Source organism: Deinococcus sp. HSC-46F16, assembly GCF_024171495.1.
Classification (GTDB): Bacteria; Deinococcota; Deinococci; order Deinococcales; family Deinococcaceae; genus Deinococcus.
In genome coordinates, this window is record NZ_JALJZW010000001.1 from 106,353 (window position 1) to 995,480 (window position 889,128).

The window sequence follows — 889,128 nt, forward strand, 5'->3', positions numbered from 1 at the left end:
CTTGCCCTGGAAGACGAAGCCCACGAAGCGGGAGTTGGTCTTGCGCTCGCCCGCCTGGATCTTTTGGGCCATCGTCGCGAGTTCGTTCCAGGTCTTGGGGGGCTTGGTGTAGCCGTACTTCTTCAGCAGATCGGTGCGGTAGTACAGCACGCCCGCGTCGGTGAAAAAGGGCATGCCCACCAGCTTGCCGCCGATGGTGTTGTTCTGCACGATGGCCGGGAAGTGCCGGTTGATCTCCGCCGCCGGGATGTACTTCTTCATGTCGAGCAGGTGCTGGCCGATCAGGCCCGGCCACACCACGTCGATCATGTACACGTCCACGTCCGCCGAGCGGGCGCCGAGCTGCTGCTGGTACAGGGCGAGGCGCTGGTCGGTTTCCTTAGGCACCTGAATCAGCCGGACGGTGTTGCCCGTCTGCTTGGCCCAGGCGTCGGCGCCCTTCTTGCACTCGTCAAAGCCCTGGCCCACCGAGTCGCACGCAAAGGTCAGGGTCACGGCCCCTGCCTGGCTCACGGCGGCGCAGGCGAGGGTCAGGCTCAAGCTGGCAAGCACTCGTTTCATGGTTCTCCCTCCGCTGCCTGGAACTTGCCGGAGCCACCCCCTCGGCAGCGCACGGGCTTCCGGTGCGGAAGCGGTTCCAGAACAGACGTTGTCGGTACCCCGAAGGCTACTGCCCCCGGCTGGGGGTGTCAATCGTCCTTCGTCGGGGGCAGGAGTCCTGTTGATTCCAGGAACGGCGGGAGCCAAGGAAGGGACGTGCCGGGCCAGGGGCCGGGAACTGTTCTGGACCGGGGCGCGTACCTGTGATTCCCCTGCGGGGCTGCCGCCCGACCGTGAGGCGGCTTCCGGGGAGCTGGGGGGTCTTTGCTAGACTGACCCGTTTCAGGCCCCCGGCGCTCTCTGGGGTTTCAGCCACACTGGCCACAGGCGCCGAGTTTTCCTCTATCGTTTCTCTCCCGCCGCCAGTTTTCCGGCCGTGGCCACCTTTCGGCCTCTCCCCGCACCGGCCCCGGCGCCCTAGGAGTCCGCATGGCAGAACCCACCCGAGCACGCGCCCGCACCAAGGCTTCCGCGCCCGCCGCTCCGGCCCCCGAAGTGGCCGGGGCCGTCACCCCCGCCGCCCCCAAGACCCGCAAGGCGCCCCGGCCCAAGGCCGCCGCCACCCCGGCCCCCACCGCCGAGGCCGAAGCGGCCCCCACTCCCGCACCGAAGAAGGCCCCGGCCCGCAAAAAGGCCGCGCCCGCTCCCGAGGCGGCGGCTCCTGCCGAGACGGCCGAGAAGGCGGCCCCCGCGCCCCGCAAGGCGGGCAAGGCCCCGGCGGCGAGCAAGGCCGCGCCCGCCGCCAAGGGAACCGCCGTTGCCGTTCCCGCCGACAAGCCCTACTACGCGCACCCCTCCATTCAGGAACTGCTGAAGGTGGGCAAGGCGGCGGGCGTCCTCACAAGCGAGGAGATCGCGGCGGCGCTGTCGGTGGCCCTCGAAGCCTCCGGCCTCGACCCCGAGAGCGCGGAAGCCTTCGAGGACATGCAGCTCTTCCTCGCCGCGCAGCAGATTGAGGTGCAGGACGAGGGCGAGGACGAGGACGACGACCTCGACGAGGAGACTGAAGGCCCGGCCGCCACCGCCGCCGCCGACACCGACGACGAGGAGAAGTACTTCGACGACATGCCCCGCGCCGTGTCCAACGACCCGGTGCGGCAGTACCTCCACGAGATTGGCCGGGTGCCCCTGCTGACCCTCGAGGAGGAGATCGCGCTCGCCCGCCGCATTGAGGAGGGCGAAGAAGCCCGCAAGCGGCTGGAGGAGGAAGGTGACACCTTCGACGACCGCGGGCGTCGCCGCCTGATGCGCCAGATGGAAGACGGCGCCGCCGCCCGCCAGGGGCTGATCGAGGCCAACCTGCGCCTCGTGGTGTCCATCGCCAAGAAGTACACCGGGCGCGGGCTGGGCTTCCTCGACCTGATTCAGGAGGGGAACCAGGGCCTGATTCGCGCGGTCGAGAAGTTCGAGTACCGCCGCCGCTACAAGTTCTCGACCTATGCGACGTGGTGGATTCGCCAGGCGATCAATCGCGCGATCGCCGACCAGGCCCGGACCATCCGCATTCCGGTCCACATGGTCGAGACGATCAACAAGCTCACCCGCACCGCCCGCCAGCTTCAGCAGGAACTCTCGCGCGAGGCCACTTACGAGGAGATCGCCGAGGCGATGGGTCCCGGCTGGGACGCCAACAAGGTCGAGGAGGTGCAGAAGGTCAGCCAGGAGCCCGTCTCCCTCGAAACCCCCATCGGTGACGAGAAGGACTCGTTCTACGGCGACTTCATCCCCGACGAGAACCTCGACTCCCCGGTGGACAACGCGGCCAAGACCCTGCTCTCCGAGGAACTGGAAAAGGCCCTCTCCAAGCTCACCGAGCGCGAGGCGATGGTTTTGAAGTTCCGTAAGGGACTGGTGGACGGCCGCGAGCATACGCTGGAGGAAGTCGGCCAGCGCTTCAACGTGACCCGCGAGCGCATCCGCCAGATCGAGAACAAGGCGCTGCGTAAGCTCAAGTACCACGAGAGCCGCACCCGCAAGCTGCGCGACTTCCTGGACTGAACCCCCGCCCGTTCCAACTCCTGCCCCTTCGGCCCCCGTCCCCGTGGCGGGGGCTTTGGCGTGGGGCACGCAAACTCGGCCACACGCTGGGGCGGGTGCTGTTACCCTGGGGACAGATCTCCATACTTTCCTCGTCCGGGGATGCGGAACGCCTGCGCGGCGGTCCGCGTACTGAAATGACCGAGCACCGCCGACCAGGGGGCTGACGCGGCCAAAGCGCTCGTCCCCTTCGCCCCACCCACCCGGAGGCCACCCATGACGATGACCGCCGATCCCTCCCGTTCACCCCCCCGCCCCCGCTCCTTTGACCGCTCGTGGTTGCTGCTCGCAGCTCCTCTGCTGGGATTGGCAGGCTGGCCGCTGTGGCTGGTGGGGGGCAGCTTCGCCGTGCTCGTGCTGACCCGTCCGGGGCGTCCGGCGGCAGGAGCGCGGCTGCTGCTCCTGCTGCTGTTGGCGGGGCTGAGCAGCGTGCCGGGCCTGCTGGCCGCATCCGACTTCACTGGGCTGGTGGCGGCGGCGCGAACGGCGTTTCCCATGCTGCTGGGCGTGGCGCTCCTGCATGCTGGACTGCGGTCACTGGAGGGGGGGCGGCGGTTCCTGGGTGCCGGAGTGCTGGGCATGCTGCTGCTGGGGGCGGCCCTGTTCGGAGGGGGTCTGGGGCTCTCGCTGGGGCTGGGAGTAGGCCTGTTCGCATTGCTGCTGGCCGTGCTGGGCGCACCGGGGCCGGAAGACCGGGCGCTGCGGCCTCTGAGCGGGCAGGGGGCGGCGCTGCGGTGGCTCCTGGTCGCCGGGGCAGGCTCGGCCGCGCTGCTCACGGTGCTGAGCCTGCCGCTGCCCACCCCACCCGCCTGGGAAGCTGACCGCAGGGGGCTGTCGCGGGTGCAGGCACGAATTGGCGGGGACTTCGAGTTTGAACGTCAACTCGGGATGAACGGCGAGAACCGCTACGCCCAGGGGTTAGGGTCCAATCAGACGAGGCGCTATGCCCCGGTCGAGGGCAGGAATCTCGATAACGACAAGGTGATCCTGGGTGGCCTGCTGGTCATGCTGGCCGTCGTATGGATTATGTGGCGCTCGCGGGGGCCGCGCAGTCGGGGGCGCCGCCCCAGGTGGTGGGAGCTTGCGGCACTGTCGGGACTGCTGCTCACGGGCAGCCTGCTGGTGCTGGGCTCGCTGACCGGGGAACCGGGAGCCCTCTCGCCCCCTGGGGGCTACAACAAGCTGGGCGAGGTCGGCCCCGCTGGCCTCCTGAGTTCGCAGGGTGGCGGCAGCATCCGCCCCTACCAGAAACAGGAGTGGCTGAACACCATGAACAACGTGGCGTTCGCCGTGCTGTTGCTCGCCGCTGCGGCGCTGGTCTGGGTGGGCTGGCACCTGACCCGCCCGTCCCGGCCGGAAGAAGACGGCCCGGAGCCTCTGCCCACCCCCACCCCGGAGGACACCACCGCCCTGCACCGGGTTCGGCGGGCCTACCGCTCGGCCCTGGCCTCGCTGACGCGGGTGGGCCTAGGCCGCGCTCCGAACGAGACGCCCGCCGAACACGCCGCACGGGTCGCGGACGACAGGCCCGACCTGGCCGACCCGCTGCGGCAGCTTCTGGCCGCGTATACCCCAGTCCGCTACGGCCTGTCGCCCTCCGAGGAAGGCGCGGAGCAGGCTGAGGCGGCGGCCCGCACGGTGGCCCGGCTGGCCCGCCCCATGTCTGCTCCCGGCGCGGGCGGTCCCGCGCTAGGCTAAGGCTCCCCGCATGACGACTCTCCCTGCCCCCCCCGCCCGGCGGCCCCTGCGCCTCGACCGTTCGTGGCTGCTGCTCGCCGCGCCCTTCGTGGCGACCTCATGGCTGCCGTGGTGGGGGGTGCTGGCCTTTTTCGCCGTGCTGCTCTTGATCCGCTTCGACCAAGCTGCCGAGATCGTGCGGGTGCCGCTGCTGCTTGCGGCTGCGTGTCTCACCGCGCTGCCGCTGCTGGCCGGGGTGGGGGATGGGGGCGGAAACGCGATCGGGGCGATTCTGGCTTATGCCGCCCTTTTCTTGCCGGTGGTGCTGACGGCGGCGGTGCTGCACATCGGCCTGAACCTTCTGGAAGTGGGCCGTCCCGCCGGGGCCGTGTGGCTCGCCCTGCTGCTCTTGCCGGGCGTGCTGGGGCTGGCTCCCAGCCCGGTCTTCGGCCTCCCGGCAGGGCTGGGGCTGGGCCTGCTGGCGCTGCTGCTGTGTGCCCTGGGCTCCACCGGACGGGAGGAGCGCCCGGCCCGCCGCCTGACGGGTTCGGGCCGCGCCGTGTGGAACGCCGCCCTTGTGGGTGGTGTGCTGGCCGGAGCACTCGCGCTGGGGACACTGGCACTAGGACCACAGCCGCAGTCCACGTTCTCGCTGGAGGGGGGAATGGGGGCGGGACAACGGGGGGAAGCTCCTGTGGGCAGTTCGGAGTCCATGTCGGAAGGCACGGTCGTGCGCCAACGCGCACCCAGCGGACCCCTCCCGGCAGGGGCCGTGCAGACGGGCGTACAGCTTCCCGGCGCCGACCTCGTGCTGTTGGGCGGGATGCTGCTCCTCATGTCGGTGATCTTCCTGCTATGGCGACTGCCCAAGCGCGTGGTGGACGGGCCGCGCCGCCTCCACTGGTGGGAGGTCGCGGCGGTGGCCGGAATGCTGCTGCTCGGGGCCATGCTGCTGTTCTACGGCATGACGGCTGGCAGCTCGGGTGGGCCGGGGGCGGCGCCGTCTGCACCCGCAGGAGAGGGTGGAATGGGAACGGGAGAGACGACGGGCGAGTCCGCGCCGGGCTGGGGCTTGGCGTTTGCTTCCTGGTTCAACCGCATTGCCTTCGCGTCCGCCGTCCTCCTCTCCATCGCCATCCTGTTTCTGGCCTGGAAGCTGCGCCGCTCTCCCGAGGAGGAAGGGGACGACGGCGAGAAGGGCGAGGACGGTTCCCCCTCCACCCCTCACCCCGAAGCCCTGCACCGGGTCCGGCTGGCTTACCGCTCGGCGCAGGCGGCGCTGGGCACGGCGGGACTGGGGCGCGGTCCGTCCGAGACGCCCGCCGAGCATGCGGCCCGCGCCAGCCTGAACCTCCCCGACCTCGCCGCCCCGCTGGGCACGCTGGTCACTGCCTACGCCCCGGTGCGCTACGGCGGCCGCGTGACCGACGAGGACGCCGACCGGGCCGAAGCCGCCGCCCGTGACATCGCCGCCCTCAGCGCCGAGTACCGCCCGCTGAACTTGCCTGACGCCCCCGACTCATCCTCCCAGGAGACCCCATGACCCACGCTGACCTGCCGACCCCGCCCGCCGACCTCGCCGCCGTGGGAAGATTCGCCCGCGCTGTGGGAGACAACGTGGCCCGCGTCCTCGTGGGCAAGGAGGGGGTCACCCGCCTGACCCTCGCCGGGATTCTGACCGGGGGGCACATCCTGCTCGAGGACGCGCCCGGCACCGGCAAGACGATGCTGGCCCGGGCGCTCGCCGCCAGCCTAGGCCTGACCTTCCGCCGGGTGCAGTTCACGCCCGACCTGCTGCCCAGCGACGTGACCGGGGTCAGCGTGTATCGCCCCGCGACCGGGACTTTCGAGTTCGTGCCCGGCCCGATCTTCACCGGCCTGCTGCTCGCCGACGAGATCAACCGCGCCACCCCCAAGACCCAGTCGGCGCTGCTGGAGGCGATGGGCGAGGGGCAGGTCACCGAGTCCGGCGTGACCCACCGCCTGCCGCAGCCCTTCGTGGTGATCGCCACCCAGAACCCGGTCGAGCACGAGGGCACCTACCGATTGCCGGAAGCGCAGCTCGACCGCTTCCTGCTCAAGCTGTCGGTGGGCTACCCCTCCCTGGAGGAGGAGGTGCAGATGCTGGGCCGCCTTCAGGGGGCGCATCCCATCGACACGCTGGGGCCGGTGAGCACGCCGGAAGACCTCCTCGCGGCGCGGGCGGCAGTCAAGGCGGTGCGCGTGTCGGACGAGCTGCGGCGCTACGCGGCGGCCCTGACCGCCCGCACCCGTTCGCACCCGCAGGTCGCGCTGGGCGGCGGTCCCCGCGCCAGCCTCGCCCTGCAAGGGGTGGCGCAGGCACTTGCGGCGCTCGACGGCCGGGCCTTTGTGGTTCCCGACGACCTCAAGGCGGCGGCCCCGGCAGTCCTGAGCCACCGTCTGAGTCTGCGAATTGAGGCGCGGCTGGCCGGAACGCCCCCCGAGAGCGTGGTTGCAGAGGTGCTGCGGGCCGAGCCTGTCCCGGCTGATCCGGCCCAATTGGCAGGGGCTCAGGCGGCGGGGGCGGTCTGAACCTCGCGGCGCTGGGACTGGTTCTGGCCGCGCTGCTGCTGGGCGTGGCGCTGGCGTGGTTCCTGGGACGCAAGCCGCCCACCGTCCGGCTGACCCGCGAGGTTCCCGGCCAGGGCTTCGAAGGCACCCGCGTCCCGTACCGGGTCCGCATCGAGATCGACACCCGGCGGCCCCTGCGCGTGATTGTGGAGGACCCCACGCCCCTCTCGGTGGTCTCCAGCGAGGTGCTCACGGCGGGCGGGCTGACGCTGGGGCAGACGGTGACCGAACTCGACGGCTCGCTGCTGCTCAACCGCCGGGGCGAGTACGCGTGGCCGGGCGGCACCCTGCGCTGGGCTGACCCGCTGGGGCTGTTCTGGCGCTCCGTGCCGATGAACGTGCCCGCCGTGATTGAGGTCTACCCCGGCACGCACGGGCTGGTGCTGCCCGACCTGCTGCGTCCGCTTCTGAGCGAGGGCCAGCTCTCGCGCACGCTGGGCCTTGAAGACCCCATCAGCCTGCGGGGGGCGCGGCCCTACGTATCCGGGGACCCGCCGGGGCGGGTGCACTGGCGGCTCTCGGCCCGCAGCGGCGACCTCACCGTGCGCGAACTCGACCGCACCGCCGCGAGCAGCCTGACCGTCTTCGTGGACACCTCTGGCACCGACGTGTTCGTGAACAGCGCCGTGCGGCTGGCGAGCAGTCTGATTCAGGAAGCGCTGGCCCTCGACCTGCCCGTCAGCGTGGCGACGCCCGCCGGGGCGACCCCCAGCGGGCGTACTCCGGAGGCGCTGCGGGCGGCCCTGCGGCTGCTGGCGCGGCTGGAGCCGCAGGACCCCCGCGTGGTGGGCACGCCCCTCGTCATCCCGCCCATCCGCGCGGGGGGCAACCTGATCGTGCTGACCCAGAAAGCGCCGCCCGAACTCGTCGAGGGGGCGATGAAGGCGCGGGCGAGCGCCAGCCGGGTCGCTATCGTCGCCATCCCCGAGGGCTTCTACCTCGAACCCGGCGAGAACCCGCGTCGCCAGTGGGTCGGTGCCCCCGACACGGTGCGCGATCTGGAACGCCGCGCCGGGATTCTGGCGGAGGTGGGCGTGCTGGTGTTCGTGCTGCGCGGCAACCAGAGCGTGCTGCGGCTGGGGGCCTGAATCGCTAAAGGGAGCCTCAGCCCGCGCCCGTAAGTGCCCTGCTAGCGTAATTCCATGACCGGACCTGATGACCACACCAACGACGTGCCCAAGACGGAAGAAGAAATCAGCAACGTGGACCTCCAGTTCATGGGCCGCACCGACGAGCGCCGCGACGCCCTCAAGGACGCCCGAGCCGAGGCCCGCAACGCCGACGAGTTCGAGGAACGCGGGCTGGACAAGCAGGACGTGGCCTCGCAGGGCAGCATGATCGCCAGCGACCCCGCCAGCACGATTCCCGGCGACGAGACCTCCGAGGACACCGAGCAGGGCTGAACGTCCAGCCCCCAGCACCCGGCCTGAGTGCCGGGTGTTTTTTGCTGGGGGCTACTTCCCCACGCAGAAGTTCCGGAACACCGCGTCCACCACGTCTTCCGACACGTCGCGGCCCGTGAGTTCGGCCAGAGCTCGCAGGGCTTCTTCCAGCTCGTACCCGGCGAGGTCGTCGGGGAGGGTGCGGGCGGCCTGGACGTGCGCCAGCGCCCGCCGGGCGGCGTCGGCCTGGCGCTCGGTGGTGAGCCACGCCTCGCCCCGCGCCGCGTCCCCGAGGAGGGCAGCGTGGATGGCATCCCGCAATTCGGGCAGGCCCGCGCCCGTCACGGCGCTCACCGCCAGTGCCCCGGCGTCCTCCCAGGCGGCGGGCAGGTCGGCCTTCGTTCGCACGCGGATCACCCGTGCCCCCGGCGGCAGGTCCACCGGCAGTGCCTCGCGGGGCAGACTGCCGTCCTCCAGCGCCAGCACGAGGTCGGCCCCCTGCGCGAGGCTGACCGCCTGACGCACGCCCGCCGCCTCCACCTCGTCGGCCGTCTCGCGCAGGCCCGCCGTGTCCACCAGGGTCACGGGCACTCCGGCGAGCGAGAGCTGCGCTTCCAGATAGTCGCGGGTGGTGCCTGGGATGGGCGTCACGATGGAGCGCTCGTAGCCCAGCAGCGCGTTCAGCAGGCTGCTCTTGCCCGCGTTGGGGCGCCCGATCAGCGCCAGCCGTGCCCCCCGCGTGGCGACCTGCCCGGCGCGGGCCGTGGCGACGAGTGCAGCGAGGTCAGCTTCTGCCTGCGCGAGCGGCGCGGCTCGTTCCTCCTCGGGCACACCTTCTTCGGGGTAGTCCAGCATCGCCTGAATCGCGGCCAGGGTACGGGTCAGGGCCGCCGCGATGCGGTCCACGCGGTTCCCCAGCGCCCCCGACAGCCCCAGCGCCGCCTGCCGCCGCGCGGTGTCGGTGCCCGCGTTGACGAGGTCCAGCACCGCTTCGGCCTGCGCGAGGTCGAGCCGCCCGGCGAGGTAGGCCCGCAGGGTGAATTCACCGGGCCGGGCGGGCCGTGCCCCGAGGTCCAGCGCCCGCGCGAGCAGCCGCGAGAGCACCGCCGGGCTGCCGTGCGTCTGGAACTCGGCCACGTCCTCGCCCGTGTACGAGTGCGGCCCCCGGAAGACGAGGCACAGGCCGTCGTCCAGCCGTTCGCCGCCTTCCGCCACGAATTCCCCGTACAGGAAGCGCCCGCCCCCCGTCCGGCTGGGCTGCCCGCGCCCCCGGAACAGGCCGTCGGCCACCCGCAGGGCGCTTGGCCCACTCACCCGCACGATGCCCACCCCCGCGTGGCCGGGGGCGGTGGCGATGGCGGCGATGGTGTCCGATAAGCCGAGGCGGGTCACGGGGGAGAGGGTAGCAGGGGCGAAGGGGCGGGTTTGGGGCCGCGCCCGGCCTCCGGCCCAGGCTGTGACAGGGCTGTGATGGCCCCCGCCGCACACTCCTCCCACAGTTCAGCTCAACCCCTTGGAGGTTTGCATGCGCCCACGTCCTGTCCTGATCGCCGCGGCCCTGTTGGCCGCCCTGCCCTCCGCCGCCCAGGCCCGGTCCCTGGCCGCGGTCAAAACGAGCGGCGTCCTGAAGTTGGCGACGAGCGCCGACTTCGAGCCGTTCAACTTTTTGCAGGGCGGCAAGCCCACCGGGTTCGAGGTGGAACTCGGGGAAGCGGTCGCCCGCAAGTTGGGCCTCCGGGCCGAGTGGGTTATCCGGCCGTTCGACGGTCTGCTGCGCGACCTCGCGGCCCGCCCCGGCGAGATTGACGTGGTCATCGCCTCGCACGCGATCACCAGCACGCGGCTCCAGACGGTGGATTTCAGCACCCCCCACTACTGCACGGGCGGCGTCATCCTGACCCGCCGGGGCGGGCCGCTGACCAGCAAGGCGCTCGCGGGCAAGACCCTGGGGGCCGAGGCGGGCAGCACCTACTTCGGCTTTTTGCGCAAGCTCCCCTTCGAAAAGAGCGTGCAGGTGTACCCCAGCTCCCAGGCGGCCATTCAGGCGGCCGCCACCGCCAAGGTCGACGCCGTCGTGACCGACCGTTTCGCGGCGCTGGGGGCGCTCAAGACCTACTCCAAGGCCAACCTCGTCATGGGGGACACCCTCTGGAAAGAGCAGGTCGGCCTCGCCCTCGCCAAGGGGAACGGCGACCTGCGCCTGGCCGTGAACGGGGCGCTCAAGGCACTGATGCAGGACGGCACGTACGCCCAGCTCAGCCAGAAGTACTTCGGTCAGGACGTGCGCTGCTGACTCCAAGGGAGGGGGGCGAGCGGCTGGGAGTGTTCCCGACCCCGCTCGCCCCCGCGTGGGGTGGCCTTAAGCCCCCTTCTTCCACTTCCCCTTGCTGCGGTTGCCCGGCTTGTTCCCCGGCGTGGCGGTGCGTGTCCTGATTTTTTCGTCGTCGTAGCGCAGCATCACGGCGAGGCGGGCGCGGGAGATGATGTGGTGGGGCTGCTTGGGAACGAACGCCGTCACCACGTCGAGGTAGCCGTCGTGGGCGTGCTCCACCACCACGTGCAGCGGCAGCGCCACCCCGCAGGCCTCGAAATAGCCGCACACCAGCCAGCGGCGGTCCTCGGGGTACACGGCCCGCACCCGCCCGGCCACAAGCACCTGAATGATGTCGTGCTCCAGAAAGCCCTCCGCGCGGGCGTGCCCGATGGCGTGGGGGCAGAGGTGATACTTGCCCTCGTATACGGCGTCGCGCAGCCGGGCATGCGCCCGCGAGAGGCTGTGCTCGCTGGTGTCCACCCCGGCCAGTTCGACCTCGCGCTGGGGCTTGACGGGTTTGAGGCGCAGGTTCTCGGGCCGGGCGGGGGGCGGCGTCGGGGCGCGGCGGGCGGCCTTCTCCGCGCGGGCAAGCTGCGCCCGCAAGGAGAGCAGGTCGGTGCCGCCCGTCTGGGGGCGCGGTTTGGGGTCGGGGGATTTGGTCATGGGGGCAACCTCCCGTCGGCCTTCTGGGGCGGGGGGGCCAGGGTCACGCCGCCCCCTTAAACGAAAACGTCCCCGTCCACACGTCTGGCGTGTTGGTGGGGAAGGAAGGCGTCGTACCCTGCTTCAGGGCATAGCCGGAGCATAGCACGCGCGGGCCGGGGCGCGGGGTGAGGGACCGGGCAGACGTGAGCGGCGCCACTTTCTAGGCTGAGCGTCATCTCCACCGCCCGCCCCGGCTCCCCGCCCCCCCGCCCCTCCGGAGGTCTGTCCATGATTCGCCCCATGCAAGCGACCGATGCCCCCGACGTGCTGGCCCTGCTGGCCTGGATGGACGACGCCCCCGAGCGTGAGGTCTTCGCCCCCGACGCCCGCGACGAGCACGAGCTGCGCGGCGAGTGCGAGGACCGGGTGTGCCTGGTGGCCGAGGGCCTCGACGGGGCGGTGGAGGCCTACTGCGGCCTGGCGCCCTTCCGGGACGGCCTGGTGCTCGAAGGCCCGCTGGGGGAAGGCGACCTGCCCGGCTTGCTCGCGCGGGCGGTGGAGCGGGCCGATGGGCTGCCGGTGTACGCCTTTGCCGCCCGCGACAACCTCGCCGCGCGGGAGGCGCTCGAAGCGTGCGGCTTCACGCCCATGCACACCACCGACTTCTACACGGCGCGTGTGCCCGACCTCGCCCGGCAGGCCCGCGTGCCGGAGGGCTACGCGGCGACCGATCACCTCACGCCCGCCGCCTACCGCGCCCTGTACCGCGCCGCCGAGGACGCCTGGTCCGAGCGCCTCGACTGGACCGACGCCGAGTTGCAGACCCATTTCGCCCGCGACGACGTGCGGCTGGTGGCCTTGACGCGCGGCGGGCAGCCCGTGGGCTTCGCTGAGCTGGAGCTGAACCCCGAAGCGTCGCGGGCCGACCTGACCTACCTCGCCGTTCATCCCGCCGAGCGCGGCCAGCGGCTGGGGCGGGTGCTGCTGGCGCTCGCCGCCGCCGAGGCCGCCGCCTTTCCCGAACTGCGCACCCTCCGCGCCCGCGCCCACGACCACGCCCGCCCCGCCCGCGCCCTGTACGCCCACGCGGGCCTGACCCACTGCCGCTCGGTGGTGACGTACCTGCGGGACGACACGGAGGGCGAGGCGTAGGGGGCGTTCGGCCGTCCGCGCTCCCCCACATTCCCCCCGTCCCACCTCCTCTAGCCTGACCCCCTATGGGCAAACGCGACCGCCAAGGCCCCCGGCCCGCCTACGTGACGCTGCGCGACCTGCCCGGCACCCGGCTGATGTTCTGGGTGGTGGACGAGTGCCCCTACTGCGCGGGACGGCACCTGCACCCGGCGGGCAACCTCCGCACTGCCGACCCCGGTGAGCGGCTGGGCGAGCAGCCTACCCCCTGCGACCCCACGCGAACCTACGAGTTGCAACTCCCTCCCCGCCCCAAGAAGAAGTCGGGCAAGCAGGCCCGCCGCAAGGAACGCCGGGAGGGGCGGGGGTTGGGGCTGGACTGGGACGACGAGTAAGACGGGGGGAGACGGACGCGGAAGTCACTTCTCCGCGTCCGTCTCGTTGGCCCTTAGTGGTGCTCGTGTGCCCCGCCCTGCGCCGCGTCCGGTGGGGGCGGCAGGTCCTCCCCGCGCTGGCGCAGCAGGTCTTCCATCAGGCGAATCTCGCCGCCCTGGGTGGCCTGAATCTGCCGGGCGAGGGTGCGGACCTCCGGGCGAATCCCGTTGCCGAGGGCGGGTTCGACCATGCTCAGGGCGCCCTGGTGGTGGCGGATCATCAGCCGCAGGAAGTGGGCCTCGGCGCCTTGCACGGGCAGGGTGTCGATCTGGTTCAGCTCCTCGGGGGTCGCCATGCCCATCCTGCGGGCGTGCTCGGCGCTCATGCCCTCGCCGCCCCAGGGCAGGCCCCAGAGGGTCAGCCAGCCGCGCATCTGCCCGATCTGCTCCTGCTGCGAGAGCACGATGTCGAGGGTCAGCGAGCGCAGGGTGCGGTCGTCGGTGCGCTCGCGCAACCGGGTCGCCATATCCACGGCCTGCGCGTGGTGCTGGGTCATCTCGCGCACGAAGCGCACCTCCGTGCTGCTCTCGGCTGGGGTGCCGGAGCGCGAAGTCAGCGCCAGCGCGACGGCCAGCAGCGCGGCGGCCAGGGCGAGTGCGGCGATGAGGGCGGGTCGGCGGGTCATGGCCGGGAGTATAGGGAGGGGCGTCGGGGGCGGTGGTCCCCGGCCGTTTTCCCTGGCCCGGTAGACTCGCCCCATGACGGGCGACGTGAACACCTCGCAGCTTCTGGGGCTGGACGCGCTGTGGGCGGCGCTGCTGGACACCTGGCGCGAGGTGGAGCGGGCGCTGGCCGCCTACGGCGCGAATGCCCTGATCGCGCTGGGACTGATCTTCGTCTACGCCCTGGTCTTCCGGCTGGCGTCGCGGGCGGGGCAGGCCTTGGTGCGGCGGCTGGTCCGGGCAGACGCGCAGGCCACGGTCGGGCGGCTCCTGCGCACGGTGCTGCGGCTGACCTTCGGGCTGCTGGTGGTGCTGTCAGTGGGGGCGCTGTTTCCGGGGCTGTCAGACTGGAGCCGCCCGGTGTTCCGGGCCTACCTGCTGCTGCTGCTGCTGTTCGTGGGCTGGAGTCTGGTGTCGCACCTGCTGCGGGCAGAGGCCGACCGCCTCGACCTCGACGCCAGCCTGCGGCTGCTGGCCCGCAATCTCACGCGGGCGGTGTGGGTGCTGCTGGGCGTGTACCTCGTCTCGGCGCAGTTCGGTATCGACCTGCTGCCCATTCTGGGGGGCCTCGGCGTGGTGGGGCTGGCGGTGGGCTTCGCCGCGCAGGACATCCTCGCCAACCTGATCAGCGGGGTCACGCTGCTGCTCGACCGCCCCTTTCGCATCGGGGACTGGATTCGCACCGAGAACCACGAGGGCCAGGTCGCCAGCCTCACCCTGCGGACCACCCGGCTGCGCACCCGCGACGGTGAGTACGTCAGCATCCCCAACAAGGACGTGGCGGGCGCAGTCGTCGAGAACCTGACGGTGGGCGGGCGGCTGCGGCTCAACATCCCGCTGGGGGTCGCCTATGAGGGCGGCGTGGAGCGGGCACGGGCCGCGTTGCTGCCGCTCCTCCAGACCTTCCCCGGTGTGCTGGCCGACCCCCCGCCCGCCGTGCTCGTGCAGGAGCTGGAGGAAAGCCGGGTGCGCCTGCTGCTGCGTTTCTGGATTGACGCAGAGGAGGTGGAGAGCTACCCGGTGACCCGGATGCGGGTGCTGGAGGCCGCCCGCGCCGCCCTGGACGCAGCGGGCCTGGAGGTGGCGTACCCCCGAATGCGGGTGCAGCTTGACCCGGCGCCGGAGGCCCATGCCGACTGAGCGCGGGCGGGGGGTGCTGGAGGGGGCAGCGATTGGCGCGGCCCTGGCCGTCCTGGCCGCCTACTTGGGCGAGATTCGGGGGACGGTCCCGCTGCTGCTCGCGCTGGTGCTGGGGGGTGGGGTGGCGGGAGCTTTCGCCCCGTCGCGGCGGGGGCTGCGGGTGGGGTCGGGCGTCGTGGCCGCCGTCTTTGCCGCGTGCCTGCTGACCCCGGTGCTCCGCGCTCCCCTTGCCGGGCTGGTGCTCTCGCAGCCCCCCGTCCGCGCCGACGCCATCGTGGTCCTGGGAGCGGGGGTGCAGTGCGGGACGGGCACGCTGGACCCCCACAGCCTCGCGCGGCTGGTGCGCGGGCTGGAGCTGTGGCGGGCCGGGTACGCGCCCCGACTGACGGTTTCCGAGCAGTCCGACCTTCTCGGCCCGGCGAGCTGCGCGCGCCAGAGCGATCTCCAACGTGCCCACATCCGCGCCCTGTACCCCCAGGGCGGCCCGGAGGTCGTCACCCTGCGCCGCGTGACGACCACCCGTGACGAGGCCGCCCGTGTCCGCGACCTCGCCCGGGCGCGGGGGTGGGGTCGCGTGCTGGTCGTGACTTCTCCCAGCCACTCACGCCGCGCGGCCCGGCTGGTGGACTCGGGTGGGGTGGAGGCCGTCAGCGTGCCCGCCGGGGAGACTCGCTTCGACATGACGCTGCCCTCCCCCTATGACCGCCTGGTGGCCGTGCGGACCCTGCTCTACGAGGGACTCTCGCGGGTCAAGGCGGGGGTGGGGGGCACGCCGGAGCGGTGAGGTAGGGTTCACCCCTCAGTCCGCTTCGCGGCCAGTTCTGCAAGCAGCTCATACGAGTCCCCTCAAGGGGAGCCAGGAAGCGCACGCAACTGTAGGGATGCTGCCCGCAAAAGCCTCCCTTCGAGGGGAGCTGCCCCGTAGGGGCGGACTCACGGAGCTGCGAAGCAGAGGGGCAAATCAGGGCCGTGCAGACCTTCCCATTCACCACTGCCCACTTTCCCCTTCCCCGCCGTCCCCTACACTGCCCCCCGATGACCGCTTCTTCCCCCACCATCACCGTCGTCGGCGCCGGGCTCGCCGGTTCGGAGGCCGCGCTCGCGGCTGCCCGCCTGGGCGTGCGGGTGCGCCTCCATGAGATGCGCCCGGTCAAGATGACCCCCGCGCACCGCACCGGGAACTTCGCCGAACTCGTCTGCTCCACCTCGCTGGGCGGCGAGGGCGAGATGCAGGCCAAGGGGCTGCTGCAAGCCGAACTGCGCTCGGTGGGCGGGGCCATCGTGGGGGCCGCCGACCAGAGCCGCGTTCCGGCAGGCAACGCCCTGGCCGTGGACCGCGACGAGTTCAGCGCCCGAGTGACCGGGGCCGTGCGCGAGCACCCCCTCATCGAGGTCGTGCCCGGCGAGGTCGAGGCCGTCCCGGACGGCATCGCCGTGATCGCCACCGGGCCGCTGACCTCGGACGCGCTCGCCGCCGACCTGATGCGCCTGACCGGCAGCGAGCGCCTGAGTTTCTATGACGCCGCCGCGCCCGTGATCGCCTTTGAAAGCATCAACCTGGACGTGGCGTGGCGGGCTGGGCGCTACGAGCAGAGCGCGGACTACATCAACTGCCCCTTGACCAAGGAAGAGTACCTCCGCTTTTTTGGGGCGCTGGAGCAGGCCCGCGCCCACACCCCACACGACTGGGAAAAGCTGGAATTCTTCGAGGGCTGCATGCCCATCGAGGAGATCGCCCGCCGGGGGGTGGACACGCCGCGCTTCGGTCCCATGTCGCCCAAGGGCCTCGACGACCCCCGCACCGGGCGCTGGCCCTACGCGGTCGCCCAACTGCGGCAGGAAGACCGCGAGGGCCGAATGTGGTCCCTTGTCGGCTTCCAGACCGGCTTGAAGTGGGGGGACCAGAAGGCGGTGGTGCAACTCATCCCCGGCCTGGAGAATGCCGAGATCGTCCGCTACGGGGTGATGCACCGCAACACCTACCTCAATGCCCCGGAGGTGCTGGACTCGACCCTCCAGCTTCGGGCCGACGGGCAGAAGTTCGTCGCGGGCGTGCTCGCGGGCACCGAGGGCTACCTCGAATCCGCCGCGACCGGCTGGCTGGCGGGCACGAACGCCGCGCGGCTCGCGCTGGGCCTCGCGCCGCTGACCCCACCCGCCGAGTCCATGTTGGGCGGCCTGACGCGCTACCTCGCCTCCGCCAACCCCAAGGGGTTCCAGCCCATGAACGTGAACTGGGCGCTGGTGCCCGAGCTGCCTGCCCCCGAGCCAGGGCCGAGTGGCAAGGTCCGCAAATTGGGCAAGCGCGAGAAGCGGCCGCCCATGTTCCGCCGGGGCCTCGCGGCCTTCATGGCCTGGGCGGGGGAGGAGGCGGGCCTGAGCGTGACGCCGCCCGCCGTGCCCCAGCCGGAGGAAGACGCCCTGCCTGTGCTGCGCTGAGCGGGCGCATTCACCCCTCCGTATCACCGGCTGTCCTATGGTAGGAGCGTGACGGAGCGCGGGGGACATGACGGTGGGGGCGGCGACGAACGGATCCTGATCTACGGGCTGGGCCGCAGCGGGCGCGGCGTGGCCCGCTTTCTGGGCCGCGAGGGGCGGCAGGCCGAGTGGCACGACGCCCGGCCGGGGGCCGAGGACGAGGCCCTGATGGGTGACTTGGGCTTCAGGCGGGGGGACGTGGCGGGCACCTATGACACGGTGGTCGCCGCGCCGGGCGTGCCCATCGACCACCCGGACCTCCTGGCGCTGCGGGGACGGGGGGCGGAGGTGATCGGGGAGGTTGTGCTGGCGGCCCGTGCCCGCCCCGCGCTGCCGATGGTGGGCGTGACGGGCACGGCGGGGAAGGGCGGCACGACGGTGCTGATCGCCCACCTTCTGCGCGGCCAGGGCGTCGGTGCACGCGAGGGGGGCAACATCGATCCCCCCCTCCTCGACGTGGTGGACGACGCCGAGGTCGCGGTGGTCGAGCTGTCGAGCTTCCAGCTTGAGCGGGTGCCCGGCCTGCACCTGCCCGTCGCGGTGATCACCAACCTGGGGGTGGACCACCTCGACCGCCACCGCACGGTGGAGGCCTACCACGCGGCCAAGCAGAACATCACGGCGGGGCAGACGGGGGAGGACGTGCTCGTCGTCCCGGCGGGGCTGGACGTGCCGACGCGGGCGCAGGTGCGGCCCTTCACCCCTGGGCGCCTGAGCCTCGCGGACGGGCGGGAGGTGCTGGCCGCCTCCGAGCTGCCCGAGGGCCTGCACCCCGCCAACGCCGCCGCCGCCCTCCTCGCTGCCGAAGCGCTGCTCTCGCGGCTGGGCCGCCCGGTGGACGTGCCCGCGCTGGCCGACTCGCTGCGGGCCGCCCAGCCCGTCTCTGGACGCTTCGAGACGGTCGCCCGCATCGGCAACGTCCGCTTCGTGGACGACTCCATCGCCACCCGGACGCTCGCGGTGCAGGCCGCGCTGGAGCGCTCGGCCCCGCCCGTCGCGTGGCTGGTGGGTGGGCGCGACAAGGGGGCCGACCTCGCTCCCCTGCGGGAGGCCGCGCGGGGGAGAGTCACCCGCGTGATCGCCTTCGGGGAGGACGGCGAGGCGCTGGCCCGTGGGCTGGACCTCCCCTTTGAAACCGTGCGGGGCGAGACGGGCGAGGCCACCCTGCGGGCGGCGGCGGCGGCGGGCCTCGCGGCGCTGGGCGGTCCCGGCGGGTCTGGCACCGTGCTGCTCGCGCCCGTGGGCACCAGCTTCGACAGCTTCCGCGACTACCGCGAGCGCGGTCTGACCTTCGCGCGGGTGGCCCGTGAGCTGGCGGGGGCGGCCCAGCCGGAGGGACAGGCATGAGTCTGCAACTCGTGATGGCGCAGGTCATCCTGCTGACGCTGGGGCTGATCGGGGTGGCGACGGCCTCCCCGGAAAAGATTCTGGACCACGGGGTCAAGGCGCTGATCGCGCTCGCGGCGACCTTTCTGGTGGCGCGGCTGCGGCCCCGCTTCTTCCTGAAGCTGGCCCCCTATTTCTGGGGCTTCACGCTGGTGCTGCTGGTGCTGACCCTCTTTATCGGGCAGGGGGCGGCGGGCAGCGAGGGGGTCAAGCGCTGGCTGGAGTTCGGACCGATTCGCTTTCAGCCGTCCGAACTCGCCAAGCTGGGGCTGGTGCTGCAACTGGCGTCTTTTTTCTCGCGGCGGGGCGTGCAGAACAAGCTGATCAGCGCCACAGGGATGATCGTCTTCACGACGCTGCTGATCATTCTGGAACCCGACCTGGGCACCTCGGTGCTGACCTTTGGCCTCGGCATCATCCTGATGTACGCCGCCGGGGTCCGCATCACCAACATCAGCGGCTTCGTGCTGGCGCTGGGGCTGCTGAGCCTGCCCTTCCTCAACAAGTATCTGGAGACGCACCCCTATATCCTCGAACGCTTTTTCGGCCACGTGAACCGTGAGGAGACGGCGGAGGTGGGCCTGGATCAGATCGGCAAGGCCCACCGCGACCTCAACTTCGGCGGGCTGTGGGGGCAGGGTCCGGATGGGCCGCGCTACTCGTACTTTGCCGACGACACCGACCTGATCGTGGCGACGGTGGGCTACTCCACCGGGCTGCTGGGCGTGGCGATGCTCTTTTTCGCCTACTGGCTCATCGTGGCCACCGCCCTGCAAGTCTCGCAGCTTGCCACCCGCGTGCGACCCATGACCCCCGAGATCCACGGCGCGACCATCCTCGCCACGGGCGCGATGTTCATGATCGTGGGGCAGGCCTTCGTGAATCTGGCGGTCGCGGCGGGCCTCTTCCCGGTGACCGGGGTGCCGCTGCCCCTCGTGAGCTACGGTTTTTCCTCCATGCTCACCATGAGCCTCGCCCTGGGCGTGATCCACAGTGCCATGCGCGAGGTGCGCCGCCAATTGCCCGCCGGAGAGGACTCGCCCGACGTGGTGGCGGTTCCGGCCGACTGACCGCAGCAACGCAGGAAGGCCCCAGCAGAACGCGGGGGCCTTTTCTGTGGCGGCTTATCTCCGGGGGTACAGCCAGCCGCGCAGCAGCCGCGAGAGGAGCGGCAACACCGGCCAGTTCAGGAAGACGGTCGCCAGAAAGGCCGACGGCAGAATCGCCGCCCACCACGGCCACCCCTGCACCAGCGGGCGCGAGAGCCACGTGAACAGCAGAATCAACGGGTACACCCCCACGAAGCCCACGATCACGTTCTTCCAGAGGGGCGGCGCCCCGGTCGTGCGGGCCGGGCGGTCGAACCACGCCTCCAGGCCCACCGACTCGCGGTAGTCCACCTCGCCCGCCGTAAACTCAGGCAGCCGGGCCAGCGCCGCGCGGTACTCCGGGGACTCCCGCCACGCCGCGAGCGCTTCCGGCGAGGCGAAGCGCAGCAGCGTCACGTATTCCGGTGTGCCGCTGCTCTCGCCGCGCAGCACGTGCACGCCCAGGAAACCGGGGTGCCGCCCCAGCCGCCCGTGCAGCTCCCGCGCCCACGCCTCGTACTCCGCGACCCGCGTGGGCCGCACGAGTTCGGTGACGACGAGGGTCACGCCTTGGGGGGCGGCGGGGGCAGCGGGCGGAGGAGTGGGGGAGAGGTCAGCCATGCGGGGGGCACTCTAGCAGGGAAGCGGCGGCGCTCAGGGTGCCCGCAGGCAGCTCCGCCCCGCGGCCCCGTCCGCCGCCTGCCGCGCCCGCACGTTCTGCTGGGGTACGGGCGCGATGCGGGCGACCACGCAGGGCCGAGCCCCGAGCCGGGCGACCACGAGGTAGGAGGTGACCTTGCTCGCCTCCACGGGGTCCGAGAGGTTGTAGCGCAGGATCAGGGCGACGGGCACCCCGGCCTTCAGGCGCCACTCGGCCCGGGGACCCAGGCTGGAAAACGCCGAGCCGACGACCGACCACAACTCGAGCGAGGTCTGCACCCCGCCGCGCCGAACGGTGACGTTCTGCCGCAGGTCGCCCTCCTCCACCAGAAGCTGGTACCCGCCGACGCCGCTGCACAGGTCCCGGACGTACCCGGCTCCCGAGGGGTCGGTCACCAGATTCCGGCAGGCCCCCGGTTCGAGCGAGGTGTAGAGGCTGGTGTTCGCCGCGAGTCCCGCGCTGGCGAGGGCCAGCAGGGCCGTCCAGATGGGTCGCATGGGATATTCCTCCTGCCATCAGTGTACGGAGGCGGGGGACAGGCCCGAAAGCGCAACACCCCCGGCCGGACAGCGGGGGGTGCGGCGGGAGGAAGTCCCTTACATGTTGTGCAGCACGTTCATGATGTCGCCGTCTTGCATCACGTAGTCCTTGCCCTCGGTGCGGACCCAGCCCTTGCTCTTGGCGCTGGCCCAGCCGCCCGCCTCGACCATCTTCTGCCACTCGATGACTTCCGCGCGGATAAAGCCGCGTTCGAGGTCGGAATGAATCTCGCCCGCCGCCTCGGGGGCCTTTTCGCCCCGGCGGATGGTCCAGGCCCGCACTTCCTTCTCGCCCGACGTGATGAAGGTGATCAGGCCCAGCGTCTCGTAGCCGACCTTGACAAGCTGGTCGAGACCGCTTTCCTGCACGCCGAGGTCCATGAGGAACTCGCGGGCCTCGTCCTCGGGCATCTCGGCGAGTTCGCCCTCGATCTGGGCACTGATCTTGACGACCGAGGCCCCCTCGCGCTCGGCATACTCGCGCACCTGCTGCACGTACGCGTTGTCCTCGCCCAGGTCGTCCTCGCCCACGTTCGCCACGTAGATCACGGGTTTGGTGGTGATCAGGCCGAAGTCCTTGGGAATCCTGGCCTCGTAGCTGCCCGCGCGGGCGGGTTTGCCCTCGCCCAGCACGCTCAAGATCTGCTCGGCGAGCTCGGCCTGCTCGCGGGCCTCCTTGTCGCCGCCCTTGGCCTTTTTCTGGAGGTTCGCCAGCCGCTTTTCCAGCCCGGCGAGGTCGGCGAGAATCAGCTCGGTGTTGATCGTCTCGATGTCGTCGATGGGGTCGACCTTCCCGGCCACGTGGACCACGTTGCCGTCCTCAAAGCAGCGCACGACGTGGGCGATGGCGTCCACCTCGCGGATATTCGCCAGGAACTGGTTGCCCAGGCCCTCGCCCTGGCTGGCCCCCTTGACCAGCCCGGCGATGTCCACGAACTCGACAAAGGTGGGGATGATGGGGGGCACCCGGTCGCCCTTGGTAAAGACCTTGGCGAGCGCGGCGAGGCGCTCGTCGGGCACGGTCACCCGCCCCACGTTGGGTTCGATGGTGGCGAAGGGGTAATTGGCGGCGAGCGCTCCGGCCCGCGTGATGGCGTTAAACAGGGTGCTTTTGCCGACGTTCGGCAGCCCGACGATTCCAACAGCGAGTCCAGTTCCCATACTCAATGTTCCTCCAGTAATTTTGCGTGTACAGACGCTTTTGCCCGCGTCCACAGGGCAACCGAGCGAGTATACCCAAGGTGTCCGGACCTCGGCAGCGTGCCGCCCCCGCCCGCTTCCGGGCGAGTCCCCAGGGACTCCTCCCCCGACACCCTCCCTCCCGGCGCTCAGGACCGCCCAGGGCCTGGCAGCAAGCCGTTTCAGGCAGGGGAGAGGGGGCTGACCTGGTCCAGCCTGAGGCCCTGAGCCTCTATGCTCCCTCCATGCCCCGCACGCCCCTCAACCTCACCACCCTCGCCGCCCGCGCGGGGGAAGAAGCCCGGCCCTCCGGCTCGGTTCCGCTCGCCGAGCCGATCTACCAGTCCACCGTCTACGCCTTCCCGGATTTGGAGGCCCTGGAACGGGCCATGAGCGGCGAAGAGCCGAACCCTTTCTACTACCGCAACGGCACCCCGAACGCGGGCACGCTGGAGCGGGCGCTCGCGGCGCTGGAGGGGACGGGGGCGGCCCTCGTCGCGGCGAGCGGCATGGCGGCGATCAGCGCGGCGCTGCTGGGGGTGCTGGAGGCCGGGGACCACGTGGTGGCCGACGCCCGCGTGTACGGGGTGAGTTACGCGCTGCTCGCCGAGGAGCTGCCCCGGCTGGGCATCCACACCACCTTCGTGGACGCCTGCGACCCGGAGGCGGTGGAGGCCGCCTTCCGCCCCGAGACGCGGGTGCTGCACGTCGAGAGCCTCACCAATCCCCTCATGACCGTGCCTGACGTGCCCCGGCTGGCCGAACTCGCGCACGGGCGGGGAGCGGTCCTCAGCGTGGACAACACTTTCGCCAGCCCCGCCGTCTTTCGGCCCGCCGAGCACGGGGCCGACCTCGTAACCCACTCTGTCAGCAAGTACCTCAGCGGGCACTCCAACGCCTTCGGGGGGGTGGTGTGTGGGCGCGAGGACCTCGTGGCGGCGGCGCGGACACGGCTGACCCGGCTGGGGGGCACCATGAGCGCCTTTGACGCCTGGATGACCCTTCAGGGCCTCAAGACGCTGGGCCTGCGGATGCGGGCGCACTCCGGCAACGCGCAGGCGGTGGCCGACGTGCTGGCGAACCACCCGCGGGTGCGGGCCGTGTACCACCCCGGCCTGTCGGACCACCCGCAGTTTCACCGGGCCATGGAACTCTTCCCCCACGGCTTCGGCGGGATGCTGAGCGCGGAGATCGAGGACGCCCCCGCCTTCGTCCGGGCACTCGCGGGCCGGATTCCCCTGGCCCCCAGCCTCGCGGACGTGGTGACCACCCTGTCGTGGCCGTGGGGGACATCGCACCGGGCGCTGCCCGAAGCCGAGCGCCGCCGCCTGGGGATCACGCCGGGGCTGCTGCGTCTGAGCATCGGCATCGAGGACATCGGCGACCTGCTGGGCGAACTGGAGGAGGCGCTGGAAGGCTGAGGACGGGTCGGGTGTTCTCCCACGCCATCGGTTTCGACGACGCCCCCTTCGCCCGAGAGCACCGGGGCGACGTGGCCGTGTTCGGCACCGTCTACGCGCGGCACACCCTGCACGGGGTCGTGAGCGGGCGGGTGCGGCGCGACGGGCAGAACAGCACCGCCGAACTCGCCCGGCTGGTGGGGGAGAGCGGATCGGGGAAGCACCTGCACCTGATCCTGCTGCAAGGGGTCGCGCTCGCGGGGTTCAACGTGGTGGATGTCCCCACGCTGGGCCGATGGACCGGACTCCCCGTCCTCGTCGTGGCGCGGCGGCCCCCGAACCTGGAGCGCATCCGGACGGCGCTGCTCACGCGGGTGCCCGGCGGGGCGCGGAAATGGGGGCTGATCGAGGCGCTGGGGCCGATGGAATCCTGCGGGGGCGTGTGGGTGCAGCGAGCAGGGTTGAGCCTGCCTGAAGCTGAAGTGGCCCTCGGTGCCCTGACCGTCACGGGCCGCATTCCCGAACCTCTGCGGGCCGCCCACTTGATTGCCGGGGGCGTGACGCGGGGAAGCAGCCGGGGTGGGCGGGTTTAGCGCCCTTCCGCCTCAATCTCCCGCAGGTGCTCGATCCGCCCCGCCGTGCCCGGATGCGTCTCCAGCAGGTCGCCCAGGCCACCTTCCCCCGCCTCCACGTCCGACTCGTCAGCACTGCGGCGGCCCGTCTCCAGCCGGGCGAGGAGGTCGCGCAGGGGCTTGGTGGTGCCGTAGGTCTCCATCAGGTAGGCCCCCGCGACCCGGTCCGCCTCGGTCTCGGCGGCGCGGGAGTAGCCGCCGCGCAGCAGGGCGGCGGGGACAGCGGCGGCGAAGGTGCCCGCGCTGACCACGTCGCCCGTGACGGCCACGGTCAGGAGCGTCAGCCCCAGCCCCTGGTACACCGCCGCCAGCCCGTGCCGCCCGGTGACGTGCCCCGCCTCATGCGCGAGGACGCCCACGAGTTCGCGGTCACTTTTGGAGAGGGCCACGAGTTGATCGGTCATCACGACCGTGCCGTTCGGCAGGGCGAAAGCGTTGGCTCCCAGCGCGAGGGGGCTGTCCCCCGGGAGTCCGTCGCGCAGCAGCAGGCGGTAGCCGTACCCGCCCCCCGCCGCCCGCGTGACCCGCCGGAAGGCCGCCTGGAGTTCGGCCTGCCGCGCCCGGCTCAGCCGCGTGGGGCCGAGGTAGTCGCCGTCGAGAAACTCGATGGTCTCCCGGTCGAAGGTCGCCAGCACCGGGCGGGGGGTGGCCGCTGCCGCCGCACGGGCCAGTGCAGGAATGCCGAAGACCACGAAGGCCGCGACGAGCGCGAGCGTTACCGCGAGCGCGCCCAGCGCCGTCCCCCAGCGCGACTCCAACCGCCGCACCCCGCCCAGGCCCCGGTTGCGGCCCAGCCGGATTTCCAGCGCGGTGACGGACGCGTCGTCGCGCGTCTCGAAGCGCGAGCCGTCCGGGAACTTCAGCACGCGCGGCAGCCCCGGCACGGGCGGCTCGATCTGCACCTGCGCGGGCGCCCACGGCAGTTCCGGGGCACCTTCCAGCCGCAGGGTCACGTCGCCGCCCCGCACCTCCAGCGTCGCGGGGTGGGGGCGGCTGCGGCGCCCGTCGAAGACTCGGCCTTCCAGCATCAGGTCGGGAGGCGTCATCAGAACCCCAGGTCGATGTCGAGGAGTTCGGTGGCGGCCTCGCCCAGCGCGTCCTCGCCGGGCGTCACGTCCGCCGTGAAGGAGTCCAGCGGCACCAGCGCCCGCACCTGCGTCCCCGAAAGGACGTACCGCGCCCGCCGCACCGCCGCCCAGGGGGTCGCCAACCCCAGGGTCAGGACCTGCGCGGCCACGTTCGACACCCCGATCCACACCAGTCGCCACGGGCTGAAGGTGGCCCCGGTGCGGACCACGCCGCCCACCTCCACCCGGTTCAGCACCAGCCGCAGGGTGGCCGCCCGGACGTACTGCCAGGCAATCCCGTACAAGGCCAGCACCAGCAAGTAGCCCGCCCCCAGCGCGGCCAGGAAGACGGGCGTCGGCCAGTCATCCGCGTTGCTCGGCAGTTCCAGCAGCCCTGTTCCGAACAGCACAGCCATCAGGGGCACGGCCAGCAGCAGCCCGCCTCCCAGCGTGAGGGCCACTCCGGTCAAGCCGATCAGGTAGAACTCGCCCGCGTCACCCCGGAACCTCGCCCGCGCGGTGCCGTAGGCGGCCCCGTCCACCTGGTAGCGCCGTTGCAGGAACCACGCGAAGGGCAGCGCCAGTCCCCCCGACAGCAGCGCGGCCACGTTGCCCAGCCCGTAGCTCGCGTAGGCCCCGCCCGCCCGCCCGTGGTGCCGGAACTTCAGCCCCCGGTGCGCAGTGCTGACCGCCAGAAAGCGCAGCGACTTCATCACCAGCCAGGGGTACAGCGCGAGAAACAGCACGGCGATGGTCCCCACCACGTACTCCCACCCGCTGAACTGAAACTGGCTCGCCAGCGTGTAGGTCAGGAAAAAGGCGCCCACCACCAGGTATCCCCGCAGCAGGGCGAGGGGCCGCGCCGTGTACTCGAAGTTCGCCCCGTCCAGCCAGGTGTGCCCGTAGAAATACTGCCGCTGCCGCACCCGTGCCCAGGGGAGGTACAGCCCCAGGGTCAGCACCGTCAGCGCCGTATTCACGATCCAGAGCCGGAAATATTCGCCCGCCTGCCCGGTGAAGGCAAAGGCGTGGGTGGTCACGGGGCTGACCGGCACGTCCGCCGTCTCCGCCGGGGGGAGGTGGCCGGGCAGGGCAGCGTGGCGGCCCAGCAGCACGGAAGGCGGCACGTCAGTCATGCCCGCATGGTACGGGGCGGCGCGGCGGGGGAGGGCGGCAAGTCGTGCGCGGCTTCCCGCACCCCATTCCCGCACCCAAAGAGAGGAGCGGACGCACGCGGCGCCCGCCCCCCGGAGCAGAACCTTCCGGACTTACCAGCGGCTTCCGCCACGGCTGCCGCCGTAGCCGCCCTGATCCCCCATGGGGGCGGGGGCGGCGTTGGTGACCACGACGTTCTTGGCCTGCGGCCCCTTGTTGCCCTGTCCGGCCTCGACCTCGAACTCGACCTCGTCGCCCTCGTTGAGCTTGCGGAAGCCGCCGCTCTGGATGGCGCTGTAGTGCACGAACACGTCGGGGTTGCCCGGATGCTCGATAAAGCCGTAGCCCTTTTCCACGTTAAACCACTTCACACGACCTTGAGCCATAACACTCCTTGCATCTCCACCGGCGTCACCCGGGCGAGCGGCCCTCTGGGCGGCTGCCGGTGGTGCAGGGTAAGCGGGGAAGACGGGCCGATTATCGCACGCCCCGGCCCCGGTGGAGGCCGGAGGTGCGCCGCCCCCCACACGCCCCGGCCCCTATACTCGGTCCAGACGTTGTCCGCCTGCTTCCCGCGCTCCCGCTCCCCGTCCCGGAGGCCCCATGCCGCTTTACGCCCTCGCCGACCTCGTGCCCGACCTTCATCCCCGCGCGTTTGTGGCGCCCAGCGCTGACCTGACGGGCGCCGTGTCGGTGGGCGAGGAGGCCAGCGTGTGGTTCGGCGTGGTGGCGCGGGGCGACCTCGAACCCATCGTGATCGGGCCGCGCTGCAACGTGCAGGACGGCGCCGTGCTGCACACCGACGAGGGCCACCCCTGCACCCTGGAAGAAGACGTGACGGTCGGACACCGGGCGGTCGTCCACGGGGCCGTGTGCGGGGCCGGAAGTCTGGTCGGCATGGGCGCGGTGATGCTCAGCGGCTCGCGGCTGGGGCGCGGGGCGGTGCTGGCAGCGGGGGCCTTGCTGCGTGAGGGGCAGAGCGTGCCGGACGGAATGCTGGCCGTGGGCGTGCCCGCCCGCGTGGTCCGTGCGGTGGACCCGCCCGACAACGCCGCCCGCTACGTGGAACAGGCCGCCCGCTACCGCCGGGAGGCTCGCCGTCTCCCCGATCCCGCCGCACCCGAGGGAGGCCAGCCGTGACTGCCCCCGGCGAGGTGCCCCAGGGAGGCCCCGAGGAGGTCGTGCCCGAACTCGCGCCGATGTTTCCGGGGGCCGCGCCCTTCTTGGCCCGGTTTCTGCCGCACTCGCCGCCCACCCACACCGGGCTGGGCGTCCCCTTTTGCGACCTGCACGCGCTGCTGCGTCACTTCCATGACCAGAGCTGGTACGGGTACCTGCACGCGCATCTGGGCGATCAGCACGCCGCCGTGCTGCTGTACGAGGGCCGGGCGGTCACGGCGGCCTCGGTGAGCGCGGTGGGCGAGCAGGCGCTGGGCGACCTGCTGGACCTGTACGGGCAGGGGGCGGTTCTCAGTGCCCATCCGCTGCCGCCCCCCCTGGCCCACGCCCTGAGCGGGGTGGGCAGCCGGGCGTGGAAGGTGGACGTCACGGGCGAGTTCACCGGGCTGCACGTCTGCGCGTCGGGCGCGACCTTTTACGCACGGGGAGCGGCCATCGCCACCCTGCCCGTAACCCTGCCCTACGAGGGGGCCTTTCCGGCGCCGCTGCGCCCCCAGACCCTGATGCTGCCGCGCAGCCTGGCGGGCTGGGCGCACCACCCCTACACGCTGACCCTGCGGGGCCGCGACGCCCTGCACCCCATCACCGACGTGCACCGCACCTTTCGGCTGGGGCACGGGCCACTGGGCCTGGGCTTTCTGCGGGCGCTGCGCGAGGGCCTGACCCCCGCCGAACACGCACTGCGCGGCGACCTCACCCTGCACGACCTCGAACCGCTGCTGCGCGAGTTCGTGGCCGAGGGGCTGGTGCAGGGCGAGTGACGCCCGGCCCGGTGCCGCCCAACCCGGTGGCCCAGTGACGTTCGGCCCCGTCGCCGCGCCCCGACTGTGCTGGAATGCGGGGCGTGACGCTGCCCTCCCGGCCCCCCTCCTCCCCCTCTGACCCGGCCCTCGCCGCTGGCCGCACGGCGACGCTGGCGGTGCTGGCGGGCCTGTTCATGCTGGCGACCACGCCCTTCCTGGGGCGGCTCCTCCAGGGACAGGCCGATCACCTCTTGCGCAACGTGCTCTACGCGCTTGCCACCGCTGTCCTGCTCTGGCAGGTCTGGCGCGGCAGCGTGTGGGCGTGGCGGCTCACCGTGGGCTTCAGCGTCTTTTCGGGGCTGCTGGTCTTTATCGTGGGGATGCTGGCGGGCGTGAGCAACTGGCAGGGCTGGGTCATCAGCGCGGCAGGGCTGGGGTTCATGGTGCTGGGGCTGTGCCTGGTGTCGGTGCCGGGCATCCGCGCCTATCTGGACTCGCGCTGGTCGGCGCGGGGCAGGCGCTCAGGGGGGCAGGCATGAGCCGCCGCTTCACCGTGCAGGGCACGAACAACGCTTTCACCTGCGCCCACTGCGGAGCAGCGGTGCAGCCTCTCCAGAACGGTTCGGTCCGCAACCACTGCCCCGAGTGCCTGCACTCGCTGCATGTGGACATTCTGCCCGGCGACCGCGCCAGCGACTGCCACGGCGTGATGGAACCCGTGGGCGTCGACCAGAGCGGCAAGAAGGGCTGGGTGATCCTACACCGCTGCCGCAAGTGCGGGTACCAGGGCCGCAACAAGGCCGCCCTCAACGATCCGGGCCAGCCGGACTCCTGGGACGCCCTCGTGGCGCTGAGCCGCCGGGCGCAGGAGTAGGGGCCAGAAAGGGGAGGGGGCCGGAGGCGATGTGCCCCGGCCCCCTTCCCGACACCGCCCTCAGCTCTTGCAGCGCACGTCCTTGCCGAAGTGCTTGGACGACAAGAAGGCGTAGCTGTTGGTGGCGAAATAGTTCTGAATGGCCGCGTTCAGCGCGAGGCGGGTCGAGTCGTTGTCCTCGCGGACCATGTAGCCGATGGGCACGCTCCACAGTTCCGGCCCGAAGTAGACCTTGACCTTGGGATAGTTGCGCTTGATGGCGGGTTCCATCACGGTATAGGCGAAGGTCGCGTCGACCGCTTTGGTCAGGACCGCGAACAGCACGTCGCCGGTGGACTTGTAGACCTGAACGTGCTTCTCGAAGGGCAGCTTCTGCACGTAGGAGTGCATGATCGACCCGGCGCCCACGCCGATGCTCTTGCCCGCGAGGTCGGTGTGCTTTTGCAGGGCGGGGTTCAGCGACGCCACCGACACGCCCGCACAGGCGGTGGGGACCGTGAAGTCCACCTTGTTCTCGCGGGTGCTCGTCACGCCCAGGGCACCCACGGCCACGTCGGCGCGGTCGTCTTGCAGGGCCTTGATGAGCTGGTCGGCCGCGACCTTCTGCACCTCGACCTTCAGGCCCATCGTGCCCGCCACCGCCTGCAGCAGCTCGATCTCGTAGCCGGTAAAGCGGGTGCCGTCGGCCACCGTGAAGGGCGGCAGGTCACCGGGCGTGGCGACGCGCAGCACGCCGCTCTGTTTGATCTGCGCGAGGGTGCGGGCCTCGGCCGCGTTCAGGCTGCTCAGGCCCGCCACGAGGGCGAGGGTGGAGAGAAGGAACCGTCGGGTGGGAAACATAGGCACGTCCTTTCAGAAGGACCGCCGGGGGAGAGGCGGCCCGTGGGAGGGCTGGAGTGGAAGGGGGCGACACGTGCCCGGCAGCCGGACCCCGTGGCCCCTGGGGGTCGCGTGAAGGCAAGGTAAAGGGGCGATCCTGTCAAAATCCTGACGGCATGGGGGGAGGCCGGGGGGCCGGGCCGTCCGTATTACACTCGCCGCATGGCTCTGTGGCTGGTGGTGGCTTTTATCGTGCTCAGCGCGTCCCTGATCCTGGCACTCTCCTACGGTCCCCTGCGCACGGCGGCAAACGTGCGGACGGTGCGGAGCTTCGCCGCCGTGCAGTACCTCGCGGCGGCGCTGCTGGCGGGCGCCCGCCTGACGGGGCAGGCATGAGCGCCCCCACGGCGGGGCTCGCCACCCCCGATGCCTGGGTCATCGACCTGCACTTTCAGGATCAACCCGGCGTGATCGCCTCCTACGTCCTCGACACCGGAGATGGCCTGGCGCTGGTGGACGTGGGGCCGGGCAGCACCCTGGGCGCCTTGGAAGCGGGACTCTCGGAGCGCGGCGCTTCCCTTTCCGACGTGCGCCACGTCCTGCTCACCCACATTCACCTGGACCACGCGGGCGCGGCGGGCACCGTGCTGGAGCGTGTCCCGCGTGCCCGCGCTTATGTGCACGAGCGCGGCGCCGCCCACCTCTCGCGCCCCTCGCGCCTGCTGGCGAGCGCGGCCCAGATCTACGGCGACCAGATGGAGCGGCTGTGGGGCGAGATGCGGCCCATCGACCAGGGCCGCCTGACCGTCCTCTCCGGCGGGGAGGGCCTGCGCCTGGGCCACCTGGAGGGCGAGGCCCTGTATACCCCCGGCCACGCGGTCCACCACCTCGCCTACCACCTCGGAGACGACCTGTTCGTGGGGGATGTGGGGGGCATTCGCTTGGACGCCCGCCAGACGCCCCGCGCCCCCACGCCGCCGCCCGACATCGACCTCCCGGCGTGGCGGCGCAGTGTGGAAGTGCTCCGCGCCCGCGACGCCCGCACCCTGGCGCTGGCGCACTTCGGCACCTTCCGGCAGGAGGCGGCCCACTGGGACGGCCTGCTCAGCACCCTGGACCAGGACGCCGCCGTGGTGCGAGAGGGGCTGGAAGCCGGGCAAGCGCCCGAGGAGATCACCGAACGCTTCACCGAGCACCTCTTTGCGGACTTGGAGGCGGAAGCGCCCGGCCTCCCGGGGCGCTTCGGCTTCGCGTGTCCTCCCTGGATGAGCGTGCAGGGCCTCGCCCGGTACTGGGGCCGGGCCGCCGTGCGTGGTGGGGCCGAGCGCCGCCAGGACGGGACAGACTGATGCGCGTCCTCGTCGTGGGTGGGGGAGGGCGCGAGCACGCCCTCGTGGACGCCTGTGCCCGGTATGGCCACGAGGTGCTGTGTACGCCCGGCAACCCTGGCATCGCCGCCCAGGCGCGGGTGATCGCCAGCCCGCAGGACCCGGAGGCTCTGGCCGACCTCGCCGTTCGGGAGGCGGTGGACGTGGTGATCGTAGGGCCGGAGGCTTACCTCAGTGCCGGGCTGGTGGACGCCTGCCAGGCGCGGGGTGTCCCTGCATTCGGCCCCACCCAGGCCGCCGCCCGTCTGGAAAGCGACAAGGCCTGGAGCAAGACCTTTATGGAGCGTCATGGCATCCCGACCGCCGCCTATCAGGCCTTCTCGGAACTGGAGGCGGCCCTGAGCTTTCTGAAGACGCAACCAGTCCCTCTCGTCGTCAAGGACGCGGGATTGCGGGCAGGCAAAGGGGTCACGGTCGCCCGCACCCATGAGGAGGCGGAGGCAGCCCTGCGGGGCATCTTCTCCCAGCCCAGCGCACAGGCGGTGATCGAGGAGTTCATGACGGGGCAGGAGGTCAGCATCCTGGCCCTCACCGACGGCGAACACTACGCCCTGACGCCCCCCAGCCAGGACCACAAGACCATTCACGAGGGCGACCTCGGCCCGATGACCGGCGGCATGGGCGTGATCTGTCCCTTCCCGCTGGGGGAAGCAGACCTCGACTTCATCCGGCGAGAGATCGTGGAGCGGACGCTCGCGGGCTTGCGGGCCGAGGACCTGCCCTTCTGCGGCGTGCTGTACGCCGGGCTGATGCTGACGCCGGGGGGGCCGCGCGTGGTCGAGTTCAACGCCCGCTTCGGCGACCCCGAGGCCGAGGCGGTGCTGCCCCTCCTGGCCTCCGACTTCGCCCGGCACGCCCTGGACGCGGCGCGGGGACAATTGGACCCTACGCAGGTGCACTTCCGGGACGGGGCCAGCGCGGTCGTGATTCTGGCGGCCCCCGGTTACCCGGCCGAACCGCAGCTGGGCATTCCCCTGCGCCTGCCCGACCCCGGCCCCGGCCAGGTGATCTACCACGCGGGCACGGCCCTGCGGGACGGCGGGCTGGTCAGCGCGGGCGGCCGCGTGCTGGCGGTCACCGCGACGGCCCCCACCCTGGAGGCCGCGCTGGGCCACGCCTACGCCCTGGCGGACCGGGTGGAGTTTGCGGGGGCGCAGCTCCGGCGGGACCTGGGCTTCCGGCTGGGATTGCGCCCCGGCGCCGCCACGCGCTAGCATCCCGGCTGGCCCACGTTCCGGGCCGCAGGCCGATGTGGCGGAATTGGTAGACGCACTCGACTCAAAATCGAGCGGGCAACCGTAGGGGTTCGAGTCCCCTCATCGGCACCATCTGGCTGTTTTCCGCGATGCCCCGGCAGCCGTTTCTCTCCGAGGTCCACCCATGATCCTGACCCTCTTCATCATCCTGTTTGCCCTGGTCTGTGTGGGGCTGGTCTTTTTCGTTCTCCTTCAGGTCCCCAAGCAGGCGGGTCTTTCGGCCAGCATGGCGTCGGGCGGCTCACTGCTGGGTGGGCGCGGCGTCGAGGGGGGCCTCATCCGGGTGACAAGTGTCCTGGGCGGCCTCTTCATGCTGCTCGCCCTCCTCATCAACGTCGTCTCTCGCTGACCCGCATTTCCCCTGAAGATGAGCCGCCTGAGTGCATAGGCGGCTCTTTCTATTCAGCTTGTGGGCAAGGTGCGAACAGCGCCGAGAGGTGGTCCTCCCCGTTGCGGCGCCGAATTGGGCCTCCCAGACGAAAAGTTCACTCTGCGACAATCGCTGACCCTGCTGTGAATAGCCTGTGATTGGACATTCATCGTTGTACGCCTGGGGCTTGACCTTGAGCAAACCTTGTCGCTAGAGTGACCGCGCTGGAATCCCTCAAATGGCTTAGGTCGAACGGCTCATCTGGTGCATCGCCAGATGGGGTTCACGTACCAGATTTCCAGAAGTAGCTCCCTTCAGGAGGCACCGCATGAAGAAAGCCCTGTTTGTCGCGCTCGCCATGACCGTCGGTTCTGCCGCCTTCGCTGCTCCCTTCGTCTGGCCCGCCGCCTGGACGGCCGAGCAGAACACCGCCAACAAGCGCGGTGGCGAGTACCGTTACTACTCCCTGTCGGATTACAAGACCTTCAACCCCTTCACCAGCGCGGAAGCGGACTCCATTCCTACGCTGATCGCGGCGGGGACCGGTCTGTTCGCTCAGGACCCCCGCAACGACGAGTTCATTCCCTATATGGCGGACGGCAAGCCCACCGTCAGCAACAACGGCAAGCGTTTCGTCGTGAAGATCCGTGAAGGGATGAAGTTCAGCGACGGCCAGCCCATCACGGCCGACGACTTCGTGACCACGATGCGCATCCACATGGACGACAAGGTCGGCAGCAACAGCTACGACTCTTTCCGTCTGGCAGGCAAGCCCATCACCATCAAGAAGATCGACAACTACACCGTGCAGTTCGACTTCCCGCAGGTCAGCTCCGGTGCCTACGAGCGCATGAGCTTTACCCCCTGGCCTGATCACGTGTTCGGCAAGGCCTACCGTGAAGGCGGCGCCGAGGCGATCAAGAAGATGTGGACGCTGGGCACCAACCCCAACCAGATCGTGTCCCCTGGTATGTGGACCCTGGGCAGCTACCGCGCCGGTGAGCGTGCGGTGCTGGAGCGCAACGAGCGCTGGGGCGAGTGGAACAAGGACAGCCGTGGCAACGCGCTGCCCTATCTGGCCAGCGCCTCCTACCGCATTGTCGGTGACGCCAACGCGGCGCTCGCCGCCTATCTCGCCGGTCAGATTGACAGCGTCGCGGTTCGCAACGCCGACGACCTCGCGCAGATCAAGCGCGCGATGGACGCTGGCCGCCTGAAGGCCACGCTGATCCCCAACGTCAGCCCCCAGGCGACGAGCCAGTGGATCACCTTCAACTGGAACAAGGCGGGCGATCCCTTCAAGCAGAAGCTCTTCCGTGACGTGCGCTTCCGCCGCGCCATGAGCCACATCGCCAACCGCAAGGCGATGGTCGACCTCGCGCTGGGTGGTCTGGGCACCGAGACGTACTACAGCGTCTACCCCATCTTCCGCCAGCAGATCGCGGCGGGCGCGAGCGCTCCCAAGTACCCTTATAACCTCCAGGCGGCCAGCAACCTGCTGCGCCAGATGGGCTTCACCAAGAAGAACGCCCAGGGCTACCTGGTCGACAACAGCGGCAAGGTGCTGGAGTTCAACCTCTCCACCAACGCGGGTAACACGGTGCGCGAGCAGCTCGGCCGCATCTTTGCCGACGAGGCCAAGAAGGTCGGCGTGAAGGTCAACTTCACCCCCATCGACTTCAACAACCTCGTCAACCAGCTCACCTCCAAGGGCGAGAATCGGCCCTTCGACGCGATCCTGCTGGGCCTGTCGGGCGGCAGCAACGTGTGGTCCTTCGGGTCCAACGTAACGCCCTGCGGCGGTAACCTCCACAGCTACAACAACAACTCCAAGGGGACCTGCCTGACCTCGCAGGAAACCCTGATGACCAAGCTGTACTACCAGGGCGACGCGACGCTCGACGACGCCAGGCGCCGCGCCATCGGTGGGCAGATCATGAAGGCCGAAGGCGAGCTGCAGCCCGTGATCTACTTGGTCGGCGGCAACTACCACGTGACCTTTAACGAGCGTCTCGGTGGTGAGTACCCCCGCACCATGATGGACGCCTACTACGGCAGCCGCGACCTCGCGCTGACCTTCATCAAGTAACCTCCCGCCCGCACGTACACGGGGGGTAGCTCGCACACGCGGGCTGCCCCCCACTCGCGTGAACTCTCAGGAGCGCTCCATGATTCCATTTCTCCTGCGGCGGCTGGTTCAGTCCATCCCGACGCTCCTTCTCGCCAGCGTGCTGATCTTTTTCGTGATTCAGCTTGCTCCCGGCGACTTCCTGACCCCGGCCCGCCTCAACCCCAACATCAGTCCCGAGCAGCTTGAGATTCTCTCGCGCAACTTCGGCCTTGACCGTCCTGTGTGGGAGCAGTACTTCCGCTGGATGGGCAACATGTTCCAGGGCGACTTTGGGCTGTCGTTCCAGTATCAGCAGCCGGTATTGGATGTGGTCTGGCCGCGCATCAAGAACTCGCTGTGGCTGGTACTGCTCAGCACCTTGCTCTTCTACGCGATTGCCATCCCCATCGGGGTGTATGGTGCGGTGCGCCAGAACTCGCTCGGCGACAAGTCCATCAACGTGGTGCTGTATTTCTTGCTGGGTTTCCCGAGCTTTTTCCTCGCCCTGATCGTCATCTACTTCATCTTGCTGGCGCGGGACGCAACTGGGCTAGATATTCCTATCGGTGGGATGACGAGCAACAGCTATGAGCAACTCTCCACGCTTGGCCGGGTCTGGGATGTCGCCAAGCACCTGATTATTCCGGCGGTGGTGCTGGCCGTGTCGGATGCGGCGGGGCTGACGCGTGTGATTCGGGGGCAGATGCTGGAAGTCATGCGCTCGGACTACGTGCGGACGGCGCGGGCCAAGGGCGTGGGCGAGCGCAGCGTGATCTGGAAACATACTTTCCGTAACGGCATCCTGCCCATCGTGGCGAACATCGGTGGATTGCTCCCAGCAGCGATTAGCGGAGCCGGATTCATGGAGGTGGTGTTCGCCTATCCCGGCGTCACGCCCATGCTACTGACCGCCATCAACACCCAGGACCTGTACCTGATTGCCGGATTCACGGTTATTACGACCATCCTGCTGGTGATCGGGAACGCGATCAGCGACCTGCTCCTCGCCGTGGTTGATCCGCGCGTGAAGGTAGCCTGAGGAGTCTTCTGACATGACCACGACTTCTCCTACCACCAAGGCTCCCCGCACCAAGGGCCAATCCCAGCTCTCGGTCGCCTGGGCACAGTTCCGCAAAAACCGCCTCGCCCAGGTCGGCGGGACGTTCCTGATCCTGCTGTACCTGATGGCGATCTTCGCACCCTTCCTTGCACCAGATGGGCTGTCGAGCTACTCGACCACCAACATCACCCGTTTCCACCCGCCCACGCCGGTCCACTTCCGCGATCCGGAAACGGGAGCCTTTACCCGGCCCTTCGTATACCAGTACGCGCAGCAGCTCAACCTCGAAACCTTCGTTAACGAGTACCAGCCCACCGACACGCGTTGCCCGATCTACTTCGGCGTACGCGGCGACGAGTACCGTCTGCTGGGGCTGATTCCGGGCAACATCCACCTGTTCGGCACCGGGCAGGAGAATCCGGACTGCAACGTGTACCTGATGGGTGGCGAGGGGTTGGGCCGTGATCTCTTTACCCGCATTATGTATGCCTCGCAGATCTCGCTGACCATCGGTGTGGGGGCGGTCCTGATCTCCACGATCATCGGCCTGCTGATGGGCGCGATGGCCGCTTTCTTCGGGGGTGTGGTTGATACCATCATCATGCGTCTGGTCGAGGTGCTGGCCAGCATCCCGACCCTTTTCCTGCTGATTTTGCTGCGTTCGGTGTTTCCCCAGGACATCAACCCGATCTTCGCGCTGTACATGATTCTGGGCCTGGTGGCATTTATCGGCTGGGGCGGCCTGGCCCGTGTGACCCGTGGACAACTGCTCAGCGTGCGGGAACTGGACTTCGTGTCGGCGGCGCAGGCGCTCGGCGCGGGCAACGGCCGCATCATGTGGCGGCACATGCTGCCCACCATGACTACTTATGTGATCGTGAGTCTGAGTCTGGGGATTCCGGGCGCGATCCTGACTGAATCGGGCCTGAGCTTCCTGGGCATCGGGGCGGTCGAGCCGTACGTGTCGTGGGGCAGTCTGCTGACCCAGGCGCAGGAAGGCGGCTTTTCCAGCTTCACCCAGCGGCCTTGGACGCTGATTCCCGGCTTCTTCATCGTGTTCACGGTGATGGCCTTCCAGCTTCTGGGCGACGGCCTGCGCGACGCCTTCGACCCGCGCAAGCGGTCATGAGCGGTCCGGCTTCGTAAGCTTTCTGACAGCGCCGCCCCACGCACGCGGGGCGGCGCAACTCATCCCCCCGTGATGCCTGTATGATGACGGGCGTGTTCCGCAACGTGGCGCAGGAGATGGAGGAAAGATGACCCATCAGGGTGAGGTTCTGCTGGCCGTCAATGGCCTCAAGACGTACTTCAACACCGATGACGGTGTGGTGAAGAGTGTGGATGGGGTGACTTTCCACATCAAAAAGGGCGAGACGCTCGCGGTGGTGGGGGAGTCCGGCTCGGGCAAGAGCGTGACCAGCCTCTCGATCATGCGCCTGATTCCGATGCCGCCCGGCCAGATCGTGGACGGCGAGATTCTGTTCACCGGCAAAGACGGCGTGCAAAAGGACATCGTGCACCTGCCGGAAGCCGAGATGCGCCGGATTCGCGGCAACGACATCTCGATGATCTTTCAGGAGCCGATGACCAGCCTCAACCCGGTGTACACCATCGGGGATCAGATCGGCGAGGCGGTCATGCTGCACCAGGGCAAGACCAAGCGCGAGGCCTTGGCGGTGGCAACCGAGATGCTCCGGCTGGTGGGCATCCCCGCCCCCGAGAAGCGCGTGAACGAGTACCCCCACCAGATGTCGGGCGGGATGCGTCAGCGCGTGATGATCGCGATGGCGCTGTCGTGCAACCCGGCCCTGCTGATCGCGGACGAGCCCACCACCGCGCTCGACGTGACCATTCAGGCGCAGATTCTGGACCTGATGCGCAAGCTCCAGCAGGAAATCGGCATGAGCATCCTGTTTATCACCCACAACCTCGGGGTGGTCGCCGAGATGGCCGACCGCGTCGTGGTGATGTACGGCGGGCGCGTGGTGGAAGAGGGCGACGTGGTCGAAATTTTCAAGGCGCCGCGTCACCCCTACACCATGGGGCTGCTGAACTCGATTCCGCGTGCCGGGGACGCCGCGCATGTGCCCGGCCAGCCCAAGCAGCGCCTGGAGGCGATTCCGGGCAACGTGCCCAATCCCCTCAACCTGCCCCCCGGCTGCCCCTTCGAGCCGCGCTGCAAGTTCGCAGTGGAGGCGTGCAGCGAGGCGGTGCCCCCGCTGTTCGATACGGGCGGCGGCCACGTGGCCCGCTGCATCCGCTGGCAGGAGTTCGAGCAGGCCCAGCATGAGGTGAACGCATGACCCGCACGGTGATTACCGCCGACCCCGGCGACGTGTCTGTGGCCGCCCAGACGCCCGGCATGGTCGCGGCGCCCCAGACCGCCGAGACGCTGCTGGAGGTCAACAACCTCCAGAAGTACTTCCCCATTCGCGGCGGCCTGCTCTCGCGCGTGGTGGGCAACGTCAAGGCCGTCAACGACGTGTCCTTCAAGCTGGGGCGCGGCGAGGTGGTCGGGCTGGTGGGCGAGTCGGGGTCGGGCAAGACGACCGCCGGACGCGCCATTCTGCGCCTGATTGAGCCAACGGGTGGGCAGGTCATCTTCAACGGGACCGACATCACCAAGCTCTCCAAGGGCCAGATGCGCGACTACCGCCGGGAAATGCAGATCATCTTCCAGGACCCCTTCGCATCGCTCAACCCACGCATGACGGTGGCCGACATCATCGGCGAGGCGATGCAGATTCACAACCTGCACCCCGGCCGCGACCGCATCGACCGCATCGCGGACCTGCTCGCCAAGGTGGGGCTGCGCCCCGAGCACATGCGCCGCTACCCCCACGAGTTCTCGGGCGGGCAGCGCCAGCGCATCGGCATTGCCCGTGCCCTCGCGGTGAACCCAAGTTTCATCGTGGCGGACGAGCCGGTGTCGGCGCTCGACGTATCCATTCAGGCGCAGGTCGTGAACCTCCTGCAAGACCTTCAGGAAGAACTGGGCCTGACGGTGCTGTTCATCGCGCACGACCTCGCGGTGGTGGAGTACATCTGCGACCGCATCATCGTGATGTACCTGGGCCGCGTGATGGAAATCGCGCCCAGCCGCGAGCTGAACAACAATCCCAAGCACCCCTACACCGAAGCGCTGCTCTCGGCCGCGCCCGTGCCTGACCCCACCGTCAAGCGCCAACGCATCATTCTGGAAGGCGACATCCCCAGCCCGATCAATCCGCCCAGTGGCTGCGTGTTCCGGACGAGGTGCCGCTACGCGATCGACGACTGCGCCAAGATCGTGCCCGAACTGCGCGAGGTGGGGCCGGGGCACTTCAAGGCGTGCATCCGGGACGACATCCTCTAGCGGTCAGCCGTTAAAGCCCTAGCCTGTGCTGGGGCTTTTTTTGCTGGCCGCTGGCGACTGGCGAGTGGCAGCTTTCTCACACTTCATCAGCCCCCACCCGCCAAGCTGCTCTCATGAAACAGCTTCTGACAGCGGCACTTGCGGCAGCACTCGGCACGGCCTCGGCGGCGGACCTCCGCATCTACCCCAGCTTTGCGGAGGTGCGCGAGCCGGTGCGGGCGACGGGCACTACGCTCACGGTCACGCTGCCGGAGGCGGCCTGGGCCGGGCTGATTCCGGGCACGCTGGACCTCGACGGGCTGCCCTTCACCTCGGCGGTGCAGCGGCAGGAGCCGAACTGGCTGGCCTCACTGGAGGGAAAGACGGTGTTCCTCAAGCGTGAGGGCGAGTCGACCCAGCCCGTCACCCTGATCCGGGCGCGGGACCTGCTGGTGCGCGACGCGCAGGGGCGTTACCTGACCGCCCGCTACGAGGACCTCAGCTTCGATGTGGCGCCGCCCGTCAATCCGCTGTCGCCCACCCAGACGTTGACCTTTACGCTGCCGCAGGCGGGCGCGGGGACATTGGCGTACCTGACGCGGGGGGTGACCTGGGCGCCGCGCTACACCCTGCGGGCCAGCAACCAGGGCGCCCAGCTCTCGGCGCTGGCGGACATCCGCAACGGCACCGACCTCGCCTATGACGTGAAGGCGACCGAGCTGTACGCCGGGGACGTGGAGGTGCGCGGGCAGCCGGTGCCCTTTCCCCAGGCCGCGTTCCGCAACGAGGCGGCCGATACGGCGGGAGCGGTGGCAGCGGCCCCCACCATCAACTCCCAGGGCGAACTGCGCGGCCTGTACCGCTACGCCCTCTCCGCGCCCTTTACCCTGCCTGCCAACAGCGTGGTGACGCTGCCCTTCCTGACGCCCAAGCTGACGGGATTCGAGCGCTACGCGGGCCTGAACACCTACTTCACCCCGCAGAACACGTCGGGCACGCTGAGCCGCTTCTACCGCCTCAAGGCCGACGAGCGCCTGCCCGGCGGATTGATCACCGTGCGCGAGGAAGGCCGCCTGGTGGGCCAGACCAGCATCCCCGAGACGGCGCAGGGTGCCCAGATCGAGTTCAGCCTGGGCAACGACCCCGACGTGCGCTATACGCGGGCGGTGCAGACGGTGAGCAGCGAACGCAACGCGCAGGGCAACCCGGTCAAGACGACCTACCGGGTCACCTACACCTTCGAGAGCAGCAAGGACCGGGCCGTGCGGGCCGAGGTCACCGAGATCGTGGGCGGCCGCCGCATCGTGATCGACTCCGCGCCCGCCCGCCAGAACCAGGCCCGCGCCGAGCTGCGGGTGGACGTGCCCGCCGGGGGCAAGGCGACGCGGAGCTTCACGGTGGTGGTGGACAACAGCTAGTCGCCAGCTTCCGGCAGTCGGCACAAGGGCCTCCGCTCAAGCAGAGGCCCTTTCTTGCTGGTCACTGGAAGCTGGCCGCTCTACACGATCCCTTCCAGATACGCCCGCGCGTCCGCCTTGACCGGCATGAAATAGGCGTGCTGGCCCCGCTCCCGTGCGAAGGCGAGCAGGTCGGCGGCAAAGGCGCGGTTCCACTCCAGCGTCGGCTCGAAGGTGCGGGGAAAGACGGCGTGGTTGCGTGCCCGCCAGTAGCCGAGCGAGGACGTGGTCAACACGCTGGTCGCGCCCCACCAGACCTCGGCGTCCCCAGGGATCAGGTCGGCGTAGGCCGCCATCAGGCGCAGGTCGAAAAAGGGCTGGGTGAAAAAGCCACAGGCGCCCGCCTCCAGCTTGCGCTCCAGGTAGTCGCGCTCGCGGGCGAGGCTCTGGCGGTAGGGGTCCAGGCCCGCGTAGACCCGCACGTGCGGCAGTTCGCGCCGAAAGCGCCGAATCGCCCGCACCGCGTCCATGTCATACACGCGGGCACTCATGTCGGCGGGAGCGTCCCCGGTGACGATCAGCACCTCGTCGATGCCTTGTTCGGCGAGAGTGTCCGCCATCGCCAGCGGGCCGTCCGGGTCGAGGTCCACGGCGCGGATATGCGGAATGGCCCGGTAACGGGGCCGGGCCAGGGCGCATCCCTGCCAGGAACGGGTCGAGTAGCGGGCCAGGTCCACCACGTTGACGGTGTCCACGCCCCGGAGATGCTGCGCGACCGCCTCCAGCTCGGCCCGCAGGCCGCTGCGCGAGCGCGGCACGAGTTCGATGGAGATGCGGGTGGGGGAGGGGGTCATTGCACGCCTCCGGCAGAGGGTCGAGGGGTCAAGGCGTCGAGCGGTCGAGAGGGGGTCTCGCTCGACTTCTCGACCTCTCGACTTCTCGACTTCCCCGCGTCATACGCCAGAATCGGTCCCAACCACCGCTCCGCCTCCTCGACCGTCCAGCCCTTGCGCCCCGCGTAGTCCCCCACCTGGTCGCGCCCGATGCGGCCCACGGCGAAGTACCGCGCCTCGGGGTGGGCGAAGTACAGGCCGGAGACGGCGGCGGCGGGGGACATGGCGCAGGACTCGGTGAGCGAGAGGCCGATTTCCTCAGCGTTCAGGAGGCCGAAGATGGTCCGCTTCTCGGTGTGGTCGGGCTGGGCGGGGTAGCCCGGCGCGGGGCGGATGCCGACGTAGCGCTCCCGGATGAGGTCGTCGTTGCTCAGCGTCTCCTCGGGCGCGTAGCCCCAGTAATGGGTCCGCACGTCGCGGTGCAGCTTCTCGGCGAACGCCTCGGCCAGCCGGTCCGCGACCGCCTTGGTCAGGATGCTCATGTAATCGTCGTGTTGCCTCTCGTAGTCGCGGGCGAGTTCTTCGGCTCCGTGGATGGCGACCGCGAAGGCGCCGATGTGGTCGCCTCTGAGCGCCACGAAGTCGGCCAGCGCCGTGTTCGGCGTCGCCTGGTCGCGCTGCTGGCGCAGGGTGTGGAGGGTGGTGGTCGAGAGGTCCAGGGGTCGAGAGGTCGAGCCCTGGCGGCGCCCCCCTGTTGGACGTCCCGGCGTCTCCACCACGATGTCGTCCCCCTGACGGTGGGCGGGCCAGAGGCCAATGACGCCGCGGGCCGTCATCAACCCTTCCTCCATGACCCGCTTCAAAAGCGCCTGCGCATCGTCAAAGAGCCCCCGTGCCTCCACGCCGCGCAGGGGGTCGGTGAGGATGTTCGGGTAGATGCCCTTCATCTCCCAGGCGATGAAAAAAGGCGTCCAGTCGATGTAGTCGAGGAGTTCCGCGATGGGCTGTTCGATGACCGTCCGCCCCAGGACGTGCGGCGTGGGGACGGCGGCGGGGGAGAGGCGGGGGGCACGCTCGTGCGCCTCGTTCAGAGGGATCAGCCGCACCTGCCGCTCCCCGTGCCGTTCGCGCAAGGCCTCGTACTCGGCGCGGGTGCGCTCTTGCACGGCGCTCGGGTCGCTCAGCAGGTCGCCCACCACGCCGACCGCGCGGCTGGCGTCGAGGACGTGGACGACCGTGCCGTCGTAGGCCGGGTCGATCTTGACCGCCGTGTGGGCGCGGCTGGTCGTCGCCCCGCCGATCAGGAGCGGCGTCTTCAGCCCCCGCCGCGTCATCTCCCGCGCCACATTCACCATCTCGTCGAGGCTGGGGGTGATCAGGCCGCTCAGCCCGATCACGTCCGCCCCCAGCTCCCGCGCCGTGTCCAGAATCTTCTCGGTGGGCACCATCACGCCGAGGTCGGTCACCTGATACCCGTTGCAGGCGAGCACCACCCCCACGATGTTCTTGCCGATGTCGTGAACGTCGCCCTTCACGGTGGCGAGGAGGACCTTGCCCTTGCCGCTGCTCCCGGTCTGCTCGGCCTCCAGATACGGGGTGAGGTGGGCGACGGCGCGTTTCATCACGCGGGCGGACTTGACCACCTGCGGCAGGAACATCTTCCCGGCCCCGAAGAGGTCGCCCACCACGTTCATGCCGTCCATCAGCGGCCCCTCGATCACGGCGAGGGGGGAGCCGAGCAGACGGTAAGCCTCCTCGGCGTCCTCCGTCACGTGGTCGGTCATGCCCTGGACGAGGGCGTGTTTCAGCCGCTCAGCGACCGGGAGTTCGCGCCAGGCGCTCTGGGCTGTGGCCTCGCGCTTCACGTCCTTGTAGCTCTCGGCAAGCTGAATCAGCCGCTCGGTCGCGTCCGGCCTCCGCGCCAGAATCACGTCCTCCACCGCCTCACGCAATTCCGGCTCGATGTCGTCGTACACGGCGAGCATCCCGGCGTTCACGATGCCCATGTCGAGGCCCGCCCGGACCCCGTGGTACAGGAAGACGGCGTGCATCGCCTCCCGGACGTGGTTGTTGCCCCGGAAGGAAAAGGACACGTTGGAGATGCCGCCCGACACGAGCGCCCCCGGCAGGTTCGCCTTGATCCAGCGCGTCGCCTCGATGAAGTCCAGCGCGTAACGGTCGTGCTCCTCCAGCCCCGTCGCCACCGTCAGCACGTTGGGGTCGAAGATGATGTCCTGCGGGGGGAAGCCCGCCTCCTCGGTCAGCAGCCTGTAGGCGCGGGAGGTGATCTCGACACGCCGCTCCAGGTTGTCCGCCTGCCCCTCCTCGTCGAAGGCCATGACGACGGCGGCGGCCCCGTACCGGCGCAGCAGCCGGGCGCGTTCCAGAAACTTCTCCGGCCCGTCCTTGAGGCTGATCGAGTTCACGACCGCCTTGCCCTGCACGCGCTTGAGGCCCGCCTCCAACACCTCCCAGCGCGAGGAATCGAGCATCAGCGGCACGCGGGAAATGTCCGGCTCGCCCGCGAGGAGGTTGACGAACTTCACCATCGCCGCCTCGCCGTCGAGCATCCCCTCGTCGAAATTTACATCCACGAGCTGCGCTCCGTTCTGGACCTGCTGCCGCGCGATCTTGAGGCCCGCGTCGTAGTCGCCCGCGAGAATCGCCTTGGCGAACTTGGGGCTCCCCGTCACGTTCGTCCGCTCGCCCACGTTCACGAAATTGGTCTCGGGGGTGACGGTGAACGCTTCCAGCCCGCTCAGGCGAAGGTAAGGCGGGAGCTTTGGGGCGGTGCGGGGAGGCAGACCGGAGACAGCCTCCACCATCGCGCGAATGTGCCCCGGTGTCGTCCCGCAGCACCCGCCCACGATGTTGACCAGCCCCTCTTCCGCGAAGGAACGCAGCACGGAGGCCGTGTGCTCGGGCGTCTCGTCGTACTCCCCGAAGGCGTTGGGCAATCCCGCGTTGGGGTGGACGGAGACGAGTGCTTCCGTGTTCGCCGCGATGGCCCGCAGGTGGGGCCGCAGGAGGTCCGCGCCCAGCGCACAGTTCAGCCCCAGGCTGAAGAGGTTCGCGTGCTCGGTGCTGACCGCGAACGCTTCCGGCGTCTGCCCGCTGAGCGTGCGCCCGGAAGCGTCCGTGATCGTCCCCGACAGCATGATGGGGAAGGTCTTTCCAGCCCTGGCGAACACCTCCTCGCACGCGAAGAGGGCCGCCTTCGCGTTCAGGGTGTCGAAGACGGTCTCGATCAGGATGAGGTCCGCGCCGCCCGCCAACAGCCCCTCCACCTGTTCCGTGTACGCGGCGACCAGATCGTCGAAGGTGATGTTGCGGAACTCGGGCCGCTCCACGTCGGGGGAGAGGGTGGCCGTGCGGTTGGTGGGGCCGACCGACCCGGCGACCCAACGGGGGCGACCGTCGTGGGCCGTGAACTCGTCGGCGACCTCGCGGGCGAGCCGGGCGCCCACCTCGTTCATGGCACGTACCAGATGTTCGGTGCCGTAGTCGGCCTGTGAAATCGACGTGGAGTTGAAGGTGTTCGTGGAGGCGATGTCCGCGCCCGCCTCGAAGTACGCGCGGTGAACATCCCGAATCACGTCGGGCCGGGTGAGTTGCAGCAGGTCGAAGTTGCCCCGGTACATCCGCAGGGGGTCCGCTTCCGGCCAGCGAAAGTCGCCCTCCGTCAGCTCCGCCCGCTGGAGCATGGTGCCCCAGGCGCCGTCCAGCACCAGAATTCGTTCCCGCGCGTGCGCGTGAATGCCCTGTGTATCTGCCATCCCCTCACCTCGGTGACACAGGCGGCGCCTCTGGCAGCAGCCTGTTCTCTCTCGAATACGTCAAAACAGCGCCAACTCTGGGGCCACCCTGCTCCCGCTGCGCCATCGTCGGCGGCCGGGCGGAAGCTTTCCCGTGGAGCACCGTGGCCGTGATGGGGGCCAGTTGCCGCGCCGTCACCGGGTGGGAAAAGCCCTCGGGCGCTCTGGATGGCCGTGCTCAAAGGGGCACGACGGGGAAGAGGATAGCGCGGGGACTCCAGGGTGAACTGGAGTGGAATGGACAGGTCCGGCTCAGCCCGACTTGGCGGGCTCTTGCAATCGCCACCGCTGCACCTTGCCGCTGGGAGTGCGCGGCAGTTCGGGCAGGCGGGTGAAGGTCAGCGGGCGCAGGCGGCGGGGCAGGGACTCGCGCAGGGCGGCGTGCCACTCGGGGTCGGCGGGCGCGTCCGGCCCCGGTACCACGAAGGCGTGGAGGGCCTGGCCGTATTCGGCGCTGGGCACCGGACATACGGCACACTCGCGCACGCCGGGCAGCGCGGCGATCTGGGCTTCCACCTCCGCCGGGAAGACGTTCTCGCCGCCGATCAGCATGAGGTCGTCGGCCCGTCCGGTCACGAAGAGGCAGCCCGCCTGATCCCATCTTCCCAGGTCCCCGGTGGCCCGGTCACGCCCCACCACGACCTCGCCCCGGTCCCCCTCCAGCCGCACCCGCACGCCGGGGAGGGGGCGGCCCACCGTGCCCGGCGCCGCGCTCAAATCGGCGGGGGTGGCGAGCGAGATCAGGCCCGCCTCGGTGGAGCCGTAGAGGTTGAACAGCACGTCGCCCAGCCGCTCCCGCGTCCGCACCGCCAGCGCCGGGTCCAGCGGCGCCGAGCCACACACGATGGTGCGGAGGACCGGTGCTGTCCCGCCCATCTCCGCCAGAAGGCGGTGCAGGACAGTAGGCACGAGCACCAGCACCTCGATGCGCTCGCGCTCCAGCATGGCCCACAGCTCGCGGGCACCCCGCCCCGCCGCGAGGTGAACGGGGGCACCCATCCCCAGCCCCACCGCCAGAGCCGCCAGCCCGTGCCCGTGGAAGAGGGGCAGTGGCAGCAGGGTGGGCGCTCCTGCCCGCAGGTCCAGCGCCTCCAGCAGCGCCCCCGCGCTCGCCAGCGCCGCCTCCGGCGACCACGAGCGCCGCACGACTTGCGCCTCGCCCGTCGTGCCGGAGGTCAGCAGGACCGGGCGACCCATGTGGGGTGGGGGCCTTGTGCGGGCTGGGGGTGCGTCTTGCAGATCGTCCAGGCCCCACACGGGCACCTCGCTGGACCCGCCCTTTGCAAGCGGGGCGTCCACCAGCAGCGCCCGCATGTTCTGTGCCCGCACCAGTGCCCCGAGCGCGACCTCCGACTGCGCCGGATTCAGGAGAACCACCCGCAGCCCCAGCCGCAGCGCTCCCAGCAGCGCCGCCACGGCGTCCGCACTCTGCCCGGCCCGCAGCCCGACCGTCTGACCGGGGCGGAGGTGGGGAACCAGGGCTGCCGTCACCCGGTCGGCCCGCTCGCGCAGTTCCCCGAAAGTCACGGGGCCGCCCCTGTCCACCAGCGCCACGCGCTCCGGCTCCCGGCCCGCCCACCACGCGGCGAGTGCGTACAGGCCCGGTCCCTCGCGGCTCAGGGTTGTCAACAACCTCGCCAGAGCGGATGCAGGCGCCGGGGAGAGGACCCCGCTGCGCCGCACCGCTCGCCAGCCTGCCCTCACCGCCGACCCCAGCGCCGCTCGGTGTCCTCCAACCGGGCCAGCCCCCTCGCCAGCAGCCCCGGCGCGAGGAGGCCCGCGACCTCCACCGGGCGCAGCCACCACGGGGCCACCCGGACGACCGGGCGCACCAGCGGCAGCAACGCGGCGTGGGCGGCCTCGTCCGCGCTCAGGGCAGGCAGGACGCGGTAGGCGCGGGTGGGGGCGATCATGGGCGTCCGCACGAGGGGCAGGTACACGCTGGCGATCCGCACGCCCTGGCCCCGGACCTCAGCTCCCAGGGCGTGCAGCCACAGGTCGAAGCCCGCCTTGCTGCCCTGATACGCCCCCCAGCGCGGCGCCCCCACATGCCGCGCCGAGACGCTGGAGACGTTCACGATCACGCCGCCCCACCGCACCATCCCCGGCAGCAGCGCGAGCAGCAGGGCCGCCGGGCCGCTGAAATTGACCGCCAGCAGCCGCCCCAGATCGTCCCGCACCGCTCCCTCCAGCGCCGAACGCCGCACCGATTTCCCCGCGTTGCTGACCACCGCCCAGAGGTCCGGGTGGTCGGCCCCGATTTGCGCGGCGACCGCCTTCACCGCCTCGGGGTCGGCCAGGTCGGCGGGGTAGATGTGCGCCCGGCCCCTTTCTGCGCGGATGCCCGCCGCGACCTCTCCCAGTCGCCCCGCCCGCCGCGCGAGCAGCAGCACCTCGGCCCCCGCCGCCCCCAGTTGCCGCGCCGCCGCCGCCCCGATGCCCGACGACGCCCCCGTCACGAGGACCGGGCGACCCGCGACCGCCGCCCGCAGCGCCTCCGGGTCACGGCAGGCGGGTGGGGACAGAAGTAGGCGGGCCAGGGACATGGGCCGATGCTGGCACAGCTCCGCCAGACATGCGGCCGGAACGGCGGGTATGGCCTGTGGCCCGTTCAGCTCCTATGAACCACTCCGGCGCAACCCGCAGCCAGGGGCGCTGGCGGGGCTCCGCCTCAGCCCACCGTCTCCGCCGCCCTCGGATAGCTCCCGATGATCTTCGCGTAGCTCGCTTTCCTCAGCACTCCGGCCAACCCCTGCGCCACCTGCGGGTCGTGGGCCGAGCCCTCGATATCCACGTAGATCAGGTAGCTCCAGGCCCGGTCGCGGCGGGGCCTGGACTCGATGCGCGAGAGGTTCAGACCTCGCAACTCGTTCAGCGTCTCGACCAGAAAGCCGGGGGTGTGGCGCACCGCGAAGACGAGGCTGGTCTTGTGCGGCGCGTCCGAGGGCTCGGGTTCATGGCGCGAGAGCAGCAGGAAGCGGGTGAAGTTGAAAGGCTCGTCCTCGATCTCGCGGGCCAGGATGTGCAGGCCATACAGTTCGGCGGCGCGGGCGGAGGCGATGGCAGCCTCGTCCCTCGCGCCCCGCGCGGCGAGGTCCTGGGCACTTCCAGCGGTGTCGTGCGCGGCGACGGGCTGCCACCCGTGCTGGCGAATCAGCCCGGTGCACTGGTCGAGTGCGGGCTGCTGCGACACGACCCGGCGGATGTCTTCCAACCGCACACCCGGCAACGCCATCAGGCAGTGACTGACGCGCACGACGACCTCGCCCGCAACGTGCAGGTCGGTTTCCGCGAGCAGGTCGGTGGTCTGGTGAATCGCCCCCATCAGGCTGTTCTCGACCGGGAGGACCCCGTAGTCGGCCCCGCCGCCCTCCACCGCCGCCGCGACCTCGTGGAAGGTGGGAAAGCCGCGCGTGCCCACGCCCGTGTGGGAAATCCCGGCGCTCCCCAGCGCGTGCAGGGCAGCGATTTCCCCGTAAGCCCCCGGATTCCCCTGAAAGGCCACCACGGGAGAGGGCCGCGTGCCCGCCGGAGCTGTTCCTGACCCGTTCATGGAAGGCAGGCTAGCGTGCCCGGCCCGCCCCGGTGGGCCGTTCGGTGGGGCTACACTGCCGGGGTGCTTCCCCTGATGCCTGATCCGGTGCTCGACCTCGACGCCGCCGCCCTCAGCGCCGCCACGCGCCGGGGCGACCTCACCGCGCTGGAAGTGACCCGCACCTACCTCGCCCGGCTACGGGCGCACAACCCCCGCCTGCGGGCCGTCATCACGGTCAACGAGGCGGCCGAGGCCGACGCCGAGCGCCTCGACGCCCTGCCCCCCGAGCGGCGCGGCCCGCTGCACGGCCTCCCCCTTCTGATCAAGGACAACATCGACGTGGCGGGGTTGCCCACGACCGCCGGAAGCCTGCTGATGACCCGGCACGTGCCCCGGCAGGACGCGCCGCTGGTGGCCCGGCTGCGGGCGGCGGGCGCGGTGATCCTGGGCAAGGCCAACCTGACCGAGTGGGCCAATTTCATGACGCTGGGGATGACGAACGGCTACTCCGGGGCGGGCGGCCAGACGGTGAATCCCTGGGGCGAGGGCATTGACACGGGCGGGTCGTCGAGCGGGAGCGGCGTGGCGGTCGCGGCGCGGCTGTGCGTGGCGGCGATCGGCACCGAGACGAGCGGCTCGATTCTCAGCCCGGCGCAGCAGAGCGGCGTGATCGGGCTCAAGCCCACCGTGGGCCTGATTCCGCGCACGGGCGTGGTGCCCATCTCCCACAGCCAGGACACCGCCGGGCCGATCACCCGCTCGGTGCGCGACGCGGCCCTGCTCGCCGGGGTGATGGCCGGTCCCCACGAGGCGGACGAGGCCAGCCGCCGCTTCCCGGTGCCGGGGTTGGCCCTGCCCGAGGGGGCGCTCGCGGGTGCCCAGATCGGCGTGATGCGCGAGCCCCCTGGCGGCCCCCTCTCCCCGGCAGAGACGGCGGCCCTTGTCCGCGCCGAGGCCGTGCTGCAAGGGACCGGGGCCACCCTGCGCGACGTGACGCTTCCCAGCGCCGCCGACCTGAGCGGCTGGCGGCTGGAGGTGCTCGTCTACGAGTTCAAGCACGACCTCAATGCCTACCTCGCCGGGGTGCAGGACGGCCCCCGCAGCCTCGCGGAAGTCATCGCCGGAAACGACGAGGACCCCGAACGCTTCCAGCGCTACGGGCAGACGCTGCTGCACGCCGCCGAGGGCACGCGCGGCGACCTCTCGGAGCGGGCCTACCGGGAGGCGCGGGCACGCGACCTCGAACTCTCGCGGACGCGGGGCCTCGATCCCCTGTTCGCGGACGGCTTCGACGCCCTGCTGTGGCCGGGGCTGCGCGGTTACTCGGTGGGCGCCAAGGCAGGCTATCCCAGCGTGACGGTGCCGACCGGGCTGCACGAGGGCGCCCCGACCGGCGTGCTGCTGACCGGCCCGGCGGCGAGCGACGGGCGCGTGCTGGCGCTCGCCGCCGACCTCAACCTGCGCCTGGGCGGGGTGCAGTTTCCGCCCGACCCGAGCTGACCGCCGGCGCGGCCTGTAGGAGGGGCGGCTTGACCCCCTGCCCCGGTCCGCCCTAGCATGCGGCAGCTTGGGGGGGCGGTTAGCTCAGTGGTAGAGCTTTCGCTTTACACGCGACGGGTCGGGGGTTCAAATCCCTCACCGCCCACCAACGACGCAGGATCAGACGGCGGACTGCCCCACGGGGTGGTCCGCTTTCTGCTGGGTGCTTCCAGTTGGAGCGTGGCCGTGCCGCCCCGCCCATTGACGGTCCGTTGACGCCCCGTGCGTCACCCTTTCGCCACAGGGTTCAGGAAGGGGGCAGGCGGCCACGGTCACCCTCCGGACCCCGGAAAGGAGTGTCCGCTGCTGCTGGCCCGCCGTGTCTGCCGCGCCTCTTCAGCCCCCTCGCTTCAGAAAGGCCGACCCATGACCCTGTCGCTGCGCCCGCTGTTCGCCCACCGCAAGCCCCTCAGCCTGCTGCTGGCCCTGGCCGCCACGGCCGCCCTGGCCCGCGACCACACCTATCTGGAAACGCTGCGGGGCAACCTGCGCGACGGCTACTACCGCACCCATACGGTGACGCTCTACGCCGGGTACACCTATTACTTCCTGGGAACGTGCGACAGCGACTGCTACGACCTCGACCTGAAGTTGAAGACCACGGCGGGCACGACCCTGTCCTCGGACACGGCCGACGACGACGAGCCCGTGGTGGGTTTGCATGTCACGCGCACCGGCCGCTACAACTTGGAAGTTCACATGCCGGACTGCACCGTCAACCCCTGCGAGTACGAGGTGGAAATTCACGCCGAGTAGGGGGCTGTGAGGGGCCGGGGAGATTGGCGTCAATCTCCCCGGCCCCCGCCGTCACGCTTCCTCGGGCGAGTGGGAAGTGGTCAGGATCACGTCCGGTGGCGGCACGATCAGCACCCGGTCGAGGCGGGGACCGTCGAGGTCCACGACCTCCAGGGTCCAGCCGCCCACCTCGACCTGTGCCCCCACCTGCGGGAACTCGCCCAATGCTTCCAGCACGTAGCCCGCCAGGGTGCTGAACTCCTCCGGGTCCTGGCGGGGGAGCGGCAGGGTGGCCCGCAGGTCGTGCATGGGCACGCCGCCGTCCACCAGAAAGGAGCCGTCCCCCCGCCGCACGATCATCTCCTCCGCGCCGGGGGCGTCCACCCCCGCCAACTCGGTGAGGAGGTCGGTGGCGGTCAGCAGCCCGGAAAAGAGGCCGTACTCGTCCACTACAACGGCGAGCCGCTGGTGCCCGCCTTCGGTCAGGCGCGAGAGCGCGTCCTCGGCCCAGGCGGTTTCGGGCACGAACAGCACGGGCTGCATCAGGTCCACAAGCGACTCGCCCGTGCGCGACGCCCGCAGCACGTCCACCACCCGCACCTGCCCGATCACCTCGCCCGCCGCGTCGGTGAGGGGGTAACGGTCGTGCGGCGCCCCGAGGACCTGCTCGACGATCTCGGCCAGGGGCGCACCGGCGGCGAGCAGCACCACGTCGGCGCGGTGGGTCATCAGGTCGCGGACCCGGCGGTCATTGAAGCGCAGGACGTGGTCGATGCGCTCCGTTTCGCCCGCCTCCAGGCTGCCACTTTCGGCGGCTTGCAGGGCGAGCGCCTTGACATCCTCCTCGGTGATCTTTTCCTGCGGCTCGCCGCGCAGCCCCAGCAGCCACAGCAGGCCGCGCGTGGTGCCCTCCAGCAGCCACACGACCGGCCGCATCACCCGCGAGAGCACTGTGAACAAGGGAGCCACCCGCGCCGCCAGCCCCTCGGGGTCGCGCAGGGCGATGTTCTTGGGGGCGAGTTCGCCCAGCACCAGCGAGAGGAAGGTCACCAGCAGCACGACCGCCGCCGACGCCGCCGTGCCCGCCGACTCCCCGAAGAGCGGCCGCAAGGCGGGTTCGAGGTAGCGGGTCAGGCTCCCTCCCGCGAAGACGGCGCTGATGGTGCCGATGAGCGTAATCCCGATCTGCACGGTCGCCAGAAAGGCGCCGGGCCGCTCGGCGAGGGCCAGTGCCCGCGCCGCCCCCCGGTGCCCGGCGCTCGCCCGGGCCTGGAGGCGCGACTTGCGCGAGGAAACCACGCCCAGTTCGGACCCCGAGAAAAAGCCGTTCACGATCAGCAGCAGCACCAGGATGCCGAATTCCAGCAAGGGATTGCCCACAGCAGGCAGTCTAGGCGAGGGGGCGGCCCCCGCGTGCCTGCCCCCGCCCCCGATATGCGAGGATGCGCCCCGTGTCTGCCGTCTCCGCCGTCCCCGCGCCCGCCCCGCCCCGCACCCTGGGGGCCGGACTGCTGCTGACCGTGCTCGTCGTGGCCTTCGAGTCGATGGCGGTGGGCACCGTGCTGCCGCGCGTGGCGGACGAGTTGCGGGGCCTGAGCCTGTACGGCTGGGCGTCGAGCGCCTTTCTGCTCTCCAGCCTGTTCGGGGCCGTGCTGGGCGGCGTGCTGGGCGACCGCCGGGGGCTGATGTGGGGGGCCGGATTCTCGCTCGCGGTGTTCGCGGGGGGGCTGCTGGTGGGCGGGCTGGCCCCCACCATGTCCGTGTTCGTGCTGGGGCGGCTGATTCAGGGCCTGGGGGCCGGGGGGCTGGGGGCGCTGCCCTTCGCGGTGATCACGACCCGCTACCCGGAAGCGCAGCGGGCCAGGATGCTCGCCGCCGTGTCCTCGGCGTGGCTCCTGCCCGCGCTGGTCGGGCCACTGATCGCCAGCCTGATCGCGGACCTGTGGTCGTGGCGCACGGTGTTCTGGGGGCTGGTGCCGGTGCTCGCGCTCGTCGCGCCGCTGTGCCTGTGGCCGCTGCGGGGTCCGGCCCCCCGTGCGGCGGGGAGCGGGGCGCAGACGGCCCTGCTGTGGCCTGCCCTGGGGCTGGCGCTCTCGGCGGGAGCGCTGGTGGAGGGGCTGCGGTCGCCGGGGCTGCTGGGCGCGGGACTGGTGGCGCTCGGCGTGGCCGGGGTGGTGTTGACCGCCCGCCGCCTCTTTCCGGCGGGGCTGCTGCGGTTCGCGGGGGGTCTGCCTACGGCACTCGCGGTGCGGGGGCTGGCGGCCTTCGCGCTGCTGGGGGCCAACTCCTTCCTGCCGTTGGCGCTGCACGAGCTGCGCGGCCTCTCGCTGACGGCGGCGGGCTGGGTCCTGAGCCTGGGGGGAGCCACCTGGACGCTGGGGTCGTGGGTCCAGGCGCAGGTCGAGCGCCGTCTGGGGGCCGAGTCCCGACCCCTGCGGGTGCGGGTGGGCCTGGGGCTGATGGCGACCGGGCTGCTCGCCAGCGCCCTGGCGGTGCTGGGGGGGCTGCCGCTGTGGGCCGTTTACCCGGCGTGGGTGCTCGCCTGCCTGGGGATGGGGGTGGGCTACAACAGCAACAGCCTGTACGCGCTGGCCGCCGCCGATCCCGGCGAGTCGGGGCGGCTTTCCGGGCAACTCGCCAACATCGAGGTGTTGATGGTGGCCGTCGCTGCCGGGGTGGGTGGGGCCTTGATCGCCCGGCTGCCGCTGGAGCGGGCCTTTACGCTCGCCTTTGGGGTCACGCTGCTGGCGGCGCTCCTGGGGTGGCTGGCGGCGGGGCGGCTGCGGCGAGGGTAGGGGCCACCCTCCCTCAGAGCTTGCTCAGCATCCACAATATGGACAGGAAGCGCGGTGCTCCCTCAGGTCCGCCGATGGACGTGGACGACGAGCCCCCCGGCTTCGAGCGTCCAGAATCAGTCAGGAGAACCCCCATGAACCTTCTGCTCACTTCCGGCGGCATCACCAACAGGAGCATCCGAGACGCGCTGGTAAACCTGCTGGGCAAGCCGATCGCCGAGTCCAGCGCCCTGTGTATCCCGACGGCGCAGTGGGGGCACCCGATGTGCGGCCCCGTCTCGGCACGGCGCTTCATGACCGACCAGACTCCGTCGGCCCTGGGCGGTCTGGGTTGGAAATCGGTGGGCCTCCTCGAGCTCACCGCGCTTCCGAGCATCGGCCGGGACCGGTGGGTGCCGTGGGTCCGGGAGGCCGACGTGCTGCTGGTGGATGGTGGAGACGCCACCTACCTGAGCCACTGGATGCGGGAATCCGGGCTGGCCGAGCTTCTGCCCTCGCTGCCCGACATGGTCTGGGTCGGCCTCAGTGCCGGAAGCATGGTGATGACGCCCCGGATCGGACCGTATTTCGTCGAATGGCCTTCTGCGCCAGACGACCGCACCCTCGGGGTCGTGGACTTCTCGATCTTCCCGCATCTGAACCACGAGCTGCTGCCTGGCAACACCCTGGCCGCCGCAGAGCGTTGGGCAGCGGATATGACGGTGCCGTGCTACGCGATTGACGACCAGACCGCCATCAAAGTGGTGGGCGACTCTGTCGAGGTGGTCTCCGAGGGAGACTGGAAGCGCCTGACGCCCTAGAGGACGGCAATCACTGCCCTTGCTGCAGGGCCTCAGCGTCAACGTCCTGACCTGGTGCCGTGGGCGGCTCCTACCCCTCCCGCGTCGCCACCTCGATCGTCGGGTGCCGCTTCTCGAAGCGCACGCTCAGGACGCCCGCCGCGAGCTGCGCCTCGCCGGAATTGGGCACGACCGCTTCCGGAAAGGTCAGGGTGCGGCTGAAGGTGCCGCCGGGGCGCTCGCCGTGCAGCAGCCGGGCGGGGGCCTCGCGGCGGCCCGCGACGGTCACGGCCCCGCCCTCCTCGTGCATCTCCAGGCTCTCCGGGTCCACGCCGGGCACGTCGAGCAGCAGCCGCAGGTGGGTGTCCTCGTCCACCCAGTCGGCGGGCGGGGTCCAGGGACCGCCCAGGGTGCCCAGCGTCTCGACCTCCTCCCGCAGGGTCATCAGCTGTTGCAACCGGGCGAGGACGGGTTCGTTCATGCCCCCCACGGTAGCACCGGGCCGTAAACTCGCGCGTGTGACGTCCGCCCCGTCCCGCCCCGTTCCCATCCTGACCGCGCCCACCGCAGCGGGCAAAAGTGCCCTGGCTCTCGCCCTCGCGGCGACCCGTCCGGTCGAGATCGTGGCGGCCGACGCCTTCACCGTGTACCGGGGGCTGGACATCGGCACCGCCAAGCCGGGGGCGGCGGACCGGGCTGCGGTGCCCCACCACCTCCTCGACGTGGCCGACGTACCGGAGAGCTACGACGTGGCCCGCTACGTGCGGGAGGCGGAGGCGGCGATCTCCGATATCCGGGCGCGGGGCCGGGTGCCGCTCGTCGTGGGCGGCACGGGCTTCTACCTGTCCGCCCTGATACGCGGCCTGCCGCTGACCCCGCCCGCCGACCGCGCGGTGCAGGCGGAGGTGGAGGGTGAGTTGGCTGCGCGGGGGGTAGACGCGCTGCTGGCCGAGATCGCCCGCGTCAACCCCCAGGAGGCTGGGCGGATGCAGGGCAACCCCCGGCGGGTGGTGCGGGCGCTGGAGGTCTACCGCCGCACCGGGCGCTTTCCAGGCGAGTTCGGGTACAGCCCGCCGCGCTTCGCCTACCAGGTGTTCGCCTTCACCCGGCCCTGGCCGGAGCTGGAAGCCCGCATCGCGGCGCGGGTGGGGGAGATGCTCGCGGGCGGCTGGCCGGGGGAGGCGGCGTGGCTGGCCGCCCAGGTCCCCCCGGATACCGGGCCGCGCCCCACCGTCTGGCAGGCGCTGGGCTACCCGGAAGCGCTCGCGGCCGCACGGGGCGAGTTGACCCCCCAGGAGGCCGCCGCCCGCATCACCCTCGCCACCCGGCGCTATGCCCGGCGCCAGCTCACCTGGATGCGCACCCAGCTCGGCGCGGACGTCGGCGGGCCGGGGGAGACGGCGGCGAGCCTCGCCCGGCACCTGGACGTGGAGGTCCTCTAAAGTCGGCCCCAGCGGGCGCGGCAGCTAGACTAGACGGGTCACTTCTCTCCTCATCCCCTCTGGACCCGCAGGAGGCCCGCCATGAAACCACGCGTTCTGGGAATGATTCTGGCTGGGGGGCAGGGCTCGCGCCTTGCGCCCCTGACCCTCAAACGGTCCAAGCCCGCCGTGCCCTTTGGCGGCAAGTACCGCATCATCGACTTCGCGATCAACAACTTCATCAACTCGGGCGTCTTTTCGATCTACGTGCTGACCCAGTACAAGGCGCAGAGCCTCACCGAGCATATCCAGCGCGGCTGGCGCTTCGGCACCTTCCTGCAGGACTACTTCATCACGCTGGTCCCCGCGCAGATGTACCGCTATGAGGAACTCGGCGCGGTGTGGTACCGGGGCACCGCCGACGCCGTGTACCAGAACCTGCACCTCGTGGACAACTTCGAGGCCGACTACGTGGCGATCTTTTCGGGCGACCACATCTACAAGATGAACGTGGAGCACATGCTCCAGTCGCATATCGACGCCCGCGCGGACGTCACCATCGCGGCCTACCCGATGCCGCGCTCGGAAGCGCACCGCTTCGGCGTGATGCATGTGGGCGACCGGGGCCGGGTCACCGAGTTTCTGGAAAAGCCCGCCGACCCGCCCGGCATGCCCGGCGACCCCGACACCACCCTGACCAGCATGGGCAACTACATCTTCTCGCGCCGGGCGCTCGAAGAACTGCTGCACACCTCCATCAGCGGGCAGGAGGATGGCTTCGACTTCGGGCAGGACGTGATTCCCAGGGCGCTGGCGGACGGCTACTCCGTGCAGGCCTACGACTTTCACAAGAATCCCATCCCCGGCCAGCAGGGGCCGAACCTCTACTGGCGTGACGTGGGGACGCTCGACGCCTATTTCGACGCCAGCCTCGACCTTGTGAGCGTGAACCCCGAGTTCGACATCTACAACCCGCAGTGGCCGCTGCGGACCAGCAGCGAGTTCTCGCCGCCCGCCAAGTTCGTCCACGAGTCCGAGGGCCGCAAGGGGCAGGCCTTCAACTCCAGCCTCGCCGGGGGCGTGATCGTCAGCGGCGGAACCGTGCGCGACTCCATCCTCAGCCGCAACGTGCATATCCACTCGTACTCGCTCGTGGAAAGCTGCGTGCTGTTCGACGACGTGGTCGTGGGGCGGCACTCGCACCTGCGCCGGGTGATCGTGGACAAGGACGTGACCATTCCGCCCGGCACCAAGATCGGCGTGGACCATGAGGAGGACCGGGCACGCGGCTTTACGGTCACCGAGAATGGCGTGGTGGTGGTGCCCAAGAGTTACACCTTCTGAGCGTGTTGCGCGTGACCCTCGAAGCACCTCTCTGCTTCACAGTTTTGCAAGTGCCTTGGGGAGCGGGCCGCGAAGCGGACTGAGGGGTTAAGGAGTTGACCCCCCGCCCTCCGCTATGCTTCCCCCTGATGGAAGTCGGCGCGGAGGTGGGGGGGCGCTACCGCTTGCACGCCCTGCTGGGCGAGGGCGGCAGCGCCCGCGTCTACCGTGCCGAGGACACCCACCTGGGCCGCGAGGTGGCGGTCAAGGTGCTGCACCCCCACCTGCCCGACGGCGACCGCGCCCGCTTTCTGCGGGAAGTGCGCACGCTCGCCCGCCTCTCGCATCCCGGCGTGGTGCCCGTCCTCGACCTGGGGGAGATGCCGGGGGAGGGGGGAGGCCCCGCCCGCGCCTTTTTCACCATGCCGCTGCTGGCCGGGCCGATCACGGCGCTGGGGCCGCTGGAGGACTCGCCCGCGTCGCTGACCCCTTTTCTCACGGCGGCGGGCTTCGCGTCGCGGGCGCTGGGCTTTATCCACGCGCAGGGGATCATCCACCGCGACCTCACGCCCGGCAACGTGCTGCTGGACGAGGCCCGGATGCCCCGGCTGATGGATTTCGGGCTGGTGGCCCTCTCCGAACACAGCCGTCACCTCACCCGCAGCGGGGTCACGCTGGGCACGCCCGCCTACATGGCCCCCGAGCAGGCGCGGGGGTCGGGGGTGGGGCCACGCAGCGACCTCTACGCGCTGGGCGCCGTGCTGTACCGGGTGGCCTGCGGGTCGCCGCCCTTTGTCGGGGACAGCGACCAGAGCGTCCTCTTTCAGCATGTCTACGAGCCGCCGCCCGACCCCCGTGACCTCAATCCCGCCGTGCCCGACGCGGTGGCGCGGGTGCTGCTCGCGCTCCTCGCCAAGAACCCGGAAGAACGGCCCGAGAGCGGCGAGGCCGCCGCGCACCTGTGGGCGTTGGCCCGGCGCGAGGTCTGGACCGCCCACGCGCGGGGCCAGTACCGGGGTGGGCGCACCCGCACGGGCGAGCACCCCGACGGCCCGGCCCGCGTGGGCAACCTGACCGAAGCCTGGAGCGTCCCCCTCCCCGGCGAGGTGACCTGGCCCGCCGCCGTGGTGGGCGAGGGCGACCTGCTCGCGGTGGGCACGCGGGGCGGGCAGCTCGTGCTGATGCACACCTCCGGGCGGCCCTACGCAACCCACGCCGCCCGCGACGAGGTGACGGCCCCGGCGACCTTCGTGGGCGGGGACATCCTGTACGGCGCCTGGGACGGCACCTTGCGGCGGGTGCGGCTGCGCGGCGGCGAGCAGGTCTGGGAGCATCAGGCCCGCGCCGAGTTCACGGGCGCCCCGACCCTGTGGGGGGGGCGGGTCCTGGCCGCCAGCCGCGACGGGCACCTGCACGCGCTCAGCGCCCGCACCGGGGACCTCGCCTGGGCGTACCGGGCGGGGGGGCCGGTCGCCGCCTCGCCGGTCGTGTGGGCGGGCGCCGCGCTGCTGTGTGACGAGAACGGCTGGCTGCACGCCCTCGACGCCCGAACAGGCACCCCGTTGTGGAAGGTCGAGGTCGGCACCGTCCACGCCACCCCCGCCCTGCGCCCCACCGCGCCGGGCCGCGCCACCCTGCTCGTCCCCACCTGGCCCGGCGAGGTTCACGCCCTCTCCCTGCGGGCGGACGGGGGCCGCGCCGTGCTGGACAGCCCGGAGCCGACCCTCTGGACCTACGACCTGGAGGACGAGATCTGGGCCGCCCCCGCGCTCACCGCCGACCTCGCGCTGGTCGCGGGCTGGGGCGGCACCGTGCGGGCGCTGCGGCTCACGGACGGCGAGGATGTGTGGGCACACACGCTGGAGGGCCGCGTGACCGCCAGCCCGGTCGTGAGCGCGGGCCTGGTCTTCCTGGCGTCTGAGGGGGGCGAACTCGCCGCCCTCGACATTCAGACCGGAGCTGTGCGCTGGCGCCGCCGCGAGCGCGAGGGCGTGCAGGCGACGCCGCTGGCCGCCGCCGGGACGCTGTACGTCGCCTTCATGAACGGGACGCTGCGGGCCTACCGGGAGGGGGAGGAGGGCGCGTAGCTGCGTCCTCCGGTCAACCCGGCCCCTATGACGTTTGCCTTCACCGGCCCGGCGTACACTGCCCGCTGGAGGTCTTCCATGCCCAACATCGGACCCGCTGAACTCCTCGTCATTCTGGTGATCGCCCTGCTGGTCTTCGGGCCGCGCAAGTTGCCCGAACTCGGCAAGAGCCTCGGCGCGGGCATCCGCGAGTTCCGCCGGGGCACCCAGGGCCTCAAGGAAGAACTCGAAGGCAGCCTGCGCGAGACCCCGCCCGCCGCTGGCCCCGGCCCCGCCCCGGTCCAGACCGTGGTCGCCCAGGCGGTGGTGCCGCCCGTCGTGGCCCCCTCCGCCGAAGCCGAGGCCTCGGCCCCCCGCCCCGCCGCCGACGTGCTGCCGCCCCGCTCCTAGTTCACGCTTGGTCCACGGGACGGGCAATCGACCCAGCAGGGGTGGCTAGGGTTGTCGTCTACTCCGTTGCTCCACCGGCGCTTTGCCGGCCACCGCCGTGGTCCTGCTCGCTCCGCTTCGCCGCCTGACAGGGACGCTCTGGTTGAACAGTGACACAGACTGTTCAACCGGAATCCATATGGGAGAGGCGTCTGGAGCAGGAAGCGCGGGGTCTAGTTCAGCTCCCGGGCTCCCAGCGGCACGCTCGCCCGCAGCCGGTCGAGCCGGTGGAGCAGGGTGGGTGCCCGCAGCGCCTCCTCGCGCTCCCCCGCCTCCAGCGGCAGCAGGGCGGCGGCGTAGCTCGCCAGCAACAGGGGGGCCTCCGGGGCGCCCGCGCGAAGTTGCTCCGCCTCCGCCGGGTGCAGCCGCAGCAGGTCGCTCAGGAGGAGCCGGGCGGTGGCCTCCTCGGCGGGTGTCCCCCGTGGGTCAGGGTCCAGCGGCCAGAGGTCCACCTCGGCGCTGAGGTAGGCGTGGGTGGGGTCGAACTCGCGCACCCGGAAACGCTCGCCCCCCACGACGAGAATGGAACTCGTGCCGTCCTCGTGCGTCTCGGCCTCCAGCAGGTGCGCCAGGGTGCCCACCCGGCCGATGCGGTCCAGCAGGGTCGTGCCGCCCTCCAGCCGGGGCTGCAACCGCACCACGCCGAACGGCTCGCCGCTCGCCTGCACCCGCGCCAGCAGTTCGCGGTAGCGCGGTTCGAAGACGTAGAGCGGCAACACCTGTCCCGGAAAGAGGACGGTGTTGGGGAGGGGGAAGAGCGGCAAGGACATCTCTGGGGCCATGCTGCGCCTTTCGGGGCAGCCGAACGTCAGCCGAGCCTACAGACCAGGCTCACCTTTCGGCCTGCGGGAGCGCTTCCGACGGGGCGCGGGCGGGGGCGGGGCGCCCCACGCGGCGAGGGCTTCCGGGGTCGCCCCCAGCGCCAGCAGCGCCGCGCTGTCCTGGGGCGTGAGGCCCGCCCCCGGCAGCAGGTCGGGCCGCCGCGCCAGGGTGCGGGCCAGCGCCTGCTCGCGCCGCCAGCGCCCGATCGCGCCGTGGTTGCCCCCCTTCAGCACGTCCGGGACCGCGTGGCCGCGCCACTCGGGGGGACGGGTGTACTCGGGGTAGTCCAGCAGCCCGCTGGAAAAGGAATCGTCTCGGTGCGAGGCCTCGTCGCCCAACACGCCGGGACGCAGCCGCGCGACCGCCTCCAGCACGCACGCCGCCGCCGCCTCGCCGCCCATCATCACGAAGTCCCCGACGCTGAGTTCGCGCGTCACCAGCGTCTCGACCCGAGCGTCAAAGCCCTCGTAGCGCCCGCACAGGAAGGCGAGGTGGCTTTTCTGGCTCAGCTGCTCCGCCGTGCGCTGGGTGAAGCGCTCCCCGGCGGGCGTGAAGAGGATCACCTCGTCGGCGGGCGGCAGGCTGGCGAGCGCCCGCTCGGCCACGTCCACCCGGATGACCATGCCCGCGCCGCCGCCGTAGGGGGTGTCGTCCACCTTGAGGTGCTTGTTCTCCGCGAAGTCGCGCATGTTGACGAGGTTCACGCCGATCAGCCCCCGTGCCGCCGCCTTGCCCAGAATCGCCTCGGAGGCGAAGGGCGCGAGCAGCTCGGGAAAGAGGGTCAGGAAGGAAAAGGTCAGCACGCGGGCCTCACGCCTCGTCCGCCCCCTCGCCCAGCAGCCCGGTGGGGGCCTCGTCGGTCAGGGCGACGGCCTCGGGGCGGCCCTGGGCATTCAGCCGGACCTCCACGTAGGGCGCTTGCAGCGGCAGGAAGTCCTCTCCCGCCGCGTGCACCACCACCAGCAGGTCCTGGTGCCCGCCGTCCTGCACGTCCACGACCTCGCCCAGCCGCTCGCCCGCCGCGCTGTATACGGGCAGGCCGCGCAGCTCGTGGTAGTAGTACTCGCCTTCCTCCAGCGGGGGGAGGTCGGCGTCGGCGGCGTAGACGTTCGCGCCGCGCAGCGCCTCGGCGCCCTCACGCGTGGTCACCCCGGCGAGATGCAGGGCCACCCCCGGCGCGAGGGGGTCGGCGCGGCGCACCCGCAACCAGCCCCGGCCCTCGACCCACACGCGCGGCAGCTCCAGCAGTTGCGCGGCGTCGCCCAGCACATAGACCTTGACGCCGCCCGAGACGCCGTGCGGCCCCAGGAAGTGCCCCAGCCGGGTGGTGTCGTCCGGCGGATTCATGCGCCCACCCCTCAACCCTTGCGCGGCGCGTCGAGGTCCACGTTGATGCGGTCGGCGGGATCGGTCGCGGCCCGGACCAGGGTGCGAATCGCCTGGATGACCCGGCCCTGGCGCCCGATCAGGCGGCCTTCCTCGCCGGGGCCGACCCGCACGATCACGGTCGGCCCGCGCCGCGAGGCCCGCACCAGCGAGGGCTGGTCCACCACGCTCTGCGCCAGAAAGAGGGTCAGGTCCACGGGATCGGTCTTCATGGGGGGCATTGTAGGGGAGGTGTCAGCCGTCAGCCCTCAGCCGTCAGCGACCGGGCCAGCCCAAGCATCCGCCCATCTTCGCCGCGCGGTCCCACGAGTTGCACGCCCACCCATGGCGTCTCCGTCGGCAGGGCCACGCTGGGCAGCCCCAGCAGGCTGAAGGGCACGGTCAGGCGCAGCACGGCGCGGCGCAGGGGGACGCGGCCCCCTGGCAGGTCTATTTCGTCCGTGCCCAGAGGAGGTGGGGGCGTGGGAACGGCGGGCGCGAGCAGCACGTCGCACGTCTCGAACAGGGCGTCGACCTCGGCCCGGTACACCTCCCGGCGGGCGTGGGCAGCGGCCACTTCCTCCGCGCTCAGCGCCCCTCCCTGCCGCAGCGAGGCCAGGGTGAAGGGCAGGAAGCCCGGCTCGGGAAGCCGCAGCGCCTCGCGGTGTACCTCCGCCGCCTCGCTCAGCACGATGGGCGTGTAGGCGTCGAGCATTTCGGGCAGCGTCACCGCCGAGAGGGTGGCTCCCCGCGCCTCCAGCCCCGCCGCGAAGCCTTCCACCGCCGCCCGCACCTCGTTCGTGACCCAGCCCTCCGGCAGCCACAGGCCCACGCGCACCCCGGCCCAGTCCTGCCCCGGAACGGCCTCCCCCGTCAGCGCCTCGTGGACGCGCACCACCGTCCCCACGTCGCGGGCGAGCGGCCCCGCGTGGTCGCAGGTGGGCGAGAGGGGCAGCATGCCCCCCGTGCTCCAGGCCGGATGCCCCTTGGTCGGCTTGTACCCCACCACCCCGCACCACGCCGCCGGAACCCGGATGGAGCCGCCCGTATCGGTCCCCAGCGCACAGTCCACCTGCGAGAGGGCCACGGTGACCGCCGCCCCGCTGCTGCTCCCGCCGGGGGCACGGCCGGGCAGGAAGGGGTGCTCGGTGCCCCCATCCCCATTCATCCCCGTGATGCCCAGCGCGACCTCGTGCAGATGCGTCTTGCCCACCGCCGTCGCCCCCAGGTCCAGCAGCCGCCGCACCAGCACGCTCTCCCCGACCTCCGGCACGGGCGCCCGCGTGCTCGCCCGCAGCGGCCAGCCGGGGACGCCGAACAGGTCCTTCACGCTGAAGGTCAGCCCCGCGAGCGGCCCATCCGGAGCACCGCGCAGGGGAGAGGCCGGGCGATAGGCCCAGGCCCGCTGGGAGTCGGGGCTGGGGGAGGGGTCGGGGGGCACGGTCACGGGGGCAAGGTAGCAGCCGTCAACGTCAGGAAGCGTGCGCTGAGGGCCTTCTCAAAAGGGCAGGATCGCTGGCTGTTGCCACACGCCCTGCGCCAGCGTAAACGGCCCGAAGGTGGGCTGGCCCAGCCGCCCGAGGTCGGCGGTAAAGCGGCCATCGACACGGAAGGCCACCTCCTGCCCCCGCGCCACCCGCAGGAAGGCCCCGGCGGTCGTCAGGGTGACAGGCAGCCGGACCTCGGCGACCAGCGGCCCCTCGCCCCGCGCAGGCAGGTTCACGCCGGGCAGGGTGACGGCCCCCACGTCTTCCCCGTCGATCACGAACCGGGCGTCCACCCGTGCGAGGCGCACGGGCAGCGGGTTGGGATTGCCCACCCGCAGACCCAGGGTGACCGAGGCCATGGCCGGATTCCCGCCCCCCGGCAGGCTCAGCCCGGTCAGGCGCACGCTCTGAAGCTCGAAGGTGGGCACCTGCACCACCGATGGCAGCGAGGCCAGCGGCGCACAGCCCGACATGGACAGCGCCAGCAGGGGCGCGGCCAGGAGGGAGAGGGGGGAGAGTCGCTTCACTCCTCCACGCTACCCCGCGCGCCTGCCGCCTGCCTGACCGGAGTACCCTGCCCCCATGACAGGCCAGGGCTGGGGGACGGTGACGGTGCGGCGGGCGCTGATGGTCGGTGCCCTGCTGGGTGGCGCGGCGGGCGCGGCGGAACTGGAGTTCGGCGTGTCGTACGCGGCGCCGGGCGGGTTGCTGCCCCGCGTGGGCATCACGGACGTGAACCTGGGGCGGGTGCGGCTGGACGCGGCGGCGAGCACGCGGGCGCTGGAGGCGCGGCTCTCGGGCGGCCTGAGCCTGCCCCCCGCCGGGGCCGTCTCGCTGACGGGCGGGGCCGCCGTGACCTCCCGGGGCGGCGTGCGGCTGGACACCCGCGCGAGCGGCACGCTGGGGCCGGTCGCCCTGAACGTGGGCGGGAGCTTCTTTACCGCCGCCGCGACCGACGTGGACCCCCTCGCGGCCTGGGCTCTGACGCCCACCGACCTGCGGGCGCGGGGCTGGGCGGCCGACGTGACGGCCCGCTACCGGGTCAGCCGCACCCTCGTTGCGGTCGCCGGGGGCGAGTTCGGGGTGCAGCCCCACGCCCTGCTGGGCGCCGAGTGGCGGCGTGACCTCACCCGCACCCTCCCGCCGGAGGAGGGCGACGATCCAGACGCCGAACCCCTCACCGAGCGCACGGGCAGCGTCACCCTGCGGCTTGGGGCACGGGCGGGCGCGGACGTGCTGGGCGTCACGGGTGGGGTCACCTACGCCGCCGAGTCGGGCTTCACCGCCTCGCTGGACGCCCTCGCCGGGCCGGGGAGCTGGGGCGCGGTGGGGAGCCTGGGCGTCCCCGGCCTGCTGGGAGAGGAAAGCACCACGCGCCTCTACGTTGCCTACGAGCCGTGGCGCCGCGCCGCTGCCGGGCTGCGGGCCGGGGCGGAGGTCGCCCTTCCCCTCGGCCCTGGCACCCTGAGCGCCGACGTACGGGGAGGCACCGGGGGCTTCGGCGTCCGGACGACCTACCGCTTTCCGCTGGGAGGCGCCCAGAACACCGGCGAGTAGCCCTTCCCACCGTCTCTGGGCGGCGTGAATGCCCGATCAGCCTCGGCCCTCCCTTCTCATGGGTGGGGGTGGAAGACTGCCGGACGTGAAGCACTTTCTCCCCCTCCTGACCCTCGCGGCGCTGGTGTCCACGGCGGGCGCCCAGACTGCGCAAGACATCCTCAAGCGGGTGGAAACCGCCCAGAAGTCGGCCAAGGACGTGTCGTTCCGCCTCAGCGGCAACGCGACCCTGGAATCGCAGGCCCAGAAGATCGACCTGACCGTGCGCTCCATTCCCGCGCAGGGCGTGGCCCGCATCCAGTTCAATGCGCCTGACGCGCTGGCCGACAACATCGTGGTGGCCGACCGCAACGAGGTCCGGCAGTACCTCTTCCTCACCAACCAAATCACGGTCACGCCCATCAAAAAGGCCACCGCCCAGGCGGGTCTCGGCGGGCTGGACTTCACGCAGCTCAGCAACATCTCCGACCTGCTGGGTGACTACACGGTGCGCCTGCTGGGCACTTCGACCTCCGGCGGCAGCAAGGTCTACCAGCTCGAAGCCACCCCCAAGAACAGCGGCGACAAGGCCCGCGTGTGGATCACGGAAGTAGGCTGGCGGCCCACCCGCATCCAGTTCCTGGGCTCCGGCAACCGCGTGCTGGCCGACCTGAACGTTTCCAACTACCGCGTGAACAGCGGCCTGACGGTGGCGGGCCTCAAGACGCTGCCCAAGGACGCGCAGGTCATTCGCCAGTAAGCGACCCCAACGGCCCTTCTCTTCAAGCTCCAGCCCCGGCTGGGGCTTTTTTTGTGGATTGCCGCTCGCCCCCAAAACGCAGCGCCCCCACCACGCGGGCGGGGGCACTCGGTCAATGAAAGGGGTCCGGGAGGCTTAGCTCAGAACGCGGCGGGCACCGATGTAACGCTGCGCCCAGTAGGGGTTGCCGAACAGCGGCTCGATGACGGTGCGGCCCTGGTAGCTGTTGGCGTTGGCCATCAGGCCGTCGCCGACGTAGATGCCGACGTGGCTGGCGACCTTGCCGGTGGTGTTGAAGAACACCAGGTCGCCGGGCATCAGGTTGCGGCTGCTCACCGCGTAACCCGTGCGCCACTGCGCGGCCGCCGTGCGCGGCAGGTTGATGCCGAGCTGCTTGAACACCAGCGAGGTGTAGCCCGAGCAGTCCACCCCCCGGCCACCCGTGCCGCCCAGCGCGTAGCGAATGCCCAGGAAGCGCGAGGCGGTGGCCCGCACGTAGGCGCCGCCACGGGGCGCGGCCGGGGCCACCGTGCGGGCGGTGGTGGCGGGTGCCGCCACATTGCCCAGGTTCAGCTGCTGCCCGATCTCGATGGTGGTGGACCGCAGGCCGTTCAGGCGCATGATCTGCGCGGGTTCCATCCGGTACACGCTGGCGATCTTGGAGAGCGTGTCTCCAGCCTTGACGGTGTAGGTGACGGCGAGGGCGGGCGCACTGCCCAAGGCGGCGGCAATCAGGAGGGTTCGGAGCGCTTTCATCGACAGGGCAGAGTTTACCGGGCCTTTATTCTTTTTTCCTTAATCCTCAGCCGAAACCGAGTTTTTTATGCGCCTATGCGGCCTTTATACGGCCACATTCCCGATGAAATGAGGAAAAAGGCCCGATCAGATTCAAGTTTCTCAGATTCTGACTCATTTCTTTAAATCGAGGGCTTTTGACGGTAAATACGGTGTTTCCAGGCAGTACCTGCTGGGTGGCATATCTCATTTTTCTCATCAAATGGGCTGGGCCTCCAGTTCTCCCTCTCTTTCCCTGCAGGGTTCCGCCGATCCCCGTTGGGGCGCCTATACTTCCCTGCACAGCAGGCCGGAGGCCGCTCCGGCTGGAGGACCGATGAAGGAACCCATGACGACCGAACAGCTCTTGCAAGGTCTCAAGCACTACCGCCGCATCGCCCGGCAGGACATGCTGCGGGCGCCGGAAACGCCGCATCCGGACGCCTTTTTGCAGCACGCCGAGAGCCGCCGGGCGCTGTATGTCGACCTCGGGCAGTACGCCGAGACGCACGCCAGCGACGAGGTGATCGAGTACGCGCTCTCGCTGTACCGCGCCCTGCCCTTCGTGACGGGCACGCCCGAGCACGAGCACGCCGAGATCAAGGGCCGCGAGAATGCGCTGGAGAACTTCTTCCTGCTCGTCGGGCTGGACCCCAAGACCCGGCGCGAGGCCCGCAGCCACCGCCCCAAGCTGGGCGCGGCCCCGGCGGGCGCTCCGGCGCAGGGCTAACCCCTCCTGCCGGGCAGCCCTCTTTGTAGACTTCCCCTCATGCCCAACCCCGAATTCGTCGGACTCGTGAGCACCCTTCAGGCCACCGCCGAGGCCGCGCTCGGCGACCTGAACGCCGCGACCGCCAGCGCCGCCCGCGACGGCCTCTTGACCGAAGACCGTGCCCGCCAGACTGCCGAGCGCTCCCTCCGGCTGCTCACCATGCTGGCCGAGAAGACGCGCGGCAACCTCGACTTCACGGAGGCCGAGCTGCTCACGGACGCGATCGGCAGCCTGCGGGCACGGCTGGGCAACTAGCGTGCGGGCCATCTTGCAGCGCGTGACCCGCGCGACCTGCACGGTCGACGGCCGGGTCACGGGTCAGACCGGTCCCGGCCTCCTCGTGCTGTTGGGCGTCGCGCCGGAGGACACCCCGGAAACCGCACAGGCCCTCGCCGCCAAGATCGCCAAAATGCGCCTGTTCGCGGACGAGGCGGGAAAGATGAACCGCAGCGTCCTGGACATCGGCGGCGGGGTCCTGAGCGTCAGCCAGTTCACCCTCTTCGCGGACACGCGGCGGGGCAACCGGCCGGGGTTCTCCAGTGCCGCGCCGCCCGAGCAGGCCCGTGCGCTGTATGCCGACTTCAATGCGGCGCTGCGGGCCTGCGGCCTGCCGGTGGGGGAGGGGGTCTTCGGGGCGCATATGAGTCTCGACCTGACCAACGACGGCCCGGTCACGCTGGTGCTGGACACGGCGCAGCCCTGAGGGTTCATCCGGTTCCCCGTCCCCGGCGGCTATCCTGCCGGGCATGACCCGCCGCCGCGTTCCAGTTCGTCCGGCCTGGCCGCTCCTCTGTGCCGCCGCGCTCCTCTTGGGAACGGCGGGGGCGGCGCACACCGTCGTGAAGGGCGACACGCTGTATTCCATCGCCCGCAAGTACGGCACGACCGTTGCGGAATTGCAGCGCCTGAACGGGTTGGCAGACACCACCATCGAGATCGGGCAAGCCCTGCGCCTGCCGGGTGAGCCGCCGCTGCCGCCCCAAGTCCCCGCGACTCCCCCGGCTGCGACGCCTCCCCCCGCCACGCCCCCGGTTCCGGCCACACCGCCCCTGACCCGCGTGACCCGGCTGGAGGGCGTCTCCGTCTCGGCCCCGGCCACTGTGCGGATGGGCGACGCCTTCGTGCTGCGGCTCAGCGGGGCGCGGGCAGGCGAGGTCACGGTGCGCTTTCTCAGCGAGGTGGGCGAGAACGTCCGGCTGCCCGCCGAGCGCCTGACGCCGGTCGGCGCGGCGGGCGAGTACGTGGTGCCGGGGCGGGTGGTGCTGGGCAAGACCACCCCGGTGACCTATGAGGTCGCGCTGGGGGGCCAGGCCCTGCGCGGCAGCATCCCGGTGACAGGTCTGAACCAGACCGTGCAGTACCTCAACCTGCCCCGCGCCATCAGCCGCAAGCTCGAGGACCCCGGCCGCAAGGCGGAGGACGCCGCCGTCGAGCAGGCCTACGCCCGCCGCACGCCCCAGGTGTGGACGCGGCCCTTCGCTCCCGCCGTGAACGTGAAGGCCCAGAGCAGCGCCTTCGGGCAGCCGCGCACCTACGTGGCGGGCGGCCCGGTGCAGTACCACTACGGCACCGACTACCCCGCCCCCGTGGGCACGCCCGTGCTGGCGGTCAACGACGGCACCGTCGTGATCGCCGGGACGTACCCGGTGCGCGGCGGCCTCGTCGTGATCGACCACGGGGCGGGCCTGACCAGCCTGTATTTCCACCAGAGCAAAGTCACGGCCAAGGTCGGGCAGAAGGTCACGCGCGGGCAGAAGATCGGGGAGGTCGGCTCCACCGGCCTGAGCGCCGGGCCGCACCTGCATCTGGAGATGCGGGTGCGCGGCGAGGGCACGAATCCGGCGGGCTGGATGAACCGGCTGTGGCCCCGGTAGCGCCGGGCTGCTACCTTCCCTCCATGCTTCCCACCCTCGACGACCTCAACGCCTTCGGAGAAGGCCGCCTGCCCGGCCTGATGGGCATCCGCTTCACGCACGCCGAGCGCGGGCTGCTGCGCTCCGAGCTGAGGGTGCGGCCCGAGCTGCTGGCGCCCAACGGCTTTCTGCACGCGGCGTCGGTGATCGCGTTGGCGGACACGACCTGCGGCTACGGGACCCGGATGCTGCTCCCGGAGGGCGCGAGCAACTTCACCACCATCGAACTCAAGAGCAACCACCTCTCGACTGCCCGCGAGGGCGTGGTGACCTGCGAGGCCCGCGCCGTCCACGCTGGGCGCACCACCCAGGTCTGGGACGCCGAGGTGCGGGGGCCGGAGGGCCGGGTCATGGCCCTCTTCCGCTGCACGCAGGCGGTGCTGTACCCGAAGTGAGTCCGTGGCCCTGAGTGGCCCGAGCCTCCTCCAGACACGCCCATGCCCGACGCCTCCCACTTCCTCCAGCACCCGGACCCCCTGACCCGCGAGGTCGCGCGGGGGTACGCGTCGGGCGCCTTCTTGATGGACAACGGCGACGGGGTCCAGTGGTACGCGGTGGAAACACGGGCGCTGGTGCCGCTGACGGGGGCGGAGGGGCTACATGTGGCACGGCGGCTGCGGCGGGAGCTGGGGCGCTTCGAGGTGCGGGTGGACACGGCCTTCGCGCAGGTCGTGGAGGGCTGCCGGGGCCGCCTGCCGGGGTCCCCCGAGCGCGACGGCGAGTGGATCAGCCTGCCCCTGGCCGAGCTGTACGCGCACCTGCACCGGACTGGACTGGCCCACTCCTTTGAGGTCTGGCGGGAGGGCGAACTCGCGGGCGGGGTGCTGGGGCTCGCGCTGGGCGGGGCCTTTATCGCGGAGAGCAAATTCCACCGCGTCCGGGACGCGAGCAAGGTCGCCCTGGTGCGGCTGGCCGGGCACCTGCACGCGCGGGGCTTCACCCTGCTGGACGCGCAGATTCAGAACCCCCACATCGCCCGGCTGGGGGTCTACGAGGTGGGCGGCGACGAGTACGCCCGGCGGCTGCACTCGGCACTGGCGCTGGACGTGGACCTGCACGGCCCGCCGATCACGCCCTAGCCAGCCCCCGCCTTCCGGCGGAAGAGGACACTTACGCTGGGGCATGACGCTGCCGCTCCCTGTCCGTCCCGGCCCGTCCCCCGCTGCGCCTCTGCGGGTGCTGATCTGCGACGAGATGAATCCTGGCCCTCTGGAGCATGCGGGCTTCGAGATCGACTATGCGGGCAACCTCCCGCGCGAGGAGACGCTGCGCCGCTTGCCGGACTACGACGCCCTGATCACGCGCAGCCGCACGCGCGTGGACCGCGAGCTGCTGGAGGCGGCGGGGCCGAGGCTGCGGGTGATCGGGCGCGGGGGCGTGGGGGTGGACAACATCGACCTTGACGCCTGCTCGCGCCGGGGCATTCTGGTGCTGAACGCGCCCGAGAGCAACACCGTCTCGGCCGCCGAACTCGCCCTCGCGCACCTGCTCGCCGCCGCGCGGGGCCTGACGCGCTCGGACCGCCGGACGCGGGCGGGGCAGTGGGACCGGACGTTTCTGGGCACCGAGTTGAAGGACAAGACGCTGGGCATCGTGGGCCTGGGCCGCATCGGCTCCATCGTGGCGGACCGGGCGCAAGGGCTGCGGCTGAATGTGATCGCCCACGATCCCTACGTCCCGGAGAACAAGTTCGGGCGCCTCGGCGTGGAGCGGGCCGCCACGCTGGACGAGCTGCTGGACCGGGTGGACTTCCTGACCGTTCACACCCCGCTGACCGAGGAGACGCGGGGCCTGATCGGGGAGCGCGAACTTGCCCGCTTGAAACCCGGCGCGGTCGTCGTGAACGCGGCGCGGGGCGGCATCGTGGATGAGGTGGCGCTGGCGGCGGCCCTGCACCGGGGGCACCTGCTGGGGGCGGGGGTGGACGTGTTCGTGGAGGAACCGCCCGCGCCGGGGCACGCCCTGCTGGACGCCCCCAACCTCAGCGTAACCGCGCACCTGGGCGCGAATACCGTGGAAGCCCAGGAGCGCGTCGGGGCCGAGATCGTGGGCCGGGTCCTCGCCGCCCTGCACGGGGACGTGAGCCGGGGGGCCGTGAACGCGCCTGCGCTGGACCCGCGCACCCTGGAGGCGCTGGGCGGCTATCTCGACCTCGGCGAGAAGCTGGGGCGCATCCTCACCCAACTGCTGCCGGGAGCGCACGAACTGGAGGTGACCTTCCGGGGCGACTTTCCCGCCGACCCCGCGCCGGTCGTCACGGCGGCGCTCGTGGGCTACCTCTCGGGCAGCACCGACGAGGTGCCCAACCTGATCAACGCCCGCGCCCTCGCCCGCGAACGCGGCCTGACCCTGACCGTGCGCGAGGACGCTGAGAGCCCCGACTACCAGACCGAGGTGGTCCTGCGCGTCACCGCCCATGGCGAGGGGGGCCGCCCCCGCACCCGCACGGTGGGCGGCACCGTCTTCGGGCGCAGTCCCCGGTTGACCCGCTTGCGCGACTTCCGGGTCGAACTGGCCCCCGAGGGCTTCATCCTGATCGCCTCCAACCAGGACCGGCCCGGCGCGGTGGCCGCGCTCTCGGCCCTGCTGGGGGAGTGGGGCGTCAACATTGCAGGCATGGCGCTGGGCCGCGCCGAGCGGGGCGGACAGGCCCTCTTCACCCTGACGCTGGACGACGGCCTGAGCGCCGAGCAGCTCGGGGCCATCCGGGCACTCGACATGATCGACTCGGCGTATCTGGTGCAGGTGTAGGGGAGCGCGGGGGCGTGGACGCCGAATCCCGCACACCTCCCGGCCCCGCCCCCGCGCTAGCCTGACCGCGTGAAGCCTGACCCATCCGCCCGGCCCGGCGGCGCTCCCCCCACGGCGCGGCGGGCGCGGCCCCTGCTGGCCCTTCTCGCGCTGGCGCCCGCCCAGGCCCAGACGGCGGCGAGCGAGCGCCGGGTGCCGCCCGATCCCCTCGTGGTGGTGGGGGTCGCCCCCGCCGCGCTGCCCGTGACACCGGGAGCGACCTCTGGCCTCGTCGCGGTGCGGGGCCGCTACAGCGCCCATGTCCGGCTGCTGGACGCCGCGACCGGCGAGGGCCGCCGCTCGGTCATGCTGCCGCCCGAGGCCCTGCTGGACGTGCCCCCGGCCCTCAGCCACGACGGGCGCTGGATCGCCGTGGCGCTGACCCCCGATCCCCTCACCCGCGCCGGGCGCGTCGGGGTGCTCAGCACCTACCAGACCTCCGCGTCCGCCCCCACCTTTCAAAAGCTGCTCGTCGCGGGCGGCCTGACGGGGACGACCAGCCTCGCTTTCAGCCCGGACGGCACCCGGCTGGCAGCGGGCAACCGCAACGGGTACGCGCAACTGTGGGACTGGACGGCGGCCCGGCGCGTGACCACCGTGACGAGCCAGAGCGGGGGCGAGCCGACCGCGCTGCCCTTCAGTCCCGACAGCCGCCTCTTCGCGCCCCTGTTCCGCGGGCAGACGAAGACGCGCCTCTTCGAGAGCGGCACGGGGACGCTGCGGACCACCCTGAACGGGGTGGGCTACGGCACCTTCACCCCCGACAGCACGGGGATGCTGGCCTCGCGCGGGCGACTCATTCGGCTCTCGGACGGCCGGGAACTGTCCCCGCCCGCCTATCTCGCGGGCACCAGCGGCGTGGTCGGCTTCAGCGCGGACGGCAGCCGGGTCCTCGTGCGCCGCGCCGGGGTGGACGTGCAGGGCCGCGAGTGGCTGGAGTTGCGTGAGGTCGCCACGGGCCGCACCCTGGGCGCCATTACCCGCGTCTGGGACGGCTGGCCCGAGGCGCTGAGTCCCGACGGCACCACCCTGATCGGCGGCGACGGGGAAGGCGGGGTGCGGCTGCTGCCGCTGGCGCCGCCGAGGTAGCGGATGGGATTCGGGCTGCCCTTTTCAGTGGCCCTGACCGTCGTGCTGGTCTGCGGGGTGGTCTTTCTGGACTGGGGGCTGCTGTGGTCCCCTTGAGGGCAGAGTCATGGAGGAGCCCCGGCTGCCGGGTCGCCGCTTGAGCTAAGGAGGCCGCGCACCGAAGCTGTCTTCCGAACTAGCATGCCCCCATGCCCGACGTCCCCTCCCGGCCCCCCCACCTGCCCCTCAACCGCCAGCGCCTGATCGCCCCCGGCCCGGTGGAGGTCGAGCCGCGCGTGCTGCTGGAACTCGCCCGCCCGCAGCCGCACCACCGCTCGCCGGAGGGGATCGCGGCCTTGGCAGAAGCGCGGGCCAAGCTCACGGCCCTGCTGGGCGACCCCTACGACGCGGTGATCACCACCAGCAGCGGCACCGGGGCCTTCGAGGGCGCTCTGGTCAGCCTGACCCCGGAGGGCGCGAGGGTCGTCAACGCGCAGGCGGGCAAGTTCAGCGAACGCTGGGGCGAGATGGCGCAGAGGCTGGGCTACGACACCACGTTGGTCTCGAAGCCCTGGGGCGACCTGCTGGACCCGGAGGAGGTGGCCGAGGCCAGTGCGGACGCCCACACCCTCCTCGTCACCCACAGTGAAACGAGCACCGGGGCGCTGCACGACCTCGCGGCGATCACGCGGGCGGCCAAGGCGAAGAATCCCGACCTGATTGTGATTGCCGACTGCATCACCTCCTACGGGGTGGCCGAGCTTAGGCCCGCCGAGTGGGGGGTGGACGCCATCGTCAGCGGCAGCCAGAAGGGGACCGCGACCCCGCCCGGCCTGGGCTTCGTGCTGTTCAGCCCCGAGGTGCAGGAGCGGATGGTGGGGGCCACCGGGCGCGGCTTTTACCTCGACTTGACCCGCGAGCTGCGCGGGCAGAAGGAGGGCAACACTCCCCAGACGCCTGCCATCAACCTGATCTTTGCGCTGTCGCTCGCGCTCGACCGCTTGCTGGCCGTTCCGCGTGAGGTGCTGTGGGCCGAGAAACGGCGCCAGGCCGACGCGCTGAACGCCGCCGGGGAGGCGCTGGGTGCCCCGGCCTGGGCCGCCCGCACCTCGCCCGCCGTCGCGGTGCTGCGGCCGCCCGCGCCCCTGACCGGCCGTCAGGTCGCCGCCCGCCTCGCGGAGATGGGCCAGCGGGCGCTTCCCGGTCAGGCTCCGCACGAGGACACGGTCTTCCGCGTCTCCACCCTGGGCTACGCCGACCGCTACGACGCCCTGGGCATCGCGGGCATTCTGGAAGACTGCTTTGCCAGCCTCGGGGTGCCCTTTGAGCGCGGCGCGGCGGTGTCGGCGGCGTGGCGGGCGCTGGCCGAGGGGTAGGGAAGCCGTCAAAAACCCCTCTCCCTGGGGGAGAGGGGCAGGGGGTGAGGGGTTCCTCAGTCCATCACGTCAATCCCGGCCGACCGCACCCGCGTGGTCACGTCCCGCGCTCCGTCGCCCGTCACGCGCATCACGAAGCGGCGGTGGGCCTGGCCTCCTTCCGCGCTGTGGCCGTAGGTCGCCACGCTGATGATGTTGCTGGGCTGCGCGGCCTGCGCGGCGCGGGCAAGGCTGCCGGGGGTGTCGGGCATGTCGAGGGTCAGGCGGGTGCCGCCTTCTTTCAGCCCCATGATGTCCACAAAAGCCCGCAGCACGTCGGTGATCGTGATGATGCCCGTGACCCGGCCCCCCGCGTCCACGACGGGCAGGCCGCCGACCCCGTGCTCCTGCATCCGCAGGGCGGCGTCTTCCATGTATTCGTCTTCCTGCGCAGTGATGACGGGTCGGGCCATCATCTCCGCGACGGTCAGCTTGCTCAGCAGGTAGTTCAGTTCCCAGACGCTCAGGGTGGTCGCCTTGCTGGGCATCGCGTCCTTGAGGTCCTTGCGGGTGGTGATGCCGACCAGGCGGCCCCCCTCCATCACCGGGAGGCGGCGGAACCCCCGCTCCTTGAGAATGCGCAGGGCGTCCATCACGGGCGTATCGGGCGTGACCGTGATGGGGTCACGCGTCATCCAGTCGCGGACAAGCATGACTCAGCTTACCTTTCCTGACGCTGGATGGAAGCCCCCGTCAGGCTGACGCGCCGCTGACGGGCCATGTGAGCAAGATGGGCAGAACTTCATGCCGCTCAGAAAAGACCGTGCTAGCGTGCGCCCCATGAAGATCAACGCCAAGGCGCTCGCTCCCGTGGCCCTCGTGGCCGCGTTCGGCCTGGGGACCCTCGCCCCGCACGCGCAGACCACCCCCCAGAAGGTCGGCTTCGTGGACGTTCAGAGCATCATGAACGCCCAGCCGGTTGGCAAGGAGCTCACCGAGCTGCGTCAGAAGGCGGAAACCGAACTCAGCGGGCTGGAAAAGCAGATTCGGGACATTGACGCCAAGGGCGCTCAGGCTTCGGCCACCGAGAAGGACAAGCGCACCCAGCTCGTGGGCACCCTTCAGGCCCGCGCCAAGGCTTACGACACCCAGATTCAGGGCATGCAGGCCCGCGTGACGGCCGCCGAAAAGGCCGCCGACACCGCGATCAGCACCGTCGCCAAGCAAAACGGCTACTCCATCGTGATGGACCGCCGCGTGGCGGCCACCAGCGGCCTCGTGGTCTTTGCCGAGAACGGCACCGACCTCACCGACGCCGCCGTCAAGGCCCTGAAGTAAGCGCGGCCCCGCCCCCGCGCAGGCTGACGGCCCCCGCACCGGCGGGGGTCTCGCCTTGAAGCCGCTGTTCCGGAAGCGCCACTCCCGAAGCGTCCCCGAAAGTCCACCTCCCGAAAGGAAGTGCCCATGCGTTATGCCCTGCTCCTCCTCCCGCTGGCCCTGCTCAGCACCGTGCCCCAGGCCCAGAAGTCCCGCTCGCGCGTCGGCTTCGTGAACGTGCAGCAGGCGGTCGCCGCGATGCCGAACTCGGCGGGCTACCTCAGCCTGCAAAAACGGGTGGACGCCGACCTCAAGGCCAAGCAGTCCAGCCTCCAGAAGCTGGCCACCCAGGCCCAGAAGACCCGCAAGGCCGCCGACGTGCAGGCCTACCAAAAAGCGCAGCAGGGCCTCGCCAGCGCCCAGAAGAACTACAACACCCGGCTCGCCAAGGAGTTCAAGCCCCTCCAGACCCGCCTGAACTCGGTCGTGGCCTCGGTGGCGCGGGGCAGCGGCTTCACGGTCGTCCTCGACCGCCGCGTCGCCGCGCAGTCGGGCGTGGTGGTCTATGCCAACACGTCGGCCACCGACCTCACCCCGGCCGTCGTCAAGGCGCTCAAGAAGTAAACGCGGCTCAGCGGGGCGGCTTTCTTCCTTCGGGGAGGGGCCGCCCCGCTCGCTGTTAGCCTGCCTGCCATGCCTGACTCCGACGACCAGACCCGCGCCCGCGCCCAGATTTTCGGGGCACAGGAGGAGCGCATCCTCGCGCGGCTCGCCCGCCTCAACCCCGACCTGATGGCGTATATCCGCGACTTCGCTTATGACACGGTCTACGAGCGCCCCGGCCTCGACCTGAAGACCAAGGAGCTGATCGCCTGTGCCCTGCTGGCCTCGCTGGGCAGCCCCCCGGAACTGAAGACGCACCTGCGGGGAGCGCTGCGGGCGGGCGCGACCGAGGCCGAGGTGCGCGAGGCGCTGCTCTTTTGCGTGCCGTACCTGGGATTTCCGCGCGTGGTGGCGGCCTTTACGCAACTCGAAGGGCTGCTGGAATCGGCCGCGAAAAGCCCCCCGTCCGTCAGGGACGAGGGGCCGCAGGGAGGCGGGGGTTAGAAGCCGGTCTTGAGGCCGATGCGGGCCTTGAACACGGTGCCGGGCTGGCGGTAGATGCCCTCGGCGGCCCCGGCGTCGTTGCTCGCGCCGCTCACGGTGACCGCGCCGCCGAAGAACTGGTCGATGCCGAGGTCGCCCACGATGCTGAGGTTCGACCCGATCGCGTAGCTCGCCATCAGGCCCGCGCCGATGCCGAAGTTGCTGCTGGCGTAGTTGGTGCTCTCGTTCACGTCGGGAGACGTGATCGTGCCGCGGAACAGGCCGTAGCGCCCGCCCGCGTACACCAGGCTGTTCACGCCGGGGGCGACCTGCCCGAGGGCGTAGGTGCCGTCGAGGCTGAACACGGTCGCGCTGCCCGTCTCGGTCAGGCCGAAGTCGCGCTTGAGGTCGCCGAGGGTGCCGAGGCCCCCGAACGAGTAGTTGTCGTCGAGGCGGTCCGACTGCGCGAAGGCCACCCCGGCCTTCACGCCGAAAGGCCCGGCCACATTGGGCACGTGCAGGAACACCTCGCCGCTCAGGCCGCCCGCGTAGCCGCCGGTCAGGCCGAGTTCCACGCCGCTCAGGCCCGTGCTGATGGGCGTGGCGGGAATCGCGTTCACAGGGGTCGTGGTGGTCTGGGCACCCGCCGTGGCGAGGGCGGCAGCAGCAGTCAGGGCAAGAAGCTTTTTCATGTCTTTTGTAGCCTCGGCCACCAGAATGAGTTCTGAGCCTCATGAGTTTGACGGGGGCTTTATGAATAGGAGATGGGTCGTCGGGCCTGGGCCGGATGCCGCGTCCCTGTGAGGGCCTGCTAAACTTGCACCGAGTTCAAGGAGCGGGGAAGGTCCCCTGGGTCCGTCTGCCCTGGACAGCGAACGGCAAACTGTAGCGACGAGGGGGAGGGCGTAGCCCCACCCCGCTTTATTCTGGAGGCCATATGAAGATCCTGACCCTGGTAAGACAAGTGCCTGACGCGGAGGCCCGCGTGAAGATCAGCGGGGGCCACGTCGATCTGGAGGGGGCGACCCTGGTGATCGACGGCATGGACGAGTACGGCGTGGAAGAAGCCCTGCGCCTGCGCGAAGGCGGCGCCGCCGTCGAGGAGATCGTCGCGCTGGCCGTCGGTCCCAAGCGGGTCGAGGACGCCCTGCGGACCGCCCTGGCGATGGGCGTCGACCGGGCCATCCACGTCGAGACCGACGAGAAGCTCGACCCCATCGCCCTGAGCCGCCTCGTCGCGCAGGTGGCGCAGGCGGAAGGCGCGGGCCTGATTCTGGTCGGCGGGCAGGAGGCCGACTGGGACAGCCAGGCGCTGGGGGCGGCGACCGCCGAACGCCTGGGCTGGCCGCAGCTCACTTGGACCAACGAACTGGCCCTCGACGGCGAGACCCTGACGGGCCGTCACGACGTGGACGACGGCAACGAGAGCTTCCGCGCCTCCCTGCCCGCCGTGGTGACCACCCAGCAGGGCCTCAACGAGCCGCGTTACCCGACGCTGCCCAACATCATGAAGGCCAAGAAGAAGGAGCTGCGCAAGGACACGCTGGACACCTACGGTACGGCGCCGACTGTGCGCGTGGTGGGCAGCGAGATCCAGACCCGCGCCCGATTGAACAAGATGATCGACGGCAAGGACCCGCAGGCCGCCGCCGCCGAACTGCTGAACCTCCTGCGCAACGAAGCGAAGGTGCTCGCATGATCCTGATCGTCGCTGAACACGCGGGCGGCCAGCTCGCCAAGGCCACCCTCGAAATGGTCACTGCCGCTCGGGAATCCGGGCGTGAAGGTCCTGTCACTCTCCTCGTCCTGGGCCAGGGCATCGCCGACGTGGCGAACGCCGCCGCCGCCGTCGCCGATCAGGTGCTCGTGGCCGACCTGCCTGCGCTGGCGCAGTACAACGCCGAGCTGTGGGCCGCCGCGACCGCCCAGATCGCCCAGGAGGGCGAGGCGCATACGGTCATCATCGGCGGCAGCCGCTCGGGCCGCGAGTTCGCGCCGCGCGTGGCCGTGCGGCTGGATGCTCCCTACCTCGAAGACGCGATCAGCCTGAAGGCGAACGGCGCGGCCCTGCAAGCGCAGCGCTACACCTACCTCGCCCGCGTGACCGAGACGGTAGAGGCCGAGGCCCCGGTGATCGTGGTGACGGTCAAGCCCGGCTCGTTCGCCCCCGCGCAGGCCGCTGGGGCGGCAGGCGAGCAGTACGACGTGGAACTGGACCTCCCGGCTCCCCGCGTGGAGGTCACGGGCAAGAGCGTGGAGAAGTCCAGCCGCGTGGCCCTGACCGAAGCCGACGTGATCGTGACGGGCGGGCGCGGGGTGGGCAGCCCCGAGAACTTCTCGGCCTACGTGGAAGGCCTCGCCGACCGCATCGGGGCGGGCGTGGGCGCGACCCGCGCGGTCGTGGACGCGGGCTGGCGGCCCTACGCCGAGCAGGTCGGCCAGACGGGCAAGACCGTGCAGCCCAAGGCCTACGTCGCGCTGGGCGTGAGTGGCGCGGTGCAGCACCTCTCGGGCATGGGCAAGAGCAAGTACATCGTGGCGATCAACAAGGACGCCGAGGCCCCCATCTTCAAGGTGGCCGACTACGGCATCGTGGGCGACGTGAACCAGATCGTGCCCGCCCTGATCGAGGCGGCCCGCAAGTAAACGCTGTGCGCCGCGCCGGACTGGTGCTAGTGGCCGGAGTGCTGGGGTCGTGTGCCCCGGCACTCTTTCCGTCCGTGCCGAGCCAGGAGGACGGTCCCGTGGCGGTCGTCAAGCGGCTGGGGTGGGGCACGCCGGAAGCGTTTGCGGCGGCGCGGCCCCGGTTGGAGCCGCTGTGGCCCGCCCTGGACTGGGAGAACAACGGGTGCAGCACCCCGCAGGGCCTCGGCCTGGGTTACCGCGACGACTTCGCCCCGGCATGCGTGGTGCACGACTTCGCGTACCACAACCTGCGGGTGCTGGAGCCCACCGCCGCCAACCGCCGGGCCAGCGACGAGGCCTTCCGCGTCAACCTGCGGGCGATCTGTGCCCGCAAGGCCCTGGCGGCCCGGCCCGCCTGCCTCTCGGCGGCGGAGGCGTACTACCGGGCGGTCCGGGTGCGGGGGCACACGCGGTTCGCGCCGGGAACGTAAGTCGCCAGTCGCCAGGAATCCGTCGCCCGTGCTTTCAGGCTTCAGCTTCTGCTGGAGCTTTTTTGCTGGCGACTGTTGGCTGGAAGCTGGCGACTTCCCCTACCCGATCTCCAGCACCACCTCGTGCGCCAGCCCGGCCCGCCGCGCGGCCTGCCACGCGCCACGGGCGTCCCCCCGGACGACCCGTTCCATGAAATCCCCCCGCCGGGCCAGGGTGGTCAGCGTCCAGAAGTCGCCCCAGACCTCCAGGCCCCACTCCTGGCGCATGGCGCGAGCGGCGGCGGCCCAGATCGGCTCGGAGAGGTGTTCCAGGGGCGCCACGTAATGCAGTTCGCCGTCGGTGCCGGGGGTGCGGGCGACCTCGCGGGCGTAGTCGGCCTTCTCGCGGCGGGTCAGGGTCTCCCAGGTTCCGGCAGCGCAGTAGCGGGCGGGCAGCGCACTGAAAGTGTCGCGGCAGCGGGTGGGGCGGGCGGCGTACTGGCTGCACCCCCCCGTCTGGCGGTCGAGCAGCGGGCAAAACCCCACCTCGCGGCGGTGGCGCTCCACATAGGTTTCCTCGTCGGGGGCGGTGCGGGCGTTGTGCAAAACCTGACGGGCATGCGCCTCCACACGGGCCGCTGCCGCCTCGTCCAGCGCCGCCGCCGTCACCAGCGCTTCGGCGAGGCTCACCCGGATGGGCATGTCGCAGCACGCGAAGCATCCGGCGCCGCAGTACACGCGCCCCCCGCGCTCCCGGTAGCGGGCGAGCCACCCCTCGGCCTGCCGCGCGTAGCGAGCGTAACCGCGTTCGACCGCCGCCGTGACGGGGCGGAACCGGGCAGCGGGGGGCGGGGCAGGGGCCAGGGGGGTGGGGCGTGGGCGCGTCACCGGGGCAGGGTAGCGCGGGTATACTCGCCGCAACGTGTTCAGGCGCCCCCGTCCGCCGCAGCCTCCCTCCGGGTCCGAGGCTGCTCCTGTCACGCCCTCTCCGGCCCCCGGCAGCGTTCCTGCCGACGCGGCCGCCCTGCTCGCGGGCCTGCTCGCACGGCCGAGTGCGGCGAGTGTGCTGGAAGGGGCGCTCGCCCACGCCGCCACGCTGCTGGGCGTTGAGGTAAGGGGCTACGCGGTGCTGGGCCGTGGCGCCGCCCCCGTCGCGGCCACCTACGGCTACCCCCGCACCCTGGTGGGCGCCACGCTGGAAGGGCCGTGGGTGACGGCAGGCGGTCGCCCCCAGCTTCTCCAGGACCGCGACCTCTACGCGGCCAATCCCCCGGAGGCGCTCGCCCGGCTGGAGGCGGCGGGAGCGCGGCAGGCGCCGCTGACCTTCGTGGTGCCGCTGACCGACCACGGGCGCACGCTGGGGGCGCTGGTGCTGGACTGCCCGGCGGGCACGTCCCTCAGTCCGGCCGTGCAGTCGGCGGTCACCTCCTGGGCAGGGGCGGTCGCCCCCCTCGTCGCCGTCCTGGAAAGCCGCCGCGAGTGGCGGCAGACGGCCCGCCAGATTGCCTCTGCCGTGGTCGAGGCCGTGGAAAGCCTGGAGTTCGACGCGCTGGGCCACGGGCAGACCGTCGCGGAGACGGCCGTGCGGCTGGGAGAGGCGGCGGGCCTCTCGCCGCGCGAGCGCGAGGAGCTGTGGTACGCCGCCCTGCTGCACGACTTCGGCAAGATTCACGGCGAGCCGGGACACGCGCAGGTGGGGGCCAACTTCCTGCACAGTGTTCCGCACCTCGCCGAAGCGCAGCGGGCCATCCGGCACCACCACGAGCGCTGGGACGGGTCGGGCGAGCCTGATGGACTCTCCGGCGAGGATATTCCGCTGTATGCCCGCCTCCTCGCGGTGGCGAACGCCTCGGCCCACGCGGACGGAAACCTCGCGGCGGTGCAGGCGCAGGCGGGCACGGCCCTGGACCCCCAACTCGTGGAACTGCTCGCCGGATTGCCCCCCGCCCCGGCGGGCGCGGAGGCCTGAACGTCCCCGGTCACGCGGGGCCACGGTCCCGCCCGGCCCGGCCCGGCCCCGCTATGATGCCCGCGTGACCCTGGGCGGCCTGCCATCCCACCGTTTCCCCGTGCTGGAAGCCCGCTTCGGTCCCCTGACCCCGATGGACGCGGGGATGCAGAGCCGGGTGTACGCGGCGGCGGGCGGCGACGTGGTCGTCAAGGTGTACCGCACCCAGCGCGGCGAGCACCGCCTGGAGGCCGGGAACATGCGCCGCGCCGACCTGGGCGCCTGGGTCGTGGACGCGGTGGAGGCCGACGGGGTCGAGGCCCTGATTCTGCGCCGCTTTCCGGGGCGGCCCCTCACCGCCGCCGACGTTCCCGCCGCGCTGCCGAGGTTGCGCGAGATTCTGCGGGCGCTGCACCAGGAGCGGGCGGGGCAGGTGGACCTGCGCCGGGTGCGCGAGCGGCTGCGGCGCTTCCGCTCGGCGCTGGCGGCCTATCCCCTCGACGACCTCTTCGGCGCGGTCGAGGAGCCGCTGGAGCGCGGCCTGCTGGACCAGCCCGCCGCGTTCTGCCACCTCGACCTGTGGCACGACAACATCCTGATCACGCCGCCCATTCCGGCCGACGGGGCCAGCCGCGAGGTCCTCGTCATCGACTGGACGAAGGCGGGCTGGGACGACCCCCTGCGCGACCTCGCCCTCCTGAAGACGGGCACCCTCGACCTGTTGCCGCCGGGAGAGAGCCTGAACGCGGCGCTGACCTTTCTGCCCGACCACGCCCCCGTCACCCTGACCCGGCTGCGGGCCTACCTCGCGCACACCTACCTGCACGACCTGTACTGGTTCCTGATGAACGAACCCTACGAGTTCGACCGCCAGCGGCCGGTCAAGGAGCGGCTGGCGCGGCACGTGCTGGCGCGGCTGCCGGGGTAGGTCTGGGGCAGCTACCGCCGGGCGGGTATCGTGGGGCCATGCTCACGGCCGTCACCCATCCCCTCATTCAGCACAAACTCTCCCTGATGCGCGACGTGCACACCGGCGTCAAGGAGTTCCGCGAACTCGCCGCCGAGGTGTCCATGCTGCTCGCCTACGAGGCGATGCGCGACCTGGAGATGACGCCTACGCGCCTCCAGACCCCCATCGAGGAGGGCGAGTTCCCGATGCTCAGCGGGAAGAAGCTCGCGCTCGTCGCCATCCTGCGGGCCGGGCTGGTCATGACGGACGCGATCGTGAACCTCGTGCCCGCCGCCAAGGTGGGGCATATCGGGATGTACCGCGACCCCGGAACGCTGCAACCCGTCGCCTACTACAACAAGCTCCCCGCCGACATCGCCGAGCGCCGCGTCTTCCTGACCGACCCCATGCTCGCCACGGGCGGCAGCGCGAGCGCGGCGATCACGGCCTTGAAGGAGGCGGGTGCCCAGAGCATCAAGTTGATGTGCATCCTCGCGGCCCCCGAGGGCGTGGCCGTCATCGAGCGCGACCACCCCGACGTGGAGATCGTGGTCGCTGCCGTGGACGAGCGCCTCAACGACCACGGCTACATCGTGCCGGGGCTGGGCGACGCGGGCGACCGCATTTACGGGACGAAGTAGGGGAGACGCGGGGGGAGGGCGGCCTGCACCTTTCGTCGGTCGTCTTCCTCATGCCTGACCCTTACAATCCCGTCAGCTTATGGATTCCTTGATGGACCTCGCCGCCGCCCTGGGGATCGCCAACCCCACCGGGCGCGGCTTTCTGAGCGTGCTGCTCACCTTTCTGACCGCGTGGCTGTTCACTTGGCGGTTCATTCCGCGCGTGCGCGAGTTCGCCATCAAGGTGGGGTGGGCGGACCAACCCAACGAGCGGCGGCTGAACAAGGAGCCGCTGCCCAACGCGGGCGGGCTGGCGATCTTCGCGGGCTTTCTGGTCAGCGTGGTCGTGGCGTGGGCGCTGCGGCCCATCGTGATCGAACAGGTCAACATCCAGGTGCTGGCGATCCTGCTGGGGGCGTCGGTGCTGGTGCTGACGGGCTTTATCGACGACCAGTTCGGCCTCTCGCCCCTGTTCCGGCTGGTCGTGCAGGCGCTCTCGGCGGTGCTGCTGGTCGTCAACGGGCTGACGCTCGACTTCAACGCGCTTCCCTTCCTGCCGGTGCTGCCGGACGCGGTGAACGGGCCGCTGAGCGTGGCCCTCACGATCCTGTGGGTGGTGGGCCTGACGAACGCCGTCAACCTGATGGATGGCGTGGACGGCGTGGTGGGCGGCGTGGGCTTCGTGACGAGCATGGTGCTGCTGGTCACCGCCGCGCAGTTTCCCGACCGGGCGGCGGCGGTCGTGCTGCTCGCGGGGCTGGCGGGGGCGGCGCTGGGCTACTTGCGGCACAACTTCAACCCCAGCCGCATCATCATGGGAGACGCGGGGGCGTACCTGTTCGGCTACACGCTGGCCGCCGTGAGCCTGCTGGGCACCCTGAAGTTCAGCGCGGGGGCCAGCCTGCTGGTGCCGCTGCTGGTGATGGCCCTGCCCATTCTGGATACCACGCAGGTCGTGATCGGGCGGTTGGCGCGGGGCATCCGCAATCCGCTGGGGCACCCCGACAAGACGCACATCCACCACCGGGTGCTGGCCCGCACCTCCAGTGCCCGGCGCACCGCCGTGATCCTGTGGATCGTCGCCCTGTGGTGCGGCGTGATCGGGATGCTGGCGCAGGGGGTGCCCCTCGCTGCCATCGCGGGCACCGTGGCCGCCTGTGCCTTCTGCCTGTGGTTCGTCGCGCACCGCCGGGTGCGGGCACACGGCCGTGAAGCGGTCCGTCCGGTGCCTCCCGCCCCCTCGGGCGACCACCGCTAAGTTCCACCCTTCGCCCTGCCCCGCCCCGACGGGGCCATCTTCTGACGCCTGGAGCCCCCATGATCCACCCCGCCGCCAAACGCATCGTCCTCGCCTTCGGCACGCGCCCGGAAGCCACCAAGATGGCCCCGGTGTACTCGGCCATCGCCGCGCAGTCCGGCCTGACGCCCCTGATCCTCTCGACTGGGCAGCAGCGGCAGATGCTGGACGAGGCGCTCGCCGTTTTCGGCCTGACCCCCGACGAGGACTTGCAGGTCATGACCGACCGGCAGACGCTGGCCGACCTCACCGGGCGCATCGTGCCGCAGGCGGGGCGCAAATTGCGCGAGATGGGGGCAGACATGGTGCTGGTGCACGGGGACACGACCACGTCCTTTTGCGTGGCCCTCAGCGCCTTTTACGAGGGGATTCCGGTGGGGCACGTGGAGGCGGGGCTGCGCAGCGGGAGCATGCGCGAACCCTTTCCGGAGGAGGCCAACCGCCGCCTGACCGGGGTGCTCAGCGACCTCGACTTCGCGCCCACCCCCGGCAGCGCGGCGAACCTGCGCCGGGAGGGCAAGGGCGAGCTGGGCCTCTTCGTGACCGGGCAGACCGCCGTGGACGCGGTGCGCGAGGTCGCCGGGCGGGTGCCGCTGCGCCCCGAGTGGCGGGCAAAACTGGACGGCGGGCAGCGGCTGGTGACCGTCACCATGCACCGCCGCGAGAACCTGCCCATGATGCGCGAGATGGCCGAGGCCCTCGCGGACGTGGCCCGCGCCCATCCGGGCACCCATTTCGTCTACCCGGTCCACCTCAACCCGGCGGTGCAGGAGGCGGTGCGCCCGGCGCTGTCGGGCCTGCCCAACTTTGAACTCACCGACCCGCTCGACTACGCGCAGATGGCTCCCTTGATGGCGGCCTCGGCGCTGCTGGCGACCGACTCCGGGGGCTTGCAGGAGGAGGGGGCGGCGCTGGGGGTGCCCGTCGCGGTCCTCCGCAACGTCACCGAGCGCCCCGAGGGGCTGGAGGCGGGCGTGCTGACCCTGGCGGGGAACGACCCGCAGAACCTCCGCGCGGTGCTAAATCGCCTGCTCTCCGACGAAAGCGAACTCGCCCGGATGCGCTCGGCCCGCAACCCCTACGGGGACGGGCACGCGGCGCGGCGCATCGCGGCGGCGGTGGCGTGGCACTTCGGGCTGGCGCAGCGGCCGGAAGACTGGGCGTAGGAGGCGGTCAGTTGTCTTCTGCCTTGTCAAGTCGGGCGCTGACCTGCTCGCTCCACGCTCGGCCCTCGTCGCCGCCCCACAGCAGCCAGGCGATGTAGCCGCGCGAGGGTTTGCCGCCGTCTTCCCCGGTCTGATCGAGGCTGTCGTGCGCGTGGCGGGGGAAATACTGGGCGACGTGCCGCACCTCCTCCGGCGAGAGGTCGCCCCCGGCAGCCAGTTTCTCGGCCATGTGCTCACCGACCTCGGTGCCGCCGTAGCCGTGTTCGTCGCGCAGGCGCAGGCCCAGCGCGGCATTGTCCTGCACCTGTCGGGGAATGCGGAGGTCGGGCTTCTTCTGGCTCATGCCCCAGCATCGGCGGCGCTCGCGCCCGGCGGGTGAGCCCCCGTTGCCCCTTTGTTGGAACGGTGTCACCGCGCCCTATGCTGGAGGCAGCGTGACTCAGGCACTTTCCCCGTCTTCCCCTTCCGGGCGGTCCTACGCCGTCGTCCTCAACCCCACCGCCGGGCGGGGCCTGGCCGGGCGCACCTGGCCCCGGCTGGAAGCCGAGTTGCGGGTGCGCGGGCTGGAGTACGAGGTGATTCAGGAGGCGAATGGTCCGGCGGCGCTGGCGCGGGTGCAGGCGCTGCCCCCCGGCGTGGCAGTGCTCGCGGTGGGCGGCGACGGCACGGTGGGGGCACTGCTGCCCGCGCTGGTGGGGACCGGGCGGCCCCTGGGAGTCATTCCGTTGGGCACCGGCAACGACTTCGCGGGGATGCTGGGCCTCAAGCCGGGGGACTTCCGGGCGGCCCTCTCGCGGCTCGCGGGGTCGCCCCGGCCGGTGGATGCCCTGCGCGTGACCGTGCAGGGGGAGGGCGGCGTGGGCGAGACGCGGCTGCTGCTCAACGGCCTGGGCATGGGCTTCGACGCGCAGCTCACCGCCCGGCTCCCGGAGGCTCCCGCGTGGCTGCCGGGGCTGGGGCGCTACGCCTGGGCCGCGCTGACCACCCTGCGGCACCTGACCCTCACGCCCGTCACGGCCGAGGTGGAGGGCGAACGCCTCTACGCTGGCCCCAGCATCCTGGCCGCCGCCATGAACGGCACCCGTTACGGGGGCGGCTTTCACATCAGCCCGGCTTCCGACCCGCGCGACGGGCAGCTCAACGTGGTCGTCAGCGGCCCGCTGGGGCGGCGGCAGGTGCTGCGGCTAATGGCGCTGGTGCTGCCAGGGCGTCACCTGGGCGACCCCGGCGTCCACCACCGGGCGGGCCGGGTGGCCGAGCTGACCTGGGCGCGGCCGACGTGGTTGCACCTCGACGGCGACGTGGTGGGCCGGGCGACGGGGGTGCGCGTGGAGGTGCTGCCGGGGGCGGTGGCACTGCTGGGATAGCGGTCAGCTCCCGGCCGCCAGCAAAAAATGCTCCAGCGTGGGCCGGAGCATCTTGAAGTTTGGAGCGGGTGTCTGGAAGCTGGCGACCCTTACAGCCCTGCCAGGGTCTTCCGCGCCTGCTCCAGGTCGCGCTTTTCCCAGAAGGTGTCGGCGGGCAGAGCCACGGCCTTTTCAAGCTGGGCGCGGGCGCCCGCCTTGTTGCCCTGAAGGAGCAGCGCGTTGGCGTACTCGATGCGGTGGACGGCCTTGTCCGGCTCCAGCGCGATCGCCTTTTCGAAGTTGGGGTTGATCTGGTTGCGCTTCGCGCCCGTCGCCAGGGTCGCCACCGTGCCCTTGGCAACGAGGTTGGCGTGCCACAGCCCCAGCGCCACGTAGGCCGAGGCCATGTTGGGCCGCAGCTTGATGGCGGTGTCGAGGTTCTTCTTCATGTCGCCCGCCAGCCCCAGGCTGTTCAGGATGCCGCTGTACTGCGCCAGACGGCCCTGGGCGCGGGCGAGTTCGAAGTAGGCGTCGGGGTTGTTCTTGTCGGCGCCGATCGCCTGACGGGCGTAGTCCTGCGCCTTCTGAAACAGGCCCTTCTTGGCACTCTCGGCGCTCAGGCCCGCGCCCGCGGTGGTGGCCTCGGCGGCCAGGGCGTAGCCCGCGCTGGTCTTCAGGGCAGCGGCAGCGGTCGCGGCCTCCTGCCACTTGCCCTGGTCGTACAGGGACTGGGCGGCGGCGAGCGACTGCGCGGAGGCGCTTCCGGCCACGGCGAGGGCGAGGGTCACGAGGACAGGCACGGCAAACTTCTGGGACATGGGGGTTCCTCCTGGGGTCTGAACTGTGGGAAAACTGGACCGAGTATACACACGCCCCGGCGCCGCCTGCCTGACGCGCCCGTCAGGTGCCGGGGGGGGTGCTAGGCTCGCCCCACCGTGGACTGGAAGGCGACCCTGGCCGAGTTGCGCGTGCACCTGCCCCCCTGCCATGAGCCGGGCCGGGGCGTGCGCGGCAGCCTGCGCTGGCTGGAGACCGAGCTGCGCGAGCGGGGTGGCAACCCGGCCGCGCTGCGCAACATCGTCTACCGCGGCGTGGGCACCGCCCGCGACAAGGCGCTGCTGCGCGGCATCCTGGCCGACCTCGCGCGGGAGGCGGGCCGCCCGCTGGAGGTTTCTTCCCCCGACCCGGCCCCGCCCGCCCCGCTGCCTCCCGAACTTGAGCTGCTGGGCCGCGCCAAGAAACGCGCCTACAAGCAGTTCCTGGCTGGCGTGCGGGCCGGGCGCTCGCCCCGGCTGGTCGTGACCGGGCGGCCCGGCGCTGGGAAGACGGTGCTGCTCGACCATCTGGAGCGGGCGCTGGAGGAGGTGCCGGGCTTGAATCTGCGGCGGCTGGGTCTGGACGGGGAGGTAGCCGAGGTGCTGGGCCTGATCCCGGCGGGCACCTCCTGGGCGGGGCAGGCGGCGGCGCAAGCTGAGGCGGCCCGCCGCGCCCTGCCCCCGGCGCCGGGGGTGCTGCTCGCGCGGGTCACGTCGGACGTGCGCTTCGGGGGCGAGCCGCCCCGCTCGCCCGACGGCCCCTTGACCCCGGCGGCGTGGGCGGCCGAGCACCTGCTGCGCCTCGCGCCGCCCGGCGTGGCGGTGCTGCTCGCGCTGGAGGACGCGGCCGGACTGCCCCCCGGCGTGGCCGAGATCATCGACCTGCGACCCCCCACCCCCGCCGAGGCGCGAGCCTACCTGATGGCGCGGCTGGGGGTGTCCCGCGAGCGGGCGGACGCGCTCGTGCGCGAGACGGGGCGGCACCTCGACCGCCTCGCGTTGCTGGCGGCGGGGGGCGAGCCGGACCCGGCGGCCCCCCCCGCCCGCCTCCTCGCCGACCCCGACGTGCGGCGGCTGGCGGCGGCGGTGTCGGCGCTGGAGGGCGGGGTTTTGTGCCCCGAACCCCTCGCGTCGGCGCTGGGGGAGGAGGTGTCGGCCCTGCCCCCCCACGCCCGCGCCCTGCTGCACCCGCACCCGCAGGGGTGGACCCCGGCCCCGGCCCTCGCCGCCGCCCTCGCCGGGGTACCTGCCACCGAGCGCGACGCGGCCCGACGCCGCCTGACCGCCGCGCCGCCCCACCCGGCCCTCGCCGGGGCGCGTCTGGCGGCGTTCGCGGGGCTGGGGGAGTGGGAGGCCCTCGCCCGCTGGCTCGCGGCCCATCCCGACGAGGCGCGGCACCTCCCTTCCCTGTGGCCGCGCGTGCGCCGGGGCGCGGCGGGCGAGGTGCGCGAAGCGCTGGCCCGCGCGGTCGCCGCCCACCACGCCGGACGCGGCGAGTACGACGACCCCGGCGCACGGGACGCCCTCTTCACCCTGCTCGAATCCGGGCGGGCGGCGGTGCGGGCGTGGGCGCGGGTCAAACTGGCAGAAAGCAGCGTGGACGCGGGCAACTTCGAGGCGGCCGAGGCGGGCTTGAACCACCCCGACCTGACTTCGGCCCTCGCCGGTCCCCCCGACCCCTGGCAGGCGGCGGCGCAGGCGGACGCCCTGCTCGTGGAGGCGGCTCTGGCCCGCTGGCGCGGCGACCTGACGGCGGCCACCCGCGCCGTCACCGACCCGCGCACGGCGGCGGGAGGAGCGCGGGCCGAGCTGTGGCGCGGCCTCGTCGCCAAGGACCGGGGCGACTGGGAGGCGGCGCTGCGCGGCCTGCGCGGGGTGCCGGGGTCCAGCCCGCTGCTCTCGGCCCGCGCCCGCTACCAGGAGGGCGACCTGCGCCTGCGCCTGGGCCAGCCCCACGGGGCGCTGGAGGCCCTGACCGAAGCGGCCGGGCGGCTGGAGGCGGCGGGCGGCAGTGCCGAGGAGCAGGCCCGCGCCCTGGCCCGCGCCGCGACCGCCCTGCGAAGGTTGGGCCGCCCCGCCGAGGGCCTGGAGCGCTGGCGCTCGGCCCTGGCGATGCTCCCCGACGGCTCCTGGGACGGCGACGCGGTCCCCCGCGCCCGGCTGCTCAGCGAGGGGGTGCCGCTGCTGCTCGCGCTGGCCCGCCCGGACGAGGCGCTGTCGCTTGCCGCCTCCGCCCGCCGCCTGCTCGCCCGCCCCGGCCCGCGCCGCCCGGAGGCCGCCTACCGCACCCGCCGCACCGACTACCGGGTCGCGCTGGCCTACCTGACGCGCGGGGTGGGGCTGCCCTATCTCCAGCCCTTCGCCGGACCAGCCACCGACCACCCCGACCTCGCGCACGCCCGCGCCCTGCTCGACCACCTGCTCGCGGCCCCCGCCGCCCCTGGCGACCGGGAGGAGGTGCTGCGCTTCGACCAGTGGCTCAGCCGCGCCCTGGCTGACCCCGACCCCCGGCGGGCGCTGGAATTCACCGGGCGGGCCTTGGACCTGACCGACCATCCCTACGCGGGGGCGCAGGCCCACGCCCTGCACGCCGAGGCGCTGCTGCGGGGGGGGCGGGAGGAGGAGGCGCTGGGGCACATCAACCGCGCCCAAGCGCTGCTGCGCCGCGTGCAGACCGGGCTGCCCGGCCCCCCCGACGCCGACCCCGGCCTGACGGCGGGGCTGCTGGCGCTGGAGGCCCGCGCGACCATCCGGGACGGCCTGCCCACCCTGCGGTGGCTGCGCGGGGCGCTCGCCGCCGACCCCGCGCTGGCTCCCTTTCGGCCCGGCGTGTGGCGCGAGGCGGGGCGGGCACTGGAGGGGCGGCACCCCCAGCCGGAAGGCGTGCTGCGGGCGCTGCATCCCGGCTGGGAGGCGGGGCCGTGGCGGGTGGGCGACGCGCTGGTGCTGCTGGAGACCGCTTCTTCCGGGACGGGCGAGGGGGCCAGCGGGTATGCTGCCCCCTGATGACCTCTCCCGAAGAGTCCAGCGTTCCGGCCGGGGGCCGCGCTGCCGTGCGACTCCTGCAAGGCTACCTGTGGCACCCCGAGAGCCTGGACGTGGACCTCGAACAGTACCTGCCCCACGACCTCGACGACGCGCACGTGCTGTGGGACGCGGTGCAGCCGCCCTTCGCCTTTTTCGAGAACGGCGAGCCGACCGCCTCCCAGACCTTCTACCAGTTCACCGTGCTGCGCCTGTACGAGGAAAAACCCGGCGCAGACGCTCTGCACGCCCATGCCGAGGCCGCCAGCCACGCCCTGAACCCGCTGCTGGACGCCACCCCGCCCGGCGTAGGCTGGCAACTGTGGGAGGACCTGCGCGAGCTATGACCGACCCCGAGCAGCACGGCCCCGACTGGCTCGACCTGCGCGTGGAGGGCGACCCCCACCCCCGCCGCTTCGACGCGCCGGAAACCCTGCGCGGTTACCTCGTGAAGGTCGAGCGCCTGTCCGCCGAGGCCGCCGACCTGTTGCTGAAACAGGGCGAGGTCGGCCCCCCCCACGCCCGCCGGGGCTACCGGGTGGAGCGGCTGCGGCCATGACCGAGGTGCCTGCTGGGGAGGGGACCGCTCCCGAAGGTCCCGTCGTCGCCATTCCCGTCTACGCCGGGGTCAGTGAGCTGGAACTCGGCATCATGGTGGCCGTCTGCCGCCTGTGCGGGGGCGAGGGCGCGACCCGCACGGTCAGCCGCTCGCGGGTGAGCATCGTGACCGCCGGGGGGCTGGTGAGCACGCCCCACGTCCTGTACGCCGCGCTGCCCGAACCCGCCGCCCTGCTGATTCCCGGTGGTCCCGGCGCGGCGAGGGCGGCCCGCGATCCCCTGCTGCGCGAGTTTCTCGCCAGGCACGCGGCGCTGCCCACGGGCGCGAGTGGCGGTGGCCTGCTGCTTCCCGGCGCGGCGGGCACCCTGGCGGGCCGGGTAGTGGGTGGCCCCGCCGACCTCGCGGACACGCTCTGGGGCTATACCCCGGCCGACGTGCGCCCCGGCGAGGTGGTCACCGACGGCCTCCTCACGACAACCCCCTCCGGCCTGCCCGCCCTGCACGCGGCCCTTGCCGTGGCCGCCCACGTCTGGGGTGAACAAGCCGCGCGGGAGGCCGCCGACCGCCTTGGGCACGCCTGACAGTGGATGGGAGAGAGGTCCGCGAATACGTCACCCTGCCGCAGCCGCCCGACGAGACCACCCTCGCCGCGCTGCTGGACGTGCCGGGTGAAGCCCGTCTGAGCCTGGAGCGCGGTCAGGACGCGGCGGGCCGCTCCCGCGTGGTCATCGCGGTTGCCCACCCCGACCCGGAGGTCGTCGCCCGGACCCGGCAGAACCTGCTGCGGGCGTGTCTGGCGCGGGGGGTGCGGGCCTTTGTCGTCTGATGGGCTGCCCCGCGTTCCATTCCGGGCATTCCCGCTGCGCTAGCCTGCCTCCCATGCTGGAGCGTCCCCGTCGCCTGCGCCGCAGCGCTGGCCTGCGTGCCCTGACCCGCGAGGTAAGCCTCTCGGCCCGCCACTTCATCCACCCCATCTTCGTCCACGAGGAAGACACCGAGACCCCCATCGCCACCATGCCGGGCGTGAGCCGCCACTCGGTCGCGGGGGCGGTCGCCCAGGCGCGGGAGGCGCTGAGCTTGGGCATCCTCAGCGTGATCCTCTTCGGTATCCCCTCCCAGAAAGACCCCCAGGGCAGTGGCGCCTACGCCGAGGGGGGCGTGATTCAGCGGGCGGCGGCGGCGATCAAGGCCGAGGTGCCGGGCGTGACCGTCATTGCCGACACCTGCCTGTGCGAGTACACCGACCACGGCCACTGCGGCCCGCTGTGCCAGACGGGGGAGGGCGACTGGACGGTGGACAACGACGCCGCGCTGGAGCTGCTCGCCCGCACCGCCGTCTCGCAGGCCCGCGCCGGGGCGGACGTGGTGGCTCCCAGCGCGATGATGGACGGACAGGTCGGCGCGATCCGGGCGGCGCTGGACGCGGCGGGCTTTGAGCACGTGCCCGTTATGGCCTACGCCGTCAAGTACGCCAGCGCCTACTACGGCCCCTTCCGCGACGCGGCGGGCAGCGCCCCCAGCGTGGGCAACCGCGCCTCCTACCAGATGGACCCGGCGGGCGGCGAGCGCGAGGCCCTGCGCGAAGCCCGGCTGGACGCCGAGCAGGGCGCCGACTTCCTGATGGTCAAGCCCGCGCTGGCCTATCTCGACATGTTGCGGGCGCTGCGCGAGCACTTTGACCTGCCCCTGGTCGCCTACAACGTCAGCGGCGAGTATTCGCTGATCAAGGCCGCCGCCCAGGCCGGGTACATGGACGAGCGCCGCACCGTGCTCGAAACCCTGACCGGGATGCGCCGCGCCGGGGCCGACGCGATCATCACCTATCACGCCCTGGATGCGGCACGATGGCTCCGGGAAGAGGTGGGCGCATGACCAGCGCCACGTCCCCGCTGCGGGTGGACTGGGTAGATACGGGCCTATGGCCGGGTCGCCTGGGCCTGACCATCGCTCCCGGCAAGAAGGGCGAGAGTCTGTATCAGCCTGGTGTGACCCACGAGCGCAACCTGGACGCCGACCTCAGCCGACTCGCGCAGGAGGGTACTACCGTCATCGCGCCCCTGCTCGAAGACCACGAATTCGAGTTGCTGGGCATCCCCGACTACCACGAACGGGTCGCGGGGCGCGGGCTGACGCTGGTGGGCTGCCCGATCCGCGACGTGGACGTGCCGCGCGACCTCGACACCTTCAATTCGTTTCTCGACGAGCTGATGGAGCACCTGCTGGACGGCCGCGCCGTCGTTCTGCACTGCCGGGGCGGACTGGGCCGCGCGGGGCTGGTCGCCGCCTGCTTGCTCGTCCGCGCGGGGATGCCGCCCGAGCAGGCCACCCTCCGCGTGCGCGAGGCCCGCAAGGGGGCCATCGAGACGGAGGCGCAGGCCCGTTTCGTTCACGACTTCGCTGAGCTGTAACCCCGGTGTGGCGGGTATCACCAAGCTCCCGCCGCGCCGGACTACGCTGAGGCCATGAAACAGTTTGCTGCCGTGGCCCTCGCCGCGCTGCTGGCCTCCTGTGCGCCCGCCTTCACGGCGACGCCGCCGGGCCGCGTCGTCAATGCCGCGACCGGGCAGGAGGGCACCGTCACCTTCGCGGCGGGCAGCCTGCGCCCCGGCTTGGCCGTGACGGGGGCCAACAATGTGACCCTCAGCATCGGCGGGCAGACCTACACGGGCCGCGCGACCGTACTGGACGGGACCCTCGCCACCGCGCCCGCGCCCCTGGCCCTCAGTGTGGCGGTGGGCGGTACGGCGGGCACGGGCGGCACCACCTTCGGCTGGGGCGCCCGCCTCGGCCCGGCCCCACAGCCCCAGGGGACCCTCCGCGCAGGCAGCCTGATCGCCCGCACCGCTGGCCCCTCGCCCCGAACCCTGACCTGCACCCTGACCGTGGACGAGCGGGAGCGCGGCTTCGGGGAGTGCCGGGGCGAGGACGGGGTGCGGTACGTGCTGCAGTTTTGAGGAAGTGGTCAGCACAAGAAAGAGGAGCAGAAGCTTTGGCCTCTGCTCCTTCTTCCTGACCGATTCCCTTACGACTGCTGGTACATCACCGCCCGCTTGACTTCCTCGATGATGGTGGTGATCGGGATGTCGCGGGGGCAGGCTTCGGTGCAGTTGTAGGCGGTGCGGCAGCGCCAGACGCCGGTGTTCTGGTTCATGATGTTCAGGCGCTGGTTGGTGGCCTCGTCGCGGCTGTCGAAGATGAAGCGGTGCGCCTGCACGATGGCGGCCGGGCCGAGGTACGAGCCGTTCACCCAGAAGATCGGGCAGGAGGTGGTGCAGCACGCGCACAGGATGCAGTTGCTGGAGTGCTGCATCCGGTCGGCCTGCGCGGGCGACTGGAGGCGCTCCCCGGCGGGCGGCGGCGACTCGTTGATGAAGTAGGGCATGATCGCCCGGTACGAGTCGAAAAAGGGGTCCATGTCCACGAGCAGGTCTTTTTCGACCTTCAGCCCGCGAATGGGCTCGACCGTCAGGGTGCCCCCGTCCTTGACCACGTCGCGCAGCAGCACCTTGCAGGCCAGGCGGTTGCGGCCCGCGATCATCATCGCGTCGCTGCCGCAGATGCCGTGCCCGCACGAGCGCCGGAAGGTCAGCGTGGGCTCGACGTACCACTTGACATAGTTCAGCACGTCCAGCACGCGGTCGCTGGCCTGCGCCTCCACCGGGTAGGTTTCCCAGTGGGGCTTTTTGTCGGTTTCCGGGTTGAAGCGCAGAATCTTGACATTCACGCGCATGGGGGGCGTGGTGTGGGTATCGAGGGGAATGTGCTGTTCTGCCATGTCTGTTCCTCTGGGGTGGGGGAGGGCAAGACCGGGAGGCCCCCTCCCCGCCCCACTTAGTACACGCGGGCTTTGGGCTCGAAGGCGTGGGTGTACCCCTTGAGGGCCACGTCCTTGTAGCCGATCAGCACCTCGCCGGGCTTGTTCAGGTCCTTGTAGGCCATGGTGTGCTTGAGCCAGTTCACGTCGTCGCGCTCGTGGTAGTCCTCGCGGTCATGGGCGCCGCGCGACTCAGTGCGGTTCAGCGCACTGGCGGTCATGGCCTCCGCACAGTCGAGCATAAAGCCGAGTTCCATCGCCTCGATCAGCTCACTGTTGTACCGGCGGCCGGGGTCCGACACGCTGACGTGGCGGTAGCGGTCCTTGAGATCCTTGATGATCTCGACCTGCCGAGCCATGTCCGGCCCGTTGCGGAAGATGCCGACGTTGTTCATCATCGACTCTTGCAGCTCGCGCCGGATCACGGCGGCATTCTCCTTGCCGCTCGCCGCCCGCAGGGCTTCGAGCGTCGCCACGCTCTCGCGCTCGGGATCGGCGGGCATGTCCGCGTACTCGACCTGCCGGGCGTACTGCGCGGCGGCGGTCCCGGCGCGGCGCCCGAACACGATCAGGTCCCCGAGGCTGTTGGTGCCCAGGCGGTTGGCCCCGTGCAAGCTGACGCAGGCCTGCTCGCCCGCCGCGTACAGCCCCTCGATGCTGCCGCCCGCGCCGTCGCTGAGGCACAGCCCGTTGATGTCGGTCGGGATGCCGCCCATCGCGTAGTGCGCCGTGGGCTGAATCGCCACGAGGTCCTTGACCGGGTCCTGCCCCAGGTAGGTGCGGGCGAGGTCGGTGATCTCCGCGAGCTTGCCCTCGATCACCTCGCGCGGGAGGTGCGTCAGGTCGATGTGCACGGCGTCCTTATCGGCGCCGACGCCCCGGCCCTCGCGGATCTCGGTGATGATCGAGCGCGAGACGATGTCACGCGGCGCGAGGTCCTTGATGGTGGGCGCGTAGCGTTCCATGAAGCGCTCGCCGTCCGCGTTGCGCAGGATGCCGCCCTCACCGCGAATGCCCTCGGTGACCAGAATGCCCAGTTTGGCGAGGCCGGTGGGGTGGAACTGGTAGAACTCCATGTCCTCCAGCGGCAGGCCCTTGCGGTAGTAGATGCTCATCAGGTCGCCCGTCAGGGTCAGCGCGTTGGACGTGATCTTGAAGATGCGTCCGTAGCCGCCCGCCGCGAGCACGACCGCCTTGGCGTGGAAGGTGTGGATCTCCCCGGTCGCGTAGTGGTAGGCCACGACGCCCCGGCATCGCCCCTCCTCGATGATCAGGTCGGTGACGTGGAACTCGTTGTAGAAGGTGGTGCCCTCCTTGACGTTCTGCTGAAACAGCGTCTGGAGGATCATGTGCCCGGTGCGGTCCTGCGCGTAGCAGCTGCGCTCGACCGCCGCCTTGCCGAAGTCGCGGGTGTGGCCGCCGAACTTGCGTTGGGCGATCTTACCTTCGGGCGTGCGCGAGAACGGCAGACCCATATGCTCGAGTTCGTATACCGCGTCGATGATGTCCTTGGCGAACACCTCGGCGGCGTCCTGGTCGGTCAGGTAGTCGCCACCCTTGATGGTGTCGAACATGTGCCATTCCCAGTGGTCTTCCTGCACGTTGCCCAGCGCCGCGCCGATGCCCCCCTGCGCGGCCCCGGTGTGCGAGCGGGTCGGGTACAGCTTGGTGATGCAGGCGACCGAGGCGCCTCCCTTGGCGGCGTAGAGGGCGGCCATCAGTCCTGCGCCGCCCGCCCCCACCACCAGTACGTCGAAACGATGGTGCATAGTCCGTCCTTTAAGCCTTGAGCCTGTGAGCCTTTAGATCGAGAACAGTCCGACGGTGCCCAGGGTAAAGATCACCGCGCAGATCGTGTAGAAGATGGTCTTGACCCACGCCCGGTTGGGCCGCGAGCGCACGTAGTCCTCGATGGAATACCGCGCCCCGTTGACCCCGTGCAGCATGGTCAGCGCCAGGATGGTCCAGTCGTAGAACTTCCAGGCCGGGTTTTGCAGCTTGGCGACAACCGCGACGTAGGTCGCGTCGGCCTCGCTGACCTGAATAAAGGTCATGTAGATGTGCCCCAGCACCAGGAAGATCAGCACCAGCCCGCTGATGCGCATGAAGATCCACCAGTTCAGCTCGGCGTTGGAGTGCGACTGCTGCCGGGCGTCGGTAAAGGTGCGGGCGCGAATCACGCTTCACCCCCCAGCAGGCGGCCGATCACCACGAAGGCAGTGTAGGCCGTCACCAGCAGGGTCAGCCCCAGCACGCCGTACCACATCTGGCGCTGGTAGGCCACGCCGCGCCCGGTGAAATCCATCACCATGATGCGCAGCCCGTTAAACGCGTGATACACGACTCCAGCCGTCACGGCGATCAGGCCCAGGCTGAAAATCGGCAATTCGTAGGTGTGGTGGACGGCCATGTACGCTTCCTCGCCGAACATAATCAGGCTGATGCTGATCACATGCAGCAGGAAGTAAGCCAGAATCGCCAGCCCCGACAGGCGGTGAAGCAGCCACGCCCACTGCCCTTCTCTTCCTCGGTACATTCCCTCAGTCCTCCTCTTCCTCGGTGCCTGCCCTGCGGTCGTCATGGCAGGGCGGGGGCCGCGGCGTGCCCGGCAGTCCGTGGGCTGCATGCTCCCCACGGGGAGAAGCCGCGCCTCGCCGTTGCAGACAGGCCACACGATACCACCGCCAGAGAAGCTGCCTCGCGGCCGCGCCCATGTCGCCTGCGGATGCCCGCTCACTCTAGATCAGCCCGGCCCCCCCGGCTGACGCCGACCCCACAGTCTGCTCCGCCCAGGGCAGCCCCTCGTCACGCCCTGCCCGGACGCGCTAGGGTGCCTCCATGACGCGGCCCGACGCGCAAGCCCCCCCCCAGCCCGCCCCCTCCGCCACCGAGGTGGAATACGTCCGCAAGCTCTCGCTGGCGATCCTGAGCACCCTGCAAGCCAAGGGCCTGCTGAGTGCCGACGAGGTCGACGCGATCCTGATCGCCGCCCGCCGCGCGGCCCAGGGGGTGCTTGCCGTCCCTGCTTCCGTGCCCGCTGCCCCGGCCACCCTCCCTTCCGGGGTGGCCCCGGCCATGCAGGTGACGGTCCAGCCCGCGCCCTCCCTGACCTTCCACGCCCACGCCCGTGCTCCCCAGGCCGAGCCGGAGACGCGGGGGGGCGCTGCCCAGGTCACCGCCGATGACGCGGCCCCGGCCGTCACCCCCGAAGCCGAGGCCGACCGCCTGACCGACGGCCCTGGGAGCCACGTCGAGGCGCAGGCGGCCGAACCCCTGACGGTCGAGGCCCCCTCCCAGCCCATCGCACTCGGGCCGGACGTGGTGGAGGACCCGGCGGTGCCCTCCGCTCCGCTGGGCGCGGAGGCTCAGGACGTGCCGCCAGCCTCCGAGGATGAATCGGTTACCAAGGACGCTCCCACAGCGGAGCTGGACATCGAACCGCCTGCCCAGACCATCGTCATCGGGCCGGACGAGGTGGAGGAGGAGACGGCCCCAGAGCCGGTCACCGCCGCCGCTGACGACCTCGTGCTCGACGGCGCGGCCCCGGCGAAGCCTGCCGAGGAGCCCAAACCCGCCGTGCCAGCCTTCGACCTCAAGCTGGATTGAGGGGCGACCAAGAAAAGAGGCGGGGACCTCCCTCGCCTCTCTTTTTGGGCTTGAATCCCGGACTCAGAATTCGACGGTCTCGTTGGTGCCCAGGTCGGTCGCGGGCTTGCCGGTCACGGCGGCGCGGGCCATCTGGAGCATGTTCTTGATCTTGCCGTCGCTGCCCCAGTATTCGCCGCCCTGCGCCTCAATCTTGATGAGCTGCACGCTGGGGTCGTCAATGCCGCCGGGAAAGTACGCCTTATAGAAGTCGCTCCACAGTTCCTCGAGCTTGGCGCGGTTCTCCACGAGCTGCGCCACGCCGCTGATGCTGACGTAATTGCCGCCGCCGTGGTCCGAGTAGCTGACGTTCACGTTGGGCCGGACCATCATGCTCTGCACCTGCTGGGTGTCCTTGCCGCCGATGAACCACACGTCGCCGTCGAACTCGGTCTGCTGGGTGGTCATGGGGTGGGCCTGGAGGTGGCCGTCTTCGGTCTCGACCGTCAGCATGGCGAACTTGACGCCCTTCATGACGGCGGCCATCGCCTTGATGGTTTCCTCGCGGGTGGGGTGGTCGCTTTGCTGGCTCATGCGGGCACCTTGCCACACCGCCCAGCCCGCTTTGTAGGGGAAGCGGCACCGTCTCAAGGTTGTCTTCAGGCCGCCTTCTCATGCACCCGGTCGGGTACGTTCCGCACCAGCACCACGCCCGCCACGAAGAACAGGGCCGCGAGGCCAAAGACCAGCGTGTAGCCCAGGTTGCCGCCCTGCGCGTTGCCCCAGTCCAGCAGGGCACCCTGCGGGGCGCTGGAGAGCTGCGGCGCGACAAAGGCCACGTGCCAGATGCCCATGTCGCGGGCGTAACTGCCCGCACTCGGCATCGCGTCGCTGCCCAGCGCCCAGTCCACGCTGGTAAAGGCCCCGAAGCCCAGGCCGAAGACCACCGCGAGGGCCAGCGCCGCCGGAAAGCCAGGTGCGACCAGCAGCAGCAGCGCCGCTCCCGCCATCAGCCCGCCCGCCACGTAGATCACGGGCTTGCGCCCCACCCGGTCACTCAGCCGCCCGCCGATGAGCGCCGAGGCGATGCTCCCCACGATGATGCACGCCAGCATGATGGAGGTACTCGTGCCCGCGTCAGGCTGGCGCAGCACGTCGGCGTTGTAGTACTGGAGAAAGGGCTGCACGCTGTACTGCCCCAGCGCGAACAGCACCCGCGTCACGAACACCCAGAAAAAAGGCGCGTAAGCAAACACCTGCGCCCAGTTCAGGTTCGGGGCCTGCTCTGCCCCCTCCACCCGGTCCAACTCGGCGGGCACGCCCCGCAGGGTGACGAGCGCCGGGCCGAGGAGGAAGACGGCGATTAACGCGAACGACGCCCATGACGGCAGCCCCAGCGCCCCCAGCCCGAAGGCGGCGACCGCCCCCAGCAGTTGCCCGAAGGCCTGAAGCATCGCCATCACGCCGCTGTAGCGTCCGCGCTGCGCCGGGGCCACGAGTTGCGGAATCAGGGCGCTGTAGGGCGCGGTCGCGTAGTTGTTGCCGAACTGCACCAGCACGAAGCCCAGCACATACACCCAGAAGCCGCCCACACCCGCCAGCGCCGTCGCCGCGAAGCCCATCACGGCCAGCCCCGCCAGATTGACCGCCAGCCCCAGCCGGATATATGGCAGCCGCCGCCCCGTGCGGTCACTCCGCGCCCCGATGATGGGCGGCAGGACCAGCCCGATCACGGCGCCCACCGCCACCAGTGCGCCGAGGTAGCTGCCTTTTTGCTCCTCGCCCACGAAGCGCACCACGTCGGCGGGCATCAGGATCAGCAGCAGCAGCAGCCAGTGAAAGGCGGTCCCGAACCAGAAGGCCGACAGCGCCCACGGACTCACGGGGGTGACGGCGGGCGGACGCACGGGCGGCGCGGGAGGCTGGGTTGTGGTCATGTGGAGCCGAGTATAGGGCGGGTCTTCACCTGCCATTTACCCGCCTTTCGGGGTGTGTTGCGAACAGCAGTCGGCCCCTACAGCAGCGCGGCAGACTGCCCGCATGACTGCCCCCGTGAACCTTGAAGAAGCCCTCGCCGCCTTTCGCACCGCCTTCACCTACGAGCACCCCGAGGGCATCCAGATCACCCCGCAGGTCGCGGGGGACGAGCTGCGCGTCGAGGTGCGTCACCAGGACGTGAATGCCCTGCGCGGCTTCGACGTGATCGCCCAGCCGCTGGAAACTGAGGAACGGGACGCCCAGCAACTCGGCGAGGACATCGCCCGCGTCGTCGAGCAGGAGCTGATGTACGGCCAGCTCCCCGTGGTGGGCGAGGACGGGGCTTTCCGCCGCATCGTCGTCTGACCATCTCCACGAAGAGGGGCCGCCCACATCGCTGCGGGCGGCCCGTTTGCTGGTGGCTGGAAGCTGGCGACTGGCGGCTCATACGGTTTCCGTCCAATCCGTTCTCGAATCGGGAGAGGACCGCCAGGGGCACGCCTTTCCCGGCCACCGCTGCGTTCCTTCTCGCTGCGCTCGGGTTGAACAGTTTTCGTCACCGCTGGGCCGGAATCCGTATCAGATCGGCTTTCGCAGCGTGGCGAACACCAGCCCGAAAATCCAGCACAGCAGAATCAGGCCGATGAGGGAAGCGTCGAGGTTGAAGTCGGGCCGCAGCGCGTCGCCCGTCACCTTGAACACGCCGTAGGGGGCCAGCCAGCCCAGCGCGTAGATCGACGCCCGGCGCAGGAAGGGCCGGGTGCTTGCCGCCACCGGGAAGAGGCGGGCCGGGAGCAGCATGGCGGGCAGCAGCAGCAGTTGCGAGAGCCAGAACCACAGCGGCAGGTTGCCAAAACCGTGTTCAAATCCAGCGAACAGCACGTTGAGGGCCGCGATCAGCAGGCCCGTCACGATCATGGAGCGCAGGAGCAGGGGATTCACCCGCGCATGTTGGCACAGGGGCCGGGGCACGGGGTCCCGTCCCGCCCTCCGCCCTTGCCGGGTTCCCGCCCTGCCCGCCATCATGGCCGGATGAGTCACCCCGCGCCCGATCCCCTCCACGGGGTCACCCTCCAGCAGGTCGTCGAGCGCCTCGCCGGGCACTACGGCTGGGCGGAACTGGCCCGCCGGGTGCCCGTCCGCTGCTTTCAGAACGACCCGTCGGTGACCTCCAGCCTGAAGTTTTTGCGCCGCACGCCGTGGGCACGGGCGAAGGTGGAAGCGCTGTACGTGGCCCTCGTGCGCGACGAGCGGGAAACCTGAGCCTCAGCGCCCGCTCAGTGTGACCCGCGTCTGTGGCCCCGGCAGGCGCTCGGCCACGTACTGAATCTGTTCGGTGCCCCGGCCCAGCAGCGCCGCAAACTCATCGTCGTCCCGGTAGAGCCCCTCCGGCCCGCCCTGGGGAACATAGCCGCCCACCTCCAGCGCCGGAATCAGCACGCGGGGGCGCCAACCGGGGAGCACGTACTGCTCGACCCGCGCATAGCCCGAGCGCACCTCCTCCCGGTAGGAGCGGCTCTCTGGGCAGGCGGGGGTGGCCCCGGCGGGCAGGGGAGAGACGCCCCAGACCCGCCCCGATTCCTCGATGCAGTACAGCGGCCCGCGCCAGCGGCTCTCGCGCGATTGCCAGACGCCCACCCCGGCCAGCAGCGCGAGGACGACCAGCAGCACAGGCCATCCCCAGCGCACGGCTCAGGCCTGGCTGGTGATAAAGGGGAGGTTGCGGTCGAACTGCGAGCGGTCGAGGCCATAGCCGTACACGAAGGCGTCGGGGATGGTAAAGCCCAGGTACTCGACGGGCACCTCCACCCGGCGGCGGCTGGGTTTGCTCAGCAGCGCGGCGACCTTGAGGCTGGCCGGGCCGCGCCCCTGAAGGTAGTGCAGCAGGTAATTCATGGTGATGCCGGTGTCCACGATGTCCTCGACCAGCACGACGTGCCGCCCGCTGATGGGGAATTGCAGGTCCTTGACGAGCTTGACCTCGCCGCTGGACTGCTTGGCGTCCCCGTAGGAGCTGGCCTGGAGAAAGTCGATGGTGCAGGGCATGCCCACCGCCCGCACGAGGTCGGCGTGGAACATGAATGCGCCATTCAGCACGCAGATCAGGTGCGGGTCCTTGCCCGCGTAGTCCTGCCGGATCTTGGCGCCGAGTTCCTGAATGCGGGCCTGAAGTTGCTCCTGCGTGATCTGCACGGGGCCGTTGCCGGGGGCGAGGCTCATATGGGGTTCAGGCTAACACGGGTTTTCCGGGACGGGGCGCCCGGCGGGAAGGCGCCCCCACCGCCCTATACTCCCGCCCATATGACCGCCCAGCCGCTGCCCGAGTCCACTTCCATTCCCGGCGTCCTGGGGCGCATCGTGCGCGAGCGGATGGCCGACTACGCGGAGGCCGACCCCCAGCTCGGGCCAGAGCGGACACGGTCACGGGCCTTCCACGCCACCCTGTCGCGCCCCGGCCTCGCCCTGATCGCGGAGGTCAAGCGGGCCAGCCCCAGCCAGGGGGCCATCGCGCCCCTGGACCCAGCGACCGCCGCCCGCGCCTACGTCTCGGGCGGGGCCTCGGCCATCAGCGTGCTGACCGAGCCGAGGCACTTCGGCGGCAGCCCGGACGCCCTGCGGGGGGTCGTGGGGGTGGTCACTGCTCCGGCCCTCCGCAAGGACTTCGTGGTTCACCCCGCCATGCTGCGCGAGGCCGCCGAGTGGGGCGCCTCGGCTGCGCTGCTGATGGTCAGCGTGCTGGGGGAGGCGACGGGCGAGTATCTGCGGGCTGCCCACCACGTCGGCCTTGACGCCCTCGTAGAAGTTCACGGCGAGGCCGAACTGGAAGTTGCGCTCGCCTCGGGGGCCGAGATCATCGGCGTGAACAACCGCGATCTGCGGTCGCTGGAGATCGACCTTGCGGTGAGCCCCCGCCTGATTCGCCGGGCACGGGAGGCGGGCTTCACGGGCCTCCTCGTCGCGGAGAGCGGCTACCGGAGCGCGGCCGACCTCGCGGGTGTGCGCGGGCTGGCCGACGCGGCGCTGGTGGGCAGCAGCCTCGCCGGAAGCGGTGACCTGGAGGGAGCGACGCGGGCGCTGCTGGCGGGAGGTGCCTGAACATGCTGCCCGCCCTCTACCTGCTGCTCGCCATCGCCCTCGCCGGGGCGCTGGTCGTGCTGCTGCTCCGGCCGGGGGCGACGCGGGCGGGCGTGGTCTGGGGGCTGGCGGCGGGGTTGCCGCTGCTCGCGGCGATAGCAGGTGCCTTCGCCGGACAGACGCGGGCCGCGCGGGTGCTGGAGGGCTACTCGCCTGCCCCCGTCTCCGTCGCCCTCGTCAACGGGGTGCGCCGCACCACCCTGACCCTCGCCCCGGCGGACGCGGCCTGCGTGGAGCGGGCACTGCGTCTGGGAGTGAGAAGCGAGCTGCGGACCACCGGCCAGTCCATCCCCCTCACCGCCCAGACGCGGGTCGAGGGCACCCTTCCCCCGCGCGAGGTCGTGGAGGCCCTGACCCTGCGCGGGCTGGCGTGCCCCAACGTGCGGGCGGTGCCGGAAGAGGAGTGATGTGCTGGCCGCTGGCGGCCTCAGTCCCCCAGATAGCGCCGCAACTCGTCCAGCGAGTGCCCGGTCCCGATCACGACCAGCTTGTCGTGGGGCCGCAACTCGTCCTCGGCGCGGGGGGTCACCTCGATGCGTCCGCCCCGACTCACCGCGATCACCTGCACGCCGAAGCGCCCGGTCAGGTTGAGGTCGCGCAGCCGCCCGCGCAGCCGCTCGTTGGCCTCGATCTCCACGATGGCGTAGTCGCCCCCGAGGTCCAGCGTGTCCACGATGTTGGGGGTGGCGATCTGCCGCGCCAGCCGCACGCCCATGTCGTGCTCGGGCCGAATCACGAGGTCGGCCCCGATGCGCTCCAGTACCCGGCGGGCCATCTCGTCCACGGCCTTGGTGACCACGTAGGGTGCCCCCAGGCTCTTGGCGTTCATGGTCGCCAGGATATTGGCCTGCACGTCGGTCCCGATGGCGACGACCACCACGTCGAAGTCCCCCACGCCGATGGCCCGCAGTGCCCGCTCGTCGGAGGCGTCCACCACGGCCGCGTGCGTGACGAGGTTCATCACCCGTTCCACGTTTTCCTCACCACGGTCGATAGCGACCACCTCGTGGCCCATCTCGTAGAGGGTGGTCGCCACGGCGGTGCCGAAGCGGCCCAGCCCGATCACCAGGCATTGTTTGGTCTTCATGCGTGCGGCCTCATGCTGGGAGACAGGGTAGCGGGTGAGAGATGGCGGGTGAGCGGTCAGCCCACCAGAATGTCCCGCTCGGGCGGGTACTTGATCGCCCGGCTCTGTTGGTTGCGCAGGCTGAAGGCCACCGCGAAGGTCACTGGCCCGATGCGTCCCAGGTACATCAGCACGGTCAGGATGAGCAGGCCGGGGTCGTTGATGAGGTGGGTGGTGTTCATGGACAGGCCCACGGTCGCCGCTGCGCTCACCGTCTCGAACATCAGGTGCGTGAAGCCCAGGTTCGGGTTGGTCGCCAGCAGCGCAAAAAAGGCGGTGGCGACCATCAGGGTGTACAGGGTGGTCACGGTGCCCGCCCGCACGAGGTTCTCGGGCAGGATGCGCCGCCCGAACACGATCAGGTCGCCCCGCCCCCGCACCATGTTCCACGCGCTGCCGACCAGGATGGCGAAGGTGCTCGTCTTGATGCCGCCCCCGGTCGAGCCGCTGTTCGCCCCGATAAACATCAGCCCGATCAAGAGAAAGAGGCTGGCACTCGTCAGGGACGAGATGTCCACCGTGGCGAACCCGCCCGAGCGCGGCGTCACACTCTGGAAAAAGGCCGCGATCAGCTTGCCGCCCGTGTCCAGCGGGCCGAGGGTCCGGGCGTTGCCCCACTCCAACGCAAGCAGCAGCAGCGCCCCCAGCCCCAGCAGCAGCCCGGTCGTGACCAGCGTGATCTTGGAGTAGGTCAGCAGCCGGGTGCGCCGGGGCTGGCGCAGGTGCCCCAACACGTTGAGCTGCACCAGAAAGCCCAGCCCGCCCAGCACGATCAGGCTGCTGATCGTCAGGCTGACCAGGGGATCGGCAGCGTACTGCCCCATGCCGCCGGGCACCACCACGAAGCCCGCGTTGTTGTACGCACTCACCGAGTGAAAGACCGCCTGATACAGCCCTTCCCCCAGCCCGAACTGCGGCACGAAACGCAGGGCGAGCAGCGCGGCCCCCGCCGCCTCCGCCACGAAGGTGTACAGGAAGATGGTGCGGATGAGGGGCAGCACCCCGCCCACGTCGAGCGCATTGATCTGCTGCACGAGGTGCTGCCGCTCGGAGAAGTTCACCCGCCGCCCGGTCAGGAACGCGAACAGCGTCCCGAAGGTCAGGATGCCCAGCCCGCCGACCTGCGAGAGCAGCAGGATCAGCAGTTGGCCGGGCCGGGTAAAGGCCTCGCCCGTGTCGGCCACCACCAGCCCGGTGATGCAGATCGCACTCGTGGCGGTGAACAGGCGGTCCACGAAGTTCAGCTCGGCCCCCGGTGCCACCACCCCCGGCAGGTGCAGCAGCGCCGTGCCCAGCGCGATGCCGACGAGGTACACCAGCGCGATGAGTTGCGGCGGTGTGAAGCGGGCCACGAGCGCCCGGCGGGGCCGCCCGGAGGCACGCGGCCACGAGGTGGAGGGGGGATGCGGGGGGCGGGTCATGTGTGAACGTGCGATTCTACTCCTCGACCGGCAGGCTGGACAGCTTTCCTGCAAATTCGTGATAGGCAATGGGGAAGAATGCTGTCTCAGGCGTGATTTCTTAGCTCCTCCCCCTTATGGGAGACCGGTACAGCTCGCACTGCGAGAGGCTGGGACTTGTAAAGCTCTGCGGAGCAGCTCTACGAGGTCGCAGGAGAGGAGGTGGAGGGCGAAGCTCGCCCTCCTAGAAGAGATGCTGCGTGCGTCCATCTCCAACCCTGCGCGGGGCCACCCGACCCATCCCCATGCCCGCCCCGTATACTGCCCTGCTATGCCCCGCCCCGCCCGCGCCAATCCCTCCCGCCAGAAAAATCCCACCTTCACCCGCCCACAAAAGCCCAAGGGCGACCACCGCGCCCGCCAGCCTGCCCACGAGTACGCGCTGGAGGCCCTGCCCGGCCTGGAGGAAGTCGCCGCCGAGGAACTGCGCGGGGTGCCCCTCGCCCGCGACCTCCGGGGTTTGCGCTTCTGGTACCCCGGCGACCCCGAGCGCCTGACCCGGCTGCGCGGGGCAGTCGCGGCCTACCGGGTGCGGGCCTGGGACGTGCCCCGGCCGCGCGGCCTGCTGGGGCACCAGCAACTTGGGGAGCTGACGGCCTTTCTGGCCGAGGTGGTGCGCTGGGGCGGGCACCGCTCCTTCCGGCTGGCGGCGGCGGGCCGCGAGTCGGCGGTGATGACCCGGCTGGCCGAGGAACTGTCGCGCGGGCTGGACCTCCCCTTCGACCCGGAAGAAGGCGAACTCTTGATCCGCCTGCGCCCCCAGGAGGACGGCCCCGGCTGGGAGGTGCTGGCCCGCCTGACCCCCCGGCCCCTCTCCGCGCGGGCGTGGCGGGTGTGCAACCGGGGCGGTGGCCTGAACGCGACGATTGCCTTCGCCCTGCACCGCCTCGCCGGGGTGCGCGAGGAGGACCGCATCTTCAACCCGATGGCGGGCAGTGGCACCCTCCTCGTGGAACGTGCCCTGCTGGGACCGTCGGCGGCAATGGTGGGCGTGGACATCGACCCGGAAGCCGTCGCCTGCGCCCGCGCCAACCTGGGGGCCGCCGGGCGGGAGGTGGAAGTCGCGGCGGTGGACGCCCTGGCGACGGGCCTGCCGCCCCGTTCCTTCGACCTGATCGTCTGCGACTTGCCCTGGGGGGACGCGATCGGCTCGCACCGGGCGAACGCCGCCCTTTACCCCGCCTTCCTGACCGAGATGCACCGCCTGCTGTCGCGCCACGGCCGCCTCGCGGTGGTCACCCACGAGATCCGGCTTTTTGAAGGGCTGCTGCGCGATCAGGACCGCTGGCACGTCCGCGAACTGTTTCAGGTGTACAGCGGCGGGCACCATCCCAAGGGGTATCTGCTCAGCAAGCGGTAACCCGGCTGGGCCTTACGCCTCCGGTGCCGCCGCCCCCCCACGCGGCCACACCACCAGCACCACCCCCGCCAAAATCACGGCGAGCGCCAGCCACCCCAGCCCGGTCAAGCTCTCTCCGCCCAGGCCGACGCCCAGCAACACGGCCACGACCGGATTGACGTAGGCGTAGCTCGTCGCCAGCGCGGGGCGGGTGTGCGCCACGAGGTACATGTAGGCGCTGTAGGCGACGAGGCTCCCGAAGACCGCCAGGTACGCCAACGCCCACAGGCTGGCCGGGGTGGGCGTGCCCCAGCGCTCGCCCATCACGAGGCTCATCCCTCCCAGCAGCACCGCGCCCGTCAGCATCTCGGCGGCGCTGCCCATCAGCCCGGCGGGGAGGGGCAGGCGGCGCGACCACTGGCTGCCGAAGGTCCAGCACAGCGGGGCCAGGATCAGCAGCCCGGCAGCCAGCGGCGTGGCCCGCAGCTCGCCCACGTTCAGCAGCACGATGCCCACCAGCCCGATCCCGATGCCCACCCACTCGCGCCCGCTGGTGCGCTCGCCCCACAGCCGCGCGAACAGGGAAGCGAAGAGGGGAGACACCGCGATCACCATCGCCGCCACGCTGCTGCTCGCGTCACGCTCGGCCAGGGTGACCAACCCGGTGCCGCCGCCCAGCAGCAAGAGGCCCACCAGCGCCGAGGCCCGCCACTCCTGCGCGGTCGGCCTCGGTGCCCCGCGCCAGCGCAGGAAGGCGTACAGCAGCGCCCCGGCCGCCAGAAAGCGCACGGCGAGCATCCCCATCGGCGGCAGGCTCTCGATCGCCACCTTGATGCCGAAATAGGTGCTCCCCCACAGCACATACACCAGGGCGAGGCACAGCAGGACGGTGGGCGTGAGTCGGGCGGCGCGGGAGGCGGGGACGGAGGTCACGCGCAGAGCATAGGCTGGCCGGGGCGTGGGGGCGGCGGGGGCGTCCCGCATCGCGGGAGGGGACACCCCCAGGGAGGCCCCCCTTCGGGTTCCGTATATGCGCCTATCCCGCTGCGAACCGCACCCTACACTCCCGGCGTGCTTCCCACCGAACGGCACTGGACGGCCCTGCTCGCGGGCGGCCTGCTGGCCGTGGGGGCGCTGACGCTGGGACCCGCGCTGCGCCCGGCGGCCCAAGCCCCCACGGTGACGCGGGTGGCCCTGCCGCCGCCGCATCCCTCGACCTTGCAGGCCCAGGCCCCGGAGTACCCCACCACGGCCAGCGTCACGCCGCTGATCTCCGGCAAACTCAACCTGAACACGGCCACCCTGGAGCAGCTCGAAGCCCTGCCACGCATCGGTCCCGCCCTCGCCGCCCGCATCGTGGCGGGGCGGCCCTACCGTTCGCTCGCCGACCTCGACCGGGTGAAGGGGATAGGACCTTCCACCCTTGAAGACCTCGCGCCGCTCGTCAAGTTCTGATGCTGGGGCGGCATGCGAGTTCACCTGTTGCCCCGGTCCCGGCAACGTTCAGCGGCATGCGGGCCACCTCCGGGCGCCTCGCCTGGCCCATTCCCCTCGCGCTGGGCGTGATGGGCGGCATTTTGCTGGGACTGGGCCTGATCTGGGGCGGGCTGGTGATGTTGGCAGGCGTGGTGCTCGCGGCATCGGACCGCCGCCCCCTCCTCGGCCTCCTCGCAGTCGTGGGCCTGGGGCTGGGCTTCGGCTCCGAGCGCCTGAACGCGGCGCGGCCCGACCCCATGACCCCCTGGGTGGGCGCTCTCGTCACCCTGCGCGGCGAGTGGGACGGACAATTCCTGCGGCTGGACGACCCCCCAGCGCGGGTGGCCCTCTCGCCCAGGCCGACCCAGCCTCCGGGGAGGCTGACCGTGAGTGGCCGTCTGGTGCGTCCCGACGGGCGGCGCATTCCCGGCGGCTTCGATCAGGCGGCGTGGCTGCGCGGGCAGGGGGGCTTGCTGGTGCCCACGCCAAAGGCGGTGCTCGTCGCCGCCGAGGTCCGCGCCCACATCCCGGAAAGCGGCTGGCGCGGCTGGTTTCGCCGGGGCCTGACCGCCGGATTGGGGGAACGGCAGGCCGCGCTGATGCAGGCCATCGAACTGGGGGACCGGGGCGACATCGGCCGCGAGGAATTTGCCGAAGGGTATTCGGTGCGCGACGCTTTCGCCCGTTCGGGCCTCTCGCACCTGATGGCCCTCAGCGGGCAGAACGTGGCCCTGCTGACGGGGGTGGTCGTGTGGCTGCTCGTCCGGTTACGGGTACGGGTGGCGTGGCGCTACGCGGTGGCCGCCGCGCTGCTCGTTCCCTACCTGATGCTGGTGGGCGTCTCGCCCAGCATCCTGCGGGCCGTCCTGATGGGCTTCGCGGTGCTGCTCGCCTTCGCGCTTGGACGCGGCAAGCCGGACCCTTACGGCACGGTCGCGCTCGCGGCGGTCGCCTGCCTGCTGCCCTTTCCGCTGTGGCTGCTGGATGTGGGCTTTCAGCTCTCTTTCCTCGCGGTGCTGGGGCTGAGTCTGTCGGGCAAGCTCGCCGCCCGGTTGCCGGACCGCTGGCCGATGGCCCTGCGGCTCGCCCCCGTCGCCACCGTGCTGGCCGAACTCGCCACCCTGCCCGTCATCGCGGGCACCTTCGGGCAAGTGCCGCTGGTGGGCCTGCCCGCCAACCTCGTGGCGGGGGTGATCATGGCCGCGCTGGTCCCCCTGGGATTTCTGGCGGGGTTGCTGGGACCGCTCGGCGTGGTGCTCAGCCCGCTGACGGGTCTGCTCGCCTCGGCCCTGCTGCTCGTGGTGGAGGTGTTTGGCAAAGCTCCAGTGCTGACCTGGGGCAACGTGGGGGTTGGGGGCTTCGTCGCGTATGGGGTGGCCGCGCTCGCCGGGGTGTTGTGGCTGCTGGGACGGGTACGGGCGCCCGTCGCGCTGGGTACCGCGCTGAGCTGCGCCCTCCTGACGGCGCTGCCGGGTTGGATTCGCCCCGCCCAGGAACTCGTCTTTCTGGACGTGGGCCAGGGCGACAGCACCCTGATCCGGTCGCGGGGGCTGGAGGTCCTGGTGGACGGCGGCGGCTCGGTCGGCTCCGACTACGACGTGGGGACACGCACGGTCGTCCCCGCGCTGCGGGCGCTGGGGGTGCGGGGGCTGGACCTCGTGGTGGCGACCCATGCGGACACGGACCATATTGAGGGACTGTCCGGCGTCCTACGCTCGCTGCCGGTGGGTGAACTGTGGATCGGGCAGCACAAAACCGACGATCCGGTGCTGACCGAACTTCTCGCCACCGCCCGCGAGGAAGGCGTCCCCGTCCGCGAGGTCCGCCGGGGCGACCGGGTGGAGGCCGGGGGCGTTCGCCTGACTGTCCTCTGGCCCGGGGGCCGCTTCTGGAGTACCGAGGACAACGACAACAGCGTCGCCCTGACGGTCGAGTCGGGCGACTTCCGCGCGGCCTTGCTGGGTGACCTGGATGCCTGGAGCGAGGCGCGGGTGGGCGTCGGTGACCTCGACCTCCTCAAAGCCGCCCACCACGGCAGCCGCCACAGCACGGGAGAGGTCCTGCTCCGGGAGAGCACTCCCGCCGACGTGCTGATCAGCGTGGGCCGCAACACTTACGGGCATCCGCACCCGGACGTGCTGGAACGGCTGACCGCCACGGGCGCGAAGGTGTGGCGAACCGATGAACTCGGCACGGTGCGTTGGCCGCTGCCCTGAGGACCGTCAGCCCACCGTGACCGTCCGCCTCTCCCGCGCCGCCGCAAACAGGGCGTCGAGGACCCGCGCCTGCCGCACCGCGTCCTGCGGGGGAAAGAGAGCCTGTTCCTCACCCCGTGCCGCCCGCTGAACATGCGCCACCATCGCCGCATACCCGTTGTGCGGTGCGAACGTTTCGGCACGCTCGCCCGACTCTGTCCGGACCCGCAGGGTCAGGGGTGAGGCGTTGTGGCTCTCGAAGGCGCCGTTCATCTCCAGACTGCCCCGCGTCCCCACCACCGTGAGCCGCTGCGTAGGAGCCGGACCCCAGTCGAAGGCGCAGTCGATGCTCGCCAGCGCCCCCCCGAAGTCCAGCGTCCCGCTCAGCCCCAGGTCCACGCCCCCCGGCGTCCACCGCGCCTGCGCCGTCACCCTTTGCGGCTCGCCCAGCAGCAACCGCGCGAGGCTCACCGGATAACAGCCCACGTCGTACAGCGCCCCCCCGCCCTTGTCGGCCTCCCAGCGAAAGTCGTCCGGGTTGGTCAGCGGAAAGCCGAAGGCCCCCCGAAAGGCCCGCACCTCCCCCAGTTCCCCCGAGGCCACGATCTCCCGCAGCCGGGCCACGTGGGGCTGAAAGCGGTAGGCGAACGCTTCGAGCAGCACCCGGCCCGTCTCGTCAGCGGTGTCTGCCAGGGCCTGCGCTTCGCCCGCGTTCAGCACCAGCGGCTTTTCCGTCAGGGCGTGCTTGCCCGCCCGCAGCGCGGCCTGGGTCCAGGGGAGGTGGGCATCGTTGGGCAACGGATTGTAGACCGCTTCCACATCCGAGGCGATCACGTCGGTGTAAGTGCCCACCCGCCCGATGCCCCATTCCCGCGCGAAAGCCTGCACCCGCGCCGAGTCCGGTTCGCGGGCGCCCAGCACCGTCACCTCGCCCCCGGCGGCGCGGATGGCGGGGATGAGGGCACGGGCGATCCGCGCTGCGCCGAGGAGGCCCCAGGTCAGGGAAGCGGTCATGGGATCAGCGTACCCTGCACAAAAGGGGAGAGGCCCGCCGGGATCACTCCCGTGGGCCTCTCGCCGTTCCGCTAGGGGATTACTCGCCCTGCTTCTCGGTGCCTTCCGTGGTGTCGGCGGGGGCGCTGCCCTCGTCCTTCTTGTCGCCGCCGAGGCCGAACTGCGCGAAGAGGTCGGCGTACACGTCGCCCAGCTTCGTGCTGATCTTGCCGCCCTGCTGGGCGTCCTTGGCGTTGTAATTGTAGTCGGCGCCGCCGCCGCGTCCGCCGCGGCCACCGCCACGGTTGCCGCCGCCCTGGCCGCCACCGCCGCTGTAGCGGTCGCTGCGGCTGCCGCCGCCCTGGCTGACGTAGTCGCGCACGGGGCCGCCGCCGCCCAGCGCCCGGCGGCGCGAGAGGCTGGCCCGCTGCTCGACGGGGTCGATGTTCAGGATCACGGCCTCGATCTCGTCGCCCTTCTTGAAGAGGTCGGCGGGGTTGTTCACGCGCTGCGTGTCGAGTTCGCTGATGTGAATCAGGCCCTCGATGCCCTCCTCGATCTCCATGAAGACGCCGAAGTCGGTCATGCCGGTGATCTTGCCCTTGACGGGCGTGCCGGGCGGGTAACGGTCCGGCAGAGCGCTCCAGGGATCGTCGGTGGTCTGACGAATCCCGAGGGAGATGCGGCGCTCCTTGGGGTCGATGCGCAGGATGACGGCCTCGACCTCGTCGCCTTCCTTCATGACCTCGTTGGGGTGACGCACGCGCTTGGTCCAGCTCATCTCGCTGACGTGCACCAGACCCTCGAGGCCGCTCTCCAGCTCCACGAAGGCGCCGAAGTTGGTCAGGTTGGTGACCTTGCCCTTGACGCGCTGACCGATGGAGTAGCGGTCCACCGCACCCTCCCAGGGGTCCTGGGTCAGGGCCTTCATGGAGAGGTTGATGCGCTCGCGGCCCTCGTCCACGTCAATCACTTGGACCTGGACCTTGTCGCCCACCTTGACCACGTCGCGGGGGTGGTTGAAGCGGCCGTAGGTGAGTTCAGAGCGGTGCACCAGCCCGTCGATGCCGCCAAGGTTCACGAAGACGCCGAAATCGGTGATCTCCACGACCTCGCCCTCGAACTGAGCGCCGGGAACCAGCTTGCCCACGGTCTGCTCGCGGGCCTGGGCCTTCTGGGCTTCCATGATGGCGCGGTGGCTGATGATCACGCGGTTGCGCTTGCGGTTCAGCTCGATCAGCTTGACCATCAGCGGCTTGCCCACGTAGGGGTCGAGGTCGTTCACCCGGCGGGTGTCGACCTGCGAGGCGGGCAGGAAAGCCCGGATGCCCTCGACCTGCGCGACGAGACCGCCACGCACCTTCTCGAGCACCTCGACCTCAAAGGCCTCGTCGTTCTCCTGCATCTTTTCCAGCACGCGCCAACCCTTGTCCTGGTCGGCCCGCTTCTTGGAGAGAACGATCTGGTTGTTGGCGAGGTCCACCCGCACGACGTACGCCTCGATCTTGTCACCGGGCTTGTACATCTGCTGGGCCTGCTCCAGCGTGACAGGCTCGTCGCCAATCTGGTTGAGGGGAATGGTGCCCTCCACCTTGGCGCCGACGTCGACCGCGAGGCCTTCCTGGCCGATAAACACCACGGTTCCGTCCACGATGTCTCCGCGGGACACCATCTGGTGCTCGGTCGACTCGCTGGCAAGCACGTCCTCCATGGTCATGGCGGGGTACTCGCGCTCTTCGGTGCTGGCCGGGGTGCTGCTCGCCTGGGCCTGCGGGGCAGCGGTCTGCTCGCTGCCGGTCTGCCCGGTGCTGGTCTGCTCGGTGCCCGGCGTGGGCTGAGTGGTCCCGCCTTCAGTGGCGGGGGTCTGGGTCTGGTCTTCCATGAACTCCTGCTCCTCCTGCGGGTCCGCCCCCAGGGGAAGCGGACCCACATATACCTGTACCTGCGCTTGGGCGCGGCAACACCTCAGTGTAACATCACCCCATAGGGGGGGCAAGCGCAGGTGCGACCCCGGCCAGGGCGCACTCCGGCCGCTGTGGCTTGTCCCTCCCCGCCTGCCCCGCAGTTGACGGCCCTGGAACGGGCGGCTATACTCCCTCACGCTCAGCCTCACGGGGCCGGGCACCCGCCAGAGCAGTTTCCGTTGGGGCATCGTCTAATGGCAGGACGTCGGTTTCTGGCACCGTTAATCAAGGTTCGAGTCCTTGTGCCCCAGCCAACATCCCCCCGCCGCGTGCGGGGGCTTCTTTTGTTCACGATGCTTTAAAAAATAAAGTGTGCCTGTCTGACCATGCCCGAATGTGCGTGGTGGTACGCTCGGAGGCATGACGAGTACCCCCGCGCCTCAGGACTACGACGTGGTGATTATCGGCGGCGGTCCCGCCGGGCTGACGGCGGCCATCTACACGGGCCGGGGCAGCCTCAGCACCCTGGTGCTGGAAAAGGGCCTTCCCGGCGGCCAGATCGCCCAGACCGAGGAGGTCGAGAATTACCCCGGCTTTCCCGAGCCGATTCCCGGCATGGAGCTGGCCCAGCGCATGGTGCAGCAGGCCGAGAAGTTCGGTGCCCGCATCGAGATGGAGGAGGTGGAGGCCATTGAGCGCGACGAGTACGCGCACGAGTACCCCTTCACGGTGAGGGGCTACGGCGGCACCTACCGCGCCAGGAGCGTGATCCTGGCAACCGGGGCCAACCCCCGCCGCCTGAACATCCCCGGTGAGGAACACTTCTGGGGCAAGGGCGTCTCGACCTGCGCGACCTGCGACGGCTTCTTCTACCGGGGCAAGAAGGTCGTGGTGATCGGTGGGGGCGACGCGGCGGTCGAGGAGGGCCTCTTCCTGACCAAGTTCGCGGACGAGGTCACCCTGATTCACCGCCGCGACACCCTGCGGGCCAACAAGGTCGCGCAGGCCCGCGCCTTTGCCAACCCCAAGATGCGGTACATCTGGAACACGGTCGTGGAGGAGGTGCAGGGGGCGGACCACGTGACGGGCGTGCGCCTGAAGAACCTGGAGACGGGCGAGGTCACCGAGATGCCCACCGACGGGGTGTTCATCTTTATTGGGCACGTGCCCAACACCGACTTCGTGAAGGACGTGGTGGCCCTGCGCTCCGACGGCTACGTGGAGGTCACCGACGAGATCTACACCAGCGTGCCGATGCTCTTCGCCGCCGGGGACGTGTCTGACCACGTCTACCGCCAGCTCGCCACCAGCGTGGGCGCGGGCACCCGCGCGGCCATGAGCGCGGAGCGGGCACTGGCGGCGCTGGAGGTCAGCGCGGGAGACGCCGCTGCGGACTGACCAGAGTCCTGGTCTCGCCCGGGTTCCCCGCCTCTCGTTCCCCGCACGGGTTCGCCGCAAGGCCTGGGGCTATGTCGGCAAGGCCCGGCGGCTGGCCCGCAGCCTCAGTCCTCGCCTCGCCTACCCGCAGGACGCCTGGGCCACCGCCCACCTCACCCCGGCCGAGACCCGCGTCTTTCTGGGCATGGACCCCCGCGACCGCGAGCATGCCTGCCGGGTCACCCGCCACCTCCTGCGCGATCATCCCGCCGCGCCCCCCGAGGTCGTGGCCGCCGCGCTGCTACACGACTGCGGCAAGAGTATTCGCCCCTACCGGGTGGCCGAGCGGGTGCTGGTGGGCCTGGTGCCCAACCGGGTGGCCCGGCTGCTGCCGTTCGGGGCCTTGTCGGTACGGGCGTATCACCCCGAGTTGGGGGCCGAACTCCTCGCGCGGGCGGGAGCACGGCCCCGCGTGGCCCGCTTGGTGGCCCGGCACCACCACGCGGGCGCTGACCCCGAGGCCGCGCTGCTGCACCACTACGACGATCTGGAGTAGTCCGTGGCTTGACTTCTCCGCCCCCGTCCCCCTACACTTTCTCTTCGCGCCTGACCCCGCCCCAGGGCGGTTTCCCCGCACACCAGACGGCCCCATCGTCTAGCGGTCAGGACAGCGCCCTCTCAAGGCGCAGACACGGGTTCAAGTCCCGTTGGGGTCACCACCACGCCGCGCCGCCTTTCCACCCGGAGGCGGCGCGGTTCTATGCATTTTTGTCTAGGCTGCCCGGTATGGTTCCCCATCTGCCTCCCGCCCTGGCCGATCTCCTCGCCTACTTCGGGCCGCTCGCTTCGGGTCAGGAGGAGGTCGCGGGTGGGGTTGCGCTTCACACGCCGGGGACGAACGTGCTCGCCTTGAACGCGGTCTTCCTCCCGGACGCGGAGTCCCACCGGTTGTGCGGGGCGGCCGAGTGGCAGAAGGCACGGGGTCGGCCCCCCCTGGTTGCGGTGGAGGAAAGCACGGGGGGAGAGGAGGTCGCCTCCTTCCACGTCGGCACCTATCAGGCTGGCCCCTCCGCTTCCCCCTTCACCGTCGAGCAGGTCTCGCGCCTGCACCTGCCGCAGTGGGCCGCCGTGCTGGCCGAGGCCCACGGAACGCCGGACTGGGCGGGGGCGCTGAGCCGCCATCTGGCAGGCCGTCTCGAGGAGAGGCGGGACTACGCCCTGCTGCTCGCCTACGCGGGGGAAGAAGCAGTGGGGGCCTTGCTGTGGCAGGCGGCGGGAGTTGGGGGGCGGGCGCACCTGTGGGGCACGCTCGACCCGGCAGTGGACCGAGCCCTGTTGGATGGGGCGGCGGCCTTGGGCGCACCGCTGTTCGTCAGCCTGCCGTCCGGTTCCCCGGCCCAGCTTGCGGACACACCCGAGGTCGCCTTCTTCCTCATGAAGGGTGACGGAAATTCGTAGTTCGGCCCCCCGAAGTGGCGAAAGGCTCACATGCTCTATGAGAAGTTCAGGCATCTCTTAATGGAGGAAATGATGTATCCGGTCGTTCTTGTCGTGCTCAGCGCCGTTCCTGCGGCGTGAGAGATGAGAGCCTGCACCTCATGCCCCACCTACTTGGGTCTGGTGAGATGGGGCCTATGTCTGCTCTGAAGCAAGTCCTGCTGGTTGGCGGCCTCCTGACGCTCGCGGCGTGCGGTTCGGTCCCCTCCGCTCCCTCTGCCCCGGCCGCGCAGGTGCCCGCCGTCACCCCAGCTGCTGGGACGCTGGAGGCCCAGGCCAGCGCGGGAACCCTGGTGGTGGGGCAGACCCGGCAGCTCAACGTGACGGTCGGGGGCCGCGCCCCCTCCCCCGGCGAGCTGACTTGGACCACCAGCAACGCCGCCGTCGCCACCGTGACCCAGACCGGACTGGTGACGGCCACGGGCGCCGGGAACGCCGTGATTCGCGCGGCGCTCACCAACTACCGCAGCTCCTACATCGACTTCACCCTGACCGTGACGGCGGCGACCGCCCCGGCCCCGACGCCTGCCCCCACCACGCCGAGCGGGTACGCCGGGCGCGTGCTGGAGCTGACAAACGCCGCCCGTGCCCAGGCCCGCACCTGCGGCGCGACCAGCTTCGCGGCAGCGCCCGCGCTGACCTACAACGCGCAGCTCGAGCAGGCCGCGCAGGGCCACGCGACCGACATGGCGACCCGCAACTACTTCAGCCACACCAGCCTCGACGGGCGCACGATGGCGCAGCGCATCTCAGCGACCGGGTACGCGTGGCGCACCATTGGCGAGAACATCGCCGCCGGGCAGACCACCCCGGAGCAGGTCGTCGCGGGCTGGCTCGCCAGCGAGGGCCACTGCCGCAACATCATGAACCCCAGCTTCCGCGAACTCGGCGTGGGCTACGCGCAGGGCGGCAGCTACGGGCACTACTGGGTGCAGAACTTCGGCGCCCGCTGAGGCGTTGAGATTGAGAGGGGCGCGGTGGGGTGGACTTCCCCGCCGCGCCCTCCTGTTGGCCTCCGCTCAGAGCGGGATATTTCCGTGCTTCTTGTAGGGCCGCGCTTCTTCCTTGCCGCGCAGCATCTCGAAGGTCTGAATCAGGCGGCGGCGGGTGTCCTCCATCGGGATCACGTCGTCGATATAGCCCTTGGCGGCGGCCACGTAGGGGTTGTCGAAGGTTTCTTTGTACTCGGCGATCTTGGCGGCGCGGGTGGCCTCCGGGTTCTCGGACCGCCCGATCTCGCGGCGGTAGACGATGTTGGCAGCACCCTCCGCGCCCATCACGGCGACGGCGGCGGTGGGCCAGGCATACACCACGTCCGCGCCCATGTCGCGGCTGTTCATGGCGAGGTAGGCCCCGCCGTAGCTCTTGCGGGTGATCAGGGTGATCTTGGGGACGGTCGCCTCGGCGTAGGCGTAAAGCATCTTGGCACCGTGGCGGATGATCCCGGCATGTTCCTGCGCGACGCCCGGCAGGAAGCCCGTCACGTCCACCAACGTCAGGATGGGGATGTTGTAGCAGTCGCAGGTGCGGATAAAGCGGGCGGCCTTGTCGGAAGCGTCGATATTCAGCGTGCCCGCCATCACCCTGGGGTTGTTCGCCACGATGCCCACGCTGCGGCCGTCCAGCCGCGCGAAGCCGCAGACCATGTTTTTCGCCCAGTTCGGCTGAATTTCGAGGAACCTGCCCTCGTCCACCAGTTCGTGAATGACGTCGTGCATGGCGTAGGGCTTGCGCTGGTCGGGCGTCACGATCTCCAGCAGCCGGGGCGTGGGGCGGTCGGCGGGGTCGGCGCAGGGCTGCACGGGCACTTCCTCGCGGGCGCTCTGCGGCAGGTAGGTCAGCAGGTTGCGGATGCCCGCGAGCACGGCCTCGTCGCCCTCGTACGAGAGGTGGGCCACGCCCGACTTGCGGGTATGCACGTCCGCGCCGCCCAGGCCGTCAAAGGTGACCTCCTCGCGCGTCACCGACTTGATGACCTCCGGCCCGGTGATGAACATGTAGGAGCTGCCCTGGCTCATCACGACGAAATCGGTCAGGGCGGGCGAGTACACCGCGCCCCCCGCGCACGGCCCCAGAATCGCGCTGATCTGCGGCACGCTCCCCGAGTAGATCGCGTTGCGGTAGAAGATCTCGCCGTAGCCCGACAGGGAATCCACGCCCTCCTGAATGCGGGCGCCCGCGCTGTCGTTCAGGCCGATCACCGGGCAGCCCGTCTTGGCGGCGAGGTCCATCACCTTGGTGACCTTGGCGGCGTTCATCTTGCCCAGCGAGCCGCCCAGCACCGTGAAATCCTGACTGAACACGAACACCTGCCGCCCGTGGATGGTTCCCCGCCCCGTGACCACACCCTCGCCGGGAGCCTCCACCCCGTCCATCAGGCGGTTGCGGCCGTGCTCGACGAAGGTGGACAGTTCGAGGAAGGAACCGGGGTCCAGCAGCGTCTCGATGCGCTCGCGGGCGGTCAGCTTGCCGCCCTCGCGCTGCTTGGCCTGACGCTCGGGGCCGCCCCCCGCTTCCACCTTGGCGCGGCGCTGCTCCATCGCGGCGATGAGTTCCTGAAGCTCGGTGTTGAGCTGGGTCATGGGGCCATGCTACCCGCAGCCCGCCCGTTCCTGCGCCGGGAACAGGGAGAATCACCACAAAGGAAGTGCGCGACCCTGGGGCCTCGTGGGAACTGGGGAACCTAGCGGGCAGGCATAGCTGACAGCAGGCTGCGGGCCTGTTCGGCGACCTCGGGATCGGCCAGCAGGACGTAGTGGTCGGCCTTCATGCCCCCCACCGACGTGAAATCGCGCCGCCCGCCGCTGAGCGCGTACCCGATCAGGCCCCAGATCAGCCCGGTGATGCCGCCCAGCACCACGCCGTAGGCGATGGAGAACAGGAAGTTGCCTGCCGTGAGCCCCAGCAGCCCGAACAGCAGGCCCACGAACAGGCCGATCATCAGGCCCTGCGCGAACCCCAGGCCCGCCGCCCGGCCCCAGCTCAGGCGCCCGGTGACCTGCTCGACCATCTTCAGGCCCTCTCCCACGATGGCGGTGCGCTCGACGGGAAACTTCTGGTCGCTGAGGTAATCCACGGCCCGCTGCGCTTCCAGGTAGGTGGGATAGGTCGCCACATTGGTCCGGGTGCGCTGGTCGGGCGTCAGGTCAAACCGGGGATCTCGCTGGGTCATGGGGCACGTCCTTTGCCCCAGCCTAGGCAGTGGGCACCGCCTTCGCCTGAGCGCCGGGTTGAGAGGCCCTCACGCTCGGAGCGTGGGGAAAAGCGTGGGCACCCCTTCACCCGGCGAAGACCCCGCGCCGGGTGCCAGACCGGGCCTCAGCGTGGGGCCGGGGTGGGAACGGCGCCGGAAACGGCCGGGCCGCGCCCCTGCGCCCGCGGCCCCAGTTCGGTGACCTCGGGCCGGAAGCCCACCTCGCGGATATAGCGCAGGTACTCTCCTTCGCTCAGGGCCTCCCGCTTGCCGCTCAGCGCCACGAAAAAGGCTTCCAGCACGTTGGTGGCGAAGTTGCGCTTGCCGATGCGCGGGGTGGTCGTGATCAGGCGGGCCACGCCGCGCTCCTCCATCCAGGCGCGGTCGGCTTCCGTGATGGTCTGGGTCAGGACGGTCTTGCCCCGCAGGTCGCGCGGGGCGTAGCGCTTGGCGTAGTGGGTGTCTCCGGCGATCACGTCGGCCCAGGCGTAGTAGCGGGTGCCCTGGCCCTGCACGCTGGAATTCTGCTTGTCACCCGTGGGATAAAACCAGTCCTGCGGCAGCCGGGTCAGGGCCGGAAGCGCCAGCCGCGCCAGCCGCCGCAGCGCCCCGATGGACCGCAGCGGCACGTTGACATTGAGTCCAAAGACGAGGTCGCCGTATACCACGTCCGCCCCGGCCCCCGCCAGCGCCTCCGCCATCCCGAAGCGGTCCACCGCGCTGACCATCAGCACCCGCTGCCCGCGCCACCCCACCACCGGGTCAAGCTGCGCGATGGCGTCGCGCTCCAGGGTGTTTTTCAGGCCGCTGCCGTCCAGCACGGGCGTGAGCCGCGCGTGCGACACCAGCTTGCGGACATTGCTGAAGGTGTAGCGCCGCCCGTCGGCAAACAGGTACAGGTCCGCGCCCCCCAGCCCGAAGGCGTCCACCCGCCCGTCGAGCGAGGCGAACAGGGCGGCGGCCTTCTTCACGTCCCCGTCCGTCCCGAGCCGCTCCAGCACGAAGGGCTGCCCCAGCACCGTGAGTTCCTCGCGGGCATTGCGCGACGAGTTGCCCAGCGACACGCTCACGACATGCTTGAAGCCGGGAGGCGCGGGCTGCCAGCCGCTGAGGGGATCGGTCATGGGGCGCATTGTAGCCGCCAACCACCAACGTCCAGCCAAAAAAGCCCCAGCACGCGGCTGGGGCTCTCGGACTTGTTGGCGGCTGGAAGCTGGCCGCCCTTACGGGTACAGCCCCCGCAGCGCCCGCGCCTCCAGCACCCGCGTGCAGGCCACGATGTAGACGGCCGTGCGCAGGGTCACCCCGTGGCGTTCCTTCACGTCCCAGAGGCTCAGGAAGGCTTCCGCCATGATGCGGTCGAGGCGGCCGTTGATCTCCTCTTCGGTCCAGAAGAAGCTTGAAAAGTCCTGCACCCACTCGAAGTAGGACACCGTCACGCCGCCCGCGTTGGCGAGCACGTCGGGGACCACCGTGACCCCGCGCTCGGCAAGCAGGTCGTCGGCGGCGGGGATGGTGGGGCCGTTGGCGCCCTCCACGATCAGGCGGGCCTTGATGCGGTCGGCGTTCTCCAGCGTGATCTGCTTTTCCAGCGCGGCAGGCACGAGCACGTCGCAGTCCACGCCCCAGAACTCGTCGCGGCTGAGTTCCTCGGTGCCGGGCAGGTCGGTGATCTTGCCCGTCTGCCGCAGGTGCGCCAGGGCCACCGCCGGGTCGATTCCGGCCTCGCTGTAGATCGTCCCGGTCACGTCCTGAATGGCGACGATCTTCGCGCCGTGCGCGTGGAAGATGCGGGCGGCGGCCTCGCCCACGTTGCCGAAGCCCTGCACGGCGACCCTGGCACCCTCCATCGGCATCCCGAGCTTCTTCATCGCCTCGGCGCCGGTCACGAACACGCCCCGGCCGGTCGCGTCGGCGCGGCCCAGCGACCCGCCCAGGGTCACGGGCTTGCCCGTCACCACGCCGGTCGCGGTGCGGCCCACGTTCATGGAGTAGGTGTCCATCATCCAGGCCATCGTCTGCGGCCCGGTGTTCACGTCGGGGGCGGGGATGTCCTTGTCCGGGCCGATAATCAGGCCGATCTCGGTGGTGTAGCGCCGGGTCAGGCGCTCGAGTTCCCCGGTCGAGTACTTGCGGGGGTCGATGCGGATGCCGCCCTTGCCCCCGCCGTAGGGCAGGTTCACGGCGGCGTTCTTGACCGTCATCCAGGCGGAAAGGGCCATGACTTCACTGAGGGTCACGTCCTGGTGGTAGCGGATGCCGCCCTTGGCCGGGCCGCGCGAGGTGTTGTGCTGCACCCGGTAGCCCTCGAAGTGCGCGACTGTGCCGTCGTCGAGGTGAATGGGAATGTCCACGACCAGGATGCGCTTGGGCCGCTTGAGGGTCTCGACCCAGTAGGCGAGCTTGCCGAGATACGGCGTGACGCGCTCGACCTGCTCCAGAAAGATCTCGTAGGGGCCGATGTTGTTGGGATCGAGGTAGCTGGGGATGGTGTGCTGGCCGAGGCGCTGCGTATTCTGCGGCGGTTGGGCCTGCGGGTCCTGTGTGGTGGTCATGGGAAAGCCTCCGGGGAGGGAAGGGGGCAGGGGACGTTTTCCGACTTTGCCGCGCGGGGCGGCCCGCGCGTTGCCGCTCGCTGGATGGACGCGCCTGGGCGCCTGGACCCTGGGTTACGGGTACACGCCGCGCATCACCGCCGCCTCGTGCAGGCGATTCAGGGCCAGCGCGTAGGCCGCCGTGCGCATGTCGAGGTCACGGGTCCGCATGTAGGCGGTCACGTCCCGCAGGGCCGCGTTCACCCGCAGGTCGATGGCGCGTTCGACCTCGGTGGGCGTCCAGAAGAAGTTGCTGGCGTCCTGCACCCACTCGAGGTAGTTCACGATCACGCCGCCGATGCTGGCGACGAGGTCGGGGAGCACGCACACGCCCTGCGCCCGCAAGACGCGCTCGGCTTCGGGCAGCACGGCCCGGTTGGTGGCCTCCACGACGTAGCGGGCGCGGACCGCGTGGGCGTTGCCCGCGTTCACCGAGCCGTAGTCGTAGGCCAGCATCAGGATGTCCACGTCGAGTTCGACGACCTCGTCGGGGGCGATCTCGGTCGCGAAGCCGCGCACGCTGCCGTGCTGCTCGCGGTACGCCGAGAGCGCCGCGAGGTCGAGGCCGCCGCTGGCAAAGGAGGCCCCGTGCTGGTCGGACACCGCGATCACGAGGGCGCCGCGCTCCCCCAGCACCTGCGCGGCCTTGCGGCCCACGTCCCCGAAGCCGTAGACGGCCACCCGCGCTCCGCGCAGGCTCTCGCCCCGGTGTTCGAGCACCTGCGCGGCCACCATCGCCGCCGAGCGGCCCCTCGCGTCCTTGCTGCCGTAGGAGCCGCCCAACGGAATGGGCTTGCCCACCACCATGCCGCCCTGGGTCGAGCCAGTGTTCTCGCCGTAGGCGTCGAGCATCCACGCCATGGTCTGCGCGTCGGAGCCCACGTCGGGGGCGAGAATGTCCTCGGTCGGTCCGATCAGCTCGACGAGTTCCGAGGTGTAACGGCGGGTCAGGCCCTCGAGCTCATGCGGGCTGAGGGTCTGCGGGTCCACGTCCACGCCGCCCTTGGCGCCGCCGAGGGGCAGGTCCGCGACCGCCGCCTTGAGGGTCATGATCGCGGCGAGCACCTCGCACTCGTGGGCGCTCAGGCCCGCGCGGAAGCGCACGCCGCCCATGCTTGGCCCCCGCGCGGTGGAATGCACCGTGCGGTAGCCCCGGAAAACCTGAATGCGCCCGTCGTCCATCCGCACGGGCAGGTTCACGGCGACGGTGCGCCGGGGATACTTGAAATACGCGAGCGACTGGTCGGTCACCTCGCAGTGGGGCAAAGCCTCCTGGAGTTGCTCCATGAGGCCCTGCCAGTTGAGTCCTGATGCCCTCATCACGCTCCTTTGGGGATAGTCCCGGTGTCCGCCCGAGGATACACGCGCCGCAGCGCCGAGCGTCCCGGCTCCGGCCCCGCCCCACTTGCCGGGGGCACCCCCGTTGTATCGGGGCAACCTGAGAGCGTCAACCTCGGAAAACCGCCTGCCTGGGCGGAGAAAAATCGGAAGCGATTCCAGAGGGACAAGCGGTGGGGAAAATCCTCCCTCGGCCTGTCAACTGGCAGGCCGAGAGGGGACAGACTTGGACCCGGTACAGAGAGCGTCCACGGGGTTGGGACGGCGCCGCTCCCCCTCTGCCCAGCAGCGGCCCCCAGACCGCCCGAGGTGCGGGAACGTCCGGAGGCTCTTGCACGGGTCCCGCAGAGCGTGTTTAAACAGGGTCTCACCGAAGGAGTGAAGGGGCGCTGTCGCCGCCCTGGAACGGCGTGGCCGTCCACCCCGTCTGCTTTGCAGTTCTACGAGCCCCGGCCTCTCGGGGTGTGAGCTGTGCCAGTCCCGCGAGAGGGGGGACCCGCAGAGCTATTTGCCGAGGAGCAGCAAGCTCGTGTCCACCGCGTCAGTGAGGGAGCGACTCCGACTTTTCAAACGGGCGCTCAGGCCCGGCGGCGGCTCTCGTGCCGGGCGAGGTCGGCCAGGGCTTCGCGGGCGGCGGAGGGAGGCAGGGCCTCCAGCGCGGCGGCGGCGAGGTCGGCGCGGCGGCGAATCTCGGCATGGGTGCGCTCTGCGGCCCCCGTACCTTCCACGAGGTCACGCACCCGCCCCACGTCGCCGGAGCGGGCGGCGCGGCGCTCCAAAACCTCGCGGACCTCCCCGGCGTGGGGACCCGAGAGCAGGTCCAGCACCGGCAGGGTGGCCTTGCCCTCGCGCAGGTCGCCGCCGACGGGCTTGCCCAGGGCCGCCTCGTCGCCCGTCAGGTCCAGCAGGTCGTCGCGCATCTGGAAGGCCAGCCCATACTCCCAGCCGAAGGTCGCCAGGGCCTCGCGCTGCGCGGCCGGGGCGCCCAGCAGCCACGCGGGACCGCAGGCCGCCAGCGCGAGCAGGGCCGCCGTCTTGCCGCCGATGACTTCCAAGTAGGCGTCCAGGCTGTATTCGCCGTAGGCCGCGACCTGAAATTGCAGCACCTCGCCCTCGCAGATGCGCGAGGCCGCGTCCCCGAAGGCGCGGGTCAGATCGGCGCCCCCGGGCAGGCCCGCGAGCAGCGTGAGCAGCCGCGAGAGCATGAAGTCGCCGCTCATCACGCTGACCACGTTGCCGAAGCGCCGGAAGGCGGCGGGCTGACCCCGGCGCGTCTCGGCGTCGTCGATCAGGTCGTCGTGCAGCAGCGAGGCCGAGTGAAGGAGCTCCACGCACACGGCGAGGTCGGTGACGTGCGCCCACTCGGGCGTGCCAGGCCGGGCGCCGAGGGCTTGGGCGGCGAGCAGCGTCACGGCGGGACGGGCACGCTTGCCCCCGGCGGCCACGAGGTCGTCCCCGATCAGCTCGATAAAGGCCACGCGCGAACGCAGCACCTCGCGCAGCCGCGCCTCGAAAGCGGCACCGGGGAGGGTCAGGGCGGCCACGCCAGTCATGCGGGCAGTATAGGAAAGGACCCCTGGGCGGAACGTACCGCAGGGCGCAGGGTCATGGGGGTGCCCGGGAGGGGGGAAGGGGACCCGGCGGGCGTCTGGGCCAGTCTGTCCCTCGCCGCAGGGCGCGGGGCCGTGGTAAAACCGGAGGAATGGAAAGCGTCGTTGCCCTCTTTCGTGATCCCCGGCAGGCCCAGGGTGTCCTGACCGCCCTTCAGGCCCGGGGCTTCGACCGTGACCACCTCGCCTTTGCCCTGACGGACGTGGTGGCCGAAAATGACCTCGCGCAGGCCACCGGCGTCAGCCCCGAAGAGGGTGCCCCCGGCGGGTCGGCCAGCGTGATTCGCGGCATTCTCCGGGGGGTGCTGGCGGCCCTGGCCCTCACCGTGCCCATCTGGCTGCTGCTGCTGTGGATTCCCGAAACCCGTGTCTATCAGGAAGGCGGCCTGCTGACCATCCTGTTCGGCGTGATCGGCGGGGCCGGGCTGGGCGGCATCTTCGGGGCGCTGACGGGCAGCGACCACGGTGACTACGTCAAGTTGCTGCGCCGCATGGGCGTGCCGCCCGCCGAGGCCGAGCGCTTCCAGAAGGCGATGGGCGACGGCCACGTCCTCGTGATCGCCCGTGACCCCGACGCCCGCCGGGCTGACGAGGCCCTCAGCCTGATGCGCCGTCACGGCGCCGTGCGCCTTGAGGACGCCGTGGGCGGCGGCCGTCTCCAGAGCGAGCGCGAGGGGCAGGACGGGCGCTAGGCGAGGGGGGCACGGCAGGAGCGGCGGGGGAGACCTCGCCGCTTTTCTTGTTCAGGGCCGCGTCGCCTGCTCCGGCCACACCAGCACCCGGTCGGTCACCGTGGGCCACTCGGCGGGAAGGTTGATGTCCCATCCCTCGCCCACGATGCGCCGCACCGGCACCACCCCCACCCCACTGCCGCACACCCAGGCGCGGGTGACGCGGGGCAGGTCGGTCACCCCGACGGGCCGGGTCTCGAAGGACTGGCCCGACACAAACGCCGCCCGCGTGACCCCTGGCAATCCGCCCGACGGCACGACCAGCCGCCCGTCCAGCTCCAGCAGCGGCGAGGTCCGGCTTCCGTCCACGAGGTTGCCGGCCCCGTCGGTGAGCCAGCCCTCGAAGGCTCCGGCTGCTGCCCGGCCCGCGAGGAGGTAGGGCAAATAATTCCCGGTCTTGTGCCCGGCGAGTTGCGGGTGGACCTGCACGCCCGTGAGCCGCACGGCGACGCCTCCCTCGGGCCTCGGCCCTGCTACCAGCGGTCGCCGGGACCAGAAGGTGCCGTCCGGGGTCACGGTGACGCGCAGCAGGCCCCAGCCTGCCTCTTCCAGCCGGGGGGGCTCGTCTTCCGGGGCGGGGAGGCCCAACCACTCGCACGTTCCGCGTAATCGGGCGAGGTGCTGGGGCCACAGCAGCGGCACCCCGTCCCAGGTCCGCACTGTGGTAAAGGCCGACTCGCCCAGCAGCCAGGCGGGAGCCTGCACGTCGGGCGGGAGGCGCCTCACCCCCGCGCCTCCCGGCTCAGCCGCAGCCAGTTGCCCAGCAGCACCCGGCCCGCCGGACTCAGGACGCTCTCCGGGTGAAACTGCACCCCCCACGCGGGGCGGCCCGGCACCTCCAGCGCCATGACCTCGCCGTCCTCGCTGCGGGCGGTGACGAATTCACCCGGCAGACCGCGCACCACCAGCGAGTGATAGCGGCCGAAGGGGGCACCGTCCGCGACCCCCGCGAAAAGGCCCACCCCCTCATGCCGCACCGCCGCCGGGCGGCCGTGGACCGGGGCGGCCCGTTCCACCCGGCCCCCCAGCACCTCGCCCAGCGCCTGATGCCCCAGGCAGACGCCCAGCAGCGGCACCCCCCCCTCCAGGCAGCGGCGGGTCAGCTCCAGCGTGGGGCCGCTCGTGGCGGGGGTACCCGGCCCCGGCCCCACGAGGACGGCGTCCGGGTGGGAGGCGAGGAGAGAATCGGCGCTCTCGTCCTGAGTCCGCAGGTCCACCTCCGCCCCCAGCGCGAGCAGGTCGTGGACGAGGTTGAGGGTGAACGAATCGCGGTTGTCGAGGACCAGCACCCGCAGGCCCGTGCGCGTCTCCGCAGGCGGGGGTGCCCAGGGACGCCCCGGCGCGGGCGGTGCGGGCGGCTGCGGCGGGCGCCCCGGCTGGCCCGCCAGCACGGCAAGGAGGGCCTGCGCCTTGTGCACCGTCTCCTGCGCCTCCCGCCGGGGGTCGGCGTCGATGACAGTGCCGCCGCCCGCGCGGACGGTGACGGTCCAGCCCTCATCTGTGCGCGTGAATCCCGCCGTCCGGATCAGGATATTCACGTCCACCCGCGCCCCGCTGACGATCCCCACCCCACCCGTGTACCACCCGCGCGGACCGGGTTCGAGGTCGCGGATGGCGGTCATGACGCGGGGCTTGGGAGCGCCCGTGATCGTGCCGCCGGGAAAGGTGGCGGCGAGCAACTCGCGCACCGAGAGCCCCGCCCGCGCCCGCGCCCGCACCTCCGAGACGAGGTGCATCACGTGGCTGTAGCGCTCCACCAGCCCGAAGTCGGGCACCGTCACCGTGCCGGGCGCGGCCACCCGCCCCAGGTCGTGCCGCACGAGGTCCACCAGCATGGTGTGCTCTGCGGTCTCCTTGAGGTCCTCCCGCAACTCCCTTTCCAGCGCCGCGTCTTCCCGGGGCGTGTCCCCCCGGCGCCGGGTGCCCGCGATGGGCCGGGCCGAAACTTCCCCCTCCGCCCACAGCACCAGGCGCTCGGGAGAACACGACACGACCACCTCGTCCCCCAGGTCCACGAAGGCCATGAAGGGGCTGGGATTGACCTCCCGCAGCCGCAGGTAGGCGGCGAGGGGATCGCCCTCGGCGGTTGCCCGCACCCCCCGCGAGAGGTTGACCTGATAGACCTCCCCGGCCCGGATCAGCTCCTGCACGGTGCGGACGCCCGCCGGATAGTCCACGTCGTCCGCCCCGAAGGTGCCCACCTGGAGGGTCGGCTGGGACGCCGGTTCCCCCGCGAGCACCGCCGCCCAGTCCACATGCCCGGCTTCGCCTACAGCCTCCAATGTCCCCGCCGCGCGGTCCCACACCAGCCCGCTGGGGTACAGACCCCACCACCCGGCCCGCCCGTCCGGGGCGTGGGTGTCCAGGCCAAAGGCGCCCGCCGCCTCGTACTTCAGGCCCCCCAGCCACGCGGGGAAGAGGGCGTCTCCACCGGGGTGCTCGGGCAATTCCTCCTGCACGTGCATGGGCCAGGCACTCAGGAAGGAGTACCGCCCGTACTCCACCACCGGCCCCAGCGATTCCAGCAGCGCGACCCCCGGTGCCCCCGCCGCCCGCAGCCGCAGCAACGCGTCGGCGGGCAAGAGGGCAGCGAGGGAGGCGGGCAGGGGAGGCAGGGCCGTCGTCACGGGCCGGATTGTAGGGGAGACGCTCGCCCCCCGACTCCTTCTCAATGTCGCTAAATCCCTACACGGCGTCCGGGTTTACGGGTACACTTGTCCCATGTGGGTCTCGACCAAAGCCCAGTACGGCCTGCGTGCCCTGATCGAGATCGGGCGACGGGAAGGCGGCGTGGCCGTGCCGCTCAAGGACGTGGCCGAACGCCAGGGCATCAGCCAGCATTACCTCGAGCAGATCGCCAGCAACCTGCGCCGCGCGGGCTTTATCAAGAGCGTGCGCGGCGCCCACGGCGGCTACCGCCTCGCCCGCCCCGCCCCCGAGATCAGCGCCTACGAGGTCGTCACGGCGATGGAGGGCAGCATCGCGCCCGTCTCCTGCGTCGAGGAGGACCACGTCTGCGACAAGGGCCACGTCTGCGGCACGGTGGACCTGTGGCAGCGGGTGGACACCGCCCTGCGAGACGTGCTGGGCGCCACCACCCTGGCCGACCTGATCGCGGACAGCGAGCGGCAGGAACACGCCCGGCTGGTGCAGCTCGAACCGGCCTATCCGGGGGTCCGGAACTAACCTTCCCCTTCCAGACACGCGGCGCCTTCCCCCCGGAGGCGCCCTTTTCATGGCCCGCCCCGTATCCTGAGGCCCGATGTACCGCCGCCTGCTCCAGCCTGCCCTCTTCCGCCTCGACGCCGAGGACGCCCACCACCTTACCCTTCGGCTGCTGGGCGGGGCCTCGCGGGTGCCGGGGTGGACCGCCCCCGTCCGGGCGCTCACGGCTCCAGCCGACTCCCGGCTGACGCAAACGCTGTGGGGCCACGCCTACCCCTCCCCGCTGGGGCTGGCGGCGGGCCTCGACAAGAACGGGGAGGCGGTCCCAGCCTTCTCCGCCCTCGGCTTCGGCTTCGTGGAGGTCGGCACGGTGACGCCGCTCGCGCAGCCCGGCAACGAGCGGCCCCGCCTCTTCCGCTTGCCGCCCGACCGGGCGCTGATCAACCGCATGGGCTTCAACAACGCAGGGGCAGACGCGCTGCACGCCCGTCTCGCCGCATTGGGGGATCGCCCGGTCCCCGTGTGGGTGAATATCGGCAAGAACAAGGCGACGCCCAACGAGGACGCGACCCAGGATTACCTCCGCCTCGTGCGGGCGCTGGGGGATGTGGCCGACGCCTTCGTGGTCAACGTGAGCAGTCCCAACACGCCGGGCTTGCGGGCATTGCAGGCGGCGAATGACCTCGCAGCCCTCGTGCGGGCGGTGGTGGCGGAGGTCGAAGAGGGGCGCGTCCGCACCCTGAACCGTCCCCCCGTCCTCGTGAAGCTGGCCCCCGACCTGCACCCCGCCGACTTCGAGGCGAGCGTGGGCGCGGTGGTGGAGGCGGGCGCCCACGGTCTGATCGTCAGCAACACGACCCTTTCGCGTGAGGGCCTGACCCACTCCAGCCGCGAGCAGGCGGGGGGCCTCAGTGGGCAGCCCCTGACTGAGCGGAGCACGGCGCTGGTGCGAGAGGCGTACCGCCTGACCGGGGGCCGGGTGCCCATCGTGGGAGTCGGCGGCGTCTTCACCGCCGAGGACGCCTACGCCAAGATTCGCGCGGGGGCCAGTCTGGTGGAGGTCTACACCGCCCTGATCTACGAGGGGCCGGGACTGCCCGCCCGTCTGAACCGGGGCCTCTCGCGCCTTCTGGAGCGCGACGGCTTCACGTCGGTGGCCGAGGCGGTGGGCGCGGACGCCCGTTGAGGCCGCCTTAGTCAAAGGGTCACAGTGTAAGAAGCCCGCCCCCCAGCGCCGGGGACCACGTGGCAGCATGCCGGGCAAGGAGAGACGACATGACTGATCCCGGAGACCTCGCCAACACCGACGCCAACGCCCGCGAAGAGTTCCCCGAGACCAAGCGGGTCAACCCCGGCGTGGGGGAAGACCGCCTCGAAGAAGCCCTCCAGCGCAACGACAAGGACGAGGGTTCGATGGCGTCCGAGAACCCCGACCCCCTCGACCTGTAAGCCGAACAGAAGAGCGCCGGGCACATGGAGGCCCGGCGTTCTCTTGTGCCCCGTTACCGCCCGAACGCGACCCGGCCCCCCACCACCGTGAGCGTGGGCCAGCCGCGCAGCGATTCGCCCGCCCACGGCGAGAACTTCGCTTTGCTTAGGAAGGTAGTGGGGTCCACCGCCCGCTCCGTCTCCAAGTCCAGCACCACGAGGTCGGCGGGGGCGCCCGGCTCCAGCGTGGGCGCGGGCCAGCCCAGCACGCGGGCGGGAGCGGCGGTCATCAGGTCGAGCAGCCGCGTAAGGCCCAGCTGCTCCCCGAAACGGGTCCACATCAGCGGGAAGGCGAGTTCGATATAGGCGATGCCGAAGGGAGCTTCGAGCAGGTCGCGTTCCTTCTCTGCCCGCGTGTGGGGGGCGTGGTCGGTGGCGAGGCAATCCACCGTGCCGTCGAGCAGGCCCCCCAGCAGCGCGTCGGCGTCGGCCTGGGTCCGCAGCGGGGGGGCGACCTTGTAGATCGCGTCGAAGGACCGCAGCGCCTCGTCGGTGAGGGTGAGGTGGTGGGGGCAGACCTCGCAGGTGACGGGCAGGCCCCGCGCCTTGGCCTCCCGCACGAGGTCCAGCGCCCGCGCCGTGGAAAGGTGCTGGACGTGCAACCTCGCGCCTGTCTGCGCGACGATCTCCAGGTCACGGGCCACCCGCGCCGCTTCCGCCGCCGCCGGGTTGCCGGGCAGCCCCAGGGCTTCGGACATCGGCCCCTCGTTCATCACGCCGCCCGCCCGCAGCGAGGCGTCCTCAGCATGCACGCTGACGACCATCCCAAGGCTCTGGGCGTACTCCAGCCCCAGCCGCAGCACGCGGGCGTCCTCGTTCGTGCGGCCGTCGTCGGTGAACATGACGGCGCCCGCTTCCTTCAGGTAGGCGAGTTCGGCGAGGTGTTCGCCGTTCTGCCCACGGGTCAGCGCAGCGGCGGGCCGGAGCCGGGCGAAACCGAGGCCGTCCGCCTTCTCGATCAGCGCCCGCACGGTGGCTGGGTCGTCCACCACGGGCGACGTGTTCGGCATGGAGACGACCGTGCCGTACCCGCCCGCCGCCGCCGCCGCGAGGCCCGAGGCGAGGTCTTCCTTCTGCGTCTGCCCCGGTTCGCGCAGGTGGGCGTGCGGTTCGATAAAGGCGGGAGCGACGGTGCCACCTTTGCCGTCAATGATCTCGCCTTGGTGCGGAAGGTTCCAGCCCTGGATCACGCCACCGTCGAGGGTGACGGACTCGAGCCTCTCGGAGCCGGGGCGTTTGATGTTGGTGATGGTCAATGTCATGGTCACTCCCGCCCCACCAGCAGGTGATAGAGCACACTCATCCGCACGGCCTGCCCGTGCTCGACCTGCCGCAGAATCCGGCTCTGCTCGCCGTCGGCCACGTCCGAGCTGATCTCCAGGTCGCGGTTCATGGGGCCGGGGTGCAGCACGATGGCACCCGACTCGGCCTCCCGCAGCAGCCCAGCGTTGACCTGATAGTGGTCGGCGTACTCGGCGAGGCTGGCGAGGTAGCCGCCCGACATGCGCTCCTGCTGGAGGCGCAGGGCCATCACCGCGTGGGCGCCCCGCACGGCCTCGCGGGGATCGGTGGTGAGCGTCACGCCGGGCAGCGCGGCGAGGTCGGCCGGGAGCAGCGTCGCCGGGCCGCACAGCCGCACGCGGGCGCCCAGCTTGGGCAAGAGTTCGGCGTTCGAGCGGGCCACCCGCGAGTGCCGGATGTCGCCCAGAATGGCGACCGTCTTGCCGGAGAGCGAGCCGAACTCCTGCCGGATGGTGTAGGCATCGAGCAGAGCCTGGGTGGGGTGCGCCCGGCGGCCGTCGCCCGCGTTGATGACGGGCTTGCCGGAGTAGCGGGCCACCAGATGCGCCGCTCCGCTCGCCGGGTGCCGCACGACGAACGCGTCCACCTTGTAGGCGGTCAGCACCTCCACCGTGTCGCGCAGCGATTCACCCTTACTGACGCTGCTCGCGCCCGCCGCAAAAGACACCACGTCGGCACTCATGCGCCGGGCGGCGAGTTCGAAGCTCACGCGGGTGCGGGTGCTGTTCTCGAAAAAGGCGGTGCAGACGGTCAGTCCTTGCAGCGCCGGAACCTTGCGCACCGGGCGGTCGAGCACCTGACTCATGGTGTCGGCGTTGTCGAGGAGGCTTCCGAGGCGCTCGGGCGTCCAGTCCACGAAGTCGAGGAGGTGCCGGGGGCGCGTGCCCGCCGCCGTGGGGGCGGTCATAGGCGCTCCTCGGGCATGTCGTGGAGTTCGACCACGTCCACGCCGTCCGTCTCGGCCAGCTTGACCTTGACCATCTCACTGCGGGCGGTGGGCAGGTTCTTGCCCACGTAGTCGGCACGGATGGGCAGCTCGCGGTGCCCCCGGTCCACCAGCACGGCGAGCTGAATGCCCTCGGGCCGTCCGAGGTCGATCAGCGCGTCGAGCGCGGCCCGTACCGTGCGCCCGGTGTACAGCACGTCGTCCACCAGCACCACCCGCCGCCGGGCGAGGTCGAAGGGCACCTGCGTCTCACGGATGATGGGCTGGTGCGCGACTTCAGAGAGGTCGTCGCGGTAGAGGGTGATGTCGAGCATCCCCGTGGGGATGGACACGCCCTCCAGGTCCTCCAGCTTGCGGGCCAGCCGTTCGGCCAGCGGAATGCCGCGCGTGTGGATGCCGATCAGCGCGAGGTTCTCGGCCCCCTTGTTGCGCTCCACGATCTCGTGCGCGATGCGGGTCAGCGCCCGGCGCACCTCGTCGGCGGTGAGGATGGTCGCCTTGGGGATCACAGGCAGCTCCGGTCAGGCACAAAAAAAACGCCGTCCAGCACAGGCGGTCGGCTCGTCAGGGTGGGGTGCATAGGACTCCTTCTCCTGCCTCACGGGGCGGGTGCGGCCTCACGGGACCGCCGAAGAGGGGTGGGGACAGCGCGAACCAGGGTGGCCCTGCGCCTGCGGGAGTGTACACCGCGCCGCCGCCCGCGCGGAAGGCGACCTCGACTGCACAGTTTAAAGCGCACTAAACTTGACATGACCGTGCTCAGGTTTTACACTTTGCACAGTTGAGCGCGAGGTGCAGGCCATGACCCCGCGCTTCCCCCATCAGGAGGTTTCAAGATGATGCGATTTGATCCCTTCCGCGAAATCGAAGAACTGACCCAGCGTATGGACCGCGCGTTCGGCGGCGCCGTGAACGGCCAGTCCGCCCGCCTCGCCCCGCCCATCGACATCCACGAGGACGAGCAGGGCCTCGAACTGACCCTCGACCTGCCCGGCGTGCAGCCTGGCGACATTCAGATCGAGGCGGAGAACAACACGCTGACCGTGCAGGGCCAGCGCAAGTACGCCCGGAACGAGGGCCGCACCGCCCACCGCGTCGAGCGAGCCTACGGCACCTTCGTGCGGACCTTCAGCGTGCCCGCCAAGTACGACCTGACCAAGGTCGAGGCCAGCTTCGATCACGGCACCCTGACCGTGCGCGTGCCCCGCTCCGAAGCCGCCCAGAAGCGTTCCATCCAGATTCGCACGGGTGGACAGCAACTGAGCGCCCCGAAGACGGTGGACGCTGAGCAGGGCAGCCAGCCCGAACAGACCCAGGAATAATTCACGCCCTTACCGATGCCCCGGCTCCGCGCCGGGGTGTTTTTTGGTTTGGCGGCTCGGGTTTTTGACCCTCTCCCCTCGTGGGACTCGTAGAGCTGCTTGTAGAGAGGGCCTTACACAGCAAGGGGTGAGGGGGTCGCAACTGCGCTAAGCCTGCCCCGCCGCGTCGTACTGGCGCTGGCGCTCGCGGAAGGCGGCCTTCTGCGCCAGGGTCGTGGCCCCAAAGCAGTGGCCGCAGCTCACGCCGGGTTCGAAGTGGGGATGTGCGGTGTCCTCCGGCGTCAGGGGCCAGCCGCAGGAGTGGCACATCTGCGCGGTGCCGGGGGTCAGGCCATGCCCCACCGTCACGCGGCCATCGAACACGAAGCACTCGCCCTCCCAGCGGCTCTCCGGCTCGGGGACCTCCTCCAGGTAGCGCAGGATGCCGCCTTGAAGGTGGAATACATCCTCAAATCCCAGCCCCCGCAGCAGGCTGGTGGACTTCTCGCAGCGGATGCCCCCGGTGCAGAACATGGCGACGCGGCGGCCTGCGAGGTCGTCGCGGTGGGCCTCCACCCACGCCGGGAATTCGCGGAAGGAGTCCAGCTCCGGACTCACGGCCCCCCGGAAGGTCCCAGCCTCCACCTCGTAGCGGTTGCGGGTGTCGATCACCAGCACGTCGGGGTCGTCCAGCAGCGCGTTCCACTCGACCGGGGTGACGTAGTGCCCGACCTGCGTGAGCGGCTGCACCGGCACGCCCATCGTCACGATCTCGCGCTTGAGCCGCACTTTCAGCCGCCGAAAGGGTTGCTCCGCGCTCCCGGACTCCTTGTATTCCATCCGGTCGAACCCGGCCTCCCGCAAGAAAGCGTGCAGTCCGTCGATGCCTTCGCGCGATCCGGCCACCGTGCCGTTGATCCCTTCCGGCGCGACGATCAGGGTGCCGCACAGTCCCAGGCGGGAGGCGAGCTGCCGGAGGTCGTCTCGCAGCCGGGCGGGGTCCTCCAGCGGGCGGAACTGGTAGAGGGCGGCGACGACCCAGGCGGGGGAGGGAGCGGGGGCGGACACCGGGGGATGATAGCGGGGCGGCCTATGCTGCGGTCATGTCCCGTGTGGTCAATCCCTTCGGCACGCCCCAGGGCGCGGCGCGGTACGCGGCCGGGCGCCCTGCCTTCCACCCGCTCGTGCTGGCGCGGCTCGTGCCGCATCTGGCGGGCCGCCGGGCGCTGGGAGCAGACGTGGCCTGTGGGACCGGGTTGTCGAGCGTGGCGCTCGCCGAGCTGGTGGACCGGGTGTTGGCCTTCGACGTGTCCGGGGCGATGCTGGCCCAGGCCCGTCCCCACCCCCGCGTGACCTACGCGCAGGCCCCCGCCGAGGCGCTGCCGCTGGAAGGGGGCGTGCTGGACGTGTTGACGGTGGCGCAGGGCTTCCACTGGTTCGACCGGAACGCCTTTCTGACGGAGGCTCGCCGTACTCTGCAGCCGGGCGGCGTGCTGGCCCTCTACGACGACTTCTTTCTGGGAGAGATGCCGGGCCGCGAGGACTTCCGCGAGTTCGTGACGACGTACTGGGAGCGCTACCCGGCTCCACCCCGCCACCGCTACGACTTCGGGGAGGCCGAGGCGCGGGCAGCGGGCTTCTGCTGGCATGAGGAGCGCTTCCGGCATGGACTCGCCCTCTCCCGGCGGGAGCTCGTCGCCTACCTGATGACCCACTCCAACACCATCGCCGCCACCGAGCGCGGGGACGAGACGGCGGAGGAGGTTGGGGCGTGGCTGGAAGAACAGCTCCGACCTTTCTACGACGGCGATGAGGCGCGGGAGCTGACCTTCGGGGCCGTCCTGACCGTTCTGAAACCCCAGTGACAGGTGGGCCGGGAAAGCTCTGCTAGCCTCCCTCCCGTGCCGCCCCTCCTGACCGCCGATTCGCTCACCGTCACCTTCGGGGAACGGGCGGTCTTGCGCGAGGTGTCGCTCTCGGTGGCAGGCGGCGACCGCCTCGCCCTGCTGGGGCGCAACGGGGTGGGGAAGACCACGCTGCTGCGGGTGCTGACGGGCGAGGTCGTGCCCGAGGAAGGCACCCTCTGGCGGCGCGAGGGGCTGCGGCTGGCGGTGCTGGCGCAGCACCATGTCCACCCGCCCGGCCCGACCGTCCGCGACCTCGTGGACGCGGCCCACCCCTACCGGGCGCTGGAAACCGAGCTGCTCGCGCTGGAGGCGAACCTGGGGGACCCCAGCACCCTCGCCGCGTGGTCGGCCCTGCACGCCCGCTTGGAGGACGCCGACGCCTACCGCTGGCCCGCCCGCGCCGCGCGGGTGCTGGGGATGCTGAACCTCACCCGCTTCCTGAACCGGGAGGCGGCCACACTCTCGGGCGGGGAGCGCACCCGGTTGGCGCTGGCCCTTGCGCTCGCCCAGGAACCCGACCTGCTGCTGCTCGACGAGCCCACCAACCACCTCGACATCCGGATGCGCGAGTGGCTGGAAGGCTGGCTGCGCGACTTCCGGGGCGGTGTGCTGCTCACCAGCCACGACCGCGATTTTCTGGACGCCGTGGCGACCCGCAGCCTGTGGTTGGAGGGCGGCGAGGCCCGCGAGTATTCCGGCGGCTACTCCCGCGCCCGCGAGCAGCGCGAGCTGGAACGCCGCACGCAGACCCGGGCCGCCCGACTCGGCCAGCAGGAGGCTGCCCGGCTGAGCGGAAGCGCCGAGCGGCTCGACGAGTGGGGCCGCCGCTCCCGTGCCCTGAGGACGCGGGCGGGGCGTGTCCCCGTCACCGAGGCCCCCCTCCCCGAGCGCCAGATTCGGATGCGCCTGCTGGCAGGCACGGCGCGGGCGCCGCTGGTGGCCTGGGGCGAGCACCTTTCCAAACACTACGGTGAGCGCGAGGTGCTGCGGGACGTGGCCTTCAAGCTGCGGCAGGGCGACCGGGTGGCGCTGATGGGCGCCAACGGGACAGGCAAGACCACGCTGATGCGTCTGCTGGCGGGAGAACTGCATCCCGACCCCGGTTCCCCCGAGCCGGTCTTGCGCGTCGGCAACGGCGTCACGGTCGCGTCCCTCGACCAGACCTGGCACGGCCTGACCCCCGGCGAGGGACTGCGGGCGCAGTTCGAGCGCCGCTTCGGGGCACGGGCCAACGCGCTGCTGGGCCGAGCCGGATTCACCGCCGACGACTGGCCCAAGACCCCCGAGGTGCTGTCGGGCGGCGAGCGGGCACGGGCGGGCCTCGCGCTCGTGAGTGCGCTGCGCTCCGACCTGCTGCTGCTGGACGAACCCACCAACCACCTCGACGTGGAGGCGTTGCAGGCGCTGGAGGGGGCCGTTCACGCCTACGGCGGCGCGGTGGTCATCGTGACCCACGACCGCCGCTTTGCCCGCGAGGTCGCCAACCGCCTGTGGGTGATCGAGGACGGCACCCTGCGAGAGCCGCAGGGCTGGGGCTCGCGCGAGTACGCCGACCCCGCCCGCACGCTGGAGGGCGACCCGCCGCCCCCTCCGCCGCCGCCCACCGTCCGGCAACGGTTGGTGCCCGTGGAGAATCAACTGGCCGACGTGCGCCGCCAACTTGACGCGCCCCCCGGCACCCTGACCGGCCGCGAGGAGGCCCGCCTGCGGGCACAGGCCCACCGCCTCCAGGGGCACCTCTATGAGCTGTACGCCGAGGTCTACGCCGCCCCCCAGTACGACGCGGAGGTGCGCGAGGGGCCGTTACGGGTCCGTGCCCAACGTCTCGGTGAACGGGGCGGGATGGTGTGGGCCGCCCACGACGAGACGTGCCCCCACCTTGCCTGGGACGGCGAGACGCTGCGCTTCTCGGCCCCACCGCCCGCGTGGTACGGGGCGGCGCTGCTGGGCGGGGCGCTGCGGATTCTCTTCGAGTGCTGGAATGTGGGCCGGGCGCGGCTGGGCGAGGGTGGGCCGGTGCTGCGGCGGCGGGACTATTTCGAGCGGGTGGGGCTGATAACGCGTGTCGGCAACGGCGACCCCGGCCCACCACAGACCCCAGGCGACCAGCCGCCCGCTCCCTCCCGCTATACTCCCCAGCATGAGTGAAGACCTCATCAAGGGCCGCCTCGGCGGTGCGGACGGCTTCAGTGTCCGCTGCGCCATCGACGGTGACCGCATCTCGGGCCGCGCGGGCGGCCAGTTGTACGGCAAGGACATCGACCTCGAAATCACCGAGCGCGGCGTACAGGGCACCGTCGGCGGCGAAAGCGTGCGCATCGAGCTGGAAGAAGGCGAGCTGCGCGGCAACGTCGGCGGCCAGAAGCTGGTGCTGCGCGGCGTGGACCGGGTGACCGGCTTTCTGGGCGAGCCCATCGTGGGCTGGAACATCGTCGCGCAGCAGCAGGGTGAGAAGCTCAGCGGGCAGCTCGGCAGCACGGTGCTGGGCCGCACCTTCGAACTCGACCTCGGCTCGGCCCCCGGCTGGGTGGGCACCCTCGTCGCGGTGGTGGCGCTGTACGCGCTGGAACCTCGGGTGAGCGGGGCGGTGAGCCGCTAAGCCCCCTTCAAAAAGAAGACGCCCCGGCCTGTGCTGGGGCGTTTCTTTTGGGGCCGCTACCTCCCGAAGAACCGGTACGTCACCCCGAAGCGGAAGGTCGTGCTGTCCTCGTCGTTCGCCACGCCCACGCTCACGCTGCTGCGCGGGCCGAAGTTGTAGGCCGCGCTGATGGAAGGCCGCACCGCCTGGAGTCCCAGCCCCAGCGGCGTGCTGACCTGGAAGGAGAGGCGGCCGTCGGGCGTGGTGTAGGTGGCGTCCAGCAGGCCCTCGCCCGTCAGGTCCACCTGATATTGCAGGTAGAGGTTGCGGGTGAGGTACGACCCCAGCGTGATCGTCGCCCCGAACTCGCCGCCGTCCGCCGCGAGGTTGGGCGTCAGGCGGAACACGTCCAGCCCCAGGGCGCGGGCCACGTTCCGCTCCAGTTCGCCCAGCACAAAGATGTTCAGCGCGGTCTGGAGGGCACTCGCCCCCAGCGAGGCGAGGTTCTCCGGCAGCGCGTCGAGGTTGGGCACCCCCGTCGCCACCAATGCGTAGAGCTGCGCTTCCGTGTAGGGGGCGCGGGTGACCGGGTCGGCACAGTTCCCGTTCGCGCCCGGCGCACAGCTCAGGGTGGTCTGGAGGTTCAGGACATTCTGGCCGTTGGCCTGCGGCTCGAACTGCCCGCGCACGTCGAGCACCACGGGCACCCGCTGCCGGGTGGTCACGGCGGCGACGGTTCCGGCGGCGTTCAGCGCGAAGGAGGGATAGAGGCCGTCCCCGGCGAAAGTCACCCGGCCCTCGCGCAGGGTGAACTCATTCTCGCGCAGGAAGAGGCTGCCGCGCTCGGCCACGATCTCGCCGGTCAGTCGGGGCCGCGCCCCCGTGCCCGACAGCACCAGCCCGCCGCCGAACTCGGCCCGCGCGAGCGCCTCGTCCACCCGGATGCCGCCGGGAGCGCGGATGGGGATGTCCTCGAAGACCAGCCGCTCCAGGAAGGGCCGGGCCGGGGCGGGCACGTTCCCCCCTTCCTCCCCGGCCGGGTCGGGGAAGGTCGTGTACTCGGGCGGCAGCGGCGAGGGGAAGTTGTCGGTGGGGCGGCCGTCGGTGCCCGCCGTGCTCTGACCGGGCGGGGGAATGGTCGCCACCGCGCCTACGCGCCCCAGCACCAGCCGCGCGAAGGAGGCCGCGCCGCTGACCCGCACCGCCGCGCCGTCGTCGAGGAGCCGCAGGTCGGCGTCCAGGCTGCTGTCCCGCGCCGAGATCACCGAGATGGGCAGCGCGTAGCTCTGCGCCGTGAGGGTGAGGTCGAGGCGGGGGGTCAGTGCCCCGGTCAGCCGCAGCGTTCCGGCAGGACCCGCAGCGGTGGCGGGCGTGCGGCTGCTGGCCTCTACGGTCCAGCGGTCCTGGGCGGCCTGGGTGACGGTCACCACGCTGTTGGGCAACGCTCCCAGCGCCTGCGGCGCGAGCAGGCCCCGGAAGGTGGCGGTCGTCCCGGACAGGCGTCCCAGGCTGAGCTGCCCGCGCACCTCCAGGGTGCCGTCGCTGCCCAGCACCCCGCCGGTCAGGACGCGCCCACTGGCGGTAAAGGCCCCGGAGTCGGGCAGGTCGCCCTCCAGCGCGGGCACCTGCACGCTCAGGCCCGCGAGGCTCCCGGCGAGGTTCTGGGCGCGGAGCAGCCCGCGCGGGCGGTCGTAGGTGCCCGCCGCCGACAGGGTGAGGGTCCCCTTGAGGCTGGGGTCCAACCCAGCCAGCCCCGGAATCAGCCGCAGCACCGGGGTAAAGGTCGTGCCGTCGAAGCGGGCTTGCAGGTCCACCCGCTCGCGGGTATAGCCCCCGCGCACGTCCCAGGTCCCGGCCCCGGCGAGCTGGATGTTGACGTTGCGCAGTTCCCGGTCGGCGTAGTCCAGCGTGCCCGTGCCGGTCAGCGTCTCGGTGACGGCCTGTGGCCCGGTGCCCGTCACGGCGGTCACCCGGATGCGCTCGGCCACGACGGTGGCGCTCCCGGCCAGGGGGTCGGCCAGCGGGAGGCGGAAGCGGGCCACGCCCGTCACCACACCCTCGCCGACCGGGGTGCCCGTCACGGCGGTGGTCAGCGCTCCCAGCGGCAGCGCCTGGAGGGTGGCCTGCCCACTCAGCACGCCGCCCGTCAGCGAGGCCAGGAAGTCGCTCTCGCCCAGGAACCCGCGCAGGCGCCAGTCGCCGCCGATCAGGGTGCCCTCCACGCGGGCGCCGAGCTGCTTGGGTCCGAGGGTCAGGGCCGGGCTGGTCAGGATGACCGTGCCGCCGCCGTCGTTCAGGGTCGCCTCCCCGCTGACCCGTCCCGCGAGGCCGGGCGCCAGCGCGAGGTCGGCGAGTTCCACCTCGTCCAGCCGTGCCCGCAGGCGGTAGCCCTCCCCGGTGGGGCGCAGGGTCCCCAGGGCCTCCAGCGCGGGCAGCACGTCGGCCAGCCCGCCCGTGCCGGTCACGCGGGCGGCGCCCACCGTATTGACCGCACTGAGGTTCGCCGCGAAGGTCTGCCCCTGGAGGGTCACCGTGCCGTCCAGCCGCACCCCCTGCGCGGTCGTGCTCAGCTCCGGCAGGTCGAGGGGGTACCGGGCCGCTGCCAGCGTTCCCGTCAGGCCGCCCGCCCCGGCCGTCACGTCCGCCGTGAGGGTGCCGTCCTCCCGCCGCACGCTCCCGGTGAGGCGGCCCGTCCAGCCGCGCTCTCCCTGCGCAGCGGTCAGGTGCAGCGTTCCGGCGGGCAGCGCGGCGGTGGCGGTGAGGCTGGGGCGCCCGCCTGCCAGCGTCACCTCCCCGGTGAGGTCGCCCCCCAGGGTCAGGCCCAGGTAGGGGACCTCGTAGGTGGTGGTCACGTCCGTCACCCGCAGGGCCACCCGGCCCTCGCCGCTCGTGGTATTCGCCGTGCCGCTGGCGGTGAGGCGACCCGTCACCCCCTTCAGGTTCAGCCGCCCCAGGTCCAGGCCCGGCAATTCGGCCCGCAGCACGTCCCCGCCCCAGGTGACCTGCCCGGTGCGCTCACCGTCGGTCACGTCGAGATCGGCCGCCTGCAAGCTGGCCTCGCCCGCCGCCCGCCACTCGCCCCGGCGCAGGCTGAGGGTCAGCCGGGGGTCGGCCAGCGGTCCCTGCGGGGTCACGCTGAGGGCCAGCTCGGGGCGGGTCAGCGCGGCGGTGCCCAGCCAGCGCCAGGTTCCGGCCTCGTCGGGCCGCACTTCCAGCACCCCGTTCGCCTCGGCACCGGGGCCGTCCACCAACCGCACCTGCACGCCGCCTGGGGTTGCCAAGATTCGCGCCCCCGCCCCCAGCAGCCCGGCCTCGCCCCTCACGAGGGGCTGCCCCAGCGGACCGTCCAGCCGCAGGGCGGCGGGCTGGGTCAGCACCCCCTCGGGACCGCCCGTAACCCGCACCGTGCCGTGCCAGCCAGTGAAGGGGTCGGCGTTCACATCGAGCGCCGCCCGCAGCCCCGCCGCCCCCAGGGTGCCGTCCAGTTCCAGCGCTCGGGCGCGGTACACCGCCCGCACGTTGCCCTCCAGCCCATCCCCTGCCGCCAGGGTGAGGTCGGCCGCCGGGGAGGCGTCCAGCGTGGCCGTGCCGCTCGCCCGCACGGTGCCGCCCGCCGCGCCCAGCGTCAGGCCGGAGAGGGTCAGGCGCCGCCCCTCCAGCGTGGCGACCGGGTCCGCGCCCTGCGTCAGCGTGCCGCGCAGGTCTGTCAGGGTGCCTCCGAAGCTGCCGCGCGTGTCGGCCAGCGTGACGCCGAAGGCTTCTGCCCCGCGCGTCTCCAGCGTCCCCGTCAGGCGCGGGGCGGTCAGCGGGCCGGAAAGGGTGACCTCCGCCGCCGCCTCGCCCGCCGAGCCCTCCACCAGCGCGAGGGGCCGCAGGCGCACCCTTCCGCCGAGACTGGGCACGAAGCCCTCCCCGTCCGTGAGGGTCAGGGTGCCCTCGCCCAGCGCCCCCGCCGCCAGCGCGTACTCGCCGCGCCCGTCGCCGCGCAGGGTCACGGGGGCGGGCAGGCCGCCGACCCGCGCGGTCGCGGTGCCCGCCAGCCGGGGCCAGGTGCCCTCCAGGTCGAGCGTGAGGTCGTTCCTGCCTTGCCGCGCCGTGCCGTACACCCGTCCCCGCAGCGTTCCTGCCCCCAGGTCGAGGTCGCGGGCGTCGGCGTAGAGGATGCCGCTGCGCCCCTCACCCTTCAGGGTCACGCGGGCGTGGGCGCGGGCCTCCCGCACCGGGCCGGAGAGGGTGGCGAGGGCATCAAAGTCGTCGGTGCGGGCCGTCGCTTCCCCGGAGACGCGCAGGTCCCGCAGCGGTCCAGTCAGCGTGAGGTCGCCTCCGACCTGGCCGACCCCGAACGCACGGGCGTCCACATCGCGCACAGTCACGCGCACGCCGTCGGGGAGTGCTCCCCGCGCCTTCAAAACCCCGCCGCGCAGGCTGCCGTCGAGTTCGGCCTCCAGGCGGTCAGGAGCGCCGGGTGCCCGCGAGAGGCTGGCCCGCCCGTACAGGCTGAAGGGTCCGGCCTCGCCTTGTTCGCCGCGCAGGGCGAGCTTGCGGGCCTCCACCCGCAGCGGACCGCCCGTCAGGGTGCCGCTGGCCTCCACCTGCCCGCCGAAGGTCAGCGCGTCCACGTCCCACGCCGGGGGCAGCAGCCGCGCGAGGCGCACGGGGTCGGCCCGCACGCTGAGGCGGTAGCGCCCGCCCTCCAGCGTGCCCCCGCCCGAGAGCCGCGCTCCGGCGAGGCGCAGCGAGACGTTCCCGGCCCGGTAGGTCGCGCCCACGTCGCCGCTGAGGTCGCCCGCCACGTCGTCGAGTCGCCCGGCGAAAGTGGCCCCAGCCTGGGCCCAGGTCGTGCCCTCCAGGGTGGCCCGCCCGGTGGCCCGCAGCTGCCCCGGCCGCTCCCACAGGGCGCCCACGTCCAGCGCCGCGAGGTCCAGCGTGCCGCCGGGTCGCAGCGGGAGATCGGCCGGGAAGCTCCCCGTCACCCGCGCCGGACCGACGCTCGCGGCCAGGGCCAGCGGTCCGGCGCCGGTCAGTCGGGCGTCGAGCGTCCCGCCCGGCACCGTGCCCGTGGCCCGCAGGTTGCCCAGCCAGCCCGTGCGGGCGTTCCAACCCGTCACCCCGTCCAGCCGCACGCGGGTGTCCCCGGCGATATACGGCGCATGGACGTTCAGCCGCGCCGCGAGCAGTCCGCCGAGCGCCCCCGATCCCAGCCGCCCACGCACGGTCCCAGCCAGGGCCTCTCCGCCCAGGTCGGCCTTCCAGTCGCGCCCGAACAGCCGCGCGGTGACGCGGGTGTCCGCTGCCTGAAGGCCGCCCACCCCGCCGCTGAGAACACCCTGCACGCGCACGTCGGGCTTGCTCAGCGTGCCCAGCACCTGCCCGGTGTACTCGCCGGGGAGGGCGTCGCGCAGGCTGGCCTTCGCGCTGAGGCGCAACTCGGGGAAGACGGGACCACTCGCCCGGAAGGTGCCCAGCCCGTTCGGCAGCGTGGCCGTGCCGCCCCGCACCCGCAGCACGCCGCCCGCGTAGGTCGCCGGAGCGCGGAAGGTCACGCCCGCGACCTCGCCTTCGGTGTCCAGCCGCAGCGAGCGCAGGGTGCCGCTCACCGTGCCGCTGACCCGCCCATCGGCGCCTGCCAGCGGCCCCAGGTCGGGCACGTCCACCCGGCCCGTGACCGCCCAGTCGTTCGGCGTCCGGTTCAGGTTCAGTGCCAGGGTGCCGCCCGCCACCGTGCCGCGCAGGGTCGCGCTCGCTTCCGGCCCGGTGAGCGCCCGGCCCACGGCGGTGAGGTCCACGGCCCGGCCCTCGTACTGCCCGGCTGCCCGCAGGGTCAGGGTTTCGGCCGCGTTGCCGCTCAGGGTGCCGCGCACCTCTCCCAGGGTCAGGTCGGCATTTGCGCGGGGATAGAGCGGCCCGCGCACCCGCAGCGCCAGCCCGCCGAGGTCGCTTTGCAGGTCGCCCGCGAGCTGTCCGCGCGTCAGCGTGACCCGCCCGGCCGCGCTCTGCCCGGAGGCGGCGAGCTTCACGTCGGCCCGGCCCGTCGCCCGGTCGAAGTCCAGCCCCGGCACCGTGAGGTCGGCCGTGACCTGCCCAGTCGCGGCCACGAGGGGGCGCAGCACCAGGGCGTCCAGCACCGCCCCCCGGATGGCGAGGTCGCGCCCATCGTAGGTCAGCGGGATGCGCGTGCCGGGGTGGGTCAGCTCGGCGGTGGCCCGCACGCCGTTTCGCCACGAGACAGCCCCGCGCAGGCCGAGCGGCTGGCCCAGGTAGCGCGTGCCCGAATTGGTCAGGGTTGCGCCGTCCGCCGTCACAGCCGCGACAAGTCGCCCGGCGACGAGTTCGGCCCTCAGATCGGCGGGCAACTCGGCCAGGAAGGGGGAGAGGCTGGTCTGAAGCTGCCCGCCCAGTCGCGGCAGGAGGTTGACCCGTCCAGCGAGGGGACCCGACGGCAGCGCCGCCAGCGTTTGACTGCCGCCTCGCAGGGCCACCGTTCCCGCTCTCCCGCCGAGGATGTAGCGCAGGCCCGTTCCGCCATTCCAGCGCCCACCCGCATAGGTCAGGCCACCCACGTTGACTCGGCCCGCTGTGGGCAAGGCCGTCAGCGGCAGCGTCTGGGCCGGGAGGACAAGCCGCGCGGCGTCGGCCCCGAAGCTCTGCCCCCGCACCCGCAAGTCTCCGCGCATGGCCGTCAGGTCGCCCGCTGCGTTCGCCTCCAGGTACGGCCCGGCGAGGCTCGCCCGCACGTCCGACACCTCGCTCAGCCCCCGCAGCCGGGCGGTCGCGGTCAGGGTGTGGTCGGCCAGCTCGCCCGTCAGCGCCAGCCCCCCGTCCCGCGCAGTCAGGCGCAGCGGCCCGGCCCGCAGGTCACCCGCAGGCTGGCCGTTCGCCAGCGTGATGCGGCCCGTGATCCGCTCGCCCAGCGCCCGCACATTCACGCCGACTTGCCCGCTCGCCCGCTCGGGGGCCAGCCCCGGCAGCGTCAGGTCGGCGGTGACTCGCCCGGTCGCCTCCACGAAGGGCCGCAGCACGCGGGCATCCAGCCTCGCGCCGCGCACCCGCAGGTCGCGCCCGTCGTAGGCGAAGGGCACCCGGCTTCCCGGATGGCTTAGCGTCCCCGACGCCCGCACCCCGCGCCGCCAGTCCACCCGCGCCCGCAGGCCCAGCGGCTGGCCCAGGTAGCGCGTGCCGGAGTTGGTCAGGGTTGCGCCCTGCGCCGTCACGTCCGCGACGAGTTGCCCGGCGACGAGTTCTGTCCGCAGATCGGCAGGAAGGGCGGCGAGGAAGGGGGCGAGGCTGGTCTGAACCCGCCCGCCGAGTTCAGGCAGGAGGTTCACCCGCCCGGTCAGGGGGCCGGAGGGCAGTGCCGCGAGGGTCCGGCCTCCGCCGCGCACGGCGACGGTCCCGGCACGTCCGCCCAGCGCGTACCGCACGCCCAGCCCGCCATTCCAACGCCCCGCCGCGTAGGTCAGTCCCCCCACGGTCACGCGCGGTCCGGTCAGGTCAGCGGTCAGCGGGAACGTCTGCGCCGGGAGGGTGGCCTGCGCCGCTCCTGTCCCGAAGCGCTGGGGCCGCAGACGCACGGTGCCGCGCAGGTTCTCCACGTCCCCGGTCGCCGCCGCCGTCAGCAGCGGCCCGGTCACGTTCACCCGCAGGTCCCGCAGGGTCGCGGGAAGGGTCAGGCGGCCCTGAGCGGTCAGGCGGTGCCCGGCGAGTTCCCCGGAAGCGTCCACCCGCCCGTCCCGCGCGGTGAGGCGCAGCGGCCCGGCGCTCAATGTGCCGGAGAGGCGCCCCCCCCGCGCCGTCAGGTCGCCCACCAGCGGCTGCCCCGCCAGCGTGAGCTGCCGCGCCCGCACGTCGAAGTCGGACAGGCTGCGCAGGTTGACCCGCGCCGTGCCACCCGAGCCGTCGAATACGTCGAGGGTGCCGCGTGGAGTGGCCCCGGTGCCGCGCACCCGCCCATCCACGTAGAAGCCCTCCAGTGGCCCGCGCACCCGCAGGTCGTAACTGGCTGCCGGGAGCGCCGCCGTCCCGCTTGCCCGCAAGCCGCCCGGTCCCTGCGCGGTCACGTCCAGCGCCCGCCACGGTCCGGCCAGCGCCACCGCGTAGCCACCTTCCAGCGTGCCCCGCGCCCGCACCTCACCCACGAAGTCCGGCCCCCAGGTCGCGCGGCCCTGCACCTGCCCGGAGCGTCCTAAAGCCGTCAGCGCTTGGGCGCCCTCCACGGCCACCAGCCCCGTCCGAGCGTTGTACTGCACCCGCAGGTCGCCCCAGGTCCCGCTCGCCGTCAGGCGGGGGGTCAGCGTCGCCGTGAGGTCCACCGCCTGCCCCGGCAGCGTCACGCCCGCCTGGGTCAGCGGCGTGGTGCGCCCGGTCAGCCGCGCCCGCAGGTCACCGTAAGGCCCCGCCACGGTCGCCGAGAGCGTTTGCCCCTGCCACGTCACCGGGCCGGAGGCGGCCACGTCGGGGTAGACCCGGCCGCTCAGGCGGGCCACCGCGTCCGCGTAGGCGCCGCGCAGGTCGGCGGTGACCTCGCCGCCGCGCCGGGTCAGCGTGCCCGCGACGCTCGCCCCGGCCACCCGCGCGTCCACCCCCGCCGTACCGCCCGTGCCCACCAGCGCGAGGTCCAGCGTCCCGGCGAGGTCAGGCTGCCCGACCAGGGGCCGCAGCGCCGCGAGGTTGACCCGCCCGGCCGCGTCCCAGCTTTCCCCGCTGAGCACCCCCCGCGCCGTCTCGCGCCCGCCGCTCGGTCCTGCCGTCGTCAGCGCGAAGCGGACGCCGCCATCCTCCAGGGCGAACTCGCCCGCGATGTCCGCTCCTTCCACCTGTGCCGTCGTGCGGAAGTCGTCCGCCAGCACGGTCCGCGCCGAGACGGTCACGCCGCCCGCCGTGCCGCGCAGGTCGGCGTAGTCGCCGCGCCCGGTCGCCGTCAGGTCGTAGCCGTTGCCCCGCGCCGTCAGCGTGCCCGTGACCTGGCGGTCCGTTGTCACCGTCGCTGTCCCGCTCACCCGCGCTCCACCCGCCACCGGCAGCTCCCGCGCCGTGAGGGTGAAGGCGTCCCCGTTCCACACCAGCCGCTGCCCGTCCGGGCTGAAGGTGCCCCGCTGCCCAGGCAGGTTCAGCGCAATCGGGCCGCGCAATGTTTCCGTCACGCCGGGCACGTCCGCCGCCAGCGTCCCGCTCAGCACCCCTTCGCTCAGGTCGAGGTCGCCCCCGCCGCTGAGCGTGACTCCCGCCCCGCTGAGGCCCTGCACGGTCCAGCCGCCCCGGAACTCCCGGTTCAGGTCCAGCCGCGCCGCGCCGAGGTCGACCCGCAGCCCCTCCCCGTCCAGCCGCCCGGTCCCCGCCAGCCGGAAGGGTCCCGCGACCCCGTTTGTCACCCGTGCCCGCAGGTCACGCGGGGTGCCCTCCAGCGCCACCCGCGCCGACGCCGCCCCGAAGGTGGGGTTGAGGGTGGCGGTCAGCGCCTGGGTGGGCAGCGAGTAGAGCCCGGCGAGCGGCCCGCCCAGCCCCTCGCCCGTCAGGGTCACGAGGTTTTGCGCGTCCACCCCCGCCCGAAGCTCCAGCGGCTTCCCGGCGAAGTCGCCCGCCCAGGTCGCCCGCCCCGAGCGTCCGAAGGCCCACTCGCCTGTCAGGGTCTGCTCCCCGTTCAGGCGCGTGCCCGCCCGGAAGGTCAGGGTGTTCGCCTCTGGCAAGTCGCCCTTTTGCGCCGGGCTGGTGAAGACGTACCCCGCCCGCAGGTCCCCGAAGGGCACCCCGGCAAAGCGTCCCGCCCCGGTCGCCTCCGCCCGCACCTCGGCGTGGGTCCAGCCCCCGGCGGTCGCCCGCAGGCGCAGGGTCCCGTCGCCCGTGGTGCCCAGCGCCCGCGCCAGCCCCGCGACGCGGGGGGTGGCCTCGGCGGTCACGTCCCAGCGCTTTTGCCGGGTATTCGCCGTGGCCCGCGCCGTCACTGGGCCGTCCCAGCCGCGCCCGGCCAGCCGCAGGGCGAGGTTGTCACCCCGGTGGGTGAAGGTCCCGTTCACGTCCCCCACGGTGACCCAGCGGGCCTCCGGCACCCGCAGGCTGGCGCCGCGCACCCGCAGGTCCCCGCGAATCGGCGCTCCCCCGCCCACCGCGTACTGCCCGGTGATCCGCCCACCCGTCACCCCCGGCCAGTAGTGGTTGATGATCCGGGCGTCGGCGTCCACGTCCAGCAGGAAGCGGTTGCCCAGTTCTCCCTCCTGCACGGTCACGTTCGCGTTCAGGTCGCCCTGCCGGGTCTGCCCGCGCACGGCCAGCCGCCCGTCTTCCAGCGGCGAGACCCGGAAACGGCCGTCAGGCACGTTCAGTCCGGCCCCGTCCACATTCACCCGCGTGCCCTGCACGTCCAGCCCGCCCAGCACCACCCGCCAGCCGCCCCCCTGGCCGCCCTCCTCGGAGGCGGGGCCGCGCCGCAGCAGGTCGCCCAGGCGCAGGTTCACGGAGCCGTTCTTCACGGCCACGTCCAGCCGCAGGGTCCGGGTGCGGGGGTCCACCCCGGTCACGCGGACGCTGGCCTCGTCCGCCGTGGCCTCCACGCCGGGAATCCTGACCCGTGCTCCGCGCAGGCCCGGCGACCACAGCCGCCCGCCCACGCCCTCGGCGGTCACCACGTCCCCGCCGAACTGCCGCAGTGCCCACTGCCCCAGCAGGGCGGGCGCGAACCACGCCGCCAGCCCCAGCAGCGCGGCGAGGGCCAGCAGGACCCACCCGGCCCGCCGGAAGCGGGAACGGGTCGGGCGGGAAGGCGCGGGGGGGGTCGGCGTCACGCCGGGCCTGTGGGGAGGACGGTTCGGGCGGGCATCCGGCCCATTCTAAAGGCCCTGGGGTGAGCGTCCGCCGCCGCTTTTCACCCCAGCGTCAGCTTCGGCACCCTCCCCCCCCAGGTGGGCGGGCTACCATCCCGCCATGCGTCTGACCGCTCTCGTTTCCGGCACCGTGCAGGGGGTGGGCTACCGCCGCTACGTCCAGCGGCACGCCCGTGACCTCGGGGTGTCGGGCAGTGCCGAAAACCTCCTCGACGGCCGGGTGGAGGTCGTCGCGGAGGGCTCGCCCGAGGCCCTCGACCGCCTGCTGCACTGGCTGCGGCGCGGCCCCCCCCACGCCCGCGTGTCGGGAGTAGAAACCCAGTACAGCGAGGCGACCGGCCTGCGCGAGTTTCACGTGTACTAGCCCAGCAGCCCTCAGCCCCACTGCCGCAACTCCTCCTTCTGCTCCTCCAGCGCGTCGCCCTGGCCCCGGCCCTCCCCGCGCTGGCGGTAGTAGCGTTGCAGCGCCTTGCCCAGCCCCCCCAGCCCCGGAAAGAGGGTGCGCTCGGTGATGTTGGCCTGGTCGAGCTTGTCGCGGATTTCCCACTTGAACTCGGCCGGAAGGATGACCTTGCGGGCGCTGCCGGGGTGCCCGGCCAGCCACTCGTCGAGGGCGAGGTCGGGGGTGGAGAGCAGCGAAAAAAGCGCCGCCTGCTGCACGATCCTCTCGTCCAGGGAAGGCGGCTCCAGAAACAGCAGGAAGGGCTGCTCGCCCTCGCGCTCCAGGTCCTCGAGCCAGTTCAGCTCGAAGGCGGGCGAGGCGGGGGCCACCACCAGCGGCTCCCGCGCCCGCGAAAAGGCGGCGAGCATGTCCACCGTGAACACGCCCGCCCCCTCCTGCTCCAGCAGGGCGGCCAGCGGCGGGGGCAGGGTCGCGTTCGTCCGCTCGAAGTTGGTCATCCAGACCACGCCGTCCTCGCCGTAGAGGTCTTCCTCGGCGGTGGCGAAGTGCAGCGCCACCAGGGGCGAGGAGGTCCAGTCCAGCAGCCGGGTGGGCAGGCCGTGGTGCTGCCCCACCGCCAGCCAGTACCACGCGAGGTCCCGGTCGATGCCGCTGCGGTGGGCGTACTTGCGGAAATTGCGCAGCAGGTGCCCCTCGATGGCCCGCGTGTCGCCCCCCTGCCGCTGCAAGGAGGTCGTCAGCGGGGCCGACCCCCGCCCCTGCCCCCGGAACACGTAGGGCGAGCGGTGCCTTCGCAGCGCCGGATTCCACGAGTCGGCATACAGGACCTCGTGCAGCTCCGGCCACGTGGAGACCGTGATTTCTTCCATGCCCCACGATAGGCCCAGCCTGGCGGGGACCGCGCCGACCCTCAACGGGCGCTCATGGCCGCGTTCGCCTTCCCGTAAAGGCTCCCGCAAGGCAGCGTCCGCCCCGCCCGGCTTAAGGTGCCCCCATGAGCCTCAAGGACAGCTTCACCCCCGACGAGTGGTATCAGGTCATGACCGCCCCCGGCCGCGTGGGCGCCGCTGTGGTCGCCGCCAGCCCCAGCGGCGTGACGGGCCTCGTCGCGGAGGCGCAGGCCATCGGCGCCGCCATCCGCGAGAGCGTGAGTGCCGAGAACCGCACGCCACTCCTCGAAGCGATGGCCGCCGACCTGATGGGCACCCCGCCCACCCCCCAGGAGGTGCCCGCGCAGGACCGCCCCCGCACCCTGGACGAGGCCCGCGCCCGCAGCCTGGAGGAAGTGCGCCGCGCCGCGTGGCTCGTGGGCGCCAAGGCTGGCCCCGAGGATCTCGCCGCCTTTCGCCACCTGCTCCTGAGCGTGGCCGAGCGCACGGCGGCGGCCGCCAAGGAGGGCGGCTTCCTGGGCTTCGGTGGCGAGCAGGTGAGCGACCGCGAGCGGCAGGTCGTCGCGGAGTTGCGGGCCATCCTGGGAGATGAAGGGACGCCCGCCGCCGCCCCCACCCTCGTCCACGAGACGCCGCCCGACGGCAACCCCGACGGGTCGGGCAACAGCAACTGATGGCGGGACCGCCGGACCATCTCCGCTTCGTGCAGGTGCCCGCCCTGGGACCGGCTCCGGGGTACTCCCATCTCGCCGAGGTGCGCGGCGGGCGCACGGTCTACCTGTCCGGCCAGATCGCGGTCAATGCCCAGGGGGAGGTCGTGGGGGCAGGTGACTTCACCGCCCAGGCCCGGCAGGTCTTCGAGAACTTCCAGCTCGCACTGGCCGAGGTCGGGCTGACGTTCGGGCACGTGGTCAAGCTCACTCTTTTCCTGACGGACATGGCCCACCTGCCGCAGCTCCGGGCCGTGAGGGACGAGTTGATCGACCTCGCCCAGCCCCCGGCGAGCAGCGCCGTGCAGGTCGCCGCGTTGGTGCGCCCCGAACTGCTCGTTGAGGTGGAGGCTATCGCCGCCGCGCCCTGACTCTGTATCCTGACCCCCGACCGGCGGCGACTGGCGCTGAACGTGGGGCACACCACGGGGAAGCCGCCCGGACTTTCAAGAGATCGCGCGCCTGGGTCGGACGCCTGTTGCCCTTATAGGCAGTGGCGTCCGCATTCAGGAGGGCAGCATGACCAGACGAGCACTGATCTCGGTGAGCGACAAGGCGGGCGTGGTGGAGTTCGGTCGCGAGCTGGCCGCGCGGGGTTGGGAGCTGCTCAGCACGGGCGGGACCCTGGCGGCGCTGCGGGCGGCGGGCGTGCCTGCCACGGCGGTGAGCGACGTGACGGGCTTTCCCGAGATTCTGGACGGGCGGGTCAAGACCCTGCACCCCGCCATCCACGGCGGCCTGCTCGCCCGCCGGGAGCCGGGGCACCTCGCGGAGCTGGAGACGCATGGGATTGGTCCCATCGACCTCGTGTGCGTGAACCTCTACCCCTTCCGCGAGACGGTGGCGCGGGGAGCAGCATTTGAGGAAGCGGTCGAGCAGATCGACATCGGCGGCCCCGCGATGCTGCGGGCGGCGGCCAAGAACCACGCGGCGGTGCTGGTGCTGGTGGACCCGGCCGACTACCCGCTGGCCCTCGCGGGGGAGGTTTCCCCGCAGGACCGCCGCCGCCTCGCCGCCAAGGCCTTTCGCCACACCGCCGACTACGACGCGGCGATCGCCGGATACCTGACGGGGGAGGAGGGGGGCCAGTTCCCGGACCGCCTCACCCTGTCCCTGTCGCGCGTGGCCGAGGTCCGCTACGGCGAGAACCCCCACCAGCCCGGCGCGATCTACCGACGGGAGGGGGAGCGCGGGCCAGTGCTGGACGCCCGCCTGCTGTCGGGCAAGCCCATGAGCTTCAACAACTCTGCCGATGCCGATGCCGCCTGGGCGCTCGCCGCCGAGCTGAGCGGGCAGGAGGAGGGCACCGTGTGTGTGGCCGTCAAGCACGGCAACCCCTGCGGGGTGGCGGTGGCGGCTACGGTGGCGGAGGCTTGGGAACGCGCCCGCGACGCCGACACCCTCAGCGTGTTCGGCGGCGTGGTGGCGGTGAGCCGCCCGGTGGACCTGGCAGGAGCACAGGCGATGCGCGGCACCTTCCTCGAAGTGCTGATCGCCCCCGACGTGACCCCCGAGGCGGCAGCGTGGCTCGCGGCGAAAAAGCCCGACTTGCGGGTGCTCGTCGCGGCATCGGACGCGGCCCCCGGCCCGCTGGACCTCCGTCCGATCGCGGGGGGTTTCGCCGTGCAACAGCGCGACAGCCGCCCCTGGGACGATCTCTGCCCGGAGGTGGTGACCACCCGGCAGCCGTCCGAACAGGAGTGGCAGGACCTGCGCTTCGCCTGGGCGGTGGTCAAGCACGCCCGCTCCAACGCGGTCGCCCTGGCACGGGGCGGCGTGACGGTGGGCCTGGGCGCGGGGGCGGTCAGCCGCATCTGGGCCGCCGAACGCGCCGTCGCCAACGCGGGCGAGCGGGCACGCGGGTCTGTGCTGGCGTCCGAGGCGTTCTTCCCCTTCGACGACGTGGTGCGGCTCGCGGCGGGGGCGGGCGTCACGGCCATTCTCCAGCCCGGCGGGGCCAAGCGCGACCCGGAAGTGATCGCGGCGGCGAACGAGCTGGGCCTGAGCATGGTGTTCACCGGCTCGCGGCATTTCCGGCACTAGGGCAGGGGAGATGACGACCCCTTCCCAGTCGCTGCTCGGGAAACCCCTGGCGAGGCAGGTCACCCGCGAGGTGCGGGCGGCGCTCGCCAGGTGGAACTTCCGGCCCCACCTCGTCTCCGTGCTCGCCTCCCACGACGAGGCTTCGGCGGTCTATGTCCACAGCAAGGAGCGGCAGGCAGACAAACTCGGCGTGCGTTTCGGTGTGCGTGACCTCGGCGCGGGGGCGACGCAGGCCGAGCTGGAAGCCGAGTTGCGTGACCTCTCCGCCGACCCGGAGGTGCACGGCATCGTCCTCGAACTGCCGCTCGCGCCGGGGCTGGACGCCGACGCCGCCCTCCTCCACATCGCCCCCCGCAAGGACGTGGAGGGCCTGACCCCCGCCAACCTCGCCCTGATCGCGGCGGGCCGCGAGGCCGAGGCCCTGCTGCCCCCCACCCCACGCAGCGTGCGCTTCCTGCTGCGGTCGGTGCTGGGCGACGACCTGCGCGGGCGGCGGGTCGCCGTGATCGGGCCGGGGCGCACGGTGGGACGGCCCCTGACCTTCATGCTGAACAACCGGGGGGTGACCGTGACCCTCTGCAACGAGCATACCCGTGACCTCGCCGGGGTCTTGCGGGAGCAGGACGCAGTGGTCGTCGCCGTCGGGCATGCGGGATTGCTGCGCCCGGAGCACGTGCAGCCCTGGCACGTCGTCGTGGACGCGGGCATCAACGTGCCAGGGGACGGGGAAGGGGTGGTCGGAGACGCCCGGCCGGACCTCCCCGTCCGCGCCCAGACCCCGGTGCCGGGCGGCGTCGGGCCGCTGACAAGTGCGCTGATGTTCCAGAACCTCGTGCGGGCGGTGAAGTTGCAGCGCGGGGAAGCGGTGGAGTAGGGGACGGGTCCCGTAGCCCCGCGCCCCCACTTGCACTAGCCTGCGCGAATGCGTTCGTCGGCTCCCTCCACCGCCTCCCCGACCTCCCCCCGCACCCACATCGCCTTCATGACCGACGCGCCCCGTGTAGCGGGCAGCGAGGTCTGGCTGCTCGACCTGCTGCCCATGCTTCAGGCGAGGGGCCTGCGGACGACCATGTTCCTGAGCCGCGAGCCCCGGCTGGACGAACTCGTGCGCCGCTTCGGGGAAGCGGGGGTGGCCGTGCACCGCTACGGAGCACTGGAGGAACTGCCCGAACTGACCCAGGGCTTCGACCTGCGCGTCCTCCAGATGTGGTACCGCCACCACTACAGCGAGCTGCTGCCCCGCCTGAGGGGGCCGCGCTGGGTGGTCAGCCATGACCAGATGGAGTTCCACTACCCCCAGCCCCTGCGCTTCACCCACCGCGAGGCCTATCCCTGGACCAAGGCCGGACCCTTCCGGCAGGCCGACCGGATTCTGACCGTCTCCGAGTGGGCCGGGGACTTCGTGCGGCGGCAGATGCGCCTGCCCGACGTGCGCGTGCTGCAAAACGGCGTGGACGCCGAGCGGTATCGCCCCGCCCACGACGAGGCCGAGCGGGAGGCGCTGCGGGAGGCGCACGGCTTCCGGCGCTTCACGGTCCTGGTGCCGGGACGCTTCGCCCCCGAGAAGAACCAGATGACGGCCCTGCTCGCTGCGCGGGCGGCTCCACACCTGGATTTCGTCTTTACCGGGGACATGGACTCGCCGCTGGGGAACCTCGTGCAGGGGGTGGCGCGGCGGGGGCAGATCACCAATGCGCGGTTCCTGGGCCGCCGCTGGGACATGCCCGACCTCTACCGCGCCGCCGACGCCCTGCTGCAACCCACCCTGGCGGAAAACCAGTCGCTCGTGACGCTGGAGGCTATGGCCTCGGCCCTCCCGGTCGTGACCACGCCCATTCCCGCGCAGGCCGAACTCGTGCAGGACGGGGTGTCGGGGCTGCTCGTCAAGCCCCGGCCGGGCCTGCTCGCCACGGCGCTGGGTGCCCTGGCCGCCCACCCCTACCGCGCCCGCGAGTTCGGGGCGGCGGCGCGGGCGCATGTCCTCTCCCGCCACACTCTGACCCACACGGCCGACCGCCTGGCCGAGCTGCTGCGCGAGGCGTGAGCCGGGAGGGGGCCAGCCCTCACGCCTCCGCGTGCCGCGCCGTCTTGACCCAACCGTGCTCGCCGCGCAGAAAGTTCCGGAACGCCAGGGGCACGCTCATCATCATGATGAAGGTATAGACGGGAAGCCCGGCGGCGGCAAAGGCGGCCTGCCGCAGCCCCAGCCGGTTCTCGCGGCTGTACAGGAAGACCCAGGCCAGCGGCAGGATCAGGCCGGGCAGGGTCAGCGCCGCCGTGAGCGCCCAGTTCACCTCGCCCGTCAGCAGGCGGCCCAGGGCGCGGGCCGGGTAGTAGACCAGCAGTCCCAGCGTCAGCAGGTTGAGCCACGGCTGCGCCAGGAAATAGGTCAGGTCCAGCCGTGCCCCCAGCGGCATCGGCGTGCGCCAGATGCGGGGCAGGTTCGGAAAGCATTGCAGGTTGCCGTGCGTCCACCGCGCCCGCTGCCGCACGAAGCGGCGCACGTCGGTCAGGCCCTGCTGGGTCACCCCCGATTCCAGAAAGACGAGGCGGTGCCGCGGGCTGGCGAGCCGCACCTCCAGCCCGCTGGCGAAGTCCTCCAGCAGCACCGGGGGCCAGGGGTCCTGTCCAGCCGCGAGCCGATCTGCCAGGTACGACACCCGCATGAATTGCCCGTTGCCGCCCAGGCCCACCGTCTCCACCCGCTGGCGCAGCAGTTGGATGTGCCGCACGATGTAGAACTCCAGGTCCTGCTGCAGCAGGAGGAGCCGCCCCAACAGCCCGCGCCACCCCCGCGCCCCCACCGCACTCTGGCGCACCCGGATGCGGGCCTGCGCTGCCATCACGTCGGGGTCCGCGAAGACCCGCGCGGCCTCGTCCAGCAAGCCTTGGTCCAGCCGTCCGTCCGCGTCGAAGACGACGAGCACCTGCTCGCCCAGCGGGCCATCCGGCAGCAGACCCCGGCGCAGGAGCTGGGCGACCCCCCAGTTCAGGGCCTCGCCCTTGCCTGTCCGCGCTTGCGGCAGAGCGCGGCGCAGCAGCAGCACGCCGGGATCAGCCTGCCCCACAGCTTCGACCTCCGCCGCCGTGCCGTCGTCACTCCCGTCGTCGATCACGACCAGTCGCGCGTCGGGAGCTGCCGCCCGCAGGTTTCGCAGGGTCGCCCCGATCACCGCCGCCTCGTTGAGCGCCGGAATCACGAACGTGAAGCGCAGGGCGGCCCGGCGGGGCGGGGGCTGCCGGGGCTGCGCGACCAGCGCACACAGCGAGTAGGCCAGGTACATCGACAGCAGCACCAGCCCGATCGCCTCGATCACTTGGAAGGCCGTGGTCATGGCTTCCCGACGCTAACGGGCGGCGCAATGAGCTGCCACCCTCTCCCCGGCTTCTGAGAGAACGCTTGAGTAACGCTGAAGCCAATGGGGGAGGCTGTGGGGGGTCAGGCCAGTGTCCCCAAGAACGCGCCGACCCATTCTGGCAACTCTCCGGGGTCCATCAGGAAAGCGTCGTGGCCGTGCGGACTCTCCAGTTCGCGGTATTGCCCGCGCGGCAGCGTCTCGGCGTGAGTCCGCACCTCGGTGGGCGGATACAGGAGGTCGCTGGAAATTCCGACCACCAGCACCGGCACCCGGATGGACCGCACCTCCGTGTCCGACGGCTGGAACCGGTCCATCGCCCCCGTCAGCGCGAGGTAGGAGCGTTCGTCGAAGCGGGCGGCCAGTTTCTCGCCCTGATGCTCCAGATAGGTGGTGATGTCGGCGGTACCGGGGTGGCGGGTGCCCCAGCCGGGCTGGGTGCGGGCGAAACTCGCGGGGCTGCGGTAGCTCAGGGTGGCGACCATTCGCGCCACCCTCAGCCCTTCGCCGCCGGGAGCCGCGCGAATGGCCGCCCGCGCCGCCGTGTTCAGGCCCACCGCCCACGGCGAGTGGCGGGCGGGCGCCCCGATGATGACGGCCCGCTCCACCAGATCGGGGCACTCCATCAGCCACGCGTAGGCCAGCATCCCGCCCATGCTCGCGCCCACCAGCGAGACCCGCCTCACGCCGAGGTGCTCCAGCAGCGCCCGCCCGACCCGCGCCAGGTCCCGCAGGGTGAGGGGCGGGTCCTCGCCCCCCACGCGCGGCAGCTCGGCCGGGCCGGTCGTTCCCGCGCAGCCTCCCAGCACGTTCGCGCACACGATGAAGTCCCGCGTGGGGTCCAGCGGGCGCCCCGGTCCCAGAAAGTCCGGCCACCACTCATGCACCGCGCTCGTGCCCGTCAGCGCGTGCAGCACGAGGACGGCGTGCTCGGAGGGCGTGCCGTAGGTGTGGTACGCGACCCGAACGTCGTGGGCGGCCTGCCCGCAGTCCAGCAGGAGTGGCGCGTTCCGAAAGAGGAGGGCAGTTTGAGCTTGTACCTCCTCCCGTGTAAGAGGCGGCGGGCCATGCTGGGGGGCCGCGCCACCGCCGTCACACATCCACCAGCGCGGCGGCCAGTGCCTGCGCAAAGTCCTCCTGAATGTCCCCGAGATGCTCGGTCCCCACCGACACCCGCACCAGCCCCGGCGTCACGCCCGCCGCCGTCTGGGTGATCTCGTCGAGCTGCGAGTGCGTCGTGCTGGCCGGGTGAATCACCAGCGTGCGCGTGTCGCCCACGTTCGCCACATGCTGCGCCAGCCGCACCGAGCGGATGAAGGCCTCGCCCGCCTCCCGGCCTCCCCGCAGCTCGAAGGTCAGCACCGCCCCCGCCCCACGCGGCAGGTACGCCTGCGCCCGGTCGTAATGTGGGTGGTTGGACAGGCCGGGGTAGGTCACCCGCGCCACGTCCGGGTGGGCACTCAGCCACGAGGCCAGCGCGAGCGCGTTGTGCGCGTGCCGCTCGGCGCGGAGCGACAGCGTCTCCACCCCTTGCAGGAACTGCCACGCCTGCTGCGGGGCCAGGGTCGGCCCCAGGTCACGCAGCCCCTCGGTGCGGGCGCGGGTGATAAAGGCGACGTTGGGTAGCCCCAGCGCGTTGCCCGTGCCGAACGTCTCCCAGAAGTTCAGCCCGTGGTAGCTGGGGCTGGGCTCGGTCAAGAGGGGGTAGCGCCCGTTGCCCCAGTCGAAGCTCCCCCCATCCACGATAATTCCGCCGATGCCGTTGCCGTGCCCGCCGATCCACTTGCTTGCCGAGTGCAGCACCACGTCCGCCCCGTGCCGGAGGGGCTGGCAGTAGTACCCACCCGCCCCGAAAGTGTTGTCCACGAAGACCGCGACGCCCTTCGCGTGCGCTGCCGCCGCGATCCCCTCGAAGTCGGGCACGTTCAGCGCCGGGTTGCCGATGGTCTCCAGATACACGGCCCGCGTGCGGTCGTCGATCAGAGCGGCGAACTCCTCCGGGCGCTCCTCCTTGCTGGTGAAGCGCACCTCGATGCCCAGCCGCCGCAGGGTCACCCGGAACTGGTTGACGGTGCCGCCGTACAGGTTGGGCGTGGAGACGATGTTGTCTCCGGCCTGCGCGACGTTGGTGATCGCCAGAAACTGCGCGGCGTGTCCGCTCGCCACCGCCAGGGCGCCCACGCCGCCCTCCAGCGCCGCCACACGCTCCTCCAGCACGGCGGTCGTGGGGTTCTGAATCCGGCTGTAGATGTTGCCGAACGAGCGCAGCCCGAACAGATCGGCGGCGTGCCCCGGCGACTCGAACACGTAGGAGTTGGTCGCGTAGATGGGCACGGCCTGTGCCCCGGTCGCGGGGTCGGGACGCTGCCCGGCGTGGACTTGCAGGGTGTCGAAGTGGAGCGGCTTGGGAGTAGACGCCATGACGGCCTCCTCACAGAGAAGAGAAGCGGGAAACTGTGGGGAGCCGCGCCAAAGGCAAGGCCCCCTCTCGGGCAATCGAGAAGGGGCGGGGATTTCATCCGCGTGACCTTCCCTGATCGGTCCCACGCGGGCGGTCATCGTCGACCGCTGGAGGTGGGCTGGCCTTGGCACCGTGACGTGATGGGGTCCGGTTGCCGCGCCGTCGACGAGCCAGGTCTCTCGGGCGCTCTGGATAGGGGTCGCTCCACGCGGGAGCTGTTCAGGACGGTAACAGGCAAAGGCGGGTGGGGTCAACGCGGTTGTCCAGACCAGGCACCCTCCCCAACTGGGTGCATGGCCTCTCCAAAAGCCGCTAGACTTCTCATGGCAACACCCGAGTTCACTCATGGTCCAGCCAGGACCCCAGGAGGCCTATGACCCTTCGCGCCACTGCCCTCTTCCTGCTCAGCGCCTCGCTGCTCGCCTCCTGCACCACCCGGACCCAACCGGCGCCGGGCACCGATACCGAGTTCGGCCGCCTGAGCACCCTCAAGCCCGGCGAACAGGACAGCATCCGCACCCGCCTGAAGGTCAACGTGGTCTTCGTGGGCTACCGGGAAGCCCTGCCCGGTCAGGTCCAGACGGCCCAGAACGTGAACACGCGCGATTTCCGCGACACCCTGCCGAAGTCTTACGAGACGATCGCCCGCATCCCCAGCGCCTATGGCAACACTGAGTACACCGGCAACGTCTTCGACTACGACTACAACTACGTCTTTGCCGACCAGAAGTTTGAGGACGACTTCTTCGGGTACCTGTCGCAGAACGCCACCGAGAAGCCGCTCACGGTCTATCAGAAGTACTTCAACTGTCAGTTCGTGACCGAAACGGACGAGGAGACGGGCGAGGAATATCAGGTGCCCACCGACAAGTGCGAGGCTCCCTCGCCCCTGATCAACCGTCCGGTGGAGAAGAACTTCGAGATCGACGCTCTGGCGACCGAGAACTGGCTGGCCGACAACGTCTCGCGCGTCGGCGTGAAGCCCGGCGAATACACGATCTATCTGGTGAACTGGTACAGCCGCCCGGACTTCAAGTTCCACTCCTACACCCGCGCGGACGCTGCGGACACCGACACCGGGACCCGCTTCGGCGCCCGCGCCAGCCGACGCCTGATCGCCTGGGGCGGCAGCGTGCGCCAGGGCGCGGCCCCGCAGCGCGTGTGGTTCTACGACCTGTCGGCCAACCCCGACCCCTGGACCGACGCCTGGGACGTGACGAACTTCGACTCGACCGGGGACGGCGAGCCCGACTACCGCATGCCGCCCATCTGGGAGTACGGCACCCGCAAGGCGAGCGTCGCCTACGGCCGGAAGGTCAGTGTGGACCTTGCGCGGGTGGTCCGCTACACCGCGCTGAACCTGCTCTTTACCCCCAGCCCGATCTACCGGGTGGCCCTGACGCCGCCCCGGATGCCCGAGGAGATCGAACTCGACGTGCGGGTCGAACAGGGCGAGGGTGCCCGCGACCCCGGCACGCTGCTCAACCGCGCCCTGCTTCAGAGCCGCGTGTCGGTCCTGCAGCCCTTTGCCAAGTTCAGCACCAATGTCCGGCAGACGGCGCTCGACGGCGACCTCGCCGACGTGTACAACTGCTTTTTCCCGGTCGAAGCGGAAGACATCTGCTCGCCCGACTTCGCGGACTTCTCCGGTGAGGAACTGTTCCAGTTCGGGGTGCGCGAGCTGCGCGAGAGCTACAGGGCGGCCGGGGACAAGTACCTGCTGCCGATCTATGCCTTCAACGACGCCAGCGACAGCCAGGGCGGGCTGCTGGGCATTGCCTACGACGACGGTCAGACCGGCACCCAGAGCTTCGTGTATTCCTTCCTGACGCCCAGCCTGATCAACCCCGGCGGGTACGGCTTTACCGACACCACCGTGCACGAGGTCGGGCACCACCTCAGCCTGTCGCACCCGCACGACGGCTACGACAGCGAGGAGGACCTCTCCTACGGCTCCAGCGGATTTTTCCGCTTCGTGGATTCGGGCGACCAGAGTGCGACGATCATGTCCTACAACGACCTGTCGCGCACCTTCGGGCAGTTCAACCTCGACGCGCAGTACCGCTACCTGACGGCCGCGTACCTCAACAACACCAACGCGATTCTGGAAATCGCCCGCCGCGCCGGGAAGGTCCAGGGCGTGCAGGGCGCGGCCCGCAGCGCCGACGCCCTGTTCGCGCAGGCCGAGCGCGAGTACACCGCGATGAACTATTTCAGGGCCGCCGAGTTGGGCCACCAGGGCTACCGCGCGGTGCTGGACGCCGCCACCACGGCGGGCGTGCAGGTGCAGGCCTACAAGTGGTACGAGAACCTGACCGGCCTGTCGACCCAGACCGTGAAGGCGCAGCCCCGCATCAGCAAGGATCATCTGCCCAAGAAGGGCGCGTGGATCATGCCCGAGGAAACCCCCGAGCAGCGTGCCCGCCGCCTGGCGGAGTAAAGGCACACGCCAGAGGGTGGAGAGGAGGCCGGGACGCGGGAAGTCCTGGCCCCCTCTCTTTTCGCCTCCAGCCTGACATCAGCCCCCCATTACCCGCCGGGGCTAGGCTGAATCCATGACCCGGCTCGTCCTGATCGGTTTGACCCTGGCTGCCCTCGGCGGGGGGTTCGGGTCGGCGACCTCCCCGTCTGCGGGCAGGGCGGCGCCACCCCGCAGCGAGGTTCCCATGAGTGTTCAGACCCCCCAGCGGGTGCAGGCGGCCCTGCCCACCCTCCGGCTGCTGCGCACGGTGCGGGTGCTGGCCGACCTCGTGGCCCACGGCACGCTGACCCTGGACGACCCGGCCCGCGCCGCGCTGCGGACCGAAGCCCAGGCGTTGGCCACCGCCCCCTCCCTGGGAGCCTCGGCAGCGGGCCAGGGTCGGGAGGGCCTCCTCGCCGCGCTCACGGAAGGCCAGCGCACCCAGCTCGCGCGGGCTGAGGCCGACCTCGCCCGCCGGGCCGAACTGCTGGCGGCCCGTGCCCGCTTCGCCGCGCCGGATGGCCCGGTCAACCGCACCGCGATGCTCTACAGCTTTCAGGTGCCTGGGGGCCTCGCAACGGTTCAGGCCCTCTTGGCTCAGCCCGTCCTCAATCCCTACCGCACGCCGGGACCCAACGCGGCGGTGCTCGAGCGCCTGCGCATGTCCGTGACTCCTTGACCTTTCCCGAACCAGCGGCCCGGCGCGTTCTTCTCGGTCCGGGCCGCTCGCATGCCCGGCCTCATTCGGCCTGGGCGCACGCCGGGCACCGTCCGTAGAGCGTCACCTCGTGCGCCTCCACGATGAAGCCGCCGGGGTAGACCGTGCCGCTGGGCAGGGCGACCGGGCAGGTGTGCAGGGTAAAGACCCGGCCACAGTGGGTGCAGGCAAAGTGGTGGTGGTGGCCGCGCCCGGCCCGCTCGTAGCGCGTCTCGCCGTCGAGCGTGACCGGGTGGATGCGGCCCTGCTCGGTGAGCAGCTTGAGGGTGCGGTAGACGGTGGCGACGCCCAGCCCCGGCAGGTCCGTCTGTGCCCGCTCCAGCACGTCCCCCACCGCAAGGGGGCCTTCCGCGTCGTCCATCACGCGGGCGATCACGTCGCGCTGGCGGGTGCTGCGGGTCGCCGTCATGGGGGGCAGGCTAGCAGACGCGGCCGGGCCGCATGACGGAGCAGCCCACCTTCGCGGGTGGGCTGCTGGATGACAACAGGCGACTCAGCGCAGGTTGGGATTGACCTTCTCGTCGGGGGCGATGGGCGTGCCCTGGGCCTTGGCCTCCACCGTGCTTCTGGGCGTGGGCAGCACGCCGACGTGCGAGGGCGCGGTGGCGGCCGACACGCTGGGCGAGCCGGTCGCCACCGCCTGATCAAGGCTTTGCTCGCCGTAAGTGGGCTTGCCCGACGTGCTTGCCGTCCCCGCAGGCTCGGGGCGCTTGAGGAAGCTGGCCGCCCCGCCGGAAGAGGCCGCGGGGGCCACCACGCTGGGGCGGGCGTTGGCCTTCGCGGCCTGCCCACCGCTCCCCTTGCCCGGCTCCTGTCCGGCCTTCTCCATCAGGCCGCCCGCAATTTCCTCGAGCTTGGGCGTCAGCACGCGTTCGTTCAGCGCCTTGAAGGCCAGGGTCGTCAGGGTGGCGACGAGGGCGCCGCCGACACCTTTGCCGCCCTGCTGCTTGTGCTGGGCCTTGATCAAGGCCTTCTGGTGCTTGGCGGGACTGGTGGCGTCCACGTAGATCTTCTTGCTGCGCCGGAACTGCCGCCCCACCGCGATCCCCACGAGTGCCCCGACCGCCGAGGCGCCGCCCAGCATCTTGAGGGGGTCTTTCTGCATCTGCACCTGGAGGCTGGCCTGCTCGGTCAGGGCGTCCACGCTGGCCCTCAGGCGGGCGCGGGCCTCATCACGTTCGCTGCGGGAGTAGGCGTCCATTACTGGTCCTCCTTGCGCATGTCGTCCCGGAAGGTAGGCTCGGTGCTGACCGGGATCCCCGGCGCGTCCTTGAGCACCACGGGGTGCTGGATGTTGGGATCGTGCTTGGTGTGCCCACCGTGGCCGCCCGCTCCGGCGTCGTGGGTCTCGCTGCCGTCGAGCTTCTTGTTCAGGCCGCTGCCGTAAACCTGAGGCTCGCCCGTCTCGGTGGCCTCGTACACGGGGAGGCGCACTTCCCCGGCGTCGGTGCCGCGCAGCGCCACGCCGTCCGAGACGCCTTCTTGCCGGGTGAGGGTGGTCTTGATGCCCGAGCCCTGGTCACTGGCGTTCACGCCGACGCCCCCCGCCGTGAAGCCGGAAGTGCTGACGCCGGGACGCACGGTGCCGCGCTCCACGTCCGCGCCCATCGCCACCGACGCGGCGCTCGCTCGGGTCCCGGTGTGGGCCGGGCCGAGGCTGTCAATGTTCGCGGCGGTGTCGGGCGAGGTGCGGGTGTGCGGCGCCGAGTTGCCCGTGGGCGCCCCGGTGACCTGACCCATCAGGTGCGACCCCCGGCTGGCGCTGACGCTGCCCTCGCCCGTCCGGGTTCCGGCCACGACCGGGGTGGCGATGACGGTACCAGTGTCCACGGTGCGGGTGCCCGTTCCGGCGACGTGGGCCGCCGTCTGCGCCCCTGTGGGTGCGGGGTACTGGACCTCGCGCAGCTTGCCGCTCTGCTCGGCCTGATACTCGGCCTCCAGCCGCTCGTCCTCGGTCATGGGGCGGCCAGGGTCGGAGCGGTCGCCGCCCTCGCGCGGCACCTCGGCGCTGAGCTTGCGCAGGCCCATCACCACGAGCACGCCCATCACGACGAAGCTCAGCAGCGCGATGATCAGTGCGGCAGCCCAGGCCCCCAGGCCCAGACGCATCAGGCCGTAGAAGAGGGCCAGAATCAGGAACACCAGGCCCAGAATCAGCGGCCCGGTGGCGCCCAGCAGCAGCACGACCCCCAGACCCTTGGCCTTGGCGACCTGCCCGACCTGATGGGCGATTCCCCGCACTTCGGTCTTGGCGAGGGCCACCGCGGCGTCGAACACGTCGACCAGGGCACTCCCCATGCTCTTGCGTTGCTCTTGCATACATCCTCCAGGAACTCAACCTGCCGCGGCAGGCCAATGTGACCAGCATAATGAACCTCGTGCCCGCGCCGCGCCACACCAAAGAAACCCTGAACCCGGCCGCAGGCGCCGAGCGCCCCCTGACCCTGGCCCAGCGCAGCAACCTCCTGGCCCCCACCGCCTGGGGCTACCCCGCGTGGCGGGCGCGGTCCCTGACATGGTTGACCGGCCAGCCCTTTCCCTTGGAGCGCGAGGCCGCCCTGTTCCGGACGCTGTGCCGCCCCCGTTCCGGCGAGTGCTGGCTCGACGCGGGCACCAGCACGGGGTTCTATGCGGAGGTGCTCGCGCAGTCTGGGTGCGAGGTCGTGGCCGCCGACCTCAGCGCCCCGATGCTCGCGGCGGCGCGGCGGTGGGTGCGGGAACACGGAGTGGACTGGCTGCTGACCAACCTGGAGGCAAGCGGACTGCCGGACGCCAGCTTCGACGGAATCACCGTGGGCGCCACCCTGAACGAGACCCGCGACCCCGCCCGCTTCCTGGCCGAGCTGGAGCGTGTGCTGCGGCCCGGCGGCACCTTGTGGCTGATGTACCTCGGCCGCACCGGGGGGCCGCTGCAAGGGTGGCTGTCGGCCCCGGCGCTCGGCGGCCTGACCTTTCCCGACCCGGCCTGGGTCGCGCGGCAGCTTCCGGGCTGCACGCGGGTGGACGGGCTGCGGCTGGGGGCCGCCGTCTTCGAGCGCTACCGGCGCGGGCAATGAGGGCGTGACCGTGAAAGCTTCGTGGTGCTTAGGCGCGGGGAAATCTGTAAGAAACCGTCACGTTCCGGCCCCCGGCGGCCCCTACACTCGCCTGGAGAGGAGCCGATTGTGACCCAACGCCCCCCAGCCCCGCCCCCGGCGGCCGTGGCCCATTGCCGGGACGTGACGCGGCACCACAGCAAGACCTTCTATCTGGGGTCGCGCTTTTTCGGACCCGAGGAGCGGGCGGCGGTGTGGGCGGTGTACGCCGCCTGCCGCACCGGGGACGACGTGGTGGACGAGCGCCGGGGCGAGGCCGCCGAGCGGGGTCTGGCTGACTGGTGGGCACGGGTACAGGCGGCCTTCGCGGGCGAGCAGGGCGAGGACCCCGGCGACGTGGCCCTGGCCTGGGCCGCCGCCCGCTGGCCGATTCCCCTCTCGGCTTTCGAGGAGTTGCACCAGGGCCTCCAGATGGATCTGCGCGGTTTCGAATATCACACGCTGGACGATCTGCTGCTGTACTGCCGCCGGGTCGCGGGTGTGGTGGGCTTCATGATCGCGCCCATCAGCGGGTATCGGGGCGGCGAGCGCACCCTGCACGCCGCGCTGCGGCTGGGGCAGGCGATGCAGCTCACCAACATCCTGCGCGACGTGGGCGAGGACCTCGAGCGGGGGCGCGTGTACCTGCCCGCCGCCCTGATGCGCGAGTTCGGCGTCTCCCGCGCCACGCTGGAAGCCGGGCAGGTGACCCCCGAGTACCGCGCCCTGATGCGCTGGCTCTCCGGCCTCGCCCGCGAGATGTACGCCGAGGGCCGCGCCGGGATTCCCTGCCTGAACGGCTCGGCCCGGCTCGCGGTGCAGGTGGCCGCCCATTCCTACGAGGGCATCCTCGACGACCTCGCCCGCGCCGAGTACGACAACTTCCGCCGCCGGGCGTATGTCAGCGGCCCCCGCAAGCTGCTGCTGCTGCCCCGCGCGTGGTGGGAACTGCGGGGGAGCGCGGAGCTGGGCTTCGGGCCGTAGGGCGCCCGCCCCCAATCCACTCTCCCGATCATTGCCCCACGGCCTCTGACCCCCGCGCCAGGGCCGGACAAGGACCCCCATGCCTGATCCCCACACCCCCCTAAACCCCGCCAAGACCCGCAAAACCGCCCTCATCATCGGCTCCGGCTTCGGGGGCCTGAGCCTGGGCATCCGGCTGCAAAGCCTGGGCTTCGATACCACCATTCTGGAGCGCATGGACGGTCCGGGTGGCCGCGCCTATCAGAAGCGCACCGAAGGCGGTTACGTCTTCGATATGGGGCCGACCGTGATCACGGTGCCGCACTTTCTGGAGGAACTGTTCGCGCTGGAGCGGGACGGCGGGCAACTCGGGCGGCCCGACTACCCCGAGCACGTCCTGACCGGCGAGCGCGTGCGGGAGGGCGAGAGCGGCGGCCCCCGTACGCGCGAGTACGTGCGGCTGGTCCCGATTCTGCCCTTCTACCGCATCATCTTCGACGACGGCACCCACTTCGACTACGACGGCGACCCCGACTCGACCCGCCGCCAGATCGCGGCACTCGCCCCCGAGGACCTGGAAGGCTACGAACGCTTTCACGCCGACGCGCAGGCCATCTTCCAGCGCGGCTTTCTGGAACTGGGCTACACCCACTTCGGGGACGTGCCCACCATGCTGCGGGTGGTGCCCGACCTGATGCGGCTGGACGCGGTGCGCAGCCTCTTTTCCTTTACCTCCAAGTACTTCCAGAACCCCAAGCTGCGGCAGGTCTTCTCCTTCGAGACTCTCTTGATCGGCGGCAATCCCCTCTCGGTGCCCGCGATCTACGCGATGATCCATTTCGTCGAGAAGACCTGGGGCATCCACTACGCGATGGGGGGGACGGGGGCGCTGGTGCGGGCCTTCGTGCGGAAGTTTGAGGAACTCGGCGGCCGCATCGAGTACGGGCGCGGGGTGGAGGAAATTCTGGTCAGTGATGACCGGGGCCGCCCGGTGCGGGCGCCGCTGGGGGCGCGGGTGGCGCGGGGCGTGCGGCTGGAGGGTGGCGAGGAACGGCACGCGGACATCGTGGTGAGCAACGGCGACTGGGCGAACACCTACCTCAAGCGGCTCCCGCGCCGCGCCCGCCTGGTCAACAGCGATCCCCGCGTGAAGGCCGCCCGCCAGAGCATGAGCCTCGTGGTGATCTACTTCGGCTTCCGCGACGACGGCCGCCCCCTCGACCTGCGCCACCACAACATCATCCTGGGGCCGCGCTACGAGGAATTGCTGGCCGAGATTTTCGGCGGCAAGCCCCTCCCGGACGACTTCAGCCAGTATCTCCACATCCCCACCCTGACCGATCCCAGCCTGGCTCCCGAGGGCCACCACGCCGCCTACACGCTGATTCCGGTGCCCCACCAGGGCGCGGGCCTGGACTGGGCGGCCGAGGGGCCGAAGCTGGTGGACCGGGTGCTCGCCTTCCTGGAGGAGCGCGGCCACATCCCGGACTTGCGCTCGCGCCTGACCCACTGCGAGTTCGTGACGCCGGACTATTTCGCAGGCACGCTGGACTCGTACCTGGGCAACGCCTTCGGGCCGGAGCCGCAGCTCGTGCAGAGTGCCTATTTCCGCCCGCACAACCGCTCGGAGGACATCCGCAACCTGTACCTCGTCGGGGCCGGGGTGCAGCCCGGCGCGGGGACCCCCAGCGTGATGATGTCGGCCAAGATGACCGCCCGATTGATCGCCAAGGACTTCGGCATTCACCCCGACATCCGGGACGGCGGCGGTCAGCGCGAGCCGGAGCCCGTGGGGGAGAGGGCAGAGCGCCCGCTGGCCGAAGTCATGCCCTGAGGCCCAGCCAATAAAAAGAGCCTGACCTCACCGGGCCAGGCTCTCTAATTTCGTTCGCTCAGCGTGGGTACAGCGCGTTGATGGTGCCCACGTCGGTGGAGCTGTAGCCGTTGCGCTGGCCCATCCGGTTCAGGTCCACGCTGCTGCTCAGGGGCTTGATCGCCAGCTTGCCGTCGAAGTAGGCGGGGTAGTGCATGATCGAGTCGAAGTCGTAGGCGCCGTAGCCCCGGCTGCCCGAGCGAATCTCGTACTGGCTCTGCCAGTCGGCGGGGATGTTCTGCCACTGGATCGCGACGTACTGGTCACGGTCGGGGCGGGTCTGCTCGTGGAAGAGGCCCATCGCGTGCCCGAACTCGTGCATGATCGTGCCCACGGTGCAGCGGTCGGCCAGCGTGAGCGTTTGTGCCCCGCCCACCATGCCGAGGCTGCTCGCGCAGCTCGTGCCGGTGTTGTACGTGATCTGCACGTAGTTGGTCTGGGTGGTGCGTGGGGTGACCACCACGTTCGTCGTCGCGCGAATGTTGGCGGCGGCCTGCGTCACCCGGTCGCGGACGGCCTGCGGCACGTTGCTCGCAAAGGCGTAGGGAATGGTGCGGCCGCTCCAGCGGTAGCGCGTGTCCACCACGTAGGTCCCCTGGGGCGACAGCTTGCTCACGTCGTCCGCGAGCAGGATGTCGTCTTCGAGCAGCAGCATCCCGCCCCGCACGAAGCCCGTCACCGTCTGGCGGCTGCCGTCCTCCATGATCAGCGTGGCCTGCCGCGTCTGGGGCCGCTCACCCGCGAGGCTCCCGCCCGGCGTGGTCAGGACTTGCGGGGTCCCCTGCGGCGCTCCTGAGCAGGCGGCGAGAACGGCGGACAGCAGGGCCAGCGGCAGCAGGGTTTTGGGCATGGAGGGAGGCTACGCGGCCAGGTGTGATGAGGCCATGTGAGCGGCGCGTGAAGCAAGCTCAGGCTGTCCGTTCCCGCAGCCACCCCAGAATCCACGCCAGCGCCTCGTCGCGGCCCTCGTCGTTGAGAAGTTCGTGATGCCCACCCTCGACGAGGTGCAGGGTTTTGTCCTCGGCGGGGATCGCCTCCACGAAGCGCTGGGTCCCGCGCACGTCGGTGATGCGGTCAGCGGCGCCGTGCAGGACCAGCGTGGGCAGGCGCCAGCGGTCGTAGTGCGCCCACAGCTCTCCGCTGAGGCGCAGCATGGAGGCGGCTGTGAGCGCGGGCACCTTGCCCTGGTAGACCTGCGGGTCGGCGCGGTAGGCCTCGACCTCCTCCGCCACGCGAGAGAGGCCCGCGCTGTCGAGCACCGTCGTGGCGGCATGGGGCGCGATGCGGGCGAGCAGCGGCGCGGCGGCCTTGAGCCAGCGCGGTTCGTCCTCCCCGATCAGCAGGGCCGGGCTGGAGAGAATCACGCCACTCAGCCCCCGTGGGTCGCGGGCCACGCTCGCCGCCGTGATCAGGCCGCCCAGCGAGTGCCCGAAGGCGTAGACCGGGAGCGGCTGGCCCCGCAGCGTCTCCCGCGCGAGCAGGTGGTCTTCCACCAGCGTCCGGGCGTCCACGACCGCCCGCCGCCCTGGTGAGGCGCCGTGCCCGCGCAGGTCATAGGCGTAGACCGAAAAGCCCGCCTCCCCCAAGCGCGGAATCAGGCGGTTGTAGCGCTCCACGTAGCGCCCGGCGTACTCGCCCAGCCCGTGGGTGAGCAGGACGGCGGCGCGGGGCGCAGCGGCGGGCCAGTGGTAACCCGCGACGGGAGCGCCCGTCTCCCAGGACTGCAGCGTGGTCAGGGTGGTCATGCCGCAGTCTAAAGGCTGCCTCAAGTGCGCCCCCGCCCGGCCGGGCGCACACTGCCGGGTATGGCAGATATCGCACGCAAGGCCAGCGCCCACTGGACGGGCGACCTCCGGGGCGGCAGCGGCACCGTGAGCACTGAGTCCGGCACCCTGCAGGGCGCCCAATATTCCTTTAAAACCCGCTTCGAGCAGGGCGTGGGCACCAATCCCGAAGAACTCCTGGCCGCCGCGCACGCGGGCTGCTTCACCATGCAGCTCTCGGCCCTGCTCTCGGGCCATGGGCACACGGTTGAAGATTTGCGGACCGACGCCACCTGCGAGATGGTCAAGGACGGCCCCGGCTTCAAGATCAGCACCATGCGCCTCGTCGTGCGCGGCAAGGTCACGGGAAGCGACCCGGCCGACTTCGAGCAGCATGTGCAGCAGGCCGCCCAGATGTGCCCCCTGAGCCGCATCATGACCGGCAACGTGGAGATCGTGCACGAGGCGGTGCTGGAGTAGCGCTCGGCCGCCCCTGACGCCCCTGCCCCAGCGGTGGGGGCGTCGCCGTTTGGCGCATGTGGGCAGTGGGCCAGGCCGCTAGGCTGGCGGGCATGGCCTTTCTGTATCTCCTCGTCGGGCCGCCGGGCAGCGGGAAACGCACGGTGGGCACGCACCTCTCGCGGCTGACCGGGGCGCCGCTGCTGGACAACCACCTCACCAACGACCCCGTCTTTCACGCTTTCGGGCTGGACGGCGTGCGGCCCGTGCCCCCGGAGGCGTGGCCCTTCGCCTCGCGGGTGCGGGCGGTGGTGCGCGAGGCGGTAGCGGCCTCCCCGCGTGAGCTCTCGCACATCTTCACGATCTATCTGGCCGACCAGCCCGGCGAGGCCGAGTCGCTGGAGCGGTTCCGGGCGCTGGCGGCGGGGCGGGGGGCGACCTTCGTGCCGGTGTGGCTGACCTGCCCGGTGGACGAACTCGCCCGCCGCGCGGCCCTGCCCGAGCGCAGCGTGGGCCGTCTCAAGCTGCGCGACCCGGAGGGGGTGCGCCAGGTGGTGACGGACAAGGGACTGCTCCCGCCCCCCGCCGACGCCCTGGTACTGGATACGTCCACCCTCAGCGCCGAGGACGCCGCGCGGCGCATCATGGCTTTCGCGGGGGCGGGTGCGTGACGCCCTTCGTCTTCCACCTCGCGGGACCGCCGGGGAGCGGCAAGAAGACGGTGGGCGAGCACCTGGCGCGGCTGACGGGCGCCGTGCTGCTGGACAATCACCTCTTCCGCGACGTGGTGTATCGGCCTTACGGCGCGGACGGGGTGCGGCCGATCCCGACCAAGCTTCAGGAGTTAGGGTCGCAGGTCTGGAACCTCGGTTTGCAGGCCGCCCGCCTCGCTCCCCGCGAGGTGAGCCAGATTTTCACGGCGTACCATCCCGACCGCGAGAGCAGCCGGGCCTCGGCCGAGCGCATCCGCGCCGTGGCCGTGGACCGGGATGCCGTCTACGTGCCGGTGTGGCTGGAGTGCGACGTGGATGAACTCGCCCGCCGGATGGCCCTGCCGGAGCGGCGTGAGCGGGCGAAGCTGCGCGACCCCGTGGCCCTCCGCGAGAACCTGGCCGCCTTGGGCAGCCTGCCTCCTCCACCCGGTGCCATCGTCCTCGACACGGCACAACTGACCCCGGCAGATGCAGCTCTGCTGATCGCCGCCCATGCCGGGGCACTTTTTTGAAGGTCAGTCCAGCTTGAACCGGACGGGGTCGGTGTCCTCCCGCACGGTCTGCTCGTCCGGCTCCACTTCAGGTCGGCCGAACATGCCCCCGGCGGCGAGCGATTCGCCGAATGCGTCCCCGTAGCGGCGGTCGCGCTGCACGGGCCGGATAAAGCAGGACAGGACGATCAGGCCGACCGGCAGCACGACGAAGATCAGAAAGGCGGTCACGCGGGGGCAGCCACGTCGGCGGCGCCGAGGTGCTGCCGCGCCCAGCCGTCGATGGCGTCGATGACGCTTTGCAGCTCGCGTCCGGCGGGGGTCAGGGTGTAGACGCTGCGGGCGAGTTTGCCCGGCGAGTCCTCGGTGCGCTTGGCGATGAGCTGGAGGTTTTCCAGATGCTCCAGCCGCTGCGTGAGGGTGGCGCTGTTGCAGCCGCCCACCGCCCGCGCGAGTTCATTGAACCCCTTCTCGCCGCCCAGCAGCGCCCGGACGATGTGCAGCACCCACTTTTCCTGCAACACGCCGATGGCCCGGTAGACCGGGCAGAAGCCTGGGTGTGCGGTGCTCATGCCCCAACTGTACACGTTCCCGCCACCCGAATCAGGGCGAATCTCACACCGCTTGACTTTTCAAAGCGGTTGACAATATGATTTCGGCATGACCGCGACCCTGACCCGTCCCCAAACCGTGACCGAGGCCATCGAGAGCCGCCGCAGCATCCGCAAGTTCGTGCCCGAGCCCATGGACCAGAACGACCTGCGCGAGATCCTGCGCCTCGCCAGCCTCGCGCCCAGCGCCTGGAATGCCCAGACGTGGCGCTTTGCCGTCGTGCAGGACCCGCAGCTCAAGGAGCAGCTCCGCGAGGCCGCCTACGGCCAGGCCCAGGTGACGAACGCGCCCGCCGTGATCGTGGTCTACAGCGACATGGAAGACACCCTGGCGACGGTCGAGGACACCGCGCACCCCGGCATGGGCGAAGCGGGCCGCACCGGGCAGCGCCAGACGTTCGACGGCGTGTTCGGCGCCCAGGACGTGGCCCAGCGCGGTCAGTGGGGCCTGTCGCAGGCGAACATCGCCTTCGGCTTCCTGATGCTGGCCGCCCGTGGCCTGGGCTACGACACCGTGCCCATGCTGGGCTTCCAGCCCGACAAGGTCAAGGAACTCCTGGGCCTGCCCGAGCACGTGCAGTTCGCCGGGATGCTGCCCATCGGCAAGCGGGCCGAGGAAGGCTTTCCCCACCACCGCCACCCGGTCGAGCGCATCACCAAGTTCTACTGAGCCGAGTGCTTCAGGCCGCTCCCTCCGGGGAGCGGTTTTTTTGGTTGGAGGTGGTCTCCCGACCTGGTAGCGTGGCCCCCGTGCCCGCCCGCGTGATGAGTCATACGGAGATGTGCCTGCGAGAGGGAATCTCCCTCCAACGCGGCATGAACTTTCGTGTGCGCGGTGGGCACAGCGTTTTGCTGATGTCCGTGCAGCCGGGGGCGCCTTACCGCGACCAGCTCAGCGAAGACGGCACCGTGCTGCGCTACGAGGGCCACGACGCGCCGGTCAACCGGACGGGTGGCCTCGACCCCAAGACGGTGGACCAGCCCCTGCGGACGCCGGGCGGCAAACTGACTCAGAATGGCCTCTTCTTCGAGGCGGCTCTGGCGGCCGAGCGTGGGGAGGCAGTGCCCGAACGGGTCCGCGTCTACGAGAAGCTGCGCCCCGGCATCTGGACCTACAACGGCGTCTTCCACCTCACCGGCGCCGCGCAGGAGCACGACGGCACCCGGTACGTCTTCGTCTTTCGCCTGGAGGCGGTGCAGGGCGAGGAGGACGATGCTGGGCCCGTTCCCGCCCACCCCGAGCGCCGCCGATTGATTCCCGGCTGGGTCAAGCTGGCCGTCTGGCAGCGGGACGGCGGCCGGTGCGTCGAGTGCGGGGCGACCGACGATCTGCAGTTCGACCATGTTCTGCCCTGGTCGCGCGGCGGCACCAGCCTGACGCCCGAGAACGTGCAACTGCTGTGTGCCCGCCACAACCGCGAGAAAAGTGACCGCATCGGCTAGACCGTCACGAGCGGCTCCTCGCGCACCCCGCCCCCTCCCACCTCCCACACCCGCGTCGCCACCCGGCCCACCAGCGCCCGGTCGTGGCTGGCGAGCAGCACTGTGCCCGGAAAGGCGAGCAGCAGGGCCTCCAGCGCCTCGATCGCCCGCACGTCGAGGTGGTTGGTGGGTTCGTCCAGCACCAGCACCTGCGCCCGCGTCACGTTCAGCCGGGCGAGGCTGAGCCGGGTGCGCTGCCCGCCGGACAGCCCCGCGACCGGAAAGGACGGGCCACCGGGCAGGCCCACTTGTGCCGCGACCGCGTGAAGCTGGTGGGCAGTCAGGGCCGAGTTTGCCGCGAGGAGCGCGTCCCCGACGGTCTCCAGGCCCGAAAGTTCCTCCCCATGTTGCCCCGCCGCGTAGAGGCTCAGCCCCTGGCCCCACCGCACCTCGCCCGCGTGGGGAAGCTGCCCCAGCAGCGCGGCGAGCAGGGTGCTCTTCCCGCCCCCGTTCGGCCCGGTCAGCGCGATGCGGTCGCCCCGGCGCACGTCCAGCCGCACGCCCGAGAGGACTGGCTGCCCGTCTCGGCAGACGGACAGATCACGGACGGTGAGCACCTCGGCGGGGCCGGGGGGCGCGTCGGGGAGGTCGAGGCGCAGGGTGCGGCGGTCCTCGAAAGGCTTCGGGGCGGCGGCCTCGTCCAGCCGGTCGATCTGGCGCTGCATGGCCTGCGCCCGCGCCGAGAAAAGTTTTTGCGCCCGGCCCGCCTTGTGGCTGCTCAGGAACTTGTCGTTGTCCCGCGCCCGGCGGCGGTTTTCCTCCACCGCGCCCTTGCTGGCCTGCCGTCGCCGCTCTTCGTCGAGGGCGGCCCGCTTGCGGCGGTAGGCCTCGTGGTCGCGCTGCTGGGCTTCGCGCAGGGCCGCTTTCAGGGCCATCGCTTCTGTGTACGGGGCGGGGTAGACCGTCAGCCGCCCCCGCTCCAGCTCCGCCGTGCGGTGGGTGACTGCGTCCAGAAAGGCCCGGTCATGGCTGGCGAGCACGAACGCCGCGGGGGAGGCCCGAATCCAGCCTTCCAGCCATGCGGCTCCCTGGGCATCGAGGTGGTTGGTCGGTTCGTCGAGGAGGTAGAGGTCGGCGGGCGAGAGCAGCAGCCGCGCGAGCAGCACGCGCCGGGTCTGGCCGCCGGACAGCTCCGCCGCGTTCGCCCCGGCGTCCAGCCCCAACCCGCCCAGCACGGCCGCCCCCTGCGCCTCGAATCCGTAGCCCCCGGCCACCCGGAACGCCTCTTCGGCTTCCGCAAAGGCGTGGAAGGCGGCGTCGGTGCCCTCGCCCAGCCCGGCCGAGGCGGCCTCGAAGGTGCGCCGGGCCGCCCGCAAGTTCTCCGGTGTCACGGCGTCCAGCACGGTTTCCGTCCCCATCTCCGCGTGCTGGGACAGCAGGACGGCGCGGCCCGTCCGCGTCGCTGTGCCCTCGTCCGGGCGGTCGAGGCCCGCCAACACCCGCAGCAGCGTGCTCTTGCCGCTGCCATTCTCTCCGACCAGGGCCAGCCGCTCTCCGGGCTGCACCTCCAGGTTCACGTCCTGCACCACCACGCGGTCGCCAAAGCTGCGGGCGACCCCTTTCAATTGTCCCAGCACTGTGTTCCCCCTGCGGGCGAGCTGTCCCGGCCACGGCGGGCGGGGACGAGGCTTCAGGTCGCGGTTACAGGGGGAAGTGACGCAAGGTGGGAGGCTCCGTGGAATGGGGGAGGGCCGAACGCCGGGGAACCCGGACCGTTGCCCCGACCCTACCGCACGGTGGCAGCGACTAAGCCACTATACGGAGGGGGCCATCATGCGGAGAAGTTACTCCCCCCGCCGGAACAGCAGGGCCATCACAAAGACCGCCGTATTCACCAGCACGATGGTCGCCCCCGCCGCCGTGTCGAGGGAATAGCTGAGGTACAGCCCGGTGACCCCGCCCAGGATGCCCAGCCCGGCGGCAAGCAGCATCATCTTTTTCAGGCTGCGGGCCAGCAGCCGGGCGGCGGCGCTGGAGGTCACCAGCAGGCTCACGCTGAGGGTGGTGCCCACCAGTTGCACCGTCAGTACGACCACCAGCCCGATCACGACCAGCAGCAGGTGGGTCAGCCCCCCCACCGGCAGCCCGATGGCGCGGGCCTCGGTGGGGTCGAAGGAGGCCAGCAGCAACTCCTTGTGGAAAGCTCCCAGGATCAGTGCCACCAACGCGGTCACGCCCAGCGCACTCCACAGGTCGGCCGGAGTCACCCCGAGCGGATTGCCGATCAAAAAGGTGCTGAGGTCGGTGGCGAAGGTCGGTGCCTTTGACAGCATCACCACGCCCAGCGCGAACATCCCCACGAACACGATGCCGATGGCGCTGTCCTGCTTGAGACCCGACCGCTGACCCACCGCCCCGATCCCCAGCGCCGTGAGCACGGCGGCGACGAGGGCGCCGACCAGCAGGTTGCCCCCGGCCAGCAGCGCCCCCACCAGCCCCGGCAGGACCGCGTGGCTCATCGCGTCGCCGATGTAGCTCAGGCCCCGCAGCACCACCCACGCGCCCACCAGCGCACACAGCACGCTGACGAGGACGACCGCCGCGAGCGCCCGCACGAAAAAGTCGAATTGCAGGGGATCGGTGAGCCACTCCATCAGGCTGCCCCTGTCCGGGAGGGTCGGCGCGGCGCAGTTCCCATCATGCCTCCGCGTGCGTGTGCCCGAGGTGGCTCACGCTGAAGGTCGCTTCGATGTTCTGCGGGGTATACACCTCGTCCGGGGTGCCGTCCGCGATGACCCGGCGGTTGACGAGCACGAGGTGGTCGCACCAGCGCCGCGCCTGATCGAGGTCGTGGGTGACCATCACGACCGCGCGGCCCCGGTCGGCCTGGTGGCGCAGCAGGGCCATCAACCCCTCCTGGGTGGCGGGGTCCACCCCGGTGAGCGGTTCGTCGAGTAGCAGCAGGTGGCCTTCCCGCGCCAGCATCCGCGCGAGCAGCACCCGCTGGCGCTGCCCGCCCGACAAAGCCCCGATGTGGCGGTGCCGCAGGTCGTAGACGCCCGTTTCCTCCAGCGCCGCCGCCACCTTCTGGCGGTCCTTGCCCCCCGGCCAGCGCAGCCAGCCCAGCCGTCCGGTGCGGCCCATCATCGCCACGTCCCAGACCGTGACGGGGAAGGCCCAGTCCAGCGTCTGCTGCTGCGGCACGTAGGACACGCAATTGCGCGGCGTGTGGCCGGGGTCGAAGCGCACGCTGCCCTGGGGGTCGGGAAGCAGCCCCGCCAGTACCTTCAGCAGCGTGCTTTTGCCCGCCCCGTTCGGCCCGATCACGGCGCTGAATTGCCCCGCCTCGAAGCGTACGGAGGCCCCCTCCAGCGCCGTGTGGGTGCCGTAGCGCACGGTCAGGTTCTCCACGCCAAGCATCCGCCGAGCATAGCGCCTGGAACATTGCTATTGCGAGGGCGGAATCAAGAGACCCAGAGGTCGAGGGGTCGAAACGGGTCGAGCCCCACCCCTCGACCCCCCGACTCCTCGACCCCTAGACTCCCTTCAGCGCCCGCACCATCACATCCACGTTGTGCCGGAAGGCCTTCAGAAACGTGTCGCCCGCGCTGCCCTTCCGCCCCAGCGTGTCGGTGTAGAGGGGCGGGGCCACCTTCGCCCCCGTCTCGCGGGCCAGGGTCGCGGCCAGGCGGGTGTTCAGCGCGGCCTCGGTGAAGATCACGCGGGCGCCGCTCTTCTTCACCGACGACACCAGCGCGGCGAGTTCGCGGGCGCTCGGTTCGCGCTCGGTGCCGCCGCCGGGCAGGACCGTGCCCACCACGGTCAGCCCATAGCGCCGGGCGAGGTAGCCCAGGCTGTCGTGGTTGGTCACGGCGCGGCAGCGGGCGGCGGGGACGGTGGCGAACTGCCTTTTCGCGTAGGCGTCGAGGGTTTGCAGTTGCTTCAGGTAGGCCGCCGCATTCTTCGTGTAGGTCGCCTTGCCCGCCGGGTCCAGCCGGGTCAGCGACGCTTGCACGTTCCGCACGTACCCGGCGGCGAGGCCCGCGTCCCACCAGGCATGGGGGTCCAGGGGGCCGTGGTCGTCGTGCCCGTGGTCCTCCCCCGCCGCATGCCCCATCTCACGCAGCTTCAGCCCGCGCGTCAATTCGGTCACGGGCACCTTCGGGGCCGCCGCCTTCAGCTTAGGGAGCCAAGGTTCCAGTCCCGCCCCGTTGATGAACAGGGTACGGCTGCCCGCCAGCCGCCGGATCGCCGCCGTGTTCGGCTGAAAACTGTGCGTGTCGCTCCCGGCTGGAACGATCACGTTCACGCTGACCCGCGAGCCCCCTACCGCCTTCACGAAGTCGCCCACGATGCTGGTCGTCGCGCTGACGGAGAGGGAGGCGGCTTGGGCAGAGGTGGCGACCGAAAGGAGGAGGGTGGACAGTAGCAGGCAGGGGGCGAAACGCATAATGATTTATCTTTATCAAAAAGATGGATGGGCCGGATGAGGAGGGTCACCTCTCGCACCGCTTCCACCCGGCCCCGTACACTGCCGGGCATGACGCAGGCACAGCCTTCCCCCCAACCCGAGTGGTACAAGAGCGCCGTCTTCTACGAACTCTCGGTCCGCACCTTCGCGGACGGCAACGGCGACGGCAAGGGCGATTTTCCCGGCCTGACCGGGCGGCTGGATTACCTGCGGTCGCTGGGGGTGGACTGCCTATGGCTGCTGCCCTGGTACCCCAGCCCCCTGCGCGACGACGGCTACGACGTGGCCGACTACACCGATATCCACCCCGACCTCGGCACGCTCGACGACTTCAAGGTCTTCCTGCGCGAGGCGCACGCGCGGGGCCTGCGGGTGATCGGGGACCTGGTAACGAACCACACGTCCTCCGACCATCCCTGGTTTCAGGCGGCGCGGCGCGGCCCCACCCTGCCCGACGGCAGCCCCAACGAGTACCACGACTACTACGTCTGGAGCGACACGGGCACCGAGTACGCGGACGCCCGCATCATCTTCACCGACACCGAGACGAGCAACTGGACGCTGGACGAGGGGTGCGGCCGCTACTACTGGCACCGTTTCTTCTCCAGCCAGCCCGACCTCAACTTCGACAACCCGCGCGTGGTGGAGGAACTGATCGGCGCCCTGCGGTTCTGGCTGGACCTCGGGCTGGACGGCTTCCGGGTGGATGCGGTGCCCTACCTGATCGAGCGCGAGGGGACCAACTGCGAGAACCTGCCCGAGACGCACGCGATCCTGCGCCAGCTTCGCCGGGTGGTGGACGAGGAGTACCCCGGCCGCCTGCTGCTCGCGGAGGCCAACCAGTGGCCGGAAGACGTGGTGGAGTACTTCGGCACCGAGGCGTACCCCGAGTTCCACATGTGCTTCAACTTTCCGGTGATGCCCCGGCTGTACATGAGCCTCAAGCGGGAGGACACGACCTCCATCCGCGAGATCATGGGCCGCCTGCCGGAGATTCCGTCCTTCGGGCAGTGGGCGACCTTCCTGCGCAACCACGACGAGCTGACGCTGGAGATGGTCACCGACGACGAGCGGGCTTTCATGTACGCGGCCTACGCGCCCGACCACCGCATGAAGATCAACGTGGGCATCCGCCGCCGCCTCGCCCCGTTGCTGGACAACGACCGCCGCCGCATCGAGCTGCTGCACACGGTCCTGCTGGCGCTGCCCGGCAGCCCGATCCTTTACTACGGCGACGAGATCGGCATGGGCGACAACCTGACCCTCTCTGACCGCAACGGCGTCCGCACCCCGATGCAGTGGAACGCCGGGATCAGCGGCGGCTTCTCGACTGCCCTACCCGACCAGTGCTTCTACCCACCCATTCAGGACCCGGTGTACGGCTACGGGCGTGTGAACGTGGCCGCGCAGGAGCAGGACCCCGGCAGCCTGCTGAAATGGCTCTCGCGCCAGCTCGAGCTGCGCCGCGCCCACCCGACCTTCGCGCAGGGGGACCTCACCTTTATCGAGACGGGCAACCCGGCCATTCTCGCCTTTACCCGCCAGCACGACGGGGAGACCCTGCTGATCATTTCCAACTTCGCCGGAAGTGCCCAGGCCGCGCTCCTGGACCTCTCGGCGCACGTGGGCCGCGTGCCCGTCACCCTGGCGGGCGGCAGCCACTTCCCGGTGGTGGGGGAGGGGCCGTACCCGGTGCTGATGGGCAAGCACGAGTACTACTGGCTGAAGCTGACGGGGGTGAGGTAAGCCGCAAACCCCCATCAAAGAAAGAGGCCCCAGCATCTGCCGGGGCCTTTTCTGTGCCGGAAGCTCAGTCGTCGCTGCCACCCGCGAACCCGAACAGGCGCAGGAGGAACAGGAACATATTGACGAAATCCAGGTACAGGGCCAGCGCCCCGTTGATCGCCGCCCGCTCGGCCATCTCACCCGTCACGCCGCTCAGCGCGAGGTTGCGCAGCATCTGGGTGTCGTAGACGGTCAGGCCCGCGAACAGCAGCACGCCGATCACGCTCAGACCCAGGGTCAGGGCGCTGCTCGCTACGAACATGTTGACGATCATGGCGATGAACAGGCCAATCACCGCGAACATGAAAAAGCGCCCCATCCCGCTGAGGTCCTTCTTGATCACGAAGCCCGCCACGCTCATCGCCCCAAAGGTGCCCGCCGTGGTCAGGAAGGCCGCCGTCACCGCCGAGGGGTCGTAGGCGATCAGCAGCGAGCTGAAGGTCAGGCCCGTCAATGCGGCGTAGGCGATGAAGAGCATCCCCGCGACCGCGCTGTTCATGCGGTGCGCCAGCCCGCTCAGCGCGAACACGATCACGAGTTGCGCGATGATCAGGCCCCAGCGCCAGCCGAAGACCTGCGCGGCGAGCACCTCGTTCTGGGCCGTCAGGTAGGCAACGCCCGCCGTGAGGGCCAGGCCCGCCGCCATCCACGAGTACGTCCGCGCCATGAAGGTGCGAACCAGATTTTCCGTCCGGGTTGCGGTCAGTTGCATACAAGGCAGGATACGGGGCGCGGGGTGAAAAGGTTCCGGCACATCTGGAGCCTGTCGCTTCTCGTCGGGGGGTACGCTGAAGGCCCCGCCCTCAGCCTTCCTGCCCCCGGAGGTCCCCATGAGACACCTGTCTGCCGCGTTCCTCTGCCTCAGTCTGATCGGCCCGGCGGCGCTGGCCGGGGCCGCGAACGGCCCAGCCGTGAGGTGGGGCAGCTACAGTTCGCTGCTCTCGGTCGAAAAGAACCGGGGCGGCACCCACTCCTTCACCGCCTCGTGGGTCAGTGGGACACTGACCGTCCGGCGGACGGTGGGCTACAGCCTCCGTTTTCGGGGAGGAAGCGTGCGGGTCGGGTCGCGTGCCCTGAAACCGGGGTGCGTCAGCGGGAAGCTCACGCAGGGGACGGTGGTCACCTTCCGGGGCGCGACCCGCGTGGATTTGCAGGTGCCCTCGCACGGATGTCCACCGTCTCCCTAAGCGACTACTCCCGCACCAGCAGCGCCAGCGGGAACGTCTCCAGCACCTTCGCCACGGGGACCTTCTCGCCGCGCACGCGCAGGCGTTCGCCCGTCAGCACGTTGCGGTAGGTGCCGGGGCGCGGCAGGGTGAGCTGGCGGTTGCCCCAGACCTCGCCCAGCGCCCAGGGGGTCTTCTCACGGGTCAGGGTGTAGGTCAGGCGCGGGGCGACGATGACGGCCACCTCGTCCCTATGCTCGCGGGCGCTGTGTTCTCTGGCGAAAGCGAGGAGGTACTTCCCGGCCTCGATGGGACGGTAACTGCCCTGGGCAAACAGCTCCGGGTGGGCGCGGCGGGCTTGCAGGGCCGCCCAGGTCACCAGCAGCTTGACCCCACCGTCCTCGTAGCGGGCGAGGAGGTCGGTGGCGAGGCGGGCGGGGTCCTCCGCGTGACGTTTCTCGATGCGGGCCAGCGTCCGGGTACGCCACCCGTAGTCCACCGGGCGGCGGTTGTCGGGGTCCACCAGGCTCTGGTTCCAGCCCTCGGCGCCCTGGTAGGTGTCGGGGACGCCGGGGGCAGTCAGGCGCACGAGCGCCGCCGAGAGGCCGTTCTGCGCCCCATACGGGCTGATACGGCGGTGCAGCTCGGCGAGGTCGCGCGAGAAGCGCTCGTCGGCCAGCAGGCCGCGCACCACCCTCGTCAGTGCTTCCTCGTACTCGGCGTCGCCAGCGGCCCAACTCGTTCGCAGCTTGGCTTCGCGGGCGGCCTTGAGGGCGTAGTCGGCCAGGCGGTCGGGGAAGTCCTCCAGTCGCCCGTCCAGTGGGTAGGCCCCCAGCGCGTTTTGCAGAAAGGTGTAGGTGTCCAGCGCGGAGGGGGCGCGGCCCGTCGCCGTCTCCACCTCGAAGCCGCGCAGCAGGCCCGACCAGCCGCTGAGGTACGCCGCCCACGTCTGCGGCAACTCAGAGAGCACCGAGATGCGGGCGCGGGTGTCCTCGCCGCGTTTGGTGTCGTGGGTGGACGTGGCGAGCATGGCGTGGGGCCACCGCTCGGCGCGGGCCTGCGCGTCCCGGTGAAAGGCCCTGGGCGGCGTGCCGAACAGCCCCGGATCGCCGCCCACCTCGTTCAGCGAGAGCAGCCGCGCGTAGCGGTAGAAGGCGGTGTCCTCGGCCCCCTTCGCCGTGACCGGCCCGGTGAGCTGCTGGAACTTCAGCGCGAAACCCGCGTAACGCTCGCGGGTGGCTTCGTCGGGGGCGTCCAACTTCAGCACCGCCTCCAGAAAGTCGAAGAGGCTGGGGTCGAGGTCGCGCCCCGCTGCCGCCCGGTGCGCCTTCGCGTCGCGGATCGCGTGTTCGATCTTGGCGTCGTCGCCGGGTTCGCGCTCGCCGCCCTCGCGGACATAGGTGCGGTAGACGGGGAAGGCGGCGATGGTCTCGCGGATCACCTCGCGCAGCCCGCTCAGCGTGAAGTCGCGGAATCTCAGGTCCGCCTCGGCCAGCCGTTCCAGATGCTCGGCGAGCACGTTGACCTCGCCGGGCAGCGAGACGCGCTGAATCAGGTGCTTGCCCCGGTAGAGGTGGTCGCCGTAGCCCTCCCGGTCCCCGGTGAAGCGGCGGTAGATCGCGGTGACCTCCTCCTCGCTGGCCCCGTCCACGAGGGTGCCGTTCAGTTGCGCGAGGAAGTCATACCCGGTGGTGCCGTGAATCGCCCAGTCTTCGGGCAACTTCTCCCCGGGTTCCAGAATCTTCTCGGCGACCACGTAGACGGGGAGCGCCTGGCCCGGCTCCCACTCGCGCCCCAGCGCCCGCGCCGCCCCCCGTTGCAAGGCCACGAAGTACCCGGCGGGGTCGTACAGGCCGTCGGTGTGGTCCAGCCGCACGCCCTGAAGCACCCCATCCCCGATCAACTCGAACAGCTTGGCGTGCGCCCACTCGAAGACGCGCGGGTCCTCCATCCGCAGCGCCGCGAGGTCGTTGATGTCGAAGAAGCGGCGGTAGTTGATCTGCTCAGCCGCGACCCGCCACGAGGCGAGGCGGTAATTCTGGTCCTGAATCAGCGCGTCGAGCCGGGCGGGGTCGGCGTTCGTCTCCGCCACCATCCGGTCGAGCGCCGTCCGCACTGAGCGCGACGTCTCCGCCAGCGCCCCCAGCCGCCGGGTGATGACCTCCGACTCCTGCGCCCGCGCGAGGCGGTCGGCGTCGGTGAGGTCAGCACTCGTCGAGACGGGCAGGTTCGCCGCCGCCCGCGCGACCGAGGCGAGTTCGGCGTGGTCGGCGGCCGGGAGCGTCCCCGTCAGCTCGGTCGCCAGCGCCGTCAGCGGCCGGGCCAGCGTGCGCGGCGAGATCGGCAATCGGCGCTCCCAGTAGGTCAGGAAGAAGACGCCGCCTTCGCGGCCCAGCACGAGTTCACCGCGTTCCAGAATCCGCCCGTACTGCTCGCCCAGCACCGGCAGCAGCACCTTGTTCTCCAGCGCCCGCTTGAGCGGCTGCCACGAGATGTCGAAGAAGTGCGCGTAGCGGCTGGCCTGCCCGTGGGTCAGCACGTCCTCCCAGTAGGGGTTGTGGCCGCCCTGAATGCCCATGTGGTTGGGCACGAAGTCCACGATCAGGCCCAGCCCGAGTTCCCGCGCCCGCGCCGCGAGCCGCCGCAGCCCCGCCTCGCCGCCCAGGGCCGGGTTGACTGAAGCGTGGTCGGTCACGTCGTAGCCGTGGCCACTCCCCGGCGCACTCGTCCAGATCGGCGAGAGGTACACGTCCGTCACGCCCAGCCGCGCGAGATACGGCAGCAGGCGGCGGGCGGCCGCGAAGTCGAAGCCCGCGTGGAGCTGGAGGCGGTAGGTGGAGGACGGAACGTGGGGGGTGGCGCCGTCGGTCATCCTTCCGACCCTAGCAGGACCGCCTCGCCGCGCTCCAAACGGAGGTCGGGGCGGCCTTCCGAGTGGAGGACAATACGGGGCGGGAGGGGAAAGGGGAGGGTCAGGCTGGCAGCGCCCACCGCCTCCCGGCCCACGTTCCACAGCAGCAGGCGTTCGCCCGCCTCCGTGACCCGCCGCACCCACACCACGTCCCCGGCGTGTCCGGCGGTCAGGGTGCGGCGCTCGCGGCCCCGCAGCACCGGGTCCTCGCGGCGCAGGCGCAGCAGGGTGCGGTACAGCGCCAACGTCCGGGCGTGTTCGCCTGTCTCACGCTCGTCCCAGTCGAGTTTCGCCTGCCGGAACGTCTCCTCCGCCTGCGGGTCGAGCACGTCCTCCCCGGAGAACCCCTCGAAGTGGCCGAATTCCTTCTTGCGGCCCTCCGACACCAGCCGCCCCAGCTCGCCGTGGTGGTCGCTGAAAAAGGGGAAGGGGCTGGACGCCGCCCACTCTTGGCCCATGAACAGCAGCGGGGTCATCGGCAGCGTGAGCAGCAGGGTGGACGCGCCCCGGTACATGGCGGGGGTGACGCGCTCCAGGTGGTGAACCCGGTCGCCCACCGCCCGGTTGCCGATCTGGTCGTGGTTCTGGATGAAGTAGACGAAGGAGGGGGCCTCCAGACCGTCGGCGGGCTGACCACGCGGCCCGTTCCATTCGGCCCAGTGCTGGCCCTCGTAGACCCAGCCCCGGTTCAGCACGTGCGTCAGCGCCGCCGCTCCGCCCTCGTAATGCTGGTAGTAGCCGTCGCGGTCCCCAGTGAGGGTCACGCGCATGACGTGGTGGAAATCGTCCACCCACATGCCGTCGAGGTGCATTTCGGTGACCAGCTCCGGCAGGTTGCGGTAATCCTCGGCGAGCAGCACCTTCGTGCCCCCCAGCTCGTGAACCCGGTCGGCCAGCTCGCGCAGGATGTGGACCGGCGAGTCGTCCTGCATCTCCTGGGTGGCGTCCAGCCGCAGCCCGTCAAGGCGGTACTCGTGCAGCCACATCCGGGCGTTGTCCGTGATCAGGCGGCGCATGTGCGGCTCCGCGTAGTCCAGCCCCGCGCCCCAGGGGGTGTGAAAGCGCTCGGTGAAGTACCCCGGACTGTAGACGCCGAGGTAATTGCCGTCCGGCCCGAAGTGGTTGTACACGGCGTCGAGGAACACGGCCAGCCCGTGCCCGTGCGCCGCGTCCACGAACGCCTTCAGGTCCTCGGGGCGGCCGTACGGGGCATAGGGGGCATAGAGGGCCACGCCGTCGTACCCCCACCCACGCGAGCCGGGAAACGAGGCCAGCGGCATCACCTGAAGCGCGGTCACGCCCAGTTCTGCCAACTCGGACAGCCGCTCCATCGCCGCCCGGTAGGTGCCCTCCGGGGTAAAGGTGCCGATGTGCAGCTCGTAAAAGACGCACTCGGAGAGGGGCAGGCCGCGCCAGCCGGTGTGCTGCCACCCGTAGGCGGTGGGGTCCACCACTTCCGCCTCGCCGTGAACCCCGTCCGGCAGGAAGCGGGCATAGGGGTCGGGCCACGCCTGCCCGTTCAGCACGAACTGGTAGCGGGTGCCCGCGCCCACGGGCAGGGTGACTTCATGGATGTTGTCCCCCAGTGCGGTCATGGGATGGTCGGTGCCGCCCACGCGCACGGCGACCTCCTGCGCGGTGGTCGTCCAGACGCGGAAGCGGGTGCCCGCGCCGCCGGGCAGCAGTTCGGCCCCCAGTCGGGGCGCAGGTGGGGAAGACAGCGCCCCCGCAGGGGCACTGGGAAGGGTTGAGCGCATGGGACTCCTTTCGGGCCACCTTCGCGGGGGGAAGGCGGCGAACGCGTCAGGCTAGGAGGCGGGACCCGCCCGGCGATGAGAGCAAGGTAAAGCTCCGGTGACGCACCCTGACAGGTCCATGCCTACAGAGTGAAGCGGCCCTTAAGGAGGCCGGAGGTCCAGGTGGTCCCTGAACCTCCGGCCAGTCTTGCTGCTTTTAGTCCCGCACGCAGCGGTAAAGCTTCACGCTCCGCGCCTTGAGCGTCGTCTCCTCCCCGGCGGCAAGGCGCTCGCGGGCACCGTCGTCGGTGGTGTCGAGCAGCAACTCCCACTGCGGGCACCCGTCAAGGTCGGGCAGCCGGAAGGGCAGGTCGATATGCGAGGCCGACAGCAGCAGCAGCAGATCGTCGTCCTTCAGCGGGCGGCCTTCCGCGTCCACGTCGTCGAGGCCGTCGCCGTCGAGGAACATCCCCAGGCTCTGGGTCTGGGGGTTGTTCCAGTCCTCGTCGCTCATCTCGGCGCCGTCGAAGCGCAGCCAGACGATGTCGCGCACGTCCTCGCCGCGGATGGTGCGGCCCGAGAAGAACTTGCGGCGGTGCAGGGCGGGGTGCGCCTTACGCAGCCGGATCAACCGCCGGGTGAAGGCCAGCAGGTCGGCGTCGATGTTCTGCCAGTCATACCAACTGATCTCGTTGTCCTGGCAGTAGGCGTTGTTGTTGCCCTTCTGAGTGCGCCCGATCTCGTCGCCGCCCAGGAGCATTGGGGTGCCCTGGCCCAGCAGCAGGGTCGCCAGGAAGTTGCGCTGCTGCTGAGAGCGCAGGCGGTTCACCTCGGGATCGTCCGTCTCGCCCTCCACCCCGCAGTTCCAGGTGAGGTTGTGGCTGTGGCCGTCGGCGTTGCCCTCACCGTTGGCCTCGTTGTGCTTCTGCTCGTAGGTCACCGAGTCGCGCAGGGTAAAGCCGTCGTGGGCGGTGACGAAGTTGATGGAGGCGTACGGCTTGCGCCCGTCGCGCTGGTAGAGGTCGCTGCTGCCCGTCAGGCGGTAGCCGATCTCGGAGGCCAGCCCGCCCTCACCCTTCCAGAAGGCCCGCATGTCGTCGCGGTAGATGCCGTTCCACTCGGCCCAGTTCACCGGGAAATTGCCGACCTGATACCCGCCTTCCCCCACGTCCCACGGCTCGGCGATCAGCTTGACCTGCGAGATCACCGGGTCCTGGTGGATGATGGTGAAAAAGCCCGAGAGCTGGTCCACCTCATGCAGCCCCCGCGCCAGCGTGGAGGCCAGGTCAAAGCGGAAGCCGTCCACATGCATCTCGGTGACCCAGTAGCGCAGCGAGTCCATGATAAGTTGCAGCGTCTGGGGATGCCGCACGTTCAGGGAGTTGCCGGTGCCCGTGTAGTCGAAATAGAAGCGCGGGTTGTCGGCCACCAGGCGGTAGTAGGTGGGGTTGTCGATGCCCTTGAAGCTCATCGTCGGCCCCATGTGGTTCCCCTCGGCCGTGTGATTGTACACCACGTCAAGGATGACCTCGATTCCGGCGTCGTGCAGGGCGCGGACCATGTTCTTGAACTCGGGCACCGCGCCCGCCGGGTCCCCGCGCCGCGCCGCCGCCGAGTAGCGGACTTCCGGCGCGAAGAAATTCAGGGTCGAGTAGCCCCAGTAGTTGCTCAGGCCCTTGCCCAGCAGAAAGCCGTCGTCCACATGCTGGTGCACGGGCAGGAACTCGATCGCCGTGATGCCGAGGTCGCGCAGGTAGCGCAGCACCGGCTCGGTCGCCACGCCCGCGTAGGTGCCCCTCAAAGCCTCGGGCACGTCGGGGTGGGTCATGGTCAGGCCGCGCACGTGCGCCTCGTAGATCACCGACTGGTGAAAGGGCACGCCCGGCTTGACATCGCCCACCCAGTTGAACAGCGGATCGATGACGATGCCGAGGGGAGCGCCGCGCTGCTCTGCGGTCTGCATGGTGAGGTCGTCCTCGCCCTGGTAGCCCAGGATGCCCCGGTCATGCTGCTCCACGCCGTCGAGCGCCTTGGCATAGGGGTCGAGCAGCACGATGTTGGGATTGAAGCGCAGGCCCCGCTCGGGCGCGTACTCGCCGTGGACCCGGTAGCCGTAGCGTTGGCCCGGTCCCACGCCCGGCAGGTAGCCGTGCCACACGAAGGCGGTCTGCTCGGTCAGCGGCACGCGCGTCTCGGTGCCCGCCTCGTCGAAGAGGCACAGTTCCACCCCGGTCGCGTTCTCGGAATACAGGGCAAAGTTGGTGCCTTTGCCGTCCCAGGTGGCCCCCAGCGGATAGGGGCTGCCGGGCCGCAGCAGGGCGGGTTGGGTGGCCGGAAGATCGGTGATGGTCATGGGTACTGGGGTCCTCCACGGGCCGGAACAGGCCCGGTGCAGTGCGGGAAAGTCGGGGGCGGCGGCCCCGCGCTGGCCCGGTCAGGCCCGCTGCCGCGAAGTCGCCGCCTACAGTTGGAAACGTTACCAGATCGCTCTCACGGCGCTCTGACGCCTGAAGACATTTCGCCAGGGGGCGGTTCAGATCAGAATCCGAGCTGCGCCCGTGGCCGTCCCAGTTGCGCCAGCCGCTCCGGCGTCCACAGCTCGTAGCGGTACATGGGGTATTGCCGCTTGAAGCGCCCCACCCGGTCCCAGACCTCGCGCGACTCGAAGGGCACGACCAGAATCAGTCGGATGACCGAGTCTTCCGCGTCGTAGATGTAGAAGTCGAAGTAAAAGGACTGCTCGCTGCCCCGGTCGGTGAACAGGGGAAAGGGAAAAGCCCGGTAGCGCCACGCCTTGTTCTTCTCGGTCAGGATGTGGGCGGCGACCCGTTTGAGGGCGCTGTCGGGGAAGGTCAGGCGCTCGCCGTCGCGGTCGCGGAAGGTCGCGCCAGGGTCCGGCGCGTCGAGCTGCACCCGCTTCAGGTCGGGCAGGGGCTTCTTGCTGCCGCCCGCGCCCTCCCCCCGCGTGACCTTGGGCGGCGCCCCCCGGCCCGGCCCCGACGGGAAGGGCCGCTCGCCGCCACGTCCCTCCCCCCGCTCCCCCGGCTTGCGGCGGGCGGGATTGGTGTTCGGCAGGGCGCCCCGGCCCTGGGACTGACCCTGGCTGCGGGGACGCTCCCCGGTGGTCTGTGTCTCCTGCTCCCGGCCCCCCGGCTCGCGGGCAGGACGGCTGGTGTCGCGGGTGATGCCGCCGCGTCCCTGCGCGGCTGTGCGTTTGGGCGGTCGGCCCCTGGAGCCTTTTCTGGGTCCGGTCATGGGGGTAGTGTAGCGGCCTGCTCCCCGCTGCCAGCGATCAGCACAACAAAAGCCCCGGCGTCATGCCGGGGCTCTTGCTGGTTGCTGGAAGATGGTGGCTCCTACTTCGCCAGGCCGCGAATCACGCTGAGGTTCACGAACTTGTTCAGGTCGGGCACGTCCCGCGCGAAGCCCGCTTCCTTGTTGAGCTGCGCGTACTCGGCCAGCGTCTTCAGGTTGATGTCCCAGGTCACCTTGGTCCGCGCCAGCGCCTTGAACAGCTCGGCGGTGTTGGGCCGCTTGCCGGTAAAGGCCTGAATCTGGTCCGCGATGGCTTTCTGCGCCCCGGCGTTGCTCTTCCCGATGAAATTGATCGCGGCAAGGTGCCCGCGCAGCAGGTCCTTGACGACTTCGGGGTTCTGCGAGGCGAACTTGGTGTTCACGACGAGGACGGTGGTGGTGTAGTTGCCACCCTCCCAGATCGCCTTCTCGTTGGCGATGAGTTTGGCCCCCTGCGACTCCATGATCGCGCCCCACGGCTCTTGCACCAGCGCGGCGTCCACCTGCTTGGTCGCGAAGGCGGCGGGCATGTTCGCCGGGTCGATGGGCACGATGGTGACGTTGCCGCCCTCGTCGGTGGCCTTGAGGCCGTTCTCGTGCAGCAGGTGCCGCAGGCTGATGTCCTGCGTCGAGCCGCGCGTGGGCACGGCGACCTTCTTGCCCTTCAGCGCCTTGACGTTGCGGATGCCGCTGTCCTTGCGCCCCACCAGCACCGCGCCCGCGTTCGCCGCCCCCGCGTACACCTGGATAGGCACCCCGCGCATAAAGGCGTTCATGGCCGGGCCAGGGCCGACATAGGCGGCGTCGATAGCACCCGCCGCGAACGCCTCGTTGATCTGCGAGCCGTTGGCGAACTCCTTGACGACCAGCTTGACGTTGCCGAGTTCCTTCTGAAAGAGGCCGCGCTGCACACCGACCAGCCCGGCCGCGTGGGTCACGTTGGGAAATACCCCGAGCCGCAGTTCCTTGGCCTGCTGTGCGCCCGCGCTGCCCAGCAGCACCAGGGCGGTCAGAGAAAGAATCATCCGCTTCACAAAACAAAGCATAGCAGAGAAGTTGACCAGATTTGTAATCTGTATGGGCAGAGGCCCCCGGCCTGTAGGCTGGAGCGATGAGGCTGGTCGCGGCTGCCCTGCTGGTCCTCGCTATAGCCCCGGTTGCCGAAGCGGGGGGCGGCCCTTCCACGCCCGGCTCCTCCCGAACCTTCCACTACACCTGTGGCGGTGGGCAGAAGATCAGCGCCACCTACGCCACCTTCGGTCCGGGTGGCCCCACCTCCGTGGTGCTGAACTGGCGCGGGCGTGAATACGGCTTGGCCGAGGCTCTCAGTGCCAGCGGTGCCCGCTACGCCAGCCGGGCCGGGCCGGAGGGGGCACGCAGCGGCCTGGAGTGGTGGGAGCATCAGGGCGAGGCGACCCTGAGCACTTTTGTCGGGACGAACACGGGGCGTACGCGGGCGCTGCTGACGGGGTGCCGCACCGGACGGTAAATCGGCGGGCGCAGGCTGGGCCGCCGGGATACGCTGCGGCCATGCCCACAGCCCAGCTCGACGCCCTTGTGGACGAGGCCCGCGCCACGAACACCAGCGCCCTCATCGTGATGCGGGACGGTGAAGTGATCGTAGACGAGGTGATAGACGGGCGCGGCGACCGTCCCATCGAGACGATGAGCGTGACCAAGGCCGTACTGAGCTTGGTCGTGGGCCGTGCGGTGACCCTGGGGCATCTGCCGGGGGCGGACGTGCCCGTGTGCGAGTTCTTCCCCGAATGGCGGCAGGGGCGCAAGCGGGACGTGACGCTGCGGCACCTGATGACGCACACGAGCGGGCTTCAAAACGTGCCGATGGCCCCCGCCGAGATTTATCCCAGCCCCGACTTCGTGCAACTCGCGCTGTGTGCTGAGCTGGAGCACGCTCCCGGCAGCGTCTTCGCGTACAACAACAAGGCCGTGAACCTGATCTGCGGCCTGCTGGAGCGGGCCACTGGGCAGAAGGCCGACGATTTCGCCCGCGCGGAGCTGTTCGGGCCGCTGGGGATTGAGGATCTATTCTGGGTCCGTGACCGGGCCGGAAATCCGCACGGCATGAGTGGCCTGAGTCTGCGTGCCCGCGACCTCGCCCGGTTGGGACAGCTTGCGCTGGAGGGGGGAGAGGCAGGTGGGCGCCCCCTGATTCATCGGGACTGGATGGAGGAGAGCACCGGTCCTGCGACCTCTGCTTTTCCCCACATGGGTCTGTTGTGGTGGCTGCGACCACAATGGACCCGAATCTTGGTGACCTCCGGTCATGTGGAGGCGGTGGCTGCCAGTGGATTCACGCCGAGTGTCGCCGCCCTGAAAGCCTGCATGGGCGAGTGGACGTCCTGGGGGCAACTGTGGCCCCGGCTGGTGGCCCAGGGCTTTGACCGCGAACAGGTGCCCAGGGGCGTGCGCTGGGCGGACGAGCAGTTCGGCCCGGTAGCCGGTTTCGGGCACGACGGGTGGCTGGGCCAGCATCTTCACGTCCTGCCGGGGCCGGGGCTGGTTGCCGTGCGCCTGATGGACGAGGGGCAGCCCTGCGCCCACGAGGAAGCCAGCGCCTTTGCCTCCTTCCCCGACCGCCTCCTCGCCCTCGCCCCGGCCTGACCGTTCCCTCGGTCCCCCTGTGTCCCCAGGCCCCCGCGTACAATCTGCGGGTGACGGTCGCCGCCCCCAACCTCTCCAGACTGATGCCGACCGCCCCGGTCGGAAACGTGCTGCTGCTGCCGCAGGTGGCCCGCGCCGCCCTCTTTGCCGCCCACCCCGGCCCCGCCGTGCTGCTCACCACCCCCGACCGCCTGGCAAGTTACGCCTCCGCCGGGGCACTGGGGGCGCCCGTGTCGGTCAATCCGGGGCTGAGCGACTGGGCGGGCAAGGCTGAGCATGTCGTGCTGGACGTGAACACAGCCCTCGACCTCTTTCCGGCGCACCCCGAGGACCATGCCCTCGCCCTGCGGGTGGGCGCGAGTTACCCGCGCGAGGACCTGCTCGCCCGGCTGGAACGCCTGGGCTACGAGCGGTTGCAGGACCCCGAGGACGACGAGACGGGCTACCTCCTGCGCGGCGACACGCTGGAGTTGCGGCTGGGGCTGGGGGCAGGCGTGCCAGCGGGCGAGGACGCGCTGACCCTCCGCGCCGAGTTTTTCGGGGACGAACTGGACACCCTGCGCCGCCTGGGGGCGGGCGAGCTGACAGGCGAGAAGATCCGGGACTTCACCCTGGAACCCACCGCCGACTACCTCACCGACGTGAAGTGGGACGCCACCCGCCTGGACCTGCTGCCGGGCCGCGTGTTCCTGGACGCGCCGGAGTTCTACGCCTCGGCGCTGGGGCCGCTCACCGACACGCTGTGGCCCCGGCTGCGGGAGCGCGAGGTCACGTCCTTTGGCCGCGCTCCGCTGGAGCTGACCGACTTCGACCTCGGCCTGACGCCGCTGCCCTTCTACCGTGCCCGCCTCTCGGACCTGGAGCGCGATATTGCTGAGTGGCGCGGGGCGGGGTACCGGGTGCTGATTCTGGTGCGCCACGACCGCACCGCCGCGTATCTGGCGGACCGCCTGCTGAACACCCACGAGATTCCTTGGCTGAGCGTGCCCCGCGTGGAGGAGGGCGGCCTGGGCTTCCTCCGCGCGAACGGCGAGGGCGGCTTCGCCATTCCCGAGCACCGCGCGGTCGTGCTCACAGAAGACCTGATCTACGGCTTCCAGGGCGGCTCGGCGCTGCGGGGGCGCAAGCTGGCGGGCAAGCCCGTCACGGACGCGCTGGGGTTGCACGTCGGGGACTACCTCATCCACCCGGAGCACGGTATCGGCCAGTTTCAGGGTCTGGAGACGCGCACGGTGCTGGGCGTCACGCGCGACTACCTCAACCTCGAATACCGGGGCGGCGCCCGCCTCGCTGTGCCCATCGAGCAACTGCCCGTGCTGCGGCGGCACCCCGGCACCACCGACGACCCCCCGGTGCTGTCGAGTTTCGACAAGAAGGACTGGGCCAAAGCCAAGGACAAGGCCCGCAAGAACGCCGAGGAGGTCGCGGGCAAGCTGCTCGTGCAGTACGCGGCCCGGCAGGTCACGCCCGGCAACGCCTTCCCGCCCCAACCCGAGTGGGACGCGCAAGTCGAGCAGAACTTCAAGTTCGACCTCACCGCCGACCAGAAGACGGCCCTGAAGGAAACGATGGGCGACCTTGAGCGTCCCATTCCTGCCGACCGCCTGATCTCCGGCGACGTGGGCTTTGGCAAGACCGAGGTCGCGCTGCGGGCTGCCCACCGCGTCGTGGGGCACGGCAAACAGGTCGCCATGCTGGTGCCCACCACCCTGCTCGCCGAGCAGCACACGTCCACCTTCGTGGAGCGCTTCAAGGACCTGCCGGTGCGGGTGGAGGGCCTGTCGCGCTTCACCGGGGACAAGCAGGCCAAGAGCATCCTGGGTGACCTCGCGCAGGGCAAGGTGGACATCATCATCGGGACGCACCGCCTGCTCTCGGGCGATATCGGGTTCAAGGACCTCGGCCTGATCATCGTGGACGAGGAACACCGCTTCGGGGTAGGGCAGAAGGAAAAGCTGCGGGCCATGCGCGGGCTGCCCGACGTGCCCAAGGACGGCAAGATCGAGATTCCGGAGGGCGTGAAGGCGGTGGACACGCTGGCCCTGTCCGCCACGCCCATTCCGCGCACCCTCTACATGAGCATGGTGGGCCTGCGCGACATGAGCTCCATCCAGACGCCGCCCAAGGGCCGCAAGCCCATCCAGACCGTGCTCGCGCCCTTCGACCCGGTGACCGTGCGCGACGCGGTGCTTTCCGAGATTGAGCGCGGCGGCAAGGTCTTCTATATCCACGACCGCATCGCGTCTATCGGGGCGCGGAGCCTCTACCTCCGCAACCTGATTCCGGAAGCCCGCATCGGCGTGGCGCATGGCCGCATGAACGAGGAGGAACTCGAGGAGATTATGCTGGGCTTCGCGGAGGGGGCCTTCGACGTGCTGATTTCCACGACCATCGTGGAAACGGGGCTGGACATCCCCGAGGCAAACACCATCCTGATCGAGCGCTCGGACCGCCTGGGCCTCGCGCAGCTCTACCAGCTTCGCGGGCGCGTGGGGCGGCGGCAGCAGACGGCCTATGCCTACCTCTTCTACCCGCCGCGCATGACCGAGAACGCGCAGCGGCGGCTGTGGGCGATCGCCGACCTGCAGGACCTCGGAAGCGGGCACCTGCTCGCCGAAAAGGACATGGAGATTCGTGGGGTGGGCAACATCCTCGGCGAGGAGCAGCACGGGCACGTGCAGGCCGTCTCCATCGACGTGTATACGGAAATGCTCGCGCAGGCGGTTGCCAAGCTCAAGGGCGAGAAGCTGGAAACGCCCGCCTCCGTCTCCATCGACCTGCCCATCAACGCCCGCCTCACGCCCGACTACTTCAGCGGCAACGAGGAGGAGCGCATCGCCACCTACGGGCGGCTCTCCGAGGCGCGGACCCTCCAGGCGGTCAGCCGGGTGGAGCGCGACCTCCGCAAGAAGTACGGGCCGCCCACCCCGGAGGTTCAGAACTTCATCGACCTCGCCAAGCTGCGGCTGACGGCGGTCGCCAAGCGCGTGCTGAGCATCGGGGAGACGATGACGCACCTTCAGGTGACTTTCGCGTACAAGTCGCTCGACTACGACGCGTCCGGCCTCAAGCGTTTCCCCCACCGGACGGAGGTGACGACCTTCCCGCCGTCGGTGAAGTTGGAAAAGCGGGGCATCAAGCCGGACGACTACGCGCCCATGCTGATCGAGCTGCTGGGATATTTCGGGTAGTCGGGAGGAAGGGTAGCCGGACGCGCTAGAACTACCCTATCCATGAGCGACGAACAGGAGAAGCAGGCGACCGAGCCGGGCACCGAAGTGAAGGTCAAGGTCAAGACCGGCGAGCGGGACCGCCCCGAGGACGAGAAGCCGCGCGATGAGGTCAGCGTCACCCGCCACCGCGTCACCGTGGGGGGCCGCGAATTGGCCTACACCGTCACGGCGGGGACGATGGTGCTGGCCGAAGAGAAGCACGCCAAAGACGGCGAATCGGAGGGCGTCAAGCCCCGCGCCCGCGTCTTTTTCGTGGCCTACGCGCTCGACGCCGAGCAGGACCCACGCACGCGGCCCGTCACTTTCAGCTTCAACGGCGGTCCTGGCAGTTCCTCGGTGTGGCTGCACCTCGGCCTGCTGGGGCCACGCCGGGTGGTCATGGGCGATGCGGGGGAGCTCACCGGGCCGCCCTACGACCTCACCGACAACGAGTTCACGCTGCTGACGCACTCGGACCTCGTGTTCATCGACCCGGTCAGCACGGGATACTCGCGCGTCACGGAAGGCGAGAAGCCCGGCGACTTCCACGGCTTTCAGAAGGACATCGAGTCGGTGGGCGACTTTATCCGGCTGTGGACCAGCCGCGCCGGGCGCTGGCTCAGCCCCAAGTTCCTGATCGGCGAGAGCTACGGCACCACGCGGGCGGCGGGCCTCAGCGGGTACTTGCAGGAGCGGCACGGCCTGTTCCTGAACGGGATCATGCTGATCAGCTCGATTCTCGACTTCTCGACAGTGGACTTCACGCCGGGGCACGACCTGCCGTACATCGTCCACCTGCCCACCGCCGCCGCGACCGCGTGGTATCACGGCAAGCTCGGCGGTGAGCGTTCGCTGAACGACGTGTTGCGCGAGGCCGAGGCTTTCGCGGACGGCGACTATGCCCGCGCCCTGCATCTCGGCCCGCGCCTGAGCGAGGAAGAACAGCGGGTGGTGGCCGAGCGGTATGCGGCGCTCACCGGGCTGGACGTGGGCTTCGTCCGGCGCAACAACCTGCGCGTCACCCTGGCCCGCTTCTGCAAGGAACTGCTGCGCGACGAAGGCCGCACGGTGGGCCGCCTCGACAGCCGCTTTACCGGCCTTGACCGCGACTCCGGCGGCGAGGCGAACGAGTACGACCCCAGCCTCAGCGCCATCCTGGGGCCGTACACGGCGGCGATGAACCACTACGTCCGCGCCGAGCTGGGTTTCGAGTCCGACCTGCCCTACGAGATCCTGACCATGCGGGTGCGGCCCTGGAGCTACAAGGAGTTTGAGAACAAGCACGTGCGCGTCTCGGACACGCTCCGCAAGGCCATGCACCAGAACGAGCACCTCAAGGTGTTGGTGGCGTCGGGTTACTTCGACTTCGCCACGCCGTACCACGCGACCCGGCACACGCTCGATCACCTGGGCCTCGACCCCAGCCTGCGCGGGAATGTCCGCGAGGTCTTCTACGAGGCTGGGCACATGATGTATGTCCACCGCCCCAGCCTGGAGCGGCAGTACGCGGACCTGGTGGAGTTTGTGGAGTGGGGGGCAGGGCGGGGCTGAGCCGGGCGGTTACATCCGCCCGCAGGTCCAGCGGCGTTCGCCGCTCGCCGTAGGAATCGTCACGCGCAGGCGGCCCACCTCGCCCTCGATGGGGGTGGCGGTGCCGCCGCCAAGCGCTCCACCGGAAAAGGTGGCCGCCGTGCGCCCGGTATTCAGCGTGTAACGGCCCGTCACGCCAAAAGGGTCCACGTAGCGCCCGTCGGGTTGAAGCTGGATGGCGCCGCGGGCCTGGAACTCGAACTGCCAGGAGCCGTTCACCAGTCGGGGCTGCGTCTCGGTGCAGCCGTACTTGCCCGGTTGAAGGGCGCTGGCCTGCGCGGTGGGTGCAGGTGCCGCGGCTGGGCGGGGAGCCGGAGCCAACGCGCTGGCGCGGGGCGCAGCGGCCGTGTTCAGGGTGCACCATCCCAGCACCACCCCGTCGCCGTCGTCAACCCACAGACCAGCCAGCGGCGTCTTGCCCGTTCCGGCGAGGCGAAAGGCCGCCACATACCCGTCCTCGTCGTCGGCCTCGTCCAGCAGGGTGAGGCTGTAGCCCAGGGCCTTCAGGCCCTCCTGAAATTGCTCGGCGAGGTCGTCTCTGGATTCCGGCCAGACCACGTATTCGCTCTTCTGGCAGGTGCCCCCCGCCTGGGCGGCCGCCTCCCGCAGCGCCCCTGCGAATTCATTGACGGCGCTGCGGTCGGTCACGATGACCGCGTCTGGTGTGAAAGGAGCGCCTACCAGGCTGCTTTTCGGTCCGGTTTGGGCGTACCCCGAGGCAGCGAGCAAAAAGGTCGAGAGGAGCGTGGGCATCAGCAGACGGGTCATGGGCACTCCTGGGGTGGGCAGGGGGTCAAGCAGGGCAGATGCTCCATTGTCCGCACTCCGACCAGCGGGTCAAGCCCCCAAAGGAAGAAGCCCGCCCCGTGCAAGTGGGGCGGGCTTCTCTGGTTTCCCTTCGCTTACACGCTGATCTCGGCGAAGCGGGCGTTGTCTTGAATGAACTTCTTGCGGGGGGCGACTTCCGAGCCCATCAGGTCCTCGAAGACCTCGTTGGTCTCCATCAGGTCCTCGACCTTGACCTGCTTGAGCGCCCGCGTCTCGGGGTTCATGGTGGTGTCCCAGAGCTGGTCGGCATTCATCTCGCCCAGGCCCTTGAAGCGCTGAATCTCGTACTTCTTGCCTTCCTTGTTGGCACGGGCGACGTGCGCCTTGAGTTCTTCCTCGGTGTAGAGGTAGGTGCCCTTCTTCTCGCGGCCCACCATGATGCGGTACAGCGGCGGCTGCGCGATGTAGAGGTAGCCCTGCTCGACGACCGGACGCATGTAGCGGTAGAAGAACGTCAGCAGCAGGGTGGCGATGTGCCCGCCGTCCATGTCCGCGTCGGTCATGATGATGATCTTGTGGTAACGCAGGTTGGAGAGGTCAAAGTGCATCCGGTCCCCGGTGCCCTCCACGCCCGCGCCGATGGCGCCGATCAGTGCCCGAATCTCGGCGTTCTTGAGAATCTTGTTCAGCTCGGACTTCTCGACGTTCAGGATCTTGCCGCGCAGGGGCAGGATCGCCTGGAAGCGGCGCTCGCGCCCGCCCTTGGCCGAGCCACCCGCCGAGATGCCCTCCACGATGAACAGCTCGGACTCGGCGGGGTCCTGCGAAGAGCAGTCGGCCAGCTTGCCGGGCAGATCGTCGTTCTCAAGGGGGTTGGAGCGCCGGACAATGTCGCGGGCCTTGCGGGCGGCCTCGCGGGCGCGGGCGGCCTCGGCGGCCTTTTCCACGATGGTCTTGCCGATCTTGGGGTTCTCTTCGAGGAACTCCGCGAACTTCTCGCCCACGATGGCGTTCACGGCGGTCTGCGCCTCGCTGTTCAGCAGCTTGACCTTGGCCTGCGACTCGAACTGCGGCTCGCCCAGCTTGACGCTGACCACGCAGTAGATGCCTTCGAGCAGGTCGTCGCCGCTGGGTACCGGGTTGCCGGACTTGATCAGGTTCTTGTCCTTGGCGTACTTGTTCAGGATGCGCGTGTAAGCGGTCTTGAAGCCGGTCAGCGGCGTGCCGCCGTCGCGGGTGCGAATCATGTTCGCGTACGTCAGGATGTTGTCGCTGGAGTAGGTGTTCGCGTGAATAAACGCGACCTCGACTTCTACGTCCATGTGCGAGCCGCGCATCACGATGGGCTGGTCGTACAGCAGCTTGGTGTCGTCGGTGACGAGGGCGCGGGCGAAGTTGGCGATGCCGCCTTCCTCGTGGAACACTTCTTCCCGAATCTCCCCGGCGTGCAGCTCGGTGCGCTCGTCGCGCACGACGATCTTCAGGCCGGTCAGGTAGGCCAGCTCGCGCAGGCGGCCCCGGATGCGGTCGTAATTGAAGAGGTTCTCGAACTCCGAGAAGACCTGCGGGTCGGGGTGGAAGGTGACCTTGGTCGACCACGTCACGTCGGCGGGCGTCTGGCCCAGCACTTCCAGCGGCGTGGTCACCGCGCCCTTCTCGAAGCGAATGTGGTGCAGTTGGCCGCCCTTGTTCACGGTCACGTCGAGGTAGGTCGACAGCGCGTTCACCACGCTGCTCCCGACCCCGTGCAGGCCGCCGGACACCTTGTAGGCGCCGCCGCCGAACTTGCCGCCCGCGTGCAGCTCGGTAAAGATCACCTCGATGGCGGGGCGGTTTTCGGACTTCATCAGGTCAACCGGGATGCCGCGCCCGTTGTCGGTGACAGTGGCCGAGCCGTCGGCGTGCATGATGACGTGAACCTCGTCGGCAAAGCCGCCCAGGCCCTCGTCGATGGCGTTGTCGATGATCTCGGTCAGCAGTTGGTGGTAACCGTCGATGCCGGTGCCGCCCTGCACGTACATGCCGGGGCGCTTGCGAACGGCCTCCAGCCCCTTGAGAATCGAGATGGAGCTGGCGTCATAGGCGGGAGTCTGGGTCATGATCCTCCTGGCGTTGCCCCCGTAGGGACACGTCCTGAGCTTGGGCAGGTCGATTCGGAAAAAACGGGCGCTGGGTGCGCCCCCGAAGGTCTTGACAGTATACTCCCAGACTTGAAACGGGTCAAATGGATTACGCATGGGGCGTAATCGGGGGTGGGGAGTTGGGCGGGTGTGGCGCCTGCGCCTCCGGCAGCATTGGACGCCCCCGGTATCAGCGGTCACAATGATGGGCGCATGCGCCCGCGTTCTGCCGTCCTCCTCGCCCTCTCTCCGTGGTTGCTGGCTCCCGAACTCGCGCCGTGGCCGGGCGGCCGGGCCGGGGCGGCGGCCTCTGTGGCGGCTTCCACCGTGACCCGTGCCGCCCCGCGCGTGACCCTGCGCCGCCTCCCCGCCGCGCTGCCGCCGGAGCAGTGCCGCCTGCCCGGACCACCCATGCCGACCGACGCGGCCACCTTCGCGGCGTCGCTGCCCAGCCGCACCCGCGTGGTCTTCGTGCTGGACACCAGCGGCTCCATGCGCGGCATCGGGGACGGGCAGGCGGACATCTTCGGGCGGGTCAAGGCGGCGGTGAACGGCTACGTGCGCTCCGAGCGGCCCGACCGGGTGGACCTCCTGACCTTCGACCAGGGGCTGCGCTCACGCCGGGGGTACGCTTTCCCGGCCGACCGGACGCGCTGGAACACCGACCTCGCCGCGCTGCGGGCCGACGGGCGCAACACCTACCTCTACCGCAGTCTGGGGGAGGGACTGGCGCCGTTGCAGGCCGGGGGGTACGTCACCACCGTGATCGTCCTGACCGACGGCACCGACAACGATCCCGCCGGGGACTGGACGGCGGCGCGGGCGCTGGCGGCCTTCCGGGGGCGGGGGGGGCTGGACACCCTGCATTACGTGGCGCTGGGGACGCCCCTGCCCGGCGACGCGCGGGCGGCGCTGCGGGCGAGCGGCTACGCGCGGGGCGTCAGTCTGCCGGTGGGCGAGGTGCCCGTGCTGGCGCGGGTGGCGCCGGGGACGGCCCTGCGCACGGTGAGCGACCCCGCGCGGGTGTCGGTACCCTGGCCCGACGGCACGCCGCTCACGCTGAGCGCCCCGGCAGGAGTCACGCTGGCCCGCCCGGTGGTGGAGGGTGGGCAGGCGGCCCTGCGCGTCGGGCGGGAGGTCGCCCCCGACACCCCGGCCCTGCTGTGCGCCCCCCCCGCCGCCGAGGGTGGCCTGCCCCGGCGGGCATTGCTGCGGCTGGCGGTGGGAGAGACGGCGGCGCCGAGCGCGGGGGCGGGGGCCTCGGCTCCGGCGCGGCCCCGGCAGACCGGGCTGCTGTGGCTCAATCCCGGCGCCGATCGCGCCCTGGGTCCCGGCGAGAGCGTCACCCTGCGCTACCGCCTGCCCGCTGAGCTGGCCTCCGAAGCCCTCTCGCTACGGCTTCCTCCCGGTCTGGGTGGAGAGGTCTGGACGCTGCCCGGCGGGCGCGAGGTGGCCGTGCAGCTCACGCGGGTGGGGGAAGGGGCGGGTGCGGGGGTCCCCCGGCTGATCGGGGGAGGGCGGACCTTCGACCTGACCCCGGTCGGGGGGCCGGGTGGGGGAGGGGACCGGGCTGGTGGGGGACTGGGAGCTGGGTGGACTGTCCTCGCCGGGCTGGGCCTCGCCGCGTTGGTGGGAGCGGGCCTGCTGCTGGGTCGCCGCCGTCGCCGCCCACGGCCCACCCCGCCGCCCGCGCCCGTTCACCCCGCGCCCGAGGCCGTGGAGGGGCTGGAGTACACCCCCGCCCTCGCGCTCTCGCTGGTGGGCCGGGGCGGGCGGCGGCAACCGCTGGCGGCGCCGCTGGACGCCCCCTTCGACCTGGGGCAACTCGCGCGGGTGCCGCACCTCAGCGGGCTGCGGCTGGCACACGAGGCGGGGGGCTTGCGGGTGCTGCGCGTTCCCGCCGACCTGGAGGTCAGCCAGGGCACCCGCCTGCTGCGGGAGGGCGAGGTCGTGCGCCCCGGCACCCTGCTGGGGCTGGCGGTGGCCCGGCCCTCGCGCTCGCCGCACCCGCCGCTGGGGAGCTTGGTGGGGCTGGGGCTGCCGCTCTCGCTGCACGCCGACGGGGTGGGCCTGCGCCTGAGCGGTCCCTACGGCGAACACGCCCTCACGCTGGCGCCGGGGCTGGTGGACCTCGGGCTGCTGCTGGGCGCTCCCGCGCTGGAGGGTCTGCGCGTGACCGTCAGCGGCCCGCGCGTGCTGCTGGCGACCGTGCCGAGCGGCTTGAGGCTGCGCCGCACGGCCGACGGTGCCGAATTGCGGCCGGGGACTTACCTGCCACCGGAGACGGGGTTGGAGTGGGTGTAGGGCGGAGTGCCCGTCTGCTTGGGGGTGAGCTGTACCAGTCCTCCGCAAGGGGGGAAGAGAGATGTCGTTCCGGGCAGTAGGTTCCTCGTTGTAGCAGGCCTGAAAAGGAAGCCGTCGCCTGCCCCCTCCCCATTTGTCCTCCATTTGACGAGTTAAGGCGTCCCCCAGAGTCAGTCCACCCGCCTCTCCCGCGTTAGGCTGCTCCTCATGGAGTTGCTGCGGCTCATTCACGGGTACCAGTTCAACAATGCGCTGGCTTTTCTCTTTCCCACGCCCTACGCGCTCGCCACGCTGGTGCTCTTTGTGTGGAGCCTCGGCCCGGCGCTGAAGGGGGAGCTGCGCGGCGGCTTCCTCGCATGGCTGCGCGTGACCTGGGTGCTGACATTGATTCCGGTCGTGACGGGCGTGATTCTCTCGCTGGGGGGCGCGAAGGTGCCCAGTGCCACCGCCGTGCAGGATGGCCTGACCAAGTACCGTTACCCCGCCGACCCCAGCCGCGACTGGGAACACTGGATGTACTCGGCCTTCTGCCTGCTGAGCCTCTACGTGCTGGAGGTGCTGGTCCGGGGCAAGCTCGTCGAGCACCGCCGGGGCCTGCGCTTCCTGCCCGTCGTGACCCTCTTTCTGTACGGCTGCGCGTACATGGTGGGGCGCGTAGCGGTGTTTCCGGGGAGTACGCCGGGAACGTAAGCGGCGAGCGGCCAGCTTCCCTGGGCGCTGGCGGCTGGTAGCCTCTTTTCCATGCACGACATCTCCAGACCCCTCACCCCCGGTCATCCCACCTGGCCGGGGGACGCGCCGTATCGCCTGGAACAGGGGGCGCGGATCGCGCGGGGCGACAGCGTGAACACGGGCGAACTGCGGACCAGCACGCACACCGGCACCCACGTGGATGCCCCCTGGCACTACGCCGACGACGCGCCCCGGCTGGACGAGGTTGGGCTGGAGGCGTACCTGGGCCGCTGCCGGGTGCTGACGGTGCAGGCGCAGGCGGGATTGGTGGAGCCGGAGGTGCTGGACGGCCTGCCCCAGGCCTTCCCGCCCCGGCTCCTCCTCCACACCGGCCAGCCTGCCCACTGGGCCGAGTTTCCGGAGGATTTTGCGGCCCTCTCGCCCGACTTCGTGCGCGAGGTCGCCCGGCGCGGGGTGCGGCTGATCGGCACCGACAGCCCCAGCGTGGACCCCCTCACGAGCAAGACGCTAGACGCCCACCACGCCTGCCGCGAGGCCGGAGTTCTGATTCTGGAGGGCCTCAACCTCAGTGCGGTGCCGGAGGGCGAATATGACCTCGTGTGCCTGCCGCTGCCCCTCGTCGGGGCGGACGGTGCCCCCGCCCGCGCGGTGCTGCTGCCCGCCGGAACCCTCCCGGAGACCCTATGACCGACGGCGCCCTGAGACGTGACCTGTTCGCCATGCCCCCCGGCATCTACCTCGACGGCAACAGCCTCGGCGTGATGCCGCACGCGGCGCGGGAGGCAGTGCTGCGGCGACTGGACGAGTGGCAGCGCGACGCGGTGGGCGGCTGGGACGCCTGGTTCGGCCTCGCGGAGTCGCTCTCGCCCCAGATCGGGCGGCTGGTGGGGGCGCACCCGCACGAGGTCATCGCCACCGGCAGCATCACCGCCAACCTCCACTCCCTGCTCGCCACCCTGTACCGGCCCCACGGCAAACGGCAGCACCTCGTCGCCACCTCGCTCGATTTCCCGTCGGATGTGTACGCCCTCCAGAGCTGGGCCGCGCGGCACGGGGCGGAGGTTCGGCTGATTCCTTCCCGCGACGGCCACACCCTGCACGAGGACGACATCGCGGCGACGCTAGGGGACGATGTGGCGCTGGCCCTGCTGCCCACCGTGCTTTACCGCTCCGGACAACTGCTGGACGTGCCGGGGGTGACGCGCCTGGCCCATGAACGCGGCATCCTGATCGGCTGGGACGCGGCGCACAGCATCGGGAGCGTGCCGCACGCCTTGCATGAGGCGGGGGCCGACTTCGCGGTGTGGTGCCATTACAAGTACGTCAACGCGGGGCCGGGGGCACCGGGCGGCCTGTTCCTGCACGAGCGGCACCACGGCCTCGGCCCCGGCCTGCGCGGGTGGTGGGGCCATGACAAGGCGACCCAGTTCGAGATGGCGCACGGGTTTCGCCCGGCGGCGGGGGCCGGGGCGTATCAGCTCGGCACCCCGCCCATCCTGGCGCTGGCCGCGTTGGAGGGCGCCTTGACCGTCTTCGATGCCGTGGGCATGGCCGAGGTCCGCGTCCGCAGCCTGGAGCTGACCTCGTCCCTGATGGCGCGGGTGGGCGAGCACCTGCCCGAGCTGCGCGTCGTCACCCCCCGCGAGCCGGGGCAGCGCGGCGGACACGTCGCCCTCGCGCACCCGGAGGCCCACGCCCTGAGCCTCGCCCTGCGCTCGCGCGGCATCGTCCCCGACTTCCGCCAGCCCGACATCCTGCGCCTCGCCCCCGTTGCGCTGTACAACACCGAAGCCGAGCTGGAGGAGACGGTGCGCGTCCTGCGCGAGTTGCTGGACACCGGGACGCACCGGGCGGCCCAGGCGGCGGGACTGGTGACGTAGGGCGTGTGGAGAAGAGAAGTCGGTGGGCGGCGTCCCGCAACGTCTCCCGCCTTTCTTTCCAGGCCCTGTTACCCTGAACCATGGATTCCGCCCTCCTCGCCTTCGCGGGCCTCTCGCTGCTGCTGACGGTCACGCCGGGGGCAGACACGGCGCTGGTCACGCGAGCGGCGCTGGCGGGGGGGCGTCCGGCGGGGTTCGGGGCGGTGCTGGGGGTCACGAGCGGGCTGCTCGTGCACGCGGCCCTGAGCGCCCTGGGCCTGAGCGTGCTGCTGGCCCGCAGCGCGGCGCTGTACGAGGCCGTGCGGCTGGCAGGAGCCGCTTACCTGCTTTACCTCGGCGTGCGGGCATGGCGCGAAGCCCGGCACACGGCGCAGGCTGCCGGGGCGCCCAGCCCCCGCCTGGGCTTCGGCCCAGCCCTCGCGCAGGGCCTGACCACCAACGTGCTCAACCCCAAGGTGGCCCTGTTCTACCTCACCGTGCTGCCCGGCTTCGTCCACCCCGGTGAGGGTGTCCTGGTGCGGTCGCTGACCCTCGCGCTGATCCACTTCGGGTGGGGCGTGATCTGGCTGGGCCTGCTCGTGCTCCTGATCGGGACCCTCGCCCCCCGTCTGCGCTCGCCGGGCGTCCGCGCCACGCTGGAACGAATCACGGGCGCGGCGATGGTGGCGCTGGGGCTGCGGGTGGCGCTGAGCCGTTGACCCGGCGCGGCGGAAACAGCGGACAGGCGGGCGACGTTCCGGGACGCGGCCCAGCCTCTGTGCAGGACCCCCACTAGAACCCGAAAGCCTCCAGCACCTCGCGCGGCGCCCGCTTGGGCCGCCCGCTCACCGGGTCCACCCAGACCCACTCGGTCTGGCACTCGGCCAGCCGCTCGCCGTCGCTGCCGTCCTCGGTCGCCCGGTCGAGGGTGTAAGCGCGGACGCTGCGGACCCCGGCATGTTGGGTCAGGGCCGTGCGGACACGCACCCGGTCCCCCAGCAGCGCGGGCTTGTGGTACGTGATGACATGCTGCCGCGCGACGGGGACGGCTCCCAGCGCGACCAGCGCGTCGGTGCCCATGCCCTCGCGCAGCGCGTGGGCACGGGCCACCCGCTCGCACCACGCGAGGTAGACGGTGTTGTTGACGTGGTTGAGGTCGTCGAGGTCGTCCGGCTCCACGGTGAGGGTCAGCTCGTGCCTGCGCCGGGCGGGCAACTCGGCCCACAGCACGTCGGCGTCGGGAATGGTGAGCTTCAAGCCTGCGCCTCCTCCCACAGCCGGTTCACGGCCCGCGCCCCCTCGATGTCCGCCATCGTGACGCCGCCCGCGTCGTGGGTGAAATAGCGCACCCGCAGCCGCGCGTAATGGAGGTGGAGGTCGGGGTGGTGCCCGGCTTCCTCGGCCATCTGGGCGATCCGCAGGGTGAAGTCCACGCCGTCCATATAGCTCCCGAACTTGAAGTCCCGGTAAAGCTGGCCGTCGTTGCCCCACCAGCCTTCGGGTTTGAGGTCCTGCACGTCGCCGTCACTGAGTTTGCGGCTGGCGTCGTGCGCCATGCGGGGGTCGTAGGGGTGGTAGCTCATGCGGCCCATGCTAGGGCGCCCACGTTCACCGCGCGGCCGGGCGGGACGCGGTGCACTCCCCCGCCGGGGGAGGTGTGACATTTTGCGCATCTTGAAGTAGCCTTTAGCCCTCATCAGGTTGCGGTCAGAAAGGGAGGAAGCTATGCGCATGCTGCTACTCAAGCTGCTGGGGCGTCGTCGCCCGTCTCTGCGGAGTCGGCCGCTGGCGGCTCCGGTCATCACGGAATTCGACCTCTTGCGGGCGCTGGGATGTGACGAGTAGAGGGCCGTCAGATCGGCTTGCGGGCCGGGCTGGGTGGGGGTACGGTGAGGGCGTTATGAAAAAACTTTCCATGCTGGCCCTGGCCTCCGCTGGTCTCCTGCTCGCCGCCTGTGACCGCACCCCGCCGCCCAGCAACCTGAACTCTCTGTCCGGCACCGTGGTAGAGGGGAATTTCGTGGAGACGACGACCTCCCTTCGCCTCGCGACGGGTGCCTGGACGGGCGGGGCGGGCAGCGTGCGGGGGTACCTTGTCGGTGAGGACGGCGTGGCCGGACAGCCTGCGGCGACGGGCACGCTCGGGGCGGACGGCAAGTTCGCCCTGACGCTGCCCACGCCCACGGCGGCGCAACTCACGGCGCTGGACACGGACCTTTTCGGTGCCCTGCCGGAGGACTACGACTTCGCGCAAGACTGCGTACCGCAGGTCACGGCCAGCGACCAGTCGGTCCGCAGCACCACGATGGTGGTGGAAGTTGACGCGAACAAGGACGGCCCCGTCTTGCCCATCGCCCTGTCCTTGGACGCGACGCCCGGTCAGGGCAAAGCCAACCTCAGCCTCGGCGGGCTGATGTACGTCGACCGCAGCGTCACGCTCAAGGGCACCCGCACCTGCACCGCGCAGGGCGAGCGCCTCACCGTTCAGGTCGACCTGAGGCTGGGCAAGGGTTGGAACAAGGTGCAGTTCGCCGTCACGGGCGACGAGGCGACCGGAGCTTACGCTGTTAGTGCTGTCTCGGGCGGCTTCTCGTCGGACAACTGGGTTTACCTGAACGAGGATCTGTCCGGGCTGAGCGTGGGGTCCAAGCTTCCCAAGCCCGCCTTCCTGGGCCGCTAACCCCCCCACCTCCGGGAGTCGCCCCCACACGGGGCGGCTTTCCTTTTTCCCACTCCCAAACGCGACTTCCATTCCGCTGAGAACAGAATGGGCTGCGCTATGCTCGGCGCGTGCCGGGAGCTGCTGCCCAACATGTGCTCAAAGGAACCGGGTCGGGAGTGCTGCCGCCGATGCTGGAGCAGTACGTCGCCCTGCGGGACCTTCACCCCGAGTTCCTGCTGCTGTTTCAGTGCGGGGACTTCTACGAGACCTTCGGCGAAGACGCCGAGCGCCTCTCGCGGCTCTTGGGCATCGCCCTGACCCACAAGAGCAGCAAGGACTTCTCCACTCCGATGGCGGGCGTGCCCATCCGGACGCTGGACAGCAACGTCGAACGCCTGCTCGCGGCGGGCGTGCGGGTGGCCGTCGCCGACCAGATCGAGGAACCCGGCTCGGGACTGGTGGACCGCAAGGTCACCCAACTGCTCACGCCGGGCACCGTCACCGAGGAGCGGCACCTCACCGCCGACGAGAACTACCTCGGCGCGGTGGCGACCGGGGACGGGTACGCGCTCGCGCTGCTGGACCTCTCCACCGGGGAGTTCCGCTGCGCCGCCTTCCACACCCGCACCGCCCTCTACGACGAACTCGCCCGCCACCGCGCCCGCGAGGTGCTGCTGGCCCCGGAGCTGTCGGGCAACGCGGCGCTGCTGGCCGATTTCCAGACCCGCTTCCCGGTGATGCTCTCCCCTGCGAACTTTGCAGAGGACGCCGCCCGCGACGAGCTGAGGGCCGTGCTGGGCGAGGTGCCGGGGTCGCTGGGGAGCGCGGCGCTGGTGCGGGCCTGCGGGGCGGTGCTGGGCTATGCCCGCGAGGTGCTGCAAGGGCGGCTGGAGATGGTGCGCCGGGTGGTGCGCTACGAGCCGGGCGCCCATATGCGCCTCACCGACGCGGCGGCGCGGGCGCTGGAGATCTTCCACGCGCAGTCCCCGCAGGGGGTCACCCTGACCGACGTGCTGGCCGAGACGCGCACGGCGGGCGGGCGGCGGCGGCTGCGGGCGTGGCTGCGGGCGCCCCTGCTGGACGAACTCAGCATCCGCTCGCGGCTGGACGCGGTGGAATCGCTGACCCGTGCCCCCGACCTGCGCGGCGGCGTGCGGGCGCTGCTGTACCGGGCGCACGACCTCGAGCGTCTCTCCGCCCGCGTCGCCACCCGCCGGGCCACCCCCCGCGAGGTGGCCTCGCTGGCCCGCACGCTGGAGCTGCTGCCCGAGGCCACCCGGCTCCTGAACGAGCAGGACGGCCTGCTGGGCAGCTTGCAAGCGCGGCTGGGCGGTCTGCCCGACGTGGTGACCCTCATCCGCGCCGCGCTGGTGGACGACCCCCCCATCCGCGCGGGCGAGGGCGGCTTGATCCGCGACGGCTTCCACGCCGAACTCGACGGCCTGCGCTCGGAGGCGCTGGGGCACCGGGCGTGGCTGGCCGAGCTGGAGACCACCGAGCGCGTCCGCACCGGCATCGGCAGCCTGAAGGTGGGCTTCAACAACGTCTTCGGGTACTACCTGGAGGTCAGCGGCGCGAACCTGAGCAAGGTGCCCGCCGACTACCGCCAGATCGCCACCCTGAAAGACCGCGCCCGCTTCACGAGGCCCGACCTACGCGAGCGCGAGCGCGAGATCGCCCGGCTGGAGGCGGCGGCCGGGCGGCTGGAGCTGGAGGTCTTCACCGGGCTGCGCGACGGCCTCGCCACGCACGCCGAGGCGCTGGCGGAGGCGGCGGGGGCGCTGGCCGAACTCGACGTGCTCGCGGCCCTGGCCGAGATCGCGGTGGAATGCGGCTGGGTGCGGCCCCAGACTTCCGGGGGGGCGGCGCGGCTCTCTCAGGCACGGCACCCGGTCGTGGAGCGGGCGACGGGTGGGCGCTTCGTGCCCAACGACGCAGAACTGGGAGGAACGCGCCACACCCTGCTCCTCACCGGGCCGAACATGGCGGGCAAGAGCACCTACCTCCGCACAGTGGCCCTCTGTGCGCTCCTGCATCAGGTCGGCTCCTTCGTGCCCGCCGACCACGCCGAGTTGCCCGTCTACGACGCGATTCATACCCGCATCGGGGCCTCGGACGACCTCGCGGGAGGCCGCAGCACCTTCATGGTGGAGATGAGCGAACTCGCCACCATCCTGCATGGGGCCACCCACCGCAGCCTCGTCATTCTGGACGAGGTGGGGCGCGGGACCTCCACGCTGGACGGTCTCGCCATCGCGCAGGCGGCGCTGGAGCACCTGCACGCGACCGGGGCGCACACCCTCTTTGCCACCCACTACTTCGAGCTGACCCGGTTGGAGGCCGACCTGCCGGGCCTGGTCAACCTCCACGTTGCCGCCGAGGAGGACGAGGGCAATGGCCTGACCTTCTACCATCAGGTCATTCCCGGTGCGGCTCGCCAGAGTTACGGGGTGGAGGTCGCCCGTCTCGCCGGGCTGCCCGCGCCCGTCACCACCCGTGCCGCCCGGCTGCTGACCGCCCTGAACAGCGGTGGGGACGACCGCAAGCTGACCCGCGAACTCGCCGCCCTGGACCTGGGCCGCCTGACGCCGATGGCGGCGCTGGAGCTGCTGCACCGCTGGCAGGGTGAGCTGCGCGGCAGTGGAGAGGACTAGGCCATGACCATTCACCTGCTCCCCCCCCACGTCGCCCGGCTGATCGCCGCCGGGGAGGTCGTGTCGCGGCCCCTTGACGTGGTGCGCGAACTCGTGGACAACGCCCTGGACGCGGGCGCGAGCCGCATCGAGATCGAGGTGGAGGGGGGTGGCCTCGGCCTGATCCGGGTGCGCGACAACGGGGGCGGCATCCCCGCCGATTCGGTGGCACTGGCCCCCGCCCGGCACGCGACGAGCAAGCTGGCGCCCGAAGCGGGCGCGGTGGAGCGGGTGACCACCCTGGGCTTCCGGGGCGAGGCGCTGTGGGCGGCGGCGCAGGCGGGCGACCTGCATCTGGTGACCCGCCCGGCGGCGCAGGTGGGCGCGGCGGAGGTCACGGCCTCGGGCGACGACGTGACGGTGCGCCGCACCTCCGCCCCGGCGGGGACGACGGTGACGGTGCGGAGCCTCTTTGCCCGCCTGCCCGCCCGCCTCCGCACCCAGGCCCCCGCCGCCGCCGAGGTGCGCGACATCACCGCGCTGGTGGGGCGCTACGTGCTGCACCATCCGGGCCTGCACTGGCGGCTGACTGTGGACGGCGAGGCCCGGCTGACCCATGCCCCCGCCGACCACCGGGGCGCGGTGGCGAGCGTGTACGGACCGCTGAGCGCCAACCGCGTGCTGATGGTCGAAACGGACGGCGTGCGCGGCGTCGTCTCCCGCCCCGAACTCACCCGCGCCCGGCGCGACCGGATGCACTTCAGCGTGAACGGGCGGCCCGTGCTCGCGCCGCCGGAGCTGGAGCGGGCCGTGATCGACGGCTTCGCGGAGTTGCTGCCCTCCGGGGTGGCCCCGCTGTGCGTGCTGGACCTGACCGTCCCCCCCGAGGACCACAACCCCAACGTGCACCCGGCCAAGCAGGTCGTCGCGCTGGCCGACCTCCCCGGCGTGGCGGCGCGGGTGCGGGCGGCGGTGACGGGGGCGCTGGCGGCGCATCCGCTGGTGCGGGCGGCCCCGGCGCCCCTCGCTCCCCCCGAGCCGTCCGCCACGCCCGCCGCGAGCGGCAACTTTCCCCGCCTCACCCTCCTGGGCGTCTATCAGGAGCTGTACCTTCTCGCGCAGGGGGAGGGCGACCTGTGGGTCGTGGACGCGCACGCGGCGCACGAGCGGTCGCTCTACGAGCACTTCACGCGGGCGCTGGGGGCGCAGCCGCCCGTCGAACTCCCCGAACCCGAGCTGCTGCACCTTACCCCCGAACAGGTCGCCCGCCTGCACGAGCGCGGCGCCGAGCTGCGCGGCTGGGGCCTCACGCTGGAGGACTTCGGCGCGGGGCTGGCGCGGCTGCGGACGCTGCCTGCCGTCCTCGCCGCGCTCCCGGTGCCCCGGCTGCACGAGCAGATCGTGGAGGCGGCCCTGGGGGACGGTCCCGATCCCCGCCGCGAGGTGCTCGCCCGCCTCGCCTGCGCCCCCGCGCTGAAGGCCGGGATGCTGGACGCGGGGAGGGGAGAGGCGGTGCTCTCGGCCCTGTCCGGCTGCGAGCAGCCCTGGTCGTGCCCCCACGGGCGGCCCACGGTGCTGCGCCTGCCCGAGCGCGACCTCGCCCACGCCTTCGGGCGCCGGGGAGTGCGCGACGTGGCGCGGGGGCGGGACGAGGTGCCGGGAGCGTCCCCGAGGCTGCCCGGCCGCTGACCCCGGAAGCCCGCGCCGGGTCATGATGGGAGAGGGTGACCGGACATGATCGAGGCCGCTTTGCTGGGTCCGCCGGAACTGCGGTGCGGAGGACGGGCCGTCCCGCTGCCGACGCGCAAGGCCCTCGCGCTGGTGGCCTACCTCGCCCTGGAGGGCCGCACGTCCCGCGCCGTGCTCGCCGAGCTGCTGTGGCCCGACGCGGGAGGCGGGCAGGCGCGTGGGCACCTGCGCCGCGAACTGCACCGCCTGCGCCAGACCCCGCTGGGCACCCTGCTCGCGGCGGTCGCGGGGGACGTGGCGCTGGGGCCGGGCCTGACCTGTGACGTGTCCACCTTCCGGGCACAGGCGGAGGCCGGACGCCTGGACGAGGCGCTGGCCCTGTGGCGGGGCGAGCCCCTGGCCGGATTCGGGCTGCCGGGAGCGCCCGCCTTCGAGGAGTGGCTGGGTGGGCAGCGCGAGCGGCTGGCCGGGCTCCGCCAGGACCTCCTGCGCCGCCGGGCCGAGGCACTGGAGGCGGCGGGTGAGCTGCGTCCGGCGCTCGCCCAGCGCCTGGAGCTGCTGCGGGCCGACGAACTCACCGAGGCCCACCACCGCGAGGTCATGCGGCTGCACGCGCTGCTGGGCGAGCGGGCGGCCGCGCTGCGGCAGTTTGAGCGCCTCAGGCAGGTGCTCGCCGACGAACTCGGCCTCGCCCCCCTGCCCGAGACCCTGCGGCTGGCGCGTGAGATCGGGCGGCGCACGGTCCCGCGCCCGGTGCCGCCCGGTCCTCCTCCCCTCCACCCACCCGCGCTGGTGGGCCGGGAGCGCGAGTGGGCACAGATGGAGGCGGCCTGGGCCGCCGGGCAGCCGATCTACATCACGGGCGAGCCGGGGGTCGGCAAGACCCGGCTGATGCTCGATTTCGCGGCGTCGAAGGGGGCCTGCGAGCCCAACGACGGGCGGCCGGGCGACGCGGGCCTGCCCTACGCCTCGCTGGCGCGGGGGCTGCGCGGCCTGCTGGAGCGGCAGCCCGAGTTGCGCGGACAGTTGCCCGCCTGGGTGCGGCAGGAACTCTCCCGGCTGCTGCCCGAACTCGGGGACGCCCGCCCCCCGCCCCTGCGGGTTCCGGAGGACCGGCGGCGGCTGCTGGACGCCGGGCTGGTGCTGCTGGGTCTGGGCACCCGCGACCGCCTCGCGCTCACCACCGACGACCTGCATCTCTTCGACCCCCTGAGTTTCGAGGCGGGCGCGTACTTCACGGGCAGCCCAGCCCTGCCGCTGCGGGTGCTCGTGACCTTTCGCCGTGACGAACTGCCGCCCGTCGCGTGGCAGGCGGTCCGGGAGCAGGTGGACGCTGGGCGGGCACTGCTGCTGGAACTGGAGCCGCTGTCTGTGGAAGCACTTGCCGAACTGCTGGAGGAACTGGACCTCCCCACGCCCCCGGCCGGGGACCTGGCGGGGGCGCTGCACCGCTACACCGGCGGCAACCCGCTGTTCGTGCTCGAAACGGTGCGCCACCTGCTCGGCACGGGGGAACTCGCGCGGGGGCTTCCGGAACATCTGCCCCCACCGGGCCGGGTGCGGCCGATCATTGCCCGCCGCCTGGAACATCTGCCGCAGGGGGCTGCGCGGCTCGCGCAGGTCGCGGCGGTCGCGGGCGAGGATTTCAGCCTGGACCTCGCGGGCCGGGTGTTGGGCACCGATCCACTGGACCTCGCGCCGGTCCTGGGGCGGCTGGAGCAAGATGGCCTGCTGCGCGGCGAGCGCTTCGCGCACGACCTGCTGCGCGACGGCGTGCTCGCCTCCCTGCCCGGACCCGTCCGTCACCTGCTGCACGCCCGCGTGCTCGCCGCGCTGGGAGAAGGAGCGCGGGTTGCCGTGCGTGCCCGGCACGCGGTCGCGGCGGGCGTGCCGCAGGCCCACCCCCTCAGCCTCGCGGCGGCGGCCGAGGCCACGCACCTCCTCGCCCCCCAGGAGGCGCTGGGGCACCTGGGTCAGGCGCTGAGCTTTGCCCCCACCGACCGCGACGCCTTCGACATTTACTGGGCTCGCCTCCCCCTGTGGCTCGCGGTGGGGGACCGGGTGGGCTGGACGCAGGACCTGGCCGCCCTGGACGCCCTGGCGGTCCGGCTGGACGACCCTGAGCTGGCCCGGCGGGTGGCCCTGGCCGGAGCGGGAACGCAGCCTGCGGACCTGCCCTGAGCCGCCCGCCCTTGCCACGCTGTTGCCACGCCCCCCCGCCTAAGGTGGCTCCACGCCTCCCCAGCGGAGACAAAGGAGCGTGAACCTGTGGCAACCTGGCACACCGGACAAAGGCTCGGGCTGGTCCTGGCCCTGACAGGTGCGGCCCTGGCGCAGACGGCCTCGACGCCCCTGCTCCTGACGATCGGTGGCCGCCCCGCCACGAGCCGGGCCATCGTGGTGGGCGGCAAAACCTACGTGCCGCTCGACGCCCTCCAGGCGGCGGGCGTCAGCGCGACCCGCGCGGGGAACACGCTCGCGCTGACGCTGCCGGGGACCGCGCGTGCTCCGGCCGCCGGTCAGGCCCCCGGCGGGGCGAACCAGGTGGCGGCAGTCGAGGGCTGCTTGGGAGAGCTCCTCTTCAACGGGGTGCTGCGCCTGCGGGTGCAGCGGGTCGAGGACCTGGGGACCCACTGGGGCGTGACCCTGGAGGTCCGCAACGGCACGGACAAACTCGTCAGCACGACCGAGATGACGGGCCTCGACATCTACGGCGAGGAACTCAGCCTGACGACGGCGGACGGCCAGACCCTGACCCACTCCAGCGCTGGAGACGCCTGGTCGCTGGCGATTCGCCAGAAGCTGCCCCCCGGCGCGGCCTTCGTGGCCCGCAAGGAGTTCGCCAAGCGGGGACAGGGCAGGCCCCTGCGGTTGGTGCTGTTCCTCGATCCCCAGGCGCGGAGCCGGGACTCCTCCCTGCGCTACACCGTCTCTGACCCCAGCTTCCGGGTACGGCTGGATTGCCAGAGGTGAAGGTAGAGCGTCCGTCCAGGCACCGCAGCCGTTTCAACCGTTTGGCCTGCCCCTCACCCAGGAGGTGTCCACCATGCTTCACCACAGGCCTTCGGCCCGAGTCCTGCTGCTCGGCGCCGCCCTGCTCACCCCCGCCGGGGCGCAGCCGCAGGTCGCGCCGCGTCTGCCGCCCCTTCCGGTGAGTCCCGTCCCGGTGCCCTCCCTGAATCTGCGCCAGATCGAGCAACTGAGCGGCCCGGAGTTGCTGAGGGTGCTGACCCAGAACAACATCGAGTTCCGGGTCATTCCCAGGCCCCTCCAGATTCCCATCGTCCGGCCGCCCGTAACCAAGCTGGGAGGCCCGACCACCAGCACCCAGGACACCCCCGACGGCCAGCTCCTCTGCTCCGTCCAGCGCTACCGCCTAAGTTCGGCGCCCCCCGAGTACGCGGTGAAGACGCTCGATCAGGACACGCTGTGGGTGGGCGCCTTTGTCCGCACGGCGGGGCTGGAACTGGGCAGCATGCAGGCCGTCAGCGTCCCCGAAGTGCGCCGCCATCCTTACCGCATCACCTCGGCGCTGCCGTCCACGGCAGGGTCGGCGACCATCCAGCCCAACCAGACGGCGTACAACCTGGCGGTGGCGGCCGTGCGGCAGGGGGTGGTGGGCAGCCCCTTCGGCTCCACCATCCGCTACGAGATCACCGAGCAGAGCAGTGCGGAGACCTCGGCCCTGAAGCTGGGCCTGCGGGCGGGCGGCATCGGCTACAGCGTGAAGGCGGCGGGGAGCTACAGCACGGACAACCGGCAAAACCGCGTCTCCGCCGTGTTCGTGCAAAACGCCTTCACCCTGAACGCCGATCTGGGCGGCAGCACGCCGCAGGGCGCTTTCCTGAAGGCCCCCACCCCCGAGGACCTGGCGGCCCTGACGGACCCGGCCAACGCGGCCGCGTACATCGATTCCATCACCTACGGGCGGCTGCTGTTCGTCGAGATGACGGGCAGCTACTCGTCGCAGCAGATGAAGGCCGCGCTCGACGCCTCGTACTCGGGCGTCAGCGCCAGCGTGCAGGCCGAGACCCAAAAGGTGCTGAGCAGCAGCCGCTTCAACGTGTACGCCGCCGGGGGCAACGAGGCGGCCGTGGTCGACCTGATCCGCACCCAGCGCCTCGCCGACTATTTCCGGGGCAGCAGCGACCCGCGCACCCTGGTGCCCATCAGCTTCACCGCCCGCACGTTCGTGGGGGGCGCCTACGCCGCCTCGGCCACCACGGGCGAGTATGCCGAGTCGGTCTGCAATCCCAACAGCCTGAAGGTCGGGGTGCGCGTCTCCTACCGCTCCATCGAGCCGGAAGACGACCGCTACGACGACGTGTTCGGGGAACTCAGCCTGAACGGCGCGGAGGTGTGGTCGCGGGGGTCGAGCCAGCGGGTGGACCTCTACCGGGGGCAGACCCTGAACCTGTACAGCGCCCCGGCCCCCCTCACCCTGAACTACGGCGAGCCGCGCACCCTGACCCTGGCCGCCCGGCTGATGGACTGGGACCAGTTCAGCCCGAACGACGTGATCGGCACCTGGAGCGAGGCGATCGACCTGCGTGCCGTGGCAGACGAGTTCCGGGCCAGCGGCGGCGACCTGGTGCGCCGCGAGTTCCGCAAGCGGGGCGCGGCCGACGCGGACGGCGTGCTGATCGTGGAATTCATCCGGAGCAGTTGACCCGGCGGGGTGAAAAGGGCTTGGCTCAGCCCCCGAACTCCTCCGGCGGATAGGCCACCCGCTCCCGCGTCGTCGTCACGTAGGCGCTGCGGCCCAGGTACACGGCGGCCTCTCCCGCGAACAGCCCGGAGTCGTCGTACATTGCCGGGTCATACCGCACTCCCGTCACCCGCCCCACGAAGAGGTCGTGGTCCCCGGTCGGCACCACCTCCGTCACCTCGCAGGTGTAGTGCAGGTAGGCCCCGGCGAGGGCCAGCCCGGCGTCTGGCCGCGTCTCCAGGCCCAGCCGCGCGAACTTGTCCTCCCCGTCATGCCGGGTCAGCACCCCTGCCCCCTGCACCGCCCGCGCCGCCGCGAAGGGCAAAAAGTTCACGCCGAAGCGCCCGCTTCCCAGGATGAGGGGATGAGTGGCCCGCTCCCGCCCCACCGCCACCCCGTACAGTGGTGGCTCGGCGCTCAGGGCCGTGTGCCAGCCCACGCTGAGCACGTTGCGGGTGCCCGCGTGCTCGGCGGTCACGAGGGCGACGGTGCCGGGGTAGGAGCCGAAAAAACGGGTGGTCTGGGCCGAGAGCATGGCCCTGAGGATAGGGGCCGGGCCTTACTTCCGCGCCACTTCCAGCTCGCCGCTGTTCTGGGGGTCGGGGCGAAACTGCCGGGCGAGGGAATCGCAGATCCAGCGCTGGAGGTGGCCGCGCCCGCCCTCGCCGCTGACCTCACTGGCGCGGACAAAGGTCACGGTAACCTGATAGGTTTCCTGGAACCCGCCCTCGCAGGCGCTGCCCTGCCCGAACTGCCCCACCAGATTGACGGTGACGGGACTGGCCCGGAAGATGCTGCGGGTGCCGCTGGCCTGAAAGCTCTGCTTCAGGGCGCGGCTGAACACGCTGGCGGTCACGTCGTACCCGCTCACCTTGACGCTGATGTCCAGCAGCCCCGTCTGGTTGTTCTGACCGCGCAGGCGGCCGACATACTCGCCGCTGAGGTCGAGGTCGGGCTGGTTGGGAATGGGCTGGACGAAAAGGTACGGGCTCGGCACAGGCGTCGCCGGGGCGAACTGCGCGGAGGCGCCCCCGGTCAGCAGGGCGAGGCAGGTCAGGACGGCGCGGCGGGTCATGCGGGGGAGCGTATCAGCGGGCGAGGATGGCCGAGGGCGAATCTGCGGCGGGGCCGTGTCGGGGCCGTCCTCGCTCCGCCTCCCGCCCCGCTCTCGTAACATGGCCCCCATATGCCTGTCGTCACCCGCATCGCCCCCAGCCCCACCGGAGACCCGCACGTCGGGACGGCCTATATCGGCCTCTTTAACCACACCCTCGCCGCGCAGGCCCGGCACAGAGGCGAGGAAGGCCGCTTCATCCTCCGCATCGAGGACACCGACCGGGGCCGCTACGTCGCCGATTCGGAACCCCGCATCTTCCAGATGATGCAGTGGCTGGGCCTGACCCCCGACGAGTCCCCCCTGCAAGGCGGCCCCAACGGGCCTTACCGCCAGAGCGAGCGCTCCGACCTGTATGGCGACTACGCCCGGCAGCTCGTCGCCTCCGGGCACGCCTACTACGCCTTCGAGACGCCCGAGGAACTGACCGCTCTGCGCGAGCAGGCGCAAGGTGAAGGCCGCGTGATCGCGGTCCCCAGCCGTGACCTCGATCCCCAGGAGGCGCAGCGGCGGGTGGATGCGGGCGAGGCCGCCGTCATCCGCCTGAAGGTCCCGCGCGAGGGCCAGACCGTCGTGAACGACAGCCTCCGCGACCCCATCACCTTCCAGAACCGCGAGATCGACGACAAGGTGCTGCTCAAGGCGGACGGCTTCCCGACCTACCACCTCGCCAACGTGGTGGACGACCGCCGGATGGAGGTCACCCACGTCGTCCGCGCCGAGGAGTGGATCACCTCCACCCCCATCCACGTGCTGCTCTACCAGGCGTTCGGCTGGCCCGAACCCGTCTGGGCGCACATGCCGCTGCTGCGCAACGCCGATCGCAGCAAGATCAGCAAGCGCAAGAACCCCACCTCGGTCGAGTGGTACATGGACCAGGGTTTTCTCCCCGAGGCGATGCTCAACTTCCTCGCCACAATGGGCTGGACGCACCCCGACGGCCAGGAAATCTTCGACCTCGCCGAGTTCCAGCGCGTCTTTCGGCTGGAGGACGTGACCCTGGGCGGCCCCGTCTTCAGCCTCGACAAGTTGAAGTGGATGAACGGCAAGTACCTGCGCGAAGTGTTGGGCGAGGAAGAGGTCGCCAAGCGGCTGCACGCCTACCTCGCCTCGCAGAAGCACGACCTGCCGCTGGACGACTATTTCCGCGCCGTCGTCCGGATGATGATTCCGCGCATGGACGTGTTCTCCGAGTTTCTGGAGAAGACCCCCTACTTCTGGTCCGAGGACTACCCCGTCACCGAGAAGGCGCAGAAACTGCTCGACGAGGGCCGATCCTTCCTGCCCGACCTCGCCGCCCGGCTGAAGAACCTGCCCGCCTTCGACCAGGCCACGACCGAGGCGGCGCTGCGGGCCTTTGCCGAGGAGCGCGGCCTCAAGCCCGGCAAGGTGATGCAGCCCCTGCGGGCGGCGGTCGCCGGAACGGGCGAGAGCCCCGGCATGTTCGAGATGCTCGAAGCGCTGGGGCGGGACCGCGTGGTGGCGCGGGTGGAGCGGGCGGCGCGGGACGGGTAGGCCCCCGGCTCAGTTGCCCGGCAGCGCGTAGACGTTCAACCGGCCGTCACCGGAGGCCACGGCGAGGCGGTTTCCTTCCCGGCTGACGGCGAGGGAGGGCCACAGTCTGGCCTTGTCGGGGAAGGGGCGCAGCGGCTCGAGCACCTGCGCGGGCTGCTGCAGGTTCGCCCGCAGGATGCGGCCGTCGTCCAGAGCCGCGAACAGCAGGTTGTTCGGCGTGACCTCCACGTCTGTGACCTGCACGCTGGGGCCGGGGGTCTTCAGGTGCGCGACCCGCCGACCGCTCCCCACGTTCCAGACGGCCACCCCGAATTGACGTTCGTTGGCCAGCACGAACTGACCGTCCGGGCTGAACATGGGGGTGTCGGGATACTCGCGCCTGTCCATGCGGGGGTAGCTCCTCAGCCCCCCGGCGGCGACGTTCCAGACCCGCACTTCGCGGTCGCAGGAGAAGGCGAGCTTCGTGCGGTCGGCACTCCAGTTCACGCCCGCCCCCATCGTGCGGAAGCAGTCGGCGGGCTGCCGAGGGGTGACCTTCAGGCGGCGGCCCAGGTCGGACGCCCAGAGTTCCACCCTCCGGCCTGCGCCCAGAGCGGCCAGCGTGCGGCCATCCGGACTGAGGTGGAGACTTTCAAACTTTCCCGGCTGCGTCCGGAGCAGCTTCCCCGTGCGGGCGTCCCAGCGGCGCAGGCCCGAGTCGTCCCGCGTGAGGAGGAACCGACCATCCGGCGTGAAGTGCGTGTCGAAGTTGAACTCGCCTCCCTCGGGTCGGTCGCAGCCGAAGATGTGGGTGAAGTCACCCTGCACCGCCGCGACCTGGCGCCCCGCCGTCACGTCCCAGACGACAACCTGGCATTCGTCGAAGGCGAGCTGCACGGCCAGGGTGCGGCCCTCCGGCGTCACGGTGGGCGAGCGCAACTTGCCGTTGCCAGGGAAGGTCACCGCGCGGGCTGGACCCTGCCGGGGCACCAGCACGGCCGTCGCGCCGTCGTCATCCACGGCCAGGGTTCGCTGGCCATCGACGTGGACAGCCGACCGTGCCCCCGGATGGTTCAGCGTCTGCATGGGGGCTGGAAAGGGCGCGGCGGCCTGGGCCGCACTCGTCAGAGCCAGACTCAGGGGCAGGAGGAAACGCATCCTCCCAGTCTGAGGCGTCCGGGTGACCCGTGCCTGAAGATTCCGCACGCGGGGGGCGGCTACAATGCGCCCCAAGAGCAGTTTCGAGGAGGAAACAGACTATGGAAGATCGCCGCATCAGGGTCTTGATCGCCAAGCCCGGCATGGACGGCCACGACCGGGGGGCCAAGGTGGTGGCCCGCGCCCTGCGTGACGCCGGAATGGAAGTCGTGTACACCGGTCTGCGCCAAACCGCCGAGATGATCGTGAACGCCGCCATTCAGGAGGACGTGGACGCCATCGGCCTCAGTGTCCTGTCGGGCGCCCACATGCACTACTTCCGCGAGGTGTCCGCCCTGCTGCGTGAACGCGGCGCTTCGGACATCATCCTCTTCGGCGGGGGCATCATTCCCGATCAGGACCTCCCCAAGCTGGAGGAGCTGGGCGTGGGCCGCGTATTCACGCCGGGCGCCAGCACCGAGGACGCCGCCACCTACCTCAAGACCGCCGTTGCCGAACGCTGGGCCGCCCAGGGTGGCTGAGCCGCCCGCCCCTGCCGTTCCGGCCGCCGCCCCTGCCCTCCCGCTGGGGCGGCTTTTTCCGCTGTACGCGGCGCAGGCGCTGGCGACTGGGGCCACCACCGTCAGCACCATCCTCGCGGCGCTGGTGGTGGGCAACCTGGGCTTCGGGTCGCTGATCGGCCTGCCCGCCACCCTGATCAGCGCGTCGGCGGCGCTCTCGGCGGGCCTGTTCGGGGCGCTGATGCTGTCGCGGGGGCGGCGGGTGGGGCTGGCCTCGGCCTTCGCGTTGGGCGCCGTGGGCGCGGGGCTGGGCTTCGTGGGGGCGCGGGCGGGCCTGCTTCCCGTCTTCCTGCTGGGGGCCTCGCTGATGGGCGCGGCGCAGGGCGGGTATCAACAGGCCCGCTACGCCGCCGCCGAGAGCGTGCCCGACTCGCGCCGGGGCACTGCCCTGGGTCTGCTGATGCTGATGAGCGTGGTGGGCTCGCTGCTGATGACCGGCTTCTCCGGTGGGGTAGAGCGTCTGGGCGAACGGCTGGGCACCACCCCGGAGGTCGCCGGGTGGTTGGTCGGCGGGGGCCTGCTGGGGGTGGCGGCCCTCCTGATGCTGGCATGGCGTCCGGTCTCGGGTCCGGCGGGGCAGGTCAGGGGGGCGCGGCCCAGCTTTGCGGCCACCTTCCGAATACCCGGCGTGCGCTCCACCGCCCTCGCCCTCGCCACCGCGCAGGGCCTGATGGTTACCCTGATGAGCCTAACCCCCCACCGCGCCCACGAGATGGGGGTGGACCACGCGGGGGTCGCCGCGCTGATCTCGGGGCACATCGTCGGCATGTTCGGCTTCGGCTGGCTGACCGGGCCGCTGATCGACCGCCTGGGGGTGCGGGTGGGGTATGTGGGCGGCTCGGTGCTGTTGGCGGCGGCGGCCCTCAGCGCGACGCTGCCGGGGGCCGCGTGGCTGGGCGTCAGCATGTTCGTGCTGGGGCTGGGGTGGAATCTGGCCTTCGTGGCGGGCAGCAAGGCGCTCTCGCGCCACCCGGCCGCGCAGGGTCTGACCGATGGGCTGGGGTATGTGGCTGCCGGGGCGGGGACGTTGCTGGGCGGCCTCGTGATCGCGCGGCTCGGGTTTCCGGCGCTGGCCTCCGCGTGCGCGGGGCTGGCGCTGCTGCCGCTGTGGAGCGCGTGGCGGGTGGGGCGGGGGTAGGCGTCAGCGCGGGAGGGCCACCGGGTTCCATCCGCCCCACAGCACGATCAGCAGCAGGAAATTCAAAGGCCACAGCCGCAGCCCCACCGTGAGCCGCCCGCCGCGTCCCCGGCGCGTCAGCCGCACGGTGGGCAGATACAGAACCGCTCCGAGCGCCAGGAAAAACAGCGGCCACCGGCTGTTCACGCCTGCCCCGTTGCCTCCCAGAAGCGCGTCGAAGGGTGCCCACGCGAGTGGCCCGCAAGCCGCCGCCATCGCCAGATACGTCGCTGCCCGCCAGCCAGCGGAGGCCACCCCAGTGCGTGAGCGCTCGCCCAGGGCGACGAGGCCCATCACGCTGTAAGCGAGGAACAGCGCGGCGGGCAGCCACAGCGGCAGGGTCAGCAGCGCGTCGGTCATGGCTCCATGCTCCAGCGTAACGGCCGGGGCTGCTGCAAATGTGCGGCGACAGAAAACGAAAAAGGCCGCAACCAGCGGCTGCGGCACTCTTTTTCTGGCTGGCGGAACGGGAGAGATTCGAACTCTCGGTACGGTTGCCCGTACACACGCTTTCCAGTTGTTCCCGGAGGTACAACGCGTCCTACACGGCGCTTTCCGTCTGCCAGCCTGAAGAATGAGACACGCTTCCGCTGGGGTGGATTCTACAATGTTCCGAGTTGCAATGACCGGCCAGCAGGCTGCAGTCGGCTAATGCATCGGGTAGAAAACCCGCACCCCAGAGGCGTACCAGTGGGTGTAGCGGCGCTTGAAGCACCGCACTCCAACATCCTCCGTCGCCAGCATGACCTCTTCATTGCCATACGCATCTTCCGGCTGCTTGTCAATCTGGGCGAAGCACTTGTCGAAGAGCGACATCGGGTACTTCCCTTTCGTTTCCCTCTCGATGGCTTTGAGGAGGAACGTCTTGTCAGCGTTCGTCAGAGGAAACCGCGTGGCGACGTACTCTGACGAGATGATGACTTCCCCGCCCGTGTCCCCCTTGTACGTCGTCAGGATGACTTTGAGGTTTCGGTTGACGATCTGGTAGCTGTAGTCCGTGAAGGGTGAGGGCGCACGGCTCGTCTTGGAGATGAACTTGCACTTCTCCGCTGAGCCGCAGGGTTTGAGAGCCTTACTGTTGATCGGGTAGCCGAGCTGTGCATGGGTGGTGGTCGAGCACATCAGCGTGCCCAGCGCGATGAGAGCAAGTCGTGTTGAGTGTTTGAGCATGGAAGCCTCCAAAAGGACTGAGTGCCGTTGAGTACCCGGTGGGTTCAACAGCACTCTTCCAAAGTGCCTCTTACTGGGTCGGCACCAATTCCTCTGCGACCTGGCGGAACTCGTCGAGCGCCGCTTCCAGGCTCTCCACGATCTCCGCCGCCAGGACCCCCGGCGCGGGCAGGTCGCTGCCTTCTTCCAAGCTGTCGTCCTTGAGCCAGAACACGTCGAGGTTCACCTTGTCACGGGCGAGCAGGTCGGCCAGGTCGTATTTCCGGAAGCGCTCCGACTCCTGACGCTGGCTGCGATCCTCGGCCTGGTACGCCTCCACGAAGTCGCGCAGGTCCTCCGGGCGCATGGGCCGCGTCTTCAGGGTGAAGTGCATGTTCGTCCGCAGGTCGTAGAACCACACCGCCTTCGTCCGGTCCGTCTCACCGCTGGCATGGCGGTCAAAGAAGAGCACATTTGCCTTCACGCCCTGCGCGTAGAAGATCCCCGTCGGCAGCCGCAGGATCGTGTGCAGGTCGCAGTCCCGCAGCAGCCGTCGCCGTAGGGCCTCACCTGCTCCGGCCTCGAACAGCACGTTGTCGGGGACGACCACCGCAGCCCGGCCTCCAACCTTCAGCATGGAGAGGATGTGCTGAAGGAAGTTCAATTGCTTGTTGCTGGTCGACACAGTGAAGTCGTCCCGGCTGTAGCTCTGCTGCTGGCGGGTCACCTTGCCGTCCTCGTCCAGCTCTACCAGGGCGCCTTTCACGCCGAAGGGCGGGTTGGCGAGCACGATGTCAAACCGCTGGCCGGGTGCTTTGGCGAGGCTGTCTTCCCGGTGAACCGGCGTCGTCTGACCGCCGATCCCGTGCAGGAACATGTTCATCGCGGCCAGCCGCACCACGCTGTCCACGATGTCGGCCCCGTAGAAGGTCCGCTCCCGCAGGTCTTCGCGCTCGTCGGGGTCGAGGGCATGGTTCTTCGTCAGGTAGTCGCGGGCGGCCAGCAGGAAGCCTCCGGTGCCGCACGCCGGGTCGGCAATCGTCTCGCCGGGCTTGGGCCGGGTGACCTCCACCATCGCGTCGATCAGGGGCCGGGGCGTGAAGTATTGTCCCGCACCCCCCTTCACGTCCTCGGCGTTGCGCTGCAACAGGCCCTCGTAGATCTCGCCCTTCACGTCGAAGGGCAGCCCCGACCACTGCTGCTGGTCGATCAGGCTAACCACCCGCTTGAGGCTGGCCGGGTCGTTGATCTTGTTCTGCGCCTTGCGGAAGATGACGCCGAGCAGGCCCTGCTCCTTCGCCAGTTCCTCCAGCGTCTTGCGGTACTGCGTCTCCAGCTCTGCCCCGCTCAGGCCCTGCAGCCGGTCCCAGGAGTACGCCTCTGGCACCTGTGGGGCGTCGGGGTCACCCTCCATCTCGGAGGCCATCTTCAGGAACAGCAGGAAGGTGATCTGCTCCAGGTAGTCGCCGTAGCCCACGCCGTCATTGCGAAGCACGTGGGCGAGGTTCCAGACGCGGGCGACGAGCTGAGCGGGGTTGACGGTGGTCACGGACCCAGGATAGGGGAGGGCCGCCGCTCAGCGGCCCGCAGATGGCGTCAGGGGGCCACATGCCTGGGTCAGCTCCGGGCGGTACTCGAAATGCATGGTGTCGTGGTGGTACCAGCGTCCGCCCCAGATCCATCCCCGGCGCTCGAAGAGGTGGACGAGTTCGGCGGGCATTCGGTTGCGGTACCGGATCCCGGCCTGCCCCTCGGCGTAGCCTTCCCACTGCCAGTAGTTCGACTGCGCCGTGTTCAGGTCAATGGCCGCCCCGAACGCGTGGACGCTGAGCCGCGGCGTGCGGGCCACCTTGCGCCACAGGAACGTCCCCGCACTGGGCCGTGCGTAGGGCAACAGGTGGGGCCTTCTGGCGAGGTCCCCCGCCACCTGCCGCAGCGAGGCGGCGGCTCCGTTGACCTGGGTAACCAGCAGGCGCTGGCCGAACCAGTTCACAGCCACCAGGTGCCGCTGCACCTCCTGGGGCGTGCCCCCGTACATCTTGCGGAACAGCGGCTCGTAGCGTACCCGGCCGGGGTCTTCATTCCGGGCCGGAGTTCGCAGGGGCGCACACGCGGGGTAGCGCGTGTCCAATTGGTTGAGCAGCCCTGGGGCGTTGAGCAGGCTGACGTAGGTCGGGGCGTTGGCCCGTCTGAGGGGCATTCGCGTCCCATCCTTCCAGATCAGCTCATCGCCCTCGACGCCCCCAAGGTGCGCCGGATACGCCTGCACCAGCCTCAGGGCCGCCGCTCGGTCCTGGGCACTCAGGGCCTGCGTGGCACCCGCCCCCAGCGCCCAGCACAGCAGCACCCACCTCACGGGGTGCAGTAGTTGATCCAGGGAGCCACCCCAGGCGTCCCGGTGCGGCGCATTTCCACGTAGGTGTAGTAGCGGCCGTCGTCGCTGATGTCGCGGGTGAAGCGCAGGTTCATGGGGCCGAAGTTCTGCGCGACATCGCGAATGCTCGACGCGTTCTGGCGGTTCAGCCAGGTGGTGATGGCGGCCTTGCGCTCCGAGCGCAGGTTGAAGCACTTCAGGGCCGTGTCCAGCACCATCTTGGTGAAGATGGACCGTTCGCCCGGCGTGAGGTACTCCCGCATGGCAAGGACGCGCACGGCACTTACGCGGCCAGCACGGGCCAACTGGGCCTGACCGACGGCCAGCGTCAGGTTGCGGCCCTCTCCGGTCTTGCGCTCGACGTAGAACACGTCCTCGTCCACCCGGAGGGAGCCGACCACGTTCGAGCCACTGGCAAGCAGGCTGCGGAGTGGAACGGTGGCGGCTTCGGCGGTGGACAGGCTCAGCAGGGCGAGACAGAACAGACTACGCATGTGAGGTCAGCATAAAAGGGTGGGCGTGACGGCGAGGCCGCATTTGCGACTGCGGATCACAGAAGCTTGGGCGAGGAGTCGGTCTTGCGGGGACGGCCCCGTTTCCCCGTGCCTGCCCGCATGGCCTTGGCTCCGGCCTTGACCTTCTCGGCCTGAATGCGCTCCAGCAACACGCTGGCCGGCTCGTCTGCCGGATCCTGGGGCACCAGTTCACCCGTGAAGGCCCGGTGCAGAATGCTTTGCCGCGTGGCCTCGGCCCGCTTCAGCTCGGCGGCTACGGTGGCCTCCATGTTGTCGAGGATGGACAGGCGGCGTTCGACTTCTGAGACGATGTAGGTCTGTTCAGGGATGGGTGGCAGACTGATCGGAAGAGCTCGAATTTCGCTTAAGTAGAGATGTGGTTGAGCAGTGGACCCGGAAGCCCCGCGCATAAGCTCCTGGGTTACTGGAGCATTGAGGGCAATCTGTAGGAAGTCAACATTCATGTCGTAAGGCCCTACGCGTATAGCAGCGAGGTTTCTATCTGGACTGAACTCAATGCCTCTTGGAACGATGGCAGTGCGACCAATGGTCCCAACGCATGTAATTAGAAGGTCTGATGGTTGCGGAGAGTAGCGCAATTTTACGCGTTCAAAATCACTCTCGGCAATATACGTACAGCCGTCAAAGTTTACATGCCAGTTTCTGATGTTCTTGGCAGTCAGGTGGGGAATGCCGGACGCCACCCTTTTCGGTGGGTTGTGGTCCCCATCCGTGACCAAGAGAGCGATTTGTTCAACACTTGCCCATGTCCAACCGTGCGGTAACTCCGGGAGCCCCGCCGCCTCCGGTCCCTGCGGTTCCTTGTACTTGCCCTTCTTGCCGCTCTGTGCCCACTGTGCTCGGCGCTCTTTCAAAATGCGGTGCAGCAGTTCCGTGCCAGTCTCAGGCGCCGGGTTCGCCTCCCGCCATTCCCGCGACAGTTCCCCAGTGACGGCAGCGTGCAGCAGGCTCTGACGGTAGCGTTTCAGGAGAGCCTGGGTGCGTTTCAGCTCTGAGACGCCCGCGTCCAGCTTGCTAAACAGCTCTTCAATCCGGGTGACGATCCGTTGCTGCTCGGCGAGGGGTGGGAGGGGCACAGGTAGGGCAGCCAGTATGGTGATGTTGATGGAGGCAAGATTAGTGGTCTGCTTGCCCATCTTATCGAAGTAAGTGCGCCCAAGTGTATTTCCATACCACGAAAAGAACTTCGGCTCCAATTCTTGTAGCCGAGGCCGTGCTCGAAACACGTGGTTTTGGAAGGTGCAAGGGTCTACTTCTGACTTCCATACCCAGCCTCGCCCCAGCTTGTCCCTGTCACCACCCTCATTAAAGAGAATATCTCCAGATTGAAGCAGAAGGTCATGAAGTTTATCACTCGGAACGCAAATCGTTTTCACTTCTGAAAGATTGAAGAAGCCGCGTTGTACATTCGCAACTCGGAGATATGGCACCTCTACGGCTTTTTCATACTGCTTCTTTGTGTCTTTGGTAATGCCCCCCTTGATAGCTGAGATTTCGCCGAGCGTTGTCCAAACCCAGCCAGGCGGCAGGGGAGGCTGCTCGGACGGGGTGATGGCAGGTTCAGCGAGGGTGGTCATCGCGGCATTCTCTCAAACGGGATCGGGAAGGTGGGGGTTGCGGGGCGGCGCAGGCAGCAGTTCAACCCGGCCTGCCAGATCCCTCAGCTCGACATGTCGCGTGAAGTCTGGAGCGAGGTTGTGGATCATGGCGTCCTCGTCATAGGTCACCGGGAGTTTGCCTGCCTGCACGTGGGGCCGCAGGGTTCGGAACCACTGGCGGTAGTCGTGGTCGGCAGCGTAGGCCGGTCGCATGATCTCCGGAAAGTCGAGGATGAACTGCCCGGCGAGGTGCCGGGGCTTCAGGTCACCCCGCAACAGCTCCTCCCACTTCAGGGCCAGGTGGCGGTCGTCGCGTCGCATGAGGATGACCGAGGCGTCGGACAGAAGGAAGGCCGTAGAGGAGGGCGTGACCAGCCAGTCGAGTTCCCGAACGTGGCAGGCGGCGTAGACCTGAAGACGGACATGCTGCGTGGCTCGACTGCGGGCAAAACGCACCTGCTCGAAGCCCACCCGGTGCAACTCGTCCACCAGTGCGAGGAGGCGACGGTGCATAAGGGCGGGGAGGTTTGTCTCCCTGTTCATGCCGCCAGTACCTCGGTCAGTTCCTCCAGCAGCTTCCGCAGTTCCTGCTCACCGAAGACCTGCTTGGCGCGGTACAGGCCCCCGAACTCGTTGAAGGGCGTGTCCTTCAGGTCGCGCTCCTGCACCTCCAGCGACTTGCCGACCTGTGCCCGGATCAGGTCCAGCCACTGCCGCTGCTCGGCCGTGAAGGTCCGGCCCTGGGCCTCCTGACCCTGCAGCCACGTCTGAAAGCGGCTGTCCACCGTCGAGGCGAAGGGTTCCAGCACCTCGGTTTTCTCGGTGGCGAACCGCACCAGTGCCACCAGATCGGTCAGGGTTCGACCCGGCCCGGCATTGCGCACCCGCCCAGCCTCCAGCCGCTGGTAGGCGGCGTACAGGTTCTCCGGGGTCAGGTGGGGGTCCTGCCCCTGGAGGGCCTTCGACAGCTCCTTGATCTGACGGAAGGTCACGTGCCGCTGCGCGTAGGGCTGGGCGTACAGAATGCTCAGCGCGTCGATCTCGTCCTTGCGCTCCTCGATGAACTGCCGGAAGGTCCTGACCCGCCCTTCGGCCACGCGCAGGGCCAGGGCATCCTCGTCCTCCCGCTCCACATGCTCGCCGGAAATCACCCGGTCCTGGCTCACCGTGTCGATGGCGACCTCGTTCAGCCGCTGCACCCTTACCAGTTGGTCCCTGAACTTGGGGTTGCCGAATGGCCGCACGGCCTCGTCCCGGAGGGCTTCTGCGGCGTCCTCCACGTCCTGCGGAGTCACGGCCCGATCTTCCGCAGCCGCCACCTCGGCGGCCCGCTGCTGGGCCTGCTCTGGCCGCGTGGCCCTCAGGAGGGTGCCGATCAGGGTCCCCAGCGGCTGCCCCGCCTCGGCTTCGAGGTCACTGCGCTGCTCACCCGTCAGGGTCTGGTTCAGCCGGGCCAAGCGTCCGGCCAGCGAGGTCAGGGCATCGTCGCTCTGGTCGCCCATCCCGACCGCATGCAGCAGCTTCTCGAAACTCACGCCTCGCTTCTTCTCCAGGGGCTTGGCCTCGCTCTTGTCGCTTTCGGTCACGCCCACCGCGTCCACCAGCAGGAAGAAGGTCTTCTCCTCGGCGTCCTCGCTCACGGCTTTCAACTCGTCGCGGCTGACCACGCGGGTGCCCCGGCCCTTCATCTGGTCGAAGTACGAGCGCGACTTCACGTCCCGCATGAAGATCAAGACCTCCAGCGGCTTCACGTCCGTCCCGGTGGCGATCATGTCCACCGTCACGACCACGCGGGGGTTGTGCTCCACCCGGAACTTCTTGATGAGGTCGTCGGTGCGCTCGCCCGTGACCCCGTAGGTGATCTTCTTGGCGAAGTCGTTGCCCTTGCCGAACTCCTCCCGGACGATCTTCAGGATGTCGTCGGCGTGGGCGTCGCTCTTGGCGAAGATCAGCGTCTTGGGCACGTACTGGCGCGTCGGGAAGACCTGTGGCAGCACCGCGTCCCGGTAGTGCCGGATGACGGTGCGGATCTGGTCCACCGCGACCACGCTGCGGTCGAGTTGGTTGGCCGCGTACTCGAAGTCATCCGCCAGCTCCTCCCAGCGCACCTTTCCCGTCTCCTTGTCACGGTAGTCGAGGAAGTGCCCAGCACTGACCTTGCCGCCCTGCTCGGTAATCTCGGTGCGAATGCGGTACACGTCGAAGTTGACGTTCACGCGGTCGACCACCGCCCGCTCATGGCCGTACTCCATGACGAGGTTCTTGTTGAAGAAGCCGATGGTCTGGGCGCTCGGCGTGGCGGTCAGGCCGGTCAGGAAGGCGTCGAAGTACTCCAGCACCTGCCGCCAGGTGCCGTAGATGGAGCGGTGGCACTCGTCGGTGATGATGAAGTCGAACGTCTCGATGGGAACCCGTGGGTTGTAGGTGACGGTGCGGGCCGCCTCCTGGGCCGCCTCGCTCCCCAGCTCGAACTCGCTGCGCTCCTCGTTCTCCTCGTCGAACTCGGTTTCGCCGCGCAGGATGGAGTACAGCCGCTGGATGGTGGTGATGACGACCTGGGCGTCCGGGTCGATCCGGTTGATCGTCAGGTGCTGGACAACGTGCAGCTCGGTGAATTTGCGCCCGTCGTCCGGGGTGTCGAAGTTGCTGAACTCGCCAAGCGCCTGCTTGCCGAGGTTGCCCCGGTCCACCAGAAAGAGAACCCGTCTGGCTCCGGCGTGCTTGAGCAGGCGGTAGGTGCTCGCCACCGCTGTGAAGCTCTTGCCGCTGCCCATTGTCATCTGGATCAGGGCGCGGGGGTGCCCCAGCGCGAAGGAGCGTTCCAGGTGGGTAATCGCCTCGAACTGGGCGTCCCGCAGGCCGGTCCGGGCCAGCGGCGGCAGATGGCGAAGGCGTTCCCGCAGGGTCTGGGCCTCTTTGAGCCAGGCGCCCAGCGTCTCCGGCTTGTGGAAGTGGAACACGGGCCGGGAGCGGCTGTCCGGGTCCCGGAAGTCCCGGAACTGGACCTGCACGCTGTTCGCCTCGTAGCCGAAGGGCAAGGGCGTTCCCGCCACCTTGATGAACGCAGGCAGGCCGACGGTGTACTTCTCGGTCTGCTCGCTCACGCCGACGAGGGAGGTGCCCTTGGGCTTGGCCTCGATGATCCCAACCGCCTGGCGCTTCCAGAACAGCATGTAGTCGCAGGGACCGGCCGCCGTGGGCACCTCCCGCACCGCCACGCCGTCTGCCGCGAACAGGTTGGCGCTCTTGTAGTCCTGCACGACCCAGCCTGCGGCCTGAAGCTGGGCGTCGATCACCTGACGGGCTTGCTGCTCCGGTAGCATCGTCCTCCTCGGTCGCCGGGACGAGCCCGGTGGTGCGCGTGGGCGCAGTCTACCCAGGAAGCGTGTCGACTCTTGCCGCATTTGCATTCAGGCGGCCTCGGCGACAGGCGGAGCCAGACGATGCCAGGCATTCTGGTAGCTGCTGTAGGTGCCCAGGTTGTTCAGATCGATCCGGACGTATTCTCCAGCTTCTGCGGGAGTCATGACGAAAACCTGGGGTGGTTTGCCACCCTTGGATTTGCACACCAGCACCAGAAAATCGCAGTCACGGGCGTAGTCCTTGACCTGACGCGGGTCGGCGTACTTCCCCTTGCGGGTGGGGGAGAGGGAAAACCGGAAGACATCCGGGAGCCGGGAGTCATGGACGACCTTCACCTCCACCCGCCACCCGCCGACCAGCACGTCATACGGATGGTCCCGGTGCTGGGCCGCCATGTGAATGGTCGGGAGGCCCATCTGACGGCCCTGTTCGACGACCAGGTGTTCGCCGTACAGCGCGGTCCGCAGGTTGGGCGCGTTGGTGGGGAGGCTGTGGGCACGGCGGTAGTTGGCGACGGTGCGGGCGCTGAGGCGGAGCCGGGAAGCAATCGCGCTGTCCGTGAGCCCTTTGCCGTGGGCGTCAAGGATGGCCTGCTCCTGCTGCGGCGTGATCTTGTTGTGGGGCATCAGGCCGCCTCGACGGCTGGGCTCTGGGTCAGGGACGCCAGTTGTGCGTCGAGTTCCTCAAGTTGCGCTTTGATGTCGGCCGCCCAGTGGGGCGTTCTTGCGCCGGGCGCCGCAAAGTGGTGGCCGAGCCACCTGCGAACGAGGCGGTCACGCTGGCGGCAGAGCTGGCGGCGGCGTTGAAGCAAGGCACTGATCGTGGATGTGGACATGCAAACCTCCAAGAGAAAGCCCCGGCGCGGGGCCGGGGCGAGAGGGCGGTGGGTCAGGGTGCGGGGTTCTGCTCGGCGCTTCCAGAGAGCCGGGCAATCTGGCGCTCCACGTCGAGCAGTTCCTCGGATACGGCCATAAACGAAGCCAGCCGTTTGGCAGGCAGGACGGGGGCGCGGCTGCGGATCAGGAGCTGGTAGAGCCGATCCTGACGGTCCTGAAGACGTGCTCGGCGGCGCTCCAGGCGCTGACGTTGGGTGGGGTTCGGGGTGTTCATGGCATGAAAAAACGCCCGGATGGGCGCGGAGGGGAAGTGCGGCGGAAGAAGTCGTAGGCCAGGTTTGCCGCTTGTTCTGGGTGGTTCACACGCACTCCCGTTGATTTCCAACAGAGTTGTTCCGGCTCGCCGCACTTGGCTGACCACCGGGGGTGGAAGTACCGGCCAGCAGGAGGCGGAGCACAGGCAGCACATCAGCCTCCGTCGTACCTGCGGGCGCAAAGACGATGCCCCCATCCGATCCGATGTCACGCGTGAAAGTCCTGGACCGCTCAACACGTTGAAGGCCCATGCCTTGGAGAATCTGGTACAGCGGGGCTCGGTCGTTTCCGCCGTAGCAGCGCACTCCAATGAAGCTGGAGTCGTTGTATTCGGCGATCCGATACTTCTTGAGCTGACCTGTCCGCCGCCAGTGGTGCAGTTCAGGCGTCTTAGCTCGCTGGAGCCCTTTTCGCAGATTGGCCGACTGTCTTGCCTGCCTCTCCAGGTCGTCATGACGGAAGGGAAGCAGTCCCAACGTTTCCAGAGCAGCAACAGGGACACAGCCAAAGACTTGCAGCAACTCCTTCGAGATCACCCTCACCGCGTCCTTCCACCCGTCAAGCTGCTTGCCTGCTTCAAACGTCACCGACGACTGAGTAGGTACACGGTGCCAGTATTCACTGGGAAGGTCCGGATCGAAGAACGTGATCACCCTGGGGCGGTGCTCCCCATCAAAGTGAGGTTGTCGCCCGCGATGAAGCATTTGCAGGAGCTCACTTTGAGTGATGTGCTTCATGGCGCTTTGACGGGCATCCGCGCTGTAAGGCCAAAGGGCTGCAAGGTCATGATCTCGGAATGTCCGGGGCAGATATGGCGGGAAGACCGCGACCACATGCCAACCGGTCCAGGCGTTCTTCCCACGGCCGGCCCACCAATGAAATCCCTCAGCCCGTCTGGCAACCTCGTAAAGCTCCAGCATCATGGTGAGCATGACCGTCCAGGGATGACTTTGTTTGTTGAACTCTTGTGGGGCAAGGACCAGCACGTGTTGATGGCTCTGATCCAAGAGTTCGGCAACCGTTCGAGTGACCTGTGCCCTGGTGGTTTTGACTCGTTCCGGCTCTGAGAAGTCCCGGTAGGTGAATGGCTTTTCGTTGATCACCTCAATCTCCAAGGGCAGCCGCCTGTCGAACTCAGTGATCAGCCTGACTGGGAAGGGTGTGAAGAGGGCGTCGTAGGTCTTCTGGGTGGCGTAAGCGTCCAGAACGAGAACTGGGCAGGGGAGGGCAATGGGCACGCGAAGATCGAAGCGGAAGGTGGCTTTCGCCGGGTCGTCCTTCCAGAACAGGCCGAACCGGTGACTGTACTGGCCGTGCTGCGAGGCACTGAGATCTTCCTCCAACGCCTGAGCCACCAACGACACTGGAAGCCGCTCCTCTCGTCCCTGACGGCTCAAGTCCGAGTTGATGGCAGCCAATGTCCCCTCAAACGACCTCCTGTCGAACGCTGCATACTCCGGCATACGTTCGGCGATGTGCTCCCAGAACGCCTCACCCGTCAGGCTGTGGCGGTCAGGTCGCGCCTTGCTGTCTCCCCAGCTATTCCACCCGTCCACACCGGATACCGGCAGATGAGCCTTGATGTCGGTCCAGAGGGCCACCAATGCGTGCGTGAAAGGATCGGGCGCGGCCAGGCGGAACAGGGCGTCACAGCGCAGCGCGGACACATCCTTGAAGTCCTCGGAGGAGCGAACCAGCAAAGAGAAGAGGGGATCCTCGTCAACGACCAGCAACTCGGCATGGCGCAGGAAGTCACCAGCCTTGGATGGCCGGGTACTGAACACCGCTTCCAGATGGGCGTGGGCGATGATCTTGATCCCTTTGTTCCAGGGTTGCTTGAACTGCTTCTCGTACTCCTCCTCCGTGTCGAAGTGCTTGCGCCCCCGAACAATCTCTGGCTTGCTACTCAGCACTTGACCAAAGCGGCGCTGCACCTCCCGCCCCACAGCGTTCTCGCCCAGGGTCGCGTGGGTGGCGTAAAGGATGCGTCTCAGCCCCTTGACAGAGCGGAGTGAGGCCAGAGCCTGGATCACTGCATCGGTCTTCCCATCACCAGGAGGGGCTCTCAGGACGTAAACCCCAGGAACCCCCTTGATCTGGTGGAGCAGGTTTTTTACAGCGTCAGTTGAGATGCGAACAGGCATGTTGACAAAAGGGCGTCTGGGACGACGTTGAGGAGAAGGGGCTTGTCCTGAACTTCTTTACTCAAGGGAAGTGAACCGAACTGCGGGATTGCTGCCCAACAGCCGGGAGGGTACAGGGTCGGGAACAGGGGGGACCTCCAGAGAGACGAGGAGTGGGGTGAGGATTCCCTTCGCTGGCCGGAAACGGACCGGCGCAGGCAAAAGGACCACAATGACGACAGACCAACGTCTGCGGCCACAGGCCGCAGAAACCCAGCCCTACGGCTGGGTTGAATGGGAGATGAGGGATTTCAGGTCAACAGGCGCCGGGCAACAACCGGCCAGCGAGAGCAGCAGGGCACTTCACAGGAGCGGAGGTGTACTTCAGTGTACGGGTGCATCTGCTCCGCTCTGCAATTCCGGGGAGTTCTGCCAAGCCTCGACGGCCTGCCAACCGCAGGGGGAGTTGGCTGGGGCGAAGCCCACGGAAGTCAATCCTGCCTGGAGAACTGGGACAGCGCAGCGGCAGGCTCCCCCACAACTCTGCGGCCGGTAGGCCGCACTCCCCACATGGAAGTCGCACAGCGAGTCCGCTCGGAAGGGAGTGGGGTGCGGGCATGGTTGAGGTCACCCTCCCTGTCGCGCCGACTCTCCAGCGAGTCTCAGAATCCCGAATGGAGGCCACTCCCTCAGCCTCTGGGCCCGGTAGGGCCAAGGGTGGTCCACTGCCGCGTGTGGGTGCGGACGCGGACAGCCTGGGGCTCGCCGCACATGGGGTGGGGGGGTACTTTTTGCCTGAGCGAGTGGAGGAGGGGGGTTGGGAGCCTCCGACGCAGGAGAAGAGATTTCCCCGGTAACTCGCTGGTGGCTCGCCGCTTACCCCGCCAGCGTGGCTCCACCTTCAACGTGTCGCCGGATGGCCTCGACGAGGGCGCGGATGTACCTCATGTCCCTGTCTCCTGGCTCTTCCCCGAAGTGGCGCCAACGGCGCTGCTCGAAGAACAGACAGGAGCGCAAGACGTTCAGGTCATCGGACACCTCGCCCGTGGTGTTGAACCGCTCCAGTGTGGCGTTGGCAAGGTCGCCGCACCGTTCAAAGCCGCCCGACTGCTCGTAACCATCGAAGGTCAGGGCGAAGGTGCTCAGCGTGAACCAGTCAGCATCGGAGGCAGGCACATGGTCTGGACGCAGCTCATCGTTGGCAATGTCCTCAGTCACGGTACTTGAGGCTACTTCACTTCCCCAGTAGACCGTGGCGCATCTGGTAGGCCTCCAGCAGTTCCCCGATACGGGTGTGGAGGCTCTGGAGGTTCAGTGGGGTCATCACGACTTTGTGGACGAGGACCGCTTCGGGGTGCTTCGTGTCCCCCTCGGCGAAGCAGAAGTTCAGCACCACCTCGTCCTTCTTGGTGTCCAAAACTGCGAAGTTCGCGTAGGTGGGGAGGATGTGGTTGGAAGCACGGATCTTCAGGGGTTTGGTCATGGTTTTCTCCTTGGAGCATGAAGGTCCACTAACAGGCGAGTGGATCACCTGTTAGATGGTCGAGGGGCAAAACGGATGTGGTGGGAACTTCAGGTCTTCTTGCCGTCCCAGATCAGGCCGAAGGGCGTGATGCGGGGAAGGGCCTCACGGCGGGCGTAGAGATTCGGAACGCGCAGGTACCGCACCCGGAAGGGCTGTTGAAGCCAAGTCTCCAGGAGGTCCCGACTGAAGATGGATGCGGCGGCGGCGATCAGCAGCAGGTGCGCGTACTGCAAGTGGCCGAAGCCGACGGCCGGTCGTCCAATGGCCTGTCCAGCTCCCCGCAGGGCGTCCGAAGCGGCTTTCAGCGTCAGGGGGTGCCCCAGGTCGTCGTGCAGGAAGGTCGTTGCCTGGGGTTGCCTCGCCTGGCTCCACTGCTGCACCAGCGCCGCCGCGTTGCCGCGCAGCCCCACGAAGGACCGGGTCCGCGGATTGGGGCCGATCAGCACAAACCCATCCGGCCGAACCTGCTCCGGACGCAGCTCAATCAGCCGCTGAGCCCGGAGCCCCGTGAGGTAGACGAGGGCGGCCAGGGTCCGGGGGCCCTCGTCTGGGATCGCCTGTACCAGTTCCTGCACTTCTGGCTCGGTCATCGCCGGGCGTCCGACCACCCGCTGCACGGTGGGCCTGGGCGGGAGAGGAAAGGGAGGGATGATCTCCAGGTCCTGCAACCAGGTCAGCACCGACAACAGCGCACTGAGCTGCCTTCTGGCGGTGGGCTGATCCTGCGTATTCATGTGAAGGCGAAAGGAGCGGACCGTCTCCTGAGTTGGCCGAGCGGACCCCGGCATCTGCCGGAAGGCTCTCCAGGCGTCCCGGAAGTAGGACTCTCCCGCGTCACTGAGGCCAGAGGCACGGCGCTCCTCAAGAAACGCTTCGAACGAGGCGTCAATGCGGGCCATGCTCACTCCTTCCGGCTACGCAGGGGAGACGAGCGGCGGTGAGCGAGCTTTACATCATCGTCGAGAAGCTGGGCGTAGCGGTTGGTCATCTCCAGGGAGGTGTGGCCGAAGATGCGCTGCAGGGTGAACACGTCCCCACCATTGCGGAGGTACTGCACGGCGAAGCCTCTGCGGAAGGTGTGGGCGCTCAGGCGTGGCAGGCCCGCGAACTCGCAGAGGCGTTCAAGCATCTTGTCCAGCGTTCCCCGACTCATGGCACGGTCCCCAGCCAGGAAGAGGGCATCCGAGACGGGCTCTTCATGCCGTTCCTGATGCACGTAGGCGCGGATGGCCTTCAGGGTGGGCCGCTCGATGGGCACCGAGCGCGACTTGCCCCCCTTGCCCTGGCGGACCAGGATGAACCCTTCCGGGCGGATGTCGTCCAGTTGCAGGGCCAGCGCCTCCGAGGCCCGGAGGCCCGTGTCGTACAGCACCGTCAGGAGCGCCACATCACGCAGCGGACAGCGGGACTTGACCTTGGCCGCCCCCAGCAGTTTCTGGAAGTCCGAGAAGCGCACCGCGGGCAGCGGCTCCCGCAACAGTTTGGGCATGGGCAGCCGACGCGTGAGGTCCTGGGAGATCAGTTCCTCCTGCTGTGCCCATTTGAGCAGGGTCTTGATGGGACGCAGCCGGGCATGGGCCCCGCCTGGGGACAGGGTGGCCGAGCAGTGCACGGCGTACTCCCGCAGCAGCGAGGGGGTGAGCTGTCCAATGCGTTCTACCTTCCGCTCGGCCAGCCATTCGGTGAAGAACCGGAAGGCGTTCCGGTAGGCCCGTGTCGTGTAGGCGCTGTGCCCACGCGCTTCACCGTCAAGAAGGAACTCGTTGATGACCTGCTGGAGTTGATCGAACATACGCGCCTCCAGCGGCCTGTTTTGCTCACGCTTTGCTCTGAATTGTCTGCACGCTTCGACGAAAAAGAGGGGGAATTCTTTTCTGTCGTCACGCTGGGAACAGACGAAATCAGAGAGCGGCGAGACAACAAAAAAGGCCGCAACCAGCGGCTGCGGCTCACTTTTTCTGACTGGCGGAACGGGAGAGATTCGAACTCTCGGTGCGGTTGCCCGCACACACGCTTTCCAGGCGTGCCCCTTCAACCACTCGGGCACCGTTCCAGCGCACAGAAGACTAGCGGGTCGCCTCCCGAAATGCAAACCCGGCCGGGGTTCAGGTGTAGGGGTCGCGCAGATAGTCGGTCATCACCCGCAGGGGCGGGTACGTTCCCGCCCGCAGTTCCGCCTCTACCGTCCGCGCCCGCGCCCACGCCGCCTCCGCCAGCGCGGCCGTGACCAGCCCAGCCCGTACCGCGTCCTCCAACTCGTCGCCGTCGATGACATGCACCTCGGTCACGCGGCCGTCCGGGGTCCAGTCCGCGATCACGTCCAGGTAAAGGTCGTCGCACCAGGGCAGACCGTCCTCGCCGACCCCCTCGCCCCCATGGATGTCCACGTAGAGCTGCCGAGCTGCGCCTGAGGCGTCCAGCATGGCGGTCAGGGCGTCGCCCAGCGTGTCCTCGCCCGTGCCCGTCGGGTGAACGCGCACCCAGCGGAAGCCGTGGTCCAGAATCCGGACCGTCCGCTCCCCGAACGGCACGTCCAGCACACGCCCGACCTCGTGGGCGGTGAAATCCACGATGACGAAGCCGGGAATGTGCAGGACCGTCTGGGTGTGGCGCCGGGCACGGGACCAGCCCCGCAGGTCGAAGACCTTGCGCTTCATCCCAGCCCCCGCGATCCCAACTCACGCAGCGCCGACAGCAGCAGCTCGCCCTCGACCGCCTGCACGCGGGCCTTGAGGCTCTCCAGCGTGTCGCCGGGCAGCACGGGCACCCGCGTCTGCGCCAGCACCGGCCCCTCGTCGATGCCCGCCGTGACGAGGTGGACGGTCGCGCCCGACTCCGTATCCCCCGACGCCAGCACCGCCGCGTGAACCCGGTCGCCGTACATCCCGCGCCCGCCGTGCCGGGGCAGCAGGCTGGGGTGGATGTTCAGCACCCGGCCCGCATAAGCCGTGAGAACCTGCGGCCCCAACGCCTTCATGTAGCCGCTGAGGACCAGCGTGTCCACCTCCGCCCCCCGCAGGAAAGTCAGGATCGCCGCGTCGAGCGCCTCCGGCTCCGGGTACCGCGCCGCGCTGAGGTGCGCGGCTTGGAGGCCCGCCTCCCGCGCCCACGCCAGCGCGGGGCTGCCGCTGTTGTTGCTGGCGAGGGCGACGGGACTCGCGTCCAGTCGCCCATCCCGGCAAGCCTCGGTGAGGAACTGGGCCGCGCTGCCGCCGTGGGAGGCGAGGAAGCCTAGGCGCATGGGTGGCCCGCGCCCGGAACGTGGAGGGCTGTGCCCACGCTCCACGCTCCACACTCCACCCTCACTCCGCCAGCTCCTGCAACAGGTACGCGCTCGTCAGAATCCCGTTGTGGTAATCCTCCACCGCGAAGCTCTCGTTGGGCGAGTGCGGCGCGTCCTCGTTCAGGCCGAAGTCGACGAGCAGCACGGGAGCGCCCAGCAGCGACCGGAAGGCCGCCACGATCGGAATGCTCCCCCCCGTGCGCCCGAAGGCGGCGGGCTTGCCGTACACGCGGGTGAGCGCCCGGTCGGCGGCCTTCACGTAAGGCGAGTCGAGGTCCACCTTGACGGGCTGCCCCCCGTGGTGCGCCCGCACCTCCGCCGTGACTCCGGCGGGCGCGATGGTGGGGACGTACTCCGTGATCAGCCGCGTGATCCGGTCGGGGTCCTGGCCGGGCACCAGCCGCATGGACACCTTCGCGCCCGCCTTGGCCGGAATCACCGTCTTGCTGCCCTCGCCCTGGTAGCCGCCCCAGATGCCGTTCACGTCCAGCGTGGGCCGCGCCCACAGCCGCTCCAGGGTGGAATAGCCCGCCTCGCCAGGCAGGGCCGGGACGCCGATGGAATCGGCGAATTCCTCGTCGGAGTGCGGGAGCTTCGCCCACATCTCGCGCTCTCCCTCGGTCAGCTCCTCCACCCCGTCGTAAAAGCCGGGGATGGTGATGCGGCCCTGGTCGTCTTTCAACTTGGCGATCATCTCGGCCAGCGCGTTGATCGGATTGGGCGCGGCCCCGCCGTAGGCCCCCGAGTGCAGGTCGCGGTTCGGCCCCTGCACGTGGATTTCCACGTAGCTCAGTCCGCGCAGGCCGTAGGTGACGGTGGGCACGTCGGGCGCGAAGCGGCTGCCATCGGAGATCACGATCACATCGGCCTTCAGCTCCTCGGCGTGTTCGCGCAGGTAGGGTTCGAGGTTGGGGCTGCCGACCTCCTCCTCGCCCTCCAGCAGGAACTTGACGTTGACGGGCAGTTCGCCCTGTGAGAGCAGCAGCTCGACGCCGCGCACGTGGGCATAGGCCTGCCCCTTGTCGTCGGTGGAGCCACGGGCGTAGATGCGCCCGTCCCGCACGGTCGGCTCGAAGGGGGGCGTGGTCCATTCCTCCAGCGGCGCCTCGGGCTGCACGTCGTAGTGCCCGTAGATCAGCACGGTGGGCTGGCCGGGAGCTGAGAGGCGCTCGGCGTACACGAGGGGGTGACCGGCCGTCGGGTCCACCCGCGCCGTGAAGCCCAGCGACGCCAGCTTCTGCCGCAGGAACTCGGCGGCCCGCGTCATGTCACCTCTGTGGGTGGGGTCGGCGCTGACGGAAGGAATCCGCAGGAGGTCGAACAGTTCGCGCTCAGCCTCCTCGCGGTTGAGCAGGGCGGCGAGGTCAGTCTGGGCCGAACCGGTGGGGGACGGGGTCATGCGGGGATGATAGCGGGGGGGCGGCGTGGCCCCGCAAGGCCCGGCTCCGCGCTCCGGTGCCCTTTCCCACCTTTGGCCACCTTCAAGAACCTTGCCTCCGGTATACTCAACCCACGTATGCCCGCCGACGCCAAGCACCGCCCCGTCTATGTGATCTCGGTTGCCGCCGAGCTGGTGGACATGCATCCCCAGACCCTGCGGCTGTACGAGCGCAAGGGCCTGATTCGGCCGGGCCGGAGCAGCGGCAAGACCCGGCTGTACTCCGAGCGCGACATCGAGCATCTGCGCGAGATTCGCCGCCTGACCCAGGAACTCGGCGTCAACCTCGCCGGGGTCGAGGAAGTCATGCGCCTCCAGCACGAACTCGACGACCTTCAGGGCGAGTTCGAGGCCGAGATCGAGCGGCTGGAAGACGAGCTGCGCGAGCGGGCCACCGCCCCCGAGCGGGTGGCCGAGGACGGCAAGCTCGACCCCAGGGACCGTCCCGTGTACGTGATCTCCATCGCCGCCGAGCTGGTGGACATGCACCCCCAGACCCTGCGGCTGTACGAGCGCAAGCAGCTCATCCGTCCGGGGCGCAGCAGCGGTAAGACGCGGCTGTACTCCGAGCGCGATATTGAGCACCTGCGTGAGATTCGCCGCCTGACCCAGGAACTCGGCGTCAATCTCGCCGGGGTCGAGGAGATCATGCGGCTGCGCCACCAGCTCGAAGGCGCCCGCTCGCAGATGGAGGGCAACGTGCGGCGCCTCCAGCAGGACATCACCGACCGGATGACGAGCTGGCGCACCCTTCCCGCTCCCCAAGGCGAGGAGAGTGACCGTCTGGACGAGGAGGCCGGGACCGCGCCGGAACCGGAGGCCGGAGAGCTGACCCGATGACCCCGGCGTCTTCCCCGCCCCCCCTCTGGGTGGTGGGCGACGTGCACGGAGTGGTGGGCAAGCTGCGCTCCCTCCTGCGCGGCGCGGGCCTGATCGGGGAGGACGGCGGCTGGACCGGCGGCGCGGCCCACCTCGTTTTTCTGGGCGATCTCCTCGACCGGGGGCCGGACGGGGCCGGGGTGGTGCGGCTGGTGCGGGCGCTGGAGGCGCAGGCCCCGCTCGCGGGCGGGCGGGTGACCGCGCTGCTGGGCAACCATGAGGTCATGCTGCTGGGGGCTCAGCGCTTCGCTTCCGGGCGGCGCGACCCCTCCGGCCTGCGCGAGTACTGGCTGGAAAACGGCGGTCAGCCCGCCGACCTGCGGGCGCTCACGGAGGACGACCTCGCGTGGCTCGCGGCGCGTCCGGCCCTGGCCCGCGCGGGGCGCTGGCTGCTGCTGCACGCCGACAGCCCGCTGTATCTGGAACTGGGGTCAAGCGTGGAGGCCGTCAATGCCGCCGTGCGCCGCCGCCTGGGGGGGAACGACCCCTACGCCTGGGCGCGGTTCGCCAGCGACTTCGCGGCCCGCTACGCCTTCGCGGAACCGGGCGGCGAAGCGGCCGTGGAGGCGCTGCTGAGCACCTTTGGGGGGCAGCGGCTGGCGCACGGGCACACCCCGGTGCCGCTGCTGCTGGGGGGTGGGGGAGGGTGGCTCCCCGGCCCCGGCGAGCCGCTGACCTACCGGGGCGGGCGCTGCGTGGCCCTCGACAGCGCGATGGCCTACCGCCCGGAGGCGGGCTTTCTGGCCCGGCTGGGGCCGCGCGGGGTCGAGGAAGTCGTTTCGCTGGGGCAGGCCGGACGCCGGGCGCTACACTCGGGCGCGTGAGAACGTACAAGGTCGAGGTCGGGAACGTGACCCGCGAGCTGCCCGTGGTGGAGGTCAGCCCCGGCGTCAGCGTGGCCCTCTTCAACATGCTGGGCGATACCGAGGTGACCGAAGCCGCCGGACGTGCCCTGGCCACGCGCCTCCCGGACGACATCGACGTGCTGGTGACCCCCGAGGTCAAGGCGCTCTCGCTCGCGCACGTCATCAGCCGCGAGACGGGCAAGCCCTACATCGTGATTCGCAAGACCGAGAAGCCCTACATGGTCGAGCCGGTCTCCCGCGAGGTCGTGAGCATCACCACCGGCAAGCCGCAACTGCTCGTTCTCGACGGCTTCGACGTGCCCAAGGTCAAGGGCAAGAAGGTCGCCATCGTGGACGATGTGGTGTCCAGCGGCGGCACCCTGCACTCGCTGCGGCAGATTATCGAGGAGGTCGGCGGCGAGGTCGCAGCGGTCGTGGCAGTCTTCACCGAGGGCCAGGAGCGCCCCGACGTGACGGCGCTGGGGCACCTGCCGCTCTTTTCCTGATCCCTCTGCGCTGTGGCCCGGCGAGGGGATCGGATAGGGTAGGGGCATGACCCTCACCCAACAGCCTGGCACCGAACACCATGGCCTGCGCGTCAGTGTCGGGGGCGTGACCCGCGACCTTCCCACCGTGCGGGTGGGCAGCGTGGGGCGGGTGCCGCTCGTCGAGTTTCTGGGCGACAGCGAGTTCACCAACGCCGTGGCCGAGGCCCTCGTGCCCCTGATTCCGGAAGGCACCGAGGTGCTGCTCACGGTGGTCACCAACGCGCTGCCCCTCGCCCACGAGATCAGCGACCGCGCGGGGCTGCCCTATGTGGTGGCCCGCAAGAAGCGCCGCACCTACATGCAGTCCCCGCTGATTCAGGACGTGCCCAGCATGACGATGGGCGTGGCCGAAACGCTGTGGCTCGACGGCCCGCACGCCGAGCGGCTGCGCGGCAAGCGGGTGCTCGTCGTGCAGGACGTGATCGCCTCGGGCGGCACCGCGCAGGCCCTGGGCCGCTTCGTGGAGCGCTCGGGCGGCACGCTGGTCGGCTACCTCGCCGCCTTCAAGCAGGGCGACAGCACGCTGCCGCTGACGTATTTGCAGGAGCTGCCCAAGAGCGTTTGAGCAATGGTCGGGTAAGTCCTTGGACCTTGCGAGGCCCCTCCACCACGGGAAGACTGGTACAGCCGTTCGCGGAGGGGCCTCGTGCCGCGATGGGGTGAGGGGTCTTTCCCCTACCGCCCCAGAATTCCCGGCAGCGCGTCCGGCAGCCGCCGCATCGGGAGGCCAAAGGCGTCCCGCGCCCGCTCGGGCGGAGCGGTGTTTCCGGCCTTGAGCATCGCGTACTGGTCGCGGGTGATGGGCGGCTTGGGCAGCACCCCCATCGCGGGGACCATCAGGTCCATCAGCGGGAGGGGCACCGGCACGATGGGCTTGCGCTTGCCCAGCGCCCCCAGCTCCAGCTCCAGCAATTCGCGGAAGGTGTACTCCTGGGGCCCGGTCAGTTCGTAGGTTTGGTGGGCAGTCTCCGGGCGTTCCAGCGCCTGGGCGAAGGCCAGCGCCACGTCCTCCACGCTGACGGGCCGGAAGGGAAACTGGCCGTCGCCGATCTGGGGCACCACCGGGGCCGTGCTCACGAGGTCGCGCAGCACCCGCCCGAAGAAGTCGTCGCCGGGGCCGAAAATCAGGCTGGGCCGGAAGATGGTCCAGTCCAGCCCACTTTCCCGGACCAGTGCTTCGGCCTGAGCTTTGGAGCGGCTGTAGCCGCTCCCGCTCGCCTCGTCCGCCCCCAGGGCGCTCATGTGCAGGTAGCGCACCGGGCGGGGGGCCGCCGCGAGGACGTGCCGGGTGCCCTCCACATGAACCCGCGCGAAGGTCTGCTCGCCTTCCTCCGCGATGATGCCCACGAGGTGCACCAGCGCTTCCGGCTGCGCCCCGGCTACCGCCCGCAGCACGCTGGCAGGGTCGGTCACGTCCAGCCGCACGCCGGGAGCGCCCGGTAGATCGGTGCCCCGGCGGGACCCCGCCGCGACCGTATGCCCGCGCCGCACGAGTTCCGCGACGACGGCTTTTCCCACGAACCCGCTTGCTCCGGTGACCAGAATCTTCATGACTCCTCCTGTGGGTCCTGTGCGCCGGGGCGCAGCGCCGCGACGATGGTGTCGGCGGCCTTATGCGCGTCGGCCCCCGCGAAGTGCCCGCCAAACTCGGCGGCGAGGGCGGGCCGGGCGTTGAGCAGGCCGCCGCCGTAGAAGACGGGAATCCGCAGGCCCCGCAGGGCGCCGAGCTGGGCGCGGGTGGGCTCCAGCGCCCACTCGCCGTTCAGGCCCAGCAGCACGGCGTCGGCGGGGCGGTGCCGGGCGTAGGCGGCGAGGTCGGCGAGCGGCAGATCGGCCCCCAGGTACTCGGCCTGCACGCCCCGGCGCCGCAGCAGCAGCACCAGAATCAGTAGCCCGATCTCGTGCCGCTCGCCGGGAGCGCAGGCGGCCAGCACACGCGGCCCGAACTCGGCGCGGCCCGCGAGTTCCAGCAGGCCCATCAGCCGCCCGCGCAGGTACGCGCTGGCCTGATGCTCATGCGCGATGGTGATCTCGCCCCGCGCCCACAGGGTGCCGACCTCCGCCAGCGCGGGCGCCATCACCGCCAGCACGACCTCCTCGACCGGGAACTGCGCGTGTGCCCGGCCCAGCACCACCGCCGCCTGCTCCAGATCGGGCTGAAGCAGCGCGGCGAGCAGGTCGTCGGACAGCCGCTTTTGCGGGGTGGTGCTGGGCCGCGGGATGGGGGCGGGGGACGGCGGGGGCGCGTGCTCTTGCCGGGCAAGTTCCGCCGCGCGGCTGGCCGGGACCCCGCCCTGCAAGAGGGCCTGCATCCGGCCGATCTGCGCGAGGTCGAGGGGCGAGTACATGCGGTAGCCGCTGGCACTGCGGGCCGGAGCCGGGATGCCGTAGCGCCGCTCCCACTGCCGCAGCGTGGCGGCGGGCACCCCGGTGCGCATCTCGGCCTCGGCGGCCGTGAAGAGGGGGGTGGTGTCGGGCAGGGTGTCTCCGGGCATGGGGCTCCTGGGGCAATCGGCAAGAAGGTGAGGCGGGAGAGGCCGAGGGGAATGGGCAGACCGGCAGGAAGGCGCGGCAGGCTCTATTGGGCCACGCCGAGCCCGTCGGGACCGTAAGGTTTCTCGTGCTCGGGCCGGTGCAGGCGCCCGGTGGCGGGGGCGGCAACCTGTCCCGCCCCGCCCCACCTACAATGCGCGGGCGGCGGCCTGCCCTCCATTCTCCCACTCCGGGCCGTTGTTCTCCCTTTCCCGGCTCTCCCCGACCCCCGATGCGCTCCCTGACCCTTTCCGCCCACCTGCCCCTCGTCCGGCTGCTCGCCGTGTCGCGCCCCGCCCTGTGGGTGAACACGGTGGGGCCACTCGTCGTCGGCCTGTGGCTCACCGGGCGGCTGTGGACCCCCGAGCCGGGGCTGCTCGCGCTGCTCGCGTACCTCACCCTACCCTTTAACCTGCTGATCTACGGCCTGAATGACCTCGCCGACCGCGAGGAAGACGCGGCCTCCGGGCGCAAGGGGGGCTGGCAGGGCGCGCGGCTGGGGCCGGGGGAGGGGGGGCCGCTCTTGCGGGCGGTGTGGCTGCTGAACCTGCCGTTCCTGGCCGGGCTGGCACTGCTGCTGGCGCCTCCGGCCCTGCTCGTGCTGCTGCTCTCGGCGGCCCTCTTCGCGGCGTACAGCGTGCCCCCCGTGCGCCTCAAGGCCCGGCCCTTTCTCGACGGCCTGAGCAATGTGGCCTACGCGCTGCCCCTCGCCCTCCCCGCGCTGGCGCTGAATGAACCCGTGCCCGCCCTGCCCCTCGCCGCGCTGATGGCCTACGCGGTGGGCAAGCACGCCTTTGACGCCGCGCAGGACGTGCCCGCCGACCGCGTCGCCGGGGTCCGCACGGTGGCGACCACGCTGGGGGTGCGCGGGACCGCCCTCTACGCCCTGGCGTGGTTCGGCCTGTCGGGGGCGCTGCTGTGGCCCGTCTCGCGGCTCACCGCCCTCGCCCTGTGGGGGGTGTGCGGCGGCCTCGCCCTCGCGCTCTGGCGCCAGCCCACCCCCGAGCGGGCCGCGCGGCTCTATCCCCTCAGCATCCTGTCCCCCTGGGTCGTGGGCACGGTCGCGGGGGTGCCGCTGGTGTACCTGCTGGCGCGGGGGCTGTGGCCGTGAGGAGGCGCTCAGCTTTCAGCCATCGGCCGTCAGCCCCCCGGTCGGTCGGCATTCTCGGGGGCGGCCTCGCGGGACTCGCGCTCGCGGCGCTGCTGGGAGCGCGGGGCCACGCGGTCACCGTCTACGAGCGGGACCGGGCGGGGGGCAAGTTGCAGCGGGTAACGGTCGGGGGGCTGGCCTTCGATACGGGGCCGAGCCTGTTCACCTTTCCGGACGTGTGGCGGACCTTCCTGACGCGGCTGGGGGAAGAAGGTGACCCCCTCGACCTGCGCCCACTGCCCGGTGGCCTGGGCCTGCACCACACGCCCTTCGGGGCGGTGCCGCTGCCCGTACCGCCTGAGCACCCTCTCCATCCTGCCTGGGAGGCCTACCGTGCCCCGGCCCAGCCCCTCGCGCGGCACCTGACCACCCTGCTGACCACGCCGCCTCACCTGACCGACCCCGCCTTCCGGCGGGCGAGCGCGGCCTTCTTCCGGGCGACCGGGGGGCACCTCACCGCTTCAGCCTGGGTGCGCTCCCGGCGGCTGCCCCCGGCGCTGGCGCACGCGGTGGGGACCCATGCGCTCAACGTGGGCCTCGCGCCGCAGGACGCGCCCGCCCTCTACGCCCTGATTCCGGCCCTCGCGGCGGGGGACGTGGCACGGCCCGCCTCCGGCATGGGCGCCTTGCTGGACACCCTCCTGACCCTGGGCCGGGCGCGGGGCGTGCGGGTGGAGGAGGGGGCCGAGGTGGTGCGGGTAGACGCCGGGCGCGGCGCCCTGACCCTGCGTGGGGGAGGGGAGCGGCGGCACGACCTCCTCGTGAGTGCCCTCGACCCCGCGCGGCTGGCCGGGGTGCTGGGCCGCCCCGCTCGCTCCCCCGTCGCCCGGCGCACGGTGAGTGGGGTGGCCCTCTACGCCGCGCTGCCGGGCGAGTCGGGGTTGCCCGCGACCTCGGTCCTGCCGCCCGCCAACTTCGGGACCTTCCGGGCGGCCATGCGGGCCGGAGCGCTCCCCCCGGACACCCTGGCCCTCGTCCACGCCGACGGCCTCCGCCTCGCCGTGCTGCTCACGGCCCCGGCCACCGGGCGTGACCTCGGCCCCGAGCATCCTTGGGTGCGCGGTCAGGTGGAGCGAGTCGAACGCACCCTCGGCGTGCCCGGCCTGCTCGCCTCGGCGCGGGACGTGGTGGCCCTGCCCCCGGCCCACTACGCGGCGGGCGGACACCCCGGCGGGGCAATCTACGGGGCGGCCCTGGCCCCCTGGCGCGGCGGCCCCCTGCACCCGCAGCCCTACCGCCGGTCGCCGGGGCTGTGGCAGGTGGGCACCGGGGTCCATCCCGGCGGCGGGATTCCGGCGATTCTGGGGGGCGCCTTGATCGTGGACCGGCTGATCGCGGAGACCTGATCCCAGAGCGCAGCCCAACCCGAAGGACCGCCCTCCATTTCGGGAGAGCGGCCCCTTGAAAGGTCTGGCTTACTGCCCGGTGATCGCCTTGAGCGGGTTCACCAGCCCGTAGCCGAAGTTGTTGTCCTTGCCCGCCGTGCCGAGGTCCTTGGCGGTGGAGGTCAGCAGGTTCAGGAGCTGCGTGTTGGTCAGCGTGGGCTTGGCGGCCCACACCACGGCGGCGGCGGCGCTGACATGCGGGGTCGCCATAGAGGTGCCGTTGAAGTACTCGTAGTCCGCGCCCTTCACGCTGACCGTGCCGGAGGTGGGCAGCTTGGCAAGCAGGCCCTGGCCGTCGGTCTGGGTGATCCCCACGACGGGCACGCTGTAGGCGTTGGTCAGGCTCATGCCCAGCGGTCCGGCGGCGTTGTTGTAGATCATGACGGCCTTCGCGCCGCTGCCGACCGCGTTGGCGACCTTCTCCTCGAAGGAGCAGGTGCCGCGCGAGATCAGGGCAATCATCCCGCTGAGGGCCGCGTTGCGCGTGCCGACGCCACAGAACTCGTTGTTCGTGCCGCCTGCTGCCACGACCGTACCCGTGAAGGTGGCCTTGGCGCTGAGGTCAGCGGCCTGCACGTCCGTGAAGGTCACGCCGCCGCCCGAGGCGCTCGCCTTGGTCCCGTGGCCCAGCGGTACCGAGCTGAGCACGCTCACGCCGGGGCCGACCAGATCGACCTGGGTGCCGAAGTTGGAGAAGTCGGCCTTGGCTTCCGCGTCGTCGATGGCCCCCACGCCGACCACGTTGGTGTACGCGGCGGGGTAGGAGACGGCGGCGCCGTCGTTGCCCGTCGCGGCGACGATCAGTGCGCCCTTGTTATAGACGCTAGTGTAGGCCCGCTGCTCGGTCTGGCTGGCGCGGCCCCCGCCCAGGGACAGGCTGATCACGACCTTGGCCTCGGTGCCGCCCTGAGATTTGAGCTGCGCGGCGCACCAGTTCACCCCGTTGATGATGCCGCTGGAGCTGCCCGAGCCGTCGTCGCCCAGCACGCGGGCCATGTAGAGGTTTACACCCGTCGCCACGCCGACCACGCCATTGGGGTCCATGCCGTTTTGCTGCCCGCCCGCGCCGGTGCCTGCCCCGTACTGCGCGAACACCGTTCCGGCAACGTGCGTGCCGTGCCCGTTCACGTCGTTCAGGAGGTAGGCGTTGCCCCGGCCCGCTTCACCCGTGAAGTTCTTGAAGCCCTTGAGCAGGCGGCTGAACTCGGGGTGGTTGCCGTCAATCCCAGTGTCCCCGATGCACACGGCCACGCCCGCCCCGGTGTAGTTACTGGCCCGCATCTGCGAGACGCGCAGCGCGTTGTCGCCCCAGGTGTACTCGCCGCTGGGGGTGTAGAGGGGCGTGGCCTGCGCCGAGAGGCCCTGAGCGCTCAGGCCGCCGCCCCCCTGCGCGTCGGTCGTTCCGCTGCGGCGACCCAGCGCGACCCGCTTGAGGTCGGGTTCCACGTACTCCACCAGGGGGTTGCCCTCCAGCTTGCGCAGCGCCTCAGGGCTGAGGCGTACCGCCGCCGCGCTGATCTCGGCCCACTGGCTGGTCAGCACACCGCCCGCCGCCGTGATCGCCTGCGCCTGAAGCTGCGCCTGCGCCGCCAGCTCCTGGGCACCCAGGCTCTGCGCCCCCAGCGCACTGTCCTTGAACCCCACGAGGTACGCGCCGGGGGTGGCCTCGTCGGCGGTGGGAGCGGGCGTCGCGGCAACGGGCGCCGGGGCCTGGGTCTGCTGGCCGCAGGCGGCGAGCGTCAGGGCGAGGGTGGCGGCGAGCAGGGTGCGGGTGTGCGTCATGGAAACCTCTGGAAAAGCGAGAAGGCGATAGACGAAGGCGGCCGCACCGGTCCCCGGTGTGGAAGGAACTGGGAGGAATGTCCCGTTCAGATGAATGGAATGTGGGGCGAATACTAGAGTGCAGTGAGAGGTACACTCTCACTCTGTCTAGACAGAACTGTACCCAGTCAAGAATCAGTCAGATTCGTGGTGTGGGCCTGTGGAAATGGCGCAGTCGCAGGGCATAGTTGGCCCAAAGCGTGGTGCATTCGCCTATGCTCCTGTGTCCATCCGGCCGCACATCACAGAAAAGAGGACGGGCCACCCATCACGGCGCCCGCCCTTCAATTGCTGAGTTCTTCGGCTAACTCACCAGCGCTCGGTCACGCTCTTGAGTTGCAGGAAGTTGGCGAGGTAGTCCGGCCCGCCCGCCTTGGAGTCGGTGCCGCTCATGTAGTACCCGCCGAAGGGCTGCACGCCCACGATGGCCCCGGTGATCTTGCGGTTGAAATACAGGTTCCCGGCCTCGAACTCGTGCCGCGCCTGCTCCAGCCGCTCGCGCTTGTTGCTGATCACGCCGCCCGTCAGCCCGTACTCGGTCGAGTTGGCGATCTCCAGCGCGTGGTTCCAGTCCCGCGCCCGCATCACGCTGACCACCGGCCCGAAGATCTCCTCCTGCGCGATCCGGGCGTGCGCGTCCACGTCGCCCACGATGGTGGGCTGGAGGTAGTAGCCCTGCTTGCCGTTCACCTCACCCAGAGGCTGGCCGCCCAGCAGCACCCGGCCCTCCTGCGGGGCCAGTTCCAGATAGCCGCTGATCTTGTCGTAGCTCATCTGGTTGACCACGGCGGTCACGTTGGCGTTCTCCTCACCCGTGCCGATCTTGAGCGACTTCGCGCGTTCCACGAAGGCGTTCACCACCCGGTCATACACCTCGTCCACCACAATCAGGCGGCTCATGGCGCTGCACTTCTGGCCGTTGAATCCGAAAGCGCCCTGCGCGGCGGCGGTCACGGCGACTTCCAGGTCGGCCGTCTCGTCCACGATCAGCGCGTCCTTGCCGCCGAGTTCCAGGATCACCTTCTTGATCCACTTCTGGCCGGGCATGGTCTTCGCGGCGACCTCGTTGATGTGCAGGCCCACCGCCCGCGACCCGGTGAAGGTGATGAAGCGCGTCCGCGCGTGGGTGGTGAGGTACTCGCCGACCTCCTTGCCGACGCCCGGCAGGAATTGCAGCACCCCGGCGGGCAGCCCGGCCTCCAGCATGATGTCCACCATGAATCCGGCGATCAATCCGGAATCCTCGGCGGGCTTGGCGATCACGCAGTTGCCGGCCACGATCGGCGCGGCGGCCATCCCGATGAAGATCGCGCAGGGGAAGTTCCATGGACTGATGCTCACGCCCACGCCGAGGGGCAGGTACAGCAGGCCGTTTTCCTCGCCCTCGAACCAGGTCGTCTCGGCGGCGCCGAAGCCCGCGTACTTCATCGCGGAGCGGGCGTAATACTCCAGAAAGTCGATGGCCTCGGCGACTTCCACGTCGGCCTCGGCGTAGTTCTTGCCGACCTCGATGCTCATCAGCGCACACGCTTCGAGGCGGCGGCGCTTGAGGATCGCGGCGGCCTTGAGCAGGATGCGGGCGCGGGCGTCCATGTCCCACTTCTTCCAGCTCTCGAAGGCTTCCCACGCGCCGTCCAGGGCACGCTGCGCGTCCTCGATGGTGGCCTTGGCGGTCGTCCCGACCAGTTCGGAAGTGTCGCAGGGATTGCGGCTTTCAATCCTCTCGGCGGTGTCTACCCGCTCGCCGTTGATGATCAGCGGATAGTGCTTGCCGACGAGTTCGGCGCGGACCTTCTTCAGGGCGTCTTGATACGCCTGGCGGTTTTCTTCCAGGGTGAAGTCGGTGAAGGGTTGGGGGCGGTAGTCCTGAACTTTGATCATGGGGCACTCCGGAGGCCGCGCTCGGGCGGCGGCACGAGGTCGAAGAGCGAATCGCCGGGGCGGTCGAGCCGCCGGGCGTGGGGGCCGGGGTCGGGCAGCCCGCCCGGAAAGAGGCGGCGGGCCAGGCCCGCGAGAAAGGCGCGGGGGTGCCGGGGCGGTTCGGGCAGGCGGCCCAGCAGAAACCAGCCCAGGTCCCGGTCGTCGAATTCATTCAGCGCGTAAGCCCAGGTGCGGGCCAGTGCTGCCTCCTGCGCTTCCCCCAATGCGTCGAGGTGCGGTAGCAGCAGGGCCGCGAGCGTGTCCAGCCCCACCTCGGTGTCGGGGTCGAGGTAGGTCAGCGGGTGCGCCGCCTGCCCGGAGCGCCAGCCCAGCATCCCCAGGAACTGCCCCAGGTAGAAGCCGTTCACGTGGCCGCAATCGGGATACAGCACGCCCGCTGCCGCCTTCAGCCCTTGAGCATCCCGCGCAGCACGAAGACGGCGTTGCGCGGCGTCTCCGCGATGCGGCGGGAGAAGTAGGGGTACCAGTCGCGCCCGTAGGGGATATACGCCCGCACCCGGTAGCCCTGCCGCGCGAGATCCTGTTGCAGGTCGCGGCGGATGCCGTACAGCATCTGGAACTCGAAGGCGTCTTTGGCAATGCCGTGCGCGAGGGAGAAGAGCTTCACGTCCTCGATGATGGACTCGTCGTGGGTGGCGACGTTGACATAGTTCCCGGCCTTCATGTGTGCGTACACCAATCGGCGGTAACTCGCGTCCACGTCGGCCTTGTCGGGCATGGCGACCGACTCGGGTTCGAGGTAGGCGCCCTTCACGATGCGGAGGTTGGGCCGCAGGTCGTCGAGGCTGTCCCGGTCGGCCTCCGAGCGGTAGAGGTAGCTCTGGAGGACCGTGCCGACATGCGCGTGCCCGAACTCGTTCACGAGGAGGCGGAACTGCGCGAGGGTCTGGTCCACGCGGGGGTGGTCCTCCATGTCGAGGCACACGAACCCGCCGTACTCCCTGGCCCGTCCCACGATGCGCCGGGCGTTGGTGAGGCCGAGGTCCTCGCCCTCCACGGTCTGGCCCTGGCCCACGCTGGAGAGCTTCACGCTGACGTAGGGGGTCAGCCCGGCCGCGTGCGCCTGGTCGAGCAGGTCGAGCACCTTGGCTGCGAACTCATTGGCCCGCTCGGGCGAGGCGACGAATTCCCCAAGGAGGTCGAGGTTCCCGAGAATCCCGTCCCGGCTCAGGTCCTGCACGGCGCGGATGGCGGAGGAGGCGTCCTCGCCCGCCACGAAGCGTTGGGCCATGCCCCAGCCACGCGAGCGCACGAGGTCTTCGACGACTTTCTGTCCCGAGACGGTCAGGACGGCCTTGCGGTAAATCTGGTCAAGCATGTGGGTTGACTCCGAGGTTCTCCAGCACGAGGGGGGCGAAGGTGCGGACATGGCGCCGGGCGGCTTCTCGGGCCGCCTCCGCGTCGCGCGAGAGCACCGCCGCGAGAATCGCCGCGTGCCCCGCCGCCGTGTCCGGGTGGGCATTGTAGGTGCGGGTCTGGTGTTTGATCAGGGCCACGCGCTGCTCCAGGCCCCGCGCCAGTTCCGCCAAGGGAAGGTTGTGCGCCGCCGCCGTCACCGCCGCGTGAAAGGCGAGGTCCAGCCGGGTCTGCACCCGGTAGTCTTCCGTCCGCGCCGCGCCGAGCCGGGCGAGTGCCTCCTCCAGGTGCCGGGCGTCCTCGGCAGTGTGGTTGGCCGCCGCGAGCGCCGCTGCCAGCCCGTCGAGTTCCTCGCGCACCACGTAGGTGGCGCGGGCCTCCTCGGCGCTGACCTGCCGCACCCGCACGCCCTTGTTCGCTTCCGCGACGAGCAGCCCTTCTTGCGTCAGGCGCATCACCGCCTCGCGCACCGGGGTCCGGCTCACGCCCAGGCGCTGGCCCAGTTCGGCCTCGCCCAGCCGCTCGCCGGGCAGAAAGTCGCCGTCCAGCACCGCCCGGCGCAGGTGGTCGTAGACCCCGTCGCGGACCAGGGTGGGACGCTCGAAGGAAGGAGGCACCTGGATATTGTATCCAATCTGAGGTGGGCGGGAAGGTCCCGCCTCCTTCAAGTGCCCTGCTCATCCTCCGACTTGTGCCGGTCGGCCAGCCGTCCCAGGACGCCCAGGGTAAAGAGGATCAGCAAGGTGGCCCCGGTCGCCAGGACATACAGGTGCAGGCCGCAGGCCACCCCCACCCCGGCGGTGGCGAGCATTCCGGCGGCGGTGGTCAGCCCCTTGGCCTGCCCGCTGCTGCGGTCGGAGAAGATCGCCCCGGCGCCCAGAAAGCTCACCCCGCTGACGACCGCGCCCAGCACCCCGACGAGGTCAAAGCGCACCTGTGTGGAGTCATCCGAAAACCGGAAGATCAGGGTATCGGCCAGCACCACGAACAGGGCTGCGCTGACCCCGATCAGGATGTAGGTGCGCAGCCCCGCGCCCCGGCCGAGTTGCTCGCGCTCCCAGCCGATCAGCCCACTGAGGACGAAGGCGGCGAGCGGTCCGCGCATCAACGCCAGTTCGGCCCAGACGGTGTCCATGGGTGTAGGGTACGGCATGGGAGGTCGTCCGTCGCCAGGGACCGGTCGTCAGCAGGGTCAGGCCCCACGCGCCGCGCTCAGTCCGCGTAACTCGGCTCAATAGGAAAGATGCGGTCGGCAAGGGTCGCCAGCCCGCGCGTTCCGGCCCGGCGCTGGCAGGCCGCCGTGTCCAGGCAGAGGGTGACGTAGCGGGTGCGCCGCGCGGCCACGACCACCCGGTAAAAGGCCGCCTCCTGCCGCGAGCGGGTGAAGTGACACAGGTCGCAGTGCAGGGCATTTTTGCCCTTGGGGTCCAGCGGGGTGAATTCGGCCAGTTGATCGCCGTGGACAAGGGCGAGCCGTCCGTCTGCCACCGGGTAGAGGCCCAGGGTCAGGGGCGAGTCCTGGCCCTGCGCCTCCCCGAACAGTTCGCGGTACGACTCCGGAAACAGTTCCCGCAGCACGTCGCGGGCGCTGTGGTTCTTGGGGGGCGTGTCGCTCATGGGGCCGAGTGTACGGGAGGCCATCCGCCCCGAACGTGGGGGGAGTTTCAGCCGTTCGTCACGCAGGGGGCGGGCTGCCCCCAACCGTGCCCCCTCGCCCCCTCGCCGGGCGCCCACCGGCCTAGACTGGTTCCCGTGAGATCGCGCAGCGCCAACCGCAGCGGCATCGTGATCCGGCGGCGGGTCACGCCTGCCGGGGACATCATCGTGACGCTGCTGACCCCCCAGGGCAAGGTCAAGGCCATCGCGCGGGGGGGCGTGCGCGGCGCCCTGAGCAGCCGCCTGAACCTCTTTCACCATGTCGGCGTGCAGCTTTACCAGACCCCGCAAGCCGACCTCGCCACCGTGCAGCAGGCGGTGCTGGAGGGGGCGCTGCCCCGGCTGGCCGAGCCGGAGCGCTACGCCTTCGCGCACCTGATGGCTGAACTCGCCGACGCCCTGTTTCAGGAGGGCGAGTTCTCCGAGCAGGCCTTCGACCTGTTCGCCGGGGCGCTGCGCGGCGTCTCGCATCAGCCGGACCCGGAGTGGGTGGCCCTGGTCATGAGTTACAAGCTGCTGGGGCTGGCGGGCTTCGTCCTCCAGACTTCGCGCTGTGCCCGCTGCGGCGCTCCCGACCCGGCGCACCCCGACCCGCTGGGGGGGCAACTGCTGTGCGGAGACTGCTCCAGCCTGCCCACCTACCCCCCGGCCAGCCTGGACTTCCTGCGGAACGTCGTGCGCCGCTCGGTGCGGGTCAGCATGGAGCACCCCGTCCCGGAAGACGAGCGGCCCGCGCTGTGGCGGGCGCTGGAGCGCTTCGTGACGGTGCAGGTGGGGGGTGTGCAGAGCTGGCGGCAACTCGTACCGCAGGCGGCTCCCGCTCAGCCCGGGTCGGTCCCTCTAGGTGGGTGAGGCGCACAGGGGCCGACTGCGCTCCACCCTAAGCCCGAGGGGATACGGAGAAGGCCCACGCCGGTAGGGAAGACGTGAGCCCGAGTGCAGAGTGCAGGCAGGTTTTACCGCACGCGGTTCTTCTCAATGAAGTCAATGACCTGTTGCCGCGTGCCGCCCAGGAAGGTCAGCGGCCGGGCCAGCGCTCCCACAATCGTGATGTGGTTGACACGGGGAATGACCGTGCGCGTGACCGGTACCCCGGCCCGCTTCAGCGCGGCTTCCATATTCAGGGCGTTTTGCGGGTGGACGGTGGTGTCGTTCTCGGCCACCAGCAGCAGGTGGGGCGGCGCATCGGGGCGCACGTGGCGGTCGGGCATGATCTCGTCGGGGGTGCCGCCCTCCGGGAAGGCGACCCGGCTCTGGAAATCCCGAAAGTCGTAGGAGTACGGCCCCGCGATCCCGATCACGCCGCGCACGGCCCGGATCGGCACGCCCGCCTCGCGCAGCCAACGCTCGTTGACCACGGCCTCCACCGCGTTGAAGGCCCCCGCCGAGTGTCCCGTCACGAAGAGGCTGTCGGGGTTACCGCCCAACTTCGCCGCGTGGTCCCGCATCCACCGCAGTGCGGCGGCGGTGTCCTGGATGTACGCCGGGTAACGGTTTTGCGGCGCGAGGCGGTAGTTCATCACGCCCGTCACGTACCCGGCCCGCGCGAGGCTCTCGCCGACGAACTTGTGCCCCTCCTTGTCGCCGTTCTGCCACGAGCCGCCGTGGACGAACAGCACCACCGGGGCATTCCGGGCGTCCTGCGGCGCGTACACGTCGAGCACGTTGCGGGCGTCGGGGCCGTAGCGCTGGTCGCGGGTGACTTCCAGACCACGGGTGCTGACGGCCGCGTTGAGGAGGTTCTGGGCACCCGCCCCGGCCGTCTGGCCCGAGCAGGCGGTGAGGGTGAGGCCGAGGGCGAGGAGACTCAGGCCGGGCAGCAGACGGCGGGCAGCACGGGAAGACATGCGCGGAGGCTAGCGGGCGGGCCGTCTCCCGGCTGGCACGGGGGGCACACTCGGGCTTGAGGCGGCCTTGAGCCGGAGCGCACCCGGCGTCAGCCCGGCCGCACGAACCCCCACACTCCCGCGTCCGCTTCCCGCGCTAGCCTGCCGGGGATGACAGCGGGAGGGACGGACGTGCTCGTGGTGGGGGGCGGACCGGCGGGCGCCGCGCTGGCGGCCGAGTGCGCCGCGCGGGGCCTCAGCGTGCGCCTGGTGGCCCCGCACGCGCCCCGCCCCTTCCCGGCGACCTACGGCGCGTGGCTCGACGAGGTGCCTGCGCCCGCACGGGACGCGCTCGCGCAGGTCTGGAGCGACGTGCGCGTCTACGCCGGGGCCGAGGCCACGCCCCTGCTGCGGCCCTATGCCCTGCTGGACAATGCCCGGCTGCTGGAGGGCTTGCTGGCGCGTGCGGGGAGTGGCCTGTGCTGGACTCGAGGCCGCGTCGTCCAGGCGGCGCGGGTGGGGGAGGGCTGGGAAGTCCACGGCAAGGACGGCGAGACGTGGCGGGCAGCGGTCATCGTGGATGCGGGAGGCCACGGCGGGAGTCTGGGTGTCCCGGTGCGGCCGGGCGGCGCGGCCCTCCAGACGGCTTACGGCGTGGTCGCGCAGTTTGACCGCCCCCCCGGTCCCCCCGGCGGCATGGTGTGGATGGACTACCGCGCGGGGCATCTGCCGCCCGCCGAGGTCCGCGCCCAGCCGACCTTCCTCTACACCATGCACCTCGGCGGGGGCCGTTACCTCGTGGAGGAGACCAGCCTGATCGCCCGGCCCGGGGTCACGCGCCCGCTGCTGCGGGAGCGCCTGCACGCCCGCCTCGCCGCGCAGGGGACGCCCCCGCGCGAGGTCGAACACGTCGAATGGGTCGCCTTTCCCATGAACACGGCGGCCCCCCGGCCCGGTCCCTGGCTGGCCTTCGGGTCGGCGGCGGGGCTGGTGCATCCGGTGAGCGGCTTTCAGGTGGCCGGAGCGCTGGCCGACGCGCCCGTGGTGGCGGGGGCGGTCGCGGACACGCTCGCCACGTGCGGTCCCGCCGCCGCCACCCGCGCCGGATGGGAAGCCCTGTGGCCCCCGGAGCGCCGCGCCGCCCGCGAGGTCGCCCTGCTGGGAGTGGACGCGCTGCTGGCCCTGCCGGGGGACGCGCTGCCTGCCTTCTTCTCTGCCTTTTTCCACCTGCCCGCCGAGCAGTGGCGCGGCTTTCTCGCGCCGCGCACGGACGCGGGGGCGCTGGCCCGCACCATGCTGCGGCTGTTCGCGCACGCGCCGAACCGGGTCCGCCTTCCCCTCGTCCGCGCCGCGCTGGGACAGGCGGGAACGAGTGGCCGGGCGCTGCTCTCGGCGCTGGATTAAGATTCGCCGCCGCGCCCTCCACATCCGCCCCCGCCCCCGCCCGGCCCACCCTGGGGCATGACCGACAACCGCGACCGCAGCGGCCACGCCGCCGCCGAGGACCAGGGCCACACCTACGCCACCAACCAGACCGAGATCGTGGAAGAGGGCATGCAGGGCGCGACCGGCAGCATGGACGCCAACGGCCTCTCGGAGGGGGCCGGGCAGGACAAGCTGGAAGAGCTGCGTGAGAACCTCTCGGAGATGACGGACGGGAGCGAAGAACAGTAGAGCCGACCGGGAGAGCCGCCGCTTCAGTTTTCAGTTGAGGCGGTGGCCCTTTGCCGTTCTCCGCGTCCCCCCGCCCCGGACGCCCCTCATGGGGGTTGCCTATACTTCCCCCATGTCCCTTCTCGACATGATCGGCCCCGTGATGATCGGGCCGAGCAGCAGCCACACGGCGGGGGCCTGCCGCCTGGGGCTGGTGGCCCACCACCTGCTGGGTGAGACCCCGCGCCGGGCCACTATCGGCCTGCACGCGAGCTTTGCCAAGACGGGCCGGGGCCACGGCACCCACCTCGCGCTGGTGGCGGGGCTGCTGGGCTATGCCCCCGACGACCCCCGCCTGCCCCGCGCCTTCGAGGAAGCCGAGGCCGCCGGGCTGACCGTGGAGTTCCGCGACGTGGACCTCGGGGACGTGCACCCCAACACCGCGCACCTTGAGGTGCAGGGCGACACCGTGCGCGTGACCGTGCAGGGCAGCTCGACGGGCGGCGGCGTCATTCTGGTGACCCACGTGCAGGGCCTGGGCGTGAACTTCAGCGGGGCGGCCCCCACCCTGCTGCTGCGCTACACCGACGCGGTGGGCATGATCGCCCGCATCGCCGCCACGGTCGCCGCCGACGGGGTCAACATCGCCACCCTGACCTGCACCCGCGCGGCGCGGGGCGGACAGGCCCTCGTCGCCATCGAACTCGACGCGCCCCTCAGCCCCGAGGCCCTGGCCTTTTTCGGCCGCTGGCCCGATGCCGACTGGGTGCGCCTGCTGCCCAAATTGATGGACGGCTAGGCGGCCCACGCCGCCACACAGAGGCCGAGATGCCCAGAAGTCTGCCCTCCTCGACCTCTCGACGCCCAGACCCCTCGACCCCTATCCCTCCGGAGGAGCGCCCATGACCACCCTGCACGACCTGATGAACGCCCCCGCTCCCGCCTCCGCGTGGGTGCTCGCGCAGGACTGCGCCGAGACGGGCCTCGACCCCGACGACATTCGCGCCGAGATGCGCCGCCGCATCGGGGAGATGCGGGCCTCGGTGGAGCGCGGGCTGGCCTCGGACGCGAGGAGCATCACCGGGATGGTGGGCTGGAACGCCAAGGGCCTGTGGGACGCGCCTGACGCGCTGAACGCGCCGCTGCTGAAGCGGGTGCAGGCCTACGCGATGGCCGTCAACGAGGAAAACGCCCGCATGGGCCGCATCGTCGCCGCGCCGACGGCGGGCAGCGCGGGGACCATTCCGGGGGCGCTGCTCGGCGTGGCCGACCACCTCGGCCTTCCCGACGAGCGGCTGGTGGACCCCATGATCCTCGCCGCCGGGGTGGGCAAGGCGATCAGCAAGCGCATGTTCATCTCGGGCGCGGCGGGCGGGTGCCAGGCCGAGATCGGGTCGAGCGCCGCGATGGCCGCCGCCGCCGTCGTGGAACTGCTGGGGGGCACCCCCCGCGCCGCCGTTCACGCCGCCAGCCTCGCCCTGATGAACACCATCGGTTTGGTGTGCGACCCGGTGGGCGGCTACGTGGAGGTGCCCTGCGTGAGCCGCAACGCTTTCTTTGCCGTCCACGCGGTGAGCGCGGCGCAACTCGCCCTCGCGCAGCTCGAATCCTTCATCCCCCCCGACGAGGTGGTGGGCGCGATGGCCTCGGTGGGCCGCCTGATGCCCGCCGAACTGCGCGAGACGGCTGAAGGCGGCCTCGCCCAGACGCCGACCGGCCTCGCCGTGACCGCCCGCATGGAGGGCCGTGGGGAAGAGGGCGGCATGATCGAGTTGCCGATGGCGTAGAGGCGGTAGGCCGTCCTCCCCTCGCTCTACGCCACCACCGTCAGCCCCAGCGCGGCCCGCAACTCCCCGTGGTCGTTCAGCACGCGCACCGCTCCGGCCTCCCGCAGCGCCGCCGCACTGTCGGGGTGAACGTGCCCGCCCGCGAGGAGGCCCCACACGGTCGCCCCGGCGCTCACCCCCGCCAGCACGCCCGTCACGTTGTCCTCCACGACGAGGCAGCGGGCGGGGGAGACCCCCAACCGATTGGCGGCGTGGGCGTATAAGTCCGGCAGCGGCTTGCCCCGGCCGCCCACATGGGCTGGGTCGTAGGCGTGTTCGCCCACCAGCAGGGCCAGCCCCGCTGCCTCCAGCTTGAGGTGCAGCCGGGCGCGGAGACTGTTGCTCGCCACCGCGAAGGGGAGTCCCGACTGCCTGAGCACCCGCAGCGTGTCGGCCGCGCCCTCGATGGCGGGCGTCGCGTGAAAGGCCCGCGCCAGCCGAGCGTCGAGGTCGGGGAGGAAGCCCTCCGGCCGCTCCCAGCCGTACTCTGCCCGCAGCCAGTCGAAGAGGGCCGCGTGGGTGCTGCCCACGGCCCGGCTCATGAACCGGGCGCGGTCGAGCGTCAGCCCGTGTTCGGCCAGCAGTTCGACCCACACCCCGTTCGCCAGTTCCTCGCTGTCCACCAGCACGCCGTCGAGATCGAAGAGAATGGCCTGAAAGGGTTGCAGAATCACAGCACGTCGCTCCCCGGTGCCCCGTCCCATCCGGCCAGGATGTGGACGTGGGTGTGGAAGACCATCTGCCCGGCCCCGGCCCCGCAGTTCACGACCAGCCGGAAATCGGCCGCGTGCTGCCGCGCGACCCGCACGGCGGTCAGCCACAGCTCACCCATCTCGGCGGGATCGGTGATCTCGTCCACGCGGGCCGTGACCTTTTTCGGAATCACCAGCAGGTGAATGGGCGCCTTGGGCGCGATGTCGCGGATGGCGATGAAGCCTTCGTCCTCATACACGATGTCGGCGGGCAGCTCGCGGCCGATGATGCGCTCGAAGAGAGAGGGGGCAGGCGGGTTATTCATGCCTTCACTCTAGGGAGTTCGCGGGCGGGGGAGGGGCACACTCGGGGGTATGAGAGTGCCCAAGCGTCTGCTGCTGGCTGCCGGGGTGGGGCTGCTGAGCGCCCGCCGCCTGCTGAAGTCGCCCTTCGACCTGCAGGGCCGCAGCGTTCTGATCAGCGGGGGCTCGCGCGGCCTGGGGCTGGCCCTGGCCCGCGAGTTCGCCGCGCGGGGCGCCCGCCTGACCCTGCTTGCCCGCACCGCCGCCGACCTCGACCGCGCCGCCGCCGACCTGCGGGGCCGGGGGGCCACCGTCCATACCGTGACGGGCGACGTGACCGTGGACGCCGACGTGCGCCGCGCGGTCGAGGAGGCCAACCGTCAGCACGGCCGCCTCGACGTGGTGGTGAACAACGCCGGAATCATCACGGTGGGGCCGCTGGAGAACATGACCGAGGAGCATTTCCGCGAGTCGCTGGAGGTCAACACCCTGGCCCCGCTGCGGCTGACGCGGGCCGCGCTGCCCTTCCTGCGGGCGCGGGGGGGGCGGGTCCTGATCGTGGCGTCGGTGGGGGCCAAGGTCGGCGTGCCGCACCTCGCGCCGTACTCGGTGAGCAAGTTCGCGGTGGCGGGGCTGGGCCAGGCCATGCGGGCGGAACTCGCGCGGGAGGGGGTGGGTGTCACCACCGTCTGCCCCGGCCTGATGCGGACCGGCAGCCCCCGCCACGCCGGGGTGAGTGGGCAGGCCGAGAAGGAATACGCCCTCTTCGCCACGGTGGACAACGCCCCCGTCATCTCGCTGGACGCCGCCGAGGCTGCCCGCCGCATCGTGGACGCCCTGGTGCGCGGCGACGCCGAGACGATGGTGGGCGGTCCCGCCCTGATCCTGCGCTACGCCCAGGCCCTCGCCCCACAGCTCACCGCCGATCTGCTCGCGCTGGGGGGGCGCCTGCTCCCCGCCCCGGTGCCGGGTGCCCGCACGGTGCCCGGCTCGGAAGCGGAGACCAGGGTCACCGAGCGCAATCCCATCAAGCAGCGGGCCGAGGCCGATCTGAATGAGGGTGGTCCGACGGTCAAGCCTGAAACCACGTAGGAACTGGGAACAGAAGAAGACCTCTCGTCGCTCGGATGAGGGGGCTTCCCGTCCTGTCAATTACAGCCCGAACACCCCGCGCTGCCCCGGCTGCACGAGGTCCACGTACTCGCGGTGCTCGCGGATATACGACGCCACGAAAGGGCACATGGGCACGACCTCCCGGCCCTGGGCGCGGGCGTCGTCCAGGGCACCGCGCACCAGCCGCGAGCCCAGGCCCTTGCCCTCGTGGGCGGGGTCGATCTCGGTGTGGCTGAACATCAGGGCCTGACCCGCCGGGCGGTACTCGGCAAACCCCAGCACCTCGTCGCCCTCCCGCAGCTCGTAACGGTTCTCGGCCTCGTTGTTGACCACCTGCGGTTCGCTCGTCATGCCCCAGGGTACAGCCCGGAAGCCCCTCGCAGGGGCGTCGCGGCCAGGATCACGGCCTGCCGCCACACGTCCGCGCGGGTCAGCAGGCCGCCCGTCAGCACGCCCACGCTGCCCACGCCCCGCTTGATGCCCGATGTGCCCAGCAGCGCGTCCATCACCGGACCGAGTTCCTCGCCGCCCCGCACCCGCCGCGCGACCTCGGGGGGCAAGCGCAGGTCGGCGGTGCGGGACCACTCCATTTGGACCCCGCCCGAGTGCCGCCGGGCGACCGCCACCACCCCGAAAAGCCGGGCCTCGTCTGCCGTCAGCTCCACGGCCCCCCTCCAGCCCCACGCCCCAGCCGTCCGCGCCGGGGGAGAGGTGGGCCAGCGCCGCCCGCGCCCGGTTGACGGCGCCCTCACGGGTCTGCGCCTCGCCCAGCGGTTGTTCGGGCACGCCGCTGGGCACCGCGACCCCCTCTACCCCTGCGCCGGGCCACCACGCCGCGAAGACTTCCGCGACTGGGCGCAGCTTGGCGGGGTTGAGGGTGCCCACCCGGACCAGGGGTGCGGTCACTCGCCCTCCGGCCACACGCCCAGCACGCGCCGCAGCAGCGCGACCTGGCCCCAGTGGTAGGCGCTGTGTGCGGCGAGGTCGGTCAGGATGTCCCGCGCCCGGTCGGAGGGCGAGTCGGCCAGGGCGCGGGCCTCGGTCAGCCCCAGCCGCAGCTCGACGAGCAGGGTGCGAAAGGCGGCCTCGTCCGCGACCCCCGGCCAGGCGTCGAGGTCGTCGGGCCAGTTCTCGGCTCGCCCCGCCGCGAGGTCGAGGCTGGCGCGGGCGGTCACCGCGAGATGCGCGAGGAGGCCAGCCAGGGTGTAGGGCACGCCGATCACCGAGCGGGAGGCGTCCTCCCAGCTCAGGTTCGCGAGCAGCCGTTCGGGGTCGGGGAAACTGGTGCCGCCCAGGGCACCTTGCAGCAGGTTCATGGGGGTCAGGGTACGGCAGGGCCAGGGCTGGCCCCAGCGGGCGCGACCGTCAAGGCCAGGTCAAGGCTGGGTTTTGCCCGTGTGAAGCGCTCCTCAGCGCCCGGGACAGGTCCGGCCCGCAGACTGGGGGCAGAGAAGAGACAGGAGCCCCCCGTGATGAGCATGGCAGACCCCCTCCACCCCTTGGCGAGCGCCACCCCCATCGAGATTCTGCTCGTCGAGGACAGCGAGCCGGACATCATCCTGACCCAGGAGGCGTTCGCGGCGGCGGGGGTCGCCAACCGCCTGCACGTGGCCCGCGACGGCGTCGAGGCCCTCGACTTCCTGCGCCGCGCCCCCGGCTACGAGGACAGCCCGCGCCCCGACGTGATCCTGCTCGACATCAACATGCCGCGCAAGAACGGGCTGGAGGTGCTCGAAGACCTCAAGCTTGACCCCCTGCTCATGACCATCCCGGTGATCGTCCTGACCACCAGCCAGGCCGACGAGGACATCCTGCGCTCCTACCAGGCGCACGCAGCGAGTTACGTGGTCAAGCCCATTGACTTCGAGCACTTCTACCTGGCGATTCAGGCCCTGGGGCGGTACATGCTCAGCATCGTGCGGGTGCCGCCCCATCCGGCGTGAGAGTCAGGGGAGGAGTCCGGTAAACCCCAGCCCGGTCCCCTCCGGCCATCCCAGCGTGAGATTGAGGCTCTGGAGCGCCTGCCCCGCGCCCCCGCGTCCCCTGGGGTCCAGTGCCGCTGCCAGCAGCACGCGGCCCGAGTCGAGGTCGAGGCTGGTGCCCAGCTCGATGAAGGGCGTACCGCGCAGCCGGGCGGGGTCGGGGGTATCGCCCGGCAGCAGCCGCACGAAGGTTTCGCCCGCATACGCCTCGCGGTAGGCGCTCCACACGTCGCGGTCGCTGTAGCCGTCGGGAACCCAGGCTTCCGCGAGGAGCAGCAGTCCCGCCATTCCTGGCAGCCCCGCCGCCGTGAACTCCAGCGGGAAGCGGCCCGGCAGGGCGCGGGCGATCTCTTCCGCCTGGTCGTGGCCCACGGCGAAGGCGGACACAGACGCTCCCCGCAGCTCGGTCAGGCGCAGGCCACGCGGCAGCAGCACGCCCCGCTCCAGCAGCGGCGCGAGCGTCAGCACGGCGGCGGTGGCGAGGTCGCCGGGGGCGGCCACCCGCGCGGTCCCACGCAACGCCGACCGCATCCGCTCCGGCAGGCCATACACCCAGCCCGAGCCGGGGGTCAGGGCCTCGGCCACCCGGTGGCCCGTGAGATCGAGCGTCAGGCGGGTGCCCTCAGTCGGGCCATCTTCCACCGCGTCGGCCAGCACGAGCACGTCGGCTTCTCCCAGATCACTGGCGGCGCGGAAGCCCAGCCGGGTCACCCCGCGCAGGGTGGGGTAGACCTCCGCGACGGGATGCCCGATGTGGGCGCGGGCGCTCACCCCGGTGACCTCCAAGTACGGGTGCGCCAGCGCCATCCGCAGGAACTCGGCCCCCTGGGGGGTGTCGCCGCCGACGAGGGCGACGGAGACTCGCTCACTCATTCTGGCCTCCCCCTCACAGCCCGAAGCGGGCGTAGATCGCGTCCACGTGCCGCAGGTACCAGCCCAGATCGAAGGCGGCGTCCAGTTCGTCCTCGCCCAGCGGGTTATCTGCGTCCGCACCGAGCAGCTCGCGCAGGCCCTCGCCCGTCTCCCAGCTCCTCAGAGCGTTGCGCTGCACGAGGTCATAGGCGGCCTCGCGGCTCATGCCCTTCTCGTCGATCAGGGCGTGCAGCACCCGCTGGGAAAAGACCAGCCCGCCGAGGTCGTTCAGGTTCCGCAGCATCCGCTCGGGAAAGACCACCAGGTCACGCAGCACCCCGGTCAGGCGGCGGGTGGCGTAGCTCGCGGCGCTCGTCGCGTCGGGCAGAATCACCCGCTCGGCGCTGGAATGGGAAATATCGCGCTCGTGCCACAGCGCCACGTTTTCCAGCCCGGTCGTCAGGTAGCCGCGCAGCAGCCGCGCGAAGCCCGTCACGTTCTCGGTCAGGATCGGGTTTTTCTTGTGCGGCATGGAGGAGCTGCCCGTCTGCCCCTTGCCGAAAGGTTCCATCGCCTCGCGCACTTCCGAGCGCTGGAGGTGACGAATCTCCACCGCGATCTTCTCCAGCGTGGTCCCCAGGATGGCGAGGGCCGCCAGGACCTCCGCGTGGCGGTCGCGGGCGAGGGTCTGGTTGGTGACGGGCGCGGCCTGCCAGCCCCAGGCGGCGGCGACCTCCTCCTCGATCTGCGGTGAGACGTGCGCGTAGGTGCCCACCGACCCGGACAGCATGACCACCCGCACCTGCTCCCGCGCCGCCTGGAGCCGCTGGAGGTCACGGTCCAGCGTCGCCATCCAGTTCAGGAACTTCAGCCCGAAGGTCATCGGCTCGGCGTGGATGCCGTGGGTGCGGCCCACCGTGGGCGTGTGCTTGTGGGTGACGGCCTGCACCCGGCAGACCTCACGTAGGGCTTGCACATCGGCCAGAATCAGCCCGAAGGCCTCGTCCAGCAGCAGGTTCTGGGCCGTGTCCACTACATCGGTGCTGGTCAGGCCGTGGTGGATGAAGCGGGCTTCCTCGCCGTAGCGCTCGGTCAGGGCGCGGGTAAAGGCCACGATGTCGTGCCGGGTGACCGCCTCGATCTCGGCCACCCGCGCGGCGAAGGCGTCGTCCAGGGGGTCCTCGGCGGCGCGGGCGGTCAGGGCGGCGAAGGCCGTGGGCGGCACCTCGCCGTGCCGGGCCTGGGCCTCCATCGCGGCGAGTTCCACGCACAGCCACGCGCGGTACTTGCTCGCCTCGCTCCACAGCGTCTTCATCTCGGGGGTCAGGTAGCGGTCGATCACGACGGGCAGCGTAACGCAGCCGGGAACCCTCTGACCTCGCGGCTTCCCTTCCGGCCTATCCTGAGCCATGTTGCCAGAGGTCTGGGCCGCCATCGACCGCGAGGACTGGGAAGAAGCGCGGAAGCGCCTGGAGGCCGACCCCGACCTCCTCGCCTCCCGCGCGGGCCAGATGGCGCTGGGGTATGTCCTGGCGCATACGGGTGACCACGCCGGGGCGCGTGAGGTCTACGGGCGGCTGCGGCAGGCCCACGCGGGCGACCCCTGGGAGCACATCGCCGTGCACCAGCTCGGCATGGTGGAGCGGCTGGCGGGCGAGCACCGGGCGGCGCTGCGGCTGTTCGCCCAGGAACGGGCGCTCATCGGGGCGTTGCCGGGGGCGGAACGGCCCTTCAAGCGGGCGGTGAACGGGTACGAACTCGTGGTGAACCACCTCGCGCTGGGCGAAGCGGAGCAAGCCCGCGCCGCGCTGGAGGAAGCGCTGGCCGACGCCCACGCCGCCGACGACCCGATGACGCTGGGGTGCCTCCACCGGGCGCGGGGCGAACTGGCCGCGCATGGGGATGACCGGGCCGGAGCGCGGGCGGCTTACCAGGAGGCCGCTGCCTTCTTCCGCGAAGCCGAGGACGACCGGGCCGCTGCCGACGCCGAGGCCCGCGCCGCCTCGCTGGACGGCTGATGCTGCCGGGGCTGCTGCTCGCCCTGCTGGCCCTGCTCAATGTGGGCGGGCTGATCGGGCTGGTCTTGCAACTGGGGCGCGGGCAGTGGGCAGCGGCGCTGGGCACGTTGGCCTTCGTGGTGCTGTTCGACCTGCTGGGGGTCTGGCTGCTGCGCGAGGCCCGCGAGGGAGGGGATTAGGCCGCCCGGCTCAGCGCCGGGGCCGCAACACGTCCGGCCGCGTCTCGCCCCGGACCCATGCCCCCGCCACCCCCGCGAAGAGGTCGGGTTGCTCCAGATGCCAGACATGACCCACGCCCGGTACCTGCCACGCGGGAGAGGCCTGGAGCTGCCGGGCCAGCCGCGCGGCTCCGCTGCGGGCCGGTCGCGTCTCCAGACTCCCGACGAGCACCGACGTCCGGGCGGGGGAGGGCTCGGGTGGGGCGAGGCTCACCATCAGCCGGACGAGGTCGGCCTGCCAGGCGGGGGCTAGGGTGGAGGCGAGGGCCTCCCGGACCCACTCCCGGTCGCTCGACGGAATCCGGAACTGCCGCAGCGCCAGCCCCAGCGCCGGGCCGGAGGGCAGCGGGAGCCGGGCTGCCCACCCCATCAGCCGCGCCTGACCGGGACTGAGCGGCCCCACCGTTCCCGACACCAGCAGGGACTGAACCTGTGCCGGGTGCCGCCGCGCGAGTTCCAGTGCCGGCGCCCCGCCCATCGAGTGCCCGACGACGTGGGCGGGTTGGCCGTCCAGCGCCCCCTCCAGCGTGAGCCGCTCGCCCCGGCGGGTGCCGTGGCCGGGGAGATCGGGGATCAGCAGCTCGAACTCGGGCAAGCGCTCGCGCAATCCCCGCCACTGCCGGGCGTCCAGCCCGCCCCCATGCAGGCACAGGACGCGGCTCAGGCCCGCCACCAGTCCTCGAAGGGGGTCACGGGGGTGGTGCGCTTGTGCCGGGTGGTCAGGTACAGCCGCTCCAGCCGCGCGGCCACGTCCCCCGGCACGTCGCGGCCCTCCAGGTAGGCGTCGATCTGCCCGTAGGTCACCCCCAGCGCGGCCTCGTCGGGCAGGCCGGGGCGGTCGTCTTCGAGGTCGGCGGTGGGCACCTTGCGCCAGGTGGCCTCGGGAGCGCCGAGGTGCGCCAGAAGCTGCGCCCCCTGCCGCTTGGTCAGGCCGGTCAGGGGCGTGAGGTCCACGCCGCCGTCGCCGTACTTGGTGAAAAAGCCCGTCAGCGCCTCCGCCGCGTGGTCGGTGCCCACCACCAGCAGGCCCTCCTGCCCGGCGAGGGCGTACTGGGCGACCATCCGCTCGCGGGCCTTGACATTGCCGCGCACGAAGTCGCGCAGGGGCTGGCCCAGCGCCTCGGCGGCGGCCTGCGCGGAGGCGTCCACCGCTCCCTTGATGTTCACCGTCACCGTGCGGTCGGGCTGGATGAAGGCGAGGGCCGCCTGCGCGTCCGCCTCGTCCGCTTGAGCCCCATAGGGCAGCCGCACGGCGAGGAAGGTGGCTTCGCTCCCCTCCGCCCGGACCTGCTCGGCGGCAAGTTGGCACAGGCGCCCGGCGAGGGTGCTGTCCTGGCCCCCGCTGATGCCGAGGACATAGCCGCGTGTGCCTGTGGCCCGCAGGTACTCCGCGAGGAAGGTGACGCGGCGCCCCACCTCGGCAGCGGGGTCAATGTCGGGGAGGACGTGGAGGTCGCGGCGGATGTGGTCGCGCAGGGTGGGCATGGAGACAGGGTAAGGGGCAGGGCGTCTTGATTCGGTTACCCCTCCCCCCCAACCCCCCTCCCCGGAGGGAAGGGGGGAGCAGCGCTGCGCTAGGCAAAGGTCGTCCCCCCATCTTCCAGCCCTGCTTGTCCCGCCCCGGTTTCCCCCTCCACGCCATCCTGCCGCCCAAGTGAAAGGCCTCGGCGCAGACGCGCCGAACGGCTCGTCTGCCTGGAACGTGGACTCGCAAGGTAGGAACGCTGAGGACGGCTGACACAGGAAAAAGAGGGCTTGAGCGAGAGCAGCAGTTGACCCCTCGCCCCTTGCAGGTGACTCGTAGAGCCGCGAAGCGGAGGGGCGTTGCGAAGCAACGGGGTGAGGGGGCGTGTGACCACCCCCACTCAAATCAGCTCCCCTCCCAACTTCACCCCCATTTGTGCTTCCCGTCACGTACACTCCTCAGGCGATGACTTCCTCCGCCCGGCCGATTTCCCTCGACGACGCCGTGGACCGCCTGGGTCTCGGTCCCTTTCAATGGCGGCTGCTCGCCATCTGCGGGCTGACCTGGGCGGCCGACGCGATGGAGGTGCTCTTGATGGGCTTCGCTCTGCCGGGCATCAGCGCCGCCTTCGGGCTGGAGCGCGGCTCGGCGGACGCGACCCTGCTGCTGACCGCCACCTTCGCGGGGATGTTCGTGGGGGCGCTGTTCTGGGGCTGGCTGGCGGACCGCATCGGGCGGCGGGCGGTGTTCCTGACGACGGTGGCGCTGGGGGTGGTCTTCGGGCTGGCCGGGGCCTTCGCGCCCTCGGTGGCGTGGCTGGTGCTGGCCCGCGTCCTGACCGGCTTTGCCATCGGCGGCACGCTCCCGGTGGATTACGCGATGATGGCCGAGTTCGTGCCCACCGCGTGGCGGGGGCGCTTTTTGGTGTATCTGGAGAGTTTCTGGGCGGTGGGCACGGTCATGGTGGCGGGACTGGCGTGGTCCCTCAGCACCGTCTTCGAGCCTGCCGAGGCGTGGCGCTGGCTGCTGGCCCTCGCCGCGCTGCCGGGGCTCATTGGGCTGGTCGCGCGGCTGGGAATTCCCGATTCGCCGCGCTCGCTGCTCGTGCGGGAGCAGGAGGGAGCGGCACGGGCGGCGCTGACGCGGGTGGCCCGCGCGAACGGCACCGCGCTGCCCGACGCCCCGCTGCAAGCCCCACCGCCTGCCCCCCGCGTAACCCCGGCGGCCCTCTTCGCGGGGGCGTTGCGGCGGCGCACGGTGCTTCTCGCGCTGGTGTGGTTCGGCCTCAGCCTGGGGTATTACGGCATCTTCACCTGGTTGCCGTCGTACCTGCGGGCGGGGGGGCTCGACCTCGGCGCCGTGTACCGGACCACGCTGCTGCTCGCACTGGCGCAGGTGCCGGGCTACCTGCTCTCGGCGTATCTGGTCGAGCGGGTGGGGCGGCGGGGCACGCTGGCGGGCTTCCTGGGGGTGTCGGCGGTGGCGGCCTTCCTCTTCCTGCTGGCGGGCACGCCGGGCACGGTGCTGGGGACCTCGGCGCTGCTCTCGGCCGCGCTGCTGGGGGCGTGGGGGGCGCTGTACGCCTACACGCCGGAACTGTTTCCCACGCCGCTGCGGACCACTGGGATGGGCTTCGTGAGCGGCATGGCGCGGCTGGCCTCGCTGCTCTCGCCGTCGCTGGGGGCGCTGCTGCTGACCGGACAACTTGCTTGGGCGCTGGGCCTCTTCGCGTCGTGCTTCGCCCTGGCCGCCGTCTGCGCCTGGCTGATCGGCGTAGAGACGCGTGGGCGGCAGCTTTCCGAAGCCGCCATGCCGGAGAATGCGGCGTGACTTCCCCCGCCCCGCTTTCTCCCCTTCTGACCGACCTCTACCAGCTCACCATGATGCAGGGCTACTGGCACCACGGCCTGCACGCGCGGTCGGCGGTCTTTGACCTCTACTTCCGCAAATTGCCCTTTCAGGGGGGCTTCGCAGTGTGGGCGGGGCTGGAACCCGTGTTGGAGAGGTTGGAGGAGGTGCGCTTCTCCGAGGACGACCTCGCCTATCTGGAGAGCCTGGGGCAGTTCCGCCCCGACTTCCTTACGGCCCTGCGCGGCTGGCGGTTCTCCGGACGGGTCACGGCTTTCCGGGAGGGCCGCGTGGTCTTTCCGCACGAGCCGCTGCTGACGGTGCACGCGCCGCTGTGGGAGGCGCAGCTCGTGGAGACGGCGCTGCTGAACACGCTGAACTTTCAGACCCTGGTGGCGACCAAGGCCGCCCGCTGCGTCCTCGCGGCGGCGGCCAGCCCACACGGGGGCCAGGTCGTGGAGTTCGGCGCTCGGCGGGCGCAGGGGCCGGACGGCTCGCTCAGCGCGGCGCGGGCCGCCTTCGTGGGCGGGGCGGTGGGCACCTCCAACGTGGAGGCGGGGCGGCTCTACGGTCTGCCCGTCAGCGGCACGCACGCGCACGCCTGGGTCGAAAGTTTTCCCGACGAGTTAACGGCCTTCCGCGCCTACGCCGAGCTGTACCCCGACAGCACGGTGCTGCTGCTGGACACGGTGGACACCCTCCAGAGCGGCCTGCCCAATGCCCTGACCGTCGCCCGCGAGTTGCGAGAGCGCGGCCACGAGCTGCGTGGCGTGCGGCTCGACAGCGGCGACCTCGCCTACCTCTCGTGCCGGGTCCGCGCGGCCTTCGACGAGGCGGGCTTCCCCACCGTGAAGATCGTCGCCAGCAACGACCTCTCCGAGTCGGTGATCGCCTCCATCATCGCGGAGGGCGGGCGCATCGACACCTACGGGGTCGGCACCCAACTCGTCACGGCGGGCGGCGAGGGGGGCGGGGCGCTGGGCGGCGTGTTCAAGCTGGCGGAGCTGGACGGCGTGCCCAAGATGAAGCTGACCGGCGAGCCGCGCAAGTCCAGCCTGCCAGGGGAAAAGGCCGTGTGGCGAGCGGTGGAGGCGGACGGGAGCTACGCGCTGGACGCGCTGACACTGGGCGAGGCCCCCCGCCCCGGCGACCGGGTGAGCGACCCCACCAACCCACTGCGCTTCTCGCGGCTGCCGCAGGGACTGGAATGGCACCCCGCCCGCGAGGTGGTGATGGAGGGGGGCCAGCGCACCCACGCCCCCGAGAGCCTGCCTGACATTCAGGCCCGCGCCCGCGCCGACCTCGCGCGGCTTCCGGCGGGGACCCGGCGCATGCTCAACCCGCACCTCTACCGGGTGGGCCTGGCGGACGACGTGGCCGCCCTGCGCGACCGGGTGGCCGAGGAACTGCGGGGCCATCTCCAGCCATGACCGCCGGGGCCGTGTACGTCGGCCGCTTTCAGCCGCCCCACGCGGCACACCTGGCGAGCGTCCGGCACGCGCTGGCCCACGCCGATCACCTCCTCGTGCTGCTGGGAAGTGCAAATCTCGCCCGCTCGGTTAAGAACCCATTTAGCGCCCCCGAGCGGGCGGGGATGCTGCGGGGGGCCTTGCGGGCAGCGGGGGCGGATGTTCGCCGGGTGACGTTCCGCCCCCTCCCCGACCGCTTCGACGCCGAACTCTGGGCGGCGGACGTGCGGCGGGAGGCGGCGGGGGTTTTCGGGGAAGGTGTCTCAGTGTCCCTCGTCGGCTTCGAAAAGGATGCCAGCACCGCCTACCTGCGCTGGTTTCCCGGCTGGGACCGCCTGCCCGTGCCGGAGGTGCCGGGTCTGAATGCGACCGACCTGCGGGCGGCCTACTTCACCGGGCGCCCGCTGCCGGACGGGGTGCCTGAGGTGGTGCGGGCTTTCCTTGCCCGGTTCTCGGAGACACCCGCCTCCCCCCGCCTGCGGGCCGAGTGGGCAGCAGTGGAGGCCGCTCGCGCCGCCCTACCCCCCGGTGCCCACCTGCACGAGGAACGTTGGCTGCATGTGGAGGGCGAGAAGGTGTGGCTGCATACCCGCCGTGACTCCATCGGCCAGGGCTTATGGGAGCTGCCAGGACGCGTGCTGCCGCCGGGCGAGAAGGCAACGGGCGGCCACGAGTTCGCCCAGCCCGCCCGCGCCCTCGTCGCGCCGACGACCGCGCATGTGTACCGGGAAGCTGTGCCCGCCGCGTTTCCCGCCCGTCCGGTGCCCGTCGCGCTGGCCCTGCGGACTCCGCGCCGTTTTCACGAGGACCATCATGTGATCTTCATGCGGCTGCTGGCAGGGTCTGCCTCCTCATCCAGTCCGGGCTGAGGCGCTTATTCCCCGTTGACCGGACCGGGAGACACCCGGCCCTTCACCGGAGGAAATCCCATGACCCACGACGATACTGCTGCCACCCCCGCCCCCCTGAACCGCCGCGCCGCCCTGGGCACCCTCGGCAAATTCGGCCTGGGCGCCGCCGCCTTCGGCCTCGCGGGAGGCTCAGTGCTGGCCGCGCCCTCGAAGAACATCGACGTGGACGTGCTGAACTTCGCGCTGAACCTGGAGTACCTGGAAGCCGCCTTCTACCTCGCCGCCGTGGGCCGCATCAACGAGCTGCGGACCATCGGGGGCGGGGCGGAGATCCGGCTGCCCGCGAACCTGGACCGCACGCGCGGCATGCAGTTTAAGGACAGCAACGTGCAGGCCCTGGCCCGCGCCATCGCGGAAGACGAGTTCCAGCACGTCAAGTTCCTGGCCGGGGCGCTGGGCAAGGCCGCCGCGCCGCGCCCCGTGCTGGACCTCGCCGGGGCCTTCGACGCGGCGGGGCAGGCCGCCAGTGGTGGAGCGATCAAGGGCTTCAACCCCTACGCCAACGACCTCTTCTTCCTGCACGGGGCCTTTATCTTCGAGGATGTGGGCGTGACCGCGTACACGGGCGCGGCCCCGCTGATTACCAACCCCGCCTACCTCCAGGCGGCGGCGGGCATTCTGGCGGTCGAGGCGTATCACGGCGGCGCGGTGCGCTCCATGCTCTACGACCAGCGGCAGGTCAGTGCGGCGGCGGGACTGTATGTCGGTCAGGTCGTGCAGGCGATCAGCAACCTGCGTGGCAAGGTCGGCGGCGGCAAGGACGCAGGCCTCAGCGACGCGCGGGGCAACGCCGTCTTCGCCCCCGCCAACGCGAACGCCGTGGGCTACGGCCGCAGCACCCGCGAGGTGCTGAACATCGTGTACCTCGCCCCCGGAGCGCGGCGTGGCGGGTTCTACCCGAACGGACTGAACGGGAGTATCAAGTAGCGTTCAGCAGTCAGCAGAAGAGGGGCCGCTCTCCATCGGAGGCGGCCCCGCTCACGTCGGAATGGGGCAGAGAAGAGCCTGTACCCCCTGCACGGGCGTTCGCCTTCCGGCCAGCACCTCCCCCCGCAGCTCGTGCAGCCGCGCCGGGTCCACCCCGGCCTGAAATGCCCGCCACGCCGCCTCGCGCAGCAGGTCGTCAAACCATGCCCCGGTCTGGGCACGGCGGCGAGCGGCGATGTCCACCGCTTCCCGGTAGGCCCCCACTGCCGCCCACAGCTCGGGAATGCCCGCGCCCGTCGCCGCCGACGCTTGCAGGGCACGGGGCCGCCAGGGGGCTCCGCGTGGGGTGAGCAGCTTGAGGGCCGCCGTCAGCTCGGTCTGGGCGCGGGTGGCGGCCTTCGGATCGGTGTCCGCCTTGTTCACCACGCACAGGTCGGCGAGTTCCATGATCCCGCGTTTGATGCCCTGAAGCTCGTCGCCCGCGTTGGGCAGGGTCAGCAGCACGAAAAGGTCGGTCATCGCGGCCACCTGCGTCTCGCTTTGGCCCACGCCCACCGTCTCGACCAGGACCACGTCGTACCCGGCGGCCTCGCACAGCAGAATCGCCTCGCGGGTGCGCCGGGCCACGCCCCCCAGGGTGCCCCGGCTGGGGCTGGGGCGGATATAGGCGTGCGGGTGAACCGTCAGCCGGGGCATCCGGGTCTTGTCGCCCATGATGGAGCCGCCCGTGCGGGCGCTTGACGGGTCCACCGCCAGCACCGCGACCCGGTGCCCCGCGTCCGCGAGGTGCAGCCCGAGCGCCTCGATCAGCGTGCTTTTGCCCACCCCCGGCACCCCGGTCAGGCCCACCCGGATGGAGCGCCCGGTGTGCGGCAGCAACTCCGAGAGCAGCGCCTGCGCCTCCACCTCGTGATCCGGCCGGGTGGACTCGGTCAGGGTGATCGCGCGGGCCAGGGCGCGGCGGTCGCCCGCGAGCAGGGGAGAGGCGAGGGGATGCTCAGGCATGGGGCACCGTCAGCACCTCGCGTCCCTCGGCAGGGGGCGGATGAAGCTGCGTAGCGGCGTCGTCACCCCGGCGCGGCGGTACCCCGTCTCGCGGATCAGGCGGCCCCGCGCGTCGAACACCCCCCGCACGTCCAGCAGCCGCCCGGCGAAACCGCTGAAGTCCACCCGCACCCCGGTCAGGCGCCCGGCGCGGTCGTAGCTCTGGCGCACCACCAGCGTGTTGTCGGGGTAGCGGTGCCCGTGGGTCAGGAAACGCACCCGCCCGGCGCGGTCCACGGTGAGCCGCACGTCCCCCACGGTGCAGGTCCGCAGGTCGCCCACCGTCACCGTGCGGGCGGCGGGCAGGTTCGGCACCGGGGGCAGGCGGGCAGGCTGCGCGGCGGCGAGGGGGGCGAGGCAGAGCAGGGAGAGGAACAGACGCTTCATGGGGTCAGGTACGCGTGGCTCCCGCGACGGGTTGCTCCTGCCGCTCCCGCAGCAGCCCCAGCACCTCCCGCGCCGAGTGCAGGATCGGCGTCCCCGGTCCGAAGATGCCCGCGACTCCCGCCGCCCGCAGTTCCGCGTAATCCTGCTGCGGAATCACGCCGCCCGCGACGACGAGGATGTCCCCGGCGCCCTGATCGCGCAGCGCCGCGATGAGTTGCGGAATCAGGGTCTTGTGCCCGGCCGCCTGGCTGCTCACGCCGATGACATGCACGTCGTTCTCGACGGCCTGCCGCGCGGCTTCCTCCGGCGTCTGGAAGAGGGGGCCGACATCCACGTCAAAGCCGAGGTCGGCAAAGCCCGTGGCGATGACCTTCGCCCCCCGGTCGTGCCCGTCCTGGCCCATCTTGACGACCAGGATGCGCGGGCGGCGGCCTTCCGCCTCCGCGAAGGTCTCGATCTCGCTTTGCAGGGCCGCGAAGCCCTCGTCGCCCTCGTAGCCCTGTGCGTAGACGCCGGAGAGGGTGCGGACCTCCGCCTGGTGACGGCCCCAGACCCGCTCCAGCGCGTCCGACACCTCGCCCACGGTGGCGCGGGCACGCATCGCCTCCACGCTCAGGGCCAGGAGGTTGCCCTCGCCCGTGCGGGCGGCGTCCTCCAGCGCGGCGAGGGCGGCCCGTACCGCCTCCCCATCACGCCCGGCCTTCACCTGCTCCAACCGGGCAAGCTGCGACCCGCGCACGGCAGCGTTGTCGATGTCCAGCACGTCCACGTGCGTCTCGACGGTCGGGCGGTACTTGTTCACGCCCACGATCACGTCCTCGCCCCGGTCGATGCGGGCCTGTTTGCGGGCGGCCGACTCCTCGATCCGCAGCTTGGGCACGCCCGACTCGATGGCCTTCGCCATCCCGCCGAGTTCCTCCACCTCGCGCATCAGCTCGCGGGCCTTGTCGGCGAGGTCGTGGGTCAGGCGCTCCATCAGGTACGAGCCGCCCCAGGGGTCCACGACGTGCGGAATGCCCGTTTCCTCCTGAATGATGAGCTGCGTGTTCCGCGCGATGCGGGCCGAGAAGTCGGTGGGGAGGCCGATCGCCTCGTCAAAGGCGTTCGTGTGCAGACTCTGGGTGCCACCGAAGACCGCCGCCATCGCTTCCACCGCCGTGCGCACCACGTTGTTGTAAGGGTCCTGCTCGGTCAGCGACCAGCCGGAAGTCTGGCAGTGGGTCCGCAGGGCGCGGCTCATGGGGTTCTTGGGCTCGAACTGCCCCATGATCTCCGACCACAGCAAGCGGGCGGCCCGCAGCTTGGCGACCTCGGTGTAGAAGTTCATCCCGATGGCGAAGAAAAAGGACAGCCGGGGGGCGAATTCGTCCACGTCCAGCCCCGATTTCAGCGCCGCCCGCACGTACTCCAGCCCGTCCGCCAGCGTGTAGGCGAGTTCCAGCGCGGCGTTGGCCCCGGCCTCCTGAAGGTGATAGCCGGAGATGGAGATGGAGTTGAACTTGGGCATCTCCCGCGCCGTGTACGCGATGATGTCGGCCACGACCCGCATGGACGGCGTGGGCGGGTAGATATAGGTGTTGCGCACCATGAACTCTTTGAGGATGTCGTTTTGGATGGTGCCGGAAAGCTGGGCGCGGGGCACCCCCTGTTCCTCGCCCGCGACGATAAAGGCGGCCAGCACCGGCAGCACCGCCCCGTTCATCGTCATGGACACCGACATCTCGTTCAGCGGGATGCCGTCGAAGAGGATTTTCATGTCCTCGACCGAGTCGATCGCCACGCCCGCCTTGCCCACGTCGCCCACCACGCGCGGGTGGTCGGAGTCGTAGCCCCGGTGGGTGGCGAGGTCGAAGGCGACGCTGAGGCCCTTCTGCCCTGCCGCGAGGTTGCGGCGGTAAAAGGCGTTGGATTCCTCGGCGGTCGAGAAGCCCGCGTACTGCCGGATGGTCCAGGGCCGCGCCGCGTACATGGTGGCGCGGGGGCCGCGAATGAAGGGGGGCAGGCCGGGCAGCGTGTCGGTGGGCAGGCCCTCCGTGTCGGCGGCGGTGTAAAGGGGCCTCAGAATCAGGCCTTCCGGCGTGGCGCGGTTGAGCGTCTCCGGCTCGGCGCCGCGCAGGTCCTTTTGCGCGAGGGCTTTCCAGGCGGAGAGGTCGGTCGGTGCGGTCATGGGCGGGCCTCCAGGGGCGAGAGGAAAGGGGACATCGTTGCCCGCATGATGCCACCGGCACGCGCCGGAGGGCAGGCGGCCGGGCGCGGCCTGTCCCACCATGAGAACCGTTAGCATGGCCGGGTGACCGTTCCCGCCCGCTCCGTCAAGCTCGCCCCCAGTCTCCTGTCCTGCGACTTCACCCGCATGGGCGAGGAGTTGCAGGCCATCGCAGGCGCCGACTGGGCGCATGTGGACGTGATGGACGGCCACTTCGTGCCCAACATTTCCTTCGGCTTTCCGATCCTCGCGGCGGCGCGGCGGGCGTCCCCCCTCTTTATGGACGTGCACCTGATGATCGAGGAACCCGAGCGCTACCTGCGCGACTTCGCCCACGCCGGGGCGGACGGCATCACGGTGCATGTGGAGGCCACCCGGCATCTGCACCGCGCCGTGGGGGCGATCCGCGAGTTGGGCAAGCGGGCGGGCGTGACCCTCAACCCCGGCACCCCGCTGGAGGCCGTGCGCCCCGTGCTGGCCGACGTGGACCTCGTGCTCGTGATGAGCGTGAACCCCGGCTTCGGCGGGCAGAAGTTCATCCCCGAGAGCGTGGAGCGCGTCCGCACCCTGCGCGGCTGGCTGGACGAACTGGGCAGCGCCGCCGAGCTTCAGGTGGACGGCGGCGTCACGCCCGCCAACGCCCGCCTGCTGGCCGAGGCCGGGGCGACCTGCCTCGTCGCGGGGAGCAGCGTCTTCGGGCCGGACGGGGCGGCGGCGGGCCTCGCCCGGCTGCGGGAGGCGCTCGCTTGAGGCTGCGGGTCGATCTGCTCCCCCACGGCGCGTATTCCGACGTGGTGCTCGTCGTGGACGTGCTGCGGGCGACCACGACCGCCGTGGCGTATCTGGAACGCGGAGCGGAGGCGTTGCTGCTCACCTTCACCCCCGAGGTCGCCCTGGCGCAGCGCGGGGAGGGGGTCGTGCTGGCGGGCGAGCGCGGGGGGCGACCGATTCCCGGCTTCGACCTGGGGAACAGCCCGGCAGAGGCCACCACCCAGACCTTCGCGGGCCAAGCGGTCGTGATGAACACCACCAACGGCACTGCCGCCGCCCATCTCGCCGCCGCCAGCGGCAAGCACGTCCTGCTCGCGGCGCTCACCAACGCCCACGCCGCCGCCCGCCGCGCCCGCGCCCTGGCGACCGAGGAAATCGCCATCGTCTGCGCGGGCACCGACGGCCGGGTGGGTCTGGAGGACGTGTACGCCGCCGGGGTGCTGGCCGAGTACCTCCTGGCGATGGGCGACTTCACCCCCGATGACGGCGCCCGCATCGCCCTGACGGTGCGCCGCAGCTCCGGCAACCCCGCCGAGGTGCTGGCGGGAAGCGGGCACGGCACCTATCTGGGCGGCATCGGGCTGGAGGAGGACGTGCGCTACGCCGCGCAGGTCAGCGTCAGCACCGTGGTCCCGCTCCTCGACCCGGCGGGCGGGGCGGGGGACGTGCTGCGGTTCGTGGCGGGCTAGGGTTCAGCCTTTCTGAACCACGCAAAAGCGGTTGCCGTCCGGGTCGGCCAGGACCAGGTAGTCCGCGTCCGGTTCATACGCCCAGTCCACCCGCACGGCCCCCAGCCCCAGCAGGCGCTGCACCTCCGCCGCCGCGTCGGTCGCGTAGAGGTCGAGGTGGTGCCTCCTGGCCTGAGGTGAGGTGACCCGTTTCAGCGCCAGTTGCACCCCTGAACCTTCGCGGGGCACCAGCACCACCCAGTCGGCGTCTGGCTCGTCACGCGGACGGTAGTCCAGCGCCTGGGTCCAGAACGTCACGGCGCGTTCCACGTCCTGCACGCCCCAGACCACAGAGCCGATACGCAGCATGGGGTGCAGTATGGCCTTTTTTCCGTCTTCGGCCCGTTACCCTGTCTCCCATGACCGTGACCGACCTCCACCTCCCCGCCGTGACGCCCACGGACACCATCGACTGGGCGGCGATTCCCAGCCCCGCCTTTGTCCTCGACGAGACGCGGCTGCGGCGCAACCTCTCGCTGATCTCGCACGTGCAGCGCGAGAGCGGCGCCCAGATCATCGTCGCCTTCAAGGGCTTTGCCATGTGGAGCACCTTTGGGATTCTGCGCGAGTACGGCATTACCGGGGCGACCGCCAGCAGCCTGAACGAGGCGATCCTGGCGAGCGAGGAGATGCGGGGCGAGGTCCACGTCTACGCCCCCGCCTACTCCGACGAGGACTTTCCCCGCATTCTGGAGCTGGCTGACCACCTCGTCTTCAACTCCTTTTCCCAGTGGGAGCGCTTTCGACCGCAGGTCGAGGCGGCGCGGGCGGCTGGGAAGCAACTCCACGTCGGCCTCCGGGTCAACCCCGAATACGCCGAGGTCGAGACGGACCTCTACAACCCCGCCGGACCGTTCTCGCGCCTGGGCGTGACCCGTCGCGAGTTCCGCGAGGACCTGCTCGAAGGCATTGACGGCCTGCACTTTCATACGCTGTGTGAGAAAGACTCCGACACGCTGGAGCGCACCCTGGAGGTCGTCGAGCGCAACTTCGGCGAATTCTTGCCCCGGATGAAGTGGGTCAACTTCGGCGGCGGCCACCTGATGACCCGCGAGGGCTACGACCTCGGGCGCCTGATTCGGGTGGTGCGGGCCTTCCGGGAAAAATGGGGCGTGCACGTCATCCTCGAACCCGGCTCGGCTTTCGGCTGGCAGACGGGCTGGCTGGTGAGCAGCGTGCTCGACGTGGTCCACAACGTCAAGGACATCGCCCTGCTGGACGTCTCGGTTTCGGCCCACATGCCCGACGTGTTGGAGATGCCCTACCGCCCCCGCATCCTGGGCGCGGGCGACCCCCCGCAGGACGAGCACCGCGAGGCCACCGAGACGGGCGGCGGCCACCCCTACCTGATCGGCGGCACGACCTGCCTCGCCGGGGACGTGGTGGGCGAGTACGTCTTTGACCGCGAGCTGAAGGTCGGCGACCGGGTGGTCTTCGACGACATGATCCATTACACGATGGTCAAGACGACCTTCTTCAATGGGGTCAAGCACCCCGACATCGGCATCCTGCACGCGGACGGGCGCTACGAGCGCGTCAAGACCTTCGGCTACGAGGAGTTCAAGGCCAAGCTGAGCTGAGCAAAGGCGGCCGTGGGCTCTGGGGCAAGCTCTGGCCGGAGCAAAAGCTTCCGGCTTCTGGCTCACAGCCCAGAGCTCAGAGCCCCACAGGCGAGCGCCCCCACCACTTCCGGTTGGGGGCGCGTTCGCCTGCTGGATTCCCTCTGATACGGTCCTTCTGAATAGGGGGGCTTCGGAGTGTGCGCGGGAGGGGGAGCGGGGCTCATCGCCCCCCGGCCGCGCGGCCTATTCGGACCCGGCCCGCCGCACTGGTCTGGCGGGGGACGCGGGAGGCACACAGCCGGGGATGGGACGGGTGAGGCCAGTCACCCCCGGCGCGGGGCAATCTACTTGCGGTACACCTTGACCACGCCGTTTACGGTGCGCAGGGTGCCGCCCTCGAAGTCGGCGGCCCACGCCCCGTTCAGCAGGTACTGGTCACGGGTGGGGAAGCCCAGGAACGAGCCCGAGCCGCCCAGCCCCTGATAGGTCTTCAGGATGGCCCCTTGCAGCCAGAAGGTGCCGTATTTTTCGCTGGAGTACAGCGCCCCGTTCTGGAAGTAGCCGTACAGCCCGGTCGTGCCGTAGGGGTTGCGCGGAATGACCTTCTCGTCGGCCGCCGCCCAGCCCAATCGACTGGGCGGACGGGTGCCGCCGTTCTCGGCCTGTGCGAGCGCGAGGTAGCGCTCCAGAATGCGCCCGTGCACCGCGTAGGCGCGGCTGGAGCCGTTCGCGTGGAGCAGCACGGCGTCGCCGTAGGCCGCCACGCCCCGGAACTTCTGCCACAGGCCGTCGCCCCAGGGCACGGCGTAGGTGGTCGCCTGCCCCAGCGACTCCGGCCCCTTGAGGCGGGCGTACGCCTCCACCATCGCCGTGTCGAAGGAGCCGTCGCGCTTCTCGCCGGGTTGAATCTGCGTCACAGGCTGGGAGGGCGTGGGCTGGACGGGGGCCGGTTGCACGGGAACGGGCTGAACCGGAGCCGGAGCGGGCTGGGTGGGCGTCTCGGTCACGGTGCCCGTCGCGCTGCCGCCGTTGCCCTGCGCCGCGTTCCCCACCCGGAAGGTCACCACGTCGGTCACCCAACTGTTGGCCGGGAGGGGCCGCACCACGATGCTCAGCGCCCGCGCGAGGTTGTCCTGCCCGCGCACCTGCACCTGCGCGAAGCTCTCGCCCTCCACGAACCGGGCCACATCGTTCAGGTTCAGGGGCCGGGTACTCGCCAGCGCCAGCAGGCGGTCCTGGCCGTTCGGCCCGCCCACCGTCAGGCTGTAGCTCGCGTTCCGGCCAGGGAAGGTGCGGTTGGTGTTCGCCCGAACGAAGTTGTTCTCCTCGTAGGCGTTGGGGAAGAAGAGGTCGATCTGCCCGTTCGCGTTCACGTTGAACAGGTAGACGTAGGCGTCGCGATTTGCCTTCAGCCCGATCGTGATGCGCTCGCCCCGGCGGTAGACCGGGTTGCGGGTGCCGCTGGCATCCTTGTTGACCCAGACCTGCACGTCGAGGCTGGGCTGCGAGGGGTTCACGATGATGCTCTGGGCGCTGATGCGGGGCTCGGCGGCGCCTGCCGTGCCCAGCAGGGCCGAGAGGGTCAGGGCAGCAGTCAGAGAATGGCGCATGGATGGAAACCTCCTGGGGGTGGTGTGCAACTCAGATGCGGCGCAGCGTAGGGGCCGAAGCTGACGAGCCACTGATACAGGTTGCTGCCTGGGCTGTTTCTGAAGGTCGGGTCAAGCCGCCCGCCCTCCCTGCGCCTCCCATGAGGCAGGGCTGACGGGAGGCTGATGTGGTAGCCTTAGTTCGGTTATTAGGCAATTACCGAATTAGCCTCTCTGGAGGTTCCCATGCGACTCGCCCGACTGCTGCCCCTGACCGCTGCCCTGCTCTCCGCACCCGCCCTCGCCGCCAGCCGCGAGGTCACGCTGGAGGTGCCGGGCGCCCGGCTCGCCGCCACCCTTCAGACGCCGGACGGCCCGCAGCACGCCCGGCCGCCCGCCGCGCTGATCCTGGCCGGGAGTGGCCCCACCGACCGCGACGGGAACAATCCGCTCTCGGGGCCGGGGGGTACCTACCGCAAGCTGGCCGCGAACCTCGCCGCGCGGGGCATCGCCACCCTGCGGCCCGACAAGCGCGGCATCGGCGCGAGCACCCTGGCCGACCCGCGTGAGGAGGCGCAGACCTTTGAGGACTTCGTGAACGACGCGCGGGCGTGGCTGACGTGGTTGAGTGGGCAGCCGGACCTCGGCCCGGTCGCGGTGATCGGGCACAGCGAGGGGGGGACGGTCGCGCTGGCCGCCGTGCAGGGCCAGACCCCGGCGCGGGCGGTGGTCCTGCTCGCCGCCCCCGGCGAGGACATCGGTAGCACCATCCGCCGCCAGATCGGGCAGAACCCGGCCAACCCGCCCGCGCTGGTGGAGGAGTCGGGCCGGATTCTGGATGCCCTGGGCCGGGGCGAGCGCGTGTCGGAGGTGTCGCCCGTCCTTGCCCCTCTCTTCCGCCCCAGCGTGCAGCCGTACCTGATCAGCAGCCTGCGCTACGACCCGCAGCGGCTGATCGCCTCCCAGAACCTTCCCACCCTGATCGTGCAGGGGGACCGCGACCTTCAGGTGCGTCCGGAAGATGCCCGGCTGCTCTCGGCCGCGCAGCCCGCCGCCCGCACGCACCTCGCCCGTGGGGTCAACCACGTCCTCGTGCCCGCGCCGCTGGACCCCGCCGCCAACTTCGCCCGGTACGCCGACGCCGAACTGCCGCTGGAGCGCGGCGTGGTGACGGCGGTGGTGGAGTTCCTGCGCGGGGCGCTGCGGTAGTGGGCCGGGGGAGGGCAGCGTGCCCCTGAGCCGCGTGGACGAGGTCTTCCGCGCCCTGGCCGACCCCACCCGCCGCGCCATCCTGCGCGAGCTTCGCGGCGGAGAGCGAACGGCGGGGGAACTGGCCCGGCTCTTCCCGGTGACCAAGAGCACCCTCAGCGGGCACTTCGCCGTGCTCAAGGCCGCCGATCTGGTGTGGACCGAGAAGCGCGGCACGCAGGTCATCTACCGGCTGAACACGACGGTCTTTCAGGAGGTGGTGGCGGACCTGCTGGACCTCTTTGGCCCGGCAGGAGAGGAGGGTGAGCGTGGAAAGACGACGGGTTGATCCCCTGCTGGCGTCAGGAACGGTGGTCGCGCTGGGGTTGCTGGCCCTGGCCTGGACGCGGCTGCCGGAGGGCGAGCGGCTGATCCTCTTGCCGCTGAGCGTGTCGTCGCTGGTGCTGGGTGGGCTGGTGGCGCTTCTCGGCGGGCTGGAGCGCGAGCACCGCCCGGTCGCGGATGCCACCGCGCAGGCATTGGTGCTGCAAGCGGCCGTCGCCGCCGCCGCGCTCGCCTTCGGGTGGGACCTGCTGCGGGCGCTGACAGTGGCCATCGGGTTGAGCTTGGTGGTGATCGGGAACGCGACCGCCCGTGCCCGGCCGGGGCTGTGGTTCGGCTTCCGCACCCGCTGGGCGCTGCTCTCCGAGCGGGCGTGGTACGCCACCCAGCGGGAAGCGGCGCGGGCGCTCGTCACGGTGGGACTGGTCTATACGGTGTTCGCGGCCCTGATGCCCCTTGAGCTGCTGATGCCGTGGGCGATTCCGGTCGGATTGATGGTGCTGCTCCTCCCCGTCGTGGTGAGCCTGCACCGCCTGTCCTACCGGGAATACCTCGCGGACCCCGAGCGGCGTCCGGCGGTGGCGGGGGCGCGTCGGCACCTCCCGCCCTACTCCGCTTCCGAGCGGGCGCTGCTGGGGGTGGCAGTGGGGGTGCCGCTGCTCTCGCTCGTCGCGCTACTGGTGCTGTTGCCCTCTCTGCCGGAACAGGTGCCCCTGCACTTCAACGCGGCGGGCGAGGCCGATCGTTACGGCTCGCCGCTGGAACTGCTGACCCTCCCGCTGATGGGGCTGGGACTGACGGCGGTGCTGTGGGGCTCATCGCGCTTTGGCAGCGCGACCCCGGCCCAGCGGCACGTCACGCTGGTGATGGCGGCGCTGGGAGGCGCGTTCGTGGCTCCGCTCGCCTTGGGGATTACGGGCAGCATGCACGTCACGTTGGGCGCGGCCCACGCCCTGATGCTCGGCGTTCTGGCCCTCGCCTTCGCCCTGCCTGGCCCGGATGGAAGGCGCCGGGTGCGGGCGGCGTGGGCGTGCGGTGGGCTCGCGCTGGCCCTGGTGCCCCTGCTCCTGCTGCTTCCTCCACGCGGGGCCGAGGCGGTGGGCGGCCTGCTCCTCGTCTTTGGCGGGATGTTGTTCCTGGCGCCGATGTTCGTCTTCGGCGTGCCGATGAATGCGGGCTGGCCGAAAAGGACGCCGGAGTCCTAGCGGGGCTGGCGCAACGAGAAACCTGTGGGAGAGGGGCGCTGCGAAGCAGCGGGGTGAGGGGTCTTTCCCTACAGCAGCCCCGTTCCCCACAGCAGGATCGGCCCCAGCACCAGCGCGGGCAGCAGGCTCCCGACGCGCACCCGGCGGTCTTCCCAGCCCAGGCCCGCCAGCATCAGGTTCCACGAGATGCCTACGATCATCAGCCCACCCATCCCGGTGATCAGCAGCACGTACGGGTTGGTCTTGAGCACCTCCGGGTCCGCGCCCCCCAGCAGCCCGGCGGCGAAGGCCCCCGCCGCGAGGCTGATTCCCCCCTGCAACACCAGGACGGTGAGGGCACTGAAGCCCACGCCGATCCCGTACGCCCCCGCCAGCGCCAGCGCCGCGATGCCGTCCAGCGTGCTTTTGAGGACGTAGGTGGCGTTGTCGCCCGTCAGCCCGTTTTGCAGTCCGCCCACGACCGTCATCGGCCCGATACAGAACAGCAGGCTGGCGGCGACGAAGCCCTCGGTGAAGCGGCCTCCACCCCGGAAACGCCGCTTCAGCGTCTCGCCCAGCCGGGTCAGGCCCTCCTCGATGCCCAGCGCCTCCCCGATCACGGCCCCCCCCGCGAGGCTGATCAGCGCGAGGATGACGCCCGGAATCGGCCCGCCCGACACCCGGTTCAGCTCGCCCGCCATGCCCAGCGCGATAAAGAGGGTCACCAGCGACAGCGTTTGCAGCAGGGTGCGCTGGGTGCGCTCGGGCAGGCGGCCCCCCAGCAGCAGGCCGACCAGGGTCCCGGCGAGGACGGCGCCGACGTTGATCAGGGTGCCGGAGAGTTGGGTCAGCAGGCTCATCGGCGTGCAGGGTAGCGCGGTGAGGGCGGGGGCTGAGGTCGTCTTCACATTTGACCGTGCGCTGACGGAGGGCGTGGTACGCTCCGGGCACCTTGAACAGCCTGCGCGTCTCGCCCGTGCCCGTGCCCCGCCTCCCCGGTGGAGGAGCGCCCGGCGCAGTGCTCGCCGCGCCTACATATGAACGTCTTGGGGCTGCCTGTGGGCGGCCCCGCGTGTTTTAGGGAGGTTTGCCTTGACGCTAGCCGAACAGTTCCAGACGATGCCCAAGCTGCTGAAGGTCCGCGAGGTCGCCGACTACACCGGCACCCACGAACGCACCGTTCGCCGCTGGATTCGCGATGGTCGCCTCGCCGCCGTCGAACACCCCGAGGGCCTGCGCGTGCCCCGGCGCTCCCTGTGGCGCTTCCTGGGCCTGGATATGGCGCTGAGCGCCTGAGCCGTTCGCCCTACCTCCCAGCGGGCCGTATCCTGGCCCGGTATGGACGCCGCTCGCCTTGCCGAAGTGCTGAACCGGGATGAGGCTGACGCCCGGCGCGTCCTCGACTCCTTTCCTGGGCCACCCAGCGAGGAAGCGGCGGCCCTGGCGCTCCATCATGGACGGCCCCGGCTGGCGCTGGCCTGGGGCCGTGAACCGTTGACCCGCGCGGCGGCCCGCCTGCGTCTGGGCGAGATAGAGGAAGCCAGGCGTGAACTCGCCCCCCTCCCCGACACCGCCCGCCCCGCCCTGCTGCGTGCCCGCGCCGCGTCGCTGGCCGGGGAATTGGAGATGGAAGCCCTCGCCGTCCATGCCCGCCTGCTGGCCCGGCAGGAGGGAGACGCCGGGGCGCTCGTCGCCGCCGCGACGCTGCTGGGAGAGCTGTACCTCCCTACCGACTCCCGCCTCAGCCTGCGGACCCTGGCGGAGGGGTTGAAGGTGGCCGAGCTGACCGGGCAGGAAGCCGACGCGCATCTCCTCGCGGTCCTCGCCCACGCGCAGCGGGCTTTGGGGGCCGGGCCGAAAGCGGCCCGCACCGCTGAGAAGGCCCTGGCCCGCGCCGCCCCCCGCAGTCCCGCCCGCGTGCTCGCCCTCCTCGCGCTGGGCCGGTCAGGGGAAGCCGAGGCCGAGGCGCAGGCCGGAGACCTGGCGCCCGGCTGGTGGCAGCCGTTCAGGCGCTAGGCAATTCCTCGCCGCACCGCTTGCAAAAGCGGGCGTCGGCGTCGTGCCCCTCCAGGCCGCAGCGGGGGCACACCCGGGGCGCCGGGCGGCGGTCCTGTCCTCCTTGTTCCCTCTGGTCCTGCGCGGCCCCCTGGGCGCGGGCGAGGCTGACCGTCACGATGCCGGTGGGCACCGCCAAAATCCCGTAGCCCAGAATCATGGCGAGCGAGGCCAGCCCCTTGCCCAGCGGCGTCTTGGGCGCGATGTCGCCGTAGCCCACGGTGGTCAGGGTGACGATGGCCCAGTAGATGCTGGTGGGAATGCTGGTGTAGCCGTTGTCCGGCCCCTCGATCAGGTACATCAGCGCCCCGATGATGGTGACCAGGGTCAGCACCGTCACCAGAAACACCGTGATCTTGGCGGCGCTCGCCCGGATCGCCTCGGTGAGCACGCTGGCCTCCGAGAGAAAGCGGGCCAACTTGAGAATCCGGAAAATGCGCAGCAGCCGCAGCACCCGCACGATCAAGAGCGTCTCGGCGCCGGGCACGAACAGCGCGAGGTACCCCGGCAGGATGGACAGGAGATCAACCACCCCGAAAAAGCTGCGGGCATAGTTCCAGGGATGCCGCGCCGTGATCAGGCGCAGCCCGTACTCCAGCGAGAACAGCAGCGTCAGCACCAGCTCGGCCTGCTTGAGCGCAGGACCGTAGGCGGTTCGGAGGGGCCGCACGCTGTCGAGCATCACGACCCCGATGCTGGCGAGGATCAGCACGATCAGCACCAGATCGAAGGCCCGCCCCGCCGGGGTGTCGTTGTTGAAGACCACGTTGCCGAGCGTCACCCGCCAACGGGCGCGACGGTCGCTGGGTGGCCGGGTCATCCCGCCACCACGTCCAGCCGCGCCAGCCCCCGGATCACGAAGCCGCCCACATAGTCGGGTTCGGCGTCCGGGTCCACCAGCCGCAGCCCCGGATAGGCCCGCGCGAGCGCCCGCAGGCTCAGGGCCAGTTCCAGCCGCGCCAGCGGTGCCCCCAGGCAGTAGTGCAGCCCCAGCCCGAAGGTGAGGTGCGGGTTGGGGTCGCGCGTGAGGTCCAGCTCGTCCGGCCGCTCGAAGCGCCGCCCGTCGCGGTTGCCGCTCGCGTACAGCAGCCCCACCTTCTCGCCGGGGCGCAGCTCGGCGCCGCAGACCTCCAGCTCCTCCAGTGCGTACCGCTCAAAGAGGGGCAGCGGCGTGTCGAAGCGCAGCAGTTCCTCCACCGCCGTGCGGAAGAGGGGGAGGCTGCCTTCCCGATCGGCGGCGGCCACCAGCGTCTCCCAGTGCTCCCGCTGCCGCATCAAGGCGAGCACGCCCGCCGACAGCCCGTTCACGCTGGCCTCGTGCCCGGCGTTCAGCAGCAGGATGCAAGTGTCGATCAGTTCCTGCTCGGTCAGGCGGTCGCCCTCCTGTTCGGCTTGCACGAGTGCGGTGATCAGGTCGTCCTGCGGCTCTCCCCGCCGTGCCCGCGCGAGGTCCCGCAGCAGCGCCCCGAAGTCGCGCACCGCCCGCTCGGCTTCCTCCTGATCGGCCCGCGTGTAGGTCGGCTCGTACAGCCGCACGATGGCCGCCGACCAGGGCCGGAGCTGATGCCGCTCGGACTCCGGCACCCCCAGCAACTCCGCGATCACCGTGACGGGCAGCGGTTCGGCATAGCCCGACACGAGGTCGAAACCGCCCGCCCCGCCCAGGGCCGCGAGTTGCCGGGAAAGCAGCGCCTCAATGCGCGGCCCCAGCGCCTCCACCCGTCTCGGCGTGAAGGCCAGGCCTACCAGCGAGCGCAGCCGGGTGTGCTTGGGCGGCTCGGAGTCCAGCAGGTGGTTGGTGTTGAAGGCGTCGAACGCGGCCTGCGCGGGGTCGGGAGGCGGCCAGCCCAGCTCGTCGCGCGAGTAGCGGTGCAGCACCGAGCGCCCGAAGCGGCGGTCGCGCAGGGTGGCGGCGATCTCGGCGTGTCGCGTCAGGAAGACCCGTCCCAGTGCCGGGTCATAGAAGGCCGGGGTCGCCGCCCGCACCTCTGCCAGCCAGGGGTAGGGGTCGCGGACGAAGTCGGAATCGGTCATCGGCAGCGTGACTTCGGGCAGGGCTTCGGCGGGAGGCGGGGACATGCGCTCAGGCTACGCCGAAGCCCTGCCCTCACGCGCCCACACTCACGCGAAGTTCTGCTCCACCAGCGGCGGGCGGTTCCCCTCGCTGGGCCGGGAGTCCTCCGCGTCCACGGTGGCCGTCTCGTGGATGACGGTCACAGGAGTGGTCGCGGGCAGGCTGTCGTCGGCGGCGGGGAGGTGCCGGGCGCTGAGTTCGGAGAAAGACTGCATCAGGGCGCGGTACTGGCTCACGAACTGCGCGTACTCGGTCCGCACGGCGCTCAGGCGGGCGCTGAGGTCGGCGTGGCGCTCGCTGTAGGCGCGGTCCAGATAGGTGGTGCGCTCGGCGTGGGCGCGGTCGCGCTCCAGGGTGAGGTCGTGGTGCTGGCGTTCCAGCTCGGCCATACGGTCGCGGTAGGCGACTTCCAGTTCGGCCACCCGCGCCCCGTGCGCGGCCTCCAGCTCGGCGGCGCGGGTTTCGGCGGCCTGCCGCAGGGCGTCGCACTCGGTCTGCGCCTGCGAGAGCATCAGCTCGCACTGCCGCGCGGCGTTCTCGCGCAGGTCGTGCCCGATGCGCTCGGCGGCGACGACCGCCCGGCGAATCTCGTCTTCAGACTGGCGGCGCTCCTCCAGCTCGCGCTCCAGGCTGCCCAGGCGCTCGCGCAGGGCCTGCCGCTCGTGCAGCAGCGCCTCGACGCGGCCTGCGACCCGCTCCAGAAAGGTCCGCACCGCGCCCCGGTCATACCCGAAGGTCCGGCGCCCGAAGGTCTGGTGGGTGATGTCGAGGGGGCTGATGGTCTCGGCGGCCTGCGGCAGCAGCGCGTCGCTGAGACGGGGAGCCTCCGTGGGGGCCGAATCGGTCAGGGGGGGAATCGTCATAGAAAAAGGCTCCTTCCGACGCGCACCAGGGTCGCGCCCGCGTGAATGGCGAGGTCGTAGTCGCCGCTCATGCCCATGCTGAGTTCGGGCAATCCGAGGTCGTGCGCCCGCCGCGCCGTGTCAGCGAAGACGCGCCGGGCGGCTTCGGGATCACCGTCCGGCGCCATCACCATCAGGCCGCGTACCGTGAGGCCAGTGGCGACGACCCCGGCGTGGACCCGGCGCAGGTCGTCCGGGACGACGCCGTGCTTCTGCGCCTCCCCGTTGTGGACCTGCAGCAGCACGGCGGGCGCCCGGCCCCACTTGCCCGCGGCGTCGGCGAGGGCCTCGGCCTGCCGCACCTCCTCCAGCGCGTGAATCAGGGTGACCGGGCGCATGTACTTGACCTTGTTGAGTTGCAGCGGCCCGACGAAATGCCACTCCAGGTCGGGCCTCGCCGCTGCCTTGTCGCGCAGTTCCTGGGCACGGCCCTCACCCAGCGGAAGGCCGCCGGGTTGCAGGCCCGCGTGGGGCAGCACCAGGCGCTCGATGGTCTCCAGCGGCTGCCCCTTGGTGACCGCCACCAGCCGCACCGTGTCCGGCCCGCGCCCGGCGTCGGCTTCGGCCGCGCGGATGGCGGCCAGCACCGCCGGGACGGTCATAGGCACACTCCAGGGGGCCTTGAGCGGCGCCTCATGCTCGGCCCCGCCTCTGCGCCTTTGTGGGTCGGGTCACGCCCGGCATTGTGGCCGTTTGTGCCCGCCCGCTCAAGTCCCCGTCCCATGCGGCCGCCCATGCCGCCGGAAGTGGAGGCACCGTCAAGTGCCCTTCATCCTTCTCAGCGCCGCAGCGGAAAGGGTAGGGCAGCCGCCCGCCCCCACGGTCCCTGTTCAGGGTGAACAGTGCCGTGAGGCTGTGCCACACTAGGAGATACATGCGACATTCCCACACGCTCGCCCTGACCCTCGTGCTCGCCGCGCCCGCCGCCGCGCAGCAGGCTGCCACCGTGCAGGACGTGGTGGTCAACGGCACGACCGAACTGCTCGCCAACTACGTCAAGGCCACGCTGAGCATCCAGCCCGGCGCGACCCTGTCCAGCGTGAACCTGCGCCAGGTCGAGCAGGACGTGCTGGGCACCGGGTACTTCCGCACCGCCGTGGCCGAACTGCGCACCGTGGGGGGCCGCGACACCCTGGTCGTCAACGTCGTGCCCAACGCCACTATCGGCAAGATCGAGGCGACCGGGCTGACCTTCCTGCCCGCCGAGGGCTTCAAGCAGAGCATCGCCGAACTGCTGAACGTGGCGCCCGGCGCGACCCTCAACAACGCCCGCATTGAGCAGGCGAGAGAGGCCCTGGCGCAAAACTACCGCTCCGAAGGCTTCCCCTTTACCCCCAGCATCAGCGCCCAGACCAAGGTGAACACCGACGGCACGGTGGACGTGACCTTTGTGGTCGACGAGACGACCCCGATCAGCCGGGTGGAGGTCGAGGGCGTAACCCTGCTGCCCGCCGACCGGGTGACCGCGATCTTCAAGCCGCTGTACGACACCAAGCGCTTCACGCCCCAGGCGTTCTACGGGGCGGTGGAGGCCCTGGGGCGGGCCTACGACGAGGCCGGGTATGTCCAGAGCGGCGTGAATGTCCTGGGCACCACGCTGGAGAATGGCGTGCTGCGGGTGCGGGTCATCGAGGGCCGCGCCTCGGCGGTCAACTTCGACGGCGTGCAGCCCCCGGCGGGGACGACCCTCCAGACGCGGGTGGGGCAGCCCCTCTCGCTGGAGCGGCTGCGGGCCGACGTGCGCACCCTGTCGAACGCGACCGGGCGCCCGGTGGGCTTCGCGCTCCAGGCGGACCCCCAGAATCCCGCGCAGGTCGCCGTGTACTTCGGCGCGGCCGACGTGGCGAGCGGGCCGGTGCGCTCCATCGCCTTTACCGGCAACACCCAGGTGCCCACCGCGACCCTGGCCGCCGCGATCAAGACCAAGGTCGGCGACGTGTACTCGCCCCAGCTCGCCCAGCAGGACTTCCTCGCGCTGCGCGACGCCTACCGCCGCGCCGGGTATGAGATCAGCACCCGCGACGCGGTGACCTTCAACGAGGGCGTGCTGACCTTCAACATCCGGGAAGTGCGCCTCGCCGGGTACGAACTCCAGTGGCAGGGCCAGAAGCGCACCCAGGACCGGGTGATCCTGCGCGAGCTGCCCGAGACGGGCGGGCTCTTTAACCTGAACGAGCTGCGGGCGGGGCTGGCGCGGGTCAGCCGCCTGGGCTACGTGCAGATTGTGGGCACCGATGTCCGCAGCGATCCGCAGAACCCCGAGAACATCACCTACGTCCTGACGGTGGCCGAGAGCGGCCAGGGCATCCCGGTGGGGCTGGGGCTCCAGTACGACACGCTGACGGGCTTTGCGGGTGACGTGACCTACGAGAACCCCAACCTCTTCGGGCTGGGCCAGAACCTGTCCGTCCGGGCGGGGGCGCAGCAGAACGACGCGCGGCAGAACCTCTTCGGCAGCGTGACCTACACCATCCCCTGGCTGGACCTCGACTTCCTCGACTTCCGCGAGAACCGCACCAGCCTCAGCACCTCGGTCTACAGCAACGTGTCGGGCAACCTGCCGCTGACCGACCGCAGCGGCGACACCCCCGTGGACACCGGGCGCCAGTACACCACCCGCAACACGGGCTTCGGCGTCTCGCTGGGGCGCAGCATCACCCAGAACCTGCGGGCCTCGCTGGGGGCCGGGTACAGCTACCGGACCTACTTCCTCGAACCCCTCAAGGACGGCGACGAGACGGCCGTCGAGACGCCCCTGACCGACGCGCAGGCGCGGGCCGTGCTGCCCGAAACCAGCCGCACCACCTCGCTGAGCGCCAGCACCGTCTATGACACCCGTGACAACCCCGAGTTCCCGTCGAGCGGCGTGCGGGCGACCGGGGAGCTGTCCTACGCCTTCGGGGCCGAGGGCGAGCGCCCGGTGGGGTACACCACCGCCGAGGCTGGGGCCAGCACCTACCTGGGCCTGGGCCGCACCCTGGACAAGGGCCTGGGCATCCAGACCCGGCAGCAGGCGGTGGCGGTGCGCGTCAACGGCGGCACGCTCCAGGGCAACGCGCCCAGCGGGGCGGGCTTCAGCGTGGGCGGCAGCAGCCCCAACGCGTCCCGCGAGCTGCGCGGCCTGGAGAACAATGCCCTGTTCGGCACCAACTACCTGACCGCCAGCGCCGAGTACCGGTACGACTTCAACCTCACCAACTCCTTTACCCAGGGCGTGTACGGGGTGCTGTTCGCCGACGCGGGCGACGCCTGGAACGACGGCGAGAGCTTCGAGGCCAACTACGGCATCGGCGCGGGCGTGCAGCTCAACCTGGGGCTGGGTGGGGCGCGGCTGCCCTCCCTGCGCTTCGACTACGGCTACAGCCCCCAGAACGGCAGCGGCAAGTTCTACTTCCGCCTGGGCAACTTCTTCTGAGCCACACGTCCACATTGGAAGGGGGGCGAGTCTCTGCGGAGACCCGCCCCTTTCCCGTGGTTCTGTGCGGACGCGACACCACCGCTCTGTCCCCCGTGGAACGGGGTGCATGACAGCCGGGAGGGGAGAGACGCAACACGGGAATGAAAAAGCCCCCGGAGTTGTGTTCCGGGTGCAGAAAGGAGGTGCGTTCTCAGGACTCGACACCGTAGGAATAAAGCCGAGTGCCCGCGAAAGCCGGGCGGCAGGTGGGGTCGCCGTGATCCTTACGGCCCTCGGGACCCTGCTGACCGGCCCCGCGGCGTTCCTGAATGCCCTGAAATAAGCCTCTTGCCCCCGGCTGCACCCTTCAATCGGCTCCAGTCTCCCGCCCACGGCGGGCGATTTTTCGTGTCGGCCCCCGTTCACCGCCGACCCGCTAGCATGCCGCGATGACCCGCACCCCGCACTCCCCCCACGAGGCCCGCGCATGGAAGGACTGATGCTGGCGCGGGTGCTGCGTGAGCTCTTACCGCACCTGCCCGCCCGCACGCTGGGCTGGGCCTTTCCCGACGAGACGACGGCCGCGCTGCTGCTCGACGGCGTGGGAAATCTGGTCCTGAGCTACCGCCCGCCGCAGCCGGTGGTGTTTCTGTCGCGCGAACGCCTGCGCGGCGAGCCGCACAACGGCTTCCAGCGCTACCTCGCGGCGCGGGTGCGGGGCGACCTCACGGCGGCCGAGCAGCTCAAGCTCGACCGCGTGTTCACGCTGCACTTCGCGGGGGAAGACGGCTTCGTGCCCCAGCCCCCCACCCGGCTGCTGTTCGAGGTGACCGGCCGCAACGCCAACGTGCTGGTGCTGGAGCCGGGCGAGGGCTTTTCCGGCCGCATCCTGATGGCCGCCCGCGAGATCACCGGGAGCCGCAACCGCTTCCGCACGGTGCGCTCGGGGGGTGAGTACACGCCGCCGCCCCCCTACGACAAGCTCGACCCCCGCACCCTGACCCCGGAGGAAGCCCGCTCGCTGGCCGATCTGCCCGTCGGGCGCTGGCGTGAGCGCCTCGACGGGCTGGGGCCGCTGCTGGGGGCCGAACTCGGGCGCCGCGTGGGGCTGGCTCCCGTCGAGGCGCCCGGCGACCGCTGGCCGCAGGTGTTGACGGCGGTGCGGTCCCTCGTCGCCGACCCCAGCGTTTCCGAGGGCGTGATGCAGGAAGGCGCCCGCGAGGCCGCCCGCGCCGAGAAGGCCGCCGCCCTGCGCAAGGCCCTGCGCGAGCCGCTGGACAAGCGGGTGACCCTGCTGGACAACCAGCTTGCGGACGTGTCCCGCGCCGAGGCCGGGCTGGACGCCGCCGCGCAGGACCGCGGCGAGGCCGACCTGCTGATGGCCTATGCCCACACGGTCGAGCCGGGTGCGGCCTCGGTCCTCCTGCCCGCCTTCGACGGCAGCGGGGAGGTCCCGGTGGCCCTCGACCCCAGCCTGGGCGCGGTGCAGAACGCCGAAAAACGCTATACCCGCGCCCGTCGCCGCGAGGAGGTCTACGAGCGGCTGGCCGAGCGCGAACCGGGTCTGCGGGCCGAATTGGAGGAAGCCCGCGCCCGCCTGATGCACCTCGACACGGCCAGCCTGGAGGACCTGGAGGCGCTCTCGGCCACCCTCCAGCAGGAGCGCCCCGAGAAGAGTCCCTACGGCATGCGCTTTACCACGCCGGGCGGGTTCGAGACACTGGTCGGCCGCAACAACAAGGAAAATGCGACCCTCACGCACCGGCTGGGCCGCAGCCTGGACCACTGGTTCCACGCGCAGGGCTATCCCGGCAGCCACGTCCTCGTGCGCTCGGGCGGACGCGACCTCGACCTCCCCGACATCCTGTACGCCGCGAGGCTGGCGGCGGCGCATTCCAAGGCGCGGGGCAGCTCCAACGTGCCGGTGGACTACACCCGCATCAAGCACGTGTGGCGGCCCAAGGGGGCTCCGGCCGGGCAGGTGCATTACACCGACCAGAAGACGGTGTTCGTGGACGGCACGCTGCCGGAGTAGGCCGCACATCAAGACTCCCATCACCCCCTGCCCCGTTCCCACCCCGTACAATGCCCGGCTGTGGAACGCATCATGTTCAGGGCCAAGATTCACCGCGCGACCGTCACGCAGGCGGACCTCGACTACGTCGGCAGCGTGACCATCGATCAGGACCTGCTTGATGCGGCCGACATCCTGGTCAATGAGCGCGTGGACATCTACAACGTCACCAACGGCCACCGCCTGAGCACCTACGCCCTGAGCGGCCCGCGCGGCAGCGGCGTCATCGGCATCAACGGAGCCGCCGCGCATCTCGTGCAGCCCGGTGACCTCGTGATCATCGCGGCCTACGGCAACTTCACCGAGGAGGAAGCCCGCACCCTCGAACCCCGTGTCGTGATCGTGGACGCGCACAACCGTCCGGTGGACCTGCAACCGGCCTGAACGCGAGAGGCGGTCTGGGGAAGGGGAGACAATCGTTTTCCCCTTCCCTCACCTGTTGAGCGGAGGTCTCGGAGATCTGGCCACGTACACGGGGACGCGTCGTGGGGCAGGGGCATGCGCCCTCCCAACGCTCCGCCTCCAACGTATCGGTCCGTGCTTCCGGCCAGTGGTCAGGAGAAGCCCTGCGCAGGGCACCTCTCCACCTGCCATTTTCTGACCAGAATCTAACAACTCAAATCGAGTCCAAACAAAACTTCAGCGAACCTTTACACTCCACCCGTGAAGCCGCGAGGGTGGACCGTGAGCGCGTTGCTCGTTGTGGGCGTTACCGGGCTGTTCTGGGCGGCGTTCATGGGGCAGGCTACACTGCTGGCCGGGTTGGCGGTCGCGCTCGCCGCGCTGGCCTGGCCGCTGGGCGGCGCGGCGCGTTGGGTGCCGCTGGTGGGGTACGTGGTGGCCTTTTTGTTGTCGGCGTCGTGGGGGGGTGCCCTGGGGATGGCCGAACTGACGGGGGCGCTGCTGCTGGCGGGCGGGCTGGGGGCGCTGGGGCTGCGTGACAGCCGCCTGGCGGCCGAGGCTGCGGGGCTGCGGCGGGTCACGGCGGCCTTTCAGAAGGGCAGTGGACGGCTGGCGGAGGCCGACCGGGCCGAGGACATCATCCGGGCGGGGGTAGCGATGGTGGCGGACCTGGGCCTCGCGCCGCACCTCGCGTATGTAGGCTACGTGCGCGGTACCCCGCAGGTTCTGGGGGCGCGGGGAGCCTTTGCCGAACACCTGCACCGCCCGATCTACCCGGCGGGCGACAGCCACAGCGTGCAGGCCGACCACGCCCTTGCCGACGAAGTGCTGGCCCTGCTGCCCCCGCAGGCGCGGGGCGAGTGGCTGGCGGTGCCCGTGACGGGCGGGGGGCACGACCTCGGCCTGCTGGTGTTCAGCCGCCCCGGCACGCCCTTCAGCGCCGCCGAGCGGGGCACGCTGGACTCCTGCGCCTGCCTGATCGGGTCGCAACTGGGGCAGTGGGAGGCGATCTGCGAACTCCGCGCCGCCAACGACCTGACCCTGCGCTCGCTGGGCGCGGCCCTGGAGCGCCGCGACGACGAGACGGGCGGCCACACCACCCGCGTGGTGGGCGCGAGCGTGCGCCTCGCCCGCCTGCTGGGCTGGGATGAGGAGCGGGTCGCGGCCCTGCGGCGCGGGGCGTACCTGCATGACCTCGGCAAGCTGGCGATTCCCGACCGGGTGCTGCACAAACGCGGTCCCCTCGACACCGAGGAGCGCCGCATCATCGAGTCGCACAGCGTCATCGGGTACAACCTGCTGCAAGACCTGCACTTCCTGCCCGCCGAAACCCTCGACCTCGTGCGCCACCACCACGAGCGTTGGGACGGCAGTGGGTACCCCGCCCGGCTGCGCGGCCACGACATTCCGGAAGCCGCCCGCCTCTTTGCCGTCGTGGACGTGTACGACGCCCTGACGAGTGCGCGGCCCTACAAGGCGGCGTGGCCCCGGGCGCGGGCGGTGCAGGAACTGCGGACCCAAGCCGGACGGCAACTCGACCCGCAGTACGTCGAAGCCTTTATCAGGATGATTGAAGCCGAGGACCACGACGACGTGCGGCTGGTGTCCTGACCCCGGCCCCTCAGCCGGGCAGCGCCGCGAGGTCTTCCCGCGTGGGGGCGTAGGCGCCGGGCCGCGCACACGCCGCCGCCGCCGCCCGCAGGCCGAGGCGCAGGTGCTCGGTCCACAGCGCCTCCGGGCGCCCGGCCGCGCTCGCAAGCAGGCCCGCGCACAGGGCGTCCCCGGCGCCGACCGTGTCCGCGACCCGCACCGGCACGGCGGGGAGGTCCACCCGTCCGGCCGCGTGGTAGAGGGTGGCCCCGGCCGCGCCCCGCGTGACCACCAGCGGGGCGCGGGGATTCAGACCCCGCAGGCGGCGCAGCGCGTCCGCCTCGCTCTGCCCCGGAAAGAAGAAGGCGAGGTCCTCGTCGCTGAACTTCAGCAGGTCCGAGAGGCGCACCACCCGCTCGAAGGTCGCCGGGTAGTCGGGGTGGCGGTGCGCGGTGCGGGCGTTGGGGTCGAAGCTGACCTGGACCCCCGCCGCCTTCGCCCCCGCGACGAGGTCTAGCAGGGTCCGCGAGAGGGGAGGCCGCGCGAGGCTGATGCCGCCCACATGCAGCCAGCGGGCCGCCCTCATCCAGCCTTCCGGCAGCCGTGCGGGGTCAAAGTGCAGGTCGGCGCTGTTCTCGCCCAGGAAGCGGTAGGCGGGCGGGTCGAGCCGGTAGACCACCGCCATCAGGGTGGGCTGCGGGGCGCGTTGCAGGAAGCGGGCATCCAACCCCGCCTCGGCCCCGGCCCCCGCGAGGTCGTCCCCGAAGTTGTCCTCGCCTACCGCCCCGGCAAAGGCCGAGGGTACCCCCAGCCGGGCACACGCGCGGGCCACGTTCCACCCCGCCCCACCGGGGTGCGCCCGCCACAGGCCCTCCCCGGCGGTCACGAGGTCGGTCAGGGCCTCTCCGGCACTCACGATGGCAGGCAGGGGGGCAGCGGCGCTCATGGACCACAGGGTAAGGGAGTACCCGGCCACGGAGGCGTTGTTCAAGCCTTGTCGAAGGTGCGCCCGGCTGCGGCATCCCCGCCCCACCACCCGCCACACTGGTCCGGTGACCGCCCCCGCCCCCGCCTTCGCCCATCCCTTCCGGGCTTATACCCCGGCCGCGTACACTTTTCCCCTCCCCGAAGGCCACCGCTTCCCGGCCTACAAGTACGCGGGAGTCCGGGACCGCCTGACCGGACTGCTGCCTGTGCTGGACACGCCCGCCCTGCGCTGGGCCGAGGCCGCCCGCGTCCACGACCCCGTCTGGCTGCGCCGCTGGCGCCGGGGGGAGGTGACGGCCGCCGAGGAACGGGCCTTCGGGCTGCCCTGGAGTCCGGGGGTGGTCGAGCGTGCCCGCCGCGCCGCCGGGGGCAGTCTCGCCGCGCTGCACGACGCGCTCGCCTGCGGGTGGGGCGCCAACCTCGCGGGCGGCACCCACCACGCCTTCCGCGACCGCGCCGAGGGATTCTGTCTGATCAACGACGCCGCCCTGCTGACCCGCATCGCGCTCGACGAGGGGCTGGCCCAGCGGGTGGCGGTTCTCGACCTCGACGTGCATCAGGGGAACGGGACCGCCGCGCTGCTGGCCGCCGAGGCCCGCGCCCTGACCATCAGCGTGCACGGCGAGCGCAACTACCCCTTTCGCAAGGAGCGCAGCAGCCTCGACCTCGGGCTGCCCGACGGGGTGACGGACGGCGAGTATCTGGAGGTGCTGCGGGGGCAAGTGCTTCCGGCGCTGGAAGCCTTCCGCCCCGACCTCCTGCTGTACCTCGCCGGGGCGGACGTGCTCGCGGGGGACCGTTTCGGCCGCTTTGCTCTGACGTTGGACGGGGTCGCGGAACGCAACCGCACGGTGCTGACCTGGGCGCGGAAGGCCGGGGTGGCCGTCGTGACCATGATGGCAGGGGGTTACAACCGCGACCACGCCCTGACGGTCGAAGCCCACGCCCGCGTCGTGCTGGACGGCCTGGACGTGTTTGCCTCCAGAATTGTCTAGACGCCCGACCTGCCTGAGTGGCCGCGTGAGGAAAGCTGGGATCTCCTCGGGGCTGTGACATTCCATACACAGCCCACCTTCACAAGGTGGGCCAGGCGGCATTTAACCTTAGACAGACCTTGTACATTCTCGTCAGGTTCAAGTCCCGGTCGCCCGCCCTCGTGTCCACAGGAGTCGCCCCATGACGCTTAACAGCACCCCGAGTACGCCCTCCCTGCACCTCACCGATCTGCACCGCCGCCCCCTGCGCCGGGGCGAGACGCTGTACTACGCGGGCGACGCGGCTCCCAGCCTCTACCGGCTGGAAAGCGGGTTGCTGCGGGCCGTGCGCCTGACGCCCCAGGGCCGCACCCTGACCGTGCGCCACATCTGGCCCGGCGACGTGTTCGGTGAGGAAACGCTGCATGCGATCTCCCGCGCCCATCAGGTCACGGCGCTCACCGACGCGGTGGTCGTGCCCCTGCACCCGCAGCACCTCGGAGCGGCCGAGCTGTGGGAGGTCACCCGCAGCCTCAGCGCCCAGCTTCAGCGGGTTATGAACGACGGCGTTCATATCCAGAATGGCGAACTGCGCGAGCGCATCGCCCGCTACCTGCTTAACCTCGCGGAATCCAGCCTCGGTGGGCGACACGGCGACGGCACCCGCTTTGTGCGGGCCACCCACGAGCTGATCGCGGAGGGCACCGGAGCCACCCGCGAGAGCGTGTCCAAGCTGATCGGCGAGATGCGCGACGACGGCCTGCTGACCCCCGCCTATCGCTGCCTGACCCTGACCGACGAGGCCAGTCTGCGGGCGCTGAGCGGCTACCACGGCGACTGAAGCGTTCGGGGACCGGAAACAGAGCGGAGGCTGCGGCTTCCGCTCCTTGCTTATGGGCTGGGCTTATCCGCCCGTCCCCCTTCGCCCCTAGAATCCCCCCATGCGGATTCGCCTCGACCCCTGGCCCGTGGATATGGAAGGCGGGCAACTCGGCCTGAAGCGGTTCGAGGGAGACCTGATCGACATCGAGACGCCGCGCTGGGCGGCCGTCGCGCCCAAGCCTGTTCCGGCGCGGCTGGGCACCGTGTACGTCGTGGACGGCAAGCGGCGCATGGAGTCGCGCGTCTTTATCGAGGACGGGGACGGCGCGGCGGGCATGGGCGGCTTCGGGGCCTACGTGGTGGGGGCGGTGGAACTGTGCCCCCACGGCACCCGTCCGGCCACCCTGCGCGAGGTGCGGGCGCAGCGGCTGCTCGCCCACGCGCCGGGACTGCGGGTGGACCCCTGCCTTCTCTCGCCCCGTGACCCGCACACCGGGCAGCTTCAGTACGCGCCCGTGCAGGCCGACAGCGCTGAGCCGCTTGCGCCGCTGCACAAGCTGCAACAGGTCATGCTGGCCGCCGAACAGGAGCTGTCGCACGGGCTGGCCTCGCGGGTCCCCTTCGACGAGGGGGACGACCGCGAGGCGCTGACCGCGCTCACCATTCAGGACGGCACCCTCCGCAGCCAGAATCTGGGGGGCGCGGTGGTGGGCTGCGTCAAGACGATGCAGACCCAGTACCTGCCCCCCGACCGGGCCGGGCTGCTGACCGACCTGAAGCCCGGTGATCGCACGCCGATCCTGCACATGCGCTACGAGAACAACCGCATCACCCGTTTTATCTGGTACGTGCGGCTGTGCGAGGCCGCCTTCTACCAGCACCCCATGTCGGGCGTGATGCGGCTGGAGATGTACGCGCCGGAAGAACCTGACTTCCTGCCGCCCATCGTGCGGACGGTGGCGAACGTGAGCGGTCCGTTGCTGTGCCGCCTCGCCAGCCAGCCGCACAAGGACCCCCGTGCCCCGCAGAACCTGATCCCGACCGCTGCGTTGGAGCACGCGATGACCCGCGCGATGGGGAGCGCCGATCTGGTGACGCGGCGCCTGCGGGCGCACATTGCCCGTGAACTGGGGGTCGCCTCGTGAGCCTTTCAGGACAGGAGCAGGGCGAGCGCATCGGCATGGTCCTCGGCACCGAGGACGCCACCCCGGTTTCCTTCTGGTTCGCGGTGACGCCCGGTGCGAGTGTGGGCATGGACGACCTCGTGGTGGTGGCAACGCGGAAGCCCGACGGCTCGCCCGTGCACTTCTATGGCCTCGTGGATCACGTCCGCACCCGGCACGAGGGCGTCACCTTCGACAGCGACGTGCAGGATGTGGTCGCGGGGCTCCTCCCGGCTTCGGTGAGCTACGCGGCCCGCGTGCTCGTGACCCGCGTCAGCCCCGAGAACTTCATTCCGCCCCAGCCCGGCGACGAGGTGCGGCACGCGCGGGGCGAGGACCTGCGGCTGGCGCTGAGTGCGGACAAGATGAAGCGCTCCTTTCCCGGCGGCCTCCTCGCGGACGGACAGGTCTTGCCCCTGAACTACCAGTTCGTCAACGGTGAGCAGGGCGGCCACATCAACATCAGCGGGATTTCCGGCGTGGCGACGAAGACGAGTTACGCCCTGTTCCTGCTGCACGCCATCTTCCGCAGCGGCGTGCTGGACACCCACGGCGAGGGCCACCGCACCCGCGCCCTGATCTTCAACGTGAAGGGCGAGGATTTGCTGTTCCTCGACCAGCCCAACCGCGAGGTGGATGGGGTCGAGCGCGGCGTGCAGGCCGCCAAAGGCCTTCCTGCCGGGCGCTATGACCTGCTGGGCCTCCCCGCCAGTCCCTTCCGCGACGTGCAGTTCCTCGCGCCCCCGAAGGCCGGGGCGGGCGACGTGATCGTGCCCGACGTGGAGCAGCGGTCCGGCGGTGTAACTCCCTTTGTGTTCAGCCTGCGCGAGTTCTGTCAGCGGCGGATGCTGCCCTACGTCTTCCCGGATGGCAACGCCAGCCTCAACCTGGGCTTCGTGATCGGCAACATCGAGGAAAAGCTGGCCCGCCTCGCCGCCGGGGACGACGCGCCGTACCTCACCGTGGAGGACTGGCAGCCCGACACCGAAACGCTGCTCTCGGAGGACGTGCGTTTCGACGACATGGGCAAGACGCGCATCCAGACCTTCGCGCAGCTCATCTCCTACCTCGAATACAAGCTGCTGGAGCACAACGACGGCGAGGGCGACCCCAAGTGGGTGCTCAAGCAGAACCAGGGCACCCTCCGCGCCTTCGTCCGGCGCCTGCGCGGGGTGCAGAAGCATCTCGCGCCGCTGGTGCGCGGTGACCTCACCTCAGCGCGGGCGGCGCAGTACCGCCCGAACCTTCTCAAGGCGGGGGTACAGACCAGCGTGGTGGACATCCACAAGCTCGGAGCCCACGCGCAGAGCTTCGTGGTAGGGGTGCTGCTGCGCGAGCTGTTCGAGCACAAGGAGCGCTACGGGCGGCAGGACACCGTGTTTGTGGTCCTCGACGAGCTGAACAAGTACGCCCCGCGCGAGGGGGACAGCCCCATCAAGGACGTGCTGCTTGACATCGCGGAGCGTGGCCGCAGCCTCGGCATCATCCTGATCGGCGCCCAGCAGACCGCCTCGGAGGTCGAGCGGCGCATCGTGTCCAACGCGGCGATTCGGGTGGTGGGCCGCCTCGATCTGGCGGAAGCCGAGCGGCCTGAATACCGCTTCCTACCGCAGAGCTTCCGCGCCCGTGCGGGCATCCTGCAACCCGGCACCATGCTGGTGTCGCAGCCCGACGTGCCCAACCCCGTCCTCGTGAACTATCCCTTTCCGGCCTGGGCCACCCGCCGCGACGAGGTGGCCGAGGAGGTCGGGCAGGGCACGGAGGACGCGGGCAACGATTGGCTGGGACTCTAAGGAGAGGGCAGATGAGCGACGACAAGAAGAAGTCCGGCGACGAGAAGACCATGACCCGCCACGGCGAGTGGACCCCCGAGACCTCCGAGGCGGCGGCCCGCGAGGTCGAGCGGCTGGCAAGCGAGAATCCCTTCGACACGGAGGCGGCCACCGAGAGCACGGACAAGACGCACCTCAACCCGCCGCCGGAACGGTTGGGCGGGGACCACTAGTCCAAGGAAGAGGGCCGGAGGCAGAAGCGTCCGGCCCTTCTGCGTAGAAGCTCAGTCCGGTATCACCACATGCGGCGCGAAGGTCGCCCGGTTGTCCGTCACGCGGCCCCGGCCCTCGCGGATGCCCATTCCGCACACCTCGTCCCCGGCGACCCAGACGCCCAGGACCGGGTAGCGGGGGCCGTCGCCCGCCGGGAAGGTGGGCAATTCCACGTAAGCCTGTTCCACCAGCGGCAGGTCGCCGTAGGCCCCCGCCGTGGCCGCCTCGCCGGGCAGTTGCACATTCTGCCCCTCGCGCGAGTAGAGGGGCTTGCGAACCACATTTGCCCCCAGTCGCCCCGGCGTCAGCGAGGCAGGGAGGACCAGCCCGGAGTCCGGGTAACGCTCGTGCAACAGCGCGAGCAAGCCCTTGCTGGACGTGACCGCCTTCCACAGCGGCTCGATAAAGCGGGTCTGGGTGGTCGCCAGGAAGGAACTGTCGCGCGACTCCCAGGCGTACTCGAAGGGCCACAGCCACATCAGGTTCCGGATGGGCAGCGTCCAGGTGTCCAGCAAGAACGGCTCCTGGGGGCTGGTCCCCACCTCGTCCGCCGCCAGGAAGGAGCCGGTAACGCCCGCCGCCCCCGCGAGGTCGCGCAGGTAGGTCACGGTGGCGATGTCCTCGACATCCCGCGCCGAGCTGAAGTGCGCCTGGGTCACGCCCCGCTCGCGCACGAGGTAGGCCCACTGCTCGCCCAGTCCCTCGTGGATCGTGTTCCACTGGCCCGTCCCGGCGGGCAGCTCGCCGCGCTCCAGCCGGTCTTCCAGCCACTGCCACTGGCACACCGCCGCCTCGACCAGGCTGGTCGGCGTCTGCGCGTTGACCTCCAGCAGCCGCGCTCGCCCGCGCCCGTCATACGCGAGGTCGAGCCGCATGTAGAGCGTCGGGTCGTCCCGGTCCCATGACTCACGCACCGCCGGGTGCAGAAAGGCAGGAATGCCGAGTTCGCCCAGCCGCCCGCCCTCAATGGCCACGCCCGTCGTCTCCAGCACCATGTTCGTGAGGTCCTGCGCGTCCCGTTTCAGCTCCTCAATCTGGCCGGGCGTGAAAGCGTAGTAGCCTTCCTCGCCCCAGTAGGGGACCGGGTGTTCGGGGGTGGGGGCGTACCACGTCATGCCGACCTCTTGCAGGCGGGTTTCCCAGTTCGGGCGGGGGAGGAGGGTGCGGCGTTGCATCAGGACCCCTGCGGGGCCGAGTGACGGCCCCTGACCGAAGACAGGCCAGAGATAAAGGCGCAGCGTTCTTCGCCTAGGACACGCTGAAATCGCAGACTCATCCCGTTAGCCGCCGTAGCTCGCGCTGCCGGAACTGCTCGCGCGGCCCGTGCTGGTGAATCCGCCCCGGCTGACCCCCGGCGCCTTGAAGGAGGTCGTCTTGCCCGAGCGGGTGTCGTAGGTCAGGCCGGTGGGGGCCACCCGCCCCGAGGAGGTGTAGCCCACGTAGCGGGTCAGGCCCGAGGCCAGCCAGATATAGGGACCGTAAAAGCCGCCGCTGGTCTTCTGACAGGGGTTTTGCAGGCCGCGCTGAATCGCGTCCTGATTTGCAAGGCGGCACTGCTCGTAGGAGGTGTACTTGGTCCGCTTGTAGCGGTCCAGGTCAAGGTCGTCGTCGCCGCAGGCCGCGAGGACGGCGGGCAGCGCCGCGAGGAGGGGGAGGTGAAAGGCTTTGCGCATATCTCTCTTGTACGGGAGAAGTGGGGTCCGGGTTGCGGCGGGGCTTCCACGGACCGCCATGCAACAGGTCGGAATGCAACAGGTCTGAACTGTCATCACTTCGAAAAGGCGCTGGGCTGACCCGCCCCTCTGGACACTCCCGCCGGATTGCTCACCCGCAGCCCCTACACTGACGGGGAGACAAGGAGGATTCATGACCACAAGCACCCAGAACAGGAGCAAATGGCTCGACATCGAACTGCGGCTCGACTCGGGCGTCTACAACAAGCATGAGGTCGTGATGGTGCGCGGGCAGGGCGCGACCGTCTGGGACGACGCGGGCCGGGCCTACATCGACTGCGTGGCCGGGTACGGCGTGGCGAACATCGGCCACAGCCACCCCGACGTGGTGCGGGCCGTGCAGGAGCAGGCGGGCAAGCTGATGGTGATGCCCCAGACGCTGCCCAACGACAAGCGGGCCGAGTTCCTGGGTGAACTCGTGGGCGTGCTGCCGCAGGGTCTGGAGCGCATTTTCCTGTGCAACTCGGGCACCGAGGCGATGGAGGCGGCCAAGAAGTTCGCCATCACCGCGACCGGCCGCCAGCGCTTCGTGTCCATGCGCCGGGGTTTTTCGGGCCGCTCGCTGGGCGCCCTCGCCCTGACCTGGGAGCCGAAGTACCGGGAACCCTTCGGGGACGCGGTGGACAACAAGAACGTGGACTTCGTGACCTACGGGAACGTGGAGGAATTGCGGGCGGCCGTCACTGACCAGACTGCCGCCGTCATCCTGGAACCCGTGCAGGGCGAGGGCGGCGTGCACCCCGCGACCCCTGAGTTCATCCGCGCCGCCCGCGAGCTCACCCGCGAGAAGGGGGCGCTCCTGATTCTCGACGAGATTCAGACGGGCTTTTGCCGCACGGGGAAGATGTTCGCCTCCGAGCACTACGGCGTGACCCCCGACGGCATGACCCTCGCCAAGGCGATGGCGGGCGGTGTTCCCATCGGCGCCTTCGCCATGACCGCCGAGGTCGCCGACCGGATGCCCAAGGGAGGGCACGGGACCACCTTTGGCGGCAATCCGCTGAGCATGGCCGCTGGGGTGGCCGCGATCCGCGCGATGAAGAACGAGGGCATGGCCGAGCAGGCCCGCGAGAAGGGGACGTACCTCATGGAGCGGCTGCGGGCCATCCGCTCGCCCCGCATCAAGGAGGTGCGCGGGCTGGGGCTGATGATCGGCGTGGAGCTGCATGAACCCAGCGCCCCCTACATCACCGCCCTGGAACACGAGGAAGGAGTGCTGACCCTGGCCGCCACGCCGATGGTCGTGCGCTTCCTGCCCCCGGTCACGATCACCCGCGAACAGATCGACACCGTAGTCGCCGCCTTCGAGCGTGTGCTGGCCGCTGGTCCTGACCGTGAGCCGCAGGCGATGGTGCGTGAGGACAAGCAGACGGAGTAACATTCTCCAAAGAAAGAAGCCGGGGCGCGAGGCTCCGGCTTCTTTTGGTGTGCTCCCTTATTCCAGCGTCTCGCGCAGCCGGGCCACGTTGAGCTCCCGCGCCGGGGCATCCAGCGCCACCTCGCCGCCGCGCAGGGCGACGACGCGCTGCCCCAGTGCCAGCGCCTCGTCGAGGTTGTGGGTCACGAAGACCACTGTGACCTTGCGCGACCACCAGATCGCGAGCAGTTCGTCGGCCAGCACTGTCCGGGTGCGGTCGTCCAGGGCGCTGAAGGGCTCGTCCAGCAGCAGCAGCCGGGGTTGCAGCGCCAGGGCGCGGGCCAGACTGACCCGCTGGCGCTGCCCGCCCGACAGCTCGTGGACCCGCCGCCCGCCGTAGCCTTCCAGCCCGACGAGGCGCAGGGCGTCCCCCACGCGGGCATCCCGCTCGGCGCGGGCCACCCGGCGCTGTTCCAGCCCGAAGGAGACGTTTCCGGCCACCGTACGCCAGGGAAAGAGGGCCGCCTCCTGCTGCACCAGCGTCAGGCGGGGGTCCGGTCCGGTGACGGGCGTGTCGCCCAGCAGAATCGTCCCCATCTGCGGGCGCAGAAAGCCCGCCAGCAGCGACAGCAGCGTGCTCTTGCCGCTGCCCGACGGCCCCACCACGCACAGGAACTCGCCCGCCCGGACCTCCAGGCTCAGCGGCCCCAGGCCCGCTGGGGCGGTCGCCGCGCGGGTGCGCCCGTAGCGGTAGGTCACCGCGTCCAGCAGCAGGGGCAGGCCCTGGGGGGCGGTAGGGGCAGCAACCGGGGCACTCATGCTGACGGTCATTGTGTCACCTCCAGCCCGTAGTCACGCCGCACCCGGCCCTCCAACGCCCGCAGCAGCGCGTCGAACACGCCGCCGATGATCCCGATGATGATGATGGTCGCCAGCACCAGCGCGACGTTCGCGGTCGCCCGCCCGACCTCCAACTGCTCCCCGATGGAGGCCACCCCACTGATGAGCAGCTCGCCGCCCACCAGCGCCCGCCACGCGAAGCTCCAAGCCGTTCGCAAGCCGGTCAGCACGTTGGGCAGCGCGGCGGGCAGCAGCACCCCGGTCGTCATGGAGAGGCCCCGCGCTCCCAGCGTCCGCCCGGCGATGCGCAAGGCGGGGGGCACGTTCAGCAGCGCTCCCGACACGGCCAGCGCCACCGGGATAAAGCCCTCCAGCACCACCACGAACAGCACCGCCCGCTCGTTCAGGCCGAAAAAGAGGATGGCGAAGGGCACGAAGGCGATGCTGGGCACGCTCTGGATGCCCGTCAGGTACGCGCCCAGCGTGGACCGCAGCGGCAACCACGCGCCCATGAGGAGGCCGACGAGGGCGCCGAGCGCCACCGCGATCCCGTACCCGGTGAGCACCCGCCGCAGGCTTCCCGCGATGGCCGAGAGCAATTTGCCGTCCTGCGGCCCGGTGCCCCACAGGCCGTAGCTGATCTCGGTCCAGACCTGGGACGGACTGGGAAAGACGTAGGGCGGGTAGAGCTTCAGCCCGTCGGTGACCAGCCACCAGACGCCCAGAATCAGGGCCAGCCCGATCAGTTGCCACGACAGCACCCGCCAGCGCGAGAGCCGGGTGCGGACGGGGGCCGGGTCGGTTCTCGGCGCCGGAACACTCATCGCTTGAATCCCAGGTTGACGAAGCTCCGCAGGTCCGGCACGCTGCGGGCGTATCCGGCCTCCACATTCAGGGCGGCGTACTCGGTGAGCGCGTCGAGGTCCAGCGCGGTCGTGAAGCGGGTGCGGGCCATCGCGCGTTGCAGCGCCCGCACGTCCACCTTCTGCCCGGTCAGCTTGTCCAGTTGCGCGTTGATCAGCGTGCGGGCCGCCGCCGGGCTGCGGTTCAGGTACGCCACCGCGTCCGCATGCGCCTTCAGGAAGTTCGCCACCAGCGTGGGGTTGGCCTGCGCGAAGCGGGTGTTCACGATGAGCAGGGTCGTGGGATAGCGCCCGCCGCGCCACACAGTCTTTTCACTGCCGATCATCCGGTGCCCCTGCGCTTGCAGCAGCGCTCCCCACGGCTCGGGCACCAGCGTGGCGTCCACCCGCTTGCCCGCGAAGGCGGCGGCGATGTCGGCGGGGGCCACGGGCGTCACGACCACGTTGCCGCCGTCGGTCTGGAGCTTCAGGCCCTCTTCCTTGAGGATGTGGCGCAGGCTGATGTCCTGGGTGTTGCCCAGGCTGGGCACCGCCACGCGCTTCCCGGCGAGGTCGGCGTAGCTGCGGATGGCGCTGTCCTTGCGGGCGATCAGCACCGCGCCCGCCTCGCTCGCCCCGGCGATGATCTGGAGGGGCATCCCGCGCGTCGCCGCGTTGATCGCCGGGCCGGGGCCGATATAGGCGATGTCGATCTGACCCGCCGCGAACGCCTCGGTCAGCGTGGTGCCCGAGACGAAGGACCGGGCGTCGAGCTTGACCTTGTTTCCCAGCGCCTTTTGAAAGGTGCCGCGCTCCAGCCCGATCAGCGCGGGCGCGTGGGTGAGGTTGGGAAAGTAGCCCAGCCGCACGGTTGTCGCGCCCTGAGCGGAAGCGACCCCCAGCAGCAGGGCCAGGGCCAGCGTGGAAAGACTTCGGATGTGGATTCGGGTCATTCGTCCCTCCTGGTAGGCCCAGTGAACAGGGCAGGCGTGAGAGAGAGTGTCACGTGGCGCACGGTCGTCTTCAGAACGCCTGCGGCGGGCGCAGGCGTGGGATGGGGGTGCTCGGTGACCGCTCTAGTCCTGCGCCGCGTAGGCCGCCCGCAGCACCTCGGCCACCTCGGGGCGGGTGAACTCGGCGGGCAGACTTTCACCCGCGCGGAGGCGCTCGCGGACCTTCGTGCCGCTCAGGACGAGGTGATGGTCGGCCCCGTGCGGGCAGGTGCGCGGGCTGACGAGCTGGCCGCAGCTCTTGCAGTAGTAGGTGTGTTCGAACTTCAGAATCTGGAGGCCCAGTTCCTCCGGGCGGTAGGCCGAGAAGATCTCCTGCGCGTCGTAGGTGCCGTAGTAGTTGCCCACCCCCGCGTGGTCGCGCCCCACGATGAAGTGGGTGGCCCCGTAGTTGCGGCGCGACAGGGCGTGGAGGATCGCCTCACGCGGCCCCGCGTAGCGCATGGCAGCGGGGTACACGCTCAGCAGGGTCCTGGCCTGCGGGTAGTAGCCCTCCAGCAGCACCTCGTAGGCCTTCACCCGCGTCTCGGCGGGCACGTCGTCGCCCTTGGTGGTGCCCACCAGCGGGTGCAGCAGCAGGCCGTCCACCAGTTCCAGCGTGACCTTGTGCAGGTACTCGTGCGCCCGGTGGATGGGGTTGCGGGTCTGGAAGGCGACCGTCGTGCGCCAGCCCCGCGCCTCGATCACCTCGCGCACCTCGGCGGGGGTGCGGTGGTGGCGGGGAAAGGCCCCGCGCGGCACTTCAAACAGGGTCACGGGTCCGGCCAGATACACGTCCCCCCCCGCATACAGCGCCGCCACGCCGGGATGGGCGGGATCCTCGGTGCGGTAGACCTCGCGGGCTTCCAGACTCTTGCGGGCCTCGTAGCGTTCCTGTACGTCCAGCGTGCCTACCGCCTCGCCGCCGCGCGTCAGCACGACCCGGCCCGTGTACCGCCCGGCGTCCTCCCGCCCCACCGCCAGCGTGATGGGGAGGCTCCAGGGGGTGCCGTCCGCGAGCCGCATCTGCTCGATCACGCTGAGGTAATCCGCCTCGCCCAGAAAGCCGGTCAGCGGCGAATACGCGCCCGTCGCCAGCATCTCCAGGTCGGCATACGCGCGGTCAGGCAGCTCAAGTTGCGGCAGCTCCGCCAGCTCGGCGGGGTCGAAGTCGTGGCCGGGGCGCTGCACGCGGTTGACCAGCGTGCCTCCCAGCGGCGTGGGCAGGAGGATGGGGGAAGGGTCGGATAGGGTGGTCATGGACAGCCTTTCGGAATCAGTGGATGAAAAGGGTCAACTATTGGTCGAAAAAAAGAGGTCAGAGGCGGTTCTCGCCCGCCCACAGGCCGCACTCGGTCTTGCCCTTCCCGGCCCAGCGGCCCGCGCGGGCGTCCTCGCCGGGGCGGACGGCGCGGGTGCAGGTCCAGCAGCCGATAGACAGGAAGCCGTCGAAGTACAGCGGATTCACGGGCAGATCGTGCTCACGGGCGTAGGCTTCCAACCGCTCGCGGGTCCAGTGGGCCAGCGGATTGATCTTGACGCGGGCGCCCCCCGTCTCCACGAAGGGAATGTCCGCGCGGGTCGTCGCCTGGTCGCGGCTGCGGGCATTGAGCAGCGCGGAGGGAGCCTTCTCCCGCAGGTAAGCCTGAAGGGGCGCCACCTTCCGCACCGCGCAGCAGGCGTCGGGGTCGGCGGCGTAGAGGTCGGGCGGCGTCTGGCCGTCCTCGGGGTGGGCACCCGTGTTCAGGGTCACGAAAGTCATCTGCGGGTACCGCGCGGCGAGGCGGTCCCGCGTCGCCAGCGTCTCCGGGAAGTGGTAGCCGGTGTCCACGAACACCACCTCGCCCCGGTAGCCCGCCCGAGCCGCGAGGTCCAGCAGCACGACCCCGTTGAGGTTGAAGGCACTCGGCATCAGCACGTCGGGGTGGCCGGCCAGCGCCCAGGCGATGACCTCCAGCGGGTCGGTGTCCGGCGCGAAGGCGGGCGCGGTAGGGTCGACGTGCCCGGCCGCCTCACGGGGAGCACGCGGCTCGGTGGTCAGCGGCACGCCGCCTTCCGCCGGTGTCCGCACGTCGGCGGCCGTCATGCCGGGTACCCCAGGTGCGCGAGGAGCTGCCGCACCCCCTCTTCCACGCTGATCTGGTCGGTCCGCAGGTGAAGGTCGGGGGTCTCGGGAGCCTCATAGGGGTCGGAGACGCCCGTGAAGTGCGGAATCTCGCCCGCGATGGCCTTGAGGTACAGCCCCTTCACGTCCCGCTCGGTCACGACCGCGAGCGGCGCGTCCACGAAGACCTCGGTGGGGGAGGGCAGCGCGGCGAGGACCTCCCGCCGAGTGTCGGCGTAGGGGCTGATCGCGCTGACGAGGACCGTGACTCCATGCTTTGCCAGCAGCCCGGCGACGAACGCGATGCGCCGGACGTTGGTGTCCCGGTCGGCCTTCGTGAAGCCCAGCCCCTTGGAGAGGTTCTCGCGCACCGCGTCGCCGTCCAGGAGTTCCACCGCCACCCCCCGCGCGGCGAGTTCCTCGCGCAGGGCCGAGGCCAGCGTGCTCTTGCCCGCCCCCGACAGCCCAGTAAACCACACGACGCGCCCGGTGCCGACCTCCGATCGGTTCAGGGTCGCCGTCATGCGGGCACGACCTCCGGGGTCGGCTCGCGGCCCGCGTTCAGCACCGCGTCGGGCGTGAAGCGGTCCGCGCCCATCCGGTCGGCGTACTCGACGAAGCTCTCGCCGGGCAGCTTGTTGGCCTGGAAGTCGGCCAGCACCGCGCCCGCGTACTCGTTGAGCCGGACGGCGGGCACCACACCCTTGAGCTTGGTCCCAGTGCGCTGCGCCTGCCCGATGCTTCCGGCAAGGTGCACGTTGTAGACCTCTTCCTCGCCGCGCAGGGCGCCCATGAAACCCAGGTCGGCCACCTGATAGCGGGTGCAGGCGTTCGAGCAGCCCGTCAGGTTGATGGTGAAGGGCACGTCGAGGTCCGCGAACCGGGGTTCCAGTTCGTCCACCAGGTTCGCGGTGCGGGCCTTTGTCTCGGTCAGGGCGAGGCGGCAGAACTGGGTGCCCGTGCAGGCGATGGTGGTGCCGCGCAGGGTGGTCTTGGGCGCGAGGTCCAGCGCTTCGAGTTCGGCGGTCAGGGCCGCCACATCCTCCGAGCGGACATGCGGAATCATCATGTTCTGGAAGGCGGTGGTCCGCAGCACGCCCCGGCCGTAGCGGTCGGCGAGGTCGGCCAGCCCACGGGCCTTGCGGGGGTCGATGCGGCCCACGGTGGTCGCCACGACGACGTAGTTCAGCCCGTCCTTCTGCGGCTGCACGCCCAGCACGTCGTTGCCGCCGAAGCGGGCGACCGGGGCGGGCGGGCCGTCGCGCAGGGGGCGGCCCAGGTACTCGGTTTCCACGATCTCGCGGAACCGCTCCACGCCGATGTCCTTGATCAGGAACTTCAACCGGCTCTTCTTGCGGTTGACGCGGTAGCCGTGGTCCCGGTAGGCCCCGGCGATGGCGCGGCCCACCTCGACCACTTCCTCGGGCCGGATAAATACGCCCAGCCGCTTGGCGAGGTGCGCCACCGCGCCCAGGCCGCCGCCCACCCACACGTCGAAGCCGACCTCCCCATTCACCGTGTGCGCCAGGAAGCCCACGTCGTTGATCAGGTGGATGCCCTCGAGTTCGGGGGTGGCCGTCAGGCTCATCTTGAACTTGCGCGGCAGGTCCTGAAAGTCGTCGCTGCCCGTCAGGGTGCCTTCCATGGCGTGGGCGATGGGCCGCACGTCGATGGTCTCGCGGGCGTCGAGGCCCGCCAGCGGCGAGGCGATCACCGCACGCACCGTGTCGCCGCACGCCCCCCGGGGGTGCAGGCCCAGCGGCTCGAGCCGATCGAAGATCTCGGGAATCTTGTCGATGGTCAGCCAGTGGAACTGGAAGGCCTGACGGTCGGTCACGTCCAGAAACCCGCGTCCGTACTCCTCGGCGATATTGGCGACCTCACGCAGGGTGGAGGTGGCGAACTCGGCGCTCGGCACCCGCACCCGCATCATCAGGTAGCCGTCTTCCTGGGGGCGCTGCGGGTACACGCCCGCCCACTTCAGCAGGTCGATCCGCTCGGGGTCGATAAATCCCTGCGCCGCGTACTGCGGAATCAGGTCAAAAATCTGAAAGGGCGGCAGTTCTTTTTTCAGGGCTTCGATATCGCTCATGGGATCACTCCGGGCGTGTAGGGGGTGGGGAGGACTGCCAGGGCAGCCCAGGGTGGGAGATACAGTAGATGACAAAACAGGTCAACAATGTGGGTTGTCTGGGGGACAGGCGTTCGGTCTGCGCCCGCGCTCACGCGTTCGGCTTGAGCAGGTGCCCCAGGCAGTGCCCGTAACTCACACCCTGCCGGGCGTCGGTCACGAGGTCTTCCACGCTGAACTCCTGCAAGACGGCCAGCATCGCGTCGCGCATCCGGGTGTAGATGCTGGCGCGGGCGTGGCAGCGGTCTTCCTCTACGCAGGGTTCGTGCCAGTTCAGGCTGATGCACGAGAGGGGCGCGACCGGGCCGTCGACCGCCCGCACCACCTCGCACAGCGAGATCAGCCGCGGCTTGCGCGAGAGCGCGTAGCCGCCGCCGATGCCCTTCTTACTCTTGACCACGCCCTTGGCGGTCAGGGCCGCCAGAATCCGCACCAGGTAGGGACGGTGGACCCCGGTGGCGTCGCTGATCTCCTCGCTGGACACCCAGCGCCCCAGCTCCTGGGTGCCCAGATACCCCAGCGCCTGAAAGGCGTAGACATCGGTGGCAGAAAGGCGCATGGGGCGAGGGTATCAGCTTCCGGGGGTTATTCCCCGGCCGGAGCTTCCCGTTCCTGCGGACTCAGGGGCGCGGGCCGCACCTCGTCCCCGTAGCGCTCGGCCAGATACGCCAGCGCCACCGGGTCAAACTGGCCGCCCGGCACCCAGCGCTCCTCCAGATTCTCGGTGCCGTACAGCGCCCACGCCGCCGCCTCCGTCTCGGGGTCCCAGGGGCCAGCCGGAAGCGAGGTCGCGTGGTCCTGCACGATCAGGAGGGCGCGGAGCCATTCTAGCTCCTCCCCGGTCAGCTCGCGGGTGGACCCGGGCCGTCCGAAGAGGAGGTCGTGGATGCCCAGCAGCCGCTCCAGTTCCTCGCCCGGGTCGGCGTGGTCGTCGGCGCGGAGGTTGACCCAGTCGTCGGTCAGGCCGCCGTAGCCGCGCCTCGGCCCCACGCACAGCAGGGCCGCCGACTGCCGCCCCCGTTTGTCCCCGCCCGCCGCGTCCCCGGCCCGCAACGCGGCGAGCAGGCGACGGGGGAGGGGCTGGCCCTCGGCGGCTTCCCACTCCACGCGCATCGCTTCCACGACCTCCGGCCCGGTCAGGATGTTGCCCTGAATCGCCACGTCCGGCCCGGTGAAGCCCCCCGCCCAGGCGTGGCAGCCCTCGCCGCTGAAGGTCACGCTGCGCCCGTCCGCCCCCACGATGCCGAACTGCCGCTGCGCGATGTCGGGGTCGGTGCGCCGGAACTCGGCGGCAACCTCCTCCGGCGAGAGGCCCTGCGAGAGCAGCCGCAACCCGTCGGGGCCGTAGTTGGGGTTCACGTAGCTCTGGGTGGCGACCGCGCCCACACCCGCCCGCGCGAAGGGCACCAGGGCGCCGACCGCCAGAAACTTGCTCGCCACGGCGACGCCGAGGTCGCCCGTCACCGGGTCGCGGCCCACGATGGAAAAGGTCATGGGGGGAGCATAGCGGCGCCGAGGGTCAGGACTGGGGGCTAGGCTGCGGCCATGCTCCTCAAAGCCTGTCTGAACGGGGACCGCCCGGCGGGAAGTCATCCGGCGCTGCCCGTTACCCCGCTGGAACTCGCCCAGGCTGCGCGGGACGCGGTGGAAGCGGGTGCCGGGGCACTCCACCTGCATCCCCGCGACGGGGAAGGCCGCGAATCGCTGGAGGATGGGGTGGTGGCCGCCGCGCTGGGGGCGGTGCGGGCCGCCTGCCCCGGCATTCCCGTCGGCATCTCCAGCGGCTTCTGGATCCTGCCCGACGTGGAGGCCCAACTCGCCGTCGCCCGCGCCTGGACGGTGCGCCCCGATTTCGTCTCGGTGAACTGGCACGAAGCGCACGCGGTCGCCCTGGCCGAGACCCTCCTCGGTCTGGATGTGGGTGTGGAAGCCGGGGTGTGGACCGTGGACGCGGCGCGGGCGTCGCTGGCGTGGCCGGGGCGTGACCGGGCCTTGCGCGTGCTCGTCGAGGTGATGGACCGGGAACCCTCCGGGGCGCGGATGGAGGCGGCGGCCATTCTTAACCTGTTGGACGGGGCGGACAGAACGCCTCCCCGGCTGCTCCACGGCGCGGGGCCGAGTGCCTGGTCGCTGCTGGAGGAAGCGGGGCGGCTGGGGCTGGACACCCGCGTCGGTCTGGAAGACACCCTGACCCTCCCGGACGGCACGCCTGCACTGGACAACGCCGACCTCGTCCGGGTCGCGCGGGCCGTGTTAGCCTCCGCCGGATGACCCCGCCACCCACCTTCGCCGCCCTCGTCACCGACCGCACCCGCCGCCTGGGGACCCGGCTGTGCGTGGGACTGGACCCCCGCCTGAGCCTTTACCGCGACCCCGCGCATCTGCGGGGGCACACGCTGGACGTGCTGGAGGCGACCGCGCCCTATGCGGCCTGCGTCAAGCCGCAACTCGCCTTTTTCGAGGCGCTGGGACTTCCCGGCTTCACGCTGCTGGAAGAGGTCTGCGCGGCGGCCCGCACCCTGGGGCTGCCCGTCCTGCTCGACGGCAAGCGCGGCGATATCGGCTCCACGGCGGAGGCCTACGCGCAGGGGTGGCTGGCGGGAGGGCACGCGGGCGACGCCCTCACCGTGAATCCCTTCCTGGGCTTCGGCACGCTGACCCCCTTCGTGGAGGCGGCGCGGGCCAATGGCGGCGCGGTCTTCGTCCTCGTCAAGACGAGCAACCCCGACCAGGCCGACCTCCAGGGCGGCGGCCTCAGCGAGCGGGTGGCGGCGGAGGTGGCGCGGCTGGGGGCGGAGGAGGAGGGCGAGTATGCCAGCGTCGGCGCGGTCGTGGGCGCCACCCACCCCGGCGACCTCGCCGCGTTCCGGACTGCCATGCCCCGCGCCCTGCTGCTGCTGCCCGGCCTGGGGGCGCAGGGGGCCGCCGCCGCCGACCTCACCCCGGCCTTTCACCCCGGCGGGACAGGGGCGCTGGCGAGCGCGAGCCGGGCCGTGCAGTACGCGCAGGGCCTGAGCGTGGTAGCGAGCCGTGACGCGGCCCAGCGCCTTCGCAACGAACTCAACGCCGCGCTGACCTAGCCTCCCTTCACCCGAACCGAGACAAACCTGCCCGCCTCGCCGCGCACACTCGGCCCTATGAAGCCCAAACCGCTGAAGGAACAGGTCATCGTGATCACGGGCGCGTCGAGCGGCATCGGCCTGAGCACGGCGCGGCTGGCGGCGCACGAGGGGGCGCGGCTGGTCCTGGCCGCCCGCAGCGAGGAAGCCCTGCGGCAACTCGCGGACGAGCTCACGGCGGCGGGCAGGCAGGCCGTCCCCGTCGTGGCCGACGTGAGCCGGGAGGAGGACGTGGCCCGCATCGCGGAGGTCGCCCAGAGCAGCTTCGGCGGCTTTGACACCTGGGTGAACAACGCGGGCGTGGGGATGTATGGGCGGCTGCTGGAGTCGGACGTGGAGGACATGCGCCGCCTCTTCGACATCAACTTCTGGGGGGTGGTGTACGGCTCGCGGGTGGCTGTTTCGCACCTACGCGAGCGCGGTGGCACGCTGATCAATGTGGGGAGCGTGGTGTCCGAGCAGGCGATTCCCCTTCAAGGCGCATACGGGGCCTCCAAGCATGCGGTCAAGGCCTTTACCGACACGCTGCGAATGGAGCTGGAGCACGACGGGGTGCCCGTGACCGTCACCCTGATCAAGCCTGGCCCCATCGACACGCCGTTCCCCCTGCACGCCCGTTCGTACCTCCCCACCGAGCCCAAGCACGTGCCGCCCGTCTACGCCCCGGAGGTCGTCGCCCGCGCCATCCTGCACGCGGCGGCCAAACCCACCCGTGAACTGTTCGTGGGGGGCGGCGGCAAGGGCATGGCAGCGTCGGGCATGCTCGCGCCCGCCGCCACCGAGAAGTTGATGGCCGAGGTCGCCCTGCCCGGCATGCAAAGTGACCGCCCCCCGCTGCCGGAGGAGGCCCACATCCTCTATCACCCTTCGGGCAAGTTGGAGGAACGCGGCGATTACGACGGCACCGTGCGCGGGACGAGCGCGTACACGGCCGCCGCTCGGAACCGGGGCCTGATTCTGGGCCTCGCGGGTGTGGCGCTCGCGGCGGTGGCTCTGGGGCGGGCGCGGCGCTGACCTCACGGTGCCAACTTGAAGAAGTGCTCCAGACGGCGCTCATCCTGTCCGCTTCAGCGGGGCGCAGGGTGGGCGGCGTCCCTTGCGTTCTTCCCCATTCATTCCCACGAGGTTTCCCATGACCACCTACCGCAAACTCGGCCGCAGCGGCCTGCACCTCTTTCCCCTCGGTCTCGGCTCCATGCAGTTCGGCTGGAGCGCCGACGAGGCCGCGTCCTTTGAACTGATGGATGCCTACGCCGAGGCGGGCGGCAATTTCATCGACACCGCCGACATCTACACCACCTGGACGCCCGGCAATCCCGGTGGCGTTTCCGAGGAGATCATCGGGCGCTGGCTGAAATCGCGCGGGCGCCGCGACGACATGGTGATCGCCACCAAGGTGCGCGGGCCGATGGGCGAAGGGGGCCGTGAGGGGCGGGACAGCATCCACCAGCGCGAGGGGCTGTCGCGCCGCTGGATTCTCAAGGCCTGCGAGGACAGCCTGCAAAGGCTCGGGGTGGATCACATCGACCTGTATCAGGCCCACTGGGTCGATAACCAGACCCCCATCGAGGAGACGATGGAGGCCTTTACCGAACTCGTGAAGCGCGGGTACGTGCGCTACCTCGGCGCGTCGAACTACTCGGCGTGGCGGCTGATGCAGGCGCTGTGGACGAGTGACAAGAAGGGCCTAGAGAGCTTCGTCAGCCTCCAACCCGAGTACAGCCTGCTCTCGCCCACGCGGGCCAACTTCGAGCGCGAGCTGGGGCGGGTGTGCGTGGAATACGGCTTGGGCGTGATTCCCTGGAGCCCGCTGGGTGGCGGCATGCTGACCGGGAAGTACAAGCGCGGCGCCCCCCTCCCCGACAGCGTGCGGGCCGAGGGCAATGCCCGCAGCCGCTTCAGCGACCGCAACTTCGACATTGTGGAGACGCTGGAGGCCGTGGCGGGTCGTCACGGCGCGAAGCCCGCGCAGGTGGCCCTCGCGTGGATGCTCGCCCAGCCCGGCGTGACCGCGCCCATCATCGGGGCGAACAGCGTGGCGCAACTGACCGACCTGCTGGGCACGCTCGACCTCACCCTGACCCCCGACGACCTCGCCGAGATCAGCCGCGTGAGCGACTGGGAACGGGCGCGGACGGAGTTGGAGCGGTAAAGGGAGGGTCTTAGCCCCCGTCGAGCGTGAGGTCGCCGGAGTTGCCCTCGAGAAGTGGTGGAACCTCAAACAACACTTTAAACGGTTGTCCGACATTCCCCAGCAGGTTGGAGCCTTTCTCAAAGGTGCAATCCCTGACGACTACCGGCCCCGGAAACCAGTTGTCGAAGAAATTGACGAAGCCCCCGAACCGGCACCGCTCCAGGCGGAATTCCGTCGGGGGTTCGTTGTGCCCCCCGCATTGGAAGTCCACGCCCTGCGCGAAGGAGCAGTGGGCAAAGGTGGCTCCCGCCAGAAAGTAGGTGGCGTAGAAGTCAGCCCACTCAAAGGTGCAGTCCTCCATGACAACGGGCGCGTGGAAGGCCGCGCAGGTTCCGAGCAGAGACTCGACGTGACAGCGGCGCAGGATGACGGGGGCGCCCACCTGTTGGTCAGGCAGGTCATAGAACCGCAGCTCCCCTGTGATGGTCGCGTCCTCCACGGGCTGCTCCTGCAAAAGCAGTGCGAGAGCTTCTTCGGCGGGGAGGCGGCGGCTCATTCCTCTCCTGCCTCCCCATGCGCCTCCCGCAGCTTGCGCCAGCGCTCCGCGACCCGCGCCTCCCAGCCCTCACCGGTCGGTTCGTAGAGGTCGAGCTGGACGCCGTCTGGGAGGTAGTTCTGCTCGAAGCTACCCTCCGGGTCATCGAAGTAGTAGGCGTAGCCCTTCCCGTACCCCTGCCCCCGCATCAGCGCGGTGGGTGCATTGCGGAGGTGCAGGGGAATGGGCAGATTGTCGCCCTCCCTCACGGCATTCAGCGCGTTTTTCCACGCCACGTAGACCGAGTTGCTCTTGGGGGCCAGCGCGAGGTACACGACCGCCTGCGCGAGCGCGAGGTCGCCTTCCGGACTGCCCAGAAACTCCGCCGTGTCGCGGGCCGCGACCGCCAGCCGCAGCGCCTGCGGGTCAGCGAGACCGATGTCCTCGGCGGCCATCCGCACGATCCGGCGGGCGACATACATCGTGTCCGCCCCGCCCTCGATCATGCGAGCGAGCCAGTAGAGAGAAGCGTCCACATGCGACCCCCGCACCGACTTGTGCAGCGCGGAGATCAGGTTGTAGAAGTCCTCGCCGCTCTTGTCCATCGCGGGAAGGTGGCGGCCAAAGGCTTCCGTGACGGCCTCGGGAGTCACCGGCTCGGCCAGGGTCGCGGCCACCTCCAGCGTGGACAGTGCCCGCCGCGCGTCCCCATCCGCCAGCCGGGCCAGCAGGTCGAGGGCCTCGGGCTGGGCCGTCACCCCCGGCAGCCCACGTGGGTCGCTCAAGGCACGCTCCAGCAGCCCGCGCACGTCCTCGTGCGACAGCGGTTCGAGCACCAGCGTCCGCGCCCGCGACCGGAGGGCCGGGTTCACCTCGAAGCTGGGATTCTCGGTCGTGGCGCCCACCAGGGTCAGCAACCCCGACTCGACGTGGGGCAGGAGGGCGTCCTGCTGCGCCTTGTTGAAGCGGTGAATCTCGTCCAGAAAGAGGATGGTGCGTTGGCCCCGGCCCCGGAGCCGCTCGGCCTCCGCGACGGCCTCGCGCACGTCCTTGACGCCCGCCGACACCGCCGAGAGCGGGATGAAGTGGGCGCCGACCTCGCCCGCGATCAGCCGCGCCAGGGTCGTTTTGCCCACGCCGGGTGGTCCCCACAGGATCAGCGAGCCCAGCCGCCTGGACGCCAGCAGCCGGGTCAGCGGCTTGCCCGGCCCCAGCAGGTGCGTCTGCCCCACGACCTCCGAGACGGTGCGCGGGCGCAGGCGTTCGGCGAGGGGGGCGGGTGGGTCGAAGAGGGTCACGGGGGAGAGCATAGGACGCGGCCCACCCGTAACGGGGCTCAGCAAGCTTGCGGAACCTTTCGGAGCCGGGCCGGGGGTAGCGGCCCTACACTCGGCCCATGCAGACCGTCCCCGAGGCCCTCGCCGGGCACCGTTCCATCCGCAAGTACCGGCCCGACCCCATCCCGCAGGCCATCATCGACGAGGTGCTGCACGAGGCCATCACGGGCACATCTTCGTCGGGCAATCTCAACAGCTATTCGCTGGTCCTGACCCGCGATCCGGGGCGCAAGCGGCGGCTGTACGAGCTGCACGGGGAGCAGGAGTTCGTGTTGCAAGCGCCGCTGGTGGTCACCTTCTGCGCGGACTGGCACCGGACGAGGACGTGGCTGCGGCGGCGCGGGGCACGGGACAACTTCGGCAACCTGCTGGGCTACCACGTGGGGGCCTTCGACGCCGTGCTGCTGTCGCAGAGCGTGAGCCTGGGCTTCGAGGCCCGTGGGTACGGCATCTGCTACATGGGCACCACCCTGAACGCGATGCGCGAAATTGCCGAGTTTCTGAGCCTCCCCGAAAGCTGCGTGCCCGTGACCAGCCTCGTCGTGGGCGTGCCCGACGAGGCTCCTGGCAAGCGCGACCGCCTGCCGCTGCGGGCCTTCGTCCACGACGAGACGTACCGGGTGCCGGACGCGGCCGAGCTGGACGACCTCTACCTCGAGCGCGAGGTGCGCGGCTGGGAGCGCTACATGGCCGACCCCCGGCTGCGGGCGAAGGCCGAGGAGGGCGGCATCACGTCGCTGGCGCAGTTCTACACCAGCCCCTACAAGTACGACCCCGACCGCCACGCCGCCGACTCGGCGCGAATTGCGGCGTTTCTGGCCGAGCACGGCTTTCTGCCGGAGGGCACCCGGTAGAGGAGAGGCCGTATCCTCACGCCTATGGACCCCGCCGAACGCTATATCCGCCTCGCCCACGCCATCGACGCGCACTCGGAAGGCTATATCGACGGCTACGGCGGCCCCGCCGAGTGGGCCGACCGTACGCGGCGCGACCCCGCCGAGCTGCACACGGAGGCGCTGGCCCTTTTGGACGAGGTGGCGGGCATAGACGCCACCGCTCGGCGTGACTTCCTGACCGTGCAGGTGCGGGCGATGGTCACCATGACCCGGCTGCTCAAGGGCGAGACGCTGCCTTACGCCGAGGAGGTGCGCGGCCTCTACGACATTGACCCCGTGCGGGCGGACGAGGCGGAGCTGGACGCGGCCCTGCGGACCCTCGATGCGGCGTTGCCCGGCACCGGGACGCTGGAGGAACGCGAGGAAGCCCTGCGCTCGCGGGTGGCGGTGCCCGTGAACGACATCCTGCGGGTGGCCGATCCCATCCTCGCGGCCCTGCGGGAGCGCACCCGCGAGCGCTTCGGGCTGCCGGGCGGCGAGGACTTCTCCATCGGGCTGGTGCAGGATAAGCCCTGGAGCGGCTACAACTGGCCGCTGGGCAACCTGAAAAGCCGCATCGACATCAACACCGACCTGCCCGTGCTGCTGCCCGCCCTGCCCGACCTCCTCGCCCACGAGGGCTACCCCGGCCACCACACCGAGCACGCCACCAAGGAGGCTCGGCTGGTACGGGAGCGCGGCTGGTGGGAGCACTCCATCCAACTGATCAACGCGCCCGAGTGCGTGGTCTCCGAGGGCATCGCCACGAACGCGCTGCGGGCGCTGATGGACCGGGAGGAGGTCGAGGCGTGGCTGACGGGCGAACTGGCCGGAGTGGCGGGCCTCGACGCCGACGACATTCGCGCCTTTCTGGCAGCGGGCCGCGCCCGCGAGGGCCTGAAGGGTGTCAGCGGCACAGCCGCGCTGATGCTGCACGCCGACGGCCGCCCCGAGGCCGAGGTCTTGGATTTCATTCGCCACTACGCCCCCGCGAGCGAGGCCCGCGCCCGCCAGAGCCTGCGCTTTATCTCGCAGCCGACCTTCCGGGCGTACATCTTCACCTACAGCGTGGGCGGCGACCTCGTGCGGGGATGGATGGAGCGTGAGGGAACGGAAGGCTTTGCCCGGTTGCTGCGCGAACCGCTAACGCCGGGGCACCTGGGCGCGGCAGCGGGGGCCTGAGATGGACCTTCCCGAACTCGTCGCCCGCGAGGGTTTTCCGCCCGGAACACAAATCACGACCTTTACGGAACCGGGCGGGCGCGTCTTTCGCGCGGTGCAGCCCGGTCGCGGCTTCGAGTTGTTGCTGACCGACGAGGCCATGCAGATGTACGGCGAGGGACCGACCCTGGCACTGGTGCTGGGAAGGTTGCGGGAGGCTGCCGAGGCCGGATTGCCCCCGCTGGAACCGGGGCAGACCTGCGTGCGGCAGACCTTCGTGGGGGACTGAAGGGAGAGTGGGAGCAGCGGAGCTAACGCATAGGCAGAGGCGTTTCCTGCCACTCCCCACTCTCCACTGCCCGGTCCCCGAACACGTCCCCCAGCGCCGCCCGGGCCGCCCAGTACCCGCTCATCCCGTGGATGCCGCCACCGGGCGGGGTCGCGCTGGAGCAGAGGTAGACACCCCGCACAGGCGTGCGGTAGGGCGTGGGGGTGGGCACCGGGCGGGCCAGCAGCCCCCACAGGTCGCCCCGGCCCCCGTTCACGTCCCCGCCCCGGAAGACCGGGCTGAGGGCTTCGAGCGCCCGCGCGTTCGTCACCCGCCGCCCCAGCACCAGGTCGCGGAAGCCAGGGGCCGCCCGCTCGATCTGCACCTCGATGGTCTTGGCGTAGGTGTCCAGCGTGCCCGGCGGGACGTGCGCGTAGGCCCAGAAGGTATGTCCCCCGGCTGGAGCACGGCTGGGGTCGAACAGGGTGTGTTGTGCGGCCAGCACGTAGGGCCGCTCCGGGGACACGCCCCGCGCAACCTCGGCCTCCGCCCGCGTGATCGCCTCCAGTCCGCCGCCCAGATGGACGGTGCCCGCCCGCCCCACCGCCGGGTCGCGCCAGGGGACCGGCCCGCTCAGGGCATAGTCGAGCTTGAGGAGGCCGGGGCTGTAGCGGTAGCGCGTCAGCCACGCCCGGTAGCTCGGCGGGGCCCGGTTTCCCAGCAGTCCCAGCAGCACGGCGGGACTGGAATCCACCAGCACGGCGCGGGCGGGTGGGAGGTCGCGCGGCGAACGCACGTCCACCCCGGTTTCGACCTCGCCGCCCAGGAAGCGCAGGTAGGCCACCAGCGCGTCTGTGAGGGCCTGTGCCCCCCCACGCGGGAAGGGCCAGCCCACCCCGTGTGCCAATGTGCCCAGCACCAGGGCCGCCGCGCCCGTTCCCGGTGTGGTGAGCGGCAAATTGGCGTGCGCGGCCAGCCCCGCCCACGCGGCCCGCGCCTCCAGCGTCCGCAGCAGGCCCGCCGTCCACGAGGCCGGGGGGACCCCCCGCAGCCCGAACCGGGCCAGCAGCAGTGGGTGGCGGGGCACACGGGGCAGAGGTCGCAGCACATCGTCCAGCAGGGCGTCCATCCCCTTCACCAGCGGCCCGAAGAGCGCCCGCCACGCCGTCCCGTCCCGCCCGAAGCCCCTGGCTGCCGCGTCCAAGTCGCGCTCAATGACCACGCCCGTCCCGTCCTCCAGCACCTGCGCGTAGGGAGCGTCCGGCTGCACCCAGCTCAGCCCGAAGGCGTGCAGCGGCCATTCCCGGAAGGCGGGCGAGGCGTATCCCAGCGGGTGAATCGCGCTGCCCACGTCGTGCAGGTAGCCGGGCCGGGTCAGTTCGGCGCTGCTCAGGCCCCCGCCGGGCACGGGGTGGCGCTCCAGCACCCGCACCCGCAGCCCTGCGCGGGCCAGGGTGACGGCGGCAGCCAGCCCGTTGGGGCCAGCGCCGACGACGAGGGCGTCGAGGGGGGGCACCCGGTTACTGTGACACGGCCGGGGGCCAGGGTTGCCCTGCTACCCTGCCCCCGTGACCCGCCTGCCGCCCGCTCCGCCCGCTGTGCCGGATAGGGTGGCCGTGCTGGTCCGTGCCCTGACGACCGACCCCCCCGAGATCGCGGCTCCCGACGTGCCTGCCCTGCTCGCGGCGGGGCTGGCGGGCGAGGTGCGCTCGCGGCTTTCGCCGGGGCATCCGCTGCGCGAGGCCCTGCGGGGCGGGCACCTCGCGCTCGGAGCGCGGCACGCGGCCATCCGCGCCGAGCTGCGGCCCCTGCTGGCTGCCTGGGCGCGGGACGGGACGGCGCCGCTGCTGTTCAAGGGCTTCGCGCTCGCGGAATTCGTCTACGCCACGCCCGGCGAGCGCTTCTACGGCGACGTGGACGTGCTGCTTCCGGAGGACCCGGGGGTGCTCACCCGCGCGGTTCACGTGGCCCTCGCGCACGGTTGGCGCAGCGACGGATTGCATGCGCTGCCGGAGCGCTGGACGCACGAGGCGGCGCACCTGTACAGCCCCAGCGGGCGGGTCCGGCTCGAACTGCACCGGGCGGTGGTGCCTGGCGACCCCGCCCTGGCCCGGCGCCTGACCCAGGCGGTCTGGACGGCGAGCCGGGAGCAAAACTGGGAGGGGGTGCCGGTGCGCCTCCCGGCCCCGGCCGACGCCCTGATCGTGGGGCTGGCCCTCAGCCGCGTGTGGGGCGATGGGGGACACCTCAAACCTGCTGACTACGCCGACACGCGGCGTCTGCTCGCGGAGTCGGGCCTGAATCAGGCCGAACTGGAAGTCCGTGCCCGCGAGTTGGGGGTCACGCACACCTGGGCGGCCTTCCGGGAGGCGTGCTGGCCCCCGGAAGGCCACCTCCGGCTGGGGGCAGACCCGGCCCCGCGCCGGGAGGTGACCCGGCGTGACGGGCAGCGGCCACGGGCAGCCCTCTGGGGGGCTCGCGCCACGCTGCTGCGCCGCCGTGCCCGCTGGATGCTCCGGCTGCTCCCCGACGCGCTCGCGGCTTTCCTCGCCGTGCGGGCGGGGGGCGACCCGCGCCGTCCATTGGCCCGCTGGACTCCCGCTGTGCCTCCTACGCCACTCCCGCTCGACACCCTGAGCGACGTGGTGGGCGCCGCCGCCTGGCTGACCCGGCTGCTCTACCCCCGGCAGTCGCGGGTGGGCACCTGCGTGCCCCGCGCGTACACGACCTACCGGGCGCTGCGGCGGCTGGGACACCCGGCGGTCTTTGTGAGCGGGGTGGCCCGCGTGGGCGGCGGGGTGCAGGGCCACGCCTGGGTCGAGGACCACCGGGGCGGCCTCGACGCCTACGGGGAGCCGCTCAACCGCGTGCGGTTCCGCGAAAGTTTCAGCTTTCCGGCAGGCTGAGAGGCTGCAGAGCCTGCCGCGTGGCCTCCAGCACGTTCTCCCGGGTCACCCCCCGGATGGGCAGCCGCTCCAGCAGCGCCGCCACCCCCGCCGCGCCCCGGCGCCTCCCCAGGGCGGAGAGGGGGACCCCGGTCGCCTCCCACAGCGCCCGGACGCGTTCGGGGGCGCTGGGCTGGGGCGGCAGGCCGAACACCAGCAGCGCCGCGAGCGGGACCTCGGCTCCCGGCGAGGTCAGCGGCAGCCGCAGCTTGCCGTAGGCGTCGAGGCCCTCGGCGCGGGCCAGCCACTCCGGGGCGAAGCGCCGCACCCCTTCTTCCGACGAGCGCAGCCAGCGGTCCAGACCGACGGCCCGGCCGGTTTCCGGCCACACCCAGCTCTGGTCCTCGGCGGCCAGGCGGCCCCCCGCGTGTGCCCAGCGCAGGGCCGCCGTGCTTTTGCCTGCCCCACTCGGTCCGCTCAGGGCGACCCCGCGCTCCTCCTGCCCAGGTGCGGGGGTCAGCACCGCCGCGTGCAGCGCCAGCCACCCGCCCGCCCGGTGCGCCTCGGCCAGGGCCAGTGTCCAGGCGGCCTCGGGCACGTCCCGGCCGTCACTTGCCACCGTGATCTCGGTGCCCCCGTCCCAGACCCGCAGGTGCAGTGCTGGCCCGATCCAGACCTCGTCGCCCTGCGCCCGCACCCGCAGGTCATTCGGCAGACCGGGGGTGTCCTGTCCCTGGAGTGGGCTGGGGGGCACTGTCCCCCTTCGCAGGACAATGGAGCGGCGGACCTTCCCAGAGGCGGGGTGACCCCAGCGGCCACGCAGCGCCCCGGCCACGGCGGGTGCCAGTTCCCCGGTTACCACCCACGCGTCCAGACTGGCCCAGGCGCTCACCGTGGCCGGACGAGCCCGCGCCCGGCCAGCTCCGAGAGCAGGCTCCGCAAGTCGGCCTCGGCACGGTCCGTCTCCACGTCGTAAAGGGCGGTGACAGCGTTCGTGAGGTGGGCCACGCTGCCCGGCAGGGCCAGCCACGCCGCGCGGCCCGGCCCGTTCACGCTGAACATCTCGCCCCGTGCGGGATGCAGCAACACCAGCTCGTCGCCCAGGTCGGTCGCCAGCACGTCGGGCTGCGCTTCCCAGCAGTCGGTCCCCGTCATGCCCGGCAGGGTAGCGCAGGGCGCGGAAGCACCCAGGCGGGGGGAAGCCTGTTTAAAATCTGACATCCAACCTCTATAGTCCTCTCATCCAGCGAGACCCAGCCTTCCACCCCCGGCCACGTCCGGAGCCCTGCGGTGGCAGGCTTTCAAGGAGAACGGTGAACACGACCCCCCACACCCCCGCCCCGGCCGAGCGGGCCACCCCCACTGCGGCGGCGCGTGCCCCCTACACCCCGCCCCGCGTGCAGGACCTCGGTCCCTGGCAGGCCGTGACCCTGGCCTACTCGGTGCCGGGCGGCCCCGGCGGGCTGCTGAATCCCGGCGGCTCTGCGGATTCCGGCCCCTTCTGACCCCCACCCCTTCCCAGGAGACTCCATGACCCGACCCTCCCCCCGAACCCTGTCCAAACGCCTGCTGCTCGCGGGCCTGCTCTCCCTGGCCGCCTGCGGTCAGGCCCCCCAGGGCAGCCTGCCCCCGAACGCTCCCGCCGCGCCGAGCGCCCCCGCGCGCCCGGCCCTGAAAAGCCTCGGCGTCTTCGAGCTGAGCGTGACCGGGGCGACGACCGCCGCCCCCACTGCCACCGTGCGGCCTGCCGCCGGGCTGAGCGCCCAGGCGACCGAGGTCGGGGGCCTGTCCTTTGAGCCGGTGTCCTTTGGCACCTTTACGGACGAGGCCGCCCGCGTGCGTTACCTTCGCGCCACCTTTCGGGTGAAGAACGGGTCGGGTGGGCCACTGACTCTTCCCACCTACGTTCCCATCGATACCGACGGCGCCAACGCGACCGTGGGAGCCACACCTTTCCGGGAGGTGCGCTACTTCGACGGCTCGGACGCCTCCGACCGCGCGGACGACCTGCGGGTGGACACGGCCCGGCGCGTGAACTCGGGGACCGGGCAGATCGAGGCCGATCCCGAGGCGACTCCGCTGGTCAGCAACCTGGATACCGGTGACGTGCAGGGGGTAGGCCTCAACGCAGGCGAGCAACTGGCTGGGATCGCCCACGAGGGCTGGCAGGCTGGCCCGGTGGCGGCTGACGGCACCCAGATCGTCACCTTTTCCACCCGCGTCCCGCTGGCACCCACCCCGGCGCGTGATCCTTTTGCCTTCAAGATTGTCTTCACCGTGCTGGACAACCCCGGCACCCGCACCCTGACGAATATCGCCGCCGTTCAGGGCGTGACCGCTGCGGGTGACGCCGCCAGCCCGCTGAACGGTCAGACCGTGACGGTCGAGGGCGTGGTGACCCAGGTGACCCCCGGCCTGAGCGGCTTCTTTCTTCAGGAGGAGGGACTGGACGCCGACCGCAACGCAGCGACGAGCGACGGTGTCTTCGTGTACTGCAATACGGACTGCCCGGCCCTGAGCGTGGGCGAGCGTGTGCGCGTCGTGGGCAACGTGAGCGAGGCGTTTGGCACCACCCAGATCAGCGCGGGGACGGCGGCGATCACCCGCCTGAACGTGACGCTGGCCCTCCCTGCCGCCCAGCCCCTCACGCTGCCGCTGGACTTCACGGCCCGCGAGCGCTACGAGGGCATGCGCGTGAGCAGCAGCGGCGTGGTCACCAACAACTTCACCCTGGGCCGGGGCAGCAGCTTCGACATCGCCGACGCCCGCGTCTACAACTACGCGCAGCTCAACGCGCCCAGCGTGCAGGGCTACGCGGCGTACCAGGCGGAATTCAAAAACCGCTACATCCGCATCGACGACGGCAGCCGGATCAACAACCCCGAGACGGTGTTCGCCCGTGGCGGGCAGCCCCTCAGCGCGGGCAATACCCTGCGCGGCGGCGACACGGCCACCGTGACCGGCGTCCTGACCTACAGCAACGACGGCTGGACTGGCAGCGGCAGCCTCGACACGTACCGCATTCAGGCGTCGTCGGTAAATGTGCAGCCTGCCAACCCCCGCCTGGAAACCCCGGAGGCGGTGGGCGGTACCCTGCGCGTGGGCTCGATGAATGTGCTGAACTACTTCACCACTCTGGTGAACAGCAATGCGGGCTGTACGCCGAATGGGGTGGGGGGCAGCGCCGCACGCGGAGCCAACAACTGCACCGAGTTCGAGCGCCAGCGCGACAAGATCGTCGCGGCCATCACCAAGATGGACCCGGCGGTGCTGGGTCTGCTGGAGATTCAGAACGACTTCGACAAGGGGGCCAGCAGCTCGGTCGCCAACCTCGTGACGGCGTTGAACGCGGTAGCGGGACCGAACACCTATGCCTACGTCAACCCCGGCAACAAGGTGGGCACGGACGCCATCTCGGTCGCCATGATCTACCAGCCCGCCCGCGTGACCCCGGTGGGCCGTCTGGCGATCCTTGACCGCACGGTGGACCCCCGCTTCATCGACACCTGCAACCGGCCGACCTGGGCACAGACCTTCCAGGGCAACGACAATGGCGGGCGCTTCACGGCCGTCATGGCGCACCTCAAGAGCAAGGGCAGCGCCTGCGACGCCCTGGGCGACACTGACCGGGGCGACGGTCAGGGCAACGCTTACCGTGCCCGCGAGCAGGCAGCAAGCGCGATCGTGGACTGGCTGAAGACCAATCCCACCGGCCTGACCGAGACCGATCACCTGATCATGGGCGACCTGAACGCCTACGCGATGGAGACGGCCGTTCAGAACCTCGTGGCGGGCGGGTACACCAACCTCTTCCCGAACACGGCCTACTCGTACCAGTTCGATGGGCAGTGGGGCAGCCTCGACCACGCCCTCGCCAGCGGTAGCCTGTTCGGACAGGTCACCGGGCAGACCAAATGGCACATCAACGCCGACGAGCCGACTGTGCTGGACTACAACACGGAGTTCAAGAGCGCGGCCCAATTGAGCAACTTCTATGCGCCGACCCCCTTCCGTTCCAGCGACCACGACCCCGTGCTGGTGGGCCTGAGCCTCACCGCGCAGACCCCGGTGGCACCCCCCGCCCCGGTTGCCAGCGTCGCTCTGACGCCCGACACCGCCAACCTGACGGCCAGCGTGGGCGGCGCCAGCGTCACGCAGAGCTTCACCGCCACGGGCACGAACACCACCGGCCCCCTGACGGTCACGGTGACCCCGCAGGGCACTGCCCCGACCATCGTCAGCGCCCCCGCCACCGTGACCAGCGGCGCAGCCTTTGACGTGACCGTCAATGCCCCGGCAGGCACCGCGCCCGGCACCTACACCTACGCGGTGAAGGCCGAGGGCAGCGGCGCGAGCGACACGAGCACGCTGACGGTGACGGTGCAGGGAGCGGCCTCTGGTCCGGCGTTCGGCAGCCTGGTGATCAGCCAGGTGTACGGCGGCGGTGGCAACAACAGCGCACCCTACCGCAGTGACTTCGTGGAACTGTTCAACCGAGGCACGCAGTCGGTCAGCCTCTCCGGACTGAGCCTCCAGTACACGTCGGCGACGGGCAGCTTTACAGGTACGCCCTTCGCTCTGCCCGCGGCCACCCTTCAGCCCGGTCAGTACTACCTCGTCAAGATGGCCGACGGCGCCAACACGGCAGCGCCTGCCCTGAGTCCTGACGCCAGCGGCACCTTTGCGATGAGCGGGACTGCGGGCAAAATCGCCCTGGTGAACAACGCGGACGCCATCACGGGTGCGGCCGATGCGGACGTGATCGACTTCGTGGGCTTCGGTGGGGCCAACGAGAGGGAAGGTGCGGCGGCCACCCCCGCCCCGTCTAACACGGCCTCTATCTTCCGCAAGCTCAATGGTTGCCAGGACACCAACCAGAACGGGAACGATTTCGTGACGGGTGCGCCCGCTCCGCGCAACAGTGCCAGCCCGCTGAACGTTTGCAATTGACCCCTACGCCTCCTCATCCCACCCCGCCCCCTCTCGGCGGGGTGGTTTTCTCTCCTCCCCCCATGACCCCCGACCTCACCCCCTTCCTCGGCCGGGCCGTGCGTGTCGTCGTGGACTGCCCGCTGGGCAGCGTCCATCCCCGGCACGCCGACCTCATCTACCCCGTGAACTATGGCGAGTTGCCCGGCACCGTCAGCGGCGACGGCCACCCGGTCGACGCCTACCTGCTGGGTTGGGACGTGCCACTGCGGGAAGCCGAGGGCGTGGTCACGGCCATCATCGTCCGTGAGGATGACCGCGAAGACAAGCTGGTCGTGGTTCCTCATGAAAGCGACTGGCCCGACAAGGAGATCATGAAGGCCGTGTGGTTCCAGGAGCGATATTTCAGGGTGCGCCTCTTGCGCTAGCGTGCCGGGCATGACGACTTTTCAGCGGCCCGTCACCCTGATCACCGGGGCCACGGGCGGCATCGGCACGGCGCTGGCACGGGCACTCGCCGGAACCCACGACCTGATCCTGCAAGGGCGGGGGGGCGAGCGGCTGGACGCCCTCTGCATGGAGGTAGGCGGCACACCGCTGGGCTTGGACCTCACCCAGCCCGAGACCTTCGCCCCGGTGCTCTCTGCCCTGGACCGGGTGACCAACGTGGTGCACAACGCGGGGGTGGTGGAACTGGGTGCCGTCGCCCAGCAGGAACACCCTGCCTGGACGCACACCCTCGCCGTGAATGTGGTCGCTCCCGCCGAGCTGACCCGGCGGTTGCTGCCGCGCGTGCGGGCGGAGCGCGGCACGGTGGTGTTCGTAAACAGCGGGGCGGGCCTGCGGGCCAACCCCGGCTGGGCCAGCTACGCCGCGAGCAAGTTCGCCCTGCGGGCGCTGGCCGATGCCCTGCGCGAGGAGGAGGCCGGACACGGCGTGCGCGTCTGCACCGTCTATCCGGGCCGCACCGCCACGCCCATGCAGCAGTCGGTGCGGGCGCAGGAGGGCGGCGCGTACCAGCCGGACGCCTACATCGCCCCGGAGACGGTGGCGGCGACCCTCCAGTTCATGCTGGAGGCCCCACGCGACGCTGTGCTTACCGACGTGACCGTCCGGCCAGGGGTCCGCTAGTGGAGCGCTACGACGCCGTGATCGTGGGCGCCGGCGCAGCGGGCCTGAATGCCGCGCTGGTGCTGGGCGGCTCCCGGCGCGAGGTGCTGCTGCTCGACGGCGGCCCCACCCGCAACGCGGCTTCCCAGGCGGCCCACGGGGTCTTCACGCGGGACGGGGCCGCGCCCACGCAGCTTCAGGCCCTCGGGCTGGCCGACCTCGCGCCCTACCCGGTGACGGTGCGCCCCGGCGTGGCCCGTGAGGTCAAGCCGTGGGAAGGCGGCTTCGCGCTGCGCCACGACGGCGGCTGGGTCCACGCCCGGCGGCTGCTCTTCGCCAGCGGGGTGCGCGACGTGCTGCCCAACGTGCCCGGCCTGCGTGCTCGCTGGGGGCGCACGGTTCACCACTGCCCCTACTGCGACGGCTGGCCCAACCGCGAGTCGGCCCTGGGCGTGCTCGGCTCCCATCAGGAGGGTCACCACCTCGCCCTGAGCGTGCGGGCCTGGTCCGACCGGGTGGTGCTCCTGACCGACGGCCCCGACGAACTTACGGGCGAGCAACGGGAGGACCTGCGGCGGGTGGGCGTCCCCGTGATCCCCACGCCGATCCTGCGGCTGGAGGGCCGGGACACCGTGCGGGTGCGCTTCCGGGACGGCGAGCGCCTGACGCTGGACGCCCTCTTCCTGAACCCCACCCAGGTGCAGCGCAGCAGCCTGCCCGCTTCCCTCGGCTGCGAGATGAATGCCAAGAGCCGCGTCGTGGTCAACGAGAACGGCATGACCAGCGTGCGCGGGGTGTGGGCCGCCGGGGACATGACGGGAGCGCCGCAGTACGTGATGAGCGCCGCCGCGAGCGGGATGCTCGCCGCCGTGTCGCTGAACACCACCCTGATTCACGAGAACGTGAGGCGGCTGGGCGCGGCTTTCCACAAGTCGCCCGGCGAGCCGGGGGGAACGCCGCCCAGCGGGGGCGAGGCGTCCTGAGCGTCCGGGCGGTCCTGTTTGATCTGGACGGGACGCTGCACGACCGCGCGGCGACCATTCGGGGTTGGCTGGTGGGCCACCTGGAGCGGCACGTGCTGCCCACCGGGTATGCCGAACGCTTCACCGAGCTGGACGACTTCGGCTACCGGCCCAAGCGGGAGGTGCTGCCGCATCTCGTGCGCGAGTTCGGCCTCGCCCATGACCCGGAGGTGCTGCTGGCGGATTTCTCTGAGCATTCGCTGGCCGCCCCCGTCGTCATGCCCCACGCCCACCAGGTACTGCGGGAGCTGCGGGCACGGGGCCTGCGCCTCGGCATCGTCACCAACGGTTGGGAGGAGGCGCAGACCCGTTGCCTGGAGGGATGCGGCCTGAGTGGACTGGTGGACGACGTGGTGATCAGCAAAGTCGTGGGGCTGAGCAAACCCGCCCCCGCCATCTACCGGCTGGCCCTCGACCGGCTGGGCGTGACGGCGGCCCAGACGTGGTTCGTGGGCGACTCGCCCCGCAACGACGTGTGGGGACCGATGCAGGTGGGGCTGCGGACGGCCTATCTCCCGACCGGGCAGGGACTGGCGGGAGAGACGCCGGACGTGGTGCTGCGCGACCTGCGGGACGTGCTGACCCTGCCGGGGTTGCCGCTGCTACCATCCTCCCCGTGAGCCTGACCGACCTCCCCGTTTTCGAGGTGCTGCCGGACCTCCGCGCGGCGCTCGCGGCGCACCCGCTGGTCGTGCTGCAAGCCCCGCCCGGCGCGGGCAAGAGCACCGGCCTGCCGCTCGCGCTGCTGGACGAGGGGTGGCTGGGGGGCGGGTCCATCGTGATGCTTCAGCCCCGGCGGGTGGCGGCCCGCGCCGTCGCCGCCCGGCTCGCGGAGACGCTGGGCGAGGAGGTCGGCGGCACGGTCGGCTCCCGCGTGCGCTTCGAGTCGCGCGTGTCCGCCCGCACCCGCATCGAGGTCGTCACGGAAGGCGTTCTGACCCGCCGCCTCCAACGCGACCCCGAGCTGACCGGGGTGGGGTTGGTCATCCTCGACGAGTTTCACGAGCGGTCGCTCAACGCCGACCTCGCCCTCGCCCTGCTGCGCGAGGTGGGGGGAGCGCTGCGGGACGACCTGCGCGTGCTCGTCATGTCGGCCACCCTGGACCCCGCCCTGCCGGAACGCCTGGGGGCGCCGCTGGTCCAGAGCGCCGGGCGGGCCTACCCGGTAGAGGTGCGTTACCTGCCCACCGACCCGGCAGGCCGGGTGGAGGACGCGGTGGCCCGCGCGGTACGGGAAGCCCTGACCGCCCACGCAGAGGGCGACGTGCTCGCCTTCCTCCCCGGTGTGCGTGAGATTCGGGGGGCGATGGCGGCGCTGTCCGGCGCGGACGCCCTCGTTCTGCCCCTCTACGGCGACCTCCCGCTGGCCGAGCAGCGGTGGGCGATTCTGCCCGACCCGGCGGGGCGTCGGCGGGTCATCCTGGCGACCTCCATCGCGGAAACGTCACTCACCCTGGAGGGGGTGCGGATCGTGGTGGACGGGGGCCTGAGCCGCACCCAGGCCTTCGACCCCGGCACGGGCCTGACCCGCATGGTCACCACCCGCGTCACCCGCGACGCCGCCGAGCAGCGGGCCGGACGCGCGGGCCGCACCGCCCCCGGTGTGGCCTACCGCCTTTGGAGCGAGCGCACCCACGCGGCGCTGGCCGCCGCCCGGCTTCCCGAAGTCGTGGAGGCCGACCTCGCCCCCCTGACGCTGGAACTCGCCGGGTGGGGCGCCCCCGATCCCGCCGCCCTCGCCTGGCTCGACGCCCCGCCCGCCCCCCGCGTGGAGGCCGCCCGGACCCTGCTGCGCGACCTGGACGCGCTGGACGGGGAGGCCCGCATCACCGCACGGGGCCGGGCGCTGCTGGAGCTGCCCACCCACCCCCGCCTCGCGCACCTGCTGCATGACGGACAGGCGCTGGGCTTGGGGTCACTCGCCGCCGACGTGGCCGCGCTGCTGGAGGAACGCGACCCGCTCGGCAACGGGGTGGGGGCCGACCTGACCGACCGAGTGGCGGCGCTGCGGGCGTGGCGTCGGGGCGAGCGCGGGAAGGGAGACGGGGCCGTGCTGGAGCGCGTGGAACGGCTGGCCCGGCAGTGGCGCCGCGAGCTGGGCGTGCGCCCGGACGACTCGCCGCCCGACAGCTTCACGGTGGGCCAGCTCGTCGCCCTCGCCTATCCGGAGCGGGTGGCACTGGCACGGGCGGGCGGTGGGGGCCGCTTCCTGCTCGCGGGGGGGCAAGGGGCACGGTTGCCGGAGGGAGACGCGCTGGCGGGAGCGCCCGCCCTCGCGGTCGCGCACCTCGACGCCGGGAGCGGGGAGGGCCGCATCTACCTCGCCGCGCCCCTCGACCCCGCCGTGCTGGAGGCCCGCGCCGGGTGGCAGGACACCGTGCGCTGGGACGCCCGCACTGGATCGTTGGTCGCCGCCCGCGAACGCCGGGTGGGGGCGTTGGTCCTGGACTCGCGGCCCCTGCGCGACCTGCCCCACACGGAGCGGGTGGCCGCCCTCGCCGGGGCCATCCGCTCCGAAGGGCTGCATCTCCTGACCTTCTCCGCGGAGGCCGAGCAACTCCGCGCCCGCGTGGAGTCCCTGCGGCAGTGGCGCCCGGACGAGGACTGGCCCGACCTCTCCGACACCGGCCTGCTGGAGACGCTGGAAGGCTGGCTCGGCCCCTCCCTCACGGGGGTGCGCACCCGCGACGAGTTGGGGCGCGTGAACCTGCTGCCCGCCTTGCAAGCCCTGCTCCCTTGGCCGCTGCCCGCCCGCCTGGACGACCTGGCCCCCACGCACCTCCCCGTCCCCAGCGGCTCGCGCGTGCGCCTCGCGTATCGCCCGGACGGATCGCCGCCCATTCTCGCCGTCAAGTTGCAGGAACTCTTCGGCCTGGCGGAAACGCCCGCCGTGAACGGGGGCCGCACGCCCGTGCTGCTGCACCTGCTGTCCCCCGCCGGGCGCCCGGTGCAGGTGACCCAGGACCTGCGTTCCTTCTGGAATAGCAGCTACTTCGAGGTTCGCAAGGACCTGCGCGGCCGCTATCCCAAGCACCCCTGGCCGGACGACCCCTGGAGCCACGTGCCGACGAGGGCGACGAAACGCCGCTTGTAGGGCAAAAAGGGAGGCGGGAGACGCGCATCACGTCTCCCGCCTTCCTCTCCAGGCTTACAGCAGTTGAGCGAGGGTGCCGCCGACCAGCATCAGCCCCATCACGCCCAGCATGACGGCGGCGACGTGGCGGGGGGAGGCGGGGGCCAGCTCCTGGGCGGGCACCGGGCGGGGAGCAGTCCATCCGCGCCGGGGGCGGGTGGTGCCCCGCGCCCGCGCCGTGCCGATCATGCGGCCCGCCCGTGTCCACCAGCGTGCAGGCTGCCCAGGGCGGCCTTGAGGTGCTTGTACACCTCGCGCTGGAGGTCGAGGTCCTCGGGCAGCTCGTACTTGAGCTGCTCCATCGCCTGCACGAGGTGCGCTCCGCCGGGGCTGCGCTCGTGGTCGGGCCGTGCCCACTCGGGCAGCTCGGGGGTGGTCACCGGCTCGCGCCGCTGGTCGTTCCAGTCTGCCCACTGCTTGGGCAGGTCGTAGAGGTAGCGCCCGATGCCGAACTGCACCGCGCAGCGCTTCAGCGCGTCCGACGACGCGGCCTTGAGGGTGCCGTACTCGCCCTCGCCCGCTTCGCCAATGTCCTCGCGGGTCACGCCCAGCACCGTCAGGCGGCCCTTGACCGTGGGGTGCTGCGTTCCCGGAATCACCTCGATCTCGAAGCTCCAGCCGTCCGGGCAGATCGCGTCCAGCCGGTCCTGCACCGCGCGGGCGTCCACGTAGGCGAGCAGCAGGGCGCGGCTGCGCTCCCCATTAAAGGCTTGCGGCTTCCACCCCACCAGATGAGCGGGAAACGGAGCCTGGAGTCGTTTCTGAACATCGCTCAACTTCATGGGTTTAGTTTATAACGTAACGGCGTTACGGTCAAGGCGTAATTGGGCGGCAGAGCGATGTCTGGATAGGACTGGTATCCCCCGCCAGGACGACAAAACTCCCCTGGCACGGGCCAGGGGAAGCTGAACGGCGGGACGGTTACTGGGCGGCGATCCCAGTCTGCTGCGCGATCCAGTTGATGTAGCCATTCACGCGGGTGTAGACCCCGTAGCCCCGGCACTCGGCCGGGCCGTAACTCACGATGCCCAGCACGTAATATTTGCCGCCATAGGGAGCGGCGAGGGGGCCGCCGCTGTCGCCGTTGCAACTGTCGCGTCCGGCGCTGTACTTGCCGCAGATGGTGTTGTTCGGGCGCGAGCCGCAGTCGCTGCCCGTCGGGGTGATGGGGATGGTGACCTCGCGCAGGGCGGTGTTGCTGTAGGCCCCCGTCTCGGTCTTGCCCCAGCCGCTGACGGTGGCGCTGTTGCCGTTCACATCGAGCACCGACTCGGCGGCGTTGCCTGGCAGGGCGGCCGTCTGCACGGTGCTGCCCAGGGTAAAGGCCGTACTTACCTTGATCAGCGCGATGTCGTAGCCGCTGCTCGCGCCCCCGTAGTACGGGTGGACGATGATCTGGCTGGGGGTGCGCAGTTGGCCGCTGGAGGTGGTCAGGTTGTTGATTCCGGCCCGCACCCGCATCTGCGAGGCGCTGTAACCCTCCACGCAGTGGGCCGCCGTCAGCACCCAGGTGGGGCTGATCAGCGTGCCGCCGCACCAGCCGCCGCTCATCTGGTTGCTGGGGGTCACGCTGACCTGGTAGGGCCGGGTGCTGACACTGGTGACCGTGCCGTACACGATCTGCCCGCTGAGGGTGGCCAGGGCGGGTTCCGTTCCGGTCGTCGTGAGGGACTCCTCGGGCAACGCCTGGGAGGTGGGCGGGGTGACCGTTCCGCAGGCGGTAAACAGCAGGGAACCGAACAGGGCGAGCGGCGCGAGAAACTGTTTCATGGGCAACCTCCGGGAGTGAAAGGGACAGGGCGCGGGCCAAAAGACCCCGGCCTCCCCTTGGCGGAAGGGACCGGGGCCGTGAACCTTACTTCGTCTCGGTCAGGCTGTAGGAGCCGCTGCCGGAGTAGGCGTAGACCTCCCAGCGGTAGGTGCCGCTTGCCGCCGCGTAGGTGAGGCCCTCGCTGCTGCTCGCGCCCTCGCTGGCAGCCACGTCGGCCCAAGCGGACCCGTTCCACTTCTGGAGGTAGAGGTCGAAGTCGGTGCCCGAGGGGCCGCTGAGCGTGCCCTTCAGGGTGCCCCCCGCGTAAGAGAAGCCGCTGCTGCCGGGCTTGTAGCTCGCCGTGCCCTGGCTCACGCTGCCCGTATAGGTCGTGGTGGTGCCCGTCGAGGGGGGCGGCGTGGTCGCGCTGCCGGTGCCGGTGTACAGCAGGCGGTTGGGGCTGCCGGTCTGCGCGTCCGTGACCTTGCCGGTGGTCGCGTTGTTCAGCAGGGCGCTCGTGACCGCGCTGTTGGTGCTGTTGCCGCCCGCGATCAGCAGGGCGATGGCCCCGGCGACGTGCGGGGTCGCCATGGAGGTGCCGCTGATGGTGTTGGTGGCCGTGGTGGAACCGATCCAGGTCGAGGTGATGTTGCTGCCCGGCGCGAAGAGGTCGAGGCACGAGCCGTAGTTCGAGAAGGAGGAACGGGCGTCGGTGTTCGTCGTGCTGCCCACGGTGATCGCGCTCGCCGCGCTGGCGGGCGACACGTTGCAGGCGTTCTGGTTCTCGTTGCCCGCCGCGACCGCCATGATCAGGTTCTTGCTCGCCGCGCTGTTCACTGCGTCGTTCACGGCCTGGCTGAAGCCGCCGCCGAGGCTCATGTTCGCCACGGCCGCCGCGCTGCCCTTGTTGCTCACGGCCCAGTTCACGCCCGCGATCACGCCCGAGTTGGTGCCCGAGCCGTCGCAGCCCAGCACCTTGACGGCCACGAGCTGCACGCCCTTGGCGACGCCCCATGTGTTGCTGCCGACCGTGCCCGCCACGTGGGTGCCGTGGCCCTGGCAGTCGGAGTTGTTGCCGTCTCCGGTGGTGTTGGTGCCCCACACCGCGCGGCCCCCGAAGTTGGTGTGCGCGGTGTTGATCCCAGTGTCGATGATGTACGCCTTCACGCCGCTGGCGGTCGAGTTGTAGACATAGTTGCCGTCCAGCGGCAGGTTGCGCTGATCAATGCGGTCCAGGCCCCAGGTGGCGCCGCTCTGGGTGGCGCTCATGCGCATCACGCCGTCTTGCTCGATGTACTTCACGCGCGAGTCGGCCCGCAGCGCCTGGAGGTTCTGGGGACTGAGCCGGGCCGCGAAGCCCTCGATGGTTTGCGAGTACAGGTGCTGAATGGTGATGCCCTGGGGGTCAAGGTTCAGCGCCCGGATCAATCCGCCCGCGTCCTGCGCCCCCAGGTTGCTCGGCGCCGCGCCCTCGCTAAAGACCACGATGTACTGTCCCGCAACCGCGTCCGGGTTCCCCGTGCCCAGCAGGGGCGCCAGCGTCCGGGCGGGGCGGGTCGTGGCCGAGCTGTCCGGCACCTGTGCGGCGGGAGTCTGGGAGGTCGGGGTCTGACCACCGCAGGAAGCGAGCAGCAGGGCGAGACCGAGCGAGCTGAGGGCAAGGCGTGCAGTCATGAACTTCCTCCAGGCAAAAGGGGAGAGATGCCTCGGGTGAGACCGGAGTACGAGGCGTGTTGTGCCGACGCCACTGATGTATCACGAGGCTTAGAATCACCTTCATGCAAACATCTAGACAAGTGGTTGAAATAGCGACATGGTTTATAAATGCAAAGAAAATAGAGCGAGAAAGATAAAAGTGTAAGATTTAAAGGGGATATCCCCGTTTCTCTGAATGAGTTCTGCTCGGTAGGCTCTCACCTGTGACCCATCTGTGAACCAAGGTGGATGCAAGTGTGATGAATACGCTAGTTGCCGTGTGCAATGGAAAAAGCCTCCCCGGATGAGGAGGCTGCGGTGATGGGCGCGTTCAGCGGGTGGACGCCGGAACCGGAGCGGGAAGGGCCGCCGGGGTGGTGCTGATGGTCACGCGGGCGAGTTGCGAGTCGAGGTACTTCTGGGCGGCGTCACGGGCAAGCTGCTCGCGGATGACGGGCGCGACCTCGGCCAGTGGGGCGACGCCCGCCTGGGTGCGGCGGGTCACGACGAGCACATGCCAGCCGTACTCGGACTGCACAAGCTGGGGCTGGTTCAGGGGCGCCGCGAAGGACGTGCGGTCGAACGGCTCGACCGTCTCGCTGGGTTCGATGCAGCCCAGCTCGCCGCCCTCGGCCGCGCTGCCGGGGTCCTGGCTCTTCTCGCGGGCGATGGCCGCGAAGTCGCCGCCCGCCGCGAGGTCCCGCAGGATGGTCTGCCCCTCGGCCTGCGTGGCGACGAGGATGTGCCGCACGCACGCCTGCGCCGGACGGGTGAAGGCCGAGCGGTTGAGGTTGTAGAAGCTGGCGACCAGGGCGTCCCCGAACTTCAGGCGCGACTTGATGCCCTCCAGGTAGGCGTCCACGATCAGTTCGCGCTCGATATCGGCCCGCAGCTCGGCCTCGTTCGCAAAGCCGTTGGCGGCCAGCGCCTCGGCGAAGTCGGCGTCGGTGCCGAAGCCCTGGCGGGTCTCGGCGAGTTGGGCGTCCACCTGCGCCGCCGTCACCGCCGTGCCCCGGCGGGCGAGCTGGTACACGGCCCGGTCGCGGGCGTACTGGGTCAGGAACTCGGTCCGCGCTTCGGCGAATTGCGCCAGCGCGTCGTCCGAGAAGGGAATTCCCTGCGAATTCAGCACCCGCGCCACCGCCAGCCGGAAGGCCCGCTCGTACTCGCCCAGCGTGATCGTTTCGCTGCCCACCCGCGCCACCACCGTCTGGGGGTCGGCGGGCGTCTGGGCCGGGGCCGTGGTGGCGGGGGCCGCCGGGGTCTGCGCGGGCGCGGCCGGGGTTGGTTGCGTCTGGGTCGCCGGAGCGGCGGGCGTGGTCGGCGTTCCGGTGGTCTGGGCCAGGGCCGCGCCGCCGAGCAGCAGCGCGAGCGTCAGGAGACTCTTTTGCATCTGCCCACTGTAGCGCGGCCGGGGGTCGGCCTTCCGCCGGGACCCGCTGCTACAATCCCCCCCGATGCGCCTGACCCTCGTGCCCACCCAGGACCCCCGCGTGTACGACGACGCCGTTCGCTCGCTTCCCATCACCAGCCCGCTGCAAGGCTGGGGCTACGGCGAGGCGCGGCGCACGCTGGGGCAGGAGCCGCTGCGCTTCCTGATTCAGGGCCAGGGCGGGCAGACGGTGGGGGCGCTGCAACTGCTGCGCAAGCGGCTGGTGCCCGGCTTCTCGACCCTGTACGCCCCGCGCGGCCCGGCGCTGGAGTCGCTCGACCTGCTCCCCGCTGTCGCCGAGGCGGTGCGCAGGGTCGCCCGCCCCGGCGACGCCCTGCTCAAGATCGAGCCGCCCCAGCCCGTTCCCGCCGACGGCCGCGCGGTCGTGCCCTCCGACTACGGTCCCTTTCGCCGCGCCGAGACCGAGCAGCCCGAGCACACCATCGTGGCGGACCTGACCCGGCCCGAGGAGGACCTCTTGGCAGGGCTGCACTCCATGGCCCGGCGCAATGTCCGCGCCGCCGCCAAGCTCGGCGTGGTGGCGGGCCGCGACGACGACTTCGAGGCCTTCTGGGAGATCTTCACGGCCACCAACGAGCGGGCCAAGCTCGGCGCCTTTCCCCGCGCGTATTACGAGACGATGTTGCGCGAGGGCAATGCCTACGGCGGCGAGGCTTACCTCGTGCTGTCGCGCTACGAGGGCAAGGCGCTCGCGGGCGGCTTTTTCCTGGCGATGGGGACCACCACGGCCTACCTCTTCGGCGGCAGCGTGCGCGACGACCGCGTGCAGCCGGACGGCACGCCTTTCAAGGACGCCAAGGCCCCCGACGCCTTTTACTGGAACGCCATGCTGGACGCCAAGCGCCGGGGCTACGAGCTGTTCGACTTCTGGGGCATCCCGCGCGTGCTGGACGAGAGCAAGCATTCCTACGGCGTGTTCAAGATGAAGCTGAAATTCTCGGAAGTGCGGGTGTGGTACCCCGCCTACGACCTGACGCTCAACCCCGCCGCGCCCGCCATCGTGAAGGCCCTGCGCTGGCGCAAAACGCGCAACAACCTGAAGAAGCGCGGCAGCGCGGACGACGTGCTGTAGGGCGTGTAAAGCGTCCGGGGTTGCCCCGACTTGTGCCTGCACAGGTCACAAGCGACAGGCCCGGCGCGTGTTACCTTGGACTGAGTTCAATTCCCCCTTTTCGAGGAGCCTCCATGATTGATTTCTCCCTCAGCGACGAACAGAAACAGCTTCAGCAACTCGCCCGCGATTTCACCCGCAAGGAGATCATTCCGGTCGCCAGCGAGTATGACCAGAAGGAAGAACTGCCCTGGCCCGTGGTCGAAAAGGCCTTTGAGGTCGGCCTGCTCAACGTCGCCATTCCCGAGCACGCGGGTGGGCTGGGGCTGGGCATGGTGGACGAGTGCCTGATCGGGGAGGAACTCGCCTACGGCTGCATGGGCATCTACACGGTGCTGATGGCCTCCGAGCTGGGCATCACGCCCATCCTGGTGGGCGGCACCGAGGAGCAGCAAAAGCGCTTCCTGGCCCCCATGACCGAAAAGCCCAGCCTCGCGGCCTTTGCGCTCAGCGAGCCCAACAACGGCTCGGACGCGGCCGGGATGCACACCACCGCCGTGCTCGACGGCGACGAGTGGGTCATCAACGGCACCAAGATGTGGATCTCCAACGGCGGCGTGGCCGACATCACGGTGGTCTTCGCCACCACCGACCGCCAGGGCGGGCACAAGGCGACGGTCGCGCTCGTCGTGCCCAAGGACACGCCTGGCATGTCCTACAACAAGATCAAGCACAAGCTGGGGCAGCGGGCTTCCCTGACCTCCGAACTGGTGTTCGAGAACGTGCGCGTGCCCAAGGAAAACCAGCTTGGCGGCCTGGGCGACGGTTTCAAGATCGCCATGAAGACACTGGACAAGACCCGCATTCCGGTCGCGGCGGGGTCGGTGGGCATCGCGCGGCGGGCGCTCGACGAGAGCGTGAAGTATTCCAAGGAGCGCGAGGCCTTCGGCAAGCCCATCGCCCAGTTCCAGGCCATCCAGTTCAAGGTCGCGGAAATGGCGATGGGCGTGGAGACGGGCCGCCTGATGTACCTCAAGGCCGCGTGGCTGGTCGACCAGAATCTGCCGCACGGCACCGAGAGCGCGATCGCCAAGGCGTACTGCTCGGAGATGGCGTTTGACGCCGCGAACGAGGCGATTCAGGTGCACGGCGGCTACGGCTACGTGGCTGAGTACCCGGTCGAGAAGCTGCTGCGCGACGTGAAGCTCAACCAGATCTACGAGGGCACCAACGAGATTCAGCGCGTGGTGATCAGCCGCAACCTGCTGAAGTAAGGGGCAGGAGTGAGGAGGCCCCCGGCGTACGTGTCGGGGGCCTCGACTTGGGCTGGGGGACCCCTCGCCCGCAAGGGGCGAGGGGTGAGGGGTTTTCAGCGGCCCCGTTTCCTCGTCAAGTGCGGAACTCTCATACGGATTCGGGTTGAACAGTTTGTGTAACTGTTCAACCCGAGCGGAGCGAGCAGGAACAAAACGGTTGCCGGGAAAGGAGTTATCCTCTCGGCGCTTTCCCGAGGAGATAACGGATTGGACGGAATCCGTATCAGTACCCCTTGCTCGTCTCCACTCGCCCCTCCGGCTCCCGCCCCGCCGCCAGTTCCTCCAAAAAGGCCCGCGTGTACCCGGCCCCCCGCGCCGTCAGGTCGGCCGTCGTGCTGGCGATATGCGGCGTGATGAGGACATTCTCTCGCGCCCACAGCGGGTGCCCCGGTGGGAGCGGTTCGGGGTCGGTCACGTCCAGCACCGCGCCCCCGAGGTGGCCGGAGTCGAGGGCGGCCAGCAGCGCGTCGGTGTCCACCAGCGAGCCGCGTCCCTGGTTGCTCAGCCACGCGCCGGGCTTCAGGCGGGCCAGCGCGTCCGCGTTCACGATGCCGCGCGTCTGCGGCGTGTCGGGGAGCAGCAGGACCACCCAGTCGGCCCCCGCCAGCGCCGCGTCGCGCTCGGCGGGTGGGGTGGCCGAGCGCAGCCCAGTGACGTGGGCGCCGTGGGGGGTCAGCAAATCCTCCAGCATTCGCCCGATGTGCCCGTGGCCCCAGACCACCACGCTCGCCCCGTCCAGCGTGCTCAGGTCGCGGCGGGGCTGCCACTGTCCCTGGCGCTGCGCGTCCCGGAAGCGGTGCAGGCCCCGCGCGGCGGCGAGCATCCCTGCGAGGGTATGGACGGCGACCGCGCGGGCGTGCAGGGGGCTGGCGTTGTAGAGGGCGACGCCGGGCGGCAATTGGCCCTGCACGTGGTCAATCCCCGCTGTGAGCGTCAGCACCCAGCGCAGGCCCGGCCGGGCGAAGAGGTGGGAGCGTGTTTCGGCATTCGCGCCCCACAGCACCACGCCCTCGGCCTCGCCGTCCGGCACTTCTCCATTGCGGTAGGGGAGAGGGGTCACGCCCTCCACGGTCAGCGCCCGGAACTCGGGCAGGTCAGGCATCAGCACGCGCATCCAGCCACTCTCCTCTCGTGATTTCCATATGAACGTCGGTGTGGTCCCCCGCCTGGGAGCGGCCCACCTCGCGGAAGCCGCAGGCGGCAAAGGCCCGCTGCGCCCGGCGGTTGTGCCCGAAGGTGGTCAGGCGGACCCGCGTGAGCGGTACCTCCCGCCCCTCAAAGGCCCAGGTCAGCAGCGCCATGACCGCCTCGCGGCCGTAGCCCTGGCCCCAGAGCGTTCGCAGGCCGATCATCACGCCCAGGGTGCCGATGCGGGCGGGCAGGGGCGGTGGGGGGTGGAGGTCATACAGTTCGGCGCTCCCGATCAATTCGCCGGTTTCACTCAGCACCCCGAAGCCCGCCCGCTCGCCCGTCCCCTCCTCCTCCAGCATGATCCGCCGGAACAGCCACTCCGGCAGCCGGATGGGTTTGGCCCCGTTCCAGTCGGCGAGTTCGCGGTCGCGGAAGAAGCGGTAGAGGGCCGCCCACTCCTCCGCCCCCAGGTCGGGCAGCGGTCTCAGGGTGACCCGTCCCCAGCGCGGGGCGGGGGCGGCGGCGTCCCCGGTCAGCGCGGGCCTCCCTCCGGGACGGGCACGGCGGCGGCCTTCAGCGTCCCCAGCGCCCGCGTCACGTCGCGCGAGAGCCGGTCGAGGTGGAAGGCGTCGCCCTCCGCCCGCTCCACCACGCCGCCCGGCCCCACCACGATCAGGGCCAGCGTCCGCCCGCCCCCGTGCCGCACGCAGACACCGGGATGCCCCCGCAGCGCGGCCTGATCCCCCGGCGCGAGGGTCGCCCACGCCGGGTCGTCTGGGGTCAGGCCGAGGTGGGCGGTGGGGAGGCCCCGCTCCGCGAGTTCGCCCTCCAGCCACGCCAGCGCGTCCGGTCGCCCGCCGATGATCCCCTGCTCCAGATGGGGCCGGGCCGAGTTGTACCGAATGGGCCGCCCGTCACGCCGCCGCAGGTCGCCGCCCAAGACCCGCAACAGCGCGTGCCCCCCCGCCACGTCCCACTCCGAGCGCGGGCTCATGGAAAAGGTCACGTCGGCCTCGCCGTTCGCAATCCGCGCCAGCTTCAGGGCGATGGAGCCGCTGGGGGCCATGCCGGGGAGGTCGCACGCGTGCAGTTCCCGCTGGAATTCGGTGTCCGACACGCTGACCACGTACCCCGCGCGGCCCGCGAACCCGGTCGGCTCGCCGTTCCTCGTGACCCCCAGGCCCACCGCCCCGGCGAACAGCTCGTCGGTGGCGGGAGCATAGACCACCCCCAGCACCGGCTCGCCCGCCACCGCCAGCCCGATGCTTACCGCATAGTCGGGGCTGCCCGAGGTGAATTCCTTGGTGCCGTCGATAGGATCGATGATCCAGACCCGCTCATGGCCCAGCCGGGCAGCATCGTCGGCCGCTTCCTCGCTCAGCAGGCCGTCCTCCGGAAAGGCCGAGCGCAGGCCCGCCAGAATCAGATCGGACGCCTCACGGTCGGCGGCGGTCACCGGATCGTCGGCCGAGGTCTTGTGTTCGACGGTCAGCCCGCGCGCGAGGTGCAGGCTGAGTAACCTGCCCGCCTCCCTTGCCAGCCGGGTGGCGACCGTCCGTTCGTGGTCCAGCGTCATGCCTCCGAGGATACGCGCGCGTCCGCGGGCGGCGTAACCGGCGCCTTGTCCAGGCGCAGCAGCGCGGGCGAGAAAAACCCCGCCAGACTCGCCAGCGCCGAGAGGACCCCCGCCAGCATGAACAGGCCCCGCACGCCGAGCCACTCGCCCAGCGGCCCCGCGAGCGCCAAGCCGACCGGACCGGCCAGTCCCATCACGGTGGAGAGCAGCGACAGCGCCCGCCCCTGAAGCTGGTTCGGAATCACCGTCTGGAGCACGGCCGTCATGGGGGCGTTGCCGAAGCTGAAGGTCACGCCGCTCACCACCCACCACACGACCGCCAGCCAGAAGGCGTCCCCCGGCGCGAGAGCGGTCAGCGCCACCGCCAGGCACGACAGCGCGAAGGCGACGAGGACCGTGACCACCCGGCGCCGCGGGGCGAACGCGACGACGGCCAGACCGCCCAGGATCATGCCGACCCCCGACAGCCCCTCCATCAGGGCGACCTGTCCGGGCCCGCCGCCGAAATGGGTCTTCACGAGCAGCGGCGTGAGGGTGAAGGTCGGCATGACCGTCAGCACGACGACCGCCAGCACCGCGTAGAGGTGGCGCAGGCCCGGGTGTCCCCACACCAGCCGCACACCCTCGCGGAACTCGGCCCAGACCCCCGCCCGCTGGTCCCGGGGCACCCGCACCTGGGGGATGCGGAAGAGCAGCAGCGGCAGGATGCCGAGGAGCGCGGTCGCCACGTCGATGCCCAGCGCCGCCCCCAGCGGCATCACGCTGATGGCGAGCGCCCCCAGCGGGGCGGCGGCCACCGTCATGATGCCCTGAAGGGACTGGTTGAGCCCCGCCGCCCGGGGGAGGAACTGGGCCGGGACCAGCATCGCCGTGCTGGCCGCCGCTGCGGGCGCCTGGAACGCCTGCATGGAGGAACGGATGAACATCATCGTGTAGACGTGCCACAGCTCCACCCGTTCGGTGGCGAACAGGAAGATCAGGACCAGCATGCACAGGGCACTCACCGTGTCCGCCCCGATCATCAGCAGGCGGCGGCTGTACCGGTCGGCAAAGGTGCCCCCCAGCGGCCCGAGCAGGGCCTGCGGGAGCAGTGCGGCCATGCCCGCCGTCGCCAGCGCCCCCGCGCTCCCCGTCGTGTCGGTGATCCACCACAGCAGCACGAACTGGGTCATGGCCGAGCCCGTCAGGCTGAGCGCCTGCCCCATGAAGATCGCCCAGAAGCGCCGCTGCCAGCCCGGGCCGGGGTCGAGGTGTCCGGCCGGGGCGGGAGGGGGGTCCGCCGTCATGCCCGCGTCCAGGCCAGGAGTTCTTCCCGCAGGGCCTCCCGGGCCTCCGGGGACAGGTCCGGGAGGCCCGTCAGCGGCCCCAGGCTCAGCGCGTCGCACGCGAGGCGAACGGCGTGGGCGCGGCCCCTGGGCAGCCCGTCGTCCTCGGCTCCGCTCAGCACGAACGCCTGGGCCTCCTGCAAGCGGGCGATCAGCTCGGGATGCCCGGCCAGCGGCGCGAGGGCGGCGATCAGGGCTTCCTCCCCGGCCCCGGGCGTGAAGCTCACCTCGAGATAGGCCCGCAGCCAGGCACCGGGTCTCTGTCCATGCGCCGCCACCTCATGCGCCCGCGCCGCTTCCACGCTGGCCCGGAACCGCTCAACCAGCTCCAGCGCCAGGGCCCAGAGCAGGGCCTCCCGGCTGGGGTAGTGGTGCAGCAGCCCGCCCTTGCTCACCCCGGCCTCACGGGCGACCGCCTCAAGAGATAGGCCCGCCCCCTGCGTCTGAAGCACCCGTTTTGCCGCCTCCAGCAGGGCCGCGCGGGTCAGTTCAGGATTCCGGGTGCGGGTCACGCCCTGAGCATACCGTCTGGACGGTCGGAAAGGGTGAGGTGATGATCTCGCCCTGCCCAGCCGCCCGGATTGACCTGCCGAGTGTGCCCCCGCTACACTCGCGGGCATGACGGCGGCGCAAGCAAACCCCGTGAATAACGATCCCCGGTAGGGGACGTCTCGCCGCATACCGCCGCGCCCCCGACCCCTCAGCGTAGGAGTCGGGGGCTTGCCCTTTCCCAGACCCAGGAGACCCCACCATGACCACGCCACTGCCCCGCACCCTGACCTCGGCCCTTCCCGCCCACGAGGGCCAGACTGTTCGACTGCAAGGCTTCCTGCACGCCCGCCGCGACCTGGGGGGCGTGCAATTTCTGGTGCTGCGCGACCGCGCGGGGCTGGTGCAGGGCGTGGGGAGTGGCCTCGACCTGCCGCTGCCCGAGAGCAGCATCGAGGTCGTGGGGCGCGTCACCGCCCACCCCAAGGCCCCCGGCGGCTTCGAGGTGCAGGTCGAGGCCTTGCGGGTCCTGACCCCCGCCGCCGAGCCGCCCCCCGTCGAGATTCCCAAGATGGAGTGGCACGTTCACCCCGAGACGATGCTGGACTACCGGGTGGTGACCGTGCGCGGGCTGCGCGAGCGAGCGATCCTGAAGGTGCAGGCCGAACTCGTCGCGGCCTTCCGCGACCACCTGCGGGGGGAGGGCTTCACCGAGATCAGCACGCCCAAGATCGTCTCGGCAGGGGCGGAGGGCGGGGCGAACCTCTTTCCCATCGACTACTTCGGGCACCCGGCGTACCTCGCGCAGAGTCCGCAGCTCTACAAACAGATCCTGGTGGGCGTCTTCGAGCGCGTCTTCGAGGTCGCGCCCGTCTACCGCGCCGAGGAACACGCGACCTCCCGCCACCTCAACGAGTACCTCTCGCTGGACGTGGAACTCGGCTTCATCGAGTCCGAGGAGGACGTGATGGACGTGGAAACCCGCGTCCTGGCCGCCATCATGGAACGGCTGCGCGAGCACGCGACCCCCGAACTCGCCCTGCTGGGGGCCACACTGCCCGAGGTGCCTGCCCACATCCCGCGCATCCCGCTGCTCGACGCCCGGCGGCTGGTGGAGGAGAAGTACGGCCACCCGGTCGGCGGCAAGGACCTCGACCCGGAGGCCGAGCGCCTGCTCTCGCAGCACTACGCCGAGACCCAGGGCACCGACTTCGTCTTCGTGACGAAGTACCCCCGCGCCGCCCGGCCCTTCTACGCCTACCCCGAGGAAGGGGGCCTGACGCGCGGCTTCGACCTGCTGTTCCGGGGCATCGAGATCACGTCGGGCGGGCAGCGCATCCACGAGTACCCGATGCTTCAGGAGTCCATCGCCGCCTACCGCCTGAATCCGGAGGCGCTCGCGGGCTACGCCGAGGTCTTCAAGTACGGGATGCCCCCCCACGGCGGTTTCGCCATCGGCGCCGAGCGCCTGACCGCGCGGCTGCTGGGGATTGGCAATGTGCGGTTCGCGCGGGCGTTTCCGAGGGACCGGCACCGGCTGACGCCCTGAGAGCTGTGCGAGTCGAGAAGTCGAGGCGTCGAGAAAAACCGTGCCCCCTCGACTTCTCGACCCCTTGCCCCCTCGACTTCCACCCTCCGGCGTATCCTCCCCCCATGACCCAACCCGACCTGCCCGAGCTGGAGGTGCCTGAACTGGCCTCCGAGCCTGCCACCGCCTCCCCCTACGGCTCCCTCGACCCCGCCACGCTGCGCCACCCCGACAGCATGAAGTGGACCTTCTACCCGGAGGACGTGCTGCCCCTGTGGGTGGCCGACATGGACTTCCCGGTCGCGCCCGCCATCGTCGAGGCGTTGCAGGAGCGGCTGACGCGCGGGCTGGGCTACGGGCAGATGCTGGGGGACGCCCGCCTGATTGCCGCCCTACAGGACAAGCTCGCGGGCTACGGCCTGACCGACCTGCCGCGCGAGGGTTTTTCCTTCATTCCGGGCGTGGTACCGGGCATCTACGCGGCGGTCGCGGCCCTGAGTACCCCCGGCGAGCCGGTCCTGACCATGACGCCGATCTACTACCCCTTCCACCAGGCGATCACGACCCAGGGCCGCCGGGTGGCCGCCGCGCCCCTGCGTGAGCCGCAGGAATCAGGCGGACGCTGGCAGATCGATTGGGACGCGCTGGAAGCCGCCGCCCCCGGCTGCCGCCTGCTGCTGCTGTGCCACCCCCACAACCCCAGCGGGCGCGTCTGGGACAAAGAAGAACTGGAGCGGCTGCGCGATTTCGTGCTTCGCCACGACCTCCAGGTCATGTCCGACGAACTGCACGCCGACCTGCGGCTCTCGGACGTGCCCTTCGAGTCCTTTGCCGCCGACCCCCGCGTGCGCTCCCGCACGGTGACGCTGACCGGCCCCGCCAAGGCCTACAACACGGCGGGTCTGGGCATCGGCGTGATGGTGGGGCACGACCCCGAACTCGTCAAGCGGGTGCGCGGAGCGGCAGGCGGGCTGATGGGCCACCCCTCCACCCTGAGCGTGACCGCGTGGCGGGCGGCCCTGGAGGGGGCGGGGCCGTGGCTGCGCGAGACGGTCGCCTACCTGCGCGGCAACCGCGACGTGATGGCGGCCTTCGTGGAGGCGCGGCTGCCCTGGGCACGCTTCTCGCCGCCCGAGGCCACCTATCTGGGCTGGCTGGACCTGCGGGGTCACTCCCGCGCCGCTGAGATGCAGCAATTCCTCCTTGACGAGGCGCGGGTCGCGGTGCAGGGCGGTCCCCTCTTCGCACCGGGCGAGGAAGGTACGCGCTACCAGGGCTGCGTGCGCGTCAACTTCGCCACCAGCCGCCCGATCCTGATCGAGGCGCTGGAGCGGATGACGGCGGCGCTGGAGCGTGAGGCCCCGGCCCCCGTCTAACCCCCCGCCACCAGTTCCCGCAACCGTTCGATCAAGGGGCGCAGCCGCTCGCGCCGCAGCTTGAGAGCGGTGCGGTTGACCACCAGCCGGGCGGAGGAGTGGAACAGCACGTCCCGTTCCTCCAGCCCGTTGGCCCGCAGGGTGCTCCCGGTCTGCACGAGGTCCACCACCGCGTCCGCGAGGCCGGTCAGCGCCGCGAGTTCGATGTTGCCCGAGAGCTTGACGATCTCGGCGGGGATGCCCTGCGCGGCGAGGTAGGCGCGGGCCGAGCGGGGGTACTTGGTGGCGACCCGCGTCATTGGCCCCCGTGCCCCCACCTCGCGGATCAGCGAGAGGCGGCAGGCCGCGAACCGCAGGTCCACCGGCTCGAACACTGCCCGCCCCGACTCCACCAGCACGTCCTTCCCGACGATGCCGAAGTCGGCCACGCCGAGATCCACGTAGACGGGCACGTCCTGATTGCGCAGCTCCAGCACCGTCAGCCCTGGAAACTCGTGCCGCAGCGCCCGCGAGGGGCCAGGGAATTCCAGTGGCAGCCCGGCCTGGGTGAGCAGGGCGGCGGCTTCGGTCAGGATGCGGCCCTTCGGCAGCGCGAGGGTGAGGTGTTCGGGGCCGCGTACGGGAGCCGGGCTCATGCGGGCACCTCGGTCAGGGTCTGCCCCTGCGCCCAGCGGCGAATGCCCCGCGCCCCGCAGTAGGCGAGCAGTTCGGCCCGGTCGTCGGTCCAGGCGAGTTCGGCGGTCAGCCCGGCGGCGCGGGCGTATTCAGCCCCGGCCGCGTCCAGCGCCAGCACCACCTCCGGCTCGGGGGGCAGGCCCCGCGCGGCCACCTCGGTCAGCCGCTCCAGCCCGATGGCGAAGCCCGCCCCCGGCAACCCGCCGAGGTCGTAGCGCCCGCCCCCCAGCAGCGGCTGGTTCAGCCCCGGCGCGTAGGCCCGGAAGGTCAGCCCGGTGTAGTACCCGTAGCGGCGGCTGGCCCCGAGGTCGAACAGCAAGGCCCCCTCCGCCCGCCCCGCGACCGCCTCCAGGTGCGCCACCGCCGCCCGCGCCCGCTCGCCCCGCGCGAGTTCGCCCGCCTGTGCCAGCACCTCCGGGCCGCCGTAGAGGTCGGTCAGGGTGTGCAGGGTGCGGGTGACCCCGGCCTCCAGCCCATGCCGCGCGGCGAGCAGGTCCACGTCCGCGCCGCTCTTGCGGTCGATGGCCCCGTGCAGCGCCTCCCGAGCGGCGGGGGAAAGGCCCGCGTCCTCCAGCACCGCGTCCACGAAGCCGGGGTACCCCACCTCCATCACGGGCGCCACGCCCACCACCTCCAGCGCCCGGCGTCCCAGCGCGAGCAGTTCCGCGTCGGCCTGCGGGGTAGACACGCCGATCAGCTCCACGCCGACCTGGGCGAACTCACGCAGGCGCCCCAGCTCGCTCGTCAGCGCCCGCAGCCACAGCCGCCCGCCGTACTGGAGCCGCAGCGGAAACGGCCCCCCGGCAAAGCGCGAGCGCACCAGCCGCCCCACCGCCGTGGTGAACTCGCCGCGCAGGGCCAGCACCTCGCCGCCCACGTCAATCAGCTTGAAGGCGCGGGCGTCCTGCGGGTGGCCGGGGTCGGCGAATTCCAGGGCGGGCACGTCCACGCCCCGGTAGCCCCACGCCGCGAACTCGGCCGCCAGCCGCGTCCGCAGATGCTCGCGCTGTTGCCACTCGGGGGGCAGCACGTCGCGGGTGCCCTCGGGGACGGCGGGACCGGGGAGGCGGGCGGAGAAAGTCACGGGCGGTATTAAAGCACCCCGCTTCGGGAAAGGAGCGGCGGCCCCGCTATACTTGCCTCCATGCGCCGCGCTGCCGCTGCCCCCCTTGCCCTGCTGCTGCTCGCGCCCCTGCTGGGGGGCTGCGCCCGCAAAGCCGATTCCTTCAAGCCGCGCATCGTGGTCACCAGCCCGGACGGCGGCGGGGTGGGACAGGCGCGGGCCTTTACCATCCGGGGCTACGCCCTCGACGACCGGGGGGTCGAGCGCATCACGGTGGACGGCAAAGCGATTCCCACCGAGAAGGGCAGCCGCAAGATCGCCAACTTCGCCTACCAGACGCGGGTGCAGGGCAACAAAGCGACCTACCTGATCGGTGCCCTCGACGCGGCGGGCAACAAGAGCGTGCTGGAGGTGCCCATCACGGTGGACGGCAAGCCCCCGGTCCTCAAGGTGACCCGCTTCGAGCGCAGCGGCACCCTGATCCGGGTGACGGGCGTGGCGACCGACGACAACCGGGTCACCGAGGTTCTCGTGGACGGCAAGCGCCTGAACATCACCTCCGGCACGCGGGTGGACTTCTATGCCGAGACCACCGGGGTCTACGCCGACGTGGAGGCTGTGGACAGCGCCGGGAACCGCACCCGCCTCCGCGCCCAGCAGTAAGCCCCGCCCCTCCGTGCCCCGCCCCACCCCTGCCCAGGAGGCCCCGCCGCCCCCGCATCTGCCCGAGGTGCTGCGCAGGCTGCGGGAGGCCTACCTGCCCACCCTCCCCACGCCGCGCGTCAGCCCCGAGCCGCTCGACGACCTTGTAGAGACCATCCTCGCGCAGCAGAACACGGCGACGGTCACCCGGCGGCAGTTCGCGGCGCTGAAAGCCGCCTACCCGGTCTGGGAGGCGGCCCTCGCGGACGGTCCCGACGGGGTGGAGGCCACCCTGCGCGGCGCGGGCGGCGGGCTGGCGCGGATGAAAGCCGACTACATCTGGAATGTCCTGCACCGGCTGGAGGAGACGCGCGGGCACCTCAGCCTGCGCGACCTGCGCTCGCTGCCGGACGCGGAGGTGCGGGCGCTGCTCGAATCGCTGCCCGGCGTGGGGATGAAGACGGCCAGCCTGTTGATGCTGTTCGATCTGGCCCGCCCCGCCATCCCGGTCGAGAACCACATCGGGCGGGTGGCGGCGCGGCTCGACCTCGTGCCCGCCCGCTGGAGCCTCCTGAAGACCGAGCGCTGGTTCGACGAGGTGCTGCCCCGTGAGTGGAGCGCCCGCTACGCCGCCCACGTCGCCACCATCCGCCACGGCCGCCAGACCTGCCTCGCCCGGCGCCCCCGCTGCGAGGTCTGCGTGCTGCGCGACCTCTGCCCCTCGGCGGGGCTGTTCCTGAGCGGTGAGCGTGAGGCTTGAACCCCTTTGCGCCGCCCTGCGCGAGCTGTTCGGCCCGCGCCTGGGGTTCGGGCCGCGCGTGGCTGGGAGGCCCGCCGGACGCTCCCTACACCCTCGCGCAGCGACTCCTCGACGCCGCCCACGACGCCGCACTGGAGGGTCTGGGCAGACGGGGCGAGCATCCCGGCGAGTGGGCCACCGCCTCGGCAGACGCGGCGGTCGGGGCCACGGGCCTACGGTTGGTGCTGCGGCAGGGCGAGCGCGAGGTGGCGCCGGATCTCGTGCCTACACAGGAAGAAGGCGGAAGCCCGTGAGCCTCCGCCTCCGCTGAGTTGGGTCTGCCCTACGCCTTGTCGGGGTGGCGCTGCGTGTCGTGCAGCTCGACCGGCTTGCCCTTCCGCGCCCGCAGGTTGAGCAGTTCGACCATGATGGCGAAGCCCATCGCGAAGTAGGTGTAACCCTTGGGAATCTTGAAGCCGAAGCCGTCCGCGATCAGGTTCACGCCGATCAGCAGCAGGAAGGCCAGGGCCAGCATCTTGACGGTGGGGTGGGCCTGCACGAATTCCCCGATGGGCCGCGCGGCGACGAGCATGATCAGCACCGTCAGCACGACCGCGCTCACCATCACGCCGATGTCGTCGGCCATGCCGACCGCCGTGATCACCGAGTCGAGGCTGAACACAATGTCGAGCAGCATGATCTGCCCGATGATCGCCGCGAAGCCCGCCGTGGCGACCCTCACCCCTGTGCCCGCCCCGTGGGTGCCGGGGCCTTCGAGCTGCTCGTGCATCTCCTTGACGGCCTTGTACAGCAGGAACAGTCCCCCGAAGATCAGGATCAGGTCGCGCCCCGAAAAGCCCCGCCCAAAGACGGAAAAGAGGTCATTTTGCAGGCTGTAGATCCACGAGATCGAAAACAGCAGCGCCAGGCGCATCACCAGCGCGGCCATCAGGCCCACCGTGCGGGCGCGTTGCCGCTGCTCGGGCGGCAGCTTGCCCGCCAGGATGCTGATGAAAATGACGTTGTCGATGCCGAGGACAATCTCCAGCAGCAGCAGGGTGCCAAAGGCCAGCCAGGCCTCGGGCTGACTGATCCAGCCGAACAGGGTTTCTAACACAGGGGGACTCCAGAGGGAGGGCAGCCGTCACCCGGGCGGGCGAGCGTCCGCCGAAGAGGGCCACCGGGGCGGCGAGCGGAGAGGAGACAACGGAAACGCGCGGCCCGGTTTCGCCGCGCGTTACAGGTCATGCTCCGGGAGAAGTTGTGCACGAATCCTAAATGCCAGATGAAGAACCTTCATGTTCCAGTAGGTTCCCGTCCCAGTGGCGAGCCCGCCGCCCCGTCGAGATAGATGCTCAGCAGGCCCCGTGCCGTTCCCACCGGGTCGCTGGGCGGGGCGCCGGTGACCAGCGGGTACAGCAGCGCGAGCAGCGCACGGGTCAGGACGCCGGGGGGCAGGTCGTCCCGCAATTCTCCCCGCGCGGCGGCCCCCTCGATCAGCCCGTTCAGGCCGCCCATCCACACCCGGCGGTAGTCGTTCTCGAAGGCGGCGCGGCGCTCAGGGGAAACGTGGCGCAATTCGCCCGCGAGTTGCAGGCCGACGCGCTGCTCGGGGGCACTCGCCAGCAGGTCCCCCACCAACGTTTCGAGCTGTGCCCGCACCCCCACCTGCGTGCCCGCGTGGGCCACCAGCCGCGCCAGGCCGGTCAGGGTGCCGTCCAGCATCGCCAGGAAGAGCGCTTCCTTGTCCGCGTAGTGGTGGTAGAGCGCGGGCTTGGTCACGCCGACGGCCGCCGCCACCTCGCGCATGGAGACCCCGTGGTACCCGCTCGCCACGAACAGCCGCGCCGCCTCGGTCAGGATGCGGGCGCGGGTGGTGTCGGGCGCGGGCGGGGTGGGCCGGGTGGACGAGACGGTCACGCCCGCATGATAGCCGAGGGCAGGGCGAACGTCCCGGCGGGGGGCGGCCCCCACGTCAGTCCAGGCCCGTCTCCATCGCCCACACGTCCTGCGCCGTCTCGCGGCGGCGGATGAGCCTCCACTCACCGCCCTCCCACAGCGCCTCGGCGGGGCGCGGGCGGGTGAGGTAGGAACTGCTCATGCTCGCGCCGTAGGCCCCGGCCTCGCCAATCGCCAGCAGGCCGCCGGGCACGGGCGCGGGGAGCGGCACGTCCCGCGCAAGCAGGTCGCCGCTCTCGCAGGCCGGACCCGCCACGTCCCACGTCCCGGCAGGCTCGCCCTCCCACAGCGCCGTAACGGGGTGCTCGGCCCCGTACAGCATGGGCCGCAGCAACTCGGTCATGCCCGCATCCGTGAGCAGGAAGGGGCGCCCAGTGCACTTTTGCCCCACCACCCGCGTGAGCAGGGTGCCCGCCCGCGCGACCAGATACCGCCCCGGCTCGACCCACAGCTCGGCCCCGAAGACCGAGGCCGCCGCCCGCGCCTCCCGCGCGATGCCCGGCAGATCGGCGTCCACGCCCCAGCCGCCGCCCACGTCGAGGACGTCCAGCTTCCCCACCGCCGGGTGCAACTCGGCCAGCCGCGCGAAGGCCGCGCTGAAGTCCGCAGCGTCCCGGATCGCGCTGCCGATATGGACGTGCAGGCCCAGCGCCGTGTGCCCCGCCTCCCGCAGCGCCCGCAGCACGCCGGGCGCCTGATCGGGCGTCACCCCAAACTTGCTGCCCGCCGCACCCGTGGCGAGGTGGTCGTGGGTGCTGACGGCCAGCGCCGGATTCACCCGCACGAGCGCCCGCGAGCCGGGGGGCAGCAGCCCCACCTCCTCCTCGCGGTCCACCACGAAGGTGGCTCCCAGCCGCGCTCCCGCCGCGTACTCGCCGGGCAGTTTGGCCGGGCCGTTGACGAGCACCCGGTCCCCGGAGGCCCCGACCTGCTCCGCCCGCGCGATCTCGCCGCCGCTGACGCACTCGAAGCCCACGCCCGCCGCGTGCAGCCGCCGCAGGAGGGTCAGGTTGGGATTGGCCTTCATGGCGTAGTACACCCGCGCCCCCCCGAAAGCCGAGCGCACCCGCCCCAGCGCGGCATCCAGCGCGGCGGCGTCGTAGACGTAGAGGGGCGTGCCGAAACGGTCGGCGGCGGTCTGGAGGGCCGGACGGGGAATCACGCGGTCCCCCGGTGCAAAGACGGGCAGTTCACCCCCCAGTGATACCCGAAGTGGTCTGAAAAAGCGCCCCCTGGGGGCCGGGGAGCCGCCCAGCCGGAAGGAGGAAGGGCCACGGCCTGACCCGGCCCCTGCTGCCGGGGGCGCCCGTTGGCCCGCTTGCTCACCCCGTGATGTCGCCCCACGGACCCAGAGCGCGGCCCGTCCGCCTTGAGCGCCCCTTGAGCGACGCGTCCCGGCTTGCGGGCAGTGGGGAGCGCCCCTCACACTGCCCCTATGACCCGTGCTCGCCGCACTGCCCCACCGGCCGCCGCCCCCGCCCCTCCGCCCGGCGTGGTGGTCGTGACCGGTGCCGCGCGGGGCATCGGCCGGGCCATCGCCGAGCTGTATGCCGAGCGGGGACACCGGGTGCTGGGGGTAGACCTGACGCTGCCGCCCGCCCTGCGGGGGCACCCCCGCGTCCGCGCCGACGTGAGCACCGCCGCCGGGCGCGAGCGCATCGTGCGTTCGGCACGCGAGGAAGGCGGGGTCGCCGTCTTGGTCAACAACGCGGCCTTTCAGGGGGCCTCCGGCAGCGTGCTGGAGGTCAGCGAGCGGGGCTGGAGCCGCACCCTGAGCGTGAACCTGACGGCCCCGCTGCTGCTGACGCGGGCGCTGATCGACCTGATGGCGCCGGGCAGCGCGGTGGTCAACGTGGCGAGCGTGCAGGGCCTCTTTGCCGAGCAGAACAACGCCGCCTACAACGCCAGCAAGGGTGGCCTCGTGAACCTCACCCGCGCCATGGGCCTCGACCTCGCCCCGCGTGGCGTGCGGGTCAACGCCGTAGCCCCCGGCGCCATCGCCACCGAGAGCGTCCTGGCCGCCATCGCGGAGTCCGGTGACCCCGAGCAGACCCGCCGCGACTACGAGGATCTGCACGCCCTGCGCCGCCTGGGCGAGCCGCGCGAGGTGGCCCAGGCCGTCTACTTTCTGGGGAGCCCCGAGGCCAGCTTTCTAACCGGGGTGATCCTGCCCGTCGACGGCGGGATGACGGCGAGTTTCATGATGGCGGGGCGGCCCGTCTAACCGTCCGCCTACGCGAGCCGGGCCACCCTGGGGCAGCCCGGCAGACACACGAAGCCTACAACGACTTCTCGCGCCGCCAGCCGAGCAGCCCGATGATCAAGGTAAAGGCGATCATCGCCAGCACCGGAATGGTCAGGACCGGGTTCAGGCCTGCCAGCGGCCCGCCCCACACCGGCCAGTGCACGTCGCAGGGCACGGCGTTGTTCGCGCTGCACACCCGCAGCACCGGAATCACGCCCCAGTCCTCCAGGTTCTGAATCAGCGCGGTGATCCAGCCAATGCCCGCCAGTGGCAGCGCATAGCTCCGGATGCCCAGGTCCCCGCGCAGGGCCGCGATGCCCAGCAGCAGCGCCAGCGGGTACATGGCGATGCGCTGGTACCAGCACAGCACACACGGCGCGAAGCCCCGCACCTCGCTGAAGTACAGGCTGCCCAGGGTCGCGGCCAGCGCGGCGACCCAGGCGAGATAAAGGCGGTTGTCGCGGGTCACCGGGCCTCAGTTGGCGGTCGCGGCGTCGATGGCGCGGCCCACCGTCTGCGCGTCGTAGCTCTCCACGGCCTTGCCGTTGACGTAGATGGCCGGGGTCCCGCCCGCCTCCGCGTTCCGGGCCTGCGCCTCGTCGGCCTCGACGGCGGCAGCGGTCTCATCGTTGTCCAGGCAGGTCGCGAAGCGGGCCTGATCCAGCCCCTCGACATTCTGCGCGAGTTCCTTCAGGCGGGTCTTGGTGGCCCACAGTTCGCTTTCCGGCCCCTGTGCCCGGAAGATGATCTGCTTGAGGTTCTCGTGGGCCTCGCTGCCGCCCTGAACAAACGCGCATTCCACCGCCTGCGCGGCGTACTTGCTGTCATCCTCGGGCAAGCGGGCGGACTCGGCCAGGAAGGGGAAATTCATGGACACCAGCTTGGCCTTGCCGGTGTCGAGGTACTGCGAGCGGATGTCCGGCAGAAACTCCTCCTCGAAGCGCTTGCAGTTGGGGCACTTGAAGTCCTCGAAGACGACCACCGTGACGGGCGCGTCCGCCTGCCCCAGCACCGGCTGGCCCTCGAGGTCGAAGTTGACGGTATCGCCCCCCGCGCTCCCCCCGGAGCCGCCGCGCACCGCGTAGACGGCCAGCGCGATCAGAAGGGCGGCGATCAGCGTGCCGATCACCAGCACCGTGCGGTTCTGGTTGTTGCCTTGCAGTCGGGTCACCCCTGAAGTGTAGTTCAAGTTGCCGTGCCCTGGCAGGCAAAACGCCCCGCCGGGGATGGCGGGGCGGTCGGGGGAGGGTGGGTCAGCCGGGACGCGGGGCGTCGGTGCCCTCGGGTGCCGGGGCCTCGGGAAACTCGAAGGTCACGGCCGCGAGGGGCACGCCCGCCGGAGCCGCTGCCCGCCGCGCCCGGCGCCGCAGCACAGCCTCCGTCACCTGGCGAATCAGACTGACGCCCAGCGCCACGGCCATCGCCAGCAGGGCGTTTTGCAAAAAGGCGGGTTCGCTCGGCAGGGTCAGGCTGGGGTCCAGTTTGGTGCCGAAGCGGGCCACCGCCAGCAGCGGCAGCGTGAAGATCGCCGCCGCAAAGGGCAGCACGAACGGCCCCCCGGAATGTTTGACGAGCAGGGTCGCCAGCAGCGCCCCCCCCACCAGCGGCACGATCACCGACCACCCGGCCGGTTCAGGCGTCGGCGCGACGAAGGCCAGCCCCCCCAGCAACACGCCGAGGTACCCGAACCAGCCGCCGAACTCGTCGGCCAGCAGCGTGAGCAGCACCCAGGCGAGCAGCAGCGCGGGCCACGCGCCCGGAGTCCACATCAGCCACGCGAGCAGGCCCAGCAGCGTCCAGCCGCCCAAGAGCCGCAGCGCCGTGCGCAGGCCGGAGCGGTCCCGCGCCGGGCGGGCGGCCGGGGCCGAGGTCGCCCCGGTCACGCGGCGCCCGCCTTCTTGCCCCGGCCCTTGCGGGCAGGCGCGGCGGCCACCAGTTCGGCGGGCGCTTCATTTCCGGCGGGCACGATCCCCGGCACCCGGCGCAGGTACTCCCCGGTGTGGCTCGTGGGGTGCGCGGCCACCTGTTCGGGCGTGCCGGTCGCCACGATGGTCCCGCCCCGCACGCCGCCTTCCGGCCCCAGGTCGATGATGTGGTCGGCGCACTTCATCACGTCGAGATTATGCTCGATCACGACCAGGGTGTTGCCGCCCTCGGCCAGCCGGTCGAGCACGCCCATCAGCTTGCGCACGTCCTCGAAGTGCAGGCCGGTGGTCGGCTCGTCGAGAATGTAGATCGTCTTGCCCGTCGCCCGCTTGGACAGCTCCGAGGCCAGCTTGATGCGCTGCGCTTCCCCACCCGAGAGGGTGGTCGACGGCTGCCCGATCTTCATATACCCCAGCCCCACGTCGCACAGCAGGGACATCTTGCGCTCGATGGCGGGAATCGCCTCGAAGAACTCGCGGGCCGCCTCCACCGTCAGGTCGAGCACCTCGGAGATGTTCTTGCCGTTGTACTTGACCTCCAGCGTCTCGCGGTTGTACCGCGCCCCCTTGCAGACCTCGCAGGGCACGTAGATGTCGGGGAGGAAGTTCATCTCGATCTTCATCACCCCGTCCCCCTTGCAGTGCTCGCAGCGTCCGCCCTTCACGTTGAAGGAGAAGCGGCCCGACGCGTACCCGCGCCGCCGCGCCTCCGGCGTCCGGGTGAAGAGGTCGCGGATCTCGGTGAAGACGCCCGTGTACGTCGCCGGGTTGCTTCTGGGCGTGCGCCCGATGGGACTCTGGTCGATCTCGATCACCTTGTCGAGGTGCTCCATGCCCTCGATGCGCTCAAAGCGGCCCGGATTGGTCTTGGCGCGGTTGAGTTCGCGGGCGAGCGTGGCGTGCAGGATGTCGTGGATCAGGGTGGACTTGCCCGACCCGCTCGGCCCGGTTACGACCGTCATGGTGCCCAGCGGAATCTCAGCGGTCACGTTCTGGAGGTTGTGTTCGCGGGCGCCGACCACCCGCAGCTTGCGCCCGTTGCCCCGGCGCCGGGTTTCGGGCACCTCGATCTTCAGCTCGCCACGCAGGTACTGGCCGGTCAGGCTGGCGGGGTTGTCCCGCACCTCGCCCGGCGTGCCCACCGCCACGATCTCACCGCCGTGCACGCCCGCGCCCGGTCCCATGTCCACGAGGTAGTCGGCCTCCAGCATGGTGTCCTCGTCGTGCTCGACGACGATCAGGGTGTTGCCCAGGTCACGCAGGTTCTTCAGGGTGCCGATGAGGCGTCCGTTGTCCTTGGGGTGCAGGCCGATGGAGGGCTCGTCGAGCACGTACAGCACCCCGGTCAGGCCCGACCCCACCTGGGTCGCCAGCCGGATGCGCTGCGCCTCGCCGCCCGACAGGGTGTTGGCGGTGCGGTCGAGGCTGAGGTAGTCCAGCCCCACGTCCACCAGAAAGCGCAGCCGGGTGCGAATCGCCCGCAGGATGGGGGCCGCCACCGCCTCCCCGAACTCGCTCAGCCCGTACTCGTAGCGCCGGGGGGCGTGTGCCCGCGCCGTGCCGCCCAGATGCCCGCTCAGGTGCGGGGCGATGGCGTCGTGGTCCAGCTCGCCGTCTTGCAGGCGCTCGAAGTACGCGTCCGCCTCCAGCACGCTCATCCCGCTCGACTGCGAGATGTTCAGGCCGCCCACCCGCACCGCCAGAATCTCGGGCTTGTAGCGGGTGCCGCCGCAGGTGGGGCAGGGGCGCAGCTCCATCAGCTCCTCGAGCTTCTCGCGCATGTACTCCGACTCGGTGTCGGCATAGCGCCGCTCGAGGTTGGGCATGACCCCTTCGAACTCGGTCATGAAGCGCATCGTCTCCTTGCCGCCCCGGCGGTACACCACCTCGAACGGCTCGCCGGGACCGTACAGGATGGCCTGCTTCGCCGCGTCCGGCAGGTCGCGCCAGGGCGTCTTGAGGTCGAACTCCAGATGCTCGGAGAGCGCCTTGAGCTTGTCCCAGTAGTAGACGCCGCCGCCCGTGCCCTTCTTGCTCCAGGGGAGGATCGCGCCCCCTGCGATGGACAGGTTCTCGTCCACCACGAGGTCGGGTGAGAACTCGTTCTTGTGCCCCAGTCCCGCGCAGTCCCCGCACGCGCCGTAGGGGTTGTTGAAGGAAAAGGAGCGCGGTTCGAGTTCTTCGAGCACGCTGCCATGTTCCGGGCAGGCGAACTGCTCGGAGTACAGCTCCTCGTGCGGGGTGCCGCCCTCGCCCGCCTCCGGCATCAGCACCCGCAGCAAGCCCTCGCCCCGGCGCAGACCCAGCTCCACGCTCTCGGCCACCCGGCTGCGGTCACTCTCGCGCAGGGTCAGGCGGTCGACGACCACGTCCACGTCGTGTTTCTCGAACTTTTCCAGCTTGAGCTTCTCGGCTTCCTCCAGCTCGTAGAGGGTGCCGTCCACCCGCACCCGCGAGAAGCCCTCGCGCCGCAGGTCGGCGAGCAGCTTGCGGTACTCGCCCTTGCGGCCGCGCACCACCGGGGCAAGCAGGATCGCGCGGGCGTCCGGGAACTGCGTGAGCAGCCGGGTCGTGATCTCGCTGGGCGACTGTTTCTCGATCTTGCGCCCGCAGACCGGGCAGTAGGGCGTGCCCACCCGCGCGTACAGCAGGCGCAGGTAGTCGTGAATCTCGGTGACCGTGCCCACCGTACTTCTGGGGTTGTGGCTGGTCGTCTTCTGGTCGATGGAGATGGCCGGGGACAGGCCCTCGATGCCGTCCACGTCGGGCTTTTCCATCAGGCCCAGGAATTGCCGGGCGTAGGCCGAGAGGCTTTCGACGTAGCGGCGCTGGCCCTCGGCGTAGATGGTGTCGAAAGCCAGCGTGCTCTTGCCGCTGCCCGAGACCCCCGTGATGACCACGAACTTGTCGCGCGGCAGCTCCACCGTGACGTTCTTGAGGTTGTGTTCGCGTGCGCCGCGCACCACCAGATTCTGGTTCTGCAAGCCGGAAACTCCTTTGGGGCGGCGGCGCACTCGGCACAGGCCCGCGCCGCCGGGGAATTCTGCCTGATGCGTAAGGACAGGTCCGCCCTTCGCTCTGAAACGGGCCATTCTAGCACCCCGGAAGGGGAGGGCGGGGCTTGGAACCGGGGGGTAAAGGCCAGCATCAGGCTCGTCCGGCGGCGCTGGGGACCGCTCCCCTGAGCAGGGCTGCCCTGATGTCGGCGGGGGGCCACGCGGCGGAGGGGCTGGGCCGGTTCTGGACGGCTCCAACAGAGAAGGCGGCCCCGGAAGGCCGCCTCCTGCTGAACTGGGCTGAACTTTACTTGCTGGGCACCTTGATCTTGCCGCTGATGATCTGGGCCTTGATGGCCTCGACGCGGGCGACCTGGGTGCTGGGGATCAGGGCGCGGTTGTACTGGTCCATCGCGTACCCGACGCCGTTCTCCTTGAGGCCGAAGCGGCGCTCGCCACCCTTGAAGCGGTCGTTCTTGACGTCGTTGATCAGCGCGTACACGGCGTTGTCGACGCGCTTCATCATCGAGGTCAGGCCGTGGTTCATCGTGGCGGGGTTGCCGTCGAAGTCGCCGAGGCGGTTCTGGTTGGAGTCCACGCCGATGAAGAACATCGGGCGGGTGTTGCCCGCGCAGGTTTTGGTGTAGCTGGCGCTCTTGCGGACCTTGGCGAAGTTGTTGGTGCCAAACTTCACGCCACTGGGCAGGTTGGCTGCCTTGAGGCACTGGGTCTGCTTGATGTAGTCGATGACGCCGTTGCCGCTGCCACCCGCCGCCGCGAACAGGATGTCGGCGCCCTTGGCCCGCATGGAGGCCGCGATTTCCTTGGCCCGGCCGGGGTTGTTCCAGGCGTCGGGGGTGGTGCCCACGTACTGCGCGATGACGCGGGCCTTGGGGTTGGCGGCCTTCACGCCCGCCGTGTATCCGGCCTCGAACTTGTGGATCAGGGGGATGTCCATGCCGCCCACGAAGCCCACCACGCCCGTGGAGGAGTTCAGTCCGGCGAGGTAGCCCACGAGGTAGCTGCCTTCCTGCTCGGCAAAGACCATCGAGGCGACGTTCTTGGCGGGGGACACGTCGTCGACCAGCCCGAAGTACAGGTCAGGGTTTTCCTTGGCGACCTGGGTGATGCTGGCGTTGTTGGCAAAGCCCACGCCCACGGTCAGGTCGAAGCCCTGGTTGGCGAAGTTGCGGATGCCCTGGATGGTCTGGCTGGGGTCGCTGGGCTCGAAGTCGCTCAGGCGAATCCCGAGGTTCTTCTGGGCACGCACGCCGCCCTCGTAGGCGGACTGGTTGAAGCTCTTGTCGAACTTGCCGCCTGCGTCGTAGGCCATGCCGACGCGCAGAGCGCCCTGGGCCGTGGCGAGGGAGGCCGTGGCAGCGGCAGCCGCCAGGACGATGGTCACAACTTTTTTCATGCTTCCTCCGGTGGAGTGGAACAGATGCAGTTCTCGGGACCCGGCCCCCACAAGCACAGGTTCGGACCCAGCACAGAGTATACGGAATACGCCAGGTGTCTAGACCTGGGCAGAGGTCACGTTTCCCCCGAATGGGTGAACTGGCCTTGAGCGGAACTTCGGCCCGCCTTGAACGTTCCTTGAGCGCGGAGCGGCCCCCGGTGGGGAAGGCGCGGTGCGGGCAGCCGGATGGGGACGGCTCCAGCCCCAGGTCACGCCCCGAGGGAGGCCAAAAGCCCGCCTGGGGCAAATGCTTTAGGCTGCCTCCCATGACCGACGCCGCCCCCGCCGCCACCCGCGAAGGGTACGAGGCCCTTCGCTCGGAAGTCGAGCGCCACGCCCGCGCCTACTACGAACTCGACAACCCCGAGATTCCCGACGACGTGTACGACCGGATGGTGCGCGAGTTGCGCGAGCTGGAAGAGGCGCACCCCGAGTGGGTGGGGGAGGGCACGCCCACCCAGGCAGTGGGGGGAGCGCCCAGCACCGCCTTTCAGCCTGTGAACCACCCCACCCCGATGACCAGCCTCGACAACGTCTTCGACGACGACGAGCTGCGCGAGTGGCAGGAAAAGCTGGCGCGGGCGCTGGGGCTGCCCCCCGAGTACGACGGCTTCACCTACACGGGCGAACTCAAGATCGACGGCCTAAGCGTGAACCTGTACTACGTGGACGGGGTGCTCCAGTGGGCCGCCACGCGCGGCAACGGGACCACGGGCGAACTCGTCACCGAGCAGGTCCTTACCGTGCCGGGCATTCCGCGCGAGCTGCCGGGCCTAACCGGGGAGTTAGAGGTGCGCGGCGAGGTCTACCTCTCGCGGGCCGACTTCGCCGCCTACAACGCCCGCGCCGAGGAACTCGGCCTGCCGCTGCTGAAAAATCCCCGCAACGGGGCGGCTGGGGCACTCCGGCAGAAGGACCCGGAGGTGACGCGCTCCCGCAACCTCAAAGCGATCTTCTACAGCCTGGGCAAGCACGGCGGCGTGCCAGTGCGGACCCAGGCCGAGCTGCTCGCCTGGTTGGCCGCGCAGGGCTTCCCGACCAGTCGCTACTCGGAGACGGTCACGGGAATCGGGGCCGCTGCCGACTACCACCGCCGCATGACCGAGGGGCGCTCGGGCTTCGAGTTCGACGCCGACGGCACCGTGCTCAAGCTCGACCCCCTCGCCATGCAGGAGGAGGCGGGCTTCACCAGCCGCGCTCCCCGTTGGGCCATCGCCTACAAGTTCCCGGTGGAGGAGGTCGAGACGGTGCTGGAAGCCATCGTCATCAACGTGGGCCGCACCGGGAAACTCGCGCCCCTGGCGCACCTCTCGCCCCGGCTGATCGAGGGCAGCACGGTGAGCCGTGCGACCCTCCACAACGAGGATTACATCGCGGACATGGACCTGCGAATCGGCGACACCGTGGTCGTTCGCAAGTCGGGCGGGGTGATTCCCCAGATTCTGCGGGTGGTCGTGGACAAGCGGCCGGAAGGTGCCCAGCCCTACGTCTTCCCGACCCACTGCCCCGAGTGTGGGCACGAGGCGGTGCGGGCCGAGGGGGACGCCAACACCTATTGCCCCAACCCCGCCTGCCCCGCGCAGCAGTACGAGCGGCTCCGCCACTTCGTGAGCCGGGGGGCGATGGACGTGCGCGGGCTGGGGGAGAAACTGATTGAGCAACTCCTCGCCGTGGGCCTCGTGCGGGACGCCGCCGACTTCTACGGGCTGACCGCCGAACAGCTTGCGGCCCTGGAGCGTAGTGGCGAGAAGAAGGCGGCGAACGTCCTCGCGCAACTGGAGGCCAGCAAGACCCGCCCGCTGTGGCGCCTGATTCACGCCCTCGGCATTCCGCACGTGGGCGAGCGGGGAGCGCAGGCGCTGGCCCGCGCTTTCGGCACGCTGGACGCGCTCCTCTCGGCCACCCCGGAGCAGATTGAGGCGGTACCCGGCATGGGCGGCGTTCTGGCGGGGAGCGTGACCGCTGCCCTCGCCGACGAGACGATGCGCGACCTGCTGCGCCGATTGCGCGAAGCCGGGGTCGCTCCGGTCGAGGAGGCCGCCCCGCGCGGCGACGCCCTCGCCGGACTCACCTTCGTCCTCACCGGGAGCCTCTCGCGCCCCCGCGAGGCGATCAAAGCGGAGCTGGAGGCGGCGGGCGCCCGCGTCTCCGGCAGCGTGACGGGGAAGACCTCCTACCTCGTCGCGGGCGAGGAGGCGGGCAGCAAGCTCGCGCGGGCGCAGGAGCTGGGCGTGACGGTGCTGGACGAGGCGGGGCTGGCGGCGCTGCTGGCGGAGCGGGGAGTAGGAAGTGGGAAGTAGGGAGTGGAAACAGGCGCTGGTGCGCGTGCTTTGGTCCTGACCCTTCCGCTGCCCACTGCCGACTTCCCACTCACCCCTCTACACTGTCCCCTGATATGGACGTAGACATCAGCAAAAGTGTCCTGACGGACATCGCCGCCACGACGCTGGACGGCATCGAGGGCGTGGAGATCGCCGCCGCGCCCCTCAAGGTGGGCGAGGTGCTGCGGCAGCAGGGCGGGCCGCGCCGCCCCCGTGCCCTGCGGGTCACCCGCGAGGGCGGACAGGTGACCGTGGACGTGGGCCTGAACGTGGAGTACGGCCGCAGCCTCGTCGGGCTGGCGCGGCAGGCGCAGGGGGCCGTGTGCGAGAACATCGAGCTGATGACCGGGCTGAAGGTCAAGGCCGTCAACGTCAGCGTGCTGGGCGTGACCCTGCCGCGCGAGGGGGCCGCTTGATCCGGCCGACGCTCCGGGCCGGGGTGGTCCTGTGACCCGCCGCCGGGACCGTGCCCAGCAGCCTGTCGGCACCCGCCGGGCCGCCCGCGAGTTCGCCTTCCGCGTGCTGTTCGAGGCCGAGCGGGGGGGCGGAGCGAACCTGGGGATGCCCCTGTCCGCCGTCTTCACCCGCGCCGAGGGCGCCATGCGCGAGGGCGACGACACCTTCACCCCGCTGAACGAGGAAGCCCTGGCCTTTGCCCGGCAACTCGTGGAGGGCCTGGACGCACACCGCGCCGAGATCGACGACCACCTGCGCCGCACCATTCGCGGCTGGGATTTCGAGCAGATGGCGCAGACCGACCTCAACGTGCTGCGGCTGGCGACCTTTGAGCTGCTGCACACGGGCGAGCCACATCCCCCGGTGATCGAGAGTGCCGTGCGCATCGCCCGCAAGTTCGGCGGTGAGGATTCGGGCCGCTTCGTGAACGGGGTGCTGGGGGGTCTCAGCCGCAGCCTGCCGGAGCGCCCGGGCGCGTGACTGCGCGGGTCCTCGCCGGAGCGCCCGCCGCCGCCGCGCTGCTCTCGGGGGCGGCGGCGCGTGCCCGTGCCCTGCCCAGACCCCCCGGCCTCGCCATCGTGCGCCTGGGCGACGACCCCGCCTCGGTGAGCTACGTGCGCGGCAAGGACCGCAGGGCGCGGGAGGTGGGCCTCCAGAGCACGGTGCATGCCCTGCCCGAAGGCACCTCTCAGGCCGACCTCCTGGCCCTGATCGCGGAGCTGAACATGGCTCCCGACGTGGACGGGATTCTGGTGCAGCTTCCCCTCCCGCCCCACATCGGCGAGGCGGCGGTGCTGCGGGCCGTGGACCCCGCCAAGGACGTGGACGGCTTTCACCCCGTCAACGTGGGTGAGCTGTGGTCGGGGCGGCCGGGTCTGTTGCCCTGCACGCCCGCCGGGGTGATGGTGCTGCTGGAGCACTACGGCATCCCGGTCGCCGGACGCCGCGCCGCCGTGGTGGGCCGCAGCGCCATCGTGGGCCGCCCGATGGCCGCGCTGCTGCTCGCCGCCGACGCGACGGTCACGCTGGCGCACAGCCGCACGCCCGACCTCGGGGCCGTCACGCGGGAGGCGGAGGTGCTTGTCGTCGCGGCGGGCCGCCCGCACCTCATCACGCCGGAGATGGTGCGGCCCGGCGCGGCCGTGGTGGACGTGGGGATCAACCGGGTGGTGGACGGGTCAGGCGCATCCCACCTGACGGGCGACGTGCATCCGGACGTGGCAGAGGTCGCCGGGGCCTTGACACCCGTGCCGGGGGGCGTCGGCCCGATGACCATCGCCGCCCTGCTCGCCAACACCGTCACGGCGGCCGAGCGTCGGCTGGGGCGGCCCCAGCCGCGCTAGACTCCCTGCCCTGTGACGACTTCCCCTCTCGACGACCTGCTCGGGAACCGCTGGTTGTGGACGGCGGTGCTGGCCTCTACCGGGGCGCAGGTGATCAAGGTGCTGCTGATCCTGCTGCTGGAGCGGCGCTGGCGTCCGGCCGCCTTTATGGAAACGGGCGGCATGCCGTCCAGCCACTCCGCGATGGTGGCCGCCCTGACGACCGGGGTGGCGATCACCCAGGGCATGGGCAGCCCCCTCTTTGCCGCCAGCGCCGTCTTCGCCCTGATCGTGATGTACGACGCAACCGGGGTGCGCCACTCCAGCGGGATGCAGGCGCGGCTGCTGAATGAACTCGTGGAGGAACTGCGGACCGTCGTGCGCGAGGGCTTCGCACCTCTGCCCCTGCGGGTGCTGCTGGGGCACACCTACCTGGAAGTGCTGGTGGGCACCCTGATCGGAGTCGGCATGGCCTTCGTGGCCTTCCGGGTGCTGTGACCCCGACCTCCGGTTCCCTGCGAGTCCTCATCGGGGCGGGGGACCAGCGCTGGGACGGCTGGATTCCCACCGGGCGTGAGGAACTGGACCTGCTGGACCCCGGCACCTGGGCCGCGTGGTTCGGGGAGCGGCGGGCCGACGCCCTGCTGTGCGAGCACGTCTGGGAACACCTGACCGAGGAGGAAGGCCGCGCCGCCGCCCGCCTGCGCTTCGGATACCTGAAGCCCGGCGGGTTTCTGCGCGTGGCCGTGCCCGACGCCAACTTCCCCGACCCCGAGTACCAGAACGTGGTGCAGGTGGGCGGTCCCGGTCCGGCCGACCATCCGGCCGCCGACCACAAGGTCGTGTACGACCACCGCCGCCTGAGCGCCGTCTTTCTGGACGCGGGGTTCGAGGTCCGGCTGCTCGAATACTGTGACGACTCGGGCCGGTTTCACGCCCAGGACTGGGACGTGGAGACCGGCCCGATCTACCGCTCCTGGCGGCTGGACCACCGCAACCGGGAGGGGCGCCTGGGGTTCGTCCCGCTGATTCTCGATGCGGTCAGACCGCTGCCAGCCCCTTGACCGCCCCCTCGACGAGTTGCGCGAGGCGCTCCCGCGTGAAGGGCCGCTTGCCCTCCAGCAGCCCGGCCCCGCCCGCGTGGAGGTGCCAGTGCTTGGAGCCGCCCATCAGCCGCAGCGAGACGCCCTTCAGGTCCACGTGCCGGGGGCTGACCGCCGCGACCATCAGGGGCTGCCCGTTCGCCGTGAGCGCTGCGCTCATGACTGTGGTGGGCAGGTCGTAGGGCCGCTCCATGCGGTAGATGTAGTCGGGAAAATCCGCGACCTTCTGGAACCCCAGGCCCCGCGCCGCCGCTTCCGCCTCCAGCCACGAAAGAAGCTCGACCCACTGCGCGTACAGCCGCCCGTCATCTGCGTGTGCCATGTGTGGGGGCAGCATAGCAAGCGGCCAGCCGCCAGCTTCCAGCGACTGGCCCCCGGCCGGATGGCGGATGCCTCTCGCTCCAGCTCCGTGATTTCCTGCCGGGCATGCAGCGCGTCATCGTGATCGGCACCACCGGCAGTGGCAAGACCACCCTCGCCCGTGCGCTCGCCGCGCGGCTGGGCGTGCCCCACGGCGAGCAGGACGCCTGGAACCATCTTCCGGGCTGGCAAGAGGCCCCCCGCGAGGGGTTCCGCGCCCAGGTCGCCGCTTTCACCGCCGGGGACACCTGGGTGATGGACGGCAATTACAGCAAGGCCCGCGACCTCGGCTGGGTGCGGGCCGACACGCTGGTGTGGCTGGACTACCCCGGTCCGGTCGTGTTCTGGCGGCTGCTGACGCGCACCGTGCGCCGCATCGCCCGGCGGCAGGAGCTGTGGAACGGCAACCGCGAGCACCTCCGCAATGCGCTGAAGGCCGACTCGCCGCTGCCGTGGTTTTTCAAGACCCACTGGCGACGGCGCCGGGAAACGCCCGCCCTCCTCGCCGACTATCCCCACCTGCGGGTCGTGCGGCTGCGAACGCCGGGGGAAGCGGCGCGGTGGCTGGCGGCCCTCAGCCCTGAAGCAGTATCCGGCCCCCCGCCGCGTCCAGCGTGACCTCGCCGCCCGTCAGTGTCTCGCCGCGCAGGGTGTCCCGCCACTCCCCCGCCGGGAGGGTCAGCGTCACCGGATGCGCTTCCGGGCGGCGGCTGGCGACCACCACGGCCCGCTCGACCCCGCCTCCCGCGCCCGTGTACTCGCGCAGGAAGGCCAGCGCGTCCGCCTCCGCGTGCAGGAAGCGCAGGGTGCCCTCCTGCAAGACCCGCGTGCTCCGCCGCAGCCGGATCAGGGCCTGCACCCGCTCCCGCAGCCCCGTGTCCCAGGCGGCCTCGTCCCAGGGCATGCTCTCGCGGCACCACGGCATCATCCCCGGCTGGCGCTGGCTGAGGCCGACCTCCGTGCCGTAGTAGGTGCAGGGCACGCCGGGATAGCCCATCAGCAGGGTGAAGGCCGCCAGAAATCGCGTCCGGTCCTCGCCCAGCCGGTAGAGCGCCCGCCCGATGTCGTGCGATTCGAGGAGGTTGAACATGCTCAGCGCGACCGGTGGCGCGAGGACGTGCCAGGCATCAAACAGCAGCTCGGCCAGCTCCTCCCCGTCCACTCGGCTGGGGCGCCCGTAGTGGTCCTGCCCACCCAGCCACTGCATGACCGGCAACCCGAAGCCGTGGTAGTTCATCGCGCCGTCCTCGCCCTGCCCGTCCAGCGCGTGCTCGGGGTCGAAGAAGCGTTCGCCGAAGACGTAGGCGTCGGGCCGTTCCTCGCGGGCGGCCTGCTTCAGCGCCCGGTGCAGCTCCAGATTGTCCTCGTCGCTGCCCCCCGTACCGATCATGTGGGCCACGTCCAGCCGCCAGCCCGCCGCGCCCCGCCGCAACCACTCGCGGACCACGCTGCGCTCGCCGTTCAGAAACTCCGACACAGCCTCCGGTGCCCGGTAGTCGATCTTGGGCAGGCTGGGCAGGTCGAAAAAGGCGTGATAGGGCGGCTTGCCCGGCTCGTCGCGCCAGGTGAAGAGGGACCGTTCCGGCGCCGCCTCGTCCCCCAGCGCCGCCTGAAAGAGGGCGTGCTCGTTCCCCACATGGTTGAACACCCCGTCGAGCACCAGCCGGAAGCCTCGCGCGTCCGCCGCCGCCTGCAACTCGGCCCACGCGGCGTCCCCGCCGAGGTGCGGGTCCACATGGCGGTAGTCGCTGATGTCGTAGCGGTGGTTGGAGGGCGAAACGAAGATCGGCGTGAGCCACAGCGCGTTCACCCCGAGGTCCTCCAGGTACGGCAGCGCCTGGGTTACCCCCTGGAGGTCGCCGCCGTAGTGGGCGTGGATGTCGCCTGCCTTGGTGATGGGCGATCCCCACTCGGCCTTCTCCACCGGGCGGCCTTGGTAGACGTATTCACCGTCCCGCACGTCGTTCGCGGGGTCCCCGTTGCGAAAGCGGTCGGGAAAGACCTGATAGAAGACGCTGCGCCACGCCCACTCGGGCGCCCGGTGTCCGGCGAGGTACCCAAACCAGCTCCGGAAGCCCCGCCGCACCCGGTGCAGCCCCAGCGCGGTGAGGTGCAGGCTGTCGCGCGGCAGTTCCAGCGTCCAGGCGTAGCGCACGCGGGCGGCGTCCAGCGGCAGCTCGGCCTCGAACCAGCGGCCCTCTCCGGCCCCGCCCACCTCGGTCGCCCGCACGCTCTCGATCTCGCCCACCCGCACGAAGTCGAGCCGCACGCCCGTCACGTCCCCGGCCCCCTCACCCGTCACGCGCAGGCGCAGCCGCACGCCCTCGCCTATGCCCGCCCCCAGCCGCCCCGTGTAGCCGGGGGTATGGTCGTGCGCAGCGCTGATGCCTGTTCTGTAGTCCCTCATCTCGTCCTCCATGCCGCGTTCGCCGGGCACGGCCCTCCTCCTGTCACTGCGGAAGAGAGGTCGTGCCCGGCGGGGAGCAAGCGTTGCCTTCGGGTTTGGGGGCAGTCTGCGCGGACCGACCGGGAAAGGTCAAGCGGGCCGGACCACCCCCACCCCCCCAGCGGCGTCAGGCCTCTGTAAGAGGGGGGCGGGGAAGATGGTGTATGCGTCCACAATCCGCGTTGCTGGCTTCCCTGTCCGCCCTGCTGCTCGGTTCCGCCCACGCCATCGGCTTCACGGTGGGGATCGGGTTCGACCTGGGGGGCCGTCAGGACGGGGGCTTCAACCAGACGGTGTACCAGGGAGTGCAGCGGGTAATCGCCGAGACGGGCGGGCAGGTCCGCACCTTCGAGCCGGGACAGTACGACGAGGTGGGGCGCGGCATCCCCGGCCTGGTGCGCTCCGGCGCGAAGGTCGTGATCGGGGTGGGCTACGCGAACAACGCGGCGCTCACGGCGGCGGCGGCGGCGGCACCCGACACCCGGTTCATCCTGGTGGACGACCTGCCCAAAGGGGCCAACACCGTGGGCCTGCGCTTCCGCGAGCAGGAGGGCAGCTTCCTGGCCGGGTACCTCGCAGGCAAGCAGAGCGCGACCGGACGGGTGGGCTTTATCGGCGGCACCGATATTCCGGTGATTCGGCGCTTCAAGGCGGGGTTCGAGGCAGGGGTGGCCTTCGCCTGCCCCGGCTGTCAGGTCACCAGCGTGTATGTCAGCGACTCCAGCGCGGGCTTCAACCTGCCGGGCACCGCCAAGCTGCTCGCCGGGCAGCTCACCCGCAACGGCAACGACATCATCTACGCGGCGGCGGGCGCGAGTGGCCGGGGCGTGATCGACCACATCAAGGCCCAGCCCTGCCTCAAGGTGGGGACGCTGCCCCCCGACCTGAAGTTCCGCGCCGACCCATATGCCGCCGTGCCCAGGAGCGCCGCCTACCGCAAGGCCTGCGCGGGCGACAGCCGCCCGGTCTTCTTCATCGGGGTGGACACCAACCAGAACGCGCTGGGCGACTTCGACAAGAACCCGGCCACCCTCAACCACGGCCTGACCTCCATGCTCAAGCGGGTGGACAACGCCGTCTATACCGTGGTCAAGGACGTGGCGATGGGGCGGCCCTGGAAAAGCGGCGACCGCTCCTTCGGCCTGAGCAACGGCGGCATCGGGCTGGCCTTCGACCGCTACAACGAGGCCCTGATTCCGTCCCAGATGAAGGTCAATCTGGAGAAGTTGCAGGCCCTGATCGTCAAGGGCACGGTCAAGGTGCCCGCCCAGTAGGACCCGCCCAGTAGCCCCCGCCCCCAACGTCCCGCACGGGCGCAGGTAGACTGCCCGCATATGAGGACGCCGCGCCGTCAGACCGTGACCACCTGGGTGGGCCGCGTGCCCGTGGGAAGCCAGCACCCCATCGTCGTGCAGTCCATGACGAACACCGACACCGCCGACGCCGAGGCCACGGCCATGCAGGTCGCCCAGCTCGCCCGCGCCGGGTCCGAGATCGTGCGCGTGACCGTCAACACCCGTGAAGCCGCCGCCGCCATTCCCGAGATCGTGGAGCGGCTGCGTCTGATCGGGCTCGACGTGCCCCTCGTCGGGGACTTCCATTACAACGGGCATATCCTGCTGGCCGAGTTTCCCGAAACGGCCCGGCTGCTCGCCAAGTACCGCATCAACCCCGGCAACGTGGGCGCCGGGCAGCACCACGACGCCAACTTCGCCACGATGATCGAGGTGGCCAAACAGTACGGCAAGCCCGTCCGCATCGGCGTGAACTGGGGCAGCCTCGACCAGCAGGTGCTCGCCCGCCTGATGGACGAGAACGCAGCGGCGGGCAACCCCAAATCCACCACCGACGTGACCATTGACGCGATGGTGACCTCCGCGCTGGAGTCGGCCCGCTACGCCGAGCGGCTGGGGCTGCCCCACGACAAAATCATCATCTCGGTCAAGGTCAGCTCCGCCCCCGAGCTGTGGCAGGTTTACCGCCAGCTCGCGCCGCTGTGCGATTACCCGCTGCACCTCGGCCTGACCGAAGCGGGCATCGGCATGAAGGGCATGGTGGCGTCCAGTGTGGCCCTCGCGCCACTGCTGACCGAGGGCATCGGGGACACCATCCGCGTGTCGCTGACACCCGAGCCGGGTGCCCCGCGCAAGCTGGAGGTCGAGGTCGCCCAGCAGATTCTCCAGAGCCTAGGCCTGCGCCAGTTTCTCCCGCAGGTCACCTCCTGCCCCGGCTGCGGGCGCACGACTTCCACCTTTTTCCAGCACCTCGCCGGACAGATTCAGGACTACATCCGCGACTCCATGCCCGAGTGGAAGGTGAAATACCCCGGCGTGGAGGAGATGCAGGTCGCCGTGATGGGCTGCGTGGTCAACGGCCCCGGCGAGAGCAAGCACGCCCACATCGGCATCTCGCTGCCCGGCACCGGCGAAGACCCCCGCGCCCCCGTCTACCAGGACGGCAAGCTGCTGACCACCTTGAGGGGGCCGCGCATCGTGGAGGACTTTCAGGCGCTGCTCGACAAGTATGTGGAGGAGCGGTACGGGCGCCGTGAGGTGGGGGCGTGAACCTCTGGGGACCCGGTGCATTCGACAATGAAGTCGGCGCGGCGTTCGCGCAGGAAGTGGCACAAGACGGCGCCTTCGCCCTGGCCGAGGCCTTCGACGTGGCCCTCGACCCCGACACCGACTTCCTCGCCGCCGAGGAAGGCTGGCGCACCCTGGCCGCCGCCGAGGTGCTGGCCGCTGCGCTGACGGGCGACACCTCCCGCCTCACCGACGCGGGGCTGCGGGCCTGGGTCGCCGGAGCCGACACCGCCGAACTGGAGGGCCTGCGCGAGGTAGCCCACGCCGCCGTCTCGCGCGTCCTCGTCGGGGACAGCGAACTTCCCGACCTGTGGGCCGACGCCGGGGACGAGGCGGCGTGGCGGACCGAGGTAGAGCGGGTGCGGGGGGCGCTGGGCTGACGCTCAGGCGTTTAGCTTGACCTCCGCCACCCGTGCCAGCATCCGGAACATGCCGAAGAGGTGCAGCGCGTCCCCGCTCTCCCAGGCCACCGTCTCGGCGTCCACCCGCGTCACGCCGGGCACCCGCTCGCACTGATCGGCGCGGGCCTGATGGTCGAAGCGCAGTTCGGCATGGGCAGGCCAGCGGGTCGTGTACGGCGTGGCCCCCGCCGCCCCACGCACCGCCCGCTCGGCGGCTTCCCGGATGCGCTCGCGGGCCTCCTGCGGGTGGAGGTGGACGGCGGCAAAGGTGCTCAGCCCCTCCTTAACGGGCATGATGACCACCCCTTCGCCCAGTTCCGCCGTGATCTCGGCCAGTGCCACGTCATCCCCGGCAGCGAACACCACGGGCACCCCGTAATGTCCGGCGACGAGCGCGTTCAGGCCGTACTCGCCCGTGGAGCGGCCGTTGATCCGCACGTCCCGAAGAAAGCCGTTCCAGGTGTGCGCCAGCGGCCCGCGCACGCTGCCCGCCCGCGCGTGGTAGCCCACGAACAGGAGCGCCCCCACGCCCTCCTCCTGCACGCCCTGAACCATGCTCAGCGGCTTGTCGTTCCCGGTCGTGAAGCGCACGCCGCGCGGCAGCAACTCGGGCAGGAGGTTGCGCATCGTGTCGTGCGAGTCGTTGACCAGCACGCCCGTCGCGCCTGCGGCCAGTGCACCCTCGGCTGCCGCTGCCGCCTCCAGCGTCATCTGGGTACGGGCAGCCTGGTACTCGGCCCCGTTCACCAGGCCCCCAAACTCGGGCGGGCTGACCTGGACCCAGCTCGCCACCCCGCACACGCCCTCCATGTCCACGCTGATCACGACCTTCATGCCCGGCAGCGTAGCGTGCCCGGCGTCTCCAGCCCCGCTGCGGCGGTGTGCTAGTCTCATCCGTTATGAGCCGCGTCGCCCTGAAATCCGCCCGCGAGATCGAAGCCATGCGCCGCGCGGGGGCGCTCGTCGCCGAGACCTTCCGGGTGCTGGAGCCGCATGTGAAGCCCGGCGCGACCCTGGCCGACCTCGACCGCCTCGCGGAGGAGCACATCCGCAAGAACGGGGCCGCGCCCGCCTACCTGGGCTATGGCCCCAAGTCCAACCCCTTTCCCGGCACCATCTGCGCGTCCGTCAACGAGGTGATCTGTCACGGCATCCCCGGCCCGCGCGAGTTGCAGGAGGGGGACATCATCGGGGTGGACATCGGCGTGTACATGGACGGCGTGTATGGAGACGCCTGCTACACCTACACGGTGGGGCCGGTGCGCCCCGAGGTGCAGGCGCTGGTGGACACGACCCGCGAGTGCCTCGCCGCCGGGCTGGAGCAGGTGCGGCCGGGGGGACGCACGGGCGACATCGGCCACGCGATCCAGACCCTCGCCGAGTCGCGCGGGTTCGGGGTGGTCCGCGAGTACACCGGCCACGGCATCGGCAAGCGCCTGCATGAGGAACCCACCATCTATCACCACGGGGCGCGGTACACCGGCCTCAAGTTGCAGCCCGGCATGGTCTTCACGGTGGAGCCGATGATCAACCTCGGGCGCCCCGAGACGCGCCTGCTCTCCGACGGCTGGACGGTCATCACGGCCGACAAGTCACCCAGCGCCCAGTTCGAGCACACGGTGGTCGTGACGGCGAAGGGGCATGAGATTCTGACGCAGTGAGGGCAGGAGAAAGGGGGAGCCGCTGGCAATACCGCCGGGCTCCCCCTCTCTTGTGGATCTCAGCCCGCCGTCCCCAGCGCCCCGTCCAGCGCCGCGAGCATCTCGTCGACCTCGCCGTCCGTGATGCTCAGCGGCGGCCCCAGCAGCAGGTGGTCGCCGCGCGTGCCGTCCACAGCCCCCGTGCCCGGGTAGGTGATCAGCCCGCGCTCCCACGCCGCCGCCGCCACCCGTCCGGCGAGGCCCGGTGCCGTGCAAGCCTCGCCCGTCCGGGGATCACCCAGCACCACGCCCAGCAACAGGCCGTGCCCGCGCACCTCCAGCACGCTGGGATGACGGCCCTGGAGGTCGCGCAGGCCCGCCAGCAGCCGCTTCCCCTGCTCCCGCGCCCGCTCCGGCAGTGCCTCGCGCTCCACGATGTCCAGCACGCTGAGCCCCGCCGCCACGCTGACCGGGTGCCCGGCGTAGGTGAAGCCGTGCTGGAAGGCGCCCGACCCCTCCATCACCGTGCGGTAAGTCTCCGGCGAGGCGGCCAGTCCCGCCAGCGGCGCATATCCGGCCGCCAGTCCCTTGCCCAGCACCACGAGGTCCGGGGTCACGTCTCCCCCCAGCCGTACCGCCAGCGGTGAGCCGCAGCGGCCCATGCCGCTCATGACCTCATCGGCGATGAAGAGGACGCCGTGCTCCCGGCAAATCTCCGCGATGCGGGCGTGATAGCCCGGATTCGGGGCCAGCGCGGCATCCGATGCGCCCACGACGGGCTCGCAGATAAAGGCGGCGACACTCGAAGGCCCCGCCTCCTCCAGCACCGCCCGCAGCCGCTCGGCGTCGTCCTCGCCGGAGAGGGTAGGGTCAGGCTTGGGCATCTTGGGCCACGCGGCCTCGTTCATCAGGGGGGCGTACATCGCCCGACGTGCCCCCATCCCCGACGCCGCGAGCGCTCCCAGCGAGGCGCCGTGGTAGCTCGGCACCCGCGTGATGACCTTGTACCGCTCCGGCTCGCCGCGCTCGACGTGGTACTGCCGCGCCAGCTTGATCGCGCTCTCGTTCGCCTCCGAGCCGCCCGAGACGGCCCAGAAGCGGAAGCCCGGCAGCCCCAGGAAGGCCGTCAGCCGCGCCGCGTACTCCTCCAGCACGTCCGAGGTGAACTGCGAGCCGTGGACGAAGGGCAGCGTGCGGGCCTGCCGCGCCATCGCCTCGGCGACCTCCGGGCGCCCGTGCCCGATATTCGCCACCAGCGCTCCCGACGAGCCGTCGAGCCAGCGCCGCCCGCCCGCGTCGTAGAGGTACACCCCCTCTCCCCGCACGGCGGTCGGATAGGGCTTGCGCGAACGGTAGAAGACGCTGGAGTCGGTCACGGGGAGGGGCACCTTTCGGGGTTCAGGAGTCGAAGTGGGAAGGGAGGGCCAGCCACGCGGGGAGGGGCGGTGACCCCTCCACCTCCAGCGCCCGCAGAATCAGGCGGCACGCCGCGCGGTGCGGGCCGAGGTCGGGAAAGGGCAACGTCTGGGCATAGGCGGTCCGGAAAGCCCGCGCGCCCGCCGCGTCCAGCAACACCTCCCACAGGCAGAGGTCGAGTTCAGGCGGCGCGAAGGCCGATGCCTCCACGTCCACCAGGGCGAAGGGCTGCCCCTCCCGCCACACGAACTGCGAGCCGTTCCAGTCGAGCAGCATCGGGACGGCGCGGGTGGGGGAGGGAGCGTCTCGGAACGCGGCCTCCACGTCCGGCCAGTGGCCTGCCCACGCCTCCGGCCCGAAGTGCGCCGCCAGCTCATGCACCACCTCCAGCGCCCGTGGGTAGAAGTCGGCCAGGGAATGCGGCGGCTGACCCGTCACCGGGCCGAAGCCGTCCGCTGCCCGGGCATGGATCCGCGCCACCCGCCGTCCCAGTTCCGCCGCGTCCGCTTCCCGCAAGTCACGCGGCGGCTCACCCGGAACGAAGGCCACCCGCAGCGCCGCAGCGCCCCGGAAGTCCGTGAGGCCCAGAACCTCGGGCACCGTCCAGGCCCCCAGCCCCTGCCAGAAGCGGTAGGTGTCGGCGGTGGCGTGCAGGTTGCGCGGGTCCACCCCGAACAATCGCCAGAGGCCCAGCATGAACGCGCTCACGTCCGGCGAGGTCCACCACGAGCGCCGCAGGATGACCGGCCCATCCGCCGAGTCCACCCGCCACACGTGCGAGGCGCGGCTGGAGTCGCCCGCATTCAGCTCGGTGGCGGCGAGATCGGCGTCTACCACGTGTCCCCCCCCCCCGGAGGCGGCCACGCCCCCAACGCCTGCCGCACGGTGACCACCTGCCCGAAGTGGTGGGCCGTGTGCAGAGCGAAGTCGGCCAGCAGCTCCCCGATGGTTTCGTCGTGGTTGACCGGGTTGGCGAGGTCCGGGCGGGCGGTGTGGGTGTCCACCCGCGCGAGCAGCTCGTAGAACTCGGCTTTCACGCGCGGCCAGTCCTGCGGGGTCACGGTGGGCCAGGTGTCGGCGGCGTGGGCGGGGTAGGGGAGGCTCTCTCCCATCTCGATGATGTCGAGCATCCAGCGGTTCCACCAGTTCACGTGGGCCACCAGCTCGGCCACCGAATGCGGCAGCCCGTCCGGGCGGCGGGCAGCGGCGTCGGCGTCCAGGCCGCTCAGCGCCGCCTCCACGCCCACAAAGGCCTGCCCGCCCCGGAACAGCTTGGGCAGCAGCCGGGCGAAGGCGAGCTGGGCACGCTCGTTGCGGTCGGGTTGGGGGTCGGTCATGGCGTCAGTCTCGCAGAAGGGGAGGCGGGGTAGCCTGCTCCGGATGAAGGACGAACCTCGGGTCAAGACGGCGGGGGAACTGGGCGTGAGTGTCCAGAGCCTGCCCGACGTCTTCCACCTGATCGGCGCTGCCTGGGGCCTGGACGGGCTGATCCTCACCGCAGCGGACCTCGGCCCGGAGTTCTTCCAGCTTCGCAGCGGGCTGGCGGGCGAACTCTTCCAGAAGCTCACCAACTATGGCCTCCGCACGGCGCTGATCCTGCCGGACTTCGCCGCCCACGGCGAACGCTTCGCCGAACTCGCCCACGAACACGCCGCCCACCCCCTGATTCGTTTCGTTCGCACCGAGGCCGAAGCGCGGGCATGGCTCGGGGCCAGCGCCGCGCCCTAGCCTCAGTACTTCTGCGCCACCGTCTTCGTCTGCACGAACCAGAACAGGTAGTCCGGCCCGCCCACCTTCGCGTTCGTGCCGCTCATGCCGTAGCCGCCGAAGGCGTGGGTGCCGCTCAAGGCCCCCGTGCACTTGCGGTTCACGTAGAGGTTCCCGACGTGGATGCGCCGCCGCGCTTCCTCGATCTTGCGCGGGTCGCGGCTGTAGAAGGCGGCGGTCAGGCCGTACTCGGAGTCGTTCGCCAGCGCGATGGCGTGCTCCCAGTCGCGGGCCTTGGTGAAGCTCAGGACCGGGCCGAAGATCTCCTCCTGAAAGAGGGGGTCTTTCGGGTCCACGTCCGCAAAGATGGTGGGCTGGACATAACCGCCCTCGGCCTCGCCCGCGTCCGCCCGCTCGCCGCCCAGCACCAGCCGGGCGCTCTGCTTGCCCCGTGCAACGTACTCCATGATCCGCTCGGCGCTCCCCGCGTGGATGACTGGGCCAATCGCCCCGTTCTCTTCCGGCGAGCCGACCTTCAGCTCCCCCGCGAGCCGCACGACCTTTTCCAGCAGCTCGTCGTATACGCTCTCTTCCGCGATCACGCGCGAGCAGGCTGAGCACTTCTGCCCGGCGTATCCGAAGGCCGACTGCACGATGCCCAGTGCCGCCGCGTCGATGTCGCCGTCGGCGCACACCACCGTGGGGTCCTTGCCGCCCATCTCCGCGATCACGCGCTTGAGCCAGCGCTGCCCTGGCCCCACGCGGGCGGCCCGCTCGTAGATGCGGCAGCCGATCTCCTTGGAACCGGTAAAGGCGATCATGCGGACATCCTTGTGGTCCACCAGGGGGTCACCCAGCACCTCGTCCGTGCCGGTCAGGAACTGGATCACGTTCCGGGGCAATCCCGCCTCGTACAGCAGCTCGACCAGCAGCAGGCTCGACAGCGGCGTCTCGGAGGCGGGCTTCCAGATCACGGTGTTGCCCGCCGCGATGGCGCCCAGGCTCATGCCCAGCGGAATCGCCGCCGGAAAGTTCCAGGGGCTGATGGTCACGACCACGCCCAGCGGTTCATACACGGTCGTGACGTGCTCGTCGGGCATCGGGTAGACGGGCTTGCCCTGCGCCCACTTCAGCGTTTCGCGGGCGAAGACCTCAAAGTGGTCCACGCACTCGGCCACCTCACCGTCGGCCTCGGCCCAGTTCTTGCCGTTTTCCAGGCCCATCACCGCGTTGAATTCCATCCGCCGCGCCCGCAGCAGCTCCGCCGCCCGCTTGAAGATGGTGGCCCGCTGGAGGGGATCGGAAAAGCGCCAGTCCTCAAACGCCTCTACAGCGCAGCGAATCGCCTCCTCGCGCTGCTCGGGGGTCGCCTTCGGAAAGCGCCACACCACCTCGCGGGTGTCGGCGGGGTTGCGGACCTCGAAGGTGCCGTCGGCCTCCACCGCCCGCCCGCCGATGTAGAGCGGGAAGCCCTGACCGACGTACTTCTCCCGCACCGCGCGGTACGCTGCCCGCTGCCGCTCCGCCACCTCCGGCTGACCGAAGGCGAAATACGGCTCGTGTTCAAAGGGGAGGAAGCCCTCCAGTAGCGTGTTCGTCATGGTCCTGCCTCCTTGGGTATGAAGGCGAGCCTAACACGCTCTCTGAAAGGGCACAAACCCGCTGTCAGTCGGCAAAAAAGGACTTAGAAGTCACTCCTGGCGGCGACTTCTGAGACCCGCTGACCTGGCAAGTGAAAGGTGGTGACCCTCACCAAAAGGGCAGGACCCCAGGCTGCCCCGGAGTCCTGCGTGGTCAGTTGGGAAAGGTCAGGCGGGCTGCTGCCGGGCCGCCTTCGCCTCGTCCGCGAGCTGGCGGCGCAGCACCTTGCCCACCGCCGTCTTGGGCAGTTCGGCGCGGAACTCCACGCTGCGGGGCGCCTTGTACGCGCTGAGTTCGCGGCGGCAGTGGGCGATGATGTCGGCCTCGGTCGCCTCCTGCCCCGGCTTGAGCACCACGACCGCATGCACGCTCTCGCCCCGGTATTCATCGGGCACGCCCACGGCGGCGGCTTCCAGCACGGCGGGGTGGGCGGTCAGCACTTCCTCGACCTCGCGCGGGTAGATGTTAAACCCCCCGGCGATAATCAGGTCCTTCTTGCGGTCCACGATGCGGAAGTACCCGTCGTCGTCCATCACCGCCATGTCGCCCGTCAGCAGCCAGGTCTGGCCCTGCCACTCGCGCAGCACCTTCTCGGTCTCGTCGGGGCGGCCATAGTACCCCTTCATGACCATCGGGCCGGACACCCACAGCTCGCCCACCTCGCCGGTCGGCACGGCCTGGCCATCCTCGCCCATGACCACGGCGTCCACGCCGGGGAAGGGCAGGCCGATGCTGCCCTCGCGCTGGTCGCCGAAAATCGGGTTGGTGTGCGTGATGGGGCTGGCCTCGGTCAGGCCGTAGCCCTCCACCAGATTGGCGCCCCCGGTGATCTGCCGGAACTGCCGCGCGGTTTCCAGCAGCAGCGGGGCCGACCCGCTGATGCACGCGCGGATGCTGGTCAGGTCGTGCTTGGGGGTGTCGGGGTGGTGGTTGATCGCGTTGTACAGGGTCGGCACGCCGGGAAAGAGGGTCGCCCCGCTCGCGCCGATCTGAGAGAGCACCATCTTGATGTCCCGCGCATTGGGCACCAGCACGATGGTCGCCCCGATCAAGAGGCTGAGGTTCATCGCCACCGTCATCCCGTAGACGTGGAAGAAGGGAATGGCCGCCAGCGTGACCTCATGCCCGTCTTTCAGGTCGGTCATCCATGCGCGGGCCTGTTCGGCGTTCGCCACGAGGTTGTGGTGGGTCAGCATCGCGCCCTTGGGCACGCCGGTCGTGCCGCCCGTGTACTGGAGGAGGGCCACGTCGTCGGGGCGCAGGGTGACGGCCTCCGGGGTGCCCTCCTGCCGCACGAGCTGGGGCAGCGAGTACACCGACCCCCCGGCCTTCACGTTCACCCACGTCCCCTCGCGGCGGGCCTTGAGCGGGTAGAGCACGTTTTTCGGAAAGGGCAGCGCGTCCTGAATCCCGGTCACGATCACCCGCTGCACCGGGACCGTCCCGGCAATCTGTTCGTAGCGCGGGTAAAAGGCGTCCAGCAGGATCAGCGTTTCACTGCCGCTGTCCTGAAGCTGGTGCTGCAGCTCGTGCGGGGTGTAGAGCGGGCTGGTGTTGACCACCGTGGCCCCGGCGAGCAGCGCCCCGTAAAAGCCCACCACGAACTGCGGGCAGTTGGGCAGCATCAGGCTGACGCGCTCGCCGGGCTGAATCCCGATTCTCTGGAGCGCCGCCGCAAAGGCCGTGACCTGTCCCCACAGCGCCCGGTAGGTCGTCTTCGCCCCCAGGAAGGTCAGGGCGGTGCGCTCCGGGTAGGCCTGCGCCGCGCGGCGCAACAGGTCAGGCAGGGTGTCGTTGGTCGGCGTGAACTCGTGCGGCACACCTTCTTCGTAATGGGACAGCCAGGGTCTGTGCATGGGGGTCATTCACGCTCCTCGCGCTCCCGCTGGGCCGCACCCGCCGCCTCAGCGTGGCGGCGGGCGGGGTGGGGGCGACTTGACATTGAACTGAGTATAAGCACACCCCGCTCCCCCCGCGCCTCCCCCGGGGGCCGTGCCACACTGGCCCGCATGACGGCCTCCCACCGCAGCTACCTTCAGGAAGCCCTGGCCCTGGCGCGTGAGGCGCAGGCTGCGGGCAGCTCGCCCGTCGGCGCCGTGCTGGTCAATGCCGAGGGCGACATCATCGGCCGGGGCCGCAACCGCGTCGGCGAGGCCCAGACGCCCGAGCATGTGGGGGCCGCCAGCGTGGCGCACGCCGAGATGGACCTCTTTTTCGCGGCGGGAAAGCTGAGGGACCCCGAGACGCTGACCCTCTACACCAGCCTGGAACCCTGCCTGATGTGCGGCGGCGCCTCCGCCCTGCTGGGGGTCGGCCGGGTCGTGTGGGCCACCGACGACCCCTGGGGCGGCTCGGGCCGGTTGATCAAGTGGAGCGACCACCCCGCCATGCAGGAGACCCAGGTGCTGCCCTGCCCCGACCCCGAACTGGAGGCCGAGGGCGCCCGCCTCTTCGCGCCCGAGGCCAAACGCGCCTTTCCGGACGAGGGCTGGGCGCTGTGGCGCGAGCGTTACCCCGCTGAAACGGCGGGGGTGGAATGACCCTGCTCGTGGTCGGCAGCGTGAATGCCGACCTGACCGTGCAGGCGCCCCACATCCCTGCCCCCGGCGAGACGGTCCTGGGCGGCGACGTGCGCGTCTCGCCCGGCGGCAAGGGTGCAAATCAGGCGGTCGCGGCGGCGCTGGCCGGAGCGCGGGTGACCCTGTGCGGAGCGGTCGGCGCCGACTCCTTCCGCGAGGCGGCCCTGCGCGGCCTGACGCGGGCGGGCGTGGACCTCGGCGGGCTGCACACGCTGGACGCGCCCACGGGCCTCGCCCTGATCACGGTGGCCCAGGGCGGCGAGAACGCGATCACGGTGGCGAGCGGCGCCAATGCGCGGATGACGCCTGGGCATCTGCCCGCCGACCTCCCCCCCTTCACCCACCTGCTTCTGCAAGGCGAGCTGCCCGCCGGGGTGACCCGCGAGGCGGCGCGGCGGGCGCACGCGGCGGGATTGACCGTGCTCCTCAACGCGGCTCCCGTGCAGGCGCCCGATCCTGAACTGCTTGCCCACGTCACGCACCTGCTGGTCAACGAAACCGAACTCGCCGCCCTCGCCCCCAGTGGGGGAGAGGTGGAGGCCCAGGCCCGCGCCCTGCTGGCGACCGGACCGCAGGCCATCACCGTGACCCTGGGAGCGCGGGGCAGCCTGACGGTGACCGGAACGGAGGCGTATGCCCTTCCCGCTCTCCCCGTCACCCCCGTGGACACCACCGGGGCAGGGGACACCTTTGCGGGCGTGCTGGCCGCCGGGCTGGTCGCGGGGCTGCCCCTCCCGGAAGCGCTGCGGGCGGCGGGCGCAGCCGCTTCCCTGGCCTGCACCCGCCCCGGAGCGCAGGACGCGATGCCCACCCGCGAGGAGATTCAGGCGAACTTGCGGTGAGTCGGGGACGGGGGGCGAGCGAAGCGAGGAGCAAAAGACCGGCTGGCGGCGGTGGAAGAACCTCCGGTGCTTTCCCGGAGGTTCTGAAATCAGAGCCACTCGGTCTTCGGCGGCCCTCCAGCGCTAGGCTGAGCGCACGATGCTCCGCTACCGCACCTTTACCGAGGCCGATTTCGAGGCCCTCGCCCAGCTCGACCTCACCGCCCAGCACATGGCCGATCCCGCTTTCGACACTCTGCCGGAGCGCGAGCGCACGGGCCGCCTGAGCACCAGCCTCGCCGCCCTGAAGTTCTACGAGCGCAGCGAACATTCCTTCGTCGCGCAGGGGGAGGGGACAGGCCTCGCGGGGGCCGTCCTCGCCCAGCATGTCTGGCAGGGGGACCGGCCCATCGTCCTGGTGCGGTCGCTGCTGCTGGCGCCCGACGCGCCGGGGGAAGCGGCGGCGGGCCTGCTCCACGCCGTCGTCAAGAGTGCGTACGACAGCGCGGTGTACGAGGTCCACTTCCCGGTGACGCCCGCGCTGGAGGGAGCCGCCCAGCAGGAGGAAGCGCACCTCGTCGGGGGCTACGGCGTCTGTCACCTCGGCACCCGCGCGGTCACCGCGCCGGGCACCCGATTGGCCAGGGCGGATGGGGGCGCGGCATAATGGCTGCCATGACAGGCAAGCCCACCCGTGTGCTGCTCGGCGTGCGCGGCATGACCCGCGACGCGGGCGAGCGCGTCGCCCAGCACCTCCGTTCCCTTCCCGGTGTCGCCCAGGCCACCCCCGACGAGGGCCAGATCGAAGTCCACTACGACCCCTCCCAGCACACCGTGATGGACCTCGTGCGGGCCGTGCGCTCGCAGGGGTTCCTGGCCGGGATGCTCTGAAGGCCCGTGGCCCTCGGCTACGTCGGCGTCCTCACCGTCCGGGTGGAGATGCCCTGGGTCGGCAACCTCAAGGAAAAACGAGCCCTGGTGCGCCCGGTCGTCGAGCGCCTCAAGGCCCGCTACCCCCTGACGGTGGCCCGCCTCGACGGTCTCGACGCCCACGACTGGGAGGTGATCGGGGTCGCCACCCTCAGCAACGATTACGGCTGGGTCGAAGAAACCCTGCGAATGGCCGCTGACTTCATCGCCCGCGAGGGCGAGTACCGGGTCGCCTGGGAAGAGACCGAGATCACCGTGCTGGGCGGTGAGAACGGGGAAGAGGAGTAAGGCGGAGGCTGGAAGAGGCTCCTCACCCCGCTGCTTCGCCGCACCCTTCTCCCCAGGGAGAGGGGTCTTTTCTCCCACCCAACAACCAGAACGCCGGGCTTCCCCCTCTGGGTGCCCGGCGTTTCCGCCACGTCGCCTCAGCGCTTCGCCTGATCCCCCAGCGCCGACTTCAGCGCGTCGAAGGCCTCGGGGCGCTCCAGCACGCGCCAGTTCAGCACGCTCTCGCCGCTGAAGTCGGCGACCTGCCCCGCCGCGCAGTCGTAGCGGGCGTTCTGCTTGCGAATGACCGGCCACACGACCGCCGCCGCCCGCCCGGCGATGTCGCGCAGGGGCACTGGCCCGAACAGGCGCGAGTCCTCGCTGCCGCCCGCCGTGCGGTTGTCGCCCATCACGAAATAGTGGCCGTCAGGCACCGTGATCTCTGCCTGGTCGGGCACGATGCCGCCGATGCTGGAGGTCGCGCCATTCGCCAGCGGGCTCCCGGTGTCCCAGCAGCCCTGCTCGCGCCAGTAGTCGGTGGTCCAGCTCTGGTCGAGCCGCGTGCCGTTGACGAAGACCTCGCCATCTTCGATGCGGATTCGGTCACCGGGCAGGCCGATCAGCCGCTTGATCAGGAAGGGCCGGTAGGTCCACAGCCCGAAGGGGCCGGGGCGGGTGAGGTTGGGGGCACGCTCGGCGGCCTCGCGCGGGGGCTTGAAGATCAGGATGTCGCCCCGGCTGAAGTTGCCCACGCCCGCCTTGTGCAGCCACGTCTCGTACTTCGGCACGAAGACCCGCTCGCGGTCGCGCAGGTTGGGCATCATGCTCACGCCGTCCACGCCCACCAGCGTCGCCAGAAACTGGGTGATCACCACCGCGAAGACGATGGGTTCCAGCACTTCCTTCCACAGTTTGCCCAGCAGACCGCTCCCGGCCCCTTTCAGTCTTGTCATGCGGCTCCTTTAATCCGCCGCGCAGGATAGCAGGGTGCGGTCAGCTTCCCGCCCCCGTCACCCGTCCCCCACCAGCGCCCGCACCCGCGAGAGTTCGGCCCGCGCCGCCGCCTCGCCCGCTTCTATGGCCTCGGCCCCCCGGCGAAAGGACGGCAGGTCGATGTCCCCGAGGTCCGGCCGCAGCAGCACGTCGGGGCGGTAGAGGCTCAGGCGGGCGTCGGTGAGCTGCGCCTGCATGATGTCCACCGCCCGCCGCAGCGAGCGCACCGTCCCCAGATGGGCCTCCGAGCGCCAGCGCCGCCGACGCCCAGGCAGTTCCAGCGGCTCGGGTACCGTCACGTCCACGGCCACGACCCGCTGCACGCCCAGAAAAAACGCCGCGTCCACCGGCACCTGGTTCAGAATCCCACCGTCGGCCAGCAGCATGTCGCCGTACGGCACGGGGTCGATGGCTCCCGGATAGGCCGTGGTCGCCCGCAGCGCCGCGTACAGGTCGCCGCCCCGCAGGTACACCATGCGCCCAGTCAGCACGTCCGTCGCGGTGACGGCCAGCGGGCGCTCCAGCGCCTCGAAGGTGGGCGGGAGGTATTCGGCCAGCCACGCCTCGAACGCGGAGGCCCGCAGCAGCCCCCTCCCCAGCCGCCAGTCGAGCAGCCGCCGCCACGACACCGTTTCCGAGATGCGCTGCAACTCGTCCGCACTTGTCCCCGCCGCGATAAAGGCCGCGACCAGCCCTCCCATCGAGGTCCCCGCCAGCACCTGCGGCGGCAGCCTGGCTTCCTCCAGCACGCGCCACACGCCGACATGCGCCAGCCCACGTGCGCCCCCGCCCCCCAAGACCAGTCCATACCCCGGCATGGGGGGAGTGTAGGGGGCAGCCCTCCCGGCCGTGGGTGCGGGTGCGGTACCGTGGGGCCAGGATGCCGCTGGCGGGACAGGTCGTGGGAGAGGGGGTGCGCCTCGTGCGGCCCCTGGGGCGCGGTTCGCACAGCGTGGTGTATTTCGCCGTGGATGCCGAGGGTCAACCCCGCGCGGTCAAGATTTTCGAGCCGCACTTCGCTTCTCACGCGGAGCGCGAGCTGGCGTGCGGAGCAGGCCTCGACCACCCCCGGCTGGTGCGGGTGCTGGCCCCCGTGACTGTCGAGGGCCGCCCCGGCCTGCTCCTGACCTATGCCCGTGGGCAGGTGCTGTTTACCCGCTACGCCCACCGCCCCGCGCTCACCTGTGATCGCCGCGCCTACCTGCTCACGCTGGCCCACCTGCTGGGCGCCCTGGGGCATCTGCACGGGCGCGGCGTGGTCCACCGCGACGTGAAGCCGGAGAACATCATCGCGGAGCCGGGCGGCAGCGCGACCCTGGTGGATTTCGACCTCTCGGGTCCGGCGGGGGAGACCTTCGCCGCTCCCACCCGCATGGGCACCGCCGCCTTTCAGAGTCCGGAGTCGCGCCGGGGCGAACCTCTGGGGCCGGAAAGCGACCTCTACGGGGTGGGCATCCTGCTGGGCTGGGGGCTGCACGGGGCCTTGGGTCCCCAGGGCGTGCCCCCGCCCCCCGCCGCCGACCCCCTCGACCCCCTGCTCGCCGCCCTCACCGACCCCGACCGCTCCCGCCGCTTGGGCGACGCGGCCGAGGCGCGGGAGTGGCTGCTGCGGCTGGCGGGGCTGCCGTACTAGCCCTTACCTCTCCCAGACCCACCCGCCCGGCGCCGCCGCCACCCCCAGCGCCCGCGGCCCGGTATGCACATTCAGCACCGGGTTGACTCCCGCAAAGCCCGACCACACGACCGGGTGCCGCTGCGAGATGGCCGCCAGCAGCGCGTCGGCGTCCTCGCGCACCGAGCCGTACAGCAGGCCGAGCCGCAGCGGGGTGCCCTCGCCGTGACGGGCGGTGACCTGCGCGGCGACAGCCTCAATAGCCCCCTTGTACGACCGCGCCCGGCCCACGTTGGTGTAGATTGCGGCCTCCTTGTCCACCGTGATGACGGGCTTGAGGTTCAGCAGCCCTCCCAGCGTGGCCTGCACGCGACCGATGCGCCCGCCCCGGCGCAGGTACTCCAGCGTCTCGATGGTGAAGTACAGCTCGGTTTCCTCGTGCGTGTGCCGCACCCAGTCCAGGGCCGTCTCCAGCGACTCGCCCCGCTCGGCGGCCGTCGCGGCGGCGTGCACCTGAAAGGCCTGCGCCGCGCTGAGGGTCCGGGTGTCGTGAATGGTGACGGGCACGTCCGGCACCAGTGCGAGCGCCTGCTCGGCGGCGTTGCGGCTGCCCGACAGCCCCGCGCTGATGGTGAGGGCCAGCACCGGGAGACCGCCCGCCCCCGCCGCCCGGTAGCCTGAGGCCCAGTCCTGCGGCGTGGGCTGGCTGGAGGTCGGGTGCGTGGGGTTGGTCTGAAGCTCCCGGAACAGCCACTCCCGCGTGATCTCGCCCATGCGGTAGCTCTGGTCCCCGAAATTCAGGCTAAAGGGGGCGACAGGGACGGCATTCCTCAGGTCCGCGAAGGCGTCGAGGCCGCCATCGGTCACCACGGCAAACTTGGGAGTCTGGGTCATCGGATCTCCTGGTCGTTCATCTGCTCGATCAGTCTCAGAGCGGCGGTGTGGTCCTCCCCGGCGCCCACCACCGTCGCGGCGGCGCGGAACAGGGCTTCGGTCTGCATCAGCACGGGCGCACTCGCCCCCGCCGCCCGCACCACGTCGGCGGCGATGCCCGCGTCCTTGGCGAGCAGCCCCAGCCCGAAAGTCACCGGAAACTCGCGCGTCAGCACCCGCTGACCGATCAGGTTCTCGGAGGCGTTGGAGCGGCCACTGCTCGCGTTGATGACCTCCAGCGCTCCTTCCACGTCCACCCCGGCCCGCGCCAGCGCCGCCAGTCCCTCGCCCGCCGCCCACAGGTTGACCGCCAGCAGCGCGTTGTTCACGGCTTTCACCGCGAAGCCCGCCCCGGTGCCGCCCACATGGACCACCTTGCCCGCGAAGGCGAGGTCGGGCCGGACCCGGTCCAGCACGTCCGCCTCCCCGCCCACCATCACAGTGAGGGTGCCCGCCTGTGCCCCGGCAGTGCCGCCGCTGACGGGCGCGTCGAGGAAAGCGACGGCCCGCTCGGCCAGCCACGCCGATTGCCGCCGCGCCGCCTCCGGGTGCCCGCTCGTGCAGTCCACCCAGACGGTGCCAGGGCGCAGGTCGGCTTCCAGCTCGGCCAGCACCTCGTCCACCTCACGGCTGGTGGGCAGGCACGAAAAGATCACGTCGGCCCGCGCCGCACCGGAGAGGTGCGCCGCCTCGCTGCCGTGCTCGCGGGCGTGCGCGTCGGCTTTCGCGCCCGTGCGGTTCCACACCAGGGCGCGTCCCCCGGTGTCGCGGGCCTGCCGCGCGAGGTGGGCGGCCATCGGCGCTCCCATCGCGCCCAGACCCAGAAATGCGGTTGTTCGGCTCATCGTTTCAGGCTACGGGGTCGGCACCGGGAGGCCAGGATTCCTGAACCGGGTCCAGAAAGTGGGTGCAGCTCAGGTTGCCTGGACACGCCCGCCTTCATGAAGCCGTTCTTGAGTGCCCCCTCATGGCGTTTGACCGCCCAAACCGGGTACGGTGGTCCATGCAAGCCGCCGAGCCGGTCAAAATCGAGCGCCACGACCTGCGGACCCGCGAGCACCACACCAACACCGGGGTGCGGCCAGTCGGCGTCTACCGTGAGCACGCCCACGGCCTCTTTGTGGCGCGGGAGTTTGTCGCCCACCCGCGCATCCGGCACTGGCAGGCGCACCTTCTCCCCGACCTGGGGCTGGTCGTGTGCCGCTACGACTTCCACGGTCTCCGCGAGCACGACTACTACCTCGACATCGCCACCGTGACCCGCGAGGGCGAGGTCTGGAGTGTGCACGACCACTACCTCGACCTGCTCGTCCATGACGGGATCGCCGCCGAGATCGTGGACACCGACGAGCTGCTGGCCGCCCACCGCGCCGGGTACATCAGCGCCGAAACGTGCCTGAGCGCCGTGACCGCCGCGCACGGGGTGCTGTCCGGTCTCGCCCGCGCCCGCTACGACCTGCACGCCTGGCTGGGCACGCGGGGGGTGGCGCTGGAGTGGCTGCCCGACTCCGTTCCCGCGTAGGGGCAGTGGGGCGGTAGCCTGCCCCATGCCTGCCGACCCCGCTGCCCAGGCCCGTCTGGAAGCCGCCCTGCCCGCCGCCCTCGCCCGCATCGCGGCCACGCCCGGCGTCTACGCCGCCCTATGGTGCGGGAGCGCCGCGCGGGGAGAGGCCGACGAGCACAGCGACCTCGACGTCCACGCGCTGGTGGAAGGCGACCACCGCTGGCGGGGCAGCTTTGTGGTGGACGGCGTGCCCGTGGAGGTCTTCCACAACCCGGTCCGTAAGGTCCGCGCGATGTTCGCCGCGCCCGACCACGCGACCGTCGCCATGTTCGCGCAGGGCCGCGCCGCCTTGCCCCACCCCGACCTCACCGCGCTGGTGGAGGAAGCGCGGGCCATCCATGCGGCAGGCCCGACCCCCCGACCGCCCACACCTGCCGAGCGGCACATGTGGGTGGACGAGGTGGTGGAGGCCCGCAGCCTGATGGGAGACGACCTGCACGCCCTGATCGCCCTGAATGCGGCTGGACGGCTGATGGGTGCCCTCTACGCGGCGCGGGGCTGGTGGGAGGTCAAGCCTCGTGCCTGGCTGCGCGACCTTGAACGGCACGCGGCGCCCGAGGCCGCCCTCCTGCGCCGCGTCCTGACGGCCTCCACATCCACCGAGCGGCAGGCTGCCTTGGAGGCCCTGGCCCTGGCCGTGCTGCCGGGTGGGCTGGCCTATGCCGAGAGCGCCACCGACCCCCAGCGCGTGCCCTGACCTTCAGGAAATGGGCAGTTCGGTCCGCGTGCCCGGCTCCAACGCGAGCAGCCGCCGCAACGGTTCTTCCCCATGCTTGAGCAGGTAGGTCAGGAAGTTCATCTCACGTTCCTGGGGCACGCCGCCCGGCAGCAGATGGCGCCTGAGCCGGGTGAGCTGCCGTGTCCGGTCGTCCTCCTGCCGGGCGAGGGCGCTCACGGCGAGACGCTGGAGGTGCCCCATCCGCGCGGTCGTGCGCGTGCGGGTCCGCTCGGCCGCGCCGACCAGCGTGGGGTCGAGGGCGCCCAGTTCATCCGCCAGTGCTCGCAACTCGGCGTCCAGCTTCGCGAGCCGCTCTGCCGAGGCCGCTGCTGCCCCCCGCTCCCGCGCCAGCGCCCGCCCCAGCACGCCCTCCGGGTCGGCCTGCACCTCGGCGGCCGTCGCGCCCAGCCGCGTGAGCAGCCGCGCCACATTCGGCTCCAGCCATGTCACGCTCAGCCGGGGCCACAGCAGGGGCTGCTTCAGGCCGTGCAGCTCGTACACCCCGCCGAGTTGCGCTCCATACGCGATCTCGCCCGGCCCCACCACGAAGGCGAGGGTGGGCAGCAGCGCGTCTTGCACGACCGGGCGCAGCCCCGCCGCCGGGGTCAGCCGCGAGGGGTCGGCGGCGAGGAGGTCGAGCAGGGCCTCCCGGCTGTATTCCTGCGTCTCCGTGCTGAAGCGTCGTCCGTCAAACCTCAGCAGACGCCGCCCGCCGTCTTCCTCCTCCAGAAAGAGGTTGGTCGCCCCCGCCGGACGGCGAAGCTGCGGCTCGAAGCCCGCCGCGATCAACTGCTCGGCGGCGGCCTCGATGCGGGCGGGTCCGTCAAGGGGCCGCTCCAGTTCGTGGGCCAGGGTCGGGGCCATCCGCCGCGCCAGCGCCGGATGCAGCGGGTCGAGCACCAGCACGCCCGCCGGGGCGAGGAGGCTGTGAATCAGCCGGGCAAACACATCCGCCCACGAGCCGCCGCCCGTCACCGCCCGCGCGACCCGTGCCCGCACCGCCTCGCGGTATTCCGGAGCGGTGTCAAAGCGGTCAAGGAGCCCCTCCACCTCTGCCGTCCACTCTTCCCGCCAGCGCACCCGCCCCACGGGCACGCCCTCCGGCATGTCGAGGGTCAGCCGGTGCAACTCCTCCGCGTGGTCGAGCAGCGTCGTGGAGGCAACCTCCGCCGCGTCGTGGTCCTGGCTGGCGACCCAGTACACGGCGACCACCGGGGCGTCCTCACGGTGCAGGCGCCGGGCCAGCAGCGCGGCGTCGGCGCCCTTGTGGACGCTGTAGGCCGGACCCGTCAGCAGCCCCGCCTGCTGCCCGGTCACGACCACGCGTGAGGCGGGGTGCGCCAGCCGTTCCAACCACTCCTCGGCCTGGGCATCCAGTGTCCCCAGATCGCGGTGATACTCGCGCAGCGCCGCCGCCAGCGCCGCCCGGTCCACCTCCGGCCGGAGTTCCGAGGCCGCCCGGTCCAGATCGCCCAGCCCCAGGCGGAAGAAAGCGGGCAACTCGCCCGCCCGGTACGCCGCTGCGATGGTCTTGGTCACGTTCACTGCTTTGGATTCTACAGTGGCGCTCAGGAAGGGCGCTCGCGCAGCGGCTCGCGGGCCGCCGCCTGCAAGCCCGCGCGGTCGGTCAGGATGATCCGGCGGTAGCCCAGGTCCAGCAGCCCCCGCGCCCGGAAGTCCCCCAGCAGCTTGGTGATCGTCTCGCGGGTGCTGCCCACCACATGGGCGAGGTCCTGATGCGAGACGCGCTCGCGCAGGGCCAGCGGGCCGCCCTCCGGCCAGGGGCCTTCGCGCTCGGCCAGGGTCAGCAGGGCCTGCGCGAGGCGCTGCGAAACCTCCATGAAGACCAGCCCGGCGAGCCGTTCCTGCACGCTGCGGGTCTGCCGGGTCACCTGCTCGGTGAGGGCCACCCCCACCGCCGGGTGCGCGGCCGTCAGGCGGTTCAGCGTCTCGCGGCCCAGCAGCAGGGCCTCGGTGTCGTCCATCGCCTCGGCGTACATGCCGTAGCTGGCGCCGTCCAGCAGTGCCCCGGTCCCCAGCAGGTCGCCCGGCCCATGCACGTCCAGCGTGACCTCCCGCGCTCCGGCCCCCAGGCGGTAGAGCCGCACGCTGCCCCGCGTGAGCACGAACAGCGTCTCGGCCGCGTCCTCGGGATGAAAAAGGAGGCCCCCCCGTGCCCAGCGGCCGGGTCTGGCCGCCGCCACCACCTGTGCCTGCGTCTCCTGCGGCAGCGCTCCGAACGGCCCCGACATCATGCCCGACAGTGTGCCACATCCGCCCTGGGGCGCGGCCCTCACCTCCGGCGTCCGCCTCCTCCCGTGTTACACTCCCTCCCACGCATGACCGCCTCCCTGCCTCCCTCGCCCCTTCCCGGCGGGACCCGCCTCACGCTGTTCGACCTGCCGCTCGACGTGGTGACGCTGGAGCAGGCCCTCGACCTGCTGGGCGAGTGGATGTTCCGCGCCCCCCGCGCCCCGCACACCGTGGTCACCCTGAACCCCGAGTTCATCGTGCAGTCGCGCACCCAGCCCGAGTTCGTGGCGGCGATGCAGGCCGCCGACCTCGTGACCGCCGACGGGGTCGGCATCGTGTGGGCCGCCCGGCAAGTGCGTGGGCAGGAGGTGCCCCGCGCCCCCGGCTACGACCTCGTGCGCGGGCTGATGGAGCGGCACGGCCCCGAGTTGCGCGTCTTTTTCCTGGGGGCCAAGCCCGGCGTGGCCGAGCAGGCGGCCCAGAACGCGGCCCGTGATTTTGGCGTACAGGTCGCGGGCGTCCACCACGGCTACTTCGACTCCTCCGAGGACGGGCGGGTGGCCGATCTGGTGGGGGCGTCGGGAGCGCACCTTGTCCTCACGGCGATGGGCGCGGGCCGTCAGGAAATCTTCAACCAGTACTGGCGGCAGGTGCTGGGTGCCCCGGTCTTGATCGGCTGCGGCGGCGTCATCGACGTGCTGGCCGGAACCGCCGACCTCGCCCCCGCGTGGACGCGCAAACTGGGGGTCGAGTTCATCTGGCGGGTGGGCCTGGACCGCCGCCGCTGGCACCGGGTGCCCCGGCTGGCACAGTTCGTGCGGCTCGTGCTCGCCGAGCGGCGTCAGCGCTAGGGGACGCTCAGCCCGACCCCTTGAGACCCAGGTTCCCCGTGAAGGTTCCCTCCCAGGCGTTCAACACCCGGCCCCCGCGCACCAGCAGCACGGTGGGGTAGGCGCCCACCCGCAGCCGACGCGCAAACGCCGTCGCCTCCGCCCCGCGCCACACGTTGACTCCGGCCGGGGCGGGGGCGGCAATCTCCTCCGCGTTCACCGCCCGCACCGGCAGCCCGGCGGCCAGCACCGCCCCCCACAGCGCCCCGAGGTCGCCGCAGTCGTGCGAGTAGATCACCACGATCTCGCGTTCGGCGGCCGTCCAGGGGTGGGCGGGCAGCGGCTCGCCCAGCCGCACCCGCGCGTCGGCGGGGGTGCCCAGGGCCAGCAGCAGGGTCAGCAAGGGCGCTCGCTTCATCCCCGGCATGATGCCCGCCCGCCGCCCCGCCGCGCATGACAGCCGCGTGAGGCCCCCAGTCCGCAGGGGAAACCGGGGGCCACGGGCCGAAAGGTCAGTTCGTGTTGGAAGCAGGCTTGCTCTCGCCCGACCCCGGCACCACCGGCGCCGTGTCGGGCGTGCGGATCGCCTTGACCGCCTGTGGGTCGGGCTTCTCGTCACTCAGCGGAGCGGGGGAGGGGTCCGGCGCGTAGCCGGGCAGGTCGGTGATGGCGACCCGGCGCGGCACCACCCGCTCGGGCGGGGTGAACTCGGTTGCCATGCGGCCCGTCGTGCGGTCCACGTTGATGACCGTGGTGCGCGGGTCGGGGGTGCTCGGCGTCCAGCCGATCTCGCGGTAGACGACCGGGGGCGGCGCGTCCTCCTCGATGGCGGTGGTGGCCGCGTTCTTGAAACTCGGATCGAGGACGGCCAGCTTCACATTCGGCAGGTAGCCGGGGTCGGGGGCGTCCACGTACTGAATGCCCGGCGGCTGCACGAAGGCGGTCGGCGTGCGGCCCGCGTGCGAGATCTCCATCATCCGCTTCCAGATCGGAATGCCCACCACGCCCGAGTAGTAGTAGTCGGGGTTGGCCCCGCCCTGCTGTTTGCCGACCCACACGGCCCCGGTGTACAGGGGCGTGGTCCCCACGAACCACAGGTCCTTCACGAAGTTACTCGTGCCCGTCTTGCCCGCGACTGGCCACTCGCCGAACTTGGCTCCCTGCGCCAGCCCGCCCTGCGCGGGGGTCAGGTCGTTGACCACCCCCCGGATCATGTCCAGCCCCAGGAAGGCGACCTGCGGGGTCCAGACCCGCTTGGGCTTGGTGACCTCGTTCGCCACGTCGTACAGCACCTCGCCCCGCGCCGTCGTCACCCGCGTGACATACCGGGGCGGGCGGTACAGGCCGCCGTTGACGAAGGGCGCGTAGGCCGCCGCCATCTTGACCGGCGTAGTCTCGATGGCCCCCAGCGCCGCCGCCAGCCCGGTGCCGTCGTTGGTTTGCAACCCCAGCTCATTGAGCTTGCCGAAGAAGGTCTGCAGGCCGATGCGGTCGGCCAGCCGCACGGTCACGAGGTTCAGCGAGCGGTCGAGCGCCTCGCGGATCGTCATGTTGCGGTAGCTCACGGCCCCGGCGAAGTTCTGCGGTTCGTACACGCCCCCCTTGCAGGTGTCGCAGGGGAAGGAGACGGGCTTGTCCTCCTCGCGGTGGTCCTGCCGCAGTCCGGTCGAGAGGGCCGTCGTGTACAGCAGCGGCTTGATGGTCGAGCCGATCTGCCGCTGTCCCTGCGCGGCGTTGTTCCAGTCCTCGGGCGGCGCATTGCCGCGCAGCTTCTGGCCCACCATGCCCAGCACCTCGCCGCTGTACGGCTCGACGACCACCGCGCCCAGCGTGGCCCCCGGCGGCAGCCCGGTCGCCTCGCGGCTGGCCGTCTCCACGGCGTTTTGCACCTTGGGGTCCAGGGTGGTGTAGACCCGCAGCCCGCCGGACCCGTACACCTTCTCGCGCCCGAAGCGGGCCAGCAGGTCCTGCTCGACCTGCTGCACGAAGTGCGGCGCCCGCGTGCTCGTCACCGCCTTGAGTTCCTTGGCGGTGCGGTCGACGAGCTGGGCACTCTTCACGTCCCCGTTCGCGTCGTAGCGAATCTGCCACCCGCGCGGCTGAAGGTCTTCCTTCCACGCCGCGTCCGCCTGCGCCCGGGTCACCCAGCCGTCCTCCACCATGCGGTCAAGCAGCACCCGCATCAGCGGGCGCACCGTGTCGTAGCTGAAGTAGCGGTTGGGGCTGGGCACCAGGATGGTGAGGTACGCGCTCTGGGCGAGGCTGAGCTCCTTGGGCGTCTTGCCGAAATAGGCCTGCGCCGCCGAGTAGATGCCGTACAGCTCGACCGGGCCGCCGTCGCCCCAGTAGATCGCGTTGAGGTAATTGCGCAGAATCTCCTCTTTGGTAAAGGCCCGCTCGACCTGCACGCTCAGCAGCCACTCCTTGATCTTGCGGTCGGGCGTACGGGCAGCCTTGTACTCGTCGTACAGCAGCGTGTTCTTGATGAGCTGGTTGGTCAGGGTCGAGCCGCCCTGCAGGTCCTCGCCCTGCGCCAGCCGCTGAAACTGCCGCGCGATGCCGAAGGGGTCGAGGCCGTAGTGCTCGAAGAATCGGCGGTCCTCGTTGGAGATCAGTGCGGCCGTCATGAAGGGGCTGACCTCGTCGAGCCGGACCAGCGTGCGGCTGATCGCCTGCTCCCCGATTTTGGGAATCAGGGTGCCCAGCGGGGCGCCGTCGCGTGCAAAGACGCGCGTCTCGGCCCCCAGGCTGAGGTTGTCGAGTTCGCGGTAGTCGGGCAGTTCGGTCGTCCACTTGGTGACGTAGGTGGCGGCCACCCCGGCGGCGGCCACCCCGCCCGCCAGCAGCAGCGACGAGGTGAGTTTCAGGAACCTCAGGAACAAGGGCAGTCCTCCTTGGGGAGCGGGCAGGGGCGGCTCACGCCCGCCGCGCCTCGATCAGTTGCTTCACGCGGCTGCGCAGATTCTTGCCGCTCAGGGGCTTGTACACCAGGTCGTCGGCCCCCACCAGCCGCGCCTGGTCGCGGGTCCGGTCGTCGTCCAGTGCCGTCAGCAGCAGCACGGGGGCACCCTTCAATCTCCGCACCTGCTTGACCCGCGAGCAGACCTCGAAGCCGTCCATCTGGGGCATGGTCACGTCCAGCAGCAGCGCGTCGGGCGTGTGGTCGCGCAGGTAGTCCAGCGCCGCCCGGCCGTCCGGCACCGCCACGATCTCGTGCCCGTCCGCCGACAGAATGACCTCCAGCATGGTCCGGATCGCCGGTTCGTCGTCCGCGACGAGGATGGTGTACGCCATGCCCGCCATGATAGGGGCTGGCCCTGCCCTCCGCGCAGGCTGGGCGCCACACTTGAGCTTAGGTGCTCACCCGGACCGCCCGTCCCTCCCCATCCAGCCGCCACACGTCCGGATTGCGCAGCCCCGCCCACCCCGCGTGGTCCAGCCCCAGCGCGAGGGCCAGCAGGTTGCCGTGCGTGAAGACCGCCGTGACGCCGCCGGGATCGCGGGCATCCTCCAGCGCCGCGAGGATGCGGGCGTGGGCCACCCGCCCCGACTCCCCACCCGGCAGCGCGAGGTCCGGGTCCGCGAAGCTCGCCTCCAGGTGGGTCATCCAGCCGGGCAGGTCCGCGCCGCTCAGCACCCGCTCGGTGAGCCGCCCGTCGGTCTCGACCGCCAGCCCCAGCCGAGCCGCCAGCGGCCGCGCCGTGTCCACCGCCCGCCGCCACGGACTGCTGACAATGCAGGTGATTCCGGCGTTCGCGAGGGTGACCGCCAGCCGCCGCGCCCCGGCCTCCCCGGCCGGGGTGAGGGCCGCGTCGGGAGCCTGTCCGGTCGCCTTCGCGTGCCGGATCAGCAGGAGTTCGCCCGTCAAGCCGACGCGTCCGGCTGCGGCGCGGGCGCGACGAGTTTGCGAATCAGGCGAATCTGGCCCCGGTGGTTGACCTCGTCCTCCATGACGTGAAACCACGCCCAGTGCTGGTTGGGAAAGTCGAAGCCCGGCACCGTGAGCCGCGAGGCCAGCCACGCGTCGTCCCGCTCGGCGAGGGCCGCCAGCGTGACCGCTCGGCTCTCCCGCAACTCGCCCAGCAGCGTCTCCAGGCTCTGCCCGGTGGGCGGAGGCGTGCCCTCGCGGCCCATGCTCAGGCCGCCCAGCAGCGCCGCGTCCCTCTCCGGGTCGAGGTCGCGCCCCTCCAGCGAAAAGAGGTGGTAGGTCCGCTCCACTGCCGCCATATGCGTCAGCAGCGCCCCGATGGAGTTGCCGAAGCCGGGCGGCGTGGCCCAGAGCTGCTCGGTGTTCAGGCCCCGCACGTCGGCCAGGGTGGTCATCCGGGCGTAGTTCAGCATCTCGACCAGCACCCCGATCTGCGGGGCATACCGCTCCTGGGGTTCGATACGGTACCAGCGTTGCCAGTCGGGAGCAGCGGTCATGTCTGAAGTGTAATCTGAGGATTGATCCCGACCACAAAGAACCTCGGCCCCCCAAGGTGGGGAGCCGAGGCTGGTGGGGGAACTCAGCGGCCGTCGCCGTCGGTGGCCTCGCGCTTGCCCTCGGCGTACTCGGCGTGCGCTTCAGCGTTGTGGCCTTCGGCCTTGGCGCGGTCCTTGGCGGCCTGCGCCTTGTCCTCCAGGTTGTCGGCGGTGCCCCCGAAGTGGCTGGCGACCTCGTGCCCGGCGGCGCGGGCGCGGTCGGCCCCCTCGTTGATCTTGGCCTTGGCCGCGTCGGCCAGGTTCCCCAGCGTGCTCTTGTCGTCACTCATGCGTGAAACCTCCTGTGGATGGATTCCCGGTTGGGTAGGGCCAGCATCCCGCCCCGGCTCCCGCGCCGGGTGAAGCTCGAGTTTGCCGCTCGCTCATGGAACGGCGAGGTTGTCTCCCGATGGGGGACTCTCGCGGCCCCGTGCAGCAGGCGGAATGACCGCCCCAGGCCCTCCCAGCGCGGGAAACTTAGAGGCGTCAGAAAGCCGCCGACGCTCCCGCGCACTCCGCCACTGCCTGTTCCTCGGGGCAGGGGAGCGCTACAGTTGGGCCGTCATGACGATTCAAGACCCCCATATCCAGGTGCCCACCCAGGGCGAGAAGATTCGCATGGAGGGCGGCAAGCTCGTGGTGCCCGACCGGCCCATCATCCCCTTCGTGGAGGGCGACGGCACCGGCCCCGACATCTGGCGGGCCAGCGTGCGCGTGCTCGACGCCGCCGTGGAGCAGGCCTACGGCGGTCAGCGCCAGATCGAGTGGATGGAGGTCTACGCGGGCGAGAAGAGCACCCAGGTTTACGGCGAGGGCGAGTGGCTTCCGCAGGCGACCGTGGACGCCTTCAACGAGTACCTCTTCGGCATCAAGGGGCCGCTGACCACGCCCGTGGGCGGCGGCATCCGCTCGATCAACGTGGCGCTGCGCCAGGAACTTGACCTGTACGCCTGCGTGCGCCCCGTCCAGTACTTCGAGGGTGTCCCCAGCCCCGTCAAGCGGCCAGGTGACGTGGACATGGTGATCTTCCGCGAGAACACCGAAGACATCTACGCCGGAATCGAGTACAAGGCCGGGACCCCCGAGGCCGAGCGCGTGCGCGAGTTCCTGATGGGCGAGATGGGCGTGAACAAGATCCGCTTCCCCGAGACTTCCGCGTTTGGCGTGAAGCCCGTCTCCAAGGAAGGCACCGAGCGCCTCGTCCGCGCCGCCATCCAGTACGCGGTCGACAACGGCCGCAAGAGCGTGTCGCTGGTCCACAAGGGAAACATCATGAAGTTCACGGAGGGGGCTTTCCGCGACTGGGGCTATGAGCTCGCCAAGCGCGAGTTCGGCGGCGTGGAACTCGACGGCGGTCCCTGGCTGCAGCTCCCGAACGGCATCGTGATCAAGGACGTGATCGCCGACAACTTCCTGCAGCAGATCCTGCTGCGCCCCACCGAGTACGACGTGATCGCCACCCTGAACCTCAACGGCGATTACCTCTCCGACGCGCTCGCCGCGCAGGTGGGTGGCATCGGCATCGCGCCCGGCGCCAACATCAACTACGTGACCGGCCACGCGATCTTCGAGGCCACCCACGGCACCGCGCCCAAATACGCGGGCAAGGACGTCATCAACCCCAGCTCGGTCATCCTCTCCGGCGAGATGATGCTGCGCTACATGGGCTGGACCGAGGCCGCCGACCTGATCCTGAAGGGCCTGGACGCCACCATCCGCCAGAAGACCGTGACCTACGACTTCGCCCGTGGCATGGAGGGCGCGACCGAGGTCAAGACCAGCCAGTTCGCCGATCACATCATCGAGCACATCCGGGGCTAAGCCGGACAGCGGGCAGCGGGGCCGGGCGCGGGAGGGCGGCCCGGCCCCCGCCCTCTTTGCTACCCTCGCTCCATGACCCGCGTTTTCCTCGCCGCCGCCGGGGTGCTGCTGCTGGCCCTGCTCGCGCTCGCGCTGGTGTGGCTGGCCGGGCAACTGCTCGTCGGGCTGGGCTCGGTCGTCGTGGGCACCGCCCAGGTGCTGTGGCGGCTGCTGGGCTTCGTGGCGGCGGCCGGGTTCTTCGGCGGCCTGGCCTACTTCGTGGCGAGCGCGTGGCGGCCAGTGCGCTGACCCGTATGGAGTTGCGGCCCGCTACCCCCGCCGATAGGGCCGTCCTGTACCGCATCTGTCTGCAAACTGCTGACAGCGGGGAAGACGGCACCCACCTCTACCGTGACCCGCTGCTCGTCGGCCACGTCTACGCCGGACCCTACCTGGCGTTCGTGCCCGAACACGCCCTCGTGCTGGAGGATGGGGAGGGCGTATGCGGGTACGTCCTCGGCGTGCTCGGTACCGCCGCCTTTGGCGCGCGGCTGGAGCGCGAGTGGTGGCCTGCGCTCCGGGCACGGTACCTCGACCCGGCGAACGTGCCGCCGGAGGAGTGCACCCCCGACCAGCGCCTCGCGTACCTGATCCACCATCCGGCCACGCCTGCTGCGGACCTGCTCGCCCGGTACCCCTCCCACCTGCATATCGATCTGCTGCCGCGTGCGCAGGGTGAGGGGCCGGGGGCGACGCCTGCTCGACCACCTCTTCTCGTCGCTGCGGGAGGCGGGGTCGCCGGGCGTTCACCTGGGGGTGGGCGGGCGCAACCTCCGCGCCCAGGCCTTTGACCGGCGCGTCGGCTTCCACGAGTTGAGGCGGTCGCCGGGGGGGTGCCCTGCTGATGGGCCTGAGGCTGTAGTCGGTCCGCCGCGTGACGGGCGCTTCAGTTGAGAAAACAAAACCCGCTAGAATACCGGGCCGTGACGTGCGCCGCCCCCCGAGTCTGACCGCTCCCCGGCGCCCGGACACCCCGGAGGCTTCTTGAGTTACTGGCGCACCCAGATCAAACCGCTGCTGGACGCGGAAACCGGCACCCTGCACAAGCAGGCCCCCATCCGCGTCACGCTGGCGTTTCCCAATCGCTACTCGGTGGGGATGGCCTCGCTCGGGTACCAGGTCATCTACCGCATGTTCAACCAGGAAGAAGGGGTCGCCTGCGAGCGGGCTTTCCTTCCCGACGACGTGGAGGCCTTCGAGCGCACCGGGCAGGCCCTCCCCACCGTCGAGTCGGGCCGCGACGCGGGCGACTGCGAACTGTTCGCCCTGAGCGTGTCGTTCGAGCTGGACCTCACCAACATCATCCGCACGCTGGACGTGGCCGGGATGCACCCGCTGCGGGCCGAGCGCAGCGACACCGACCCCATCGTGATGATTGGCGGCCCCTTCACGTCCTCGAACCCCTATCCCCTCACGCCCTTTGCCGACGTGATCGTGATCGGCGACGGCGAGCAGATCGTGCCGGTGGTCTCCGAGGCCCTACGCGAGTCGCAGACCCGCGAGGAGTTCTACGACCTGATCGACGGGATGCCCGGCATCTTCCTCCCGGCGCGGCACGTCCACGAGCCGACCTGGGCCACCGCGCCCAAGGAACTGCTGCCCGCCTACTCGCAGATCGTGACGCCCCACTCGGAACTGTCCAACATGTTCCTGGTGGAAGCGCAGCGCGGCTGCCCCCGGCCCTGCACCTTCTGCCTCGCGCGGACGATGTACGGCCCCAACCGCAACAACCAGGCGCAGGAACTGCTGGATACGATTCCCGACTGGGTGGAGAAGGTTGGGCTGGTGGGCGCGGCCCTCTCGGACTTCCCGCACACCAAGTACGTGGGCCGGGTGCTCACCGACCGGGGCATCAAGCTGGGCGTGTCCTCCATCCGCGCCGACACCGTGGACGAGGAACTCGCCGCCATCCTCAAGGCGGGCGGATTGCGAACCTTCACGGTGGCGAGCGACGCCCCCTCCGAACGCCTGCGCCGCTGGCTGAAAAAGGGCATCACGACGGAAGACCTGCTCAAGACCGCCCACATCAGCCGCGACCTGGGCTTTTCGGGCATCAAGGTCTACATGATGATCGGCCTCGGCCCCGAGAACGACGACGACATCACCGAGCTGATCGAGTTCACCAAAGAACTGGCCAAGGTCAACCGGGTCGCGCTGGGCATCAGCCCCTTCGTGCCCAAGCGCCACACGCCGCACTTCGCGGACCCCTTCGCCGGGGTGCAGACCATCGAGAAGCGCCTCAAGCGCATTCAGAAGGAACTGCGCACCACCGCCGAACTGCGCAACGTGTCTGCAAAGTGGGCCTGGGTCGAGTCCGTGATCGCGCGGGGCGGCCCCGAGGTCGGCATGGCCGCCTACCAGATCTACCGCAACGAGAGCATCGGCGCCTGGAAAAAGGCCCTCGACGAGGTGGGCTGGCGCGACGGGTTCGAAGTCAACACGCCCGCCATTCACCTCCCGCCCGGCCAGTACGAGGCCCGCGAGGTCAGTGCCCACGCCGAGGGGCTGGCCGTCTAAGGCGGTCAATGGAAGGCGGCCCCTGAGGAGTGTCCCTGGGGGCCGCCTCTTCATTCAGGGTCAGTCGGGTCGCGGCTCCCGCGTCTCGACCAGTGGAGGCCGGGCGGCTTCTGCCGGGGTCACTGCTGCCGGGACCCCCGCCAGCCGCATCCTTCGGTCGAACAGCGGCGCGATCTGCGCGTCGAAACGGGCCAGGACAGGTCCCACGAAGGCCGTCATCAGCACGTACACTGCCGCAAGCGGCCCCAGTTTGGGCGCCAGCGCCAGCCCCAGTCCCGCGATCAGGATGCTGAACTCGCCGCGCGGAATCAGGGTGGCCCCGGCCCGCACCCGCCCGCGCGTCTGCACGCCCACGCGGGCCGCGCCGTACCAGCCCGTGTAGAACTTGGTGAGGCTGGTGATCACCGCGAGCACCGCCGCTGGAAGCAGCACCTCCGGCACGCTGCCCAGATCCAGCTTCAGCCCGAAGAACACGAAGAAGACCGCCGCAAACAGGTCCCGCAGCGGCTCCACGAGGTGCCGGGTGCGGTCGGCCACCTCGCCGGAGAGGGCGATGCCGACCAGGAAGGCCCCGATCGCGGCCGACACCTTCAGCATGTCGGCCAGCCCCGCGACCACCAGCACCAGCCCGAATACGCTGAGCAGCAGCGCCTCGTTGCTCTGCACGTTCACCACCCGGCTCAGGACGTGCCCGTACCGCAGCGCCAGGAAAAAGGCCAGCGCAAAGGCCGCCAGCGCCACCGCCAGGTTGACCCCCACCGCCGCGAGCGTGCCCCCGATCAGCAGAGCGGCCATCACCGGGAGGTAGACGGCCATCGCCACGTCCTCCAGCACGCACACGGCCAGAATCACGGGCGTTTCGCGGTTGCCCAGCCGCCCGAGGTCCGAGAGCACCTTGGAGGCGATCCCGCTGGAACTCAGGTAGGTCACGCCCCCCAGCAGGGCGGCGGCGAGGGGCGAGAACCCCAGCACCAGCCCGGCGAGCAGCCCCGGCGTGAAGTTCAGCGCGAGGTCGAGCAGCCCTACCCGGCGGTTGGCCGCGAGGTTGTCGCGCAGTTCCGCGCTGGTGTACTCCAGCCCCAGCGTGAACAGCAGCAGCACCGCCCCGATCTCCGCCCCGATGTGGATGAACTCCTCCGGCGCGTCGCCCAGGTGCACGAAGGCCCCCAGCCCGATGCCCGCGATCAGGTACAGCGGAATCGGCGTGATGCCCAGCCGCCCGGCCGCCCGGCCCACGAAAGCCAGCGCGAGGATGACCGCGCCGAGTTCCAGAAACAGTTCAGCGAGCGACATGGGGCCACCTCGCGGGCGGGAGCGGGGGGGCCGGGGCGGTCACTCGCCTCCGCCCAGCAGCCGCGCGGCCCGCACCACCCCGTTCGGCGTCCCCACGACGACCACGGTGTCGCCCGCCCGCAGCGGCAGCTCGGGACCGGGGGCCGGAATCGCCTGCCCGTCGCGCATCACCGCCACGATGCTCGCGCCCGTGCGGGTGCGCATCATGGTGTCGCCCAGCGCGTGCCCGGCGTAGGGGCTGAGGCCCGAAACCGGCACCCAGTCCATCGCCAGCCCCTCGATGTCCTGCGTGAGCCGGGAGACGTGCCGGGTGATCGTCGAGCCGCCCAGCAGGTCGGCGACCGCCTCGGCCTCCTCCTCGCTCAGCACGATGCTCTGGGCGCAGGCGTCGGGGTCGTCGCGGCGGGAGACGAAAATCTCGCGCCGTCCGTCGCGGTGGGTGATCACGCCCACGCGCTTGCCGTAGCGCCCGTCAAAATCGTGCCGCACGCCCACGCCGGGAAGGGGCGTTTCATCGAGTCGAATCATGCGTTCAGGATAGGGCGCCCGCCCCCGGCCCGACTGCGACGCCCGTACACTGGGGGGATGGCGACCCTGGAAATCGACTGCCCGGTGTGCGCGGAGGTGCTGGAACTCACCGACGAGGACCGCGCCGAGCTGCACCCCGGCGACGTGATCGTGTGCGACTCCTGCCACGCCGAGATGGAGGTCACCCGCAACGGCGGCGGCGAGGACTTCGAACTCGAACTGCTGGGCATCCTGACCGTCTGCCCCGCCTGCGGCGAGGAATTCGACGTGACCGAGGAACTGCTCGCCGCCTCGCCCACCCTGGAAGGCCCCGGCGGCGAACCCGGCGCCAGCGTGGTGACCTGCCCCCACTGCCGCGCCCGCATTGAGCTGGAATTCGAGGAGGAGGGGGGGGAGAGCCCGCCCGAGCCGCGGTCCTAACCTGCGCTTCAAAAACCTGTTCCTGAAGGGTTGCATGGGCCGGTGGGGTCGTGCTGCTGGCGCTGCGGGACAGCGTCGCCGACCTCCTCTGCCGCAACAGAACCAAGTTCACCGCCAGGAGCGGGAGAAGCTCCTCCCGCCCGGGCAGAGACTCCCGGCCCACTGCTCAACCCCAGTCCGGGGGCGCCTCTTCAGTGGGGGCGCCGCCCTTTGGGCGTGAAGTGCAAGTCTTCGTACCATCTTAAGTCCTCAACCTTTCCAAGCTTGGAAGCATGATGGACCCGACCCACGCCAACGCCCCCCCCGCCCCCGATGACATCGCCCGGCTGACGCGGGCCATGCGAGAGCTGCACCGGCTGATCGGCACCCAGGTGCTGCGCGGCATGCAGGGCGGCCTTCAGGACCACGACCTCACCTTCGCCCAGATGACGGCCCTGCACGGGCTGCGGGCCGGAGCGCCCCTGACCGTGAGTGCGCTGGCGGCCCACGCCCGGCTGAGCCTGCCCGCGACCAGCCACCTCGTTGAGCGGCTGGTGCGCCGGGGGCTGGCCGAGCGGCGCGAGAACCCGGACAACCGCCGCGAGAAGCTCGTCGCGCCCACGGCGGCGGGCCTCGCGGTGGTCTCGCGGATGGACGCGCAGTTCGTGGGGGCTTACGCCGCCGCCTTTCAGCCCGTGCGTCCGCCCGTGCTCCGCGCCGCCGCCGACGCGGTGCAGGCCCTGATCGACGACATCACTCCCTCCCACGCCCAGGAGACCCCATGACCACCCCCACCCCGCCCGCGCCCATCAACTACGCGCAGACCCTCGACCTGCGCACCAAGCGCGTGATTCTTTTCGGCGTGCTGCTGGGCCTCTTCCTGAGTGCCCTCGACCAGACCATCGTCGCCACGGCCCTGCCGCGCATCGTGACGGACCTCAACGGCCTGAACCTCTACACCTGGGTGACCACTGCCTACTTGCTCACCAACACGGCGCTGGTGCCCATCTACGGCAAACTGTCTGACCTGTACGGCCGCAAGCCCATCCTGATGTTCGGGATCGTGGTCTTTCTGATCGGCTCGGCGCTGTGCGGCCTGTCGGGAGAGCCTTTCCTCGGGTCGCTCTTCGGCGGCGGGATGGAGCAGCTCGTGGTCTTCCGCGCCCTGCAGGGCATCGGGGCGGCGGCGCTGGGCTCGGTCGCCTTTGCCATCGTCGCGGACCTGTTCGAGCCCATCGACCGCCCGCGCTACCAGGGCCTCTTCGGGGCCGTGTTCGGCCTGAGCAGTGTGATCGGGCCGCTGTTGGGCGGCTTCCTGACCGACCAGATCTCCTGGCGCTGGGTCTTTTACGTGAACCTGCCCATCGGACTCGTCGCCGTCGCCTTTATCGCCTCGCGGATGCCCCGGCTCGCGAGCGGCCTGACGGGGCGGGTGGACTGGCTGGGCGCTTTCCTCATCCTGCTCTTTTCCGTGCCGCTGCTGCTCGCGCTGACCTGGGGCGCCGACGGCATCTATGCCTGGGGCAGCCCGCAGGTGCTGGGCCTCTTTGCCCTGAGCGCCGTCTCGCTGATCGCCTTTCTCTTCTCGCAGGCGCGGCACCCCAACCCGATTCTGCCGCTGCATCTCTTCGGGAACCCCACCTTTGCGTGGGGTGCGGTGGCCCGCTTCCTGATCGGGGCGGCCTTCCTGGGGGCGATCCTCTTCCTGAGTCTGTATCTTGTGCAGGTGCAGGGGGTCAGCGCGACCGCCGCCGGAACCGCGACCATTCCCCTGACCGTGGGGTTGATTATCGGCGCGATCGGCTCGGGACAGGTGGCCAGCCGCATCGGGCGCTACAAGCCGCTGATGCTGGGCGGGCTGGCGGTGGCGGCGCTGGGTTTTTACGCGCTCAGCACCCTGACCGCCGACACGCCGTACTCGGGCGTGGTGCTGCGAATGGTGCTGCTGGGCTTGGGGCTGGGGCCGACGCTGCCGCTGTACACCACCGCCCTGCAACTCTCGGTCAAGCCCTGGGAAATCGGCGTGGCGACGAGTTCGGGGCAGTTTTTCCAGCAGATGGGCAGCACCATCGGCACGGCCGTGTTCGGGGCGCTGCTCACGGCGGGCCTGGGCACCAACCTCGCCGCGCAGTTCTCCGCGCAGGCCGCCGCCGCGCAGGGCACCGTGGCAACCACCCTGCGCCAGATCGCGGGGCAGGTGCGGGACGGCGGCGGGCAGACGGGCCAGGACCGCTCGGCGACCCCCCGCACGCCCGAACAGATCCGCGAGGACTTCGCCGCCCTGCGCCAGAACGTGACCCGCGCCATCGAAACCGGGGACCGGACGGCCATCGCCGCGATTCAGGCCGCCCCTGGCCTGCCCACCGAGGCCAAGGCCCGCCTCACGGACGTGCCCGCCGGGGGCGTCGCGGCCGGGGTGCGGGCCACCTTCGCGCAAACGGAAGCCGCGCTGAGTGCCGCCGTGGAGGGCGGTGACCCCGCCCGCGTCGCTGCCCTCGCCGCCGACGGACGCCTGCCCGCCGCGTTGCGCGAGCGCCTGGCCGAGATTCCCGCGGTCGCCCTCGCGACGCCGCAGGGCCGCGCCGGGATTCTGGCCGGACTGCGCCAGGGCCTGCGGGCGGCCCTCCCCACCGCCGCCAGCGGGGCCGAACGTCAGGCCCTGGCTGCCGCCCTGCGCGGCGTGAACGACGGCGAGGCGGTTGCCCTTGCCAGCGCCCGTGCCAGCCGGGTCGCCTTCGCCGAGACCATCGCGGGCATCTACCGCGTTTCCGTCGGGCTCGTGCTGCTGGCCTTCCTCGCCACCCTGATGATGCCCAACCTCACCATGCCCACCCGCCGCTCGGGAGAACGGCTGGCCCCGGTGCCTGCCGAGCTGTAGGTGTGGCGACAGGGGAGGGGCGGACGTGCCGGTGTCGCGTCCGCCCCTCTCCCATTGACCCTTATCGCTTGCCAGTTGAGTTGAGCACTCCTGCCTGAACAACACGCAGGTTTCGGGTAGTGCTCAGATTGCATACCGAGCTTTTGCGCCATATAGACCGAGCACTTCTTGGCCTCTTCATGAGGCCGGTCTGCTGCCCCGACACAGCTTCTACGCTGCGGGCATGGTCCATGCCATCTTGGGCCGGGGCGGGAACTCGCCGAAGAGATGTCAGTCGTGTGAAAGGAGGTTCCCTCCCCGCATGCGGGGAGGGAACCTCCTGATTGGGAGCAGGCGAGTGCCTAAGATCCGGCGTCACGCTTTTGAGGCGCTGATGGTGGCAGCGTCCTATTCGTAGTACTCGTAGCTGAACTGCCGTATGCCGTTGGGAACCAGTTTGAGCTTGCCGAACTCCGTGACCTCGTCATAAATCTGGATTCGCGTCGGGTTGCCATATGAATCAGTGGCTTCGTAGACGTCGAGGGTAGACTTGAGTTTTCCTAGGCTCACCATAGTGCGGCGTTCAGCGTAGGCCGTGCGCGTGTGGGAAAGTGGATAACTTCCAAGATAGACCGTCTCGGTCATGCGGTCGCCATGGTAGGTATATGCGGCGTGATCCAACTTGCCGTTGGTGGCAACCGTCTTGCCGATCTGGCGGCCCTGGGTGTCGAGCAGATACCAAGTGATGTCCAGCGGCGGCCCACTTTTGGGGTAGGTCGTGGCGATCAGGCCGTTTGGTGTGGGTTCGAAGCGGGTCACCTGGGTAATCTGCCCGCTGCTTTTGCGGGTGATGGCGGCGATGTTGCCGCGGGTGTCGTAGTCATATGTGTCGGTGTTTAGGGGCGAGGTCTGTCCCCAGCGCTCGGTGCTCTCGATGACACGGTTACCGACGTAGGTGTAGGTGTACAGACTGCTGAGCCTGCCGTCCGGCTCGCGCGAGACACTGCTGGTGAGCCGCCCCTGCGTGTCGAAGTCAGTGATGCCCTGCACCTCATAGTGCGGTGTCTTCAAGGTTTCCGTGACCCGCTTGACCGGGCCGTTCAGGGCGTGAAAGTAGCTGCGTTCTGGGCCCTTGAGGACCGCTGGCCCGCTGAAGGTCGGGGCGGCACCGGCCTGCACCGTGCCGGAGAGACTCGGGGGGGTGGGGGCTGCGGGGTTGAACGGTGCCGTCCACCAGCGAACGCTGACCAGGCCGGTCTTCGGGGTGTAGGTCACCTCGTACCTGCTGTGGCCGCGGGTGTGGTACAGGGCGACTTCGGTGCCGCCGACACTCCACCACGGGAGCAGGGCGGTGCCCGCGTCCATCCCGGCGGCGTTGTCCCAGGCCCATTTCAGGGTGGACGTGCCGCCGGTGTAGGTGCCGCAGGCCACGGCGGTCATTCCCCGGGTGTCGGTTGTGGGGGGACAGGGCGCGGCGCTGACGTTGGTGGCTTTGAAGGCTGCGGCGACGAAAGCGTTCTGTTCAGCCGGGGTCAAGGCCAGGGCGTGGGTGCCCAGGGCCAGAAGTAGGGTGGACAGGGTCCGTTTCACAAGAGGTTCCTCAGGGGTGGGGACGGATGCGAAAGAGGCGCGGGGCTGGCTTCCCGTTAGAGGCGCTCAGCGCTGCGCGGTGATGATGAAGCACAGCGACACGCCGCGCACCGAGATGTCCGGCTCGAACGTGGGCATGTCCTGGTAGTCGAGGGTGTAGAGGTAGGGCTTACCGATCAGAGTACCCTCGTAGAGACGGCGCTGGCCTTTCCAGGGTTCGAGCGGGGTCAGCGAGTAGCTGAAAGGCTTGGTGTACGCATCGAGCAGGGCCGGGTACTCGGTGATGTCGTCATGCCCCACGTACTCCACTGCCGCGATGAACTTTAACCGCGCGGCCCGGTTAATCGGGTAGGTCTGGGCGCGCAGCTCCTGCTCGACCTGGCGGCAGTGCGGGCCGATGGGGTCGCGCCGGAAGCTCTTCAGGTGGATCATCAGGTTCTCGATGGCGAGCCGGGGGGCGAGGCCCGCCTCGGCGATGGGCACGGTGGCGAGGGCAAGCAGGAGCAGGGTGTGGCGTCGGAACACAGTCACAGGATAGGGCGCTTCAGGAGCGCAGCCGCCGCATCTGGAGCATCGGGCAGATGCGCTTGTAACCGGGCAGGTCGAAGGTGAAGGGCGTGCCGTCTGTCGGCTGCCATTTGAGTTGTCCACTCGCCCCGGATGAACACGGCTCCAAAGAGAAGTGGACAAACTGCATACCCGGCTTTTCTGCCAGATACATTGTCCACTTCTCAGCGCCTTCATGAGGCGGCTTCACCAGGGCAGCAGCGGCATGTTGCTCTCCTCTTCCTCCTCCTCGTCCTCGTCGGACAGGTCGTAGTCCGGCACGTACGCCTTGAGCAGCGAGGCGAAGTGCAGCGGCCCCGGGGCGTTGATCCAACTCCCGAAGTGGGCGTACTCGCTGCGCAGGGCCTCCACGAACTTCGCCAGCGCCTCCGGCTCCAGCGTCCCGGGCCGCACGACGGTGATGTCCACCGCGTTAGGGGTCTGCCACGCGTCGAGGTAGGGGTCACGCATCACGCCGTCCTCGTTAGCAATAGGCCTGTAGCAGCTCACCCCGTTCGGACGCTTGGCGATGCGGGAGCCGAAAGACAGGTAGGTTTCCATGCCCGGCTCGGTGTCCGTGACCCGGTACAGGTCGGCGTCGCTCCGGCGGGCCGAGCGCCGCACCTCCCCGTCCACGATTACCCGTACCTGCGGCGTGTCCATGATGACCTTGGGCGAGATGTCGGGGCGGATGCGGATGACGCTCGCCTCCGGGTAGTCCTGCTCCGCGTGGGTCTGGTCGTTCAGGGTGACGTTGCCGGGCGTGATCTTGCTGTCGGCCAGCCAGGGCCACATGCCGCTCAGGGTCGAGGCGTCCGCGAGCACGATCAACTCCGGGTTCAGCCGGGTGCGCTCCACCAGCACCTGCTGGAGGAACCGCTGCGTGTACAGGCCCCGGGCCTTGTTCGTCTCCCGGGTGAGCTTCCGGCGCGCGAGGTAGCTCGGGCCGTAGTCGGTCAGCACCCGGATCAGGTCCGGCAGGGGCATGAAGGGGGTGGGGCTCGGCTCGCCCTCCCCCTGCCCCAGCATCACGGCGCCCACGCACGTCCCGGTCACCGGGTCGAGTTCGATGGCGTAGGGGATGAAGCTCGCGTCGTTCCCCACCCCGGACTTGCGGTTCACCCGGATGATGCCCACCCCCAGCACCGGGCGGCCCTCGGTGCCCAGGATCTCGCGCGCCTTGCGCTCGATGCCGTCCATCTTCCCGAGACTCTTCCACGCCAGGTCGCGCCAGGCGTTGATGACCCGGATGCGGAAGTTGTTGTCCGCGTTGCGCGCCAGGTCGCCCGTCTTCTTCCGGCGGATGGGGAGCAGGTACTGCACCGTCAGACCGAGACTCTTGCTCAGCGCGATGCGCCCCACCCGCTTGTTAATCACGTCGTCCCGCCCGGTCGGGTAGTGCTTGTCCGCCAGCACCAGCACCCCGCGCACCGGGTTGTCCGGGTGTTCCGCGCCGTACGCCTTGAGTTCCTCGATGAAGGGGGTCCAGGCCTTGACCCGCTCGGCCGCCCGCTCCGAGGGCTTGGGCAAATCAGCACCACGGAGGGTGCTCCGCGCCCCGTGCACCCCCCTCGGCAGCATCTTCAACTCGATGGTGGCCCCCTCGCCGAGCACCGTCTCGAGGATGTCCTGAGCCTTTTCCGCGTCCTTCGTCAGACCCTCCGCGAAGGCGATCACGAGGTGGTGGGTGCCCCCGTAGTGCTCCTCGATGTTGCCCTTCACCCGCGCGGCCCAGGCCTGGAACGCCCGCTCCGCCTCCGCCCGTTTCCTGGGGGTGACCGCCTCCTCGTCCTCGCCCTCACCCTCGAAGAGAATCTTCCACCCCATGTCCGCGTCCGTCTGGGACTTCGAGGGCGAGGGCACCTCCTCCAGCCCGGTCCAGCGGGTGAAGCCCGCCGGGGCGAGCAGCGCCTCCAGCCGCTCGAAGGAGAGCCGCCGGTCGAGGTCCGGCACCCCGTACAGCACCGCGTCCGTCTCCGCCCGGCCGTTCTTGTGGCTGATCACCACGGCGTGCTCCCCGTAGCTTCCCCGGGTGCCGTGCGCCGCGAGGTGGGGGGTCTTCACGTCCAGCGGCAGGCTGTACTCGGTGGCGAGCACCGCGTAGTCCTCCTCGAGCGCGAGGTCCTTCTGCACCTCGAAGCGCAGTGCGCGCGCCTCCCCCTCGGGCAGGACGAACCCCGAGAGCTTCTGTTTGCCCGACTTCGGTTCGCGGGCCCACACGAACTTCTTGTGGTGGACCTTGACGACCGGCAGGCGGCGGCCTGGGTACGTCTCCACGCTCACCGTGAGGCCCAGGCTGAAGCGCACCTCCCCGTCCCCGGACGGCAGGGTGACCACATCGGTCATCAGGTTGACCTCGTTCTCGGTCACGTCCTTACGGACCACCCGGCGCAGCGGCGAGGCGTCCGGGTACACCACCTGTCCGGCCAGCAGCCCGGCCACGTAGTCCGCGAGCGTGGCGAACAGGCGCCTGCCCTGGGGCTCCTTCGCCGTGCCCGTGTGCCGGTTCACGTCCCACCCGAAGACGGGTTCCTCCCGCACGCTCGCGCGCACGGCCGCCCCGTCCAGGGCCAGCCGACGCAGGGCCTGCGCCGACGCCCCGTCCGCCTGCGCGAGCTTCCGCACCGCCTGATCCACCCACTCCGCGACCGCGTGGTTGGTGTGCTCCTCGGCAGCCTCGGGGTCACTGGTGGTGAAGGTCAGCGTCTGGCTGCCGAATCCTGTCCCGAGATCCTTCTCCGTGCCGATCACGCCCCGGTCGCGCACCTGCACCCGCAGGCGCAGGTCGCGGATGGGCAGCCGCTTCCTGTGGGGTTTGAGGCTGCCCTCCAGCGCGGCGACCAGGGCCTGCGCGTCCGGCGTCCAGCGCACCTCCGTGAAGGTGTACACCGGCTCGGGCAGGTGCTCGAACTGAAAGGCCATGGCGGTGAGGTTCTCGGCGCGGGGTTTGGGGGCCCTGCTCTGGCGGGTCACGGTCATTCGTCGTCCTCCTCGTCGCCCTCGTCCTCGAGGGGGGCGGTGGTGTAGGTGTCGTCCTCGTCCTCTTCGGGGGTGAACACCCCGCCCGGGCCGAGGTTCTCGATGTCGCCGAACGCCTCCGCGAAGGGGGCGTACAGGGCCTGGAAGATCGCCTGCTCCCCGGGGTCGGAGCGGGTCACGTACCCGTGCAGCAGCTTCTGCATGCCCACGAGCACGCTGGTGCGTTCGCTGTCCTGCTTCCCCTTCGCGCTTTCCGGGGCCCATGCCGCGTCCACGAAGTACACCTCCGCCGGGCGGCTGCGGCGGATGGCCCGCCCGATGGTCTGGAGGATGGGGATCAGCAGGTTCGCGCTGAAGGGGCGCAGGTACTCGTCGGGCAGCATGCTGGCGCTCATGGGCCGCGCGAGCAGCCGCATGGTGCCGGTGTAGAGCTTCTTCCTCGTCTCGGCCTGCGCCTCCTGCACCTCGTGGAGGTCGCCCTGCGGGAAGGTTTGCCGGTCGAACTCCTCCGTCGCCCGCGCCACCCCGGCGAGCATCAGCGTGAGGTCCCCGACCACCGGGTGGGGCCGGATCAGGAAGTACAGGCTCCCGATGGCCGCGCTCCCGTTGTCCTCGTCGTCCGTGTGGAAGACGATGTTCACCCCGCGCCCCAGGGCCGTCATCGGGAAGACGATGACCGTCACGTCCTCCTCGTGCCCCAGCGCCTCTACCTGCCCGCGCAGCACGTACCGCTCGCTGGGGCCGGGGGCCTCGGGGCGCTCCTTCACCACCCCGCGGGTCTGGAGGGCCAGCTTCGGGTTGATCTGCGCGATCTCCCGCACCACCTCCACCACCTGGGCGTAGGAGTTCACCACCAGCGCGCACTGCCGCGTCCGCCCCCGAGGCGTCGCCATGGAGCGGGCGCTGCGTTCGAGCTCGCTCAGGCCGCCCCCGACGCCGGGCCGGGCGAGCTGCCGCACGATCTGCCGCAGGTTGCTCAGGCGGTGGCGGCCCGCCCCGCTCACCCGCAGGGGCTCGTGGCGCTGCGGGTGCATCACCGGGCGGAACTGCAAGGTCAGGCGGGTCTCCTCCTGCCGCTTCGGGCGCAGCACGTAGTCCGGCTTCACCCCCACGTGGTACGCGGTGGAGTCCGGCATCCACGAGGTGGCGCTCGTCAACAGGACATTCGCGCCCTCCTCGTGCAGGCGGTGCAGCAGCAGCCGGGGCACCGTGTCGAGCACGAGGTAGTCGATGTCGAAGCCCGGCCCGCTGTCCTTGCGGCGGTAGCGCACGCTGCTGAAGGTACCCAGCAGGTTGCGGGCCACGAACAGTTCCAGCGCCCGGCTGGCCTGCGAGCGCACCGCCTGCGGGAGGATGTCGTGGTTCGCGAGGGGCCGGGTCGCCCGCACGAGTTCCTGGTAGGCCGCGATGGCAAAGCCGACCGTGACCGTCAGGCGGGCGACGGGGGCCAGGCCCTTGTGGTGCTCGGGGGACACCAGCCGCGCGAAGTGCCCGGCGAGCACCTCCATCTCCTCGTCGAAGTCCTCGGCGCGGGGCACCTGGTGCCAGTAGCGTTTCAGGCTCTCCACCAGGGCGTTCCAGCGCTCCTCGAGTTCCCCGCGCGTCCAGCCGAGCCCCTCCTCCACGTGGGGGGCGGGCGGGGGCCGGTCCGGGTTGTAGGCCGCGTACATAGCGCTGTCCCAGAAGGCGTACATGGCACTGCGCCTCCGGCTGTCCACCTCGACGTCGAAGTGCCGCAGCGCCTGCCGGATCAGGAAGTTGGTGGTGAGCAGGCGGTTTTCCAGCGCGAGGCCGAGGTCGCCCTGCTCCTGCTCGAAGCGGCTGATCTCCTCGTGCAGGCGGATGAGCTGGCGCTCGAAGTTGTTCGCCGCGTAGTTGTGCGCGTACATGCGGTGGTCGGTGACCGGCAGCCCGCCCCCCAGCGCGAGGCGGGTGACCTTCTGCGCCTCGGCGTGGATGCTGTCCGGCGTGCCGCCGAGGTCGAGGGCCCGGGCGCCCAGCGCGTCGAGGGTTCGCTGCGTCTCGTCCACCTCGTCGAAGACCACAAGGTCGAAGGTCTGCGCGATCAGTTCGAAGTACTGGAGCCGCTCGGGGCTGGTGTGCGCGGGGACCGGCGTGTCCGCGCTGCGAACGTGCCCCAGCCAGACGTTCGCGTGCACGAGGTCACGCTGGTTCTTTACCCGCCCGCAACGGCTCCACAGCGGGCAGAGCGAGGGCCGCCTGGCCTCCTCCTCCCACACCTGCTCGCAGGGGGCGTCGGTGGCCTCCCAGCGCGCCCACGCCTCCTTGGCGTTCACCGCGTAGGCGGGGAGCGGGCAGGTCTGGGCGAAGAGGTCGGCCCCGGGGACGGTGTGCCCGAAGCCGCCGTTGCCCTGCGCGGCGATGAGTTCCGCGAGCCGCTCCCCGTGCTTGCGGTGGGTGCTTTCCGAGCGGCCCACCAGCATGGCGGTGGACGTGCCGTAGCGCCGCAGGCGGTCGAGGTACTCGCGGGCCGTCTCGATGCTCGTGAAGAACACGGCCACCCGCTTCTCCCGTTCCGCGAGGTGGGCGCACAGCAGCGAGATCAGCGTCGTCTTGCCCGCCCCGGGCAGGCCGATCAGGTGCTTGAGGCCCCGTAGGTCCAGGGTGTCCGTGTCCTCCAGCCCCCCGGCGGTGGTGCGTTGCAGGCGGATGACGTTCTCGAGCCGGTCGCGCCAGTGCTCGGCGGGCCAGGACGCGCCCTCGTCCAGCGCGTCCAGCCGGTCGGCGGTCGCCCGCAGGCCCGCCAGGGTCACGGTGAGGTCCGCGTCCGGCACGCGGGTGAGGTCGTGCTGCTCCGGGGCCGGAAGATCGAGCCCCGTGAGCCGCACCGGCACCTCCACCGGGTCGCTGTAGGCCCGCAGGCGGGCCACGAGGTCCCCGGTGGGGGCCAGGGTCAGGCCGTGCGCCCGGCGCTCGTGGGGCGTGTTCAGCAGTGCTTTCGCCTCGCGAATGCGGGCGCCGTGGCCGGGAGCGGCGGTGAATTTCAGGGTGTCCGGATGGATGCGGTAGGTGGCGTCCAGCTCCCCGGCCTTGACGCGGCTGTTCAGGGCCTTGACCGCCACTTGCACCGCCCGGCGGGTGAGGAGCTTGCCGGTGAGACGGCGGGTGTTGCGGAGGGCCGTGAGGTGCTCCCGGGCCTGCGGGCTGCTCTCCACGGCCCGGCTGCCGGACAACACCAGGGGCAGCAACTCGAGGTCACTCTCCCCGAGCTGTTCCATCAGGGCACAGGCCCACTGGATGCTCGCCTGCCCTTTCCACCCGGTGAAGGCGTCATCCATGGGAGGTCTCCTTGCTGAGAAGTTCGATGGCCTCGTCCACGCCCATGACCTCCAGGGAGCGGCGCAGCTGCGGGGTCAGGTGTTCCCGCAGCCGGGCGAGGTACTGGTCGGTGCGGGCGCGGCGAGCGGCGACGGCGAGGATCTTGCGGCGGTACAGGCGCAGGCCTCCGATGCCGCCGTTGAGCTTGTGGGCGAGCCGGACGGGGTTGGCGTAGTCCTTCACGTCCACCCCGATGTCCGGGCCGAGGGACACGTCGCAGCGGTCCTCGTCCGGGTAGAGGTGGACGGCGTCGCCATGAACCTCCCGCAGGGCGTGGTACAGCCGCAGTTCCTCCTGTGCCGGGTCGCACCAGAAGCGCAGGATCTCCGGGCGGGCCACCCTCACCTTGTCGGCAGGGAGGCGGGCCCCCACCCGGGCGTGCGGGTGCAGGGCGCGGCAGGTGGCGAGGCGGCACGTCCCGTCGGGGGTCAGGGGGCCGTGGCAGTGCCCGCAGCGGGCCACGAGGCCCCCCTGCGTCTCACTGGGGTGCACCGGCTGGTACACCCGGTCGAAGAAGGCGGCGACAGTGGGGTTCAGCCGGGGGTTCCTGCGGGCCTTCGCGAGTTCCTCGTCGGTGGCGAGGGGGTGCTCGGCGATGAAGCGCCGCACCAGGGTGTAGGCGTCCGCGCGTTCCTCTTCGGCCACCCGAGCGAGAGCCTGGGTCAGCCCCTCGTGCAGGCGTTTCTCCACGAGGTCGTCGAGCCGCCCGCCCTGCTCGGCGAACTGGTTGCACTCCTCGGTGGGCACGAGGTGCTCGGGGTCGATCAGGATGGCCGTGGCGTAGGCCGGGTGCCGTGCGATGGGCCCGGGTGCCCACTCGGCCATGGGGCGGCGGCAGGCGGTCAGCAGGTCGTGCACGGAGGCGAAGCGGTCGTCCTCCCCGTGCTCGAAGGCGAGCCGGGCGAGGAGCGCCTGCGCCTGCCGCACCTCGGTGGGGATGTCGCGGTAGATGCCGACGAGGTGCCCCTCGCGGGTGGCCTCGAACTGCCTGAGGAGGGCGCCCGCGAGGAGCGAGACGGTCTCCCCGAGCAGGGCGTCCTGCTCGTCCTCCTCCGGGGCCGGGAAGAGCAGGCCTTCCCTGAGCGCCTCGTACAGCGCGGCGTCGTCCCGGTGCAGAAGGTCGTCGCGGATGGCATGCACCGGGAAGTCCTGGTCGCGCAACTGTTTGATCCGCAGAATCTCAAGCTGGTTGCGCCCGGTGAAGCTGCGGCCTTCCCGGGTGAGGAGGCCCTCGTTGCGCCAGTCGCGCACGGCCCGTTCGGTGGGCAGGGCCAGGCCGAGGTGAAGCCGCTCGGCCAGGGCACCAGCCTGTTCGAGCGTCTCCTTCAATGTGCCTCGCCATAAAGGCAGGTCAGGAGGAAGCGACATGCCCTACGGTAAGCGATTGTCACCACAGGTGTCAAACAGAGTCAAAGAGTTTTACGTTTTCAATGTCCAAGTTGTTGCCGAATGAGTTGGGACAGGCGTCCAACCTCGTCCTTGCCGACCAGGGCGAACAGCGCCTGCCCCCCGCTGCGTGCGGCCCACATCTCACCGATGCGGCGCTTTTCCTTGCTGTCGTCGTTGGTGATGCGGTCGCCACCCTTGTACTCGACCACGAGGATGCGCTCGGGCACCCCCCGCTTCTCATCCGCATGCAGCAACGCGACGAAGTCGGGGTAGAAGCGGTCGGTGCTGGTGGGCAGCCAGAAGGACGTGCGCGGCTGGCGCTCCAGGTTCCGAACCCAGTACTTCACCTCGGGCAGCGTGTCGATGAAGGTGGCGCACCCGTACTCCTCGCCTTCGCTCTTCAGCTCACCCACCACCGGGTAGTAGTGCTTCTGGAAGCGGTAGGTGCCCTCGTAGGCCCAGGTGAAGGGGTAGTCCGGCCCGAAGCGGAATGCGAAGTCGGGGGTGTCATCCACCACCAGTTCCGCCCCCAGCAGCGCCTCGAACCCCCGGTGTTTGGCCGCTTGCCGGTGGCCCTCGATGCGCCTGGCGAGGGCCTCGCGCAGCCGATACTTCTCGCGCGCCAGTGTGTTGACGTCCACCCGCCGGTCAGCAAGCAGTTCTTCCACCGCCCGCAGCAGGAACACGGAGGCCTCGCGCGGGGTCACATCGGGGTGGGGGATGTTCTTGTCGAGCCAGACGGCCAGCTTCGCGGGGGTCCAGTCCTGCCGGTCGACCAGCCGCAGCAGTTGCTGTTCGACCCGCGAGACGAACTGCGCCTCCAGCTTGCCCGCCTCGGTCACGTCCAGCTGCGTGGCAATTCCGGCCGCCGCGTTCAGGGAGAAGTCGGCCTCGGAGAGCCTCGCGTCGTAGGTGCTCAGGGGCCAGGGCCCGTCGAGGTAGAGCGACCGTTCGAACGGCAGGCGCTCGGCCCCGCGGCGCACGGTGAGCCTGGGCACGGCGAAGGGGGCCCCCCGCTCGCTGGGAGCGGCGCGGAAGCTCTCGAAGACCCGGTCGGCAGTGGCCTGCTGTTCCGGTGGGAGCATCGTTCGTAGGGCGTCCCGGTCTTCCTCGGTCATCTGTGCCCCCGTGAAGCGCACCTCCTGCCGCTGTTCGTCGTACTCGAAGCGGTGCCGCAGCGGCTCAGGCAGCGCCGCCAGGTTCGGGGGAGTGGTGACCACCACGGTCGGCGTGCGGTAGAGCGGCGTGGGCTGGGAGGGGCGGTTCGTGCTGTCCGGAAAGAGGCTGCTGTCGAGGATGAGCCCCCGGGTGTCCGCCTCGAAGCCGTTGGCCTTGAGGCCCTTTTGTAGGGTCTCCATCACCGGCGCAAAGGCAGGGCTGGTGACGTAGGCGTAGGAGTGATTGAGGTCGGCGAGGTTCTTGAACTTCGCGCGAGGCAGGCGCAGCACCCGGCCCACCAGCTGTTCCACTGCCGTCTCGCTCGCGGCGTTCCCCACACTGCACAGGACATAGGCGAAGGGGCAGTCCCAGCCTTCGCGCAGGGCCTGCACCGTGATGATGTGCCGGATGGGGCAGTCGGGTGCGTTGAGGTCCACGCCCTGCAACTCGTTGAGGTCGCCGGTGGCGATGGCGATCTCCCGCTCGGGCACCTGGAAGTCGTTCATCAGCGTGGTCTTGAGGCGCTGGGGGGTGAGACGCAGCGGATCGTCCGCGAGGTCGGATTGCGCCTGGTACAGCACGATGGGCCGGATGGCCTCCCCGGTGATGCTCTGCTCCTTGCGGGCGGTCGCCTCGAGGGCGTCCCGCCGGGCGATGGCCTGCCCGATGACCTCGAGGCGGTCGGCGTGGGTGGTCAGCAGCAGGGGGAGCTTGATCATGCCCTCGGCCTTGAGCTGGTAGGCGCTGACGCTGTACAGCACGTTGCTCGCGAACAGGTTCTGCGCGGGCTTGTGCTCGAGGTTGGGGGTGGCCGTCAACTCGAGCACCATGCTGGGGTCGAAGCGCGTCAGCGTCTCGAAGGAGAGCGGCGTGCGGGCGTTGTGCGCCTCGTCCATGATCACGATGGGCCGGTGGAGCTTGATCACGTTGGCAAGCGAGTACAGCAGGGTGCCGCTCGGGGTGTGCTCGAGTCGCGCCCGGTCCGCCGGGTCGAGGCCCGTGAAGTGGTGCTGAAGGGTGCCGTTGCTCTCGTAGACCTTGCGGCCCTTGGTGTCGCCCACGCGCAGCGCCTGGAGGGTGCTGACGATCACGACACTGCCGGAGGTGACCATGCCCCGGGACAGGGAGAGCGCCTCACCCACGTCCAGCACCTCCACCGGGCGGCCCCCCAGCTTCTCCTCGAGGGACAGGCGCAGGGGGTGGTGCCGGTCGCGCAGGGCGGTGAGGGTCTGGTCCACGATCTGGGAGGTGGGGGCGAGCCACAGCGTCAGGCTGGTGTCCGAGCGCAGCAGGGTGTCCGTGATCAAGCCGATGGCGTGGGCCGCGAGCAGCGTCTTGCCGCCCCCGGTCGGAATACGCAGGCAGACGTAGGGCAGGCCGGGAAAGCCAGGCACCTCGATGTAGTGCTCTACCTTGCGGCCCCAGGCTTCCAAGACCTCCCCGTAGGCTGTCGCTGCTCCCACTTCCCCCGTGCGCTGCAAGAAGGCGTGCAGGGCTTCAAGGGCCTGCTCCTGGTACGACTTGGGGACAAGGGTCATAGGCGAACCTCGTACGGCACCTGTTTGAAGGTGACGTGGCGCTCGGCGAGCGCGGAGGCGCTCAGGGTGGTGGCGTCGGCGAAGACGGTGCGGGGCCGCTCGGGGTCACCGAGGGAGGTGAGGTGCTCGGCCCGCAGGGTGTCGTTCAGCAGCAGGAAGTAATCCCGCCCGTCGTGCGTGCCGATGAATGGAGGGGCCTGAGCCGCATCCGCGGGGAGGGGCCTCCCGGTCTGGGTCAGGAAGATGTAGCGGGCCATCTGCGCGAACGAGATGCCGTCGGCGACCTGACCGAGTTCGTTGAACAGCTGGGGGCCGAGGTCACAGAAGCGGAACCCCCCGCCCTGCTCCCAGCTGAAGGTCTCCGAGACGCCGCCTGGGTCTTCGCCCTGCACCACCTTGCGCAGGCGCGGCACGATGTACTCCCGGGCCGACGGGGTGAGTTCCACGAGGATGTACCGCCGGTTCATCTTGTGGGCGACCGCCCCGGTGGTGCCTGACCCGGCGAAGGAGTCAAGCACCAGGTCACCCTCCTGGGTGGTCATCTCGATCAGCCTCGCGAGCAGTTCCTCGGGCTTGGGCGTGTCGAAGGGCTTGAGCCCCAGCGGCAAAAACAGGTCGCGCTGATGGGCCTTGGCCTGCCGCATGGTGGTGAGGTCATCCCAGATGGTCGGGTGAGGCCGCTCGGGGTTGTCCGGGGCGTACTCGCGCGTGTAGGGCACCCACTGCTCGCGCCCAAGCAGCACACGGCGTTTCCAGACCAGCAGGTTGGCAGTCCGCAGCTCCTCGACCTTCTTGGGCCCTGCCGCCCACCGGGCTTCGCGGCCATCGTCATGGACCGGGAAGACCTCTTCGCCGTCAGGCCCGGGAATGCCGAAGTACATCGTGGGCCGGTCGGAACGCAGGCTGTTGCTGCCGTTCTTTTTCAGCAGGCGGTCGCGGTAGCGCCGCCCCTGGTCATCAAGGTTGCCGTACGCCTTGGCGATCTGCGGGTCGGGCTTGGCGTGCAGCTGCACCTTTGCCTTGCGGCCCGCGTAGGCGTAGAGGTACTCATGGTTGGGTGCGACGGACACGCCGTTCGTGTTGGGGCTGTCGACCTTGCGCCAGATGAAGGTGGCGAGGTGGTTCTGGGCGAGAAAGACCTCGTCCAGCAGCATCCGGGCGAAGCTCGCCGTGTTGTCGTCCAGTGAGATGACGATGACGCCGTCGTCACGGAGCAACTGCTTGAGCAGGTGCAGCCGCGGGTACATCATGCACAGCCACTTGTCCTGACGCGACAGGTCTTCGAAGTCTTTGCCCACCACCTTGCCGAGCCAGGCCTCCAACTCGGGGCTGTTGACGTTGTCGTTGTAGACCCACTCTTCGTTGCCCGTGTTGTACGGGGGGTCGATATAGATGAGCTTGACTTGCCCGGCGTAGGACGGCATCAGGGCCTTGAGGGCCTCGAGGTTGTCACCGTGGACGATGAGGTTGCCGCTGTCGGGGTCCCCGAAGCTCTGGGCCTGGTCGCAGACGAGCGTCCGGTACGGGATGTCGTTGTGGTGGGTCAGGACGGCCTGCTTGCCGATCCAGTCGAGGGTGGGCATTGCGGCTCAGGATAGCCGAGGGGGTGCGAGCTTGCCGGCGTAGGTGCGGTTCTGGCCGGGCAGGTGACAAGGGCGGTCATGCGTGCTGGGATGCACGCTACAGGCCGTTGCGTCTGGGGTCGGCGCGGTCGGCTTCCTCCACCTCGTCGTGGCATTCGGTCCAGTACCGGGTCCCCGTATAAGAGAGCATGATGAACGGCGCGAAGCTCAAGCTTGAGTCGCCCCCCACAAGATGAATACTGATGGTCCGGTAGGCAGTGTTTATCGGCCTGTCCCCTGATTTCAGAGCCCCCCAGATAAACATCTTGGTGGGAGACTCACTGTCTACGTCACTGAACACGCCGTACTGGTTTTCAAGCTGTCGCACAAGCAGGTTGTAATCGGCTTCTGCCTTCTCGAGGGACTTGTACTCGCCACTGTAGGCAGTGAGGTCACACAAGCCGTTCTTCGGCGTCACGAGCATTGTGTACTTCACAAAAATGGGATTACGAATAGGAAGGGCCGTAGCCGCGTACTCGAACTTTGAGTAGTCAGGATCGTCCTGTCCAAGCTCGCGCAGCTTTACCCCTGCCTTTTGAATCTCGGCGAGATTCATGCCCATTCGCAGGCCGAACGGCCCTTGGCCGCTTTGGGCGTGCCCTGTTCCTGCTCCAGCCGAGGCCAGCAGAAGACCGAAGACGAGGAGTCGCATGCCCCCACTGTATCTAGGCGAACCCACTTTTTGAGCTGCTGGCGGCCGTTTTCTAGCTTCTTACTATCCAACGACCTCCGCCCGCGCCAACGCCCACAGGGGGTCTTCAACAAGATCCAACCTTCCCCAGGTCAGACAGGCGAGCAGGGTGTGCAGATGCCCCTCCCTGGGGCAGCGGTGCGCGGCGTAGGCCCACGGGCGGCGCAGCAGGGCCACCGGCAGGTCTGGGAAGAGGTGGTGGCGCAGGTAGACGCCGATGTCGTGCAGGCGGTGCAGCATCAGGCCTTCGGGCACCGGGTAGGCCCGCAGGATGTTGTCCAACTCCCCCTCCCTCAAGGCGAACATCCGCACGACGTGGTACCGCTCGGGTTGTTCCCGCAGCGCCGCCCCAGGCGTGCAGTGCCGCAGAACCGGCAGGAGGGGCCTGTACCGCTCGCGGGGAGGCACCAAACCGAGATGGGTAAGCCAGGGGGTGTCCCGGTGGGAGGCCACCGCCTCGAGGGACACCGTGGCCCCGCCCGGCCAGTGCAGAGCGAGGCCACCCTCTAGCACCCTGACCTTGTTGAACACCCGGGGCAGATGCAGGGGTAGGAGATGTTGGCCCCCTCGCAACGGGTGCAGTTGAACGTGCAGCGTTTGGCTCCCCACGGTCACCCACAAGCGCCCGTGGCTGTCCGGCAGGGCTTCGGTGATCACGGCGACACCAGCGAGTCGAAGACGCTGACCAGGCGCTGATGCACGTCCGCCCTGGAGAGCTGCCAGGGCCCGCTGAGGCTATAGGTCGTCGCGGTGGCCCAGGGGTCATCCGCGGGCCGCAGGACCACCACGCAGGGGCCGCAGCGGGCCTGAATCAGCAAGCGCAGCCGCCGCTGGGTGCCTCTCGTCACCGGTGCTGCGGTGTAGAACGTCAGGGTGGGGCGGGGGCCGAGCATGGTGTCACCTCCCAGGGTCAGGGCTCAGCGGGTGTGCCGCGCCCGGCCCGTGCCGATGTGGCCGACCAGGCACCCCTGCACCTGCACGTTCTGCGCGGGGAAACTCAGCGGCTCGTAGCTGGGGTTCTCGCTGATGAGGGTCACGGTGCCGTTGTCGCGGTGCCAGCGCTTCAGGGTGGCGGTGTCCTCGCCGGGTACGGCCACCAGGGCGATCTCCCCGCTGTGGGGCTCCTCTTCCATCGGGCGGATGACCACCAGGTCGCCGGGGTAGATGCCGACCCCGAGCATGGACTCCCCGCGCACGCGCAACAGGAAGTCGCCCTCGTGAATCTCCAGCACGTCCTGCAACCTCGTGGCGTAACCTTCGATGCGCTCCTCGGCGTAGCCCGGCTGTCCGGCGGCGACCTCTCCCACGATGGGCAGCGAGAGGGTGGACGGGGGCTTGCCGAGCAGGGCCCGGCCCTTGTCGGTGATGTGGATGATGGCGGTGTGCCGCTCGGCGGCCTGGTAGCGGGCGTAGCCCTGATCGCGCAGCACCATCATGTACGTCCGCACGTTCTGCCGGGGCATGGAGAGCGTGGCCGACAAGCGCGCCGTGGTCACGGTTTCACCCTCCCCCTCAAGCCGGGCGATCTCCGCGAGGACGTCCCGTTGCCGGGGGGTCAGGTTGGGCTTGGGTTGGTTCATATGTCACCTGGGATAAGTGTTGGGGTTCGGGGCGGAAAAAGCAAGACCCCCGGGCAGAGCCGGGGGCCGAGGGGTGGGGGAGGTTAAGGGTTGGCTTTGGCGTAGTCGGCGGCGAATTGATCGATCAATTCACCGATGGTGGTATTCATTCGTGTGGCAAGTGTTTGACCTGTTGAATGTGTGTACCCCATGATTGTGCTTCTATAAATAGAAGTCACGCCAGGGGTCAGAAACAAGTCGTAAACTTCAAAATCAACCGTGTAGAATAACGCCCCATTAACACCATCGAGTGTGTTGACGGAAATTATGATGTTGCCACTGCCTTTATTCAGGCATAGTCCGTCTCTGTACAAGATGCGGTACGCACTGAGTTTGGTAGCAACAACCCGAGCGAAGGCTTGCCTGGCTTCGGTGTCTATTTGTTTTGCGTTCTTGTCAATCGCAATGTCATCGTTGCGGAGGCAAAGTTGCAGCCCCTTCAAATTCGTGGGCCCTGCGTTCTGGGCCAGCCCCATCGTCCCCGCCATCAGTGCTGCCGTCAAAAGAAGCCTTCGCATCCCCCGAACTGTACCCTGGACATTCCCAGTTTGCAGCTGCCAGACGGCGTTTTTACGGGTTCTCACAGGCCACCCGCAGAACGTTGGGGTCGATGGCCCCCGGCATGCCCCGGTTGGCGGTGACCCGGCTGGCCCCGGAGGCCCGCAGGCTGCTCACGATCTGCGGGGTGGGGCGGTAGGACACCGAGGTGAACAGCCTCAGCAACTCGGGGCTGCTGCTCAGGACGTAGGGGGCACTGGACGTTGAGGGGTTGAACGCGCTGTAACTCGCGTATTTGCTGCCGTAGGTGCCGTACTCGTTGAAGATGCTCGTGGAGCTGTACTTGCTGCCGTAGCGCCCGTACGGGTTGGCGATGCTGTGGGTGGCGTACTTGCCGTCGCAGGTCCCCAGGAAGGTGCCGTCGGCGGCGACGATCAGGGCGCCGCGCAGGGGGCCGGCACTCGCGGCCGTGGCGAGCAGGGCGAAGAGGGTCAGGGTGAGGTGGGTTCGCATGGTGACCTCCGGGATGCCCCCACTGTAGTCCGGGGGAACCCGGCGTGGGGGCGCAAATGTGGTGTTCTCAGGCGTCTTCCTGGGCTCCCAGTTCGGCCTCGGCGGCGAGCAGGTCGCCGCTCTCGAAGGTGTGGGCCAGCATCCGCAGGACGGGCCAGACCTGCTGGAGGTGCTCGTCGTTGAAGCGGTAGAAGACGTTGAGCTGGCTTTTGTGCTCCGTCGGATGCACCTCCCGGAACACCGGGGCGCGGCGGGGGTGCCCCGCTGTCAGCAACGCCCAGGCGTGCGCAGCAGCCCACCTGTTCTTGCCCCCCGGCTTCCCGGGGTTCAGGTCGTGGGCCCGCATTTCCAGTCGCCAGTCGTCAAAGGGGAACTCCACGAGATCGTCGTAGCGGCGGCGGCGCCGTCCGAAGTCGAAGGGGCGCTCCACGGTCTCCAGACGGGCCGCCGTGGCGTGCAGGCGGGTGAGGTAGGTCTCGTAGCGCCCCAGGCTGTTCAGCACCCCGATGGCCTTGTTGGCGCTGCCGGTGGCCTGGCCGGGCAGGAAGCCGAGTTCATGGGCGGCCTCCACCCATCCGTACTCGCCGCAGAGCCGCACGAGGTCCATGGTGATGTAGGAACGGAGGTGCCGCTCGCCCATGTCACTGCCCTCGAACAGGGGCGCGAAGTCCGCCTGGTACGTTCCCTCCCACAGCAGCTGCGGTACGTGGTCGGGCTGGTAGGCGTAGGGGCGGTCGGGGTGGTGGCTGTACGGGCTGGTGTAGCCCGTGCGGCGGCGGGGCGAGGCCTTGGGGAGCAGGGCAGCGTCGAAGGCCCGCAGGACCGGCCCCTGGAAGTGGAAGTACTTCTCGCCCCCGAGCGCCCGGAAGTGCAGGGGCTTGAACCGTTGGGCCTGGGCGACGAACGGAGCGAGGCTCTCGGTCAGGGCCGCCTCGTCCGGCAGCGCGAGCAATTCCACGGCGGTGGGCAGGAAGGCGCACATCCACTCCGGCGTGCGGTAGGTCGTGTTCGCCCGGTGGCGGCGCAGGACCTCGTCTCCGATGCGGTCTTCGCGCAGGCGCGTGTGCTGGTTGGCCGTCTCCAGGGCGAGCGGGGGCAGGCCGGGGCCGAGGTCTTCCGGGTCGGCCCCGTAGTCCAGCAGGGACACCAGGCTGCGGAGGTGGCCGAAGTACGCCACGCTGCTCACCCGCTCTCCGCAGACGGTTCCCTCGCCGGTCTCCAGCACCTCCTCGATGGTCGCCTGCGTCTCCAGTACCCGGGGGTAGCCGGACACGTCGTACGCGGCGACCTCCGCGAGGGGCTGGCCGCAGGGCTGGGCCGCCCGCCCGAAGTCGGCCTCGCCGGGGGCCGGGGGGTTGCGGCAGGCGGCCGGGTCGGGCACGTCGGCGGCGTAGGTGGGCATGCCGCCCCGGTTCTGGCTGAAGTTGCCGAAGGGCCGGGCGCAGCGCGGGCAGGTGTGGCTCAGCAGCACCTGGTGCTTGGCGCACAGGAACAGCCACGGCAGGCGGTGCGCGGTGCGGAAATACGCTTCCTCGGCCATGCAGCAGGGGCACAGCCGGGGCGTGGTGAAGAGCTTGGAGTTCTTCCGCACCGCGCTGGTGTAGGTCTTGGGGTTGGTGACGTCCATGGGGATGAGGTCGAAGGCGACCCCGTCGTAGTGGGTCAGCAGCATCTCGCGGATGCGGTCCTCGGGCAGGCGCAGGGTGTAGGCGAGGTTCTGCACCTGCTCGTCCGTGAGGGTGAGGCCGTACGCGAGTGGGAGCGCGCGGTAGTGGTCCTCCGCGATCACGCCGGTTTCGTACAGCAGGGCGAGGATGTCCAGCGGCGGCATGTGCCCGGCGGCGAGCGTTTCGATGTACGAGGCGAAGCTCTGGCCGGGCTTCGGGCGCGGGGCATGGCTGAATGGCCGGAGGAAGGGCTTCACGCCTTCGCCTTGCTTGCCGGGACGTAGAGGCTGCCGTGCCGCTTGAAGTTTTCCTCGGCGTTGCGGTCGCTCTTGATCTTTTGGAGCAGGGCGTAGTCGATGCGTTCCGGGCTCTTCTTGTCCAGCATCGCCCGCGTCGCCGCGAGCTTCAGCAGGTTCTTCAGGCTGCCGATGCTGCCGTTCGTGCGGTGGTGCAGGTAGTCCGCGAGTTTCACGAGGGTGCCGGGAATGTGGTGGTCGAGGAGGAGGTTGTTCTCGAAGGACCTCACGACGAATTCCCACTCCTCGCTGCCGTGGCGGAAGCCGGTCAGCTCGTGCCGGGCCATGCGCCCCCCGATCTGCGAGAAGACCGTATCGAACTCGGCACCCTCGTCGAACAGGCCAGTCCCGTCGACGTCGATGCCCCCGAAGACGAAGGTCACGCCGAAGTCCTCGGCGAGCATCTTGAAGTGGTTGTTGATGCTGATCAGGGCCTCCATTTCCTTGTCCGTGAATTGCCGCTTGCCGTTCTTGGCCCGCCGAGCCTTCCGGTTCAGGAAGTGGATGTCGTCAACGATGATCAGCTGCGTCCGGTGTACGACGACGCGGTCGCGAATCACCGCCTGGTAGTCGTTGCTGGTGGATTCGCGGCGGCGCAGGGCCGCTCCGTAGAACTCCGCGATGGCGACGTTGATGCTCTTGGTCGTGGCTTTTGCCGGGAGGCCGACCTTGACCACGGGGATAACGAGAGTCGTGGCGTTGGGGTCTTCCGGTGGAAATTCCTTCCGGAACCAGGTCTCGTACTGCCGCCCGACCTCCTCGAGCGCGGTGGTCTTGCCGTAGGTGGCTGGCCCGGTGATCACAGCTCCGCAGACGGTTCCGCGGGAGTGCACGTTGGCCTGGAGCTGCAAGCGGATGTCGCGCAGGATCTGCTTCATTTCCGGCGTGATGATGACGGGCAGGTTGCTGTGGTGCCGGATGCGGGCCAGGTCGTACTCGTCCTGGCGTTCCTCCGGCCAGGTGGCGCGCTCCTCGGGCGTGGCATGCTCCGGGGCGTAGGAGCGGGGCTCGGCCAGGATGTCACGCCAGCCTTCGACCGTACGCGGGTTGAGGCGCTCGGGCAACCCGCGCAGCTTGGGGGGGGCATTCTAGTCATCGAACAACTCCGAGAGGTCCATGTCGTCGGCGGCCTGCGTGAAGTCAACGCGGGAGAAGCTGGCCGGGACGGGGGGAGCTTGGGGCTCCGGGGGCGGCGGGGCCGGGGGATCAACCGGCAAGGGGGCGCGGGTGCGCTCGCGGTCTTCCTGCGCCCGGTCGAGGCGGGCGGCGGCGGTCACCTCGGGGCGGCTGCGCTTGCGCTGGCGGGTCACGTCCTCGAAGTCGCGGATGATGGCGTCGAGCCGTTCGTTGGCCTCCGTGGGGCTGATCCGCAGGCCCGCGCCGGGCTCCGCGCGGGCGGCGCGCAGCATGCCCTCGGTGAAGGGTAGGTGGGGGAAGCGGGCGGGCTTGCGGTGCAGGCGCAGCCACTGGCCCTCTTCGGTGCGGTGGAACAGGTAGCGCAGGTCGCGGGGGTCGTACGAGAAGCTGTGTCGCTGGCTGTCCCCGCGGAAGGGGTCGAGGCCGGGGTGGTCGTACATCAGGCCGTTCATCTCCACGCCGTCCGGCCTGATCTTGCGGGGGGCCGAGGGCAGGAGCTGGTAGTAGATGTCCGCGTCCAGCGGCACCCGAATGAGGCCGCCGGTTCTCAGGCCCAGGTCGAACATCTCGGCGGGGCTGAACTTCCGCCTGGGGTGGTCGGGGTGGAACAGTTCTTTATGGGGCCGCCGCATGTAAGCGGTGCAGTAGTAGCGCAGGAAGGCGTCGCGGAACTCGTCCACCCACATCAACTGTTCGACCTGTGGCTCCTTGCCCCGGTGGGCCGCGCTGTGCCCGACGTACCCGGGGAACTGGGCGGCGAACTCGCGCTCGACGGTGCCGAAGAAGCGCTCCACCGCCCCCTTGTCGGTCGGGGTGTAGGGGCGGCTGAGGATGACGGTGATGCCCAGGCGGCGGCAGGCATCCTGAAACAGACGGGACGTGAAGATCGCCCCGTTGTCGATGGTGACGCTGCTGGGAGCGACGAAGCCCTGCGCCGTGAGCTGCACATCGGGAGCGAGCAGGTACTGCTCCAGCACGACGTGCTCGGGCACCCCGGTGTAGGGGTAGCGCATGTCCTGGGGCCAGCCGGGCATCAGGTGCTTGGGGTTGAGGATGTCGTGCAGCAGGTACACGGCGTCCACGGCCTGGGGTTCCCCGGCGTGCAGGCTGAAGCCCACCACGCCCCGGTGATACAGGTCGAAGGCGACCAGCATCCGGTAGCGCCGGGCCTCGTCGGGGTGGTGGATGCCACGCAGGAGGATGTCCCAGGGGGAGGCGTCGATCAGGACGTACTCCCCGAGGCGGCTGGCGACGATCTGGAAGTGCATCTCTTTGGGGCTGTTGGCCTTGCTCTGCCGGGTCTTGGCCTCGTGGGCGAGGCCGTGCTTGCGCGCGGGGCCGTCCATGAGCCGGTAGAGGGTGCGCTCGCTGGGGAGCGCCGCGCCGGGGTGCTGGTCTTTATAGGACCGAACAATCCGCTGGATGTGCACCTTGCGGGTGACGGTGCTGCCGTCCTGGGCCTTCTGGCTCACGGTGGCGATGACATCCTGGAGGGGGTGGGCCTTCCACGGGCTCTTGCGGTTGCCCTCGGCGCGGCGGTCGTGGAGTCCGGCCAGGCCGTGCTGGCGGTAGCGCTGGCACAGGCGGCGGACGGTGCTCTGCCCGCAGTCCAGCTCCCTGGCCGCAGCGGCGTAGCGGTCGGTCAGCCTGGTGTCGATGGGGTCGTACGCCGGGCGGGGCTCGTTCTGGGCGGGCGTGTCGGAGCGGCCGGAGCGGTACCCGGTGAGCACCTCGAGAACGACCGCCTCCTTCTCGAGGATGGCCGCGCGGTCCTGGGGGGTGAGCCCGGTCAGGAACAGCCGGTCGGCGGGCGTGTACTCGTCAGGACGCAGGTGGGGGGAGTAGCTGGGGTCCCCGATGACGTCGAGCAGGTCGAACTCCCGGATGGCCCCGAGGTGAGAGCGCAGGGTCACGGTGCGGCCGGTGCCGCGGACCACGGTCCAGCGCATGCCCTGGAACTGGAGGTCGCGGCCCGGCTCGAAGGGGGCGAGACGAATCACGCGGCCTCGAGTCGCAGCAGGCTGTCGTCGGTCAGGCGGCGGTGGAGGTCGGTGTGGATCGCCCGCGCCCAGAGCAGGTGGAACAAGACGGGGCGGGTGAGGCTGGGGAGGCCCAGCTCGGCCACGACCTCGGTGAGGGGCAGAGGGCCGGACGCCAGGCGGGTGAGCAGGGCCTCGGTCACCGGGGTGAGGCCGGGCGGGGGTCGGTGGTATCCGAAAAGGAAGGAGAGGTTGCTGGCGTAGACCGGGTCGGGCTCGGTCCAGATGGCGTAGTCCCAGCCGATCTCGGCGCAGGCGTCGCGCAGGGCACCGAAGGGGCGGGCGTTCTTCCCGACGAAGGCCCCCGGCTTTACGTCGATCACGAGGGGGCGCTGGCCCTGGCGCTCCAGCAGGATGTCGGGGATGTGGCCGCGCCGTTTGCCCCCGTCGTCGTAGAGCAGGGCGAAGGGCTGGGTGGCGATGGCCTGGGGGCGCAGCTCGAAGTCGATGCGGATCAGGGCACCCTGCTCGAGCCTGGACTCGAAGGGGTGGTGCCGTCCGGTGACCGGCGAGTGGTGCAGGCCCGTGATGTGGCGCTGGCCCTTGTAGTTGTTCGGGGGCCGGATGGGCTCGAGCGTGTCGATGGGGGTGCCTGCGAGCAGCAGGGGGTGGTGGTCATCGTGGATCTCGCCACTGCTGACCCGGTAGGTGACGCGGTAGTCTGGGGGCACGTTTCTTCTCCTGAATGGGGGGAGCCAGACACCGGGGAGCAGGGCTGCGAATCCTTCCCCAGTGTCTTTTTTTGTTGTCCCGGGTTTTCCGGTGGCAACCGCTCTCTGTCATATAAATCACGAAATCTGACATATGTCAAGTGGAATAGCCGAGGCGAGCATATCGCTGTGTGCATGCTCGACCACCTTCTATGCAGAGTGCTCAGATGGGTGTCAAAAGTGCTCAATTCGGAGAAAACGCCGTTCCAGCCGCTGCCAACGCCCTCTTATTGACAGATAGAATGAGCACTTCTCAAGACCTTGAGAAAAGAGATTCCCGCCGTCCCAGACGGCGGGAATCTCGCTTCAAGGCTGTGTTTCTGGAGGCGAGGTGCTCAGTTCAATGGCAAGAGTGCTCAGATCAACTGGCACCCGACAACCCTTATTGACTCAGTTGGCCGATGATCGAGAACATCGGGAGAAACATGCCCGCCACGATGGTGCCCACAATCGCCCCCAGGAAGACGATCATCAGGGGCTCAATGGCGGCGGTCAGGCTCTCGACGGCCTCGTCCACCTCGCGGTCGTAGAAGTCGCCCACCTTCCCCAGCATGGAATCCAGCGCCCCCGTCTCCTCGCCGATGGACACCATGCTGACCACCATGGGCGGAAAGACCTTGCTCGTCGCGAGGCTCGCGCTCATCGGCTCGCCCACCATCACCACGTTCTTGGCGTTCTCGATGGTTTCTTCCACGATGGCGTTGTTCGCGGTGCCCTTGGTGATTTCCAGGCTCTCGATGATGTTCACGCCGCTGCTGATCAAGAGGCCGAAGGTCCGGGCGAAAGACGCGATGGCGCTCTTTTGCAGCAGGTTCCCGAACACGGGCAGCCGCAGCTTGATGTCGTCGATGGTGTGGCGGCCCTTGGGCGTCTTGTAGATGTAGCGGTACGCGACCACAATGACCGCGATAAAGCCGAAAATCAGCAGCCCCGAGCTTTTCAGGAAGTCCGACACCGCCATCAGCATCCGGGTGATGAAGGGGAGCGGCGCGTTGAGCTGCGCGAGAATCCCCGCGAACTGCGGCACGATGGTCGTGAGCAGGAAGTACGTGATTCCCAGCGCGAAGACCAGCACCATCACCGGATAGGTCATCGCGCTCTTGATCTTGCCGCGCAGCGCGAGTTCCTTTTCCTGAAAGGCGGCGATCCGGTCCAGAATGGAGTCCAGCGTGCCGCTCGTCTCGCCCGCCCGCACGAGGTTGACGTACAGGCGGTTAAAGACCTTGGGATGTTTGACGATGGCCTCGCTGAGCGGCGTGCCGCCCTCCACGTCGGTGCGGATGCTCGCCACGATGCCCTGAAAGGTCTTGTTCTCGATCTGCTTTTGCAAGATGGCGAGCGACTGCACGAGCGGCACGCCCGCGTTGATCAGCGTGGCGAGCTGCTTGGAAAAGACCGCCACCTGCTTGAGACCGGGGGGGCGGTCGGTCAGGCCCGGAATCTTGACGTCGGCATTCAGGCCCGTCTTGGGGGGCTTGATCTCGACGATCATCATGTTCTTGGCCCGCAGCGCGTCGCGGACTTGGCGCTCGGTCTCGGCCTCCATCTGGGACTTCAGGACCTTCCCGGAACGGTCCCGGACGCGGTATTCGTAGACCGGCATGGCGGTGACTATAGTGGCGGGGGTCTTGCGTTCCCCTTACAACGGGCGCGGGCGCCCCGCCCTGAATCTCCCATGAACACACCCTTACCCAGTGGGGCTTCCCCCCAGATCACCCAGGCCGCGGCCCGGCTCGCCGGGGGCGACGTGGTCGGCTACCCCTCCGAGACGGTCTGGGGCCTCGCCGCGCACCCGGCGTCCCCCCAGGGGCTGGCCGCCCTCTTCACCCTCAAGGGCCGTGACCCCGCCAAGCCCGTGCAGGTGTCGTGCCTGGACGTGGCCCACGCCCGCCCCCTGACCCGGACGCCGGAGGTCGTCGACGCTCTCGCCGGGCTGTGGCCGGGGCCGCTGACGTTGGTGGTGCCCGCCTCGGACGCCTGTCCGCCCCCCCTCGCTCCCGGCGGCTGGGTGGGGCTGCGCCTGCCCGACCACCCGGTCGCCTCCGCGCTGCTCGCGGCCTGCGGGGGCCTGCTCGCCACGACCAGCCTCAATCCGGCGGGACTCCCCGCCGCCCGCACCCACGCCGAGGCGGAAGGCTACGGCCTGGGCGTCTTCCTGCTGCCTGACGGCGGGGTGCCCGCGCGGGGCGAGGCGAGCACGGTGGTGCGGGTGGGGCTGGAAGGCAGGCTGGAGGTGCTGCGCGATGGGGCCTTGCCCGTGGCCGAGGTGCGGGCGCGGCTGGAAGGCCGCCGCCCGTGACCCCCACCCCCGAGCAACTCGTCGGCGCGGCCCTGCTCGCCGCCGGACGCCCGGTGACCCGGCGCGAGGTGGCCGAGCTGCTGGGGCTGCCGGAGGAAGCCGCTGCCCGAACGCTGGACGCCTTCGCCGCCCGGTTGCGGGAGGCGGGGGTGGGCTTCGAGGTGGAGGCCGTCGCGGGGGGCTACCGCCTGGTGGTGCCCCCGGCCCTGTCCGCCCACCTCGCGCCGCTGCTGGCCCCGCCGCCGCTGCCTGCGCTGAGCGCCGCCGCGCTGGAGGTGCTGGCGATCATCGCCTACCGCCAGCCCGTCACCCGCGCGGAGATCGAGGCGATGCGCGGCGGCAGCGCGGGCACCGTGGTGACGCTCCAGGAGCGCGAACTCGTCAAGGTGGTGGGCCGCTCGGACGCGGTGGGTCAGCCCCTGCTGTACGGCACCACCGAGCGCTTCCTGCTGGAGTTCGGCCTGACCGGGCTCGACGAGTTGCCGCCTCTGGAGGGCGCCGAGTTCGCGGGGCTGCTGCGGGGATAGGGGAGGCGGTCGGTGGTCAGCCGTCAGCTTTCGGCAGGGGCCAGCGCGAGAGCCTGCGTCCGCCGAGAGCTGACGGCTGAAGGCTGATACCTTCTGTCCCATGTCCGCCCACCTCCCCTCGGCCACCGACCTCGCCCGCGCCGTCCAGTCCGGGGGCGTGACCCCGCAGATCCTGCTGGACGAGGCCCGCGCCCGGACCCAGACGGCCCGCAACCTCAACGCGGTCGTCAGCCTGAATGCGGGGGCGGACGAGGTGGCGGTGCGGGTGGCCGAGCGGGTAGCGGCAGGGGAGACGTTGCCGCTCGCGGGGGTACCGGTCGTCCTCAAGGACAACATCAACGCTCGGGGCACGCCGACGACCTGCGGCAGCCGCATCCTGGCAAACTATATCTCGCCTTACGACGCGACCGTCGTGGAGCGGCTGACGGCGGCGGGGGCCGTGATCGTGGGCAAGGCGAATATGGACGAGTTCGCCATGGGGTCCAGCACCGAGACGAGCGCCTGCGGCCCCACCCTCAACCCCTGGGACCGCTCGCGGGTGCCCGGCGGCAGCAGCGGCGGGAGCGCGGCGGCGGTGGCGGCGGGGCTGGTTCCGGTCAGCCTGGGCAGCGATACGGGCGGCTCGGTGCGGCAGCCCGCCGCGCTGACGGGCGTGTACGGCCTCAAGCCCACGTATGGGCGGGTCAGCCGCTACGGGCTGGTGGCCTACGCGAGCAGCCTCGACCAGATCGGCCCCTTCGCGCGGTCGGCGGCCGATCTCGCGCTCGTCATGAACGTGGTCGCCGGGCACGACCCCCGCGACGCGACCAGCCTGGACGCGCCCCCGGCCTTCCGCGTGGGCACCCCAGACGAGCTGCGCGGGCTTCGGGTCGGCGTGATTCGCGAGAGCCTGGAGGGGAACACGGTGGGGGTGGAGGCCGCGCTGGAAGCCATGCTGGGCGCCCTGCGCGGAGCCGGGGCCGAGGTTCGGGAGGTCAGCCTGCCCCACCTGCGGCACGCCATCGCCACCTACTACCTGATCGCCATGCCGGAAGCGAGCAGCAACCTCGCCCGCTACGACGGCATGGTCTACGGCGAGCGCGTTCCGGCCGGGGACGTGGTGGGCAGCATGACCCAGACCCGCGAGCGCGGCTTCGGGGACGAGGTCAAGCGGCGCATCCTGATCGGCACCTACGCCCTGTCCAGCGGCTACTACGACGCCTATTACAGCAAGGCGATGCGGGTGCGCCGATTGATCGCGGACGACTTCGCGCGGGCCTTTGGCGACTTCGACCTGCTCGTCTCGCCCACCAGCCCCTTTCCCGCCTTCCGCCGGGGCGAGAAGACGGGCGATCCCCTCGCCATGTACGCCGCCGACGTGGACACGGTAGCCGTGAACCTCGCTGGGCTGCCCGCGCTGAGCGTGCCCGCCGGGTTCGAGACGGTGGACAGGGTGCGCCTCCCGGTCGGCGTTCAGTTCATCGCGCCCGCGCTGGCTGACGAGCGATTGACGGCGTTGGCGGGCGCGTTGGAGGAGATGGGGGCGGTTCGGGTGGAGGTGGCGCCGGGCATCTGAGCTACGCCCAGGCCCGCACCACCCGCAGCCGCTCGCCGTCGCCGTCCACCACGGCCACCAGTACCTCCTCCAGCGTGACGACGTGCCGCCCCACCGCCGGGTGCGCCGGACGCTTGCCCTGCCGCAACTCGCGGGCGAGGCGCTCGTCGGCCTCAATCCGGGGGAAGTCCAGCACGGCGAGGTCGGGCAGGCCTTCCGCGTCCGCTAGTCCGTCCACGGCCACCGCGTCCGCGAGGTCGTAGCGGCCCACCCGCGTCCGCACCAGCCCGGCGAGGTGCGCGGGCACCCCCAGCGCCGCCCCCACGTCCCGCGCCAGCGAGCGCAGGTAGGTGCCGCTGCCCACACGGGCGCGGACGAGCAGGGTGGGGAAGTCACCCAATGCGGGCGGAAGGATGAAGGTCTGTCCCGCCGGGTCCGGGGTCCACCCCTCCACATCCCGAGAGAAGGTGCGGGGAGCGTCGTCCACGGAGGAAAAGAGGCCGAGCAACTCCAGCGCCTGAATCTCCACCGGACGCGCCTTCAGCTCCAACTCGCCCCCCGCCCGTGCCACCGCGTAGGCCCGCTGGCCGCCCACCTGAATGGCGGAATACTGCGGCGGCACCTGAAGTTGTGGCCCCAGGAATCCGGCGAGGACCTCGCGCACGTGGGCCTCGCCGGGTGGGGGCACCTCGGCCTGCTCGGTGACGGGTCCCTCGGCGTCCAGCGTCGGCGTGCCTGCGCCCAGGCTGATCCAGGCGAGGTAGTCCTTCGAGTCGTGCTCCATGAACTGCACCAGCTTGGTGGAATCGTCCACGCACAGCACCAGCACGCCGGTCGCCAGGGGGTCCAGCGTCCCGGTGTGGCCCACCCGCCGGGTGCCCCGGGCGCGGCGGGCACGGTTCACCACGTCGTGGGAGGTCAGGCCGAGCGGTTTGTCCACGGCGATCACGGGCATAGGAGAGGCAGCGTAGCAGGGCCGGGCATCCGCCGACGGGAGGAGTGGCATACTCCGCCGGATGCCGCCCGCCTCCCTCTTCACCGTGCTGCGAACCCGGCCCCTTTTCCGGCGGCTCTGGCTCGGCGCGATGGTCTCGGGCCTGGGCGACACCCTGAGCTGGCTCGCGCTGACGTGGTACGTGCTGGAACGCACGGGCGGCGGCACGGCGGTGGGCGGCTTGCTGCTGTGTTTCGCGCTGCCCGCCGTCGTCACCGCTCCCCTCTGGGGCCGGGCGATGGACCGCTTTCAGCCCCGCCCGCTGATGCTGGCCGACAACGTGGCCCGCGCCGCCCTGATCGCCCTGATTCCGCTGCTGGACGCGCTGGGAGGGCTGGAGCTGTGGCTGGTCTTCCTGATCGCCGCGCTGATGGGGGCGCTGGCCCCCGCCACCCAGATCGGGGTGCGCCTCTACGTGCCCACCCTCCTTCCCGACCCCGAGCTGGAGGGGGGCAACGCCGCCTACGGCCTGACCACCCAGCTTCCCACCGTGTTTGGCCCAGCGCTCGCGGGGCTGCTCGTCGGGGCGTGGGGAGCGCCGCGTGCGCTGGGGCTGGACGCGCTGACCTTCCTGGCGATGGCGTGGGCGCTGTTCGCGCTGCCCCGCCTGCCGCGCCGGGAGCGGGCCGCCGGGGAGGAGCGGGCACCCACGGGCGGGCGGTGGCCCCCCGCCGTCCTCGCGGTGCTGGGGCTGACCACCCTCTTCTACTTCGGCTACGGCCCGCTGGAGGCCGCGCTGCCCGTCTTCGCCCGCGAGACGCTGGGCACGGGGGCGCAGGGCTACGGGGTGCTGTGGTCGGCGCTGGGGGTGGGGACCCTGGGGGGCACGCTGCTGGTGGGCGTGCTGGCGCGGAGCCTGCCCACCCGACTCGTCCTGGTCGGCATTATGGCGCTGTGGGGGTTGTGCGTGGCCGCGCTGCCGCTGGTGCCGGGCTTCGGGGCGGCGCTGGGGGTCATGTTCGTGGGTGGGGTGCTGTGGGGCCCCTACACCGCGCTGGAAACCACCCTGCTGCACCGCAGCGTGCCCGCCGAGCGGCAGGGGCGGCTCTTTGGGTTGCGGACCATGCTGCTGGGTCCCGCCGCGCCCCTGGGCACCGCGCTGGGTGGCCTGCTGCTGCTGGGCGTGAATGCGGGTGGGGTGATCGCCCTTTCCGGGCTGGCCTGCCTGCTGGGGGCCTTCGTCGCCCTGCCGTGGCTGCGGCGCGGCACCCCGCCATAGGAGTCGGCCGCCCCCCTCGCCCCGCCTTAAGACAGGCCGGGCCAGTGGCCCCGGAAGTGGCGGCTACACTGCGGGACGTGTTGCGTGCTGCCCTGTGGCTGACCTCGCTGGTGTTCGTGCCGGTCGGCCTGTTTCTGTATTTCCTGCCGCCCGAGGTCGCCACGCTGCTGACCGTCTCGCCGCTGTGGCTGGCCCGCGTGAGTGGCGGGCTGGTGCTGGCCTGGGGTCTCCTGCTTCTGGCGGCGAGCGGCCGTCCAGACGCGCTGGGGGCCGGGGCGCTCGCGGGCGGCAACCTCCTGCTGGTCGCGGCCCTGGTGCCCGCCGTGCTGCGGCTGGGCGACACGCTGCCCCCCGCCGTGCGCGGCGCGATGCTGGGCTTCGCCGGGCTGCTCACCGTGCTGGCGGTGCTGGGGCTGCTGGGCTGGCCCTCCGCCAGTTCCCGGAGGGACGCGTGACGGGCGGTGGCGGCGGTGCCCCCGAGCGTCTGCACAAGCGCCTCGCGCGGGCCGGAATCGCCTCTCGCCGAGCGGCCGAGGCCCTGATCGCGGCGGGACGTGTCACGGTGAACGGGGAAGCGGCCACGCTCGGCCGCACGGTGACCCCCACCGACGAAATCCGGGTGGACGGGCGGCTGATCGACGTGACGGCGGCGCCTGCGGTCACGTATGTCCTGCACAAGCCTGCCGGGTACGTCACCTCCGCCCGCGACGAGTACGGACGCCGCACCGTGCTGGACGCGATGCCCCCGGTTCCCGGCCTGCATCCGGTCGGCCGCCTGGACCGCGACTCCGAAGGGCTGCTGCTGCTCACCACCGACGGCGACCTCACCCTGCGCCTCACCCACCCCCGCTACGGCCACGAAAAGGTCTACCGGGCTTGGACGGATGGAGACGGCGACCCCAGCCCCGCCGATCTCGCCCGGCTGGAGCGCGGCGTCCCGCTGGACGATGGTCTGGCACAGGCGCTCAGCGCCCGCCCCGCGCCCGGCGGTGCACTCGTGACCCTGGGGGAAGGCCGCAACCGTCAGGTTCGCCGGATGCTGGAGGCGATCGGCCACCCGGTCGTCCGGCTCCTGCGCCTGCGGATGGGAGGCCTGTGGCTGGGCGACCTCGGCCCCGGCGAGTACCGCGAACTCGACAGCCGTGACCTGCACCATCTCCTGCACCCCGCCGAGGTGCCGCGCCGGGTCTGGGAGCGGCAGGAGGCAGAGACGCTGGAGCGGTGGGCATAGGCGTAGCTTCTGTGGTCCAGCTCTTGGAGAGTGGCGCGGGCAGACTCCGGCCTGTCCCCTCCACGTTCCTCCAGTCCCCACCCGCCCTGCTACACTCCGGAGCGCGGGGAGGCTCACGGCCGCGCCTCTGCTCACGCAGGGGTGAGGAAAGTCCGGGCACCGCAGGGCAGGATGCCAGCTAACGGCTGGTCGGCGAGTCAAGCGCCTACCCGAGCGCCAGGTCGGGGGGGAGGCGGCGAAGCCGAAGGACAGTGCCACAGAAACCAGACCGCCATCTCCAGACAGCCCCGGCGCGGGTGGAGCTGGTCAGGGTGAAACGGTGCGGTAAGAGCGCACCAGGCCTCCGGGAGACCGGAGGCGCTGGTAAACCCCATCCGGTGCAAGACCCGACAGCGCGGGAGGAACGGCCCGTTCCGATGATCGCCAGGATGGTCGCTTGAGGCACGCGGCGACGCGTATCCCAGAGAGATGGCCGTGCCCCACCCCCCGGTGGGAGACAGAACCCGGCTTACCGCCTCCCCGCTCCACTCCAGGCCCGCCGTCTCCCATCCGGGGCGGCGGGCCTGCTTATGCCCGGCCGCCCTCCTTGCTCCGCGCCTCCCAGGCGGCCACCAGCAGCCCGGCGATCATCAGCACGCCGCCGATCGGCGTCACCGCCCCCAGCCAGCGCGGCCCGGTCAGCACCAGCAGGTACAGGCTGCCGCTGAAGATCACGGCTCCCGCCAGCAGCAGGGGCACCCACGCCCCCCGCCGTTCCCCCGCCCCCAGCGCGAGCAGCGCCAGCGCCACATACATCTGGTAGCGCACGCCCGTCTCGAACGTGGCGAGGTCGCCCGCGTCCAGCACGCCGCGCAAGCCGTGCGCCCCGAAAGCGCCCAGCCCCACTCCCAGGGCGGCCAGCAGCGCCCCGGTCACCGTCGGATTCAGTCTCATCCCCGGAGGGTAGGGCGCGGCGACAGGGGAGGGGCAGAGGCAGTCGCCCCGGTAGGGCAAGTGGGAAAAGGGAGGGCCACGGCTCCCCGAATCGGGGAAATTGTGGGAATCGGTGGTAAAGCGTGGGGGGGGCTGTTACACTCCCGGTAGCAGCCCACAGTCGCGTCTGGTACGCCGCTGCGCGGCTGCGCGTCGTGCGCCCCCGGCCGGAGCCTCCGGTGGGAGGCGTGTGGGAAGAGAGAAACGTTGCCGTTCGGAGAGTACCCCTACACCATTGATGACAAGGGCCGCCTGGTCATGCCTCCGGCCTTTCGGGACTTCGTGGAAGATGGGATGATCCTCACGCGCGGCATGGAAGGCTGCCTCTACGTCTTTCCGCTGGCAAGCTGGCGGCGGGTCGAGGAGCAACTCGAAGGCCTGCCCCTCACGGACGCGGCTTCCCGCGCCTTCGTGCGGTTTTTCTATTCCGGCGCCAGCAAGGCGCGGCTGGACAACCAGAGCCGCGTCTCGGTGCCGCTGGCCCTGCGGACGTTTGCGGGGTTAGGCAGCGACGTGATCGTGGCGGGTGCCCCCGGACGGCTGGAACTGTGGACCCCGGCCCGCTGGGAAGCGGCCATCGCGGCTGTGCAGCAGGACCCGCCCAACCCTGACCTTCTCGCCCATTTCGTGGCGTAACTGACATGACAACCCTGCCCCCCGACGACCCCTTTCCCCCCACCCTCTCCCACATCCCGGTCCTGGCGACCGAGGTGATCGAAGCCCTGGCGCCCGCTCCCGGCCGGGTCATCGTGGACGGCACCCTGGGCGGCGCCGGACACACCCGGCTGCTGCTGGAGGCGGGCGCCGCCGTGATCGGCATCGACCAGGACCCCTACGCCCTGAACCGCGCCCGCGAGGCGGCCCTGCCCGGCCTGACCGTCGTGGCGGGCAATTACCGCGACCTGCCCGAGCTGCTGTCCGGCCTCGGCGTCTCGCAGGTCGACGGCGTACTGCTCGACATCGGCGTGAGCAGCTTTCAGCTCGACGACAGCGGGCGCGGCTTTTCCTACCACACCGACGCTCCGCTCGACATGCGGATGAGCCAATCGGGCCTCTCCGCCGCCGACGTGGTGAACACGCTGCCCGAGGAAGAACTCGCCGCGATCATCTACGAGTACGGCGAGGACCGCCATTCCCGCCGGATCGCCCGCGCCATCGTGCACGCCCGCGAGAAAGCCCCCATCGAGACGACGGTGGCCCTCGCGGACCTCGTCAAGCGGGCCTATCCCGGCTTCTCGCGGGGCATTCACCCGGCCCGGCGCACCTTTCAGGCGCTGCGGGTGCACGTCAACGACGAACTCGGCGCCCTGCGCGACGGGCTCGCCGCCGCCGAGGCGGTGCTCGCGCCGGGGGGCCGCCTCGCGGTGATCTCCTTTCACTCGCTCGAAGACCGCATCGTCAAGCGCTTCCTGCGGGGGTCGGCCACGCTCGAACCTCTCACCAAGCGCCCGGTCGAGGCGTCCGGGGAGGAACAGGCCCGCAACCCCCGCGCCCGCAGCGCCAAGCTCCGCGCGGCCCGCAAGCTCGGCCCGGATGAGGCAGCGGGCCGGGAGGTGGCCCGGTGACCGTCTGGAGGCGTCTTCCCGACCTCTCGCGGCTGGACGTGAGCATCGCCACCTGGCGGGCGCGGGCGGTGCGGTACCTCGCCATCTACCTCGCGCTCGCGCTGCTGCTTGTGGGAGCGCGGGCCTTGACCCAGGACGTGCGCCCGACCTTGCGGGCCGCGCAGGACCGGGAAGCGGCGCTCACCACCGAGCGCGACGAGCTGGAACTGCGGGTGCAGACCCTGACCGGCTCGGCGCGGGTGCGCGACTGGGCCTTTGCCAATGGCATGCGCCGCTTTGCCGGGTCGCGCACGACGGCCGGGCGCTTCGGGGCCGTGCCCCTGCCCGACCCCCTGACTCCCCGGACCACGCTGGAGGTGCAGACCGAATGGAAGTGAAGATCCAGAGTCGCTCGCGCTGGATGCAACTCATCGCGCTGGCGCTGTTCATGACCCTGGTGTGGGCCTACGCGCAGCTTGAATGGGGCGTGCCGCAGGGGGTCAAGCGTTCGGTCGTGCAGTCGCGCGGCCCCATCGTCGCCCGCGACGGCACCGTGCTGGCCCGCAGCGTGGACGGCGAGCGGGTCTACCCCCAGGGCACCCTCGCCGGGCAGGTGATCGGCATGATGGGCGCGACCGAGGGGCTTGAGGGCCTGGAAGCCGCCTACAACCGCAGCCTGGAAGCGGGCCAGCCGCTGCGCCTGACCCTCGACCCCGCCACCCAGTCGGCCGCCGAGGCCGCGCTCGCCCGCTACGTCCCCGAGCACGAGGCGCAGTACGGCTCGGTCGTGGCCCTGGAGACCCGCACCGGCCGCATCCTGGCGGCGGCGAGTTACCCGCCCTTCGACCCCAACAAGTGGCGCGTGTACTCGGCCGAGACCCGGCGCAACCGCCCCCTGCTCGACGTGTACGAGCCGGGCTCCACCATCAAGGCGCTGATCGTGGCGGCCGCCATCAACGAGGGCCTGACCACCCCCAACACGGTGTACGACACGCCCATGCGCCGCTACGTGGGTGAGCGCTGGGGCAGCACCATCGGGGACAGCGTGGACCACCCGGCCCGGCTGACCACCCGCCAGATCTTGCGTTACAGCAGCAACGTGGGCATGAGCCATATCGTCGAGGAGTTCGAACCGGAGCGGATGCGCAATTACCTCCGCGCCTACGGCTTCGGGGACTACGCCGAGCTGCCCACCGTGGCGAGCAGCACCGGGACCCTGCAACCCCTGCGCAACTGGAACGACCTGGTGCGGGCGACCAACGCCTTTGGCCAGGGCATGAGCGGCACCACCCTGCAACTCGCCGCCGCCTACAACGTGCTTGCCAACGACGGCCGCTACGTCTCCCCCCGCCTGGTGGAGGGCGAGCCCGCCGGGGAGCGCCGCGACGTGCTGAGCCCGGCAACCGCCCGCACCGTGCGCACCATCCTCAAGGAAGTCGTCAAGGAGGCCATTCCCACCCAGGCGGGCCTCGAAGGGTACGACCTGATGGGCAAGACGGGCACCTCGCAAGTGTCTCTGGGCGCTCAGGGCTACTCCAGCAGCCTGTATGACGCGACCTTCGCCGGGATCGTCTCCTATCCCGCCGACACCCCCCGCGTCACCATCGCGGTGATGGCCCACGGTGCCAAGCGCGGGCATCACGGCTCACAGCTCGCCGCACCCATCTACCGCGACGTTGCCTCCGACATCCTCTCGCGCTGGGGGGCCGCACCAACTCCCCCGCCTCCCGAGAAGGATGAAGACCCCAAACCCTGAGCCTTTTGTGAGGGCTTTCAACTTTCCCTTCCCCCGCAAGCCAGCCCACCGTGAGCTGGCTTTCTTTGCGTCGCAGACGAAGTGGAAGGGTGTCCACCATTGCCCCGAGGGTCTGTGCTCAAGGGTGCCCCGTCAGGGTCGAATCTGGGCAGAACAGACCAGACTTCATGAGAAGTACGGTGAGAGCATTAGAAGTTGACTCATCTGTGATCTGTCGTCCTGGTGCGCCGATGCCGCGTGAGGTGTGCTGACTGGGCGGTCCAGTTCGCTGCCAAGATGAGAGCCTCGAGCTGGAGTTCACAGAAGTCTCCCACGCGGCCTCTTTAGGCTCAGGCCTGAAGAAAGCCCCCTGGGGGCTCGCCCTCTTTCAGACCCCATCCGGCCACGTTGCCCCGCGTGCGTGGCCGCAGGAGAATGCATGCTGAACCCCGCTCCTTTGCTGATCCCGGCCGTGCTGGCCACCCTCGCCACCGCCGCCGCGACCCCCGTGCTGCCTGCCCCGGCGGTCGCCGCCCAGGCGGTGCGGGAAGCCCTCGCGCCGGAGGTGGCCCCGGCCCCGGTGACGGTCCCCGCGCCGGTCGCCCGGCCCCAGGCGACTCCGGTCCAGGCGGCCGCTGCCCAGCCCACCCCGGCCCAGGCCCGCGCCCAGGCCATCGAACAGGCGCAGACGGTCCTGGCCCAGAGCGCCCGCCAGGGCCGCAGCGTGGTCGCGCGGGCGACGGCCTACAACAGCCTCGCGGCGCAGACCGACTCCACGCCCTTTATCACGGCGACCGGCACGCGCACGCGGCCCGGCGTAGTGGCCCTCAGCCGTGACCTGCTGCGCCTCTTTCCTTACGGCAGCCGCGTGACCATCGAGGACCTCAGCGGGAAATACAACCACCTGCTCCGGGGCCGGGTCTTTTACGTCGAGGACACGATGGCCGCCCGCAAGACGAACAGCATCGACATCTGGATGAGCACCCGCAGCCAGGCCCTGCAATTTGGGGCGCGGCAGGTGCGCATCACCGCCGTGCGCTGAGTCCAGGCCGGGTCCCGCTTTCCAGGGCGTGGGGTCTCTCCGGAGGCCCCCCGCCCTTCGCCGTTGGGGGCAGGGCGAAGCTGCTATCGTCCCCAGACGTGACCCGGCCCCCCGCCCGCTCCTCCTGCCCGCTGCGTTCCGCATGAGCCGTTCCCCGGACCTCGCCTGGACGGTCGCGAGGGCGCACCTCGCGCGGCGGCGCACCCAGAACGTGCTCACGGTGCTGGGGATCGCGGTGGGCGTGATGGTGTTGATCGCGGCCCTGAGCCTCACCAACGGCTTTACTCGCGCCCTGGTGGACGCGACCCTGCGGGCCAGCCCCCATCTGAGCCTGACCTCCTACGCGCCCGCGGGCCGCGATGCGGGACTGGAGGCCGAGGTGCGCTCGGACCCCCGCGTCACCGCGTTCGTGCCCTTTGTGGGCGACAAGGGCCTGCTGACCCGCCCCGCCGGGGAGGGCCGCGCGGCGGGGGTGGATTTTGCCACCCTCTTCGGCGTGACCCCAGCCGCGGCGGGGGTGCTGGGGCTGCGGCCGGAGGAAGCGCGGCTGCTGCGCGGGCTGGGCCAGAACGAGATCCTGCTGGGCGAGGCCTTGGCCCGCAGCGTGGGGGCCTTTCCGGGAGACGAGGTGCGGCTGCTCAGCAGCACCCAGCGCCGGGCGACCCTGCGGGTGGTGGGGGTGTTCAGCACAGGCAACTTCCTGATCGACTCGGGCTACGCCTTTACCCGCCTGGGGACCCTCCAGGCCCTTCAGGGCACGCGGAACATCACCGGCTACCAGCTTCGCCTGCGCGACCCGGACCTCGCCCGCGAGGTGGGGCAGGAGCTGACGCGGCTGCGGCCCTACGCTTCCCTGCCCTGGCAGGACCTGTACGGCACGCTGCTCGACCAGCTCGCCCTGCAAAAGCGCGTGATCGCCTTCGTGGTGTTCCTGATCGTGATCGTGGCAGCGTTCGGCATTGCCAACGTGCTGACCCTGGCCGTCTTCGAGAAGACCCAGGAGATCGCCATCCTGCGGGCCATCGGCGCCACGCGGGGGCTGATCACGCGCGTCTTCCTGATCGAGGGAGCGGTGCTGGGGCTGGGGGGGCTGCTGCTGGGCAACCTGCTGGGGTTGGGCATCAGCCTGTATTTCACCGTGCGGCCTTTTCAGTTGCCGGGCGATCTCTACTTCATCACCGCGCTGCCCGTGGAGGTGCGCTGGACAGACCTGCTGTGGGTCAACGCGGTGGGCCTGGGCACCACGCTGCTCGCGGCCCTGATTCCGGCCCGGCGGGCGGCAGGCGTGGAACCTGCCCGGATCATTCGCTAAGGAGGCCACAGGGGCGCCGCCTCCCACCTGCCTCCACGCCGTCCAAAAACTTCGTCCCTGTCGCTGCCACAACCTGACCGTCGGCTGAACCACCATTAAGTTTCGGGGCGCCCCCGCTCATGGCCCGTCATGGACCCCCCCTTAGGCTGCGTCTCGGAGGTACACCCATGAAGAAGCTTCTGATGATTCCCGCCGCAATGCTCCTCGGCACGGCGGCTGCGGCTCCCCGAATCAGCGCCCAGAGCATTATCGTCAACCCCACGCAGCCCAACCTGTCGGTCAGCGTGCGTGTGAACAAGGACACCAGCGGCAACGCCAACCCCACCTACCGCGTGGGCGAGAACATCTCGATCTCGACGAGCGTCAACCGCGACGCCTACGTCTACCTGTTCAACGTGGACGCCAACGGCGAAGTCACCCAGATCCTGCCCAACCGTCTTGGCGGCGACAACTTCGTCAAGGCGAACACCACCGTGACTTTTCCCCGTGCGGGCGCCAACTTCACCTTCACGGTCGGCGAAGACCTCGGCCTGAACAAGGTGCTGGCCCTCGCCAGCCTGACGCCGCTGAACCTCGACCAGCTCAGCTCCTTCAAGAGCCAGCAGGACCAGTTCGCCACCGTGAACGCCCGTGGCCAGCAGCAGCTCGCGCAGGCCCTGAGCATCGTGGTGAACCCCATTCCGCAAAACAGCTGGGTGACCGACACGGCCTTCTTCACGGTCGTCGGCCAGACCCCCGTGCAGACGGGCAGCCTGTTCGTGGGCACCAACGTCGCCAACGCCACCGTGACCCTCAACGGCCAGCGCCTCGGCAGCGCCAACACCACCTTCAGCAACCTCCGCCCGGGCACCTACCCGGTGCGCGTGCAGGCCCCTGGCTTCCGGGACTTCACCACGACCATCACCGTCCGGGCGGGCGTGACCACCAACCTGAACGTGGACTTCGCGCAGGCCGTGACCCCGGCCCCCGTGGTGAGCAACCAGTACACGCTGTCGATCCGCAGCAACGTGGCCGGTGCGCGCGTGTTCGTGGACGGGCGCGAGGTCGGCACCATCCAGGGCGGCACCCTGAGCGTGTCCGTGCCGCGTGGCAGCGTCGAGGTCGTGCTGATCGCCCCCGGCTACCGCACCTTCGTGAACACCTACAACGTCACCCGCAACAGCCAGATCACCATCACCCCCGCCCGCTAAAGCCGCGAGGGACCAGCCCAGACCCCCACCCGCCGCGGTGGGGGTTTTGGTTTGCCCTTACGGCCCCTCGCCCAGCAGGTCGTGCAGCACCCGCGCCGTCATGCCCCAGATGTCGTGCCCGCGCCAGGGATAGCGGTAGAGGGGCACCCGTTCTCCGCCCGGCAGGGTGCGCGTCTCGCGGACCAGGGGAGCGGCCCGCAACTCGCTCAGCGTGGGGAGCAGCAACTCGGCCACCTCCGCGCTGAGGGTGAGCCGGAGTTCTGCGGGGATGCGGGCCAGGATGGGCGTGACATGGAAGCCGACCGGGGTGAACACGTCGTCGAGTTCGCCCAGCACGGTCACGTCGGCGGGGGAGAGGCCCACCTCCTCCTCGGCCTCACGTAGGGCCGCCTGCACCGGGGTTTCGCCAGGGTCGAGGCTGCCCCCCGGAAAGCTGATCTGGCCCCGGTGGGTGGGCAGGTCCGCCGAGCGCACCGTGAGCAGCACGCGCGGGTCGGGCTCGCGGGTGAGGCCCACCAGAACGGCGGCGCGGCGAAAGTCGGGGAGGTGCAGCCGGGAGCGGGGACGCTGCCCGACCCACACCGCCCAGGGGTCCTCCAGCACGGCGCCGAGGGGATCGGGGGTGTCCGTCATTCTTCCTCCGGGTCGGGCAGGGCCAGCAGCCGCGCCTGGGTGTGCTCCCGCAGGGCGACCTCCGCGTCCACCCCCAGCGAGCGTGCCCAGGCGACGGCGGCGGCCAGCACCCCGGCCACGCCCTCGGCGGAATCGGGCGCGTTCTCCAGCGCTGCCCGGACCCCCCCGCGCCCCCCCTTGGCGGTTCCTGCCAGCTTCTGCGCCGCCGTCTCACGGGCCAGCGCCCCCAGCGCGGTGGGCACCCGGTCGGCGGCGCGGCGGGGTTGCCCTCCACGCTCGGCGGCCTTGATCGCCTGCCAGTTGACGACGACCTCGCCCGCATCCGCGACCTGCACGTCCCCGAAGACGTGGGGGTGCCGCCGCACCAGCTTCTCCACGATGCCGCGCTCCACGTCCGCGTAGCCGAAGGTGCCAGCCTCCTCCGCAATCACCGAATGGAAGGCGACTTGCAGCAGCACGTCCCCCAGCTCGGCGGCGAGCGCCTCGGGGCCTTCGGTGACGGCGTCCACGGCCTCGGCCGCTTCCTCCAGCAGGTAGGGGCGCAGGGACTCGTGGGTCTGCTCGCGGTCCCAGGGGCAACCGTCCGGGGCACGCAACCGGCGCAGGGTGGTCAGCAGCTCTTGCATGGGGGCCATGCTAGGGCGAATTGCCCGCCGGGTTCTGTCGCCTGGGCCGGGCCAGTTCGCACCTTCCGGTGAACGTGACGGCGGCACCCTCACCCCCGTTTCACCGTCCGTCAGGTGCGGCGTGCTGCACTGGGCCGCATGAAGAAAGTGCTTCTGCCGCTGGCCCTCGGTTCCCTGATGCTGTCTGCTGCCCCGGCGAACGCCCAGGCCGCGACCGCCTGGAACGCCCAGACCCTCTCGACCGCCCGCTACGCGATCCTGGCCCCCCAGATTCAGGGCAACCCCAACCTGCTCAGCGCCGAGCAGCGGGCGGGCATCCTGGCCGCGATGGGCCGTGACTCGGCCGGAGCGATCAAACGCCGCTATCCGGGGGCGACCATCGTCGCGGACCCGAATGCGCCCGGCGTCATCAAGGTCAGCCCCATCCTGATCGCGCCCGGAGCGCTGGTACCCTGGGCCAAGCTCACCGCCCGGCTGGACTTCGACCTCCCGGCAGGGCGGCGCGTCACCGTGCAGGACCAGTTCGGGCTGCTGACCCTGTGGCAACACCAGCACGACGCGGCGAACTTCCTGTACGACCAGCTTGTGCAGCGCCTGCCCTGAGCCCTTCAGGGAGAGGTGACGAGACGGTCCACGGCGCCCGTCCGGCTGACCTCGAAGAACGAATCCAAGCAGGCGGGCTCCCAGCATCTGAACTGGGAGCCCGCTTGCTTGGGCAAGCGTTACACGAACGCGCTGAAGCCCGTGATCGCCCTACCCACCACCAGCGTGTTGATCTCGTTGGTGCCCTCGTAGGAGTAGATCGCTTCCGTATCCGCGAAGTGCTTGGCGACCCCGTTTTGCAGCAGGATGCCGTTGCCGCCGAAAGTCTCGCGGGCCAGCGCGACTGTCTCGCGGCAGCGGGCCGCCGTGACCACCTTGGCGAGCGAGGCGTGCTCATCCTTCATCTCGCCCGCGTCGGCCATGTCCGAGAGCCGCAGCACCAGGGCCAGCATGCTCGTCACGTTGCCCAGCATATGCACGAGGTGGTTCTGGATCAGTTGAAACTCCCCGATGCGCTTGCCGAACTGCTCGCGGGTCTGCGCGTAGCCCAGCGCCAGCTCGTAGGCGCCCAGCGCACAGCCCACTCCCTGCCACGCCACGCCCGCCCGCGTGAGCCGCAGCACCTCGGCGGTCGTGCGCCAGCCGCGCACGGCTTGCAGGCGGTCGGACTCGGGCACCCGGCAGTCCTCCAGAAAGACGTGCCCGTTTTCCACGATCCGCAGGGCCGTCTTGCCCTCGATCTTCTCGACCCGGTACCCCGCCGTGCCCGCCCGCACGATGAAGCCGCGCACCTCGCTGCTCTCCTCGTCCCGCGCCCAGACCACGGTGAAGTCGCTGAAGGGCGAGTTGCCGATCCAGTACTTCTCGCCGTTCAGGACCCAACTGTCCCCGTCGCGGCGGCAGGTCGTGCGCATGCCCTGGCTGACCTGCGAGCCGCCCTCCGGCTCGGTGAGGCCGAAGGCACCGATGGCCTCCAGGTCGAGCATCTTGGGCAGCCATTCGGCTTTCTGTTCTTCACTGCCGCCCAGCGCGATGGAGGCGAAGGCCAGCCCCGCGTGCACGCCGAAGAAGACGGCGGTGGACACGTCCACCCGGCAGGCTTCCAGGGTGATCAGGCCCTCGACGAGGGTGGCGTCGGGCTTGCGGGTGCCGTCCTCGTTCCAGACCCGGCGCACGAGGTCGAGTTTGCGGAGTTCGGCAATCATCTGTTGGGGGAACTCGTCTCGGTTCCAGTACACGTTCATGATGGGGCGCACCTGATCGGTCATGAAGGTCCGCACCTGTTGCCGGACCTCCCGCTGCTCCGGGGTCAGGCGGTCAAGCTGACCGTAGAAGTCCCCGTCGGGCGCGGGCAGGTCGGCGGTGCGGCCCCCGCCGCCGCCCAGGGTGCGGGCGAGCTGCTTGAGCTGGCCGTCGTTGAGCTGCGACACGCTGGAGAGCAGGCCCGGCAGGTCCACCTTCTGCCCCAGCCGCTCAAGGGCGCCGAGGTCAAGGTGCGCGAGCATCGCCTGGAGGGTGGCTGGATTGGTCATGCCTTCTCTTGTACCCGGTGCAAGTTGTCCAGACTGGGGCCTTCCACCCCAGCTCCCATTCACCCGGCCTTGAGACTCGGCCCCCTGGCGGCGGCGGACGCGACAGCATGCGGGCGTGACCGCCCCCCTCCGGCCCACCCGCCCGCTGCCCACCCGGCCCGCCGGATACGTGGAACTCGCCCGCTACAGCAGCCTGGGCCGCTTCTGGACGTATCTGGCGAGTGCCGTGCGGGTGGGCCGCGAGGTGAAGGAGGTGCGCGGCGACCTCCCCGAAACGTGCCGCCGCCGCATCAGCGGGTACGCCCTGCCGGGCGCGGCCCTGCTCCTCGACGTACCGCGCGTGACCGAGGCGCTCGACGAGGGCTTTGTCGCCCATCCCGCCCTGATCGCCCTCCTCGCCGGGGACCCCGACCCCCTCCGCGCCGAGCTGAATGCCCACTACGAGCTGCGGCTGGACGCCGTGCTCGCCTTTACCGCTGCCCGCGACCTGATCGCCCGCCCGGAATTCCGCTTCGTGCCGCTGGTGCCCGGCCTCTCCGAGCTGCCCACCGACCTGCCTCTCCGCGCCCGCCGGATGGGCCGCGACGAGGTGCACGTGCTGGTGCAGCGGGCGTGTGGGTTGGCCTAGTGGAATGTGGTCAAGCCCCTCTCCACGCTCTCGCCAGCACGTTCCGCCCCTTTACCCATCGCTGTCCGTGCGCTTCTTGGGCTTGCTGGCCGCGAACTTCGCCAGCCGCGCTGTGACGGCCGGGGGCGTGTTGGTCAGCAGGTAGCGCGAGGCGGGGTTACGGCCCGCAAAGACGCCCACCCGGTTCAGCATCGTCCCGAAGAGGTCCTCGGGCATGTCGAGCGCTGGAGTCAGCCGCACCGTGCGCTTGGAGCTGAGGCTGAGGTTCGCCATCACGCCCGCCGCGTGCAGCTCGCGCAGGGCGAGGATGGCGGTCGCCTCGAAGACGATCTCCTTGAGGGGGCCGGGGAGCGGCACGCCCACCATCGGTCGGAACTGCATCGCCAGCAGCAGGCCCTGACCGCGCACACTCTCGAAGAGCCGGGGATACTCCTCTTGCAGGGCGTTCAGCCGCGCCAGTCCCAATTGGCCGAGGCGGGCGCTGCGGGCGGGCAGGTCCTGCTCGACGAGGTACTCCAGCGATTTGAGGCCCACCGCCATCGCCAGCGCGTTCCCGCCGAAGGTGTTGGAGTGCCGCTTGGAACTCAGGCCGCCCAGCATCTTCTTGTAGATCTCGTGCCGCACGATGGTCGCGCCCACCGCCGTCATGCCGCCGCCCAACGGCTTGGCAAGGGTCACGATGTCGGGGTCGAGGCCCTGCGCCGCCGACTCGAACCAGTGCCCGGTGCGCCCCAGCCCGGTCTGAATCTCGTCCGCGATGCAGACGATGCCGGAGCGGCGGCACAGCTCGCCCACCCCGCGCAGGAAGCCCGGCGGGGGGATATTCACGCCGCCCTCGCCCTGAATCGGCTCGACCACCACCGCAACCACCTTGTCCGGCCCCAGCCGCGTCACGAGCTGCTTCAGCGCGTCGAGGTCGCCGTAGGGACTCGTGACCGCCCCCGGCACCAGCGGCCGGAAGATGTCCTGATACTCCGGGTTGGGCGTGAGGCTGAGGCTCCCCAGCGTCTTGCCGTGGTAGCCGCTGGAAAAGGAGACGTAGTACTTCGCCTTCGGCCGCCACGCCTTGGCGAACTTCAGTGCTCCCTCGATGGCCTCGGTGCCGCTGGAGCAGAAGAAGACCTGCGAGTCGGCGTGCGAGGGCAGCTCGCGCGAAAGCAGCCGCACGAGGTTGGTCTGGAGGGCCGCCCGCCACGATGAGCTGGACTGCTGCGGCAGACTCAGCGCCCGGTTCCGGTCCAGAAACTCGTGCAGGAAGCTGGTGATGACGGGCGGCATGTCCCCGAACGGCACCGCCGCGTACCCCGACGCGTTGATGCGCCGCACGCCGTGCTCGTCCTCCATCTCCCAGGGCGACACTCTGTAAAAAGGTCCGGCGAGGTCCAGCAGGCCCAGGCCGTACAGCAGTTCCTCGTTGCCGTACCGCATGTCCAGCGTCCGCACCTGCGCGGCACTGAGGCGTTCATCAAGCACGTCCCCGGCGCGGATGAAGCCCGCTGGGAGTGGGGCGGGGGTATGGGAAGTCACGCGCGGCAGTCTAGCGCCGCTGCGGGGCGGCTCCGAGGCGGTCAGTCAGGTCCCGCGCCAGCTGTGGATTTGCTCCCCGCAGTCCCGGCACCCGTTCGCTGAGGTCCTGCATCCAGTTCCACGCCTCGGCATACAGCATCTCCAGCTCGTCCAGCCGCCCGGTCAGGAGAGCGTATCTTTCCAGCGTCTCCTGGCTCAGCTCCCACTCCGCCCGGCGCGAGGCCGTGAGCCAGTGCTCGGTGTTCCCCTCCGCCAGCCGTGCCAGCCGCAGCAACCCGCCGCGCACCCACCACATCAGCTCCAGCGCCCGCACCCGCTCGCCGCGCTCCAGCACGTTCACGCCGAAGACCAGCCCGTTCAGCAGGCGGTCGTGGATGAGTTGTGCCGCCGTTTCCGGTTGCGGCCGATCCTTTGCCACCAGCGCCGCGAGGTGGGCGGCGAGGCGGCCGCCTTGGTCCTTGAGCAGCATGGCGGCGGGGTCCATGTGCTCGTTGGGCCAAGCTTCCACCTGCGAGAGCGCGGTCTCCGGCTCGGCGTGCAGTTCGACCCGGATCAGATCGTCCATCACGGCATTCGGCGTCCCGAAGTCGTTCGCCACGAAGTGCCGCACCGGGGCGACTGCGTTCAGCCAGGCCCGCACGTCGAAGTTGGGCAGGTCGGCGGGCGCCAGGAACACGTAATACTCCAGGTCGCTGAAGGCGTCGGCGGTGCCCTGGGTGAAACTGCCGTAGGCGAGGGCGTGCCCGATGCGTCCGTCTCGCAGGATCGCGGCGCGGATGGCCCGGTCGAGGTCGCGCTGCGCGGGGGTGACGGGACGGTGGGGAGGCATAGCGCGAGTGTAGCCGCCCCTCAATCCACGTCCACGCCCAGCCCCGGCTCCTGCCACAGCGCCACCATCCGCCGCACCTGTTCCGGCAGATTGCGCCCCAGCGACAGGGGTGGGAGGTCACCCGGCGCGAACCAGCCGCTGTCCAGCGTCTCGGTGTTGTCGGGGTGGGCGGCCACGTCCTCCAGCAACTCGCAGGCGATAAAGACCTTGTACACGGCCCACAGGTCGGGCGGGTGCGGGTGCTTGTCCTTGTCGAGTAGCGCCAGCAGCCTCACGGCCCGGACCCCGCGCCCGGTTTCTTCCCGCACCTCGCGCACCGCGACTTCGCGGGGGCTGTCGCCGGGGTCGGCCCAGCCACCGGGGAGGCTCCACAGCCCGTCGGCCCGCTCGCGCGTGAGCAGCACCTCGCCCGCCGCGTTCAGCACGATGGCCCGCACGTCCACCTTGGGCGTCAGATACCCGCGCTCGATGGTCAGCAGGCTGTGAACCTCCTCCGGCGTCTGCCCGGTGCCTTCAGCCAGCAGCTCTGCGGTGAGCGCGAGCAGACGCTCGAAGCGTTCGCGGTCGTAGGGGTCGCGCGTGTAGGTCAGCCCGGCCTGGGCGATTGCTTGGAGTTCGCGGAGCTGGACGAGGGAAGGCATGGCCGAGCGTATATCCTCGCCCCATGCGTCTGGTCCGAATCGCACACGGCGGCACCCCTTCCTGGGGCGAACTCGAAGGGGCCACCGTGCACCTCACGCGCGGCATGGCGGGCGAGCGGACGGGGGAGACGGTGGCCCTCTCCGCCGCGACCCTGCTCGCCCCCGCCGAACCCAGCAAGATCGTCTGCGTGGGCCGCAACTACGTCAACCACATCAAGGAACTCGGCAACGACACGGGCGAACTGCCGAAGGAACCCGGCATCTTCCTGAAGGGGCCGAACGCGCTGGCCGCCGAGGGCGAGACGGTGGCCTACCCGGAGTGGACCGAGAACTTCCACTTCGAGGGCGAACTGGCGCTGGTGATCGGGCGGCAGGCGCGGGACCTCACCCCGGAGAACGCGCTGGACTCCGTGGCTGGATACACCTGCGGCCTCGACCTCACCGCCCGCGACCGCCAGAAGACCGACCTGCAATGGTTCCGCGCCAAGGCCGCCGACCGCTTCTGCCCGCTGGGGCCGTGGCTGGAGACAGACTTTGACCCCGCCGACGTGCGTGTGATGACGCGAATCAATGGCAAAACGCGGCAGGACGGTCGAACGAGCCACATGATTTTCGACGTGCCCACCATCCTGACCTACCTCACCCGCTACGTGACCCTGGAACCCGGCGACGTGGTGCTCACCGGGACGCCGGAGGGCGTCGGCCCCCTCTCGCGCGGGGACACGGTGGAGGTCGAGGTGGAGGGCATCGGCGTGCTGACCACCCGCATCGGGTAGCCCGGCACGATTCCCCCGCCCGCCCCCGCGCTAGCCTGGGGCGTGTCCCACAACCCGCTCCCCTCCCGCGTGCTGACGCTCGCGCTCTCGCTGTCCCTGGGGCTGGCGGGCGCGAGTCCGGCGACCGACCTGTACGGGTCGGCGACCCAGGCCCTGGAAACGCGCTACTTCGGCTGGGCGACCGCCGACCGCGCCGACCTCACCCGGCGCTACGCCGACGTGCTGGCCGAGCGCTGCGCCCCCCAGGGCGACGCCTGCGACTACGCCACCGCCCGCGCGGTGCTGGGCGACCTCCTGACCGAACTCGGCGACCCCCACACCAACGTCCGCGACCCGGAGGGGGCCGAGCGGCTGCGCGAGGTCAGCGAGAACCGCGCCGTGCCCCGAACGGGCCTGCGGACGGCGCGGGTGGTGGGCGGCCTCCTCGTCGTCTCGGTGACCCCCGGCAGTCCCGCCGACCTCGCGGGCGTGCGCCGCTTCGACCTCCTGACCCGCGTGAACGGCGAGGTGCCCGGCAAGGACGCGGCGGGCAAGAACCTCCCGCTCGGCCCGAACGAGTTCGTCACGCTGGAGCGCCGCGCCGCCCCCATTCCCGTGACCCTACGCCGCGCCGGGGTGCCCGACCGCGACCTCACCCTGGAGACGGCCCCGCTGCAAGCCCGCGACGAGCCGACGCTGAGCTGGGTGGACGCGGAGGGCGCGGGCCGGGTCGCCGTCATCGACTTTCCCAGCTTTCTGCCGCAGGACAGCTCCGAGTTGTTCCTGAAGCGGCTGACTGAGGCGAGGGTAGGCGGGGCCTCGGCGCTGGTCGTGGACCTGCGCTACAACGGCGGCGGCTCACTGGGCGAGTGCGTGGCGGCGGCGAGCGTCTTCGCGCCCGTGGTCTACCAGTCGCGCTGGGAGGGGGGAACCTCCAGCTATGGGGGCGTGCGTGGGGAAGAGGTGCGGGCGGCGGTGGCGCGGACGGCGGCCCCAACCCTGAACGTGTGGCGCGGCCCGACGGCGGTGCTGGTGGGACCGGGCACGGCCTCCTGCGCCGAGGTCTTCTCCCACTTCGCGCGGGGGGCGGGGGCGGTCGTGGTCGGAGAGGCCACGCGCGGCGTAGGCAACAGCGGGGTGCAGTTCCTGCCGCTGCCGGGCGGGCACCTGCTGTCGCTCACCGTGCTGCGGGCCTTTGACGCGGCGGGCCAGCCCCTGCCCGCGTCCCTTACGCCCGACGTGGCGGCCCCCACCGACCTCGTGGCACTCACCACGCGGGGCGAGGACACCACGCTCTCGGCGGCCTTGCAGCAGCTCGCGGCAGTGGGTGGCGGGCCGTGAGGTTTGGGGCAACCCAGATGGTGACCCTTCGCCGCGTTTCCTGGCTTCGGCGGCCCATAGACTAGACTTCAGGCAGGTCTCCCCGTTTCCTTTCCGCGCCGCCCTGCCCGGCACCCCTTCTTGAACCCCGCACGACTTCGCCCATCCCACTTTCGGAGACCGACACAGGGGGGAGCCTCCATGAACCGATACGACGACCGCGCCCGCCTCGTGTTCCACTACGCCCGCGAAGAGGGCAACCGCCTCGGGCACGCGATGGTGGGTCCCGAACACCTGCTGCTCGGCCTGATGCGCGAAGGCGGCACCGCCGCGACCATCCTGACCGAGTTCGGCGCCAGCCTCGACGGCCTGCGCCGCCGGGTCGAGGAGATCATCGGCCGGGGCGAGGGCAACCGCCTCAACGACGCCCCTTCCATCACCCCCCGCGCCCGCCGGGTGATGGAACTCGCCTCCTCGGAGGCCCGCAACCTCGGTGCCCAGGTGACCTCCACTGAGCACATCCTCCTCGGCATCATCCGCGAGGGAGATGGGGTGGCCTTCCGCATCCTGCAGGAGCTCACCAAGGACGTGGACACCATCCGCTGGCGGGTGCTCGCGCAGGGCGAGGGCGGCACCGGGGGCAAAGCGGCCAAGCCCGTCGCCACCCCCTTCCTCGACGAGTACGGCCGCGACCTCACCCAGCAGGCCCGCGAGGGCAAGCTCGACCCGGTGATCGGCCGCTCGGAGGAGATCCGGCGCGTCACCCAGATCCTGACCCGGCGCACCAAGAATAATCCCGTCTTGATCGGTGACCCCGGTGTGGGCAAGACCGCCATCGTGGAGGGCCTCGCGCTCGCCATCCACGAGAAGCGCACGCCGCCCAACCTGCATGGGGTGCGGCTGGTCAGCCTCGACCTCTCGGGCGTCGTGGCCGGGACCAAGTACCGCGGCGAGTTCGAGGAGCGGTTGCGCCAGATCATTGAGGAGCTGCGCAACGCCAAGGTGATGGCCTTTATCGACGAGTTGCACACCCTGGTGGGCGCGGGCGGCGCGGAGGGCACCCTCGACGCGGCGAATATCCTCAAGCCCGCCCTCTCGCGCGGTGAGATTCAGGTCATCGGCGCGACGACCACGGGCGAGTACCACCGCTACATCGAAAAGGACGCCGCGCTGGAGCGCCGCTTCCAGCCGGTGATCGTGCTGGAACCTAGTCCCGCCGAGACGCTGCAGATTCTGCGCGGCCTGCGCCCCCGTTATGAGGAGCACCACGGGGTGCAGATTCCCGAGCAGGCGCTGGAACTCGCCGTCCGTATCGGCGAACGCTCGCTGCCGGGCCGCAATTTTCCCGACAAGGCCATTGACCTGATCGACGAGGCCGCCAGCCGCGTCCGCCTCAACATGAGCGTGGGCCTGCCGGTCGCGGAGACGGAAGACGGCGAACCCTACGTCACCCGCGAGGACATCGAGAGCGTCATCAACTCGATGGGCGGCGTGTACTCCGAGGAGTCGGCCGCGCAGCTCACCGACCTCGAAACCCAGCTCACCGATCAGGTCTACGGCCAGCCCGACGCGATCAAGGCGCTCTCCAGTGCGCTCCGCCGCGCCCGTGTGGGCCTGGGTGGACGCACCCGTGTGGCGGCCAGCTTCCTGTTCGTCGGTCCCAGCGGGGTGGGCAAGACCCACCTCGCCAAGGCACTCGCGCGGACGCTGTTCGGGTCCGAGCGCAGCCTGATCCGGGTGGACATGAGCGAGTTTCAGGAGTCGCACTCCATCTCCAAGCTGATCGGCTCGCCTCCCGGCTACGTGGGCTTCGAGCAGGGCGGGCGCCTGACCGAGGCTGTGCGCCGCCAGCCCTTCAGCGTGATCCTGCTTGACGAGATCGAGAAGGCGCACCCGGACGTGTACAACACCTTCCTGCAGGTGCTGGACGACGGCCGCCTCACCGACGGCCTGGGCCGCACGGTGGACTTCCGCCGCACGATCATCATCATGACCAGCAACACGGGCTTCAACGTCAACCCGACGGTGGGCTTCAGCCCAGTCACGCCCGACAACAACGCGCCGCTGCGGCACATCTTTACCCCGGAGTTCCTCGACCGCCTCGACGACGTGATTCGCTTCAAGCCGCTGGGCGAGGAGGAACTCGTGCGGGTCGCGCAGCAGCTCCTGGGCGAGATGCGCGAGGAACTTGCCAGCCGCGAGCTGAACGTGACCTTCGACCCGGCCATCGCCGCGTGGCTGGTGGGCAAGCTCAAGGCCCGCAGCCCCAAGCACGCGGTGGGCAGCAGCCGCCAACTGCGCACCCTGGTCCGCGAGGAACTCGAAGACCCGCTGGCCCTGGAACTGCTCGGGCACGCGGGCGAGGAACTGCGCGTCGTGCTGGGCGAGGACGGCATCCAGTTCGAGCGCGGAATGACCGCGCCGCCGCAGATTCTGGCCTGAGGGTCATTCTCACGGGGCGGAGGCTTTTGGTCTCCGCCTCCTGCGTGTGGCCCTACTCCGGGCACGGTGCTGTCCGGGCTGAGCCGCTAGCATGCCTTTCTATGACCAAGAGCATCGCCGCCTTTCAGGACGAACACGGCCGCATCACCGGCTGGCCCTCCGACCGCCGCCGGGCGCACCAACTCGCCATCCTCGATCACCTCACGGGCCTCTTCGAGCCGGGTCGCCGCTACTCGGAGGACGAGGTCTCGGCGTTGCTGCACGACCACAGCACGCTGGAAGACCCCTCCGTGCTGCTGACCGAACTGGTGGACAGGGATTATCTCGCCACCGGGGACGGGGGCTACTGGCGGGCGGACGCCAGGCCCAACGGGTAGGCCGCGTGGCGAGAGTCACGACCAAGTACGTCTGCACCTCCTGCGGCTACCAGTCGGCCAAGCCGCTGGGCCGCTGCCCGAACTGTCAGGCCTGGAACTCCTTCGAGGAGGAGGTGCCCACGGTCGCCACCGGCAAGGCCCGGCCGGGCGGCGCGGGGGGCTACGGCGGCGTCACAGGCGGCAAGCTCACCCCACTGTCGGGCGTGGGGCGGCGCGAGGAACCCCGCACGCCCACGGGCATCCCCGAGCTCGACCGGGTGCTGGGGGGCGGACTGGTCGCGGGCGGCGTCACCCTGATTGGCGGCGAACCCGGCATCGGCAAGAGCACCCTGCTGCTGCAAGTGGCCGACCGCCTCGCCCGGCAGGGGCAAACGGTGCTCTACGTCGCGGGCGAGGAATCGCTGGAGCAGATTCGCCTGCGGGCCGACCGCCTCGGCGTGACGGCCGAGATTCAGCTCACCCGCGACACCCGCGCCGAGCACGTCGCCGCGCTGATGGCCGAGCATAGGCCCGCCCTGTGCATCGTGGACTCCATCCAGACGGTCACCGTGGAGGGCGACGGCACTCCCGGCGGCGTGGCGCAGGTGCGCGAGGGGACGGCCCTGCTCACCCGCGCCGCCAAGGAGACGGGCACCGCGACCGTCCTCGTCGGCCACGTCACCAAGGAGGGCACTGTCGCCGGACCGAAGGTGATGGAACATATCGTGGACACCACCGTCTTTCTGGAGACGGTGGGGGCCTTCCGCCTGCTGCGGTCGGTGAAAAACCGTTTCGGCCAAGCCGGGGAACTCGGCGTCTTCGAGATGCGGGGGGAGGGGCTGGTTGCGGTGGAGAACCCCTCGGCCGCCTTTCTCGCTGAGCGGCCCATCGGCGTGCCCGGCAGCGTCGTCGCGGCGACCATCGACGGCCAGCGGCCCATGCTGCTGGAGGTGCAGGCCCTCGCCAGCAAGACGCCCTACCCGAATGCCCGCCGGGTGGTCGTGGGCCTGGACCCGCGCCGGGTGGATGTGGTCCTCGCGGTGCTGGAGCGGCGGCTGGAGCTGACCCTGGGCGGGCTGGACGTGTACGTGAACCTCGCGGGCGGCCTGAAGGTGCCTGACCCCGGCCTTGACCTCGCGGTCGCGCTCGCCGTGTACTCGGCGGTCGTGGGCCGGGCGCTGCCGGACAACGTGGCGGTCTTCGGGGAGGTCGGGCTGGCGGGTGAGGTCCGCTCGACCCAGGGCGCCCTGCGCCGCGCCGAGGAGGCGACCCGCGCGGGCTACCGCCAGCTCATCGTGCCGCCCGGCCTGGACGGGCGCGAGGGGGTTCGCAGCGTGGAGGAAGCGGTGGGGCTGGTGTGGAAATCGGGCGCCTGAATGGCCCCGCCCCGCGCACATACAGGTTTGCTCAAGGCACCGTCATCTCTCCCGTCTGGAGGATGCGTCACACTGCTCCTCATGAAGAAGAACGTGCTCAAGACCCTGACCCTGGCGGCCGTGCTGGCCCTTCCCGTGACGGCATACGCCCAGACCGACGGCAGCGAAGGCGAAACCACCGGCACCAACGCCCCCGCCGAGGCCACCGACTCTGCCACCGACTGGGGCTGGCTGGGCCTCGCCGGAATCCTGGGCCTCGCCGGGCTGGGGGGCAAGCGCTACACCCAGACGGTCGTGAACACCAGCAACACGACCCGCCGCTAAGCCGAACAAATGAAGCCGCCGCCCCACGTAGGGGCGGCGGCTTTGTCCTGCCTCAGTTCAGCACACCCGTTTCGAACCGGAACCCCTGCCCGTCGTAGTCCACCGTCAGGCTGCTGCCGTCGGTGACGTGGCCGGAGAGAATCTCGCGCGCGAGTGGCGTCTCGATCTCGCGGGCGATGGCCCGCTTGAGGGGCCGGGCACCGAAGGCGGGGTCATACCCGATCTGCGCGAGGCGGTCCTTGGCCGTGTCGGTGAGGTGCAGGGCGACCCGGCGCTCGGCCAGACGCCGCCGCAGGCCCTGGGTCTGGATGTCCACGATGCGGTGCAGGTCGGCCGGGGTCAGCGCGTCGAACACGATGATGTCGTCCACGCGGTTGAGGAACTCCGGCCGGAACTCGCCGCGCAGTTCCTCCATCACGGCCTCGCGGATCGCGTCGGCGCTCTCGCCCCGGTGCTGCATTTCCAAAATCAGTGGCGAGCCGATGTTGCTCGTCAGGATGATCAGCGTGTTGCGGAAGTCCACGGTGCGGCCCTGGCCGTCCGTCAGGCGTCCGTCGTCCAGCACCTGAAGCAGCACATTGAACACGTCGGGGTGCGCCTTTTCGATCTCGTCGAGCAGGATCACCGCATAGGGGCGGCGCCGCACGGCTTCCGTAAGCTGGCCGCCTTCCTCGTAGCCGACGTAGCCGGGAGGCGCCCCGATCAAGCGGGCCACCGTATGCTTCTCCATGTACTCGGACATGTCGAGGCGGACCATCGCGTCCGCAGAGTCAAAGAGGAACTCGGCGAGCGCCTTCGCCAGCTCGGTCTTGCCCACGCCCGTCGGCCCCAGGAACATGAAGCTGCCCAGCGGCCGGTTGGGGTCGTTCAGGCCCGCGCGGGCGCGGCGGATCGCGTCGGCCACACTCACGATGGCGCGGTCCTGGCCCACCACCCGGCTGTGAAGCTGTTCTTCGAGGTGCAGCAGCTTCTCGCGCTCGCCCTCCATCAGCTTGCTCACCGGGATGCCCGTCCAGCGGCTCACGACGGCGGCGATGTCCTCTTCCGTCACTTCCATGTGGGCGAACTCGGCGCTCTTCAGGTGGCGCTCCAGCTCCTGCACTTCCCGCTCCAGTTGCGGCAGGGTGCCGTACTCCAGCTCGGCGGCTCGCGCGAGGTCGTACTCGCGCCGCGCCTTTTCGATCTCGGTGCGGACCCCGTCGAGCGCCTCGCGCTTCTCGCGCAGGGCCTGGACTTCGCCGCGCTCGGCCTCCCAGCGGCTGCGGACCTCACTCAGCTCGTCGGTGACGGCCTTGAGAGATTCCTCGATGTCCAGCAGCCGGTTCTGCGAGTCCTGGTCCTTCTCGCGCTTCAGGGCCTCGCGTTCGATCTCCAGTTGCAGCTTGCGGCGCTGAAGCTGGTCGATGCGCTCGGGGCTGGACTCCAGCGCCATCCGCAGCCGGGCCGCCGACTCGTCGATCAGGTCGATAGCCTTGTCAGGCAGTTGGCGGTCGGAGATATAGCGGTGCGAGAGCTGCGCCGCGGCCACCAGCGCGGGGTCGGTGATCTCCACGTTGTGGTGAACCTGATACCGCTCCTTGATGCCGCGCAGGATGGAGATGGTGTCCTCCACGCTGGGTTCGTCCACGAAGACGGGCTGGAAGCGCCGCTCCAGGGCCGGGTCCTTTTCGATCTCGCGGTACTCGTCGAGGGTGGTCGCGCCGATCAGGTGCAGTTCGCCACGGGCCAGCGCGGGCTTGAGCATGTTACCCGCGTCGGGGCTGCCCTCCGTCTTGCCTGCCCCCACGATGGTGTGAATCTCGTCGACAAAGAGGATGACCTCGCCCGCCGACTGCACCACCTCGTCGATCACGGCCTTGAGGCGTTCCTCGAACTCGCCCCGGAACTTGGCCCCGGCGAGCAGGCTGCCCATCTCCAGCGAGACGATGCGCTTGTTTCTAAGGCCCTCGGGCACGTCGCCCTTCACGACCCGGATGGCGAGGCCCTCGGCGATAGCGGTCTTACCGACGCCGGGTTCCCCGATCAGCACGGGGTTGTTTTTGGTGCGCCGCAGCAGAATCTGCATCACGCGGCGAATCTCCTCGTCGCGGCCGATCACGGGGTCGAACTTGCCGTCGCGGGCACGCTGGGTCAGGTCGGTCCCGTACTTCTCCAGCGCGTCGAATTGCTGTTCAGAGGTCTTGGTGGTCACGGTCTTTCCTTTCCGGGCGTCTGTCACGGCCTGGCGCAGCGCGGCTTCGGATGGGAGGCTGGGAGTGCGGCTCTCTCCCCGCAGCGCGAGCAGCAGAGTGTCGGCGGCAATAAAGGCGTCGCCCAGCGCCTGCGCTTCCTTTTCGGCCGCTTGCAGGGCACGGCCCAGCGCGGGGTCGAGGTACAGGTTTTCGCCCCCACCCTGCACGCGCGGGAGTTTGGCGAGTTCGGCGTCCAGCGCGGAGCGGATGGCCGAGGGGTCACCCCCCGCCGCCCTGACCGCGCGGGCGGCGGTGTCGTTGTCGAGCAGTCCCCGCAGGACGTGGGCGACGGTCAGGGTCTGTTGGTGGTTGGATTGTGCGAGTTGTTGGGCGGCGGCCACGGCTTGCAGCGCCGCTTCGGTGAAGCGTTTGGGATTCAAGGAAACCTCCTCAAGTGCTCCCATTGTGCGACTTGAGTGTGGTCGTGTCAAGTTTCTAGAGTCTTGAATTGGGTGAGGTGCGCCCCGGTCATCGGCCCGACGGAATGAAGCGCCCACCCTCCGCCCGCGTGAGCAGCCCGCCCACGAATTCCCCCATCCCCTCAGCGGTGATCGGCTGCCCGGCGAGCGTCCCCGTGCCGCGCACCGGCCCTTCCCAGTAGGCGACCGAGGTGTTGCGCGAGAGGAGTTCCTGCTCGTCTCGCAGAGGCTCCAGACTCAGCGTCAGGTCCGGCGCGGTGACCTGCCAGGTCAGCACGTAGTCGCGCCCGCTGGGGCTGCGCCAGGTGCGGCCCGGCGTCATCGTGACGCCTGGAACCTCCCGCGCCACGCCCGCCGCGTCTACCCGCGAGGCGGCGACCTGCACGACCTGGCCCGCTGCGTTCCGCACCCGGTAGAGCATCAGGTCCGAGCCGTCCGAGAGGTGCAGCCCGAACCAGTCCCAGCGGGCCTGGGCGCCGGGCTGCTGGTCGCCCCACTGGTGGTCGAGCCAGGCTGGCCCGGTCGCCGTCCTCGCCCCGGCCCCCGAGACCACCATCGTCCCCGCCACGTCCATCCGGGTGACGCTCTGGTAGTACAGCCGCCCCACCTCCGGCGTGCCCGAGTACCCCGGCGGATGCACCACCGGCCCCTTGCGCGGTGTGAGCGTCAGGTTCAGCGGCCCGGCCCGCAGGGTATACACCTCGCCTTCCTGCCGCAGCCGCCACTCGCCCTGTTCGACCCTGAGGGGCGGAAAGCCGAAGCGGGCCTGCTGCGCCTCATTCTCGTAGAAGTTGAGCTGTCCGGTGCGTAGGTCCGTGACCGCCACATGCCCGGCGTGATAGGGAATGCCCCGGTAGTTCACCTTGAACTGCGCCCAGTGAAAGGCCAGCCCCGACTCCGGCAGGTAACCTGAGACGTACCACCACTCCATCGGCGCATTTTTCGCGCCCAGGTCGGCGGGCGCCGGGAGCCGCGCCGGGTCGAACGCCTGCGGCGGGGGCAGGCAGGCCGAGAGCAGGGCCGGGAGTAAGGCCGCCGCGCCAGCGTGAAGGAGTCGCATGGTTGACCTTACCCGCCCACGGTCGGGGCAGAGGTGGGAAGGGCCATGAACCGGGTGCAAAGAAGGAGGGCCGCCCCCCACACGGAAAGGCGGCCCTGAGCTGCTGGATCTACTCGTCGCCGAGGTACGCCTTACGGACCGTCTCGTCGCGGGCGAGTTCGGCCGCCGCCCGGCTGAGACGAATCTCACCCGTCTGCAGAACGTAGCCGTGGTGGGCAATGCCCAGCGCCATGCTCGCGTTCTGCTCGACCAGGAGGATGGTGGTGCCGCGCTCGCGGTTGAGCATCTGGACGATGTCGAAGATGGCCTCTACAAAGAGGGGCGACAGGCCCATGCTGGGCTCGTCCAGCAGCAGCAGCCGGGGGTTGACCATCAGGGCGCGGGCAATCGCCAGCATCTGCTGTTCGCCGCCCGACATGGTGCCGCCGAGCTGGTTCTCGCGCTCCCTCAGGCGCGGAAACAGCGCGAAGCCTTCCTGAATGCGCTGCTCGATCAGCCCCCGGTCGGTGACCGAGTAGGCGCCGACCTCCAGGTTCTCGCGCACCGTGAGCTGCGGAAAGATGCGGCGGCCCTCGGGCACGTGGCTCATGCCCCGCCCCAGCAGGGTGTGGGCGGGCACGCCGGTCACGTCCTGCCCCGCGTAGACGACCTGCCCCGCCCGCGGCTTCATCATCCCGCTGACCGTGCGCAGGGTGGTCGTCTTGCCCGCCCCGTTGCCGCCGATCAGGGCGACGATCTCGCCCTCCTTGACGGTCATGTCCAGCCCCTTGAGGGCATGAATCTGGCCGTAGTAGGTGTGCACCCCGCGCAGCTCCAGCAGTGGGGCCGCGCCCGTCTCATGGGCGGTCATCTGGCCTCCTTGCCGTAGTCCCCGGCCGCCGCGCCGCGCCCCAGGTAGGCTTCCATCACGGCGGGGTCGTTGCGGACCTGATGGGGCAGGCCCTCGCTGATCTTGGTGCCGTAGTCCAGCACCGTGATGTTTTCGGACAGGGTCATCACCAGCCGCATGTCGTGTTCGATCAGCACCACCGTCACGCCGAGGTCGTCGCGGATGGCGCGGATCAGGGCCTTGAGGTCCTCGGTCTCGCGGGGGTTCATGCCCGCCGCCGGTTCGTCGAGCAGGATCAGCTTCGGGGTGGTCGCCAGGGCGCGGGCGATCTCCAGCTTGCGCTGGTCGCCGTAGGGGAGGTTGGTCGCCAGTTCGCCCCTCCACTTGCCCAATCCCACGAACTCCAGCATGATCCGCGCCGTCTCGCGGGCCTCGCGCTCGGAGTCGTGGAAGCCGCGCGTGTGCAGCACGGCGTCGAGGAAGGTGGCCTTCAGGCGGCTGTGCCGTCCCACCATGATGTTTTCCTCGGCCGTCATGGAGGAAAAGAGCCGGATGTTCTGGAAGGTGCGGGCGATCCCGGCCGCCGCCACCTGGTCGGGGCGCAGGCCGATCAGCTCGCGCCCCGCCAGCCGGACGCTGCCGCGATCGGGTGCGTAAATGCCCGTGATCAGGTTGAAAAAGGTGGTCTTGCCCGCCCCGTTCGGCCCGATCACCGAGATGATTCCCCCCTGCGGAACCCCGAAGGTCACGTCGTTGACGGCCGTCAGTCCCCCGAAGGTCTTGGTGAGATGCTGCACGTCGAGAATGAGGGGCGTGCTTCCCGGATAGGCCGTCACTTGGCTCCTCCCGCCGGTTCGTCTTCCTTGCGCGTTTCCAGGCCGGGGCTGAACACGTCGCCCCCGCCTCCCGTGAGCGCGGGGCCGGTGCCCTTGACGCTGTCGTCTTCCTGGTTGTCCTGCCCGTGCAGTTCCAGCGTGCGGCGTCGGCTGGGCAGCAGCCCTTCGGGGCGCAGCAGCATCATGGCGACCAGAATCGCCCCGAAGATCAGGCGCTGGAGCTGCCCCGGATTGGCCTGCTGCGGAATCCAGCTCAGGCCCGCCGTCGCCTCGCCCAGCCCCGGCAGGATGCGCAGGTTGAGCAGCGTCACCACCGCCGCTCCCAGGATCACGCCGGGAAAGGACCCCATCCCGCCCAGAATCACCATGCTCAGCACGCCGATGGACTGGAAGAGGTTGAAGCTCTCGGGAGAAACGAAGGTCTGCTTGGCCGCGAAGATCATGCCCATCGCGCCCGCGAAACTCGCGCCGGTCGCAAAGGCGATCAGCTTGGTCTGCACCAGCGGCACGCCCATCGCCTGCGCCGCGACCTCGTCGTCACGGATGGCGATCCAGGCCCGCCCGATGCGCGAGCGGTCCAGCCGCACGTTCACCAGCAGGATCAGCGCCACCATGACCAGCGAGAGCACGTACAGGAAGAGCAGGCCGTACTGGTCCTCCGCGAAGCCCAGCCGCGCCGCCAGCGTGTCGAACCAGCCCACCGACGCGCTCTTGATGGGCGTGATGCCCTGCGACCCGGCCGAGTACAGGTCGAGGTTGTTTGCCAGCACCCGGATGACTTCCCCCAGCCCCAGCGTGATGATGGCGAGGTAATCACCCTTGAGCCGCAGCACCGGCAGGCCGATCAGCACGCCCACGACCGCCGCCGCGAAGACACTGAGCGCCAGAAACAGCCAGAAGAAATTTGGGTCGATGCCGGTCGCCAGCCCGCTGATGCCCTCAGCCGTCAGCAGCAGGATGCTCCGCGCGACCAGCACCATCCCGGCCACGCCCGCAAGCGCGAGCAGCACCCGGCTGAGGTTCAGCAGCGCTCCGCGCACGTTCCGGCCCCGGCTCTCGCCATACGCCAGGTACAGCAGCCCCACCCCGACCGGGACCAGCCCCAGCCCCAGTGCGGCCGTGCTCCAGGGACGCTCGCCCAGGGTGAACAGCGCCCGCCCCGCGAAAAAGAACCCCACCCATCCGGCGACGAGCAGCAGCGTCAGCCCCCAGGCCCCCGCTCCCGACAGGTCGTCGGCCCGGCGGCGCTGGAGCGCCAGATAGCCGCCCAGCCCGGCGAGCAGGGTCACTCCTCCCAGCACGGCGGTGGCGGCCGCATTTGCCCCCGGATTCTCCGTGAAGTAGCGCCCGATCTCCGCGAAGCGCGGGCTGGCGAAGATGCCCCAGGTATACGCGCCCACCGCAAAGAACGCCACGTACCCCAGGTCCAGCAGCCCCGCGAGGCCCACCACGATGTTCAACCCCAGCGCGAGCGCCGCGAAGATCATGATCTGGATGCTCAGGTCGAGCAGCGAGGTGTCCTCCTGCCCGGCCCACGGCAGGATCAGGAGCAGGCTGCCCAGCCCGACGAGCGCCTTGGCCCAGGGCGCGGCCCGCCACAGGTACGCGAACAGCACGTTCGCCAGAAAGAGCGACACGACGATCGCTTCCACGATGGGATTGCGCAGCAGCGTTCCCAGGCCGCCCAGGGTGTCGAGCAGCGCCCGGTTGTGCGAGACGAGCAGCAGCGCACTCGTGACCACGAAGATCAGCAGCAGCAGCCCGGTGCGGTCGGGGGCCGGGGCCACCCGGCGCGGGGCTATCGGGTTGGCGGCCGTCATACCTTCTCCACGTTGCTCTTGCCGAGCAGGCCGGTGGGCTTGAAGATCAGGATCAGCACCAGGACGATAAAGGCCCCGATGCGCTGGTAGGAGGCGTCAATCGCTTCCAGGTTGGCGACTCCCAGCAGCCCGCCAAAGATGTTCGTCACGCCGATCAGGTTCTGAATGATGCCCAGCGTCAGCCCGCCCAGCACCGCGCCGGGAATCGAGCCGATGCCGCCCAGTACGGCGGCCGTAAAGGCGATGATGCCGGGGTCGAAGCCCGAGTAGGCATTGACCGTCCCGAACTTCATCCCGAACAGCACGCCGCTGATGCCGCCCAGCGCCCCGCCGATCAGGAAGGTCGCGCTGATCATGCGGTTCGAATCGATGCCCATCAGTCCGGCGGTCACGCGGTCTTGCGCCACGGCGCGAATCGCCTTGCCCAGCCGGGTGCGGTTGACCAGGTAGTTCAGCACCGCCAGGCTCAGCAGCGACACCGCGATCAGGATCACGTCCTTGAGTTGCAGGTCCAGGCCGATCGTCCGCAGGGCGTTGCCCAGGGCCACGCAGCTGCTGCCCTCGCCGCAGAACTTGCCCGAAAAGCCCTCGGGCAGCGTGTAGGTCAGGTCGAAGCGGCCCTGGAAGCCCTCGATCAGCCGCAGCACGTCCTGCAAGACCAGCGACACGCCGATCGCTGTGATCAGCGGCACCAGCTTGGGCGCGTTCCTGAGGGGACGGTAGGCCAGGCGCTCGATCAGCACGTTGAGCAGCCCCGAGATCACCATCGCCGCCAGCAGGGCGATCAAGAGCTTCAGGTACCCGTTCATGGGGCTGGGCGTCAGCACCCGGAAGACCTCGAAGCCCACGACCGCGCCCGTCACGAACACCTCCGAGTGGGCGAAGTTGATCAGTTGCAGCACGCCGTACACCATGGTGTACCCCAGCGCGATGATCGCGTACACGAAGCCCAGCACGAGGCCGCCCGCGATCACGTTCACGAGAAACGGCAGCAGTGTGGCGAGATCCAAGGTCTTTGCTCCTTTCGGGAAGGGTGCCCCACCAAGGGGGCAGGAAGAAGGCGGAGAAACGGAACAGCGGAAGCCCGCAGGGGCCGCCCGCACGTTAGCGCGTCAGATCACATTTGGTTCCCGGTCCGGGTGGGGGAGAACCAGACAAGAGGAATGCGGGAAACAACAGCGAGGGGGCCGGGCACCTGCGGCCCAGCCCCCAGTGCAGTGGGGTCCCTGCTCCCAGCGTTCGCCCGGTGTTACTGGCGGGCGGGACGAACGGGCAGGCGGGCCGAGAGGCGGTACTTGCCGCCCTGCACGTTCATCACGTAGAGGGTCGCGCTCTTGCGGTCGCCCACGCTGTTAAAGGCCACGTTGCCCGAGAGCAGCCCGCTGAAGTTGCCCTTGCGGATCGCCGACTCGACCTGCGTGCGGCTGGGCACCTTGTTGCCGTTGGCCTTGTGCGCGGCCAGGATGCCCTGCAGCACGACCTTGGCGGCGTCGTAGCCAAAGGCCGCGAAGCCCTGGGCCTGATCCTTGAAGGTCTTCTGGAAGTTGGCGGCAAAGGTCTTGGCCGCCGGAAGCGCGTCGATGGGCGCGGCCACGGTCGTGAAATAGATGTTGGTGGCGCCCTTGCCCGCGATGGTCGCGAGTTCGGAGCTGTCCATCCCGTCGCCGCCCATCACCGGCGTGGTAATCCCAGCTTCCCGGAGCTGCTTGATAAACACGCCGATCTGGTTGTAGATGCCGCCGAAGTAGATGGCGTCAGGGCGCTGGAGGCGGATCTTGGCGATGATGGAGGAGAAGTCGCTCTTTTCTTCCGTGCCCTCGTTGCCCACGACCTGCACGCCCTTGGCCTTGAGCGCCTTTTCCACTTCCTTGGTCAGGCCCTCGCCGTACGCGGTCTTGTCGTTGAGCAGGTAGACCTTCTTGGCCTTGAGGTTGTCGGTCAGGAAGTTCGCGCCCGCCGGACCCTGCGCGTCGTCACGGGCGACGATGCGGTTCATGTTGCTGAGCCCACGGTCGGTCACGTTGTTCGCGGTGTTCGCCGGGCTGACCATCGCCACGCGGCTGGACACCAGCGCCTGGCTGCTGGGAATCGCCACGCCCGAATTCAGGGTGCCCACGACCGCGAGGATGGAGCGGTCGGCGGCGATCTTGCGGGCCTGCGCGGTCCCGGTCGCGGGGTCGGCCTGGTCGTCGTAGGCGGTGAGCTGGAGGTTCATCCCCAGCTTCTGGAACTGCGCCTTGTACTCGTTCACGGCGAGCTGGGCGCCGTTGCGAATCTGGGTGCCAAGGTCGCTCTGCCCGCCGGAGAGCGGAGAGAGCGTGGCGATCTTGACGGTGGTCTGGGCGCTGGCGCTTCCCAGGGCGAGGGCGGCCAACACGGACAGGCTCAGGGCGGTGCTCTTCATGCTTCCTCCAGGGGATCTGCGCTTTTATGGGCGCGGTTGTCGGGTGGCCTGATTGTAGGGATGGTTAAAGGGGAAGTCAACGCGCCGCTCATCATCGGACGACCGCGAATACCCAAAAGCTAGGGAGTAGTGGAAAAGAAATTGCTTGAGTCCTCCCAACCTAGCAACTCCATTTCAGCACCAGGGCGATTGACCCATCCGTGACGTAGCTGTGATTGATCTTCGGCTACCCTGGCCGCCTCCGCAGCCAGCAGGTTCGTGGGCCTTGCAGGAAGGGTTGGGTGGCGTCCGGCCAGATGGAGCAGGGGCGGTGACCGCTGGGCCGGAATCCGGAGCAGCGGGCGGTGCTCCGCAGCGTCCCCTCCCCGAGTCTGTTCAGTTCGCACAGGACCCCCGTCCTTTGGCCCCTCTGTGCGGGCTACCCCCCTCATTGCGGTGCGCCGTTGGGTTGAGGAGACAGAAAGCGCCCCTTCAGCGCCTCTCCGACCCCTCTCCATGACGGAGCCTCGCTCCCCTCGGGCCGGACCAGTTGAGGGCCAACCCGTCGACTTGTCCGCCCACCGCTGTCAGATCAGGTCGAGGTAGCGCTCGAGCTCCCAGGCGTGGACGGTGGCGTTGTACTCGGCCCACTCCGTCCGTTTGGCCGTGACGTACCGGTCCATTACATGTTCCCCGAGGGCCGCCGCCAGCACCTCGTCGCGCTCCAGTTCGTCCACGGCCTCGCGCAGGTCGCCCGGCAGGTCGCGCACCCGGTGGTGCCTTTTTTCGCGCACGGTCATGCGGAAGATGTTGCGGGCGATGGCAGGCGGGGGCTCCAGCCTGCGCTCGATGCCGTCCAGCCCGGCCGCCAACATCACTGCGAGGGCGAGGTAGGGGTTGCAACTGGGGTCCGGCATCCGCACCTCGGCGCGGGTGGAGGCGCCGCGCTTGGCCGGAATGCGGATCAGCGCCGAGCGGTTGCCCGTGCTCCAGGCCGCGTTGACCGGGGCCTCGAAGCCGGGGACCAACCGCTTGTAAGAGTTCACCAGCGGATTGGTCACCGCCGCCAATCCCCCCGCGTGCTCCAGCAGCCCCGCGATAAACTGCCGCGCGGTGGGGGAGAGGCCGTCTTCGGCTCCTGCCTCCGCAAAGGCGTTCTCGCCGCCGCGCATCAGGCTGAGGTGACAGTGCATTCCCGAGCCGCTGACCCCCGCGATGGGCTTGGGCAGAAAGCTCGCGAGCAGCCCGTGCTCCAGCGCCACCCGCTTGACCACGAACTTGAAGGTCGCGAGGCGGTCGGCGGCCTCCAGCGCGGGGGCGTAGCGGAAGTCGATCTCGTGCTGCCCTGGCGCGACCTCGTGGTGAGCGGCCTCGATCTCGAAGCCCATGCCGACGAGGTGCTGGGTGATCTCCCGCCGGATCCGCTCGCCCCGGTCCACGGGCGCGAGGTCGAAGTAGCCTGCCCGGTCGTGCGTCACCGTGCCCTGCCGCGCCCCACTGCCGGGCACCGGGCGCTCGAACAGGAAGAACTCGGGTTCGGTGCCCACCAGCATCTCGAACCCCAACGCGGCGGCCCGCTCGACCTGCCGCCGCAGCACCTGCCGGGGGTCGCCCCCGAACGGCGTGCCGTCGGGCAGCGTCACGTCGCAGATCAGCCGCGCGACCCGGCCCCCCTCGCGGTCCTCGTCCGAGAAGGGCGGGTAGATCAGGAAGGTGGAGAGGTCCGGCGCGAGCAGCATGTCGCTCTCCTCGACGCGGGTAAAGCCCTCCACCGCGCTGCCGTCGAACGTCACGTCGCCGCGCAGGGCCTTTTCGAACTGCGAGCGCGGCACCTCCACATTCTTCGTCGCGCCCAGGATGTCAGTGAATTGCAGCCGCAGAAACTCGACCTCTTCGTCATTCAGGCGGTCGAGCAGGCGGCGGGCAGCGGCGGACAGGGCAGGGGTCATGAACAGGGGGCCTCCGGGGGTCACGATAAGGGATGGCCGAGTAGTTGCGCCACACCTGATCAAGTTCTGGCGGACACTCTGCAACAATTCTGGCGCTGCCGGGCAAACTTTGGATTCATCTCTGCAATTCGTTCGTCAAAAGTTGACCAACCTGTACGCCTGCCCCCATACTCCTTTCGTTCGCAGGCGGCGCGGCTCCCCGGCCCACCTGACCCCAGGAGGAATCTATGAACCACGACTTTGACGTGCTGACCGCCGCCCGCAACTGGCGGGTCGAACGGGGCGAGGTGCCCACCCCTGCCGAGGTCGTCAGCGAGCTGTTCGCCCGCGACGTGCTGACGCTGGAGGAGCTCAAGGCCCGGCTGTCCAAACCCGCCTACAAGAGCCTGCGGGCGACCGTGGAGCGCGGGGAGCGGCTCGACGCCGGCATCGCGGATACGGTCGCGCTCGCCATGAAGACCTGGGCGATGGAGCGCGGCGCGACCCACTACACCCACTGGTTCCAGCCGCTCACCGGCTCGACCGCCGAGAAGCACGACGCTTTCGTCTCGCCCAACGGGGACGGCCTGGCGATCGCGGCCTTCAGCGGCAAGGAACTGATCCAGGCCGAACCTGACGCCTCCTCCTTTCCGTCGGGCGGCCTGCGGGCCACCTTCGAGGCGCGGGGGTACACCGCCTGGGACCCCTCCAGCCCGGCCTTTATCATCCGGCACAGCAACGGGGCGACCCTGTGCATCCCGACTGCCTTCGCCTCGTGGACCGGGGAGGCGCTCGACCTCAAGACGCCGCTGCTGCGTTCGGCCGAGGCGCTGAACAAGGCCGTCGCGCCCGCCCTGCACCTCTTCGGCGCGTCCGAGGGCACGCGGGTGGTCAGCACGGTGGGCGCCGAGCAGGAATACTTCCTGGTGGCCGAGGAGTACTACTTCCGCCGCCCCGACCTCGTGATGACCGGGCGGACCCTCTTCGGGGCGCGGCCCCCGCGCGGGCAGGAACTCGAAGACCACTACTTCGGCGCGATTCCCGACCGGGTCTTGAGCTTCATGACGGACGCGGAATTGCAGCTTTACGCCCTGGGCATCCCGGTCAAGACCCGCCACAACGAGGTCGCGCCGGGCCAGTTCGAGATCGCGCCCATCTTCGAGCCCAGCAACGTGGCTGCCGACCACCAGCAACTGCTGATGCAGGTCCTGAGCAACACCGCCCGCAAGTACGGCTTGGTCTGCCTGATGCACGAGAAGCCCTTCGCGGGCGTCAACGGCTCGGGCAAGCACTGCAACTGGAGCATGGGCACCGACGCGGGCGAGAACCTGCTGGAACCCGGCGACACCCCGCACGAGAACCTCCAGTTCCTGTTCTTCTGTACGGCGGTCCTCAAGGCCGTGGACGAGCATCAGGACCTGCTGCGCATCTCGGTCGCGGGCGCGAGCAACGACCACCGCCTCGGCGCGAACGAGGCGCCGCCCGCGATCCTCTCGATCTTCCTGGGCAGCGAACTCACCGACATCCTCGACCGCATCGAATCCGGCGAGGGCGGGCGCGGGCCGGAAGCCGGGCTGCTGGGCCTGGGCTCCAGCGTGCTGCCGCGCATTCCCCGTCACGCCGGGGACCGCAACCGCACCAGTCCCTTCGCCTTTACCGGCAACAAATTCGAGTTCCGCGCGGTGGGGTCCTCGCAGAGCATCTCCTTCCCGGTGACGGTGCTGAACACCATCGTCGCGGACGCCGTGCAGACCCTGACCGCCGAATTGCAGGCCCGCCTGACGCGCGGCCTGGAACTCGACGAGGCGGTCGGCGAACTCGTGCGCGAGACTTACGCGGCCCACAAGCGCATCGTCTTTAACGGGGACGGCTACTCGGAAGAATGGCACCGCGAGGCCGAGGAGGAGCGCGGCCTGCTCAACCTGCGGACCAGTGTGGACGCCATCGAGCACCTGTCCGACGAGAAGAACGTGCGCCTGTTCGAGGGCTTCGGCGTGCTGACCGAGCGTGAACTCGCCGCCCGGCAGGAAATCCTCTTCGACATCTACTTCAAGACCGTGAACATCGAGGGCGAGACGACCGAATCGGTCGCGCAGACGATGATCCTGCCCGCCGCCGTCGCCTACCTCGGGGACCTTGCGCGGGCGGGGGGCAGCCGGGCGGTGCGCGAGACGACGGCCGAGGTCGAGGCCGCCGCCGACGAGCTGTACGACGCCCTGGGGACCCTGCGCGAGCAGAACCGGGCGCTGGGCGGCGACACCGTGCATGAAAAGGCCCACCACATGCGCGACCAGATTCTCCCCGCGATGGCCGGGGTGCGGCAGGCCGCCGACCGCCTGGAAAAGCTGGTCGCCAACGCGCACTGGCCGCTGCCGAGCTACCGGCAGATGCTGTTCGTGAAGTAACCGTCTTCTCACTGCCCCCAGCAACACAGCCCCGGCCGGAGCCGGGGCTTTTGGCTTGCTCCTCGCTGACGGCGGGCGGCCGACTGCTCTACACTTCTTCCCGTGCTGAACCTGCGCCGCAAGCCCGTCGTCACGCCCTCCGATCTCGGCGAGGGGCTGGCGACCCTGGGGTTCTCCGGCTCCGAGCATGTGATGGTGCACGCCAGCTTGCGCTCGTTCGGGCAACTGGAGGGCGGGGCGAAGGCGGTGGTGGACGCGCTGGCGGAACGGACCGCGACGGTGGTGGCCCCGGCCTTTACCTACGGCACGCTGCTGCGGCACGCGACTTCCCCGGTGCATCAGCGCTTTCACCGTGACCTGCGCGTCAGCCGCGACATCGGCCGGGTGCCGCAGGAGCTCGTGGACCGCGCGGACGCCGTGCGCTCCTTTCACCCCACCCTGTCCTTTATCGCGCTGGGGCAGGCGGCCGAGCAGGTCGCGGGAGTGCAGACGCTGGAGAGTCCCTACCAGCCCATCGGGGCGCTGTACGACCTGGACGGCTTCGCGCTGATGATGGGCGTGGACTTCGGCAGCAACACCAGCGTCCATTACGGCGAGCATGTAGCCGGGATGCCGCTGCTCACCCGCTACGTGCCCGTCGGCGGCGAGGTGCGGGCTACCGCGTTTCCCAACTGCTCGGCGGCCTTCGGACGGGTCAAGCCTCACGTCGTGGGCCAGAGTGTCACCGTGGGGAGCGCGACCCTGGAGCTGTACCGGGTGCGCGACCTGGTGGACGCGACTGTGCGGCTCGTCACCGCGAATCCCGAGGCCCTGCTGTGCGACTACTCCTCGTGTCGCTGCCAGGAGGTCCGCCGCCTTGTCCGCGAGCGCGGCCTGACCCCCCGCCCGCACGGGGCCGCATGACCCGGCCGCTGTACTACGACGACCCCACCCAGCTCAGCTTCGCGGCCACGGTGACGGCGGTGGAGGCGGGCCGCGTCGCCCTGGACGCCACCGCCTTCTACCCCGAGGGCGGCGGCCAGAATGCCGACACGGGGAGGCTGCGCTGGGAGGGCGGCGAGGCCCGCGTCACCGACACGCAGAAGGACAAGGCGGGTGGGTCAATCTGGCACATGTTGGAGGGCAGCCCGCCCCCCGTGGGCACGCCGGTCACGGGCGAGGTGGACGCCGCCCGCCGCTGGCGGCAGATGGCCCGCCACAGCGGGGAGCATCTGCTCGCGCAGGCGTTTTTCCGCGTCAACCCCGCCTTCCGCGTCGCGGCCGTCGGCATGCGCGGACCCGACTGCACCCTCGACCTCGAAGGCTTCCCGACCGAGGCCGACGCGCGGGCCGCTGAGGAATTGCTGCGCGAAACGCTCGGCCGCCATGACCTGACCCTGGAGACGCGGGTGGTCCCCGAGGCCGAGTTGCCGAACTACCCCCTGCGCCGTCCTCCCCAGGTGCGCGGGCAGGTGCGGCTGGTGATCTTCCGGGACGGGGCGGGCGTGCCCTTCGACGTAAGCGCCTGCGGCGGCGTCCACGTTCCCCGCGCGGGGATGGCCGCGCCCGTGGTCGTCCTGCGCACCGAGCGCATCCGCTCCGGCCTGACGCGGGTGGTCTTCCGGGCGGGCGAGGAGGCGGCCGAGTTCCTGGCCGCGACCTACCGGGACGCGCGGGCGCTCGCGCAGGGCTTCAGCGTGGGGGTGCCCGAGTTGCCCGCACGGGTGACCGCCCTGGGCCACGAGCGGGACGCGCTGAAAGCGGAGGCGGCGGCCCTGCGGACCCGGCTCGCCGCCGCGCTGGTTACCGCTGCCCCCGCCGGGGAGATCGCGGGCGTGCCGCTGCGGACCCTGACCCTGGACGACCCCGCCATCCTCCCCGACGTGCTGGCCGCGACCCCCCCCGGCGAGGTGTGCGCCGCCGTCACTCTGGGGGGACGCTGCGGGGTGGGCAGTGGACGGGCCGAGGTTCCCGCCGGGGCTTTGTTGACGGAGGTGTTGAAGGTCACCGGGGGCCGGGGCGGTGGGCGACCCGACCTCGCGCAGGGGCAGACGGCGGAGCCTTCCGCCTTTCTGAGCGCGGTGCGGGCACAGTTGGGAGCGCGGGCCGCTCCCTCCCCCTGATGCCCCCGGCGCCCAGGGTGCCGCCTTCACCATTGGCGGACCGCTTGCCCTTATTCTGAGGAGCGCATGAAACGTAACTTCATGTTGGTCGGTGCCGCCCTCGCCCTGAGCGCGTGCACCACGGCTCCCAAGCCTTCCCAGCCGGTCACGGCCGATCCGGTGAATGTCACCGTCGTCGGCGTGAACGATTTCCACGGCAACCTGCTGCCGACCTCGTTCCGCATTCCCGACCCCGCCGACCGCACCAAGACCCTCAGCATCCAGGCGGGCGGCATCGAGGCCATCGGCGGCGTGCTGGGGCAGATTCGCACCCAGAACCCCAACACCGTCTTCGTGGGCGTGGGCGACATGACGGGCGCGAGCCCGCTGATCAGCGCCCTGCTGCGCGACGAGCCCACCATCAAGGCGCTGACGCAGCTCGGCATGCAGGTGAACGTGCTGGGCAACCACGAGTTCGACTACGGCCTGGCCGAGTTGCAGCGCTTTCAGAAGGGCGGCTGCGCGAGCAACGACGTGACCCGCGCCTGCAAGTTCGAGAACACCTTCGCGGGGGCGGGCTTTACCTATATCGCCGCCAACGTGGTCGACGAGAAGACCGGTGCCCGTGTCTTCCCGGCCTACAAGATGGTCACGGTCGGCGGGGCGAAGGTGGCCTTTGTGGGCGCGGTGCTCAAGGACACGCCCACCGTCGTGACGCCTTCGGGCGTGGCGGGCCTGCGTTTCGAGGACGAGGCGGCGGCGATCAACCGCGCGGTGCCCGCGCTCAAGCTGGCGGGCGCCGACGCGATCGTGGCGCTGGTCCACCAGGGGAGCTCGGCGAGCGACGCCTTCGACATCGTGGACTGCCAGACCCTTGATTCCAAGTCCGACATCTTCCGGATTGCCAGCACCCTCGACCCCGCCATCAGCGCGGTCATGACCGGCCACAGCCACCGGGGTTACAACTGCCGTGTGCCCGGCCCCGACGGGCAGTCCCGGATCGTGATTCAGGGCGACTCCTACGGCCACCTGCTCCAGCGCCTCGACCTGAAGATCGACACGGCCGGAAACCGCGTGCTGGACATCAAGGCGCAGAATGTCCTCGTGGACGCCGCGACCGCGCCCAAGGACCCGGCCATGACCGCCATCGTGCAAAAGGCCAAGGCCATCACCGACCCCGCGGCCGCGCAGGTCGTCGCCACCCTGGGCGCAGAGCAGATCTCCCGCACCCAGAACGCGGCGGGCGAGAGTGCGCTCGGTGACGTGATCGCCGACTCGCAGCTTGCCGCCACCCGCGCTCCCGAAAAGGGCGGCGCCGTGATCGCCCTGATGAACCCCGGCGGCATCCGCGCCGACCTGCCGGGCAAGCCCAACCCCTCGCGCACCGTGACCTACGGCGACGTGTTCACGGTGCAGCCCTTCGGCAACACCCTGACGGTGGTCACGCTCACGGGCGCCCAAATCAAGGCCGCGCTCGAGCAGCAGTTCGACAACCCCTCCGCCGGGCAAAACCGCATCCTGCAGGTCAGCCAGGGCTTCGCCTACACCTGGGACGCCAGCAAGCCCAAGGGCAGCAAGGTCGTGAGCATCACCCTGAACGGCGCGGCGATTGACCCCGCCGCAAGCTACCGCGTCACCATCAACAACTTCCTCGCGGAGGGCGGCGACGGCTTCACGGTCTTCACGCAGGGCACCAACCGCACGGGCGGCGACGTGGACCTCGACGCCTTCCAGAACTACCTCAAGGCCAACACGGTCACGCCGGGACCGCTCAACCGCATCACCCGCCTGAACTGAAGTCGGGCGCCGAACAGTGGGGGAGGGGCTTACAGGCCTCTTCCCCTACCCTTTGAGCAGCGCCGTGAGCTGCCGCCGCAGAGCGTCCAGCACCGGCGCACTTTTCAGGCAGGCCGCCAGCGCCCGCGCCGCGTGGTGCTCGCTGCCCGTCATGCCGCCCGCGAGGTGGCCGAAGACGGCCGGGTGCAGCCGCTGCCCCACGAACAGGGCCTCTTCCAGCAGGTCGTCCACCGGGAGCCGGGCGCGTAATGCGCCGTCTGGGGTCACCGTCTCCACAATGGCCCGCCCCCGCTCGTCCGCGACGAGGTGCGCATGCAGGGGTCGCCCGGCGTGGCGCGACACCTGTTCGATGGTGGGGAGCAGCGCCCCCACCAGATTGGTCGCCAGACTCAGGCCCAGCAGGTGTGCCCGCCGCACGTCGGCCTCGCCGCCGCCCAGCACCTGCGCCAGCCGCCGCGCGAGGCGCTCGCCCTCGGCGTGCAGGAGGCTCTGGGGGTCGTGGTCCGGGAGGAGCATGGTCCCAGGGTAAGCGACCGGCGCGGCCCCGCTGCGCTACCTTCTAGGCCATGCAAGCCGAGGCGGCGGGGTTGTTCGGGGCCTTCGAGGCCGTGGTGCGCGAGGTCACCCTGGTGCTGGCGACCGGCGTCGAGGCGGCGTCGGCGGTCATCGTGGGGCTGGCCGTCGTGGAGGCGGTCTGGCGCTCGCTGGTGCTGTTTTTCGGGCGGCACGGCACGCCGGAGTCGCTCAAGGAGGCCATCCGGCTGCGCCTGGGCCGCTGGCTGTCGGTGGTGCTGGAGTTTTTGCTGGCCGCCGACATCCTGCGCACCGCCATCGCGCCCAACTGGGACGACATCGGCAAGCTGGCCGCCATCGCGGGCATCCGGACGGCCCTGAACTACTTCCTGCAACGCGAGGTCCGCGAGGCCGAACAGTCCCGCGCCGACGCCAAGATCACGGCCCCCCTGCGCTCCGAGCAGGGCGGGTAAGGGGCGCGGGGGGAAGAGGAGGGGGGCCATGCTCTCCGCGCTGCGGCTCTTGGCCGAACTGGTCAGCAACCTCGTCCTTTTTGTCGCTGTGCTGGGGGCCTTGAGGGCGCTGTGGCGAGGGCCTGACCTGACGGGTGCCCGCCTCCTGGTTGTGGACGGGATGCTGCTGGCCCTGAACCTCAAGGTCGTGGCGACCCTGCTGCGGACCCTGGAAGTCCAGACCTGGCCGCAGATTGGCCTCTTCGCCGCCCTCTTTCTGCTGCGCACCGGCCTCAAGCGGGTGGCCGCCTGGGAACGCGCCGAACTGCGGGCGGACCCGGCCTGAGCCTGCCCCCCCTCCCCGGCCGCCCCGCTTCGGATAAGCTCGGCAGGATATGAACGTTCTCGGTCAGGTCACCGTCCTTCCGGAGCTGCCCCCCGCCCTCGCCCGGCTCTCCGACCTCGCCTACAACCTCTACTGGTCGTGGACCCCCCACGCGCAGGCCCTGTACCGCGACCTCGATCCTGCATTGTGGGAGCGCTTCCAGCACAACCCGGTGCGTCTGCTGCTGGAAATCCCGCAGGCCCGGCTGGATGAGGCCGCCGCCGACGCCGCCTATCTGGAGCGTTACCGGACGGTGGTCGCCGACTTCGACGCCTACCTGAACAAGACCGACACCTGGGCCAGCCGCCACGCCCCGGGCCTCGCGCCCGTCGCCTACTTCTCGATGGAATACGGCTTCCACGAGTCGCTGCCCATCTACTCGGGCGGCCTCGGGGTGCTGGCGGGCGACCACTGCAAGAGTGCCTCCGACCTGGGGCTGCCCTTCACGGCGGTGGGCATGCTCTTTCACCAGGGCTACTTCCGGCAGATGCTGAACAAGGACGGCTGGCAGGAGGAGGGGTACGACGAGCTGGACTTGACCACCCTGCCCCTCCGCCCGGCCAGGACTCCGGCGGGCGAGGAGGCCCGCGTGTCGGTGCACATCGGCACCCGCGACGTGCAGGTGCGGGTCTGGGAACTCCGGATCGGCCGCATCCGCGTGCTGCTGCTGGACACCAACGTCCCCGAGAACTCCGCCGAGGACCGCAAGCTCACCGCCCGGCTCTACGGCGGCAACCAGGAGCTGCGCTTCCAGCAGTACGTGCTGCTGGGCGTGGCGGGTATCCGGGCGCTGCGGGCGCTGGAGGTTCCGGCGGCGGTCTACCACATGAACGAGGGTCACGCCGCCCTGCTGGGGCTGGAGCGCGTCCGCGAACTCGTCGGAGGCGGGCTGGACTTCCGCACCGCGACCGAGGCGGTCGCCGCCTCCACCCTCTTCACCACCCACACGCCGGTCCCAGCGGGCAACGACGCCTTCGCCTATGACCTCGTGGACCGTTACCTGGGTGGGTGGCCCGAACTGCTGGGCACCTCGCGCGACGACCTCTACGCGTTGTCCCGGCACGACCAATTCTGGGACGGCCACTGGGTGCCCACCTTTTCCATGACGGTGTTCGCCCTCGCCATGAGCCGCGCGGCGAACGGCGTCTCCGAGCTGCACGGCGAGGTCAGCCGCGACATGTGGAAGTTCCTCTACCCCGGCGCGGAGGCGTCCGAGGTGCCCATCGGCCACGTCACCAACGGGGCGCACAACCTCACCTTCATCTCGCAGCCCATGCGCGACCTGCTCTCGACCGTGTTGCCGGGCGACTGGACCGAGCGCCTGGAGGACGAGGCGATGTGGGAGGCGGTCGAGCGCCTCACCGACACGCAGCTTACGGACGTGCAGCGCGACATGAAGCGCGAGATGGTCGCCTTCGTGCGGGCGCGGGTGCGCGAGCAGGGGCTGCGCAACGGGGCTTCGGCCGCCGATCTTGCCGCCACCGACGAGCTGCTCTCGGAAAACGCGCTCACCATCGGCTTCGCCCGCCGCTTCGCCACCTATAAGCGGGCCACGCTGCTGTTCCGCGACCGCGAGCGCCTCGCCCGGATCGTGAACGACCCCGAGCGGCCCGTGCAGTTCGTCTTCGCGGGCAAGGCGCACCCCGCCGACAACCCCGGCAAGGCCTTTATCCAGGAGATCTACCGGATGTCGCAGCAGCCCGAGTTCCGGGGCAAGATCGTGATTCTGGAAAACTACGACATGAACGTCGCCCGCCATCTGGTACAGGGGGTGGACATCTGGCTGAACAACCCCCGCCGCCCGCTGGAGGCGTCGGGCACCAGCGGCATGAAGGCCAGCTTCAACGGGTCGCCCAACTTCTCCATCCTCGACGGGTGGTGGCGCGAGGGTTACGACGGCACCAACGGCTGGCCCATCGGCGAGGAGCGCGAATACGCCGACCTGAACGTGCAGGACGAGGCCGACGCCCACAGCCTCTACCAGACGCTGGAACGCGAGATCGTCCCGAGCTACTACGGCGACCGGGCGGGCTGGGCGAAGACCGTGCGCCGGGCGATCCGGACCGTCTCCCCACGCTTCTCGATGCAGCGGCAGGTCATCGACTACGTGCGCCAGTACTACGTGCCCCTGAGCGAGCGCGGCGCGGCCCTGTCGGCTGGAAACGCCGCCCGCGCCCGCCAGATCGCGGAATGGAAGGCCTGGGTGCGCGGGCAGTGGCCCCATACCAGCCTCAGCGCGAGTGCCGACCTGCCCGCCACCGCCCGCCCCGGCCAGACGGTGGAGGTCCAGGCACATGTGAATCCGGCGGGCATCCGCCCCGAGGACCTGCGGGTGGAGGCGGTCCTCAAGCGCGGCGACGACGTGACCCGCTTCCCGCTGGAGCGCCAGGGCGACGGGAGCTACCGCGCCGCCGTGCCCCTGCCCGGCAGCGGCCTCTACACCGTGGGCGTGCGGATGGTCCCGGTGATCGAGGGCCTGAGCAACGAGTTGGAGGCGGGGCTGATTCGCTGGGCGTAAGCCGTCTAACGTCTAAACAGGGGAGGTTGGGGCGTCATGCCCTGGCCTCCCCTTCGTCCGTCCGGCCCCTACAATGCCCCCCGTGCGTCTGCCCACCCTGCCGCCCATCCCCTCGTTGCTTGTCGCCATGGTGAGCATTCAGGGAGGAGCGGCCTTCGCCAAGTCGCTCTTTCCCACCCTGGGGGCGGCGGGCACCACTGGGCTGCGCGTCGCACTGGCGGCGGGGATTCTGGGCTTGGTCTTCCGTCCCCGCCTGCGCGAGCTGCCCTGGGCCGCGTGGCGGGCGATCCTGCCCTACGGCGCGGCGCTGGGCCTGATGAACCTCACCTTCTACCTCTCGCTGACGCGGCTGCCGCTGGGCCTGGCCGTCACGTTGGAATTCGTGGGGCCGCTGGTGCTGTCGCTGGTCCTCTCGCGCCGGGTGCGGGACCTGGGCTGGGTGGCGCTGGCCGCGCTGGGCATCGTTTTGATCGCGCCGCGCGGTGGGGCGGGGGAGGGCCTAGACCCCATGGGCGTGGCGCTCGCGCTGACCGCCGGGGGCTTCTGGGCGCTGTACATCCTGGCCGGGGGTGCGGTGGGGCGACGGGTGCCCGGCGTGACCGGGGTGGTCGCGGGGATGACGGTGGCCGCCGCCGTCACCCTGCCCTTCGGCATCGTGCAGGCGGGCACCGGCTTGCTGGTGCCAAGTGCCCTGCTCGCGGGGCTGGCGGTCGCCGTCCTCTCCAGCGCCCTGCCCTACAGCCTGGAGATGTCGGCCCTCCGCGCCCTCCCCGCCCGCGTCTTCGGCGTGCTGATGAGCCTGGAGCCTGCCATCGCCGCGCTGAGTGGTCTCCTCTTCCTGGGGGAGCGCCTCACGCTGGGGCAGTGGCTGGCGATGGGCTGCGTGATTGCGGCGAGTGTGGGCATTACGCTCAGTGGAGCGCAGAAGGTGGCAGTGCCCGAACCGGTGAATTGAAAGCGCAGTCAAGAAAGAGCCCCAGCCGGAGCCGGGGCTTTGTTCGGAGGAGGGGAACGCTTACCCGTGGTCCGGCATGCTCGCCGTCACCGCCGGGGCTACCCCGTCCTCGAACCGCTTGAAGTTCTCGCGGAACATTCCGGCCAGCTTGCGGGCGGTGCGGTCGTAGGCGTCCTGATCGGCCCACGCCTGACGGGGATTCAGCACCTCGGCAGGAACGCCGGGCACTTCGGTGGGAATCTCCAGGTTGAAGAACGGCTCGCGCTCAAAAGCTACGCTGTCCAGTTCGCCGTTCAGCGCCGCATTGATCAGGGCGCGGGTATGCCGGATGCTCATGCGCTGGCCCACCCCATACTGCCCGCCGCTCCAGCCGGTGTTGACCAGCCAGACGCGCACGCCATGCTGTTGCACCTTCTCTGCGAGCAGCTTGGCGTACTCGCCGGGGTGGCGGGGCATGAAGGGCGCCCCGAAGCAGGTCGAAAAGGTGGGCTGCGGCTCAGTCACGCCCTGCTCGGTGCCGGGAATCTTGGCGGTGAAGCCGCTGATGAACTGGTACATCGTCTGCTCGGGGCTCAGGCGGCTGATGGGCGGCAGCACCCCGTAGGCGTCGGCGGTCAGGAAGACCACGTTGCGCGGGTGCCCGGCCATGCCCTCTTCCACGATGTTCCCAATCTGGGTGATGGGGTACGCCGAGCGGGTGTTCTCGGTCAGGGAGCCGTCGTCGAGGCTCGGGGTCCCGCCCTCGTCCAGCACCACGTTCTCCAGCACCGTCCCGTAGGTGCGGGTGGTCTGGTAGATGGCGGGCTCCGCTTCCGCGTTCAGGTTGATGACCTTCGCGTAGCAGCCCCCCTCGAAGTTGAAGATGCCCTTGTCACTCCAGCCGTGCTCGTCGTCCCCGATCAGCCTCCGGCTGGGGTCGGCCGAGAGGGTGGTCTTGCCCGTGCCGCTCAGCCCGAAGAAGAGGGCCACGTCACCGCCCTCGCCCACGTTCGCCGAGCAGTGCATGGGCATCACGCCTTGCGCGGGCAGCAGGAAGTTCATCACGCCGAAGATGCCCTTCTTGTTCTCGCCTGCGTACTGGGTGCCGCCCACCAGAATCATCTGCCGGGTGAAGTTCACCAGGATGAAGGTGTCGCTGCGCACGCCGTCCACGGCGGGGTCGGCCTTGAAGGAGGGCAGGTTGAGGATCGTCCATTGCGCCTCGAACCCTTCGCGCTCCTGAGGGGTGGGCCGCACGAACATGTTGCGCACGAACAGAGAGTGGTAGGCCATCTCGGTGACGGCCCGCACAGGCAGGCGGTACTGGGGATCGGTCCCGGCGAACACGTCCTGCACGAACAGTTCGCGGCCCTCGGCGTGCGCGGTCATCTTCTGCAACAGGCGGTCGAAGACCTCCGGCGTGGTCGGCACGTTGAAGCCGCCCCACCACACCGCGTCCCGCGTGAGGTCGTCTTCGACGATGAAGCGGTCTTTCGGGCTGCGGCCGGTCTTGTTGGTGCGGACGGTCAGCGGGCCGGTGGCGGCCTGCACGCCCTCGCCGAGGCGGATGGCGGCGGCGTACAGTTCGTCCACGTCGGGGTTGTGGTGCGCGGTGGCATTGCGGATGCCGAGGGCTTGCAGCAGGGGGGGCTGGGTCAGGCTCATGGGGTCCTCCGGAAATTCGAATGGCAGGAATGTGACGTTGTAACGGAGTCATCCTGCCGCATGAAGCGGTTCCACACCAAACCGTCCCCCTGTCACATGCCCGGAAACAGCAGCCCTTCTCGCTTTCAGTCCAGCCAAGGGGGACGGCGGGCGAGTCGCCAGTTCCCGCGGCCAGTGGCCAGCAGACACCCCACTCGCCGGGACGGGTGGGGTCGGGAAGGGGCAGGGGTCAGCGTGTCTGGCCGCCCGCGCCGCCGAGCTGAACCGGCCGTCCGGAGGCGTCGACAAGCTGCACGCTCTGGAACACGCCCGGCACCCGAACCAGGGTCCAGGGACTCGTGAGCGCCTGGGTGGTGATGGCCCCTGGTCCCGGTGCCCGCACCTCCACCGTGAGGGTCAGGCTGCCGCCCTGCACGCTGGCGCCAGTTACCCGGACGCCGTAGCCGCCGGTGGGCCGCTGTCCCAGAAAGACGCCGACCACCGTTTCCCCGGCTCGGAGCCCCGGAACGCCGGGGACGCCCGTCTGGTTGCCGTAAGCGACCCGGTACAGGGCATTCAGGGCGCTCTGCGAGGTGGCGAGCTGCACGGCCGGGCTGTTCTGGGCGGCGTTGGTCCCGCTGGCGAGTTCGGTGACGGTCACGCGGCCTCCGGCGGTGGGGGGCGCTGCCGGGGTACCGGGCTGGGCGGCCAGGGTCGGCACCCCGGATTGGATGTAGAGCGCCGTGCGGCGGTACTCGGCGGGGGCCGGTTCCACCGTCAGGCGGGGGTCGGGCACCCCGGTCTCCGGCAGCACCGTCACCGCGAGCGGCCCCTGTCCGGTCAGCGCCCGCGAGAGCACGTCGGCCTCGGCGTCGGTCAGTTCGCCTGCGCCGCGCAGCCCGCTCACCGGCAGGGCGGTGAGGTTGGCCCCGGCAGCCCCGTTCAGCCGGGTCCAGGTGCGCCCGTCAGTGAAGTACACCGTGGCCCGCGCCTCGTTGACCGGAACAGAGAAGCGTCCCAGCGTGTCCCGCGTCACCACCAGCTTGGGTGTCACGGTCGAGGTCGGCATGCGGTAGGTCGCCGCCCCGTTCACGCTGAGGGTCCCCGGCAGGGCGAGGGGATCGCTGATCTGGGGGCGCAGGTCGAGGGCCGTGCCGCCTATCTTGACGCTGCCCCGGCCGCCCTCCAGCGCCCCGTACACCCACACGATCCGCTCCTGGGTGCCGCCGTAGAGCGACACCTCATGCACCCGCAGCGAACCGGGGCCGGTCATCGTGCAGCCCGCCAGCAGGCCCGCGCCGAGCAGGGCGGCACCCATCATCGTCTTCTTCATGACGCTCAGCTTATGGGCCGCGTCTGACCGAGGACTGAAGGCCACCTTGACCAAGTCCCCACCTGCCCGTTCTACGGTTTCCGTCCAATCCGTTCTCAAATCGGCGCTCTCCCGGTTTGAGAACTCCTTTCCCGGCAACCGTTTTTTCCTGCTCGCTCCGCTCGGATTGAACAGTTACAAAAGCTGTTCAATCGGAACTCGTATCAGCCATGCGAGAGCAGCTCGCGGGCGTGCGAGAGGGCGACTTCCGAGGTGTTCCCGCTGAGCATCCGGGCGATCTCCTCCAGCCGCTCGTCTTCGGTGAGCAGGCGGACGTGGCTCACCGTGCGCCCGCCTTCGACCCGCTTTTCCACCTTGTAGTGGTGGTCGGCGCGGGCCGCGATCTGCGCGAGGTGGGTGACCACCAGCACCTGCCGTCCCCCCGCCAGCCCCGCGAGCTGCCCTGCCACCGCCAGCGCGGCCGCCCCACCGATCCCGGCGTCCACCTCATCGAAGACCACGGTGGGCGTGTCGGCCCCCAGCACGGTGGAGATGGCGAGCATCACCCGCGACAGCTCACCGCCCGAGGCCACGTCCGCGAGCGGGCCGAGGTCCTCGCCGGGGTTGGCGGTGAAATAGAGGGCCACGTCGCTCAGCCCCGACGGGCCGGGCGCGGCCAGCGGCGAGAGGCGGAACTCCAGTCGGGCGTGCGGCATCCCCAGCTCGCGGATCACCGCGACCAGCCGGGCGGCGAGCGGCCCCGCCACCTTCGCCCGTGCCCGGTCCAGCGCCTCGCCCTCGCGGACGGCCTGCGCGTGCAGCCGCTCCACCTCCGCCTCCAGGCTGCCCGCATCCTGCTCGTCGCGCGTCAGGCGGTTCAGGTCGGCTTCCGCCTCCCCGTGGAAGGCCAGCACGTCCTCCAGGGTGGGGCCGTACTTGGCCCGCAGCTTGCCCAGCGCCGAGAGGCGGCCCTCCACCCGCGCGAGTTCCTCGGGGTCGGGGGCGCTGTCCTCGGCCACCCCGCGCAACTCGCCCACGACCGCCTGCACGGCGTCGAGTGCTTCTCTCAGGTCACGCTGAAGCTGGGCGCTCGTCTCGTCGTACTTCGCGCCCGCGTTCAGGGCTTTGACCGCCTCCGCGATCAGTCCGGCGGCGGTCGTCTCACCCTCCGAGAGCAGTTCCAGCGCTCCCGCCGCTCCCTGCGCGATGGTCTCGAGGTTCGAGAGCCGGGTGAGTTCGGCCGTCAGCGGCTCCTCCTCGCCGGGTTGGGGCGACACTTCCGCGATCTCGCGCACCTGAAAGGCCAGCAGGTCGAGCTGCCGCGCCCGCTCGCGCTCGCCCGCCCGCAGGGCCTCGAGCCGGGCGCGGGCCTCGGTCCAGGCCCGGTACGCCCCCGCGTAGGCTGCCGCCTCGCCGGGCACCTGGCGGTCGAGCAGCGCCCGCTGCCGCGCCGGGCTGAGCAGCGTCACCGCGCTGTGCTGCCAGTGGATCGTCAGGCGCTGCCCTGACCACTCCCCCAACTCGCGCACGCTGACCGGCTCACCGTCCAGCCGGGCGGTGCCGCGCCCTCCGGTGGTCACCCGGCGGCTGGCGCTGAACTCGTCGCCGCCCTCGTCCCAGAACCCCGACACCAGCAGGCTCTCCTCGCCCGTGCGAATCAGGTCGGCATTCGCGCGGGTGCCCAGCAGCAGCCCCAGCGCGTCCACGATGATGCTCTTGCCCGCGCCTGTCTCGCCGGTGAAGGCCGAAAAGCCGGGGCGCAGCTCCAGCGAGAGGTCGCGGATGGTGGCGAGGTGCCGCACCTCCAAGCGGCTGAGCAGCGGCAGGATGGGCGCTGATGAGGAAACGGACGCCTCCCGCGCGGCGGGCACGGGGGCAACCTGGGGGGTGCGGGCCTTGCGGGTCACGCCCCCGAGTCTAGAGCGTGGGGCCGGGGGCAGAGTGGGGCCTGATTGCCCAAGCGGGGACCGAACATGAAACCCGCGTTACGTTCGCCCCACACTCCCCCACGGCGCGGCGCCCACAATGGGGCCGCAAGGTTTTCCCGCGCGGCCTTCCCGCCGCCCCCCGGAAGACGAAAGGAGTTCCCGATGAACAACCAACTTTCGCGCCAGGACCGTGAGGCGCCCTCCTCCAAGGATCAGACCACCCTGGGCATCCTCAACCTGCTGCTGCTCGGCGGCCTCGCGGCCGCGGCCCTGAACACGAACACCCGCCAGCGGGTTTTGGGTGGCACCAAGGGGCTCGCCGCCGCCGCCGGGCACACGCTGGAGGAAACCGTCAAACCCGCGCTCGCCACCGCCGCTGAGCAGGCCTCGCAGGTCGCCCAGACCGCCGTCCAGAAGAGCGCAGGGGCGGTGCAGACCCTGCGCGAGGAGGCGCCGGGCCGCGCCCACAGCCTGCTCGAAACCGTGCAGGAGGTTGCCGGGGCCGCCGCGAGCACTGTGGCCCACAAGGCCGCCGACCTGACCCACGCCGCCGCCGAACTCGCCGAGGAGGGCCGCGAGGGCGCCGCCCACCTCGCCCAGGGCGCCCGCCACCAGCTCGCCCGCGAGGCGAGCGAGGCCCGCCGGGAGGGAGAAAAGGCGCTCGCCAAGGCGGGCCGCGAAGCGCAGGGTGCCCGCCGGGACGCCGAACGCCGCCTCACCCGCGCCCGCCGCGAGGCCGAGCGCGAACTGAAGTCTGCCCGCCGCGATTGGGACCAGGCCCGCCTGGAACGCGAGGTGGAAAAGCGCATCGCTCCCCTGAACAAGCAGGTCAGCCGTGAACTCGCCCGCCTGGAAAAGGAAGGCAAGAACGCCAGGGGCCGCGCCCGCCAAGACCACCGCCAGGAAGCTGAGGCCGGGGGCGGTCTGAGCGGGACCACCCTGCTGATCGCTCTCGTCGGCGGCGCGATTGTGCTGGCCCGCGTGCCCGCCGCGCGTCAGGGCATCCTCAAGGCCGTCGAAGGCGTCAGCCCCGAGGCCGCCGAGCGCCTGCACAAGGTCAGCCGCGACGCCCGCAACGTGATCGGCTCCATGTGGCTCGAAAGCCTCGACGAGTCCAAGCCCGCCCCGTCGCCCGCCAAGCCTGCCTCGGCACCGGCCAGCGCCCCGGCTGCCCCGGCGACCGACGCGGCCACCAGCCAAGCGGCGGCGGGCACGGCGACGGCTCCGGCCGACGCGGGCACCAGCGGCGCGACCTGGGGCGGCTCGCCCGCGCCCGACTCGGCCGCCGTGAGCGGCGCGACCCAGGGCGACGGCTCGAAACAGGGCGACCAGAAGCGCCAGAACTGAACCCTTTCACTCCTGCGGCGCTGCCCCCAACCGGAGGCGGCGCCCTTTCCACGCCGGGCGGTAGACTGCGCCCCGATGCGCTCTCCCAGCGACGCTCCCCTGGCCCTGATCGGGTATTCCACCGACGCCGCCCGCGCCCTGCGGGAGGCCGGACTGCTCGCCGTCCCCGTGCCCGACGACGACCCTGCCGCCGTGCTGGACGCCTGCCGCACCCTGCGCTTCGTGGGGGCGCTCGTGCACCCCTCGCGCGAGGTGGCCCTTGCCGGACACGTGGACCCCGACCCCGACGCCCGCCGGGTGGGGCGGGTGGACGCGGTGGCTTTCGGAAGGGAAGCGCACGGCACCTACGCCCTCGCGGACGCGCTCATGGACGCGGTGGAGGGAAGCGGGTACGCGGCCCGCGGCGCGGACGCCCTGCTGCTGGGCTCGGGGGCCGACCTCGCCCGCGCCCTGCCGCTGCTGCGTCTGGGCTTCGGCAACGTGGGCATCGTGGCCGACTCGTACCCCGAAGCCGAGCGCTTCGCCCGCGACGTGCCCGCCGGGGTCCGTGCCTTTCCCGTGGGGCGGCGCGACTCGGCCCTCGCCTCCCTTTCCGAGCGGGCCGACCTGATCGTGCTGACGGGCGGCCCCGTCCCCCCCGGCCTCCTCCAGCCCTACCACACCCTGGTGGACCTCACCGGGCAGGCGAGTACCGGGAGCAGCGGCGCGGCGCGGCTGGACCTCACCCGGTTGCCCGAGCTGCGGCTGGTGCGCCAGCTCCTGCACGCCACCGGGCAGCGCTACCGCCCAGAAGATGTGACAGACCTCGCGGCGGCGCTGGCCTGAACACGGGAAGGGGGCAGAGGGTGGGATGTCTCCCGGCCCTCTGCCCCCTCTCCTTGGCTGTTACTGGGTACTTCTGGGGTCCAGCACGTCCCGCAATCCGTCCCCAAGCAGGTTGAAGCCCAGCACCGTCAGGAAGATGGCGAGGCCCGGAAAAACCATCGTCCACGGCGCGTCCACGTAGTACTGCCGCGAGTCGCTGATCATGGTGCCCCATTCGGGCAGCGGCGGCTGCGCCCCGATGCCCAGGAAGCCCAGCGCGGCGACCTCGATGGTGGCGGTGGCGATGCTCAGCGCCCCCTGCACGATCAGCGGCGAGAGGCTGTTGGGCAGCACGTGCCGGAAGACCATCCGCCCCTGCGAGGCCCCCAGCGCCCCCGCCGCCTGCACGAACTCGCGCTCGCGCACGCTCAGGACCACCGCGCGGGCCAGGCGCATGTAGACGGGCACCTGCACCAGCGACACCGCCAGCATCGCCGTGACAAGCTGCGGGCTGTTCAGCGCGAAGAGGCGGTCGAGCGCTGTGATGGGCAGGGGTGGCGTGTCGCTGGAAAAGATGCTGGCGAACCCGATGGCGAGCAGGATGGACGGAAAGGCCAGCATCACGTCGCTGAGATACCCCGTCACGGTGTCCAGCCAGCCGCCGAAATAGCCCGACAGCACGCCCAGCAGCGTGCCCACGATCAGGGCGAGGACCGTGCTGACCACGCCCACCTTCAGGCTGAGCTGCGCCCCGTGCAACACGCGGGTGGCGACCGAGCGCCCCAGGTTGTCGGTGCCGAAGGGGGCCTTCCAGACGTTGACCTGCCCGGTGACCGGGTCGCGGTACTCCTCGGCGACTTCGGGGTTCCACAGCGCGGCCACCGAGGGCGGCTTGAGGTTGAGGCGGTAGTCGCGGTCGGTGGTGGGGTCGTAGGGCTGAATGACAGGCGCCAGCAGCGCCAGCAGCACGAACACGGCCACAATCACCGCCCCCACCTTGCCGGGTGTGGAGCGGCGGAAGCGCCGCCAGAAGATGCTGGGGGGCCGTTTGGCAGCGGCGCGGGGAGGGAAGAGGGTGGTCATAGGTACCTCATGGGGCCGTCACTGGTATTGAATGCGGGGGTCCAGCGCCGCGTAGCTGAGGTCCACCAGCAGGTTGACCACGCTGACGACGAGTGCGGCGAAGATCACCCCGCCCTGAATGACCGGGTAGTCGCGCAGGCTGATCGCGTCGTAGAGCCACGATCCCAGCCCCGGCCAGGAAAAGATCGTCTCGGTGAGCACCGCGCCGCCCAGCAGCGCCCCCGCCTGCAAGCCGATCACGGTGACGACCGGCAGCAGGGCGTTGCGCAGCGCGTGCTTGATGGTCACGTGACGGGGTGCGAGGCCCTTGGCCCGCGCGGTCCGCACGTAGTCCTGCCCCAGCACTTCCAGCAGGCTGGAGCGCGTGATGCGGGCGATGATCGCCAGCGGGATGGTCCCCAGGGCAATCGCGGGCAGAATCAGGTGTCGGATGGCGTCCCAGGCGGCGGCGGGCTGCCCCCGCAAGAGGGCGTCAAGCACGTAGAAGCCCGTGATCGGCTCCAGCACCGTCTCGTTGCCCAGCCGCGCCGAGGGCGGCAGCCACCCCAGCTTCACCGCGAAGAAGTACGACAGCAGCAGCCCCAGCCAGAACACCGGCATGCTGACGCCCACCAGACTGACCGTGGTCGCCACGTTGTCCCACACGCTGTTGCGCCGCAGAGCCGCCACGATCCCGGCGGGCAGGCCGATCAGGAGGGCGAACAGCAGCGCCGCGACGCTCAGCTCGGCGGTTGCCGGAAAGCGCGAGGCGAGTTCGTCCCGCACCGGGATATTGCTTTTCAGGCCGCTGCCCAGGTCCCCCCGGAGCAGCCCGGCCACGTAGCGCGGGTACTGCGCGTCCAGCGGATTGCCGGGGTTGCCCAGGTTGATGAACCACGGCTTGTTCAGCCCCAGTTGCTCGCGCAGGGCCGCCGCCGCTTCCGGGGTGGCCCGCTCGCCCAGCAGCGCGGTGGCCGGATCGCCGGGAATGGACCGCACGAAGGCGAACACCACCACGCTGATTCCGATGATGACCAGCAGGGTCCGCAGCAGGCGGCGAATCACGTAACTGCCCAAGATGTCGGCTCCTCTCTCGTGCTCAAGGAAGAGGGCGCGGGGCGGGCTTTCCGACTCTGCCCGCGGCCCCGCACCCCCTCCCCGTTAAAAGTTGCGGCTCAGCGCTTGCCCACCAGCGAGATGTTGTTGAAGGCCTCGCTGCCCAGCGGGCTGGGCACCCACCCCTTGACGTAGGTGCGGGCGGCCGCCAGCGGCTGACTGTGCACCATCGGGAGGCGGTAGTTCGCCTTGTAGGTGAGTTCATGCAGTTGCGAGTACACGCGGGCCTTGGCGGTGCGGCCCACGGCGGCACGGCCCTGCTCGAGCAGGCGCTGGAGTTCGGGCGGATTCCAGTTGATGTCGTCGCTGGCGGTCGGGCCGTAGTACGCCCCGTAGAAGTTGTCGGGGTCACCGTAGTCCCCGGTCCAGCCGATCATGTACATGTCGAAGCCGGGTTCCTTGTTGCGGTCCTCGAGGTACTTGGCCCAGTCCTCGGTCTTGAGGTTCACCTTGATGCCGATGGCGCTGAGGTCGGCGGCGATGGCCTCGGCGATGGGCTTGGGCGTGGGGAAGTACGGGCGGCTGACCGGCATGTACCACAGGTCCAGCGAGAAGCCGTTCGGGTAGCCCGCGTCGGCCAGCATCTTCTTGGCGGCGGCCGGGTCGAACCGGTAGGCGCCGGGCACGTCCTTGGAGTTGGCCCAGGCCAGCACGGGCGGCAGGAAGCTGGCGTTGCTGACGCCCAGCCCGTTCCAGAAGGCGTCCACGATGGCCTTGCGGTTGATCGCCATCGAGATGGCCTCGCGCACCTTGTCGTTCTTGATGTACTGGTTGCGGTTGTTCAGGCTCAGGAAACCCACGTTGAAGGAGGGCTTCTTGACCGCCACGAGGTTGCGGTCCGCCTGCACCGACTTCAGCGCGTCGGGCGTGAGGTCGGACGTGAAGTCGATGGTGCCCGCCTTCAGCTCGTTGAGCCGCTGCGAGGCGTCCTTGATCGAGCGGATGATCAGGCCGTCCACCTTGGCCTTGCTGCCCCAGTAGCTCTTGTTGGGCGCCAGGGTCACGCGGTCGCCGGTGCGCCAGCTCTGGAAGACGAAGGGGCCGGTGCCGATGGGCTTGCTGGCCGGGGTACCGTACTTGGCCCCGTCCTTTTTGATCGCCGCAGGGCTGGCGATGCCGAAGTACCCGGCGCCAATCACCTCCGGGAACACGCTCGACGGCTTGTTCAGGTCGAAGCGCACGGTGGTGTTGTTCACCTTGACGATGTTCTTCACGACCGAAGTGGCGTCACCCTTGTAGCCGCCCAGGAGCTGGCCCCAGATCTCGAAGGTGCGGCCCTGGTTGCGGAAGCCCTGGGGATGCTTGGGGTCCCACCAGCGGCTGAAGTTGTACACCACAGCGTCAGCATTAAAGGCGGTGCCGTCGTGGAACTTGACATTCGGCCGCAGGGTGAAGGTCCAGCTTGTCGCGTTCGCGTTGCTGCTCCATTTGGTGGCGAGGCCGGGTTCGGGGTCGGTGGTGCCGTCTTTGAAGCCCACCAACGTGTCGTAGATCTGGTGCTGCACCAGGATGCTGATGCCGTCGGTGATGTTGCCCGGCTCCAGGCTGACGGGGTCGCCGTTGGCCCCGTAGACGAGGGTCGCGGCCCCGGCGGTGGGCAGCGTGGTGAGCAGGGCAGTCAGCAGCAGTTTTTTCATGAACCCTCCGGGACGCCGCCACCCCCTCTCGGCCCACGGCGGGCCGGGCGGGGAAGATGAACGGCAGCTCAAGCTCTGAACGTGCGCTCAGGGTAGGGGGCGGCGCCCAGAGTGTCAAGCAGGTCACAGAGGACCCAGGCGGCCCGACCCCAGAACGGGAAGTTCCGCGCCCAGGGCCAGCGAATCGGGGTGGCCCCTTCCGTTCAGGGCACCAGCGTCAGCTCCCCCAGTTCCGCCCGCGTCCGCTCCGGCCCCAGTTCGGCGTCCCGCTCGACTCCCGGCTCGTGCGCCTCGCCGTAGATGCCGTTGCCGTCGCGGTCGCGGCCCGCCAGCGCCCGGAAGGTGCCGTCGGGCAGGTAGGCGGTAAAGCGCCCCAGCGCGTCGAGCGCGGGCTGGTAGGCCAGGCCCCGCGTGTCCCACAGCCGCAGCCCCAGCGTGTCACTCACCGCCGGAGCGTTCAGCGCCGCGGCCGCATTGACCATCCCGTACCCGAAGGCCTCGTCGCGCCCCTTCGCGCCCAGGTCGGTGGCGGTCGCGGTGAGCCGCGCGAGGGTGTCGTCGCGGCCCTGCGTCACGCCCTTACTGAGCAGCAGCGCGGCGAGCGCACTCACCTGTGGAGTGGCCTGACTCGTCCCGGCCTGCCCCATATAGGTGGGCTGGTTCTTGCCGTAGTCCCAGTCGGTCGAGAGGATCACGTCCGCATAGGCCTTGCCGTTCAGTTGCCCGCCGTTGTGGTAGGTCGCCCCCGTTAGGTCCACCCCACCGGGGGCGGCGAGCTGCACCGCCGGGTACTGGTTGGAGTAGCTTGCCCGCAGCGGGGCACTCGCGCCGGAGAGGGTCACCGCCCCCACCGCCACCGCGCCCTCGCAGGCGGCGGGATAGTAGGGAGTGGTACCGTACCCGTTGCCTGCCGCCGCGAAGACCAGTGTTCCGGCCGCCGTCGCCTCCGCGACCGCCTCGCACAGCGGCGCCGCCTGGCTCGCCGAGATGTCGCCCCCCAGGCTGAGGTTGATGACCGGGACCGGACGGTCCAGCCGGTAGGTCTGACCCCCCAGCGTGACGGGCAGCCCCGCCGCGTAGCGCACCGCGCTGACCACATCCGACACCTCGGTGTTGCCCTGCGCGTCGATCGCGCGGATGGGCAGCACCTTCACGGGCGCCTTGTAGGCCGCCCCCGCCACCCCGCTGGTGCTGCACGCGGCACAACCGGGGAACGGCTCGGTCGTGCCCCAGCGGGCCGCGATGATGCCGCTGACGTGGGTGCCGTGGCTGCCTCCCCGGCGGGCGGGGGTGCCGGGGTCGCTGGGGTCACGGTCGGGTCCGTCCCCGTCACCGTTGTCGTAGGCCCCTTTCTGGTCGGCAGGCACGAAGGCCAGCACGTCGAGCGCCCCTTGATCTGGCCCCAGCAGCGCTCCGGCGAGGTCGGGGTGGTCGTAGCGCACGCCCGAGTCCACGACCGCCACCGTGACGGGCCGGGTGTAGCCGCCCGACTCCATGTCGCGCCACACCGCCCGGTACCCCAGCAGGCGGTAGGCCCACTGGAGTCCCGCGTATTCGTCCGTGGGCTCCAGCGGGGCGGCGGTGGCCTGTGCCCGCAGCACGGCGTTGGGCACCGCGTATTCGACGTTGGGGTCCCGGCGGAGCGCGGCCAGCGTGCCCGCCACGTCATCCGTCACGAGTTCGGCCCGCCGCCCACCCAGGTCGTGCCGGGCTTGCGGAGCCGCCTCGGTCAGCGCCGCGCGGGTACTCGCCAGCGCGGCGTCCTGCGCGGTCACGCCCCTCCCCAGGGCGAGCGCCTGCGCCGCCGCCGAACGGTACTTCACGATCACGCTGCGGACCTCGGCGGGGTCGGTATCCTCTGCCGGGGCGGTGCCCACGTCCCCCCCCTGCACCCGCGTGGGGTCGGTCACCCGGCCCGTCAGCACGTACTGATCGGCCGTGACGGTCCAGGTCGCGGTGCCCGACCGCTCGCCCGCCTGCCAGGCAATCTTCACCTCCCCGGTCAGCCGCGCCTGATCGGCCTTCACCGGCGTCCCCAGCGCCCGGTTGGCCCGCACCTGCACGTTGAGCGCTCCGGTCCCCGATGAGGGCGAGACCGTCAGCCACGCCGGAGTGTCCTCCACCCGCCAGGAGGTGCCCGTGAAAGGGGCTTCGGTGCCCAGCGTCAGGGCCGTGCCCAGGTCCAGCGTGCGGTCGGCCAGAGGGGAGGGGCCGGGTGCGGGCAGCGGGGTCGGCGTCGGCACGGGCGCGGGGGCAGGAAGCGTGCTGCACGCGGCGAGCAACAGGGCGGCCGGAAACAGGAGGGCAAGACGGTTCATGAATGCCGCATGATGCCCTGCTGACCTGACGCCCGAATGAAGACGAACCGACATTCCGCCGGTTATATGGATTCCGGCCCAGCAGTTGGGCTCCCTGGTTAACCCGAGCGGACTGGCCGAGCGGCGCCGCAGCGCGAGCAGGAACACCACGGTTGCCGGGAAAGGAAGTCCCCTGACGGCCCACTCCTGGCTCGAGAACGGAGTGGACGGCCATCGTATCCCTGTGCAGCGCAGTGGCGCCCGCCGCGCCAGGCGCCAGAATGTCCCCCGTGCCCAGCGGACGTGTTCACAACCTCATCAACATCGCGGCGTACTCGGTCCTCGCGGCCGGTGCCCTGATCGCCACGCGGCAGGATCTCCTCACTGTGACGCCCGTGCAGGCGCTCAACTTCTCCCTCGCCTTCTTCGCCGGGACCCTCCTGCTCTCGCCCGACCTCGACCTCGCGGACGGCGGGGGGGTGGATTCCAAGCGGCGCTGGGGTGTCTTAGGGGTGCTGTGGGTGCCCTACGGCTGGCTGTTCCGGCACCGGGGCCTCTCGCACACCTGGCTGCTGGGACCGCTGACCCGGCTGGTGTACCTGGGGTTGTGGGGGTTGCTGCTCCTCGGCATCGTGCGCTTTGTGTGGCCGGAGGCGACGCTGCCACGGGTGCCGCAGCCGGTCAGCCTGAAGGTGGTGCTGCCCTTCGTGCTGGGCTACTACCTCAGCCAATGGCTGCATCTCGTGGCGGACGGCGTGTGGCCGGGGCACGGCTGGCGGCAGGTGCGGCGGAAGGTGGGGGGGCGCAAGCGGGCCGCCCGGTCCCGCTGAGGAGCCGCCCTCACCGCGCCCGCGTCTGGAACACCATCACCTCGCTCGCCTCCTCCAGCGGGCCGCCCTGAAAGCTTCCGGTCACGCGCGGCGCCTCGAAGCCCGCGCAGCGCAAGAGCCACTCGACCTCGTAGCGGGTGTAGTACCGCTGGGTCAGCGTGAAATGCCGCCGCCGCAGCAGGCCGCCCACGGCAGTGGTGTCCACGTGGTACTCGGTCGTCACATGCTGCCGCACCCGGTCGTGCCGCTGCACCAGAAACACGTCCGTGCGCGAGCCGTCCGGCCCGTGGAAGGTCTCGCCCTCGTGCCGCAGGGTGTTCATCTCGCCGTAGCGCGGCACGTACAGGTCGAAGGCGAAGGCCCCGCCCGGCGCGAGGTGGGCGCGGAGGTTTTCCAGCGCCGCGAGTTGCTCGGCGGGCGTGTAGAGGTGCATCAGCGCGTTGAAGGGCGCGAGAATCAGCGCGAAGCGGCGGTCCAGCCGCACGCTCTGCGCGTCCCCCTGCACGAACTCGACCGTCAGCCCCTGCTCCTGCGCCCGTGCTCGCGCTCGCTCCAGCATCCGGGCGCTGGGCTCCAGCCCGGTCACGTCCACCCCGCGCCGCGCGAGGAAGGTGGTCACCCGCCCGGTCCCCGCCCCCACCTCCAGCACCGGTCCCCCGGCCCGCTCAGCCACCCCCGCGTAAAAGTGCAGGTCGTCGCGGTAGAGGTCGTACTGGCGGTCGTAGAGGTCGGCGAGGTCGTCGTAGTTCACGGAAAAGAGGGTAGTGGGAAGTGGTCAGTGGTGAGTAGACGGGGCCTCTTTTCCACTCCCCACTGCCCACTCGCCACTCGCCGCCGTCCCGTACCGCTCCAGGAACGCCGCCCGCCCCATCACGCTGAGCTTCGGTTCGGGCGCGTCCGGCGGGCTGCCGTAGGCGCGGCGCAGCAGGTTGGCCCACAGGTGCAGGCGGCGGGCGGTGGTGGCCGGGAGGTCGTGCGTCTCGAAGCCCAGCGTGGCGAGCAGCGGCGAGAGCGCACTCAGGCAGAAGACTACCTCCGCGTCCCGCAACTCCGGGCGGGTCACGAGGTCGCGGGCCACGTCCCGAAAGTCCTCACGGGCGAGGCGCACGCTGCGGCGCAGACCGAGGTCCACCATCAGCGGGTTGTTGACGTGGAACTCGGCGGCGGGCGTGCCGCGCGGAACCGGCGTTCCATCGGCCAGCCGCACCCCTGCCAGCGGAAAGCGCACCCGGCCCACCCGGAAGAGGCCGTCGGCCCGCCCCCCCGCGTACCGCACCCCGCCCAGGCGGTCGAGCAGCGCGTCCAGCCCGCCCATCACCCGCCGGGGGAGGTCGGCGGGGGTCAGGGGAGATGCCCCCTCCAGCTCGCCCACCGGCACCATCCGGTAGCCCCGCGCCCGCAGGTCGGCGAGCAGGCCCGGCAGCCCCAGCCCGGTCACCCGCGCCCCCGGCCCCGCGTCGTGCAGCACGACCACCGCGCCGGGCCGCACGCGTGCCCCCAGCCGCGAGCGCAGGCCCTCCGGGGTGGAGTCGGGGTGCCAGTCCTGGCCCTCCACGCTCCAGTGCGCCCCGGTCAGGCCCGCCGCCCGCTGCCCCAGCACGGTCGCCAGCGTGTAACCGCCGTGCGGGGGGCGGTGCAGCCGCACCGGGCGCCCCACCACCCCGGCCACCCGCCGCGCCGCCTCGCCGGGGTCGCGCCACCCTCCCCACGGCGAGCGCCCCCAGGCATGGCGGTGCCGTGCCCCGTGTGCCCCGACCTCGTGCCCCTCCGCCAGTATCCGTGCAACCAGCTCTGGGTACGCCTCAGCCCGCCCCGCCATCACGAAGAAGGTGGCCCGCGCCCCGGCCTCCCGCAGCGCGTCCAGCACCCCGGGCGTCGTGCGCGGGTCGGGGCCGTCGTCGAAGGTGAGGGCCACCACCCGTTCCCCCTGCCGCCCCTCCCGGATCAGCCCCAGCCCCAACCGCTGCACCAGCAGATAGGGAAGGCCGATGTAGGCGAGCAGCCCCAGCGCCACCCAAGTCCGCCGCTTCATCCCCGCCCCAGCGCCCGCAGCAGCGCCGCCGCCACCCGGTCGGCGGCGTCGGGCACGCTGACCGCGCGGGCGTTCGCGCTCAGGCGGGCGTGTTCGCCTTCGTCCAGCGCCCGCAGCACCGCCCCCCGCACCTCCGCCCGCGTGCGCGGCCACAGCGCGGCCCCGTGCCGCACGAGGTAGTCGGCGTTGTGTTCTTCCTGCCCCGGAATGGGGTCGTGGACCACCAGCGGCACGCCCAGCGCCGTCGCCTCCGCCACCGTCAGCCCGCCCGCCTTGCCCACCACGAGGTCGGAGGCGGCCAGCAGTTCCGGGAAATCCTCGCGGAACCCCAGCCCGTGAATGGTCGCGCCACCGAAGCGCCGCACGCCCCGCTCCCGCGCCCCGGCCAGCACGAGCACCTGCACCGGGCGCCCCAGCCCCGCGAGTTCGTTCAGCAGCGGCCCCAGCGCCCGGTAGCTGCCCGTCCCCCCGCCCGACACCAGCACGACGGGTTGGTCGGGCCGCAGGCCGTGCCTCTCCCGCAGCGCCCCCCGGTCGGCCCCCACCAGCGCCCGGAACGCCGGGGCGATGGGAATGCCCGTGACCGTCACCCGCTCTGGCGGAAGGCGCCAGCGGTTCATCTGCTCCTGCGCCTCCTCGGTCGCCACCATCAGCAGCTCGGCCTCGGGCCGCGCCCAGTGGTGGTGGATGCGGTAGTCGGTGACCACCAGCGCGTTCAGGAACGCCGCCCCCAGCCGCCGCCGCGCCGTGTGCGCCAGCGCGACGGGCGTGGGGTACGAACTCACGACCAGCTCAGGCCGCACCTCGCGCACATCCCGCAGCATCCCCCGCAGGCCCAGCCATCCGAAGGTGCCCGTCAGCGCCCGCGGTTCGCTCTCCCGGTCCGTCCAGTCGTAGAACGCCCGGTACATCCCCGGCGCGTACCGCAGCCACGCCGCGTAGGTGCCCGCCGTGACCGCCCGCTCGACCGGGTTCACGTAGGTCAGAAAGTCCGCGTGCCGCGCCTGGAGCCGGACGCCTGCCGCCCGCAGCGCCGCGTCCAGCGCCCCGTTCGCCTGATGGTGCCCGCTTCCAAAAGAGGCGGAGAGAATCAGGGCACGCAGTTCGGGGCGCGGTGCGTGGGGCGTGGTACGCGGTGAGTCCTGGTCCCGCACCCCGCGCCCCGCCTCCGGCGTCCCGTCCGTCACGTCCGCCTCAGCAGCCACAGCCCCACAATGGCAAAGAGCACATTGGCGAGCCATACGCCGGGTTCGGGGAAGGTGGGCATCGTTCCCGCGACCGTCAGCCCCACGAAAAAGACGAGGTAATACGCCACCGCCACGAGAAGTGCCACGCCCAGCGACACCCCCAGCGTGCGCCCGTAGCGCAGGGCAAAGGGCAGGGCCGCGAGCGCCAGCACCAGATTCCCGAACGGCAGCGCCAGCTTGCGGTTGAGGTCGATCCGGGCGTCCTGCCGCTCCGTGGGGGTGGCCTCGGGGTCGCGCAGGGTGGCGGTCAATTCATTCCAGCCCCCGGCATCCGCCCCAATCGCGTCCGCGTACTCGGCGAACGTCTCCTGCCGCGAGCGCCCGGTATCCAGGTGGAGCACCGCGCCGGGTTCGTCCGGCAGGATCACCCCTGGAAACACCTCCTGCACGGCCGCTCGGAAGGCCACGGGATCATCCTCCGGCACCCGGCCCAGTTCCGCCGCCGCCGCGTAGTTCACGGTAAAGACCTGATACCCCGTCAGGCTGAGCTGGTTGCCTTCGAAGGTGCCGCCCTCCGCGAAAATGATGGTGCCCCGGCGAAGGTCGTCCGCTTGCCAGCGCTCCACCCGCACCCCACGCATCTGCCGGGTGGCGTGGTCGTATCCGGCCAGGTAAAGGGTCAGCCCGCCCCGCAGGTCGAGCGTCTGCCCGGCCAGCCGCGCGAGGCCCGTCCCCGTTAACACGTCCCAGTACAGCCCCCGCGTCTCCACGTTCGCGCGGGGCGCCACCCACAGGCTCAGCCAGATGGCGAGCGCCGTGACCAGCGCCCCCACCACCAGCACCGGCCGCGCGGCCCGCCCCAGACTGATCCCCCCGGCCTGCACCGCGACCAGTTCACGCTCGGTGTTCATCCGCCCGAAGGCCACCACCGTCATCAGCACGGCGGCCATCGGCAGCACCTTCACCAGCGTGTCGGGCACCTGGTAGGCGATCCATTGCCCCACCAGCCCCAGCGGCACGCCCCGCAGCCACTGGCTGGAGATGAAGAAGTACCCGAAGCTCAGGATCGCCGTGAACAGCAGCGTCCCCACCAAGAGCGGCGGCAGCAGCTCCCGGGTGACGAGGCGGGTGAGGCGGGTCATCGGGTGCCTTTGGCGCGGCGTGTGGCGGGTGGCACGTAGCTTGTGGACGGCACAGACACTTTTTCTACACGCCACAAGCGACCGGCCACAAGCGTCCTCACCCCTTCGCCACCGCAAACAGAATCGTCGCCTCCGCCGCCACCTGCCCGTCCACCTCCGCGCGGCAGGTCGTCTTGCCCAGGCCCCGGCGCAGGAATTCCAACTTCGCGTGCAGGTGCAACTGGTCGCCCGGAATCACTTTGCGCTTGAAACGGGCGCCCTCCACCCCGGCCAGATACCCGACCGTGCCGGGTTCGAGCTGCCCGTGCAGGCAGAACATGCTCGCCTGTGCCAGCGCCTCCACGATCAATACACCCGGCATCACGGGTTCCTGCGGAAAGTGCCCCTGAAAGAAGGGTTCGCCGATGCTCACGTTCTTGAGGGCGTGGACCTCGCCCTCCCCGGCCCGCAGCACCCGGTCGACCAGCACGAAGGGAAAGCGGTGCGGCAGGGTCGCCAGCACCTTCTGAATCAGCAAGGGTTCCATGACAAGTTCCTCCCGGCCTGGGCGACGTGCTCAGGGACAAAACGGGGCAATCGTAGCACGCGCCCCAAACGGGACCTGCCGCCCCTCAGCGCGGCCGGGCCAGGGCGATCAGCGCGGCCAGGACGCTGGTGACCACGCTCAGGCCGACTGCCCGCCAGAAGCCCGGCACGTCTCCCAGCCCCACCGAGCCGCTCAGCAACGATTCGACACTCCCCAGCGTCCGCAGCCATAGCGGGGCGGCCGGATTGAGGTTGGCAAAGGCGCCCAGCGTCAGGGCCGCTCCCCCCAGCGTGAGCAGGGTCAGCCCCAGCACGGCCAGCCAGCCCAGCACCCGCCGTCCCGTGCCCGACTTTCCCGAACCGTTCCCCGCCTGCCGCGCCATCATCGCGGCGCATTGTAGGGCAGAGGGGGCGGTACACTCCGCCCCGTGCCCACCCTGCCCGCCCGCGTCCGCGTCACCCGTCCGCCCCTGCCCCTCGCGCCCGCCCTGCGTGCGGCGGCCGTGCGGCTCTGCCCCCAGGTCCCGCACGAGGCCCTGACTGCGGCCGCCCTCGCCGTGGCGGGCGGCTCCGTGATCGGTGCGGCCCTGGCCTGGGACGGCGGCGAGGCATTGAGCGTGGAGAGTGCCTGGCGCGGGCGCGGCATTGAGGAAGCCCTGACCCAGGCACTGGAAGCCGCCCGACCATCGCCCTGAGCCGCCTTTGCTAGCCTGACCCCATGACCGCCACCCTTCCCGCCGCCGACACGGGCATGAGCTTCGCCCTCTCCGGCGACCAGCGCATGATCGTGCAGCACGTCCGTGAGTACGCCCGCGCCGAGATTGCCCCCAAGGCCGCTGAGTACGACCGCAGCGGCGAGTTCCCCCACGAGCAACTGCGCGGGCTGGCCGAGCTGGGCCTGATGGGCGCCACCCTCCCCGAAGCCTGGGACGGTGCGGGCCTCGACTCGGTGACCTACGCCCTGTGCCTGGAGGAGATCGCCGCCGCCGACGCCTCGGTTGCCGTGATCGTCTCCGTGCAAAACGGCCTCCCCGAGCAGATGCTGCTGCGCTACGGCACCGATGTCCAGCGCGAGCGGTACCTGCGCCCCCTCGCCCGCGGCGAGCACATCGGCGCGTTCTGCCTCACCGAACCCGGCGCGGGCAGCGACGCGGCGAGCCTGCGCCTGCGGGCCGAGCGCGACGGCGACGCCTGGGTCCTGAACGGCTCCAAGGCCTGGATCACCTCCGGCGGTCAGGCCGAAACCTACCTCGTCATGGCCCGCACGGGTAACCCCGGTGCCCGTGGCGTGTCCTGCTTCGTGGTTGAAAAGAACACCCCCGGCCTGAGCTTCGGCCGCCCCGAGGAAAAGATGGGCCTGCACGCCGCCCACACCACCACCGTCACCTTCGACGGGGTGAGGGTGCCCGGTGAGAACGTGGTGGGGGAGGAAGGCCAGGGCCTGATCATCGCCCTCGCCAGCCTGGACGCCGGGCGCATCGGCATCGCCATGCAGGCCCTGGGCATTGCCCGCGCTGCCCTGGAACACGCCGCGAAATACGCCTCCGAGCGCAAGCAGTTCGGCAAAAAGCTCCGGGAATTCGAGGGCGTCTCCTTCAAAATCGCCCGCATGGCTGCCCGCATCGAGGCCGCCCGGATGGTCGCCCTCAAGGCCGCGTGGCTCAAGGACCAGGGCCAGCCCTACGGCAAGGAGGCCAGTATCGCCAAGCTGCTCGCTTCGGAAGCCGCCGTGGACGTGACCCGCGACGCCATCCAGATTTTCGGCGGCAACGGCTACAGCCGCGAGTACCCCGTCGAGCGCCTCTACCGTGACGCCAAGGTCACCGAGATCTACGAGGGCACCAGCGAGATTCAGCAACTCGTGATCAGCCGCGCGGTGTTCGCCGAGTACGCCGACTGACAGAATGAGGTCGAGAGGGGGCGTGCCGACCGGGTGTGCCCCCTTTCCCCTGCCTTCCCCCTGAGCGTCAGATGAGGCTATAGTGAACGCCAGTGATGACTCAGTCGCCGCCCTCGCCCGAAGTGTTGCGTGTCTCCGGCCAGTCGCGGCCCAACGCCGTGGCGGGCGCGGTCGCCGCCCTGCTGCGCTCGCAGGGTCAGGTTGAGGTGCAGGCCATCGGCCCGGCGGCGGTCAATCAGGCGGTCAAGGCCCTCGCCATCGCGCGGGGCTACCTGGTCGGGAATGCCCTCGACCTCACCGTGCAACCCGGCTTCATCAAACTGGAGCACGAGCAGGAGGAGCGCACCGCCCTCTGCTTCCTGGTCCGTGCCGTGCGGCAACCCTGAACGCAGTTAAAGCCCGTCTTCACCGAACCTGAGTGTAAGTCACTCATACTGGGGGCGTATGGACTTCCTCGCCTTCATGGGGCCGTATGGGCCTCTGATTCTGATCATCTTCGTGGCCTCGCTCTTCATTCAGGGCTACCTCAGCCGTACCTACGGCAAGTGGGGGCAAGTCCGCAACAGCCGCAACCTGACCGGCGCGGAACTTGCCCGCATGATGCTCGACGAGAACGGCCTCTCGCACGTGCCGGTCAACATGGTGCCCGGCCAGCTCTCCGACCACTACGACCCCATCCGCAAGACCGTCAACCTCTCGGAAGCCAACTACCGCCTCCCCAGCGTGTCGGCCCTGGCCGTCGCCGCGCACGAGGTCGGGCACGCCATTCAGGACAAGGTGCGGATGCCCGCGCTCGTGCTGCGTGGCCGCCTCGCGGTGCCCCTCAGCCTGGGGATGAACCTCGCGCCGCTGCTGCTGCTCGCGGGCGTGTTCCTGCAACTCACCGGCCTGCTGTGGCTGGGCGTGATCCTGTTCGGCGCAGCCCTCCTCTTCCACCTCGTCACCCTGCCCGTCGAGTTCGACGCGAGCCGCCGCGCCCTGGCGTATCTGGGGCAGCGCGGCGTGGTGGCGGGTCAGGAGGCGCAGGGTGCCCGCACCGTGCTCACCGCCGCCGCCCTGACCTACGTGGCGGGCTTCGCGATGGCACTCGCGCAACTGCTCAACGTGCTGGGCATCGCCCGCAGCCAGAGCGACTGAGCCTCGCCAACCAAACCAACAAAAGGCGCCCCGGCTCAGGCTGGGGCGCTTTTCTATTACGGAGTGTTTACACGTTGAAGCCGAACATCCGCATCTGCCGCTTGCCGTCCTCGGTCATCTTGTCCGGCCCCCACGGCGGCGTCCAGACGAACTCCACATTGACCTCGCTGACGCCGTCGAGCCGACCCACGGCCATCTCCGCGTCGGCGCGGATCAGGTCCTGCACCGGGCAGCCCACGCTGGTCAGCGTCATGGTGATGTCCACCAGGCCCGTGGGCTGAATGTCTACCCCGTAGATCAGGCCGAGGTCCACCACGTTGACCGGAATTTCGGGGTCTTTGACGACCTTGAGGGCCTCGAGGACCTGCTCCTCGTTGGGGAGGGCGCCCTGGGGGGCGGCGGTCTGGGTCTGGTCTTCCATCACTGCTCTCCTCCTGAGGTGGGCAGGCCCGCGTCGGCCCAGGCGAGGGTGCCCCCCGCGAGGTTGACCACGTCGCCGTAGCCTTGCGCCCGCAGGTATTCCCCGGCACGGGCGCTGCGGGCACCGCTGCGGCAGATCATGACGAGTGGGCGGCCTTTGGGCAGTTCCCCGAACCGGCTCTCCAGTTCGCTGAGGGGCAGAAGCCGGGCGCCTTCGGCATGAAGCTCGGCGTACTCGTTCGCCTCGCGCACGTCCACGAGGAGGGCACCCTGCTGCACCCGCTGGTGGCCCTCGGCCGGGGTGATGTCGGGAATGGAGGTCTGGGTCATGCGGGCAGGATACAGGCCCGCCGTCCCATGCGACCGTGCCCCTGACCCCCTACACTCGGCCCATGCCCACCGGTCTTCCCCCCGGCGCGACCCTGATCGACCTGCGGCCCCAGGAACTGCGCTTCCGTGAGCCGCTGGAACTCTTGACCTCTCTGCCCGTGCGCCCGCTGACCCTGGACGCGGTCGAGCGCGGTACGCACGGCCTGACCCCCGATCTCGGCCCCCTGGTCGTGCTGTGCGAGCGCGGTCCCCGCTCGGCCCTGGCCGCCCGGCTGCTGCAGGCCGACGGGCTGGACGCGACCGCCTACCCCGGCGGCCTGCCTGCCCTGCGCCGCGAGCTGGGCACGCGGTAACGCGCCGGTAATGGCTGGAGCCGAGGCTGGGGCCATAGGAGGTTGACCATGCCCCGCATCCTCGTCACCACCGACGGCAGCTCGCTCGGCCACCAGGCCCTTGCCCACGCCGACGCGCTCGCCCGCGCCCTGGGTGCCGATCTCTCGGTCCTGTACGTGCAGCCCGATCCCCTGCCTACCGTGGCCGAAGCCTACGCCTATATTCCCGAGAACGCCGTGCAGCAGCAGGAAGAAGCGCTGCTGGCCCTGAAAGGCGAACTCCAGGCCCGGCTTCCGCACGCCGACCTGCGGCTGGAACGCGCCTCGGGCCGCCCGGTGCCCCGGCTGATTCTGGAAGCCGCGAAGACCCTGGGGGCCGACCTGATCGTGATGAGCACCCACGGGCGCTCGGGCCTGAGCCGCGCCCTGCTCGGCAGCGTCGCAGAAGCGGTGACCCACCACGCCCCGGTGCCCGTGCTGCTCGTGCGCGATGGGCAGGCGGTGCCGAGTTGGGCCGCCGTCCAGAGTGGCGGAGCCATCGCCAGCCTTTAAGCCTTGCCGCGCCGGGGGCCAGGGTTCACTGCCGGACCTGGCCCCCGGTCCCGTTCCCCCGCTCACGCTCGCGCCCCGGCGGGTCGGCTAGACTGCCCCGTTATGGCGCGTGCGCGTGTGAAACCAGAAGTGATGAGTCCTGTCGGCGGCTGGCCCCAGTTGCGGGCGGCGGTCGAGGCGGGCGCCGACGCCGTCTTTTTCGGGGTGGAGGCCTTCCACGCCCGCGCCAAGGTGGGCTTTACCAACGAGCAGCTTCCGGAGCTGATGCGGACCCTCCACGCCCGTGGGGTGATGGGCTTCGTGACCTTCAACATCCTCGTCTTTGACGGCGAACTGCGGGAGGCCGAGCGCCAACTCATCCACCTGGCCGAAAGCGGCGTGGACGCGATCATCGTGCAGGACCACGGGGTCGCCCGCCTTGCCCACGAGATCTGCCCCGACCTCCCCATCCACGGCTCCACCCAGATGAGCATCACCTCGGCGGAGGGCGCCGAACTCGCCCGCCGCTTCGGGGCCAGCCGGGTGGTGCTGGGCCGCGAACTCTCGCTGCGCGACATCGGCCGCATCGCTGCCGCGACCGACATGGAACTGGAAACCTTCGTCCACGGGGCGCTGTGCGTGAGCTACTCGGGTCAGTGCTTCTCGTCCGAGGCGTGGGGAGGCCGCTCCGCCAACCGGGGCCAGTGCGCCCAGGCCTGCCGCCTGCCCTACGACCTCTTTGTGGACGGCCTGCACCGCGACCTCGGGGACGCCCGCTACCTGCTCTCGCCGGGCGACCTGTACGCGCTGCATCAGGTGCCCGACCTCGTGAACCTCGGCGTGAACTGCCTCAAGATCGAGGGCCGTTACAAGGACGCCGAGTTCGTCGCCCTGACCACTGCCGCCTACCGCAAGGCCGTGGACGAGGCGTGGGCGGGCCTGCCCCTCTCGGTCACGCCGGGAGAGGAGCGCGATCTCGAACAGGTCTACTCGCGGGGGCTGGGGCCGCACTTCATCGCGGGCACCAACCACCAGACGGTCGTGCGCGGCCGGGCACCGAGGCACCGGGGCGTGCGCGTGGGCACCGTGCGCGGGACGACCGAACGCGGCGTGTTGGTCGAACTGGCCGAAACGGTCAAGCCCGGCGACGGCCTCGTCTTCGACCCCGCCAACTGGCGCACCCCGGAAGGCCGCGAGGAGGGCGGCTTCCTGTACGGCCTGTGGCAGGGCGGGCGTCAGACCGAGGAAGTCCGCCCCGGCCAGACCTACGAGTTGCGCTTCGGGCGCGGTGCGGTGGACCCGGCCCGCGTGCGCCCCGGCGACCCGGTGTGGCGTACCCAGGACCCTGGCCTGGTGGCCCGTGTGAAGCCGCTGCTGGACGCCGTCGACCCCGTCTACACCCGTCCGGTGACCGCCCACTTCCGGGGTCACGTCGGCGAGCCGCCCGCCCTCACCCTGGCCGACGAATACGGCCATGCGGCCACCGCCACCCTCCCCGACCTCCTTCAGCCCGCCCGCAACCGGGGGCTGACGGAAGAGGGCCTGCGCGAGAGCCTCGGCAAGCTGGGGGGCACGGGCTACCACCTCGCCGCGCTGACCGCTGACCTCGCGGGCCTGGGCTTCCTGCCTGTCTCCGCCCTCAACGCCCTGCGCCGCGAGGCTGCCGAGCGCCTGACCGCCCTCCGCGCCGAGGCCCCGGCCCGCCGCATCACGCCCCGGCTGGATGAGGCGTTGAGGGGGGCCGTCGCCGCGCCCCCTGCCCCCAGCCCCGCTCCTGACCGCCTCCACGTGCTCGTCCGCACGCCCGAGCAACTCGACGCCGCGCTGGAGGCCCGGCCCGACTCGATTACGCTCGACTACCTGGAGCTGTACGGCCTCAAGCCCAGCGTCGAGCGCGTCAAGGCCGCTGGAATCCCCGTCCGGGTCGCCAGCCCGCGCATTCTCAAGCCCACCGAGCAGAACCTCCAGAAGTTCCTGCTGTCGCTGGGGGCCGAGCTGCTGGTGCGCTCCGGCGGCCTGCTGGAAGGCTTGCAGGGTGCGCCCGACCTCCCCGCGCTCACGGGCGATTTCAGCCTGAACGCCGCCAACGTCCTGACCACCCGCGCCCTGCTGGAGCTCGGCCTCACGCGGGTCACGCCCACCCACGACCTCAACGCCCGGCAGATCACCGACCTCGCCGGACTCGTCGGCCCGGGGCGGCTGGAGGTCATCGCCTACGGGCACCTCCCGGTCTTCCACACCGAGCACTGCGTCTTCTGCCGCTTCCTGTCGGACGGCACCGACTACACGACCTGCGGGCACCCCTGCGAGTCGCACCGGGTCGCCCTGCGCGACGAGCGCGGGCGGCTGCACCCCGTCATGGCCGACGTGGGCTGCCGCAACACGGTCTTCGAGGGACGGCCCCAGGTCGCCGGGGGGCACCTCGACGCCTGGCGGGCGGCGGGGTTGCGCGACTTCCGCCTGGAATTCGTCCACGAGTCCCCGGAGGAGGTGCGCGAGGTCATCGCCGCCCACCGCGCCTACCTCGCGGGCGAGCTGGATGCGGGGGCGCTGGCGGCCCGCCTGCACGCCCTCTCGGAGACGGGCACCACCGAGGGCAGCCTCTTCGTGCCGCCCGGCTTCGAGGGGCTGACCACGTTGCCGATGCTCTGAGCAGTTGGGGGGGGCTAACCTCCCCGCACCTCTCCGTCCACGTACACCCATGCCTCTTCCACCCGCGCGAAGTGGCTGCGCTCGCGCATCCGTCCTGCACGCCCATCCGCTCGGAAGGTGGCGGTAAACTCCACCTCGTCGCCCTCGGCCCGGTGGATGGTCAGGCCGGTGTAGCAGGTGTTCTCCGCGTCCAGATTCAAGTCGCTGGGGCAGGTGTCGGGGTGCCAGGTGCGCCGCACGTAGCCCGTGTCGCGCAGGAAATAGGCCGTATACCGCGACCGCATCAGCGCCTCCGGCGTCTCGGCGGGCCGCTCGCCCGCATGCCGGGGACCGCAGCACGCGCCGTAGCTGCGTCCCGAACCGCATGGGCAGGGCTTGAAAGGCGGGTAGGGGAGGGACATGGCGGGAAGCATAGCGGGCATACTGAACCCCCGATGACCGCGCCCCCCGCCATCACCTCCCTGCAAAACCCGCACGTCAAGCGCCTCGTGCGCCTGCGTGCCCGCCGTGACCGCGACCGCGAGGGCGTCCTCCTGATCGAGGGCGCCCGCGAACTCGCCCGCGCTGCCGCCGCCGGACTGGAGTTCCAGACCCTCTACCTCTGCCCCGCGCTGTACAGCCCCGAAGCGCAGGAGGTGGCCCCCAACCTCCCCGGCCCCCGCCTCGAACTCTCCCGCGAGGCCTTTGAAAAGGTCAGCGCCCGCGAGAATCCCGACGGCCTGCTGGCGGTCGCCCCCCGCCCTGCCCGCCCCCTACCCGTCCCCGGCCCGGACACCCTCCTCCTCGTCCTGCACAGCCTGGAGAAGCCCGGCAACCTCGGCGCGATCCTCCGTACGGCGGACGCGGCGGGCGTGGGCGGCGTCCTGATCCTGGGCGGGACCGACCTCTACTCGCCCGGCGTGATCCGCGCCTCGCAGGGCAGCGTGTTCACCGTGCCCGTCACGGCCCTCCCCGAGGCCGAGGCCCAGGCCTACCTCGCCGAGCATGCCTTCACCCGTGTCGCTTGCACCCCCGATGCCCCCCGCGACTACTGGGACACACCGCTGACGGGCCGGGTGGCCCTCGTGCTGGGCGCCGAACACGCTGGATTACCCCCCGAATGGCGCACCTCGGACCTCCCCGTCCGTATCCCCATGCACGGCGAGGCCGACAGCCTCAACGTGGCGACGGCGGCGGGGCTGGTGCTGTACGAGGCGCTGCGGCAGCGGCGCTGAGGCTGTTCCACACGCCCGGCGACGCTTCGGTCAGGAGGCCCCGGACTTCTCGACCGGGTATCCGGCTTCCGTCCAGGCTTTGAGGCCGCCATCGAGATGGGCCACGTTCGTGTAGCCCAGTTGCTGCAAGGTATCCGCCGCGAGCGCGGAGCGGCCCCCACTGGCACAGTGCAGGATGACTCGGCGACCCGGGTCGAATTCCTGGCGGTGGTATGGACTGGACGGATCCGCCCAGAACTCCAGCATGCCCCGTGGGGCCGACACCGCACCGGGGATGACCCCTGCTGAGGCGTGTTCCGCCGGTTCCCGCACGTCGATCAGCACCGCCTCTCCAACTTCCAGCTCCGCCGCGACCTGCGCCGCCGACAGGTTCTCGACCCGTTGCCGGGCCTCGTGTACGAGTTGAGCCGCCGTTTTGGGGGCCATGCCGGACTCCTTTCCTCTCCGCCGCCTAGCCAGGTGGCAAAGACGCGAGGCGAACGAACGCGGGGACTAATCGCAGCAGACACGGCCTCTGCCGATCATCCTGTCCTTCCAGGGGACCAACCAGCAGTGCCCCCAGCTTACTCCTGCTCCCCCCCGGACCCCCCGACCGGTGGCGGGCATCCGCTGGGTTGCCTGGATTCAGAGCCGCCCCGCCGCCGCTCCAGGTGAAAGCAGGCTAGGCCATCTGGCCGAGGGACTCTACTTCCCACCCCTCTGCTAGCCTCCCCCCATGACCACAGCCGAAAGGAAGGCGGCCCTGCCCGCCCGCGCCGACGTTCCCCGCGAGCAGACCTGGGATATCGAGGCCCTCTTCGCCACCCCGCAGGACTGGGAGGCGGAGGCCGAGGCCCTCCCCGCCGCCATCGATGCACTGGGCAACCACGCCGGGCAGCTCGGCAGCGGCCCCGACGCCCTCGCCGCCTACCTGGGCGAGTCGGACGACGTGGAGCTGCGCCTCGCCCGCTTCTTCTCCTACGCCAGCATGGGCGCCAGCGTGGACGGCCGCGACGCCGAGGCCGCCGCCCGCCGCGACCGCGCCAGCACGATTGCCGCCCGCTACGGCAGTGCGACCGCCTTCGCTCGCCCCGAACTCCTTGCGCTCGACGAGGCGACGGTGCGCGGGTGGCTCACGCGGCCCGAACTCACCGACTACGTGGTGCGCTTCGAGCGGCTGTGGCGCTCACGCCCGCACGTCCGCTCCGCCGAGGTCGAGGAACTCCTCGGCGCGGTCCAGGCTCCCTTCGCCTCCGAGCGCGGCATCCACCCCGCCCTCGCCAACATGGACCTGCGCTTCGGTACGGCGGGCGGCGAGGCCGTCACCCAGGGCAACGTGGACCGCCTGACCTCCCACCCCGACCGCGAGGTCCGCCGCGAGGCCTGGGAGAACTACGCCGACGCCCACCTTGGCGTGCGGCACTCGCAGGCCGCGATGTACGCCACCCACGTCCGCCAGAATGTGTTCCTGGCCCGCGCCCGCCGCTACCCTGACGCGATCACGTCCTTCCTCGCGCCCGACAACATCCCCACGGGCGTCGTGACCACCCTGCTGGACACCTACCGCGCCCACACCCCCACCTGGCACCGCTACTGGCGCGTGCGCCGGGAGTGGCTGGGCCTCCCTGAGCTGCGCGAATACGACGTGAAGGCCGCCCTCACCCCGCCCCGCGCCGTCTCCTACGAGCAGGCGGTGGACTGGATCGAAGAAGGCATGGCCCCCCTCGGCGACGCGTACCTGCGCGACATGCGGGCTGGGCTGACCACCGAGCGCTGGGTAGACTACGCCGAGAACGACGGCAAGCGCCAGGGCGCCTATTCCAACGGCGGCGGCCGGGTCAAGCCTTACATCTTCATGACCTGGAACGGCACCATGAGCAGCTATTCTACCCTGGCCCACGAGATCGGCCACTCCATGCACTCGCTGCTCTCCCAGCGTGAACACTCCTACGCCGTGCCCCGCTACACCCTGTTCCACGCCGAGGTGGCCTCCAACTTCAACCAGGCGATGGTCCGCCAGCATCTGCTGCGCCAGGCCCGCGAATCCGGCGACACCGACTTCGAGGTGCAGCTCATCGAGGAAGCCCTCGCCAACTTCCACCGCTACTTCTTCATCATGCCGACGCTGGCCGCCTTCGAGCTGGAGGCCTACCGCCGCATTGAGACGGGCGGCACCCTGAGCGCCCCCGACCTGATCGGCCTGACCGCCGACCTGCTTGCCCAGGGTTACGGCGACGGCGTGCAGATGGACCGCGAACGCTCCGGCATCCTGTGGGCGCAGTTCTCCACCCATCTCTACGCCAACTTCTACGCCTACCAGTACGCGACCGGCATCAGTGCCGCCCACCAGATTTTGGAGCAGTTCGGCCAGGACCCGGATGCCGCCCGTGAGCGTTACCTCGCTTTCCTGCGCTCCGGCGGCCGCCTCGACCCCATCGACGCACTGAAGGAAGCTGGGGTGGACATGCTCTCGCCCGAACCCGTGCAGGCGACCTTCCGCACGCTGGCGGGGTATGTGGACCGGCTGGAAGAACTGCTGGCGGCCCGCAAGGGGAGCTGAGAGAACTTGAAGCAAGGGCGGGAGGCCGTGGGTGGGCCTCCCGCCCCTGTTCATGCCCTACCGCAGCGTGATCCGCCGCGACGTGGACCGCCGCGACTGGCCGTTGGCCCACAGGCTGGCACTCACGACGTAGGTCCCGCGTGCGACCACCGTCCGGTCCGGACCCCACTGGGGCCACTCGCAGGCGAAGGACCACGTCTGCCCAGGCGCCAGCGTCCGCACCTCGTTCATGGAGAGGCGCACCACCGGCTCCGCACCTGCACAACTCCACACCGCCTGTCCCTGAGCGTTCTGCACGGTGATGTCATAGTCGGGCACATTCCGCGCCACCTCCAGCGCCAGAGGCTTATGCGAGACGTTTTTCAGGAACAACTTCAAGCGCACGACCTCGCCGGGGGTATAGCTCGGCAGGGCCACCAGATTCAGCCGCAGCGGAAGGCTCCCCACCTCCTGCTCGCCCATCACCGGGGCGAGGGGTGGGCGAGCCTGAGCCGTGGCAACCGTGTACACGGCGAGAAGCGTGAGCAGGGCGCGACGAAGGCTCGGCATAATCCCACCCTAATGGCCACCCTGATCCTTGGCTGATTCAAGGGGACAAAAACTTCACGACCAGACTTATCGTGAATACTTTCACTTGAATTCGCCAAGAGCAGGCGGGGAGTCCCCCCGCCCATCTCCTGCTTACGCCTGGGGCTGCTGAACCTGCATGCCCTGGGGCGCGAAACCTTCCAGCGCGGCGTAGTCGTCCTGGAAGTGCATCAGGACGCCGCCGAACAGGGTGTCAAAGGTTTCCTGGGGCATCTCGGCCAGGGTGGGGTAGAAGCCCACGTACTCCAGCCAGACGTTACCGTCCGCGTCGATGGAACGGGAGAAGGCCCGCTCGCGGTTGCGGTCATTGAGCATGGTCATGACTTCCAGGCGGCGGTCGGCGTAGTTCTTCTGGGTCACGCAGGTGACTTCCAGGCGGCTGGTGTTGTTGGGGCCGTCGTTGACGGACACCAGCACGGCGGCGTCCCCCATCTCGAAGCGCCAGCCCATGCGGATGAAGCGCTGCCCGCCCTGATCTTCGATATCGAGCTGGACTTCCTTGTCGCGCAGGTACTTGGCGAGCGTGTCCAGCGTGAGAAGTGCGGTTTCCATGGTCATTTGAAACTCCTCCTGTGGGGTGAAACCCGGCGCCGATTCTACCCGAACGCCGGGGTGCTTGTTACTGCGGCAGCGGTTCCTTGGGCGTGTGGCTCAGCACCTCGTAGCCGCCTTCGGTGACCAGCACGAGGTCCTCGATGCGGACGCCCCCGACTCCCGGCAGGTAGGCGCCCGGCTCCACCGTGATCACCATGCCGGGTTCAAGCACGTCCTCGCTGGTGCCGCGCAGCCCCGGCCCCTCGTGGATGTTCAGGCCGACGCCGTGCCCCAGCGAGTGCGCGAACGCCTCGCTCAGACCATGCCGCTCCAGAATCCCCCGCGCCAGCGCGTCGAGGTCGGCGGCCCGCACGCCCGGTCTCACGGCGGCGACGGCAGCTTCCTCGGCCTCCAGCACGGCCTCGTAGACGCGGCGCATTTCCTCCGACGGGCGGCCCACCGCCACCGTGCGCGTCATGTCGGAGTGGTAGCCCCGCACCCGCGCCCCAAAGTCGATGGTCACGAGGTCGCCGTCCTCGATCACGCGCTCACTCGCGACCCCGTGTGGCATCGCCCCGCGCGGCCCGCTCGCCACGATCACGTCGAAGCCGACCTCGGCCCCGGCGCGGCGCAGGCCAGTCTCCAGTTCCAGCGCCACGTCGAGTTCGCGCACGCCCGCACGGATCATCGGGCGTACCTCTCCGAACACCCGGTCGGCCAGCGCCTGCGCCTCCCGGATCGCCTCCACCTCCTCGGGCGTCTTGATCAGCCGCACGCCCTCCACCAGCCCGCGCGTAGGGACCAGTTCGGCCTCCCAGTGCTCGCGCAGGGCCTCCAGGCCCGCGACCGTCAGGTGCTCGGCCTCGAAGCCCACGCGCCCGCCGCGCACCCGCTCCGCCGCGTCCTGGTACGTCTCCGGGGGCCGCGCGATGTGCTGCTCGATGCGCGACTCCTCCTGCGCCTGCACCGTGTAGCGCCCGTCGGTGTACAGCACGGCCCCGTCCCCGGTGACCAGCACCTTGCCGTCCTTGCCGCTCGAAAAGCCGCTCACAGCCCGCACGTTCGCCGGGTCGCTCACCCACAGGGCGTCCACCCCGGCCTGCCTCATCGCCGCCCGCAGTTGCTCCAGTTGTGTCATCGGCGGGCACCGTAACACATGGGGCGCCGGGGGCGGGAGTGTCATCCTGGCCCATGCTCTGGCTGATGCTGATCTTCGCTGTGCTGTTTTCGCTGGCGATTGGGCTTGCCTACGCTCCCCACTCGGGGGTGAGACGAGCGGGGCAGGTTCTCCTGGGGTTCACGGTGGGAGCGGTGCTGTTGGTGCTCGCCTACGGCCTATCGGCTTACCTCTCCGTCACGCCGGGCGACTGATTTCTGTCCCCCCCACGGGGACAAGGTGCCGGAGTCACGCTGGCGCGGCTTATACTCCGTGATCGGGACAAAAGACAGGCCACGCATTGGCCGAACCACCCCCAAGGAGGAACAGCGTCGTGAAACTTCACGAGTATCAGGGCAAGGAACTGCTGCGCCGCTTCGGCGTGAACGTGCAGGAAGGCAAGGTCGCCTACACGCCCGACGAGGTGCGGCAGATCGCCCGCGAGTATGGGCAGCCGGTCGTCGTCAAGGCGCAGGTGCACGTCGGCGGACGCGGCAAGGCGGGCGGCGTGAAGTTCAGCCCCGACATCGACAAGGCCTTCGAGAACGGCGAGAAGATCCTGGGGATGGACATCAAGGGCCTGACCGTCAAGAAGGTCCTCGTGACCAAGGCCGTCGACATCGACGCCGGGACCGAGTACTACGTCGGCATGATCGTCGACCGCAACGTGCAGAGCTACACCCTGATGGCCTCCGCCGAGGGCGGCATGGAAATCGAGGAGGTCGCCGAGGCCACCCCCGAAAAGATCATCAAGCACCGCGTCGACCCCGTGACCGGCCTGCGTCCCTTCGAGGCGCGGGAAGTCGCGCTCAAGGCGGGCTTCAAGGGCAACCTGAACAAGATCGCCGACATGATGGTCAAGATGTCGGAAGCGGCCCTGAAGATGGACGCCGTTCTGGTCGAGATCAACCCCCTCTTCGTGGACGCGGACGGCACGCCGCTCGCCCTCGACACCAAGTTCGAGATTGACGACAACGCCATGTACCGCCACAAGGACCTCTCCGACTGGCGCGAGCTGGAAGCCGAGCACCCCCTGGAGATCGAGGCCAGCAAGTACGGCTTCGCCTACGTCAAACTCGACGACGGCAATGTCGGCGTGCTGGGCAACGGCGCGGGCATCGTGATGACCTCGCTCGACGTGGTCAACCGCGCGGGGGCCAAGCCCGCCAACTTCCTCGACATCGGCGGCGGCGCCAAGGCCGAGATCGTGTACAACGCGGTCAAGCTGGTCTCCAAGGACCCCGACGTCAAGAGCATCTTCATCAACATCTTCGGCGGCATCACCCGCGCCGACGAGGTCGCCAAGGGCGTGATTCAGGCCCTCGAAGAAGGCATCCTGACCAAGCCGGTGCGCATGCGCATCGCCGGGACAGCCGAAGACGAGGCCAAGGCACTGCTCGCGGAAGTGAACAGCCCCCTCATCCAGATGTACCCCACCATGTTCGAGGCCGCCGACGAGGCTGCCAAGGAGGCGAACAAGTAATGGGCATCCTCGTGAACAAGGACAGCAAGGTCATCGTGCAGGGCATGACCGGCCGTGAAGGCGCCTCGCACTCCCGCGCCATGCGTGACTTTGGTACCCAGGTCGTCGCGGGCGTGACCCCCGGCAAGGGCGGCACCGAGTTCGAGGGCTGGCCCGTGTACAACTCGGTCGAGGAAGCCAAGGCCGCGACCGGTGCGAACGTCTCCATCATCTTCGTGCCCCCCGCCGGGGCCGCCGACGCCGTGCTGGAAGCCGCCCACGCCGGGATGCCCCTGATCGTCCTGATCACTGAGGGCGTGCCCACCGTCGACATGATGCGGGCTGTGCAGGAGGTCAAGGAACTCGACGCGCAGAGCCGCGCCTCGGGCGGCCAGGGCGTGCGCCTGATTGGTGGCAACTGCCCCGGCCTCGTGACCAACGGCGAAGCCAAGGTGGGTATCATGCCCAACCGCATCTACGAGAAGCCCGGCCGCATCGGCCTGATCAGCCGCTCCGGCACGCTGACTTACGAGGCCGCCAAGCTGCTCAACGACGCGGGGATGGGCACCTCCACCACCGTCGGCATCGGCGGTGACCCCGTGATCGGCACGACCTTCGCGGACGTGCTCCCCATGTTCGAGGCCGACCCCGACACCGACGCCGTGGTCGTGATCGGCGAGATCGGCGGCGCGGACGAGGAAGCCGCCGCCGAGTACATCGCGCAGAACATGAAGAAGCCCGTCGTGGCTTTTATCTCTGGCCGCTCGGCCCCGGCGGGCAAGCGCATGGGCCACGCGGGCGCGATCATCATGGGCAATGTCGGCACCCCAGAAAGCAAGCTCGCCGCCTTTGAGGCCGCGAACGTGCCCGTCGCCGACACCATGCCCGAGATCATCGAGCTCGTCAAAAAGGCGCTGAACGTCACCGCCTGACCTTCAGGGCAGGTAAGAGGGGAGAGGAGGCTCAGGCTTCCTCTCCCCTCACCTTTGGCTCAGCCGAGGGCGCGGCGCAGCTTTACCACCCCCGGCCGCAGCGCGTACCCCAGGCGGCGATTGACCCCGATGATGGCCGCATTCGAGGCGTCGTTCCCAGTGCGAATCTCGCGGACGCCCCAGGTCCGCGCCTTCTGCACGCTCCACGCCTTGAGCGCCAGGGCGACGCCCCTTCCCTGGTAGGCCGGGTCCACCGCCGTGAACTCGTGGTGCAGGCGCCGACCCTCCTCGTAGAAGCCCAGGCCCACCAGCCCGACCCAGTGGTTGCCGTGGGCCGCGATCAGTTGGCCCTCTGGCCGAAACCAGTTGGCCTCGACAATCTCCCGCTCGTACTCCTCAAAGGTGGGAAACTCGTCGCCGTTGCCGGGCAGCAACGGGGCGAGGCGGCGGTTGAGGTCGTAGAGCTTGCGCCGGGCTTCGGCCGTCGCCCCGGTGTCCCCGAAGGTGAACAGCGAGAAGCCGTTCCCGTGGGCTCGGCGCACCACCCCGTCCAGCAGCTCTTCGTCTGCCCCCTCCACCTCCAGCGTCATGGTCACGAAGCGCTGGACCACCGCAAAGCCCCGCCGGGTGGCAAACCGCTCGAATTCTGCGACCTGTCCGTCGACCCAGGTGGTGAGCTGCGTCGCCCCGACCCCCCGCGCCTACGCCACCGCGTGACCCGTCAGGGCCGACCCGATTCCCTGCCCACGGGCGGACGGCAGCACCAGGCCGTCGCCCTGGTACCACCCCTCCGGATGCCAGGGGGAGCGGGCCACGGAACTGTAGCCCACGACCGCCTCCTCCTGCTCGGCCACGAACCGCCGGAGGGGCTCCGCGCCGCCCGTACGCCCGTATCCTCCGCCTGGGTTGCCGCTCGGTCGACGGCGGGCGCTGTAGCCGTTTGCTCGTGCAAGGTCTGAACCGCGGCGAGATCAGAAGCAATGAAGGGCCGAATGAAAAACGACATCTTCTTCTCCTCTCGGGGGCGTATCCCAGAACGCCACGTGGGGCGGGCTTCCCGGGCCAGTGCGCCCTGAGGCGTCCAGTTTCGGCCAACCCAGAGCTGCCGACATCCGCAAGATGCCCTAGCGGGGAGGTCCTGTCGGCACCCTCGTCCCCTTCCGTGACCCAGCGTCACATCGCCGTCAGGCCCGCGCGTAGACTGGAGGCATGCCAGCCCGCCTGCTCGCCCTTGCCGCCCTGCTGTTGGGGACGGCTCCAGCCCTGACCGTCACGGGGAGTGTGGAGGGCGCGGTGCCGGGAGACACCCGCGTCAGTGGCTGGGCAGTGAGTCCTTCCGGGCAACCGGTCGAAGAACTCGTCAGCGTGCCCGTCACCGGGAGCACCTTCCGGCTGGAAATCCCCACTGCTCCGCCCACCTTCCGAGCCCAGACCGCGCTGAATCCCCAGAACGTCGCTTGGCCCGGCGTCCTCGACCCCGTCACCGTGAACGCCCAGCCGCAGACGGCCGAACTCAAGTTCTTCACCTACCGCGACCTCAACCGCAGTGGGCAGCGCGACGAGAACGAGCCGCTCCGCGAGGTCAGCCTCGACAGCGGGCGCGGCACCCTCTTCGTGGTGTGGGTGGGGAGCGACGTGACCGTGCGGGCCAGCCGGGGCTACGCGGTGAGCCTGCGGCGCGGCTGGAACGCCTTCGAGGTCGAGGTCGGGCGGGCCGTCCGCATCTCCCCCTTCACTGAGGGTGTCGCCCGCGTCACGCTGGAACTCGGCCGCTGACCAGAAGTCGGGCGGGAAGAGGCTCTGGAGCGCCTCTCCTGCTTCCTGTTCCATCCACTAAGGCAAACAAAAATTTCACGATCGGATTTATCGTGAAACCTTTCACTTAATATTTCCTGCTCTCGCTCAACCCTCCACAGTCCGCGCGTAAGCATTCAGATACCGCGGAACGATTCGCTCCGGCTGAAAGCGGGTCAGCGCCGCTTCCCGTGCGGCGGTCCCCAGGCGGCGGTAAAGCGCCGGGTCGCGCAAAACCCGCAGCGCGGCGTCCGCCATCGCGTCCACGTCGCCCACCGGGGCGAGGTAGCCGGTGACACCGTCCTCGACGACCTCGGGCACGCCGCCCGCGCGGGCCGCGACCACCGGGACCTCGCAGCTCATGGCCTCCAGCGCGGCGAGGCCGAAACTCTCGTTGGTGCTGGGCAGCAGGAAGAGGTCGCTGATGCCCAGCACGCCCTCCACGTCGGGAAAAGAGCCCAGGAAGTGGGTGCGCCCGATCACGCCGAGTTGCCCGGCGAGTTCAAAGGCGCGGGACCGTTCGGGGCCGTCTCCGACCATCAGCAGCCGGGCGGGAATCTCACTCGCCACCCGCGCGAAGACCTGCACCACGTCCTCGACCCGTTTGACCGGCCGGAAATTGCTGATATGGACGATCAGCGCTTCTTCCGGGTGGGCGAAGCGGGCACGCAGGGCGGGGTCGGTGACCCGGACAAACCGATTCGCGTCCACGAAGTTGTGAATGACCTCGATCTCGCGCGTGATGCCGAACACTTCGCGGGTCTGGTCGGCCAGGAACTGCGACACCGCCGTCACGTGGTCGCTGCGTTCGATGGCGTCACGGGTGGTGTGCCGAAAGGCGGGTTCGGCCCCCACCAGGGTCACGTCCGTGCCGTGCAGGGTGGTGAGCACCCGGCTGCGCCCGGTGATCTCACGGGCATGAATCGCGGCCGAGGCGTGCGGAATCGCGTAGTGCGCGTGTGTGAGGCTGACCCCGTGCTCCAGAATCACCTCGGTCAGCGTGTTGGTGGCGGCCAGCTCTGGGTAGGGCTGGTCGAACAGCGCGTAGGCGAACCCCCCCACCTGGTGAAAGTAGGGCCGACCCAGCCCGCGCTGACCCGCCAGCCGGAACGGCACCGCCGACCCGACGAAATGCACTTCGCGCCCGGCGGCCGCCACCAACAGCCCGAGTTCGGTCGCCACCACGCCGGATCCCCCCGCCCCGGTGTGGCACAGCACGGCGATCTTGTCGGGCCTTTGGGGAGTCGGCATGGCCTGCGGAGTATAGGACGCCCCGCGCCACCTGACCCGTCTGTGACGAAACTGTGTGACTCCTCACCCTACGCTGGCGGCACCATGCTTGCCGTCGTGACGGATTCCACCTGCGACCTCGCCCCCGAAACGGCCCGGCAGCTCGGCCTGCACGTGGTCCCGCTGCGGGTTCTCATGGGCGGCCGGAGCCTGCTCGATTGGCAGGATGTTGATCCCGACGCCGTGTACGAGCACCAGCGCTCCGGGGGCCAGGTGAGCACCGAGCCTGCCACCCAGGCGGCCTTCGAGCGGGCGTACCGGGACCTGCTGGCCACCCATGACGGCGTGCTGAGCCTGCACATCAGCGGACACCTCTCGGCCACCGCCGCCCATGCCCGGCAGGCGGCACAGGCGCTGGGGGCCGGGAACCGCATCCAGGTTCTCGACAGCGGTTTCGCTTCCCTGCCGCTGGCTGAGGCCGCCCTCGCCGCGCGGGAGGTCATCGGCCGGGGGGGGGACCTCGCGGCGGCGCAACAGGCCGTGGCCAGGGTGCAGAGCGGCCTGATGGCCGAGTTCACCGTTCCCACCCTGGAGTACCTGCGCCGGGGCGGGCGCCTCTCGCGGACGCAGGAGTTCATCGGCAACATGCTGGGGGTGCGGCCCGTGCTGCGCTTCGATGCCGGACGCCTGAAGGCCGTGCGCCGGGTCCGGGCAGCGCAGGCGACTGGGGACATCCTCGCGCAACTCGAAGCGCACTTCGGCCGCGAGCCCGTCGCGGTCACCATCGGGCACGCGGGCCGCGACGCCGCCCGCATCGCCGAACTGCGCTCGGCGGTCCAGGCCAGCGGCCTGAATGTGGCCCGGGGCCGACTGCAACTCCTCGGCCCCGTGATCGGCGCCCACGTCGGCCCCGGCACCTATGGATTGATGGCGCGGCCCCTGCTGGCCTGAGCGTTCACGCCCGCCGCGCCACGAACAGCACCCGCGTGAAGGCGTAATACACCCGCTCGCCGGGCCAGCGCCCACGCAACCGCTCCAGGTAGGCCGCCGTGAAGCGTTCCGCGTCCTCCGCGCTCAGCCGCGACAGGTACGGCACCAGCGCGGTGCCCCGCGTCCAGTCCAGCACTCCCTCCGCGCCGGGCAGCACGACCGGATAGACCCTGCTCAGCGCGGTCACCTCCGCCGCCCCCAGCTCGTCCAGCCGCTCAGCGTAGGCGGCGGGTGTCAGCACCGGGGAGGCCCCCTGCGCGGTGCCGAAACGGGTAAAGCCGCCCAACTCGGCCACGAACGCCCCCGCCGTCTCGGTCAACAGGCGGTGGCTGTCGTGGTCGTGGTTGGCGGGCACCTGCACAGCCAGCACGCCGCCCGGCCGCAACCGCTCCCACAGCCGGGCCAGCAGCGCCGGGTGGTCGGGCAGCCATTGGAGTGCGGCGTTGGAAAAGATCAAGTCATACTCGCCCGCCAGCTCCAGAATGTCCCCCCGCTCGAAGCGCAGGTTCGGCAGACCCGCCGCGTCCGCCCGCGCTAGCATTTCCGGGCTGCTGTCCAGCCCCAGCACTCGTGCGTCCGGGAATTGCTTTGCCAAGAGCCGCGTCGGCTCGCCCGTGCCGCACCCCAGGTCCACCACGTCGCGGTAGGGGAGATCGGGAAGCAGCGCCAGGAGGTCATGGACGGGAGCGCTGCGGGCCTCGCGGTGGCGGTGATACACCTCGGGATTCCAGGTCATGGGAGCAGCGTAATCTGTGGGAGGGACGTGTGTGCGTACCAGGGTGGTAACAATCGGGAATACCTGGCGAGCGGCTGGATTCGTGTTCCAGCCGCCCCCATCCCCAGCTTCACCCGCTGTCCCGCCCCTCCTTCCCGCCCGCCTTTTTCGCCGCCGAGTGGGCGACCGCGAGGGCGCGGTCCTCGTCGCCGCCGTACTCGTCCAGGGCGTTGTTGAATGCCTCTAGAAACGCCTCTTTCTGGTACTCGGTGTACTGGTCGACCTGGGCTTCGGGCAGTTCATCCATGCTGCGGTAAGGCATAGCTTTTTCCTTGCGGCCTATCGTGCGCGGCGTTTCTGAGCGCCAGCCCCCAACCCGGTCAACAGCAAGAGGGCGGACCCGCAGGCCCGCCCCTCCCATTCATGCCTTCAAACCCGCGTCAGGTGGGCCGTGCCCCCCTCGACCTCTGCCGCATGACCCTCGCCCGCGCCGAAGGACAGTTCCTCGGCCAGCACCTCCCCGGCGATAAAGTCGCGCCACGCCCCGGCCGCCTCGCGGGCGTCTCCCTCCAGCTCCAGCGCGAGGCGGATGCGGTCCTGCACCTCGAAGCCCGCCGCCTTCCGCGCCTCCTGAATGCCGCGCACGAGGTCGCGAACCAGCCCCTCCAGCACGAGGTCACGGGTCAACGCAGTATCGAAGGCGACGAGGAACCCGGCGTCCTCGGCGGCAGCGACGCCCTCGGGGGCCTTCGCGTCCACGAGCACCTGATCGGGGGTCAATTCGAAGGTCTGCCCACCCGCCTCCACCGTGAAGCTCTCGCCCGCCTGCACCGCGTGGGCGACCGCCGCCGCGTCTGCCGCCGCCAGCGCCGCCCGCACCTGTGGCAGCGCCTTGCCGTACACCTTGCCGATCACGGGGAGGTTCGGGCGCAGGCTGTACTCCACGAGGTCGGTCACGCCCTCCAGAAAGGTCACGGCCTTGACGTTCAGCTCCTCCATGATTTGCGCCTGGAAGCGGCGCAGCGCGTCGGTCAGTTCCGGCGACCCCGCCCGCACCGTCGCGCTCGCCAGCGGCTGCCGGGTCTTGAGGTTGTGCGCCCCGCGCACCGCCCGGCCCAGCTCGACCACCTTGATCACGGCCGCCATCTCCGAGGTCAGGCGCTCGTCCAGCCGTTCCTCCCGCACCTGCGGCCAGCGGGTGAGGTGAACGCTCTGCGCCCCCTGCCCGCGGGTGAGGTTGCCGTACATCGCCTCGGCCAGGAACGGCGTGAAGGGTGCCGTGAGCTGCGAGACCGTCAGCAGCGCCTCGTGCAGGGTGGCGTAGGCGCTCAGGTCCACCTGACCCCCCTCGCCCCAGAACCGCGAGCGGTTGCGCCGCACGTACCAGTTGCTGAGGTCGGCCACGAACCGCTCCAGCGCCCGGCCCCCGCTCCGCGCGTCGTACGCGTCGAGCGCCTCGGTCACGTCCCGCACCGTCTCCTCCAGCCGCGCGAGCAGCCAGCGGTCCATCTCGGGGCGGTCCCCGGCGGCGGGCGCGTCCTCCAGCCCCGGCTGGTCGAGATTCGCGTACAGCACGAAGAAGGAGTAGACGTTCCACAGCGTGTTCACATAGGAGCGCTGCGCCTCCGCGACCAGCCGCTCGGAGAAGCGCTTCTGGTCGCCGGGGTCCGACGCCATGAACATGTACCAGCGCACCGAGTCCGCCCCGTAGCGGTCGAACAGCGGCAGCGGCTCCACGACGTTGCCCTTGCTCTTGCTCATTTTGGCCCCGTGCTCGTCCACGATGTGCCCCAGGCAGATCACGTTGCGGTAGGCGGGCTGGTCGTAGAGCATGGTGGCGATCGCGTGCAGGGAGTAGAACCACCCGCGCGTCTGGTCGATGGCCTCGCAGATGAAGTCGGCGGGGAAGTGCCGCTCGAACTGCGCCTTGCTCGCCTCCGCCCCCGGCAGCGCCTGCTCGCCCGTCTCGTCCGTCAGCAGGCCCCACTGGGCGTAGGGCATCGAGCCGGAGTCAAACCACACGTCGAGCACCTCGGGCACCCGGCGGTAGGTCTGGCCGCCCAGCTCAAAGGTGATGTCGTCGATATACGGCCGGTGCAGGTCCAGCCCGGAGAGGTCGCGCCCGGTCAGCTCGGAGAGTTCCGCCACGCTGCCGACCACCCGCAGGTCGCCGCCTTCCGACATCCAGAACGGGAGCGGCGTGCCCCAGTAGCGCTCGCGGCTGATGGCCCAGTCCACGTTCCCCTCCAGCCAGTTGCCGAAGCGCCCGTGCTTGATCGTGCCGGGGACCCAGTTGATCTGCTCGTTCGTCTCCAGCATCCGGTCCGCCATCTGGTTCGTGCGGATGTACCAGCCCTTCTTGGCGAAGTAGAGGATCGGGTCGCCCGTGCGGTCGTGGAAGGGGTAGCGGTGGCGCAGCGTGCCCGCGTGGAACATCCGCCCCCGCGCCTTCAGGTCCGCGATCAGGCCCTTGTCGGCGTCCTTGAAGAACTTGCCGCGCTCGCCCGTCACCCGCAGGATGCCGTGGTCGTCCACCCCGAACATCAGCGGCACGCCGTACTGGCGGGCCAGTTCAAGGTCCTCGGCGCCGTACGCCGGGGCCTCGTGCGCCACGCCTGAGCCGTCCGCCGCCGAGACGAAGTCCGCCAGCGTGACGAAGTGCATCACCGGGCGACCGTCGGCATTCCGCTCGTGCAATTCCTTCAGCACGCCCAGTTCGACCGCCACCTCCGGGAAGGGCGGCTCGTACTCCACGCCCTCCAGGTCACGGCCGGGGAAAGAGGCCAGCACCTCCAGCGGCGCGGCGTTCTTGTGCAGGCCGGACAAGCGCTCCACCGCGTCCGCCGCCACGATGATCGGCCCGCCCTCCGCCCGCGCGACCACATAGGTCAGGTCCGCATTCACCGCCGCGAGTGTGTTGCTCGGCAGCGTCCACGGGGTCGTGGTCCACACCACGAGCGCGAGGCCCTGCCGGTCCTCCCCGCTCAGCGCACTCAGCGCCGCGTGCGCCCGCTCGGGCAGCGTGTCCCAGATCACCGGAAAGCGCACGTACACGGAGGGATCGTCCACCATCCGGTAACTGTCCACCTCGCCCAGCTCGGCCTTGGAGAGCGTCGTCGAGATGCGCGGCGAGAGCGGCACCACCTTGTAGTCCTGCGCGACGAGGCCCTTCGCGTGCAGCCGCTTCAAGAGGTTCCACACGCTCTCGATGTAGCGGTTCTGGTACGTGATGTAGGGGTCCGAGAGGTCCACCCAGTACCCCAGCCGCTCGGTGAAGGTGTTCCAGTCCTGAATGGTCTCCCACACCGACGTGCGGCACAGCCGGGCGAACTCCTCGACCTCTTCGCGGCTCGCGCCGTGGTTGCGGCCCAGCCAGCCCAGCTTCTTTTCCACACTGATCTCGACCGGGAGGCCGTGGGTGTCCCAGCCGCCCTTGCGGGTGACATGGTAGCCCTGCATCACCTTGTAGCGGGGAAAGAGGTCCTTGAACGACCGCGCGAGGACGTGGTGCAGCGCGGGCCTGCCGTTCGCGGTGGGCGGCCCCTCGTAGAAGACGAACTCGGGCTGGCCCTCCTGGCGCTCCTGGGTCCGCTCGAAGATGCCTTCCTGCTGCCAGCGGGCCAGCACGCCCTCCTCCAGTTCGCGGAAGCGGGGCTGCGAGGGAACCGGCTCGAAGAGGGTGGAGGATGTGGGCTTGGATTCGGTGGTCGTCATGGTGGCTCCTGGGGAGGGGGTCGGGTGGGAACAAACGGCAAAACGCGTCCCAGCGTGCTGCTGCTGGGACGCGCCGGGGACACTCTCGCGCGTGGTACCACCCAACTTCGCCGCCCGTGGGAGCGGCCTCCGTTCGTGCCCTCTGCCGGGGGGCGGTCCGGACGGGTCTACTGGGCCGCGAGCGGCTGTTCTTCCGTCGGCGCGGGAGGGGATCTTCGGCGGGGCGGCACCTCGTCCGGCTCTCACCGTCCCGGACTCGCTCGTGAGGGCCTGCATCCCCGCGTACTCGCCTCGCGGTCGCCTCTTGCGTTGCTCACCCCCCGCAGGGAGTGACGCTCATGGTAGGCGGGCAGCATGGGCGGGGTCAATCGCGCGGGCCTGCCTGGCCACACCTGACCGGCACATGATCACGGGGGATACAATCACCCCATGTCGTCTGCCCCGCGTGAGGGCGGGCCGCCGACCGACCCCGACCCTTTCTCTCCCCCTGTCAGGAGCCGACCATGGAATTTTTCATCGATACCGCCGTTGTGGACGAGGTCCGCGAGATCCATGCCTGGGGCGTCCTCTCGGGCGTCACCACCAACCCCAGCCTTGTCGCCGCCTCGGGGCGTGACTTCAAGGAAGTCATTCAGGAGATTTCCGCCCTTGTCGGTGGGGCCATCAGCGCCGAAGTCACCGCCCTCGACGCCGAGGGCATGATCAAGGAGGGCCGCGAGGTCGCGCAGTGGAGCGAGCACGTCGTGGTCAAGCTGCCCCTTACGCCCGCCGGGCTGCAAGCCTGCAAGACCCTGACCTCCGAGGGCATCAAGACCAACGTGACCCTCTGCTTCTCGGTCCCGCAGGCCCTGCTCGCCGCCCGCGCCGGGGCGACCTACGTGTCACCCTTCGCGGGCCGGGTGGACGACATCGGCTGGGACGGCATCGAGCTGATCCGCCAGATCAAGGAAGCCTACGTGCTGGGCGACATCCGGACCAAGGTGCTCGCGGCCTCCATCCGCCACCCCCAGCACGTCGTGCAGTCCGCCCTCGCCGGGGCCGACGTGGCGACCATTCCCTACAAGGTCTTCGCGTCCATGATCAAGCACCCGCTGACCCAGGCGGGCCTCGACGCCTTCCTCGCCGACTGGGCGAAGCGGGCGGGGGCCTCTCCTGAAACGCCCGCAAGCGAGGCGGGCACCAACCCGCAGCAGGGCGGCGTGACCGCCCAGGGAGGCACGAAGCAGTGACCCAGCCCCTCAGCGCCCCGCTGCCCTATCACGAACTTCAGGACAAGATCCTGCCCGAGCTGCACCTGATCGCCGCCGGGCTGGGGATCGAGAACTACCGCAAGCTGAAAAAAGACACCCTGGCCCTCGCCATCCTGGAAAAGCAGGCCGAGGCCGAAGGTCAGGTCCTCGCCCGCGGCTTCCTGGAGATCAGCGCCGACGGTTACGGCTTCCTGCAGGCCAATCTGCTTGACCCCGCCTCCCGCAGCGTGCTGGTGACGGCGGGCCTGATCAAGCAGTTTCACCTCCGCACCGGCGATGAGGTGATCGGCCGCGCCCGGAAGCCGCGCGAGAACGAGCGGTATGGGACGCTGGTGCAGGTCGAAGCCGTCAACGGCCTGGACCCCGAGTCCGCCCGCCGCCGCCCCCGCTTCGACGACCTCACGCCGACCTTCCCCGACCACCAGCTTGTCCTCGAGGACCCGCTGATGGACGACAGCCTCTCGCTGCGGGTGGTCGACCTCCTGGTGCCCATCGGGCGGGGACAGCGTGCCCTGATCGTCGCGCCGCCGAAAGCGGGCAAGACCACCCTGCTGAAAAAGATCGCCAATTCCATTGTCAAGAATTACCCCGACGTGACGGTGATGGTGCTCCTCGTCGACGAGCGCCCCGAGGAGGTGACCGACTTCCGCGAGAGCGTGCAGGGCGCCCAGGTCATCGCCTCGACCTTCGACGAGCCGCCGCAGCACCACGTCCGGGTGGCCGAGTTCGTCCACGAACGCGCCCGCCGCATCGTGGAGGAAGGCGGGCACGTGGTGATCCTGCTCGACTCGATCACCCGCCTCGCCCGCGCGAACAACCTCGTCACGCCGCCCACCGGCCGCACGCTCTCCGGCGGTCTGGACTCCAACGCCCTGCACTGGCCCAAGCGCTTCCTGGGCGCAGCCCGCAACATCCGCGAGGGCGGCAGCCTGACCATTCTGGCGACCGCGCTGGTCGAAACCGGCTCGCGCATGGACGACGTGATCTTCGAGGAGTTCAAGGGGACCGGCAACGCCGAACTCGTCCTCTCGCGCAGGCTCGAGGAGCGCCGCATCTTCCCGGCCCTCGACATCCTGAAGTCCGGCACCCGCCGCGAGGAGCTGCTGCTGCAGCCCGAGGTCCTGAAGAAGATGTGGCTGCTGCGCAAGGTCATCTCCGACATGGACCCCGCCGACGCGATGGAGATGCTGCTCGGCCGCATGGGCAAGACCCGCAACAACGTCGAGTTCCTCGCCAGCCTCGCGGGCTGAGCCCCGCCCCTTCCCCGGCCCCGCCTTCTCCGTGGGGCCGCGTTTCCTGGAGTCCGCGTGCGTGAGTCCCCCTTTGGCCCCCCTGCGGGGCACCGTTCCCCTCTGACCCGGCCCCTGTTGCTCGCCGCCCTCCTGCTGGCTCCGGCCGCGACCGCGCAACCGGGCCTCCCCGCCCTGCCCGGCCCCGCCGAGCGCCTCGGCGCGGCGCTGCCCCGCGTGCAACTCGTGCGCGAGGACCCCGCCCGGCTGGTCGTCGTGACCCGCGAGGCCCCCGCGCAGCTCGCCCGCCGCTACGGGGTGCCTTCCTCGGCGGTGACCCCGCTGCCCGGCGGGCAGGCCGCGCTGCCCCTGCCCCCGGTCGCTCCCCCCAGCCACGCACCCTTCCGCCCGGCCTCGGTCGTGCCCCACCGGGTGCAGTCCGGCGAGACGCTGGACACCGTGGCCGCCCAGCACGGGCTGCGCGTGGTCGAGCTGCTGGGCGCCAACCTCGACCGCTCCAGCCTTGACGACCTGCGGGCAGGAGAGACCCTCTGGATTCCCACCGCCGAGCGCGGGTTGCTCGTGCGCGTCAAGGTGGGCCAGACCGCCCTCTCGCTGATCGCGGGCTACGGGGCTGACCTCGCGGAGACGGCGCGGGCGAACGGTGTGCTCCCCACCACCCTGGGGCCGGGCGACTTTCTGCTGCTGCCCGGCGTCACGCCCGACAGTCTGCACAAGCGTCTGCTCGCCCGCCGCGAGGCGGAGGAAGCGGCCCGTGAGCGGGCCGAGGCCCGGCAGCGCGAACGTGAGCGCCTGGAGGAGAAGTACGCCCGCCAGGCTCGCTACGAGGCCTACCTCGCCGCACGGGAGCAGGCCCGCGAACGTGCCCGCCTTCAGGAAAAGTACGCCCGCCAGGCCCGCTACGAGGCGTATCTCGCCGCCCGCAAGGCGCAGCTTCAGGCGAAATACGACCGCTACGCCGCCTACCTCGCCTGGAAAGACAGTCCCGAGCGCCAGCAGCTCAACGAGCGCTACGAGCGTCAGGCGCAGTACGAGGCGGCCCTCGCCGCCCAGGCGGAGGCCCGCCGCGAGCGCGAGCGCCAGCAGGCCGAGGCGCAGGCGGCCGCCCGCGCCGCTCCCAGCGTCCGGACGGCGGGGGTCGGCCCCGTCGCCGGGCTGCGCTGGCCCGTTCACGGCGCACGGATCACCAGCCGCTTCGGCGAAGAGGACATCGACTACCACAAGCAGGTCTTTCACGGCGGGGTGGACCTCGCCGCGCCCGCCGGGACGCCGGTATATGCGGCGGCGGGCGGCACCGTCGTCGAGAGCGGCTACGGCGCCTACGGCCTGAACGTCCTGACCGGCGGGGGCGGCACCACCCTGGTCTACGGCCACCTCAGCCGCACGGCGGTGCAGGCCGGACAGACGGTGGCCCCCGGCGACCTGCTGGGCTTTGTCGGCTGCACCGGCATCTGCACCGGCCCTCACCTGCACTTCGAGGTCCGCCCCGGCGGGCAGGCGGTCGACCCGCTGCCGCTGCTTCCGTGACGGTCCCCTCCGGGCTGCCGCTGCGTCTGCTCGTCGTGGACGACGAGGTGCAGATTCTCGAACTGCTGGCCCTGACCCTGGAACTCCAGGGCTTCACGGTCACCCCCGCCCGCAGCGGCCCCGAAGCCCTCGCCGCCCTGGAGGATCGTCCCCTGCCCGACCTGATCGTGATGGACGTGCTGATGGCCCCCTGGGACGGCTTCGAGACGGTCCGGCGCCTCCACGCCCAGTTGGGCGAGCGCCTCCCCCCGGTCGTCTTCCTCTCCGGCCTGAACCGTCCGCCCACCCTGCCTGTCGGGGTGACCTGCGAGTACCTCGTCAAGCCCTTCCGCCCCTCCGAACTCGTCACCTGCCTGCGCCGCCTCGCCCGGCCTGAAGTCTGACCCCAGCCTCTGCCCTCAACTGGCCCTGCCGATGGGGCCAGTTCTCGTTTAACCTGCCCCCATGAACCAGACTCCCCAGACCGGAACCCCCGCCCTCAAGGAAGGCTTCGCCGAGATGTTCAAGGGCGGCGTGATCATGGACGTGGTGACCGCCGACCAGGCCCGCATCGCGGAGGCGGCCGGGGCGACGGCCGTGATGGCGCTGGAGCGTGTCCCCGCCGATATCCGCAAGGACGGCGGTGTGGCCCGCATGAGCGATCCGCGCATGATCAAGGAGATCATGGCCGCCGTGACCATTCCCGTGATGGCGAAGGTCCGCATCGGCCACATCGTGGAGGCGCGGATTCTGGAGGCCATCGGGGTGGACTTTATCGACGAGTCGGAGGTGCTGACCCCCGCCGACGACCAGTTCCACATCCTCAAGAGCGACTTCCGGGTGCCCTTCGTCTGCGGGGCCAAGAACCTCGGCGAAGCCCTGCGCCGGGTGGGCGAGGGGGCCAGCATGATCCGCACCAAGGGCGAGGCCGGGACCGGCAACGTGGTAGAGGCCGTGCGCCACGCCCGCACGGTCCTGGGGGAGATCCGCGCCATTCAGGCCCGCCCCGCCGAGGAACTGATGACCGTGGCCCGCGACCTCCAGGCCCCCCACCACCTCGTCCAGTACGTCCACGCGCACGGCAAGCTGCCGGTCGTGAACTTCGCCGCCGGGGGCGTCGCTACTCCCGCCGACGCCGCGCTGATGATGCATCTGGGCCTCGACGGCGTGTTCGTGGGCAGCGGCATCTTTAAGAGCAGCGACCCCGAGCGCCGCGCCCGCGCCATCGTGAAGGCCGTGACCCACTGGCAGAACGCGGACGTGCTCGCCGAGGTCAGCGAGGACCTGGGAGCGCCCATGACCGGGATCAACATCGACAGCCTGATTCCCGAAGAGCGCCTCGCGGGACGCGGATGGTAACAGGGGCCGCCCCGCGCGTCGGGGTCCTCGCCCTCCAGGGCGCCTTCCGTGAGCACCGCCACCGACTGGAGTCGCTGGGCGCGCGGGTCACCGAGGTCCGCCTCCCCGCCGACCTCACCGGACTTGGGGGCCTGATCCTGCCCGGCGGCGAGAGCACCACCATGGCCCGGCTGATGGACGAGTACGGGCTGTGGGACCCCCTGCGCGACTTCCATGCCTCGGGCGGGGCGTTGTGGGGCACCTGCGCGGGCGCGATCCTGCTCGCCCGCGAGGTGGAGGGCGCTCCCCCGCAGTTCGGCGGGCGGCAGCGCAGCCTGGGCCTCTTGGACCTCACCGTGCGCCGCAACGCCTTCGGGCGGCAGGTGGACTCCTTTCAGGTGCCGCTGGACGTGCGCGGGCTGGACGCGCCCTTTCCCGCCGTCTTCATCCGCGCCCCCGCCTTCACCGGGGTGGGGGAGGGGACCGAGGTGCTCGCCACCCACGCGGGCGCGGCGGTCCTGGCCCGCCAGGGCCGCGTCCTCGCCTCCGCGTTCCACCCCGAGTTGACGGGGGACGCGCGGCTGCACCGCCTCTTCCTGGAGATGGTGCGCGAAGAAGTTCCCGTCCTCTAGCCCCCGATTTGCCCTATCTTCCGGGGCGTGCCTGCCCGCCGCCTGTCCCGTTCCCGCCCGAGCGAGTTTCGCTCGGGCGGCGTGGCCCTGCGCTACACCGTGACCGGGGAGGGCGACCCCATCCTGCTGGTGCACGGCCTGAGCGGGTCGGGCCGCTGGTGGCGGCGCAATGTGCCCGCCCTCGCGGCCTCGCACCGCGTATATGTCCTCGACCTCGCGGCCTACGGCTACGGCCTGCCCCCCCACCACCGCTCGCCCGGCGTGCGGGGGGCGGCGGCATTGATTGCGGCCCTGCTCGATCACCTCGACCTGACCCGCGTCACCCTGATCGGGCATTCGATGGGCGGGCACATCTCCATCCACGTGGCGGCGCTGCGGCCGGGGCGGGTCGAGCACCTCGTCCTCGCCTGCGCGAGCGGCCTGCTCGCCGGACCCCGCGCCCGCATGGCCCTGCATCTGCCCCGCGCCGCCGTGACCGGGCGGGTGACCTTCATGCCCCGCGTGATCGCGGATGCGGCCCGCACCGGCCCCCTGAAGCTCTGGCACAGCGCCGGGGACCTGCTGCGTGACAGCGTGCAAGACCTGCTGCCGGGCCTCACCGCCCGCACCCTGGTGATCTGGGGAGCGCGGGACGCCCTGGTGCCCCCCACCATCGGCCGCCGCCTCGCCGCCGCCATCCCCGGCGCCCGCTACGCGGAGATTCCCCGCGCCGGACACGTCGTGATGGTGGACGCGCCCGAACAGTTCAATGCGCTGGTGCTCGACTTTCTGGCGGAGCAGGAGCGGGGAGAGGCCCCCGCTTGAGCGGCCACGCCCTGTACACCACCGTGCGTGGCCTCCGGACCCATGCCTGGGTGCGCGGCGAGGGGCCGCCGCTGGTGATCGTGCCGGGGCTGGGCTGCGCCTCGTGGATGTACGTGCGCGTCTCGCGTGAACTCGCGCGGGGCCGCACCGTCTACGTCTACGACCCCCCCGGCCACGGCCACAGCGCCGGGCGCCCCGGCTTTCCGCGCGTGATTGAGGACCTCACCGACCACCTTGCCGCGTGGCTGGAGGCCACCGGCCTGAGCGGTGCCCCCGTGTTCGGCCACTCCCTCGGCGGGGAAGTGATCTTCGACCTCGCGGCCCGCTACCCCCGCGCGACCTCCGCGCTGATCGCCTGCGCCCCCACCGGCATTCCCGAGAACCCCAGCGTGCGCGTGCAGCTCCGGCGTCTGGTGCGCGACCTCCCGCGCGAGCGGCCCGGCCTCTTCTGCCCCGGCATCGCCGCCTACCTCCGCTCCGGCCCGTCCCTGATGTACCGCCTCGCGCAAGACCAGAGCGAGCACGACACCGGCCCGCTGCTCCCCTACGTCGGTGTGCCGACGCTCCTGCTCAACGGCACCCGCGACCCGGTGATCCAGACCTGGACGGTTCAGGCGATCTGCCGCGCCATCCCCCACGCCGTTGTGCGCGATGTGGAAGGCGGCACCCACGCACTGACCGACTCGTTTCCCCGAGCAGTGTCTCGGCTGACCCTGGAGTTCCTGAAGGCCACCACATAGAAACAAAAAATTCACGACTAGATTTATCGTGAAACCTTTCACTTACTCGCGAGATGAGGTCTTCTCCTACACCCCCTCCACTGTTCCCTTGCCCTTTGCCCGCTCCGCCGCGAAGGCGATCCGGTGCGAGTCCAGCGACTCGGACAGGGGAGTGGGCACACCCGCCTCGCCGCGCAAGGAGGCCAGCCACGCCGCGACCAGCCCTGCGTCCCCGCCGCCGTGGGTGCCGGAGGTGTCCACGACCTGCCGCGTGACCACGCCTGTGCGGAAGTCGTGCCAGTCGAGTTCGCCGCGTTCCATCTGGCCGCGCACCTCGCCCCGCGTGCCCAGCAGCCGCAGGGTGCGGGTGTTGTTGTGGGTGAACGCACTGACCGTCAGGGTGGCGACCACACCATTCGCAAAGGTCACGGTGACGGTCTGGTGGTCGGGCTGGTTGTTCGCGCCGCTGTAGACGCAACGGCCGTACGGCCCGTGCTCCAGCGCGTCGGCCAGAGACACGCCGCCCGCGGTCAGCACCGTGACCGGCCAGGCGTGCGGATCGCAGGACGGGTAGATGGTCCGCGCGTCATAGGGACAGTCCGTGACCGGACAGCGCACACAACGGTCGGCGGCGCCGGGAGGTGCCTCCTCCGGCCGGAAGTGGTGCAGCCCGCCCTCGCTGCTCACCTGCACGGGGACCGAGCCCGCCCAGGCCCGCAGCAGGTCGAGGTCGTGGCTGCTCTTGGCGAGGAGGAAAGGCGCCGCCGGGGGAGACTGCGCCCAGTTGCCCCGCACGTAGGAGTGGGCGTAGTGCCACCACGCCACGTTCTCCGCGTGGGTGATGCCGACCAGCCGCCCCAGCCGCCCCTGGGCCAGCCCCGCCGCCACCGCCTGAAAGAAGGGCGTGGCCCGCAGCACGTGGCACACCGTCACCCGCCCCCGCGAGGCCGCCTCGGCCGCGAGGAGGCGGTCCAGGTCGGCCTCGTCCAGGCAGATCGGCTTTTCGAGCAGCACGTCGTACCCCAGCGCGAGCGCCCGCAGGCACGGCTCGACATGGGCGTCGTCCGGGGTGGCAATCACCACGGCGTCGGCCACCCGGCCGGGGGCGAAGAAGGCGTCCCAGTCAGCAAAACAGACCTCCGGTCCCAGGCCATGCCGCGCGGCCACCTCCGCGAGCCGGGCGGGGCGGGGATCGACCAGATGGGTCACCCGCGCCCCCTGCGCGGCGAGGTGCCGGGCATACACGTCCGCGCCCCGGTTGCCGCAGCCCAGGATGGCGACGGTGACGGTCATCGCAGTTCCACGCCCCAACCCAGGCCCTCCGGCCGGGCCAGCCGTCCAGCCTGCCATTCCAGGCCCGTGAAGGGATCGTCCCCCAGCAGCAGCGCCCCGTCGAGGTCGGCCCAGTCGCACCGCCCGGCGAGGTGCGCCGCCGCCGCGATGCCCAGCGAACTCTCGATCATGCACCCCATCATCACGCTCATCCCGTGGGCGCGGGCCAGCCGCAGGGCGTCAAGGGCCTGCAACGGCCCGCCCAGCTTGGCGAGCTTGAGGTTCACCCCGTCGAAAGCGTCTGCCAGCGCCCGCACGTCCGAGACGTGGTGCAGGCTCTCGTCCGCGACGAGGGGAACGCGGGCGAAGCGGCGCAGCTCCGCGTGCCCCTCCAGGTCGCCCGCCGCGAGGGGCTGTTCCACGAACTCTACCCCGGCCGCCTCCAACACGCCCAGCAGCCGCCGCGCCCGGTGCCGGGTCCACGCCGCGTTCGCGTCCACCCGCAGGGCCACGCCCGGCGTTTCCTCGCGCAACGCCTCCACGATCTGCTCGTCCCGGTCGGTGCCCAGCTTGACCTTCAGCACGCCGTGCCCACGGGCCACCGCCTCCCGCGCCTCGCCCCGCATCGCGTCCAGTTCACCCAGGCTGACCGTGTAGCTGCTTTCCGGCAGCAGCGAGGGCGACAGGCCCAGCAGCCGCCACACCGGCACCCCGGAGACGCGGGCGCACCACTCCAGCGCGGCCATCTCCAGGGCACACTTCACGCTGGGATGGTGAAAGGGCATCACCGCCGTCAGCCGTGCCCGCAGGCCCTCCCAGTCCCAGGGATCGGTGAGTGCCCCCGACAGCAGCGGCAGCACCGCCTCCACCGTGCCGCGCGTCTCGCCGTAAAAGGCGTTCGGGGCGGCCTCGCCCCGGCCTTGCACCCCGTCCCGCGCGAAGGTGATGAAGGTGCGCGGGTAACTCGTGTGCGTCCAGCGGGCGATCCCGAAGGGCCGCGCCGTGTGCAACTCGCGCGTTTCCCAGGTCACGCTCATCGTGTCCACCGCCCGAAACCCGTCAGAGAGTCGGCCAGCCGCGCCCCGTAGTCGCCCTCGCCCAGCGTCTCGACCGTCACCCGCATGTGGGTTGCGTTGGCGTGGACCATCCGCCGCCCGTCCAGCATCAGGCCGACGTGGCCGGGGAAAAAGGCGAGGTCCCCGCGCTGCGGGGTGTCCACCGGGGTCAGGAAGGCCTGCTGCATGTCCGCGTCGCGGGGAAGCGGGCGGCCCGCCCACCCGTAGGCCAGCCCGGTCAGTCCGGAGCAGTCCAACCCCCACGCGCTGCGCCCGCCCCAGACATAGGGGGTGTCGATCAGCCGCAGGGCGAGGTCGGCCACGTCCTCCGCCTGGGTGGGGGAGAGGACCCCCTCGCCCACCCAGGCCCCGGTCCCGTCCGGCAGAGTCACGGACACCCAGCGCCGCCCCGATTCGACGACGACCTCGCCCGGTCCCCGCGTCAGCCGCGCTCCCAGGCACAGCTCGGCCACCAGGGGCTGGCTCACCTTCGGCCCCGCGTAGGCGTGGGCTCGCAGCGCCCCCACCGTCAGCCCCTCGCCGGAGGGCGCGCCGCCGGACAGAACCCCCTCCACCCGTGCCCAGCCCAGGTAGCCGTCGCCCAGGGTCCGCACCCGTGCCCAGCCGCCTTCCTCGCGCAGCACCTCCAGCGCCTCGCCCGGCAGCGCCTCGGTGACCTGCGGGGCGAGGGCGTCGGGGCGGGCTTTCAGGCTCAAGCGGGCGTTCCCGGTACGGGCGGGCCGGGCGGTCACCCAGGTCCAGTCCCGATCCGGAAGGAGGCCGCGCAGCGTCTCTTGCGCCCAGCCTCCTTCCGGGTCGTAGGCGTGGGTGCGGGGGTCGGGCAGAGCGTCGGAAACCGTCACCCCTCAAAGGTAGCGCGTGAGCCACCGCGCCCAGTTTCCGCCCGCGACGGCCGCCCGGTGCTGGGGCGGCAGCGCCTCCAGCACGCGCGGCACGTCCCGGTACCGGTCCACCCCCGCCGGGGTCTTCTCCCTCCCGAAGCCGCCGTCGAGGTCGGTGCCCAGCCCGACGTGGTCCCAGCCCACCAGCCCCGCGTAGTGCCGGGCGTGGGCCGCCACCGCCTCCAGCCCTGCGCGGGGCTGCCCCGGCGCCCACCCGGCCCGCAGAAAGGTCGAGAGCAGCACGAGCCCGATCACCCCGCCTTGCCCGGCGATCGCCCGCGCCATCTCGTCGGTGAGGTGGCGGTTGCCCGGCACCAGGGCGCGGCTGTTGGCATGGGTCGCCACCACCCGCCCGCCCAGCTCCAGCGCCTCCCAGAAGGCCGCGTCGTCGAGGTGCGAGGCGTCCAGCGTCACGCCGAGGCCCCGCATCGCCGTCACCAGCTCGCGCCCCGCCTCCGTCAGGCCCCCCGGCGCGTCCGTGCCTCCGGCGTAGCGGGTCCGGCCCCACGCCGGGCCGACCACCCGCACGCCCGCCTGTGCCCAGAAGCCGAGGTCATCCGCGTCCCGCACCGGGTCCGCCCCCTCCATCAGCAGCACGACCCCCAGGGGAGCGGCCGGGTCCGCGAGGTGGGCCGCCACCTCCGCTCCGGTCCGCAGCACGCGCAGGTGCCCCGCGTCCTCCCAGCGGCGGTAGTGGTCCAGTTGTGCGAGCGCCTGCGCCCGTGCCCCCGCGTGGTCGGTATAGCCGTGCGGACTCCCTGCCGTGCGGGGCAGCGCGAACAGCGTTCCGAAACACACCCGCGTGCCCGCCGCCCGCAGTTCGCCGAAAGTGACGGTCGCCGTCTCCTCCTTCACCGGGTCTGCCTCCCGCAGCGCCTCCAATCCCAGCGTGAGGTCGCGCCCCAACGCGGCGTTAAAGGCAAGGTCGAGGTGCCCGTCGATCAGGAAGGAAATCTTGCTCACCCCTTCACCGAGGCTTCCACCAGCGGCAGCACGTCCGAAAGGCGGTGCAGCGCCCCCGGCACCTGCCCATTCAGGTCGATCAGGGCCGCCCGCAGCCCCAGCGCCCGCGCCGCCTCCACGTTCTCCGGGCGGTCGTCCACGAACAGCACGGAGGGGGCGGGCAATCCCAGCGCGTCCAGCGCGAACTCGAACGCTCCCGGCTCCGGCTTGTGCACCCCCACCGTGCAGGTGGCGATCGCCACGTCCACCAGGTCCGAGAGGCCCAGCGCCTCCAGCGTGCGCCCGATGCTGGGCAGGGTGTTGCTCAGCACGCCGACCTTCAGGCCCCGCGCCCGCAGCGTCTCCAGCACGGCGCGGGCGTCCTCCACCGGCTTCATGAACCGCTCGTAGGGGTAGGCGGCCATCAGTTCCCGCGCCTGCCCGTCCGTCAGGCCCAGCGCCCGGCCCAGGTCCGCGCGGTAGATGTCCCAGAAGGCGACCTCGTCCTCGTCCGAGCGCAGGTGCCACCACGCTTCTGCTTGCGCCGCCCACCCCTCGGCCATCCGCCGCCCCGCCTCCCGCGCGTCCAGCCCGAAGCGCGAGGCCGCCCACAGAGCCGCCTCGCGGTACACGCCAGGGTCGGTGCGGGCCAGGGTGTCGTCGCGGTCGAAAAGCACGGCCCGCAGCGGAACTGTGCCGGAAGGAGAGGTCGTCATGCGGGGCAGTGTAAGGACCGGAGCACCCCCCCATCCCCAATGACCTGACTTTTTCCACGTGGACGCAATCCCATTGCGTGGTGCCCGCGTCGCCGACCAGCCCGCGCAACCCCGTTGTTCAGCCTCCGGGTCAAATGCTACAGTCCGCCCCATGAGCGCCCGCCCCCACCTCCTGCTCACCCCCGGCCCCACGCCCCTGCACCCCGCCGCGCGGGAGGCGCTGGGGCACGAAGCGCTGGGGCATATGGACCCGGAGGTCTTCGCGCTCAACGGGGAGATTCAGGCGGACCTGCGGACCCTCTACGGCGCCCCGGACGGCACCTTCACCGCCCTGCTCGCGGGCACGGGCAGCCTGGGGATGGAGGCGGGCTTTGCCAACCTCGCCGAACCCGGCGACGAGGTGCTCGTCGGCGTGAACGGCTCGTTCGGGGCACGCATGGCGGAGATGGCGGCCCGCCACGGCGCCCGCGTCCGCACAGTGACGGCCGCGCCGGGCGAGCCGCTGACTCCGGAGGCCTTTGCGGACGCGCTTGCGGGGGGGGACGTGCGCCTCGTCGCCGTCGTGCACGGCGAGACGAGCACCGGGGTCCTCAACCCGCTCGCCGAGATCGCCGGGGCCGTGCGCGGCAGCGGGGCGCTGCTCAGCGTGGACGCCGTGACCACCGCCGGAATGCAGCCCTTCGACATGGCCGGGCTGGGGGCGGACTACGTCTACACCGGCTCGCAGAAGTGCCTTTCGGCGCCGCCCGGCGTGGCCCCCATCGCGGTGAGTGGGCGTGCCCTGGCGCGGCACGCGGCCCGCCGCACCCCCCCCGCCCTGTGGTACGCGGACTTCGCGGGCCTGCGCGACTACTGGGACGGCCACAGCTATCACCACACTGTGCCTGTCAGCCTCCACTTCGCCCTGCACGCGGCGCTGCGGGCCGCCCTGGAAGAAGGTCTGCCCCAGCGCCAGGCCCGCGCCGCCGAAGTGGGGCGCGGGGTGCTCGCCGCGCTGGAGCCGCTGGGTTTCACCCCCTTTGTGCCGGACCCCGACCACCGCCTGCCCACCGTCCTCGCGCTGCGGCTGCCGCCGGGCCTGGACGACGCCGCCACCCGCGCGGCCCTGCGTGCCCGTGGGGTCAGCGTGGCGGGCGGGATGGGAGCCACCGCCGGGCAGATCTGGCGCCTGGGGCTGATGGGGGAGGGGGCGCGGCCCGCCCTGTACCACCGCTTCCTGACCGAGCTGGAGGCGGTGATGGGGGTGCGGGGCGCGGCGAAGCGCTTCGGGGCGGTGCTCTCTGAGGAGGTGCGGGGCGCCTCCGCGGCCCCCGCCTAGCCCATTCGCCCGGTCCGGATCACGTCCGCGATCACCGGCGGCAGCTTCCAGGCCAGCACGTCGAAGGCGGAAGAAGCGTAGTCGTAGCTCACCTTGTGCAGGGTCACGCGCGGCTTGCGGCCCACGCAGTCCACGAGGGCCACGTCGGCCCCCGGCTCCGAGTTCAGGCTCAGGCCCACCGAGCCGGGGTCCACGAAGGTCGTGTCGCCCACCACCCGCACGAAAGGCACGTGCGTGCCCCCCACCACGACCACCCGTGCCCCCAGCGTCTCCGCGAGGTCTTCGAGGTCGCGCTCGGGGGCCATCAGGTCGAGGCGCTCCTCGGGGTCGTGCGGGCTGCCGTGGAAGTAGCGCACCCGGCCCACCGGGGTCATCATCCGGCCGCCCGGCGGCAATCGGCGCAGGAAGTCGAGCTGCTCGGGCGAGAGCACCCCCCGCGTCCAGGTCAGCACCTGCTCGGCCACCCCGTGCCGCTCCGAGCGCCCGCCGAGGTCGAGGGCCACCCGCAGGTCGCTCGACCCCAGTCCGGCCGTCCAGCCTTCCCGCCGCACGAAGTCGATCACCGGCCCCGGACTGGCCCCGTAGCCCACGAGGTCGCCCACCACCACGACCCCGTGGACCGCCGAGTCCGCGAGAAAACGCTGAACGGCGGTCAGCGCGTGGATATTGCCGTGCAGGTCACTGAGAAAAGCCAGTCGCAAAGTGCCCGCATGCTAGGGCATCTGCCCCGCCGCTGCGCCGGGGTGCCCCCGGTCGGGTGGGCGGGCGAGTCCGTATCATGGCGCGGTGCTCACCCGGCTCCCGCCCCCGCTCACCGCCGCCCTGCTCGGGGCGCTCCTCGCCGCCTGCGGGCTGCCGCTGGAGTGGAGCTTCCTCGCCTACGTTCCCCTCGCCCTCCTGCTGATGTACGCGGCCCAGGCCCCCACCTCGCGGGCGCTGGCAGGCCGGGTCTTCTGGTCGGGGGCGGCCTACAGCGCAGTGCACCTGTGGTGGCTGACGGCCTTCCTGGGCAAGCTCTTTCAGTTTGCCCCGGCGGGCGTCCTCGCCTTCGCCCTCTTCGCGCTGGAGGGAGCCTTCCTCGCGGCCATGGCCTGGCTCGCCGCCCGGCTGGTGCGCTCGCCCGAAGCGCGGGTCTGGGCGCTCGCGGGCGGCTGGGTCGGGCTGGAGTGGCTGCGCTTCTTGGGACCGCTCGCCTTTCCGTGGCCGACCCTGGGCTACACGCTGCTCCCCACCCCCGCCATCCAGATCGCGGACCTCGGCGGAGTGGTGCTGGGCAGCGTGGTCGTGGCCGCGACCGCCGCCGCGCTCGTCAGTTTCTGGTGGGGGAGACGGGCGCCCCTGGTGCTGATGTCGGGGGTCTGGCTCGCCGCCCTCGCCTACGGGGTCACCCGCGTGCCAGGCCAGGGACCCGTGCAGCCCATGCTGGTGCTGCGCACCGACGTGGACCTGTTTGACCGCACCGTGCCGGAAGACGCCCTGTATCAGTCGTCCGCCCGCCTGACTGCGCAGAGCCGCCGCCCCGGCGAGGTCGTCGCCTGGAGCGAGAGCGCGGTGCGCGACCCCAGCCTGCTGCCCACCGTCCCCGCGAATGGCCTGTACGGGGTGAGTTCCTACGGGGTGCCCCGGCGCAACACGGTCGTCGCCTGGAACGGCACGGAGGTCACCGGCCAGACCGACAAGGCCCGCCCGGTCCCCTTCGGCGAGTATTTCCCGCTGTACGACACCTGGCCGGGCCTCTACCGGCTCATCGAGGCGGGCACCGGCTTCGTCCTCGGCCCCAACCTGCCCCCTGCCGAGCGGGTGATGCCCCTGCCGCTGGGGGGCGTGCTGTACGGCGCCTATGTCTGCTACGACTCCGTGTTCCCCTGGGTCAGCCGCCAGCTCACCCGGCAAGGCGCGGAACTGCTCGTCAACGTCAGCAACGACGGCTGGTACGACGGCTGGGGCGTGCAGCAGCACTTCATGATGGGCCGGGTCCGCGCCATCGAGACGCGGCGCTGGGTGGTCCGCAGCGTGAACCGCGGGATCGCGGGCTCGGTTGACGACCTCGGCCGCCCCCGGCAGACGCTCTCGCGTGGGGAGGGCGTGGTCCATGTCCAGCCCCGCCGCCTGGAAGGGCAGACGGTCTATACCCGCTTCGGCGACCTGCCCGTCCTGCTGCTCGCCGCGTTGATGGTGGGGTATGGCCTCTGGCTGGACCGCTCCTACCGGAACCCTTCCACCACGTCGTCGAGATCGTCCTCCGGCAGCTCGACATAACGCCGAGTGGTGTCCACCTGCTCGTGCCCCAGAAAGCCCGCCACCCGCGTGAAATCCCGTGTGGCTGCATAGAGTTGCGTTCCCGCATACTTCCGCCCGGCATGAAAACCCCGGAACTCGTGTTCCCGGCCACATTTCAGGGCAAGCTTCTGGAGACGGGTATACGCCGTCGAGTAGGCCCGCCAGGGAAGGACGGGACCATTCGGCACGGCCGGGCGCACCCCCTCCAGCGCCTCCCGCAGCCGGGCACTCAGCGGGACCCGCCTCGCCTTGTCCCCCTTGCCGTGGGCCACGAGCAGGCGGCGGCGCTCCAGGTCCACATGCGCCCAGTCCACGCCCAGCGCCTCCGCAATTCGCAGGCCCGCGTGGGTGAGCAGCAGCAGCAAGACGCGCTCGTGGGGGTCGGCTTCCGCCAGCAGCGCCTGCACGAAGTCGGGGCGGTAGGGCGGGTTTTTCACGATGCCCTTGGTGCGGTCCTTGGGGCGCTTCACGTCCGCGAAGGGGTCGGCATCGGTCGCCCCAGCCCAGCGCAGCGCCCGGTACAGGGCCGAGGCCGCCGCCACCCGCGCCTGCACGGTCGCGGGTTTGAGGCCCGACTGCACCAAGCCCGCGACGTACAATCCCGGCTCACGCCGACCGGGGTGCAGCAGGTTCCAGCCGTGCTCGGTGGCGTGGGTGATCAGCACCTCGACGCCTTTGCGATAGGCCCGCAGCGTATGTGGGCTGAGGCGCACGCCGCCGCTGGTGTCGGTCGTCAGGTAAGCGAGCGTGAGCGCCCACAGGTCTCCGAACGCCTTGTCCCGCGCCGCCGTCACTGCCCGGACCCGCAGCGCCTCGTCGGTCAGACCGCTGAAACTTCGGGCCTGCGAGAGACGGTCGCCAACGTAGGGAAGCAGGTCGCCGGACATGGTGTCCGATGATAACATGCCTTATCAACGAAGGGTCTTCAAAGCAAACCCCCGCTGGTGACGGGGGTCCGGGCGGACTCAGGTGTCCAGTTCCGTTTTCCGAATCGGCGTCAGGAACTGAATCGCGCCGGGCAGAATCCGGGCGGTAAAGGGCGTCGTCTCCACGTGCAGCTCGCCGTCGTATTGCAGCGGGAAGGGTTCGTCGGCGTCCACCGTGACCGACTTGGCTTCCAGCGTTTCGAGGTTGCCGGAAAAGACTGGGTCCGAGAGGTTCATCTTGACCAGCACCGAGTCGATCAGGTTCGGGACCAGCCGCAGGATGTTCCCGGCCTTCATCAACACGACCGTGAATTTGCCGTCCGAGGGGCTGATGTCCGAGGTGATGGGCAGGCGGTAGTTCGCCATGCCGAAGTTGGCAACCATCACGCCGATGCCCTCGAAGGTGCGCGGTTCGCCGTCGATCACGAGGTGAAAGGTGGTCTTCTTGGGGTTAAGCTGCTTCATCGCGCTCATGACGTAGGCCATCGCCCCGAAGCGCTCCTTGAGGTCTTCCGAGTCGCGGATCATGGCCGCGTCGGCTCCCGCTCCGGCGAGCATCGCAAACCCGCTTGTCTCCCCCCCCACCTCGATCTCCCCGAGGTCCACCCGCACGGTGTGGCCGTCCGCGACGATGGCGGCGAGTTGCACCGGGTCGCGCGGCAGGTCGAGGTTCTGCGCGATCAGGTTGGCGGTCCCGGCCGGGTAGGCCAGCATGGGCACGTCCTTGTAGCGGGCGGCGTAGGCGAGGCTGCTCACCGTGCCGTCGCCCCCCGCCCCGACGAGCAGGTCGAAGTCCGTGAGGTCCTCGACGTACTCGGCCATCTGGGTATCGGGCTGGAGCTGCCGCTCGGTGATCTCGGCCCCCCCGGCCCGCAGCCCGGTCAGGAACTCGGGGAGGGTGCTCTCGCCCTGGCCGCTGCGGGGATTGAAGACCACGAGGACACGCTTGTTGGCCAAACGGGTCAGGCCGGTCACGGGGTCGGGGCCGGAGTCGGGGGTGGGGGCTGGGGGGGGCGTTTGACCGGTCATTCGGGGCTCATTACACTGCCCGCACGGAGGCTTTCTCTATGGTGCGTGTCTTCTTTGCTTCTTTACTGTTCGCCGGAGCCCTGGCCTCGTGCGCCCCCCGTGAGCAGGCGGTGGTGGGTGTCACCGTGACCCCGGTCCTCGTCAAGCTCTCGGAACCCGCCGCGCGGGGCGGCACCCTGACCATTCAGGGCCGCTACCTCGGCGGCCCGCAGACCGGGCGGGTGCGCCTCGGCGCCAGCGAGACCGGCGAAGGCGGCTACCTCTTCCCTGCCGCCAGCGTGCGCTCGTGGACCGACAGCGAGATCGTGCTGACGGTCCCGGCTGACGCGCCGACGGGCGGCTCGTGGCTCTTCGTGGAGGTGGCCGGGAAGCGCTCGACGGGGCTGCCGTACAGCGTCCGGCCGTAACCCGCCCGTTCTGCCCAGAAGCCCCAGCCCTTGGCGGGGCTTTTTCCTGTACTGATCGCCGGGCACCGGCTCTCGGCTGCTATCCTCCCAGGGTTATGGCGTTACAGCGCCCCAAGGGCACCCAGGACCACCTCCCGGACGGCAGTCCGAAACTTTCGCGGGACATTCAGGCGTCGGCCTTCGCCCACGTACAGGACACCGCCCGGCGCGTGCTGGAGCGCTCGGGCGCCTCGTTGATCGCCACGCCCCTCTTCGAGGAAGCCGAACTCGTGAAGCGTGGGGTGGGCGGCTCGACCGACATCGTCCGCAAGGAGATGTTCACGGTCTACTACTTCGGCGACCACGGCGGCTACGTGCTGCGGCCCGAGGGCACGGCGGGCATCGTGCGGGCGTACCTGCAAAACGGCCTCAAGCAGTTGCCCGCGCCCCTCAAGCTGTGGACCCACGGCCCGATGTTCCGCGCCGAGAACGTACAGAAGGGCCGCCTGCGGCAGTTCCACCAGGTCGACTACGAGGTGCTGGGCAGCACGGACCCCCTGGTCGACGCCGAGGCGATCTGGCTGATGTGGGAGGTCGTGCGCGAGCTGGGGCTGACGGGCGTGCGGGTGAAGCTGGGGTCCATCGGTGACCCGGCCGACCGCGAGGCGTACAACGCCTATCTGCGGGAGCTGTTCGGAGCCCACGTGGACCGCCTCTCCGACGACTCGAAGGACCGTCTGGAGCGCAACCCCATGCGGATTCTGGATTCCAAGAGCGCGGGGGATCAGGCGCTGATCCGCGAACTCGGTGTGAAACCGATGTTGGACTTCCTGGGCAAGGAGGCGCGGGCGCACTTCGGGTCGGTACAGGGCTACCTGCGTGAGTGGGGCGTTCCCTTCGACCTCGACCCCTCCATCGTGCGCGGGCTGGACTACTACCGCCGCACCGCCTGGGAACTGCACCACGAGGGCGTGGGGGCGAAGTCTGCGCTGGGCGGGGGCGGGCGCTACGACGGCCTCGCGGCGCAGCTCGGCGGGCCGGAGGTGCCGGGCATCGGCTGGGCCTTCGGCATCGAGCGGCTGCTGCTGGCGCTGGAGGCGGAGGGGGTGGCCCTCCCGCCCACGCCGGGGCCGCTGCTCTACCTCGCCGCGATGGACGAGGAGAATGTGGGCCTCGCGGCGCGGCTGGCGCTGGAGGGCCGTTCCAGAGGCCGGGTGGAGTTCGCCTACCGGGCGATGAAGCCGGGCAATGCCTTCCGCGAGGCGGACCGTCGCCGTGCCCTCTCGGCGGCCGTGATTGGCAGCGACGAGGCGGCGCGGGGCGTGCTGAACATCAAGACGCTGGGCACGGGCGAGACGCGGGAAGTGCCGCTGGCCGAGCTGACCACCTTTCTGAACGACCTTTCGCGGCACGCAGGAGAACAAGCATGAAACGCACGGGCTATATCGGCGAACTGAACGGGACACATCTGGGCACAGAAGTCACCCTGCAAGGCTGGGCGGGCCGCCGCCGCGACCTCGGCGGGCTGATCTTTATCGAGCTGCGCGACCGCTCCGGGGTGGTGCAGGTGCAGGTCGAGCCGGACTCGCCCGCCTTCGCTCAGGCCGACACGGTGCGCTCGGAGGACGTGCTGGAGGTGCGGGGCCTCTTCCGCGAGCGCCCCGAGGGCCAGCGCAAGGGCGGGCTGGCCGACTACGAGGTCGTGGCGTCCGGGGTGCGGGTGCTGAGCCGGGCCAAGACGCCTCCCTTCGAGCTGGACAAGGGTGGTGAGGTCGCCGAGGACATCCGGCTGAAGTACCGCTACCTCGACCTGCGGCGCCCCGAGATGACCCGCAACCTGCTGCTGCGCTCGAAGGCGGTGGCGGCGGTGACGGCGTTCCTCGACCGCGAGGGCTTCGTGAACGTGGAAACGCCGATGCTCACGAAATCCACGCCGGAGGGTGCGCGTGACTTCCTGGTGCCCTCGCGCCTGAATCCCGGCGAGTTCTACGCGCTGCCGCAGTCGCCGCAACTGTTCAAGCAACTGCTGATGATTGCGGGGGTGGACCGCTACTATCAGCTCGCCCGCTGCTTCCGCGACGAGGACCTCCGCGCCGACCGCCAGCCCGACTTCACCCAGCTCGACATGGAGATGAGCTTCGTGGAGCAAGGCGACGTGCTGGAGGTGCAGGAGCAGCTCCTGGCCCACGTCTTCCGCGAGGTCCTGGGCGAGGAGTTGCCTCTCCCCTTTCCCCGTCTCTCCTACCAGGAGGCGATGGACCGCTACGGCTCGGACAAGCCGGACCTGCGCTTTGACCACGCGTTCGTGGACGTGACCGACCTGTTCGCGGGCGGGGGCTTCCAGGCCTTCGCGTCGGCGGGAGCGGTCAAGGTGCTCACGGCGCCCGAGTTGACCCGCAAGCAGATCGACGAGCTGGAGCGGGTCGCCAAGCAGAACGGGGCCAAGGGGCTGGCCTGGCTGCGGCGCGAGGGCGAGGGGTTCACGGGCGGGATCTCCAAGTTCGTCTCGCCGGAGGTCGCGGCCGCGCTGCTGGAACGCACGGGCGTGACGGCGGGCGGCACCCTGCTGTTCGCGGCGGGCGAGTGGAAGGCGGCGGTCACCGCGCTGGGGGCGGTGCGTCTCGCGCTGCGCGACCTCTTCGACCTCGCGGCGAGCGGGCCGAAGTTCCACGTCTCCTGGGTGGTGGACTTCCCGCAGCTCGAATGGGACGAGGATGCTGGACGCTGGACCTACATGCATCACCCCTTCACGGCCCCACACCCGGAGGACGTGGCCCTCTTCGGCACCGAGCGGCAGGGCGAGATTCGTGCCCAGGCCTACGACCTCGTGTTGAACGGCTACGAGGTGGGCGGCGGGTCCATCCGCATCCACGATCCGGAGGTGCAGGCGCAGATGTTCGCGGCGATCGGTTTCTCGGAGGAGCAGGCCCGCGAGCAGTTCGGCTTCTTCATGGACGCGCTCGGCTACGGCACGCCCCCGCACGGCGGCATCGCCTGGGGCTTCGACCGCCTCGTGATGGTGATGGCCGGGGCGTCCAGCATCCGCGAGGTGATCGCCTTCCCCAAAAACAACCGTGGCGCGGACCTGATGGCGCAAGCCCCGGCCCCGGTCTCCCCTACCCAGCTCGCGGAGGTGGGGGTGCAGGTGGCGGTTCAGGAGGAATAAATCAGGGGGAGGGCAGTCTCCCCTTTCTCCAGAGGCAGTAAGTGAATTGATTCACAATGAATCTGGTTCGTGAAAGGGTTATTTGCTCGGAGCAGCAGAAACATGCGTTTGATCAGCGAGACGAACTGCACGCCAGGTCTGGGCCTCGCGGCGCAGCTCGGTTACCGCAGTGTTGGCGTGGGCATACCGTTGGTCCTGCCATAGCGCCCGAATCTCCAGCCCGAGCAGACGGGCGAGGACCGCCGTGAGCGCTCCGCCGTGGGAGACGACGATGGGGGTACCGGGAGCGGTTAGGGGAACCTCCAGTGCGGCGAGAAAGCGCCCGGCCACCCCGTCCAGCGTCTCACCCCCCGCGAAGCCGAAGGCCCCACCGGGCAGATCGAGCTCATGGGCGTGACTGACGAGGTGGGCATACGGACGGCCGTGCCACTGCGGACCGACCTCGATTTCCTGAATGCCGGGCAGCACGGTCATGGGGACACCCAGAGCGTCCGCGATGGCCTGCGCCGTCTGCTGAGCCCGCCGAAAGGGGCTGGCGTAGACGGCGGGAGCGCTGAGCTTCAGACCTGCAAGGTGGGCCGCCACCGCCCGCGCCTGCTCCTCTCCCACGGCGTCGAGGGGGTCATCGTGGCTCGCGCCGAGGGTCTGGGTGACGTTGCTGGCGGTCTGGCCGTGGCGGACGAGAAACAGGCGGTCGGCGGGCATGGGAGCGAGTCTAGCGGGGTGGGAAGCTCAGCCCCAGCCCGTCGCCCTCGGCGGCGAGGACCTCGAAGCGGGCGAAGAGTTCCTCCGAGTACCAGCCGTCCCGCCGGGTGCGGGTGATGGCCTCGCGGTGTCCAGCGCCCGCGTAGGCATAAGCTTTCACGCTCGCGGCGTCCCGCCACACGCTGAAGGTGGCCTGGGAGAGCAGGGGAATGTCCCCCAGACCCAAGGTCAGGAGGAGGCCGGGGTGGGCGTGCAGCCCGTCCTGGGAGGCGGGCACGGCGGACCAGAAGGCCCGCATCCGGGTTGGGCGGATCGCCGCGCGGGTGAGGACAGCGAGGGGGCCGGTGGGGGCGTCGGCAGTGGGAGAACCGAAGGGTTCGCGGCCCCCCCATTGTCCCTTTGACCGCAGCGGGCGCAGGAGGAGGGTGCCGCTCTCTGTCAGGTGCGCCCGGTCCCGCTCACGCCACGGGGACGCCTCGAACTCCCGAAAGGACGCCTCGTCCGTCCACACCGCCAGCCGCGCCCAGCGGCGGAAGTCCGCCCCCAGGGTGAGGTCGTCGCCCCGGCCCGTCCCCATGAGGCGGAAGAAGGTCAGGCCGGGCACCCGGCGCAGGTGGAGGGGGTCGCGACCCATCCGGGTCCAGCCGCGCCACGCCCCACGCGGGGAGTAGCGGTTGACCGTGAGGGTGACGAGGGGGGAAGGGACCACGGAGGGCAGTGTAGGCCGAGCGTCATCCCCGTCGCGGTGAGGGGGCGTACCTCTCCCCTATTCTCTGGAACGTGCATCTCGACGACCTGCCCGTGCTGCCCGCCTCGCCCGGCGTGTACATCTTCCGCAAGGGGGGCACGCCCATCTATATCGGCAAGGCGGTGAATTTGAAGGCACGGGTGGTGCAGCACTTCAAGGCCGGGGGCAAGAGCGGCAAGTTCACGGCGCTGGCGGACACGCTGGAATTCATCACGGCGCGGAACGAGGTGGAAGCGCTGGTGCTGGAGGCCAACCTCATCAAGCAGCACCGCCCGCACTACAACGTGCTGCTCAAGGACGACAAGCACTACCCGTTCCTGAAGCTGACGAACGAGGAGTTCCCCATGCTGGTCGTCACCCGGCGGGTCCTCAAGGATGGGGCGAGCTATTACGGGCCGTACCCGGACGCCTCCGCCGTGCGGCGGGTCAAGCACCTGATCGACACGATGTTTCCGCTGCGGAAGAACTCGGGATTGCCCCTCCAGAAAAAGCCCCGGCCCTGCCTGAACTACCACATGGGCCGCTGCCTGGGGCCGTGCGTGGACGCGGCGGACCCCGGCGAGTACCGGCGGGTCGTGGAGGACGTGCAGGCGCTGCTGGAGGGCCGCGCGGCCCCGGTGCTGGCCCGGCTGCGCGAGGACATGAAGGTCGCGGCGCGGGCGCAGGATTTCGAGCAGGCGGCGCGGGTGCGCGACCGGGTGAACGCGGTCGAGAAGCTGTTCGGCACCGAGCAGCACGCCTTCGTCTCGGAGGAGACGGACCTCGACTTCCTGGGGGTCGCGCAGGCGGGCGAGTACGCGATGGTGCAACTGTTCCGGATGCGCGGCGGGCGGGTGGTGGGGCGCGACAAGCGCTTCCTGACCGACGCGGAGGGGGGCGGCGACCTCGGGGAGATTCTGGGGGCCTTCGTGCAGGACTACTACGCGCAGGCCACCCATGTGCCGCCACTGATTCTGCTGCCCGCCGAATACGAGGACGCGCCCGCGTGGAGTGCGCTGCTCAGCGAGCGGGCGGGGCGCCGGGTCGAGATGCGGACGCCCAAGCGCGGGGACAAGGTGGACCTGGTGGACATGGCGCAGCGCAACGCGCAGACCGGGCTGGAATCCGAACTCGCGCTGCTGGAGCGCCGGGGCGACCATCCGGGGCTGGACGCGCTGCGCGAGGTGCTCGCGCTGCCCGAGCGGCCCTGGCGCATCGAGGGCTACGACAACTCCAACCTGTTTGGCACGAACATCGTCTCGGGCATGGTGGTCTTCGAGGGCGGGCGGTCGCGCCGGGGCGAGCACCGCCGCTTCAAGGTGCGGGGGCTGGAGCAGCCCGACGACTATGCGGCGATGAACCAGACGATCACGCGGCGGTTTACCGGGTCGCTCTCGGACAAGCTGCCGCTGCCGGACCTGATCCTGATCGACGGGGGGCGCGGGCAGGTGAACGCGGCGCTGGACGCTTTGCGGGCGGCCGACGTGCGGGTGCCGGTGGTGGGCCTCGCCAAGCGGGAGGAGCGGATCATCCTGCCGGGGCGGTACGGGGCGCAGTGGTGGCTGGAGTCAGGGACCGAAGTCGGGGTGGACCGCGAGCTGCTGCTGCCGCACACCCACCCGGCGCTGCGGGTCTTGATCGGCGTGCGCGACGAGGTCCACAACTACGCCGTGACGTACCACCGCAAGCTGCGCGGGGAGGGGATGCTCCAGTCGGTCTTCGACGACCTGCCGGGCATCGGGCAAAAAAGGCGGGACGCGCTGCTGGAGCACTTCACCAGCCTGGAGGACCTCGCCTCCGCGCCCGTCGAGCAGATCGCGCGGGTGCCGGGGATGAGCCTGCGGGCGGCGCAGAGCGTGAAGGACTTCTTGCAGGCGCGGGCGGCGAACGGGACTCCGGCGTAGGCCAAAACGGAGCGCCCCCTTCTTCAGCGAAGGGGGCGTTTTCCGATCTGTCGGCTCGTCATGCGGGCCGCAGCCGGGGGCGGAGGCTCAGGCGGGCGAGCAGGGAGGGGCGGGCGGGCTGGGCGGCGCGGGCCTCCCGGACGGCGCGGTCGTGCTGGGCCTGGTCGCGCAGGGCCTGGGCATGCTGGGCGAAGAGTTCGGGGGAGAGGTGCATGTGGGGCTTCCTTTCGGCCGGGGGGCATGTCCCCTGTCCCGGCTGTCCCCATGGTGCGCTCCCGGCCCCCGCCGGGGCATCGGCGGGGTGGCGGGGGCGCGGTGGGCCGAATGGCGCAGGCGGGGCTACGCCGCCCCGCTCGCCGCCTGCCCCAGCCTGAAGGCGGCGTGGGCGGCGCGGGTCGCGGTGTCCACCTCGGCGGCGTCGATGGCGACGCTGATATTCAGCTCGCTGCTCCCCTGGCTGATCATCAGGATGTTTACGTCCTCACTGGCGAGGGCCGAGAAGAGGCGGGCGGCCACGCCCTTCTGCCCGCGCATTCCGGCGCCCACGATGGCGAGGACGGCGACGCCGGGCTGCTCTTCGACCTTCAGTTCGCCCATCATGCCGCCGCGCAGGGCGGCGAGGGTGCGGCGGGCGTCGGCGCTCTGGACGGCGAGCGAGACGTTGCTCATGGAGCTGCTCTGGGACACCATCAGCAGGGTGATGTTCTCGCGGGCGATGGCGGCAAAGAGGCTGGCGACGACCTCCGGCACGCCGAGGACCCCCGCCCCGGTCACGTTGATCAGGCTGACGCCCCGGATGGCGGTGACCGCCTTGACGGGGTGCGCGGGGTCAGGGTCGGCCTCCAGCCCGACGAGGGTGCCGGGGAAGTCGGGGTCGGCGGCGCTCTTGACCCGCAGGGGGATGCCGCTTTCCTGGAGGGGCGTGACCGCGAGGGGATGCAGCACCTTGGCCCCGAAGTAGGCGAGTTCCATCACCTCTCCGTAGCTGAGGCGCTCGATGTTACGGGCGTCAGGAACGACGCGGGGGTCGGCGCTCATCACGCCGTCCACGTCCTTCCAGGCCCACACCTCGTCCGCGTGCAGCGCCTTGCCGATGATGGTCGCGGAAAAGTCGGTGCCGCCGCGCCCCAGGGTGGTGATCGCGCCTTCCTCGTTCTCGCCCATGAAGCCCGCGACCACGGGGGTGACTCCGGCGCCCAGCAGCCCGCCGAGGCGGTCGCCGATCCGCTCGTAGCTGCCGGGCAGGGGCCGGGCGTTGCCGAAGTGCTCGTCGGTGACGATGCCCGCCTGCCCGCCGGTGAGGTGGTGGGCTTGATGGCCCTGCGCGGAGAGGGCCAGGGCCATCAGCGGCGCGGAGAGGCGCTCGCCGAAGGCCACGATCAGGTCGCGGCTGCGGGGGGTAAGTTCGCGCAGGAGGTAGACGCCGTAGACGGCCTGGCGCAGGGTCTCGTGCAGCTCGCGGATTTCGCGCACGATGGAGGAGTCGGGGGCCGCGCCGAGGTCCTGCGCGGCCGTGAAGTGGCGGGTGCGCATCGCGGCGATCTCGTCGTTGGCGGTGGCGATGTCGCCGCCCTGGGCGGCCTCGGCGAGCCGCAGCAGCCCGTTGGTCACGCCCGCCATCGCGGAGACAACCACGACGACCTTCACGCCCTCGCGGATGGACCGGGCCGCGAGGGACGCGCTGTGGCGGATCGCCGCCGCGTCCTGCATGTTGGTGCCGCCGAACTTCATCACCAGGAGGGAATGCGCCATATGACGGGCATCATAAGGCCCCCTCCGGTGGGGTGGGGGGCGCAGGGGCGGAGGCAGCGGACTTTCCACGAAGGGCTACAGAACGCCCGGCGAGCGCCTGACACGATGACGGTATGACGCGCTCGCGTGGGATGGCGGGAACACTGCTGGGACTGATGCTGGCCGGGCTGGCCCTGGCCGCGCCCCGGCCTTATGCGGCGGCGAACGGCAGCGCGACCTTCGAGCACCGGGTCAGGGTCGTCAATGTGCGGGGCACCATCGCGGGCGTGACGGCGCAGGTGCAACTCGACCCAGCCGACCTCGCGGCCACGCGGGGCAGCGTGACGGTGCCGCTGAGCGAGTTGAAGACGGGGATCGGGCTCCGCGACCGGCACGCGCAGGGCGAGGTCGCGCTGAACACCGCGCGGTATCCCAACGCGACCTTCGTGCTGGAGAAGCTGACGGGCGGGCGACTGCTGGAGGGGCAGACCCTGAACACCACGGCCAGCGGGCGCTTGACGGTCAAGGCGACCACCCGGCCCGTGAGCGTGCCGGTCAAGGCGACCCTGCGCGGGGGGCGGGTGGAGGTCAGCACCCAGTTCAAGTTCAACCCCTACGACTTTGACGTGCGTTATCCCGGCAGCAGCGACAGCGTGACGGTGGGCGTGACGTTCACCCTCGCGGCGACGCCGTAGGTTCGCGCGGTCATCTTTCTCCCAGCTTCACCCTGCCTTCGGCGTCCGGCCCCTGCCCGGGTCCGTGTCTGTTCAACTTGTGTCGGAGGAGCGGTCGGTGCTCTCCCGATGGAGGCCTGGACAGACAAAGACGAGCGCCCGCTCCCTGGGTCGGGGCAGGCGTCCGGAAGGGGGCGGAGGGTCAGGGTGGGCTGGTGTGAGCCTGCGAATGGTCCCCAGGCGACGGGGGCGGCGTGGTGCCCAGCGATGCCGTCACCGCCAGCACCCCCAGCAGCAGCGCAGTTTCCAGAGCGAGGAAGCGGCGCACCTGCCCGCCCCGGGCGAAGGCGCGGCGGACGAGGAGGGCGGCGAACAGCGCGAGGGCCACGAGGGCGAGCTTGAGCAGCAGGGTGCGGCCGTAGGCGGTCTGCGGCAGGGCGAGGGGGTCGCCCGCGTGCTGCCCAGTGAGGAGCAGGCCGGTGACCAGCAGGACGGCCACGCATCCCAGCGCGACGGGCGTGAAGCGCCGCGCCAGGGCTGGGGTAGGCCGGGGCGACGTGACGAGCGCCAGGACGCCGCCCAGCCAGACCGCCATCGCTCCCGCGTGCAGGGCGGTCAGGGCGCGGAGGCCGGGGCCGTGCGCCGCCCCGTGCCCGCCTCCCGCCACGCCCCACAGCAGCAGGGCGGCGGGCAGGGTCAGGAGCCACGCGGGCCAGCGGGCCAGCTCGGCGGCGAGGAGGAGCGCCCCGCCCATTCCCCGCAGCAGGGCGGCCCGGCCCGGCCCGGTGGTCGTGAGGTAGGCCAAGGCGTCCGTGGGGGTCAGGAAGCCGAGGTCCTGCAGGGTCACGCCGACTTGCAGGGCGGACCCCAGGAGCAGCAGCCCGAACCCCACCCCCAGCCAGGGCCGCCCCGGATGCCCCGGCGTGAGCTGGCGGCGGGCCACCACGCCGCCGACGAGCAGCAGGGTGCCCAGCGTGGTCAGGAATCCGGCGACGGCGAGGAGGAGGAGCACCCGTTACCGCACGTGAAAGAGCGAGTGGCCGCTGACGGGATGCCCGTCTTCGGACAGCAGGCGCCACACGATCAGGTAGCTCCCGGCCTTCAGGCCTGCCCGCAGCGGCAGCCGGACGCGGGCGGCCATCCCGGTCAGGGTGGGGGCGGCGTCGGCCCGCGTGGCGGCGTCGTTCTTCGTGGCCAGGGCGGTCGCGGCGGCCTTGGAGGCATCGGCTCCAGCGGGCAGCGGCACAACTTTGAAGGTGGAAAACCTCAGGTTGATAGGCTCGCTGAAGGTCAGGGTGACCGCCTGCGGGGCCGCGAGCCGGGCATTCGCGGCCGGAGTGACGGACGTGACCCCGGTGTGGGCGAGGGCGGTGCCCAGGGTCAGGGCGGCCAGGAGGGGAAGGAGGGAGCGCATGGGGGTCCTTTCACTTGAGGGTGGTCTTGCTGGCAGGTGCCTGTTCGGAGTCTGAGTCGTCCCACGCGACGACCGAGCCGTCGGCGTAGGTCTGGTAGACCTTCCAGCTCAGGGTTCCGGCCTGTTCGGGGTTGCGGGCCTGGAAGAAGAAGCGGGCGTACTCCTGGGGAGCGATGCGCCCGCGCCACGTCACCTCGGTGATCAGGCCGTCCGCGTTCGTCTTGACGGTGCGCGTAAAGCCGGGCGTGACCTGAAAGCGGCTGATCGTCACGCCTGCCGGGACCACCAGCCGGATCTGGGTGGTGGCGATGTTCTTCTCGGTGGGCACGTTCAGGCGGTAGGTCTCGGAGGCGGCCACCCGGCTCTCGGCCAGCCCCGTCTCGGTGCGGACGGTGGCGTGGGCGGCGGCAACGGGAACCAGCAGGGCGGCGGCGAGGGCCAGCGTGCGGGTCAGATGGGTCATGGGTCTCCAGGCATGGATGGGGAGGGGGCGCGTCCGGGAACAGTCAGGGACGCTGCCCGGCTCGGGGTGGAAGGGGAAAGGTCAGCCTGGAGTGGGGGGTGGGGCACGGGCGTCCGCGTGGGCCGGGGCGGGATGTCCGGCGTGGGGCATGGGGACCGGGGGGTGGGCGGATGGCTCTCCCCTGCCCGTCAGGGTCGGGGCCGCATCCGGAACGCTGGAAAAGGCCCCCGTCACGCAAAAGAGGCAGTGGGCGTCGTGGGAGGGTTGAGGGGTCTGGGGCCTCTCCCCGTGTCCGGCGCCGTGGTGGGCATGGGCGGTCAGGGCGGGGGCCAGCGCCAAGCCTGGCACGTTCCGCAGCGGGTAGGCCACGCCCGCGAGGACGGTCAACAGGGCGGCCAGCAGATGCAGCGCGTGGAACCACCCCGGACGGGTCATGGGGCCAGTGTAGGGGGCGGGCGGGGGTCGGGGCGTCCCGGCTTCCCGCCGTTCACGCTTTCTTGGGGGACCCTTCCGGTGCTGGGGGTGGGTTACATTTGGGGGTGCGTGGCCTGCCCGCGAGGGGCGGGGGGCCGCCGGTTCACGAGGAGGCATCACCATGAAAGTAGGCATCAACGGCTTCGGCCGCATCGGGCGTCTGGTGTTCCGCATTCTGGTCGAGCGCGGCATTGACGTCGTGGCGATCAACGACCTCACCGACAACAAGACGCTGGCGACCCTGCTGAAGTACGACTCGACTGCCGGGCGCTTCAACGGAACCGTCGAGTACGACGAGGAGAGCCTGACGGTGAACGGCAAGAAAATTCACGCCCTCGCTGAGCGCGACCCCGCCAACATCAAGTGGGGCGAGATGGGCGTGGACATCGTGATCGAGTCGACGGGCATCTTCACCGACCGCGAGGGCGCGGGCAAGCACCTTGCGGGCGGCGCGAAGAAGGTCCTCATCACCGCCCCCGCCAAGGGCGAGGATTTCTCCATCGTGCTGGGCGTCAACGAGCAGGACTACGACCCGCAGAACCACCACATCATCTCCAACGCGAGCTGCACCACCAACAGCCTGGGCGCCCCCATGAAGCTGCTGGACGAGGCCTTCGGCATCGAGAAGGCGATCATGACCACGGTGCACTCCTACACCAACGACCAGCGCGTGCTGGACCTCCCGCACAAGGACCTGCGCCGCGCCCGAGCCGCCGCCGTGAACATCATCCCGACCTCGACGGGCGCGGCCAAGGCCGTCTCGCAGGTCTACCCCGCGCTGAAGGGCAAGTTCGACGGCACCAGCCTGCGCGTGCCCACCCCCACGGGCTCGATCAGCGACGTGACCGTGATTTTGGGCCGCGACGTGACCGCCGACGAGGTGAACGCGGTGTTCCGTCAGGCGGCGGAAGGCAGCCACAAGGGCATCATCGCCTACACCGAGGACCCCATCGTGCTCTCCGACATCGTGGGCGACCCGCACTCGGCGATCATCGACGGCGGCCTGACGATGGCGATGGGCAGCCTGGTCAAGTTCTTCTCGTGGTACGACAACGAGTGGGGCTACTCCAACCGCATCGCGGACTTGGTGGAACTGGTGCAGGAGAAGGGCGCTTAAAGCGATCAGCTTCCAGCGACCAGCCGCCAGCCGTTGTTTTGCTGGAAGCTGGTCGCTGGTGACTGGCGGCTGAAAGGAGAAACCATGCAGACCCTCGACCAACTCAATGTCCAGGGCGGGCGCGTTCTGGTGCGGGTGGACTACAACGTGCCCGTCAAGGACGGCGCGGTGCAGGACCGCACCCGCGTCACGGCGAGCCTGACCACCCTGCGCGAGCTGCTGGACGGCGGCGCGAGCGTCGTCCTGATGAGCCACTTCGGGCGGCCCAAGAGTGGCCCGGAGGCGAAGTACAGCCTGGGGCCGGTCGCCCCCGTGCTGGAGGATGAGCTGGGGCGGCCGGTGCGCTTCATCGCCAGCCTGCCGGGCAGCGACGAGACGCTGGAGGCGGTGCGGCAACTCCAGCCCGGCGAGGTCGCGCTGCTGGAGAACGTGCGCTTCGAGGCGGGCGAGGAGAAGAACGACCCCGCGCTCAGCGAGCGGCTGGCCAGGTTGGGCGACGCCTTCGTGCTGGACGCCTTCGGAAGCGCCCACCGCGCCCACGCGTCGGTGAGCGGGGTGGCGGCGCTCCTCCCCCACGCGGCGGGGCGGCTGCTTCAGCGCGAGGTGGAGGCGCTCTCGCGGCTGACGGAGAATCCGGAATCGCCCTACGTGGTCATCATCGGCGGGGCCAAGGTCAGCGACAAGATCAAGGTGATCGAGAACCTGCTGCCGAAGGTCGACCGGATGCTGATCGGCGGCGGGATGATGTTCACCTTCATCAAGGCGCGGGGCGGGCAGATCGGGAACAGCTTGGTGGAGGACGATCAGGTGGAGTACGCGCGGGGGCTGCTGGCGGAGTACGGCGAGAAGCTGACGCTCCCGACCGATGCCGTGGCCGCCGACCGGTTCGCCGCCGACGCGCAGACCCAGGTGGTGCCCGCCGACCAGATTCCCGACGGCTGGATGGGCCTGGATATTGGCCCGGATACGGTTCGGGCGTATGCCGAGGCGCTCCAGGGGGCGAAGACCGTCTTCTGGAACGGGCCGATGGGCGTGTTCGAGTTCGGGGCGTTCGCGGCGGGAACCAATGCGGTCGCGGCGGTGGTCGCGGGCCTGAAGGATCAGGCCTATACCGTGGTGGGCGGCGGCGACTCGGTCAGCGCGATCAACCAGAGTGGCCGCGCCGAGCAGATCGATCACATCAGCACGGGCGGCGGGGCCAGCCTGGAACTGCTCGAGGGCAAAGCGCTGCCCGGCGTGGAGGCGATGAAATGACGGCTGCACCTGTGGGGCCGCGCACGCTGCTCGCCCTGAACTGGAAGATGAACAAGACCCCCACCGAGGCCCGCGCGTGGGGCCGGGAGCTGGCCGGGGAGTACCGCCGGGGGACGGCGGAAGTGGCGGTGATGGCCCCGGCGATCAGCCTTTACGGGCTGAAGGAAGCGCTGCCCGGCGGCGTGGACATCGGCGGGCAGGATGTCAGTGCCCACGAGTCGGGAGCCTATACGGGCGAGATCAGCGCGGCGATGCTGCGGGATGCCGAATGCACCTACGTCATCGTGGGCCACTCCGAGCGCCGCGAATACCACGGCGAGACGGACGCGGAGGTGGCGGCCAAGGCGCGGCAGGCGCAGGCGCATGGCCTGACCCCCATCGTCTGCGTGGGCGAGGGCCTGGACGTGCGCGAGCGCGGCGAACATGTGGCGCACACGCTGGGGCAACTGCGCGGCAGCCTGGACGGTGTGGACGAGCGCGTCGTGGTCGCCTACGAGCCCGTCTGGGCCATCGGCACCGGCAAGACGGCCACCGCTGGGGACGCCGAGGAGATGGCCGCCGCCATCCGGGGCGCTCTGCGTGAGCAATACGGCGACCTCGCGGACGGCCTGCGCGTGCTGTATGGCGGCAGCGTCAAGCCGGACAATGTGGCGTCCATCTGCGGGCAGCCCAACGTCAACGGGGCACTGGTCGGCGGCGCGAGCCTGAAGGTGCCCGACGTGCTGGGGATGTTGGCGGCGCTGGAATAACGAAGTGGGGAGGTCCGCCTCCCCTTCCTATAATGGATATAAGTGAAAGGTTTCACGATAGTCTTGGTCGTGAAATTTTTGCCCACATCGTACATTTGCCTTTTTCAGTAGCTCTGGCCGCGCCCCTATACTTCCCCTCGTGACTTTGACGAGCAGCATTGGTGACCTGCGGCAGCATGTGGGCGAGACGGTAACTCTCAGTGCCTGGCTGACCGACAAGAGTGGCAAGGGCAAGATTCAGTTTTTGAAACTACGCGACGGCACGGGTTTCGTGCAGGCGACCGTGTTCAAGAATGACGTGCCCGAGGAGGTCTTCGAGTCGGCCAAGCGGCTCACGCAGGAGCAGGCGATCACGCTCGTGGGCGAGGTCCGGGCCGACGAGCGGGCGCCCGGTGGGGTGGAACTCGCGGTGCGGGACCTCTCCCCCATCTCCGAGAACCGGGACGAGTACCCCATCACGCCGAAGGAACACGGGATCGAGTTCCTGCTTGACCAACGGCACCTGTGGCTGCGGCACCGTCGGCCGTGGGCGGTCGTGCGCGTGCGCGACAGCGTGCAGCGGGCCGTGATCGACTTCTTCCACGGGGAGGGGTTCGTGCGCTTCGACGCCCCCTTCTTCACGCCGAACGCGGCCGAGGGCACGACCGAGCTGTTTGAGATCGACTTGTTCGGGGAGGACAAGGCCTACCTCTCGCAGACGGGGCAACTGCACGCCGAGGCGGGCGCGCTGGCATTCGGCAAGGTCTACACCTTCGGGCCGACCTTCCGCGCGGAAAAGAGCAAGACGCGGCGGCACCTGCTGGAGTTCTGGATGGTGGAGCCGGAGGTCGCGCCCAGCAACCACGCCGAGAACATGGCCCTGCAGGAGCGGCTGGTGAGCTTCATCGTGCGGCGGGTGCTGGAGGAGTGCCCGGCGGAACTGGCGCTGCTGGGCCGCGACGTGGAAAAGCTGCGGGGCGCCGCCGAGGGGAACTACCCCCGCGTCACCTACACCGAGGCGCTGGAGATTATCCGGCGGCATATCGAGGAGGGCGACCTGCCGGACAATGTGCAGGAAGGTGTGCAGCCGGTGGAGTGGGGCGACGACCTGGGTGCCCCGCACGAGACGATTCTGGGCCACCACTTCGACCGACCCGTGATGGTCGAGCGGTACCCGGCGGCGATCAAGGCCTTTTACATGCAACCCGACCCGGAGGACGGGCGGCTGGCCCTCTGCGACGACATGATCGCGCCGGAGGGCTACGGCGAGATTATCGGCGGCTCGGAGCGCATCCATGACTACGACCTGCTCAGGAGCCGCATCGAGCACGAGGGACTGCCGCTGGAGGCCTTCGACTGGTACCTCGACCTGCGGCGCTACGGCTCGGTGCCGCACGCGGGCTTCGGCATGGGGCTGGAGCGGGTGATTGCGTGGATCACCGGAATTGACCATATCCGCGAGGCGATTCCCTTCCCGCGCATGTTGACGCGGATGACGCCCTGAAGGTGGCTGGCCGGGGACGCCCCCCGGCTTCTTTGCTCGTCAATAAGTGAATGTATTCACGATAGCTCTGGTCGTGAAATTTTTGCCGCGCTCTTATTTTTAGGCTGCGCTAGATTGATTCCATGATCGCGTACTGCGAAGTGAGCGCCTTTACCGACACGCCGGGCTCCGGCAACCGGGCGGGGGTGGTGCTGGACGCGGACGGGCTGAGCGAGGGGCAGATGCAGGCGCTGGCGGCCTTTCTGGGCGTGCCGGAGACGGTGTTCGTGACCCGCTGGGGGGACGGCACGGCGCGGGTGCGGTACTTCACGCCGACGCAGGAAATCGACTTTTGCGGCCATGCGACGGTCGCGCTGGGGCTGAGGTTGGCGCAGGAGGGGCGCTGGGCGGGCGAGGCGCTCGCGCTGGAAACGCTGGTGGGGCGGGTGCCGCTGCGACTCGAACAGGGCACGGCGGGCGACTGCCGGGTCTGGATGGCGCAGCAGGCACCGGAGACGCGCCGGGTGGGGCGGGAGGTGCGCCGGGAACTGGCGGCCGCCCTGGGCATCGACGAGCGGATGATTCACCGGGGCCTGCCCCTCGCGGCGGCGAGCACGGGGCTGTGGAGCGTGTTCGTACCCGTGATCGACCGGCTGGTGCTGGACGGGATGGAGCCGGATCTGGCGGCCATTCACCGGCTGTCGGACGCTCTGGGGGTGAGCAGCGTGTATGCCTACGCGCCCGTGGGCGTGGGGCGCTTCGCGGCGCGGGACTTTGCCCCGGCGGTGGGGATTCCGGAAGACCCGGTGACGGGGAGCGCGGGCGGGGCGCTGTTCGCGCTGCTGGCGGGGGAAGGCGCGCTGCCGGTGCGGTCCGGCCGGACCTGCGGGGTGGTGTACCAGGGCCACAGCCTGGGCACGCCCGGCGAGGTGGAGGTGGAGGTCACCGTGGAGGGCCAGCGGGTGCGGGACGTGCAGGTGGGGGGGTGCGCGGTCCTGAACCACGAGGGGGAGTGGGTGCCGGGCCGTTGAGGCCTGTGCCGAGCGCCAGCGGGTGAACGCGCGTACACTGCCCGGATGCTCGGCCTCCTGTGCGTGGATGTGGACGGAACCCTGATCGGCTCGGACAACGTGGTTCGGGAGGACGTGTGGGCGGCCCTGGCCGACGCGCGGGCGCGGGGGATGCGGGTGGCGCTGTGCAGCGGGCGGCCTGCCTTCGGCAACGCGCTGGACTATGCCCGGCGGCTGGACCCGGACGGCTGGCACGTCTTTCAGAACGGGGCGTCGGTGGTCAATGTGGGGGGCGGCGAGAGCCTCAGCGAGGGGTTGCCGGAAGAGGGGCTGGCCCTGCTGCTGGACCGGGCGGAGGCCACCGGGCGGCTGCTGGAGGTGTACACCGACCGGGACTACGGCTTCACGGTGCCGGGGGACCTCGCGCGGCGGCACGCGGAGCTGCTGGGGCTGACCTACGAGGTGAGGTCCCCCCACGAGCTGACGGGCACGCGGGTGCGGGCGCAGTGGGTGGTGCCGCACGCGCAGGGCGCAGAGGTGGTGGCGGAACCGCATCCGGGGCTGGACCTGCACCCGGCGGGCAGCCCGGCGATGCCGGACACGCTGTTCGTGTCGGTCACGCGGGCGGGCGTGAGCAAGGGCAGCGCGGTGACGCGGGTGGCGGGAGCCTACGGGGTGCCCATGCACCGGGTGATGATGGTGGGCGACGGGCACAACGACGTGACGGCGATGCGGGTGGTCGGGCATCCGGTGGCGATGGGCAACGCGGACGCCGAGGCGCGGGCGGCGGGGCGCTACCACGTCGGGCATGTGGACGCGGGGGGACTGCTGGAGGCGGTGGAGTTGGCGCGGCGGCTGTAGCCCGTCAAGGACGGAGGCCGCGTGCCAGACCGCCGCGCCAGAACAGGTCGATGCGGAAGGGCCGCGCCGTGACCTCGCGGAAGCCTGCCGCCTCCAGGAGGGCGGCCAGTTCCGGCACCGTGTAGACCCGCACGAGTGCGCGGTCGTTCAGCGCGGCGAGGCGGGCGAAACCCGGCAGGCCGTTCGGCACGTAGTCTTGCAGGACGAGGATTCCGCTAGGCCGCAGCACCCGCCGCCACTCGCGCAGGGTGGCGAGGGGATCGGCGAGGTAATGCAGGACGTTCAGGCAGGTCAGGGCGTCGACCGAAGCGTCCGGCAGGGCGAGGGCCTCGGCGGGGCAGGCGAGCAGGGTCACGCCCCGTCCGGTCAGGGTCCGCGCGGCCACCCCGCGCATGCCCGCGCTGGGCTCGGCGCCGATCAGCCGCCCATCCGGGAAGCGTTCTCGGGCCAGGGCGAGCAGCGTTCCGGTGCCGCAGCCCACGTCGAGCAGGGTGCCAATGCCCACAGGCGGCAGGGCGGCCAGCACCTCGCGGGCCGTGGTCCGGGCGGAGCGGCCCCACTGACGGTCGTAGGTCGCGGCCAGGCGGTCGTAGGCTCCCATGCTCCCAGAGTAGGGGGCTAGGCCGCCGGGTAGAAGAACACCGCGCAGGCCAGGATCACGTAGACGCCGAGCAGCAGCAGGCCCTCGAACCAGTTGGTTTCGCCGTCGCGGACCACGCTGTTGGCGATGACGACGGCTCCGATGATGGCCGCGAGTTCCAGCGGCGTCACGACCAGATTCATGGGCTGGCCCACCACCAGTCCGGCGAGCACCAGCAGCGGGGCGACGAGCAGCGCGACCTGCACGGTCGAGCCCAGGCTGATGGTCATCGAGAGGTTCATGCGGTCGCGCAGGGCGAACATCACGGCGGCGGCATGTTCAGCCGCGTTGCCGATGATCGGGAGCAGGATCAACCCGACGAAGAACTCGGTCAGCCCCAGCGAGGCGGTCGCGGCTTCCAGGGTGCCGACCAGCAGCTCGGACATGAAGGCCACGGCGACGGTGGCGGCGAGCAGCACGCCCACCGCGCGGGGCACGCTCCAGGGAGGGCCGCCTTGCTCGGCGCCGTCCTCGTCGGCGGTGGAAAGCAGCTCGCGGTGGGTCCGCAGGGTAAAGAGCAGGTAGCCCAGGTAAACCAGCAGCAGCACGGCGGCGGTCGCCTCGCTGAGGTTCACGTCGAGCCGCAGGACCTCGCCGGGCACGGCGGCGCGGGCGGTCAGGTCGAACAGGGTGGGAATCATCAGCGCCAGCACGCTGACCGTCAGCAGGCTGGCGATGGTGGTGGCGTTCTTGACGTTGAAACGCTGCTCCTTGAACCGCAGGCCGCCTGCCAGCACTGCCAGGCCCATCACCAGCAGCAGGTTGCCCAGGATCGAGCCGATGATGCTGGCCTTGACCACATCGAGCTTCCCGGCTTGCAGGGCGAAAAAGGCGATGATCAGCTCGGTCGCGTTGCCGAAAGTGGCGTTCAGCAGGCCGCCGACCGTGCTGCCCATCCGCGCGGCGAGCTGCTCGGTGGCCTGCCCCATCAGGCCCGCGAGCGGCAAGATCGCCAGCGCGGCACTGAGAAAGGTCAGTGTGGGGCTGCCGCCGCTGAACTCCAGAAAGGCGGCGACCGGCAGGAAGATCAGCAGGACGTTGAGCCACTTCATGGAAACTGCCTCATGCCCCGGAGTGTAGGCCGGGCCGGGGTCACGGACCGCAGCGGGTGCCCTCTGTTAGCCTGCCTCCCGGATGGCGACGGTCACGGAACTGAGGGACAAACTGCGCCGCCCCCTCGCCGCCGAACTGGCGACGGGGTGTGCGGATAGGGTGGTGGCGGGCGGGGTCGAGCGGCTGCTGGCCTCGCCGCTGGCCGGGCCATTTCCGGGGGTGCGCGAGGCGCTGCGGGGCTACGCGGAGCTGGACGCGGGGGCCAGGGCCGAGGCGCTGGAACGGGCGCTGGCGCTGCTGGACGGTGCGGAGAGGAAGGCAACCCCGCGCCCCGCCGCCCGGCAGGCGCCCCCCGCGGCGGCTCCCGGCGAGCGGCTTCCGCTGGACGCCGAGGTCTCCCGGCTGGACACCGGGCCGGGGGGCGCCCGCAAGCTGACCTCGCTGGGGCTGCACACCGTGAGGGACGTGCTGCACGCCTACCCCCACCGCCACGAGGACCGCCGGGCGCTGCCGGACCTCGCGGAGGTGGAAGAAGGGCAGAAGGTCACGGTGGAGGGCACGGTGATCGCCAAGAATCGCCGGAAACCCAAGCCGAACATGCTGATTCTGGACGTGACGCTGGAGACGCCCTCGGGCGGGCGGGTCAAGGCCTCGTGGTTCAACCAGCCGTGGGTAGAGCGGCAACTGAGGGAGGGGGCGCGGCTGGTTCTCACCGGGCGGGTGAAGAAGTTCGGGAGAAGCGTGCAGCTCGGCGTCGAACACCTAGAGACGGTGGAGGACGCGCGGGAGAGTCTCAGCACCGGGCGGATCGTGGGGGTGTACGACTCCAAGGACGGCATCTCGCAGGAGTTTCTGCGGCGTTCGGCGTTCCGGGCGTTGCAGGCCGCGCCGCTGGACGACTACCTGCCCGCGCACTGGCGTAGGCAGCACGGGTTGACGGACCTGGGTGACGCGCTGTGGGGCATCCATTTTCCGCGCGACGAGGCGCAACTGGAACGCGGGCTGCACCGGCTGCGCTTTGACGAGTACCTCTTTCTGGAACTGCGGATGCTGCTGCAAGGCGAGGACGCCGTGCTGCTCGGCAAGCGGTTTCAGGCGACCGGGGACGATATCGCCCGCTTCGAGTCGGCGCTGCCCTTCGCTTTCACGAACGCGCAGCGGCGGGTGCTGCTGGAGATCACCGACGACATGCGCGGTGAACGGCAGATGGCCCGGCTGGTGCAGGGCGACGTGGGGAGCGGCAAGACGGCGGTAGCGGCGTGTGCCCTCTATCTCGCCGTGCGCGACGGGTATCAGGGGGCGCTGATGGCGCCGACGGAGATTCTGGCGAGGCAGCACTACGCGAATCTGGTCGGGTATCTGGGCAAGCTTGACGTGCGGGTGGGCCTGCTGATCGGGGCGATGACGCCGAAGCAGAAGCTGGAGATGCAGACGCGCATTGCCGAAGGCGAAGTGGACGTGGTGGTGGGCACGCAGGCCTTGATTCAGGAGAACGTGCGCTTCGACAATCTCGGGCTCGCGGTGGTGGACGAGGAGCACCGCTTCGGGGTGATGCAGCGGCGCAAATTGCTGGCCGGGCGTCCCGACGTGCTGGTGATGTCGGCCACGCCGATTCCGCGCAGCCTCGCGCTGACCGCTTACGGCGACCTCGAGCTGTCGGTGATCGATGAGCTGCCGCCGGGACGCACCCCGGTCGAGACGAAGCTGATTCAGAACACGCACCGGGCGCAGGCCTACGGCTTCGTGATGCGGCAGATTCGGGAGGGGCGGCAAGCCTTCGTGGTCACGGCGCTGATCGAGGAAAACGAGAATCTGGAACTGCTCGCGGCCACGCAGCTCGCGGACGACCTCAAGGTCATGCTGCCGGAAGCCCGGATTGACCTGCTGCACGGCAAGATGACGGCGGCCGAGAAGGAACATGTCATGGATCGCTTCCGCGCCCGCGAGTTCGATGTGCTGGTGTCCACGACCGTGATCGAGGTGGGCGTGGACGTGCCCAACGCCAGCGTGATGGTGATCGAGAATGCCGAGCGGTTCGGACTGGCGCAGCTTCACCAGCTCCGGGGACGGGTGGGGCGGGGGAGCGCCAAGAGTTACTGCGTGCTGATCGCGGGCGAGCACTCCAAGAAGACGCGGCAACGGCTCAAGATCATCGAGGGCAGCACGGACGGCTTCGTGATCGCGGAGGCGGACCTCAAGCTGCGCGGCCCCGGCGAGATTCGCGGGACCCGGCAAAGCGGGATTCCCGACCTGCGGCTGGGTGACCTCGCCAGCGACGTGGAGATCATCGAGCAGGCGCGGGGGCTGGCAAAACACATCCTCGCCCACGACCCCCGGCTGGAGCATCCCCGGCTGGGATACCTGCGCTCGGAGTTGCAGAACCGCTCGCAGAGTGTGGCGTTCCGCGAGGTGATCTGAGCACGCTCAGGGGCCAGTTCGCTGGGCACGCCGCCACACCGAGACCACTCCGGCCACGATCAGCACCCCTCCCAGGCCGATCACGATGGGTTGCCCGCTGTCCCAGCCGAGGTAGGCCATCAGCAGACCGCCGAGGAAGTAGAAGAGGCGGCCGCCCAGAAAGGAGAGGGCGTGGATCAGGACCGAGGCGAGTTCGGACACGCCCCAGCGTACCGGGCGGCGGGGGCGCGGCGGAGCGCAAAGTTGCCCCGCCGTGACATCCCTGTGACACGCGCCGACTATGCTGAACCCATCAGCACAACCTAACAAGGCGGGCCGGGTGAAGTCCGTCAGGGTGCCGGACGCGGCCGACTTCTCGTGGGGTCGGCCGGTCCTTTTTTGCCGCGTTGTCTTCACGGACGCGGCTCTGGGGCGGGGCTTCTCTCTATGCTGGGCCGCATGACCTTCGACCTGAGTGGGAAGACGATGCTGGTGACGGGCGCGACCGGGGGCATCGGCAAGGAGACGGCGCGGGAGCTGGCGCGGATGGGGGCGCGGGTCTTCGTCGTGGGGCGGAGCGCACAGAAGACGGCGGACGCGGCGCGGGAGGTCGGCGCGGCGGGACACCTCGTGGCCGACCTGTCGGAGATGAGCCAGGTGCGCCGCGCCGCCGCCGAGTTCCGGGACCGCGAGGAGCGGCTGGACGTGCTGGTGAACAACGCGGGGGCCTTTTACGCCGAGCGGCAGGAGACGCGCGAGGGCGTGGAGATGACGTGGGCGCTGAACCACCTCGCGGCCTTCCTGCTCACCAGGGAGTTGCTGCCGCTGCTGCGCGAGTCCAGGCATGGGCGGGTCGTCACGGTGTCGTCGGCGGCGCACGCGCAGGGGCGGATTCGCTGGGACGACCCGGAGTTCCGGCGGGGCTACCGGGGGTGGGCGGCGTACGGGCAGAGCAAGCTCGCCAACGTGCTGTTCGCCCGCGAACTCGCTCGCCGCGAGCCGGGGCTGATGAGCAACAGCCTGCATCCGGGGCTGGTCCGCAGCGGCTTCGCGCACAACAACGGGGGCCTGATCGACGTGGTGTGGCGGCTGGTGGACCGCTTCGGCATCACGCCGCAGGAAGGGGCACAGACGAGCATTCGCCTCGCCGCCGACCCCTCGCTGCTGGTGAGCGGACGCTACTTCAGTGGCGGGCGGGGAACGAGAGAAGCGCCCCAGGCCCGCGACGACGAGGCGGCGGCGCGGCTGTGGGCGCTGAGCGAGGAGTACGTGGGGGGGTGAGGGACAGGGAGGGGTCCTCTCCCCCACCCCTCACCACACCGCGATATGCCCGTCCGTTCGGCTCTCGGTGCCGCCCTCCAGCACCCCCGTTTCGGGGTTGCGCCAGATGATCTGGCCGCGGCCGAAGGAGCCGGGGTCAAGTTGCACCCGCAGGTCGTGGCCCCGCGCGAGGAGGGCACGCGCCGCCTGGGCGCCGAGCTCGGGTTCGACCTCCACCGCGCGGCCCTGGAGCCACTGCCAGCGGGGGGCGTCGAGGGCCTGCTGGGGGTTCATGCCGTAACGGACGGTGTTCAGCACCACTTGGAGGTGGCCCTGCGGCTGCATGAAGCCGCCCATCACGCCGAAGGGGCCGACCGGGGTGCCGTCGGTGCGCCCCAGGAAACCGGGGATGATGGTGTGGTAGGGCCGCTTGCCGGGGGCGAGGGCGTTGGGATGCCCCGGCTGGAGGCTGAAGTTGTGCCCCCGGTTGTGCAGGCCAATCCCGGTGCCAGGCACGACCACGCCCGAGCCGAAGCCCATGTAGTTGCTCTGGATCAGGCTGACCATGCCGCCGTTTCCGTCAGCCGCAGCGAGGTAGACGGTGCCGCCAGCGGAAGGCGCGGGGGTGGAGGGGTCGTGGGCGGTGTCTCCCAGGAGGGCGCGGTGGGCGGCCGCGTTCCCGGCTCCCAGCAGGCGCTCCACGTCCACCGGGACGTGCCGGGGGTCGGCCACGAAGGCGTGGGCGTCCGCGAAGCCGCGCTTCATCGCCTCGATCTGGAGGTGCAGTCCGGCGGGGTCGTCGCGGTACGCGGGCAGGTCCATCCCGTTCAGGACGTTCAGGGCGATCAGCGCGGCGATGCCCTGGCCGTTGGGCGGAATCTCGTAGACGCGGTGGCCGTCATAGTCGGTGTGAATGGGCGTGACCCACTCCGAGCGGTGGGCGGCCAGGTCGCTGCCACGCAGGAGGCCGCCGGTGGCCTGGGCATGGGCGTCGATCTGCTCGGCGAGTTCGCCCTCGTAGAAGGCGGCGCCGTTCGTCGCCCCAATGAGTTCCAGGGTCCGGGCGTGGCCCTCGCTGCGCCACAGGGCGCCGGGGGCAGGCGTAAAGCCGTCCGGGGCGAAGACGCGGAACCATTCCTCCATGACCGGGAGGTTCAGGCGGCGGTAGATACGGATGGCCCGCGCCCAGCTCGCGGCGAGAACGGATGAGAGGGGGTAGCCTTCCCGCGCGAGCGTGACCGCCGGGGCCAGCACGTCCGCGAAGGGCAAGCGGCCGAAGCGGGCGTGGAGGTCGGCCCAGCCGCGCACGCCGCCGGGGACGGTCACGGGCGTCCAGCCGTGGCGGGGCATCTCGCCGCCGTGGCGCTCCTGCAAGGCGCCGAGGCTGAGGGCAGCAGGGGCCGCGCCGCTGGCGTTCAGGCCGTGGAGTTCGCCGCCCTCCCACACCAGCGCGAACAGGTCGCCGCCGATGCCGTTGCTGGTGGGCTCGACGACCGTGAGGGCAGCCGCGGTGCCGATCGCGGCGTCGACGGCGTTGCCACCCCGCTCCAGCAGGCTCTGGCCCACCTGCGCGGCGAGGGGCTGACTGGTCGCCACCATGCCCCGGCGGGCGTACACCGGGCGGCGAACGGTGGGGAATTCAGGTTGAAAGGTCACGGGGGACAGGCTAGAGCATTTGACAGTTCATAAAGAAAAAACCCACCCCGGCGAACCGGAGCGGGGACCGTGGCCGGAGCCTGCCTAGCGGGCCAGCGCCTCTTCGAGGTCGGCGGGGGTGATGGGCAGGGCCTGGGCGCCGACGCGGGTGGCGGCGAGCGCTCCGGCGGCGTTGGCGGTGCGGGCGGCCTGGCGCAGAGGTTGGCCGGTCAGGACGGCGTGCGCGAAGGCGGCGGTGAAGGTGTCGCCCGCGCCCGTCGAGTCCACGACCTGTCCCTGGGGGCGCACGGCGTCCACGAGTTCGGTCTCGGTGGGTGTCCAGACGATGCTGCCCATCTTGCCGACCTTGACGACCACCCGCCGCGCCCCGGCGTCGCCGAGCTGGGCGAGCGCCGCGCTGATGCTGGTCGTGTCGGTCAGGGCCAGCAGTTCGTGCTGGTTGAGGGTGAGGTAGTCGGCCCCGATCACGTTCTCGATCAGGTCGGTGCCCACCTTGTTCACGGCCCCGGTGCCGAGGTCGATAAAGACGGGCACGGGCTTCTTGGCCTTCTGGGCGGTCTCGATGGCCTTCAGCGCGTACTCGCGCTGCGGCCCCTCGGTGAGGCTGTAGGCGCTGACCATCAGGGCGTCGCTGCCCTCGATGTCCTTTTTCTTGAGCCTCGCGGGGTCGAGCTGGCGGTTGGCGGCGCCGTGGCTGAGCATGGCCCGCTGACCACCCTTGGTCTGCATCACCGTGATGGTGCTGGTGAGGTGCTCGGGGTCCTGCTGGATGGCGCTCTGCGAGACGCCGCTCTCGCGCACGCTCGCCAGGGCGTACTCGGCGAAGGGGTCCTGGCCCACGCGGGCGGCCAGGGTCACGCTGTGGCCGAGGCGGGCCAGGGTCACGCTGATGGTGCCGCCCGCGCCGCCCGGCTTCATGGTGGCGCGGGTGGGGACGACTTCCTCGCCGGGAGCGGGCAGGTGGTCGAGATGGTAGAGGTGATCGACGGTTACGTCACCGATGACATAGAACTTCACGGGAAAAACCTCCGGGCCACGCCGGGGGGCGGCCCTGTTGAGCAGCGCGGACCTGCCGGAAAACGCTGGAGGGCAGGGCCGCAGGAAAGCGGGGTTGGCGTGTGAAACGCGGTTCCTACCGTACCACGCCCAGGGCGGTCGCGGCGGCACGCAGCGTGTCCAGCGGCACGTCCTCGGCGCGGACATCGGGGCGCAGACCGGCCGCCTCCAGGGCCGCGTCGATGTCGGGGGCCGGATAGCCCGCCAGCCGCAGGTTGTTGCGCAGGGTCTTGCGGCGGTGGTGCAGGGCGGCCTCCACGAAGGTCAGGAAGGCGGGCTCGGGCGCGGGGCGCTCGCGGTCGAAGTCGAGGCGAATCACGCTGCTCGTCACGTCGGGGGCGGGGAAAAAGGCCCCCTTGGGCACGTCGCGGACGTGGCGCACGCGGCCGTGGAGGGAAGCCAGCGCACTCAGGAAGCCGTAGTTGTCCTCGCCGGGACGGGCGGCGAGGCGCTGTCCGACTTCCTTTTGCACCAGCACGGTCGCGGAAAGGATATTCGGCGCCCCCATGAAGCGCGACAGCAGCACCCCGGTGATGTAGTAGGGCAGGTTGGCGATCACGCGGGTGCCGGGAGCGAGCGAGGCGTAGTCGAAGTCGAGGGCGTCGCCCCAGACCACCTCCACGCCTTGCCCGGCGAGCGTCTCGGCGAGGACGGGGCGGAGCCGCTCGTCTTTTTCCAGCGCCGTGACGCGGGCGCCGCGCGTGGCGACCTCGCGGGTCAGCACGCCGAGGCCGGGGCCGACCTCCAGCACGGGCACGCCGGGCGCGGCGCCGCCCGCGTCCGCGATGGCCCGCAGGATGTTGCCGTCGATCAAAAAGTTCTGACCGAGGCTCTTGGTGGGTTTCAACCCGTGGCGGGCCAGCAGCTCGCGCACGCGGGCCGGGGAGTAGAGGGGCAGGTCGGTGGGGGGGGCAGGGGGGTCGGTCATGGCGGTCATGGGCGGGGGGGCTGAGAAGCGGATCAGTATACTCCGGCCATGAGCGCCGCCGAGCTGCCCGACACCGCCGTCAAGTCCCCCCCCGACTGGCGGGAGTTCGCCCGCACGGGCGAGTGGCGGCGGGCGCTGGCGGCGGCGCGGCTCTCGGGGCAGGCCGAGGTCGCGGCCATGCTGGAGGCGGTCTGCGGGGTGCAGGAGCACGTGCGGGCACGGCGGCTGGGGCTGGCGCGGCGGGCCTTGGGCGGGCTGAAGACCCGGCTGGAGGACAGCGACTCGCCGGGAGAAGCGGCCCGGCTGCGCGGACTGGTGGACGTGGAGGGGCTGGAGGCCGCACTGGGGGCGCTGGAAGCGCAGCGGCAGGGGCGCGAGGCGGAGACGGACCCGGCGGCCCTCGCCGCGCAGCTCGCCCCGGCGCTGACGCACCCGCTGACGCGCTCGGAGGGACTGAACGCGCTGGGGGTGCTGCATGCCCTGCGCGGCGAGGGCGCGGAGGCCCGCGAGCAGTTCGGCGCGGCCCTCGCGCACGACGCGGGCCACTACCGGGCGGGGACGAACCTGGGCAACCTCGACCTGGAGGAGGGGCGGCTGGCCGAGGCCGAGGCCCGTTACCGCGAGGTCATCGGGACGCAGCCCGACTACGACGGGGCGCACCACAACCTGGGGGTGGCGCTGCGGCGGCAGGGGCGGCTCGCGGAGTCGGTGGCGTCCATTCGGCGGGCGCAGCGCCTGAGCCTGAAGGGGTCGCAGCGCGAGAGCCGCGAGGAAGCGCGGGCCGGGCTGGGGCGGCTGGGGGGCGGGGCCGCAGGCGCGGGGGGGCTGCGCTGGGGCCTGCTGGGAGGCGGGGCGCTGCTGCTGTTCGGGCTGCTGCGCGGCTTCGGGGGATGAGCGAGCTGGTGTTCCTGCCCGCCGGGGTCGCGGCGCTGGACGCCCGGCTGGAGGCGGCGGGGCTGCTCGACCCCGCGATGGAGGAGGTGGGGCGGTCGGTCGCGGGGGTGGTGGGGGACCTCGCCGGGGGTGGGCCGGTCCTGCTGCTCGCCGGGAGCGGGGCGAATGGCGGGGACGCGCTGGTGGCCGCGCGGTATCTGGCGGGGTGGGGGACGGAGGTGCGGGTGCTCGCCGCCCCGTCCCGGCACGCCCTGACGCGGCTGAACCGGGAGCGACTCGCGGCCTTTGGGGTGGAGGTGGGAGCGCTGACGCCTGACGCCGTGACGCAGGAGGTGCAGGGCGCGGCGGTCGTGGTGGACGGGCTGCTGGGAACCGGATTTCAGCCGCCGCTGCGGGCGGAGCTGGCGGCAGTCGTGGAAGCGATCAACGCGGCGCGGGGGAGGGAGACGCAGGTGCTCGCCATCGACTTGCCCTCGGGGCTGGACGCGACCTCGGCGCTGCCGCCCGGCGAGAGCGTGTGGGCGGACGTGACGGTCGCGCCGGTCGGCCTCAAGCCCGCGCTGCTGTTCGGGGAGGCGGCGGCGCGGGCGGGTGAGGTGCGAATCGCCCCGCTCGCGTTGCCGCCGGGCTGGGCGGCGGGCGAGGCGCTGGCGACCCGGCCGGACGACGCGGCGGTGGCGGCCCTGCTCCCGGTGCGGCGGGCGGACGCGCACAAGGGCACGGCCGGGGACGTGTGGATCGTGGGCGGCGCTCCGGGGATGGTGGGGGCCGCCGCGCTCGCGGGGCTGGGGGCGCTGCGGGCGGGGGCGGGGCGGGTGACGGTGCATTCGGGAGCCGAGGTGCCGCTCGTCACGCCGGAGCTGATGGTGCGGCGGCATGGCGACCCCGGCGGGTGGCTGGCGGATACCGGGGAGCGGCCGGATGCCGTGGCCGTGGGCATGGGGCTGGGGCCGGGGGCGGCGGGGTTGGCGCGGACGGTGCTGGGATGGGGCCTGCCCACCGTGCTCGACGCGGACGCGCTTCAGCCCGAGCTGGCCGGGGCGGGGCATGACCGCTGCGTCTGGACCCCCCACCCCGGCGAGGCGGCGCGGCTGCTGGGGGTGGGCACGGGCCAGATCACGCGCGATCCGTTGACGGCCGCGCGGACCCTCCAAGAACGCTTCGGCGGCGTGGTCGTGCTCAAGGGCGGCCCCAGCGTGATCGCCCACCCTGGCGGCCTGTGGGTGGGCCGGGGCGGGCATCCCGGCATGGCGAGCGCGGGCATGGGGGACACGCTCGCCGGGGTGATCGCGGCGTTGTTGGGGCAGGGCTTGGCCGCTCCCGACGCCGCGCTCGCCGGGGTGCGGCTGCATGCCCGCGCGGGCGAGCGGGCGGGAGCACGGCACGGGTATGGGCTGACTGCCACGGACGTGTCCGCCCAATTGGGGGGGGCGTGGCTGGACCTGACGGCTGGGGCGGGCGCCCGGTGTTAACCTGAGCCTCACACATGCAGGGACTTCTCTCCGACCTGCCCCTGTTGGGGATTCTGGAACTGGTGCACACCACCCGGCAGACCGGCGTGCTGGACGTGAAGACCGAGGTGCCTTTCACGGTGGCCTTTGCGGGCGGCGAGATCGTGGGGGGCGGCATCCTCGACTGGCTGGGCACCGACGCGATTCAGGCGGCGCCGCTGCTGCCGGGTGAGGGCAGTTTCGAGTTCGCCCCGCGGGCGGTGGAGGGGGCGGTGCTGGGACCCTACGAGCACTTCACGACCGACTGGGCGCGGGCCTCGGACGAGTGGGCGCAGCTTTGCGGGGTGATCGGCAGCCCCAGCCGGGTGTTCCGGGGCGAGCGGCCCCTCTTTGACGGAGGGGAGGGCGCGAGCGTGCGGACGGTCGCCCGGCAGACCGGACGGCCCCTCTTCGATGTGGCGCAGGAGGCTGCCGCCGCCGTGGAAGCGGGGCAGCTCTCCCCCACCGGGCGATTTGCGTGGTTCAGCCTGCGGCTGCTGGCGGGGACCCGGCGCATCGGCACCTCGGCGATCGCGGACGCGCTCGACGGCGAGCGCACCCTAGGCGACCTGACCGACCTGGGGCACTCGGTGAACGACCTGCGGGCCTACCTGTTGGCCGAGGTGCGGGCGGGCCTGCGCTTTCCGGGCAGCGGCTGGGTGCTCCGCGACCTGATCTGGGAAGGGCAGCATCTGGGAGAGGGGCGGCCGAGCGACAACTGAGACAGTTGCCGACATGCCCCCTTCTCCCCGGAGGGCCTGGTTCGGGAGCTGGGGACGTGAGTGCACGTCTGTCAGTCCACGGCCGCCCGACAGCGGGGGCAAACTGGGCTTCGCCACCCCCGCCGACCGGCCCCTTCTGGCGACGGCCGAGGGCCGGGGAGCCACGTCGCTCAAGGGGCGCTCAAGGCACCCGGCCTACCCCGGCGCCTACGCTGGCGCGATGACCCCACGTGACCTGCTCACTCCGGAACGCCTGCGCGGCGTTCTCCTTGACGTGGACGGCACCCTGGCCGACTCCAACCTCGCCCACGCCCGCGCGTGGTCGGCGGCGTTGCGGGGCGAGGGCTTCGAGAAGACCCCCGAGGACATCTTCCCCCTGATCGGCATGGGCGGCGACAAGCTGGTCCCTGAGCTGACCGGGCTGGACGCCGAGAGCGAACGGGGGCAGCGCCTGACGGACGGCTGGGTCCGGCATTTTCGGGAGCTGATACCCGACCTGCGCCCCACCCCCGGCGCCCGCGCCCTGATCGAGGGCTTGCGGGCACGCGGCCTGCGGGTGGCCCTGGCGACGAGCGGCGAGGCCGAGATCGTGGACGCACTGCTGCGGCAGATCGGCCTGGACGACCTGGAACTGGAGCGCGTCAGCAGCAGCGACGTGGAGAACAGCAAGCCCGACCCGGACCTCGTCCAGGCCGGGCTGCACACCCTGGGCCTGCCCGCCGGGGCCGCGCTGATGGTGGGCGATACCCCCTATGACGCCGAGGCCGCCCGCAAGGCCGGGGTGCCCTGCGTGCTGCTGCGCTGCGGCGGGCATCCGGGGGTGGAGGGGCATGACTCCCTCTACGACGATCCGCAGGCGCTGCTGGCGGCGCTGGACAAGGCTTTCCCGGTGGAGTGAAGACGGTACGGGGAGGGGGCCAAGGCGTCTGTGCCCTGGCCCCCTCCCACTGTTCGGTTATTCCCCGCTCTCGGGCAGGGCGAAAGCTTGCAGCGGCACCGTCACCTCGCGCTGCTGGCCGCCGCGCTCCACGGTCAGGCGCAGGGTGTTCCCGATCTGCTTGCCGATCACCGCGCGGGGCAGGTCGGCGGCGTCCTCCAGCGGCTGGCCGTCCACAGCGACAATCACGTCGCCATCCAGCACGGGGTCCCCTCCCTGCACGGCGGAGGCGCTGCTGCCGCGCAGTCCAGCCCGCTCGGCGGGGCTGCCGGGGTAGACCTGAAGGACGACCGCGCCTTGTTCAGGCAGGCCCGCCTGCTCACGCTCCTCGGCGGTAAAGCTCGCCACGTCCCGGAAGCCGAGGCCCAGGGTGGGCGTCTGGACCTCGCCGCCGCGCTGGAGCTGCGGGAGAAGGCGGCGCACGGTGTCCACCGGGACCGCGAAGCCCACGCCCGCGCTCTGGCCGATGCCCCCGGTCAGAATCTGGGTGTTCACCCCGATGACCTGACCCGCCGAGTCCAGCAGCGGCCCGCCCGAGTTGCCGGGGTTGATCGCCGCGTCGGTCTGGATCACGTTCTGCTCGACCCCCTTGGCGCCCACCGGCACGGTGCGCTCCAGGCTGGAGATGATGCCCTCCGAGACGCTGAAGTCCAGCCCGAAGGGGGCACCCAGCGCGATGGCCTTGAGGCCGACCTCCAGCCCCTCCATCTGCCCCAGCGGGATCGGCCGGATGGCCTCGCGCGGCAGGCCCTCGGCGCGGATCAGGGCGAGGTCGAAGTCGGGGGCGCGGCCCACCACCTTCGCCGTGTAGGTCTGATTGCTCCCGTGCAGGCGAATGGTGATCTCGTCGGCGCCCTCCACGACGTGGTTGTTGGTCAGGATGTCGCCCTGCGCGTTCACGAAAAAGCCGCTGCCCGCGCTTTCCTGAGGACCCTGCTGGGGCAGCTCGAAGCCGAAGCGTTCCTGCAAGTCGCGCCGAAGCTGTGCCTGCGGACTGCTGTCGCCGCCCCGGTCGGTGACCTCGATATAGACCACGCCGTCCTGCCGGGCCTTGACGACCTGCACGGTGTTCGTCTCGGACTGGGTGCGGGCGCGGGCGGTATCGGTGGTGCTGGCCGTCCCGGAGGTGACGGGGGCGGACGTGGTGGGCAGGCTGCCCGTGACCTGGGCGCTGGTGCGTTCGGAGAGTTCGAAGCCCACAAAGGTACCCAGCGCGAGGGTCCCGGTCAGGGCCAGCAGGGAAAGGTTCTTCTTCATGGGGCGAGTCTGCCGCCCGGCGGTTACGCGGCGGTTAAAACGTTTCAGAGGGGCTTTAGAGCATTTGACAAAAGAAGATGTCCATCGAGTTGGTCTGGACGCCCCCTCACCTCAAGCTCTCGCAAGGCCCTCCCTGCAAGCCGTTCTGCGAGTCCCACGACGGGAGAGGGTCAGCACAGCACTCATTTCTTCTGTCAAATGCTCTAGAAGGGGAAGAAGGGCAGGTCACCCGCCGTGCGGCCCACAGTGGAATAGACGCTTCCCACAGGGTCCTTGAGATAATGCTGCTTGTCCCAGCCCCGCAACGCGCCTGTTTGACAGACCTCGTCCGGAACCCCGTCCTGCGGTTCACAGACCACGCGGTGTTCCTGGCCGTCCAGCGTGCGGTGGATGCCCGTGGTCAAGCGCCCCACCGGGAAGATGTTGGCGCGGGCGAAGGCCGCTTGCAGGGCGGGGTCCTGCCGGAAAGCGGCGACTGTCAGCCCTTTCGCGACCAGCAGATCGGTCAGCAACGCCAAGCGCTCGGTGTCTCCCGTATTGGGCATGATCACGCTGACGGGTCCGGGCACCGCCCGCAGGGTGGGCAGCATCGCCTCGCAGTAGAGGTCGTCCCGGCCCAGGGCACACAGCCGCACGTACTCGCGGGCGTCCGACGGGGTACGGAGGTCCAGGCCCGCCTCGCACCCGCTCAGCACGAGCGCGAGGGCCAGGCCGCCCAGGGACAACGGGGAACGCATGGCCCAGCCTACACCGACGCCGCGCTCGCCCGGCCCACCACCCGCCCGGAAAAGAGGCACCCTCCCAGGAAGGTCCCCTCCAGCGAGCGGTAGCCGTGCATCCCGCCGCCGCCGAAGCCCGCGACCTCGCCCGCCGCGTACAGGCCGGGGATGGGGTTGCCGCCGGGCCGCAGCACCCGGCCCTGGAGGTCGGTTTCCAGACCGCCCAGCGTCTTACGGGTCAGGATGTTCATGCGGACGGCGATCAAGGGGCCGTGGGCGGGATCGAGGAGGGGAGCGGGCGGCGCCACCCGGATCAGCCGCTCCCCGACAAGCGCCCGCGCCCCCCGCACCAGCGCGAGTTGGGGGTCCTTGCCCGCCCGGTTCACCACCTGCAAGTCCCGCTCGCGCACCTCCCGCTCGACCGTGGCGAGGTCGACGAGGTCCGCTCCCGTCAGGCGGTTCATCCCCGCGACGAGACCGGGCAGGTCGGAGGCCGTCACGAAGTCCTCGCCGTGGTCGAGGAACGCCTGCACGGGGGCCTGCACCGCCCGTCCCACCCGGCCCAGGATGCGCCGCAGGTCACGGTCCGTCAGGTCGGGGTTCTGCTCGGAACCGGAGAGGGCGAACTCCTTTTTGATGATCGCCCGGTTGAGCAGGAACCAGGTGTAGGGGTAGCCCTGGCCCGTGATGTACGACAGCGTGCCCAGCGTGTCCGCGCCGGGGTAGTGGGGGTGCGGCAGCCGCCGCCCGGTCGGGTCCAGCCACAGGCTGCTCGGCCCCGGCAGCACCCGGATACCGTGGTGCGGCCAGACGGGGTTCCAGTTGCGCAGCCCCTCGGTGTAGTGCCACATGCGGTCGGGGTGAATCAGGCTGGCCCCCTGAGCCGCGACCTGGGCCTGCAACTCACCGTCCACATGCTGGGGCACTCCGCTGAGCAGGAAGGCGGGCGGCGGTCCCATCCGCTCAGCGGGCCAGTTGCGCCGCACCCGCGCGAGGTTGCCCCCCAGCCCGCCCGAGGTCACGACGACCGCGCCCGCCCGCAGCACGAAATCGTCCACGACGACGCGGGAACTGGCCTCGCCCCGGCCCACGTCCGACGCCTCCAGCACGTCGCCCTGCACGCCCACGACGGCGCCGCCCTCTTCAATCAGGCCGCGGACTCGGTGGCGGAAGCGCAGGCTGATTCGCCCCGCCGCCGTATGCTCCTGCACCCGCCGCACGAACGGTTCCAGCACGCCCGGCCCGGTGCCCCAGGTGATGTGGAAGCGCGGCACCGAGTTGCCGGGACCGCCTGCCCCCTGAAACCCGCGCTCGGCCCAGCCCACCGCCGGGAAGAAGCGCAGGCCCATGCCGGTGAGCCAGCCGCGCTTCTCGCCCGCCGCGAAGTCCACGTAGGCCTCGGCCCAGGCTCTGGGCCAGTGGTCGTCGGGGCGGTCGAACCCCGCCGTGTTCTGCCAGTCGGTCCAGGCCAGCTCGCGCGAGTCGCGGATGCCCAACCGCCGCTGCTCGGGCGAGTCCACCAGAAAGAGGCCCCCGAAGGACCAGTAGGCCTGCCCGCCGAGGTTCTGCTGGCCCTCCTGGTCGAGCAGCAGCACCCGCCGTCCCGCGTCGGCACTTTCGGCGGCGGCCACCAGCCCGGCGAGGCCCGCGCCCACCACGATCACGTCTGCCTGCGTTTCCTGGGTCACCTTGAACCCTCCTGTGGGCAAAGAGAAGGACACCCGGCACGCGGTGAGGCGGGGCGGGTGTCCAGACGGGGATGAAAGGGCGGAGGGCTTACTTCTTGCGCTTGCCGGGAGCAGCGCCGCGCTTGCCGCCGCCCCCGCCGCCCGTGGTGCGCTCCTTGGCGTCGCGCATGAAGGAACGCAGCTTGGCCTCGAACTGCGGGCTCTGGCGGCCGATGGCGCGGGGACGCGGTACCTCCTCGGGCTCCTCAAGCAGCTCCTTGATGGAAAGGTCGAGTCGGCCCCGCTCGTCGCGGCCCAGCACCTTGACCTCGATCGTCTCGCCCTCGCGGACGTGATCGTGGATGTTGCGGACGAAGGAGTGGGCAATCTGCGAGATGTGGACGAGGCCCGTCTCACCGTTCTCGAACTGGATAAACGCCCCGAAATCGGTCACGCGCGTGACGCGGCCCTCGACGACCGCGCCGGGATCAAGCTGCACCAAGGGTGCCCTCCGAAATCAGCATAGGGCACATTCTATACCACGCCCGCCCCGACATGTGCCGAGTGTGAAGCTCCCCCATCTGTGCGAGTAGAGTGGGCGCCGATGAAGCTTCGCGGCACGCTCGGCGGCATGAACCTCCTTCTCGAACCGGGCGACACCGCCGGGACCGTGGCGCAGGCCCTGGCCCCCCGCGCTGAACTGCTCGCCGCCAATGTCACCCTGGAGGTGGCCGGAGACGCCGACCCCGCCGCCCTGGAAGCTGCGCTCGCCGCGATTCGGGAGGCGGGGGGCACGCCGGGCCGCATCCGGGCACCACGCGTGACCGTGGCCGCCCCCACCGCCGAGGGCGAGGAGGAGGGCAGCGCCCGCACGGTGATCCTGCCCCACGGCGTCCGCGCGGGCTTTCGGGGCGAATACCGGGGCAGCGTGGTCATCCTGGGCGACGTGAATCCAGGCGCCGAGATCGTGGCGGGCGGCGACGTGATCGTGATGGGAGCGCTGCGCGGGGTGGTCCACGCCGGATACGGCGGCAACGCCGACGCCATCGTGTGGGCACGGCCCATCGCCTCGGCCCAGATTCGCATCGGGGACGCCGTGGCCCGCGCTCCGGAAGGCGGCGGCCTGGGCAACATGAAGCGGCTGGAGGGCAACGAGGTCGCCGAACTCGCCCGCTTGCAGGGCGGCACCATCGTGATCGAGGCGCACCGCTAGGCCGGGGCAGACCCGCCGGGGCCTGGGCATGAGCGGAGGCTCTAGGCCCACGCCTCCCGGCGGGACTACCCTGGGCGGCATGACACAGCCTTCCTCCGGCCAGCAGCCCGGCGAACTGAAGTGGTGGCAGCGCGGGATCATCTACCAGATCTACCCCCGGTCCTTTCAGGACGATTCCGGCGACGGGGTGGGCGACCTGCGCGGGATCACCCGGCGGCTGCCACACGTCGCCTCGCTGGGAGTGGAGGCGGTGTGGCTCTCCCCCATCTTCGTGTCGCCCATGCGCGACTTCGGGTACGACGTGGCCGACTACTGCGACATCGACCCGCTGTTCGGCACCCTGGAGGACTTTGACGTGCTGGTGGCCGAAGCGCACCGCCTGGGCCTGAAGGTGATGCTGGACTACGTGCCCAACCACACGTCCAGCGACCATGCGTGGTTTCGGGCAGCGCTGACGGGACGCGGGAGCGCGAAACGGGACTGGTACGTCTGGCGTGACCCGGCCGAGGGCGGCGGCCCCCCCAACAACTGGAAGTCGCACTTCGGCGGCCCGGCGTGGACGCTGGACGAGGTGAGCGGGCAGTACTACCTCCACCAGTTCCTGCCGTCGCAGCCGGACCTCAACTGGGCGAATCCCGACGTGCGGGCCGCGATGCTGGAGGTGCTGCGCTTCTGGATGCGGCGGGGCGTGGACGGCTTCCGGGTGGACGTGCTGAACCTGCTCGCGGAGGACGAGCGCTTTCTGGACGAGCCCCGCAACCCCGAGTGGCGCCCCGGCATGATCGAGTACGCGCAGACGCTGCACATCTACACCAACGACCAGCCCCAGACCCTGCGCTACGTGCGGATGATGCGCGAGGTGCTCGACGAGTTCGAGGACCGCATGATGGTGGGCGAAATTTACCTTCCCACCGAGCGGCTGCTGCGCTACAGCGGCACGCCCCAGGAACCGCTCGCGCACCTGCCCTTCAACTTCCACCTGATCCTGACGCCCTGGGACGCCCGCGAGATTCGCGCCTTCGCGGACGGGTATGACGCCGCCTGCCGGGAGGCGCAGTCCTGGCCCAACTGGGTGCTGGGCAACCACGACCAGCACCGCTTCAAGACGCGGGTGGGGGCGGCGCAGTACCGGGTCGCCCAGACGCTGCTGCTGACCCTGCGCGGCACGCCGACCGTCTACTACGGCGACGAGATCGGCATGGAGAACGTCCCCGTCCCCTTCGAGCAGATGGTGGACCCGGCGGGCCTCCAGCAGCCGGACGTGCCCAGCGCCAGCCGCGACCCCGAGCGCACGCCGATGCAGTGGGACGCTTCTGCGAACGCGGGCTTCGCGCCCGAGAGAGTCACCCCCTGGCTGCCGGTCGCCGAGAACTTCCGCGAGGTCAACGTCGCTGCGCAAGAGGCCGATCCCGCGAGCGACCTCCACTATTTCCGGGCGCTGACCCGGCTGCGGAGTGAGCATCCGGCGCTGGTAGGCGGCGAGTACCGCTCGCTGGAGACCGGGCACGCGGACGTCTTCGCCTTCGAGCGCACGCAAGGCGGGGAGCGGCTGGCGGTTCTGCTGAACTTCGGCCCGGAGACGCGGGAACTGGACCTCGGTTCCGGCGAGACGCTGCTGAGCAGCCTGGGCGACAGGCCGCAAGTGGGAGCAGAGCTGCGGCCCAACGAGGCGCGGGTGGTGCGGCTGGCCTGAGCGCTGACCAGCCCCTACCGTCACACCCTCTCCCCCAGCCCAGGTCCGGTTTATGCTCCGGGCATGGGCTTCTTGATTCGGCTGCTGGTCAATGCGCTGGCGCTCTACCTCGTGACGCGGGTGTACGGCGGGGTCAGCTTCGCGCCGGGGGCGGACGCCGTGAGCATCATCCTGGCCGCGCTGGTGCTGGGCATCGTGAACGCGCTGATCCGCCCGGTGCTGCTGCTGCTCAGCCTGCCCGTCAACGTGCTGACGCTGGGCCTCTTTACCCTGGTCGTGAACGGCGTGGTGCTGTGGCTGGTGGCGAGCGTGACGGCGCTGAACGTGGCGGGGTTCGGAGCCGCCATCGTGGGGGCGCTGATCCTGACGCTGATCTCCTGGGTGCTGGACGCCCTCGTCAACGCGTTGGGCCTGGACGGGGGCCGCGATTGACCCCCACGCTGCTGCGCGACCCCGCCGAGGTCCGGTCAGCGCTGGCCGGGCGGGGCCGGGTGGGCTTCGTCCCCACGATGGGCTACCTGCACGATGGCCACGCCGAACTCATCCGCCGCGCCCGCGCCGAGTGCGACGTGGTGGCGGTCAGCGTATTCGTGAACCCCACCCAGTTCGGCCCGAACGAGGACCTCTCGCGCTATCCCCGCGACCTGGAACGCGATCTCGCGCTGGCGGGCGGGGCGGGGGCCGACGTGCTCTTTCACCCGGAGGCGGAGGCGATGTACCCCCCCGGCCACGCGACCACCGTGCGGGTGGAGGGCGTGTCCGGACCGCTGGAGGGCGAGTCGCGCCCCGGTCACTTCGACGGGGTGGCGACGGTGGTGCTCAAGCTGCTGAACCTCGTGGGGCCAGACCGGGCTTACTTCGGGGAAAAGGACTGGCAGCAGCTCGCCGTGGTGCGGCGGATGGTGCGCGACCTGTCGGTGCCCGTGGAGATCGTCGGCGTGCCCACGGTGCGCGAGGCGTCGGGGCTGGCTTTGAGCAGCCGCAACAGCTACCTCACGCCGGAGGAGCGGGAGCGGGCCAGCGTGCTCTCGCGGGCGCTGCGGGCGGTGCAATCGGCGGCAGCCTCGGGCGAGCGGGACACGGCAGCCTTACGGCGGGCGGGACTGGCGGTGCTGGCGGAGGAACCGGACCTCGCGCTCGATTACCTCGCGGTGGTCGACGGTGACATGCGCGAAAGACCCGCCGTGGAGAATGACCCCATGACCCGCGTGCTCGTGGCTGCCCGGCTGTTCGGCGTCCGGCTGATCGACAACATGGCCCTCTTCCCCGAGCCGGAGGCGACGCCCACGTGCTGACCCTCGACGAGTTGCTGCGCGAGATGGTCTCCCGCCGGGCGTCGGACGTGCACCTTCAGGTCGGCAGTCCCCCGGTCGGAAGGCTGAACGGGGGGCTGATGCCTTTCGGCGATGCGGTGCTGATGCCCGCCGACACCTCGGCCCTCGCGCAGGCGATCCTCTCGCCGGACCAGTGGGAGGACGTGGGCTACGGGCAGGAGATCGACCTCGCCTACAGCGTGCCGGGGCTGGGGAGATTTCGCTGCAACGTCTTCAAGCAGCGCGGAGTGGTGGGCATCGTGATGCGGACGGTGAACGAAACCATTCCCAGTTTCGACACGCTGGGCCTGCCCGCCGACGTGCTGCGCTCGCTGGCCGACGCGCCGCGCGGCCTCGTCCTCGTGACCGGGCCGACCGGCAGCGGCAAGAGCACCACCCTCGCCGCGCTGATCGACCACATCAACCGCACGCACGCCCGGCACATCATCACCATCGAGGACCCCATCGAATACCTGCACCGCCACGGCAAGAGCCTCGTGGTGCAGCGCGAGATCGGCCCCGACACCCGCGACTTCCGCACCGCGCTGAAGTACGCCCTGCGGCAGGACCCCGACGTGATCATGATCGGCGAGATGCGCGACAAGGACACCGTGGAAGCGGCGCTCTCGGCCGCGCAGACCGGGCACCTCGTGCTCTCCACCCTGCACACCCAGGACGCCATCCGCAGCGTGAACCGCATCATCGACTTTTTCGCCCCCCACGAACGCGACCAGGTGCGGGTGCAGCTCGCGGAGTCGCTCGTCGGCATCGTGAGCCAACGCCTCCTCGCACGGGCTGACGGGGCGGGCCGGGTGCTGGGGACCGAAATCCTGCTCAACACGCCGCTGATTCAGGACTACATCAAGGACGAGGACAAGACCCCGCTGATCAAGAGCGCCCTGATGGAAGACAACATCCGGGGCATGCAGACCTTCGACCAGCACCTCGTGCAGCTCTACCAGCACGGCCTGATCCACATGGACGAGGCGCTCGCGGCGGCGACCAGCCCGCACGAGGTCCGGCTGATGGTGACGCGGGCGGGGGCAGGGTTCTGAGCGGGACAGAGGACATCGGGGCTGAACGTCGGCGCAAGCAGATTTCATGCCGACAGCCGCCACAATGAGGATGCAAGAATTGTTTTGAACTGGGTTCAGCAACCTCTGGCTCCGGCTTCTAAGCTGTGCTTATCCACAGCAACCCAGCTTCACTGCGTGTGCGCCTTTCAGACACAGTCGGCTTATTCCTACTTCTCAGGAGGGAAGATATGAAGAAGGCTGCTCTTTCACTGTTCGCCGCTGCCCTCCTGTTCCCTTCCAACGCCGACGCCCAGGCCCGAACATGGACGACAAGGGATACCTCGTGCTTCCTCTTCTGCATCACCACGGTGCGCGTCTGGAGCGATGATGGGTCTGGCACCGTGAGCGGAATCAGACTTGTCTCTTCGCGCACGTTCTTCTCCTGGGAACGCCCGGATTAAACGGCCAGGCGTCCCCTGCCCGGTCCGCGCCGACCCAGGGCGGGGGCATTTGTTGACGCGCCATGCACATTTCTCGGCGAGCCGAAGTTTTGGCCGTCCGAAGGAGAGCGGGTGATCCGGACGGCGCCTCCGCCTTGGCCGGGTGAGGCAGTCTGACAAATTCTTCCCTCCAGTCTTCAGGGGAGTGGGGGCGCACCGCGGTCATGCGTTCCGCCCCAGGAAGGCTTTTCCTGAGGGAGACTCGCCGTGTTGCTCGCCTGGGTTGGGTGAGGAGGGTTGGTCCCCTGCGCTGCCGTGTGGCCCACTCCCTTGACCCGTCCCGCGCCCCACACCCCCACCGCTTTTCCTATACTGGGCCGCTATGACCAGAGAACGCATCTCCATGACCCAGCGCGGCTACGACAAGCTGCGCGAGACGCTGGAATTCCTGAAGACCACCCGGCGCGAGCAGATCAGCGAGTACATGGGGTCGGCCATCGCGGACGGCGACCTGCGCGAGAGTGCCGCCTACGACGAGGCCCGCATGCAGCAGAGCGAGAACGAGTCCCGCATCCTCGAAATCGAGGACCAACTCGAACGCGCCCTGATCGTGGCCGAGGACTCCTCCGGCGGCATCGGCCTCGGCGCCCGCGTGCGGGTGCGCGACGAGAAGGGCCAGGAGCGGCAGTTTGAACTTGTCGGCACCTACGAGGTCGACGTCTTGAAGGGCAAGATCAGCGACGCCAGCCCGATCGGTCAGGCGCTGCTGGGCCGGCGCGAGGGGGACGTGGTGCCCGTGCCGCTGCCCAAGGGCACGGCCAAGTTCGAGGTGCTGGAAGTCACGTACAGCTGAGCGGCGAGGGTTCGGGGCGGGAGCGGCGCGTCGGCTCCCGCCCCCTGCTGCCGCCGCGACCGGTACGAATGGGTACAATGCGGCCCGCAAGGCTGGAATCACTTCCAGCCCGTTTCCACCCCTGACCCCTGGAGGCTCCATCCATGACTCTTCAACGTTCCAGCGGCGTGCTGCTGCACCCCACCAGCCTGCCCGGTCCCCACGGCATCGGCGAACTGGGCGTACAGGCCCGCGCCTTTATCGACTGGCTCGCGGCGGCCGGGCAGCGGTCCTGGCAGGTGCTCCCCCTGGGTCCCACCGGCTACGGCGACAGCCCGTATCAGGCGTTCAGCGCCTTTGCGGGCAATCCGTACCTCGTGGACCTCGCCACCCTGCGGGAAGAAGGCCTGTTCACCGAGGCCGACTTCGCTGACCAGCCCAGTTTCGACCCCGGCCGGGTGGACTTCGGCCTCCAGTACGTGTGGCGCAACCGGATGCTGGACCGCGCCCACGCCCGGTTCGCGGCCGGGGAAGTGCCAGGACTGCGGGCCGAGTTCGACTCCTTCCGGCGGGAGGAGGCGGGCTGGCTGGACGATTACGCCCTCTTCATGGCGCTGAAGGCCGAGCACGGCGGCGCCGCCTGGAACGCGTGGGCACCCGAGCTGCGCGACCGCGAGGCCGGGGCGCTGGCGGCGGCCCGCGAGCGGCTGGCCGCCGAGGCCGAGCGGGTGGCCTTCGGGCAGTTCCTGTTTTTCCGGCAGTGGGGGGCACTGCGCGAGTACGCCCGCGCGAGGGACGTGCAGATCATCGGGGACATCCCGATTTTCGTGGCGCTCGATTCCAGCGACGTGTGGGCCGAGCGCGGCGGCTTCAAGTTCGACGACCGGGGCCAGCCCACGGTGGTCGCGGGCGTGCCGCCGGACTACTTCTCGGAGACGGGGCAACTCTGGGGCAATCCGCTCTACCGCTGGGACGCGATGGCGGAGGGCGGCTACGCGTGGTGGATTCGCCGCTTTCAGGGCAGCCTCAAGCTCTACGACCTGATTCGCATCGACCACTTCCGGGGCTTCGCGGCGTCGTGGGAGATTCCCTTCCCGGCCGAGACGGCAATTCAGGGCGAGTGGGTCCCCGCTCAGGGCCGCGAGATGCTGGAGGCGGTGCGGGGGGCACTGGGCGCTCTGCCCGTGATTGCGGAGGACCTCGGCGTGATCACCCCGGACGTGGAGGCGCTGCGCGACGACCTCGGGCTGCCGGGAATGGCGGTGCTGCAATTCGCCTTCGGGGGCGGGGACTTCTCGGTGAACGACTTCCTGCCGCACAACCTGCGTGAGAATCAGGTCGTCTACACCGGTACCCACGACAACGACACCTCGCGCGGGTGGTGGGCGGCCGCGTCCGAGCAGGAGCGGCACAACTTCCGGGTGTACACCCACTCCGACCCCCGCGAGGACACCTTCGCGTGGCAGCTCGCCGAGCTGGCCTTCGGGAGCCGCGCCAACCTCGCGGTGGTGCCGCTGCAAGACCTGCTCAACCTGGGCACCGAGGCCCGCATGAACCTGCCGGGCACGACCGGACCGCACAACTGGACGTGGCGCTATGCAGAAGGCGACCTGACGCTCGAACTCGCCGCACGGGTGCGCGAGCTGACCGGGCGGACGGGCCGCAGCGGGTAAAGCGGGGAGCGAGGGTAGGGCGCGGGAGCCGAGGGTCACCTCTCCCGCGCCCTATCCTGTCCCCCATGAAGCTCTACACGAAGACGGGCGACGGCGGTTCCACCGGGCTGTACGGCGCCGACCGGGTCAGCAAGGCGCACGTGCGGGTCGAGGCCTACGGCACCGTCGACGAACTCAACTCAGCGGTGGGGCTGGCGCGGGCGCTGGGAGCCGGGCCGCTCGACGCTGACCTGGAATACCTCCAGAACGCGCTCTTTGACCTCGGGGCCGACCTTGCCACCCGCCAGGAGAGTCCCTACGGGAAGAAGCTCAGCCGCATCGACGCGCAGGACGTGGCCCACCTGGAGGCAATGATCGACCGCTATCAGGAGGACGCCCCGCCCTTCACCGGCTTCGTGCATCCGGGGGGCACGCCCGCCGCCGCCGCCCTGCACGTGGCCCGCACGGTGGCCCGCCGCGCCGAGCGCGAGGTGATTCGCTTGGCGCACGAGGAGGAGATAGGCGGGCACGTGCAGGTCTACCTCAACCGCGTTTCCGACCTGCTGTTCGTGATGGCCCGCGCGGCGAATCAATCGGCGGGGGTGGGCGAGCACGCCTGGATGGTGAAGGGGCGGCGGTAGCGGGACGGGGACCGAGGCCTCCCCGCGTCCCGCTGACTGCCCCCTCCCCCTACTTCGTATTCAGGAAGTCCAGAATCGCCCGCGCGATCGCCGACGCGATGCGGTCGCGGTAGGCGTCCTGGGAGAGCTTGGCGCCCTCGACCGGGTTGGAGCCGAAGCCGATCTCGATCAGGATGGCGGGCGTGGTGGGGTTGCGGATGACGTAAAAGGCGTCGGTGAGGACGCCCCGGTTCAGGGCGCCCGTCGCCTTCACCAGATTGGCCTGGACCTTCTGGGCGAGCTGGCGCGAGAAGGCGAGCTTGGCCTGCACGAGGAGGTCCCCGAGCAGGTTCTGGGCGCTGTTGGTGGCCTGCTGGGTAAGCTTCTGACCCACCGACCCGCCGCCGTTTTCCTGAATGGCGAGGCTGCGGCTGCGGCCCGGCATGGGCTGGCCGAAGTAATAGGTCTCGACCCCGTGCGCCGCCGGGTTGGTGGAGGCGTTGACATGGATGCTGATAAAGGCGGCGGCCTTGTCGTTTTGCGCGAGGCGCGAGCGGGCTTCGAGGTCGGTGGCCTTGTCGGGATGAAGGTGGCGGTCGGTCTCGCGGGTCATGATGACTTCCACGCCGTGCTGCTCGAGTTCCCGGCGAACGCGCAGCGCCACGGCGAGGTTGACCTCCTCCTCCTGCACCCAGCGGCTCTGCATGCCGGGGTCGTTGCCGCCGTGCCCGGCGTCGAGCACGACGCGGGGGCGGGTGACCACCTTCGGCGTGGCCGTGCTGGCGGGGCGGGCGACGGCGGCGGACTTGGGCGCCGGGGTGGAGGCGGCCACCGGGGTCCGCAGGGCGTCCACGACGAGCCGCGCGGGCTGGCCTCCCCCGGCGGGCAGCACCTCGACCCGCGCCCCCGAAAAGCCCGCCGTCAGGGTGAGGGTCACCGTGCTCCCGCTGACGCTGTAAGCCCCCAGGCCAGGCACGCTGAGCTTGCCGGACGCGGCGGGCAAACTCAGGCCCAGCTTCACGGTCACGGTCTGGCCCTTCACGGTGCTCGCCGCCGTGGTCACGCGGGGCAGGTCGAAGACGGCGCGGGTGTATCCCTCGTGCGCCCACACGCGGGGCGCCGCCGAGGCGGCCGGAGCAAGCAGCAGCAACGGGAGCAGGGGGATCAGGGGCTTCACTGCCCCCGAGTGTAGCCCCCGTTTCTTTGAGAAAGCATGAAGTTTCCGGCAGGCTGAACCGGGTCTGACGGGGGGGCTCACCGGGCTCAGGGGCAGGCCGCTAGGGTGGGGGCATGAAACGTGTCCTTCTTCCCCTCCTCGCTGCCCTGACGCTGGGCACGGGGGGCGCCGTCACTTTCGGCGGGCTGAACGTGACCCCGCGCGGGGCGCAGAACCTCAACCTCGAAACCGGGGCGACCGAGTTTCCCACGGGCGGCACCGTGACCGACAGCAAGGGCGGCGTGCGCCTGACCGCCGAGCGGCTGCAACTGCACCCCGGCGAGCGCCTCAGCGCCCAGGGAGTCACCCTGACGACCAAGCAGGGCGGCACCCTGCGGGCCGCGACCCTCACCTACGACCTGAAGGGCGGCGTGGTCATGGCGACCGGCTCGGCGAACTACAGCGACGCCCGCATGAAGGGCCTGACCGCCGAGCGGATGGTCCTGAACGTGAAGACCGGCTTCGTGAGCGCCCACGGGGGCGTGCGGGCGCAGAGCCCGCAGCTCAGCGCCTCGGCCCTCGCCTTCGACGGCCGCACCGCGCAAACCGTGCTGGCGGGTCCGGCCCGCCTGAGCGTGAACGGGAACGCCCTGGAGGCGGGCACGGGGGGGCACCTGCTGCTGACCTTCAGCGCCCAGCGGCTGCTGCGGGCGACGGCGAAGCCGGACGCGGGCACACTGAAGCGGTTCGCGCCCTACCTGAAGTAAGGCGGCAGCGGGAAAGCGGCGCCGGGGTCCTCCCCCGGCGCCGCTCTCCCGCCCCACCTTCAGGGGCGCAGGTCGCGGAAGCCCAGCACCTCGCGCACGAAGAGGCGGGCGAGGCGGGGGTCGAACTGACTGCCCGCACCCCGCAGAATCACGCGGGCGGCCTCGCACTCGCACCACGCGGGCTTGTAGGGCCGGGCGCTGATCAGGGCGTCGAACACGTCCGCGATGGCGACGATGCGGGCCGCGAGGGGAATGCGGCGGCAGCGCAGGCCACGGGGGTAGCCGCCCCCGTCCCAGCGTTCGTGGTGGTGGCGCACGGCGGCGACGGCGGCGGCAGGGAGCGGCAGGGGCGTGAGCAGTTCGGCGCCCCACGCCGCGTGGCCCTGCACCAGCGTCCGTTCCTCGCCGGTCAGCGGCCCCGGCTTGTCCAGCACCTCACGCGGCACTCGCACCTTGCCGAGGTCGTGCAGCGCCGCCCCCCAGCGCACCGCGCGGACCTCCTCGGAGGACAGCCCGGCGGCCTCGGCCAGAGAGACCGCCAGCTCCACCACCCGCCGCCCGTGGCCCTGGCCTCCACCCTGTACGGAGGCCAGCAGTTCCACAGCCGTGTCGAGGGCCAGGTCCGAGTGGGCGGACAGGCGGTTTGCCGCCGCCCAGGTTGCCTCAGTGTCCACCCCCAGCTCGGCCAGCCGGGCCAGCACCTCCCCCGCTCCCTGCCGAATGGCCCCGGCCCGCAACCCACAGGGACAGGCGGGCCAGGCCGCAGGAGGGGACGGGGGAGCGAGCGCGAGCATAAGCATGAAGATACGTTAAAACTCCGGGTGTGAGGAAGGGGTGATCGTCCCTTCGGGGAGGAGGGCGCCGGGCCGCGCGTCCACTAAGGTTGGACCATGTTGCGTGTGCTGTTTGTGGGGGACGTGTACGGCCAGCCGGGGCGAAAGCTGCTGAGCCAGCATCTGCCGGGACTGAGGCCCGAGTTCGATTTCATCATCGTGAACGGCGAAAACGCGGCCGGGGGCTTCGGCCTGCACCGCGAGGCGGCGGCGGCGATCCTGGCGGCGGGGGCGGGGTGCATTACCCTGGGCAACCACGCCTGGCACCACAAGGACGTCTTTGCCCTGATGCTGGACGAGGCCCAGTTTCCCATCGTCCGCCCCCTGAACTACGCCGACCCCGGCACGCCGGGCGTGGGCTGGCGCTCCTTCGACGTGAGGACGGCGGCGGGGGGCAGCGAGCGGCTGACGGTCGTGAACGTGCTGGGACGCGTTTTCATGGAGGCGGTCGCCAACCCCTTTCAGGCGATGGACGAGCTGCTGACGCGGGACGACCTCGGTACCGTCTTCGTGGACATGCACGCCGAGGCGACGAGCGAGAAAGCGGCCCTCGCATGGCACCTCGACGGGCGGGTGGCCGCCGTGATCGGCACGCACACCCACGTCCCCACCGCCGACACGCGCATCCTGCCGGGGGGAACCGCCTTCCAGACCGACGTGGGCTTTACCGGGCCGCACCGCAGCGTCATCGGGGCGGACCCCGAGGGACCCGTCCAGAAGTTCCTGACCGAGCGGCCCTGGCGCTTCACCGTGGCGGGCGGCCCAGCGGAACTCAATGCGGTGCGGCTGGAGCTGGAGGGGAACCGCGCCCGGTCCGCAGAGCGCTACCGTTACGTGGAGGAGGGCTAGCATGGCGCTGAACCACGACGTGAACCTGCTGGGCCGGACGCTGGGGCAGGTGCTCAGGGAGCAGGAGGGGGAAGGCTTTTTCGACCTCGTGGAGGAGGTGCGCCGCCTCGTGCGCGAGGTGCGGGCGGGGGGCGACGACCCGGAGTTGCACGCCCTGCTGGAAGGGCTGGACGCGGGCACGGCGGCCAACCTCGTGCGGGCCTTTACCTGGTACTTCCAGCTCGTCAACCTGGCCGAGGAATATGAGCGGGTGCGGGTCCTGTCGGGGACGCAGGGAGTACGGCCTCAAAGCCTGGAGGGGGCACTGACCGAGCTGAAGGCGCAGGGCCTGAGTGCCGAGGACGCGGAGGCCCTGATCGGGCGGCTGAACCTCGGCCTGACCTTCACCGCCCACCCCACCGAGATGCGGCGGCGGACGGTGCGGCACCACCTCGTCGAGATCGCCCGCGCTCTGCCCGACCTGGAGCGTGAGGAGGCGCAGGAGGAGGTCGCCGCGCACGTCGAGGCGCTGTGGGGCACCCCCGAACTGCGGCGGCTGCGGCCCACCGTGCAGGACGAGGTCAAGGGCGGGCTGACCTACCTGACCTCCATCACGCGGGCGCTGCCGGAATTGCAGCGGGACCTCACGGGGGCCTTTCGGCGGGTGTACGGGCGGGAGACGGCAGCGACCCTGCCGCTCTCCTTTTCCTCGTGGATGGGGGGCGACCGCGACGGCAACCCCTTCGTGACGCCGGAGGCCACCCGCGAGGCCCTGGCCCTGCACCGCGAGCGGGCACGCGAGCTGCTGCTGCCTGCCCTGCGCCGCGCCTACGCCGACCTCAGCCAGGAGGAGCTGGAGGACAGCGGCGGCACCTTCCGGACCGAGATTCAGGCCTTGTACGCGGAGGTGCAGGGTGGGACCGTCCCCGACCTCGTGCCCCGGCTGGAGGCCTTGCGGGAACGGCTGATCGCGGAAGGCCAGCCTCGTAGTGCCGAGCGGCTGCTGGCCCCGCTGCTGACGGTGGCCCGTGTGTTCGGCACCCACCTCGTCAGCCTGGATATCCGCGAGCACAGTGGGCAGACCGAGGCGGCCGTCGCGCGGCTGCTGGCTGCCGCCGGGGTGGAGGACGACTACCTGGCGCTGCCCGAGCACGCCCGGCAGGAGGTCCTGACCCGAGAGCTGCGCTCCCGCCGCCCGCTGTGGCCCGCCGGGGAGCCGCTGACGCCCGAGCTGGAAACGGCGGTCGGGCCGCTGCGCGAGGTGCAGGCGGCGATCCGGGCGAGCGGTCCCCGCGCCTTCGGCCGCTACGTGATCAGCATGGCCGAGAGCGTCAGCGACGTGCTGGAGCCGCTGCTGCTCGCGCGGGAGGTGGGGGTGCGGGTGCTGCCGGTGCCCCTCTTCGAGACGCTGGCCGACCTGCGCCGCGCTCCAGGGGTCGTCTGGGAGCTGCTCGCCCTGCCGGAGTACCGGGCGGTGCTGGGCGACGACGTGCAGGAGATCATGCTGGGCTATTCGGATTCCAACAAAGACGCGGGGTTCCTGGCGGCGAACTGGGCGTTGCACGAGGCGCAGCGGCAACTCAGCGAGGTCTGCCGCCGGGCGGGGGTGCGCTGGCGCTTTTTCCACGGGCGCGGCACGTCCATCGGGCGGGGGGGTGGCCCGGCGTCGCGGGCGATCCTGGGACAGCCCGCCGGGACGATTGACGCGGGGCTGCGCCTCACCGAGCAGGGGGAGGCGCTGGCCGACAAGTACAGCCACCCCGTCCTGGCGCGGCGCAATCTGGAACAGGCCCTCTATGGGATGCTTCTCGCCGCCGCCCGCCCCGCCGACGAGCCGCCCGCCGAGTGGACGGCGGCGCTGGGCCGCGCGGCGGAAGCGAGCGCCGCCGCCTACCGGGCGCTGGTGGACGACCCCGACTTCCTGCCCTTTTTCGAGGCCGTCACCCCCATCCACGAGATTTCGCGCCTGAACATCGCCTCGCGCCCGGTGCGGCGGCCCGGAGCGCCCACCTTGTCGAACCTCCGCGCGATTCCCTGGGTGATGAGCTGGACGCAAAACCGCGCCAATCTCCCCGGCTGGTACGGGCTGGCCGAGGGGTTGCGCGAGATCGGCCCCGAACTGGCCGGGACGATGTACGCCCAGTGGCCCTTCTTCCGCTCGGTGCTCGACAACGCGCAGATGAGCCTCGCCAAGACGGACCTGCTGATCTTCGAGGAATACCTGCGCCTGACCGGAAGCAGCCCGCTCGCCGCGCGGCTGAAGGAGGCCTATGCAGAGACGGTGCGGCGGGTGGAAGAGGCGGTGGGCACCGAGCTGCTGGCGAACGAGCCAAGGCTGCGCGAGAGCATCCGGCTGCGCAACCCCTACATCGACCCCATCCACCGCATCCAGGCCGAGCTGCTGCGCCGCGCCCGGGCGGAGGCAGAGGGCGAGGCGACTTTCGAGCGCCCGCTGCTGCTGAGCCTCCAGGGAATCGCGGCGGGGGTACGGAATACGGGGTGAGGGGGCGGTGGGCGGAGAAGGTGGTCACACGCCCCCTCACCCCGTTGCTTCGCAACGCCCCTCTTCCGCAGGGGGCGAGGGGTAAAACATGCTCTCGCAAAAGCCGTCTTTTTCCTGTGTCAGCCGATCTCAACGTCCCCGCCTTGCGAGTCCAATTTCCAGGCAGACGAGCCGTTCGGCGCATCTGCGCCGAGGCCCTTCACTTGGGCGGCAGGATGGCGTGGAGGGGGAAACGGGGGCGAGGCAGACCGGGACGGAATATGGGGGGGCGACCTTTGCCTAGCGCAGCGCCGCTCCCCCTTCCCTCTGGGGAGGGGGCTGGGGGGTGGGGCAAGCCGGATCAAGATGCCCAGCCCTAAAGCATCCACGCAGCAACCCAACCCCACACGCTACCCTGCCCCCATGCGCCCCCTCCCCCTCACCGCCCTGCTGCTGGCCTCCGCCGCTAGCGCCCAGACCGCCCCCGCCCTCCCCACATTCGAGGGCCAGATCATCTACCAGGTCATGCCCGACCGCTTTTTCGACGGGAACAAAGCCAACAACGCGGGCGTGGACCGCGCCAACCTCCGCGCGTGGCATGGCGGCGACCTGCCCGGTCTGACCGCCAAGCTGCCCTACATTCAGAAACTCGGCGCGACGGCGATCTGGCTCACGCCGGTCTACCGCCAGCAGACGGCCAATTCCTTCGACACGGCGGCCTACCACGGCTACTGGCCCGCCGATTTCCGCGACGTGGACCCCCACTTTGGCACCCTGGCCGACTTCGGCAAGTTCACGGCGGCGGCGAAGGCGGCGGGAATGCGCGTCGTGCTCGATCAGGTCATCAACCATTACGGCTACGAGGCGCCGACCGTGCGTCAGAAGCCCGCGTGGTTCAATGGCGAAGCGCAGTGCGCCGCGACCCAGAACCGTGACGTGGACTGCCCCCTCTCCGGCCTGCCCGACCTGCGCCAGAGCAATCCGGAGGTGCGGCAGTTCCTGCTGGAAAACGCCGACTTCTGGCGGGGGCAGGGAGTGGACGCATTCCGTTACGACGCGATCAAGCATGTGGAGGGGCCGTTCCTGCGCGACCTGCTGACCCGTGACCGCGCCGCCGGGACATGGACGCTGGGCGAGTGGTACGACGCCGACACGGGCACGGTGGCCGACTGGCAGAAGGCGGGGTTCGACAGCCTGTTTCTCTTCAGCCTGCAAGGAGCGATGCGCCAGAGCGTGATGGGCAATAGCAGCCTGACGAACGTGGCGAACGTGCTGGCCCGGCAGGACGAGTTGCCGCGCCCCGGTGAGGTGGCCCTGTTCCTCGACAACCACGACGTGCCGCGCTTCGCCCAGGGGTCGCTCTTCGAGGACGAGGGGCAGGCCCGCACCCGCTACGGCCTGCGGGCGCTGATGACCCTCAAGGGGGTTCCGGTGATCTGGCAGGGGACCGAGATCGCCATGCGCGGCGGGGGCGACCCCGACAACCGCCGCTCCATGCGCTTCGAGAACGAGTGGACTCCGGCCGAGCGCGAGGTCTTCGGGGCCGCGCAGGGCGCCATCGCCGCCCGCAAGGCCAGCCGGGCGCTGAGCGTGGGAGATCAGAAACTGCTGCCCGTGCCCGCCCGACTGGAAGACAACCTGCTGCTGCTGACCCGCCAGAGCGGGAATGAGCGCGTGCTGGCCGCCTGGCACGGGGGCCGCGAGCGCCGGACGTACTCCATCCGCCTGAATACCCTGGGGCTGGGCAGCGGCACCCAGGCCGTGACCCGCAGCCTGTACGCGGGGCAGGATGCCAAGGTCAGCGTAAGCGGCGGGTGGCTGCACCTCAGCCTGCCGGGGCGGGACGCGGCGGCCTTCACGCTGGCGCTGAAGTAGGCGTGAGGCTAGGCCCAAACGCCTAACCCTGCGCCGCTGCACTACCATGCAGCGCGATGCGATCTCCCCTGCCCCGCGCCGTCCTGACCCGCCTGGAAACCGGGCGGCTGGTGGTGCTGAGCGTGCTGCTGGGCGGGCTGGTGGGGGCGCTGTGCGTGGGGTTGCGGCTGCTGCTGGAGCGGGTGCTGGAGGCGGGAGCGTGGCTCACCGGCTTCTCGCCCCCCGGCAGCCCCGGCGAGGGCGGGCTGCTCATGGCCTTTGGCGAGGCGCTGCCGTGGGGCCTGCTCGCGCTGCCGCTGGTCGGGGCGGCCTACGTCTGGCTGATTCCGCGCGAGGACGGCGACCCGCTCAACCAACTCGTGCGCGGGGCCCACACGCGGGGCGACACGCCCAGCCTGCCCACCCAACTGCGGACGCTGGCCGCCACGCTGCTGGGGCACGGCGCGGGGCTGCTGGTGGGCCGGGACGCCCCCTACACCGTGCTGGGCGGGTTGGGAGCCCGGCTGCTGGGGCGGGCCACCCGGCTCGACGCGGTGGAGACGCGCAGCCTGACCCTGGCGGGGGCGGCGGCGGGCCTGGGAGCTGTGCTGCACGCCCCCCTGGCAGCGGCGGTGCTGGTGGCCGAGGTTCTGTACCGCCGCTTTGAGTTCGAGTTCGAGGTGCTGATGCCCTGCGTCCTCGCCTCGGTCGCGGCGTATGCAGTGTATGGGCTGGCCTTCGGATTTCTGCCGCTGCTGAGCGTGCCGGAGGTGGGGGTGCCCACGCTGGCGGGGGTGGGGCCGCTCGTCGGGGTGGCGCTGGCGGTCACGCTGGCGGGATGGGCGGCGCTGCTGGTCTGCCGCATCTTTCCCGACGACTGGACGCGAGGCTCCCGGCGGGTGGCGCTGGGCGGGGCCTTCGGGCTGCTCACGGCGGCCATCGCGTGGTGGGGCACTCCCGGCGTGCTGGGCGACGGCTCCGGCTGGGCACAGGTGGGCCTCTCGGGGTTTCTGGGCGAGGGGGCGCTGGGCGAGGGCGCGTGGCGCTGGGGGCTGCTGGCGCTGGGGGCGCGGCTGGCCTTCGGGGGCGGGGTGCTGCCGTCGGTGGGGGTGGGCGGGCTGCTGGGGGTGGGGCTGGGCTCCGTGCTGGGGGCCGACCCCACCCTGGCCGCGCTGGTGGGCATCGTCGCCTTCGTGACGGTCACGCTGAACGCGCCCCTGGCCGCCGCGCTGCTGGTGGTGGCCTGGGGCGGGGACGCGCTGCTGCCCGCTGCCCTGGTGACCTCCGGGCTGGCCCACGCCATCAGCGGCGAGACGGGCCTGCTGCCCGCGCAGGTGCGTTCGCGGGCTCAGAGCGCCGCGCCCCTGCCCGTGCTATTGCCGGGAGCGGGGGCGGTCACGATTCGCCGCGCCCCCACTGCCCCGGCTCCCCTGCTGCCCCTGCACGCCGCCCCGCCCGAGGAAGCCGGGACGGGCCTGGCCCCGCTGGAGTCCGAACAGGAACTCTACCGCCGCCCGGTGCCGCGCAGTTGGGCGGGCGCCCGGCTCTCGGTGCTCTCGCTGCCCCCCGGCGTGGAGGTCGTGGGCGTGGTGCGGGGCGGCGCCGTGACGGTGCCGCGCCCCCAGATGCGGCTGACCGCCGACGACGAGTTGGTCTTCCTGGCCCGGCCCGATGCTTACGCCGCCCTGGAGGGTGTGCTGCGGCTGCCGGGAGTCTGAGCCTCCACTGCCTGCACAGAGGCTTCGGCTTCAGCCATCTGGCTGAGCGCCGTTCAAGGCGGGCTCCCCCATAATGCCCCGGTGACTGCCGCCCCGCCCTCCTCCCGCGCTCCCTGGACTCCCAACGAACGGCTCGGCATCCTCAACGGCTGGCTGGTGTCGGTGGGCGACGGCTTTCTGAGCGTGTCGGTGGTGGTGGCGGGTTTCGCGGCGCGGCTGGGGGCGCCCAATTTCGTGATCGGCTTGCTGCCCGCCATCGCGGGGGGCGGGTGGATGCTGCCGCAACTGCTGGTCGCGGCGCGGGTGCGCCCCCTGGCTTACAAGTTGCCCGTCTACCGCTCGGCAGCGCTGGTGCGGCTGCTGACCTACCTGGCGATGGTGGTGGTGGCGGCGACGCTGGCCGACCGCCCGGCCCTGTGCCTGACCCTCTTCGTGTTGGCGATGATGGTCAACGCGCTGGCGTCGGGGGTGGCGGGCCTGCCCTTCCTGGAGGTCGTCAGCAAGACGGTGTCCTCCGAGCGCCGCCCGCGCTTTTTCGCCACCCGCAACCTGTGGGGCGGATTGCTCGCGTTCGGGGCGGGGCTGGCCGTGCGTGGCATCCTGGGGTCGGACCTCGCCTTTCCCTACAACTACGCCCTCCTCTTCCTGCTGGGCACGATCGCCTTCACGGTGGGCTACGGCGTGTTCGGGCGGGTGGAGGAGCCGCCGGACGAGCCGCTCCCGCCCGGCAATCTGCGCGACGAGTTGCGGGCGATCCCGCAGACGCTGGGCGACGCCCACTTCCGGGCCTTCTTGCAGGTGCGGCTGCTGCTGGCGGCGGCGAGCATGGCCGAGCCCTTCTACGCGGTGTACGCGCTGCGCGACCTGCACTACCCGGCGGCCACCCTGGGAACGTTCGTGATGGCCCTGACCGGGGCCGCGCCCCTCTCCAACCTGCTGTGGCGGCGGGTGGCCGAGCGCAAGGGGTCACGCCGCATCATCCGCTATGCCAGCGTCAGCGCGGGCCTCGCGCCGCTCGTGGCCCTGACGGTGGGGGCGCTGGGGTTGCCCAGCCTCGCCTATCTGCTTGTGTTCGTACTCTCCAGCGTGGCGCTGCAAGGCTTCAACCTCGGCCACACCAACCACCTGCTGAACATCTCGCCGCCCGAGTCGCGCAGCCGCTATATCGGCACCCTCAACACGCTGGTGGGCGCGGCCCTCTTCGCCCCGGTCGCGGGCGGCCTCCTCGCGGACGCGGCAGGCTACGCGGCGGTCTTCGTGCTGAGTGCGGCCCTGTACGCGGCGGCGTGGTGGGCGTGCGGGCGGCTGCGGCGGGACGCGTAGGGTGAGTGACTAGGGGCCGGTCACCAGAGAGCGGTGGTGGCCCTGACGACCGGCAATCTTGAGTGGACGGACCACAGCAATGGGTAAGTTTCTGCTTTCTGCTCCTTCCCCTTGAGGGGGGAGGCCGGGAGGGGGTGAACAGGCCGGGCAGTCAGAGAAATGAGCTTTCTCTTGCCTGTGGTCCTCCACTAATGCCCCAGAATCTTGCTCAGGAACACCCGCGCCCGCTCATGCTGGGGGTTGGTGTAAAAGGCTTCCGGCGTGGTGTCCTCCACGATCTGCCCGGCGTCGAAAAAGAGGATGCGGTCGGCCACCTCGCGGGCGAAGCCCATCTCGTGCGTGACGACCAGCATGGTCATGCCCGAGCGGGCGAGTTCCTTCATCACGTCGAGCACCTCCTTGATCATCTCGGGGTCGAGGGCAGACGTCGGCTCGTCGAAGAGCATCACGCGGGGATCCATCGCCAGGGCGCGGGCGATGGCGACGCGCTGCTGCTGGCCGCCGGAGAGCTGCGCGGGGAACTTGCCCGCCTGCTCCTCGATCCCGACCCGGCGCAGGAGGTCCAGGGCACGCTGCTGAGCCTCGGCCTTGCTCGTGCGCCGCACGCGGGTGGGGGCGAGGGTCACGTTGTCGAGCACGGTGAGGTGCGGAAAGAGGTTAAAGGACTGAAACACCATCCCGACCTCGCGCCGCACCGCGTCGAGATTGCGGGCACCTTGCAGTGGGATGCCGTCCACGACGATGCTCCCCTGATCGTGGGGGTCGAGCGCATTCAAGGTGCGGATAAAGGTGCTCTTGCCGCTGCCCGAAGGCCCGATCACCACGACCACTTCGCCGGGCTGCACGGTCACGCTGACCCCGCGCAGGGCGTGGAAGGCGCCGAAATGCTTGTGCACGTCCTGCGCCACGATGATGGGCTCAGGGGAGGAAGCGGGCTGGGTCATGGGGGCAGTCTAGCGGGGACGGCGGGCCGGGGGGCGCCCCGGTGCTCCTCCGGGAGTGCGCGGAGTTCATCCCCGTGAGAACTGGGAGGGCGCCAGAGCTGCGTCTGTCAGCGTCAGCCCGTCCCGGTCCGCTGTTCGCCCCGCCCGGCGGTTTCGCAGGAAGCGTCGCCATTTGAGATAAGCTGCCCGCACATTCCCATTCGGAGCAGGCGGCCCCCAGGCGGGCAGGCCCCAAGGAGACCCCATGAAGCACCGCAAGCGACTGCTGACCGCCGCCGTTCTCGGCACCGCCGCCCTCGCCGCCGCGCAGGGCACCACCTTCCTGACCATCGGGTCGGGGGCCACCACCGGGGTGTATTTCCCCGTCGCCACCGGCATGGCGAAGCTGATCACCGACGCGAACACGGGCGTCCGCGCCAACGCCCGCTCGACGGGGGGCAGCGTCTTCAACATGACGGCGCTGGGCACCGGGGAACTCGATGCCGCCGTTACGCAAAACGACGTCGCCTACTACGCCTACCGGGGCACCGGGCTGCAAGCCTTCCAGGGCAAGGCGAACAACAAAATTCGCACGATGGCGGTCCTCTACCCCGAGGTGCTGCACGTGGTCGCCCGCAAGGACGCCCGCATCAACTCGATTGCCGACCTGAAGGGCAAGCGGGTCGTGATTGGAGACCTCGGCTCGGGCACGGAGCAGACCGCGCGGCAGGTGCTCGAAGCCTACGGGCTGACCTTCGACGATCTCGGGCAGGCGCTGCGCGTCTCGCCCGCGCAGGGCATCACGCTGATGCAGGACAAGCGGGCCGACGCTCTGTTCTATACGGTCGGCGTGGGTGCCAGCGCCATCAGCCAGATCGCGCAGACGGTGGACATCAAGATGGTGCCCGTCGCGGGCAACCAGGCCGCCGCGCTGATCAAGAAGTACCCCTTCTACGTGCGCTACAACGTGCCCGCCCGCTCCTACAAGGGCGTGGGCGCCACCGTCCCCAGCGTGGCGGTGCAGGCGACCCTGGTCACCACCACCGACGTGTCGGCCGATGCCGTCTACAAGGCGATGCGGGCTGCCTTCGGCAACGAGGAGGCGCTCAAGGCGCTGCACCCCACCCTCGCGCAGAACTTCTCCTACGCCAAGGCGGTCAAGGGCCTGCCCGCCCCGCTGCACCCCGGCGCCGTGCGCTTCTTCCGCGAGAAGGGCGTCACCGTCCGCTGAGCCCTGACCCTGGGGCCAGCCGCGTCGAATCGGGCGGCTGGCCCTTCCCTTTCCCCAGGAAATGAGGAATCTATGAGTGACCCTACAAGGCCGATTTCCACGGACCCGGCCCTGGAGATGACGGAGGGCGAGCGCCGCGCCCTGGAGATCGTGGAGGCGAACGAGACGGGCGGGCGGCAACTGTTCGGCTTCTCCCGCTGGCTGGTGACCCTGATCACGCTGGCGTGGTGCGGCTTTCAGATGTACGCCGCGCAGGTCGGCACGGTGGACACGCTGCTCTTGCGGGCCACGCACCTCGGGTTTGCCTTCGCGCTGGCCTACCTGGTCTTCACCCCGCGCAAGACGCCGGGGCACGCGCAGCGGGGGGTGCCCTGGTACGACTGGATGCTGGGAGCGGGGGCGGTGGCGACAACCGTCTACCTGATCACCCAGTACCCCACCATCGCCAACGTGCAGGGCGGGGCGCTTAACCCGACCGACGTGTGGGTGGGGAGTGCCTTGATCGTGCTCTTGCTGCTCGCGGCGTGGCGCACGGTCGGGATAGCGATGCCCATCGTGGCGAGCGTCTTTATGCTGTACGCGCTGACCGGGCCGCGCGGATTGATCCGGGGCGACCTGGGGCCGCAGCTTCAGCTCCACGCGGGGCAGACGTGGCCCCAGGTGGTGGGGCAACTGTTCGCCAACACCGAGGGCATCTTCGGCACCGCCATCGGCGTCTCGGCGCAGATCGTCTTCCTGTTCGTGCTGTTCGGGGCGATCTTCGACAAGCTGGGCGCGGGCGAGTGGTTCATGAACGTCGCGCAGGGCCTGCTGGGCGGCTTCCGGGGCGGCCCCGCCAAGGCCAGCGTGCTGAGCAGTGCCCTGAACGGCATCATCAGCGGCTCGTCGGTCAGCAACGTGGTCACGGGCGGCAACATCACCATCGGCACGATGAAGCGGGTGGGCTACTCGGCCGAGAAAGCCGGGGCCATCGAGGTCGCCAGCTCCAGCAACGGCCAACTGATGCCCCCGGTGATGGGCGCGGCGGCCTTCATCATGGCGAGCAACCTCAACATTGAGTACCGCACGCTGATTCTGGCGGCGGCGATTCCCGCCTTCCTCTGTTACGGGGCGCTGCTGGTGGTCACCCACATCGAGGCGCTCAAGCTGGGGCTGCGCGGCCTTCCGAAGGATGAACTGCCCTCGGTGCGCCGGACGATGCGGGCAGGCTGGTATTACCTGATCCCGCTGGTCTACCTGATCGGCACGCTGACCATTAACCCGGAGGCCACCCCCGAGCGGGTCGCGCTGAACACCATCTTCCTGATGATCGGCATGCTGTTGGTACAGGAGGCGTGGCGGGCAAGGCAGGACGGGCGCGGGGTCGGCCACGGCCTGCTGGACGGCGGCAAGCGGCTGGTCGAGGCGGCCGAGGGTGGGGCGCGGTCCATGATCGGCATCGCCATCGCCACCGCCGCCGCCGGAATCATCGTGGGCATCGTGACGATCACCGGGCTGGGCTTCGGGCTGGCCGACATCGTGGAGACGGTGAGCGGGGCGTTCCGGGGGCTGTTCACGGCGCTCGCGGGCCTGTTTCCGGGAGTGGACACCGCCGCTTTCGTGACGATGGGGACCATGCTGGTCGTGCTGCTGATGGCCCAACTGATCGCGCTGATCCTGGGCATGGGCCTGCCCACCACCGCCAACTACATCCTGATGAGTGCGCTGATCGTGCCCATCATCGCCCGCATCGCGGGGCTGGACACGAGCAATCCGGCGCAGATGCTCCCAGTCCACATGTTCGTCTTCTACTTCGGGATCATGGCGGACTCGACGCCCCCGGTCGCGCTGGCCGCCTTCGCCGCCGCCGCGATCTCGGGCGGGAACCCGGTGGCGACGGGCGTGCAGGCCTTTCAGTACGAGCTGCGGACGGCGCTGCTCGCGTACATGATGTTCTTCAACCCGTCACTACTCTTGATCGCCAACAACCGGATCGGCGGGCTGCCCTGGACCGAGGCGGTGCCGATGATCCTCTTCGCGTTCCTGGGGTTGGTGGCCTTCAGCGCCGCCACCCTGCGCTACCTGCACCGCCGTACGAACCTCGTGCAGACGCTGGCGCTGCTGGCCGCCTCCTTCATCCTGATCATCCCCACCGCGCTGGTCTGGAATCTCGGGGCGCTGGCGCTCGTCGCCGGGGTGTACTTCTGGCAGAAGGCCGGGAGCCGGAACGAGCCGCCGGGGGTGGCGGTGGCGTAGGAGCGGCCCACCTTCAGCAAGAAAGCCCCAGCTTTGGCCGGGGCTTTTTGTTGGAGGCTGACCGCCCCTACCGCGTCGCGATCTTCACGCGCTTCTCCAGTTGATCGGTGAACAGCGTCATCACGGTGGTCAGGGCGAGGTAGACGCAGGCCACCGTGGTCAGCACCGGGATGGGCTGGAAAGTCTCGCTGGAAACGCGGTTTCCGGCCAGGGTCAGTTCCAGCAGCGCGATGGAGGACGCCAGCGACGAGTCCTTGAGCAGCGCCACGAGGTTGTTCACCAGGGGCGGCACCACCACGCGCATCGCCTGGGGCAGCACCACCGTCTGCATGGTTTGCCCGCCGCTGAGGCCCAGCGAGCGGGCGGCCTCGGTCTGTCCGCGCGGAATCGCCAGAATCCCGGCGCGGACCACTTCGGCGTTGTAGGCCCCGACGTTGAGCGACAGCGCGATCACCGCCGACCAGAACTCGTTGAGCTCGAGGTCGATGCCGATGCCCTGGAGAATCAGCGGCAGCGCGTTGTACACGAAGAGGATCTGCACCAGCAGCGGCGTGCCGCGAATCAGCCAGATAAAGAGGCTGGCGGGCGCCCGCACGATCCACAGGGCACTCGTCCGCATGATTCCGGCCAGGATGCCGACGAGCAGGCCGATCAGCCCACTCACCACCGTGAGTTGCAGCGTGACCCTCGCCCCCTCCACGAAGAGGTCCGCGCGGGGGCCGATGGGGTCGGGCATCTGGCGCAGGATCAGGGTGATGACGTAAAAGAGCAGCAGGAAGGCCGCCGCCGCCCCGACCACCCAGCCCAGCAGGGCCAGCCCCCCCAGGGGCTTGCGGGTGGGAGCGGTCACGCGGCGCTCCGGCGCAGATCAGCCCACGCGGGCGCCAAGGAATGAAGCACCTGTTGCATTCCGCGATGATGCCACAGCCACAGGCTGCCCAAGCGGCCCGCACGTCAAGGGGAGGCGAGCCGAGCGGCCCCCTCCCCCACGCACCCGCCGTCAGGCTTATCGGCAGCGCACGTCCTGCCCGAAGTACTTCTGGCTGAGCTTGGCGTAGGTGCCGTTCTGCTGCGCCTTGGCGAGCGCGGCGTTCAGTTCCTTGAGGAGGCCCGCGTTGCCCTTCTTGACGGCCATCGCCACCCGCTCGTTGAACAACAGGTCACCCTGCTTGACCTTGCCCTTCTGCGCCTTCACGAGGTCGATGCCGGTGAACTTGTCGCCCACCCAGGCGTCTACCCGGCCCGCCATCAGCGCGGCCTGCGCGGCGGTGTCGGTGGGGTAGGTCTTGACGTCGCCCACGCCGGGCACCTTGCGGACATTTTCGAGGTAGGTGGTGCCGACCTGTACGGCCACGCTCTTGCCCCGCAGCGCGGCGGCGGTCATCGGGCCACCCGGCTTGGCGACGATGGCCCCGCCCGTGCAGTAGTGGGGGTTGGCGAAGTCCACGGCCTTGGCCCGCTCGGGGTTGATGCCGTGGCTGGCGATCACGAAGTCGTAGCGGTCCTGATTCAGCCCGATCAAGAGGTTGTCGAAGGGCTGGGTAGTCCACTGGACCTTCAGCCCGAGCTGCTTGGCCAGCGCCTCGGCGAGTTCGACCTCGAAGCCCGTGAGCTGCTTGCCCTTGAGCAGGTTGAAGGGCGGGAACGCCCCCTCGGTCGCGATCTTGATGGTGCCGGACTTCTTGATGTCGGCCCAGGTGCGGGCTTCGGCGCTGGCGGCAAGCAGGGCGAGGGCGGTCAGGGTCAGCAGGGCTCGTTTCATGGATGGACCTCCGGGGAATACTGGGGACGATGCGGCCTACTCTAGCGTTTCTCCATGAAGAAAATGCGGCGTAAGTCAGGCAGTTGAAAGCCGAAGCACCCCAGCCACCTCCCGGATGGAAGGTGTGAGGTGCCTCGGCCTCTTGGGCAATCAGTCCTTGGTGGAAATCACCGTGACGGTGGGGGCCGCGGAGCTGATCTGGGTGCCCTGGGAGGCCATGGCTGCAGGCGCAGGCATGCCCATCTGGCCCTGCCCGGTCGCCGGGTACTCGTACCCCAGGCCCTGGGTGTCGGCCTGACCGCGCTTGCCCGTCGGGGTGCCCCGGTCGATGGCGAGCTCGGTCTCGTGGTCGAAGGCGTGCAGGCGGGTCTGGTCGATCAGCAGGTCGATGTCGTCGCCCACTTCGAGGGGGGCCTGGCCCTCCACCTTGGCGGTGAGGTGCTGGCCCTGCACGTCAATCACGAGGTCGGTCTGGGCGCCCAGCGGCTCGACCACCACGACCTGCCCGCGCAGCACGTTCTGGCCGTGCGGAAGGTCGCTGTGGCCCATCACGCCGACATGCTCGGGGCGAATGCCCAGATGCACCTCGCGGCCCTCGTAGGCCCGCAGGCTCTGGGCAAGGCGGCCCATCGCGGCCACGCGGCTCCCGCCGATCACGAAGTCGCCGCCCTCCACCCGCGCGGTCAGGAAATTCATGGAGGGGCTGCCGATAAACCCGGCCACGAACTTGTTCTGCGGGAAGTCGTAGAGGTTCATGGGCGTGTCGACCTGCATGATCACGCCGTCGCGCATCACCACGATGCGGTTGCCGAGCGTCATCGCCTCGACCTGGTCGTGGGTCACATAGACGATGGTGGCCCCCAGGCGGCGGTGAAGCTGAGAAATCTGCGAGCGCATTTCCACGCGCAGCTTGGCGTCGAGGTTGGAAAGTGGCTCGTCCATCAGGAACACGGACGGCTCGCGCACGATGGCGCGGCCCATCGCCACGCGCTGACGCTGCCCGCCCGAGAGTTCCTTGGGCTTGCGCCCCAGCAGGTGCTCGATCTGCAGGATGCGGGCCGCGTCGCGCACCCGGCGGTCGATCTCGTCGCGCGGCGTCTTGCGGAGCTTGAGGCCAAAGGCCATGTTCTCGTAGACGTTCATGTGCGGGTACAGCGCGTAGTTCTGAAACACCATCGCGATGTCGCGGTCCTTGGGGGGCACGTCGTTGACCACCCGTCCGCCGATGCTCAGCACGCCGCTGCTGATGTCTTCCAGCCCCGCGATCATCCGCAGCGTGGTGGACTTGCCGCAGCCCGACGGCCCCACGAACACCATGAACTCGCGGTCCTCAATGTGGAGGTTGAAGTCCTTGACCGCGTGGTGCTTGGTGCCGTAGCGCTTGTTGATGTTCTCCAGAACGACTTCTGCCATGACGCTCTTCTCCTTACGCCCCTGCTCTCGCCCGTGAGTGTGCTGCCTGTGGGTCAGGGCAGCGGGTCGGGCGACCGGGGTTCGCCTAGAACCTGGGTGAACGCTGACGCGGAAACGGACAGGAGTAGTGTACTCCCACTCCCGGTCAAACGCGGAGGGCCAGCCAGTGAGAGAGCGGGGCCTGCCCAGGGCCGGTTCTCGCCGCCACACCTGAAGGAGGAGCCCCGCCTGAGCTCAGGGCCGTTGGCTTTTCGCCGGCAGGCGGACTCCTGCGTCCCTTCGGCTGCCGTCTCCCGGTGCAGAAGGTCACAGACTTCCTGCATCCCGGTGGTGCGCGTGCTCGGCGCCGCGGCCAAGTCGTTCACCCGACGGTGAATGGGTGACCGGACGGCTTCAGCCCCCCGGAGCCGCGCCGCCCAGCCTGCGAGGCCCCTACAGAATTTCGACAGAGCGGTCCCTCTACCCTGGGCGTCATGTCTCGCTCGCCCATCCTCCCGGACCCGGAAGCCGTGAGGCGACAGCTTTATACGGTCGTGGCGGCCCTGGCCTGCCTGATTCAGGTGGGGATCGTGGTGGCCGAGCGGCTCGGACCCGCACAGGGGATGACCTGGGAACCCGTGGTGGGGGCCATTCTGTGCGGAGGGGCGGCGGCAGCGCTGCGGCACCCACGCGTCTCGTTGCAAGCGGTGGACCACACGATTCTGGCGGCGGCCACGCTGAGCGTGGCGGTGCAGCTCCTTCAGGCGGCTGGAACGCCGAGTTCGCTTCCGCCGCGCCTGTACTTCATCGGGGTGTTTCTCTTTATCGCCGGATTCAGCATCCTGCCACCATGGTGGGCCGTGCTGTACGCGGTCACCGTCTACGCCGCCTTCAGTACCCTGAGTCTGACCCGCGAGGGGCTGGGCGACCTGACCCTGCTGGCGGAAATGGGGCTGATCGGCCTGCTGGTGGGGCACCTGTCCATCTACGGGCGGCAGGTGAGCGCCAAACGTGCGGAGGCCCGGCTGTTTCAGCGGCTGGCGCTCACTGACACCCTCACGGGGCTGGACAACCGCCGCGCCATGTATGACCACTTGCACCGGGCTTTTGCGCAGGTGGGGCCGGGGCGGGACCTCGCGGCCGTGCTGCTGGACGTGGACCACTTCAAGAGCATCAATGACCACCACGGCCACGAGCGGGGCGATCAGGTCTTGCAGGAGGTCGGCGCGGCCCTGCAACAGGGGCTGCGGCCGGGCGAGCATGTGGCCCGCTGGGGCGGGGAGGAGTTCTTGGCGCTGCTGCGGGTTCGCGACGGGCAGGAGGCGTGGGCCGTGACCGAGCGCCTGCGGCTGGCTGTGCGCGGGACGCGCGTTCCCGGCGTGCCCCCGGTCACGGCGAGTTTCGGGGTGGCCCTCGCGAGTCGGGCCGACTCGGTGGCCGAGTGGCTGCGCCGGGCCGACGCCGAGCTGTACCGGGCCAAGACCTCCGGCCGGGACCGCATCAGCCTCGCTGCCCCGAGTGTGCCAGCCTGACCTCCCCACGGGAAAGGGGCAGCCCCCGCTCGGAAGCCGCCCCCCCTGCCCTGCTGAAGTGCCCGCCTACGCCGCGCCCTGCTGGCCGAACTGCATCCGGAAGATGTACTTCGTGACCTCGCCCTTGAGGGTGTCGATCATGTCGTTGAACATGTTCGTGGCCTCGAACTTGTACTCCGTGAAGGGGTCGCGCTGCCCGTAGCCGCGCAGGCCGATGCCCTGCCTCAGCACGTCCATCGCGTGCAGGTGCTCCTTCCAGTGCTGGTCGACGAGTTGCAGGAGTACGTACCGCGACAGGCTGTTGAGCATGGTGGGGCTGAGCTCGTCCTTGCGGGCATCGAAGGTGTCGGCCACCGCCTCCATCAGGTGGGCGTGGGCCGCGTCGGGACTCAGACCGCGCAGGGCCTCGAAGTCGTAGCCCTCCAGTTGCGGCACGGCGTCGACCATGTTGGTCCGCAGGGTGTCGAGGTCCCAGCTTTCGGGCGACTGGTCCAGGGGCGCGTAGTAGGCGAGCTGCATCTCCGCGAAGTCCGCGATCATGCCCTCGGTCGACTCCTCGACATCCTCGTCGCTGCCCAGCAGGACCTCGCGGCGCTGGGCGTAGATGGTGTCGCGCTGCACGCTCATCACGTTGTCGAATTCCAGCAGTTGCTTGCGGATGCCGAAGTTGCGGTCCTCGACCCTCGCCTGCGCCTTTTCGATCGCCCCGGTGACCATCTTGGCCTCGATGGGCTGGGAGTCGTCCATCCCCAGGCGGTCCATCATGGCGACCACGCGGTCGTTGGCAAAGAGGCGCATCAGGTCGTCTTCAAAGGACACGTAGAAGCGGCTGGAGCCGGGGTCACCCTGACGCCCCGCGCGGCCCCGGAGCTGGTTGTCGATGCGCCGGGACTCGTGGCGCTCGGTGCCGATGATGTGCAGCCCGCCGAGTTCCTGCACCCGCTGGCGGTCGGCCACGGTGTCGCTCTGGAGCTGCTGCGCCTGCTGGATAAAGTCAGGCACCATGCCGGGAATTTGCATGCCGAGGTTCTGGGCCTCCGGGTCGCCCCGGCTGATCGCCTTGATAAAGGCCTCAGCCTCGGGGGCAAAGCGGCTGATGCCGAAATTCTGCTCGATGGCCTCGCCCAGGATGAATTCGGCGTTGCCCCCCAGCATGATGTCGGTGCCGCGCCCCGCCATGTTGGTGGCGATGGTGACGGTCCCGCTGCGGCCCGCCTGCGCGATGATGCTGGCCTCCTGCGCCTCGAACTTGGCGTTCAGGACGGCATGCTGGATGCCCGCTTCCTGCAAGAGCGCACTGAGCTGCTCGCTGGTGTCGATGCTGGCCGTGCCGATCAGGATCGGGCGGCCCGTGGCGTGCATCTCGCGCACCTCGTTCACGACCGCCGCGTACTTTCCCATGCGGGTGCGGTACACCAGATCGTCGGCGTCCTGACGCAGAATGGGGCGGTTGGTCGGGATCACCAGCACGTCCGAGCCGTAGATGTCGAGAAATTCCTTCTCCTCGGTCTTGGCGGTGCCCGTCATTCCGGCGAACTTGTTGTACAGGCGGAAGAAGTTCTGGTAGGTGATCGTGGCGAGCGTCTGGTTCTCGTTTTCGATCTTGACGCCTTCTTTGGCCTCGATCGCCTGGTGCAGCCCTTCCCCGTAGCGGCGACCCGGCATGGAGCGTCCGGTGAACTCGTCGATGATGACGACTTCGCCTTCCTCGTTGATGATGTAGTCCTTCTCGCGGTGGTACAGCTCCTTGGCGCGAATCGCCTGCACGATCATGTGCGCCTTGTCCATGTTCTCGGGGCTGTAGAGGTCCCCGAGCGACAGCAGCCGCTCGATCTTGGAGATGCCCCCCTCGGTGAGATGGACCTGCTTGCCCTTTTCCTCGATGGTGTAGTCGCCGGTCGGCTCCGTGCGCTTGCCGGGTTCGGCGGGTTCGCCCTTCTGGAGGCGGCGAATCAGCTTGGCGAAGAGGTAGTACTGATCAGTGGCCTTTTCCGCCGCGCCCGAGATGATCAGCGGCGTGCGGGCCTCGTCGATCAGGATGGAGTCCACCTCGTCCACGATGGCGAAGTGCAGTGGCGTGTCCGCCCGCAAGGAGAGCTGCTCGCGGCTCTGGGCCATGTTGTCGCGCAGGTAGTCGAAGCCCAGCTCCGAGTTGGTGACGTAGGTGATGTCGCAGGCGTAGGCAGCCTGCTTCTGCGCGGGCTGGAGGTCGCGGCTCGCCAGACCCACCGTCAGGCCCAGCGTGCGGTACAGCAGCCCCATCTCCTCCATGCCCACCCGGGCGAGGTAGTCGTTCACGGTGACGAGGTGGCAGCCCTTGCCCTCCAGCGCGTTCAAGGCGAGGGCCAGCGTCGCCACCAGGGTCTTGCCTTCCCCGGTGCGCATTTCCGCGATGCGGCCCTGGTGCAGCGCGGCCCCGCCGATCAGCTGCACGTCGTAGTGCCGCTTGCCGATGGAGCGGCGACCCGCCTCCCGAATCAGGGCGAAGGCCGGAACGATCACGTCGTCGAGGGTCTCGCCCCCCTCCTGCACGCGCTTTCGCAGCGCCATGAAGGCTTCCGCGAGGTTCTCGATTTTCATCGTTTCTTCTTCCAGCGCGTTGACGGGCTGCACGATCGTCTTCACGATTCGCGCCACGTCGCGCTGGTTGTTATCGAACACTTTGTTCAGGACACGGAACATGACACGCGAGTATAGCGCGTGGGCCGTGCGCCCATCGCCAGAGTTCAGTAAGTCGGTTGTAAGAAAGTTGAGCGAGTCAGGCTCAGGCGTTGGCGAGCGGTGCGTAGGCAACCGCCCCCTCGCTGAGCGGGCTGGGCGAGCGTCCCGCCCGCAACGCTGCCGCGCCCGCAAGCGCGATCATCGCGCCGTTGTCGGTATTCAGCCCCTTGCCAGGAAAAATGGCGCGAACGGGACTGGCCGTGAACGCCTCGCGCAGGGCACGGTTGGCCGCCACGCCGCCCGACACCACCACCATGTCCCGGCCGTGCGCATGCGCGGCCCGCAGCGTCGTTTTCAGCAGGAAGCTCACCGCCGCCCGCTCGAAGCCCGCCGCGAGGTCTTCGGGCCTGGCCCCGGCGCGGTGGGCGAGGAGCGCCGCCGTCTTCAGGCCGCTGAAGGAGAAGTCGAAGCCCTTCTGGCCCTTCAGCGGCTCCTTGAAGGGCACCGCCTCCGGGTCACCGCGCCGGGCCGCTTCGCTGATGGCAGGGCCGCCGGGGTAGCCCAGGCCCGCGAGCCGGGCGATCTTGTCGAAGGCCTCGCCCGCCGCGTCGTCGCGGGTGGCCCCCACCAGCACGTAGTCGCCCTCGCGCGGCACGTCGAAGAGGTGGGTGTGCCCACCCGACACCACCAGCGCGAGGTAGGGCGGGCGCAAGTCGGCCTCCGACGCCGCCGCGAAGATGTGGCCTTCGAGGTGGTGCGCAGCGTAGAAGGGCACGCCGAGCGCCTGCGCCAGCCCCTTGCCGTACATCAGCCCGACGAGGAGCGCCCCCACCAGGCCGGGGCCGGAGGTCGCCGCGACCACGTCCACGTCCTCCACCGTCAGCCCGGCCTCGGCCAACGCGTCCCCGGTCACCGCGTCGATGCGCTCGACATGCTCGCGGCTGGCGAGTTCGGGCATCACGCCGCCGTAGCTCGCGTGAATCGTCTGGGACCAGACCCGGTTGGCGAGCACCCGTACCCCGCCATCCGGCGCGAGTTCCACCACCCCCACCCCCGTGTCGTCGCAGGAGGTGTCGATGCCGAGGATGCGGGTGGGACCGGGGCGGGCGTTCATCGCGGGGGAGGATAGCAGGGGGCGGCGGGCCGCACCGCCGCCGGGGTTACCAGGCCCGTGGGTCGTGCCCGGCTTCCTCCGCGAGCAGCCACAGCGAGCGCCCCTGCCGGGTGGCCTCGGCCTGGGCGTCGAGCAGCACGCTCTCCAGTTGCGGGCCGAGTTGACGCTGGCGGGCACGGAAAGCGGAATAGTCGGTGAGCAGGATGGCGAAGCGCTCCGGCCGTGCCTCCGGGTCGGTGAGCACGTCGTACAGCGCGTCCCAGTTGCGCCCGAAGTTCTCGGTGAGGGCCAGGCCGCGCAGGAAGGCCAGCATCAGGCTGTCCTTGTCGCGCACCTCGGTGAAATTGACCTCGCGCAGCACCACCTGGTGCCCGGCAGCCAGGATGCGCGGGTCGTGGGGAGCGGTCTGGATGCCCTGCGGCGGCGCCTGAAAGACATTGATCATGGAGCGATCCGCCGAAACGAGGCGTAGTGGTCGGCGGTGTAGTAGCACTCGGCGGTGGGCGGCTCGCGCTCCGCGCACACGATGCGCCGCGCTCCCCGGTCATCCTCGCCGGGAGTGGGCACGGTGTACTCGCGGTAGGTGCCCTGGGGCTGGCGGGGCAGCAGGCGCTCGCGGTTGCCGAACACGCTGCCGTCCTTGCGGTAGGGAAAAGGGCCGTCCGAGGCAATCAGGCCCAGAGTGCGCCGTCCCTCGGGGGGCAGAGCGGCGACCTCGATCCAGGGCAGGCCGCTGACCGGGTCACGGGCGGGCCGGGCCGGGGCCGGAGCGCGGGTCTGGGCCGGGACCGCCTTCCCCATCTGGGACTCGGCAGCAGGCACGTCGCACGCTCCCAGCGCAGCGGCCAGCAGCAGGGCACCCAGGGGCAGGAGACGGCGCAAGCTCACGCCCCGGAGTGTAGGGCAGGGCCGCCCCGCGCCTCCTTGAGCGTTCCCTGTTCGTCCAGCCACGCCAGCAGCTCGGGCAGGAGGTGGGTCAGCCCCTTGTAGGCGACCTGTTCCGGCGTCATGGAGTGCAGCGCGGCGGCGAGGGGCCGGGCCTGCTCCGGGGTAGCGACCGCCTCCCGCAGCGGGCACACGTAGGGCCGGATGGTGAACAGCGCCCCGTGCGCCGATGGAAAACCCGTCAGCGTCTGCCGCTCGACCCGCAGGAAGGCGCGGTCAGGGTCAAAGCGCGTCTCCCCCGCCCGGTCCGCGTCGGGAGGGGCAGCGGGGTGGTGATCGAGGCGGCCACTCATGGCGACCCCCCAGGCAAAGCGCACGAAGGGGCCACGGGCGATGACGGCCTCCACCAGCCGGGGCGCGGTGGCGTTCATCGGCCCGCTTCCGGCGACCGGGGCATGCACCGCCACGAAATCGCGCCCCAGCTTGTCGCGCGGGTCCCAGTGCTGCGGTGAGAGGACGTGCGCGGCGGCCAGCCAGTCGCGCCCTCCCTCCGGGGCGCGGGCGACCACGGCGAGGTCCTCGGGAGCGTTCAGGCCCAGGAAGTCCAGCGCGGTCAGGGGCGCTATTTCGGCCACCAGGGAGGCCAGCGGAGCGTCGAAGCGGGTCAGCCCCTCCACACTCCCCCACCGCAGGCCGAGTTCAGCCGCCCAGCCCAGCGTCCGGTTGGTGAAGCGCCGCCCGTCCCAGATCATCAGACCTCCGCTCTCGGCGGCGAGGGTCCGGGCCACATGGCTCAGGGCAGCCTCCCGCAGCTCTGGCGTTAGCCCCGCCTCGCCCTGGTACTCGTGCGCGGCGCGGCGGTGCGCGGCCACCTTACTGGCGACGAAGCGGCCATAGTCGCGGTCGAGGGCGAAGGTGTGTCCTTCCGCCCGCCCATCCTCCCGCCAGGGGATCGGCTGGGCGCCCAGCCGAAACAGGCCCGCCGACACGCGATACACCCCCTCCATAAAGGGGCGGTACACGGTCGGCGGGTCGGAGAACACGGACTGATTGTGCTACAGCCGCCCAGCTCCCACCAGCAGCAGAATGACCACGCCCACGATCACCCGGTACACCGCGAAGCCCTTGAAGTCGTTGGTAGAGACGAACTTTAGCAGCCAGCCGATGGCGAGGTAGGCCACCACGAAGGAGGTCGCCGCACCCAGCAGCACGTTCAGCAGGCCGATTTCCCCGAAGATCACCTCGCGGTCCTGAATCAGGTTCAGCAGGGCCGCGCCGCCCAGGGTAGGCACGCCGAGGTAAAAGCTGAACTTGGTCGCCGTGGGGCGGTCGAGGCCCAGCACCATGCCGCCCAGGATGGAACTCGCCGAACGCGAGAAGCCCGGCCACAGCAGCGCGAGGCATTGCAGCACGCCGATCAGCAGGGACTTGCGGACCCCGATCTCCTCGATGGCATGCACGTCGGGCCGCACCCGGCGGTTCTCGATCAGCCAGATCAGCACGCCGCCCACGATCAAGGCCCACGCCACCACGGTCGGGTTGAACAGGTTCTCCTGAATCAGGTCGCCGAACAGCAGGCCCAGCACCACGGCCGGAATCGTGGCGACCAGCACGCCCGTCCAGAGGGTCTGCTGCTCGCGGTCGTGGCCGATGTGCCGCAGCTTCAGGAAGTCCCGCCAGTAGTACACCAGCACGCTCAGGATCGCGCCGCCCTGAATGACGACCTCGAAGGCGTCCTTGACCTCCTTGCTCCACGGCACCCCCATCAGGTTCCCGGTGAGGATGAGGTGGCCGGTCGAGCTGATGGGCAGGAACTCCGTGATGCCCTCGACGATCCCGTAAATGATGGCGTAGAACCAATCCATGTCGGGGCGGAGCCTAACACCTGGGACCGGGACAGGCACGTCCCCCGAAAGTCAGCCCTTCTCGCCGTGGCTGCGGGGCTGGGGCCTGACGCCTGACGGCGAGCCTATCCACACCCACAGCAGCGACCTCCTGCCCGTGCGGTTCGAGGGCCAGCCCGCCATGCTCAAGGTCGCGCGAGTGGACGAGGAACGGGTCGGGCACCGCCTGATGGTCTGGTACGGGGGCGAGGGGGCGGCCCGCGTGCTGCGCCACCACGAAGACGCCCTCCTGCTGGAACGGGTCGAGGGCGACCTTCTCCTGACCGAGATGGTGCGGGCCGGGTGGGACGACGAGGCGAGCCGGGTGCTGTGCGGGGTGGTCCGTCAACTCCACACACCCCGCCCGCAGCCGTGGCCTGAGCTGACACCCCTGACCCGCTGGTTCCGCTCTCTGGAGGAGGCGGCACCCCGATCCGGCGGCATCTTCACGCTGTCGCTGGAAGCGGCCCGGCACCTTCTCGGCCACCCGCAGGACCTGCGGCCCCTCCACGGCGACATTCACCACGGCAACGTCCTGCACAGCCGGGAGCGGGGCTGGCTGGCCATCGACCCTAAGGGGCTGATCGGGGAGCGGGGCTTCGACTACGCGAACCTCTTCTGCAATCCCGATCTGGAGGTTGCCGCCACCCCAGGCCGCCTCGCCCGCCAGTCCACCGTCGTGGCGGAGGCGGCGGGGCTGGACCACAGACGCCTTCTCCAGTGGATTCTCGCCTACGCGGGACTCTCGGCCGCGTGGCATCTGGAGGACGGGGAGGAGGGGCAGGCACAGCGAACCCTCGCTGTCGCGTCCCTCGCCGTCGCCGCGCTGAACGACTGATCATCTGCTACACTCTCCGTTTGGGTGCCCCCGTGACCCCTGCCCACCTACGCTGGAACGTCGTGGATGGGCCTGGCCGCAAGAACGTCACCGAGACGGAAGGCTGGCACGAGGACGGCAAACTTGTCCCACCAACGTTCAGGAGTCCCCATGTCGTACATCTCCATGAAGCAACTGCTCGAAGCGGGCGTGCACTTCGGGCACGAGACCAAGCGCTGGAACCCCAAGTTCAAGCGCTTCATCTTCGCCGAGCGCAACGGCATCTTCATCATCGACCTGCAAAAGACCCTCAAGCAGATCGACCGCTCCTTCGACTACATCAAGGACCTCTCCGAGCGCGGCGGCGTGATTCTCTTCGTCGGCACCAAGAAGCAGGCGCAGGAGATCGTGGAACTCGAAGCCCGCCGCACCGGGATGCCCTTTGTCACCAGCCGCTGGCTCGGCGGGATGCTGACCAACTTCAAGACGATGCGCACCCGCATCGACCGCCTGAACGAACTCGACGACCTGTTCGAGTCCGGGCGCATCAACGACCGCCCCAAGGCCGAGCGCATCGCCCTGGGCTCCGAGCGCGAGCGCCTGCTGCGCTTTGTGGGCGGCATCCGCAAGATGACCCGCCTGCCCGACGCGATCTTCGTGGTGGACCCCACCAAGGAAGTCATCGCCGTGCAGGAGGCCAACAAGCTCGGGATTCCCGTGATCGCGCTGGCCGACACCGACTCCGACCCCGATGTCATCGACTACATCGTGCCCGGCAACGACGACGCGATCCGCTCGATCCAGCTCATCACGCACCGCATCGGTGACCTGATCGTGGAGGCCCGTGGCGGCGGCGAGGACGTGTCCGGCGGGCGCGTGGAAGAGGGCAACGCCGATATCGACGCGGCCGAGCAGGGCGAAGAGGGCGACACCAGCCAACTGACCTCGACCCAGGGCCGCGCGGGCTGAGCCAGGGGGGCCACTCGGCACATTCGGGGGCGTCCGGCACAGGTTCGGTGCGCCCCCACTGTTCAGCAACAATCCACTCCTAGGAGGTACGCACCATGATGGAATCGATCAAGAAGCTGCGCGAACTGACCGGCGCGGGCATGATGGACGTGAAAAAGGCCCTGGCCGACGCGGGCAACGACGAGGACAAGGCCGTCGCCCTGCTGCGCGAGCGCGGCATCGTGAAGGCCGCCAAGAAGGCCGACCGTGAAGCCAAGGAAGGCCTGGTGAAGTTCGTCGTGGACGGCAACCGCGCCGCCATCGTCGAGGTGAACTCGGAGACGGACTTTGTGGCCCGCAACTCGGACTTCCAGGCGCTGGTCGAGGGGCTTGCGCAGGCCGCCCTGAAAGCCGGGACCAACGACGTGGAGGAGTTCAAGAACTTCACCCTGGAGAGCGGCGACACCGTGGCGAACACCGTCGCGGCGGCGGCGGGCAAGATCGGGGAGAACCTGGTGCTCAACCGCGTGGCCTACGTCGAGGGCGATACGGTCGCCGGGTACGTTCACTCCAACGGCAAGATCGGCGTGCTCGTCGACCTCGCGGGCGGCGACACCCAGAAGGCCAAGGACGTGGCGCTGCACGTGGCCGCCGAGCGCCCCCAGTACCTCACCCGTGACGAGGTGAACGCCGACGACATCGAGAAGGAGCGCGAGATCCTGACCAACAAGGCGCTCAACGAGGGCAAGCCCCAGCAGATCGTGGACAAGATCGTCTCCGGGCAGATCGGCAAGTTCTACGAGGAGAAGGTGCTGCCCGAGCAGAAGTTCGTCAAGGACCAGAGCCTCACGGTGTCGAAGTACCTGGACGGCGCCCAGATCAAGCGCTTCGTGCGCTTCGAGATCGGCGCGTAAAGGTGAGAGGGGGCGGCCCACAGGGAGCCGCCCTTCTTCTGCACCCCTTCACGGGCCGCTCCTGCTGCTTTTCCCTCCCCACGCCCAGCGGCCCCCGGCCCGGCTGGGCGTTTTGCTGGACTCCCCTTTCCTTCGCAGGAGCGGCTCCGATTCCGCCCGACTTTTTCCCACTTCACCCGGGTTCGTCTTCGACTCACCAGAAGTTTTTCCGAGGTCCATCTATGTTCAAACGCGTACTGCTCAAGCTGTCCGGTGAGTTCCTGGCGGGCGAGTCCGGCTTCGGCATCAACCCCGAGGAGGCGTCGGCGCTCGCCCGGCGGATCGTGGAGGCCCGCGCCGGAACGGACGTGGAACTCGCCATCGTGATCGGGGGCGGCAACCTGTGGCGCGGCGCCCGCAACGGGGCAGGCATGGACGCCGCCACCGCCGACTACATCGGGATGCTGGGCACCGTGATGAACGCGATGGCCCTGCAAGACGCGATGGAGCGGGCCGGACAGCCCACCCGCGTGATGTCCGCCATCCAGATGCAGGCGGTGGCCGAGCCCTACATCCGCCGCCGGGCGATGCGCCACCTCGAAAAGGGCCGCGTGGTGATCTTCGGGGGCGGCAACGGGGCACCCTTTTTCACGACCGACACCACCTCCACCCTGCGGGCACTGGAAATCGGCGCTGAGGTCGTCCTGATGGCGAAGAATCAGGTGGACGGCGTCTACGACAAAGACCCGCGCAAGCACGCGGACGCCCGCCGCTTCGACACGCTGACCCACATGGACGTGGTCGAGCAGCGGCTGGAGGTCATGGACGCCACCGCGATTACCCTCTGCATGGATAAGGGGCTGCCCATCGTGGTGTTCGACCTGTTCGAGGAAGGCAACCTCGCGCGGCTGTTCCGGGGCGAGCGGGTCGGGACGCTGATTCAGAGCGCCTGAGCGGGCGCGGCGCGGTCACCTCTTTTTCACGGACGGTGCCGCTGGCCCCCTGCTCCCGCTAGAATCCCCCGCAAAGGAGACATTCCTATGGCAGACATGAAATCCATTCAGGCCGACGCCCGCGAACGCATGGGCAAGGCCATCGAGGCGCTGGAAAACAACCTCTCGGTGCTGCGCACGGGCCGCGCCAACCCCGGCATTCTCAAGAAGGTGCTGGTGGACTACTACGGCTCCACCATGCCCATCGACCAGGTGGCGAGCATCACCACGCCCGACGCCCGCACGCTGGTCATCACGCCCTGGGACCGGGGGGCCTTGAACCCCATCGAGAAGGCGATCCGCGACAGCGACCTGGGCCTGAACCCCAACAACAAGGGCGACACCATCTTCATCAGCCTGCCCATGCTGACCGAGGAGCGGCGCAAGGACCTCGTCAAGAATGCCCGGAACTACGCGGAAGAAGCGCGGGTGGCCGTGCGGAGCATCCGCAAGCAGGCGCTCGACGAGGTCAAGAAGGTCGAGGGCGTGGGCGACGACGACATCAAGCGCGGCGAGGCCGAGGTCCAGAAGATCACCGACGAGTACATCGCGCGGGTGGACAGCACCTTCCACAAGAAGGAGCAGGAAATCCTCGGGTGAGCGGCTCGGGGCCGGTGGCGTGGGGCGGGTGGACCGCCGGGTGGCTCCGCGCCCCACGCCACGAACGGCGAGCCTGTCGGGGGCAGCCGTGGAATCGCTGAGCACCCGCGTCCTCACCTCGGTGGTGGGGTTCGCGGTGGTCAGTGTGGTCGTCTGGATCGGGTGGGTGGCGCTGCTACCCGCCCTCGTCGTGCTGTCGGTGATGGGCCTGTTCGAATACATCCGGATGCTCGACCGCAACGACATCGACGTGCGCCGGGTCTCCCTGGGGGTCTTCGGGGCAGCGATCATCGTGGCGAGCCTGCCGATGCTTCCGGCGCCCCCGTGGGAGGGCGGCTCCTGGCGCGAGGTCGTGCTGACAGTAGCGCTGGGGTACCTCCTCGTCATGGAGGTGATGCGCCCGGGCGAGCGCCCGCTGGAGCGGGTGGTGTACTCGCTGTTCGGGCTGCTGTATATCCCCTGGCTGCTGGGCTATTTCCTGCTGCTGCGCTACACGCCGGACGGCGAGGCGGGCCTGCTGTACTTCGCGCTGCCGCTGCTGGCGACCTTCGCGGCGGATATCGGAGGCTACTTCGGCGGGCACTTTTTCGGGCGACGCAAGCTGGCCCCGGAGGTCAGCCCTGGCAAGACGGTGGAAGGGGCCATCGGCGGGCTGGCCTTCAGCTTCGTGATCGTGCTGGCGATGACCCAGCTCACCCAGATCGGCTCGCCCCTCGACGCCCTGCTGCTCTCCATTCTGGTGGCGAGCGCCTCGCAGCTCGGGGACCTGTCGGAGAGCCTGATCAAGCGGGCGCTGAAGACCAAGGATTCGGGGAGCAGCCTGCCGGGCCACGGCGGCTTTCTCGACCGCCTCGACTCGCTGCTGTTCGCGGTTCCGGCGACGTATCTGTTTCTGAATATCAGCCTGTTTCCTCGGTAAGTGGGGAGTGGGAAGTAGGGAGTGGGGGCCGGGGCATAGGCTTGCGCTCCCGCTTCCTCTTTTTTCCACTGACCACTTCCCACTATCCACTCCCCCGCCGTGCGCCATGCTGTGCCCGTGAAGCTCACGGTTCTGGGCAGTACGGGAAGCATCGGCACGCAGACGCTGGACGTGGCGCGGGAGCGCGGCTGGCAGGTCGGGGCGCTGGCGGCGGGGCGCAATCTGGAGCTGCTGGAGGCGCAGGTGCGCGAGTTCCGCCCGGAGGTGGTCAGTGTGGCGCCGGAGGCCTATGCGGAGGCCCGCGCCCGCCTCGGAGATGTGCGCGTCATTGCGGACCCGGCCGAACTCGCCACCCTGGAGGCCGACGTGGTCGTCAACGCCATGAGCGGGCTGCCCGGCCTCTCCCCCACCCGCGCGGCGCTGGAGGCGGGGCGGGCGGTGGCGCTGGCGACCAAGGAAGCGATGGTCACGGCGGCGGACCTGATCTGGGGGGCGGCGCGGCGCGGGGGTGGGCGGCTGGTGCCCATCGACTCCGAGCACACGGGCGTCTTTCAGTGCCTGACCGGCGAGCATCTGGACGACGTGGCCGAGCTGATCCTCACGGCGTCGGGCGGCCCCTTCCGGGATGGCCCTGCCGACCTGAGCGCGGTGACGCCCCAGCAGGCCCTCAAGCACCCCTCGTGGAGCATGGGTCAGAAAATCACCATCGACTCGGCCACCCTGATGAATAAGGGGCTGGAGGTGATGGAATGCGCGGCGCTGTACGGGCTGCCGCTGTCAAAGGTGGGCGTGGTCGTGCATCCGCAGAGCGTGCTGCACGCGGCGGTGCGCTTCCGGGACGGCAGCCTCAAGGGGCAGTTCGGGCCGACCGACATGCGGCTCGCCATCGCCTACGCCATCGACGCCGCCCCCACCGGCATGACCCGCCCCGGCGACGTGCAGGGGGCGCGGCGCGGACCGGAGGTGGCGGGGCACCGGGGCTGGCCGCTGACCGGACAGTGGGAGTTCCGCGAGCCGGACCACGCCCGCTTTCCCTGCCTGGGGCTGGCGTACCGGGCCGGAGAAGCCGGGGGCCTGCTTCCCGCCGCCCTGAACGCCGCCGACGAGGTGGCCGTGCCCGCCTTCCTGGCCGGGGAGATCGGGTTCACCGACATTTCCCGGCTGATCGAGCGGGTGCTGAACGAGACGCCGCCGGGCGAGCTGACCTGGGACGCCTTGGAGGAAACGACCCGCTGGGCGACGGTCCGGGCGCGGGAGTTGGCGGCGGGGGTGGGGGCGTGAGTGTCCTCCAGAGCATCGCGGCGGCGCTGACCCCGGTGGGGCTGCTGTGGACGCTGCTCCTGATCGGGGTGGCGACCTTCCTACACGAACTGGCGCACTACGCGCTGGCGCGGTGGCAGGGGGTGGCGGTGCATTCCTTCAGCGTGGGGATGGGGCCGGTGCTGTTCAAGCGGCGCTGGCGCGGGACCGAGTGGCGGCTGAGCCTGCTGCCCATCGGCGGATATGTGGAGATCGACGGCATGGCCCCCGAGGAGGACGGGCAGGGCGGCCTCCGGCAGGCCACGCGGGGCTTTGCGGCGCTGCCCGCCTGGGGCAAGGTCGCGGTGCTGCTGGCCGGGCCGCTGATGAATCTGGTGCTTGCGTTGGGGCTGATGACGGCCACCTTCGCCGGGCAGGGGGTGGCGGTGCCCATTTCCGACCGCGCCCGCGTGCAGTCGGTGCAGCCCGGCTCCCGTGCCGAGGCGCTGGGCCTGCGTCCAGGGGACGTGATCGTGGCCCTGAACGGCCGGGACATCCCCGAGACGCGCACGGTGGGCGGCCAGTCCCGGCCCGGCTGGGAAGGCGTGCGCGACCTGCTGGCGACGAGCGGCCCCAAGACTTTGACCGTGCAGCGGGGGGAAGAGACGCGGGAGGTCACCTTCGACTGGCAGGCGCGGGTGAATGGCGAACGGCAGCTCCTGGGCATCGGCTACGGCCCGGAGGTCACGTACCAGCGCCTGAGCGTGCCCAACGCTTTTGCCACCGCCGTCACGACCACCACCGAGGCCGTGCCCCAGATTCTGCGGGCCTTCGGGGGACTGTTCGCCCGCTTCTTCACCCTGGACCTTTCGCGCGACGAGAATGTCAGCGGTCCCATCGGCACCGCCGAGATCGTCAGCCAGGCGGCCAGTGTGGGTTTCTGGGCGCTGGTGCAGATCGCCACGCTGCTCAACCTGTCACTCGCCTTTTTCAACCTGATTCCCATTCCGGGGCTGGACGGCGGGCGCATCCTGCTGGTGCTGGTGGGATCGCTGCGGGGCCGCCCGCTGAGTTTCTCGCAGGAACAGGCGATCAACCTCGCGGGCTTCGCGCTGGTGATGCTGCTGATGGTGTTCGTGGTGGTGCGGGACGTGAGCCGCTTTTTCTGACGATTGAGGGGGAGGGGCCGGGCTGAGCAGGGTGCCCGGCCCCTTCTCTTGCCTGCGGCTGGATGGCGAGCGCCGGAGCTTTCGGCGGGGCCGCCCTCTGCCATACTCCCCAGCGTGAACGGGGAGCGGGAGACGCGGACGGACGTGCTGGTGGTGGGCGGGGGTCCGGCGGGGCTGTACGCTGCCTTCTATGCGGGCTGGCGCGGCCTGACCGTGCGGCTGCTGGAGGCGCGGAGCGAGTTGGGCGGGCAACTGTCGGCCCTCTACCCCGACAAGGTGATCTACGACGCGCCCGGCAGCCCCCAGACGCGGGCCGGGGACCTCGTGCGGGCGCTGGAGTCACAACTTGCGCCGTTGGCGGTGGCCGTGCATCTGGGCGAAGTGGCGCGGACGCTAGAGCCCGACCCGGCGGGCGGCTGGCTGGTCGGAACGGACCGGGACACGTACCCGGCGGACGCGGTCATTCTGGCGGCGGGGCTGGGGGCACTCCTGCCACGTGAGGTGCGCGTGCCGGGGGCCGGGACGCACCCTGACGTGCGGGCCGACCTGCCTGACCCGGCCAGCCTCGCGGGACGCCGGGTGCTGGTGGTGGGCGGCGTGCCGCAGGCGACCCGTGCGGCGACCGAACTCGCGGCGGCGGGAGCGCGGGTGACCCTGACCCACCGCCGGGCGGGGTTCCGGGGCGATCCGGGGACGCTGACGGCGCTGGAGGCAGGGCGAGCGGCAGGCACGCTGGAGGTTCTCGCCCCGGCCGTGCTGGACCGACTGACGCCCACGGGCGCGGTGCTGACCCTGGGTGGCGAGGCGCGGGAGGTGGAGGCTGATACGGTGCTCGTCCTAAACGGCTACCTCCCCGACCTCTCCCCGCTCGCAAACTGGCCGCTGGACTGGCAGGGCGAGTATGTCCCCGACGGTCCCGGAGGCGAGACAGTGCTGCCCGGCGTGTACGTGGTGGGCGACCTCGCCCGGTCGGGCGGGGACTTCAAGCTGCTGTCGGTGGCGTTCGCGCAGGCGGCCGTCGCCGCCAACTACGCCACGCACCACGTTCGGCCCGAACTCAAGGTCCGGCCGGGGCACAGCAGCGAGAAGGGGGGGTATCCCGCTCGGCCCGCTCCGGAGGGCTGAGACAGCGCCCCTCTCACCAACCCGGCTAGAATGCCCCGCATGGCGTTTTTGTCGGCCCTGCTCCTCGTGCTCGCATTTCTGGTGGGGAGCCTGCCGCTGGGCCACTGGCTGCTGCGGCGGCTGGGGGTAGACCCCCGCGTGAACAGCGCCTACAACCTCGGCGTGGAGAACGTGCTGCGGCGGGTCGGCCCCGGCCCGGCGGCGGCGAGCGCGGGGCTGGACGCCGCCAAGGGCTTCCTGGCCGTGCTGATGGCCTCGGCGGTGGGGTCGCCGGAGGTGTGCGTGCTCGCGGGGCTGGCGGCGTACCTGGGGCACCTCAACCCACCCCGGTTCCTGTATGGCGACACCCCGCCGCGTGGCCGGGGCAACCTCGTGCTGCTGGGGGTGCTGGCGGGGCTGTCGGTGGCGGGCCTGAGCCTGTGGCTGACGGTCCTGCCCGTGGTCGTCTATGCCGCCGTGCTGGGCTACTGGGGCTACGCGAGCGGGGCCACATTGCTGGGGCTGCTGGCCTTCGCCGTGCTGGTGGCCGTGTCGCCGCTGGGGATTCCGGCCAAGCTGGGGGCGCTGGGGCTGCTGGTGGCGGCGGCGTGGCGTTTCAAGGAGAACCTGGGGCGCATCCTCGACGGCACCGAGCCGAAGGCCTTCGCGGACGTGCCGGTGGCAGGCAAGCGGGCCGATCAGGTCGTGACCGCCTTCATGATTCACCCCATGACGCTGGAGAACTTCTGGCAGTCGCGCCGCTTCGCCTGGATGAAGCCGCTGGTGGACCGGGGCGTGATCAGCGAGGCCAGCGTGCGGCGAATGGCCGAGAACCTGCGGCCCATGAAGGTGGGCGAGCTGCACGGCATCAAGACGAACGAGGGCAAGGAGATCCGCTGCTACCTGCTGAGTAGCCCCCTCCTCCCCGACGTGTTCCGCGACCAGCCCGACCTTGCCACCCGGCGGGCCATCGAGGGGGCGCGGCTGGCGCAGGAACTGGGGGCCGAGGTCTTCGGGCTGGGGGCCTTCTGGAGCGTGGTGGGCAACAAGGGCGTGGACGTGCAGGCGGCGGTCCCCGACCTCACGATCACCAACGGCGGCGCGTACACCAGCGGCACCATTAAGGCAGCGATTCCGGGCATCCTGCGCCACTTCGCGGAGACGGGGCGCGACCTGAAACGGGCCACGGCGGGCATCGTGGGGGCCAACGGCGTGGTCGCCTTCGGCATCGCGCGGACCATCGCCCCGCAGGTCGGTAAGGTCATCATGATCGGGCGCGACATGGAGCGGTTGGAGCGCAGCGCGAACACCCTGCGCCGGGCGGCGAGGGACACCGAGATCGTCACCACCACGAGCTACGACACGCTGCGCGAGGCCGACCTGATCTTCAGCGCGACTTCCGACCCCAACCCGGTGATTTTCCCCGAGCACGTCAAGCCTGGGGCCTGGATCTTCGACGAGGGCCGCCCCGCCGACGCGCACGAGAGCGTGCTGGACGTGCCCGGCGTGCGCCTGATTCCCGGCGGCGTGGTGCGGCCCCCCGGCGGCATGACGAGCAACATCGACCTCCAGTTCGGCGAAGGCGCCGTGCCTGCCTGCCTCGCGGAAACGCTGATCATTGCCGCGACGGGCGAGCACCACCGCAAGAGCCTGGGGCCGCAGACCCTGACGGAGAACATCAACTTCTTCGTGGAGCAGGCCGACCGGTTGGGGTTCGAGGTGGTGGACTGAGGGACTCCCCACCGGGACTTCCCGCACCCTCTATGCGCCCGCGCCCACCTACACTGATCCCGATGGGAGGCCACCCCAATGATTGAACGCATTCACCTCGCCAAGCCGCGCGGCTTTTGCGCGGGGGTCGTCATGGCGATCGGGGCGGTGGAAAAGGCCGCCCGTCAGGAGACGGGGCCGCTGACGGTCTACCACTCCATCGTGCACAACCACACCGTCGTGGAGCGTCTGGAGCGGCAGGGCGGCGTGCAGTTCGTGGAAAGCCTGGACGACATCTCGGCCCTGCCGCAGGGCAGCGAGACGGTGGTCTTCAGCGCCCACGGGGTCAGCCCGGCGGTGCGCGAGCGGGCGCGGGCGCTGGGACTGGCCACCATCGACGCGACCTGCCCGCTGGTCACCAAGGTCCACACCGAGGCCAAGAAGTACGCGCGGGAGGGCTACACCATCCTCTTGATCGGCGACAGCGCCCGGCACCAGGAGGTCATCGGCACGCGCGGCGAGGCGCCCGAACACACCATCGTCGTCGGCGTCCTGGGCAAGACGGGCGAGGGGCTGCACGACCCCTACACGGTGGAGGTGCCCGACCCCGAGCGGGTGGTGGTGCTGACCCAGACCACGCTCAGCGTGGACGACACGCGGCGGACGGTGGACATCCTGAAAGCCCGCTTCCCGGCGCTGGTGGTCCCGCCCAGCGAGGACCTGTGCTACGCCACCAAGAACCGTCAGGACGCGGTGAAGGCCATCGCGCCGCAGGTGGACGCCTTCCTCGTGCTGACCAGCCCGCACTCCAGCAACGGTATGCGCCTGCTGGAACTCGCCCGCGACCTGTGCGGCCGGGCCGAGCGGCTGGAGACGGCGGCGGACCTCGCGGGGCTGAACCTGACGGGCATCCGGGCGCTGGGCATCACCAGCGCGGCGAGCACCCCCGACGACCTCGTGCAGGAGGTGGTCGCGCACTTCCGGGCGCTCAATCCGGCCCTTACAGTCGTCGAGGAAGGCGAGTGGGAGAACATCGAGTTCCGCGAGCCGAAGAAGATCCTGCCCACGCAGGAGCTGCCGCGCACAATGCGCTGAGCGGGCACACGCACCGCAGAGGCCGGGCATCCGAACCCGGCCTTTGGCGTTGGCTGAACGCTGATACGCATTCCAGTTGAACAGTCAGGCAGACTGTTCATCCCGAGCGGACTGCCAAAGCTGTGAGGCCGAGCGAGTGGGAACACAACGGTGGCCGGGAAGGGAGTTCTCGAACCGGGAGAGCGCCGATTCGGGGACGGATGGGACGGAACCCGTATGAAAGCTTTCCCTACACCCCGCCCGGCAAGGCGGGCAACCACCACGGCGTTTTGACCGCCGTCCCGCGTGCCCATTCGAAGTCGAAGAGGCCCTGCGCCTCCGCGATGGCCGCCGCGTCGCTGGTCGCCAGCGAGTACTCGACGAGGCCAGTGCGACCGAACGACGAGAAATGGAGGTTGTGGCTGCCCACCACCAGCATCTCGTCATCTACCAGCACCATCTTGGTGTGGGCGCCGCCCTCGGTGCCGTACCAGCGGGCCTGGAGGTGGTCGTCCAGCCCCAGCCCGCGCAGTTCGAGGCGCAGGGCACGCAGCAGGCCCAGGGTCTCGGCTTGCAGGGCGGGGTCGTAGTCGAGCAGCAGCCTGACCGTCACCCCGTGGTCACGGATGGCGGACACGACCGCCCGCCACACTGGAAGCTGGCGCTGCGGGGCACACCCCGCCAGCTCGGACAGCTCACCCACGCAGCCGAATGTGCCCCCGATCTGAGACTGAATGATGTCCAGCCGGGTGCGGGAGGCGCCGAACAGCTCGGCCATGGCCTGATCCGCCCCGGTGTACCCGTTCCGCCGGTAGAGGGGATAGACGTGGGCCTCCCCCGCCGGGGCTGCCGGAGTCGGCCAGACCAGCGGCCAGGGGGACGGCCCCGCCGCCAGCGTGCAGTCGCGGCGCAGCAGGCCGGGGCGGGGGCGCCGGGTGCAGGTAAGGAGGCGTCCCAGTTCCCAGGTGTCGCGCACGGCGGCGAGGGCGTGCCGGGCAACCGGACCACGCACCCAGATGCCCTGGTCCGCGAGGTCGAGGCCCCGCCCCCCCGGCGCGTCCCCCGGCAGGTGGTTGATGCTGATGTTGAAGCCGCCCGCGAGCACCCGCTCGCCGTCTTGCACGATCACCTTCATGTGGCTGTGCGGGTAGGTGTAGGCGTAGCTGGCGAGTTCCAGCCGCCAGCCGGGGACCGTGTCTCCAGTCAGGGGCACGCCCGCCGCCAGCAGGTGCTCGGCCGCCGCGTAGATGTTGGCGCGGGGGTCGAGGGGCGCACTCGCCCGCACCGTGTTGCCGAACAGCAGCCGCACTGTCAGCCCCGCCGGGTACCGCTCCGGGTGCGCGGCGAGGTCCCGGCGCAGCGCAGCGATGGCGAGCGCCACCGAGGCCCCCGGCGCGTCCGCCCCCTCGTCCCAGATCATGTTGGCGATCACCAGTTCGCGCCGGGTCCGCCCCAGCTCGGCCACCAGCGCGTCATAGCCGCCCTGCGGGGTGCGCGGCTGGGCGCTGTAGGCAGGGTCGGCCTGGGGCAGATGCAGCAGCCCCTCCACCCGGTTGCCGCAGCTCAGGGCCGCGCCCTGGCCCCCGGTGCGCTCATACAGTAGGCGGTCGAGGCGGGCGGTCGGCTCGGGGCAGGCGTTCAGGCCCAGGCCATCGAGGGCGGCGCGGTCCGGCGGCGGGAGGTTCAGCCCCAGCGGGCCGGGGGCCTGGAGGGGCTGGGCGGCGGCCTCTGCACCGGGAGCGGCCAGCAGCGTCAGGAGGGCGATCAGGCCGCCGAGCAGGGGCCGGGGCAGGCGGGGGCGCATAGGGCCGCAGCCTACCCCGCCCGGCGCACGGGGCACCGGGAGAACGCGCACCATACCCCCGCTGGGGGCGCTAGCCTGCCCCCATATGAGGCTTCTCAGCGTTCACGTGGGCCAGCCCACCGCCGTGCAGGTCGGACCCCGCCAGATCGTCAGCGGCATCCGCAAACACGCGGTGCCCGGCCGGATCGGGGTCACGGCGGCGGGGCTGGACGGCGACCACGTCCTGAACCGCAAGCACCACGGCGGCCCCGATCAGGCCGTCTACGTCTACACCCGCGAGGATTACGCCCACTGGGAGGAGGCCCTGGGCAAGCCACTGGAACCGGGCACCTTCGGCGAGAACCTGCTGCTGGAGGGACTGGAATCGGCCGGGATCGCGATCGGGGAACGCTTCCGGGTGGGAGGCGTGTTGCTGGAAGTGACCGCCTCCCGGATTCCCTGCGCGACGCTGGGGGCGCGGATGGGGGATGCGGGCTTCGTCAAGCAGTTTGCGGCGGCCCGTCGCCCCGGCTTCTACACCCGCGTGCTGGAAGGCGGCGACGTGGGCGCGGGTGACCCGGTGACCCGCGAGGCTGGCCCCGCCGGAGCGCCCAGGGTCGTGGACACCTTCGACCTGTGGTTCACTGCCCAGCCCCCCCGCGAAGAGCTTCAGCGCTGGTTGACGTACCCACTCGCCGTGCGGCTGCGGCGGGGCGTGGAGGAACTGCTGGCCGCCCAGGACCGCCCGAACCCCGCCCCTTCCCCGGTCGGCTGATCCCATGTCGAGGTCCCATGAGGAAGAACGGCGCCGGTTGCTCGCGGCCTACGACGCGCAGCTCAGGGAGCAGGCCGAGATGTCGGGCGCCACGAGCCACGACCGCGACGGACCGCTGTGGCGCGGAAAGTTCGGGGCACGGGGCCTGGTTTCGTACCGTTCGCTGGAGGGCTGTACGGGTCAGGCCCTGGATGACCTGATCGCACAGACGGTGGCGCACTACGCCGCCGACCCCACCATCACCTCCGCCGAGTGGAAGACGCGGGGGCATGACCTCCCCACTGACCTCCCCGACCGTCTGCGGGCACACGGCTTCCAGCCCGAGGAGGCGGAAACTGTCATGGTCGGCGAAGCGCGGCACCTCGCCGGGCCAGTCACCCTGCCAAGCGGCGTCCGGTTGCGCCGCATCGACGACCAGCCCGATCCCCTCCCCGATGTCACGCGGGCGGCCGACACGCAAAGCCGGGTGTTCGGCTTCCCATTCCGGCCCGAGGAGCTGATGCGGCGGCTGGAGAGACACCGCGGCCACATCGAACTCTGGATCGCGGAAACCGCGGACGGGGTCGTCTGTGTCGGCCGCCTGGAAGTGGTGCCGGGCACGGAATTCGCGGGCCTGTGGGGGGGCGGGACGCTGCCCGAGTGGCGCGGCCAGGGCATTTACCGGGCGCTGACCGCCGCCCGCGCACAGTCGGCGCTGGACCGGGGCGTCCGCTATCTGCACAGCGACAGCACGGACGCCTCGCGGCCCATTCTGGAACGCAGCGGCCTGCTGCCCGTCACGACGACGACGCCCTACGTCTGGGAGCGCCCCTAGGCCAGCGGCTCAGGCCCGCAGGCGGTCGCCGTACTCCTTGCGCAGCTTCGCCACCTTGGGCGCGATCACGGCCATGCAGTAGGGCTGGCGCGAATTGTTGGCGTAGTAGTCCTGGTGGTAATCCTCGGCAACGTAAAACTCGGTCGCGGGTTCGACCGTGGTCACGATGGGGCGGTCGAAGATGCCCTGCGCGGTCAGGTCGGCCATCACCTCACGGGTGGTCTGCTCCTGCTCGCTGTTCAGCGGAAACACTGCCGAGCGGTACTGGGTGCCCATGTCGGCGCCCTGGCGGTTGAGGGTGGTGGGGTCGTGGGTGGCGAAAAAGAGAGTGAGCAGGTCGCGGAAGCTCACCTGCGCGGGGTCGAAGGTCACCCGCACCGCCTCGGCGTGCCCGGTCGTGCCGCTGCACACGCTGCGGTAGTCGGGGTTGGGGGTGTGGCCGCCGATGTAGCCGCTTTCCACCTTCGTCACACCGCGCACGTCCTTCATGACGGCCTCCGTACACCAGAAGCACCCGCCCGCCAGAATCGCCTGTTCGGTCTGCCCGCCATTCGGTGAAGTCATACCCGGATTCTGCCGTGTGGGGGCCTGGGGGAGGGGGCGCGGGGGCACGGTTGACCGCAGGGGCGGGGCGCGGAACGCAGTACGCGGTTTTTCTCCTGCCTTCCGCGTCCCGGGCACCGCTTACCCGAACAGCAGCCGCGCCGCCACCAGCACCACGATCACCCCGTAGATCACCTTCACGAAGCCGCTGCCGCGCAGCATCGCCATTCGCGCCCCCAGAGTGGCCCCCAGCGCGTTCGCCACGCCCATCGGCAACCCGATCCACCACACCATCTGCCCGCCGATCAGGAAAAACAGGAAGGCCCCGAGGTTGGTGGCAAAGTTGATCGTGCGGGCGTTGCCGCTGGAGCGGACCAGATTGAAGCCCGCCAGCGCGAACAGGAACATCAGGAAGGTGCCCGTCCCCGGCCCCAGGAAGCCGTCGTAGATGCCGATCACGAAGGCGCCCGGCAGCGTCAGCGCCAGCGTGCGGGTGGTCAGGCCGGGGTAACGGTCTTCCAGGCCAAAGCGCTTGTTCGCCAGCACCAGCGCCCCCACGCCTAGAATCACCACGCCGACCAGCGTGCGGAAGGCGTCCGGGTCCACGAAGCGCACCAGAAAGGCCCCCAGCGCACTCCCCACCAATGCGAGCGGAATCAGCCGCAGCACCAGCCCGCGCTCCACATGGCCCTTGCGCCAGTACTGCACGGTCGCGCTCCCCGACCCGAAGATGGCGAGCAGCTTGTTGGTGGCGACCGTCTGCGCCGGAGTCAGGCCCATGAAAAAGAGCGTGGGCAGCGTGATCGTGCCGCCGCCCCCCGCCACCGCATCGATAAAGCCCGCCAGAAAGGCGAGCGGGAGGCCGTAGAGCAGGACTTCGGGGCCGGGCACGGGGGGCAGTATAGGAGGGGGGAGCAGGCGCGAGGCCCAGGCCGGACGCCTCCCCAGTTCTGGGCCGGGGCGGTCCGCTGACCAGGATCGCCTCCGCCCCCTGCGGGGTGCATGATGGGGCGAACACACCGCAGGAGAAGTACCCGCAAGATCGGCGGAACACACGCCCCATTCACCTCCCTTCCGGCCTGTGGGAAGGGCCGAAACGGAAAGGTGGAGACGCACATGAGGAGCGAACCGGCCGGGGACCTGTGGCGGACAGCCGAAGCGTATGAGGCCTATATGGGCCGCTGGAGCCGCCGTCTCGCGCCCCTGTTCCTGACGTGGCTGGGGCCAGTGCCGCACCGCTGCTGGGTGGACCTGGGCTGCGGCACTGGCGCACTGAGTGCCCAGATCGCCCGCACCTGCCAGCCGCGCCGCCTGCTCGGGCTGGACCTGTCGGAAACGTTCTTGCCCTATGCCGCCGGGCAGGTCCCTGAAGCCACCTTCTTGCAGGGGAACGCCGCCGACACGCGCCTGCCTGCCAGGGAGTTCGATCACGCGGTCAGCGGCCTCGTGCTGAATTTCACGCCTGATCCAGTTCAAGCCCTGCGCGAGATGGCGCGGCTGACCCGTCCCGGCGGGCAGGTGGCCCTGTACGTCTGGGACTACGCGGGACAGATGCAGATCATGCGGCACTTCTTCGACGCCGCCCGCCGCATCGATCCGGGCTCGGCCGCCTTTGATGACGGGATTCAGGCCCCGATCTGCCGTCCTGAACCGTTACGCCAGGCGCTCGGAGCCGTGGGGCTGATGGATGTGAACGTGACCGCCCTCGACATTCCGGCGGCGTTCGAGAATTTTGAGGCCTACTGGTCGCCGTTTCTGGGCGGGACAGGCTCTGCACCGAAGTATTGCGCGGCCCTGGACCCCGAAACCCGTGAGCGGATCAGGGAGGCGGTGCGTGCCTCCCTCCCCACCGGTCCCGACGGCGCAATTCTGCTCGCGCTGCGGGCCTGGGCGGTCAAGGGGACGGTTCCTGCCTGAGCCCCCCAGGAGGTGACGCCCAAAGGTCCGCTGCTGCACCACGCCGCAACCTCCTCTGCCCTCTTTGCTGGGTCAGGCGGGGCGGTGGGTAGACTGCCTCCCCCTACTCCTGATCCTTGCCCAGATCACTGCCCCGGCGGGTGGCCGCCACGACCGCCCGCATCATCGCGCCGCGCACGCCCGCCGCCTCCAGCACCTCCAGCCCGGCGATGGTGGTGCCGCCAGGACTGGCGACCTCGTCCTTGAGCAGGCCGGGATGCGCCCGCTGCTGGAGAAGTTCGCCACTGGCGACGAGCACCTTGGCGGCGAGTTCGTGGGCCAGCGCCCGCGGCAACCCCATCCGCACCGCGCCGTCGGCCAGCGCCTCGGCCACCAGCGCGGCGTAGGCGGGGCCGGAGGCGCTCATGCCGGTAAAGGCGTTGAAGAGGTGTTCGGGGAGGTCGTATACGTCGCCCACCGCGCAGAAGAGGGACCGGGCGAAGTCGAGGTCCCCGCTGAGTTCCGCCTCGCGCGGGGCGGTGATCGCGGTCTGGCTCCGGCCGATGGTGGCGGCGAGGTTGGGCATCACCCGCACCACCCGCTTGGTGCCCAGGCGGCGGGTCAGGGTATTCGTGCTGACCCCGGCCATCGTGCTGATGTACCCGGCGTTTTCCTGCGCGAGCCACTCGCTGATTTCGGGAAAGACGCGCGGCTGCACGCTGACGAGCACCCGTTCGGCGAAACGCAGGTCGGACGCCCCGATCAGCGCGGCCCCCGTGCGCGAGGCGAGGTCGGAGGCCCGCCCCGCGTTCGCGTCCAGCAGCCCGATGTCTCCCGCTGCCATCACCCCGCGCGACAAGACTCCTTCCAGCAGGGCCAGCCCCAGCTTCCCGACACCGACGATGGCGAGTTTCATGGGGGAGAGTGTAGAGGCTCGTGGCGCGGGGCGTGTCGCTTGTGCAGAGGCGCTGGCTTCGGCCCCGGCCCTCCACAAGCCACGAGCCACAGGCCACCCGCCCGCTACACTCTCCCCCATGCTCGTGTACCACCTCCCCGGCACCTTCCAGACCCGCGAAACCGACCTCGACTCCCTGTGGGAGGCGGGCGCGACCGGGCTGGAAGAACGGGCCGGAGCGATCCGCGTGTATTTCGACGAGCGGGTGCCACTGCCCGACTCCGTTTCAGACGGTGAGTGGCGCGAGGAAGCCGATCAGGACTGGCAGGCCGAGTTTCGCCGCACCCTGCGCCCGGTGCGGGCGGACCGGGTGACCATCGTGGCCCCGTGGCAGCGAGGCGAGGTGGAGCCGGGGCAACTTCCGCTCGTGATCGAGCCGGGCATGGCCTTCGGGACCGGGCACCACGCGACCACCCGGCTGGCGGTGGAGGCCCTCTCCGCGCTGGAGCTGGGCACGCGCGGGCCGGGGGGCACCGGGGCGCGGGTGCTTGACGTGGGAACCGGCAGCGGCGTCCTCGCGCTCGCGGCGGCGCTGCTGGGCGCCCGCTTCGCCTTCGGGGTGGATATCGACCCCGTCACCGTGCCCATCGCGCGGGAGAATGCCGAGATCAACGGCGTCCCCGCCTCGCAGGTGCGTTTCGAGGAAGGCACGCTGGGGCTGGACGCGCTGACTTTCCCAGAGGAGGGGGTGGACGCCTACGACGTGGTCGTGGCGAACCTCTACGCCGAGCTGCACGACCTGCTCGCCGGGGAGTACGCCGCCCACCTTGTGCCGGGGGGCGACCTGATCCTGACGGGCATCCTGACGGGCAAGCTGGAGCTGGTGCGGGAGGCGCTCGCGCGGGAAGGCTTCGGGGACGTGCGCGAGACCGTGGACGGCGAGTGGGCGCTGGTGACCGCCCGCCTGCCGCAGTGAGGGCCGGAGATGGCTGAGCACCGTGTCCGCGTCCCTGCCCTGACCCCCCAGATGACCCTGGGGCCGCGTGAAGCCCGGCACCTGCACGTGCTGCGGCTGCGGCCAGGCGACCCCGTGCGCGTCTTCGACGGCCAGGGGGCCGAGGCGGGGGCGACCCTGGAAGAACTGGACGACACCCGCGCCGTCCTCGCGCTGGGGGAACGGGTGGCGGGCACCGCCGAGACGCCGCAGCCCGTCACATTGGCCGTCGCGCTGCTGAAGGGGGACAAGCTCTCGGACGTGGTGCGGGCCGCCACCGAACTCGGCGTGGCCCGCGTGCAACTGCTCGTCACCCGGCACGCCGACGCCCGCGAGATCGGCGGGCAGAAGCTCACGCGCCTGCGCCGGGTCGCCGAGGAAGCCAGCAAGCAGTCGCGCCGGGCGGTGACGCCGGAGGTGCTTGACCCCGTTTCCCTGACCGACCTGAGCTGGGAGGGCCAGTTGTTCGTCGCCCAGCCTGGCAGCCGGGAGCGCCTGACGGACCACCTGACCTGGGACGCCCCGGTGACGGTGCTGACCGGGCCGGAGGGCGGCCTCTCGGACGCGGAGGTCGCGGCCCTGACCGCACGGGGCGCCGTCGCCGTCACCCTCGGCCCGCGCATCCTGCGGGCGGAGACGGCCCCGGTGGCGCTGCTGGGGGCCATCGTGGCGACCGGGGTGTAGGGCGGGGCCTGCCCTCACGGCCCCTCCTTACAATGCCCCCATGTCCCCCCGCCTCCTGCTGACCCTGCTGCTGCTGGCCCCCGCCCTGGCGGGCTGCCGCTACAACTTCGTGCCGCTGATTCCCCCGCAGATCGAGGTCGAGCTGCCCGCCCGCATCACCGAAGCCAGCCTGCGCCGCGCGGGGCAGGAACTGGAACTGCGGGCGCGGGTGGAGGGCCGCTTCGAGCCGGGCTATCTGGAGGTCGTGTGGTTCGACGGCTCGCGCGAACTGGGGCGCGACAGCGTGTACCTCGACGCCGCGCAGCGGGAGGCCCGTTTCACGCTGGCCGCCCCCGCGCAGGGGGCCTACCGCGCCGCGCTGAGCTTCGGGGGCACGGTGCTGCGGCAGGTCGAGCTGTACGAGGTCCGGCCATGACCGCTCCCCGCGAGCGTGCAGGCGTGGTGGAGTGGACGCGCGGCACCCTCGACCGCTGGGTGTGGCGCGGCGGCGAGGTCGTGCCCTACCGTCAGGAACCCTGGGCCGCTCCGGTGAACTACGGCTGCCTGCCCGACCTGCTCAACCCCGCCGACGGCAGCGACGTGGACGCCGTGTGGCTGGGCGAGCCGCTCGCCGTAGGCACCCGCCTCAGTGCCCCGCCCGCCGGACTGCTGCACCTTGCGGACGGCGACCACAAGGTCATCTTCGGGAGTCTGGAGGAACACCACGGCGGCGACCTCCTCGCACTGCTGGCGTGGTTCGGCCCGGAGCGGGGGGCGCAGGTGCTGGGGCCGGAAGAGGCCGAAGCGTGGTTGGCGGGGCTGGAGCAGCAGCAAACAACCCCAGGCGCGTGACCTGGGGCTGGTTGGGGGAAGGGGCTTACTGACCCTTCGCCTCGGCGTAGCGGCGGGCGACCTCGTCCCAGTTGACGACGTTCCAGAAGGCCGCGAGGTAGTCGGGGCGCTTGTTCTGGTAGTTCAGGTAGTAGGCGTGCTCCCACACGTCCACGCCCAGGATCGGGGTGCCGCTCGCGCCGCTGATCGACTCGCCCATCAGCGGGTTGTCCTGGTTGGCGGTCGAGACGACGGCCAGCTCACCGTTTTGCACGACCAGCCACGCCCAGCCCGAGCCGAAGCGCGTCTTGGCCGCGTCCTCGAACTTCTGCTTGAAGGCGTCGAAGGACCCGAAGGCCTGCTCGATCGCCCCCGCCAGTTCACCCTGCGGCTGGCCCTGCCCCTGCGGGGTCATGACCTGCCAGAAGAGGCTGTGGTTGGCGTGGCCGCCCGCGTTGTTGCGCAGGGCGGTCTTCTTGTCGGCGGGGACGCGGTCGAGCTGCGCGATCAGCTGCTCGGCGGGCAGGTCCGCCATCCCGCTGCCTTCCAGCGCCTTGTTCGCGTTGTCGATGTAGGTCTGGTGGTGCCGGGTGTGGTGAATCTCCATCGTCCGCGCGTCGATATGGGGTTCGAGGGCGTCGTAGGCGTAGGGCAGCGGGGGCAATTGGTAGGCCATGAGGATGCTCCTTTCGGGCCGGGCTCCACCCGCCCACGGTGGGCGGGTGGGGGCGGCATCGGCCCTCATCTTAGCCGCGCCCCCGCCCCCGGCGGGCTTAAGGGAAAGTTCAGATGCCAGCAAAAACCCCCTCCCAGGCGCGGGAAGGGGACTGGGGGAATGAGCGGGGTCAGCGGACGCGCGTCAGCCCCTCGCGGGCGAGGGCGTAGTCGGGGTTGAGCTTGAGCGCCCGTTCGTAGTTCTCGCGGGCCTTGAGGCGGTCGGGCGCGATGGACCCGGCGCCGCGCTCGTAGCTCAGGCCCAGGTAATAGATCCACTCGGCGGTCGTGCTGCCGAGCGCCACCGCGCGGGTGAGGTTCTCGCGGGCCGCCTTGAGGTCCCCGGCGTCGAGGTCGAGGCGCCCGAGGTAGTAGTAGAACTCGGGGTAGCGCAGCGGATCGAGCCGCACGGCCTGCGTGAGCTGTGCCCGCGCGGTCACCGGGTCGCGGCTGAGGTAGCTCACCACGCCGTATTGCCCCACCGCGTAGGGGTTGTTCGGCGCGAGGCGGGCCGCCTGCGCGGCTTCGGGCTTCGCAGCGGCGGTGTTGCCGCTGATCGCCAGGAGTTTGGCGTAGTAGGCGCGGTTGTAGGCGTCGGCAGGATCGGTGATGACCGCCCGCTGAAGGCTGTCGATGGCCGACACGAGGTTCCCGGTGGCGTAGTACATATCCCCGAGGTTGAAGAGAATCAGCCCATTGTCGGGATTCAGCGTGCTGGCCTGCTTAAAGGCCTCGATGGCCTGCCCCGCCGCGCCCTGGAGCCGCAGCACGTTGCCGCGCTCGTTCCAGACCTTGCTGAGATTGAGTTTGCGCTCGGCTTCCGGGCTGGCCTGCGCGAGGGCTTCGGCTTGGGTCAGGACCCCCAGGGCCTGCGCGAGGTTGCCCGACACGCTGGCCCGGTCCCCCGCCCCGATAAACTGCTGCTGGTACGCCTGCGCGAGCGCGAGGTGCCCGCTGAGATTGCGGGCGTCCTGGGTGGTCAGGCGCCGCAGCGTCTCGATGGCGGGCGCGTACAACCGCAGCTTGACCTGCGAACGGCCCAGGCCGAGCAGGGCGTCGCTGCTGCGGGGGTCAATCTCGGCCGCGGCGCGAAAGGCCACGTAGGCTTGATCGAAGTTGCCCCGGCCGTAGTAGAAGTTGCCCAACGCCACGTAGTTCGCGGCGGGCAGCGGGGCCGCCTGGGGCGTCGCCGGAGCCGCAGGCTGCGCCGGGGCAGGCGCCGCCGGAGGCGTCTGCGTTGCGGGCGCCGACGCGGGTGGCGCCTGGGTCTGGGCCAGGGCCGCAGACAGGGTGGCCGCCACGAGCAGCGGGCCGAGGGTACGTCGTTTCACTCAGAAACCTCCAGGGTTGAGGCTAACACTGGCCCCGGAGGGGTGCAAGCCGGAGTCGGGGGCCAGGACGGGCCGCATGCGTTCAGCATAGGGTGACCCGCCAGAACCGGGGTGAAGCCCGTGTGAGAGGGCAAAATCGGGGCGGCGGAGGGCAGAGGCATCGTCCCCGGCAGCGTAGGAGCGCCGGGTGACGGGCACCTGACGGCCCCACTACGGCGGCCCTAGACTGCCCCCATGCCTTCTCCCTTCCCATCCCAGCCGCGCCGATTGGGCCTGACCGGCAGCATCGGCGCGGGCAAGAGCACGGTCGCGGCCCTCCTGCGGGAGCGCGGCCTGACCGTCCTCGACGCCGATGAGGTCGCCCGGGAGGTAACCCGTGACCCCAGCGTGCTGGCCGAGATCGGAGCCGAGTTTCCCGGCGTGGTGCAGGGCGGCGAACTGGACCGGGGAGCGCTCGCGGCGCGGGTGTTCGGGGACCCGGCGCGGCTGGCGGTCCTGAATGGCATCACCCACCCCCGCGTGCGGGCGCGAATGCTGGCGCTGGAGCAGGAGGCCGCCGCCCGTGGGGAGGAGTGGACCGTGCAGGACGTGCCCCTGCTGTTCGAGGGGGGCCTGGACAGGCAGATGGACGCCGTGCTCGTCGTGGATGCCCCGCTGGAGGTGCGCGTCTCACGCGTCATCGCCCGCTCCGGCCTAAGCCGCGAGGAGGTGCTGGCGCGGGATGCCCGCCAGATGCCCGCCGAGGAGAAACGGCGGCGGGCGACCTTCGTGCTGGACAACAGTGGGGAGGTGGAGGCCTTGGCGGGGCAGGTGGGCGCGGCGATGGCCGCGCTGGGCATCCAGCCTCCAGCGGCCAGCGGCCAGCAAGAGAAAAGCCCCAGCATTCGCTGAGGCTCCCTCCTCTCTGGCAGCTTACACTTCGGCCTTTTCCGGCTGGCTGCTGGCCGCTGGTCGCTGGCCGCCTCCCAACGCTGCCGCCACGAACCCCGCGAAGGGCGGGCTGGGCCGCATCGGACGGCTCTTGAACTCGGGGTGGGCTTGCAGGGCCACGAAGAAGGGGTGGTCCGCGATCTCGATGCTCTCCACCAGCCCGGCCCCGCGCCCCGCCACGCCGGGGGTCACGCCGCTGATCGTCAACCCGGCAGCCTGAAGCTGCTCGACATAGGCGGGGTTGACCTCGTAGCGGTGGCGGTGGCGTTCCTTGACGGTGCCGCCCCCCGGCACGCCGTACAGCTCGGCGATCTTCGTCCCGGCGCGGAGGTCCATCGGCCAGTCGCCCAGGCGCATGGTGCCGCCCATGCCCCCCACCTCCAGTTGCTCGGGCATCAGGTCCACGACCTTGTGCGGCGCGTAGGGGTCGAACTCGGCGGAGTTGGCCCCCTCCAGTCCGGCCTTGTGGCGGGCGTACTCGATCACCGCGATCTGCATCCCCAGGCAGATGCCCAGGTACGGCACCCCGCGCGTGCGGGCGTACTCGGCGGCGCGAATCTTGCCCTCGATGCCGCGAATGCCGAAGCCGCCGGGCACCAGGATGCCGTCGGCGTCCCCGAGCTGCGATTCGAGGTCCCCCTCGGTCAGTTCCTCGGCGTTGACCCATTTGATCTTCACGCGGGCATCATTGGCGATTCCGGCGTGCGTGAGGGACTCCAGCAGGCTGAGGTAGGCGTCGGGCATCTCGGTGTACTTGCCCGCCAGAGCGATGGTGACCTCGTTCGCCGGGTGCTTGATCGTCCGCACCGCGTTCTGCCACACGCCGAGGTTGGGGTGGGTGCGCTCCAGCCCCAGCAGGTCCTCGACCGCCTTGCCCAGGCCCTGTTCCTCCAGCGCGAGCGGCAGCTCGTAGACGTGCCCCACGTCATAGGAGGAAAAGACCCGGTTTTCCCGCACGGAGGTGAACAGCGCGATCTTGCGGGTGATCTCGGGTGGCAGCTTGTCCTTGGAGCGGACCATCACGATGTCGGGGCTGATGCCCACCGAGCGCAGGGTCGCCACCGAGTGCTGGGTGGGCTTGGTCTTGAACTCGTTCGACGTGCCCAGGTACGGCACCAGCGTCAGGTGCAGGTACAGCACGTTCTCGTCGCCCTCGTCGAAGCGGAACTGCCGGATGGCTTCCAGAAAAGGCAGCGACTCGATGTCCCCCACCGTGCCGCCCACCTCGATCAGCACGATCTCGGCGCCCGCGTTCTCCCCTGCCGCGCGAATCCGGCGCTTGATCTCGTCGGTGACGTGGGGGATGACCTGCACCGTTTGCGAGAGGTAATCCCCGGCCCGCTCGCGGCGGATGACTTCGAGGTACACCTGCCCGGTCGTGATGTTGCTGCCCGGCGGAATGTCGAGGTCGAGAAAACGCTCGTAATTGCCGATATCGAGGTCGGTTTCGGCCCCGGACGCCGTCACGAAGACCTCGCCATGTTCGTAGGGGCGCATGGTGCCCGCGTCGATGTTGATGTAGGGGTCGATCTTGACCGCCGTGACCTTGTAACCCCGCGCCCGCAGGAGGGCGCCCAGGGACGCACTCGCCACGCCCTTACCGAGGCTGCTGACCACGCCGCCCGTCACGAAGATGTATTTCATGCTGAACACGAGCGCCTGACCCCCGAATCCGGCTGTGCTGTGGGGGTCAAAAAGAAAAACCGGGGCGCTCGGCCTCCGGGACTAGAGGATAGCATGGGTTGAAGGTCCATTCCCTACTTGAAAGACACTTGGAGCGCGGTTTCGTCCGGTCCGAGAGGCTCGAATCGTGGCCTGAGCCGGATAAAGGTCTCGTCGGCAATCGGCAGCACTCCCGGTTCCAGGTTGCGCTGCCGAACGCGCTGCCAGGCCTCCTCCTCGGGAGGTTCCAGGGCATAGAACGTCAGCGGCACGCTGAGCGCGGCGGCCTCGGTGCGGAGGGCGTCACGTCCCCTGCGTGTCCAGAAGCCGTCATCGAGGACGACGTGCAGGCCCAAGGCGACGGCTCGCTTCCATTGCCGTCCAGTACGGCGGCAACACGGCGGGAGGCCACCGGGAATTCCTCGACGTTCAGGTCAGGGCCGTACAGGGCAACGATCCACTCGTCGATGGTGAAGCGCAGGGCGGGCAACCCGTGTTCCAGGCACCGGGCCAACGCCGTTATTACCGCTGCCCATGTATCCGTGCAGGGCGTGAATCCCTGTGGCGGGAAGGAAGGGCGCCGTGGCTGCCGTCCCGTTTTCCCTCACCGCCCCCGCACCCGCTCCAGCAATGCCGTATTGCGCTCCTCGCGCTGCCGGCCCGCCGCCTTCTCCCACGCCGAGGCCGACCCCACCGCATAGAAGCGGTCTCGGGCACGGGTCAGGGCCGTGTAGACGAGGTTGCGCGAGAGCATCGGCATGTGGGCCTCGTGCAGTACGCCGAGGACGGTGGGCCACTCGCTGCCCTGGGCGCGGTGGACGGTCAGGGCGTAGCCGAGTTGCAGGTTGAACAGTTCTGCCCCGCCGAGGTCCACGATGTTGCCGTCGAAGTCCACGGTCAGGCGGCTGCCCTCGGCCTTGAGGACCGTGCCCAGCGTGCCGTTGAACACCTCGTTCTGGTAGTCGTTTTTCGTCTGCACGACCACGTCGCCGGGCCGCGCCTCGCCGTCGCCGATGCGGATGCCGCCCTGACCGGGGTTGAAGAGGGACTGGAGGTGGGTGTTGAGCAGCTCGACCCCCAGCGGCCCCTTGCGCATGGGCGTGAGCACCTGCACCTGCCCCGGCCCGCCAAGTTCGCGCACCATCAGGGCCACCCGGCGGGCGCCCACGTCGGGTTCGGTTTCGGTCAGGCCCAGGCGGGGGTCACCCCACTCGGGCGCCTGCCCGTGCAGCAGGCCGTGCGCCGCCCGGATGATGGGGTTCTCGGCGGCTTGGCGGTACACGGTGGTCAGGCGGACGGTGGGGGCGGCCTCGGTGATCGCGTGCAGCGGCAACCCTGCGTCCACCGGGGGAAGCTGGTCGGTATCGCCCACCAGCAGTACCCGCGCCCCCGGCGGCACGGCAGCGAGCAGCGAGAGCATCAGCGCGTCGCCGCACATGCTGACCTCGTCCACGATCAACAGGTCATAGGGCGCCGGTTCGAGGTGGTTGTGCCGGAATCCCGCCGGGCCGTACCCCAACAGGCGGTGAATGGTGGAGGCGGGGCGCCCCGTCACCTCCCCCAGACGGCGGGCCGCCTTGCCGGTGGGGGCACACAGGCCGACCTCCAGCCCCAGCTTTTCCGCGAGGTCCGCGACCGCCCGTGTGGTCGTGCTTTTCCCGGTGCCGGGGCCACCCGTCAGGACGACGAGGCGATTCTCTTCGAGCAGACCCAGCACCCCGGCCTGCTCCGCCGACAGTCCCTTCGCCGCGCCCGCGGGCACCGTCCACTCGTCCCCGGCGGGCGGGGTGGCGAGCAGGGTGCGGATGAGCTTGGCGAGCTTCTTCTCAGCCCGCAGGACGTGGGGAAGGTAGATGCGGCTCTCGCCCTCCCCCGTAGGGTCGTCGCACAGGCGGCCGAGTTCGGTGGCCGTCTCCACCGCGAGTTTGGCCTGCTCCGCCGACACGCGGGTGTAGTGCAGGACGCCGCGCTCGGCCCGTGCGCGGGGCAGGAAGGAGTGGCCGCCCTGCTGCCCCGCCTGCTGAAGCGCGTACACGGCAGCGGCAGTCAGGCGCCGGGGGTCGTCGTTCGCACCCCCCGAAGCCTGCCACAGCTTGTCAGCGGTCAGGAAGCCGATGCCCTCCACCTCGGTCAGCGCGAAGAGGTCGGCCTGGAGACGTTCCAGCGCCGCTTCTCCGAAGTGCTTGACCGCCCGCTGCGCCTGGGAGATGGAGAGGCCGAGGCCCTGGAGTCCGGCGAGGAGGCGGCGCTCCAGCCCCTGCTGGCTCCAACTGGAGACCATTTTGTGCAGGGTGGATTGGGTGACGCCGGGCACCTGCAACAGCTTTTCGGGGTCCTGTTCGAGGATGTCGAAGGTATCCGGCCCGAAGGCCCTGGCGATGCGTCCCGCAAGCACTTTGCCCACGCCACCCACCCGCGCTTCTAAGTAGGCGGCGACGCCCGCTTCGGTGAGGTCGGCGGGCTGGGCTTCGAGCACCATGTTCAGCACCCGGTACTGGTAGCCGTACTCACGGTGCTCTTCCATCAGCACCTCGGCGCTGAAGGTGTCCCCGGCGTCCAGCGGGGGCATCACGCCGATCACGGTGGCGTCGGGGTCCTCGCCCTCGGAGTTGCGCAGGCGGGCGGTCATCACGGTAAAGCCGGTGTCGGAGCGGAAGCGCACCTTGTGGACGCCGCCCGTCACGCGAAACGGCTCGGTGGGGGGCTGAGCGGTCATGGACGAGAGGATAGCGCGGCCCGTCCGGTTCTGTTGGGGGCAGAATGGGGGGCGGCCGGGCCTTCATCTTCTTGAGCTGATTTGGGCAGCGAGGACGTAGTGGCTGAACGGGGTCCCAATCCACCCGGTCCTGGCGACCGGTAGGGTCAGGCCATGCTGCGGGACACCGACTTACGAGAAGCGCTTCAATCCCTGCCCACCGCCTCCTGGGAAGGCCAGGTCTTCCGCTGCGTGAAGGGCGTGACGGCGGATGAGGTGCAGAAAAACCTGTGCAACCTGACCCAAGACGGCCGCTACAGCCGGGGCGAAGACCTGCGGGTGCTGTACACCTCGCACGGGTGGGAGGTGGCGGGCATGGAGTTCCGGCAGTCCCCGGCCAAGCCGACCCCGGCGGACCTGCGCGGCGCGACGTGCCTGGGCCTGCGGGTGTGGGCCGAGCGGGTGCTGGACCTGACGGACGCGGGGGTGCGCGAGCGGTTGGGCACCTCCTTGCAGGAGCTGACGGGCGACTGGCAATTGCTGAACGAGCAGGGCGAGGACGCGCCCACCCAGCGGCTGGGGCGGGCCGCCTTCGAGTCCGGGCGCTTCGACGCGGTGCGGGCGCCCAGCAAGCTGCGGCCCGGCGAGGCGAATCTGCTGGTGTTCGTGGACCGGACCAGGGAGCGGGTCGTGGCGACGGACCTCCCGCCGGGCTTTCCAGAACGGCTGGAGGTGTAGTCCCACCGTGACAAACCCATCCGTGCCGATGCCGTCCCCATGCTATTTTTTCCGTCATGCGCGTACTTCACACCGCCGATTTCCATGCCGGGCGGAATCTGAGGGGCTTTGACCGGACGCCCGAGATTCATGGGGCACTGACCGAGATCGCGGAGCTGGCCCGCAGCGAACGGGCCGACGTGGTGCTGGTGTCGGGCGACCTCTTCGATACGGTCAACCCCTCGGCCGAGGCGGAGGCGGCGGTCTTCGACTTCTTCCTGCGGCTGCGCGACGCAAACATTCCGGCGGTCGCCATCGCGGGGAACCACGACAGCGCGGCCCGGCTTCACAGCCTCGCCGGGCTGCTGGGGTGGGTGGGCGTGCAGCTCGTGGCGCAGCCCACCGCCAATCCCCTCGACATGATCCGCACCGTAGTCACGCGCGGCGGCGAGACGCTGACGGTGGGAGCGCTGCCTTTTCTGTCCGAGCGGCGGCTCGTCAAGGCGGCAGACGTGCTCGGCGGCGACGTGGGCGCGTGGCGGCAGAAGTACCGCGAGGGCATGGGCTTTTTCCTGCGGCGGCTGGCGGAGGGATTCCGGCCGGGCAGCGTGAATATGCTGATGGCGCACGCCACGATGGACGGGGCGGTGCCCAGCGGCTCCGAGCGCACCATGCAGTTCGACCTGCTCAACGCCTACACGCTCTCGCCGCTGCAACTTCCGGCGGCCGCGCAGTACGTGGCGCTGGGGCACGTCCACAAGCCGCAGCAGAACTCGGAGATGCCGCTCGCGCACTACCCCGGCTCAGTAATTCAGCTCGACTTCGGGGAGGGCGGCGAGAAAAAGCAGGTCAATCTGGTGGAAGTCGAGCCGGGTCGCCCCGCCCGCGTCATCCCGATTCCGCTTGCCAGCGGGCGCGAGTTGCGGACCGTGCGGGTCACGCTGGACAACGTAGACGCGCGGCTGGCGGCGCTGGAGGGCTTTCCCGGCCTCGTCAAGGTGGTTGTGCGGGCACCCTCGGGCACCGCGTTGCCGGGCCTCAAGGACCGGGTGCTGCGGCGACTGCCCAACACGCTGGCGGTGGAGCTGGACGCCGTGCAGGAGGACCTCGCCCTCCCCGAGCGGCGGCGCGAGGGGCTGAGTCTGATGGACCTGTACGAGCGCTTCCATCAGGAGCGGCGTGGAGAGCTGCCGATTGATTTGCGCGACGCCTTCCGCGAGGCGGACGAGGCCGCGCGGGGCGAGGAAGAAGGGGTGGTGGCGTGAGGCCCCTCGCCCTAGAGCTTCAGGGCTTCACCGCCTTTCGGCAGCACACCGCGCTGGACTTTTCCGACCTCGAACTCTTCGCACTGGTCGGGCCGACGGGGAGCGGCAAGTCCAGCCTCCTGGACGCGATGACCTTCGCCCTGTACGGCACCACGCCCCGGCTGGGGGCGACGGGCCTGGACGCGCTGATCTCGCAGGGGGAGCGGGGGCTGTCGGTGAGCCTCACCTTTGAGGTCGGGGACGAGACCTACCGGGTCGCCCGCTCCAAGGGGCGGCGTCAGGCCGAGAACGAGGTGCGGCTGGAGCGCCGGGAGGGAGACCGCTGGGTCAACCTCAGCGATGGCGGGACGCGGGCGGTGGGCGAGCGCATCGCGCGGGTGGTGGGGCTGGATTTCAAGACCTTCGCCCGCAGCGTGCTGCTGCCACAAGGTGAGTTCTCGCGGCTCCTGCACGGCACCGGGCGCGAGCGGCAAGCCCTGCTGGGCGAGTTGATGGGCCTGGAGCATGTCAAGGCGATGCACGGCTTTGCCGGGGACCGCGCCAAGGGCCTCAAGCACCAGCTTGGCAGTCTGCACGCGCTGCTGGAGGGTGAATACGCGGACGTGACGGTGGAGACGGTCAAGGGCTTGCGGGCCGAACGCGAGGCCGTGAGCGCCGAGGCCGAGCGGCTGACCGATACGCGCGAACGCCTTCAGGGGCAGGTCAACCGTTTGCGGGCGCTGGAGGGCGTGTGGCGCGAGCGAGAGGACACCGCCCGGCGTCTGGACGTGCTGGAGGCCCGCGCGGGGCAGGTGCGGGAAGGTGCGGAGCGGGCAGCGCGGGCGCGGCGGGTGGCTGGAGTGCTGCCGCTGCTGGACGCCGCCGAACGTGCCCGCATCGCCGCCGAGCGCGAGGAGAGCGAACGGCACCGGGCCGCGAGTGCGGAAGCGGCGGCGCGGCAAGCCGTGGACTCCGCGCAGGCGGGTTTGGAGGCAGCGGCGCTGGCAGAGCAGCGCATCCCCGACCTGGAGGCGAAGGCCGACACCCTGCGCGAAGCCGAAGCCGACGCCGCCCGGTTGCGCCGCGCCGGGGGCACCCCGCAGAGCACCCACGCCTCGCCCCTGCCCTGGGACGAGGACGCGTTCCTGGCGGCCCGCGAGGGAGCGCAGAAGCTGGACAAACTGCGGCAGGAGCGGGTCCAACTGGAAGCGCAGAAGACCGCCCTGGAGTCCAGCCGCGAGCGGCAGAGGGCGGAATTGGCCCAGCACGACGCGCTGACGGGGGAACAGGCACGGACCAAGCGAGAGGGGCAGCAGGCCAAGGCCGAACTTGACCGGGCGCAGGCGGAACTGGAGGCCGCGCGGGCACAGGCGGGACTCGCTGCCTACCGCTCGCACCTGCACCTCGGGGAGCCGTGCCCGCTGTGCGAGGGGGTGGTGGAGACCCTTCCGCCGCCCGCCGCGCACAACCTCGCGGCGCTGGAAACCCGCGTAGCGGCCCTGACCGCCGACCTCGAAGGCCGCCGATTGCGTTACAAGGAGATCGGGCTGGAACTCGCCAGCCTGAAGAAGTCCACCGAGGAGCGGGCTGCCGAACTGCGTGACTGGGAATCTCAGCTCACCCAACGCGAGGCCGACCTGCGGGTGCTAGAGAGTCACGTGACGGGCGACCCCGCCGACACCGCCGCGCGGCTCGTCGCGGGACTGGCGGCGCGGGTACGGCAGGCCGGGGCCGACCCCGCCCGCGAACGGCAACGGCTGCTGGCCGAGATCAAGACCGTGCGGGCACGTCTGACCGAGGCTCAGGCCACCCTGGCCCGTGCCGAGAGCGCCCACGCGGCGGCGGCGGCGACCCTGCGCTCGGCGGCGGCGGCGGCGGCGGGCCGTACCCGAGAGGCGGGGGAGGCGAGTGCCGCGCTGACCTCGGCTCTGGCAGAACTGCGGCTGGACGCGGCCCAGGCCCGCGCCGCCGCCCTCCCCGAAGCCGAGATCACCGCGCTGGAGGAGGCCGCGCGGACCCACACCGCGCAGGTCGGGCAACTGCGGGCACAGCTCGCGGAGCTGGAGCGGCAGCTCGGGCTGGAACCCTTCGACCCGGCGAACCTGCGCCAGGCCGAGCGCGACCTCACCGCGACGGACGCCGCACTCACCACCGCCCGCGAGCGGGCCGGGAGCCTCGCCGAGCAGGAGCGGGTGGCCCGCGAGCGGCTGGAGCGCAAGGCCGAGATCGAGCGGCAGGCGGGAGAGGTCGCCGGGCAGCTCGACACCTGGCAGACCCTCACGAACACCCTCAAGGCCAACGAGTTCCAGAGCTACCTGCTGTCCGAGGTGGAGGCTCAACTGCTGACCGGGGCCGGGACGCTCCTCTACGACATCAGCGACGGCCGCTACCGCCTCGCGCTGGAAAATGGCGAGTACGTCGTGCAGGACCTCTGGAACGCGGGCGAGACGCGGGGGGTCAAGACCTTGTCGGGCGGCGAGACCTTCCTCGCCAGCCTCTCGCTCGCCATCGCCCTGAGCGACTACCTCGCCGGGAACAAGGTGCTGGGGGCGCTCTTTCTCGACGAGGGCTTCGGCACGCTCGACCCGCAGGCGCTGGAGGCGGTCGCGGGGGCGCTGGAAAACCTCCGCACCCAGGGCCGCATGGTGGGCGTGGTGACGCACGTGGAAAGCCTCTCCGAACGCCTGCCCAGCCGCCTGCTGGTCACCAAGAGCGTAGCCGGAAGCAGCGTGCAGCGGCTGGACGGGTGAGCGGTGGGGTGACCGAGCGCGGAAGCTGGGAGGGCCGCCCCACCGTGCTGACGTGGCTGCCGGGTTATCAGCCTTCCTCTGGTGAAGCAGTCACACAGATCAGCGGCGTCTGCCTGACCGAGGAGGGCCGCGTGGTGCTGGTGTCCGAGAACGGCGAAACGTGGAGTCTGCCCGGCGGCCACCCGGAAGCCGGGGAGGACTGGGAGGCGACACTGCGGCGTGAGGGTCAGGAAGAAGCCTGCGCGGAAGTGCTGGCCTGCCGCCTGCTGGGAGCCGTGCGGGTGGAGGGGCTGACGCCGGAGCCGTACTTCCAGTTGCGCTACCAGGCGCGGGTGCGGCTGGACGTCTTCACCCCCGTATTCGAGATGCGCCACCGGGTCGCCGTCTCCCCCACCGAGGTCACCCGGCTTCTGCTGTGGGCAGCGGGGCCAATTGGACGGGCACTGCTGGCCGACGCGCTGGCGCAGGATGTTCCGTGACGGCTGACCTCCCCCGGCTGCTGGGAGAACGCGGCGCTCTACGCCCCGGCCACACCGCCTTTCGCAATGGCCTGCATGCGGACGGCTGGATAGAGAAGGGGGAGATCGTCCGCGATCCGGCCACATTGGACGGGGTGGCAGCGGTGCAGGCGGCCTCGCTGCGGGCCGCGTTTCCCGAGGCGACCCTGCTGGTGGGGGCGCCCGCGTGCGGGGCGGTGCTGGCTTCCTTCGTGGCGCGGCACCTGGGCCTGCCTGTCGCCTACGTCCTGACGGGCGAGCGACCGGGCTGGCACCGGATGCACGTCCCCACGCCCGGTGAGCGGCTGGTGTACGTGGACGACCTGATCTGCACCGGGACGGACGCCCGCGCGGTCCTGACATTTCTGCGAGGTGAGGGGCACACGGCCCTCGGCGTGAGCGCGTGGCTCAGCAGAACGGGGCTGGAAGGCGAACGGCTGGTGACGCTGACGGGAGCGCCCTTTCAGACCTTCCCGGCGGCGGAGTGCCCGCTGTGTGCGGCAGGGGAAGGGCTGATCTGGCGGGACGTGCGGGAGTAGGTCAGGCCCGCAGGCCGGGCGGCAATGCCACGGCATACACCGCGAGCGGCACCCACAGCCCGTCCGGGCCGCCACGTGGCCGGGGCCGACCGTCCGGGCCGAGGTAGATCATCCGGTAGCGGCGGCGCTGCCACTCCAGCTCGCCGCCTACCACGCAGAACAGGTCCGCGACGACGTTGGCGGCGGCGGGGTCCGTATCGGTAGCGGCCAGGATGCGGAAGTTGCGCAGGGGCTGGCGGCGGTAGTGCAGGCGGGCGGCCTTCACCTCCCGGCCCGTCGGCGTGCGCCAGGGATCGGGCCGGGCACCGGAGGCGGGGAGCCAGCGGGCCAGTTCGGCATACTCCCGCCGCTGCCAGCGGGCCAGGATGCCCGCGAGCACTTCGGGGGGCGTCGGCTCGGTCATGGCGGGCAGGATGGCGCGGGATGTGGCAAAGGGGCATCCGGCGACTGGCCTACCCGGACCCTCCTCAAACGGCCGAGGACCGCGCGGGCGCCTCGTCCCCCTGGCGGATGCTCAGGACTCGGCTTGAGCCGGACGCGTCGGTGGTCACGCCCCACAGCGCGTGGGCGACCTCCATCGTGGCCTTCTGGTGGGTGACGAGCAGGAACTGGGCACCCCGCGCGGAGAAGCGCTCCAGAAAGGCCGTGAAGCGGCGGATATTCGCCTCGTCCAGCGGCGCGTCCACCTCGTCCAGCACAGCGAGGGGCAGGCCGCCCGCCCCTCCCTCTCCCCCGGCGTGGTTCAGCGCGAAGAGAAAGCCCAGCCCCGCCATCGTGCGCTCGCCCGCGCTGAGGAGGGTCATGGAGCGGGTGCGCTTGCCCTTGGGTTGGACGGCGAGGCGCAGCCCGGCCAGGCGGCCCGAGGCGTCCTCCTCGGGTTCCAGTTCGCCCTGGCCCCCCAGCAGTTCGGCGGAGTACTCCCGGAAGGCGGTATTGACGCGCCCAAAGGCCGCGCGGGTGGCCTGCTCCTCGGCCCCCGCCAGCCCGGTGAGGTGGGCCTGCAACTCGGCGGCGGCGGCCTCGGCATCCCCGAGTTCGGCGGAGAGGCGCTCCAACTCGGCCGCCTCGGCAGCATGGTCGGCCTCGGCGCGGGCGTTGACTGGGCCGAGGCGCTCCAGCTCGCCGCGCACGCGGGTCAGCTCGGCGGTCCACTCGCGGGGGGTGCCGGGGGGACTGCACCCGTCGGGCAGCGGTTCCAGGCTGCCCTCGCGCCGGGCGACGAGCAGGCGCAGATCCTCCAATCGGGCGCGGACCTTGTTCTGCTCCCCGATCAGCGAGGTGTAGGCCTGGGTCGCGGCCTCCCGCTCGGCCTCGGCGCGGGCGAGTTCATGCTCGTCGAGGGTTCCCAGCGCGGCCTCGCGGCGGGCGACCTCGGCGGCGGCTCCGGCGAGGTGCGTGCCCTGGGTCTGCTGGGCGGCGGCGTTGGCGGCCAGGCGCTCCCGCAGGTCGGCGGCGCGGGCGTGGGCGCTGCGGTAGGCCCGCCACGCGGCGTCCAGCTCGCGGGCCAGGGCTAAGGCCTCCAGCGCCGTGCGTTCCCCGGCACGGCCCTCCTCGGCAGCGCGGCGGGCAGTGAGGAGGTCGGCTTCCAGCGCAGCAGGGTCGGCGGGCGGCTCGGTGGACTGGGGAGCCGCAGGTGGGGCCGACGCCTCCAGCCGCTCGCGCAGGCGGTCGCGGTGAGCAGTCAGGCTGCGGGCCTGCGCCTCCAGCTCAGTGACGCGGCGCTCGGCGTCACGGGCCTCCCGAACGGCGGCGTCGCGGGCCGACTGGAGGAAGGAAGGCCCGGTCCCTGGCCCCACTAGCCCCGCCTCCACCCGTTCCAGCTCAGCCCGGAGGCGGACGGCACGGCGCTCGGCATCCTCCAGCTCGGCGTCGAGTTCCTGAAAGCGGCGCTGGTCGGCCAGCACGCTGCTCCCGCTGTCGCGCAGGCGCCCGCCCGTGATTGCCCCCCCGGCTTCCAGCAATTCGCCTTCCGACGTGACAAGGCGCGGCCGGGTGGGGTAGGCGCGGGCGAGGCGGTTGGCCGCCCGCAGGTCTTCCACGATCAGGGTGTCGGCCAGAATCGCCTCCCCGACAATCGGAGGGTCGGTGGGGCACAGGTCCGCGAGGTTGCCGAGCACGCCTGCCTCGCGCAGCAGTGCTCCGTCGCGCCGGGGCCGGGACCGCAGGAGGTCGAGCGGGAGGAAGGTCGCGCGGCCCCCCGTCCGCTTGAGTTCCTCGATGATGGCGCGGGCGTCCTCGCCGGAGTGGACGACAATCTGTTCCAGACGGCGTCCCAGCGCGGCGGTCACGGCCGTCTCGTACTCGGCGGGCACGGTGAGGAGATCGGCCACCGATCCCACGATGCCGGGGTGATCGAGGCGCAGGGCGTTGCGGGCGCCCTCGCCATAGCGGGCGTAGGAGTTCAGCGCCGCTTCCAGCCGCTCGCGCTCGCGGCGCAAGGGGGCGAGGCCAGCATTCAGGCGGGCGAGTTCGCCCTCCAGGTGACGGGCGTGGGCCTGGGCCTGGGCGAGTCCGGCGGCCTGGGCCGCGTAGGCCGCCTCAGCCTCGTCGCGGGCAGCGGTCAGCGCGGTCAGGCGGTCCTGGGCGGCGGCCAGCGATTCCAGCGCCGACTCCAGATTGCCCTCGGCGCGGTCCAGCTCGGCGGTCAGCGTCTCGCGGCTGGCGTCCAGGCGGGCGGCGGCCTCGGCGGTGCGGGCGGCCTGCGCCTGGGCGCGGGTCAGCTCGGCTTCGAGGGTGCGGGCGCGGCGTTCGGCAGCCTCGGCACGGGTGCGGGCAGCGGTGACCTCGGCTTCCAGCACGGGCAGGTCAGGGGCGGGCTCGGCGGGAGCCTGAGCGGGCAGGGCCGCGAGTTCCGCCTCCAGCCTCTCGGCCTCCCCTCGGAGGTGCCCCGCGTAGCGTTCGGCCTGGCTATGGGCGTCGCGGGCGGCCCGCAGCGCGTCGAGCGCCCCGGCGAACGCCTCGGCGCGGGCGCGGGCGGCGTGGGCGGCGTCGCGGGCGGCTTCCACCCGTTCGGCTCCCCGCGCGACCTCCCCGGCGAGGGCAGCGGAGCGCGTTTCCAGTGACTCCGCCTCCTGCCGGGCCGCCGCAATCTCGCGTCCCAGGGCGAGTTGGCGCTCGCGGCGCAGGGCGTCTTCCAGGGTCAGGACGCGGCCGCTGAGCTGCCGGTGGGTCCGGGCGTCCTGGGCAGCCTGCGCGAGCCGCTCGACCGCCGCCGCCCGCTCCCCCTGCACCAGCCGCAAGCGGTCCAGATGTTCCCCGGCCTCGCGCAGCCGGGCCGCCGCTTCCAGCCTCGCACTCACCGCGCGGGACAGTCCGGCAGCCTCCTGCACGTAGCCCAGCAGGGTGCGGCCCTCGGCCTGCACCACCCCGCTGACCTCGCCCTGCCCGATCACGGCGAGGCCCCCCGGCCCCAGCCCGGTGCCGCGCAGGGCCGACTGGACGTCGCGGGCGCGGGCAGGGCGGCCTCCCAGGTCCTGCTCGGCGGTGCCGTCGCGGTAGACCCGGCGGCAGAGGTTGACCCGGCCCTCGGGGGTCTGGAGTTCCAGCTCCACCTCGGCCAGCCCCAGCGGAGCCTTGCCGCCGCTGCCGTGGAAGATCAGCTCGGTGCCGCGCCCGGCCCGCAGTTCCCGCGCCCGTGCCCCGTGGGTGGCCCAGCGAATGGCCTCCACCACGTTGCTCTTGCCGCTGCCGTTCGGCCCGATGACCGCGCTGACGCCGGGGCCGAACTCCAGCCGGGTGCGGTCGGCAAAGCTCTTGAAGCCGTGGAGGGTGATGCTGCGGAGCATGACTTAGGCGGGCCGGGTCACTGGTCGGTGCAGTCCTGGGCGCGGTACGGCTCGCGCAGGTCGAGGTGCCACAGGGTTTCGACGTTCTTGCCCCCGACCAGGAAGGTCACGTCCTGCCCGCCCACCTCCAGCAGGGTGCGGGTCAGGCTGCACAGCAGCATCCGCTCGCCGCTGGTGCCGTAGCGCAGCCGCTGGTAGCTCTCTGGGAGGTCCACGTAGACGTGGGTGCCGCGCAGCCACACGTTCGGCGCGGGGCTGCCCTTGGGCACGACCGGGAGCGAGCCCTGCGTCTGCGGCCCGTTCGCCCAGGCCCGCAGCGCCGCCTGCGCCGTGGCCGAGGGCGTGTCATGGGTCACCTGCACGGTGCGGGTCTCGGGCTTCATGGTCTGAACCTGCGCGTCGCTGAAGTAGACCTTGACCGGCTTGGACTGCCGCTCCTGAAGCTGGAGCTTGGGCGCCTCGGGCGTCTCGGGGGGCCGCTGCACTTCGGTGTAGGCGTAGGCCGCCGCCCCCAGCAGGGCCAGGCTCACCACGTTAAAGAGGGAAAAGAGGCGCTTCACTGGCCCGCTCCTGCCGCGCTGCTGGCCTGGGTGTCCGTGGCGGGTGTGGCCGACACCGTGCGCCCGGCATTCGCGGCCCGGGCGGTGAGGTAGGTCGCCACCGAGCGGGCCACCGCCACCGACATCGCCCGCAGGTGCCCCGACGAGGCGAGATCGGCGCGGTCATCCTCATTGCCCACCCAGCCCAGTTCCAGCAGCAGCGCGGCCTGCGGCGCCTCGCCCAGCGTGAGCGTGCGGCTGACCGTCTCGGCCTGCGCGGTCACGCCGCCGCCCTTGAGTTCGCCCCGCAGCAGCTCGCTGAGGCGCTTGGTGCCCCCCGACCCCCCAATGGCGAGATCGATGTAGGGGGCCTTGCCGCCCGAGCGCACGGCCTCCACGATCTGCGCGGTCGCGCGGCCGGTCGGCTCGTAGACCGTCACGCCGCCCCGGTCGGTGCCGGGGAAACGGCCGAGGTCCAGCGCCAGATACACGTCGCTGCGCCGCGCCAGCGCGAGCTTCTGGTTCAGGCCCAGGGCACTCTGGCCGTCGCGGGTCAGGCGCACCTGCCACCCCGCCTGGCTCAGCAACTCGGCCGCGCGGCGGGCCACATCCAGGGTCACGTCGCGCCCCAGCCCCTCCACGCGGGCGGGGTCCAGCACGATCAGCGGGCGCGAGATGCGTTCCAGCAGCGCCGGGCTGGTGTAGGGAATCCCCGGTCCCGCGTCCACGACGAGCCGTGCCCCGCCGGGCCGCACCACCCGGTAGACCCGGTAGCCGCTGCCGGGCGGCAGGGTGAAGCTGAGCCTCAGGTCTTCCCCATCGCGGGCCACCTGCGCCCGTGGCACGAAGGCCCCGCGCGTGGTGTAGCGCCGCGCCTCGCCCTGCACGTCCTCCAGCGTCACGGTGACGGTGGTGCCGCGCAGCTCGTCGCTGAAGCTCACGTCGCGGGTGAGGTCGAGCACCAGACGGTCGCTGCTGGCCCCCGCGCGGCTGCTCACGCCCTGAAGGCGGGCCGGAATCACCCGGAAGTTTCCGGCGCGGTACTCCGCTCCCAGGCCCCGCGCCAGCGTGTCCAGCGGCAGGTAGAGGTTGCCGTTGAGCAGGGTGGCGGTTCGGGCCTTGACGCGCGTGGTGTCGAGCTGCACGGTGTTGAAATCGGTGGCGGCCCGCTGCGGGTCCTCGTCGAGGGGGAACAGCAGGACGTGCCCGTAGCCCTCCACCCGGATAACCTGGCCCTCGCGGCTGATGCGGACCACCCGGCCGAGCACGCTCTGGCTGGCGTACTCGGCCCCGTAGAGGTTCACACTCTGGACCTGCTGCCCGGCGAGGTTCAGGCGCGAAAAGGCGATCTGTGCCCCCGCCAGCCCCGCCATCAGCAGGGCGGCCGAGAGCAGCAGCGGGCGGGCCAGCGCCCGGCTGATACGCGGCCCCCTCACAGTTCTCGCAGCTCCCGGCGCAGGGTCTTCTCGGCCTCGGCGCGGCGCTTGTCGTGCAGCTTCTTGCCCCGGGCGAGGGCCAGCTCGACCTTAAAGACCCGGCCCTTCTGGTAGAGCCGCGTGGGCACCAGGGTCAGGCCCTTTTGCTCCAGCGCCCGCTTCAGCTTGCCGATCTCCTCGCGGTGCAGCAGCAACCGGCGGGCGCGGCGGGGCTCGTGGTTGTTGTAGGTGGCTTCAGTGTAGGTCGGAATGTACAACCCCTCCAGCTCGATATTTCCACCCGACAGACGGGCAAAGGCGTCCCGGAAATCCACGCCGCCCGCCCGGACGCTCTTGACCTCGCTGCCCGTCAGGGCGATGCCCGCCTCGAAGCGCTCCAGCAGTTCGTACTCGTGGTGTGCGCGGCGGTTCGTGTACACGCGGGGCATTCTAGGGCAAATCGCGCGGCGGGGGCAGATCAGACAGCAAAGCCCCCGGCGCGGGGCCAGGGGCGAGCGGGAAGAGACGCCTTACTTCTGCGGCGGTCTGCTCGGCCGCACCTCGATGCGGCTGGGCAGCGTGCGCTCCGGCATCGCCAGCAGGTCGAGGGTGAGCTGCGCGATGTCCTCCGGCTGAATCTTCCAGGCGTCGGCCTCGTTGGGGGTGTGCCCGCCAAAAAAGGTCGCCACGCTGCCGGGCATGATCTGGGTCACCTTGATGCCGTGCTGGCGCAGGTCGAGGGTGAGCACTTCCGACAGGCCGTTGAGGCCGAACTTGCTCGCGTTGTACGCCCCGCCGCCCGCGAAGGGGTTCTTCCCCGCGAGGCTCGACAGGGTGAAGATGTATCCGCCCCGCCGCTTGAGGGCGCTCAGCCCCGCCTTGACCGTATAGAAGGCCCCGCTGAGGTTGGTGTCGATGACCTCCTGCCACTGCTCGGTGGTCAGGTCCTCGACGTTGGCGAAGTGGCCCAGCCCCGCATTCACGAACAGCACGTCGAGGCCGCCGAAGGCCCCCACGTGGGCGTCCACCGCTTGCTGGAGGGCCTGCGGGTCGCGCACGTCGCAGACCACGCCACGCGTGCGTCCCCCGATCTCACGGGCAGCGGCCTCGATTTCGCCCTGCTTGCGGCTGGTGATCGTCACCGCGTACCCGGCTCCCGTGAGCGCCCGCGCCACCTCCAGCCCGATGCCCTTGCTGGCCCCGGTGACAAAGGCGCTCTTGCCTTCTTTTTGCCCCATCTGCTGCGTCATGCCCGCACCGTAACTTGCCTGATGCGGGCAGGGCGGGCCAGGTAAAGGGCGGCTCAAGTGAGCGGGCCCAGAGCCGCCTGAACCTCCCCTCATGGGTGTGAGGACGGCATTAAGCGAGCGGGGGCGCACCGGACGCAAGTCGCCGCTTAGGGTGAAAGGTGAATGCGGGCGGGCCGTCCCCCCGGACACTCCCTTTCCCCAGCCCGCACCCTGGAGGTTGTATGACTCTGAACACCGATCGGCTCTCTCGCCGCCTGAGCTGGCGCGGCGTCCTCGCAGGCGTCGTGCTGGGGCTGGTCACGACCCTGACCGTGCTGGCCCTGGGCCTCGTGATCACGGCCCTGACCGGCATCACCCTGACGGGCACTGGCATTCAGGCCGCGATCTGGACAGCCATCGCCGCGCTCGCCGGGGCCTGGGCGGCCGGGCGCACGGCGGTGCGGGCGAGTGCGCCTTCGACCCGCAACGACGACGGCATTGCCGCGATGACCCCGGAAGACGCCTCGCTGACCGGGCTGATCACGGGCGGGCTGCTGGTGCTGCTGCTGACCTACACCCTGTTCGGGGCGGCCCGCAGCCTGCTGGGCCTGGCGACCAACGCCGTGAGCAGTGTTGTGGGCGCTGCCACGAGCGCGGCAGCCAACACCGACGCGCAGGCCCCGGCCGGGCTTCAGAGCTTCGTAGACGGGATCACCCGCGACGATATCGAAGAACTGATCGCCAGCCAGAGCCCCAGCCTGAATGCAGCGCAGGTGGACGCCGCCTCGGACGTGGTGACCGGCATTTTCCGCCGCACCCGCTATGACCTCGGGCAACAGGACCTTGCCGACCTGCCCGACTTCGCTTCGGCCCGCGTGAACGCCATTCGCAACGCGCTGACGGGCGAGCAGTTCGTGACCCGGCTGGAGCGGCAAGGCCTGAGCACCGCGCAGGCCGAAGAGGTCCGCACCGTCGTGTCCAACGAGGTCAACCGGCTGGAGCAGCAGGCGCAGCAGGTGGCCGAAACCGCCGAAGCGACCGCCCGCACCACCGCCCGCAACACCGGCCTGGGCTGGCTGCTGGCGGCCGGGCTGACCCTGCTGCTCTCGTGGCTGGGCGCCCGCGGCGCCGCGACGCACCCCGCGATCAGCACGCTGCCCATTGACCGCCGGTAAGCCCCTGTTCACCCTGCGCCGCCCTCCGATCCGGGGGGCGGGTTTTTTCTGCGTCCTCGCACCCTTCATCGGTCATTGACCTGCGGTTTCAGGGCAGGGAGGAGAGTAGCCTGCTCCCCATGACCGATTTGGCCCCCCTTTCCCCGCAGGCGCAGCGGGCGCGGCAACTGGCGACCACGGGCCTGATCTTGGGTGTCTTTCTGGCAGCGCTGGAGTCCAGCGTGGTGGCGACGGCCATGCCCAGCGTGATCGCGGACCTGGGAGGCCAGCGGCTCTACGCGCTGCCCTTCGCGGTGTACCTGCTGACGAGCACGGTGTCCAGCCCGCTGTGGGGCCGCGCCTCGGATGTGGTGGGGCGGCGGCGGCTGTACCTGACCGGCGTGGTGCTGTTCTTGCTGGGCAGCGCCCTGTGCGGCCTAGCCCAGAGCATGGGCTGGCTGGTGGGGGCGCGGGCCTTGCAGGGGCTGGGGGCGGGAGCGGTCCTGCCGCTGACCCTGACGATCATCGGGGAGACGTACTCGCTGGCCGAACGCGGTCGGGTGCAGGCCTTTATCAGCGGGGTGTGGGGGATTTCTGGGCTGCTGGGGCCGCTACTGGGCGGGTGGCTGACCGACACGCTCTCGTGGCGCTGGACCTTCTACGCCTCGCTGCCGTTCGGAGTGGCCGCCTTGCTGATCGCCCTGCGACACCTGCGCGAGACGGGGACCCCACGCCCGGCGCGGCTGGACTGGGCAGGGGCGGCGCTGTTCACGCTGGGCAGCGGCCTGACGGTGTGGGGGCTGGAATCACGGGCGTGGGCGATGGTGGGGGCGGGCCTGCTGATTTTGCTGGCGGCCGTGATGGTGGAGCGGCGCCACCCCCAGCCCCTGCTGCCGATGGGGGCGCTGCGCCAGCGCACGACCGCCATCGCCTTCGCGGGGAATCTGCTGGGCGGCGCGGCTTACTTCGGCGTGATCGCCTACCTCCCGCTCTACGCGCAGGGGGTGGGCGGCGGAAGTGCGACGGGCGCGGGGGCCATCCTCACGCCCATGCTGGTGGGCTGGACGCTGACGAGCATCCTCGCGGCGCGGCTGCTGAACAGGGTGCCCCTCGCGCGGCTCTCGCAGGTGGGGTTTTTGGTGCTGACAGGCACCTTTGCGGCGCTCACCTTCGCCGTCCACGCGCCGCTGTGGGTCACCTCGGCCCTGGGGTTCGTGGTGGGGATGGGGATGGGCTTCGCCATGCTGAGCCTGCTGCTCTCGGCGCAGGAGCGGGCGGGGCGCGAAGAACTGGGCGCGGTGACGAGCGGTGTGCTGTTCGCCCGGCAGATGGGCGGGGCGCTGGGGGTGGCGCTGATGGCCCTCTTGATCGGCCCCGCCGCGATTCTGGCAGGCGGCCCGGCGCTGGCCGAGGGCTTGCAGCGGGCCTACGTGTTGGCGCTCGCACTGGTGGCGGGTGGGCTGGTGCTGAGCCTGCGCCTGCGGGCGGTGCGGCCCGTGCAGGCGGGAGCGGCGGATTGAGAAACCCGCGTCTCCTCTCCAGTTCCTTCCCCTTGACTTGCGAAGCTCCGGAGGAGAGGGGGGGCGGGGGGTGAGCCAGCCTGGCAGACGTTCGCCAGGCGTCCTTTCCTATTCGTCCAACCCCGTCAGCACCGCGTCCACGATCCGCTCCCCGTAAGCCTCGATGCGCCTCGGCCCCAGCCCCGGCACCCCTTCCAACTCGGCCAGCGTGCGCGGTTGCCGGGCCGCGAGGGCGTCCAGGGTGGCGTTCGGGAAGATCACGAAGGCGCTGTGCCCCGTCTCGCGGGCAAGTTCGCGGCGCAGTTCGCGCAGGGCCTCGGCGACCTCGGGGTTACGGGGAGCGTGTGGCGTGTCGCCCGTGGCGTGCGGAAACAGCGCGTCGGGGCGCGATGAGGCCGGTGCTTCCGGGCGGGGGCGGACGGGCGGGGCGCTGGGGGCGGAGGGCGGAAGGCTTCCGCGCAACACACCCAACACCGCCGCATTCTCGGCTGCGCCCCGCTCGGCTTCACCCGGCTGGCGGCTGGAAGCTGGCCGCTGGCCGCCCGACTGCCTCCGCACCACCCCCAGCACCTCCTCCCCGTACTCCGCGAGCTTGCGCTGGCCCACGCCGCTCACCGTGCCCAGGGTGTGCAGGCTGCCGGGGCGCAGTTCGGCGATGGTCTTCAGGGTCGCGTCGGTAAAGATCACGTAGGGGGGCACGCCCTGCTCGCGGGCCTTTTGGAGTCGCCACGCCCGCAGCGCCTCGAAGAGGGGGCTGTCCTGCGCGTCTACCGGGGCGCGGCCGGGCCGGGTGGAGCGGTCGCGGGTCGGGCGGGGGGCCAGGGTGTCTTCCCGCAGGTGCAACGTCTCTTCGCCGCGCAGAAGCGGGCGGGCCTTGGCGGTCGCGCTCAGGCCGTGGTGCTCGCCTGCCGCGAGGTAGCCCAGGCTGACAAGCTGGCGCAGCAGCCCGCGCCATGTCTTCTCATCGTGCGCCCGCCCCACCCCGAAGGTGGGCAGCGTATGGTGCCCCATCGCCCGCACCTTCTCAGTGTCGCGCCCCAACAGCACGTCGGTAAGGTGGGCGGCCCCGAAGCGGTTGCCGGTGCGGATCGCCGCCGAGAGCGCCATCTGCGCCTCGCGCGTGGCGTCGCGCACACGCGGGGGGGCGAGGCACACGTCGCAATTGCCGCACGGCTCCGGCAGCGTTTCCCCGAAATACGAGAGCAGCACCTGACGGCGGCAGGTCGCGGCCTCGCAGTAGGTCAGCAGGGCGTCGAGCTTGGCAGCCTCCACCCGGCGCACGTCTTCCGGGGCCGCACTCTGCGCGAGCATCCGCCGCACGTTGACCACGTCGGCCAGCCCGTAGACCATCCAGGCCGTACTCGGCAGGCCGTCGCGCCCGGCGCGGCCCGTCTCCTGGTAGTAGCCCTCCAGACTCTTGGGGAGGTCGAGGTGCGCCACGAAGCGCACGTTGGGCTTGTCGATGCCCATGCCGAAGGCGACGGTCGCCACCACGATCAGGCCCTCCTCGTTCAGGAAGCGTTCCTGCGCCCCATTGCGCTCACGCGGCGAGAGGCCCGCATGGTAGGGCACCGCGTCGACCCCCTGCGCCTGAAGCCACTTCGCGGTCTCCTCCACCGACTTGCGCGACAGGCAATAGACGATGCCCGCGTCGCCCGGATGTTCGGTGCGGATGAAGTCGAGGAGTTGCGACTTCGGTCCCTCCTTGGCCGCCACCCGGTACTGGATGTTGGGGCGGTCGAAGGAGGAGATGAACTGCGGCGCTCCGTGCAGCCCCAGCACCCGCAGAATGTCGGCCCGCGTGCGGTCGTCAGCGGTGGCGGTCAGGGCGAGGCGGGGAATCTGGGGAAAACGTTCGGGCAGCACGCCCAGTTGCCCGTATTCGGGCCGGAAGTCGTGCCCCCATTGCGAGACGCAGTGCGCCTCATCAATGGCGAAGAGGGCGACCGGGGCGCGTTCGAGGAGATCCAGCGTGCGGGGCAGCAAGAGGCGCTCGGGAGCGACGTACAGCAGATCCAACTCGCCCGCGAGCAGCGCCGCCTCCACCTCCCGCACCCCCTCTGGGCTAAGGGTGGAGTTCAGGAAGGCCGCCCGCACCCCGAGCTGCCGCAGCGTGTCCACCTGGTCTTTCATCAGCGCGATCAGGGGCGAGACGACGATCCCCACACCGGGCCGCAGCAGCGAGGGCACCTGGTAGCACAGGCTCTTGCCGCCGCCCGTGGGCATCAGCACGAGCGCGTGGCCCCCGCCCGCCACCGTCCGCACGATGTCGGCCTGCACGCCCCGGAAGGCGTCGTAGCCCCAGACGCGCTTGAGAATGTCCAGGGCCTGCTGGTCGGTGGTGGTCGGCGCCGCCGTCATCGGGGCCGATGATACCGGAGTACGCCGGGGACAGAATGCAGACCTGACCCTAGAGTGGCCCCATGCCCGACCACCCCACCGAGGACCGCCTCTCCACCCTTCTGAACGCCGAGGTCTACTGGACCGCGCGGGCCATGCAGGAACAGGGCAGCCGCTTTTACCGGGCGCTGGGCACGGCGCTGGAGGCCGCCGACCTCGCCAACCGCCGCCGGTTGTACGGGACGTGGCCGGACGAGTTCTGGGACTTCTACCGGCGGGGCCTGCGCCTGCGCGACGAGTGGGGCGAGGGCTGACCGATCAGGCCGAGGGCAGCCTCGCGCAGCAGCGTTTTTAAGGCGGCGAGGGGGCCGGACGGGGCGGTGCCACGCACCCGCTCCCTCTTCGCGGCGAAGCGTGCTCTGTCTGCCGCGCTGACTCCGAGCCGGGGTTGACCGATGGCTCCCATGAACAGTTCCCGGAGGACGGTCCAGAGGCTGTGCAGGGCGGCTCGCATGGCAGACAGTACGCCCCGCAGGTGCCCCACGTTCCCGCCCCGCCGTACACTGCCGCGCATGACTGCCAACCCCCAGCCCACCCTGCTCGCCGTGTTCGCCCACCCCGACGACGAGGCCTTCAGCGTCGGCGGCACGCTGACCCACTACGCCCGCCGGGGGGTGCGGGTGGTCCTGGCCTGCGCCACGCGGGGCGAGGCGGGCAAGATCACGGTGCCGGGCATGACGGTGGACGACCTCGGGCAGCAGCGCGAGCAGGAGTTGCGCGAGGCGTGCCGGGCGCTGGAGATCGGGGAGCCGGTTTTTCTCGACTATCACGACTCCGGCCGCTACGAGCGCACCCGCCATGACGATCCGCTTGCCTTGATGAACGTGAACCCGCTCGACGTGGAGGTGGGGCTGCGGGCGCTGATCAAGGAGGTACAGCCGCAAGTGATCGTCACCTTCGACCCGCACGGCGGCTACGGGCACGTCGACCACCTCCAGATTCACCGGGCGACGACCGCCGCCTTTTTCAGCACCGGGCACCTGCCCGGCGGCGGGCCGCAGCGGCTGTACTACACCGCCATGACCCACGAGGCGGCGGCCGGAATCGCCCGGATGGGCCAGGACCTCGACCCGCTGGTCTACGGCGTCTCACCGGACACAGTCGCAGTGCGGATGAACGTGGCCGCCTACGCGGAGAACAAGAAAGCAGCCCTCGCCGCCCACGGCACCCAGACGGGCGCCGAGAGCCTGCTGGGCCGCATGACGCCGGAGGAACGCGAGGCTATGGAAACCCGGATGCTGGGCACCGAGGGCTTCAGCATCGGCGGCACACGCACGCCGATCGCCCGCTACCCGCTGCGGGGGCTGTTCGACGGGGTGCCGGGGGGCGAGGGCGTGGACGGGGAGTAGACCGTGGACCGTGGCGGGGCCAGTTCCTTCCACGGTCCACCCCGCCCTACCCCAGCAGCCGCCCCACCGCGAAGCGCACCCGGCCCAGGCTGGCGACCTCGTCGAAGGCGGTCAGCAAGACCCCGTCGCCGTGGGGGGTCAGCAGGACCGGGCCGTCCCCGAAGTCGAGGAGCAGGTCCTGCCACTCGCCCGTGCCCAGCGCGGCCTTGAGGCTGCCCACGACGGCGCGGGCGGGCGGCACCACGCTGATGTCGGCCCCCGCACCCGCGCTGGTGACGACCTTGCCCGCCGCGTCCAGCAGGGCGACGTGCCGGACGCCGCGCACCTCCAGCAGTTCGGAGATCATGCGAACTCCGGCCGGGGCAGATCGGTCAGCTCCAGGGCCAGCCGGGCGAGGAGCTGCTGCGCGGCGCGGGTGTCGGTGCCGCGCGTCTGGGCCACGCCCAGGATGAAGTCGCCGCTGGTGACCGCGACCACCTCCACGCGCTCGCTGGTAAAGGCCAGCCGGGTCACTTCCCCCGCGCCGAGGCGGCGGCACACCCGGTCGAGGCTGACGCGCAGGGCCGCAAGTTCGGCGGCCAGGGCGTCGCTGCCCTCGCCCAGCAGTTCGATCGGCAGCCCGTCGGGGCCGACCAGGGCAGCGGCCACCACGCCGGGCAGGGGCCGCAGGGCATCAAAACGGGCGCTCACAGCAGGGCCTCCAGACGGTGCGCGGCGGCGCGGCCGTACAGCCGGGCCTGCCCCAGGTTGCTGCGGGCGTCCAGCGCCAGCAGCAGGAAGAAAGCGGAGGTGATGGGGTGCAGGTAGACGCTCAGGCGCTCGCCGCGCAGATACAGCTCGCGCACGTTGCCGCCGTTCAGGGTGTCGCCGTAGGCCGCGCCCGAGGCCCGCATCAGCCCCGCGTGCTCGGCCACCAGCAGGTTAAGGTCGGTGTTCGCCGCCGCGTGGCCCTCCACCAGCAGCCCGTCCAGCCCGCCGATGGCCGCCGCCCAGGCTCCGTCCACGTCCGCGACCAGTTGTGTGAGATGTGACAGCATCGCCCCGATCATAGGCGGCGATTCCACGCAAAATTCTCACAAGGGTGGAGGGCGGGCGGCTCGCACCTTTCTCCCAGCTCCCTCTGGCGTCCACCCCCGGCTCCGGCCGCGTGGTTTTTCCGTCTCCATGCGGTAGAATGCGGGGTGCAAAGGGGGGGAGTCGATTACGTTCAGGGCAGAATGTGGTAGACTCGCTTCATCCCCGGCAAGGACGCCGGGCCTCCCTTCCTCTCACGCGGCGGCGGGCCAGTTCCCCTGACCTGCCGCCCGCCCGACTGGAGTCTCATGACTGGAATCCATCCCGTTGACATCACCGCGGAAGTCAAGACCAATTTCATCAACTACGCGATGAACGTGATCGTGGACCGGGCGCTGCCCGATGTCCGCGACGGCATGAAGCCGGTGCAGCGCCGGATCATGTACGCCATGCTGCAAGAGGGCCTCGCCTCCAACCAGAAGCACGCCAAGTCGGCGGCCGTGGTCGGCGAGGTCATGAAGAAGTACCACCCCCACGGCGACTCGTCGATCTACGACGCGATGGTCCGGCTGGGTCAGTGGTGGAACATGCGTTACACCCTGGTCGACCCCCAGGGCAACTTCGGCTCCATCGACGGCGACCCGCCCGCCGCGATGCGCTACACCGAAGCCCGCATGACCAAGCTCGCCGAGGAAGTGCTGGCCGACCTCGAAAAAGAGACGGTCTACATGAAGCCCAACTACGACGAGACCACCGTGGAACCCTCGGTGCTTCCGTCGGCGGTGCCCAACCTGCTGATCAACGGGGCGGCGGGCATCGCGGTGGGCATGGCGACGAACATCCCGCCGCACAACCTCACCGAGATCAGCAACGGGCTGCTCGCGCTGATCGACAATCCGGCGATCACGCTGGACGAGATGCTGACCCACGTGCAGGGGCCGGACTTCCCCACCGGGGGGCGCATCTCCCGCCAGGGCATCCGCGAGGCGTACTCGACCGGGCACGCGGGCCTGAAGGTGCGCGGCAAGGCCCGCATCGACGAGAAGAACGGCCGGGCGCAGATCGTGATCTCCGAGATTCCGTATCAGGTCAATAAGACCAACCTGATCCAGACCATCTCGGCGATGTACAAGGCGGGCAAGATTCCCGACATCTCGGCCCTGCGTGACGAGTCCGACCGCAAGGAACCCGTGCGAATCGTGATCGAACTCAAGCGCGGCGCGATTCCTACGCTGGTCCTCAACCAGCTCTACAAGTACACCCAGCTCCAGTCGACCTTCACGGTGATGAACCTCAGCATCGTGAACGGGGAGCCGCGCGTGTTGCCCCTGATCGACACCATGCGGGCCTTCCTCGACCACCGCCGCGACGTGGTCACCAAGCGCACCGCCTACGAGCTGAAAAAGGCCGAGGAACGCGCCCACGTGCTGGAGGGGCTGGTCAAGGCCCTCGACCACATTGACGAGGTGATCGGGCGCATCCGGGCCAGCAACACGGCAGCCGAGGCGCGGGACACCCTGATGACCCGCTTTGCCCTGACCGAGATTCAGGCGCAGGCGATCCTCGACATGCGCCTTCAGCGGCTGGTCGGCCTGGAGCGCGAGAAGCTGATGGCCGAGTACGACGAGCTGCAAAAGACCATTCAGCGCCTGCGGTCCATCCTGGGCGAGGAGCGGCTGCTGTGGCGCGAGATCAAGAAGGAGATCCGCGACATCCGCGACCGCTACGGCGACGAGCGGCGCAGCACGATCACCGACCTCGAGGACGACATCTCCAAGGAGGACCTGATCGCCGTCGAGGACATGGTGATCACCATGACGCGGGCGGGGTACCTCAAGCGCACCAACCTGACCGCCTACCGGGCGCAGGGGCGCGGCGGGCGCGGGGCCTCGGGCGGCAAGCTGCGCGAGGAGGACGTCAACACGGGCGTGTTCGTGGGGTCCACCCACGACTACATGCTGTTCTTCACCGACCAGGGCCGGGTCTTCCACGAGAAGATCTACGACCTGCCGGAAGCGGGCCGCGACGCCAAGGGCACCCACATCCGCAACCTCTTCCCCGCCCTGCGCGACGACGAGAACATCGCCTCGGTGCTGAGCGTGAAGGGCTTCGGCGAGCCCGGCAGCTTCGTCTTCGCCACCAAGCGCGGGATGCTGAAAAAGACCCTGATCACCGAGTACGGCAACATCACCTCGGCGGGCCTGATCGCCATCAACCTCCAGCCCGGCGACGAGCTGATCGGCGTGGGCATTCAGCGCGACGGCGACCACGTGGTCCTGGCGACCCGTGACGGACAGGCGATGCGCTTCGCGGCGACCGAGGTGCGCGACACCGGCCGCGCGACCCAGGGCGTGATCGGCATCCGGTTGCGGGGCGGCGACGAGGTGGTCAGCATGGCGCTGGTCCCTGGCGGCGACGAGGGCAGCGAGCTGCTGGCGATCAGCGAGTGCGGGCTGGGCAAGCGCACCCCGGTGGGCGAGTACCCCAGCAAGGGGCGCGGCGGCCTGGGCGTGATCACCCTCGACGTGACCGACAAGACCGGCAAGCTCGTCGCCCTGACCCACGTGGCGGGCAACGAGGAACTGATGGTGCTGACCGAGAAGGGCACTGTGATTCGCACCCGCGTGGAGGAGGTCCGCGTGACCGGCCGCAACGCGCAGGGCGTCAAGGTGATCAACATCAGCGACAAGGACCGCGTGATCGACGCCTTCCCCATCCGCCGCGAGGACGAACTCTAAGCTGCTTTTGGCACCCCTACCCGGCCGCTCCGAAGGCCGGGTTTTTCTTTCCGTAATGCCTTGCAGGATGAGGACCGAGTGAGCCTGATCCACCTGTGACGATATGGGGAAACATCGTGCTGGGCACATTCCACGGGCTTGGGGCAACTTGAATGATCTGTGACCTAAAGCCTGATTAAAGAAACAAAACTGTTTACAAAAACGTGACCTTGGGTTACACTGTGATCCATGCCGGGATGGTCCGGCGCCCGATCAACTTCACCGCCAGGAGGCGACCCAAATGACGCAGACGCACACCACCTCCCTGACCAAGACCTTCGTGGACACTGTCACCTACCGGCCCGGCGCCGTGATCCTCTACCCCGGCAAGAGCGACATGCTCTACCGCGTGGCAAGCGGCCTGGTGCGCGTCCACACCATGGACGACGACGGCAACGGCCTGACCCTGCGCTACGTCAAGCCCGGCGAGTACTTCGGCGAGGAAGCGCTGGCAGGCGTGAACCGCGCCTACTTCGCGGAGGCCGTGACCGACTCCACCGTCGACGTGATCAACCCCGCCCTGATGAGCGCGGAAGACAACCTCGTCGTGACCACCCACCTCGTCAAGACGCTGGAGCGGGCCTACGAGAGCATCTACCGCCTGGTGGGCAAGCGGCTGCGTGCCCGCATCGCGGGGGAGTTGCTGGAACTCAAGGACACGGCTCTGGCGACCCAGCTCGACTCCGGCGAGACCATGATCTACGCCACCCACGACGAACTCGCCGCCGCCGTCGGCTCCGTGCGCGAGACGGTCACCAAGGTGGTCGGCGAACTCAGCCGCGAGGGCGTGATCAGCGCTGGGTACGGCAAGATCACCCTCAAGGACGAGCGGGCACTGGCGACCATCGCCGCCGCGTAAAGTCCCCACATCTCAGAGCGCCATCCGGTTCACGCCGGGTGGCGTTTTGCTGTGGGGCCGCTTCCGTCCCGCCCAGGGGAATGTCCGCACGCTCCGGCCCGGCTGCCCCCGCTACACTCGGCACCGATGAGCGAGCAGACTTTTTCTCCCTCCCTGGGCCGTCCCCTGCGGGTGGCCGTGATCGGCAGCGGTCCCAGCGGCATCTACGCGGCCGAGGCACTGACCAAGCAGACGGCCCTGCCGGTGGAGGTCGACGTATTCGACCGCCTGCCCACCCCCTACGGGCTGGTGCGCTACGGGGTGGCGCCCGACCACCTGACCATCAAGAGCGTGACGAGGGCCTTCGAGAAGGTGCTGTCCGACCCCCGCGTGCGCTTTCTGGGGAACGTGGAGTTCGGCCGCGACCTCACCCACGAGGAGGCGCGGGGGCTCTACGACGCCCTGATCTACACGGTGGGCGCGAGTGCGGATCGCCGCCTGGGGATTCCCGGCGAGGACCTCCGGGGCTCCATGAGCGCAACCGAGTTCGTCGCCTGGTACAACGGCCACCCCGATGCGGCGGCCCGCGAACTGGTGCTGAACGCGCAGGGGGTGGCGGTCGTGGGCGTGGGCAACGTGGCGCTGGACGTAAGCCGCATCCTGGTCAAGACGGTGGAGGAACTGCGCGGGTCGGATATTGCCGAGCACGCCCTGACCGTGCTGGAGCGCAGCCACGTTCGCGACGTGTGGGTGCTGGGGCGCCGGGGCGCGGCGCAGGCCAAGTTCACGACCAAGGAGCTGCGCGAGTTCGGCGAGTTGAGCGCCGCCGACCCCATCGTCAAGCCCGCCGAGGTGCAGGTGGACGAGGCGACCGAGGCGCTGATCACCGACAACACCGTCAAGAAGAATCTGGAGGTGCTGCGCGACTTCGCCGTTCGCACGCCGGAAGGAAAGGAGCGGCGCATCCACCTGCGCTTTCTGGTCTCGCCCGTCGAGATTCTCGACGACGGCACCGGGCACGTGGGCGGCCTGAAGGTCGAGCGCAACGTGCTGGACGAATCGGGGGGCGCGGTGGGCACCGGCGAGTACGAGGTGCTCCCCGTGCAGATGGTGTTGCGTTCGGTGGGGTACAAGGGGGTCGCGTTGCCCGGCGTGCCCTTCGACGAGCGCCGGGGCGTGATTCCCAACGTGGAGGGCCGGGTGGAGGGCCGCCCCGGTGAATACACCGCCGGGTGGATCAAGCGCGGTCCCAGCGGCGTGATCGGCACGAACAAGAAAGACGCGGTGGACACGGTCGCTGGGCTCCTCGCGGACGCGGGGGCCGGGGCGCTCCCCGCCGCCGCCCAGCCCGGCCGCGAGGCCGTGGACGCCCTGCTGCGGGGCAAGGGCGTGGACGTGTACACCTACCACGACTGGCAGGTGCTCGACGCCCACGAACTCGCCCAGGGTGAGCAGCAGGGTCGCCCCCGCGCCAAGGTGGTGCACCGTCACGAGATGCTGACGCACCGCAAGGGCTGAGCCAGCCCCCCCACCCCCAGCCCCTCTTCCGCATGGAGAGGGGTTTTCGTCTGCTGACCGGGGGTGAAGTACCATGCGGCCTGATGTCGTCGCCCGTTCCCTCCCCCGTTCCCCGTGTGGCCGTCGTGATTCCGGCGTACAACGAGGAAGAGACCGTGGCGACCGTGGTGCGAACCGCGCTGGAACTCACCCCGGAGGTCGTCGTGGCGAGCGACGGCAGCGCCGACCGCACCGCCGAGGTCGCGCGGGCGGCGGGAGCGCGGGTGGTGGAGCTGCGCGAGAACCGGGGCAAGGGTCCGGCGCTCAAGGCGGCGCTGGAGGCCACCGAAGCCGACTACGTGGTGATGCTGGACGCCGACCTGATGGGGCTGACGCGGGAACATCTGGAGCAGCTTCTGGCGCCCGTGCTGGCGGGGGAACTCGATATGGCGATCGGCGTCTTCGAGGGGGGCGGCAGCTTCGCGAGTGACTGGGGCAATCGCCTCACCCCGAACCTCAGTGGGCAGCGGGCCTGCCGCCGCGACTGGCTGCTCTCGGTACCCCGGCTGGGCGAGGAACGCTGGCCCGAGCCGCCCATCACCGACTGGCTGCGCGAGACGGGCGCCCGCTGGGGCTACGTGGAGCTGGGGCAGGTGCGGCAGGTGCTCAAGGAGACCAAGCGCGGCTTCTGGAAGGGGGCGCGTGCCCGCACCCGGATGTACGCCGACCTGCTGACCTACCGCCGCCGCAAACGCCGGGGGTAAGCGGCAGGGGCCGGGCGAGACCCATGCTACGGTGACCCGCATGGCCGATTCCGCCTCTCTCACGTCCTCCCCGGTTTCCTTCGAGCGTGCGGCCATCGTGGGGGTGGGCCTGATCGGGGGCAGCGTGGCGCTGGGGCTGCGCGAGCGGCTGCTGGCCCGGCGGGTCGTCGGGTACGACGCCAGCATGGACGTGCTGCGCGAGGCCGAGGCGCTCGGCGTGGTGGACGAGGTTCAGGCGACGCCGGGCGAGTGGCTGCGCGGGTGTGACCTCGTGGTGCTCGCCGCGCCGATGGGGGCGCTGGGGCCGCTGGCCCGCGAGCTGGCCCCCTTTCTGTCGCCAGACGCGCTGGTCACCGACGTGGGCAGTGTCAAGACCGGCATCGCCGCCGAACTCGACGCGCTGGGGGTGCGGGGCTTCGTGCCGGGGCACCCGATGGCGGGCAGCGAGCGCGGCGGGGTCACCCACGCGCGGGCGGCGCTGCTGGAAAACGCGGTGTGGGTGCTCACGCCCACCGAGCACACCTCGCTGACGGCCCTGAGCCGTGCCCGGCAGCTTGTGGAGGCGCTGGGGGCCGCCCCGGTGGTCATGCCCCCCGAGGCGCACGACAGCCTGGTGGCGACCGTGAGTCACCTCCCCTACCTCGTGAGCCTTGCGCTGACGCACCTCGTGGCGCGGGACGAGCGGCTGAGCCTGCTCGCGGCGGGGGGCTTCCGCGATCTCACGCGGGTGGCGAGTGGGGACCCCCGGATGAGCCGCGACATGGTGGTGGAAAACCGGGAGGCGCTGCGGGAAGCCCTGGCCCGTTTCCGGCGGGGGCTGGAGCGGCTGGAGGCCGACCTGGAGCGCCCCGGTGACCTCCTCGCCGCCGCCGCCGAGGGCAAGCGCACCCGCGACAGCCTGCCGGTGGTGCGGCGCAGCCTGCTCCCGCCCCGGCACGACCTGGTGGTCGCCATGCCCGACCGGCCCAACCAGATCGGTGCGGTGACCCAGGCGCTGGGAGCGGCGGGCGTGAACATCAAGGACATCGAGGTGCTCGCCATCCGCGAGGAGGGGGGTGCCCTGCGGCTGGGGCTGGAGAGTGCCGCCGACGTGGCGCGGGCGGCCAACCTCCTGCGGGCGGCGGGGTACGAGGTGCGGGGACGGGGCTAATACGGATTCCGGTTGAACAGTTACACAAACTGCTCAACCCGAGCAGAGCGAGAAGGAACAAAACGGTTCCCGGGAAAGGAGTTATCGAGTCGGCGCTTTCCCGGTTCGATAACGGATTGGACGGAAACCGTACAACCGGCTTTTCGGCTCTATGAGCCGTCCCCGCCTTTGGATGGACGCCCCTCATGCACGGGGCGGGTAGAGTGGCACCCGGATGTCCGAGCCTGCTCCCGCCACGCCTGTCCCGGCCACCTCGACCGCTGCGCCCCTGGAGCAGGGGGCCACGGCCGCCCCGCGCCTCACGGCGGTGGACACCTTCCGGGGGCTGACCATCATGGAGGTCGTGGCGCACCACACCAGCGGCATGGCGCTGCGGCACGCCGAGGCGGGGTCGCTCGCGCACGAGCTGCTGCTGATCCTCAACCGCACCCTGCACTTCGCGGTGCCCGCCTTCGTCTTTCTCTCGGCGGTGGTGCTGACCCGCAGCCTGCTGAAGAAGTTCGACCTGCGGCGCTACTTCACCCGGCGGGTCACGCGCGGGGCGTGGCCCTACGTGCTGTGGAGCGCCCTGTACGCCGTGTGGTACGTGGTCACCACCCAGCGTCCGCCGGAGACGCTGACGGACCCGGAACAGTGGGCTTTCTGGCTGCTGTACGGCAAGGCGAGCTTTCACCTGTATTTCCTGCTGGTGGCGCTGGAGGTCTACCTGCTGCTGCCGCTGCTGCTGCCCCTGGCCCGGCGGCGCCCGCCCATCGGGCTGATGCTGGGGCTGGGGCTGGCCGTTCAGCTCGGGGTGTATTTCCTCAACCGCGAGGTGCTGACCCTGCCCTTTCCGGCGAGCACGGTGCTGTGGTACCTGCTGCCTGTCCTGACCGGCGTCGGGGTGGGGGCGCGGCTGGACGAGTTCCCGGCGTGGTGGCGCCAGCGCCTGCCGCTGCTGCTGGGGGCGCTGGCAGTGGTCTTCGCGCTGTACCTGCCCACCGCCGTGGGGAACCTCAAGGGCGAATCCGTCGTCCCGCTGCACTACAACGCGCTGAACTGGAGCTATTCCATCCTGGTGGCGTTGACGCTGCTGGGCGCGGCCTACGCCTGGCAGCGGCGGGGGCCGGAGGGCGGGGGGACGCTGCGGCGGGCCATCGCCACGCTGGGCACCGTCAGCCTGCCCATCTACCTGATTCACCCCGCGCTGCTGCAATTTCTGGAGTACGGGGTGGGGATTCCCGACGGCGGCCCCCTCGCCCTCGCGCTGACGGCGACCCTCTACTTCCTGATCGCCCTGCTGGTCCCGATGCTGATTGGGCGCCTGCTGCTGGGCAAGCGGTTGGGGCTGTTCATCTTCGGGCGATGATCCGCATTCCGGCCCAGGAGGGACAACAACTGCTCCGCCCGAGCGAAGCGAGGAGGAACAACACGGTCGCCGGGAAAGGAGGTCTCCCCTCGGCGCTCTCCTGAGAGGAGAACGGAGTGGACGGCAACCGGATAAGGCCCCCTGGCCCGCCCCATGAGAAGGCCCTCAGCGGGCACGTCAGGACAGGGTCACCGCCGGGGCGGTAGAGTGCCCCGGCCCATGCACCGCTTCGCCCTTTCCCTGATCACGACCCTCGCCGCCGCCCTCGCCGTGACGGGCGCGGCGGCCACCACTGCCGTCCCTCCGCTGCCCCTCCCCAAAAAGCCTGACACTGTGCGGCTGGAGCGGGTCAGCGGCCCGTCGTTTCTGCGGGTGCCGCCCGCGTGTTACCGCCAGGAATGCGCGATGGTGGTCGTGTCGCACCCGCGCGGGCAGAGTGCCGAGCGGCTGCTGGACAGCCCGCAGGTCAGCGTGCTGGTCGAGGCCCTGCTGGACGTGCCGCTGGCCGTGCTGCTCAGCGACGACGGCGGCGAGAGCACCTGGGGCAGCCCCGCCGCACTCGCGCAGGTTGCCAGCCTGCGGCAGGAGGCGGGGTCGCATTTTGCCTGGAACGGGCGCACCTACGCGCTGGGCCTGAGCATGGGCGGACTGCTCGCGCTGCGCAGCGCCCTGCCGGGCAGCCCCTACCCGGTGGGCGGCGTGGCCCTGATCGACCCCTGGACCGACCTGAGAAACGCCTGGGGCACCGCCCTGACCCGCCGCGCGGAGATCGGCCACGCCTACGGCCTGAGCGGTGAACCCGAGCCGCACCTCAACCCGGTCGCCCTGGCCGAGCAGGCCCCCAGGCTGCCCCTTTTTCTCGTCGCCGGTCCCGACGACGACGTGGTGCCGATGGAGACGAACGCCATGCGCCTGAGAAACCGCGCGGCTCCCGGCCCCAGCCGCTTCGTGCAGCTCAGCGGCCCGCACCTCGGCGGCAACCGCTTCTCGCCCAAGGTGGCCGACCAGCTCGCGGACTTCTTCGGAGGGTTGGAGGCGCAGGCCACCGAACAGGCGCTGCGGCGCTGAGACTGGAGGCAAGGGGAGAGGGCCTGGGAGATATTGCCCCAGGCCCTCTCCCCCTTCCGGGCGGCTACATCGCCGCCGGAACCTCGATCCCGATCAGGTCCAGCGTCTCCTCGAAGGCGCGGCGCAACCGGCCCACCAGCGCCAGCCGGGCCTCACGCAACCCATTGGGGCTCTGGAGGACGTTGGTGGCGGGTTTTCCGGCCTTGTCCTTGGCGTTGTACCAGGCGTTGAAGGACGTAGCGAGGTCGAGCGCGTACTGGGCGACCACGTGCGGCGAGTGGATGCGGACGCTCTGGGCGACGACCTCGGGCAGACGGGCAACCTGCTTGGCAAGGGTGAGGTCCACGTCGGGCAGCGCCTCCCAGTCCGCCCCGGTGCCGTCCACCGCGTACCCGGCCTCCTGCGCCTTGCGGAGGATGTTGGCGGCGCGGACGGCGGCGTACTGGACGTAGGGCGCGGTATCGCCCTGAAGCGCGAGCGCCTGCTCCCAGCGGAAGTCGAGGATGCGCGTCGGCTCGGCCTTGAGCATGGCAAAACGAATCGCGCCGATGCCGATGCGCCGGGCGATTTCGCGGGCGTCATCTCTGGCGGCGAGGTCGGGGTTGATCCCTTGCAGGACGGCCAGGGCTCGCCGCTCGGCCTCGTCCATCGCGTCGTCGGCGCTCACGGCGATCCCCTTGCGCCCGGAGATGGTCTGGCCCTCCAGGGTGACGAAGGCGTAGGAGAGGTGGATGGACCGCTCTTTTTTCTCCGCCTCGCCCGCCACGCCCAGGGCCGAGCGCACCACCGTCTGCGGGTGGTCCTGCCGGGAGTCGATCACGTTGATGACCTCGTCGGCGTGGCCGAAGCGCCGCCCGGTGTCGGGGTCGCCGTCGGGGGCACTCGTCCAGACGGTGTTCCCCTCGGGGTCGGTGGTGAAGGGCTTGAAGCGCATGCCCTCGAAGAGGCCGAATTTCCAGAACTGGTAGCCGATGTCCTTGGCGGCGTACATCGCGGTGCCGCCGGAGCGCACGAGGACCACGTTAGGTTCCTCCAGCCCCGGCATGAACTCGGACACGTCCATCACAAAGGCCCCGGCATACTTGCCCTCCGCCGGGCGCGAGGTGTAGCGGCTGCCTTCCAGGATGTTCATCGCCTGCGCCAGAAAGCCGCTGCCCACCACGTCGGATTCCCAGTTCAGCAGGTCGTAGCGGGCGCCGAGGCGAAAGCAGGTGTCCAGATGCGCCCGGACCACCTTCTCGATCTCGCCGCGCAGTTCCCCCGCTTCCAGGCGGTGCATGACGGCGCTGATGCCCTCCTCCAGCGCGGGCTTCTGCGGATCGGCGTTGAGGCGCACGTAGCCCTCGCCCAGCCAGTGGTCGTACTTCTGCTCGCCGTCCCAGACGCGGCCGTAGTGCGACACCGCGAAGAGGGCCTCGGCTGCCTGGCGCCCGGTGTCGTCAATGTAGTTCTGGACCTCCACCCGCGACCCCGCCGCCCGGAAGATGCGGGCCATGGAGTCGCCCAGCACCACGTTACGCAAGTGCCCGACGTGCAGCTCCTTGTTGGGGTTGACCGAGGTGTGCTCGATGACGATCTTGTCGGGGCGGGCGGGCATGGCGAAAGGCGTCTCGACCACGGCCTTGACGAAGGCACCCACGTCCACGAAGAAGTTCAGAAAGGGACCGGCCGCCTCCACCCGCGCGATGCCCTCCGGGAGCTGCACGCTCGCGGCGAGTCCCGCGGCTACCTGCGCGGGGTTCTGGCCCAGGGCCTTCGCCATCTGGAAGGCGGCGGGGGTGCCGTAGTCGCCGGGCTTGTTGGCGGGCGTTTCCTGAATCGCCGCGTCCACGGGGGCGCCGAGGTCGGCGGCGGCCCGTTCGACGGCGGCTTTGAGTTGAGCCTTGAGGTCCATAAGAGGAAAGTTTAACAGTGGCGGGGACGCTCACTTCACCGTGAAGACTGTTTCGCCCACGAACTGACCCAGCCCCAACTTCACGCGGTACTGACCGGGCGGCACGCGGCGGCCGAGGCTGTCCTGGCCGTCCCAGCGGGCCTCGCTGGTGGTGGACTCGCCGGGCCGCAGGGTGATGGACCCTGCGGCGACGGCCGGGCAGGGACCGTTGCCGAGTTGCCACATCCGCAGGCCGCCGGGCACACGCTCGATGGCGAGCGGTTCGCAATAGCTCTGGGCCACCTCTAGCGGCTGGCCCGTCCGGTTCGTCACCTTCAACGTGAAGCGGTAGCCCTGCGCGGCGGGCGTGACCGTCACGGAAGCGGTCTGGGCCGGGGTCGGCTTCGCCGGGAAGCGCACAGGCGGTGCGACCTCGATCTCTACCCGGCTGGGGTCTAGCCCACGCTTTTTCAGTTCTGCCAGGAACGCCTGCCGCGAGAGTTCGTCCGCGAGGCCGAAGGAGAGGCGCGTGTCCGGCCGGGAGGACCGGCTGCTGCGGGTGTACCAGCGGGCGCGGCTGGCGTCCAAGGCGTCGTGATATGCCTGCGGATTCGGCGTGGGGATGGGCCGGTTCCCCCGCACCACCAGCGCCGTCACCGTCCCGCTTCGCAACCATCCCGACCCCGCCGCCGCGCTGACGTTCCAGCCGCTGCGGTAGTGGACCTGTGCCCCGACCGTCTGCGGCCCCAGCACCCGCGTGTAGGTGTAGCTCGTGCGCGGCGCCAGGGTCAGCCGCTCGCCCACGCGGCGGCAGAGGGGCGCCCCGGCTTGCGGGCGCAGCTCACCCACCGTTTCGTCGCGCAGGACCGATTCGCCGTCCTGAACCTCCGTGAACCGTTTCAGCACCGGGCCGCCCACCGCCCGGCAGGTCACGGTTATGGGCCGGGCGCTGGGATTGCGCAGCGTCAGGGTGAGGGTCAAGGGTGGAGGCGGGTCGTTCTGGTAGGCGTGGTACGTCTCCGGTTCCAGCCGGAACTGGAGGACCGGCGCGGACTGGGCCTGAGCGGAGGACGCCAGCCCCAGGGCGAGGGCGGCGGGCAACCAGAGGCGACGGAGCATGCCCCAGTGTAGGGGGCCAGGGTGACCCCCACCTGAATCCCCTTTCCACCCCTGCCCCCAAGCGTCAGACTGCGCCCATGTCTGACCCCACCCCCCCCGTGCCCGACGCCGAGACCCTCGCTTTCCTGCAAGACGTGCTGGAACTGGTGCGCTTCGGGGACGCCGAGCGGCTGCGGCCTCTGCTGGAGCGCGGCCTGCCCCCAAATCTGCTGAACCAGCGCGGCGACAGCCTGCTGATGCTGGCGAGCTACCACGGCCACCATGAGGCGGCCCGGCTGCTGCTCTCGCACGGCGCCGACCCCGAACTGTTCAATGACCGGGGGCAGACGCCGCTGGGGGCCGCCGCCTTCCGGGGCGACCGGGCGATGCTGGAGCTGCTGCTCGCGCACGGGGCGCGGGTGGACGGGGCCGGGCCGGACGGCCGCACCCCGCTGATGCTTGCGGCGATGTTCGGGCGCGGGGAGATGATCGAGCAGCTTCTCGCCCACGGCGCCGACCCGCACCGCCGCGATGCGGGCGGCTTCACGGCGGTGGAGGCCGCCCGGCAGATGGGCGCCGAGGAAACCGCGCAGTGGCTGGAGGCGCGGCTGGGTCAGGGCTGACCGGGACGGACCTGCCCCGCGTAGAAGTCCGCGATTCCCGAGGCGATGGCCCCCGCGAGCCGCTCCCGCCCCGCCGGGGACATCAGCAGCCGCAGGTTGCCGGGGTCGGTGAGGTAGCCCGTCTCCACCAGGAGGCTGGGCTGGGCGCTCGGCCGCGTCAGGGCGAGGTTGGCGCCCGGCTTGAGGCCCGCGCCCGTGCCGAGGTCCGGCAGCGTGCGCCGCAGCGCCGCCAGAATCGCGGCGGCGGGGGCCTGCGCCTGCGGGTGGGTGAAAAACACCTCCGGCCCACGAATCCCGCGCGGGTCGCGCCCATCCGGGAGGGCGTTGGCGTGGATGGAGACGAGGAGGTCGGCCTCCTGCAGTTCAGCAAAGAGGCCGCGCTCGTACAGTCCCAGCGTCACGTCCCCGTCCCGCGTGAGGCGCACGTCGGCCCCCTGCGCCCGCAGCAGCTCGGCGGCGCGGAGGGTGATCGGCAGCACGAGGTCTTTTTCCGGCACCCGCAGCGCCCCCGCACCCCCGTTCTGGGTGCCGCCGTGCCCCGCGTCCAGCACGATCACCCGCCCGGCGAGGGGCCGCGCCGGGTCGAGCCGGGGCGGGCGGCGCACGCTCAGCACGAGGTCGCCCTCCTCGTACCCCGCCGCGAAGCCCCACAGTTGCGCGGCGTTCAGGCTCAGGGCCAGGCGGGTGACGCCGGGGGCGGGTGCGCTGACCTCTACCCCGCCCAGGAAGGGGTCGGCGACGGGCTGCGGGGGCGCGGGCGGCGTCGCCAGCCCGTATACGGTGAGCACGAGGCGCCCCGGTTCCGGCTGCGCCAGGGTGAAGGGCACCCGCGCCCCGCCGAGCGGCAGGCGGAGGCGGAGGTCGCCTGTGGGCGCGGGCACCGGGGGCAGCACCGGAAGGGCGGCGGCGAGGGGCAGGGCGGGAACGAGGGCGGTGGGCACAGGCACTGCACCCTCTACCCGCAACGCCCCGGCGAGGGCGGGCGCGGGGGCACCGGGCCGCAGCTCCACCTGCGCCGCCGTCACCAACGCGCTCTGCCCCGGCACGAGGCGCACCCGCAGGTCGGGACCGACGCGGCCCACCGCCCGGAAGGTCATCCCCTCGCGGGGATACAGCAGCGGCTCGCCCGAGGGGGTCGTGAGCAGCGTGTCGGCCGGGTTCAGCGCACGGCCGGGCACGGTACCGGGGCGCTGCACGGCGAGTTGCGGGGCGGCGCCGGGGACATTGGAGACGCGCCCAGCGGCCGTCCGCGTCACAGTTCGCCCGTCCCGCCCCGTCAGCATGACGGTGACGGGGGCGGCGGCCAGGGCCTGCGTGGGCGGCAGCACAAACCCGCCCCGGTACTCGCCCGGCGCGACCTCCCGCAGCGCCGTCGCCGGACCCTCCCCCACCCGCACGCTGGCCCGGCCCCCCGGCGAGCCCCGAAAGGCCACCGGGACGGTGCGCTCGGCCTCGCTGTCCCCGGCGGCGTCCCAGAAGGTGTGGTCCTGCGCGGGCTGGATGCTCGCCGTGTCGAGGACGGTCGGCGTGGCGGGCAGCCCCGGCCGTGCCGTCCGGGTGACCCGCAGCGTGCGGGTGCCCGTCTGCCCGCGCAGGGTGCTTACCAACCGCAGGTCCTGCGTGCCCACCCGCAGCGGCCACCACAGGATGAACAGGCCGTCCGGCCCCACCTCCGCCGCCCGGCCGTCAATCCGCAGGGTCGCGCCCGGCGGCACGCTCCCCTCCAGCAGCACGTGGTCGGAGGCGACCCGGTGACCCGGCGGCGGGTAGGCCACGAAGATGTCCGGCGCGGCGAAGGCGGCCGAAGTCGGCATGAATGCACCCAGCAGGGCGGCAGCCAGGGTCAGGCGGGACGGCGGGCGGCGCATGGGCCGGTCTAGCACGGCGGCCGCACCTGCCGCATGAAGGCAGGCCGGGAGCAGGGTACGCTGTCCCATGCCCAACATCGGTCCGCTGGAACTGCTCGTCCTGCTTCTGCTGCTCGGCACCCTGCTGGGCGGCCTGTGGCTGGTCGTGCGGGTCGTCCGGCACGCCTGGGACAGCGCAAAGCCGCGGCCCCCGAAGAGGTGACGCGGCCTGCCGGGGGTGAGTGCTCAGTTCGCCGCGCCGCCCGCCCCGCCCTCCCGCAACTCCTCGGGCAGTTCCTCGGCGTAGAGGTCTCGCCAGGTCTGGCCGTCGAAGGTCACCTCCGACTCGATGAAGTACTGCGCGGGGTCGTCGGGGTCCGTGAGGCTGTCGGTGGGAAGGTCGAGCCGGACGCCCTGCACGGCGGGCAGGCTCCCGCGCTCGGCGAGGCCCGGCGCCTCGTCCGCGAAGGTTTCCGCAAGGAGGGTGCGGGTCCACTCGGCCCATGCCGCCGAATCGCCCGCCCCGGTTGCTGAACGCAGGTCACCACGGACCCGCTCGGCCTGCTCCTCCGGCACGTCGCCCTCTGCCCACTCCACCCGCCCGTCGACCCACACGGTCACGGGCACGGTTTGCACGTCGAGCATCTGGGTCAGCAGGTCCCCGAAGTTGGAGGACTCAGTCGCCTCCCCCTCCGCGCCGCCGTAGGGGAGCCAGTCCTCCCCGTCCAGCGTGTAGGCCAGCGGCGAGAGGTACACGGCCAGCGTCTCCTCGCCCTCGCCAATGACCGCGTGGGGCTGGTTGGCGGACGAGGGAAGGAGCGGCAGCCCGCGCAGCTCCAGCCGGGTGCGGATGGCCTGGGGCACGGCGTCCCCGTTTGCCCCACCGTCCAGCAGCTCCAGATGCCGTTCCCGCCACTCCTCGCCCTCGCCGTCCCACTCGCGCACGAGGTCCTCCAGCGGTTCCAGCAGCGCCTCCGGCGGCTCGGCGTCGAGGTCGATGCGGCCTTCCCGCCAGTGCTCGGCGGTCAGGGTGCCCAGCAGGGGACCGCGCTCGCGGGCCAGGGGGTGGCTCAGCAACTGCTCCACACCGTCGTCGGGCAGCGAGAGCGGCTCCCAGGTTTCGCCGTCGTGCGAGGTCTCGGAGGTCCGCACCCGCAGCGAGGCCCCCTCGCCCAGCAGCAGCACGTCCTCGGGAGTGGAGCGGGCGCCCAGCACGAGGTCGCCCGTGAGCCGCCGCTGCGGGGGCACCGGGATCGCCGCGAAGTCCTCGGGGGTGGCGACCGGCCCCTCGCCCCGGCCCATCATCAGATAGAGCTGGCGGTAGCCCTGCTCCCACGTCGCCCCACCCGGCAGCGCCGAGCGCAGGCCTTCCAGCAGCCGCTCGCGCACGGCGGGGTCGTCGGGGCCGCCCATCAGGGTCACCTCGCCCCCGGCCGTCACCCGCACCTCGACCGGGAAGGTGGTGGGCATCAGGCCCAGTTCTTTGCGTCGTTTCGCTTCACCCATAGCAACCAGGGAAGCATATGGCGGGCGCGTGGGGGCCGGGACCTTCATGAAGCCGGGGGGCGTCAGCAAATCATCAGGCAGAGACGCAGCGCGAACCTTAGAATCCTGAGCGTTCATGAAGACACTGCCCCTCTCCTCTGCTCTCCTCGGACTGACCGTCCTTTTGACCGCCTGCCCCGGCCCTGTCCAGGAGCGGCCCGAGCCGTCCCCCACCACCTATACCCTGACCCTCAAGGTCGAGGGCGTGCCGCAAGCGCCCGTCACCATCCTCAACGACGCGACCAAAGCCGAAGCCTTCGGGGGTTCGGTGGCGGGCAGCAAGACCCTGACCCTGAAGGCGCGCGACGTCTTCCGGGTGGAGGGCGGGGCCGTGGACGGCTTTACCGCCCCCACCGCGCAGGTCGTCACCCTGGACGGCAACAAGACGGTCACGCTGACCTACACGGCCAAAACGCCGCCCACGCCCGTTCCCACCACGCACGACCTCACGGTCAAGGTCGAGGGGGTGCCGCAAGCCCCCGTCACCATCGTCAACGACGCCACCAAGGCGGAGGCGTTCAGCGGCACGTTGGCCGGGAGCAAGACCTTCACGCTCAAGGCCGGGGACGTGTTCCGGGTGCAGGGCGCGGAGGTCGAGGGCTTCACCGCTCCCGCCGCCCAGCTCGTCACGCTGGACGGGGCCAAGACCGTGACCCTGACCTACACGGCCAAGGCGCCGCCCGTACCCACCACCTATGACCTGACCCTCAAGGTCGAGGGGGTCGCGCAGGCCCCCGTCACCGTCCTCAACGACGCGACCAAGGCCGAGGTGTTCAGCGGCACGGTGTCAGGCACCAAGACCCTGACTCTGAAAGCCGGGGACGTCTTCCGGATCGAGGGCGGCGCGGTGAACGACTTCACGGCCCCACCCGCGCAGACAGTCACACTGGACGCGGCGAAGACGGTAAGCCTGACCTACCGGGCAGCCCCTGGAGTCGCACTCGACCCCTCGCGGCTTCAGGGCACGCTGAGCGGGTGGACCTTCGGGACGGGCAGGGTGGCGGCCTCCTTCTCGTGGAGTAACACCGTGCGCGACCTGACCCCGGCCACGGTGACGGCGGCGGGGGCGGTCAGCGGGGTGCTTCCCGCGCCGCCCCAGGTCTGGCCCTTCCTGAAGGAGTGCACCTTCAGCGGCCAGCGCAGCGCCCCCGATTTCGGAACCGAGGTTCCCGAGCTGGGCGTGTTCAGCGCGGGCGGCGACCTCCTGGGGACGGTGACCGAGCAGACGGTGGACGGCGGGCACCTGGTCCAGCGGATGTACTCGGACACGGCGGGAACGTTCAGGGGCACGGCCACCTGCGGCGCGTACGTCTATGACCTCGACCTCACCCTGAAGCAGGGCTGGAACGCGGTGCAAGTCGAAGATTTGGCACCCCAGGGGGAGCGCCAACACCTGCGCGTCCGCACCCTCGCTCCCGGCACCCGCGTGACCCTGGCCTTCAACCGCGCCGCAGAACGGCTGGAGGTCGACTTCCGGGACCAGTCCGAACTGATCCTGCGGGCCGGGGAGTCGGTCAGCCGCGAGGCGAGCCTGGTGCAGGTCGGCGGGATCAGCGGCGCCGTCACCCTGGAAACCAGCGTGCCCGGCGTGACGGTGACCCCCTCCACCGTGACCCTGCCCTCCCTGGCGGCGCAGCGTGTGGGGGCACAGGGCCTGGGCGGCCAGGCACCGCTCGCCCGCCTGACCCCGGAGGCCGTGCAGACGCGCCTGACCTTCACGGCGGCGGCGAACGCCCGCGCGTACAGCGGTCCCCTGGACCTGATCGTGAAGCAGGGTGGGCGGGAAGTGGGGCGCCGAACGCTCCCTCTGCGGCTCACCGCGCCCAGCGTGAGCTTGACCGTCGGGACCGAGCACGTGGGTGGCCTGTTTCTCTACCCCGGCACCACCGCCGGGCTGAAGGTCAACGTGACCAGCGTGGAGGGCTTCAGCGGCAGCGCGACCGTGACGGTCAGCGACCTGCCCGCAGGCGTGAGCGCCCAGCCCGTGACCGCGCAGGTCACGCCGGGGACGACCACCACGGTGACGATTCCGCTGACGGTGGCCCCGGACGCCGCGCCCGGCACCACGACCGTGCGGGTGTCGACGCCGCAACCGAGTGTCTCCCAGGGACCGAATACGGTGCAGCTCACGGTGCGCCCGGCCCGCACGGCGGTGGGCGCGGCTCAGAGCGCACTTGCTTCCTCCGGCGAGGGCGTCTGGGTGCTTGGCGCGGGCCGCTTCGACTCCGCGACCTCGGTGTACCGCACCGAACTGACCCGGTACGTGGGGCTTCAGGCCGGAGCTAGGGCGACGGTGCCCTTCGGGGTCGGGAGCCTGATCGCGCTGCCGGGCGGGGACGTGCTCGCTACGGGGACCGACGAGCGGGTCGCCCGCATCACGGCGGCGGGCGAGGTCACGCTCCTGCCCCGGCCGACCGGCCTGTACGGGGGCGTGGCCGACGGCCAGGGCCGCGTGTGGTTCGTGCAGCGCGTCTCCGAGCCGACCGGCGGCACCCGCACCGCGCTCGTCCGCTGGACGCCCGGCACGGCGGCGAACGACGTCGTGGTGGTGGACGACAAGGCCAGCTACGGCCAGCAGGGGCGCCTCGTGGCGAGCGGCGACGGCAAGGTGCTGGTCTACCTGCCCGCCTACTCCAGCGCCGCCCTGCGCGTCGACACCCAGACGGGCACCGTGGGGCCGCTGGGCGCCGAGGTTTCCGATCAGGGCGGCAGCGTGGCGATCAGCGACGCGGGGACTGTGTGGCTGACCCGGAACGGTGCCGTCGGGCGCCTGAACGCCGACGGCAGCCTGACCACCTTCAATGACCTGCGGGTCGAGCGGCTGTTCGGCTTCGACCGACAGAACCCCGACGTGCTGTGGGGCGCGGACTACACCAGCGTCTTTCGCATCGACGCCCGCAGCGGCAAGGCCGCCCGCATCCAGCTCGGGGAGGTTCCGGCGGGCGTGACCGTGAACGGTGGGGGCCTCGCCGTCCTGACCGCCGAGTACGACAACGCCAGCAGCACCCGGCAGGGCTACCTCTCCATCCTGCGCTGACCCTCCCCTTCTCCAGCCCCCTCCACCCCGGAGGGGGTTTACTCGTTCAGGGCAACCCCGATGAATCCCCCCTTTTTCCCCTCCTCCAGCCGGGCGAAGGCCACGTCGGGGTCATGCGGGGTGCAGAGGATGGCCCCGGACTCGAACCACTCGCCGTAGTGGCGCTTGCGCGTTTCCAGCGTGGTTACCGGATAGAGGTCGTAGCCCATGACATACGGATAGGGCACGTGCGCCAGCGTGGGCACGAGGTCAGCCGTATACACCAACGTCTGCCCGCCCGAGCGCAGCACCACCCCCTGCTGCCCGAGGTTGTGCCCCGGCAGCGGCAGCACGCTCAGGCCGGGGCGCAGCTCGTGCTCGCCCTCCACGACCTCGTACAGCCCGGCGTCCCGCAGCGGCTCGATATACGCCGCGACATAGCTCGCGCGGCTGCGTTCGTGGGTATGGGTGGCGTCGTGAAGTTCCTGCGCCTGCACCACGTAGCGGGCATTGGGAAAGGTCGGCTCGCCCGCCGGGGTCACGTTGCGCCCGGCGTGGTCGAAGTGGAGGTGGGTGTTGATCACGAGGCTGATGTCGTCCGGGGTCAGGCCGACCTCCGCGAGGCCCCGGAAGACCGTCTCGTCACGGTCGAGGGCGTACATCCCCTCGAACTTCTCGCCGCCCTGGTCCCAGAAGCCCGTCTCCACGAGGATGTTCTCCCCGCCCAGGCGAATCAGCAGCGGGTTGATGCGCAGGCGGATGCGGTTCAGGCCGTCGGCGGGCGCGACGCGTTCCCACAGCACCTTGGGCACGCTGCCGAACATCGCGCCGCCGTCGAGACGGAACTTCCCGTCGGTGAGGGAATACACGTCGGCCTCGCCGATCCGGAGGGGCTTGATCCAAGACATGAGGGGGAGTGTAGCGGGCTGGGGCAGGACCGGTGCGGGCGGAGTGAACGGGACTTCACGCCCGGCCCACCCCCCTCGCCGGGGCCGGGGCGAAGATGGTTCCATGACCGGACAGGGCCTGAGCATGAAGATGACCGACCTGCAAGACCTCTACACCGAGCAGCTTCAGGACGTGTACTCGGCCGAGAACCAGTTGCTGGAGGCGCTGGGGCAGATGGCGCAGGCGGCGAGCAGCCCGGACCTGCGGGAGGGCTTCGAGCTGCACGCCGAGCAGACCCGCGAGCAGATCGGGCGGCTGGAGCAGATCCTGGGGAGGCTGGGCACGCAGCCTGGCGGCGTGACCTGCAAGGCGATGCAGGGCCTCGTCGCGGAGGCGCGGGAGATGGTGGAGAAGCAGGCCGACCCCGCCGTGCGCGACGCGGGCCTGATCGCCGCCGCGCAGCGGGCCGAACACTACGAGATCGCCGCCTACGGCACCCTGCGGACCTACGCCGAGCTGCTCGGCCGCACCGAGGACGCCCCGCTCCTCCAGACCTCCGAGGACGAGGAAAAGGCCACCGACCTGAAGCTCACGGGGCTGGCCCGGTCGATCAACATGCAGGCGCTGGGGTAGGTCCGGGCCCGTTGCCCTGCCCCGGACCACCGCTGGGGCAGGCTTCTTCGGGGGGCTGCCGGGCCGGTGTTGGGCCGGGCTCCGGATCAGTGGGCGAGGACCGGGGAAGCCCCCACGCCCCGCGCCACCGCCACCCGGTTCCGCCCCCCCGCCTTCGCCGCGTACAGCGCTTCGTCCGCGACGCGGGGCAGGGCCTCGGGGGCGGGGGCATGGACCCCCAGGGTGGCGACCCCCAGCGACACGGTGATCTGCCCCAGGGTCATCCCCGCGTGGCTGAGGCTCCAGCCCGCGACCGTCTCGCGCAGGCGCTCGGCGAGGGCCGCGGCAGCCCCAGTGTCCAGCCCCGGCAGCAGCAGGGTGAACTCCTCACCGCCGGGCCGGGCGGGGACCGCACCGGGGGGTGCGAGGTCACGCAGGGCGGCTCCCACCCGCACGAGCACGGCGTCCCCCGCCTCGTGTCCGAAGGTGTCGTTGAAGCGCTTGAAGTGGTCCACGTCGAGCGCGATCAGCGAGAGCGGCTCATCCGTGGCGACCGCATGGGCTCCGGCCGAGGCGAGCGCGTCTTCGAGCCAGCGGCGGTTGAACAGCCCGGTGAGGGGATCGCGAATGGCCTGCTGGTGCAGCCGCTCCTGAAGGCGCAGCCCCGCAAGGGCGAGGGCCACCTGCCGCGCCACGGCGGGCAGCGTCTCCCGCAGGTCGGCGGGGAGGGGCTGCCCGTCGACCTCGGGGCGAACCCGCAGGATGCCCAGCGTCTCCCCGTGCGAGAAAAGCGGGACGCAGACGTATCCACCGCCACCCCCTGGACCGCTGAGACACGCGGGCGCGAAGCCCGAGTCCTGCGGCCAGCGCGTCTCACCCCGGCGCAGTGCCCAGCAGCCGTCGGGAGCGCCGCCCGAAGCCGTCTCGCCGCCCCAGGTCAGCAGCGGCACGAGCAGGTTGCGCGAGGCGTTGTGGGTGGCGAGCGAGCCGCGCGTGCCGGGCAGCAGCGTGGGCAGGGCGCGGGCCAGGATCTGCCCGCCTTCCTCCAAGCCCCGCGCCGCTTGCAGCCAGTCGCTGAGGTCACCCAGCGCCCCCATCCGGGCGTTCTGGGTGGCGAGATCGGCGGCGCGGCCCTGCGCCTCGGCCTGCGCGGCCCCGAGCTGCTCGCTCATGCGGTTGAAGGCCGCCGAGAGCGAGCGGACCTCCTGCGGTCCCCGGTTGGATAAGCGCACGCCGCCCTCGCCCCGCGCGAGGCGCTCGGCCGCGAGGCTGACCCGGCGGTAGCTGCGCGAGATCAGGGCCGCCGCAAGCAGGCCGCTCAGAACCGACAGGGCGATCACCGCGATCCCGTACTCCAGCAGGGTGCGCCGCAGGTCCTGCAAGCGGGCCAGCGCCGCCGCCTCCTGCTCGCGCAGCCGGATGCCCTCGGTGCGGGTAAAGGCGGCGGCCTCGGCCCGCACCGCGTCAATCAGGCGCTTGCCCGTACCCCGCGCCACGAGCGCGGCCGCCTCCTGCGCCGAGCGCCCGCGCACCGCGATCTCGGGGCGGCCCACCCGGCTTTGCCAGCGTTCCAGCAAGGTCTCGATGCGGCTGATGCGAGCGAGTTGCGCGGGGCGGTCCGGGGTGGCCTGCGCGGCGACGCCCTCGCGCAGGGTGCCCAAGACCTCCGGCAGGGCGGCGGTGGCCTGCCGGTAGGGGGCCAGGAACGCGGATTGCCCGGTGATGACGTACCCACGCACCCCCGTTTCGAGGTCGAGGGTCAGCCGCAGCGCCGCCTCCATGTGCGAGAGCTGTTCGCGCGAGTGTGCCGCCTCCGCCGTGGCCTGCGTGCGGGCATCCACCGCCGCCGAGAGCTGCACGCCCGCCACCGCCAGCAGAATCCAGACCGGAAGCTGGGGCAACAGGAGCAGGGGGGCCAGACGCATCGCTCCCCAGGGTAAGGGCGGCCTCTTGCCGCTGTCTGACAAAAAGTCGACATGGATGCCGAAAAAAAGCGGCTCCGTCCCCTCAACTTGGAGGAGGGAGCCGCCAGGAACGGGGTGATTACCGCCCGCACCCCGCCGCGATCTCGGCCACGAGCGCCCCCACGTCCTGCCCGTCCCGCACGGCATTTATAAAGGCGCTCCCCACGACCACCCCGTCCGCGACCGAGGCGACCTGCCGGGCGGTCGCCGCGTCCTTCACGCCGAAGCCCACGGCCACCGGTACCCGCGCGTGCTGCCGGGCCAGGGCCAGCATCGCGGGGACCTCGGCCAGCGCCGACCCCTCCCGCGTCCCGGTGACCCCGGTCACGGACACCGCGTACAGGAAGCCCGTGCACGCCTCCGCCACGAGCTTCACCCGCTCGGGCGTGCTCGTGGGTGCGATCAGGAAGGTGACGGCCAGCCCGTGTTCGGCGGCGAGGTCGGCAATTTCGAGGTCCTGGTCGGGCGGGAGGTCGGGGAGAATCAGGCCGTCCACCCCCGCTTCCCGCGCGAGCCGCATGAACTCGCGCGGGCCGACGGCGTAGATGGGGTTCACGTAGGTCATCACGACGATGGGCGCATCGTGCCGCGCCCGCAACTCGCGGATCAGTCCCAGCGTGCGCCGGGTGCTCGTGCCACCCGCCAGCGCCTGCTCGGACGCCCGCTGGATGGTGGGACCGTCGCCGAGGGGGTCGGAGTAGGGAATCCCGACTTCGAGGATGTCCGCATGCGCGAGCAGGGCCTCGGCCACCGCCGGGAACTCGGCGGCGCTGGGAAACCCGCCCGTCATGAAGGGGATGAAGGCGGCGCGGTTCTCTGCACTCGCGCGGGCGAAGGCGGCGTGGAGGCGCTCGGCGCCCCTCGTCAGCGTGGCGGTCATGCCAGCACCTCCGCGATGAGTTGCTCGGGGTCCTTGTCCAGCAGGCCCGCGTCCCGTTCCTGTTCCAGCAAGCGCATCACCTCGGCCACGTCCTTGTCGCCGCGCCCGGAGAGGTTCACCACGATGATCCCGTCTGGCCCCAGTTCGGGCGCGAGCTGCACGGCGTGGGAGATCGCGTGGGCACTCTCCAGCGCGGGGATGATGCCTTCGAGCCGGGTCAGGAGTTGCAGGGCTTCGAGCGCCTGCGCGTCGGTGACGGGCACGTATTCGGCCACCCCGGTTGCCGAGTAATGGCAGTGCTCCGGCCCGATGCCGGGGTAGTCCAGCCCCGCGCTCACCGAGTGCGGCGGGACGATCTGGCCCTCGTCATCGTTGAGGAGGTACATCATCGAGCCGTGCAGCACGCCGATGCGTCCTCCCGCGACCGACGCCGCGTGCTTGCCGCTCTCCACGCCCTCCCCGGCGGCCTCGGTGCCGATCAGGCGGGGGCGCTCCTCTTGGGGCAGGTAGGCGTAGGGCGCGAAGATGCCGATGGCGTTGGAGCCGCCACCCACGCAGGCGACGACGGCGTCGGGGGCCGTGCGACCCTCGATCGCTTCCAATTGCACCTTGACCTCCTCCCCGATCACGGCCTGGAAGTCGCGGACCATCGCCGGGTAGGGGTGCGGCCCCACCACGCTGCCCAGAATGTAGAAGGTGTCGCGCACGTTGGTGACCCAGTCGCGGATGGCCTCGTTGGTGGCGTCCTTGAGGGTCGCGGTGCCCGAGGTGACCTCGCGGACCTCGGCGCCCAGCAGGCGCATCCGGAAGACGTTGAGGGCCTGGCGGCGGATGTCCTCGGCGCCCATGTACACGATGCAATCCAGGCCCAGCAGGGCGGCGGCGGTGGCGGAGGCGACCCCGTGCTGCCCGGCGCCCGTTTCCGCGATCACGCGCTTCTTGCCCATCCGCACGGCGAGCAGCGCCTGCGCGAGGCAGTTGTTGATCTTGTGGGCGCCCGTGTGGTTGAGGTCCTCGCGCTTGAGGTAGATCTTCGCCCCGCCCGCGTGCTCGGTCAGGCGGCGGGCGAGGTACAGCGGGCTGGGGCGGCCCACGAACTCGCGCAGCAGCCGTTCCAACTCGTTCAGAAACTCGGGGTCCCTCTTGGCATCGAGGTAGGCCCGCTCCAGTTCGTCCAGGGCGGGGATCAGCGTCTCGGGGACGTAGCGCCCGCCGAAGCGCCCGAAGCGGCCCCGCGCATCAGGCTGCGGGTAGTCCGGAAGACTCAGAGACATGATGCTCAGGGTAGACCGCCCGGCCCGGCAGCAGGCGGGGAAACTTAGACAGGTTGTCTAAGTTTGTGACGGGAGCGACCATCCGGCCTCCTCTAATATTTGCCGCCAGAGGGGGAGGAGGTCCCGTGCAGTCACCGTGTCCGGCACCTCCCAGCCCAGCGAACGGGCGAGCGTGGTGAGCACCTGCCCGGCCTCCTCGCCCCCCTCGCGCAGCGCCTGCACCGGGGGCGCCCCACCCCGCTTGGCGAGGCGCTCGCCCCGGAAGTCGGTCATCAGGGGGACGTGGAGGTATCTCGGCGTGGGAAGGCCCAGCGCCCCCTGCAAGGCGACCTGGCGGGGTGTGGCGGGCCACAGGTCCCGCCCGCGCACCACGTCCGTCACGCCCATCGCCGCGTCGTCCACGACCACGGCGAGGTGATAGGCGTAGGCGCCGTCGCCCCGCTGGAGCACGAAGTCGCCCACCTCGCTGGGGAGGTGCTGGCAGAGCCTGTCCCCGGTGAGGGCATCCTGGGCACAGACGGTTACGTCGGGCACACGCCAGCGCCGGGCGGCGGGGCGGCCCGGACCGGGGGGATGCGTGCGGCAGAGGCCCGGATAGACCGGCTCCGTGCCATGCGGCGCCCCCGCGCTCGCCTGAACGGCCTGAGCGATCTCGCGGCGGGTGCAGGTGCAGGGGTACGTCTCCCCCGCCCCCGTGAGCCGGGCGAGGGCATCCGCGTACACGTCCAGCCTCTGGGACTGCCGCGTTTCGGCGTCCCAGTCCAGCCCCAGCCATTCCAGATCGCGCCGGGTCACGCCGAAGGCCCAGGGCCGCACCCGTCCGGTGTCGAGGTCCTCGAACCTGAGCAGGTGCCGCCCGCCGAGCGCCCGCGAGTGCAGCCACGCGAGCAGCGCCGTCCGGGCATTGCCCAGGTGCATCGCGCCCGTGGGGCTGGGGGCGAAGCGGCCCACGGGGGGGGCTGGGGACTGGGGCATGGGGAGAGGGTAGAGCATGCTGGGGTCGGGCCAGAGAAGGGGGGAGCAGACCCGCCGCTCCCCCTCTTCCCCAACTCCGGACGCTCAGGACCCCGTGACCTGCTGCACCACTTCTTCGGGGGTGCGCCACACGCGTTCGGCGTCGGCCACCGCCGCAAGGCGGCCCCCCGCGCTCGCGCCGCCCAGGCTGGCCCGGACGTTGACGCCGAGTTCCAGGGCATTCCAGCCAGGCTGCGCGTTCACGTCGACTGTGACGGGCACGGCGGCCTGCACCCCGGCGAAGTCCTTGACAATCGGCCCGCAGTCCACCGTGCCGCTCAGGCGGGTCGGCCGGTTGACGTACAGGTAGACGCGGCCCGAGAAGACCCCCGACACGAAGCCGGTGCGCTCGGCCTGCGCCGCAAAGACGGTCGCGGCCTGCGAGCGCTGCGGGGTCAGGCCCAGGAAGGCGTAGCTGCCCGCCCCCGTGTCGCTGCTCAGGACACTGCCTGTGCAGCCCAGCGCCGAGAGGGCCTCGGTGGGCGAGCGCAGCAGGGGCGTCAGGGCCGCCGCTCCCGGCAAGGGCAGGGTAAAGCGGCCGTCAGGGGCCACCTCCGCCTGCGCGAGCACCTGTCCGCCCGGCCCGGTCAGCGCGACGCTGCCCGTCCCCGACCAGCGCGAGATGTCCCCCGGAATCTGGGTGACGGGCCGGGCCGGAGCGCTGGGCGTGACCCCCGTGGAAACAGTCCGGGGAGCGCAGCCCGCAAGCAGCAGGGCGCCCGCCATCAAGGCGGCCGTGCGCTTCACTGGAGGGCCTGCCCGACTTCGTCGAGGGTGAGCCAGGTGTTGAGGTCGGTCAGCGTGCGGCTGACCTTGCCGCCAGCGCTGGCGCCACCAAAACCGTAGCTGCCCGTTGCGCTTATTTGCAGCTTGATCCAGCCAGGCACAGTCTTAACGTTGACATTAATAGGCGCCGTCAGACCAGCAACTCTGCAATTGATTCTGCCCGTGACTGTGACCACGCGATCCGTATACAACCACGCGCGGGCATCAAAGGAGGCGGATAGAGGCCCACTCCTTGTGAGGCTTGCCGCCGCCACCTCCCGTACCCCGGCCCCGCCCCCCTCGGCCCGCAGGGTGAAAAAGAGCAGACCGCGTGCCGCCGGGTCACTCACCGTCAGCCCGGCAGACGTGCAGTTCAGGTCGGACAGACCCTGTTCCAGCGTTTCGGGGATGGGGCGGGTCTGGGCCTCGACCAGCGGCCCGGTCGGCAGCGTCAGGGCGAAGGTGCCGGTGCTGCTGACCGGCGCGGTGGCCAGGGGCAGCAGGCCGGGTTGCAGGGTCACGGTGCCCGCCGCCCCGCTCTGCCAGGTCTGGATGCGGCCGGAGACGGTGGTTTCGGGGGGGGCATTGTCCGGCACGCGTTCGGGACCACCGCCGCAGGAAGCCAGGATCAGGGAAAGGGCCGTCAGCGCACCGAGTTTTCTCATGCCCGCCAGCCTAGTGCATCCCGGCTGACGGGGAGATGGGAAAACCGCGCCGCGTCTCATCTCCCCCAGCCTTGCCCAGCGGCCCCTGGCCCAGTTCAGGCACGCGCCGCACGGAGCCGCTTCACTCGGCCGGGACGGCCACCACCGTGCGCCCGCGCACCTGCCCTGCCAGAATCTGCTCGGCCAGGGCGGGCACGTCCGAAAGGGGCCGCACCTGCGTCACGTCCGCGAGCCGCCCGGCGGGCAGGTCACGGGCCAGCCGCTCCCAGGCCGCGCGGCGCCTCGGCGTGGGGCAGGTCACCGAGTCGATGCCCAAGAGAGCCACCCCGCGCAGGATGAAGGGAAAGACGGTCGTGGACAGGCCGCTGCCCCCCGCCAGTCCGCAGGCCGCGACCGCCCCGTGGGTGCGTGTGCTGGCGATCGCTCCCGCGAGCGTGTCGCCGCCCACCGAGTCCACGACCCCGGCCCAGCGCTCCTTTTCGAGGGGGCGCTTCAGCGCAGCCACCTCGTCCCGGCCGATCACGTTCGCCGCGCCCAGGGAGCGCAGGTAGCCCTCCTCCTGCGCCCGACCAGTGCTGGCGGTCACCGTGAAGCCCGCTGCCGCGAGCAGCGCGACCGCCGTGCTGCCCACCCCGCCCGCCGCGCCCGTGACGAGCACTTCTCCCCCGCCTGGGGTCACGCCGTGCTCCTCCAGCGCCATCACCGAAAGCATCGCCGTGAAGCCCGCCGTGCCCACACTCATGGCCCAGTGGGCGTCCGTGCCGGGGGGCAGCGGCACCAGCCACTCCGAGCGGACGCGGGCGTACTCGGCATAGCCGCCGTCCTGCCGCTCCCCGATGCCCCAGCCGGTCAGCAGCACGCCCTGACCGGGGGCGTAGGTGCCCGTCTCGTCCGAGACGACCTCGCCCGCCAGGTCGATGCCGGGGGTCATGGGGTAGGACTTCAGGACGCCGGGGCGGCCAGCCACCGCCAGCCCGTCTTTGTAGTTGAGGCTGGAGTGGGTCACCCGGACCACCGTATCGCCGGGGGGCAGGTCGGCGGGGGTCAGGGTCCGGAACTCGGCGCGGACGCCCGCGTCGTCTTTGACGGCCCGCAGGGCACGGAAGGTCTCGGGGAGGGTGAGCTGGGACATGAAAGGCACCTCGGGAGTTGAAGTGCCCCAGGGTAACGCGGCGGCGGACGCCTCAGCGCACGTCCTCGAACTCGGTCACGGCCAGCGAGAGCGCGTCGGTCGTGGTGGCCTGATACCCCGCCCACACCCGCCACAACTCGGCCAGCGCCCGCCGAGCGGCCTCCAGCGCGGCCTGCACGCCCGGCGTGGGCTCGTCCCCGGAGGCGGCGAGGGCCACCGTGAGGTGCAGCTTGGCCCCCAGGTAGCGGGTCTGCTCGCCGCGCGTGCCGTCATAGACGTACACCACGTCGTCCCAGCCGGGCGCGAAGGTTTCCCAGATCAGCCGGGTCACCGCCGCGTGGCTCCCCAGGCAGAGGGTCGCGGCGGGCAAGCCGCCGGGGGCCGTCAGGCCGCGTTCCTCGCAGTGGGCCGCTGCCAGACCGCTCACGTCGCGGTCCACGCTCGGCAGAAAGCGGGACAGGATGTCGGCGCGGGCCGCGTCGCGGGGGGATTGGGGCATAGTTCACCCACTATATTCTGTTTTGCACGAACTGACGAGGGGGGCATCTGGGCAACGGCGATGCCCTACCCTGCGGGCCATGTGGCCCACCTCTGTCCTGCCCGCCGACCTCGAAGCCGTCACCGCGAGGGCGGAGGCGGCCATCCGTGCTCACACAGGCGCCTGCGAGGCGGCCGGGGACGTGACCCCGGAGGCGGGGGCGGCGCTGCGGGCGAGCGGGTACACCCGGCTGACCCTGCCGCGAGAGGCCGGGGGGCTGGGCGCCACCCTGGAGGAGTACGCCGAGGCCCAGCGGCGACTGGGGCAGGCGGGGGCGGCGCTCGCGCTGGTGCTGGCAATGCACACGCATGTGGTAGGAGCGGCGTTTCAGGGCCGGACGCTGCCTGGGCCAATGCTGGCGGCGCTGGCGGGGGCGAGCGTGGAGGGGCGGCTGGTAAACGCGCTGGCGAGTGAGCCGGAACTCGGCAGCCCCTCGCGCGGGGGCCTGCCGCGCACGGCGGCGGTGCCGGACGGGGACGGCTGGCGGGTCACCGGCCGCAAGACCTGGGCCACCGGAGCGCGGGAGCTGGGGCTGGCGGTCGTCAGCGCGGCCACCCCCGCCGGGGAGGTCGCCCGGCTGCTGGTGCCGCTGGACGCCCCCGGCGTGGCGGTGGAACCGACCTGGGTGGGAGCGCTCGCCCTGCGCGGAAGCGGCAGCCATGACGTGACCTTTGGCGGGGTCTGGGTCCCCGCCGAACACGTCGCCCCACCGACCCCGGCCCACCCCGCGAGCAGCGCGTGGTTCTGGACGGCCCTCGCGGCGACGTACCTGGGGGTCGGCTTCGCGGCGCTGGAGACGCTGACGGCTTACGCGCGGGAGCGGGTGCCCACCGCGCTGGGCGCCCCCATCGCCACTCTGCCGCGCGTGCAGGAAGCGGTGGGCCGGATGGCGGCGGAGCTGACAGCCTCCCGCGCCCTGCTGGCATCGGCGGCGCGGGCCTGGGACACCGCGCCGGGGCCGGGGGCGGTGCCGCTGCTGGGCGCGGCGAAGGTCCACGCGACGAATGCGGCCGTCGCTACCACCGACCTCGCCGTGCGGACGGCGGGCGGGGCGGCGCTGCTGCCCGCGCTGGGGCTCGAGCGCCTGCTGCGCGACGCGCGGGCCGGGCTGACCCACCCCCCCGCCGACGAGGTGGGCTACGGCGGACTGGGGGCCGCGCGGCTGGGCGTCGAAGCGCGGCGGTAGGGATACCTGCTCGCCTATCCTGAACCTCCATGCGCCTGCTGCCCCGCCCCCCCAGCCCCGCCCAAGGCGGACGGCTCGCGCTCGCCGCGCTGGCCGGGCTGGCGCTGGGGCTGCTGCTGGCCCGCGGCGTGCTGAGCGTGGTGCTCGCGCTGGTGCCGCCGGGGCAGCCGCTGGTACGGGCGCTGGTGGGCGGGCTGGGGGCACTCGTGAGCGTCACGCTGGGCTTCGGGCTGTCGGGGGCGCTCTCGGCGCGGGCGCTGCCGCTGGGGCGGCTGGGCCTCTCGCGGGGGCAGGCGCGGCTGCGGGCGGGGGCCGCGACGGGCACGACGGCGGGGCTGCTGATCGTGCCCGTCACCGGGGTGCTGGGGCTGGCGGGCATCTACCAGGGAGGCGGCCTGGGCGACGTGCTGGGCGGCCTGCAACTCGCCGGGCTGGTCGCCGCCGCCTGCGGGCTGTATGGCCTGATCTCGGGCGGGGTGCTGGGGCTGCTCACCGTGCGGGCGAGGCTGGCGTGGCGTCCGGCGCTGGCGGGGCTCCTGGGCTTCGGCGCGGCGGGGCTGGTGGGAGGTGGGGTGGTGGCCCTGATCGGGGTCCCCAGCCTGCTCGACGGGGGCGGCTGGGCGCTGCTGGGCTGGCTCACGGCCTTTCTGGTGGCCGCGCAGGTCGTGGGCGACCTCGCCATCGCCGCGAGCATCCACGCCGCCGCCGAACATCCGGAGCGCGACGGGGCCGACGGGCGGCAGGTGACCCTGACCCTCGCCGCGCTGGGGGTCACGCTGCTGGGGGTCTGGGGGGTCGCCGAGCAGGCCGTGTCCTTCGTCCAGTCGCGCCCCACCCGTGCCGAGCCGCTGGCGATTCCGGCGGCCTCCGGGCTGGATTGCCCCGCGCCCACGGCCCCGCTCGAACGGGCGCTGTGGGAGGTCACCACGCGGGGCGGGCGGCCCGACCTCTCGTGCGGCAACCGGGTGCTGGGGCTGCTGCACACCCCGAACCCCGACCCGGCCTTCAGCGACCGGCCGCCCACCCCCCACGGGGCCTACGACGTGCTCGCGGCGCAGATTGCCGGGGCGCGGCGCGAGGTGCTGTACGCGGTGATGGAATGGGCCGACGAACCCCGCCGGGGGCCGGGGGCCGTGCTGGCCGGGGGAGTGGCCGAGCTGTACCGCCGGGTGCAGGCCGATCCCGCCGCCTACCCGCAGGGGGTCACGGTGCGGATCGCGCTGGGCAACTTCCCGGTCACCGCCAACCTCGAATGGGGGTCGCAGGTGTACGCGGCGATCCGCGACCTGCTGGACGCGGGCGTGCCCCTCGCGGACCCGGCGCGGGGCTGGCGGGTCGAGGTGGCGAACTACGCGGGCACCTTTCCCCACAGCCACGCCAAGCTGCTGGTGCTGGACGGGCGGGACCTCGTGGCGATGGGGTTCAATGTGGGGCCGCTGCATTTCCCCGCCGAGCGGCCAGGGGGCGGCGACCTGCGCGACTTCGGGCTATGGGTGCGGGGGCCGGTGGCGCGGGACGGCCTGAACGTCTTCGACGACCTGTGGGTGCGCTCTACCCGCGTCGAATGCGACCCCGGCGTCACCGCGCGGCGGGTGCGCTCCTCGTGCCGGGGGGCGGGTCCGGCCGAGGCGACGCACCCGCAGGGCACCGCGACCTTCCCCTTGAGTCCGGTCGGAACGGACCGCGCCTTCAGCCTGTACCGCCGCGAGGGGTTTCAGGCCGCCGACGCCGCGCAGCTCGCGCTGATCGGGGCCGCCCGGCGGGAAATCGAGCTGCTGCACGTCAGCTTCAGCATGGGCCTGCGCTGCAACCTCGCGCTGCTCAACCCCCGGCTGTGCACCTACGAGGCGGACGCACTCCCGTGGATGCGGGCGCTCGTCGCGGCGATGGAGCGCGGGGTGCGGGTGCGGGTCATGGTGCACGAGCACAGCCTGCTGGGCCTGGAAAACCGCGTCGGGCTGGCGGTGCTGCGCCGGGAACTCGCCGCGCGGGGCCTGTCCGGCCGCTTCGAGGCCCGCTGGTATCCCGGCGCCCTGCACGCCAAGGTGATGCGGGTGGATGGACAGATGCTCGTCGTGGGCAGCCAGAACCTGCACTACTCGTCGTGGACGCCGCGCGGCCTGAACGAATACAGCGTCGCCACGTCGGAGGCCGGAGTCAACGCCGAATTCGGGCGGGCCTTCGCGCACTTCTGGGAGGAGGCGCAGCCCGCGGCCCTCCCCGGCTGGCTGAAGGCGGTGGGCCGCTGAGCGCGGGCGGCGCGGCTGCGACGTTGCCCCTCATCTTCTGCGCCGCTACACTCGCCGCGTGCGCCGCACCCTCCTTTCCCTGCTCGTCGTGCTGGCGGGCTTCGTCGCCCTCGCGGCCCCCGCCGCGCCCGCCCTGTCCCGCTACGGCGCCCTGCCCCGCACGGCGGACGGTCCCCTGAACATCCTGCTCGCCGGGGTGGACGTGGAATATGACGACTCGGCGGGCGTGTGGCCCTACCCGCCCAAACCGGAGGATTTCCTGGGGCGCACCGACACCATCGTGCTCGCGCAGGTGCACCCCGACGGGCAGACCGACCTGCTGAGCATTCCGCGCGACACCTGGGTGAGCGTGCCCGGCTGGGGCCTGAGCAAGATCAACGCCGCCAACCGCCACGGCGGGCCGGAGGTGCTGGCCGCCACCGTGCAGGACCTCACCGGGGTGCGGGTGGACTCCTACGTGCTGCTCTCGCTGGGGGCGGTCCGCGCCCTGACCGACGCGGCGGGCGGCGTCACGGTGGACGTGGGCCAGCGCATGAAGTACGACGACAACGCGGGCAAGCTCCACATCGACCTGCAACCGGGGCGGCAGCGCTTGAGCGGCGAGCAGGCCGAGGGCTTTCTGCGCTTCCGCAAGGACAATCTGGGGGACATCGGCCGGGTGCAGCGCCAGCAGGCTTTCCTCACGGCGTTGGTAAACCAGACCCGCAATCCGCTGAACTGGTGGCGGCTGCCGCGCATGGTGGGCGCCATGCACGAGCACACCCGCTCGGACCTCTCGCGCGGCGAGGTGGGGGCGCTGCTGGGGGCGGCGCTGCGTGGTCCGCGCGTGCAGAGCCACACCGTTCCCGGCGACTACGGGGCGGGCGGCACCTGGATCGCGGACCGGGCGGCCCTGGCCGAACTGGTGCGCCAACACTTCCGCGACCCGAACGACCCGCGCTCGCTCTCGGTGGCCGTGCTCAACGTGGGCGCCCCCGACGGCAGCGCGGCCCGGATGCAGGCGCGGCTGCGCGGGTTGGGCTACGGCGACGTGACCATCGCCAACGGCCCGCGCCAGGACGGCCCCACCACCCTCAGCGGCGAGCGGGCCGCCGCCGTGCAGCGCGACGTGGGCTTCGGGCAGGTCACCGCCGAGCCGGGGGTGGCGGGGGCGGACGTGACCGTGCGGCTGGGAAGCGATACTCCGGCGAACTGACCCCTTTGTGACCCCCGTTCAGGCCTCTGGCCGCACTTGCGGTATACTGGCCCTCAGAAATCCTCGAAAGCGAGGTGGGTTCTGCACCCACCTTTTTTCGTGGAGGGGGTGGTGACCGGCCCCGGAGAAGAGGGGCCTACAATATGAATAGCAATGCGAACAACAATTCAGACCAGCTTCACCGCCTCGCGGACGGCGTCCTGCGCCCGCTGGGGTACGAGGTGCTGGACGTGCAGGTGCAGAATCCGGGGCGGCGGCCCATCGTGGTGATCCGGATGGACCGCCTCGACGAGCAGCCTGTCACGGTCGAGAATCTGGAGCAGGCCAGCCGGGTCGTCGGGGCCGAATTCGACCGCGCCGACCCCATCTCGGGCGAGTACCGCCTCGAACTCGAATCGCCAGGGGCCAAGCGGCCACTGACGCGGGCGCGGCACTTCGAGCGCATGGTGGGCCTCAAGGCCCGCGTGCGGAATGGCGAGCATTCCTTCACCGCCCCCATCAAGGGCGTCGAGGGCGAGCAGGTCACCTTCGACGTGGCGGGCGAGGACGTGACGCTCACGGTGGGGAGCTTTCAGGGCAACCTCGCCGAGTTCCCGGACCGGCACCGCTAACAAGCCTTCCGGTTGGAAGGTGTCCCCGACACCTGAAAACCCGACCGAAGGGAGTAGGAACGAGGACGGATTTCGGGAGATGGATGAACAGCCGGTGCTGTTCTGGCTGTTCAGGAAGCGGACGGAATCCGTATAAAACTCAATACAGGAGGACTTGGGATGACCCAGCCCGAATTCAATTTCGCCGACGCGCTGCGTGAAGTCGCGCAGCAACGCAACATCAACGAGATGCAACTGATCGAGGCCTTCGAGCAGTCGCTCGCGCAGGCCTACGTCCGCAACGTGGAACCCGACCGCAGGGTCGAAGTGCACCTCGACCCCGTCAGCGGGGAACTCGAAGTGCTCGTCGTCCGCGAGGTCGTCGAGAAGGTCGAGGACGAGAACCTCCAGATCAGCCTCGCGGACGCGCTCGAACTCGATCCCGGCGTCGAGGTCGGCATGGAGATGGAGTTTCCGGTGGACCGCGAGAAGTTCTCCCGGATCGCCCTGCAAGCCGCCAAGCAGACCCTGACCCAGAAGATGCGCGAGACCGAGCGCAACGTGGTCTACAACGAGTACAAGGACCGCGAGGGCCAGGTGCTCACCGCGCAGGTGGTCCGTTCGGACAACAAGGGCAACTGGTTTGTCGAACTCGGCGCGGGCGAGGCCATCTTGCCGCCCCGCGAGCAGATTCCCGGCGAGAAGCTGACCCCCGGCAACCGGGTCAAGATCTACCTCAAGGAGGTCCGCAAGACCCCCAAGGGGCCGACCATCCTGGCGAGCCGGGCCGACGAGCACCTGCTGGAGTACCTGCTGCGCCAGGAAATCCCCGAGGTCGCCAACGGCATCGTGGAGATCAAGGCGATCGCGCGGGAGGCGGGGCAGCGCTCCAAGGTGGCGGTCTTCTCGCACAACCCCAACGTGGACCCCATCGGCGCGTGCATCGGGCACCGCGGCAACCGCATCCAGGCGGTGACCGGCGAACTCGGCCGCGAGCGGGTGGACGTGATTCTGTGGGACCCCAACGCCCGCGAATTCATCCGCAACGCGCTCTCGCCCGCCAAGGTCGGCCCCATCGAGATCGAGGAGAACGAGGCCACCGTCACCGTGATGCCCGACCAGCTCTCGCTCGCCATCGGCAAGGGCGGCCAGAACGTCCGGCTCGCGGCCAAGCTGACCGGGCACAAGATCGATCTGCGCGAAACCGCGGCCGTCTCCGACCTCGACGCAGCGATGCAGCAGGCGATGCAGGAAGAGCAGTCGGGCGCGGGCAGCCGCACCAGCGCCGCGTCCGCCTTTGACGCGCTGTTCAAGGACAGCAAGTCGGTGGCGACCGCCAGCCCGGACGACCAGGGAGAGTGACCCCAGGGTGACCGCCTCCTCCCCCACCGCCCACGTCCCCGAGCGCACCTGCGTGGCCTGCCGCACGAAGCGGCCCCAGGCCGAGCTGCTGCGCGTGAGCCGGGACGCGGCGGGCGGGTGGCAGGTGGCTCCCGGTGCTCAGAAGGGCCGCACCGGACGCGGCGCCTACGTGTGCGCCGACTCGCCGGGGTGCTGGACCGAGAAGCGGCTGCGCCGGACCTTCCGGGGAGACGCCCCGGCGGTGAATGCGGCGCTGCACGCGGCCCCCGCTGCCCCCGCTTAAGAGCGCAGGCCCCAGACCGACCATGACAACCTGAACCCCCTGCCTGCCACGGCGCAGGCCTCACCGGAGGTGAGCATGTCGAAAGTTCGTATCTATACCCTCGCCAAGGATCTGGGCGTGGACAACCACAAGATGCTGGAGATCCTCGACGGCCTCGGCGTGTCGTACAAGAGTGTGAGCAGCACCATCGAGGAAGACACCGTCGAGCTGATCAAGCAGATTCTGGAAGAAGAAGCCCAGGGCGGCGCCGCGTCCACCGCCGAACCCGCCCCCGCCGAGGCCACCGCGCCCCGAACGGCGGCCCAGGCGGAGGCCTCCGAGACGGCCACCCAGGGCAGCCCGGCTCCGGCCCCCAGCGCCACGGCCACCGCCGAGCGCGAACCCGAAGCGTCCCCCGCCGCCCCGGAAGTGCCCCACCGCGCCCCGGTCGTCACGATCATGGGGCACGTCGACCACGGCAAGACCTCCTTGCTCGACTACATCCGCAAGACGAAGGTTGCCGCCAAGGAAGCGGGCGGCATCACCCAGCATGTCGGTGCCTTCGAGGCGCAGACCAGCAAGGGCCGCATCGTCTTTATCGACACGCCGGGCCACGAGGCGTTCACGACCATCCGCGCCCGTGGGGCGAACGTCGCGGACATCGCCATCATCGTGATCGCCGCCGACGACTCGCTGATGCCGCAGACCCGCGAGGCCATCGCGCACGCGCAGGCCGCCAAGGTCCCCATGATCGTGGCGATCAACAAGGTGGACCTGCCGCAGGCCGACCCCGAGCGGGTCAAGACCGACCTCACCCAGCTCAACCTCGTGCCGGAAGAGTACGGCGGTGATCTGGTCGTCGTGCCCGTCAGCGCCAAGACGGGCGAGGGCGTCGAGGACCTGCTGGAGTACATCAGCCTGACGGCCGAACTCGAGGACCTGCGGGCCGATCCCAAGGCCCCCTTCTCGGGCGTCATCATCGAGAGCCGGGTGGACCGTCAGGCGGGCGTGCTCGCCACCGTGATGGTGCAGCAGGGCACCCTGCGCGTCGGGGACTTCCTGGTCGTGGGCGAGGGCTACGGCAAGATCAAGGCGATGACGGACTCGGCGGGTGGGCGCCTCAAGGAGGCTGGCCCCAGCACCCCGGTGCAGATCCTGGGCTTCTCCGAGGCCCCGGCCAGCGGCGAGACGGTCCTGAGCGCCAAGAACGAGCACGCCGCCCGTGAAGTCATCGCGCAGCGGGCCAGTGACCGCCGCGACGCGGAGAACGCCCGCGAGCGCCGCCGCCTGACCCTCGAAGAGATGATGGGCGAACTCGGGGAGACGCGCACCGTCAACCTGATCCTGCGGGCCGACACCCAGGGCAGCGTGGAGGCGATCCAGGGCATCCTGGCCCGCAAGGAGAGCGAGGACGTCAAGCTCAACGTCATGCTCGCCGGAATCGGGGCGCCCACGGAAGGCGACGTGCTGCTCGCCTCGACCGCCGACGCGACCATCCTGTGCTTCAGCGTGACGCCCTCGGGCGGCGTGAAGAAGGTCGCCGAGTCCAAGGGCATCGAGATCAAGTCCTTCCGGATCATCTACGAACTCATCGACGAGGTCGACCGCCTGATCAAGGGCAACCTCGACCCCGTCTTCGAGGAGCGTTACCTGGGCCGCGCCGAGGTCCGCATGGTCATCCGGCACCCCAAGAGCGGCAACATCGCCGGGTCCTACGTGACCGACGGGATGCTGCGCCGCAACGCCAAGGCCAAGGTCACGCGCGGCAAGCAGGTCGTCTACGAGGGCACCCTGGTGGGCCTCAAGCGTTTCAAGGACGACGTGCGCGAGGTGCAGACCGGCTACGAGTGCGGCATCAACCTGGACTGGGACGGCGTGGAAATCGGCGACATCATCGAGGCCAGCGAGATGGTGGAAGTCGAGCAGGCGTAAGCCAGCGCTGAGCCATCCGCATTCAGCAAGAGAGGGGCGGTTTCCCGGTGGGGGCCGCCCCTCTCCGTTGTTGTGGTCCTTCTCAGGGCCTAAAGGCCACGGTGGGCGGAAAGGTCAGGTGCCCATCTCGGCCGCGCCCACCTCTTCCTGCACGGGAGCACTGCCTTGGTCCTGTCCACCGAAGCTGCCGCGCTCGCCGCCGTGGTGCCCGAAGTCGCGGCCGAACCCGCGCCCACCGGGGCCGTGCTCATGGTCCCCGCGCCCGAATCCGCCCCGGCCGAAGCCGAAGCGCAGCGGATCGTTCTGCATCCGCTCCTTGATCTGGGCGGCCTGCTCGGCGGACAGGTCGCCCGCTCCCACCGCCTGATCTACGGTGGCGCTCCCTGCCGACAGGGCCGCTGCCTTCAGGCGCTCCACGGTCACGCCGAGCGCGGCGGCGAGCTTCTGGAGGAACACGTCGGCGTAGTTGGTGCCGCTGGACGGCGCCTGGTTCTGGGACGGCTGAGTCTGGCCGGTGCCCGGCTGAGCCTGGCCCGGCTGGGTGGGCTGCACCCGCTGGGGCGCCTGGGTGGAAGGGGCCTGGGACGTGCCCCCACTTGCCGCCAGCACGAGGCCAGCGGTCAGGGAGACGGCGGCGAGGGCGAAGAGGGTCGGACGGTTGGGCTTGCGCATGGGCTACTCCTGCGGGGGAATCTTGCCCGGCGACCTTCGCCGGGACGGGAGCAGGGTGGTCGGGGACGGTTAAGTGGGGGCTAGAGGACCAGACGGCGGTCCAGTGGGCCACGTGCCCCCGTACCCGCAGCACCGGAGTCGGCCCTGTCCAGCCCCCTCGGCGCCCTATTCCTTGAGCAAGCCTTTGCTATTCTCCGGGGCACTGCGCGGCCGTCCGCGCTTCTCACCTGCCATGCCCCAGTCCCCCGAACCCCCTCCCAGCCTGCCTTCCCTGACCGGGTGGGCGGCGGGGCTGCGGGCGTGGCCGGGACTGCTCACGCTGCTCTCGGTGCTGGCGGTGCTGCTGGGCCAGCAGGCCCCGGCCCCGGCAGAGGGCACCTCCGGCCCGCGCGTGGCGGCGGCCCCGGTCGCCCCGGCGCTGCCCGAGTTGCGGCCCGCGCCCGCCCCGGCTCCGGCGTGGCCAAATCTGCTCGCGGGAACGCCGCCCGCGCCGCGGTGGACTCCACCGCAGGCCCGGCGCCGCTTGGGTCCGGTGGCGTTCTGGACAGCGCCCGCCCAGCCTCCCAGTCTCGCGCTGCTGGGTCGGCGGCAGACGGACGGCGGCTGAGGGCGCGGCGCAGCCTCCCCTGACCTCCCGCCTTCCTGTGTACCCTGGAGTTTCCCCGTGACCTATTCCAACCCCAACCGCAACCGGCGGCCCCCGCCCCGGCGCCCGGCGCCGACGGCGAGCAAGCCCAATCCCTGGACCGCGCTGCTGCTGCTGCTGACCCTCCTGGGTGGCCTGCTGTACATCTGGCGCCCCTGGGAGCACACCAAGAACCTCTGGACCCTCTGGGACGACGACTACCAGTTCATGACGCTGGGCCTCGACCTCAAGGGCGGCCTGAGAATCGAACTCGCGCCGGAAGACCCCAACGCCACCCGCGAGGAACTCGACCGGGTGAAGACCGTCATCGAAAACCGCATCAACGCGCTGGGCGTGGCCGAGCCGACCGTCGCGGTCGCGGGCAACAAGCGTGTGGTGGTCGAGATTCCGGGGGCCACCCCCGCCGTGCAGCAGCGGGCGCGGGACATCATCGGCCAGACGGCGCGGCTGGAGTTCCGCATCGTGGAGCAGGGGGCGCAGCCGGACCCGGCGCTCGTCCAACAGAAGCCCGCGACGGGCGGCTACACCCTGGAAGACCTCGGCCCGGTGCTGGCGACGGGTGAGGTGATCGACAGCGCCCAGGCCGCCACCGACCCCACACGCGGCGGCTGGGTCGTGACCTTCCAGAACACGGAGGAAGGCGCCAAGACGTTCGGGGCGTTTACCGGCCAGAATGTCGGCAAGTTGATGGCGATCGTGCTGGACGACCAGATTCAGTCGGTGGCGACCATCCAGCAGCCCCTGTTCCGCGACGTGCAGATCACCGGGGACTTTGACGCCGAGGAAGCCAGCCAACTCGCGCTGGTGCTGCAATCCGGCGCCCTGCCCATCGCCATCAAGACCGAGGCCGAACGCGCCATCGGCCCGACGCTGGGCGCGGACGCGATTCGCAGCGGCGCCATCGCCTCGGCGGTGGGCATCGCGCTGGTGTTCGCCATGCTGTTCGTGTACTACGGCTTCTGGTTCGGGCTGGTCGGTGCCCTGGGGCTGCTGTTCTCGGCGGTCGTGATTCTGGGGGCGCTGGGCGGCTTCGGGGTCACCCTGACGCTGCCGGGCATCGCGGGGCTGGTGCTCACCATCGGCGGCGCGGTGGACGGCAACGTGGTGTCCTTTGAGCGCATCAAGGAAGAGATGCGCCGGGGCAAGGGCATCCGAGGCGCCATCGGCGCCGGGTACGAGCAGTCCACGGTCGCCATTCTCGACGTGAACACCGCGCAGATTCTCTCGGCAGTGGCGCTCTACAACTACTCGACGGGCGCCGTGAAGGGCTTCGCGGTCACCCTGATCATCGGCGTGGTCATCTCGACCTTCTCGAACCTCGTGTTCGCCAAGTGGTTCATGCAGTGGCTGGCGCAACGTAAGCCGAACATCTCCGCGCCCACCCGCATCGGCAAGACGAACATCCAGTTCATGAAGGCCGCGCCCATCGTGACCACCTTCAGCGTGCTGCTGGCGCTGGGCGGCGGCCTGATTCTGGCCACCAAGGGGCTGAACTACGGGGTGGACTTCACCTCCGGCACCACCCTGACCGTGCGGGCGAGCGAGGCCACCACCACCGAGCAGGTGCGCGGGGCCGTGACGGGCGCGGGGCTGGACAAGGTCAACGCCCAGAACTCGACCATTCAGCGCGAGCTGGTCCCGGTCGCCGAGCGCTCGCAGTACACCGTGAAGGTGCCCGAACTCACCGCCGCCGAGGCCGATCAGCTCAGCGCGGCCATCGGCAAGCTGCCGCAGGGCGAGGTGCTGGCCCGCGAGACGGTCGGCCCCGCCGTGGGCCAGGAACTCACGCGCAACACGGCGCTCGCCGCCCTGCTGGGACTGGGGCTGATTCTGGTGTACGTGGGCTTCCGCTTCGACTTCACGATGGGCCTGGGCAGCGTGGTGGCCGCGCTGCACGACGTGGCGATCGCGATGGGCCTGTTCAGCCTGCTGGGGCTGGAATTCACGGTGGGGACGGTGGCGGCGCTGCTGACCCTGATCGGGTACTCGCTGAACGACTCGATCATCATCTCCGACCGTATCCGCGAGAACCTGCGCGTGATGCGCGGCGCGAGCTACCGCGAGATCGTGAACACCTCCATCAACCAGACGCTCTCGCGCACGGTGATGACCTCGGTGTGCACCATGCTGCCGCTGGTCAGCCTGCTGATTCTCGGCGGCCCGGTGCTGCGCGACTTCGCGCTGATCCTGCTCGTCGGGATTCTGGTCGGCACCTACTCCTCGATCTACATCGTGGCCCCGATGGTCGTGTACTTCGAGGAATGGCGTGCCCGCCGCAAACGCTCCCAGCAGCCCGCCGGGGCGTAAGCGTCCCGCTTTCCATCCAAACGTCCGTGCAGGAGCGGCCTTCCGGGAGGGGGGCCGCTTCCCGCTGTGGGGCGAGCTTCGCCCGCCACCCCCCTCTGCTGCGGAGCGTTGCAGGTCTGCAAGCAGCTCCACGGGTCCCCACAAGGAGACAGGGCGGCGATTCTCGCCCCGGCATGGGGAGCAGGCCTGTACCCTGGGGGCACCATGAAACGACTGATCTGGGTCGCCGCGCTGCTCACGGCGCAACATGCCTCCGCGCAGGCCACGCAAGTTGCTCCCACCACGGTGGGCGGGTACGTCGGCCAGGTCAGCAGCCTGGTGTTCGAGGTGAGGACCGAGCTGGCCCCGACCGTCACGGGGGTGCGGCGGACCGAGGCCTGCCAGTTCACCCCGAAAAAGGTTCAGGCCCTGCTGGACCGGGGGAATGAATTGACCAACCAGCAGCGCAGCGCCTACGCGGCCAACGCCACGCCCACGAACGCCAGCCTGTACCTCGCCGTCACGCAGGCCCGAAATGCCCTGCTGTCCATTCAGGAAGGCGTGAACGCGGCCTGCACGTACGCCCGCGAACCGCTGGCGGCGTCGGTCGCCTCGCTGGCGCTCAAGGTGGCGCAGTTGGAGGTGGAACTGGCCTTCGGGGAGCTGGCGAAGGCGGCGGACGCGGTTGGGGGCAGATGAGGCGGGGAACATCCCACAGAAATCGCCGCAGCTTCAAGCGCAGTGGCGGCTGAAGCGTGGCTGTTCCTGACTTTCAGGCGTTTATGCGCCCCTTCCTGCTGCTGTTGCAAGATGGGCAAGAACACCGGATTCGGGACCTGTACCAGCCGCTTGCCGCTCACTTCTCGCTGACCAGGGAAGACGTTGAAGAGTTGCTTCCCAGTGGGCGGCAGGCCAGGTTTGCCAACCGAATTCTCTGGGCCAAGTTTCATCTCAGCAAGGCTGGGGCAGTCAGCAGTCCTGGCCGGGGCACCGTGGCATTAACTCCTCAAGGCCGCGACCTGCTGGAACAATTTCCCACAACAATCTCCATGCGGGAACTCAGCACCGTGCCGCAGTACGCCCAGTTCATCGCTGGGGGCCGGACCGCGCAAGCGCCAGTCCCATTACAAACCGCACAGCCCGTCGCTGTTGAGGCCGCCCTTTCGCCAGATGAGCAGCTCGAAACCTTGCACGCAGACCTGAATGCCGCGTTGGCTTCTGAACTGTTGGAACAGGTCATGCAGCTCTCGCCCACGCAATTCGAGGTGATGGTGGTGCGCCTGCTCGTGGCGATGGGATATGGCGGCAGCACCCGTGACGCCGGGGAAGCGCTGGGCCGAACGGGAGACAACGGTATTGACGGCGTGGTCAAGCAGGACCCATTGGGCCTCGACCGGGTCTATCTTCAGGCCAAACGGTGGCAGGGCAGTGTGGGTAGCCCAGAAATTCGGAACTTTGCGGGCAGCCTGAGCTACCACAAGGCCAACAAGGGAGTCTTCATTACCACGTCGGACTTCAGCGAGAACGCTCGCAAGACCGCTGAGCAAATCGGCAGCATCATCCTCGTGGACGGAACGCAGCTCTCCCGGTTGATGATCGAGTATGGCGTTGGAGTCCTCACCCGCGCGACCTACCACGTGCGCCGGATCGACAGCGAGTTTTTCGAAGAACTGTGAGTCTCCCCTCCAACCTCGCTTTAACCCCCCGGTCCTACGCTGGGGGGAGCAGGTCAAGGAGGTCCATCATGAATTCCCACCCGCAGCACCCGGACGACGACAACGACGACGAGATGATCGGCACCCTGCTGAGCCGGAGGCGTGCCCTGCGGCTGCTGGGGCTGGGCGGCGGCGCGGCGGCGCTGGCGGCGGGCGGGGTGCTCGCGCAACGCGGCGGACCCCCCGGCGGGGCGGGCGGCACCAGCGCGGGCACGAGCGGCGTGACCGGACTGCCCGGCTGCGTGGTGCGCCCGGCCATGACCGAGGGACCGTATTACGTGGACGAGAAACTGCGCCGCAGCGACATCCGCAAGGACACCACGACCGGAAAGGTCAGCGCGGGCGTGCCGCTGACGCTGGACTTCATGACCTCGCGGGTGGCGGTGGGAGGGTGTCAGCCCCGCGCCAATGTGCTGATTGACGTGTGGCAGTGCGACGCGCTGGGCGTCTACTCCGACGTGGCGGGCAACACTGGGGACTTCCTGCGCGGCACCCAGGTCACGAACGCGCAGGGCAAGGCGACCTTCACCACCGTCTATCCGGGGTGGTACCCGGGCCGGGCGGTCCACATCCACTTCAAGCTGCGGCCCCTGAACGCGGCCGGGCAGGCGACGGGCGAGTTCACCTCGCAACTCTTCTTCCCGGAGGAAATCACCGACCGCGTTCACGCCCGCGCTCCCTACAGCCGCAAGGGCAAACGCAACACGCTGAACGCGCAAGACGGCATCTACCGCAACGGCGGCAACCAGCTCCTGCTGAGTCTGGTCGGCAGCCCGGAGAAGGGCTACCGGGCGACTTTCGACGTGGGGCTGAATATCGGCTGAGGCGCCCGCTCGCGCTCGGCCACCCGCCCCATCAGGTCCTCCAGCGTCGTCACCGCCCGCAATTCGGAGGCCGGAAGCCACTCGCCCAGGGTGCCGTCCGGCCTCTGCTCGTAGGCGGCGGGGAGGGGCACGTCCCGCAGGCCGAACTCGGCCGCCAGTTCGTCGCGGTGCAGGAAGCGCACCTCGCGCCCCAGCCCACGCAGAAACTCGCGCCACTCGCGCCGCATGCCCAGCGGGCTGTAGGTCACCGCGCACAGCGAGCAGGCGTAGGTTTGGGGCGAAATGGTCTTGTGCCAGAGGTCCTTCAGGCCGTTCACCACGCCGCCGTCGGCGTTGTAGACGAAGATCAGGGGCGGGCGCTCGGCGGGCACGGGTCAGGGTAGTCGCGGAAGGCGCACGCGACCGCGAGGCCGCCCACACGGGGACGCCCGGCCCTCCCCCGCCCCGCTAGACTCGGCCCATGTTGACCGCGCCCGGTGCCCCGTCCGTCACGGTGGCCTTTCTGGCAGGACTGATCTCGTTCCTGAGTCCCTGCGTGCTGCCGCTGGTGCCCAGTTACCTCGGCGTGATCGGGGGGGCGCGGGCGCCGCTGGGGCGGGCGCTGGGATTCATTCTGGGCTTCGGGCTGGTGTTTATCGCGCTGGGGGCGACGGCGAGCACCCTGGGCGCCCTCCTCGCCCCGCACAAGCTTCTGCTGGGGCAGGTCGCAGCGGTCCTCATCATCTTCTTCGGGCTGGTGATGCTGGGGGCGGTGCGCCTGCCCTTCCTGATGCGCGACACGCGGGCGCTGGCGAATGCGGGGGGGTACGGCCCGGTCGCGCTGGGGGCCGCCTTCGCCTTCGGCTGGAGTCCCTGCCTCGGCCCGGCGCTGGGAAGCATCCTGGGACTGGCAGCGAGCACCGCCAGCCTGGGCACGGGCGTGGGGCTGCTGGCCGCCTACACGGTGGGACTGGCCATGCCCTTCCTGATCGCCGCGCTGCTGTGGGACCGCCTGAATCTGCGGCGCCTGAACAGGTATGCGGGCGTCTTTGAGAAGGTGGGGGGCGCGGTCCTCGTGCTCGTCGGCGTGCTGATGCTGACCGGGCAGTTCACGCGGCTGGCGACCTTTTTCTACGAGGTGATGCCCGCGTGGCTGAGGGTGTGAGTGGGCGGGAAGCAGTGCGAGGGACGCAGAAAGAGATCGACCCCACCGCGCACCGCGCACCGCCTACCGTGCCCCCCCACGCCCTCCAACTCCGCGACCTCTGGCTCCGCCTGGGCCGCGAGGTCATCCTGCGCGGGGTGACGCTGGACGTGCCCGCCGGGGAGGGAGTGACGCTGCTGGGCGAGAACGGCGCGGGCAAGACCACGCTGCTGCGGGTGCTGGCCTCGGGGCTGCGGCCCACGCGGGGCGAGGGGCGGGTGCTGGGCTACGACCTGCGCGACAGCCGGGCCGTGCGCGACCACGTTCACCTGATGCCCGTGGACGCGGGGCTCTACCCGGACCTGACCTGTGCGGAGAATCTGGCCTTCGCCCTGCGGATGCACGGGCAGCCCGGCGACGTGGCGGGAGCGCTGACGCGGGTGGGGCTGGCGGGGGCCGCGAACCGGCGGGCGCGGTTCCTCTCGGCGGGGATGCGCAAGCGGCTGGCGCTGGCGCGGGCCTGGCTGCTGGCCCGCCCGGTCACGCTGGTGGACGAACCTTTCGCCAACCTCGACGAGGGGGGCCGGGCGCTGGTGCTGGAGTTGCTGGGCGACCTCCGGGCGCGGGGCGTGACGCTGGTGGTCGCCGCCCACGAGCCGGGGCTGGCGCGGCAGGTGGCGCCCCGGGCGGTGCGGCTGGCGGCGGGGCGGGTGGAGGAGGAGCGTGGAGCGTAGAACGTGGAGGATGGGAAAAGAGCATCCGTCGCCCACCACGCTCTCCCGTCCCCGGTCCACGGTCCTGACGCTCGCCGCCAAGGACCTGCGGGTGGCCGGGCGCACGCGCGACACACTGCTTGCCACCGCCTTTTTCGCGGGGCTGGTGCTGCTGGTGCTGGGCCTGGCGCTGGGCGGGGACACGGCGGGACGCACCCCCACGCAGACGGCGGGGCTGGCGGCGGGGGCGGTGTGGACGGCGCTGGCACTCTCGGCGGCGGTGGGCGCGGGGCGGGCCTTCGCGCAGGAGCAGGAGGCGGGGGCGCTGGAGCAACTGCTGCTGTATCCGGGGCCGCACGGGGCGCTGTACCTGGGCAAGTTGCTGGGGGTGCTGGGGCCGCTCGCGGTGGTCACGGCCTTCACCCTGCCCACCGGCTTGCTGCTGTTCGGGGCGGTGGGGGCCGGGCAAGCAGTGCCGTGGGGGGCGCTGGCGCTGGTGACCGGGCTGGGCATTCTGGGCCTGAGTGCCGGAACCACCTTCTACAGCGCCATTACCGTGAACCTGCGGGCACGCGAAGCTCTGCTGCCCGCGCTGGCCTTTCCCATCCTCGTGCCGGTGGTGATCGCCACCGTGAAGGCGACCAGCCTCCTGCTCGCGGGCGGCTGGTCGGGCGAGGTCACGACCTGGCTGGTCTTTCTGGCGGGCTTCGACGTGGGCACGGTGATTCTGGCGACGCTGCTGTTCGGCTTCGCAGTGGAGGGGTAAGGGCGAGTGGGTACAGTGGCCCATGCCAGAGCCTGCCGCCACCCCCAGCCTGAGCCGCCTAAACCACCAGCATCCGACCGGAGCGCGGGGGCGGGAGGTGTTGGCCTTCCTCGACGCGGGTGGCGGCCCACTGCCCGACCACCTTCACCTCAATGGGTGCGGCCTGACCGAGCTGCCCGAGGCGTTGCGGGGCTGCACGGACGCCCGGATTCTCAGCCTCTACGACAACGCGCTGGCAGCGGTCCCTGACTGGCTGTGGACCCTGACGGCCCTCACAACGCTGAATCTCTCCGCGAATCGGCTGTCGGCCCTGGGGCCGGGGCTGGGACGACTGACCCGGCTGGAGATGCTCGACCTCGGCCACAACGGGATGGAGACGCTTCCCGACGTGTTCGCGGAACTGCACAACCTGCGCTTTCTGTACCTCAGCAACAACCGGCTGACCGGGTTGCCCCCGTCGCTGCGGCACCTGCGCGGGCTGACCTACCTCAACGTGACCGACAATGCCTTGGAAACACTGCCGGACTGGCTGGGAGATCTGGTGGGGCTGGTCGAGTTCCGCGCCTACAACAACGCCCTGACGGCCCTGCCCGCCAGCCTGGGCGAGTGCAAGCAGTTGCGCGAGTTGCATGTGATGAACAACCGGCTGACCGCACTGCCATCAGAGCTGGGCCGCTGCGGCCACCTGACCAAACTGATGGCCCAGGGCAATCACCTGACCCGGTTGCCGGACACGCTGGGGGACCTGATCGAACTCACTGAACTGGACCTGCGGTTCAACGCGCTGGAGGGCGTGCCCACCTCCCTCGCCGGGCTGCGAAACCTCCGTTCCCTCGACCTGCGGGCGAATGAACTGACCACGCTGCCGGACGCGCTGGCCGGACTTCCGAACCTGGAAAAGCTCGACCTGCGCTGGAACCGCCTCGCGGCCCTGCCCCCCGCCTTCCGGGCATTGGAGGAGCGGGGCTGCCCGATCTACGCCTGAAGCGGCTTACGACCCCCCCGCCACCAGCAGCACCGCCCGCCCGTCATGGTCGCCGGTCGTCTCCATCGCCGTATCCAGGCGCGAGCCCATCTCCACATATCCGGCGCGTTTGTAGACCGATGCCGCATTCAACTTGTCCGCGAGGTCCTCGCGCGACACCTGGAAGGAGCGGTAGGGGTGGCCCAGCGTGGGGTAGACGCGCACACCCTCCAGGCTGAAGGCCCCGGTAAAGGCGTACCCGCCCTCCACCGCCACCGGCCCGAAGATGCGCCCGTGGTTGTTGGGCAAGAAGAAGGGCGCGTCGCTGAAGGCCTCCCCCTTGCCGGTGGGGAGCATAGGGTAGAGCTGCCCGCCGACCTCGCCCCAGTAGCCGGTGGAGTGGCCGCCGCGCGGGGGGTACCCAGCCGCCCTCATCGCGGTCAGCAGGCGCGTGGTGGCCTCCTGCGGGGTGCGGGCGCCCCGGTCGATCAGCAGCACGTTGATGGGTTCGCGCAGGGTGCGCCCCGCCTGCTTCTCGCCCAGCCACGTCGCGGGCACGAGGTCCTTGGTGATCATCCAGCGGCCCACGGCGCCGATGCCGGGCACGGGAACGGTCACGTCGGCAGGGCGGTAGGTCGAGGGGTCGGGCAGCGGCGCGGCAGGAGCCGTGGCCGAAGGCGCACAGGCGGCGAGGACGGCAGCGGAGAGGGCGGCGAGAGCCAGCAGGGGCAGGATGCGGGAACGCTTCATAGGAGCCTCCGGGGAAATGGGGAAATAGGGTGAGAAGCAGGGTGGCTTCCACGGTAGCAGGAAGTAAGCTGCTGCCTCACCCCACCGGGGACACTCGCACTTGCCCCGTTCTGCGTCAGACGCGATCCTCCTGGGACGAAGGATTCCTGCGCCCACCGGCCTCACGGTGTGGGGAACTGGGCGCGGGTGATAATGGGGGAGCTGAGATGAAACAAGACCGCGTGACGACGGGGCTGGGCCTGGCCACCTTGCTGAGCCTGGGGGCGGCCGTGGCCCTGGGCCTGAGTGCCCCCCTCGACCTCAACCAGGGGTCGCTGGTGCGCCTGTTTTTCGTGCATGTCCCCAGCGCGTGGCTGAGTTACCTCGCCTACGGCGGCACGGGCCTGTTCGGGCTGCTGTACCTGCTGACCCGGCAGCGCCGCTGGGACCGCCTGGCGATGGCAAGCGCCGAGATCGGCGTGCTGTTCACGGTGTCCACCATCGTGGGCGGGATGCTGTGGGCCAAGCCGACCTGGGGCGCGTACTGGGTCTGGGACGCCCGGCTGACGACCACCGCCCTGAGCATCGTGATCTACGGCGGTTACCTCCTGATCCGTTCCTTGATTGACGACCCCGACCGCCGCGCCCGCGTCGCCGCCGTGGTGGGGCTGGTGGGCACCCTGTACGTGCCCGTCAACTACATGGCGGTGGAGTGGTGGCGCGGGGTACACCAGACGCAGACGCTGAAGCTGCTGGGGGGCATCCGCTTCGACGCCGCGCCCATCTACGGCTGGGTGCTGCTCGTCGCCACGCTCGCCTTTACCCTGCTTTATGCCTATTTGCTGCGGGTGCGCGGCATCCTGGCCGCCCGCGAGGAGGCCCGCGAGGAACGCGAGCTGATGGAAGACCTGAAGGGCATGGAGGTCGCCCGTGGATAAGTACACCGGATACGTCGTGGTCGTGTACGCCGTGACCTTCCTGCTGCTGGTGGGCTACCTGACCTGGATGTGGTGGCGGCTGCGTCAGGTGCGGGACGAGGGGGAGCAGCGATGACCGCGCCTGCTCCCGGCCCCTCCCCCCTGCCCCAGGCGCGGCGGCGCAAGAAAAACCCGCTGCCCACCGTGCTGGGCGTGCTCGCGCTGGTGGGCCTGACGGCCTTCCTGGCCTTCGGGAACCTGGGCAAGAGCCTGGAGTACTTCGTGACGCCGACCGAGTACGTGCAGCAACGCGCCGAGCTGGAAGGCCGCCCGCTGCGGATCGGCGGGCTGGTCAAGGCCGTGCAGTACAACCCGCAGACGCTGGACCTGCGGTTTAACGTGACCGACGGCAGCGCCACCTTTCCCGTGCAATACACCGGAGCGGTGAGCGACCTGTTCAAGGAAGACCAGGGCGTGGTGGTGCGCGGTGAGTTCCAGGGCGAAACCTTCCACGCGTCCGAACTCGTGGTGAAGCACTCCGAGGAGTACAACGTGCCGCAGACGCAGGCCGAGTTGAAAGACCTGTTGCGGCAGGCCGACTGAGGCGGCCCGCACCGTGCTGAATCTGATTTCCTTTGACGCCAGCCCGCTGGGGGCGCTGGGCCAGCTCTCGCTGCTGGCAGCGCTCGCCTTTACGGTGGGCGGGACGTGGTTGGCGGTGGTCGGCGGCGTGAAGGCCGACGCGCGGGCGACCGAGGCGGCGCGGCGGGCGGTGTGGGCCGTGTTCGCACTCGTCAGCCTGTCCACCCTCACGCTGATGGCGGCGCTGCTGGGCGACGACTTCTCGGTGCGGTACGTGGCCGAGCACTCCATGCGGACTTCCCCGACGTGGATCAAGGTGACCAGCCTGTGGGGAGCGCTGGAAGGCTCGATCCTGCTGTGGGCGTGGTTGCTGGCGGGGTACGCCTTCATCCTCAGCCTGACCCTGCGGCGCGACGCGCTGCGGCCCTGGGCGCTGGCCGCGATGTATGCCAGCCTGCTCTTTTTCGTGGGCATCTGCGCGACGGTCGCCAGCCCCTTCACCCCGCTCGCGCAGATTCCGGCGGATGGGCGTGGGCCGAATCCCGCCCTGCAAAACCACTGGATGATGGCGGTTCACCCCGTGCTGCTGTACCTGGGCTTCGTGGGGCTGGCGGTGCCCTTCGCCTACGCGGTGGCCGCGCTGGTGACCGGGCGGCTCTCGGACCACTGGGTCGTCGTGACGCGGCGCTGGACGCTGGTGGCGTGGGCCTTTCTGACGGCCGCCATCGTCGCGGGCGGCTGGTGGAGTTACGAGACGCTGGGGTGGGGCGGCTACTGGGCCTGGGACCCGGTGGAGAACGCCTCCTTTATTCCCTGGCTGCTGGCGACCGCCTTCCTGCACTCCATCCAGATTCAGGAGCGGCGTGGGCTGATGCGGTCGTGGAACGTGTGGCTGATTGTGCTGGCCTATGCGTCCACGGTGCTGGGCACCTTCCTGAACCGCTCGGGCATCGTGCAGAGCGTGCACGCTTTTGCCGGGGGGCCGGTGGGACCGGTATTCCTGGGGTTCCTCGCCTTCCTGCTGGTCGCGGGCATCGGGCTGGCCGCGTGGCGGGCGCCGCACCTGCGCGATGAGGGCGAGCCGCCCGCCGCGCTGAGCCGTGAGGGAGCATTTCTGGCGGGCAACTGGCTCTTCCTGGTGTTCGCGGTGATGGTGCTGGTGGGCACCCTCTTTCCCACCATCGTGGAGGCGGTGCAGGGGCGGCGGGACACGTCGGTCGGTCCGGCCTTCTACAACGCCTTCGCCATTCCGCTGGGGTTGGGCCTGCTGCTGATGATGGGTGTGGGGCCGCTGCTTCCCTGGCGCCGGGCCGAGGGGGAAGGGCTGTGGCGGGCGCTGCGCCCCCTGCTGCTGGCGGGGGCAGGCGCGGCAGTGATCGCCTACGCCTTCGGGATTCGCGGCGTCGGTGTGCTGGCGACGGTGGGGCTGTCGGCCTACAACGTGGTGGGACTGGCCCTGCTGACCGGGCGGGCGCTGCGGGCGTACCGGGCAAGCGGGCGGGGCGGCGTGGTCGGCCTCGTGCGCGAGCAGCCCCGGCGCTACGGCGCGTACCTCGCGCACGTCGGGCTGGTCGTGATGGCGCTGGGCATCGCATTCTCGTCGGCGTACCGGCAGGACGCGCAGGTTACGCTGAATGCGGGCGCGGCTCCCGTCACGCTGCTCCACGAGACGCTGGCGCTGGAAAGCACGCGTGTGGTGGAAAAGCCCTACGGCCAGTCGGCCATCGCGCGGGTGCGGATCGACGGCGTGCCCTACGAGACGCGCATGAACACTTATGTCCAGGGCGGCGACACGCCCTTCCCGGCGCCCGCCGTGCGTTACGGACTGTGGGGCGACACCTACCTCGTCGTGACGGCCTTCGGCGAGGAGGGGCGCTGGGCCAGCGTGCGGCTGATCGAGAGTCCGCTGGTGTCGTGGATCTGGTGGGGCACCCTGATCGTGGTGCTGGGGGCGGGGCTGACGCTGGTGACGCCGCGCCGCGCTCCGGCCCGCGTGCCCGCGCTGCAAGCGGCTCCGGCGACGGATTGAGAGCATGCCGCGTGACGCTGACTGGACGGCGCAGAGGGCAAGCTGGCGCTTGCCACCCCCCTTTGCTTCGCAGCTCTACGAGTCCCCGGCCCTCCCCCACAAGGAGGGAGGGAGCATAGACAGCGAGTGAACCTATGACTGACCTTTCCCCCTCTTCCAATCCGACCCCCGCTCCCGCGCCCCTGTGGCGGCGGCTGCTTCCGCCCGTGCTGGCGGCCACGCTGGTGGGGGTGCTGGGCGTGGCGCTGCTCAGCCCCTCGCGCAACGCCACCGACGGCGGCCCCCTGGTGGGGAAGCCCGCTCCCGAGTTCACGCTGGAAAGCCTGGACGGGGCGCAGGTGAGCCTCGCTGCCCTCCAGGGCCGCCCGGTCGTGCTGAACTTCTGGGCCTCGTGGTGCGGGCCGTGCCGCGAGGAGGCGCCGCTCTTCCGCGAACTGGGCGAGAAGCGGAGCGGCGAGAACGGCCCCGCCATCCTGGGCATCCTCTTTCAGGAGAACAAGGAGCAGAACGCCCGCGACTTTATCCGCGAGTACGCCCTCGCCTACCCCAACCTGCGCGATCCCGGCGCGGAGACGGCGATTGACTACGGCCTGACCGGCATTCCCGAGACGGTGTTTATTGACCAGGAGGGCACCATCCGCCACGTGGACCGGGGCGGGCTGAGCCGCGAACGGCTGAATGTGGGCCTGGAGAAGATCGGGGTGGAGGGGATTTGAAGCGGCCAGCTTCCAACCACCAGCGATCAGCGGGGGCACGCCTCCTGCCTCTGGCCTTCAGCCTGCTGCTTTCCATGTCCCTGGCCCTAACACCCGACCAGTCCCTCCGCGCCGAGGCCATCGGGGACAACCTGCGGTGCCCGATCTGCACGGGGGAGCCGATCACGCAGAGCACGAACGACATCAGCCGCGAGATGCTGCGGGACGTGCGCGAGCAGGTGGCGGCGGGACGCAGCGACGCGGAGATCTACAGCTACTTCGCCGCGCGGTACGGCAACTTCGTGCTGCTGGACCCGCCGAAGGACGGCGTGGGGGCGCTGCTGTGGGGCGCTCCGCTCGCGGCACTGGCGGCCGGGGGCGCGGTGCTGTGGCGCTTTCTGCGGCGCAAGCCCACGGCCACCGCCGTCGCCACGCCCGAGGCCGAAGGGGACACCTTCGACCCTTACCTCGCGGAAGTGCAGCGCCAGACGCGGCGCAAGGAGGGGGCGTGATTCTCAGCCTCGTTCTGCTGGCCCTGATTGTGGGCGTGTCCCTGTGGCTGGTGCTCTCGCCGCTGAGGGCCAGCGTGCCGGGCGACCCCGACGCCACAGAGCGCGAGCGGCTGCTGGCCGAGCGCGACCGCCTGTATGGGGAACTCGCCGCCCTGACGGACGAGCGCCGACGGCCCGACCTGGAACGCCGCGCGGCCTTGACCCTGCGGGCGCTGGACGCGCTGCCGCCCGCGCCGCCGCCGACTGGGCAGGCAGGCCGCAGCCGCCGCCTGGCGCTGATCGGGGTGGGGCTGGCCGCGCTGGTGACGGTGGCCGGAGCGGTGACCTTTGTGCCCCGCTGGCAACTCGCGGCCCTCTCACCGCGTGAGGCGCAGACCGTCCAGAACTCGCTCGCGCTGCCCGAACTGCGCCGCCGCGCCGAAGCCAGCCAATCCGCTGCCGACTCCCTCGCCTGGGGGAAGGCCGCCTTTGACTCCGGCCTCTACGACGAGGCGACGAGGGCCTACGCGGCGGCCCTGCGCCTGGACCCCCGGCAGCCCGAGGCGCTGCGGCGGCTGGGCATCCTGCTGCTGAACCAGCCCGCGCGGGGCGGGGGGGAGCTGAGCGAGGAGGAGGCGGGGCAGGCTTTCTTGCTGATTCGCACCGCGGCCCAACTTGCCCCGGACGACGCCGAGTCGCAACTCTTCCTGGGCTTCGCGCTCTCCCAGTTCGGGCAGGATGAGGCCGCCCTGACCGCGCTGGAACGCTACCGCACGCTGAACCCTTCCGGCCGCGACGCCGACGAGACCATCACCGCCATCCGCGCCCGCCAGAACGAGGCGGACCCTGGCCTGCGCGTGTACGCCGCAAACTGCGCGAGCTGCCACGGGGCGAACGGTGGGGGCGGGGCGCTGGGTCCCAGCCTGCGGCTGTCAAACCTCTCGCGGGGCGGGCTGCGGCAGATCATCTTGCAGGGCAAGGGGGCCATGCCCGCCTACCCCAACCTCAAGCCGGGTGAGCTGAACGGCCTGCTGGACGTGCTGGAGCGCTGGCAGAAGGCAGGCGAATGACGGGCGAGGGGGAGCGGCCCAGGGCACGCCGCCTGACCCGCCGCCAACTGCTGGAGAATTGGTGGGTCCTGCCGGTCGCGGGCACGCTGGGGACCTTCGGGTACATGGGCTGGTACGCCTCGCGGGTGACGCTGGGCAAGCGGGACGCGGGCGAGCCGGAGTTCGAGCCGGGACCGGCGGTGCGGGTGGCCTCGGCGGGGCAACTCGCGCAGGAATGGGCGGAAGTCGCCTTCACCTACGCTGATCGCCCCTGCGTGGCCCTGCGCTTGCCCGAGCCGGTCCCCGGTGGCCTGAGCGTGGACGGCCGCCACTACGCCGCCTACAGCCGCATCTGCACCCACCTGGGCTGCCCGGTGGTCCTGGTGCGCGACCCGGAGGTGCTGGCCTTCGCGTACAACTACCGCCCGCCCAGGGAAGACCAGCACCCGCAACTGGGGTGCCCGTGCCACTACAGCGTCTTTGACCCCCTCAAGGCGGGCCAGGCCGTCTTCGGGAAAGCGAACGGCCCGCTGCCCCGCGTGCGGCTGGAGGCGCGGGACGGCGACCTCTACGCGACGGGCATTGAACCCGCGCCGCCGCTGGGGGGCTGAGTGGACCTCACCTTTACCCAGGGCAACCTTCCCGCCGCCTCCGCCGTCCTGACCGCGACCGCCGCCCGGCTGCTGGAGCGGGGCGAACCGCTGTGGCCGCTGCCCAGCCTGACCCCGGACCGGCTGACCCGCCACTATCCGCCGGAGGGCTGGCGGGTCGCGTGGCACCGGGGCGAGGCGGTGGGCACCTACGTGCTGCTGGACGCCGACCCCCTCTTCTGGCCGGACGACCCACCGGGGCAGGCCCGCTACCTGCACAAGCTCGGCGTACACCCGGCGACGCAGGGGCGGGGGCTGGCCCACGCGCTGCTGGCCGAGGCCGCCCGCGAAACCCGCGAGGCTGGGGGTGCCTTCCTGCGGCTGGACACCGCCGCCAACCGCCCCAAGCTCCGCGCCCTATACGAGGCGGCGGGCTTCCGAGCGGTGGACGAGGTGACGGTGAAGGGCTTTTTCGTGGTCCGTTACGAGCTGGGCGTGGGCTGACGCCGCGCGACTTCTTCCCGCACCAGCGGCGCGACCTTCGTCCCGAACAGCTCGATGGAGCGCAGCATCGCCGCGTGGGGCAGGGTGCCCACGCTCATCTGCATCAGGAAGCGGGTGTGGCCGAACAGCTCGTGCTGGTGCAGGATTTTCGCGGCCACCCCCTCCGGGTCGCCCACGAACAGCGCCCCGCCCGGCCCGCGCTCGGCGTCGAAATGGGCGCGGCCCATCGGCGCCCAGCCCCGCTCGCGGCCGAGGCGATTCATGACGAGGCTGTGGGCGGGAAAGGCGAGGTCGGCGGCCCCCTGGGACGTGTCCGCCAGAAAGCCGTGCGCGTTGATGCCCAGCGGCAGTTCCCCGTGCCCGGCGCTGCGGGCCGCGTCCCGGTAGAGCCGCACGAAGGGTGCGAAGCGTTCGTAGGCTCCCCCGATAATCGCCAGCGCCATCGGCAGCCCCAGCGTCCCGGCGCGGCGGGCCGAGGACGGCGTGCCGCCGACCGCCAGCCACACCGGGAGGGGCTGTTCGGGGCGCGGGTAGACCCCCTGCCCGCCCAGCGGCGGGCGGGTGCGGCCCGCCCAGGTGACGTGTTCATGGTCGCGCACCTGCAAGAGCAGTTCCAAACGGTCCGCGAAGAGGGCGTCGTAGTCGGCGGGCATGCCGCCCAGGAACAGCGGGAACGACTCCGCGAAGGAGCCGCGCCCCACCATGATCTCGGCGCGGCCTCCGGAGAGGAGGTCCAGGGTGGCGAACTGCTGGTACACGCGCACAGGGTCGTCGGTGCCCAGCACGGTCACGGCGCTCGTCAGGCGGATGGTGCGGGTGCGGGCCGCCATCGCCGCGAGGACGGTCGCGGGCGAGGACACCAGGTAGTCGGGGCGGTGGTGCTCCCCCAGCCCGAACACGTCGAGGCCCACCTGATCGGCGAGTTCGGCCTCCTCCAGCAGGTTTCTCAGGCGCTCGGTGGGGCTGAGGGTCACCCCGCTGGCGGGGTCGGGCGTGAAGTCTCCGAAGGAATAGAGGCCGAGTTGAAAGGGGGCGGTCATGGCCCCACTCTGCCACCCCCGGCCCTCGCCGCGCCGTGCCCGTATCCTGGGGCACGTGCCTGCTCCTGACCCCAGCCTGCGCCCCCGCAGCGTCCTCTTCGCGCCGGGGGGCCGCGCCGACCTGATCGCCAAGCTGCCCCGCTCCGCGCCCGACGCGGTCGTCATTGATCTAGAGGACGCCGTGCCCGCCACCCCGGAGGCCAAGGCCACCGCCCGCCCGGTCGCCCGCGACGCGGCCCGCGACCTGATCGCCGCCGCGCCGCACCTCGCCGTGTTCGTGCGGGTGAACGCGGTGCATTCGCCCTTTTTTGAGGACGACCTCGCCGTGCTGACCCCCGAACTGGCCGGGGTGGTCGTGCCCAAGCTGGAAGCAGCGGCGGACGTGCGGCGGGTGCGGGCGGCGCTCGCCCAGCGGGGGCTGGACCTCCCCCTGCTGGCCGGACTGGAGACGGGCGCGGGGGTCTGGAATGCCCGGGAGATTCTGGCCGAGGAGGGCGTGGAATGGGCCTACTTCGGCGCGGAGGACTACACGACCGACCTGGGGGGCAGCCGCACGCCGGGCAATCTGGAGGTGGTCTACGCCCGCTCGCACGTCGCCCTCGCCGCCCGACTGACCGGGGTCCATGCGCTGGACATTGTGGTCACCGCCCTGAACGACGCGGACACCTTCCGCGCCGACGCCGCGCAGGGCCGCGCCCTGGGCTACGGCGGCAAGCTGTGCATCCACCCCGCGCAGGTCGCGCTGGCCCACGAGTTTTTTGGCCCCACCGACGCGGAGGCCGAACGTGCCCGCAGGCTGCTCGACGCCGCGCACGAGGCGGCCCTCGCGGGACACGGCGCCTTCAGCTTCGAGGGCCAGATGGTGGACGAACCCATGCTGGCCAAGGCCCGCGCCATCCTCCACGCCCGCGAACAGGCGAACTGACTCCCACTTTCCCCAGAGGCTCCCCATGAACGAAGACCTGCTGCGCCCCCAGGGCCGCTATTTCGAGGAACTCACCCCCGGCACCGTCATTCGCCACCGCGTGACCCGCACGCTGACGGAGGCCGACAACGTGTTGTTCACCACGCTGACGATGAACCCGCAGCCCCTGCACCTCGACCGGGAGTACGCCGCCGCGACCGAGTTCGGGCAGCCGCTGGTGAACAGCCTGCTGACGCTGAGCCTGCTCATCGGCCTGAGCGTCCACGAACTGACGCTGGGGACGCTGGTGGCAAATCTGGGACTGGACGGCGTGGTGTTTCCCAAGCCCGTCTTTCACGGCGATACGATCCGGGCCGAGTCCGAGGTGCTCGAAGCCCGCGAGAGCCGCAGCCGCCCGGACGCGGGCATCGTGGTGGTGGAGCACCGGGCGATCAACCAGCGCGGCGAGGTCGTGGCGCGGTGCAAACGGACGGCGCTGATGCAGCGGCGGCCTGCTACCGACTAACGCTCCTCAGTCCATCGCCGCATTCAGGGCCGTCTGCCCGGCGATCACCTGGCCCCATGACAGCTTCCGCCGCCGCCAGGTAAAGATGGCGATCTTCACGACCTCCTCCAGCACGCGGGCGACGAGCACGCCCCAGAACCCCAGTCCCAGGGGAAAGGCGAGCAGCCACGCGAGCGGCAGCCCCACCCCGAAGGCGCTGATCGCGTCCCCGATCAGGACGCCGCGCGTGTCGCTGCCCGACGGCAGCACGCCCGCCCCGCGCACCATGTTGGCGACCTTGACCACCTGCACGGCGGCGTTGACCAGGATGGTCGCCAGCGCGATGCCGCGCACCTCAGCCCCGACGCTGGGGTAGAGGAGCGGCAGCACCAGCGCCGAGAGCGCGAACAGCACCCCAAAGGCGACCCCGGTGACCAGCCCGAAGCGCTCGACCGCCCGCGCCCGCTCGGCGGCGAGGGCCGCGTCGCGCTGCCCGACCGCCTGCCCGATCAGGGCCGTGGCCGCAGGGACCAGCCCGGAGGACGCCACCACGAAGATGCCCTCCAGCGTGTAGCCGATCTGCACGCCCGCCAGCACCTCGGTGCCCAGCCGCGCCAGGAAGAGGGCGTATAGGAGGTTCCCCCCGCTCCAGGCGAGCTGCGTGGCCGCCAGCGGCAGCGAGAGGTTCAGCAGGTCGCGCACCAGCCCGCGGCCCCCCGCCCCCACCCCCGACCACGCCGGGGCGATGGGACCGCGCGGCCCGTACAGGAAGACCGCCAGCAGCCCGACCCGCACCGCCTGCCCGGCCAGCGCTCCCCACGCCGCACCGACCAGCCCCAGCCGGGGCAGCCCGAAGGCCCCATGCACCAGCGCGTAGCCCACCCCCACGTTGACCGCCGCCGCGATCAGCGTGGCGACCATCGGGATACGGGGCCGCTCCAGCGAGCGCAGGACATTGCCCGCGACCACGCTCAGCACGATCAGGGGCACGCTCAGCAGCGCGACCTGAAAGAAGGGCGTGGCGGCCGCAAGGAGGTCCGCCGGAGCCCCCAGCAGCCCCAGCACCGGACCAGCGGAGGTGTACAGGCCCGCCACGATCAGGGTGGTCACCCCCAAGGCGAGCAGCAGGGCCGTGCCCGCCGTCCGGTTCACCGCGCCCCGGTCCCCCGCCCCATGTGCCCGCGCAACGAGAATGCCCGCGCCCGACCCCAGGGTGGCGAGGGTGAACATCAGGACCATCGTGACGTTGTTGGACAGGCCGACCGCCGCAACCGCCGTGGCCCCCAGGGTCGCGACGATCAGTTGGGCCAGGAAGTTGAAGAGGAGTTGAATCACAGCTTCGGCGCTCGCGGGGAGGGCCAGCCGCAGAATGTCCGGCAGGTGGGTGCGGGTGGATGGCAGGGGGACGGTAGACAAGAAAAGAAACCTCCGCCGGGAACTCTAGGCGAGTGGTCCCGGCGGAACCCGGCGGCTGTCTGAGCAAACGCTCAAGAGGGTGTGGTCGAGTCTCGCCAAGTGGGACAGCGTGGCCTCATACGGGACTGCTCTGATTCCAGAACGTCCGGGAGAACGCCGTAAGGTCTCCCCTCGCCGCAACCCCGTACTTTTTGCTCCTCGCTCTCCCTCGCAGCTCTCCAAGTCCGCTCGGATGATTCCAAGAAATCATCGCAATTCGGTATCAGTCCCCCGCCGGGAGGTACCAGTTGCGGTCCCAGCGGTGGGCATAGAGCTTGTGCGCCTGTTCGGCGGGCAGGCCCCGCCCATCCGCGAGGGCGAGGTTACGCTCCACGTTGCGGACGCTGCGCATCCCCACGATGACGGTGCTGACGGCCGGGTGGCTCAGCACGAAGCGCAGGGCGGTTTCGGGAAGCTGCGCGGTGGAGATGCCCAGGTCGGCCTCGATGGCCCGCAGCCGGGGCTGCAACTCGGCCTTGCGGTTGCCGCCGAAGTAGGTGTGGCGCCAGTCGCCCTCCGGAAAGGTCGTTTCCGGGGTGATTGTCCCCGTCAGACTCCCCTCGTCGAGCGCGACCCGCACGATCACCCCGACGCCGTGCATCCGGCAGGCGTCCAGCAATCGGTCCTGCGGCGACTGGTCGAACACGTTGTAGATGACCTGCACGGTGTCCACCGCGCCCGACTCCACGGCTTTGACCGCGTTGTCCGGCTGGTGGTCGTTGATCGAGATGCCAAAGGCACGAACCCGCCCGTCCCGCTTGAGCTGAGAGGCCGCCTCCTGCCAGTCCCCCTGACCCAGCCACGAATCGTTCCAGACGTGGAGCTGCTGCACGTCGATGCTGGGCAGGCCGAGGCGCTCCAGGCTGGCCTCGGTCATCCGCACGACGTACTCGCCGGGAAAAGCTTCGTCGGCGGTGGTGCCGGGGGCGGCGGGCCACTCCATGTTCTTCGGGCTGACCTTGGTGGCGACGAGGGTGCCGGGGAACTCGCGGATAACCTGTCCCACGAGGCGCTCGCTGTGGCCGCTGCCGTAGCCCATCGCCGTGTCGATGAAGTTGCCCCCGAGTTCCACGTAGCGCCGCAGGGCCGCGAGGCTCTCGTCATCCTGGGCGCCCTTCCACATGTCGGCGCCGATGCCCCAGGCACCGTAACCGATCTCAGTGACGTGCAGGCCGGTGCGGCCCAGGGGCCGTTGGTGGGGTCGTGCGGAGGTCGTCATGGGCGCACCCTACGCCCGCCGGAGGCGTCCCAGCATGAGCGGCGGCTTGAGCGTCTGCCGAGGCCCCGCCGTGCTGGAATGCGGGGCGATGCCGCCCACCGCCGACCTGCCCCGTTCCCCCCGCCCCACCCTGCGCGACCTGTGGCGCGACGCCTCGGGGTCGGCGGTCGTGGCGGGCTTTGTCGCGGTGGTCGTCGGGGCGGCGAGCAGCATCGGGCTGCTGGTGGGCGCGGCGCGGGACTTTGGGCTGACGCCGGGGCAGACGGCGAGCTGGGTGCTGGCCTGTTACCTCGCCATCAGCGTGTCGGGCGGGTGGCTGAGCTGGCAGTACCGGGCGCCGATCAAGATGGCCTGGAGCACGCCAGGGCTGGCGCTGGTGGCCTCGCTCGCGGCGGCGGGAGACCTGCGTTACCCGGAGGTGCTGGGCGCCTACGTCCTGACCGCCGGGGTGATGACGGCCCTGGGGTGGAGCGGGGCCTTCGAGCGCCTGACCTCGCGGATTCCGGCGGCGCTGGCGAACGCGCTGCTGGCCGGGGTGCTGCTGCCCTTCGTGCTGGGGGCGTTCCGGGCGCTGCCGCAGGCCCCGGTGCCGGTGGGCGGCATGCTGCTGGTCTTTTTGGCGGGGCGGGTGTGGTTCTCTCGCTGGGCGGTTCCGGCGGCGCTACTGGCGGGGGCGGGGCTGTCGCTGGCGGTCGGCGCAGTCGGGCCGCTGACCGGGGGCGGGCTGGGCACGCTGGTCTGGACCACGCCCGAGTTTTCACTGCGGGGCGCAGTCACGCTGGCCCTGCCGCTGACCATCCTGACGCTGGCCTCGCAGCAGCTTCCCGGCGTGGCGGTGCTGCGGGCCTGCGGGTACGGGCGGGTGCCCACCTCGCCGCTGATCACCGGCTCCGGACTGGCGAGCCTGCTCTCGGCACCGTTCGGGGCACATACCACCAACCTCGCCGCGATCACGGCAGCCATCGCCGCGGGCGAGGAAGCCCACCCCGACCCCGCCCGGCGCTGGGTGGCGGGCCTGAGCGCGGCCTTCTTCTACCTGATGCTGGGCGTCTTCGCGGGCTGGGTGGTGGGCGCAGTGGCCGCGGTGCCTCCCCCCGTGATTGCGGCGCTGGCGGGACTGGCCCTCGTCACGACCACCCTCTCCAGCCTCACGGCAGCGCTGGAGGGCGACTATGGGCGCGAGGCCGCTTTCCTCACCCTGGCGGTCACCGCGAGCGGCGTGACCCTGCTGGGGGTGGGGAGTGCGGTGTGGGGGCTGGTGCTGGGGGGGGCGGTGCTGTGGGTGAAGGGGCGACGGTAGGCCAAGCAGCCTCACGTCCTACACTTCCCCCATGACCCCCGACGCCATCCGTGCCCAGTTCCCCCCGCTCGCCTCCGGGCGGGCCTACCTCGACAACGCGGCAGGAGGGCTGCTGCCGCAGCGCTCGATTGACGCGATCACCGGGCACCTCACCCGCTACGGGGCCATCAACGCGATGCCGGGACACCGGCCGGGGCAGGAGATTCTGGCGCTCAAAGGCCGCGCCCGCGAGGAGACTGCCCTCTTCCTGAACGCCAACCCGGAGGACGTGGCCCTGGGGCCGAGCGCGACCGCCCTCGCCTTCCGGCTGGCGGCGGCCTTCGCGCGGTTGTGGGGGCCAGGGGACGAGGTGATTCTGTCGGGCCTGGAGCACGAGGCGAACGCCAGCCCCTGGCGCGAACTGGAGCGCGTGGGCGTGACGGTCAAGGTCTGGCACGCCCGGCAGCCCGACATGGGGCTGCACGCGGACGACCTCGCCGCGCTGCTCTCCCCGCGCACCCGGCTGGTCGCAGTGACGGCGGCGAGCAACGCGCTGGGGGCCACAGTGGACATCCCGGCGGTGGCCGCTCAGGTGCGGGCGGCGGGGGCTTGGACGGTGGTGGACGCCGTTCACTCCGCCCCACACGCCTTTCCCGACGTGCAGGGTTGGGGCGCCGACTTCGTGATGTTCAGCCCCTACAAGGTCTGGGGACCGCATCTGGGGGCGCTGTGGATCTCGCCCGAGCACCGCCCGCACCTCGCCTGGCCCAAACTCAGCTTCGTGCCGCAGGGGGACATCACCGGGCTGGAGCATGGCACCCCGCAGTTTGAGCTGCTGGCCGGGTGGCTGGGCACCCTGGACTACCTGCGCGACCTCGGCGGCCACGACACGCTGAGCCGCGCCGCGCTGGAAGCCGCCTCCGCCCGCATCGTGGAGCTGGAGCGCCCGGTCGGGGAACGGCTGCTGACGGGGCTGCTGGAGGCGCCGCGTGTCACGGTCTACGGCCCTTCCGCCTCCGCCGCCCGCATCGGCACCGTCGCCTTCCGCGTGGAGGGCGAGGCCCCCGAGGCGACCGCCGCCCGCCTGAGCGAGGGCGGGGTGGACGTGGCCGCCGGGCACTTCTATGCCGTGCAGCCCCTCAAGGACCTGGGCCTCTACCCGCAGGGCGTAGTCCGGGCAAGCATCGCGCACTACACGACGCTGGGGGACGTGGAGCGGCTGCTGGCGGGGATGTAGGGAGCGGTCAGCGAGGGCAGGCGGTGCCTGCCACCCCCCTCTCAGCCTCCCCCACAAGGGGGGAGGAGTAGGCACTGACTTGCTCTTGCAAAAGCTCTCTTTCCCTGTGTCAGCCGCCCTCAACGTCCCCACCTCGCAAGTCCACTTTTCAGGCAGACGAGCCGTTCGGCGCGGACGCGCCGAGGCCTTTCACTTGGGCGGGAGCATGGCGTGGAAGGGGAAACGGCGGTGAGCCAGGCCGGGCTGGAACATGGGGGAACGACCTTTGCCTAGCGCAGCGCCGCTCCCCCTACCCCTCTGGGGTAGGGGGCTGGGGGGTGGGGGCAGAGACGAATCAAGACCTCTGGCCCCCAACTCCCATGAAGCCTCTCCCCTTCTCCCTCACCCGAACCTTTACCCGCCGCGCACTACCCTGCCTTCCATGAACCGCCTCGCCCAGGAAACCAGCCCCTACCTCCTCCAGCACGCGGACAACCCGGTGGACTGGTGGGCCTGGTCCCCGGAGGCCTTCGAGGAAGCCCGCCGCCGCGACGTGCCTGTGCTGCTCTCCATCGGCTACTCGACCTGCCACTGGTGCCATGTGATGGCCCACGAGAGCTTCGAGGACGAGGCGACGGCCGCGCAGATGAACCGCGACTTCGTGAACATCAAGGTGGACCGCGAGGAGCGCCCCGACGTGGACCGGGTGTACATGACCGCCACCCAGCTCATGACCGGGCAGGGCGGCTGGCCCATGACGGTGTTCCTGACGCCCAGCGGCGAGCCCTTCTACGCGGGCACCTACTTTCCGCCCGAAGACCGCTACGGGATGCCCGGCTTCCGCCGATTGCTGGCGACGGTAGCGCGGGCGTGGCAGGAGGACCGGGACAAGCTGCTGGGCAACGCCGAGGCCCTGACCGGCCACATCCGCGAGGCCAGCCGCCCGCACGGCACGGCCGAGGGCGTCCCCGCTGACTTCCTGCCCCGCGCAGTGGAGAACCTACGGCGCGTATATGACGCCGACCGGGGCGGCTTCGGGGGTGCGCCCAAGTTTCCGGGGACGACCACGCTGGACTTCCTGCTGACGCGGCAAGACGGGCGCGACATGGCCCTGCACACCCTGCGGCGCATGGGGGCGGGCGGAATTTATGACCAGCTTGGCGGCGGCTTTCACCGCTACTCGGTGGACGCTCAGTGGCTGGTGCCCCACTTTGAGAAGATGCTCTACGACAACGCGCAGCTCACGCGCACGCTGCTGCGGGCGGCGCAGTACGCGGGGGACCAGACCTTCACCCGCCTCGCCCGCGAGACGCTCGCTTACCTCGAACGCGAGATGCTGGCCCCGGAGGGCGGCTTCTTTTCCGCCCAGGACGCCGACACGCAGGGGGTGGAGGGCCTGACCTTCACCTGGACGCCGGACGAGATTCGGGAGGTTCTGGGCGATGGCCCCGACACCGACCTCGTGCTGCGGGTGTACGGCGTGACCGAAGAGGGCAACTTCCTCGACCCGCACCGGCCGGAGTACGGCAAGCGGAACGTGCTGCACGTCCCCACCCCGCCCGAGGCGCTGGCCCGCGACCTGGGCGAAGACATGCCCGCCCTGCTGGAGCGGCTGGACACCGCCCGGATGCACCTGTTTGAGGCGCGGCAGCGGCGGCCCCAACCCGGCACCGACACCAAGGTGCTGACCTCGTGGAACGGGCTGGCGCTCGCCGCCTTCGCGGACGCGGGGCGGATTCTGGGGGAGGCCCATTATCTCGACGTGGCCCGCCGCAACGCCGACTTCGTGTGGGAGCGGATGCGCCTCCCGGACGGCACCCTGCGTCACACCTACAAGGACGGGGTGGCCCGCGTGGAGGGGCTGTTGGAAGACCATGCCCTCTACGCCCTCGGCCTCGTCGCGCTGTACCAGGCGGGCGGCGACCTTCAGCATCTGGAGTGGGCGCGGGAGCTGTGGGAGGTCGTGCGGCGCGACTTCTGGGACGAAGAGGCGGGCCTCTTCCGTTCCACCGGAGGCAACGCCGAGGCCCTGCTGACCCGGCAGGCCGAGGCCTTCGACGCGGCGGTCCTCAGCGACAACGCCGCCGCCGCCCTGTTGGGGCTGTGGATGGGCCGTTACTACGGGGACGAGGAGGCCGAGCAATTGGCCCACCGCACCGTGCAGACCTACGCGTCCGACATGCTCGCCGCCCCGCACGGGATGGGGGGGCTGTGGCAGGCTGCGGCCTTCCTTGAAGCCCCCCATGTCGAGGTCGCCCTGATCGGCACACCCACCGAACGCGCCGGGCTGGAGCGGGTGCTGGCCCGCTTTCCCCTCCCCTTCGCGGCCCTCGCTCCCGCCGAACAGGGCGAGGGGCTGCCCGTGCTGAAGGGACGGCCGGGCGACGGCACCGCCTACGTGTGCATCGGCCACGCCTGCGACCTCCCGACGAGGGACCCGGAGGTGCTGGCCGGGCAGTTGGGGCGGCTGGGGTAGGGTCTATGGAGGGGGTCACACGCCCCCTCACCCCGTTGCTGCGTAGCGCCCCTCTTCCACGTGGAAGAGGGGCCGAACGCTGTTCCTGCCCGCACCGTCCTTGCCTTGGGTCAGCCGCCTGGGGGGGAACGACCTTCGCCTGGCGCAGCGACAGCGCCCCTCCCTTCATCCTCGCCGAACCTCCCGCACCCCCTCCGGCGCCGCCACGAACGCTACGTCCGCCATTCCCAGGAAGAAGCCCGTCTCCACGACCCCCAGCGTCCCCTTGAGCTGCCGCTCCAGTTCCACCGGGTCGAACGCGGCGGGGAGTTGCGCGTCGTAGATGTAGTTCCCGTTGTCGGTCACGTAGGGCTGCGCCCCCGGCTGCCGCAGCCGTCCACCCGGCACCAGCGCCCGCAACCGCTCAATGGTCGAGAGAAACCCAAAGCGCGTGATCTCGGTAGGCAGCGGCGCCTTCTCCCCCAGCCGCGTGACCAGCTTGGTGTGGTCCGCGATGATGACCAGCCGCCGCGCCTGCACCTCGGTGAGCTTCTCGCGCAGCAGCGCCCCGCCCAGTCCCTTGATGAGGTTCAGGTCGGGGTCGATCTCGTCCGCCCCGTCAATGGCGATATCCAGCAGCCGGGGGTCCAGCGGCTGCACGGGCACGCCGACCTCGCGGGCCAGCGCCTCCGACGCCTCGCTGGTGGCGACGCCCACGATGTCCTTCAACTCGCCCGCCGCCAGCTTGTGCCCCAACTCCTCGATGGCGTATTTGGCCGTGCTCCCCGTGCCCAAGCCCACCCGCATCCCGCTCTCGACCAGGGCGACGGCGCGGAGGGCCGCCTCCTTTTTCAGCGCTTCGAGGTCACCCATCGCCGCGCTCCCCCCGGTCGGCTTCGATGGCGGCGGCGACCGCGTCGGCGTGGCCGTCCACCTTCACCGCGAGCCAGCTCTTGACCAGCCGCCCGTCCGGGCCGATCAGGAAGGTCTGCCGCTTGATGCCCTCGGTGACCTTGCCGTAAAGGGTCTTGGGACCGTAGCTCCCGAGGTCTTTCAGGAACGCCGCGTCGGGGTCGGAAAGCAGCGGGAAGGGCAGGCTGTACTTCTCGGCAAAGGCGCTGTGGCTGGCCGCGTCGTCCCGGCTCAGCCCCAGGATGACGGCGCCGAGCGCCTTGAGGCTCGCGCTGTCGCGGAAGTCGCAGGCTTCCTTCGTGCAGCCGGGCGTGTCGTCCTTGGGGTAGACGTACAGCACCACGTACCGCCCGGCGTAGTCGGACAGGCGGTGCAGGTGGCCCCCCGCGTCGGGCAGGGCGAACTCGGGGAAAGCCTCGCCGGGCTGGAGGCGGGGAGCCGGATCGGTCGTGGCCGGGTCGGTCATGGGAGGAGGGTAGCGCGGTCAGCCCTTATCCTGCGGGGCATGGACCTTGCCCCCTACATCGACCACACGCTGCTCAAGGCCACCGCCACCCCGGACGACATCCGGAAGCTGTGTGCCGAGGCCCGCGAGCATTCCTTCGCCGCCGTGTGCGTGAATCCCGTCTACGTGCCCCTCGCCGCCGCCGAACTCGCTGGGTCGGGCGTGAAGGTCGCCACCGTCTGCGGCTTTCCGCTGGGGGCCGTCCTGCCGGGGCAGAAGGCCGTCGAAGCCCGCCTCAGCGCCGAGGCCGGGGCCGACGAGGTGGACATGGTGATCCACATCGGCGCGGCGCTCGCCGGGGACTGGCAGGCCGTGGAGGAGGACGTGCGGGCCGTCCGCAAGGCGATTCCCGACCGGGTGCTCAAGGTCATCATCGAGACCTGCTACCTCAACGAGGCCCAGAAGCGGGGCGCGACCGAGGCCGCCGTCGCGGGCGGCGCGGACTTCGTCAAGACGAGCACCGGCTTCGGCACGGGCGGCGCGACCGTGGAGGATGTGCGGCTGATGGCGGAAGTTATCGCGGGCCGCGCCGAGATCAAGGCGGCGGGCGGCGTCCGCACCCCCGACGACGCGCGGGCGATGATCGAGGCCGGGGCGACCCGCCTGGGCACCTCGGGCGGCGTGGGCCTCGTCAGCGGTGGGGGGAACGGTTCTGGCTACTGACGCTCTGGACGTGATTCTCGCCTCGGGCAGCCCACGCCGCCGCGAACTGCTGACGAACCTCGGCGTCCCCTTCCGGGTCGTCGTTAGCGGCGAGGACGAGGCCAGCGAGGAACGCGACCCCGCCCGGCTCGCGGAAAGCCTGGCCCGGCAGAAGGCGGCGGCGGTGGCCGGGCTGCACCCCGGCACGGTGGTGATCGGAGCCGACACGGTGGTCGCGCTGGGGAGCGAGCTGCTCGCCAAGCCGCACGACGAGGCCGAGAACTGCGCCTTCATTCGGCAGCTCTCGGGCCGGACCCATCAGGTCTACACCGGGGTCAGCGTCTTCGCCCCGGACGGCGAGCGGAGTGGCGTGGAGCGCACCGACGTGACCTTCCGCGCCCTCACGAACGCCGAGGTGGACCACTACGCCGCCACGGGCGAGGGGCTGGACAAGGCCGGGGGCTACGGCATCCAGGGGGTCGGCATGGCCCTCGTCGCCCGGATTGAGGGGGACTATTCCAACGTCGTCGGCTTCCCGCTGGGGCTGGTCATCCGGCTTTTGCGGGAGGCGGGGGTGCGGGTCTGGGAATAGCCAGACGACGGAACAAGGGAAGGGGGAGACGCCGATGGACGTCTCCCTCTTTTCCCGGCGGTGGATTACACGCTGGCCGTCTCGCCCGCTTCCACCCGCGTCTCCACCACCACTTCGCTGTTCAGGCTGGCCGCCACCGAGCAGTATTTCTCGTGGCTGAGGTGCGCGGCCCGCTCCAGCGCCTCGGGGGTCAGGCCTTCGCCGCTGGCGATGTGGCGCACCACGATGCGGGTGTACCGCCGGGGGTGCTCGTCGGCCCGCTCGCCTTCCGCCTCGATGCGGTAGCTCGTCAGTTTGATGCGCTTTTTGCCCATGACCTGCACGATGTCGTAGGCGGTGCAGGTCGCCAGCGCCCCCAGCAGCGCCTCCATGGGCGACACGCCCACCTTGGTGGCGCTGTTGTCGATCAGGAGCTGGTGCCCGCTCGCGCTCACGCCCACGTAGCGCTGCTCGCCCAGCCAGGTCACCTGCATGGTCTTGACGTCGCTCATGGCCCTAGCCTAGAGCATTGGGCAGCATTCCGGCCCCTGGGGTGCTTTCCGCCGGGGGCCTCCACAGTGCCCAATGCTCTTTTCAAATTCACTCGCTCTGCTGCGCAGCCCTGCAAGTCCGCTCGGCCAACGAAGGCGGAATGACACCGCATTCTTATGGCAAGTGTTCCAGCGCTGCCTCGTCGCCCGGCTGGGACAGGAAGTCGTCCTCGTCCTCCTCGGGCGGGGGCAGGCACACCACGAAGGTCGCGCCGCCGCCGGGCGTGTCCTGCACCTCAATGCGTCCCCCGTGCGAGTTCACGACCTGCTGGGCGATGGTCAGGCCCAGACCCGTCGAGCCCGCCTCCTTGCCCCGGTAGAACTTGTCGAAGATGCGCGGCTTGACGTTGTCGGGAATACCGGGGCCGTGGTCAATCACCCGCACGCAGACCTGACCGCCCCGGCCCTGCTCGGCCTCCATATGCACGAGGTCGGGCGTGCCGCACACCCGGATCGCGTTGCTGACGAGGTTGACAAAGACCTGGGTCAGTCGCCCCGGATCGCCCACGATCTCGAGGTCAGGCGCTTCCGCCCGCACCCCGTAGTCGCGCCCGACCTGCCGCACGAGGTTGCCGAGGTTCACGAAATGCATCTCGATCCCCTGCACGAGTTCCCCGCGCGAGAGTTGCAGCAGGTCGTTGACCAGCCGGGTCATGTTCTCGGCGACGCGCTGGGCGTCCTGCAAGGTCTGTGAGCCGCCCGCCTCGCGCTCGGCGCGGCGCAGGTAGCCCAGCAGGGCGGTCAGGGGGGTGCGCAGTTCGTGGCTGGTTTCCGCTAGGAAGGTCTTCTGGAGGTTCAGCGCTTCCTCAAGCTGTTTGGCCTGCGTTTCGAGGCGCTGGCGCTGCCCCTCCGCGATGGCCCGCAGCCGCTCGACCTCGTCCAGTCGGGCCTTGAGCGAGAGATTGAGTTCGCGCACCTCCTGCTCGGCCCGCTCGCGGCGGTCACGGGCGTCGGCCTCGGCGATGGCGCGGCGCACGCTGGGGGCGAGGCGCTCGAGGCGCTGCTTAAGGATGTAGTCGGTGACCCCCTCGCGCAGGGTGTCGACCGCCGTCTCCTCGCCCATCGCGCCCGTCACGATGATGAAGGGGAGGAAGGGGGCGCGGGCATGGGCGGCGCGGAAGGCCGACAGGCCGTCGTAGCCGGGCAGGGCGAAGTCGCTCAGGACGAGGTGCGGGGCATGCGAGTCCAGCGCCCCCACAAAGCCCGCCTCGTCCTCGACCCGCAACACGTCGACCGGCCAGGGCAGGTCGCTCAGGTGCATCACGACGAGTTCGTGGTCGAGTTCATTGTCCTCAAGGTGCAGCAGGCGCAGGGGCTGGCCGGGTTCGGGCAGGGCGTGCTCGCCGCTCACGGCTGGCCCTCCCCGGCACGTTCCCCTACAACACTGCCCCCCACAGCACTGTCCCGCAGCGGCAGGACGACGTGGAAGGCGGCCCCCTCTCCGGGCACCGACTCGGCCCGGACGCGGCCCCCGTGGCGGGTCACGATGCGCCGGACGTTCGCCAGCCCGATCCCGGTCCCCTCGAATTCCTCGGCGCGGTGCAGACGTTGAAACACGCCGAACAGTTTATCCGCGTAACGGGGGTCGAAGCCCACGCCGTTGTCGCGCACCGTCACGGTGACCTCCTCGCCCTCCTGCACGGCGCTCACGGTGACGCGGGCCTGCTCTCGCGTGCGCGAGTACTTCAGCGCGTTGGACAGCAGGTTCATGAACACCTGTCCCAGCAGCGAGGCGTCTCCCTCCACGGTGGGCAGGTCCTTCAGCTCGAACACCACGTCGCGGCCCGCCCGGTCGGGTTCAAGGTCCTTCCAGGCTTCCCGCACGACCGCGCCGAGGTCCACCGGTCCCCGGCGCAGTTCCTGGCGGCCCATGCGCGAGAACTCCAGCAGGTCGTCGATCAGTCTGCTCATGCGCCCCGCCGCGTCGGTGATCACGCCGAGGTAGCGCTCGCCCTTGGCCGACAGCCCCCCCGACCCCGACGCGTCCTTGCGCAGCAGGTCCCCGAACCCCACGATGTGCCGCAGCGGGGTGCGCAGGTCGTGGCTGACCGAGTAGGAAAAGGCCTCCAGCTCGCGGTTGGCGTCCTGAAGCTCCAGCGTGCGCTGCGTGACCCGCTCCTCCAGCGACTGGTTGAGAAGTTGGAGGTCGGCGTGCGCCTCTTCCGCCTCCAGCCGCAGGGCGTCGTTGTCTAGGGCGGTGGCGAAGCGCTGGGCGAGTTCGGCGGCGAGGTCGTGGTCGCGGTCGCCGGGCGGCTGGCGGTAGGTCAGGGCCAGCACGCCCCGCGGGGCCCCGTCACGGCCGATCAGGGGGTAGAACACCGCTCCCGTCGCGCCCACCTCATACAGCAGCGGGGTGGACCCGGCGTCGAGGTGCAGGGGCTGCTCGGCCCCGGCGACCCGGTGCAGCGCTCCCTCGATGGCCGCGCGAATCTCGGGGCTGATCTGCCCCGGCGTCAGGCGGGAGGAGGCCAGCAGCCGCACCTCGGGGGCCGTGGTCCACAGCCCCGCGCTCTCGGCCAGCCGTCCGGTGATCAGGTCGAGGGCGGCGCGGTAGTGCTCCGTACGCGCGGCGAGCGGGTCGTCGGCCCGCGCCGAGAGGTGCTCGGAGACGGTGGCGAGCAGCCGCGCCGAGGCCTCGGCATATACCTGATCGTCCACGTCGGTGCTGGTGCCCACCCACTCGCTGCCCCCCGCGTCGCCCAGCGGGAGTGCCCGCGTGACGAAGGTGCGGTAGCGGCCATCCGCGCCCAGCAGGCGGTGCTCGGCCTCGAAGGGCCGCCGCGCCCGCAGCGCCTCGCGCCAGCGCAGCAGGTACTCGGCGCGGTCTTCCGGGTGCAGCAGGCTGGCAAAGGGCTCGGTGGCCCGCTCCCCGCCCACGTACTCCGGCCAGCGGCGGTTGAAGTAGGTGACCTGCCCGGCCGCGTCGCTGAGCCACACGATCTGCGGCACACCTTCGAGCACGCCCCGGTAGCGGGCCTCGTCACGCTGGGCGCGGCGCTCGGCTTCCAGGCGGTCGTGGATGTCGGTCGCGGACGCCACCCACTCGGTCACCTCGCCCCCTCCACCCCGGATGGGCGCGACCCGCACCACGAACCAGCGGCCCGGTCCCCCGCCCCCCATGATCAGCCGCACCTCGCACTCGGCCTGGGTGCCCTTCCCAGTGGCCCCCGCCCACATCCGGGCGTAGGCGGCGCGGTCCTCGGGGTGAATCTGCTCTTCCAGCGCGGCCCCGCACAGACGCTCGCGGTGCTGGGCGTTGACATAGGTGACCTCGCCGACCGGGTCGCTCACGAACAGCATGTGGGGAATCGCGTCGAGAATCGCCCGCGAGCGCCGTTCCTCGGCCTGCCGCGCCCGCTCGGCCTCCACCCGCTCGGACACGTCGCGGATGACCTCCAGAAAGCCCAGACTCTCGCCGTGCGGCCCCACCACCGCGCTGCGCTGCGCCTCGCCGGAAAAGACGCTGCCGTCCTCCCGGCGGTAGGGCGTGGTGATCAGGTCGAAGGTGGCGCGGCCCTCCAGGCGGCGGTCGAGGTGCAGCCGCCCCAGACCCTCGCCCCGCAAGTCGGCGGGGGCGTAGCCGAACTGCCGCTCCAGCGCCCGGTTGACCCGCAGCACCCGGCCTTCCCCGTCGGTAAACACCGCCGCGTCCAGAATCGCGTGAAAGATCGCCTCGAACTCGGCCTGCGACTGCTGAAGCTGCGCCCGGGAGCGGGCCAGCGAGCTCAGGGCGTTTTCGGCCCGGCGCCGCGCCCGCACCTGCGCCTCGGCCGAGTAGAGGGTCAGCCCCGCCACCAGCATGCCCGCGATCAACACTGCGGCGGGCACGGCCGCCGCCGCGTCCCGCCCGAAGCTGGCGGGCGCCCGCAGGGTCTGGGTCCACACGCCGCCCACCTGCGGCTGGCGCACCGTGCGCTCGAAGGCGGCAGGCACCTCCAGTTGGTCCCCGCCCAGCAGCGCCCTGTTGAGCCGCGTCTCCACCGCCACGCCCGGCAGCGCCCCGGCGGGCCGCAGCGCCTGCAAGAGCGAGGCGGTGTCGAGGGCGAGATACACCACTCCCTGAAAGCGTTCGCCCGACCCCACCGGCAGAAAGAGGAGCAGGCCGTCCAGCGGCTCGCCGTCCGGCCCCTGCTGCACCAGCTTGACCGGACAACTGATCTGGCTGCGCTGGGTGTCCCGCGCCCGCAAGATCGCTGCCCGGCGGCACGGCTCGGTGAGCATGTCGAACCCCAGCGCCCGGCGGTTGACCGCGGCGGCGGGCGCGATGCGCTCGATCACCGCCTGCGGCCGCCCGCTCGCCGCCTCGCGCCAGCGGGTAAAGCCCACCGCCAGCACGCCGGGAAAGCGCCCCCGCAAATCCAGGCTGTCCACAAAGGTCCCGTATTCGGCCTGTCCAGGCTCGTCCTCCACCAGCCAGAACGACCGGGTGGCCCGCAGCAGCGTCTCGTACTCGTTGAGGCGGTCGCGCAGGATGCTGGCGTGCGCGTTGACCTCCCGATCGAACCGCGCCCGCTGCTGCTCCTGCACGAACCGGTACAGGAACGCCGCTGCAAACACGCTCAGCAGCAGCACCAGCACGAAGGCGGCCAGCGGCCAGCGGCGGTCGGGGGGCCGGGTCCCAGTCACGGCCGCACCTCATGACCACCCGCCGCCGCCCGGAAGACAGAGGCGGGCACGTCCACCCCGGTCCAGGCGAGAAAGGCCAGCCGCGCCTGATGGGCGAGCATGGACCGCCCGTTCTCGGCGCGGAGCCCGGCGGCGCGGGCCTCGCGCATCAGCCGCGTTTCGGGGGGCTGGTAGACCATGTCATAGACGAGGGCACCGGGAGGCAGGCGCGAGAAGTCGAAATCGGGGAGGGGCGTCTCGTCCGGCGCGTCCAGGCCCGCACTGGAGGCATTGACGAGCAAGGTCACGCCCGACCAGGGCACGTCCCCGGACGCCTGCGCCGTGCCGCCCAGGTTGCGGGCCAGGGCCTCGGCGCGGGCCGGCGTGCGGTTGACGACCCGCACGTCATGGCCCCGCGAGCGCAGCGCCCACACCGCCGCCCGCGCCGCGCCGCCCGCCCCCAGGACCACCGTGAGCCCCGCGGAAGGCGCCGGGGCCTGCGCCTCCTCCAGTGCCGCGAGCAGCCCCGGCGCGTCGGTGTTCTCGCCCAGCAGGCGCCCGTCCCGGTGCAGCACCGTGTTCACCGCCCCCACCGCCCGCGCCGCCTCCGACAGGTCGTCCAGAAACGGCAGCGCCGCCTCCTTGTGCGGCAGGCTGAGGTTGGCCCCCAGCACGCCGGGTTCGCGCAGCCGGGCCAGCGCGGCGGACAACTCCGGGGCAGGCACGCGCACCGCCTCGTAGGTGCCGGTCAGCCCGGCGTGGGCGAAAGCCGCCCGGTGCATGGCGGGCGAGCGCGAGTGCGCGGCGGGGTCGGCATACAGGTAGGCCCGCCGGGGGCGACCGGGGGCAGAGCCGGGCGGAAGGTCAGGGACGCCGAGGGTCACGCGGCCCAGTGTACTGTCCGTCTCCGGGGCCTCGGCAGGGAGATTGTGCCCCGCCCCACGTCCGGCTGGGGGCCGGGGTCAGAGAATGGGGACGTCCGAGATGCCCATTCCCTTCCGACTCCCCCCAGCCCGCTCTGGGGGGAGAGTGCGCCCTGTGCCGCGCACGTCCCATCAGGAGCCGATTTGACAGAACGTACTCCCGGTCAACCCACCCCCGAGGGGAGCACCCCCACCGCCACCCTGCACCTGGAAAACCAGCGTGAGGCCTACGCCCTGCTGGGGGCGGGGGACGCCAATTTGCGCCGGATGCGTGAGCTGACCCCGGCCAAGATCATCGCGCGGGGCGAGACGGTCACCATCACCGCCGACACGCCGGAGGTCGTCCAGGCCGCCGAACGCATGGTCCGTGACGCCCTTGACGTGGTCCGCTCGGGCGGCGAACTCACCCCCGACAGCTTGCTGAGAAGTGCCCGCCTCAGCGGCGAGGGCCGCAGCCTCGCCCAGGAAACGCAGGTCTCGGGCCTGAGCCTCCCGCGCGGCCTCAAGGCCAAGACGCCGGGGCAGAAGGTCTACCTCGAAAAGATCGACGCCTCCGACATCACGTTCGGGGTCGGTCCCGCCGGAACGGGCAAGACCTACCTCGCCGTGGCGATGGCGGTGCAGGCCCTCAAGGCCAAGAAGGTCAAGCGTATCATCCTGACCCGCCCGGCGGTGGAGGCGGGCGAGCGGCTGGGCTTCCTGCCCGGCGACCTCCAGGCCAAGATCGACCCCTACCTGCGGCCGCTGTACGACGCGCTGTACGACATGCTCGATCAGGAGAAGTTCGAGTCGTACCTGACAAGCGGGGTGATCGAGGTCGCGCCGCTGGCCTTCATGCGCGGGCGTACGCTGAACGACGCCTTCGTCATTCTCGACGAGGCGCAGAACACCACCGGCGAGCAGATGAAGATGTTCCTGACCCGCATGGGCTTTTCCTCCAAGGTCGTGGTGACGGGTGACGTGACCCAGATCGACCTGCCCCGGCACGTCACGAGCGGGCTGGCGGTCGCCAAGCGCGTGCTGAGCCGCATCGAGGGCATCGCGTGGCACGAGTTCACCGACGTGGACGTGGTGCGTCACCCCCTGGTGGGCCAGATTATCCGCGCCTACGAGCGGGCCGAGGACGCCGAGGAGGACAAACGCGCCGCCCGCCGGGGCGAGTTCGCCTCCATTCCCGAGAACGAGGGCGACCCGCGCTAGTTACCCTCTGCTCCGGCCCCGCCCACGCTGGCGGGGTTTTCGCTGCCGACGCCACAGGAGGTTTCCCTTGCCCGCCAGCACCAGTGGCCTGAGCCTGGAACGGCTCGCCGTGCGCGTCCTGCTGAGGCTTCAGGCCGAGCCGGGCCGCTACACCGCCCGCAGCCTCGCCCGCGAACTCGGGGAGACGCCCAACCGGGTGAACCGGGTCATTCTCGCCATCGAGGAGGAGGCAGGCGTGCAGCGCGAGGGTGCGTACGGGGCCATCACCGTGGGAGGAACAGAGCGTGGAGTGTAAGCCCATCCGGTAAAGGCGGTCGGCCCGGCGGGTTTACCCTGGCTTCATGGCATCGTCATCCCCACCACGATTCGTGCGGCGGCTGGTGCCGATGTTCCTCATCCTGCACCACGGCACCCGGCCCGGCATTCTGCGGGGGCTGGCGGTGACCGGTGGCGTGATCACGTCGGCGGGGCTGGTGCTGGCAGCGACCTTTGCGGCGCTGGCCGTCATCCCGATCCTGTTCCTGCTGCAACCCGCCTTGATCGTGGCCTTCGTGGTGCTGCTGGACACCTTCCTGGTCCGCACGGTGCTGATGCCCGCGCTGGCCTACGACCTGGGGCCGCGCTCGTGGTGGCCGGTGCGGCTCAAGGCGGACCAAGTGGCTGCCCCCGGTCAGGCAGCCGCTACGCCGGCAGCGACCTGAACGGGCTTTCGACCCTCTCCCCCTGAGGGAGAGGGCGTTGCGGAGCAACGGGTGAGGAGGCGTGTGACCCTCCCAAACCGCCCATTCAAAGCCAACGCCCTCGGTCAACCCGGTGCGCAGAACACCCCAACGCCACTGCCCTATCCTGAACCCGTGATCGACCTCGTCGCCCGCAAAACCCCGCCGCCCGGCCTGCGCCCCGCCCTGCGCTCGGCGCTGGGGGCGGTAATGCGGCATTTCGGCGTGGAGGAGCGCGAGGTGACGGTCGTGTTGGTGGGGGACCGCACCATCCGTCAGCTCAAGCGCGAGCACTGGGGCGAGGACGCGCCCACCGACGTGCTGAGCTTTCCGACCTGGGAACCCGGCGACCCCTTCATGCCACCGCACCTGGGGGACATCATCATCAGCCTGGACACGGCGGGGCGGCAGGCGCAGGCGCGGGGCCACAGCCTCACCCGCGAGGTTGCCCTGCTCGCCAGCCACGGCCTGTCCCACCTCGTCGGTCATGACCACCCCCACGCCGAGGGCCTGGGCTTCGAGGAGGGCGCGACCGGCGAGGAATGGCAGGTCTTCCACGACGCCTGGGCCGCCGCCCGCGCCGCACTGCCCCCCGAAGCTCCGTCGCCCGAAGCCTGACGTGAGGTCAGACGGCTCGGCCCTGAGCCTGCGCCGCTGGGTGCGCTCGGCGAGCTTCGCCTGGGCCGGGGTGCGGCACGTCTACCGCACGCAGGCCAACTTCCGCATCGAGGTGTGGGCGGGCGTGCTGGCGCTGGGCCTCGGGCTGGGGCTGGGCGTGCCGCTCTCCCCCCTCCTGCTGGCCTGTGGGCTGGTGCTGAGCGCAGAGCTGCTGAACACGGCGCTGGAGGCGGTGGTGGACCTCGCCTCGCCCGAGTGGCACCCGCTGGCGAAGGTGGCGAAGGACGCGGCGGCCGGGGCCGTGCTGGTCGCCAGCCTGGGGGCGCTGGGGGTCGGCGTGGCCGTACTGGGGCCGCCGCTGTGGCGGGTGCTGGTGGGGTAGCGGGAGCGGGCGCGGCCTTGAGCGTCCCTTGGGCAAGAGACGTGCGCGGGCCGGGGGCGGAGCCTGTGGTAGACTGAGGGGAGTTATGGAGCCTCCCAGTTCTGGCTCTGCCCTGACGCCCGGTGAAGACCGCCTGCGGGCGGGATTTTTACTGTGGTCCCCTGACCGGCAACCGACGCGCCGCCCACGCCTTCTCCGCGTGGGCGGGCGGGCAGCATGTGCCACGCGGCGTGCCGGGGCGCGAATGGAGCGCGCCCACCCATGAATGATCTGCTCGGAATCCTCGCCCTCGTCGTGCTGGTGCTGATGAACGGCTTTTTCGTGGCGACCGAGTTCGCCCTCGTCAGCGTGCGGCGTACCCGGATCGACCAACTGGCCGAGGAAGGAAACAGCACCGCCAAGGCCACCCAGCGGGCGCTGCAAAACCTCGACCTTTATATCGCCGCGACCCAGCTCGGGATCACCATGGCGAGCCTCGCCATCGGCTTTGTCGCCGAGCCTGCCATCGAGCACCTGATTCACCCGCTGCTGGGCGAAACGACGCTGAGCGAGGGCCAGATCACGGCGATTTCCTTCGGCATCGCGTTTGCGATCAGCACCATCTTGCACATCGTCTTCGGGGAACTCGCGCCGAAGTCGTGGGCGCTGCAACGCTCCGAGCAGGTGTCGCTGCTGGTCACCCGGCCGCTGCTGGTCTTCACGGCGGTGTTCAAGTGGGCCATCGTGGGCCTGAACGCGATGGGCAACGGCGTGGTGCGCCTCTTCGGGCTGCGCGGCGTCGCCGGGCACCACACGGCCTACTCGGAAGAGGAAATCCGCATGATCGTGGGCGCGTCGAGCCAGGAGGGGGTGCTGGAGGACGACGAGAAGGAACTCGTCTACAACGTCTTCGACCTCTCGGACACCACCGTGCGCGAGATCATGACCCCGCGCGTGGACATGGTCGTGGTGGACGGTTCCCACGCGCTGCGCCAGCTCCTGGACCTCAATGCCGAGCACGGCTACTCGCGGGTGCCGGTGTTTCAGGACACCGCCGACAACATCGTGGGCATCGTGCACACGGGCGACCTGCTCGCGCACCTGCACGAACTGGACAGCGTGCGGATCGCCGACGTGATGCGGCCGGTCTTCTTCGTCCCCGAAGGCATGAAGATCAAGGACCTCCTGACCAAGATGCGCGAGAAAAAGTCGCACATGAGCATCGTGGTGGACGAGTTCGGCGGCACGGCGGGGCTGGTCACGCTGGAAGACGCCCTGGAAGAGATCGTGGGCGAGATCTACGACGAGACCGACGACGAGGAAGTGGTCCTGATCGAGGTGCTGGGCGAGGGCCGTTACCTGATGGACGCCAGCCTGACGGTCGGCGAGGTCGAGGAGCGCCTGGGCACCAATCTGGAAGACGGCGACGGCGAATACGATACCCTGTCGGGATTCATGACGAACCACTTCGGCGATATCCCCGAACCCGGCCAGAACTTCGTGCATGGCGGCTGGATGTTTACGGTCGAGGAGGCCGACCAGCGCCGCGTGACCCGCGTCCATGTGGAACGTGCCCCCGAGACGATGGTGTTCGAGACCTACGAGGAGCCCGCCCGTGACGCCTGAGCCCGTCACCGCCGACGCCCAACTGTTGGAGGGAGCGAAGGCGGCGTTCCGGCAGGCCTACGCCCCCTACAGCAAGTTCCGGGTGGGCGCGGCCCTGCGGACCCCCGACGGCCGCGTGTTCTTCGGCGCCAACGTCGAGAACGCCTCCTACGGCCTCGCCCGCTGCGCCGAACAGTCGGCGGTGCAGGCGATGGCGACCGCCGGGGCACGCACCTTCACCGACCTCGTGGTGTATTCCGAGGCCACCCCGCCCGCAAGTCCCTGCGGGGCCTGCCGCCAGATTCTGTTCGAGTTCGCGCCCGACGCGCAGGTGGTCTGCGTCAACCACCACGGCGACGTGGTGAGCGGGCTGGTCCGCGACTTCCTGCCCCACGGCTTCCGGCTGGAGCACAGAGACGACGGGCACGAGATGGGGACGGAGTAACACCCGTTCAGTGGCAAAGGGGCGGAGCCATCCGCCTCTTTTTGTTTTGCCCCCTTCACGGCTCGGTGACGGGGAGGTCGCAGGGGGCTTGTTGGCTTTCCGGCGCGGAAACTGTTTGGAGTGCCCTCAGCGTCGGGAGGCCGTAGCGGGTGGTCGAGGTGCTGCGGCGTGCCTGCTGTCCATTTCGCTCGTACCACTGATTTTCCGTCCGCACGCACAGGTCACGGCCCCTGAAACTCAGCCCCACGATGCGCGACGAGTTCTGGGACAGCCCGGCGTAGACCTGGCCGGGGGTGGGCACAGCCGTCCGCACGCCGCCCGACAGATTCCACAGCCGCACGGTATTGACCCCCGCGCCGATCAGGTATTTCCCGTCCTCTGTCCACAGCAGGCGCCGCACGTCGCTGTTCTTCAACACCTGCACTGTCCCGTCGGGCCGCACCAGGTGCACCTGACAAACGCTGTACTTGGGAATGTCCCAGCAGAAGCGCACGGCGGCCGCGTCCCCACGTGGGGAGAGCAGGGTCTGGACGGGATTGGCGGGGAAGTCGGCCACCGGCTCCGGGCCTCGAACGGACACTTTCTGGCCTCCCGTAAAGGAAACCTCTACCCTGGGAATCAGCGCCTGTGCGAAGGGCGAGGTCACAGCAACTGCCAGCAGAAGCGCGAGCATGACTCAGCGTAGGCCGGAGAACTGATGCCAGGGTGATGTAGTGTCGACTTCAACGGCAAAGCCACCGATCCGAAAAGACGGTCTGGCGACCCAGCAGCTTCAAACTGGGGATCGCGTACCGCGTCACCTCTCCGCCGGTGCGGACACAGACGCTGTTTTTGCCCAGCCTCAGCGGGGGGTCACCCCCCATCTCGCCCCCAGGAACAACGGCCCGAGTGCCGCCCTGCATGTTCCAGAGTCTCAATGTGTTGCGTCCGGCTCCCAAGAGAAATCGTCCGTCTGCCGTCCACAAGAGACCCAGCACATCACTATTTTTCAGAGTCAGCGGTGGCCGGTTGGGATGAACGAGTCGGACCGCGCAGCCGGTAAACCGCAGGGCCTCCCAGCAAAAGCGCACCGCCGCCGCTCGTCGTGTCGGCGCGTAGAGGGTTTCGACAGCGGACCAGCTCACATCGCTGGCGCTAGGCTCGGTTGGTGGTGCTACCCGGACGACAACCTGACTGGGAAAGGTAACTCTCACCTGAGGCAGAAGCCGGGGAGCATCGGCCAGCAAGAGCGCAAACATGCCCCAGCTTATGCCCCTGTACTGATGGCCGGATGACCCCGACGCCGAAGGGGAGAACCTCTCCGGCTCTCCCCCACTCGGCGGTCATGACGAACTCTCCTCGGGCTCTGGGTCAGTCGTGCGCCCCCACGAACTGCTCGGCTTCGGTGCTGCCCGCCAGCGCCGTCGTGCTGCTCTGACCGCCGCCCGCCGCCGTCGCCACGAGGTCGAAGTAGCCGGTGCCCACCTCGCGCTGGTGCTTGACGGCCGTGAAGCCCCGCTCCTGGGCGGCGAACTCGCGTTCCTGCAACTCGACAAACGCACTCATCTGCCGCCGGGCGTAGCCGTGGGCGAGGTCGAACATGCCCATGTTCAGCGAGTGGAAGCCCGCCAGGGTGATGAACTGGAACTTGTAGCCCATCTTGCCCAGCTCGACCTGAAAGCGGGCGATGGTCTCGTCGTCGAGGTTCTTGCGCCAGTTGAAGCTGGGCGAGCAGTTGTAGGCCAGCAGTTTGCCGGGGAACTGCGCGTGAACGGCTTCGGCGAAGCGCCGGGCGTCCTCCAGGTTGGGCACCGAGGTCTCGCACCAGATCACGTCGGCGTAGGGGGCGTAGGCCAGGGCGCGGGAGATCGCCTGCTCAATGCCAGGCCTGACGTAGTAGAAGCCTTCCGGGGTGCGCTCGCCCGTGCAGAAGGGCCGGTCGTTCTCGTCCACGTCGCTGGTGAGCAGGTTGGCGGCATCGGCGTCCGTGCGGGCGATCAGGACCGTAGGCACCCCGCACACGTCGGCAGCGAGGCGGGCGGCGTTCAGCGTGCGGATGAACTGCGACGTGGGCACGAGCACCTTGCCCCCCAGGTGGCCACACTTCTTCTCGGAGGCGAGCTGGTCCTCGAAGTGGACGCCCGCCGCGCCCGCCTCGATCATCGCCTTCATCAGCTCAAAGGCGTTCAGGGGGCCACCGAAGCCCGCCTCCGCGTCGGCCACGATGGGCGCGAAGTAGTCCACGTCGCCGCCCCCCTCGGCATGCTGAATCTGGTCGGCGCGGCGCAGGGTGTTGTTGATGCGCCGCACCACGTCCGGGACCGAGGAGGCCGGGTAGAGGCTCTGGTCGGGGTACATCTGCCCGGCGTTGTTCGCGTCGGCGGCCACCTGCCAGCCCGAGAGGTAGATCGCCTTGAGCCCGGCCTTGACCTGCTGCATCGCCTGGTTGCCGGTCAGCGCCCCGAGCGCGTTCACGAAGGGTTCTTCCTTCATCAGCCGCCACAGCTTCTGGGCACCGTGCCGGGCCAGCGTATGCTCGACCGGCAGTGAGCCGCGCAGCCGCACCACGTCGTCGGCGGAGTAGTTGCGGCGGATGCCTTGCCAGCGGTCCTCGGTCTTCCAGGTCTTGTCCAGAATCTCGGCGTGGGTGCGGGGGGTGGGGGTCATGGTGGTCTCCTCGGGGTGTGAGAGGCGGCCCTCGCCCGGTGGGGCGCGGTTGCGGGGATAGAAGGTGGCGATTTAGGAGAGGCGCTGATACCCAGGCAGGGTCAGGAACTCCTCGAAGGTGTCGGCGGTGACGAGGGCGGTGAGCAGCTCGGCGGCTTCCCCGAAGCGGGCTTCCCGTTCTGGCTGCTCGCGCCCGAGGCGGTCGCGGTGGGCGGCGATCAGGCGGGTCAGGCCTTCCGGGGTGATAGGCGTGCCGTCTTCGGTGCGCTGGCCGTGGTGCGCCCACTGCCAGAGCTGGGCGCGGGAAATCTCGGCGGTGGCGGCGTCTTCCATCAGATTGTGAATGGGCACCGCGCCCCGGCCGTCCAGCCACGCGGCGAGGTACTGGAGGCTCACGTCCACGTTGAGGTTCACGCCTGCTGCGGTGATGGTGCCCTCTGGGGGCGTGAGCAGGTCCTCAGCGCTGACCTCGAAGTCCATCTGCTTCCCGGACTCGATCTGGTTGGCCTCCGGCATCAGGCGGTCGAAGACCTCGGCGGCGAGCGCCACCATGCCGGGGTGCGCGACCCAGGTGCCGTCGTGACCGTCGCCCGCCTCGCGCTCCTTGTCGGCGCGGACTTGGGCGAAGGCGCGGTCGTTGGCCTCCGGGTCGCCCTTGACCGGGATGAAAGCGCTCATGCCCCCGATGGCCGGGGCACCCCGGCGGTGGCAGGTGCGGATGGCGAGGCGGGAGTAGTTCCGCATCATCGGCGTGCCCATCGTGACCTGGGCGCGGTCGGGGAGAATCCGGTCCTCATGGGCGCGGAACTTCTTGATGTACGAGAAGATGTAGTCCCAGCGCCCGCAGTTCAGCCCGGCCGAGTGCTCGCGCAGCTCATAGAGAATCTCGTCCATCTCGAAGGCCGCCAGGATCGTCTCGATCAGCACCGTGGCACGAATGGTGCCGCGCGGCGCCCCCAGGGTGTCCTCGGTGAAGGTGAACACGTCATTCCACCACCGCGCTTCGAGGTGCGATTCCAGCTTGGGGATGTAGAAGTACGTGCCCACGCCCTGACGCTGCCGCTCGTGCAGGTTGTGGTAGGCGTACAGGCCGAAGTCGAACAGCGAGCCGGAAAGGGGTTGATCCCCCAACTGCGCGTGCTTCTCCTCCAAGTGCAGCCCGCGCGGGCGCACCAGCAGGGTCGCCGTCATCGCGTTCAGGCGGTAACTCTTGCCGCCCGACTCCAAGGAGATGGTGCGCCGCACGGCGTCCATCAGGTTGACCTGACCCTCCAGGCCGTTGGCCCAGGTGGGGCTGCTCGCGTCCTCGAAGTCGGCCATGAACATCGGGGCGCCACTGTTCAGCGCGTTAATCACCATCTTGCGGTCCACCGGGCCGGTGATCTCCACCCGGCGGTCCTGAAGGTCGGCGGGCAGCGGGCGGATCGTCCAGCCGGCGGCGCGGATGTGGGCGGTTTCGGGCAGGAAGTCCGGCCATTCACCCGCGTCGAGCCGCCGCTGGCGCTCCTGCCGTGCGGCCAGCAGCTCGCGGCGCCGGGCGTCGAAGCGGGTGTGCAGTTCCTCCAGAAAGCTCAGTGCCCCCGGCGTGAGCACGCGCCCGGCCTGTGGATGCGCCCCGTGCGTGATGGACGTTTTGATCGTCTGCGTCATGCGGCCATGCCTCCTCGTGCGGTGATGGAGGCATTGTGAGCCGCGCTCCCCGGCGTGGGAGGTGGTGTACCTGGGGAACGGGGAAGTACACCAGGGCGAGAGGTACACCACCCGCAGGTCAGGGGCCAGAGGGGACAGGCCGACCCAGCCACTCTGCCAGCTCCCCCTCGAACTCGGCGTGGCGGTCGTGGTGGTACAGCAGGCCGTGAAAGCCCGCTGCCCGCGCGGCCGCGACATTCTCCTCCACGTCATCTACGAAGGCGGTTCGCGCGGCCGGCACGCCCATCGCGTTCGCGAGGGCGGCGAAGGCGTCGGGGTGGGGCTTTTTCTGCCGCAACTCGTTGCTGAAGACCAGCGCGTCGAAGCGGGCGAAGCGCGGATCGCGGCGCAGGTGGTCGCTGACCACGGGGTAGTTGTTGCTGAGCAGCCCCACCCGCACCCCCGCCGGAATCCCGGCCAGGGTGGTGTACATCAGGTCGTTGTCGTGGACGCTGCCGAGGTAGAGCGCCTCGAACTCGGGGTAGGTCAGGGTGAGGCCCGTCTCGGCGGCCAGCACCTCCCAGAACTGCGGCAGCGTCCAGGCGCCGACCTCCAACTGGTGCACGTGCTGGAAGTAGCTCTGGCGTACGCGCCCCACCGGGAGGCCGCCCCGTTCGGCGAGGCGGGCGGTCGAGCGGCCGTCGAAGGTGCCGACGGTAAAGACGCCGCCCCAGTCGAAGGCGACGTGACGGGCGGCGGGGTCAGGCGAGCGGGTCATGGGGGCATTGTGGCGCAGGGGGAGGGGGGCGGCCGATCAAGTTCGGCGCAAGGCCCGGTTCAAAGGCCCCACCTATACTCGCCCCCATGACCGGCATGAACGACGCCACCCCCTCCTATTCGCAGGCTGTGCAGGCCGTGGCCGAGCGCCTGCGGGCGCACTCCGGCCCGATCGTGGTGCTGTCCCACGAGAGCCCCGACGGCGACGCGCTGGGCAGCGTGCTGGGCCTGACGCGGGCGCTGCGGGCGCTGGGGCGCGAAGTCATCGCGCCGATGGAGGTGCCCCGCTACCTGCGCTTTCTGGTGCAGGAGGGCGAGATCGTCCCGGCGCTGACCGAGTGGCCGCAGGGGGCGCTGGCCGCCGTGCTGGACGTGGACAACAACGATCCCACGCGGGTGGCGGGAGCGGACCTGACCGTGTTCGACGGCCCGGTTGTGAACATCGACCACCACGGCACCAACCGCCGTCAGTCCGACGCCCTGCTGGTGGACCCCAGCCTCCCCGCCACCGCGATGATGGTCGCCGACGTGGTGGAGGCGCTGGGTGCCCCCTGGACCGAGCAGGTCGCCACCCCCCTGATGCTGGGGCTGAACACCGATACCGGGTCCTTCCGCTTCGACAGCGTGACGCCCCGGACCTTCGAGGCGGCGGCGCGGCTGCTGTCGCACGGGGCAAGGCTGGGGTGGATCAACGACAACCTGGGACAGCACCCGCGTTCCTACTACCTGTTGCTGCGCGAGGTGCTGACCACGATGGAGTTCTTGTACGGCGGCCGGGTGGTCCTCGCCCGCGTGGACGACGCGATGCTGGAGCGGGCCGGGGCCACCTGGGAGGACGTGGAGTCCTACGTCAACATCCTGCGCGGCGCGGAGGGCTCGGTCCTCGCCGTGATGGTCAAGGACTACGGAGACCGGATCAAGCTGTCGCTGCGCTCGCGCGGGGGCGTCAGCGCCCAGAATGTCGCCGTGGCGCTGGGCGGGGGCGGGCATGTCCCGGCGGCGGGCGCGACCCTGACCGGGCCGTATCCCGAGGCCCGCGAGCGGCTGGACGCGGCGGTGGCGACGGAGCTGGAACGGGTGGACCAGGGCGGCTGAGGCCAGGGCCTCCGGAGACGGGCGGAAGGTCGAAGGCGGAGAGCCAAAGCCTTGACCTTCGGCCTTCCCCGCCTTCGATGACGTTGCTGGCAAGACGGCCTGGCCGCCGCGTGACCGGCCGCCCCGCTCGCCCGGCCCGCTGCGAACCTAGCGCCCTTCCAGCACCGCCCGCAGCCCCGCGCCGATCCAGGCGAAGGCGGCGCGGGTGTTCGGCATGGTGTAGGTCTGGTCGGCCCCGTGCTGCATGAAGGCGTAGACAAGGTGGCGCCCATCCTCGGTCCGCAGGTAACCGCTGTAGGTCAGCAGCCGCCAGCCGTTGCCCCCCTTGCCCGCGAAAGCCGCCACCTTCCCGGCGACCTCCGAGGGCAGGGCCGAGCGCCCGTAGCCCATCGCCGCGACCTCGCGCTGCCAGGCCAGGCTGTCGGGCGAGAGGCCGGAGCGCAGGTGCTGGTGCGCGAGCAGGGTGGCGAACTCGTAAGGGGTGCTGAGGTTGTGCACCCGCAGGTCGTCGGCCGGGTCGGGCGCAGCGTCGAAGTAGGTGTTCAGCCGGTTCTGGAGAACATCGGCCCGCAAGCGCTGGGCGTCGGCGTCGATGGCGGTCGCCAGCCGCAGCCGCTCCGGGCCGGTGGCCTTGTCCCACCCGGTTCCCGCGAGAAAGGCGGGCGACGAGCCGATCTGCGCCGCCCACCACGCCTTGGTGGGCAGAATCAGGCGGGTGCGGCACAGGCCGAGGTCGTCGGCGAGGGCCTGCACCGCGCCCAGCCCCACCCGGCGGTGCAGCAGGTCGGTGGCGGTGTTGTCGCTGTGACGAATCATCCGCTCGGTGAGGTCGCGGACGCTGCTGCCGTCGTACGGGTAGTCGCCGAGGCTCTGGCTGGCGGTCGACACGTTGAAACGTTCACCCGGCGAGAGCCGCCCGGCGTCCACCTCGCGCAACACCGCCCACAGCACCGCCTGCTTGTAGGTGCTGGCGAGCGGAAACACCCCGTCGGGGGCCTGGGTCACCGCCCGCAGCGGGCGCAGGGTAGCGGGGTCGAGCTCGGCCACCCACAGGCCCAGCCGACCGCTGAGGGCCTGGGGCGGGGCGGGAGCAGGCGAGGCGGTGGGGGCGGGACCGAGGCAGGGCGTGCCCGGCGCCTCCGCCGGGGCGGCGACGGCCACGAGGTCGGGCGGAGCAGCGGCCGCTGGGGCCGGGTCAGGGCGCCACGCGGCCCACGCCCCAACGAGGGCGAGGGCCAGCAGGACGTAACGCCCCTTGTTGCGCAGGGCGGGGGGTGGGGCCACAGCCTAGGCCGTCAACGGCTCCAGGGCCGCGCCGACCGTCCCCGGCCCCACGTGCGTGGCAATCACGGCGCCGATCTGGTGGTCCCCCAGGTCCTCGAACCCCACGCCCGAGACCCCCGCGCGAATCTCCTGCAAGGTGGCCTCGCCGCCCAGGGTCGAGAGGAAGGTGACGCGGGCGCCGCCGTTGGCCTCGGCATACTTGCGGATATGGTCCACAAGGTCCTGCACGACCTTCTTGCTGCCGCGCACGCGCCCGGCGGCCTCGACCCGGCCCGCCTTCACGGTCAGGATGGGCTTGATGTTCAGCAGGCCCCCCAGCAGCGCCGTCGCCCCGCCGATGCGCCCGTTGGCCCGCAGGAAGTCGAGGGTGTCCACCGTGAAGCGGATGTCCGTTTTCGCCGCGACGCGCTCCAGCTCGCCCACGATCTCGGCCATGGAGCGGCCCTCCCCCGCCCGCTGCGCCGCCCGGATCGCCTGCATGCCCAGCCCCAGCGTGGCCGAGCGGCTGTCCATCACCGTGACGCGCCCGCCGAAATCCTGCGCGGCGAGCCGGGCGCTTCCCACCGTGCCCGACAGTTGCCCGCTGATGTGGAGGCTCAGCACCTCGTCGGCCGCCCTGAGCGCGTCCTCGTACACGGCGGCGAACTCGGCCGGGCTGGGCTGGGACGTGCTGGGCGTCTTCTTGCCCGCCCTGATTCCGGCGAAGAGGTCGGCAGGGGTGATTTCCAGGCCGTCTTTGTACATCTGGCCGTCGAAGTGAACGTACAGCGGCACGCTGCGAATCCCGTACTGACCGCAAAGCTGAGGACTGAGGTCACTCGTCGAGTCGGTGACGATGGCGATGGTCATGGGGGGCATCTTAACGCGGGGCGGGGGGTGTGGACGGCTGGCTCTCCGCAAGGCAAAACGCCGCCCCCACGGACGGCGTTTCAGAACACTGGGGCAGCTCAGTCCTTCTTCGTCGGCTGCCACTTCTTGCGGCTGCCGGGGCCAGGCTCCGAGGTGGCCTGCGCGCCCTCCTCCAGCAGGTTCTCCCCAACCCGGTCAAGGTGGACGTGCTCGGTGATCGGCGCGGCGTCGGCGGGGGGCTGGGGCGCGGCCGCTTCTGCCCCCCGGCGAGGCTGCCACTTGGGGCGCTCGGTGGGAGCGGGGGCAGCAGGCTCGGCAGCGACGGTCACCACCTCCACCGGGGGAGTGAGAGTCTCAACAGGAGCGGCACTCGCGGCGGCCTTGGGCGCCCACTTCTTGCGTTCGCCTGCGACGGGGGCTGGTTCGGTCGGAGCGGATGCCTCGACCTGCGGCGCCGCTTCGGGGGCCGGGACCACAGCCGTCTTCGGGCTCCACTTTTTGCGCTCGCCCGTGGGCGTAGCCGTCTCCGGTGCCGGGGTCGCGACCGTGACGGACGGCTCCGGGGTGACCCCGGCGGGCTGGGCCTCAACCGTGGCTTTCGGCCTCCAGGCTTTGCGGGCGGGGGCAGCGGCTTCGGCCTGCGCCTCGGGCACGACGGGCGCGGGGTTCACGTCGTCACTGGCTTTGGGCTTCCAGGCCTTGCGGGCGGGCGCCGCTCCCTCGCTGGTTGCTGGCGGCTGGACGCTGGCCGCTTCTGGCACAGGCGCCGCGCTCACATCGTCCCCGCTCCCCTTGGGCTTCCAGCTCTTGCGGGCGGGCGCGGAGGCAGTCTCCTCGCTAGCGACTGGCGACTGGTCGCTGGCGACTTCCTTGGGCTTCCACGCCTTTCGAGGTGCCGAATCCGCCGAGCTGGAGGTCAGCGGGCTGGGTGCGGCGGCCTGCGGCTCGGGCTGGGTGTCCGTGTTCCCGACCGGGCTGCCCGGCTGCGCGTTGAGCACGTCGGCGCTGGTGCTGCCCACCACGTCATCCCCGAGGCCTGCGCTGGGAGCCGCGCCCGTGCGGGCCATCGGCGTTTCGGCGTTGGGCACGGTGGGCTGGGGCGAGTCTTCCAGGGTGCTTTCGGGGGCGGTGGTAGGAGCCACCCACTCGCCCGTCGCCCGCTGCACGCTTTCCAGCATCAGCTCGGCCACGTCCTTGACCACGATGTCGTCGTGCTTGGCCTTCTCGGGCGTCGAGTTCATCATCGACTTGCAGAAGGGGCAGCCCACGGCGACCACCTTGCCGGTCTGCTCGTACTCGGCCGCCGCCTGCGCTGCGCCGTCCAGCCGGGCCTGAATCTCGCGGAAGCGGTTGTCGGAGACGCGCTCGCGGCCCTCTTCCTCCTCCTTCCAGAACTGGGCGCCGCCCGCCCCGCAGCAAAACGAGCCCTCGCGGCTGCGCTCCAGCTCCAGCACCTGCCCGGCCATCTGGGTGATCAGGGTGCGCGGCGCGTCGTACACACCGTTGTGACGGCCCAGGTAGCAGGGGTCGTGGTAGGTGACATGCTCCTGAAGTTGCGCGAGGGGCAGCTTGCCCGCCGCGACCAGGGTTTCGAGGTACTCGGTGTGGTGGATGGTCCGGTAATGGCCGCCGAGCTGCCTGTACTCGTGCCCGATGGCGTTCATGCAGTGCGGGCAGGTGGCGACGATCAGCTTGGGCCGCACGGAGTTGAGCGTCTCCACGTTCTCCTGCGCGAGCTGCTGGTACAGGAACTCGTTCCCCGCGCGGCGGGCCGAGTCGCCCGTGCAGGCTTCCTTCTTGCCCAGGACCGCGTAGTTCACGCCCGCCTTGTCCAGCAGTTGCACGAAGGCGCGGGACACCTTCTGGGCGCCGGGGTCGTAGGAGGCCGCGCAGCCCACCCAGTAGATGACATCGGGCTCTGGATTCTCGTCAATCGTGGGAACTTTCAGCCCCTCAGCCCACTCCATACGCTTGTCGCGGGAGATGCCCCAGGGGTTGCTGGCCCGCTCCATGCCCCGGAAGGCGGTCTGAAGCTGCGGCGGGAACTCGCCCGCCACCATGACCTGATGGCGGCGGATGTCGATGATGTCCAGCATCTGCTCGTCCTGCACCGGGCAGACCTGCATGCAGGCGCCGCAGGTCGTGCAGGCCCACACCGACTCCTCGTTGATGGCGAACTCCAGCAGCGGGTGCGCGGTGCTGGCCCCCGTCTCGAAGGCGGTCGGCCGGAGCACGAAGGGGCTGGGGTGCGGAGCGCCCGCCGGAGCCGCGAGGCCCTGCGCGGCGAAGCCCAGGGTGCTCGGGCCGCCCAGCAGCACGCCGCTCTGGCCGTTGGACGTGAGGTCGTTGAGCTCCATGCGCTTGTTGATCTCCAGCGCGGCGGGGCTCAGCGCCTTGCCCGTGGCGTTCGCCGGGCACACGTCCTGGCAGCGGTTGCACTGAATACAGGCGTAGGCGTCCAGCAGCCGGGGCCATTCGAGGTCTTCCAGTTTCTCCGCGCCCAGCCGGGGTTCCTCGGCCTCCATTGCCTCTTCAAGCCCCTTCATGGGGGGCAACACGCCCGAGCCAACGGGGCGCTTGAGCGCGTAGTTGACCGGCGCCATGAAGATGTGGATGTGCTTGGTGTACGGGAAGTAGGCCAGGAACGCGAGCACGCTGCCCAGCGCCCCCCAGAAGCCGAAGATGCGCCAGCCCTGAATCGCTCCCTCACTCAGTCCCGAGAACAGCGCCGACCCCAGCGCCGACGAGATGGGCTGGAAGGCGTCGTAGCGGCCCAGGTCGCGGGCTTCTTCGACCATCTTGGCGGCGTTGCCCAGGATGCGGCTGCCGACGTGGAAGAAGATGAAGCTCGAGACGATCAGCGAGTCGCGCTTGATGAAGTTGTTCTTGACGCGCGGGTGCAACAGCGTCTTTTCGGTAAAGCGGAAGTCCCGCTTGGAGGGGTGGAAGAGGCGGCGCACCACCAGGCTCACCACGCCGACAAGGACCAGGAACGACAGCACGTCGGCCAGCAGGTTGTAGGTGGCGCCCAGGAAGCTGTCCGAGTAAATGTGGAAGGGGATAAAGCCTTCCAGCCCATCCACCACGTTGACGAGCAGGTAGTACACGAACCCGTAGAAGATCAGGCTGTGCAGCGCACTCACCCACGGGCGGCGGCGGAAGGTGCGCTCCTGCGTCAGCGAGGTTTTGGCCGCGTACCACAGCCGCGAGCCCATCTCGTTCCAGCGGACCTCGGAGGCGGGGGCGCCCCGGCGAATCCGCAGGTACAGGCGGTAAAAGCCCCAAAGGCCGTACAGTCCGGCGACCAGGGCGAAAAGGAAGAAGAGGATTTTATGTTCGAGCGGCAGCAAGGGCAGGGCCTCCTGAGATGGGCGCGGCAGACAGCGTGGACACTGGCAAATTGAACCGGGTCAAAGAATCGGGGGGAAGTATAGCGGGGACGTGGGGGGAAGGAAGGGCAGTTTGGCCCAGTCTACGCGGGCAAAGGGTGACGCAGCTGCTGTCCCGGCCCGCCCGCCGACCCGCTAGGCTCCTGCGCATGGCCCCCCTCGGTTGTCTCGCCAGCCTGTTCGGTGTCCGGGAAGCGCCCCGCGCTCCGTCTCAGCCCCCATCGCAGGCCCAGACGGGCACGTCCCCGCAGAGTCCGGTGCCGGGCCGCCTGCCCGTGGAGGTCAAGCGGTACTTCTTCAGCCGCGACGAACACGCCTTTTTCGGGGCGCTAGAAGAGGCGCTTACGGGTACCCCCTACCGGGTCTTTCCGAATGTGCGGCTGAACGACCTGTTCCGGATCACCGCGCAGGAGGGGCGGCAGGCGACCTACGCGCGGCTGCGGGACAAGCACGTGGACTTTCTGATCGTGGACGGCGCGGCGGCTTATCGCCCGGTGCTCGCCATCGAGCTGGACGGGGCCTCCCACGGCAGCGAAAAACAGCAGCACCGGGACGCGGTGAAGGACGTAGCATTCCGGTCGGCGGGATTGCGGCTGGTGCGCCTCCCCTCGCGGGCGTACTCGGCGGGCGAGTTGCGCGAACGCTTGCGCGGCGAACTGTCCGCCCCCTCTCCGCGCTGACCCGCCCCCACGCGCTACCCTCTCCCCCGTGACCCTCACCCCCGCCGAGTTGCAGTCGTACCTCTCCGCGCTAGTCACGGGGAACCTCAAGCTCTCCACCATGATCTGGGGGCCGCCCGGCGTGGGCAAGAGCAGTGTGGTGGCGCAGGTGGCCGCCGCGCATGGGCTGGACTTCGTGGACGTGCGCCTCTCACAGCTCGCGCCCACCGACCTGCGCGGCCTGCCGGTACCCGAGGCCGACGGCCAGGGCGGGGGCGTGAGCCGGTGGTATCCGCCCGAGTTCCTGCCGCGCGGGGGACATGGGGTCCTCTTTCTGGACGAGGTGAACATGGCCCCGCCCACCATGCAGGGGATGGCGCAACAGCTCATCCTCGACCGCCGGGTGGGCAGCTACGAGCTCCCGGAGGGCTGGTTCGTGTGGGCGGCGGGCAACCGCAAGGAGGACCGGGCGAGCGTCTTTGACATGCCCGCGCCCCTCGCCAACCGCTTCCTGCACCTCGGCGTGCGGCCCGACTTCGACTCGTGGCGCTCCTACGCGCTGGGGAAGGGGCTGCACGAGCACGTGATCGCCTTCTTGACCTTCCGGCCTGAACTGCTGCACCGCCTGGACCCCACGCAACCCGCGTGGCCCAGCCCCCGTGCGTGGGAGATGGCCGCGCAACTCCACCGCGCCGGGCTGGACGCCGCGCCCGCCGTGGGCGAGGCCGCTGGGGCCGAGTTCGCCGCCTTCGTGAGGCTGTACGAGGGCCTGCCCGATCTGGGACTGGTGCTGCGCGGCCAGGGCGCGGGGCTGCGGCTGCCCGCCGAACCCAGCGTCCGATATGCCGCCGTGGTAGGCCTCGCTGCCCGAGCCGCCGATGCGGACGAGGCCTACCACGCCTTTACCTGGCTGGCCGACGCCGCCGGGCCGGAGTGGTTGCAACTGTATGTCGCCACGCTGGTGAGCAAGTTCCAGGCGACCGGGCACCTCGGCGACCTCGCCGGGTTGCTGTCGCGCGACGAGCGGCTGGCCGCGCTGGTGGCGGGCACGCTGGAGCTGGCGGGGGGATGAGGACCGACCCGTGACCTCCCCCGACCTCCAGACCCTGATCTCCGGATCGCGGCTGCGGCTGCGGGGCAAGTCCGCCTTTTTCGCCACGCTGCTGCTGCACGCCGAGTTCGTGCCCTCGCGCGAGGTCGCGGCGGCGGGCACGGACGGCGAGCGGGTGTACGTGAATCCGGAGGTGGCGGCCAGCCTCCCGCCCGACGTGCTCGACGGCCTGCTGCTGCACGAGGTCCTGCACGCGGCGCTGTCGCACGTGCCGCGCCGGGGACCGCGCGAGAAGAAGCGCTGGAACCGCGCCGCCGACACCATCGTGAACGGCATGGTCGCCGCCGCCGGGCTGCCGCTGCCGCCGGGCGCCGCCCGCGACGAGCATCTGGAGCGGCTCAGCGTGGAGGAGGTCTACACCTCGCTGGAGGGCCGCGAGCCGCAGGACGGCGAGGACGAGACCGACGATCTGCTGGACGGCCCGCCCTCTGACGCCCCGCCGCGTGAGGGCAAGCCGGGGGGGCCGGGGGCGCGGCAGTGGCAGCAGGCGCTCGCGCAGGCCCGCAGCGTGGAGGCGATGGCGGGGCAGGGGCACGACCCCCTGGGAATGCACCGCGAACTCGCCCGGCTTTCCCCCGCGCGGCTGGACTGGCGGGCGCAGCTCTGGCGCTTTCTGGCACGGACGCCGGTGGACTTCGGGGGCTTCGACCGCCGCTTTGTGGGGCGGGGGCTGTATCTGGAGGCGCTGGACGACGAGTCGCTCACCGCTCTCGTCGCCGTGGACACCTCCGGCAGCGTGGACGACGCGGCGGTGCGGGCGCTGGTGGCCGAGGTGCAGGGGGTGCTGGGCGCGTACCCGCACGTCTGCGCGACCCTCTACTACGCCGACACCGAAGCCTACGGTCCCTTCGAGCTGCGCCCCGGCGACCCCATCCCCCAGCCCCAGGGCGGCGGCGGCACCGACTTCCGGCCCATCTTCGCGCTGGCGGACACGCACGAGCCGGACGTGCTGATCTACCTCACCGACGGCTACGGCGATTTCCCGGAGAAACAGCCCCGCATGCCGACCCTGTGGGTGGTCCCCCCCGGCGGCCTGGAAGACGAGGGCTTTCCCTTCGGGGACGTGCTGCGGCTGGCCGAGGAGGGCGAGGGCTTTACGGCCTGAGGCCGGTCCGCACCATGTAGGCCTCGGCGCCGCCGTCCGGGGCGTGGTCGGTGGCCCAGCGGACGGCGGCCTCGGTGTCGTAGGGCGTGCGGCGAAAGGTCACGTCCCAGACCCCGGCGCGGCGCTCCAGCAGCACCCAGCGGGCGGTGGGGTCGCCGTCCTTCTGGCGCGACACAGCGCCCGCATTCACGAAGGTCAAGCCGCCCCGCGTCCAGACCGCCTCCGTATGGGTGTGGCCCACGACGACGACCCGCGCTCCCGGCCAGTCCCGCACCCGCGCCAGTTTCTCCTCGTCGGGCAGCTTGAACAGGGCCTCCCACGCGTCCGCCGGGCTGCCGTGGGCGAGCAGTACCTCGCCGTCTGCCGCCGTGGCGGTCAGGGGCAGGGCCGCGAGTTCAGGGGGCACGCCGCCGAGTTGCCCCTCCAGAAACTCGCGGTAGGTCCGCGTCTCGGCCTCCAGTTCGCTGGGGTCGGCCAGAAAGAACTCGTCGGTGTTCCCCCGCACGGTCGGCGGCGCGTGCTCGCGCTGCAAGGCCCACGCTCCCGCCGGGTCCGCCATGCCCCAGACAGTGTCGCCGAGGTTGTGGACAGCGTCGGGACTCACGGCGCGGAGGTCGTCCAGCACCGCCTCCAGCGCGAATCTGTTGCCGTGAACGTCGGTGAGGATGGCGAGGCGCATGGAGTATGGTGGCACAGCCTCCCGCCCCGCCATCTGCCATCATCGCGCCATGACCATTCCCGAACCCGACTCGCGCACGCTGGCGACCCTGTCTCCGGAGGCGGCTCTGGCGGCAGCGCAGGCCCACGGCGCGACGGCGGGCACCCTGTCGGGCCTCGCCGGGCATCCCGACGCGCGGGTGCGCTCGCAGGTGGCGCGGCACCCCAACACGCCCGCCGAGGTGCTGGGCACGCTGGCCCCCGCCTTTCCGCGCGAGGTGTTGCACAATCCCGGCCTGCCGCTGATGCGCCTCGCCCGGCCGGGGCTGCTGAACCTCTTTCCGGCCGAGGGGGTCACGGCCCTGCTCGCGCTGCCGGAAGCGCCCGCCTGGGTGGTGGATGGTGCGGCCCGGCACGAGGACTTCGGGGTGAGAACGGCCCTCGCCGCCCGGCCGGGTCTGGGCGCCGAGCGGGTGCAGGCCCTCGCCGCCGACGCGGGCTGGCAGGTGCGCGAGGCGGTGGCGCGGCGGCCCGACCTCTCGGAGCCGCTGGTGCGGCAACTCGCCGCCGACGACGATTACGACGTACGCAAGGCGGTGGCGGCCCGCCCCGACCTCCCCGGCGACGTGCTGCGGACGTTGGTGACCGATGCGCACGGCTTCGTGCGGGCTTCGGTCGCGCGGCGGCTGGACCTGCCGCTGGACTGCCTGCTCACGCTGGCAACCGACGACGACCCCGACGTGCTCTCGACCCTGGCGCGGCGGGTGGACCTGCCCCGCAACGTGCGTGACTGGCTGGCGGCGAACGAGCACCCCAGCGTGCGGGCGGCGGCCCTGCAAGCCTGGACCGTGCCGCCGGAGGCCCTCGCCCGCGCCGAGCACGACGCCGAGGACGAGGTCCGCGCGGCCCTGGCCCGACGTCCCGACGCGCCGCCGGAGCTGCTGGTGCGGCTGGCGGGCGACGAGGCCGAACAGGTTCGCCGCGCCGTGCTGGAACGCACCGACCTGCCGGAAGACGCCGTACTCGCCCTCGCGCATGCCCCGGAGCAGGACATCCGCCTGCATGTGGCCAGCGCCGAAGGGCTGAGCGGCGCGGTGTTGGACGTGCTGCTGGACGACCCGGACACGGCGGTGCGGACCCTGCTCGCCGTGCGGCCCGACCTCGGCCCGGAGCGCCTAGCCCGTCTCGCCGCCGACCCTGACCCAGAGGTGCGCCGGGCGGTGGCCTACGCCGAGGCGCCCGGTGACGCGGTGCTGACCGTCCTCGCCGCCGACCCCAACATCGGGGTGCGCCGCGCCGCTGCCCGGCACCCGGCCCTCTCCCCCGCCCTCCTGCCCCCGCTGGCCGCCGATGCCGACGAGGGAGTGCGCCTCGCGGCCGCTGGGAGAGGCGATCTGCCGGAGGAGGTGCGCGAGCGGCTGCGGGCCGACCCTGACTCCAGCGTGCGGGCGGAGGTGGGAGGAGCATAGGCCCCACGCCCGCCCCAGCTGTCCACCCAGTCGGGCCAGGTGGGTTGGTCGTCTCAGCTTCCTCCGGGATACTGCCCGCACCCGGCGGCGGACGCTCGAGGGGCTTTTCCCAGGCCCCGGCGCCGGAGCGTATCAGGAGGCTGAATGAAAACGACCGTGACTGTGATGGCTGCCCTCGCCCTGAGCACCGCAGGTGCCCAGACGACCATCAAGATTGCCAGCCTCGCGCCGCTGTCGGGCGGCCAGAGCGCCATCGGCCTTCAGGCCCGCAACGGCATTCAGCTCGCGGTGACGGAGTACCAGCCGCAGTTCAGGAAGCTGGGATTCACCTTGCAGTTCGTGCCCTTTGATGACCAGGCCGACCCCGCGACCGGCACGTCCGCCGCCCGCAAGATCGCCGCCGACCGCCAGGTGCTGGGGGTCGTGGGGGCGCTCAACAGCGGCGTGACCATTCCGGTGAGCGCCGTGCTCGCTCCCAGCCGGGTGGCGATGGTCAGCTCGGCCAGCACCGCGAACAACGTGACCGACCGGGGCCTGAGCAACATGAACCGCATCGTGGCCCGTGACGACGCGCAGGGTCCGGCAGGAGCGCAGTTCATCACGAACACGCTGAAGGCCAAGAAAATCTACATCCTGAACGACAAGACGGCCTACGGCGAAGGTCTCGCCAATGAGGTCGAAAAGGCGCTGAAGGCCGGGCGCGTGCAGGTCGTCGCCAACGAGGGCACCGAGGAGAAGAGCGACTTCTCCTCCATCATTGCCAAGATCAAGCTTCAGCGCCCCGACGCCATCTACTTCGGCGGCATCTACAACCAGGTCGGCGTGTTCCTCAAGCAACTGCGCGAAGCCGGGATCACCACCCCGGTCGTCGGCGGGGACGGGCTGGACAGCGCCGAACTGCTCAAAATCGCGGGCAAGGGCGGGGAGAACGTGTACTACACCACCGCCGCCGCTCCGGTCGAGGCGCTGCCCGCCGCCAAGACCTTCGCCAGCAAGTACCAGAAGACCTTCAAGCAGCCCGCGCAGGGCTTCGCGGTCTTCGGGTACGACGCCGCCAAGGTCGTGCTCCAGGGCATCCTGAACGCGGCCAAGGCCAACGGCAACAAGGTCCCCAGCCGCCAGCAGGTCGAGTCGGCCATTCGCAAGGGCACCTTCACGGGGCTGCTGTCGGGCCGGGTCAACTTCAACAGCGTGGGGGACCGTCAGGCGGCCACCCTGTACGTGATGAAGGTGGGCGGCGGCAAGGTCAAGCTCAGCACCACCCTGCCGGTCAAGCTCAGCAAGCGCTGAAGTTCAGCCCCTCCCATCACGCCACGTCCTCCAGTTGGACGTGGCGTGATGCTGTTTGGCCTGCCCACTGCGCCAGACTGCCCCCATGACCGACATCCGTTTGCCCCTGGGCGGCCTGAAGTTCAGCGTCCGGGTCGCCATCCTCTGCGTGCGGGGAGACCACCTGCTCGCCAACACCGCCGACGGGCTGGGCTTCTGGTTCCTGCCGGGCGGCGCCCTCGCCACGGACGAGGATGTGGCGACCTGCGCCGCCCGCGAGTGGGAGGAAGAGCTGGGAGTTCCGGCAGGCCCGCTGCGCCTCGTGGGCGTGCTGGAAAACTTCTTCGGCCCGTCGAGCAAGCGCCAGCATGAGCTGGGCTTCTACTTCCGCATGGAGGCGCCACCGGAGCTGCCACAGACCCCCTTTTCCGTGCTGGACAGCCCGGAGACGACCTGTGAGTGGGTGCCCCTCTCCGAGCTGTCCGCCCGGCCGGTCTACCCGCTCGCCGTAGCGGACTTCCTGAGCGCTGGCCCCGGCGAGGTGCGCCACCGCGTCGAGCGGAATTGACCTCAGGCGGGGGACAGGTTGGCGAACTTGACCAGCAGCTTCTTGGTGCCCACTGAGGGGAAGTGCACGGTGACCTCCTGCCGGTCCCCGACGCCCGCCACCGCCAGCACCTGCCCCTCCCCGAACTTGGGATGCTTGACCTTCTCGCCGCCGCGGTAGGCCATGCCTTCGGTCATCGGGCTGGTGTTCTTGACGGCGGCAGGACGGGTGGGCACGGTCGGGCGGTAGTCTTTCCAGCTCTTCTGGCGGTACTCCACGACCTGTCCGTAGGGGTCCACGGTGTCGAAGCCGTCACCCAGTTCCTCCAAAAAGCGGCTGTCCTCGGCGGCAATCGTCTTGCCGTACTGCATGCGGTTTTGCGCGGCGGTCAGGAACAGCCGCTCCATCGCCCGCGTGATGCCCACGTAAAAGAGCCGCCGCTCCTCCTCGATGCCGCCGGGTTCGATCAGCGCGTTCTTGCTGGGCAGCAGCCCCTCTTCCGCCCCCACGATGAACACCACCGGGAACTCCAGCCCCTTGGCGTTGTGCAGGGTCATCAGGGTGACGGCTTCCTCGGGCTTGTCGCGGTTCTCGGTCCGCGAGCGCATGTCGTCCACGCTGGAGAGCAGCGCGGCGTCGTCGAGGAAGTCCGCGATGGTGCCCTCGTGCTCCCCCGACCATTCTTCGGCGGCGTTGACGAGTTCGTCGAGGTTCTCCATGCGGACCTGCCCTTCCTGCCCCTCTTGCCGCAGCAGGTCGAGGTAGCCGCTGTGCTCGATCACGTAGCGCAGGAACGGCCCCGGCTCGTAGTTGTCGGCGGCCTCGCTCATCGCCTGCATGAGCTGAGCGAACTCGACGGGCTTCTGTGCCCCCCGGTCGAGGATGTTCAGCTCCTGGGCATTGGCGCAGGCGGTCAGGAGGGAGGTACCGTTCACCCGTGCCCACTCCATCAGCCGCTCGAGCGCCGTGTCCCCGATGCCGCGCCGGGGCCGCCCGATGATGCGGCGCAGGGCCACGTCGTCGTCCGGGTTGATGGCGAGCCGGGCGTAGGCGAGGATGTCGCGGATTTCCCGGCGGTCGTAGAAGCTCACGCCGCCCACGATCTTGGCCGGAATCTGCACCCGCCGCAGCGACTCCTCGATCACGCGCGACTGAGCGTTCGTGCGGTAGAGGACCGCCATGTCGGTGAAGGGCCGCCCCTCGCCGTGCAGCCGCGTGATCCACTCGGCCACGAAGTCGCCCTCTGCCCGGTGGTCCGGAGCACGGTGGAAGACGACGGGGTGCCCGTCCTCCTTGACCGCCTTCAGGGTCTTGTCGAGCCGCTCGGAGTTGTTCTCGATGAGCTTGTTGGCGACGTTCAGGACGCGGGCGCTGGAACGGTAGTTGTGTTCGAGCATGTAGACCCTGGCGTCAGGGTAATCCTTCTGAAAATCGAGGATGTTTTGAATGTCAGCGCCACGAAATTTATAGATCGACTGATCGGGGTCTCCCACCACCAGCAAATTCCGATCCCGACTGGCAAGTAACCGCGTCAATTCATATTGCGCCTTGTTTGTATCCTGATACTCGTCCACGTGGATGAACTTCGCCCGGTCCTGCACCCGGTCGAGGACGGCGGGCACCTCCTGAAAGAGCCGCACCGTCTCGGTAATCAGGTCCCCGAAGTCGATCGCGTTCTGGCCCTTCTTGCGGGCCTCGTAGCGGCGGTAGGCCTCGGCGGCGGCCTCGCGCGGAATCCCGCTGATAAAGAGTTCGTGTGAGCGCTCGAGGTCGGCGGGCGTGAGCAGGTTGCTCTTGGCCCGGTCGAGGATGGAGCGCAATACGCGCGGATTGGTGTCCGGACCGATGCCGGGAATGGACCCCATGACCTCCTTGAGGATGTCCATCTGGTCGTCGTCGTCGTAGATGACAAAGCCCCGCCGCAAGCCGATGTGCTCCCCGTAGGCCCGCAGAATCCGCACCCCCGCCGAGTGGAAGGTGCTCATCCACAGGCGGTCGGCCCCCTGCACGAGGTGCTTGGCCCGCTCGCGCATCTCGGCGGCGGCCTTGTTGGTAAAGGTCACGGCCAGGATCTCGCCGGGGTCGGCCCCGTAGTGCCCAATCAGGTGGGCGATGCGGTAGACCAGCGTGCGCGTCTTGCCGCTGCCCGCTCCCGCGATCACGAGGGCCGGGCCGGTGTGATGGTTGGCGGCCTGCGCCTGGTTGGGGTTGAGCTGGGACAGCAGGGGGGAATCGGGCAGGTCCGGCACGGTCGTCACCGGGGGAGTGTAGCAGAGCGGGTTATGTTGATGGCGTAATGGTTCGGGCGAGCATGGTGCGAATCCTGATAGGCCCCCCGGTCATGTTTGAACTGTTCCGCCAAGTTCCGTTTTAACTCAGCGTATGCCTGGGCATCGGCTGGATGGGCGCGGAGGTGGTCCCGAAAGCGTAAATGCCCGTGCCAATGCAGGCTGTCCGCCTCCACGACATGGAGATGAACGCCCCGGAGCAGGCGGCCTCGGGCCTTGAGGTAAACACGCCAACGGCCATTCGGCTCCTTCTAGAAGCTTTACCCGAGAGCGAGAAGACGGGTATCAGCCTCCGCCGACCACGGCCACGCCCGCGTCCCCAGCATCAGGTCTACGGTGGGCTTGGCGTCCAGGCCGGGGACAGCGGTGCTGCCGATGTGCTCAAGGCCAGTGACTCGGTAGCCGAGAACTTCCCGCATCACTGTGATTTCCCGGTGGGCAAACCACGGCCAGCGTGGGTCATAAAGTTCAACCTTCACAGCTTCTCGTCCGGGGCCGCCCATCTGTACCAGCCTACCCCTGTCCCCCAACGGGTGCCGCCCCCCGCCTCATGCAATCCTGTTACGCTCGCCGGATGGACCGTTCGGCCAGAATCGCCCTGGGCAGCGTGGTGGTGGCGCTTATCGTGCTGGCCCTCAAGTTTCTGGCCTATCAGGTGACGGGCAGCGTGGCCCTGTACTCGGACGCGCTGGAGAGCATCATCAACGTGGCCGCCGCCGCCGCCGCCCTGATCGCCCTGCGCGTCTCGGCGCGGCCTGCCGACGCCACGCACCCCTACGGCCACTCCAAGGCCGAGTATTTCAGCGCGGTGGCCGAGGGCGTGCTGATCGTGCTGGCGGCCTTCAGCATCATCCGGGAGGCGGTCCCGGCCCTTCAGAATTCACGCACGCTGGAGACTCCTTGGAACGGGCTGACCATCAACCTGGGGGCCACGCTGCTCAACGGGCTGTGGGCAGGCGTGCTGCTGCGGACGGGCCGGGCGGCCCGGTCCCCGGCGCTGCTGGCCGATGGGCGGCACGTCCTGACCGACGTGGTGACCAGCGTGGGCGTGCTGGCCGGGGTCGCGCTCGCCGCCCTCACCGGGGTGGGCTGGTTGGACCCGGCCCTCGCACTGCTCGTCGCTGTGAACATCCTCTGGAGCGGCTGGCACCTCGTGCGCGAGAGCGTGGGCGGGTTGATGGACGCGGGGGTGGACCCGCACACCGAGAATCGTATCCGGCAGCTTCTCAGCACCCACGCGGACGGGGCGCTGGAGGTCCACGACCTGCGCACCCGGCACGCGGGCCGCATGATCTTTGTCGAGTTCCATCTCGTCGTGCCCGGTGCCATGACCGTGCAGGACGCACACGCCATCTGCGACCGATTGGAAGAGGCCCTGTTCGCCGAGTTGCCCGGCGTGGCCGTCACCATCCATGTCGAGCCGCCCGACAAGGCCAAGCATCACGGGGTCGTGGTGGTGTGACGCGCAGGGAATGAAAAAGGGCCGGGGAAGCGTCACCCGGCCCGTATGTTGGCGAATTGAATGCTCAGCGTGTGCCCTCGCCCATCCGCGCCGAGTCGCTCTGGCCGTCCTGCGGGCTGAAGGTGAGGCACTGGGCCATCTGGCCGCTGAAGTCGACCTCGATCTGACCCGCCGTGCAGTTCTCCTGCTCGTTGTAGCGGCAATTCGTGGCCCCGCAGCGGCTCACGACACTCTGTCCTTCCCCCATGTTGCGGCCCTGTTGCATGTCATTCATGGTGCTCCCTCCTGAGCGCAGGGTGCGCCGCGAAAGCGAGGAGGAACGTAGCCCCAGCCGCAAAATGAAGGGTGGCACACAATCCCGACTGATCCGGGCAGGATTGTCCCGATTTCGAAAAAAGGCTGTGCTGGACGGACAGGGAGGCACCACGTTCAGCATGGGCATCCGGACAGTGCCTCGCGTTCGGTGAAGGTCAGTTCAGCAGGGTGCCCCGGATGCCCTGGGCGCAGGCAACCCGGTGGGCCACCTCCCGCGCGTCGAGTTCGCCGTGTTCGCGCAGGCCCGCCGCCACCACCTCGACCTCGGCCCACGAGCGGCGCAGCAGGGCGCGGGCGCGGGCCTCCAAGACCGTGAGTTGGGCGTCCAGCACTTCCAGCTCCTCGGGGTCGGTCAGGGTCGCGGTGAGCAGGGCGCGGGGATCACGGCAGGCGGGACCCTCCCCTGCGCCCACCGCGAGGCCCAGCAGCCGCGCCATCGCGGAGCGGGCCAGGCCGACCAGGGCGACCTCCTCGCGCAGGCCCCGGTTCAGGGCCAGGGCCTGGGGGTCGGCTGCAAGCGCGTAGGTCACGCCGGGCGTCTCGCCCAGGGCCACCCGCTCCACCCGCAAGGGAGCGCGGGGGTGCAGGTGGGCCAGCACCGCCTCGGCCGCCAGCAGCAGCGAGAGAGTGCGGAGGTCGCCGGAGGGCGCGGTCGTCGGGAGGGAAGCGGGGGTGGGGGTCGTCGTCATCATCCTGACTCTGAAGCTCAGGTTAACGGACCCGGCCCCCCATGAACAGGGACACAGGTCGCTGTCGGTGTGACCGGGTGGGGAACGCCGCTACAGTTCCAGGTCGCCCGGCTCTTTGCGAAACTTCTCGCGCAGGAACCGGCCGTGGGTCAGCAGTTCCTGACCGCCCGAACGCAGCGCCCCGTCTAGGACCTCCGCCACCGCCTCCAGCAGCAGGTCGAGTTGTTCGCGCAGCAGGTCACGTCCGGTCTTGCTGTCTTCCAGGGGCTGGGTATTCGCCAGGGTGGGCGGCAGCTTGAGGTAGGCCTGGGCCGCGGCCGGGGCATACTCGCGCCGCACCGCGCGGGCCAGGTAAGCCCCCTCGCTGGCCCCCTGGCCCTGGGCGTCCAGATGGCGCAGCGCCTCGCGGGTCCGCAGGTCCAGCGCGATGAGCTGAGCGCGGGCCTCGCCGGGCAGCCGCTCGTCACGGGTCAGGGCGGTGAGGGCGTCCCCGTCGTCGGGAACTGGAGGTTCCTGTGCCCGCCGCGCCGCGTTCGCGCTTGCCACTGCCCCGCCCACCGGCATCGCCTCGCGCTCGCGGGAAGTCAGGTCGCCCAGGGGGAGCCCGCCTGCCTGCTCGGGCAGGGCCGCGGAAGCACGGGCGTCCCCGATGACCTGCGGCGACTTCCCGGCTGTCCAGAGGGACGCCGGAGCCGAAAAGACCCAGATCAGTCCCATCACGGTCAGGGGGAAGACCAGCCAGTCCGCGCCCAGCGCCATAAAGATCAGCCCGGCCAGCACCCCCACCAGCAGCGCCCGCCAGTCGCGCTGCCAGCGGTGAAAGCCCCGCGACCCCAGGTAGCCCAGCAGCATCCCCGCCGCCGGATGAACGATCCAGTCGGCCCCCAACACTGCCATCAGCGCGATCCCGGCGGCAGCCCGGCCCACCTCGGCCGCGTGCTTGCCCCGGCCCGAAAAGATCACGAACGCCCAGTGGGCCAGCGTCAGCGCTGCCAGCGGATGCACGATCCAGGCAAAGGCCTCTAGCATGAGCGGCCCAGCGGGGCGGGAGAAAGCCCGAACATGCCCCCCTTACGTTGTCAAAGATCGGAAGGTTGCCAGGTTGCTGCCCCACTCCGCACCCCGTGGGAAATGGAAAACCCCAGGCTCATCCTGGGGGTGACTGGCAGGGCCTTGCGGGCGGCGATTACTTGCGGAAGCTGGGGTTGAGGATCTTCTTGCGCAGGCGAATGCTCTGGGGCGTCAGTTCCACCAGCTCGTCGTCTGCGATGTACTCCAGCGCGTCTTCGAGGCTCAGGCGGCGCGGGGGGATCAGGGTCAGGGCCTCGTCGGCACCCGCCGAGCGCACGTTGGTGAGCTTCTTGTTCTTGCAGACGTTGACGTTCATGTCCTGCTCGCGGGCGTTCTCGCCCACGATCATGCCCACATACACGTCCTGGCCCGCGTCGATGAAGAAGGTCCCCCGGTCTTGCAGCTTGAAGATCGAGTAGGCGAAGGCCACCCCGTCTTCCATGCTGACCAGCGACCCGTTCTGGCGGGTCTTGAGGTCCCCGGCCCACGGCGCGTAGCCGTCGAAGATGTGGCTCATGATGCCCTCGCCCTGGGTCATGGAGAGGAACTGGGTGCGGAAGCCGAAGAGGGCGCGGGAGGGAATCTTGAACTCCACCCGCACGCGGCTGCCCTGCGGCTCCATGTTCACCATCTGGCCCTTGCGGGCGCCCAGCACGCCGATCACGGTGCTGGAGTGCTGCTCGGGCACGTCGATGACGAGGTGCTCGATAGGCTCGTGCTTTTGCCCGTCGATCTCGCGCACGATGACCTGCGGCGCCCCGACCTGCACCTCATACCCTTCCCGGCGCATGGTTTCCAGCAGGATCGAGAGGTGCAGCTCGCCGCGCCCCGACACCTTGAACTCGTCGGGGCGGATCTCCTCGACGCGCAGCGACACGTTGGTCATGACCTCGCGCTTGAGGCGGTCATTGAGGTGGCGGGAGGTGACGTACTTGCCCTCCTTGCCCGCGAAGGGCGAGGTGTTGGGCTGGAAGACCATCGAGACGGTCGGCTCGTCCACCGTGATGATGGGCAGCGCTTCGGGGTCGGCGAGGTCGGCGACCGTCTCTCCGATCTGCGCGTCCTCGATTCCGGCGAGCGCCACGATGTCCCCGGCACTGACCTCGTCGGCCTCGATGCGGCGCAGGCCCAGGTGCGTGAAGGGTTGCACGACGCGGGTCTTCGTCATCGTGCCGTCCTTGTGGATCAGTTGCACGAACTCGCCCTTCTTCACCTTGCCGCGCTGCACCCGCCCCAGCACGATGCGCCCGAGGTACTCGGAGTAGTCGAGGTTGGTCACCAGCATCTGGAAGGGGGCCTCCAGGTCGACCTTCGGCGCGGGGATGTGCTCCAGCACCATCTCGAACAGCTCGTGCATGTCGTCTTGCGGCTTGTCGAGGTCCTTGAACGCCTTGCCGTCGCGGGCGATGGCGTACAGGATCGGGAAGTCGAGCTGGTCGTCGTTGGCGCCGAGTTCGGCCATCAGGTCGAAGGTGAGGTTGACGACCTCTTCCGGGCGAGCGTCGTTGCGATCGATCTTGTTGACGACCACGATGGGCTTGAGACCCAGTTCGATGGCCTTACGCAGCACGAAGCGGGTCTGGGGCATCGGCCCCTCCGCCGCGTCCACGAGGACGAGCGCCCCGTCCACCATGCCCAGCACGCGCTCGACCTCGCCGCCGAAGTCGGCGTGGCCGGGGGTGTCTACGATGTTGATCTTGACGCCGTTATATTCCACCGCCGTGTTCTTGGCGAGAATGGTGATGCCGCGCTCGCGTTCGAGGTCGTTGGAGTCCATCGCCCGCTCGGCAATTTCCTCGCCGTGGCCGAGCTTGAGGGTCTGCTTGAGCAGGCCGTCCACCAGCGTGGTCTTGCCGTGGTCGACGTGCGCGATGATGGCGATATTGCGGTATTCCATAGGTCAGCTCCCTTGATGCGGAGCCGCTAGCTCTCAGCGGTCAGCCTTCAGCTCTCAGCTCATCTGCACGAAAAAACCCGCCGCACTCCGGTCTGGACAGTGGGCGGGATACCCAAACGGGGATTCTAGCAGATGAGATGGGAGAAGACGGTTACTTCCTTCGGCTGCTGTGATCGCCCTCCGCAAACTCCTCAATCATCTTCCGGTTGAAGGCGGGCAGGTCGCCGGGCTTACGGCTGGTCACCACGCCCTTGTCGGTCACGCATTCCTCGTCCACCCACTCGGCGCCGGAGAGGGTGAGTTCGCGCCTCAGGCTGGGCCAGCTCGTCATCTTCAGGCCCTGGCTGATGCCCGTCTCGGAGAGGCTCCAGGGACCGTGGCAGATCGCGGCGATGGGCTTGCCCGCGTCGTACATCTCGCGCACGAAACGCATGGCCCCCTCGTCCAGCCGCAGCGTGTCGGGGTTGACCGTGCCGCCGGGGAGGAGCAGGCCGTCGTAGTCCGAGGCCTGAACCTCCGACACCACCCGGTCCACCGCGTACTTGCCCTTCGGCTCGATGTCACCCTTCATGGACTGAATCTCGCCCGGCTTCAGGCTGATGAGGTCGGCGGCGGCTCCGGCCTCCTCCAGCGCCTGGCGCGGGCTGGTAAGTTCGATTTCCTCCACCCCGTCGGTGGCGAGGATGGCGATCTTCTTGCCCTGCAACTGTCCTTTCGTCATGGCCCCAGCCTGCCGCGCGAAGATGGACGCGGGCGGAGAGGACGCTCAACGCGGAATCAGGATACCGGCCACGCGCGGCCTGTCTGCTACCCTGAAACGCGACCTAACGAGCGTTCGATTCGGCTCCCGGCCGGAGGTAATTCCATGAAGACCAAGAACGAGTGGATGCAGAGCGTCTACCAGCCCGCGACCCAGAAGTTTCCCGAGCGCAAGTACAACTTCAAGAACCTGTCCGACATGGACCCCGAGCCGATCTACACGGCGGACGACCTGAAGGACTGGGACGCCGAGCGCGACCTGGGCTACCCCGGCGAGTTCCCATACACGCGCGGCGTGCAGAGCAGCGTGTACCGGGGCAAGCTCTGGACCATGCGCATGTTCGCGGGCTTCGGCAGCGCCGAGCAGACCAACGAGCGCTTCCACGCGCTGCTCAAGGCCGGGCAGACGGGCCTCTCGACCGCCTTCGACCTCCCCACCCTGATGGGCTACGACTCCGACCACCCCTTCTCCAAGGGCGAGGTCGGCAAGTGCGGCGTGGCGGTGAGCAGCCTCGCGGACATGGAGATTCTCTTTCAGGGCATTGACCCGGAAAAAGTCACCACCTCCATGACGATCAACTCGCCCGCCAACGCGATCTGGGCGATGTATATCGCCAACGCGCAGAAGCAGGGCAAGGACCTGACCAAGATCGGCGGGACGATCCAGAACGACATCCTCAAGGAGTTCATCGCCCAGAAGGAGTTCATCTACCCGCCCGCCCCGAGCGTGAAGCTGGTGATCGATACCTTCGAGTGGGGTCCCAAAGTGGTGCCCAAGTTCAACTTCATCTCGGTGAGCGGCTACCACATCCGCGAGGCCGGGGCGACGGGCGTGCAGGAGCTGGCCTTCACGCTGGCGGACGGCTTCCACTACGTCGAAAAGGCGCTGGAGCGGGGGCTGGAGATTGACGAGTTCGCGCCGCGCATCTCGTTTTTCTGGGACATCCACAACGACTTCTTCGAGGAGATCGCCAAGCTGCGGGCCGCGCGCCGCATCTGGGCGCGGCAGATGCGCGACCACTACGGCGCGAAGAACCCGAAGTCGTGGATGTTGCGGACGCACTCGCAGACCGCCGGGGTGTCGCTGCCCGCGCAGCAGCCGCTGAACAACATCGCCCGCGTCGCCATTCAGGCGCTCGCGGCGGTGCTGGGCGGGACCCAGAGCCTCCACACCGATTCCTTCGACGAGGCGCTGGCCCTTCCCACCGAGGAAGCCGCCACCATCGCCCTGCGGACCCAGCAGATCATTGCTTACGAAACGGGCGTGGCGGGCGTGATCGATCCGCTGGCGGGCAGCTACTACGTCGAGAAACTCACGGGCGACATCGAGGCCGCCGCGATGGGCTACATCGAGCAGATTCGAGCGATGGGCGGCGTGGAAGTCGGCATCGACAACGGCTTCTTCCAACTGGAAATGGCCGAGGCCGCCTACCGCTACCAGCGCGAGGTCGAGACCAAAGACCGCATCATCGTGGGCGTCAACGAATTCGTGCAGGACGCGGTGGAGGTGCCGATCCAACTGATCGACCCCGAAGTCGAGCGCGTGCAGGAGGCGCGGCTGGCACAGGTTCGGCGCGAGCGGGACCCCAAGCGGGCGGAGGCGGCGCTCTCGGCTCTGCGCGACGCGGCCGTTACGGGCGCCAACACCATGCCCGCCTTCCTGGAGTGCGCTCACGCCTACACCACGCTGGGCGAACAGATGGACACGCTGAAGAAGGTGTACGGGGAGTACGTGGAGCCGGTGCTGGTCTAAGCGGTTCGCCGTCCGCACAAAGAGGTGGGCCATCCCAGTCGGGGCGGCCCACCTTCATCGTAGGGGTCAGCTCAGCGGCGTCAGCCCGGCCTCGATCTGCGCCCGGTGGGGTTCAAGGAAGGGGGCGAGGACCAGCGTTTCGCCCAGATGGGCGGGGTCCTCGTCCACTGCGAAGCCAGGGCCGTCGGTGGCGAGTTCGATCAGGATGCCCTGCGGCTCGCGGTAGTACACCGAGCGGAACCAGTGGCGGTCCACCTCGCCGCTGGTGCGCAGGCCCAGCCCCGCAAGGTGGGCGGCCCAGGCGTGATAGTCCTCGTCCCGAACACGCAGGGCGAGGTGGTGGACGCCGCCCGCGCCGGGGCGGGCCGTGGGCAGCGAGGGGTCGAGACGCAGGTGCAGTTCGGCGTCGGGCCCGCCCTCCCCCATCGCGTAGACGTGGATAGGCCGCGCGGCGTCCTCGGGGTCGGGGTAGGTGCCCGCCGCGTGGAGGCCATACACCCGCGTCAGCACCCGCTCGGTGGGAAAGAGGCCGGGCAGGGTGAGTTCGGACGGGCCGAGGCCCAGGATTTGATGCTCGGCGGGAACCGGACTGCCCTCCCACGGCACGCCCGCTGGCCCGCCCTCCACCAGGCTGAGGCGCTGGCCTTCGGGGTCCGCGAAGTCGAGGTGGGCGCGGCCCGCGCGGGTGACCGGGGCGACCTCCAGCCCCTGCCCGCGCAGGTGCTCCGCCCACCACTCCAGGCTCCCCTCCGGCGCCCGCAGGCCCGTGCGGGTGACCGAGTTGTTCCCGCGCGTCTCGGAGGGCACCGGCCACTCGAAGAAGGTCAGGTCGCTGCCCGGACTGCCCGCCCCGTCCGCAAAGAAGAGATGGTAGGCGCTCACATCGTCCTGGTTGACCGTCTTCTTGACCAGCCGCAGCCCCAGCACCCGCGTATAGAAGTCGAGGTTGGCCCGTGCGTTGGCCGTCACCGCCGTGACGTGGTGCAGCCCGTGGGGAATGAGGGGAGAGGTCGTCATGCCTCCAGTTTAATCGTTTGACATTGAACGATTATGAGGCGGCACACGACAATCCCCCGGCCACTCAGGACCGGGAGAGAGACAGGGTCAGCTTTACAGCACTTCGAACAGTCCGGCCGCGCCCATGCCGCCGCCCACGCACATGGTTACGACGACGTGCTGTACACCCCGGCGCTGGCCTTCCAGCAGGGCGTGGCCCACCAATCGGGCGCCGCTCATGCCGTAAGGGTGGCCGACCGAGATCGCGCCACCGTTGACGTTGAGCTTGTCGTCGGGGATGCCGAGCTTGTCCTGGCAGTACAGCACCTGCACGGCAAACGCCTCGTTCAGCTCCCAGAGGCCGATGTCGTCCACGGTCATGCCGAAGCGCTTCAGCAGCTTGGGCACGGCGTACACCGGGCCGATGCCCATCTCGTCGGGTTCGGTGCCCGCGACGGCCATGCCGAGGTAGCGGCCCAATGGCTTAAGGCCCCTCGCCTGGGCCATCTCCGCGTCCATCACGATGCTGGCTGACGCCCCATCGGAGAGCTGCGAGGCGTTGCCCGCCGTGATCTGGTTGCCCTCGCCGCGCACGGCCTTGAGGGAGCGCAGGCCCTCCAGGGTGGTGTCGGGGCGGTTGCCCTCGTCCTTGGTAATCGTGATCTCGCGCAGGGTGACCTCGCCCGTCTCCTTGTTGGTGACGTTCATGCGGGTGGTCACGGGGATGATCTCGGCGTCGAAAATTCCCTCGGCCTGGGCGCGGGCGGTGCGCTGCTGGGACCGGAGGGCGTACTCGTCGCAGCGCTCACGGCTGACCGAGTAGCGCTGGCCCACGACTTCCGCCGTGTCGATCATGGGCATGTAAATGCCGTTGTGCATGGAGAGCAGCTCGGGGTCAGGGCCGACGCGCATGTCGGGCGTCTGCACGAGCGAGATGGACTCGACGCCGCCCGCGACGACCACGTCCATCCGGTCCACGATGACCTGCTTGGCGGCGGTGGCGATGGACATCAGGCCGGACGCGCACTGGCGGTCGATGGACATGCCCGCGACCTCCACCCCCAGCCCAGCCCGCAGCGCCGCGTTGCGCCCGATGGTGGTCTGCACGCCCTGTTGCATGGCGGCGCCCATGATGCAGTCGTCGATGTCGGCGGGTTGAACTCCAGCCCGCTCCACGGCGGCGCGAATGGCGTGGGCGGCCAGCGTGGGCGAGGGGGTGGCGTTAAAGGCGCCCCGGTAGGCTTTGCCGATGGGGGTGCGGGCGGTGGAGACAATGACAGCTTCACGCATGGGGAAACTCCTTAGAGCGGAAAGAGACTCATGACGACGCCCGGCTGCTCCTCGCCCCCGGCGGAGGCGTACAGGCGGCGGGCGATGCGGTTGTCCTCTTCGGTGAGGACCCAGGCGGCCACACAGCCCAGGCTCCGGGCGTGCGCGAGCAGGGCGTCCAGCAGGCGGCGACCGAGGCCCTGGCCCTGGTACCCGTCCGCCACGCCGACCTCGTTGATGAACAGTTCGGGCGGCTTGTCGGGATGGACGTAATGGAAGCCCGACGCCATGCCCACGACGACCCCGCCGTCGAGGGCCACGGCGAGGTGATGCCGCGAGTCGGCGAAAAAGGCGGCGAGCGAGTCGGGCCGGAGGTCGTGGTCGAAGACGCCGGGGGCGACGTTTCGCAACACGTCCGCCTCAGTCCGACCCAGCACGCGCACCTCGGCGGTCATGGGTTCAGGCGCCTGCCTTGGCCTTGTCCCAGCCCGCGAACGACCCGCCCTCATCCGCCAACCGCTTCAGCAACGGCGCGGGTGTCTGGCCGTACTTCTCCAGGGCGGCGACCACGTTCTTCAGGCCCATCTCGTCGGCGTAGCCCATCGGCCCACCCCGGTGGGCAGGGAAGCCGTAGCCGTAGATGTAGATCACGTCGATGTCCCCGGCCCGCTGGGCAATGCCCTCGTCGAGAATTTGGGCGCCCTCGTTGACCAGAGAGTAGACCAGCCGCTCGGTGATCTCCTCTTGGCTCAGCTCACGCGGCTCCACGCCCCTCTCGGCGCGGTAGTCCTCGATGAGTTGCGCGACCTCGGCATTGGGCCTGGGCCTCCGGTCCTCGCCGTAGTCGTAGATGCCCGCCTGCGTCTTCTGGCCCTTGCGCCCGCGCTCCACGATGCGGTTGAGCCAGCCGTCGGGCTTGGGCAGGCCGCGCACCTTGGCCTGGTGCTGGCGAATCAGGTAGCCCACATCCAGCCCGGCCATGTCGCTCATCTGGAAGGGTCCCATCGGCAGCCCCAGCGCGTTCATCGCGGCGTCGGCGTCCTGGGGGTTGGCGCCCTCCTCCACCAGCTTGCGGGCCTCGTCGCCGTAGCGGTGAATCATGCGGTTGCCGACGAAGCCGTCACAGACGCCCACGACCACGCCGACCTTGCCGATGCGCCGGGCGAGGGCCATGCTCGTCGCCAGCACCGAGTCGCTGGTCTTGTCGGCGCGGACGATCTCCAAGAGCTTCATCACGTTGGCCGGGCTAAAGAAGTGCAGGCCGATGACCTGTTCGGGCCGCCCGGTCACGGCGGCGATCTCGTTCACATCGAGGGTGGAGGTGTTCGTGGCGAGAATCGCGCCGGGCTTGGCGATGGCGTCCAATTTGGTGAAGATGTCCTTCTTCACGCCCATGTCCTCGAAGACGGCCTCGATAATGATGTCGGCGTCGGCGAGGTCTTCCATGTTGAGGGTGGGCGTGAGGAGGCTCATGCGCTTCTCCACGTCCTCCATCGTCAGGCGGCCCTTTTTCGCGGTGTTCTCGTAGTTGCGGCGGATGACCGCGAGGCCCCGGTCGAGCGCCTCCTGGGTGGTTTCCACGATGGTGACGGGAATGCCCACGTTCAGGAAGTTCATGGCGATGCCGCCGCCCATCGTGCCCGCGCCGATGATTCCGGTGGAGTTGATGTCGGTGGTCGGCGTGTCCTTCGTCAGGCCGGGAATCTTGCCCGCCTCGCGCTCGGCAAAGAAGATGTGGCGCAGGCCGCGCGACTGCGGCGAGTCCTTGGCGGCCATGAACAGGCGAGCTTCTTCCTCCCAGCCCACGGCGAAGGGCTGGGTGGTCGTCATCTCCGCCAGGTCGATGATGAAGCCGGGCGCGAGCTGGCCCCGGTGCGTTTTCCTGATGGCTTCACGGGCGGCGGCGAAGACCTGCGGGCTGACGCCTTCCACCGTGCGCTCGCTGATACGGGGCAGGGGGCGGGCGTTGGCGTGCTCACGGGCAAAGGCGACCGCCCCTTCGCGCAGGTCACCCTCCACGAGGGCGTCCACCAGACCGAGTTCCTTGGCCTCGGTCGCCTTGATCGGATTCCCGGAGAGCATCATCTCCAGCGCCTTTTCCACGCCCACCACGCGGGGAAGCCGCTGGGTGCCACCCGCGCCGGGGAGGACGCCGAGCTTGACCTCGGGCAGGCCCATCCGCGCGTCCCTTGTCGCTACCCGGTAGTTGCAGGCGAGCGCGATTTCCAGGCCACCGCCCAGCGCCGTGCCGTGGATGGCGGCGACGGTGGGCTTGGGAAAGGCGTCCAGGCGCGAGATGAAGCCGCGCAGGTCGGGCGCCTGCTCGCGGGGCAGGTCGAAGGTCTTGATGTCCGCCCCCGCCACGAAGGTCCGCCCCCCGCCGATGATGACGACGGCGCGAATGCCCTCGTCCCCCTCGGCGGCGTCGAGGCCCGCGTGCAGGCCCTCGGGCACGCCCGGCGAGAAGGCGTTCACGGGCGGGTTGTTGATGGTCAGGACGAGAATGTCCCCCTCGCGGGTCTGATCGACGATGCTCATGCAGGTGGCCTCCTTTGGTGTGGGGCCATGCTTCCACGCCCGGCGGGCCGGGTCAAATACGTGCGCGTTCAGAATGTACGTGGACGTTCACTCGCCGGGAGACAGGCCGTACACTGGGCCGCATGAGCGAAACCATGCAGGCCATCGTCGTCGAGCGCCTCGGTCCCCCCGAGGTCATGGAGTTGCGCGAGCTGCCCGTGCCCCAGCCCGGCCCCGGCGAGGTCCGGCTGAGAGTGGAGGCGGTGGGCATCAACTTCGCGGACGCGCTGGCCGTGTCGGGCGAGTACCTCACGCGCACGCGGCTGCCCTACACCCCCGGAATCGAGTTCGCGGGAACGGTGGAGGCACTGGGCGAGGGCGTCAGCGGAGTTGAGATCGGGAGGCAAGTCGCCGCGCTCGCGGGACGGGGCGGGCTGGCCGAATATGCCGTCGCGCACTCCGCCGCCCTGATCCCGGTGCCGGAGAGTTTCTCGGCCGCGCAGGCCGCCGCCTTCCCGGTGTCGTACTTCACCGCCTATCACGGCCTGAAGACGCTGGGGCACGGGCAGGAAGGCGAGTGGGTGCTGGTGCAGGCGGCGGCGGGGGCGCTGGGCACGGCCTCCATCCAGCTCGCCAAGGCGATGGGAATGAACGTGGTGGCGATGGCAAGCACCGAGGAGAAATTGCAGATCGCCCGCGACCTCGGCGCGGACGTGACCCTGCTTCAGGACGACCCCGACCGGGTGCAGAAGGTGCGGGACGCGGCGGGTGGGAAGGGCGTGCCGCTGATTCTGGAGGTCGTGGGCGGCCGGGGCTTTCAGGAGAGCCTCGACATGGCCGCCAGCCGGGGCCGCATCATCGTGATCGGCAACGCCAGCCGCGAGCAGGCCAACCTGCGCCCGGTCGAGCTGATGAAGCGCAACCTCAGCGTGACCGGCTTGTGGCTCACCTCGCTGATGGGCGACGCGGAAGCCACCCGTGAGGCGGCGCAGGCGTTGACGCAACTGGTCGGGAGCGGCCGGGTGGTGCCCCAGGTCGGCCCGACATATCCGCTGGCGCAGAGTGCCCAGGCGTTTCAGGACCTGCTGGACCGCAAGACGACGGGGAAGGTGATTATCGAGCCGGGGCGCTGACCGGCGGAACAGGGAGAGGGGGAGCAGAGGCACTCGGCTTCTGCTCCCCCTCTCCATGACCGCTTACGAGAACAGCCGCACCAGCGGACGCCACCACGGAATCATCACCAGCACGGTGACGAGCGCCAGCGCGGTCCACAGGGCCGCCGCGCGGAACTTGGCCTGATTGGTGGCCGCCCGCTTGCTGATCGCGGAGGCGAGGGTGGCGAACACAGCCGCCAGCACCCCCAGCCCGACGTGCTCCCACTGGAACGACGGCCGGGCCTCCGAGAAAGCCCGCGCCCCCTGCGACCCCAACAGGCCGAACAGCAGCAGCCCCAGCACCAGTTGGAGGTGGACCGTGCCCGCGAAGATCGCCACCGGGCGGCGGTCGGCGGCAGTGAACTCGCGGGCCGCGCCCACGCCCCGGAAGGCCCGCAGCAGCGCCCAGACGCCCGCGATCAGGACCAGCCAGCGGGTGAGGTTGTGAAGGGTCAGCAACACGAGGTACAAGGTCGCCATGCCCGCCATCCTACCTGACCGCTCGGAAAGGCGGCGGGACGCGCGGCCCGGCCTGGGCTCTACACGCTGAGCTGCACGATCAGCCGCTCCAACGTAACGGCGGGGTCCAGGCCCCGCTTCATGGCGAGGTCGGCGTCGAGGATGCGGGCGAGGTGCGCCCGGATTTTGCTTTCACTGAGGCGGCGGGCGACCTCCAGGGCCTTTTTCGCCGGATAGGGCTTGACGCCGAGGCGCTGGGCAGCCAGGGCTTCAGTGACGCGGCCTTCTTCCTGCAACAGGGCCACGCAGCGGGCGACGAGGCTGTACTGCCACATGACCGCACCCATCAGCTTGAAGGGGTCCTCGCCGCTGGCGAGCAGGCGCCGAAGCTGGGTCACGGCCTCGCCGGGTTTGCCGGTGGTCGCCGCGCCCAGCATGGCGAACGAATCGCCGGGCGGCTCGCGGCCCACCACCCGCCGCACGAGGTCGGCCGTGTGCGGCGGGTCCAGCAGCGCGAGCTTGTTGAGTTCGCCCGCGATGCCGGTGAGGTCCGGGCCGAAGACCTCCGCGAGGTAAAGGGCCGCGTCCCGGTCGAGCTTCAGGCCCGCCTTTTTCGCCCGCCCCGCCACCCAGCCCGCCACGTCGCCCGTCTTCTGGGGAGCGGGCGAGGCGACGTGTTCGCCGCGCGACTCGTAGAGCTTGACCCGGCCCGCTGGAGCCGACTCGTCGAGCACCGCGACCGTGACCGGGGCCGAGGCCAGCAACTCCATCAGCGCCTTGTCGGGCTTGACGCCCGCGAGGTCCACGACCACGCCGCCGTCCCCGAACAGGCTGGGGGCGAGCAGGGGGGCCACGGCGTCGGCGGTGACTTCCTCGCCCGCGAGCCGGGGCAGGTCGCGCAGGGGCAGGCCACGGGCGGCCAGGGTGTCGCGCAGGGCTTCCTCGGCCAGGAACCGGTTTCCAGTAAAGGCGATCAGGGGCATGGGGACTCCAACTCATGGGCAGCCCAGTCAAGCTGCTGCCGGAGGCTCAAGGCATCGGGCGGGCGCCCGGCGGCACCACGGCACAGGGCCGCCTCCAGCACGGGATGCAGCGCGGGGGGGCCGGGCAGCGGTGAGCGGTCACGGCGGTGGCCCGCCAGCCAGCCCAGCGGGTCGGCGTGGGGCGGAGACCCGGCCAGACACTCGAACAGCACCGCCCCCACCGCGTACAGGTCGCTGCGGGGATCGCCGCGCACCCCGGCGAATTGCTCAGGGGCCATGTAGTGCGGGGTACCCAACCGTGCCTCCACGCTGTGGGGGTCCGGCCGAAAGCGGGCGCAGCTCAGCCCGAAGTCGATCAGCCGAACCGCCCCCGCCTGCCGCTCGCCGCCGCACAGCAGCACGTTTTCGGGCTTGAGGTCGTGGTGGACCACTCCCTGCGCGTGCAGATGCGCGAGCACGTCCAGCAGGTCACCGGCCACCGCCAGCGCCTCCCCCACCGGAAGCGGCCCATCCTCCAGCGCGTCCCGCAGGGTGCCGCCGGGGACCCAGGGAAAGATCAGCTCCGCCTCCCGCGCCGCGAGCAGCGGCAGCAGGCCTGAATGACCGAGGCGGGCCGCCACCGCGCCTTCGTGGGTCAGGGAGGTCCGCGCCAGGGGGTCGTCCCGCCACAGCCGCTTGACGAACACGGGCTGCCCCCCCCAGGTCGCCCGCGCCGTCTCTAGGCCGCCATGCCGCCCCAGCACCCGCAGGTCGCGGAGGGGGAAGGATTCGGACAGCCGGGGCACGCGGGGCATTCTACGCAGGGAGCCGGGGCGGGTTCGGCCCCGGCCCCGCGGCCCAGCTCTCCCGGCTCAGTTCACCCGCAGGCTGCTGGCGAGGTTGCGGACCACGTTCTCGTTGCGGCTGTAGTCCTTGACGCTGCTGGCGATGGTCACGACGAGGAGGCGGCCCCCCGCGCTCGTCAACAGCATCTCGAAGCGGCGGTCGTCGCCCTGGCCGGGAGTGGTGAAGATGATCTGGCCCCAGGGGTGCCCACCCACCTGCACCGCCGCCGACTTGATGGTCTTGAGGTTGGGCACCTGGGTGCGCAGCCCGGCGGCGAACTCGTTCGTCAGCGCGGTGACGCCGCCCGGAGCAAGTTGCGCCTCGCGCCAGTCGAAGGCCACGGTGACCTTGCGGTCCTCGGTCAGAAAGACGGCCTCGGGGCGCCCGGCCGCCGAGGGAAAGGCCTTGGCGATGCCCGCGTCGTTCAGGACATACAGCTTGGGACTCGTCTCCACCGTGACCGGCACGTTCTGGAGCTTGAGCGGCGCGGCGAGCGCGGCCGGGGCGCCCAGCAGGGCCAGCGCCGTCAGGGTCAGCAGGGACTTCTTCATGGCCTCTCACCCTATCCGCAGGGAGGCTGCCCGCCCATGAAGTCCGGGTGAGGATCGTGGCGGCGGCGTCATCGGGGGGTCAGGTGCGCCGCGTCTGCTGGGCACCCCGGCCTGCTCTAGCATGGCCCCATGACAGCAGCCCCTCTCACCTTTCCCCAAGGCTTCCGCGCGGCGACCACGGCGGCGGGCATCAAGCCCAGTGGCCGGACCGACCTGAGCTGCGTGGTCAGCGAGACGGACTGCACGTGGGCCTATGCGGGCACCCGCAGCACCGCCGCCGCCGCCTGCGTGACGCGCGGGCGCGAGCTGTACGCCTCCGGGCGGCCCGTGCGGGCGCTGGTGGTGAATGCCGGAAACGCGAACGCCGCCACCGGCCCCCAGGGCGAGGCCGACAACGCGGCGATGGCGGCGGGCCTCGCCGGGCACCTCGGGCTGGAGGCGGGCGCGGTGCTGACAGCCTCCACTGGCATCATCGGGCACCTGCTGCCGATGGAGCGGGTGCGGGAAGGCCTGGCGCGCCTGCCCGGCGCCCTCGCGGACGGGGCCGACCCCTTCGCCGCCGCCATCATGACGACCGACACCCGGCCCAAGACGGCCGAGGCGCGGCTGGGCACGGGCGCCCGCATCGTCGGCACCGCCAAGGGCAGTGGCATGATTCACCCCGACATGGCCACCATGTTCGCCTTTGCCTTCACGGACGCGCAGGTGGACGGGGAGGTGCTGCGGGCCGCCTTCCCCGCCATCGTGAACCGCACCTTCAACGCGGTCACCGTGGACGGCGACACCAGCACGAACGACATGGCCCTGGTGCTGGCGAACGGGCGGGCGGGCGAGGTGGACCCCGCCGAGTTCCTGGCGGCGCTGGAGGGCGTGATGCGCGACCTCGCCCGGCAGATCGCGGCGGACGGGGAGGGGGCGACCAAGCTGCTCACGGTGCGGGTGTCAGGCGCCCGCACCGAGGCCGAGGCGCTGGCCGCCGCCCGCACCTGCTGCGTCAGCCCGCTGCTCAAGAGCGCCCTGCACGGCAACGACCCCAACTGGGGCCGGGTCATCATGGCGGTGGGGCGCAGCGGGGCGGCGGTGGACCTCCCGGCAATGACGGTCCGCGTGCAGGGCACCCCCGTCTTCGCGGGTCGGCCCCTGGAGTACGACGCGGCGGCGGTGAGCGCCTCCATGCGGGCCGAGGAGGTCGTCTTCGAGGTTGGCCTCGGCGTGGGAGCGGCGAGCGGCGAGGCGTGGGGCTGCGACCTCAGCGCCGAATACGTCAGCATCAACGCGGAATACACGACCTGAGTGTCCACTCAGAAACCGTCATCTCCCTGACAGGCCGGGGGCGGGCGGGCTGCTTAAGCTGGGGCATGACTGGACTCTCCCGCCAAGTGACGCTGCTGGCCGCGACGGTGCTGACGCTGGTCATGAACTACCTCAGCAACGCGCTGCCGCTTTTCGGCCGTTCCAACGCGGACGTGAGTGACGCGCTCCCCAACGCCTTTACCCCGGCGGGGCTGACCTTCGCCATCTGGGGCGTGATCTTCCTGGGGCTGCTGGTGTTCGCGGTGTACCAGGCCTTGCCCGCGCAGCGCGGCGCCCGGCTGGACCGCCTGTTCTGGCCTTTTTTGCTGAGCAACCTGCTCAATGTGGGCTGGTTGCTGGCCTTCCAGAGCCTGAATATCGGGCTGAGCGTGCCCATCATGGTGGCGCTGCTGGGCGGCCTGATCTGGCTGTATCTGGAAGTGCGCGGGCTGCCGCCACAAGGCGCCGAAGGTCTGACGCTCATGCTCCCGACCAGCCTCTACCTGGGCTGGATCAGCGTGGCGACCATCGCCAACGTGACCGCGTGGCTGGTCAGCGAGGGAGTGACGGCGGGGCTGGCGGGCCTGAGTGCGCCTGCGTGGTCGGCAGTGCTGGTGCTCATCGCGGCGTTCCTGGGAGCCTTTTTCCTGGTCCGCTTCCGCGACTACGCCTATGCGGCGGTGCTGCTGTGGGCCTTTTACGGCGTGTACGCCGCCCGGTCCGACGTGACGGCGGTGGTGCTGGGCGTGGCTGTGGGTGTCCTGCTGGTCGTGCTGGGAGCGGTCGCGGCGGCGCGGCGTCCCCGAGCAGCGTTGTAACTTCTCCCCTTCGGAACCATGAAGGCCGCGCCTCCGTCATGCCGCGCAGGCGCGGCCCTCTTTCATGCCTTTACGCCAGCGCCGGGAGCTCCCGTACGTGGTCCGCGATGAGTCCGCCACCCAGCAGCCGGGAGCCCGCATACAGCACCGCACTCTGACCGGGGGCGACAGCGAACTGCGGTTCTTCAAATTTCAGCTCGAAGCCGTGCTCGTCGGCGTGGACGACGGTGGCCCGCACCGGCTTCGTGCGGTAGCGCACCTGCACCTCCAGCTCACGCGGCAGCTCCGCGAGGTCGAGGAGGTAGTTGACGCCCTCGGCCCGCAGGCCGTCCCACACGCAGTCCTCGTAGTCGCCCACCCAGACGGTGTTCGTGGCGGGGTCGAGGTGGACGACGTGCCGGACCCGGTGCGACTGGTACAGGCCCAGGCCCTTTTTCTGCCCCAGCGTGTAGAACTGGGTGCCCAGGTGCTCGCCCACGACCTCGCCCGTGGCGATCTCGCGGATGAATCCCTGGCTCTGCGGCAGGTGCTCGGCCACCCAGTCCTGCACCTTGCCGGGCACGAAGCAGATGTTCTGGCTCTCGGGCTTGCTCGCGGTCAGCAGGCCGCGCTCGGCGGCCAGCTCGCGCACGCGGGGCTTTTCCAGCTCGCCCACCGGAAAGAGGATGTGTGGCAGCGCGTCACGCGGGGTGCCCCACAGGAAGTAGGTCTGGTCCTTGCGGGGATCGTCGCCCCGGTGGAATTCGACCGCGCCGCCTTCCCGCTCGACCCGCTTCACGTAGTGCCCAGTGGCGACGTACTGGCAGCCCAGCATCCGGGCCTTTTTCACCAGTTCATCGAACTTGACCTTGGTGTTGCAGTTCACGCAGGGGTTGGGCGTGCGGCCCCGCGCGTACTCGTCCACGAAGGGGCCGACGATGTGACGCTGGAATTGCTCGCGGTAGTCCAGCAGGTAAAAGGGCACGCCGACCTGTTCGGCCACCCGGCGGGCCTCGAAGGCGGCGTCGGGCGAGCAGCAGGAGTCGAAGGTGTCGACCCGCTTCTCGTCGGGCCAGAAGCGCATCATCGCGCCGATGACCTGATAACCCTGCTCCTTGAGCAGCGCCGCCGTGACGCTGGAGTCCACCCCGCCCGACATCGCGCACAGCACGCGCGGAGCGGGAGTGGGGGTGGAGGGAGTCACAGCGGGGGCGGGCGCGGCCTGGGTCATACCGCCGGGGAGCCTAGCAGGTGCAGGGCTGGGAAACCGTGAGGGGTGCCCTCCCGGACGCACTACCTCGCCGGGGGACGACTCGCCGGGAGCCGAAGTGCCGCCTCCCCGTCAGCGCAAGAAAGCGTGAAGCCGCCTCCGACCTCCGGTCGAGGGCGCGGAGACGTGCAGGACGCGGCGCTGGGGCGCCACCCCCGACCCACGGCTGAGCTTGCTGAGACGTGGCCCCGCTCCGAGAATGACGGCCATATGCCCCCGGACACGTCCCTGGACCCCCTGCGCGAGTTGCACGCCAACCACGTCTATCTGCGTCTGCTCGACGGGATGCCCGTGATGCTGTGGACGGCCGACGCTGCCGGAGTCTGGCAGCACGTCAACCGCCGCTGGGCGGACTACACCGGGCTGACCGGCGAGACTGCGGGCTTCGGTTTTGAAGAGGCGCTGCACCCCGACGACCTCGCGCCTACGGTGGCGTGCTGGAAACGGGCCATTTCGCGGGGTGAGGATTACCGCGTCGAGTACCGGGTGCGGCGCCACGACGGGGTGTACCGCTGGTTTCTGACCCAGGGGGTGCGGGTGAAGGGTGCCCAGGGGCAGGATTTTGCCTGGGTGGGCACCTGCACCGACATCGAGCACCAGAAACGGGCCGAGGAGGAAGCGCTGGCGACCCGCGAGGCCGCGCTGCGGGCGCTGGGCCTCACGCTCGAAGCCCGCGACCGCGAGACCCAGGGCCACACCGACCGGGTGATGACCCACGCGGGGCGGCTGGGCGACGCCCTGGGGCTCGGCCCCAACGATCAGTCGGCCCTGCGGCTGGGCGCCTACCTGCACGACCTCGGCAAGGTGGCGATTCCCGACCGGGTGCTGCTCAAGCCGGGGCTCCTCACCCCCGAGGAGCGCCAGGAAATGGAGGTCCACGCCGCCGAGGGCGAGCGGCTGGCCGGAGCGCTGGGCTTCGTGCCGCCCGCCGCGCTGCACCTCGTGCGGCACCACCACGAGCGCTGGGACGGCAGCGGCTATCCCGACGGCCTCGCCGGGGAGGAGATTCCGCTCCTGGCGCGGGTCTTTGCCGTGATCGACGTGTACGACGCCTTGGTCAGCGAGCGCCCCTACAAGCGGGCCTGGAGCCGCGAAGAGGCGCGGGCCGAATTGCGGGCACAGGCCGGACGGCAACTCGACCCCCGCGTGGTCGAGGCATTCCTGGGGTTGCCGGGAGTCTGATCGCGGTGCTCCGTTCCGTTGAAGGGACCAACAGCGGCCCTTCAACTCCTCTGCGACCGCTCTCCATGACGGATGCTCGCCCCACTCGGGCCGGACAGGCTGAGGGCACACCCATCGACTTGTCCGGCCCGGCCACCGCGGTGAGCCCCTCCCCTATCACCCTCCACGTCCCGCCAGCCGTTCCAGTTCGGAGCGGTCGAGGACCCGCACCCGCCGCCGCTCCAGCTCGATCAGGCCCAACCGGTAGAACTCGCCCAGCTTGCGGCTGACAAGTTCGGGCACCGTGCCCAGCAGGGCGGCGAGGTCGCTGTTGGTGGGCAGGGCGTGGGATTCGTCGGCGGCGTGCTCGAGGAGGTAGGCCGCCAAACGCTCCCCGAGTTCGCTGAACACCAGTCCCTCCAGCCGGGCGAGCAGTTCGGCCTGACGCCGGGCCAGGGCCGCGATCACGGCCGCCGCCAGTGCCGGGGTTCCGAACACCTGCTCGCGGACAGCGGCGGCGGGCAGGCACAGCACCTCGGTGGGGGTCTGGAGCGCGACGGCATGCGCGGGGGCGGGGTCACTGCCGCTGAAGACTCCGACACCCGCGACAAGCTGGCGCGGCCCCTCCACATGCAGGGTCAGCTCGCGGGTGCCGCCGCGCACCACCCGGTACACCCGCACGCTGCCGCTGCTGACCAGAAAGAGGGTTTCGAGCGCATCTCCAGCCCGGAACAGGACCTCGCCGCGCCGCAGGGTCCGGAAGGTGCCCAGCGCGGCCAGCGGCTGCAAGTCGGCGGGCGAAGCGCCCCCGAAGACGGGCGAGCGGCCCAGCAACTCCAGGGCGCGGGCGGGGTCGGGTGGGGTCGGCACGTGCCCCGATGCTGCCACAGCGGAAGGCACCGACCCCGGTGCGCTCAGGCCAGCACCGCCGCCCCGCACAGGCCCACGCTCGCCGCGAGGGTCAGGTTCGTGATCCACGCCGGAGGCCGCGTCTCGGCCTGTCCGCGCCGCACGTGCAGCGCGACCAGCCCGCCGATCAGCACCAGCAGGCCGAGTTCCAGCGCCAGCGCGGACCGGAAGCCGGAGGTCAAGCCCAGTGCCAGGACCACCGCGAACAGGGCCGCCGTCAGCACGCCGTTGACCCGCGCGTAGTGCCGCCCCACCGCGCGGCGGTGCCCGGTGCGGGTCGCGTGATCGGGGAACAGCTCGGTGAAGGCGGGGCTGACCACGAACGTGGTGAACAGGTACATGCCCACCCACATCCCCACCAGGAGGATGTTCAGACCGGACAGCAGCGCCATATCCATAGGCACAGCTCAGAGGCCGAAGAAGACGCGGTTTTTGACGATGAACTCGGTTTCCCCGGCGGGCACGTCCTCTTCCGGGAAGATGGCGCTGACCGGGCAGGCAGGGACACAGGCGCCGCAGTCGATGCACTCGTCGGGGTGAATGAGGAACTGGTCGCCGCCGTCGTAGATGCACTCCACCGGGCAGACCTCAGTGCAGGCTTGGTCCTTGACGCCGATACAGGGGCTGACAATCACGTGAGGCATAGGGGCAGGATGGCAGGTGGGGGCGCGGGGGGACCATGACCTGGGTCAAGGGGGTGGTTGGCGGCTGGGATGGTCACACTCCCCCTCACCCCGTTGCTTCGCAGCGCCCCTCTCCAGCAGGGGGCGAGGAGGAAGAGCCGCTTGAGCTGTTGCCGCTTTTCCTGTGTCAGCCGACCTCAACGTGCCCAGGCTGCGAATCCTCCTTCCGGGCAAACGGGTCGCTCGGCGCGGACCGGGCCGCCATCACCCTGCCCCGCTCCGGCGCCAAGCTCGCCCTCCCCCGCCCACGCCCTAACATGGCCCCCATGCTCGCCATTCTCGGTGCCATGGACGAAGAAATCGAATTGCTCAGGGCGGACCTCCAGGGGACCGAAACCCTGACACCCCCCGGCGTGACCCTCTACCGGGGGGTGCTGGACGGCGTGCCCCTCCTCCTTGCCAAGAGCGGCATCGGGAAGGTGAATGCGGCGATGACGGCCACACACCTGCTCAACGCCGGGGCCACCCGCGTGATCTTCACCGGGGTCGCGGGCGGCGTTCACCCCGAGTTGCGGGTGGGCGACCTCGTGGTGAGCACCGACCTCGTGCAGCACGACGTGGACGTGACGGCGCTGGACTATCCGCTGGGAACGGTGCCCGGTGAGACGCCCGCGTGGCAGGCCGACCCGGAACTCCGCGAGGTCGCGCTGGCGGCGGCCCGCGAGGTCGAGGGCGTCGGCGTGCTGGAGGGCCGGGTGGCGAGCGGCGACCAGTTCATCGCCTCGCGCGAGGGGGTGAGGCGGCTGTGGACGGGCTTCGGGGCCGCCTGCGCCGAGATGGAGGGGGCAGCGGTCGCGCAGGTGTGCGCCAAAGCGGACGTGCCCTTCGTGGTGATCCGCTCGGTGAGCGACACCGCCGACCACGACGCGCAGGTGGACTACCGCACCTTCATGCCGCTGGTGGCCCGGCACGCCAAACAGGTCGTGCGCGGCATGCTCGCCCGGCTGGGCGCCCCCCAGGGGTGACGGCCTCCACGCCGGTCCTTTCCCCCCCAGTGCGCGTCGTGCTGGGGCTGGGGCTGCTGACGGCCTTTGCCGCGCTGGGCACCGCCCTGGTGACGTGGCTGAGGCTGCCGCTGCCGGGCTCGGTGGTCGGGATGGCGCTGCTGTGGGCGGCCCTGTCGCTGGGGCTGGTGCGGCTCTCGTGGTTGGAGGCCGCCGCCGATGGGCTGCTGGGCATCCTGGGGCTGCTGTTCGTGCCCGCCACGGTGGGTTTCATCGAGTTCCTGTCGGCCGGGGCCGAGTGGGGCCTGTGGCTCCTTGTGATGCTGGCGGGGCTGTTGCTGGGCGCGGGGACGGCGGGGCTGGTGGCGGGGCGGCTGGTGAGGGAGGGGAAGTGGTGAGTGGGCCGTGGGCCGTGGACACTTCGGCTCAGGCCAGAGCAAAAGCTCCCACGGCCCACTTCCCACGGTCCACTTCCTGCCCCACAGGGGCACCGTGATCTGGGTCGCCCTCACCCTGCTTGCCTTCGCCCTGGGGGTGGCCGCGCAGTGGCGGGTGCGGCATCCGCTCGTCAACCCGACGCTGGTGGCGACGGTGATCGTGTCCGGGGTGCTGCTGGTAACGGCGACGCCGTACCGGGAGTACACGGCGGAGGTCCGGCCGCTCTCCTTCCTGCTCGGCCCGGCGGTGGTGGCGCTGGCGGTGCCGCTCTACCGGCTGCGGGCGCTGCTGGCGCGGGAGTGGCGGGCGCTGGGGGTGGGTGGGGGGCTGGGCACGCTGGTGGGTGTGGGGGCGGACGCCGCGCTCCCCCGGCTGCTGGGGCTGGACCCGGCGGCGCGGCAGGCCCTGCTGACCGCCCCGGCGACCAGCCCGGTCGCGCTGCAACTCGCCACCCTCACGGGCGCTCCGCCCGCGCTGGCGGCCACGCTCGCCGTCCTGTCGGGACTGGTGGGGGCGCTGGTGCTGCCGCCCATGCTGACGCGGCTGGGGGTGCGGCATCCGCTCGCGCGGGGCATCGCCATCGGCAGCGTCTCGCACGGGGTGGGCACCGCCCGCGCCCGCGAGGAGGGGGAAACGACGGGCGCGGCCAGTTCCATCGGGATGGGCTTGGCCGCGCTGGTGGTGACGCTGGTGGTGGCGTTGCTGGGGTGAGCCTCAGCGCGAAACGAGAATCTGCACGCTCTGAATGAGGTCGGGCTGGGCGCCGGGGATAGGCACCTCGCCATTCGGGGTGGCCGTGCGGGTCAGGCGCTGCAAGGTATCCAACCCGGAGACGACCTGACCGAAGACCGTGTAGCCCCCGCTCAGGAAGTCGGCCGGGGCCAGCGTGATGAAAAACTGGCTCCCCTGCGAGTCCAGGCTGGCGGCGCGGGCCATGCCCAGCACGCCCGCGCGGTCAAAGCGCAGGCCATTGCCGACCTCGGCGCGGAAGCTGTAGCCGGGGCCGCCCGTACCCCAGCGGGCGCGAAGGGCCGGGTCCGTGCTCTGCGGGTCGCCACCCTGGGCCATGAAGCCCTCGATCACGCGGTGAAAGCGCGTGCCGTCGTAGAAGCGGTTGAGCGCGAGAAACACGAAGTTGTTCACGGCGACCGGGGCCTGCTTCGCGTACAGCTCCAGCGTGATCGGCCCCTTGCTGGTGTTCAGCACCGCCCGGTAGGTCCGCGCCGGGTCGGTCACCTGGGCGGCGGAGGTGAAGGTCGTGACGCGGGCCGCACCCAGGGGCTGAACCGGAACAAAGGTTGGCGTCGCGGGCGCCACCACAGGAGCGGGCGCCGGAGCCGTGGGTTGGGAAGCCGAGGCTTGAGGCTGGGTCGCGGGCGCACACGCCATCAGGCCGAGGCTCAGGGAAGCCAGCAGGGCGGGCGCCGCACGTCGGAAGGCAAGCGAAGGCATGGGCGCAGTATGTCAGAGCCTTCTCCCAAAGCCCCTCCCTGCCGCTACTCCACCGCCAGCCCCGTCGTGTACTTCTCCCCTTTCACAACAATGGTGCTTGCCGTGTTCCGCACGCCTGGAATGGCCGCGAGCACGTCCACCAGAAAGGTCTGGTAGGCGTCGAGGTCCGGCACGACCACCTTGAGCAGGTAGTCGGTGTCCCCCAGGCAGAGGTAGCACTCCAGCACCTCGGGCCGCCCCCGCATCCGCTCGGCGAAGGTCTCGAAGCCCTCCTTGGTCTGCTTGTCCAGCGTGACCCGCACGAAGACCATCAGGTCGCGCCCCACCCGCTTGGGGTCCAGCAGCGCGACATAGCGGCTGATGATGCCCTCCTCCTCCAGCCGCCGCACCCGCCGCAGGGTGGGGGCCGGAGTCAGGCCGATCTCGTCGGCGAGTTCGGTGTTGGGAATGCGGGCGTCGCGCTGAAGGATGGTCAGAATGCGGCGGTCGGTGGCGTCGAGGTCCGGCTTTGACATGAATGCCTATAAGGTAGCAGGCCTGACGCAACCGCGTTGCGCCTATACGGTCCTGGGGCGGCCTGCGGGCAATCGGACGCGCCAGGGGTCCTGCTACCATTGCGCCACTTCAGCATGAAAGCAGGCGGGCGGCCCCGGCGGGGTGCGCGGCCCTGCGGAGGAACTATGAAGATCGGACTCCCCAAGGAAATCAAAGTCAAGGAAAACCGCGTGGCGCTGACGCCCGGCGGCGTGGCGACGCTGGTGCGCCGGGGCCACGCGGTCACGGTCGAGCGCGGCGCGGGCGTGGGCAGCGGCATCGCGGACGGCGAATACGAGGCGGCAGGCGCCACCCTGGGCAGCGCCGCCGACGCCTGGGCCGCCGAGATGGTGGTCAAGGTCAAGGAGCCTATCCAAAGCGAATACGGGTACCTGCGAGACGACCTGCTGCTGTTCACCTATCTGCACCTCGCCGCCGACCGCCCGCTGACCGACGCGCTGCTGAAGGCGGGCACGACGGGCGTGGCCTACGAGACCGTGCAGCTCGACGACGGCAGCCTGCCCCTGTTGACCCCGATGTCGGAGGTTGCCGGGCGCCTGAGCGTGCAGGCGGGCGCGTACCACCTTCAGAAGCCGGTGGGCGGGCGCGGCGTGCTGCTCGGCGGCGTGCCCGGCGTGCAGCCCGGCCACGTGACCATCATCGGCGGCGGCGTGGTGGGCACCAACGCGGCCAAGATGGCGATGGGCCTGGGGGCCAAGGTCACCATCCTCGACGTGTCGCAGCGCCGCCTGGCCTACCTCGACGACGTGTTCTTCGGGCGCCTGACCACCATGATGAGCAGCGAGGCGAACATCCGTGCCCTGCTGCCCGAGACCGACCTCCTGATCGGCGCGGTGCTCATCCCCGGCGCCAAGGCCCCGCACCTCGTCACCCGCGACATGCTGGCCCTGATGCCCGAGGGCAGCGTCATCGTGGACGTGGCGGTGGACCAGGGCGGCTGCGTGGAGACCATCCACGCGACCACCCATGACAACCCCACCTACGTGGTGGACGGCGTGATTCACTACGGAGTCGCCAACATGCCGGGGGCCGTGCCGCGCACGAGCACCTTCGCCCTGACCAACCAGACCATGCCCTACGTGCTGCAACTCGCCGAGCAGGGCGTGTCGGCCCTCACGCGCAACAAGGCGCTGCGCCTGGGCTTGAACACCCACGCGGGCAAGCTGACCTACCAGGGCGTCGCGGAGGCCTTCGAGCTGGCCTTCGACGAGCCGGAGGCCGTGCTGGCGTAAGCCGGAGGCTGGAGGGGGCGGCGGACTCGCGGGCATGCGGGTCCGCCGCTGCCATTGTGGTGCCCCGCCAGCACCCGTGTGGGGCCGGACCAGACCCTGTTCCGAACAGGGCCGACGGACGCCCGCCATGCCGTACCCTGGCCCCATGTTGTCCCGCCGCCGCCCGGCCTCCGCCCCCGCGACCCCCGCCCCGGCGCGTCCCCCGCGTGACCCCCGGCAACTGCGGCGGGTGCTGGCCTACGCGCGGCCCTACCGGGCACTGCTGATCTCGGGCCTGATCGCCACGCTGATTTCCAGCGGGCTGAACCTGATTTTCCCGCTGCTGTTCGGGCGGCTGATCGACGCCTCCTTCCTGCGGGTGGGCGCGACCGACACCGGACCGCTCGACCGCACGGTGCTCGCGCTGCTGGGCATCTTTGCGCTGTCGTCCCTGTTTGGGGCGGCGCAGTCGTACCTGCTGGCGAAGGTGGGGGCGGGGGTGGTGGCGGACCTGCGCCGACACCTCTTTTCGCACCTGCTGACCCTTTCGCCGCGCTTTTTTGCCGAGCACCGCACCGGCGAACTCACCAGCCGACTCACGGCGGACGTGGGGACCGTGCAGGCGGTCACGAGCACCGCGCTCGCGCAGGCGGCGGCGCTGGCCTTCAACATCGTGGGATCGACGACCCTGCTGGTCATTACTAGCCCCCGGCTGAGCCTGCTCACGCTGGCGGTGATTCCGCTGGTGATCGGTACGGCCATCGTGATCGGGCGGCGCATCCGGGTGGTCAGCCGCGAGGTGCAGGACCGGGTGGCCGAGGCCAACGCCAGCGCCGAGGAGGCGATCAGCGGGGTGCGGGTCGTGCAGAGCTTCACGGCGGAGGACACCGAGCGCGGGCGCTACGGGCACGGCGTGCTGGCGTCCTTCCTCGCCTCGCTGCGCCGGGCGCGGCTGCAAGCGCTGATGGGCGGCGTGATGAGCTTCCTGACCTTCGCCTCGCTCGCGGTGGTGCTGTGGTACGGCGGGCGGCTGGTGATGGGCGGGGACCTCAGCCCCGGCGGGCTGGTGACCTTCCTGATCTACGCGTTGCAGGTCGGCGCCACCGTCGCGGCGATGTCGGGTCTGTTCAGCCAGTTTCAGGAGGCGCTGGGGGCCTCGGGGCGCATCTTCGAGCTGCTCGACGAGCGCAGCGACCTCCCCGAACCCGCCCGCCCCCTCCCCCTGGGCCGCGCCGAGGGCCGCGTGAGCCTCGAGGGGGTCAGGTTCAGCTACGGCGACTCGGCGGTGCTGCACGACCTCAGCTTCGACGTGCCCGCCGGACAGGTCGTCGCACTGGTGGGGCCGAGCGGGGCGGGCAAGACCACGCTGGTGAGCCTGATTCCGCGCTTCTGGGACGTGACGGGAGGCCGCCTGCGGGTGGACGGCGAGGACGTGCGGGCCTACGCGCTGGCTGACCTGCGGGCGCAGGTGGGGCTGGTGCCGCAAGAAACCCTGCTCTTTTCCGGGTCCATCGAGGAGAACATCCGCTACGGCCGCCCCGACGCCTCCCCCGATGAGGTCGAGGCCGCCGCCCGCGCCGCGAACGCGCACCGCTTTATCACGGCGCTGCCGCAGGGCTACGCCACCGTGGTGGGCGAGCGCGGCGTGCGGCTCAGCGGCGGGCAGCGCCAGCGGGTCGCCATCGCCCGCGCCCTGCTGAAAGACCCGCGCATCCTGATTCTCGACGAGGCCACCTCCGCCCTCGACAACGAGTCCGAGGCGCTGGTGCAGCAGGCCCTGGAAACGCTGATGCGGGGCCGCACCACCTTCGTGATCGCCCACCGCCTCTCCACCGTCCGCAACGCCGACCGCATCCTGGTGATGGAGGGCGGCCGGGTCGTGCAGGACGGCACCCACGGCGAACTCCTCGCGGCGGGCGGCCTGTACCGCGACCTGTACGAACTCCAGTTCCGCAAGGAGCAGGAGGAGCGGGCCGAGCTGGTGCCCGGCGTGGGGGGCTGAGGGTCAAGGTCGGCGCAGAGCCACCCACCGGCGTATGCTCCGCCGCATGGAACAGCGCGAGTTTGGCAAGACGGGCTTCCGGGTCAGCGTCCTGGGGCTGGGGGCGGGGCAGGTCGGCGCGGAGAGTTTGGACGACCGGGAGGCCGGGCGGCTGCTGCACCGTGCCCTCGACCTCGGCGTGACCCTGATCGATACGGCGCGGGGCTACGGGCTGAGCGAGGAACGCATCGGGCGGCACCTCGCCGGGCGGCGGGACGGGTTCGTCCTGAGCACCAAGGGCGGCTACGGCGTGGAGGGGATGGAGGACTGGACACCGGGGGCCATCCGCCACGGCATCGAGCGGGCGCTGCGAACGATGCGGACCGACCGGATCGACATTTTTCACCTTCACTCATGTCCCCTGGACACCCTGCGGCGCGACGACCTGCTGGCCGAGCTCGACCGGGCGCGGGAGGCCGGGCTGATCGGGGTCGCGGCCTACAGCGGGGAGAACGAGGCGCTGGCGTGGGCGGCAGATTCCGGACGTTTTGGCAGCCTGGAGACGAGCGTGAACGTTACGGACCAGTGGAGCCTGCGCCATGTGCTGCCGGGGGCGGCGGCGCGGGGGCTGGGGGTGATCGCCAAACGGCCCATCGCCAACGCCGCGTGGCAGTTCACCGAGCGCCCGGTCGGCCAGTACGCCGAGGTCTACTGGGAACGGCTGGGGGCGCTGAACCTCGACCCCGGCGGGCTGGAGTGGACCGAGTTCGCTCTGCGCTTTTCCGCCTTCGCGCCCGGCGTGGGCAGCGCCATCGTGGGCACGGCGCGGGTCGAGAATCTGGAGCGCAACGCGGCCATTGTCGAGCGCGGTCCCCTGCCCGCCGAGCTGCTGGCGCAGATCGAGGCGGCCTGGACAGAACACGGCGGGGAGTGGGGCGGGGAGGTCTAGCCGCAGCGGCCGCAGTCCGACCTAGACCCAAAGGACGGCGCCCACCCGCAACCGTAGGGTGGGCGCCGTTCCCGTGCGCAACTCAATCCATCGCGCTCGCCAGCGCGGGCTGGGGCTGCCAGGCCTGCACGCCGATCCCGCGCAGCCGCTCGGCGAGGCGCTCGTAGCCCCGGTTGAGGTACTGCACGCCGTCGATCACCGTTTCACCCTCGCAGGTCATCGCGGCGATAAAGAGGGCGGCCCCGGCGCGGAGGTCGGCCGCCTTGACGGGCGCGGCGTGCAGCGGGCCACCCTGGATCACCTGGGTATAGCCGCTCACGGTGATGTTGGCCCCCATGCGGTGCAGTTCGGCCACGTGGGTCAGGCGGTCGGGGTACACCGGGTCCTGCACCACGCTGGTGCCCGGCACGGTGGCGAGCAGGGCGCTCATCTGGGGCTGCACGTCGGTGGGAAAGCCGGGGTAGCTCTGGGTGGTGACATTCACGGGCCGCAGTTCCCGGTTCCGGGCGTCCACGATCAGTCGGTCTCCCGACTCCAGGATGTCCACGCCCATCTCGCCCAGCTTGGCGCTCACGGCCCGCAGGTGGTCGGGGCGCACGTTGGTCAGCGTGAGGCGGCTGCGGGTGGCGGCGGCGGCGATCATGAACGTCCCCGCCTCGATGCGGTCGGGAATCACCGTGTACTCGCCCCCGCGCAGGGCGGGCACGCCCCGGATGGTCAGCGTGTTGGTCCCCGCACCCTCGATCTGGGCACCCAGCGCGTTCAGGAAATGCACGAGGTCCACCACATCGGTGTCGATGCTGGCGTTTTCCAGCGTGACCACGCCGTCGCCCAGCACCGCGGCCAGCAACGCGTTGTGGGTGCCCCCCACCGTCAGCATCTCGAAGACGAAGGTGCCGCTGAGACTCCCGGTGCGCGTCGCCGCGAAGTCGCCGCCCTCCTCGGTGAGGTGCGCACCCAGCGCCCGCAGCGCCTTGACGTGCTGGTCGACCGGACGCGGCCCCCACGCGCACCCGCCGGGCATGGACACGGTGGCCTCGCCCGCCCGCGCCAGAATCGCCCCCAGCACGATGAAGCTCGCCCGCATCTTGGACACCAGCGCGTAGGGCGCGTGGGTGCTGAGGATCTCGGGCGTGTGCAGGGTCAGGCTGTTGGGTCCGGTCCAGGCGTGCCGGGTGCCCAGATGCGCCATGAGTTCCAGGATGGTGTCCACGTCCGACAGCCGGGGAATGCCGTGCAGGATGACCGGCTCGCGGCTCAGCAGGCTCGCCACGATAATCGGCAGCGCCGCGTTCTTGCTGTGCTGGATGGCGATTTCGCCGGACAGGTCCCGGCCTCCTACGAGGTGCAGCGGCGTCAGATCCATGGAGTCATTCCTTTCGGGCACGGGCGGGAGGCCCGGAAGTCGGTGCGGTCGGCAGGTCCGGCGAGGTGCCGGAGAACGGGTGCATCTTACACACCATGCTCACGGGGCGTCTACGGCACCTGCGTCTCATGGGCGGGTGATGTTGAGGTGTCTCATGGTGCGTGCTACGCTGCCCGCGCACACCCCGCCCAAGCCCGCGGCCGGGCGCGGACCCGGTGGAGAGGACACAGAGGACCATGCCCAAAAAGGAACGCAAACGCCTCCAGGTCGTGATCAGCGAGGAGCAGGACGCCCTGCTCACCCGTACGGCCTACGAACTCTCCAGCCCCGAGCGCCTGATCAGCAAGAGCGAAGTCGTCCGGCTCGCCATCGAGCGCATCGCCCGCGAACTCGGCGAGGGCGAACACCTCGACGAGTACCGCCACCTGCTGGGCGACGAGAATGTGGCCGACGACAAAGTTTAGGCGCAGACCAGCCAGAAGAGAGGCCGCCGGAGTCGTCCAGCGGCCTCTTGGATTGTCCCCATCGGGCGGCAGCGTTCCCGACCGACGGCGCTGACTCTCGCGGCTGAGGGTGGGACCTCCAGCCCGCCTCCCTCAGCGGGCCGAGCCGTACATCACGGGCGGCAGCACCCGGCGGGCGCCGAGGAGCTTAGGTCCCCAGTAGGGGTCTCCCTGCAAGCGGTCGACCGCGACCTGCTTGCGGTAGGAGTTCGCGTTCACGAACTGGTTCTCGCCGAGGTAGATGCCCACGTGCGTGACCTCGCCGCGCCCCACAGTGTCGAAGAAGACGAGGTCCCCGGCCTGGAGGTCCGCCACCTCGACGGGCTGGCCCACCCGCGCCTGCGCTGCGCTGGTACGGGGCAGTTCCACGCCCAGGGGGGCGAAGACCTGCAGCACGAACCCGCTGCAGTCCAGCCCGCTGCGGCTGGTGCCCCCGTAGACGTAGGGCACCCCCAGCAGCGCCATCGCCGTGCCGCGCCAGTCGTCGCCGGTCGCGGAATCGGCTGGGCGGGCGGCGGGCTGGGCCGGAGCAGGCGGCACCGGCAGGGACTGCGCGAGCATCCGGGGCGCGGGCAGCGAACCTGCGGCCGGAATCTGGAGCACCTGCCCGACTTCCAGAACCACCGTCGGGGCCAGGTTGTTTGCCGCCAGCAGCGCGTCCACGCTCAGGCCGTACTGCCGCGAGATGCCGTAGAGCGTTTCCTTGGGCTGCACCGTGTGAGACGCGGCCGCCGCCCGCACCCGCAGCACCTGACCGACCTGAAGGTCCGGGCTGCTCAGCCCGTTCAGTGCCAGCAGCTCATCCACCTTCAGGCCGTGCGCCCGCGCGAGGCTGTAGGCCGTGTCGCCCTTTTGCACCGTCACGGCCCCGCCAGAAATGGCGCTGCCCGGAAGCGCTGGGCTTGCCGGGCTGGCGGGGGGATTGGCGGTGGTGGCAGCAAGCGCCGACGGGAGGCTCCCAGACAGGCTCAGGGTGGCGATCACCAGAGTGGCGCGGACGGCGGCAGGCAGGCGCGATGCAGGCAGGGCAGGTGCAGGCATGGGGAAGGCTCACAGGGCGCGGAAAGACAATGGGGCGGCGCAGCCAGCGGGAGGCTGGCCGGAGCGGGCGAGCATGAGAGCCGCCCGAACGAAATCTGAAACAGCGGCACTGTACCAGACGGAAGTCACATTTGCAAAGCCTTCATGTCATCAGGTGCCAGTCAGGAACTGATGTCTGTGTCTTCGCGGGCGGTATGCCCCCCTTCCGCTGAGCCTATGCTGGGCGAATGCTTGCCCGCCTCTCCGGGTGGCGTGCCCGGACGTTCAGCGCCCTGCGACACCCCCACTACCGCCGCTACTGGTTTTCGCAACTGCTCTCGCTGGTCGGCTCGTGGATGCAGGCGACCGCGCAGCAGTACCTCGTGCTGGAGTTGACGGGGGGCAGCAGCACGGCGCTGGGCTACGTGACGGTCGCGCAGTTTCTGCCCAGCCTGCTGCTCTCGCTGTTCGCGGGAGCGGTGGTGGACCGGGTGCCCCGGCGCCGGGTGCTGCTCGCCACCCAGATCACGCTGCTGGTCACGGCGGCGACCCTGGCCGTCACCACGCACCTCGGGCTGGTCACGCTGCCGCTGGTCATGGCGATCGCCTTCGTGGGGGGCATCGCCAACGCCTTCGACATGCCCGCCCGCCAGAGCATGGTCGTGGACTTCGTGCCGCGGGGCGACGTGCCCAACGCGGTCGCGCTCAACAGCCTGTCCTTTAACGTCTCGCGCACGGTGGGGCAGGCCCTGTTCGGGATCGTCGCGGCGCTGGGCGTCTCGCTGCTGGCCGCTGGGGACCCGGACAACATCGCCCGGCTCGCCCTGCCCTTCTACCTGAACGTGTCGTCTTTTTTCGTGGTGCTGTTCGTGATCGCCACCCTGCCCTTCCCGCCGCGTGAAGGGGTGCCGCAGGGCAGCGTGGGCGAGAACATCCGCGAGGGGCTGGCCTACGTGCGGCGCACCCCGGCAGTGCGGAACGTGATGCTGCTCGTCGGGCTGATGAGCCTGACCATCATCAACTTCAACGTGATCATTCCCTACTACGCGCGGGTCGTCTTTCAGGCGCGGGAAGCGGCCTTTGGCACCCTCTCGGCGATGTTCGGGCTGGGGGCGATGGCGGGGGCGCTGTGGCAGGCGAGCAAGCCCAACCCGCTGCGGAACCTGCGGCTGGGGGGCGTGATTCTCCTGGCGAGCGCGGCGGCGCTGGCCCTGACGCCGGGGCCGCTGCTGGCCGGACCGGTCCTCGCCGTCTGCGGGTTCGGGATGCTCTCGCTGCTCGTCAGCGCGAACAGCGCCGTGCAGCTCTCCATTCCGGACCACCTGCGCGGGCGGGTGATGAGCCTGTATTCCTTCGTGCTCGTCGGCATGGGGCCGCCCGGAGCCTTGATCGCCAGCTTCCTGATCGGCAAGGAGGGACCGCTGGGGCCGCGCGTGGGCCTGCTGACGCTGGCCGCGCTGGGGGGCCTCAGCCTGCTCTTCTTGTGGGGAAGGCTGCCCCGGCAATTGCCTCGCCCAGAACCCGCGCCCGGAGCGGCCCCGGCGGCGGCGGACTGACGCTTACGGCGCAAGCGAAGACCGCCAGGGTGCGTGCCCTGGCGGTCGACTTATGGCCCAGAACCCCCGGTCTCAGATGAACAGCGGCGCGTCGGGATCGTCGGGCAGGGGGCGGTCCTTGCGGGCCAGCAGCGCGGCCGCCGTGCCGATTCCCACGAGGGCACCGAGCGCCAGGAGAGCGAAGACCCAGGTGATCGGGGCGTGGCTGCGGTCTGAACTCATGCGGGCAGCATAACAGCCGCGCCTGGCGCTTCTCCCTTGCCCACAAAATGGGCCGCCGACACGGGAACATTTTCTAAAGGCGGGCGGCCCTGGCCTAGAACGGCCAGACCCGCGGAATCACCAGCAGCGACACCGCGAAGGTCACCACCGTGAGGCCCGAACCGACCCGCACGAAGTCGAGGAAACGGTAGCGCCCCGGTCCGTAAACCAGCATGCAGGACGGCTCCAGCGGCGTGATAAAGGAGTTGCTGGCGGCGATAGTGATGCCGATAACAAAGGGGCGCGGATCGTACCCCAGCGCCTTCGCCGTGCCGATGGCGAGGGGCAGCATCACGAGCGCCGCCGCCTGGTTGCTCATGGGCTGGGTGAGGGCCACCGTCACCGCGAAGAGGGCCGCGAGCAGGCCGTAGGGTCCCAGCGGTTCCAGCACCCCGGAGATGGCCCCGGTGAGCACCCGCGCGGCCCCGGTGTCCTCAAAGGCCGTTCCGAAGGCCAGCATGCAGGCCACCAGCACGATGACCGGCCACTCTACCGAGCGGTAGGCTTCCTCCGGGGTGACCAGCCGCAAGGCGAGCGCCAGCGCCACCGCGATCACGACCGCCACGCTGAGGGGCAGCACCCCCAGCCCGCCCAGCACCACCGCGCCGCCGAACAGCCCCAGGGCGAGGGGAGCGCGGCGAAGGTCACGCTGCGCCCCGGTGAGGTCGCCCAGCACGGTGAGGTGATCCCCCAGGCCCCCGAAGCGGTCGGGGGTGCCCTGAATCAGCAACACGTCACCGACCTGCACCCGCAGCCCCCCCAGGCGCTCGACCGTCCGGGCGCGGCGGTGCAGCGCCAGCACCGACAGGCCGTAGCGCTCGCGGAAGCGGGCCTCGCGCAGGGTGCGGCCGATCAGGAGACTGCCGGGCAACACGACCGCCTCCACCAGCCGCACCGGGGCCGTGCCCTCTACCTGCAATTTCTGCTCGCTTTTGGAAAAGACACCCAGGGTGCTCTTGCCCGCCAGGATGCGCTCGGGGGGGCCTTCGACCGCCAGGGTGTCGAGTTCCTGAATCCGGAAGCTGGGGCCGGGGGCATAGATCGTCTCCTCGCCCCGGCGCACCGCCACCACCGTCAGGCCGTGGTCGCGGCCCAGCCCCGACTCGCGCAGGGTCTGCCCGGCGAGCGGGCTCCCTGGAGCCACCGTCAGGTCCGCGAGGTAGGCCCGCAGCGAGGCTTCCAGCTCGGCCTCGCGCTCGGGAAGCAGGCGCGGCGCCACGAAAAAGAGGTACAGCAGGCCCACGACTGCCACCGGAATCCCGACCCAGGCCAGCTCGAAAAAGCCCAGGGGGGCGAGTCCCGCCCCCGGCAGCGCCCCCGACACGACGAGATTGGTGCTCGTGCCGATCACGGTGACCGTGCCGCCCAGGATGCTGGCGTAGGCCAGCGGCAGCAGCACCCGGCTGGGGGCAATCCCCGCCCGGCGGGCCAGCCCGGTCACCAGCGGCAGGAAGACGGCGGTGGTCGCCGTGTTGCTGGTAAAGGCGCTGACGCCCGCGACCGTGCCCAGCATGCCGCGCACCATCCCGGCAGCGTTGCGGGCGCGGCGGGCCAGCGCGGTGCCGATCCACTCGATGACTCCCGCCCGCAACAGCATCTGCGTGAGAATAAAGAGGCCCGCGAGCGTGAGGACCGTGTCACTGCCGAACCCCGCGAAGGCCTCGCGGGTGGGGAGCAGGCCCAGCGCCAGCAGGGCCGCGAGCAGCAGCAGCGCCGTGACGTCCACGGGCAGCCACTCGGTAGCGAACAGCAGCAGCGCCAGCCCGAACAGCACCAGCAGGACGGTCACGGGGTCCATGACGGGCTCCGGGCGTGGAGGGGCTCAGGCGTCCGGCGTGCGCGACTGTTCCGCGACCGCGCGGGCCAGCGTGACGATCAGCCGGGTCACGTCCGCGAAGATGAACAGGGCCACGCTCCCCACCCCGCCCGCGATCAGGGTCCACAGCCCCTGGAACGCCTGATCGCCGAGGTACTGCACCACGGCGAGTCCCACCGCCGCCAGCCCCAGCACGACCGCCAGCACCCGCAGCCGCCCGACGAGCGCGTGCACCGCGTTCGCCCGCTCGGCCAGCATGGGCAGGGCCGCGAGGGGAGCGGTGGGCTTGGCGGGAAGTGGGGCCACCGGAGTCGCCTCCGCACCAGCAGGCGCTGCGGCCTCCGTGACCACCGGAGTTTCGGCCCGCTTGACCTCAGTCGGCGCCGGACTGACCGGGGAAGGGGCGGCGGTGACTGTCGTCACCCGGCGGTTGGCCTCGCGGCGGTCATCGGGCGCCGGGCTGGGCGCCGGGGAGGAGGGCACGGTGGCCGGGGCAGGCGTGGTGCCAAACGTCTTGAACCCGCCCGCTGCGGGCAGGGGCGCCGACGGAAGGTTCTTCGCGCGGGCGGTCGCGTCGCGGACCTGGGGAAAAAAGGCCTGGACCTCGGCCGGGTCGAAGCCCAGCAGGCTGGCGGTCAGGGCCGTTCCGGCGGGCGTCTCGACCCTCAGCAGGCCATCGCCGTCGCTGTGGATGCGGTTGAGGTCGCGCAGGGTGACCCGGCGGGTGCCGCCCGCGTCCTGATAGATCAGCAGACCTTCCAGCAGCACGAACAGGGCGTCTTCTTTCTCCAGGGTCGCCAGGGGCGTTCCGCCGATTCCCAGGCCCCGCAGGGCCGACTGCACTCGCTCGCTCATCACTGTGTCCTCACCTTGCCCGGCAGGATAGCGGCTCCCGGGCGGCAGGCAGCCGGGCCGGTGAGGATTTAACGCCCCTCTACCCCCGGCTCACCCGCTGGGCCGGTTCCTGCGCCCACACTGACCCATGACCGACAACCGGTACGGAGACGCCCCGCTGGGCCGCAGCGTCGAGGAAATCGAACAGGAGAGCGGCAATGTCGTCAACTCCCCCGTTCCGGGCGAGATGGTCCGCGACGACGACGCGGCCGCCCTGCCCGCCATCGTGAACAGCAACCAGAGCGCCAGTCCGGCCGTGGTCAATCCCGAGAACCTGCTGGAGGGTGGGGGCGGCGCGGACGACGGCACGGCCCGCACGAACCGGGACGGTGGCGAGGAGACGAGCTGAGGGCCGGATACGGCGTCTGTCCACTGCCTGAACCGTCCGGAGAGCACCGCCCGGTCATCCCTTACCCCCTGGCTGGGGTTCCGAGGTGTCGAGTACCCTTGAGTTGGCATCCGAATGACCCGAGGCCTCCGACTCCCGGACCCGTCCTCGCGCGTGCCCTCACGCCTGCTTTGGGCGGGCCAGTCGGGGCGCTGGGCAGGCGCGGTCCCCCGGAAAACGGCTCTAGACGAGGTCGCGGGGGCGGTAGGTGACAGCTTCGGCCAGGTGGGCTTCCGAGATGTGCTCCTGCCCGGCGAGGTCGGCCACCGTCCGCGCCACTTTCAACACCCGGTCGAAGCCGCGCCCCGTCAGACCCAGTTGCCGGGCTGCCGCCCGTGCGAAGGCCTCGGGTCCAGGTGCCAGGTGCGCGTGCTGCCGCAGGGCCTGCCCGGCAAGGTCGCTGTTGCGCCCCCCCTGCCGCGCGAGCATCCGGGCACGCGCCGAGGCCACCCGCTCGCGCACCACGGCGCTGGGTTCGCCCTCCGGGGCGCGGGACAGCTCGTCCACGGTCAATCTGGGGACACGGCACAGGAGGTCCACCCGGTCCAGCAGCGGCCCGCTGAGCCTCCCGGCGTAGCGGGCACGTTCGGTCGGCGTGCAGGTACAGGTCCGCTCGGGGTCACCAAAGTGACCGCACTTGCAGGGGTTCATCGCGGCGATCAGCTGGAAATTGGCCGGGTAGGTCACGGTCGCCCGCGCCCGGCTGATCGAGACCGTCCGGTCCTCCAGGGGCTGCCTCAAGGTTTCCAGCGCCTTGCGCGAGAACTCCGGGAACTCGTCCATAAACAGCACACCCCGGTGCGCCAGCGACACCTCGCCGGGACGGGGCACGCTTCCGCCGCCGATCAGCCCGGCGTCGCTGACGGTGTGGTGCGGAGCGCGGTAGGGCGGCCGCCCCACCAGCCCGCCCCGTCCGGTGAGCAGCCCCGCCGCCGAGTGGATGCGCGTCACCTCCAGCGCTTCCGCGCGGGTCAGGGGCGGGAGCAGTCCCGGTGCCCGGCGGGCCAGCATGGTCTTGCCGCTGCCGGGCGAGCCGATCATCAGGAGGTTGTGCCCACCCGCCAGCGCGATCTCCAGCGCCCGCTTGGCCCCGCTCTGGCCCTTGAGGTCCGCGAGGTCGAGGGGCGTGTCCTCGTCGGGGGGTGTCTCCGGCGGGGAAGCGGGCGCGAGGGGGGCCTCGCCACTGAGGTGCCGCACCGCCTCCAGCAGCGTCCCCGCCGGAAGGACCGCGACCCCGTCAATGAGGGCGGCCTCGGCGGCGTTGGCGCCCGGCAGCAGTGCGGGCACCCCCTCCTGCGCGGCGAGGAGGGCCACGTTGACGGCCCCCGCGATGGGGCGCAACGACCCGTCGAGGGCCAGTTCCCCCGCACAGACCAGGCCGCGCAGGGCCTCAGCGGGCAGCAGTTCCTGCGCGGCGAGCAGCCCCAGCGCGATGGGGAGGTCGTACAGCGGCCCCTCCTTGCGCAGGTCGGCGGGCGCGAGGTTCACCGTGATGCGGGCGGCGGGAAAGGGCAGCCCGGCGTTGCGGACGGCCGCCCGCACCCGCTCGCGGGCCTCGCTGACGGCCTGATCGGGGAGGCCCACCACCATGAAGCTGGGAAGGCCCGGCGAGACATCCACCTCGACCTCGACGGGCACGGCGTCCACGCCGATCAATGCCACGCTGCGGGCGCGGGCGAGCATCAGGCGGGCTCCAGCGGGGGCACACCCACCAGCCCGACGGTGCCTGGCCCGGCGTGGACAAGCAGCACCGCCGTGATCTCGCGGGTGGCCCGCACCCGGACGTTGCGCAGGGCGAGTTCGCCGGTGAGCGTCCGGGCACCTTCCAGGTTCCCGGCGTGCAGCACGGTGGCCTCCAGCCCCTCCGGAAAGGAACGGGCCAGTTCGCGCAGCGCGGCGTGAAAGCCCCGGATGCGGGCGGCGGCCTCCACCTTGCCCGCCTCCGCGCGGATGACCGGGTGGACGTTGAGCAGCCCCGCCGCCGCGCCCGCCACCCGCGAGAGCCGCCCCCCCGCGACCAGCCAGCGCAGGCTGCCCGGCACGAAGCGCAGGAAGACCCGGCCCCCGAACCCCGTCAGCCGCCGGGCCACCTCGCCGGGGTCGCTTCCCCTGTCCAGCCAGACCCGCGCCTGCCGCACCGCCGCGCCGAGGCCCACGCTCAGCGTCCGCGTGTCCACCACCTCCACCCGGTCCCGGAATTCCTCCGCCGCCGTCACCGCCGAGGCGAAGGTGCCGCTGAGGTGAGAGGCCACCGGAAAGCACAGCACCCGCTCGGCCCCGGCCTCCAGCGCCTCCGCGTAGGCCTGCCGGAAGTCGCCCGGCACGGCCTGGGAGGTGCGGGGGGCCGCGCCCTCCTCCATCCGGCGCACCAGGGTCGCCGGGTCCAGCACGGGGAGGTCGGGGCGCCGCACCGTGCCGGGATCGCTGAAGAGGGTCCCGCCCACCTCCAGCGTGAGGCCCACCACCGAGACCTTCAGTTCGGCCCACTCCGCCGGGGTCAGGTCGGCGGTGCTGTCGGTCACCAGGGCCACGCGGGAGGGCGCCGTTGTGCGGGGAGTCACCCGGTCAATCTAGCAGCCGGGTCCCAGCCGCCCTACCCCAATCCCGGGGTGTGCATGGGGGGTGTGGGACGACCGGGCCGCCCACCCCGCGCACGAAATCGCCCGACAGGCCCTGCATGCGGCGGGCCAGCACCACGGCGTCGGCTCCGGCCCCCGGCTTGAGCCCGCGCGTCACGGGCACCACGCGCCAGGGCACACCGAACGTTTCGGCGCCTCGGCGTTGAGGTGACCGCCGGTCCAGCAGGCCGGGGGCGGAACGGCTGACCCTCAGGGCCATGCGCTCCGGGCCGCGCGGCGTGGCTGAGCGGGGGCGCAACCCCGTCCCGAGTCCCTCCCGGAAGGCTCGGACCACCACGCCCCGCCCTGAAAGGCCCGCCGCAGCGGCCCAAGCGCGGGGTCGGGCCAAGCCAGGGTGAGGCCCGCCGCGTCGGAGGGGCCGGGCACGCGGCGGGCCGATGCTCTACCCTCGGGACTGTGCCCACCACTGACCTCTCCCCGGCCCTGAGCTACGACCCCGCCGCGCACGCCGCGCTGCTGGCGGACTACTGCCTGTCGGCCGCGCCCGGCGAGCGGCTGCTGGTCGCGGGCGGCGTGGCGGGCGTGCCCCTGGTGCGGGCCGTGACCCGCGCCCTGCTGACACGCGGCGCCCGGCCCGTCGTGCGGCTGGACTACCCCGGCCAGGACGACGACTGGGCCGAACTCGCGCAGGACGCGGTGCTGGACGCCGCGCACTCCGCCGACCTCGCGGACGTGGAGGCCTTGGGCGGCAGCCTGCGCATCCTGACCCCCGAGCCCGGCACCCCCGGCGACGCCGCCCGCCGCGCCCGCCTGACGGCCTCCCGCGCCCCGGTCGCCGCCATCCGGGCGCGGAGGAAGTGGAGCCTGACCCTCTACCCCACCGCGCACGCGGCGGCGCAGGCGGGCATGACGGAAGCCGAGTTCGGCGCCTTTGTCATGCGGGCGATGTTCCTCGACCGCGCCGACCCGGTGGCCGCCTGGGGCGAAGTGCGCGAGATGCAGGCGCAGTTGATTGAGCGCCTCACGCGGGCCGACACGGTGCGAATCGAAGCCCCCGGCACCGACCTCACCCTGCGGGTGGGGGGCCGCACCTGGGCCAACAGCGACGGCAAGCGCAACATGCCCAGCGGCGAGGTCTTTACCGGGCCGCTGGAGGACAGCGCCGAGGGCGTGGTCACCTTCAGCGTGCCCGCGAGCTACGGCGGCGTGGTGGTGCGCGGCGCGAGGCTGGTCTTCCGGGCGGGCGAGGTCGTGGAAGCAAGCGCCGAGGAAGGCGAGGACGTGCTGCGGGCGGCCCTGGCGACCGACCCCGGAGCGCGGCGGCTGGGCGAGCTCGGGATCGGCACCAATTTCGGCATCCAGACGCCGACCGGGAACATCCTCTTCGACGAGAAGATCGGCGGCACCGTTCACCTCGCCCTGGGCCGCTCCTACCCCGAAACCGGGGGCACCAACGCCAGCGCGATTCACTGGGACCTGATCACCGACCTGCGCGGGCAGGGCCGCCTGACGCTGGACGGGGAAGTGGTGCAGGAGGGGGGGCGCTTTCTGGAATGAGGCGCCGGGGCGCGGTTCTTCTCGCGGCGGCGGGCGGCTTCCTCGCGGCCTGTGTGCTCTGGGCCGTGCTGATCGCCCCCAGAGCGCAGGTCGTCGCCCGCTGGGACGCGCCGGGTGGCCTCCACCACGCCCTGATTCTGGACGACGGTCCCGACCCCAGCTCGCTCTTCGGGTCGGGGCGCCGCTGGCGGCTGTACCTGGGGCGCGACGCCGAGAGTCCCTCCTCCGGCCACTTCGTCCCGCTGTTCGACCTGTACGGCGGGGCGAACTGGCAGCAGAGCCGCGTGGTCTGGTCGCCTGCCGGGGTGCGCTTCACCTTCCCGACCGGGCACGAGCTGTTCGTCCCCGCACGGGCCTACGAGGGGGGGCGGTAGAGGTGCGCCTGCCTTCCCACACTCCCGCACCCGGTCCGGTCTGGGTCATCAGCGGCAGCCCCGGCGCGGGCAAGAGCACGGTGTCCCGCGCCCTGCTGGGGCACTTTCCGCTCGGCCTCCATGTCCCGGTGGACGACCTGCGCGAGTTCGTGGTGTCGGGCACCGCGCACCCCAGTCTGGAGGAGAACCCGGAAACGGCCCGGCAGTTCCGGCTGGCCCGCACCGCCGCCGCGCAGATGGCCCGCCTATACGCGGAGGCGGGCTTCACGGTGGTCGTAGACGACGTGCTGTGGCCCGCCGACCTCGCCCTCTTCGCCGCGCACTGGACCGGGCTGGACGTGCGCCCGGTCATGCTCGCGCCGGGGCTGGAGGCCGCGCAGCGCCGCAACGCGACCCGCACAGGGAAGCCGTTTGATCCCAGTGCGCTCGCCCCGCTCATCGACGCCCTTTACCCGGCCCTGCGCCCGGACGAGTTCCGGGCCGCCGGGTGGCAGGTCGTGGAGAGCGGCGGGCAGAGTGTGGCGGAAACGGTGGAGACGGTGCTGGCGCTGCGCTGGACGTGACGGGAGTGGCTAGTCACGCAGGTGCGGCCCCCGGCGAGTCCGGGACATGGTAAGAGTGCGGGGTGGACGACGCCCTCACCGTGTCCCTGATGTACGCCCTCGCCATTCCGCTGGTCACGCTGGGCCATGAGCTGGGGCACGCCTTGGTGCCGCTGCTGAAGACGCGGGAGCCTGTCCGGGTGCAGCTTGGCCCGGCGAGCAGCCCTTCCCTTTTCCAGACGCGGCTGGGACGGCTCACCTTTGACGTTCGGCGCCTGTTCTTTGTGGGCGGCTTCTGCTTCTGGCCGGGCCTGACCCCCCGTCAGCACTTCTGGACGCTCGCGGGCGGACCCCTGGCCTCACTCCTGATGCTGGCGCTGGGAGCCACCGCACTCGTCGGCATTCGCACCGAGACGGTCTGGCTTGTCGCACAAATTTTTATGAGTCTGAGCTTTTTCCAGCTCGTCATGACCCTCTGGCCGATGCAGTATCCGGCATGGTACGCAGGCTACGCCGGGTTTCAAAGCGACGGTGCCCAGCTCCTCCGCCTCTGGCCCCGCCTCCGCCCGGCGAGCTAAACGGGGAGGCCGGGGCGGGTGCTCCGGCCTCCCCTCTCCTTCCCGGTTACACCCGCGTCAAATCCTTCGGCAGCGGCAGAAATTCGATTTCCGGGTGCTGCTCGGCGGTGTAGTCGAGGTCGTACTTGGAGCGGAACAGCATCACCGGGCGGCCCTGGTCGTCCTCGACGTGCCGGGCGAAACGGGCCACATTGCTGGGGTCGCCTGCCAGCCAGCGCACAAGCTGGTAGGACGTGACGTGCAGTTCCACCTCCACCCCGTACTCCTCCTGCAAGCGGGCCTGGAAGACCTCGAACTGGAGGGGGCCGACCGCACCGAGGTAGGGTTCGCGGGCGCCGTCGGTGGGGTAGAAGACCTGCACGACGCCTTCTTCGGCGAGCTGGGTCAGGCCCTTCATAAAGGCCTTGCGCTTGCCCACGTCCCTCAGGGAGAGGGTGGCAAAGGTTTCGGGTGTGAAGCGCGGAAAGCTGGGCAGCGTGACCTTGGCGTCCACGCTGACCACGTCCCCGATCTGGAAGACGCCGGGGTTGACCAGCCCGACGATGTCGCCGGGATAGGCTTCCTCCACCTTCTCGCGGTCCTGCGCGAAGAGGGTATGGGCCTGCGAGAGCCGCAGCTTGCGCCCGGTGCGGGTGTGGGTCACGTCCATGCCGCGCTCGAAGTGCCCACTCATCACCCGCATGAACGCCGTGCGGTCGCGGTGCTGCTTGCTCATGTTGGCCTGCAACTTGAAGATGAAGCCCGCGAACCCCGCGTCAGGCGCCCGCTCGCCCAGGTTCGTCTCCACCGGGCCGGGGGGCGGCGCGAGGTCCACGAAGTTCCGCAGGAAGTGCTCGACCCCGAAATTGTTCATCGCCGAGCCGAAGAAGACCGGGGTGAGTTCGCCCGACAGGAAGGCCGCCGGGTCGAACTCGGGCATCGCGCCCTGAATCAGCTCCACGTCCTCGCGCAGCTTGGCGGCGAGATCGGCCCCGACGAGCGCGTCGAGTTGGGGGTCGTCCAGTCCCGCCGTCTGCACCGGGGCGCGGTGCTTGCCGCCGGAGGTGCGCTCGAAGGCGAGCACCTGCCCGGTCTGGAGGTCATACACGCCCTTGAAGTCGGGGCCGTCCCCGATGGGCCAGGTCAGCGGCACCGCCGTGATCTTCAGTGTGCCCTCCACCTGCGCGATCAGCTCGAAGGGGTCCTGCGCGGGGCGGTCCATCTTGTTCACGAAGGTCAGGATGGGAATGCCGCGGTTGCGGCACACGGCAAACAGCTTCTCGGTCTGGGCCTGCACGCCACGGGCCGCGTCGAGCACCATCAGCGCGGAGTCGGCGGCGGTCAGGGTGCGGTAGGTGTCCTCCGAGAAGTCCTGGTGGCCCGGCGTGTCCAGCAGGTTGATGTGCCGTCCCCCGTACTCGAAGGTCAGCGCCGAGGAGGAAATCGAGATGCCGCGCTGCTGCTCGATGCTCATCCAGTCGGACTTGGTGTGCGAGCGGCCTTCTTTGGCGGTGACGGACCCGGCCTCCTGAATGGCGCCTCCGTACAGCAGCAGCTTTTCGGTGATGGTGGTTTTGCCCGCGTCGGGGTGGGAGATGATGGCGAAGGTGCGGCGGCGGGCGATTTCAAAGTCGAGGGCAGCGGTGGGGGTGGTCATGGCAGGGCTCCTGCGGGCGGCGGGGGCACACCCGGTCTGGGGTCTAGGGAAAAACGCTCACCTGCGACTCGCGCTCACGGGGGCGGGAGGAGGTGGGTCATCCCGACATGATAGCGCCCCCGCCGGGCTGGAAGGCCGCGAGCGCCGCATCCAGGGTGCCCAGCCGCGCCGCGATCAGCCTCTCCGGGTCGCGGTTGTACCCTCCGGCCATCACGGTGACGAGCGGCGTCCGGGTGCGGGCCGCCCAGCGAAACACCCGGTCGTCGCGCTCGCGGACCCCCTGCAGCGTGAGGGCCAGCTTGCCCAGTTGGTCCCCTTCCAGCACGTCCGCTCCCGCCAGGTAAAAGGCGAAATCGGGCCGGAAGGCCGCCACGGCGGGCGCGACCTCCCGGTCGAGGGCGGCGAGGTAGGCCGCGTCCCCGGTGCCGTCGGGCAGCGCCACGTCGAGGTCACTGGTGGCCTTCTGGAAGGGGTAATTGTTCGCCCCATGCACGCTGACGGTGAGCACGCGCGGCTCGCCCGCGAACAGCGCCGCCGTGCCGTTGCCCTGATGCACGTCGAGGTCGAGAATCAGCACCCGCCGCGCGTGCCCGCCGTCCAGCAACCAGCGGGCGCTGATCGGCACGTCGTTCAGGAAGGAAAACCCCTCGGCCCGGTCGCGCGAGGCGTGGTGGGTTCCGCCACCGAGGTTGATTCCCAGGCCGTGGGCGAGGGCGTCCCGCGTGGCGGCCAGGGTCGCGCCGCCGCTCCCCAGGCCGCGCTCCACGACGGCCGGGGTCCAGGGAAAGCCCAGTGCCCGTTCCTCCTCCCGCGTGACCTCCCCCCGGCGCCAGCGGGCGAGGTAGGCGGGGTCGTGGACCCGCTCGGCGTCGGCCCACATCAGCGGCGGCGCGTCGAGGAGGGGCAGCCGCTCGGCGGCCCCCGCGAGCAGGCGGTTCAGGAACTCACGGGGCAGGAACTGACGGCGGGGCGGTGGCGCCGCGGCGTAGGCCGCCCGGCGGAAGGCAGTCCAGGCGCGGGGCCTGCCGGGGGGGAGCGGTGGGGTCACCTCCCTAGGCTACGGGCTGGGCACCTACCCTGGGGGGATGAACGAGCTGATGCGGCGCTTGGACCTGCGCGTCCCCGTGATCCAGGCACCGATGGCGGGCGGGATCAGCACCCCCGAACTGGCAGCGGCGGTGTCGGAGGCGGGCGGGCTGGGGAGCCTGGGCGCCGCGTACCTCAGCCCCGAACAGATCGTGGAGGCGGGCACGGACGGCGCGGCCCTTCGCGGTCAACCTCTTTGCCCCGCACCCCCTCCCTACGGTGACGCCGGAGGAGGTGGCAGCCTCCCAGACGGAACTCGCCCCGCTGCACGCGGAACTGGGCCTGCCCGCACCGACCCTGCCGGAGCGGGTGCAGGAGGACTTCGCGGCGCAGTTCCAGGCGGTGCTGAAGGTGCGGCCCGCCGCATTCTCCTTCGCGTTCGGGCGACTGGGGGCCGACCGGGTCGCGGCCCTGCGCGGCGCGGGGATCCTCTGCATCGGCACGGCCACCAGCCACCTCGAAGCCAGCGCCCTCGCCCGGAACGGGGTGGACGCGGTCGTCTTGCAGGGGGGCGCGGCAGGTGGCCACCGGGGAGGCTGGGCGCACGACGACCTCACGGAGCTGCTGTTCCTGATCCGTTCGGTGCTGCTGGATGCTAACCTCCCCGTCATCGCGGCGGGCGGGCTGATGGACGCGGCAGACGTGCGGGCGGCGCTGAACGCGGGCGCCAGTCTGGTGCAGTGCGGCACCGCCTTTCTGCGGGCCACCGAAGCCGGAACCTCCGCCCCCTACCGGGCCGCCCTCGCTGCTGCTGAGCCAGGGCAGACGGTCCTCACCTGCGCCTTCTCGGGCCGCCTGGCACGGGGCCTCGCCAACCGGGTCACGGCGGAGGTGGCGTCTCCCCTTCCCTACCCGCTGCAGAACGCGCTGACCCGCGACCTGCGAGCGGCCGCTGCCCGAGCCGGACGCGCCGAGTTCCTGAGCCTCTGGGCCGGGGAAGGCCACGCGCGGGGACGAGAGGGGACAGCAGCGGAACTCCTGCGGATCCTGTGGCCAGAGGAAACAGAGTAGACCAACTCCTCCTGTCTATTGATATCTAGTATCAGATGCCGCAAGATGTTGTCAGTTCCAGGGAGGTGGGGCAGCGGTATGGATGAGGTGCTGACATTGGAGGAGCTGGCCGCCTATCTCAAGGTCAGCGAGACGACGGCCTACGCCCTGGTGCGGAGCGGGGACATTCCGGGGCGCAAGGTAGGGCGGGAGTGGCGGTTCCTGAAGGCGCGAGTGGTCGAGTGGCTGATGCAGGCCGGAGGAGAGGACATGGAACAGCAGAGCGGTGTGGTGCAGCGCGACGAGCACGGCGGCGAGTACAAGGTCGAGGGCGGACGCGAGTACGTGGCGATGTGGTTGCCGCTGACCCGCGAGGAAAAGGCCGCGCAACTGGACAAGGCCGCCCGCGAGGGGGTCAACGTCAGCGAACTGGTGGCGGACTACCTGAAGCGCTGGGCACAGGCGTAAGCGGACCTGTCCGACCCGAGGCTCCCCACGTGGGGGCCTTTTTCATGCCGAGTCAGTTCAGCGCCCCGTCACCCGGCCCCGCCGTGCCCGCATACAGGGCGGCGAGGTCACGCAGCATCCGGCGGGCCAGGGCGATCAGGGCGTTTTCGCCCATGTCCTCCAGCCGGAAGCTGAGCCCCTGGCCGTACTCGCCCACAAAGGTCGCCCCGTCCCGCCGCACCCGTACCAGCACCTCGCACAGCCCCAGGCGGAACCAGGCGGCGTGCCAGCCGCCCGGCGGGGGTGGCCGCAGCGTCGCCGCCGGGTCGGGCACGAGGTCGAGCGACACGTTGTTCAGCGGGAGTCCCGGCCCGCTGGCCGTCCTCAGCGCGTGGTAAAGGGCGTTCAGCAGCGCCTCGCACGCCCGCGCCTCGGCCTGGCGCTCACCCGCGCGGCGGCGGATGGCGGCTTGCAGGGCGTCGAAGTCGGACACGGGGTATTCGTATCACGTCGGGGAACCGGGAAGGAACGGTTCCCGGCGCCCCCCGCTATCCTGCCGGGCGTGTCCCCCTCCCCCGCCCGGCCCCTGCTGCTCCTCTCCAACGGCACCGCCGAGGACCTGATCGGGGCGCGGCTGCTGGGAGAGGTGGGGCGGCCCGCGTGGGCGCTGCCGCTCGTCGGCGAGGGACGGGCGTACGCGGGGGTCCCCGGCGTGACCCGGCTCGGCCCCACGCTGACCCTCCCCAGCGGGGGCTTTCCCTTCGGGAGCGTGGCGAACCTGCGGGCGGACCTGCGGGCGGGGCTGATCGGCACCACGCTGGAGCAGGTTCGGGCGGCGTGGCAGGCGGGGCGAAAGGCGGGGGCCGTCGTCGTGGTCGGCGACGCGCACGCACTTACCCTGGGCACCCTGGCGGCGCGGGCGGGGGGTGTGCCGCTGGTACACGTGCAGCCCCTCCTCAGCGCCCACTACGCCGAGGGGCTGGGGGTGCGGGGGGCGCTGCGCGAGCTGAACGCGCTGGGGGCCAATCTGCCGCTGCCGTCCGAACTCGCCCTCTCGCGGCGGGCGCACGCCGTCTACCTGCGGGACGCGGCCACCGCCCGGCTTTACGCGGCGCGGGGAGTGCGTGCCCGCTGGGCGGGCAGTTTCGCGGTGGACACGCTTCCGGCCCCCGAACGCGACCTTTCCGCTGTGCTGGGTGGCCGCCCGGTCCTCGCCCTGCTGCCGGGATCACGGGAGGATCACCGCGAAAGCCTTCCGCTGATGCTGCGGGCCGCCGCCCGGTTGCCGGAGGTGACGCCGCTCGTCGCGTGGGCGCACGGGTGGGAGGCGGTGACCCTGCCGCCGGGCTGGGCGCTGCGGGCCGAGGACGACCGGACGGCCTGGGCGGGGGGCGAGGGCACACGGGTCGCCCTGCTGCGCGGCGCGTTCGGGGCCGTGGCGCGGGCGGCGGACGTGGCGGTCGGCACGGCAGGCACCGCCAACGAACAACTGGCGGGGCTGGGCGTGCCCGTCGTGGCCTTTCCCACGCGGGGGCCGCAGTTCACCCCCGGCTTCGTGCGGCGGCAGGGGCGGCTCCTGGGGGAGGCCCTGCGGCCCGTCCCGGCCGACCCGGAGGCGGTCGCGGGGGAGGTGCGGACGCTGCTGGGAGACGGCCGGGGGCGGGCACGGGCCGCCCTCGCCGGGCTGACGCGGGTGGGGCCAGGAGGAGCGCTGCCCGTGGTTGCGGCCGAGCTGCGGGCACTGCTGGATCAGCGGCCGTAGCTCGCCGCCAGCCGCCGCCAGCCCTCCCGCCACCCGATGCGGCGCGGCGGGAGGTCGGGCAGGAGCACGGGCTGGAGGCCCCGCACGGCCAGCCCCACGAGCAGGTCGTCCAGCAGGGCCGGGGTCACCGCCGGACCATCGTGCAGCAGGATCACGCTGCCGGGCCGCACACGGGCGAGCACGCCAGCGGCGAGGCTGGCCGCGTCCCCGTCCGTCCAGTCACGGCCCTCCACGTCCCAGAGGGCGACCTCGCGCCGGGCAAGGTGAGCGAGCAGGCGAGTCAGCGGGCCGTGCCCCCCATAGGGCGGACGGTAGAGGTGCGGCCCTGGCTCCCCCGCGCGGGGATGCCAGCGCACCTGTGCCCACTCGCGCCAGGGGGGCAGCAGCAGGGCATGGACGTGCCAGCGCCCGTGCGCCTCCAGCCCATGTCCGGCAGCGCGGAGGGCGGCCAGATGCCGGGGCCCGCGCTCGGCGGCGGGGGCGGTCACGAAAAAGGTCGCAGGGGCCGCGTGGCGGGCCAGGACCGCGAGCAACTCGGGGGTGCGCTCGCCCGGCCCGTCGTCGAAGGTGATCGCCACCCTGGGACGGTCGCGGCCCCCCGGTCCCAAAGCGCCCCACCCGGCAGCGCGGCCCCCGACCTCGGCGGCAAGCAGGGTCCCCAGGCCCGCCAGAGCCACCCACCCCCACCCTCTCATGAGCCCAGTTCGCCTGCTACCCTAGCGCGGTGCCACAGGTCGCCGGGCCGGAGTTCACGGTCGTCATTCCCGCACGCAACGAGGCGGCCTCGCTTCCACTGACCCTGCGTGCCCTGCACCGCCAGACGCTCGCCCCGCGGGACATCATCGTGGTGGACCACGCCAGCCACGACGGCACGGCGGCGGTCGCGCGGGCCTGGGGAGCGCGGGTGGTGACGTGCCGCGAACCCGGCATCGGCCGCGCCCGGCAGGCCGGGCTGGAGGCCACCCGCACCGACTGGGTCGCCACCACCGACGCCGACTCGCTGCCCGCGCCCGGCTGGCTGGCCGCCTTCGCGCAGGCCGCGCCGGGCCGGGTCGCCCTGTACGGCCCGCTGCGCTTCTGCGGGGTGTCGCCCGCACTCGCGGCGGCCTCGGAGGTGGGGTACACGGCCTTTCTGCGGGCCTGCGACCTCGCCGGGCGGCCCAACCTCGCCGGGGCGAACATGGCCTACTCGCGGGCGGCGGCGCGGCTCGCCGGGGGTTACCCGGACGCCGAAGCGCTGGAGGACGTGCGCCTTGGCCTCGCGCTGGCCCAATTGGGGGAGGTGGCCTACGTGCCCGGCGCCGGGGTGGAAACGAGTGCCCGGCGCCTCTCGGGGGGCGTCCTTCCCTTCCTGTGGCGCCACCTTCTCAACCTCAGCGGTCATACGCGAGGGTATTTCGGCCCGTGAGGGCCGGGGTTCCCTCCGCGAACGCCACCTCCTGCGGGGTCCCCAGCACGCCGGAGTACACGTCCAGCACCCGCTCGGCCACGCCGCCCGGTGTCCAGGTGGCCCCATGCCGCCGCGCCCCGCGCGAGAGCCGCGACCACAGGGCCGGGTCCCCCAGGATGGCCGCCGCGTGCCGGGTCAGGGCGGGCACGTCCCCCGGTCCCACGAGGTACCCGCTGCGGCCCGGCGCTACCCCACTCAGCGTCCCGCGGGCGCCCACCGCCACGACGGGCACGCCCATCAGTTGGGCCTCCTGCAAGACCAGCCCCTGCGTCTCGGTGTCGCTGGCGAAGAGGAACAGCTCGGCCAGCCGGTAGTACGCGCCGATCTCGGTCCAGGGGCGCACCCCCAGGAAGCTCACCCGGTCCCCTACCTCCCGGCGCTCGGCGTGTTCTTCGAGCCGCCCCCGCTCCGGCCCTTCCCCCAGCACCACGAGGTGCGCGTCGGGCAGCCCGGCCAACGTGTCCAGCACGAGGTCGAAGCGCTTCTCGCGGGCCAGCCGCCCCACGGTGAGGAGCCGCCGCCGTCCGGCGGGCCAGGGATTCCCGATGGGCGGCGCACCGCGCAGCACCTCCGGCTCCACGGCGGTCGGGATGACGACTGGGTTCCGTACGCCCATCTCGCGGGTCACGTCGAGCATTCCGGCGGTCGGCATGATGACCGCGTCGGCGCGGCGGTAGTAGCGGCCCATCAGGCGGGTCACCACGCGGGTCTGGCGTTGCAGGGCGGTCAGGCCCGGCACGTAGTGGGTGTAGGCCTCGATGTGGGTGTGGTAGGTCGCCACGTGCGGCACCCCCCACTTGCGGGCCAGCCGCGCCCCCGCCAGCCCCAGGGTCAGCGGCGTGTGCGTGTGCACGAGGTCGTAGCGCTCGGAAAAGTCGCGGCGGGTGGGCCACGCCAGCCGGTAGGTCGGCAGGAACACGTAGCGCACGCTGGCGGCCCGGCGCACGTCGGGGCGGGTGTCTTGCGCTTCCGGGAAGAGGGGGGCCACCACCTCCACGTGATGCCCCCGCGCCCGCAACTCGTCGCTGAGCAGCCCCACGCTCGTCACGATGCCGTTCTGGTCGGGAAGAAAGGTGTCGGTGAAGAGCCCGATTCGCAGCGGTCTCATGCGCCGCACCCGCGGACCCGTTGGCTGAGGAGAGGCTGAAGCATCGCTGAACGAGAGCATACGACGCCGCGCATGAGAGGTGGGCCGGAAGGGGCACGCTACAGTCGGGGCATGCCTTCAGTTCCCTCTCCCCTGCGCCGCGCCCTGCTGCGGGCTGGAGCCGGGGGAGCCTTTGCGGGCGGCGATCCCGGCTCGCCCCACCTCGGGCTGGTCGTGCCCGTGCGGACGCCAGAAGAGTTAACGGCAGTGGTGGGCACGGGTGTCCGGGTTACCCTGCTGCTTTCCCCCAACCTCGCCCGCCTCGCTCCGGAGGGTGTGCGTGCCGCTGCGGAGGCCGGGCACGAGATCGCCGGATGGGGTGACCCGGAGGGAGTCGCCGGGCTGGAGGTCGCTGCCGGGCGCCCCATCACCCTCTGGAGTGCCGAGGCCCCGCGAGCCACACCCGCCCGCCTCGCCGCGCGGGGCCTGACGCCGCTCCCCCTTCCCCTCGCTACTCCCGAACCCGGCGGCACGCTGCACCTCTCCGCCGCCGCCCTTCCAACGGAAGTGCCCCGGCTGCGGGCCTTGGGCTACCGTCCCGGCCCGGTGGGCGGGTTGCCGGGACTGCGGCGGGCGCGGGGGCGGGACCTGGGGCTGCACCTCTACCGCAAGGCGGTGGACGACCGTTTCGCGCAGGCGCACCGGGTCCGGGCGCTGACCGGGCGGGCCGACGGGGTGCTGCGCGTGAGCCGCCAGCCTGCCCCGCCCGAGTTGGGGTGGCCATCCGGCGCGGCAGTGGCCGAACTGCACGTCCATTCGCCGCGCCTGGTGGGGCTGAGTGCCCGCAGCCCGCTCGCCGCCTACCGCGCCTTTGCCCGTTCGCTGCGCGACGTGGCGGCGGCGCTGCATGAAGACCCCGAGTTCGCGGACGTGCAGGGGGTGGTCGCCGTCACCCTCTTTCACGAGCCGCTGGCGCAGCAGGGCTTCCAGGTCCTGCCCCTGCCGCCGCTGCGGGCACGGCTCTACAGTCTGGGGTTCCGGCTGATGCGCCGGGTCTACGGCACAGCGGTTCCCACCTCCGAGCCGGAGCCGAGGCTGGCGTGGATGGAGCGGGCAGCATTTCTGGCGCGGCACGGTTAGGGGTCTCCGTCCCTACCCCGGCAGTGCGAACACCACCGCCGTCCCCCGCCCCGGCTCGCTCTCCAGCTCCAGCTCGCCCCCGGCCAGCGCCACCCGCTCGCGCAGGCCGATCAGCCCGAGGTGCCCGGCCTGGGCGCGGGCCTGGGCCTGGTCCGGCGTGAAGCCCTGGCCGTCGTCGCGCACGGTCACGCGCACCCCGTCCGGGGCGTAGGCCACCCGGATCGCCGCGCTGCGGGCGCCCGCATGCTTGTCCACGTTGGCGAGGGCTTCCTGCACCAGCCGGAACACCGTGAGTTCCACGGCAGGGGCGAGGCGACGCTCCGGGCCGCTGACCTCCAGCCGGGTGTCGGTGGCGGCCTGCCCCGCCAGCCACTCCAGTGCGGGCAGCAGCCCCAGGTCGTCGAGCACGCTGGGGCGGAGGTTTCGTGCAAAGCGGCGCACGCTCTCGATGGCCGCGTCGAGGTCCCCCAGGATGTCCTGCGCCCGCTCGCGCCCCGGTCCCTCCAGGCTGCGGGCGAGGCGGGCCACCCGGCGCGAGGTGGCGATCAGGACCTGCGCGGTGTCGTCGTGCAGCTCGCGGCTGATGCGGCGGCGTTCTTCCTCCTGCGCCTGGGTGAACAGGGTGAGGTAGGTCCGCAGTTCGGTCTGGCGGCTCGTCGCGGCCTCCAGCGCCCGGCCCCGGCGCTGAATCTCGGCGGCGAGGGTCTGAAGTTCGGAGAGGTCGCGGGCGACGGCCAGCATTCCCCCCGCAGGTCCGCTCACCGCGCTGAGGCGCACCTCCAGGCGGTACGGCCCCACCTCGATCTCGGCGCGGCCCCCGGCGGGGTGGCGCCGTGCCCCCTCCCAGGCGGCCTGCAGGGCGGGGCGGGTCCCCGGTGTGGGCAGGGTGAGCAGGCTCGCCCCGACGAGCGGCCCCAGCAGCCGCACGGCGGCGGGGTTGGCGTAGGTCACGAGTCCGGCCCCGTCCGCGCTCAGGATCAGGTCGTGGGCGCCCTCCGCGAGCTGGCGGTATCTCGCTTCCTCCCGCGCGAGCGCCGAGAGCAGCCGCTCGCGGGTCAGCGTCAGCGCCATCTGGTCGGCCACGCTGCGCGACAGGGCCAGCACCCGGTCGCTGGGCGGCTCGGTGCCGGGGTCGTCGGCGTACAGGAAGCCCAGCACCTCCTCCCCCTCGCCGCCCCCCCGCAGCGGCACGATCAGGGCGCTGCCCGCGACCGGCAGGGCGTGCCGCCGAGTCAGCGGGCGCGGCCCCCGGCCGAGTTGCCCCGCGAGCGAGGCGAGTTCGGCTCCATTCGGCGCGTGCAGGTTGTAAGTCGCGCAGCGCACCACCGCTCCGTCCTCGCCCGTCAGCGCGATCAGCCCCCGGCCCGCCCCCAGCGCCAGGGTGGCCAGCCGCGCGGCTTCCGCCAGGGCGCGGTCGCTCTGGTCCTCGCCCAGCAACCGGCCCACGTTCAGCAGGACGGCGGCCTCACGCTCACGGCGCAACTCTTCCTCGTACAGCCGGGCATTCTCGATGGCGAGGGAAGCCTGCCCCGCGAACACTTCCGCGAGCGCGAGGTCGTCGGCGTCGAGGGGCAGCGGCGCCGTCCAATACAGGGTCAGCACCCCGAACACGCCCGAGCGGGTGCCCAGCGGCAGGCTCACCACGCCCCGGTAGGGGTACTCGCCCCGCGCGAGCAGCGACCGGGTGTAGCGGCTGCTGCCCCCGTACCCCTCGGCGGGGAGGTCGCGGGCGGCGACCATCTCGCGGCGCTGCACGGCCCGCCCGGTCACCCCACCCCCCACCTTGGCCCGCACCCGCAGCACGTACTCGCCCGGCAGCCCCAGTGCTCCCCGGATGGAGAGGGTGCGCCCGTCGGGTTGCAGCTCGTACACGCCCGCCGCGTCCGCTCCGAACAGGGCGGTGGCCCGCTCCAGCACCTTGGAGAGGGTGTCGGGCAGGTGCAAGCTCCCCGCCAGCGCCGCTCCCGCTTCACGCAGCGCTTCGGCCGCCTCGCGCTTGCGGGTCTCGGTGCCGTAGAGCCGGGCATTGTCGATGGCGAGACTGGCCTGCTCGGCGAGCGCGAGCACCAGCCAGGTGTCGTCCTCCGAGACGCGCACCCCCGCCGAGCGGCTGTCCACGTACAGCAGCCCCAGCGGGCGTCCCCGCGCACTCAGGGGGGCGATCAGCGCGACTTCCGGGTCGAGTTCCGCCAGGCCCGCCGCCATGGGCGAGGCCCCGTCGCGGCTGCGGTCGTACATGATGACCTCGCCGCGCTCGACCAGCCGCCCGAAGGACACCGGCCCCACTCCCACGCCCCCGGTAAAGGCCGAGTCGAAGCCGTAGGAGAAGACCTCGCCCGTCCGCGCCCGCCCGCCCTGCACCTCGCTGAAGAGGGCCACGAACGCCCGCCCGAAGCCCAGCGCGAGGGCCGCGCTCTCGGCGGTGGCGGTGAGCACCTCCGCGAGGTCGAGGCTGCCCCCCAGCCGCCGCACGAGCTGCTCGACCGTTTCGGCGACCCGGCCCCGGCCCCGCCGCGTCTCGCGGGCCTGCACGCCTTCGAGCGCCAGCGTGAGCAGCGGCAGCAGCCCGGCCAGCGCCTCCACCCCGGCCTCCTCCGCGCCCACGAGTTCCAGCACACCGCTCCCGAACGGCAAGGCGACCAGCATCCCCTGCTCCTGCCGCTCGCCCGACGCCAGCGCCCGCGCCGCCAGCGTGCCGTCGCTGAGGCCCAGGCCCCGGCCTTCCTCGCCCACGACCACGAGCGCCCCGCCCGTCACCGCCCACACCTGCACCCCGTGCGCCCGCACGGTCTGACAAGCGAAGCGGGCCAGGGCCGCCCCGAATGCCCCCACAGTGGGGGCGGCGGCGAGGTCGGGGGGGAAGGGGGGGAAGGTCATGGGAGGCCACTTTCAGGGTCAGGGGTGGGGAGAGGGGCGGGAGCCGCGCGCCCCCTTGGCTTCAACCCCCCCTCACAGCGTTTTCGGATCGATCCACCCCCGCTTGATGCCGTACAGCACTGCCTCGGTCCGGCTGCCCACATCCAGCTTGGAAAAGATGTTGGCGAGGTGCACCTGCACCGTACGCGGGCTGATGTCGAGGTCGCGGGCGATCTCCTTGTTCGTTCGCCCGGTGGCGGCCACCCGAAGCACCTCCAGCTCGCGGGGGCTGAGGGCGTCCTCCGGCGGTGTGGGCGTCTGCTGGGTGCTGAACCGCTCCAGCACCTTGCGGGCGACGGAAGGGTGCAGCGCACTCTCCCCCGCCGCGACCGCCCGCACCGCCCCCAGCAGGTCGTCTTCGGAGGTGTTTTTCAGCAGGTAGCCTGCCGCCCCCGCCTCCAGCAGCGCGAACACGTAGGCGTCGTCGTCGTAGCTCGTCAGGACGAGGACCCCCACGCCGGGCATGAAGGCTTTGATGGCGCGGGTGGCCTCGATGCCGTTCATGCCGGGCATGGACACGTCCATCAGGATCACGTCGGGGCGCAGTTCGCGGGCCTTCCCCACCGCGTCCTCGCCGCTGTCGGCTTCGCCCACGACGTGCAGGTCGGCTTCTCCTTCCAGCAGTTCGCGGGTGCCCTTGCGCACGACCGGATGGTCGTCGACCAAAAGCAGGGTGATGGGCCGCGCGGAGGCGGCAGCAGCGTCGGCGTCGTGCATGGGGGCAGCATACGCGCCGGAGCCTGCCGCAGGCCAACAAAAACCGCCCCCACATGGGAGGGCGGCTTCCAGAGAGACGGAAATCGGCTCAGTTCTTGCTGAGGTTCTTCCAGTACGTGCCCGCGCGGGCGAAGGAGAGCATCGGGTTGTAGTTCTCCTCGCTGATGCCCTGGATGTTGTCGCGGTAGGCCAGGATGCCGGGGGTGCTGGGCATCAGGATGAAGTAGGCCTGCTCCTTGGCCCGTTCGGCGATCTGGGTGTACAGCTCGTTGCGGCGCTCGGCGTCGGTGGTGGTCCGGGCCTCGTTCACCCAGGCGTCGATCTGCTCGTCCTTGAAGTTGGCGCGGGGGTTGTAGTAGCCCTCGCTGGAGTAGAAGGTGTGGACGAAGTTGTCGGGGTCGGCGTAGTCGGGCGCCCAGCCGGTGATGATCAGAATTTCCTCACCCTTGTCGCCCGCTTCCAGAATCTCGCTCCACTGCTTGGCTTCGAGGTTCACCTTGAACTTGGGGTTCAGGGACTCGATGTTCTTCTTCAGCAGCTCCATCCCGGTCTGGGCCGAGACACTGCCCGCCCGGTAGGTGGCGTTCACGACGAAGCCGTTTTCCCACACCTGGCCGTCCCAGGCCTGCTCGAAGGCCTCGCGGGCCGCGTCGAGGTCAAACTGCGCGGGCTCCACGTCAGGGTTGTAGCCGGGGAAAGTTTCGGGCAACAGGAAGTTGCGGGGCTCGCCCACCCCGTTTTGCACTTCCTTGATGTACGTGTCCACATCGAAGGCCGACACGAAGCCCTTGCGGACGTTCACGTCGCTGAAGAAGTTCGCGGGAATGCCCTGACCGTCGAGCTTGCCGCTGCCGAGGCGCCCCTCGCCCTTGATGTCCTGGTTCATGAAGATGCCGAAGGCGCTGGTGTCGGCCAGGTTGTCCAGAACCGCCACGCCGGGCTTGCCGCGCAGCTGCTCTTCGATGATCGCGCGGCCACCGGTTTCCACCATGTCGGCGTCACCGCGGAGGAAGGCCTGGAGGCGGGCCGCCTGCTCGGGCACGATCTGGATCAGAATGTTCTGGATGCTGGGCTTCTCACCCCAGTAGTTCTCGAAGGCCTCGGCGCGGAAGGCGGTCGCGTCCTTGCTCACGAACTTGTAGGCCCCGGTGCCGCTGGGCTGCTGCGAAAGCGGGCTGCCGGTCAGGTCCTTGCCCACGGCGTCCTTCCAGGTGGCTTCGGTGCCGTCCCACTCGCCAATTTCCTTGGCGTGCTCGGAGTCCACGATGCTCTGGCCCGCGTAGGCGAGCTTGGACAGGAACGCGGGGTCGGCCTTGGGCAGCGTGAATACCAGCGTCTCGCCGTCGCAGCGCACCGCCGCGCTGATCTTCTCCCAGGTGATGGAGTCGTCGTCGTTGGCGTTCGCGCCCGTGCCCAGCAGGCTCTCCGAGAGGAACCAGTTGCCGCTGTCGCTGGTGTTCGTCACGAGGTTGCGGCGGAAGGTGTACTCTGCGTCCGCGCACTTGAACTCGTTGCCGGTGTGGAACTGCACGCCGTCACGCAGGGTGAATCGGTACTCGGTGCCCTCGTTGGCGACGTTCCACTCGGTCGCCAGCAGCGGCTCGAGTTCGGTCAGGCTGTTGCCCTGGTAGGTGACCAGCGTCTCATAGAGGTTTTCGACGACCTGACCGCTGCCGGTGTCGTAGGAGGTGCCGGGGTCCAGGGTGGGAATGTCGGCGCTCTCCTGCACGACGAGCACGTCACGGCTGCCGCCGGACGAGGTGCTGCCGGTGCCCGTGGACGCGGTCTCGCCGGAGCCCTCGGTGCCGCTGCCTTCGGTGGTGGCGGTCGTGCCGCTCTCGGTGCTGGTGTTGGTCTCGGTGTTGTCGTCGCAGGCCGCGAGGGTCAGGGCCAGGGTTGTCAGGGCAATCAGGCCTAGCGGGCGACGGAAGCGGGAATCGGCTTTGGTCATGGAGGCTCCTGTGAGGAATAGGGGGTGGGGGCCAGAGTGTAGTGGACCGGACAGACAATCGGCCGTGCCCCGGCGGGGGTTCGGACTGCGGGGCAGGATAGCAGCCTAGCGCTCACCGATGAGGAGTTCTCCCAGCCTGATTAAGTGTGACTCACCTGTGATTGCGTTCCGATTGAAATGCCCCGCACAGCGGCCTTGAGTGCCCTCATGTAAGGTTTCGTGATGAATTCGGAAACGTATACAGAATCGTTCGTGCTGCGCGGCACAGCGGCAGGGGGGACCCTGCGGCTGGTCGGCATTGACGCGACACAGCTGGTGGAGGAGGCGCGGGTGCGCCACAGCCTGAGCAAGACCGCCACCGCCGCGCTGGGGCGCACGCTGGCCGCCTCCGCGCTGCTGGCGGTTGTGCTGGGCAAGAAGCCCGACAGCCGGGTCACCGTGCGGGTGCAGGGGGGCGGCCCGGTGGGCTGGATCGTGGCCGAGGGCAGTGCCGACGGCCGGGTACGCGGCTACGTGCGCGAGCCGGGCGCCGACCTGCCGCTGCGCGAGTCCGACGGCAAGCTGGACGTGCGCGGCATCGTGGGCACGGACGGCGAGCTGGCCGTGACCCGGCTGCTGGACAACGGTGAGCCGTACACGGGCAGCGCCGAGCTCGTCAGCGGCGAGATCGCCGAGGACGTGAGCGCGTACCTCGGTGTCTCCGAGCAGATTCCCAACGCGGTGCTGCTGGGTGTGTACGAGGAGGGCGGCCGGGTCTACCGTGCGGGCGGCCTGCTGGTGCAGGCGATGCCGGGCGTGACAGACGAGACGCTGGCCCGGCTGGAAGCCAACATTCGCGGGATGGGCCAGCTCACCGACCACCTGCGCCGGGGCAGCCTGCTGGAAACCATGCAGACGGCGGCGGAGGGCCTCGACCTCGTGCTGGCCGCCGCCGCGCAGCCCGCCCGCTTTCAGTGCCGCTGCTCGCGGGGCAAGGCGCTGGACAGCCTGAAGTTCTTTGCGCCGGGCGAGCGTCAGGAGATGCGCGACGAGGGCGGGCAGGAGGTCGTGTGCCACTGGTGCGGCGAGCACTACCAGCTCACCCCCAGCGAGATCGCCAGCCTCGACGCGGAGACGGTGCGGGCGCAGGCCTGAAGTCGGCCGCTTGATGCATGGAGGGTCACCCGCTGCGGTGGCCCTTTCTCCAGTGTGGACCGAGCGGCGGACCACCGGGCGCGTGGGCCTCCCGCGTCCGGCCGAGGATGAACAGGGACAGAGGTGCGGACCATATCCTCCCCAGCCCGACCTGGGATAATTCCACCATGAAGAACCGTCTCCCCGCCGTCCTCCTGGTCCTCGTGGGCCTGGGCCTGGGCGCCACGCTGCTGCGCGATCAGGTGCCGGTGTCCGGTGCCCAGCCGCCCGCCGCCGAGGACACAGCCCCGGCGAGCGAGGCGGGCGCCCGGCTTCAGAACGAGCGCAACACCATGGACATCGTGCGGCGCTACGAGCCGGGACTGGTCTTTATCAGCACCGAGCTGGAGGTCGTGCAGGACCTCGGGTGGCTGTTCGGCGGCGGCCAGACGCAGGTGCAGCAGGGGGTGGGCAGCGGCTTTTTCGTGAACGAGGCGGGCGACATCCTGACCAACTACCACGTCATCGCGGGCGAGGGAGGCCAGGGCACCGCCGACCGCATCACCGTCCGGGTGATGGAGCAGGACGAACCCGTGCCCGCCGAGGTGATCGGCACCGCGCCGCAATACGACCTCGCGCTGATCCGCGCCGAGGGACTGGCGAAGAACCTGATCCGGCCTATCCCGCTGGGCGACAGCGACACGCTGGCGGTGGGCCAGAAGGCCGTGGCGATGGGCGCTCCCTTCGGGCTGGAATTCAGCGTCACGGAGGGCATCGTGAGCAGCACCGAGCGCCAGATTCCCATCGGCTTCTCGGGGTCCGGGTCGGGCGAGGGCATCACCCAGAAGGCAATTCAGACCGACGCGGCGATCAATCCGGGCAACTCTGGGGGACCGCTGCTGGATTCGTCGGGGCGGGTGATCGGGATCAACACCCAGATCGCCACGGGGGGCAGCCAGCAGAGCGCCGGGGTGGGCTTCGCCATCCCGGTGAACGCCGCCAAGAACCTGCTCCCCCGGTTGCAGGAGGCGAACGGTGGCGAGGTCCGCGCTCCCCTGCTGGGCATCACGGCGGGGCTGGTTGTGCAGGCCCGTGGGCAGCAGGCGGCGGTGGGCCTGAGTGCGCTCACCGCCGAGGGACGGCGCCAGCTGGGGCTGCCGGAGCGTGGGCTGGTCGTGGGGCAGGTCCAGCCGAACACCCCGGCCGCCCGCGCGGGGCTGCGGGGCGGAGAACCGCGCGAGTTTCCTGGCGGCGTGATCGCGCTGGGGGGCGACGTGATCGTGGAGGCCGAGGGGCAGCCGGTGGACGCCCTCGAAGACCTTCAGGCCGCCCTGCTGGACAAGAGCGAGGGCGACACCGTGACCCTGCGCGTCTGGCGGGACGGCGAGGAACGCGAGGTGCAGGCCAGCCTCGACGCCTCCGCCTTCGAGTGACCCCCCCATGACCGCCGACCCTGCCAGCCTGGGCCGCGAGGTCTGGGACCGCCTGCACCCCGAGGACCGCGAGTGGCTGCGCTCGCTGGCGCGGGAGGCGGGGCCGGGGGCACGGGTCGCCCTGGTGGGCGGAGCGGTGCGGGACGCGCTGCTGGGCGGCACCCCTCTCGACCTCGATGTGGCGGTGGAGGGGGCGGACACGGGGGCCCTCGCGGCGGCGAGCGGCCTGCCCGCCCTGGTTCACCCCGCCTTCGGCAACGCGACCGTGACCCTGCCGGACGGCCGACAGGCCGACCTCGTGCGGACGCGGCGCGAGACGTACCCGGTGCCCGGCGCGAACCCGTTGCCCCTTCCCGGCACCCTGGAGGACGACCTCGCCCGGCGCGATTTCGGGCTGAACGCGCTGGGGCTGGAGGTGCCCCCGGAGGAAGCGCCCCAGCTGCTGGACGTGACGGGCGGGTTGGCCGACCTGCGGGCGCGGGTGCTGCGGCCCCTGCATTCCCGCTCCCTGCACGAGGACGCCAGCCGTCTGGTCCGGGGAGCGCGGCTGGCCGGGCGGCTGGGGCTGGAGGCACACCCCGAACTCCGGCGGCAGGTGCTGGGCGCCCTCGGCATGGCCGAGCAGACACCCCGGCTGTGGGCCGAGCTGGGGCTGCTGGTCCGGGAGCCCCGGCCAGGGCGGGCCGCCCGCGTGCTGGAGGGGTGGGGGGCGGGCAGGCTGCTTCCCGCCGGGGCCGCCGAACGGCTCGAAGCCCTGGACACCCGGCGGGACGCGGGCGAGGAGGTCTCCCCCACCACCTACGCGGCGGCCCTGCTCTCGGCCGCACCCGACCCCGCCACGTGGGTGGGTCGGCTGGGATTGGGCGGAAAACCCGGTGCCCTGCTGGCCCGCGCCCTGGGAGACGCCCCCACCTCCCCCGGCAGTCCGGAGGCCACCTTACGGGCGCTGCTGCGACCAGACGCTTACGCGGGCCTGAGCGGGCGGGACGTGGTGGCGCGGGGCGTGCCGCCGGGTCCGGCCGTGGGGGCGGCGCTGGCCCACCTCGCGGCGCTGCGCCGGGCGGGGGCGGTGGGTTCGCGGGCCGAGGAGGAAGCGGCGCTGACCGCCTACCTCGCTCGGCAGGAGCCCACTCCGTCACCGGGCTGACGGCCCCGGCTCCCCCCGGCCCGTAGAATGCCCGCCTATGCTGCTGAGCCTCCTGACCAGGGATCCCCTCGCGTTCGTGATCATCGCCGCCGCGCTGGCGCTGTCGCTGACCGTGCACGAGTTCGCCCACGCCTGGACCGCCGACCGGCTGGGCGACCCCACCCCGAGGCGCTTCGGACGGGTCACCCTCAACCCCGGCAAGCATCTCGATCCCTTCGGGACACTGCTGCTGCTGATCGCGGGCTTTGGCTTCGCGCGGCCGGTGCCCATCAACCCGAACAACCTGGGGCGCTGGGGCACCCTCTGGGCCGTGGCCGCCGGGCCGATCAGCAACCTGCTGATTGCCCTGCTGTGCGTGGGCCTGCTCGCGGTGTTGCCGCCGGTGCAGACGCTGGCCTACATCCTGATCACCGTCCTGAGCGTCAATATCGTGCTGGCGATCTTTAACCTGATTCCGATTCCGCTGCTCGACGGCAGCCGCATCCTGGGGGCATTGGTGCCCTCGCTGGGGCGCAGCCTCGCGCAGTTCGAGGCGCAGCCCTTTTCCTTCCTGATCGTGATGCTGTTTATTTTCCTGGCCCGCGAACCCATCGGGCAGCTTCTGGGCACGGTGCAGAGCTGGGTGCTGGGGGCCGTCGGGTACTGATCCCCGTCCCGGCATTAGGCCCCAGCCGCTGAGGCTGGGGCCTGTTTTGCTCCCACCTCAGCGCAGGTGGAACATCATCGCCACGTGCGCCCCGGTGCCCCCCAGCACGAACAGGTGCCAGATCTCGTGGAAACCGAACACACCGGGGCGGGGGTTCCAGCGCTTGGTGCCGTAGATCACCGCTCCGATGGAATACAGGACGCCCCCCGCCGCCAGCCAGAAGAGGGCCGTGCCGGGCAGGGTGCGGGCGAGTTGCGGCAAGAAGAGCAGCGCCAGCCAGCCCATTCCCAGGTACAGCAGCGTGCTGACCCAGCGCGGCAGCCGCAGGGTGAGCAGCTTGAGCAGCACGCCCGCCCCCGCGATGCCCCACACCAGCCACAGCACGGCGCCCCGCCACACGCCCTCCAGCCCGAAGTAGGCGACCGGGGTGTAGCTGCCCGCAATCAACAGGAAGATACCCGCGTGGTCGAGCTTGCGCAGCCACAGCTGCCCGCGCTCGCCGGGGCGAAAGGAGTGGTAGCTGGCCGACGCCGCGTACAGCGCAACCATGCTCAGCCCGAACACCACGAAGGGCCACAACGCCAGCCCCCGCGAAGTCGCCCACCCCAGCAGCGGCCCCAGCACGACGAGCGCCGCCACAGCCCCACCCCAGTGGGTCAGGGCGTTCACGGGTTCGCGGGGGGCGGTCAGCAGTCGCTTCACGCCCTCCAGGGTAAGGCGCGGGTCGGAGGGGATGTGGGCATTGGGACGCAGTAGGCGGGACGCGGGACCCAAGGAGGAGTTTCCCGCACACTGCGCACCGTGTCCCGCTTCCTTCCCTACCTCCCCCCGTAGTTCGGCGCCTCCTTGGTGATGGTGACCCCGTGGGGGTGGCTTTCCACCAGGCTCGCGCCCGTGATGCGGACAAACTGGGCCTCGCGGCGCAGCGTGTCCAGATCGGGAGCGCCGCAATAGCCCATGGAGCTGCGCAGGCCGCCGACAAACTGGTAGAGCACTTCGCCCGCCGTGCCCCGGTAGGCGATGATGCCCTCGATGCCCTCGGGGACGAACTTGCGGCTGCCGCCCTGGAAATATCGGTCGGCACTGCCCTGATCCATCGCGCCGAGCGAGCCCATGCCCCGGTAACTCTTGTAGCGGCGGCCGTCGCGCAACACGACCTCGCCGGGGGCCTCGTCGGTTCCGGCGAGCATGGAGCCCATCATCACCGCGCTCGCGCCCGCCGCGATGGCCTTGGGCACGTCGCCCGTCTGCTTGATGCCGCCGTCGGCGATCACCGGAATGCCCGCCTCCAGCGCCGCCGCCGACGCCTCGAAGATGGCGGTGATTTGCGGCACGCCGACGCCCGTGACGACGCGGGTGGTGCAGATGCTTCCCGGCCCGATGCCGACCTTCACCGCGTCGGCCCCCGCCGCGATCAGGTCCCGCGCTCCGGTGCGGGTCGCCACGTTCCCGGCGATCACGTCCACGTCGAAGGTCTCCTTGACCCGCGTCAGCGCCTTCAGGATGCCCTGGCTGTGGCCGTGGGCGCTGTCGAGCACCAGCACGTCGGCCCCGGCCGCGGCCAGCGCCCCGGCGCGGTCCATCAGGTCGGCGCCCACCCCGATGGCCGCGCCCACCCGCAGCCGCCCGAGGTCGTCTTTGGCCGCGCGGGGGTACTTCACCCGCTTGGCGAGGTCCTTGATGGTGATCAGGCCCTTGAGGAAACCCTCCCCATCGGTCACCAGCAGCTTCTCGATGCGGTGGCGCTTGAAGATCTCCTGCGCCTGCTCCAGCGTGGTGCCCACCGGCACGGTGACCAGTCCCTCGCGGGTCATCACGTCCGCGACGGGAATGCTGAGGTCCTCCACAAAGCGCATGTCGCGGTTGGTGATGATGCCCAGCAGCTTGCCCGAGGGGTCGGTGACCGGCACGCCGCTGATCCGGTACTCGGCCATCAGGCGGTCGGCGTCGGCCACAGTCGCCGAGGGCGGCAGGGTGATGGGGTCCACGATCATGCCGCTTTCCGACCGCTTGACCTTGCGGACCATCTCGGCCTGCGCGTCGATGCCCATGTTCTTGTGGAGGATGCCCAGGCCACCCTCGCGCGCCATCGCCACGGCCATCGCCGTTTCCGTAACCGTGTCCATCGCTGCCGACACGAAGGGGATGTTCAGCCGCACCCGCCGGGTGAGCTGGGTCGCCACACTGACCTCGTGTGGCAGCACCGCAGAGTGCCGGGGTTGCAGCAGCACGTCGTCAAAGGTGATGCCTTCCTGACCGAACTTGTAAGCGTAGCGGTCCTCGTGGGCGGCCGGGGACGGCTGGGTGGGCATGAGGGGGGCACTCATGCACCGGAGTGTACCTGGGCGGGGTGAGGCCGCCGCCAGGACTGTCCCGCACCCCTGACCGGCGACGCCCCTTGCGCGTCCCCAGGGAGCATGCTAGATTCTGCCTCGCCCTTGAGAGGGGGCCGAAAAAGGGCGTGGGGTCGTAGCTCAGCTGGGAGAGCGCGTCGTTCGCAATGACGAGGTCAGGGGTTCGATCCCCCTCGACTCCACCACCAGGAAAGTCCGCCATGTGCGGGCTTTTTTCTTTGGGAGCGGGCTGGCCCAGGAGGTGAACAAGGCCCCGCCCTGGCGAGCGGGGTCCGGGACCTTCCTTTTGTGCCGAGGCTCGCGTCAGCGCCGCACCACGGCCGGGTACTCGGGTTCGTCGCGCAGCGGGGCCAGGGACGCCACATTCAGCGGCAAGGGCAGCAGGCGCTCGCCCTGGCGCAACTGGAGCCCGGCCGCCCGGCCCGCCAGCTCGACCCGGACACCCGGCAAGCTCTTCAGGGCCGAGAGAGGCACGTAAGCCGCGCGGTTCACGAACTCCACCGGGAGGGTGCGCGGCGTGGCCCCAGCCTGCGGCAATCCGAGCGTCACCGTGCGCGGCGTGAGCACCTGCACCCGTGCCCCCAGGGCCGCCGTGAGGTCGGTCAGGGGCAGCACGACCTGCCCGCTCACGACCCTGGCCCCGCGCCCGGCCGCCTCGGCGGCGGCCTGCGGCGTGCGGGTGGGAGCGGGTGGGGGCGTCACCGGACGAACGGGGGCCGGGGGCTGGGTCGCCACTGGAGGGGTCGGGGCAGGCTTGGTGGGGGTGGGGGCAGGCGTGGCCGGAGTCGGACGGGTCGCCGGAAGCGCAGCGAGGGCGGCCCGCTTGGAGGCGGTGCGGGCGGCGGCCTCCTGCGGGGTCAACACGCGGCCCCACCCGGCGGGCACGCTGCGAAAGCTCGTCCACGGGCCGTCGGCGAGCGGAGCCTGCCGTTCCACGGCACTCAGGCCGCCGCCCTCGGTGGCGAAGTACAGCACGCCCCGGTCACTCACGGCGACGGGAGTGTCGATCTTCTTGCCCGTCTTGATGGTCCAGCGGGCCTGCCCATTGGGGCTGATGGCGTGGACGGTCCCCGTCAGGTCCGGCACCACCACGCTGCCGTCCGCGAGCTGCACCGCCGACGCCGCGACCGGGGCGCCCGCCGTATACACCCACTCGTCTTCCCCCGTCGTGTTCACGGCGTAGACCTTGCCGTCGTAACTGCCCACGACCACCAGGTCGTCTCCCGTCACGATGGGGCTGGCGTTCACGAAGAGGTCGGTCTGCCGGGTCCAGCGCAGCTTCCCGGCGGGGTCAAGCGCGTACAGCTTGCGGTCGCTGGAGCCGAAATACACGTTGCCCTGACGGTCAATCGCCGGGCTGCTGAACACCAGCGACCCGGCCCCGAAGGTCCACTTCAGTTTGCCGTCGGGCGTCAGCGCGTGCAGGCGGTTGTTCTGGGCGCCGAAGTAGATCGTGCCGTCCCGCGCCACCGCCGGACTGCTGAAGACGGGTGCCCCCACCTTGAAGGTCCACAGCACCTGCCCCCCCGGCCCCAACGCGTACACCGTGCCGCCCGCCGTCGCCGCGATCAGGCTGCCGTCGGCCCGCAGCGCGGGGCTGGCGAAGATGTCCCCGTCCAGCCGGGTGCGCCAGAGCTGCTTGCCGGAGCCGTCCGCCGCGTAGATATGGTCGTCGTAGGAGGCGGCGATCACCGTGCCCTGCGGGGTCACGACCGGGCTGGCCCGGCCGATGTCGCCTACCGGGAGGTTCCAGCGCTCGACCCCCCGCGCGTCGGTCCGGTGCAGACGGTTGTCCGAGCCGACGAAATACAGGTCCCCATCGTCGGTCACGGCGACGGTGGACAGCACCTTGAGGTCTTTGAACCAGGTGACGGTGGGCGAAGCCGCGTTGGCCGGGGTCTGGGCGGCGGCGGGCGAGAGCAGAGCGAGTGAGAGAATCAGCGCTTTTCTCATGTGAAGGTAAGCTCCTTTACACTCCCTTTACAGGGTGGTTTGGCGAATGGACGGTCGCCAAGCTAGCGTCTTAAGATGCTCTGGCTATGAAAAAGATTCTCATGCTGACCGCGTTCGCCCTGGCGGGACTGGCCGCCGCCCAGGACACCACCACGCCGCCCACCGACACCAGCACCGAGACCCAGCAGACCGAAACGACGGAAACCACCACCGACACCACCCAGACGGACACCACGACCGAAACCACCACCGAGACGACCCAGACCGAAAGCACCACGACCACCACCCAGACGGGCACGGCGACCACCGTGTCCCCCGCGACCCTCAGCGCCGAGCAGAACTTCGCCCGCGCCCAGGAGTTCGCCGTGCAGGCCGACGTGGCCTACCCGCTCCCCTTCTACGACCGCACTCTGTGGAAGGCCGCCGTGGACCACGCCTTCTACGCCGCGCAGCAGGAAGCGACCAACCGCAACTACCAGGCCTACCTCGCGCAGCTCTACACCAAGACCCAGTGGTGGATCAACGCGTACAACGCTTGGAGCCGCCTGGGCGAACTGAACGATACCGAGCGCCAGCTCGCCAGCCTCAGCGCCGCCAAGCTCGCCTACATCGCCCTGCAGCGTGGCGACCGCGCCGCCGCCCGCACCTACGTGGACCAGGGCCTGAGCTGGGCCGACAGCGCCAGCCTCCGCGCCATCCAGAGCCGCCTGTAAGACGCAGCGGTCCAGGTGCGCCCTCCGTGTGGGGGCGCCCTTTTTATTGCTGCCCCTAGACTGCCCCCATGCGCGTCCTCGTCCTGTCCGACACCCACGGCCTGCTGCGGCCGGAGGTTCTGCCCCTCGCCGCACAGGCCGACGCTGTGCTGCACGCGGGGGATGTCGGAAAAATGGACGTGCTGGAGGCGCTGCGGGCCACTTCCCCCGGCCCAGTTCATGCGGTGCGCGGGAACGTGGACCGCTCGCCGCCGCTGTCCGGGTTGCCGGAGACGGCGCTGCTGGAACTGGGCGGCATCTGGGTGTACCTGCTGCACGACCTCTCGGCCCTCGACCTCTCCCCCGTCGCGGCCGGGGGGCAGGTCGTCATCTCGGGCCATACCCACCAGCCCCGCCGCGAGGAACGGGAGGGCGTCCTCTACCTGAATCCGGGGTCGGTCGGGCCGCGCCGCTTCCGGCTGCCGGTCGCCTGCGCGTGGCTGCATCTGGAAAGGGGCAGCGTGCGGGCCGAGCCCCTCGTCCTGGCCCCCTGAACGGCCCGGGGGGGGTGCTAGCCTGCCTGCCATGACGGCCTTCCCCGCTCCCGTGCGTGTTCACGACACCCTGCACGCCCTGCAAGTGCCCATCCCCTACCCGATGAAGACGGTCACCGTGCTGATCGACACGGGCGGCCCGGTGACGTTGATCGACACGGCGCTCGACACGCCGGAGGCGCGGCAGGCCATTGAGGACGGGCTGGCGGCCCTCGGCCTGCACTGGCCGGATGTGGAACGGGTCATCATCACCCACCACCACCCCGACCACTACGGGCTGGCGGGCGTGGTCGAGGAGCGCGGCGGGGCGACCGTGCAGATGCTCGACGTGGAGATCGGGCGCGGCGAGCGCTACTGGCACCTCTGGGAAGACTGGCTGCCGGGGCACATCAAACACATGCAGGACCACGGCCTGCCACCCGAAATGCTGGAGAGCTTGGAGCGCGACAGCCGCCGCACCCGCGACCGCGTGCAACCCGCCAGCCGGGTGCGTCCACTGCGCGAGGGCCAGCAGGTGCCGCTCGCCGGAACCGAGTGGGAGGTGCTGTGGCTGCCCGGCCACGCCGACGGGCACCTGGGCCTCTGGAACGAGGGAGAGAGTCTGCTGATCGCTGGGGACGCCATCCTGCCGCGCATCAGCCCCAATATCGGTCTGTACGCCTATACCCGGCCCGACCCGCTGGGGGACTACCTCCAGACGCTCGGCAAGCTCGAAGCCCTGAACCCCCGCCGCGCCGTCGTGGGGCATCACGGTCCCGTCATGGAGGGCGTGCAGGCCCGCGCCCGCGAGCTGCGCTCGCACCACCACGAGCGGCTCGACTTCGTGCAGGCTGAGGCCGCGCAGGAGGCCCGCACCGCCTACGAACTGAGCCTGGAGATGTTCCCGCGCGACCTCAACGTCGCCGGGCGGCGCTTTGCCCTCGCGGAGACGCTGGCGCACGCCGAGCACCTGCGGCTGCTGGGGGCGCTGGCCCGCACCTGGCAGGACGGGGCGTGGGTGTACCACGCTTGAGGGCGGCTCGCCACGCCGCCACGGTTGGCCCCCAGGCCCCGGCTCTATACTCGCGCCCATGACGGCCCCGGAACTTCAGCGCATCATGCGGGCTCTCTCGGAGAGCGGGCTTACGGTCGAGGCGGTTGAGGACGGCGCCCTGGTGCGCCACGGCGAGAGCCGGGTGGCCCTCTTCGTGGAGCCTGACCCCCAGGGGGGGGTGATCGTGCGGCTGCACCTCGACCTCGACCTGTATGTCGAGGAAGACTCGCTGCCCGACATCTTGATGGGCATGAACCTGATGAACCAGGGCCTCGACTACGGCGCCCTCAACCTCGATCCGGTCGAGGAGGAGGACACGCCGGAGGACGCCCCCCTGACCTTCGCGGTGCTGGGCCGCGCGGTGCTGTGGCTGCGCGACCTCGGCCCGGAGGAGCTGGCGCGGCTGCGCGAGCACCTGCGCCGCTTTGAGGCCGAGGTGACGGAGGCGGTGGAGCGCACCCTGCACGGGGGCGGAGGGATTCGGGCGTAAGAAGACCGAAAGGCGAGGGTCGGGGCAATGGCACCCCGGCCCTTCGCCTTGGCCTTCTGTCTTACTGGCGCTCTTGCAGCGGCACGTAATGCTGATCGCGCTCGCCCGTGTACACCGCGTCGGGGCGCAGCAGGCGGTTGTCGCGGGTGTACTCAATCACGCTGGCGCACCAGCCGCTGATGCGGGCCAGCGCGAAAATCGGCGTGAAGTACTCCTTGCGGATGCCCAGGTCGCTGTACACCGTGCCCGAGTAGAAGTCCACGTTGGGATAGATGCCCTTGGAGCCGATGCGGTCCACAACCGTCTTCTCGATGGTTTCGAGAATCTGGTAGTAGTTGCTCTTGCCTTCCTTGTTGGCGACGACCTCGGCGTAGTCGCGCAGCACGCGCGAGCGGGGGTCGAAGTACTTGTAGACGCGGTGGCCCACGCCCATGATCTTTTCCTTGCGGTCGAGCTTCCCGGTGATGTAGGCCTCGGCCCGGTCGGGGGTGCCAACCTCATCGAGCATGTCCATCACGGCCTCGTTCGCGCCGCCATGCAGCGGTCCCTTCATAGCCCCAATAGCGCCCGTCATGCAGGAATACATATCGCTGAGGGTGCTGGCGATAGCGATGGCCGTGAAGGTCGAGGCGTTCATGCCGTGGTCAACGTGCAGCACGAGGGCGATATCAAAGAGCCGGGCCTGCTCCTGGGTCGGCTCCTTGCCCGTCAGCATGTACAGGAAGTTCCCAGCGTGGGTCAGGTCCATGCGGGGGACGACAGGCTCCTGCCCCTCACGGGTGCGGGCGATGGCCGCGATGATCGTCGAGAACTGCGCGATCATCCGCACCGAGATGGCGCGGCGGGCTTCTTCGGTGGTCTGCTCGGCCTGGGGGTCCAGCAGCCCGAGGTAGGAGACGGCGGTGCGCAGCGCCTGCATGGGGTGAACCCCGCGCGGCATGGTGCGGATGATCTCCACCAGCGCCTCGGGGATGGCGCGGTTGGCCTTGAGTTCGGCGTCGAAAGCGGCGAGTTCGGCGGCGGTGGGCAGTTGGCCGTTCAGCAGGGCCAGCGAGAGTTCCTCAAAGGTGCTGTGCTCGGCCCACTCCTGAATCGGGATGCCGAGGTGGGTCAGGATGCCCTCAGTTCCGTTGATAAAGGTCAGCTTGCTCTCGGTAAAGAGGACGCCTTCCAGCCCCTTGGCGACGTTGGCGGTGTTGGTCATGGTCCGCCCAACATACCACCGCCCCCGCCCGAACCGTGCAGCCCGCACGGTTCCCGCTCCGGTGACAAGGACAGCGCCCAGGCCCCCTACAATGCCCGCCATGTCGGCGTCCGCTGCCCCCCACCCCGTCACCCTGGCCCTCGATACCGCCACCCCCTTCCTGACCCTGGCCCTGGCCTGGCCCGGCGGCGAGCGGACCTGGCGCGAGGAGGTCGGGCGGGCACACGCCGAGCGGCTGGCGGGGGCGGTGCGGGAGCTGTTCGTGGACGCGGGCCTTCCTTTCCACGCGCACACCATCGTGATCGGCACCGGGCCGGGGTCCTACACGGGCGTGCGCGTGGGCGCGAGCTACGCCCTCGGCCTGGGGCGGGTGTGGGGAGCGCAGGTGCTGGGCGTGCCCACCTTGGAAGGGTTGGTGGGCGGCCTGGAGGGGGAGGTGGCCGTCTCGCTGGATGCCCGGCGGGAGAACGTCTATGGGGCCGTGTACGAGGTGCAGGGTGGGGTGGTGGGCCGGGTCATTCACCCGCCGCATAAGGACAGCCTGAACGCCTTCGAGACGCTCGCCGCCGGACGCCCCCACCACCGCGACCCCACGCCCGACAGCCTCGCCCTGCTGCGGGCGGGGCTGGATCACGGGAGCGAGGAGTGGGCGCTGGCGTACCTGTAGGGCGGGGAAAGGACCCCTCTCCCCTCGGAGAGTGTTTTTGACCCCTCTACCAGGGGGAGAGGGGCGCTGCGCAGCAGCGGGGTGAGGGGTCTTTCTGCCGCGTCTCCCTACCCCCGTGCCCGCAGCCCCAGCACCAGCCCCGCCGTATACGCCCCCGCAAACGGCAGATTCGCCGTCAGCACCCGCCCCAGCCACGCGGCCCCCGCCTCGCCGCCCTGACGCAGCACCGGCTCGGCCAGCGCCTGCACTCGCGGCCAGTTCACGCTGAGAAGGTCCCAGGAGGCCAGCAGTTGCACCGCCACGAATAGCAGCCCCAGCGCGATCAGCGCCAGGCGGCCCACCTTCCGCAGCGCGAGTCCGGTGGCAAAGCCCAGCAGCGCCCCCACGCTGAGGTCGGGCAGCACGGAGCGCAGCGCCTCGGTAATGGAGGCGTCGGGACTGGGGAAGGTGGGAGGAGAAGACAAGGTTTGGAAGGCATCGTAGCGCTCCTCCCCACCGACGCGCCAAAAGGCGGAGGCGCCGGGGGGCCGGGCAGGGTATGGTGGGCAGCGACGTGACCTCCGAGCCTGATGTCCTCTCGCCCGAGTTGCTGGACCGCCTCAGCCGGGGGGACGAGGCGGCGTGGTACGACTTCGTGTCGGCCTACGAGGGCCGTATGTACGCCTACCTCTACCGGCTGGAGGGCAACGCCGAGGACGCGCTCGACCTCACCCAGGAGGTCTTTTACCGGGCGTGGCGTTCGATTCGCACCTTCCGGCCCGGCGAGCGGGTGCTGCCCTGGCTGTATCAGGTGGCCCGCAACACCCAGATCGAGTCGCACCGCCGCAAGCAGCTCCAGCGCTTCAGTCTGGAAGAGGCGCGGGAGGACGTGGGCTTCGAGGTCACCAGCGCGGCCCGCTCGCCCGTGCAGGCCGCCGAGAGCGCCGACGCGCAGGGCCGCGTGCAGCGGGCATTGATGGAATTGGCCCCCGAATACCGCGAGGCCGTCGTGCTGCGCTTTGTCGAGGACCTGCCCTACGACGAGATCGCCCGCATTCAGGGGGTCGCGGTGGGCACCGCCAAGAGCCGCGTCTTCCGGGCCAAGGAGCAACTCGCGGGGCTGCTGGCGGACGCGGCGGACGTGCATTAGTCGCCAGAGCAGGCGTGAGCGAAGGGCCGCGCCCCGGCTGGCGACCAGCGACTGGAACCTGGCGACTTTCTCTCCCCTCCCCGACCCGCTAGCGTGAACGGGTGAGGACAGGGCGATGGAGGCGGGGCGGCCTGCTGGCGGGCGTGGCGGTGCTGGGGGCGTGCGCGGCGCAGCCGGTGACGTTCCGGGTGAACTTTTCGATGAGCGAGACGCGCCAGGCACCGCTGACCGTCACCTTCCGGGCACAGGCCCCGGCCGAGCACCGGGTGGTGTGGACCTTCGGGGACGGGCAGCAGGGCGAGGGCAGCGCCACGGCGCACACGTACTACCAGCCGGGGACCTACACGGTGCGGGCACACCTGCTCGACAGCCGCGGGCGGGTGCGCTCCACCGCGACGGGCGACGTGAAGGTGGAAAGCAGCGGCCCCGAACGCGCCGAACTCGTCGTGCTGCTGGGACAGGGCGAGGTGCGGCTCTCGGCGGCGGGGAGTGTGGTCTACCGGCCTGCCACGCCGCGCTTCTCGCTAGACGGGCGGGCGGTTGAGGAGGGACCCCTGCCCGTGACCGCCGGGGAACACCGGGTGAGGGTGCAGCTGCCCGGCGCGGACAGGGAGTTGACGCGGGGGGTGACCTTTCAGATGGCGCCCTTTTCGGTCAGCGCCCCCTTCGAGACCGAGGTGCTGCGCCTGACCAACCAGGCGCGGGCGCGGGGCTGGAACTGCGCGACGCTGCGCGAGGGAGGCCAGAGCCTGCCGCCCCTCAAGCGTCATCCCCAACTGGAAGTCGCCGCGCTGGCACAGTCGGCGGGGATGGCCCTGCACGGCTACTTCGACCACCGCAGCACCCTGGACGGCAGCACGCCCGCCACGCGGGTGCAGGCGACGGGCCTGCGGGTGAGGGCCAGCGCCGAGAACATTGCCGGGGGGCAGACCACCCCGCAGGCGGTGGTGGACGCGTGGCTGCGCAGCCCCGGCCACTGCCGCAACATCATGGGCGACTTCACGCACCTCGGCGTGGCCCATGTGGAGCGCCCCGACACCCGCTACCGCCACTTCTGGACCCAGGTGTTCGCCACGCCGCTGGGGGAGTAGGGACCGCTCACCCCGCGGCTGCGCGAGGCTCCTCTGCGAGTTCCCCCTCGTGAGGGACTGGTACAGCTCGCACCGCGAGAGGCTGGGAGGGGGGAGGTGAGCGAAGCTCAACCTCATCCCAGACGGCAACAACGGTCCTGCTCGTCCACCCGGCAGGGCGCACCAAGCGTCCACAGGGAATGGTGTGCAGCTCTTACTCTGGGTCTTCGTCAACCGGTGGAGGCACCGCCAGCAGCCTCAACGCCGCTCGTCCACCAGTGGGGGTTGACCCAAGCGGACCCTCGCCAGGGTGCCGCCACCCGGCGCGTCTTCCAGGGTCACGTCGCCGCCGTGGGCGCGGGCGTAGCGGCGCACCAGGGACAGGCCCAGCCCCTGCCCCGGCGCCACGCCCAGGGGACCGCGCTCATAGGGCAGGAACATCCGGGGGCGGCGCTCCGGCGGAATGCCGGGGCCGTGGTCGCGCACGGTGATCTCGGGCTGCCCGCCCACCACCGCGAGCGCCACCTCGACCGGGCCGGAGGTGTACTTCAGGGCATTCTCGACGAGGTTTTCCAGAATCTGCGCCACCCGGTCGGAATCGGCGCTCCACACGACGGGCGTGCCGGGCACCTGCGCCGTGACGCGCCCCCCCGCAGCCCGCTGCACCATCGGGCGCAGGTCGGTGGACGCCACCCGCAGGGTCACGTCGAGATACAGGTCGTCGAGGCGGGTGAGGTCGGCGCGGCTGGCGATCTGCCGGGCGCTGTCCTCGATCATGCCCAGCAGCCGCTGCTGCGCCTCGGGGGTGTCGGATTGCCGCAGCAGGTCGCTGGCAAGCAGCAGGTTCTGGAGGGGACGGCGCAGCTCGTGGCTGGCGAAGCTGAGGGCCTCGCGCTGCCGGGCCTCGCGCCGGGCGCGGCGCTCGCGCTCTGAGCGCCACAGCCGCAGCGCCCGCAGGATCAGGGCCATGCTCAGGAGTCCGGTCGCCAGGGCCGTCCACAGCAGCACCTGACGGAGCTGGCGGAACTCGCTGGCGTAGTCCTGTCCCTGCCGGTTCGAGAGCGCTTCGGCCTGGGCACTGAGCTGCACGGCCTGCCGCCCCGCCTCGGCGAGGGCCTGCGGGCTCCCCGCCTCGACCAGGGCACGAATCCGGTTCAGCCGGGCCTCACCCAGCGCCTCGACCTCGGCCAGATGCTCGAATTGCCCCGGACTCAGCAGGCTCGACCGCACCTGATCGCGGATCTGCTCGCGCTCCTCGCGGGACACCGACGGGTCGAGGCGGGCGGCGCGGTATTGCAGCACGTCCTTGGCGAGGCCGTGGTAGCTGTAGATCGACCAGCCGTCGCCCCGGTCCAGCAGCGAGCGGTAGGCGGGTTGCAGCGCGAGCAGCAGCAGCACCCCGGTCACCACGGTGGGCAGCAGCGCGAGCAGGCCTTCCCGTGCGCGGACGCCCAGGGGGACCCGGTGGGCAGGTGCAGCGCCCGTTGTCACGTCTTCGGTGGCGCGGGCACTCACGGGGCGGGCGAGATGCGCTCGACGAACCACACCCACGCCGAGCCGTACTGGCTGCGCGGGAACCGCCGCTCATCGGGCGGGAGGACCACCGTCAGCGGCCCCTTTTCCAGGGTGGGAATCGGTTTGCCGTTCGCCGTGTGGGCGAGCATGATGGGCGCGTCCCCATAGTCCCGCGCCGCGATGGTGGTCACGTAGCCGTTGCTGGCGTGCAGCCGCATGTCCTGCCCGGCAAAGCCCCCCAGCCGGGCAAGGTCGCGCAGCGGCACCCCCTCGTAGGTGAAGGTGCGTCCGAGCTGCGCGTGCCGGGTGGCGTAACGCACGGTGGGCAGCGCGAGAAGCTGGCTGCGGGTCAGGGCCAGCGTCTGGGCGCGGCCCTCCAGCCGCAGCAGCGGGCGCTCGCCGGGCTTGGGCGCAGGAATGGGCCGGGCGGTCCGCAGGTAGGTAAAGGACGTGCTCGCCGCCTGGCTCCACCCCCCGGGAGCGGGAGACAGGCTGCCGACCACTGCCGGGCCAAGTGCCAGGGCCACCAACAGAACGCGCCTTGTGGGGAACACGGCCCCAATCTAGAGCCCTCCCGGCGCGGGGCTCAAGGGGGCAGAACGTGAGCCGCGCGTGAGGCGAGCGGCCCTCCGGTCCTGTCGTCCCCGTCAGCCGGGCGTCATGCGCGGGGGGGAGAGTGGGGCCATGCGCCTTTCTCCCCTCCTGGCCCTGACCCCGCTGCTGGGTGCCCTGTCGCTGGGCACCGCCGGGGCCGCTCCGGTGCTCAGCGCCCAGAGCATCATCGTGAATCCCGTTCAGACCAGCCTGAGTGTCCGGGTGTGGACCGACCGGGGCAGCGGCACGCAGGCGCCCGCCTACGCGGTGGGCGAACGCATTCGGCTGTATGCCAGCGTCAACCAGGACGCCTACGTGTACCTCTTCAACGTGGACCCGCAGGGCCAGGTGGACCTCGTGCTGCCCAACCAGTACCAGAGCGGCGGCAACTTCGTGAAGGCAAACACCACCCGAACCTTCCCGGCGGCGGGCGATCCCTTCACCTTCGACATCGCGGGGCCAGCGGGACTGAACAAGGTGCTGGCCCTGGCGAGCCTGAAACCGCTGGACCTGGGGCAGATCGCCACCTTCAGGAGCCAGCAGAGCAGCTTCGCCACGGTCAGCGTGCAGGGTCAGCAGCAGCTCGCGCAGGCGCTGAGCATCGTGGTCAACCCGCTGCCCCAGACGAGCTGGGTGTCGGACACGGCCTTTTACACGGTCGCCACCCGCAGAGAGCAGGCGGCACCCCTCCAGACACCTTCCCCGGCGCCCACGACGACCACGCCGAGCCGCGGCACCCCCATCCAGCAGCCGCCCCGCACGGCCCAGGCCCTCTCGGTCACGGTTCAGCCCCTGCCGAACGTGCGCGAGTGGAAGGCCACCGTCCAGGGCCGCAGCCTCCAGGCCGTCTACGACGAGTACGCCGCTCGCCTGAAGGCCGAAGGCTTTGCCCAGGCCAGCCGCCGCGACACCGGCAACCACATCCGGGGCGAGTTCCGCAAGGGAAGTGCCCGCGCCGAGCTGGAAGTCAAGCAGAAGGGCAAGAAGGCCGACTACGAGGTCAAAGTCGAGCGCCGCTGAGCCGCGCCGCGCTGCCGCCGGGCACCCCACCAGGGAGGCCCGGCGGCCTTCCTGTCGGCCTCAACGCGTGGGGTGGGTGGCCTTCCACTCCAGGGCGAAGTCCTCGTAATAGGCACGGACGTTGTTCGTCAGGGTACGGACCAGTCCCGCCGCGTCGGCGGCGCGGCCGTAGCCGGAGGTGGACCACAGCTCCAGCGCCTTGACCGTGAGTTGGCGGCTGCCCAGCGTGACCCGCACGTCGGGGCGCAGTTGCAGGCTGAGGTCGAGGGCATAGAGGAACTCGCCGTCCTCGGTCTCGAAGGCGTCGACCGAGAAGATTTGCTGCACCGTGCAGGTCTTGGGATCGCCCGAGGGCACCCCGTACAGGGTGGCGTAGCGCATCAGTTGCTCGTCGAGTGCGGCCCCGAGGTCGTCCGATTCCTCATCGTCCACGTACACGGAGGCGACGGGCGGGCAGAGGTCGGCGGCCACCAGGGAGCGCAGGTTCCCCTGCTGGTGATCGGCCCCGGCCGGGGGCGTCAGGAGGGCCAGGGCCGCAAGCACCAGCAGGGCTTTTTTCATGGCTCAGTGTACGCCCGCCGCCCGCCTGGGCGCATCTGCTACGCTGGGCCTACAGCTTTTCTTCACGCTGCGGCCCCCGCGCCGCCCCCTCGCCATGCCGACGCCCCCGCCCCGCCCGTCCCCCTGTCTGCCGCCCCCCGCGTGCGGGCGGCCCCCGGCGCGGCTGCTCAACCAGCGCCGGGCGCCCTGACTGCCGCTTCCGGCCCACCTCACTCCCCGGACCGGGGCTGAGGGGTGGGCGGCCAGGCCTGCCTCAACCCCTCTTCCCCACTCCCCGAGGTGTCCGATGACCCGAACCCGCTCCTCCCGCAAGGCGGCTGCCCCGCCCGCCGAAGCTGTCCCCACACCCCTGCCCGACGAGATGGTGCAACTGCTGACCCCCGGCGGCGAGGTGACCGACCCCGCCCGGTTGCCCGACCCGGAGACGCAGCGCCGCCTCTACCGCCTGATGCGCCGTGCCCGGCACTTCGACGAGCGGGCCTGGGTGCTGTACCGCACCGGGCGCATGGGCGTCTTTCCGCCCTACGGCGGCATGGAGGCCAGCCAGGTCGGCACGGCCGCCGCACTCACGCACGAGGATTGGCTCTTCCCGACCTACCGCGACACGGGCGCGGCGCTGACCTACGGCCTGCCCATCGCGCAGACGGTCGCCTACTGGCGCACCAGCCCGCACGGGTGGGCGATGCCCGAGCACCTCAAGGTGCTGCCCTTCTACATCCCCATCGCCACCCAGTACCCGCACGCGGTCGGGGCGGCGCTGGCCGAGCAGCGGCGGGGCACCCAGAACGTGGCGATGGCCTTTATCGGGGACGGCGGCAGCTCGGAGGGAGACTTCCACGAGGCGCTGAACTTCGCGGGGGCGCTCAATGCCCCGTGCGTCTTTATTCTCCAGAACAACGGCTGGGCGATCAGCGTGCCCACGCGGGCGCAGACGAAGGCGACCAACCTGTCGCGCCGCGCCGACGGCTACGGCATTCCCGGCGTGCGGGTGGACGGCAACGACGTGCTGGCGACCTACGTGGTCACCCGTGAGGCGGTCGAGCGGGCTCGCCGGGGCGAAGGCCCCACCCTGATCGAGACCGTGACCTACCGGGTCAAGCCCCACACGGTCGCGGACGACCCCAGCCGCTACCGCACGGCCGACGACACGGCGGGCTGGGACGAGAAGGACCCGGTGCGCCGCCTTCAAGCCTTCCTGCTCGCACAGGGCCACCTGACCGAAGCCGAGGACGCCGAGATCGTCCGCGAGATCGAGGCCGAGTTCGAGGCGGCGCTCGCCGAGGCCGACGCCTACCCCGAACCCACCCCCGCCGAAATCGTGGATCACGTCTTCGCCGAGCCGACTCCGGCGCTGCGGCGGCAGCGGGCAGAACTGCTGGCGGAGGAGGGGCAGTGAAGCGCGAACGTAGAGCGTGGAACGTGGAGTGTGATCGGCTCCCGCGTCCTGCCCCCGCTTGTGCCCCCACGATCCACGATCCACACCCCACGCTCCCGAACGAGGTTTCCGCATGACCGCCACTGTCACCGCCCTGCGCACCATGACGATGGTCGCCGCCATCAACGACGCCCTCGCCCTCGCCCTGGAACGCGACCCCGACGTGCATATCTTCGGGGAGGACGTGGGGGTCATGGGCGGCGTGTTCCGCGCCACCGACGGCCTGCAAGCGCGTTTCGGAACAGATCGCGTCTTTGACACCCCGCTGGCCGAGGCCGGAATCGTGGGCATGGGCATTGGCATGGGACTGGCGGGGCTGAAGCCCGTCGCGGAAATCCAGTTCGCGGGGTTCCTGTACCCGGCGCTCGATCAGGTCCTGTCGCACCTGGGCCGCTACCGCCACCGCACCCGCAGCCGCTACCACCTGCCGATGGTGGTGCGTGCGCCCTACGGCGGCGGCGTCCACACGCCCGAGCAGCACGCCGACTCGCCCGAGGCCATCCTGGCCCACACCCCCGGCGTGAAGGTGGTCATCCCGTCCACCCCCCGCGACGCCAAGGGCCTGCTGCTGGCCGCCATCGAGGACCCCGACCCCGTCTTCTTCTTCGAGGCGATCAAGCTCTACCGCTCGGTGAAGGAGGAGGTGCCCGAAGCCCACTACACCGTCCCGCTGGGGCAGGCTCGCGTGGTGACCGAGGGCGACGACGTGACGGTGATCTGCTACGGCGGCATGGTGGAAGTCGCGGTGAAGGCCGCCGACGCCGCCCGCGCCCACGGGATTGGGGTGGAAGTCATCGATCTGCGGACGCTGGTGCCCCTCGACCTCGACACCATCCTGACCTCGGTGCAGAAGACGGGCCGCGTGATCGTGGTCACCGAAGCGCCGCGCACCGGGGGCTTCCACAGTGAAATCAGCGCCACCATCGCGGAGGAAGCGATCGACTTCCTGCGGGCGCCCATCGTGCGGGTGACGGGCTTCGACGCGCCCTATCCGCCCTTCACCTCCATCGAGGACGCCTACCGCCCCAACCCGGTGCGGGTGGCGAAGGCGATTCGGAAGGTCATGGCGTACTGACCGAGTGCGCCCTGGGGCACGTTCGGGCCTCAGCCCCGAATCATGAACCTCACGCACCATAGCGGAGATGCGTCCCGCGCCCCTGCTGCTCACCGCCGCCCTCCTCACGGGGACGGCGGTCTTTGCCGTGGACCGCTTTCGCTCGTCTGTGGAGGCGGACGCCCAGCTGCCTGTTCCGGTGCTCGCCGCTGTACAGACGACGCCCCCTCCAGCCCCCGCCCCCGAGCCGGAGCCTGAACCCGCACCCGAACCGGACCCTGCGCCGGAACCCACCCCACCGCCCCTCCCCAGTTCCGCGAAGGTGTCCGGCATTCGGCACGAGTACCAGCGGCTGAACAACTGCGGCCCGGTCACGGTGGGCATGGCGCTGAGCCGCTGGGGAAGCACGCTGAATCAGTACGACATCGCCCCGAAGCTCAAGCCTTCGTCGGGGGACGTGAACGTGTCGCCGGACGAGCTGGCCGCCTACGCCCGCTCGCAGGGGATGGACGTACACCTCGCCACGAACGGGGACCGGCCGCTGCTCAAGCGAATGCTGGCCGCCGGAATTCCGGTGATCGTGGAGACGTGGTTCGTGACCCCCGACAGCGGCGGCATGGGCCACTACCGCCTGCTGACCGGGTACGACGACGCGGCGCAGACCTTCAGCGCCCTCGATTCTTACCTGGGGCCGCTGACGATGCCGTATGGCCGCTTCGACGAGTTGTGGCGCTCGTTCGGACGCACCTTCCTGGTCGTGACGCCGCCGGAGCGGGCGGCCGAGGTGCGGGAACTGCTCGCCGAGCGGGCCGACCCGGTGCGGGCCAAGGCGGAGGCGCTGCGGGTCGCGCTGGCCGAGGCCGAGCGGCGGCAGGACGCGGTGGGCTGGTTCACGGTCGGGCACGCCAAGCTCGCTCTCGGGGACGCGCGGGGAGCGGCGCGGGCCTTCGATCAGGCGTTCGCGGCCCAGCCTGACCCGGCCCTCGACCCCACTCGACCCGCCCGCGTGGTCGGCGGGCTGCCCTGGCGGGCGACGTGGTATTCCTTCGGGCCGTTCGAGGCTTATCTCCGCACTGGCCGCAACGCCGACGTGCTGCGCTTGGCCGGGAACATCCTGCGCGACGTGCCCACCCACGAGGAAGCGCATTACTGGCGGGGCCGGGCCTTGAGCGCCCTGGGGCGCACCGCCGAGGCGCGGGCCGCCTACCGCGAGGCGCTGCGGCTGCGGCCGGGGTTCGAGGCGGCGCGAACCGAACTCGGCCGGAGCTGACGGGGGGGGGACGGCGGGGTGTTACCCTGCCCCATGTCCCCCACACCCACCGCCCGCCTCACGCCGGAAGCCTTCGCCCGTGCCCGCGCCTTCCTGCTGGAGCGGGGCAGGCCGTTGGAAGTGGCCCGCTTTCGCCACGCCTTCGAGGGGGGAAATGCAGCCGACGTGCTGCAGGCCTTGCGGACCTACCGCAACCCCGACGGCGGCTTCGGGCGGGCGCTGGAGCCGGACGTGCGGGCGCCGGAGAGCAGCGTGCTGGCGACCGCCACGGCGCTGGAGGTGCTGCACGACCTGAACGTGTCCCCCTCAGATGAGCTGCTGGCGGGCGCCGTGGAATGGTTGCGCGACCACCTCCACGTCACGCTCGGCGGGTCGGTGTGGCCCTTCCTGCCCCCGGAAGCGGAGGCGCACCCGCACGCCCCCTGGTGGAGTCAGGCGGACCCCGAAGCGTTGGCGGCCACCTTCGGGCAGTTCCGGGTCAATCCCCGCGCGGGCATCGTGGCGCGGCTGTGGCGCTGGCCGGAGTTGCTGCCGGAAGGCTTCCTCGCCCAGCTCACCCTGGAAACGCGTGACGCTGTCCTCGCCGGGCTGGAGCCGGGGGACGTGAACGGGCACGGGGTCGCCGCGCTCTTCGCCCAGACCCCCGAGGTCCCCGAGGACCACCGCCAGCCTGTGCTGGAGTACCTGCGTGACGTGCTGCCGGACCGGGTGGCCGCCACGCCCGAAGCCCTCGCGGGATACGGGCTCGACCCCCTGCATGTGGCCCCGATCCCCGCCGCTCCCCTCGCCCCTGTGCTGGAAGACCCCCTCGCGGCGGCGCTCGGGCACCTCCTGACCTCCTCGCGCGAGGACGGTTCGTGGGGGCCGACCTGGGACTGGAGCGGCACCTTCCCGGACGCCTGGCCCCAGGCCGAGACCGAGTGGCGCAGCGTGCGGACGTGGGAGGCGCTCCGGGCGCTGCGAGATTGGGGACGGCTCGAGCAGCGATAGGAATCGTTCGCCCTCCCGCCTATCAAAAGAAGCCGCCCCACCTTCCCGGCAGGGCGGCCATCCTCTCTCCGCTTACTTCTTCGGCGCTTCGATGGTCTTGACGGTCTTGCCCGCGGCGCGGGGCGGGGCCTTTTGCACCGTCTGGCCCAGGGAGGCCGTTTCGCGCTCGACCTGCTTGTTGATGATGACCTGCTGAACGATCCCGATCAGGGTGGACAGGATGATGTAGATCGTCACGCCCGCCGGGAAGGTCAGGGCGAAATACAGGAAGATGATGTAGATAAAGGCCTGCTGCCGGAACATGTCGGGGCTCTTGCGGGTCATCACGTAGAGCTGGCCGATGTTCACGATGAGGTAGATCAGCGCCAAGATATAGAAGGGGTCCGGAATGGCGAGGTCCGGCAGCCACAGGAAGCCGCTGTCGAACTCGAAGTTGCGGATGGTGGACCACAGCGCGATCAGCACCGGAAAGGGCAGGAAGGTCGAGAAGCAGCCCGCCGGGTTGAAGTTGTAGTCGCGGTAAAGCTGCGCCATCTCGGTCTGCATGGCCCGCTGCGAGTCGGGATCACGGCGATCCTTGTACTTCTCCTGAATCTCCTTGATCTTGGGCTGCATGACCTGCATCCGGGCGGTGGTGCGGCCCTGCGCCTGCATCAGCGGCCACATGATCAGCCGCAGCAGCACCGTGAGCAGCACGAGAACGAGGCCCCAGTTGCCCACGAAGCTGTAGAGCCATTCCATCAGCTTCACGATCAGCAGGCTGATGCGCCCGAAGAAGTTGGGCTCGAACAGACCCGGAAGCTGGCTGTAGCCGCTCTGGTAGAGGTGAATGAGCTCGTTGCGCCCGCCGTAGACCTCCAGGTTGCTGTTCCCCGTCAGGCCCACCCGGATCAGGCCCTGCTCGCCCCCGGTCAGGGCGGCGTCGGCCCGCGTCTCGCCCTGGGGCCGCACGATCAGGGCATGGGCGACCTGGCTGGGATTTTCCTGAAGGGCGGCGTACAGGATGTTCTCGACCGTCAGGGTGCCGCTGCCCTGCACGGCGGCGGGCTGCCCGCCCACCGGCACCGCCTGCACGCGGGGGTTGTCGGCCTTGCCCAGGCCGGGGAACAGCATGGAGTACGTTTCCGGGCCGTTCTCGATCTGGGTGCGCACGTCCACGAGGTAGTTGCGCGGGTGCAGGGTGACGGTCTTGGTCACGGCCACGCCGTTCTGGGTATACCGGAACACGGCGTCCTGGCGGTTTTGCGCGAGGTTCTGGGTCAGCCGGGGAGCACTGGCCTCGGCAGGCGCGGCGGGGTCGAGGCCCTCCCCCTCCAGGGCCAGGGCCTTGCGGCTGCCCACCATGTTCACGATGCCGCGCTGCTCGCGCAGGGCGGTGAAATCGTAGGTCCCGTCGGCACGCTGCTTGATAAAGGGCGTTCCCGCGTAGCTCTTGACGTACCAGCCGATCACCTCGCCCCGCGCGTTGAACACCACGTCACTGAGGTTGCTGGTGGCGATGAACTCGTCGCCGGGCTGGCCGTCGAAGTCGGCCACGATCCACTCGGGCGTGATCGCCTTGCCGAAGGTGGGGAGGGGGCCGGTGGTGCCGCAGCCGGTGAGCAGCAGCAGCGCCCCCAGGGCCGTCAGGGGAAGCAGGGTTCGGGTCTTCATCAGGGTGACTTTCTGGAGGGAGGGCGGCGGGAGGGGGAAGGGCGGGCGGAAGAGGGGTGGCGGCGCGGCCACTCCTCCGGCACCGGGTCGAAGCCGCCGGGCACCAGCGGATTGCAGCGCACGACGCGCCAGGTCGCCAGCCAACTGCCCTTCAGGGCGCCGTGCCGCTCGACCGCCTCGGCCGCGTACTGCGAGCAGCTCGGGGTAAAGCGGCAGGTCGGGGCGGGCTTGCGCGGCGAGAGGTCGCGCTGGTACCAGCGCACGAGCCGCAGCAGGGCGCGGGAGGCCGCGCTCACGGTTGGCCTTCCTCGGCGGGGGTCGGAGCAGGGGGGGTCACGGGGCCGGGTACGCGGGGGGAGGGGGCAGAGTTCCCGCCCCGGCCGCCGCGCTTGCCCTGTTTGCCCTTGCCCGACGTGCCCGCAAAGGCCCGCGCCAGCGCCGCCTGCAGCTCAGGGAAGGGCACTCTCAGGACGGCCGGGTTGGGCAGCAGGATCGCCCGGCAGGGGGGCAGGCCGCCCGGCAGGGTCCGCAACGCCTCGCGCACCCGGCGGCGGGCACGGTTGCGGTCCACCGCGCGGCTGAGGGTCTTTTTCGGCACCACAATCCCAATGGTGGCGCGGGGCCGCCACACCTCACCGTAGCGGGGGCGGTAATCGGTGACACGCAGGGTGAACAGGCGGTCGCGCACCACCGCGCCGTGCTGCCGGACCCGCCGGAACTCGCGGTCGCCGGTCAATGAGATCAGCGCCACCGGGCGGCGGGGCCGCTCCGGGGTGGCGCTGGAAGGTTCAGTCTGGACGATGGCCTGCTCCTGGCGGGGCCGGGGCCTTACTCGTCGCTGACGGTCAGGCGGTGACGGCCCTTGGCGCGGCGACGGGCCAGGATGTTGCGGCCCGCCTTGGTCTTCATGCGGGCACGGAAGCCGTGGGTCTTGGCCCGCTTGCGGACATTCGGCTGGTAGGTACGCTTCATGGTCTTACTCCTTACTCGCGGCGGGCGGCCTGGGGCGCAGGTCCCCTGCGGCCTGCCGTGCGTGCGCGACAACTCGCCCCCTGGGAGGCAAACTCCGGGAGTGTAGCACGCGCCCCGGGGGAGCGGGAAGAGGACCGTGGGCGGATGGGTGGCAAATCACCTCCCAGATCACTCCACCGACGCTCCCAACGTCGGCGCCCACTCCTTCTTCCCACCGTGACCCCTGCCCCACTGTGACCCCCGAGCTTGCCGCCCCCTCCCCCGCCGCGCTACTAATGGCGGGATATGCGTGACGCCTTGTGGGCTGCCCTGAAGACCGTGAATGACCCGGAACTGCACCGCGACCTCGTGTCGCTGGGCATGATCGAGCGGGCGGAGGTCGAGGGCGGGGTGGCGCAGGTCAAGGTCAACCTGACCACGCCCGCCTGCCCGCTCAAGGGCCAGATCGAGGGCGACGTGCGCTCGGCCGTGCTCGGGGTACCGGGCATTCAGGATGTGGTCGTGACCTTCGGCGCGATGGTCCGCACCGGGGGGCAGCCCGCGTTGCCGGGCGTCAAGCACGTGCTGCTGGTGGGCAGCGGCAAGGGCGGCGTGGGCAAGAGCAGCGTGGCGGTCAACCTCGCGGCGGCCCTCGCCCAGGACGGGGCGCGGGTGGGCCTGCTCGACGCCGACGTGTACGGCCCCAGCGTGGCGCACATGCTGGGCCGCACCCAGGAGCGCGTGACCGCCAACGCCGAGCGCAAGATGCAGCCCCTCGAAGCGCACGGCCTGCGGTTCCTGAGCATGGCGAACCTCTCCCCCGCGGGGCAGGCGCTCGTGTGGCGCGGGCCGATGCTGCACTCGGCCATCCAGCAGTTTCTCAAGGACGCGGCCTGGGGCGAACTCGACTACCTGATCGTGGACCTGCCGCCGGGCACGGGCGACGTGCAGCTCAGCCTGACCCAGACCATTCAGGTGACGGGCGCCGTGATCGTGACCACCCCGCAGGACGTGGCCCTGATTGACGCGGCGCGGGCGGTGGACATGTTCCGCAAGGCCAGCGTGCCCGTGCTGGGGGTGATCGAGAACATGAGTTACTTCGTGGCGCCCGACACTGGGCTGACCTACGACATCTTCGGACGCGGCGGAGCGCAGAAGCTGGGCGGCCTGCCGCTGCTGGGCGAAGTGCCGCTCGACCTCGAAGTGCGCAAGGACGCCGACGCGGGCGCTCCCGCCGTGCTGGCGCACCCCGACTCGGCGGCGGCGCAGGCCCTGACCGGGGTGGCGCGTGCGCTCGCGGGGCGGGTCAGCGTGCAGGCCCTCTCGCATCTCCCCGACCAGCTCCCGGTGGTCTGAGGTGACGGCCCTGGCCCCCCAGCCCACGCCCGCGCCCGCCCCGGAGCGCACCAAACCCCGCCTGCTGGAGCGGCTCAAACGCGCCGGGCCGCAGACGGTGCAGGACCTCGCGGCGAACCTCGGCATCAGCGTGCCGGGGGCGCGGCGGCACCTGCTCGACCTTCAGGAGCAGGGGCTGATCGAGGCCCGCACCGAGCGGCCCGGCGGGAGGGGGCGGCCCCAGCACGTCTTCGTGCTCACCGACCGGGGCGAGGCGACCTTTCCCAAGACCTACTCGGCGCTGTGCGTGGACGTGCTGCGGCACCTCCAGGCGCTCTACGGCGACGAGGCGGTGACGCAGGTGCTGGGCGCCCGCAGCGCGGAACTCACGGCGCAGGTGCAGGCCGCGCTTCCCGCCGAATTGCCGCCCGAGGAGCGAATCGCCCGCTTTGCCGCGTGGCTGACCGAGCTGGGCTTCGACGCGGTGGCCGAACCCGGAGCGCGGGCGGGCGAGTGGCTGATCGCGGAGCGCAACTGCCCCAACCTGACGGTGGCGCGGCGGTTCCCGGAACTGTGTCACAGTGAGCTGCGGCTCTTCACAGACGTGCTGGGCGTGCCCGTCACCCGCGAGACGCGCATCGCCTGCGGGCAGGGCCAGTGCCGCTACCGGATCGGACCCTGACTGTGACTGCTCCCGACCGGGCCACCGGCCAACCCCTCTACAGCCTCGTCGCGTGGCCGCCCGAGGCGCTCGACACCTGGCTGCGGCGCACCCAGGAGCGGCTGGGCGTGCGCGGCTTCGGAGCACCGCACCTGAACCTGCGGGCGCCCTTTCAGACCCACCTCACGCCGGGGGAACTCGTCGCAGCCTTTCGGGAGGCGCTGCGGGGTACCGCGCCCTTCGAGGTGCCGGTGCGCGGCTGGAAGCGGCTGCCGCACCTGGTCTTTCTGGAGTGCATGCGGACGCCCCAGCTCTCCAACCTGCACGCCCGCGCCCTCGGCGTGGGACCGTCCACCCGCGCCCCCCACGACGGCGAGGGATACACCCCGCACCTCACGCTGGGCCTGGGCATCCTGCCGCGCGTCGAGGACCTGATCTGGGCGGAGGTGCAGCCCCTCAAGCCCCCGGTCGCGTCCTTCGGGGTGGAGGTCTTGAGCCTGACCCGTGAGGAACGCGGCGAGGTGCAGGAGGTCCACACTTTCCCGCTGGGCGAGGGCGCCGAACTGCTCGCCCGCCTCACTGGGGAGGCGGGGCGGGCAGAGGTCCGGGGGGCGGAAGGCTAAACCAGCGTCGGCGCCGCCAGCATCGGGGCCAGCGCCGCCGCGAAACGCTCGTACCCGGCGAAGTCGAGCTGCTGCTCGTTGTCCGAGAGCGCCGTGGCGGGACTGGGGTGGACCTCGACGTGGATGCCGTCAGCGCCGACGGCCAGGGCCGCCTTGGCCAGCGGGATCAGCAGGTCGCGGCGTCCGGCAGCGTGGGTCACGTCCACGATCACGGGCAGGTGCGTCTCCTGCTTGGCGAGGGCCACCGCCGAGAGGTCCAGCGTGTTGCGCGTCCACTTTTCGAAGGTGCGGATACCGCGCTCGCAGAGGATCACTTCGGGGTTGCCCTCCGAGAGGATGTACTCGGCGGCGTACAGCCATTCCTCGACGGTGGCCGCGAGGCCGCGCTTGAGCAGCACCGGGCGGCGGGCGCGGCCCACCTCGCGCAGCAGGGCAAAGTTGTGCATGTTCCGGGCACCGATCTGGAGGATGTCGGCGTGTTCGGCCACGACCTCCACGTCGCGGGTGTCCATCACCTCGGTCACGAACAGCATCCCGTGTTCGCGGGCGACCTGCCCGCCGATGAGGAGGCCGTCCACCCCCATGCCCTGAAAGCCGTAGGGACTCGTGCGCGGTTTGTACGCGCCGCCGCGCAGAATCCGGACGCCCCGGCCCGCCAGGAACGCAGCCGTCTCCTCCATCTGCCCCGCCGACTCGATGGAGCACGGCCCGGCGATGATGACCGGGGGCGCGTCCCCGCCGATCCGCACCCCGTCGATGTCGAGCACCGTGTCGGCAGGCTGCACCTTGCGCGAGACCAGCAGTTGCTTCTTGTCGTTGCTCTCCTCGAGGTCGAGGCTGGCCTTGAAAATCTCCTTGAAGATCGCCTTGACCGCCGCGTGCGAGAAGGGGCCGGGGTTGAGGCGCTCGAGCTCGCGCAGTTGCTGCTCCTCGCGGGCGGGGTCGTAGTGCTGCGGGCGGCCCTCGGCGGACTTGGCCCGCCCGATCTGCGCGACCACCTCGCCCCGGCGGGAGAGGAGGGTCAGGAGATCCCGGTTGATCGCGTCCACCTCCGCGCGGAGGTCGTCAATGCTGCGCTGGGGAGAGGTCATGCGGCCAGTGTAGGGGGGGGACCCCTGGGCCGTCCGTGACCCTGCTAGTCAATTCGGGGCGGACGTGTCCGGCGCGTTGACCATATGCACGGCCACCCGCGCGAGCGCCGCGTACAGCTCCCGCGCCTCGGCCTCCCCGATCTCGGGCGTCTCGCGCAGGGCCGCGTTCATGCAGGCCAGCCACGCCCGGCCCCGCGTGGGCGTGATCTCGAAGGGGAGGTGCCGCGCCCGCAGCCGGGGGTGCCCGTAGCGCTGGTGGTAGAGGGGCGGCCCGCCCAGAAAGCCCGACAGGAAGGCGAACTGCTTTTCCGCCGTGTGCGTCAGGTCGTCGGGAAAGATCGGCGCGAGGTCGGGGTCGCGGGCGACGTGGGTGTAAAAGCGCCGCACCAGCGAGGCGAGCGCCTCCGGCCCGATGCGGTCGTAGAGAGAGCCGCCCTCGGCGAGGGAGAGGGGTGCGGTCATGGGACGAGGGTAGAGCGGTCAGCCCTCCGCCGTCAGCGGCAAAAAGCCCCAGCATGGCCCGAGGGTCAGGGGACCGGGGTTAAATGGCGGGCGAGCTACGCCTGCCACCCTCTTCTGCAAGCAGCTCTGCGAACTCCCCACGCGAAGGGAGGCAGAAAAGACCCCTCTCCCAGAGGGAGAGGGGCCTCGCGCAGCGAGGGGGTGAGGGGTCTGTCAGGCGCCCTCTCTCAGCTCCACTGCCACACGGCCGGTTCGTACTCGTAGCTGCCGAGCAGCCGGAGGCCCTGACGCCGCAGGTGCCCGATGGCGTGGAAGGGGAAATGGTAGCCCGTGACCCACAGCCCTTCCTCCACCGCCTCGTTAAAGATGCGCTGGCGGGTGCGGGCGGCGAGCGGGCCGTCGGTGTCGAAGCCGATATAGGCCCCCCGGTGCCGCAGCGAGAGCAGGAAGTGCCCCGCCGCGTCCCCGAAGACCATCAGGCCCGCGTTGCCGCTCCCGGCCCGCACGCTGAGGTGCCCCAGGGTGTGGCCCGGCGTGGCGACGGCCGTGACGCCAGGGACGATCTCGGCGCCGGGCTGAATCAGCGTGAAGCGGTCGCGCAGGCCGATCAGGTTGGCCTGCACCGCCGCGTTGGGGTTGGCCTGGGTGGTCCAGAACTGGAACTCGGCCGCGCCCATGACGTGCCGGGCGCCGGGAAAGGTGGGTTGCCCGTTCGTGGTCAGGCCACCGATATGGTCCCCGTGCCCGTGGGTGATGAACACAGTGTCGATGCTCGCCGGGTCGAGTCCGGCCCGCCCCAGGTTGGCGACCAGTTGCCCACCCGTTCCGCCGCGCCCGGTGTCGATCAGCACCCGCCGCCCGCCGACCTCCAGCACGACCGGGTTGAAGTGGTTGACCGTGTTCGTGGCAGGGACAGAGTACTCGGCCAGGGTCGCGGCGAACTCGGCCTGCCGGTCCGGGTTGGCCCCCCAGGTCGGCAGCACGGCGGCGAGGGGGGCGGTGCCGTCGCTCACCACCGTGGCGGTCATGTCGCCGATGCGCTGGCGGTAGAAGCCGTTGCCATTGAGGGGTCCGGCGGGGGCCTGGGTGGTCTGCGGCTGAGCGGGCGCAGTCTGGGCCTGGACCAGCGGGGCGGCGGCCGTGACCAGACCCGCCGCGCCCAGCAGACGCAGGGTGTCGCGGCGGTTCAGGGGCCGGGCGGGGGCGTCGGACTTGGAACTCGAATCGCTCATAGGGCAACCTCCGGGGTGGGACGTGACCCTTTGACGTTAAGGGACTTTGCCCACCGGATGTGTAGCCGCTCCTGCGGAAGGCTTAGGACTTCGCTCCAGCCCGTACAGCCCCAGCCCCGCCCGCATCGCCGGGCCGCTCGCCAGCGCGAAGGCGAGGGTGCCCCAACCCACCAGCCCGCCGAGGAGCCAGCCCAGCGCCAGTACGACCAGCTCAATCCCCCCGCGCACCCGCGCCACGTCCCACCCCGTGCGGCGGCTGAGGCCCAGCACCAGCCCGTCGCGCGGCCCGGCCCCCAGGCCCGCCGCCACGTAGGTGCCCGTTGCCAGCCCCAGCAGGCCGACGCCGAGGCCGAACTGCCCCCAGCAGGCCAGGAAACCGGAGGGGTCGGGCACCAATGGGGCGAGCAGATCCAAAAAAAGTCCGATCAGCAGCACGTTCAGCACGGTCCCCGGCCCGATCCGCTCGCGCAGATAGAGCGCCGTAAACGCCACGATCAGCACTCCCGTCAGGATGCTCACCGTGCCCAGCGTTAGAGGCAGGTGGTAGGTCACGCCGAGGTGAAAGGCTTCCCACGGGGCCACCCCCACCCGCGCGTCCAGCATCAGCCGCAGGGCGAGGCCGTAGAGGGCCAGGCCGAAGACCAGCAGGCCGTACCGCCCCAGCGTGGGCAGACGCGTGGCGGCGGCGAGGGGCGCGGGGCGGGGCATGGGGGCGAAGGTAGCACCCAGCTCCCGTGCGGCCCAAGGCGAATCAGGCACAGAGCCTCGCTTAACCCTCCCCCGCGTCCCCCGCCGCAGGGGACACAATCGGGGGAACGGAGGTTTCGCCTATGGACTCGCAGATCAACGACCGCTTCGAGGACACCCTCAGCCAGCATGACCGGCTGGAAGCCCTCGCCGACACGTTGCAGCCCAAGGTGCGCGAGCTGCTGGACGCCCTGCCCGACTCCGTCGAAGCGACCCTGCACGGCCAGCCGCTGGGCCATCCCCTCCACCCCATCCTGATTCACTTACCGCTGGGAGGGTGGATCGTGGCGGGACTGCTGGACTTCCTGCCGGGAGGCTCGCCGGAGAACGAGGCCGCCGCCGACCGGGCGCTGCTGCTGGGCACGGTGGGTTCGGTGGCGGCCATTGCCGCCGGGTGGACCGACTGGGCCAACACGCGCGGCGAGGCGAGGCGCACCGGCTTGATTCACGGCACGGTGAACGAGGCCGCTTTCCTCCTCAACGTGGCCTCGCTGCTGGCCCGCAAGCGGCACAAGCGGCGGCTGGGCAAGGCCCTGTCGGGCGCGGCGCTGGGACTGGCCGGGCTGGGCGGCTTTCTGGGCGGGCAGCTCGTCTACCGCCACGGCCTCGGCGTCGGCGAGACGCTGGCGCACCCGCAGGGCTGAGCGGAGGCGGGGCTGGGACGGGCCGCCCCTCACCCCTCACGGGAGTTCACCGGAAAGGCCGGATGAATTCGCAGCGCCCGCGTCAGCGCGACCACCCACGCCAGCGAAAAGAGCGCCCCCCCCAGCACGTCCGTCGGGTAATGAACCCCGATATAGACGCGCGACCACATCATGCCGAGGACGTACAGCACCCCCAGAATCAACGTCGGAACCCGCCAGCGCGTCGGCCACAGCAGCACCACCAGCGAGGTCGCCAACGCCGAGGCGAACATCGCGTGTCCGCTGGGAAAGGAGTAGTCGGGTTCGGGCAGGATCGGGGTCCAGAAGGCAGGCCGGGGCCGGTCGAAGACGTTTTTCAGCAGCACGTTGATCAGCGCCACCCCCCCCAGGCTGATCGCCAGGAAGTAGCCCAGGCGGTGGCGCAGCCGGTAGAACAGGAACACCAGCACCAGCGTGATCGGCACCATGCCCCGCGCACTGCCTAGCAGAGAGAAGGTGGCGGCCACCCGGTCCAGCAGGGGCGATTGCCCTGCGTGCAGCGCCAGCATCAGCGGCCGCTCGAAGGCGAAAGGCTCCTTGTTGAACACGTCCTCCGCGATGGAGACGAAGATCAGCAGCGGCACCAGCAGCCCGAAAAACAGCAGCAATAGCGTGCGCCAGTGCCGCTGCACGAAGGCGAGGAGGTGCCCCAGGGGGCCAGAGGTCGAGGAGGGGGCCGGGGTCATGAATCCGCCCACGCTACCCCCCCCTGCCCGGCGGCGGATTCGGGGGGAGGTGGGCAAGTGTTCATTCCTGCCGGGCCGACGCTGCCCCACCGTCCCGGCCCCGGTTCCCTGCACCGACCGGGGGACGACACACCCGGAGGGGCGCACTGCATCCCGGGGAGGGGGGTCAACAACAACCCCGCCAGCGCCCGTCCCAGAGTCAGGCTGGCGGCCAGCTCCAGGCCACCCACCTTTCAGTCCGTCACCCCTCGCGGGCGGGCGCGGCCTCGGCGGTGGGCCGGGTCGCCCCTTCCTCTTCCCCTGCCCACAGCCCCTGCCGCTTCAGCGCCGCGACGAGGTGAGGCTCACGCTTCTCCATCCCGCCGCCCGGCGCCCAGTACGCCCGCAGCAGCCGTGCCCAGTCGCCGGGCTGACCGCCCCGCGCGGCGATGGGATTCATGACCTCGGCACCGCCGCGCAATTCCTCGTCGGTGCCGTCCCGGTAGCGGTCCTCGTGAACGACGAGGGACCGGGGCACGCGCGGGCGCTGGGGCGGCGTCTCGGCGGGGAGGCCCACCGTGAGGGCGGCGAAGGGCAGCACTCCCTGGGGCAGCGCCAGCACGTCCAGCAGCCCTTCCAGCCCATTCATCACCCCGCCGATCCAGCAGCCCTGATAGCCCAGCAGTTCGGCGGCGGTGAGCAGGTTCTGCCCGGCCATCACCGCGTCCCCGATGCCGAAATGGACCCCGATGGCGGGCCAATGCCCGACCTCGTGCCCGGCGACCCGCAGGAATTGGCCCACCCGCCGCACGTCGAGACAGATTACGAAGGCCTCTGACGCGGTCTGAACGTGGGCGTTCGTGGTCAGTTCGGCCACCCGCGCCCGCACCTCCGGCGAGACGAGGCGCACGAAGGAGTAAAGCTGCGCCGTCGCGTCGGTGGGAGCACGCTGGGCGGCGTGCAGGAGCACGTCCAGATGTTCCTCCGGCATGGGGAGGGGCGAGCCGTCCTCCCTGGTGACGTACTGGCGAACGGTGCGGTGGGCGTCGAAAAAGGCCCGGACTTCCTCGGGCGTGCGGGGGGTCATGGGGGAAGGCTATCAGCCGCCCGCTTCGGCGGGCACGGGCGGGGGCACCACCAGGGCACTCAGGCCCACGCCGCCCAGGCCCGCCATCACCGCGACGCCCAGCCACAGCTCCAGGCTGAGGTTGGTCAGGCCCAGCAAGGTCAGCCCACCCAGGTACGGCACCCACACGGCCAGCGGCAGCCCGAAGGCGAAGGCCCGCAGCGCCCAGGGCCGCGCCGGGGACGGGTTCAGCAGGAGGAAGAGCGCGTCGGCCACCAGCCCGGCGGCGAGCATCAGCAGGGGCACGCGCCACTCGCCGGGCACCAGCATCAGGGTCATCAGCAGGGTATTCAGCCCGTACATGAGGGTTATGGCCCCGAAGGGCAGCCGGAAGCGCCGCAGCAGCAGGAGGGGGGGCGCAGCCAGAATCAGCGCGGTGAGGAGGATGCTGCTCAGCTCGCCGCGCGTCTGCACGTACCCGAGGCCCTGCGGGGCGGCGAGCAGGCCCCACAGGTACATGTGCATAAAGGACGTGAAGCTCAGCAGCGCCGTGGCCGACAGCACGGCGGGCCACACCACCCCCGCCGGGGCCGCGCGGGGCGTGGGCACCCGCCAACTGCTCACCAGCGGGGCCGCCAGGATGCACATCGCTCCCGCGAACAGCAGCAGGTGCGTGGGCGAGAGCAGCGCCTCAATGCCGACCTCGATGCCGAAGACGGTGTGCCAGGTCATGTCGCCCAGCCCGCCCAGCCCGAAGATCGGTACCCCCAGTGCGGCCAGGGCGTACCCCTCGGGAAAGGCCGCGAGGCCCCGCCGCCCGGACCGCCAGCCCCGATACCCCAGCCACAGCACCCACGCCGCCACCGCCAGAAAGCCCGAATAGAACAGCGCGTGCCAGGGCGTGAAGAAGGTTTCCAGGCTCTCGCCGTAGCGGTTGTGCGCCCAGCCGTCCACGAAGATGCCCGTGGTCAGCCACCATCCCAGCCCCAGCGTGACGAGGTTCTGCGCCGGAGTCGCGCGGGTGGGCGCGGCGGGTGCGGGCGCGGCCGGGAGGGTGGTGGTCATGGGTCAGTGTACGTACGGAGGGGTGGGCTGAGCGCAACTTCTGCCCAGCAAACATGTCACCCCAGGATCACCTCGGCGAACCACCGTCCGCTGCTCAGCGCGGCCCAGGCCAGCAAGCCGACCTGTCCCACCCCCGCCAGCACCCCGGTGAGCAGCCGCAGGGCATTGGTGCTCGGCCGCCAGCCCGCCGCCTGGGTCAGTCCGTCGGCGAGCAGGGGCAGGTGCAGCAGCAACATGGGGAGCGGCTGGGGCAGCATGCCCTCTTGCCAGAACTGCCACGCGAAGCCCAGCAGCGCCAGATAGCCCAGGTAGATGCCGGTGCAGCGGGCACAGATGCGCATCCGCCGCCCGCGCACCCGCAGGCAACGCTCGGGAATCCCGTGGCAGGCCAGCAGCATGGGTGAAACCTAGCTGCTCCCCACGAGGCTGCCCAGCACGCCCAGCACGAACAGCGCCCCATACAGCACGAGCCATACGGCCAGCGAGATCAACGTGAGGGTGCAGGTCTGCTGCGCCTTGAGCGGGGACTGGTCCTTCCACACCAGGTACAGGATCAGGCCCAGCAGGGGGGTGATACACAGGTTGCCGAAAAAGATCAGGGCGCGTTCGCCGGAAGAAAGGGGACGGTTCATCGTCATGGGGCCTCCAGGGGCGGCAAGGGGTAACCAGACGGCAACGCCGCCCGGCTCCCCTCAGCCTACCGCCCCCCGGCCGGGTGATGTGGAAGAAATGAGCACGCGTGAAGATGGCTTCACTTTCCGGTGTACTGAACCCGCCAGACCCGCCCCTCGCCATCGTCGGTGACCAGCAGCGCCCCGTCCCGCGCCACCACCGGGTCCACCGGGCGGCCCAGCACCTCTGCGCCCCGCAGGAAACCCGTCAGGAAATCGCGGACCTGCCCGGTCTGGGGGTTCACGGTAACGACCTTATACCCGCTTTTCTCGCTGCGGTTCCACGAGCCGTGCAGCGCGGCGAACATCTGGCCCCGGTAGGTGCTGGGGAAAGTCTTGCCCGTGTAGAAGGCCAGGCCCAACGGCGCGGAGTGCGCGGTCGTCAGGGCGAAGGCGGGGGTCGCCGACTTGCAGACGGCGGCGCTCTTTTGCCCGAAGTCCTTGTCCCAGACCTGGGCCTGCCCCGCCTTCACCGTGTAGCAGTAGGGCCAGCCGTAGAAGCCGCCTGCCCTGAGCTTGTAGAAGCCCTCGGGCGGGAGGTCGTCGCCCAGCATGTCCCGGCCGTTGTTGGTCGCATGGAGGGTGCCGCCAAACCACTCCAGGCCGACCGCGTTGCGCAGGCCCGTCGCGTAGGGCTTGCCGTTCTTGCCATCGGCGTCGTAGACCCAGACGGCGGCGCGGCGGGCGTCGGTTTCCTCGCAGACATTGCAGTTGGAGCCGACCGACACGTACATCCGCCCGTCGGGACCGAACGCCACCGTGCGCGTCCAGTGGCCGCCGTTGGGAGGCAGCGAGACGACGCGCTGCGCGGCCCCACTCGCCTTCGTCTGTCCGTTCGCGTACCGGAAGCGCACCACGCCGTCGGTGTTCGCCACGTACAGGAAGCCGCCATGGAAGGCCAGCCCATGCGGCCGGTTCAGCCCCGACGCGAAGACGATCTGGCGGTCCGAGCGCCCATTGCGGTCGCGGTCGGGCAGCACCACGACCGTTCCCGCCCGCGAGTCGGAGAGCAACACGTCGCCGTTCGGAGCCACCGCCATGAAGCGCGGCTGCTGAAACCCGTCGGCGTACATGGTGACCTTGAAGCCGTCCGGGGCCTTGAGGGTGGGGGCCTGCGCTCCCGCCACGCCCGCCAGAGCCAGCATCCCCGCCATCAACAGTCGTTTCCGCATAGAGGCAGAAGACCACGGGGCCGTGAGGCCTGACCGTGACGGCGGTCAATCCCGTGTGGCCTCCACGTACCCGAAGCGTGCCCCCAGCTCCTCCAGATGCCGGAAGAAGGCCGGGTAGCTCTTGCGAATATGGTGCGCCCCAGTGATACGAATGGGCGCGTCGGCTTTCAATCCCAGCACGGTCAGGAGCATGATCATGCGGTGGTCGCCGTGCCCGTCGGCGGTGAGGCCCCCGGCAATTCGCCCCGCGCCCGTCACGCTAAGGCTCTCCCCCGTTTCGCTGGCCGTCAATCCCAGCCGCTCCAGCTCGCGGCGGGTATCGCTGATGCGGTCGCATTCCTTGAGGCGCAGGGTCGCCACGTTCTCCCAAGTGGTCGTGCCGTCGGCAAAGGCAGCGGCCGCGGTCAGCGCCTGCACCGCATCGGTGAAGCCGTCGCCGTCACGGGTCACCGCCCGCAGGGGCTGCCCACCGCGCACGGTCACCCGGTCGCCCTCGCGCACGACCTCTGCCCCCATGTCGCGCAGCACGGCCAAAGCCTCGCGCTCGCCCTGAAGGTCACGCTCGCGCAGATTCGTGACCGTCACCTCGCCCGGCAGCACGGCCGCAGCGGCGAGGAGGGCTGCGCTGCCCGGATAGTCTCCCGGCACGAGGACACGGCCCGCCCGGTACGCCTGACCACCGGGAATGGAGATGCGGCGCAGGTCGCCCGAGGCCGTCGCCTGAATCCCGAAGGCCGCCAGCGTGTCCAGCGTCTGCCGCAGGGGAGCGTGGCTCTTGATCTCACCTGTGAGGTGCAGGTCCAATCCTTGCAGCAGGAGCGGTCCCAGGAACATCAGCGCCGAGGCGTACTGGCTGGAGCGTTCGGCGCCCACCTCCACCGCGCCGCCGCGCACCGGGCCGGAAATCGTGACCGGGAGGCGTCCGCCCGCGCTCGTCACCCGTGCCCCCAGCCGCTCCAGTGCCGCGAGCAAGTCGCCCTGGGGCCGCCGTCCCAGCGAGTCGGGGTGGTCGGTGACGAAGGTGGTGCCCGTGGTCAGCGCCGCCACCCCCATCAGGAAGCGGGCCACCGCGCCCGCGTTGCCGGGGTTAAGGGTCACGCCGGGCCGTGGGTGTGCCCCAAAACCGCGCACCACCACATCCTCCCCGACCCGCTCGGCCCCCGCGCCCCAGTCGCGCAGGCAGGCCAGCAGCGCCTCCGCGTCCTCGCTGGTGGCGGCTCCCACCACCCGCGTCTCCCCCCCGGCCAACGCCGCCGCGAGCAGATACCGGGTCGTGTAGTTCTTGCTGGGTTGCGCCCGCACCTCGCCGCGCAGCTCATGGGCGGGGTGGACGATCACGTCGAACCGTTCGGGCAGGCCGTCGCCACTCATGGGGGGAGGCTAGCGCCCCGGTGGTAGGAGTGCGGGGGCGTCGGCTAGCCTGGGGTCATGACCGACCCCGCTCCGACCTTTGCCCCCGGCCAGCGCTGGGCCTACCGCACCCGCCCCGGCGAGGAAGGCTCCACCCTGATCGTCCTGCGCCGCGAGGCGGTGGACGGCGAGGCCCTGCTACACGTCCAGCTTCAGGGCCTGCGGATTCCCAGCCCCCTGACCGAGAGCGGCCTGACCACCTCCATCGGCCACCTGCCCATCCGCGAGGCCGAGGTGCGCCAGAGCGTGACCAAACTGCTGGAGGAAGGCGTCGCGGCCGACGATGGCGGCGGGTACGACACCTGGCGGGCCGCGCACGCCCGCGGCGAGGCGGGCTTTTTCACCCTGCCCGTGTCGCAAATCGTCACGCTGATGGAGGAAGCGGTGCGGGACGCGGCGGCGGGTCAGGGCGGGCTCTTTCGCAAGAGCAACCGCTAGGGCTCAGCGGTTTTCGGCCTCCAGCCGCGCGTTGTACGCCGCCGACCCGCCGCGCGGAATGCTGAGGGTCTGCCACTCCGCGCCCCGGAGGGTTTTGACCAGCAACACGAGCTGATAGACGTGTCCGCTGTAATGGGCCACCTGCCGCTGAATCGCCTCCAGCACCGTGTGCGGTTCGCCCCGGATGGTCAGCGTGCCCGTCAGGTCGGCGGGCCGCAGGTGGTCCAGCGCGTCCAGAAAGACGGTCCAGCCCTCCTCCCACACCGCCCGCAGCTCGTCGGCCGCCTGGTCACCCTCCCCGAACTCGGCGTCGCGGTTGCGGCCCGGCGTCTCCCCTTCCATGCCCGGCGCGTACCCCCCGCGCAGGCCACCCCAACGCGAATGCATGTTGCCCGCGAGGTGCTGCACGAGGACAGCGGCGGAATTGCCCCCTTCCGAGAGCGCCGTGTGCCACTCGCCGGGCCGGAGTTGGGCCAGCGCCCCGTCGCCCAGCGCCTTGACGCCCCGCATCCGCGCCCGCACGTCGGAGAGGTAGAGGTCGGCCAGAGATGTTGTCATGGGGTCAGCAGACCATATCCGCCCGGCCGGAAGAAGTCCGCACCGCACCCGGTCATCATCTGCCCGTGTCAGGCTGCACGGAGGGGCGCCCCTCCTCGCCGGGCGGCAGCGAGCGGCGGGCGCCTACCGAAAGCCGAGGTTCCCATGCCCACGTCCTCCAAAGGCCAGTCCCCTCCCGGCCCGCCCCGCACCCTCACGCTGCGCTGGATGCCCGGCACCAGTGACCGCGTGCAGTTCGAGCGCGGGGGCCGCATCTTTACGGTCCTGCTGGAAGACGTTCAGCGCACCGACGCCCACAGCCTCAACCCGCTGTACCTGCGCGGCGTGGTGACCCTGCCCGTGACCCTGAGCCACCTCGCCACCCTGATGGGGCCGCTGCGCCAGCATGTGACCCGCCGTGCCGCAGGCACTCCGGTCGACGCCTGGGTGCGGGCGGGGGGGCAGGCGGACGACGAACCGGACGATCACCTCCCGGATTGAGGAGAGACAAGAGACGCGCCCGAGGCCATGTGCCTGGGCGCGTCTGCCGTTCAGTGGGTCCGGCTCAGGCGCGGTCCTCGCGCGGCAGAAAGCCGAGGTGGCCCTCGAACTGCCACAGCGAGAACTTGCGGGGCCGCTTTTCCACCAGGGTGCCGCGCATGGGGCCGTGCTGGGTCTGCACCTGCACCTCGCAGCGGCCGTCGCCCACCTCGCAGGCGGCCCGCAGGGCCTGCGCGTCGTCCCGCAGCAGGGGCATCTGCGCGTGCGTGCCCTGCGGCTCGGCGAGGATGGTGAGGCGCTTGTTGGGCGCGACCTGGTACGTTCCCTGGAGAGTCAACATCTCCTGACCGTACCCCATCCGGGGCCGGGCAACAGTTCTGGAGGCGCTCAGGGCCGCGCCACCGACACCCGCCCGCCTTCCAGCGTCACGGTGGCGGCGAGCTGACCGTCCTGCACTCCCACGACGCAGTTCTGCACGGTGGCGGGTGGTTCGCGTTTCAGCACGGCGGCGCAGGGGGTTTCCTGAGTGATGCCCGCGCGGACGGCGGCCCGCACCGCCTCCCCCGCGTACTCGCGGGCGGCGCGGCCCTGCCACGACAGGGCCGCGACCATCAGGCCCACGCCGGTCACGAAGGCGAGCACGATCAGGCCAAAGGTCCGCATGGGGCGCAGGCTAGCAGCCGCGAGCGGGTACACTGGCCCCCGATGAGCAAGGTCATGATTATCGGCGCGGGCGGCGTGGGCAACGTGGTCGCCAAGAAGTGCGCCCAGAACGACGGCGTGTTCACCGAAGTGCTGCTCGCCAGCCGCACGGTGAGCAAATGCGACAAGATCGTCGCGGAAATCCACGAGCACCTGCCCCAGAGCAAGACGAAGTTCACCACGGCGGCGGTGGACGCCGACAACGTGCCGGAACTCGCCGCGATGATCCGCGACTTCGGCCCCGAACTCGTCATCAACGTGGCGCTGCCCTACCAGGACCTCACGATCATGGACGCCTGCCTGGAGACGGGCGTGCACTACCTCGACACGGCCAACTACGAGCCGCGCGACGTGGCGAAGTTCGAGTATTCCTGGCAATGGGCCTACCGCGAACGCTTCGAGCAGGCGGGGCTGATGGCGCTACTGGGCTGCGGCTTCGACCCCGGCGCGACGAACGTGTTTACCGCCCACCACGCCAAGCACCACTTCTCCGAAATTCATTACCTCGACATCGTGGACTGCAACAACGGCAGCCACGGCAAGGCCTTCGCCACCAACTTCAACCCGGAAATCAACATCCGCGAGATCACCGCCAATGGCCGCTACTGGGAAAACGGCGAGTGGGTCGAGACCGAGCCGCTGGAAATCAGCCAGGACATCTATTACCCCAACGTGGCGACCCGCAAGAGCTACGTCCTCTACCACGAGGAACTCGAATCGCTGGTCGTGAACTTCCCGACGATCAAGCGGGCGCGGTTCTGGATGACGTTTGGGGAGCAGTACATCAAGCACCTGAACGTGCTGGAGGGCATCGGCATGACCTCCATCGAGCCCATCGACTTCCGGGGCCAGAAAATCGCCCCGATCGAGTTCCTGAAGGCCGTGCTGCCCGCGCCCGAGTCGCTGGCGGCGAACTACACCGGGCAGACCTGCATCGGGGTGCAGGCCAAGGGGATCGGCAAGGACGGCGAGCCCAGCGTCCACTTCGTCTACAACGTCACCGACCACGCCGAGACGTACAAGGAAGTGCAGGCGCAGGGCATCTCCTACACGACCGGCGTGCCCGCCATGATCGGCGCGATGCTGATGCTGCGGGGAGAGTGGATGAAGCCCGGCGTCTACAACGTCGAGGAGTTCGACCCCGATCCCTTCATCGCCGCGATGAACGAGTGGGGCCTGCCGGTGGATGAATTGGCGGGGATCGAGCTGGTTCGGGACTGAGGCAGAGAACAGGGGGGCGGCGGCCCGTGTAGCTGGGCCGCCGCTTTCGTTTGGGTCTTCTCCCCGTGGCAGAGGGGGCAATCTGGGGCAAGTCGCGGCTTGCGGAGAGAGGCGAATCGCCTTACTTCAGGTGCCCCATCGCCTCCCCGATGTAATTCCACATCGCCTGCATTTCGGGCGGCATGTGCGCCTGATAGGACTCGTTCAGCGTCCCGCCGATGTCCTGACGCCCCCCGGTGAACTCGGCCACCAGCCCCTGCCAGCGCCGGGCGAGGTCGAGGACGCGGGGGTCGGACGCAGGCGTCCCGGCCTCCATCTCGCGCAGCACTTCGGCCATGAGCCGGGGCCACTCGGCCTCGACTTCCCCGATGCGGGCCTCGCCGACCACCTCGCGGCGCTCCTCCAAATACTTCATCTGTTCGTCGTCGAACTTGGGCTGCTCGCCCACCTGACGGGCCACGTCCAGCATCTTTTCCACCTTCTCGTTCATGCGCATCACCTCCAGAAGTTCGGCCCAACTTGCCCCGCGTGGGTCCAGGCGTCTTAGGCGCTCCAGCAGCGTCTGTTCGCGCTCCAGCCGCTCCTCCAGCAGGCGGATGTGGGCGGCGAGGACGGCGGCGGGGTCGTGGGCCGGGTCGTGCAGGGCGGCGCGAATCTGGTCCAGCGAGAGCCCCAGCGTGCGCAGGGTCTGAATCTGGTGCAGGGTCCGCACTTCGGCCTCGGAGTAGAGGCGGTGGTCGCCGTCGGTGCGCTCGCCGGGGCTCAGCAGGCCAATCTGGTCGTAGTGGCGCAGGGTCCGCACCGTGACGCCGCTGCGTGTGGCGAGTTCACCGATTCTGAGTTTCACCGCGTCCCTCCGACCATCACCGTAAGGGCTGACGTTACGTCCGGTTCAAGCCCCGGCCGGGTCACTCCGGGGCGCCGTGATTCTTGACGCGCTCTGGACTTCGGTTCCGCGTGTCCAGGAACAGCACCCGAACCCGCTCCACCTCCGGCTAGAGCTACTCTCGCCTTCTCGCTCTGCTCGGAGTGATGATTCCATCACCCGGCGTCTCCTTCTCCGTCCGGGCCTCCAGAAAGCGCTGCTGGGTGTCCCAGGCGCGGCGGGCGCTCTCGCGGGAGGAGGTGTCCGACCCGGCAATGCGGCGAATCTGGCTCAGGGCGCGTCCCAGTTCGGCGGGGTCGCGCTCGTCTTCCGGCTGGGCTTTCCAGGCCTGAACGGTGCCGGGGAGGTAGTCGCCGAGGCTCTGCCGGGCGTCGAAAGCGCGGCGGGTGTCCCCGCCTTCGCGGGCCTGCACCGCCACGGTTTCGAGGTGGTCGACGGTAGAGAGCACTTCGCCCGCCAGCGCAGGCGGCAGGCCCCGGCACAGCTCGCGCACGTCAAGCTGCGGGAGCACCTCAGCGCTGGGCTGGGCGGCCAGGGCAGCGGGCGCAGGCTGGGGGACGGCGGAGACGGGCGGGGCCGGAGTCAGCCCGGCCTCGTGAATCAGGTCCACCCCCCGGAAGGCCGCCAGCCCCAGCCCCACGAAGGCGAGCGACAGCACCGCCAGCATCAGCCATGGCCCGCCGAACACGCCGCTCACGGCCACCGCCGGAATCAGCAGGGCGAGGACCCCGGCCGCCTGGGGCCGCGCAAACACCGCCCGCAGGTTCGCACCCGTGCGGGGATTGCCGAACAGCAGCAGCAGCGTCAGGGCCACCAGCAGCAGCACCGCCAGTCCCGGCAGTGGGTTGCCCCGCGAGAACACCTGACTCAGCACGAAAATTGGAATCAGCAGGGCGAGCAGGCCCAGCGGGTCCTCCTTGCGCCGCCGCCTCGCCCGCCGGGCAGAGGGCGGCAGGGCAGGGGGCGGCGCATCGGGGCCGGGCGCGGGGTCCATGCTCCCAGTATTGTCGCCAGCCGGGTGCAGGGCAACGCGGGCGGGTGCAGACGCAGGGCCAGCGCCCCGTCCGTCCGCTGTGGGAGAAGACCCCTCACCCCTTCGGAGAGGGTCGGAAGCAGGCTCCCCGTTTTTTCCTCTTCTGGAGGCGGGAGGGTACGTGGTTTTTGGGAACAGCGACTGTGCGGTCGCCCTGTGCGGGCGGGTCAGGCCGCCCCGGCGTCCTCCGGGCGGGCGAAGATCATGCGGCCCGCCCCGGTCTGCACGTTGTTCACGACCTGCACGCGGGCAGGTTTGCCCCGCAGCTTGATGCCGCCCTCCACGACGACCATCGTGCCGTCCTCCAGATACCCGACCCCCTGGCCAGGCTGCTGGCCGCCCTTGGTGACGGTCACGGTGAGCACGTCCCCGGCCTGCACCTGGGGCCGCAGGGCGAGGGCCAGCGCATGCAGGCTCAGCACCTCCACCCCGTGCAGCCGCGCGACGCGGGCGAGGTTGGCGTCGTTGCTGAGCAGGCTGGCCCCCGTCTCGCGGGCGAGGCGCACCAGCTTGTCGTCCACCGTGGGCAGCGTGGGGTCGTCCCAGTCCTCGACACGCAGGGGACGCATCCCCCGCAACTCTTCGAGTAGGGTCAGTGCCCGCTTGCCGCGCGTGCGCTTCTGGGCGTCGTGGCTGTCGGCCAGCAGTTGCAGCTCGCGCAGCACGAAGCCGGGCACGATGACCTCGCCCTCCAGAAAGCCGCTGCGGGCGAGGTCCAGGACCCGGCCGTCGATAATCACGTTGGAATCCAGAATCTTGCCGCCCGCCCGCCGCCGCACCGGCCCCACATCCAGAAAACCGAAGGCGTCCGCGTGCCGCACCGCGAAGGGAACGAAAAAGGCGGCCAGCACGGCGGTCACCAGCAGGCTCAGCGGCCACGCGTAAAAGGGCAGCGAGCGCACCAGCGGCCCCAGCAGCACGCTGAGCAGCAGCGCCACCATCAGCCCGAAAGTCGCCGCCGCCACCCGCCGGGGGGAGAGGCCGCCGTACCAGCGGCTCAGGCGGTCCCACAGCCGCGTGGCGGCACGTTCGGCGCGGGGACCCAGCAGCAGCGCGGCGAGAGCCCCCGCCAGCATCAGGCTGAGGGTGTTGACCCATGCGGTCCCGTCGTCCCCGGTGCTGGCGGCGAGGAGTTGCCCGGCACCCCATCCGACAAGCAAACCCAGCAGCAGCAGCAGGAGGCGAAAGGCAGGCACGGCCCCGAGTGTACCCGAGGCCCCCACCCGGCGGAACGCACCTGGGGACCGCCCGTTCATGAAGAAGCTGACGCCTTCATGTGGACCCTCGCGTAAACAGCTCATGGTGGGTGGCTAAGATGCCGTTCATGCGTCAACTCTCCAGTGCTGCCCTGCTGGGCCTCGGTCTCAGCGGGTTTCTCAGCCTCGCCGCCGCGCAGACGGCTCCAGCCACCTCCGCGGCAGTGCCCAAGGCCACCGTTTCGGCCGCGACCGCCCGCGCCGCGAGCAGCCTCGCGGTGGAACTCAGCGGCGCGGTCAAGGGCCAGATCGTGGGCTGCCCAGCGAGCCTCAAGGTGAGCGCGGCGGCGGTGTGCCTGTACGTCAAGAACTCCCCGGCCTCGCTGCGGGCGCTCGTGCGCGGCAAGCTCGGCGCCCGCGCCCTGGGCGACTGGAAGACCCCGGCGAACAGCCAGGCCAGCTCGCTGCTGGTGTCGGGCACCGCCAATGGCCCGGTGGCCGCCTACCTGCTGATGGCCCCCCTTTCGACCACCGAAACGCTGCTGGTGGTGGACGCGGCGCAGGCCAGCGCTGCAGCCGCGGCTCCCCGTCCCGCGACCCCGGCGGGCGTCGTCAAGGGCGAGCCCTACGTGCTGGGCAGCGACCTCGTGGGCGTGGTGAACGTGACCTCGCTGGGGGGCGGCAAGTTTCGCCTCGCCCGCAGCGGCACCGACCCCCTCACCGTGACGGTGGGCCAGAAGCCCGCGCAGCTCGGCTCGGGGACCGTGCAGCTTCCGCTGGTGCCCGCCACCGACGGCCGGAACCTGATCTTCCCGCTTGCGGGCCTGCGGGCGCTGGGCTGCACCTTCACCCCGGCGGGCAGCAACGTGACGGTGGCCTGCGGTACGGCCAGCGTGGGGCTGCGACCCATCGTCTTCTGAACTCAGACCCACCCCAGGGGAGGCGGCCGCGCGGCTGACCTCCCCTCTTTTTGCGTTCACCGAACACTTCACGTCCCCTTGAGGCTTCGGCCCGGTCGCAACCCGCGCCGCCCCCCCTGCGTAATCATGACCGCAAGGAGGAACCACCCATGAGCATTCTCGACCGCCTGTCCCGCCTGCTCCGTGCCAATGTCAACGACCTGATCAGCCGCGCCGAGGACCCCGCCAAGATCATTGACCAGGCCCTGCTCGACATGCGCTCGGCCTATGCCGAGGCCCGCACCGAGGTGGCCGACGCGATGGCCCAGAACGCCCGCCTGACCCGCGAATCGGGCACCAACCGCAAGCTCGCCGAGGAATACGAGAAGAAGGCGGAAGAAGCGCTGCGGGCGGGCAACGAGGACCTCGCCCGCGAAGCCCTGCGCCGCTCGCAAAACCACAAGGACCTCGCCCGGGGGTTCGAGGAGCAGGTCGGCACGCAGAACGCCACCGTGGACCAGCTCAAGACCCAGCTCCGGGCGCTGGAAGCCAAGATCGACGAGATGGAGTCGCGCAAGTCGCTGCTCGCCGCCCGGCAGAAGACCGCGCAGGCCGGGGCCACCCTGGAGCGCGTCAGCGGCTTCGGCAAGGCGGGCGGGGCGATGGACGCCTTCGAGGACATGGAGCGCAAGGTCCTTCAGATGGAAGACCGCAACCAGGCCATGACCCAACTGCGGCAGGAGGGCGACCTCGACGCGCAGCTCGCGGACCTCGGGCGCGACCGTGAACTTGACGACGCCTTCGCCGCGCTCAAGGCCCGCGTGCAGGGCGGCCAGAACAGCTCGGGGCAGGGCGGCAGCCAGAGCTGAAGCCGGGCGATCCGGGAGGGGGCACCCAGGGGTGTCCCCTTCTTGCCGGTTTCTGGAGCGTGTGCTGGGAGAAGGCCCCTCACCTCAGCCAGCGGAACAGACTGGGGTGAAGAACCTCCCCGGAAGAAGGCCGGGAGGCCACCAAAAATCAGCGCAACTTCATGATGGCTGACAGAATGGAAGGGATGCCGAGCCTTACCCTGTCCACCATGTCCGGCCACCTCCGCCAAATCCTCGCCCCGGCGCTGCTGGGGGCGGCGCTGCTGACCGGCTGTGCGCCCGCCGCGACCCCGCAGGCGCAGGGCACCCCGGTCGCGTCGAGCACGCCGGTCAGCCGCGTTTCCTTCTACCCGCTGGAGACGGGCCTGACCTGGAGCTACCAGCCCGAGGGCGAGGCGGCGGGTGGGCAGCCCTACAGCCTGCGGGCGCTGGGACCGACGGTGTTCGCCGGGCAGACGGCGCTGGCCTTCGAGTTGACTGGGCGCGGCGCCCAGCAGACGTGGTTCCGGCAGGTCAGCTCGGAGGGCGTGCGGCTGCTGGGCTTTCGCAAACCCGGCGTGAGCGTGCGCCTCGACCCCGCGTGGCTGGAGGCCCCCGCCGAGGGCGCGTGGCGGGTGGGGCTGAACTGGGAAGGGCAAAGCCGCGTGACCCTGACCGGGGACGACGGCAAGGTGCAGGCCCAGGGCACCCTGCGCTACCGCTACGACGTGCAGGACCGCCGCCGGGTGACCACGCCCGCCGGAACCTTCGAGGTCTGGGTGGTCACCCGGCAGATCGGGGACGACGTGGGGGGCCTCTTCTCGCCGCAGGTGCAGCAGTTCTGGTTCGCGCCCTTCGCGGGCGAGGTCCGCACCCCGGAGGGCCTGCTGCTCACCGCCCGCAACTTTGGGGGGAAGCCGTGAGCCTCCCCGCCCGCTACCGTGGGGCCATGACCGGCCCCGTGCCCACCCGCCAGGAGGTTACCCATGTCTGAACCGCTGACGCCCCTCCTCGACCGCATCCACAGCCCGGACGACCTCAAGACGCTGAGCCGCGAGGAGTTGCCGCAGCTTTCCGAGGAACTGCGCGGCGAGATCGTGCGGGTCTGCTCGGTGGGCGGGCTGCACCTCGCGTCCTCGCTGGGGGCCACTGACCTGATCGTGGCGCTGCACTACGTGCTGCAAAGCCCCCGTGACCGCATCCTCTTCGACGTGGGGCACCAGGCCTACGCGCACAAGATGCTGACCGGGCGCCGTCACCGGATGCCCACCCTGAAAAAGGAGGGCGGCCTCAGCGGCTTTACCAAGGTCAGCGAGTCCGAGCACGACGCGATCACGGTGGGGCACGCCAGTACCAGCCTCGCCAACGCGCTGGGCATGGCGCTGGCCCGCGACGCGCAGGGGCAGGACTACCGGGTGGCGGCCGTGATCGGGGACGGCAGCCTCACGGGCGGAATGGCCCTCGCCGCGCTGAACACCATCGGGGACCTGGGACGGCGCATGCTGATCGTTCTGAACGACAACGAGATGAGCATCTCGGAGAACGTCGGGGCACTGAACAAGTTCATGCGCGGCCTTCAGGTGCAGAAGTGGTTCCAAGAGGGCGAAGGCGCGGGTAAGAAGGCGGTGGAGGCCCTCAGCAAGCCACTGGCCGACCTGATGAGCCGTGCCAAGAGCAGCACCCGGCATTTCTTCGACCCCGCGAGCGTGAACCCCTTTGCGGCGATGGGTCTGCGCTACGTCGGCCCGGTGGACGGGCACAACGTGCAGGAATTGGCCTGGCTGCTCGAACGGCTGGTGGACCTCGACGGGCCGACCCTGCTGCACGTGGTCACCAAGAAGGGCAAGGGCCTGAGCTACGCCGAGGCCGATCCCATCTTCTGGCATGGCCCGGCCAAGTTCGACCCGGCGACCGGGGAATACGCCCCCAGTAGCGCCTATTCGTGGAGCAGCGCCTTCGGGGACGCGGTGACCGAGCTGGCCGCGCAGGACCCCCGCACCTTCGTGATCACCCCCGCCATGCGCGAGGGCAGCGGGCTGGTGCGCTACAGCCAGGTGCACCCGCACCGCTACCTTGACGTGGGCATCGCGGAGGACGTGGCCGTGACCACCGCCGCTGGAATGGCCCTTCAGGGGATGCGGCCCGTCGTGGCGATCTACTCCAGCTTCCTGCAACGGGCCTACGATCAGGTGCTGCACGACGTGGCGCTGGAGAACCTCAACGTGACCTTCGCCATCGACCGGGCGGGCATCGTGGGGGCCGATGGGGCCACCCACAACGGCGTCTTTGACCTGAGCTACCTGCGCTCGATTCCGAACGTCCGCATCGGGCTGCCCAGGGACGCCGCCGAACTGCGCGGCATGCTGAAGTACGCGCAGGAGCACCCCGGCCCCTTTGCCATCCGCTACCCGCGCGGCAACACGGAGCGCGTGCCGGAGGGCACCTGGCCCGAACTGGAGTGGGGCACCTGGGAACGCGTGCAGGCCGGAGACGACGTGGTCATTCTGGCCGGGGGCAAGGCGCTGGAGTACGCGGTCAAGGCGGCAGCGGGCTTGCCCGGCGTGGGCGTGGTGAACGCCCGCTTCGTCAAGCCGCTGGACGGGGCGACGCTGCGCGAGGTGGCGGGGAAAGCCCGGGCGCTGATCACGGTGGAGGACAACACGGTCGTGGGCGGCTTCGGGAGCGCGGTGCTGGAGGCCCTGGGTGAAATGGGCCTGCGGGTGCCCGTGCGGGTGCTGGGCATCCCCGACGAGTTTCAGGACCACGCGACAGTGGAGAGCGTCCACGCCCGCGCCGGAATGGACACGGCCGCGATCCGCACCGTGCTGGCCGAACTCGGCGTGGATGTGCCGCTGGAGGTGTAGGGGCGGGTGGAGCAAGGAGGCCGGGGCGGGTGCTCCGGCCTCTTTCGTGACCAGGAGCTGACACGGGGCGGCGAGACTGGAGCTGTCCCCAGGTCCTCTCTTCTCCTCAGGAGGCTGTATGCGAGTTCACCCCGTGCTGAGGCTGTCGCTGGTCGCCGTCGTCTTCGTCGTCCTCGGACTGGTCTGGAGTTGGGTGGCGGGTGGGGTGGTCGCCCTGGCCGCGCTGCTGCTGCTGCTCTCGGGCAGAGGAACTTCGGGTACGGGCCGCCATTCATCCTCCCCCAATTCCGATGGGACCGCCGCCGCATTCCTGATCTGGGACACGACCGGCGGGTGCGGTTCCGACAGTGGTTCGGACGGGGGCGGGTGCGGCGGGGGGGAGTGAGGCTCAGGGGCCGCCGTCTTCCTGCCCACGCCGCCGCACGGCCTGGAAACTCTGCCGCAAGAGCCGCGCCGCCTCCCCTGCCCGCACGCCGCCCGTCACCTCCGGGCGGTGGCCCCAGTGGTGGGCCAGCACGTCGCTGACGCCGCCCAGCGCCCCGGCTTTCGGGTTGACGGCGCCGTACACGACGCGGCCCACCCGCGCCTCCAACGCCGCCCCCAGACACATTGGGCACGGCTCCAGCGTCACGACGAGGGTGCAGGCCGTGAGGTAGGGCGTCCCCAGGGTCCGGGTCGCCCCGCGCAGCGCCCCCAGCTCGGCATGGCGGGTCATGTCGCCATGCTCGCGGCTGGTGTTGCGGCCCCGGCCGACCACCGCGCCGTCCGGCCCCAGCACGACCGCGCCCACCGGGACTTCGCCGTGCCCCGCCGCTTCCTCTGCCAGCGCGAGGGCCTCGCCCATCGCCGTATGAAGGGGGTCCGGGGCCGGGGCCACGCCCGCTGCCTCCCGCGCTCCCACCGCCCACCGGGGAGGATGGAGGCCGACCCACTGCACCTTTCCGCCCACCGCCAGCAGCGGCACGCGGTCCCTCTCGGCGCGGGGCACCTTCGCGTCGGTGAGCACGTCGCTGAGTTTGCGGGTACCTCCGGGCAGACGCATCCGGTCACTGGGCTGCCGGGTGCGCAGGGTCCAGCCGGGTGGGGGCGGGAAGTCGGGGACGGGCCACGCCAGCGGGCGCAGGTGCAGCCGCCCCCCCGTCGCGGTCACGTCCCGGTCTCCCGGCAGGGTGACGTGGGCGGTCTCCCCCGCCCCCAACGCGGCGGCGAGCGCCTCCACGTGCTCGGCGTGGTAGGAAAAGCCCGCCCCCTCCAACGCCCGCGCCACGTGGCGGCGCAGCACGGCGGCGGGCTGCCGGGTTCGGGGCGCGTGCTCGGTCAGGCGAGCGGCGAGGTCGTCCAGTGCCGCATCGTCCTCGCGGGACAGGCGGGCGAGGCGGGCCAGGGCACCCTCCAGGCCGGGAAAGCGGGCGATGAGCAGAGGTATAACCTCGCCGCGCAGCCACGCCCGCGTCCGGGTGAGGTCGGCATTGGTGGGGTCCTCGCGCCAGGCCTGGCCCAGCGAGCGCAGGAAGGCTTCCACATCGGCGCGGGGCACGTCCAGCCAGGGGCGGTGGACGCGGCCCCGCACGGGAGGAATGCCGCTCAGCACCGCCTCGCCTCGCAAAAGGCCCATCAGCACCGTTTCGGCCTGGTCGCGGCGGGTGTGGGCGATCAGGATGGCGGAAGCCCCCACCGCCTTCGCCGTCCGCGAGAGGAACTCGTGGCGGACCCGGCGGGCGGCGTCCTCCACGTTCCAGCCGCGCCGGGCGGCGACCGCGCCCACCTCCACCCGCGTGCCGTGGCAGGGCACCCCAAGCTGCCCTGCCAGCGCCTCCACCCACGCGGCGTCCTGGGCCGACCCTTCCCGGAGGCCGTGGTCGAGGTGGGCGACGACGGGCTGTGCCCCCGCCAGCACCAGCGCCCGCAGGAGGGCCACGCTGTCCGCTCCACCCGAGACGCCCATCACCACGGTCTGCCCAGCGTAGGGTTGGAGCGGACGGCCCAGCGCGGGGGGCAGCCTCACGTCCCCTCCGGCCACGTCACCCCCAGCGCCGAGGCCAGCGCGAGGGCGTCACGCGGGGCATGGGCGCCGATGTCGTTGTCGAAATAGACGTACACGTCGCGGGGGTGCCGGGGTAGGGGGAGGTCGGTCAGGCGGCGGGCATCTGGCGGCTCCCCGCCTTCCCGCCACGCCCGCACCCGTTCGGCCCAGGCGGCGATCTCGGCGGGGTCGTAACCACTGCGGTACAGCTCGCGTGAGCCGTGCAGCCGCACGTACACGAAGTCGGCGGTCACTTCCTCCACCAGCGGAAAGTGCCCCGCCGCGTCCGCGACGACGAGGGCGACCCCGTACTGGCGCAGCAGCGCAGGCACCTCGGGCGTGAGGAAACTCGGATGCCGCACCTCCAGCGCGTGCCGCAGGGGCCGGTCCTCCCCCGCCTCAGTCCACGCCCGGCCCGTCAGCCGCTCGTCGTGCTCGGCGGCGAGGCGGGCGGCTTCCCCGGTCATGCGAGGCAGCAGGGCCAGGAACGCTTCCAGCACTTCCGGGTCGAAGCGCACCTGTTCGGGCAACTGCCACAGCACCGGCCCCAATCCCTCGCCCAGTCGCAACACCCCCGACGCGAAGAAGTTGGCGAGCGGGCCGCGCACCCCGCGCAGCTTTTTCATATGGGTGACGAAACGGCCACCCTTCACGGCGAAGACGAAGCCGGGCGGCACCTCGGCCCCCCAGCGGGCGTATGTGTCGGGGCGCTGCAACGAGTAGAAGGAACCGTTGATCTCCACGCTGGTCAGCCGCTCGGCGAGGTAGGCCAGCTCGCGCCGCTGCACCAGCCCCGCCGGGTAGAACTCGCCCCGCCAATGGCGGTAGGTCCAGCCGGAGGTGCCGACAAAGAGGCGGCCGGGCGGAGGCGGGGGGGCGGACACGGGGGCATTCTAGGGGGCGGGCGGGTTCTCTCTTCGTTCGGGGCGCTGCCCCCCCTCTCTCCCGGCGGTTCACAGGTGGCCCGGTACAATCGGGGGCATGTCTCCCCGCGTCGGCCAGCCCGCTCCCGACTTCGACACCCGCAGCGACGACGGCCAGCCCGTCCGCCTCGCGGACCTGCGGGGCCGCTGGGTCGTGCTGTACTTTTACCCCCGCGCGAGCACGCCCGGCTGCTCGGTGGAAGCGCAGCGCTTCGAGGCGGCCCTGCCGGAGTTCGAGCGCCTGAACGCTGCCGTCATCGGCGTGAGCACCGACACGGAAGCGCGGCAGGCCAAGTTCCGCGAGAGTTGCGACCTCTCCTTCCCCCTGATTCCCGACGGCGACCGCACCCTGTGCCGGGCCTACGGGGTGATGGGCGGCCTCGGCGGGCTGATGGGGCTGGCCGGGCGGCAGACCTTCCTGATCGACCCCGAGGGCAAGGTCGCCCACCACTGGCGCACGGTGAACCCGGCGAGCCACGCGGCGGACGTGGTGCGCTACCTGCGGCAGACGGCGTAGCTGGGGAGGGCTACCGCCCCCGGCTGTCCCGGCTCTCGGCGAGGACCGTCGTGGTGGCCTCGCGCACGGGGTCCTGCGGGTAGAGCCAGCGCAGGAAGACCAGAAAGAGACCAATCACGGTCGCCGTGCTGGTGGTCAGAAAAGCGATGATCACGCCCGGCTCCAGCCGGAAGGGGCGGCCCCCCAGCGTGCCCCAGCCCACCGCCAGGGTCAGCACCACGTCCGCGATCAGCCATGCGGTCGCCAGCGCGAACACCGCGAAGCCCGCCCAGCCGCGCCACCGCTGCTGCGCCCGGACCTCCCGGAGGGTCAGGGCTTGCCGCTGGCGCAGGTAATCCTCGTCGGCCCGCTGGCGGCGCTCGGTTTCCAGACCGCCCTCCACGCGGGCATGAATGGCGCTTAGCGGCAGCGGCGGCTCGGAGCGGGGGTCGCTCATGCCCCCGGCTCAGGCGCTGCGGGCCAGGGCGGTGTAGTACTCGCGGGTGACCTCGTTGGGAATCAGGTCGGTCGCGTGGCCGAACACCTGCCGCCAGGGGCTGCCCTCCAGGTGGGTCAGGCGCGAGAGTTCCTCCCCGCTCATCTGGCCATAGGTGACCCACACGCTGCGGATGACCTCCAGTGCAGCGGGGTCGCCGCTCAGGTCCGGTTCACCCGGCGAGACGGCCAGCGGCTCCGCGATGGGTGCCCGGCCCCGCCCGCCCCAGTGGTCCCACAGCCGCCGCACGATGGGGCCGTACTGCCAGGCATGCACCGTGTTGTAGATCAGCGGCCGCCCCAGCAGCGCGAGCGTCCACCCATGCGCGATGTACACCAGCTTGTGAAGCTGCATCTGCGTGAGGCTGCGCCCCTCGGCGTGCGCGAGGTCGAGAAAAGCGTTCGCCACGACCTCGGCGGCGTAGCCGGTGCGCATCGGGTCAGCGATTTTGAGCGGTGAGTCCGTCAGGGTCATGGGCGGCGCTCCTTTCTGATGCCAGCGTAACACGCGACCATGCACGCTGGGCCGTGGACGGAACGTCTCCACGGCCCAGACCTGGCGTACTGGGGCTTTACAGAGCGGCCAGCGCCTCCCGCATGATCTTCAGCCCCGTCTCCGCTTCCTCGCGGGTCAGGATCAGGGGTGGGCTGATGCGGATGACGGCCTCACCGCAGTCGAGGTTCAGCAGGCCCTTCTCGAACATCGCCATGCTGGCCCGGTCACGCAACTTGCCGTCGGGGCTGCCGTCGGGCTTCACAAATTCCAGCCCGATAAAGAGGCCCTCGCCGCGCACGTCGCCCAGAAACGGAAACTCAGCCTGCATCTTCCGCAGTTCGCCCAGGATGTAGCCGCCGACCTCGCGGGCGTTGTCCATCAGACTCCCGCCGCAGCCGGGATGCGTCACCACGCCCTCGAGCAGGTCGAGGGTGGCGTGCGCCGCCGCCGCCGCGACCGGGTTGCCGCCGAAGGTCGAGCCGTGCGAGCCGACGGGCCACGTCATGACCGATTCCTTCGCCAGCATCGCGGAGATGGGCAGGCCCGAGGCGATGCCCTTGGCGAGCGTCACGATGTCGGGCTGCACGTCGAAGTGCTGGAAGGAAAACATCTTCCCGGAGCGGCCCATCCCGGCCTGCACCTCGTCGAAGATCAACATGATCCCGTGCTTGTCGCACAGCGCCCGCAGCCCCGGCAGGAAATCGGCGGGCGGCACGATGTACCCGCCCTCGCCCTGCATGGGCTCGATGATGATCGCCGCGACCTCGTCAGCGGGGATGACGGTGCTGAACAGCGTCTCGATGTGGTCGAGGACGGCCTGCCCGCAGGTTTCGGGCGTGCTCCCCAGCGGCGGGCGGAAGGGGTTGGGGTAGGGCACGTGGCTGACATTGGGCAGCAGCGGGCCGAAGCCGCGCTTGTACTTCGTCTTGGAGCCCGTCAGCGTGATCGCCCCGTAGGTACGGCCGTGGAAGCTGCCCAGGGTCGAGATGATGTGGGTGCGTCCGGTGTGGTTGCGGGCGAGCTTGACTGCCGCCTCGACCGCCTCCGCGCCGGAGTTGCCGAAGAAGACGCGCCACTTCTCGCCGGGCCGCTCAATGTGCGCGACAAGGCGCTCGGCGAGGCTGGTGGTGATCTCCTGCGGGTAATCGGTCAGGCAGACGTGGGCGAACTTGGTGATCTGCTCCTGCACGGCCTGCACCACGTGCGGGTGCGCGTGCCCGGTCGTGCTCACCGCGATGCCCGCGAAGAAGTCGAGCATGGTGTTGCCGTCCACGTCGGTGAGCCACACGCCCTCGCCGTGGTCGGGCACGAAGGGGTAGGGGCGCATGTAGGAGGTGGAGAGGTGCTGGGAATCGCGCTCCATGATGGCCTTCGTCTGGGGGCCGGGGAGGGCGGTTTTGAGGAGGGGCTGGCGGGGCTGGGTGGCGGTGGTCATAGGGGCTCCTTCGGGGGCAGCAAGGAGGCCGGAGTCAACCCGGCCTCTGGGGAGGGATGGGACCGCTTAGTCGCCGCTGACGGGTTGAGGCTCGCTCTCCAGCGGCTGAGGCGTCTGCACCATGCCGTCGGGGGCTGTGTCGGTCACCGCACCCGCACCCCCGACCCCGTAGGCCGCCCACTTGTCCTCGCGGCTGTTCAGGCGGTGCTGGGTCGTGCCGGGGCGGTTGCGGCTTTCACTGAACTCCTTGGGCTCGATGGAGATGCGCTCGCCTTCCATCAGGCCGTAGATGCCGCTCTGGCCGGGTTCCTTGCGCTGCCAGTCCTCGGGCACCGCCATGTCGGGGCCGGTGTAGTCGGTGGGCTCGGAGTACGCGGCGATATAGCCCTCGAAGTTGCGCAGGATCAGCTTCTCGGGGCTGTGCGAGAGCACGTAGTTGGGCGCGACCGGAATCTTGCCGCCGCCGCCGGGCGCGTCCACCACGTAGGTGGGCACCGAGTAGCCCGAGGTGTGCCCGCGCAGGCTCTCCATGATCTCCAGGCCCTTGGACACGGTGGTCCGCAGGTGCCCGGCCCCGTGCACGAGGTCGCACTGGTAGATGTAGTAGGGCCGCACGCGAATCTTGACGAGTTCGCGCAGCAGCTTCTGCATGATCACCGGGTGGTCGTTCACCCCGCGCAGCAGCACGCTCTGGTTGCCCAGGGGTACCCCCGCCCGCGTGAGGCGGTCGCAGGCATCGGCCACCTCCGGCGTGATCTCCTTGGGGTGGTTGACGTGGATGTTCATCCACAGCGGGTGGTTTTCCGCCAGCACGTCGCACAGTTCCTGCGTCACGCGCATGGGCATGAAGACGGGCACACGGGTGCCGATGCGGATGATCTCGATGTGCTCGATCTTCCGCAGCTCGGAGAGCAGGCGGCCCAGCACCTTCGGGGCGAGGGTGAGCGGATCGCCGCCCGAGAGCAGCACGTCACGCACCTGCGGCGTATTGCGCAGGTAGTTGAGCTGCGCCTCGTACTCGGCGGGGTTGAAGGTTTCGGAGGGGTCCCCCACGATGCGCGAGCGGGTGCAGTAGCGGCAGTAGGACGCGCACTGGGTCGTGACCAGCATCAGCACCCGGTCGGGGTAGCGGTGGACCAAGCCGGGCACGGGGCTGTGCTTGTCCTCCGCGAGGGAGTCTTCCATCATCGCCGTGAAGGGCTCCAGCTCGTGGTGGGTGGGAATCACCTGACGCCGCACCGGGCAGGTGGGGTCTTCGGGGTCCATCAGTGAGGCGAAGTACGGGGTGATGTCCAGCCGGAAGATGCCCTTGGCGCTCGCCCCCGCCCGCTCGGACTCGGTGAGGCGGATGACCTCTTCCAGTTCCTCGACGGAGTTGATGCGGTTCTTGAGCTGCCATTTCCAGTCATACCACTGCTCGTCGGGCACGTCCGCCCACTTGAGGGCACGGTGGTTGCGGGGCAGCATCTGCTGGGACCGGACGGTCGCCTGCGGGTGCAGGGTCATGGGGGTGGGCATGGGGCCTCCTGGGGGTGATGAAACGTGAGTGCGGTCCCCAAAATTCTGACGACCCCAAAGGCGGTTTGGAAGGCGCGTGGAACGGCTGATGCCTGCCCTGCCGCCCACACCAAACTGACAAACGCCATGTCTGACCTGTCAAACGTTAAGATGGCCTCATGAAGCAGCACGGCGGCCCGCTTGATCCCCTTGATCACCGCATCCTTGAAGAACTGCAGACCGACTCGCGCCTGAGCATGCGCGAACTCGGCCGCCGGGTGGGGCTCTCGGCCCCGGCAGTGACCGAGCGGGTACGGCGGCTGGAGGACGCGGGCGTGATTCTGGGCTACGGCATCCGGGTCGCCACGGGGCCACTGGGCCGGGCGATCACCGCCTTTATCGGCGTGCAAGACAGCGGGCGCAACGATCCCGCGCTGATCCGCTGGGCCAAGAAACACGACGGGGTGTTGGAATGTCACTCGGTCACGGGCGACAACTCCTGCATCCTGAAGGTCGCCGTGCCCGACGTGGCCGCGCTGGAAGGGCTGCTGGGCGAACTGATCGGGATGGGCTTTACCTGCGCGACCTCCATCGTGCTGAGCACGCCGCTGGAGGGCAAGGTGCTGCTGCCGCCCGCCTGAGCCTTATTCGGCGGAGAAGCTGTACACCGTGCGCGACGTGAAGCGTTCGCCGGGCCGCAGCACCGTGGAGGGAAAGTCCGGCTGGTTGGGCGAGTCGGGAAAGTGCTGGGTTTCCAGGCACACCGCCCAGCGGTGGCCATAGCGCTGCCCCCTCTTGCCGACGAGCGAGCCGTCCAGAAAGTTGCCGCTGTAGAACTGCATTCCGGGCTGATCGGTGTGGACGGTGAGCCGCCGCCCGCTAATCGGGTCGTACAGATTGGCCGCCGGACCCGCGCCCCCACGCAGCACGAAGTTGTGGTCGTAGCCCCCCGCGAAGCGCAGTTGCTCGTCGGCCGTGTCCACCCGTGCGCCGATGGGCCGGGCCTCGCGGAAGTCGAACGCCGTGCCCGCCACCGCCCGGCGCTCGCCCGTGGGAATCAGCGTCGCGTCTACCGGGGTGAAGTGGTCGGCGTCCAAAGTCAGTTCGTGGCCCAGGATGTCCCGCTGGGCTTCGCCCGACAGATTCCAGTAACTGTGGTTGGTGAGGTTGAGGACAGTGGGCGCGTCTGTCGTCGCCTCGTAGTCGATCTGGAGAGCACCCTCTGGCCGCAGGGTGTACGTCACCCGCACGGTGAGAGTGCCGGGATAGCCTTCCTCGCCGGCGGGGCTGACGCGGGTGAAGACGACGCGGGGACCCTCCGGCCCCACCGACGCCTCGGCGTGCCACAGCCGCTGGTCGAAGCCGCGCTCGCCGCCGTGCAGGGCGTTGGAGCCGTTGTTGCGGGCGAGCTGATACGTCCGCCCGTCCAGGCTGAAGCGGCCCCCGGCGATGCGGTTGCCATAGCGCCCGATCAAGGCCCCGAAAAAGGAGGCGGTGGCCCGGTCGAAATACGGTTCCGGCGTGTCGTACCCCAGCACGATGTCGCCCAGCCTCCCGTCGCGGTCGGGGGTGAGCAGGCGCACGAGCACCCCGCCGTAGTTGGTCAGGCTGGCCTCTATCCCACCCGGCAGACGCAACTCGTAAAGGGTGACTGCCTCGCCCTGGGGGGTGCGGCCCCACCCGCGCTCCCCCACGCTCCCGACTGGCTGATGCTGGTGCATGGCCCCAGGGTGCCACACGGCGGGGCCGTGCCCTCCCCTACCGCCGCGTGTGCGCCGCGTACCGCTGGAGTAGGTCCCAGGCCGCGCCGCTCGCCATGACCTCGCGGGCCTGAGCTACTCCTTCGCGGATGCTGGCGACTCGTCCGGCGGTCCTCAGCGCTGCGCCCGCGTTCAGCGCCACGATGTCGCGCTGGGCCGGGGTGCCGCCCCCCGTCAGCAGGGCGCGGGTGATCTCGGCGTTCTCGGCGGGAGTGCCGCCCACGATGGCCGCGCGGGGATGCTCAGTCACGCCCGTCTCGGCGGCAGACACCACCCGGTCGATCACCTCGCCCTCCCGCAACCCCGACACCGTGTTGGGGCCGCAGACCGTGAACTCGTCGAGGCCGTCGCCGTAGACGACAGTAGCCCCCTTCGCGCCCAGCAGCCGCAGCACCTCGGCCAGCGTACGCGTCAGTTCCGGGCGGTAGACCCCCACGACGAGGTGGGTGGCCCCGGCCGGGTTGGAGAGCGGCCCCAGGATGTTGAAGACAGTGCGGGCGGCGAGTTCAGCACGGACGGGCGCGGCGTGCCGCAGGGCCGGGTGGTAGTTGCGGGCAAACATGAAGCCGATGCCCAGGCGGTTGATGCCGTCCGCAACGACCTCCGGCGGGGCGTCGAGGTTGACCCCCAGCGATTCGAGCACGTCCGCACTCCCGGCGCGGCTGCTCGCGGCGCGGTTGCCGTGCTTGGCGACGGGTACTCCGGCGGCGGCCACCACGAAGGCGGTCGTCGTGCTGATGTTGAAGGTGTGGGCACCGTCGCCGCCCGTGCCCACCACGTCGAGGAGCACGTCGCGCGGCTCGACCTGCACATGGACGGCATTCTCCCGCATCGCTTGCGCGAAGCCCGCGATCTCCTCCGGCGTCTCGCCACGCACGCGCAGGGCGGCCAGGGCGGCGGCGAGGCGCACCCCACTGACGCTCCCCTCCATCACCTCGCGCATGAAGGCGGCGGCCTCGGTCTGCGAGAGCGCCTCGCCGTTCATCAGCCGCAGGTGCAGGGTGCGGGGGTCGGTGGCGGCAGTCATGCGCCCACCTCCGTCCCCGCCCGGTGCCCCCGCACCAGCGTCAGGAAGTTGGCGAGCAGGGCCATCCCGCCCTCGGTGGCGACGGATTCGGGGTGGAACTGCACCCCGTAGACCGGGTAGTCGCGGTGACGCAGGGCCATCAGCACTTCCTCTTCGGGGTCGGTCGTCCAGGCAACGGGCACGAGTTCGGCGGGCAGGTCACGGACCACCAGCGAATGGTAGCGGGTAACGGGCACCTCCTCCGGCAGCCCCGCGAAGAGGCCCGTGCCCTCATGCCGCACCGGGCTGGTCTTGCCGTGCACGGGCCGCCGCGCCCGCGTGACCCGCGCCCCGAACGCCTCCCCGATGCTCTGGTGCCCCAGGCAGACCCCCAGCGTGGGGAACTGCGGCCCCAGCTCGCGGATTACCGCCACGCTCTGCCCCGCCTCACGCGGAGTGCAGGGACCGGGCGACACGACGATGGCGTCGGGGTCGAGGGTGCGCACGTCCTCCAGCGTGAAGGCGTCGTTGCGCCAGACGGTGACCTCGCACCCCAGCTCCCCGAGGAACTGGACGAGGTTGTAGGTGAAGGAGTCGTAGTTGTCGATGAGCAGGACAGACAGAGGGGGATTGGATGTCATGTTGAAGTCTCCTGGGAGGGGGCGGGTAGGGGTCAGGGGAGGCGACTCCAGCCTCATAGCCCCCCCGCCGCCAGCTCCACCGCCCGCATCAGCGCCGCCGCCTTGCCCCGCGTCTCGGCCTCCTCGCTCGCGGGGTCGCTGTCGGCCACCACCCCGGCCCCAGCCTGGATGTGCACCCGGCCCCCCGCGATCACCATCGTCCGCAGGGTGAGGGCCATGTCGAGGCTGCCATCGAGGGCGATATAGCCGAAGGCGCCGCCATACGGTCCCCGCCGCACGGGTTCGAGTTCGTCGATAATCTCCATCGCGCGAATCTTGGGAGCGCCCGACACGGTGCCCATCGGCAGCACGGAGGCCAGGGCGTGCAGCGGCGTCTGCCCCGACGCCAGTTCGCCCGTCACGGTGGAGACGATGTGCATGACGTGGCTGTAGCGCTCGACCGTAAAGGCGTCCTGCACCCGCACGGTCCCGTAACGGCTGACCCGCCCGAGGTCGTTGCGCCCAAGGTCCACCAGCATCAGGTGCTCGGCCCGCTCCTTCTCGTCCCCGAGGAGTTCAGCGGCGAGAAGCTCGTCCTGCTCCGGCGTGACCCCGCGCCGCCGTGTTCCGGCGATGGGCCGGGTGACGAGCGCGTGGCCGTCCGAACGCAGCAGGCTCTCCGGGCTGGAGGCGACGAGCGTTACGTCCCCCAGCGCGAGGTAACCGAGGTAGGGGCTGGGATTGACCCGCCGCAGGGCACGGTAGAGGGCGAAGGGATGCAGCTCGCCCAGCTCCGCGCTGAACCGCTGCGAGGGCACGACCTGAAAGATGTCCCCGGCGCGGATGTACTCCAGCGCCCGCTCCACGGCGGCCATGAAGCCTTCCGGGGTGAAGTTGCTGGTGAAGGAGGGCGCGGGGGCCGGGTCCCGGCCGGGCACGTCGGGGAGGGGACCGCGCAGCCGGGCAGCGAGGTCGGCCACCACGGCGTCGGCCTCCTCCTGCGCCTCGGCCGTCGCCACCACCGTCAGGCGGTGACGCAGGTGGTCGAAGATCACCATGCCGCGCGGCGCCACGAAGAGGGCGTCGGGCACGTTCAGCTCGTCGGGGTTGCTGTCCGGCAGGCGCTCGTAGGCCCGCACCACGTCGTAGGCCGCGTAGCCCACTGCACCGCCGATAAAGGCGGGCAAACCCTCTGGCAGCGGTGCGGGCCGGGTCGCCGCCGCGTACAGCCGGGCGAGGGGGTCGGCCTCGGGGCCGCCGAAGTCGCCAAACACGCCCGAACTCGTCACCCGCCCGTCCCGGTACGTGAAGCGCCCGACCTCCCCCACCCCGATAAACGAGTAGCGGCCCAGCCGCTCGCCCGCCTCCACGCTCTCCAGCAGGAAGCTGACCGCCTCCCCCCGCGCGGCCTTGAGGTAGGCCGTGACGGGCGTGTCGAGGTCGGCATTGAGTTCCTGCACGGCGACGGCGAGGGGTTTTGAGTGCGTCTGAGTCATGGGGCTCCTGGAACACAAGAAGAGCGCCCGGTGGGAAGTCCACCTGGGCGCGTCGGGGGTTACGGAGATACGGCGCGTCAGACCCAGGTGAAACTGGGCCACCACCACGCACCGAAGGGGGTCATGCGGGGAAGATAGCGTCCGGCCCGGCTCCCCACCTGTACAGGCGTTTAGACAACTTCTGCCCTGTGCCCCCGCTTGCCGTCTGCCCGGCGGCGGGGTGAGAGGCTGGGCCATGCCCGACCGCCCCCAACCCGAGCTGCCGCCCGAAGCCTTTCGCCGGGTGGACGAGATGCCCGACGAGCGCTTCTACGCCCAGCCCCGATTTGTCACCCATATCGACGACGCGGCGATTGCCGCCGTCACCCAGCTTTACCGCGAATACTTCCCGCCCGGCGGTCACATCCTCGACCTGATGAGTTCATGGGTGAGCCACCTCCCGCCCGAGGTCAAGTACGCGGGCGTGACCGGGCTGGGCCTCAACCGGGCCGAGCTGGAGCGCAACCCCCGGCTGACGCGGCGGGTGGTGCAGAACCTCAACACCGATCCCCAGCTCCCCTTCGAGACGGCGAGCTTCGACGGCTGCGGGATTTGCGTTTCGATCGACTACCTCACCGACCCCGTCACCGTGCTGCGCGAGGTCGGGCGGGTGCTGAAGCCGGGGGCATCCATCGTCATCACCTTTTCCAACCGCTGCTTTCCGACCAAGGCCGTCGCCATCTGGCACGCCCTGGACGACGCGGGGCACGTCGCGCTGGTGCGGGAACTGCTGCGGATGGCGGGCAACTTCGGGGAGATCGTGGGTCTGGACCGCAGCCCCCGGCCGGGGCGCTCGGACCCGCTGTACGCGGTGGTGGGGCGGGCCGCACACGCGGGGGGTTAGCCCATCGCCCGCCACATCAGCAGCCCGGTGAGCAGGGTGCCGCCCAGCATCACCGCGAGGGCCTTGCCGCGCGTCTTTTTGAGGTAGAGCAGGATCACCAGCCCGGTCACGGCCACCAGCGCCAGCAGGACGCCGCTCAGGTCGATCAGCCACGCCCACGCCCGTCCGGAGTCGCGGCCCCGGTGCAGGTCGTTGAGCACGGCGACCGCCCCCTGCGCGTCCACCGTCAGCGTGTACCGGCCGGTCGCCGTGTCGATAAAGGCGTCGGCCCCGTAGCCGGGGGCCTTGAAGCTAAGGCTGGCCTCCCCGCCGTCCACCCGCGTGTCGCCCGCCCGGCCGCGCAGGCCGTGGCGTGCCCGCAGTTCCTCCGCGACGGTGAGCCAATTCACCTCTCCGGCCTGAATCCAGCCCGCCGGGAGGGTGCCCGTGACCTCGCGGCGCGTCTCGGCGTTCCCGAAGGCCCAGTCGGGGTGGTTGAGGGTGACCCCGGTGACTGCGAAAAACAGCACCGCGAGCAGGCTGATCATGGAGGTGTAGGTGTGCAGGGTGCGTGCCCAGACACCCACGCGGGCCTTGGCCGAGCGCGGACGCGGGGCGGGGCGGGCGGGGGCGGCCTCAGGCCTTGGCGTAAGAGACACGCGCCGCCCCGATGTCGCCGTCGGTGCCCAGGTCTTTCCGGAACGCACTCGCGCCCAGGGTGACCTTCCCCCGCACCAGGCTGTAGGGGCCGTGCTCGCGGGCAGACTCGATGCACACGTAGTAGTCGCCGCGCGGGGCCGCCGCGCCCCGGTCGGTCTTGCCGTCCCAGGCGACCGCGTAGGTGCCGGGGTTGCGGGTGGCGCTGCTCACGGTGTCCAGCAGGTCCGCGTTGCCCCGGTACCAGCGCCGCAGGTCGGGAATCCAGCGCGGCCCGCGCCCGGTCGTCTGCGCCCACAGGGTCAGCGTCCGCACGGGCTTGCCCGCGGAGTCCTCGATCCACACGGCCACGTAGGGCCGCTTGACCCGCCCGCCCTCCTCCGTCGCCACGCTGAAGGTGATGTCGAGGGCCATGCCCTTGACCCAGGCCGGCGCCGCAGCCGCTGCCCCTGCCGGAAAGAAGCGGCCCAGGGTCAACACTGCGCCCGCAGCGGCGAGCTTGCCCAGAAACGAGCGGCGGGTGTCGGCGGGAGTGGGGTCAGGGGGCAGGGTGGACATGGCAAACCTCCGGGAATGTGGCGGGAATGAAGGATTCCGGGAGCTTGGGCCGACCCGGTTAACCCACGGTTAGAGGAAGGGTCTGCAGGAGGCTCCACGGATTCCGGCCCAGCAGTGACACCACCTGTTCACCCCGGGCGGACTGGCAAAGCTGCGAAGCAGAGCGAGCAGGAACGCAGCGGTGACCGGGCAAGGAGTTCTCCTGTCGGCACCCTCCCGGTTCGGGAACGGACTGGGCGCACACCGCATCACCCCTTCCCCCACCGCCCGCTCGCGTGCCGCTTTCCCTCCCGCGTCACCACCAGGGCGGCGGCGCCCGGCGTGGCGTCCGCGAGGGCAAGGCCCCTGCCCACGTCCAGCACGCTCAGGGCGGTGGCGAGGGCGTCGGCGGTCAGGCAACTGGGGGCGGTGACGGTCACGCCGGGCACCGCCGATACGGGCTGGCCGCTGCGGGGGTCGAGCAGGTGTGAGTACCACGCCGGGCCGATGCGGTAGCCCCGGTGCGCCCCCCCACTGGTGGCGAGCGCCCCGTCCCGCACCCGCACCCAGGCCAGCGGCGGCGCGTCGTCGCGGGGGGTGAAGGGGTCGGCCACCGCCACCCGGAGTCCCCGCCCCCCCAGGGTCCGCAGGTCACCGCCCACGTTGACGAGCGCCGCCCGCACGCCCGGAGCACGGAAGGCCGCCTCCGCCGCCCGGTCCACGACAAAGCCCTTGGCGAGCGCATTCAGCCCAACGGGCAGGGTGCCGTGCCGGGTCGCCGTGCCGTCCGGGTGCAGGGTCCAGAGGGGCGAGCGCAGGGCGGCGGCCACATCTGCCAGGGCCTGCGGGTCGGGCCGCTGGTCCCGCGCCGCCGCCTCCGCCCACAGCGCCCCCAGGGCGTCCGCGCCGGGATGAAAGGCCCCGCCCGACCGCTCCCGCCAGAGGTCGGCCTGCACCAGCACGTGCCGCAGCTCCGGGCTGAGGGGGAGGGGGTGCTCCTCGGTCGCCGCCCAGCGCGAGAACTCGCTTGCCGGGTCGAAGCGGTTGAGCACCCCCGCGAGCCGGTCCACCTCGTCCAGCGCGGCGCGTTCGGCGGCCTCGGCCTGGGGGCGGGTGCCCGCGACGATCTGGAGTTCGAGTTCGGTGCCCAGCATCCGTTCGTAGACGCTGCGCAGGCGGTAGGGCCGCCGGAACATCCCTACCCCCGGTTGGCCGCCACCCACAGCAGCAGGCCGATCAGCAGGAGGTCGAAGGCCCACGCCGCCGGGCGCTTAAGTTCGGGCCGCCGCTGCGCCCGCAGAATCTGAACCACCAGCCGGGCGAGCAACAGCCCCACCACCAGGTAGGGACTCGGCAGCGGCCCGCCGAAGAGCGGCACCAGCAGCAGCACCGCCACTCCTGCGAGCAGCAGCAGGCTCACGGCGGTCAGCGGGTCGGGGCGCTGGGGGCCAGTCACACCGG

Annotated in this window: 866 protein-coding genes, 6 tRNA genes, 1 other RNA gene, 3 pseudogenes and 2 riboswitches (2 of these 878 running past the window's edge); of the genes and pseudogenes, 450 read left to right on the forward strand and 426 right to left on the reverse strand. The window is 70.7% G+C overall.

The window, feature by feature from the left end:
• On the reverse strand, positions 1-561 hold the beginning of the coding sequence (locus tag L1280_RS00630) for an ABC transporter substrate-binding protein (RefSeq protein WP_253580061.1). 702 nt of this gene lie to the left of the window's left edge; 561 of the gene's 1,263 nt are visible here — the first part of the coding sequence; the start codon lies at positions 559-561; its stop codon lies beyond the left edge, outside the window.
• A gap of 468 nt (positions 562-1,029) precedes the next feature.
• Here L1280_RS00630 and rpoD point away from each other — a divergent pair, with 468 nt between their 5' ends.
• From rpoD to L1280_RS00660, 6 genes are all read left to right on the forward strand, one after another.
• A complete protein-coding gene (gene rpoD, locus L1280_RS00635; RefSeq protein ID WP_253580062.1) occupies positions 1,030-2,598 on the forward strand; it encodes an RNA polymerase sigma factor RpoD in 1,569 nt (522 codons plus the stop codon).
• 255 nt (positions 2,599-2,853) lie between these two features.
• A complete protein-coding gene (locus L1280_RS00640) occupies positions 2,854-4,335 on the forward strand; it encodes a DUF4129 domain-containing protein (protein ID WP_253580063.1) in 1,482 nt (493 codons plus the stop codon).
• Positions 4,336-4,345: 10 nt separating this feature from the next.
• Positions 4,346-5,857, forward strand: coding sequence for a DUF4129 domain-containing protein (locus L1280_RS00645; RefSeq protein WP_253580064.1), 1,512 nt, complete (start codon positions 4,346-4,348; stop codon positions 5,855-5,857).
• Complete coding sequence (locus L1280_RS00650; protein ID WP_253580066.1) at positions 5,854-6,867, forward strand: MoxR family ATPase; 1,014 nt, start codon at positions 5,854-5,856, stop codon at positions 6,865-6,867. The genes L1280_RS00645 and L1280_RS00650 overlap by 4 nt, the downstream gene beginning before the upstream one ends.
• A 44-nt stretch (positions 6,868-6,911) precedes the next feature.
• A complete protein-coding gene (locus tag L1280_RS00655) occupies positions 6,912-7,994 on the forward strand; it encodes a DUF58 domain-containing protein (protein WP_253580068.1) in 1,083 nt (360 codons plus the stop codon).
• A gap of 54 nt (positions 7,995-8,048) precedes the next feature.
• A complete protein-coding gene (locus L1280_RS00660) occupies positions 8,049-8,309 on the forward strand; it encodes an M-like protein (protein WP_253580070.1) in 261 nt (86 codons plus the stop codon).
• Between the two features lie 51 nt (positions 8,310-8,360).
• On the opposite strand, the gene mnmE is transcribed toward L1280_RS00660, so the two are convergent.
• Positions 8,361-9,680, reverse strand: a complete 1,320-nt coding sequence (gene mnmE / locus L1280_RS00665; RefSeq protein ID WP_253580072.1) for a tRNA uridine-5-carboxymethylaminomethyl(34) synthesis GTPase MnmE — start codon at positions 9,678-9,680, stop codon at positions 8,361-8,363.
• Between the two features lie 133 nt (positions 9,681-9,813).
• Between mnmE and L1280_RS00670 the strand changes: the two genes are divergently transcribed.
• Positions 9,814-10,581: an ABC transporter substrate-binding protein gene (locus L1280_RS00670; RefSeq protein WP_253580074.1), complete on the forward strand. Its 768-nt coding sequence runs from the start codon at positions 9,814-9,816 to the stop codon at positions 10,579-10,581.
• A gap of 66 nt (positions 10,582-10,647) precedes the next feature.
• Here L1280_RS00670 and L1280_RS00675 read toward each other — a convergent pair whose 3' ends face one another.
• The gene (locus tag L1280_RS00675) at positions 10,648-11,265 is read right to left on the reverse strand and encodes a DUF4258 domain-containing protein (protein WP_253580076.1); all 618 of its coding nucleotides are present in this window, start codon (positions 11,263-11,265) and stop codon (positions 10,648-10,650) included.
• A 270-nt stretch (positions 11,266-11,535) separates the two neighbouring features.
• Here L1280_RS00675 and L1280_RS00680 point away from each other — a divergent pair, with 270 nt between their 5' ends.
• Positions 11,536-12,399, forward strand: a complete 864-nt coding sequence (locus tag L1280_RS00680; RefSeq protein WP_253580078.1) for a GNAT family N-acetyltransferase — start codon at positions 11,536-11,538, stop codon at positions 12,397-12,399.
• A 65-nt stretch (positions 12,400-12,464) separates the two neighbouring features.
• Positions 12,465-12,773 carry a hypothetical protein gene (locus L1280_RS00685; RefSeq protein WP_253580080.1) on the forward strand — a complete coding sequence of 103 codons (309 nt, stop codon included), beginning with the start codon at positions 12,465-12,467 and terminating at the stop codon, positions 12,771-12,773.
• A 53-nt stretch (positions 12,774-12,826) separates the two neighbouring features.
• Here L1280_RS00685 and L1280_RS00690 read toward each other — a convergent pair whose 3' ends face one another.
• A complete protein-coding gene (locus L1280_RS00690) occupies positions 12,827-13,438 on the reverse strand; it encodes a DUF305 domain-containing protein (protein ID WP_253580082.1) in 612 nt (203 codons plus the stop codon).
• A 73-nt stretch (positions 13,439-13,511) separates the two neighbouring features.
• On the opposite strand from L1280_RS00690, the gene L1280_RS15730 reads away from it, so the two are divergent.
• From L1280_RS15730 to L1280_RS00715, 5 genes are all read left to right on the forward strand, one after another.
• Complete coding sequence (locus L1280_RS15730) at positions 13,512-14,615, forward strand: mechanosensitive ion channel family protein (protein ID WP_305881862.1); 1,104 nt, start codon at positions 13,512-13,514, stop codon at positions 14,613-14,615.
• Positions 14,605-15,399: a YdcF family protein gene (locus L1280_RS00700; protein WP_253580084.1), complete on the forward strand. Its 795-nt coding sequence runs from the start codon at positions 14,605-14,607 to the stop codon at positions 15,397-15,399. The genes L1280_RS15730 and L1280_RS00700 overlap by 11 nt, the downstream gene beginning before the upstream one ends.
• Before the next feature lie 251 nt (positions 15,400-15,650).
• Entirely contained in the window at positions 15,651-17,054 is a 1,404-nt protein-coding gene (trmFO, locus tag L1280_RS00705; RefSeq protein ID WP_253580085.1) for a methylenetetrahydrofolate--tRNA-(uracil(54)-C(5))-methyltransferase (FADH(2)-oxidizing) TrmFO, read from the forward strand.
• A gap of 48 nt (positions 17,055-17,102) precedes the next feature.
• Complete coding sequence (gene murD / locus L1280_RS00710) at positions 17,103-18,440, forward strand: UDP-N-acetylmuramoyl-L-alanine--D-glutamate ligase (protein ID WP_253580086.1); 1,338 nt, start codon at positions 17,103-17,105, stop codon at positions 18,438-18,440.
• Entirely contained in the window at positions 18,437-19,549 is a 1,113-nt protein-coding gene (locus L1280_RS00715) for an FtsW/RodA/SpoVE family cell cycle protein (protein WP_253580088.1), read from the forward strand. Before murD ends, L1280_RS00715 begins: the two co-directional genes overlap by 4 nt.
• Positions 19,550-19,603: 54 nt before the next feature.
• On the opposite strand, the gene L1280_RS00720 is transcribed toward L1280_RS00715, so the two are convergent.
• From L1280_RS00720 to ychF, 3 genes are all read right to left on the reverse strand, one after another.
• On the reverse strand, positions 19,604-20,188 hold the full coding sequence (locus L1280_RS00720) for an antibiotic biosynthesis monooxygenase (protein WP_253580089.1): 585 nt from the start codon (positions 20,186-20,188) through the stop codon (positions 19,604-19,606).
• A gap of 33 nt (positions 20,189-20,221) precedes the next feature.
• Positions 20,222-20,725, reverse strand: a complete 504-nt coding sequence (locus L1280_RS00725) for a hypothetical protein (RefSeq protein ID WP_253580091.1) — start codon at positions 20,723-20,725, stop codon at positions 20,222-20,224.
• Between the two features lie 99 nt (positions 20,726-20,824).
• On the reverse strand, positions 20,825-21,928 hold the full coding sequence (gene ychF, locus L1280_RS00730; protein WP_253580093.1) for a redox-regulated ATPase YchF: 1,104 nt from the start codon (positions 21,926-21,928) through the stop codon (positions 20,825-20,827).
• A 263-nt stretch (positions 21,929-22,191) separates the two neighbouring features.
• Between ychF and L1280_RS00735 the strand changes: the two genes are divergently transcribed.
• Both L1280_RS00735 and L1280_RS00740 read left to right on the forward strand, forming a co-directional pair.
• Positions 22,192-23,367 carry a PLP-dependent aspartate aminotransferase family protein gene (locus tag L1280_RS00735; protein ID WP_253580095.1) on the forward strand — a complete coding sequence of 392 codons (1,176 nt, stop codon included), beginning with the start codon at positions 22,192-22,194 and terminating at the stop codon, positions 23,365-23,367.
• An 11-nt stretch (positions 23,368-23,378) separates the two neighbouring features.
• Positions 23,379-23,939: a DUF99 family protein gene (locus L1280_RS00740; protein WP_253580097.1), complete on the forward strand. Its 561-nt coding sequence runs from the start codon at positions 23,379-23,381 to the stop codon at positions 23,937-23,939.
• Here the strand turns inward: L1280_RS00740 and L1280_RS00745 are convergent.
• From L1280_RS00745 to L1280_RS00755, 3 genes are all read right to left on the reverse strand, one after another.
• The gene (locus L1280_RS00745) at positions 23,936-25,024 is read right to left on the reverse strand and encodes a M48 family metallopeptidase (protein ID WP_253580099.1); all 1,089 of its coding nucleotides are present in this window, start codon (positions 25,022-25,024) and stop codon (positions 23,936-23,938) included. The genes L1280_RS00740 and L1280_RS00745 overlap by 4 nt on opposite strands.
• The gene (locus tag L1280_RS00750) at positions 25,024-26,181 is read right to left on the reverse strand and encodes a YjgN family protein (protein WP_253580101.1); all 1,158 of its coding nucleotides are present in this window, start codon (positions 26,179-26,181) and stop codon (positions 25,024-25,026) included. Before L1280_RS00750 ends, L1280_RS00745 begins: the two co-directional genes overlap by 1 nt.
• Before the next feature lie 132 nt (positions 26,182-26,313).
• Positions 26,314-26,586, reverse strand: a complete 273-nt coding sequence (locus L1280_RS00755) for a cold-shock protein (RefSeq protein WP_253580103.1) — start codon at positions 26,584-26,586, stop codon at positions 26,314-26,316.
• A 217-nt stretch (positions 26,587-26,803) separates the two neighbouring features.
• Between L1280_RS00755 and L1280_RS00760 the strand changes: the two genes are divergently transcribed.
• The 4 genes from L1280_RS00760 to L1280_RS00775 all read left to right on the forward strand — a co-directional run bounded on the left by L1280_RS00760 (position 26,804) and on the right by L1280_RS00775 (position 28,996).
• The gene (locus L1280_RS00760; protein ID WP_253580105.1) at positions 26,804-27,340 is read left to right on the forward strand and encodes a gamma carbonic anhydrase family protein; all 537 of its coding nucleotides are present in this window, start codon (positions 26,804-26,806) and stop codon (positions 27,338-27,340) included.
• The gene (locus tag L1280_RS00765) at positions 27,337-28,140 is read left to right on the forward strand and encodes a hypothetical protein (protein ID WP_253580107.1); all 804 of its coding nucleotides are present in this window, start codon (positions 27,337-27,339) and stop codon (positions 28,138-28,140) included. The genes L1280_RS00760 and L1280_RS00765 overlap by 4 nt, the downstream gene beginning before the upstream one ends.
• Positions 28,141-28,214: 74 nt before the next feature.
• Complete coding sequence (locus L1280_RS00770) at positions 28,215-28,661, forward strand: hypothetical protein (RefSeq protein ID WP_253580109.1); 447 nt, start codon at positions 28,215-28,217, stop codon at positions 28,659-28,661.
• Entirely contained in the window at positions 28,658-28,996 is a 339-nt protein-coding gene (locus tag L1280_RS00775; RefSeq protein ID WP_253580111.1) for an RNHCP domain-containing protein, read from the forward strand. Before L1280_RS00770 ends, L1280_RS00775 begins: the two co-directional genes overlap by 4 nt.
• A gap of 60 nt (positions 28,997-29,056) precedes the next feature.
• Here L1280_RS00775 and L1280_RS00780 read toward each other — a convergent pair whose 3' ends face one another.
• On the reverse strand, positions 29,057-29,836 hold the full coding sequence (locus L1280_RS00780) for an ABC transporter substrate-binding protein (protein ID WP_253580113.1): 780 nt from the start codon (positions 29,834-29,836) through the stop codon (positions 29,057-29,059).
• A gap of 201 nt (positions 29,837-30,037) precedes the next feature.
• Here L1280_RS00780 and L1280_RS00785 point away from each other — a divergent pair, with 201 nt between their 5' ends.
• From L1280_RS00785 to L1280_RS00835, 11 genes are all read left to right on the forward strand, one after another.
• Positions 30,038-30,211 carry a hypothetical protein gene (locus tag L1280_RS00785; protein WP_253580114.1) on the forward strand — a complete coding sequence of 58 codons (174 nt, stop codon included), beginning with the start codon at positions 30,038-30,040 and terminating at the stop codon, positions 30,209-30,211.
• Positions 30,208-31,164 (forward strand): MBL fold metallo-hydrolase, encoded by a 957-nt coding sequence (locus tag L1280_RS00790; protein ID WP_253580116.1) that lies wholly within the window; start codon positions 30,208-30,210, stop codon positions 31,162-31,164. The genes L1280_RS00785 and L1280_RS00790 overlap by 4 nt, the downstream gene beginning before the upstream one ends.
• Positions 31,164-32,417, forward strand: a complete 1,254-nt coding sequence (purD, locus tag L1280_RS00795) for a phosphoribosylamine--glycine ligase (protein WP_253580118.1) — start codon at positions 31,164-31,166, stop codon at positions 32,415-32,417. The genes L1280_RS00790 and purD overlap by 1 nt, the downstream gene beginning before the upstream one ends.
• Positions 32,418-32,448: 31 nt before the next feature.
• A tRNA-Leu gene (locus tag L1280_RS00800) sits at positions 32,449-32,531 on the forward strand.
• A 52-nt stretch (positions 32,532-32,583) separates the two neighbouring features.
• A complete protein-coding gene (gene secG / locus L1280_RS00805) occupies positions 32,584-32,808 on the forward strand; it encodes a preprotein translocase subunit SecG (protein ID WP_104990315.1) in 225 nt (74 codons plus the stop codon).
• 349 nt (positions 32,809-33,157) lie between these two features.
• Positions 33,158-34,918, forward strand: coding sequence for an ABC transporter substrate-binding protein (locus L1280_RS00810; RefSeq protein ID WP_253580120.1), 1,761 nt, complete (start codon positions 33,158-33,160; stop codon positions 34,916-34,918).
• A 79-nt stretch (positions 34,919-34,997) separates the two neighbouring features.
• Positions 34,998-35,978: an ABC transporter permease gene (locus L1280_RS00815; RefSeq protein WP_253580121.1), complete on the forward strand. Its 981-nt coding sequence runs from the start codon at positions 34,998-35,000 to the stop codon at positions 35,976-35,978.
• A 13-nt stretch (positions 35,979-35,991) separates the two neighbouring features.
• Positions 35,992-37,128, forward strand: a complete 1,137-nt coding sequence (locus L1280_RS00820) for an ABC transporter permease (RefSeq protein ID WP_253580122.1) — start codon at positions 35,992-35,994, stop codon at positions 37,126-37,128.
• Between the two features lie 127 nt (positions 37,129-37,255).
• Complete coding sequence (locus tag L1280_RS00825) at positions 37,256-38,302, forward strand: ABC transporter ATP-binding protein (protein WP_253580123.1); 1,047 nt, start codon at positions 37,256-37,258, stop codon at positions 38,300-38,302.
• Positions 38,303-38,361: 59 nt separating this feature from the next.
• Complete coding sequence (locus tag L1280_RS00830; protein ID WP_253581051.1) at positions 38,362-39,354, forward strand: ABC transporter ATP-binding protein; 993 nt, start codon at positions 38,362-38,364, stop codon at positions 39,352-39,354.
• Positions 39,355-39,467: 113 nt separating this feature from the next.
• Positions 39,468-40,751: a DUF4139 domain-containing protein gene (locus L1280_RS00835; protein ID WP_253580124.1), complete on the forward strand. Its 1,284-nt coding sequence runs from the start codon at positions 39,468-39,470 to the stop codon at positions 40,749-40,751.
• An 80-nt stretch (positions 40,752-40,831) separates the two neighbouring features.
• On the opposite strand, the gene L1280_RS00840 is transcribed toward L1280_RS00835, so the two are convergent.
• From L1280_RS00840 to L1280_RS00860, 5 genes are all read right to left on the reverse strand, one after another.
• Positions 40,832-41,584, reverse strand: coding sequence for a methylenetetrahydrofolate reductase (locus L1280_RS00840; protein WP_253580125.1), 753 nt, complete (start codon positions 41,582-41,584; stop codon positions 40,832-40,834).
• Entirely contained in the window at positions 41,581-45,339 is a 3,759-nt protein-coding gene (gene metH, locus L1280_RS00845; protein WP_253580126.1) for a methionine synthase, read from the reverse strand. The genes L1280_RS00840 and metH overlap by 4 nt, the downstream gene beginning before the upstream one ends.
• Before the next feature lie 291 nt (positions 45,340-45,630).
• Positions 45,631-47,010 carry a class I adenylate-forming enzyme family protein gene (locus tag L1280_RS00850; RefSeq protein ID WP_253580127.1) on the reverse strand — a complete coding sequence of 460 codons (1,380 nt, stop codon included), beginning with the start codon at positions 47,008-47,010 and terminating at the stop codon, positions 45,631-45,633.
• A 68-nt stretch (positions 47,011-47,078) separates the two neighbouring features.
• On the reverse strand, positions 47,079-47,924 hold the full coding sequence (locus L1280_RS00855) for an SDR family NAD(P)-dependent oxidoreductase (protein ID WP_253580128.1): 846 nt from the start codon (positions 47,922-47,924) through the stop codon (positions 47,079-47,081).
• 125 nt (positions 47,925-48,049) lie between these two features.
• The gene (locus L1280_RS00860) at positions 48,050-48,931 is read right to left on the reverse strand and encodes a prephenate dehydratase (RefSeq protein WP_253580129.1); all 882 of its coding nucleotides are present in this window, start codon (positions 48,929-48,931) and stop codon (positions 48,050-48,052) included.
• Positions 48,932-49,006: 75 nt separating this feature from the next.
• Between L1280_RS00860 and L1280_RS00865 the strand changes: the two genes are divergently transcribed.
• The 3 genes from L1280_RS00865 to L1280_RS00875 all read left to right on the forward strand — a co-directional run bounded on the left by L1280_RS00865 (position 49,007) and on the right by L1280_RS00875 (position 51,208).
• Complete coding sequence (locus L1280_RS00865) at positions 49,007-50,413, forward strand: amidase family protein (protein WP_253581052.1); 1,407 nt, start codon at positions 49,007-49,009, stop codon at positions 50,411-50,413.
• 73 nt (positions 50,414-50,486) lie between these two features.
• A tRNA-Val gene (locus L1280_RS00870) sits at positions 50,487-50,561 on the forward strand.
• 257 nt (positions 50,562-50,818) lie between these two features.
• Positions 50,819-51,208: a hypothetical protein gene (locus tag L1280_RS00875; RefSeq protein ID WP_253580130.1), complete on the forward strand. Its 390-nt coding sequence runs from the start codon at positions 50,819-50,821 to the stop codon at positions 51,206-51,208.
• Positions 51,209-51,259: 51 nt separating this feature from the next.
• Here L1280_RS00875 and L1280_RS00880 read toward each other — a convergent pair whose 3' ends face one another.
• Positions 51,260-52,567 carry a CNNM domain-containing protein gene (locus tag L1280_RS00880; RefSeq protein ID WP_253580131.1) on the reverse strand — a complete coding sequence of 436 codons (1,308 nt, stop codon included), beginning with the start codon at positions 52,565-52,567 and terminating at the stop codon, positions 51,260-51,262.
• Positions 52,568-52,629: 62 nt separating this feature from the next.
• Between L1280_RS00880 and L1280_RS00885 the strand changes: the two genes are divergently transcribed.
• Both L1280_RS00885 and L1280_RS00890 read left to right on the forward strand, forming a co-directional pair.
• Positions 52,630-53,982, forward strand: a complete 1,353-nt coding sequence (locus tag L1280_RS00885) for an MFS transporter (RefSeq protein ID WP_371922856.1) — start codon at positions 52,630-52,632, stop codon at positions 53,980-53,982.
• Between the two features lie 134 nt (positions 53,983-54,116).
• Positions 54,117-54,782, forward strand: coding sequence for a Type 1 glutamine amidotransferase-like domain-containing protein (locus tag L1280_RS00890; RefSeq protein WP_253580133.1), 666 nt, complete (start codon positions 54,117-54,119; stop codon positions 54,780-54,782).
• A 70-nt stretch (positions 54,783-54,852) separates the two neighbouring features.
• Here the strand turns inward: L1280_RS00890 and L1280_RS00895 are convergent, their stop codons facing one another.
• Complete coding sequence (locus L1280_RS00895) at positions 54,853-55,242, reverse strand: Hsp20/alpha crystallin family protein (RefSeq protein ID WP_253580134.1); 390 nt, start codon at positions 55,240-55,242, stop codon at positions 54,853-54,855.
• A 37-nt stretch (positions 55,243-55,279) separates the two neighbouring features.
• On the opposite strand from L1280_RS00895, the gene miaA reads away from it, so the two are divergent.
• From miaA to L1280_RS00915, 4 genes are all read left to right on the forward strand, one after another.
• The gene (gene miaA, locus L1280_RS00900; protein WP_253580135.1) at positions 55,280-56,203 is read left to right on the forward strand and encodes a tRNA (adenosine(37)-N6)-dimethylallyltransferase MiaA; all 924 of its coding nucleotides are present in this window, start codon (positions 55,280-55,282) and stop codon (positions 56,201-56,203) included.
• Positions 56,204-56,284: 81 nt separating this feature from the next.
• Positions 56,285-57,526 (forward strand): glucose-1-phosphate adenylyltransferase, encoded by a 1,242-nt coding sequence (glgC, locus tag L1280_RS00905; RefSeq protein ID WP_253580136.1) that lies wholly within the window; start codon positions 56,285-56,287, stop codon positions 57,524-57,526.
• A 128-nt stretch (positions 57,527-57,654) separates the two neighbouring features.
• The gene (locus L1280_RS00910; protein WP_253580137.1) at positions 57,655-59,592 is read left to right on the forward strand and encodes a serine/threonine-protein kinase; all 1,938 of its coding nucleotides are present in this window, start codon (positions 57,655-57,657) and stop codon (positions 59,590-59,592) included.
• A gap of 78 nt (positions 59,593-59,670) precedes the next feature.
• Positions 59,671-59,982: a twin-arginine translocase TatA/TatE family subunit gene (locus tag L1280_RS00915; protein WP_253580138.1), complete on the forward strand. Its 312-nt coding sequence runs from the start codon at positions 59,671-59,673 to the stop codon at positions 59,980-59,982.
• A gap of 212 nt (positions 59,983-60,194) precedes the next feature.
• On the opposite strand, the gene L1280_RS00920 is transcribed toward L1280_RS00915, so the two are convergent.
• The 6 genes from L1280_RS00920 to L1280_RS00945 are packed head-to-tail and all read right to left on the reverse strand — an operon-like array spanning position 60,195 to position 64,168.
• Entirely contained in the window at positions 60,195-60,791 is a 597-nt protein-coding gene (locus L1280_RS00920; RefSeq protein WP_253580139.1) for an LON peptidase substrate-binding domain-containing protein, read from the reverse strand.
• 48 nt (positions 60,792-60,839) lie between these two features.
• Positions 60,840-61,646 (reverse strand): tRNA (guanosine(37)-N1)-methyltransferase TrmD, encoded by an 807-nt coding sequence (trmD, locus tag L1280_RS00925; RefSeq protein WP_253580140.1) that lies wholly within the window; start codon positions 61,644-61,646, stop codon positions 60,840-60,842.
• Positions 61,647-61,653: 7 nt separating this feature from the next.
• The gene (rimM, locus tag L1280_RS00930) at positions 61,654-62,190 is read right to left on the reverse strand and encodes a ribosome maturation factor RimM (protein WP_253580141.1); all 537 of its coding nucleotides are present in this window, start codon (positions 62,188-62,190) and stop codon (positions 61,654-61,656) included.
• 11 nt (positions 62,191-62,201) lie between these two features.
• Positions 62,202-62,441 (reverse strand): KH domain-containing protein, encoded by a 240-nt coding sequence (locus L1280_RS00935; RefSeq protein WP_194165216.1) that lies wholly within the window; start codon positions 62,439-62,441, stop codon positions 62,202-62,204.
• A 29-nt stretch (positions 62,442-62,470) separates the two neighbouring features.
• Positions 62,471-63,655: an amidase family protein gene (locus L1280_RS00940; RefSeq protein WP_253580142.1), complete on the reverse strand. Its 1,185-nt coding sequence runs from the start codon at positions 63,653-63,655 to the stop codon at positions 62,471-62,473.
• 51 nt (positions 63,656-63,706) lie between these two features.
• A complete protein-coding gene (locus L1280_RS00945) occupies positions 63,707-64,168 on the reverse strand; it encodes an LEA type 2 family protein (RefSeq protein ID WP_253581053.1) in 462 nt (153 codons plus the stop codon).
• A 109-nt stretch (positions 64,169-64,277) separates the two neighbouring features.
• On the opposite strand from L1280_RS00945, the gene L1280_RS00950 reads away from it, so the two are divergent.
• Positions 64,278-65,252: a hypothetical protein gene (locus L1280_RS00950; RefSeq protein WP_253580143.1), complete on the forward strand. Its 975-nt coding sequence runs from the start codon at positions 64,278-64,280 to the stop codon at positions 65,250-65,252.
• A gap of 58 nt (positions 65,253-65,310) precedes the next feature.
• Positions 65,311-65,991, forward strand: coding sequence for an outer membrane lipoprotein carrier protein LolA (locus L1280_RS00955; protein ID WP_256487927.1), 681 nt, complete (start codon positions 65,311-65,313; stop codon positions 65,989-65,991).
• A gap of 135 nt (positions 65,992-66,126) precedes the next feature.
• Here L1280_RS00955 and L1280_RS00960 read toward each other — a convergent pair whose 3' ends face one another.
• Entirely contained in the window at positions 66,127-66,747 is a 621-nt protein-coding gene (locus tag L1280_RS00960) for a C40 family peptidase (protein WP_253580145.1), read from the reverse strand.
• Positions 66,748-67,102: 355 nt separating this feature from the next.
• Here L1280_RS00960 and L1280_RS00965 point away from each other — a divergent pair, with 355 nt between their 5' ends.
• From L1280_RS00965 to L1280_RS01005, 9 genes are all read left to right on the forward strand, one after another.
• Positions 67,103-67,495: a hypothetical protein gene (locus L1280_RS00965; protein ID WP_253580146.1), complete on the forward strand. Its 393-nt coding sequence runs from the start codon at positions 67,103-67,105 to the stop codon at positions 67,493-67,495.
• A gap of 39 nt (positions 67,496-67,534) precedes the next feature.
• The gene (locus L1280_RS00970; RefSeq protein ID WP_104991031.1) at positions 67,535-67,792 is read left to right on the forward strand and encodes a DUF1844 domain-containing protein; all 258 of its coding nucleotides are present in this window, start codon (positions 67,535-67,537) and stop codon (positions 67,790-67,792) included.
• Position 67,793: 1 nt separating this feature from the next.
• The gene (dtd, locus tag L1280_RS00975) at positions 67,794-68,240 is read left to right on the forward strand and encodes a D-aminoacyl-tRNA deacylase (protein ID WP_253580147.1); all 447 of its coding nucleotides are present in this window, start codon (positions 67,794-67,796) and stop codon (positions 68,238-68,240) included.
• A 43-nt stretch (positions 68,241-68,283) separates the two neighbouring features.
• Positions 68,284-69,411: a M23 family metallopeptidase gene (locus L1280_RS00980; RefSeq protein ID WP_253580148.1), complete on the forward strand. Its 1,128-nt coding sequence runs from the start codon at positions 68,284-68,286 to the stop codon at positions 69,409-69,411.
• 23 nt (positions 69,412-69,434) lie between these two features.
• Positions 69,435-69,845, forward strand: coding sequence for a PaaI family thioesterase (locus L1280_RS00985; protein ID WP_253580149.1), 411 nt, complete (start codon positions 69,435-69,437; stop codon positions 69,843-69,845).
• 42 nt (positions 69,846-69,887) lie between these two features.
• On the forward strand, positions 69,888-70,529 hold the full coding sequence (gene aat / locus L1280_RS00990; RefSeq protein WP_253580150.1) for a leucyl/phenylalanyl-tRNA--protein transferase: 642 nt from the start codon (positions 69,888-69,890) through the stop codon (positions 70,527-70,529).
• Positions 70,530-70,572: 43 nt separating this feature from the next.
• Positions 70,573-72,201, forward strand: a complete 1,629-nt coding sequence (gene serA, locus L1280_RS00995; RefSeq protein ID WP_253580151.1) for a phosphoglycerate dehydrogenase — start codon at positions 70,573-70,575, stop codon at positions 72,199-72,201.
• Between the two features lie 69 nt (positions 72,202-72,270).
• Entirely contained in the window at positions 72,271-73,329 is a 1,059-nt protein-coding gene (locus L1280_RS01000; RefSeq protein WP_253580152.1) for a WD40 repeat domain-containing protein, read from the forward strand.
• Positions 73,330-73,517: 188 nt separating this feature from the next.
• Positions 73,518-74,684, forward strand: a complete 1,167-nt coding sequence (locus L1280_RS01005; RefSeq protein WP_253580153.1) for an aminotransferase class V-fold PLP-dependent enzyme — start codon at positions 73,518-73,520, stop codon at positions 74,682-74,684.
• A gap of 56 nt (positions 74,685-74,740) precedes the next feature.
• Here L1280_RS01005 and L1280_RS01010 read toward each other — a convergent pair whose 3' ends face one another.
• Positions 74,741-75,376, reverse strand: a complete 636-nt coding sequence (locus tag L1280_RS01010; RefSeq protein ID WP_253580154.1) for a CBS and ACT domain-containing protein — start codon at positions 75,374-75,376, stop codon at positions 74,741-74,743.
• A 127-nt stretch (positions 75,377-75,503) separates the two neighbouring features.
• Here L1280_RS01010 and L1280_RS01015 point away from each other — a divergent pair, with 127 nt between their 5' ends.
• The 3 genes from L1280_RS01015 (at position 75,504) to L1280_RS01025 (ending at position 77,087) form a co-directional block, all read left to right on the forward strand.
• Entirely contained in the window at positions 75,504-76,001 is a 498-nt protein-coding gene (locus L1280_RS01015) for an OmpH family outer membrane protein (RefSeq protein ID WP_253580155.1), read from the forward strand.
• 126 nt (positions 76,002-76,127) lie between these two features.
• Positions 76,128-76,604 carry an OmpH family outer membrane protein gene (locus L1280_RS01020; RefSeq protein WP_253580156.1) on the forward strand — a complete coding sequence of 159 codons (477 nt, stop codon included), beginning with the start codon at positions 76,128-76,130 and terminating at the stop codon, positions 76,602-76,604.
• Between the two features lie 69 nt (positions 76,605-76,673).
• Positions 76,674-77,087: a carboxymuconolactone decarboxylase family protein gene (locus L1280_RS01025; protein WP_253580157.1), complete on the forward strand. Its 414-nt coding sequence runs from the start codon at positions 76,674-76,676 to the stop codon at positions 77,085-77,087.
• On the opposite strand, the gene L1280_RS01030 is transcribed toward L1280_RS01025, so the two are convergent.
• Positions 77,084-77,758, reverse strand: coding sequence for a hypothetical protein (locus L1280_RS01030; protein WP_253580158.1), 675 nt, complete (start codon positions 77,756-77,758; stop codon positions 77,084-77,086). The two genes, L1280_RS01025 and L1280_RS01030, sit on opposite strands and share 4 nt — an antisense overlap.
• A 245-nt stretch (positions 77,759-78,003) precedes the next feature.
• On the opposite strand from L1280_RS01030, the gene L1280_RS01035 reads away from it, so the two are divergent.
• The 3 genes from L1280_RS01035 (at position 78,004) to L1280_RS01045 (ending at position 80,182) form a co-directional block, all read left to right on the forward strand.
• Positions 78,004-78,765 carry an electron transfer flavoprotein subunit beta/FixA family protein gene (locus tag L1280_RS01035; RefSeq protein ID WP_253580159.1) on the forward strand — a complete coding sequence of 254 codons (762 nt, stop codon included), beginning with the start codon at positions 78,004-78,006 and terminating at the stop codon, positions 78,763-78,765.
• Complete coding sequence (locus L1280_RS01040; protein ID WP_253580160.1) at positions 78,762-79,712, forward strand: electron transfer flavoprotein subunit alpha/FixB family protein; 951 nt, start codon at positions 78,762-78,764, stop codon at positions 79,710-79,712. The genes L1280_RS01035 and L1280_RS01040 overlap by 4 nt, the downstream gene beginning before the upstream one ends.
• 98 nt (positions 79,713-79,810) lie before the next feature.
• Positions 79,811-80,182 (forward strand): phospholipase A2, encoded by a 372-nt coding sequence (locus tag L1280_RS01045; RefSeq protein WP_253580161.1) that lies wholly within the window; start codon positions 79,811-79,813, stop codon positions 80,180-80,182.
• 99 nt (positions 80,183-80,281) lie between these two features.
• Here the strand turns inward: L1280_RS01045 and L1280_RS01050 are convergent, their stop codons facing one another.
• Entirely contained in the window at positions 80,282-81,025 is a 744-nt protein-coding gene (locus tag L1280_RS01050; RefSeq protein WP_253581054.1) for a YkgJ family cysteine cluster protein, read from the reverse strand.
• Positions 81,026-81,083: 58 nt separating this feature from the next.
• Between L1280_RS01050 and L1280_RS01055 the strand changes: the two genes are divergently transcribed.
• From L1280_RS01055 to wecB, 5 genes are all read left to right on the forward strand, one after another.
• A complete protein-coding gene (locus tag L1280_RS01055) occupies positions 81,084-82,130 on the forward strand; it encodes an HD domain-containing phosphohydrolase (protein ID WP_253580162.1) in 1,047 nt (348 codons plus the stop codon).
• Between the two features lie 64 nt (positions 82,131-82,194).
• Entirely contained in the window at positions 82,195-83,037 is an 843-nt protein-coding gene (locus L1280_RS01060; protein ID WP_253580163.1) for a phosphotransferase, read from the forward strand.
• Positions 83,038-83,075: 38 nt separating this feature from the next.
• A complete protein-coding gene (upp, locus tag L1280_RS01065) occupies positions 83,076-83,699 on the forward strand; it encodes a uracil phosphoribosyltransferase (protein WP_253580164.1) in 624 nt (207 codons plus the stop codon).
• A 79-nt stretch (positions 83,700-83,778) separates the two neighbouring features.
• Positions 83,779-84,936, forward strand: coding sequence for an MraY family glycosyltransferase (locus tag L1280_RS01070; protein ID WP_253580165.1), 1,158 nt, complete (start codon positions 83,779-83,781; stop codon positions 84,934-84,936).
• A 59-nt stretch (positions 84,937-84,995) separates the two neighbouring features.
• Positions 84,996-86,141 carry a non-hydrolyzing UDP-N-acetylglucosamine 2-epimerase gene (wecB, locus tag L1280_RS01075; protein ID WP_253580166.1) on the forward strand — a complete coding sequence of 382 codons (1,146 nt, stop codon included), beginning with the start codon at positions 84,996-84,998 and terminating at the stop codon, positions 86,139-86,141.
• A 7-nt stretch (positions 86,142-86,148) separates the two neighbouring features.
• Here the strand turns inward: wecB and L1280_RS01080 are convergent, their stop codons facing one another.
• Positions 86,149-86,484, reverse strand: a complete 336-nt coding sequence (locus L1280_RS01080; protein ID WP_253580167.1) for a DNA-binding protein — start codon at positions 86,482-86,484, stop codon at positions 86,149-86,151.
• A 91-nt stretch (positions 86,485-86,575) separates the two neighbouring features.
• Between L1280_RS01080 and L1280_RS01085 the strand changes: the two genes are divergently transcribed.
• A complete protein-coding gene (locus L1280_RS01085) occupies positions 86,576-87,508 on the forward strand; it encodes a diacylglycerol kinase family lipid kinase (protein WP_253580168.1) in 933 nt (310 codons plus the stop codon).
• 89 nt (positions 87,509-87,597) lie between these two features.
• Here the strand turns inward: L1280_RS01085 and L1280_RS01090 are convergent, their stop codons facing one another.
• Positions 87,598-88,305, reverse strand: coding sequence for a hypothetical protein (locus L1280_RS01090; protein WP_253580169.1), 708 nt, complete (start codon positions 88,303-88,305; stop codon positions 87,598-87,600).
• A gap of 117 nt (positions 88,306-88,422) precedes the next feature.
• Here L1280_RS01090 and L1280_RS01095 point away from each other — a divergent pair, with 117 nt between their 5' ends.
• From L1280_RS01095 to L1280_RS01130, 8 genes are read left to right on the forward strand one after another with little or no spacing between them, the layout of a single operon-like run.
• Positions 88,423-91,308 (forward strand): hypothetical protein, encoded by a 2,886-nt coding sequence (locus tag L1280_RS01095; protein ID WP_253580170.1) that lies wholly within the window; start codon positions 88,423-88,425, stop codon positions 91,306-91,308.
• Positions 91,308-91,673 carry a DUF3208 domain-containing protein gene (locus L1280_RS01100; protein WP_253580171.1) on the forward strand — a complete coding sequence of 122 codons (366 nt, stop codon included), beginning with the start codon at positions 91,308-91,310 and terminating at the stop codon, positions 91,671-91,673. Before L1280_RS01095 ends, L1280_RS01100 begins: the two co-directional genes overlap by 1 nt.
• Entirely contained in the window at positions 91,670-91,885 is a 216-nt protein-coding gene (locus L1280_RS01105) for a hypothetical protein (RefSeq protein WP_253580172.1), read from the forward strand. Before L1280_RS01100 ends, L1280_RS01105 begins: the two co-directional genes overlap by 4 nt.
• Entirely contained in the window at positions 91,882-92,466 is a 585-nt protein-coding gene (locus L1280_RS01110) for a transcriptional regulator (RefSeq protein WP_253580173.1), read from the forward strand. The genes L1280_RS01105 and L1280_RS01110 overlap by 4 nt, the downstream gene beginning before the upstream one ends.
• A 2-nt stretch (positions 92,467-92,468) precedes the next feature.
• Complete coding sequence (locus tag L1280_RS01115) at positions 92,469-92,711, forward strand: hypothetical protein (protein ID WP_253580174.1); 243 nt, start codon at positions 92,469-92,471, stop codon at positions 92,709-92,711.
• Between the two features lie 53 nt (positions 92,712-92,764).
• The gene (hemB, locus tag L1280_RS01120) at positions 92,765-93,757 is read left to right on the forward strand and encodes a porphobilinogen synthase (RefSeq protein ID WP_253580175.1); all 993 of its coding nucleotides are present in this window, start codon (positions 92,765-92,767) and stop codon (positions 93,755-93,757) included.
• A complete protein-coding gene (locus L1280_RS01125; RefSeq protein WP_253580176.1) occupies positions 93,754-94,293 on the forward strand; it encodes a cyclin-dependent kinase inhibitor 3 family protein in 540 nt (179 codons plus the stop codon). Before hemB ends, L1280_RS01125 begins: the two co-directional genes overlap by 4 nt.
• A gap of 54 nt (positions 94,294-94,347) precedes the next feature.
• Positions 94,348-94,839: a hypothetical protein gene (locus tag L1280_RS01130; RefSeq protein WP_253580177.1), complete on the forward strand. Its 492-nt coding sequence runs from the start codon at positions 94,348-94,350 to the stop codon at positions 94,837-94,839.
• Positions 94,840-94,907: 68 nt separating this feature from the next.
• Here L1280_RS01130 and L1280_RS01135 read toward each other — a convergent pair whose 3' ends face one another.
• Genes L1280_RS01135 through sdhC form a run of 4 tightly spaced genes read right to left on the reverse strand, consistent with a single transcriptional unit; the run spans position 94,908 to position 98,235 of the window.
• Positions 94,908-95,660: a succinate dehydrogenase iron-sulfur subunit gene (locus tag L1280_RS01135; protein WP_253580178.1), complete on the reverse strand. Its 753-nt coding sequence runs from the start codon at positions 95,658-95,660 to the stop codon at positions 94,908-94,910.
• Positions 95,661-95,716: 56 nt separating this feature from the next.
• Positions 95,717-97,468: a succinate dehydrogenase flavoprotein subunit gene (sdhA, locus tag L1280_RS01140; RefSeq protein WP_253580179.1), complete on the reverse strand. Its 1,752-nt coding sequence runs from the start codon at positions 97,466-97,468 to the stop codon at positions 95,717-95,719.
• A 33-nt stretch (positions 97,469-97,501) separates the two neighbouring features.
• A complete protein-coding gene (locus L1280_RS01145) occupies positions 97,502-97,879 on the reverse strand; it encodes a succinate dehydrogenase hydrophobic membrane anchor subunit (RefSeq protein WP_253580180.1) in 378 nt (125 codons plus the stop codon).
• Positions 97,876-98,235, reverse strand: a complete 360-nt coding sequence (gene sdhC, locus L1280_RS01150; protein WP_253580181.1) for a succinate dehydrogenase, cytochrome b556 subunit — start codon at positions 98,233-98,235, stop codon at positions 97,876-97,878. The genes L1280_RS01145 and sdhC overlap by 4 nt, the downstream gene beginning before the upstream one ends.
• A 302-nt stretch (positions 98,236-98,537) precedes the next feature.
• On the opposite strand from sdhC, the gene L1280_RS01155 reads away from it, so the two are divergent.
• Complete coding sequence (locus tag L1280_RS01155; protein WP_253580182.1) at positions 98,538-99,305, forward strand: hypothetical protein; 768 nt, start codon at positions 98,538-98,540, stop codon at positions 99,303-99,305.
• Between the two features lie 63 nt (positions 99,306-99,368).
• Here the strand turns inward: L1280_RS01155 and L1280_RS01160 are convergent, their stop codons facing one another.
• Together L1280_RS01160 and L1280_RS01165 are read right to left on the reverse strand one after the other, a co-directional pair.
• Positions 99,369-99,878 (reverse strand): pyridoxamine 5'-phosphate oxidase family protein, encoded by a 510-nt coding sequence (locus L1280_RS01160; RefSeq protein ID WP_253580183.1) that lies wholly within the window; start codon positions 99,876-99,878, stop codon positions 99,369-99,371.
• A 65-nt stretch (positions 99,879-99,943) separates the two neighbouring features.
• On the reverse strand, positions 99,944-101,221 hold the full coding sequence (locus L1280_RS01165; protein WP_253580184.1) for an MFS transporter: 1,278 nt from the start codon (positions 101,219-101,221) through the stop codon (positions 99,944-99,946).
• A gap of 103 nt (positions 101,222-101,324) precedes the next feature.
• Here L1280_RS01165 and L1280_RS01170 point away from each other — a divergent pair, with 103 nt between their 5' ends.
• A complete protein-coding gene (locus tag L1280_RS01170) occupies positions 101,325-101,627 on the forward strand; it encodes a hypothetical protein (protein WP_104990996.1) in 303 nt (100 codons plus the stop codon).
• A gap of 213 nt (positions 101,628-101,840) precedes the next feature.
• Here the strand turns inward: L1280_RS01170 and L1280_RS01175 are convergent, their stop codons facing one another.
• Positions 101,841-102,203 (reverse strand): hypothetical protein, encoded by a 363-nt coding sequence (locus tag L1280_RS01175; protein ID WP_253580185.1) that lies wholly within the window; start codon positions 102,201-102,203, stop codon positions 101,841-101,843.
• Between the two features lie 90 nt (positions 102,204-102,293).
• Here L1280_RS01175 and L1280_RS01180 point away from each other — a divergent pair, with 90 nt between their 5' ends.
• Positions 102,294-102,524 (forward strand): VF530 family DNA-binding protein, encoded by a 231-nt coding sequence (locus tag L1280_RS01180; RefSeq protein ID WP_253580186.1) that lies wholly within the window; start codon positions 102,294-102,296, stop codon positions 102,522-102,524.
• 3 nt (positions 102,525-102,527) lie between these two features.
• Here L1280_RS01180 and L1280_RS01185 read toward each other — a convergent pair whose 3' ends face one another.
• Positions 102,528-102,932: a hypothetical protein gene (locus L1280_RS01185; RefSeq protein WP_253580187.1), complete on the reverse strand. Its 405-nt coding sequence runs from the start codon at positions 102,930-102,932 to the stop codon at positions 102,528-102,530.
• A 21-nt stretch (positions 102,933-102,953) separates the two neighbouring features.
• Complete coding sequence (gene hpt, locus L1280_RS01190) at positions 102,954-103,481, reverse strand: hypoxanthine phosphoribosyltransferase (RefSeq protein WP_253580188.1); 528 nt, start codon at positions 103,479-103,481, stop codon at positions 102,954-102,956.
• Between the two features lie 81 nt (positions 103,482-103,562).
• Here hpt and trpC point away from each other — a divergent pair, with 81 nt between their 5' ends.
• Positions 103,563-104,357 (forward strand): indole-3-glycerol phosphate synthase TrpC, encoded by a 795-nt coding sequence (gene trpC, locus L1280_RS01195; protein WP_253580189.1) that lies wholly within the window; start codon positions 103,563-103,565, stop codon positions 104,355-104,357.
• A gap of 2 nt (positions 104,358-104,359) precedes the next feature.
• Entirely contained in the window at positions 104,360-104,803 is a 444-nt protein-coding gene (locus L1280_RS01200) for a hypothetical protein (protein ID WP_253580190.1), read from the forward strand.
• A 20-nt stretch (positions 104,804-104,823) separates the two neighbouring features.
• On the opposite strand, the gene L1280_RS01205 is transcribed toward L1280_RS01200, so the two are convergent.
• Positions 104,824-105,483 (reverse strand): TrkA family potassium uptake protein, encoded by a 660-nt coding sequence (locus L1280_RS01205; protein ID WP_104990990.1) that lies wholly within the window; start codon positions 105,481-105,483, stop codon positions 104,824-104,826.
• Positions 105,484-105,539: 56 nt separating this feature from the next.
• Positions 105,540-106,943 carry a TrkH family potassium uptake protein gene (locus L1280_RS01210; protein ID WP_253580191.1) on the reverse strand — a complete coding sequence of 468 codons (1,404 nt, stop codon included), beginning with the start codon at positions 106,941-106,943 and terminating at the stop codon, positions 105,540-105,542.
• 310 nt (positions 106,944-107,253) lie between these two features.
• Here L1280_RS01210 and L1280_RS01215 point away from each other — a divergent pair, with 310 nt between their 5' ends.
• Positions 107,254-108,342 carry a methyltransferase domain-containing protein gene (locus L1280_RS01215; protein ID WP_253580192.1) on the forward strand — a complete coding sequence of 363 codons (1,089 nt, stop codon included), beginning with the start codon at positions 107,254-107,256 and terminating at the stop codon, positions 108,340-108,342.
• Between the two features lie 12 nt (positions 108,343-108,354).
• On the opposite strand, the gene yedA is transcribed toward L1280_RS01215, so the two are convergent.
• On the reverse strand, positions 108,355-109,254 hold the full coding sequence (gene yedA / locus L1280_RS01220; RefSeq protein WP_253580193.1) for a drug/metabolite exporter YedA: 900 nt from the start codon (positions 109,252-109,254) through the stop codon (positions 108,355-108,357).
• Between the two features lie 138 nt (positions 109,255-109,392).
• On the opposite strand from yedA, the gene L1280_RS01225 reads away from it, so the two are divergent.
• Both L1280_RS01225 and L1280_RS01230 read left to right on the forward strand, forming a co-directional pair.
• Positions 109,393-109,776 (forward strand): helix-hairpin-helix domain-containing protein, encoded by a 384-nt coding sequence (locus L1280_RS01225; protein ID WP_253580194.1) that lies wholly within the window; start codon positions 109,393-109,395, stop codon positions 109,774-109,776.
• A gap of 56 nt (positions 109,777-109,832) precedes the next feature.
• The gene (locus L1280_RS01230) at positions 109,833-112,013 is read left to right on the forward strand and encodes a DNA internalization-related competence protein ComEC/Rec2 (RefSeq protein WP_253580195.1); all 2,181 of its coding nucleotides are present in this window, start codon (positions 109,833-109,835) and stop codon (positions 112,011-112,013) included.
• A 6-nt stretch (positions 112,014-112,019) separates the two neighbouring features.
• On the opposite strand, the gene L1280_RS01235 is transcribed toward L1280_RS01230, so the two are convergent.
• Together L1280_RS01235 and L1280_RS01240 are read right to left on the reverse strand one after the other, a co-directional pair.
• Positions 112,020-113,006: a Gfo/Idh/MocA family protein gene (locus L1280_RS01235; RefSeq protein WP_253580196.1), complete on the reverse strand. Its 987-nt coding sequence runs from the start codon at positions 113,004-113,006 to the stop codon at positions 112,020-112,022.
• A 79-nt stretch (positions 113,007-113,085) separates the two neighbouring features.
• Positions 113,086-114,867, reverse strand: a complete 1,782-nt coding sequence (locus L1280_RS01240) for a 30S ribosomal protein S1 (RefSeq protein WP_253580197.1) — start codon at positions 114,865-114,867, stop codon at positions 113,086-113,088.
• 262 nt (positions 114,868-115,129) lie between these two features.
• On the opposite strand from L1280_RS01240, the gene L1280_RS01245 reads away from it, so the two are divergent.
• From L1280_RS01245 to L1280_RS01270, 6 genes are all read left to right on the forward strand, one after another.
• A tRNA-Gln gene (locus L1280_RS01245) sits at positions 115,130-115,203 on the forward strand.
• Between the two features lie 106 nt (positions 115,204-115,309).
• A complete protein-coding gene (trxB, locus tag L1280_RS01250; RefSeq protein WP_253580198.1) occupies positions 115,310-116,287 on the forward strand; it encodes a thioredoxin-disulfide reductase in 978 nt (325 codons plus the stop codon).
• Complete coding sequence (locus L1280_RS01255; RefSeq protein ID WP_253581055.1) at positions 116,277-116,822, forward strand: HDIG domain-containing metalloprotein; 546 nt, start codon at positions 116,277-116,279, stop codon at positions 116,820-116,822. Before trxB ends, L1280_RS01255 begins: the two co-directional genes overlap by 11 nt.
• An 88-nt stretch (positions 116,823-116,910) precedes the next feature.
• A tRNA-Glu gene (locus L1280_RS01260) sits at positions 116,911-116,985 on the forward strand.
• A gap of 67 nt (positions 116,986-117,052) precedes the next feature.
• Positions 117,053-117,724: a hypothetical protein gene (locus tag L1280_RS01265; RefSeq protein WP_253580199.1), complete on the forward strand. Its 672-nt coding sequence runs from the start codon at positions 117,053-117,055 to the stop codon at positions 117,722-117,724.
• Between the two features lie 176 nt (positions 117,725-117,900).
• Positions 117,901-118,716: a CAP domain-containing protein gene (locus L1280_RS01270; RefSeq protein WP_253580200.1), complete on the forward strand. Its 816-nt coding sequence runs from the start codon at positions 117,901-117,903 to the stop codon at positions 118,714-118,716.
• 66 nt (positions 118,717-118,782) lie between these two features.
• On the opposite strand, the gene L1280_RS01275 is transcribed toward L1280_RS01270, so the two are convergent.
• From L1280_RS01275 to L1280_RS01300, 6 genes are all read right to left on the reverse strand, one after another.
• The gene (locus tag L1280_RS01275; protein WP_253580201.1) at positions 118,783-120,345 is read right to left on the reverse strand and encodes an acyl-CoA carboxylase subunit beta; all 1,563 of its coding nucleotides are present in this window, start codon (positions 120,343-120,345) and stop codon (positions 118,783-118,785) included.
• Between the two features lie 101 nt (positions 120,346-120,446).
• Positions 120,447-120,935 carry a general stress protein gene (locus L1280_RS01280; RefSeq protein ID WP_253580202.1) on the reverse strand — a complete coding sequence of 163 codons (489 nt, stop codon included), beginning with the start codon at positions 120,933-120,935 and terminating at the stop codon, positions 120,447-120,449.
• Positions 120,936-121,081: 146 nt separating this feature from the next.
• Positions 121,082-122,080: a quinate 5-dehydrogenase gene (locus L1280_RS01285; protein ID WP_253580203.1), complete on the reverse strand. Its 999-nt coding sequence runs from the start codon at positions 122,078-122,080 to the stop codon at positions 121,082-121,084.
• A gap of 99 nt (positions 122,081-122,179) precedes the next feature.
• A complete protein-coding gene (locus L1280_RS01290) occupies positions 122,180-123,511 on the reverse strand; it encodes a Glu/Leu/Phe/Val dehydrogenase (protein ID WP_253580204.1) in 1,332 nt (443 codons plus the stop codon).
• 114 nt (positions 123,512-123,625) lie between these two features.
• Positions 123,626-124,870, reverse strand: coding sequence for a Glu/Leu/Phe/Val dehydrogenase (locus tag L1280_RS01295; RefSeq protein WP_253580205.1), 1,245 nt, complete (start codon positions 124,868-124,870; stop codon positions 123,626-123,628).
• A gap of 596 nt (positions 124,871-125,466) precedes the next feature.
• A complete protein-coding gene (locus L1280_RS01300) occupies positions 125,467-126,441 on the reverse strand; it encodes a polyprenyl synthetase family protein (RefSeq protein ID WP_253580206.1) in 975 nt (324 codons plus the stop codon).
• Between the two features lie 149 nt (positions 126,442-126,590).
• Between L1280_RS01300 and L1280_RS01305 the strand changes: the two genes are divergently transcribed.
• Positions 126,591-127,190 carry a general stress protein gene (locus L1280_RS01305; protein ID WP_253580207.1) on the forward strand — a complete coding sequence of 200 codons (600 nt, stop codon included), beginning with the start codon at positions 126,591-126,593 and terminating at the stop codon, positions 127,188-127,190.
• Between the two features lie 51 nt (positions 127,191-127,241).
• Here L1280_RS01305 and L1280_RS01310 read toward each other — a convergent pair whose 3' ends face one another.
• Together L1280_RS01310 and L1280_RS01315 are read right to left on the reverse strand one after the other, a co-directional pair.
• A complete protein-coding gene (locus L1280_RS01310) occupies positions 127,242-127,955 on the reverse strand; it encodes an aminotransferase class IV (RefSeq protein ID WP_253580208.1) in 714 nt (237 codons plus the stop codon).
• Entirely contained in the window at positions 127,952-129,856 is a 1,905-nt protein-coding gene (locus tag L1280_RS01315; protein WP_253580209.1) for a chorismate-binding protein, read from the reverse strand. Before L1280_RS01315 ends, L1280_RS01310 begins: the two co-directional genes overlap by 4 nt.
• Before the next feature lie 94 nt (positions 129,857-129,950).
• Here L1280_RS01315 and L1280_RS01320 point away from each other — a divergent pair, with 94 nt between their 5' ends.
• The 3 genes from L1280_RS01320 (at position 129,951) to L1280_RS01330 (ending at position 131,843) form a co-directional block, all read left to right on the forward strand.
• Positions 129,951-130,415 carry an Rrf2 family transcriptional regulator gene (locus tag L1280_RS01320; protein ID WP_253580210.1) on the forward strand — a complete coding sequence of 155 codons (465 nt, stop codon included), beginning with the start codon at positions 129,951-129,953 and terminating at the stop codon, positions 130,413-130,415.
• A gap of 76 nt (positions 130,416-130,491) precedes the next feature.
• On the forward strand, positions 130,492-131,580 hold the full coding sequence (locus L1280_RS01325) for a quinone-dependent dihydroorotate dehydrogenase (protein WP_253580211.1): 1,089 nt from the start codon (positions 130,492-130,494) through the stop codon (positions 131,578-131,580).
• 89 nt (positions 131,581-131,669) lie between these two features.
• Positions 131,670-131,843 (forward strand): hypothetical protein, encoded by a 174-nt coding sequence (locus tag L1280_RS01330; RefSeq protein WP_253580212.1) that lies wholly within the window; start codon positions 131,670-131,672, stop codon positions 131,841-131,843.
• A gap of 53 nt (positions 131,844-131,896) precedes the next feature.
• Here L1280_RS01330 and L1280_RS01335 read toward each other — a convergent pair whose 3' ends face one another.
• The 3 genes from L1280_RS01335 to pyrR are packed head-to-tail and all read right to left on the reverse strand — an operon-like array spanning position 131,897 to position 134,639.
• On the reverse strand, positions 131,897-133,144 hold the full coding sequence (locus L1280_RS01335; RefSeq protein ID WP_253580213.1) for a dihydroorotase: 1,248 nt from the start codon (positions 133,142-133,144) through the stop codon (positions 131,897-131,899).
• A gap of 2 nt (positions 133,145-133,146) precedes the next feature.
• Positions 133,147-134,091, reverse strand: coding sequence for an aspartate carbamoyltransferase catalytic subunit (locus L1280_RS01340; protein WP_253580214.1), 945 nt, complete (start codon positions 134,089-134,091; stop codon positions 133,147-133,149).
• Positions 134,088-134,639: a bifunctional pyr operon transcriptional regulator/uracil phosphoribosyltransferase PyrR gene (gene pyrR / locus L1280_RS01345; protein WP_253580215.1), complete on the reverse strand. Its 552-nt coding sequence runs from the start codon at positions 134,637-134,639 to the stop codon at positions 134,088-134,090. The genes L1280_RS01340 and pyrR overlap by 4 nt, the downstream gene beginning before the upstream one ends.
• 327 nt (positions 134,640-134,966) lie before the next feature.
• Between pyrR and L1280_RS01350 the strand changes: the two genes are divergently transcribed.
• Positions 134,967-135,452 carry an Hsp20/alpha crystallin family protein gene (locus L1280_RS01350; RefSeq protein WP_253580216.1) on the forward strand — a complete coding sequence of 162 codons (486 nt, stop codon included), beginning with the start codon at positions 134,967-134,969 and terminating at the stop codon, positions 135,450-135,452.
• A 147-nt stretch (positions 135,453-135,599) separates the two neighbouring features.
• On the opposite strand, the gene L1280_RS01355 is transcribed toward L1280_RS01350, so the two are convergent.
• Positions 135,600-136,499, reverse strand: coding sequence for a rhodanese-related sulfurtransferase (locus L1280_RS01355; RefSeq protein WP_253580217.1), 900 nt, complete (start codon positions 136,497-136,499; stop codon positions 135,600-135,602).
• Positions 136,500-136,534: 35 nt separating this feature from the next.
• On the opposite strand from L1280_RS01355, the gene L1280_RS01360 reads away from it, so the two are divergent.
• The 3 genes from L1280_RS01360 to L1280_RS01370 are packed head-to-tail and all read left to right on the forward strand — an operon-like array spanning position 136,535 to position 139,937.
• Entirely contained in the window at positions 136,535-137,296 is a 762-nt protein-coding gene (locus tag L1280_RS01360) for a class I SAM-dependent methyltransferase (protein WP_253580218.1), read from the forward strand.
• Positions 137,297-137,332: 36 nt separating this feature from the next.
• Positions 137,333-139,486 carry an ATP-binding cassette domain-containing protein gene (locus tag L1280_RS01365; RefSeq protein ID WP_253580219.1) on the forward strand — a complete coding sequence of 718 codons (2,154 nt, stop codon included), beginning with the start codon at positions 137,333-137,335 and terminating at the stop codon, positions 139,484-139,486.
• Positions 139,479-139,937, forward strand: coding sequence for a hypothetical protein (locus tag L1280_RS01370; protein WP_253580220.1), 459 nt, complete (start codon positions 139,479-139,481; stop codon positions 139,935-139,937). The genes L1280_RS01365 and L1280_RS01370 overlap by 8 nt, the downstream gene beginning before the upstream one ends.
• 56 nt (positions 139,938-139,993) lie before the next feature.
• Here the strand turns inward: L1280_RS01370 and L1280_RS01375 are convergent, their stop codons facing one another.
• Entirely contained in the window at positions 139,994-150,691 is a 10,698-nt protein-coding gene (locus L1280_RS01375; protein ID WP_253580221.1) for a translocation/assembly module TamB domain-containing protein, read from the reverse strand.
• 139 nt (positions 150,692-150,830) lie between these two features.
• Between L1280_RS01375 and L1280_RS01380 the strand changes: the two genes are divergently transcribed.
• The gene (locus tag L1280_RS01380; RefSeq protein ID WP_253580222.1) at positions 150,831-151,094 is read left to right on the forward strand and encodes an acylphosphatase; all 264 of its coding nucleotides are present in this window, start codon (positions 150,831-150,833) and stop codon (positions 151,092-151,094) included.
• A gap of 11 nt (positions 151,095-151,105) precedes the next feature.
• Here L1280_RS01380 and L1280_RS01385 read toward each other — a convergent pair whose 3' ends face one another.
• Positions 151,106-152,002 (reverse strand): FRG domain-containing protein, encoded by an 897-nt coding sequence (locus tag L1280_RS01385; RefSeq protein WP_253580223.1) that lies wholly within the window; start codon positions 152,000-152,002, stop codon positions 151,106-151,108.
• Positions 152,003-152,127: 125 nt separating this feature from the next.
• Between L1280_RS01385 and L1280_RS01390 the strand changes: the two genes are divergently transcribed.
• The 5 genes from L1280_RS01390 to L1280_RS01410 all read left to right on the forward strand — a co-directional run bounded on the left by L1280_RS01390 (position 152,128) and on the right by L1280_RS01410 (position 156,820).
• Complete coding sequence (locus L1280_RS01390; protein ID WP_253580224.1) at positions 152,128-152,697, forward strand: hypothetical protein; 570 nt, start codon at positions 152,128-152,130, stop codon at positions 152,695-152,697.
• On the forward strand, positions 152,697-153,104 hold the full coding sequence (locus tag L1280_RS01395; protein WP_253580225.1) for a RidA family protein: 408 nt from the start codon (positions 152,697-152,699) through the stop codon (positions 153,102-153,104). The genes L1280_RS01390 and L1280_RS01395 overlap by 1 nt, the downstream gene beginning before the upstream one ends.
• A gap of 16 nt (positions 153,105-153,120) precedes the next feature.
• A riboswitch (ZMP/ZTP riboswitch) is annotated at positions 153,121-153,208 on the forward strand.
• A gap of 44 nt (positions 153,209-153,252) precedes the next feature.
• Positions 153,253-154,776: a bifunctional phosphoribosylaminoimidazolecarboxamide formyltransferase/IMP cyclohydrolase gene (gene purH / locus L1280_RS01400; protein ID WP_253580226.1), complete on the forward strand. Its 1,524-nt coding sequence runs from the start codon at positions 153,253-153,255 to the stop codon at positions 154,774-154,776.
• A gap of 10 nt (positions 154,777-154,786) precedes the next feature.
• On the forward strand, positions 154,787-155,650 hold the full coding sequence (locus L1280_RS01405) for a bifunctional 5,10-methylenetetrahydrofolate dehydrogenase/5,10-methenyltetrahydrofolate cyclohydrolase (protein ID WP_253580227.1): 864 nt from the start codon (positions 154,787-154,789) through the stop codon (positions 155,648-155,650).
• A 48-nt stretch (positions 155,651-155,698) separates the two neighbouring features.
• Positions 155,699-156,820 (forward strand): glycosyltransferase family 4 protein, encoded by a 1,122-nt coding sequence (locus tag L1280_RS01410; protein WP_253580228.1) that lies wholly within the window; start codon positions 155,699-155,701, stop codon positions 156,818-156,820.
• A 19-nt stretch (positions 156,821-156,839) separates the two neighbouring features.
• Here L1280_RS01410 and L1280_RS01415 read toward each other — a convergent pair whose 3' ends face one another.
• The 3 genes from L1280_RS01415 to L1280_RS01425 all read right to left on the reverse strand — a co-directional run bounded on the left by L1280_RS01415 (position 156,840) and on the right by L1280_RS01425 (position 160,553).
• A complete protein-coding gene (locus tag L1280_RS01415) occupies positions 156,840-158,111 on the reverse strand; it encodes a glycosyltransferase family 2 protein (RefSeq protein WP_253580229.1) in 1,272 nt (423 codons plus the stop codon).
• Positions 158,112-158,215: 104 nt separating this feature from the next.
• On the reverse strand, positions 158,216-159,232 hold the full coding sequence (locus L1280_RS01420) for an alpha/beta fold hydrolase family protein (protein WP_253580230.1): 1,017 nt from the start codon (positions 159,230-159,232) through the stop codon (positions 158,216-158,218).
• The gene (locus tag L1280_RS01425) at positions 159,225-160,553 is read right to left on the reverse strand and encodes an O-acetylhomoserine aminocarboxypropyltransferase/cysteine synthase family protein (RefSeq protein ID WP_253580231.1); all 1,329 of its coding nucleotides are present in this window, start codon (positions 160,551-160,553) and stop codon (positions 159,225-159,227) included. Before L1280_RS01425 ends, L1280_RS01420 begins: the two co-directional genes overlap by 8 nt.
• A gap of 110 nt (positions 160,554-160,663) precedes the next feature.
• Positions 160,664-160,791: riboswitch (SAM riboswitch) on the reverse strand.
• A 175-nt stretch (positions 160,792-160,966) separates the two neighbouring features.
• Between L1280_RS01425 and L1280_RS01430 the strand changes: the two genes are divergently transcribed.
• Positions 160,967-163,033 (forward strand): hypothetical protein, encoded by a 2,067-nt coding sequence (locus L1280_RS01430; RefSeq protein WP_253580232.1) that lies wholly within the window; start codon positions 160,967-160,969, stop codon positions 163,031-163,033.
• Positions 163,034-163,148: 115 nt separating this feature from the next.
• Positions 163,149-163,733: a hypothetical protein gene (locus L1280_RS01435; RefSeq protein WP_253580233.1), complete on the forward strand. Its 585-nt coding sequence runs from the start codon at positions 163,149-163,151 to the stop codon at positions 163,731-163,733.
• A gap of 61 nt (positions 163,734-163,794) precedes the next feature.
• Here L1280_RS01435 and L1280_RS01440 read toward each other — a convergent pair whose 3' ends face one another.
• The 3 genes from L1280_RS01440 to L1280_RS01450 all read right to left on the reverse strand — a co-directional run bounded on the left by L1280_RS01440 (position 163,795) and on the right by L1280_RS01450 (position 166,091).
• Positions 163,795-164,181 (reverse strand): Fur family transcriptional regulator, encoded by a 387-nt coding sequence (locus L1280_RS01440; protein ID WP_253580234.1) that lies wholly within the window; start codon positions 164,179-164,181, stop codon positions 163,795-163,797.
• Between the two features lie 84 nt (positions 164,182-164,265).
• Positions 164,266-164,973 carry a hypothetical protein gene (locus tag L1280_RS01445; protein WP_253580235.1) on the reverse strand — a complete coding sequence of 236 codons (708 nt, stop codon included), beginning with the start codon at positions 164,971-164,973 and terminating at the stop codon, positions 164,266-164,268.
• Positions 164,973-166,091, reverse strand: a complete 1,119-nt coding sequence (locus tag L1280_RS01450; RefSeq protein ID WP_253580236.1) for a phage holin family protein — start codon at positions 166,089-166,091, stop codon at positions 164,973-164,975. Before L1280_RS01450 ends, L1280_RS01445 begins: the two co-directional genes overlap by 1 nt.
• Before the next feature lie 50 nt (positions 166,092-166,141).
• On the opposite strand from L1280_RS01450, the gene L1280_RS01455 reads away from it, so the two are divergent.
• The 3 genes from L1280_RS01455 (at position 166,142) to crtI (ending at position 169,643) form a co-directional block, all read left to right on the forward strand.
• Positions 166,142-166,828 carry a class I SAM-dependent methyltransferase gene (locus tag L1280_RS01455; RefSeq protein WP_253580237.1) on the forward strand — a complete coding sequence of 229 codons (687 nt, stop codon included), beginning with the start codon at positions 166,142-166,144 and terminating at the stop codon, positions 166,826-166,828.
• Between the two features lie 105 nt (positions 166,829-166,933).
• The gene (locus L1280_RS01460) at positions 166,934-167,830 is read left to right on the forward strand and encodes a phytoene/squalene synthase family protein (protein WP_371922875.1); all 897 of its coding nucleotides are present in this window, start codon (positions 166,934-166,936) and stop codon (positions 167,828-167,830) included.
• Between the two features lie 79 nt (positions 167,831-167,909).
• Entirely contained in the window at positions 167,910-169,643 is a 1,734-nt protein-coding gene (crtI, locus tag L1280_RS01465) for a phytoene desaturase family protein (RefSeq protein ID WP_253580239.1), read from the forward strand.
• Between the two features lie 58 nt (positions 169,644-169,701).
• Here crtI and L1280_RS01470 read toward each other — a convergent pair whose 3' ends face one another.
• Together L1280_RS01470 and L1280_RS01475 are read right to left on the reverse strand one after the other, a co-directional pair.
• Positions 169,702-170,532 carry a M12 family metallopeptidase gene (locus L1280_RS01470; protein WP_253580240.1) on the reverse strand — a complete coding sequence of 277 codons (831 nt, stop codon included), beginning with the start codon at positions 170,530-170,532 and terminating at the stop codon, positions 169,702-169,704.
• A gap of 58 nt (positions 170,533-170,590) precedes the next feature.
• Positions 170,591-171,427: an alpha/beta hydrolase gene (locus tag L1280_RS01475; protein ID WP_253580241.1), complete on the reverse strand. Its 837-nt coding sequence runs from the start codon at positions 171,425-171,427 to the stop codon at positions 170,591-170,593.
• Between the two features lie 60 nt (positions 171,428-171,487).
• Here L1280_RS01475 and L1280_RS01480 point away from each other — a divergent pair, with 60 nt between their 5' ends.
• The 3 genes from L1280_RS01480 (at position 171,488) to L1280_RS01490 (ending at position 173,129) form a co-directional block, all read left to right on the forward strand.
• Positions 171,488-171,925 carry an OsmC family protein gene (locus L1280_RS01480; protein WP_253580242.1) on the forward strand — a complete coding sequence of 146 codons (438 nt, stop codon included), beginning with the start codon at positions 171,488-171,490 and terminating at the stop codon, positions 171,923-171,925.
• A 92-nt stretch (positions 171,926-172,017) separates the two neighbouring features.
• Positions 172,018-172,575: an AAA family ATPase gene (locus L1280_RS01485; protein ID WP_253580243.1), complete on the forward strand. Its 558-nt coding sequence runs from the start codon at positions 172,018-172,020 to the stop codon at positions 172,573-172,575.
• Positions 172,572-173,129 carry an AAA family ATPase gene (locus tag L1280_RS01490; RefSeq protein ID WP_253580244.1) on the forward strand — a complete coding sequence of 186 codons (558 nt, stop codon included), beginning with the start codon at positions 172,572-172,574 and terminating at the stop codon, positions 173,127-173,129. The genes L1280_RS01485 and L1280_RS01490 overlap by 4 nt, the downstream gene beginning before the upstream one ends.
• A gap of 3 nt (positions 173,130-173,132) precedes the next feature.
• Here L1280_RS01490 and L1280_RS01495 read toward each other — a convergent pair whose 3' ends face one another.
• Both L1280_RS01495 and L1280_RS01500 read right to left on the reverse strand, forming a co-directional pair.
• Positions 173,133-173,339 (reverse strand): hypothetical protein, encoded by a 207-nt coding sequence (locus L1280_RS01495; protein WP_253580245.1) that lies wholly within the window; start codon positions 173,337-173,339, stop codon positions 173,133-173,135.
• Positions 173,336-173,680: a helix-turn-helix domain-containing protein gene (locus L1280_RS01500; RefSeq protein WP_253580246.1), complete on the reverse strand. Its 345-nt coding sequence runs from the start codon at positions 173,678-173,680 to the stop codon at positions 173,336-173,338. Before L1280_RS01500 ends, L1280_RS01495 begins: the two co-directional genes overlap by 4 nt.
• Before the next feature lie 88 nt (positions 173,681-173,768).
• On the opposite strand from L1280_RS01500, the gene L1280_RS01505 reads away from it, so the two are divergent.
• Both L1280_RS01505 and L1280_RS01510 read left to right on the forward strand, forming a co-directional pair.
• Positions 173,769-174,389, forward strand: a complete 621-nt coding sequence (locus tag L1280_RS01505; protein WP_253580247.1) for a nitroreductase family protein — start codon at positions 173,769-173,771, stop codon at positions 174,387-174,389.
• Between the two features lie 185 nt (positions 174,390-174,574).
• Positions 174,575-175,162 carry an HNH endonuclease gene (locus L1280_RS01510; protein WP_253580248.1) on the forward strand — a complete coding sequence of 196 codons (588 nt, stop codon included), beginning with the start codon at positions 174,575-174,577 and terminating at the stop codon, positions 175,160-175,162.
• Here L1280_RS01510 and L1280_RS01515 read toward each other — a convergent pair.
• The 4 genes from L1280_RS01515 to L1280_RS01530 form a co-directional block, all read right to left on the reverse strand.
• On the reverse strand, positions 175,159-176,778 hold the full coding sequence (locus L1280_RS01515) for an ATP-binding cassette domain-containing protein (protein ID WP_253580249.1): 1,620 nt from the start codon (positions 176,776-176,778) through the stop codon (positions 175,159-175,161). The genes L1280_RS01510 and L1280_RS01515 overlap by 4 nt on opposite strands.
• Positions 176,779-176,985: 207 nt before the next feature.
• The gene (locus L1280_RS01520; RefSeq protein ID WP_253580250.1) at positions 176,986-177,795 is read right to left on the reverse strand and encodes a metal ABC transporter permease; all 810 of its coding nucleotides are present in this window, start codon (positions 177,793-177,795) and stop codon (positions 176,986-176,988) included.
• Between the two features lie 43 nt (positions 177,796-177,838).
• The gene (locus L1280_RS01525) at positions 177,839-178,561 is read right to left on the reverse strand and encodes a metal ABC transporter ATP-binding protein (protein ID WP_253580251.1); all 723 of its coding nucleotides are present in this window, start codon (positions 178,559-178,561) and stop codon (positions 177,839-177,841) included.
• A gap of 115 nt (positions 178,562-178,676) precedes the next feature.
• Complete coding sequence (locus L1280_RS01530; protein ID WP_253580252.1) at positions 178,677-179,591, reverse strand: metal ABC transporter solute-binding protein, Zn/Mn family; 915 nt, start codon at positions 179,589-179,591, stop codon at positions 178,677-178,679.
• Between the two features lie 90 nt (positions 179,592-179,681).
• Between L1280_RS01530 and treS the strand changes: the two genes are divergently transcribed.
• Entirely contained in the window at positions 179,682-181,358 is a 1,677-nt protein-coding gene (gene treS / locus L1280_RS01535; protein ID WP_253580253.1) for a maltose alpha-D-glucosyltransferase, read from the forward strand.
• 64 nt (positions 181,359-181,422) lie between these two features.
• On the opposite strand, the gene L1280_RS01540 is transcribed toward treS, so the two are convergent.
• Positions 181,423-182,109: a Bax inhibitor-1/YccA family protein gene (locus L1280_RS01540; protein WP_253580254.1), complete on the reverse strand. Its 687-nt coding sequence runs from the start codon at positions 182,107-182,109 to the stop codon at positions 181,423-181,425.
• A 118-nt stretch (positions 182,110-182,227) separates the two neighbouring features.
• Between L1280_RS01540 and L1280_RS01545 the strand changes: the two genes are divergently transcribed.
• Entirely contained in the window at positions 182,228-182,584 is a 357-nt protein-coding gene (locus L1280_RS01545; protein ID WP_253580255.1) for a hypothetical protein, read from the forward strand.
• Between the two features lie 4 nt (positions 182,585-182,588).
• On the opposite strand, the gene treY is transcribed toward L1280_RS01545, so the two are convergent.
• From treY to L1280_RS01570, 5 genes are all read right to left on the reverse strand, one after another.
• Positions 182,589-185,435: a malto-oligosyltrehalose synthase gene (gene treY / locus L1280_RS01550; protein ID WP_253580256.1), complete on the reverse strand. Its 2,847-nt coding sequence runs from the start codon at positions 185,433-185,435 to the stop codon at positions 182,589-182,591.
• On the reverse strand, positions 185,432-187,231 hold the full coding sequence (gene treZ / locus L1280_RS01555; RefSeq protein WP_253580257.1) for a malto-oligosyltrehalose trehalohydrolase: 1,800 nt from the start codon (positions 187,229-187,231) through the stop codon (positions 185,432-185,434). The genes treY and treZ overlap by 4 nt, the downstream gene beginning before the upstream one ends.
• A 196-nt stretch (positions 187,232-187,427) precedes the next feature.
• The gene (glgX, locus tag L1280_RS01560) at positions 187,428-189,563 is read right to left on the reverse strand and encodes a glycogen debranching protein GlgX (RefSeq protein ID WP_253580258.1); all 2,136 of its coding nucleotides are present in this window, start codon (positions 189,561-189,563) and stop codon (positions 187,428-187,430) included.
• Positions 189,564-189,748: 185 nt separating this feature from the next.
• Positions 189,749-190,465: a hypothetical protein gene (locus tag L1280_RS01565; protein WP_253580259.1), complete on the reverse strand. Its 717-nt coding sequence runs from the start codon at positions 190,463-190,465 to the stop codon at positions 189,749-189,751.
• Between the two features lie 101 nt (positions 190,466-190,566).
• Complete coding sequence (locus L1280_RS01570; protein WP_256487945.1) at positions 190,567-191,529, reverse strand: ABC transporter substrate-binding protein; 963 nt, start codon at positions 191,527-191,529, stop codon at positions 190,567-190,569.
• Positions 191,530-191,615: 86 nt separating this feature from the next.
• On the opposite strand from L1280_RS01570, the gene L1280_RS01575 reads away from it, so the two are divergent.
• The 4 genes from L1280_RS01575 to L1280_RS01590 are packed head-to-tail and all read left to right on the forward strand — an operon-like array spanning position 191,616 to position 197,889.
• Positions 191,616-191,993, forward strand: coding sequence for an MliC family protein (locus tag L1280_RS01575; RefSeq protein ID WP_253580261.1), 378 nt, complete (start codon positions 191,616-191,618; stop codon positions 191,991-191,993).
• 41 nt (positions 191,994-192,034) lie between these two features.
• The gene (locus L1280_RS01580) at positions 192,035-193,126 is read left to right on the forward strand and encodes a serine hydrolase (RefSeq protein WP_253580262.1); all 1,092 of its coding nucleotides are present in this window, start codon (positions 192,035-192,037) and stop codon (positions 193,124-193,126) included.
• A gap of 50 nt (positions 193,127-193,176) precedes the next feature.
• Complete coding sequence (locus L1280_RS01585) at positions 193,177-196,317, forward strand: DEAD/DEAH box helicase (RefSeq protein WP_253580263.1); 3,141 nt, start codon at positions 193,177-193,179, stop codon at positions 196,315-196,317.
• Positions 196,318-196,359: 42 nt separating this feature from the next.
• Complete coding sequence (locus L1280_RS01590) at positions 196,360-197,889, forward strand: S10 family peptidase (RefSeq protein WP_253580264.1); 1,530 nt, start codon at positions 196,360-196,362, stop codon at positions 197,887-197,889.
• 9 nt (positions 197,890-197,898) lie between these two features.
• On the opposite strand, the gene L1280_RS01595 is transcribed toward L1280_RS01590, so the two are convergent.
• Positions 197,899-198,696: a hypothetical protein gene (locus tag L1280_RS01595; protein ID WP_253580265.1), complete on the reverse strand. Its 798-nt coding sequence runs from the start codon at positions 198,694-198,696 to the stop codon at positions 197,899-197,901.
• A 134-nt stretch (positions 198,697-198,830) separates the two neighbouring features.
• Positions 198,831-200,795, reverse strand: coding sequence for a DNA topoisomerase subunit B (locus L1280_RS01600; protein ID WP_253580266.1), 1,965 nt, complete (start codon positions 200,793-200,795; stop codon positions 198,831-198,833).
• Between the two features lie 234 nt (positions 200,796-201,029).
• Between L1280_RS01600 and L1280_RS01605 the strand changes: the two genes are divergently transcribed.
• The 5 genes from L1280_RS01605 (at position 201,030) to L1280_RS01625 (ending at position 206,391) form a co-directional block, all read left to right on the forward strand.
• Positions 201,030-203,120 (forward strand): vWA domain-containing protein, encoded by a 2,091-nt coding sequence (locus L1280_RS01605; RefSeq protein WP_253580267.1) that lies wholly within the window; start codon positions 201,030-201,032, stop codon positions 203,118-203,120.
• A 207-nt stretch (positions 203,121-203,327) separates the two neighbouring features.
• Positions 203,328-203,810, forward strand: a complete 483-nt coding sequence (locus L1280_RS01610; protein ID WP_253580268.1) for a hypothetical protein — start codon at positions 203,328-203,330, stop codon at positions 203,808-203,810.
• A 51-nt stretch (positions 203,811-203,861) separates the two neighbouring features.
• Positions 203,862-204,500: a cyclase family protein gene (locus L1280_RS01615; RefSeq protein WP_253580269.1), complete on the forward strand. Its 639-nt coding sequence runs from the start codon at positions 203,862-203,864 to the stop codon at positions 204,498-204,500.
• Positions 204,497-205,693, forward strand: a complete 1,197-nt coding sequence (kynU, locus tag L1280_RS01620) for a kynureninase (RefSeq protein ID WP_253580270.1) — start codon at positions 204,497-204,499, stop codon at positions 205,691-205,693. Before L1280_RS01615 ends, kynU begins: the two co-directional genes overlap by 4 nt.
• 80 nt (positions 205,694-205,773) lie before the next feature.
• Entirely contained in the window at positions 205,774-206,391 is a 618-nt protein-coding gene (locus L1280_RS01625; protein ID WP_253580271.1) for a LysE family translocator, read from the forward strand.
• Positions 206,392-206,464: 73 nt separating this feature from the next.
• Here L1280_RS01625 and L1280_RS01630 read toward each other — a convergent pair whose 3' ends face one another.
• Positions 206,465-206,929 (reverse strand): thioesterase family protein, encoded by a 465-nt coding sequence (locus tag L1280_RS01630; RefSeq protein WP_253580272.1) that lies wholly within the window; start codon positions 206,927-206,929, stop codon positions 206,465-206,467.
• A complete protein-coding gene (locus tag L1280_RS01635; RefSeq protein ID WP_253580273.1) occupies positions 206,926-207,255 on the reverse strand; it encodes a 4a-hydroxytetrahydrobiopterin dehydratase in 330 nt (109 codons plus the stop codon). Before L1280_RS01635 ends, L1280_RS01630 begins: the two co-directional genes overlap by 4 nt.
• 317 nt (positions 207,256-207,572) lie before the next feature.
• Here L1280_RS01635 and L1280_RS01640 point away from each other — a divergent pair, with 317 nt between their 5' ends.
• The 6 genes from L1280_RS01640 (at position 207,573) to L1280_RS01665 (ending at position 217,325) form a co-directional block, all read left to right on the forward strand.
• Positions 207,573-208,352 (forward strand): hypothetical protein, encoded by a 780-nt coding sequence (locus L1280_RS01640; RefSeq protein ID WP_253580274.1) that lies wholly within the window; start codon positions 207,573-207,575, stop codon positions 208,350-208,352.
• Positions 208,353-208,522: 170 nt separating this feature from the next.
• Positions 208,523-210,988, forward strand: coding sequence for a DNA mismatch repair protein MutS (gene mutS, locus L1280_RS01645; RefSeq protein WP_253581056.1), 2,466 nt, complete (start codon positions 208,523-208,525; stop codon positions 210,986-210,988).
• A gap of 3 nt (positions 210,989-210,991) precedes the next feature.
• A complete protein-coding gene (gene mutL, locus L1280_RS01650) occupies positions 210,992-212,656 on the forward strand; it encodes a DNA mismatch repair endonuclease MutL (protein ID WP_253580275.1) in 1,665 nt (554 codons plus the stop codon).
• A gap of 45 nt (positions 212,657-212,701) precedes the next feature.
• Positions 212,702-214,837 carry a BTAD domain-containing putative transcriptional regulator gene (locus tag L1280_RS01655; protein WP_253580276.1) on the forward strand — a complete coding sequence of 712 codons (2,136 nt, stop codon included), beginning with the start codon at positions 212,702-212,704 and terminating at the stop codon, positions 214,835-214,837.
• Positions 214,838-214,924: 87 nt separating this feature from the next.
• The gene (locus L1280_RS01660; RefSeq protein WP_253580277.1) at positions 214,925-215,629 is read left to right on the forward strand and encodes a hypothetical protein; all 705 of its coding nucleotides are present in this window, start codon (positions 214,925-214,927) and stop codon (positions 215,627-215,629) included.
• Positions 215,630-215,702: 73 nt separating this feature from the next.
• The gene (locus tag L1280_RS01665) at positions 215,703-217,325 is read left to right on the forward strand and encodes a thiol-activated cytolysin family protein (protein ID WP_253580278.1); all 1,623 of its coding nucleotides are present in this window, start codon (positions 215,703-215,705) and stop codon (positions 217,323-217,325) included.
• Between the two features lie 25 nt (positions 217,326-217,350).
• Here L1280_RS01665 and L1280_RS01670 read toward each other — a convergent pair whose 3' ends face one another.
• Both L1280_RS01670 and L1280_RS01675 read right to left on the reverse strand, forming a co-directional pair.
• Complete coding sequence (locus tag L1280_RS01670; protein ID WP_253580279.1) at positions 217,351-217,899, reverse strand: flavin reductase family protein; 549 nt, start codon at positions 217,897-217,899, stop codon at positions 217,351-217,353.
• Between the two features lie 24 nt (positions 217,900-217,923).
• Complete coding sequence (locus L1280_RS01675) at positions 217,924-218,439, reverse strand: hypothetical protein (protein ID WP_253580280.1); 516 nt, start codon at positions 218,437-218,439, stop codon at positions 217,924-217,926.
• Positions 218,440-218,550: 111 nt separating this feature from the next.
• Here L1280_RS01675 and gltX point away from each other — a divergent pair, with 111 nt between their 5' ends.
• Positions 218,551-219,993: a glutamate--tRNA ligase gene (gene gltX / locus L1280_RS01680; RefSeq protein ID WP_253580281.1), complete on the forward strand. Its 1,443-nt coding sequence runs from the start codon at positions 218,551-218,553 to the stop codon at positions 219,991-219,993.
• Positions 219,994-220,002: 9 nt separating this feature from the next.
• On the opposite strand, the gene L1280_RS01685 is transcribed toward gltX, so the two are convergent.
• Complete coding sequence (locus tag L1280_RS01685) at positions 220,003-221,130, reverse strand: WD40 repeat domain-containing protein (protein ID WP_253580282.1); 1,128 nt, start codon at positions 221,128-221,130, stop codon at positions 220,003-220,005.
• Between the two features lie 101 nt (positions 221,131-221,231).
• Between L1280_RS01685 and L1280_RS01690 the strand changes: the two genes are divergently transcribed.
• Both L1280_RS01690 and L1280_RS01695 read left to right on the forward strand, forming a co-directional pair.
• Positions 221,232-221,651 carry a cobalamin B12-binding domain-containing protein gene (locus tag L1280_RS01690; protein WP_253580283.1) on the forward strand — a complete coding sequence of 140 codons (420 nt, stop codon included), beginning with the start codon at positions 221,232-221,234 and terminating at the stop codon, positions 221,649-221,651.
• Complete coding sequence (locus L1280_RS01695; RefSeq protein ID WP_253580284.1) at positions 221,644-222,828, forward strand: MFS transporter; 1,185 nt, start codon at positions 221,644-221,646, stop codon at positions 222,826-222,828. The genes L1280_RS01690 and L1280_RS01695 overlap by 8 nt, the downstream gene beginning before the upstream one ends.
• Before the next feature lie 3 nt (positions 222,829-222,831).
• On the opposite strand, the gene L1280_RS01700 is transcribed toward L1280_RS01695, so the two are convergent.
• The 20 genes from L1280_RS01700 to L1280_RS01795 form a co-directional block, all read right to left on the reverse strand.
• The gene (locus L1280_RS01700) at positions 222,832-223,227 is read right to left on the reverse strand and encodes a hypothetical protein (RefSeq protein WP_253580285.1); all 396 of its coding nucleotides are present in this window, start codon (positions 223,225-223,227) and stop codon (positions 222,832-222,834) included.
• Between the two features lie 288 nt (positions 223,228-223,515).
• Complete coding sequence (locus L1280_RS01705; protein WP_253580286.1) at positions 223,516-224,037, reverse strand: hypothetical protein; 522 nt, start codon at positions 224,035-224,037, stop codon at positions 223,516-223,518.
• 70 nt (positions 224,038-224,107) lie between these two features.
• Positions 224,108-225,565, reverse strand: a complete 1,458-nt coding sequence (locus L1280_RS01710; RefSeq protein ID WP_253580287.1) for an N-6 DNA methylase — start codon at positions 225,563-225,565, stop codon at positions 224,108-224,110.
• Between the two features lie 27 nt (positions 225,566-225,592).
• Positions 225,593-226,372, reverse strand: coding sequence for a M15 family metallopeptidase (locus tag L1280_RS15780; protein WP_253580288.1), 780 nt, complete (start codon positions 226,370-226,372; stop codon positions 225,593-225,595).
• Positions 226,369-226,884 (reverse strand): hypothetical protein, encoded by a 516-nt coding sequence (locus L1280_RS01720; RefSeq protein WP_253580289.1) that lies wholly within the window; start codon positions 226,882-226,884, stop codon positions 226,369-226,371. The genes L1280_RS15780 and L1280_RS01720 overlap by 4 nt, the downstream gene beginning before the upstream one ends.
• A gap of 56 nt (positions 226,885-226,940) precedes the next feature.
• The gene (locus L1280_RS01725) at positions 226,941-228,503 is read right to left on the reverse strand and encodes a restriction endonuclease subunit S (protein WP_253580290.1); all 1,563 of its coding nucleotides are present in this window, start codon (positions 228,501-228,503) and stop codon (positions 226,941-226,943) included.
• A 12-nt stretch (positions 228,504-228,515) separates the two neighbouring features.
• Positions 228,516-229,037, reverse strand: a complete 522-nt coding sequence (locus L1280_RS01730) for a hypothetical protein (protein ID WP_253580291.1) — start codon at positions 229,035-229,037, stop codon at positions 228,516-228,518.
• Between the two features lie 26 nt (positions 229,038-229,063).
• A complete protein-coding gene (locus tag L1280_RS01735) occupies positions 229,064-231,847 on the reverse strand; it encodes a type I restriction-modification enzyme R subunit C-terminal domain-containing protein (RefSeq protein WP_253580292.1) in 2,784 nt (927 codons plus the stop codon).
• Between the two features lie 87 nt (positions 231,848-231,934).
• Positions 231,935-232,513 (reverse strand): hypothetical protein, encoded by a 579-nt coding sequence (locus L1280_RS01740; protein ID WP_253580293.1) that lies wholly within the window; start codon positions 232,511-232,513, stop codon positions 231,935-231,937.
• Complete coding sequence (locus tag L1280_RS01745) at positions 232,513-232,722, reverse strand: hypothetical protein (RefSeq protein WP_253580294.1); 210 nt, start codon at positions 232,720-232,722, stop codon at positions 232,513-232,515. Before L1280_RS01745 ends, L1280_RS01740 begins: the two co-directional genes overlap by 1 nt.
• A 53-nt stretch (positions 232,723-232,775) precedes the next feature.
• A complete protein-coding gene (locus L1280_RS01750; protein ID WP_253580295.1) occupies positions 232,776-232,997 on the reverse strand; it encodes a hypothetical protein in 222 nt (73 codons plus the stop codon).
• A gap of 85 nt (positions 232,998-233,082) precedes the next feature.
• The gene (locus L1280_RS01755) at positions 233,083-235,182 is read right to left on the reverse strand and encodes a hypothetical protein (protein ID WP_253580296.1); all 2,100 of its coding nucleotides are present in this window, start codon (positions 235,180-235,182) and stop codon (positions 233,083-233,085) included.
• Positions 235,183-236,037: 855 nt separating this feature from the next.
• Positions 236,038-236,379 carry a hypothetical protein gene (locus L1280_RS01760; protein WP_253580297.1) on the reverse strand — a complete coding sequence of 114 codons (342 nt, stop codon included), beginning with the start codon at positions 236,377-236,379 and terminating at the stop codon, positions 236,038-236,040.
• A 16-nt stretch (positions 236,380-236,395) separates the two neighbouring features.
• Positions 236,396-236,644 carry a DUF3467 domain-containing protein gene (locus L1280_RS01765; RefSeq protein ID WP_253580298.1) on the reverse strand — a complete coding sequence of 83 codons (249 nt, stop codon included), beginning with the start codon at positions 236,642-236,644 and terminating at the stop codon, positions 236,396-236,398.
• An 89-nt stretch (positions 236,645-236,733) separates the two neighbouring features.
• Positions 236,734-237,585 (reverse strand): hypothetical protein, encoded by an 852-nt coding sequence (locus tag L1280_RS01770; protein WP_253580299.1) that lies wholly within the window; start codon positions 237,583-237,585, stop codon positions 236,734-236,736.
• A 2-nt stretch (positions 237,586-237,587) separates the two neighbouring features.
• Positions 237,588-238,478 carry a tyrosine-type recombinase/integrase gene (locus L1280_RS01775; RefSeq protein ID WP_253580300.1) on the reverse strand — a complete coding sequence of 297 codons (891 nt, stop codon included), beginning with the start codon at positions 238,476-238,478 and terminating at the stop codon, positions 237,588-237,590.
• A gap of 171 nt (positions 238,479-238,649) precedes the next feature.
• Positions 238,650-238,739 (reverse strand) — tRNA-Ser (locus L1280_RS01780).
• 52 nt (positions 238,740-238,791) lie between these two features.
• Positions 238,792-239,343 carry a DUF402 domain-containing protein gene (locus L1280_RS01785; RefSeq protein ID WP_253580301.1) on the reverse strand — a complete coding sequence of 184 codons (552 nt, stop codon included), beginning with the start codon at positions 239,341-239,343 and terminating at the stop codon, positions 238,792-238,794.
• Positions 239,340-239,927 carry a phosphoribosylglycinamide formyltransferase gene (locus L1280_RS01790; protein ID WP_253580302.1) on the reverse strand — a complete coding sequence of 196 codons (588 nt, stop codon included), beginning with the start codon at positions 239,925-239,927 and terminating at the stop codon, positions 239,340-239,342. The genes L1280_RS01785 and L1280_RS01790 overlap by 4 nt, the downstream gene beginning before the upstream one ends.
• A gap of 61 nt (positions 239,928-239,988) precedes the next feature.
• On the reverse strand, positions 239,989-241,368 hold the full coding sequence (locus L1280_RS01795; protein WP_253580303.1) for a dipeptidase: 1,380 nt from the start codon (positions 241,366-241,368) through the stop codon (positions 239,989-239,991).
• 117 nt (positions 241,369-241,485) lie between these two features.
• Here L1280_RS01795 and hspR point away from each other — a divergent pair, with 117 nt between their 5' ends.
• From hspR to L1280_RS01815, 4 genes are read left to right on the forward strand one after another with little or no spacing between them, the layout of a single operon-like run.
• On the forward strand, positions 241,486-242,247 hold the full coding sequence (gene hspR / locus L1280_RS01800) for a heat shock protein transcriptional repressor HspR, fused homodimer type (RefSeq protein WP_253580304.1): 762 nt from the start codon (positions 241,486-241,488) through the stop codon (positions 242,245-242,247).
• The gene (locus tag L1280_RS01805) at positions 242,244-243,110 is read left to right on the forward strand and encodes a metallophosphoesterase (protein WP_253580305.1); all 867 of its coding nucleotides are present in this window, start codon (positions 242,244-242,246) and stop codon (positions 243,108-243,110) included. The genes hspR and L1280_RS01805 overlap by 4 nt, the downstream gene beginning before the upstream one ends.
• The gene (locus tag L1280_RS01810) at positions 243,107-243,637 is read left to right on the forward strand and encodes a phosphoribosyltransferase family protein (RefSeq protein ID WP_253580306.1); all 531 of its coding nucleotides are present in this window, start codon (positions 243,107-243,109) and stop codon (positions 243,635-243,637) included. The genes L1280_RS01805 and L1280_RS01810 overlap by 4 nt, the downstream gene beginning before the upstream one ends.
• A gap of 46 nt (positions 243,638-243,683) precedes the next feature.
• Positions 243,684-244,244, forward strand: coding sequence for a phosphoribosyltransferase family protein (locus tag L1280_RS01815; protein ID WP_253580307.1), 561 nt, complete (start codon positions 243,684-243,686; stop codon positions 244,242-244,244).
• Between the two features lie 110 nt (positions 244,245-244,354).
• On the opposite strand, the gene L1280_RS01820 is transcribed toward L1280_RS01815, so the two are convergent.
• Together L1280_RS01820 and L1280_RS01825 are read right to left on the reverse strand one after the other, a co-directional pair.
• Positions 244,355-245,230 (reverse strand): complex I NDUFA9 subunit family protein, encoded by an 876-nt coding sequence (locus L1280_RS01820; protein ID WP_253580308.1) that lies wholly within the window; start codon positions 245,228-245,230, stop codon positions 244,355-244,357.
• Positions 245,227-246,174: a MerR family transcriptional regulator gene (locus tag L1280_RS01825; protein ID WP_253580309.1), complete on the reverse strand. Its 948-nt coding sequence runs from the start codon at positions 246,172-246,174 to the stop codon at positions 245,227-245,229. Before L1280_RS01825 ends, L1280_RS01820 begins: the two co-directional genes overlap by 4 nt.
• A gap of 269 nt (positions 246,175-246,443) precedes the next feature.
• On the opposite strand from L1280_RS01825, the gene L1280_RS01830 reads away from it, so the two are divergent.
• Positions 246,444-247,322, forward strand: coding sequence for a UbiA family prenyltransferase (locus tag L1280_RS01830; RefSeq protein ID WP_253580310.1), 879 nt, complete (start codon positions 246,444-246,446; stop codon positions 247,320-247,322).
• Positions 247,319-248,707, forward strand: a complete 1,389-nt coding sequence (locus L1280_RS01835) for an FAD-dependent oxidoreductase (RefSeq protein ID WP_253580311.1) — start codon at positions 247,319-247,321, stop codon at positions 248,705-248,707. Before L1280_RS01830 ends, L1280_RS01835 begins: the two co-directional genes overlap by 4 nt.
• Positions 248,708-248,776: 69 nt before the next feature.
• On the opposite strand, the gene L1280_RS01840 is transcribed toward L1280_RS01835, so the two are convergent.
• The 7 genes from L1280_RS01840 to L1280_RS01870 all read right to left on the reverse strand — a co-directional run bounded on the left by L1280_RS01840 (position 248,777) and on the right by L1280_RS01870 (position 255,481).
• Complete coding sequence (locus L1280_RS01840) at positions 248,777-250,528, reverse strand: S8 family serine peptidase (protein WP_253580312.1); 1,752 nt, start codon at positions 250,526-250,528, stop codon at positions 248,777-248,779.
• A 348-nt stretch (positions 250,529-250,876) separates the two neighbouring features.
• Complete coding sequence (gene pruA / locus L1280_RS01845) at positions 250,877-252,448, reverse strand: L-glutamate gamma-semialdehyde dehydrogenase (protein WP_253580313.1); 1,572 nt, start codon at positions 252,446-252,448, stop codon at positions 250,877-250,879.
• Positions 252,445-252,879, reverse strand: a complete 435-nt coding sequence (locus L1280_RS01850) for a hypothetical protein (RefSeq protein WP_253580314.1) — start codon at positions 252,877-252,879, stop codon at positions 252,445-252,447. Before L1280_RS01850 ends, pruA begins: the two co-directional genes overlap by 4 nt.
• 14 nt (positions 252,880-252,893) lie before the next feature.
• A complete protein-coding gene (locus tag L1280_RS01855) occupies positions 252,894-253,826 on the reverse strand; it encodes a proline dehydrogenase family protein (RefSeq protein ID WP_253580315.1) in 933 nt (310 codons plus the stop codon).
• Positions 253,819-254,481, reverse strand: a complete 663-nt coding sequence (locus L1280_RS01860; RefSeq protein ID WP_371922860.1) for a GntR family transcriptional regulator — start codon at positions 254,479-254,481, stop codon at positions 253,819-253,821. Before L1280_RS01860 ends, L1280_RS01855 begins: the two co-directional genes overlap by 8 nt.
• A 47-nt stretch (positions 254,482-254,528) precedes the next feature.
• Complete coding sequence (locus L1280_RS01865; protein WP_253580316.1) at positions 254,529-254,999, reverse strand: MgtC/SapB family protein; 471 nt, start codon at positions 254,997-254,999, stop codon at positions 254,529-254,531.
• A gap of 77 nt (positions 255,000-255,076) precedes the next feature.
• Complete coding sequence (locus tag L1280_RS01870; RefSeq protein WP_253580317.1) at positions 255,077-255,481, reverse strand: hypothetical protein; 405 nt, start codon at positions 255,479-255,481, stop codon at positions 255,077-255,079.
• Positions 255,482-255,616: 135 nt separating this feature from the next.
• On the opposite strand from L1280_RS01870, the gene recO reads away from it, so the two are divergent.
• Entirely contained in the window at positions 255,617-256,372 is a 756-nt protein-coding gene (gene recO, locus L1280_RS01875) for a DNA repair protein RecO (RefSeq protein WP_253580318.1), read from the forward strand.
• Between the two features lie 104 nt (positions 256,373-256,476).
• On the opposite strand, the gene L1280_RS01880 is transcribed toward recO, so the two are convergent.
• The gene (locus L1280_RS01880) at positions 256,477-257,367 is read right to left on the reverse strand and encodes an alpha/beta hydrolase (protein WP_253580319.1); all 891 of its coding nucleotides are present in this window, start codon (positions 257,365-257,367) and stop codon (positions 256,477-256,479) included.
• Positions 257,368-257,517: 150 nt separating this feature from the next.
• On the opposite strand from L1280_RS01880, the gene L1280_RS01885 reads away from it, so the two are divergent.
• The 4 genes from L1280_RS01885 to sdaAA all read left to right on the forward strand — a co-directional run bounded on the left by L1280_RS01885 (position 257,518) and on the right by sdaAA (position 260,786).
• Positions 257,518-258,750, forward strand: a complete 1,233-nt coding sequence (locus L1280_RS01885; protein WP_253580320.1) for a lycopene cyclase family protein — start codon at positions 257,518-257,520, stop codon at positions 258,748-258,750.
• Between the two features lie 57 nt (positions 258,751-258,807).
• Complete coding sequence (locus tag L1280_RS01890) at positions 258,808-259,020, forward strand: hypothetical protein (RefSeq protein ID WP_253580321.1); 213 nt, start codon at positions 258,808-258,810, stop codon at positions 259,018-259,020.
• Between the two features lie 112 nt (positions 259,021-259,132).
• Positions 259,133-259,798, forward strand: a complete 666-nt coding sequence (gene sdaAB / locus L1280_RS01895) for an L-serine ammonia-lyase, iron-sulfur-dependent subunit beta (RefSeq protein WP_253580322.1) — start codon at positions 259,133-259,135, stop codon at positions 259,796-259,798.
• A 103-nt stretch (positions 259,799-259,901) separates the two neighbouring features.
• Positions 259,902-260,786: an L-serine ammonia-lyase, iron-sulfur-dependent, subunit alpha gene (gene sdaAA, locus L1280_RS01900; RefSeq protein WP_253580323.1), complete on the forward strand. Its 885-nt coding sequence runs from the start codon at positions 259,902-259,904 to the stop codon at positions 260,784-260,786.
• A gap of 26 nt (positions 260,787-260,812) precedes the next feature.
• Here the strand turns inward: sdaAA and L1280_RS01905 are convergent, their stop codons facing one another.
• Together L1280_RS01905 and L1280_RS01910 are read right to left on the reverse strand one after the other, a co-directional pair.
• Positions 260,813-261,499, reverse strand: coding sequence for an HAD-IA family hydrolase (locus L1280_RS01905; protein ID WP_253580324.1), 687 nt, complete (start codon positions 261,497-261,499; stop codon positions 260,813-260,815).
• The gene (locus L1280_RS01910; RefSeq protein ID WP_253580325.1) at positions 261,496-261,843 is read right to left on the reverse strand and encodes a histidine triad nucleotide-binding protein; all 348 of its coding nucleotides are present in this window, start codon (positions 261,841-261,843) and stop codon (positions 261,496-261,498) included. The genes L1280_RS01905 and L1280_RS01910 overlap by 4 nt, the downstream gene beginning before the upstream one ends.
• Positions 261,844-261,892: 49 nt before the next feature.
• On the opposite strand from L1280_RS01910, the gene L1280_RS01915 reads away from it, so the two are divergent.
• A complete protein-coding gene (locus L1280_RS01915) occupies positions 261,893-262,912 on the forward strand; it encodes an SDR family oxidoreductase (RefSeq protein ID WP_253580326.1) in 1,020 nt (339 codons plus the stop codon).
• 60 nt (positions 262,913-262,972) lie between these two features.
• On the opposite strand, the gene L1280_RS01920 is transcribed toward L1280_RS01915, so the two are convergent.
• The 4 genes and pseudogenes from L1280_RS01920 to L1280_RS01935 form a co-directional block, all read right to left on the reverse strand.
• On the reverse strand, positions 262,973-263,284 hold the full coding sequence (locus tag L1280_RS01920) for a GNAT family N-acetyltransferase (protein WP_104990798.1): 312 nt from the start codon (positions 263,282-263,284) through the stop codon (positions 262,973-262,975).
• Positions 263,281-263,598 (reverse strand): DUF84 family protein, encoded by a 318-nt coding sequence (locus L1280_RS01925; RefSeq protein WP_253581058.1) that lies wholly within the window; start codon positions 263,596-263,598, stop codon positions 263,281-263,283. Before L1280_RS01925 ends, L1280_RS01920 begins: the two co-directional genes overlap by 4 nt.
• Before the next feature lie 58 nt (positions 263,599-263,656).
• Positions 263,657-263,854: pseudogene (locus tag L1280_RS01930) on the reverse strand (DUF84 family protein); the annotation flags it as partial.
• Positions 263,836-264,249 carry a damage-inducible protein DinB gene (locus L1280_RS01935; protein WP_253580327.1) on the reverse strand — a complete coding sequence of 138 codons (414 nt, stop codon included), beginning with the start codon at positions 264,247-264,249 and terminating at the stop codon, positions 263,836-263,838. The gene L1280_RS01935 and the pseudogene L1280_RS01930, both read right to left, overlap by 19 nt.
• Positions 264,250-264,411: 162 nt before the next feature.
• On the opposite strand from L1280_RS01935, the gene L1280_RS01940 reads away from it, so the two are divergent.
• On the forward strand, positions 264,412-264,876 hold the full coding sequence (locus L1280_RS01940; RefSeq protein WP_253580328.1) for a response regulator: 465 nt from the start codon (positions 264,412-264,414) through the stop codon (positions 264,874-264,876).
• 3 nt (positions 264,877-264,879) lie between these two features.
• Here the strand turns inward: L1280_RS01940 and L1280_RS01945 are convergent, their stop codons facing one another.
• Together L1280_RS01945 and purB are read right to left on the reverse strand one after the other, a co-directional pair.
• Positions 264,880-265,788, reverse strand: coding sequence for an N-acetyl-gamma-glutamyl-phosphate reductase (locus L1280_RS01945; protein WP_253580329.1), 909 nt, complete (start codon positions 265,786-265,788; stop codon positions 264,880-264,882).
• A 13-nt stretch (positions 265,789-265,801) separates the two neighbouring features.
• On the reverse strand, positions 265,802-267,109 hold the full coding sequence (gene purB / locus L1280_RS01950) for an adenylosuccinate lyase (RefSeq protein WP_253580330.1): 1,308 nt from the start codon (positions 267,107-267,109) through the stop codon (positions 265,802-265,804).
• Between the two features lie 67 nt (positions 267,110-267,176).
• Here purB and L1280_RS01955 point away from each other — a divergent pair, with 67 nt between their 5' ends.
• Together L1280_RS01955 and L1280_RS01960 are read left to right on the forward strand one after the other, a co-directional pair.
• Complete coding sequence (locus L1280_RS01955) at positions 267,177-267,785, forward strand: hypothetical protein (RefSeq protein WP_253580331.1); 609 nt, start codon at positions 267,177-267,179, stop codon at positions 267,783-267,785.
• Positions 267,785-267,964 (forward strand): hypothetical protein, encoded by a 180-nt coding sequence (locus tag L1280_RS01960; RefSeq protein ID WP_253580332.1) that lies wholly within the window; start codon positions 267,785-267,787, stop codon positions 267,962-267,964. The genes L1280_RS01955 and L1280_RS01960 overlap by 1 nt, the downstream gene beginning before the upstream one ends.
• 10 nt (positions 267,965-267,974) lie before the next feature.
• On the opposite strand, the gene L1280_RS01965 is transcribed toward L1280_RS01960, so the two are convergent.
• Complete coding sequence (locus L1280_RS01965) at positions 267,975-268,676, reverse strand: alpha/beta fold hydrolase (protein ID WP_253580333.1); 702 nt, start codon at positions 268,674-268,676, stop codon at positions 267,975-267,977.
• On the reverse strand, positions 268,664-269,488 hold the full coding sequence (nadE, locus tag L1280_RS01970; RefSeq protein ID WP_253580334.1) for an ammonia-dependent NAD(+) synthetase: 825 nt from the start codon (positions 269,486-269,488) through the stop codon (positions 268,664-268,666). The genes L1280_RS01965 and nadE overlap by 13 nt, the downstream gene beginning before the upstream one ends.
• Positions 269,489-269,933: 445 nt before the next feature.
• Here nadE and L1280_RS01975 point away from each other — a divergent pair, with 445 nt between their 5' ends.
• Genes L1280_RS01975 through L1280_RS01990 form a run of 4 tightly spaced genes read left to right on the forward strand, consistent with a single transcriptional unit; the run spans position 269,934 to position 274,623 of the window.
• Entirely contained in the window at positions 269,934-271,298 is a 1,365-nt protein-coding gene (locus L1280_RS01975; RefSeq protein ID WP_253580335.1) for an MFS transporter, read from the forward strand.
• Positions 271,295-272,746: a nicotinate phosphoribosyltransferase gene (locus L1280_RS01980; RefSeq protein WP_371922861.1), complete on the forward strand. Its 1,452-nt coding sequence runs from the start codon at positions 271,295-271,297 to the stop codon at positions 272,744-272,746. Before L1280_RS01975 ends, L1280_RS01980 begins: the two co-directional genes overlap by 4 nt.
• Positions 272,743-273,654, forward strand: a complete 912-nt coding sequence (locus tag L1280_RS01985; RefSeq protein WP_253580336.1) for an adenylyltransferase/cytidyltransferase family protein — start codon at positions 272,743-272,745, stop codon at positions 273,652-273,654. Before L1280_RS01980 ends, L1280_RS01985 begins: the two co-directional genes overlap by 4 nt.
• Positions 273,655-273,714: 60 nt before the next feature.
• On the forward strand, positions 273,715-274,623 hold the full coding sequence (locus L1280_RS01990; protein ID WP_253580337.1) for a ferritin-like domain-containing protein: 909 nt from the start codon (positions 273,715-273,717) through the stop codon (positions 274,621-274,623).
• Between the two features lie 51 nt (positions 274,624-274,674).
• Here L1280_RS01990 and meaB read toward each other — a convergent pair whose 3' ends face one another.
• From meaB to scpA, 3 genes are read right to left on the reverse strand one after another with little or no spacing between them, the layout of a single operon-like run.
• Positions 274,675-275,628 (reverse strand): methylmalonyl Co-A mutase-associated GTPase MeaB, encoded by a 954-nt coding sequence (gene meaB, locus L1280_RS01995; RefSeq protein WP_253580338.1) that lies wholly within the window; start codon positions 275,626-275,628, stop codon positions 274,675-274,677.
• 9 nt (positions 275,629-275,637) lie between these two features.
• The gene (locus L1280_RS02000) at positions 275,638-276,054 is read right to left on the reverse strand and encodes a hypothetical protein (protein WP_253580339.1); all 417 of its coding nucleotides are present in this window, start codon (positions 276,052-276,054) and stop codon (positions 275,638-275,640) included.
• 4 nt (positions 276,055-276,058) lie between these two features.
• The gene (gene scpA, locus L1280_RS02005) at positions 276,059-278,221 is read right to left on the reverse strand and encodes a methylmalonyl-CoA mutase (RefSeq protein ID WP_253580340.1); all 2,163 of its coding nucleotides are present in this window, start codon (positions 278,219-278,221) and stop codon (positions 276,059-276,061) included.
• Between the two features lie 123 nt (positions 278,222-278,344).
• On the opposite strand from scpA, the gene rpe reads away from it, so the two are divergent.
• Both rpe and L1280_RS02015 read left to right on the forward strand, forming a co-directional pair.
• Positions 278,345-279,010: a ribulose-phosphate 3-epimerase gene (gene rpe / locus L1280_RS02010; RefSeq protein WP_371922862.1), complete on the forward strand. Its 666-nt coding sequence runs from the start codon at positions 278,345-278,347 to the stop codon at positions 279,008-279,010.
• Complete coding sequence (locus L1280_RS02015) at positions 279,007-279,720, forward strand: 2-phosphosulfolactate phosphatase (RefSeq protein WP_253580341.1); 714 nt, start codon at positions 279,007-279,009, stop codon at positions 279,718-279,720. The genes rpe and L1280_RS02015 overlap by 4 nt, the downstream gene beginning before the upstream one ends.
• 3 nt (positions 279,721-279,723) lie before the next feature.
• On the opposite strand, the gene L1280_RS02020 is transcribed toward L1280_RS02015, so the two are convergent.
• Positions 279,724-280,068, reverse strand: a complete 345-nt coding sequence (locus L1280_RS02020; protein WP_253580342.1) for a VOC family protein — start codon at positions 280,066-280,068, stop codon at positions 279,724-279,726.
• 50 nt (positions 280,069-280,118) lie between these two features.
• On the opposite strand from L1280_RS02020, the gene nspC reads away from it, so the two are divergent.
• Positions 280,119-281,339 carry a carboxynorspermidine decarboxylase gene (nspC, locus tag L1280_RS02025; protein ID WP_253580343.1) on the forward strand — a complete coding sequence of 407 codons (1,221 nt, stop codon included), beginning with the start codon at positions 280,119-280,121 and terminating at the stop codon, positions 281,337-281,339.
• Between the two features lie 326 nt (positions 281,340-281,665).
• Here the strand turns inward: nspC and L1280_RS02030 are convergent, their stop codons facing one another.
• Positions 281,666-282,931 carry a DUF4384 domain-containing protein gene (locus tag L1280_RS02030; protein WP_253580344.1) on the reverse strand — a complete coding sequence of 422 codons (1,266 nt, stop codon included), beginning with the start codon at positions 282,929-282,931 and terminating at the stop codon, positions 281,666-281,668.
• 225 nt (positions 282,932-283,156) lie between these two features.
• Here L1280_RS02030 and L1280_RS02035 point away from each other — a divergent pair, with 225 nt between their 5' ends.
• The 3 genes from L1280_RS02035 to L1280_RS02045 are packed head-to-tail and all read left to right on the forward strand — an operon-like array spanning position 283,157 to position 285,645.
• A complete protein-coding gene (locus L1280_RS02035) occupies positions 283,157-284,119 on the forward strand; it encodes an alpha/beta hydrolase (protein WP_253580345.1) in 963 nt (320 codons plus the stop codon).
• Positions 284,120-284,138: 19 nt separating this feature from the next.
• Positions 284,139-284,447: an autorepressor SdpR family transcription factor gene (locus tag L1280_RS02040; RefSeq protein ID WP_253580346.1), complete on the forward strand. Its 309-nt coding sequence runs from the start codon at positions 284,139-284,141 to the stop codon at positions 284,445-284,447.
• On the forward strand, positions 284,428-285,645 hold the full coding sequence (locus L1280_RS02045; RefSeq protein WP_253580347.1) for a DUF1648 domain-containing protein: 1,218 nt from the start codon (positions 284,428-284,430) through the stop codon (positions 285,643-285,645). The genes L1280_RS02040 and L1280_RS02045 overlap by 20 nt, the downstream gene beginning before the upstream one ends.
• Before the next feature lie 68 nt (positions 285,646-285,713).
• Here L1280_RS02045 and L1280_RS02050 read toward each other — a convergent pair whose 3' ends face one another.
• Positions 285,714-286,484, reverse strand: a complete 771-nt coding sequence (locus L1280_RS02050; protein ID WP_253580348.1) for a DUF554 domain-containing protein — start codon at positions 286,482-286,484, stop codon at positions 285,714-285,716.
• Positions 286,485-286,716: 232 nt separating this feature from the next.
• On the opposite strand from L1280_RS02050, the gene L1280_RS02055 reads away from it, so the two are divergent.
• Together L1280_RS02055 and L1280_RS02060 are read left to right on the forward strand one after the other, a co-directional pair.
• The gene (locus L1280_RS02055) at positions 286,717-286,920 is read left to right on the forward strand and encodes a helix-turn-helix domain-containing protein (protein WP_199776895.1); all 204 of its coding nucleotides are present in this window, start codon (positions 286,717-286,719) and stop codon (positions 286,918-286,920) included.
• Between the two features lie 42 nt (positions 286,921-286,962).
• Positions 286,963-287,640: a hypothetical protein gene (locus L1280_RS02060; protein WP_253580349.1), complete on the forward strand. Its 678-nt coding sequence runs from the start codon at positions 286,963-286,965 to the stop codon at positions 287,638-287,640.
• Here the strand turns inward: L1280_RS02060 and L1280_RS02065 are convergent.
• The 4 genes from L1280_RS02065 to L1280_RS02080 are packed head-to-tail and all read right to left on the reverse strand — an operon-like array spanning position 287,630 to position 291,257.
• On the reverse strand, positions 287,630-288,499 hold the full coding sequence (locus L1280_RS02065) for an ion transporter (protein ID WP_253580350.1): 870 nt from the start codon (positions 288,497-288,499) through the stop codon (positions 287,630-287,632). The two genes, L1280_RS02060 and L1280_RS02065, sit on opposite strands and share 11 nt — an antisense overlap.
• Entirely contained in the window at positions 288,496-289,758 is a 1,263-nt protein-coding gene (locus L1280_RS02070; protein ID WP_253580351.1) for a cytochrome P450, read from the reverse strand. Before L1280_RS02070 ends, L1280_RS02065 begins: the two co-directional genes overlap by 4 nt.
• 42 nt (positions 289,759-289,800) lie before the next feature.
• Positions 289,801-290,616: a DivIVA domain-containing protein gene (locus tag L1280_RS02075; protein WP_253580352.1), complete on the reverse strand. Its 816-nt coding sequence runs from the start codon at positions 290,614-290,616 to the stop codon at positions 289,801-289,803.
• A complete protein-coding gene (locus tag L1280_RS02080; protein ID WP_253580353.1) occupies positions 290,613-291,257 on the reverse strand; it encodes a YggS family pyridoxal phosphate enzyme in 645 nt (214 codons plus the stop codon). Before L1280_RS02080 ends, L1280_RS02075 begins: the two co-directional genes overlap by 4 nt.
• Positions 291,258-291,529: 272 nt before the next feature.
• Between L1280_RS02080 and L1280_RS02085 the strand changes: the two genes are divergently transcribed.
• The 4 genes from L1280_RS02085 (at position 291,530) to L1280_RS02100 (ending at position 298,139) form a co-directional block, all read left to right on the forward strand.
• Positions 291,530-294,070 carry an outer membrane protein assembly factor gene (locus L1280_RS02085; RefSeq protein ID WP_253580354.1) on the forward strand — a complete coding sequence of 847 codons (2,541 nt, stop codon included), beginning with the start codon at positions 291,530-291,532 and terminating at the stop codon, positions 294,068-294,070.
• Positions 294,071-294,539: 469 nt separating this feature from the next.
• Positions 294,540-296,087 (forward strand): NFACT family protein, encoded by a 1,548-nt coding sequence (locus tag L1280_RS02090; RefSeq protein WP_253580355.1) that lies wholly within the window; start codon positions 294,540-294,542, stop codon positions 296,085-296,087.
• A 60-nt stretch (positions 296,088-296,147) separates the two neighbouring features.
• The gene (gene panD / locus L1280_RS02095; protein ID WP_253580356.1) at positions 296,148-296,510 is read left to right on the forward strand and encodes an aspartate 1-decarboxylase; all 363 of its coding nucleotides are present in this window, start codon (positions 296,148-296,150) and stop codon (positions 296,508-296,510) included.
• Between the two features lie 279 nt (positions 296,511-296,789).
• Positions 296,790-298,139, forward strand: a complete 1,350-nt coding sequence (locus L1280_RS02100) for an HD-GYP domain-containing protein (protein WP_371922863.1) — start codon at positions 296,790-296,792, stop codon at positions 298,137-298,139.
• A gap of 10 nt (positions 298,140-298,149) precedes the next feature.
• Here L1280_RS02100 and L1280_RS02105 read toward each other — a convergent pair whose 3' ends face one another.
• Positions 298,150-299,064, reverse strand: a complete 915-nt coding sequence (locus L1280_RS02105) for a carbohydrate kinase (RefSeq protein WP_253580357.1) — start codon at positions 299,062-299,064, stop codon at positions 298,150-298,152.
• 106 nt (positions 299,065-299,170) lie between these two features.
• Here L1280_RS02105 and L1280_RS02110 point away from each other — a divergent pair, with 106 nt between their 5' ends.
• From L1280_RS02110 to L1280_RS02130, 5 genes are all read left to right on the forward strand, one after another.
• Positions 299,171-300,100: a histone deacetylase gene (locus L1280_RS02110; protein ID WP_253580359.1), complete on the forward strand. Its 930-nt coding sequence runs from the start codon at positions 299,171-299,173 to the stop codon at positions 300,098-300,100.
• A 181-nt stretch (positions 300,101-300,281) separates the two neighbouring features.
• On the forward strand, positions 300,282-300,920 hold the full coding sequence (locus tag L1280_RS02115; protein WP_253580361.1) for a Crp/Fnr family transcriptional regulator: 639 nt from the start codon (positions 300,282-300,284) through the stop codon (positions 300,918-300,920).
• Positions 300,921-301,020: 100 nt separating this feature from the next.
• Positions 301,021-302,046 (forward strand): DNA double-strand break repair nuclease NurA, encoded by a 1,026-nt coding sequence (locus L1280_RS02120; protein ID WP_253580362.1) that lies wholly within the window; start codon positions 301,021-301,023, stop codon positions 302,044-302,046.
• A 35-nt stretch (positions 302,047-302,081) separates the two neighbouring features.
• Positions 302,082-303,857, forward strand: coding sequence for an ATP-binding protein (locus tag L1280_RS02125; protein WP_253581062.1), 1,776 nt, complete (start codon positions 302,082-302,084; stop codon positions 303,855-303,857).
• Positions 303,858-303,868: 11 nt separating this feature from the next.
• Entirely contained in the window at positions 303,869-304,069 is a 201-nt protein-coding gene (locus L1280_RS02130) for a hypothetical protein (RefSeq protein ID WP_253580363.1), read from the forward strand.
• 51 nt (positions 304,070-304,120) lie between these two features.
• Here L1280_RS02130 and L1280_RS02135 read toward each other — a convergent pair whose 3' ends face one another.
• Both L1280_RS02135 and L1280_RS02140 read right to left on the reverse strand, forming a co-directional pair.
• Positions 304,121-305,284 carry a glutathionylspermidine synthase family protein gene (locus L1280_RS02135; protein WP_253580365.1) on the reverse strand — a complete coding sequence of 388 codons (1,164 nt, stop codon included), beginning with the start codon at positions 305,282-305,284 and terminating at the stop codon, positions 304,121-304,123.
• 105 nt (positions 305,285-305,389) lie between these two features.
• Entirely contained in the window at positions 305,390-305,782 is a 393-nt protein-coding gene (locus L1280_RS02140; RefSeq protein WP_253580366.1) for a hypothetical protein, read from the reverse strand.
• A 193-nt stretch (positions 305,783-305,975) separates the two neighbouring features.
• On the opposite strand from L1280_RS02140, the gene L1280_RS02145 reads away from it, so the two are divergent.
• Complete coding sequence (locus tag L1280_RS02145; RefSeq protein WP_253580367.1) at positions 305,976-307,220, forward strand: aspartate aminotransferase family protein; 1,245 nt, start codon at positions 305,976-305,978, stop codon at positions 307,218-307,220.
• A 57-nt stretch (positions 307,221-307,277) separates the two neighbouring features.
• Here L1280_RS02145 and L1280_RS02150 read toward each other — a convergent pair whose 3' ends face one another.
• From L1280_RS02150 to L1280_RS02190, 9 genes are all read right to left on the reverse strand, one after another.
• On the reverse strand, positions 307,278-308,030 hold the full coding sequence (locus L1280_RS02150; protein ID WP_253580368.1) for an ATP-binding cassette domain-containing protein: 753 nt from the start codon (positions 308,028-308,030) through the stop codon (positions 307,278-307,280).
• On the reverse strand, positions 308,027-308,863 hold the full coding sequence (locus L1280_RS02155; RefSeq protein WP_253580369.1) for an ABC transporter permease: 837 nt from the start codon (positions 308,861-308,863) through the stop codon (positions 308,027-308,029). Before L1280_RS02155 ends, L1280_RS02150 begins: the two co-directional genes overlap by 4 nt.
• The gene (locus L1280_RS02160) at positions 308,860-309,834 is read right to left on the reverse strand and encodes an aliphatic sulfonate ABC transporter substrate-binding protein (RefSeq protein WP_253580370.1); all 975 of its coding nucleotides are present in this window, start codon (positions 309,832-309,834) and stop codon (positions 308,860-308,862) included. The genes L1280_RS02155 and L1280_RS02160 overlap by 4 nt, the downstream gene beginning before the upstream one ends.
• Positions 309,835-309,957: 123 nt before the next feature.
• The gene (gene sat, locus L1280_RS02165) at positions 309,958-311,130 is read right to left on the reverse strand and encodes a sulfate adenylyltransferase (RefSeq protein ID WP_253580372.1); all 1,173 of its coding nucleotides are present in this window, start codon (positions 311,128-311,130) and stop codon (positions 309,958-309,960) included.
• A gap of 58 nt (positions 311,131-311,188) precedes the next feature.
• Positions 311,189-311,956: a phosphoadenylyl-sulfate reductase gene (locus tag L1280_RS02170; protein WP_253580373.1), complete on the reverse strand. Its 768-nt coding sequence runs from the start codon at positions 311,954-311,956 to the stop codon at positions 311,189-311,191.
• Positions 311,953-312,498 carry an adenylyl-sulfate kinase gene (gene cysC / locus L1280_RS02175; protein ID WP_104990754.1) on the reverse strand — a complete coding sequence of 182 codons (546 nt, stop codon included), beginning with the start codon at positions 312,496-312,498 and terminating at the stop codon, positions 311,953-311,955. Before cysC ends, L1280_RS02170 begins: the two co-directional genes overlap by 4 nt.
• Positions 312,495-314,066 carry a nitrite/sulfite reductase gene (locus L1280_RS02180; protein ID WP_253580375.1) on the reverse strand — a complete coding sequence of 524 codons (1,572 nt, stop codon included), beginning with the start codon at positions 314,064-314,066 and terminating at the stop codon, positions 312,495-312,497. Before L1280_RS02180 ends, cysC begins: the two co-directional genes overlap by 4 nt.
• Before the next feature lie 130 nt (positions 314,067-314,196).
• Complete coding sequence (locus L1280_RS02185; RefSeq protein WP_253580376.1) at positions 314,197-314,664, reverse strand: RrF2 family transcriptional regulator; 468 nt, start codon at positions 314,662-314,664, stop codon at positions 314,197-314,199.
• Positions 314,665-314,690: 26 nt separating this feature from the next.
• Positions 314,691-315,599, reverse strand: coding sequence for a DUF1028 domain-containing protein (locus L1280_RS02190; protein WP_253580377.1), 909 nt, complete (start codon positions 315,597-315,599; stop codon positions 314,691-314,693).
• Positions 315,600-315,650: 51 nt separating this feature from the next.
• Here L1280_RS02190 and L1280_RS02195 point away from each other — a divergent pair, with 51 nt between their 5' ends.
• The 4 genes from L1280_RS02195 (at position 315,651) to L1280_RS02210 (ending at position 319,376) form a co-directional block, all read left to right on the forward strand.
• A complete protein-coding gene (locus L1280_RS02195; RefSeq protein WP_253580378.1) occupies positions 315,651-316,376 on the forward strand; it encodes a 3-keto-5-aminohexanoate cleavage protein in 726 nt (241 codons plus the stop codon).
• The gene (gene pyrF, locus L1280_RS02200) at positions 316,373-317,185 is read left to right on the forward strand and encodes an orotidine-5'-phosphate decarboxylase (protein ID WP_253580379.1); all 813 of its coding nucleotides are present in this window, start codon (positions 316,373-316,375) and stop codon (positions 317,183-317,185) included. Before L1280_RS02195 ends, pyrF begins: the two co-directional genes overlap by 4 nt.
• Positions 317,186-317,242: 57 nt before the next feature.
• The gene (locus L1280_RS02205; RefSeq protein WP_253580380.1) at positions 317,243-318,238 is read left to right on the forward strand and encodes an SDR family oxidoreductase; all 996 of its coding nucleotides are present in this window, start codon (positions 317,243-317,245) and stop codon (positions 318,236-318,238) included.
• Between the two features lie 118 nt (positions 318,239-318,356).
• Positions 318,357-319,376: an aldo/keto reductase gene (locus tag L1280_RS02210; protein WP_253580381.1), complete on the forward strand. Its 1,020-nt coding sequence runs from the start codon at positions 318,357-318,359 to the stop codon at positions 319,374-319,376.
• Positions 319,377-319,386: 10 nt separating this feature from the next.
• Here the strand turns inward: L1280_RS02210 and L1280_RS02215 are convergent, their stop codons facing one another.
• Together L1280_RS02215 and L1280_RS02220 are read right to left on the reverse strand one after the other, a co-directional pair.
• On the reverse strand, positions 319,387-319,914 hold the full coding sequence (locus tag L1280_RS02215; protein ID WP_253580382.1) for a hypothetical protein: 528 nt from the start codon (positions 319,912-319,914) through the stop codon (positions 319,387-319,389).
• Entirely contained in the window at positions 319,911-321,191 is a 1,281-nt protein-coding gene (locus L1280_RS02220) for a replication-associated recombination protein A (RefSeq protein ID WP_371922864.1), read from the reverse strand. The genes L1280_RS02215 and L1280_RS02220 overlap by 4 nt, the downstream gene beginning before the upstream one ends.
• Before the next feature lie 98 nt (positions 321,192-321,289).
• Between L1280_RS02220 and L1280_RS02225 the strand changes: the two genes are divergently transcribed.
• The 3 genes from L1280_RS02225 to L1280_RS02235 are packed head-to-tail and all read left to right on the forward strand — an operon-like array spanning position 321,290 to position 323,555.
• Positions 321,290-322,084 (forward strand): nitroreductase family protein, encoded by a 795-nt coding sequence (locus L1280_RS02225; protein WP_253580385.1) that lies wholly within the window; start codon positions 321,290-321,292, stop codon positions 322,082-322,084.
• Positions 322,085-322,108: 24 nt separating this feature from the next.
• Positions 322,109-323,287 carry a hypothetical protein gene (locus L1280_RS02230; RefSeq protein ID WP_253580386.1) on the forward strand — a complete coding sequence of 393 codons (1,179 nt, stop codon included), beginning with the start codon at positions 322,109-322,111 and terminating at the stop codon, positions 323,285-323,287.
• Between the two features lies 1 nt (position 323,288).
• A complete protein-coding gene (locus L1280_RS02235) occupies positions 323,289-323,555 on the forward strand; it encodes a hypothetical protein (RefSeq protein ID WP_253580388.1) in 267 nt (88 codons plus the stop codon).
• Between the two features lie 22 nt (positions 323,556-323,577).
• On the opposite strand, the gene L1280_RS02240 is transcribed toward L1280_RS02235, so the two are convergent.
• Entirely contained in the window at positions 323,578-325,050 is a 1,473-nt protein-coding gene (locus L1280_RS02240; protein WP_253580390.1) for an FAD-dependent oxidoreductase, read from the reverse strand.
• 52 nt (positions 325,051-325,102) lie between these two features.
• Between L1280_RS02240 and L1280_RS02245 the strand changes: the two genes are divergently transcribed.
• Positions 325,103-326,440, forward strand: coding sequence for a lasso peptide biosynthesis B2 protein (locus L1280_RS02245; protein ID WP_253580391.1), 1,338 nt, complete (start codon positions 325,103-325,105; stop codon positions 326,438-326,440).
• Here L1280_RS02245 and L1280_RS02250 read toward each other — a convergent pair.
• Complete coding sequence (locus tag L1280_RS02250; RefSeq protein WP_253580393.1) at positions 326,421-327,173, reverse strand: hypothetical protein; 753 nt, start codon at positions 327,171-327,173, stop codon at positions 326,421-326,423. The two genes, L1280_RS02245 and L1280_RS02250, sit on opposite strands and share 20 nt — an antisense overlap.
• Before the next feature lie 134 nt (positions 327,174-327,307).
• The gene (locus L1280_RS02255; RefSeq protein ID WP_253580394.1) at positions 327,308-327,574 is read right to left on the reverse strand and encodes a PqqD family protein; all 267 of its coding nucleotides are present in this window, start codon (positions 327,572-327,574) and stop codon (positions 327,308-327,310) included.
• 158 nt (positions 327,575-327,732) lie between these two features.
• Between L1280_RS02255 and L1280_RS02260 the strand changes: the two genes are divergently transcribed.
• From L1280_RS02260 to hrpB, 7 genes are all read left to right on the forward strand, one after another.
• The gene (locus L1280_RS02260) at positions 327,733-327,924 is read left to right on the forward strand and encodes a hypothetical protein (RefSeq protein ID WP_253580395.1); all 192 of its coding nucleotides are present in this window, start codon (positions 327,733-327,735) and stop codon (positions 327,922-327,924) included.
• A 25-nt stretch (positions 327,925-327,949) separates the two neighbouring features.
• Positions 327,950-331,369, forward strand: a complete 3,420-nt coding sequence (locus L1280_RS02265; RefSeq protein ID WP_253580396.1) for an ExeM/NucH family extracellular endonuclease — start codon at positions 327,950-327,952, stop codon at positions 331,367-331,369.
• 62 nt (positions 331,370-331,431) lie between these two features.
• The gene (locus L1280_RS02270; RefSeq protein WP_253580397.1) at positions 331,432-331,776 is read left to right on the forward strand and encodes an inorganic diphosphatase; all 345 of its coding nucleotides are present in this window, start codon (positions 331,432-331,434) and stop codon (positions 331,774-331,776) included.
• 10 nt (positions 331,777-331,786) lie between these two features.
• The gene (locus L1280_RS02275; RefSeq protein WP_253580399.1) at positions 331,787-332,479 is read left to right on the forward strand and encodes an SDR family oxidoreductase; all 693 of its coding nucleotides are present in this window, start codon (positions 331,787-331,789) and stop codon (positions 332,477-332,479) included.
• Positions 332,479-333,441, forward strand: a complete 963-nt coding sequence (locus L1280_RS02280; protein ID WP_253580401.1) for an FAD-dependent oxidoreductase — start codon at positions 332,479-332,481, stop codon at positions 333,439-333,441. The genes L1280_RS02275 and L1280_RS02280 overlap by 1 nt, the downstream gene beginning before the upstream one ends.
• A gap of 14 nt (positions 333,442-333,455) precedes the next feature.
• Positions 333,456-334,100 (forward strand): HAD family hydrolase, encoded by a 645-nt coding sequence (locus L1280_RS02285; RefSeq protein ID WP_256487964.1) that lies wholly within the window; start codon positions 333,456-333,458, stop codon positions 334,098-334,100.
• Entirely contained in the window at positions 334,097-336,574 is a 2,478-nt protein-coding gene (gene hrpB / locus L1280_RS02290; RefSeq protein WP_253580402.1) for an ATP-dependent helicase HrpB, read from the forward strand. Before L1280_RS02285 ends, hrpB begins: the two co-directional genes overlap by 4 nt.
• Positions 336,575-336,628: 54 nt before the next feature.
• On the opposite strand, the gene L1280_RS02295 is transcribed toward hrpB, so the two are convergent.
• The 5 genes from L1280_RS02295 to L1280_RS02315 all read right to left on the reverse strand — a co-directional run bounded on the left by L1280_RS02295 (position 336,629) and on the right by L1280_RS02315 (position 341,451).
• Entirely contained in the window at positions 336,629-336,802 is a 174-nt protein-coding gene (locus L1280_RS02295; RefSeq protein WP_253580403.1) for a hypothetical protein, read from the reverse strand.
• Positions 336,799-337,395 carry a single-stranded DNA-binding protein DdrA gene (ddrA, locus tag L1280_RS02300; RefSeq protein WP_253580404.1) on the reverse strand — a complete coding sequence of 199 codons (597 nt, stop codon included), beginning with the start codon at positions 337,393-337,395 and terminating at the stop codon, positions 336,799-336,801. Before ddrA ends, L1280_RS02295 begins: the two co-directional genes overlap by 4 nt.
• Before the next feature lie 139 nt (positions 337,396-337,534).
• The gene (locus L1280_RS02305; RefSeq protein ID WP_253580405.1) at positions 337,535-338,383 is read right to left on the reverse strand and encodes a serine protease; all 849 of its coding nucleotides are present in this window, start codon (positions 338,381-338,383) and stop codon (positions 337,535-337,537) included.
• 85 nt (positions 338,384-338,468) lie between these two features.
• Positions 338,469-340,037 carry a S8 family peptidase gene (locus tag L1280_RS02310; protein WP_253580406.1) on the reverse strand — a complete coding sequence of 523 codons (1,569 nt, stop codon included), beginning with the start codon at positions 340,035-340,037 and terminating at the stop codon, positions 338,469-338,471.
• A gap of 352 nt (positions 340,038-340,389) precedes the next feature.
• Positions 340,390-341,451: a peptidylprolyl isomerase gene (locus L1280_RS02315; protein ID WP_253580407.1), complete on the reverse strand. Its 1,062-nt coding sequence runs from the start codon at positions 341,449-341,451 to the stop codon at positions 340,390-340,392.
• A gap of 64 nt (positions 341,452-341,515) precedes the next feature.
• On the opposite strand from L1280_RS02315, the gene L1280_RS02320 reads away from it, so the two are divergent.
• Both L1280_RS02320 and L1280_RS02325 read left to right on the forward strand, forming a co-directional pair.
• The gene (locus L1280_RS02320) at positions 341,516-342,583 is read left to right on the forward strand and encodes a peptidoglycan bridge formation glycyltransferase FemA/FemB family protein (RefSeq protein ID WP_253580409.1); all 1,068 of its coding nucleotides are present in this window, start codon (positions 341,516-341,518) and stop codon (positions 342,581-342,583) included.
• Positions 342,584-342,696: 113 nt separating this feature from the next.
• Positions 342,697-343,836, forward strand: coding sequence for an acyl-CoA dehydrogenase family protein (locus L1280_RS02325; protein ID WP_253580410.1), 1,140 nt, complete (start codon positions 342,697-342,699; stop codon positions 343,834-343,836).
• Positions 343,837-344,101: 265 nt separating this feature from the next.
• On the opposite strand, the gene L1280_RS02330 is transcribed toward L1280_RS02325, so the two are convergent.
• From L1280_RS02330 to L1280_RS02350, 5 genes are read right to left on the reverse strand one after another with little or no spacing between them, the layout of a single operon-like run.
• The gene (locus tag L1280_RS02330) at positions 344,102-344,992 is read right to left on the reverse strand and encodes a D-2-hydroxyacid dehydrogenase (protein WP_253580412.1); all 891 of its coding nucleotides are present in this window, start codon (positions 344,990-344,992) and stop codon (positions 344,102-344,104) included.
• A complete protein-coding gene (locus L1280_RS02335; protein ID WP_253581064.1) occupies positions 344,973-345,545 on the reverse strand; it encodes a GNAT family N-acetyltransferase in 573 nt (190 codons plus the stop codon). The genes L1280_RS02330 and L1280_RS02335 overlap by 20 nt, the downstream gene beginning before the upstream one ends.
• A complete protein-coding gene (locus L1280_RS02340) occupies positions 345,542-346,585 on the reverse strand; it encodes a 3'(2'),5'-bisphosphate nucleotidase CysQ (RefSeq protein ID WP_253580414.1) in 1,044 nt (347 codons plus the stop codon). The genes L1280_RS02335 and L1280_RS02340 overlap by 4 nt, the downstream gene beginning before the upstream one ends.
• Positions 346,582-347,871 carry an MFS transporter gene (locus L1280_RS02345; protein ID WP_253580415.1) on the reverse strand — a complete coding sequence of 430 codons (1,290 nt, stop codon included), beginning with the start codon at positions 347,869-347,871 and terminating at the stop codon, positions 346,582-346,584. Before L1280_RS02345 ends, L1280_RS02340 begins: the two co-directional genes overlap by 4 nt.
• Positions 347,868-348,422, reverse strand: coding sequence for a TetR family transcriptional regulator (locus tag L1280_RS02350; RefSeq protein WP_253580417.1), 555 nt, complete (start codon positions 348,420-348,422; stop codon positions 347,868-347,870). Before L1280_RS02350 ends, L1280_RS02345 begins: the two co-directional genes overlap by 4 nt.
• 239 nt (positions 348,423-348,661) lie before the next feature.
• On the opposite strand from L1280_RS02350, the gene aspS (L1280_RS02355) reads away from it, so the two are divergent.
• Both aspS (L1280_RS02355) and L1280_RS02360 read left to right on the forward strand, forming a co-directional pair.
• The gene (aspS, locus tag L1280_RS02355) at positions 348,662-349,948 is read left to right on the forward strand and encodes an aspartate--tRNA(Asn) ligase (RefSeq protein ID WP_253580418.1); all 1,287 of its coding nucleotides are present in this window, start codon (positions 348,662-348,664) and stop codon (positions 349,946-349,948) included.
• A 104-nt stretch (positions 349,949-350,052) separates the two neighbouring features.
• Positions 350,053-351,303 carry a MalY/PatB family protein gene (locus tag L1280_RS02360; protein ID WP_253580419.1) on the forward strand — a complete coding sequence of 417 codons (1,251 nt, stop codon included), beginning with the start codon at positions 350,053-350,055 and terminating at the stop codon, positions 351,301-351,303.
• Here L1280_RS02360 and hisG read toward each other — a convergent pair.
• Both hisG and L1280_RS02370 read right to left on the reverse strand, forming a co-directional pair.
• Positions 351,300-351,938 (reverse strand): ATP phosphoribosyltransferase, encoded by a 639-nt coding sequence (hisG, locus tag L1280_RS02365; RefSeq protein ID WP_253580420.1) that lies wholly within the window; start codon positions 351,936-351,938, stop codon positions 351,300-351,302. The two genes, L1280_RS02360 and hisG, sit on opposite strands and share 4 nt — an antisense overlap.
• Positions 351,935-353,062, reverse strand: a complete 1,128-nt coding sequence (locus tag L1280_RS02370) for an ATP phosphoribosyltransferase regulatory subunit (RefSeq protein WP_371922865.1) — start codon at positions 353,060-353,062, stop codon at positions 351,935-351,937. Before L1280_RS02370 ends, hisG begins: the two co-directional genes overlap by 4 nt.
• A 60-nt stretch (positions 353,063-353,122) precedes the next feature.
• Between L1280_RS02370 and L1280_RS02375 the strand changes: the two genes are divergently transcribed.
• The 3 genes from L1280_RS02375 to L1280_RS02385 are packed head-to-tail and all read left to right on the forward strand — an operon-like array spanning position 353,123 to position 354,736.
• Positions 353,123-353,704, forward strand: coding sequence for a hypothetical protein (locus L1280_RS02375; RefSeq protein ID WP_253581066.1), 582 nt, complete (start codon positions 353,123-353,125; stop codon positions 353,702-353,704).
• 13 nt (positions 353,705-353,717) lie between these two features.
• On the forward strand, positions 353,718-354,443 hold the full coding sequence (nth, locus tag L1280_RS02380; RefSeq protein WP_253580421.1) for an endonuclease III: 726 nt from the start codon (positions 353,718-353,720) through the stop codon (positions 354,441-354,443).
• On the forward strand, positions 354,440-354,736 hold the full coding sequence (locus tag L1280_RS02385) for a hypothetical protein (protein ID WP_253580422.1): 297 nt from the start codon (positions 354,440-354,442) through the stop codon (positions 354,734-354,736). Before nth ends, L1280_RS02385 begins: the two co-directional genes overlap by 4 nt.
• A 29-nt stretch (positions 354,737-354,765) precedes the next feature.
• Here L1280_RS02385 and L1280_RS02390 read toward each other — a convergent pair whose 3' ends face one another.
• The 3 genes from L1280_RS02390 to lysA all read right to left on the reverse strand — a co-directional run bounded on the left by L1280_RS02390 (position 354,766) and on the right by lysA (position 357,543).
• Complete coding sequence (locus L1280_RS02390; protein ID WP_253580423.1) at positions 354,766-355,539, reverse strand: TerC family protein; 774 nt, start codon at positions 355,537-355,539, stop codon at positions 354,766-354,768.
• A gap of 179 nt (positions 355,540-355,718) precedes the next feature.
• Positions 355,719-356,342: a TetR family transcriptional regulator gene (locus tag L1280_RS02395; protein ID WP_253580425.1), complete on the reverse strand. Its 624-nt coding sequence runs from the start codon at positions 356,340-356,342 to the stop codon at positions 355,719-355,721.
• 55 nt (positions 356,343-356,397) lie between these two features.
• Complete coding sequence (lysA, locus tag L1280_RS02400) at positions 356,398-357,543, reverse strand: diaminopimelate decarboxylase (protein ID WP_253580426.1); 1,146 nt, start codon at positions 357,541-357,543, stop codon at positions 356,398-356,400.
• Between the two features lie 273 nt (positions 357,544-357,816).
• Here lysA and L1280_RS02405 point away from each other — a divergent pair, with 273 nt between their 5' ends.
• Complete coding sequence (locus tag L1280_RS02405) at positions 357,817-358,605, forward strand: SDR family NAD(P)-dependent oxidoreductase (RefSeq protein ID WP_253580427.1); 789 nt, start codon at positions 357,817-357,819, stop codon at positions 358,603-358,605.
• 55 nt (positions 358,606-358,660) lie between these two features.
• Here the strand turns inward: L1280_RS02405 and L1280_RS02410 are convergent, their stop codons facing one another.
• The 5 genes from L1280_RS02410 to L1280_RS02430 form a co-directional block, all read right to left on the reverse strand.
• The gene (locus tag L1280_RS02410) at positions 358,661-359,095 is read right to left on the reverse strand and encodes a disulfide bond formation protein B (protein ID WP_253580428.1); all 435 of its coding nucleotides are present in this window, start codon (positions 359,093-359,095) and stop codon (positions 358,661-358,663) included.
• A gap of 6 nt (positions 359,096-359,101) precedes the next feature.
• Positions 359,102-359,797, reverse strand: coding sequence for a thioredoxin domain-containing protein (locus L1280_RS02415; RefSeq protein ID WP_253580429.1), 696 nt, complete (start codon positions 359,795-359,797; stop codon positions 359,102-359,104).
• A gap of 82 nt (positions 359,798-359,879) precedes the next feature.
• The gene (locus L1280_RS02420) at positions 359,880-360,509 is read right to left on the reverse strand and encodes a hypothetical protein (protein WP_253580430.1); all 630 of its coding nucleotides are present in this window, start codon (positions 360,507-360,509) and stop codon (positions 359,880-359,882) included.
• Positions 360,506-363,535 (reverse strand): excinuclease ABC subunit UvrA, encoded by a 3,030-nt coding sequence (gene uvrA / locus L1280_RS02425; RefSeq protein ID WP_253580431.1) that lies wholly within the window; start codon positions 363,533-363,535, stop codon positions 360,506-360,508. The genes L1280_RS02420 and uvrA overlap by 4 nt, the downstream gene beginning before the upstream one ends.
• 319 nt (positions 363,536-363,854) lie before the next feature.
• Positions 363,855-364,964, reverse strand: coding sequence for a BMP family protein (locus L1280_RS02430; protein ID WP_253580433.1), 1,110 nt, complete (start codon positions 364,962-364,964; stop codon positions 363,855-363,857).
• A gap of 308 nt (positions 364,965-365,272) precedes the next feature.
• Here L1280_RS02430 and ligA point away from each other — a divergent pair, with 308 nt between their 5' ends.
• The 6 genes from ligA to L1280_RS02460 all read left to right on the forward strand — a co-directional run bounded on the left by ligA (position 365,273) and on the right by L1280_RS02460 (position 370,169).
• Complete coding sequence (gene ligA, locus L1280_RS02435) at positions 365,273-367,306, forward strand: NAD-dependent DNA ligase LigA (RefSeq protein WP_253580434.1); 2,034 nt, start codon at positions 365,273-365,275, stop codon at positions 367,304-367,306.
• A gap of 95 nt (positions 367,307-367,401) precedes the next feature.
• The gene (locus L1280_RS02440) at positions 367,402-367,743 is read left to right on the forward strand and encodes an Asp23/Gls24 family envelope stress response protein (RefSeq protein WP_104990719.1); all 342 of its coding nucleotides are present in this window, start codon (positions 367,402-367,404) and stop codon (positions 367,741-367,743) included.
• 31 nt (positions 367,744-367,774) lie between these two features.
• Entirely contained in the window at positions 367,775-368,263 is a 489-nt protein-coding gene (nusB, locus tag L1280_RS02445) for a transcription antitermination factor NusB (RefSeq protein ID WP_253580436.1), read from the forward strand.
• Positions 368,260-369,126, forward strand: a complete 867-nt coding sequence (gene folD, locus L1280_RS02450) for a bifunctional methylenetetrahydrofolate dehydrogenase/methenyltetrahydrofolate cyclohydrolase FolD (RefSeq protein WP_253580437.1) — start codon at positions 368,260-368,262, stop codon at positions 369,124-369,126. Before nusB ends, folD begins: the two co-directional genes overlap by 4 nt.
• 12 nt (positions 369,127-369,138) lie before the next feature.
• Positions 369,139-369,603: a divergent PAP2 family protein gene (locus tag L1280_RS02455; protein WP_104990716.1), complete on the forward strand. Its 465-nt coding sequence runs from the start codon at positions 369,139-369,141 to the stop codon at positions 369,601-369,603.
• Positions 369,600-370,169 (forward strand): hypothetical protein, encoded by a 570-nt coding sequence (locus tag L1280_RS02460; protein WP_253580439.1) that lies wholly within the window; start codon positions 369,600-369,602, stop codon positions 370,167-370,169. The genes L1280_RS02455 and L1280_RS02460 overlap by 4 nt, the downstream gene beginning before the upstream one ends.
• Here the strand turns inward: L1280_RS02460 and L1280_RS02465 are convergent.
• Complete coding sequence (locus tag L1280_RS02465; RefSeq protein ID WP_253580440.1) at positions 370,147-370,530, reverse strand: NADH-quinone oxidoreductase subunit 15; 384 nt, start codon at positions 370,528-370,530, stop codon at positions 370,147-370,149. The genes L1280_RS02460 and L1280_RS02465 overlap by 23 nt on opposite strands.
• Before the next feature lie 104 nt (positions 370,531-370,634).
• Here L1280_RS02465 and L1280_RS02470 point away from each other — a divergent pair, with 104 nt between their 5' ends.
• Entirely contained in the window at positions 370,635-371,186 is a 552-nt protein-coding gene (locus tag L1280_RS02470) for an adenylate kinase (RefSeq protein ID WP_253580441.1), read from the forward strand.
• Here the strand turns inward: L1280_RS02470 and L1280_RS02475 are convergent.
• Positions 371,143-372,975, reverse strand: coding sequence for an alpha-amylase family glycosyl hydrolase (locus tag L1280_RS02475; protein WP_253581067.1), 1,833 nt, complete (start codon positions 372,973-372,975; stop codon positions 371,143-371,145). The genes L1280_RS02470 and L1280_RS02475 overlap by 44 nt on opposite strands.
• A gap of 203 nt (positions 372,976-373,178) precedes the next feature.
• Here L1280_RS02475 and L1280_RS02480 point away from each other — a divergent pair, with 203 nt between their 5' ends.
• Genes L1280_RS02480 through L1280_RS02490 form a run of 3 tightly spaced genes read left to right on the forward strand, consistent with a single transcriptional unit; the run spans position 373,179 to position 375,976 of the window.
• Positions 373,179-374,288, forward strand: coding sequence for a BMP family protein (locus L1280_RS02480; RefSeq protein WP_253580442.1), 1,110 nt, complete (start codon positions 373,179-373,181; stop codon positions 374,286-374,288).
• Positions 374,289-374,348: 60 nt separating this feature from the next.
• On the forward strand, positions 374,349-375,578 hold the full coding sequence (gene ispG / locus L1280_RS02485) for a flavodoxin-dependent (E)-4-hydroxy-3-methylbut-2-enyl-diphosphate synthase (RefSeq protein ID WP_253580443.1): 1,230 nt from the start codon (positions 374,349-374,351) through the stop codon (positions 375,576-375,578).
• Positions 375,575-375,976, forward strand: a complete 402-nt coding sequence (locus tag L1280_RS02490) for a DUF4259 domain-containing protein (RefSeq protein ID WP_253580444.1) — start codon at positions 375,575-375,577, stop codon at positions 375,974-375,976. Before ispG ends, L1280_RS02490 begins: the two co-directional genes overlap by 4 nt.
• A gap of 3 nt (positions 375,977-375,979) precedes the next feature.
• Here L1280_RS02490 and L1280_RS02495 read toward each other — a convergent pair whose 3' ends face one another.
• Positions 375,980-376,831, reverse strand: a complete 852-nt coding sequence (locus L1280_RS02495) for a M55 family metallopeptidase (RefSeq protein ID WP_253580445.1) — start codon at positions 376,829-376,831, stop codon at positions 375,980-375,982.
• 65 nt (positions 376,832-376,896) lie between these two features.
• On the opposite strand from L1280_RS02495, the gene map reads away from it, so the two are divergent.
• Positions 376,897-377,658: a type I methionyl aminopeptidase gene (gene map / locus L1280_RS02500; protein WP_253580446.1), complete on the forward strand. Its 762-nt coding sequence runs from the start codon at positions 376,897-376,899 to the stop codon at positions 377,656-377,658.
• Between the two features lie 59 nt (positions 377,659-377,717).
• On the opposite strand, the gene L1280_RS02505 is transcribed toward map, so the two are convergent.
• From L1280_RS02505 to L1280_RS02515, 3 genes are read right to left on the reverse strand one after another with little or no spacing between them, the layout of a single operon-like run.
• On the reverse strand, positions 377,718-379,013 hold the full coding sequence (locus L1280_RS02505; RefSeq protein ID WP_253580447.1) for an aminotransferase class III-fold pyridoxal phosphate-dependent enzyme: 1,296 nt from the start codon (positions 379,011-379,013) through the stop codon (positions 377,718-377,720).
• Between the two features lie 22 nt (positions 379,014-379,035).
• A complete protein-coding gene (locus tag L1280_RS02510) occupies positions 379,036-379,890 on the reverse strand; it encodes a hypothetical protein (RefSeq protein WP_253580448.1) in 855 nt (284 codons plus the stop codon).
• Entirely contained in the window at positions 379,884-380,390 is a 507-nt protein-coding gene (locus tag L1280_RS02515; protein WP_253580449.1) for a DinB family protein, read from the reverse strand. Before L1280_RS02515 ends, L1280_RS02510 begins: the two co-directional genes overlap by 7 nt.
• A gap of 43 nt (positions 380,391-380,433) precedes the next feature.
• Between L1280_RS02515 and L1280_RS02520 the strand changes: the two genes are divergently transcribed.
• Positions 380,434-380,781 carry a DUF4180 domain-containing protein gene (locus L1280_RS02520; protein WP_253580450.1) on the forward strand — a complete coding sequence of 116 codons (348 nt, stop codon included), beginning with the start codon at positions 380,434-380,436 and terminating at the stop codon, positions 380,779-380,781.
• A 2-nt stretch (positions 380,782-380,783) separates the two neighbouring features.
• On the opposite strand, the gene L1280_RS02525 is transcribed toward L1280_RS02520, so the two are convergent.
• Positions 380,784-382,361 (reverse strand): L-glutamate gamma-semialdehyde dehydrogenase, encoded by a 1,578-nt coding sequence (locus L1280_RS02525; RefSeq protein WP_253580451.1) that lies wholly within the window; start codon positions 382,359-382,361, stop codon positions 380,784-380,786.
• A 207-nt stretch (positions 382,362-382,568) separates the two neighbouring features.
• Entirely contained in the window at positions 382,569-384,257 is a 1,689-nt protein-coding gene (locus L1280_RS02530) for a long-chain fatty acid--CoA ligase (RefSeq protein WP_253581068.1), read from the reverse strand.
• A 153-nt stretch (positions 384,258-384,410) separates the two neighbouring features.
• Between L1280_RS02530 and L1280_RS02535 the strand changes: the two genes are divergently transcribed.
• The 5 genes from L1280_RS02535 to L1280_RS02555 all read left to right on the forward strand — a co-directional run bounded on the left by L1280_RS02535 (position 384,411) and on the right by L1280_RS02555 (position 387,019).
• Positions 384,411-384,941 carry a nucleoside deaminase gene (locus L1280_RS02535; protein ID WP_253580452.1) on the forward strand — a complete coding sequence of 177 codons (531 nt, stop codon included), beginning with the start codon at positions 384,411-384,413 and terminating at the stop codon, positions 384,939-384,941.
• Positions 384,938-385,822: a ribokinase gene (locus L1280_RS02540; protein WP_253580453.1), complete on the forward strand. Its 885-nt coding sequence runs from the start codon at positions 384,938-384,940 to the stop codon at positions 385,820-385,822. The genes L1280_RS02535 and L1280_RS02540 overlap by 4 nt, the downstream gene beginning before the upstream one ends.
• Positions 385,823-385,961: 139 nt before the next feature.
• Positions 385,962-386,468, forward strand: a complete 507-nt coding sequence (locus L1280_RS02545; protein WP_253580454.1) for a DUF1999 domain-containing protein — start codon at positions 385,962-385,964, stop codon at positions 386,466-386,468.
• Positions 386,468-386,692: a heavy-metal-associated domain-containing protein gene (locus L1280_RS02550; protein ID WP_253580456.1), complete on the forward strand. Its 225-nt coding sequence runs from the start codon at positions 386,468-386,470 to the stop codon at positions 386,690-386,692. The genes L1280_RS02545 and L1280_RS02550 overlap by 1 nt, the downstream gene beginning before the upstream one ends.
• Positions 386,693-386,698: 6 nt before the next feature.
• Complete coding sequence (locus L1280_RS02555) at positions 386,699-387,019, forward strand: DUF503 family protein (RefSeq protein ID WP_253580457.1); 321 nt, start codon at positions 386,699-386,701, stop codon at positions 387,017-387,019.
• Between the two features lie 137 nt (positions 387,020-387,156).
• Here the strand turns inward: L1280_RS02555 and lepB are convergent, their stop codons facing one another.
• A complete protein-coding gene (gene lepB, locus L1280_RS02560; RefSeq protein ID WP_253580458.1) occupies positions 387,157-387,951 on the reverse strand; it encodes a signal peptidase I in 795 nt (264 codons plus the stop codon).
• A 57-nt stretch (positions 387,952-388,008) separates the two neighbouring features.
• A complete protein-coding gene (locus L1280_RS02565; protein WP_253580459.1) occupies positions 388,009-388,809 on the reverse strand; it encodes a patatin-like phospholipase family protein in 801 nt (266 codons plus the stop codon).
• 62 nt (positions 388,810-388,871) lie between these two features.
• Between L1280_RS02565 and L1280_RS02570 the strand changes: the two genes are divergently transcribed.
• The gene (locus L1280_RS02570; RefSeq protein WP_253580460.1) at positions 388,872-389,624 is read left to right on the forward strand and encodes a serine/threonine-protein kinase; all 753 of its coding nucleotides are present in this window, start codon (positions 388,872-388,874) and stop codon (positions 389,622-389,624) included.
• 3 nt (positions 389,625-389,627) lie between these two features.
• Here L1280_RS02570 and L1280_RS02575 read toward each other — a convergent pair whose 3' ends face one another.
• Together L1280_RS02575 and L1280_RS02580 are read right to left on the reverse strand one after the other, a co-directional pair.
• Positions 389,628-390,497 carry a DegV family protein gene (locus tag L1280_RS02575; protein ID WP_253580461.1) on the reverse strand — a complete coding sequence of 290 codons (870 nt, stop codon included), beginning with the start codon at positions 390,495-390,497 and terminating at the stop codon, positions 389,628-389,630.
• Positions 390,494-391,381, reverse strand: a complete 888-nt coding sequence (locus tag L1280_RS02580) for an NAD(P)-dependent oxidoreductase (RefSeq protein ID WP_253580462.1) — start codon at positions 391,379-391,381, stop codon at positions 390,494-390,496. Before L1280_RS02580 ends, L1280_RS02575 begins: the two co-directional genes overlap by 4 nt.
• A gap of 158 nt (positions 391,382-391,539) precedes the next feature.
• Here L1280_RS02580 and L1280_RS02585 point away from each other — a divergent pair, with 158 nt between their 5' ends.
• The gene (locus tag L1280_RS02585; protein WP_253580463.1) at positions 391,540-392,058 is read left to right on the forward strand and encodes a DUF402 domain-containing protein; all 519 of its coding nucleotides are present in this window, start codon (positions 391,540-391,542) and stop codon (positions 392,056-392,058) included.
• Between the two features lie 25 nt (positions 392,059-392,083).
• Positions 392,084-392,797, forward strand: coding sequence for a nucleotidyltransferase domain-containing protein (locus L1280_RS02590; protein ID WP_253580464.1), 714 nt, complete (start codon positions 392,084-392,086; stop codon positions 392,795-392,797).
• Between the two features lie 3 nt (positions 392,798-392,800).
• Here the strand turns inward: L1280_RS02590 and bshC are convergent, their stop codons facing one another.
• Both bshC and L1280_RS02600 read right to left on the reverse strand, forming a co-directional pair.
• Positions 392,801-394,357, reverse strand: coding sequence for a bacillithiol biosynthesis cysteine-adding enzyme BshC (gene bshC, locus L1280_RS02595; RefSeq protein WP_253581069.1), 1,557 nt, complete (start codon positions 394,355-394,357; stop codon positions 392,801-392,803).
• A gap of 29 nt (positions 394,358-394,386) precedes the next feature.
• Positions 394,387-395,073 carry a Crp/Fnr family transcriptional regulator gene (locus L1280_RS02600; protein ID WP_253580465.1) on the reverse strand — a complete coding sequence of 229 codons (687 nt, stop codon included), beginning with the start codon at positions 395,071-395,073 and terminating at the stop codon, positions 394,387-394,389.
• Positions 395,074-395,157: 84 nt separating this feature from the next.
• Between L1280_RS02600 and L1280_RS02605 the strand changes: the two genes are divergently transcribed.
• Positions 395,158-395,922: a WecB/TagA/CpsF family glycosyltransferase gene (locus L1280_RS02605; RefSeq protein ID WP_253580466.1), complete on the forward strand. Its 765-nt coding sequence runs from the start codon at positions 395,158-395,160 to the stop codon at positions 395,920-395,922.
• Between the two features lie 7 nt (positions 395,923-395,929).
• On the opposite strand, the gene L1280_RS02610 is transcribed toward L1280_RS02605, so the two are convergent.
• From L1280_RS02610 to L1280_RS02635, 6 genes are all read right to left on the reverse strand, one after another.
• A complete protein-coding gene (locus L1280_RS02610; RefSeq protein ID WP_253580468.1) occupies positions 395,930-396,328 on the reverse strand; it encodes a penicillin-binding protein in 399 nt (132 codons plus the stop codon).
• A gap of 85 nt (positions 396,329-396,413) precedes the next feature.
• Positions 396,414-398,789: a transglycosylase domain-containing protein gene (locus L1280_RS02615; protein WP_253581070.1), complete on the reverse strand. Its 2,376-nt coding sequence runs from the start codon at positions 398,787-398,789 to the stop codon at positions 396,414-396,416.
• Positions 398,790-398,817: 28 nt separating this feature from the next.
• A complete protein-coding gene (locus L1280_RS02620; RefSeq protein ID WP_253580470.1) occupies positions 398,818-399,204 on the reverse strand; it encodes a PleD family two-component system response regulator in 387 nt (128 codons plus the stop codon).
• A gap of 49 nt (positions 399,205-399,253) precedes the next feature.
• On the reverse strand, positions 399,254-399,769 hold the full coding sequence (locus tag L1280_RS02625; protein ID WP_253580471.1) for a histidine phosphatase family protein: 516 nt from the start codon (positions 399,767-399,769) through the stop codon (positions 399,254-399,256).
• The gene (locus L1280_RS02630; RefSeq protein WP_253580473.1) at positions 399,766-400,326 is read right to left on the reverse strand and encodes a DUF664 domain-containing protein; all 561 of its coding nucleotides are present in this window, start codon (positions 400,324-400,326) and stop codon (positions 399,766-399,768) included. The genes L1280_RS02625 and L1280_RS02630 overlap by 4 nt, the downstream gene beginning before the upstream one ends.
• An 83-nt stretch (positions 400,327-400,409) precedes the next feature.
• Positions 400,410-400,655: a hypothetical protein gene (locus L1280_RS02635; protein ID WP_253580475.1), complete on the reverse strand. Its 246-nt coding sequence runs from the start codon at positions 400,653-400,655 to the stop codon at positions 400,410-400,412.
• A gap of 274 nt (positions 400,656-400,929) precedes the next feature.
• On the opposite strand from L1280_RS02635, the gene icd reads away from it, so the two are divergent.
• The 4 genes from icd (at position 400,930) to L1280_RS02655 (ending at position 404,742) form a co-directional block, all read left to right on the forward strand.
• Complete coding sequence (gene icd, locus L1280_RS02640) at positions 400,930-402,186, forward strand: NADP-dependent isocitrate dehydrogenase (RefSeq protein ID WP_253580476.1); 1,257 nt, start codon at positions 400,930-400,932, stop codon at positions 402,184-402,186.
• A gap of 72 nt (positions 402,187-402,258) precedes the next feature.
• The gene (locus L1280_RS02645) at positions 402,259-402,474 is read left to right on the forward strand and encodes a hypothetical protein (protein WP_253580477.1); all 216 of its coding nucleotides are present in this window, start codon (positions 402,259-402,261) and stop codon (positions 402,472-402,474) included.
• Positions 402,456-403,016: a GNAT family N-acetyltransferase gene (locus L1280_RS02650; protein WP_253580479.1), complete on the forward strand. Its 561-nt coding sequence runs from the start codon at positions 402,456-402,458 to the stop codon at positions 403,014-403,016. The genes L1280_RS02645 and L1280_RS02650 overlap by 19 nt, the downstream gene beginning before the upstream one ends.
• Before the next feature lie 193 nt (positions 403,017-403,209).
• Positions 403,210-404,742, forward strand: a complete 1,533-nt coding sequence (locus L1280_RS02655) for a radical SAM protein (protein WP_253580480.1) — start codon at positions 403,210-403,212, stop codon at positions 404,740-404,742.
• Positions 404,743-404,802: 60 nt separating this feature from the next.
• Here L1280_RS02655 and L1280_RS02660 read toward each other — a convergent pair whose 3' ends face one another.
• Positions 404,803-406,035, reverse strand: coding sequence for a cation:proton antiporter (locus L1280_RS02660; protein WP_253580482.1), 1,233 nt, complete (start codon positions 406,033-406,035; stop codon positions 404,803-404,805).
• Positions 406,036-406,074: 39 nt separating this feature from the next.
• A complete protein-coding gene (locus L1280_RS02665) occupies positions 406,075-406,563 on the reverse strand; it encodes a cation:proton antiporter regulatory subunit (RefSeq protein WP_253580484.1) in 489 nt (162 codons plus the stop codon).
• Positions 406,564-406,620: 57 nt separating this feature from the next.
• Between L1280_RS02665 and L1280_RS02670 the strand changes: the two genes are divergently transcribed.
• The 3 genes from L1280_RS02670 (at position 406,621) to L1280_RS02680 (ending at position 409,840) form a co-directional block, all read left to right on the forward strand.
• On the forward strand, positions 406,621-406,983 hold the full coding sequence (locus L1280_RS02670; protein ID WP_253580485.1) for a hypothetical protein: 363 nt from the start codon (positions 406,621-406,623) through the stop codon (positions 406,981-406,983).
• 272 nt (positions 406,984-407,255) lie between these two features.
• Positions 407,256-407,747 carry a MarR family winged helix-turn-helix transcriptional regulator gene (locus L1280_RS02675; RefSeq protein WP_253580486.1) on the forward strand — a complete coding sequence of 164 codons (492 nt, stop codon included), beginning with the start codon at positions 407,256-407,258 and terminating at the stop codon, positions 407,745-407,747.
• On the forward strand, positions 407,744-409,840 hold the full coding sequence (locus L1280_RS02680) for a DHA2 family efflux MFS transporter permease subunit (RefSeq protein WP_253580487.1): 2,097 nt from the start codon (positions 407,744-407,746) through the stop codon (positions 409,838-409,840). The genes L1280_RS02675 and L1280_RS02680 overlap by 4 nt, the downstream gene beginning before the upstream one ends.
• Before the next feature lie 387 nt (positions 409,841-410,227).
• On the opposite strand, the gene L1280_RS02685 is transcribed toward L1280_RS02680, so the two are convergent.
• The 19 genes from L1280_RS02685 to L1280_RS02775 all read right to left on the reverse strand — a co-directional run bounded on the left by L1280_RS02685 (position 410,228) and on the right by L1280_RS02775 (position 434,753).
• On the reverse strand, positions 410,228-411,409 hold the full coding sequence (locus L1280_RS02685) for a hypothetical protein (RefSeq protein ID WP_253580488.1): 1,182 nt from the start codon (positions 411,407-411,409) through the stop codon (positions 410,228-410,230).
• A gap of 66 nt (positions 411,410-411,475) precedes the next feature.
• Positions 411,476-411,934, reverse strand: a complete 459-nt coding sequence (locus tag L1280_RS02690; RefSeq protein WP_253580490.1) for a hypothetical protein — start codon at positions 411,932-411,934, stop codon at positions 411,476-411,478.
• A 19-nt stretch (positions 411,935-411,953) separates the two neighbouring features.
• Positions 411,954-412,106: a hypothetical protein gene (locus L1280_RS02695; protein ID WP_253580491.1), complete on the reverse strand. Its 153-nt coding sequence runs from the start codon at positions 412,104-412,106 to the stop codon at positions 411,954-411,956.
• A 56-nt stretch (positions 412,107-412,162) separates the two neighbouring features.
• Entirely contained in the window at positions 412,163-414,934 is a 2,772-nt protein-coding gene (locus L1280_RS02700; protein WP_253580492.1) for an RNaseH domain-containing protein, read from the reverse strand.
• Positions 414,931-418,233 carry a hypothetical protein gene (locus L1280_RS02705; RefSeq protein WP_253580493.1) on the reverse strand — a complete coding sequence of 1,101 codons (3,303 nt, stop codon included), beginning with the start codon at positions 418,231-418,233 and terminating at the stop codon, positions 414,931-414,933. Before L1280_RS02705 ends, L1280_RS02700 begins: the two co-directional genes overlap by 4 nt.
• A complete protein-coding gene (locus L1280_RS02710; RefSeq protein ID WP_253580494.1) occupies positions 418,226-419,641 on the reverse strand; it encodes a hypothetical protein in 1,416 nt (471 codons plus the stop codon). The genes L1280_RS02705 and L1280_RS02710 overlap by 8 nt, the downstream gene beginning before the upstream one ends.
• 59 nt (positions 419,642-419,700) lie before the next feature.
• Positions 419,701-422,358, reverse strand: coding sequence for a DEAD/DEAH box helicase (locus L1280_RS02715; protein WP_253580495.1), 2,658 nt, complete (start codon positions 422,356-422,358; stop codon positions 419,701-419,703).
• Positions 422,355-423,941 (reverse strand): site-specific DNA-methyltransferase, encoded by a 1,587-nt coding sequence (locus tag L1280_RS02720; RefSeq protein ID WP_253580496.1) that lies wholly within the window; start codon positions 423,939-423,941, stop codon positions 422,355-422,357. The genes L1280_RS02715 and L1280_RS02720 overlap by 4 nt, the downstream gene beginning before the upstream one ends.
• Positions 423,942-424,038: 97 nt before the next feature.
• Positions 424,039-424,632 (reverse strand): hypothetical protein, encoded by a 594-nt coding sequence (locus tag L1280_RS02725; protein WP_253580497.1) that lies wholly within the window; start codon positions 424,630-424,632, stop codon positions 424,039-424,041.
• Between the two features lie 63 nt (positions 424,633-424,695).
• Positions 424,696-425,082 (reverse strand): hypothetical protein, encoded by a 387-nt coding sequence (locus L1280_RS02730; RefSeq protein WP_253580499.1) that lies wholly within the window; start codon positions 425,080-425,082, stop codon positions 424,696-424,698.
• Between the two features lie 242 nt (positions 425,083-425,324).
• The gene (locus L1280_RS02735) at positions 425,325-425,564 is read right to left on the reverse strand and encodes a hypothetical protein (RefSeq protein ID WP_253580500.1); all 240 of its coding nucleotides are present in this window, start codon (positions 425,562-425,564) and stop codon (positions 425,325-425,327) included.
• Between the two features lie 24 nt (positions 425,565-425,588).
• Complete coding sequence (locus L1280_RS02740; RefSeq protein ID WP_253580502.1) at positions 425,589-426,251, reverse strand: LexA family transcriptional regulator; 663 nt, start codon at positions 426,249-426,251, stop codon at positions 425,589-425,591.
• An 83-nt stretch (positions 426,252-426,334) separates the two neighbouring features.
• Complete coding sequence (locus tag L1280_RS02745; protein ID WP_253580503.1) at positions 426,335-426,808, reverse strand: hypothetical protein; 474 nt, start codon at positions 426,806-426,808, stop codon at positions 426,335-426,337.
• A gap of 52 nt (positions 426,809-426,860) precedes the next feature.
• Complete coding sequence (locus L1280_RS02750) at positions 426,861-427,301, reverse strand: hypothetical protein (RefSeq protein ID WP_253580504.1); 441 nt, start codon at positions 427,299-427,301, stop codon at positions 426,861-426,863.
• A gap of 67 nt (positions 427,302-427,368) precedes the next feature.
• Entirely contained in the window at positions 427,369-429,225 is a 1,857-nt protein-coding gene (locus tag L1280_RS02755) for a TniQ family protein (RefSeq protein WP_253580506.1), read from the reverse strand.
• Entirely contained in the window at positions 429,222-430,328 is a 1,107-nt protein-coding gene (locus L1280_RS02760) for an ATP-binding protein (RefSeq protein ID WP_253580507.1), read from the reverse strand. Before L1280_RS02760 ends, L1280_RS02755 begins: the two co-directional genes overlap by 4 nt.
• 24 nt (positions 430,329-430,352) lie before the next feature.
• The gene (locus L1280_RS02765) at positions 430,353-432,401 is read right to left on the reverse strand and encodes a helix-turn-helix domain-containing protein (RefSeq protein ID WP_253580509.1); all 2,049 of its coding nucleotides are present in this window, start codon (positions 432,399-432,401) and stop codon (positions 430,353-430,355) included.
• Positions 432,398-433,111 carry a TnsA-like heteromeric transposase endonuclease subunit gene (locus tag L1280_RS02770; RefSeq protein ID WP_253580511.1) on the reverse strand — a complete coding sequence of 238 codons (714 nt, stop codon included), beginning with the start codon at positions 433,109-433,111 and terminating at the stop codon, positions 432,398-432,400. Before L1280_RS02770 ends, L1280_RS02765 begins: the two co-directional genes overlap by 4 nt.
• A 421-nt stretch (positions 433,112-433,532) precedes the next feature.
• Positions 433,533-434,753, reverse strand: coding sequence for a type II secretion system F family protein (locus tag L1280_RS02775; protein WP_253580512.1), 1,221 nt, complete (start codon positions 434,751-434,753; stop codon positions 433,533-433,535).
• Positions 434,754-434,825: 72 nt separating this feature from the next.
• On the opposite strand from L1280_RS02775, the gene L1280_RS02780 reads away from it, so the two are divergent.
• The 3 genes from L1280_RS02780 (at position 434,826) to gatA (ending at position 437,531) form a co-directional block, all read left to right on the forward strand.
• The gene (locus tag L1280_RS02780) at positions 434,826-435,449 is read left to right on the forward strand and encodes an L-threonylcarbamoyladenylate synthase (RefSeq protein ID WP_253580513.1); all 624 of its coding nucleotides are present in this window, start codon (positions 434,826-434,828) and stop codon (positions 435,447-435,449) included.
• Positions 435,446-435,976 carry an SMC-Scp complex subunit ScpB gene (scpB, locus tag L1280_RS02785; protein ID WP_253580515.1) on the forward strand — a complete coding sequence of 177 codons (531 nt, stop codon included), beginning with the start codon at positions 435,446-435,448 and terminating at the stop codon, positions 435,974-435,976. Before L1280_RS02780 ends, scpB begins: the two co-directional genes overlap by 4 nt.
• Positions 435,977-436,076: 100 nt before the next feature.
• Positions 436,077-437,531, forward strand: a complete 1,455-nt coding sequence (gene gatA / locus L1280_RS02790; protein WP_253580517.1) for an Asp-tRNA(Asn)/Glu-tRNA(Gln) amidotransferase subunit GatA — start codon at positions 436,077-436,079, stop codon at positions 437,529-437,531.
• A gap of 1 nt (position 437,532) precedes the next feature.
• On the opposite strand, the gene truB is transcribed toward gatA, so the two are convergent.
• Positions 437,533-438,465 carry a tRNA pseudouridine(55) synthase TruB gene (gene truB, locus L1280_RS02795; protein ID WP_253580519.1) on the reverse strand — a complete coding sequence of 311 codons (933 nt, stop codon included), beginning with the start codon at positions 438,463-438,465 and terminating at the stop codon, positions 437,533-437,535.
• 61 nt (positions 438,466-438,526) lie between these two features.
• Here truB and L1280_RS02800 point away from each other — a divergent pair, with 61 nt between their 5' ends.
• The 4 genes from L1280_RS02800 to rnpB all read left to right on the forward strand — a co-directional run bounded on the left by L1280_RS02800 (position 438,527) and on the right by rnpB (position 441,481).
• Positions 438,527-439,723 carry an MFS transporter gene (locus tag L1280_RS02800; protein WP_253580520.1) on the forward strand — a complete coding sequence of 399 codons (1,197 nt, stop codon included), beginning with the start codon at positions 438,527-438,529 and terminating at the stop codon, positions 439,721-439,723.
• A 77-nt stretch (positions 439,724-439,800) separates the two neighbouring features.
• On the forward strand, positions 439,801-440,178 hold the full coding sequence (locus tag L1280_RS02805; protein WP_253580521.1) for a hypothetical protein: 378 nt from the start codon (positions 439,801-439,803) through the stop codon (positions 440,176-440,178).
• On the forward strand, positions 440,175-440,954 hold the full coding sequence (locus tag L1280_RS02810) for a pseudouridine synthase (protein WP_253580523.1): 780 nt from the start codon (positions 440,175-440,177) through the stop codon (positions 440,952-440,954). The genes L1280_RS02805 and L1280_RS02810 overlap by 4 nt, the downstream gene beginning before the upstream one ends.
• A 103-nt stretch (positions 440,955-441,057) precedes the next feature.
• An RNA gene (gene rnpB / locus L1280_RS02815) (RNase P RNA component class A) lies at positions 441,058-441,481 on the forward strand.
• Positions 441,482-441,521: 40 nt separating this feature from the next.
• On the opposite strand, the gene L1280_RS02820 is transcribed toward rnpB, so the two are convergent.
• Positions 441,522-441,887, reverse strand: a complete 366-nt coding sequence (locus L1280_RS02820) for a DUF423 domain-containing protein (protein WP_253580524.1) — start codon at positions 441,885-441,887, stop codon at positions 441,522-441,524.
• 246 nt (positions 441,888-442,133) lie between these two features.
• Between L1280_RS02820 and mraZ the strand changes: the two genes are divergently transcribed.
• The 7 genes from mraZ (at position 442,134) to L1280_RS02855 (ending at position 448,749) form a co-directional block, all read left to right on the forward strand.
• Positions 442,134-442,562: a division/cell wall cluster transcriptional repressor MraZ gene (mraZ, locus tag L1280_RS02825; protein ID WP_253580525.1), complete on the forward strand. Its 429-nt coding sequence runs from the start codon at positions 442,134-442,136 to the stop codon at positions 442,560-442,562.
• 5 nt (positions 442,563-442,567) lie between these two features.
• Positions 442,568-443,491 carry a 16S rRNA (cytosine(1402)-N(4))-methyltransferase RsmH gene (gene rsmH / locus L1280_RS02830; protein WP_253580526.1) on the forward strand — a complete coding sequence of 308 codons (924 nt, stop codon included), beginning with the start codon at positions 442,568-442,570 and terminating at the stop codon, positions 443,489-443,491.
• Complete coding sequence (locus L1280_RS02835) at positions 443,488-443,868, forward strand: hypothetical protein (protein ID WP_253580527.1); 381 nt, start codon at positions 443,488-443,490, stop codon at positions 443,866-443,868. Before rsmH ends, L1280_RS02835 begins: the two co-directional genes overlap by 4 nt.
• Entirely contained in the window at positions 443,859-445,226 is a 1,368-nt protein-coding gene (locus tag L1280_RS02840) for a penicillin-binding protein 2 (protein WP_253580529.1), read from the forward strand. Before L1280_RS02835 ends, L1280_RS02840 begins: the two co-directional genes overlap by 10 nt.
• A gap of 418 nt (positions 445,227-445,644) precedes the next feature.
• The gene (locus L1280_RS02845; RefSeq protein ID WP_253580530.1) at positions 445,645-446,247 is read left to right on the forward strand and encodes a 3D domain-containing protein; all 603 of its coding nucleotides are present in this window, start codon (positions 445,645-445,647) and stop codon (positions 446,245-446,247) included.
• A 142-nt stretch (positions 446,248-446,389) separates the two neighbouring features.
• On the forward strand, positions 446,390-447,559 hold the full coding sequence (locus tag L1280_RS02850; protein WP_253580531.1) for an ABC transporter permease: 1,170 nt from the start codon (positions 446,390-446,392) through the stop codon (positions 447,557-447,559).
• Positions 447,560-447,726: 167 nt separating this feature from the next.
• A complete protein-coding gene (locus L1280_RS02855; RefSeq protein ID WP_253580533.1) occupies positions 447,727-448,749 on the forward strand; it encodes a DUF4384 domain-containing protein in 1,023 nt (340 codons plus the stop codon).
• A gap of 57 nt (positions 448,750-448,806) precedes the next feature.
• On the opposite strand, the gene L1280_RS02860 is transcribed toward L1280_RS02855, so the two are convergent.
• Together L1280_RS02860 and L1280_RS02865 are read right to left on the reverse strand one after the other, a co-directional pair.
• Positions 448,807-449,382, reverse strand: a complete 576-nt coding sequence (locus tag L1280_RS02860) for a CoA pyrophosphatase (protein ID WP_253580534.1) — start codon at positions 449,380-449,382, stop codon at positions 448,807-448,809.
• A complete protein-coding gene (locus tag L1280_RS02865) occupies positions 449,379-450,008 on the reverse strand; it encodes a MazG family protein (protein WP_253580535.1) in 630 nt (209 codons plus the stop codon). The genes L1280_RS02860 and L1280_RS02865 overlap by 4 nt, the downstream gene beginning before the upstream one ends.
• 138 nt (positions 450,009-450,146) lie before the next feature.
• Between L1280_RS02865 and L1280_RS02870 the strand changes: the two genes are divergently transcribed.
• Positions 450,147-450,611, forward strand: coding sequence for a hypothetical protein (locus L1280_RS02870; protein WP_253580536.1), 465 nt, complete (start codon positions 450,147-450,149; stop codon positions 450,609-450,611).
• Positions 450,612-450,730: 119 nt separating this feature from the next.
• Here the strand turns inward: L1280_RS02870 and L1280_RS02875 are convergent, their stop codons facing one another.
• The gene (locus L1280_RS02875; protein ID WP_253580537.1) at positions 450,731-452,083 is read right to left on the reverse strand and encodes an acyl-CoA dehydrogenase family protein; all 1,353 of its coding nucleotides are present in this window, start codon (positions 452,081-452,083) and stop codon (positions 450,731-450,733) included.
• Between the two features lie 115 nt (positions 452,084-452,198).
• Here L1280_RS02875 and L1280_RS02880 point away from each other — a divergent pair, with 115 nt between their 5' ends.
• Complete coding sequence (locus L1280_RS02880; RefSeq protein WP_253580538.1) at positions 452,199-452,711, forward strand: hypothetical protein; 513 nt, start codon at positions 452,199-452,201, stop codon at positions 452,709-452,711.
• A 51-nt stretch (positions 452,712-452,762) separates the two neighbouring features.
• Here L1280_RS02880 and L1280_RS02885 read toward each other — a convergent pair whose 3' ends face one another.
• The 3 genes from L1280_RS02885 to L1280_RS02895 all read right to left on the reverse strand — a co-directional run bounded on the left by L1280_RS02885 (position 452,763) and on the right by L1280_RS02895 (position 455,708).
• Positions 452,763-454,139 carry an aspartate aminotransferase family protein gene (locus L1280_RS02885; RefSeq protein ID WP_256487982.1) on the reverse strand — a complete coding sequence of 459 codons (1,377 nt, stop codon included), beginning with the start codon at positions 454,137-454,139 and terminating at the stop codon, positions 452,763-452,765.
• 109 nt (positions 454,140-454,248) lie between these two features.
• The gene (locus L1280_RS02890; protein WP_253580540.1) at positions 454,249-455,067 is read right to left on the reverse strand and encodes a hypothetical protein; all 819 of its coding nucleotides are present in this window, start codon (positions 455,065-455,067) and stop codon (positions 454,249-454,251) included.
• Positions 455,068-455,087: 20 nt separating this feature from the next.
• Positions 455,088-455,708, reverse strand: coding sequence for an NUDIX hydrolase (locus tag L1280_RS02895; RefSeq protein WP_253580541.1), 621 nt, complete (start codon positions 455,706-455,708; stop codon positions 455,088-455,090).
• Between the two features lie 23 nt (positions 455,709-455,731).
• Here L1280_RS02895 and L1280_RS02900 point away from each other — a divergent pair, with 23 nt between their 5' ends.
• The 6 genes from L1280_RS02900 (at position 455,732) to L1280_RS02925 (ending at position 462,281) form a co-directional block, all read left to right on the forward strand.
• On the forward strand, positions 455,732-456,484 hold the full coding sequence (locus L1280_RS02900; RefSeq protein WP_253580542.1) for a fumarylacetoacetate hydrolase family protein: 753 nt from the start codon (positions 455,732-455,734) through the stop codon (positions 456,482-456,484).
• A 42-nt stretch (positions 456,485-456,526) separates the two neighbouring features.
• Positions 456,527-457,804, forward strand: a complete 1,278-nt coding sequence (locus tag L1280_RS02905; RefSeq protein WP_253580544.1) for a S41 family peptidase — start codon at positions 456,527-456,529, stop codon at positions 457,802-457,804.
• Between the two features lie 180 nt (positions 457,805-457,984).
• On the forward strand, positions 457,985-460,225 hold the full coding sequence (locus tag L1280_RS02910; protein ID WP_253580545.1) for an ATP-dependent Clp protease ATP-binding subunit: 2,241 nt from the start codon (positions 457,985-457,987) through the stop codon (positions 460,223-460,225).
• 101 nt (positions 460,226-460,326) lie between these two features.
• Positions 460,327-460,602, forward strand: a complete 276-nt coding sequence (locus tag L1280_RS02915; protein WP_253580546.1) for a DUF2087 domain-containing protein — start codon at positions 460,327-460,329, stop codon at positions 460,600-460,602.
• A 5-nt stretch (positions 460,603-460,607) separates the two neighbouring features.
• The gene (radA, locus tag L1280_RS02920; RefSeq protein ID WP_253580547.1) at positions 460,608-461,957 is read left to right on the forward strand and encodes a DNA repair protein RadA; all 1,350 of its coding nucleotides are present in this window, start codon (positions 460,608-460,610) and stop codon (positions 461,955-461,957) included.
• A gap of 81 nt (positions 461,958-462,038) precedes the next feature.
• Positions 462,039-462,281 (forward strand): WGxxGxxG family protein, encoded by a 243-nt coding sequence (locus L1280_RS02925; protein WP_104990642.1) that lies wholly within the window; start codon positions 462,039-462,041, stop codon positions 462,279-462,281.
• A gap of 52 nt (positions 462,282-462,333) precedes the next feature.
• On the opposite strand, the gene clpB is transcribed toward L1280_RS02925, so the two are convergent.
• The 8 genes from clpB to glnA all read right to left on the reverse strand — a co-directional run bounded on the left by clpB (position 462,334) and on the right by glnA (position 473,808).
• Complete coding sequence (gene clpB / locus L1280_RS02930) at positions 462,334-464,892, reverse strand: ATP-dependent chaperone ClpB (RefSeq protein ID WP_253580548.1); 2,559 nt, start codon at positions 464,890-464,892, stop codon at positions 462,334-462,336.
• 88 nt (positions 464,893-464,980) lie between these two features.
• Positions 464,981-465,991 carry a lipocalin family protein gene (locus L1280_RS02935; protein ID WP_253580550.1) on the reverse strand — a complete coding sequence of 337 codons (1,011 nt, stop codon included), beginning with the start codon at positions 465,989-465,991 and terminating at the stop codon, positions 464,981-464,983.
• Between the two features lie 109 nt (positions 465,992-466,100).
• Complete coding sequence (locus tag L1280_RS02940) at positions 466,101-466,841, reverse strand: ABC transporter ATP-binding protein (protein WP_253580551.1); 741 nt, start codon at positions 466,839-466,841, stop codon at positions 466,101-466,103.
• Positions 466,838-467,656, reverse strand: a complete 819-nt coding sequence (locus L1280_RS02945) for an ATP-binding cassette domain-containing protein (protein ID WP_253580552.1) — start codon at positions 467,654-467,656, stop codon at positions 466,838-466,840. Before L1280_RS02945 ends, L1280_RS02940 begins: the two co-directional genes overlap by 4 nt.
• Positions 467,653-469,476: a branched-chain amino acid ABC transporter permease gene (locus L1280_RS02950; protein WP_253580554.1), complete on the reverse strand. Its 1,824-nt coding sequence runs from the start codon at positions 469,474-469,476 to the stop codon at positions 467,653-467,655. Before L1280_RS02950 ends, L1280_RS02945 begins: the two co-directional genes overlap by 4 nt.
• On the reverse strand, positions 469,473-470,486 hold the full coding sequence (locus L1280_RS02955; protein ID WP_253580556.1) for a branched-chain amino acid ABC transporter permease: 1,014 nt from the start codon (positions 470,484-470,486) through the stop codon (positions 469,473-469,475). Before L1280_RS02955 ends, L1280_RS02950 begins: the two co-directional genes overlap by 4 nt.
• Positions 470,487-470,725: 239 nt before the next feature.
• A complete protein-coding gene (locus L1280_RS02960; protein ID WP_253580558.1) occupies positions 470,726-471,880 on the reverse strand; it encodes a branched-chain amino acid ABC transporter substrate-binding protein in 1,155 nt (384 codons plus the stop codon).
• Between the two features lie 566 nt (positions 471,881-472,446).
• Positions 472,447-473,808 (reverse strand): type I glutamate--ammonia ligase, encoded by a 1,362-nt coding sequence (gene glnA, locus L1280_RS02965; protein WP_253580560.1) that lies wholly within the window; start codon positions 473,806-473,808, stop codon positions 472,447-472,449.
• A 227-nt stretch (positions 473,809-474,035) separates the two neighbouring features.
• Here glnA and L1280_RS02970 point away from each other — a divergent pair, with 227 nt between their 5' ends.
• The 4 genes from L1280_RS02970 (at position 474,036) to L1280_RS02985 (ending at position 480,070) form a co-directional block, all read left to right on the forward strand.
• Complete coding sequence (locus L1280_RS02970) at positions 474,036-476,192, forward strand: glutamine synthetase III (RefSeq protein WP_253580562.1); 2,157 nt, start codon at positions 474,036-474,038, stop codon at positions 476,190-476,192.
• A gap of 102 nt (positions 476,193-476,294) precedes the next feature.
• Positions 476,295-477,095, forward strand: a complete 801-nt coding sequence (locus L1280_RS02975) for an AAC(3) family N-acetyltransferase (RefSeq protein ID WP_253580564.1) — start codon at positions 476,295-476,297, stop codon at positions 477,093-477,095.
• On the forward strand, positions 477,092-478,294 hold the full coding sequence (locus tag L1280_RS02980; RefSeq protein ID WP_253580566.1) for an alanine--tRNA ligase-related protein: 1,203 nt from the start codon (positions 477,092-477,094) through the stop codon (positions 478,292-478,294). Before L1280_RS02975 ends, L1280_RS02980 begins: the two co-directional genes overlap by 4 nt.
• 66 nt (positions 478,295-478,360) lie before the next feature.
• A complete protein-coding gene (locus tag L1280_RS02985; protein WP_253580567.1) occupies positions 478,361-480,070 on the forward strand; it encodes a bifunctional UDP-sugar hydrolase/5'-nucleotidase in 1,710 nt (569 codons plus the stop codon).
• 45 nt (positions 480,071-480,115) lie between these two features.
• On the opposite strand, the gene L1280_RS02990 is transcribed toward L1280_RS02985, so the two are convergent.
• Complete coding sequence (locus L1280_RS02990) at positions 480,116-480,586, reverse strand: hypothetical protein (RefSeq protein ID WP_253580569.1); 471 nt, start codon at positions 480,584-480,586, stop codon at positions 480,116-480,118.
• Between the two features lie 50 nt (positions 480,587-480,636).
• On the opposite strand from L1280_RS02990, the gene L1280_RS02995 reads away from it, so the two are divergent.
• The 4 genes from L1280_RS02995 to L1280_RS03010 all read left to right on the forward strand — a co-directional run bounded on the left by L1280_RS02995 (position 480,637) and on the right by L1280_RS03010 (position 484,893).
• Complete coding sequence (locus tag L1280_RS02995) at positions 480,637-481,056, forward strand: DUF1622 domain-containing protein (RefSeq protein WP_253580570.1); 420 nt, start codon at positions 480,637-480,639, stop codon at positions 481,054-481,056.
• 28 nt (positions 481,057-481,084) lie between these two features.
• Positions 481,085-481,381 carry a DUF1622 domain-containing protein gene (locus L1280_RS03000; RefSeq protein ID WP_253580572.1) on the forward strand — a complete coding sequence of 99 codons (297 nt, stop codon included), beginning with the start codon at positions 481,085-481,087 and terminating at the stop codon, positions 481,379-481,381.
• A 49-nt stretch (positions 481,382-481,430) separates the two neighbouring features.
• A complete protein-coding gene (locus L1280_RS03005; protein WP_253580581.1) occupies positions 481,431-483,938 on the forward strand; it encodes a glycosyltransferase family 1 protein in 2,508 nt (835 codons plus the stop codon).
• A gap of 73 nt (positions 483,939-484,011) precedes the next feature.
• Complete coding sequence (locus L1280_RS03010; protein ID WP_253580582.1) at positions 484,012-484,893, forward strand: DMT family transporter; 882 nt, start codon at positions 484,012-484,014, stop codon at positions 484,891-484,893.
• Between the two features lie 60 nt (positions 484,894-484,953).
• On the opposite strand, the gene pckA is transcribed toward L1280_RS03010, so the two are convergent.
• The 3 genes from pckA to recN all read right to left on the reverse strand — a co-directional run bounded on the left by pckA (position 484,954) and on the right by recN (position 489,735).
• Positions 484,954-486,537, reverse strand: coding sequence for a phosphoenolpyruvate carboxykinase (ATP) (gene pckA / locus L1280_RS03015; protein ID WP_253580584.1), 1,584 nt, complete (start codon positions 486,535-486,537; stop codon positions 484,954-484,956).
• A gap of 229 nt (positions 486,538-486,766) precedes the next feature.
• On the reverse strand, positions 486,767-487,849 hold the full coding sequence (locus L1280_RS03020; protein ID WP_253580586.1) for a protease complex subunit PrcB family protein: 1,083 nt from the start codon (positions 487,847-487,849) through the stop codon (positions 486,767-486,769).
• A 203-nt stretch (positions 487,850-488,052) separates the two neighbouring features.
• Complete coding sequence (recN, locus tag L1280_RS03025) at positions 488,053-489,735, reverse strand: DNA repair protein RecN (RefSeq protein ID WP_253580587.1); 1,683 nt, start codon at positions 489,733-489,735, stop codon at positions 488,053-488,055.
• Positions 489,736-489,918: 183 nt separating this feature from the next.
• On the opposite strand from recN, the gene L1280_RS03030 reads away from it, so the two are divergent.
• Together L1280_RS03030 and L1280_RS03035 are read left to right on the forward strand one after the other, a co-directional pair.
• Positions 489,919-491,103, forward strand: a complete 1,185-nt coding sequence (locus L1280_RS03030; protein WP_253580588.1) for a hypothetical protein — start codon at positions 489,919-489,921, stop codon at positions 491,101-491,103.
• Between the two features lie 75 nt (positions 491,104-491,178).
• Positions 491,179-491,928 (forward strand): shikimate dehydrogenase, encoded by a 750-nt coding sequence (locus L1280_RS03035; RefSeq protein ID WP_253580589.1) that lies wholly within the window; start codon positions 491,179-491,181, stop codon positions 491,926-491,928.
• A 60-nt stretch (positions 491,929-491,988) separates the two neighbouring features.
• Here the strand turns inward: L1280_RS03035 and L1280_RS03040 are convergent, their stop codons facing one another.
• From L1280_RS03040 to L1280_RS03055, 4 genes are all read right to left on the reverse strand, one after another.
• Positions 491,989-492,990 carry an ABC transporter permease gene (locus L1280_RS03040; protein ID WP_253580590.1) on the reverse strand — a complete coding sequence of 334 codons (1,002 nt, stop codon included), beginning with the start codon at positions 492,988-492,990 and terminating at the stop codon, positions 491,989-491,991.
• A gap of 18 nt (positions 492,991-493,008) precedes the next feature.
• Positions 493,009-494,046: an ABC transporter permease gene (locus L1280_RS03045; protein ID WP_253580591.1), complete on the reverse strand. Its 1,038-nt coding sequence runs from the start codon at positions 494,044-494,046 to the stop codon at positions 493,009-493,011.
• A 98-nt stretch (positions 494,047-494,144) separates the two neighbouring features.
• Positions 494,145-495,722 carry an ABC transporter substrate-binding protein gene (locus L1280_RS03050; RefSeq protein WP_253580593.1) on the reverse strand — a complete coding sequence of 526 codons (1,578 nt, stop codon included), beginning with the start codon at positions 495,720-495,722 and terminating at the stop codon, positions 494,145-494,147.
• Positions 495,723-495,925: 203 nt separating this feature from the next.
• Entirely contained in the window at positions 495,926-498,040 is a 2,115-nt protein-coding gene (locus tag L1280_RS03055; RefSeq protein ID WP_253580594.1) for a S8 family serine peptidase, read from the reverse strand.
• Between the two features lie 269 nt (positions 498,041-498,309).
• On the opposite strand from L1280_RS03055, the gene L1280_RS03060 reads away from it, so the two are divergent.
• Positions 498,310-498,849: a DUF2227 family putative metal-binding protein gene (locus tag L1280_RS03060; protein ID WP_253580595.1), complete on the forward strand. Its 540-nt coding sequence runs from the start codon at positions 498,310-498,312 to the stop codon at positions 498,847-498,849.
• Between the two features lie 10 nt (positions 498,850-498,859).
• On the opposite strand, the gene L1280_RS03065 is transcribed toward L1280_RS03060, so the two are convergent.
• The 6 genes from L1280_RS03065 to L1280_RS03090 form a co-directional block, all read right to left on the reverse strand.
• Complete coding sequence (locus L1280_RS03065) at positions 498,860-499,600, reverse strand: methyltransferase domain-containing protein (protein ID WP_253580596.1); 741 nt, start codon at positions 499,598-499,600, stop codon at positions 498,860-498,862.
• A 24-nt stretch (positions 499,601-499,624) separates the two neighbouring features.
• Positions 499,625-500,881, reverse strand: coding sequence for a polysaccharide deacetylase family protein (locus tag L1280_RS03070; protein WP_253580597.1), 1,257 nt, complete (start codon positions 500,879-500,881; stop codon positions 499,625-499,627).
• The gene (locus L1280_RS03075; RefSeq protein WP_371922867.1) at positions 500,878-502,086 is read right to left on the reverse strand and encodes a glycosyltransferase; all 1,209 of its coding nucleotides are present in this window, start codon (positions 502,084-502,086) and stop codon (positions 500,878-500,880) included. Before L1280_RS03075 ends, L1280_RS03070 begins: the two co-directional genes overlap by 4 nt.
• On the reverse strand, positions 502,065-503,210 hold the full coding sequence (locus tag L1280_RS03080) for an LptF/LptG family permease (protein WP_253580598.1): 1,146 nt from the start codon (positions 503,208-503,210) through the stop codon (positions 502,065-502,067). The genes L1280_RS03075 and L1280_RS03080 overlap by 22 nt, the downstream gene beginning before the upstream one ends.
• A 97-nt stretch (positions 503,211-503,307) precedes the next feature.
• A complete protein-coding gene (fabZ, locus tag L1280_RS03085; protein WP_253580600.1) occupies positions 503,308-503,736 on the reverse strand; it encodes a 3-hydroxyacyl-ACP dehydratase FabZ in 429 nt (142 codons plus the stop codon).
• 85 nt (positions 503,737-503,821) lie between these two features.
• Positions 503,822-504,121 (reverse strand): hypothetical protein, encoded by a 300-nt coding sequence (locus L1280_RS03090; RefSeq protein WP_253580602.1) that lies wholly within the window; start codon positions 504,119-504,121, stop codon positions 503,822-503,824.
• Between the two features lie 42 nt (positions 504,122-504,163).
• Here L1280_RS03090 and L1280_RS03095 point away from each other — a divergent pair, with 42 nt between their 5' ends.
• From L1280_RS03095 to L1280_RS03110, 4 genes are all read left to right on the forward strand, one after another.
• Entirely contained in the window at positions 504,164-504,430 is a 267-nt protein-coding gene (locus L1280_RS03095) for a hypothetical protein (RefSeq protein WP_253580603.1), read from the forward strand.
• A gap of 23 nt (positions 504,431-504,453) precedes the next feature.
• Positions 504,454-505,635 (forward strand): acyl-CoA dehydrogenase, encoded by a 1,182-nt coding sequence (locus tag L1280_RS03100; protein ID WP_305881865.1) that lies wholly within the window; start codon positions 504,454-504,456, stop codon positions 505,633-505,635.
• A 95-nt stretch (positions 505,636-505,730) separates the two neighbouring features.
• Positions 505,731-506,021 carry a stage V sporulation protein S gene (locus tag L1280_RS03105; RefSeq protein ID WP_253580605.1) on the forward strand — a complete coding sequence of 97 codons (291 nt, stop codon included), beginning with the start codon at positions 505,731-505,733 and terminating at the stop codon, positions 506,019-506,021.
• Between the two features lie 58 nt (positions 506,022-506,079).
• Entirely contained in the window at positions 506,080-506,772 is a 693-nt protein-coding gene (locus L1280_RS03110) for a zinc metallopeptidase (protein WP_253580606.1), read from the forward strand.
• A 67-nt stretch (positions 506,773-506,839) separates the two neighbouring features.
• Here L1280_RS03110 and L1280_RS03115 read toward each other — a convergent pair whose 3' ends face one another.
• Complete coding sequence (locus L1280_RS03115) at positions 506,840-507,193, reverse strand: metal-sulfur cluster assembly factor (protein ID WP_104990609.1); 354 nt, start codon at positions 507,191-507,193, stop codon at positions 506,840-506,842.
• Positions 507,193-507,522, reverse strand: coding sequence for a rhodanese-like domain-containing protein (locus tag L1280_RS03120; protein ID WP_253580607.1), 330 nt, complete (start codon positions 507,520-507,522; stop codon positions 507,193-507,195). Before L1280_RS03120 ends, L1280_RS03115 begins: the two co-directional genes overlap by 1 nt.
• 62 nt (positions 507,523-507,584) lie before the next feature.
• On the opposite strand from L1280_RS03120, the gene L1280_RS03125 reads away from it, so the two are divergent.
• From L1280_RS03125 to L1280_RS03135, 3 genes are all read left to right on the forward strand, one after another.
• On the forward strand, positions 507,585-507,875 hold the full coding sequence (locus L1280_RS03125; RefSeq protein ID WP_253580609.1) for a rhodanese-like domain-containing protein: 291 nt from the start codon (positions 507,585-507,587) through the stop codon (positions 507,873-507,875).
• A 48-nt stretch (positions 507,876-507,923) separates the two neighbouring features.
• Positions 507,924-508,406: a universal stress protein gene (locus tag L1280_RS03130; RefSeq protein ID WP_253580611.1), complete on the forward strand. Its 483-nt coding sequence runs from the start codon at positions 507,924-507,926 to the stop codon at positions 508,404-508,406.
• A gap of 132 nt (positions 508,407-508,538) precedes the next feature.
• A complete protein-coding gene (locus L1280_RS03135) occupies positions 508,539-511,037 on the forward strand; it encodes a U32 family peptidase (protein WP_253580612.1) in 2,499 nt (832 codons plus the stop codon).
• Between the two features lie 14 nt (positions 511,038-511,051).
• On the opposite strand, the gene L1280_RS03140 is transcribed toward L1280_RS03135, so the two are convergent.
• Positions 511,052-511,438, reverse strand: a complete 387-nt coding sequence (locus L1280_RS03140; protein ID WP_253580614.1) for a YchJ family protein — start codon at positions 511,436-511,438, stop codon at positions 511,052-511,054.
• A 33-nt stretch (positions 511,439-511,471) separates the two neighbouring features.
• Between L1280_RS03140 and L1280_RS03145 the strand changes: the two genes are divergently transcribed.
• Entirely contained in the window at positions 511,472-512,251 is a 780-nt protein-coding gene (locus L1280_RS03145; protein ID WP_253580616.1) for an RNA methyltransferase, read from the forward strand.
• A 30-nt stretch (positions 512,252-512,281) separates the two neighbouring features.
• Here L1280_RS03145 and L1280_RS03150 read toward each other — a convergent pair whose 3' ends face one another.
• Positions 512,282-512,677 (reverse strand): rhodanese-like domain-containing protein, encoded by a 396-nt coding sequence (locus tag L1280_RS03150; RefSeq protein ID WP_253580617.1) that lies wholly within the window; start codon positions 512,675-512,677, stop codon positions 512,282-512,284.
• A gap of 289 nt (positions 512,678-512,966) precedes the next feature.
• Between L1280_RS03150 and pepF the strand changes: the two genes are divergently transcribed.
• Complete coding sequence (gene pepF, locus L1280_RS03155; protein WP_253580619.1) at positions 512,967-514,790, forward strand: oligoendopeptidase F; 1,824 nt, start codon at positions 512,967-512,969, stop codon at positions 514,788-514,790.
• Positions 514,791-514,847: 57 nt separating this feature from the next.
• Here pepF and L1280_RS03160 read toward each other — a convergent pair whose 3' ends face one another.
• The 3 genes from L1280_RS03160 to L1280_RS03170 form a co-directional block, all read right to left on the reverse strand.
• Complete coding sequence (locus L1280_RS03160) at positions 514,848-515,339, reverse strand: BsuPI-related putative proteinase inhibitor (RefSeq protein ID WP_253580620.1); 492 nt, start codon at positions 515,337-515,339, stop codon at positions 514,848-514,850.
• Positions 515,340-515,471: 132 nt separating this feature from the next.
• Positions 515,472-515,936, reverse strand: coding sequence for a YbjN domain-containing protein (locus L1280_RS03165; RefSeq protein WP_253580621.1), 465 nt, complete (start codon positions 515,934-515,936; stop codon positions 515,472-515,474).
• Between the two features lie 61 nt (positions 515,937-515,997).
• The gene (locus L1280_RS03170; RefSeq protein WP_253580623.1) at positions 515,998-517,050 is read right to left on the reverse strand and encodes a Xaa-Pro peptidase family protein; all 1,053 of its coding nucleotides are present in this window, start codon (positions 517,048-517,050) and stop codon (positions 515,998-516,000) included.
• Positions 517,051-517,103: 53 nt separating this feature from the next.
• On the opposite strand from L1280_RS03170, the gene L1280_RS03175 reads away from it, so the two are divergent.
• The 3 genes from L1280_RS03175 (at position 517,104) to sucD (ending at position 519,462) form a co-directional block, all read left to right on the forward strand.
• Positions 517,104-517,283, forward strand: a complete 180-nt coding sequence (locus L1280_RS03175) for a hypothetical protein (protein ID WP_253580625.1) — start codon at positions 517,104-517,106, stop codon at positions 517,281-517,283.
• Between the two features lie 119 nt (positions 517,284-517,402).
• A complete protein-coding gene (gene sucC, locus L1280_RS03180; protein ID WP_253580626.1) occupies positions 517,403-518,551 on the forward strand; it encodes an ADP-forming succinate--CoA ligase subunit beta in 1,149 nt (382 codons plus the stop codon).
• Positions 518,551-519,462: a succinate--CoA ligase subunit alpha gene (gene sucD / locus L1280_RS03185; RefSeq protein ID WP_253580627.1), complete on the forward strand. Its 912-nt coding sequence runs from the start codon at positions 518,551-518,553 to the stop codon at positions 519,460-519,462. Before sucC ends, sucD begins: the two co-directional genes overlap by 1 nt.
• Positions 519,463-519,521: 59 nt before the next feature.
• Here the strand turns inward: sucD and L1280_RS03190 are convergent, their stop codons facing one another.
• Entirely contained in the window at positions 519,522-520,073 is a 552-nt protein-coding gene (locus L1280_RS03190; protein ID WP_253580628.1) for a GNAT family N-acetyltransferase, read from the reverse strand.
• A gap of 90 nt (positions 520,074-520,163) precedes the next feature.
• Positions 520,164-520,322: pseudogene (locus L1280_RS03195) on the reverse strand (GNAT family N-acetyltransferase); the annotation flags it as partial.
• A gap of 349 nt (positions 520,323-520,671) precedes the next feature.
• Here L1280_RS03195 and L1280_RS03200 point away from each other — a divergent pair.
• The gene (locus tag L1280_RS03200) at positions 520,672-521,238 is read left to right on the forward strand and encodes a hypothetical protein (RefSeq protein ID WP_253580631.1); all 567 of its coding nucleotides are present in this window, start codon (positions 520,672-520,674) and stop codon (positions 521,236-521,238) included.
• A gap of 126 nt (positions 521,239-521,364) precedes the next feature.
• On the opposite strand, the gene bshA is transcribed toward L1280_RS03200, so the two are convergent.
• Positions 521,365-522,507: an N-acetyl-alpha-D-glucosaminyl L-malate synthase BshA gene (bshA, locus tag L1280_RS03205; protein ID WP_253580632.1), complete on the reverse strand. Its 1,143-nt coding sequence runs from the start codon at positions 522,505-522,507 to the stop codon at positions 521,365-521,367.
• 84 nt (positions 522,508-522,591) lie between these two features.
• Here bshA and L1280_RS03210 point away from each other — a divergent pair, with 84 nt between their 5' ends.
• A complete protein-coding gene (locus L1280_RS03210) occupies positions 522,592-523,437 on the forward strand; it encodes a DegV family protein (protein ID WP_253580634.1) in 846 nt (281 codons plus the stop codon).
• Between the two features lie 4 nt (positions 523,438-523,441).
• Here the strand turns inward: L1280_RS03210 and L1280_RS03215 are convergent, their stop codons facing one another.
• The 3 genes from L1280_RS03215 to ileS all read right to left on the reverse strand — a co-directional run bounded on the left by L1280_RS03215 (position 523,442) and on the right by ileS (position 527,905).
• Entirely contained in the window at positions 523,442-524,212 is a 771-nt protein-coding gene (locus L1280_RS03215; protein WP_253580636.1) for a methyltransferase domain-containing protein, read from the reverse strand.
• Positions 524,213-524,321: 109 nt separating this feature from the next.
• On the reverse strand, positions 524,322-524,513 hold the full coding sequence (locus L1280_RS03220) for a ChaB family protein (protein WP_253580637.1): 192 nt from the start codon (positions 524,511-524,513) through the stop codon (positions 524,322-524,324).
• 107 nt (positions 524,514-524,620) lie between these two features.
• Entirely contained in the window at positions 524,621-527,905 is a 3,285-nt protein-coding gene (ileS, locus tag L1280_RS03225; RefSeq protein ID WP_253580639.1) for an isoleucine--tRNA ligase, read from the reverse strand.
• A gap of 503 nt (positions 527,906-528,408) precedes the next feature.
• Between ileS and fsa the strand changes: the two genes are divergently transcribed.
• From fsa to L1280_RS03265, 8 genes are all read left to right on the forward strand, one after another.
• Positions 528,409-529,134: a fructose-6-phosphate aldolase gene (gene fsa, locus L1280_RS03230; protein ID WP_253580640.1), complete on the forward strand. Its 726-nt coding sequence runs from the start codon at positions 528,409-528,411 to the stop codon at positions 529,132-529,134.
• Positions 529,131-530,405 (forward strand): transcription termination factor Rho, encoded by a 1,275-nt coding sequence (rho, locus tag L1280_RS03235; RefSeq protein WP_371922870.1) that lies wholly within the window; start codon positions 529,131-529,133, stop codon positions 530,403-530,405. Before fsa ends, rho begins: the two co-directional genes overlap by 4 nt.
• A gap of 57 nt (positions 530,406-530,462) precedes the next feature.
• Positions 530,463-531,932: a peptidoglycan DD-metalloendopeptidase family protein gene (locus tag L1280_RS03240; RefSeq protein WP_253580641.1), complete on the forward strand. Its 1,470-nt coding sequence runs from the start codon at positions 530,463-530,465 to the stop codon at positions 531,930-531,932.
• A complete protein-coding gene (locus tag L1280_RS03245) occupies positions 531,929-532,315 on the forward strand; it encodes a response regulator (RefSeq protein WP_253580642.1) in 387 nt (128 codons plus the stop codon). The genes L1280_RS03240 and L1280_RS03245 overlap by 4 nt, the downstream gene beginning before the upstream one ends.
• 61 nt (positions 532,316-532,376) lie before the next feature.
• Positions 532,377-533,270 (forward strand): pyridoxal 5'-phosphate synthase lyase subunit PdxS, encoded by an 894-nt coding sequence (gene pdxS, locus L1280_RS03250; protein ID WP_253580643.1) that lies wholly within the window; start codon positions 532,377-532,379, stop codon positions 533,268-533,270.
• The gene (pdxT, locus tag L1280_RS03255) at positions 533,264-533,881 is read left to right on the forward strand and encodes a pyridoxal 5'-phosphate synthase glutaminase subunit PdxT (protein ID WP_253580644.1); all 618 of its coding nucleotides are present in this window, start codon (positions 533,264-533,266) and stop codon (positions 533,879-533,881) included. Before pdxS ends, pdxT begins: the two co-directional genes overlap by 7 nt.
• Positions 533,882-533,908: 27 nt before the next feature.
• Positions 533,909-534,685, forward strand: a complete 777-nt coding sequence (locus tag L1280_RS03260) for an alpha/beta fold hydrolase (RefSeq protein WP_253580645.1) — start codon at positions 533,909-533,911, stop codon at positions 534,683-534,685.
• Positions 534,682-535,425 carry an alpha/beta fold hydrolase gene (locus L1280_RS03265; RefSeq protein WP_253580646.1) on the forward strand — a complete coding sequence of 248 codons (744 nt, stop codon included), beginning with the start codon at positions 534,682-534,684 and terminating at the stop codon, positions 535,423-535,425. The genes L1280_RS03260 and L1280_RS03265 overlap by 4 nt, the downstream gene beginning before the upstream one ends.
• Before the next feature lie 66 nt (positions 535,426-535,491).
• On the opposite strand, the gene L1280_RS03270 is transcribed toward L1280_RS03265, so the two are convergent.
• The 5 genes from L1280_RS03270 to L1280_RS03290 are packed head-to-tail and all read right to left on the reverse strand — an operon-like array spanning position 535,492 to position 540,291.
• Complete coding sequence (locus tag L1280_RS03270; RefSeq protein ID WP_253580647.1) at positions 535,492-536,697, reverse strand: Gfo/Idh/MocA family protein; 1,206 nt, start codon at positions 536,695-536,697, stop codon at positions 535,492-535,494.
• The gene (locus L1280_RS03275; protein WP_256487879.1) at positions 536,694-537,713 is read right to left on the reverse strand and encodes a dipeptide epimerase; all 1,020 of its coding nucleotides are present in this window, start codon (positions 537,711-537,713) and stop codon (positions 536,694-536,696) included. Before L1280_RS03275 ends, L1280_RS03270 begins: the two co-directional genes overlap by 4 nt.
• Positions 537,710-538,594: an NlpC/P60 family protein gene (locus L1280_RS03280; protein WP_253580649.1), complete on the reverse strand. Its 885-nt coding sequence runs from the start codon at positions 538,592-538,594 to the stop codon at positions 537,710-537,712. Before L1280_RS03280 ends, L1280_RS03275 begins: the two co-directional genes overlap by 4 nt.
• 3 nt (positions 538,595-538,597) lie before the next feature.
• A complete protein-coding gene (locus L1280_RS03285; RefSeq protein WP_253580650.1) occupies positions 538,598-539,596 on the reverse strand; it encodes a membrane dipeptidase in 999 nt (332 codons plus the stop codon).
• Positions 539,593-540,291, reverse strand: coding sequence for an HAD family hydrolase (locus L1280_RS03290; protein ID WP_253580651.1), 699 nt, complete (start codon positions 540,289-540,291; stop codon positions 539,593-539,595). Before L1280_RS03290 ends, L1280_RS03285 begins: the two co-directional genes overlap by 4 nt.
• Positions 540,292-540,442: 151 nt before the next feature.
• Here L1280_RS03290 and L1280_RS03295 point away from each other — a divergent pair, with 151 nt between their 5' ends.
• A complete protein-coding gene (locus tag L1280_RS03295; protein WP_253580652.1) occupies positions 540,443-541,609 on the forward strand; it encodes an aminotransferase class V-fold PLP-dependent enzyme in 1,167 nt (388 codons plus the stop codon).
• Here L1280_RS03295 and L1280_RS03300 read toward each other — a convergent pair.
• A complete protein-coding gene (locus L1280_RS03300; RefSeq protein ID WP_253580653.1) occupies positions 541,606-542,310 on the reverse strand; it encodes a metallophosphoesterase in 705 nt (234 codons plus the stop codon). The genes L1280_RS03295 and L1280_RS03300 overlap by 4 nt on opposite strands.
• An 85-nt stretch (positions 542,311-542,395) precedes the next feature.
• Between L1280_RS03300 and lnt the strand changes: the two genes are divergently transcribed.
• On the forward strand, positions 542,396-543,868 hold the full coding sequence (gene lnt, locus L1280_RS03305) for an apolipoprotein N-acyltransferase (protein ID WP_253580654.1): 1,473 nt from the start codon (positions 542,396-542,398) through the stop codon (positions 543,866-543,868).
• On the opposite strand, the gene L1280_RS03310 is transcribed toward lnt, so the two are convergent.
• Positions 543,814-544,776 (reverse strand): tyrosine-type recombinase/integrase, encoded by a 963-nt coding sequence (locus L1280_RS03310; RefSeq protein WP_253580655.1) that lies wholly within the window; start codon positions 544,774-544,776, stop codon positions 543,814-543,816. The genes lnt and L1280_RS03310 overlap by 55 nt on opposite strands.
• 78 nt (positions 544,777-544,854) lie before the next feature.
• Positions 544,855-545,844 carry a diacylglycerol kinase family protein gene (locus L1280_RS03315; RefSeq protein ID WP_253580656.1) on the reverse strand — a complete coding sequence of 330 codons (990 nt, stop codon included), beginning with the start codon at positions 545,842-545,844 and terminating at the stop codon, positions 544,855-544,857.
• Positions 545,845-545,882: 38 nt separating this feature from the next.
• On the opposite strand from L1280_RS03315, the gene L1280_RS03320 reads away from it, so the two are divergent.
• The 3 genes from L1280_RS03320 to aspS (L1280_RS03330) all read left to right on the forward strand — a co-directional run bounded on the left by L1280_RS03320 (position 545,883) and on the right by aspS (L1280_RS03330) (position 549,396).
• On the forward strand, positions 545,883-546,251 hold the full coding sequence (locus L1280_RS03320; protein ID WP_253580657.1) for an IPT/TIG domain-containing protein: 369 nt from the start codon (positions 545,883-545,885) through the stop codon (positions 546,249-546,251).
• Positions 546,252-546,346: 95 nt separating this feature from the next.
• A complete protein-coding gene (hisS, locus tag L1280_RS03325) occupies positions 546,347-547,660 on the forward strand; it encodes a histidine--tRNA ligase (protein WP_253580658.1) in 1,314 nt (437 codons plus the stop codon).
• On the forward strand, positions 547,657-549,396 hold the full coding sequence (gene aspS / locus L1280_RS03330) for an aspartate--tRNA ligase (RefSeq protein WP_253580659.1): 1,740 nt from the start codon (positions 547,657-547,659) through the stop codon (positions 549,394-549,396). Before hisS ends, aspS (L1280_RS03330) begins: the two co-directional genes overlap by 4 nt.
• 78 nt (positions 549,397-549,474) lie before the next feature.
• On the opposite strand, the gene L1280_RS03335 is transcribed toward aspS (L1280_RS03330), so the two are convergent.
• Both L1280_RS03335 and L1280_RS03340 read right to left on the reverse strand, forming a co-directional pair.
• Complete coding sequence (locus tag L1280_RS03335) at positions 549,475-550,101, reverse strand: histidine phosphatase family protein (protein WP_253580660.1); 627 nt, start codon at positions 550,099-550,101, stop codon at positions 549,475-549,477.
• Between the two features lie 10 nt (positions 550,102-550,111).
• A complete protein-coding gene (locus tag L1280_RS03340; protein ID WP_104990572.1) occupies positions 550,112-550,810 on the reverse strand; it encodes a spheroidene monooxygenase in 699 nt (232 codons plus the stop codon).
• 71 nt (positions 550,811-550,881) lie between these two features.
• Here L1280_RS03340 and uvrC point away from each other — a divergent pair, with 71 nt between their 5' ends.
• A complete protein-coding gene (uvrC, locus tag L1280_RS03345; protein ID WP_253580661.1) occupies positions 550,882-552,732 on the forward strand; it encodes an excinuclease ABC subunit UvrC in 1,851 nt (616 codons plus the stop codon).
• A 58-nt stretch (positions 552,733-552,790) separates the two neighbouring features.
• On the opposite strand, the gene L1280_RS03350 is transcribed toward uvrC, so the two are convergent.
• Positions 552,791-552,946, reverse strand: a complete 156-nt coding sequence (locus L1280_RS03350; RefSeq protein ID WP_253580662.1) for a hypothetical protein — start codon at positions 552,944-552,946, stop codon at positions 552,791-552,793.
• Positions 552,947-553,071: 125 nt separating this feature from the next.
• Entirely contained in the window at positions 553,072-554,484 is a 1,413-nt protein-coding gene (locus L1280_RS03355) for an aspartate kinase (RefSeq protein WP_253580663.1), read from the reverse strand.
• Between the two features lie 113 nt (positions 554,485-554,597).
• Between L1280_RS03355 and L1280_RS03360 the strand changes: the two genes are divergently transcribed.
• The gene (locus L1280_RS03360; protein WP_253580664.1) at positions 554,598-555,158 is read left to right on the forward strand and encodes a YceI family protein; all 561 of its coding nucleotides are present in this window, start codon (positions 554,598-554,600) and stop codon (positions 555,156-555,158) included.
• Between the two features lie 181 nt (positions 555,159-555,339).
• On the opposite strand, the gene L1280_RS03365 is transcribed toward L1280_RS03360, so the two are convergent.
• From L1280_RS03365 to L1280_RS03380, 4 genes are all read right to left on the reverse strand, one after another.
• Positions 555,340-556,149, reverse strand: a complete 810-nt coding sequence (locus L1280_RS03365) for a CopD family protein (protein ID WP_253580665.1) — start codon at positions 556,147-556,149, stop codon at positions 555,340-555,342.
• A gap of 3 nt (positions 556,150-556,152) precedes the next feature.
• Entirely contained in the window at positions 556,153-556,551 is a 399-nt protein-coding gene (locus L1280_RS03370) for a copper resistance CopC family protein (RefSeq protein ID WP_253580666.1), read from the reverse strand.
• 10 nt (positions 556,552-556,561) lie between these two features.
• Positions 556,562-557,014 carry a DUF1775 domain-containing protein gene (locus tag L1280_RS03375; RefSeq protein ID WP_253580667.1) on the reverse strand — a complete coding sequence of 151 codons (453 nt, stop codon included), beginning with the start codon at positions 557,012-557,014 and terminating at the stop codon, positions 556,562-556,564.
• Positions 557,015-557,095: 81 nt separating this feature from the next.
• On the reverse strand, positions 557,096-557,449 hold the full coding sequence (locus tag L1280_RS03380; protein ID WP_253580668.1) for a hypothetical protein: 354 nt from the start codon (positions 557,447-557,449) through the stop codon (positions 557,096-557,098).
• Between the two features lie 160 nt (positions 557,450-557,609).
• Between L1280_RS03380 and gap the strand changes: the two genes are divergently transcribed.
• From gap to L1280_RS03410, 6 genes are all read left to right on the forward strand, one after another.
• On the forward strand, positions 557,610-558,605 hold the full coding sequence (gene gap / locus L1280_RS03385; protein WP_253580669.1) for a type I glyceraldehyde-3-phosphate dehydrogenase: 996 nt from the start codon (positions 557,610-557,612) through the stop codon (positions 558,603-558,605).
• Between the two features lie 84 nt (positions 558,606-558,689).
• Entirely contained in the window at positions 558,690-559,859 is a 1,170-nt protein-coding gene (pgk, locus tag L1280_RS03390) for a phosphoglycerate kinase (RefSeq protein WP_253580670.1), read from the forward strand.
• Complete coding sequence (gene tpiA / locus L1280_RS03395; protein WP_253580671.1) at positions 559,856-560,608, forward strand: triose-phosphate isomerase; 753 nt, start codon at positions 559,856-559,858, stop codon at positions 560,606-560,608. The genes pgk and tpiA overlap by 4 nt, the downstream gene beginning before the upstream one ends.
• A 145-nt stretch (positions 560,609-560,753) precedes the next feature.
• Positions 560,754-562,091 (forward strand): asparagine--tRNA ligase, encoded by a 1,338-nt coding sequence (gene asnS / locus L1280_RS03400; protein ID WP_253581074.1) that lies wholly within the window; start codon positions 560,754-560,756, stop codon positions 562,089-562,091.
• Between the two features lie 122 nt (positions 562,092-562,213).
• On the forward strand, positions 562,214-563,101 hold the full coding sequence (locus L1280_RS03405; RefSeq protein WP_253580672.1) for a PhzF family phenazine biosynthesis isomerase: 888 nt from the start codon (positions 562,214-562,216) through the stop codon (positions 563,099-563,101).
• A 45-nt stretch (positions 563,102-563,146) separates the two neighbouring features.
• Positions 563,147-563,941 carry a Cof-type HAD-IIB family hydrolase gene (locus tag L1280_RS03410; protein ID WP_253580673.1) on the forward strand — a complete coding sequence of 265 codons (795 nt, stop codon included), beginning with the start codon at positions 563,147-563,149 and terminating at the stop codon, positions 563,939-563,941.
• Between the two features lie 4 nt (positions 563,942-563,945).
• Here the strand turns inward: L1280_RS03410 and L1280_RS03415 are convergent, their stop codons facing one another.
• A complete protein-coding gene (locus tag L1280_RS03415; protein ID WP_253580674.1) occupies positions 563,946-564,542 on the reverse strand; it encodes a class I SAM-dependent methyltransferase in 597 nt (198 codons plus the stop codon).
• 17 nt (positions 564,543-564,559) lie between these two features.
• Entirely contained in the window at positions 564,560-565,633 is a 1,074-nt protein-coding gene (gene cax / locus L1280_RS03420; protein ID WP_253580675.1) for a calcium/proton exchanger, read from the reverse strand.
• Between the two features lie 82 nt (positions 565,634-565,715).
• On the opposite strand from cax, the gene recG reads away from it, so the two are divergent.
• Positions 565,716-568,052 (forward strand): ATP-dependent DNA helicase RecG, encoded by a 2,337-nt coding sequence (recG, locus tag L1280_RS03425; protein WP_253580676.1) that lies wholly within the window; start codon positions 565,716-565,718, stop codon positions 568,050-568,052.
• A 6-nt stretch (positions 568,053-568,058) separates the two neighbouring features.
• On the opposite strand, the gene L1280_RS03430 is transcribed toward recG, so the two are convergent.
• Positions 568,059-568,253: a hypothetical protein gene (locus L1280_RS03430; RefSeq protein WP_253580677.1), complete on the reverse strand. Its 195-nt coding sequence runs from the start codon at positions 568,251-568,253 to the stop codon at positions 568,059-568,061.
• A gap of 237 nt (positions 568,254-568,490) precedes the next feature.
• On the opposite strand from L1280_RS03430, the gene L1280_RS03435 reads away from it, so the two are divergent.
• Positions 568,491-569,312 carry an SDR family oxidoreductase gene (locus tag L1280_RS03435; RefSeq protein ID WP_253580678.1) on the forward strand — a complete coding sequence of 274 codons (822 nt, stop codon included), beginning with the start codon at positions 568,491-568,493 and terminating at the stop codon, positions 569,310-569,312.
• Positions 569,313-569,342: 30 nt separating this feature from the next.
• On the opposite strand, the gene L1280_RS03440 is transcribed toward L1280_RS03435, so the two are convergent.
• From L1280_RS03440 to rsmA, 3 genes are all read right to left on the reverse strand, one after another.
• On the reverse strand, positions 569,343-570,890 hold the full coding sequence (locus L1280_RS03440; protein ID WP_253581075.1) for a gamma-glutamyltransferase family protein: 1,548 nt from the start codon (positions 570,888-570,890) through the stop codon (positions 569,343-569,345).
• A gap of 141 nt (positions 570,891-571,031) precedes the next feature.
• Positions 571,032-571,964 carry a PfkB family carbohydrate kinase gene (locus tag L1280_RS03445; protein WP_253580679.1) on the reverse strand — a complete coding sequence of 311 codons (933 nt, stop codon included), beginning with the start codon at positions 571,962-571,964 and terminating at the stop codon, positions 571,032-571,034.
• Between the two features lie 115 nt (positions 571,965-572,079).
• Positions 572,080-572,931 carry a 16S rRNA (adenine(1518)-N(6)/adenine(1519)-N(6))-dimethyltransferase RsmA gene (rsmA, locus tag L1280_RS03450; RefSeq protein ID WP_253580680.1) on the reverse strand — a complete coding sequence of 284 codons (852 nt, stop codon included), beginning with the start codon at positions 572,929-572,931 and terminating at the stop codon, positions 572,080-572,082.
• 48 nt (positions 572,932-572,979) lie between these two features.
• On the opposite strand from rsmA, the gene L1280_RS03455 reads away from it, so the two are divergent.
• The 4 genes from L1280_RS03455 (at position 572,980) to L1280_RS03470 (ending at position 576,935) form a co-directional block, all read left to right on the forward strand.
• Complete coding sequence (locus L1280_RS03455; protein ID WP_253580681.1) at positions 572,980-573,825, forward strand: tetratricopeptide repeat protein; 846 nt, start codon at positions 572,980-572,982, stop codon at positions 573,823-573,825.
• A complete protein-coding gene (locus tag L1280_RS03460; RefSeq protein ID WP_253580682.1) occupies positions 573,822-575,297 on the forward strand; it encodes an NAD(P)H-hydrate dehydratase in 1,476 nt (491 codons plus the stop codon). Before L1280_RS03455 ends, L1280_RS03460 begins: the two co-directional genes overlap by 4 nt.
• Before the next feature lie 14 nt (positions 575,298-575,311).
• A complete protein-coding gene (locus tag L1280_RS03465; RefSeq protein ID WP_253580683.1) occupies positions 575,312-576,037 on the forward strand; it encodes a DUF4388 domain-containing protein in 726 nt (241 codons plus the stop codon).
• Positions 576,038-576,257: 220 nt separating this feature from the next.
• Entirely contained in the window at positions 576,258-576,935 is a 678-nt protein-coding gene (locus L1280_RS03470) for an HAD family hydrolase (protein WP_253580684.1), read from the forward strand.
• A 57-nt stretch (positions 576,936-576,992) separates the two neighbouring features.
• On the opposite strand, the gene L1280_RS03475 is transcribed toward L1280_RS03470, so the two are convergent.
• The 4 genes from L1280_RS03475 to L1280_RS03490 form a co-directional block, all read right to left on the reverse strand.
• A complete protein-coding gene (locus tag L1280_RS03475) occupies positions 576,993-578,231 on the reverse strand; it encodes a S1C family serine protease (protein ID WP_253580685.1) in 1,239 nt (412 codons plus the stop codon).
• Positions 578,232-578,434: 203 nt separating this feature from the next.
• Complete coding sequence (locus L1280_RS03480; RefSeq protein ID WP_253580686.1) at positions 578,435-578,968, reverse strand: hypothetical protein; 534 nt, start codon at positions 578,966-578,968, stop codon at positions 578,435-578,437.
• An 8-nt stretch (positions 578,969-578,976) separates the two neighbouring features.
• Positions 578,977-580,638, reverse strand: coding sequence for an FAD-binding dehydrogenase (locus L1280_RS03485; RefSeq protein WP_253580687.1), 1,662 nt, complete (start codon positions 580,636-580,638; stop codon positions 578,977-578,979).
• 88 nt (positions 580,639-580,726) lie between these two features.
• Positions 580,727-581,119: a S1 RNA-binding domain-containing protein gene (locus L1280_RS03490; protein ID WP_104990524.1), complete on the reverse strand. Its 393-nt coding sequence runs from the start codon at positions 581,117-581,119 to the stop codon at positions 580,727-580,729.
• Positions 581,120-581,221: 102 nt separating this feature from the next.
• Here L1280_RS03490 and L1280_RS03495 point away from each other — a divergent pair, with 102 nt between their 5' ends.
• The 9 genes from L1280_RS03495 to L1280_RS03535 all read left to right on the forward strand — a co-directional run bounded on the left by L1280_RS03495 (position 581,222) and on the right by L1280_RS03535 (position 589,417).
• Positions 581,222-581,830 (forward strand): septum site-determining protein MinC, encoded by a 609-nt coding sequence (locus L1280_RS03495; RefSeq protein ID WP_104990523.1) that lies wholly within the window; start codon positions 581,222-581,224, stop codon positions 581,828-581,830.
• A 79-nt stretch (positions 581,831-581,909) separates the two neighbouring features.
• Positions 581,910-583,523, forward strand: a complete 1,614-nt coding sequence (locus tag L1280_RS03500; RefSeq protein WP_253580688.1) for an alpha-amylase family glycosyl hydrolase — start codon at positions 581,910-581,912, stop codon at positions 583,521-583,523.
• Between the two features lie 63 nt (positions 583,524-583,586).
• Positions 583,587-583,955 (forward strand): phage holin family protein, encoded by a 369-nt coding sequence (locus tag L1280_RS03505; protein ID WP_253580689.1) that lies wholly within the window; start codon positions 583,587-583,589, stop codon positions 583,953-583,955.
• Between the two features lie 77 nt (positions 583,956-584,032).
• Positions 584,033-584,818 (forward strand): pantoate--beta-alanine ligase, encoded by a 786-nt coding sequence (gene panC, locus L1280_RS03510; RefSeq protein WP_253581076.1) that lies wholly within the window; start codon positions 584,033-584,035, stop codon positions 584,816-584,818.
• Positions 584,815-585,891, forward strand: coding sequence for a type IV pilus twitching motility protein PilT (locus L1280_RS03515; protein ID WP_253581077.1), 1,077 nt, complete (start codon positions 584,815-584,817; stop codon positions 585,889-585,891). Before panC ends, L1280_RS03515 begins: the two co-directional genes overlap by 4 nt.
• Before the next feature lie 209 nt (positions 585,892-586,100).
• The gene (locus L1280_RS03520; RefSeq protein WP_253580690.1) at positions 586,101-586,313 is read left to right on the forward strand and encodes a hypothetical protein; all 213 of its coding nucleotides are present in this window, start codon (positions 586,101-586,103) and stop codon (positions 586,311-586,313) included.
• Positions 586,314-586,674: 361 nt separating this feature from the next.
• Positions 586,675-587,145 (forward strand): transcription elongation factor GreA, encoded by a 471-nt coding sequence (gene greA / locus L1280_RS03525; RefSeq protein ID WP_253580691.1) that lies wholly within the window; start codon positions 586,675-586,677, stop codon positions 587,143-587,145.
• A 143-nt stretch (positions 587,146-587,288) separates the two neighbouring features.
• Positions 587,289-588,797: a 4-alpha-glucanotransferase gene (malQ, locus tag L1280_RS03530; RefSeq protein ID WP_253580692.1), complete on the forward strand. Its 1,509-nt coding sequence runs from the start codon at positions 587,289-587,291 to the stop codon at positions 588,795-588,797.
• A 65-nt stretch (positions 588,798-588,862) separates the two neighbouring features.
• Positions 588,863-589,417 (forward strand): cob(I)yrinic acid a,c-diamide adenosyltransferase, encoded by a 555-nt coding sequence (locus L1280_RS03535; protein ID WP_253580693.1) that lies wholly within the window; start codon positions 588,863-588,865, stop codon positions 589,415-589,417.
• Positions 589,418-589,466: 49 nt separating this feature from the next.
• Here L1280_RS03535 and L1280_RS03540 read toward each other — a convergent pair whose 3' ends face one another.
• Positions 589,467-590,573 (reverse strand): N-acetylmuramoyl-L-alanine amidase, encoded by a 1,107-nt coding sequence (locus L1280_RS03540; RefSeq protein ID WP_253580694.1) that lies wholly within the window; start codon positions 590,571-590,573, stop codon positions 589,467-589,469.
• Between the two features lie 113 nt (positions 590,574-590,686).
• On the opposite strand from L1280_RS03540, the gene L1280_RS03545 reads away from it, so the two are divergent.
• Positions 590,687-591,319, forward strand: a complete 633-nt coding sequence (locus tag L1280_RS03545) for a hypothetical protein (protein WP_253580695.1) — start codon at positions 590,687-590,689, stop codon at positions 591,317-591,319.
• Between the two features lie 59 nt (positions 591,320-591,378).
• Here L1280_RS03545 and L1280_RS03550 read toward each other — a convergent pair whose 3' ends face one another.
• Positions 591,379-592,113: an HD-GYP domain-containing protein gene (locus L1280_RS03550; RefSeq protein WP_253580696.1), complete on the reverse strand. Its 735-nt coding sequence runs from the start codon at positions 592,111-592,113 to the stop codon at positions 591,379-591,381.
• Between the two features lie 96 nt (positions 592,114-592,209).
• Here L1280_RS03550 and L1280_RS03555 point away from each other — a divergent pair, with 96 nt between their 5' ends.
• From L1280_RS03555 to L1280_RS03575, 5 genes are all read left to right on the forward strand, one after another.
• Positions 592,210-593,001 (forward strand): TIGR00282 family metallophosphoesterase, encoded by a 792-nt coding sequence (locus L1280_RS03555; protein ID WP_253580697.1) that lies wholly within the window; start codon positions 592,210-592,212, stop codon positions 592,999-593,001.
• 1 nt (position 593,002) lies between these two features.
• Positions 593,003-595,483, forward strand: a complete 2,481-nt coding sequence (locus L1280_RS03560; protein WP_253580698.1) for a phosphoenolpyruvate carboxylase — start codon at positions 593,003-593,005, stop codon at positions 595,481-595,483.
• A gap of 402 nt (positions 595,484-595,885) precedes the next feature.
• A complete protein-coding gene (locus L1280_RS03565; protein ID WP_253580699.1) occupies positions 595,886-597,337 on the forward strand; it encodes an alpha-amylase family glycosyl hydrolase in 1,452 nt (483 codons plus the stop codon).
• 56 nt (positions 597,338-597,393) lie between these two features.
• A complete protein-coding gene (locus L1280_RS03570; RefSeq protein WP_253580700.1) occupies positions 597,394-599,034 on the forward strand; it encodes a chloride channel protein in 1,641 nt (546 codons plus the stop codon).
• Positions 599,035-599,115: 81 nt separating this feature from the next.
• Positions 599,116-600,357 (forward strand): MFS transporter, encoded by a 1,242-nt coding sequence (locus L1280_RS03575; RefSeq protein WP_253580701.1) that lies wholly within the window; start codon positions 599,116-599,118, stop codon positions 600,355-600,357.
• 188 nt (positions 600,358-600,545) lie between these two features.
• Here the strand turns inward: L1280_RS03575 and L1280_RS03580 are convergent, their stop codons facing one another.
• Positions 600,546-601,301, reverse strand: coding sequence for an amino acid ABC transporter ATP-binding protein (locus tag L1280_RS03580; RefSeq protein ID WP_104990511.1), 756 nt, complete (start codon positions 601,299-601,301; stop codon positions 600,546-600,548).
• A 244-nt stretch (positions 601,302-601,545) separates the two neighbouring features.
• Here L1280_RS03580 and L1280_RS03585 point away from each other — a divergent pair, with 244 nt between their 5' ends.
• Together L1280_RS03585 and L1280_RS03590 are read left to right on the forward strand one after the other, a co-directional pair.
• Positions 601,546-602,511 (forward strand): TAXI family TRAP transporter solute-binding subunit, encoded by a 966-nt coding sequence (locus tag L1280_RS03585; protein ID WP_253580702.1) that lies wholly within the window; start codon positions 601,546-601,548, stop codon positions 602,509-602,511.
• A gap of 72 nt (positions 602,512-602,583) precedes the next feature.
• Positions 602,584-604,746 (forward strand): TRAP transporter permease, encoded by a 2,163-nt coding sequence (locus tag L1280_RS03590; protein WP_253580703.1) that lies wholly within the window; start codon positions 602,584-602,586, stop codon positions 604,744-604,746.
• A 67-nt stretch (positions 604,747-604,813) separates the two neighbouring features.
• Here the strand turns inward: L1280_RS03590 and L1280_RS03595 are convergent, their stop codons facing one another.
• The 3 genes from L1280_RS03595 to L1280_RS03605 all read right to left on the reverse strand — a co-directional run bounded on the left by L1280_RS03595 (position 604,814) and on the right by L1280_RS03605 (position 607,921).
• On the reverse strand, positions 604,814-605,596 hold the full coding sequence (locus L1280_RS03595; protein WP_104990508.1) for an amino acid ABC transporter permease: 783 nt from the start codon (positions 605,594-605,596) through the stop codon (positions 604,814-604,816).
• A 156-nt stretch (positions 605,597-605,752) separates the two neighbouring features.
• On the reverse strand, positions 605,753-606,508 hold the full coding sequence (locus tag L1280_RS03600) for an ABC transporter substrate-binding protein (RefSeq protein WP_253580704.1): 756 nt from the start codon (positions 606,506-606,508) through the stop codon (positions 605,753-605,755).
• A gap of 150 nt (positions 606,509-606,658) precedes the next feature.
• Positions 606,659-607,921, reverse strand: a complete 1,263-nt coding sequence (locus L1280_RS03605) for an ABC transporter ATP-binding protein (RefSeq protein WP_253580705.1) — start codon at positions 607,919-607,921, stop codon at positions 606,659-606,661.
• A gap of 473 nt (positions 607,922-608,394) precedes the next feature.
• Here L1280_RS03605 and L1280_RS03610 point away from each other — a divergent pair, with 473 nt between their 5' ends.
• Positions 608,395-609,432 (forward strand): diguanylate cyclase, encoded by a 1,038-nt coding sequence (locus L1280_RS03610; RefSeq protein WP_253580706.1) that lies wholly within the window; start codon positions 608,395-608,397, stop codon positions 609,430-609,432.
• A 66-nt stretch (positions 609,433-609,498) separates the two neighbouring features.
• Here the strand turns inward: L1280_RS03610 and secA are convergent, their stop codons facing one another.
• From secA to L1280_RS03640, 6 genes are all read right to left on the reverse strand, one after another.
• Complete coding sequence (secA, locus tag L1280_RS03615; protein WP_253580707.1) at positions 609,499-612,114, reverse strand: preprotein translocase subunit SecA; 2,616 nt, start codon at positions 612,112-612,114, stop codon at positions 609,499-609,501.
• Positions 612,115-612,196: 82 nt separating this feature from the next.
• Positions 612,197-613,207 (reverse strand): tRNA (adenosine(37)-N6)-threonylcarbamoyltransferase complex transferase subunit TsaD, encoded by a 1,011-nt coding sequence (gene tsaD, locus L1280_RS03620; RefSeq protein ID WP_253580708.1) that lies wholly within the window; start codon positions 613,205-613,207, stop codon positions 612,197-612,199.
• Positions 613,208-613,253: 46 nt separating this feature from the next.
• A complete protein-coding gene (locus tag L1280_RS03625) occupies positions 613,254-613,652 on the reverse strand; it encodes a barstar family protein (RefSeq protein WP_253580709.1) in 399 nt (132 codons plus the stop codon).
• Positions 613,649-614,095 (reverse strand): ribonuclease domain-containing protein, encoded by a 447-nt coding sequence (locus L1280_RS03630; RefSeq protein WP_253580710.1) that lies wholly within the window; start codon positions 614,093-614,095, stop codon positions 613,649-613,651. The genes L1280_RS03625 and L1280_RS03630 overlap by 4 nt, the downstream gene beginning before the upstream one ends.
• On the reverse strand, positions 614,092-615,135 hold the full coding sequence (locus L1280_RS03635; RefSeq protein WP_253580711.1) for a heme-dependent oxidative N-demethylase subunit alpha family protein: 1,044 nt from the start codon (positions 615,133-615,135) through the stop codon (positions 614,092-614,094). The genes L1280_RS03630 and L1280_RS03635 overlap by 4 nt, the downstream gene beginning before the upstream one ends.
• A gap of 12 nt (positions 615,136-615,147) precedes the next feature.
• Positions 615,148-615,957: an undecaprenyl-diphosphate phosphatase gene (locus tag L1280_RS03640; RefSeq protein ID WP_253580712.1), complete on the reverse strand. Its 810-nt coding sequence runs from the start codon at positions 615,955-615,957 to the stop codon at positions 615,148-615,150.
• On the opposite strand from L1280_RS03640, the gene L1280_RS03645 reads away from it, so the two are divergent.
• From L1280_RS03645 to ispH, 11 genes are all read left to right on the forward strand, one after another.
• On the forward strand, positions 615,956-616,813 hold the full coding sequence (locus L1280_RS03645; RefSeq protein WP_253580713.1) for an aminoglycoside phosphotransferase family protein: 858 nt from the start codon (positions 615,956-615,958) through the stop codon (positions 616,811-616,813). The two genes, L1280_RS03640 and L1280_RS03645, sit on opposite strands and share 2 nt — an antisense overlap.
• 150 nt (positions 616,814-616,963) lie before the next feature.
• The gene (rpsB, locus tag L1280_RS03650) at positions 616,964-617,761 is read left to right on the forward strand and encodes a 30S ribosomal protein S2 (RefSeq protein ID WP_253580714.1); all 798 of its coding nucleotides are present in this window, start codon (positions 616,964-616,966) and stop codon (positions 617,759-617,761) included.
• A 95-nt stretch (positions 617,762-617,856) separates the two neighbouring features.
• On the forward strand, positions 617,857-618,654 hold the full coding sequence (gene tsf, locus L1280_RS03655; protein ID WP_253580715.1) for a translation elongation factor Ts: 798 nt from the start codon (positions 617,857-617,859) through the stop codon (positions 618,652-618,654).
• A 221-nt stretch (positions 618,655-618,875) separates the two neighbouring features.
• Entirely contained in the window at positions 618,876-619,586 is a 711-nt protein-coding gene (gene pyrH / locus L1280_RS03660; protein WP_253580716.1) for a UMP kinase, read from the forward strand.
• 87 nt (positions 619,587-619,673) lie between these two features.
• Entirely contained in the window at positions 619,674-620,225 is a 552-nt protein-coding gene (gene frr / locus L1280_RS03665) for a ribosome recycling factor (RefSeq protein ID WP_253580717.1), read from the forward strand.
• A gap of 88 nt (positions 620,226-620,313) precedes the next feature.
• Positions 620,314-621,144 carry a phosphatidate cytidylyltransferase gene (locus L1280_RS03670; RefSeq protein WP_253580718.1) on the forward strand — a complete coding sequence of 277 codons (831 nt, stop codon included), beginning with the start codon at positions 620,314-620,316 and terminating at the stop codon, positions 621,142-621,144.
• Positions 621,145-621,261: 117 nt separating this feature from the next.
• Positions 621,262-622,425, forward strand: a complete 1,164-nt coding sequence (gene dxr, locus L1280_RS03675; protein WP_253580719.1) for a 1-deoxy-D-xylulose-5-phosphate reductoisomerase — start codon at positions 621,262-621,264, stop codon at positions 622,423-622,425.
• Positions 622,422-623,552 (forward strand): site-2 protease family protein, encoded by a 1,131-nt coding sequence (locus tag L1280_RS03680; RefSeq protein ID WP_253580720.1) that lies wholly within the window; start codon positions 622,422-622,424, stop codon positions 623,550-623,552. The genes dxr and L1280_RS03680 overlap by 4 nt, the downstream gene beginning before the upstream one ends.
• A gap of 114 nt (positions 623,553-623,666) precedes the next feature.
• Positions 623,667-624,677 carry an FAD-dependent oxidoreductase gene (locus tag L1280_RS03685; RefSeq protein ID WP_253580721.1) on the forward strand — a complete coding sequence of 337 codons (1,011 nt, stop codon included), beginning with the start codon at positions 623,667-623,669 and terminating at the stop codon, positions 624,675-624,677.
• Between the two features lie 39 nt (positions 624,678-624,716).
• Entirely contained in the window at positions 624,717-626,387 is a 1,671-nt protein-coding gene (locus tag L1280_RS03690; RefSeq protein ID WP_253580722.1) for a glycerol-3-phosphate acyltransferase, read from the forward strand.
• A gap of 78 nt (positions 626,388-626,465) precedes the next feature.
• Positions 626,466-627,461, forward strand: a complete 996-nt coding sequence (gene ispH, locus L1280_RS03695) for a 4-hydroxy-3-methylbut-2-enyl diphosphate reductase (protein WP_253580723.1) — start codon at positions 626,466-626,468, stop codon at positions 627,459-627,461.
• 229 nt (positions 627,462-627,690) lie between these two features.
• On the opposite strand, the gene L1280_RS03700 is transcribed toward ispH, so the two are convergent.
• Positions 627,691-629,244, reverse strand: a complete 1,554-nt coding sequence (locus tag L1280_RS03700; RefSeq protein ID WP_253580724.1) for a phospholipase D-like domain-containing protein — start codon at positions 629,242-629,244, stop codon at positions 627,691-627,693.
• An 85-nt stretch (positions 629,245-629,329) separates the two neighbouring features.
• Between L1280_RS03700 and L1280_RS03705 the strand changes: the two genes are divergently transcribed.
• Together L1280_RS03705 and L1280_RS03710 are read left to right on the forward strand one after the other, a co-directional pair.
• The gene (locus tag L1280_RS03705; RefSeq protein WP_253580725.1) at positions 629,330-629,998 is read left to right on the forward strand and encodes an MOSC domain-containing protein; all 669 of its coding nucleotides are present in this window, start codon (positions 629,330-629,332) and stop codon (positions 629,996-629,998) included.
• A 4-nt stretch (positions 629,999-630,002) separates the two neighbouring features.
• A complete protein-coding gene (locus L1280_RS03710; protein WP_253580726.1) occupies positions 630,003-630,812 on the forward strand; it encodes a GNAT family N-acetyltransferase in 810 nt (269 codons plus the stop codon).
• Positions 630,813-630,821: 9 nt separating this feature from the next.
• Here L1280_RS03710 and msrA read toward each other — a convergent pair whose 3' ends face one another.
• Complete coding sequence (gene msrA, locus L1280_RS03715) at positions 630,822-631,376, reverse strand: peptide-methionine (S)-S-oxide reductase MsrA (RefSeq protein WP_253580727.1); 555 nt, start codon at positions 631,374-631,376, stop codon at positions 630,822-630,824.
• Positions 631,377-631,496: 120 nt separating this feature from the next.
• Positions 631,497-632,246 (reverse strand): TSUP family transporter, encoded by a 750-nt coding sequence (locus L1280_RS03720; protein WP_253580728.1) that lies wholly within the window; start codon positions 632,244-632,246, stop codon positions 631,497-631,499.
• Between the two features lie 225 nt (positions 632,247-632,471).
• On the opposite strand from L1280_RS03720, the gene L1280_RS03725 reads away from it, so the two are divergent.
• Positions 632,472-633,272 carry a class I SAM-dependent methyltransferase gene (locus tag L1280_RS03725; RefSeq protein ID WP_253580729.1) on the forward strand — a complete coding sequence of 267 codons (801 nt, stop codon included), beginning with the start codon at positions 632,472-632,474 and terminating at the stop codon, positions 633,270-633,272.
• A gap of 103 nt (positions 633,273-633,375) precedes the next feature.
• Here the strand turns inward: L1280_RS03725 and proC are convergent, their stop codons facing one another.
• Positions 633,376-634,167, reverse strand: coding sequence for a pyrroline-5-carboxylate reductase (gene proC / locus L1280_RS03730; protein WP_253580730.1), 792 nt, complete (start codon positions 634,165-634,167; stop codon positions 633,376-633,378).
• 118 nt (positions 634,168-634,285) lie between these two features.
• Between proC and L1280_RS03735 the strand changes: the two genes are divergently transcribed.
• Genes L1280_RS03735 through L1280_RS03750 form a run of 4 tightly spaced genes read left to right on the forward strand, consistent with a single transcriptional unit; the run spans position 634,286 to position 636,655 of the window.
• On the forward strand, positions 634,286-635,122 hold the full coding sequence (locus L1280_RS03735; RefSeq protein WP_253580731.1) for a 50S ribosomal protein L11 methyltransferase: 837 nt from the start codon (positions 634,286-634,288) through the stop codon (positions 635,120-635,122).
• 9 nt (positions 635,123-635,131) lie between these two features.
• Positions 635,132-635,824, forward strand: coding sequence for a 16S rRNA (uracil(1498)-N(3))-methyltransferase (locus L1280_RS03740; protein WP_253580732.1), 693 nt, complete (start codon positions 635,132-635,134; stop codon positions 635,822-635,824).
• A 40-nt stretch (positions 635,825-635,864) separates the two neighbouring features.
• The gene (locus L1280_RS03745; protein ID WP_253580733.1) at positions 635,865-636,239 is read left to right on the forward strand and encodes a hypothetical protein; all 375 of its coding nucleotides are present in this window, start codon (positions 635,865-635,867) and stop codon (positions 636,237-636,239) included.
• Positions 636,236-636,655 carry an inorganic pyrophosphatase gene (locus L1280_RS03750; RefSeq protein ID WP_253580734.1) on the forward strand — a complete coding sequence of 140 codons (420 nt, stop codon included), beginning with the start codon at positions 636,236-636,238 and terminating at the stop codon, positions 636,653-636,655. Before L1280_RS03745 ends, L1280_RS03750 begins: the two co-directional genes overlap by 4 nt.
• Positions 636,656-636,680: 25 nt before the next feature.
• Here the strand turns inward: L1280_RS03750 and sodA are convergent, their stop codons facing one another.
• Together sodA and L1280_RS03760 are read right to left on the reverse strand one after the other, a co-directional pair.
• Positions 636,681-637,310 carry a superoxide dismutase [Mn] gene (gene sodA / locus L1280_RS03755; RefSeq protein WP_253580735.1) on the reverse strand — a complete coding sequence of 210 codons (630 nt, stop codon included), beginning with the start codon at positions 637,308-637,310 and terminating at the stop codon, positions 636,681-636,683.
• 169 nt (positions 637,311-637,479) lie between these two features.
• Positions 637,480-638,679 (reverse strand): tetratricopeptide repeat protein, encoded by a 1,200-nt coding sequence (locus tag L1280_RS03760; protein WP_253580736.1) that lies wholly within the window; start codon positions 638,677-638,679, stop codon positions 637,480-637,482.
• A 234-nt stretch (positions 638,680-638,913) separates the two neighbouring features.
• Here L1280_RS03760 and coaE point away from each other — a divergent pair, with 234 nt between their 5' ends.
• A complete protein-coding gene (coaE, locus tag L1280_RS03765; protein ID WP_253580737.1) occupies positions 638,914-639,570 on the forward strand; it encodes a dephospho-CoA kinase in 657 nt (218 codons plus the stop codon).
• A 21-nt stretch (positions 639,571-639,591) separates the two neighbouring features.
• Here the strand turns inward: coaE and L1280_RS03770 are convergent, their stop codons facing one another.
• From L1280_RS03770 to L1280_RS03780, 3 genes are all read right to left on the reverse strand, one after another.
• Positions 639,592-641,253, reverse strand: coding sequence for a CTP synthase (locus L1280_RS03770; protein WP_253580738.1), 1,662 nt, complete (start codon positions 641,251-641,253; stop codon positions 639,592-639,594).
• Positions 641,254-641,366: 113 nt separating this feature from the next.
• Positions 641,367-641,690 (reverse strand): AAA family ATPase, encoded by a 324-nt coding sequence (locus L1280_RS03775; protein WP_371922877.1) that lies wholly within the window; start codon positions 641,688-641,690, stop codon positions 641,367-641,369.
• A gap of 185 nt (positions 641,691-641,875) precedes the next feature.
• Positions 641,876-643,987 carry an ATP-dependent RecD-like DNA helicase gene (locus L1280_RS03780; RefSeq protein WP_253580740.1) on the reverse strand — a complete coding sequence of 704 codons (2,112 nt, stop codon included), beginning with the start codon at positions 643,985-643,987 and terminating at the stop codon, positions 641,876-641,878.
• A gap of 153 nt (positions 643,988-644,140) precedes the next feature.
• Here L1280_RS03780 and L1280_RS03785 point away from each other — a divergent pair, with 153 nt between their 5' ends.
• From L1280_RS03785 to L1280_RS03805, 5 genes are read left to right on the forward strand one after another with little or no spacing between them, the layout of a single operon-like run.
• Positions 644,141-644,704 (forward strand): RES family NAD+ phosphorylase, encoded by a 564-nt coding sequence (locus tag L1280_RS03785; RefSeq protein WP_253580741.1) that lies wholly within the window; start codon positions 644,141-644,143, stop codon positions 644,702-644,704.
• Positions 644,705-644,760: 56 nt separating this feature from the next.
• The gene (locus tag L1280_RS03790; RefSeq protein WP_253580742.1) at positions 644,761-645,948 is read left to right on the forward strand and encodes an exonuclease SbcCD subunit D; all 1,188 of its coding nucleotides are present in this window, start codon (positions 644,761-644,763) and stop codon (positions 645,946-645,948) included.
• Positions 645,945-648,677, forward strand: coding sequence for an AAA family ATPase (locus tag L1280_RS03795; RefSeq protein ID WP_253580743.1), 2,733 nt, complete (start codon positions 645,945-645,947; stop codon positions 648,675-648,677). Before L1280_RS03790 ends, L1280_RS03795 begins: the two co-directional genes overlap by 4 nt.
• An 8-nt stretch (positions 648,678-648,685) precedes the next feature.
• A complete protein-coding gene (locus L1280_RS03800) occupies positions 648,686-649,156 on the forward strand; it encodes an NUDIX domain-containing protein (RefSeq protein ID WP_253580744.1) in 471 nt (156 codons plus the stop codon).
• A complete protein-coding gene (locus tag L1280_RS03805) occupies positions 649,153-649,713 on the forward strand; it encodes an orotate phosphoribosyltransferase (RefSeq protein ID WP_253580745.1) in 561 nt (186 codons plus the stop codon). The genes L1280_RS03800 and L1280_RS03805 overlap by 4 nt, the downstream gene beginning before the upstream one ends.
• A 1-nt stretch (position 649,714) precedes the next feature.
• Here the strand turns inward: L1280_RS03805 and L1280_RS03810 are convergent, their stop codons facing one another.
• From L1280_RS03810 to L1280_RS03835, 6 genes are all read right to left on the reverse strand, one after another.
• Positions 649,715-650,116, reverse strand: coding sequence for a hypothetical protein (locus tag L1280_RS03810; RefSeq protein WP_253580746.1), 402 nt, complete (start codon positions 650,114-650,116; stop codon positions 649,715-649,717).
• A 64-nt stretch (positions 650,117-650,180) separates the two neighbouring features.
• Positions 650,181-653,498: a chromosome segregation SMC family protein gene (locus L1280_RS03815; protein WP_253580747.1), complete on the reverse strand. Its 3,318-nt coding sequence runs from the start codon at positions 653,496-653,498 to the stop codon at positions 650,181-650,183.
• 17 nt (positions 653,499-653,515) lie between these two features.
• The gene (locus L1280_RS03820; protein WP_253580748.1) at positions 653,516-654,058 is read right to left on the reverse strand and encodes a GerMN domain-containing protein; all 543 of its coding nucleotides are present in this window, start codon (positions 654,056-654,058) and stop codon (positions 653,516-653,518) included.
• A complete protein-coding gene (locus L1280_RS03825; RefSeq protein ID WP_253581078.1) occupies positions 654,055-655,410 on the reverse strand; it encodes an N-acetylmuramoyl-L-alanine amidase in 1,356 nt (451 codons plus the stop codon). The genes L1280_RS03820 and L1280_RS03825 overlap by 4 nt, the downstream gene beginning before the upstream one ends.
• A 59-nt stretch (positions 655,411-655,469) precedes the next feature.
• Positions 655,470-655,901 (reverse strand): SsrA-binding protein SmpB, encoded by a 432-nt coding sequence (gene smpB, locus L1280_RS03830; protein WP_253580749.1) that lies wholly within the window; start codon positions 655,899-655,901, stop codon positions 655,470-655,472.
• A gap of 81 nt (positions 655,902-655,982) precedes the next feature.
• Complete coding sequence (locus tag L1280_RS03835; RefSeq protein ID WP_253580750.1) at positions 655,983-656,702, reverse strand: SDR family oxidoreductase; 720 nt, start codon at positions 656,700-656,702, stop codon at positions 655,983-655,985.
• A gap of 221 nt (positions 656,703-656,923) precedes the next feature.
• On the opposite strand from L1280_RS03835, the gene L1280_RS03840 reads away from it, so the two are divergent.
• Positions 656,924-657,856 (forward strand): hypothetical protein, encoded by a 933-nt coding sequence (locus L1280_RS03840; protein WP_253580751.1) that lies wholly within the window; start codon positions 656,924-656,926, stop codon positions 657,854-657,856.
• A gap of 119 nt (positions 657,857-657,975) precedes the next feature.
• Entirely contained in the window at positions 657,976-659,355 is a 1,380-nt protein-coding gene (locus L1280_RS03845) for an MFS transporter (protein WP_253580752.1), read from the forward strand.
• A gap of 108 nt (positions 659,356-659,463) precedes the next feature.
• On the opposite strand, the gene recQ is transcribed toward L1280_RS03845, so the two are convergent.
• Positions 659,464-661,716 carry a DNA helicase RecQ gene (recQ, locus tag L1280_RS03850; protein WP_253580753.1) on the reverse strand — a complete coding sequence of 751 codons (2,253 nt, stop codon included), beginning with the start codon at positions 661,714-661,716 and terminating at the stop codon, positions 659,464-659,466.
• 62 nt (positions 661,717-661,778) lie between these two features.
• Between recQ and L1280_RS03855 the strand changes: the two genes are divergently transcribed.
• Entirely contained in the window at positions 661,779-662,009 is a 231-nt protein-coding gene (locus L1280_RS03855; protein ID WP_253580754.1) for a hypothetical protein, read from the forward strand.
• A 258-nt stretch (positions 662,010-662,267) separates the two neighbouring features.
• The gene (locus tag L1280_RS03860) at positions 662,268-663,104 is read left to right on the forward strand and encodes a PIG-L deacetylase family protein (RefSeq protein WP_253580755.1); all 837 of its coding nucleotides are present in this window, start codon (positions 662,268-662,270) and stop codon (positions 663,102-663,104) included.
• Between the two features lie 46 nt (positions 663,105-663,150).
• On the opposite strand, the gene L1280_RS03865 is transcribed toward L1280_RS03860, so the two are convergent.
• From L1280_RS03865 to L1280_RS03875, 3 genes are read right to left on the reverse strand one after another with little or no spacing between them, the layout of a single operon-like run.
• A complete protein-coding gene (locus tag L1280_RS03865) occupies positions 663,151-663,450 on the reverse strand; it encodes a roadblock/LC7 domain-containing protein (protein ID WP_253580756.1) in 300 nt (99 codons plus the stop codon).
• Positions 663,447-663,794, reverse strand: a complete 348-nt coding sequence (locus L1280_RS03870; protein ID WP_253580757.1) for a roadblock/LC7 domain-containing protein — start codon at positions 663,792-663,794, stop codon at positions 663,447-663,449. Before L1280_RS03870 ends, L1280_RS03865 begins: the two co-directional genes overlap by 4 nt.
• Positions 663,791-664,141, reverse strand: a complete 351-nt coding sequence (locus tag L1280_RS03875) for a roadblock/LC7 domain-containing protein (RefSeq protein ID WP_104991941.1) — start codon at positions 664,139-664,141, stop codon at positions 663,791-663,793. The genes L1280_RS03870 and L1280_RS03875 overlap by 4 nt, the downstream gene beginning before the upstream one ends.
• Positions 664,142-664,426: 285 nt before the next feature.
• On the opposite strand from L1280_RS03875, the gene gyrA reads away from it, so the two are divergent.
• From gyrA to L1280_RS03910, 7 genes are all read left to right on the forward strand, one after another.
• On the forward strand, positions 664,427-666,856 hold the full coding sequence (gyrA, locus tag L1280_RS03880) for a DNA gyrase subunit A (RefSeq protein WP_253580758.1): 2,430 nt from the start codon (positions 664,427-664,429) through the stop codon (positions 666,854-666,856).
• A gap of 280 nt (positions 666,857-667,136) precedes the next feature.
• Positions 667,137-667,754: a helix-turn-helix domain-containing protein gene (locus tag L1280_RS03885; RefSeq protein ID WP_253580759.1), complete on the forward strand. Its 618-nt coding sequence runs from the start codon at positions 667,137-667,139 to the stop codon at positions 667,752-667,754.
• Between the two features lie 126 nt (positions 667,755-667,880).
• Positions 667,881-669,251: an FAD-dependent oxidoreductase gene (locus tag L1280_RS03890; RefSeq protein ID WP_253580760.1), complete on the forward strand. Its 1,371-nt coding sequence runs from the start codon at positions 667,881-667,883 to the stop codon at positions 669,249-669,251.
• An 83-nt stretch (positions 669,252-669,334) separates the two neighbouring features.
• Positions 669,335-669,994, forward strand: coding sequence for a glycosyltransferase family 2 protein (locus L1280_RS03895; RefSeq protein WP_253580761.1), 660 nt, complete (start codon positions 669,335-669,337; stop codon positions 669,992-669,994).
• 40 nt (positions 669,995-670,034) lie between these two features.
• Complete coding sequence (locus L1280_RS03900) at positions 670,035-671,144, forward strand: prephenate dehydrogenase (protein ID WP_253580762.1); 1,110 nt, start codon at positions 670,035-670,037, stop codon at positions 671,142-671,144.
• A 214-nt stretch (positions 671,145-671,358) separates the two neighbouring features.
• Positions 671,359-672,492, forward strand: a complete 1,134-nt coding sequence (locus L1280_RS03905) for an acyltransferase (protein WP_253580763.1) — start codon at positions 671,359-671,361, stop codon at positions 672,490-672,492.
• Positions 672,493-672,711: 219 nt separating this feature from the next.
• Complete coding sequence (locus L1280_RS03910) at positions 672,712-673,560, forward strand: S9 family peptidase (RefSeq protein WP_253580764.1); 849 nt, start codon at positions 672,712-672,714, stop codon at positions 673,558-673,560.
• Between the two features lie 64 nt (positions 673,561-673,624).
• On the opposite strand, the gene L1280_RS03915 is transcribed toward L1280_RS03910, so the two are convergent.
• Together L1280_RS03915 and L1280_RS03920 are read right to left on the reverse strand one after the other, a co-directional pair.
• Positions 673,625-675,454, reverse strand: a complete 1,830-nt coding sequence (locus tag L1280_RS03915) for an arginine--tRNA ligase (protein WP_253580765.1) — start codon at positions 675,452-675,454, stop codon at positions 673,625-673,627.
• Positions 675,455-675,484: 30 nt separating this feature from the next.
• Positions 675,485-676,552, reverse strand: a complete 1,068-nt coding sequence (locus tag L1280_RS03920) for a BsuPI-related putative proteinase inhibitor (protein ID WP_253580766.1) — start codon at positions 676,550-676,552, stop codon at positions 675,485-675,487.
• Positions 676,553-676,629: 77 nt separating this feature from the next.
• Here L1280_RS03920 and L1280_RS03925 point away from each other — a divergent pair, with 77 nt between their 5' ends.
• Positions 676,630-677,154 carry an ankyrin repeat domain-containing protein gene (locus L1280_RS03925; protein WP_253580767.1) on the forward strand — a complete coding sequence of 175 codons (525 nt, stop codon included), beginning with the start codon at positions 676,630-676,632 and terminating at the stop codon, positions 677,152-677,154.
• Here L1280_RS03925 and L1280_RS03930 read toward each other — a convergent pair.
• Positions 677,145-679,022 carry an N-acetylmuramoyl-L-alanine amidase gene (locus tag L1280_RS03930; protein WP_253580768.1) on the reverse strand — a complete coding sequence of 626 codons (1,878 nt, stop codon included), beginning with the start codon at positions 679,020-679,022 and terminating at the stop codon, positions 677,145-677,147. The two genes, L1280_RS03925 and L1280_RS03930, sit on opposite strands and share 10 nt — an antisense overlap.
• A gap of 67 nt (positions 679,023-679,089) precedes the next feature.
• Between L1280_RS03930 and L1280_RS15665 the strand changes: the two genes are divergently transcribed.
• Complete coding sequence (locus L1280_RS15665) at positions 679,090-679,224, forward strand: hypothetical protein (protein WP_256487885.1); 135 nt, start codon at positions 679,090-679,092, stop codon at positions 679,222-679,224.
• 23 nt (positions 679,225-679,247) lie between these two features.
• On the opposite strand, the gene L1280_RS03935 is transcribed toward L1280_RS15665, so the two are convergent.
• A complete protein-coding gene (locus tag L1280_RS03935) occupies positions 679,248-680,507 on the reverse strand; it encodes a hypothetical protein (protein WP_253580769.1) in 1,260 nt (419 codons plus the stop codon).
• Between the two features lie 115 nt (positions 680,508-680,622).
• On the opposite strand from L1280_RS03935, the gene L1280_RS03940 reads away from it, so the two are divergent.
• The gene (locus tag L1280_RS03940) at positions 680,623-683,583 is read left to right on the forward strand and encodes an SMP-30/gluconolactonase/LRE family protein (RefSeq protein WP_253580770.1); all 2,961 of its coding nucleotides are present in this window, start codon (positions 680,623-680,625) and stop codon (positions 683,581-683,583) included.
• A gap of 38 nt (positions 683,584-683,621) precedes the next feature.
• Here L1280_RS03940 and L1280_RS03945 read toward each other — a convergent pair whose 3' ends face one another.
• A complete protein-coding gene (locus L1280_RS03945; RefSeq protein WP_253580771.1) occupies positions 683,622-684,470 on the reverse strand; it encodes an MBL fold metallo-hydrolase in 849 nt (282 codons plus the stop codon).
• 103 nt (positions 684,471-684,573) lie between these two features.
• Between L1280_RS03945 and L1280_RS03950 the strand changes: the two genes are divergently transcribed.
• Entirely contained in the window at positions 684,574-685,083 is a 510-nt protein-coding gene (locus L1280_RS03950; protein ID WP_253580772.1) for a ferritin-like domain-containing protein, read from the forward strand.
• Between the two features lie 86 nt (positions 685,084-685,169).
• Here L1280_RS03950 and L1280_RS03955 read toward each other — a convergent pair whose 3' ends face one another.
• From L1280_RS03955 to L1280_RS03990, 8 genes are all read right to left on the reverse strand, one after another.
• A complete protein-coding gene (locus L1280_RS03955; RefSeq protein WP_253580773.1) occupies positions 685,170-686,987 on the reverse strand; it encodes a diguanylate cyclase in 1,818 nt (605 codons plus the stop codon).
• Positions 686,988-687,105: 118 nt separating this feature from the next.
• The gene (gene trpA, locus L1280_RS03960) at positions 687,106-687,906 is read right to left on the reverse strand and encodes a tryptophan synthase subunit alpha (RefSeq protein ID WP_253580774.1); all 801 of its coding nucleotides are present in this window, start codon (positions 687,904-687,906) and stop codon (positions 687,106-687,108) included.
• The gene (gene trpB / locus L1280_RS03965) at positions 687,903-689,180 is read right to left on the reverse strand and encodes a tryptophan synthase subunit beta (RefSeq protein ID WP_253580775.1); all 1,278 of its coding nucleotides are present in this window, start codon (positions 689,178-689,180) and stop codon (positions 687,903-687,905) included. The genes trpA and trpB overlap by 4 nt, the downstream gene beginning before the upstream one ends.
• 57 nt (positions 689,181-689,237) lie before the next feature.
• The gene (gene gluQRS / locus L1280_RS03970; RefSeq protein WP_253580776.1) at positions 689,238-690,155 is read right to left on the reverse strand and encodes a tRNA glutamyl-Q(34) synthetase GluQRS; all 918 of its coding nucleotides are present in this window, start codon (positions 690,153-690,155) and stop codon (positions 689,238-689,240) included.
• Between the two features lie 84 nt (positions 690,156-690,239).
• Positions 690,240-690,941 carry a hypothetical protein gene (locus tag L1280_RS03975; RefSeq protein WP_253580777.1) on the reverse strand — a complete coding sequence of 234 codons (702 nt, stop codon included), beginning with the start codon at positions 690,939-690,941 and terminating at the stop codon, positions 690,240-690,242.
• A complete protein-coding gene (locus L1280_RS03980) occupies positions 690,938-691,624 on the reverse strand; it encodes a hypothetical protein (RefSeq protein ID WP_253580778.1) in 687 nt (228 codons plus the stop codon). The genes L1280_RS03975 and L1280_RS03980 overlap by 4 nt, the downstream gene beginning before the upstream one ends.
• Before the next feature lie 121 nt (positions 691,625-691,745).
• Positions 691,746-692,756 carry an MDR family oxidoreductase gene (locus L1280_RS03985; protein WP_253580779.1) on the reverse strand — a complete coding sequence of 337 codons (1,011 nt, stop codon included), beginning with the start codon at positions 692,754-692,756 and terminating at the stop codon, positions 691,746-691,748.
• 52 nt (positions 692,757-692,808) lie between these two features.
• The gene (locus L1280_RS03990; RefSeq protein ID WP_253580780.1) at positions 692,809-693,255 is read right to left on the reverse strand and encodes a hypothetical protein; all 447 of its coding nucleotides are present in this window, start codon (positions 693,253-693,255) and stop codon (positions 692,809-692,811) included.
• A 79-nt stretch (positions 693,256-693,334) separates the two neighbouring features.
• Between L1280_RS03990 and L1280_RS03995 the strand changes: the two genes are divergently transcribed.
• The 7 genes from L1280_RS03995 to infB all read left to right on the forward strand — a co-directional run bounded on the left by L1280_RS03995 (position 693,335) and on the right by infB (position 702,070).
• Positions 693,335-694,480, forward strand: a complete 1,146-nt coding sequence (locus tag L1280_RS03995; protein WP_253580781.1) for an acyl-CoA dehydrogenase family protein — start codon at positions 693,335-693,337, stop codon at positions 694,478-694,480.
• Positions 694,481-694,509: 29 nt separating this feature from the next.
• Positions 694,510-696,729, forward strand: coding sequence for a phospholipase D-like domain-containing protein (locus L1280_RS04000; protein WP_253580782.1), 2,220 nt, complete (start codon positions 694,510-694,512; stop codon positions 696,727-696,729).
• 58 nt (positions 696,730-696,787) lie between these two features.
• Positions 696,788-697,924 (forward strand): LCP family protein, encoded by a 1,137-nt coding sequence (locus tag L1280_RS04005; RefSeq protein ID WP_253580783.1) that lies wholly within the window; start codon positions 696,788-696,790, stop codon positions 697,922-697,924.
• 143 nt (positions 697,925-698,067) lie between these two features.
• Positions 698,068-698,535 carry a ribosome maturation factor RimP gene (gene rimP, locus L1280_RS04010; RefSeq protein WP_253580784.1) on the forward strand — a complete coding sequence of 156 codons (468 nt, stop codon included), beginning with the start codon at positions 698,068-698,070 and terminating at the stop codon, positions 698,533-698,535.
• Between the two features lie 159 nt (positions 698,536-698,694).
• Complete coding sequence (nusA, locus tag L1280_RS04015) at positions 698,695-699,876, forward strand: transcription termination factor NusA (RefSeq protein ID WP_253580785.1); 1,182 nt, start codon at positions 698,695-698,697, stop codon at positions 699,874-699,876.
• Positions 699,877-699,883: 7 nt separating this feature from the next.
• Positions 699,884-700,159: a DUF448 domain-containing protein gene (locus L1280_RS04020; RefSeq protein ID WP_253580786.1), complete on the forward strand. Its 276-nt coding sequence runs from the start codon at positions 699,884-699,886 to the stop codon at positions 700,157-700,159.
• Between the two features lie 75 nt (positions 700,160-700,234).
• Positions 700,235-702,070, forward strand: coding sequence for a translation initiation factor IF-2 (gene infB / locus L1280_RS04025; protein ID WP_253580787.1), 1,836 nt, complete (start codon positions 700,235-700,237; stop codon positions 702,068-702,070).
• A 114-nt stretch (positions 702,071-702,184) separates the two neighbouring features.
• Here infB and L1280_RS04030 read toward each other — a convergent pair whose 3' ends face one another.
• Complete coding sequence (locus tag L1280_RS04030) at positions 702,185-702,742, reverse strand: hypothetical protein (protein ID WP_253580788.1); 558 nt, start codon at positions 702,740-702,742, stop codon at positions 702,185-702,187.
• Positions 702,743-702,974: 232 nt separating this feature from the next.
• Between L1280_RS04030 and L1280_RS04035 the strand changes: the two genes are divergently transcribed.
• From L1280_RS04035 to L1280_RS04055, 5 genes are all read left to right on the forward strand, one after another.
• Positions 702,975-703,349, forward strand: coding sequence for a hypothetical protein (locus tag L1280_RS04035; protein ID WP_253580789.1), 375 nt, complete (start codon positions 702,975-702,977; stop codon positions 703,347-703,349).
• A gap of 57 nt (positions 703,350-703,406) precedes the next feature.
• The gene (gene secD / locus L1280_RS04040) at positions 703,407-705,695 is read left to right on the forward strand and encodes a protein translocase subunit SecD (RefSeq protein WP_253580790.1); all 2,289 of its coding nucleotides are present in this window, start codon (positions 703,407-703,409) and stop codon (positions 705,693-705,695) included.
• 204 nt (positions 705,696-705,899) lie between these two features.
• A complete protein-coding gene (locus L1280_RS04045; RefSeq protein ID WP_253580791.1) occupies positions 705,900-706,373 on the forward strand; it encodes a hypothetical protein in 474 nt (157 codons plus the stop codon).
• Positions 706,374-706,429: 56 nt separating this feature from the next.
• Positions 706,430-707,350, forward strand: coding sequence for a restriction endonuclease (locus L1280_RS04050; protein WP_253580792.1), 921 nt, complete (start codon positions 706,430-706,432; stop codon positions 707,348-707,350).
• Between the two features lie 68 nt (positions 707,351-707,418).
• Positions 707,419-708,213, forward strand: coding sequence for an intradiol ring-cleavage dioxygenase (locus L1280_RS04055; RefSeq protein ID WP_253580793.1), 795 nt, complete (start codon positions 707,419-707,421; stop codon positions 708,211-708,213).
• Here the strand turns inward: L1280_RS04055 and L1280_RS04060 are convergent.
• Entirely contained in the window at positions 708,174-708,584 is a 411-nt protein-coding gene (locus L1280_RS04060) for a hypothetical protein (protein ID WP_253580794.1), read from the reverse strand. The two genes, L1280_RS04055 and L1280_RS04060, sit on opposite strands and share 40 nt — an antisense overlap.
• Positions 708,585-708,673: 89 nt before the next feature.
• On the opposite strand from L1280_RS04060, the gene L1280_RS04065 reads away from it, so the two are divergent.
• Genes L1280_RS04065 through L1280_RS04080 form a run of 4 tightly spaced genes read left to right on the forward strand, consistent with a single transcriptional unit; the run spans position 708,674 to position 711,800 of the window.
• Positions 708,674-709,357: a cytochrome c biogenesis CcdA family protein gene (locus L1280_RS04065; RefSeq protein ID WP_253580795.1), complete on the forward strand. Its 684-nt coding sequence runs from the start codon at positions 708,674-708,676 to the stop codon at positions 709,355-709,357.
• 14 nt (positions 709,358-709,371) lie between these two features.
• Positions 709,372-710,070: a heme ABC exporter ATP-binding protein CcmA gene (gene ccmA / locus L1280_RS04070; RefSeq protein WP_253580796.1), complete on the forward strand. Its 699-nt coding sequence runs from the start codon at positions 709,372-709,374 to the stop codon at positions 710,068-710,070.
• 10 nt (positions 710,071-710,080) lie between these two features.
• Positions 710,081-710,815, forward strand: a complete 735-nt coding sequence (locus L1280_RS04075) for a heme exporter protein CcmB (RefSeq protein ID WP_253580797.1) — start codon at positions 710,081-710,083, stop codon at positions 710,813-710,815.
• 22 nt (positions 710,816-710,837) lie between these two features.
• The gene (locus L1280_RS04080; protein ID WP_253580798.1) at positions 710,838-711,800 is read left to right on the forward strand and encodes a leucine-rich repeat domain-containing protein; all 963 of its coding nucleotides are present in this window, start codon (positions 710,838-710,840) and stop codon (positions 711,798-711,800) included.
• Positions 711,801-711,806: 6 nt separating this feature from the next.
• Here the strand turns inward: L1280_RS04080 and L1280_RS04085 are convergent, their stop codons facing one another.
• A complete protein-coding gene (locus L1280_RS04085; protein ID WP_253580799.1) occupies positions 711,807-712,529 on the reverse strand; it encodes a hypothetical protein in 723 nt (240 codons plus the stop codon).
• A 206-nt stretch (positions 712,530-712,735) separates the two neighbouring features.
• On the opposite strand from L1280_RS04085, the gene ccsA reads away from it, so the two are divergent.
• The 9 genes from ccsA (at position 712,736) to L1280_RS04130 (ending at position 719,365) form a co-directional block, all read left to right on the forward strand.
• Positions 712,736-713,446: a cytochrome c biogenesis protein CcsA gene (ccsA, locus tag L1280_RS04090; protein ID WP_253580800.1), complete on the forward strand. Its 711-nt coding sequence runs from the start codon at positions 712,736-712,738 to the stop codon at positions 713,444-713,446.
• Positions 713,439-713,561 carry a heme exporter protein CcmD gene (gene ccmD, locus L1280_RS04095; protein WP_253580801.1) on the forward strand — a complete coding sequence of 41 codons (123 nt, stop codon included), beginning with the start codon at positions 713,439-713,441 and terminating at the stop codon, positions 713,559-713,561. Before ccsA ends, ccmD begins: the two co-directional genes overlap by 8 nt.
• On the forward strand, positions 713,558-714,028 hold the full coding sequence (gene ccmE / locus L1280_RS04100) for a cytochrome c maturation protein CcmE (RefSeq protein ID WP_253580802.1): 471 nt from the start codon (positions 713,558-713,560) through the stop codon (positions 714,026-714,028). The genes ccmD and ccmE overlap by 4 nt, the downstream gene beginning before the upstream one ends.
• A gap of 13 nt (positions 714,029-714,041) precedes the next feature.
• Positions 714,042-716,036 (forward strand): cytochrome c-type biogenesis CcmF C-terminal domain-containing protein, encoded by a 1,995-nt coding sequence (locus tag L1280_RS04105; RefSeq protein ID WP_253580803.1) that lies wholly within the window; start codon positions 714,042-714,044, stop codon positions 716,034-716,036.
• Positions 716,037-716,170: 134 nt separating this feature from the next.
• Positions 716,171-716,752 (forward strand): TlpA family protein disulfide reductase, encoded by a 582-nt coding sequence (locus L1280_RS04110; RefSeq protein WP_253580804.1) that lies wholly within the window; start codon positions 716,171-716,173, stop codon positions 716,750-716,752.
• Between the two features lie 74 nt (positions 716,753-716,826).
• Complete coding sequence (locus tag L1280_RS04115) at positions 716,827-717,243, forward strand: cytochrome c-type biogenesis protein CcmH (RefSeq protein ID WP_253580805.1); 417 nt, start codon at positions 716,827-716,829, stop codon at positions 717,241-717,243.
• The gene (locus tag L1280_RS04120; protein WP_253580806.1) at positions 717,240-718,292 is read left to right on the forward strand and encodes a c-type cytochrome; all 1,053 of its coding nucleotides are present in this window, start codon (positions 717,240-717,242) and stop codon (positions 718,290-718,292) included. The genes L1280_RS04115 and L1280_RS04120 overlap by 4 nt, the downstream gene beginning before the upstream one ends.
• On the forward strand, positions 718,289-718,882 hold the full coding sequence (locus L1280_RS04125; RefSeq protein ID WP_253580807.1) for a Rieske 2Fe-2S domain-containing protein: 594 nt from the start codon (positions 718,289-718,291) through the stop codon (positions 718,880-718,882). Before L1280_RS04120 ends, L1280_RS04125 begins: the two co-directional genes overlap by 4 nt.
• On the forward strand, positions 718,883-719,365 hold the full coding sequence (locus L1280_RS04130) for a GNAT family N-acetyltransferase (RefSeq protein ID WP_253580808.1): 483 nt from the start codon (positions 718,883-718,885) through the stop codon (positions 719,363-719,365).
• Here L1280_RS04130 and L1280_RS04135 read toward each other — a convergent pair.
• Complete coding sequence (locus L1280_RS04135) at positions 719,344-720,405, reverse strand: LLM class flavin-dependent oxidoreductase (protein ID WP_253580809.1); 1,062 nt, start codon at positions 720,403-720,405, stop codon at positions 719,344-719,346. The two genes, L1280_RS04130 and L1280_RS04135, sit on opposite strands and share 22 nt — an antisense overlap.
• A 55-nt stretch (positions 720,406-720,460) precedes the next feature.
• Between L1280_RS04135 and L1280_RS04140 the strand changes: the two genes are divergently transcribed.
• The gene (locus L1280_RS04140) at positions 720,461-721,330 is read left to right on the forward strand and encodes an aldolase/citrate lyase family protein (RefSeq protein WP_253580810.1); all 870 of its coding nucleotides are present in this window, start codon (positions 720,461-720,463) and stop codon (positions 721,328-721,330) included.
• A gap of 25 nt (positions 721,331-721,355) precedes the next feature.
• Complete coding sequence (locus tag L1280_RS04145; protein WP_253580811.1) at positions 721,356-721,835, forward strand: MaoC family dehydratase; 480 nt, start codon at positions 721,356-721,358, stop codon at positions 721,833-721,835.
• A 6-nt stretch (positions 721,836-721,841) separates the two neighbouring features.
• Here L1280_RS04145 and L1280_RS04150 read toward each other — a convergent pair whose 3' ends face one another.
• Together L1280_RS04150 and L1280_RS04155 are read right to left on the reverse strand one after the other, a co-directional pair.
• The gene (locus L1280_RS04150) at positions 721,842-723,230 is read right to left on the reverse strand and encodes an MATE family efflux transporter (RefSeq protein WP_253580812.1); all 1,389 of its coding nucleotides are present in this window, start codon (positions 723,228-723,230) and stop codon (positions 721,842-721,844) included.
• Positions 723,231-723,492: 262 nt separating this feature from the next.
• Entirely contained in the window at positions 723,493-724,488 is a 996-nt protein-coding gene (locus L1280_RS04155; RefSeq protein WP_253580813.1) for an aldo/keto reductase, read from the reverse strand.
• Here L1280_RS04155 and L1280_RS04160 point away from each other — a divergent pair.
• The 3 genes from L1280_RS04160 (at position 724,487) to L1280_RS04170 (ending at position 729,459) form a co-directional block, all read left to right on the forward strand.
• Positions 724,487-725,788: a benzoate/H(+) symporter BenE family transporter gene (locus L1280_RS04160; protein WP_253580814.1), complete on the forward strand. Its 1,302-nt coding sequence runs from the start codon at positions 724,487-724,489 to the stop codon at positions 725,786-725,788. The genes L1280_RS04155 and L1280_RS04160 overlap by 2 nt on opposite strands.
• A gap of 31 nt (positions 725,789-725,819) precedes the next feature.
• Positions 725,820-727,004: a cysteine desulfurase-like protein gene (locus tag L1280_RS04165; protein ID WP_253580815.1), complete on the forward strand. Its 1,185-nt coding sequence runs from the start codon at positions 725,820-725,822 to the stop codon at positions 727,002-727,004.
• 421 nt (positions 727,005-727,425) lie between these two features.
• Positions 727,426-729,459 carry a thioredoxin domain-containing protein gene (locus tag L1280_RS04170; RefSeq protein ID WP_253580816.1) on the forward strand — a complete coding sequence of 678 codons (2,034 nt, stop codon included), beginning with the start codon at positions 727,426-727,428 and terminating at the stop codon, positions 729,457-729,459.
• 165 nt (positions 729,460-729,624) lie between these two features.
• On the opposite strand, the gene rpiA is transcribed toward L1280_RS04170, so the two are convergent.
• Positions 729,625-730,311, reverse strand: coding sequence for a ribose 5-phosphate isomerase A (rpiA, locus tag L1280_RS04175; RefSeq protein WP_253580817.1), 687 nt, complete (start codon positions 730,309-730,311; stop codon positions 729,625-729,627).
• A complete protein-coding gene (locus L1280_RS04180; protein ID WP_253580818.1) occupies positions 730,304-730,816 on the reverse strand; it encodes a peroxiredoxin in 513 nt (170 codons plus the stop codon). The genes rpiA and L1280_RS04180 overlap by 8 nt, the downstream gene beginning before the upstream one ends.
• A 39-nt stretch (positions 730,817-730,855) precedes the next feature.
• Between L1280_RS04180 and deoC the strand changes: the two genes are divergently transcribed.
• Together deoC and L1280_RS04190 are read left to right on the forward strand one after the other, a co-directional pair.
• Positions 730,856-731,518 (forward strand): deoxyribose-phosphate aldolase, encoded by a 663-nt coding sequence (deoC, locus tag L1280_RS04185; RefSeq protein ID WP_253580819.1) that lies wholly within the window; start codon positions 730,856-730,858, stop codon positions 731,516-731,518.
• Positions 731,519-731,528: 10 nt separating this feature from the next.
• Entirely contained in the window at positions 731,529-732,089 is a 561-nt protein-coding gene (locus L1280_RS04190) for a Maf family nucleotide pyrophosphatase (RefSeq protein ID WP_253580820.1), read from the forward strand.
• 65 nt (positions 732,090-732,154) lie between these two features.
• On the opposite strand, the gene L1280_RS04195 is transcribed toward L1280_RS04190, so the two are convergent.
• The 4 genes from L1280_RS04195 to aroE all read right to left on the reverse strand — a co-directional run bounded on the left by L1280_RS04195 (position 732,155) and on the right by aroE (position 738,108).
• The gene (locus tag L1280_RS04195; RefSeq protein ID WP_253580821.1) at positions 732,155-732,580 is read right to left on the reverse strand and encodes an OsmC family protein; all 426 of its coding nucleotides are present in this window, start codon (positions 732,578-732,580) and stop codon (positions 732,155-732,157) included.
• Between the two features lie 154 nt (positions 732,581-732,734).
• Complete coding sequence (locus L1280_RS04200) at positions 732,735-733,970, reverse strand: ATP-binding protein (protein WP_253580822.1); 1,236 nt, start codon at positions 733,968-733,970, stop codon at positions 732,735-732,737.
• A complete protein-coding gene (locus tag L1280_RS04205; protein ID WP_253580823.1) occupies positions 733,967-737,245 on the reverse strand; it encodes a PAS domain S-box protein in 3,279 nt (1,092 codons plus the stop codon). The genes L1280_RS04200 and L1280_RS04205 overlap by 4 nt, the downstream gene beginning before the upstream one ends.
• Entirely contained in the window at positions 737,242-738,108 is an 867-nt protein-coding gene (gene aroE, locus L1280_RS04210) for a shikimate dehydrogenase (protein WP_253580824.1), read from the reverse strand. Before aroE ends, L1280_RS04205 begins: the two co-directional genes overlap by 4 nt.
• A gap of 183 nt (positions 738,109-738,291) precedes the next feature.
• Between aroE and L1280_RS04215 the strand changes: the two genes are divergently transcribed.
• From L1280_RS04215 to cdd, 7 genes are all read left to right on the forward strand, one after another.
• Entirely contained in the window at positions 738,292-739,347 is a 1,056-nt protein-coding gene (locus tag L1280_RS04215; RefSeq protein ID WP_253580825.1) for a PhoH family protein, read from the forward strand.
• 67 nt (positions 739,348-739,414) lie between these two features.
• Positions 739,415-739,642 carry a hypothetical protein gene (locus L1280_RS04220; RefSeq protein ID WP_253580826.1) on the forward strand — a complete coding sequence of 76 codons (228 nt, stop codon included), beginning with the start codon at positions 739,415-739,417 and terminating at the stop codon, positions 739,640-739,642.
• A 46-nt stretch (positions 739,643-739,688) separates the two neighbouring features.
• Positions 739,689-740,048 (forward strand): MMPL family transporter, encoded by a 360-nt coding sequence (locus L1280_RS04225; protein ID WP_253580827.1) that lies wholly within the window; start codon positions 739,689-739,691, stop codon positions 740,046-740,048.
• Positions 740,049-740,201: 153 nt separating this feature from the next.
• Positions 740,202-740,684, forward strand: a complete 483-nt coding sequence (ybeY, locus tag L1280_RS04230) for an rRNA maturation RNase YbeY (RefSeq protein WP_253580828.1) — start codon at positions 740,202-740,204, stop codon at positions 740,682-740,684.
• A gap of 1 nt (position 740,685) precedes the next feature.
• Positions 740,686-741,066, forward strand: coding sequence for a diacylglycerol kinase (locus L1280_RS04235; protein WP_253580829.1), 381 nt, complete (start codon positions 740,686-740,688; stop codon positions 741,064-741,066).
• 261 nt (positions 741,067-741,327) lie between these two features.
• Complete coding sequence (locus L1280_RS04240; RefSeq protein WP_253580830.1) at positions 741,328-742,671, forward strand: hemolysin family protein; 1,344 nt, start codon at positions 741,328-741,330, stop codon at positions 742,669-742,671.
• On the forward strand, positions 742,661-743,095 hold the full coding sequence (gene cdd, locus L1280_RS04245; RefSeq protein ID WP_253580831.1) for a cytidine deaminase: 435 nt from the start codon (positions 742,661-742,663) through the stop codon (positions 743,093-743,095). The genes L1280_RS04240 and cdd overlap by 11 nt, the downstream gene beginning before the upstream one ends.
• A gap of 55 nt (positions 743,096-743,150) precedes the next feature.
• On the opposite strand, the gene L1280_RS04250 is transcribed toward cdd, so the two are convergent.
• The 4 genes from L1280_RS04250 to L1280_RS04265 form a co-directional block, all read right to left on the reverse strand.
• Positions 743,151-743,768: a hypothetical protein gene (locus L1280_RS04250; RefSeq protein WP_253580832.1), complete on the reverse strand. Its 618-nt coding sequence runs from the start codon at positions 743,766-743,768 to the stop codon at positions 743,151-743,153.
• A 677-nt stretch (positions 743,769-744,445) separates the two neighbouring features.
• The gene (aceA, locus tag L1280_RS04255; protein ID WP_253580833.1) at positions 744,446-745,741 is read right to left on the reverse strand and encodes an isocitrate lyase; all 1,296 of its coding nucleotides are present in this window, start codon (positions 745,739-745,741) and stop codon (positions 744,446-744,448) included.
• 72 nt (positions 745,742-745,813) lie between these two features.
• A complete protein-coding gene (gene aceB, locus L1280_RS04260; RefSeq protein ID WP_253580834.1) occupies positions 745,814-747,391 on the reverse strand; it encodes a malate synthase A in 1,578 nt (525 codons plus the stop codon).
• Positions 747,392-747,509: 118 nt separating this feature from the next.
• Positions 747,510-748,148: an HAD family phosphatase gene (locus L1280_RS04265; protein WP_253580835.1), complete on the reverse strand. Its 639-nt coding sequence runs from the start codon at positions 748,146-748,148 to the stop codon at positions 747,510-747,512.
• An 86-nt stretch (positions 748,149-748,234) separates the two neighbouring features.
• On the opposite strand from L1280_RS04265, the gene L1280_RS04270 reads away from it, so the two are divergent.
• Positions 748,235-749,242 carry a bifunctional oligoribonuclease/PAP phosphatase NrnA gene (locus L1280_RS04270; protein ID WP_253580836.1) on the forward strand — a complete coding sequence of 336 codons (1,008 nt, stop codon included), beginning with the start codon at positions 748,235-748,237 and terminating at the stop codon, positions 749,240-749,242.
• 147 nt (positions 749,243-749,389) lie between these two features.
• On the opposite strand, the gene L1280_RS04275 is transcribed toward L1280_RS04270, so the two are convergent.
• The 3 genes from L1280_RS04275 to L1280_RS04285 all read right to left on the reverse strand — a co-directional run bounded on the left by L1280_RS04275 (position 749,390) and on the right by L1280_RS04285 (position 754,725).
• Entirely contained in the window at positions 749,390-750,526 is a 1,137-nt protein-coding gene (locus L1280_RS04275; RefSeq protein ID WP_253580837.1) for a serine hydrolase, read from the reverse strand.
• Between the two features lie 3 nt (positions 750,527-750,529).
• On the reverse strand, positions 750,530-751,375 hold the full coding sequence (locus L1280_RS04280; RefSeq protein ID WP_253580838.1) for a DegV family protein: 846 nt from the start codon (positions 751,373-751,375) through the stop codon (positions 750,530-750,532).
• A gap of 98 nt (positions 751,376-751,473) precedes the next feature.
• On the reverse strand, positions 751,474-754,725 hold the full coding sequence (locus tag L1280_RS04285; protein ID WP_253580839.1) for a heterodisulfide reductase-related iron-sulfur binding cluster: 3,252 nt from the start codon (positions 754,723-754,725) through the stop codon (positions 751,474-751,476).
• 188 nt (positions 754,726-754,913) lie between these two features.
• On the opposite strand from L1280_RS04285, the gene L1280_RS04290 reads away from it, so the two are divergent.
• Genes L1280_RS04290 through L1280_RS04300 form a run of 3 tightly spaced genes read left to right on the forward strand, consistent with a single transcriptional unit; the run spans position 754,914 to position 757,639 of the window.
• On the forward strand, positions 754,914-755,444 hold the full coding sequence (locus L1280_RS04290) for a DUF2726 domain-containing protein (protein ID WP_253580840.1): 531 nt from the start codon (positions 754,914-754,916) through the stop codon (positions 755,442-755,444).
• Between the two features lie 28 nt (positions 755,445-755,472).
• Positions 755,473-756,495: an AAA family ATPase gene (locus L1280_RS04295; protein WP_253580841.1), complete on the forward strand. Its 1,023-nt coding sequence runs from the start codon at positions 755,473-755,475 to the stop codon at positions 756,493-756,495.
• Between the two features lie 10 nt (positions 756,496-756,505).
• A complete protein-coding gene (locus L1280_RS04300) occupies positions 756,506-757,639 on the forward strand; it encodes a VWA-like domain-containing protein (RefSeq protein ID WP_253580842.1) in 1,134 nt (377 codons plus the stop codon).
• Here L1280_RS04300 and L1280_RS04305 read toward each other — a convergent pair.
• Complete coding sequence (locus L1280_RS04305; RefSeq protein WP_253580843.1) at positions 757,629-758,318, reverse strand: metallophosphoesterase; 690 nt, start codon at positions 758,316-758,318, stop codon at positions 757,629-757,631. The two genes, L1280_RS04300 and L1280_RS04305, sit on opposite strands and share 11 nt — an antisense overlap.
• 49 nt (positions 758,319-758,367) lie before the next feature.
• Between L1280_RS04305 and L1280_RS04310 the strand changes: the two genes are divergently transcribed.
• From L1280_RS04310 to L1280_RS04320, 3 genes are all read left to right on the forward strand, one after another.
• On the forward strand, positions 758,368-759,765 hold the full coding sequence (locus L1280_RS04310) for a hypothetical protein (protein WP_253580844.1): 1,398 nt from the start codon (positions 758,368-758,370) through the stop codon (positions 759,763-759,765).
• A 144-nt stretch (positions 759,766-759,909) separates the two neighbouring features.
• Positions 759,910-761,055: a branched-chain amino acid ABC transporter substrate-binding protein gene (locus tag L1280_RS04315; RefSeq protein ID WP_253580845.1), complete on the forward strand. Its 1,146-nt coding sequence runs from the start codon at positions 759,910-759,912 to the stop codon at positions 761,053-761,055.
• An 85-nt stretch (positions 761,056-761,140) separates the two neighbouring features.
• Positions 761,141-761,602, forward strand: a complete 462-nt coding sequence (locus L1280_RS04320; RefSeq protein WP_253580846.1) for an NUDIX hydrolase — start codon at positions 761,141-761,143, stop codon at positions 761,600-761,602.
• 2 nt (positions 761,603-761,604) lie between these two features.
• On the opposite strand, the gene L1280_RS04325 is transcribed toward L1280_RS04320, so the two are convergent.
• Together L1280_RS04325 and L1280_RS04330 are read right to left on the reverse strand one after the other, a co-directional pair.
• Complete coding sequence (locus L1280_RS04325) at positions 761,605-763,839, reverse strand: UvrD-helicase domain-containing protein (protein WP_253580847.1); 2,235 nt, start codon at positions 763,837-763,839, stop codon at positions 761,605-761,607.
• Positions 763,836-764,372: pseudogene (locus tag L1280_RS04330) on the reverse strand (GrpB family protein). The gene L1280_RS04325 and the pseudogene L1280_RS04330 overlap by 4 nt, the downstream one beginning before the upstream one ends.
• Before the next feature lie 71 nt (positions 764,373-764,443).
• Between L1280_RS04330 and L1280_RS04335 the strand changes: the two are divergent.
• Positions 764,444-765,331 (forward strand): cation diffusion facilitator family transporter, encoded by an 888-nt coding sequence (locus L1280_RS04335; RefSeq protein WP_253580848.1) that lies wholly within the window; start codon positions 764,444-764,446, stop codon positions 765,329-765,331.
• A 64-nt stretch (positions 765,332-765,395) separates the two neighbouring features.
• Here L1280_RS04335 and L1280_RS04340 read toward each other — a convergent pair whose 3' ends face one another.
• The 5 genes from L1280_RS04340 to L1280_RS04360 form a co-directional block, all read right to left on the reverse strand.
• Positions 765,396-765,605, reverse strand: coding sequence for a DUF1540 domain-containing protein (locus tag L1280_RS04340; RefSeq protein WP_253580849.1), 210 nt, complete (start codon positions 765,603-765,605; stop codon positions 765,396-765,398).
• Between the two features lie 196 nt (positions 765,606-765,801).
• Positions 765,802-766,335 (reverse strand): hypothetical protein, encoded by a 534-nt coding sequence (locus L1280_RS04345; protein ID WP_253580850.1) that lies wholly within the window; start codon positions 766,333-766,335, stop codon positions 765,802-765,804.
• A gap of 90 nt (positions 766,336-766,425) precedes the next feature.
• Complete coding sequence (locus L1280_RS04350; protein WP_253580851.1) at positions 766,426-767,364, reverse strand: hypothetical protein; 939 nt, start codon at positions 767,362-767,364, stop codon at positions 766,426-766,428.
• A 157-nt stretch (positions 767,365-767,521) separates the two neighbouring features.
• Complete coding sequence (gene typA / locus L1280_RS04355; RefSeq protein ID WP_253580852.1) at positions 767,522-769,303, reverse strand: translational GTPase TypA; 1,782 nt, start codon at positions 769,301-769,303, stop codon at positions 767,522-767,524.
• A gap of 151 nt (positions 769,304-769,454) precedes the next feature.
• The gene (locus L1280_RS04360) at positions 769,455-770,024 is read right to left on the reverse strand and encodes a type 1 glutamine amidotransferase domain-containing protein (RefSeq protein ID WP_253580853.1); all 570 of its coding nucleotides are present in this window, start codon (positions 770,022-770,024) and stop codon (positions 769,455-769,457) included.
• A 144-nt stretch (positions 770,025-770,168) separates the two neighbouring features.
• Between L1280_RS04360 and L1280_RS04365 the strand changes: the two genes are divergently transcribed.
• Entirely contained in the window at positions 770,169-771,815 is a 1,647-nt protein-coding gene (locus L1280_RS04365) for a methylmalonyl-CoA mutase family protein (RefSeq protein WP_253580854.1), read from the forward strand.
• Positions 771,816-771,881: 66 nt separating this feature from the next.
• On the opposite strand, the gene L1280_RS04370 is transcribed toward L1280_RS04365, so the two are convergent.
• From L1280_RS04370 to L1280_RS04385, 4 genes are all read right to left on the reverse strand, one after another.
• Entirely contained in the window at positions 771,882-772,832 is a 951-nt protein-coding gene (locus L1280_RS04370; protein ID WP_253580855.1) for a ring-cleaving dioxygenase, read from the reverse strand.
• Positions 772,833-772,925: 93 nt separating this feature from the next.
• Complete coding sequence (locus L1280_RS04375; protein WP_253580856.1) at positions 772,926-774,101, reverse strand: acetyl-CoA C-acyltransferase; 1,176 nt, start codon at positions 774,099-774,101, stop codon at positions 772,926-772,928.
• Between the two features lie 11 nt (positions 774,102-774,112).
• Positions 774,113-774,535: a GNAT family N-acetyltransferase gene (locus L1280_RS04380; RefSeq protein WP_253580857.1), complete on the reverse strand. Its 423-nt coding sequence runs from the start codon at positions 774,533-774,535 to the stop codon at positions 774,113-774,115.
• 4 nt (positions 774,536-774,539) lie between these two features.
• The gene (locus tag L1280_RS04385; protein WP_253580858.1) at positions 774,540-776,618 is read right to left on the reverse strand and encodes a 3-hydroxyacyl-CoA dehydrogenase NAD-binding domain-containing protein; all 2,079 of its coding nucleotides are present in this window, start codon (positions 776,616-776,618) and stop codon (positions 774,540-774,542) included.
• Positions 776,619-776,740: 122 nt separating this feature from the next.
• On the opposite strand from L1280_RS04385, the gene L1280_RS04390 reads away from it, so the two are divergent.
• Positions 776,741-777,730, forward strand: a complete 990-nt coding sequence (locus L1280_RS04390; protein ID WP_253580860.1) for an NADPH:quinone oxidoreductase family protein — start codon at positions 776,741-776,743, stop codon at positions 777,728-777,730.
• Between the two features lie 63 nt (positions 777,731-777,793).
• Here the strand turns inward: L1280_RS04390 and L1280_RS04395 are convergent, their stop codons facing one another.
• Genes L1280_RS04395 through L1280_RS04410 form a run of 4 tightly spaced genes read right to left on the reverse strand, consistent with a single transcriptional unit; the run spans position 777,794 to position 780,569 of the window.
• Positions 777,794-778,231: a hypothetical protein gene (locus tag L1280_RS04395; RefSeq protein ID WP_253580861.1), complete on the reverse strand. Its 438-nt coding sequence runs from the start codon at positions 778,229-778,231 to the stop codon at positions 777,794-777,796.
• A gap of 59 nt (positions 778,232-778,290) precedes the next feature.
• The gene (gene holA, locus L1280_RS04400) at positions 778,291-779,193 is read right to left on the reverse strand and encodes a DNA polymerase III subunit delta (protein ID WP_253580862.1); all 903 of its coding nucleotides are present in this window, start codon (positions 779,191-779,193) and stop codon (positions 778,291-778,293) included.
• The gene (locus L1280_RS04405) at positions 779,184-779,987 is read right to left on the reverse strand and encodes a serine/threonine-protein kinase (protein WP_371922872.1); all 804 of its coding nucleotides are present in this window, start codon (positions 779,985-779,987) and stop codon (positions 779,184-779,186) included. Before L1280_RS04405 ends, holA begins: the two co-directional genes overlap by 10 nt.
• Before the next feature lie 57 nt (positions 779,988-780,044).
• Positions 780,045-780,569: a hypothetical protein gene (locus tag L1280_RS04410; RefSeq protein ID WP_253580864.1), complete on the reverse strand. Its 525-nt coding sequence runs from the start codon at positions 780,567-780,569 to the stop codon at positions 780,045-780,047.
• Positions 780,570-780,698: 129 nt separating this feature from the next.
• Here L1280_RS04410 and argJ point away from each other — a divergent pair, with 129 nt between their 5' ends.
• Both argJ and L1280_RS04420 read left to right on the forward strand, forming a co-directional pair.
• Positions 780,699-781,862: a bifunctional glutamate N-acetyltransferase/amino-acid acetyltransferase ArgJ gene (gene argJ, locus L1280_RS04415; protein WP_253580865.1), complete on the forward strand. Its 1,164-nt coding sequence runs from the start codon at positions 780,699-780,701 to the stop codon at positions 781,860-781,862.
• A 65-nt stretch (positions 781,863-781,927) separates the two neighbouring features.
• Positions 781,928-782,680 carry a tryptophan-rich sensory protein gene (locus L1280_RS04420; protein WP_253580866.1) on the forward strand — a complete coding sequence of 251 codons (753 nt, stop codon included), beginning with the start codon at positions 781,928-781,930 and terminating at the stop codon, positions 782,678-782,680.
• Between the two features lie 70 nt (positions 782,681-782,750).
• Here L1280_RS04420 and mnmA read toward each other — a convergent pair whose 3' ends face one another.
• On the reverse strand, positions 782,751-783,890 hold the full coding sequence (gene mnmA, locus L1280_RS04425; protein WP_253580868.1) for a tRNA 2-thiouridine(34) synthase MnmA: 1,140 nt from the start codon (positions 783,888-783,890) through the stop codon (positions 782,751-782,753).
• Between the two features lie 249 nt (positions 783,891-784,139).
• On the opposite strand from mnmA, the gene L1280_RS04430 reads away from it, so the two are divergent.
• A complete protein-coding gene (locus L1280_RS04430; RefSeq protein ID WP_253580869.1) occupies positions 784,140-785,111 on the forward strand; it encodes an HD domain-containing phosphohydrolase in 972 nt (323 codons plus the stop codon).
• A 156-nt stretch (positions 785,112-785,267) separates the two neighbouring features.
• Here L1280_RS04430 and L1280_RS04435 read toward each other — a convergent pair whose 3' ends face one another.
• The 3 genes from L1280_RS04435 to L1280_RS04445 are packed head-to-tail and all read right to left on the reverse strand — an operon-like array spanning position 785,268 to position 786,643.
• Positions 785,268-785,960, reverse strand: coding sequence for a cyclic nucleotide-binding domain-containing protein (locus L1280_RS04435; protein WP_253580870.1), 693 nt, complete (start codon positions 785,958-785,960; stop codon positions 785,268-785,270).
• 44 nt (positions 785,961-786,004) lie between these two features.
• Complete coding sequence (locus L1280_RS04440; RefSeq protein WP_253580871.1) at positions 786,005-786,397, reverse strand: hypothetical protein; 393 nt, start codon at positions 786,395-786,397, stop codon at positions 786,005-786,007.
• Positions 786,398-786,406: 9 nt separating this feature from the next.
• Positions 786,407-786,643, reverse strand: a complete 237-nt coding sequence (locus tag L1280_RS04445; protein ID WP_104991670.1) for a ferredoxin — start codon at positions 786,641-786,643, stop codon at positions 786,407-786,409.
• Positions 786,644-786,948: 305 nt separating this feature from the next.
• Between L1280_RS04445 and L1280_RS04450 the strand changes: the two genes are divergently transcribed.
• The 3 genes from L1280_RS04450 to L1280_RS04460 all read left to right on the forward strand — a co-directional run bounded on the left by L1280_RS04450 (position 786,949) and on the right by L1280_RS04460 (position 788,775).
• Entirely contained in the window at positions 786,949-787,647 is a 699-nt protein-coding gene (locus L1280_RS04450; protein WP_253580872.1) for a 5'-methylthioadenosine/adenosylhomocysteine nucleosidase, read from the forward strand.
• Positions 787,644-788,024, forward strand: a complete 381-nt coding sequence (locus tag L1280_RS04455; protein WP_253580873.1) for a CidA/LrgA family protein — start codon at positions 787,644-787,646, stop codon at positions 788,022-788,024. Before L1280_RS04450 ends, L1280_RS04455 begins: the two co-directional genes overlap by 4 nt.
• A 94-nt stretch (positions 788,025-788,118) precedes the next feature.
• The gene (locus L1280_RS04460; RefSeq protein ID WP_253580874.1) at positions 788,119-788,775 is read left to right on the forward strand and encodes an LrgB family protein; all 657 of its coding nucleotides are present in this window, start codon (positions 788,119-788,121) and stop codon (positions 788,773-788,775) included.
• Positions 788,776-788,778: 3 nt separating this feature from the next.
• On the opposite strand, the gene L1280_RS04465 is transcribed toward L1280_RS04460, so the two are convergent.
• Together L1280_RS04465 and L1280_RS04470 are read right to left on the reverse strand one after the other, a co-directional pair.
• A complete protein-coding gene (locus L1280_RS04465) occupies positions 788,779-789,516 on the reverse strand; it encodes a peptidylprolyl isomerase (RefSeq protein WP_253580875.1) in 738 nt (245 codons plus the stop codon).
• A gap of 44 nt (positions 789,517-789,560) precedes the next feature.
• Entirely contained in the window at positions 789,561-790,031 is a 471-nt protein-coding gene (locus tag L1280_RS04470; protein ID WP_253580877.1) for an Lrp/AsnC family transcriptional regulator, read from the reverse strand.
• 165 nt (positions 790,032-790,196) lie between these two features.
• Between L1280_RS04470 and ald the strand changes: the two genes are divergently transcribed.
• From ald to L1280_RS04485, 3 genes are all read left to right on the forward strand, one after another.
• A complete protein-coding gene (gene ald, locus L1280_RS04475) occupies positions 790,197-791,303 on the forward strand; it encodes an alanine dehydrogenase (RefSeq protein ID WP_253580878.1) in 1,107 nt (368 codons plus the stop codon).
• A gap of 145 nt (positions 791,304-791,448) precedes the next feature.
• Positions 791,449-793,284, forward strand: a complete 1,836-nt coding sequence (locus L1280_RS04480) for an ABC transporter ATP-binding protein (protein ID WP_253580879.1) — start codon at positions 791,449-791,451, stop codon at positions 793,282-793,284.
• A gap of 46 nt (positions 793,285-793,330) precedes the next feature.
• Positions 793,331-794,212: an aldo/keto reductase gene (locus L1280_RS04485; protein WP_253580880.1), complete on the forward strand. Its 882-nt coding sequence runs from the start codon at positions 793,331-793,333 to the stop codon at positions 794,210-794,212.
• Between the two features lie 82 nt (positions 794,213-794,294).
• Here L1280_RS04485 and murA read toward each other — a convergent pair whose 3' ends face one another.
• A complete protein-coding gene (murA, locus tag L1280_RS04490) occupies positions 794,295-795,578 on the reverse strand; it encodes a UDP-N-acetylglucosamine 1-carboxyvinyltransferase (RefSeq protein WP_253580881.1) in 1,284 nt (427 codons plus the stop codon).
• A 236-nt stretch (positions 795,579-795,814) separates the two neighbouring features.
• Between murA and L1280_RS04495 the strand changes: the two genes are divergently transcribed.
• Positions 795,815-796,042 (forward strand): transcriptional regulator, encoded by a 228-nt coding sequence (locus L1280_RS04495; protein WP_104990342.1) that lies wholly within the window; start codon positions 795,815-795,817, stop codon positions 796,040-796,042.
• 132 nt (positions 796,043-796,174) lie between these two features.
• On the opposite strand, the gene L1280_RS04500 is transcribed toward L1280_RS04495, so the two are convergent.
• Positions 796,175-797,122: a C40 family peptidase gene (locus L1280_RS04500; RefSeq protein ID WP_253580882.1), complete on the reverse strand. Its 948-nt coding sequence runs from the start codon at positions 797,120-797,122 to the stop codon at positions 796,175-796,177.
• A 227-nt stretch (positions 797,123-797,349) separates the two neighbouring features.
• On the opposite strand from L1280_RS04500, the gene L1280_RS04505 reads away from it, so the two are divergent.
• The gene (locus L1280_RS04505) at positions 797,350-798,657 is read left to right on the forward strand and encodes an MFS transporter (protein WP_253580883.1); all 1,308 of its coding nucleotides are present in this window, start codon (positions 797,350-797,352) and stop codon (positions 798,655-798,657) included.
• A gap of 72 nt (positions 798,658-798,729) precedes the next feature.
• Here L1280_RS04505 and L1280_RS04510 read toward each other — a convergent pair whose 3' ends face one another.
• From L1280_RS04510 to L1280_RS04520, 3 genes are all read right to left on the reverse strand, one after another.
• Positions 798,730-798,879, reverse strand: coding sequence for a hypothetical protein (locus L1280_RS04510; protein WP_199776999.1), 150 nt, complete (start codon positions 798,877-798,879; stop codon positions 798,730-798,732).
• A 94-nt stretch (positions 798,880-798,973) separates the two neighbouring features.
• Positions 798,974-800,716, reverse strand: a complete 1,743-nt coding sequence (locus L1280_RS04515; protein ID WP_253580885.1) for an SLC13 family permease — start codon at positions 800,714-800,716, stop codon at positions 798,974-798,976.
• Between the two features lie 24 nt (positions 800,717-800,740).
• Positions 800,741-801,589, reverse strand: a complete 849-nt coding sequence (locus L1280_RS04520; RefSeq protein ID WP_253580886.1) for a hypothetical protein — start codon at positions 801,587-801,589, stop codon at positions 800,741-800,743.
• 127 nt (positions 801,590-801,716) lie between these two features.
• Here L1280_RS04520 and L1280_RS04525 point away from each other — a divergent pair, with 127 nt between their 5' ends.
• Entirely contained in the window at positions 801,717-801,977 is a 261-nt protein-coding gene (locus tag L1280_RS04525) for a hypothetical protein (protein ID WP_253580887.1), read from the forward strand.
• Between the two features lie 222 nt (positions 801,978-802,199).
• Here L1280_RS04525 and L1280_RS04530 read toward each other — a convergent pair whose 3' ends face one another.
• A complete protein-coding gene (locus tag L1280_RS04530; RefSeq protein ID WP_253580889.1) occupies positions 802,200-803,699 on the reverse strand; it encodes a YifB family Mg chelatase-like AAA ATPase in 1,500 nt (499 codons plus the stop codon).
• Positions 803,699-804,577: a DegV family protein gene (locus L1280_RS04535; RefSeq protein WP_253580890.1), complete on the reverse strand. Its 879-nt coding sequence runs from the start codon at positions 804,575-804,577 to the stop codon at positions 803,699-803,701. Before L1280_RS04535 ends, L1280_RS04530 begins: the two co-directional genes overlap by 1 nt.
• A 474-nt stretch (positions 804,578-805,051) precedes the next feature.
• Between L1280_RS04535 and L1280_RS04540 the strand changes: the two genes are divergently transcribed.
• The 4 genes from L1280_RS04540 (at position 805,052) to L1280_RS04555 (ending at position 807,646) form a co-directional block, all read left to right on the forward strand.
• On the forward strand, positions 805,052-806,152 hold the full coding sequence (locus tag L1280_RS04540) for an aminopeptidase (protein WP_253580891.1): 1,101 nt from the start codon (positions 805,052-805,054) through the stop codon (positions 806,150-806,152).
• Entirely contained in the window at positions 806,149-806,526 is a 378-nt protein-coding gene (locus L1280_RS04545; protein ID WP_253580892.1) for a hypothetical protein, read from the forward strand. Before L1280_RS04540 ends, L1280_RS04545 begins: the two co-directional genes overlap by 4 nt.
• Positions 806,527-806,528: 2 nt before the next feature.
• Positions 806,529-807,089, forward strand: coding sequence for an AAA family ATPase (locus tag L1280_RS04550; protein WP_253580893.1), 561 nt, complete (start codon positions 806,529-806,531; stop codon positions 807,087-807,089).
• A gap of 62 nt (positions 807,090-807,151) precedes the next feature.
• Complete coding sequence (locus L1280_RS04555) at positions 807,152-807,646, forward strand: M50 family metallopeptidase (RefSeq protein WP_253580894.1); 495 nt, start codon at positions 807,152-807,154, stop codon at positions 807,644-807,646.
• A gap of 46 nt (positions 807,647-807,692) precedes the next feature.
• Here the strand turns inward: L1280_RS04555 and L1280_RS04560 are convergent, their stop codons facing one another.
• Together L1280_RS04560 and L1280_RS04565 are read right to left on the reverse strand one after the other, a co-directional pair.
• Positions 807,693-809,282: a peptide chain release factor 3 gene (locus tag L1280_RS04560; RefSeq protein WP_253580895.1), complete on the reverse strand. Its 1,590-nt coding sequence runs from the start codon at positions 809,280-809,282 to the stop codon at positions 807,693-807,695.
• A gap of 97 nt (positions 809,283-809,379) precedes the next feature.
• Positions 809,380-810,330, reverse strand: a complete 951-nt coding sequence (locus tag L1280_RS04565) for a histone deacetylase (protein WP_253580896.1) — start codon at positions 810,328-810,330, stop codon at positions 809,380-809,382.
• Between the two features lie 257 nt (positions 810,331-810,587).
• On the opposite strand from L1280_RS04565, the gene L1280_RS04570 reads away from it, so the two are divergent.
• The gene (locus tag L1280_RS04570) at positions 810,588-811,379 is read left to right on the forward strand and encodes a nitronate monooxygenase (protein WP_253580897.1); all 792 of its coding nucleotides are present in this window, start codon (positions 810,588-810,590) and stop codon (positions 811,377-811,379) included.
• Positions 811,380-811,457: 78 nt separating this feature from the next.
• A complete protein-coding gene (locus L1280_RS04575; protein WP_253580898.1) occupies positions 811,458-811,826 on the forward strand; it encodes a helix-turn-helix domain-containing protein in 369 nt (122 codons plus the stop codon).
• Positions 811,827-811,878: 52 nt separating this feature from the next.
• Here the strand turns inward: L1280_RS04575 and L1280_RS04580 are convergent, their stop codons facing one another.
• Positions 811,879-812,298, reverse strand: a complete 420-nt coding sequence (locus tag L1280_RS04580; protein WP_253580899.1) for a hypothetical protein — start codon at positions 812,296-812,298, stop codon at positions 811,879-811,881.
• 69 nt (positions 812,299-812,367) lie between these two features.
• Here L1280_RS04580 and L1280_RS04585 point away from each other — a divergent pair, with 69 nt between their 5' ends.
• Positions 812,368-813,567: a lipid-A-disaccharide synthase-related protein gene (locus L1280_RS04585; protein ID WP_253580900.1), complete on the forward strand. Its 1,200-nt coding sequence runs from the start codon at positions 812,368-812,370 to the stop codon at positions 813,565-813,567.
• On the opposite strand, the gene L1280_RS04590 is transcribed toward L1280_RS04585, so the two are convergent.
• Positions 813,555-814,262, reverse strand: coding sequence for a polysaccharide deacetylase family protein (locus tag L1280_RS04590; protein ID WP_253580901.1), 708 nt, complete (start codon positions 814,260-814,262; stop codon positions 813,555-813,557). The two genes, L1280_RS04585 and L1280_RS04590, sit on opposite strands and share 13 nt — an antisense overlap.
• Before the next feature lie 29 nt (positions 814,263-814,291).
• Here L1280_RS04590 and L1280_RS04595 point away from each other — a divergent pair, with 29 nt between their 5' ends.
• On the forward strand, positions 814,292-814,975 hold the full coding sequence (locus L1280_RS04595) for a glycosyltransferase (protein WP_253580902.1): 684 nt from the start codon (positions 814,292-814,294) through the stop codon (positions 814,973-814,975).
• On the opposite strand, the gene L1280_RS04600 is transcribed toward L1280_RS04595, so the two are convergent.
• Positions 814,941-816,125 carry a glycosyltransferase gene (locus L1280_RS04600; protein ID WP_253580904.1) on the reverse strand — a complete coding sequence of 395 codons (1,185 nt, stop codon included), beginning with the start codon at positions 816,123-816,125 and terminating at the stop codon, positions 814,941-814,943. The genes L1280_RS04595 and L1280_RS04600 overlap by 35 nt on opposite strands.
• A 111-nt stretch (positions 816,126-816,236) precedes the next feature.
• Here L1280_RS04600 and L1280_RS04605 point away from each other — a divergent pair, with 111 nt between their 5' ends.
• Positions 816,237-817,244 carry a Sectered polysaccharide deacetylase gene (locus tag L1280_RS04605; RefSeq protein ID WP_253580905.1) on the forward strand — a complete coding sequence of 336 codons (1,008 nt, stop codon included), beginning with the start codon at positions 816,237-816,239 and terminating at the stop codon, positions 817,242-817,244.
• Between the two features lie 12 nt (positions 817,245-817,256).
• Here the strand turns inward: L1280_RS04605 and L1280_RS04610 are convergent, their stop codons facing one another.
• The 3 genes from L1280_RS04610 to L1280_RS04620 all read right to left on the reverse strand — a co-directional run bounded on the left by L1280_RS04610 (position 817,257) and on the right by L1280_RS04620 (position 822,828).
• Positions 817,257-820,121 (reverse strand): GAF domain-containing protein, encoded by a 2,865-nt coding sequence (locus tag L1280_RS04610; RefSeq protein WP_253580907.1) that lies wholly within the window; start codon positions 820,119-820,121, stop codon positions 817,257-817,259.
• Positions 820,122-820,193: 72 nt separating this feature from the next.
• Positions 820,194-820,877 (reverse strand): response regulator transcription factor, encoded by a 684-nt coding sequence (locus tag L1280_RS04615; protein WP_253580908.1) that lies wholly within the window; start codon positions 820,875-820,877, stop codon positions 820,194-820,196.
• Positions 820,878-820,965: 88 nt separating this feature from the next.
• Complete coding sequence (locus tag L1280_RS04620) at positions 820,966-822,828, reverse strand: ABC transporter substrate-binding protein (protein ID WP_253580909.1); 1,863 nt, start codon at positions 822,826-822,828, stop codon at positions 820,966-820,968.
• A 222-nt stretch (positions 822,829-823,050) separates the two neighbouring features.
• Between L1280_RS04620 and hslO the strand changes: the two genes are divergently transcribed.
• The 4 genes from hslO (at position 823,051) to L1280_RS04640 (ending at position 827,167) form a co-directional block, all read left to right on the forward strand.
• The gene (hslO, locus tag L1280_RS04625) at positions 823,051-823,962 is read left to right on the forward strand and encodes an Hsp33 family molecular chaperone HslO (RefSeq protein WP_253580910.1); all 912 of its coding nucleotides are present in this window, start codon (positions 823,051-823,053) and stop codon (positions 823,960-823,962) included.
• Positions 823,963-824,129: 167 nt separating this feature from the next.
• Positions 824,130-825,374 carry a S1C family serine protease gene (locus L1280_RS04630; RefSeq protein ID WP_253580911.1) on the forward strand — a complete coding sequence of 415 codons (1,245 nt, stop codon included), beginning with the start codon at positions 824,130-824,132 and terminating at the stop codon, positions 825,372-825,374.
• Between the two features lie 7 nt (positions 825,375-825,381).
• Complete coding sequence (locus L1280_RS04635) at positions 825,382-826,521, forward strand: CCA tRNA nucleotidyltransferase (protein ID WP_253580912.1); 1,140 nt, start codon at positions 825,382-825,384, stop codon at positions 826,519-826,521.
• A 37-nt stretch (positions 826,522-826,558) separates the two neighbouring features.
• On the forward strand, positions 826,559-827,167 hold the full coding sequence (locus L1280_RS04640) for a site-2 protease family protein (protein WP_253580913.1): 609 nt from the start codon (positions 826,559-826,561) through the stop codon (positions 827,165-827,167).
• Positions 827,168-827,224: 57 nt separating this feature from the next.
• On the opposite strand, the gene L1280_RS04645 is transcribed toward L1280_RS04640, so the two are convergent.
• Together L1280_RS04645 and guaB are read right to left on the reverse strand one after the other, a co-directional pair.
• The gene (locus L1280_RS04645) at positions 827,225-827,869 is read right to left on the reverse strand and encodes a hemolysin III family protein (RefSeq protein ID WP_253580914.1); all 645 of its coding nucleotides are present in this window, start codon (positions 827,867-827,869) and stop codon (positions 827,225-827,227) included.
• A gap of 116 nt (positions 827,870-827,985) precedes the next feature.
• Positions 827,986-829,494 (reverse strand): IMP dehydrogenase, encoded by a 1,509-nt coding sequence (gene guaB, locus L1280_RS04650; protein ID WP_305881866.1) that lies wholly within the window; start codon positions 829,492-829,494, stop codon positions 827,986-827,988.
• 136 nt (positions 829,495-829,630) lie between these two features.
• Between guaB and L1280_RS04655 the strand changes: the two genes are divergently transcribed.
• Positions 829,631-829,706, forward strand: a tRNA-Ala gene (locus L1280_RS04655).
• Positions 829,707-829,824: 118 nt separating this feature from the next.
• Here the strand turns inward: L1280_RS04655 and L1280_RS04660 are convergent.
• Positions 829,825-831,474 (reverse strand): PQQ-binding-like beta-propeller repeat protein, encoded by a 1,650-nt coding sequence (locus L1280_RS04660; protein ID WP_253580915.1) that lies wholly within the window; start codon positions 831,472-831,474, stop codon positions 829,825-829,827.
• An 86-nt stretch (positions 831,475-831,560) separates the two neighbouring features.
• On the opposite strand from L1280_RS04660, the gene L1280_RS04665 reads away from it, so the two are divergent.
• The 4 genes from L1280_RS04665 to L1280_RS04680 all read left to right on the forward strand — a co-directional run bounded on the left by L1280_RS04665 (position 831,561) and on the right by L1280_RS04680 (position 834,243).
• Entirely contained in the window at positions 831,561-832,187 is a 627-nt protein-coding gene (locus tag L1280_RS04665) for a hypothetical protein (protein ID WP_253580916.1), read from the forward strand.
• A 68-nt stretch (positions 832,188-832,255) separates the two neighbouring features.
• A complete protein-coding gene (locus L1280_RS04670; protein WP_253580917.1) occupies positions 832,256-832,720 on the forward strand; it encodes a metallophosphoesterase family protein in 465 nt (154 codons plus the stop codon).
• 31 nt (positions 832,721-832,751) lie between these two features.
• On the forward strand, positions 832,752-833,732 hold the full coding sequence (locus L1280_RS04675) for an MBL fold metallo-hydrolase (RefSeq protein ID WP_253580918.1): 981 nt from the start codon (positions 832,752-832,754) through the stop codon (positions 833,730-833,732).
• A gap of 58 nt (positions 833,733-833,790) precedes the next feature.
• Positions 833,791-834,243, forward strand: a complete 453-nt coding sequence (locus L1280_RS04680; RefSeq protein WP_253580919.1) for a hypothetical protein — start codon at positions 833,791-833,793, stop codon at positions 834,241-834,243.
• Between the two features lie 61 nt (positions 834,244-834,304).
• Here L1280_RS04680 and L1280_RS04685 read toward each other — a convergent pair whose 3' ends face one another.
• Positions 834,305-835,447: a citrate/2-methylcitrate synthase gene (locus L1280_RS04685; RefSeq protein WP_253580920.1), complete on the reverse strand. Its 1,143-nt coding sequence runs from the start codon at positions 835,445-835,447 to the stop codon at positions 834,305-834,307.
• A 91-nt stretch (positions 835,448-835,538) separates the two neighbouring features.
• On the opposite strand from L1280_RS04685, the gene tsaB reads away from it, so the two are divergent.
• A complete protein-coding gene (tsaB, locus tag L1280_RS04690; protein WP_371922873.1) occupies positions 835,539-836,114 on the forward strand; it encodes a tRNA (adenosine(37)-N6)-threonylcarbamoyltransferase complex dimerization subunit type 1 TsaB in 576 nt (191 codons plus the stop codon).
• Positions 836,115-836,221: 107 nt separating this feature from the next.
• Here tsaB and L1280_RS04695 read toward each other — a convergent pair whose 3' ends face one another.
• A complete protein-coding gene (locus tag L1280_RS04695; protein WP_253580923.1) occupies positions 836,222-836,578 on the reverse strand; it encodes an FUN14 domain-containing protein in 357 nt (118 codons plus the stop codon).
• Between the two features lie 74 nt (positions 836,579-836,652).
• Between L1280_RS04695 and L1280_RS04700 the strand changes: the two genes are divergently transcribed.
• Together L1280_RS04700 and L1280_RS04705 are read left to right on the forward strand one after the other, a co-directional pair.
• Entirely contained in the window at positions 836,653-837,243 is a 591-nt protein-coding gene (locus tag L1280_RS04700) for an RNA polymerase sigma factor (protein ID WP_256487889.1), read from the forward strand.
• Between the two features lie 101 nt (positions 837,244-837,344).
• Complete coding sequence (locus L1280_RS04705; RefSeq protein ID WP_253580926.1) at positions 837,345-838,334, forward strand: CAP domain-containing protein; 990 nt, start codon at positions 837,345-837,347, stop codon at positions 838,332-838,334.
• 237 nt (positions 838,335-838,571) lie between these two features.
• On the opposite strand, the gene L1280_RS04710 is transcribed toward L1280_RS04705, so the two are convergent.
• Positions 838,572-839,858, reverse strand: coding sequence for an ATP-binding protein (locus tag L1280_RS04710; protein ID WP_253580927.1), 1,287 nt, complete (start codon positions 839,856-839,858; stop codon positions 838,572-838,574).
• Complete coding sequence (locus L1280_RS04715; RefSeq protein WP_253580929.1) at positions 839,825-840,382, reverse strand: molybdopterin-dependent oxidoreductase; 558 nt, start codon at positions 840,380-840,382, stop codon at positions 839,825-839,827. Before L1280_RS04715 ends, L1280_RS04710 begins: the two co-directional genes overlap by 34 nt.
• Positions 840,383-840,512: 130 nt before the next feature.
• On the opposite strand from L1280_RS04715, the gene L1280_RS04720 reads away from it, so the two are divergent.
• Entirely contained in the window at positions 840,513-841,442 is a 930-nt protein-coding gene (locus L1280_RS04720; RefSeq protein ID WP_253580930.1) for a DUF4384 domain-containing protein, read from the forward strand.
• A gap of 60 nt (positions 841,443-841,502) precedes the next feature.
• Here the strand turns inward: L1280_RS04720 and L1280_RS04725 are convergent, their stop codons facing one another.
• Positions 841,503-842,003, reverse strand: coding sequence for a hypothetical protein (locus tag L1280_RS04725; RefSeq protein ID WP_253580932.1), 501 nt, complete (start codon positions 842,001-842,003; stop codon positions 841,503-841,505).
• 361 nt (positions 842,004-842,364) lie between these two features.
• On the opposite strand from L1280_RS04725, the gene pdhA reads away from it, so the two are divergent.
• From pdhA to L1280_RS04745, 4 genes are all read left to right on the forward strand, one after another.
• Complete coding sequence (gene pdhA, locus L1280_RS04730) at positions 842,365-843,399, forward strand: pyruvate dehydrogenase (acetyl-transferring) E1 component subunit alpha (protein WP_253581080.1); 1,035 nt, start codon at positions 842,365-842,367, stop codon at positions 843,397-843,399.
• A gap of 133 nt (positions 843,400-843,532) precedes the next feature.
• Positions 843,533-844,513 carry an alpha-ketoacid dehydrogenase subunit beta gene (locus L1280_RS04735; protein ID WP_371922878.1) on the forward strand — a complete coding sequence of 327 codons (981 nt, stop codon included), beginning with the start codon at positions 843,533-843,535 and terminating at the stop codon, positions 844,511-844,513.
• Positions 844,514-844,580: 67 nt separating this feature from the next.
• Positions 844,581-845,762, forward strand: coding sequence for a C39 family peptidase (locus L1280_RS04740; protein ID WP_253580934.1), 1,182 nt, complete (start codon positions 844,581-844,583; stop codon positions 845,760-845,762).
• 33 nt (positions 845,763-845,795) lie between these two features.
• Complete coding sequence (locus L1280_RS04745) at positions 845,796-846,752, forward strand: hypothetical protein (protein ID WP_253580935.1); 957 nt, start codon at positions 845,796-845,798, stop codon at positions 846,750-846,752.
• Positions 846,753-846,824: 72 nt separating this feature from the next.
• Here the strand turns inward: L1280_RS04745 and L1280_RS04750 are convergent, their stop codons facing one another.
• From L1280_RS04750 to rpmH, 4 genes are all read right to left on the reverse strand, one after another.
• Positions 846,825-848,405, reverse strand: a complete 1,581-nt coding sequence (locus L1280_RS04750; protein ID WP_253580936.1) for a YidC/Oxa1 family insertase periplasmic-domain containing protein — start codon at positions 848,403-848,405, stop codon at positions 846,825-846,827.
• A complete protein-coding gene (gene yidD, locus L1280_RS04755; RefSeq protein ID WP_253580937.1) occupies positions 848,405-848,701 on the reverse strand; it encodes a membrane protein insertion efficiency factor YidD in 297 nt (98 codons plus the stop codon). Before yidD ends, L1280_RS04750 begins: the two co-directional genes overlap by 1 nt.
• On the reverse strand, positions 848,698-849,141 hold the full coding sequence (gene rnpA / locus L1280_RS04760) for a ribonuclease P protein component (protein ID WP_253581081.1): 444 nt from the start codon (positions 849,139-849,141) through the stop codon (positions 848,698-848,700). The genes yidD and rnpA overlap by 4 nt, the downstream gene beginning before the upstream one ends.
• Positions 849,142-849,233: 92 nt before the next feature.
• Positions 849,234-849,377 carry a 50S ribosomal protein L34 gene (gene rpmH / locus L1280_RS04765; RefSeq protein ID WP_027459398.1) on the reverse strand — a complete coding sequence of 48 codons (144 nt, stop codon included), beginning with the start codon at positions 849,375-849,377 and terminating at the stop codon, positions 849,234-849,236.
• 285 nt (positions 849,378-849,662) lie between these two features.
• Between rpmH and L1280_RS04770 the strand changes: the two genes are divergently transcribed.
• The 3 genes from L1280_RS04770 to L1280_RS04780 are packed head-to-tail and all read left to right on the forward strand — an operon-like array spanning position 849,663 to position 851,975.
• Positions 849,663-850,712 (forward strand): Mrp/NBP35 family ATP-binding protein, encoded by a 1,050-nt coding sequence (locus L1280_RS04770; protein ID WP_253580938.1) that lies wholly within the window; start codon positions 849,663-849,665, stop codon positions 850,710-850,712.
• Position 850,713: 1 nt separating this feature from the next.
• Positions 850,714-851,373, forward strand: a complete 660-nt coding sequence (locus L1280_RS04775) for an ArsR family transcriptional regulator (RefSeq protein ID WP_253580940.1) — start codon at positions 850,714-850,716, stop codon at positions 851,371-851,373.
• A gap of 2 nt (positions 851,374-851,375) precedes the next feature.
• Positions 851,376-851,975 (forward strand): 2'-5' RNA ligase family protein, encoded by a 600-nt coding sequence (locus tag L1280_RS04780; protein WP_253580941.1) that lies wholly within the window; start codon positions 851,376-851,378, stop codon positions 851,973-851,975.
• On the opposite strand, the gene L1280_RS04785 is transcribed toward L1280_RS04780, so the two are convergent.
• The 4 genes from L1280_RS04785 to L1280_RS04800 form a co-directional block, all read right to left on the reverse strand.
• Entirely contained in the window at positions 851,972-853,066 is a 1,095-nt protein-coding gene (locus L1280_RS04785) for a bifunctional 3-deoxy-7-phosphoheptulonate synthase/chorismate mutase (protein ID WP_253580942.1), read from the reverse strand. The two genes, L1280_RS04780 and L1280_RS04785, sit on opposite strands and share 4 nt — an antisense overlap.
• 48 nt (positions 853,067-853,114) lie before the next feature.
• The gene (locus L1280_RS04790) at positions 853,115-853,528 is read right to left on the reverse strand and encodes a globin (protein ID WP_253580944.1); all 414 of its coding nucleotides are present in this window, start codon (positions 853,526-853,528) and stop codon (positions 853,115-853,117) included.
• Positions 853,529-853,755: 227 nt separating this feature from the next.
• Complete coding sequence (locus L1280_RS04795) at positions 853,756-854,760, reverse strand: MBL fold metallo-hydrolase (RefSeq protein WP_253580945.1); 1,005 nt, start codon at positions 854,758-854,760, stop codon at positions 853,756-853,758.
• A gap of 36 nt (positions 854,761-854,796) precedes the next feature.
• Positions 854,797-855,468, reverse strand: coding sequence for a YitT family protein (locus L1280_RS04800; protein ID WP_253580946.1), 672 nt, complete (start codon positions 855,466-855,468; stop codon positions 854,797-854,799).
• A gap of 122 nt (positions 855,469-855,590) precedes the next feature.
• Here L1280_RS04800 and L1280_RS04805 point away from each other — a divergent pair, with 122 nt between their 5' ends.
• Complete coding sequence (locus L1280_RS04805; RefSeq protein ID WP_253580947.1) at positions 855,591-856,151, forward strand: DUF2231 domain-containing protein; 561 nt, start codon at positions 855,591-855,593, stop codon at positions 856,149-856,151.
• A 29-nt stretch (positions 856,152-856,180) separates the two neighbouring features.
• On the opposite strand, the gene L1280_RS04810 is transcribed toward L1280_RS04805, so the two are convergent.
• The 7 genes from L1280_RS04810 to aroA all read right to left on the reverse strand — a co-directional run bounded on the left by L1280_RS04810 (position 856,181) and on the right by aroA (position 862,200).
• The gene (locus L1280_RS04810) at positions 856,181-856,876 is read right to left on the reverse strand and encodes a phosphatase PAP2 family protein (protein WP_253580948.1); all 696 of its coding nucleotides are present in this window, start codon (positions 856,874-856,876) and stop codon (positions 856,181-856,183) included.
• Positions 856,877-857,117: 241 nt separating this feature from the next.
• Positions 857,118-857,942 (reverse strand): nitroreductase family protein, encoded by an 825-nt coding sequence (locus L1280_RS04815; protein ID WP_253580949.1) that lies wholly within the window; start codon positions 857,940-857,942, stop codon positions 857,118-857,120.
• Between the two features lie 12 nt (positions 857,943-857,954).
• Positions 857,955-858,986, reverse strand: a complete 1,032-nt coding sequence (locus tag L1280_RS04820; protein ID WP_253580951.1) for a hypothetical protein — start codon at positions 858,984-858,986, stop codon at positions 857,955-857,957.
• Positions 858,987-859,042: 56 nt separating this feature from the next.
• Complete coding sequence (locus tag L1280_RS04825; RefSeq protein ID WP_253580952.1) at positions 859,043-859,384, reverse strand: DUF2085 domain-containing protein; 342 nt, start codon at positions 859,382-859,384, stop codon at positions 859,043-859,045.
• A gap of 9 nt (positions 859,385-859,393) precedes the next feature.
• Positions 859,394-859,624, reverse strand: a complete 231-nt coding sequence (locus L1280_RS04830; RefSeq protein ID WP_253580953.1) for a hypothetical protein — start codon at positions 859,622-859,624, stop codon at positions 859,394-859,396.
• Between the two features lie 113 nt (positions 859,625-859,737).
• The gene (locus tag L1280_RS04835) at positions 859,738-860,829 is read right to left on the reverse strand and encodes a sorbosone dehydrogenase family protein (RefSeq protein ID WP_253580954.1); all 1,092 of its coding nucleotides are present in this window, start codon (positions 860,827-860,829) and stop codon (positions 859,738-859,740) included.
• Between the two features lie 45 nt (positions 860,830-860,874).
• The gene (aroA, locus tag L1280_RS04840) at positions 860,875-862,200 is read right to left on the reverse strand and encodes a 3-phosphoshikimate 1-carboxyvinyltransferase (protein WP_253580955.1); all 1,326 of its coding nucleotides are present in this window, start codon (positions 862,198-862,200) and stop codon (positions 860,875-860,877) included.
• Positions 862,201-862,257: 57 nt separating this feature from the next.
• Between aroA and L1280_RS04845 the strand changes: the two genes are divergently transcribed.
• Complete coding sequence (locus L1280_RS04845; protein ID WP_253580956.1) at positions 862,258-862,677, forward strand: hypothetical protein; 420 nt, start codon at positions 862,258-862,260, stop codon at positions 862,675-862,677.
• A 3-nt stretch (positions 862,678-862,680) separates the two neighbouring features.
• On the opposite strand, the gene L1280_RS04850 is transcribed toward L1280_RS04845, so the two are convergent.
• Positions 862,681-863,235 carry a DUF1572 family protein gene (locus L1280_RS04850; protein WP_253580957.1) on the reverse strand — a complete coding sequence of 185 codons (555 nt, stop codon included), beginning with the start codon at positions 863,233-863,235 and terminating at the stop codon, positions 862,681-862,683.
• Between the two features lie 144 nt (positions 863,236-863,379).
• On the opposite strand from L1280_RS04850, the gene L1280_RS04855 reads away from it, so the two are divergent.
• A complete protein-coding gene (locus L1280_RS04855) occupies positions 863,380-863,715 on the forward strand; it encodes a hypothetical protein (protein ID WP_253580958.1) in 336 nt (111 codons plus the stop codon).
• Between the two features lie 64 nt (positions 863,716-863,779).
• On the opposite strand, the gene L1280_RS04860 is transcribed toward L1280_RS04855, so the two are convergent.
• Both L1280_RS04860 and L1280_RS04865 read right to left on the reverse strand, forming a co-directional pair.
• Positions 863,780-864,055, reverse strand: coding sequence for a hypothetical protein (locus L1280_RS04860; protein WP_253580959.1), 276 nt, complete (start codon positions 864,053-864,055; stop codon positions 863,780-863,782).
• A 47-nt stretch (positions 864,056-864,102) separates the two neighbouring features.
• Positions 864,103-864,378: a hypothetical protein gene (locus L1280_RS04865; RefSeq protein ID WP_253580960.1), complete on the reverse strand. Its 276-nt coding sequence runs from the start codon at positions 864,376-864,378 to the stop codon at positions 864,103-864,105.
• A gap of 42 nt (positions 864,379-864,420) precedes the next feature.
• On the opposite strand from L1280_RS04865, the gene L1280_RS04870 reads away from it, so the two are divergent.
• On the forward strand, positions 864,421-865,638 hold the full coding sequence (locus tag L1280_RS04870) for a saccharopine dehydrogenase family protein (RefSeq protein WP_253580961.1): 1,218 nt from the start codon (positions 864,421-864,423) through the stop codon (positions 865,636-865,638).
• A 121-nt stretch (positions 865,639-865,759) separates the two neighbouring features.
• Here the strand turns inward: L1280_RS04870 and L1280_RS15785 are convergent, their stop codons facing one another.
• The 3 genes from L1280_RS15785 to L1280_RS04885 form a co-directional block, all read right to left on the reverse strand.
• Positions 865,760-866,485, reverse strand: coding sequence for a MerR family transcriptional regulator (locus L1280_RS15785; protein ID WP_253580962.1), 726 nt, complete (start codon positions 866,483-866,485; stop codon positions 865,760-865,762).
• A 154-nt stretch (positions 866,486-866,639) separates the two neighbouring features.
• Positions 866,640-867,518, reverse strand: a complete 879-nt coding sequence (locus L1280_RS04880) for a hypothetical protein (RefSeq protein ID WP_253580963.1) — start codon at positions 867,516-867,518, stop codon at positions 866,640-866,642.
• Positions 867,519-867,724: 206 nt separating this feature from the next.
• Positions 867,725-868,753, reverse strand: coding sequence for a PIN domain-containing protein (locus L1280_RS04885; RefSeq protein WP_253580964.1), 1,029 nt, complete (start codon positions 868,751-868,753; stop codon positions 867,725-867,727).
• 128 nt (positions 868,754-868,881) lie between these two features.
• Between L1280_RS04885 and L1280_RS04890 the strand changes: the two genes are divergently transcribed.
• From L1280_RS04890 to L1280_RS04910, 5 genes are all read left to right on the forward strand, one after another.
• Positions 868,882-869,673 carry a hypothetical protein gene (locus L1280_RS04890; RefSeq protein ID WP_253580965.1) on the forward strand — a complete coding sequence of 264 codons (792 nt, stop codon included), beginning with the start codon at positions 868,882-868,884 and terminating at the stop codon, positions 869,671-869,673.
• 149 nt (positions 869,674-869,822) lie between these two features.
• Complete coding sequence (locus L1280_RS04895; protein WP_253580967.1) at positions 869,823-870,521, forward strand: PspA/IM30 family protein; 699 nt, start codon at positions 869,823-869,825, stop codon at positions 870,519-870,521.
• Between the two features lie 209 nt (positions 870,522-870,730).
• Positions 870,731-871,423: a DUF3108 domain-containing protein gene (locus tag L1280_RS04900; protein ID WP_253580968.1), complete on the forward strand. Its 693-nt coding sequence runs from the start codon at positions 870,731-870,733 to the stop codon at positions 871,421-871,423.
• 63 nt (positions 871,424-871,486) lie between these two features.
• Positions 871,487-873,364: a 1-deoxy-D-xylulose-5-phosphate synthase gene (gene dxs, locus L1280_RS04905; RefSeq protein ID WP_253580970.1), complete on the forward strand. Its 1,878-nt coding sequence runs from the start codon at positions 871,487-871,489 to the stop codon at positions 873,362-873,364.
• 118 nt (positions 873,365-873,482) lie between these two features.
• Complete coding sequence (locus L1280_RS04910; RefSeq protein WP_253580972.1) at positions 873,483-873,749, forward strand: hypothetical protein; 267 nt, start codon at positions 873,483-873,485, stop codon at positions 873,747-873,749.
• 3 nt (positions 873,750-873,752) lie between these two features.
• Here L1280_RS04910 and tilS read toward each other — a convergent pair whose 3' ends face one another.
• Positions 873,753-875,309 carry a tRNA lysidine(34) synthetase TilS gene (gene tilS / locus L1280_RS04915; protein ID WP_253581082.1) on the reverse strand — a complete coding sequence of 519 codons (1,557 nt, stop codon included), beginning with the start codon at positions 875,307-875,309 and terminating at the stop codon, positions 873,753-873,755.
• 56 nt (positions 875,310-875,365) lie between these two features.
• Entirely contained in the window at positions 875,366-876,271 is a 906-nt protein-coding gene (locus L1280_RS04920) for a DUF72 domain-containing protein (RefSeq protein WP_253580973.1), read from the reverse strand.
• 97 nt (positions 876,272-876,368) lie between these two features.
• On the opposite strand from L1280_RS04920, the gene L1280_RS04925 reads away from it, so the two are divergent.
• The gene (locus L1280_RS04925; protein ID WP_104990284.1) at positions 876,369-876,827 is read left to right on the forward strand and encodes a peroxiredoxin; all 459 of its coding nucleotides are present in this window, start codon (positions 876,369-876,371) and stop codon (positions 876,825-876,827) included.
• Between the two features lie 10 nt (positions 876,828-876,837).
• On the opposite strand, the gene L1280_RS04930 is transcribed toward L1280_RS04925, so the two are convergent.
• The 4 genes from L1280_RS04930 to ablA all read right to left on the reverse strand — a co-directional run bounded on the left by L1280_RS04930 (position 876,838) and on the right by ablA (position 880,750).
• On the reverse strand, positions 876,838-877,263 hold the full coding sequence (locus tag L1280_RS04930; protein ID WP_234009169.1) for a hypothetical protein: 426 nt from the start codon (positions 877,261-877,263) through the stop codon (positions 876,838-876,840).
• 9 nt (positions 877,264-877,272) lie between these two features.
• On the reverse strand, positions 877,273-877,776 hold the full coding sequence (locus L1280_RS04935) for a Panacea domain-containing protein (protein WP_253580974.1): 504 nt from the start codon (positions 877,774-877,776) through the stop codon (positions 877,273-877,275).
• Positions 877,777-877,873: 97 nt separating this feature from the next.
• Positions 877,874-879,232 (reverse strand): acetyl ornithine aminotransferase family protein, encoded by a 1,359-nt coding sequence (locus L1280_RS04940; protein WP_253580975.1) that lies wholly within the window; start codon positions 879,230-879,232, stop codon positions 877,874-877,876.
• A 66-nt stretch (positions 879,233-879,298) separates the two neighbouring features.
• Positions 879,299-880,750: a lysine 2,3-aminomutase gene (gene ablA / locus L1280_RS04945; protein ID WP_253580976.1), complete on the reverse strand. Its 1,452-nt coding sequence runs from the start codon at positions 880,748-880,750 to the stop codon at positions 879,299-879,301.
• A gap of 158 nt (positions 880,751-880,908) precedes the next feature.
• On the opposite strand from ablA, the gene L1280_RS04950 reads away from it, so the two are divergent.
• Entirely contained in the window at positions 880,909-881,370 is a 462-nt protein-coding gene (locus L1280_RS04950) for an Lrp/AsnC family transcriptional regulator (RefSeq protein WP_253580977.1), read from the forward strand.
• Between the two features lie 3 nt (positions 881,371-881,373).
• Here L1280_RS04950 and L1280_RS04955 read toward each other — a convergent pair whose 3' ends face one another.
• Genes L1280_RS04955 through trpE form a run of 4 tightly spaced genes read right to left on the reverse strand, consistent with a single transcriptional unit; the run spans position 881,374 to position 885,611 of the window.
• Complete coding sequence (locus L1280_RS04955) at positions 881,374-882,450, reverse strand: aldose epimerase family protein (RefSeq protein ID WP_253580978.1); 1,077 nt, start codon at positions 882,448-882,450, stop codon at positions 881,374-881,376.
• Positions 882,451-882,487: 37 nt separating this feature from the next.
• The gene (trpD, locus tag L1280_RS04960; protein ID WP_253580979.1) at positions 882,488-883,516 is read right to left on the reverse strand and encodes an anthranilate phosphoribosyltransferase; all 1,029 of its coding nucleotides are present in this window, start codon (positions 883,514-883,516) and stop codon (positions 882,488-882,490) included.
• A complete protein-coding gene (locus L1280_RS04965; RefSeq protein ID WP_253580980.1) occupies positions 883,513-884,136 on the reverse strand; it encodes an aminodeoxychorismate/anthranilate synthase component II in 624 nt (207 codons plus the stop codon). The genes trpD and L1280_RS04965 overlap by 4 nt, the downstream gene beginning before the upstream one ends.
• A 53-nt stretch (positions 884,137-884,189) precedes the next feature.
• On the reverse strand, positions 884,190-885,611 hold the full coding sequence (gene trpE / locus L1280_RS04970; RefSeq protein WP_253580981.1) for an anthranilate synthase component I: 1,422 nt from the start codon (positions 885,609-885,611) through the stop codon (positions 884,190-884,192).
• A gap of 235 nt (positions 885,612-885,846) precedes the next feature.
• Here trpE and L1280_RS04975 point away from each other — a divergent pair, with 235 nt between their 5' ends.
• Positions 885,847-886,494, forward strand: coding sequence for a class I SAM-dependent methyltransferase (locus L1280_RS04975; RefSeq protein ID WP_253580982.1), 648 nt, complete (start codon positions 885,847-885,849; stop codon positions 886,492-886,494).
• Here L1280_RS04975 and L1280_RS04980 read toward each other — a convergent pair.
• The 5 genes from L1280_RS04980 to L1280_RS05000 all read right to left on the reverse strand — a co-directional run.
• On the reverse strand, positions 886,491-887,132 hold the full coding sequence (locus tag L1280_RS04980) for a PepSY-associated TM helix domain-containing protein (protein ID WP_253580983.1): 642 nt from the start codon (positions 887,130-887,132) through the stop codon (positions 886,491-886,493). The genes L1280_RS04975 and L1280_RS04980 overlap by 4 nt on opposite strands.
• Positions 887,110-887,688, reverse strand: coding sequence for a DUF2271 domain-containing protein (locus tag L1280_RS04985; protein ID WP_253580984.1), 579 nt, complete (start codon positions 887,686-887,688; stop codon positions 887,110-887,112). Before L1280_RS04985 ends, L1280_RS04980 begins: the two co-directional genes overlap by 23 nt.
• A 248-nt stretch (positions 887,689-887,936) precedes the next feature.
• Positions 887,937-888,863: an FAD:protein FMN transferase gene (locus tag L1280_RS04990; protein WP_253580985.1), complete on the reverse strand. Its 927-nt coding sequence runs from the start codon at positions 888,861-888,863 to the stop codon at positions 887,937-887,939.
• Positions 888,864-888,865: 2 nt separating this feature from the next.
• A complete protein-coding gene (locus tag L1280_RS04995) occupies positions 888,866-889,123 on the reverse strand; it encodes a hypothetical protein (RefSeq protein ID WP_253580986.1) in 258 nt (85 codons plus the stop codon).
• Positions 889,120-889,128, reverse strand: partial view of a 1,4-alpha-glucan branching enzyme gene (locus L1280_RS05000; protein ID WP_253580987.1) — the 3' end only. It continues 1,869 nt past the right edge of the window; the window shows 9 of its 1,878 coding nt (coding positions 1,870-1,878); its start codon lies beyond the right edge, outside the window — the gene reads right to left on this strand; the stop codon is at positions 889,120-889,122. Before L1280_RS05000 ends, L1280_RS04995 begins: the two co-directional genes overlap by 4 nt.

What these genes read in the sequence shown, in the direction of transcription:
- L1280_RS02270 (WP_253580397.1), top strand. Translation starts at nt 331,432, where the DNA reads ATGACCCCCGACCTCACCCCCTTCCTCGGCCGGGCCGTGCGTGTCGTC.
- L1280_RS04845 (WP_253580956.1), top strand. Translation starts at nt 862,258, where the DNA reads ATGACCGACCCCGCTCCGACCTTTGCCCCCGGCCAGCGCTGGGCCTAC.
- L1280_RS01285 (WP_253580203.1), bottom strand. Translation starts at nt 122,080, where the DNA reads ATGACCGATCCCCTCAGCGGCTGGCAGCCCGCGCCTCCCGGCTTCAAG.
- L1280_RS03570 (WP_253580700.1), top strand. Translation starts at nt 597,394, where the DNA reads ATGCGATCTCCCCTGCCCCGCGCCGTCCTGACCCGCCTGGAAACCGGG.
- L1280_RS01755 (WP_253580296.1), bottom strand. Translation starts at nt 235,182, where the DNA reads ATGCCTGTTCGCATCTCAACTGACGCTGTAAAAAACCTGCTCCACCAG.
- L1280_RS01625 (WP_253580271.1), top strand. Translation starts at nt 205,774, where the DNA reads ATGGATTCCGCCCTCCTCGCCTTCGCGGGCCTCTCGCTGCTGCTGACG.
- L1280_RS01395 (WP_253580225.1), top strand. Translation starts at nt 152,697, where the DNA reads ATGGCGGGACCGCCGGACCATCTCCGCTTCGTGCAGGTGCCCGCCCTG.
- L1280_RS02600 (WP_253580465.1), bottom strand. Translation starts at nt 395,073, where the DNA reads ATGATGTCGGGGCCGTTCGGAGCGCTGCCGCAGGAGACGCAGGCACAG.
- L1280_RS04270 (WP_253580836.1), top strand. Translation starts at nt 748,235, where the DNA reads ATGACCGGCATGAACGACGCCACCCCCTCCTATTCGCAGGCTGTGCAG.
- trpB (WP_253580775.1), bottom strand. Translation starts at nt 689,180, where the DNA reads ATGTCTCTGAGTCTTCCGGACTACCCGCAGCCTGATGCGCGGGGCCGC.
- ccmE (WP_253580802.1), top strand. Translation starts at nt 713,558, where the DNA reads ATGACCGCGCCTGCTCCCGGCCCCTCCCCCCTGCCCCAGGCGCGGCGG.
- L1280_RS04605 (WP_253580905.1), top strand. Translation starts at nt 816,237, where the DNA reads ATGCCTTCAGTTCCCTCTCCCCTGCGCCGCGCCCTGCTGCGGGCTGGA.
- L1280_RS01590 (WP_253580264.1), top strand. Translation starts at nt 196,360, where the DNA reads ATGAGCGACGAACAGGAGAAGCAGGCGACCGAGCCGGGCACCGAAGTG.
- L1280_RS00985 (WP_253580149.1), top strand. Translation starts at nt 69,435, where the DNA reads ATGCTTCCCACCCTCGACGACCTCAACGCCTTCGGAGAAGGCCGCCTG.
- L1280_RS01425 (WP_253580231.1), bottom strand. Translation starts at nt 160,553, where the DNA reads ATGGCGTCTACTCCCAAGCCGCTCCACTTCGACACCCTGCAAGTCCAC.
- L1280_RS04925 (WP_104990284.1), top strand. Translation starts at nt 876,369, where the DNA reads ATGTCTCCCCGCGTCGGCCAGCCCGCTCCCGACTTCGACACCCGCAGC.
- L1280_RS04160 (WP_253580814.1), top strand. Translation starts at nt 724,487, where the DNA reads ATGGGCGCACCCTACGCCCGCCGGAGGCGTCCCAGCATGAGCGGCGGC.
- pdxT (WP_253580644.1), top strand. Translation starts at nt 533,264, where the DNA reads ATGGTAACAGGGGCCGCCCCGCGCGTCGGGGTCCTCGCCCTCCAGGGC.
- L1280_RS03935 (WP_253580769.1), bottom strand. Translation starts at nt 680,507, where the DNA reads ATGGGTGAAGCGAAACGACGCAAAGAACTGGGCCTGATGCCCACCACC.
- L1280_RS04835 (WP_253580954.1), bottom strand. Translation starts at nt 860,829, where the DNA reads ATGCGGAAACGACTGTTGATGGCGGGGATGCTGGCTCTGGCGGGCGTG.
- L1280_RS02720 (WP_253580496.1), bottom strand. Translation starts at nt 423,941, where the DNA reads ATGCCCACCCTCGACTGGATCGGCAAGCAGGCCGTCCTGACCCACCAC.
- L1280_RS02860 (WP_253580534.1), bottom strand. Translation starts at nt 449,382, where the DNA reads ATGACGGACACCCCCGATCCCCTCGGCGCCGTGCTGGAGGACCCCTGG.
- typA (WP_253580852.1), bottom strand. Translation starts at nt 769,303, where the DNA reads ATGGAATACCGCAATATCGCCATCATCGCGCACGTCGACCACGGCAAG.
- L1280_RS03030 (WP_253580588.1), top strand. Translation starts at nt 489,919, where the DNA reads ATGAACAACCAACTTTCGCGCCAGGACCGTGAGGCGCCCTCCTCCAAG.
- L1280_RS04700 (WP_256487889.1), top strand. Translation starts at nt 836,653, where the DNA reads ATGGTGGGCAGCGACGTGACCTCCGAGCCTGATGTCCTCTCGCCCGAG.
- L1280_RS04795 (WP_253580945.1), bottom strand. Translation starts at nt 854,760, where the DNA reads ATGAGCGATTCGAGTTCCAAGTCCGACGCCCCCGCCCGGCCCCTGAAC.
- L1280_RS04620 (WP_253580909.1), bottom strand. Translation starts at nt 822,828, where the DNA reads ATGACCAAAGCCGATTCCCGCTTCCGTCGCCCGCTAGGCCTGATTGCC.
- L1280_RS00810 (WP_253580120.1), top strand. Translation starts at nt 33,158, where the DNA reads ATGAAGAAAGCCCTGTTTGTCGCGCTCGCCATGACCGTCGGTTCTGCC.
- sdaAB (WP_253580322.1), top strand. Translation starts at nt 259,133, where the DNA reads ATGTCCCTTCTCGACATGATCGGCCCCGTGATGATCGGGCCGAGCAGC.
- L1280_RS04810 (WP_253580948.1), bottom strand. Translation starts at nt 856,876, where the DNA reads ATGACCCCGGCCCCCTCCTCGACCTCTGGCCCCCTGGGGCACCTCCTC.
- L1280_RS03315 (WP_253580656.1), bottom strand. Translation starts at nt 545,844, where the DNA reads ATGACCGGTCAAACGCCCCCCCCAGCCCCCACCCCCGACTCCGGCCCC.
- panC (WP_253581076.1), top strand. Translation starts at nt 584,033, where the DNA reads ATGGGCTACCTGCACGATGGCCACGCCGAACTCATCCGCCGCGCCCGC.
- wecB (WP_253580166.1), top strand. Translation starts at nt 84,996, where the DNA reads ATGATCCACCCCGCCGCCAAACGCATCGTCCTCGCCTTCGGCACGCGC.
- L1280_RS04530 (WP_253580889.1), bottom strand. Translation starts at nt 803,699, where the DNA reads ATGCTCGCCCGCGCCCGCAGCGTGGCATTGATCGGCGTGGACGCCGTG.
- L1280_RS02705 (WP_253580493.1), bottom strand. Translation starts at nt 418,233, where the DNA reads ATGGATGACGCCTTCACCGGGTGGAAAGGGCAGGCGAGCATCCAGTGG.
- L1280_RS03105 (WP_253580605.1), top strand. Translation starts at nt 505,731, where the DNA reads ATGACTCAGTCGCCGCCCTCGCCCGAAGTGTTGCGTGTCTCCGGCCAG.
- L1280_RS02715 (WP_253580495.1), bottom strand. Translation starts at nt 422,358, where the DNA reads ATGACCCTTGTCCCCAAGTCGTACCAGGAGCAGGCCCTTGAAGCCCTG.
- L1280_RS01435 (WP_253580233.1), top strand. Translation starts at nt 163,149, where the DNA reads ATGACCCGGCTCGTCCTGATCGGTTTGACCCTGGCTGCCCTCGGCGGG.
- hslO (WP_253580910.1), top strand. Translation starts at nt 823,051, where the DNA reads ATGAATTCGGAAACGTATACAGAATCGTTCGTGCTGCGCGGCACAGCG.
- L1280_RS04250 (WP_253580832.1), bottom strand. Translation starts at nt 743,768, where the DNA reads ATGCTCGCGCTTCTGCTGGCAGTTGCTGTGACCTCGCCCTTCGCACAG.
- L1280_RS03035 (WP_253580589.1), top strand. Translation starts at nt 491,179, where the DNA reads ATGCGCTCTCCCAGCGACGCTCCCCTGGCCCTGATCGGGTATTCCACC.
- L1280_RS04815 (WP_253580949.1), bottom strand. Translation starts at nt 857,942, where the DNA reads ATGACCCCCCGCACGCCCGAGGAAGTCCGGGCCTTTTTCGACGCCCAC.
- L1280_RS02360 (WP_253580419.1), top strand. Translation starts at nt 350,053, where the DNA reads ATGACCCAACCCGACCTGCCCGAGCTGGAGGTGCCTGAACTGGCCTCC.
- metH (WP_253580126.1), bottom strand. Translation starts at nt 45,339, where the DNA reads ATGGCAGATACACAGGGCATTCACGCGCACGCGCGGGAACGAATTCTG.
- L1280_RS01295 (WP_253580205.1), bottom strand. Translation starts at nt 124,870, where the DNA reads ATGAGGGCATCAGGACTCAACTGGCAGGGCCTCATGGAGCAACTCCAG.
- aceB (WP_253580834.1), bottom strand. Translation starts at nt 747,391, where the DNA reads ATGACGCAGACGATCAAAACGTCCATCACGCACGGGGCGCATCCACAG.
- L1280_RS00980 (WP_253580148.1), top strand. Translation starts at nt 68,284, where the DNA reads ATGACCCGCCGCCGCGTTCCAGTTCGTCCGGCCTGGCCGCTCCTCTGT.
- fsa (WP_253580640.1), top strand. Translation starts at nt 528,409, where the DNA reads ATGGAATTTTTCATCGATACCGCCGTTGTGGACGAGGTCCGCGAGATC.
- L1280_RS03415 (WP_253580674.1), bottom strand. Translation starts at nt 564,542, where the DNA reads ATGGGAGCCTACGACCGCCTGGCCGCGACCTACGACCGTCAGTGGGGC.
- L1280_RS00965 (WP_253580146.1), top strand. Translation starts at nt 67,103, where the DNA reads ATGAAGGAACCCATGACGACCGAACAGCTCTTGCAAGGTCTCAAGCAC.
- L1280_RS04280 (WP_253580838.1), bottom strand. Translation starts at nt 751,375, where the DNA reads ATGACCATCGCCATCGTCACCGACTCGACGAGTGACCTCAGTCCTCAG.
- L1280_RS03275 (WP_256487879.1), bottom strand. Translation starts at nt 537,713, where the DNA reads ATGAGCGTGACCTGGGAAACGCGCGAGTTGCACACGGCGCGGCCCTTC.
- L1280_RS00840 (WP_253580125.1), bottom strand. Translation starts at nt 41,584, where the DNA reads ATGACCCCCTCCCCCACCCGCATCTCCATCGAACTCGTGCCGCGCTCG.
- L1280_RS02870 (WP_253580536.1), top strand. Translation starts at nt 450,147, where the DNA reads ATGAAGAAAGTGCTTCTGCCGCTGGCCCTCGGTTCCCTGATGCTGTCT.
- L1280_RS04390 (WP_253580860.1), top strand. Translation starts at nt 776,741, where the DNA reads ATGAGCGAAACCATGCAGGCCATCGTCGTCGAGCGCCTCGGTCCCCCC.
- L1280_RS01785 (WP_253580301.1), bottom strand. Translation starts at nt 239,343, where the DNA reads ATGAAGCGCAAGGTCTTCGACCTGCGGGGCTGGTCCCGTGCCCGGCGC.
- L1280_RS00835 (WP_253580124.1), top strand. Translation starts at nt 39,468, where the DNA reads ATGAAACAGCTTCTGACAGCGGCACTTGCGGCAGCACTCGGCACGGCC.
- L1280_RS01870 (WP_253580317.1), bottom strand. Translation starts at nt 255,481, where the DNA reads ATGAGCGACACGCCCCCCAAGAACCACAGCGCCCGCGACGTGCTGCGG.
- msrA (WP_253580727.1), bottom strand. Translation starts at nt 631,376, where the DNA reads ATGACTTCACCGAATGGCGGGCAGACCGAACAGGCGATTCTGGCGGGC.
- L1280_RS04450 (WP_253580872.1), top strand. Translation starts at nt 786,949, where the DNA reads ATGCTCGCCATTCTCGGTGCCATGGACGAAGAAATCGAATTGCTCAGG.
- L1280_RS01110 (WP_253580173.1), top strand. Translation starts at nt 91,882, where the DNA reads ATGACCGAGGTGCCTGCTGGGGAGGGGACCGCTCCCGAAGGTCCCGTC.
- L1280_RS02900 (WP_253580542.1), top strand. Translation starts at nt 455,732, where the DNA reads ATGCGTCTGGTCCGAATCGCACACGGCGGCACCCCTTCCTGGGGCGAA.
- L1280_RS04500 (WP_253580882.1), bottom strand. Translation starts at nt 797,122, where the DNA reads ATGCCTGCACCTGCCCTGCCTGCATCGCGCCTGCCTGCCGCCGTCCGC.
- glgC (WP_253580136.1), top strand. Translation starts at nt 56,285, where the DNA reads ATGAAACCACGCGTTCTGGGAATGATTCTGGCTGGGGGGCAGGGCTCG.
- L1280_RS02320 (WP_253580409.1), top strand. Translation starts at nt 341,516, where the DNA reads ATGCGCCTGACCCTCGTGCCCACCCAGGACCCCCGCGTGTACGACGAC.
- L1280_RS04055 (WP_253580793.1), top strand. Translation starts at nt 707,419, where the DNA reads ATGAATTCCCACCCGCAGCACCCGGACGACGACAACGACGACGAGATG.
- L1280_RS01475 (WP_253580241.1), bottom strand. Translation starts at nt 171,427, where the DNA reads ATGACCACCCTGACCACGCTGCAGTCCTGGGAGACGGGCGCTCCCGTC.
- L1280_RS02430 (WP_253580433.1), bottom strand. Translation starts at nt 364,964, where the DNA reads ATGAAAAAAGTTGTGACCATCGTCCTGGCGGCTGCCGCTGCCACGGCC.
- sdaAA (WP_253580323.1), top strand. Translation starts at nt 259,902, where the DNA reads ATGACCACCCTGCACGACCTGATGAACGCCCCCGCTCCCGCCTCCGCG.
- L1280_RS02865 (WP_253580535.1), bottom strand. Translation starts at nt 450,008, where the DNA reads ATGCAAGAGCTGCTGACCACCCTGCGCCGGTTGCGTGCCCCGGACGGT.
- L1280_RS03535 (WP_253580693.1), top strand. Translation starts at nt 588,863, where the DNA reads ATGAAGCTCTACACGAAGACGGGCGACGGCGGTTCCACCGGGCTGTAC.
- L1280_RS01765 (WP_253580298.1), bottom strand. Translation starts at nt 236,644, where the DNA reads ATGACCAAACCCCTGAAGATCCGTGCTTCCAACCACATCCTCCCCACC.
- L1280_RS03455 (WP_253580681.1), top strand. Translation starts at nt 572,980, where the DNA reads ATGAGCGCCGCCGAGCTGCCCGACACCGCCGTCAAGTCCCCCCCCGAC.
- L1280_RS01040 (WP_253580160.1), top strand. Translation starts at nt 78,762, where the DNA reads ATGATCCTGATCGTCGCTGAACACGCGGGCGGCCAGCTCGCCAAGGCC.
- L1280_RS02295 (WP_253580403.1), bottom strand. Translation starts at nt 336,802, where the DNA reads ATGATCGGCACGGCGCGGGCGCGGGGCACCACCCGCCCCCGGCGCGGA.
- L1280_RS01740 (WP_253580293.1), bottom strand. Translation starts at nt 232,513, where the DNA reads ATGCCCCACAACAAGATCACGCCGCAGCAGGAGCAGGCCATCCTTGAC.
- L1280_RS02950 (WP_253580554.1), bottom strand. Translation starts at nt 469,476, where the DNA reads ATGACGGCCGCCAACCCGATAGCCCCGCGCCGGGTGGCCCCGGCCCCC.
- L1280_RS03780 (WP_253580740.1), bottom strand. Translation starts at nt 643,987, where the DNA reads ATGACCGCTCAGCCCCCCACCGAGCCGTTTCGCGTGACGGGCGGCGTC.
- L1280_RS01500 (WP_253580246.1), bottom strand. Translation starts at nt 173,680, where the DNA reads ATGAGCACCGCACACCCAGGCTTCTGCCCGGTCTACCGGGCCATCGGC.
- L1280_RS00825 (WP_253580123.1), top strand. Translation starts at nt 37,256, where the DNA reads ATGACCCATCAGGGTGAGGTTCTGCTGGCCGTCAATGGCCTCAAGACG.
- L1280_RS02885 (WP_256487982.1), bottom strand. Translation starts at nt 454,139, where the DNA reads ATGCGGTACGGCAACGAGGAACTGCTGTACGGCCTGGGCCTGCTGGAC.
- L1280_RS03175 (WP_253580625.1), top strand. Translation starts at nt 517,104, where the DNA reads ATGCTCTGGCTGATGCTGATCTTCGCTGTGCTGTTTTCGCTGGCGATT.
- L1280_RS01955 (WP_253580331.1), top strand. Translation starts at nt 267,177, where the DNA reads ATGTTGCCAGAGGTCTGGGCCGCCATCGACCGCGAGGACTGGGAAGAA.
- infB (WP_253580787.1), top strand. Translation starts at nt 700,235, where the DNA reads ATGTCGAAAGTTCGTATCTATACCCTCGCCAAGGATCTGGGCGTGGAC.
- tsaD (WP_253580708.1), bottom strand. Translation starts at nt 613,207, where the DNA reads ATGAACGCCCGCCCCGGTCCCACCCGCATCCTCGGCATCGACACCTCC.
- L1280_RS04515 (WP_253580885.1), bottom strand. Translation starts at nt 800,716, where the DNA reads ATGGACCCCGTGACCGTCCTGCTGGTGCTGTTCGGGCTGGCGCTGCTG.
- L1280_RS03070 (WP_253580597.1), bottom strand. Translation starts at nt 500,881, where the DNA reads ATGAAGCGGCGGACTTGGGTGGCGCTGGGGCTGCTCGCCTACATCGGC.
- L1280_RS01815 (WP_253580307.1), top strand. Translation starts at nt 243,684, where the DNA reads ATGACCCTCACCCAACAGCCTGGCACCGAACACCATGGCCTGCGCGTC.
- L1280_RS03790 (WP_253580742.1), top strand. Translation starts at nt 644,761, where the DNA reads ATGCGCGTACTTCACACCGCCGATTTCCATGCCGGGCGGAATCTGAGG.
- L1280_RS04195 (WP_253580821.1), bottom strand. Translation starts at nt 732,580, where the DNA reads ATGAGCGACGTCAAGACCATGCAGGTGACCTGGCTGGGCGAGCAGCGC.
- L1280_RS03905 (WP_253580763.1), top strand. Translation starts at nt 671,359, where the DNA reads ATGTCCGAGCCTGCTCCCGCCACGCCTGTCCCGGCCACCTCGACCGCT.
- L1280_RS00815 (WP_253580121.1), top strand. Translation starts at nt 34,998, where the DNA reads ATGATTCCATTTCTCCTGCGGCGGCTGGTTCAGTCCATCCCGACGCTC.
- sodA (WP_253580735.1), bottom strand. Translation starts at nt 637,310, where the DNA reads ATGGCCTACCAATTGCCCCCGCTGCCCTACGCCTACGACGCCCTCGAA.
- L1280_RS02035 (WP_253580345.1), top strand. Translation starts at nt 283,157, where the DNA reads ATGCGACTCGCCCGACTGCTGCCCCTGACCGCTGCCCTGCTCTCCGCA.
- L1280_RS01605 (WP_253580267.1), top strand. Translation starts at nt 201,030, where the DNA reads ATGCGCCCGCGTTCTGCCGTCCTCCTCGCCCTCTCTCCGTGGTTGCTG.
- L1280_RS04135 (WP_253580809.1), bottom strand. Translation starts at nt 720,405, where the DNA reads ATGACCGCCCCCTTTCAACTCGGCCTCTATTCCTTCGGAGACTTCACG.
- L1280_RS04600 (WP_253580904.1), bottom strand. Translation starts at nt 816,125, where the DNA reads ATGAGACCGCTGCGAATCGGGCTCTTCACCGACACCTTTCTTCCCGAC.
- L1280_RS03590 (WP_253580703.1), top strand. Translation starts at nt 602,584, where the DNA reads ATGAGTGACCCTACAAGGCCGATTTCCACGGACCCGGCCCTGGAGATG.
- L1280_RS01320 (WP_253580210.1), top strand. Translation starts at nt 129,951, where the DNA reads ATGTGGGTCTCGACCAAAGCCCAGTACGGCCTGCGTGCCCTGATCGAG.
- meaB (WP_253580338.1), bottom strand. Translation starts at nt 275,628, where the DNA reads ATGCCTGAGCATCCCCTCGCCTCTCCCCTGCTCGCGGGCGACCGCCGC.
- L1280_RS02895 (WP_253580541.1), bottom strand. Translation starts at nt 455,708, where the DNA reads ATGCCTTCCCTCGTCCAGCTCCGCGAACTCCAAGCAATCGCCCAGGCC.
- L1280_RS01440 (WP_253580234.1), bottom strand. Translation starts at nt 164,181, where the DNA reads ATGACGGCGACCCGCAGCACCCGCCAGCGCGACGTGATCGCCCGCGTG.
- L1280_RS03020 (WP_253580586.1), bottom strand. Translation starts at nt 487,849, where the DNA reads ATGAAGAAGACGATGATGGGTGCCGCCCTGCTCGGCGCGGGCCTGCTG.
- L1280_RS01385 (WP_253580223.1), bottom strand. Translation starts at nt 152,002, where the DNA reads ATGGAAGAAATCACGGTCTCCACGTGGCCGGAGCTGCACGAGGTCCTG.
- L1280_RS02660 (WP_253580482.1), bottom strand. Translation starts at nt 406,035, where the DNA reads ATGTCGCTCGCTGAACTGTTTCTGGAACTCGGCGCGGTCATCCTCGCG.
- L1280_RS04880 (WP_253580963.1), bottom strand. Translation starts at nt 867,518, where the DNA reads ATGGACCCCGCGCCCGGCCCCGATGCGCCGCCCCCTGCCCTGCCGCCC.
- L1280_RS01705 (WP_253580286.1), bottom strand. Translation starts at nt 224,037, where the DNA reads ATGCTCAAACACTCAACACGACTTGCTCTCATCGCGCTGGGCACGCTG.
- L1280_RS04680 (WP_253580919.1), top strand. Translation starts at nt 833,791, where the DNA reads ATGACGGCCCCGGAACTTCAGCGCATCATGCGGGCTCTCTCGGAGAGC.
- deoC (WP_253580819.1), top strand. Translation starts at nt 730,856, where the DNA reads ATGGACCTTGCCCCCTACATCGACCACACGCTGCTCAAGGCCACCGCC.
- L1280_RS03705 (WP_253580725.1), top strand. Translation starts at nt 629,330, where the DNA reads ATGAGGCTTCTCAGCGTTCACGTGGGCCAGCCCACCGCCGTGCAGGTC.
- L1280_RS02440 (WP_104990719.1), top strand. Translation starts at nt 367,402, where the DNA reads ATGGACGTAGACATCAGCAAAAGTGTCCTGACGGACATCGCCGCCACG.
- L1280_RS03355 (WP_253580663.1), bottom strand. Translation starts at nt 554,484, where the DNA reads ATGGCGCATTCCCTCCTGGTGATGAAGTTCGGCGGCACCAACATGCAG.
- L1280_RS02960 (WP_253580558.1), bottom strand. Translation starts at nt 471,880, where the DNA reads ATGAAGAGCACCGCCCTGAGCCTGTCCGTGTTGGCCGCCCTCGCCCTG.
- L1280_RS03460 (WP_253580682.1), top strand. Translation starts at nt 573,822, where the DNA reads ATGAGCGAGCTGGTGTTCCTGCCCGCCGGGGTCGCGGCGCTGGACGCC.
- L1280_RS03140 (WP_253580614.1), bottom strand. Translation starts at nt 511,438, where the DNA reads ATGTCCCTCCCCTACCCGCCTTTCAAGCCCTGCCCATGCGGTTCGGGA.
- purH (WP_253580226.1), top strand. Translation starts at nt 153,253, where the DNA reads ATGACCAGACGAGCACTGATCTCGGTGAGCGACAAGGCGGGCGTGGTG.
- L1280_RS02890 (WP_253580540.1), bottom strand. Translation starts at nt 455,067, where the DNA reads ATGCCTCCCCACCGTCCCGTCACCCCCGCGCAGCGCGACCTCGACCGG.
- L1280_RS04310 (WP_253580844.1), top strand. Translation starts at nt 758,368, where the DNA reads ATGACCATTCCCGAACCCGACTCGCGCACGCTGGCGACCCTGTCTCCG.
- L1280_RS04470 (WP_253580877.1), bottom strand. Translation starts at nt 790,031, where the DNA reads ATGTCAAAGCCGGACCTCGACGCCACCGACCGCCGCATTCTGACCATC.
- L1280_RS01300 (WP_253580206.1), bottom strand. Translation starts at nt 126,441, where the DNA reads ATGACTGGCGTGGCCGCCCTGACCCTCCCCGGTGCCGCTTTCGAGGCG.
- L1280_RS03295 (WP_253580652.1), top strand. Translation starts at nt 540,443, where the DNA reads ATGAGCGCCCGCCCCCACCTCCTGCTCACCCCCGGCCCCACGCCCCTG.
- L1280_RS04345 (WP_253580850.1), bottom strand. Translation starts at nt 766,335, where the DNA reads ATGACGACGACCCCCACCCCCGCTTCCCTCCCGACGACCGCGCCCTCC.
- L1280_RS00895 (WP_253580134.1), bottom strand. Translation starts at nt 55,242, where the DNA reads ATGAACGAACCCGTCCTCGCCCGGTTGCAACAGCTGATGACCCTGCGG.
- L1280_RS02980 (WP_253580566.1), top strand. Translation starts at nt 477,092, where the DNA reads ATGACCCGGCCGCTGTACTACGACGACCCCACCCAGCTCAGCTTCGCG.
- L1280_RS02405 (WP_253580427.1), top strand. Translation starts at nt 357,817, where the DNA reads ATGACCCGTGCTCGCCGCACTGCCCCACCGGCCGCCGCCCCCGCCCCT.
- L1280_RS02305 (WP_253580405.1), bottom strand. Translation starts at nt 338,383, where the DNA reads ATGAAACAGTTTCTCGCGCCGCTCGCCCTGTTCGGTTCCCTGCTGTTT.
- L1280_RS01690 (WP_253580283.1), top strand. Translation starts at nt 221,232, where the DNA reads ATGGAAGATCGCCGCATCAGGGTCTTGATCGCCAAGCCCGGCATGGAC.
- L1280_RS03645 (WP_253580713.1), top strand. Translation starts at nt 615,956, where the DNA reads ATGTCGGGGCGGAGCCTAACACCTGGGACCGGGACAGGCACGTCCCCC.
- L1280_RS03215 (WP_253580636.1), bottom strand. Translation starts at nt 524,212, where the DNA reads ATGACCTGGAATCCCGAGGTGTATCACCGCCACCGCGAGGCCCGCAGC.
- L1280_RS04740 (WP_253580934.1), top strand. Translation starts at nt 844,581, where the DNA reads ATGCGTCCCGCGCCCCTGCTGCTCACCGCCGCCCTCCTCACGGGGACG.
- L1280_RS03640 (WP_253580712.1), bottom strand. Translation starts at nt 615,957, where the DNA reads ATGGATTGGTTCTACGCCATCATTTACGGGATCGTCGAGGGCATCACG.
- L1280_RS01520 (WP_253580250.1), bottom strand. Translation starts at nt 177,795, where the DNA reads ATGGAGTGGCTCACCGATCCCCTGCAATTCGACTTTTTCGTGCGGGCG.
- L1280_RS02850 (WP_253580531.1), top strand. Translation starts at nt 446,390, where the DNA reads ATGAGCCGTTCCCCGGACCTCGCCTGGACGGTCGCGAGGGCGCACCTC.
- L1280_RS00775 (WP_253580111.1), top strand. Translation starts at nt 28,658, where the DNA reads ATGAGCCGCCGCTTCACCGTGCAGGGCACGAACAACGCTTTCACCTGC.
- L1280_RS01290 (WP_253580204.1), bottom strand. Translation starts at nt 123,511, where the DNA reads ATGACCACCACACAGGACCCGCAGGCCCAACCGCCGCAGAATACGCAG.
- L1280_RS01155 (WP_253580182.1), top strand. Translation starts at nt 98,538, where the DNA reads ATGACGCGGCCCGACGCGCAAGCCCCCCCCCAGCCCGCCCCCTCCGCC.
- L1280_RS02610 (WP_253580468.1), bottom strand. Translation starts at nt 396,328, where the DNA reads ATGCCGGGGATGAAGCGAGCGCCCTTGCTGACCCTGCTGCTGGCCCTG.
- L1280_RS04855 (WP_253580958.1), top strand. Translation starts at nt 863,380, where the DNA reads ATGCCCACGTCCTCCAAAGGCCAGTCCCCTCCCGGCCCGCCCCGCACC.
- L1280_RS04725 (WP_253580932.1), bottom strand. Translation starts at nt 842,003, where the DNA reads ATGAAAAAAGCCCTGCTGGTGCTTGCGGCCCTGGCCCTCCTGACGCCC.
- ddrA (WP_253580404.1), bottom strand. Translation starts at nt 337,395, where the DNA reads ATGAAGTTGAGCGATGTTCAGAAACGACTCCAGGCTCCGTTTCCCGCT.
- L1280_RS04640 (WP_253580913.1), top strand. Translation starts at nt 826,559, where the DNA reads ATGCTGCTGAGCCTCCTGACCAGGGATCCCCTCGCGTTCGTGATCATC.
- L1280_RS02205 (WP_253580380.1), top strand. Translation starts at nt 317,243, where the DNA reads ATGAAGCCCAAACCGCTGAAGGAACAGGTCATCGTGATCACGGGCGCG.
- L1280_RS04225 (WP_253580827.1), top strand. Translation starts at nt 739,689, where the DNA reads ATGGCATCGTCATCCCCACCACGATTCGTGCGGCGGCTGGTGCCGATG.
- L1280_RS01450 (WP_253580236.1), bottom strand. Translation starts at nt 166,091, where the DNA reads ATGCAAGAGCAACGCAAGAGCATGGGGAGTGCCCTGGTCGACGTGTTC.
- L1280_RS00675 (WP_253580076.1), bottom strand. Translation starts at nt 11,265, where the DNA reads ATGACCAAATCCCCCGACCCCAAACCGCGCCCCCAGACGGGCGGCACC.
- L1280_RS01235 (WP_253580196.1), bottom strand. Translation starts at nt 113,006, where the DNA reads ATGACCGCTTCCCTGACCTGGGGCCTCCTCGGCGCAGCGCGGATCGCC.
- tilS (WP_253581082.1), bottom strand. Translation starts at nt 875,309, where the DNA reads ATGGGCGTCTCGGGTGGAGCGGACAGCGTGGCCCTCCTGCGGGCGCTG.
- L1280_RS02150 (WP_253580368.1), bottom strand. Translation starts at nt 308,030, where the DNA reads ATGACCGTCAGCATGAGTGCCCCGGTTGCTGCCCCTACCGCCCCCCAG.
- L1280_RS01830 (WP_253580310.1), top strand. Translation starts at nt 246,444, where the DNA reads ATGCGCTCCCTGACCCTTTCCGCCCACCTGCCCCTCGTCCGGCTGCTC.
- sucD (WP_253580627.1), top strand. Translation starts at nt 518,551, where the DNA reads ATGGGCATCCTCGTGAACAAGGACAGCAAGGTCATCGTGCAGGGCATG.
- L1280_RS01350 (WP_253580216.1), top strand. Translation starts at nt 134,967, where the DNA reads ATGATGCGATTTGATCCCTTCCGCGAAATCGAAGAACTGACCCAGCGT.
- L1280_RS00915 (WP_253580138.1), top strand. Translation starts at nt 59,671, where the DNA reads ATGCCCAACATCGGACCCGCTGAACTCCTCGTCATTCTGGTGATCGCC.
- L1280_RS02120 (WP_253580362.1), top strand. Translation starts at nt 301,021, where the DNA reads ATGCGGATTCGCCTCGACCCCTGGCCCGTGGATATGGAAGGCGGGCAA.
- ald (WP_253580878.1), top strand. Translation starts at nt 790,197, where the DNA reads ATGAAGATCGGACTCCCCAAGGAAATCAAAGTCAAGGAAAACCGCGTG.
- L1280_RS01025 (WP_253580157.1), top strand. Translation starts at nt 76,674, where the DNA reads ATGCCTGACTCCGACGACCAGACCCGCGCCCGCGCCCAGATTTTCGGG.
- L1280_RS02170 (WP_253580373.1), bottom strand. Translation starts at nt 311,956, where the DNA reads ATGACGGCCGCCGACGTGCGGACACCGGCGGAAGGCGGCGTGCCGCTG.
- L1280_RS03980 (WP_253580778.1), bottom strand. Translation starts at nt 691,624, where the DNA reads ATGAGAAAACTCGGTGCGCTGACGGCCCTTTCCCTGATCCTGGCTTCC.
- frr (WP_253580717.1), top strand. Translation starts at nt 619,674, where the DNA reads ATGGCAGACATGAAATCCATTCAGGCCGACGCCCGCGAACGCATGGGC.
- L1280_RS01985 (WP_253580336.1), top strand. Translation starts at nt 272,743, where the DNA reads ATGACCGCCGGGGCCGTGTACGTCGGCCGCTTTCAGCCGCCCCACGCG.
- L1280_RS02470 (WP_253580441.1), top strand. Translation starts at nt 370,635, where the DNA reads ATGCAGCGCGTCATCGTGATCGGCACCACCGGCAGTGGCAAGACCACC.
- L1280_RS01915 (WP_253580326.1), top strand. Translation starts at nt 261,893, where the DNA reads ATGAGAGTGCCCAAGCGTCTGCTGCTGGCTGCCGGGGTGGGGCTGCTG.
- L1280_RS00855 (WP_253580128.1), bottom strand. Translation starts at nt 47,924, where the DNA reads ATGTCCCTGGCCCGCCTACTTCTGTCCCCACCCGCCTGCCGTGACCCG.
- L1280_RS02255 (WP_253580394.1), bottom strand. Translation starts at nt 327,574, where the DNA reads ATGACGGGGACCGACTGCTGGGAAGCGCAGCCCGACGTGCTGGCGACC.
- L1280_RS01600 (WP_253580266.1), bottom strand. Translation starts at nt 200,795, where the DNA reads ATGACCCAGACTCCCGCCTATGACGCCAGCTCCATCTCGATTCTCAAG.
- L1280_RS01685 (WP_253580282.1), bottom strand. Translation starts at nt 221,130, where the DNA reads ATGCGTTTCCTCCTGCCCCTGAGTCTGGCTCTGACGAGTGCGGCCCAG.
- L1280_RS02645 (WP_253580477.1), top strand. Translation starts at nt 402,259, where the DNA reads ATGACCCGCGTTTTCCTCGCCGCCGCCGGGGTGCTGCTGCTGGCCCTG.
- L1280_RS03290 (WP_253580651.1), bottom strand. Translation starts at nt 540,291, where the DNA reads ATGACGACCTCTCCTTCCGGCACAGTTCCGCTGCGGGCCGTGCTTTTC.
- L1280_RS02000 (WP_253580339.1), bottom strand. Translation starts at nt 276,054, where the DNA reads ATGAAGCGTCTGTTCCTCTCCCTGCTCTGCCTCGCCCCCCTCGCCGCC.
- L1280_RS01410 (WP_253580228.1), top strand. Translation starts at nt 155,699, where the DNA reads ATGCGTTCGTCGGCTCCCTCCACCGCCTCCCCGACCTCCCCCCGCACC.
- L1280_RS01725 (WP_253580290.1), bottom strand. Translation starts at nt 228,503, where the DNA reads ATGACCACCCTCGCTGAACCTGCCATCACCCCGTCCGAGCAGCCTCCC.
- L1280_RS01805 (WP_253580305.1), top strand. Translation starts at nt 242,244, where the DNA reads ATGACCCCGGCGTCTTCCCCGCCCCCCCTCTGGGTGGTGGGCGACGTG.
- L1280_RS04805 (WP_253580947.1), top strand. Translation starts at nt 855,591, where the DNA reads ATGGACTCGCAGATCAACGACCGCTTCGAGGACACCCTCAGCCAGCAT.
- L1280_RS04790 (WP_253580944.1), bottom strand. Translation starts at nt 853,528, where the DNA reads ATGACCGCACCCCTCTCCCTCGCCGAGGGCGGCTCTCTCTACGACCGC.
- L1280_RS03150 (WP_253580617.1), bottom strand. Translation starts at nt 512,677, where the DNA reads ATGGCCCCCAAAACGGCGGCTCAACTCGTACACGAGGCCCGGCAACGG.
- L1280_RS03005 (WP_253580581.1), top strand. Translation starts at nt 481,431, where the DNA reads ATGAACGTTCTCGGTCAGGTCACCGTCCTTCCGGAGCTGCCCCCCGCC.
- argJ (WP_253580865.1), top strand. Translation starts at nt 780,699, where the DNA reads ATGACAGCAGCCCCTCTCACCTTTCCCCAAGGCTTCCGCGCGGCGACC.
- L1280_RS01090 (WP_253580169.1), bottom strand. Translation starts at nt 88,305, where the DNA reads ATGTCCCAGAAGTTTGCCGTGCCTGTCCTCGTGACCCTCGCCCTCGCC.
- upp (WP_253580164.1), top strand. Translation starts at nt 83,076, where the DNA reads ATGCTCACGGCCGTCACCCATCCCCTCATTCAGCACAAACTCTCCCTG.
- L1280_RS04315 (WP_253580845.1), top strand. Translation starts at nt 759,910, where the DNA reads ATGAAAACGACCGTGACTGTGATGGCTGCCCTCGCCCTGAGCACCGCA.
- L1280_RS01920 (WP_104990798.1), bottom strand. Translation starts at nt 263,284, where the DNA reads ATGACGAGCGAACCGCAGGTGGTCAACAACGAGGCCGAGAACCGTTAC.
- hemB (WP_253580175.1), top strand. Translation starts at nt 92,765, where the DNA reads ATGCTGGAGCGTCCCCGTCGCCTGCGCCGCAGCGCTGGCCTGCGTGCC.
- L1280_RS02540 (WP_253580453.1), top strand. Translation starts at nt 384,938, where the DNA reads ATGACCCTGCTCGTGGTCGGCAGCGTGAATGCCGACCTGACCGTGCAG.
- L1280_RS04380 (WP_253580857.1), bottom strand. Translation starts at nt 774,535, where the DNA reads ATGACCGCCGAGGTGCGCGTGCTGGGTCGGACTGAGGCGGACGTGTTG.
- L1280_RS03125 (WP_253580609.1), top strand. Translation starts at nt 507,585, where the DNA reads ATGCCCACCGGTCTTCCCCCCGGCGCGACCCTGATCGACCTGCGGCCC.
- L1280_RS01200 (WP_253580190.1), top strand. Translation starts at nt 104,360, where the DNA reads ATGCTGCCCGCCCTCTACCTGCTGCTCGCCATCGCCCTCGCCGGGGCG.
- L1280_RS04480 (WP_253580879.1), top strand. Translation starts at nt 791,449, where the DNA reads ATGTTGTCCCGCCGCCGCCCGGCCTCCGCCCCCGCGACCCCCGCCCCG.
- L1280_RS02125 (WP_253581062.1), top strand. Translation starts at nt 302,082, where the DNA reads ATGGTCCTCGGCACCGAGGACGCCACCCCGGTTTCCTTCTGGTTCGCG.
- L1280_RS04745 (WP_253580935.1), top strand. Translation starts at nt 845,796, where the DNA reads ATGTCCCCCACACCCACCGCCCGCCTCACGCCGGAAGCCTTCGCCCGT.
- greA (WP_253580691.1), top strand. Translation starts at nt 586,675, where the DNA reads ATGACCAGAGAACGCATCTCCATGACCCAGCGCGGCTACGACAAGCTG.
- L1280_RS02195 (WP_253580378.1), top strand. Translation starts at nt 315,651, where the DNA reads ATGCTCCTCAAAGCCTGTCTGAACGGGGACCGCCCGGCGGGAAGTCAT.
- L1280_RS03040 (WP_253580590.1), bottom strand. Translation starts at nt 492,990, where the DNA reads ATGACCACCCTCTTCCCTCCCCGCGCCGCTGCCAAACGGCCCCCCAGC.
- L1280_RS01380 (WP_253580222.1), top strand. Translation starts at nt 150,831, where the DNA reads ATGCGTCTGACCGCTCTCGTTTCCGGCACCGTGCAGGGGGTGGGCTAC.
- L1280_RS04410 (WP_253580864.1), bottom strand. Translation starts at nt 780,569, where the DNA reads ATGAAGAAGTCCCTGCTGACCCTGACGGCGCTGGCCCTGCTGGGCGCC.
- L1280_RS03495 (WP_104990523.1), top strand. Translation starts at nt 581,222, where the DNA reads ATGAAGCTTCGCGGCACGCTCGGCGGCATGAACCTCCTTCTCGAACCG.
- L1280_RS02215 (WP_253580382.1), bottom strand. Translation starts at nt 319,914, where the DNA reads ATGAGCCGCCGCCTCCCCGCCGAAGAAGCTCTCGCACTGCTTTTGCAG.
- glnA (WP_253580560.1), bottom strand. Translation starts at nt 473,808, where the DNA reads ATGACCCCTGCCCTGTCCGCCGCTGCCCGCCGCCTGCTCGACCGCCTG.
- secA (WP_253580707.1), bottom strand. Translation starts at nt 612,114, where the DNA reads ATGTTCCGTGTCCTGAACAAAGTGTTCGATAACAACCAGCGCGACGTG.
- L1280_RS04305 (WP_253580843.1), bottom strand. Translation starts at nt 758,318, where the DNA reads ATGCGCCTCGCCATCCTCACCGACGTTCACGGCAACAGATTCGCGCTG.
- L1280_RS01265 (WP_253580199.1), top strand. Translation starts at nt 117,053, where the DNA reads ATGGTTCCCCATCTGCCTCCCGCCCTGGCCGATCTCCTCGCCTACTTC.
- L1280_RS00920 (WP_253580139.1), bottom strand. Translation starts at nt 60,791, where the DNA reads ATGTCCTTGCCGCTCTTCCCCCTCCCCAACACCGTCCTCTTTCCGGGA.
- L1280_RS02145 (WP_253580367.1), top strand. Translation starts at nt 305,976, where the DNA reads ATGACCACAAGCACCCAGAACAGGAGCAAATGGCTCGACATCGAACTG.
- pruA (WP_253580313.1), bottom strand. Translation starts at nt 252,448, where the DNA reads ATGATCAAAGTTCAGGACTACCGCCCCCAACCCTTCACCGACTTCACC.
- L1280_RS03550 (WP_253580696.1), bottom strand. Translation starts at nt 592,113, where the DNA reads ATGCTCGCGCTCGCTCCCCCGTCCCCTCCTGCGGCCTGGCCCGCCTGT.
- L1280_RS01945 (WP_253580329.1), bottom strand. Translation starts at nt 265,788, where the DNA reads ATGAGTGAGCGAGTCTCCGTCGCCCTCGTCGGCGGCGACACCCCCCAG.
- L1280_RS01580 (WP_253580262.1), top strand. Translation starts at nt 192,035, where the DNA reads ATGCCCACAGCCCAGCTCGACGCCCTTGTGGACGAGGCCCGCGCCACG.
- L1280_RS02090 (WP_253580355.1), top strand. Translation starts at nt 294,540, where the DNA reads ATGGAAGGACTGATGCTGGCGCGGGTGCTGCGTGAGCTCTTACCGCAC.
- secG (WP_104990315.1), top strand. Translation starts at nt 32,584, where the DNA reads ATGATCCTGACCCTCTTCATCATCCTGTTTGCCCTGGTCTGTGTGGGG.
- bshA (WP_253580632.1), bottom strand. Translation starts at nt 522,507, where the DNA reads ATGCCGACTCCCCAAAGGCCCGACAAGATCGCCGTGCTGTGCCACACC.
- L1280_RS03950 (WP_253580772.1), top strand. Translation starts at nt 684,574, where the DNA reads ATGACCGGACAGGGCCTGAGCATGAAGATGACCGACCTGCAAGACCTC.
- L1280_RS01735 (WP_253580292.1), bottom strand. Translation starts at nt 231,847, where the DNA reads ATGCTACCGGAGCAGCAAGCCCGTCAGGTGATCGACGCCCAGCTTCAG.
- L1280_RS00820 (WP_253580122.1), top strand. Translation starts at nt 35,992, where the DNA reads ATGACCACGACTTCTCCTACCACCAAGGCTCCCCGCACCAAGGGCCAA.
- malQ (WP_253580692.1), top strand. Translation starts at nt 587,289, where the DNA reads ATGACTCTTCAACGTTCCAGCGGCGTGCTGCTGCACCCCACCAGCCTG.
- L1280_RS01165 (WP_253580184.1), bottom strand. Translation starts at nt 101,221, where the DNA reads ATGACCACAACCCAGCCTCCCGCGCCGCCCGTGCGTCCGCCCGCCGTC.
- L1280_RS01635 (WP_253580273.1), bottom strand. Translation starts at nt 207,255, where the DNA reads ATGAGCTACCACCCCTACGACCCCCGCATGGCGCACGACGCCAGCCGC.
- L1280_RS02155 (WP_253580369.1), bottom strand. Translation starts at nt 308,863, where the DNA reads ATGAGTGTTCCGGCGCCGAGAACCGACCCGGCCCCCGTCCGCACCCGG.
- L1280_RS04340 (WP_253580849.1), bottom strand. Translation starts at nt 765,605, where the DNA reads ATGAATGACATGCAACAGGGCCGCAACATGGGGGAAGGACAGAGTGTC.
- L1280_RS00650 (WP_253580066.1), top strand. Translation starts at nt 5,854, where the DNA reads ATGACCCACGCTGACCTGCCGACCCCGCCCGCCGACCTCGCCGCCGTG.
- L1280_RS03855 (WP_253580754.1), top strand. Translation starts at nt 661,779, where the DNA reads ATGCCCGACCACCCCACCGAGGACCGCCTCTCCACCCTTCTGAACGCC.
- L1280_RS02535 (WP_253580452.1), top strand. Translation starts at nt 384,411, where the DNA reads ATGACGGCCTCCCACCGCAGCTACCTTCAGGAAGCCCTGGCCCTGGCG.
- L1280_RS04395 (WP_253580861.1), bottom strand. Translation starts at nt 778,231, where the DNA reads ATGGCGACCTTGTACCTCGTGTTGCTGACCCTTCACAACCTCACCCGC.
- L1280_RS03725 (WP_253580729.1), top strand. Translation starts at nt 632,472, where the DNA reads ATGAGGAGCGAACCGGCCGGGGACCTGTGGCGGACAGCCGAAGCGTAT.
- L1280_RS03120 (WP_253580607.1), bottom strand. Translation starts at nt 507,522, where the DNA reads ATGACCCAGACCTCCATTCCCGACATCACCCCGGCCGAGGGCCACCAG.
- L1280_RS03920 (WP_253580766.1), bottom strand. Translation starts at nt 676,552, where the DNA reads ATGCTCCGTCGCCTCTGGTTGCCCGCCGCCCTCGCCCTGGGGCTGGCG.
- L1280_RS03335 (WP_253580660.1), bottom strand. Translation starts at nt 550,101, where the DNA reads ATGCCCGCCGACCGCCTGTTTCTCGTCCGCCACGGCCAGACCGCCAGC.
- L1280_RS02190 (WP_253580377.1), bottom strand. Translation starts at nt 315,599, where the DNA reads ATGACCTTTTCCATCGTGGGCCGCGACCCGGTGACGGGCGACCTCGGC.
- trpC (WP_253580189.1), top strand. Translation starts at nt 103,563, where the DNA reads ATGACCGCCCAGCCGCTGCCCGAGTCCACTTCCATTCCCGGCGTCCTG.
- proC (WP_253580730.1), bottom strand. Translation starts at nt 634,167, where the DNA reads ATGAAACTCGCCATCGTCGGTGTCGGGAAGCTGGGGCTGGCCCTGCTG.
- L1280_RS04335 (WP_253580848.1), top strand. Translation starts at nt 764,444, where the DNA reads ATGGACCGTTCGGCCAGAATCGCCCTGGGCAGCGTGGTGGTGGCGCTT.
- scpA (WP_253580340.1), bottom strand. Translation starts at nt 278,221, where the DNA reads ATGACCGCACCGACCGACCTCTCCGCCTGGAAAGCCCTCGCGCAAAAG.
- L1280_RS03145 (WP_253580616.1), top strand. Translation starts at nt 511,472, where the DNA reads ATGACCGCGCCCCCCGCCATCACCTCCCTGCAAAACCCGCACGTCAAG.
- ccsA (WP_253580800.1), top strand. Translation starts at nt 712,736, where the DNA reads ATGAAACAAGACCGCGTGACGACGGGGCTGGGCCTGGCCACCTTGCTG.
- L1280_RS04370 (WP_253580855.1), bottom strand. Translation starts at nt 772,832, where the DNA reads ATGACGACCTCTCCCCTCATTCCCCACGGGCTGCACCACGTCACGGCG.
- fabZ (WP_253580600.1), bottom strand. Translation starts at nt 503,736, where the DNA reads ATGGAACCCTTGCTGATTCAGAAGGTGCTGGCGACCCTGCCGCACCGC.
- L1280_RS00745 (WP_253580099.1), bottom strand. Translation starts at nt 25,024, where the DNA reads ATGACGCCTCCCGACCTGATGCTGGAAGGCCGAGTCTTCGACGGGCGC.
- L1280_RS00790 (WP_253580116.1), top strand. Translation starts at nt 30,208, where the DNA reads ATGAGCGCCCCCACGGCGGGGCTCGCCACCCCCGATGCCTGGGTCATC.
- L1280_RS01180 (WP_253580186.1), top strand. Translation starts at nt 102,294, where the DNA reads ATGAGTCACCCCGCGCCCGATCCCCTCCACGGGGTCACCCTCCAGCAG.
- L1280_RS04610 (WP_253580907.1), bottom strand. Translation starts at nt 820,121, where the DNA reads ATGACCTTCCCCCCCTTCCCCCCCGACCTCGCCGCCGCCCCCACTGTG.
- L1280_RS02185 (WP_253580376.1), bottom strand. Translation starts at nt 314,664, where the DNA reads ATGCGCCTTTCTGCCACCGATGTCTACGCCTTTCAGGCGCTGGGGTAT.
- L1280_RS03990 (WP_253580780.1), bottom strand. Translation starts at nt 693,255, where the DNA reads ATGCCCCAATCCCCCCGCGACGCGGCCCGCGCCGACATCCTGTCCCGC.
- L1280_RS04035 (WP_253580789.1), top strand. Translation starts at nt 702,975, where the DNA reads ATGCCCCAGTCCCCCGAACCCCCTCCCAGCCTGCCTTCCCTGACCGGG.
- nspC (WP_253580343.1), top strand. Translation starts at nt 280,119, where the DNA reads ATGACCGTGACCGACCTCCACCTCCCCGCCGTGACGCCCACGGACACC.
- L1280_RS03350 (WP_253580662.1), bottom strand. Translation starts at nt 552,946, where the DNA reads ATGCACCTCTCCCCCGAACTCTTCGCCCAGCATGCCCAGGCCCTGCGC.
- L1280_RS01570 (WP_256487945.1), bottom strand. Translation starts at nt 191,529, where the DNA reads ATGATTCTTTCTCTGACCGCCCTGGTGCTGCTGGGCAGCGCGGGCGCA.
- L1280_RS03815 (WP_253580747.1), bottom strand. Translation starts at nt 653,498, where the DNA reads ATGCTCCGCAGCATCACCCTCCACGGCTTCAAGAGCTTTGCCGACCGC.
- L1280_RS01275 (WP_253580201.1), bottom strand. Translation starts at nt 120,345, where the DNA reads ATGACCCAGCTCAACACCGAGCTTCAGGAACTCATCGCCGCGATGGAG.
- L1280_RS00755 (WP_253580103.1), bottom strand. Translation starts at nt 26,586, where the DNA reads ATGGCTCAAGGTCGTGTGAAGTGGTTTAACGTGGAAAAGGGCTACGGC.
- L1280_RS01775 (WP_253580300.1), bottom strand. Translation starts at nt 238,478, where the DNA reads ATGTTCGATCAACTCCAGCAGGTCATCAACGAGTTCCTTCTTGACGGT.
- L1280_RS03360 (WP_253580664.1), top strand. Translation starts at nt 554,598, where the DNA reads ATGACGCGCTCGCGTGGGATGGCGGGAACACTGCTGGGACTGATGCTG.
- L1280_RS04590 (WP_253580901.1), bottom strand. Translation starts at nt 814,262, where the DNA reads ATGAGAGGGTGGGGGTGGGTGGCTCTGGCGGGCCTGGGGACCCTGCTT.
- L1280_RS03545 (WP_253580695.1), top strand. Translation starts at nt 590,687, where the DNA reads ATGAAACGTGTCCTTCTTCCCCTCCTCGCTGCCCTGACGCTGGGCACG.
- L1280_RS00750 (WP_253580101.1), bottom strand. Translation starts at nt 26,181, where the DNA reads ATGACTGACGTGCCGCCTTCCGTGCTGCTGGGCCGCCACGCTGCCCTG.
- L1280_RS01745 (WP_253580294.1), bottom strand. Translation starts at nt 232,722, where the DNA reads ATGTCCACATCCACGATCAGTGCCTTGCTTCAACGCCGCCGCCAGCTC.
- L1280_RS04870 (WP_253580961.1), top strand. Translation starts at nt 864,421, where the DNA reads ATGAGCAAGGTCATGATTATCGGCGCGGGCGGCGTGGGCAACGTGGTC.
- tsf (WP_253580715.1), top strand. Translation starts at nt 617,857, where the DNA reads ATGATGGAATCGATCAAGAAGCTGCGCGAACTGACCGGCGCGGGCATG.
- L1280_RS04930 (WP_234009169.1), bottom strand. Translation starts at nt 877,263, where the DNA reads ATGAGCGACCCCCGCTCCGAGCCGCCGCTGCCGCTAAGCGCCATTCAT.
- L1280_RS02875 (WP_253580537.1), bottom strand. Translation starts at nt 452,083, where the DNA reads ATGACCAATCCAGCCACCCTCCAGGCGATGCTCGCGCACCTTGACCTC.
- guaB (WP_305881866.1), bottom strand. Translation starts at nt 829,494, where the DNA reads ATGAGTGCCCCCCTCATGCCCACCCAGCCGTCCCCGGCCGCCCACGAG.
- L1280_RS03875 (WP_104991941.1), bottom strand. Translation starts at nt 664,141, where the DNA reads ATGCTGTCACATCTCACACAACTGGTCGCGGACGTGGACGGAGCCTGG.
- lepB (WP_253580458.1), bottom strand. Translation starts at nt 387,951, where the DNA reads ATGACAAGACTGAAAGGGGCCGGGAGCGGTCTGCTGGGCAAACTGTGG.
- L1280_RS04935 (WP_253580974.1), bottom strand. Translation starts at nt 877,776, where the DNA reads ATGACCCTGACGGACTCACCGCTCAAAATCGCTGACCCGATGCGCACC.
- aceA (WP_253580833.1), bottom strand. Translation starts at nt 745,741, where the DNA reads ATGACCCCCACCCCCCGCACCCACGCCGAGATTCTGGACAAGACCTGG.
- aspS (WP_253580418.1), top strand. Translation starts at nt 348,662, where the DNA reads ATGACCACGCCACTGCCCCGCACCCTGACCTCGGCCCTTCCCGCCCAC.
- L1280_RS02775 (WP_253580512.1), bottom strand. Translation starts at nt 434,753, where the DNA reads ATGCCGGTCTACGAATACCGCGTCCGGGACCGTTCCGGGAAGGTCCTG.
- L1280_RS15665 (WP_256487885.1), top strand. Translation starts at nt 679,090, where the DNA reads ATGCCCAACATCGGTCCGCTGGAACTGCTCGTCCTGCTTCTGCTGCTC.
- rpiA (WP_253580817.1), bottom strand. Translation starts at nt 730,311, where the DNA reads ATGGGTGACCTCGAAGCGCTGAAAAAGGAGGCGGCCCTCCGCGCCGTC.
- L1280_RS01855 (WP_253580315.1), bottom strand. Translation starts at nt 253,826, where the DNA reads ATGCTTGACCAGATTTACCGCAAGGCCGTCCTGACCGTCTCGGGACAG.
- L1280_RS04545 (WP_253580892.1), top strand. Translation starts at nt 806,149, where the DNA reads ATGAGGCGCCGGGGCGCGGTTCTTCTCGCGGCGGCGGGCGGCTTCCTC.
- L1280_RS03080 (WP_253580598.1), bottom strand. Translation starts at nt 503,210, where the DNA reads ATGACCCGCCTCACCCGCCTCGTCACCCGGGAGCTGCTGCCGCCGCTC.
- L1280_RS15730 (WP_305881862.1), top strand. Translation starts at nt 13,512, where the DNA reads ATGACGGGCGACGTGAACACCTCGCAGCTTCTGGGGCTGGACGCGCTG.
- ablA (WP_253580976.1), bottom strand. Translation starts at nt 880,750, where the DNA reads ATGCCCACCCCCATGACCCTGCACCCGCAGGCGACCGTCCGGTCCCAG.
- L1280_RS01335 (WP_253580213.1), bottom strand. Translation starts at nt 133,144, where the DNA reads ATGACATTGACCATCACCAACATCAAACGCCCCGGCTCCGAGAGGCTC.
- pdxS (WP_253580643.1), top strand. Translation starts at nt 532,377, where the DNA reads ATGAACCAGACTCCCCAGACCGGAACCCCCGCCCTCAAGGAAGGCTTC.
- L1280_RS03520 (WP_253580690.1), top strand. Translation starts at nt 586,101, where the DNA reads ATGAAGAAGGCTGCTCTTTCACTGTTCGCCGCTGCCCTCCTGTTCCCT.
- L1280_RS02115 (WP_253580361.1), top strand. Translation starts at nt 300,282, where the DNA reads ATGACGCTTAACAGCACCCCGAGTACGCCCTCCCTGCACCTCACCGAT.
- L1280_RS02565 (WP_253580459.1), bottom strand. Translation starts at nt 388,809, where the DNA reads ATGCCGGGGTATGGACTGGTCTTGGGGGGCGGGGGCGCACGTGGGCTG.
- L1280_RS03200 (WP_253580631.1), top strand. Translation starts at nt 520,672, where the DNA reads ATGCCAGCCCGCCTGCTCGCCCTTGCCGCCCTGCTGTTGGGGACGGCT.
- L1280_RS01670 (WP_253580279.1), bottom strand. Translation starts at nt 217,899, where the DNA reads ATGCTCTCGGCCCAGACCACCCGTTTTTTCGGCTCCTACCCCGGCACC.
- gap (WP_253580669.1), top strand. Translation starts at nt 557,610, where the DNA reads ATGAAAGTAGGCATCAACGGCTTCGGCCGCATCGGGCGTCTGGTGTTC.
- hisG (WP_253580420.1), bottom strand. Translation starts at nt 351,938, where the DNA reads ATGAGCCCGGCTCCCGTACGCGGCCCCGAACACCTCACCCTCGCGCTG.
- pdhA (WP_253581080.1), top strand. Translation starts at nt 842,365, where the DNA reads ATGGTGCAACTGCTGACCCCCGGCGGCGAGGTGACCGACCCCGCCCGG.
- L1280_RS04485 (WP_253580880.1), top strand. Translation starts at nt 793,331, where the DNA reads ATGGAACAGCGCGAGTTTGGCAAGACGGGCTTCCGGGTCAGCGTCCTG.
- L1280_RS03270 (WP_253580647.1), bottom strand. Translation starts at nt 536,697, where the DNA reads ATGACCGTCACCGTCGCCATCCTGGGCTGCGGCAACCGGGGCGCGGAC.
- L1280_RS02915 (WP_253580546.1), top strand. Translation starts at nt 460,327, where the DNA reads ATGACCAAGAGCATCGCCGCCTTTCAGGACGAACACGGCCGCATCACC.
- L1280_RS02700 (WP_253580492.1), bottom strand. Translation starts at nt 414,934, where the DNA reads ATGACCGTGACCCGCCAGAGCAGGGCCCCCAAACCCCGCGCCGAGAAC.
- L1280_RS01750 (WP_253580295.1), bottom strand. Translation starts at nt 232,997, where the DNA reads ATGAACACCCCGAACCCCACCCAACGTCAGCGCCTGGAGCGCCGCCGA.
- L1280_RS02085 (WP_253580354.1), top strand. Translation starts at nt 291,530, where the DNA reads ATGCGACATTCCCACACGCTCGCCCTGACCCTCGTGCTCGCCGCGCCC.
- L1280_RS01910 (WP_253580325.1), bottom strand. Translation starts at nt 261,843, where the DNA reads ATGAATAACCCGCCTGCCCCCTCTCTCTTCGAGCGCATCATCGGCCGC.
- L1280_RS03740 (WP_253580732.1), top strand. Translation starts at nt 635,132, where the DNA reads ATGGCTGAGCACCGTGTCCGCGTCCCTGCCCTGACCCCCCAGATGACC.
- L1280_RS04125 (WP_253580807.1), top strand. Translation starts at nt 718,289, where the DNA reads ATGACGGGCGAGGGGGAGCGGCCCAGGGCACGCCGCCTGACCCGCCGC.
- L1280_RS02050 (WP_253580348.1), bottom strand. Translation starts at nt 286,484, where the DNA reads ATGAGCCTGCTGACCCAACTCTCCGGCACCCTGATCAACGTCGGCGCC.
- L1280_RS01655 (WP_253580276.1), top strand. Translation starts at nt 212,702, where the DNA reads ATGATCGAGGCCGCTTTGCTGGGTCCGCCGGAACTGCGGTGCGGAGGA.
- L1280_RS03505 (WP_253580689.1), top strand. Translation starts at nt 583,587, where the DNA reads ATGGGCTTCTTGATTCGGCTGCTGGTCAATGCGCTGGCGCTCTACCTC.
- L1280_RS03625 (WP_253580709.1), bottom strand. Translation starts at nt 613,652, where the DNA reads ATGATCAATGTCTTTCAGGCGCCGCCGCAGGGCATCCAGACCGCTCCC.
- L1280_RS01125 (WP_253580176.1), top strand. Translation starts at nt 93,754, where the DNA reads ATGACCAGCGCCACGTCCCCGCTGCGGGTGGACTGGGTAGATACGGGC.
- L1280_RS02570 (WP_253580460.1), top strand. Translation starts at nt 388,872, where the DNA reads ATGCCGCTGGCGGGACAGGTCGTGGGAGAGGGGGTGCGCCTCGTGCGG.
- ispG (WP_253580443.1), top strand. Translation starts at nt 374,349, where the DNA reads ATGAGGACGCCGCGCCGTCAGACCGTGACCACCTGGGTGGGCCGCGTG.
- L1280_RS02315 (WP_253580407.1), bottom strand. Translation starts at nt 341,451, where the DNA reads ATGCAAAAGAGTCTCCTGACGCTCGCGCTGCTGCTCGGCGGCGCGGCC.
- L1280_RS04520 (WP_253580886.1), bottom strand. Translation starts at nt 801,589, where the DNA reads ATGAGCGAGCGAGTGCAGTCGGCCCTGCGGGGCCTGGGAATCGGCGGA.
- L1280_RS01790 (WP_253580302.1), bottom strand. Translation starts at nt 239,927, where the DNA reads ATGCGCCTAGGCTTCCTCGCCTCCCACGGCGGCAGCGCGGCCCAGTTC.
- L1280_RS01170 (WP_104990996.1), top strand. Translation starts at nt 101,325, where the DNA reads ATGACTGCCCCCGTGAACCTTGAAGAAGCCCTCGCCGCCTTTCGCACC.
- L1280_RS02675 (WP_253580486.1), top strand. Translation starts at nt 407,256, where the DNA reads ATGATGGACCCGACCCACGCCAACGCCCCCCCCGCCCCCGATGACATC.
- L1280_RS03135 (WP_253580612.1), top strand. Translation starts at nt 508,539, where the DNA reads ATGAGTCCTGTCGGCGGCTGGCCCCAGTTGCGGGCGGCGGTCGAGGCG.
- L1280_RS02695 (WP_253580491.1), bottom strand. Translation starts at nt 412,106, where the DNA reads ATGCAGTTTGTCCACTTCTCTTTGGAGCCGTGTTCATCCGGGGCGAGT.
- L1280_RS00770 (WP_253580109.1), top strand. Translation starts at nt 28,215, where the DNA reads ATGCGGGGCGTGACGCTGCCCTCCCGGCCCCCCTCCTCCCCCTCTGAC.
- L1280_RS02970 (WP_253580562.1), top strand. Translation starts at nt 474,036, where the DNA reads ATGAACCACGACTTTGACGTGCTGACCGCCGCCCGCAACTGGCGGGTC.
- L1280_RS00860 (WP_253580129.1), bottom strand. Translation starts at nt 48,931, where the DNA reads ATGAACGGGTCAGGAACAGCTCCGGCGGGCACGCGGCCCTCTCCCGTG.
- L1280_RS01405 (WP_253580227.1), top strand. Translation starts at nt 154,787, where the DNA reads ATGACGACCCCTTCCCAGTCGCTGCTCGGGAAACCCCTGGCGAGGCAG.
- dxs (WP_253580970.1), top strand. Translation starts at nt 871,487, where the DNA reads ATGTCTGAACCGCTGACGCCCCTCCTCGACCGCATCCACAGCCCGGAC.
- L1280_RS04615 (WP_253580908.1), bottom strand. Translation starts at nt 820,877, where the DNA reads ATGCACGACGCCGACGCTGCTGCCGCCTCCGCGCGGCCCATCACCCTG.
- L1280_RS01480 (WP_253580242.1), top strand. Translation starts at nt 171,488, where the DNA reads ATGGCAGATATCGCACGCAAGGCCAGCGCCCACTGGACGGGCGACCTC.
- L1280_RS01270 (WP_253580200.1), top strand. Translation starts at nt 117,901, where the DNA reads ATGTCTGCTCTGAAGCAAGTCCTGCTGGTTGGCGGCCTCCTGACGCTC.
- L1280_RS03370 (WP_253580666.1), bottom strand. Translation starts at nt 556,551, where the DNA reads ATGCGCTCCCTCCTTCCCCTCCTGGCCGCCCTGACCCTGGGCACCGCC.
- sdhC (WP_253580181.1), bottom strand. Translation starts at nt 98,235, where the DNA reads ATGTACCGAGGAAGAGAAGGGCAGTGGGCGTGGCTGCTTCACCGCCTG.
- L1280_RS01865 (WP_253580316.1), bottom strand. Translation starts at nt 254,999, where the DNA reads ATGGACACCGTCTGGGCCGAACTGGCGTTGATGCGCGGACCGCTCGCC.
- ligA (WP_253580434.1), top strand. Translation starts at nt 365,273, where the DNA reads ATGACCGACGCCGCCCCCGCCGCCACCCGCGAAGGGTACGAGGCCCTT.
- L1280_RS03375 (WP_253580667.1), bottom strand. Translation starts at nt 557,014, where the DNA reads ATGACCCATCTGACCCGCACGCTGGCCCTCGCCGCCGCCCTGCTGGTT.
- L1280_RS01990 (WP_253580337.1), top strand. Translation starts at nt 273,715, where the DNA reads ATGACCCACGACGATACTGCTGCCACCCCCGCCCCCCTGAACCGCCGC.
- L1280_RS03055 (WP_253580594.1), bottom strand. Translation starts at nt 498,040, where the DNA reads ATGAACCGTCTTGCCCTCCTGTTTCCGGCCGCCCTGTTGCTCGCCGCG.
- L1280_RS02985 (WP_253580567.1), top strand. Translation starts at nt 478,361, where the DNA reads ATGAAACGTAACTTCATGTTGGTCGGTGCCGCCCTCGCCCTGAGCGCG.
- L1280_RS01610 (WP_253580268.1), top strand. Translation starts at nt 203,328, where the DNA reads ATGGAGTTGCTGCGGCTCATTCACGGGTACCAGTTCAACAATGCGCTG.
- L1280_RS03945 (WP_253580771.1), bottom strand. Translation starts at nt 684,470, where the DNA reads ATGTCTTGGATCAAGCCCCTCCGGATCGGCGAGGCCGACGTGTATTCC.
- L1280_RS02665 (WP_253580484.1), bottom strand. Translation starts at nt 406,563, where the DNA reads ATGATTCGACTCGATGAAACGCCCCTTCCCGGCGTGGGCGTGCGGCAC.
- L1280_RS03835 (WP_253580750.1), bottom strand. Translation starts at nt 656,702, where the DNA reads ATGACGCAGCAGATGGGGCAAAAAGAAGGCAAGAGCGCCTTTGTCACC.
- L1280_RS04820 (WP_253580951.1), bottom strand. Translation starts at nt 858,986, where the DNA reads ATGACCACCACCCTCCCGGCCGCGCCCGCACCCGCCGCGCCCACCCGC.
- L1280_RS02160 (WP_253580370.1), bottom strand. Translation starts at nt 309,834, where the DNA reads ATGACCCGAATCCACATCCGAAGTCTTTCCACGCTGGCCCTGGCCCTG.
- L1280_RS04675 (WP_253580918.1), top strand. Translation starts at nt 832,752, where the DNA reads ATGACGGCCTTCCCCGCTCCCGTGCGTGTTCACGACACCCTGCACGCC.
- crtI (WP_253580239.1), top strand. Translation starts at nt 167,910, where the DNA reads ATGCCTGATCCCCACACCCCCCTAAACCCCGCCAAGACCCGCAAAACC.
- L1280_RS00640 (WP_253580063.1), top strand. Translation starts at nt 2,854, where the DNA reads ATGACGATGACCGCCGATCCCTCCCGTTCACCCCCCCGCCCCCGCTCC.
- tsaB (WP_371922873.1), top strand. Translation starts at nt 835,539, where the DNA reads ATGCCCGCCATGTCGGCGTCCGCTGCCCCCCACCCCGTCACCCTGGCC.
- L1280_RS01730 (WP_253580291.1), bottom strand. Translation starts at nt 229,037, where the DNA reads ATGCACCGTCGCCTCCTCGCACTGGTGGACGAGTTGCACCGGGTGGGC.
- purD (WP_253580118.1), top strand. Translation starts at nt 31,164, where the DNA reads ATGCGCGTCCTCGTCGTGGGTGGGGGAGGGCGCGAGCACGCCCTCGTG.
- L1280_RS03320 (WP_253580657.1), top strand. Translation starts at nt 545,883, where the DNA reads ATGGTGCGTGTCTTCTTTGCTTCTTTACTGTTCGCCGGAGCCCTGGCC.
- L1280_RS03865 (WP_253580756.1), bottom strand. Translation starts at nt 663,450, where the DNA reads ATGATCTCCGAACTGCTGGAGGTGCGCGGCGTCCGGCACGTCGCCCTG.
- L1280_RS01615 (WP_253580269.1), top strand. Translation starts at nt 203,862, where the DNA reads ATGCACGACATCTCCAGACCCCTCACCCCCGGTCATCCCACCTGGCCG.
- L1280_RS04170 (WP_253580816.1), top strand. Translation starts at nt 727,426, where the DNA reads ATGAACCGCCTCGCCCAGGAAACCAGCCCCTACCTCCTCCAGCACGCG.
- L1280_RS01935 (WP_253580327.1), bottom strand. Translation starts at nt 264,249, where the DNA reads ATGAACCTGCTGCAAGGTGCCCTGGGCGGCACCAGTTTCCCCGACCCC.
- L1280_RS02910 (WP_253580545.1), top strand. Translation starts at nt 457,985, where the DNA reads ATGAACCGATACGACGACCGCGCCCGCCTCGTGTTCCACTACGCCCGC.
- L1280_RS01445 (WP_253580235.1), bottom strand. Translation starts at nt 164,973, where the DNA reads ATGGACGCCTACTCCCGCAGCGAACGTGATGAGGCCCGCGCCCGCCTG.
- L1280_RS01770 (WP_253580299.1), bottom strand. Translation starts at nt 237,585, where the DNA reads ATGGCCCGCATTGACGCCTCGTTCGAAGCGTTTCTTGAGGAGCGCCGT.
- L1280_RS02725 (WP_253580497.1), bottom strand. Translation starts at nt 424,632, where the DNA reads ATGCGACTCCTCGTCTTCGGTCTTCTGCTGGCCTCGGCTGGAGCAGGA.
- L1280_RS03785 (WP_253580741.1), top strand. Translation starts at nt 644,141, where the DNA reads ATGCTGCGGGACACCGACTTACGAGAAGCGCTTCAATCCCTGCCCACC.
- L1280_RS03825 (WP_253581078.1), bottom strand. Translation starts at nt 655,410, where the DNA reads ATGGCGGGGCTGGCGGGGGCACAGATCGCCTTTTCGCGCCTGAACCTC.
- L1280_RS00670 (WP_253580074.1), top strand. Translation starts at nt 9,814, where the DNA reads ATGCGCCCACGTCCTGTCCTGATCGCCGCGGCCCTGTTGGCCGCCCTG.
- L1280_RS02735 (WP_253580500.1), bottom strand. Translation starts at nt 425,564, where the DNA reads ATGCTCGGCCCCCGCCCCACCCTGACGTTCTACACCGCAGCACCGGTG.
- L1280_RS02590 (WP_253580464.1), top strand. Translation starts at nt 392,084, where the DNA reads ATGCCTGCCGACCCCGCTGCCCAGGCCCGTCTGGAAGCCGCCCTGCCC.
- L1280_RS00910 (WP_253580137.1), top strand. Translation starts at nt 57,655, where the DNA reads ATGGAAGTCGGCGCGGAGGTGGGGGGGCGCTACCGCTTGCACGCCCTG.
- L1280_RS01105 (WP_253580172.1), top strand. Translation starts at nt 91,670, where the DNA reads ATGACCGACCCCGAGCAGCACGGCCCCGACTGGCTCGACCTGCGCGTG.
- L1280_RS01030 (WP_253580158.1), bottom strand. Translation starts at nt 77,758, where the DNA reads ATGAAAAAGCTTCTTGCCCTGACTGCTGCTGCCGCCCTCGCCACGGCG.
- L1280_RS02135 (WP_253580365.1), bottom strand. Translation starts at nt 305,284, where the DNA reads ATGCAACGCCGCACCCTCCTCCCCCGCCCGAACTGGGAAACCCGCCTG.
- icd (WP_253580476.1), top strand. Translation starts at nt 400,930, where the DNA reads ATGACGATTCAAGACCCCCATATCCAGGTGCCCACCCAGGGCGAGAAG.
- L1280_RS03480 (WP_253580686.1), bottom strand. Translation starts at nt 578,968, where the DNA reads ATGCGTTCCCCGTTGTCCCTGGGCGGCCTGGCCCTCGCGCTCGTGCTG.
- L1280_RS02575 (WP_253580461.1), bottom strand. Translation starts at nt 390,497, where the DNA reads ATGACCCAGACTCCCAAGTTTGCCGTGGTGACCGATGGCGGCCTCGAC.
- L1280_RS01135 (WP_253580178.1), bottom strand. Translation starts at nt 95,660, where the DNA reads ATGGCAGAACAGCACATTCCCCTCGATACCCACACCACGCCCCCCATG.
- L1280_RS02275 (WP_253580399.1), top strand. Translation starts at nt 331,787, where the DNA reads ATGACGACTTTTCAGCGGCCCGTCACCCTGATCACCGGGGCCACGGGC.
- L1280_RS03710 (WP_253580726.1), top strand. Translation starts at nt 630,003, where the DNA reads ATGTCGAGGTCCCATGAGGAAGAACGGCGCCGGTTGCTCGCGGCCTAC.
- L1280_RS03930 (WP_253580768.1), bottom strand. Translation starts at nt 679,022, where the DNA reads ATGCGCCGCCCGCCGTCCCGCCTGACCCTGGCTGCCGCCCTGCTGGGT.
- L1280_RS01640 (WP_253580274.1), top strand. Translation starts at nt 207,573, where the DNA reads ATGAAAAAACTTTCCATGCTGGCCCTGGCCTCCGCTGGTCTCCTGCTC.
- L1280_RS04575 (WP_253580898.1), top strand. Translation starts at nt 811,458, where the DNA reads ATGGATGAGGTGCTGACATTGGAGGAGCTGGCCGCCTATCTCAAGGTC.
- hspR (WP_253580304.1), top strand. Translation starts at nt 241,486, where the DNA reads ATGCCCGCCGACGCCAAGCACCGCCCCGTCTATGTGATCTCGGTTGCC.
- L1280_RS04155 (WP_253580813.1), bottom strand. Translation starts at nt 724,488, where the DNA reads ATGACGACCTCCGCACGACCCCACCAACGGCCCCTGGGCCGCACCGGC.
- L1280_RS03170 (WP_253580623.1), bottom strand. Translation starts at nt 517,050, where the DNA reads ATGACACAACTGGAGCAACTGCGGGCGGCGATGAGGCAGGCCGGGGTG.
- L1280_RS04445 (WP_104991670.1), bottom strand. Translation starts at nt 786,643, where the DNA reads ATGCCTCACGTGATTGTCAGCCCCTGTATCGGCGTCAAGGACCAAGCC.
- L1280_RS03475 (WP_253580685.1), bottom strand. Translation starts at nt 578,231, where the DNA reads ATGAAGAAGAACCTTTCCCTGCTGGCCCTGACCGGGACCCTCGCGCTG.
- L1280_RS02940 (WP_253580551.1), bottom strand. Translation starts at nt 466,841, where the DNA reads ATGACCGCCCATGAGACGGGCGCGGCCCCACTGCTGGAGCTGCGCGGG.
- L1280_RS03995 (WP_253580781.1), top strand. Translation starts at nt 693,335, where the DNA reads ATGTGGCCCACCTCTGTCCTGCCCGCCGACCTCGAAGCCGTCACCGCG.
- L1280_RS00735 (WP_253580095.1), top strand. Translation starts at nt 22,192, where the DNA reads ATGCCCCGCACGCCCCTCAACCTCACCACCCTCGCCGCCCGCGCGGGG.
- L1280_RS04950 (WP_253580977.1), top strand. Translation starts at nt 880,909, where the DNA reads ATGAAGCAGCACGGCGGCCCGCTTGATCCCCTTGATCACCGCATCCTT.
- L1280_RS01370 (WP_253580220.1), top strand. Translation starts at nt 139,479, where the DNA reads ATGAGTGAAGACCTCATCAAGGGCCGCCTCGGCGGTGCGGACGGCTTC.
- L1280_RS04465 (WP_253580875.1), bottom strand. Translation starts at nt 789,516, where the DNA reads ATGCCTTCGCTTGCCTTCCGACGTGCGGCGCCCGCCCTGCTGGCTTCC.
- L1280_RS01575 (WP_253580261.1), top strand. Translation starts at nt 191,616, where the DNA reads ATGAGGCTGGTCGCGGCTGCCCTGCTGGTCCTCGCTATAGCCCCGGTT.
- gluQRS (WP_253580776.1), bottom strand. Translation starts at nt 690,155, where the DNA reads ATGCCCCAGTCCCCAGCCCCCCCCGTGGGCCGCTTCGCCCCCAGCCCC.
- L1280_RS03010 (WP_253580582.1), top strand. Translation starts at nt 484,012, where the DNA reads ATGCCCCCCGTGCGTCTGCCCACCCTGCCGCCCATCCCCTCGTTGCTT.
- L1280_RS03465 (WP_253580683.1), top strand. Translation starts at nt 575,312, where the DNA reads ATGCAGGGACTTCTCTCCGACCTGCCCCTGTTGGGGATTCTGGAACTG.
- L1280_RS01825 (WP_253580309.1), bottom strand. Translation starts at nt 246,174, where the DNA reads ATGCCCGGAGACACCCTGCCCGACACCACCCCCCTCTTCACGGCCGCC.
- L1280_RS04240 (WP_253580830.1), top strand. Translation starts at nt 741,328, where the DNA reads ATGAATGATCTGCTCGGAATCCTCGCCCTCGTCGTGCTGGTGCTGATG.
- L1280_RS01595 (WP_253580265.1), bottom strand. Translation starts at nt 198,696, where the DNA reads ATGACCCGTCTGCTGATGCCCACGCTCCTCTCGACCTTTTTGCTCGCT.
- L1280_RS02060 (WP_253580349.1), top strand. Translation starts at nt 286,963, where the DNA reads ATGGACGCCGCTCGCCTTGCCGAAGTGCTGAACCGGGATGAGGCTGAC.
- aroA (WP_253580955.1), bottom strand. Translation starts at nt 862,200, where the DNA reads ATGAGTGGCGACGGCCTGCCCGAACGGTTCGACGTGATCGTCCACCCC.
- L1280_RS04265 (WP_253580835.1), bottom strand. Translation starts at nt 748,148, where the DNA reads ATGACCCGCTCGCCTGACCCCGCCGCCCGTCACGTCGCCTTCGACTGG.
- L1280_RS00935 (WP_194165216.1), bottom strand. Translation starts at nt 62,441, where the DNA reads ATGAAGACCGATCCCGTGGACCTGACCCTCTTTCTGGCGCAGAGCGTG.
- L1280_RS01015 (WP_253580155.1), top strand. Translation starts at nt 75,504, where the DNA reads ATGAAGATCAACGCCAAGGCGCTCGCTCCCGTGGCCCTCGTGGCCGCG.
- L1280_RS02465 (WP_253580440.1), bottom strand. Translation starts at nt 370,530, where the DNA reads ATGGCACACGCAGATGACGGGCGGCTGTACGCGCAGTGGGTCGAGCTT.
- L1280_RS02670 (WP_253580485.1), top strand. Translation starts at nt 406,621, where the DNA reads ATGGCGACCCTGGAAATCGACTGCCCGGTGTGCGCGGAGGTGCTGGAA.
- treY (WP_253580256.1), bottom strand. Translation starts at nt 185,435, where the DNA reads ATGACCGACGGCGCCACCCCCCACGTTCCGTCCTCCACCTACCGCCTC.
- L1280_RS04940 (WP_253580975.1), bottom strand. Translation starts at nt 879,232, where the DNA reads ATGACCACCGCCACCCAGCCCCGCCAGCCCCTCCTCAAAACCGCCCTC.
- sdhA (WP_253580179.1), bottom strand. Translation starts at nt 97,468, where the DNA reads ATGCACCATCGTTTCGACGTACTGGTGGTGGGGGCGGGCGGCGCAGGA.
- L1280_RS03410 (WP_253580673.1), top strand. Translation starts at nt 563,147, where the DNA reads ATGCTCGGCCTCCTGTGCGTGGATGTGGACGGAACCCTGATCGGCTCG.
- L1280_RS02530 (WP_253581068.1), bottom strand. Translation starts at nt 384,257, where the DNA reads ATGCACAGACCCTGGCTGTCCCATTACGAAGAAGGTGTGCCGCACGAG.
- L1280_RS01890 (WP_253580321.1), top strand. Translation starts at nt 258,808, where the DNA reads ATGACCGACAACCGCGACCGCAGCGGCCACGCCGCCGCCGAGGACCAG.
- cax (WP_253580675.1), bottom strand. Translation starts at nt 565,633, where the DNA reads ATGAAGTGGCTCAACGTCCTGCTGATCTTCCTGCCGGTCGCCGCCTTT.
- L1280_RS02515 (WP_253580449.1), bottom strand. Translation starts at nt 380,390, where the DNA reads ATGACCGACCCCCAACCCGACCGCAACGAGCGTGCCCAGCTCGCCTTC.
- L1280_RS03165 (WP_253580621.1), bottom strand. Translation starts at nt 515,936, where the DNA reads ATGACCATGGAAACCGCACTTCTCACGCTGGACACGCTCGCCAAGTAC.
- L1280_RS02030 (WP_253580344.1), bottom strand. Translation starts at nt 282,931, where the DNA reads ATGCGCCATTCTCTGACTGCTGCCCTGACCCTCTCGGCCCTGCTGGGC.
- L1280_RS01100 (WP_253580171.1), top strand. Translation starts at nt 91,308, where the DNA reads ATGACCTCTCCCGAAGAGTCCAGCGTTCCGGCCGGGGGCCGCGCTGCC.
- recG (WP_253580676.1), top strand. Translation starts at nt 565,716, where the DNA reads ATGGCGACGGTCACGGAACTGAGGGACAAACTGCGCCGCCCCCTCGCC.
- L1280_RS02235 (WP_253580388.1), top strand. Translation starts at nt 323,289, where the DNA reads ATGGACCTTCCCGAACTCGTCGCCCGCGAGGGTTTTCCGCCCGGAACA.
- L1280_RS04085 (WP_253580799.1), bottom strand. Translation starts at nt 712,529, where the DNA reads ATGAAGCGTTCCCGCATCCTGCCCCTGCTGGCTCTCGCCGCCCTCTCC.
- L1280_RS03470 (WP_253580684.1), top strand. Translation starts at nt 576,258, where the DNA reads ATGACCCCACGTGACCTGCTCACTCCGGAACGCCTGCGCGGCGTTCTC.
- mutS (WP_253581056.1), top strand. Translation starts at nt 208,523, where the DNA reads ATGCTGGAGCAGTACGTCGCCCTGCGGGACCTTCACCCCGAGTTCCTG.
- treS (WP_253580253.1), top strand. Translation starts at nt 179,682, where the DNA reads ATGACGCAGGCACAGCCTTCCCCCCAACCCGAGTGGTACAAGAGCGCC.
- L1280_RS04440 (WP_253580871.1), bottom strand. Translation starts at nt 786,397, where the DNA reads ATGGATATGGCGCTGCTGTCCGGTCTGAACATCCTCCTGGTGGGGATG.
- L1280_RS03885 (WP_253580759.1), top strand. Translation starts at nt 667,137, where the DNA reads ATGACGCAGACGCACACCACCTCCCTGACCAAGACCTTCGTGGACACT.
- L1280_RS03110 (WP_253580606.1), top strand. Translation starts at nt 506,080, where the DNA reads ATGGACTTCCTCGCCTTCATGGGGCCGTATGGGCCTCTGATTCTGATC.
- L1280_RS02495 (WP_253580445.1), bottom strand. Translation starts at nt 376,831, where the DNA reads ATGAAGGTCGTGATCAGCGTGGACATGGAGGGCGTGTGCGGGGTGGCG.
- L1280_RS02375 (WP_253581066.1), top strand. Translation starts at nt 353,123, where the DNA reads ATGCGCCGCGCTGCCGCTGCCCCCCTTGCCCTGCTGCTGCTCGCGCCC.
- L1280_RS04375 (WP_253580856.1), bottom strand. Translation starts at nt 774,101, where the DNA reads ATGCGTGAAGCTGTCATTGTCTCCACCGCCCGCACCCCCATCGGCAAA.
- L1280_RS02745 (WP_253580503.1), bottom strand. Translation starts at nt 426,808, where the DNA reads ATGCGAAGGCTTCTTTTGACGGCAGCACTGATGGCGGGGACGATGGGG.
- L1280_RS03160 (WP_253580620.1), bottom strand. Translation starts at nt 515,339, where the DNA reads ATGCCGAGCCTTCGTCGCGCCCTGCTCACGCTTCTCGCCGTGTACACG.
- L1280_RS00950 (WP_253580143.1), top strand. Translation starts at nt 64,278, where the DNA reads ATGACAGGCCAGGGCTGGGGGACGGTGACGGTGCGGCGGGCGCTGATG.
- L1280_RS02480 (WP_253580442.1), top strand. Translation starts at nt 373,179, where the DNA reads ATGCGTCCACAATCCGCGTTGCTGGCTTCCCTGTCCGCCCTGCTGCTC.
- L1280_RS02750 (WP_253580504.1), bottom strand. Translation starts at nt 427,301, where the DNA reads ATGCGAACCCACCTCACCCTGACCCTCTTCGCCCTGCTCGCCACGGCC.
- L1280_RS02800 (WP_253580520.1), top strand. Translation starts at nt 438,527, where the DNA reads ATGCCGCCCGCCTCCCTCTTCACCGTGCTGCGAACCCGGCCCCTTTTC.
- L1280_RS00945 (WP_253581053.1), bottom strand. Translation starts at nt 64,168, where the DNA reads ATGTCGGGCTGTGCGCCGCTGGCCTCGCTGCCATCGGTGGTGCAGGTG.
- L1280_RS02680 (WP_253580487.1), top strand. Translation starts at nt 407,744, where the DNA reads ATGACCACCCCCACCCCGCCCGCGCCCATCAACTACGCGCAGACCCTC.
- L1280_RS03735 (WP_253580731.1), top strand. Translation starts at nt 634,286, where the DNA reads ATGCTCGTGTACCACCTCCCCGGCACCTTCCAGACCCGCGAAACCGAC.
- L1280_RS03890 (WP_253580760.1), top strand. Translation starts at nt 667,881, where the DNA reads ATGAGCGAGCAGACTTTTTCTCCCTCCCTGGGCCGTCCCCTGCGGGTG.
- pgk (WP_253580670.1), top strand. Translation starts at nt 558,690, where the DNA reads ATGCAGACCCTCGACCAACTCAATGTCCAGGGCGGGCGCGTTCTGGTG.
- L1280_RS02780 (WP_253580513.1), top strand. Translation starts at nt 434,826, where the DNA reads ATGAACACACCCTTACCCAGTGGGGCTTCCCCCCAGATCACCCAGGCC.
- L1280_RS04510 (WP_199776999.1), bottom strand. Translation starts at nt 798,879, where the DNA reads ATGAGTTCAGACCGCAGCCACGCCCCGATCACCTGGGTCTTCGCTCTC.
- L1280_RS04770 (WP_253580938.1), top strand. Translation starts at nt 849,663, where the DNA reads ATGCGTGACGCCTTGTGGGCTGCCCTGAAGACCGTGAATGACCCGGAA.
- L1280_RS04110 (WP_253580804.1), top strand. Translation starts at nt 716,171, where the DNA reads ATGACTGACCTTTCCCCCTCTTCCAATCCGACCCCCGCTCCCGCGCCC.
- L1280_RS01010 (WP_253580154.1), bottom strand. Translation starts at nt 75,376, where the DNA reads ATGCTTGTCCGCGACTGGATGACGCGTGACCCCATCACGGTCACGCCC.
- L1280_RS03900 (WP_253580762.1), top strand. Translation starts at nt 670,035, where the DNA reads ATGGCCGATTCCGCCTCTCTCACGTCCTCCCCGGTTTCCTTCGAGCGT.
- L1280_RS04115 (WP_253580805.1), top strand. Translation starts at nt 716,827, where the DNA reads ATGTCCCTGGCCCTAACACCCGACCAGTCCCTCCGCGCCGAGGCCATC.
- L1280_RS03380 (WP_253580668.1), bottom strand. Translation starts at nt 557,449, where the DNA reads ATGACCCGTCCGGGGTGGTTCCACGCGCTGCATCTGCTGGCCGCCCTG.
- L1280_RS02525 (WP_253580451.1), bottom strand. Translation starts at nt 382,361, where the DNA reads ATGACGAACACGCTACTGGAGGGCTTCCTCCCCTTTGAACACGAGCCG.
- L1280_RS03610 (WP_253580706.1), top strand. Translation starts at nt 608,395, where the DNA reads ATGTCTCGCTCGCCCATCCTCCCGGACCCGGAAGCCGTGAGGCGACAG.
- L1280_RS04975 (WP_253580982.1), top strand. Translation starts at nt 885,847, where the DNA reads ATGCCCGACCGCCCCCAACCCGAGCTGCCGCCCGAAGCCTTTCGCCGG.
- L1280_RS01035 (WP_253580159.1), top strand. Translation starts at nt 78,004, where the DNA reads ATGAAGATCCTGACCCTGGTAAGACAAGTGCCTGACGCGGAGGCCCGC.
- recQ (WP_253580753.1), bottom strand. Translation starts at nt 661,716, where the DNA reads ATGACGGCGGCGCCGACCACCACCGACCAGCAGGCCCTGGACATTCTC.
- L1280_RS00725 (WP_253580091.1), bottom strand. Translation starts at nt 20,725, where the DNA reads ATGCGACCCATCTGGACGGCCCTGCTGGCCCTCGCCAGCGCGGGACTC.
- L1280_RS04420 (WP_253580866.1), top strand. Translation starts at nt 781,928, where the DNA reads ATGACTGGACTCTCCCGCCAAGTGACGCTGCTGGCCGCGACGGTGCTG.
- L1280_RS03860 (WP_253580755.1), top strand. Translation starts at nt 662,268, where the DNA reads ATGACTGCCAACCCCCAGCCCACCCTGCTCGCCGTGTTCGCCCACCCC.
- L1280_RS02630 (WP_253580473.1), bottom strand. Translation starts at nt 400,326, where the DNA reads ATGACCGCTGCTCCCGACTGGCAACGCTGGTACCGTATCGAACCCCAG.
- L1280_RS04145 (WP_253580811.1), top strand. Translation starts at nt 721,356, where the DNA reads ATGAACGAAGACCTGCTGCGCCCCCAGGGCCGCTATTTCGAGGAACTC.
- serA (WP_253580151.1), top strand. Translation starts at nt 70,573, where the DNA reads ATGACGCTGCCGCTCCCTGTCCGTCCCGGCCCGTCCCCCGCTGCGCCT.
- L1280_RS04385 (WP_253580858.1), bottom strand. Translation starts at nt 776,618, where the DNA reads ATGAGCATCGTCGATCAGACCCGCGAGGGGGACATTCTCGTCCTGACC.
- L1280_RS02475 (WP_253581067.1), bottom strand. Translation starts at nt 372,975, where the DNA reads ATGAGGGACTACAGAACAGGCATCAGCGCTGCGCACGACCATACCCCC.
- trpE (WP_253580981.1), bottom strand. Translation starts at nt 885,611, where the DNA reads ATGACTCAGACGCACTCAAAACCCCTCGCCGTCGCCGTGCAGGAACTC.
- L1280_RS02080 (WP_253580353.1), bottom strand. Translation starts at nt 291,257, where the DNA reads ATGACCGTCCCGGCGGTGCTGGCCGCCATCCGCGCGGCCGAAGCCGAC.
- pyrH (WP_253580716.1), top strand. Translation starts at nt 618,876, where the DNA reads ATGTTCAAACGCGTACTGCTCAAGCTGTCCGGTGAGTTCCTGGCGGGC.
- L1280_RS01820 (WP_253580308.1), bottom strand. Translation starts at nt 245,230, where the DNA reads ATGAAGATTCTGGTCACCGGAGCAAGCGGGTTCGTGGGAAAAGCCGTC.
- L1280_RS01070 (WP_253580165.1), top strand. Translation starts at nt 83,779, where the DNA reads ATGGATTCCTTGATGGACCTCGCCGCCGCCCTGGGGATCGCCAACCCC.
- kynU (WP_253580270.1), top strand. Translation starts at nt 204,497, where the DNA reads ATGACCGACGGCGCCCTGAGACGTGACCTGTTCGCCATGCCCCCCGGC.
- L1280_RS02210 (WP_253580381.1), top strand. Translation starts at nt 318,357, where the DNA reads ATGACCACCTACCGCAAACTCGGCCGCAGCGGCCTGCACCTCTTTCCC.
- L1280_RS00955 (WP_256487927.1), top strand. Translation starts at nt 65,311, where the DNA reads ATGGGTGGGGGTGGAAGACTGCCGGACGTGAAGCACTTTCTCCCCCTC.
- smpB (WP_253580749.1), bottom strand. Translation starts at nt 655,901, where the DNA reads ATGCCCCGCGTGTACACGAACCGCCGCGCACACCACGAGTACGAACTG.
- L1280_RS02340 (WP_253580414.1), bottom strand. Translation starts at nt 346,585, where the DNA reads ATGACGCTGGACCACGAACGGACGGTCGCCACCCGGCTGGCAAGGGAG.
- L1280_RS02075 (WP_253580352.1), bottom strand. Translation starts at nt 290,616, where the DNA reads ATGACGATTCCCCCCCTGACCGATTCGGCCCCCACGGAGGCTCCCCGT.
- L1280_RS03810 (WP_253580746.1), bottom strand. Translation starts at nt 650,116, where the DNA reads ATGACCGAGCCGACGCCCCCCGAAGTGCTCGCGGGCATCCTGGCCCGC.
- L1280_RS01330 (WP_253580212.1), top strand. Translation starts at nt 131,670, where the DNA reads ATGACTGATCCCGGAGACCTCGCCAACACCGACGCCAACGCCCGCGAA.
- L1280_RS01540 (WP_253580254.1), bottom strand. Translation starts at nt 182,109, where the DNA reads ATGCAACTGACCGCAACCCGGACGGAAAATCTGGTTCGCACCTTCATG.
- gyrA (WP_253580758.1), top strand. Translation starts at nt 664,427, where the DNA reads ATGACTGGAATCCATCCCGTTGACATCACCGCGGAAGTCAAGACCAAT.
- rpmH (WP_027459398.1), bottom strand. Translation starts at nt 849,377, where the DNA reads ATGAAGCGTACCTACCAGCCGAATGTCCGCAAGCGGGCCAAGACCCAC.
- L1280_RS02345 (WP_253580415.1), bottom strand. Translation starts at nt 347,871, where the DNA reads ATGACGGCGGACCCCCCTCCCGCCCCGGCCGGACACCTCGACCCCGGC.
- L1280_RS04860 (WP_253580959.1), bottom strand. Translation starts at nt 864,055, where the DNA reads ATGTTGACTCTCCAGGGAACGTACCAGGTCGCGCCCAACAAGCGCCTC.
- rimM (WP_253580141.1), bottom strand. Translation starts at nt 62,190, where the DNA reads ATGAATCCGCCGGACGACACCACCCGGCTGGGGCACTTCCTGGGGCCG.
- L1280_RS03585 (WP_253580702.1), top strand. Translation starts at nt 601,546, where the DNA reads ATGAAGCACCGCAAGCGACTGCTGACCGCCGCCGTTCTCGGCACCGCC.
- L1280_RS04720 (WP_253580930.1), top strand. Translation starts at nt 840,513, where the DNA reads ATGCGCCTTTCTCCCCTCCTGGCCCTGACCCCGCTGCTGGGTGCCCTG.
- L1280_RS01455 (WP_253580237.1), top strand. Translation starts at nt 166,142, where the DNA reads ATGAACCTCGTGCCCGCGCCGCGCCACACCAAAGAAACCCTGAACCCG.
- L1280_RS04505 (WP_253580883.1), top strand. Translation starts at nt 797,350, where the DNA reads ATGCTTGCCCGCCTCTCCGGGTGGCGTGCCCGGACGTTCAGCGCCCTG.
- L1280_RS01485 (WP_253580243.1), top strand. Translation starts at nt 172,018, where the DNA reads ATGGCCTTTCTGTATCTCCTCGTCGGGCCGCCGGGCAGCGGGAAACGC.
- coaE (WP_253580737.1), top strand. Translation starts at nt 638,914, where the DNA reads ATGCCTTCTCCCTTCCCATCCCAGCCGCGCCGATTGGGCCTGACCGGC.
- L1280_RS03100 (WP_305881865.1), top strand. Translation starts at nt 504,454, where the DNA reads ATGACCGCCACCCTTCCCGCCGCCGACACGGGCATGAGCTTCGCCCTC.
- L1280_RS04670 (WP_253580917.1), top strand. Translation starts at nt 832,256, where the DNA reads ATGCGCGTCCTCGTCCTGTCCGACACCCACGGCCTGCTGCGGCCGGAG.
- L1280_RS04660 (WP_253580915.1), bottom strand. Translation starts at nt 831,474, where the DNA reads ATGAGAAAAGCGCTGATTCTCTCACTCGCTCTGCTCTCGCCCGCCGCC.
- L1280_RS02620 (WP_253580470.1), bottom strand. Translation starts at nt 399,204, where the DNA reads ATGGCGGGCATGGCGTACACCATCCTCGTCGCGGACGACGAACCGGCG.
- L1280_RS02265 (WP_253580396.1), top strand. Translation starts at nt 327,950, where the DNA reads ATGACCCGACCCTCCCCCCGAACCCTGTCCAAACGCCTGCTGCTCGCG.
- L1280_RS03925 (WP_253580767.1), top strand. Translation starts at nt 676,630, where the DNA reads ATGTCTGACCCCACCCCCCCCGTGCCCGACGCCGAGACCCTCGCTTTC.
- L1280_RS04180 (WP_253580818.1), bottom strand. Translation starts at nt 730,816, where the DNA reads ATGACCGACCCGGCCACGACCGATCCGGCTCCCCGCCTCCAGCCCGGC.
- rsmH (WP_253580526.1), top strand. Translation starts at nt 442,568, where the DNA reads ATGACAACCCTGCCCCCCGACGACCCCTTTCCCCCCACCCTCTCCCAC.
- L1280_RS02180 (WP_253580375.1), bottom strand. Translation starts at nt 314,066, where the DNA reads ATGAGCGATATCGAAGCCCTGAAAAAAGAACTGCCGCCCTTTCAGATT.
- L1280_RS00760 (WP_253580105.1), top strand. Translation starts at nt 26,804, where the DNA reads ATGCCGCTTTACGCCCTCGCCGACCTCGTGCCCGACCTTCATCCCCGC.
- L1280_RS04850 (WP_253580957.1), bottom strand. Translation starts at nt 863,235, where the DNA reads ATGACAACATCTCTGGCCGACCTCTACCTCTCCGACGTGCGGGCGCGG.
- L1280_RS01305 (WP_253580207.1), top strand. Translation starts at nt 126,591, where the DNA reads ATGGAAAGCGTCGTTGCCCTCTTTCGTGATCCCCGGCAGGCCCAGGGT.
- L1280_RS04405 (WP_371922872.1), bottom strand. Translation starts at nt 779,987, where the DNA reads ATGCCCCGCGTGCCCCGGCTGTCCGAATCCTTCCCCCTCCGCGACCTG.
- trmFO (WP_253580085.1), top strand. Translation starts at nt 15,651, where the DNA reads ATGACCGCTTCTTCCCCCACCATCACCGTCGTCGGCGCCGGGCTCGCC.
- L1280_RS03580 (WP_104990511.1), bottom strand. Translation starts at nt 601,301, where the DNA reads ATGACCCAGCCCGCTTCCTCCCCTGAGCCCATCATCGTGGCGCAGGAC.
- L1280_RS04895 (WP_253580967.1), top strand. Translation starts at nt 869,823, where the DNA reads ATGAGCATTCTCGACCGCCTGTCCCGCCTGCTCCGTGCCAATGTCAAC.
- hisS (WP_253580658.1), top strand. Translation starts at nt 546,347, where the DNA reads ATGGCGTTACAGCGCCCCAAGGGCACCCAGGACCACCTCCCGGACGGC.
- L1280_RS00700 (WP_253580084.1), top strand. Translation starts at nt 14,605, where the DNA reads ATGCCGACTGAGCGCGGGCGGGGGGTGCTGGAGGGGGCAGCGATTGGC.
- L1280_RS02740 (WP_253580502.1), bottom strand. Translation starts at nt 426,251, where the DNA reads ATGAACCAACCCAAGCCCAACCTGACCCCCCGGCAACGGGACGTCCTC.
- L1280_RS03750 (WP_253580734.1), top strand. Translation starts at nt 636,236, where the DNA reads ATGACCGCTCCCCGCGAGCGTGCAGGCGTGGTGGAGTGGACGCGCGGC.
- L1280_RS04075 (WP_253580797.1), top strand. Translation starts at nt 710,081, where the DNA reads ATGGGAAAAGAGCATCCGTCGCCCACCACGCTCTCCCGTCCCCGGTCC.
- gatA (WP_253580517.1), top strand. Translation starts at nt 436,077, where the DNA reads ATGTCCGCCCACCTCCCCTCGGCCACCGACCTCGCCCGCGCCGTCCAG.
- L1280_RS01975 (WP_253580335.1), top strand. Translation starts at nt 269,934, where the DNA reads ATGACTTCCTCCGCCCGGCCGATTTCCCTCGACGACGCCGTGGACCGC.
- L1280_RS04165 (WP_253580815.1), top strand. Translation starts at nt 725,820, where the DNA reads ATGACCCCCGACGCCATCCGTGCCCAGTTCCCCCCGCTCGCCTCCGGG.
- L1280_RS02545 (WP_253580454.1), top strand. Translation starts at nt 385,962, where the DNA reads ATGCTCCGCTACCGCACCTTTACCGAGGCCGATTTCGAGGCCCTCGCC.
- L1280_RS01215 (WP_253580192.1), top strand. Translation starts at nt 107,254, where the DNA reads ATGCCCCGCCCCGCCCGCGCCAATCCCTCCCGCCAGAAAAATCCCACC.
- L1280_RS04825 (WP_253580952.1), bottom strand. Translation starts at nt 859,384, where the DNA reads ATGCTGCTGGCCTGCCACGGGATTCCCGAGCGTTGCCTGCGGGTGCGC.
- mnmA (WP_253580868.1), bottom strand. Translation starts at nt 783,890, where the DNA reads ATGACCCAGGCCGCGCCCGCCCCCGCTGTGACTCCCTCCACCCCCACT.
- L1280_RS03985 (WP_253580779.1), bottom strand. Translation starts at nt 692,756, where the DNA reads ATGTCCCAGCTCACCCTCCCCGAGACCTTCCGTGCCCTGCGGGCCGTC.
- L1280_RS04890 (WP_253580965.1), top strand. Translation starts at nt 868,882, where the DNA reads ATGCGTCAACTCTCCAGTGCTGCCCTGCTGGGCCTCGGTCTCAGCGGG.
- L1280_RS01420 (WP_253580230.1), bottom strand. Translation starts at nt 159,232, where the DNA reads ATGTGTGACGGCGGTGGCGCGGCCCCCCAGCATGGCCCGCCGCCTCTT.
- treZ (WP_253580257.1), bottom strand. Translation starts at nt 187,231, where the DNA reads ATGCGCTCAACCCTTCCCAGTGCCCCTGCGGGGGCGCTGTCTTCCCCA.
- L1280_RS04030 (WP_253580788.1), bottom strand. Translation starts at nt 702,742, where the DNA reads ATGCGCAAGCCCAACCGTCCGACCCTCTTCGCCCTCGCCGCCGTCTCC.
- L1280_RS03605 (WP_253580705.1), bottom strand. Translation starts at nt 607,921, where the DNA reads ATGGCAGAAGTCGTTCTGGAGAACATCAACAAGCGCTACGGCACCAAG.
- L1280_RS04080 (WP_253580798.1), top strand. Translation starts at nt 710,838, where the DNA reads ATGCCAGAGCCTGCCGCCACCCCCAGCCTGAGCCGCCTAAACCACCAG.
- L1280_RS04360 (WP_253580853.1), bottom strand. Translation starts at nt 770,024, where the DNA reads ATGACGAAAGGACAGTTGCAGGGCAAGAAGATCGCCATCCTCGCCACC.
- murA (WP_253580881.1), bottom strand. Translation starts at nt 795,578, where the DNA reads ATGGATCTGACGCCGCTGCACCTCGTAGGAGGCCGGGACCTGTCCGGC.
- L1280_RS04910 (WP_253580972.1), top strand. Translation starts at nt 873,483, where the DNA reads ATGCGAGTTCACCCCGTGCTGAGGCTGTCGCTGGTCGCCGTCGTCTTC.
- L1280_RS01020 (WP_253580156.1), top strand. Translation starts at nt 76,128, where the DNA reads ATGCGTTATGCCCTGCTCCTCCTCCCGCTGGCCCTGCTCAGCACCGTG.
- rpsB (WP_253580714.1), top strand. Translation starts at nt 616,964, where the DNA reads ATGTCGTACATCTCCATGAAGCAACTGCTCGAAGCGGGCGTGCACTTC.
- L1280_RS01130 (WP_253580177.1), top strand. Translation starts at nt 94,348, where the DNA reads ATGAAACAGTTTGCTGCCGTGGCCCTCGCCGCGCTGCTGGCCTCCTGT.
- L1280_RS01840 (WP_253580312.1), bottom strand. Translation starts at nt 250,528, where the DNA reads ATGACGCACACCCGCACCCTGCTCGCCGCCACCCTCGCCCTGACGCTC.
- L1280_RS04320 (WP_253580846.1), top strand. Translation starts at nt 761,141, where the DNA reads ATGACCGACATCCGTTTGCCCCTGGGCGGCCTGAAGTTCAGCGTCCGG.
- L1280_RS04045 (WP_253580791.1), top strand. Translation starts at nt 705,900, where the DNA reads ATGAAACGACTGATCTGGGTCGCCGCGCTGCTCACGGCGCAACATGCC.
- L1280_RS01545 (WP_253580255.1), top strand. Translation starts at nt 182,228, where the DNA reads ATGAGACACCTGTCTGCCGCGTTCCTCTGCCTCAGTCTGATCGGCCCG.
- L1280_RS02855 (WP_253580533.1), top strand. Translation starts at nt 447,727, where the DNA reads ATGAAGAAGCTTCTGATGATTCCCGCCGCAATGCTCCTCGGCACGGCG.
- L1280_RS01530 (WP_253580252.1), bottom strand. Translation starts at nt 179,591, where the DNA reads ATGCGTTTCGCCCCCTGCCTGCTACTGTCCACCCTCCTCCTTTCGGTC.
- L1280_RS02105 (WP_253580357.1), bottom strand. Translation starts at nt 299,064, where the DNA reads ATGAGCGCCGCTGCCCCCCTGCCTGCCATCGTGAGTGCCGGAGAGGCC.
- L1280_RS03555 (WP_253580697.1), top strand. Translation starts at nt 592,210, where the DNA reads ATGTTGCGTGTGCTGTTTGTGGGGGACGTGTACGGCCAGCCGGGGCGA.
- L1280_RS04965 (WP_253580980.1), bottom strand. Translation starts at nt 884,136, where the DNA reads ATGACATCCAATCCCCCTCTGTCTGTCCTGCTCATCGACAACTACGAC.
- L1280_RS04430 (WP_253580869.1), top strand. Translation starts at nt 784,140, where the DNA reads ATGCCCCCGGACACGTCCCTGGACCCCCTGCGCGAGTTGCACGCCAAC.
- L1280_RS00715 (WP_253580088.1), top strand. Translation starts at nt 18,437, where the DNA reads ATGAGTCTGCAACTCGTGATGGCGCAGGTCATCCTGCTGACGCTGGGG.
- L1280_RS04985 (WP_253580984.1), bottom strand. Translation starts at nt 887,688, where the DNA reads ATGTCCACCCTGCCCCCTGACCCCACTCCCGCCGACACCCGCCGCTCG.
- L1280_RS03560 (WP_253580698.1), top strand. Translation starts at nt 593,003, where the DNA reads ATGGCGCTGAACCACGACGTGAACCTGCTGGGCCGGACGCTGGGGCAG.
- L1280_RS02550 (WP_253580456.1), top strand. Translation starts at nt 386,468, where the DNA reads ATGGCTGCCATGACAGGCAAGCCCACCCGTGTGCTGCTCGGCGTGCGC.
- L1280_RS00865 (WP_253581052.1), top strand. Translation starts at nt 49,007, where the DNA reads ATGCCTGATCCGGTGCTCGACCTCGACGCCGCCGCCCTCAGCGCCGCC.
- L1280_RS02820 (WP_253580524.1), bottom strand. Translation starts at nt 441,887, where the DNA reads ATGAGACTGAATCCGACGGTGACCGGGGCGCTGCTGGCCGCCCTGGGA.
- L1280_RS00645 (WP_253580064.1), top strand. Translation starts at nt 4,346, where the DNA reads ATGACGACTCTCCCTGCCCCCCCCGCCCGGCGGCCCCTGCGCCTCGAC.
- L1280_RS02585 (WP_253580463.1), top strand. Translation starts at nt 391,540, where the DNA reads ATGCAAGCCGCCGAGCCGGTCAAAATCGAGCGCCACGACCTGCGGACC.
- trpD (WP_253580979.1), bottom strand. Translation starts at nt 883,516, where the DNA reads ATGACTGCCGCCACCGACCCCCGCACCCTGCACCTGCGGCTGATGAAC.
- trxB (WP_253580198.1), top strand. Translation starts at nt 115,310, where the DNA reads ATGACGAGTACCCCCGCGCCTCAGGACTACGACGTGGTGATTATCGGC.
- L1280_RS02995 (WP_253580570.1), top strand. Translation starts at nt 480,637, where the DNA reads ATGCAAGCCGAGGCGGCGGGGTTGTTCGGGGCCTTCGAGGCCGTGGTG.
- L1280_RS01565 (WP_253580259.1), bottom strand. Translation starts at nt 190,465, where the DNA reads ATGACCGGACCCAGAAAAGGCTCCAGGGGCCGACCGCCCAAACGCACA.
- L1280_RS01700 (WP_253580285.1), bottom strand. Translation starts at nt 223,227, where the DNA reads ATGACCGACGCGCTGCTGACCCTGCCGCTGTGGCTGCCCGCCGCGCTG.
- L1280_RS02225 (WP_253580385.1), top strand. Translation starts at nt 321,290, where the DNA reads ATGCAGACCGTCCCCGAGGCCCTCGCCGGGCACCGTTCCATCCGCAAG.
- L1280_RS00875 (WP_253580130.1), top strand. Translation starts at nt 50,819, where the DNA reads ATGACCCTGTCGCTGCGCCCGCTGTTCGCCCACCGCAAGCCCCTCAGC.
- L1280_RS01390 (WP_253580224.1), top strand. Translation starts at nt 152,128, where the DNA reads ATGAGCCTCAAGGACAGCTTCACCCCCGACGAGTGGTATCAGGTCATG.
- L1280_RS00690 (WP_253580082.1), bottom strand. Translation starts at nt 13,438, where the DNA reads ATGACCCGCCGACCCGCCCTCATCGCCGCACTCGCCCTGGCCGCCGCG.
- L1280_RS04665 (WP_253580916.1), top strand. Translation starts at nt 831,561, where the DNA reads ATGAAAAAGATTCTCATGCTGACCGCGTTCGCCCTGGCGGGACTGGCC.
- L1280_RS01960 (WP_253580332.1), top strand. Translation starts at nt 267,785, where the DNA reads ATGCTGCCGGGGCTGCTGCTCGCCCTGCTGGCCCTGCTCAATGTGGGC.
- L1280_RS04865 (WP_253580960.1), bottom strand. Translation starts at nt 864,378, where the DNA reads ATGCGGACCTTTGGCCTGATCGTGCTCGCCTTCGTGACCGGCGTGGGC.
- L1280_RS01340 (WP_253580214.1), bottom strand. Translation starts at nt 134,091, where the DNA reads ATGACCGCCCCCACGGCGGCGGGCACGCGCCCCCGGCACCTCCTCGAC.
- L1280_RS02935 (WP_253580550.1), bottom strand. Translation starts at nt 465,991, where the DNA reads ATGCGACTCCTTCACGCTGGCGCGGCGGCCTTACTCCCGGCCCTGCTC.
- L1280_RS01280 (WP_253580202.1), bottom strand. Translation starts at nt 120,935, where the DNA reads ATGACCCAGCGAGATCCCCGGTTTGACCTGACGCCCGACCAGCGCACC.
- L1280_RS04785 (WP_253580942.1), bottom strand. Translation starts at nt 853,066, where the DNA reads ATGACCTCTCCCCAGCGCAGCATTGACGACCTCCGCGCGGAGGTGGAC.
- truB (WP_253580519.1), bottom strand. Translation starts at nt 438,465, where the DNA reads ATGCCCGTGATCGCCGTGGACAAACCGCTCGGCCTGACCTCCCACGAC.
- holA (WP_253580862.1), bottom strand. Translation starts at nt 779,193, where the DNA reads ATGCCCCTGATCGCCTTTACTGGAAACCGGTTCCTGGCCGAGGAAGCC.
- L1280_RS03050 (WP_253580593.1), bottom strand. Translation starts at nt 495,722, where the DNA reads ATGAAAAAACTGCTGCTGACTGCCCTGCTCACCACGCTGCCCACCGCC.
- L1280_RS02310 (WP_253580406.1), bottom strand. Translation starts at nt 340,037, where the DNA reads ATGACTGCACGCCTTGCCCTCAGCTCGCTCGGTCTCGCCCTGCTGCTC.
- sat (WP_253580372.1), bottom strand. Translation starts at nt 311,130, where the DNA reads ATGACCACCCTATCCGACCCTTCCCCCATCCTCCTGCCCACGCCGCTG.
- gltX (WP_253580281.1), top strand. Translation starts at nt 218,551, where the DNA reads ATGCCTGTCGTCACCCGCATCGCCCCCAGCCCCACCGGAGACCCGCAC.
- L1280_RS03500 (WP_253580688.1), top strand. Translation starts at nt 581,910, where the DNA reads ATGACACAGCCTTCCTCCGGCCAGCAGCCCGGCGAACTGAAGTGGTGG.
- ispH (WP_253580723.1), top strand. Translation starts at nt 626,466, where the DNA reads ATGATTGAACGCATTCACCTCGCCAAGCCGCGCGGCTTTTGCGCGGGG.
- L1280_RS03210 (WP_253580634.1), top strand. Translation starts at nt 522,592, where the DNA reads ATGCTTGCCGTCGTGACGGATTCCACCTGCGACCTCGCCCCCGAAACG.
- L1280_RS02325 (WP_253580410.1), top strand. Translation starts at nt 342,697, where the DNA reads ATGATTGATTTCTCCCTCAGCGACGAACAGAAACAGCTTCAGCAACTC.
- L1280_RS01795 (WP_253580303.1), bottom strand. Translation starts at nt 241,368, where the DNA reads ATGACCCCGTCCCCCACCGGTTCGGCCCAGACTGACCTCGCCGCCCTG.
- L1280_RS01720 (WP_253580289.1), bottom strand. Translation starts at nt 226,884, where the DNA reads ATGCGTAGTCTGTTCTGTCTCGCCCTGCTGAGCCTGTCCACCGCCGAA.
- L1280_RS01505 (WP_253580247.1), top strand. Translation starts at nt 173,769, where the DNA reads ATGACCGCGACCCTGACCCGTCCCCAAACCGTGACCGAGGCCATCGAG.
- L1280_RS04525 (WP_253580887.1), top strand. Translation starts at nt 801,717, where the DNA reads ATGACCGACAACCGGTACGGAGACGCCCCGCTGGGCCGCAGCGTCGAG.
- L1280_RS00970 (WP_104991031.1), top strand. Translation starts at nt 67,535, where the DNA reads ATGCCCAACCCCGAATTCGTCGGACTCGTGAGCACCCTTCAGGCCACC.
- nusA (WP_253580785.1), top strand. Translation starts at nt 698,695, where the DNA reads ATGACCCAGCCCGAATTCAATTTCGCCGACGCGCTGCGTGAAGTCGCG.
- L1280_RS04495 (WP_104990342.1), top strand. Translation starts at nt 795,815, where the DNA reads ATGCCCAAAAAGGAACGCAAACGCCTCCAGGTCGTGATCAGCGAGGAG.
- L1280_RS04955 (WP_253580978.1), bottom strand. Translation starts at nt 882,450, where the DNA reads ATGCACCAGCATCAGCCAGTCGGGAGCGTGGGGGAGCGCGGGTGGGGC.
- L1280_RS02635 (WP_253580475.1), bottom strand. Translation starts at nt 400,655, where the DNA reads ATGAGTGACGACAAGAGCACGCTGGGGAACCTGGCCGACGCGGCCAAG.
- L1280_RS00680 (WP_253580078.1), top strand. Translation starts at nt 11,536, where the DNA reads ATGATTCGCCCCATGCAAGCGACCGATGCCCCCGACGTGCTGGCCCTG.
- L1280_RS01210 (WP_253580191.1), bottom strand. Translation starts at nt 106,943, where the DNA reads ATGACCCGCCCCCCGCATCCCCCCTCCACCTCGTGGCCGCGTGCCTCC.
- L1280_RS03090 (WP_253580602.1), bottom strand. Translation starts at nt 504,121, where the DNA reads ATGATGGCGCGGCAGGCGGGGAACGGTTCGGGAAAGTCGGGCACGGGA.
- L1280_RS00660 (WP_253580070.1), top strand. Translation starts at nt 8,049, where the DNA reads ATGACCGGACCTGATGACCACACCAACGACGTGCCCAAGACGGAAGAA.
- aat (WP_253580150.1), top strand. Translation starts at nt 69,888, where the DNA reads ATGCCCGACGCCTCCCACTTCCTCCAGCACCCGGACCCCCTGACCCGC.
- L1280_RS01325 (WP_253580211.1), top strand. Translation starts at nt 130,492, where the DNA reads ATGTACCGCCGCCTGCTCCAGCCTGCCCTCTTCCGCCTCGACGCCGAG.
- pepF (WP_253580619.1), top strand. Translation starts at nt 512,967, where the DNA reads ATGACCACAGCCGAAAGGAAGGCGGCCCTGCCCGCCCGCGCCGACGTT.
- L1280_RS03690 (WP_253580722.1), top strand. Translation starts at nt 624,717, where the DNA reads ATGGCGTTTTTGTCGGCCCTGCTCCTCGTGCTCGCATTTCTGGTGGGG.
- L1280_RS02840 (WP_253580529.1), top strand. Translation starts at nt 443,859, where the DNA reads ATGGAAGTGAAGATCCAGAGTCGCTCGCGCTGGATGCAACTCATCGCG.
- L1280_RS04800 (WP_253580946.1), bottom strand. Translation starts at nt 855,468, where the DNA reads ATGCCCCGCCCCGCGCCCCTCGCCGCCGCCACGCGTCTGCCCACGCTG.
- L1280_RS02070 (WP_253580351.1), bottom strand. Translation starts at nt 289,758, where the DNA reads ATGTCCCCGCCTCCCGCCGAAGCCCTGCCCGAAGTCACGCTGCCGATG.
- L1280_RS04350 (WP_253580851.1), bottom strand. Translation starts at nt 767,364, where the DNA reads ATGCTAGAGGCCTTTGCCTGGATCGTGCATCCGCTGGCAGCGCTGACG.
- L1280_RS03600 (WP_253580704.1), bottom strand. Translation starts at nt 606,508, where the DNA reads ATGAAACGAGCCCTGCTGACCCTGACCGCCCTCGCCCTGCTTGCCGCC.
- L1280_RS01240 (WP_253580197.1), bottom strand. Translation starts at nt 114,867, where the DNA reads ATGGAAGACCAGACCCAGACCCCCGCCACTGAAGGCGGGACCACTCAG.
- L1280_RS03130 (WP_253580611.1), top strand. Translation starts at nt 507,924, where the DNA reads ATGCCCCGCATCCTCGTCACCACCGACGGCAGCTCGCTCGGCCACCAG.
- L1280_RS02845 (WP_253580530.1), top strand. Translation starts at nt 445,645, where the DNA reads ATGCTGAACCCCGCTCCTTTGCTGATCCCGGCCGTGCTGGCCACCCTC.
- L1280_RS00685 (WP_253580080.1), top strand. Translation starts at nt 12,465, where the DNA reads ATGGGCAAACGCGACCGCCAAGGCCCCCGGCCCGCCTACGTGACGCTG.
- L1280_RS02580 (WP_253580462.1), bottom strand. Translation starts at nt 391,381, where the DNA reads ATGAGCCGAACAACCGCATTTCTGGGTCTGGGCGCGATGGGAGCGCCG.
- L1280_RS01205 (WP_104990990.1), bottom strand. Translation starts at nt 105,483, where the DNA reads ATGAAGACCAAACAATGCCTGGTGATCGGGCTGGGCCGCTTCGGCACC.
- ychF (WP_253580093.1), bottom strand. Translation starts at nt 21,928, where the DNA reads ATGGGAACTGGACTCGCTGTTGGAATCGTCGGGCTGCCGAACGTCGGC.
- L1280_RS04000 (WP_253580782.1), top strand. Translation starts at nt 694,510, where the DNA reads ATGCGCCTGCTGCCCCGCCCCCCCAGCCCCGCCCAAGGCGGACGGCTC.
- L1280_RS03840 (WP_253580751.1), top strand. Translation starts at nt 656,924, where the DNA reads ATGACTCTGAACACCGATCGGCTCTCTCGCCGCCTGAGCTGGCGCGGC.
- L1280_RS01230 (WP_253580195.1), top strand. Translation starts at nt 109,833, where the DNA reads ATGCGGGCCACCTCCGGGCGCCTCGCCTGGCCCATTCCCCTCGCGCTG.
- L1280_RS02520 (WP_253580450.1), top strand. Translation starts at nt 380,434, where the DNA reads ATGAAGGACGAACCTCGGGTCAAGACGGCGGGGGAACTGGGCGTGAGT.
- L1280_RS02065 (WP_253580350.1), bottom strand. Translation starts at nt 288,499, where the DNA reads ATGACCCGGCCACCCAGCGACCGTCGCGCCCGTTGGCGGGTGACGCTC.
- L1280_RS01415 (WP_253580229.1), bottom strand. Translation starts at nt 158,111, where the DNA reads ATGACCACGGCCTTCCAAGTGATCGAGGCGATCGGGCTGGTGCTGCTG.
- L1280_RS00720 (WP_253580089.1), bottom strand. Translation starts at nt 20,188, where the DNA reads ATGGCTGACCTCTCCCCCACTCCTCCGCCCGCTGCCCCCGCCGCCCCC.
- L1280_RS01880 (WP_253580319.1), bottom strand. Translation starts at nt 257,367, where the DNA reads ATGTCTTCCCGTGCTGCCCGCCGTCTGCTGCCCGGCCTGAGTCTCCTC.
- L1280_RS01525 (WP_253580251.1), bottom strand. Translation starts at nt 178,561, where the DNA reads ATGCTTGGCGTGGAGAACCTGACCGTGCGCTACGGCACCCACACGGCG.
- rpoD (WP_253580062.1), top strand. Translation starts at nt 1,030, where the DNA reads ATGGCAGAACCCACCCGAGCACGCGCCCGCACCAAGGCTTCCGCGCCC.
- L1280_RS00830 (WP_253581051.1), top strand. Translation starts at nt 38,362, where the DNA reads ATGGTCGCGGCGCCCCAGACCGCCGAGACGCTGCTGGAGGTCAACAAC.
- L1280_RS03440 (WP_253581075.1), bottom strand. Translation starts at nt 570,890, where the DNA reads ATGGTGGCGACCAGTCAGCCCCTCGCCGCGCAGGTGGGCCAGAGCCTG.
- L1280_RS03895 (WP_253580761.1), top strand. Translation starts at nt 669,335, where the DNA reads ATGTCGTCGCCCGTTCCCTCCCCCGTTCCCCGTGTGGCCGTCGTGATT.
- map (WP_253580446.1), top strand. Translation starts at nt 376,897, where the DNA reads ATGAGCCGCGTCGCCCTGAAATCCGCCCGCGAGATCGAAGCCATGCGC.
- ileS (WP_253580639.1), bottom strand. Translation starts at nt 527,905, where the DNA reads ATGACGACCACCGAATCCAAGCCCACATCCTCCACCCTCTTCGAGCCG.
- L1280_RS03405 (WP_253580672.1), top strand. Translation starts at nt 562,214, where the DNA reads ATGATCGCGTACTGCGAAGTGAGCGCCTTTACCGACACGCCGGGCTCC.
- hpt (WP_253580188.1), bottom strand. Translation starts at nt 103,481, where the DNA reads ATGAGCCTCGCCCCCGGCAACGGCCCCGTGCAGATCACGCAGGAGCAA.
- glgX (WP_253580258.1), bottom strand. Translation starts at nt 189,563, where the DNA reads ATGACCATCACCGATCTTCCGGCCACCCAACCCGCCCTGCTGCGGCCC.
- L1280_RS04635 (WP_253580912.1), top strand. Translation starts at nt 825,382, where the DNA reads ATGACCGCCGACCCTGCCAGCCTGGGCCGCGAGGTCTGGGACCGCCTG.
- mutL (WP_253580275.1), top strand. Translation starts at nt 210,992, where the DNA reads ATGACCATTCACCTGCTCCCCCCCCACGTCGCCCGGCTGATCGCCGCC.
- nadE (WP_253580334.1), bottom strand. Translation starts at nt 269,488, where the DNA reads ATGCCCACCCTGCGCGACCACATCCGCCGCGACCTCCACGTCCTCCCC.
- L1280_RS03565 (WP_253580699.1), top strand. Translation starts at nt 595,886, where the DNA reads ATGCGCCCCCTCCCCCTCACCGCCCTGCTGCTGGCCTCCGCCGCTAGC.
- rsmA (WP_253580680.1), bottom strand. Translation starts at nt 572,931, where the DNA reads ATGACCGACCCCCCTGCCCCCCCCACCGACCTGCCCCTCTACTCCCCG.
- L1280_RS01510 (WP_253580248.1), top strand. Translation starts at nt 174,575, where the DNA reads ATGTCCGTGCAGCCGGGGGCGCCTTACCGCGACCAGCTCAGCGAAGAC.
- L1280_RS00890 (WP_253580133.1), top strand. Translation starts at nt 54,117, where the DNA reads ATGAACCTTCTGCTCACTTCCGGCGGCATCACCAACAGGAGCATCCGA.
- L1280_RS03940 (WP_253580770.1), top strand. Translation starts at nt 680,623, where the DNA reads ATGAAGACACTGCCCCTCTCCTCTGCTCTCCTCGGACTGACCGTCCTT.
- L1280_RS03435 (WP_253580678.1), top strand. Translation starts at nt 568,491, where the DNA reads ATGACCTTCGACCTGAGTGGGAAGACGATGCTGGTGACGGGCGCGACC.
- L1280_RS04830 (WP_253580953.1), bottom strand. Translation starts at nt 859,624, where the DNA reads ATGACGATGAACCGTCCCCTTTCTTCCGGCGAACGCGCCCTGATCTTT.
- L1280_RS01940 (WP_253580328.1), top strand. Translation starts at nt 264,412, where the DNA reads ATGGCAGACCCCCTCCACCCCTTGGCGAGCGCCACCCCCATCGAGATT.
- cysC (WP_104990754.1), bottom strand. Translation starts at nt 312,498, where the DNA reads ATGACGGCGACCCTGAACCGATCGGAGGTCGGCACCGGGCGCGTCGTG.
- L1280_RS02230 (WP_253580386.1), top strand. Translation starts at nt 322,109, where the DNA reads ATGGACCCCGCCGAACGCTATATCCGCCTCGCCCACGCCATCGACGCG.
- pyrF (WP_253580379.1), top strand. Translation starts at nt 316,373, where the DNA reads ATGACCCCGCCACCCACCTTCGCCGCCCTCGTCACCGACCGCACCCGC.
- L1280_RS03910 (WP_253580764.1), top strand. Translation starts at nt 672,712, where the DNA reads ATGCACCGCTTCGCCCTTTCCCTGATCACGACCCTCGCCGCCGCCCTC.
- L1280_RS03700 (WP_253580724.1), bottom strand. Translation starts at nt 629,244, where the DNA reads ATGCGCCCCCGCCTGCCCCGGCCCCTGCTCGGCGGCCTGATCGCCCTC.
- aspS (WP_253580659.1), top strand. Translation starts at nt 547,657, where the DNA reads ATGAAACGCACGGGCTATATCGGCGAACTGAACGGGACACATCTGGGC.
- L1280_RS04560 (WP_253580895.1), bottom strand. Translation starts at nt 809,282, where the DNA reads ATGACCACCCCCACCGCTGCCCTCGACTTTGAAATCGCCCGCCGCCGC.
- L1280_RS02330 (WP_253580412.1), bottom strand. Translation starts at nt 344,992, where the DNA reads ATGCGCGTGCTGATGCCTGACCTGCCCGAGTTCCGGGCGCTGACCGTG.
- L1280_RS04365 (WP_253580854.1), top strand. Translation starts at nt 770,169, where the DNA reads ATGAAGACCAAGAACGAGTGGATGCAGAGCGTCTACCAGCCCGCGACC.
- rimP (WP_253580784.1), top strand. Translation starts at nt 698,068, where the DNA reads ATGAATAGCAATGCGAACAACAATTCAGACCAGCTTCACCGCCTCGCG.
- tpiA (WP_253580671.1), top strand. Translation starts at nt 559,856, where the DNA reads ATGACGGCTGCACCTGTGGGGCCGCGCACGCTGCTCGCCCTGAACTGG.
- L1280_RS03000 (WP_253580572.1), top strand. Translation starts at nt 481,085, where the DNA reads ATGCTCTCCGCGCTGCGGCTCTTGGCCGAACTGGTCAGCAACCTCGTC.
- L1280_RS01430 (WP_253580232.1), top strand. Translation starts at nt 160,967, where the DNA reads ATGACCCTTCGCGCCACTGCCCTCTTCCTGCTCAGCGCCTCGCTGCTC.
- L1280_RS01160 (WP_253580183.1), bottom strand. Translation starts at nt 99,878, where the DNA reads ATGAGCCAGCAAAGCGACCACCCCACCCGCGAGGAAACCATCAAGGCG.
- L1280_RS02140 (WP_253580366.1), bottom strand. Translation starts at nt 305,782, where the DNA reads ATGCGCAAAGCCTTTCACCTCCCCCTCCTCGCGGCGCTGCCCGCCGTC.
- L1280_RS03115 (WP_104990609.1), bottom strand. Translation starts at nt 507,193, where the DNA reads ATGGAAGACCAGACCCAGACCGCCGCCCCCCAGGGCGCCCTCCCCAAC.
- L1280_RS04750 (WP_253580936.1), bottom strand. Translation starts at nt 848,405, where the DNA reads ATGAAGACCCGAACCCTGCTTCCCCTGACGGCCCTGGGGGCGCTGCTG.
- L1280_RS04290 (WP_253580840.1), top strand. Translation starts at nt 754,914, where the DNA reads ATGGCCCCCCTCGGTTGTCTCGCCAGCCTGTTCGGTGTCCGGGAAGCG.
- L1280_RS03745 (WP_253580733.1), top strand. Translation starts at nt 635,865, where the DNA reads ATGTCCCCCCGCCTCCTGCTGACCCTGCTGCTGCTGGCCCCCGCCCTG.
- L1280_RS04990 (WP_253580985.1), bottom strand. Translation starts at nt 888,863, where the DNA reads ATGTTCCGGCGGCCCTACCGCCTGCGCAGCGTCTACGAACGGATGCTG.
- L1280_RS01005 (WP_253580153.1), top strand. Translation starts at nt 73,518, where the DNA reads ATGCCCGACGTCCCCTCCCGGCCCCCCCACCTGCCCCTCAACCGCCAG.
- L1280_RS02710 (WP_253580494.1), bottom strand. Translation starts at nt 419,641, where the DNA reads ATGTCGCTTCCTCCTGACCTGCCTTTATGGCGAGGCACATTGAAGGAG.
- L1280_RS03955 (WP_253580773.1), bottom strand. Translation starts at nt 686,987, where the DNA reads ATGCGTCTGGCCCCCCTGCTCCTGTTGCCCCAGCTTCCGGTCTGGATT.
- L1280_RS02925 (WP_104990642.1), top strand. Translation starts at nt 462,039, where the DNA reads ATGAAGAAGAACGTGCTCAAGACCCTGACCCTGGCGGCCGTGCTGGCC.
- L1280_RS02605 (WP_253580466.1), top strand. Translation starts at nt 395,158, where the DNA reads ATGACCGCCTCCCTGCCTCCCTCGCCCCTTCCCGGCGGGACCCGCCTC.
- L1280_RS01360 (WP_253580218.1), top strand. Translation starts at nt 136,535, where the DNA reads ATGTCCCGTGTGGTCAATCCCTTCGGCACGCCCCAGGGCGCGGCGCGG.
- L1280_RS03220 (WP_253580637.1), bottom strand. Translation starts at nt 524,513, where the DNA reads ATGCCTTACCGCAGCATGGATGAACTGCCCGAAGCCCAGGTCGACCAG.
- L1280_RS03770 (WP_253580738.1), bottom strand. Translation starts at nt 641,253, where the DNA reads ATGAAATACATCTTCGTGACGGGCGGCGTGGTCAGCAGCCTCGGTAAG.
- L1280_RS04900 (WP_253580968.1), top strand. Translation starts at nt 870,731, where the DNA reads ATGTCCGGCCACCTCCGCCAAATCCTCGCCCCGGCGCTGCTGGGGGCG.
- L1280_RS02990 (WP_253580569.1), bottom strand. Translation starts at nt 480,586, where the DNA reads ATGCTCCTCCCGGACCACGACCCCCAGAGCCTCCTGCACGCCGAGGGC.
- L1280_RS04685 (WP_253580920.1), bottom strand. Translation starts at nt 835,447, where the DNA reads ATGACCAACACCGCCAACGTCGCCAAGGGGCTGGAAGGCGTCCTCTTT.
- L1280_RS04065 (WP_253580795.1), top strand. Translation starts at nt 708,674, where the DNA reads ATGTTGACCGCGCCCGGTGCCCCGTCCGTCACGGTGGCCTTTCTGGCA.
- L1280_RS00780 (WP_253580113.1), bottom strand. Translation starts at nt 29,836, where the DNA reads ATGTTTCCCACCCGACGGTTCCTTCTCTCCACCCTCGCCCTCGTGGCG.
- L1280_RS01665 (WP_253580278.1), top strand. Translation starts at nt 215,703, where the DNA reads ATGCTTCACCACAGGCCTTCGGCCCGAGTCCTGCTGCTCGGCGCCGCC.
- L1280_RS04630 (WP_253580911.1), top strand. Translation starts at nt 824,130, where the DNA reads ATGAAGAACCGTCTCCCCGCCGTCCTCCTGGTCCTCGTGGGCCTGGGC.
- L1280_RS01470 (WP_253580240.1), bottom strand. Translation starts at nt 170,532, where the DNA reads ATGCCCAAAACCCTGCTGCCGCTGGCCCTGCTGTCCGCCGTTCTCGCC.
- L1280_RS02130 (WP_253580363.1), top strand. Translation starts at nt 303,869, where the DNA reads ATGAGCGACGACAAGAAGAAGTCCGGCGACGAGAAGACCATGACCCGC.
- L1280_RS01885 (WP_253580320.1), top strand. Translation starts at nt 257,518, where the DNA reads ATGACAGCGGGAGGGACGGACGTGCTCGTGGTGGGGGGCGGACCGGCG.
- L1280_RS00785 (WP_253580114.1), top strand. Translation starts at nt 30,038, where the DNA reads ATGGCTCTGTGGCTGGTGGTGGCTTTTATCGTGCTCAGCGCGTCCCTG.
- L1280_RS00960 (WP_253580145.1), bottom strand. Translation starts at nt 66,747, where the DNA reads ATGAAAGCGCTCCGAACCCTCCTGATTGCCGCCGCCTTGGGCAGTGCG.
- L1280_RS03915 (WP_253580765.1), bottom strand. Translation starts at nt 675,454, where the DNA reads ATGGACCTCAAGGCTCAACTCAAAGCCGCCGTCGAACGGGCCGCCGCC.
- L1280_RS02020 (WP_253580342.1), bottom strand. Translation starts at nt 280,068, where the DNA reads ATGCTGCGTATCGGCTCTGTGGTCTGGGGCGTGCAGGACGTGGAACGC.
- L1280_RS03310 (WP_253580655.1), bottom strand. Translation starts at nt 544,776, where the DNA reads ATGTCCGGCGACCTGCTTCCCTACGTTGGCGACCGTCTCTCGCAGGCC.
- L1280_RS03845 (WP_253580752.1), top strand. Translation starts at nt 657,976, where the DNA reads ATGACCGATTTGGCCCCCCTTTCCCCGCAGGCGCAGCGGGCGCGGCAA.
- trpA (WP_253580774.1), bottom strand. Translation starts at nt 687,906, where the DNA reads ATGACCGCCACGCTGACGAGGGGCGCCGAGCGCCTCCACGCCGCCTTC.
- pckA (WP_253580584.1), bottom strand. Translation starts at nt 486,537, where the DNA reads ATGAGCCTGACCCAGCCCCCCCTGCTGCAAGCCCTCGGCATCCGCAAT.
- L1280_RS01675 (WP_253580280.1), bottom strand. Translation starts at nt 218,439, where the DNA reads ATGACCCGCCGCGCCGTCCTGACCTGCCTCGCCCTGCTGACCGGGGGC.
- L1280_RS01080 (WP_253580167.1), bottom strand. Translation starts at nt 86,484, where the DNA reads ATGAGCCAGAAGAAGCCCGACCTCCGCATTCCCCGACAGGTGCAGGAC.
- L1280_RS00885 (WP_371922856.1), top strand. Translation starts at nt 52,630, where the DNA reads ATGCGCCCCGTGTCTGCCGTCTCCGCCGTCCCCGCGCCCGCCCCGCCC.